Below are 922,746 nucleotides of genomic sequence, written 5' to 3'. Positions count from 1 at the left end.
GGCTTGGTCCCTCCTTCGGTTGGACTATCACCAGCTAGATCATGTTGTATCATCAACATTATCGACGTATAAGTAGATAATTACAGGTGTGCCACCAAGCGATTTTGCCGCACGATTGTTCCAAGGAAATTCGTCCGCAATCATGATGGGGGCATTTCCTACTTGAACCTCGGAATGTTCAATTTTCCCTTCGTCTGTAACCATTCTGCTAACCTCTACTGCACGAAAAACATTTTTGTAAAAGTCTACTGCTTGGCTAGCATCATGTACTGCCAGCATCGGGATTACAGGAGAAATTCCACTCATTACTTAGTTCCTCCTCAACATGGAATTAAATCCATCGTACAGCACATATTTTCGCTCGTATATATAATTTTTTACTGCTCATAACTGCCGGTTAGCTTAATTACTTAGAGCAGTGATAAGTAGTTAAATACTTATCTAATCGGTAATCGGACCATCTTCTTGTCCTTTACGGTAATAGGTACAAGTTCTTGTCCTCGACTCGGTACAAGTTCTTGTCCTCGACTCGGGACAAGAACTTGTACCGACAAAAAAAAGCCGCTAAAATAGCGACTTTCAATGGGATCAAGTTCTTGTCCCTCGACATCTCCATAACTACAGTAATAACAGCATTCTCGCCATTATGGATGGTTTTTAATCAAAAAAAATAACCCCTCTGATGTAGGATGTAGACAAGGTTATTTTTCTTAATTAAAATGGCGTATTATCAGTATCATTTAATTAATTGGATACATATTTTTTATGAAGATGATTCTTCTATGTATTCTTTGCCCCCGCCCATCCTCAATAATTAGTGTCAGATAAAGTGTCCCAAAGTATTGAAAATCCCCTGCTCTACTTCCTCATTGAATGCTAATAATCGGTGCATGTTGCGGTGTGAATCTAAATAATTCAACGCACACCATTATGCAACAAATCAGCTTATAGGTCTGGTGCGGGGCGGGTATATATGTTTCAAAAAAAGAAAAACACATGGAGTTGTTACACTCGCATGTGGCATATTTTATAGCTACCTTATCCATTCTTGCTTAACGAAATTTCTGCTGACATAGAACGAAATAGCACCAATAACTGTAAGGAATATTATTAAATGATCCTCAAAAACGGTTGAAGTAATTTCTAGAGTTATTCCGAGCATTAACCCAAGAATCAAATAAATAAAGTATTCAATCACGACTATTCTTTTTTTAAGTTTTGACAATAAGAAGTATACAACCTCTCCAATCATGCATCCCAAAGAACCAAACAACCCTACATATATAATATAAAATCCAAAAAACGACATCATATCGGTTATTTGATTATCTACAAATGCAATAACTAGTATTACTAATAACGTTACTATTAAACTGTAGAATAGAGCAAAAAGAAACCTCATTTAATAAACCACCACTCTCACTTAGCATTATCAATTACAAGTGTACCACCTATAGAGTCAAAAAGACCAATTGCTTGAGACTTACTAGAAGGCATATATTGGTATAGAGATTGATAACCTCCACCATATGCACCTCCATTATTACTCATATATATTTCGTATGCTGGAAATGTATTTGAAACACCTGCTACTCGGGGGAGAGCAACCATTTAATGATAAAAAGAACCACAAGCGAGAGGTTAGTCTCGTTTGTGGTAGAGGGTGGCGGGGCTGGATTTTAAGGTCAACAATACGAGGGGTAGTCGTATTGTGACTAGGATTGATTATTTAAAATTATTTTTGATTGGTGGGATAGAATCCCAACTTATCAATCTTATATGGTATTTATTAAATAATTCATCCGCATGAATTATTCCAGTATTAGTCCCGCTGCTCTCTTTTTCAAAAAATAAAGCATTAGGGAAAAGAGGCTCATACTCCTCTGTGTTACCTAAATCACCCATATAGTAATTAGCACTCCCTGGAGCATAGAATATTTCCTTAGTTTTATTAACTTTTAGCAATGCTATCCTTTCATTTCCGCTGGATAATCTTTCTCTCCATTTACGATATTTACCTCGGGCTTCATTTGTACCAAAACCATCAAATTCACATATTAAAGTATCTTGAATGACCTTCCGCTCTCCATTAATTTCATATTCTAAGCGAAATGGAAATTCCCCGTGTGTGATTTCAGGGCGTGGAGGATTCGGTTCTAGTTGAATACCTATCAGTATGAGAAACCAAGGCAAAGCAATGTATGCTATGATTGCAAATGCCAACAACAACGGTATGCTTAGGATTAATAATGTTTTTTTCTCTTTCAGTTGTACTTCTCCTCCTTCAAAGCACTTATTACTGCATCCATTTTATGATTTTTTATCATTTGCAAAACATTGAATGCAGGTGAGTACCACCACTTAGTTTTATGTTGCGTTTTTAAATAAACTGTTTTTCCAATTTTCACCTCACCAAACGTATTATTTAAAATTTCGTCCGTAACTACATAATTGGTTAAGTTTGCAGTATATTTCTCGACGCCTGAAACATAATATCGTAAGCTTGGTATTGCGGGATTAAATGTAATGGCATTTTTATTATTTTTAACTGCATTTGCAATCGCTTCAGCACCGCCCTTTGAATGCCCCACCATAGTTATTTCACTATCCTTATGGTTAACCACAAAATACTCCGATTTAGAAATCGAATCGAACATGTCACTTGACCAACCTGCTGGTTGTTGAATATCTTCGGCCGCATCTCCCCAAGAGTCAGAGCCTTTGTTAACCAATGCGTATTCCGTTGTTCCATCTTTGACTCTTGAATATACGCCCATTTTTAATCCTTCTGAACCTGTGAGAATATTATCAAGTTTCCAGTCATTTGCACCTTTAACTTTTTTACCAATATCATTAAATGTTGCATCATCGACTCTGCGGATTCCACAGACTGCCCTTATACGTATCCTAGTTTATAAAGCGAACATATTGGAAAAATTAGGAGGGGTGTCTACCACCCATTATATCATCCCGCCTCCTCTTCAGGGAGGGGCTTTATACGCTGTACCGTCCTTCATCATGCCATAGATGATATTTACGAGTTTCCGCATGATACAGACCAACGCCTGCTTCTTCGTCTTGCCCGCCGCTAGTTTCTGCTCATAATAATGATGGAAGTAAGGATTCCGAGGCTCTTTCTTCCCCCGCGTAACCGCAATTTGCCGAACTGCTAGTTGTTCGAACAGTTCGTGCAAATCCCTATCCCCCTGTTTGCTCTTCCGATGACGATGATTGTCACCTGAACCGATAAGAAGTGGGGCAACTCCCGCATATTTTGCCAGCTTATCTGCACTCTCAAACCGATGTACATTTCCAATCTCCGCAACAAAATAAGCCGCCGTTACGAGATCAATCCCCGACATCGTCTCTAGTTTCAGGTTAAGCTCGCTCATCTGTTCTTTAAGCTGCTCGTCGACACGCGCAATCTCTTCCTGATTAAACACAATACTACGAACAATACTCTGCACGTTGAAATCCCGCCTCTCTTGAAATTCCCGCCGCGTATTCCCGTCCTGTTTAATCAAGGCTAGAATTTGCTTCGCTTTCTTCGTAGAGAGGCCGTTATTGCTGTGACTTCGTAGAAACTCTGCCAGCTTATCTGCACCAACACCATCCAGATGATGAGGGGCGGGATACGTTTTCCAGAACTGCAACGCGGTCTTGCCCTCCACTTCTGAGAAGAAGAGCTGATAACTCGGATAATGATAAGCGACTTGCTGATGCAATTTACGGACATGAGAAGATAAACCCTTCACTAGCCCTCGCCGTGTTGTGACAAGCTGGCTGATTGCCCAATAGATGTCCATAGGATTGGCATCAGGCAGATGATGGAGTTCATCTCTAAGCACACGTGCCACGCATTCTGCATCCCAGCTATCCGATTTATGGACAATGGCTTGCGATTTGCGTCGATTGCTCGCTAACGCTGGATTCAACTTCTTTAACGATCTGTTTATGTTCCTTTAGGAACACAGCTAATGCCCTGCCATAGCCGCCAGTGTCTTCTAATCCATAGATCGCGGTCATTCCGCGTTTTAGATGTTTTTTGACCACTGCCAAAAGTTCAGGGAAGGCGGCGGGTTTATTCTCGAACTGGATTTCCCCAAGCTTTTGATTCCAGAAGTCCATAAAAACAGCCGTATGATGACGTTTATGCAGATCAACGCCTACAAATATAACCTTTAACTGTTCTTTCACTACATCAACCCACAATAAAAATCCTCATGATGGTGGAGAGTAAAGTCGCATCCTCAGTTTCGAGCGGTCGAGCCGCAAAGATACGTTAGCGATCATTTATTCCCCTTCATTTGCCCTATACGTCATTGAGCGCAGTAAGTTAAGTTACAGAAATCTAAATAATCGGCTGATGCAACCCCTTGGATTGAATCTGCCCATAACGATACATGCCTCGATAAAAGTCTTCACGGTCTAGGATTCGCTTGATTTGCACCTTCGTAAAGGGCTTCCCTTGTACCGTTCTATGCCCCGCCCGATTCAGTTCTGCTGCAATTTGCGAAAGCGACCAAGATGGATGTTCGGATTTGATTCCGAATAATCTACGTACCGTCTCAGCCTGTTCTAGGTCGATGGAAAGCGTCTTTTGTCCTTTAACGGTTGAGTAGCCGAACGCCACTCTGCCACCCGCATAGCCGCCCTCCTGCGCTTTTTTACGCCGCCCTCGGCTTAGCTTCATGGCGATTTCTAATCGCTGATACTGGTCTAATAGCTCCACCATGCCGTTCACAAGAAAATCATTCGGGTCATGGGCATAGATGCTGTATTGGGGCTGCTCGATAGCTTTCACATCGACTTTGTACCGTTTTAGCTCCCGCTGAATTAGCACTTTGACCATATCTGCCCGCCATAGGCGGCTTGTGTTTAGAACGACGATATGACTGACTTCCCACCATTTTAGATCGAACAGCATTTCCTGCAAGCCCTCGCGTTCTACGGTTAGCTCGTCTTCGTCTACTTTTGCCCCTGATATGCCTTCATCCTTGTAGATATCCAACAGTTCAATGTTGTGGCGGGCACAATACCGCTTAATTTCCTCTGTCTGATAGCCAAGTGAATAGCCTTCCTTAACCTGTCCCTGCGTCGATACGCGAACATAACCAACTACACGTCCCCTCATTCGATCACTCCGTTTCGTTAATTACAGTTTTCGTAACGTTCTGCGGTCATCGTGCTTTCCCGCACTCGCAGAATCGACGGGGCGGGAAGATCAAAGCAATTCAGTTGTCAAAGAACGGTTTAATGGCTATATGCAAACATAATCGTGAACATTGCAATATAATTTTTGCTTTTGAATTAACAGTTATTTTGCTAAATAGAACAAGACAAATAGCCCCCCCTATTCCTAGGAAATCAACAGTTCTCGGATTTAATGGCGGGGGGCATATGATTCCTCTGTGAAAAAATTCAAGCAGGTTGGTGCGGGCCATCAGCCATTAATATTTTTGTCAGTGGGAAAGTATGAGCTATCTAACATTTTCAAAACTTGTACTAAACTACATGGAAATCAATACGTAAAGATAAGTAAGGACTTGTAATCGAATAGAGGGGTAAACGTGGATTTTCGGTAGCACACGTTAAATAACCGACCCGATTAAAGGTCGGTGGGAGGCGTAAGAGGCTAATACATTTTCCCAGATTAACCGTCATAGTGCATTATAGGCAGAGAACCCTGACAAAGAGATGGAGAGTACCATCCACGCGGTAAAGCTATACCTGGGCGCGTTAGATGTCTTGAAGGTGATACGGATACCTCATAGTCACCTTTCAGTTCTTCCCCTTAGCGGGGGAGAACGTGAGCCGTTTCCTAACGGCACCTTGTTAAGTTCAAATGCAAGCTAATCAAACAACCCCCGCCTGCGGGGCGTAGCCCTATGGGCGGGGAGTACGGAGACAAATCATTCAAGCATGTTAAACATATAGTAAAGAAGAACACATATACAACTACAATACAGATAGAAGAATAGAACAGTATCATAAGATACATTAAACAAAGGTCATATTAGATCATCATCCTCTATGATTGCTATCCGTATACTTTATATAAGTGTCTATTATCAGTATTTATTAGAAACTTTTTATGAAGATGATTCTTCTATGTATTCTTTGCCCCCGCCCATCCTCAATAATTAGTGTCAGATAAAGTGTCCCAAAGTATTGAAAATCCCCTGCTCTACTTCCTCATTGAATGCTAATAATCGGTGCATGTTGCGGTGTGAATCTAAATAATTCAACGCACACCATTATGCAACAAATCAGCTTATAGGTCTGGTGCGGGGCGGGTATATATGTTTCAAAAAAAGAAAAACACATGGAGTTGTTACACTCGCATGTAGTCAAATCTCTCACTTCCTCAATTCATCGAACACTTTCTTCTCATCATCATTAAATTTGTCATAGCTATCAATATAGGTCATAACAGTTCCATTTTCCGACTTTGCAGTTGAACTTATATTTGAAGATGAAAATTGTGTACATGTATTTTTTTCTCCGTTTATTACTGTAAAGTTATCACCAATAACATATAGAATTTTATTCACCTTTTTGTATTTAATAACATTGTCATCCAATACCGTAGAATCTCCAGATTCATCAAACACCTCTAATTTTTTTCCACTTGAAAATTTCCCGATTTGAAACTTTCCATCCAAGACTGCTACGACTGTATCCTTTCCAATGGGATACATAGATTGATTTTTACAACCACTCAATATCACTAACACTAGAGTTCCTAATGCAACAATTACAATTATTTTCCTCATCGCTCTACTCCTTAGAATTAATTACTAGCAGTCATAGTAAAGTTAATAATTAACTTATACGATACTATTGCACCACTCTTTTGCGATAAATAAGCCGCATCATTTGGTATCCAAATTTTCGGATTATCCACGTATCTGTCGTCTGATGGCAAAACAAATTCAGTGTAGTCGTATACATCAGTCATAGTGAAGTATAATTTCCAGGTCCGTCTGATTGTCTATAACCAGAAACATTCATATCATAATTGTGTATTGCGGCTTCCAAATCTCCTGAATTAAACGTAGATGAAAAGTAAGTTTTCAATGTATTTCCATTCTTAAACGCGTCCATACTGTAAACATATTTTTCTAATTGTTTGTTGAATGACTGGTCTTGCTTAATTTGCGATGCAGCATACGAATCATTACCAAGGACCAGCGTTCCTGGTTCATCTTGTAATGAATGTAGTAATAAATCTGCTGTTATATTGTATCCGTATACTCCTCTGATCCCTTCCTCTGCAGCGGTCCTCCACACCTTGCGTTGGGCAGCCTTCTGGGCAGTATCTGCAAAATCAACTGTTGCATCCCATGCATTCTGTAGACCTTGGGAAACCCTTTTCAAGCCACTGGTAACCCAATTGTTACCACTTGGGTCCCATCGAATCAACGGATTGTTCCCAACGTACGTATAAAGATTAAGTGTCAGAGGATTATCAATCTGCCCCTCATACGTATCCTCACTAACAAACCGCCCTATCTCAGGTTCATAATACCGAGCCCTTGCATAGCTTAATCCGCTGTTATAATCATAACCCAATCCCGTGTAACCGAACAAATTGTCCGGCCCAGGCCAGTTCAGGTCAAACTTCTTGCTGTCCAGCGGAATGCCAAATTCATCATAGTGATATCGGGACGAGACGCGGCCGTCTTTTTCTACCAGACCGATTACACTGCCAAGGGCATCCTGCATGTACCAGAGCGTCTTCGGTTGTGTGCCCGGTTCTGCTCCGCCTTCGCCTGGTGCCGGTTCCCAGCCATTGTTTGGATCATTGGCCGGCAAATATGTCATACTTAACGGTTCGCCTTTTGCTCCGTAAACATAGGATTCTTTCCATTTGGTTTCATCTGCTTCCGTGACTTGCAGCGGTTCCGGCAGGTCCAGACTCACGTCATTGGTGTAGTTCAGCTCCCAATGGGTCTTCTTGTATTGCTTCTCCCAGCCATCTCTCGGACCTCCCGGATGCATGTCCGGATACGGTTCATCGTACTGGCCACATTTCTTGGCAAGTCCCGGTGGAATGAATCCTGGCGGTACGGTGTGGCATTTGCCACTGCCATTGCCATTGTTACCGTTGCCGTTGCCATTACTATATTTTCTATGCTTAGCTCTCTCTTTTCGGCGACTTCCTTACTGTTGCGTTGCACAAACGGTGGCGGGACAATCCAGAACGCATAGCAAAAAAAGAAGCCGCAGAGCGAAGGAGATCACAATGCGGCTAAATATTATCATTTAAAAGTATTCTTGATCGGTGGGGAAGGATTCCAGCTTATTAGTTTGATGTGGTATTTATTAAGCAACTCGTCTGCTCGTATTAATCTATTGCTAGTAAATCTACCATCCCGTTCAATAATTAAAGCATCAGGAAAACCGTGCCGATACTCCCCGCTACTTTCCAAATCACCCATATAATAGTTTGGGCTACCTGGAGAATAGTATATTTCTTGTGTTTGATCGACCTCTAGTAATGTTATTCTCTCATTCCCGCTAGCCAAATGTTTCTTCCACTTGCGATATTTCCCACGCCCTTCATCTGCACCAAAACCATCAAATTCACATATTAAAGTATCCTGAATCACCTTTCGCTCTCCTTTAATTTCATACTCCAAACGAAACGGAAATTCTCCATATGTGATTTCTGGGCGTGGAGGATTTGGTTGTGATTGAATACCTATGAATATGAGAATCCAAGGCAAAGAAAGAAACGCTACGATAGCAATTACCAACAATAGCGGAATACCAAGTACTAGCAACCGTGTCTTCATTTTATTATTACCCTCCTCTTAATAACGAAAAATTGCGCAAAAAACCAAGCTACCTGAGTAACCCGGCTGTCTGGTCATGACCATCAAAGAATCCATGACGTAAGACCCGTGGCTTTGCGTCCCCGACTTTCGTACGGGTTTGCCTTTGTTCAAGCACTTGGTTAGTGCTTATTACATAGTTCTATTAAACTATCACACCCCAGAATTATACAATCATTGATAGAATATGACAATGGAGGCGATATATGATGTAGATGAAAAAAAATACCGGAAAGGCGTTGAGGCCACTGAAGAACTTACGTGTTTTCTTCGGGAGTCTCGCACAAGTCGCAAAAAAAACATCCACCTCCATTTTCTTAGATTGACAGCGAATTTGGTCATTGCCCCTTGCATTTCCATGCCAAACAGACCCGAGGATGTGGCGACATCGTACCCGTGTCCATGTTTGAGTTCACTGTTTTTTGCTTCAATTTTGTAGCGTTCCTTGGATTTCTCCTTGAAGTACTCCGTTTCTTGGAATGCCATCTGTTCCGTGTGTTCATCGAATTTCATGCTTACGGAATAGCTCTTGCTTTTGGCGCCTTCTTTGTAGCAGCCTTCCTTGAGCGGACAACGCTTGGCAACTTGGTGCGAATATCTTCTGAAATATTACGTAGTGGAACGGTTTCCTGCGTTATGACCCTATTGATACTTTGTTCACATTGCTTTGCACTTCCCCTTGAAATATTAACCAACAGACTGCTTCTGTGATTCTTATATCGGGGATTCTATTCTTAAACTTTTGCTTAAGTTGATACAAAGAATTCTTTTCTTTATTTATAAATTGAGATATTAAATACAGGTCGCTATCAATTGGATGGAGTCTGTTTGAAACTATGGAAATAAGAAGAAGTTTTTTATTCGAAAGGAGTATTTGATTGGAGCGGATTTCGTGATCGTGTATGACAGTATGAGACATGTTTTTTTCTTTACACCAGGATTTCTCTGATGGGTCTTGAAGTAAACAACTTTCCCGTTAGTTATAGCTTTAATTAAAGTGGGTCTTTCACAATAATTACTAATACTAGGGTTGGTTTCAACAAAAAGCCAATGGTCATACTCGAGATCGCCTAGTAAGGTTATATCTCGCCTTAACTTTGGGCTAAATCCCTCCCAATAACCAATACCACACTTTTCTGATTTGCTTAACGGAATTGGAGTGAACATACTTCCTCCTATGTATTAAATTTACAAATAATTCTCTATTTTAAAACTTTGCTTTTTTAACCGAATTAATCATTTTTTTATCTACTATTCTTTCTTTTTAAAATCACGCTGCTGCTAACCTGATCTATCAGGTAATAACTTATCATCAAACAATTAAAATATTGCGTTAGTCCAAACACTATAAATTTAAAGTTTTAGATTTGTCTAATCGTTTTACTTGGTTCCTCCGGATTTAATTCTTATCTCCTTGAAATCCATCGATTTAGCCCACTCTTCACAGTATTTCATTAACTGTCTACCTAATAGAATTTACGTTTGACAAAAATATGATTTTCTTTCATATTATTAACAATATGAATCTACTGAACGGCACAGCAGGAGGAATCATCTAATATGCAGCTAAATCGCATACAACTAACCGCACAGGATAACAACCGTGCCTTGTTTCTGCAAGGCATAAAGGACTGTATCCCTACTTTACTTGGATATTTGAGTATTGGCTTTGCAGCAGGCGTAGTAGAAAAAACAGCCGGACTTAGCATTATGGAAATTGTGCTCATCAGTCTTCTGCTCTATGCCGGCTCTGCCCAGTTTATTGCCGCAGGGATGATTGCAGCTAGTCATCCAGCATCGGCGATTATTTTCACCATTTTCTTCATTAATCTTCGCCATTTACTGATGAGCGCAGCTATATCACCTTATTTCCGTCACCTTCCTTTATGGAAGAATGTGATTACAGGTTCACTGCTTACAGATGAGACGTTTGGAGTCGCGATTAATCAATTATCAGGCAAAGAAAAAGGCAGCTTTCTCTGGATGCTTGGACTGAACGTGACTGCATATTTGAACTGGTGTGCAGGAAATGTAGCAGGCGGATTTTTAGGAGAATGGATTCCAAACCCCGAAGCATTTGGACTGGATTTTGCACTGCCAGCGATGTTCATCGGATTGTTAGTCCTTCAAATGCTAGGTAGAAAACGAATAAGAACAGACATTATCGTTGCCGCAGCCGCAGTTGCTGTCGTTATTGTCTTCAGTTCTCTTCTTTCAAGCAGCATGAGTATAATCATCGCGACATTAGTTGCAGCAACAATTGGGATGGTGATTGAGAAATGGAAGTAAGATGGGGAATTCTGCTTATTATTATTGGTGCAGCTATCGTTACGCTTATTCCAAGAGTACTGCCGCTTATGTTATTTAGCCGTATCCAAATTCCCGATTGGGGACTCAGATGGCTGAATCACGTTCCGATCGCTGTAATGGCATCCCTGCTCGCACAGGAGTTATTTATGTCAGGTAATAAATTTTCATTTACAAGTAATGTGTTAACGATCCTCGCCTCTCTGCCGTCGTTCGCTGTTGCGATTATAACACGGAGCTTACTTGGAACAGTTATTGTAGGCGTTGTAACGATGATGCTTCTTCGTCTCTTCTTCTCATAGGTATAACTCGTAGAACAATAAAACCGTAAGCGATGGATTCTCTCAAATCCACATGCTTACGGTTTTGTTTTACAAGCTTTGTGCACAAAGCTTAGACCTTGTTTGTTCACACAAATGAGTCACATCAGTACAGAGAATATACATATCAGTAAATCCTGCCCGTTTCAATTTCCGAGCTGCTCGTATCTGATCTGCTCTTCTTGAAGAGGTGATCACAATCCGTTTATCCTTACGAATCGATTTGTGCCACACAAAACTGAGGCGGCCTAAAGGGATATTGATAGATCCACTAATATGCTTCTTATCATAATCCAACGTGTCACGCACATCTACGATTTGTATTTCGGCCTTAGATTGAATTAATGATTCAAACTGTTGGGTATTAATCCATTTTGCTTCTTTAATGGGTACAACGCGTTGATAAAACCACATAAATAGAGGCAAAATAACGACCACGCCGAATATTGTCAACACGAGATATACCTCCTGTTCCTCCTTATTCAATAGCTTCTACCTATAAGGGTATGTCAACAACCGAAAAATAATCGACATTCACAAGGTATTCAATTGACAGGGTAGTTATGATGCCATCGCTTCAACCCACTGGCTTACATTATGTTCAAGATCCTTCATCATAATGAACCTTGATTGTCTGTAGACCTCTTTACCTTCCACAAATAAAATAATCGTTGGTGCAGCAAAAGCAAGATACTCTCCAGATGCTTCCGGTACTTCTTCCATCGAAACAGCAACACCATGAACTGACGGGTATGAAGATAACACCTGTTCCGTTTTCGGATAGACACTCTCACATACAGCGCAGTTTGATGTTTTGATGAATAATAAAGCAACCTGAGATGAACCTATAGTCTCTTTCAATTCTTCTAACTGATTAACAAACTGCAAAGAATTCCCCTCCTGTCTTACCTATCGTGTCCGTTCACCAGACCACGCGGATATACCGCCGCTCAAGTGAGCCACTTCGCGTATACCATTCTTTAGCAGTAGCTTTGCTGCCTTTTTACTACGCATACCGCTTTGACAATATAAGAAAATTTCATGATCGACAGGCAATTCTCCTAATCTTCTCGATAGTTGGGACAATGGAATGCTAATAGCTCCTGGAATATGACCTCTCGAGAACTCATGAGTTTCCCTTACATCGATTAATCTCTTCTGTTTCGCATTTTCGTATTGCTTTCTGAAATCTTGTTCCCTCAGCTGTTTTAGTCCCTTAACAGGTGCAAACGTTCGGTATACTGTCCAAGCAATAATCACAACTAAAATAACGTTCAATGCACTCGATAAACTCAATAGACGTTAGCACCTCTCCCTAAGGCAATATCGCGTTACTTACCAAATACGACTTCCCCATCCCAGTGTGACATTCCACCAGGCATATTAATGACCTTGTACTGCAATGATGCCAAATATTCGCAAGCTCTAGCACTGCGGCCACCGCTTCGGCATACGACTACAATGTTCTGATTACGATCTAGCTCACCATGGCGTTCAGGCAACTGACCAAGCGGGATATGCTTAGCTTCAGCGATGTGACCATCCTCTTCCCACTCTTCATCTTCTCTTACATCGAGAATGACAAATTTCTCACCTTGTTTAAGCTTTGTATTTACTTCCTTTGGAGACCACTCTGGAATGATATGTTCACTCATGCTCATTACTCCTCTTTAATAAGATGTTCATAAATACCCCGTAGGGTATATATGAACATCTTATTTCATAGTTGTCTGCCTGTCAATGTTGATCAAGGCTTAAGTATACATTTAATACAATTCTCTTGCTTCTTATCAAACACTTTATAGGCATGTTCTGCTTCTGAAAGTTTCAAGCGGTGAGTAATGATATCGGTCGGATCAATCTTACCGCTCTTAATTTGTTCATAAAGCATAGGCATATAATGAATAACCGGCGCTTGTCCCATTCTGAGCTGAATATTCCGTTCAAACAAGCTGCCGAATGGGAACATGTTATACGTAAGGCCATATACGCCAACAACTTGAATCGTTCCGAATTTTCGTACGACATCCACAGCAATATTGAAGGCGCTGAGCGATCCGCCTTGCATCCGAAGTGCTGTTTCGACCGTCTCAACGGGTGTTCTCTTTGCATCAAGACCTACACAATCAATGACAACATCTGCCCCGCCTTGAGTGATTTCTTTAAGATGCATCTTAATATCATCGAATTTCTCAAAATTGAACGTCTCTACATTGTTCGTATTCTTCGCATGCTGAAGTCGATAATCGACATGATCAACGGCGATTACTCGTTTTGCGCCTTTCTGCCATGCGAACTTCTGAGCGAGCAGTCCTACTGGGCCACAGCCTAATATGATAACGGTATCGCCTGCTTTCACGCCCCCATAATCAACTCCCCAATAAGCGGTAGGCAAAATATCTGATAAAAATAACAACTGTTCATCTTCTAATTCTGCGTTTTCAGGAATTTTGAAGGGTACAAAATTTCCATAAGGCACACGCAGCAGCTCTGCTTGTCCGCCCATATATCCGCCGTACGTATTCGAATATCCGAAATAACCGCCTGTATCCTTGGCGCTATTGGCATTATCGCATTGGCTCTCCATTTGGTTCTGGCAATAAAAGCACTCCCCGCAGGCGACATTAAAAGGCAGAATGACACGGTCACCCTTCTTTACTCTTGTTACGTCAGGACCTACTTCCTCTACAATCCCCATCGGTTCGTGACCAATGACATAATCATCATACATTCCCGGAACGAACCCATGATAAATATGTAAATCCGAACCGCAAATCGCCGTTGTTGTGATCCGAACAAGAATATCATCTTTCCTTTGAATCTTCGCATCTTCAACCTCTTTAACTTTAACCTTTTTCATGCCTTGATAAGTAACAGCTTTCATGTCCTTGTAACATCCTTTCTTCTCAGTAAAGTCTAATGATACCCATGATATAAGGATGTCCAAAATCGTCTGAGTTTTGTAAGCGATATAAATTCCACTAATTTTTTTCTGAGAACAGGTAACTTTTAGCACTCGTAATACGTCAGAGTAGAGCAGGAAAATATTGTAATTATTGTAAAATAAAAAAGGAGGATGAGTGTGTGAGAAAGATATGGTCAATGCTTTTGGCATCTGTACTTGTGATTTCCCTTATACTCCAAACGCCAGTTACGGCAGCCAGAGCGATCAGTATTTATATTGATGGTGTTAAGCTGTCAACAGATCAAGCGCCAATCATGGTTCAAGGCCGTACTTTGCTGCCTTTAAGGGCCATATTCGAAGCATTAAATGCACAGGTATTGTGGAATCAGCAGACGAAGATTGTAACCGCAATTAAGGATGACACAACGATTGTCCTGAAAATCGGTTCAAACACAGCGACGATTAACAACAGTATCGTTTCATTGGATGTTCCTGCCCAAAGTGTAAATGGAAGAACGATGATTCCAGTTCGATTCGTCAGTGAAGCGCTTGGCGAAGAAGTAAATTGGAACTCTGCGGCTCAAAGTGTATATATTACGACTTTAGACCAAGTAAACCCCGTATCTTACGTCAATGCACGGGTTATTAGTCAACTGGGAGATGGGCGCGATCTGGAAGTGAGTTTTCCTAAATTGTCCAAGGAGTCAGGCATAGATCAATATCGAATCCTCGTTGTTAAATCGTCTAACGCTTCCACCTTTAATTTGGCTAGGGCTCTATCAACCAGTTATTATACGTACGTTGTACCACAAGGTCAGGATGTTACTTTATCTCTCTCTTCTCAGACGAAAGATGTTGACGGAGATCAAATTCGAGCGAATAACACCTATCTCGTGTATGTACTGTCTGTAGGCAGAGGATACAACCAAAACGCGCTTTCAAATGCTTCTCAGAGAGTAACGATTACAGCTAGTTCCCCTGTTGCTACTGTTACGAATGTAAATGCAGGTGATGTGAGTGATTATGGGGATGGTCGTGATCTGTATGTTAGCTTCACCAAGCCGCAAAATGATGGAAACATCAGTAACTACCGCATTATGGTGGTGAAGACGAAAGATGCGAATAAGTTTGATGTCGGCGCGGCGAACCGCGTCTCAGGATCTAACTACACCATTGTTAACAAAACAGGATCAACCATGGCAACTCAGCTCAGTTCGAATTCAAGAGATACCTCGGGAGATTTGATCAAGAACGGTGTATCTTACACGATCTATGTTCTTTCTGTAAGCAGCAATTCAAATTCAGCTCCGAATAAATTATCTAACGGTTCATCTCCAATCACGCTTGGCAAAAACGCAATGGAATCTCCAGCTATTAATTACGTAAATGATATAAGCGATTATAGCGACGGTCGAGATTTGTTTGTTAGCTTTGGCAGAATATCCGATGAGTCCAAAATAAGCTCTTATCGAATTTTTGTAGTGAAATCCAGTAATGCAAACAATTTTAATCTTGCAGCGGCAAATGCTTTATCCAGCAATTACTACACCACAGTAGCTAAAACAGGCTATAGCATCAGTGTCTCACTCAACTCTAACACTAGAGATGTTGACGGTTCATTCGTTACAAATGGGGTCAGCTACCGTATCTTTGTCATGGCTGTAGGTACTGGGTATTATCAAGGAAACAACGCTTTGTCCTCGTATTCTTCGGCAATTACACTCTATTACAATTACAATTATGATTATGATGTTAGCCCTGCTTACAATATTACGGCAAACGATGTAAATGATTTTGGCGATGGCCGTGACTTGGTGGTCTCATTCTACCGTCCAAATGATGAATCTAATATTAGCTATTATCGAATTATGGTTGTGAAGTCGAGCAATGCAGGCAGCTTTACTCTATCTAGCGCAAACAGCGTATCCAGCTCCAACTACACAGCCGTTCCAAAAACAGGTTATAATATCAGTCAAGTTCTAGCATCGACTGCGAGAGATGTAGATGGTTCACCGATTAAAAATGGAATCAGCTACCGTGTCTTTGTCTTATCTGTAGGCTACGGAAATTATAATGCACTGTCCTCTTATTCTCCAGCGATTACATTATCCAATAATTACAGCATTAATCCTGCCACTAATGTATCTGTAACTGACGTAAGTGACTACAATGATGGCCGTGATTTACTTGTTGCGTTTAACCGCGCAGATGACGAAACAAATATTGGCCATTATCGAATTATGGTTGTGAAATCAAGTAATGCAGGCAGCTTTAATCTCTCTAGCGCAAACAGCATATCCAGCTCCAACTACACAGCCGTTCCAAAAACAGGTTATAATATCAGTCAAGTTCTAGCATCGACTGCGAGAGATGTAAATGGTTCACCGATTAAAAATGGAATCAGCTACCGTGTCTTCGTCCTAGCTGTAGGTAACGGGAATTACTCCGGCTATAATGCACTGTCCTCCCCATCACCTGCAATAACGTTAACGAACAATTTCAACATTAATCCTGTTAACAACTTGAAAGTCAGTGACGTAAGTGATTATAATGACGGCCGAGATCTCCTCGTTACATTCAATCGGGCTGATGACGAAACGAATATTAGTCATTACCGAATCTTGGTCGTAAAATCTGCAGATGCGGATCGATTCAATCTTTCGGCAGCAAATGATGTTTCCAGTTCAAGATATACAATCGTAAGTGCAACAGGAAATAACATTAGTCAAGCGCTTGCATCTGGGGCCAAAGATGTAGATGGAGAGGCGATTAAGAATGGCGTCAGCTATCAAGTATTTGTATTGTCCGTCGGTAATGGAAATTATGCGGGCAGCAACGAATTGTCGGCTCCGTCATCAGAAATAACACTTGCAAACAACTCTGCTGCAGCTGCGGTGACGAAAGTATCGGCGAAAGTGGTTGGAAACAGTGGGAACGCCCATGATATCGAGGTTAGCTTTGACAAAGCACAAGACGAAACGAATATTGCCGAGTACAGAATTATGGTTGTGAAGTCTGCTGATTCAAATGACTTTAAATTGGCTGACGCAAATCTCGTAACTGCTGAAAACTACACCAAAGCAGCGAAAAAAGGTGAGGACATCCATCAGCAGTTACCTGACACATCCAAAGATATTAAAGGAAATTCTATTGCCAAAGGAGTACCCTATCGAATTTTTGTTCTATCTGTAGCCGATGGAAAAATCAGTGCTATTAACGCTCTCGCAGGCCCATCTGCTCAATTTACATTACCGAATTTAGCTGCAGCGCCAGTATCCGAAGTGACTGCTGTACTCGATGAAGATGGTTCAAGCTTTAAGATCAACTTTAATAAACCAGAGAATGAAGCGAGCATATCATCTTATGAGGTAATGGTTGTACCCTCTGGAGATAGCGAGAACTTCTCGCTATCTGATGCTAACAAAGTCATCTCAGATAATTACAAAACCGTTAAAAAAACTGACGAACTGCCAATTACATTAACTTCTTCTGATAAAGATATTACTGGTGCTCTAATTCGATCAGGTGTCGCATATAAGGTCTTTGTTCTCTCCATTGCAGATGGTAAAGGCGCGACCGTGAACAGCTTATCTTCCCCTTCTGAAGAAATCGAAATACCTCTTAAAAAGCAATCATTTCGAAAGAGAAGATAATAATAAGCCTTGGAGTAAACCTCCAAGGCTTATTTTATTTACGGGGAGTTCAATTATTGAACGACAAGCTCTAATCGTCCTCTAAAGAAGAGCTCAGCAGGCTCCATGCCATCTGCCGCGCCCTCTAAAATGCGGCGGACATCATCTAAAGTATCGTATAGCGATAACCACTCACCTGGTTTTTTCGTATAAGGTTCTGCGACAAAGAATGGTTGGGCCAAATAAGCTTCTAGTCGAACTCCACGCTCATAAAGTTGTACATCCGATTCAGATAATTTCTCGAGTCCTCGAGAAGTAACTAGGGAGCGCAGTTCTCGATAACGACGAAGCAGCTTTCGAGCTCTCTGCTGAATCGTCAAATGGAGTGCATCTAAATGTGCGCCTTCTAATGCCGTTGACGTTGAGGAGATCGGATTTATGGCTGGATAAATACTACGGCTGACTAGATCAGTATCAAATTGCCAAAGCGTGTCTAATGGTCCGTAAGGCGCTTCTTCATCAGCCGCCTCACCTTTAATATCAACAAGCGCAATAGTGATTGGTCTAGCTCCAGCTTCTTTTAATCGTTCACGAAGTGCAAATATTTCACCAGACAATACGACTGTACGATCTGCTGCAAGCAATATATCCTTTTCATCACGCAAACTTACAATAAGGTCCACAATTTCTGCCAACGTCTTGTAGGAATATTCTGATTGGTCAATAACGTGATTCATACCAGGCACATCCTGTTCCGGACGCCAAAGAACAGTAGCAAATCCGCGCTTTTGCATCCGATACATCAATTCAGCAAGAAGCACTAACTGTCCCATATTCGGACGTGCTACCAAACCGACCATACCGCCTCGAACTAACGGAGCTAACAAATCGAGCGCCTTAATACCTGTCTCAATCATGCTTACAACACTCCCTCTTATTATAAGTTCGTCAAGACTGCAACCTGCGAGTGAAGCAAGAGCTACAAGTGTTCTCACTTCTGCTCGGCCAACGGGGATTTTTCCCGTACATAAATTAGATACAGTTGCTGGTCTAAGTCCGGCTGCACGTGCCGCTGTCGTAAGATTAGGAACACGGCGCCGCAGTAGCGGTACATTGAGCTGTAGATCGTCAACCATATCTGCACCTCCTTTACTTCTAAAAGTAAATCATTTTACTCTCAAGCGCAATATGAAATTATGGAAATTTTTTGAATTATTCTAATGAACAACTTTAAGCCACAAGTAAAGTCCTATACATGTAATAAACAGCGTTGGTAACGTAAGTGTGATTCCCACTTTAAAGTAATATCCCCACGTTATTTTGACATCTTTGCGCGCCAAGACATGAAGCCAAATTAGCGTTGCAAGAGAACCGATTGGAGTAATTTTCGGACCAAGATCAGATCCTATGACATTCGCATATATCAATGCTTCACGCATGATGTCTTCTGTATGAGTTGACTGAATAGCCAGAGCATCGATCATGACTGTAGGTAAATTATTCATCACCGATGACAGCAATGCAGCGAGAAAGCCCATACCAATCGTGGCCGCGTAAAGCCCGTGCTGCGCGAATTGCTCGATAATATTAGCAAGCCCATCCATCATTCCAACGTTACGAAGTCCATAGACAACGACGTACATCCCGATCGAGAAAATAACGATGTTCCATGGTGCCTCCCTCACTACTTTCCTCATATGAACCGCTTCGCTCTTACGCGCAAGCCATATAAAAATAACAGCAATAGCCATAGCAATAAACGATACCGGAATATTCATGAACTCACTGCTGAAATAGGCCATGAGAAGAATGGCAAGAATAATCCATGAAATGCGGAATAACTGCTTATCCTTAATAACCGAATTAGGCTCTTTCAGCGCATTCACATCATAGATTAGTGGAATTCTATTTCTTGCGAATAAGTAGAGTACTAGAATACTTCCTCCAATAGAGAACAAATTAGGCACCAACATAACCATCGTATATTCCGCAAAACCAATTCCAAATAAATCTGACGAAACGATGTTTACTAGATTACTGATCGTAAACGGAATCGAAGATGTGTCAGCAATAAAGCCGCTGGCCATGACAAAAGGAACGATATACCGTATGTCCCACCCCAGGGCACGCATCATTGCGAGAACGGTCGGTGTCAGAATGAGTGCGGCGCCGTCATTGGCGAAAAATGCAGATACACCCGCTCCTAACAGAATGACATAGACAAACATGCGTCTCCCGCTCCCTTTTGCAAGCCGAGCCATATAAAGAGCAGACCATTCAAAAAAGCCTATTTCATCGAGTACGAGAGATATAAGAATAATGGCTATAAATGTTAGTGTTGCATTCCATACAATACCCGCAACCTCAAGTACATCCCCAAGATCAACAACTCCAAATAGCAGAGCAAGAATTGCACCGCCTGCAGCCGACCAAGCAATATTAAGTCCCTTCGGCTGCCAAATTACAAAGAATAGTGTAAGTAGAAAAATAATTGCAGCGACGTAAACCATGATTCCTCCTAAGATGTATGCGATTACGGCATTTTCTGAAACATATAACCCATAATAGCATTTACCGTTGCATATTTTCACTAACTCTTTTAATTGAAAATAAAAAGCCCGCCATTCGAATAGAATAACGGACTGATTGTTTATTATTGTGACTGTTTGACCTTACTATTTAATAATTAGCCACTCTTCTCGCCCACATATAGTTGTCTGCCCAGTGACCTTGATTCAATTCTGAAATACATACACCTTTGTCTTTGGAGTACGTATGAATCATTTGACCATCACCCATATAAATAGCGACATGCCCCACGATGTCATTGGTTTCAAACCGCCCTGGGACGGAGAAGAACAGTAAATCTCCTTTTCTTAAACTTTGACGGTCCACTTCAATCCCTTGCTCAGCCTGATCACGCGCAGTTCTCCGTAAAGACACTCCATATTTACCATACACATATTGTGTAAATGAAGAACAATCAAATGCTTTGCTCCTATCGTAGTCTTCTGCTCCAAATTCATAGGGAACACCTAAATATTGCTTGGCGGTTTCGATTAATGCATTCATATCCACTTGCTTAGCAGGTTCTTCCATCGTCAGGTTGGCACTCGTGTTCGCTTTCGTTAATTCGATGGCTCGTGACTTCAGGGAAACTGTGTTGTTATACGGATCTGCTGGATCATCTTTAAAAAATGTCTCTCCTCCCTGCACCCGAATCTGAATATGTCCATCCCTTTTATCGATTTGTTCTATCGTCATCGCCTTAGAACGGTTCGCAATTAAAGCCAGCTTATTCCCTTTAACATGCATTTGGATCTCATTCTTAAATACATCACTCACGGCTGTTACAGGCAGGTACATCTTGCCGTTAATGAGCATAGGTTTCTCTGACAGACGAATCGATCGTCCAGCCTTCCTTGCATGCAGAGAATTAGCTGTAAACGAATATACGGGATCAACTTCACCCATTTGGAAAGTATGTATATCTTCCTTCCACTTAGAATGGTAATGGAGTGCTTTAGCCAATTGATCAGCTGATACATAAGACACTGTTCCTTTTGTCATAAGGGGAATGAGAACTTCCTGAACATTCATCGATTTAGTCTGAATTTGCTCCGCTTTCGAATGTTGCTTCGTACCAAATGGATGACTTACCGAACATGCTGACGTCATAACGACCAATGAAGTTATGGCAGAAATGGTGATGAAATGTATCCTTTTGCTCATTTGCATACTACCTCCAGTTTTAGCGTATTATGCTTAGGATGAGCTATTTTGTAGGATTGTATTAATTTGTATATAGCATTAATAATTAATCTTGTTAAATATAAGATAATCAATGTATACATTTTGTTACATGGTTAGTATAATTTCTCACCATGATTCATGAAAATAGTGTAAAATACGTTATAGATATGAAAAAAATGGATTATGGGACGAGTACCTGGAGAGGGGATTGTCATGCACAATCGACTGCAACTCCTTCTAGCCGCGGGCTTTAATGATTTAAGTGAAGCGCTCCAAGAAGAGGTCTATTACGAATATTACGAGTATGTCTACGGAATTATCCTCTATATTGTAAAAGACCATGCGGCCACAGAAGATATCATTCAAGATGCATTTATTAAAATCATTCAAAACAAACCGGTTTTTGATAACGAAGTAAAGCTTAGAGCTTGGTTAAAAGTCGTCACTAAAAATACAGCGATTAATTATTTGAGAAAAAATAAAAAACACCGTAACCAATTAGATAGTGACAGTGTTTTTATTAATGTAGAACCGATGACGCAAGCGGCAGCTTCCGTAGAAAATGCTGTCGAAACGAAACTTATGGAACAGTCTATCCTAAACCATTTGTCAAATATGAAGGCAGACTATAGATCTCTAATTGAGTTTCGCTGGAAGCAAGGATTGTCGTATAAAGAAATTGCTGAGCTGCTAGACACGACTGAAGAAATTGTTAAGCAGCGTCTATTCCGAGCTCGGGAAAGTATTAAAAAAATGTTACACAGAGAGTGGGGTGTAACCGATGAAAAACGAAAAATACGATGAACTATTTGATAAGTTGTTTGATGAATCATTCGAACAAGCTTTATCAGTGTCTTACTTAACTTCTGAAGATGCTAAGAAATCATCCTGGTTGAAAGTACAGCGTCAAATTGAATCCATGAATCGTCGTAAAAATCGGTTACGCGGAATTCGGATGATTTCTGTCGTTGCTGCATCTGTGTTAATCGGAGCTGTACTATTCAGTCCACCAGTTGTAACCAAAGCTCTATCTCCTTTTTACCAAGGGGTTCAAAGTTTTGGGGATGGAATGGTCAGTGTCATTTTTGGAAATCAGAATAATGCTCTGAGTAAAGAAGATGCTAAGACTCCTCCTCCACCTGAAGCAGTAGAAGATCCGAACAAACCTTCTGCCACAATGATCAAAGAAGGTAATTCATCGTTTGAAACGGTACCGTTCAGCGAGGCTCAGAGTAAGGTTTCCTTTACATTGCCTGGGCTTTCGTATATACCAGCAAAATTTCAAATCGACCATGTTGAATTGCTCTTTGAGTCAAATAAGACACTGTCAAGTCAAGCAACTTTGTTTTATAAGTCTTCAGACGGTAACCAATTCAGAGTTATTTTTGACCAAATTGAATTAAACGAAGTTCAGACATCAAGCGGTACGAATCATACGGAAGAGATCGAATTATCGAAGGACTCTAAAGCCTATTTAACGATCGATGGTTCTAAATTCTCTTCGATTCAGTTTATGGTTAACGATATTCATGTTAAGATTTTCGGACAGTTATCTAGAGATGAACTAATTGAGATAGCTAAGAAAACCAAATAATATACAAAAAGTGCCTCATCCAACGATGGACCTGAGGCACTTTTTGTTTTTGGATATTAATTTGTTACGAGAACTGATGAAGAATAAAGCGCACTAGATTCCTTAACTGTCCCTTCTTTTGCCCAGTGGAACGTTTTGACTCGGTAATAATAGCCGCTCGTTACACTCCAAGTCCCTTCTCCGGAATATGTAGCCACATTCGTTCCTGACTTATTTATGGTACTCACATCGACCCATTGTGCTCCTGTCCATCTTTGAAGTGTAATATCAACACCGATACTATCTACGACATCGTAAGCATATGTTGTTCCCGTTAGTTTAACTTGAAGATTTCCTAAATTCGTAAACGAGTTTGATCCATCATACAAATACTGGAAACTTGAATTTAGGCTGTTCGTTTGGAACTCGATCGGCGGTGGTGATGTTAAGGCTCCGCTTTCCGCCACTGGCGCTGCCTCGGCAGATAAAGAGAAAACCATAACTAGACTCATTGCTAGAATGAACGCAGTGCTCACTTGAAACCATTTCTTCATACGTACCATGTAAATCACAACACCTTTCTATCGAATTTATATCATTACAACATATAAACGACAGAAAGGATACAAAGGTTATAGATGCTAAACAAATTTTTTTATATAGCTCCCGCTTCCCGCATATGTTGCATTTGTTCTTTCAACAATCGAATGCGAGAAATACGTTTATGATCCACTTCTTCCACGATGAAGAGATGTTCATCGAATGAGACAACCTTTCCAATTTCAGGTGGGATTTCAATACGAGAATACATCCACCCGCCGATCGTATCATAGTCATTAGAGCTGAGCTCAAGTCCAAAACGTTCATTCACAGAATCAATTAACATTAACCCGTCAATGGAGTAGACTCCTTCTTCAATTAATTCGATTCCGGGCCGATCTTCATCAAACTCATCCTGAATTTCACCAATGAGGACTTCCATAATATCTTCTAGTGTAACGAGTCCTGATGTTCCTCCATATTCATCGATGAGAACCGCAATTTGTGTTCTGCCCCTTTGCATCAGTTTAAGAAGAGCACTGATCTGTATTGAATCAGGTACAGTCATAATGGGACGAATGGATATAGAGTAATCATCTCCATTCCCCCAAAGGATCAAGTCTTTAATATGAATAAAGCCGATAATGTGGTCTTTATCTGGCTGACATATCGGGTAGCGGGTTCGCTTTCCTTCATATGCGACTCTTAAATTATGTTCTATCGCATGATGTGCATATAAACAAATCATCTCAGTACGTGGGATCATAATCTCGCGTGCTGTCTTGTCTGCAAATTCGAATATATGTTTAAAAAGCGCAAGTTCTGTACTTTCAATGAGGCCGCTATGGTTCATTTCCTTCATTAGATGTTCAATCTTTTCTTCAGCGTAATCTGAGTTTGATGCACGCGATATTCCGAACCACTTCATGAATTGGTTCAGCAATCTCGGTAAAGGGTCACTGCTCAATTTCCGCTCCTATTCACCAAGCTTCATCAGATTTTATCTTCATGGTCTGAAGATCGAAGGCGAATAGGTTCACCTCCTTCATAACAAAGGTTATATTATTCTAGCCTACACATTAATCCATCAGTGTATGACAGTATTAACCGTTGCGGACTTGCAAAAATTTAATAAGGCCCTTCCATCTCATGGATAGAAGGACCTTATTTTATGAATAGGAATGTACAGCCTCGTCATCTTTATGTTATGCATTAAGATAAAATTAACGTCTTGTAGGAGGTTGGCCAATGACTCCTGGGTATTGATAGGTGAGTGGCTCATCAAAGGTAGCATAGTCAAAGTTTACCATAAGGAGAACATAACGTCTTCCGGTTTTCGGATCACTGATAATGATGTGATCACGTCCTGCTGCTTCCACCACACCTTGAAATATTTTTGCATTCCATGAATTGTTCCCTTCATAAGTCATATAGAATGTTCCAAACTTACCTAAATTAAGTCGCAAAATATTCTCAATATAGGACTGCTCAAACCCAGCAGTAGGCATTACCGTTCCCGTAGGAGTAATTTGAGCGCCGCTTGGTGCATAAGCTCCCATTCCTGCTTGCTGCCCCATCATGCCTGCTTGCTGCCCCATCATGCCTGCTGGTTGCTGCATGCCCATTCCTGGGACATTTCCAATATTAGACATTTTAGGCATTTTAGGTGTCTGACCAATGCCTTCTCTGTAAACTTCTGGTTGGGGCTGGCCAACATGATGACCGTAGGATTGATTTGGATTACTAGGTTGGTTCATTACGTTTCATTTCCTCCTTCATTGTTATCCGTAATATACGCCAGGACAATCGTCGTAGGTTGGGCTGTAAAAACAATGCGACTTATATCGTCCTGAAAGTTGTTGATTGAACCACGTAGGCGGACAATCACCAGTGGGACGGAAAAACCATAGTGCATAAGTTGCAGGCCAATGTCGTTCACCATTAACGCATCTCCTCGCAAGTCTTATCTCTGAACTTCGAGCCCGCTGGTAGAAATATCCTTTTTGGGGAGCTTCAAATCCTCCAGGGCTTTGAAACACCATGTCGCTTACACTTCTCAGACCTACAAAATCAAGACAATTGCAACGAATGCGGTTCACACCAACATTCCCTACCATCAGCATGCCTAGATCTCCTTCTCCTTCTGCTTCGGCCCGTATTAAGCGTGCGAGTAGTTTAAGGTCTTCTGAATTCGCATTTATGACGGCCACCGGTGCTCCTCCTTACTCTCTATATTTTGACAATATAATATATGTGCGAATGCCTAATGGGTGACAGAAATCAGTTGACTGATTTAACACAAAAAATCCCACAGTCTCATTAATTAGAGTGCTGTGGGATTAGGATTCTTTGCGAAAGATATTCATGTGATTGATAACATAAAGCCGCAGTACAATGCAGCAACGGATAGCATACCACAAATGAAAGCAGTAACGCTGCTTCTGCGTTGGCGAAATAACCAGATAACTCCAGTTAGCAGCAATAAGCCCATAAGCCAAAGGAGAATACTCCCGCTATTCCATGTGAGCTGCAGTGAACGATTTGCATATGCTGCTCCATGATGGAACAATAAGTATAGCTTCGACGGATTCGTCGTTTGTAGTGTTACTGATACGTCATGTGGAGTAGGCTGTACATTCATATATCCGGTTACAATGTAAATGAGTAAAATAAATCCCCCTTCTAGCTTCGCCCAGGGGCGTGGATCGAAGTTTGCATTCTTGCCTGCTATTCGCTTGAGCAGCCATCCATTTACAAAGGCAATAACAAGCAGTGGCATGATGAGGAGATGCTTAACGAGCAGCGCTTGTCCGTACGACAGCATCCATGAATTGAAATACTCAGGATCAACAGCGAGCATCAAGTAAATACCTGATCCCAAAATAATAAACATCATGAGCATCGCCAGAGGCTGAAACCATCTTAGAAATGAATTCCACTTTGAATACTCCTTCGAAAACCATCCTGTAATGAGCAAAACTCCTGCCCAAATTCCCATTGCTCCAAAATGCAGGGCAAAAGTAAATGCGCCAACAGCTCCTTTAATAGAAGCAGCATGATTAAAGACTGCCAGCGATGCAACAATACCTACTAAGAACAGAACAGTGGCTGCCTGGAACAAACGTCTGGAAGATAGCGACCGATCACGAAGAATGAGTGCTGAACCCAAGCTAAGCGCTGCGGTCCACAAATACGCCTTGCCTTCTCTGAAAGAGAACATGACACTGTTAAATGACGCCCAGAACCCAATGTCTTCACGAAAAAACAAAATGATGCGCAGCACCGGCAAGAAAGAAAAAATAACAACACCAACAGCCGAAATGAACCCAACCCCTCTCGGAATGCTTAGAGTTGGTTTATAAGCGTTCGGAATCATATTTAATATGGCAATTCCAGTAAGAAGTGCAAAGCACAAGTATAGAAATGGTTCGCCAAGCCAGTAATACATCGTTATTTTCTTCTCTTTCTAGCTATGTAATAGTACATACCAACAATGACAATGAGAAGCGAGGCAAGCAATACGACATCGGGTACACTGCTCATGTTCGATTTCACTGGATCATTGGCTGCATGGTCCACATCTGTCGAATTTATTCCTTGATCGCTAGATGAATGTGTCTGATCTCCATTAGAGGCAGTTTCAGGAACATTTACGAGGAAAGAATACTTACCTTCAACAGGATGACTGTCTCCGCCAACAATTTTCCATGTAACCGTGTATTTATTATTTAGAAGCGGGTGATCAAGAGACCCGCTAAGTTTCGAACCCGTCACACTTACTTTTACCGGTACCTTCTCTCCTTGTACATTTGTCACCTTTATGGTACTTAAAGGCTCAATATCTTCATTAAATTGAAGTGTGATGCTGCTAAGTGACTCTGTAACTGTAGAACCGGCTTCTGGATCTGAAGACATAAGCCTCGAGTGAGCAGAAGTCATCTGCGGAAACAACAGAATCATTAAGAGCATTGGAATAAGTAAAGAACGCACGAAACGCATGAGTATACCTCCAAATGTTATCTATTCCTCGTAGATCATTTTTCTCGTCATACCGCCGTCTACCACCAAGTTAATTCCCGTGACAAAGGTATTGCTCGGATCGGTCAAATACAGACAAGCTCTAGCCACATCCATGGGCTCTCCAACCCGGCCAGCAGGATGTTGTTTGTGGTCCTCTTCGCGAAGTGCCCCGTAATCACCTGTCTCAATCCAGCCAGGACTGATGCAGTTGACGCGGATTCCATATTCACCAAGAGATATCGCCATGGCATGGGTTAGTGCAACGATCGCCCCTTTGGAGGCTGCATACGCCTCTGCATTCGGTTCAGACATGAGCGCACGAGTTGATGACATGTTCACTACCGATCCACCATTTTTATTACTTCGCATATGTAATGCAGCTTCTCTCGTGCATAGAAATGTGCTGCGAACATTCGTATTGAGCACGTGATCCCATTCTTCTAATTTAAGGTCGAATAGTGACTTAAACGGGGAAATTCCAGCGTTATTAATGAGAATGTCAATTGTACCGAACTGTTCTACAGTTCTGTTCATCAATCTCTGAATTTGCTCTTCACTCCGTACATCACAGGGGATAAACATAGCTTGTCCGCCTTCACTTGTAATTTGTTTAACGACGGATTGCGCCATTTCCTCTTGTATATCTGCTAATATGACATTCGCTCCTTTAGAAGCATACGCTTTGGCAACACCTTGTCCAATCCCTTGTGCCGCCCCTGTGACGATAACAACTTTAGACTCAAAAGCCATTAAGTCTTCCCTCCTTATATAACAAATTTGCCCTATTTAAAATAATTTACAACATGAATGGTTGGATGTCATCTAAGGCAGTTCTGTATCCAAACTAACATAACAATTTGATCTGTGCATGTCTTATATGTGTGAATTTATTGACAAAAAAGACTGCCAAAAGGCAGTCTCTTATTACGGATTGCCGCGTCTATATCCGGTGTGATCTTCTGGATGCGCATATGCCTTCATCGTACGCTGAAATCCTAAATAGCGGGTTCCTTGGAAGGTAAGCTTACCTTCATCTCCTTCGGCACACTGCCCGAACTCTGCCCCGCTTATGCCGAATTCCATACGGTCTCCGCTCTCGACTTCAAAAGTGACATAGTACCGGGTTTGTGATCTGCTGACCGTATGATCTTGATCATGATGATGGCTGACATCCATACGTTTGCTGACAATGACGGATTGCACGGTCAGTAATGGCTGTCTATTATTATTGCTCCATTGATAAATTCCTTTTCCAGCTGAAATTATAATAATTGCCAAAATGACGACAAAGAAGAATGGGATTACATTACCGAAAAAATCAAACATCCAAATGGATTCCAGCCCCATGATATCACCCTTTCCGCTACCGTATTCGCATTTTATGTATATGCATGGACTCTCCGGAAATTGTTAGGTTAACGGGTTATTTTATATGAACGCATTATTCCGCTAGTTGCAAATAAACATATAAACACGAAGAAGCAGATTGAAGCAAATAGTGAAATGGAAATGAATGAGTTCATATTCGTATACAGAATACCTGCTAACGCTGCTCCAAATGTCGTCCCTGAATACATTAATGCGTTTGCCAAAGCCGCAATCGTTCCTCTCGAAGTGTCAGATAACGTTTGAAGTAAACTCATCATTAAAGGAAATAACGTACCCCAAATGATGAAGATTGCCATTAAATCCGCTTTTATGTATGCTGTTGAAGGCACATAAGGAAGTGCTATGTACAAAAGGATTGATAGACAAATCCCGATATACATTGTTCTCTTCTTACCCAAATAATGTACGATCGTACTGCCCCCTAAGCTTCCCACCGTGTTGCCAAGTCCTAAAAATAACATCACATTTCCTATTTGAGAAATGGTGAGATGATGCTGATCCGAAAGCCATGTCCCTAGAAAGGAAAATGCGCCGAAATTGCCTAGCTGAAATATGAAATACCCCAGAAAAGCAAGCCTTGACATGTTACGATTCAGTAAACGTGAGTATTGCTTTAATAAAGTAAACGATTGGGTGGTTTGCCGATTAGGAACAATATCCGGGAACAACAAGAAAATGATAATTGAGAGTATTATAGACACTGAACCAATGCAGAAGAAAGGTACCGACCAATGAATAGATGCTAGATAACTGCCAATCGGAAGCCCCAGCATTTGAGAAATAGAGAGCCCTGCAGTTGCAATGCCCATCCCTCTCAGAATCTTTTCTTTAGGAACGAGAATTGGAATAGAGGCCCACACTTGAGGAGTGACAAAAGCCGCACTTACACCTGCTGCAAACCTAAACACATTCATGTTCCAGAAGCTGTGTACAGTACCGCATAGCATGGTAGACACTGAAAAAGCGAGCATTCCCCACAACATGACTTTTTTTCGATTCAGAAGATCAGATAATGGGCCAGCAATGAGTGCGAATAGAGCATATCCAACAGCATATGAGCTGACCATCCATCCTGAAATACCGGTATCCACATGGAATTGCTTTTGAAGAAGAGGTAATAAAGGTGACAATATAAAGGAATCAGTTCCAATGACAAACATGATGAAGAAGAACAACAAGAATATTTTTTTCATAAACGTCTCTCCTTAAGTTCATTAGTTCAATAACTATTTAACTACTGTTTAAAAAGAAACCTGGATTACAGCGTATCTAGAAATCCAGGAATATACTTATCGAAAGTTTCAGTATTTAATTGGATATATTTCGTCTGTGCATCTTTTCTAAGCGTAGTCAGACCCGCTTCTCGAAGTGTTCGGAAATGATAAGATGCATTCGACTTTGAAACTTCGCATTGTTCACCTACCTCTCCGCAGCTCATTTCTTTTTTGTTCTGGTAAAGCGTTCGAACGATTTGTAATCGTGTTGGATCTGCTAAAGCTTTAAAAATAGCTACTCTTTGTTCGTCTATAGACATTTGTTCAATGATCATAGAACTATTGTACTCTATATCCAAAATTAGTCAACTCAAAGTACTTTCCAGCTAAATCCTCCATCGCGGGTTTGCAGCAGAAGTGACCGCTTTTTCTCTGCATTTTCGATGAGCAGCCAGCCGACATTTGAAGAGATAAATTGTAGTTTAACAATTGACGGATAATCTGCTATTCGATCCTTTAATATCCTGCTTTCTGGCAGAATAGTCCATATCAATCCTTGGTTCACCGTATGGTAGACCGCTCCTTGCTCTATGTACCATCCTTCCATTTCATTCAAAAAGGTCGGCGGTACCTCCTCATTAACTCCACTTTGCCAACCGAGGGAGATGTTAGCGTTGTTCCAATGCACTCCACTGTCAGAAGTTACGAAATTAATAAATTTCGTCTCATCGCCGCGTTTACAGCCAACCGTGATCAACCCCTTTACGCCTTCGCTATCCCAAAGCTGAGGACTTCTCACTTGGAGGGCGTCACATGTCTGGAGTGAAGGTTCACTTTCAAAGGAAGATATACTTGTCCACGTCCTGCCTCCATCCTCCGTCTTGTACAATCTAGGCGATCTCATTTCCATAGTCAGTGCAAAGCCGCGAACGTTGTTCGTAAATGTCATTCCTACCAAATAACCGGTTTGAGGTATAGCGTATAAGGTCGGGGCCTCTGCTTTAAAATACCCCGTGTTCTGCATCGTCTTTTTCCATATAGAGCCTCCATCATTCGTACGAAGCAGTGCTTTCTCTTGTCTTCCCATTGCAGAATCTGCAGAGGTCATAACCCAGCCGCGTTTGAGACTTACAAAGTCGATTGCGATTACATTCGTTGAATTCGGTAAAGAAGTAATTTTCCAGTGCAGACCTCCATCGGTAGTATGAAGGACCACGCTTTCGCTCGTTCCAAGAGCATTTCGAATAATCCAGCCATTTTGCCGATCGAGGAAAAATAGCGTTTTGCCGTATTCCGGTACTGAAGGGAATTGAACTGACGCTGCAGGTGAAATATCTGTCCACTCTTTTCCATCATCCTCAGTCACATATAAACGAAGCGCATTGCGTGTAACTCCCCATGCTAGACCTGAATGATCGCTAAACAGATGAAAATCTGTAAGCTTTGTTTGGATTTGATATTTCGACTGCTGCTCGTTCTGTTTGCTAGGCTCTGGAGTAACTACCGTTAACGTCTGACCTTCATCTAATGCCTCATCCTCTTGCCTAACAAGAGGAGCATCTGTCTTATTCGAGCTGCAAGCTGATAACAATACTAGAACGATTAACATGGCTCCTAGTAATTTAAACCACCATTTCATAGACACGTCTCCTCTCAGACCGCTCATGAAACGTCAATACTTCCGACTGCCTTGACCGCTCATGAACAGCCGATCCTTATAACCTGCATACGTGCCTCTCCTCCATAGCCATTCCATCGGACCGTATGTGAAGCGAGATAGCCACCAGTATTCAAATCGCTTTTAACCGTTTATGTTTCAAAAATGACTTCGCCTGTTTTGGACAGGTCATATCCTTTAACGGAACTGAGTTCTTTTTGAAACGAATCAGATTTTAAAATGCGCTTGATCCCTTGGATAATATCCTCGTTCTGAGGTGTTTTTAATAGGACCAAATCATACCTCTCCTGAATGAGCGGAACGAAGTGGACCCCAACAATGTTAGCTGCCTTCTCAATCCCAACGCCAACATCCACTTCCTTAAGCGACACCTTTCCTGCAACACCTAAATGATTGCTCTCTTCCTGATCGTAACCAGCAATATTGTGAGGCGAAATACCATGAATCCGAAGCTTCTCGTCTAAGAGTACACGCGCTCCTGAGCCCTTCTCCCGATTCACGATTCGAATGCCTGGTTTTGTCAAATCAGACCAATTTAATAATTGTTTTGGATTGCCTTTGGCTACGTAGAATCCAGCCTTGCGATATGCTAGATTTATAACGATATAAGAAAATCCTACTAACAATTTTCTAATGTACGGAACATTGTATTCCCCGCTGTCACTGTCCCACAGATGTGTACTAACGATGTCCGATTCACCTCGGTACATGGAAATTAAACTGTTTAAACTCCCCACGTAAGAGCGCAGCGGCCGAATGTCATTCATTTGCGATTCCATATATTTGGCTAATATATCAAGACTCATATCTTGCCCAGTAATAACTAATGAACGTTGTGCGCTTGCTGGGGCACTATGAGAAGCATTGATTTCCGATGCTATCTCTTTTACTGAGCCTGAGCTTTTTTTCTTCTGTTTATAGGCTTCCAAATCAGATGCATCCACACGCATTTGCTTACCAACCCGATATGCCGGGATTTCTCCCTTCTTTATCAGGTCATAAACCGTTAATTTTGATATTTTAAGGAGCTTTGCGATCTCTTCTGTTGTATACGATATATCTTGACTCATAGAAAGCCTCCAATGGATTCAGCTTGAAAACGATCCTTATTCTTCTAATTATTATTATCTTATGCTCTAAGAACAATAGATTCAATCTATTATTTACAACATAGGAATTTGTTGCATTCAGACAACATATAATTTATAACTAAACATAACTAGATATAACTAAATATATAGGAGGGAATGCAGTTGCTAAAAAGAACTATGTTTCGTCTAGTCTCTCTAACTTTACTAAGCACGTTATTCGTGTTACCCGCCGGCTGCGGAATTCATAGAGACACGACAGCAGCTGAGAAGACCGAACTTATCGTTTCCGCTGCGGCAAGCTTAACAAACAGCTTGAAAGAAATAGAAAGCATTTACGAGTCAGAACATCCAGATATAGACTTAAAGTTTAACTTTGGGGCCTCAGGAGCTTTGAGCCAGCAAATCGAGCAAGGAGCGCCCGCGGATTTATTCATATCGGCGGACACGAAGAATATGAACACTTTAGTAGATCATCATTTGGTTGATAAGAATCAACAGTCGGTACTGCTAAGCAACAAGCTTGTGGTCATTGTATCCTCGGATAACAAAACATCAATTCAAAAGGCGGAAGACCTTTCGAAACCGGACTTTAAATACATAGCGATTGGTGATCCGAGCACTGTTCCAGCAGGAGCATATACGAAGGATGCACTGATTCATGCTGGTCTTTGGGATTCACTGCAACCAAAAACAGTGCCTGGCAAAGATGTTCGACAAGTGCTCACCTACGTGGAATCTGGTAATGCCGATGCCGGATTTGTATACCGAACCGATGCAATGTCGTCTAAGAAAGTGAAAGTAGCCTTCTCTGTAGATCCCAATAGCTACTCTCCTATTCAATACCCTGCTGGAATAATAACGTCGACTACACATCTATCAGAAGCGCAAAAGCTTTATGATTTTCTTCAGGGGAAAAAAGCGCAAGATATTTTCATGAAATATGGATTTATTGCATCTAAGTAATTTAATAAAAACGATCGATTGGGAGTCGTTTTTAACCCCTGTCTGGCTATCATTAAAGGTTAGTCTCATCGCCAGCATTATTGTCTTATTACTTGGAATTTCCGCAGCATGGTGGATGACGAACAAACGTTTTTTCGGCAAAACATTTGTTGAAACCACTTTTATGCTGCCTCTTGTCCTTCCACCGACCGTAGTCGGATTTATTCTGCTAATGCTGCTTGGGCGAAGAAGCTGGATTGGACAGAGTCTGGAATGGTTGTATGGAAGAACGGTTATTTTCTCTTGGGGAGCTGCGGTAATCGCCGCCGTTGTAGTTTCTTTCCCGCTAGTTTATCAAACCCTAAAGGTTGGATTCTCATCTGTCCAGCAAGATTATGTTGATGCAGCACGGTCAAGCGGAGCTAGTGAATGGCAGGTTTTACGGTTCATCACATTACCGCTGTCTGCGAGGTCATTGATGACGGCGTATCTGTTAGGATTCGCCCGGGCTCTCGGTGAATTTGGAGCAACATTGATGATCGCTGGCAACATCCCCGGCAAGACGCAAACGATTCCAACCGCGATCTATGTAGCTGCCCAATCGGACCATATGGGGCTCGCTTGGCTGTGGACTTTAGGAGTGGTCATCATATCTTTTATCCTCATGTTAGTCGTACGAAAAAAAGGCGAAGAACAACATTAAATAGGTAGTATAAAAAATGCAGACCGATAAGGTCCGCATTTTTTCTATCTCTTTGTATGTTCATTTAGTACACTGTGACGATATCCATAACTAAAGTAAATAACTAAACCTGCAAGCAGCCATAAAACAAAACAAAACCATGTAAACTGTGGTAACTGAAGCATAAGATAGAAGCAGATCAGTGCGCTTAGAATTGGCAACCACGGAACAAGTGGAACTTTGAAGCCCCGTTTTAAATCCGGATTCGTTCTGCGAAGAATAATGATACCTAAAGATACAGTTGTGAAAGCAAATAGTGTTCCAATGTTTGTCATCTCAGCTAACCTGTTTAGCGGAACAACTCCTGCGAACAGAGCAATTATTATGCCAGTAATCCAGCTGCTTATCACTGGCGCGTGTGTTCTAGGACTAACTTTAGATAGTCCTCTCGGAAGAAGCCCGTCCCTGGAAATTGCAAAAATCAATCGTGTCTGACCATACATCATGACGAGAAGAACCGTTGTAATCCCCGCGATTGCCCCTAATGAAATAAAACCGGCGATAGAGTCCTTATGTATGAACTGAAGCGCAAATGCAACGGGATCTTTAACATCTAATTGTGCGTATGGCACAATCCCTGTCAAAATTAGAGATACCGCCATATAAAGCATCGTACAAATGGTGAGCGATGCGATAATGCCAATCGGTACATCGCGCTGCGGACGTTTTACTTCTTCTGCAGCCGTTGATACGGCATCAAACCCTATGTATGCAAAAAATACAGTTGCTGCTCCTGTAACTACACCTGAGTATCCAAACGGCAGAAATGGCGTCCAGTTGTTAGGTTTCACATACCATGCGCCAACAACAATGAATAGTAAAACAACAACTAACTTAATAACGACCATTACTGTGTTGAATCTTGCTGTCTTCTTAACTCCCGATGTGAGGAGCAGCGTAATGAGCAGAACGATGATGACAGCAGGCAGGTCAATCCAAGTTCCCGCAGCTTGGTTATATGCGCTTGTTAAATATTTAGGCAGATGTATATTAAATCCGCTTAATAATCCTTGGAAATAGCCAGACCAGCCACTCGCAACGGCAGAAGCCGCAAGCCCGTACTCCAAAATTAAATCCCATCCAAGAATCCAAGCCAATAGCTCTCCGAAAGCCGTGTAACTATACGCATAAGCACTGCCTGCAGCGGGTACAGAAGATGCGAATTCTGAATAGCATAACGCAGCGAATACGCATGCAATGGCCGCGATCACAAAGGACAGAACGAGCCCAGGACCTGCATGCTTGGCGGCTGCAACACCTGTTAACACGAAAATCCCTGTACCTACGATCGCCCCGACACCAAGCGTTGTAAGATCGAATGCACTAAGTGTTTTCGTTAAATGTTCCCCAGCTGCTGTATCTGAAGAGTTGGTGCCGACAATCGGCTTTTTACGAAATAGATTCATGCTGTTCTCTCCTTTAAGAATGTGAATTTAACACTTCAACGCATATCAGCTTCAAAGTCTTAATTATATATTATCTAACATATGGGTACCTCGTGTCATTCAACAAATAATGGAAGTTAAAATTAGTAAACATAAAATAAGTTATGTAAACCTATGTAAAAATAATTGAGCGGTATCCTATTAAGGACTACCGACCAATTGTGAAATGAGTATATACATCTTTCTATGGTTGCTTAGTTAACAAGAGCTTAACAGCCAACGCTATAAAGATGATCGACGCTGCAATGTTTGTATATTCCGAGAACCTGGGTCTTTTTATAATGGCTTGTCCGAATGTCCCCGCAAAATAAGCAAGCGTACTAAATATGATCGCTGTTAGAATGATAAAAATAACCCCTAGAATGATCATTTGTAACGGTACAAGACCATACTTGGTATTCACAAACTGAGGTAAGAACGTCAGAAAGAAAATGGCTACTTTCGGATTTAAAATGTTCATCATAAAGCCCCGCATGAGCAGACCTTTATGATTCGCTTCCACTTTAGAGTCTGTTGAAATTGGCTCTTTCCGATGTTTAATGGATTTGTAGGCAATATAGAATAGATAAAGTGCTCCAGCTATTTTGAACCCATTAAATACGATCGCTGACGTCTGGAAAATGATCGATAATCCAAGGGCAGCAGCAAGGGTATGTATGATATTGCCAAAACTTAAGCCTAGAGCGGTGTATACACCTGCCTTCTTGCCGTTTGATATTCCTTGGGTTATTGCAAAAATGAGATCCGGTCCAGGCACTACAATAAGTAGAATCGCTGCGCCAATAAATAATAGCAATGAAGATATGCTGAACATGTATGCAGTCCTCTCTCGATAACAACATTTATCTATCAAACTACATCGTTACCCGTTAATAGTCAATACCAATAAATATGATGTGACATGAAAAAAAGAGGCTATTCCACAGGAGAACGGCCCCTTCAAGCTTTTCGTTAATTTTTCACCCATGCTGTCTTTAAATTCATCTCTTGAATACATTCTGAGTTGTCATATAAGTCATTGTCTATTACAGGTGATACCGGATAAGCATGCATCCAAGCATCAGGATAAGGACGAAGCAACGAACGTAGTATTCGCATATCAGTGATGTCATGATCAAGCCAAATATTCATCTCTTCAGGAGATAAAAAGGCGGGCATTCGTGTGCCAAACTCCCTAATGAGCGTATTCGTGTCCGTCATGACGAGAGAACAAGTGCGAATCGGTTCACCGCGAGCATCTCTCCAAATTTCATATAAGCCAGCGATACCAAATAGACTTTGATTGCTGGTGATCACCCTCATCGGGTAAGTCCTCTTCCCTACCTTACGCCAATAATACAACCCGTTGCACGGAATAACGCATCGCTGACGCCCAATCATATGATGGTAGGCTGGATTGACATGAACGCGATCGAGTTCAGCATTGACCGCATCTTTACCCCAATAAGGAACGAGCCCCCACCGAAAATCATCTAATAGCCGCTCCCCGTTCTGCATAACGATAACCGGCATATTCTGGGTCGGGCTGATGTTATACCGCAGTTTATAATGAAACATCACTTGATCAATTTGAAAATAATCCGTTACCTCTCTCAAATCAGCTGCTAACGACATTCGTCTGCACATGGATTATGCCCCCTTGTTCACCGTATTGTCTGCTAAAGGAGGAAAATTATGCATTAATTAATGCGATTTTAGCAATGTAGTCGGCAGCCGTGTATTCACTTCATCATTTTTGTTATTTATAAGCAATCTGATACTGTTTCGGAGCTGCTTCATTTCCTTGATTGGAGAGTGCATCAAGCGCATGAACCGCCCAATACGGATCCTTCAGCATACCGCGCGCTACGGCAACGAGGTCAGCATCACCGCTTGCCAGAACGAACCCGGCTAATACAGGATCATCTAACATTCCGACCGCGATAATGGGAATGTCAAATGTCTGTTTGAATGCTCGTGCCATCGGAACTTGATAACCGGGATAATTGCCCGGTTTTCTTTGCCCTGGAGGGCCTTCGCCGCCAGTAGATACATGGAATATATCGACTCCAGCCTCTTTGTACTTTTTACTGATTTCGATGCTATGTTCCAGGTCGTATCCATCATCGATATATTCTACGGCTGAAATTCGCATCATTAAAGGCATATCTGCAGGAATGACACTCTTCATCGCTTGAATGACTTCAACTCCAAATTTAGATAAATCCTGTCCATATTCATCCTTCCGATTATTTATCGCAGGAGAATGAAATTGATGGATGAGATAACCATGAGCACCGTGAATTTCGATCGTGTCTACACCAGCTTGTACAGCTCTTCTGGCCGCATCTTGGAATTTGATAACCATCGCCTTCACTTCATCGGTTGTAAGCGGTCTTGGTACTTTATATCGGCTTGGCTTCGCTCCGACATCGTGTACTCCGCCCACTGGAATATCTGAAGGGCCTACAGGAACTTTTGCATCCTGTGCTTTTCGGCCAGCATGGGCAATTTGAATCCCAATTTTCGCACCATACTTCTTCACTTCAGATATAATTCTCGCAAAGGCTGGAATATGATCGTCAGACCATAATCCCAAATCATTGTCAGTAATACGTCCGTCAGGTTCAACATCTGTCATTTCCATAATAATAAGACCTGTTCCACCAACCGCTCTGGATACATAGTGAACATAGTGCCATTCGTTAGGTTTTCCGTCTTTATTCATAACAGAATATTGACACATTGGCGGCATGACAATTCTGTTTTTTAACTCCAAGCTTTTTAGTTTAAAGGGACTAGATAAATCGACCATACCGTTTCTCCTTGTAATGTCTATATAGAGATTCTGTAAATCCCCATAGATAGCGTTTGGTAAACGGTATTATTTTATTCACGAATGAACTACTCCTCTTGGTCATCATTCACTTTATGAATGAGTCGCTCTGCAACCACTTGAAAGCTTTCAGGCTGAAGCAGCTCCACAGGCGAGTAACTTTTATCGAATGTAAATGCATCTCCTTCGATAATAACCGCGTAACGGCCATGAAGCTTCGTAATATGGATTTTATCACCGTAATCTGCGAGAAATCCTCTCACATACGTGTCTCCAAGCTTGAATTTGATCTCAATTTCCGGCTTAATTTCGACAATGCGGCTTGCCGCTTCGGCCACTTGCACCGGCTCCCATTTCTCTTGGATATCCCGTTTATCACTCGCAGCCCATAGCTCAATTTCTCGTTCTTCCTGCTGCCGTTCTTCATGGGATGCATCAGGCCATTTCTCTTCCACATACGTCTGTACAAATTCCATCACATGTTCGTTCACGATTTCAGGAATAGACTGCTCGTACGTAACAAACTTAAGGAAATCTTCAAAATACCGAGCATGTGAAGATTGATGTATTTTCAATTCCCATTCCTCTAACATCCCTTCCTCTGGCATGTAAGGGTATTGAATGGACTTCATATTTCTGGCGCTGATCGCCATTTCCACTTCACTAACTAAGCTCTTTTCGTCGGAAATACGGGCAATTTTTTGTTCGAAATCACATTTCATGACGAAAATAATCGGGTCGTCTTGATGCGTCATGAGCTGCGTTTGTGCGATAATCAATGCCCCGCCTCTCACACTGCTCGTATCGAGATAACTGCGCACTAAATCGTCACACGCATTTTTAAATGATTCTTTATCATCAGAGGCGCGGAGCCGAGTAAATAAGTTAAAGTTAGGATTGCTCGATAATTCATGACCAGGTTCTACAATAAATCTGCCGATCTTCGTTGGAGCTTGTTCCGAATTCGGGTTTTTCTCCACTTTGCGCTTACTGATCCGAGTAAACTCACCATCTAGAAACTTCTTAATTTCACTATCGACATACTCATATCCGTCAAGCGTTTGGTAATGCTTATATGATTTGGACCCTTGCCCATCCTTACCTTCTACTTGGATCACAAAGAATGATAAATACTTAACCTGAAAATCCATGATGTCTCTCCTCTTAGTTTACATAATATTTATTACGTTACTCATGCGAATTCGTTCATGATCAAATAGGTACGACCACTTGCAGTTTTGCGATCGCTTCTTCTTTCTCTCTGCTTGTGACGTGCGTATAGACAGTTGTTGTCTGGATTGACGAGTGTCCAAGGAGTTCTTGAACGGTACGTAAATCAGCTCCTTTACGCAGCAGCATCGTTGCGAAAGAATGCCGCAGCTTATGACTAGAATATGGTATCCGCTGCTGTACAGGGACATCTTCTTGAAAGCGATCGAACGTCTCCGCAGCAATTTGCTGGATGCACCGAATGGACAGTCTGCGCCCTTTTTGCGAAATGAACAACGCCTCTTCTTTTTTTCGCCACGGATCAAGTCTTTCATTTATAGCTTGCAGCAGCACTTCATTGACGGGTTCAGGTATCGGAAGCGTCCGCCATTTACGTCCTTTTCCGTATACATTAAGGGTGCGCCGCTCTGGATTAAAGTCTGATAAATTAAGCACATGAACTTCTCCCACCCGAAGCCCCATATAAGCCATAAGCAGGAAGACTGCTAGATTGCGTGTGCGATATTTACCTTGTACGGATTGCAAGAATCGCGGAATTTCTCTCTCATCTAAATAAATCGGAGCACGATTCTTCTCCGTTTTAGATTTCTTCACACCTGAAGCCGGATTATGATCGGCAAGTTCGAGTTCAATTAACGCTTTGAAGAAGCTCGTAATCGCTGCATGCTTTCTGTTCCGCGTAGCGTCACTCACTCCATTTTCTCGTATCGAAGATAAAAATGAGAGTACGTGAATCTTCTTCACTTGTTCCAAACTTTTACCTTTTAAGGAAGACAAAAATTGGTGGACATCTCCTAAATACGATTTCTGGGTATGTATTGTAAATCCAGCATCCTTCATCCAAATCTCGAATGCTTCTAACTCTTCCTCATATTGTTCATTAATCATATCATTCATGTCTTGCTCCATCTCCTATGTATGTCATTGGTAATCATCTAGTAAAATAGGAATATATGGCTTTAATTTTGTTGGAATAGTGCTCATTTGCTGAAAAGAAAATCAATTTAAATTAAAACAGCGTATAATTTATGTTATGCGCTGTTTTTTTAGGCCTTTTTATTGTACCATGTCTGGTTCGTATATTCTATGATTTGCAATTTAATATATTAGGTTACATCAATTCGGGAGATTTTTAGAGATTAGATACATAACATGGTTTACATAATTAATGTTATGTTGACTATGGTCGTTTCTCTCTTAAAAGTAAGTTTCTATTATATAAACAAAATAATTCATTGCTAATTATTACTTAATAGCAGTGATAAAGTGTTTCCTGTATTAGAATCTGAAAGGCTGATATTAAGAGAAATTACAGAAGTCGACGCTGAAGAATATTCGCTTGTTTTTCTAGCCATGTATTAACCAAAATAGGTTTTCAAAAGGAAGGAGTTTTAAGAGATTTCCCCTTGCTTCTTATTAAGTAGAATTGTGACGATGCCTGTTTTCATATATACGAAAAATAAATGAAAAAAATCATTATTGCTCCGATAAAGGTTGACTTTGTAATTTCAAAAACTGCGATTTTAATCGCATTTTGACTCGAATCTTCTATTCAGTTCATTTTCTTACTTAGTTTGACATCTAAACTCTAACAATAATTGATTAGTTTCAGACTATGGTCATTGATTTTCTAGACTCATCCTAATATTTATAAATATTGGTAAAATATCAAGATGATTTAGGTTAATATTTTTAGTATTTTACTTTCACATGGGAAAGGGGGCTAGAAGTCTAAAGTTCTCGTGTAGACGTCTCAGTTGTTGTATTAATAATGATGTTAAAAGGAGGATGCCTGTTTGAAAAATCAGACACGAATCATACGTCGCTATTTTAGTTTTTTACTCAGTGTAATTCTAACACTTGGGATTATTTCACCTAATTTGGCCAATGCCGATCCTTCCTCTTCAGACACTGCCCAAATCAAAGTAACTTCTAAACTGACTCCTCCTCATGATGCAAAATTGAAGCTTGATACGCTCCAAATTCCACAGAAGCCGCAAAACTTCGTAGAATCTACCAACAACGATCAACCCATTACCGTAATTGTAGAACTAGCAAGTGATCCGCTGAAGGTGTTTGAAGCCAAATCGCTTTCAAGTAAAAGCTCAAGTATAACCAGCCATAGTAATACTCTTCGCTTAGAACACTCTACTTTCCAATCTGCTGCATACAACAAACTAGGAGCAACATTTAAACGGGAGTACTCCAAAGTTTTCAATGGATATTCTGTAACATTGCCTGCAAATCAGGTAGATCAATTGCTAACCCTTCCTGGTGTTAAGGCGGTTTATCCAAATGTTGAGTATCACACTCTTCCCGTTGATGATTCAACCGCATTTAAGCCTTACATGGATGAAAGTGCGCCTTTTATTGGTGCCAATAAAATGTGGGATTTAGGTTACAAGGGAGAAGGAATTAAAGTAGGTGTCATTGATACAGGTGTCGATTATAACCACCCTAGTTTAAAGGGAGCTTACAAAGGAGGATATGACTTTGTAGATAATGATACCGATCCGATGGAAACATTACCTGATCCTACAAAACCGATCAAAGACGGTACAACTTATGAGACCACTCATGGAACACATGTCTCAGGAACAATCGTTGGTCAAGGAGATCCCGATCATCCTAATGACGGTAAAGGTTGGGTTAGAGGTATTGCTCCAGCCGCAGATTTGTATGTGTATAGAGTACTGGGACCATACGGCAGCGGTACAAGCGAAGATGTTATTGCTGGGATAGAAAAAGCGGTCTCAGACGGCCTTGATGTCATTAATTTATCTCTTGGCTCAGACTTGAACAATCAATATACCGCAGACTCAATCGCAGCAGACAACGCTTCTCTAGCCGGTGTAACCGTTGTATTGGCGAATGGTAATGCTGGACCAGCTGCTAAAACGGTTGGCAGTCCAGGTGCCGCGCAGCTTGCCATTTCTGTCGGCGCGTCTACCCCTCCGCTTCATACACCGATTTTCAAAAAAGAAAACATGGGTACCATCTATGCTCAAATAGCTACGTACTCCCCAACGTTAGGGGAAACTGACCAAGATCTTGATCTTGTATATGCATATTTGGGCCAAAAAGATGATTACAAAGGATTAGATGTCAAAGATAAGACCGTTCTCGTCTCACGCGGTTCTATTTCATTCGGTGAAAAAGCTAAGAATGCAACAGATGCAGGAGCTAAAGCGCTAATTATTTACAACAACGTGCCAGGAGAAATTGCAGCAACACTGGGTGCTCCAGGGAATTATGTTCCGACATATACCATTACACAGGCAGATGGTCTCGCTCTTAAAGATGCAATTGAAAAAGAAGATACTTCCCTCACTTTCTCTATTATTCAAGAGCAAGATCGGCTTGCGGATTTTAGTTCAAGAGGTCCAGCATTGCCCAATTTCACGATTAAGCCTGACATAACAGCCCCAGGTGTAGCCATCCGCTCTTCTATTCCTTCTTATGATGGCAATTACGATAATGCGTATGAGGATTCCCAAGGAACAAGTATGGCAGCCCCGCACATTACAGGTGCAGTCGCACTCATGCTTGAAGAGACGAAACATGAAGGTCTGAAATTGAATCCGGATCAACTTAAATCACTGTTAACAAATAACGCTGTACCGATTAAAAATCGTCAAGACCAATTTTACACTGTAAACGAGCAAGGCTCAGGACGTGTTGACTTATTAAACAGTTCTGAAGCAAAAGCCATTGTTAAAGTTAGAGAACAGCTTCCTAGTCAAATTAATGATAGAACAAATGACGAATACTACACGGGAAGCATATCTTTCGGTCAACAATTCGCCGGTAACACGGTAAGTAAACAATTAACGATTGATAACATTAGTAACACGGCTCAAATTTATAATGTTAACGTTGCCTGGTACACCAACAATGGATTGTCACTACAACCAAGTCAAGACAACGTCTATTTGCTTCAAGATAAACAAAGTACACCTTTTTCAGTAGCGCTGAATATTCCTCCCGGAATCTCAGATGGTGTGTATGATGGACAACTCGTTCTTACTGAAGCATCATCAGGACACCAATTACATGTTCCATTTAGTGTGTTTGTTGGTGATAGCCAATCACTCAGTCCAATGTCCGACCTCGATATGTCGTCTACTGTTTTCTCACCTAATGGAGACGGTGTCTCAGATACGACTGATGTTGCATTCGCTGTTAATAAACCTCTCAGTAACTTTACATTTTACGTTTTTGACGGAGTTACTGGTGAACCAATCGGTAGTACTTATGATTCATCATCTGTAAGTCCTGTTCATCAGCCGAATTACTATCAATTCAATTGGAACGGAACCGTTGACACGCCAAATGGACAAGTTAAATTGACGAGTGGTATTTACGCCATTGTTCCTTATATTCTAGATTCAGATGAACTATTAGTAGATGAGGCCTTTTTCTTCCTTGTCGATTTAGAAGCTCCTGAATTTAGCCTGGATAGTGATCGTGTTATTGTGGATCCGAACAATCCATCACAAGGTAAGATTTCTGGAGAAATAACCGACGATTTACAATTACAATATATCAATTCAGATATTAACGATCTTGTAACAGTAACTGCTATGGTGCAATCAGCGCAAGGAATCGAGCAAGTCGATGGAACGATTGATCCAAATGGTCATTTTAACATCGACGTACCAGTAGAGATAGGGACAAATACTTACTATTTATTCGTTTACGACTCAGTAGGGAATGGCCTTCTGACACCTGCTAAGGTGATCAATCAACAAGTAGTCAATAATCAAGTATACTTATCAGCTTCCAAGCTAGAGGTTAAGCCGAAGGAACCTTTTGATGTAAACGTGAATTTCTCTGTGACCGATGCGGTCTATTCGGCTTCTTTTAGCCTGCAATATGACTCTAAAATTACTATGAACAACATTTCTCCTACTGTACAGCAAGATGTATATCAAGATCCTAGTGTACAGCAAGCTGTATATCAAGAACCTGGCGGTTTCATCTATACAATAGAAGATCTACCTTCAGGACAAAAGCGACTGAATATAGAGCTTAAACTAACTGATGGAGCATACAATGGTTCACTTGCACATATGAATTTCTCGGCTTCAGAAGAAAATAATTACCCATTTACACTTTCGAATGTAAAACTTTATAACAAAGAAGACGAAGAAATTAGCGTACAAGCTTCAGAGCCTCTAAGCATTAAGGTCTATAAAGCAATAGAACCTGATCCAGGTACCGATCCTGGAAATGGTACTGACCCTGGTTCAGGTACTAATCCAGGAACAAACCCAGGAACAGGTTCAAGTCCTTCTACCGGATCAGTTAGTACTCCTCCTACCCCAGTCGGTAATAAATATAAGGCTGGAACGTTGACGGACTCCACAGTAAATGGTCAGCATAATGCCGTGTTGACCATCGACAGCATGTATATAAGTGAACAATTGAAAAATGCTGATGTTAAATTAATTAACATGGATATCAGCGACATTTCGCTCGATTCATATCATCAAACTGAAATTCGAATAGAAAGCCAATTAGCTCAGCTGTTACAAAAGTCTAATAAAGATTTACTGCTCATAGGCAGTAGTTTTAAAGTTCTTATTCCTGCTAAAGGTCTTGTTGATTTCGTAACAAAAGATGGAGGAATTACACTGTCACTCTCCCTCACATCACCAGACAAGAGCGGTACAATTTCTACACCTGTAGGTGGAACAGGAAAATTCGTTGCTACCGCACTTACTCTAAAAGGCGGTAAAAATGATTTAAGCACTCCAATCACAATTACGCTTACGCTATATAATGCAAACTTCATTGATCGTCATAAAGTAGGTGTTTTCAATTTAATAGAATCTGGACAATGGTCTTATTTCAAAGCCGGAAATTATACAGATGATAAAGCAGTCCAGTTTACCTCTTCCAGACTTGGTTCATTCACTGCATCAGAAATTGCGAAATCTTTTACCGATACAATCAATCATTGGGCGAACAATGAAATTGGAGTCATTTCGGCTCATTATCTGGTAACCGGTAAGGATTCTATCCAAACGTTCAAGCCGAATGATCAAGTCAATCAAGCTGAATTTTTAACAATGCTTGACCGTCTGCTCGGTACAGGCAAGACATGGGCAGAACGAGTTGCAGAGCCAGGAGCAAGAAATATGTTAACGCGTGAACAAGCGGCAGTACTGCTTGCTCAAGCACTTAATGCAAAATTATCAGAAACTGCACCACAGTTTACTTTTAAAGATCAATCCGAAATTTCAAACGAAGCCAGGTCGGCAGTATCCTTTTCCGTTAGTAAAGGATATTTCCAAGGTACCAATATCAATAGGTTTAATCCGCTAGGTACTTTGACGAGAGCTCAGGCAGCAGTCATATTGTATCGTGTACTGCAAGACTTACAGTCTTAAATAATTCATCAATAAAAAAGAGCTTGCTTAGGAAACAAGCTCTTTTTTATTGATCGTCTATTTATCTTTAATTATAGGTTCATTTCTAACTCAATCTCATGCTCAATAGGTATTCCATAGTTACCGATAAGAGGAATTTGCGGTTTGACCTTTCGTGCCTCAATTACTATGTTTATATGAACTATATGTAACTCCCTAGCCGTTCACTTCTTTTATTAACAAACTGCCATAGCCTTTGTTTTGTTCAAGACGATCGATAGAGGCGATTTCCATATAATCTTGTTCAATTGAGTATGTAATAAAAAGCCGGGATGAAAATTTATATCATGAACTTATTAAATATCTTAATTTAATATAATATTAAGTTTATATATTGTGGTTGACAAATTTATTTTAGTACTATACTATATTTACGTAAGTTAATAATAATTTTTACTGCAGAAGGAGCTACTAACATAATGGCAAAAGTTTTATTCATCAAAGCTAACAACCGCGATGTTGAACAATCTGTCAGTGTGAAAATGTATCACACTTTCTTGGAAACCTACAAAGCTACTCATCCACAGGATGAAATCACTGAACTTGATTTATTCGCAGAAAACCTGCCTTACTACGATGCTACTCATATCAACGGTATGTGGAAAGCAGGTCAAGGCATTGAAGCAACTACTGAAGAAAAAGCAGCAGCAGCAACGGTTACTAAATATTTGAACCAATTTATGGCTGCAGATAAAGTGGTATTTGCATTCCCACTTTGGAACATGTCTGTACCAGCTGTTCTTCACACTTACATTGACTACCTGGACCAAGCAGGTATTACATTTAAATATACGGAACAAGGCGTTGTCGGCTTAGCAGGAGGCAAAAAAGTTGCTTTGCTAAATGCTAGCGGCGGCGTATACTCTGAAGGTCCTATGAGCTCAGCTGAAATGGCTGTTAAATTTGTAAAAAACAACATGGGTCTAATTGGTATCACTGATTTGAGCACAGTTATTATCGAAGGTCACAACCAATTCCCTGATAAAGCTGCACAAATCATCGAAGAAGGCTTGAACAAAGTAAAAGAACTTGCTGCAAGCTTCTAATATTGTGTTATGATTGGACAACCCATCATCAATTGCTGATGGGTTGTTTTTATATTTTTACATTAATCATTGTTATGAATGTGTAGATTCTCCGCCGTCCACGTGAAGAACTTGACCCGTAACGAAGCGTGAATCATCAGAAGCAAGGTAGATATAGGTTGGAGCAAGCTCAAATGGATGTGCTACCCTCTCCATTGGATTAGAGGCTCCGTACACAGCAACCTGATCTGAAGAAAAGCTCGCCGCAATAAGCGGTGTCCAAATTCGTCCAGGTGCAACAGCGTTTACCCTTATCCCCTGCTTTACAACGTTCTTTGCCAAAGCGCGTGTGAAGCCCACATTCGCACCCTTCGTAGCTGTGTAATCAATCATTTGCCTCTCGCCTACATAAGTTACTACAGAAGAAGTATTGATGATGGAACTACCAGGTTTTAAATAAGGCAGTGCGGCTCTTGTCGTGTAAAAGTGAGAATAGATGTTTACTTTAAACGTATCATCGAACTGCTCATCCGTAATATCGAGCAAACTCAATTGTTGGAATTGAATACCGACGTGATTACAAAGAATATCGAGGCGACCGAATGTCTGCACAGTTTCTTCGACAATAGCAATACATTGCTTCTTATCGCGTAAGTCTCCTGGCATTAAAATACAACGTTGTCCGAGCTGCTCAATTCTCGATTTAGTCCGGTGAGCGTCTTCATGCTCGTCTAAATAAGAAATGGCAATATCAGCGCCCTCTTTAGCGAACGCAATTGCTACTGCAGCACCAATACCGCTGTCACCTCCAGTGATTAATGCCACCTTCCCGACTAATTTTCCGCTCCCTCTGTAATTCGGATTCTCAATGATCGGTCTTGGAACCATTAACCCTTCCACGCCAGGATGACGCAGCTGTCGCTGTTCGGGCAAGTTCATTGGAATTTCCTCGTAACGCGTTATTTTACCGTAATTGGGGTACATCGGATACGGATGAGTAACTAGATTATATTCAAACAATTGCTGCATTTGCTGCAACTGTTGCATGTTATCCATTTGATCTTCTTGCTTCATGGGACGCCTCCTATACATTATTCTATTTACCGTATGTAACAAATGCCTATACAGTGCATGTTTCAATTGCATCATTTTTTTTATAGGTACTTGCTTCACGTGATAAGCCATTGAATAAGGTAAAGCGTAAATATATGTTTAGGAGGCGATCCCATTGTTATATGAATTTAATCCAAGAGTCATATTGTTGTTAGTCAATTATTCGAGCGAAAAAGTCCAGATGCTATATGATTCAAATCGTTATACGTGGCCGATGCCCAGAATAGGACCAAGACCTCCCTTTTACACAAATCCTGAATACGTTCTGAATTATCCGCTCATCTGACCTTTAAAGCTCTCAAAAAAAGAAGGCCGCTAGGTCAATGCCCAGCAAGCCTTCTTCTTTTATATCCGAGTATTCGAGATTTCTCGTTTATTGTTTATTGAAAATATCTGTTAACACAGGTACAATTTGCGATTTACGGGATACGACGCCTTTTAGAACAGCTTTGTTATTTTCTAGTTTCACGTTGTATGCCTTCTCAACAGCATTCGCTGCTTGACCTAATGCAATCGCCACAGAATCGTTATTTAAAATATCCGTTACAACAAAGACGAACAAGTCTAATCCTTTTTTCTCAATGATGTCCGAAAGAGCCGCTTCTAGTTCAGATTGACGAGTAAGAACATCATTAACATCGACAGCATTTACTTGTGCAATTTCAACTTTGGAGCTGCCCATTTGGAATTCCTTAGAGTCAAGGGAAATCAGCTCTGCAATTGATTTATCGCTCAAATCAGCTCCGGCTTTCAACATGTCCAGGCCGTATTTATCAGCATCTACACCAGCAATTTCAGCTAGTTCGCGAGCTGCATCGATGTCTTGCCCCGTGCAAGTCGGTGATTTGAACAGCAATGAATCGGAAATGATTGCAGACAACATCAATCCTGCGATTTCTTTACGGATCGGAATACCATTCTCCTTGTACATTTTATTTAGAATCGTCGCAGTACAGCCAACTGGCTCAGCTCGGTAGTATAGAGGACCGCTTGTCTCAAAATTCGCAATACGATGGTGATCAATAACTTCAACGACGCGAACTTGCTCAATATCAGATGCACTTTGTTGACGTTCATTGTGATCGACCAGAATAACGTCCTTCACTTCGTTTGCTACAGTTTCAACAAGGCGAGGTGCTTCCACTTTAAAATAATCTAAAGCATATTGAGTTTCGCCGTTCACATTGCCTAAACGTACAGGCTCAACATTCCATCCTAATTTGGATTTCAACTCAGCGTATGCAATAGCGGAACAAATCGTATCGGTATCTGGGTTTTTATGTCCGAAAATAAGTACTTTTTCCATCATCTAACTCCTTATTCGTTTTTTTGGCGAGTAAAGTATAACCTAAATTACTATGTACAATCAAGATTATAGCGCGAAATCGCAACAATTTATAGTTTTTTAATGGGATTTGACTTTTCAGTATATGTTCACTATATTTGCCTTAAACTATGTGCCAAAAAACGTATGAACAAAAAAATTTAGAGGTGATAAAAATGAATGACTTCCACGAAGCCGCTGTTGTCATTGAACGCGCTGTTAGTACACGTGGGGAAATTCAATTGCAGCGCCGCGGTTCAAACTATGAGGTCATTAGCAACGGTACTTTTCTGATGGCCACTTACAATGGAGAGTCTGAGAAACTTCTCGTTCGAAGTGCGCTGCAGGCGGTCCAAAATCCAAGACACGTACTAATCGGCGGGTTAGGTGTTGGATACTCGCTGCAAGAAGCCACTCAAGATCCCCGTGTGGAACAAGTTACGGTTATTGAAATCGAGCCTAAAATTATTGAATGGAACGATACCGTACTCGCACACATCACCAATCATGCTACCCGTCATCCAAAGGCAAACATTGTAAATGCAGATTTAATCGATTGGTTAGAGCATAACGAAACGAAGTTTGATCTGATCTGTCTCGATATTGATAATGGCCCAGATTGGAAAGTATATGAACAAAATTCGTCGCTGTACAGTCATGAGGGCATTTTACTCACTGCTCGCCATTTGACGGATGGAGGATGTCTAACATTCTGGAGCGCAACTGCCTCACCAGAGTTTGTAGCTAGGCTGCAAGAAGATTTCAGTCATGTAGAGGTGTTAACTGTACCTCAAGAGCGAGGAGAACCAGATTATATCTTTTTAGTGAAAAAAACGGATTTTATGTAACCTAAAAATAGAGTTTTAATTTACTCATTCAATTAATATTTTATACCGTTAATAATATCTATATCATCCAACAATGACTATAAATCTAGCTTCTTCATCGATAAGAATATGGTACAATATATGAATGAATCCATGTATCATGTCAGGTGGTGTTGCTCAGTGAATATACAGAAGGTGTTAGATCGCAAAAAGCTCGATGAGAAAGTACTGGGCATGCCTTGGTTTGTCCAGCAATTCATAGATTATAAATTGCCCGACCTCTCCCCTTCTACGTTACTAGAATATGTGAGAGATTATGAGCAGTTCTTCAACTGGCTGCGGGCAGAAGGTTTATCGGCAGCTACCTCTAACCAAGGAGTTACGCTAGAGGAATTAGAAGTGCTCCATATGGAGAATGTAGTAAGCTATCGGCTCTATTTAACGACCCGGACAGAAGGAACGAATTCTCGCATTACGGTTTCCCGTAAGCTATCGTCCCTTCGCTCTTTGTTCCATTACTTAAGTCAAATTGCAGAAGACGATCAATTCTATCCGCTGCTTAAACGGAATATTATGGCCAAGGTCGAGATCAAACGTATACACAAGCCTAAAGATACTGCGGCTAAACTAAAGGGGAAAATTCTTGAGGAAGATGAGCTGATTGATTTCATCAACTATATTCATGAAGGCTATGGGCAGGACGTTTCAAACAACAAGCAAGCCCTTTATGCCCATGAACAGAACAAGGAACGTGATGCCTGCATCGCCAGCCTCATTCTGAACTCGGGACTGCGTGTATCCGAAGTTGTTAATTTGAATATCGATGATTTAGACTTAGGCAATAAAATGGTGCATGTGTTCCGGAAGGGGAATAACGACGAGACATTTAAAACCCCCGTTTATTTCCGGGAACAGGCAAGAGATGATTTAACTCATTATTTGAGTTTACGGCAAACTCGCTATCATGCTCCTAAGAAGGAAAAGGCTCTCTTCCTGGCTGTTCCTAACGGACAAAAGGAAGGCAAACGGATGACCAAACGAGCCATTCAAGCGATGATTATTAAGTACGCCAAACGTTTTGGCAAGCCTTACTTAACCGTTCATAAGTTGCGACACTCTTTTGCTACCGATTATTATTTACAGAACGATATTTATAAGACAAAAGAACAGCTTGGTCATGCCTCAACAGAAACGACGGAAGTATACGCGCATCTTACCGATAAAACGATGTCCGAAGCGATTGAACGACGAGCTGAATAAGTTATATACCTTAAAAAGGGCAGAATCCGAAGCCGATACTTCGAGTTCTGCCCTTTCGCCTACCACATTCTATTTCCTTGCAGTTTAATAATTTTAACTTGTTCCCCTGCCTTTATACCCTCCGTCTCTGGTGGAATGACGATGAGACAGTCACTGTCTTTAATCGTAACCATCACGCCGGATTCATCAATATTCGCAGGTAATGCATACAGCATACCTTCCCGAATATCTAAACGAGCACGGACAAATCGGGTAAAACTATTCCTTCTGTTATAATCCGTTCCAAGAACCGCAGTCCATTCTGGCAAATATGGATTGTTCACACCCATCATCTTGCGAATAGCCGGTCCTACAAACAGCTCGAATCCAACAAAACACGCACCTGGGTTACCAGATAAGGCAAACAACAGCTTGCCCCCTTTAACTGCAGCTGTAGTGACACTCCCTGGGCGCATCGATACTTTGTTAAACAGCATTGTCACATCGTCTTGACGAACGAGATCCCCCATAATATCGTAATCACCTACTGAGACACCGCCGCTTGTCACAACAAGGTCATACTTCTCGAGAGCTTCTTCCACCTTCAACCTTGCTAACGCCAAGTCATCCATAATACTGCCCAGCATAATTGGCTCTCCGCCAGCTTCTCTCACTTGTGATGCGAGCATGTAACTGTTACTGTTGCGTATTTTACCTGGCTGAAGCGGGTCTTCAAGTTCAAGCAGCTCTGTTCCTGTCGCGAAAATCGCAACGGTTGGACGACGATATACATTCACATGATGAATACCGAAGGTCGCTAAGACTGACATTTCCCCCGCTAATATTTGCCGTCCTCCCTGTAAGATGAGTTCGCCTTCATCCAGCTCGAACCCAATAGGTGTTACGTTTGTTCCGCTCGTTACGACTTGTTGTAATCGGATATACGTTCTACCATCTTCAATTTTATTCTCTGTCATTTCTAGCATCACTACAGCGTCCGTCTCATCAGGTACATGTGCACCTGTCATAATGCGTGCAGCTTGGCCTCTGCCAACAGGTACCGATGATGTAAATCCGCATGGTATCTCATCGACCACTTCGAGCCATACCGATTCATCCTTACTGCAGCTTAATGTATCATCACTATGTATTGCGAATCCATCCATCACGGATCTCCGAAAAAAAGGATAAGGATGCGGAGAGGTTACATCCTCTGCTAACGTCCGTCCATGTGCTTCAATCAGAGGGATCGTTTCAATTAAACTCTTGTTTATATAGGGGACGATTAAAGCTTGCGCTTCAGATACGCTCACCGCAGTTCGGTTAAATTTAGAAGGTCCTGTTAAATTCTTTTCCATCTAATGTCTTTCCTCCAAAAATGGCCAATTATAAATATAATCATATTGTTCCTCATATGAGTAGTTATTGATTGTAATTGTACCATAATCAGCATCGTAAGTTGTTCTAGTCTTAAGCTCATTGAAGCCTTAGATATAGTCGTGACGAGATGTGGATTTCTATGACGGAAGTATTCTATATGATTTTTCTAACTATGTAACTAAAATTTGTGATATAGATTTTATCATAAAAAAACGCACGATACTTGATCGTGCGCTCTCTTCTACTACTACCTTCGGCCTCTTCTAGATATTTTCCCAAAGCCCGACTTCGTCTTTGGAATTGAATAGGATCGTTTAGGTGAGCCAAAGATGCTCGATTTAGAGCTGTCCTTATCTCGGCTTATCGTTCCTTTGCTTGTATTCCCTTTACTAAAAATACTTCCGCCTGATCCAACTCTGTCTGATGATGAATCAGAGTTCATCCCGCGTCTCGTGATCAATCCTTTACGTTCGACCGTCATTGGCGGAATAAGCTTCTTATCATTGTCCGTCGGAATATGGTACTGCGTCTTAGGTTTATATACGTCTGCGCTTGAGTAGCCGCGATATTTCCCTAGACTGCCTAGACCATCAAATAAATGACCGATTAGTGTCGCAGTAAGATATCCTTGCAGAAAGCTCGAATCATAATTGTTCTTAACGTATTGAATAGAATCGACTTCGATTAACGCATCATTTGGATTTTTAGGATCCTTCTGTACATTAATCATCTCATCCTTGTATACAAGAAACATTCGGTCTGAATCTTGCTTGGATATTTGCTCTGGTTCTTTTTGATTTGCGAGTTCAGACGCCACTTCAGGTACGTTCTTATTTGCCGCCCGGTATACGTAAGAGGTCGAACTACCATCTTTATTAACTGATTCAAGCGGATAAGTATCTTTTACATCAGGACTGCCGCATCCACTTAACAAAGATAAGACTAGGCTGAATATGATCGCTATTTTCAACGCAAATAGAGAGCGCTTCTTCAATTTAATACACTCCTCTAGTTAGCTCGAATCACTTGCACATCTCCTGGAATCACTTTTTCACCTTCATACAGCATAAAGCGTCCGTTCTGCCATTCAATGCGCAGAAGATGATAGTCATCCGATTGATATTGCCATACATGCTGCTCGCCGCCTTGCATAAACGGCGTTCGTCCATTTACGGTCACATGTCCGAAATACTGTTCATCTAAATAATAGTTGCGGTCATCGAGTTCAATCGTCGTTGGCACTTCCTCGGGAGAATCGAGACGGCCATCGATTGGCGTATACAGCGCATATTGCAATGTCTCTCGCTCTTCAATATGAAGATAAACGATTGTGTTGCCGTCTTGCAGCGTTAGAACGACAGCATTACGGCTCCGATTATGAACTCTTCCCACCACTTCATAAGTAACTAGCGATACTTCACATATGTCCCCAGGTCCAAGCGCGAGCATACTTTTTTCAGCTTTAGGCGGCTCAGGCTTGGCAAAAATATTCGTAATTCGTTTCCACATACTCATGTATAAAAACTCCTTCAGTCATAAGCTTCCTGATCTATTACACTCCATTAAGAGTCTATGATTATAGACAAGCAGTAATAATTAACGCACCTACAATATGGAGCGACCCGGCAAATAAGCCATAAGCCGCAATACCTTTCTGCGTGCCTTCATCTAGATTAAGTCCTGCTAAGGAATTCATCAATAGACGAACAATGCTCTCTAAAATGAGTAAAATAACAAACGAAACGGCTGAGACGATAAGCGCTTCGCCTAAATGGCTTGAAGTTGAGATGGATACCGATAAAATATAACCTTGTGCTAAAAGCTTCATCACCAGACGTATCGTAACGGCGATATTCCCTTGCTTTACTTCCATGAAATCTTTATACTTCGTAAACAGTGAATCTACATACATCAATATAAATAGTAACAGGGCACCTGAACCCGTCCATAATAATATAGCCCATATAATGTCCATACTCATCGCTTACAGCCTCCATTAATCAACATCGCATTTCTCAGACAAAAGCGAAGGAGAAACGTTCCCTGCTGTCTCCCCTTCGCATATTCCGATCAATTTAATAGTTGATATTATTCGTTTTCTTTCTTCTCGTATTGTTTAAGCAGCGCAGCAAGTTCATCTTCCACCGCTTTGTCTTTGCCGAGCGTCGCAAATTCATCATCGAGTGATTTTTCTTTGGAAGCCAGTTCATTGCTTGCTTCAGCTTGCGCTTCCATTTGCATCATTTTCTCTTCCATTCGTTTGAGTCCAGCTGCCGCAGTATCACTGCTAAAGCCTGTCATCGCTTTGTTGATTTCGTTCTGTGCTTTCGCTGCATTGTAGCGGGCAACGAGTGTCTCACGTTTATTTTTCATTTCTGTAAGCTGCTTACGCATCTCTTCTAGTTTACTGCGAAGATTATCAGCAGCTGCCTTGTTTTGATCGTAGCTTGCTTTGTATTCCGAAGCTTTCTGTTCTGCCGCTTTCTTCTCTTCCAGCGCACGGCGAGCGAGATCGATATTTTGGGCTTGAGCCGCAAGATGAGCTTGTTCATCGCGCTTCTTCACAAGTGCTTCTTGTTCTTCATAGAGCTGTTTGAACTTTTTCTCAATAGCAATTTGCGCTGCAACTGCTTTCTCGGCATCTTCAAGATCTTCCTGCATGTCACGAATATATTGATCGGTCAATTTGATTGGATCTTCTGCTTTCTCAATCAGTGCGTATACGTTAGACAAAGTAAGATCTCTTAAACGTTTGAAAATAGACATGTATTGGTTCCTCCTAAGAAAAAAAATTAATGTTGTTTGATATGTATTACGTGAGAGATGTAATGATGTTTCAAAATCTTAACGAAAAAATTGAATAAGATCAAATAAGAAGCAGTACACCAAATGCACTGCTTCTTCAGAACTAACTAAGGGTATTAGAACCCTCGTACATATTGTTCAGGAACGTCCGCTTTACCTTTCAATGCTACGGCTGCATGCAGCGCCCAGTATGGATCATTCAACATTCCGCGTCCAACAGCAACGAGATCGGCAGCACCTTTTGTGACAGCTTGCTGCGCATCTTCATATTTTTCCAACCGACCAACGGCAATCACAGGCACACCTAGCTTAGATTTAATATGTTCTGCCAAGTCTAGCTGATAACCCGGACCTGAGTTAGGTCTGCCTCCTGACCCGATTGGACCTTCTCCGCCAGAAGTAATATGGAAAATATCGACCCCGGCATCACGATAACGCCGGCTGATTTCCGTAATGTAGTCAACATCATAACCGCCATCGACATATTCTTTGGCGGATACACGCATGATGATTGGCATATCTGCAGGAACGACCTCTTTCACGGCCTGGATGACTTCTACACCAAATAGTGCTAGATCTTGACCATACTCGTCATCACGTTTGTTCGTGAGCGGAGAATGGAATTGATGAATCAAATAGCCGTGAGCCCCGTGTATTTCAACTGTATCGAACCCAGCTTTCACTGCTCTAATCGCTGCTTGCTTATAAGCTTGAACAAGCTCCTTCACTTCAGCTGTTGTCAGAGCATGGGGCATTTTAGATTGATCATTAAATGGAATTGCAGAAGGCGCAACGGGGGGTTCAGCATCAAGAGCTTTACGGCCAGCGTGCCCGAGTTGAATACCCATTTTCGCACCGTAACGATGAACTTCATCGATGATTTTCTTATATGCAGGAATATGAGCATCACTCCATATACCCAAATCTTTATTCGTAATTCGGCCATCTGGATGAATTCCAGTCATCTCAACGATAATAAGCCCTGCCCCGCCTACTGCGCGGCTTACATAATGAACTTCATGCCAGCTGTTAGGTATGCCGTCTTCTGCTACAACAGAATATTGACACATCGGAGGCATGACGATCCGATTTTTTAACGATAAACCTTTTATAGTATAAGGAGTAAATAACTCCGCCATAATCATCCATCCTCTCTTAACTGTACTACATCACTAATGAATAAAATCAAAGTGTTCTACTATTATACACCAAAATGATGGATATCTCGAAAAATAAACACCATTAGCATAGTTCGAAGGAATAAAGGAAATACCATAACAATGATTTATAAAACAATCGGAAGGGAGAATGACACCATGCCGACTCGGTTACTGGTACTCTTGTTAACGATCTTCTTCATTGGAGGAAACATACATACTGCAAATGCAATAGCAAACAGTACATTTCATGAGCTGCATCACAAAAAAAATGACAAACCGACTCTTGGCCAACTCCGCCGTAAATATGCTGACACTTTCCTCGTCCAAGGACCTCATGTCAAGCAAGTCGCCCTGACGTTCGATGATGTTCCTGATATCAGATTTACACCACAAGTGCTTGATGTTCTGAAATCTTATAACGTTAAAGCTACCTTTTTTGTCGTAGGCGAACGTGCAGAGAAACACCCGAATTTAGTGAAGCGTATGGTTAAAGAAGGCCATATCGTAGGTAATCATTCGTACAATCATGCGCTTCTAACCAAGTTATCTCTTCATGATTTTCAAAGACAGCTTCTACGTACGGATCGAATCATGAGTACAATAACTGGACACAAGCCAAAGTTCATTCGGCCGCCTTACGGAGAAATTAATGAAGAACAACTTCAATGGTTGAAGCAAAACGGCTTCATCGTCGTCAACTGGAATGTCGATTCGCTAGATTGGAAAGGAATTGACAAGCAAAAAGTAGAGAGGAATATTGTACGTGCAGTTAGACCAGGGTCGATTATCCTACAGCACGCTGGCGGCGGAACAACATCGGATTTAACAGGTTCAATTGAAGCATTGCCGAATGTCATCATGAAATTAAAAGGTATGGGCTATCGCTTTGTTACGTTACCAGAGCTTCTTGATATTGAGCCAAATAGATCATAATGTAAAAAGGAGCGGGTACCCTACTCATTGAGAACGATACCCACTCCTTTATAAGTTACTTAATTACGTACAATTTCACATCTTGGAATCCGAATTCATTTACAGTCGCCTTGCTGCCAGGGATAAAGATATCAATTCGATTACCCTTGATCGCACTGCCTGTATCTGAAGCTACGGCAACAAAAGCAGTTTTCGGCAGATTCGGATGACTATAACCCGTAACAAGCACTTTCGTACCTAGTGGAATTACTTTCGGATCAACAGCAATTGTTCCGAGTTTCAAAGGGTTACCAAAGTAATCTACTGGACCCCATCCGTTTTCACTATTGTCACTAGAATAAGCAGTCGCTGTTACATTAATGATTTTCGAGTAGTTGAACGTCTTGCCCCAAGCTTGTACAACATGACTATTTGCAGAAATGATCTTAGCAGAGCCAGTAGAAGCAGCTTTTATTGTAGCTGGTTTACTGCTAGTAGGAATAACGATTTTAAGTCCAGCATAAATGTTCGTTGGTTTAATTTTCGGATTTGCTTTCATCAAAGTGTTTAGATTTACATGGAACTTTTTCGATAGAGAATAGAAAGTATCCCCTTCTTTAGCTTTGTAAATACTTTCAGCATGTGCTGGAGCGGTCTGCAAAGCCATTGCTATACCTAGCATTGCAGCCATTACTGAGACTGTCTTCTTAATCTTCTTCATAAATCCTCCTTTTGTTAGCCTGCGGAGTTAGTTGTCGGATTCGGATTGAGGATACAACCCTACGCATCCAATATGCGATTCACCCCAGGATTATGGTCGTAAGACCGGCCACAATACCACAAAAAGTCCCCCGCACCTTTCTTTCAAAGGTTTCGGCGAAAACAAATATATCACAATTTTGTAACCTGTGCGCAAGTAAATGATGGTAAATGCCTTAAACAACAAGTATTTGAGCGTATTCTATTAAAATTAGATAGATTACATTTTCGTAACTATTTATTTATACAAATAGCAAGGCCCCCCAGAAGCACCTTAGATGGTACTTGTGGAGAGCCCTAAGTTAAAACGTATTAGCAACAATTATAACACTTTGCTTAAGAAATCTTGCGTACGAGGATGCTGAGGCGCACCGAACAATTGCTCAGGCGTTCCTTGCTCAACGATGACACCGCCATCCATAAATAGAATACGGCTGCCTACTTCACGGGCGAAGCCCATTTCATGCGTTACAATCACCATTGTCATGCCTTCTTTGGCAAGCTTCTTCATGACGTCGAGCACCTCACCTACCATCTCAGGGTCAAGCGCTGACGTCGGTTCATCGAACAACATCACATGAGGCTGCATCGCTAAAGCACGCGCAATGGCAATCCGCTGCTTCTGACCACCAGACAACATTGCTGGATACGCATCCTTCTTGTCCTCGAGTCCTACGGTTCTTAAGAGGTCCATCGCGATCGCTTCTGCTTCACTCTTGGACTGCTTCTTCACCTGGATCGGTGCAAGTGTAATATTGTCTAGAACCGTCTTGTGCGGGAACAGGTTGAACTGCTGGAATACCATCCCCATCTTCTGGCGAGTTGCGTTAATATTATGTTTAGGGTCTGTAATCGACTCGCCCTCAAACTTAATTTCACCTTTTGTTGGATGCTCGAGTAAATTTAAACAGCGAAGAAACGTACTTTTCCCCGAGCCGCTCGGTCCGATAACGACGACAACTTCACCTTTTTCAATTTCTAAATCAATACCTTTTAAAATATTTAGCGAACCATACGATTTATGGAGTCCTTTAACGCTAATCACTTGTTTTCAACTTCCTTTCGAACACACCCAGCAGCTTAGACAGACTGAATGTCATAATAAAGTAAATGATCGCAGCTATAAGCAGCGGCTTCATCGGTTCAAACAAGCTGCCGCGCAGCACTTCCGCATTATACATAATTTCCATAACACCAATGATCGACACAATCGAGGATTCTTTTATGATAACGATAAATTCATTACCGATCGCAGGAAGAACAGCTTTAATCGCTTGAGGCAAAATAATATGTCGAGTTGCCATCCCCTTTGTCATCCCAAGAGAACGTGCAGCTTCCATCTGTCCACGGTCAACGCCTTGGATCCCAGCTCGGAATACTTCTGCTAAGTACGCTGAACTATTAATGAACAGCGCAATCGATCCTGACACTAATGGCGGGAAGTTAATCCCGTAGATGGATAAGCCGTAATGAATAATAAGAAGCTGAACCAGCAGTGGTGTGCCGCGTAAAAATTCAATATATACAGCTGCAATCCAGCTTAGAACTTTAATACTGGATAAGCGCATGAGCGCAAAAACCGCACCAAGAATAAAACCAAGAACGACAGCAACAACCGAAAGTAATAGGGTGTATTTCACACCAGTAATATAGTAATCAATATTTTCGACGAAAAACGAATAGAGTCCCAAATTATCCCTCCTATTTCTCAAAAAAACAGAAAATAGCGAATGAATATCGCTATTTTCTGAAAGTGAATTTCGTAATTATTTTGCACCGACTAATTGATTGGCATCTGTTACAAATTGATCAATTTTGTTCTCGGATTTAAGACGTTCCAATGTTTTGTTGATAGCTTCAGCGAACTTAGGGCTGCCTTTTCGAACAGCGATCGCATATCCATCATCTTCCCATTTAGGGTTTGCACCCGCGATAGCAACCGTGTCTCGATTTGCTACATAAGATTTCGCGACAGGCAATTCAAGAATAAGTGCATCAACACGTCCTGATTCCAATTCAAGAATTAAATCAGAGATTTTGCTAAGTGATGTAAGCTTCGCATTTTTAATATCTTTCGCGATTCCTTCTTGAACAGATGTCTTTTGAACACCAATTTTCTTGCCTTCAAGCTTATCCATTGTATCGTACTTCGCTTCATCGCCTTTACGTACGAGCACAGCTTGCTCAGCTTTATAATATGTTGTTGTAAAGTCTACAGCTTTCTTCCGTTCTGGTGTAGGATTCATACCCGAAATAACCATGTCCACTTTACCTGAATTCAGCTCGTTAAGCAGAACATCGAAGCTTGTATCTTTAATTTCAAGCTGGGCCCCCATATCCTTCGCGATTTCTTTCGCGATCTCAATATCGAATCCAACGATTTGATCTTTTCCATTGACTTTCATATGAAATTCATATGGCGGATAGTCAGCGCTCGTACCAAGTACGATTTTTTTTGTTTTTTGAACGGTGTTATAAGTGTCTTCCTTTTGTCCGCAGGCTGCTAAAACGCTGCTTACCAAAAGCAGACACAGTGTTAGTGTGACCCACTTTTTCATATTTTTCTCTCCCTATTAAAAGCATTCTTAATGATTGTTTATTATAAATGATGATGCATGAATATGCAAAGAATAATATTTCCAGTTCATACTAATCTGACTTTACCGACTTAATCGACGTTTAAAACACAAATGAATGACGAATACTCCTTCAAGGGGGTGTTCTTATGCTTCGGGAAGCAATATATCACGTTCCGCGAGATAAATGGGCTTATGCGTATGACCCGTCTACAATTCATTTGCGTGTCCGTACGAAACGAGATGATGTGGAGCGTGTCTCCGCTTTAACGGGTGATAAATATGATTGGCAACGAACGTTCGTAGAGATCGCAATGCAGAAAGCGGCTTCAGATGAATTGTTCGACTACTGGGATGCGGCAGTGAAGCCCAAATATAAGCGGTTGTCTTACATCTTCAAATTTACCGCTGGTTCAGAATCAATCTACATTCTTGATAACGGGTTGTCGATGACACCCCCTATTCCAGTTGCCGGTTACTATGAATTTCCGTATATTCATGAAATTGACGTATTCAAAGTGCCGGAGTGGGCAAAGGAAGCTATTTTCTATCAGATTATGCCTGAGCGATTTGCAAATGGCGATCCCAGTAACGATCCGAAAGGTACAGTGACTTGGGGAAGTAATCCAACCCGCAGTACTTATTTTGGTGGTGACTTAAAAGGGATTATGGATCACTTAGATTATTTAGTTGATATCGGAATTAATGCAATTTACCTCACCCCTATATTTCTGTCTCCTTCTTACCATAAATACGATACGATTGATTATAAACGGGTTGACCCCCATTTTGGATCGAATGAGGATCTTAAGCTTCTTGTTAAACAATGTCATGATAAAGGAATTCGCGTCATACTCGACGCCGTATTTAACCACTGCAGTGAGCAGTTCCCGCAATTTCAAGATGTGCTGAAGAACGGTGGTAAATCGAAGTACGCAGACTGGTTCCACATCAACACGTTTCCTGCTGAAGTGAAGGACGGCATCCCCAGCTATGATACGTTTGGATTTTTTGGCAATATGCCAAAATTTAATACGGCCAATCCTGAAGTGAAACAGTATTTACTGGACGTAGCACAATATTGGATACAAGAAATCCAGCTTGACGGATGGAGGCTCGATGTAGCCAACGAAATTGATCATCATTTCTGGCGGGATTTCAGACGTGTTGTTAAAGAGGCCAATCCAGATGCCTACATTGTAGGCGAAGTATGGAGTGATTCCTTAAACTGGCTTATGGGAGATCAATTTGATTCCGTCATGAACTATCCGTTTGCAGATAAAGTGGTGCAATTTTTCAGCGGCGGTATGGATGGATATGCATTTGCAAATTCAATGGGCTCTCTCGTCATGCGATATCCGCAGCAAACGAATGAAGTTGTGTTCAACATGCTGTGTAGTCACGATACCCCACGTCTGCTGACAAGACTTGATAATGACAAGAGACGGATGAAGCTTGCTGTCGTGTTCCTCTTCACATATATGGGCACGCCTTGTATTTTTTACGGAGATGAGATTGGACTCACCGGGCAAAATGACCCCGACTGCCGAAAGTCAATGGAATGGGACGCAAGCAAACAAGATCGCGAGCTATATGACTTCTACAAGCTGATGATCAACCTTCGAAAAGCACATGCAGCGCTTCGTGAAGGGCGATTTCGCTTCCTCAAAGCCGATAAAAATGACCCTTGTATTATATATGAACGTTCAGATGACCGTATTCACTACACGATATGGATGAATAATACGGCTGAGAAACGAACCCTAACCCATCCGATGGATACGAGTGATTGGCGAGATGCCCTGTCTGATGTAAAGGTTGCACCTGATAAAGGGATGATGAACATTAGTCTTGATCCGTATGGTTTTCGTATTTTATTCAGACAACTGTAATAGCTCAAGAAGCAAGCCTGCTAAGTCATTACTTCAGCAGGCTTATTTTTATTTAGTAGCAGAAAGTTGATTGTAAATGTCACAATATTGTTTAGCTGAAGCTTCCCAGCTGTAGTCACCTGACATCGCATTTTTTACAACTTGCTTCCAGTGATCTGGCCTATGATAAAATGATAACGCTCTGCGAATGGTATACATCATATCGTGAGCGTTATAATGGCTGAATGTAAATCCATTGCCTGCGCCTGTCGTTTCGTGATAAGCGTGAACAGTATCATTCAGCCCCCCTGTTTCTCTAACAATGGGAACACTTCCATACCGAAGTGCCAAAAGCTGACTAATCCCGCAAGGCTCGAATTTTGAAGGCATCAGGAACATATCACTACCTGCATAAATGTTACGCGATAACCCTTCATCAAATGTGATCTGAACCGCCAGCTTCTTCGGATGTCGATGTGCTGCTTCCCGAAACCAATGCTCGTATTTAGGTTCCCCCGTGCCAAGTAGAACAAACTGTACATCATCATCATACAAAATTTCATCCAAGACACATGTCACTAAATCAAGGCCCTTTGGCTCAACTAACCGAGTAACCAAACCAATAAGCGGTGTCTCTGATTTGATCGGTAGATTTAGTCTCTTTTGCAGCTCCATTTTGTTCGCTCTTTTCTTATGTAAGCTGCTGCGGTAACGCGTATATAAATAAGGATCGGTAGATGGGTTGTACATTTCCGTATCGATACCGTTCACTATCCCCCCCATTCGGTGCCCCAGCGATCGCAGTAATCCATCGAGACCATAACCGAAAAATGGAGTTCGAATTTCATGCGAGTATGTCGGGCTTACCGTCGTAATATAATCCGAATATACGATACCGCCCTTCATAAAGTTAATATTACCGTGATACTCCACCCCTTCAGAGGTAAAATACCGGTTATCCAGCTCAAGCAAATCACCAAGCACCTCATATGGAAATATACCCTGGTAAAGTAAATTATGTATTGTAAACACCGTCTTTATGTTCTGGTAAAAAGGCCTATGACGGTAGTGAGCCTGAAGCATAAGAGGAACCATCGCTGTATGCCAATCATGACAATGAATAATATCAGGCTGAAAATCAATAGCTGGCAATATTTCAAGCACCGCTCGATTCAAAAAGGCAAACCGTTCTCCATCGTCCATATATCCGTAAATGCCGTCACGGCCGAAATAATATTCGTTATCGATAAAATAAACCGGAATTCCTTCGTAGTCCATTTCCATCACGCCGCAATATTGATTTCTCCAGCCGACAGGCACTTGAATGACAGCCTTTGTATTCAACCGATCCTTATATTTTTCCGGTATACCCCGATATTTTGGAAGAACTACCCGTACGTCTACTCCGGCACGTTTCAGTGCTTTGGGGAGAGCTCCAATAACATCCGCCAGTCCACCTGTTTTTATAAAAGGATTCCCTTCCGTCGCAGCAAACAGTACCTTCATGAGTACTTCCTCCTATAATTCTGAGTGATTACCTTTTTAAATATTGTTATACTAAGCGGCGGTACAAAACATTCCAAGCTGTTTGGCCGATCGTGCCATTTTTTCTTCTCCGATTGAAGGAGAGGTAAATTCCCCACCCCTGCCCCTCCATACTTCTCATCGGCACTGCTAAATATTTGAACGTATTCTCCTGCCTTTGCCACACCAATTCTGTAATTTTCTCTAGCCACCGGTGAAAAGTTAATAATGATGTGAAGGGTATCGTTTGCTTTTTTCCCTTTTCGTATAAAAGAAATGACGCTTTGAGATGCATCGTGCGGACTAATCCACTCATATCCTCCCATCTCATGATCGCGTTCCCACAATGCTTTGTGTTGCAAGTATAGTTGGTTAAGTGCTTTCGTATACGCTAGCATCTTGCGATGCATTTCATAATCAAGTAAGAGCCAGTCAAGCTCATATTCATCTCTCCACTCAATAAATTGGCCAAATTCACCGCCCATGAATAACAGCTTCTTACCTGGAAAAGTCATCTGATATCCGAGCAATACACGCAATCCTGCGAATTTCTCCTCGTACGTTCCCGGCATTTTGTTAAGCAACGATTTCTTGCCGTGAACGACTTCGTCATGAGACAAGGGAAGCGTGTAATTTTCTTCAAAAGCGTAAAAGAGAGGGAATGTTAACAGTGAATGATGATGCGGTCTTTGTTCAAATGGCTGTTCGATATACTTTAACGTATCATTCATCCAGCCCATGCTCCATTTATAATTGAACCCTAGCCCACCCTTATGTACAGGTGCTGTTACTTTAGGCCATGCGCTAGATTCTTCCGCCATCATCAGTGCATGCGGGTAATAATGAAAAATCACCTGATTCAGCTGCTTGAGGAAAGCTACTGCCTCCAAATTTTCCTTGCCGCCGTGTTCATTAGCCCTCCACTGTCCTTCATTCTTTTCAAAGTCGAGCCTGAGCATACTTGTAACCGCATCGACGCGCAGTCCATCGATATGATACATATCAAACCAATACATCGCATTCGAAGTTAAAAAAGAACGAACTTCCGGCTTGCTGTAATCAAACGTTAACGTCCCCCAACCTGGCTTCTCCGCTTTGAGTGAATCCGCATACTCATAAAGGGGTGTTCCATCGAATAATCTTAATCCATACTCATCCTTAGCAAAGTGCCCCGGAACCCAATCTAAAATGACGCCAATCCCTGCTTGATGACAGCGATCAATAAAATACATAAGATCGTGCGGCTTGCCATAACGGCTTGTCGGGGCAAAATAACCTGTACATTGATATCCCCAAGATAAGTCATAAGGATGTTCAGCTAGGGGCATAATTTCTATATGGGTATACCCCATATCCACTACATACGGAATAAGTAGATCGGCCATCTCCCTATAATTGTAGAATGAACCGTCTTTCTTTTGTCTCCATGTGCCAAAATGAACTTCATAAATATTAAGCGGCCTTTGATACGGCGCTTTTTGATGGTGTCTCCAAGCGGCATCCTTCCACTCGTAACCTTCAATCGATTGTACTATAGACGCGGTCGCAGGACGAACTTCAGCATAGAAGGCGTAAGGATCTGCTTTTAACATCCGTTGTCCATCCAAAGCAGTTATATCATATTTGTAAATAATTCCATTTGTTAATCCCGGAAAAAAACGAGTCCAAATGCCTGAATTGGGTATCTTAAATAAAGGATCATTATCCCCGTTCCAGTCATTAAAATCCGAGGCAATTCCAACATGTTTCGCATTCGGAGCCCATACGGAAAAACGAACTCCACGCTGATTATCTTCCTCCACAAGATGAGCGCCAAGCATACGGTAGCTATGGTACAGCGTTCCTTCATGAAACAAATAGACTGTTTCGGGAGAAAAGATATTGGCTTTCTGATAATTAGACATCATTTCACCTACTTTTATAGGGATCGAAAATAGATCATTAATACATTTTAGTCAAAATGAAAATAAAAAATGTCTTTTTCAAAATTTTTTTGAATTTTTTCAACTTTTTCACAATATACTCCTACATGTAGTCATTATCGCTTTTCATGAGTGTAATTCACTGACAAATTATCGGGAGGAAATGAAGTATGAACAATCAGGAATGCATTGCCATGCTGCTTGCTGGAGGAGAGGGACGCCGATTAGCACCGCTTACTTCAAACTTAGCCAAACCGGCTGTCCCATTCGGAGGACAATATCGAATAATCGATTTCCCTCTTAGCAACTGTACCAATTCTGGTATTCAAACAGTTGGCGTGCTAACACAATATGAGGCTGAGTCACTGCATGAACATATCGGTGAAGGAGAACCATGGAGGTTATCTAGATCCGGAATTAATGGAATAACCTTGCTTCCCTCTTACTTAAATGGTCCAAATCCATATTCAGGAACAGCAGATGCTATTTATCAAAACATCGAATTTATCGATCAGCATAGTCCTGAGCATGTTCTCGTGTTATCCGGCGATCATATTTATCACATGGACTACAGACAAATGCTTCATTTCCATAAGCAGAATAATGCTTCTGCAACCATTTCAGTTATACCAGTAAGTTGGGAAGAAGCGCATCGCTTTGGCGTGATGAATGCTGATGAGAATTTTCGGATTACCGAATTTGAAGAGAAACCAGCTACACCTCGAAGTAATTTGGCCTCAATGGGCATTTACTTATTCAAGTGGTCATACTTAAAAGAACACCTTCTTGTCGATGCCGAGGATGTACAATCGAGTCATGATTTTGGCAAGGATGTTATTCCGCGGATGCTTAGTGGAGAAGAACCGCTTTACGCATATTCCTTTAAAGGATATTGGCGAGATGTAGGTACGGTAGAAAGCTTGTGGCAAGCACATATGGACTTGCTCAGTGAAATGTACGAACTTGAGCTATACAAACGGGAATGGCCAATGTATACAAGAGATTGGAGCTGCAATTGGAGTCCTTCGAAGACAAGAAACATGTCTGTAATCCATGACAGCAGCATGATGGAAGGCTCAGCTGAGCGATCCGTTGTATTCTGCGGTGCAGAGGTTGGTAAAGGAACAAAGCTGATAGATAGCATCATTATGCCAAATGCGAAGATCGGGCGCAATGCTTATATCGAACATGCTATTATCGGAGAAGGTGCAGTCGTGAAGGAAGGTGCGGTAATCAAAGGGCAACCTGGTGATATTATCGTCATCGGATCAAATCAGACGGTTCAAGCTAAACCAGTTGTACGTACACAGCCGCCAAGAATACTGAAAGAAGTATACGAAAAAACAGGCCGCTTGCGTGCAGAAGGATTGCCTTCCTAATAATATAGGATGACGGGCAATGAAGGATAATCCACTACGTCGGTGCGTAGAGAGTTATCCTTTTTTATTTTGCTCAAAATATCTCTTGACAGGTTTAAGAATAAAGTGCAACTTTTATTCATTTTGATTTGGAATTAAGGTGAACTTAATGAGTTAATATGTGGGTTGTATCTGGGGAGGGATATTTTTATGTATTTCTATTGTGAATTTTTCATATAGTGAAATTTTATAATGTGGTGTTAAAAGTTAGTGTCGTTTTACAGTGATAAATAATAAAAGGAGCCGCTGCTTCAGCGTGCTCCTGAACAACTTTTATATGATATAAAATCAGTTCCGATGCAATAATGCTTCACCTGCTATACCTGGCTTCGTCATTTGGTAAGGATCAAGAATAAGGTTTAACTCTTCCTCTGTCAAGACATTATAGAGCAGACATAACTCACGAACTGATCTACCTGTCGTAATGGCTTCCCTCGCGATTCTTGATACTACCTCGTAGCCTAAGTGAGGATTCAGTGCAGTAATCATTCCGACACTGTTCTCAACGTAATCCCGGCATCTCTCCACGTTAGCTTCAATTCCTTCGACACAGTGAATTCGGAATACTCGAAAACCTTGGTTCATAATTTCAAGGGATTGGAGCAGATTATACACCAGTACAGGTTCCATGACGTTCAGTTCCAACTGCCCTGCTTCTGAAGCAAGGCTAATCGTATGGTCATTACCGATCACTTGGAACGCAATCTGATTGATCACTTCACACATCACGGGATTTACTTTACCTGGCATAATTGAAGAACCGGGCTGACGCGGCGGCAGAGAAAGCTCACCCAATCCTGCATATGGTCCGGAAGCCATTAATCGGATGTCGTTCGCGACTTTAGACATATTAATCATACATATTTTGAGCGCAGCAGAAACTTCCGTATAAGAATCCGTATTCTGAGTGGCATCAACCAAATGTTCATCTGGTACTACCGGCAAACCACTCAATTCTGCGAGTATTTGAGCAACTCGTTCGATATAGCGAAGATCTGTATTTAGACCCGTTCCAACCGCAGTAGCTCCCATATTGATCGTTAACAAGTGCTGTTTCGTTCGTTCAATACGTTCAATATCCCGATGGAGTACGCGAGCATAAGCCTGAAACTCTTGTCCGAGCCTGATCGGAACCGCATCCTGCAAGTGAGTCCGCCCCATTTTGATTACCGAATCAAACTGAGCCGCTTTATCTTGAAATGTAAGGTGCAGTTCTCTCATTGTAACGAGCAGCTTATCAATCATAGTCAGCACAGCGAGATGAACAGCAGTAGGAAACGCATCGTTCGTCGATTGCGCCATATTCACATGAGAGTTAGGACTGATATCCGCATAGCTCCCTTTCTCCCTGCCTAGAATTTCCAACGCACGGTTCGCGATGACCTCATTCGTATTCATATTTATAGAAGTGCCTGCTCCCCCTTGAATAGGGTCTACAATAAATTGTTCGTGCCATTTGCCTCCTATCACTTCATCAGCTGCTTGTACAATGGCTAGCCCCTTCGCATGGTGTAAGCGCTTTAATTCCACGTTGACAATAGCCGCTGCTTTCTTTACCATGGCCATCGATTTAATTAATTCCGGATGCAATCGCTGTCCGGTAATCGGAAAATTTTCCGCCGCCCGTAGTGTCTGTATTCCATAATAAGCGTCCGATGGTACTTCCTTTGAGCCCAGAAAATCTTTTTCCACTCTCATTGATTATTCCCCCGAATTGTATGAACTTGGATTCCTAATACTCGAATCACTGTTAAATGAAATATTGTTCGTACTTATTATATGTTTTAATAGATTCATTCGACAAGTTCATTTTCCTATCTCTTTTAAAATTTATTAAGGTAACAAAGGTGTGCTGAAATGAAGAAATATGTTATATAGAATCAAGGGTGTGTTGTTTTTGGGGTTTACTATTGTGAATTTTTCATATATAGAATTTTTTAAATAAGGTAATAAAACGAATTCAAGCGAACAGAATTGATCGATTGCACGTTTACCTTCATGTTCAGATAGAAGTTTCAATAAGTTTCAATAACTTTTAACGTTCTCGTCTTGAATGGATATTTGATAGAAATCGGCTTTTGAACGTTGCAAACAAGTCATACATAATGTTATGGCTAGAATCAACATGACTATAGTTCCTGCAATAACAACCGGTTGTATAGAAATAAACTGCGCCGCTGTACCGAATAAAATGGTTGCCACAATCACTAATATAGCTTCAATGAATCCATAGACGCTCCCTATCCTCCCCATTAATTCAACAGGAATGTTGTTTTGATAAAAGGTAAGATAACCTGTATTCGCAAACGCAATAAAAAATGCAACTATAAAAAATCCTACTGCAGCTATAAAAAAAGAATTTGAACAAGCGTAAACCATATAACCGACTGACACAAATATCGCCCCGAATCCTATGAGAAATGGAATTGAGATCTTCTTTACAAATAGAGTGTTAACAAGAGCACCGACAGCAATCCCCGCCCCAGCTATACTGACTAGAAAACTATAATCACTATCCGTTAAACGAAGCACTTCCTTAGCAAATGCTGCTTCTAACGAATCTATTCCTGAGGTCATTACAACCATCACGCAACTAAATAATAGATAGATGATCATGATATAAACGTTATGACGGCTAAAATTCAGTACAATGCGCCAATCTTCTTTAAGCAATTCCAAAGATATTTTTTGAGTTGGTGATTCCCAGGTCATATCCTTCTCCAGGTTTGGCATGAACAAAGTAATAATACTAGATAGTAAATACGCTATCGAATTTACATAAATCGCCAATGTAGGTGTGCCTATTAGAAACAGCATTCCTGCGATCGCTGGACCTATGAGAAAGCCACCAGAAGTAACTAAGCTGTAGAGAGAATTAAATTGCTTTCTTTGTTCAGAAGGAATTAGCTTTGTTTTATAAGCTGTGGACGTTGGCCGAAACATAGAGCTTGCCATATTTATGAAGAGTACAATGAAATATATAAACCAGATGGAAGAATATAAAGGTAGAATGAAGATCAGCATCGCACGAATTAAATCTAAGCTAACCATTAAGTTACGTTTATTTATTCGATCAATCAAGCTTCCAGCCCATACATTTGTAAATAAAGCAGCCAATGGTCTAAGTATGTATAGTACTGATACCGCAAGAGGCGAGCCCGTCTTATCAAGCACGATTAAATTAAGTGCGATCAAATAAATCCATTCACCAACATTTGCTATCCCAATCCCAACTAGTAGAATGGAAGGATATTTCCAGGATTCTAGGATCCTTTTTAAAGTCATTTAAATTCCTCCTTCTGGTCAATAAAAAAATCCCGCCTCCAAGACTTTCGTCTTGGGGACGAGATTATGCAAGTCGCGGTACCACCCCATTTAATTAGTATGTCACCATACTAACCTTATCAGGTACCGCATTCAAAGATATGCGTGTACCCTTGCTCTATAACAGGAGCTCCTGTCACACTATCTCCAATCAGTACGGTTCCAATGTGATGCTCAGAGGCTTGGTTCGATAAACAATTATTACTCCTTTTCAGCGGACGGAGCTCTCTGTAAATAATTAAATTTACCTACTCTTCTCTTCATAGCGTTTATTTTTTCAATACTACCATTAATAGCACTTAAATGTAAATATTGACTATAGCGTTATCGCTCTCAGTCAAAGGAACACATGTCTCTCCGTATAACCAATCATTCTACTGCATCGTAATTGATATTTTATCTTCCTTTTGCACCCATTCGACCTTAGCTCCGAGAGATTCACTAATAAAACGCAAAGGCAAGTACGAAATACCATTTACACTAAAAGGTTTACTTGGCATCACAACGAGTGAATCATTTAATTTCGTTTCATCCAAGATGTAATTCATTTGAAGCGTGATCGAAGCCTTACCAGGCTCAGAACGGTTTATCGTAACTATCTTGTTCTCTGCATCCCAAGTGACAGCAGCACCAAGTTTTTCGAAAATGGAACGAATCGGAATAAACGCTTGCCCATTACGAATCACTACACCATTCGTCAACGGAACTGGTTCGCTGTTGAGCTCAAGAGAAATCGCCTTTTGCACCGGTACTGGGGTAGTATGCATGAAATCAAAATCTCCGTTTCCTAATTCAGCATGCTTGTTAACACCCCATCCCCACAAGGTTCCGTCAGATTTCTGTAGAATAATATGCCGCAGGCTTGCTTTGACTTGCTTTACATTCGACGTTAGGAGATTAAAGCTTGGATTATTGGGCATCGTTTCCCGGTTAATAGACGTCTCATATAAATTCCCATCACCAGTCAGCACGATCAAAGATCGTTCAACGATAAAAGCATCCTTAACGTCTGTAATACTCCTCAACTGCAGCGGGACAGGCTGATTATGATAGGTTGTTCCGTCAGAAAAGCCAGTAACGGTTGCGCCCCAAAACCAAAGGTGTGATTGAAGATCAACAGCAAGCTTATAATATCCACTCACTTTAATCATCTGAATGTTCGATAAATGATCTATTCTTGTTGCAGTCAATGGATCAGTTAACGTGTCATTCGCTGTAAATTCAGTCGCCCATGACCATACAGTTCCATCCTCTTTCAATGCCATGTTCTCATCAATATGTACAATGTGATCTAAAGATTGAATAGGTTCAAATGATTTTAAAGAATTCTCATCTTTCCATACGGTCCCGTCTTTCTTCAAAAACACCCATCTCTGCACCCACTCTTGCTGCTGAACTTCATAATAACTGCTAATGTCCGCCACATTTTCAATACCAGAAAGTTGTGCAATTTGTTTTATATCCAACTTCCCATCCGTTCTAGGGATCATAAATACTCTTCCATCGGCATCTAGAGCCATTGCTACGTTCCACATAGAATAGACCTTTATGATATTGTTCAGTTCCTTTACAGGATAAATTTGTACGGAAGCGGAATTAGAAGTTCTTTCCCAATACCATACACTGTTATCTTGCTTCATAATGAGCCCGTCAGAGAACGATACTTCTACATCCGTAAGTCCTTGAATTTGAGTAGGAACCGACTGATTATTGCCCCAAACCCAATAGGAGCCATCAGACTTCACCAAAGAAGCAATATCAAAGTTTTTAATGTTGGAAGATGAATTGGAATCCGTTGAGGCATGCGCTGTTAGGGGGAATAGGCAAAAGATTGTGATTAAAACAAACCTAGTGAACCGTTTTTTCATTGGGTTATAACTCCTTCCTTCATCTCAAAACTTCGTATTATTGAGCTGTTAATTCTTCCGGAGTAATAAATATAAAATACCAGGTTTAAATCTTATAAAACGAAGAAACGAAGAAAGGTGAAATTACTCATCGTTGCTGCAGCAGTTCACCAGTTCGTTTAATGAAACACCATTTTGAAGATCTGTTGTCCAGCCTGACTCTGGATCAGAAAATTTCTGAGTCATTTTGTAAACAACCTTCCCGGTAGTTAAATCATACTTAGCAAATATTACACTAGATGTATTTATGAAAAGCATTGGGTAACCTCCGTAGCTGACGGACTCACGGGAGGTCTACTTCTTTTTACTCAGCACCATCACATAATCGCTTTAATCATCGCAAAATATTCTCGGGTCATAAATATCATTTTATAATAAGCAGGTGTCTGACTCGATATCCCATAGGGGATAAAACCAATCTTTTTCGCTAACATTTTCGCCCGGAACATGTGAAAGTCACTTGTTACAATAAGTATTCTAGGTTTTAATATTCCCTTTTCATCTATGATCCTTTTTGAGAATAATAGGTTCTCCTTCGTACTTGTTGATTGGCTCTCTAGAATGATCCGATCCTTAGAGATCCCATTTCTGATTAAATAGTCTCTCATCGCGGTCGCTTCGGCAATATCTTCTCCAGGACCTTTACCTCCTGATACAATAATCGGTATGTCCTTATTAATCCTTGCATAGCTTAAGGCAGTATCTAGTCTTTGTTTCAATATCAAGGATAACTGAGTACCTTTTACGCGAGCTCCTAAAACAACAACATAATCTACATCTGAGATATCTTGATCGTTCGCATTGAATTGTGAAATGACCAATAACTCAATGATCAAAAATGAAGCACCAATAAATAAAATAGCAGCTGCCAACACTCTTCTAAAGACATGATACTTTCGTAAATCAATCCTTCTCAAAGTCATGACCCAACTCCTCAACTTATGCAATAATATCTATTATTTCACTATTATACCAAACAGAGTCACATATATAAAAAGAACTGGCGCCTGTACATTACAGACACCAGTTCTTTTTATAACCTCTTCGGCCTTCTCAAATCTTCCCATTCACGCCGTAATATAGCCATTTCAATCTTATTCCAATACGTATCGCCAGCGAGTGTGGCTTCTCTGAACAGTCCTTCTTGTCTAAAACCTGCTGCTTCATACGTGCGGATCGCAGAAGTATTGAAATCAAACACCCCTAAAGTAATTCGGTGAAGATGAAGGGCATCAAATCCGATACGAAGCATTTCCTCGATCATTTTCTGGCCAATACCTCTGCCCAGGTAGCTTGGATTGCCGATCAGAACTCTACCGATACGTGCCGATTTGTTTTTTCTAACAATCGACGCAAGAGAGATATGACCGATTTTCTCACCGGTCTCAACATGTACAACCGAATAGATCAACCTGGAGGAAGTAACTGGATTATTCGCATCTTCTAGATAGGCAACCATATCTTCTGTCGTAATCGGGAATGACCAGCCCGTTCCAGACCACTGTACTTGAAACTCAGGGGAATAACTCCACTCTTTTAGTAAAGCAACATCATGTTCATTGAAATAAACCAATTGTATCCGATCAGGATCTGTGTCCTGATTCTTCTCGTACAAATTAGTGAAGCGCGATCCCATATCTTGATAACCCATATAACGGAAACCATTGGATTGGTAGAAAGCATTCAGCTTTGGATTATGCGCAACACAGTCCAGTCTTAGTCCCTTTAAACCTTGGCTTAAAGCCAGCCTCTCAGCGAACTGCAGCATGTGCCTACTAAACGCATTACCCCTAAATGCTTTACGCACTGTGAGACGATGTAAATACGCATACTGATCATCATTTCGCTCCTGCCAGTAATCGGGGTCTCCTTGCTGCAATGTGAACATGCCCACAGGCTGGCCGCCATGCACAGCAAGATATACTTTCCTCACATCGAAATAACCCAAGATATCTTCAAGCGTAAACATTTCAGGCACCCATTGTCTGAGTGAATTTTCAACCATCCATTCAGCTGCTTCCCGGAGCATATCAAGAATAACTTGGCCATCCTCTGGACCTGCTTCATAAAATTGCAATAATCCTGCTCGTGTATCGACTGAATCTAATAATGCTCTCATCTGATCACTTACCTCTCCCATCACTAAATCTTGTCTTGGTTGGTTTCCGTAACGTCGTCTTTTGACAGAGGTAAAATAACAGTCACCGTTGTGCCGACGCCAAGCTGACTTTCAATATCCATATGTCCCCCATGCAACTCGACGAGCTGCTGCGTAATTGCAAGTCCAAGACCTGTTCCCCCGTTAAGAGGGTTAACTTGGAAAAACCGATCTTTCACTCTCATTAAATGCTCTTCGCTTATACCAATCCCGGTATCTTGTACAGCCACTTCGACAACGTGATCATATTTTTTCAAATTCAGATTGACCCAACAATTTTCATGTGAGAACTTAATTGCATTATCCACAATATTCAAAAATACTTGCTTCATCCGATTTGGGTCTGCATTTATCCAGACTGGCTCTTCTTCACCTGTAAGCTTCACCTTGATATGCTTCTGTTCAGCTTTGGTCCACACGTTAAGAATCGTTTCCTGTAACAGCTCACGCAGATTAACACGACTTATAACCAGCTTCATTTCGTTCTGTTGCAGCTTCGAGAAGTCGAGAATTTCTTCAACTAAGCCGATCAGTCGATCCGCTTCCTTCGTAATAATTTGCATCCCCATCTTCGTCTCTTCCGGATCAAATGAGCCAGAACTTAACGTCTCACTCCAACCCTTAATGCCGGTAAGCGGAGTCCGCAATTCATGAGATATGGACGATATGAAATCATCCTTAATCTGGTTGCTGTGCACAATTTGATCAGCCATGAAATTCAGTGTCGAAGCAAGCTCTTGAAGCTCATGCCGATATTCGCCTTTAACACGAACATCCAGATTGCCTTGTGCCATTTGGGCGGAGACAGCTGTAATGTTCTTAATCGGCTTCACGATCGAATTGGCCAGTCCAATACTAAACATGAGTACCACAGCTAATACAGCTGCTCCAATACCAACAGCCAAGAACGTAATATTAAGCAGCTTCTCATTTAACGTCTCCAGTGAAGTAATATACCGGATAATATACAGCTTCTCACCACGGATTTGCAAAGGACTGGACACAGCCATAACCTGTTCCCCTGTTCCCGGCTGCCTGCCAATCCATCTGCCAACATTGCCTGCTAACGCCTGCGTAATATCGCTCGTCTGAATCGTACGATCGTTTTCAAATCCAGTTGAGTTAATGAGTACTTTGCCATCCTTATCAATAATTTGCAGCTCTGTATTATCTAGAGAGAACAGCTTCAGCATTTCGGGCAAATAAGTATATTCCTCTTCCGAATCTAAGTTCACGAATTTTTGAAAATATGAACTTGTGAGTGCCGCGTGATTGGACAAATGATTGAATATACTGTCGTAGTAATAAGCACGTATAGCAAAGATGAAAATAACTTCTACGAGCAAAAGTGCAAGAAATATAACAAAAAAGTAGTGTAAAACGATAAGACGCCCTATGCCTTTTTTAATCATTGACCTTGGCCTTTCCATTTATATCCGTGACCCCATACGGTTTGCAAATAAGCCGGCTCTGACGGATTGTCTTCAATTTTTTGGCGTAATCTGCGGATGTTCACGTCCACAATTTTAGGATCGCCCAAATATTCTTTGCCCCACACGTGATCAAGCAGCACATCTCTGCTGAGAGGAGTGTTCTCTTTCTCAAAGAAAAATTGAATAAGAGAAAATTCAGTTGGTGTCAGTTCTATCATTTTGCCATTCTTCTTGAATTGTTTCGAGATCAAGTCGAGGGTAAACGGACCGCTCGAGAACGACACCTTCGCATTTGTCTCACGATATACATTAACACGGCGCAGCAGTGAGTGAATACGAGCGATCAACTCCGTAGGACTGAAAGGTTTGCTAATATGATCGTCTGCGCCTACGGACAGTGCGTATACCTTATCTTGCTCTTGAACTTTTGCCGTTAGGAAAATAATACCAATACGTTCATTCGTCTCACGCACTTTGCGGCACACTTCAAACCCGTCAATGCCCGGAACCATCACATCGAGCAGAGCGATATCGATATCTGGAACCGTCGTTAATAGTCGATAGGCTTCGTTCCCATCAGTACATTCAATAACCTCAAAGCCATTACGTTTCAAGTTAATGACGATAAAACTGCGAATAGATTCTTCATCTTCTAAAATGAGTACTTTGCTCACGATTCTCTTCCTTCCTCTCCGTCACGAAAATCTGGTCTTCCTACTTATCTGTCGTACCTAATTTCAGCTCTTTACTGCTGCGAAATCCAATGACCTTATCATTGTCACGCGCAATCATTTCCCAATTACTCTTCACGCGCTCCCATTGAGATAAAGAGAAAAATTGAATTTCTGCCACCGTTTCACCGGTATCATATATTACGAATTTCAAATATTGATCTTTGTTGGACTTCGGATCTACAGTTACCTTGTTGTACCATTCTTTCGGAAAATTAAAATAAAATCGACCTTTCAAATCACGATACTGCTGCATCACGAATTTTAGACCGCTCTCACCATCCCATTGATAATAAGAGAATAGCCACGGGATCTCATCGAAAGAAACGTACTCCCATCCTTTCGGCGTTTCAAGCAGTCCAAGTTCTAAAATGCCGTCGCCATTTACATCGCCGCTATAAGTCTGATAATCCTTAAACGTTTGATCTTGTGGCAGTACATCGATAAGTTTCTGATTTTCCATCACGATGACATGTGAGTAGGCTGAATGAGTACCGACAGAAGTATCTAATATAAGTCCCTTACGATTTTTAGCAACATTGCCGGATACAACGTTGTAAAATTCATTTACATAAGGATCAAGTTGAAGCTTGTCCAGTTCTTTAAAGCCGCTGTCATATTGATAAACGGTTACGGAGGCGTATTCATTCCTTTTTAATGAGATTACGGAAATATCGTTAATTTTATCTCCGTTCAAATCATCCAGCACAAACTTCGTATAGGGAAGCTCAAGCTCTTTATCAAGTGTTTTCCCATTATAAGTGTAGACGACAAGGCCTTTTTGTAGCTCGTCATCGCCGCTTGAATATCCTGCGACAATGTCTATTTTACCATCGTTCGTGACATCTTTAAGCTCAAAAGATTCGAGAACAATACCTTCACCGTCGAAAGTAAGCTGCTTCATCCAGGTATTGCCTTTCTTCTCAAGAATCATCCCATGAATCCGAACTGTATCATCTGGAGTTTCGTAGAAAACAACCGTCTCATTGATACCGTCGTGATTCAGGTCTGTGATCCGAATGGAGCTTGTATTCGTAGCATCACGCGGTCTGATGATCGTCGATCCTTCAGGCAGCTGGGCTGTAATGACACTCTTTATATTTTCGCGGTCTACCGAGAGCTCCGGCGTTTTCATAAGGGATTTCGGGTCCATCGTTAACTCACAGCCGCTTATCATAAGCAGGATGACGCAGCCTAGCAAGGCTCGTATCCATTTTGATTTTAACAACAGCATCACTCTTTTCTACACGTTCAATCTATTTTACTATATGGTTTAACCGTCTATAGCTTCATTTTCTCAGGTCCAGTAAGCTTTCTGCCGCTAACATCCAGAACAAGATTACCATCTTTAAGTCCCCATATTCTTGTCGCATGCCGTTCAGCAAGTTCGATAGGAAGCGCTGCAATCACTGTAATTTGCTGGTCTGTACACAGTTTTCTTAATGTATCCAGCACAGATGCAGCCGTTTTTGGATCAAGTCCAATTACAGGCTCATCCGCAGCAATTACCTTCGCTCCATGAACAAGAGCCCTGGCAATCGCTGTTCGCTGCTTCTCACCACCGCTCAAACTGCCTGCTTTTTGATGAGCTTTATCCAGCAAACCTAGTTGTTCGAGTACATCCATCGCACCCATATAATCATCCGAGCGAACCATCCCCGTAAGCATGCGCCACCAAGGCGTCTGACTAGCTCGTCCAATCAATACATTTTTGAGAGCAGTTCGATTAGGATTGAGGTACGGATTTTGTTCAAGATAAGCCCATTCCCGTCTCACTTTAAGCTTACCCTTTATCTTATTGTTCAGAACATCGACCTCATCGATAATAAAAGAACCTTTGTCCCAACGTTCCTGAAGCGTCAAGCAGCGGATCAGTGTACTTTTACCGCTGCCGCTGCCTCCAACAACCGCAATCATTTCACCCTGTTCAATCTGAACACTAATATCATGAAGTACTAGGCGCTTTTCCGGACCTATACTTTTCGTTAAATGTTCCACTTTAATCATCTGTCCGTACTCTCCTCTTCCTTAACTTCCTCTAATCTTTAGTTTATTGGAAAAAAGAATGAATTACCATGCGAACAGACGTTTTTTATTCATGATTATTATGTTGCCTATACCAAATACCAATCGTTGAAAATAGGATATAGCAACCGCCCATGATGATGAAAAAGCTCGGTACAGAAATATACTGCATGCCTAAGCCGCCAATGTTGGGTCCAATGATACTGCCTGCATTAAAATGAAACGATGCAACGACATTTGCAGCAGGAAGCAGCACACGCGGCAACAAATCGGCTGCATATGCAAGTCCCAGGGAAAAGAATGAGCCTACCATTCCTCCAGCAATCATGAGCAGAATCATTACAACATAAAAATGAGTTCCGGCAAATGGCACGAGTAAGAACGCAAGCCCGCCAATCATGCCTGCCGTCATCAGTATTCTTTTTCGACCAAATCTGTCACTAAGCATGCCGAGCGGAAGCTGCAAGATGAGTCCGCCAATGCCGACAAACGGCAAGAGCGTTGAAATTTGACTTTCTAGTAATCCCGTACGAAGACCGTACACTGGGAAGTTACTGTTGATTCCAGCTTCCATATAGCCATATAAAAAGGCAGGTATAAGCGCATACCATGCAATCATATACGTCCGGCTAAATCTACGAGTGGTCTCTTCTCTTCGCTCGCTCTTCTCCGGCTTCGCGTTCGGCAACTTGAAGATGACAAGGACAATCATCACCACAAAGCAAAGGGCGAGAGCTGCAAAAGGTACGATATTTCCATATTGAAGCAGCTTCATTCCAAGCGGTCCTAAGCTGAACCCGAGTCCATAGGACATACCATATAGAGAGATCCCTCTCCCCCGCTGATGTGCAGGGGTAAAGAATAATATCCAAAGCTGTGCCGCATAATGAAGTGCACTATCACCAATCCCGACTAACAAACGCAGAATAAACCATAATTTAATATTGGGTATGAGCGGAAAGAGCAGCAACGTACTAGTCACCAGCAATAAACCGCCGATAAGCAGTTTTTTAAAACCCGTATATCCTAGCAATCGTTCCGCGACGAGTATCATCGCAAATGAGCCAACGTACAGAACAGCAGCATTCATGCCGTTCACAGCCGACGAAACACCCATCTGCTCCATGAAAATCGAGAGAACGGGCAAGAGCAAACCTTGACTTAATCCTGCAACGACTACAACGGCAATAAGAATAAAATATTGAGCCTTAAAATTTGACCTTGATGCAGCAACATCTCCTGTAATCAAACGTAATCCTCCTGTGTAAAAACAAAAGAAAATCGCCAATACGTTGACGACTTTTCTTAAGTATCATTTCTATAAAAATATATAAACCGTTTAATAGCAAACTATCACACATTATAGTAGACAATTGATTACAAGACAAGACATAATAAAACCATTATAATTAGAATAATGATTATCGATATTTTGGGAGGGTACACAAATTCATGGGGTATCAATTAAAAATAGATGTCTCCCCCGTCTATGATCTGCTCGGCAGCTTTATGGTGTATACAACGAAAAAATGGATTCGAAACTTAGATATCGGTATGAACTGGCTCACAGAAGTCGAATCTTCTCTGCCGGCTGATGCTCATCAATCCTTGATACAAGCTGCCCAGTGGCCCTTTGAAGATTATGATGTTCTCTATGTGTGGGCGATCCAGCGGACGAAGGATGAAGGAATCACTGCTTTCTTAGATGATCTTGCTCATGCTAAAGAAAGTACACTCTTTGAAGCAGTAAGGAAGTATATCCCTTCTTTATCTTATGAAAATGCCGTACGTATCCGAAATCAATATGTTCCTCTTCTTCATCTGTGGTACGAGAACTACTTTCGTCATGTAGAAAGCTCTATTACAGCACTCATTGAAGAAGATGCTAGTGAGAAGAAATCGTTACTTCATAAAATGGACCCTGAACCACTTATAGAATATGCCTCAGGAGGAGTGGTCATAGAACCTAACCCATCGATCCGTGAAGTCGTACTCTTCCCAACAGTCCATATTAGACCTATTAATATGTACTCCTTCTGCGAAGAGATGCTACTCATCCAATATCCTGTGGATGTAGCTGAGTCTAATGAAGAAGAACCGCCAAAGGTACTATTGCGTCTTACTCACGCACTAGCTGAACCCGATCGTCTGCGCCTTTTGCGTTATGTAGCAGACGAGCCCAAATCGTTGACAGACATGATTCGTGATTTAAACAAACCTGAAGAAATGTTAATCCATCATTTATTGATGCTGCGTGCAGCAGGGTTGCTTCGTACACATTTAACCCACGGCGATGTTGAAAAGTTCAGTATCCGTCCTGATGGAGCAGCGGAATTGCAAATGTTTCTCGAAACTTATATACACCAATAATGACTAGCTTATCTAGCCAAAAGGAGTGACAGCAAGATGAAATGGAACCATCAGCAACTCATATTCGACCTTGATGATACGCTTATTTATTGTAATAAATATTTTGATGAAGTATTACATCAGTTCTTTGACCTCGTTCACCAATGGTTTATGCCATATAACGTAAGTATTGAGGAAATAAAGCAAAAACAAATTGAAATTGATATTCAAGGTGTACATCATCTCGGTTTTGCAAGCCATCATTTTCCGCAGTCGCTTGTTGACACATACCGCTACTTCAGTCTGCTTCATGGCCGTATCGTTGATCCACGTGAAGAAGCGAAGCTGACCGAACTTGGGATGAGCGTATATGATGCAGAATTCGAGCCTTACCCAGGGATGGTTGAAACACTAGATCAGCTCCATCATGAAGGACATTTTCTGATTTTATATACAGGCGGAGAAACCACTGTTCAGCAGCGTAAAATTGACAGACTCAAGCTTTCTAATTATTTCGATGATCGAATCTTCATTCATAAACACAAAAATATAGATGCACTGCAAAGCATCATCCAGAAACATAAATTAAAACACGATGACACATGGATGATCGGCAATTCTCTGCGTACCGATATTGCACCAGCACTGACCGCAGGTATTAACGCGATCTATTTACAGCAGCCTAACGAGTGGCAATATAATATCGTAGAGCTCGATGTGACTCATCGGTCAGAACTATACACCATTTCTTCACTGCGAGATGTTCCGCAAATTATTCATAAGAGCATTCGTTCCAAAGTGGAACAAAGCAGCTGATCAAGATAAAGAAGGATACCGGAATTTTATTCTGGTATCCTTCTTTATGTACTTCATTACGAAAATTCTTTACCAGTATCAATAATTAAAGACTCATCCGTATCTCTGACTGCTGCATAAAAAATATCAGCCATTTTATGGTATCCATCTTGTTCAAGTTTCATTTTCAACCATTCAGCGTCTTTACCAATTAAATTTAAGTTTTTATGCTGAATTTTCCCTTCAATAATTAAGGATATAGGCATCCCTTCATATTCTACATCTAGATTTAAATGTTTTGGGGTGAGTAGAATAGAGTCTTTGCTGGGAATGACACTTATATCGCCGGTAGGCTCTAATATAGCATACTCGACATTTTTTAAATCTGGATATCCTTCTGCTCGAAGGGTTGCTAACAATTCGATTAACGAATAATGGCTTCGTTTTAAATTTTGCTTAATAATTTTTCCATGCCTGATCAATATAGTGGGTTCACCGATTAACAGACGATTTAACCATCGAAATAAGGACAGCTTAGAAAAAATAATATGAAGAATTGTAACCACCACTATGCCAATAATCGCACGCCCCATATCTTCACTAATAAGCGGCGTGACGGCTAAAGTTGCCAGAAATACAATAGCGGTTAAATCATGAGGGGTTAATTGTGCAAGTGCAGCCTTTCCTAACAGCCTTATCACTACAACGGATATACTAAACAGTAAAATCACTTTGCCCACATAGAGCAGCACTATATACAACCCCGTTTCTCTGTATTCGTTATTTAATAAATATTAGGAGTCCTGCGACAACCAATATAATGCCTAAAACTTTATTTACTGATACAGGTTCATTTAACAACATAACTGCCAAGATGAACGTAATAATTGGATATGTAGATGTAATGGCGACTACTGCTGTTAATCCTGCTCTAGAAAGAGCAAACAAAAAAATCACATAGGCAGTAGGGATTAATATTCCGTTCAGGATCGCAAATACGACCGTATTTTTATAAAAATGAAAGGGTATTCCCGATAGCTTGGCTGTTGTAAAGTAAATCATGACCACAATAATCATGGTAAGAGTAGTAACAAAATTAACTTCGATCGGATGTCCTGTCGAAAGTGCCTGACGATCGATAATTCCATTCAATCCCCATATCAATGTAACCACAAAAATAATCAGATATAACATCTGCTCATCATCACATCCGTATTACGAATTGTTGTCCCATTCATTTAAGTTTAATTTTCAAGGGATTGAACAATGACATAAAAACAAAAAAAGGAGCCCTATTGGGGCTCCCTCTAATTATTCCGTTCGTTCTATTTCAAGTTTACCTGACATGCGGTCCAGAAGCTTAATTCGTCCTTTGAAATCGCCCTGTACAGTTTTGAAGGTAAGCACCTTCGTAGAACCTTGCTCAAGCAACGATTTCAACATCGTCCCCGTTATCTTCTTACCTGAAAATTCCTTCCAAATCACAAATCCGCAGCCCTGTTTATAATGCGTACATCCGTAGCCTTTGCGGCCCTCAATGATTTGACCGCCGCAGCCTTCACGCGGACATGGTGCTAGAGGAGAATAAGTGCTTTTAGCCATCGTTTCACTGCTTGCTCTCTTGCTGTTTGTCATTGTCCCAGATGTTCTCGCTGTCCGTTTATTCGAAGATTTCCCTAGGCTAACATCACCGAAGGAAGCGAGTTCAGCCGGTGCCTGCATTTTCACTTTATCGATAATGGATATCGTAAATCGCTTCACGTTCTCCATAAACTTCTCTTGTGTTGCCTCGCCTTTGGAAATTTGATTAAGCCTGCGCTCCCACTGTCCTGTCATTTCCGGCGAAGTAAGCAGTTCAACCCCAGCGTGACGAATGAGCTCAATTGCCGTTCGGCCTTTTGGCGTAATCATAATTTTCTTGCCTTGCATTTCAATGTAGCCGACATTTTTCAGCCGTTCGATCGTTGCCGCTCGGGTAGCTGGCGTACCAAGTCCTGATTCCTTCATCGCTTCACGTAATTCTTCGTTCTCAATTTGTTTACCGGCGCTCTCCATCGCTTTCAGCAGCGTCCCTTCCGTATAGGCTTTCGGAGGCTGCGTTGCTTTCTCTTTGACGGTGCTGTCTTTACAGAGAACGGACTCATTCGGATTCATTTGGAAAGGCTGATCAACTAGCTCTTCACTATCGTCTTCATCGTTATCCTTGTTTTTTCTCTTGCTTGTCTTATTCTCATCCTGCTGTCCTTCAAGAACAACCTTCCAACCAAGGAAGAGCAGCTCCTTCACATTAGTCTTAAATGTCTCACTCTCTACTTCGGTAAGGACCGTGTGCTGTTTATACTCAGCTGGAGGATAGAAGTGAGATAGAAAACGACGAATGATAAGATCATATATATTTTGTTCTTCTTTACTAAGCGTCCCTGCTCTTTTGAGAGTAGGTAAAATGGCATGGTGATCTTCTACGCGAGATGGATTACATAATGCTTTGTTTTGTTTATGGACAAGCCCCGGATTTGCACCCTCAACCAGCTTTGCATACGACGTGGATCTAAGCATATGAAGCGCTTTGTGCATGCCTTCGATGTTCTGCTCTGTAACGTAGTTCGAGTTCGTCCGCGGATAAGAAATCACTTTATGTTTCTCATAAAGCGCTTGTGCAATATCTAACGTTTTCTTCGCAGAATAGCCATATTTCGCGTTCGCTTCACGTTGAAGCAATGTCAGATCATACAGTTTATAAGGATACTCTTTCGTCTCCTTTGCTTCATAGCTCGTAATCTGCCCTTGCTTCCCTTTCACCTTCGTACCGATTGCTTCCGCTGCTTCCTTGGAAGTAAGACGCTCTCCTTGCCACGTCCCTTGATACGTTCGATCTCCTTGCGCAAACTGAGCTTTCACTTCATAGAACGTCTGCGAGTCGAAAGCTTCGATTTCTTTCTGCCGATCATAGATCAGTGCAAGGACCGGTGTCTGAACCCTTCCTACGGACAACAACGTATTATGTCTAGTCGTAAAGGCGCGGGAAGCATTCATCCCTATTAACCAGTCTGCTTCGCTCCGGGCTCTAGCAGCTCGAGTTAAATTGTCAAAATCGGTCCCATCTCGTAGTTCCCTGAACCCTTGAGCAATGCTCTCGGCTGTTAGGTCTGAAATCCATAAACGCTGAACAGGCATTGACAGCTTAAGATGCTGTTCAATCAGTGCAAATATGTACTGTCCTTCTCTCCCCGCATCACATGCGTTAATGATGCGATTACAACGTTTCGCCAGTTCTCCAATCACTTTAAGCTGATCCTTCGTCCTCGGATTCGGGACGATCTTGAAATGATCTGGAATGATTGGAAGATCGCGAATATTCCATTTTTTATATTTTGCATCATAAGCATCAGGTTCTGCTAGACCTATCAAATGACCGATGGCCCAAGTAATAATAAAGTGCTCCCCTTCTATGTAGGTCCGATTATTCTTCCCTTTAGGTTCAATCACCGCAGCGATTGTTCGCCCCATATCCGGTTTTTCAGCAATTACAAGGGTCTTCATATCCCAATTGTGCCTCCTCTGCAAAGTTGCCGTACGTCATTCACCAATTCACATAAAAAGGAGCCGCGCTAAAGCGCAGCCCCATGTGCTTCATGTCTATTAACTATTATACCAAAACCGTCGAACCCATCAAATATTTATCTACTTCACGAGCTGCTTCGCGTCCTTCATTGATTGCCCATACAACCAAGCTTTGTCCGCGGCGCATGTCACCAGCAGCAAATACTTTATCAACATTTGTTCTATACTGTCCGTATTTCGCTTTGACATTGGAACGACGATCTGTTTCGAGTCCAAGCTGCTGAGCAAGTGTTTGTTCAGGTCCGTCAAAACCAATTGCGATCAGAGCCATGTCTGCTTTGAATACACGCTCTGTTCCTGGAATAGGCTCGTAGGATTTACGTCCATTTTCATCCACTTTACGCTGAATTTGAACGGTATGCAGCTCTTTCAAGTTGCCTTCGTCGTCGCCTACAAATTTCGTAGTCATGATCGAGAATTCGCGAGGATCCTCGCCAAAAATCGCTTTAGCTTCTTCTTGTGCATAATCCAGCGTATACACATTCGGGAATTGCGGCCATGGGTTATTAATTGGATCACGAGTTAGCGGTGCTTTCTGATGTGTGCCGAACTGAGTGACGCTTCTGCATCCATGACGAAGAGATGTAGCTACACAGTCAGATCCTGTATCCCCGCCGCCGATAACGATTACATGTTTATCTTTAGCAGAAATATAATTGCCATCTTCCAGATTAGAATCTAGCAAGCTCTTAATCGTTCCTGTTAAGAAGTCCATAGCATAATGAACACCTTTAAGATTGCTTCCTTCAATGTTGAATTCACGAGGTTTAGTAGCTCCGCCGCACAATACAACTGCATCATATTCGTCAACTAGCTGCTTAGCAGGAATATCTTTGCCGATCTCGGTATTCGTTACGAACTCAACACCTTCTGCCGCAAGCAAATCAACACGACGCTGTACAATTTTTTTATCCAACTTCATCGATGGAATACCGTACATTAATAGACCGCCAATCCGGTCAGAACGTTCGAATACGGTTACCGAATGACCTGCCTTGTTCAGTTGAGCCGCAGCGGCAAGGCCCGCAGGTCCTGAACCTACAACAGCGACGCGTTTGCCCGTTCTCTTCTCAGGAGGTGTTGGAACGATCCAACCTTCTTCAAATCCTTTGTCAACAATCGCTTGTTCGATAGACTTAATCGTTACAGGTTGATCGATCAAGCCAACTGTACAAGAACCTTCACATGGTGCAGGACAAATACGGCCCGTAAACTCTGGAAAATTGTTCGTTTTGTGCAGACGCTCAAGCGCTTCACGCCAAAGTCCACGGTATACGAGGTTATTCCATTCCGGAATTAAGTTGTGTACAGGACAACCCGATGTACCTCCTGTCATATCAATACCCGTATGGCAATATGGTGTACCACAGTCCATACATCGAGCACCTTGCGTACGAAGCTCATCTTCCGACAAAAGTTTATGAAATTCTTCCCAGTCTTTCACCCGTTCAATCGGATCACGATCCACTGGCAGCTGCCGTTTATATTCCATAAAGCCTGTAGGTGTTGACATGTTACGTTCCCCCATCCGTCTTCCATGTTGAATTTTTTAATGCCCATTGTATCACAAAAACAAACTAATGTGATTCAGTACTCGATCTCATTTCAATAAAATATTTATGGTCACCCTATTAAAAACGCTTATCCAGTCAATATTTCAATAATATTAGCATCAGGTAGATTTGATATTAAATGGACAAACGGTATAATAGTTTGCATTTTTTACATCTTGCGTATAAATGTTACGAAATCATAATCGTAGTCATTTCGTTCATCTCGAGTCCCTCGGATCTCCTCAGCCTTTTCAAACTCATCCCAGTTCACAGGCGGGAATTTCGTGTCTCCCTCAAAATCATGATGAATGATCGTAACGATGAGCTTATCCGCATAGGGTAAGAATTGCTCATAAATATGAGCCCCGCCAATGACCATCAATTCACCCCGTTCAGCATATGTAAGAGCTTCCTCAATAGAATGCACCACTTCAGCCCCATTTGCCTGAAATGACGAGTCTCGTGTCAGCACTAGATTGTGACGGTTGGGAAGCGGCTTGCCGCCTAGTGAATCCCACGTTTTTCGTCCCATTACAATTGTTTTACCTGTCGTTTGAGCTTTGAAAAAAGCCATATCCGCCGGTAAACGCCATGGCAGACGATTATTAACGCCAATAATTCCGTTCTGAGCCATTGCCCATATTAAAGATACACTCATGTTATCATGACCCTTTCTTCTGCTTCTTTACTTTATGATATCACCGTAGATCTGAAAACAACAGATTTTTGAGATAAGCATATCATGAATAAAACAAGCTACCCTTTATCATTTAAAGAGTAGCTTGTTTTGTATGCAACCTATTAAACTGCAATCGGCGCTTTAATGCCAGGATGAGACTGATAGTTTACGAATTCAAAATCTTCAAATTGATAATCGAAAATAGAGTCCGGCTTGCGTTTAATTCGTAATTGCGGAAGCGGATAAGGCTCTCTCGTTAACTGCAACTTGACCTGCTCGAGGTGATTTAAGTAGATGTGTACGTCGCCGCCCGTCCAAATGAGATCGCCAACTTCCAAATCACATTGCTGAGCAACCATATGGGTTAGCAGAGCGTATGATGCCAAGTTGAATGGCAGTCCCAAGAACGTATCTACTGATCTCATTTGAAACATACATGACAACTTGCCTTCCGCCACATAGAATTGGAACGCGTAGTGACATGGCGGCAGAGCCATCGTATCAATTTCAGCGACATTCCATGCATTGACTAGATGTCTGCGGGAATCAGGGTTTGTTTTAATTTGGTGAATGACATTCGAAATCTGGTCAATAACTTGTCCGTTCTGGCCTGGCCATGTTCTCCACTGAGCTCCGTACACACGGCCTAGGTTTCCTTCTTCATCTGCCCATTCATCCCAAATGGTTACTCCGTTATCACGCAAATATTTAATATTCGTATCGCCGCTCAAAAACCAAAGCAACTCATGAACAATCGACTTTATGTGCAATTTTTTAGTAGTTAATAGAGGAAATCCTTCCGCTAAGTTCATTCTCATTTGTCTACCGAATACAGAAATTGTGCCGGTACCTGTACGATCTTGTTTCTGTACACCATTTTCTAAGACATCGTTAAGTAAATCCAAATACGCTTTCATTAGTCACCTCATATAATCGAAATCCATTTCATTATATTATAACAGAGGCAGACTCATTTCGGAATTAGAACATTATTTGACTTCTAAAATACTCTTAGCAACAGATTTCTTTAATTCATTGACAAACACTGAATCGGGTATTTTATACTCTGGAGGTGCAACTGCGTAGATCATATTCCAAATATATGGATCTGGCCAAAGATGAAGTAGATTACAAGGAAGCACGTAACTTAACAGAATTGAAGTACATGATTGATGAATATATGGAGCACTATAACACGACCAGAAAGCAATGGAAAATAAAAAGATGACTTCGGCAGCTTACCGAAGTCATCTCATCGCTGCGTAGATAGCAGCATCTCTTTTTATTAAACTGTCTACTTTATAGGGTGCAGTTCAATACGTTCCTGTCTCTTCCTTTAAAATATCGTATTAGCGGCGAGGAGCCATAATATGGATTGGATGACCCAAAGCCAAGTCAGCTGTCTCTGCTACAATTTCACCTAGTGTTGGATGTGCATGAATCGTAAGAGCGATGTCTTCGAGTGTAGCACCCATTTCAATAGCGAGTCCAAGTTCAGCGATAAGGTTCGAAGCTTCTATTCCTACCACTTGGCAGCCAAGTACAAGCTCTGTCTCTTCATCAGAGATCAGTTTCACGAAACCGTCTGCATTGTTAAGTGACAACGCACGACCGTTCGCAGCATAAGGGAATTTAGAAGACTTCACTTTATAGCCTTTATCTTTAGCTTGTTGTTCTGTATAACCAACCGTTGCACATTCAGGATCTGTGAAGGCTACGGCAGGAATGCATTTATAATCAACAACGGAAGGAAGTCCTGCAATCGCTTCAGCTGCCACTTTGCCTTCATACGAAGCTTTGTGTGCAAGCGCTGGTCCAGCAACAATATCTCCAATCGCAAAAATATGAGGAATGTTCGTGCGACCTTGGTGATCTACTTTAACAAGACCGCGCTCATCGAGTTCAATACCAATGAGATCAAGACCAAGTTCACCGTCTGTATTTGGACGACGGCCAACCGTTACAAGTAAGTAATCCGCAGTAACTTCTTTCGTTTCGCCGTTCACGGAATATTTAACAGTGACATCTTTATCCGTTTGCTCAGCGCTTTCCGCTTTTGCATTCGTAATAATTTCGATGCCTGTGTTCTTCATATTCTTAGCAACAAGCTGTGTCATATCTTTATCAAAACCTGGAAGAACGGTATCTGCGCCTTCGATAATCGTTACTTTGGTACCAAATTTAGAGTACATTTGTCCGAGCTCGGCACCGATATATCCGCCGCCGATGACGATCAGGCTTGAAGGGAGCTCAGGCAAGCTAAGCGCTTCAGTTGAAGACAGGATACGACCGCCGAATGGGAATGGTTTTAGTTCAATTGGACGGGAGCCTGTCGCGATAATGCAGTTTTTGAAACGGTAACGAGGTGACTCGTGTTCGTTAAATACGCGAGCTTCATTTTGGTTAATGAACATTGCTTCGCCTTCAAACACTTGTACCTTGTTTCCTTTCAGCAATCCGCTAACGCCGCCAGTTAATTTTTTGACAACACTGTTTTTAAATTCTTGTGTTTTAGAAAAATCAACTTTTACATTTTCAGCGGTGATGCCAAAAGCGTCACCGTGTTTTGCCGATTCATATTGATGCGCTGCAGAAATAAGAGCTTTGGATGGAATACATCCAACGTTCAGACATACACCGCCAACATGAGCTTTATCCACGATCAATACACTTTGTCCGAGCTGAGCAGCACGGATGGCGGCAACATAACCGCCAGGACCCGCACCAATTACCAATGTGTCAATGTCTAGTGAAGCATCTCCTACTACCATAGTAATTACACCTCCATAACTAGTAACTCAGGGTTGGCAAGCAATGATTTAATATAATTCATAAAGTTTTGTGCAGTTGCACCATCGATGAGACGGTGGTCAAAGCTGAGGGACAGAGCCATCACAGGAGCAGCTACGATTTCGCCGTTTCTCACGACAGGTTTCTCAGTAATACGTCCAGTTCCTAGAATCGCAACTTCAGGGAAGTTGATAATTGGAGTGAAGAACATACCGCCTGCAGAACCAATATTCGTGATCGAAATTGTGCTTCCTCTCATTTCAGCCGGGCTAAGTTTACCTTCACGACCACGAGCAGCAAGGTCACGGATGTCGTTTGCAATCATCCAAATACTCCGGCGGTCAGCGTCTTTAATGACTGGAACGATAAGTCCGTTATCCGTGTCAGTAGCGATGCCGATGTTGTAGTATTTTTTGTACACAATTTCGTTATTCTCTTCATCGATCATTGCATTCATCACTGGGAACTCGCGGGAAGCCGCGACAAGTGCTTTAACAATGAACGGCAAGTAAGTCAATTTCACGCCTTTTTTCTCCGCGATTGGTTTCATTCGAGTACGGAATGCTACCAATTCCGTTACGTCCACTTCGTCCATAATCGTAACGTGCGGTGCTGTGTATGCGGATTTAACCATAGCGTTTGAAATCGCTTTGCGAATACCTTTGAATGGTACACGTTCTTCTTCTGCACGTGGATCCACAGCCACAGTTGTTGCCATATCTGCTGGAGCCGCTTTTTCAGCCTCGTTATTAGAAGCCGCTGCTGCTTTCGGAGCTGTAGGTTGTCCGCCGTTTTTGAAAGCGTCTACATCGTCTCTCGTTATTTTACCATTATTGCCCGTCCCTGTAACTAAAGAAATGTCGATTCCTAGTTCACGAGCGTATTTACGAACACTTGGCGTAGCCAATACTTCTCTATTCGGAGCTGCTGGAGCTGTTGCTGGAACTGTTACTGGTGTTGGTGCTGCTGCTGCTGGAGCTGCTGCTTCTGGTGCAGTTTGCGCTCCGCCTTGAGCCGCTTCTTCTTCTGCGCCGCCATGGCCTGGTGCTTCTTGCTCAGGAACATCGCCTTCCGCATCGATCACAGCAACAACTTCTCCGACACGGAACACTTGACCATCTTTAGCGAACACTTCTTGAACTGTACCATTCACCGGACAAGGAACTTCGACAACCGCTTTGTCGTTCTGTACTTCCATGATAATGTCATCGTCCGTAACCTTATCGCCCGGTTTGATATGCATCTTAATAATTTCACCTTCGTGTAAGCCTTCACCTAACTCAGGGAAACGATATTCGAATTTAGCCACTTGCATAACCTCCCTAAAAAATGCCTTACTTTAGAATTCCATGACTTTGTTGACAGCTGCAATGATGCGAGCTGGCGTAGGAAGCCATGTGTCTTCGATTAGCGCAAAAGGGTACACCGTATCTGGACCTGCTACACGAAGTACAGGGGCTTCAAGGTGAAGAATTGCTTTTTCATTAATTTGTGCAATAACTTCTGCTGCAATGCCGGCAGATTTCTGCGCTTCTTGCACAACAATTGCACGATTTGTTTTCTTAATAGAATTCACGATCGTATCGATATCAAGCGGAACAAGAGTTCTAAGGTCGATAATTTCAGCTTTAATTCCTTTTTTCTCAAGCTCATCTGCAGCTTTCACCGAAGTGTGAACAGTCATACCGTAAGAAATAATTGTTACATCCGAACCTTCACGAACGACGTTTGCTTTGCCGAGCTCAATAGTGTAATCCTCTTCAGGAACTTCTGCACGGAATGCATGGTACAAGTTCAAATGCTCCATAAAGAATACAGGGTCATTGTCACGGATTGCCGAAATCAATAATCCTTTTGCATCGTATGGATTAGATGGAACAACCACTTTAATCCCTGGAGTTTGCGCAATCATACCTTCTAGAGAATCGGTATGAAGTTCCGCCGCTTTAACGCCGCCGCCAAATGGAGTACGGAATACGATTGGAGCGTTGTAACGACCGCCCGAACGGTAACGCATACGCGCTGCTTGCACCAACATTTGGTCTAGTGCTTCAAAAATAAAGCCGACAAACTGAATTTCCGCAATAGGACGGAAGCCTTGAATACCTAGACCTACAGCCATCCCGCCAATCGCAGATTCTGCAAGCGGAGTATCAAATACACGTTCTTCCCCGAATTCTTTCTGCAGACCTTCTGTCACACGGAACACACCGCCAACATTACCAACGTCTTCCCCGAATACGATGACGTTTGGATCGCGTTTCAATTCTACGCGAATTGCATCGCGAATTGCTTCTTTCATGTTCATTTGTGCCATTGCTTCATTTCCTCCTTAAACATTCACAGTTCACGTCAATCCTTGAAAAGCTGTTTATTATTGAAAATCAGCTTTTTGCTCTTCCAAATATTTTGGAGTTTTCTCGAACATTGAGTCGATCAAGCCGGCAACTGTCATTTTTTCAGTTTGCTCTGCTTTTTTAATTTGTTCGTTTACTGTTGCTTTTGCTTCTTCTTTCACACGCGCTGTATCTTCTTCAGTCCAGAGACCTTTTTTCTCCAGATATTTTCCGAAACGAACGATTGGATCTTTAATGCTCCATTCGCTTTCTTCGTCCTTCGTACGATATTTCGAAGCATCATCAGACAAGGAATGCGGACGGAAACGATATGTAACAGCTTCGATTAATGTAGCCCCTTCACCATTACGCGCGCGTTCCGCAGCTTCTTGAACCGCTTTAATAACAGCAAGAACATCCATACCGTCCACTTTAACACCTTTAATACCAGCAGCTACTGCTTTATGTGCGATTGACAATGCAGCTGTTTGTTTGGAGAAAGGAGTTGTAATTGCATAACCATTATTTTGTACAAAGAAAATGACAGGCAAAGTAAATCGTCCAGCAAAGTTAAGTGCTTCATAAAAATCGCCTTCGGAAGAACCGCCGTCACCAGTGTAAGTAATAACAACCTGTTTTTGTTTTTTCAATTTGTAGCCCATTGCAATACCCATGGCATGCAGCACTTGAGCACCAATTATAATTTGCGGCATGAGAACGTTTACACCTTCAGGGATTTGACCACCATGTTGATGTCCGCGGGAGTATAGGAATGCTTGATATAACGGCAATCCGTGCCATACGATTTGCGGCATGTCACGATAACCAGGAGCAATAAAATCATCCTTTTGCAGAGCAAATTCACTGCCTACCATCGTTGCTTCTTGACCCGATACTGGCGCATAAAAACCAAGGCGGCCTTGACGACCTAAGTTAACAGCTCGATCATCCCAAGTACGAGTAAATACCATGCGATACATTATTTCTTTTAATTGATCATCGGTGAGTTCCGGCAATTTATCTTTGTTAACGATTTCACCTTCCGGGGAAAGTACAGATAACGCTTGAACTTCCTCCGTATACACTTCATAAGGAACCTTGCTCATTATCTTCACCTCAATAAAAAATTTGAATATCAAGTTCCGCTGTTATAGAATTATTATACACCTGTTGTAATCCATTCGTCAAAGACGACAGCGTAGATCATTGACTCTATTTTTTCTTGTTTATATAACAGACGAACAATCATTATATAACAGTTCGATACAATTCGCATACATATCCATTTGCCACCAAATATGGATTACATCTAATTATTGTGTCTTATATTGCAAAAAAATAATCAAAAAGGGTGACAGTCGTGACCGATTCTCGCTATTTAAAACGTACTATTGTTAAAGAAGTCATTGAAAGCAAATACTTAAACGAACAGCGAACATTGCGCGTTTACCTGCCTCCTGGATATAACGAACTCTTAAGTTATCCTGTCGTCTATTGCCAGGACGGTGAACAATTTTTCAATTTTGGACGGATTGCGACTACTGCAAATCAACTGATTATGGATGAAGGGATTGAACCTTTCATCATTGTAGGTGTTGATGTTGATTTGGAAGTGAGAACTTCCGAATACGCTCCTTTCGGGAGCCGATTTGATGCTTATACCTCATGCTTTGCCGAAGAAATCATTCCCTTTATTGAACAAAAATATCCTGTGAGACCGGATCGGATTTTAGCGGGAGACTCCTTGGGAGGTTGTGTGTCGCTTCATTTAGCGCTGAAGAATCCGCATCTGTTCACGAAAATCATTAGCCTCTCAGGCGCTTACTACGATCTTTCCAGAGAGATTATCGCTAAAGAAACGGATCTATCATGGTTATCTATCTTCATGATTGTTGGACTGCAGGAGACAGCATTTGAATCTGGGTCAAAAGTATACAACTTTGTAGAAATAAACCGAACAACTCGGAGCTTATTAGAGGAACGCGGAGCAAGCGTATATTATGAAGAGAAAGATGGCCAGCATACATGGGGTTTTTGGCAAAAAGAACTTCCGTCAGCGCTCGCATATTTTCTGGAGTAGAGTCATATATCAATAAGCAATGTGTAACCCCCCTTGAATTTGGGCTCAAGGGGGGTTACTTTTTCTTTCATATAAATAAATACCTGATAATCAGACCATCGTCAGACCATACTACCATTTGAATCCAAATCGTAAGGATGTGAATTCTAAATGGAGTTTATGAACAGTCAGCAATCACTCACGGTATTGCAGTGGATCCTCAGAGCTGTGATTTCTTTTTTCTTTTTACTATTTGCAGCTAAAATTATGGGCCAGAGGTCCATTTCTCAGCTTAGATTACTTGACTTTATTATGGCTTTAATGCTCGGCAACATTATCGCGCATCCTCTGTCTGATGAACGGTTATCGCTCACAAATTCCATGATCACGATGTCGGCCTTGGTCATCCTGTACATCGTTAGTGTATTTGCTTCATTGAAGTGGAACAGGATTCGCTATTTTCTCGATCCTTCTCCCTTTCCACTCATCAAGAACGGACGCATCATTTATGAAAACTTACACAAAGCTAGAATATCCATTGACTTTTTATTATCCCAATTGCGAAAAGAAAGAATCGAAGAGGTTCACAAAGTTGCGCTCGCTTTATGGGAACCAGATGGTACTATATCTATTTTCCTCGATCCGAAGTACGGGGCTGTAACAGCTAAAATGATGCATTTAAAAACACAGCCGTTCGATTTACCAACAACAATCATCAAAGAAGGAACCATTGATCACGATAATCTTCATCAGACTGGAAAAGACGAAGAATGGCTGAAGAATAAACTCAAAATGACATACCATACTGACATACAAGACATTCTATTAGCTACCATAGATCATAACGATAATTTAAAAATAGTTTGGTATAAATAGCTGCGTTCCTAATCTTAATGACTCGTTAACGAATGCTCTTTCTGAATCATATCTAACAAGGCGTCACATCCTGCATCAACCAGACGGTACACTTCTTCAAAATTGCCGGTATAATATGGGTCTGGTACTTCCCTCAGCTTTTCATTTGGCAGCAAATCCATGAAACGGATGATATGAGCATTCTCACTGCCTGTAAGCTTAAGGACATTCTGTACATTGGAATTATCCATACAAACGATGTAATCAAACTTATCAAAATCTTGGGATTTTACCTGTCTAGCGACGATCCCTTCATAACTGACACGGTTGCTTTCTAATATTTTGCGAGTTCCTTTATGCGGTTGTTCGCCAATATGCCAGTCACCAGTTCCAGCTGAATCAACTTTAATAAGATGATCTAACTGATTCTTCTTTACCTTGTCACGGAGAACCGCTTCTGCCATTGGCGATCTGCAAATATTACCTAAACAAACAAATAACACGTGAATCATATGTATTAACTTCCCTTTCGTTCTATAAATGCACGTCATGATTTTGATTGGAACCTATATTATGTGAAGCAGTGACGTTTCCTGCTCCAACCGGTCTAAGTGTTCTGTGAGGGAGCTTCCATTTGTAGTAGACGGACAGCATCCGAAATACGACAACAAGCACAAATAAACAAAGAAGTCCAATCGTAGTATTAGATACGTTAAGTCCAACCCATAGCCCAGCAACCATCGCCCATACTGCATAAATTTCATCACGCAGCACAAGAGGCTTACGGCCTGCGAGCAAATCGCGGATAATTCCACCGCCGATCCCAGTCATCACTGCTGCAACAATAATCGCATTCAGCGGATGCTTCATATCCACTGCATACAGTGCGCCTTGGATGGCAAATGCCGATAGACCGATCGCGTCAAAGAACACCTCTGTCCTCTTCCAATGTTGAATCCATCTCATAGGCAGCACAAAAGCGATGAGTATCGAAATCACAGCAAGTGTAATAAGCAAGTGCTGAGTCCACAATGTTGTGACTGGAACGCCAATAAGCACATTTCGAATGACTCCACCGCCAAAGGCAGTTACTAAACCAAGAACAATAACTCCAAGTATGTCATAATCCTCTTCCATAGCTACGAATGCCCCTGACATCGCGAAAGCTATCGTTCCAATAATACTGAATATGTCAAACACGTGCATTTCCAAGCGCACTCAACCCTCTTTTCACTCCATTGACGTTATATTTATTTTATTCATTTTTTATCAAATTGTACAACCCTGAAAACTGAATTATACTGGTCATGAAATGAATACGCAGAAAGGGTGTAATCCGTTGTCTTCTAAAAGAATACTGATCTTTACCGGGGGGGAACTTAGTCCCCTATTTTTACATGAAATAAAGCAAGAAGACTACATTATTGGGGCAGATAAAGGAGCGTTATTTCTTATAGAAAATGGAATCTCACCGCACGTATCCGTAGGAGATTTCGACTCAGTAGGGATCGAAGATCTGAAGTTAATTCAAGAAAAAAGTATTAAGACAATTACTTGTGATCCAATCGACAAGGATTTGACCGATACCGAATTAGCTTTTAACATCGCACTGTCTAGAGAACCTGATGAAATCATTTTATTAGGTGCAACTGGAACCCGCCTTGATCATACGCTTGCTAACATTCAAATGATGATACGAGCACTGCAAAAGAACATTCGCCCTTCGATTGTAGACGCTCATAATTGGATTACTTTAACCGACAATATCATCACTATTGAAAAAAGAGGTTATACATACGTGTCCCTACTTCCAATTACTTCAACTGTAAAGGGTGTAACATTATCTGGGTTCATGTATCCACTTGATCACGCCACTTTAATGCTCGGCGAGTCGCTTGGAATCAGCAATCAGTTAATACATGAGTCAGGTACGATTTCCATTGAAGAGGGACAGCTGCTCGTTATTCAGAGTCATGATTGATTTGAAGAGAAAAAAGTAACAATTTTGTAACGATAAACTTAAATTTATTACTTTATAAAACCTTTGAGAAATCAAAGGTTTTTTCTTTTTTTGTTACAGTAACAATATAGTTATGATTAATATTTTGTAATATTTTAATGCATTTTTAATAAATGCTTGCAATCCCATGGCAGACAAGCCTTTGCGCCGATCTAACCAAAAACTAGCAATCTCAAAAGCTGTTATACTTTGAAACGAACCTGATAGAAAACATTTTTTGGAGGTAATACAGCATGTTCAAACTGATACTCAAAAAAGTGGTCGCTGTAGGGTTGTCCGTGGCAATCGGATTGTCAGGTGTGATGGTAATTGAATCGGGCGTTCATAAAGCTGCTGCAGCTGATAGCACATCTACAACAACACTAGCTGACAGCATTATCAATTATGGTGAATCATTTATGGGTACGCCATATAAATTTGGCGCTTCTACCAAAACGACAAGTGTATTTGACTGCTCTTCATTTATGAAACATATTTACGGCAAGTTTGGCATTGAGTTGCCGCGTTCTTCCGTAGAACAATCAAAAACTGGCTACGCAGTATCTAAAGCTAACTTGAAAAAAGGCGATCTTGTCTTCTTCTCCAGCGGGAGCCGTGCAAACGGAAGCAATGTAACTCACGTTGCGATGTACATTGGTGACGGTAAAATTTTGCACACATACGGTGCTCCTGGTGTAACGATTTCTGATCTCAACTCAGGAACTTGGAAGAGAACGTATTTAAAAGCTCGCCGAGTATTGTAATCTGATTTATCCGAGAGTAACATGAATAAAGCTGATGTCGCGTATAATTGCAGACATCAGCTTTTTTTATATTTTACGGTTCTTGAAGCATATATCCAATCCCGCGAACCGTTGTAATTAGTTTTACTGGGCGGCCTTTATCTATTTTTTGACGAAGATGACGAATGTACACATCAACGACGTTTGTGTTTATTTGAAAATCAACACCCCATACCTCTTGCAAAATTAATTCACGCGTGCACACTTGATTGGCATGACTTGCAAGACACAATAGAAGTTCGTATTCTTTAGGGGTTAGGTTTATAAGCTCTCCATCTCGTTTGGCTTGTTTTCTCTTGGGTTCAATGACGATATCACCCACACGAATGACATTCTCATTGTTCCCCCGATTCCTGCCAAAAATCGCAAGTAAATTTCGAACCCTTACTTTTAGCTCTGCCATCTGAAATGGCTTGATTAAATAATCATTCGCTCCGCAGTCGAAAGCATACACAATATCTTTCGTCGTATCTTGTGCTGTAAGAACCATAATAGGATAGGATAGATGTTGCTTGGAATCACATAATCTTCGCAGCAATTCGTATCCGTTAAGTCCATCCAGTTTCAAATCCAGTATGAGAAGGTCAACTTCATGGTCATTTAAATATTCAAGCGCATCCATTCCGTTATTTAGATGATGTACCTGATATCCGCTCTGTACCAAACCCGCGATGACTTTATTTGCTGTATCTTGATCCGACTCTACGATAAGAATTTGTTCATTCACGGACCTCAACCTGCCATTTGTCGTTTTTCTCAGTTCCATCTTATTTAGTTTCTCAAAGTCAGGTCAAGTTCATGCGCTCAGCCAAAATATTTATGGTACAGCGTTTTTGCCTCTGCAATATTTTTCGTTCCATGAATGAGTGCTCTTCCATCTTGAAAAATAACGATCCGATGTTCCCCCACGGTAAAAGAAACTAAAAACGGATTTCGCTCCACTGTGCCTTCTTCTAGATCAGATAAACGCTCTGCCACGGCTTGTAAATTAATTTGCCTCTGAATTGCGGGCCTAATCTGTACTGTATCGCGGCCGCATAGCACTTCGCTCTTCTGTAAATTAGAAGCAGACAAGTAAGGATACGTCGCATGTGATCCGCAAGATAAGCACTGCTCATTTTTGGCGTGGGCTACATGAATAGCGAATTGTTCATTACGCCACAAATCGAATGACAAGAGGGTCGTCCGAAGCGCCTCAACATGACCCGTAAGCAGTTTCAGCGCCTCCGTTGTTTGATGGGCTGCGACCATCTGTACTGCGGGAGGAATAATGCCAGCAGTATCACAAGTATCCCCTCCTAGAGGTGCGGTCTCAAGCAGGCAATTTAAACAAGGCGTATGTCCAGGAATAATGGTGTACGTAATGCCATAGCTGCCTACACATCCGCCATATATCCAAGGAATACTATGCTTCTGCGAAATATCATTGATCAGCAGCCTAATATCAAAATTATCAGTGGCATCCATAATAAGATCGACGCCATTTATTAGATCTTCTATTTCATTCCGTGTTACGTCCATTACATATGTATCAATGGTGACTAACGAATTAACAGCAGTCAGACGTTCTTTGGCTGCGATTGCTTTCGGTATTCTTGCCTCCGCATCTCTTTCCGAGAACAGCTGCTGGCGCTGCAGGTTGCTCCATTCCACATAGTCTCGGTCTGCAATCGTAATATGACCAACACCGGCACGAACGAGCGTTTCAGCAATATTTGTGCCAAGCGCTCCTGCTCCGATCACAAGCACATGGCTCTTACCAATGTTACGCTGCCCTTCCTTCCCAATCGGAGTAAAGCGCTCTTGTCTTGAATAACGGTCTTTTTGATGAACTTCCCCTGCTGAGGGCTTTGTGCTCGGTGCGATAGATTTTTCATCTGAATTGCCCATTTACGCCTTTGCCTCCTTCTTCATTAAAGCGCTGCACTTGGCATCAATATAACAAATGAAACAAACTGTTGGCTATATGCTGAATACAGATGAGAAAATGGCTGTCTATTGTCATCTCAGCAATAGCACAGCCATTTCATTGCATTTATAGGATTAAACTTTTTTAGTAGACCATTCTTCTACATTCCAAATTTTCGTAACCCAATCTTCATAAAAGTCAGGCTCGTGGGATACGAGCAGTACGGTTCCTTTAAATTCTTTCAATGCTCGCTTAAGCTCTTCCTTCGCAACGACATCTAAGTGGTTCGTCGGTTCGTCAAACAAGATCCAGTTCGTCTCACGCATCATCAATTTACAAAGACGTACCTTCGCTTGCTCGCCTCCGCTCAGCATGTTCAGCGGACGAGTGATATGCTCATTCTTTAATCCGCAACGCGCCAGATGAGCACGCACTTCATGTTGATTCAAATGTGAAAATTCATTCCACACATCGTCAATTGGCGTAATATTGCCTGGCCTTACTTCTTGTTCGAAGTAAGCAGGGTATAAGAAATCCCCTTGATACGTTTTACCGCTGATCGGCGGAATTTTGCCAAGTATCGTTTTGAGCAATGTCGATTTACCTACACCGTTATAGCCGACAATAGCAATCTTATCTCCACGTTCTATCGTCATCGACATTTTGGGAAGCAGCGGATGTGTATATCCGATTTCAAAATCAATGCCTTCAAATACCATTCTTCCGCTGGCACGCGCTTCTTTGAATTGGAATGTCGGTTTTGGAGCTTCTTGAGGTCGATCAATCCGTTCTATACGTTCGAGCTGTTTCTCACGGCTCTTCGCTCGTCCTGAAGTCGAATAACGAGCTTTATTGCGCTGAATAAAGTCCTCTTGCTTCTTAATAAACTCTTGTTGCTTCTCATATGCATCAATATGTTGATTTTTATTGATGTCCGCCATTTCAAGAAACTTCTCGTAGTTAGCTGAGTAACGAGTTAACTTCGCAAACTCAAGATGGTAAATGACATTAACCACTTGATTCATGAACTCCGTATCATGTGAAATAAGGATGAATGCATACGGGTATTCCTTCAAATAATTGGTAAGCCACTGAATATGTTCGACATCCAAATAGTTTGTAGGCTCATCAAGAAGAAGAACGTTTGGCTTCTCAAGCAGCAATTTTGCCAGCAATACTTTAGTACGCTGTCCACCGCTAAGCGATGCAACGTCCCGATCCAAACCGATAGCGTTAAGACCTAAACCGTTCGCCATCTCTTCAACCTTGACATCAATCATGTAGAAATCGCCGATCTCAAGCTGTTCTTGAATTTCACCCATTTGTTCGAGCAGTACTTCTAACTCTTCTGGTGAAGCATCTGCCATTTTCTCCGTGATTGCCATCATTTCTTTTTCAAGCTCTAATAGCGGTAGAAATGCATCTTTTAGAACATCACGGATCGTTTTACCTGGCGTTAATTTCGTATGCTGGTCCAAATAACCGTAGCGAACTTTCGGTGTCCACTCCACTTTTCCTTCATCTTTGAGCAATTGGCCGGTTAATATATTCATTAGAGTAGATTTACCAACACCATTAGCACCCACTAAACCAACATGTTCACCGGCAAGTAACCGGAAGGATACATTTTTAAATAGAGTTCGTTCCCCGAAATTATGGGATACATTTTCAACAGTCAATAAACTCATATAATAATGCAAGCTCCTATCTATTGAGTCCTTTGTTAAATACAGATTTTTGAACATTCAAGAATCTATTGTAACATAGGATTGAGCTTGACTGAATAGTCAAAATCATTAGATAATTTCACTGATTCGTACAGCTTCGTTCATAGTATCCTTGCGCCGCAGCTTCCTTCTTGCTGCTAAAAGCCTGCTCCACCCGATATGAAAATTTGCAGCTGTCTGGATAGTAATATTTCAACCCCGTTGCGTCGTCTACTGCCCCATAAATGACCGGCTTCTTCACTAATCTCCCGCTTCCCAGTGCGTAATTGTTTAAATATTGATCCCCTACAGGCATCCCTTGTATAAATGCAATAATCCCTATGTCATCAATGGAATTGTTCCATTCTTCCTGAGAAATGGTCGGAAGCGTAAATTCATAAGTCACTCCGACTCTTGAAGCATACTCGTTGTGCTTATTAATGTAATATGCCAAATCATTTTGAATACTCGTAACAATCGTTGAACGACGCACATGGTCAAATGTATCTGCATCTTGAAGCAACGGTATCGTATTCGTTCCTTGTATTTCATGTTGAAATCCATGGTACCACGTTTGGTTGTTCGCACCATACGCAGTTACATAGGAATCAAGAGTAAACTGTACGCTGTTCCCATCTCTATCCGCATAAGCATATGGTTTCTTAGGAGACCATTCATGGGAAATTATCGTCTCCCCGTTATCATTCACATATTCTGAAGCCGCATAAATATAGTATCCATCATAATCAATGACAATAAGGGCTGGAATAAACCTGAGCAATGCTTCCTGAGCTGAAGAGTCTTCAGATATTCCGAAATTTAAATAGAGGGTGTGCAAAAAACTGTTCAACGCACTGTCCTTGTCGGCTTTAAATGATTTTAACGATTCGTATTTCGATTCGTACTCTTGCATCTCGTTAATATCTAATGATTTCGCTGCATCCTGTGTAGCAGTTCTAAGTGCAGTTGAATATTGCACGAGCAACCGATTGACATGCTGTTGGTCATTGACATGGTACCCAAATATAACAAACGACGGCAAAAAGATAATCACAAATACAAGCCCAAACTCAGTAATCTTCATTCAGAATCATTCCTCCATAAGGAACAGCAATCGTTGTCCCATCCCCTCTGTTTGATCCTGTTAAGAAGTCTCTTAGTACAGAAGATATTGTTCGATTCGTATTCTTCACAGTAACCGTAAAAAAGTCTCCCACATTAAACTTATATTTTCGGTCGTCACTATCTTTTGGTTCATTGTTGTCTGGAAACAGTACATTCATCAGCTTCTCCGTATAGAAACCATCATAATAAACGCTGAATTTATCCTCAAATGTATTCGGATTTGCGGGATCACTATATTCGGGATGATATTTTTTGTGTAAATGCTCCATTTCAACTTGATAAGTCCCCCCAGTTGCATTCATTTCAGTTATAAAATCCTCATACATGATCGGCGTTAAATACCCTTTTGTTCGAACTGCATCTACAAATTGAGTCAGTGAATTGTACACGACCATTTGCGAAAGATCGTCCTGTCGTTCTGCCGCCTGGGTCGTAGGAAACATATAGAGCAGCAGCACCGCAATAATTGCCGCAAACACTTTAGACAACGAATTCACGTGAGCCACCTCTCCTAACGCTTGTTGAAAACAATTTGTATAAGCTTCCCCGAGCCATTTCGTATGTAAGATACGATATAGTTTTTAGTTAGATCGAGTAGAGACACATCTACGTCGTTTATATCCGTCGTTTCGGGAAAGATATGGCCGTCTACCTTAATCGCTACACCATTTTCTTTAATTTGCGCGATACTTTGCAGCACTTGAGCCCCTGAATAGGTTTCTGGGTCAGTCATTTCAATTGTTGATTGAACTGAGCGTTTCTGCCCATAATTATTGTCTCTTACTACCAATAATGCTCTATCCATTTGTGAACCGAGATGAAGAGTATACACACAAGCAGTAATAAACAAACTTAGAGCAACACTTAATAAAAGCATTCTTTGTGTAGTTTCTGACATCATCTAACCTGCCTTTATATGAAGTCTCCTCTATATAGAGGAGACTTTCAGCGTCTTGAACTTTATTCGTGTTACGATTGCACAAAGATTAACCCACGTACCACATTGGAGCTATCTTTAACGATTTCAGCTTTAAATTTACCGCTGGGATTGACGTAATCGTTACTCGTTTCATCTAGAGCGCTTTTAAAAACTGGTGCTCCATTACCAATAACCGAACCATAGATCGAACTGTTTGGATTATCCTCTAGTACATTTCCATACCAAGTTCCAACAACTTTGTTTTTTCCGGTTTTCACTAATATCCCAAACTGATCCTTACCTTTAAACTTCCGCAGAGCGTTCGTTACCTGCGATCCGCTAATGGTTGTGCCATCATATACCGTAAATGCTGCTTGAGATAATTCAGTTTGAATGTCTGAGAAGTTGTTTTGTGCCGTCTTTGTAGCTTCTTGAGCAGAAATAAACAATATAACTACGATCGTAATAAGTGCGATGGTAAGAAATATACCCGCGGCTACTTTTAAAGCTGTTGAAGCGTTATTCATTCGATTCCGACCTCCAATGGATTTAATTAAATTTTTTGAATCTGATCGTAATATTCATTCATCTGCGTAAAGCTCATTCCAATCAGCGGAATGACTAAATAGCAGAAAATTAACGCGTACATCGGTGTAAATCCAATCATTCTGCCTAGAGTCGCTTTCGTGTTAATCGTTTGCTCATATTGTTGCTTTCGCTGCTCGAAGTAAAAAGCCATTTCACTTTCTAAATCATCGAACGCTTGTGAAATCGGAATTCTGTCGACAGCAAGTAAAAGCTTGTCCACAATGCGACCAAATTCCGTGAAAGTCACTTCATTTTTCATTTCTTCTAAAGCCATCTCGGCACCATGCTCATAATGGAGAAGACACTTCTGGATTGGTGTTTTGAAAATGATAGCAAACCGATTCATCCACTCTAATATGTTCTCAACGGATATCCGTTCCATCTCGCGGAGCATCGATATAACGGTGTTAAATTGATAAACCTCGTGTCTCATATCCATATAACGAACCTTTTTTTGAAAATAGAGAAGCCATAGCGGTATGTAGTACCCAATAAGGCCTGCAATGATAGAAATCAGCAGTTCCCACCATTTAAAATATTCGTTATTCCACTGCCTAAGCTTGCCAAGTACACGATTCGTTTGCTCTATGACCGCATCATTAGACAGCTTCTCACTGTTAGTCTTAACTACGTTTGCGACTTCCTCATAAGATGCATTAGCTGACATATGCACCTTTTTCATTACAGTGCGATCTCGTTCACTTAACGTTTGTGCCAGCTGCTGTTGCTCAGGCGACATTTTGCCAAAGAGCATTTCATCTTTTACGGGGGCATACAAAATTTGTGTCTTAGCGTGCTCATGTAAAATGATGCAAGTAACAAAGCACGCACTGAAGCAAACAATAAACAGAACTGCTCTCCTAATGTACAACCACTCGTAACGAAGCGTTGCATTGGTATCCCGCAATAGCATAATGATTTTAAAATAAGCGCTAGTGCGAGGATGGGGCGCGATTCTTTTAATCAGCCATCTCGACAATCGCCAAGAAGCTGCTCGCTGCTCCCACGATTTGCGTTCCCTCCCCGCTCGGTATATCGTTTCATCGTACTGCTGAAGCTTTTGCAATAAAATGTACGACACGATAATGAGAACGAAGATTAACATTTTCGTAACAAGCCCAAGTTTGCTGACGTAAAAATCATCCATAGCCGGGAAATTGCCTCGAGCCCACCGTTCAATCGGCTTTGTAAAAAAAACAGGAGCAAGCGCAATCACATTCAACCCCTTAAGTAAATAATCGAGCTTATCTCTGCGTAAGATTTCAAGCTGAATTTCCTTTGTAAGACTGCTTAATCCTTGTAAGTAGATCGATCCTTGAGACTTCAACTTATCGCCAAACTCCATAATCATGAAGGAGATTCCAGCGAAGGCTTTCAAGAAGCGATTCGGAGCTGTCTCATAGTATTTTTCCAACTCTTCATCAGGATGGACTGAAGTTAGAGCTTCGTAGATTCGGTAGGCATGCTTCGTAATTTCAAACTGTGACGTGTCGGCAGCTTCATAGATTGCCTCTTCGACCATACCATGCTGATGATACCGGTGCCGCACATTCGCAACAAGATCAACCATTTGCGTTAATAATCTTCGTTCTAGTCGATTGACAAAAGTATCAATAAGCAGTCCGTTGATGACAATAGCAGCAATGAATATAACTGGAAGAAAGCTTACATCTGGATTGATCCAGAACAATAAACCAGAGCCAGCAGTCAACGTGCCAAGTACGATAAACGTCGTTTTCATTGTTTCTTTGCGAAGATGAAATTCATCGAATGCGTGAATGCTTGACAGTCGCTTGCGAATTTTCAACACGTATGTACGGAGAAATGCCACCCGCATACAGTACTGATACGACTGCTGTAAGAAATAGGTCATTCCTGCTTTCCAATGCTGAGTTCCCGCTTCCTTCGGAAATAAAACAGACTGAGCAACTCTCACTTTTCGCCGCTGCAGCCATAATAGCCCACAGCAGACTAGGACGAGTCCGGTTAGAGAGAAACACAGTATATAAATGAGTATTGTATGGCTAAGCTTCATTCGTTTCACCCCAATACTTGTGCACAAATTGCCTAAACAATCTAGCATCGTCTGAAGTCATCTGTTCAGCCATCTGTGATACATTTCCGTCAGAAATTCGATTGACCGCAACATACTGGCCGTTCCGATATTCGACAATGTTTCGAGATTCAAAGGCAGAACGATGAACTGATCTACGAAAAAATTCCGAGCTCACTTCCATGAACTGCCCCATCATTTGCTTAAGTGTTCCTCCTTGATTTATAAACGGCGTAAACTGCTCCTCTATACGTGGAATACACTCGGTTATTCGTTCGATATACCTCTGACCATTAGCGTCCCGCTTCAGGTGGACATCAAAGTTAATGACATTAACGACCTGCTGCTCTGCAATCATTTCGTCATGGAACATTCCTGTCTTAAGCAGTGAATTTCGCAATGAATGAATCAAATCGCGAAACGTCTTAGCATGATGCGTAAAAATCGTAAATAAACTGGCGACTTGTGACATTTGAATCATCCATGCAGCGACCTCATCCGTAGCTACTTCTCCCAAAATATTGACGGTTCCGTCAGTTTTCTTCTGCACATCTAGTCCTTGCTGACCTGTCACATTTTCGGTCTCCCGAAAACTTAAAATATTCCGTCTACTGTAAATATTTCGAAGATGGAGCTCAAAAGCCATCTCTTGCACGCGAAGTGTGTAGGATGCGTAAATATGTTTGACCATGGCCATGAGAAGTGTCGTTTTTCCTGATCCTTGAGCGCCTGTAATTGCCGTAATCCGGCTGCCTTTCATAAGGAACGTAAGGAGTGCTATTGGAAGCTCTGAATTGTTGTCACTAATTAACTGCTCTAAGGAAGCATTGGGGACATCAAATTTCCGCACAAAAAATGCCCATGATTCCGCAAATGGCGGTCTAACAACGACGACGCGCGAACCATCCTTCATTTCATTCACTTTATAGCCGTTCGCTTCCGACAACTGACCAGGGTGATTGTATTTATAAATGTTTTGACAAACACGCTTTAGCTCTAGATCTGTACCGAAAGACAAGAACGATAAATGAATGGATTTGCCTTTAAAAAATATCCACACGCTATCGCATCCTCTTGCAGGCAATTGATCGGGATGGATCATTTGCTTCGTGTAAAGCGCTAAATCACCTTGCGACCAAGCTGTTTCACCTGGTATACCGTTGACCCCTCCGCTGACACCATCGATGCGCTGATCGCGTATGTCATCCACAACCGAGAATCCTTTGTAATGCTGATATATACGCTGCACTACGATTTGCACTTTCTCTTCAAACTGAAGAGGACGGTATTCCTTTTGAAAAATATGGTCGATCTCTTCTTTAGTCACAACGTACGAAGGCTGATCTTCGAAGGGCGAAGACTTCTTTAATTGATCTAGCTTGTACTTATCAATTAGCTTCGTAAGTGCATCGTATTGATATTGCTGCTGATAGATGTAAAATATAATTTCAAATTTATCCTGATCCGTTAATGCATTGATATCCTCGAAAGGAATGGCAAAATGAATGTTTTGCTCGTTAAGCCCATATGACTTTCGAAGTAAACCAGAAATAAACTCCTTAACATACCGTTTGTCATGAACATCTCCAGAAATACACCCCTTTAAAGCGCGCCTTAACTCGGACCGTTTATTCAATCTCCGTCTATATTCTTCCTCATGTAACCCAAGATCCGTCAATTGATTATGACTAAGTTCATGGAGCGTTTCTTTGATGTATGATGTCATAGTGTCTAAAGAATACGAAATGTGAGGATCACGTTGTTCAGAGGAAGAACTAGCCGTTTGACGGAATAACAGAAACAATAGACATGCTCCTGTAAGGAGAATGAGAAAGATTAGGAGCAGGTTAGCTATATCCGCCAATCATTTACGCCCCCTTCTCAAACTGCCTCAGAGTAACTTCCATCCCTAGCATTTCAATCATACCTTTACCCAAATTCCTTATACTGCACATAAAATTACCAATTGAATCTCTCTTCTCCATCCGATAATTCCGCTTAAAGAAAGAGACCAAATCACGATCATTCCAAGCGTCCATAAACTGAGTATTGTAAGGAATACCGAATATCGCACCTTTAAATCGGAAGCGCCGTTTTATATTTTGTAAATTGCTATTCGACTCAGCATCATAGTTGCTGATAAGAACAATATAAGGTTTACCATGCATTGCTTCTGGCCAACTATTTTGAGAAAAGAATGATTCGAGTACCCGCATGTTCTGAGGTAAACAAGCAACGATTAAGTCTGCCTCACGAAATACAGTTGTGGAAGCCGAAATCGTACTAGGTGAATGATCAATCATAAGTAAATCGTAGTAGTGACCTGCTGTATGTAATATAGATTGGATCAATTGTTCACTGTCATATACATGGTTAGAAGTCCCTTGCCCTCCGCCGGTTAACAAATCCAACCTTTCTGGAAGAAGAGAATGCATATAATCGGCAATATTATCCTTTGTTAGCTTGTGACTCATCCAAAGCCTTGCAAGCGCATCGACCCCGCTGTCTCGAAACGATAGCAACGCCGAATCATACAGTGAATCCTTAAGCGTCAAAGCTTCCTCAATACTTGACCCTTGTGTTCCTGTATGGCCTACGAGCAACCGTAGTCGATACTCAAGACTAATCATCATAGAGACAGCCGACATATAATATGCTGAATCAACACTGCCTTGTACTGGACTCCAAAACAATACTTTACTCATGAACTTCCCCTTCCCGCACGCTTGGAAACCTTAATCGCGCGTTTAATGTCTGTTACCTGAATATTGGACAAATGACAAATTAGTGCACTAAGCCCACGCAAATATGAATGGGATAACTGCTTCATTCTTAATGTTCTGTTGTACTCATTCTCGAGCTTAATGGCATAATTCATTTCATCCCAAGGTATTACAACTTGCTCCGCATCTGTGTCCCACTCAAATGGGAGATGCTCTACAAAAGAATGAATATACGTTTCTTCAAAATGCCAGTCTACCGTGTTCAGATACACTTGATTGAACTTTAATGCAGGGCTTAATGATTGCAGACCGCTGTATTCACTGAGCAATTGTTCAAACCACGCAGCGCTTTTCTCCACGCAATACCTCTCAAACGTAGTCAGCCAAATCCGACCTTCTGCCTCTTGCCAGCAAACCTCTGAACAAAAGCTGACGATGTCGATGTCATATAGCACATAGTCGTACTGTTCAATCCCCGCTTCTTCCTCAGATAAATATTGTTCCAAATGAGTATTTGACTGAAAGCTGATCGCCACATCGAAGCCTGAAAATTGTGTGATGCTCATGTATGAATCCACACTTCCGATGCTGTATATGTACTTCTGCCGAGCTGTAGCATCGACGACAAGTACCTTATGACCGGCAGACGCCAATATTTTACTCACATACAGAATGAAATCACTTTTGTCACAAATGCCTGCAAACAGCCATCGCTTCATTCTGCTTCCCCTCCGACACCCGTCATCTGTTCCACTGCTTCTTGCTCATGAACAGACTGGTCCTTAAATATAAGACCCTGCTCCCCTGTTTCCATAGATGTGGAAGGAAGATTGTCTTGTTGTACTGATTGCGCCGCTTGTGATTGTTCAGGAGTGACGACACTAGAAGGAGCATTATATACAGGCATCTGTGCTTCCAAGTCATCTTCTAATTGTTCACGTATCTGCTTTGATAAATATTGCTCCGCTTTCTTCACGATGTTCGGATCACTGTTAAGAAGTCTCTGCACTTCCTCATTCGCTGGATAAGTCGGAATCGCTTCATCCTGCATTTGTGGCTCGACATAGGTAAGAGCGTACAATGTTGCTTTGTGCAAATAGGCATCAACCAAAGCACTTGAGAGCAATAAAATTTCCGTTTCATTCATCTGAATCCACATCGTCGGAGATGCGAGCTTATCAATCTTTTTCTTAGATAAAACGATATAGTCTTGACCCGTAGGAAATTGAATACGGATATCAATGACATCGTTATTTTTCAAATCAGAAGGAAGTCCAATCGAGCTTAATTCTCGGTTACGAAGATCTGCAGGGGTCGGTTCTTCAGCGAAAATCATAGACTTAGTGATCAGTGTCTGTTTATGAAGTTCAATTTTTAACACTTTCCCTACTAAATCCTCTCGCTTCAGTACTCGATTATCAGGTACGCTAGCTCTAGGCAGCTGTATCGCCTGTAAGTCACTTTGTTTGATATATTCCCCTGAATTCATATTACGAACTGGAACCCATACATCAACTAATGACTGACGTTGCTGCTCTTCCGCTTGCTTCATCGCCTCAATCTCACCCTCATACTGCTGTCTTATCGATTCTTTGATATTATGGGCATGCATCAAGCTGTAAATGATGTACCCGGCAAAAAATAATGCTACGATCGCAGCTCCAATGAGTCCCGCGTATATTAAATGTTTTGTGCGCTGTCTTATTTTTGACATGATCATTATCCTTTCTTGGCATGTCTTTCATCATTTTGCCGAAAACCAAAACCGTCTACGCTTCACTGAAGATGGAAGGTATCCTTTAAATATTTCACCCAAAGCTTCGTCCATCGCATCATCCTGGTCAAAAGGATCCAGGTGCAGCGGCAGACCGTATACACGCTGATTGCTAAGCTCCTTCTTCAACCGCTGAACAGCTTTCGATGGTGCGAGCGGCATACAGTAATTCCATTTATGCTGCGAATGAGTGCTTAACGCCTTTGAAAATAAGATCATATCTTGCTGCCGCCATTCGGCGCCTGAGCCCACAACGATCGGAATATTAGACCTTAAAAATTCTTCAAAAAGCTCGTTATCCTCGTAAGCCCCTAAGTCTAGAACAATAAAGCTGTACTCGCCTCCTAATAAGGACAGAATGTCCCCTGCCCCTACTTGCCTCCAATAATGAATATCATCGATCTCAAATTGACGGCTAATGAGCCTGAAATCTCCTGCATCCTCGACAATTTGCTGAATTCGATAGAAGGCCTGTGATTTACCGCCCAGCTCAGCAATCGCAACCTTTGAATATTGCCGAGATAAGAAATGTGCGATGGCAACAGCCGTATGAGTTGTCCCTACACCGTGAGTTACTCCTATGACAGCGACTACCTGTGTGCCTGCGGGTACGATTCTCCTATGTTTTGCAGCAACTTGATTAGGATCTTGAAGAGCTGACCTAACCTCTAATGCGGACTGATATCGGTCGTCCGGATCATATTCCAGCAGCTTGCGAATAACTGGGAGCAGATAGCTCGGCCAATCTTTGCGAATAAACCTATCTGTGCCGTTGACCCATTCTGTATAAGTGCCTTCTGTAGCAATGAACAGCATCATAGCACCTAAACCATACAAATCGGACCTCGGGTCGCTTTGACTGCCGCCATATTGCTCTGGAGCCGCAAAACCTAACGTTCCGAGCTTTACTGTGTCTTCGTGCTGCTCTTGTTTGTAATTCCGTGCAATCCCAAAATCAATCAGCCGAATTTCCTCTGAAGGAGTGATCATCACATTAGAAGGCTTCAAATCGCGAAAGACAATCGGTGGTTCATGGGTATGCAAATATTGAAGCACCTCGCAGATCTGATCGATGAAATGAACAATCAACTGTACGGACCCTTTATCACGAAAGTTCTGTAAATATTGAGTCAGTGTCACCCCTTCTATAAAATCCATGACGAGATACGTATAACCATCCTCATCTGGCGGAAAAAAATCGATAATTTGGGGCAATTTCGAATGTTTTAACGTAATGAGCATTTGCGCTTCATCCTGGACTCTGTGATAGAGATCTGGTGTAGATACGCTTTCCTTTACAGCCCATACCTTCCCAGGCAGCTTCATATCTTCCGCGGCAAACACATGACTCATGCCCCCAGTTCCAATTTGCTTAGTAATTCGGTAGCGATCTCCCAGAAGCATCCCTTGTGCTAATTTAGATGGATTTTTCAACATGACACCTCCTTCTTTAAGCAAAAAAAAGAAAGCACCCGAAGTTGTATCGTCGTTCAGCACTATGCACTGAACGTTACATTTCTTCGGGATGCTTTCCCTTTTATCATCGTCTGTATAATTTTGGAATCATTATAGATCAAGCTTTTACAAAATGTAAAGCATTATTTTTGATTCTCATCATTCTGCTCTTATATTCAATATATAAATATTTAATTACATTAATAAAATTTAATATTTGATCATATATAACGTAATTTCGTCGCGGTTATGAAAAAGCTGCTTCGCTCTCTGTATTTGCATACGTGCATCTTCAAACTCTTGAATGACCTCACGAATAACTGCCATCGGTTTTTTGTGCAGTAATTTCACGGTCACAATAGCTGTTCCCCCAGGCACTAACGCATATAGCAGATCCGTAACCAATTTAACCATCAGCTTCGGACTCCAGCTCATATCGCATACGAGCAAATCGAACTGGTTTTCTTTAAATTTTACATCAGCTGCATTCTTCTTGAAATAAGTAAGTTGCGGTGAAGCCATCAACGATGGATGCATCTTTGCTGGGTCGACAGCTGTCACATGAATTCCGCGTTCAATAAGAAAAGACGTCCATCCTCCAGGTGCTGCTCCAATATCGAGCGCATTCCGGAAATTGGTGAAATCTATGTTAAACGTTTTCTCCACTTCAAGCAGCTTGAATTTCGCCCTCGAAATTTGTCCTTCTTCCTTTTGGAAACGAATAGCTCCCCCGCTCCAATCGGATAAATTATCTTCTGGCGAAGAAACACCTGCAAACAATTTATCTTTTGAAACAAAAATCGAAATGATCACATCTGCATCGCGCAGGGCGAATTCCATATTTGCTGAAGCAAGCTGCTCCTGCACCCATTGTTTCAATTCAGCTGGACTCCCTTCATATGGGCTGTCTCCAGATTTTCGAACTTGTACGGTCGTTCTTAGTCCATAAGTATCTTTACGGTTTAATAGAAATGCAATCATCGCCTCGAGCGCTTGCTGCTGCGAATCATTTCCTTCATCACTAACAATCGCTTGTTCAAACTGAACGGGCTGAATATGACGAAGGAAAATGGGCGGATGCTCGGAAATGAGCTCTATTGCTTCCACAGCTGAGCGATTGAGTGTTGCCAAGAACACTTCACCTGAAATCAGCATCGTGCTCTTGACCGCTCCGAATAAACGCCGTAATTCTTCTTGTGCGTAAGGGGCAAATCCATGATTTGCAGTACATATAAATCTGGAATGTCCTTCGCGGGTGTCATTACTAGTTATTTGTTCATTATCCAAATGAGGTTAACCTCCACTCCGTACTTTAATCCACGGCCGATCTCCGGACCATTCTAAATCAACTGGAATTTCATACGTATTTAATAGTGTTTCTGTTGTTAATACTTCTTTTTTGGGGCCTGCTGCCTCTAGTTTGCCATCTCGAATAAGAGCGACATGAGTAAATAGAGGCACAATTTCTTCGATGTGATGGGTAACGTACACAACGGTTACGTCACGCTGACGAAGACGATCGATTTCAACCAACATTTTCTCACGTTCAAACAGATCTAATCCTGCACATGGTTCGTCCATAATAAGGATACGCGGATTAGCCATCAGCGAACGAGCGAGCATTACTTTTTTTCGCTCCCCTTGGGAAAGTGTCCCTAACGGATTATTCGAAGCATGTCCAAGATTCATCTCTGCGAGAAGGTTCATCGCTTGTAATTTTACTTCATCAGGAATCGTCTGATAGAATCGTAAAAATGCAAAAGCACCCGTCGCTACAACCTCCCAGACCGGATCTGAAAGTGTTAATTTCTCAAGCAAAGACTGACTGATATATCCGATCTGTTTACGTACTTCTCGAACATCACAACTGCCGTACGTATTGCCAAGCACCTCAATCTTACCTTGTGTCGGAAACAAATAGCCTGTCATCATTTCAAGCAGTGTCGTTTTCCCTGAGCCGTTGCGACCCAAGATCGCCCAATGTTCGCCAGAAGCAATTTGTAGGGTGACATCATCAAGAATAGGTCGTTTGTCTCGAAGTAAAGTGATATGATCCATAGAAATCATTCAATCACGCCCCTTATCTCTGCCAATAGGTGCTGTACTGAGTTCATCTGGTAGAGAAGCTTCGGATCATGATCGCGATTTTGATCAAAAAGCATAATACAAGGAACACTGCTGATTTTATATCTCATTACGAGATTTGGCGTCATGTTAACGTTGACACGGTAAATAATCTCCTCTGAAATGAGCTGCTCCACCACTTCCAGCATCCTTTCTGTCATTTTACACGTACCACAAAAAGGCGTATACAAGAAAACAGCAGCCGGATCGTTCCCCTTTTCGATCAATTCAAACAGTTCCTTCTCTCCCATTTCCTTCATCTTACTTCACCTTCGGCAATTTGAGTTAACACAGAATGCGGCATCGGTCCATCATGCAGCACTACATATTCTGGTTTATGCTCATAAAGCATTTCATACATTTTCCGTTTACCTATCAAACTGGATGTATGCAAATATATTTCACGTGGATAAAGTTTGTCCGTTATCATTACCGCCACAACATCGGTACCTGTCATTTCTCCCGGGCCCATATCATGGTCGAGCGACAGAATACCTACTTCGCATTCTCTTAGCAGTTCAAGACATTCTTCTCCGCTTCGTGCGAGTGTAAACCCAGCGGGGCACCTGCGCATATCATCCATAAAGACGTGTATCATCATTCATCCTACTTTCAATCATAACTGACGAAGCATTCATCGTCATGTCATCTAATGCGACTCTGCTTCAATTACCCAACTGCGAACGCGGGAGATATCTTCACGATGAGTGCCGTCTTGTCCTTCTTCACTTTCCAATATAAGAGGAATGTAGGACAGCTCTGGATAACGAAGCATCTCCTTAAATCCACGCTCCCCAATATAACCCGTCCCAACACGCGCATGCCGATCTTTACGAGAACGATATGGATATTTTGAGTCGTTCAAATGAATCGCAATGAGATGATCGAAATAGCCAAGATTTTTTCCTTTATCTAAAAAGGCATCCCATGCATTTTCCGCCCACATCCCTGCCGCAAAGGCATGACACGTATCTAAGCAAAATCCGATCTTCTCCGGGGAAGCTGACAACTTGCGGATTTGTACCAACTCTTCCAATGTTGTTCCCATGCCGCCATGATCGCCTGCTTGATTCTCAATAAGTAATTTCGCCGAACCTTCCCAATTCGCCAGCACTTCATTGATACATTCAATAATGTTTTTATATCCGTCAAGCGGATCCCCGTAGGCTTCCTTATACCTTCCAAAATGTACAACAATACCAAGCGACCCGCAAGCTTCAGCAATTTGTAAATCGTTACGGAGCGAGGCGACGATTCTGCCAAACAAATCGCTATGTTTACGACTGACCGCTAAATTGGACGGATATGGAGTATGCGCAATACTTACAATTCCTTTTTCCCGGCAAAATCGAAGGCAACCTTCGGCATCACGGTAATCTATCGTTTTCACGCTTAAACTGCGCGGATTTTTCGGAAAATATTGAAAAGCGTTTGCTCCGATTTCCCATGCTGTTTGCGCTGCTTTTTTATATCCGCCGCGGATACTGATATGACTGCCAATTTTAAAATTAGTGGTCATGCTGACAATTCGGGCAATAAAACGCCTTATGGCCAGAAATTTCTGTTTTCACCACAGCAGTACCGCAGCGTACGCATGGTTCCCCTTCACGGTCATACACTTTACATTGATCGTTATAACCGCCAGTAAGCTGGTCATGAACCGTAAGCGGCAACTCCATATAACCGCCTCCCTCTATTGCTTCCGTTAGTACAGATCGCATCGCAGTATACAGTCGTCTAAGAGACTCTTCTGAGAGATCTTGAAGCTTCACATCCGGCCGAAGTTCTGCTGCAAAAGCAATCTCATCCGAATAACAATTTCCTATCCCTGAAATGATATGCTGATTGATCAGGGTGGTCTTTAATGAACCGCGCCGACCTTGCAATAAGCTCACAAAACGGTCTTCAGTGAGACGACGATCGAATGGATCGGGTCCTAAATCTGCCAGTTCCTCATCGACCTGTTTGGCACTTAACAGATGAAGGAAGCCAAGTCTTAAGCCGATAAAATAAAGCGTTTTACCAGCAAACTCAATATTGATTTGTGTATTTCGATCAGGGCGATCTTCTTCCATTCCTACATACATCAAGCCGCCAAGTCTTAAATGAAGCAGAAGACGTCCCCCATTATCCAAGTGAAAAACAAGGTACTTTCCCCTGCGTTCCACAAAAATAATTTTTCTTCCAACAAGTTCCTTAATGAATTGTTCCGACTCTATATTAATTGACTTCTCTCGATTAACTATAACATTCTGAATAGGCAAATCGAGCACTTCTTGAGAAACTAGTTTGCGGTATGTTTCCATTTCCGGCAATTCCGGCATGTTCATCTTTCCTTTCAGTCCATAGTTCCGATTGTAAAATGTAAAAGGTGATTAAAGTGCATCAATGAATTGGTTTAAATTGTCCCAAATAACATCCGGCTTTACCTGAGTGATCTGCATATGATCGTGCATATTGTCAGCAGTCGTAATTCCTGTAAGCACTAATATGGTGCCGCAACCGGCCGCTGCGCCAGCAGCAATATCTGTTCGTATGTTGTCACCAATGACAGCCACTTCATTCGCGGACAGTCCGATTCGATGAAGTGCATATTCCATTAGTATGGAGGAAGGTTTGCCAATGATAACCGGTTTTATCCCGGAGCCTGCTTCAATCGATGCAGCGATCGTTCCCGCTCCAGGCATTAATCCGCCATCAGTAGGCAGAAGTAAATCTGGATTTGTTAAAATATACTGCGCCCCGTTACGAATCCACCTCAAAGCCTGCGTCAGCTTCTCATATGTAAATGTACGATCAATGCCTTGAACTACATATTGTGGGTCATTCTCTACCAATGTTAACCCTGCCCCCTGAAGGGCATGCCGCAGTCCTTCTTCACCAATGACAGCCACTTTGCCGCTTGGCGCTTGTGATGCGATATATTGTGCCGCTGCAAGCGAAGACGTGCATACATGCTCTATTTGGGCAGGTATACCCATCTTTCGTAAATGAACCATGACTTCTTCAGGTGTTCGGCTAGAGTTATTTGTAACGAAAAGATAAGGAATTCCTTGATCATCCAGACAGCGAATAAGCCTGTCCGCTCCTTCGATCATACGATTACCATGATATAACGTTCCGTCTAAATCAATTAAATACCCTTTCCATGCTCCCATGTAGTTTCACCCTTTCCACGCTTAGCTAACTGTTGTTTGCCTGCATAGTTAAAGTAAATGACACCAAGAATGACCACAGAGGCACCCACAACTTGGGACAACAACAGTTGCTCACCCAGAAGAATAAATGCAAATAATGCCGTAAATACAGGATTTAAATTGAGAAACATGCCTGAAGCTGTTCCGCCGAGCTTTTGCACCCCGATATTCCAGAACAGCATTGCGAGTACCGTACCCCCAACGCTAATATAGGCTTCAGCACCCCAAAAACTAGGTATCGGGTTACTAATTTCAAAATGTAGAATGCAGAACGGAAATAAAATGATCGTCCCCAGTATACCTGACCATAACGTCGACATGTAAGGAGATACGTACTTAAGCGCTTTTTTGCCAGCTACCGAATACACTCCCCAGGTCGCGACTGCAACGAGCATATATAAATCCCCAACATTAAAATTTAGCTGCAGTAAGTACTCTAGATGTCCCTCGGTCAATACAATCAATACGCCGAATAGGGAAATGATCATCGCCGCCACTTGGCGCGGACGAATCGATTCTTTGAGAAGCAGAAAGCTGAATATAACAATGGACAAAGGATTAAGCGTTGAAAGCAGTCCCGTATTCGTTGCACTCGTTCTCTCCAGCGCCCAGAACATAAATAAATTGAACAAAATAACGCCAGTCAATCCCATCACAATAAGTGCCAGCCACGCTGACTTAGGTGGAATAATCCTCTTCTCTTTCATCCATACAAAAGGAAGCAACACGAGGCTCGCAATGCCCCATCTTAGAAAAGTCAGCACCATCGAATCAGCATGCCCAACGACAAATTTACCCGATACGAAATTACCGCCCCATAGCATACTTGTGAGCGTCAATAAAATAACATACAACCAGCGCAAATCGATCCCCTTCTCTCCTTATAATGCTTAGATGACAACTCTGTTTGGTCGTGATGTATTTTATTGCATTAATTATTAATCGCATTATTTAGTAAAACCAATCCAATAGCGATACCTTTCTTCAACAATTACAGACCTATTCATACATAATATAGCGCTCTTCATGTAACCATCGGGCAACTTGATGTGTGCATACAAAAGTTACTTTGAAGTTACTTGTCAACAAACCACACTCTGCGTCGAAGGAAATCGAAGTTTAATTCCGTATCATAAAAAGTTTCTGCTGTAACTTGTCAATTCCTGCGCTTTCCCGGAAAATAATTTATTTCCGTATCCCATCAGGCACTGGATAAAGCTCATGCTCTTTAGCGGTATAAGTATTCGGAAATACCGATCGCGCTTCATCCTGAAGCTTAAGGAGTTCCTCCTCATTCTTATAACGTGAGCTGAAATGAGTAATAATCAGCTGTCCTACTCCCGCTTCTTTGGCAGCCTCAGCAGCTTGCAGCGCTGTACTATGATGATATTCGTGCGCCGTCTTGGCCAGTTCATGAAGAAAGGTTGCTTCGTGCACGAGTATATCAGCGTTTACGGCGAGCGGAATGACGTTCGAGCATGGTCTTGTATCGCCTAATATCGTAACGATTCTTCCTTTCTTCGGTTCCCCGATCACTTCTGATGGATGAATAATTCTGCCCTCTGGCGTTTCAACACTTTCCCCATTCTTCAATTTACCGTACAGCGGTCCTGGCTTAATGCCAAATTGTTCTAGCAGTTCACCATTAAGCTTCCCTGCCCGATCTTTCTCCGTAACACGATATCCATAACTGTCAATTCGATGGTCTAATAACGCCATTTCAACCTTAAATGTATCGTCCTCAAAAATGACACCGCCAGTATGCTCCTCTACTATCAATTCGTAGTTCACACGCGATTGGCTAAGCTCTAGCGTAATATCCAAATACGTCTTAAGCCCAGGGGGGCCATAAACTGTTAAAGGCGAAGTACCGCCCTGATAAGCTCTGCTTGAGAGCAGTCCAGGCAAACCGAAAAGGTGATCTCCATGTAAATGCGTTATAAATACCTTCTCTAATTTGCTAAGCTTTAGCGGTGAACGAAGGATTTGATGCTGTGTCCCTTCCCCGCAATCGAACAACCAGAACGATCTCCGTTCCTCTAACAACCGGAGCGCGATCGACGTTACATTGCGTTCGGTGGATGGTACCCCAGCATTCGTTCCTAAGAAATACAGTTCCATGTCCGATTTCACCTTCTTTCTATGGTTCAAGCAGAAAAACCTCCGAATCCTCGGAGGGTTTTTCCTTTATACTTTCTCTACGTTAAAATATTGCGCTTCAGGATGACTGAACACCATAGCAGACACGGAAGCTTCTGGTTCCATCATAAACCCTTCTGTCAGGTTCACGCCAATATCTTCTGGCTTCATGAGTTCAAAGAGCGGCTCTTGATCTTCGAGATTTGGACATGCCGGGTAACCAAATGACACCCGAATCCCTTGATAACGCGCTCCATGCCGCTGTTTCATCGTCATATCCGCTGGGTCTGGGAATCCCCACGTATCGCGCATCATATGATGTACCCGTTCTGCTAACCCTTCCGCTACTTCGAGAGCGACAGCTTGCAGCGTGTGCGAACGTAAGTAATCCCCTTTATTTTTCCACTCGTAAGACAGCTTGCTCACTCCATGACCCGCCGTGACTACCAGGAAGCCGACATAGTCCATCACACCGCTGTCTACTGATTTTAAGAAATCAGAGAGACACAGATAAGGTTCTGTCTGTTGTCTCGGGAAAGTGAACGTCTTAATCACCTTCGTATGATCCTCTGGATCATAAATGAGAATATCATTCCCAGAAGATTGAGCTGGGAAGAAACGATACATGGCATGCGCCTGAATAATTCCATCCCTAACCGCTTCTTGTAGAATTTGATCCACGGTCTCTTTCAGTTGAACCGCTCGCTCATCACCCTCAGCCAGCATTTGCTCTACTTTACCTCTCAGCCCCAAATGATGTCCTAACAACATTTGCATATTCACATACGGGATAATATGAGAGATTGGATAATTCCGCAGCACGTGCCGCTCACAGTCAGGCGGAATATAAACTGGATGATCTGACGAAATGTTCGAGCGAATCACTCTTGTAAGCTCTGGAAGTGGTTTGGATCCTGCAGTTTGCTGCTCATCCGCTTCCTTCTCTGCCTGTGCGTCTTCAGCTAATTTTTGACGAGAAGCCGGGTCCATGATTTTATTGGCGAGATCCAGTCCATCCATTGCATCTTTCGCGTATAGCACGAGTCCATCGTATTCAGGGCGAATCCGCGTTTTTGTAAATTTCCGTGTGAGCGCAGCTCCCCCTACCAAAATCGGTACATCTATATTCGCATTTTTTAAGTCTTGTGCAGTGATAACCATTTGCTGAGCTGATTTTACAAGCAAACCTGATAGACCAATTGCATCTGGCTTCTCCTGTCTATATGCCTCAATAATACGCTCTGGTGGTACTTTTATACCCAAATTCACAATTTCATATCCGTTATTGGAGAGAATGATCTCCACCAAGTTTTTACCTATGTCGTGGACGTCGCCTTTCACAGTCGCGAGCATAATTTTCCCTTTGACAGAAGATTCGTTCTTCTCCATGAAAGGTTCCAAATACGCAACCGAGGCTTTCATCACTTCTGCACTTTGCAATACTTCTGCAACGATGAGTTCGTTGTTGTTGAACAAACGTCCAACTTCCTCCATGCCCGCCATGAGAGGTCCGTTAATAATTTGAAGCGGTGAATATTTACCAAGCGCTTCGTCTAAATCAGGAATCAATCCTTCCTTAGTACCTTCAACCACATAAGAAGCGAGACGTTCTTCAAGGGTTAAATTCGAAATTTTCTCCTTCTTCTCAATCTTCTTATTCCGGAAGGCCGCTACGAAATCAGCCAACGTCTGATCATTCGTATTATAAATTAATTGCTCCGCAAGTTTCCGTTCTTCCTCTGGAATAGACGCGTAGCGCTCCAATTTCTCTGTATTGACGATGGCGTAATCAAGTCCTGCTTTCGTACATTCATACAAAAATACCGAGTTAAGCACCTCACGCCCCGCTTCAGGCAGACCGAAGGACACGTTGCTAATACCAAGTACCGTATGACATTCTGGCATCGCTTCTTTAATTAACCGAATCCCCTCGATCGTCTCTTTTGCAGACCCGATATATTGCTCGTCACCCGTTCCTACTGGAAACACCAATGGGTCAAAAATAATATTTTCTGCATTGAGGCCATATTTATGTACAAGAAGATCATATGAGCGCTTAGCGACTTCCAGCTTACCTTCTCTAGAGATGGCCTGTCCTTTTTCATCAATCGTACCCACAACGACAGCTGCGCCGTACTTATGGATCAGCGGCGTTACTTTTTCAAATTTCTCTTCGCCGTCTTCTAAGTTAATGGAGTTAATTATCGCTTTACCTTGGCTGTATTTCAAGGCTAGATCAAGGACATTGGGATCGGTCGTATCGATCATCAGCGGCACTTTTACCTTCTTAACGACCAGTTCAAGGAACTTCTTAATATCTTCAGCTTCATCACGATCTGGATCTTGGACACAGACATCAATCACTTGCGCACCGTTTTTTACTTGCGCGCGAGCAATTTCAGAAGCTTCTTCGTATTTACCTTCGACTATGAGTCTTTTAAATTTGCGCGATCCAAGGACATTTGTTCTCTCGCCAACAAAATAAGGCCGGTTCTCTGCTTCCACATATACAGGGTCTATACCCGATAATGCAGGCGGATGACTTCCCGCAATGGCTCTTGGTGTATAATCCTTCAATTTATCGGCCAGAGCGCGTATATGTGCTGGTGTAGTCCCACAGCAGCCCCCCGCAATGTTAAGCCAGCCTTGCTCAGCAAACGCAGACATTTTCTGTGCAAGAGAATCAGGAGACTCATGATAGTTACCGTTCTCATCAGGAAGTCCAGCATTCGGGTAGCAGCTTACAGCCGCTTTAGAGATTTCCGACAAAGAACGTATATGGTCGCGCATAAATTCCGGTCCCGTCGCGCAGTTAAGCCCGATGGAAATCGGATTCAAATGCTCAAGAGAAATATAGAACGCTTCAATATTTTGTCCGGCTAATGTCGTTCCCATTGGCTCAATCGTACCTGAGATCATAATTGGCAATGTCGTTCCGGTCTTGTCGAATGCTTGCCGAATCCCAATCGAGCCTGCTTTTACATTCAGGGTGTCTTGAGATGTCTCGAGCAGCAATGCATCTGCTCCGCCTTCGATCAGCGCAAGCGCTTGTTCTTCATAGCTTTCCACGAGCTGATCAAACGTAACCCCTCCCGTCACCGAGAGCGTTTTCGTTGTCGGCCCCATAGCACCAACCACATACCGCGGACGATTAGGCGTACTATATTTGTCCGCTGCAGCCCGAGCTAACTTCACGGCCTCTAAATTAATTTGACGCGCTTTATCTTCTATATGATATTCCGCCAAAACAACCGAAGTTGCTCCGAACGTATTCGTCTCAATTAAATCAGCGCCCGCTTCTAAGTACATTTCATGTATACTCTGGATGACATCAGGGCGAGTGAGCACTAACATTTCATTACAGCCTTCTAATTCTTCACCGCCGAAATCTGCCGGCGTCAAATTTCGCTGCTGAATCATCGTACCCATAGCACCGTCAAGAATTAAAATGCGCTCTTTCATCAATTGCTGCAAGCTAGGTTTATTCATCTCTATTCCCCCCGCAAAACGTTAACAATTAGTTTATCAGAATCGTCAACATTAGAAAAGATAAAAAGAACGCATAACCGAATATAAGCGAAACATTAATGTATGGAATGATCGTAATTAACGGCTGAAAATATTCATCGACATCCGAATATTTTTACTATATAATAGCAATAAAAATAACCTAATCAAATTAATCCAAGTGGAAAAGAGGGAATATACGATGGCACAAATTCGAATTCGCAATACGAATGAACGCATCACAGGTGACGAGAATGTCCGTCAATTTCTAAACTCTCAAGAAGTTATATATGAACATTGGGATATTTCTAAATTATCCCCTGAGTTGCAAAACAAATTTGATTTAACAGACGATCAAAAAAATGCAATCCTTAACACTTTTGATACAGAAATTAAAGATTTGGTTGCTCGCCGCGGTTACCGTACTTGGGACGTTATTACATTAACAGAAGCAACACCAAATATTGAAGAGCTTCTTAAAAAATTCGAATCGATCCATACTCATTCTGAAGATGAAATCCGTGCAATTATTTCAGGAAACGGTATCTTTATTATTAAAGGCGCCGGCGATGTTGGTTATTTCGATGTTGAATTGGAACCAGGGGACCTGATCTCTGTGCCAGAGAACACACCTCATTTCTTCACTCTTATGGAAAACCGCAAAGTGGTTGCGGTTAGGTTGTTCGTTGAAACAGACGGCTGGGTAGCTCATCCATATGAAGATCCAACTTTCCAAAAGGCATAATTTAATTGATTACTTAAATATTAAGCCCCGTCTTCACTGAAGGCGGGGCTTTGTTATGTTATGGGTTAATCGTAAATTCAGTGAGCGGCATTGTATGCTGATCATGCGCATACACATGTGCGTAAACTCGATATGTACCTGCTTTGGAGAATGATTTGTCCAGCGTATAAATGCCGTCCTTCGTATGTTTTGCGGGAACTTTTACACGGTTGTTGACGTTCTGGACTTCCCAAATTTCAAATTCAACTTTGTCCGCATCGTCTACAACCTTTGAGCCTTGAGTCACTTTCGCTTGAAAGGTAACCAGTTGCCCAGTCTTTAATTGCTGAGGACTAATGGTCACTACTGCTTGAATAGGTTCAAGGCTTAGATCATCAGCACCTGCAGAATTGCTGCAGCCAGCTATTAGTATGACTATAAATATGAGCATTAAATGAAGCCGCCATTTTCTTTTCACACATCGACACTCCTCTGTCGCAGGCACCAAATATCAGTCCATCAACAAATGATTATTCTTAATTCAAACTTTCAATAATGTGATGCAGTTCGGATAAGTGAGTAATCTCATAAGCTGGAATAATTTCATCATTGCGTTTCTTTCCGTTTCGGTTTATCCATACGGACTTCATGTTTACGCTATTCGCGCCTTTAATGTCCGTTGTTAATTTATCGCCTACCATTAGGCCTTCTTCAGGTTTAATGTGCAAAAGCTCTAATGCATGATGAAAAATTGAGGGATCTGGTTTGCCAACCCCAAATTTCCCGGAAATAACAATGTGATCAAAAAAAGCTGATAATTGTGGTACGCCATCCAATTTCTCTTGCTGCAGTGCAGGACAACCATTCGTTAGAAGGAGAAGCTTCACGCTGCCCTTCAGCTCTTCCAAAATGCGGAATGTCTCTTCATATACGTGCGGACGAGATCTTCGCTCTGCTGCAAATTGTTCTGCGAGCTGTTCTGCCAAAGCCACATCATCTACTCCCAGTTGAAGAAGTCCTCGTCTCCAAGACTCCTTACGATATACAGGAGCAAGCTGCTGCAGTTGACGGAATTCCGGTTGTTCACCAGCCGTAAAGTTCGCCCACAATCCTTCAAAAGGGTTAATGCCAATCAACTTGGTAAATGGAAATGTCTCATATGACTCATAAAGCTCTCTTGCCTGTTGACGTACAGCTTCTTCAAGCTTAACAGCATCGATTCCTTTAATACGCGCCGCTACCTGACAAACTGTTTCAAAAGCTTCCTGGACACTTCGTTCATCCCATAGAAGCGTATCATCTAAATCAAAACAAACCGCTTTAATAGTCATAATCGATTCTCTCCCCAATTCTTCTTATGATGATTGTTTTGCTTCATTTACAAAAGGAATTTTATGCGCAGCTGCGAATCGTTCAAGACGTTCTCCCATAGCTTGAATATCATAGCGATTAATAAGGCGAGTAAACACCCAGTTTCCGCCTCTATTTTTATGTTCAATCACAACCGAACCCGATTGCACGCTAATTTTCACAATATCTTGTGCTTCTAAGAAACGCTGACGATTAAACTTCGTTGTCACCAGTGTATTTTTGTCGACACGCAAATAAGGACGGCGAACAAAGATCATAACGCCGAGCAGGACATACATCCCCGTCGTTAACCAGTACACCCACATTGATTCTTTAGGTTTGGAATAAATGCCTAACAGTAAATAAATTAACCCTAGCGCAATAAGCGTAATCGGGAAAATAAAGTTGCGTCCATAATACACATCGCCCGCTGAGACTCCTGCTCCTGTGGCAGGTAATCCATGTTTTTTGCGCTGTTTGCTTAATTGCTGACTATTGCGCCTTACCTTTCGTTCCCAAGATCTTGACATAAATAATCCTCCCTAAGAGCACTCTCTGTTCAAATTTGTTTAAAAATATAGGAATGATACCTCTCGCTCACGAACCTTCAAGGTATCATCCCTAATGTTCTTCCACTAATGTTTGAAGCTAACTTTCTTAGGTTTGCTTTTATCATCATCAACAAATTCAATAGAATCAAGCTGTTGACGGAAATTACGGCGGATGTTACTTAAATAAATTTCACGAAGTTCAGCACGCTCTTTAAGCTCTTCTTTATTCAGCCCTTCTGATTTATGTTTACGAGCAAGCTCGTTAATGCGCGCAACTAACAAATCTATATCCATGGTTTCCCCTCCATTCGTTATAACATATTTACTTTGCCATGATAAAAAGAGCTTGTCAAGGCAAGCGAATTCCATTCGCAGCTTAACAAGCTCTCTTCCATTTCTAATCATTTAAAACGAGGTAAAACCAAAACGTCTCCAACTTCGATTTGACTCCCATTAAGATCATTTTTATTTTTAATTCCTTCTATATATATTCGAGTATCCGACCCAGCTGGTTTGTATTTCTCTGCAATGCCCCAAAGTGTGTCACCCGAATGGACAACGATCGTGTCTAGCGGCATGCTGTCAGTACGATCGGATGCAGCAAATGCACTAACCATCCCCGTGCAAGTGACGATCAGGATCATCGTGAGTATAAAAATTTTCGCAACAGTACTGCTTAAAAATCTATTATGTACGATACTCTTATATGAATGAACTACTGCCTGATTATTCAAATTGCCGAACCTTTTATCACTATTACTCCTAAAATTGGTACTCCTTATATTAGTACTCGTTGTATTGGACTCATAAATACTTTGATATGAACTATATCTCAACATAAACACCTACCCAAACATTTGTTCTATCACATGGCAATAATATAACACGAACATATGTTTTGTGCAATAGTTTTTTCGAACAATTGTTCTTATTCGAAGAATTTTTAGAACTTATGTTTGTACGAACGGAAGTTCTATGTTATAATTTTACCAAACGTTACTAGGCGAGGTAGATACGGTATGTCGAAAATTTCGAGTCGGCAACAAGCGATATTAGAATTTATAAGAAACGAAGTGCGAATGAAAGGATATCCCCCTTCTGTTCGCGAAATCGGCGAAGCTGTTGGACTAGCTTCCAGCTCTACAGTGCACGGTCATTTAGATCGTCTAGAGAAGAAAGGTCTTATTCGGCGTGACCCAACGAAGCCGCGTGCCATCGAACTTCTCGGTCAAGATGAATCTGAGGACAGCAACCAATTCACGCATACAGTTGCCCGGATTCCTGTCGTCGGTAAAGTCACTGCGGGTGTTCCCATTACAGCAACTGAGAATATTGAGGATTATTTCCCTCTCCCTCAGCACTTTGTTGGAGACCAGAAAGTGTTCATGCTTTCTGTTGTAGGCGACAGTATGATTGAAGCCGGCATTCATAACGGAGACTACGTTATCGTACGCCAGCAGCAAACAGCCGATAATGGAGATATCGTCGTTGCGATGACAGAAGAGGATGAAGCAACCGTTAAGACCTTTTATAAAGAGAAGGATCACGTACGCTTACAGCCTGAGAACCCAACTTACGAACCATTAAGACTTAAGCATGTTACAATTCTTGGTAAAGTGATTGGCTTGTTCCGCGATATTCATTAATATCAACCAAACACAAAAAAGGAAGTCTATTATTAGACTTCCTTTTTTGTATCTCGCACAAGCGGATTAATACAACGTAATATATTGATCGCGTTCCCATTGATGCACTTGCGTGCGGTACATATCCCACTCAATTTCTTTCAATTCATAGAAATGAGTGATTGCATGTTCGCCGAGCGCTTCAATAATAACATCATCATTGATAAGTTCAGTTAGAGCTTCTTTCAAATCAGCAGGCAGACTTGGAATACCTTCTTCGATACGCTCTTCTTCCGTCATCACATAAATATTGCGATCAATTGGAGCAGGCAACGGAAGTTCATTCTTAATTCCATCTAGTCCTGCTTTCAGCATAACAGCTAATGCCAAGTAAGGATTCGCCGCAGGGTCTGGATTACGCACTTCGATCCGAGTGCTGAGTCCGCGCGATGCAGGGATACGAATCATTGGGCTTCGGTTACTTGCAGACCATGCCACGTAACAAGGGGCTTCATAGCCTGGAACCAAACGTTTGTAAGAGTTCACAGTTGGATTCGTAATCGCCGCAAATGAACGAGCATGTTTCAGAATGCCCGCCATATATTGACGAGCTACTGAGCTCAGTCCAAGTTCGTCCATCTCATCATAAAAAGCATTCGTATTCCCTTTAAATAGCGACTGATGCGCGTGCATCCCCGAACCGTTAACACCAAAGAGCGGCTTCGGCATGAATGTCGCATGCAGACCATGTTGACGAGCAACTGTCTTTACAACGAGTTTAAATGTTTGAATCGAATCAGCCGCTTTCAGCGCGTCTGCATATTTAAAATCAATTTCGTGCTGACCTGGAGCTACTTCGTGGTGAGAAGCTTCAATTTCAAAGCCCATCTCTTCCAAAGTCAATACGATTTCACGGCGACAGTTCTCACCCAAATCGGTTGGCGCAAGGTCAAAGTAACCGCCTTGGTCGTTCAGTTCCATCGTGGGATTGCCTTTATCGTCTGTTTTGAAAAGGAAAAATTCAGGTTCAGGGCCTACATTCATTGACGTAAAACCCATTTCCTCAGCTTCCTTCAAGCAGCGTTTCAAAATGCCGCGAGGGTCACCTGCAAAAGGTGTGCCGTCTGGCATATATACATCACAAATTAAGCGTGCTACGCGATCTTCAGTAACCCAAGGGAAGATAACCCATGTATCTAAATCAGGGTAAAGATACATGTCAGATTCTTCGATGCGTACATAACCTTCAATGGAAGAGCCGTCAAACATCATCTTGTTATCGAGTGCCTTTTCCAATTGACTAACCGGAATTTCGACGTTTTTAATCGTACCGAGCAAATCCGTAAACTGTAAACGGATAAATCGTACATTCTCTTCTTTAGCAATTCGCAGAATGTCCTCTTTAGTATAACTCACTGTACACTCTCCCCTTCGCACCATTTATTTTTTATTAAAAAAACGAGACAATTCCCCTTGAATTAGCGATACTTGCCCCGGTCTTTCTCCTGAAACGAGTTGCTGCTTCAACAATCGATGGAGCTGAGAATCCGACAATTCCTTGCGCTTCACTTCCGTATCTGGTGTAATGACAGTCGCTTCCTCCGATTCCTTAGACACAGGGTTCATCACCTGTTTAATACCGGCAATGTTAACGCCCTTCTCAATTAATGCTTTTATTTCGAGCAGACGCTCAACATCATTAAAGGAAAAAAGGCGTTGATTCCCTGATGTACGGGCAGGCACAATTAATTGATGCTGTTCATAGTAGCGAATTTGCCGCGCAGACAGATCGGTCAATTTCATTACAATACCGATCGGAAACAAGGCCATATTTCTACGAATATCGTCACCCATCATCCATCAACCTTCCAATTTTCTAATCATTCACTTCTATTGTACATTTAACGAATACGTTATGTCAACAACATGTTAGGTATACTCACAACAAACCTCTATCTTTCATCGTTTGTAACGCTTTGAGTACACCAAATTTAACATGAGAATATGTTAGTCCACCTTGCATGTACCCGATGTAAGGTTCTCTGATCGGCGCATCCGCTGATAATTCAAGACTGCCGCCCTGAATGAACGTTCCAGCTGCCATAATGACAGGGTGTTCATAACCCGGCATATCCCAAGGTTCAGGAACCACATGGCTGTCTACCGCAGCCGCCAGTTGAATACCTTGAACGAATGCAATCAAATGTTCGCTGCTAGAAAATTTGATCGCTTGAATTAAGTCTGTTCTCTTCTCATTCCAGCGAGGTTTCGTATTGAAACCAACCTTCTCAAACATCGCAGCAGCAAAAATACTTCCTTTCACAGCCTGTCCCACTAGTGTTGGCGCTAGAAACAGCCCTTGGAATATCCCTCGTGTTGTACCAAGCATCGCACCTACTTCTCCGCCGATTCCTGGAGCAGTCAGCCGGTAAGATGCCAGTTCAACATACTCTCTCTTACCGCAAATATATCCGCCTGTCTCCGCCAGTCCGCCGCCTGGATTTTTAATAAGCGAACCAGCCATAAGGTCAACGCCGACCTCCGTCGGTTCGATCTCTTCCGTAAATTCTCCGTAGCAATTATCGACGAACACAATAACGTCCGGCTTGATTGATTTAACACGTCTAACCATCTCACCGATCTGTTCTACGGTAAAAGAGGATCGCCAGTCGTATCCGCGCGAACGCTGAATACCGATTACCTTGGTCTTACTATGAATACGTTCTTCTACAGCCTTCCAATCGACCGTACCATCATCAAGCAGCGCTGCTTCTTGATATGTAATGCCATAGTCTTGCAGAGAGCCTGTTCCGTCACCAGGGTGTCCAATCACTTTATGAAGTGTATCGTAAGGACGTCCAGTAATGTAAAAAAGCTCATCCCCTGGGCGCAGCACCCCGAATAATGCTGTTGCAATGGTGTGCGTACCTGAGGCAAAATGCGGTCTTACGAGCGCAGCTTCAGCTCCGAACACTTCTGCATACACTTCGTCTAGCACCTCACGTCCGCGGTCGTTATATGCATATCCCGTCGATCCCGCAAAGTGAAAATCACTCACGTGAAAATTCTGAAAAGCCTCAATGACTTTCCACTGGTTCTGATCGACGATTCGGTCTACTTCTTTCAGTTTACCCTCAATTTCGGTTTCAACTTGTTGTTTCCATAGTTCAATTTCTACTGCAAATTGTGCCACTATTTCTCCACTCCCCTGTTGCCATTACGGTCTAAATTCGCTTAAGGAATTCCTTAAGGAACAAGATACGGTTCAAGCATATAGCCAAATTTATCATAATCGGCCTTCTGTACCCGAACCTCATATATAATATCGGACTCGTCAAAGTGCTGATCGAGCACTTCACCTACTCTATAAATCATAGACGTAATGTCCCCGCGATCTGCAGGTATACGAAATTGCTTCGTGTCGCCCATAATTTCATTTTGAATTGCTTCTTTAACCATTTCGAGATCACGTTCATCAAATGCACTAATTTTCAAATACCGCTCTCCTGAAGGCAGGAGTTGAAGCTGTTCAGGAGTACAAGCGTCCTTCTTATTAAAAAGCGTAATTTGCTGCGTATTTCCTGCCCCTAGCTCGTTCAATATCGATTGTACCACTGCCATTTGATCGTCACGCATCTCTGATGACGCATCAACGACATGCAAGATAAGATCTGCTTCATTCGCTTCTTCAAGCGTTGCACGAAATGCAGCAACTAAGTCATGCGGCAAGTTTTGAATAAAGCCTACGGTATCTGTAATAACGACTTCTTTCCCGCTCGGAAGCTCAAGCGTACGCGACGTAGGATCTAATGTAGCAAACAATTGATTCTCAATGTATACATCTGCATCAGTCAGCTGCTTAAGCAGTGTTGATTTGCCCGCGTTCGTATACCCGACAAGCGCAACCTGAAAAGTCCCGCTCTTCTTCCTGCGTTCACGATGCAGCTTACGGTGCCGCGTCACTTCTTCAAGCTGCCGTTTCAAATCACTAATGCGGCCTCGAATGTGACGGCGATCTGTCTCGAGTTTGCTCTCCCCTGGACCGCGTGTACCGATACCGCCGCCAAGACGCGACAAATTTTTGCCATGGCCAGAAAGTCGCGGCAACAAATATGTAAGCTGAGCAAGCTCAACTTGAATAATCCCTTCCCGCGTCTTAGCCCGCTGTGCAAAAATATCTAGAATAAGCTGTGTCCGATCAATGATTTTCACATCTAATGCTTCTTCCAGGTTACGAACCTGCGCACCTGACAGCTCTTGATCAAAGATAGCCGTATTCGCCTCAAGAGAATCAATAAGTGATTTTATTTCTTCAGCCTTACCTTTACCAACAAACCATTTCGAATCTATCGTTTCACGGTTCTGAGTTATAATATCTAACACTTCTACCCCAGCCGTTTCGGCCAGTTTCACCAATTCTTGCAGCGAATATTCCGGATTAATGCCTGATCTCTTAACATCAGGTGTCACTAGGCTGACTAAAATTGCCCGATCCTGAACATTCGCATTGGTTGCATACGTGGAGTTTCGCATAAGGGATGTTTGCTCCTTTATTTTTAACATCTGATTTCACTGTATAAATTACAAACGTTTATTATCTCTTACTTTTTATCAAATTTCAAATCTTCGATCCGAATTGTCATCAGTTCCAGCTTGCCCGGCGTACCTGCTGAGTATTGAGCAAGTAAACGAACCGCTTGCTGCCGTATCGATTTTTCTATAACATTGCGAACATATCTAGCATTGCTGAATGCATAGAGTGTCTCGCACTTTTCTTGAAGCAAATGCTGTTTCATTTTGAGTATCGCCTGAGGCATTAAGATATAGTCCCGCTCTTTCGCCATAATTTCAGAAATTTGTATGAGCTGATCGATACTGTAATCGGGGAACTCTACCTGGATCGGGAAACGAGATGGAAGCCCAGGATTCATCTGCAGAAAATAATCAATCTCTCCTGAATACCCAGCTAATATGAGAACGAACTGATTCTTATAGTCTTCCATCGCTTTTACAAGCGTATCAATAGCCTCTTTACCGAAGTCCTTCTCTCCGCCCCTAGCTAGGCTGTAAGCTTCATCAATAAACAAAATGCCGCCAAGCGCCTTTTTGACTAAGTCTCTCGTCTTTTGCGCTGTATGACCGATATATTCCCCAACCAAATCCGCTCTTTCCACTTCAATCAAGTGCCCTTTATTCAGAACACCCATTTTTTGAAACAGCTTAGCTACAATCCTTGCAACGGTTGTCTTACCGGTTCCGGGATTCCCTTTAAAAATCATGTGATATACTTGGTTGCCGCTTATAAGACCTGCTTCTTGGCGCATTTGACCAATTTGAAGCAAAGCATAAATTTCGTATATTAATTCCTTGATGTTATCTAGTCCTACGAGTTGATCGAGTTCTTTCTGAATGTCTGCGAACAAACCTTTTTGCTGAGGAATCACTTTTTGAATCGGTGCAGGCTCCGTATCAGGAACTGCTTGGGAAATAACGGGAGGCTCTTGATTGCGTAATATGACATTAATCTGTCTTGAAGGTCTATTCTCTGATCGATCATTTGTGGCCATTACTCGCCCGTGCATGCGCTCCATCACCTCATTTTAATCTAACAGGGCTGACTACTCTTACAAATGTATTCTATCTACATGCACGTTATTAGCAGTTTCCCGCCTCATTTTTGAAACCAGGTGATATGATCTTTTAAAGAGAGCTCAAAATAAGGAAACGTTCCATTCCTAATTTCACTGATGACAGACTCAGCACATTGCCATGCCAATTTAAAATCGTGATCAGTAATAATTCCCAGCTCGAGCGCATCTGCCAGTTCATCTTCATCCAGTAAAAACAGTTCTCTATTCTCTAACACAACAATATCGAGATATAAATCATCAAACCAAGGAACACCCTGATCTGTAATCCCTTGCCTTTTGCATATATCGATATACCACTCTACAATGCGATGCTTATCGTCAAAAATTGCCGTAACCACATAATTTGCTGACTTCGGAAAATATTGCAGCCAGCAATATCCAACATCGGCTATACATAAATAATGGGCTCCATACGTTTTCCACAGGGGTTCCTTCAAATCATATATTTTGTACAGTGCTAAATAACCAGTAAAATCTTCATTGTTCAAATAATGGGCATCGAAATAACGATGAGTAACTCGCCGCCAATTCGCCCGATCCGCAAATTTACGCTTCATGGAAAAAACCCTTTCCATCATTGGTAGTTTAAGATTACCACATTTGACAAAGACACTCAAAAGAGAATATTGCTTGACCGGAGTTTAACTGCAGGACGCTTCAAAAAACAAAAAGTTCTAACCCATAATGGATTAGAACTTTTTGATCAATTATTTTAATTTTGTCCGGTAGAAGTTTTATCACCTGATGAAGGAACACTGCCGTTATTGACTGACCCTGGATCGGCGGGCGCTGTCGTTCCTGTACCTGCGTCTGGTGTTCCAGTACCGTTGCCAGGTGTTGCTCCTGTACCATCCCCTGGAGCAGTTGTATCTCCTCCGTGATCGGCATGTCCTCGGCCTTTACCATTGCCATTGCCATTGCCGTCGCTTCCATTACCGATACCAGAATCATTTGGATTCGTTGTTCCTTGATCGGTGCCTTGGCCAGAGTCATTACCGACAGGAGCGTTATTGCCATCTGTCGTACCTGGCTGCGTTCCAGGAAGACTTCCATTGTCTGCAGGTTGCTGCACTTCAGGTGGCTGTGCCGGCTGTACTTGTCCTTCAATCGTTATTTGAGTGATATTTGATTTATCAGACTCTACATTTTCATCCGGATTGTATGCCGTTACGTAATATTCGTAAGAGTGACCTGGCGTTGTGCTAAGATCCTCTGCTCCGGGTGCTGATAAAGAATCTAGGATGCGAGTAAATCCCGCTTCCGATGCTTCCTTACGATACACTCTGTACTCGATATGATCTCCTTCTACTGGGTTCCAAGTCAGAGATACCGTTTGGGTGTCATGGTTATATGACGCATTCAGACCTGTTACAGCTTGAACTGAAGGCTTCTGAGGTTCTGGGGCAACCCAGCCTTTTGGTTTATCAAAATCTTTGACAGGATAACCTGCGAGCGCTTCTCCCATCACAGCCCCGAACAATGCTGCAGGACGTTTACTGCTTTCTTTAAGAAGATGGTCCTTATCTGGTTTGTCATATCCCATCCACACGGCTGCTGTCCATTCAGGTGTGTAACCGACAAACCATACGTCGCGGTTCGCACTGCTCTTCAGCCCTGGAATACCATGTTGTGTCGTACCTGTCTTACCAGCAACTGGACGATTTAAACGAGCAGCTTTACCTGTACCGTTCTGAACTACATTTTCGAGCATCGTTGTCATATTATAAGCCGACTCTTCACTCATCACACGTTTTTCTTTCGGCGCTTTATACTGATAAACAACATCATCGTCATTATTTTTGATCATCTTGATCGAATAAGCTTGACGTGCAATACCGCCGTCGGCAAACGCGGTGTACGCTTGTGCCATCTCTAACGCATTTGTACCTTTGCTGAGTCCGCCCAGAGCGATTGCTAAGTTGCGATCCTCATCAGTGAGCGTAATGCCTAAACTTTTAGCAAAGTTGTACCCTTTATCTACTCCAATTTGATTAAGCAGCCATACAGATGGAATGTTAATCGACTCCTCAAGCGCTGCTGTCATCGTTACTGAATGAGAATATCCATGTAAGTTTCGAGGGCAATAGTTGCCAAAGCATTGCTTCTCATTACTTAACAGTGAATACGGCGTATATTTTCCTGTCTCAAGCGCAGGAGCATAAGAAACGATTGGCTTAAACGCCGACCCTGGCTGTCTGCGGATATCAGTAACCCGATTGATCCCTTTTTGAGCGTAATCTCGTCCGCCAGCAAGAGCAATAACGCTGCCAGTCTGATTATCCAGAATAATCATGGAACCTTGAACAAGTTGATCATCTTTACTCTTTTCAAAATAATTTGGATCATCGAACTTCTGCTCAATCACTTTCTGAGCATTTGAGTCCATGGTCGTATAGATTTTGTATCCGCCGCGGTTAAGCTGGTCCTCAGATAATCCCGTTTTCTCTTCCGCTTCATGCATGACAAAATCCATATAAGCTGTATAGTTCTGCTCTTTTTTAGGTTGTTTGTAATTGTAATCAACAGCCTTAGCTTCGTCCCTTTGTTCTTTCGTAATATAACCTTGCTCATACATGAGCTCCAGAACGACTCCGCGCCGTTCCTTTGATAGATCAGGGTTGCTGATCGGATTATATTTTGAAGGGCCTTTCGGAATAGCTGCGAGCGTAGCGATTTGCCAAAGCTTCAAATCATTTAAGTTGTCTACACCGAAATATTTCTTAGCGGCTGCCTTAATTCCATACGATCTTTGACCGAAGAAAATCCGGTTCAAATACATCGTCAATATTTCATCTTTGGTCATATTGCGTTCAAGAGCCATCGCAATCGACACTTCTGTCGCTTTACGGAAAAATGTTTTATCCGAAGATAAGAACATATTTTTCGCGAGCTGCTGTGTAATGGTACTTCCGCCCTCGACAGCTGATCTTGCGATCACGTCTTTAACGGCAGCGCGGCCAATCCCGAGTAGGTCTACCCCTTGGTGTTCATAGAAACGCTTATCTTCTGTAGCAACGAAAGCTTCCTTGATCAGCTTCGGTATTTGATCCGACTGAACTGGCTCACTTTTATCAAGCGACAGCTCGCCCATCAAATTGCCGTTTCGATCGTACACTTTAGACGTTTCATACAGAGTAAGCTTATCTTTGTTCTCTTGCCACAATTTTTCACCATTTAACAAAATAAACAAGTATCCTGCAATCGCACAAAATACGGCGAATGCAACGGTGAAAAACAATGTCCAAAGAACGCGTTTTGGTGACATTCTTTTCTTCGTACTCGTCTTTTCCTTCGATTTTGTTTTATTTCTGTCCACGCGGGACGGTCTTTGTGTAGCCATGATACCTCCTGACTTCCTTTCAGTTGTAGTCATCTGCCTTCTGCCTACAAGTCATGGAATGAAAAGAACAACCTTATTCAGGTTGCTCCGGTCCTGTTCCTATACGTTTAAACGAAATAACGATAAAAAAGTTTCAAATCAGATTACTCTTCAGCAGATGTATCTTGCATGAGCGATACATTGCGCTGAGGTGTGAAGGTAGAGATTGCATGTTTGAATACCATTTGTTGACGACCATCTGTGTCGACAACGATCGTATAGTTATCAAACGCTTTAATCGTTCCACGAATTTGGAAACCGTTCACCAAAAATATTGTGGCAGGGATGTTCTCTTTACGCAATTGGTTTAAGAACGTATCTTGGATGTTAATGGACTTGTTCATTTGCCGTACCCCCAACTATTCATTAGATTGTTTTGAATTATATTCAAGATTGATAGGAAACTTTCCTGCTATTATATCACGTATTTCCTGAAAAGCCGTAGAAAAATTTTCCGTTTGTGTAACATCCACCCAGTGGATATCTTTCATATGACGAAACCATGACAGCTGCCGCTTTGCAAATCGTCTTGTATCCCTCTTAAGCCACTCTACCGCTTCTTCAAACGAGACCTCGCCTTGCAGATAGGCTGCAATCTCTTTGTATCCAAGACCTTGCATCGATACCAGATTCGGAGAATAACCTCTTTTCAAAAGCGAATCCACTTCATCCACAAGTCCAAGCTCGATCATTTCGTCTATACGCTCTTCAATACGGTTATATAGCATTTGCCTATCCATTGTCAAACCGATGATGCACAGATCATAAGGAGATTCTTTCTTCTGGGCTGCGAGCTGAGAGGAAAGTGTCGTTCCTGTCAAATGATAAATTTCCAGTGCCCTGATGATTCTTCTCTGATCATTCGGATGCAGACGGTCTGCACTTTCGGGATCAATTTCCCTTAATTTTGCATGCAAAGCTTCATTTCCATGCTCTTCTGCAAATTTCAACTGCTCATTACGAAAGGATTCATCAGTTCCGGCTTCTGAGAACTGGAACTGATAGCAGACGGATTCTATATAAAGTCCCGTCCCTCCTACAATAAAGGGCAATTTACCGCGCGCTGTAATCTGCTCAATAAGTTCTTTAGAGCGCTCCTGAAATTCAGCAACTGAGAATGGATAATCCGGTTCATGAATATCGATGAGATGATGCGGAATGCCTTGCATTTCTTCTTTCGAAATTTTAGCCGTTCCGATATCCATATGGCGGTATACCTGCATCGAGTCCCCAGATATGATTTCACAATGAAAAGCTTTAGCGATCTCAATGCTCATTTTCGTTTTGCCAACTGCCGTCGGTCCTACAAGGACGAGCAGCCTCGGTTTGTTACCTGATGTCAACATCTATCACTCCGTATGCGATTTTAGAAGAGCCGCGGCTCATTTGTTTAAATCCGAGTCGCTCGAATTCTTCGCTATCCCGTTTCTCCTTTAGGAGGACACATTTACGGGCAACACGGCATGCCTCCCGAATTGATTCTATGTGCAATGCCTCATGATTGGCATACTTACGAAGCGGTTTAATCGAAGAAGACTCTGCTATAGGATCGCGAAACATCGGATCGAAATAAACGACATCGACACTATTGTCTGGCAACTGAGTTAGAATCGTCAGGTGATGCGCTCTCTTTACTTCAATGCGCCTCATAGCCTCATCTACTTCGTACAATCCGGTCTTGTAATGCTCAAGTCCTTCCTTCAGCATTGTGTATAATGTCAAAGAGCTCTCCAATGCAATCACTTTCCCTCTGCTTCCCACTTTCAAAGCAAAGACAATCGCATCTGTCCCGAGGCCTGCAGTACAATCAAGTATAATATCCCCAGGCTCTACTCTTGCTGCATCCAGCATAGGATCCGACTCGCCTTTCAGCAGTCGCTTCGCTCTCACAAATCCCATGCTCGGGTGAAAATGCAGAGACTGGCCGCTTGAGCTGAACAGTCTTGCACCGCCTTCTACAACAACGATAATTTCATCATCGTTATATTTTTGCTTGAGTTTAGCAAGAGACATTTTATTACGCGGGACATAATTCACTCCCGTCTCAGCCGCCAATTTCTTGGCTCGTTCTACGATGTGAGCCGCAGGAGCGTCCCCAGTTGTAATAATCATTCTTTCCTCCAATTATTATATATACTTCATACCCGCATCTCAAATCCACGTTGCCTGAGCCGTATTTACGGTGTCTATTTTTTACATGACGCGTTTAAACATTTTTTCCAAATCGTAACTCGAGAAGGAGACAACAATGGGTCTGCCGTGCGGACACGTATACGGCTGTTTGCAGGCAGCAAGCCGTTCGAGCAGCACCTCTGCTTCTTGCATCGTTATTTTTTGATTCGCCTTAATTGAAGCTTTACATGACACTAAAGTGGATGATTTCTCCCTTAATTTGGCTAGATCAATAACCTTTTCTTGCAGCACCCATTCGGCCATTTCCTCAATCAACTCCGCCTCCGCTCCTTGCGGGAACCAATAAGGATAAGAAATGACACGGAATGTTTGACCGCCAAAATGTTCTAGATAAACGCCTACCTGCTCAAACCAATGAAGTCTTGTTTTCAGCTTTTCGGCATCTGATGGCGTAAATTCAAGTGTGATCGGCAGTAATAGTTCTTGCGACGCCTCTTCCGGCTTGCCAAATTTCTCGTAATAATATTCATAATTAACTCGTTCATGCGCCGCGTGTTGATCGATGAGGAACAGCCCTTCATCATTCTGCGCTATCAAATACGTACCATGATGCTGTCCGATTAGTGTAAGCTGCGGGAAAGCCGGTAATTCCGGCATCTCTTGCCCTGTGCCGTATAACTGTTCTGGAGATGGGGCAGCAGAAGTGCGGTACATCGACGCAGGAGCCTGTTCTCTAACAGTTTGTCCGCTCCAAGAGGTTCGATCATTGGAACGTAAATTGCCTTCATTCCGATCATTCCAATTCGGCCCAGTCTGACTGCTGGAAGCAGCGCTCTGTTGATACGAATTATTTCGTTCAATAGGTGCTTCCGTCAATTCTGATTGCTGAGTCCATGAGTTCTCTTTGGTCAAACTTGATACATTCTCTGAAACAGACACCTCTGGTTTCGCAAAATGGAACTGTTCTTGAATAAATGCTTTATTATTTCCTTTCCCAATCGGTTGGTTCATTACCTGCGGAATAAGTACTTGCTGCTTCAGCAAAGAGCGTATGCAGTTTTCGACGAATTCGTTCAACTCGCTCTCCTTACTAAAGCGAACCTCCAGCTTCGCTGGATGTACGTTAACGTCTACAAGCGATGGATGCATTTCAAGCTGCAGAACAATTAATGGATATCGATTAATCGGCAAGAGGGTATGGAATGCCCTCAGAATTGCCTGATTGAGTCCGTGATTTCGAATATAACGTCCATTGATAATGGTGGACATCGCATTTCGATTAGACCGTGTTAAGTCAGGACGGCTAATATATCCGCTAATTTTATAATCAAGACTCTCTCCTTCAATGGGGAGCATCGCCTTAGCAGAAGAAGTGCCATAAATGGCCGCAATCACCTGCAGTAAATCGCCGCCGCCAACGGTCTGAAGCAGCATATTTCCATTATGACGAAGTGTAAATGCAATTTCAGGATGCGCGAGCGCCATTCTGTAGAGCACATCGGAAATATGTCCAAGTTCAGTTTGAACCGTCTTCATATACTTTAATCTGGCAGGTGTGTTGTAGAACAATTCTTGTACTGTAAAATCAGTACCTCGAGGGGCAGCAATATCTTCGTTCACTTTAAACGTTCCGCCTTCAATGACAATGCGTCTGCCCATCCCATCATCGTTGTTTGAACTGATTAATTGTACTTTCGAGACAGCAGCAATACTCGGTAATGCTTCCCCGCGAAAACCGAGACTGCGAATTTGGAACAAATCTCTTCCATGCGCAATTTTACTCGTAGCATGACGGTAAAAGGCAGTCTCACAGTCCTCAGGATCGATACCGAGTCCATTGTCAACGACACGAATCAATTGAAGTCCGCCTTCTTCGACGTAGACGTCAATTCGAGTACTCCCGGCGTCAACCGAGTTTTCAATCAATTCCTTTACTACGGAAGCCGGCCGCTCAACAACTTCACCCGCTGCAATTTGGTTCGCGATATGCTCATCAAGTACGTGTATTTTACCCAAGACAATCCCCCCTCTTTCGTCAGCATAAATTACAGTTTAATAGCCTTCATCTTAAGTTCATTAAGGAATTGCATTGCTTGCAGTGGACTCATATTCATAATGTCAGCGTTCTTAACAAGCTCAACGATTTGGTGACTTGCGTGATCAAGGGCAGTCTCTATTTTATGGTCAGGAGTTGCAATCTCTTCTTCATCGAAAATAGACATTTGAACTACTTGTTTGGCAGCCGCCTCTTCCTTCACTTCTTCGGTGTTCATACTCTTCGGCTGACCCATATTCTGTTCGGCTGTCGCACTAACAGCCTCAAGCGATCCTTGTTCCAGACTTTGAAGAAGACCGTAAGCACGATCAATGATCTCTTCTGGAAGCCCAGCAAGACGCGCGCAGTATATTCCGTAGCTTGTGCTTGCAGCGCCCTCTATTAGTTTACGAAGAAAGAGCACTTTATCTCCGCTCTCTTGTACAGCCATACTATAATTGCGAAGTTTAGGCAGACTATCTTGTAAATGAGCAAGCTCATGAAAGTGAGTCGATACAAGCGCCTTACAGCCGATCGTATCATGAACAAACTCGATAACAGCTTGTGCAATCGCCATTCCTTCACTGGTCGATGTCCCACGACCAAGCTCATCAATAATGATTAAGCTGCGTGATGTCGCTTTTTCCGTCATCACTTGAATGTCAGCCATTTCGACCATAAAGGTACTTTGCCCCCCTATCAAATCATCCGCAGCGCCAATCCGGGTGAAAATGCGATCAATCATCGGAATAGTCGCTTTTGAGGCTGGAACAAAACAGCCGATTTGCGCCATGAGGACGATCAGCGCAACTTGCCGCATATAAGTGCTCTTTCCTGCCATATTCGGACCGGTAATGAGCAGAATGTTCGCATCATCCTTCGTAAGCGAAGTGCCATTAGATACAAATGAACTATCCTTCATAACGGCTTCCACCACTGGATGACGACCATTCTCAATCACTAAGTCATAACCGTCTGTTAGCTCTGGTTTGACGAATGAATGCTCACTGCTCACGACGGCAAGTGATTGATACACATCGACTTCCGCCACTTTCTCCGCAAGCTTTTGGAGTCTTTCAATTTGCTTATTCAGCTCGCCCCGGAGTTCAACGAACAACGAATATTCGATGTCAACCATCTTCTCTTCTGCTTCCAAGATGAGAGACTCTTTCTCTTTCAACTCCGGTGTAATATATCGTTCTGCATTTGCTAGCGTTTGCTTCCGTTCATATCTGCCTTCCGGCAGAGAACCGATATTGGATTTGGTGACTTCGATATAGTAACCGAACACTTTGTTATAACCAATCTTAAGCGACTTAATGCCTGTCGCTTCTCTCTCCCGTGCTTCGAGTTCGGCGATCCACCGTTTTCCGTTAATGCTAGCTTCGCGAAGCTCGTCGAGCCGAGCATGATACCCCGCCTTAATAATGCCTCCGTCACGCACAGAAATTGGCGCATCTTCAACAATGGCAGCATCAATAAGCTCAGCTAAATCGGCGCATTCATCGAAATCCTTAGCAATTTTTTGCAGTGTTGCAGAGGGTGATGCCTGGCACAATTGCTTAAGCATCGGCATTTTCATCAGCGATACTTTTAGAGCAGTTAAGTCCCGGGCATTCGCATTACCAAATGCAATCCGCCCAACGAGCCGCTCTAGGTCATAAATTTCTTTCAGTTGAGCGCGAATATCTTCGCGTACAATAAAATTTTGATACAGCTTGTCCACCGCTTCTAAGCGTTCTTCAATAAGGCTTCGCTGAAGCAGCGGCTTGTCAATCCAGCGGCGAAGCAGACGCGCTCCCATCGACGTCTCCGTTCGGTCAAGCAGCCATAGCAGCGAACCTTTCTTCGAGCGTTCACGCACCGTCTCCACCAGTTCGAGATTTCGGCGCGTAAATGGATCCAGAATCATGTACTGCTCAGGCTCATAAGTCTTAATATGTGTGAGCTGCCCTAACGAGCGCTTCTGTGTTTCGTTTAAGTATGCGATGAGCCTGGATACGCACTCTTTACGTTCATCCACGAGTCTTGCCCATACGGCATCGCCGAATTGCTTTTGCACTAAATCTTCACGATTTTTGTCCCAAGGCGTATATACGACAGGACGGGAGGCAGCTGATGACTGTTCTTTAATATACGTTAACAGGTGTGTATCCCCGATAATTTCTGATGGATTATAGATGCCGAGCTCATCCTGCAGCCATCTATTTGAAGAAGGCGCCGAGGTTACATACAGCTCCCCAGTGGATAAGTCGCACGCTGCAAGCGCCATCATCCCTTCGGATTCCGTTACAGACACCATATAATTGTTCTGCTTGTCGCCAAGTGTCTTCCCTTCCATAACGGTACCTGGAGTGACGACGCGGACGATTTCACGTCTTACCATTCCTTTAACCGTAGCCGGATCATCAATTTGTTCGCAAATCGCTACTTTATATCCTTTTTCAATCAATCTTTGAATATAGTTATCTGCAGAGTGATAAGGTACACCGCACATCGGTATACGTTCTTCCGCTCCGCCATCTCTTCCTGTAAGTGTTATTTCAAGCTCTTTCGCTGCTAAAATGGCGTCTTCAAAAAACATTTCATAAAAGTCGCCCAATCGGAAAAAGAGAAACGCATCTTGTGCTTCCTCTTTCACTTTTAAATATTGTTCGATCATCGGCGTATATTTGGCCATGATTGTACCACCATTCCCTTTCGTAGGCTCTATTATATCAGAAACAGAACCTATGTTCATGATAGTCTTCAACATTTAGAGGAATAAATCTTCCATAATGGACGGATATCACGCTTCTCATCCCACTGTTTTCCTGCTTGAACGGCTTTTAGAAAGGGCAAGAGATATTCTTCATATTTGTAATAATCATCAAGAGAAGTCAGGTCATCAATGACTTTCAAAGCCGCATATCGAAGCGTCTCACGCTCACCATTGTAGAATGCTCTCAATATTTTCAGGTCATCTAATGGACGGAGCGTAAGCCGTTCATAATTGACGGCTATTAATTTAGCCGCACTCACTACACCTTTAGCGACAACAGGCGAGACTAAAAAGCTTGGAAGCGTTCGATATTCGAAACCGCCATAGGGCTGTGTTCGAAAATCACCTAAAAATCCATATTGCGGTCTTCTGAGGCCGCTCTCCCTTCCTTCTAATACGGCTACAGGAAGAGTTAAATAATTATCCAGCACACGGAGCAGCTCACTGGTATTAGCCATTCCACTAAAATGAATATGGCCGCCAAGAGGAAACCCAATCTTCGGCATGCCTCCCGCCTGCCAAATCAATGAAGAGTCTGGAATAAGATCCGAAGCGCGGTGCAGTGCATGAAGCAAATGAGTCATAAGCTGTCTGGGCTCGGCACTTGGATCCGGCCTTAATTCCGCGATCGGAAATATTCGCTTTCCATTCCGTGTAATCGCATCATATCCCGCTTCCCCATGCGCTTCGAGATAACGCGAAGCCGAAGCAATTTTACCTGTAAAAGGATTGACAAGCAGAAACTCCGGATCCATGCCAAGCATAATCGAGCTATCTCGAGGAGACTCGCTGGAATACAATTTTCCGAACTTCAGAATCGCTTGAGCATATAGACGAGCCGTTGCTAGGTGTAATTCAGGCGTAGACTTTACGCTCTCTACAATAAAATGACGCCCCTCATCTGCGGTAAGCACAACCTCACCAAAGTCTAAACCCAGTGTATAAATCGCTCGCACAGCGGTACGCTCAATGCTCTGAATGTAAGATTTGCTTCGGTCTATTTCCAAAAATTCAGACATCTTCTGTGTCGCATGTGACGAACGGATTGCCTGTATTCCGATGGCTTCCAAGTTGAATACGTGTACAATGTATGACTGAGCATAGTTTTTCGGCTTTCCGAGGCTTGTGGGCTGCAAATTAGATGAAATCCCTGATAATCTAAGGAGCTCATCACAGACCGAATGGTTCCATCGATGATAACGCGAATCTCCTCTATTCAAAATGAGCGCTGCTGAACGATTTCGTTCTGCTCTATTGATCTTCTCCTGCTTCCAAATAACATGGACTAAGCGAGGCGAAGGTTTGTGTGCAATCTCCTGTAAGGGTAAACCTAGATGAGATTGTTCATCTTCACTTGCAGCGAAGCGAACGAGGTAATGCAGAAGCTGCGCCGAAGAGACATCGTTACCCAGTTCCAATCGAAGATCATAGGGACCGTTCCAAATCAAATTCATCATCCTTTGGCTGAAGAGATTGAACCCGGACTAGCTGCAAAAAATTATATAAAATGAATTTAAAAAAGAGGGCACCTGCCCTCTACGCCGATGCCCCTGCTGCATATATTGAATTATGCTTCTACTCCTTATCTCCTACAGTTCATCATCTAGAAGATCGGGATCTAAATCTTCATAATCTAATCCATCTCCGCTGAAATCGAAGTCTTTATCTTCGTAATCATGGTCGTGATCAGTGCATACTTTGACTCTAACTTTCGTTTCAGCAACAAGCTCAACAGCGAATTCCCGTTCCACACGGATGATCACACTGCCTCCTCCCGAAGACACACTGGCTTCAACGCAACTCGGTTCCTGCGTAGCCTCCGCGGAAACTTCCACCGTTGAAGCCCGGTGATTGGGATCTAAGTAAGATAGCGGTACGAGTTCTACATAAGATACTGTTTCTTTTGCAACATCTGTTTGTGAATTTTTGTCATAGGAATACCAGATGTTGATATCGTAAGTACCAACAACTTCAATTCCGTCTCCGGCAGAAACCGCTTCGTACTGATGGTTTATAATCCATGCCCCCAAAATACTGGTCGGATTATGAGGCGGAGTCACGGTATGTGTTACGGTAGAGAACTTACGACCTTTGCCGCAGATCGCCTTCGTAATGATTTCTCTACAATGTTTATGACTCAATGACATCTTTGAACCTCCTCCATACAATCATTCACTACATGTGTATGCAGGACATAGGCATTTGTTGATTAACCGAGCATAAATACAATAAATATTATTCTTCATAACTCATAAAATAAGGTATATTGGGGCTTTACTCAAAATGAAAGGTAACAGAAATAGATATCTGTTACCTTTTCAAACTGTGATTATTAAGATTTTTGAAACTCTAGCTTTGAAAATTCCTTCAATAGATGTGTCATGTTGGTTCAGTGGTATGAAGCGAATTGATATTGCCCTTTCGTTTCAATTTATTCCAGCCAACCATAACCCCTTTTACGGCCGAGTAAATTGACTTTAACACCACATACATCATGAACTGCCGATATATAATGCGTTGCAAGAATATGCCGAGAAGTGCTTTAGGGTTTTCCTTCTCGAGCCGGAACGCATAGTAGGCAGTGAAAAGATCAACCACGAAGAATATACCATAGAATACTACCGCCTTAAGAGGATGACCGCTGAATAAAGATATGATAAACAAAATATCGGTTAAAGGTGATAGGGACTGAAAAATGTACTGGAAAAGCCACATGTTAGGCAGCCCCACGAAACCGAGCGCTTTATGCTTCCGATTAAACAGAGCCTTCCGATGTTTCCACAAGCTTTGCAACGTACCATACGTCCAGCGGTAGCGCTGTTTAATCAGGCTCTTCACATCTTCTGGTGCTTCAGTGTATGCATACGCCTTCTCCTCAAAAGTAATTCTATGACCTTTCTGCAGCAATGTAAGCGTAATATCGGTATCTTCCGCCAATGTATCTTCACTGAAGTAACCAATTTCCGCTACCATACTTTTTCGCCATGCACCTATGGCTCCAGGTACAACAGTAATACAGTTAATTTCACTAAAAGCTCTTCGTTCCAAATTAAATCCTGTTACATATTCAACATGTTGCCATGTAGTCAACATATTGTGAACATTGCCTACTTTTACGTTTCCTGATACGGCAGCCACATTTTCGTCTTTAAAATGCCTTACTAACAACGATATTGCATCCGGTGCTATTTGGGTATCCGCATCCAGTGCAACAACAATTTCACCATAGGCTTCTTGAAAACCTCGATTTATCGCTGAGGATTTCCCGCCATTTGGTTTGGTCACCAATCGAACTCGATCGTCACCCCCAAATTGCTCCTGAATCACCTTAGCTGTTTGATCTGTAGAACCATCATCAACAACAACAATTTCAAAGTTAGGATAGTCGCTCTTTAAAATGGATTGCAGCGTCATAGAAATAACCTTCTCTTCGTTGTAGGCTGCTATGACCACACTGACAAACGGGTTATATGCTACCCGTTCAAGCGGTCTATACTTTCTTTTTTGTCTATAAGACAGTGCTAATAGAAATAACAACCGGAAAATGCCGATACCAATTGCAGAGTAAAACAATATCGTCAGCCCATTTATCCAATCAGATAATGCTGTGAAAGTAAGCCGATCGAACATCATAAGCATGTTGTCGCTAGTTTGCACTGGCGGCATTACATCTTCCCGCCCCAACCCAGCCAAATGACTAACACTTGTGAACGTGTATCCTCTGGCTTTCAATTCTTTAATAATGATCGGTAGAGCTTTCACCGTATTGTCCCGATTTCCCCCGGCATCATGCAGAAGGATAATGTTCCCCTGAGGCAACTGACTAAGAACACGTCTAACAATCTCTGCACTCGAAGGTCTGGACCAATCCTCAGGGTCAATTAATTCGCCAACCATCGTATAACCCATCTCCTGCGCTCTCAAAACAGGCAGGAGTTCGTCTGGTGTAGACGGCTCGGCATCAGCCACGTATGGCGGACGGAATAAAGTCATCGAGCGTCCTGTAATTTCTTGAACAAGCCGCTGCGTCGCATTGAGCTCCATTTTTGTACGGAGCGGAGAGACGGAGGCAACGTCGGGATGTGTAAACGTATGATTCCCGAGCTCATTTCCTTCTTTATAAATTCTCTCAATCAAGTCTGGATGGAGCTCGGCATTCTCTCCAACAACGAAAAAGGCAGCATGGACATGGTTCTGTTTTAATATGTCCAGTATTTCGGGAGTGTACTTCCCGTCTGGTCCGTCGTCAAAAGTTAAAGCTACTTCTTTGTCCTTTGGTTTGCCGTATCGCTTTATTTCAAACGGTGCAGGAAAAACTGAATAAACTTCATTAGACACATAGCCATCGTTATCGAGCTTAATATCTCTTCTCCCATCTTGGGCTACAGATGTGATTCTAATAATTTCGCCATCTCCTGAGAAGTGTACTGGATCAGGACTTATTAGCTTCTTAATTGACTCAATTCCTTCACCTGGATGACTGACCACATTCCAAATGGTCGGATCTTCAGATCCCAGCCTCCAGACCGCGACCCCTTTAAGTCCATCTTCACTGACACTCTTTTGTTCATTATACGCCGTAGCTCCATCCAAAAACCAAATAATATGAGGCACATCTCCATCTTTATAACGGATATAAGGATTGTTGCTTTGATCGTCATATTGAATCTTAAGATGAGATTGCTGAGCTTCCTGCATGATATCTCCGAATGTAACAATGTCTGCTGGACCGCTGCCATCCTCTGCCCAGTCATAGCCGTAATTCCCCATACTTACAATCATTTTATTCGGAGGAATATCTAAATTATCGATACTCTGATTAAACCATTGGTCAGAAGCAATTGGACCTGGTTTTCCGCTTGCGTAATGCTCGTCATATAACATGACAATCACCCGGTCTACATAGTTGGAGAGAGCACCATAATCAAATGCTGGATCGCTAGCTGGCACATCTTCCGTTACTCGAAGACCATGAGAATGGAACTGTTTGTATAACGCGCTCATAAACAGAGTTAAATTATTTTTATCAGCGGGATTAACACCTTCGAAGTCTATATTAATCCCTGAGTATCCGTGGCTGATGATTGATTGATACAGCTCGTTAATTACTTTGTTCTGCATAGCCTTTGAACTAAACAATTTGTGCAATAAATCCGAATCCCATTTATCGTTGTAGTAATTGCTGACTAACGGCATAACTTCGACATTATGACTTTTAGCCAATTGAACAACTCTATTATCACTTTGGTCATTAATGGACAGATCCGGTTTTAAGAAGTACCATTCTGGAATGACTGTAGTCATCGATTTTATATTGCGATTTAATGAGAACCAACTATTTTCATCCCAGTTTACATAAAAACCGTATACCTCTTGCTTATTGAGTGGTTGATTAGCTAAGTTAAATTTATGATGACGTCTGTAATCTATTTGGTGTGTAGGGTTTTTCTGTTCTTCCTCTCTTAACTGTTTAATGAGTGAGCTTTCACTTAATTTTTCATTAATAGGACTTATCTTTGATAGATGTTGATCATCGTGAAACCCAAGGCTAGGCAAGAAAGGATTTATACTAATACTAATACCGAACACCGAAACGACTAATATAGATAGCGTAATAATGACTAGTCCAAACCTTTTCAATAACATCCATCGTCTTCCGAGCTCATCATGGAATATGAATGGTTGCTTTGGTCTGTTTTTCATATGAGTCGGTAGATTAAAGAGCCAGCGGAAGAACGGTGCAAATAAAATAGATAAGAGTAAACCTGCAATTATACTTCCAATTAGATGATAACGACCGCTTACTGTCCATTGTTTCAAATGATTAAATCCTAAATAGTGCAAAGAAAAAAAGGATATATCATAACCAGCGAGTCGGTCCGCAATGGTGAACGAAAGGACATGCACGATCGGCAGGATCATCGTCACCATAACTCCAAGAAACAGGGCGAATATATTTAATCGAAAGAGTATTGAGATGATCAGCAGTACTACGGTTCGTATACCAAATAAAGGTAGCATGCCGAGAAATAAACCTAGTGAGCCCGCGAAGGTTCCGCGGACAGTTGTTATTGGTGAAAATAAAGCAGAAGATACATATTTCACTATTTTCTTGAACATTTCCTATTCTCCAATTCCAATAATTTAACTCCACTCCGCTTCCGCAATAGGTATACATATTTAATTTGAGCCAAACGACCTTTTAGAAGAGTCAAAATGATTCATGTCGATGCCCTGCCAAATATTCTTGACAACGACTTGCTCTGGATGATTGAATACCAAAAATGCAGTAGGCAAATAACGCATTCCATGACTGCTGGATGGTTTATTGATCACTCGATTGTCCTTTACAAGAACCGTAGATGAACCGCCATCTAAATTGGCTGCGGTAACTGCTCCTTTCGCTAACAGAAGCTTCTGCACATCATATAAAGTAGCACCCACTGAATATCCGGGTTGACGTCCATCAATAACTACAAACATAATGGTTCCGTCTTTTTTCTGTGCCATAACGGTGCGGGGAGCAATTCCCCATCCATCGGCCTCATTACGAACAAGTCCTTTGCCGTTCACAATGAATTTAGGCTCAAAAGTAACGGCTTCCTGAACCCCCATTTTGATGAACTGCGATGGTGTATAGCGTCCGGCAACCATGATTCCGTTTTTATCTAGGCCTACAATGTTGACTGGATCATTTTCACCGACCGAAGAATATAGAAGTTTACCGCCGGACATGACGATTCCTGCAGGTTTAAAACCATTCCCTTCCCAGTTGGGATCGTCAAAAGCACCGCCGTTAACTCCGGCGATCGCTCCTGTCCGCTCTACCATACTAAGAACTTGCTCGCCTCGGCCGACATTATTCGTAGTTACGACTCGAATCATCTTGGGATCGGAAACATACATTATATATCCCTTATATCCTCTTCCACTGATTGGCTCGATTTTAACGTTTTTGTTTGCTGCGCCGCTTACGTTCACATCATGATTGTCTTTTACAAGACCCATATTATCGAACGTTTTCATGTAATCTGCTACACGTCTCCTCAGTTCGTTCTCACCAATTAAATATTTGGCATATTCGCGATGCTGTGAAGTGATTAAGGTATCTGCAAGCATGTAACGAATGTTGGTTCCGGAAGGTGTCAGATAGAACCATACCCCTGCGCCCAGCAGAATAAGACAAATTATTATTAATGGCACCCTGAATATTTTCCGGCGCCGACCTTTTCTAGGCTTGAAATGCTGTTGTGATGAATAAATATGACGGTGTTGCATAAAAGCACTCCTTTTCTCTGAGTAAATTGAGTACATAAATTCTTTGAAAATTTGCGATTTGATATAAAAGTTAAAATTCCTTAATTAAAATAACGCAGCTACATTAAATCTTCATTAGAAAAAGAAAATAGCTTATACATTGCATAAATTTACAAAATATAAAATAAAAAAACGCCCGATATGGGCGTCTTAAGGAGATTATTAATAGTATCATGTTTTTATAACATGACGTCAGTCTTATCCTTCTTTGCGATTTTCAAGTAATGTGACAGTTCTCTGCATAGCTGAAGCAGCGCCGAGCGAATCTCAAATTCTTCCCTTGTAGCTGGTAAATCCATCAATTTAAAGTCTTGTTCGAGCTTGATTAATAGTTTTTCAGTTGTACCCGTATACGCAGGATTTTTCACATCTATACTAAGCTGCTCGAACAGTTCCGATACAAACTCACATTGCGGTGTCTTCTGATACACTTGTGAGATGAGCTGCATCATATTCTGAATGGAATCGAGCTGCTGCCTCCGCATATAAAAATAAATATTCCATTTCTCATTTGGAGAGACAAGCTGATTCTCAAGCGCTTTTTTCGCCATAGTAAGCCCCTGTTGTATGATCTCGCCGGCTTCGATGATTTCATGACCGTCCCAGACATATTCTGGATTACGAAGGGTCACAGCAATCTGCTTAAATATGATCGAATAGATGTCATCTACTTGAGTGCGTATTTTCATCAATTCACTTTCCGCTTTCGGCATATATATCAAATTGACGATCATCGCACAGCCAAGACCAATGATGAGCAGCCATATTTCGGTAAGCAGTGATTGTACCGACAGCTCCGCTCTGGTAAACACGTGAAACACAACAACAGAACTCGTCACAATGCCTTCTTTAAATCCTGCCTTAGTGATGACAGGAAACGCTGCTAGTATGTATAAAGCCAATACCCAAAAATGAAAGCCGAAAATAGCGAATAACATAAAAGCAAAAAAAAGCCCCAGCAGCGAAGCGAAAAATCGCGCCGTTACCGTTCTGAGGCTTCTTTTCCGTGTTACGTCAACCCCTAAAATCGCTAATATACCTGCGGAAGTCGCTCCTTTAAAGCCGAAAGCACCCGCGATCATGACAGCTAATAGTGTTGCGATTGCCGTTTTAATCACTCGAAAACCCATGTATTACGTCTCGTCCCTTGCACATTAATTGGTGTAATCCATGGTACAAGATTTTTCGGGTGCGCACAACTGTGTACACTTCCTGTCTATTTAACGGCCTCGTACTAGCCTTCTTTCCACATATACGACGAGTTGATACATCAATGTCGCTGCAAATGCGATAATGACTAATGACGCCAGCACTAATGTAAAATTAAACACTTGGAACCCGTAAATAATCAGATACCCTAAACCGATCTTTGCAACAAGAAACTCCCCTACAATGACGCCGACCCAAGACATCCCTACATTCACTTTCAAAGTAGATACGATCGTTGGAAATGAGGCGGGCAAGATCACTTTTTGAAAAATAACTCTTTTACTTCCTCCAAAGCTACGAATCACTTTCACATAGTTCGGATCAACGTCCCGAAAACTGTTGTACACAACCAGAGTAGTGACAATAATCGTTATCGACAGCGTCGTCATGACAATCGCAGTAAAACCGCCACCGAACATGACGATAAATATTGGGCCTAATGCCACTTTCGGCATACTGTTGAATACAACCATGTACGGGTCTAACACTTTGGACAGAAATGGAGACCACCAAATGATGACAGCGAGCAGCGTTCCAAACAATGTACCTAACAAAAAACCAACAACCGTTTCTCCTACCGTCATCGCGAGGTGCGGCCACAATTGTCCGCTGACCATTTCACTCCATATATAACTGAAAACTTTGGAAGGATAGCTGAATAAGAGTACATCGATCCATTTCAATCGGCCCGCCAGCTCCCATAAAACTAAGAGTGCAACCAAAATTGAAAATTGAGCTGTCACAACCAATGCTTGGGTCTTTCTCTTCTGCTTAAGGTAGTCGTTATATTGACCGTCTATCCAAGAAGTGGATTGTGTATCCTTCTGCTCTGCATATTCGAGAACGGCCATCTATTTCACTCCTTCCTCTCTGAAGCTTCAAGCTCACTCCATACTTCGCGGAATAACTCATTAAAACCCTCTTGTTCACGAGCGTAAAAAGGTTGGCTGTCACGTATGTTCTGTGGGATTTCAAACGTCTTACGGATATGTCCAGGACTTGCGCCAAGCACGATAACGCGGTCACTCATCGCAATGGCTTCGGAAAGGTCATGGGTGACGAGGAGCGCTGTTTTATGACGATCCTTAAGTGTTTTCACAATGAGATCTTCAAGCTGTAATTTTGTCTGATAATCGAGCGCTGAGAAAGGCTCATCGAGCAGAAGAACCTCGGGGTCCGTAGCCAGTGTTCTAACGAGTGCCACCCTTTGCCGCATTCCCCCAGATAAATGATGAGGATATAAATCGATAGCAGCGCCAAGTCCCATCTCATTAAGCAAATGCAGCGTACTTTCTTTAGTGCGATCTGTCACCTGGCTGGTTAGTTCAAGACCTATAAGCGAGTTTTCATAAATCGTGCGCCAAGGAAATAAATAGTCTTGCTGCAGCATGTATCCGACTTGCGGCGTTGGTCCGCTGACCTTCTCTCCAAGAAGCAGCACTTCTCCTTGTGATGGTGTGAGGAGCCCGGCAACGATCGATAACAGCGTTGTTTTACCACAGCCGCTTGGACCGACTAGACTGACAAATTCCCCAGGTTCAATGAATAAAGATAAATAATCAATCGCTAACGATGCTCCGCGGTCAGTAACATATGCGTGCGCTATATTCTTCAGTTCAACGATAGGTAACATACCCTCACCCCTTCTCTTCGGTTATTGAACCTGCTTCTTCGCCTTCTCAGCAAATGAGTTATCTACGATTTTATCGTGCGTAACTCTCGACTTCAGTTCGCCTGCTGTATCCATCACATCAAGTAAATTGTTCCACTCTGCTTCATCCAGGATAGGATCGGTCGCATAAGTACCTTGTTCTTTGTAACGTTTCACGGAGCTAATAATGATGTCACGGTCTGCATCTTTAAAATACGGTAAAATCGCATCGCCAATTTGTTCAGCTGTATGGTTTTGCACCCATATTTGAGCTTTTTGAATGGCATTTGTAAACTTTTGAACGGTATCTTTATTTTTACTGATGAAGCTTTGCTTCGTCATAAAGACGGTGTAAGGCAAATGTCCGCTTTCCACACCGAATGAAGCGATGACGTGGCCTTTGCCTTCTTTTTCAAAAATAGATGCTTGCGGCTCGAATAATTGCACATATTGCCCAGTACCGGATGCAAAGGCAGTTGCAATATTGGCGAAATCAATATTTTGAATGAGTTTCAAATCTTGCTGCGGATTAATTCCATGCTTCTTAAGTGTAAATTCACCCGCCATTTGCGGCATGCCGCCCTTGCGTTGACCTAGAAATGTACTGCCTTTCAGCTGTGCCCAATCAAAGTTATCTATTTGATTACGGGATACAAGGAATGTCCCGTCCGTCTGCGTCAGTTGCGCAAAGTTAATGACTGGATCATCAGAGCCCTGCTGATACACATAAATAGATGTTTCCGAGCCGACGAGTGCAACATCAATTTGGTTTGATAATAATGCGGTCATCGTCTTGTCACCGCCAAAGGTGGTCTGAAGATCGACCTCAAGTCCTTCCTCTTTGAAGAAGCCTTTCTCGAGAGCCACATACTCGGGGGCATAGAACACAGACCTGGTCACTTCGCCCACCTTCACTTTAATTGCTTGACCGTTATTAGAGCAGCCGCTAAGCAAGGTCACACTTAACAAGGCAGCTGCCATAAGAACGGCCCAAAATTTCTTTTTCATTGCCATACCTCCATCTTTCATAGAATGAGCCGTACTAAATCATATGCATGAGCCCAGAAAAAGGTTAAGGTATGGGAATATACGCAAAAAGACCAGCTGAGAATATTCAGCTAGCCTTCGCTTTAACATCATTTACACTGGTTTGTAATTCCTCTTAGCGGCTCTTAACAAGCATATCAATTGCTTCTTGAATGACTCCACTCGCGTCCCCGCCTTGCTGAAGTTCTTCACGAACACATTCAGCCAAATTAGTACCAACGACAATGCCTAACGCACGATCTACTGCTGTACGAACAGCAGTTAATTGCGTAACGATTTCTCTGCAATCTTTCTCTTGTTCCATCATGGAAAGAATACCGCGAATTTGACCTTCAACCCGTTTAAGGCGATTTTTAAGCGCATCATCATATTGCATTGCTCTGGTACACCTCCCATTCCCTATACAGTAACGAATTTACCGAACAGTCGCAACACTAAATCATTATAGCTTTATTTGGAGCAGTTATGAAGTGAAGCTATGCCGTAATAGTACGTTTTATATCCGCCATCTACATTTTTAGCTTTAATGCCGTATCCTGACAGCAGCCGAGCGGCCAAATAACCGCGTAAACCGACTTGGCACGATACATATATCTCCCTATCTTTAGGCAGTTCATCAATCCGCTCTCGCAAATCATTTAGCGGAATGTTGACAGATCCTTCAATATATCCCGCTTCTCTCTCTTTTGGATCGCGAACATCGATGAGCAGGGCTCCTGCCTTCACCAGTTCGTCAATCTCATACCACTGCACCGTTTCGACAAGCCCATCCATTATATTCGATGCAGCATACCCCGCAATGTTCACTGGATCTTTAGATGAGGAGAATGGCGGTGCGTAAGCAAGCTCCAGATCCGGCAGATCATATACCGTAAGTCCGCCTTTCATCGCAGTGGCGATGACGTCAATTCGTTTGTCTGCACCGTCTAATGCGACAGCTTGCGCTCCGAGAATAGTTCCATTCTCTGGATGGAACAGCAGTTTAAGAGCAATCGGGGCCGCATTCGGGTAATAGCTCGCGTGTGAAGCTGGATGCACATGCACCGTTCGATAAGGCATTCCATATTTTCTTAGCGTCTTTTCATTATTTCCGGTCATAGCCACTGTCAAATCGAACACTTTAGCAATCGCCGTTCCTTGGAGTCCGCCGAAATGAACAGGCAGACCATTAATATGGTCTGCAACGAGCCGCCCTTGACGGCTTGCTCCCCATGCTAGCGTTACGACCGTAGGTTGTCCGTTAATTTTGTCTGTCACTTCAATGGCATCGCCTACCGCATAGATGTTCGGATCGCTCGTCTGAAGCTGTTTATTGACGACAATGGAACCGCGCACCCCAAGCTTCAGGCCTGCATCTTTGGCGAGTGTACTCTCTGGCTGTACGCCAATCGCTAGAATAATCAGATCCGCCTCTACATTGCGGCCGCTTTGCAGCTTCACCATGTGCCCCTCTTCTTCTATCGCACTTACACCATCTTTCAGAATAAGCTCTACTCCATGCCCCACCATATGCTCGTGAACCATTTGCGCCATCTCAGGGTCAAGCGGACCCATGACCTGTTCACTCGCTTCAATTAGTGTCACATCTAGACCGCGTACACGAAGATTCTCAGCCATCTCAAGCCCGATAGCTCCGCCGCCAATAATGACTGCACGGTTTGGGTTTGTCGTTTTAATGAATGCAGTGATTGCGTCTGTATCAGCAATATTGCGCAGCGTAAATACATTTGCAGCTTCGCGAATGCCAGCAATGTCAGGAACGATTGGTTTGGCTCCAGGAGCTAAAATTAAATAATCGTAGCTTTCCTCGTACTCTGTACCGTCCTTCACATTCCGCACTCTTACTTTCTTATTAGCCCGGTCAATAGATATCACTTCTGAAAAGTTGCGCACATCCAGCTTAAATCGTTTATTTAATCCTTCTACCGTTTGAACGAGCAGTTTGCCTCGAGCTTGTATTTTCTCTCCGATATAATAAGGAAGTCCGCAGTTGGCAAACGAAACATATTCCCCTCGTTCGAACATAATAATGTCATCTTCTTCATTTAGCCGCCGCAATCTTGCTGCAGCTGCTGCTCCGCCTGCTACTCCGCCGACGATTACAATTTTACGTTTCATGATTTATCTCCTCTTCACATACCCCATATGGTATATTTAGAATCAAAAAAATATGAGGCTAAATACCCCTGCAGGTATTATACCTCATATCTATTGAACGAAGTCAAGTTGTTCCAATGAATTACAATTTGTAGATTTCGGTGTACTTCTCTTCCAAATAATCAGCTAAATAGTCCGGGTTCAGTTCTTCGCCGGTGACTTGCATAATAATTTCGGATGGCGTCAACATTTTGCCATGACGATAAATTTTGTCCGTAAGCCATTCTTTAATTGGATGCAGCTCACCCTTCTCAAGGAGTGATTCGAAGTCAGTAATCTCTTTACGGAGTGTATTCATAATTTGTGCTCCGTACATGTTGCCAAGAGCATAGGAAGGGAAGTAGCCGAAAGAACCTCCTGCCCAGTGCACATCTTGAAGTACGCCTTCTCCATCATGCGATGGACTAATACCTAGATATTGCTCATATTTCTCATTCCATACCTTAGGCAAATCATGAACACTTAAATTTTCATTAAACAGCATCTTCTCAATTTCATATCGAATAATAATATGAAGGTTATACGTTAATTCGTCCGATTCAATCCGAATAAGCGAATTTTCAGACTTATTAATTCCTTCATAAAATTGGTCTACAGTTATACCGTTCAGTTGTTCAGGGAAATGCTTTTGCAAATCAGTGAAATAACGTTTCCAGAACGAACGGCTGCGGCCAATCATATTCTCCCAAGTGCGGGATTGTGATTCGTGAATCCCCATTGACGTACCTTCCCCAAGAGGAGTAGCGCTTAGTTCTTTACTTACGTTTTGTTCATAGAGCGCATGACCGCCTTCGTGCAACGTGCTGAACAGTGCACTAGCTACATCGTTCTCGTAATAATGTGTCGTCACACGCACGTCGCCGCTGTTAATAGTCGTTTCGAACGGGTGGACGGTTTCGTCCAGACGGCCTGCTTCGAAATCGTATCCCATCTCTCTTAAAATAAAACGACCGAACTCATCTTGTTGCTGTTTCGGGAACGTTTGATTCAGAAAACCTGCTTCCGGTACATAGCTTGCTTTCTGTACCTTCTCAATAAGCGGAACAAGGCGGTCACGGAGTCTGCCGAATACTTGATCTAATTTCTCTACAGTTATGCCTGGTTCGTACATATCAAGCAGCGTATCGTATCTTGTGCCTTTAATACCCCAGAACTCGATGAACTCTTGCAGCATATCTACAATTTTTTTCAAATAAGGCTCAAACATCGCAAAATCAGCTTTCTCTTTTGCCTCTTCCCACACAGTTTCGGCATATGTAGTCAGCTCAGTGTATTCCTGATATTTCGCTGGCGGTATTTTTTTGCTCAGATCGAATTGTCTCTTACTTTCTTTGAGCGATTTTTGATCAATTTCTGACAATGTATGAAACACATCTGGTTGCATCAAAAATTGCAGGTACTCCTCCATTTCGGAAGATATTTGAAGCTTGAACATTTCCGTGGATAGAACCCCAATGGATGCAGCACGAACCTCAGCTCCCTTACGCGGAGCTCCTGTGCGTAAATCCCAGTACATTAGCGCTAATGATTCATAATAGCTCTTTATTTTACGGACGAGTTCTTTATATGCGTCTAACTTGACCCTAACAGATTGTTCCATTTCCCATGCACCTCTACTTGTTAATTTATACTTCTCCACTTGATGATACTTTTTACAAGGATTATAATCAACTCTTAACACGAGGTGTTCATCATAGAAATAAAGGAGTGAGTCCGGAAGCCCATGAAAATAATGTTATCCAATCAAGCTGAAGATACCATTAAGCAGCGATTAGGCCAGCAACCAGGTGTCGTCCGATTAGTATATGACACAGAAGGATGCGGCTGTGCTGTCAGTGGAGTACCTGGACTGTGGATTACAGACAAGAATGAACCGAACGATATGAAGATGGATAGCAGCGCTATTCCATTTTGGATGGATCGCCGCCAAGCTGTCTTCTTTGACGAAGATTTACAATTGGATATTCAGTCAGGGCCGCAGAGTTTTCGTCTACATAGTGATTCTCAGTTCTACGGATTGAACATTAAGCTGATTGATAAACGTGGTTAAAGCGAAGGAGGAAAACTAATGAACCTTATTAATGAAATTTTGGAGCATAATGAGAAATTCGTTGCTAATAAAGAATATGAAGCGTATATATCAGGAAAATTTCCAGAGAAAAGACTTGTAATTGTAACTTGTATGGACACTAGACTCGTCGAGCTGCTTCCTAAAGCAATGAATTTGCGAAATGGCGATGTAAAAATTATTAAAGTGGCAGGCGCCATTATCTCTCACCCATTCGGCAGCGTAATGAGAAGTATACTCGTTGGGCTGTACGAATTAAATGCGGATGAAGTCATCGTTATCGGGCATCATGAATGCGGTATGGCAGCCCTTGACTCTTCGCACATGATTCAAGAGATGAGAAATCGGGGCATATCAGATGAAGTTCTAGAAACATTAGAGCATTCCGGTATTCGTCTGAACAATTGGCTGCGCGGAGTTGAAAACGTATATGATGGTGTTAAACATAGCGTAGATATTATAAACAACCATCCTCTGCTTCCATCAGGTGTTCCAGTGCATGGCATGATGATCCATCCAACAACTGGCGAGCTTGAACTGGTCATTGATGGATATAACAAAGCGAAATAACGAATTTGATTCATATATGATTTACGCAGATGCCAACCATCTGCGTTTTTTTATTTTTCGATTACTTAATGAAACCGAATTTCGAATAGAGCGTATTACAATTCTATAGACACCAATACACTACATTTTACAGGAGGTTTCATTGTTACATGCGTAAATTAATGTTGATTTTTATGGCGTTTACGTTGTTCTTCGCCATGACCGTTCCAGGAACGGTAGATGCCAAACGTGGTAGCGGGGGTTATAAATCGGGAACGAAGTCCTTTACTTCCACCCCTAAGAAAGCAACAGACAGTCATGTGCAAAAGTCAGACAGTACGACTTCAACGAATAAAACTACGGGAGCAGGGACGACTACTAGTCGTGGATTTTTTAGCGGCGGCAGCTTTATGAAGGGCTTAATGATTGGCGGAATCGCAGGTCTTCTCTTTGGTGGTTTATTCTCCAATCTCGGCTTCATGGGCGACATCCTCGGACTGTTTATTAATATGATAGCGATATATGTCCTCTTTATCGTCATCCGCGCCGTATTTAGAGCTTACAAAAATCGCCATAAACCGGCAGATTCATATAGAAGGTATTAATTATGATTTTAAGTATGGACGAAATTGTTAACGCGATTTGTCTTCACATGGCAGAGCGCAAAGATGTTCAGCCGACGGACGTCTTGGTAGAACTAAGCTGGGATGAAGACACAGGATATACTGCTGAAGTAACGATCAATGGACGCAGTCAGTATCTGATTGAAGCCAATATGATCGAAGCGATTATGCGATATTTATATACTGAATATGGGATTCGTGCTTACCGTGAACAGGTGACTCTTGACCTAGATGAGGAAATTATAGCGATTGTCAATGTGTAACAGTTTATGTTACAATTGTCCAAGCTATTCATTGATGAAAGGAGTCATTTAGGTGGCACAATTTAAAGAAATTGAATCTTTGGAAGAATGGAACACTCTTCTAGAATCTTCTACTGAACAACCTGTCGTTGTTTTTAAACATAGTACGACATGTCCAGTGAGCGCAAATGCGTTCAAAGAGTTCCAAAACTATTTGCAAGGGAATGCTAACCCTGATGTGAATTATGTGCTTGTTAAAGTGATTGAATCCCGTCCGGTATCGAATCAAATTGCGGAAGACGTAGCTGTGAAGCACGAATCTCCACAAATCATCTTGATTAAGGACAAAGAAAAAGTGTGGAGCACTTCACACTGGGCAATCACTCAAGAACATATGACCGCTGTACTTAACTAATCAGCTTAAAGGGAAGACACGATGTCTTCCCTTTTTTTTCTGCTTATAACTTACCCTCTCGATAGAGAACCTTCAAAGCTTCTCGCTCACTTAACGAAGATAATTGATGTGTTTGAACAAAGTTCACCACGGCAGTCGGATCTGTTTTGGAATACTCCCGTAGCGCCCAACCAATTGCCTTCCGAATAAAAAATTGTGATGAATCCGCACAAGCTTCAATCACGCGATATAATACTTCGGTGTCCGTTTTGCTTTTATACTTCAGCTGAAATAATATGGCGCTTCTTTGCAGCCACATATTGTTCGATTGTATCCATTTATCTGTGTAAGACGGGATCATTTCTGGGTACTTTGAAAACAAATGACCGATTATATGAGGCGCAATGAAATCGACAGTATCCCACCACGATTTTGAAATGACTAACCGCTCAAGAAAAGTTATGTTTTCTTTTGTTAATTGTTTCTTCTTCTTCCCAAGCAGCTCAAGAGCAACATATTGATATTCTCGTTCAGGCAGCTCCCATAGTTTTGTGACGACATGAAGTAGCTGTTCCAGATCGGTTGGAATGCCGTGTTCCTTAATAAATTGTTTGGTTATTGCATTCAAGTCCGGCTTCCGTATGCCTAGAAATTCAAAATGATTTTTCATGTATGCCTTCATAGACTTCGCATTTTCTTGGTGCGCATGTGCCGATAGCAGCTTCGTTAGTTCGTCTACATAAAATTGCGTCATTATAAACTCCCTTATACTTTCTAGAAATCCTCTATTTACTTCCGCTTTAATGTCAATTTGGAGAGAGTATCCTCATACTCCTCCGTTAGTTCATGGACTAGCTCCCGAATCGTCTGCACTTGAGTAATTGCTCCTACGCCCTGCCCTGCTGACCAAATATCCTTCCATGCTTTCGAATTAGAACTATTCAGATGTGACAGATCAACCGTATCTTTCTTCTTCAGCGTATCTGGATCAAGCCCTGCCTTACGAATACTCGGAATGAGAAAATTGGCATTCACTCCGCTAAAAGCATCGGTATAGATCAAATCATCTAAAGTTGAATCGATAAGCATCTGCTGATATTCAGGACTGGCGGAGCTTTCACTTGTTGCAATAAACCGTGTACCCATATAAGCAAAATCTGCGCCTAATGCTTCCGCCGCTACTATATCTTGTCCACTCGATATGCTGCCAGCTAGTATCGTAATGCCGTCCCAAAATGATCTGACAGCGTCCATGAACGCCATCGGATGAATCGTCCCGCCATGACCTCCCGCACCATTGCAGACAAGAATAAGCCCGTCCACCCCTTTATCTGCGGCTCTGCGAGCATGATGAATGCTAATGACATCCGAGAAGACGAGTCCGCCATACTGATGCACGACATTCACTACTGGACTAGGGTCACCTAAAGAGGTAATGACAATCGGAGGTTGATATTTCTCTATTAATGCCAAATCTTCAGCGTATCGCTGATTCGTCCGATGCACGATTAAGTTAACAGCCCACGGAGCAATTTGTCCAGCCGGGTATGTCTCACGCGCTTCTGTAAGCTTGTTCGTAATCTCACTCATCCACGCATCCAAAATCTCGTTACTGCGCGCATTTAGCAGTGGAAATGAACCAATAATCCCCGCTTTACATGATTCAACGACCATTTGAGGATTAGATACAAGAAACATTGGAGCAACGATTACTGGAAGTGCTAATTGCTGACTAAGTTGTGATGTTAGACTTGTTGTCATTTTTGGATCATCCTCTCCAATTATAAATTATTAAAGCGTTTACAAGATACAATTGCTTCAAACACATCTATATGGTAATTTTAACCTTTTACAACTAAAATTCCAACACAAAAGAAGATGCAAACATCGCCTGAACTCATCGATCCTCACATCTTCTTTTATTCTTATAATGTTCATTTCATCCTTGTAGAAAATGCTTCACTTTTTGAATATATTTCTCTCTTCCCATATAGCCTTCATATAAACGGCTCGTTATAGATGACTTGTTCCCGAAGAAGAATCGTTCGTACAATGTCTCTCTTCCACCAAACGAACCGGCGCTAATCTCCCAAGCAAGGCGAAATAATTTTACTTTCTCCTTCGCATCTGATTGCATCCCTTTTAAATATTTGTTTAAATAAGGAGCAATATCTGACTCGAAATCTTTCTCCGACGGAATCATAACTAAGCTGCTTCCTCCAAGCAGTTGAATGATTTCAATGATACGTGGGTACAGCTCAGGATATAAGACATTAGCTGCAAGAATCGTATTTTTACTTGGGACCATGCTTCCAAATTTGTCTATCTTAGCGTTCATTTCCGCAGCAATGAGCATCGATTTAAGTGTCTCTAATCCGACGATAATCTCAGCTATTTTTTCCCGCACATGAGGATAATTGGACATGCCTGATGTCTCAACCATATACTCAATTGTTCCTAGCAGAAATTCAGTTTTGGCAATATTTTTGCACAGGAGCTGATGAGACACATGCGCATGAAACCCCGACTCTATCACAAATCGGTGTGCCAAATCCTCATGTCCATACAAAAATACTCTGTCCCACGGAACAAGCACTTGATCAAAGATGACGAGCGTATCCATTTCCTCATATTTCGAGCTAAGCGGGAAATCAAAAGCGGAATCTCCCTGCACTAAACTCTCCCTGCATATAAACTTCAGGCCCGGCAAATTATTAGGTACAGCAAACACGAAAGTATATGGACTATCCGTTTCGGGGAGCAGTGTTGAGACTGGCGGAAATACAAATATTTCCTCTGCCGTTACGCCTTGCGTTGCCATTAGAAATGCACCCGTCACTACGATTCCGTCTTTATTCTGGTCAACCACTTTGGCTGCTAAATTCTCCTCCACACCATCATTAATATTCACATAACGGCTTGCTTGCGGCTGAATAAATGCGTGTGAAAGCGTAATATCATGTTCCCGGCAGTATTCAAAATATTTTTTTAAATTGTCGCTATATTGAGGATCTAATTCTGATAATAAATCAGATGCAGAATAAAAAGCCATTATACTTGTATTCATATAATCGGGCGAGCGTCCAAGAAAACCATGATGGTAATCCGCCCATAATCTCATCATTTCTCTGCGCTTTGCTAAATCTTTTTTAGTTTTCGGTTGTAAAAAGGATAATCCCACCAGATCGCCTGTTGCCTCCGAAGTGAAAGTAAGTTTTTCTTGATAAGCTTTATCATTTTGCATGTCATAAAGAGATGCTTGAAAGGATACTAACCCACGAAAAGCTAGATGTTCTGTAATATTTCCTGTTACTGGCTCGCCTCGGAACCATACATTATGCTGCAGCCGGTCTAATCGTTCTCTATATTGTTCTCCCGTTTTAAAAGGCACTAGTTCTACCACCTTTCGCGTGTCATATTTACCATTACCATATTCATCCACTAATATAGCAGTGACATTTTTGTACTCTCGTTTATAGGTGGCATCAATCTGCCACAATGTTGTACAATAAAGTCTAAATGAACTTTTGAAGGATGGATCAACATGTATGTAGCAAGTGAATGGAAAGACTATGAAGTAATCGATACAGGCGGAGGAGAAAAGCTAGAGCGTTGGGGCGATATCGTCCTGCGTAGACCTGATCCGCAAATCATATGGCCTATTGCGAATGAGACAGCGATGTGGAGAGAAGTTCACGGACACTATCACCGCAGTTCCTCTGGAGGCGGTCAGTGGGAAATGAAGAAAACCATTCCTGAACGTTGGACCATTTCTTATGGTCCGCTAAAATTCCACATCAGACCAACGAATTTCAAACATACCGGACTGTTCCCTGAGCAAGCGGCGAACTGGAGCTGGATGATGGACAAGATTAAAAATGCGGGCAGACCGATCAGTGTCCTTAATCTATTCGCATATACAGGCGGAGCTACCGTTGCTGCTGCCTACGCTGGAGCTAGTGTCGTGCACGTAGATGCGGCGAAAGGTATGGTTCAGTGGGCTAAAGAAAATATTCAGCTGTCAGGGCTTAGCGATCGTCCTGTTCGTTTCATTACCGATGATGTATTTAAATTTGTACAGCGTGAACAACGCCGTGGCAATAAATATGACGCAATTATAATGGATCCACCTTCCTACGGACGCGGTCCGAAGGGCGAGACATGGAAGCTTGAGCAAAGCTTATATCCGTTCTTAGAGGAATGTACAACGATTCTAACGGATAATCCTCTTTTCATGCTTATTAACTCGTATACAACCGGTATTTCACCTACAGTTCTGAACAATATGCTGAACATGACGATGAAATCGAAATTTGGCGGTAAAATTACAGCCGGTGAAATTGGATTGCCCATTACGAAATCTGGACTCATTCTACCATGCGGAATTTTGGGCCGCTGGGAGGCGTAAATGATGTCAGATGGGAATACCCCGAACATAACAATACTTTATGAAGATAATCACCTGCTTGGTATTGTAAAGCCTGTAAATATCCCTACTCAGGAAGATGCTACCGGTGATCCGGATTTGCTTACATTGCTCAAACAGGATATTAAAGAACGATACAACAAGCCAGGAAATGTCTATGTTGGACTCGTGCATCGCTTAGATCGACCGGTTGGCGGAGCCATGATTTTTGCGAAAACATCTAAAGCGGCATCCAGGCTATCCGAGTCCGTCCGCACTAGACAATTTACGAAAAAATATTTGGCGGTTGTCCACGGACATCCGAAACAGCGTCAAGGCCGTCTAACACATACTTTACTTAAAGATGTGCGCACGAATACCGTCTCGGTTGTTCCAAAAGGTACTGACGGAGGCAAAGAAGCCATCCTCGATTATGAAGTCATTGGACACACCGACAAATTCAGTCTCGTTCAAATTGAGCTTCATACGGGACGTCCGCATCAAATTCGAGTACAAATGAAAGAAATCGGATGTCCACTGTACGGAGATCAAAAATATGGACCGCACCTGAATAAACCAGGTCAGCAAATTGCGCTCTGGTCAATCGTCGTCGGCTTCCCTCATCCGATTACAAAAGAAGAGGTTATTATCACATCACTTCCGCCGCGCCAATTTCCTTGGAACGAGTGGCCAGAACGAATTTATGAACAAATTAGAGCTTAAAATAGCAAAAGAGGTAAATCACATCTTCCCGTGATTTACCTCTTTTTATGTTAAATAATGATTAGCCTCTTGCTTGAGCTGTACTTTCTGTCGTTACGCCTGTTTCATTGGATATGGATTCATCGGCAGGTTTTCTCTTCTGAATAAAGAAGGAAAGCACGAGGGCTGCTGCAGTGATCCATGTCGCAACAACAAACGCGTAGTTGATCCCTGTAACCGTCGCTTCTTTCGTAATCTTCGCCATTTGAGCGAGATCCTTTGGATTAGCGCCTGTAGAAATAATCAATTCTTTGACACGATCTTTCGTATGATTTGTAAATATTGTGACTAACAGTGCCGTCCCCACTGCTCCAGCCATCATACGAAGCGTATTAGACATCGCTGTACCGTGAGAGTTTAGCCGTCTAGGCAGTTGATTCAGTCCAGCAGTTTGAATTGGCATCATGAGCATAGACATCCCAAAGGAACGAACCGTATAAACGATCAGCAGATGTGTATATGTAGAAGAAACCGTTAACCGGCTGAATTCCCACGTTGCCCCAACTGTTATCGCAAGCCCGACAACCGCTAGCCATCTAGCACCTATTTTGTCAAACAAGGTTCCTGTAATTGGAGACATAATCCCCATAACGATCGCACCTGGCATTAACAGCAGTCCAGATTCAAAGGGACTGAAACCTCTAATTTTTAGCAGGTATATGGGAAGTAAAATCATCCCTGCATACAAGGCCATTGTAATAATCATATTAACAGCTGTCGTCAAAGTGAACATATCATATTTAAAAATTCTGAATTCCAATATCGGGTGCTCTACCTTAAGCTCACGAATAATAAATAGAATGAGCGAAATGACTCCCGCAATTAAAGAAGCAATAACAATCCGATCGCTCCACCCCACATTCCCTGCATCACTAAATCCGTACAATAGTCCGCCGAATCCGATGGTGGATAGCAGGACACCTGTTTTATCGAGTGTAGGATTGCTGACTCTAGTTACATTTTTCAGGAACACAATACCCAAAATAATAGAAATAATCGCAATTGGCAAAATAATATAGAACAGAACGCGCCACGAATGATGTTCTATCACCCATCCAGACAGTGTCGGTCCGATGGCTGGTGCAAGAAGCATTGCGATCCCCATCGTTCCCATCGCTTGACCGCGTTTTTCAATTGGGAAGATGTTCAAGAACACCACCGTCATAAGCGGCATCAGAATCCCTGCGCCTGCTGCTTGAACTAAACGTCCTATTAATAGAAATGCAAAATTCGGTGACACGGCGCAGAGCAATGTACCGAGAGCGAACAAAATCATCGAAGTAATAAATAGCTGCCTTGTTGTGTACTTCTCTACCAAATACGCTGTAATTGGAATAAGCACGCCGTTCACAAGCAAAAATCCTGTTGTGAGCCATTGAACTGTATTCGCACTAATCGCTAAATCTTCCATAATCTTTGGAAGAGCAATATTCATTAAAGTTTGGTTCAAAATCGCGACAAAAGCTCCAATAAGCAACGCGGCTACGATTGGAGCTTTCTTAAATTGAACCGGTGACTGAGCATTTGAATTGTTCATTGTGGTTCTGTCTCTCTCCTCTGTGTTAACTTCTCTATCATTTTTTGGTGGATGGTTAAAAGCTGCTCGATGTCATCAGCTGGAAGCTCCAGCAATGGTGACAGACGCTTAAGTCCAATCGAATAGGTTAAATTTCTAAGCTCCACTCCCTTTTCTGTAAGATGCAAAGAAATAGACCGTCTGTCCTCCATACATCTCTCCCGAACGACAAGGCCTGCTTTAACAAGGCGATCTACAACTCCACTCGTTGTACTGTTGCCCATGTAGCTTAACTGTGCCAATTCAGACAACCCGATATTTGGGTTCTCACTAATAATTTTAAGCACAATAAATTGAATTGATGTCAATCCAACTTCATCTAAATCTTTCCGTCTGATTTGGTAAAACAATTGATGCAATTGACGGAAAGAATTGACGATTTTCTGGAGTTGATCTTGAGGGTCGTTCATCATGCCAACCTCTATTTCATTTAATCTCAAATATTTCGTACACGAAATATTATTTTTGACTGACCTCTATTAAATCAGGTATGAAAACAATTGTCAAATGTATATTAACTTGTTATTTTGCCAAGTAAATATATAAGCAACTGCTGGTTATGAGCTGAGATTCGGTTTAACGCTGCTGACATAAATTCATCTCGAATTTGAATTCCGCGAAGCGTTTCTTGTCTCCCTTTCTCAGATATGGACACCCACACAATTCGCCGGTCATTCATGTCCCGCTCCCTTGCTATGAGACCATTCTTCTCCATTCGATCTAACAGCATCGTTACTGCTGCAGGTGTTGTAGATAAAAAAGGAATGAAGTCAGATGGTTTCATTTTGTCATGATCTAACAAAACTTCTAGCACTGTTAATTGAGATTCAGTCAATGAGGGCGCAAGATTGTTATCCATATGCAATTTATAATCTCTAGTCAGTTTGGTCCATAGTTTAGCGAAATCTGAAGTTTGCAAGTCATCCCCTCCAAGGTTGCATCATATTGTACTTCCATATTTTATGCCATTAATCTTTAATGTTCGCTAAAAATAGGTAAAATCCTCCAAAATCTCATAAATACGCAAATAAAAAAAATCGGTTTCCTCGTCTCACCCTTCGAAACAAGAAAACCGATTTAAAATTACAATTTGTTATGGCTTAACAAAAACAGCGACTAACTCATCATTTTTATCTACAGGAACCACTTGTTTACCTGTTGATTTCCGATCTGAAATTGGAGCTTGCTCAGATGTGAAGGTGAACAATTCACCTTGTTTGTTCGCTGCCGTAAATGCAACTTCTTCCTTCGTATGGAATGCGCCAATGAGCCTACTGCCGTTCGGACGGACACGCTTCCCTTCCTTAAACTCAAACGTCAGCATGCCTTTTCCGCTTCTGCTTTGTGTAGGATAATCAAGAAGGAGCGACCGCTTTGCATAGCCCAAATCCGTGATTGTTAAAATTTCGCCTTCTTCATCTTCTACCCAAAGCGCGGACACCACTTCGTCATCATCTTTCAGCTGAATACCCCGTACACCGCCAGACACGCGTCCCATACTATTGACTTCCTGCTCTTTAAAGCGAATGGCCATGCCATACTTCGTCACCAGCATAATATCTTTACTGGAATTACTAACCTTTACCGTCAAGACTTCATCGTCTGCAGCTAACTTCATTGCAGCCACTGCACTGGAACGGTTCGTTTCATAGTCTTTGAGCTCCGTTCGTTTCACTTGTCCTCGCTTCGTTACGAAAACGAGTGATTGCCCGGCTTCATCAAAGTTCTTGACAGGTATGACACTAACAATCGTATCTTCTTTAGCCACCGGAATAACATTGACCAGCGCCGTTCCATTGTCTTTCCACTTGAATTCTGGTACTTGGTGAACAGGTAATAAGAAATACTGACCACGATTGGTGAAGATGAGCAGGTTATCTAGTGTATTCACTTCTAGAATAGAGCGAATATAGTCGCCTTCCTTCACACCTGAACCTTCTCTCTCACCGCCAGACCTTGTGAACGAGAGCATACTTGTGCGTTTGATATATCCTTCATTCGAAAGAGTTACCATCACATCTTCTGCGGTAACCATGACCTCGAGATTGACTTTGATCTCTTCCACCTTGCTTTGGATGGAGGAACGACGGTTGATCCCGTATTTTTCTTTGATTTCCGTCAACTCTTTACGAATTACACTGACTAACTTTTTATCGCTCTCCAATATGCCGCGCAGATTTGCAATTTTTTTCTGCACCTCGTCCAGTTCTTTCTCCAAAGATGTGATTTCGAGATTCGTTAACCGATAAAGCTGCAAAGTAAGAATGGAGTCCGCTTGGCGTTCCGTAAACCCGAACATCCATTGCAAATTGTTTTGCGCATCTTGACGATTCTTCGACGCTTTAATCGCTGCGATGACTTCATCCAAAATGTTAAGTGCTTTAACAAGTCCTTCGAGCACATGAGCGCGGTCCTCTGCCTTCTCCAAATCATACTGCGTACGGTGTGTAACGACCTCGCGCTGATGGGCAATATACGCTTCAAGGATTGGTTTCAGCCCTAGCTGCTGAGGCGCCTTATTGACAATGGCCACCATGTTGAAATTGTAAGCCACTTGCAGGTCAGTCTTTTTCAGCAAATATGCTAATATACCTTCGCTATCCGCATCCTTCTTCAGCTCAACGACAATACGAAGTCCATCTCGCCCGCTCTCATCCCGAACCTCTGCGATTCCTTCTACTTTTTTCTCTAATCGAATATTTTCCATCGCGGTTACTAAACGAGATTTGACAACTTGATAAGGAATCTCGGTAATGACGATTTGCTCTTTTCCGCCGCGAACGGACTCTATTTCAACTTTCGCGCGCAGGTAGATTCGCCCTTTGCCAGTCCGATAAGCTTCGCGAATCCCCTCTTCACCCATAATCAGTCCGCCAGTCGGGAAATCCGGACCTTTCACGAAGTACATTAGCTCGTCAAGCGTAATATCCGGCTTCTCCATGACCGCGATGGCGGCATCGATCACCTCACGTAAGTTGTGAGGCGGGATTTCAGTAGCAAAACCAGCAGAAATACCACTCGAACCATTTACGAGCAAATTGGGATACCTGGACGGAAGAACAACAGGTTCTTTCGTCGTATTATCGAAATTATCTTTGAACAGTACCGTCCGTTTCTCGATATCACGCAGCATTTCCATAGCAATCGGAGACAACCGCGCTTCGGTATAACGCATTGCCGCCGCAGGATCATCGTCTATCGATCCCCAGTTTCCGTGCCCGTCGATGAGTACATGACCCATTTTCCAAGGCTGTGCCATTCTTACCATGCCGTCATAAATAGAAGAATCACCGTGCGGGTGATAATTACCCATAACATCCCCAACCGTCTTCGCTGACTTACGGTATGGCTTGTCCGGCGTATTGCCTGAATCATACATTGCGTACAGAATACGCCGCTGAACAGGCTTTAATCCATCACGTACATCCGGAATGGCCCGATCTTGAATAATATATTTGGAATACCGACCAAATCGGTCACCGACGACCTCTTCGAGATAGGCCGGTAAAAAATTTTCCAATAAACTCATCCGCTCACCTTCTATTCCTCAAACTCTGTGAAATCGACATTTTCTACAATCCAGCGCTTACGAGGATCTACTTTATCACCCATGAGTGTAGTCACTCGGCGTTCGGCTTTCGCAGCATCTTCGATTTTAACTTGCAAGAGCGTACGACCCTCCGGATTCATCGTCGTTTCCCACAATTGTTCGGGATTCATTTCACCGAGTCCTTTGTAACGCTGAATTTCGTAACCTTTGCCAAATTCGTTTAAGTAGTTTTGCAGCTGCTCATCCGTCCAAGCATAACGTACTGTTTCAAGTTTCCCGGATTTCTGTGTAATTTTGTAGAGTGGAGGCTGAGCAATATACACTTTTCCTGCGTCAATTAGCTCTCTCATATAACGGTAAAAGAATGTAAGCAGCAACACTTGTATGTGCGCTCCGTCCGTGTCCGCATCCGTCATAATAATAATTTTGGCATAATTGCTGTCTTCCACAGCGAATTCTGTACCGACACCCGCTCCAATCGCGGATACGATCGCTCGGTATTCTTCATTTTTGAGGATATCAGCAAGCTTAGCTTTCTCCGGATTCATTGGCTTACCCTTTAGAGGCAAGATGGCTTGATACTTCGAATCTCGGCCCTGCTTGGCTGACCCGCCTGCAGAATCCCCTTCGACGATGAACAGTTCGTTCCGAGTATAATCCTTCGACTGGGCTGGAGTGAGCTTACCGCCAAGGTTCGAGCTTTCACTCCGCTTTTTGCCCGAGCGCATCTCATCACGCGCTTTACGAGCGGCCTCACGCGCTCTAGATGCCTGTATAGCCTTCTTAATCAGCATTTGCGCGATTTGCGGATTTTCCTCTAAAAATTGCTGCATATGATCCGATACAATCGCATCAACCGCACTTCGTGCAGAAGCACTGCCGAGTTGATCCTTCGTTTGACCGACGAATTCAACTTCAGACATTTTGACGCTGATGACTGCCATCATTCCTTCCCTGAGATCGTTACCTTCAAGATTTTTATCTTTTTCCTTCAAAAGGCCAGCTTTACGCGCATAATCGTTCATTACGCGAGTATAAGCCGTCTTAAAACCGGTTTCATGCGTACCGCCGCCTCTAGTCGGAATCGAGTTTACGAAGGAAGCGATAGTCTCTGTATAACCAGCGTTATACTGAAGTGCCACTTCTACTTCAATATCGTCTTTTTCCGCAACGAAATGTATAACGTCGTGAAGAACGTCTTTCTCTTCATTTAAGAATTGAACAAATTGACTCGCTCCGCCCTCATAGAAGAACTCATCCATGCGATCTGATCGTTCATCCTTCAGCACCACTTTGAGCCCTGAGTTCAGGAACGCAATTTCTTGCAGACGCTCAGCCAGCGTATCGTAGTTGAACGAAATCCCGCCTTTAAACACCCGAATATCCGGTTTAAAAGTAACTTTCGTTCCTGTACGATTCGTATTGCCTATGACCTCTAGATCCGTCACTGGCTCGCCCACATGCTCTATTCCTTGATCATCCACCCAATATTCAAAGCGCTGACGGTGTATTTTACCATCACGGTAAATTTCCACCTCCAGCCATTCAGACAATGCGTTTGTTACTGACGCACCAACACCATGCAAACCGCCGGACTTTTTATAGCCCGACCCGCCGAATTTACCTCCAGCATGCAAAATCGTAAATACGACTTGCGGCGTAGGGATTCCTGTTTTGTGCATTCCTGTCGGAATACCGCGTCCGTTATCATGAACTGTTATAGAACCATCTTTGTGTAAGGTAATATCGATTTTGGAGCAAAATTTTGCTAGATGCTCATCGACAGCATTGTCAACAATCTCCCATACCAGATGATGTAACCCCGATGAGCTTGTACTACCGATATACATACCTGGTCGTTTGCGAACCGCAACAAGCCCCTCGAGCACTTGAATGTCGTCAGCATCGTATCCCGAGCCATTATTTCCACCGTTCTGGGATCCATCTGCAAATAACTCGACCTGTTCGACCATTCATGCTCCCCCTTTAATTTCTAACGTTATGTAGAAAAGCCCAACATCTAACGAATAAATGCAAACAGATGTTTTCTTATCCTTGTCCATTTTAATTCAATATATCCTGTTTCGTAAAGACAAGGAATGAGATGATTAAAGCTGCAAGTGCCCATAAACTAAGTACAACAAGCGAAAAAGGCAGATTCATGCCTTCAATGGGGGCTGGAGTACCTGATAAATAGTTCGTAAGTTGCAAATTAACCATAAACAAATATTTGGCACTTTTCCAAGATGCAGCCATATTCGTTAAAATGCTGCCTGCTATGAGCGCTGCCATCATCGTCACAATACTTGCCGCCGTACTTCGAACGAGTACAGACACCATAAAGGCAAGGACGCCGACAACGACCCCTACGAACCAAGTAAGCCCACACTGCATGAGAATATATTGCCATGAAGTAACCGCATGAACGGTAGACATATCTACGTCCGAATCAAACAGCAAGAAGCCTGTAAATACAGGAACATTAAATCCTCCGTACCCGAAAAAAGCACCCGAAATCAAGTAACAAATGATAACGGTGGATACGATAATGAGTGAAATAAACATCACTAGCGCGATCAGCTTGCTGAGCAGTATTTTCCACCTTCTTACCGGCCTTGTTAACAGCATTTTTATCGTGCCTGATGTCCGTTCACCCGATACGATGTCTGACGCAACTGCAGTAACTAATAGAGGAATAAACAACGAGATCGAATTGTCTAAAAATTGCCGGGTGAACGTAACACCATTGGGTTCATTCGGATTAATATCATGCTCTAAGTAATATTGCATCTGCTCAATATAAATCCGGCGGTATTTCTTCCACTCTTCAGGAACCCGATCGCTCCCTAGTGAATTTTGATTATCAGTTATCGCTTGCTGCAGTTCAAGCCGCCAATCCCCTTCAAATTTTTGACGGTTATTTTGAGCTTGACGCATTTGCGCATATGTAAAAATAGGAACTAAGACTAATAAAATGAGTAATATGACGTAGAAACGTTTTTTCTTTATGATTTTAATAGTCTCATTTTTAATAAGCGGAATGAGATTCATCAATGGCTTCACCTTCTGTCATTCTGAGGAATAACTGTTCTAGAGTCGGAGTCACTTTTTGAACAGATTTGACGGATACACCTGCTGATGTCAGTTCGGCAACGGCAGCAGGAACAGCTGTTTCTGGCATCTGAACAACGACCGCGTCCTTGTTCATATTCGCAATAACGGAATCATCTAATACCGATTCAACATTGCGCACGATCATCACTTCAGTGTTGGAAGCAAGAATTTGTAACCCTAGCTGTCTAGGTGTAAAGTCCCAAATGATATAATTTGAACTTTCCGCAATTAAGTCATTCACATTTCCTACGGCAAGCACTTTCCCTCCGCTAATAATTGCTACCCGATCGCAAAGCAATTGGATCTCGCTGAGCAGATGGCTAGACACAAATACAGCCATGCCGCTGCTTGCTAATTGTTTAATGAAGGCACGCATCTCTTTAATTCCTTTAGGGTCTAGACCGTTCGTCGGCTCATCTAATATAAGCAGCTTCGGCCTTCCTAATAAAGCCTGAGCAATACCAAGCCGTTGACGCATACCGAGCGAATAGGTGCTCACTTTATCGTGTATCCGTTCTGTCAATCGAACCGTCTCTACGACTTCTTCGATCCGCGCCTTTGTAATACCGGGCTGCATTCTTGCGAAATGTTCTAAGTTCTCAAAGCCTGTCAAATAGGTGTACATTTCAGGGTTCTCAACAATCGATCCAACATACTTCAGCCCACGCTCTGGATCGCGATTTACATCATACCCGCACACCTTAATGACCCCATCGGTCGGTTTAATCAAATCGACAAGCATCCGAATCGTCGTCGTCTTTCCTGCACCATTAGGACCGAGAAATCCGAATATTTCGCCCGCTCTTATATCAAATGTGACGTCATCAATGATCCAACGTTTTCCTATTTTTTTTTTAATGTGTTCAACAGATAATACAATCTCTTCATTCGTACTTATCATATGGAGGCTTCACCCAGTCCGTATTCGTTATTGAATTCCTTGTATGATTCGTTCAGCGATTTGCTCATATCCGTCTCCGTTCGGATGAAAATGATCTGACGATAAATAGCTCTTTATATTTTCTTGAAATAAATCAAAGGTTGGTATGATCATGATGTTGTTATCTTTACTAGTCATTTTAGCCGCTCTATAGTTCCAGTCTGTCACAGCTTCATTGCCAACTTCTCTCATCTGTTTCAAGTCAGCAAACGGATTATACAATCCGACATATATAATCTTCGCCCCCGGATTTATCTGATGGATCCGTCCTAATATCGTTTGAAGCCGCAGAGAAGCTGTATCTGATACTTTTAATATCTCTTCCTTACTTGGGATACGCAATGTTATATCTTGCATATTCCTGCTATGATTCGTCTGTTCTGCGCGGAATAAATCATTTCCGCCGATCGACAGCAAAATAATATCGGATCTCTTAAGTACATATTGAACGCCCTTCTCGTCCAACTTCGATAATAGTCTATCCGTTGTGAGCCCGTTAATTGCTAAGTTGTTCAGAAGCCTCACCTTTACCCCATCACGTTCTTGAAGAAGGGTAACTGCTCGGCGAACAAATCCATCACCCGTATCATCGCCCGTTCCTTTTGCTAATGAATCACCAATCGCAGCAACCGTGATCTCACTTTTATTTCCCATCGGTTCTTGAGTCTTTGCTTCATGCTTTGCTTCTGATGCATTTTCGCTCGCTGCAGGAGCAACGATATCTTTCACAGCATATATAAATCCGCTTATAAGCAGTAATGTAGCAACAAGAGAAATTGTACTGACTGTTATCCATATTGTCTTTGATGAGTTCATTGGCACCCCTCCTAGCAGGTGATTAACCATGATGAATTAGCCTCTTATATTTGGTATGTACATAAACATAAAACTTCTTTCATCAATTTGCAAATTTGACCAATTTCAAAAAAGGGGTTTACAAATAATTTGAAAGGAGTATAATGATTCTTGTCGCTAAATGCGGGGCATTAGCTTAGCTGGTAGAGCAGCCGACTCTTAATCGGCAGGTCGTAGGTTCGACCCCTACATGCCCCATACAACTACATATTAAATAGCCTAACCCATCATGGGTTAGGCTATTTTGTTTAACAGCTATAAGTTTATTATTTTGAATCTTGATCTATTGCGAGATAAGATATTTTTCTGCTGAATATTGGACTTAATTCACTCCATACATCAAATTTATTACCATCTAAATTATAAAAAACAAAATTCCTACCCTTTCCACCGCATAAATAAAAATTAAACACCTCTGCAAAAATAATCTTTGCAGAGGTGTCGATGTCTTCTCTAATTGCTAATTAATGACGTTCAATCGTAATGATTCCTTCTTCTCTATTAAAGTTCACAGTTGCTTCTAAAGATTCAGCTACGAAGCGAATTGGAACATACGTCGATCCTTTAATAATCGTTACAGGTTGAGTCATCTTATGAACCGCATTATTAACAAGACCTTGCTTGGAACCGGATTTAAGAACAATTTTTGATCCAGTCAGATCATCTACAATGGTTACTTCTTTTGTCTTAGCATTCCATGACACGTTAGCTTCAAGCTGCTCAGATACATAGCGCAGAGGAACAAATGTCGTGTTGTTCATGAGCTTAGGTGAAGGAGTGCTGCTGTTCACATTTTTACTTTGTGGAATGTCAAGCACGATAAATTGTTGTCCAAGCTTCATATCTTCTCTTAGCATATGATAAGATTCAGAATTACGATCAAAGTTATTCAGAATCTTAATGCCATTGATTGAGTCCATAGTGTTCTCATTTACCGCAAATACACCGTTCTTTGTATCGACTTTATCAATCGTTACTGGCTCGTTAACATTCCAGTTTTCGGACGCAGAGTGCACTTTGATTTGTTTGATTGGAAGGCCATCCACTTTAGGAAGCTGAATATTCAGATCCATATTTTGTTTGCGTACACGAAGTTTGCTGTCTACGAAAATATCCAATTTGAGCACGGTTTCTTTACTGAGCACTTCTTTCAATTCAGGTGATTGCTCAAACAGTTGGTTTACATCTTTATCGTAATCAGCTAACAGCTTATCTAGCGCCTCTTTTAACTGATTATAGAAGTATAGAGTAGCGGTTTCCTTGTCTTTCATAACGCTCTCTTCTGTTCCAAAGCCGCTGTTTGCATCACCAAGTTCAGCATTTAGCTCTTCATAAACTGGGTAGTAGACATCATATAACGTATTAATAAGTTCTTTCAAACCTTGTTCATCTTTAGATACGCTAGTTAAAAATGTTTTTACTAATCCGACAAGCTCGTCGCCGCGAATTTCAACATGCAGCTTCGTAAGTGGGAGTGATTCACCATATACAGAATCTGTCACAGATGATACAGAAATCGTTTCAGGGTTTGGAGCATGTTTGAATATGAAGCCATAAAGATCTGTAACAGCTTTTATCGCATTTTCATTGGAGATTTTTGTATTCAAACCTGCCCCTGCGGCTTGAGCTGCGCTTAAGTCGATTGAAATAGGTTTCTTAGCTCCGTCCACCCAGAACAGCATTTCCTTCTCATCGATCGAGATATGAAATGGCAAAGCCTTTTTCTCAATATTGAGTGTACCTTTTAAGGATACATTTGAAGGGTCTTGCACCTTAGCACTGTCGATCGTTAATGAAATCGAATTCAGTAAATCGATCATTTTTTGATCTTCTTGTGACAGTTTGCCATCGGATGGAACAATTTCCAACTTGAGCGATTGTTTTGATTCTCCTGATTTTACTGATAAGTTGTCCGTAAGCACCTTATTTACATCCAGCCCGCCAACGGACTGACACCCTGCTACAAAAATAAGAAGCAGCACAAGTGTCAGCGCAATCCCTGCTTTGAAACGTCTCATGGTTTTCCTCCTATATGTATATAATAAAATGTAATTCATCCCTAAGTATGCCATCAGGATTTCGCCCTGTAAAGGTAATAATTGGCTATTTTTGTTAGTCAAAAATTGGATAGCGAATAAATAAAAAAAGATGGAAGCACATTTCCTGCTTCCACCTTCAAACATGTGGTATAAGAATATAATGACCGTATCACATTAAATAGCGGTAAACTCATGTTAATAGTGAGATTTAGAACAATAATAATGTGTTAAAGTTTAGTTAGCGATAAACTCTTGTACCCAAATTCCGTTATAGTAAGCTACACCGATTTTTGTGAAATTCGAATTTAAAATGTTAGCACGATGACCTGCACTGTTCATCCACGCATCCATCACTTGCTGCGGAGATTGTTGACCTTTAGCAATGTTCTCACCTGCGTAAGAGAACTTAATGCCATATTTCTTCATCATATCAAACGGTGAACCATACGTTGGTGAGTTATGATCGAAATAATTATTTTTGTACATGTCTACAGCTTTATCATAAGCCATACCTGCAAGTTTCGTATCTACAGTCAACGGCTTCAAACCTTGCTTGCTGCGTTCTTTATTCACTAAAGTTACCACTTGTGCTGCAAATTGAGATTTTGATGTGCTAGTTGTTGTTGCTGCCGGCTTCTTCGGTGCACTTGCTGTTGTTTTCTTAGGAACACTTGTCGTTGTCTTTTCAGGTGCACTTGGCATTGTAGTCATCTTTCCAGGAATTGTAATTACCATTTTTTCTGTTGTTACATTTGCGCCTGGATATTGAGATTTTATATTTTCAACGATTTTTGCGACGATCGAGTCAATATCTTGATATTGATTTTGATTTTGAGTTTGACTTGGCGCTGCAAAGGCAGCATTCGGTACAAGTAAACCCATAGCTAAAGTTGCTGTAACAGCTGTCTTAGCGATTCTCTTTGTCATGTTTTTGTTCATTTTTTGTTTTCCTCCTTCATTCGGTTGAGAGTTCTTTGTGGGAACTTCAAGGGAACTACGGCCACGAACACATTGTAACATGAACTATACATGGAAACAGCCTGTAAATATTGGGAGAGAAAGGGAACTGATATTAATATAGACACTATATAATATCAAGCAGATGATTTCTTCTCACAAAATAAAAACCGTGATCCATTATGGATCACGGTTTGTTCATGCAAAAAATATTATTTTCTTGTCGCGTATTTACGCATATCAAATGCAACTGCAGCCACAATGATCAAGCCTTTAATAATGAGCTGCCAATATGGGCTGACACCGATAAACGTCAGACCATAGTTAATAACCGTAAAGATCAATACCCCGGCAACGACGCCTTGAACTCTACCGATACCCCCTGTTGTGGATACGCCACCAACCACACACGCTGCGATCGCATCAAGTTCATACATATTACCGTAGTTATTCGTTGCTCCGCCGGTTCTAGCTGCTTCAAGCACACCAGCCAAGCCGTATAGGGCACCAGCGATTGCATAGATCCAGATCAAGTTCTTAGCGACGTTAATACCTGATACTTTAGCTGCTTGTTCGTTACCTCCGATAGCATACATGTTTTTACCGAGTTTTGTTTTGTTAAAGACAACCCATACAATGAAAGCAACGACAAGAGCTATAATAACGATATAAGGAATGGAGAATGAACCGCTGCCTATGCTGCCTGATCCGATATTCGTAAAGTCTGGACGAAGACCGCCAATCGGTTGAGATTGGTTAGGCTCTGTATCAAAGTACAAGGAGTTTACACCGTATACAGCAACCATCGTACCTAGTGTCGCAATAAACGGAGGAACTTTAAATTTAGCTACAATTAAACCGTTGATTAGCCCAAAGACCAAACCTGCTGCGATGGACAGCAATACAGGAACGATGATCGGCAAATCAGGCAAATTAGGGAAAAATCGTCTCCCGTAATCTTGAACCTGCAGCATCGATGCGGATACAACGGCAGCCAAGCCTACGACACGTCCTGCTGAAAGGTCCGTACCTCCAGTAATCAAAACAAAGGCGGTTCCAAGTGCGATAATAACGCGGGTAGAAGATTGATTCAAAATATCTCTTAGCGTGTTAATGGCTAAGAATGATGGATCATAGATGGTAATGGCAATAATGAGAAGCGCTAGTACAATATATATTACATTTTGCGATAAAAAGCCTTGTAGTTTTTTTGTATTTGTATTCATTTCCATTTTTCCTCCCCATGAATGCCTTAGTGCTGAGCAGCTAATCGCATAATCTCTTCTTCTGTAGCCTCATCGCCTTCTAGAACACCCGTGAGACGACCCTCTGACATTACAAGTATTCTGTCTGACATTCCGATCAGTTCAGGCATTTCAGAAGAAATCATGATGATGCTCTTACCTTGCATCGCTAAATCGGTAATGATTGAATAAATTTCGTATTTGGCCCCTACGTCAATACCGCGTGTTGGCTCGTCAAGAAGTAAAATATCTGGTTCTGTAAGCAGCCATCTCGCAAGCAGTACCTTCTGCTGGTTACCACCGGACAAGTTCATAATTAATGTTTTGGTAGAAGGCGTCTTTGTACGTAATTTCGTAATCATTGCATCGACTTCTGCTCTTTTCTTCTTCTCATCTAGAAGCAAGTAAGGCGTTTGGTAACGATCAATATTGGCAATGGCACCGTTCTCGTGTACAGATAGAACTGGAAAAATACCTGTTGTCCGGCGTTCTTCTGTTAACAAAGCCATACCATATTTCTTCGCATCCCCAGGAGACTTAATTTTAACTTCCTTACCGTTAATGGAGATCGATCCGGACTGTATATCTCGAAGTCCGAACAGCGCTTCAATTAATTCGGTACGCTGCGCACCAACAAGACCGCCGATTCCAAGAATCTCACCTTTACGCAATTGAAAGGAAACATTTTTAAATGATTTAGGATTGGATGATGTAAGTTCTTTTACGTCTAAAATGACATCGCCGGGAACATTATGCCGCTCCGGGAAACGGTTAGACAAATCACGGCCAACCATTTTGGAAATAATTAAATCGGTTGTGAGCTCAGAAGCTGCCCAAGTACCGATTTTTCGACCATCGCGCATAATTGTGACATCGTCTGAAATTTGTAAAATTTCTTCCATTTTGTGCGATATATAAATAATGGCTACGCCTCTTTTTTTCAGGTCATTAATGATGCGGAATAAGTGCTCTACCTCCACACTCGTAAGTGAAGAAGTCGGCTCATCCATAACGATGACGCGAGAGTTGAACGATACAGCTTTTGCAATTTCGATTGATTGAATTTTGGAAACGGATAATTGACGAACTAACGTGTCAGGCTTCAAATCGATATCAAGCTGTTTGAACAAATCTTCCGTATCTTTGTACATTTTCTTATGATCAATAAATTGGAAAGGCCCCACTCCTTTTGTCGGAAAACGGCCAAGCCAAATATTTTCCATGACATTCCGGTGAGGGACAGGATGAAGCTCTTGGTGAATCATCGAGATTCCATAGTTTAGAGCATCCTTCGAATTTTGGATGTTTACTTTCTGACCATCCAAGTATATTTCGCCTCCATCTGGCGAATAAATACCAAACAGACATTTCATTAATGTTGATTTCCCAGCACCATTCTCACCCATAAGGGCATGTACGGTACCTGGACGAACTTTAAGAGTTACACCGTCGAGCGCTTTTACGCCGGGAAACTCTTTAGAGATCTCATTTAATTCGAGTAGAAATTCATTTTGACCCATCATCTTTCGCCCCCTGCGTCTTTTGTCTTTACCATTAGAGGCACACAGTGTTTCATTCCTGGTTCCTATCTATGGAAATCAGGAGGTGAATGCCTGGTCAGACATTCGACCTCCCACTTCTTCAACTACAACCAATTTGAATTAATTGCATTATTGTGCATCAGCAATGTTGTCTTTCGTAATTTTCTTGTAAGCGATCCAAATGTACTGATTATCAGAAATGTCGTATCCAACATTATCTTTCGTAGGTGTTTCACCTTTAGCTAGCACTGTTGCCAATTTGACAGATGCTTTACCTTGGTTTTTCGCATCATTCAGAACTGTACCTAGAAGCGTTCCTTCTTGAAGTGCCTGAATAGCAGGAGCTGTAGCATCAACACCTACAACTGGCATATATTTGTCGCCTTTAAAATATCCAGCTGCCTTCAAAGCTTCGATTGCGCCTAGTGCCATGTCATCGTTATTCGCAAGAACAGCTTCGATCTTGTCGCCATGGGAAGCAAGGAACGCTGCCATTTTTTCTTGACCTTTAACGCGGTCCCACATTGCTGTATCTTCAGCAAGTTTTTCTACTTTAATGCCAGCATCTTCGATAGCTTGGATAGAGTATTTTGTACGAAGCTCTGCATCTTGATGACCTGGTTCGCCTTTCAGCATGACGTATTGAAGAACGCCGTCTTTGTTTTTGTCAGCTTCAGGATGGGCTTTCCAGTAGTCAGCAATCAATTGGCCTTCGAGCGTTCCGGATTCTTCTGCTTTTGCTCCTACATAGTACACTTTATCCCATTTTTTCATATCTTCTGGAAGCGGTTCACGGTTCAAGAATACAACTGGAATGTTTTTAGGTTTAGCTTTGTCGATGATTACGCCAGCAGCTGTACGGTCAACTGGGTTGATGATCAGTGCTTTTGTATTTTTCGTAATAAACAAGTCAACTTTATCGTTTTGAGTTGGTTGTGAGTTTTGGCTATCGACGATGTCAACAGTAGCGATGTCTTTACCATTCTCAGCGATTGAGTTGCGGACACCTGTCATGAAGGTATCGTCAAATTTGTAGATCGCAACGCCTACTTTAGGCAGTTTGGAGTCGCTCGAACTGGAGCAACCTGCAAGCAGCCCGCCAAGCATACAACCAGCCAGTAATACAGGAGCAAGTTTTTTCATTGATTTGTGACCTCCTAAATTAGTTTCTGTATTTTTATATTCCTTTTGGAAAAGGATACGCTTTCATTATGGATGCTTTTGAACAAAAAACGAATGTAAAATTCTCATATTTTCTATAAATATTCTCATCAAGTTGTAACATTCTAAAAAAAATAGACCCCAGGTCAGGGCCTATTATTTAACAAATGGGAAGAGCAATTTTTGATTTTCCGGCCACAGCATATTGTCAAGATCAATCAACTTAATTCCTGTATCTACACGGTCCGGAATATGCTTGCCTTCGCTCGCTTCTACCGCTAACTGAACAGCTAAATAGCCATTGTTGAATGGATTTTGCACAACTAAAGCCTGCACAACCCCTTCTTGCAGCAAGTCCATGTTCTCAGGAGGATTATCGAAAGCAATCACTTTCACTTTACCCCCTTTCCCCATATTTTTCACTTCTCTGCCTACGCCAACCGATGCCTCTGCGTTAAGCGCAATAATGCCATCTATGTCTGGATGACTTATTAAAATATCTTTCGTTAATTGAGACGCAATACGCTGATCCGAGTCACTGTACCTAATATCGACAACTTTAATGCCGGGATATCTAGCCACATAATCGAGAAGACCTTCCTCACGTTGATCCGCATTTCTAGCTCCCTTAACAAAATTTACAATCGCGATCTGGCTGTCCGTGCCGGTCAGCTCAATCATCCGCTCGGCAGCCTTCTGTCCCGCTTCATAATTATTTGCACCGATATAAGTTTCCACTTTCGCAGAGGCTACCTCCGCATCCATGGATAATACTGGAACATTGTAATAAGCAGCTTCATCTGTCACTTGCGCAAGGGCCATATAGTCGCTGGCAGATAAAATAATAGCATCCGGTCGTTGTTTGATCGATTCACCCATCATTTTGATCTGTTCTCCAACATCGTTCTCATTGTTTGGCGCTTTGAACACTAAATTCACGTTATATTCTTTTGCTGCGACTTCTGCTCCCATTTTAACGGCATTCCAATAATCGCCGTGACCCATTTTTGCGATCATATGAATTTTCTTCGCTTTCTCAGGATTCACCAAATCATTTGTCGAAGTGTAAGAGAAAGAGGTTAGGATCAGTAAGGAAATCGCCACGAGTACCCACAACGTTGATTTTACTGTTCTGTTCACGTCACCCCTCCTCCTTCATCTTCATATACAGCCGGGATCCAAATACAGACCGTCGTCCCTTCTTCCAGCTCGCTTTCAAACTGCAAACCATACTCATCACCGTAATAGAGACGAATGCGTTCATGCACATTTTTTACGCCGACGCTTGAACCATGCTCACTCTTTAAATGTCCGGTTAATAGTTGCTGCATCGTCTCCTCACTCATACCAAGGCCATTATCGGTCACTTGAAATAGCAGCTTATCTCCCACAATATTGACCGAAATATGAATAAAGCCTTCATCTGCCATCATCTCAATGCCATGAACGATTGCATTTTCCACGATGGGCTGAAGTATCAGCTTGAGCGTCAAGCAGGAAAGAGCCTTCTCTTCGGCTTCAATCTTATATTGAAATTTATTTTTGTAGCGCATGTTTTGGATGACTAAGTAGTTACGAACATGCTCAAGCTCATCTTGAACCGTAATAATGTTCTTCCCTTTACTTAAACTAATTCGGAAAAATTTAGAAAGCGAATTAATCATCGTAATGACTTCTTCCTTCTTCTCACGCTGCGCAAAGCGAATAACAGAATTTAGGGTGTTGTACAGAAAGTGAGGATTTATTTGCGATTGCAGCACATCCAGCTCACTTTTCCTCTTCGCTTCTTGCTCATAAATAATTTGATCCATCAACTGACCGATTCTACCAATCATAAGGTTGAACTGATGAGATAATTGTTCCACTTCATAGGCGCCTTTTACGTTAATCCTCGTATTAAAGTCACCTTGCTCTACCTTCTTAACCGATTTTTCTAGCATCTTAATCGGTCTTGATATTTTCGCAGACATATAGATAGAGATGAGTAATACAAGCAATATTACGACAACCAGAACCCAAAAAATAAATTGATTCAAATCTTGCTTTGTTGTAAGGATCTCATCTGTGTAAGCGACACCAACGACTTTCCAGCCGATCGGTTCAACCGTTTTTATCGTAATAAGCCGAGACTCACCTGTTGAATGGTCGACATAGCTGCCGTATGAATACGACAGAACTTGCTCTAGATTCTCATATTTCAGTCCCGCGTAAATGAGCTGCTGCTGCGGATGGTATACAATATTGCCAAGGGAATCAATGATATAGATATAGCCTTTCTTCCCTAAGCTAACCTTCTTACTAATCTCATCGATCGTCTTAAAGTTGACATCGACGAGCAGCACTCCATCCTGCTTACGTCCGCTCTTATCGGCATATTTGATCTGTCTGCTCTGCGATACAACCCAGGAATACTGACCTTTGAATAAATTCTCGATATGAGGTGAAGAAAATGTAAGCTCTTTAGGTCTTTGGATGGCTGCTTCGAACCAACTCTGCTGCTCGAGTCTCGTATTTTTGCGCATCATTAATGAAGGAATATTGAGCACGAGATCGCCCTTGCGAGTATACAAGGCAATCGACTTCAAATCTTCTCTTGATTTCAGAATAGCACGCAGCTGTTCCGCTAATATCGGACTTGAAATCGTCGGACTTTTGTCGATTTGGTCTTCAACCACTTCATAAATATCGATCATGCCGTTTACATAGTTTTCAAGATTGGAGTTAACCTGTTCAATAATTTGTTGAATATTCAAATAAGCATTCTCTTCTGCTGTCTTCGAAAATTTATTGTATAGCATCAAACTTACGATAAGGACAACTAAAATCGTGATGACCATAAAAGATATCGTAATAATAAATTGAATGCTTCTTAGACGAATACGATTCATCACTTGAGCAATCAGCATTCTAAGCCGGCGGGTTGGAGAACATGGTTCAGCTTTGTTCAATCTTTACACTCCTCTAGCACTATTCCTGTATTCTTTCGGAGAGATCCCAAATTTTTTGCGAAAGCAAAAACTGAAATAGTTAGGATCAGAGAAGCCGATTTGCTCAGCGATTTCAAATGTCTTCATATCGGTGCTACGCAGCATATCCTTTGCCGCTTCCATTCGAATTTGCATCAAATAGTTGACAAAAGTGGTCTTCGCTTCTTTTTTGAAAATATTACTGAAATAACCTGCGCTGATATGGAGATGTTTGCACACTTTACTAATGGAAATGTCGCTGTCTTGATAATGCGCTTTCATATACGCGATCGCTTCTTCGACCAATTTCTTATAGCTCGATTGACGGTCTGTCGCAATATTGTTCATAAGTTTCGTGCAGACCGTTAGTATCCATTGCTTAGCTTCTTGAGGATTGTTAAATTTATAAATTTCGGCAAAAGGTAAAATATTCGTTCCAAACATCTCGTCGAGCTCGACGTTCATTTCTTTCGCTACTTTAATGATGGCAGTTAATATTTCGAGCAAATAAATTTGAAAGTCTTGTATCGATACAGGCAGCTGTTCAAGGCCTGCAAATAAGCTGTCTATCATTTCCGTTGCTTCTTGTACGGTACCTACTTTCAAACTGCGAATGAGGGATTGTTCCTGTAGCTGATCGAAAGAAATGGTATCGCATCTTCTCGTCTCAACGTCATCAATCCAAATGACCTTGTTGTTCCCAATAATAAGGCGATAATCAAGCGCTTGAATGGCATTATTATACGACTCATTAATGTGCTCAATCGTGTCACAGACCGCCCCCGCACCAATCGTAACGGTCAGCTTCAAATATTTCTCGACGCTTTGCCGAATCTCTTCTAGCACTTCAAGCGTGCGCTGACTGACGAGTTCCTGGTCCTGATCTTGACTAATCGTAAGCACGATTAAATGGTCCCCATGTATGAACACTTTCCCAAGCGAATGCTTATGGACAATTTCTTCGGCAATATTGAGAACCGCGAACATTTGGAGCTGAGTTTCTCCCGTTTCTCTCAGCGTTGATGAGGCAGCTATGTTGTTTGGCATTTCTGGCCTCACCACATCAATATTAATGACTGAGACCATGAAACCGGTTCCATTTAGGTCTATATGATAGAGACTGCTTTTCTCATGTATTTCACGTGCAGGCAATTTACTAGTGACCAGAGATGATAAAAAAACGCCCTGCAGCACAGGGAGACTTTTCCGATAATGCTCACTTAAAGTGAGAACATTTTCCTTATCTGCCACTTCATCGTCCAGCTGACGCTTCACTTTCGTCAAAATATGAATAAATTCATCGGATGAGAACGGTTTCAAAACATATTCATCAATTTGGAGACGAATTGCTTTCTGAGCGTACTCAAATTCATCATATCCAGTAAGGATAATAATTTTGGTCATCGGATAGTTGTCTCTGATCCATTCGGATAGCTGAAGTCCATTCATAAAGGGCATTTGAATATCTGTTACGACGACATCTGGAAGCAGCTTGTCGATCATTTCAACAGCTTCCTTCCCGTTCTCGGCGTTATCAACAACTTCAAAACCATATTGATTCCAGTCGATTTCTTCTAATAGTCCTTCCCTAACGTGCTCTTCGTCCTCTACCAGAATTAATTTATACATAGAATTAGTTCATCCCTCGTACTTCTTTTCCTATTTATGCACGTATTTTATCCCATCATCTCTTAAATGTAAACCATTACAGCCGCCATAATAAAATACCTCACGCCCATTCAACTCGGGGTGAGGTCATGTGAAATTTCATTCAATTACTTCATCGTTTTAATAAATCGATATCTGTTGAATTCGAATCCCACGCGCTCATAAAAAGCATATGCAGGGGAATTCTTCTCCCGGCTGCTTCTGCTGGCTACGAACAGCTCAGAACATCCTCGTTCGGCTGCCCACGCCTCTGCTTGAGCGATAAGACGTTTGCCAATACCCATTCTTCTTTGTGGTTCAAAAATGACAAGCGACGTAATTTGCGCAGTAGAATCTGGCAGGACGCGTGATGTAATATGACGTAAGCTAATCATGCCAACGACTTTACCGTCCAACTCTGCAACGAAAGTACAATACATGGGATCATGTGCGATCAGTTCCATCTGCTCACGCATAACGTTCAGCGTAGTAGGATACTTCAGCTCGCGCATAAGCTGTGTAAGTGACTCCACGTCTTCACTTTGAGACTTACGGACGACCAATACCGGAGCTTCTACACTAATTCCCATCACAGTACCTCACTTGAAGCAGTTCTGCGACTCTATTTGACATTTTCAAATATCCCCCCTGATGAGTATGACAATCTACAACTCTATTTTCGTGTTTTTACACAGCGATTACAATAGCGGGTTACGAGGGAAATATGAAAAATCCGTGACAAATCGTTTAAAGTCACAAATATATTACAAATACCGGAACTTATGCTTACAGAAAACGGAACTGAGCTTCAATCAAGCCGTAATAGATTCCTTGCTTCTGCAATAGCTGCTCATGATTACCTTCTTCTTTAATCTCTCCGTGATCCAGAACAACGATGCGGTTAGCATTACGAATCGTCGACAGACGATGTGCCACGATAAATGATGTTCTCCCCTTAAGCAGCACCTGCAGCGCTTCCTGAATTTTAAGCTCTGTCTCAGTATCAATGCTCGCTGTAGCTTCGTCTAAGATCAATATACGGGGGTCTGCAAGAAGTGCCCGCGCGAATGACAACAACTGACGTTGACCCATAGACAGCGCATTTCCTCGCTCTTCAACTTCCGTATCGTAACCATTAGGAAGATGAATGATAAAATCATGCGCATGAACGGCTTTGGCTACGGCCTCAATCTCTTCATCAGTGGCATCTAGACGACCGAACCGAATATTATCACGAATCGTACCCGAGAAAATAAATGTATCCTGAAGCACAATCCCAATCTGACTGCGAAGGCTCTGTACCGTAACATCACGAATATCGTATCCGTCAATCGTAATTCGCCCGTCCGTTATATCATAAAAACGGCTGAGCAAATTAATGATCGTACTTTTCCCTGAACCCGTATGTCCGACAAGAGCGATCGATTGACCCGCTTCGACTTGCAAGTTTATACCTTTTAAAGCAGGACGATTCTTCTCGTATTCGAACACAACATTTTCAAACTGAATATCACCCTTGATTTGCGGCAACTCGGCAGCTCCCGGTTGATCAACGACCTTCGGCTTCTCATCCATATACTCAAAAATCCGCTCAGAGGAAGCCATCGCAACGAGGAGCTGATTGTACATTTGACCCAGTCTGTTAATGGGGTCCCAGAAATTGCCTACATAGTTTGTAAATGCTACGAGCAAACCGATGGTCACTTCACCTGTCTGAATTAAATAAGCTCCGTACCAGAACAAAATAAATGTTCCAATCCCCCCGGTAACTTCAATCAAAGGACCAAATGTTTGGTTCATAGCGGATGCTTTATCCCAAGATCTCTTGCTCGTCATGTTCATCAAGTCAAAGTATTTCATATTTTCTTGTTCTTGCGTAAACGCTTGTGTAACACGAATCCCTTGAATGGATTCATTCAAATGGGAGTTAATGCGCGAGTTCTTCGCACGTACATCTTGCCAAGCAATCCGGATCGTTCTCCGCAGCTTTGTAGAAATAAAGAACATCACTGGCACAGTCAACATGACCGCAAGACCCAGCTTCCAGTTAATCAACAGTAAGATGATCACAATTCCTATTAACTGAATACAGTCAATAAGCATGTTGACGACACCGTTCGTGAACAAATCTTGCAATGAGTTTACATCATTCGTCACACGAACCAGTACAGAACCTGCAGGTCTTTTATCAAAGAATGAAAAGGACAGCTTCTGAATGTGCTTGAACAAATCTGCACGTAAATCATAGATGACGCGTTGTCCAATAATATTTGTATATTTGATTCGGTACGTACCTGCTGCCCATTGAATGATATAAAGGATCAGGGCGGCCGCTGTGATCATATAGAGCAGTTTCAAGCTAGGTTCTGACAAGGCTGGACTAATCGCTTTATCGATAGCCATACTCGTCAAATACGGAACTGTCAGCTTTGTGATCGTCGCTATTATCATGACACCTAGAACTTTAGGAAGTAGCTGTCTGCTATAAGGCTTCATATAACTAAATAACCGTCTAAATTGCCCCCAGTTAAACTCTTTATCAATGACTTCGTCATCCTGATATACGAATCGATCCTCCGTTTTAATAGAGGACTTATGTTTACTCTTGGGCTCTTTCTCGATTACAACTTCAGTGCTCATGATTACACCTGCCCTCCTGCCTTACCCGAAACACGGGTCAAATGATCCGCATATTGTATACGGTATACATCTTGATAAGGCCCAGGAATATTCGTTAATTGTTCATGAGTTCCCCTTTGCACAATGCGGCCTTCATTTAGAACAAGAATTTCATCCGCATGGCGAAGCGAAGAGATCCGGTGTGCAATAATAAACGTTGTCCGGCCCTGCATTACTTCTTGGAAGCCTGCTTGAATTTCGTGCTCTGTTTCCATATCGACCGCACTTGTAGCATCGTCCAGAATGAGAATTTTCGGATTTTTAAGGAGCGCACGAGCAATAGCGATCCGCTGCTTTTGCCCTCCGGACAATCCCATCCCCCGTTCACCGACTACGGTATCGTAGCCTTCCGGGAGCTCCATAATGAACTCATGTGCTTTGGCTAACTGTGCTGCGCGAATAACATCATCCATGCTTACATCTTTAAGGCCGTATGCAATATTGCCTCGAATGCTGGATGAGAACAGAAATGTCTCTTGGAACACCGCTGATATTTGACTGCGAAGACTTTGCACCTTAATATTTCGAATATCTATACCGTCGATCTTTATCGCCCCTTGATTCACATCATAAGCCCGCATTAACAGTTGGATAATGGTCGATTTCCCTGATCCTGTGCCGCCAAGAATACCAATCACTGTTCCTGGAGGGGCATCCAAATGAATATCAACAACAGCCGGCATTTTATTTCCGTAGGCAAAAGTAACATGATCGAATGTTACATGCCCTTTCACATTTTGCGATTCAAGCAAGACTGCTTCAGGCTCATCATGAACATCAACATGTTGCTGAAGCAGTTCCATGACACGTTCTCCCGAAGCTTTAGACTGCGTATAGTTGTTAATATGGAATCCGATACTCCACATCGGATTAATAATGTACCAGATTAGACTAAAGAAAGCGACAAGTTCTCCAAGAGAAAGCGCTTTCCGAATAACGAGTGTTCCGCCAACGCCTAACAGAATGATGATACAAGCAGATGCGAGCAGTTCCATAAAAGGAAAATACCGAGCCCATAAAGCAGCCGCATTCACTTGGTTCTCCTGATACCTTCCGTTACGAAGAGCGAACTTATCAACTTCAAACGGTTCTCTCGCAAATGATTTTACCGTTCGCACACCTGTAATGTTCTCCTGCACTGCAGTCGTTAAGGAGCTGAGTGCGAGTCTCATCTCTTGGAATGCGGGATGGATTTTAGACTCGAAGCGGAGAGCGACGAAAGTCAGTATGGGAATCGTAATTAATGAAATTAGCGTTAACTGCCAATTGATGGACATCATCATCATGGAGCCAAACAGTACCATAAAGAACAAATTTAATAATTGGGCGAATCCAAATCCTATGAAATTTCGAATCGCTTCCAAATCCCCGGTCAAGCGTGACATTAAATCCCCAGTTTTTGCTGTGTCATAGTAACGGAACGAGAGAAACTGCAATTTTTCATAACATGCATTTCGCAGTCGGTACGCCAAATAGTTCCCGAGCCGTCCGCCGAAAAATCCATGTAAAAACAGAAGCCCTGCTTTCAGAATGACTACGGCAATGAGAGTGAGTGCTAGAACTGGTAGAGTATCAAACTGCTTTGGAACGATGACTTCGTCAATAAGTTTCCGAAGTAAGTTAGGGTATACAAGCCCAAGCGCAGTAGCGGCTGCGAGACAGAGAACGGATAATAACAAGAAGCTCATCTTCTCCTTGTAGTAGCGCTGCAGTTGCCTCAGTACATTCATGTAATTCCTCCTATTCACCGTTTACCCTCAAAATGTGGAACATTTAAGAAGTTTATCACCCTGCATTGACAACAGCAAAGGGGATAATCGACCAGATATCCCCTCATTTTACGATCATTAGGCATTACTCTAAACGAATCGAGTGATTATTTTGAAATATTTAATAATCCTTTATTTTCCTATGATGGATATGAAAACGTTTGTAAATTCCAATTAAGCCGTTATTTCCACTTCCATCTGAGCCAATTCCTCTGAAAGATGAACCCACTCTTCCGTCCGTTCAGACATTTGTAAGGAAGATCGAATCCCTTGAATGCTCTCATTCAATTGTTCTAAGGCTTGATCACCTAGCCTCATGAGACGCTTACGGCTTCCTTCTATATAAAACGTAAGAAGCGGCTGCTTCACATCATGAACCGCTCGTTCGACCGCTTCATTCAGAGGACCTTCCAACGCTTCGCGCAGTCGTTTTTTTCCATCGCCTTCAAAGAAGGCTTTCGCATTTTTAAACAGAGGCCACAATGTCTTGAAATCAACAGGACTCGGCAAATGAACCTCGTTAAGCTCTGGAGTAGTCCAATCATAGGATTCTGGTTGCGATACCATGAGGCTCTCTGACAATTCAGCGATTTTATCAGCACATTCGGTAAAGCATTCGCTGAGCTTGCGATCGGTCGATCGCTCCATACGGAGAGTTGTTGCAAGCAGTTCCTGTCTAAGTTCAATTGACAGCTTCCGTATCAATTCCCGTCCGCTGGCGATAAATATTTTTTTCAGATCACCGGCATCTTCCCTTAAGATAGAAGGATGGAACGAATCCTGCACTAAATCTCCCATTTGAAAACGAAGCCGCTGCCGAACATGGAATAACAACTCACTCAGCTCGCGATCGATTGTCCGGCTCAGATCCGTATTTTTTAGCTGAGCAATAAGCTCGGCTGCCTTCAATTCATCACTTTGGAGCTTCTGAAGCTGAGCCTCCTTCTCCAATTGACCTTGCTGCGCAGTTCTTATCCACTCGTCAACTCTGTGACGGGCGAGCAGAACATCCTTGGCTGCGGCAGATGCCGCAAGACCCGCTAAATCTTCTTCTGCAAAGGAAGCGAATCGCTCTTCAAATGTATATAGTCCCGATTCTTTCAGTTTGTCCTCGTCATTAGCCAGCTTCGCATCCAGAGCCCCAATACTCGAAAGCGGGAAAATTTGCGGTGAATGAATACCTGAAAGGGCCAAATTAGTACGAACATGCTCGGTCACATCGGCAAGCTCTTCCTTTGACGAAGCAAGGTCCGCTGCATTTACAATGAAAAACATTTTATCGAGCGCAAAGCTGCCCTTCACTCTGCCGAGCTGCATTAAGAAGCTCCGATCGGCTTGAGAGAACGCATGGTTGTAATAGGTAACGAATACGATTGCATCTGCATTTTTCATATAACTAAACGTAACACCCGTATGTCTCGCATGGATGGAGTCTGCTCCCGGCGTATCGACGAGCACAATACCCTGCTCCGTTAGATCACAGCTGTAATACAGATCAATTTGCTTCACAAAACACGATTTATTCTCTTCGGCTACAAATGAACGGTAAGCTTGTATATCGACGACGAAACTTTCTCCAAGCAAGCTCTCGGCTTGCTCCCATCCATCAGCAGCTGCTTTTAGAAAGCTGTAATGCGCTCTGCCAGCAGGATGGATCTTCTCTGGACGCAATTCTTTTACGCTTTGCAGCCAGCTGCCCTCTTTAAAATCACCTAACTCCAATATGGAAAAGGAATAAGCAATGTCTTCAAAAAGAGCTTCCCGGCTCTTCATCTTCACGGATGCACTTCCATGAGCGTACTCGCCTTCTGGCGCCATAATTCGGTTGATCGCCGCCGTTGTCGGATGCGGCGATACGGGTAGCACATTCGCGCCAAGCAGCGCATTGGCGAACGAGGACTTCCCGGCGCTGAACGCTCCGAACAGCGCCACCGTGAACCGGCCGCCCGCCAGCTCGGCGGCCCGGCTGCGCAGCCCCCTCACCACCGCGGTCATCGCGGGGTAAGGGGCGAGCAGCCCAGCAGCACGTTCAAGCCGCGCTGCTGCGACGTAGAGCCGCTGCCGCCGCCCGGAGGCGGCCAGCGGCGAAAGCGCCGTGCGCTGCCGGCTTGCCGCGGCCGGCGCAGGCGCAGGAGCCGCCGCTTCGCTGGCCACAGGCTGCGGCGGCGGCTCTTCGTCGCTCACCTGCGGCAGGATGCCGGGGGTGAGCGTTGGCCGCGCAGTCAGCCCAGCCTGCAGGCTGGCTGCGCGCTCTGCCGCCTCCCGCTTGAGCGCAGCGTAGCGGGTGGCGGCGGTTTGCTGCGCGTGCAGCGAAGCCTGCTGCGCAGCAAGGTGTTGCCGCGCGGCGGTCACGCGCGGCGCGAACGCAGCCAGCAGCCCGTCCGCGAGCGCGAGGGCTGCACGGCGGTAGCGCGCCATGATAGCGGCGCGCAGCTCAGCAGTGTAATTGAGCGTATATGTATTCGAAATAACCGCATTCGGATTCACGAGTGAGGTGATAAGCTCTATATCCATTACAGGCAGTTCTTCATCGAGACGGTTCTCATCTTCATCTCCCCAAATTTCTAATTCCTTTCCCCATTTCACGAGCAAATTACGAACATGGATGTCCATTTGTGCATTGACTTGTTCCTTCAGCTTCTGCTCGAATAGATTCAGTCTCCGCCTTTTCTCCTCTTCTGTTTTTGACCCAGCAAATAAGAAGCCTACTTTAAAATTCGCTTGTGCGCTCTCTAAATATTGATGTGCTGCGTCACGCAGCTCTGCAGGCATAATGTGCGCATTCTCCAGCAATCGATCTAAACTGCTTTGAAAACGCTGACGCTCTGTCTCTATTAGACGATCCAGCCTTTCAAATTCCTGCTGAATAGAATCTAACTGTTGCTTTAGTCTCACAGCCCCTTCCTCACCGCCCATTTGCTCAAGAAGGCGCTCTAGTTCATCTTGCAGATTCTCTTCATACTGTTTGAGATGCTCTTGCACCGTGTAATAAGCTGAACAGTAGAGACTATGATTCACGAGCTCTGTACGCTTTGCAAGAAGTCCAGCAATCAACTTCTTCATTTTGTACCATTCATTAAAGGCATGTTCAGGCTGCTTAACGGAAACATAAATGATCCCTGCGGGCCTTACTTGCCATGCCTCGAACGACCGCTCTACTTCTTCCTTATAGAGTGCAAAAGAAAGCTCCTGCTCCCGATGCTTATCTATTTGATTCACAATCATATAGATTGGCTTGCCCCACTCGGACAATTGTTTAGCAAAAGCCAAATTCGTTTCCGACTGCACATGATTATAATCCATGACATAGAACACAGCATCTGCTAAATGAAGCGCTGAATTCGTCGCCATTCCATGAGCAGCATCCGTAGAATCAACGCCGGGCGTATCAAGAAGAACACCGTTACCTCCTAGAAACGGCAGCTCATCCCATACTTCTATGTATGTATAGTTATTACCGTTACGGCAATATTGCTCCAGCTCATCAAGCGAAACTTCGATTCTATGAGTATGAGAGCTGCTTGAACCATCTTCATTTTTGATCGCAGCCGTTATCATTGCCCGCGGACTCCCGTTACGAATGGCAACGACATTCGCACTCGTCGGAACTGGACTTGATGGAAGCACCTTTTTAACGCATAACTGATTAATTAAACTCGATTTACCTGCCGAAAAATGACCGCAAAACGCAATCGTCAGCTCACCCGATAGCTGTTTATGAAGTAAATCTCTCATTTTCTCAGCTGAAGAAAGATCACCAAAATGAATAAATTGTTGCTCTAATCTGTGTAATATCGTATCTATGGACGTACTCGCATTTGTTGTAACCGTTTGCACATTCATGCCCTCCATCCGCTGCATTCCTTATCTGTTCTATGAAATAGTTATATTTTAGCATTGAAAACCGATAAAGGAAATGGTTCTGAATGCAAAAAGAAACCGAAGCTTTGCTTCGGTCCCTCTTCCACTTCCATCTTTATTTATGATTCGTTCTAATTTATTCCGCTTTCGGAATAATAATTTCGAATACTTTGCCATGCTGCAAAATCGTAATGCCGCGATTTTTCTCTTTCATGACAACGACTTCTGGCTTCTGTGTCATTCTCTCTAAATAATGTTCTGGAACTTCTCCGGAATGACTAAATGTAACGCCGTCCATTTCATGCTCTTCATTCTCAGGAAAATCACTTACGATTACTTTTTCAAATACATCAGAAAACTGTTCAAAATTGTCGGTGTAAACGGAAATACATTTCATTACTTTCAACCTCATCTTCTAGATAGTCTTTTTCTTCTGAACTTGTTCCTTATCTTTCCTGTTCAGGGGCGATTTCATACGTTTTTTCCCTTCCCTGCATATGTCTAGGAGCGGACATTCTGGGCATTGTGGATTTTGAGCTTTGCAATGATATCGTCCAAAAAAAATGAGGCGGTGATGCGTGATTGTCCACTCATCTCGCGGAACTCGCTTCATCAGTTTCTTTTCCACTTCCAAGACAGTATCGTTCCAATTTGCAAGCCCAAGTCGTTTGGCGACCCGTTCAACATGCGTATCGACGGCTATAGCTGGTACATCAAAAGCATTAGACACAACTACATTTGCCGTCTTGCGACCGACTCCTGGAAGCTGAACTAACAATTCATGCTCTCTAGGCACTTCTCCGCCGTACTTGTCAATTAGAATCCGGCACAGGCTTTGAATGTGCTTTGCTTTATTTCGGTACAGCCCAATGCGCCGAATATCTTGCTCCAATTCCTCAAGCGGTACCGCTATGTAATCGTGCGGCGTCTTGTACTTTTTAAACAAATCAGCCGTTACTTTGTTGACCGTTTCATCTGTACACTGCGCAGACAAGAGGACGGCAATTGTCAGCTCAAACGCATTCGTATGATTCAATTCGCAGCGCGCATCTGGAAACATTGCACCGATCGTATCCAAAATATAACGGACCGTCTTAGCATTCATGGCAGGCACCCCCCACAACAAAACTTACAGTTCTTATTATAAAGGAAGATTCGTCCGACATAAAAAACCGTCCTGATACGGATCAGTCCGATCAGGACGGTTAATCTCGAAAGAAAGGAACTATTGTTTTTCAATCTCAACAATAACGTCATTGTTGAAATACAAAACAATTTTATCATTATCTCGCAAAGTTTGCACGGTTAAGTTCGTGTCACCTTGGTGAACAAATACGTCAGAAGCCGTTTTGAATCGATAATTGTTATCCATCGTCGAGTCACGCTTCACGTAAATTTCCCCTGAAGCAGTATCATATTTCCAAAATAATTTGGAAGACGAAGTCAACACTTTGAAAATAGGCTTGCCATCGACATCTTTGCGAGCTTCAACTCGGTCTCCTACGGTAAGAGCCGTTACACTCGAGCTTGTTATTCCGCTCCTGTCTACTTTAACGCCGCCGGTTACGCTAAACGATTCTACTTTTCCATTGCCGCTTTGAACGGTAACGGTCTGACCGGAGCTATCGATATTCGTAACTTTGCCGACCGTAATTTTCACAACTTGTACTGAAACCGGTAACGTACCGTTAAGAATAACGTTTATCGTTTGACCCGGACGAAGATCCGGAGCTTTGATCAACTGGCCTGTTTCTGAAGTAATAATAGGCTGATCGATATAGAACTCGCTAGTAACTCCGTTTGCCTTCACACGAACACGGTAGTTATTGTCTACAGACACGACTTCAAACTGAGCTACGGATTGTACAGTCAATTTGCTTACAGCCGTTTGAGTCGAATTCAGCAGTGCAACCACTTTAGTACCTGCACTTAAGTCTGACAATACAGCATTTGTTTTCCCGAACCATTCCACCATTGGAGTAGATGATCCATATGAAAGGTTCAATGACTTACCATCTGCTTGTAAAATCGTTATCGTGCGATCTGACGTATTCGCTGATACAAATGTACCTTCGTATTTGTATACGATTTGTAGAGATAGGGCACGAGTATCAATATAGCTAATATTGATTTTACGCCCCTCAGTTAACTGCGGTTCAATACCTGCTAATGTCGGTTGTTTTGAATCGTAGTCAAGCTTTGTTTTCGCATCAAGCGTAAACACATGAGGTGTTTTTTTACTATCCAAAACGGTAAGTACTTTCGTCTTAGGATTATAGGAATCAATAATTGCTTCGTTCATTACCTTCATTTGACGGTTCAGCACTTCAATGCGTGTAACCTCATTTTGAGCGTTTAAAGTCAACTCGACTTGATCGCCGTTATCTGAATCCGCAATTAAATCATCTAACGTAGGATTAGCAACGCCGTTAATGACAACTTGAACATCTTTAGCAAGCAGTTTCACATCGAGCCCATCATCTTTTTTGTACGTAATGGTCGTCTGGTTAGGACCAATATCAAACAGTGAACCGCGCACCGTATATTCTGTTCCTTTTGTGACTTCAATCGATTGAATCACGCTGTCAACAACTGCATATTTGACGGTCGATCCGATCTTCAGTTCATCCAAGTTTAATAGTTCATTTTGATATCGAATTATAGAAAGATCATTCAATTTATACTGTTCAGTTGCTCCTGATGCATCATTCAACGTAACTGTTTTGTTGGTAAGATCTACAGATTGAATGGTTCCTGTACTTGTCTTATTAATAGATCCTGATTTAACGCGTACAATAATCGGCTTCTTCTCTGCAGAGAATGTTTCACGCTGCACTTCAACTTCGCTGTCTGGAGCAATATTGTCAGCTTTTATCGCAATTCCATTTTGATCTAGGAATACTGTGCCGGAATCAAATGTGAATGAAGCAGGGTTGTCATCTACGAATAACCAAAGCTTATTGCCTGCAGCAACTCGAATGAACGAACCTTCGACGCTTTCCAACTGAGGAGTCGCATCCGTCGTCTCTACATAAGCTGCAGCGCCAGCGCTATCAATGACCGATACTTTAGTATACAGTTTCAGGTCGCTGAACTGCACTTTATTGTCAGAAGTACTTGTGTAATATACTGTATTGTTGCCGAGCGTGAAGATGCGAGATTTGCCATTCACATACAGCGTGATGCTCTGATTTGTCAGGCCCGTAACGACACCCTCATATTCGTTGCTGTAGCCTGGATTTACATAGGCTTGTCCACGACTGAAGAAGGTCGCGAGCTGAGCTCTTGTTACAGAACCTAATGGATCAAATCGGTTGCCTTCAATCCCTTTTGTTAGATTCAAATTAAGAGCAACATTTATGTATCCTCTTGCCGAAGCAGAAATTTGACTGTTATCGACGAATGAAGTTGCCGTATTTTTAGCCTCTTCAGCCTCCGCCTTTTTACCTAATGCTCTTACGATAATTTTCGTAATCCATTCACGAGAAGCCTTTTGCTCTCCCCACGACTTACCGGATTTCTCAGCATTAACTGCGGCTTCCTCTTCATCTTTATTCAGCAAATTTTGCTGGAAAGCAAGTGCAATATACGGTTTGTAGTAATCTCCGGCTGTAATATGGTCAGGCAAAACAACATTCGTACCGCTCGTTAATGAGCCTTCTAAGTTCATAAACCGAATAGCCATCGTGATCGCTTCTTGCTGAGTCACGTTGTCATTAGGACGAAATTGTCCATTGTTTCCTTTTACGATCCCTTGTGCAGCCAGTTTGTAAATATGTTTCTCAGCCCAGAAGCCGCTCTTCACGTCGCTGAATAAAGAAACGGATGGTGCGGTTTGACTCGTTTGTATAGCGCCTGCTGTATCAGCGAAGACTGCAGCACCACCGCTAAAGCTCATGGCCGCAGCGAGCATGGCGGACAACATTTTTTTTGAATGATTGAATTTTCGATTATTAGAAACCATCTCTTCACCTCTTATGTAAAATGAAATCCTGTTACCATGTTCGGGCACATGCCATGAGCTTTCCCTTATTGTGATGAATCGCGCTTCATCGGATGGTCTAAGTCTACATGGCCCATTAATGAGTCTACTTGTTTGCCATCGACAAGAATATCGATCGTTTTTACTTCTTCAAACTGAAACAGCGTTTTCTTGAGCGAATCTAATGCAAATTGCTCCTCTTCCGAACCCAGTCTTGCTGCATCAGGAAGCGTGAGATCTATAGTCAAATCACCGTTATGAATCTTTACACTTTTGAAAATCACTTTTGGCCAAAGCGGAAACAGCTTAGGATCGTCACTCGTTTGAAGCGCTTTTAATGCGGCCTCATATTTCTGAATATCGCTCTCAAACGAAATTTCCTTCTGTGCTTCGACAAGTTTAGTAGCTTGGTCATCATTGTAATAAACTTTAATGATTGCCTTTTGCGTTTTATTAGCATTATCTTTAACCGTATTATTCACTTCAGTCTTTTGACTTTCTGTGTTACTTCCAGCTCCATTCGATAAAGCTGCCCTTGACTGGCCTTGTACAGTATCGCTCTTTGAACCAGAATTACTTGGCGCAGCTGTCGGTTTTTGTCCGCAGCCTGCAGCGGTAACGAGAAGAATTGCTAACAGACCAGTTACCCATATTTTTTTATTCATACTGCCGCCTCCTTTGAAGGACACACCCCTATTTAACTCCAAGATATTCCTTGATACCGGCTACAATGCCGCCTGCAACGTTATTTCGGAAGCTGTCAGTGAACATTTTGGCTTCATCACCCGCATTGCTTATGTACCCAGCTTCCAGCAAGACGGCCGGCATTGTCGTTTCACGAATAACGTGGAAATTGCCATATGCGACGCCGCGATCTTTAAGTCCTGATGATGATACTAGATACTTATGCATCACTTTCGCGAGCGGAATGCTCTCAGAACGTTGATAATAGGTTTCTACACCAGATGCAGTAGGAGATGTACTGCTGTTCGCATGGATTGAAATGAAGATATCTGCTTTTAGATCCTCTGCAATTTTAACTCGCTCGCTTAATTCCAAGAATGTATCATCCGATCGAGTCAAGACGACAGAAATATTTGGATCATTTTTCAGCAGATTTTGTACTTTCAAAGCAAGTGCCAGGTTTTGCACTTTCTCCTGCATATTATTAATACCAATCGCGCCCGGATCTTTAGCTCCGTGCCCTGCATCGATGACGACAATTTTTTTGCCGTTGTGATTATCAGGTGCTGGATTAGCGGCCTCTCCATTTAAATCTACTACGATCAGAGAGGAATTTCCATCCCCGCCCGTGACTGTGTAATTGGATGGGCTGTTTAAATCAATAACAAACCGAATCGTTGGAGGGTTGTCCGAAAACTTCGCATAGCGAACTTTCGAAACTTGCGGATATCCCGTTACCGCTAATTCTCCAGAAAAAGTCTCGCTTACCGATTGATTCGCCAAGAAAGTGTCCGAGTATTTAGAACCAGGCAGATCAACGACGATCCGATCCGGTCCAGACATCTTGAATACATTAGGCTTCACGCTGCCGCTGACAGCGATCATCAACTGGTTATCTTCAAAGCTTACACCGTTAACAAGTGCTAAATTATCATTTGGAACTGTCGAACCCACATCAGAACCTGCACCCGTATTTCCGCCAGTTGGTGGGACTGCTACTTTAGGGCTTGTCAAATACACCGTTTTGGTGTTATTATCCCATCCTACAATGAGTCCCATCTGTTCGCTGACGAATCTGAGCGGTATAATGACCGTACCTGTTCCGCGAATGATTGGAGAAGCATTTAAACGAACGGAAGTTCCGTTCACGGTCGCCGTCTGTTGACCAACAACTAACTTAATTTCCTTTGAAGCATCTTTTATGGTTACCGTGCGCGTCTTTTGATCCCATAAGACGTTAAAACCCAGCTGCTCCACGACGACACGAATTGGAATCATTACATTGCCATTCACATTTTCAACTTCAACACCTTGCGGGAGGGTCAGAGTTTGTCCATCCAGTACTATGGATGTTTTCACCTGCGCCGCACTCCCCGCGTTTGGGAACGCCATCATGAAGACAACCAAAAACATTAAAATTCCAAATTTCTTCATCATTCACCCCTACCATTCTTAAATTTGCCGCATTTTGGCGTTAATAGATTCTGGCATTCAACATCGTTCGCCAGTCGATATAATAAACGCCATCAACTATGAAAAGTTGCGCATTTATTCCATAATAACAAAAAAAACTTCTATCTCCTAGATAAGGAAATAGAAGTTTTATATTTTTTATCAAAAAATGTTGATAGATTATAAGTTTTGTCGCACTAAGCGAACAGTTTAGCTGCGTTTCGTTCTTCGAATGAAGCAATTTTGTCTTCGTGTTGCAGCGTAAGACCGATGTCATCTAAACCAAGAAGCAAAAATTGACGACGGTGCTCATCCAAATCAAAAGTATAGTGAAGTCCATAGTTATCGGAAATCGTTTTGTTTTCCAAATCAACGTTTAATTGATACCCGTCATGTGCTGCAGTACGCTTAAACAATTCCTCTACTTGTTCTTCCGATAATTTGATCGGTAAAATGCCGTTTTTGAAGCAGTTGTTATAGAAAATATCGGCGTAAGAAGGTGCAATAACGACTTGAAATCCGTAATCTAGAATCGCCCAAGGAGCGTGTTCACGGGAAGATCCGCAGCCGAAATTGGCACGTGAAATTAGGATGGAGGCCCCTTCGTACCGCGGTTTATTCATTTCAAACTGTGGATTTACGTTGCCTTGCTGATCAAAACGCCACTCATAAAACAGAAATTGTCCGAATCCAGTTCTTTCAATGCGTTTTAAAAATTGTTTAGGAATAATGGCATCCGTATCGACGTTCACTCGGTCTACAGGAGCTACAATACCTGTCAATTGTTTAAATGGTTGCATACTCAGTTCCCCTCTCTGCCCGTTTATTAGCTAACAACTTCCGCTTTAAAATTCCAATCACGCACATCGACAAAACGGCCTTTTATTGCCGCTGCTGCAGCCATAGCCGGTGATACAAGATGGGTACGTCCACCCCGGCCTTGGCGACCTTCAAAGTTCCGGTTAGACGTAGATGCGCAGCGCTGACCTGGCTCAAGGACGTCAGGGTTCATGGCGAGACACATGCTGCAGCCTGCATCGCGCCATTCAAAGCCCGCTTCTTTAAAAATTTGATCAAGACCTTCCTTCTCAGCTTGCAGTTTAACACGTCCTGATCCTGGGACGACAATGGCTGTCACTTTATCAGACACTTTGTATCCCTTCGCAACTTCTGCAGCAGCACGTAAGTCTTCAATCCGTCCATTCGTACAAGAACCGATAAACACATAATCGATTTCAATTTCGGTCATCGGTGTTCCTGGTGTAAGCCCCATATATTCAAGCGCTTTTTCCGCTGCTTTACGTTCATTATCGGTAGTGAAATCAGCAGGATTAGGTACAGTTCCATTAATATCCGTACCCATCCCTGGACTTGTACCCCAAGTGACTTGAGGAATGAGTGATTCTACATCGAATTCGACGACGCGATCATACACAGCACCTTCATCTGTGGCAAGCTTCTTCCATGCTTCAACAGCTTCGTTAAACGCATCTCCTTGAGGAACATACTCGCGGCCTTTCAAATATTCGAAAGTCGTTTCATCTGGTGCGATCAGTCCAGCTCTAGCGCCTGCTTCAATCGACATATTGCAGACAGTCATTCGCTCTTCCATCGTCAAATCACGAATCGCTTGACCTGTATATTCAATAACATATCCTGTTGCAAAATCTGTGCCGTACTTGGCAATGAGTCCAAGAATCATATCTTTTGCCGTTACGCCTGGTTTCCGTTTCCCAACAAAACGAACTTCGAGCGTCTTCGCTTTCGCTTGTTGTAAACATTGGGTTGCAAGTACATGTTCAACTTCACTAGTGCCAATACCGAAAGCAAGGGCGCCAAACGCACCGTGAGTCGACGTATGGCTGTCACCGCATACAATGGTTTTACCTGGATGTGTCAACCCAACCTCAGGGCCCATAACGTGAACGACCCCTTGGTCGACTGAATTGAGATCGAATAATTTGACACCGAAATCTTCACAGTTTTTAGCAAGTGTGTCGATTTGTTGTTTAGAAATGGGGTCTTGAATATTGTAGCGATCTTTAGTTGGAACGTTGTGGTCCATTGTTGCAAAAGTTAGCTCGGGTCTGCGCACCTTACGACCGCTAAGGCGAAGGCCTTCAAAAGCCTGCGGTGAAGTTACTTCATGGACCAAATGCAAATCGATATAAATGATGCTGGGCTTACCTTCTTCTTGATGAATTACATGATTTTCCCAAATTTTTTCATACATCGTCTTTTTACTCATCATATCACCCCACACGAAGTTTCGAACGTATTTCGAAGGCCGAGTCTCAGGCGCTCCGTTTGTTGAAATCAATATATCATTTCTTTATTCATTGTTCCAAGATATAATAACTATAGAAGTAATAGGAATAACTTATAAGTGGACAATAGGGTGATCATATGGAATTAAGACAATTGCTGTACACGCTGCAAATTGCTGAGGAACGGAATTTCTCGCGCGCAGCGGAGAAGCTGCATATCGCTCAGCCCTCGCTCAGCCAGCAATTATCTAAGCTGGAGAAGGAGCTTGGAGTGATGCTGTTTCAAAGGAACACAAGCACGGTTGAATTAACGCATGCTGGAGTCAGCTTTATAGAGCATGCACAGAAAATTATGGACGCAGTAGAACAATTAAAGCAAGAGATGGCTGACATTTCTCAACTTCATAAGGGACGGGTTATTATCGGCAGTATGCCAATAACAGGGTCACATTTGCTGCCTCATGTCCTTCCTGCATTTCGTGAAAGTTATCCAGGGATCGAAATAACGCTGCTAGAAGACACTTCGATGAACTTGGAGAAGCTGACAGCAAACGGTCAAACTGATTTGAGCCTGCTTTCTTTGCCGCTAGCTGAGCCTTCACTTACTTATGAACCGATTGGTATAGAGCGAATTGATTTGGCTGTTCCGCCAAACCATCCGCTTGCAAAACGTGCGGCAAATTGGCCATCGATGCGAGTATCGATTGAAGAGCTAAAAGATGAATCCTTTGTGGTCCTTAAGAAAGGTCAAGGTTTTCGAACGATTACAGTCGATTTGTGCCGTCAGGCAGGCTTTGAGCCGAATGTCGTCTTTGAGAGCAACAACATTGAAACGGTCCAATCTCTGGTTGCTACAGGAATGGGAATTACGTTTGTCCCTCAATTTATCGCGCGGGCCCGCAGAAGTGAATTTATTCCTGTCTATTTGCCGCTAGCTGAACCTGTACCAAACCGGACTCTCGTCATCGCTTATCGCAAAGGAAGATATTTATCCAAAGCTGCGGAGGCATTCATTGAGACGTTCAAGAAGACGCTCGAAAAACTGTAACAAACGATAACTAATTTTACATGTTTTCGATCTGATCTAATATAGTTCATATATGAACTGTTCATTTATGAACTATATTAGAAAGGACGGATGTAAAATGGATTACAATGACGAACGAACAAAAAAAGCAGCAGAGATTTTCCAATCATTCTGGGCCATTAATAAAATTACATCAAAATTGACACAGCAAAATGCTGAAAGTCTAGGATTAACCTTGCAACAATTAGCGGTACTGAATACGTTGTTCTCATTCCCCGGCCTGACATTGAAGCAATTAACCGAAAGACTTATGTCTCCAAAGAGTACCGTTAGTGTAAGCGTAGATGGACTTGTTAATCTAAGGTTGGTTGAACGGAACATTTCCGAAGCGGATCGCAGAGAAATTAAGTTGAATCTGACAAATGAGGGGAAAGAACTTTCCAAGAAATCAAGTGAAAATGCCCCTTCTTACAAAGCCATGATTTTTGCACTGGATAAAATGTCTAAAGAAGATATTCAATCTCTACTAAGAATTCATAAAGAGCTGTCCCAACATTTAGAGCATTTTCACGAATAATTCTCTTTAGATAATTTCTATAATCTGATGACCAGCAGTATGTGCCAAGTTTTATTTCGTACATTTGATCACCGATTTTAATGACAGCCTTGGGCGGCTGGTTTCCTGAAAGCCCTCTTTCTCATACCTCCTTTCTTATTATTACAGACGGTTAAAGAAATATAGGTGTTGCTCTTCCAGTAAGCATATAGTCGCCTTGTTTCTGAAGCCAAATGTAAAAAAAAGAAGCAGCTTTCTCATGCTGCTTCTTTGAGCTGAATTTAAAAATTTACACCTCAGACAAACTTTCGGCCTCAGGCTGATGAACTGCCTTCATAATTTCTAGTTTGACGTAACGATGTGTCTCTCGTTCCACTACTTTAAACGTCAAGTCTTCAAATTGCCAAGTTTCACCTTCAGCCAAATCGCTGTTTTGCCCATACAGCCAGCCGCCGATAGTATCCAGTTCTTCGGTGTCCAGATTTGTGTTCAGCAAATCGTTAATTCGAGTTATGTATATTTTGCCTTCAACAATATAATGATGATCAGTAATTTGTATAATTTCCGCTTCTTCCTCAGCGTCAAATTCATCACGAATCTCGCCAACGATTTGTTCCAAAATATCTTCTATCGTAATTAACCCAGACGTACCTCCGAATTCGTCCACCAGAATAGCTATGTGGGTACGTTCCTGCTGCATTTTTTTGAGCAATGTATTAACGGGTGTTGCTTCAGAAACGGTCATTACCGGTTGAATTAATGCAGATACATCTAAATTTGGATTATTTTCATACTCTAGAAAGAACTGCTTCGTGTTAATAACACCGACGATATTATCTTTATCCTGATGAACGACTGGGAACCTGGTATATTGCTCTTCTTTAATAATTTTTAAGTTTTCTTCACGTGTCTTATCCGTATATAAACATACCATGTCCGTCCGCGGAACCATAATTTCCTTAGCAAGCATCTCATCAAATTGAAAAATTCGGTTCACGTAACTGTATTCGCTTTGATTAATTTTACCGCTCTCAAAGCTCTCATTAATAATAATTTGCAGTTCTTCTTCGGAATGGGCTTCTTCATGCTCATTCGCAGGCTGTAAACCGAATAGACGAATGAGCCAATTCGCAGAACCGTTTAAAAGCCATATAAATGGATACATTATTTTATTAAAGAAAATAATAGGTTTGGCAGTTAACAGGGCAACAGCTTCTGCCTTTTGTATCGCAACCGATTTAGGAGCTAATTCTCCGACAACTACGTGCAGAAACGTAATCACAAAAAATGCGATGAATACCGACAAAGCACCGTTTAACGAATCTGGTATTTGCAGTTGATTAAATAATGGATGGAGAATGCTTTCGATCGTCGGTTCCCCTAGCCATCCTAGTCCTAAAGCGGTAATTGTAATTCCCAGCTGGCAGGCAGACAAGTACCCGTCCAAATTGCTTACGATTCGCTTTACTGCAAGCGCATTTCTGCGCCCCTCAACAATCAATTGATCTACTCTGCTCGTTCGAAGCTTAACAATCGCAAACTCTACCACTACGAAAAAAGCAGTCAATGCAATGAGTAAAGCTATCAAAAACAAATTTAAAACGTACCTATCACTTTCCATTTCCCACATCTTCTCCTCTAAAATAAATTCAAATAAATTCATTTATAATAATTATAATATTTTCCATTCTGTAATTCAAAAGAATGATTTATCACTTAAAAATACAGTTCAGGTCTGCGGTCTTCAAATATAGGGATACGGCTTCTCACTTCGCTAACTGTCTCCACGTTAATTCCCCCTGTAATAATTTGCTCTTCTTCCCCGCCTTCTGCAATAATTTCACCCCAGGGATCAATAATTAACGAGTGGCCGAAAAATGTTGTATCACCGCTCGTACCTACCCGGTTGCAAGCAACGACATACATTTGATTTTCAATCGCCCGCGCGGTCAATAGTGTTCTCCAGTGATGAAGGCGCGGATAAGGCCATTCTGCAGGAACGAATAATACTTTTGCCCCTTTAAGCGCAAGCGTTCTAGTCAGTTCAGGAAATCTGATGTCATAACAGATCGAAGCACCTGAGGACGTATTTTCGAGCTCGAATGTCACCGGCTTCTCCCCTGCTGATAAATACTTCTCTTCATCCATGAGGCGGAACAAATGAATTTTAGAATATTCAGCGACGATTTCCCCTTGTCGGTTAAACGCGTACATTACATTGTAAATGTCTTGCCCTCTTTTTTCGGCAATCGATCCACCGATAATGTTCACACTATGCTCTCTTGCAAACTCGCTTAACCACGCTTTTGTATCCGCTCCGTCAATATCGGCAATCGTATGAATGCTGTCCAGCGCGTAACCTGTATTCCACATTTCAGGGAGCATGATGACATCTGGTTTCTCGCTACTATATACCGCTTGTTCGCATAATTTCCGTAAATGCTGCTTATTTATCTCCGGCTCACCAATAGCTATGTCGCTTTGCAGGAGTGCGATATGTATTCTGTTAGTTCTATTATTTTGAGTCATGGATCTCCCCCACCTCTATTTCCTCATCATTTGTTTAACATCATACGTGCGCAGTGACAGAAAATCAATAACAAGCAAGTGTGTATTAAGACTAAAATGGTTAGGTCTATGGGAAAGGTAAAGTAAAGACAACCCATTCGACTTACGAAAAGGAGATACCTATTCATGTTATATTCCGCAAATTATGAGCACCGAAATAAAGTACTTCAAAAGATACTTATCCCCCTCTGCTTCTTCATTTGTGCTGCGGTTATTTCCCTGCACCTGCCTGCAAGTACAGCCTTGGCCTCCAGCGTTAAGGTGAATCCTGAACAACAACATCCAGCTCCAACTACGCCGGGACAAGTTCAAGTATATGATATTACCCAGCAAAAGTTAGTTCTGCGAGTGCCCAATAGTGTACCTATTCAACAGCAGGCGGCTGCTTGGCTGAAGTCGATCCAAGGAGTCGCTCCGCAGATCAATATTCCAAAATGCGGAAGTCTCATTCGAGTGCCGCTTGCACAGCCGTATCAAATCAGTCTCACAGCTCTCCATTTTACGATTCAAGATGTTTTTCTTATTTATTGTCCTCGTGAGAAACCGCTTCTGCTCGTTTTCTCGCCAGAGCATAAACCTTATTTATTTACGTTTAGTGCACCGGTAAAACCGTTCTTAGAAATGCTGCATCAATAAAAATCCCTCTATACAGGTAGGTTCAATCGTGATAGATTAAAGATTAATTCTTTAACCACACGAACCGGAGTGATATATTGTGCAGTTCAATAATCAAAGATCAATAACGATAGAACCAGCTGACATCATGAAAGGACTGCCGACACAATTTTTTGCGACCCTAGTTCAAAACGTAAACCGTGAAATAGCGGCCGGTCATGATGTCATTAATTTAGGACAGGGGAATCCAGACAACCCTACTCCTGTACATATTGTAAAGTCAATGCAGGAAGCAGCAGCAAATCCGCAGTATCACAAATATTCACCTTTTACAGGGTATACTTTTCTGAAAGAGGCGATTGCCAAGCGTTATTTCGAAGATTACGGCGTCAAGCTAAATCCTGAGAAGGAAGTAGCCATTTTGTTCGGGGGCAAAACAGGTCTTGTTCAAATCAGCCAAATTTTGCTTAATCCAGGCGATCTCTGTCTTGTTCCAGATCCCGGTTATCCAGACTATTGGTCAGGTGTAGCACTTGCCGGTGCGAACATGTCATTTATGCCGCTTCTTAAAGACAATGACTTCTTGCCCGATTACAATGAAATATCAGAGGCTGATCGCAAAAAGGCCAAACTGATGTTTTTAAATTATCCGAACAATCCTACATCCGGGGTTGCTCCGCTGTCGTTCTATGAAGATACCATTAAATTTGCAGCAGAGAACGATATTGTCGTTGCAAGTGATTTTGCCTATGGTGCGATTGGCTTTGACGGTCAGAAACCGGTCAGCTTCCTTCAAGCAGAAGGTGCCAAGGAAGTTGGCGTAGAATTTTACACGCTATCCAAAACGTACAACATGGCTGGTTGGCGCGTTGCTTTTGCACTTGGAAATGAGAAAATCATTTCGCTTATTAATCTGATGCAGGACCATATCTATGTCAGTCTGTTCGGCGGTATTCAGGCGGCAGCAGCAACTGCGCTCACTTCGTCTCAAGACTGTGTTACCGAGCTCGTTCATCGTTACGAATCAAGACGCGATGCGTTATTTGATGCGCTCCATGAAATTGGATGGGAGGCTCAGAAGCCTAAAGGCTCCTTCTTCTCATGGCTTCCAGTGCCAAAAGGATATACGTCAGTATCTTTCTCTGATCTGCTACTTAAGGAAGCCAAAGTAGCTGTTGCAGCTGGTGTTGGCTTTGGTACACACGGCGAAGGATACGTTCGTGTCGGATTGTTAAGTGACGAGGATCGCTTAAGAGAAGCTGTAGGGCGAATTGGGAAGCTGAACCTTTTTTAATAAAGCATGCAAATTAAGCCTTTCTCCCTTGCTTTACAAAGGTTAAAATGACATGATATTGTTAATCGTAAATAATGAAGTCATTCTATATACAAACGTGATGATGGGGCCAGTAGGAATTTCCGTAGTGTCCAGAGAGTAAATTTCAAAGGCTGCGAAAATTTACCGTCTACCTTTTCCGAACCTACCCCTGAACGGCTGAATCTCAAAATTCGGACAGTGCCTGCTGTTACAAGGCTTAAAGTCGGATGATGTTAGGTCATCAATAAAGGTGGTACCGCGGAAGTAAAACTTTCGTCCTTTGCAAAAAGGATGAAAGTTTTTTGTTTTATTTTAACCGTTAATACTGTGACCCTTTGCTCAAATAAAGTACAATATATTTACATGTAGGAAGTGAATTTATGATGCAGCGAATCGTTGTAAAAATAGGCAGCAGCTCACTGACATCCGAAGAAGGCGGCTTAAATGATAAGGCGATTTCGTTCTTTGCAGACGAATTGGCCTCGCTCCAGAAACAAGGCTACCAAGTGTTGCTCGTTACTTCTGGTGCTGTAGCGGCCGGTTTTCGCAAAATCGGATACCCGTCTCGTCCGAAAGTGCTTCACGAGAAGCAAGCTGCCGCGGCCGTAGGTCAAGCGCTGCTTATGCAGTCGTATCAAGAAGCCTTTGCAGCCCATAACATTGGAACAGCGCAAATTTTGCTCACGAGAACGGATTTTGGCAGCCGCAAGCGGATGAACAATGCGAATATGACGGTTGAAGAACTGCTGCGTCAAGGCATCGTGCCGATTTTTAATGAAAATGACACAGTGTCAGTTGACGAGCTGAAATTTGGCGATAATGATACTTTATCTGCACTTGTTGCCAATCTAGTCAAGGCGAATTATCTCATCATTGTTACCGACACAGACGGGCTGTATAGTGCTGACCCTAGAAGTAATCCGGATGCAACGAGATTCGATCAAGTTGATGAAATTACGGATGAAATATATGCCGTAGCTGGAGGAGCAGGCTCATCCGTCGGTACAGGCGGAATGCGTTCCAAAGTGGATGCAGCGAAGATCGCTACCCGGGGCGGAGTTCCTGTGTTCGTCGGGAAAGTGTCTCAGCCTGGCGATATGCAGCTTACTTTACAAGGACATGGGAAAGGCACTTATTTCAAAACTCATCTCTCCTCTTTGTCTATGAAGAAACAATGGCTCGGTTTTCTATCAAATCCACTCGGAAGCCTCATTGTGGACCGAGGGGCCGAAGAAGCGTTGATCGCTGGAGGAAGCAGCCTTCTCCCTGTCGGCGTGAAAAGTATCGAAGGTCATTTCCACGCGGGGGATGTCGTTGAAGTGTTAGGTCTTGATCGGCAAACGATCGGACGCGGTATTGTCAACTATGATGAAGATCAGCTTCAAATCATAAAAGGATTACCAAGTAAAGAAGTTGTTAACAAACTAGAAGGGATTCATCGGCTTGAGGTCATACACCGCGATGAATGGATATCGTTAAAATAACTCATTTAGGAGGTCATGTGATGAGTGAAGTTCGAGAAAAAGCGGCACTTGCAAAATCTGCGTCTGCTGTGCTGAATACGTTAACAACAAAGCAGAAAAATGATGCACTGCTGAAGGTGGCAAGCGCCCTTATAGAACGAAATCAAGAAATTATTGAAGCGAACAATGAAGATTTAGAGCACGGACGTCAAAACGGTACCTCCGATTCCTTATTAGATCGATTGAAATTAAATGAGAAACGTATTGAGGACATTGCCGAAGGTTTGCGCCTCATTACACAGTTGCCCGATCCCATCGGTGAAACGCTGGAAGTCATTGAACGTCCAAACGGGCTTCGCATTAAGAAAATTCGCGTGCCGTTAGGTGTTATTGGTATGATTTATGAAGCACGGCCTAATGTAACCGTTGATGCGGCTGGTCTTGCGCTGAAGACAGGCAACGCTGTCGTCCTGCGGGGCGGATCATCTGCTCTGTCTTCAAACAAAAAAATCGTCGAAGTGCTGCACGATGCCCTAGCAAAAACAGCAATTCCGACGCATGCCGTACAGCTGATCGAAGATCCAAACCGCTCTTCTGTCGATGAGATGCTCAAGTTAAACGGACTTCTCGATGTCGTTATTCCGCGAGGAGGCAGTTCCCTTATTCAAACGGTTGTCCAAAACGCCACAGTCCCTGTTATCGAAACGGGAGCAGGCATATGTCACACGTATATTGATGCTTCCGCGAAACCGGATATGGCGAGAGATATCGCATTAAATGCAAAAGTGCAACGTCCATCGGTATGCAATTCCATGGAGACGCTCCTTGTTCATGAACAGTTCGCTGCCCTTCATTTATCGCACCTTACTGAACATTTCAAAGATGCTTCAGTCGAGCTTCGCGGATCAGAGAAGGCGCTGACTTATGTACCTTGGGCTGTACCTGCTACTGAGGAAGACTTCCGGACAGAGTACAATGATTATATTCTGAACATCAAAGTCGTCAGCAGTCTGGATGAAGCTCTGCAGCATATTGCAACTTACGGTACCATGCACTCGGAGTGTATCGTTACCGAGGATGAGCAAAATGCGAAGCGATTTCTACAAGAAGTCGATGCTGCAGCTGTGTATCATAACGCTTCTACTCGGTTCACGGACGGCTTCGAATTTGGCTTCGGCGCTGAAATCGGCATTAGTACTCAGAAGCTGCATGCACGCGGTCCTATGGGGCTTCCAGCGCTTACTTCGATCAAATACTTAGTATACGGCAACGGTCAAATTCGCAATTAAATAACAGCTTAAGAACAGCTATAAATAGGAGGATAACCATTTATGTATGATCCACAATCTTCAAAAGCATTAATTGAGCAAAATGTATGTTTCTATGGTGCAGGTTCTATGGCGGAAGCCATCGTTCAAGGACTTATTTCCCGATCTGTCATTTTGTCAGGTCAAATCTCTATGCTAAACAACAGCAACAACGATCGACTGAAACAATTAGAAGATCGGTATGGCGTTCGAACAGCGAATGATCCCAATAAAAAAATTGAAATATTAAGCAAATCTCAAATTATTGTGCTTGCAATGAAGCCAAAGGACGCTGCTGAAGCAATTCGTCTGCTTAGCCCGATTCTTTCGGAAGACCAATTGCTTGTTTCTGTCATCGCTGGACTCACGATTGAAACGATGCAATCGTTGCTAGGCAGAAAACAACCAATCGCTAGAACTATGCCTAATACATCCAGCACAATCGGTCTAGGCGCAACCGGCATCTCCTTCTCCAAAGAAACGACCGAAGAACAACAGCGCATCGTAAGAACAATGTTTGAAGCTGTTGGAACGGTTAGTATTATCGAAGAGGACAAAATTGAAATTTTGACAGGGGTGTCTGGCAGCGGACCCGCTTATATTTACTACTTCATGGAAGCGATGATCGAAGCAGGTGTTGAAGGCGGACTTACTCCAGAGCAAGCTAAAGAATTAACCGTACAAACGGTGCTCGGTGCTGCTCGAATGGTTGCGCAGACTGGTGAAAATCCAGCGGATTTACGGGCCAAAGTCACATCTCCTAACGGAAGCACGCAAGCTGCGATTGAAGTTATGGCTAAGGGGAACGTGTTTAACACAATTAAGGCTGCTGTATTCCGCTGCGCTGAACGTTCCAAAGAAATGGGGGCAGAGCTTGAGGAGGCGATCAAATGAGTTATTGCATCGCTACTTATCGTCTATATGACGATAAAGCGGATTTTGCCAAAAAAGCACAGTCCATCGCAGTCGGCATGACAGCCGGCAGCTGGACTGACTTGCCTGCAGCAAGACATGAAAGCATGCAGAAGCATCTCGGGCATGTCGTTAAAGTGGATGTGCATGAGCCTGAAAATGCAGCTCCCGGCGAGCGATATGCTGATATTTCGATCGCTTACCCAGATATTAATTTCAGCCGTGATATCCCTGCTCTTCTCGTAACGGTGTTCGGGAAAATATCGATGGACGGGAAAATAAAACTGACAGACCTTGATTTCTCAGAACCGTTTCTATCCGGATTTCCAGGGCCTAAATTCGGAGTTGAAGGTGTTCGTAACCTATTAGGTGTGCATGACCGTCCACTGCTGATGAGTATCTTCAAGTCAGTCATCGGTCACAACCTGGAAGAGCTTCAGGAGCAATTTTACAAGCAAGCGGTCGGCGGCGTAGATCTCATTAAGGATGACGAGATTTTATTTGAAAATCCGCTGACACCTATCGAGAAGCGCGTTGAGGTATGCTTAAAAGCAGCAGAAGAAGCACAGAAGGAAACAGGCAAGAAACTGCTCTATTTAACGAATTTGACAGGCCATACGTCACAGTTGAAACAACAAGCGGTAAAAGCAATCGCGGCAGGAGCGAGCGGTCTGCTGTTCAACGTTCTATCCTATGGCTATGACGTTCTATATGAACTTAGCAGTGATCCGGATATCAATGTTCCAATTGCAGCTCATCCAGCGTTAGCCGGAGCGTTATATCCTTCACCTACATACGGAATTTCTGCTTCTGTACTGCTTGGCAAATTGATGCGAATTGCAGGTGCTGATCTCGTCCTCTTCCCTTCCCCTTATGGATCCGTCGTCATGCCGAGGGAAGAGAATCTAGCTATTCGTACGGAGCTGTTATCAGATAGCCTTCCTGTAAGAAAGAGCATGCCCGTTCCATCCGCAGGTATTCATCCAGGACTTGTACCGCTCATCCTGCGTGATTTCGGAACAGAGGTCGTTGTCAATGCCGGCGGAGGCATACACGGCCATCCTATGGGCACCATCGCAGGCGGACAAGCATTTGTACAAGCTATAGACGCTGCGATGCGACAAATCCCGCTTTCAGAGCAAGGGGCCCATCATCCAGAACTGAAGGCAGCGCTTGATGCTTGGGGGGAATCAAAATGACCGATTTAAATAGACGCAAAAAAAAGGTCGTGTTCTGTGACTTTGATGGAACGATTACATTATCCGATAATATCGTTTCTATCATGCGTCATTTCAATCCTAAAGGCTATGAACCTATTATGAAACGTGTTGTCTCGCAGCAAATATCGATCCGAGAAGGCGTTGGCGCCATGTTCGCTCTGATGCCGTCTTCTCAAAAACAAGAAATTATTGATTATGTCATTTCAACTGCAGGTATTCGCGATGGATTCGCACCATTTCTTGAATATTTAAAGAGTGAACAGATTGATTTCTACGTAACGAGCGGCGGCATAGACTTTTTCCTAAACCCGCTGCTGGAACCTTTTCATATTGCGGAAGATCATATTTTTTGCAACAGCGCAGATTTCAGCGGTCAGAACATTCAAATTACATGGCCGCATTCCTGCAAGTCTCCATGCGAGAATGACTGCGGGATGTGTAAAGTCACGGTCATTCGCCGCTTTCCTGAAGAAGAGTACGAACGCATTCTTATTGGAGACAGCTTGACAGACTTTGAAGGCGCTAAAATCGCCGATCATGTATTTTCACGCTCTCATCTGACAACCAAATGTGCGGAACTCGGAGTAGATCATACGCCATTTGAAACCTTTTTCGATATTTTAGAACATTTTAAAAGTAATCAAGGAGTGCTGCATTCATGAGTTTTGCGAGTATCCCATTAGAAGACAAGCAGCGCGCACTGAGCGAACTGCGTTCGATTAAAGAACAATTTTCAGCTAGACATTGGTTTCCTGGAACGAGTGGCAATTTATCGATTCGTGTAGGAGAATATGCACCAGACAACTTTCATTTTGCCATTACAGCGAGCGGTAAAGATAAATCTGTCAGCACTCCGGAAGATTTTCTATTCGTAGATCAGCATGGGAAAGCCATTGAAACGACGAACTTGAAGCCTAGTGCAGAAACGCTTATTCACTGTGAAATTTATCGTAAAACGGGCTGCGGTGCCGTATTTCACGTACATACGGTATATAACAACATCATTAGCGAATGGTTCGGAGATCAGGGTGCTGTACCTGCTCAAGGGATTGAACTCATAAAAGCGTTCAACATTTGGGAGGAAAATGCGGCGATTGAGATTCCAATTTTACCAAACTACGCTCATATTCCTTCGATTGCGGAATTAGTGCCAGGTGTACTTAAACCCGAAATACCAGGTATTTTACTTCGTAATCACGGCATCTATGCTTGGGGTAACAATGCTTTTGAAGCGAAGCGGCACCTCGAAGCGTTTGAGTTTATTTTCGAATATTTATATAAAAGTCTGCTGCTGCAAGGAAGTCGTACAACAAAATAATAAAGGAGAAAGCAGCCTGATCCATTTTCTGGACCAGGCTGCTTTCTCCTTACTCAGCACTTTCCTCATAAGAATAATACGTCATTTTACTTGCTCTGCGCTTTTTAATGATTTTGTTCGCTGCAAGCACAAGGAGTGCAATATAAAGTAACCATACGAACCATACTGCCCACATCCAACCATTCGATGATGAAGTCCCAGCATTCTTGGCAGTCGCCAAACCAGCCGGCTCCTCTGCGATTGGATCTAATCTTCCGGCAGGTATCGTACCGATCGATGAGGTGACATTCACGTTCCCATCTGAATCAACATCTACATAGTGTGCTCCATTCATAGGAACAACGGCGCGTATCATTTCAGAAGCTTTATATTTTCTTTCCCCGCCTGTTACCTCTGAAGTATAGCTGTCGCCCTGATTAAATATTGTGGTTACTTCAAAATGATTAAAACCGTAATCAAGAAGTTTCGTCATATCGCTGTACACATCTTCAGAAGATGGTGCATTCAGCACGACTCCGATTAATTCCATGCCGTTTCGTTTGGCAGATGTAACTAGCGTCTGTCCTGCTGCTTGTGTATAGCCGTTTTTAATCCCTGTCGCACCTTCATAATTCCATAACATTTTGTTATGATTGCTAAGCATCGATTTCCATTCTTTTCCTTCCCAAGGCATCGTTTTCGTGCTGACAATTTCTCTGAACACTGGATTTTTCATTGCATATCTTGCGATGTTCGCCATATCTAATGCCGTTGTGTAATGTTCAGGATCAGGAAGTCCATTCGGATTACGAAATTGACTATGGGTAGCACCTGCTTTATCTCGTACGAACTGATTCATTCGATCTGCAAATCTTTCCTTAGTACCGTCAATATGTTCTGCGATTGCCGTTGCGGCATCGTTACCTGAATTGAGCATCATTCCATAGAGAAGTTCGCGCATCGTTTTTTGCTCGCCTTCTTCTAGATAGATCCTTGTTCCATCTTCGTTACGCGCATCTTTGGTTACGGTTACGACATCATCTAGTGATGAATTCTCCAAAGCGACAATGGCGGTAACAATTTTCGTAATACTTGCAGGGTACATTTCTTTCTCAGCATTTTTGGAATATAATACGGTGCCCGTTTCCATATCCATGAGAACAGCGGACTCGGAAGTTAATGTAGGTTCCTCTATCACTGGCTCTGCGTATACGCTCTTTAGCATGCTCTCACTTGTGAATACGAGCATCAGAACAAAGCAAAGAAGCCATCTGATGGAACGGACATTCAATTTCCTGCTGCCAATCATCATCTTACCAGTCCTCCACGGTTGAATAATTAATTACGTTAAATACACTGGGAATACTCGTTATAATTTATCATATGATTGAATATTTAATCAATGCTAGAGACGAAATATTCGCTATTTCGACTCATTATCAAATATATCATAAAATGTTCCTAAAATGGGACTACAGCAAAAACAGGATGCCTTCGATGAAGGCATCCTGTTTTTGCTATTAATTTGATGTTGGACGTATAATCGTTCCATCACTGCTTCTCAGCACTACCTTTGTCCCTTCAGGGACGACGACCGTCAGGTCAGCCGGTGACCACCCTGACCATACTTTTATAGGAGGATCGCTAATAAGCACGTATAACGAACTTCCGACCTGTTTAACATGAACGAGATCACTAGACTCTTTCTCTCCATCATTCATCCCTGAACGATAGCTGCCGAATACGACCATTTCATTGACGTCTGTGTGATCTATTTTCACCTGATATGCATTATTTCCTTGCACAATAATTTGTTTCACCTGCGCAGAAATGGGTGTTTTTATTTCAGGTATAGATATCGTATGCTCCACAGATGTGACTTTAGAGCGTACAGCTTCAACGAGCCCAAGCGAACTGAAGGCTGCAAAGCCAAGACAGCATACCGAGAGAAGACCGACAAATATAATACTTAGTACGTCGTAATACATTCGCTCTTCTTTCTTTGACAGCACAGTGTACAGAATGATCTCAGCGCCTAGCAGTACAAATATAATCGGCCACCAGTTTATGGCTGTATCGAACACATTATTGCCTTTCCACTGGCTCATGAACGTGAGAACACCAAGCAGCAGCAGTGCTGCTCCCATAGATACCGTACCTACACGCCACCTTCTCATATGAGAATGGCCAGTGACTGCTTTTTCGTACATCTGAGGACTTTGCTCCACACTATTTTTCATATTCATCGACATGTTGATCCTTCCTCACCTTTCTTTTTGCATTCGAGCCGAAGAGAAGCTTAATTCCACCGCTAATTAACAAGATAGAGACTACAAATGTCGTTAAATACTGATCTAGGATGTGCCTAACCCCAAGTTCTGGAAAACGAACATCGAGAACGGGAACAAAGAAATTCATCGAAATATAGTACAGACCAAGAAGTAATAATCCAACGCCTAACCAGCGCTGATGATTGATAAATCCTTCCACAATCGGACGGTCTGTTATCGTTTCTCTGCCGTATTTACTCGTCTGTTGAAGCCCGTCAAAGAAGCTATAGAACCAAATGACCGGTATGAAAAAGAGAAATAGAGATAACCGGAGTATATCCAGAATATACACACTTCCAAGAAATATAATCATCAGTTGTAGACCTCTCTTCTGAAGTCCGAGATACATGTGACCCGCTCCAGGGAATGCAGATAATAAGGTAGCCAGCACCTTACTTCGTTTGCCCTCTTCACGGCCTGTCTCCCATTGATCAAACAATGAGCGGTCCTCGAGTACTTCACCTGCCTGCTTGCGATGGATGAGCTGCGCAGCATCAAACATGCAATATAACCAAATGATTGGCAGAAGTCCCAAAAATACGAGAAATATTTTTTGCTCGGTAATAAATGCCAGGAACAACATCATAATCGTCAGACCGAAATGGGCGATCAGAAAAGACAGTCCACGCTGCATCAATCCCATTTGCAAATGACCAAGTCCTGGGATAAAGGACAGAAAAATCGTATAAAATCGTTCGGTTTCTGAGCTTTGAGCTGAACTTTGAACAGAGGGGGAAAGTTGATTGCCTTTATCATCATATGCTACTGTTCTCGGCGACTCTTTGAGAACATACACTAGCAAATCAAGCATAGATATAATCCAGAGCATGATCGCAGCAATGATCGTTACACCGAGTAGAAAGCCTTCGTGTGTAGCCGCTGAAACAAATATGCCAAATAAAATGCCACCGAAGAACAATAGAGGATATACGACTCCCCTTGTCTTTCTGCCTATATAGAAGAATCCAAGTCCAGGTATAAAATTAAGAAACAATGCAAGCACTTTGTTGCGGTTTGGCTGCAAAACGATCACCTTTCCTTTCATGATTGAAATAATTTTATGGCTTAATTCGGTCAAGCCACTTTTCTGTAATGCTCATTAATTCATTACTTAGCGCTGATTCGGATGAATAAGCAACCGTGTCAATTGCTTCAGGTGCGAGTCTGTCGAACCATCCAGCAGATAGAAAAATAAGCGTTAAGCAAGCTGCGACTGTATAATGGAATAGCGGATTTTCAAACCATTTGCGTTTCGAAGATTTGTCATGATGTAATTGGTGAATAGGCGACTGAGGCAGAACATCCATGACAGATTCTACAAACTGATCTTGATGATTCAATATAGGCAATTGATGGTGGGCGATTTCGAGCGCCTCTATGTACATTAACGTTGCATGATCATCGTGTTCTAATATGAGCTCCAGCTCTTCTTCTCTTTGAGGAGAGCATTGCCCATTTATATAATCAATAAAATCTTTTAACGTGTAACAATTCTCCCCGTTCATCGCCATTCTTCCTCCTTCCAATGGTTCCTGATCCAGCTTCTAGCGCGGTATAATTTCGATTCAACCGTCTTGACTGCAACCCCTTGTTCCCTAGCAATTTGATCATAGGTCTTATCTTGTAAGTAAAAGGCTGTTATGACTTCGCGATGAGAAGCTGGCAGCTGCGCCACTCTGCGTAAAAGCGACTCCGTCTTCTCTTCCCTAACTAACCTCATGAGCACGTCCTCCTCATGAGATGATAATTGCTCAATTACACTCTTCTCTTGAAACTGCTCTTCCCGTCTCCTGGCTATCTTTCGTTTCGTATCAATCGCTTTATGTATAGCAATTCTCGTAATCCACATTTTTAGCCCCTCAGAGCGGTATTCGGGGAGAGACTTGTAGACTTGAATAAATGTCTCCTGAGCAGCATCCTCCGCTTCCTTCACGTCACGCAGTATAGAATAAGCCGCCTGGTACACATGCTCTCCATACGATTCAACAAGTTTCCGAAATGCGGCCGTTTCCCCTCGGCGAATTTGCTCGATTAAAGTCTGTTCATCAATGACTCTCTCCTCCTTTCCCACATATATAGACGAAATAACTTTGTAAAACCACTGCACTTTTACAAAAAAAAACAGCACACATTTTCGAAAGTACGAAAATGTGTGCTGTAATCATATGAGAATGGGCACTTAACGCCCTAAATTTCGAAACTTCTGCGTATACGCTTTAGCATCTTCTGCCGTCTTCACTCGGTTGCGACTCCATTCGAGCAGAATGCGGTCGATGTACCTGAAATGTACTTTGCCGGCAAAAACAGCTTCCTTCAGCGCCATTAAAATAAGCTCTTCAGGATACTTGTCTTGATCAAGCCAACCAGAGATGGTCTCGAACTCCATGGGAGATAACGGACGCCCAAATTCCGTTTCAAATATCGAGAACAAATTCCGTTCGGTGCTTTCCGGCTGCAGCGACTGCTTCGCATTTCGTTTAGCAGATTGCTTCGCTTTAGCCTCTTCAGCAAGAATACCGCTTAACTGCTGATACAGACCAGAGAAATTGTATCTCTCGTACTGAATTTGCGCCGCTTCATCCCATTCTTCATCTATACTGATTAGCCCTTGTTTCATAAGCTTCTGAAGTAACCCGGCAATGCTGTTCGCCGTACCGCCCATCCGATGCTGAATTTCTTCCAATGTCGGGAACTCGTTGAACTCCACCTGTTTGAAAGAAATGAGCTGGATAAGCAGCATAACCTCTGAATCTGTCAGTTTGAGCTGCTTGTAATGTTGCAGAAGTGCATATGGAATAATCGCATACCCTGCATCTAGACCGTATGATACCCCTTTAGCCCATGCGTTCCACGCGTTACTGCTCATCCATACTCACCTTCCTTGTCAGGCTAACCTCTTTCAATCGGCAAACCTTATTATGGGTATAGACGATAAAGCATACGCGGGAACGGAATCGTTTCACGCACGTGATCCAGTCCGCAGATCCATGCTACGGTACGCTCTAGACCTAGGCCAAAGCCTGAATGCGGTACAGTACCGTATTTACGGATATCCAAGTACCATTGATAAGCTTCAACAGGCAGATTATGCTCTTTAAAACGTTCTTCAAGCAGCTCAGGATCGTCGATCCGCTGTGATCCGCCAATGATTTCCCCATATCCTTCAGGTGCAATCAAGTCAGCGCATAGCACCACCTCTGGACGGTTAGGATCTGGTTTCATATAGAAAGATTTAATTCCCGTTGGGTAATGTGTGATGAATACCGGCTTGTCATATTTCTCAGCAATCGCTGTTTCATGAGGCGCACCAAAATCTTCACCCCATGGAATGTCGAAACCTTGAAAGTGCAAAAATTCGATCGCTTCATCATACGTAATCCGCGGGAAGGGAGCTTTAATATTTTCCAGTTTAGAAATATCGCGGCCGATCGTTTCCAGCTCTTGACGGCAGTTCTTAAGTACGGATTGTACAACATGGGAAACGAACTGCTCTTGAATACGCAAGTTCTCCTCGTGATCGACAAATGCCATTTCCGGTTCAATCATCCAGAACTCGATTAAGTGACGGCGAGTTTTAGACTTCTCAGCACGGAACGTTGGTCCAAAGGAATATACTCTGCCAAGCGCCATCGCAGCAGCTTCCATGTACAATTGACCGCTTTGCGTTAAGTATGCATCTTCCTCGAAATATTTCGTATGGAATAGGTTTGTTGTTCCTTCCGCAGCTGTTGGTGTCAGAATTGGAGGGTCTACAAGGGTAAAGCCGTTTGTATCAAAAAATTGTTGAATCGCGCGAATAATTTCAGCTCGAATGACAAGAATCGCACGCTGCTTAGATGAACGGAGCCATAAATGACGGTGATCCATCAAGAAATCAATACCGTGCTCCTTCGGAGTAATTGGATAATTTTCTGTAATCTGAATAATTTCAATGTCTGTTACAGTCATCTCGTATCCAGATGGACTCCGTGGCTCTTCACGAATAACTCCGGTTACATATGCGGAGCTTTCTTGCGTTAAACTCTTTGCTTTATTCCATACATCTTCAGACACTTCGTTCTTAAGAACGACACCTTGAATGTATCCTGTACCGTCGCGAAGCTGCAGAAATTGAATTTTTCCGCTAGAACGTTTGTTATTCAACCAGCTTCCAATCGTTACTGTTTCTCCGACGTGCTGATTCACATTACGAATCACACTTTTGGTAGCCATGCATATCTCTCCCTTAAACGTTTCTAATTAAGTTTTGGACTAAACGATGTGTATCGCGTGCAATTACCAGCTCTTCATTCGTTGGAACGACGAGCACTTCCACTTTGGAATTTGGCGCAGAAATTCGGCGAGGTTCACCTGAAATTACAGAGTTCGCTTCTTTATCCAGTTCCACACCAAGGTAAGTTAAATTCGTAAGCACTCTCTCCCGAAGGATGATCGAATTTTCACCAACCCCAGCTGTAAATACGATGACGTCTACACCGTTCATGGCTGCTGCGTAAGAACCGATGTATTTGCGCAAACGATACTCATACATTTCGAAGGCAAGGGTTGCATTTGGATATCCGGCAATCATGCCTTCGGTAATTTCACGCATATCACTACTGATGCCGGAAATCGCAAGCAAACCACTATGCTTGTTAAGCATAGAATCTACTTCATTGATTGTCAATTCTTCCTTATTCATCACGTAAGGAACAATCGCAGGATCTATATCCCCGCTGCGTGTACCCATCATTAATCCTTCAAGCGGTGTTAGTCCCATCGAGGTATCAACGGAGATGCCGTTCTGAATTGCAGCAAGACTCGCGCCATTCCCGATGTGACATGTAATCATTTTTAACTCCTCTACAGGACGCTTTAAGAAATCAGCAGCAATACGGCTCACGTATTCATGTGAAGTACCATGAGCACCATACCTGCGAACGTGATGCTTTTTATACAGCACTTTTGGAATCGGATACAAATAAGCCTTTTCAGACATTGTTTGGTGGAATGCTGTATCGAACACAACCACTTGCGGTACACCCGGCATATTTTTTTCAGCTGCTTCAATGCCAAGCATTGCTGCTGGATTATGAAGCGGTGCCAGCGCAAACAGACGGCGAATTTTCGTCTTCACTTCTTGATCGACGACTACAGAGCCTTTAAATGACTCACCTCCATGAACAACACGGTGGCCAACAGCCTCAATTTCTTGGGTCGATTCAATGACACCGTGCTCTTTATGGGTCAATATTTTAAGGACTTTGCGAATTGCTGTCGTATGCTCTAAAATTTCGCTGACTTGGCTCACTTCTTCACCATTCTTTGGTTGATGAACGAGAATAGAGGAATCCATACCAATTCGTTCGACACGGCCCTTCGCAAGTACAGATTCGTTACTCATGTCATACAGTTGGTACTTCAAAGATGAACTTCCTGCATTTATGACTAGAATCTTCATACCCGGTCACCATCCTTGTCATACTTGAAAAATCCTACCCCCGTTTTCACGCCCAAATGGCCTGCACGAACCATTTTTGAGAGCAATATAGAAGGCCGATATTTCAATTCGCCATATTCACGGAACATCCGCTCTAAGGCTGTATGTATGGAATCCAAACCGAACCGATCCGCCATTTCAAGCGGGCCATATTTAAATTGGTAGCCTATCCGCATCCCATCATCAATATCTTGCGCAGAAGCAACCCCTTCTTGCACGAGGTGAAGCGCTTCATTAATGAATAAGCAGATCATACGAGTCGTTACGAATCCAGGTGATTCAAACACCATAATTCCTTTTTTGGCGACAATTTTTTCGACAAAAAATTTTGTTTCTTTGAATGTTTCATCCGAAGTTTTCAGGCCTCGAACGATTTCAACAAGATCGATACGTGATACAGGATGAATAAAGTGCATGCCAATGACTCGTTCCGGAAATTTACTTGCACCGGCAATCTCGGTTAAGCTCAGTGTTGAAGTGTTGCTGGCAAAAATCGTTTGGCTAGAACAAATGTCGTCCAGCTGTGCAAACACAGCCTTTTTCGCTTCTAGATCTTCAGTAATGGTCTCAATGACCATATCGCAACCCGCAAGCTCTGACAAATCTTTCGCTTTATGAATCTTTGATAGAATGAGTTTCTTCTCAGCGCTCGTAATCGCCCATTTCTCAAGCTGCTTATCAAGGCTGGTTTCTATCATACTCCAAGCATATTCTAGACTTTCAGGAGTTTTCTCAACGAGCAGAACATCAATCCCTTTTGCTGCGAGCATTTCGGTGATTCCTTGACCCATTGTACCGCCGCCAACGACGCCTATTTTTTTATATTGCATCGCTCCTACTCATCCCTTCTTCATCTCTCTTTATGTTGCACTCTAAGATGTCGAAAAATACGTTATTATGCCCAATTTCTAATATATCTTAGCACGACAAAAATGTAAAAAAAAATAACCAGCATAAAAAAATTATGCTGGCAAAAGCTTCATGTCACGAATTTGACACCGAAATTCATCACCGGATAATGTTTCTTCTCTCATCAAAATATCGAGTGAGTTTTCGAATATTTGTTTATATTGCTCAAGCTGTTCTTTCGTTTGCTTCATAAGCTCATCCAAAATATACGAGTTTTCTTTCATGAGCTCATCTTTCGTAACCATATCCATGTTTACAATACCTAGGTTCGTAAGACCTGAAGCCATCATCGTCTGCACAATGTTGAGCGCCTGCTCAAAGTCGTTGCGTGAGCCTGTACTGCGGCCCCCGTAGAAGATCTCCTCTGCAGCTGCCCCGCCAAGCGCAATCTTAATTTGCCCTTCCAAATAAGGCTTCGTATACAGATACTGCTCTTGCTGCGGATTGTGTCTAACATATCCAAGCGCTTGGCCACGCGGACTCAATGTGACTTGGCGAACACTGCCGGGATTGACGAGTTCAGCCATAATGGCATGTCCGAGCTCGTGAATCGCCACTCTCCTCTTCTCTTCAATCGTCGCTTCACGGTCGGTTTTTTCACCCATCATCACTTTATCGATCCCCATAGATAAATGACGCTGCTCAATCTTCGTCAAATTTTCTCTTAATGCATAGATGGCAGCTTCATTCATGACGCTCTCGAGCTGTGCACCTGAAAATCCGTAAGATTCTTCAGCTATTTTATCCAAATCAACATCTTCATGAAGCGGTTTATTTTTCGCATGAAGCTCTAAAATATGCTTTCTGCCTTTTTTGTCTGGCAAGTCTACTTGAATGTGACGGTCAAAACGTCCAGGACGTAGAAGCGCACTGTCCAGCATTTCCTTACGGTTCGTCGCTGCAATGAGCAAGATCCGCGGAGTCTCGGATGAATAAATACCGTCCATTTCCGTAAGCAATTGGTTCAATGTCTGGTCATATTCACGCTGCTGACCGCCTTCGCGTTTCCCGCCTATAACATCAATCTCATCAATAAAGATAATGGCGCTCTCTTTATTTTCTTTCTGAGCGCGCGTTCTTGCTTCTTTAAACAATTCTCTCACACGACCGGCACCTACACCAACGTACATCTCAACGAACTCACTGCCAGACGTAGCGACGAACACGGAATTCGTATAATGTGCAGCTGCTTTAGCCATCAATGTTTTACCGGTACCCGGAGGACCTGTAAGCAAAATTCCCTTGATCGGGCGAATCCCAAATTTCTTAATATCTTCATGACGAATTAGAAAATCTAATGCTTCCATCAGTTCTTGCTTCGCATGCTCCTGACCGCCTATTTGGTCAAAGGAAAATTGAGGGACGGCCCCTTTGTTCCGTTTACGTCCTGCACCTGCGCCTACAGCAATGCCTCCGCGTAACTGTACAGCTAACATCAAGCCGCCAATAAGCAGAGCGCAAACGACAATCGGTGCCACATTAACACCAATATAGACTAGAAAAATAATGAGCACTGGAATAAAGCCCATCAATATCTCTTTCCAATATTTATGCATTTGGCCATACCCCCATTTTCTCAGGATTACGAGGGAGAATAATAAATTTGCTTGCTTTACCATCTTTTAATGACACATAAACATTGTTGTCATCAATATCGGTTGTTACTTGCAGCGTTCCGTAATTTTTCGCTAGCTGCTGCAATTTAACGGGTATTTGAGAATACTGCTTACTTGCCATCGATTCGGCAACCGAGAATAAAGCTTTAGACCACCACTCATCTAACTTCTTATTTGAATGATCCTCAATATCTAAGTTTAGCTTACGGCTGCCAATAACAGATTTACCTTCAGTAGATATTTGCTGTACCAAACCTCTCAGATCAGTATTCGGTTCTAAATCCACTTTAACATTCACTTGATCTTTCGATATATGGATATGCGCGTCTTTAACGCCATCATATTTCTTCACAATTTGCTCCAGAGGACTTTGTAAAGCAAACCGATCATAACCATACCACCCGCCGAACAATACTGCAGCTGAGATGATAACTGTCAACACGACTGGAAATATACGCAGTTTCATTTCATGTCCTCCTCTATACATTAATATATATCAATCATCTATCAATCTGACACAAATAAGAGTATATCACATTTGATATACGATTTCGAAGGGAATCGCTGTGTGAGTATGTAATAATAGACAAAACAAAAAGTCCAGCTGTTTAGCTGGACTTGTCGCTTACGACCTGTTTAACTGTTCGGTAAAGTATATGTTTCTCCGACTTGCTGACCATCTGAAAAACGATAAAAACGATAATTATAATGATCGTCATCTTTGTAGAAAACTTCCCATACATATTGCTGTTCAAATACAGATGGTATGAGATGTACAATTCTTATTCCTGGAAGTTCGTTATACACTTTTGCTTTGATGTCTTTAGCAGATACACCATTCTGCTGAAGCTCCGCATGAACTTGTGTGCTGCTTACCCAGACGATCATATTCTGCCCAGCCGCATTTTTACCATAAATAATGTAGTATACATCATCCCAAACTGACTTCTGAGTCTTCGTAACTGAGACTAATTGTGTTTCTTTCTTCGCACGAATAATCGCCGCATCTTCTTTGTTCCACTCATCTTGCTGTGTATATATGTAGTAACGATAAATACCAAACAAAGCAAGGAGCAGTATAACGACTGCGAGCCAAATCCATTTTCTATTGTTCTTCAAGCCTGTATCTCCCTTTCTGACGAAGCGTTATGATCTAGCCAATAACCCTTCAAAAGCGGCTTGCGCTTCCCGCCGGATGCGTTCTTCATCTAATGTTAGGCATTCGCCGTGTTTAATGACTTGTTTACCGTCTACCCATACATGCTCTACATCTTTGCTGCTAGCTGAATATACCGCATGGGATATAAAATCAGTATGCGGCAGCAAATGCGGCTGATCCATATTAATCGCTATGAAGTCGGCTTTCATGCCAGCAGACAGAGAGCCAACACCTTCTAAGAACAGCGATTTAGCTCCATACTCCGTTCCCATCCGCAGCGCTTCCATAGCAGGAATAGCAAGAGGATCGCCAGTAGCCCCTTTGTGAATGAGCGCAGCAAGACGCATCTCCTCGAACATGTCAAGGTTATTGTTGCTTGCAGGTCCGTCTGTTCCTAGTGAAACAGTAACTCCCGCTTTTAGAAGTTCCGGAACACGTGCAATGCCGCTCGCCAGCTTCAAATTACTTCCTGGGTTATGGGAGACAGCAACCCCGTTAGCTGCTAGAATTTCAATCTCCTCGTCCGTCAAATGAACTGCGTGCGCAACGAGCGTAGGTCTAGAGAAGACACCCAGCTTTTGCAAATGCGCCACAGGACGAAGACCGTAATCCTTCACATTTTGCTCCACTTCCGCCTTAGTTTCTGACATATGCGTATGAATCGGCAAATTCAAATCATGTGCAACCTGTACAAATTTCTCAATATAATCTGGCGGACATGTATAAGGTGCATGCGGTGAAATCATCGTCGTTATTCTGCCGTCCGCTTTACCATTCCAATCTTTTGCGAACGCAGTAGCTTCATCAAGCTTTTGCTTCTGTACATCAGGAGAACATAGTCCAATAACACCGCGTGTAAGCACGGCTCTCATCCCAGATTGTTCTACCACTTTAGCTACTTGGTTCATATGATCGTACATGTCGAGGAAGGTTGTTGTCCCTCCTTTTAACATTTCAAGAACAGACAGAGCGCTTCCCCAATAGACATCCTCACCCGTAAACTTCGCTTCCATCGGCCACATTTTCTCCTGCAGCCATACTTGAAGTGCTAAATCATCACCGTAGCCGCGCAGCAAAGACATCGCGACATGACCATGCGTATTGATTAATCCTGGCAAGAAAAACAAACCTTTACCGTCGAATTCCGTGATTTGCTCATCGAGCTTCGGACGTTCTTCACCAATATACGTAATTCGATCATTTTCAATAAGCATATACCCACGAATGACAGGCTTGTCTTCCGTTAATACGGCAAAAGTACCGTTCTTAATAAGCCATTTATTAGTCGTTATCAACATGATCCTCTCCATTTTCCAAGTAGTAAGCTAAACTTAGTAAATCCGTTGTAAAATCAGCCGTATGAACTCGAACATGCGGCGGTGTTTTGAGTATGGTAGGAGCGAAATTGAGGATCGCTTCAATTCCAGCTCCAACCAACAAATCAGCTACTCGCTGGGCTTCAATATCCGGTACCGTAATAATTCCAATTCGTATGTTTAGGTTTTGAACGGTTTCATTTAACTGTTCAATAGGCTGAACTACAAGGGTGTTTGAAATTTTGTTGCCGATTTTTTTCGGGTTTGAATCAAAAGCGGCAACAATCTTCATGTTATCTTTTATATAGGTGTTGTAGTTCGATAACGCTTGACCTAAGTTACCCGCACCGACGAGTGCCACATTGATCTGCTGATCTAGCTTGAGGATATGACGGATTTTGTCGATAAGATAAGATACATCATATCCAATACCTTTGCGTCCGAAATCGCCAAAATAAGCTAAATCTTTGCGGATTTGAGCAGGGTTTAAATCGAGTCTCTGTCCTAGCTCCTGTGAGGACACCGTAGACACTTCACGCTTGAGGAGCTCAGTTAAATATCTTAAATAGATCGGTAATCTGCGTACAACTGCTTCTGAAATTTTGTCTGACTTCATACATGCTCCCCCTAACCAAGTTTCCGACATACGAAATTAATTTTGTTTCGCATCTGAGTCTAACCATTCCGTAACACGCGGAACCATTTGACCCAGCGCCATATGTTCCATTTTAGGGCCCGGAAGTGAATATAAGAAATGTTTTCCATAGTAAGTTTCGATGACACGTGTATCGTATACGACAACGATGCCGCGGTCTTGTGCAGTTCGAACCAATCGTCCGAATCCTTGCTTAAACCGAATAATAGCTTGCGGTACAGACAGCTTCATGAACGGATTTTTCTTCTGCTGTTGAAGTCGCTCACTTTTCGCTTCTACAAGCGGATGATTCGGCGGTTGGAACGGCAGACGAACGATAGCAAGACATGTTAGTGCGTCACCGGGAATATCTACGCCTTCCCAGAAACTGCTTGTTCCAAGCAGTACAGAAGCAGATTCCCCTTGAAAACGTCTAGTCAATTTACTGCGGCTACCGCTGTCTACCCCTTGGCCAATCACCGTAATGTCTTTTGCAGCGAGTGCTTCCTTAAGCGGATCGTACACTTGACGAAGCATGCGGTATGAGGTGAACAATACAAGCATGCGTCCGCGTGTTGCAACGGCTAGATCAGACAGCGATTTAACAAGTGTTGATACAAAATGATCATCCCCTACGCTCCCTTTCACACTCGGGAAATCACGCGGAATGACGAGCAGTGCTTGTTCCCGATAACGGAAAGGTGACGGCAATTGCGTCGTCATGAGCCGGTTCGTATCTGCTGATTCTTGAAGACCTAATTGTTCGATCATGTATTGGAACGATTTATCTACGGATAATGTCGCAGATGTCAGAATAACGCTTTTTCTCTTATCGAAAAAGTATTCTTTCAGCTGTTTGCTTACGTCAATCGGCACAGCATAAAGCTGCATGGACTTACTCCGATATTGGCTGTTCGCTTCAAGCCAGTACACCGTTTCTTCATCGTCTAATTTCATGAAGGAACGTAAATTGTCCCGCTCGTTCGCTAAGTCTTTTAACAATCCGGAAATGTCTGTAATCAAACTATCTGAACTGTAATCATCTTGCTCTTCCTTCATCTCAGCAAGCAGTTTTTCCCCTTTACGAACGACATCACCTATTGAGACATAAATTTGATTCTCAATGGGAGCGAGCTGATCCCAATCTTTCGGTTTCTTATTAGGAAGAAGTCGCAGTACATATTGGCCTGCTTCACCTGTTGCAGCATCGCTGCGCTCAGGAAGCAGCGTATAGAGCAGCTCGCTTAGCCGATCCCAATGTTCCTTCACTTCAATCAGCGAAGGATAAATAGAATCGATAACAGAAGTCCACTCTACAGATTTCTCATTCGCTGAAGCTTGAAGCTGCATACGCAGGTTAGGCAGCTGTCCTGTCTTACTATCCTTATACAAACGCATTAAAGTATGCGCTACGGTGAAATAGCTCATTTGCATACCTAAATGTTTGCCTGCTACATCTTCTAAATGGTGAGCTTCATCCACAACTAGACGGTCGTACGATGGCAGAAGCTGATGATTTGCTTTCACATCTGTGAACAGCTTGGAGTGATTCGTAATGACCACATCGGCAATTCCCGCTTCATGTTTAGCTCTGTGATAATAACATTTGCGGAACCACGGACAAGCGCGTCCTAGACATGAATCAGAATCACTTTCAACGGTTTCCCAGAAATCGCCGCCGTTTCGGCCTAAATTCAGCTCTTCATCATCCCCTGTTTCTGTCTGTGCGAGCCAAATGATCATCTGTGCTGCAGTCAGAAGTTCCTCTCTGGAAGGGCCGAAATCTTTTCTGTTTATTTTCAGTTCAAATTTACGAAGGCATAAATAATGTTGTCTTCCTTTGAACACAGCCGCTTGAAACGGAAAAGGCACGACTTCTTTAAGGAGCGGAATGTCTCTTTCCCGCAGCTGCTCTTGCAAATTGATTGTATGCGTGCTAATCATAACCTTCTCATCATTTTTTACGCTGTGATAAATCGACGGAAGCAAATATCCTAGCGATTTACCCGTTCCGGTCCCAGCTTCAATGAGCAAATGCTTGTCCTCAGCAAACGCTTTAGTAACCTCGCCAAACATAATATTTTGCGATTCACGCTGCTCATAGTTCGGTAAATGTTCGCGTAATCTATTTTGCACATCTTCTAAGAACTGATGGAAGCTTACGCCTGCAAGTGGATTACGCTCTTCCTCTTCACGAGGCGGCTGAATGTCAGTCCAATCCTCAACCTGCAGAGCAAACTGCCTAAAGTACGCATATCTCTGGTCGACGATATCTTGGTTCGGCTCATGCTCTTTCTGTTGACGCACTGTATCAAAGAACCAGCCTAAATCGCTGTCTTCACCGGCAAATAAATCACTTAAACGCTGCAACGTCAGAAGCGGAAGATCATCAATTTCCTCCAAGCATTTTAAGAAAACATAAGCGGTCGCCAGCGCATCACTATCGGCTTGGTGCGGCCTTTCATGCAGAATACCGAACTGAGATGTTACATTTCCAAGCTGATATGATGTGAGTGACGGGAATAATATTTTCAAAAAATCGATTGTATCTAAAATTCGCCCCCTAAACGGTAAATAACCGGCTCGATCTAGCGCATTTTGTAAAAAGTTAAAATCAAACGCCACATGATGACCTACCAGAACTACATCATCCAGCAGCGGAACCATTTCCATCATTACTTCATCTAATCCGGGTGCGTTTGCCACGTCTTCATCATGAATGCCTGTCAATTGGGAAATAAATGGCGGAATAGGCATTCCGGGATTAACAAATGAATGATATATACGGGTAATCGATAAATCATGATCTATAATGGCAAGTCCCACTTGAATAATTTCGTCAGAGGACTGATTTCCAGTTGTTTCAAAATCAAGTACTGCAAATTTCATTTCATTTAAATCCCTTCCATTACAGTCTCTTTAACAGAATAACAGAAGTTCGCTATTTTGAAAATTAAACCGAAGGTAAAAGCTAATCTTTAACAGAAACCATTGTCCCTATAACAAGAAAAGGGCGATGCAGGGCAGTCGTAACTGCACATACATCGTCCTTCATCAAGTAATCTTAAGCTTGTTTACATGAGCGATGCGAGTTCGCTTCCATACTGCAGTTTTCCTGAACTTTGCAAGCAGGCCTCCAAATTAAGAAGCGGCTCAGGAAACACGGGATCATAACGATGAGCGAGCATAAATAATTCCTTAGCCTTCTCCAAATGATATTGCTTCGCCTGAATACAGCCTAGCGCATTATAAACGATCGCGAGTAATTTATGATTGTCCGTTAGTGAAACGATCCATTTAAAATGCCGGCACGCTTCCTCTGTGTTGTTCAGATGCAAATGCGAAAGCGCCATGTAAATACGAACGAGCATACTGTCAGGATACCTTTGCACTGCATCATCAAACTGCTGTATCGCTTTGGAATACATACAGAGCTTAAAGTATCCCTGCCCTTTCACAAAAGCATCATCCTTCAGTTCAGGCAGATGCATATGCAGCCCAAACGCTGACATTTGCTGTTTTTGCTCAAAATCCGCCTGCTGAATCACATTTAGTTTTTCTTCAAAATTAAGCCATTCTTCAATCATGCTGTCACTCATCTGCTTCAGCATCTGCCATTGCTGTTTTAATTCTTGTTTCTTAGTGCCTTGGGCTGTTGGGTAGTACTTAATAATATCGTCTAACATGTCATTCATTTCCGCAAATACATGTTGAAACATCGTTTGCATCCCACCCTTAACGAAAATGAAAGGAATCAGTGCGAAGCTTATGTTCATTTTTTGTTGCTTAGGCGCTTTTCATTCCTGCTTGCCATGGATTTCATAAGGGATGCAATTAATTACCCGTTATAGAACAACCCCATGCTCCTCTTGAAACTGCTTAACAGGCTTATTATGTTCATCAACAAGCACCACAGTCGGAACATGTGTTTTAATTTCTTCAGATGACATCATAGCGTATGAAATAATAATAACCGTGTCTCCAGGCTGAACTAATCTTGCTGCAGCACCATTCAAACAGATGACTCCGCTGCCTCTTGGACCTGGAATGACATAAGTTTCAAGGCGTGCGCCGTTGTTGTTATTTACAATTTGAACTTTTTCATTTGCGAGTAAATCTGCGGTTTCCATTAAATCTTCGTCAATCGTAATGCTTCCGACATAGTTCAAATTGGCTTCTGTAACAGTAGCGCGGTGTATTTTCGATTTCATCATTGTTCTAAACATGAGAAACCACATCCTTTCCATGAAGTACAACATTATCAATAAGACGCGTGCTACCGAACTTAACAGCTAAAGCAATAATAATTTGATTCTGAACGAAGGATAATGGTGTACTTGGATGAATCAAACTCAGTTCAGGGAAATTTAAAATTTGAACATAATCAATAACTGCTAGCGGTGCTGATTCGATATGACGAACGACCTGTTCCTGAAGCTCCCCTATCGTAATGTTGTCATTCGTCGCGATTAATTGCTTAGCAAGCTGAAGCGATTGTGAGAGCACGAGCGCTTGCTTACGTTGTTCAGGTTCTAAATACACATTGCGTGAGCTTAGAGCAAGACCATCTTGTTCGCGGACGATCGGGCAAGGTACAATGGTCACCTTCATGCTCAAATCTTGAACCATTTGCTGAATAACTGCTACTTGCTGCGCATCTTTAAGTCCAAAGAACGCATAATCTGGATCTACGATATGAAACAGTTTGCTTACAACAGTGGTCACTCCATCAAAATGACCTGGACGAGATGCGCCGCATAATTGTGATGTTAAATCCGCAGATACGCTAACTTTCGTCTTTATAGGCTGAGGATACATTTCTTCTACGGACGGCATAAATACGATATCGACGCCCTCGCGCTCCGCTAAAGCTAAATCCCGTTCTTCATCACGAGGATACCTTTCATAATCTTCGTTCGGGCCAAATTGAATCGGATTAACGAATATGCTAAGCACGACTATATCAGCCAATTCCCGTGCTTTACGAAGAAGACTGGCATGTCCTTCGTGAAGAAATCCCATAGTAGGGACAAAACCAATTTTTTTATCAAGACCAGATGCGATCTGTTGTTTTCTTATTTCATTCCGCAGTTTTGCGATTTCGCGAACGACGATCATTGCTCTGAACTCACCTTTCCTTTTCCATAAAGCGAATCTAAGACTCCATCTTCAGCGTTAAACACATGCTCTTCAGCTGGGAATTTACGTTCCTTCACGTCTTTTACATAGGCACTGATGCCATCTCGTATGATTGTACCGAGATCTGCGTATGTTTTAACGAATCGTTTGTCACGATAATTCGAATCATATTTAAGTACATCATGATATACCAGAACTTGACCGTCACAGCCTCGTCCAGCACCAATGCCAATCGTAGGAATGGACAGTTCCTTAGAAATCGCTTCAGCAACTTCCTCAGTTACGAGTTCGAGAACAACTCCGAACGCTCCGGCTTTCTCTAACGCTTTCGCTTCTTCAAGAAGCCGCCCCGCATCAGCAGCATCTTTCCCTTGAACACGATATCCGCCGATTTGGTTAACAGACTGCGGTGTTAAGCCGATATGTCCGAGGACAGGTACCCCTGCTTTGACAATAGCGGCAACCGTGTCACATATTTCTAATCCGCCTTCCATCTTCACAGCATGTGCATGTCCTTCCTGCATGAGCCGTTTCACATGTCCTAGGGTCGTATCCAAACTTCCGTGGTATGTCATAAAAGGCATGTCGGCAACAATAAAGGTATGACTCGCCCCGCGCGCTACGGCACGCGTATGATACACCATATCTTCAATCGTTACAGGAACGGTTGAATCGTAGCCAAGCACCACATTACCTAAAGAGTCGCCAACAAGAATAACATCGACATCCGCTTCTTCAGCCAGCTTGGCAGAAGGATAGTCGTATGCCGTAATCATCGTAATTGGATTGCCTTCTTGTTTCATTTTCTTCATGTTTACAATGCTTAAAGCACGTTTAGCCATCGTATCAGGCTCCTTTTTGATAGTATGATAAAATAACACAACAAAAAACCTTTTAGCTTTCACTAAAAGGTCCGGAGTCCAAAAAAGAGTCACTTGCGATCGTCCCTTCTGTCTCGGTCCCCTCGGCTCAGAGCAGAATCCAACGTAACACACTAGATTCGTATGGCTTACAAAATATTCACTTTACAATCCATATAAGTACAGTTCGGACTCAAAGCCGATACCGCCTCCTCGGATAGTATAGCAAAAGCGACATTCGTTGTCACCCTTAGAATACAGAAATTAAACTTCTTCTAACAACGGCTCAGTTGTACATCTGCTGAAAAAATAGTATGCCGAACGCCGTTGGCATCTTCTACAATAAGTGCACCGGATGGATGCAGTCCTATAGCGGTCCCCTCAATAAGATCAGTCGCTGCCTGAATACGAACAGGTTGATGCAGTGTAATCGACAATGCTTCCCACAGCGACGCAATCGGCGCGAAGCCTTCCTGTTGGTATAACTCATAAAGTGATTCCGTCTCTTTCATTACAGCGCCAATCAGTTCTGCTCGGTCAATAGGCTGTCCAGACTCCACTTTCAATGAAGTGGCTACAGAACGCAATTCTTCTGGATAATCTTCTTCATCTAAATTAGCATCAATACCGATGCCGACAATACAATAACGAATGCGCTCATCTTCGGTCGCCGATTCGATTAATATGCCGGATATTTTACGTCCGTTAATAAGCAGATCGTTAGGCCATTTGATGCCTACATCGAGCTTAGTCAGACTGCGAATTGCCCGACAGACGGCCACAGCCATCATAAGAGTAAGCTGCGGTGCGTACGGCAGAGCAATAAGCGGACGAAGCACGAAGCTCATCCATATGCCTTTGCCTGCAGGAGAGTGCCATTTCCTGCCGAGCCTTCCTTTGCCCGCAGTCTGCTCTTCTGCAATGACTAGAGTTCCTTCTGGAGCGCCTTGTTCAGCGAGTCGCTGAGCTTCGATTTGCGTGGAGTGAATACTGCCAAACAGCTTGACGTGTTTAACAAGGGGAACGTTCGCAAGCGCTTTTAACAGCAACGATTCATGAAGACGATCCGGCTTATAAGTAAGCTTGTACCCTCTTCGCGATACGGCTTCAAATTGATATCCTTGTTCCCTCAATTTATTAATTTGTTTCCATACAGCTGTCCGGCTGATCGATAGACGCTTGCTCAATTCTTCTCCAGATATATAGTCATCTCTACTTAGCAGCAAATCTAATAGCGATTGTTCATTCATAGTTTATTCATCACTCGCTTCGCTTGTTCCAATAATTGTTGTTTGTCATTCGGTACTTGCCCAGCTGCCACATCGAAAAGCAATTGTTGCAGCAGATTACCAAGCCAAGGACCGGCCGGTATGCTGAGTTCCTGCAGAACTTCTTTGCCTGTTACAGCTAAATCTTTCACATGCTTGACTGTAACGTGCTCGTTCCACTCTAACGCTTGATCTAGAATTAGCTTCATGAAAGGATCATGCTCAGAAGATTTTGTCCGCTCGAACACGAGCCAGTTATGAATAGTCCCTTCATCATAGGTTAGTAATTGACGGATCCATAATAGACGTAGCTCATCCAGAGCAATCTTGTTTGGTTTTTCAATCAGAGTAGGCAATTCGGTATAAATATGTTCACTCATGCGTAGAATATCGGAAATTTCTTTCGCCTTCACATTGGAAAATGTCCATCGCTTTAATAAGCTCAAGGCTTCATCTGATTTCAGACCAGCGGCAAAAAGGAGCATTGCCCAGCGTATAGAAGGCTTGTCTGCTGGAAGTTGATCAAGCATGGTCACCTTACTCTGATCAATATTAGCTGAACTAAGCCCAATTTTAGGCAAATCAAGCAGTCTACTTCTGCCAAGCAGCTCCAATCCTCGTAATGGATGAGGACCTGCCATCATCTTTTCCATTTCGACTCGAATGCGCTCCATCGCAATATCATTCATGAACTCACGATGTTGAATAATCGCTCTCCATGTACTTTTCGCGAGATTAAAATGAAAGACAGAAGCAAAACGCACCCCTCTTAACATACGCAGAGCATCTTCTTTGAAACGTTCGTCTGCATCTCCTACGCACCTAATGATTCCCCGTTCAATGTCTTCCATTCCGCCAAATGGATCGACCCACCTACCATCAAGCGATAAGGCAATCGCATTCATCGTAAAATCACGCCGCTTCAAGTCTTCTGTAATATCTTGTACAAACGACACACTCGAAGGACGTCGATGCTGTTCATAGACAGACTCCGTACGAAACGTCGTCACTTCAAAGCTATACCCGTCTAACAGCACCGTTACCGTACCATGCTTAATGCCTGTCGGTACTGTTCTCTCAAATAGAGATACCACCTCTTCGGGATGTGCAGAGGTGGTAATGTCCATATCATGAATAGGACGGCCCATCAGTTCATCACGAACACAGCCGCCCACCCAATAAGCTTCATATCCCGCATTCATCAGCGTGCGCAGAACCAATTCCGCTTGTTGCACCATACCAGGCTCTCCAAATTTCCATTTGTTCATCTCGAATACACCTCCAGCGTTTGCCTGTACTATTTAACGACACACTGGATTTAATTCAGGCAACGATTTTTCGAGCACCCGATAATATATTTGTTCATACTTATCCGTCATCGAGTCTGTACTAAACACGTTATGAGCACGGTCGATACTAGCTTCAGCGAATTGTTTCAAGAGCGTCTCATTTTTAAGCAGCGCGATCGTATAATCGGCCATTTTATCCGTATCCCCAATTGGAGCTAAGTAACCTGTCTTGCCATGCACAATCAGTTCGGGAATTCCACCAGCCTGCGACCCAATCGTTGGTACCCCGCAAGCCATTGCTTCAAGCGCGACAAGTCCAAAACTCTCCTTCTCCGAAGGCAGCAGCAGCACATCGGCCATGGAAATCACTTGCGCGATATCATCTTGTTTGCCCAGGAAATGAACACGATTTTCAAGACCTATTTCTTTGATGCGGCATTGAATTTTAGGAAGCTCAGGGCCTTCGCCGACGAACAGAAGACGCGATGGAACCTCTTTGTTTACTTTTTCAAAAATATCAACGACATCGTTCACCCGTTTCACGGGGCGAAAATTGGAAATGTGCATCAATATTTTCTCATTAGGCGATGCAAAATCTTTGCGAAGATCGGCTGAATCGCGCGGATAATAAAGCCGTTTATCAACAAAATTATATGTCAAATCAATAGGCTTCGTTATATCAAGAGCATCCCGTGTCTCACGAATGAGATCTTGCGATACTGCCGTTACGGCATCACTTTCATTGATCGCAAGCTTAATTAAATCTTTGAGCGACTCATCTTGACCAAGGACTGTAATATCGGTTCCATGCAGGGTAGTTACCAGCTTGAACTGATCGCCTACCATCTGTTTTGCGAGAAATCCGCAGACGGCATGAGGCACTGCATAGTGTACATGCAAAATATCAAGCTGCTGCATCTTCGCGACCTGAGCCATTTTCGTAGCGAGTGCTAAGTCATATGGAGGATAGCGGAACACATAGTAGTCGTTCACTTCGACTTCATGATAATAAATATTTTTCTGAAACGCCCCTAGACGGAACGGAACACTGTGTGAAATAAAGTGAATCTGATGACCTCTTTCGGCCAGCAGTTTACCCAGTTCAGTAGCAACAACGCCGGAACCGCCAAGCGATGGATAACAGGTTATGCCTATCTTTAAAGGTCTGTTCATATGGAAATCCCTCCTTTCCGTCTTCGTTGTATAGTATTTTATGCTTCTTTTGGTTTAAATAGTTGAACTAAATAAGGCGACTTGACCGCAAATCCTTCAGCATAAGGGATTAGCTGACGTTGCCCCACCAGTGAATCTCGTGCTTTAACCCTCTCAACATACCCTTGGTTCAGAGGTGTGACTACTGCACTTGATGCAGAAGAGAACTGTGACTCATAGCAAGATAGAGCCCGCTCTTTCACCTCATACTGCTCGGTGACATCTACGATAAGATCCGTCTGTCCCAAATCATTTATGAAATAAAAATAAAGCTGCTGAACGTTAACGGGAGGCAACTCCGGCATATAGCGGCGCAGCTTAGCATTAAATACAGCCTCTTCGACAATTTTACTGCACATGACATGATCTGGATGGCGGTCTTCCCAATAAGGAGCAAAAATAATTTTTGGTTTATGACGCCGAATTTCAGAGGTAACTGCCGCGATAATCTCTGGCGTTACGAACAGCCCGCGATCAGGCAATCCCAAGTTTGTACGGATTGTAAGGCCGAGCACATCCGCTGCAGCCTGCGCTTCTTGTTTGCGCAGTTCCACAGTACCGTTAGAGGACATTTCCGCTTCCGTTAAATCACAAATGCCTACTTTGTATCCGGCAGCGACATGCTTAGCAATGGTGCCTGCCATTCCAATTTCCGCATCGTCCGCATGTGCACCGAATATCAATATATCTAATTGTTCACTCATTTTTCGATCCTCACTCAATTCACGATTGCTAACATTATTTATCCCCGTCAACACCAGGCTTATATTTATCTACTAAATCTCTCCATCTAAAATCCCCGCGATCAAGCGCTCTGACGAGAATTTCAGCTGTCGCGATATTCGTAGCCACTGGAATGCCTTGTACATCACACAGGCGCAACAGAGCAGAGATATCCGGTTCATGAGGCTGCGCCATAAGCGGATCTCTCAAGAAAATAATGAAGTCCATATTATTCTCAGCGACAAGCGCGCCTATTTGTTGATCGCCGCCTAGAGGACCAGACATGAATCTTGTAATTTGCAAGCTTGTACTTTCCATAATACGCAGTCCGGTTGTGCCTGTGGAATAAAGCTTATGACCTTTAAAGACATGTTCATAAGCAATGACGAAGTTAACCATTTCATCTTTTTTACGATCATGGGCGATAAATGCAATATTCAACACGATTCACTCTCCTATTATTCGATAAAATGATCGAATCCGTATATGAGTCCTGTATATTCCATCACTTTTTTAACAGCTAGATTAACCCCTGGCATATAACCTGCACGTTCGTAAGAATCATGTCTTATTTTCAAAGTCTGTCCGAAAGCGCCAAAAATGACTTCCTGCTGCGCGAACACACCAGGCAGACGAACGCTGTGAATGCGAAATCCATTGTAGTAACCGCCGCGTGCGCCTTCAATTGTTTCTTCTTCCTTCGGATTTCCTTGACGAATCTCTTCCCGATTCTTCGCAATAAGCTCAGCCGTTTTCACAGCAGTTCCTGACGGTGCATCGAGCTTCTGATCCCCGTGATATTCTATAATTTCCAGGTGTGGGAAATATTTCGCGGCTTGAGCAGCAAATTTCATCATCAGAATTGCACCGATGGAGAAGTTAGGTGCGATTAGACCGCCTATACCTTGATCTTGGCACTGCTTGTCCAATTGTTCAATTTGCTCCGGCGTGAAACCCGTTGTCCCAATTACGGGCCTTACCCCATATTTAATAGCTAATTGCGTGTTCGGATAAGCAAATTGCGGTGTCGTAAAATCGACCATCACATCAGGCTTGCTACCAATTAACGCCATCTCCAAATCCGATTGAACCAGCACACCGCAAGCTGGAAGACCTACTAATGTACCTGCATCTTCCCCTTCGTGCGAACGATTGACAGCTGCAACAAGCTCTAGCTGTTCGTCCTCAAGTACCATTTTAACAACTTCTTTACCCATCCGTCCTGCAGCTCCAACTACAGCCACTTTTATAACATTAGACATGCATGTTTCCTCACTTTCCTTATTCAGTAGATCAATGTTCTATATATGCTTTCAATTGATTTTGCAGTTGTATCAATAATTCTGCGATTGTTGAATTATGCGGATTTATGATCTGTGCTTCTTTTAATACCGAGATTGCTTGTGGATATTCCATTAGTCCAGCGTAGCTCATCGCAAGCCATACATATGCTTCAGCACAAAGAGGATCAAGGGCAATTGCTTCTTTAAGCTGCAAGATAACCTCATAATAATGTTCGGTTGTTAGGAACTCTGCCGCTAAAAACCGCGTCTTTACTTTTTTGGTCAGCTCTTGCGCCTTTAATCGATGAAAATGAATGAGATATGGTGTATGCTTTTCATCCAGTTCCAAGGCACGCTGTGCATGTTCGATTGCTTTATCTAACCGATCATTCCGAAAATACGTAATCGAGCACTTATAATGAATGTCTGCATTATGAGGCTCTAGCTGTAACGCTGTCTCAAACCATCTAATAGCCTGTTCAAAATCATTTTGAAAAATGGAATAGTAAGCTTTCTTGACGTAGTCCTCTGCGTTCATATGCTGACCCCCTTTTGGGTGGGAACTTGTACTATATGATCAGCATATGTTTTCTATTAAGAATCGGTGTTTACTTTTGTCCACCTATTCGCATCACGAGTGTTGAATTTTTCCATCACTTTGTTATGCGCAGTCGTCAAATCAATTCCTAATGAATTAGCAAAGCAAACCGTAATAAACAAAATATCGCCAAGTTCCAATTCAATTGAATTGTCTTCCTCGGTCGGTTTTTTAGGCTTTTCGCCGTATGTGTGATTCACTTCACGAGCAAGTTCGCCGACTTCTTCAGTCATTCTCGCTAACATGGCAAGCGGGCTAAAGTAACCCTCTTTAAACTGAGATATGTATTTGTCGACTTCTCGTTGAATTTCAGCCAAAGACTTTTCCATGGCGGTTCTTTACCCCCAATATTGCAGATATGTTTATCCATATGTTATCGTATTGCGCTTTTGAAAACAAATCATTTTTTAATTGTTCAGAAAAAGGTATACTATGAAATGTGCTCAAAATTACCCATTCTTAAAATTTAATAAAACGAGGGATTAATGTATTCGTATGAACACGTCTAAGATGATTACTCAACTGAAAACGATCATTCCAATTGTGCTTGGAGCCGCGATTTATGCTTTTGGTCTCCTCTATTTCATCATTCCGAATCATTTAATGGAAGGCGGAGTCACTGGGATAACGGTGCTGCTCAATTATGGGTTCCACATTCCTACTGCGATTTCAAACTTATGTATTAATATCCCATTATTTATACTTGGATGGAAAGTGCTTGGCAGCCGCCAAATGATTTATACGGGAGTGGGAATCGGAGCCGTAACATTATTTCTCTGGCTTTTTGAAAGTCTTATTGATAACGGGTTGTTCGAACCGTTCAAAACGGAGCATGATTATATTCTAGCTTCCTTATATGCAGGAGTTACATTAGGCGCCGGACTAGGCATCGTATTTCGTTTCGGAGGAACGACCGGCGGCTCGGATATTATTGCACGAATCTGCAACCGGAAGTTCGGTTGGAGCATGGGACAAGTCATTTTGGTCGTTGATATTATTATTATCGGAGCATCTTTACTGTTTATTTCAAAGGAAAAAATACTGTATACATTTGTTGCTGTCTACATAGCCTCTAAAGTCATTGACTTCATCCAAGAAGGGGCATACAGAGCGAAAGCATTTACGATTATTAGCGACCACGGACCCGACATCGCTGACGTCATCACGAAAGAAATGGATCGAGGGGTCACTTTAATCCCTGCTATTGGCGCATACTCCAAAATGGCGAAGCACATCGTCTACTGTGTCGTCTCTCGCCAAGAGATACGTAGACTCAACAGTATCGTCAAAGCGATTGATCCAAGGTCATTTGTCATCATAAGCGATGTTCATGACGTGCTTGGTGAAGGATTCCGTGAGGAAAAAGAAGAATAGCTCAAAGCCAGTGTGCCTGCGATATGCAACCGTGGCGCAACTGGCTTTTTTTTCAGCTACAAATATCGTCCAATTCTTTGTTTAATTCTCTCTAGTAATGGTATAGCTAGCGATCTCGCTTTCTCTGCCCCTCTAGAGAGAATTTCATCGATTTGTTCAGGTTGTGAAATCAGATCAAAATATCTTTGCCGGGGCTCTTCTAAAAAAGAATTCATCACTTGATATAGTTCATTTTTCGCTTCCCCCCAGCTGATTCCGCTTTGAAATCTGTCCTTCATCTGATTAACTTGCTCTTCAGTTGCAAATTCCTTATATAAAGTAAAAATATTGGATTGAGCAGGATCTTTCGGCTCATTCGGAGGAACAGAGTCTGTTTTCATTTTCTTAATGAGCCTAAGCAACGACTCAGATGATTCGAACAACGGGATGGTGTTATTGTAACTTTTGCTCATTTTCCTTCCGTCCATTCCAGGTATGACAGCGGTATTCTCATCCACTCGATAATTAGGTAATTTAAATGTCTCACCAAAGGTTCTATTAAAATGCTCTGCGATATCTCTGGCGATTTCCACATGCTGTATTTGATCTTTACCAACTGGCACTATATCAGATTGAAAAAGGAGAATATCTGCTGACATCAAAATTGGATAAGTAAATAACCCCATATTTACACCCGTATCAAGGTCCGCGCCGATTTGTTCGTTTAACTCTCGAATTGCCTTATAAGCATGAGCGCGATTCATCAGTCCTTTTGGAGTTAAACACGCTAGAATCCAGCTCAATTCAAATATTTCGGGCACATCGGATTGTCTATAGAAAATTGCTCTTTCAGGGTCTAAGCCCAGAGCCAACCACGTCGCAGCAATTTCATAGGATAATTGATTAAATTGTTCTCTGTCCTGAATAAATGTTAATCCGTGGTAATCTGCAATAAAATATAGGGCAGTATAATCATCATTGTCAGCAAGCTGCAGTGCCGGTTTTATTGCACCAATATAGTTGCCGATGTGCACTTTTCCGGTTGGTTTAATTCCGGTCAATACTATTTTTTCCGCCATCTGTTACACTCCTCTCTTGTTATAAAAATAAAAAAGTTCCCCATCCTTATATCTTCTATAAGGACGAGAAACCCCGTGGTACCACCTTCATTAGCCCATGTAAACAGACTCACTTCATCGTATCTAAGCACAGATGCTTTAATACGTGTCTCTTGTAACGATGAGACTTTCGCCAAAGCCTACTCACAATTTTTCGGTTTGGATGCTCAGAAGCCCACTTCGGCATAATTTCTACACTGATTCGCACCAACCATCAGCTCTCTAGGTATACGTTATGCTTACTCTCTTCATCATCGCAATGATCTATTTGTTTAATTTAGAATATTACACTAAAATAAAAATTTGTCAAATATATCTAATTGGTGAGATGGAGATTGTGAAAAACGAAACTTTATTACAAAATTTTACGTTTAAATTAATGTAGTTGCTAATCCAGCAAGGGGGTTGTTAATTATGTTTACTTCATTTAAGTATGTAGCTGTTCTTAGTTTAATATTGATTACACTTGCTGGGTGCAATCATTTATCATCTGAGGATGCTATGAAAACAGCACAAGAATTTAAAGAGGCCCAATTTAATGTAGAAAGGTATCATTATCAAGATGGAATTACTCCTGAATTAATGAATGAAGTAAGAAATAAATTATCTCCTTTTCAAACTGAAGATTTTCTAGAAAAACAAACAAAAAATCGAATTCTTATTCTACCTTTATTAGTGGCGTGGTCTCAGAAATCAACTCTAAGTTTAGAAGAATTGAAATTTGAACCCATCAGCCAAGACAAAGAAAGGAAAATAATTAATTTATCATATACAGGTACACTTGTTCTTGATGAGGAGGGGGAAAAGATCAATTTAAGCGGAGTAATGAGCCTTAAGAATACAAATAAATCGTGGAAAGTTACTTACGATAACTTTAATGCCAAAGATCTGTTTAATTTAGCAATGGAAAGAAAATAGAGTACAGTAATTCTATTCCAATTGTTACGATCCTGCCAACATTAATCTTTATAAGTTATTTATAAACTATAATTTCTTTCGGAACTCCTTACTCTGTTCAACGCTTCGCATCTCTTGCTCGCCTTGATATTTTCTGTAGGCCACGTATATAAGAACGGTGATGATGGTTAATCCAATCAGAACACTCCAAATCCATGGCTCATACGTTCCAACTACAGGCACAAACACAGGTTCATCTTTTTGCCGATGGAAAAGCTCTTTCAACATATTTTGACCATGGTCTACCGCTTGACCTATCGAGCCGCTGTCTAAAGTCGCTGCAGTACATAACCCTTCCATATACGATAACCATGAATCAATCATTTGAATTTCTGAAGGGTCTCGTTGAATAATAGCTGCAGGCCGTATCACTTCATAATGTGATCGGAATGTTTGATATGCCACTTGGACATCCGAAGCTGCCCCTTGCAGACGAGCCTTATTAATAGCGTTCAAATCCTCAGTAAGCACTTTATAGTATTGGTGCCAAAGCGGCTGCTCCGGGTGGTTTAAACTATCGACCGCTAAACGAATTTTAGCTGCCGCAAGCTGCCACCCGTCTTCTGTAACCATAACATTAATCAGTGCTTGCTTCGCTTCGATTATTGCTTCAGAAAGGGCATGAATCCCTTCCACCCCAGTAACCCCATCGAATGAAGTCTGGCTGAATGTCATACTCAATATATTTAGATCAAGCCTCGCCTCGTTAATGTTGCCTTCAACTGCATGACGATAAAGAGACGTCGCCGCATCATTCATTTTTTTGATCTTGGCGTCTGTGTCATGTTGGACCGGCTTACTTTCCGCTGCAGTAATGCTATGAATATGAACAGTTGCAAACATGAGAACGAAAACTAGCATACAAACTCGCAAACCAAACGAAACTGTATTCTTTATGCGGCTCACGGACATCCCCTCCTACCATCAATGTATGGCGGGTTGTCCTAGTATAGAACTAACATCTACAAGCGTCTCGTTCTAGTCAGAACTGCCCATGCAGCAAACACACTAAAGAGTGTCAGTGAAAATGTTAACATCTGAACATCACCGATATAATTCTCGAGTTGCCTAGGCAAGTTTGGAAACACTTCATAGGTGTAATCAACCGTATCATTAAGGAAAGTCCATGCCGCAGCCCCAATAATGTCGATCGCACCAAATTTGAAAAATCGCGCAAACAGTAAAGCCTCAACTGCCATAGCGGAATGAGAGATCACTAACATCCAGTCTTGCCAGAAGAGCTCGTCCCCTTTAGAAGCCCCTGCAAAAATGATCACAACAGCCCATATCCCGTATTTAACAGAAGTGACGACTCCAAGCGCTTCAATGAAACGACTAATACTAGACCCAAGAAGTGACTTAGGCGGATATAACAGAAATAGAATGGAAAGGGTAAAAAATAAACTGGCTGTCGGACTGTCAGGGACAAAAATGAGCTGCCAAATCAGACCGCTCTTATATGTATAAATCAACTGCGAATCGTACCATATGTAACCATAGATCGTTCCGAGCAAGTTGCACCAGAACAAAGCCCATAACATAGTCCGATTCGTTAGAAATGACCTGCTCCAAAAGTATGAAAGGGACAACTATTTAACCTCCCACTACAAAAATGTAAAATTCAGTCTAATCAAATTCACTTTATCATATTTTGACGCCTAAAGCACATTGAGCGTTTTTAGGACATTTAAAAACAAAAGAACCTGACCGATTAACCGATCAGGTTCTTTGTTTAGTGCCGCTTATTTAGCAGCTTTTTGTTTGGAAAGCCAGTCAGCCAGATGATCAATTTCTTTATCCGTAATACCTTGCGCAATCATGTTGTCATATTGCGGAGGCATTTTGCCTTCATAGCCTTCTTTAATAATTTTCATAATTTCATCTTTGTTATGTTTGTCGCCGACACCGCGAAGGGAAGGACCAGCCGCCCCTTTCAAATCAGCAGCGTGACAAGCAACGCACCCAGCTTTCTTGAACGTTTCCATTGCTGTATCTTCTTTATCAACAATGGCAATTTCTTTCTGCTGTATGGCACTGGAAGTAGGAAGACCTTTGGCACGTTTCTCACGTGCCTCTTCTTCACGTTGAATGTGCTCAGGTACTTGACCTGTTGCTTTCAATTCATTTTGGTAGTGAGTCCAAGAAACGTTAGTTAAGTAGAACAAAGAAATGAGTGACAAGATCATAAGTGAACTTGCAACCGGTCTACGATAAAACCGACGTTCTTTGCCTTTGTCCAAGAATGGAGCAAGCAGCAAGCTGAGGAACGCGACACCTGGAACACCCAGAATACCGAAAGCAACATATTGACCCGATGCATATGGCAATTTCAAGAACTGATACAGGAACAAGAAATACCAGTCTGGCATCGGAATAATGTTCGCATTAGGATTGGCCGGATATCCAAGCGGTGCTGGCTCTGCAATGGTGAGCGCTAGAAATCCAACAAGGACTACAACACCTACCATCCATTCTTTAAGCAAGAAGTTAGGTATAAATGCTTCCGATTTACCTGGATAAGCTGTGTAGTCGGGAGGTACTATAAAGCCTTTACCTTTTCGTACACGAGAGTCACCGACGAACACTACTTTTTCATTTGACTTATCTCCGTGCGCCATTAGATTGCCTCCCTTCTTTTTATAGTGGCCCAGAAATACCTTGTCTGCGGATCATGATAAAATGTCCTACCAACAAGAGCAATAATACGGCCGGAAGGAAGAACACATGAACTGCGAAGAAGCGAGTAAGCGTTTCCGCACCAACGATTTGACCGCCCTGCATCAATTCTTTGAGGTAAGGTCCTACCACTGGAATGCTATCCGCAATTTGAAGTGTAACTCTAGTCGCGAAATAAGCTTTGTTATCCCAAGGAAGCAAATAGCCCGTTAGTCCGAGACCAATCATGACGAAGAAAATAAGCATCCCAACAACCCAGTTCATTTCACGAGGTGCTTTATAAGATCCTGTAAAGAAGACACGCAAAGTATGTAAAAACATCATAACAATAACTAAACTCGCTCCCCAGTGGTGCATACCGCGAACGATTTGACCAAAGGCCACTTTCGTTTGCAAATATTCAACACTGCCGTAAGCGTTAATAATATCCGGTACATAATACATCGTCAGGAACATCCCTGACAAAATTTGAATGACAGTAATAAAAAACGTCAATCCGCCAAAGCAGTATACAAAAGCGGAGAAATGATGTGCTGGATTCACATGTTCTGGAACTTCATGATCCGCAACGTCTCTCCAAATCGGCGTGATATCAAGACGTTCATCAACCCAATTATAGATGCCCTTAAACATCTGACTCTACGCCTCCTTAGCTAACATGTTTGTTAGGAACGATTTGGCCCAAATATATCCATCCGTTATCCACTTTAACGGTGTATTCGTCGAGTGGTTTTGGAGCAACCGCAAGGTTCTTACCATCTTTCGTATAACGCGCTCCATGGCAAGGGCAGTGATATTCATCCGGATAACCTTTGTCGTTATTCCAGCCGATCGTACATCCCAAATGCTTACATACCGGTGACAGGGCAACAATTTCCCCCTTATCATTTTTACGTATCCAAGCAGATAATGTCGCAGTACTTGAATACCATCCGTCTTGCTGTTGCAATTCAAAAGAAAACTCTTGCGGCTCATTTGTAATTTTAGAAACTTCAACTACTTTTATAAAATTACCTTTTGAACCCTTGTGAAGAATCGGATCAACTGCAAAACGAATCATCGGCAAAACAGCTCCGCTCACCATATATGCGGTGGCTCCTCCTAACGTATAAGTTAGAAATTGTCTACGGGACATTTCCTTTCGACCGGGTGGTTTTTGCGATGCTTCATGATGGTCATTTTGGTTGCTCATATGTCTTCAACCCCCCTTTGTTCAACCAATTTTCGTAGCGTTTCCAAAAATAATTACACGACTTACTAGGACATAATCAATAATATATTAGCCAAATTATACCGTCAAGAATTTACCAATTGTTTTTCTTCATTATGGTAATAACGAGTGGTGAAATTGTTGGAATTTTGTCACATTTAAGAAAGGGTGTTTTCGCTCCACATCTGCTGTATTTCCGAGCTGATTTGCTTCGAAATTTGTTTTGGTTCAAGCCCATCAAAACGTTGATAATTAAGGATTAAATCCGCCTCTTCAATGCGGCCTAAACTTATGTCCGATCCAGTAGAAACTAGAATCGCGTATTTGAATCCAGCCGACTTGACATTACGACAAACAGTACTTATTAGACTTGAAATCTCTTGCCTACCGTACTGAATTGCTGGATATGTGACGATTCTTCCTTTGAACGGAATTTCGACAAAATCCATAAAATCACGCAGTTTTTCGAGTGCAGCCGTTACCTCAAACGGCATCTCTGTTCCCTTTAGTCCAGTTAATGGAATAAGACAAGTATCAAGATAAGGTTGTAATTCACTCCAGCTGCTCTCATCGATTTCGCTAAATTTCATATGTATGCCCTCCTTAGCTCTATCCTCATTATATGAAAAAAGAGGCAATAGAGTCTATGAACAAAAAAAAGGAATGCCTAGGCATTCCTTCGCTTGTGACCGCAATTATTGTTTTTCCAATGATTTTAGTTCATCCGTAAGAAGCCGGAAAGCCACTTCATCTCCTGAAGCCAAAGCTATGTCAATTTCCCGGTACAGCTTCTCACATCGAACTTTGTGAATTGCCTCATCCCATACCATTTCCGCTGCCAGCCCCAACATGACTTCATAATTAGTAACCTTCATCTGATCCATAGGATGCACCTCCAAACCATCGTTTAAGAGATCCTGTATTCTTTTCCTTTCACCACGTAATTTTCCATCGTAAGCTTCATCCGCTTCAAATCCTCTTCAGTTAATTCACGGACAACTCTTGCGGGTGAACCTAGAGAAAGAGTATAGGGTGGAATTATTTTATTCTCTGTCACAACTGAACCCGCTCCAATTAAGGCGTATTCTCCGATGTTCGCTCCGTTGAGAATAATTGCCCCCATTCCAATTAATGTACCCTTGCCTATTGTACATCCGTGTATAATGGCTGCATGCCCAACAGATACCTCATCAGCAAGCGTAAGCGGCTCGCCCGTATTTACGTGACCGATTGTGCCATCTTGAATATTACATCGTTCCCCAATGAGGATCGGAGCCATATCTCCCCGCAGGACAGCATTAAACCAGATGGTTGATTCTGCACCTACGGTGACGTCTCCTATAATTTGGGAACCTTCCGCAATATAAACGGAAGAGTCAATTTTCGGGTAAACCCCTTTATAAGGTAAAATCATGGATATCACTCCTTTATTTGGAGTGATTGTAGCAACTGGCCCTTCACATTGTCAACCGGCATTTTCCCTCATTATTAGACGTGAACGGCATCTTTTACAAGAGAACTCCCCAGCGGGGTTACCTGAATCATTTTTCCTTCTATATTTCCCTCTCCAACTCTTAACATTCCTAGATGCATCAACATTAGCAGCAGCCTATGCTCAAATATAGATTCTGGCGTGTCGTAGAAAAAAGGTCTAATCAAGCTGCCAACTGCTCCATACAAGGAGGACACCGTTACCCACTCTTTTGCGCAGCTGTGGATCCAATAAATCAGCGACGTCATATTCGGAATCGGACCTCTGTACAGTCTTAACCAAAATCGAAAGATTTGGGTCATCGGTTCTTGCCTAGACTCGAGGACATGTTCTGTTCCCCGCTCTGTAAGGATGAGCTGCGCTCCGCGTTCCTCAATCAGCCTGTTATGGAATGCATAATCGTAAAGAAGAGCAAACCTGGTTGGATAATCCTTATAGCGACGACCGTATCCGAAACGCCAGCCTCCTTTGCCAACTAGCGGTTCAGTGACGTGGAGCGACTCCATAATTTGCTGTTGGTTTCTTCTGTACATAACTCCCTCATTGTTCAGCGGTATCTCATATTGGTGTACATACTTTAGAAACAACAGCAAATCTTCAGACAACAACGAATGCTCTTCCCGGTAAACCGAAGGAACTGTTCCAAATTGCAAATTGGTTTTTAAGTAACCTTCAATAACTTCTCGGAAACGATTTTTCAGGTCGATAGGCACTTGATACAAATAGCGGGTATCTCTAGTTGTCCCATTAAAAATCCAACCACGCTGCTTAAACTTAAGCACAGTCTCTCTTGGATTTTCATCCTCATGTACGTTTCTGATTAGTTTCGATTGCTGTACACATGCGACAAGTTCCTCAAGACTGAAGAAGCTTCGGGAGTCGAACAAGATACTGTTCAAGAAATGCAGCTCCTCCACACTTAAACGACGTACCTGATGCTCGAAAAATTGTCTGCCGCTCACTTTTGTCAAAATGGACTGAATTAATTCGTGTTTGGAGTTCTCGTTGCATTCACACTCGTAATGTGTCGCAATTCTGGTAAGCTGTCCAATATCGGCAAAAGAAAGCATGTCTGCTAGATTCATTGTCCATCGCCTCGCCGTTTTCATTCAGGTTGTTAGCAGTAACGTTTTTTAACATCTTTTACTTAAAATCACTCCAATAAACGTATCTGAGCAAATTTTCCCGTTAAATGAGCTGAAAAAAAACACCCTGACTTTATAAGCCAGAGTGCAGCAATCGATCATAATCGTTCAAATTCATTTATCAGTCTCGAGTAAATGCTGTGTGCAATTATATAAGAGCGGGACCCAGTCCAGATCTTTCTTTTCCACAATGCTTAATGATAAATTGCCAATCCGCTCGGTATGCTGGTCTTTATAAACGGCAGAGTAGAGCTGTGACAGAAATCCGCCGTGACTTACAACGAGCAGGTTGCGATCCGGATATCGATTCCACATGTCTTCCATAAACTCCAGAGCACGCTTCTGAACTTCTGCTTCTTGTTCCTGTCCAAGTTCAAATTTGTTCCATTCTTTTCCCCATTTAGCTTCCCGTTCACTGACTGTCAGACCTTCCGCTTGGCCAAAATTACGTTCATTAAGCCGTAAATCAGGCTCTAGAAGCGGAATGCCCAATCGCTCTGCAATAATAGCGCCTGTCTCGTGCGCACGCGATAATTTGCTTGTAATTACATAATGCCAAGTATATGGCTCTTTGATCAATCTCTCAGCAAGTAAAGCCGCTTGCCTTCTTCCTTCTTCATTTAATGGAATATCCGTCTGCCCTTGTATTTTGCCTTGAATATTCCAATCGGTTACGCCATGGCGTATGAGTCCGATCAACATGGTGCAACCCTCCTTCTTATCGGTGATTCTTGCTTATGATACGAAAGTCATTCCTCGAAGTTAATGTTTTAGCCGGTAGATCCATCTCCATGAGACAAGAGCGATAATCATCCCAATAAGAGACAGTATCATCCAATATCCCGGATGAGCGGGTCCCATATTCACAACAAGCGGATCTATTAATCCGCGTGTCTTCATGGGCAGCTCGATTGACACTTCACTGGATGAAGAAGACTCCGCTCCCGCAATTGCTGTTGGCAGCAGACCCGATACTGGCGGCGTTGCAGCAGAATCATGATCATATGTATTCATCATAACAAAAAAACTGCATAGAAACAGTGCCATAAATCCAGCTACCCATAATTTCATGTGGCGTTTAAAACGTCTAGCGAATGGAAGAGCCTCATCATTCGCAGGCAACAGCCACGGTGATTCCGCGTATATTCGGTTCATCACATTCAGATTCACTCTCTCAGCTTGATCAACTGGAGCTTCTTCTTCTAAAGTATGTATTAACCTGCAGCTCTCTTCCCAAACTTTCCATTCGGCCGCACACTCTTCACATGACTCGATATGTCTCATAACTGCTTCTTTTTGCGGATGATTCATTGGAAGATCCCAAAACATCGGAAGCAGATCCCTAGCTTCACAACAATTCATCTTCTTTTCATCCCTTCATATTCCTCAAACAAAGGCTCAAAGAAATATGCTTCCAATTGATTTCTAACACTCGTTCTAGCCCGAAACAATAAGGACTTAACAGCACTTACGGTTTGACCCAGAATATTCGCAATTTGCTGATAATCAAGTTGATCGTACTCTCGCAGTATTAATGCGGATCTTTGTTTTTCAGGTAAATTGTTAATCGCATCTCGTACAAGCATCACTTTCTCATTTCGCAAAATCGCATGCTCAGGAGCAGCTTCAATCGGAGCGATCGGAACGACTCCGCTCTCTTCCAGCGGAACATTCGTCGCCCTATTTTTACGCAGTTCGCTTAACACGGTGTTTCTAGCTATCGTGTATAGCCACGTTGAGAATGAGGCGTCTGCTTCACGAAAGGAGTGCAAGCTGCGAAAAGCTTTGTAGAACGTCTCCGAACATAAATCTTCTGCAATGGACTCCATACTTGAGCTCTTTAACATATGATAAATAAATGCCAATATTTTACGCTGATATCGTCGCATTAAATCTGAATATAATTCAGTCTTTCCTTCTTTAATCAGTTGAATCATCTGGGAATCGGTCATTGATGCGAAACCTCCTCGCCGTTGCACAAACTTCTCCCAAAAATATATATACCAAGCAGAATACCAAAAGTTGCGCCTTCTACCAAACTATTATTATATTATTGTAATTCTCCTATGATACGACAGTCAAATTTCGCAGTTATTCTCGAAGCAATTAGGTTTCCACAAAAAAAAACCACCTTGATATAAGGTGGCTGCACATTGTGCAATTTATTTGGATAGGAGTGGAGAGAAACCATACTGTGCTTTTATTATAATGTATACGTTTTCATATTGTCAACTATTTATTTTACTAGGTTATTTTCTTAAACAAAAACCTTGTAATTCAAAGAATTCAAAACAACCTTTGCTCTTTCCATATCACTCTCCTGACGGAAAGAAAGCCGCATAACTCCCTGTACATCTTCACGATTTTCGATAATTTGAATGTTGCTGAGGTTGATGTTGTGCGAACCAAGTTCTGTTGCAATTTTCCCGATAATACCTGGGTGGTCAGGAACATCAACATATATATCAAACAGCGGATTAATGATTCCTTTGCGGCGATCTGGCAGCTCTGCTCTGAAAATGTTAGCCTTCTGAAAAGCTTCCTTAATCCCTTCTCCATCCTCTGATATTAATAACTGAATGAAGTGTTCTATTCCGTGATTCCAATCTTGCAGGAGATTAAGAAGTACTTTTCGATTATTCAGCAGAATATCACGCCATACGATCGGTTCGCTTGAAGCAATTCTAGTAATGTCGCGGAATCCGCCAGCTGCTAACATTCGATACAGTGGATTCAAATGATTGTACTCCGAAATTTGATTGACCAAAGCAACTGCGATAATATGCGGCAAATGACTAATTGCTCCAACAATCTCATCGTGCAGCTCCGGATCCATTCTAACCATTTGCGCGCGCGTATAATCTAATAGCTTCTCTAAACGAGCATAAGCTTCCTCTGGCACGTTATCAGAAGGAGTCAGGACATAGAATGCATTCTCAAACAGCAGCTGAGTCGCAGCTTCAACACCCGAACGTTCCGACCCAGCCATCGGGTGGCCGCCAATAAAATATACATCCTTCAGGTTAAGCGACTTGGCACACGCAGCAATTGAAGCTTTCGTACTGCCTACGTCACTAATGATACAACCCGGTTTAAGAGGCAGCTGACTTAGCTTGAGTAAATAAGGTTCGAGCATACCTACGGGCACACATAAAAAAATAAAATCGGCATCAGCAGCCGCTTCTTCCATAGAAAGAGTCGCGGCGTCAACAACACCGCGGCTCAACATTTTCTCCAGCTCTTCAGCCTTATGGGCATGACCTACAACAGTAATACCCGGTTTTCCTTTTAAACAAAGGGCTAGGGAACCTCCGATAAGCCCCACACCGAAAACAGCAATTTTGGTTGTCACGTTACCACACTCATTTTCACAATATTCTCATATGCAAACAGCTGTCTGCTTAGATAAGCTCCTCTAACGCTTTAATAAACGTTTCGTTCTGTTGTCTTGATCCTACCGTTACCCGAATATAAGTGGGATAAACATGGAACCCTGCGCGAATAATGACGCCTTTCTTAAGCAGGGATTGGAACATATCCATCGCAGGTTCCTTCACATCTACAAAAATAAAATTGCCGTGCGCAGGGAAATATGTTAGACCTAACCGATCGAACTCGCCTTGCAAAAATTGAATACCTTCGCGGTTCATTTCACGGCATGAAGCTACAAAATCTTGGTCCGAAAGCGCCGCTCTTGCAGCTGCTTGAGCAAAGCGAGATGTATTAAACGGTTCACGTACTTGGTTAATTAATTTAACCACTTCAGGATGACCTATTCCATACCCGATCCGCAGTGATGCCAGGCCGTAAATTTTAGAGAACGTCCGAAGGACCAGCAGATTGTTATACTTCTTAAGAAGTTCAATACTATTAGGGAATGAAGCATCCGTAACATACTCCCAATAAGCTTCATCAAGAACAACTAATACGTCATTAGGCACTTGATCAAGGAAAGCTGTAAGTTCGGATTCAGAGACAATTGTACCTGTCGGATTGTTTGGATTACAGATCCATACAATTTTCGTCTTCGGTGACACTTTGCTTAGCATAGCATCCAGGTCATGAGTTCCGTCTTTAAGCGGCACTTCAATACTGACCGCTCCTTCGATATCGCTATTACTTTTGTACACCGAAAAAGTCTGATCCGCCATAATCGTCTCATCACCTTGAACGAAAAAAGCACGAGCAGTCAGCGCGATAAGCTCATCAGACCCACAACCAAAAATAATTTGATTAGGCTGCACGCCAAGACGTGCTGCTAAATCGGCGGTCAATTCTGTGGCGCTTCCATCTGGATAAATACTAATATTCGCTATTTCAGCTTCAATCGCAGCTTTCACTTTACTTGAACTGCCAAAAGGATTCTCGTTAGAAGCCAATTTAATAACTTCGCTGAGGCCAAGTTCCCGCTTCACTTCTTCGATCGGTTTTCCTGGCTTATATACCGGTAGATTTACAATATTAGATTTAGGCTTCATGAGCTCTCCCTCACTTTCAGGTAATTTATTTCTAACCCATTATTGCTTCAATTGTGACACAAACTGTTTAATTTGCAAGAGCCCCTCTTCTCGCCGCTTGGCGTCTAGCAGCAGCGGAATATTCGCCTCGATTTGGCGAACAATCGCACTTCCGACAACGACACCATCACAAATTTTAGAGAATCTGGCTACCTGCTCTCCAGAAGAAATACCGAAGCCAATGGCAACAGGCAAATCGGTCCGTTCTTTTACCGTTTGAATAAACTCCTCAACACCGCTAAAGAAAGAAGCTCGTTCTCCTGTTACCCCAAGTGAAGAAACGCAGTATACAAAGCCGCGAGCTTTGCTTAGGATGTGGGAGATACGGTCATTTGAAGTTGGCGCGACAAGCGGAACTAAATGGACGTTCGCAGCATCCGCCAGTTCACGCACCTCTTCAGATTCCTCAATAGGTAGATCCGGAATAATAACTCCGCTAATGTCTCCTTTGTGGAGAGCAGTGAAGAAACGGGATAATCCCATCTGCAGCACAGGGTTAAAATAAGTGAAGAGAATAAATGGCATTTTCACACCTGCGTTACGCGCCTTCTGCGCTGTCTCAATAACAACTTCGATGTTAACATGATGTTGAAGCGCCCGCTGCGAAGCACGCTGAATGACAGGTCCATCCGCGAGCGGATCTGAATAAGGAACGCCTAGTTCTACCATGTCCGCTCCTGCTGCTTCAAGCTGCTTAATAATATCAACAGTGATGTCGAGATCAGGATCACCCACAGTAATAAACGGAATAAGTGCTGTTTCATGTTGTAATTTCAACTGCTGAAACGTTTGATCCATTAAATTCATGCTTGTTTGCCTCCCTTCTTATAGGACATAATCGACTCCATATCTTTATCGCCGCGTCCAGATAAGCAGATGACAACAATATCGTCCTTTGTAAGTGTTGGAGCGATCTTCACAACATGCGCAATCGCGTGCGAAGATTCAAGCGCTGGAATGATGCCTTCTGTTCGGCACAGAAGCTCCAGAGCGTCCAATGCTTCTTGGTCGGTAGCAGGTACATACTGAGCCCGATTCAAATCTTTCAAATAAGCATGTTCAGGACCGACACCTGGATAATCGAGTCCGGCCGAAATGGAATGTGCTGGCTGAACTTGACCATACTCATCTTGAAGCAAATAGCTTAGCGAGCCTTGAAACACGCCATGACTGCCTTTATTCATCGTCGCTGCGTGATAAGGTGTATCCATCCCTTTCCCCGCTGCTTCAACGCCAATTAAAGCAACATCTTCATCCTGAAGAAACGGATAGAACATCCCGATCGAGTTACTTCCCCCGCCGACCGCCGCAACGATTACATCCGGAAGACGTCCTTCAATCTCTAATATTTGACGGCGTGTTTCATCGCCAATAACCCGTTGAAAATTGCGGACCATCATGGGATACGGGTGCGGACCTGTCGCTGAACCAAGAATATAGAATGTATCCTCTACATGACTGACCCAGTAACGAAGCGCCTCATTACAAGCATCCTTCAAAGTTGCTGTTCCTGATGTCACAGGCACAACCTCTGCTCCGAGCATTTGCATGCGAAATACATTAAGCTGCTGACGGCGAATGTCTTCTTCACCCATGAACACTTTGCACTCAAGTCCCATCAAAGCAGCAACCGTAGCCGTGGCAACGCCGTGCTGTCCTGCCCCAGTCTCGGCAATTACTTTCTTCTTGCCCATCCGTTTGGCAAGCACAGCTTGACCGATTGCATTGTTAATTTTGTGCGCTCCTGTATGGTTTAAATCTTCCCGTTTTAAGTAGATTTTAGCGTCACCTAGATGTCTGCTAAGACGCTCCGCGTAATATAACGGAGTTTCTCTTCCTGCATACTGCTTCAATAGATAATCAATCTCTGCCAAAAACTGAGCATCATTCTCATATTTACGATAGGCGGATTCCAGTTCAATTAATGCGTTCATGAGTGTCTCTGGAACGTATCTGCCGCCAAAACGTCCGAATCGTCCATGTTCATCTGGTAGTTGTGTCATGCACTCTTCACCCTTTCTACAAATACTGTTACTTTATCGATATCTTTCGTACCATCCGTCTCTACACCGCTTGACACATCTACACCATCAGGTGCATAACTGGCAAGAAGTTCACCCACGTTGTCAGGATTCAGTCCTCCTGCAATGAATAGAGGAATACCCTTCGCTCTTGCCCATGCCTGTGCATGCGGAATCTGTTCCCAAGCAAATGTCTTTCCTGATCCTCCGCCGTACTGCGGATCGAACGTATCCAGAAGCAGACCGTCAATAACACCTGCATAAGGATCAAGGCTGCTCGCAATGCTGCAAAAGTCATCTTCCGCATCTACTGAAAGCACTTTGAACACCTTAACGCCAAATTGATCCTTAATCTGCTTGCAAAGCTTTGGGCTCTCTTGTCCGTGAAGCTGCACAATATCTAGCGGGGCATTGCTCAGAATGTCTTCAAGCTCTGTTAGAGATGGATTGACAAAAACACCAACGCTGCTCGGAGCCTTTTCACTCTTCCACTCCTTAAGCACAGGTAACAGTTTGGCCGCCTCGTCCCCAGAAATTTGGCGGCGGCTTTTGGCGAAGACAAAACCGATATAATCAATCGGTAATCGTATCATAGATTTTAGCACTTCAACGGACTGAAGTCCACAAATTTTTACGGAAACATCGTTCATTTCATTGGGCTCCCTTCCGATATAGGCCCCATTAAATCGATTACGGCATCCTCAACAACAGGTTTCCGCATGAAATATTCGCCGACAAGCACACCATGCGCTCCAATGGATTGTAAATACGCGATATCTTGAGGGCCGGAAATGCCGCTTTCACTAATGAGCGTAATCTCTTTAGGAACAAGATCTGCAAGAATCTCCGTCGTCTCAAGCCTGGTTTCGAACGTATGAAGATCGCGGTTATTCACACCTATAAGCGTTGCAATTCCTAAGTCTAGCACCTTCTCAAGCTCTTCACGATTGTGCACTTCAACAAGCGCATCGAGGCCGAGAGACTTGGCAGTATGCAGAAATTGTTTAATCTCTCTAGCATCCAAAATACTCGCAATTAACAGAATCGCATCCGCACCAAGCAAGCGTGCTTCGTATATTTGCCGTTCATCGATGATAAAGTCTTTACGAAGAAGCGGAACGCCTACAGTGTTCCGGATCTCCTGCAAATATTGACCGCTTCCTTGAAAGTAAGTGCTGTCTGTCAGAACAGAAATGCAGTCTGTTCCAGCTGCTTCATAAGCTTTAGCAATTGCTACCGGATTGAAGTCCGGGCGAATGAGCCCTTTGGACGGAGAAGCCTTTTTCACTTCTGCAATGAGACCCATCTTACGTTTCCGCCCTGATGCCAGCGCCGCCTCAAATCCAAGGGTAGGTGCCATCTCTGCAATTGTTTTCTCCGCTCTATCTAGTGAAAAATGAGCTGCTAGATGTTCGGCTTCTTGCTTTTTAGTCACTACAATGCGATCAAGATACATAACTGAGTTCCTCCGTCGTCTGAATCAATTGTTTTAATTTATTGTAGGCTTTACCGGAATCAATCGCTTCAGCTGCTTTTTGTACTCCCGCTTGAATGCTAGGAGCAAGTCCTGCTATATAAATACAAGCGCCTGTGTTCGCCAGCACAACATCACGGTATGCTCCCTTTTCACCTTGGAGAACACCGTAAATGATGTCTGCATTTTGCTTCGCGTCTCCCCCAAGTACTTCCGACAGAGGGTAGCTGTTCAATCCTAAATCATGCGGAGTTATTTCATAAGTGATTACTTCACCGTCTCTTAGCTCCGAAATTTGTGTTGGAGCGGAAATACTAATCTCATCAAGTCCATCGTGGCTTGAGACAACGAGTGCGCGTTTGGAGCCTAATTCTTTAAGCACTTGAGCAATCGTCTCTGTCCGGTAACGGTCATATATACCGAGGAGCTGGCGATCCGCACCTGCAGGATTCGTCAGAGGACCGAGCATATTGAACACCGTACGAACACCCAGTTCTTTACGCGGTGCCGCAGCATATTTCATCGATGGATGATAAAGCTGCGCGAAGAGGAAGCAAATTCCGATCTCTTCCAGACACTTTCTAGCTTGTTCGCTTGTTAAATAGATGTTAACACCAAGAGCTTCTAGGACATCCGCACTTCCTGTTCGGCCAGATGCCGAACGGTTGCCATGCTTAGCCACACGCACACCTACTGACGATGCAATAATTGCTGATGCGGTTGAAATATTGCATTTTTGAATCCCGGAACCGCCTGTACCGCAAGTATCGAGCAGATTTTCCGTTTGGGTATAGATACGGCCCGCTTGACCTCTCATCGCCTCTGCAAATCCTGTAATCTCGTCAACCGTCTCTCCCTTAATACGTAATGCTGTTAACAAGCCGCCGATTTGAGCAGATGTTGCTTCCCCTCTCATTACTACGTTCATTGTCTCACGTGCTTCTTCGCGGGATAAATGTTCTCCCGATATAACCTTCGAAATGCTTTTCTGGATTGTTTCTAACATCTCGCATTCTCCTCTCTCAGGGAATTAGATTAAGATCTATATTCGTACAAGTAGTCTTGATTAATGACGTCATCGGTCTTGTGAACTGCTGGAGGGAAAATCTGCTCAGCCATACGGATCGATTTCAGCATGGCTTTCGCTTTATTAACCGTCTCCTGATACTCTTTCTCAGGAACTGAATCCCACACAATGCCAGCCCCTGCTTGCACGTATGCTTTGCCATTTTTGAAAATAATGGTCCGAATCGTAATGCAGGCGTCCATATTGCCCGAGAAACCTAAGTACCCGATCGCCCCAGCATAAGCTCCTCTAGCTTCCCGCTCCATTTCCGCTATAATTTCCATGGCTCTAAGCTTCGGAGCACCAGATACCGTACCAGCTGGCAAGCAGGAAAGGAAAGCATCGAAGAAATCTTTATCGTCTCTCAGCTTGCCGGAAACGCTGGATACTAAATGCATAACGTGTGAGTAACGTTCGATCTCCATAAAGGAATCACATTTCACCGAGCCGAACTCCGATACTTTGCCGATATCATTCCGTCCGAGGTCAACCAGCATCAGATGCTCAGCTCTTTCCTTCTCATCTTTCATCAGCTCTTCAGCAAGAAGCGTATCTTCGCTCTCAGTAACGCCTCTTGGCCGCGTTCCGGCAATCGGTTTCGTCTTAACCCGCTGACCATCCACTTTCACGAGTGCTTCTGGTGATGTTCCAACAATAATTTCGTCATCCATTTTCAAGTAGTACATATAAGGCGATGGGTTCATCGTGCGCAGAACGCGGTATACATGCAGCGGAGAAACTTCCGTTTCAATATGGAACCGCTGTGAGAGAACGACTTGGAAAATATCGCCGGCTCTGATATACTCCTGCGCTTGCTCAACATTACGCTTATATTGCTCTTTGGTCATATTCGACTGAATCTCGCCCAAGTCCACGTCAGCTGGAATCGGACGACTGTTAATATGTTCTCGCGGACTCTTCTCATGGAGCATCTCTGCTGTTTCTTCAAGCTTGCGAAGCACCTCTTCATAGGAAGCCTTGATGTCCTCATCCCGATCACCTGGCTTAACATGTACATTCGCTACAAGCAGTATTTGTTGTTTGACGTGGTCAAACGCGATGATCTGATCACAGAACATAAACTGAATATCGTTCATGTTCAGATCGTCTACCGCATGTGCTGGGAGCTTCTCATAATATTGAAGCAGGTCATATCCAAAGAACCCAATCGCTCCCCCTAGAAATGGCGGCAGATCCCGGAGTTTAGGACTGCGATAGCTTCTAAGTATCGCTTTAAGCTCTTCAAGCGGATTGCCTTGCAGCGTTCTTCTCTCTCCGTCAACCTCGATTTCAATATGGCCGCGCTTCCCTTGAATCATAAGGAATGGGTCCGTGCCGATAAACGAATATCTCGCCCATTGCACACCGCCCTCTACACTTTCTAATAAAAATGCTCGATCCCGCTCGGCATAACGCCCAAAAATACGAATCGGCGTTTCCATATCTGCTAACAACGGTTTAACAACCGGAATCAGGTTATAATCACGTGAGAGTGAAATGACCTGCTCTACGCTTGGAGTTGTCATTGCTAGGCTCCCTTCATTTTGAATTTGATATGTGAACAAACAAAAAAACCTCTACCGCTAAGGTAGAGGTTCGTAGTCATATTAAGGATTTCCGAGTTAGTGTAGATACAAAAAACAAACGCAAAGGGACGGCAAATAGACCGATCCTAATTCCGATGATTTTCGTACCTAAAAATTGATTCTATTGTTGCAATGGCTCAACTCAGCTAACCTAATCTCAACTAATCTCTACTCAGCTAAACTACTAACACCAGTATACATCAAACTTACTCTCTTTGACAATTGCAATTAACTATTTAGGAGGCTGGTGTCGCTAAATCCGGGCGAAGTTTCTTCGCTTCGTTTAAATACACATGCTTCATTTCTTTCTGCGTTTTGTCCGTATTTACTTGAACCATGAGTCTTATGCATTTAGGCAGACTTCCTTTGACGGGAATCTCCACAGAACACATCAGCGGAACAAGTTCCCATCCATTCATTTGGCGAATGGCTCTAGCAGGAAACGTTGCATCCAGGTCTGTTGTCATCGTAATCCAGACATAGCCAATATCTTCAGGTTCAATCTCATTACGTCTTACGATCTCTTCCAATACTTCAACCGTTGCATTCAATATTTCTTGCTCATCATTGTGCTGAACGGTTGTCGCACCTCTTATTCCCCGACTATACATGGATGTCCCCCTCCTTCAATCGCTCAACCATGTTGCGAACAGCAGACACTTTCATATTTGTATCAATGTAAACCTGCCCAATCGCTTTAGGCACAATATATACCATGTTGCCTTCTTTGAATTTCTTATCATGCATCATCGCATTCATCACCTGGTCTGTATCCAAATGTTTAGGCATCACAGTCGGCAGACCGAAGCGTTCCAAAATGCGTTTCGTTTCTGTATAAAGGGAGGGATCCGCACCTAATTGAACAGCAAGCAGCGCTGCTCCCGCCATTCCGATCGATATCGCTTCCCCGTGCAGAAACTCACCGTATCCCGCAGTCGCTTCAATCGCATGACCTAAAGTGTGACCTAAATTGAGTATCGCCCGCAAATCATTTTCACGCTCGTCTCGCGATACAATTTGCGCCTTAATGGAGCAGCCTTTCTCTAACCCATAGGCCAGCGTCTCTGGGTCAAGCGCGAGTAAATCCTCCGCATGCTGATCACACCATCTTGCAAAGGCTTCATCCCAAATAAGACCATGCTTAACCATCTCAGCTAAGCCAGCTCTTACTTCACGAATCGGTAATGTTTGCAGTGTACTTGTATCATACAGCACCATAACAGGTTGATGAAAAACGCCGATCATGTTTTTAGCTAAAGGATGGTTGACGGCGACTTTCCCGCCAACACTGCTGTCATGGGCCAATATCGTTGTCGGAATTTGAACGAATCGGACTCCTCGCATGTAAGTCGCAGCGACGAATCCAGCCAAGTCGCCTACAACCCCGCCGCCAAGAGCGATAACGGTCGAACTGCGATCGAGGCCCGCCTCAATCGCTTTAGTCATCATTTGTTCATATACCGCTAGCGACTTCGACTGTTCTCCGGATTCCACAACGGCCGATATAACAGTATATCCAGCCTTGTGAAGATTCGTCTCCACATCATTCAAATAATGCGGCGCCACATGTGTATCGGTAATAATAAACAGCGGGCTCTTCTTCGTTATTTGATGCTTCTCAAAGAAAGAAGCAATATTTTGAAGCAAGCCTTGGCCGATATAGATTGGATATGAACGTTCGCCTAATTCAACGGTTAATGTTCTCATTAGTACCGCTCCAATTGGGCTTTGTAATTTTCATAGTTCGCCCGAATTTCTTCCATCGAATCTCCGCCAAACTTCTCAAGGAACGCTTTAGCTACTTCCCATGCGACGACATGCTCCATGACGACACTCGCTGCTGGCACTGCGCACGCATCGGAACGTTCCACTTGAGCTGTAAACGGTTCTTTCGTATCGATATCTACACTTTGCAGCGGCTTATAGAGTGTAGGGATCGGCTTCATCACGCCGCGAACGACAATCGGCATGCCGTTCGTCATACCTCCTTCAAAACCGCCTAAGCGATTCGTCGCGCGTGTAAAACCGTCTTTCTCGTTATACAAAATCTCATCGTGAACTTGAGATCCGCGAAGCTTGCCAGCTTCAAATCCAATACCGATCTCAACGCCTTTGAATGCATTGATAGACATAACGCCTTGAGCGATGCGTCCGTCAAGCTTACGGTCATATTGCACATGGCTTCCGAGCCCGATCGGAACTCCCTCGACAATACACTCCACAATACCGCCGATCGAGTCGCCTTCCTGTTTAATTTGGTCAATGTATGCTTCCATTTTCTTCTCAGTTTCTTTATCAACAACACGAACAGATGAAGCTTCAGTCGCTTCAATAAGCTCATCGATAGACAAATTGTGCGGAGGCGCTTCGATCTCTCCAATTCGAATGACCTGGCCTGCTACTTTGATACCGAATTGCTCCAAAAATTGACGTGCAATTGCACCAACAGCTACACGTACAGTCGTCTCACGCGCGCTCGAACGTTCAAGCACATTTCGGAGATCCTTCAGGTTGTACTTAAGACCGCCGTTCAGGTCAGCATGACCTGGACGCGGGCGATGTACACGTCGTTTCTCTTCATCCGAGCCTTCAATCGGCTCAATATTCATAATATTTCTCCAATGAGTCCAATCCTTATTTTCGACGACTACAGCGACAGGAGCACCCGTGGTGTACCCATGGCGAACCCCGCCCACAATTTGAGCTGTATCCTTCTCAATTTGCATCCGGCGTCCCCGCCCATACCCTTTCTGGCGGCGCTGAAGCTGGAAATTCAAAGCGTCAAAATCCAACTTCATATTGCTAGGCAATCCTTCAATAATTGCAGTCAGTTGGGGACCGTGCGTTTCCCCTGCGGTTAAATAACGTAAACTCATGATGCGTTCCCCCTTTAAACTGTTAAACTTTAAATGGCTAAAATCCGCTTTTATCTTTGCTCATTATAGTATAGGTCTTCGGGTTTGACAAGAAACAAGAACATAATAAAAAAAGCACGACTGTAATTTGCTATAGAAGCAAAAAATGGCGTGCCTTCTTATAAGCAGTTACCTAAATACCGCGAAGCTTATTCATTCACCGATTGATTTCTGAACGGAAACGGCCGCTCTTTTTTCTCCGGCTGATCCATCAATTTGCTCAATTGTGCCGATTCAACACCTAATATTTGCGCACATTCTTGGATCGTAATAAATCCTCGCCGATAAGCGGCAATCACTTTTCGTTTGTCCATGTATGCTGACCCTCCACTCATATCTCACTATGTAGTGTGGCAAAAAGAGGAAGGCATTATACGTGATTTGCAGTTTTACGATAGAAAAATGTTTCAGACGTTTCAAGCCCATACTGGCTCGGTGTAAAGATTTGTTCTGTACTTCCTACAAAAAGGACGCCGCCAGGGCGAAGTGCTTTTGCAAATTTATGATAGAGCATCTGTTTCGCTTCTTCTGTAAAATAAATCATGACATTTCGGCATACAATAAGGTCGAAGCCAGTATCAAAAGAGTCCAGCAGTAAATTTTGCTTCTGAAAGTTTACGGACTTCTTCAGAGTGTCGCTAACTCGGTATAAAGACCCCTCAGGTGCAAAATATTTCGCTGCAACATCTGGCGGCACATCCTTAAGAGAACGTTCCAAATACAGTCCTTGCTTCGCTTTCTCGATTGCGCCTACATCAATGTCTGTAGCTAATATCGAACTGTCATTTAGAAGATTCAGGCCATCAAGAATCGTTGCCAGCGTATACGGCTCTTCTCCTGTTGAACATGCTGCACTCCATACTTTTAGCCGGCGCTTTTCCTTAATAAGTTCAGGCAAAATAATATCACGGAGCACTTCCCACCGATTCGGATTACGCCAAAATTCGGAGACGTTAATCGTCATTCGATCCAAAAACTCATTAAATAATGATTTATCAACCATCATAGCATCAAAGAACAAAGCAAACGAGTTATACCCGTGCTTCGTACGAAGCGTCGTTAATCTGCGCTTCATTTGCGCTTCTTTGTATTGAGCTAAGTCGATTCCTGTTTTGTCTTTAACTTTTCGGATGAAGTCTGTATAGTCGGGATCAGGCGTTAGTCCGTCACGTGCAGCATTGACCTCTTCTAAAAACGTCCGATTCATATCCATGGCGAGATCGATTTATCGTAACTCAGCAATTGCTCGGGCGTAAAGTAAATACCGATCTCCCTGTCAGCGCTTGCTTTAGAGTCCGATCCATGTATCAGATTAAATGTTGCATGTGACGCAAAATCGCCGCGAATAGTACCAGGCATCGCTTCGCTCGGGTTTGTTTTCCCAATTAAATTACGAGACAAAGCGATAATATCGTCCCCTTCCCATACCATAGCAAAGACAGGACCCGATGTTATGAAATTAACGAGCTTCTCAAAGAAAGGTTTTCCTTCATGTTCTTGATAATGGACTTTGGCTAGTTCCTCACTGACAAACATCAGTTTACCAGCAATCATTTTAAATCCTTTGTCTTCCATACGACTGATGATTTTACCAATTAAACCACGCTGAATACCATCAGGCTTCACCATTAAAAATGTTCGTTCCACTTAAAGTCACTCTCCAATTATCATCAGTAGTTTGATGCTTGTTCTATTTTACCAGAAATGATACGTATGGTTAAGATTAGTACGTTCTTCTAGTGACGAAATGTGCGATATCACGCAAATTCTTTTTTACTTTTTGATCAGGCAGCAAGTCTAGCGCTTTCAACGCTTTAGCAATATATCGGTCAGCGAGCTCTTCTGCCTTTTGAATTCCAGGGCTGGAAACGACCAATGCTACTGCCTGTGACACATCTGCCTCCCCCTTCATGCTCCGAATCCGTGAAATTTCAGCCAGTACAGAACCTCGCATCTTTGGATCCTGAAGAGCATAAATAACAGGCAATGTGATGTTCCCCTGTCTCATATCGCTGCCAGGCGGTTTACCAAGCTGCTTCTCTGTTCCGCGCAAATCGAGCAAATCATCCCGAATTTGAAAAGCCATTCCTACATTGTAACCATATCGATACAGCAGATTGCATACACGCGGCTCTGCATCTGCTGCAATCGCACCAAGCTGACAACTGATTGCAATTAACAGAGCAGTTTTCCGACGAATACGGAGCAGGTAATTGCGTACACTTTGCTCGGTGTTGAAGAAATCACGGATTTGCTCCATTTCACCAATGGACATTTGAACCATGGCTTTTGAAAGAATTTGGTGAATTTGAGGATTTTTCAGTTTCGTTGCCATCATGAGCGCTTTTGCGTACAAGTAGTCGCCCGTATACATCGCAACTCGGTTATCCCATTTCGATTTTACCGTAAGCTGCCCCCGCCGAGTCTCGGCATTGTCTATAACATCATCATGGACAAGAGATGCGCTATGTATAAGTTCTAGAGGTATAGCAACATGCGCTAATTTATTAAGATCGTATTGTCCGAACTTCCCGCCAAGCAGCACGAATACTGGTCGCAGCCGTTTACCGCCTGCTTTCAGCAAATGAAGCGATGTCTCGCCTAACTCCTCGTGGTCTCCCTCGATACTGGCGTATAGCTGCTCTTCTATATACTGCATATCTTTTTTTAATAAGCCGAACATGTCTAATTGTTTCATTCTGTCACCTGTGTCACCATATTGTCATTCCATAGTTCCATTGTCACTTTGTGAGGCAGCAGTCCCAGTTCAAACGCATATCGGTAGTACAATGCAAGTCCTTTCTGCTGCTTGCTGCTAAAATCATAACATAAATTGTTAAAGTATTGACGCCAGTAAGTCGAATCTCCACCGATCTCTCTGCAAGCTTGTTCTACGATCGGCTCTAAATTGTCTAAGCTTTGCTTCTTACTCAGTTCAAATAACTTCGCTATTGCACCCACTACTTCAGGATTGGCTAATGCAAACTGTTTATTGACCGCCCACACGGCAAATGTCATGCCGAGACCTGTCCACTTTTTCCATACTTCGCCTAAATCTGTAACGACGTAGCCCTTATCTTCCCAAGACGCCCGAATGGCATTGTCTCCAATAAGCAGAGCAGCATCGCTATTTGCAAGCATCGACTCTAAGTGAGGCTCACTAACGTGATAAGTTGGATGTCCGCCATATATTTTTTCAATAATAATTTTGAGAAGGTTAACGGATGTAGCAGATGTGTTTGTTAAGGAAATGACACCATTCACGGCAGACTCGATCGGTTTCTTAGAGAACAGCAAAATAGATTTCACTTCACCATCACTGCTGACTGAAAGGTTAGGCAAAAGAATAAGCCGATCTGATCCCGCACCATAGGCGAAGGAAGAGAGGGCCCCGATTTGAATGGAACCATCTAACATTCCCCGGTTTAAAATCGCCGGAACTTCGGTAACTATTCGAATTTTTGTGTCTATCATATTAGGATTGAAATGATAAAAAACCGGCCATGCATTTGTATAGTTGATTTTACCAATTGTAACTTCGTTAATTTTGTTCGCCTCGCTGCGCATTTTGATCCCCCCATCTGGTAAACAAATCGTGACTGATATTGACATTGTCCAGAACTTTGCCAACCAAGAAGGAGATGAGATCCTCCATGCTTTTCGGATGAAAATAAAAGGCAGGCATTGCTGGAATAATCCGTACACCTAACCTAGCCAGCTTCAGCATGTTCTCTAGATGGATGGCATGAAGCGGCGTTTCCCTCGGCACAATGACAAGGGACCGTCCCTCCTTCAGCATCACGTCAGCCGCGCGAGTCATCAAATTGTCTGATGATCCGTTCGCGATAGCTGACAACGTGCCCATGGAACAAGGCATGATAATCATCCCTTCTACCAGATAAGAGCCGCTTGCAATAGAGGCTCCAATATCCGATACAGGATAATACTTGAACGTTCCAGGATAACCGCCAAATTTGTCTTGCAATACATCATCACGGTTCGTAGTGTTCCACTGCAGCTCCTCTTTCAGAACTCTCCATCCCGCGTTAGAAATAACTAGATGAACCGTATATCCCATCGATAACAATACTTCAGTTAAACGAACGCCATAGATCGAACCGCTAGCACCAGTAATGCCCACAACCCAGCCTTTTTTAACCGTCGTCTCCATTAGCCTAACTGCACCACCAAATCAATCCATGTAAAGAGGAATACAACGATACTAAGCGCACCGTTCATCGTGAAAAATGCAGTTTGCAACCGGCTGAGGTCGTTCGGAGTTACAATATAGTGCTCATAGAACAAAATAATATAAGCAATGATCATCCCAGCTAAGTACCACCAGCTTAACTGAGTCGTTAACCATAGGACAATAAATCCGATCGCAGTTAGCACATGGAACCCTTGAGCAATTTTAAGCGCTTTATTAAGCCCAAATCGAGCTGGGATCGAATGCACACCTTCTTGCCGGTCAAACTCAATATCTTGGCACGCATAAATAACATCAAAACCTGCCGTCCACAAAGCTACTGTTAAATAAAATATAATTGCCGCCCAATCGATTTCTCCTGTTACAGCAACCCAGCCGCCAAGCGGTGCAAGCCCAATGGTCAGACCGAGTACGACGTGACAGAGCCATGTAAAACGTTTGGTGTATGAATAAATAACTAGGAAAAAGACCGCAATTGGCATCAGTTTAAGCGCTAATGGATCAAGTTCGAGCGCAGCCCACACTAATAAAGCAAATGAAATCATAATAAAAATGATGACCTCGCCGGCTTTAAGAAGTCCAGCTGGAATGGCACGATTCGCCGTGCGCGGATTTTTTTTATCAATATGTTGATCTATTAATCGATTTAGTCCAAACGCTGCGCTTCTTGCTCCGAACATCGCCATGAGGATCCAGCCAATTTGAGCCCATGAAGGCAAATGGCCGGTTGCAACCACAGAACCTAGAATCGCACCCATAAAGGCAAATGGAAGAGCAAACAGCGTATGTTCAATCTTTATCATTTCTAGAAAAATACGAACTTTCTTAAACATGCTTAAATCTCCTTGGTCCCAATATGTAGTGCAGCGATACCACCTGTCAAAGGATAAGCTTGTACATCCGTAAGACCGGTTTCTCTAAAAATTTGTGCTAATTGTTCGCGCCCCGGGAACTGGATTAATGATTCCGGCAACCACTTATATTGCTCGTAACGTTTTGCAAGTAATTTCCCCAACATCGGTAATATTTTCTGAAAATAGAAATAATAAATTCCTTTAAAAGGCTGCCAAGTCGGTTTGGACAACTCAAGGCAAACGACTTTCCCGCCAGGCTTGACCACGCGCTTCATTTCGCGCAGAACCTGATGTAAATCAGGAACATTGCGAAGTCCAAAGCCAATCGTTGCATAATCGAAAGTGTTATCATCGAAAGGAAGCGACATTGCGTTTCCTTGAACGAGCGTAATTTGGTCTTCTAATTGTTGTTCACTAATTTTCTTTCTCCCTACATCAAGCATGCTCTCACTAAAGTCCAGTCCGACAATTTTGCCGCTTCCGCTTTCTTTAGCCATACTCACGGTCCAGTCACAAGTTCCGCAGCAAAGATCAATCGCCGTATCACCTGGGCGCATGCTCATACGCTGCATCGTAAACTTACGCCATGCTTTATGACGTCTGAAACTAAGAATGTCGTTCATCAAATCGTACTTCGGTGCAATGCTCTCAAATACGGAATGCACAAATTGTTCCTTTTCTTTTGGTTTAGAAATATTATTCTGCACCAATTTCCACCTTACCCTTCTTTTAACGCAGGACTATTCACTTTCAGCAGCGAAACAAACGGTTCAACGATCGCATCAAGCTCACGAAGAAGCTTATCACTGCTTAGATCTTGCAATATATGTTGTACACGTGAAACAGACTGACGCAGTTTCTCCATCAGTTGATCTGTAACCGAGTATTTAACGAGCATCTTTTTCCAATGATTCGCATCCAAATTGGATTGTTTAATCGCTTCCCGTTCATCAGCATTGCCAGCTTCAAGAATATGCCAGAATGCGTATCCTCGGCTCACCGCTGCTGCACTACTACTCGATTTCATTTCGTGAGCAACCACTTCAAGATTCGTTAATTCATGAAGCAGATTGTTCCAGAGCGCATGGTCTACCCTGTCCAATAACGGAGTAAAAGAAATAAACAGCTGCATTCTCAGCTGTACACATTCCCGCAAATATTCTTCGCCAGTCAGAAGCAAATGCTTCATTTTGTGATACAAATTCATTTTCATGCGATTTACTTCACAAATAGCGCTGCTAAGAAGCGAGACAATCTCTATATGCTCATTCTGTGATAAAATTTGGTAAAAACGACTGCTCAAATAATCCCCAGCAAGCACTTTCAACTGACGAGATCGCATCTCTCGCTCTCCTTGCTGAGTTGTATCTATATCAATCATATCATGAGTATCAAGCGCAATTTGCACTAATGAAGTTGCCAGGGCATATATTTCACCATTGCTCGAAGTTGATTCTTTATTTAAAAATGTATATAGCAAGCGAACCCGCGTATCCGGAAATTCCGGTAATTCTGTATGTTTTTGAATCATGTCATAATCGACATATTTTTTTGCCAATTGATGTATACGATATGGTTTCATCCTGCGCCTCCGAGCCATTACTTTCTAACAAACAAATTGTTTGTCACAATCTTATTTATTATATCATATGTTTTTTTTACACGCACGGTTTAATCACGAATCTCCTTGCCCAAATCGGCTTTGCCACAGCTTCGTTTCTGAGACGTGAAATGTCCTCGTGATGTTTTCAGATAGAGAACTGCTTTTTATACTGCGCAGCTCATCAAGTGCATCTGAAGAGAAATCCCCCCGCCGAACATCGGCCGCAAGGAGCAAATGCTTTGCTCCGGTCCAATTATCTTTGGCAACAAATCGAATCATTAAGCGATTCACATTTGCCGATTTATCGATGCTAAAATGAATGATTTCATACATGTTATTATATATTTCCTTTGGCACAACTTCTGGATTCGTCACTTCCAAATCAACAGCAAGAATAGAAGATTGCCAATCTACACTGCGAATGTGAAGCGTTAGCGGAAGCTCACTTAAATAATCGACAAGATTCGTTTCAGTGAGGTTAATTGGTTTTTGCGCAGAGAAAACAGCATATTCAGAGCGAGCAATCGTTGTACGAGTATGTAAGGCAGACACGAGCGTCATAATTCCCACCAGTCCAAAGGTTATGATGCAAGCAGCGGCAAACAGCCCCCATCGTCTCATGGGTAATCCCCCTTCTGAAACCTTTTCTTATAGTGTGAGCGCCAATCTACGGCTCCATACTTCATTGTACAACGAAAAAAAGCAGGCTATGCCTGCAATTTCTATTCGTCCGTATCAATAATGCCGTGCTTAGTCATCACTCTAGCTTTGCCCCGAATCTTAACCGCGGATGTATGATCTGTAAATTGCGCAATCAGTATTTCACCTTTGTCTAATTTCTCAGTGTGGTGAAAGCGTGTATCTTGACCACGGGTCAATCCAATGACCTGAACGCCTTGTTCTTTCGCTTTTACAACGATGTAATCATCATGGTTCGTGTTTTCCATTTCGATTTGATCCTCCCACCTTTTCTATCCCTAATGATGCAAAAAGAATAGGTCAATGTCAACTAACCCATACTATTCTTAGTATTATAACCAAGGGAGATGTTTGATATGGCTTACCAGCCAGCTCATTTACAGCAGTCTGAATTAACAGAGCTGCAGCAATATGAGCAGAAATTACGCGAAATGACAGGACAACCTATTATTTTAATTGCTTATACAGATGAACAGGCCAGGACGCATCATGAATTGCACGATGAAGATATATAATTCTAGTTTCATAAAAAAGGCCGTGAACTATAGCAGTCACGGTCTTCTTTACATATTCGAGTATGTAGAAATCGTTATTTAATTGCGTCTCTCAGTGCTTTACCCGGTTTAAAAGCCGGAATTTTGCTAGCTGGAATTTCGATTTCTTCACCCGTTTGCGGGTTGCGTCCTTTACGTGCAGAACGTTCACGGACTTCGAAATTGCCAAATCCGACAAGTTGTACTTTATCTCCGTTTTGAAGTGCAGTTGAAATCGCTTCGAATACTGCATCTACCGCTTTCGTTACATCCTTTTTGGACAATTCTGTAGCTTCTGCTACTTGTGCTACCAAATCAGATTTATTCATTGTTATTTCACCTCCCCAATCCATTTAAATATAGTTGATTGTTATTCTGTGTTTCCGATTTGCCTGAAAATATACGTTCTACTAAGGAAAATAACGACTTAGCAGCTGTAGGCGAACAAATTTATAGTAATACACCAGTACTTTATTTTCAACTAATATGTTGTGGTGGAAGCATGAAAAAAGAGAATGAAGATACCTTCACTCTCTTTTTTTGAGATTATATTAGAGAATAATCGCGATGAGTCCGCCAGAGCCCTCGTTAATAATGCGGCCGAGAGTCTCTTGAAGTTTGTAACGTGCATTATCCGGCATCATTGCGATTTTACCTTGAATCCCTTCGCGCACAATGGAATGGAGCGATCTTCCGAAAATGTCAGACTCCCAAATTTTAATCGGATCGTTCTCAAAATCTTGCATTAAATAACGAACCAATTCCTCACTTTGTTTCTCTGTTCCAATAATCGGCGCGAACTCAGATTCCACATCGACACGAATCATATGAATGGAAGGAGCTGTCGCCTTTAAGCGAACTCCGAATCTTGAGCCCTGTCTAATAAGCTCTGGTTCATCCAAAGCCATTTCAGCAAGAGAAGGAGCTGCAATGCCGTATCCCGTCGTCTTGACCATCTCGAGCGCTTCCGCGAACCGATCATATTCCCGCTTCGCATGGGAGAATTCTTGCATTAATTGCAGCAAATGGTCCTTGCCTCGTATTTCAACGCCGACGACTTCCACTAAGATGCGGTCATATAGTTCATCTGGTGCGTAGAGGTCAATTTCAGCAACACCTTGACCCATATTCATACCGGACAGAGCAGCGCGGTCAATGAAATCATAATCCATAAATTGATATACGACACGGTCCACATCACGCAAACGACGAATATCTTTCACTGTATCGCGAACTGAGTTCTCAAAGTTGCTGCGCAGCCAGTGGTTTTCTTTCAGCACCATTACCCAGCTCGGCAAATTGACGTTCACCTCATGCACTGGGAATTCATAGAGCACTTCACGAAGAACACCAGTTACATCTTCTTCTGTCATCGTCGCGGCACTTAGAGCCATCACCGGAATATCATATTTAGCGGCAAGCTCACTGCGAAGCTGTTGTGTCTCTTCGCTGCGAGGGCGTGTGGAGTTGATGACGAGAATAAACGGCTTACCTACTTCCTTAAGCTCTGCAATGACTCTTTCTTCAGCATCGACATATGAAGATCGGTCGATCTCAGCGATTGTGCCATCTGTCGTTACGACAACGCCTAAAGTCGAGTGTTCTTGGATCACTTTACGAGTACCAATTTCAGCGGCTTCCTGAAAAGGAATCGGCTCTTCAAACCATGGTGTTGAAATCATTCGCGGACCGTTCTCATCCTCATATCCTTTGGCACCATTCACTGCATATCCAACGCAATCCACAAGGCGTACATTGACTTCCAAACCTTCTGCAACTCTAATTCGCACCGCATTGTTAGGTACAAATTTCGGTTCTGTAGTCATGATTGTTTTCCCCGCAGCACTTTGCGGAAGCTCATCTACTGCTCGGACACGATCTGCCTCGTTGCTAATGTTCGGAAGCACAATCGTCTCCATGAACCGTTTGATAAATGTTGACTTACCAGTGCGGACAGCGCCTACGACTCCGAGATAAATGTCCCCCCCGGTACGTTCAGCTATGTCCTTGAAAATGTCTACTTTTTCCAAATGAAATCCCCTCCTCAAATTACTCCGAAGGAAAAATGCTTTGTAAGCATCCGCCTCGTATTCCGTCAGAATTCATAACCATAGCAACGAAAAGCAGCTTCCAGACTTGAAGGTATCCGCCGCCGATAATGATTTCTGATAGAACGGCAAAGCGGCATAATCTCGTACATGCTTTTGGACTAGTAAAATCATATGTACTAGATGTGGAAATATGACGGTTCTCTATAAGGTTTCCTGTCCATCAATTTTAATGCGGGTGTTTCACGGGCGCTTAGCCGCACTGTTCATCCGCACCCCTTCTCATATGATATATGTGCTCTTGATAGAACGTATGACTACTTTAAAACATTCAGACCTGAAAAAAACGAAAAACCCGCCAAATGGCGGGCCTTGCAGACATTCTATTTTATTCATTAACGGGTACCGGTTCTTTGTTCATCCAATGATAAGGCAATGATTTTACAGGAACAAAATATGAGGCATTCACTAAATAGATTCGTAAATCTTCGTTTTCTTTAGGCTGAATAGATTCTCTATCAATCGCTTGCATAATATCAAATGAATAATCAGCGTAGACTGTTCCGTTCTCATTCATAATAAACGGTATGTCTTGACCTGAATATACACTTCTCAGCTGCAAATTAGGCTGACCTAGTCGGTCTAGATCAACGTAATAGATCGACGTTCCAGGATGTAACTCACTGCCTTTAGGGAGATTTCCATTGTGGGAAGCCTTGTACCCATTGACATAACGCTGTACATCGTTTACTTTTTGCACAGTTACAAGATCCATCACTTTCACTATCGGGTCAGTTTCTTCATTTAAAATTAAGTAATAAACACTTCCGCCTTTTTCAAAAGCCGTCGATGGAATTTCATCAATATAGCCTTTCTTCTGCAGCTGATCTAGATCGACGCGGAATTTCTCATACCTCGGGGTGCTCTCACCAGCATTTAAGATCGGTAATATTCCTTGTTCCTTTTGAAAATGGTCTATTGCATTTTGAATGCGTTCGACGCTATCACGGTATGACACTTTCAACTGCTGTCCATCAGAGTTTGGGTACATACACCCTGACATAACGAACATAGACAATATCATGATCACTGATAGTAGTATGTATCGTGAATGCCAATCACAAGGTCGTTTGCGATTATTTTTCAAGTATCCATCATCCTTTAGAAATATGTTTTATTTCTCGCTGTAATGGAGCCTGCCTCTTTAACGACTGCTTGGCAGCCAAGTCTGTATCCCTCTTCAATCTCCTCAGGGTCAAGTCTTGCAATCTCTGCCTTGGTCGGTTCAGCTAAAAATTGGGCTCCTTCTTCAATATAGCAACGACATCTCGCACAGGTGCCGCGCGTACACATATGCTGCCAATCTACTTTATGCTTGATTGCATGTTCTAAAATGGTAGTTCCTGGTTCGGGTTCAACCGATTTGCGAACAGTCCTGCCAATAAGCTCTAATATACTAGACATAAATCCTCCTCATGATCCCGAATCTTAGGCGCTTACACAAGTACGACCACACCGCTTAGAAACCCAATTAACATAATAACGAAAGCGATAATCGAAAGTATTCCTCGTACAATTCCTTTCGTTTTCGTACGAGCAAACGTAATTAAAAATACGGATAACCCCATGATCAAAATGGCAATAATGGAGACCCACATTTTAGTCATAGCATCCATTGCACGCAAACTCTCCCATTCTATTGTGATGGAAATATTATATCATTCCAAAAAAAAGAACAAAAGACAATGAAGTTAGTAAGCTCCATATCTTTTGTTCCTGAACAAAAGATAATGAAGTTTATGAGCTTCATGTCTTTTGTTCTCGCTATTATTTCTTAAGCATCATTTTCATCAGAGATTCCATGCTGCTCGGGTCCATTCCGCTTTTCTTCACAGCGTTTATAATATCCTTGATCGTCTCTTCAGAGACAGGAACCTTCGCCATCTCAGAAACTTGCTTAATCAATTGACGCAATTGAGTTTCACTTTGCATCGTTGAAGGTTTGACATTACTTGCTATTTTTTTAATTTGATTTTGGGAAATATTTTTGCCCGTTTTCTTATTGATGGCATTCAGTGCATCTTTAGAAAAGTTATCACTCACAGTCCACCCTCCTCCGAAAGTACTCCTATAATGTATGAGCTTATTCGGAAAAAGGTGAGGGGGCTTAACTATGCCACTGTTCCCAAGTTTCGAGTGTCATCATTTCCATTTCTGTCTTCGGATCGCGTCCCATGAGCGCCTCTACGGCACGTTTAGGTTCACATCCGTTAAACAGCACTTGATAAAGCTGATAGGTGATCGGCATTTGAACACCATATTTCTCTGAAATGCGATATGCAGCTTTTGTTGTTCTTATCCCTTCAACAACCATACCCATCGATTTCAGTACTTGACTGAGCTCTTGTCCTTGTCCAATGAGCGATCCCGCACGCCAGTTCCGGCTATGCTGACTTGTAGCCGTCACTACAAGGTCTCCTATACCAGCAAGTCCCGCAAAAGTTAATGGGTTAGCTCCTAATTCAACGCCAATACGCGAGATTTCCGCTATTCCTCTCGTGATCAGGGCAGCCTTCGCATTATCTCCGAATCCAAGTCCATCCGACATCCCTGCACCTAAAGCGATAATGTTTTTAAGTGCTCCTGCCAGCTCTACCCCGATCAAATCGCGGTTCGTATATACTCTAAAGTATGAATTCATGAACAAATTTTGTGCTTTTATAGCATACTCTTCGTCTTGCGAAGCAACAACAACCGTCGTCGGACAACGTTTTACGACTTCCTCCGCATGGCTCGGACCAGATAAAACGACAATTTGTCCTTCAGAACATTGCAGTTCTTCTGAGATTACTGTCGACATTCGCTTTAACGTCTCCAGCTCAAAGCCTTTTGTCGCATGGACAACGAGCATATCCTTATGCCAGTACGATTTCAATTGATGTGCCACTTCACGCATCGCTGCTGACGGAGCAACAATGACAACAGCCTCTGCTTCGTTCACAGCCTCCTGCATGTTGGTTGTAGCAACAATGTTCTGGGATAATTTAATTCCCGGTAAATAATGCTCATTACGATGCATGCTGTTAATTTCATGCACCAATTGTTCATTGCGTGACCACATTGTAACGTCCAAGTCATTGTCGGCAAGCACACTAGCCAGAGCCGTTCCCCAGCTGCCTGCAACAAGAACTGCAACTTTGTTAGGCAACGTGTTTTCCTCCCTTAGAACCTAGTTTGTTTTCTTGCCCTTTGATGATTTTCACAATATTGCTTCGATGTCTCCAATAGGCAAAAACACAAATAATAAGACTCGTCCAGAACAGAGGCCAAGGGCGATCCATAATCACTAAGGAAATCGGTGTCAATGTGACAAAAACGAGTGATCCGAGCGAAACATATCTTGTTACAACAATGGTAAGAATCGCAATGATTCCAGCATACAGAGCCGGGAGGAAGCAAAGGGTAGCAAGCACGCCAATAGCCGTAGCCACACCCTTACCTCCGCGGAAATGAAAATAAATAGGCCAGTTATGTCCCGCAATGGCGCTTACACCGCATATAGCAGGCACCCAAACTGAATCTCCTCCAAGCCACTTACCAATCCATACTGCAGCGATACCTTTGAGTACGTCTAGAGCGAGCACGAGTATTGCAGGTCCAATCCCAAGTACACGAAGTGTATTCGTCGCTCCTGCATTACCGCTGCCGTGCTTTCTAATATCTATGCCTTTGAACAACTTAGCATAAATAACACTGAAGCTAACGGAACCAAGTAGATAAGACACTACGACTGCAATAAAGGGTAAAATCACATTCCTCTCTCCTAACCTTCATCAGACTTACGCCGCGTAAATATACGAATCGGTGTACCTTCAAAATCGAACGCAGCACGAATCTTATTCTCCAAATAGCGTTCATAAGAAAAATGCATTAATTCTGGATCATTTACAAAGATAACCATAGTCGGCGGTTTAACCGCTACCTGTGTCACGTAATTAATACGAAGTCTCCGTCCTTTATCCGTTGGAGGTGGATTAATGGCCACAGCATCTGATATGACGTCATTCAGTAAATGGGTTTGAACACGCATCACGTGCTGCTGAGCCACATGTTCAACGACAGGCAGCAGTTTATGGAGCCGCTGCTTCGTTTTTGCAGATAGAAAAACAATTGGCGCATAGGTCATGAACAAGAAATGATCACGTATTTTCTTTTCAAATTGGTGCATCGTTTTGTCATCCTTGTCGACAGCATCCCATTTGTTGACGACAAATATCGACGCTTTCCCTGCCTCATAAGCATATCCAGCAATATGTTTATCTTGTTCAATAATACCTTCTTCACCATTAATAACGACGAGTACGACATCAGCGCGTTCAATCGCTTTGAGCGCCCGCATAACGCTGTATTTCTCCGTTGTTTCGTATACTTTACCGCGCTTACGCATACCTGCCGTATCAATGAGCACGAATCGTTGACCGTCTTTCTCAAACGGCGTATCGATCGCATCTCTAGTTGTTCCTGCGATATCACTTACAATAACTCGTTCTTCCCCGAGAATCGCATTCACAAGTGATGATTTGCCTACATTTGGCCTTCCAATAAGCGCAACTCGAATCACATCTTCATCATATTCGTCATCAGCAAGCTCAGGTAAGTTGTCAACGATTGCATCCAGCAAATCGCCCATTCCAGTACCGTGACTGCCTGAAATACCGATCGGATCACCGAAACCTAAACTATAAAACTCATAAATATCATCTGCACGTTGAATGTTATCGACTTTATTTACAGCGACAATGACTGGCTTTCCTGAACGGAACAGCATCTGAGCAACTTCCTCGTCTGATTGTGTTACCCCAGACTTAGCGTCACACATAAACACAATGACATCAGCCTCTTCGATTGCAAGCTCTGCCTGCATGCGAATAGACTTCATAATCATATCATCGCCATCAATTTCAATACCTCCAGTATCAATAATACTGAAAGGTTTACCGTTCCATTCCGCAGTGCCGTAAATTCGGTCGCGTGTTACACCCGGCTTGTCTTCAACAATAGCTAGACGGTCACCGATAATCCGATTAAAAATCGTTGATTTACCTACATTAGGCCGCCCCACAATTGCTACAACGGGTCTTGCCATATTGCACTCCTCCTCCACATCTTCCGTTAATCATCATAGCAAAAAAGATCAAGAATGGCTAACTTTTCATTCCTCTTTTCTTCTCTCGCTTCTTCTTAACCAACTCACAGGTTGAACAAATTTCTTTATATATAAGGAGAACTGCGCACTTACTAAAGTTAACAATCGAGTGAGTACGATCATAATCCACCATTGGTGCATCCACTGATCTCCTCCAAATGTATGAACATTGACTCCTTCCCGGGCTAGAGACAGAAATATTTCATAACCTAACAAACTGAACGTGATCGTAAAGTATTGCTGCTTCAAATCGGATATGAGGAAAAATGTAAGACTTGCCATAACAAGTATTAGATCTCTTTCAACGGAGACCATTGTTATTTCAGGATGATTGACGATCCATACATGGATCAACATATACAGAGATAAGAAAAACATCGCTGATAACAAATATAGTAAACGTCCGTATCTCGTACTCGAGTATAAAATAAAAGGCAACGGCAGGAGCAGTACCAACATTCCTCCATTTAAGGAATGGCCGCCAGGCAATGGCAACTCGAAAGGCCGCATCATGAACCATCCTGCAAATAGAAGGATCAGAACCGGAAAAGATACTTCCGGAAGTAAGATCGATTTCCAGCCTGTCAAGAGCAACACCACAGTCACGCAAAAAAGAATTAAAGAAATCAAACCTGTGTCCATCACACCGCATCACCTCAGTTATTCAATAACTAACTCTATTATTCACTGAAGTCATGTGATTTTATCCTTATCCCTTTGCGGACGCGGTTTAAGAGCTTCATCCAGATCATAAAAAATCGGTGAACCCCGAAGAGTTCACCGATCTCATCTTGATATGCTAGGCTTCAAGCACGATTATTTCAACTTGCTAAGCTTATCGCCAAAACGTTCTCCAAGTGTAATACTCAATCCTTCATTGCTAAGCGAAACGTTCGGATTGTTCAGCTCTACCTTAGGAGCTTTAGCTGGTCTTTCAGCTCTTGGCTCTGGAGCAGCAGGAGCCTCTTCAGTTTCTTTAATGCTTAGGCTTACTCTTTTCTCAGCAGGATTAAAGTCTAGAATTTTCACTTGGACAGTTTGTCCTTCTTTCAACACTTCATGCGGTGTACCGATATGTTTGTGTGAGATTTGCGAAATGTGTACAAGTCCTTCTACCCCAGGAGCGATTTCTACGAAAGCACCAAAGGAAACAAGTCTTTTCACTTCACCGGAAACGATGTCGCCAATATTAAATTGTTTTGCCGCTTGATCCCAAGGACCTGGTTGAGCTGCTTTAATACTCAAGCTGATTTTGCCTTTTTCAGCGTCAACTTTAAGCACTTTCACTCTCACTTTTTGCCCTTCAGTCAATACGTCGCTTGGTTTATCAACATGAGTCCATGCAATTTCAGATACGTGAACCAAACCATCCACGCCGCCAATATCAACGAAAGCACCGAATTGAGTCAGACGTTGCACAGTACCGTCAATCTCTTGTCCTTCTTTAATACCTGCGATGATTTGTTGTTTGTTCGCTTCGAATTCAGCATCAAGTACATCTTTTTGAGAGAGAATGACTCTGTTATTTTCACGGTCAAGTTCTTTCACTTTAACACGAAGAGTACGGCCTTTATAATCGCTGAAATCTTCAACGAAATGACGTTCTACCATAGAAGCAGGGATAAATGCGCGTACGCCTACATCAGCAACTAGGCCGCCTTTCACCACTTCAGCAACTGTTACTTCAAATTGTTCTCCACTCTCAAAACGTTTTTGCAGCAGTTCCCATGCATTTTCGCTGTCTACCGCACGTTTGGAAAGAATCAATTTTTCTTTCTCATCATCAATGCTGACTACTTTGCATTCTACCTCTTGTCCAACAGCCACAGCACTTGCAGCGTTATCAAGATGTACGGATGAAAGTTCGCGAACAGGAATTACGCCGTCATATTTATATCCAATGCTCACATAAGCTTGATTGTCCTCAATTTTGACGATCGTTCCTTTAACAGTGTCCCCTTTTTTCAAGGATACGATTGAGTCCATTTCCTCTTGACTTACTGCTTCTTGATTTTTTGTTTCTTCAGACATGATTATTACCTCCTCAATTCAAAACCCCATTTATTTAAACTCGCACTATGTAAGAGCGATGTTTAAAACATAATAACTGTAGTATCTTTCCAAAAAAAGCATTTCTCAATACATGTAGATGGTTCAACTAATTTAAAGTTGGTGTTCCTGTCTGCTTCATCTCATTAATTCGAGACATAATTTTCTCAGTGGCAAGTTCAAGCGATTCAGAGGAAGGATCATTTTTGAATTCAGAAAGATCAATGGGTGCTCCATAAATCACTTTCAATTTACGAAATGGTTTATAAGGTCCAATAATTGCAACAGGAATGACAGCTGCATTACTGCGGAGTGCAAAGCTGGCAGCACCTTTCTTACCTATTCCTCCACCCGATTTACGAGTTCCTTCTGGAAAAATGCCCATAACCTTGCCTTCTTTAAGTATCGTAAGTGCGGTCTTTATGGATTCCTTGCTCACACCTCCGCGTTTTACCGGAAATGCTCCGAGATTTCTAATGAGCCAGCCGAGAACGGGTACATTAAATAGCTCTGCCTTGGCCATAAAATGAACTTTACGTTCAATTTTAACACCTACTGTTGGTGGATCAAGCAAATTGATGTGGTTAGAGCACAACAATACGCCGCCTTCATCAGGTATGTTTTCTCTGCCAACTGCCTCTAGACGGAACACAAGTGCGTAAAAAATACGCAATATACCTCTACAAAAGTTGTACAACATACGTTACTTCTCTCCATCCATATGAATTGTGCAATAGGATACAATGCGATCTACCACTTCATCAATCGTTAAACGAGTTGTGTCGAGTACAATGGCATCGTCTGCTCGACGAAGCGGAGATATTTCACGCTGCTCATCTTGCCTGTCACGTTCGGCAATATCATGTTCGAGCTGCTCTAAAGTAATTCCTTCTGCATCCTTCATTTCTTTGAAACGACGGAGAGCACGTTCTTTAACCGTAGCAGTCATAAAAATTTTAACTTCAGCTTGGGGCAGCACGGTCGTTCCGATATCGCGTCCATCCATCACAACGCCTTTACGTAAAGCCATTTGCCGCTGCATTTGAACCAGCATTTTGCGCAGCCCCTCGATTTTCGCATATCGGGATACTAATCCGTTAACCTCAATCGAACGTATCTCATGTGTAACATCCTGCCCATTTAAAAATACTCTCTGGCCTGTTTCTTCTGGTACTAATTCAATGTTCAACTCTTTTGCTTTCTCAAGCACAAGATCAACTTGTTCAGGTTTAATCCCTTGCTTAATCATGTACCAGGTGACAGCACGATACATCGCACCTGTATCTACGTAAACGTAAGATAATGCTTTTGCGACCATCCTTGCCACCGTACTTTTTCCTGCCCCAGCAGGTCCATCAATTGCGATGTTGATTTTCCCGTTATGCTCTGCCTTATGACTACCCAACGGGGCATTCCTCCTCAAACTCTAGCCTTAAGAAAAAAGCAGGCACTTGCCTGCGACGTGAAAATTATACCACACTGAGCCAGTGGATGCAAAAACATCAACCGTTTCCATCCATCCAATCATTTACATTTGATCTTGAAAATGGCTCGCCTTCTAAACGGTCAACAGGTGACACGTATGGTCTGAAAACGTTAATCCTCAATATCATTTGGAACAAACAAAGAGCAATGCATAGTAAAATGAGCGCCTTGCTAAACACTTTTGACACTTGATTGAAAAATATAATAAACAGCTTTGTATAATAGTCTGAATCAGATTTATAATCAGGCATAGAAAACACCCCTCTTGGTTATTACTTAACATCCTTTCCCAAAGGCAGCATTTCCATGCTGTAATATTAGCATCCCATACTAGACTGCTCTATCTATTGCGGAACTCAAATTGCCGTTCAAAGCAATAGCGAATAATTTTCTGACGCTCCATATCTGAAATATGGATAAACTTAAGCATTACAATTTTGCGGCTGCGTCCTGATTCAAGCGGTTTTACGCGGACAATTTCAGCTTGAAACGGGACATGTTCAACACTGCCATTCCGATAAGGGATAAGCAGCCAGCAACTGATTTTTTGCCCTACGACGACTGCGTAATCACGTTCACAAAAAAAGGATACGCCCCCGCCACTGACATCTTCTGTCTGCGCAACGAATCTAGTTCCATCTGGCATCCTTACTGCAAGATCAAGCGATGCAACGACGCGCAAAAAACTGCGGCGCTGTTCTTTGGTAATTTCTTCTGGCTTCGGTTTGGAAATACGAACTAACCGGATCGTATCTTCCTTAAAGCCCATTAAATATGTATTAAAATAGTTTTTGGCTCCATCTTCACTCACAAAGTAGACAGATAGTTCCTCGCCCATATAAGGGTGCATCAATTGGGCGCTATTTTCCTGCATCGGCACCTCAATTAATATGGATTGTTCTTCTATGTCAGCAACTCTAGATTTATATATAATTTGCGATTCTTTATCGTCTGCTGAATCCACTTGAATGTAGACCAAATCATTGATTTTTGGGTACAAAACATTCACCGCCACTTAGTAAGTTTTAATGTATCATTTACCAATTATAGCATGTGAATCATCGTTAAAGCATCAAAAAAGAGAAACTTCACAAGGAAGCTTCTCTTCTCATCATTATCTTCTATTGTGCGATTTAATTTCTTCAACGACCTCTTCATTGCCGGTATTCGAATTTACAAAAATCCGATATCGTGAACCGTTAATTCGACCGCCGAATTCATAGCAGAGTACTTCTTGTGACATCTCATTTTTTATTAAAGAAAGTCGGTGATATTCTTCTTTATACTCAGGGTTAAGTACTTTTCTCGCTTGTTCGAGAGTTAATTTTGGCTTCGGAATTTTACGATTGTCCTTATGCTCATAAATAAAATCACTAGCTTGGAAACCAACCACATCTCCATTGTCCAAAGCAACACGAACCGTAATTTTCTCTGGATAGATCAGTACGTCGTCTTGTTTACGTACATAGGTGAAGTTTCCAAGATTACCGTATTCATCATAAGCAACTGCCGTCATATGCGGATATCCTTTTTGTTTCAGGAACGTATCCGCCTTGGATCTTGCCGTACTTACCGAGACTGCCTTCGGACCAACATTCCGATGATCCACATATGAGATGAGAAGCCCGCCTCGGCGAGTAAAGTCCATGGAAATCTTCTCACCTTTATGATTAGCGTAAGCCGTAGCCGTATATGAGCTCCACTCTGTACCTTTTCCGTTCTCAATCACTTGAACCTTAGTAAACGTCCCTCTGCCGCTGCTATTTGCAAATTTTAACGCCTTACGTTTAATTTGTTCAGCCGTCATCGGGATGCCGTCGAGTTTTCTTGCAGCCCTGCGATCATACACATTGGATATCGTTGGACCCCAGTCTAGATCAGAGTACTCACCCGACTGCTTATCTACGGTTTTAAAGCCGTCGATAATCGTGTTGTCCTGAGCTTTGTGCTCTGATGCAATAGCGGCTTCGACATCCATCCAGCGCAAGTTATTGTTAATTACTTTATTTTGTACTTTTTGTAAATTATTCGAGATTTCACCTGAACTTTTATAGAGTGACTTTAGATTATTTACTTCTTTGACGCTCAGCGGTTCTTTGTTCATATCTCGCATTGCTGTCTGATACGAAAATTTAGATATTCGAGACAAGAAATCTTCCGCTTGATTAAAAGGCATTAGCGTTAGCGGGAGCTGATTAATCTCACTTTGCGCTTCACTTGTAATGCGCCATACATTAAGGAGCCCTTTACGCTGCATCGCCTGTGATGTTGAATTGACTGCTAAAGTGTTGCCAAGCTCATTGTGAAGTTTATCCATATGATAGGACAAATCATGGAAAGCTCTTTGATATTGATTTTCTGCCTTGATGAGAATCGAGTTTTTCTGCTGGTTTTCTTGATACCCCCAAATAAGGGCACCAATTAATAAAAGGGTGACAATGGGAAACATTACTGCACTTAAACGATAATACATCGTACAATCGCGCTCCTTTCTTCAATTCACTGCCATTAGTTTGACAAGAAGAAAGAAGCTTTATGCATCATTTCCAAATTGATTCACCCTATATATGTTGCTCTTCAATTTCAAAGTTCTGTTTATTGTCACAAAGACATTGTTTAAATCCCGTTTCCAGTTTTCCGCGATCTCTTCGTCCGCGCAGTATAAACCGTTCGCCGCAATTTTTGCATTTAATGATCACTTTAACACGTGAATTCATACACACACCTCCAAGATGAAGTTACAGCTTATGTCCTGTTCATCTTATGAAGAAGTGTGTCCATTTTATTAAAGTTTAACCTCCTCTTCCCGCTTTAGTAACCGAAAAGGAGATCTGTTATTGGCGCGGGTTACTTTCCCCATACCCCCGTACCAGAGCACCATCATAAGCGGAACAATGTACCAGAGCCAGAAATGTGTCATCGTACCCAGAATGAGATCATACACCCCATGCCAAAATAACGGCATTACAAGGGAGTACAATAGAAACCGTCTCGTAAGTTTTCCTTCTGAGAATTTGGCTCTGCCTAAATAGTAGCCCATAATAACGCCGAAGAGAGCATGCCCCGATACAGGCAGAAGAGCTCTGATCATCAACGCGCCGAGAGACGCATGGTTAAACCAAGCGTACATAATGTTCTCTATAGTAGCAAAACCAAGAGAAATCGCAACCGCATATAATATACCGTCGTATGGCTCATCAAATTCTGTATGATTGTAAATCAGATGATACAGTAAAAACCATTTGACAAATTCCTCCACACCCGCAGATATAACGAATGAATACAAAAAGGGATGATCCCCAAACCATAAAGACATCCCTCTCTGAATGATCATGATGGGCAACACTATTAAAAAGCCGACCAAGAACACCTTAATGACCATATGCAGAGGTTCTGAATCGTACCGATCTTTCAAATAAAAAAAAGTGAGCAAGGCAATCCCCGGAGCGATAGCCGCAGCTATGATTGAAAATAAAAGCACCAAATTCCCTCCATCCTGCTCTCGTTTATACCCTTAAAGCACATCATGCAGAGCAATATCGCTCTGCATGATGGAATTTGAAGCTGGAAACTTAATTGTGACGTTTAAAGTGATCACATATTACGCTCATCGCATTCTCTGGAATAATGACTTTACCATATTCCTCAAGAACTGCTTCAGTGACGGATGTCGCTTCACCGAATTCTGCAAGAATAGCAATTAGAACAGAATCGTCAGCCTCGTCTAGTTCACTAGGCTCCAAATAAAGAATCCATTTTCCTTTATAGTTATACAGCTTACCAGCATCCGTAATGCGATCACGGACCACATGAGCCGCTTCGATTAGCGCTTCGAAATCAGAAAAAGCGTAAACGATGGAATCACTTTGTTCCAACGTTACTTCCATTTCATAAACTTCATCCGGCATTTCTTCATCATTTAACGTTCCGAATGGGTTATGGTCATATTTACCACGAGTTACGATGACAACCATCCCTTGAGCTGGCAATGCAAATACTTCGACTGCTAGAGATCCCGTTGCATCAAACCCAAGCTCTGTATAGGCCTGATCCATCATCTCAGAAAAGAGTTCGTGAACCTTAGGGAGCTCTTGCCACATATCTTCCTTCTGTATACCACGCTCACTCAGATCGTCAAATGTGAGGAAAACCCGTATCTTATCTTGGCCTAGACGTTCTATTTTCATGACAGGATCCTCCTCTATAACATTTGTTGTTATAACAGATTATGAAGCCATTATAATTTTGTGCTGAAAATGGTTCTATGTAATATGTTATCACTTATTTACTTGAAATGCACGCAATAATAGAGCAAAAAAAGAATCATTTTCCGAGAAACAAACGCTCTCGGGAAATGATTCAACATGTTGTTTATTTATAGCCCAGGAATTGATGTATTCGTCTCCTTCATGATCTGTTCTACCTCATTCTTCACACTCGGATCACTGTTGATAAAATCTTTAATCATCTGAATATCTGCTTCTCTAGTCGAATGGTGAGTTGTACTGTTGTTCGTATGAGCTGCAGCTTGATGAGTGCCACTGCCGGCTTGCGGATGACTATTCATGGGATTATTCATCATATTTGTCAATCCAGGCATAATCATATTCATCATTTTCTGTCCGGCTTGACCCATACCGCTTAACATGGGCTGCTTATTTCTGGACAATAACGCACTCGCAGCAGCTCCAACCAAAACTCCACGTAAAAATGAGGAAGTATTCACCAATAAAACCTCCTTATATGATAAAATCAATTGTAGTGTTCGCGTTTTGTTCATAACTCATGCGGCATAAAAACAGGAAAGTGAGATGGAATCATGGTTAAGAAGACAGCCCTGATGCTTGCCGCCGCAAGTCTAATCTTCAGTGCATGCGGCCAAACACCAAGCAGTACAACGGTACAGAAGCAAACAGAAACGAAAGCATCTCCTGCTCCTAAGTCTGAAAGCGGGAAGCAACTTGTAAAAGCCACTTCCTCGGTTATTGAGGCAACAAAGAGCGCAGATTCATTACCAGGTACAGATTCAGCATCCACTTCAGTACAATCTAATGATTCTGTCCCCATCAAGTATCATTTAAGCAAATCGTATGACATCATTCCAAATGAAGAAGGAACCGAGAAAAAAGTCGTGTTACTCACTTTCGACGATGCTCCCAAAGAAGCAAAAATGCTTAATGGTTTAATTGACACACTCGACAAACATCATGCAAAAGCAATCTTTTTCGTCAATGGTTATCGTGTAAAAGAACATCCGGAATTATTAAAGTTAATTCATGAACGCGGACAAATCATTGGCAATCATAGCTGGGATCATATTGATTTGAAAAAGGAATCGCCGCAAAACGTCAAAAAACAAATTGAAGATGTACAAAAAATTGTAAAAGATACAATCGGTACTGCACCACAATTTTTTAGACCTCCATACGGTTCCGGCAATGATACTGTAAAACAGGTTGTTAAAGACAATGATCTTTTATATATGACTTGGTCAAACGGCTCTCTTGACTGGGATTCCAAAAATAAAAACAAGCCAGATGCGATCATCAAAAATGTCCTTGATCAGCTGCATAGCGGAAGTAACATACTTATGCACGAGCTTCCATGGACTGTAGACGCACTGGATACTTTACTTACAAAGCTTGAAGCTAAAGGGTATTCGTTTGTTGATCCCCGCTCCATTCAGACCCATAAATAACGGCAATATAAGAAATAAAAAGCAGCCTTTAAGGCTGCTTTTTGTTATGATTGTGCACCGTGCAACACAATAATATGTACTTCTGCTCGGCATGCCAGCCTGAGTGGTAAATGGTTCGTCCCTATTCCTCGGCTAATAAACATTTTCGCTCTTGGAGATGCTATAGAGGAATCCAACTGAAACAAACCGTTTGCATATTTTTTGTAAAATGGCCCTAAATGGATAGCTCCAATGAATGGCAGTCGTATTTGTCCTCCATGGGTATGTCCCGCCAGTATAAGATCGACAGAAACAGTATCCATCTCTTGAATCCATTTCGGGTCATGAACGAGTACGATATGGCAGTCTGCTTTCGTATTTAACAAACGTTCTGTTGTATCTTTCTTTCGGTGCTCATCTATACCTGTTAAACACAACGATTCGCCGTCTTTTTCCCATACGACTTGCTCGTTGTTAAGAAGGATTACTCCGCATTCTTTAAGCATCAGATCCAGTTTTCTAACTCCTGCGTCATAATCGTGATTTCCATGTACAGCGTATACGGGAGCAATTGCTCGCAGTATGTTCATATTGTACCGAACACGTAAAAGCGGAACTTTCCTCTGCATAAGATCTCCGCCAAGCAATATGAGATCTACTTTTCCTTTCAGGGAATCGAATCGTTTATGCGATAGTTTGCGCCTATGAATATCCGTAATGAATAAAATGTTCATCCCATTAAAGTTACGAGGTAAACGCTTAAGTTCGATATGGTTATACGATATTCGGTAACTGACAGCTTCCCATCGCATCCACAAGAGCAGCGAGAGACCGACAATCAGAACGAGCCCAAACAACCACTCCAGTGTATCCACCCCCATCTATTTGGAAAGATCCGAAAAGCCTAACAGCCAAATAAGTCCAATAATGATCACAATAAATAAAATCATTAGACCGTTGTAGAACCATTTCATCATTTTTAATCGCATGGAAGGATAAATATCTCTGCGAGAAGGCAGTTCTTCTACACTTCCCTCTTCAACTTGACTCGAAATAAGCTCTATCATAATACTGCTTGGCACATTTGCAGCATGCTTTTCAGTATCGTATTCTTTGGATTGACTGCGAGCTTTGCTTCGACTCAGTCTGCTTACATAACTTCCATCTTCATTTGGCACATCATTTTCAACATTGTTCTCTATTCCGACATTTCTATCTATTCGGACATTTCTTCGGCGGTTACGCCGATTTCGGTCCATTCTACTTAGATACTGACTCATGTTCCCTCCGAAAACGAATGATCAATCCTGAAATTAAGTCAATAAGAAAATGGCATACAATAGGGGCCCAAAGCGTGCCAGATTGGATATATATATAACCTAGTCCATAACTGCTTAGGAATACCCATCCGGTTGGAATCCAATGTTTTAAATATCGAACATGAATGAGCGCAAACACAATACTCGTCCAGTAAGGACCGATTGCATATTGAACAGCACCGCGAAACAATAATTCCTCACAGATCGCCACAACCAATGCAATAATCAAAATATGCCATACTGGCCGATGACGAAACAACATCTCATTGATCCCGCCGTCATTCATAATATCCTCTGGTACAACTCTTGATATGAAAAAGTCAACGATTAACATAATGACTGCCAGACTAAGTCCCCAGTATATAAAATGGTAATTAGATGGAATGACCAATAAATGAAATACGTTTCTCTTTTGTAACAGCACCCACATTAAACCGATAATTAGCGTTAAGCCTTGTGTTAAATAAAGATTAGTGAGCAGTAAACGATCGTTCAATTGATCGACTGTAACCTGCCTAATTTTAATATTGCGCAGTTTTGATTTTTTCATATTTCCCCTCTTCTGTCCCTCTTCAAAATTGATGCGTTCACCTTCTATCATACTCTATTTTCGAGCATACCGAAAATTTCAGACTAGTAGGCAGCATTAGCATCATATCGAAAATTCGCCCCATATTCAAGGCGGGATAAGGTTGAACAGTTAAATTGCTATTGACATGCCTCACTTCACCGTGATACATTATGGAAAATTAATTTTTGCAATAAAAACTGTGAAGGAAAGAAGCAGCTTGTTAAGCGTTCAGAGAGCCGGTGGTGGGTGCAAATCGGCAGCTGTAAGTTTGCTTTAGCGCTCCGGAGTTATCGCATTGAAACTTTAGTAGATGCGGTCGGATGAAGTCCGTTATCAATCAGGTCTGTTTTATCCATGAACGAAGACCATTGAGGTTGTCACTGTGAAGCGGCAACGAATTAGGGTGGTACCACGAACTCTCGTCCCTTACTACGCAAGTAGTATGCGGATTGAGAGTTTTTTTGTTATGCGGGTGCAAGGCGAAATCTGTATTTATGGAAAACGCCATTAGGCGTTTCCTTAAAATAAATATTTAGATTAAACCCTTTGAGGAGGAGAGAGACCATGTTTAAAGTATTAGTATCTGATCCGATCAGCGACCACGGTATCCAGCAGTTAATTGAAGCCAGCGATATCGAAGTCGTTAAGAACACAGGCCTTAGCGAAGATGAGCTCGTTAACATTATCGGGCAATTTGATGCTCTGCTCGTTCGCAGTCAAACCAAAGTGACAGAGAGAATTTTAACAGCAGGTCACAACTTGAAAGTGGTAGGACGCGCTGGTGTCGGCGTAGACAATATCGACCTGCAAGCTGCAACGAAACGCGGTATTGTTGTTATTAATGCACCAGATGGCAATACGATTACAACGTGTGAACATACTTTTGCAATGATGATGGCTCTCGCGCGCCACATTCCTCAAGCATATGCTAAGACGGTCAGCGGTGTGTGGGATCGTAAATCTTATCTAGGGGTAGAGCTGCGCAATAAAACTTTAGGTGTGCTCGGAATGGGCCGCATCGGAAGTGAAGTCGCTAAACGGGCTAAAGCTTTCGGGATGGACATTCTCGGGTATGACCCCTTCTTAACAGAAGATCGTGCTGAGAAACTAGGAGTTAAGCTGGCAACGGTTGATGATATTATTCGAAATGCTGATTTCATGACTGTTCATACACCGCTTACTCCTGAGACCCGCCACATGATCTCTCGTCCGCAATTTGAAGTGATGAAAAAAGGAATGCGTATTATTAACTGCGCTCGCGGTGGAATCATTGACGAAATGGCACTCATTGAAGCTATTAATGAAGGGATCGTTGCCGGCGCTGCGTTCGACGTGTTCGAGCAAGAACCGCCGCAGCAAGATCATCCATTCTTAAATCATCCAAAAATTATCGTGACACCTCACCTTGGCGCATCGACCGTTGAAGCTCAGGAAAATGTAGCTATTGATGTATCGGAGCAAGTGATTCATATTTTACGGAATGAGCCATTCAAAAATGCCGTTAACTTACCTTCAGTCGAAGCAAGTGTAATGAAGAAGCTGCAACCATATTTCAACCTTGGGGAGAAACTGGGAAGCTTCGTTGCTCAAATTACAAATCATGCTATTTATGAAATTCATGTAGACTATGCGGGTGAGTTATCTCAGGTTGATACACAGACACTTACACGTTATATCGTCAAAGGTGTCTTATCACGTCATCTCGGAAATGATGTAAACATTATTAATTCAATCCATCTCGCTAAGAGTCGTGATGTTAATGTCGTTGAATCGAAAGCTCAGCTGACGAAAGGCTTTACGAACTTAATAACGGTAACTCTTAAAACACAGAATAAAGAAGAACGAAGAATTGCAGGCACACTGTTAAACGGATACGGAGAGCGCATTGTACAGCTCGATAAATTCCCTGTTGATATTGCACCAGAAGGACATCATATCCTCATCTCCCATAATGACAAACCAGGTATTATCGGTCATGTTGGAACGATGTTAGGTAAGAATGATGTCAACATCGCATCGATGCAAGTAGGTCGGAAAATTATCGGCGGGGAAGCGATTATGATTCTAACGGTCGACAAAGCTGTACCTAAAGAAGTGCTTAACGATCTTGTTAAGATCGAAGAACTGAATACGGCGCAAGAGATTGTCCTTGCTTAACGGTTATGTTCCACGATTAACAAGATTTATCGGCTAACTTCAACAAAAAACACCCCTTTAGCCAGGGGTGTTTTTGCTGTTCTATTTTATTTCGACAGGAAGTATAATCGTAAACACGGTCCCCTGTCCTACAACGCTGTCTGCGCTTATTGTTCCGTGGTGCGCTTCTATAATATTTTTAACGATGGCAAGCCCTAAACCTGTTCCTCCGGACTCCCCGCGTACTCTTGCTTTATCCGCCTTATAGAATCGCTCGAATATGAAAGGTAAATCCTCTATTGCAATACCGACCCCATCATCCTTTACCTGAACCTGAAGCGCTTCGCCGAGTTCTGTATGCTGCCTTCCAGCTGTAATTTTAATGCTCTTTCCGGCTGGCGTATGTCTGAATGCATTGTCTAACAGATTCGTGAACACCTGCTCCAGACGATCTCCATCTGCAGCCTGCAGATGTAAATCTTCCGAGAGCGGTTCATAGGTAAGCATAATGTCCCGATCTTTAGCACGCACAAGAAACTTACGATACACACGCTCAATAACCTCACCTAGATCAAGCGGCTTCATCGCCATATCTGTATGACCGGCTTCCATTCGGGAAAGGTCGAGCAAGTCTTTAACAAGCCTCCCCATCCGAAGCGATTCGTCATGAATGACTTGAATAAGCTCTTGGCTTTCCTCTTGAGAAGTCGCCATTCCATCCAGCAATGCTTCGCTGTATCCTTGCATCATAGAGAGCGGGGTACGAATCTCGTGCGAAATATTGACAAGAAAGTCGCGCCGAATCTTCTCCTGATTAACCTCGTCGGTTACATCGCGCAGTACAGCAACGACACCGCGTACGACATTGTCAGAATATAGAGGCGCCATGTGTACTGACCATACCGATTGTTTGACGTGCACATTGCCGCTCTTGTCTACTCGCTCAACAAGGACACGCTCAAACATCGCATAGAGCGGTTCGGGAACTTCATGATAGAAATCAGCCGGCTCATCGTCCTCTTCCTTCCAAGGCATGTCTCGCCATATATAAAGCACTTTCTGTCCTTGAGGATTCGTTAAGATGACTCTGCCCTCAACATTGAACGTAATAACAGCATCACTCATACTTCGCAATACGCTTGATAAATGCTCCTTCTCATGGTTCAGACTGCGAATCGTATCTTCAAGTTCCGCCGCCATATGGTTAAACGACTTGGCAAGCTCACCAATCTCATCGCTTGTTCGAAGAGACAATCTTGTGTCATATTTGCCATTACGAATGGCATCAGCAGCTCGAATGAGCTGCTGCATCGGCTGAGTAATCTTCGTAAACAGAAACAGCGCGAAGAAAGTAGTCAGTGAAAAACCGATAATGGCCACAATGGTGAACAATTTCTTAATAGCTGTCGAATTCGCAAACGTTACATCAATATACGGGAGCAGAAACAACGCCATTATGATTAACACACTAGCGACTAGGACGATAATTGTCGCCCATAATTTCCCGACTAATGATCTCCAAAAATTTAAGCTCACGTTATTTTGGCACCTCTAATTTATAGCCTACTCCCCACACTGTTGTAATCATCGCTGCCGCTTCCTCTGATACCTTATTCAATTTCTCACGAAGCCGCTTCACATGGGTATCCACCGTTCTCAAGTCTCCGAAGAACTCGTAGTTCCATACGTCTTTTAATAATTCTTCCCGGGAGAATACTTTATCCGGGAATGATGCCAAATAATGAAGTAACTCATATTCCTTAGGCGTTAAACTAACCTCTACACCGCCTGCAGTAACCCGGTGCGCATCATGTTCAATGATGAGGTTAGGAAAGACGATATTGTTGCTGGAATTGCTTTGCTTCGTCAGAAATGCTGTTGCCGAAGAGCGTCTTAATATGGCTTTAACTCGATAAATGACTTCACGAGGGCTGAAAGGCTTAACGACGTAATCATCAGCACCCACTTCAAAGCCTTGTACTCGGTTAATTTCTTCTCCTTTCGCTGTCAACATCAGCACTGGAGTGGCTTTCACTTGTCTTAGTCTTGTACATACTTCAACGCCGTCCATTCCGGGAAGCATCACATCCAATAAAATGAGACCGTAATCCTCATTCGTCGCTTTGCGAAGTGCACTTTCGCCATCTTCCGCTTCATCAATTTCGTACCCTTCTTTTTCAAGGTACATTTTCAATAAGCGGCGAATGCGCTCTTCGTCATCAACGACCAAAATTCGATTCATATGCTCTGCCACCTCACAACATCCCTTCATTCATTGCAATTTGAAATATATATTTATACTCTATCAAAATTGTGCTTGAAATTCTAACTGCACCCAAAAATTACATTGTTCCCGCGTAAGAATGCAGACCGGCGATGACTAAGTTAACGCCAACTAAAGTGAACATAATGACGAGGAATCCGATCACAGCAAGCCACGAAGAATTGCGCCCTTGCCAGCCGCGAGATAAACGCAGATGCAAGTATGCACTGTAGTATAACCAGGAAATGAGTGCCCACACTTCCTTCGGATCCCATCCCCAGAAACGCCCCCACGCAATTTGCGCCCAAATCATGGCGAAGATTAGTGCGCCGAGCGTGAAAATCGGGAATCCGATCGCAATCGCACGATAGCTGATCTCATCCAAATCATCTGGATCAAGACCTTGAAGCAGCGGAGAAATCGTCTTTCCAATTGATTTCCGCATTACGAGTCTAATGAGTCCATATAGAATAATACCGACAATAACAGACCAAATCACTGTGTTCAATTTGCGTCCTGCATTAATGCCGCTCATCCAAGAAGGAGCATGAAAGAGCGGCTCCTTAAGTCCTAGAAACGGTTTGAAACTTTCTACTTCACTGTTGTATGGAGCAACGATTGGAGGCAAAGAATAAGATACTTTTGATGTGTCAGTAATTGCCTGCCCTTGCTTGTCAATCGTCGTTTTTTCTTGTGTAAATACCGATTCATAGCCTGCTGCACGGAAACCGAAAACAGCTGCGATAAACCCAATTACGACAACAACGCAAATGAGCGTGAACTCTACCCACCGCTGCTGACGTCTATCTGATTTCACATTCGAATTAAAATTAACAGTGCGAAGCAAATGCATAAACGCTGCTGCAAAACCGACTGCAAAGAAGGACTCTCCTGTTGCCGCAAGAGTAACATGGATATTAAGCCAGTACGATTGCAGTGACGGAATGAGCGGTTGAACTTGTTGCGGAAATACAGCCGCATAGGCCATTATAATAATAGAAATCGGTGTTGCGAACAGCCCAAGTATCGTTTTTCTAAAAATTAAATAGACGACCGTAAACGCAACCATGATCATCATCGATAAGAAGGACATAAATTCATACATGTTACTCACCGGAATATGTCCTCCACCAATCCACCGAGTAATGAAGAAGGTTAAATGAGCTGCAAGACCAAGTGAAGATACAGTAAAGGAGATCCTTCCCCACTTCCGGCCATGAACCCCAGGATCGCGGTTGCTGAATTTTGTCCCCATAACAGCAACGGCATACAGAATAAAAGCAGCACAATATACGAAAAAAGTTACGATAAATGCATCTCTGCTAAAGTCTAACAAACTCATGCTTTATCCCCTCCATTATTTAAGGACTTCTCGTCCGCTTCTATATTCATCTTGTTTAAAATTGCAGCGATTTCGCGGCGGAATCCAAACCAGTTTTTGTTCGTATGCGCTCCGAGGGTCAGTTTCTCACCGTCAATCCGCAGCCAAACACGACGATGTTGCCAGTAGAAGCCAATGACCAGACCGAGCATGACAATAGCTGCACCTATCCAAACAAACGGCATCGCTCGATCATAACGAATATTCAAATATGAAGTTGCTGTAGAGAAATCAACATCTTCCATTGATTTGACATCGAGCTCCAAGTTCGTTTGCAGTCCGCCGAGCTGTTTGTTGATGGCATCTTGTTGGAAGCGCTCTTTATCCACTTGTTTCGGGAAATAAATGTACTTCACGCCGCTTGCCGGTAAATCCGGCCCTTTCATCAAAAACAAAAACGCCGGGGCATTAGGATTAGGTGTCTTGGATGCAGGTTGACCGTTCTCATCCAGCGTAAAATCCATATATTTCTCTAGCAGCTGCAATGTATAAGGTCCAAGCTCAAACGAACGTTTCGTACCCCGCATTTCCAGTTTAAATTTCCCGTACTCCTCACCCGTCTTCTTGTTAACTAATGTCGGTGATACAGAGCGTAAAATCGGAGTTAAATCATAATCGTATTGATACAGCTTCAAGCCTTTATAATTAAGCGGATCGTTGACTCTGATATTATGTCTAGCTACTTCTTTAAGCACAGGCGTCTTCGATGGATCATTACAATATGCTGCGCATTCGTACAGAACAGCTTTGGTCTCATATAATTTAGGCAACACTTTACCGATCTTCCTAAACTCACTAGGCATTTCATCTTCCGAGTAGAATTCAACCGTAAATTTTTCATTCTTTACATACAGAGAAGTGTTAGGGATTTTCTTAATGTCCCCTTCCGGAAATGCCTCGTGCTCGTCCATATTAAATCCAGGGAGTGTACGCGCTAATGTTGCCAATAAGAAAATAATAAGTCCGATATGAATGACGTATGGTCCCCAGCGACTAAAACGTTGTTTCTCTGCGAGAAGAGCAGTGCCGTCTGTATATACACGGTATCCCTTTTTCTTAAAAAATGGAACAGCGTTCTGTACCCATTGTTCGCCGTCTTCTTGTATTTCCCCTTGATAAACAACACGCTGCCTAGTAAGAAATTGCAAATGTTTGCGTATCTTTTGCTTTGACAGCGCTTTATAGAGCGGAAGCACTCTGTCCAGGCTGCAAATGACGAGGGAAGCGCCGATCATAACGAGTAACGTTATAAACCACCATGATTCGTATGTATGTGATAGTCCGAGTTTATAATAAATTTCACCTGGCGTCCCATATGTATCCTTGTAATACACAGAAGCATCAATATTAATAAATGTGTTCTCTTGCGGAAAGATCGTTCCAAGTGTGGAACCAAGCAACGTAAGAAGAATAAGGACAACCGCAACTTTAACCGACGAGAAAAAATTCCATATACTGTCGATCCAGTTCGGATTCGCGCGTTGAGATCGTCTGGCTGCCCCGTCATATCTCATTTCGAGCACTTCTGACGACTTCTCAAGCTCTCCTAAGGGCTTACCGCAAGCTTCACAGAGCACAGTCCCCACTGGATTTTGATGACCACATTCGCATTTAGTATTCTGAAACAACGTGAGGCCTCCTTGAACAATTATTGTTTAACCAGCTGTGCTATTTGACTATCAAGTGTTTGTAAATCTAGTTGACCAAGATGAATTGCAGATATTCTTCCATCAGGCTTGACGAATATCGTTGTCGGCAAAGGAACAACATGATATGCATTGATGGCATCCTTATCTTCATCTAGTAAAATAGGAAACTTGATACCCAGCCCGTCTACGAAATTTTCAACGGTCATTTGATCTTCACCTGCGTTAATGCCGATTACAGCAACACCCTGATCTTTCCACTTATCTGCTTCACTCTGAAGTGCCGGCATTTCTTTCACGCATGGTTCACACCATGTTCCAAAGAAGTTAATAACAAGCGCTTTGCCTTTATAGTCTTCTAATTTGTGAACTGCCCCGTCCGTTCCAAGCAACGCAAAAGAAGGCGATTTATCGCCGGCTTCCAGCTTACCATCAGATCCGAGGACCGCTGAGCCAATCGCATAACCGCCTAATATGACAATAGCAATTAAAATTAAAATTTGAATTGTTCTTCTTGAAGATTTGCTCATCCCAAAAGCTCCCCTTTAACTGACAATAATCGTAAGCATACATAGTCTATGTGAACATCCTATGAACATTATAACGAATATTGTCAATTTCGCTTCAGGCTTATATGAAATTTATGTGTCACTAGGGTCATTTTTTCCTTGAGCAATTGCTTTAGCGCTCCGTTTAAGCTGCTCGACTTCTTCTTTCGTTAAATGCCGATAAGTACCTCTCTTTAAATTTCCTAGAATAAGATCACCGAACGCAATGCGTTTAAGCTTTATAACAGGATGATTAATCGCATCGAACATCCGGCGTACTTGTCGGTTTCGTCCTTCATGAATCGTAATTTTAATCGTGGACTGTTTGTTGTCTAAATCAACATCTTGATATTCGACTTCAGCAGGCGATGTCATACCGTCATCCAACATAATGCCTTGCTTCAGTTTATCCAGACTCGTACCGTGCGGCACCCCTTTAACGGTAGCCAAATACGTCTTAGGAACGTGATGACGCGGGTGTGTTAATAAATTCGCGAATTCACCGTCATTGGTAAGAATAAGCAAACCTTCCGTATCGTAATCAAGTCTTCCAACCGGATAGACCCGTTCATTGATCCCTTTTAAATAATCGGTGACGATTTTCCGGCCCTGCGGATCTGATGCACTGGTAATGACACCTTTTGGCTTGTTGAATAACAGATATACTTTCTTCTCTGATGAGATGGATTTACCGTTCACTGTAATCTCATCAACAGCTGGATCCGCCTTTGTTCCAAGGGTCGTTACCGTTTCTCCGTTCACTTGTACTTTACCAGCCAGGATTAATTCTTCGCATTTGCGCCTCGAAGCTATCCCTGCCTGAGCTAATATCTTTTGCAATCTTTCCATTGTCTCTAAGTCACCTCAAACTAATGATAACCATCTAGAGGCGAAATCACAAGTTCATTCCATGGAAAAAAAGCCCCCGGGCAGGAGGCATCGTGCGGAAGGAGAATATAAGAAGTTAAACGATATCGGTCCGCTAACCGTTGTATCAGCTTGCCAGCTTGAAAGAACTGCTCCTTCTGATCAGAACTAAGTTCGTTTATTTTATGGGAGAAGTCCCCCTCCAGACAAATGTGTATATATCGTTTATCCGTTTCAGAAGCAGCCGGAATAATGTTGCCATTTATTCCAATCCAGAAATCGTAGCCTTTTCCGTTAATGGAAGAACAAGTCGACTGATGAATAACAAACCCTTGATAACTCATTTGGCCACCCCATCTATGAAGGAAATCAGTACAGTATATTAATTTATGGGGCAGAAGTGTTGCTTGATACAGTTTATTTTACGGAAAAATGAGAAGGCAAATCACAATCGCAGCGATAAAACCAACGACATCAGAGAATAAGCCTACCTTAAGCGCATAACGGCCATTCCGGATGCCGACAGCTCCAAAGTAAACCGTCAGTACGTAAAGCGTTGTATCAGTACTCCCTTGTATGGTGGAGGCAATCCGCCCAATCATCGAGTCTGGACCGTAAGTCTTTATCAAATCAGTCGTAAAAGCAAGCGATCCGGTGCCGGTAATGGGCCGTAGAATGCCGAGAGGGAGTATTTCGCTTGGAACGCCCAAATGCTGAAAGAGCGGAGCAATCCATCCTACAAAATAATCCATCGCTCCCGAAGCTCGAAACACACTGATGGCAACCATCATCCCCACCAGATGAGGAATAATACTTATCGCAGTTGAGAAGCCATCTTTAGCTCCCTCTACAAACGATTCGTATACAGGTACTTTTTTCATATAGGCGTATAACGGAATAAAAGCAAGAATGACAGGGATGGCCCAGGCCGAAATGAGATTAACAAGTGCATACATCTGAATGCTCACCCCTTCATATCATTGGCCTTTGGCGTAATGGCAGGGGGTTTAGGGTGATGTCGCAATGTCATTTTGCGATAAAATCGATCTGCAAATATGGCCGCTGCCGTTGCTATAACGGTTGCCATTAATGTCGTGCCTACAATCTCCGTAGCATTTGCTGAGTTAAAATTCATTCGAATCGCAATCAGTGTGGTCGGGATCAGCGTAATACTGGCCGTGTTAAGTGCGAGCAGTGTGCACATTGCCGGAGACGCTGTTTCTTTATCGGGATTAAGTTCTTGAAGCTCCTGCATCGCACGAATACCCATTGGCGTTGCCGCATTCCCGAGCCCTAGCAAATTGGCACTCATATTCGACAGAATGTATCCCATAGCCGGGTGATTTCTAGGCACATCTGGAAACAGAAATGATACGATCGGACTAAGCAGCTTTGCTACTTTTTTGAGCAGTCCTGCATCTTCTGCCATTCGCATCATACCAAGCCAGAAAACGAGCACACTAATCAATCCAAAACAGACGGTAACGCCTGTCTTGGCTCCTTCAAATGCTGCTTGCGTAACCGATTCGATATTTCCTGTTACGGCCGCGAATATAATTCCTGTCAATAGTAAGAAAAGCCATATCCCATTGATCATGCTCTCCTACTCCTCCCATGAACTGTTCCCCATTTTTATTCTTATTTATTTTGCGAAGAAAAGACTTCTAAATACGGCAATTACAGCATCATTCCAAGAGGATATTGCATCTATTCCACCTATGCTCGCTAAGTTTCCATACTTAAGCTGATATGCCGAGTCATCCAGCTTCGGTATGTAGCCGTCCTTTGCGTAAACTGGAATTTCTCCAATTTGCTGCTCATTTAATTTGACAATGATTTTCCCCTTTAAACCAAATCTTGTATTGGGCGCAGCTGCGTCTACAGAATAAAGAACAAGACTCTTATTGATTTGATTCTGCTCACCTGAAGCCAGAGGGTATTCAAACGATTTGGCAGTCATCAGATCATACCCCTCTACCTTTTGGGACGATTTAATAATTTGCTGTAAAGGATAATATTGAAATCCGTAATCGAGCAGTTTACGGTGATCGTTCCAATCATCCCCGTCGTTCAGCGTCACTGCAGCGAGCTGCTGTCCGCCGCGGGTTGCCGAGCTAACTAAGCAGCGAAGCGCTGTCTTCGTATAGCCTGTCTTCACTCCGTCAGCTCCTTCGTAAAATCGAAGCATTTTATTTTTATTCAGCCACTTATATTCCCAATTTTCATTTGGATTTGGAGCAGTCTTTATTTCAGTCTTTACAATTTCTTTGAAGACATCATTTTTTAGTGCGTACGCTGTAAGCTTGGCCAAATCGTTGGCAGAAGAATAATGCCCCGTCTCATCTAATCCATGCGGATTCATAAAATGAGTGTGCTCAAGTCCAAGCAGCTGCGCTTTCTGGTTCATCAGGTATACAAATCCGTCTACAGAGCCGCCTACATGTTCAGCGATCGCCGTCGCTGCGTCGTTTCCCGAACGAAGCATTAAACCATATAGCATGTTGCGGAGCGTCATCTCTTCTCCAAGTTTCAAATAAATCGATGAACCTTCTTTGCCGAACGCGTTCTTGCTTACTTTAACGCTGCTGTCAAGCTTTCCATGCTCGATTGCTACAATCGCTGTCATAATTTTCGTCAAACTCGCGATAGGCAATGATTCGTCACCATGACTGCTGTATAATATTCGTCCGGATGTCACATCGATCAGCGCTGCAGCTTGCGCATGTGTCGATATGGGCGGAACTTGATCAGACTGAGCTGAAACAATGAATGGAAAGAGCAGAATAAAGCATATCGCTATTATTCCGCTTCGATTGACCAGTTGTGATGATTTCATGGATTCACTCCTTAACTACCAAGCCATTCTTGGTTCAATATATGCAATCTAAAAAGAGAGTATGTCCAATTTGATGGACAACAAACCCCCTTCCGCCAATTGGAAGGGGGTTTCCTTGGTACACATGATTTACACGTAAGTAGAGGTTGCTGTACTCGTTGTAGAAACTGGCGGCGGAGTCTTCGAATTTTGAATCATGGATTGAATTTTATCGATAACAGAAGGTGCAGAATCGATCAGTTTCTCATACAGGTGAGCTTGACTATCCAGCGGTACTATATGGACACCTTGCTTACCTACAACGAGGAAAGCAATTGGACGAATCGATACGCCTCCACCGCTGCCTCCGCCAAACGGATGCCTAGACCCTCCATCAGTTTGAGTAGAAGGCATTCCTTTATCATTGTCATGAACGTAGAAGTCACTGCCGCCCGCAGCGAAGCCAAAGCCTACGCTGCTGATTGGAACGATCACTGTGCCGTCCGGTGTCTCAACAGGCTCCCCGACAATCGTATTAACATCGATCATACCCTTAATATTTTCCATTGCAGTCTGCATTAAGCCTTGAATAGGATGTTCTGCCATTGTTTCACTCCTCCTTTCACTTTTAACACGCGAACTATAAGTACCAGTCCTGCATATATAGCGTAACCGCATGAGATTTTTGCTATGCAGACAATTTCGGTGGAAAATTGAGGCTTGTCGTGAAATAGGGGAACAACTTGGAGCTCAGGTGTTTTTAGAAGTCGTACACGATACGACATATATCCTACTAATGCTGCTTTCAATCCCCATAGAAGTCCTGCAATCGTTGCCGTTTCCGCTGCGCCTTCCAGCCCAACTCGAGTTGACCAAGTCAGCTTCGTTACTTTTACATGAGATAATGTCTGATTAAACCATGATAAGAAACGATCTGTATTTTTTAATATTTTTTTGAACTGTTCTACCATGAGCTGTATCTTTTGCTTATTAATATTTTGTTTTTTCTCTGATGTTTGATCCTTCATCATATTATTAGACTGCTCATTTTCTACAATAAATCCGCTTTTATAATCCTTAAAAACAATAAACGGTATTTCGTATTTATACTTAATGATCCCGTATATCGCACGAACTTCTATCATTATTTTGTCATTGTGGTTCAGCTTAGACAACTGTAAACGAATATGTATGTTTGACAGCAATACGAGTACAACGATCAATATGAGAAGACCTGCAATGACTCCTAACCATATCCACACGGGCATCCCTCCATTACATGAAAGATGGTAAGCCTGTTGTTTAGTATGGCATGCTGAATGGAAAAGATTCACGAAAACACAAAAAGCCAAGGTCATTTTGACCTCGGCTTTTTCGTCACAATCTCATTCAATTATGATTCTACATCATCAAATGTAAGCTGCTGATCTTCAAGCTTATTAAATAGAAGCTGTGTTTCTTCTTCTAGGTTGTCCGTATTCTCGAAAAGCGATATTTCAGGTAAATCATTTAAACTTGCTAAACCAAAATAGTCCATAAATGATTTCGTTGTTCCATAAAGAATCGGTCTGCCAATCGCATCAGCTCGCCCAACCTCTTCAATCAAGTCCTTCTGAACAAGTGTTTGAATCGCTCGTTCTGATTTCACTCCGCGAATTTCTTCAATATCCACACGAGTTATCGGTTGTTTATACGCAACGATCGCAAGTGTCTCAAGCGCAGCCTGTGACAGAGACGAACGAGAGGGCGAGTAAGCCAGACGCTCATAGTACGCAGCATGATCTGGTATCGTAGTCAATTGATAGGCGCCAGCAATTTTAACAACTTGCAGCCCCCTTCCAGATCGCTCAAATTCATGCTTTAAATCTTCAATAACATCTTCCACTAATTCTGGACGTTGTTCTACCACTTCAGCGATTTGTTTAACCGTTAACCCCTCGTCGCCAACCAGAAATAACAATCCCTCAATAATTGACTTCAACTTCTGTGAATCCATCTATACTTCCTTCCCCTTTCCACTCTATCACGATATCATCAAACAACGTGTGCTGATAACAGCTAATTTGCTTCATCTTCATCAGTTCAAGAATGGCTAAAAACGTAACAACAATTTCATGTCTGTGCATCTCATCATGAATCAGTCTGGAAAATAGCAGCTTGCCGCCTCTACCGACATTCTGAAGTGTATGAACCACATCTCGAATACGATCCTTTACTGAAATTTCATCTCGATGAATACGAGCCACTGTATTTCGCTTCACTGCCTTACGTAATGCTTTCTGAAATGCAGAAATTAAATCAGTGACATGCAGTCCTTTAACAGGATTTTCATGAACAGTGGGCATATAATCCGATAAATCTTCTGGCTCTTTAGTAAAAATAAGACTACGCTCCTGCTCACGTTCGTGCAAATGCTCAGCGATGCCCTTATATTTACGATATTCGATCAATTTTTGTATGAGTTCTTCCCGAGGATCAATATCATCTTCCTCATAAAAATCAAAATCATCCATTTCAATGACAGGGGGTTTTGGCAGCAATAATTTGCTTTTCATAGAAAGAAGAGTAGCCGCCATGACCAAAAATTCGCTCGTGATCTCAAGCTCCAGCTCTTGCATACTGTGCAAATACTCCATGTATTGATCGGTTATTTCGCTGATGGAAATGTTCTGAATGTCGATTTCTGCTTTATCGATAAGATGGAGCAGTAAATCCAGCGGACCTTCAAACGTTTCCAGCTTGTATGTAACTACAGTCACGATGGTTCCTCCCGCCAAAAATGAAAATGTAGTACCTTAAAAGGTACTACATTAAATAAGCACTATTTTAACTGTTTCGTCAAGTTCGCCATTTCAATTGCCGCAACTGCAGAGTCCCAACCTTTATTTCCTGCTTTTGTGCCTGCACGTTCGATCGCTTGTTCAATGTTCTCCGTTGTAACAAGACCGAAGATTGTCGGTACTCCAGTTTTCAAGTTGATCGCTGCAACGCCTTTGGCAACCTCATTACATACATAATCATAATGGGTAGTTGAACCGCGAATGACTGTACCGAGCGTAATCACTGCATCGTACTTGCCGCTTTCAGCCATTTTCTGTGCAACGAGCGGAATTTCAAACGCACCAGGTACCCACGCTACATCCACTTCGTTATCTTGTACCCCGTGACGCGTTAATGCATCAAGCGCTCCATCAAGCAATTTCTTCGTAATAAATTCATTGAAACGTCCTACGACGATACCATATTTTAGTCCTTCGGAGACTAAACGACCTTCAAAGACTTGTGCCATATTAAAATCAACCTTTCTGATATGAATGTAAATGGATTAAAAATAACTGTATAAAATTGGTTAAACGTCTGCACTTTCATTTTGCTCGACATCATCAAATGTCATCAAATGTCCAAGCTTTGTTTTTTTTGTATGAAGGTAAGAAGTATTGTCCTCATTCTCTTTCATTTGAATAGGAACACGTTCCACCACTTCAAGGCCGTAACCTTCGAGTCCTTTAATCTTGCGAGGATTGTTCGTAAGCAGACGAATCTGACGAACACCTAGATCTTTCAGAATTTGCGCCCCAATACCATAATCACGCAAATCAGCTGGGAAACCAAGCTTCAAATTCGCATCTACTGTATCAAAGCCTTCCTCTTGAAGTTTATAAGCTTTCAGCTTGTTAATAAGGCCAATGCCCCGTCCTTCTTGACGCATATAGAGCAGAACTCCGTTGCCTTCAGCTTCAATCTGTCTGAGCGCAGCTGCGAATTGAGGTCCGCAGTCGCATCGATGGGAATGAAACACATCCCCAGTCAGACATTCGGAATGTACTCTAACGAGAACTGGCTTCGCAGGATCAATCGTTCCTTTGACGAGAGCAATATGTTCCTTCTGATCAACGTCATTCGTATAAGCAACCGCTTGAAAGACCCCGTAATCTGTCGGCATACGAACCTCAACTTCGCGTTTCACCAGTTTCTCTTTCTTATTGCGGTAATGAATCATATCTTTAATGCTGATCAATTTCAAATTGTGCTGACGCGCGATTTTGACCAGATCAGGAAGTCTTGCCATTGTTCCATCTTCCTTAATGACTTCGCAAATAACACCTGCCGGATAAGATCCAGCCATGCGGGCTAAATCAACAGCTGCTTCTGTATGGCCTGCGCGTCTTAGAACGCCGCCCTTCTTAGCGATAAGTGGGAACATATGACCTGGTCTGCGGAAATCGCTTGGAGCCGCATTTGGATCCATTAACGCTTTAACCGTAAGGGAGCGCTCATATGCGGAAATACCTGTCGTCGTCTGCACATGGTCAACGGAAACCGTAAACGCTGTTCCGTGGTTATCCGTGTTGTTCGTCACCATAGGCTTCAAGTCCAATTCCTCTGCACGCTCTTGCGTAATCGGCACGCAGACAAGACCTCTGCCCTCTGTAATCATGAAATTTATGACTTCTGGAGTTGCTTTATCCGCTAAAGCAATAAAATCGCCCTCATTCTCACGATCTTCATCGTCTACAACGATAACGACTTTACCGTTCATTAGATCTTGCAAAGCATCTTCGATTGAGTCAAATGTAAAATTGTCCATCACATTTTCCTCCCTATCTAATCTTATATAAATCCATTCTCTACGAGAAACCGTTCACTTATGGAAGGTGCTTCAGATCCATGTTCTTCCTGAGGACCTCTATAGTTTAATAAATGGTCAACATATTTGCCGAGAACATCACATTCGATATTGACTGTGTCCCCTGCTCGCTTCGTATTCAGTACAGTCTCAGCTAACGTGTGAGGAATAATTGAGACCGTAAATGATGACGATGTCGATTTCACAACGGTTAAACTTGTGCCATCTAATGTGATTGAGCCTTTAGGAATAATATATTTGAACATAGACGGTTGATGCGGTGCAATTTCATACACCACAGCGTTCTGATCTGAAGTGATGCTCTTAATTGTACCCGTTCCATCTACGTGTCCTTGAACAATATGTCCCCCGAACCGTCCGCCAGCGCTCATGGCACGCTCTAAATTCACTTTGCTGCCAATCTGCAGTTCTTTCAAATTACTGTGCCTATAGGTCTCGGGCATTACATCAACCGTAAAGGAATTACCTTCGATGGAGGTCGCAGTTAGACATACGCCATTCACTGAGATGCTGTCTCCGATATGAATATCATTCATGATGACAGATGCGGAAATGCTGAGAACCATCGCTTCCCCTTTACGGGTAATTCGCTTCATCGTTCCTACCTCTTCCACCAATCCAGTAAACACGAGCAATTCCCCTCCTTTATTCCAAACTAAAAAGCCCCATTCGGATTGTTAGTCCAAAAGGGGCTGATGAGAGCATTAAATAAACGCACTGCAGGAAGCCAATACAAGTGTTACAGTAAGATGATTATGCCGAATTGGTTAAGAGAAAAAATACGGCACCAAATAAACTGTGTATCCACACAGTATGTACACCATCTAAATGAGAAAACCAATACATGAGATACATGAGATTGGCTTACTTGTATTAAAGCACATCCGCACATACTTAAATATACGGGTTCACCGCTTCTTTGCGTTTCCTTCTCCCATCCAGACTATACTGTCGGTCCCGGACTTGCACCGGGTCAGCCGAACGCTCATATCAATCAAGCGTGCGGGTCACGGACTAAGCCGTATATATGCCTCATATAGGCTCTACATACGTCATCACCGTCGGTAGGGAATTTCACCCTGCCCCGAAGGAAAGTATGATTTTAGTGTAGTTTATCACAAATGAATAATCGATATCAAATGGAGCGAATCATATTCAATCGTGGAACTTACTACGAGAGCAATATTATCACGTTGAAAATTAAAAAGCAAGTGTGGAAACTATACCTACTTACTATTTTATATGAAAATAGACCGTCTGCCTTAAAGGCGGGCGGTCTATTCAGCATGACAATGAAATATTATTGCTCGTCCCAAACTCTAACTTCTTGCATTTTATCATGAGGACGGATTTGATCGACATATTCCATACCATTCACAACTTTACCAAATACAGTGTGGACTCCATCCAAGTGCGGTTGTGGTTCATATACGATAAAGAATTGGCTGCTGCCTGTATCTCTACCCGCATGAGCCATGGAAAGAACCCCTCTCTCATGTTTGGTTACGTTTGTTGCTGTTTCACATTTAATGGTGTAGCCAGCACCGCCTGTACCGTTCCCTACAGGGCATCCGCCTTGTGCAACGAATCCAGGGATTACACGGTGGAATGTAAGTCCATCATAAAAACCGGAGTTTGCTAATTTTTCAAAGTTTGCAACAGTATTAGGGGCTTCATTTGGCAAAAATTCGATTTCTACGACGCCGCCTTTTTCAAGCACAATTTTACCTTTTTTCAATGCTAACACTTCCTTTATCACAAATGTGTATATTGAACCAGAGCTGTTTCCGCTAATCATTAGGGTATTTTACTCCGTGCTCTCCAATTTTACATGATATCGTCTGGTATATTCAACTTTTATTCATAGAGTCGCTCACTTTAAAATGAAAAAGACCTGACATAGATGTCAGGTCTTTCACCAGATTCTATATTATTTCAAACCAGCAACCGGCTCTTTAGCAATGCGCTCTGGAATCAGATCATTGGCAATAATATCTTGAAGAGATTCTCTCTTCACGACAAGATCACTTTGTCCATCCTTAACGAAAACAACAGCTGGTCTGCGAATACGGTTGTAATTGCTAGCCATGGAATAGTTGTAGGCACCTGTACAAGCGACAGCGAGCAAATCACCTGTATTCACTTTCGGAAGCTCAACATCCCAGATGAGCATATCTCCGCTCTCACAACATTTACCTGCAATAGACACTGTCTCTTCGGCAGGATCATTTGCACGATTCGCAAGCATTGCTTCATACTTCGATTGATACAATGCTGGGCGAGGGTTGTCGGTCATCCCTCCATCCACAGCAACGTATTTGCGAACTCCAGGAATTTCTTTGCTTGTTCCGACTGTGTAAAGTGTTGTTCCCGCATCGCCTACGATACTGCGGCCTGGCTCTACCCAAATTTCAGGGAGCTCCTTGCCAATCGTCGCAAAGTGCTGCTTAACGGCATCCGTAATCGCTTTGATATAGTCAGAAACAGCGAGAGGGGTATCTCCGTCAACATAACGGATACCGAATCCGCCGCCGAGGTTCACAACTTTAAACGTAATTCCGAGATTGTTGTTAATGACCCGCGCAAAATCAGCTACACGTTCTACAGCAAGCTGGAATCCTTCCACTTCGAAAATTTGGGATCCAATATGAGAATGTACTCCAAGCAAATTGAGATTGCTTTGCTCCGCAGCAATATTTACCGCTTCGAATGCGGAGCCGTTGCCAATGTCAAAACCGAACTTCGAGTCCGTTTGGCCTGTTGAAATATATTCGTGCGTATGAGCCTCTACCCCTGGTGTTACGCGGAGTAAAATATTCACTTTACGGTTATTTTCCGCTGCGATCGCTTGCAGTAAATGAAGCTCTACGAAATTGTCCACTACGAAACAACCAATCTCAGCATCAATTGCCATTTGAATTTCTTCCGGTGTTTTGTTGTTTCCGTGAAAATGAATGCGATGAGCTGGGAAGCCTGCTTGCAAAGCGGTATACAGTTCGCCTTCCGAAACGACATCAAGAGACATTCCTTCCTGTTCAGCGAGTCTGCACATCGCCATTACGCTGAATGCTTTGCTGGCATAGGCAACTTGAAATTTCAGCCCTGAAGCGCGAAAAGCTTCTACATACTGACGACAGCGCTGACGAACAAGCTGCTCATCAACAATATATAATGGAGTACCGTATTTTGCTTTCAAATCTGTAACATCGCATCCGCCAATTTCAAGATGACCTTTTGCATTTATCGTGCTTGTACCGTGTAAATACATTGCAACAATCCTCCACTTTCAATGGAAATATAAAAATTCCATCCGAAATTTTTACACAAGTATAGCAAATAAATAGCGATGTTAAGATGGATTAAATTACAAAACATTTGTGTTTTTTGTTCAGTCAGTTTCCTTCGGACGGGTTTTCTGGCATACGAGTATTATCACGCGTCTTGTTGAAAGACGGACGTTTCTTTAATCCCAGTACAGGTCTCCGCAGCAAGGTTGAGGCAAAAGCCTTTGCATTAAATGGTATAAACGGCCACAGATATGAAGAATTGTACGACCGGTGCGTCGCCAGCAATATAATAAACAACGTCGTTCCAATGACAAGCCCTGGCATTTTGAAAATCGCAACCGCAATAAGTAATAATAACCGAACCAAGCGGTTTGCAAGCCCCAATTCGTAGCTCGGCGTTGCAAACATTCCGATCGCAGCCACAGCCATATACAGCACGACTTCATTCACGAACAAGCCCGATTTGACTGCGATGTCACCGATAAGAATGGCTGCAATGAGACCCATTGCAGAAGCAAGCGGAGTCGGTGTATGTACAGCGGCCATCCTCATCAGGTCAACCCCAAATTCAACCATAAGAAACTGCACGATGAGCGGAATTTTCGCCGTATCGTGCGGGCCGATAAAATCAAGCGCAGGCGGCTTATACTGCGGATTTGCAACAAGCAAAAGCCAGAGAGGCAATAAGAACAATGAAGCCAAAATGCCTGCAAAACGGATCCATCGCAAATACGTACCCATAAACGGCGTCTGCCTATTTTCTTCTGCATGCATGCACAAATCAAAGAAAGTACTTGGCATAATCATAACGCTGGGAGAAGTGTCCACTAATACTACGATTCTTCCTTCCAGCAAATGCGAAGCTACGACATCAGGGCGCTCCGAATATCGGACCAGCGGATAAGGATGCCATCCTTTGTTAACAATTGCTTCTTCCAATTGCTTATCTGCAAGTGGAAGACCTTCTAAATTAACTGCTTGAATCTTCTCCTTTATTTTGTCAACCTGAAGTTTATCCACGATATCGTCGATATAAGCAACACATACATCCGTACGTGTTCTTCTTCCCACGGGCATAATCTCGAGCTTGAGTCCGGGGTCGCGCACACGCCGGCGAACAAGCGCCACATTAAACAGTAATGTCTCCGTAAAGCCATCTCTTGAACCGCGGACGACTTTCTCAAGGGATGGTTCTTCTGGTGACCGGACCGGAAATATTCTCGTATCAATGGCGATAGCCGCTCTCTCGCCTTCAATAAATAAAGCACTCATTCCCATAAGCACTTTATTGATAACCTGACTTAATTTCTCAACACGCTCCACCTGAATATGCGGGACATAGCATTCAAAAAACGATTTAAACGCGTTTGCGGACACTTCTTCCGGAGTCAAAAAAGACAGCCGTTTTAAAATTTCAGTCAGGATGACGGAGTTCGTTAAACTATTCGCATAAAACAGCCCCGTCTGCCGGCCTCCAAACGTCATCTCACGAAACAACAGATCAAATGACTTTCCGAGAGAAACGACTTCCTGAAGCGTCTTTTTATTTTCTGTTAAATGCAAATTGATTTCGTCTTTTCCCTGCCAATAAACAATAGACTCTTCCACAGAATCCGACATTTCTGCTTCACGTTTTTGGTTCATAAATTGCTCTTTATCTGTATTCATCGATAGGCGAGAGTGTTCATTGCTGACTTGCTTTCCGTTCTTTTCCATACGCATTTCCCTCCTATATGCTATTTCAGAAACATAAGCCAATCAAACAAGGAGCCTGCAATTTTCCCGATCACCATAGCCATAAGCAGACCAACAAGATAATTTTTCATTTTCAATCTTCTCGCCAAAATCGGCAAAATATTTAATATCTCTGTCAGCGCAGCCGACAACATACCGACGAAAATGCCGCAAAACAAGCCGGCGACGATTGTAAATGCAGGGATGCCTGGCAGCTTCCAATTCCAAAAATCCGAGACTGTACCTATAACCGAGCCGCTAATTAATGCCCCCTCATACCAATGAACTTTATGATAAGAACGCGTTAACTGTGCTAGCCGAGGAATGATATCCAGCACAATGACAAGCGCTATAGCTCCCCCTCCAACCGCAATTCCCCCAGCAATCCCTAAGATTACATAGAAAATAGCGAGCATTACACTCATTAAGGAGAATCCTCGGGAGGCTTCGTATTATGAATTCGCTTATATTCCTCGGTAATCGCATATTGATTCAAGCTTTCTTGGTAGAGAAACATTTCAACTTCAAGAGGAGTCGGTTCCTCATTCCACTTTTTCTTAAAAAGGTGATTAAAGAACAAGATCATCCCAAATCCGATGCCAAAAGAGTAAGCTACCTGAAACAGATAAGGATGTTCGTCTCTTCTGCCTGAAATAATCTCCACAATTCGAATTTGAACTTCTTTCATGTTGACGTCCGCATGGAAGTTCATAATGGTGAGTGCAGAGCCGAAAAATAAAAGAATCCACACGAGGACAAACATAAATACGGAAGGTTTCTTCTCATCTACAGTCATTTCTACCATGACATGCGGCTCCCCCATATATTCCACTTTTACTTCCGGGAGAATTTGTTTGATGGAACGGATGATCTGCATCATATCAATCAATATAAGTTTGCCGTCCTGCTCTTTAGGGTCATATAATTTTAAGTCTCTAAGCGAAGACTCCCATTCTGGGTCCGTCAATATATGCGCAACATGTCCAAGCGTAATAATGGTGCCCTTAGGCAGCTGAATATGTCTGCGAAGCCGTAAGTAGACCGTGGGAGTGTAACTTTGTTGCATGAAGGTTCACTCCTTAAGTGCTATTTACAACTTAGTATGACTTTTCATAAATAAATCTAGTCGCTTGCATGAATTCCATTTATGGGGAAAATAAACAAAGAGGCTATTGATAAATGCCTGAAATGACATTTATCAATAGCCTCTTATTTATTGAGCAATTTGATCACGAATTAACTGAAGTATTTTCTTCTCGAGCCGGGACACCTGCACCTGAGAAATACCAAGCCGACTGGCAACCTCAGACTGTGTCTGATCTCGGTAATATCTCAAGTATACAATGAGTTTCTCCCGCTCCGTGAGCCCTCCAATGGCTTCATGCAGCGCGAGTTTGTCGAACCAACGCTCTTGCGAATCGTCCGCAATTTGATCCATTAATGTAATCGGATCTCCGTCATTTTCAAATACAGTTTCATGGATAGAGGTCGGCGGTTTATTCGCTTCTTGAGCAAACACGACTTCCTCAGGCGACACACCAAGCTCTTCGGCTACTTCCTTGATCGTCGGCAAACGATCGAGGAGCTTGGAAAGTTCATCCTTCTTTTTTCGAACCTTATTCGCCATTTCCTTTAAAGATCGGCTGACCTTAAGCGTACCGTCATCCCGAAGAAAACGTTGGATCTCACCAATAATCATCGGAACCGCGTATGTGGAAAATTTGACTTCATACGTTAGATCAAATTTATCAACCGATTTTAAGAGCCCAATACAACCGATCTGAAACAAATCTTCCGGCTCATATCCCCGGTTCATAAAGCGCTGTACGACAGACCAAACCAGACGAATATTGCAGTTGACCAGCGTATCTCTAGCAACTTGATCACCAGACTGACTTAAATAGATCAACCGTTTTACTTCCGCATCATCTAAGTAGCTGTGTGAAGCTTGCTTCATATCGGCATCCATTAGCCCCAACCCCTAATTGTACAAAGCTTTTTTGGATTCAATCCTTTTCTTCATCCGAATGGATGTACCCGCGCCTGGCCTGCTTACCACTTCAAATTCATCCATAAAATTTTCCATGATCGTAAAGCCCATTCCTGACCGTTCTAACTCTGGCTTCGAAGTGTAGAGCGGCTGTTTGGCAAGCTCTAAATCTTCAATCCCTTGTCCTTTGTCTTCCACGACCAACGTTACCGTATCTAAGTCAATGCGGCATTCAATGTGAACGATGCCCTCAGGATTACTGTCATAACCGTGAATGATACAGTTGGTCACTGCTTCCGATACGACCGTTTTTAAATCCGTAAGCTCATCCATTGTTGGATCAAGCTGCGATATGAATGCGGCAACAGCGACTCTGGCGAACGATTCATTTTCCGACTTTGCAGCAAACTGCAGGGTCATAAAATTGCTTCCACTCATAGGGCGACCTCCAAACTCGAGAGTGCGGTCCCCTCGTTTTCATAAATCGGCATGATTTTGAACAATCCAGACATTTCAAACAAGCGATATACCGGGGGATTCACTCCGCATACGACCATTTTTCCGCCCTTTTGCTTGATTGACTTATATCTTCCGAGAATGATGCCTAGCCCAGAGCTATCCATAAACTGCAAATCTTTAAGGCTTAAGATCAAATGCTCACTTTGCCTGCGCACGATAGCATCATCGATCTGCATTCTTACTAGATCAGCAGTATGATGATCCAGCTCTCCAGAAAGACGGACGATTAACACATGCTTCTGATGTTCTAGTTCTACATTTACATTCACGTTTGTTCACTCTCCTCCCTGATAGAACAATGTGTTCTACGTTCGGAAAAGGAATTCCTGCCCTGCGACAAAACTAGAAGAAAAACGCTATCATTTTACAAAGAACAATTTAGAAGTCGTTCGTTTGAACAATGTCCACCATCCAGCTTTATTAATCGTAGTCGGAGACTTTAATTCATACTCCTTAAGTACTTGATCGCCTTGATAAACAACGAGTTTGCCGACAACCTGACCTTCTTTGACCGGAGCCATTAACTTCGCAGGAACTTGCAGCTCATGGCGAATTTCTGTCTTCTTTCCGCCCTTTTTAAGTAAAACGCTGTAGGATTGATCCGCTTTGAGCGTAAGTACAGCAGTTTTGCCTTTTTGAATTTTCACTTTACCTATTTCGTCGCCCAACTTGTAAATAGGGTGCATTGTATATTGAGCGAATGCATAATCAAACATTTTGGAAACTTCGTTATTACGTGTCTTTGTATTCGGCTCACCAAGAACGACTGCGACCACACGCATGCCATCCCTTAAAGCAGTTGCAGACAAGCAGAATTTAGCCTCTGAAGTATAGCCAGTCTTCAGTCCGTCTGCTCCGCTGTAGAAACGAACAAGTTTGTTCGTGTTCACAAGCCAGAACGGTTTCTCCGAATCTTTCCGAAGGTAATCTTGATAGGTACCTGTATATTTCGTGATATAGCTGTGCTTAAGTAATTCTCGGCTGATGACTGCAATGTCATGTGCGGAAGAGTAATGATTGTTCGCCGGCAAACCGTTGCAGTTTGCAAAGTGAGTGTCCTTAAGTCCTAACTGCTCCGCCCGTTCATTCATAAGTGCCACAAAAGCTTCTTCTGTTCCTGATATTTTCTCTGCCAGCGCCACGGAAGCATCGTTGCCAGAAGCCATCGCAACACCTTTGAGCAGATCATTTACCGTCATTTCTTCTCCAGGCTCCAAAAAGATTTGAGAGCCTCCCATAGAAGCGGCATAATCACTCGTCTGCACCTTGTCTTCCAGCTTGATCTTTCCTTCATCGATCGCTTCCATCGTAAGCAGCATCGTCATAATTTTCGTAATACTAGCGGGCGGTAATTTCTCATGACTGTTTTTTTCGTAAATTACAGTTCCGGTATCTGCATCCATCAAAATCGCTGAGCGGGCACTCGCCGCTAAATCCGAAGCCGAAGCTTTCTGAGATATCTTCTCAGAAGCCGCTTTTTCTTCAGCAAACCCCGAAAGCGGGAATGCTGTTATTGCTAACGACAGTGCAGCAACAACTGCCAAAAGCCATTTCTTCAAATAAGTCCCCTCCTACTAGGATACTTGATGTTCATAGTTATACTGGTAATTAGTGTCGACGGCAAAAGTGAAAATTATTCCAATAAAACAAAAAATCCGTAGGAAAATTCCTACGGATTTCAATATTTTCAGTTCATTTAGAACCGTTTTACTCCATCTTTCGTAACAAGCGCGTAAATGAGGGGCGGCTTCTTCACTTCATGATCTACAACACGGTACGCTTCAATAACTTTCTGCTCTACTTCACGAATCTTAGACTCATCATCCGTATTGGCATGAAGTACAGCAATCGTCTCGCCTGATTCAACATAATCTGCGACTTTCTTTGTGATGACGATGCCTACCGACAAATCGATAGCAGATTCTTTCGTCTCTCTTCCCGCTCCAAGCAGCATCGCTGCAATACCAATTTGTTCAGCTTGAATCGCTTCAACATAACCGTTGCCCATTGCCTTCACTTCAATTTGCCGTCTAGCGGATGGGAGCAAATCCGGGTTCTCAATCTGCGAAACATCGCCGTTCTGAGCTTTCACGAGCTGTTTAAGCTTGTCAAATGCAGCTCCATTCTCGATCAGCTTCTTCAATATCGTTCTTGCTTCCTGCTCATCCTTCGCTTTGCCGCCAAGAACTAACATGTGAGAGCCTAAGAAGAGGCATACTTCTTCCAAATCTTTAGGACCATTGCCTTGCAGCGTTGCAATCGCTTCTTTAATTTCAAGGGCGTTGCCGATTCCGAATCCGAGCGGCTGGTCCATATCACTAATTACAGCTACAGTCTGTCGTCCAACCTCGGTACCAATCTCCACCATCGCTTGAGCAAGCGAGATTGAAGCATCCAGCGATTTCATAAACGCGCCGCTGCCCGTCTTAACATCAAGAACAATCGCATCTGCGCCAGCTGCAATCTTCTTACTCATCACTGAGCTTGCAATGAGCGGAATAGATTCAACAGTTGCCGTAACATCTCGCAAACTGTACAGTTTCTTATCAGCAGGCGTAATATTTCCGCTTTGACTGATCACCGCAGCGCCTATACTGTTCACTTGGCTGAAAAATTGTTCGCGTGTCAGCTCGACCGAAAAACCAGAGATCGATTCAAGCTTATCGATCGTACCGCCGGTATGACCGAGTCCGCGGCCTGACATTTTAGCGACTGGAACACCAGCTGAAGCAACGAGCGGCGCAAGGACAACGGTCGTTTTATCCCCCACGCCTCCAGTGGAATGCTTATCTACTTTAATTCCATGAATTGGACTTAGATCAATTTGTTCGCCGGAGGAGGCCATTTCAAGCGTTAGATCGGCTGTCTCCCGCGGATTCATGCCTTGAAAGTATACAGCCATCGCCCAAGCGGACATTTGATAATCTGGAATTTCACCGCGGCTGTATCCTTTAATAAGAAACGATATCTCTTCACGTGTCAGCTCATGGCCATCTCTTTTTTTCTGAATAATATCTACAGCTCTCATGCTGAGTCTCCCCTTTATATGGAGTTTGTTTATACTTCACGGACAAAAGCACGGACAAGTCCAATAAACTTAGGCTTCGTATTATTGGCCACTCTCATGACTTGTTCATGGGTAAGCGGCTCTAATTCATCAGCAATCGCTAAATCGGTAATACAGGAAATACCTAGCACTCGCAGCCCTGCATGTCTCGCAGCGATCACTTCACCGACAGTAGACATCCCTATAGCATGTCCTCCGATCGTAACAAGCATATTCAACTCGGCAGGAGAGTTATAGGATGGACCGCTAATGCCGCAGTATACGCCCTCTTGAAGTGTTAACGTTGATCCATCCTCACCTTTAATCTGCTTACTTACTTTCTTAGCCAGCTCACGATATTCAGGATCATAGGCATGAGTCATGTCTGGGAATCTCACACCTAAGGATGGATCATTCGGCCCGATAAGCGGATTGTCCCCGGTCAAATTAATATGATCTGTAATAAGCATTAAATCGCCTGGTTTGAATGTTTTCTTCATTCCGCCAGCTGCATTTGTCATGATAACCGAATGTACGCCTAATTTACCCATAACGTATACAGGCAATACAACTTTACGCATGCTGTATCCTTCGTAATAGTGGAAACGACCTTGCATAATGATGACGTCTTTGCCTTCGAGGTTTCCAATAACGAATCGTCCAGCATGACCTTCTACTGTCGATTTTGGAAAGTTAGGAATCTCCTCATACGGAATAAACACCGCATTCTCGATTTGATCACCCAAATCCCCAAGTCCAGATCCTAATACTAATCCGATGGTTGGCTTGTAGGTTCCAAGTTTACTCTTTATGTAATCAGCAGCTTCCTCAATTTGCTTACCATATGATGCGTATTCATTAGCTTGAACAGTCATATTATTGTCTCCTCCGGGAAATCAAATTTACATATTCGGTATTACATCAAGAACAAGTGCTAGAAAGTGTTCACGAACACGATCCGCTGTTTCCATGACTTCGTCATGGGACAGCGGTTGATCCAAAATACCAGCAGCCATGTTCGTAATACATGAAATACCGAGTACTTCAATACCCGCATGGCGAGCCACAATAACCTCAGATACCGTTGACATTCCGACAGCGTCCGCCCCAAGAGTACGAAGCATTACAATTTCAGCTGGTGTCTCGTAGTTCGGACCGAGCAGTCCTGCATAGACACCTTCGCGAACTGAAATTCCTTTCTTATTAGCCGCTTCTTTCGCAAAGCCCCGTAACCGACGACTGTACGCTTCCGATAAATCCGGGAAACGTACACCAAGCGCTGGATCATTCGGCCCAATAAGCGGATTGCGTCCGGTTAAATTCAGATGATCTGAAATAAGCATAAGATCGCCTGGTTCAAAGGAAGTATTGACTCCGCCAGCAGCATTCGTGACGAGCAAACTCTTTACACCAAGCTCTTTCATCACTCTGACAGGAAATGCCGTCACTTCTGGGCCATATCCTTCATACATATGGAACCGGCCCTTCATCATAACGACAGTACGACCTTGAATAGTACCGATCAGCAGTTCGCCCGCATGTCCTTCAACGGTTGATTGCGGAAAGTGCGGAATATCATTATAAGCGATCGTTACCGCGTCCGTTATTAAATCAGCCAATATTCCAAGCCCTGATCCCAGAATAAGACCTACTTCAGGCTTTGCGTCCGTTCGGCTGCGAACGTAATCTGCCGCTTCTTTAATGACTGTTTGATTCATGATTGTCATATTTTTAATCTCCCCTGTTAATGTATTACTTTAATTGCGCGAGAAAACTTGAACCATACTGCGGTGCCTTGACGCCAAAATTGTCTGCAATCGTTGCTCCGACATCAGAGTAAGTCTCTCTAACGCCTAGACTGCCTGGTGCCTCAAGAGAAGGGCTGTATACAAGAAGAGGTACATATTCACGAGTATGATCTGTTCCGTGATGGATTGGATCGTTACCGTGGTCAGCCGAAATGATAAGCAGGTCATCGCGGCCAATTTTCGATTTTAACTCTGGCAATGCTGCGTCGAACTCTTCTAAAGCTCTAGCATAACCTTCCGGGTCACGGCGATGTCCATATAACGAATCGAAGTCCACTAAATTGGTAAATAACAGCCCGTCAAACGATTTCTCAAGCTGATCTATCGTCACTCGAATGCCATGCTCATTACTCTTTGTAGGATAGGATTCCGTAACGCCCTCGCCGGTAAAAATATCGTTGATTTTACCCACCGCGATTACATCTTTACCCGCATCTTTAAGCATGTTCATCACCGTTGGCGCTGGCGGTTTAACGGCATAGTCGTGCCGATTAGGAGTCCTTGTGAAATGACCTGGCTGACCTACATACGGACGAGCGATAACGCGTCCTACCGAGAACTCTGGAGCCATCGTCAGTCTGCGAGCAATTTCACAACCGCGGTAGAGCTCATCAAGCGGAATGACATCTTCGTGTGCAGCAATTTGAAACACACTATCGGCAGAAGTATACACAATCCACGCGCCTGTTCTCATCTGCTCTTCGCCGTATTCTACAAGAATATCTGTTCCTGAAGCCGCCTTGTTGCCAATCACCTTTCTGCCTGTTTCCTCCTCGAACTTACGAATAAGTTCTGCTGGAAAGCCGTCAGGGTATGTATTAAACGGTGTGTTAATTTTAAGCCCCATAAGCTCCCAATGACCTGTCATCGTGTCCTTTCCTACAGACACTTCCGCCATTTTTCCATAGTAAGCTTCTGGCTGATCTACTGGTGAAAGCGGCGGAATAGGGGAAATATTTCCCAGCCCCATCTTCTGCATATTAGGGAGCTTCACACCCGGCACTCTCTCAAGAATATGTCCGAGTGTATGAGCACCTGTATCTCCAAATTTAGGGGCATCAGGCAATTCACCAATTCCTACACTGTCTAGAACGATTAAACAAATCCGTTTAAATCTTTGCTCACTTTTGTCAGACATAACAGATGTCCTCCTTCAAATTGTAGTTTCATGATATTAATGCCCGCCAACAAAAAAACCATTCTTTTACGGCGAGTGCCAAAGAAATGGTTTACTCTGCTTAAGAGAAATTCAACTTTGCTCTCGGATGATGGCTTTCATATACCTCTTTCATATTTCTCTTTGTGACATGTGTATAAATTTGTGTTGTCGATATATCAGCATGTCCGAGCATTTCCTGAACAGATCTTAGGTCAGCTCCATTTTCAATCAGATGTGCCGCAAAAGAATGACGAAGCGTGTGCGGTGTAATATCTTTCTCTATTCCAGCTTCTTTCGCGTACTTCTTAAGGATTTTCCAGAAACCTTGGCGAGTTAGCCGCGTTCCAAGCTGATTAACAAATAGCGCCTGCTCATCAGTATGATGCTTTAACAGCTTAGGCCGCATTCCTTCTAAATACGACTGAATGCACTTCGCAGAAACCCCTGTCATTGGAATAATCCGCTCTTTTCCGGAATTCCCAATGCAGCGAACAAACTTTAACTCTCCATATATGTCATCTACATTTAACGATATAAGTTCAGACACCCGAATACCCGTTGCATAAATAAGTTCCAGCATTGCCTTATCCCGCATTCCTTGCGGAGTAGAATCATCGGGTGAACTAAGCAATCTTTCAACCTCATCTAGACTCAGTACTTGTGGCAGTTTCTTCTCGACCTTCGGTGTCTCCATATCTATGGAGGGGTCATGTGTCACAAGATGTTCTCTTATTAAATATTTAAAGAACAAGCGAATGGTTACCGCATTTCTTGTCATGGTAGATGCAGCTCTTCCTAATTGCTTCAGCTGCCCTAAGTACATCACAATATGTGACCTACCAATCTGCTCAGGAGAGGTAATATCACGTTTCTCAGCAAAAGATATAAAATGCGCAATATCTCGTTCATAGGATTCCAGCGTACTTTGAGATAATCCTTTTTCCTCTGATAAAAAATGAATAAAGGACCGTATATATTGCTTCATCTAATTTAGTAGCCCCTTTACCATCATTTCCTTATATTCATAACTATTCGGCATAAATCATAATTTTCCTGCAAAAGCACCGCTTCATTACTCGCCAAACCAGTAATAAAGTCTCAGGCGCTGAAGCAGCGAACTGTCCATGTCTTTCTGAAAATCAATCGTATCAAACACTCTAACGGCCGAGCCGTCAGGCACGCGGTAACGATCAACCGGGAATACCCAGTCGCCGAATAATACATATAATTTATACATTAATACCGTCAATGCAGCGAACACAATAAAATAGCGAATATATCTAAGCCATTTCCGCACAGAAATAATCATATTCATAGGCTCCTTTGATAGACATAGCCTGCTTAGCTTATTACATCATATGTGGACAAGATGCAAATCATGCCTAACCAGAAGGGCTGTATTATTGACTAGCAAAAAAGCCCTGGCGGTAAATCGCAACCGGCCTGGGCTTATTTCATTCGTTCATTCATTGGTTTTTTTCTTCAGTTTGCAGCGGTGGCAAATCCCGTGAAAATCTAGTCTGTGATCTAGAACAGTAAAATTAAATTCCTTCTCCAGCTTTTCTTCGAGTTCAACGAGCCAATCTTCTTTAATTTCATCCATAGCACCGCACTGTACACAAATGAGATGGTGATGATGATGCTTGCTTGTGTCCGTTCGCAGATCATAACGTGCAACACCGTCGCCGAAATTAATCTTTTCCACAACATGCAGTTCACTGAGCAACTCAAGGGTACGGTATACGGTCGCCAGACCGATTTCGGGAGCTTTTTCTTTCACGAGCATGAATACGTCCTCTGCGCTTAGATGGTCTTCTTCATTCTCAAGCAAAACTCTTACGGTGGCTTCCCGTTGGGGCGTTAATTTATAGCCTTGGGATTGTAACTGCTGCTTAATTTTCTCGATCCGTGCTTCCATGTTCTCCCTCCCCTTTGGAAATCACTGCACCCGTGTTAAGACTCACTGATTTTATTATAGGGCGTGTTCCTAAACAAAGTCAAACATTTTGGTAGAAGAGAGAGTGTGTGAAGCGATTATAAAAGGAGGGGAGTTACCCAGCGCATCATCGCTGGCGTGACCCAAGTTTCAAATGTAGATACCGCTAATATCATAAGCATCATCGCTGCTGTCAAACCTGTATAAGACATGAACGGCTGTTTAATACTTCCATGCTTCTGCATGAGCACCCGATTCTTAATAATATATAGCGAGAACGTCATCGCACAAACACTGCTAATGATAAATACAGGTATAATGATAAAATTATGCGGAGCAACGGCAACTAACGCGAATAACAGTCCTTTCCAAGAATATTGACCGACCAAATATCCGACAGTAAAGCCGATCAGCACCCCTTTTAAAAAATCTAATATGAGGATAACAGGCAGGCCAATCACGGAAAATCCTAATATCCATATTAGGCCAATCCACTTTAAATGAGCTAGCGCAATATCCCAATAAGCCTCTTGCTGCACAGGATTAAGCCCTTGATCAACGGTTACAAAAAAATTGCCCAAATAGCGTCCCAAATCCTGCTGTTGCTCCAAGGACAGTGCATTAACCATCAATGCGCCAAATACGACTCCGACGAGGAAAAGTACCGATACAAAAATATAGAGGGATGTCTGATCTTTAAACGAATTCCGAAGTGACTGCATAGGACGGAGTCTCCTTTCATACTCAAGCTATCACTAAACTATGACGAGCCTCCGTAAACTATGTCTATGAATACCATCTAAAAGAAGGTTACTCATTACCGTCTCACTGTCTCATGACTTTGCCATAAGTGCCGCCACCGCCGCTAGAAAGCGCAATATTCCCGCTACGCGCTTTCACAATTTGCTCTGCTGCATCAACGCCGACCACATGAGCTAGTTCTTCTTGACTAGCCTGATGCAAAATGAACATTTCTGTACCGAACACGTCCATGAGCTTATTTAATTTCGCCTTGCCGAGTCCCGGGATAAATTCAAGCGGTACCTGATAGTGATAGGCAGGTCTATGCAGCGGCACCTGAGATTTTTCGCGATCAGCGATGGACAATATTCTGTCTAATACACCTCGAACCAGCTTGGTACTCCCGCAATAAGAACACCGATCACTGGAAGCAGTCGTTTCATCGATTATACTATTGCAATTGCTGCAATACGTACGGTGGTATTTGCCAAGACGAGGATTGAGCCCGTAGTTCGCTTGCACACTGCGTCCGTCTTGTCTCGCGAGCGAAAGCGCAAATTCTTCAAATGTAGGCTCCTTCATCGCTAATACGTTATATTCACGGCCTATTTTACTGAGTGAATGTGCATCTGAATTCGTTAATATCGTAAATGGATCGAGCTCACTGATAAGTCCAGCCATGTCTGCGTCAGCGCTTAAGCCGAGCTCTACCGCATTGATTTTGGATAAATCAAGAACATCTGCCATTCGAGGAGCACAGCTGCCGTAGATGCTTCGGTGCGGCGTGAAAATATGAGCAGGAATGAACAGCCCTCCACGCTGAACTACTTCATCCTGCAATACTGCAGCTGGCACATAAATACGCTGGGAGCTCAGATTCACATTCTTCATATACTTGGACATCCATTTGGTGAAATCTTGCATCACTTGCAGATGCGGAAAATAAACCAGCACATGAGCTGGACCCATACCAGATTCACGAATTTCAATTTCACTGCCTAATAATATGGTTGTTCCCTGATACCGTATCCCTCCTCCTGCTGCTTCCTCCATCTCCCCCCGATCTAGACATTGAATAATATCTTCCTGCACCGCGGGGGAATGCGTATCAATAATGCCAATCAACTGAATCCCTTTCCGCTTCGCGGCTTCTTTAGCGATATTGGCAAAAGTCAGATCGCGGCTGGCGCTTATTTTCACTGCTTGTCCGCTGTTCGTTCTGCCGATATGGATGTGCAAATCAGCATAGAAACTATTCATTGTCATACCCGAACTTTCCGGTTAGATGGTATAGCTGCCATGCTTGAACGGCCATTATCGTCTTCGCATCGCTTATTCTTCCGTTTGCAATAAGATCCCAGGCTTCGTCCAGCGTTACTTCAATGTTGTGCAAAAACTCGTCCTCATCAGGCGCATACTGACCTTCCTCCAGGTCTTCAGTGACATATAAATGAATGATTTCGTCTGCAAACCCAGGAGAAGTATAGAACGAATGCAGACGTCTAATCGAACGGGGGCGGTATCCCGTTTCTTCCTCCAGTTCACGTTTTGCAGCATCTAGAGGATCTTCCCCCGCTTCCAGCTTGCCGGCAGGAATTTCAAGCTCTGTTCGTCCCATTGCCTGGCGATATTGATCTACAAGAAGCATCCTCCCATCTTTAATCGCAAGTACGGCAACCGCACCGGGATGCTTCACAATTTCACGTGTCGAAGTCTTCCCATTCGGAAGCTGAACGGTATCCACTTGCAATGAAATGACCTTTCCTGTAAAAATCGGCTGCGTAGCAATCGTAACTTCTTCTAATTTATTTGAAGATGAGCTCATCAAATCGTCCTCCCTAGAATAACTTGTCCCATTTAAGCATATGGTGTTATTATACCAAACCCTTTATGAAAAGGAGTAATAGGCATGAAAAGCTATATGTCAGCCAGTCAATTTCAAATCGTCGGGAAAGCATGGCAAATTCGAATTCTATTAAAACAATGGCAAAAGCAAGAAAGAGCAGATACGCTGTTCTCAGAGTTTCTCCAGAAAAGAGCCGTTCATAAGTAAAAGAAGCCAAGCAAGGTCATACCTCGGCTTGGCTTCTATATATGATGCTATTTATTTGCCAGCTGCCTCTTTAATAATTGCGACAACCACTTCAGCTACTTTGACGATATCGTCCGCTTTAATACGTTCATTTGTTGTATGAATATCTTCATATCCTACAGCCAAATTTACGGTCGGAACACCGAAACCATTAAATACGTTCGCGTCACTTCCTCCGCCGGAATGGAACGTCCGAGTTGAAAGGCCGACCTTCGTAATGGCACGCTGTGCAAGCTGCACAACATGATCTTGCTCTGTCAAATGAAAGGCAGGGTACAAAATATGACTTTCGAATACACCGCGTGCCCCGAACTCCTGACAAGTCGATTCTAATACTTCCTTCATATGTTGTAATTGCGCTTCAATTTTATGTTGCGCCATACTTCTCGCTTCAGCATCTAGTTTTACGTAATCTGTCACGACGTTCGTTGGTCCGCCGCCTTCGAATTTGCCAATATTCGCTGTCGTTTCATGATCAATGCGTCCGAGTTTCATGCGAGAAATCGCTTTGCTCGCGACTTGAATCGCACTAATGCCGTCCTCAGGATTTACCCCAGCGTGAGCTGATCTACCATAAATCTTCATGAAAACATCTGCTCTCGTAGGCGCTGCCACGCATATCGCCCCAACTTCGCCGTTAGAATCAACTGCATAGCCAAAATCAGCGTCTAAATATTTCGGATCCATTGCTCTTGCGCCCATAAGCCCTGATTCTTCACCGGCTGTAATGACAAATTGAATCTGTCCGTGCGGAATATTGTTCTCCTGGAGTACACGAATGGCTTCAAATAACGCAGCAAGTCCCGCTTTATCGTCAGAGCCTAATATGGTCGTTCCATCGCTGCGAATCCAGCCGTCTTCTCCAAGTACAGGTTTGATTCCTTTACCAGGAGTTACCGTATCCATGTGACTCGTAAAATAAATCTTAGGAGCACCTTCAGCTCCATTCGCAGGAAGTGTAGCGATCAGGTTGCCTGCGCCGTGACCTGTCTTTTCACGAGAGTCATCTTCTACGACATGGAGGCCAAGGCTGGTAAACTTCTGTTTTAATACTTTGGCAATTTGCTCCTCATGTTTGGTTTCACTGTCCACTTGGACAAGCTCCATAAATTCTTTGATCAAACGATCCTTTACGACCACGTGGCTTCCCTCCAATTTATTAATGCGTTACAATAGAAATAGATTAAAAGATATGCAAAGGAGCAGGTTATGAAACAACGAAAAGTATTTAAAGTTATGATCTATTTAATGTTGTTTGCCATGGTGGCATCCACTTTGTTGTCTATATTTGCACCGTTCATGCAGTAATAAACTTCAAGTTAACTCGCTATGAATTTGTACTCCATCGTAATGAAATCGATTCACAAAATAAGGAATAAGTTCTCTGGCAACTTGTTCGACAGTAAATTTCAGGCCCGTACAGTCCTCAAGAGAAGTGACACCGTACTCCTGAATGCCGCAAGGGATAATGCCTTGAAACCCTTCATTTTGAATTCCTGACTTAATATTAAAGGCGAAGCCGTGACTCGTAATGAATCCTCTGCGAGTGCGGCTTTTGTTGAATTTAACGCCAATCGCAGTTATTTTCTCATCGCCTACCCATACACCCGTATATTCTGGTTTTCGGCTTCCCTTGATACCATACTCCGCTAAATACTCGATAATGACTTGCTCGATGCTCCGCAAATAGCCATGCAAATCAAGCCCTTCAGATGTATCCAGCATAAGCAGCGGATAACCAACAAGCTGTCCCGGTCCGTGATATGTAATGTCACCGCCGCGGTCAATTTCAAATAGAGTAATCCCTCTATTTTGCAGCTCTTCAGGCGATAACAGCAAATGCTCCGGATGTCTTTGGGAGCCGATCGTATATGTTGGCGGATGTTGAAGAAGCAGCAGGGTATCCTGCTGCTCTCCTTGATCTATCTTTTTAACAATCTGTTTTTGCTGTTCCCAAGCTTCTGCATAATCCACCATGGGCGTATAAATGACTTCAAGTGATTGACTCATGGTTTGTCACGCCCCTTCTTTCGGAAATATATGATCGAATTAATACAATTTGGTGTCTAGTGAAAAGCTTTCTAAGTTATCTTTGACACGCTGCAAGAAGCGTCCGCAAATAACACCATCCAAAATACGATGATCGAGCGATAAACAAAGATTAGCCATGGACCGAACTGCGATCATGTCATTGATGACGACTGGTTTCTTCACAATCGATTCAAACGTAAGAATGGCAGCCTGCGGGTAGTTAATAATTGGATAAGAGAGAATTGAACCGAACGACCCCGTATTATTAACGGTGAACGTTCCTCCCTGCATATCATCTAATTGAAGCTTACCTTCGCGGGTTTTACGAGCCAATTCCTCAATTTCTCTCGCCAGTCCGGCGATATTTTTCTGATCGGCTTTTTTAATAACCGGAGTCAATACCGAATCTTCCGTTCCTACTGCGAGTGAAATATTAATATCCCGTTTGACAACAATTTTATCATCAGCCCAAGTCGAATTCATAATTGGATAATCTTTAATCGCGTTGACGACAGCCTTCAATAGAAATGCGAGATACGTTAAATTAATGCCTTCACTCCGCATAAATTCGTCTTTCAATTTGTTTCTAAGCAATACTAGATTTGTAACATCGACTTCAATCATCGTCCAAGCGTGCGGAATTTCCGTTACACTCTTTTTCATATTTGTCGCAATGGCTCTGCGAATCGGTGTTACGTCAATATACTCTGAACGTCCAGCACCTGCTCCTTCAACTTCAATTGTAGGAATTTTTGGACTCTCTGACAAGTGAAGCCCAGAGTGACGTACTGGAACATTCTCCACTTTAGGCAACACAGTAGCCGTTTTTCTCTCTGAAATATACGATAGAACGTCTTTACGAGTAATACGACCGCCAATGCCTGTTCCTGTTACATCGTTCAAATTGATGCCATGCTCCAAAGCAAGGCTTTGTACAGCAGGAGAGTACCGTCCTCTCATGGACTGATCTGAGCTCGCCGCCTTTGATTGAGGTGAATTGTTAACATCAGCATCGGGTGCGGTTACCGGCTGACTTTGAACAGGTTGTTCGCCTTGAACATGGATACGGCAAATGATTTCGCCGACATTCACCATCTGACCTTCGACAGCCAGTATTTCGCCCATAATGCCATCTACCGTAGAAGGAAGCTCAGCATTTACTTTATCTGTAATGACTTCACAAATGGGTTCGAATTGCTCCACAGGATCTCCTGGCTTTTTGAGCCACTTGCCAATGGTAGCCGATACTAACGATTCCGCAAGCTGAGGCATCGAAATATCCGTTATATTTTCGTTAAGAGACATATTCTCACTCCTAAATGCTATTCCCTAGTAAAGGGCTAATTCTCGCATTGCTTCCTTAACTTTATCCTTGCTAAGCATAAAAAATTTCTCCATCGGCGGACTAATTGGCATCGCAGGTACATCCGGTCCGCATAGCCGCATAATCGGTGCATCGAGTTCAAAGAGACATTCTTCGGAAATAATTGCTGATACCTCTGCACCTACACCGCCTGTTTTGTTATCTTCATGCACAATAAGTACTTTCCCCGTTTTACGTGCGGCTTCAATAATGGCTTCACGATCAAGCGGCTGCAATGTGCGCAAATCAAGGACATGGCTGCTGATTCCTTCCGCATCAAGCTCTTCGGCTGCCTGCATGACGAAGTGAAGCGGCAAGCTGTAGCCGATAACTGTAATATCAGTACCTTCTCGAAGTACATTTGCCTTCCCTATCGGTACGACGTAATCGTCTAATGGCACATCTTCTTTAATCAATTTGTAACATTTTTTATTCTCAAAAAAGATGACTGGATCTGGGTCGCGAATGGCAGCTTTTAGCAAACCTTTCGCATCATAAGCCGAATATGGCGCAATAATTTTAAGGCCTGGGGTCCCAAAGAAAATCGATTCCGGAGACTGGGAATGGTACAGACCGCCGAAAATACCGCCGCCAATTGGCGCCCGCACGACGACAGGACAGCTCCAGTCATTGTTAGAACGATATCTGATTTTAGCAGCTTCGTTAATAATTTGGTTCGTTGCAGGCAGCATGAAGTCGGAATATTGCATTTCCGCTATCGGCTTCATTCCGTACATTGCCGCTCCAATAGCTACACCCGCAATAGCCGACTCTGCCAGAGGGGTATCTATGACGCGCATTTCTCCGAACTGTTCTATAAATCCTTTGGTCGTTGTGAACACGCCGCCTTTGACGCCAACATCCTCACCCATTACAAACACGGTGTCGTCCTTCTCCATCTCTTCTTTCATCGCAAGGCGAATTGCATCAATATACTCCATTACCGCCATGATTAATCCTCCTTCGCACTCTCAGCATAGACATGAAGAAGCGTATCTTCAGGTTTAGGATAAGGTGCTTTATCCGCATACTCGATCGCCTCTTTAATCTGCTGAGTAACCTCGGCAACAAGAGCCTCGTCCTCTGCTTCACTCCATAGGCCGCAATCCATTAAATATTGTTTAAATTTCGGAAGCCCATCCTTCTTCCAATTTTCCTCAACTTCTTCTTTCGTACGATAAGCTAAATCGTTATCTGAAGTAGAGTGAGGAGACAAACGATACATCATCGCTTCAATAAGCGTCGGACCTTCACCGCGTACAGCGCGCTCTCGCGCTTCTTTCACGACTCTGTACACTTCCAGCGCGTCATTGCCATCCACACGAACACCTGGGAATCCATATCCTAGAGCTCTGTCAACCACTTTTCCGCTAACTTGTCTGTGAACAGGAATTGAGATCGCGTATTGATTGTTCTCTACCATGAAAATCACTGGAAGCTTCAGTACTCCTGCAAAGTTGCTTCCTTCGTGGAAATCTCCTTGGTTGCTTGAGCCTTCACCGAAAGTTACAAAGGATACGGAATCCTTCTTCTGCATCTTCGCCGCAAGCGCAAAGCCTACCGCATGAGGAGCTTGCGTCGTAACGGGGCTCGAGCCTGTTACAATGCGCAGTCTCTTGCTGCTGAAATGACCAGGCATTTGTCTGCCGCCGCTATTCGGATCTTCCGCCTTAGCGAAAGCGGACAGCATAAGCTCACGCGGCGTCATGCCAACGGACATTACAAATCCATAGTCTCGATAATATGGCAAAAAGTAATCCTTTTCCTTATTCAAAGCAAACGCTGCAGCAACTTGCGCTGTTTCTTGGCCAATACCCGATACGTGAAAATTAATTTTGCCAGCACGCTGCAGAAGAAGACAGCGCTCATCAAACTTGCGTGCGAGCACCATATATCTGTACATTTCTTTCACTTGCTCATGGCTAAGTCCAAGCTGCTCATGTTTGGTCGTTGATTTTACTGTACCTTTTACATTTACATTCATGAGAGGTACCTCCTCTTTTCATAAAAGCCTTAGTATTCACCTCATATTTTAGCTTATCTTAAAACCTGGTACTAAGACTAGACATAGACACATTATAATCCCTTTTTGCACAAAAAGAAAATATGCAAGTTTGTAAACCATCAGTTAAGGTTAGATATCCTGTTAGATTCCAATCGCTTTTCCGTCAACAGCAAGCATCGCTTCCCCTATAACTTCTGCCAATGTTGGGTGCGGATATATGAGCTGTCCCACTTCCCAAGGAGTTGCATCCAGCAGCTTAGCCAAAGCGGCCTCACTTATTAAATCTGTTACATGAGTGCCAATCATATGCACGCCGACAATATCATTGGTGTTCGCATCAGCAACGACTTTTACAAAGCCATCACGTTCGCCATAGACGAGTGCTTTTCCAATCGCTTGAAAAGGAAACTTACCTGTTCTCACTTCAATCCCTCTGGAACGGGCTTCTCTCTCTGTCAAACCTACGCTAGCCACTTCAGGTCGTGTGTAGACACAGCGTGAGATAAGAAGAGGGTCATAATGCGAGGTCTCACCGGTCAAATGATGTACAGCAGCGATTCCTTCGTGACTAGCTGCGTGGGCAAGCTGCAAGCCCCCAATGACGTCACCGATGGCGTAAATGTGCGGTTCTGTCGTCTGCATATTCTCATTTACTTTAATAAAGCCTCGATCCAGCTCGATATCTGTATTTTCCAAACCAATATTTTCAACATTCGGCTCACGTCCAACGGATACGAGCAATTTTTCGGCGGTTAATGAGACGCGGTTGCCATTTTGTTCAGCTTGAATGGCCGCCTTCCCATCTCCAGCTTCAAATGTATCCGTAAGCACCTTCGCATTTGTCAGCACCTTCACGCCGCGGCGTGCAAGCAGTTTCTCAAGCTCTCTTGCAATTTCTTCGTCCTCTGCTGGCAACAACTGCCCAGCAGCTTCTACGATCGTCACTTCCACACCGAAATCGTTCAGCATGGACGCCCATTCTACTCCAATGACTCCCCCGCCGATGATGATCATCGAGGCAGGCAAATCGTCCATAGTCAGCGCCTCATCGCTGCTTACAATATATTTTCCGTCTGGCTCGAGCCCTGGCAGTATGCGCGGACGAGAGCCTGTTGCGATAATGAGATTTTTCGGTACGACCGTTTCCATGTCCCCATTAGCGAGTTCAACAGCAACAGTACCGCTTTGCGGAGAAAAGATCGATGGTCCGATTACTCTCCCTTTCCCCTGAACAACTTCAATTTTGTTTTTACGCATTAAAAACAGCACGCCTTGATGAAGCTGCTCCACAATTTTAGATTTTCGCTCCTGTACCTTTGGAAACACAAGCTTCACGCCGTTTGCCTCGATCCCGTAGCTTTCGCTTTCCTTCATTTGCGCATACACTTCCGCGCTTCTAAGAAGGCTCTTACTTGGAATACATCCACGATGTAAACACGTTCCGCCAAGCTTGTCCTGTTCCACAATAACCACTTTTTTGCCAAGCTGAGCTGCACGGATTGCCGCTACATAACCGCCTGTTCCGCCGCCTAATATTGCCACATCACATGAAATTGTCATTAATATATAACCTCCAAAGGGTAGTATTAGAACCTGATCTTAATAACAGATACTACTATTGTAACTCGTTTTAGGTCAAGAAGCACGTTTCTCATCAAATAGCCGCAAACAGCAAATAGACATCATTCGCAGAACAAGGTATGATTACCATATAAACACCATAAACAGGAAGGAACCTTGCATGAGACTCAAAATTTCTAGATTCATTGCGATTATTATTTTAGTGATCCCAGGATTAATGGCAACGACCGGTTTTCTCATGATGAAAGACGCTCTATTTTTATTTTTTTCAATGCATGGAAGTAATGAAAAACCGATTTTCGATTGGCTTCACTTTGCAGGCGGTCTCATTCTATTTGCAGCAGGCATCGCTTTTCTTGCAGGTTGGGTTCTCTTTCGAGATCGTAAGCGCAACTATGTAGCTCCTCGGTTTAAGGAAAAGCGCAAAGCACAAACCTCTTGACACAACTTTGATGTCGTACTTTAATAGGCCAAAATGAAGAGCCTCAGGTTACGTGACACGTAATCTGAGGCCTATTTAATTTATACTCATACATCATCCTCAGCTAAATAAAGCAAGCCACTGCCAGCGACTGTGTCTGGCGGTCCTAAAATAGGTAGGTTAGTAATAGAATTGGATGTTAATATCACTTTTAATTGATTATTTCGATTATAGATCACTGAATCCACTTGGAAAAAGTTAGAAAGCAGTCCAGCGATGATAGAAATTTGTATTGGGGTAAGCTTCGGTGCTTTAGGAGCTGGTCCAATCGGAGTTGATTTTTTGAATGCAGAGCTTTTTAGTCCTTTTTTATTGACTCGTCGTTTTGCCATGAACCACCCTCCCACTCACCTGCATTATATATAGGATATATCCTTTTTCCATAAAAGGTGTGTATGTACAGGCAATTTATATGAATGACACCATAATCTATCAGAATATTGGTAATCCAAACATGTTCAAATAACGCAAAAAACACCACTGAGTACAGGTTTCCCTGCTGCAGTGGTGTTTGTGTCGTCTTATTCATACAGCGCATCTCTAAGCTTGGTAGACATTTTCGATTGGTGAGAAGATGTCGCTTTTAGAACGGCTTTTCGAAGACGATGATTTTCCCCAGCCAATTGCTCAAGTTGTTCAATTAGTTCTATAATTAGCTCTCTTGCAGATTGATCTACATTTCCACTTTCAAATAGAGCAGTTTTCTTTCGCTTATACTCCTCTATACGTTCATTATGCATTGCTTACTTTCTCCTAACTTAATTTTGCAGTGAAACAACAGCTCTGCCGCGGATTTCACCCTTCAATATTTGATCAAGTGCTGCAGGCAGATTCTCAAGTGTCGTCTCGTAGCCAATGGAATCTATTAACATTGCAGGCTTCAGTTCATTGGCGATGCGATCCCATAGAATCGTCCGAATATCCATTGGGCAAAATACAGAGTCAATTCCAAGTAAATTGACACCTCTTAATATAAACGGATACACTGTTGCAGAGAAATCTGCTCCTCCTGTAAACCCGCTGACGGCAACTGAACCGCCATATTTTATCGTAGCCAATATGTAACTTAAATACTTCCCAGCCACTGGGTCCACTGCTGCTGCCCATTTTTCAGATAAAAGTCGTTTATTCTCAGGTAATTGCAGCTCTTCTGGCGAAATAACCGAATGCGCTCCGAGCTGCTTCAGAAACTCGTGCTCTCCTGATTGACGAGTGCTGGCAACGACTTCATAGCCGAGCTTGCTAAGCATTGCGATCGAAGTGCTTCCGACGCCGCCTTTAGCTCCTGTCACGAGAACAGGGCCTTGATTTGGCCTTACGCCATTCTGTTCCATTCGATAGATGGAGAGTGCCGCAGTAAAACCTGCCGTTCCGATAGCCATCGCTTCCTTCATTGATAGTCCTTCTGGAATGCGTACAACCCAATCTGCTGGAACACGAGCAACTTGGCTATAGCCCCCAAAGTGCGAAGTACCCAAGTTATATCCGGTGACGAGAACTTCGTCGCCTTCTTTAAATCGTTTGTCTGCTGAGCTTAATACTCGCCCAGCAAGATCTATTCCCGGGACATGCGGATAAGTTTTGACGATCGTACTGTTCGCGATACTAGCAAGACCATCTTTATAATTGACACTAGAATAAAAAACCTGAATCGTCACATCACCTTCAGGAAGATCATCCAATGTCAGTTCTTTCACTGCTCGAGTCACTTCACTTCTAGTCCCGTCAATAACAAGCGCCTTGAACTTATCCATATCATTTCCCCTCCAACTAAATGAATGTCCATCTATTGTACTCCTATTTAACGGAAAAACAAAACAAAGATAAACATAGAGTTATGAAGCATGAGGGGAAAACAACCCTTGTTTTACAATCGCATCAACGAATTCATAATCACTAAGCATAATGTTCATTTCAGGAAGACGAACAATAAATTTTCGCTGCGCATGGTCATACTCAATCTCCCCTACAGGCGCTATTGAATATATAGGCATATCCTCTTTGGTTAATTTCTTAAATTGATGAATAATATGAAATACTTCACCCCAATATGGGTAATCCGTATTTTGTTTTAGCTGTTGAAGTATTGCATACAATTCTTCTACAAGTACCCCTTTGTCCTTCGACACGATTAATCGCCCCTGCAACATGATATAACTATCATTAATAATGGGAAAATTACCCCAATAGACAATGGTATTATATATTTATTCATTTGTTAACTATTTTTTGTCAACATAAAAAAATACCGCTGCTGTACTAGATTTTTACATCCAATAAAGAGCGGTATGTTGTAAACATTATGGCCTAACTAAGGTATCTACTTTTCCATCAATAGATACAAGGATAAATGCGTGTGTTACTTCATACCCGTCAGACGTTGAAGTAATTTCAGACGATTCAAATGAGGAAGGATAGGTATCAAACTCACCTGTGAATAATACTCCAATATAAATCTTGTGATCACCGTAATGTTTGGCAATGGCTTGTCCAATGACTTGGTCGGCCCAATCATGAACCTCCGATTCGATTTGGTCGTAATATTGTAAATAAGTAGCGTAGCTGTCAACAGGCATTGTATTTGCAACAAGTATAGTACCATCGTCGTCAACCTTCGTCTGCCAATCTCCTAGTGATAGATTCCCGACAGATGTAGGGATGTACGTAGCCGCATCGTTTAACGCTGACTCAATGCTGCTCGCTGCTTCAGACGCAGAAGTCGATGAAGTACTGCTTTGATTAGCCGGTTGCTCTGCTTGAGATACGCTGCTTAAACTCGACGTACTCATTTGAGAGAATGACTTTCCTTTAATTCCATTAAGCAAGGATTCCGCTTCTTTAATGGATACAGCGAAGTTCAGGTCGGCTGTATTATCTTTAATCATAAAGGTTGTAATCCCTACGAGTTGTCCTCTTGTATTAAAGAGGCCGCCCCCAGAACTACCGTGATCAATCGGTGCGCTAGTCTGGATATAGTCAACTCCCTTATCGGTCATGAAGTTGCTGACTACTCCTTCAGAGACCGTGTTCTGAAATCCTAAAGGACTGCCAATCGCTACGACTTTGTCGCCTTTTGTCAGCTCAGCCGGATTTCCGATATCAACCGAGCTCCAGTTCCCCGTAAGATCTTTCAATTTGATAAGCGCTAAATCAAGATCTTTGTCGTATGCAACAACCCCGCCAATCTCATACTTGTTACCCTTGAGATCGACAATATAACCAGATGTCTCTCCATCAATGACATGGTAATTGGTAAGGAATACCCCATTGCCTACACTTACAGCGCTGCCTAAGGCATTATTCAACTGTACCAGTACGACCTTGCTGTCATTAAGCTGTGCAATTTGTTTCGTCGATAGTTCACTGGTTTGAGATGGATTAATTTGACTTACACTAGGAAGTGTACTACTTGTTACGGATGAGTCAGTATGCGCATCATTTGTTTGCTTCGAATCTATGTATACCGTTCTGGTCTGTCCATCCCACTCCACTGTGCAATCGAGTGACTCACCTACGAATCGCAAAGGTACCATCGTTGCGCCAGATACAATTTTCGGAGGAGAAGTAAGAACTAGAGAATTGCCATTCTTCTTCGCACGGGCCGAATCGATCGTCAACTCAACCTTAGTGTCGCCCTTGTTCGCAATAATAGAACGAGTTTTATTATTCCAATTTACCGAGGCACCGAGTGCCTGAAAAATAGATCTCATCGGAACAAGTACAGATCCACTAATAGTGACTGGTTGTTTATCAAAACTCTGCACCTTCCCATCAATGACCACATTAATGGATTTTGATGCGGCTGCATATGTAGGGGTAAAGCCGAAAGCCAGTAAAACCATTGCCGCAACTAACATGCACGAAAATATTTTCTTCAAAATGAAATCCTCCTGTCGTGACCTTGATCGTAGAATCTTCATTCAAATATAGCAGCCTTCCCTTTTAAATATTCACATTCATCTCCTTATACCGCGAAGCGTGTCGATTTTGGTATATTTGTGCATATTTTTATACTACTAATCTATCATTACTAGGCTTTTTGTGCTATCAATTTTTGGTGAAAAATTGATGTAAAAGAAAAAGCCCTTATCAAAGGGCTTTCCACAGTACTAAATCGGAAGCATTTCTTGTCGTTCTGCTTTTGCCTTGCAATCTCTACACACACCTACAACAGCTCCATTATTACTTGCATAGAAAGCTAATTTGTCAACATTTTTGCAGTAGCTGCACTTCTGCTTAGACAAGTTATTGTTTTTGGCACTCCGACAGGAGGGTTATGTCCCGTTTTATTTTGGGCAAGTCTGCCCTCCATGACAGCCTCATTCATAAAATAAAGATCAGTTAAATCGTCCATTACAACATTCCTTCACAACATTTCCCGTTTAGCATAATCAATTAAATTATTCACTTTATTCACTGCTCTTCACTAACAACAACCAACTCTTTCAATTGTTCAAAAGAAACCGGCTTGTAGTCCCAGTGCTCTACACTGACATTGATATACTGCTTCCCTTCATACTTTTGACCATGAATGTGGCCGTGCACGTTCACCATCGGCATATATTTGTTCATGTACATTGGCTCGTGAGAAAGAATATAAAAATGATCATAGATGATCGGATATTCACTCACCTCATGAAACCCGGCTTCAATCCACCAGCTTCTTGATCTGCCGCGGTCATGATTACCCATGATCAGAAATTTGTATCCATGCAGACGACTAATTATCGCTTTCGTTTTCTCTTGATTTAGAAATGAAAAATCACCTAAATGGAACACCTTGTCCTTCGGGCCTACAATACTATTCCATTGTTCGATCATTCGCTCATTCATTTCATCTACATTCGTGAATGGTCTTGATTCATAATCAATAATATTCTGATGTCCAAAATGATGGTCCGAAATAAAAAATACATCTGGCATGCCAAACCTCCCTATAGGAATATGATTATCATAACAAAAAAAGCAGTCACCTACGAATAGGGACTGCTTCTTGATGCATTGCATGTTTAGATCAATAGTAACAACTAACTATGTTTATAGACCTTTGTAAAGATTGTCTGATCCATAGATCTTCCAACCGTCTTGTGTTTTACGAAGATAGTAAGTATCGTCTCCTGCAATTTTGACAACTGCAAATCGATCCGATTTAGAAACGACTTGACCGTTTAGTTCTTTTGGCAGATTGAGCTCCACTTTGTTACCTGCAACTTGTTTCGAATTAAAATCGATGATGAATAATTCAATGTCTTTGGCAAATCCGACATTATTTTTTTCGACCTTGCTCTTCATTTCATCGGATGTTCCGTTCTTGAATGCTTGATCTTGTTCTAATAACGCTTGTTTTACAAAGTTGATCAACGTTTCATCTGCAACTGTTTGACTATTTTCTTTAAGGAAAGCACGGCTAAGTAGAGAAATTGCCTCTGCTCGAGTAGCTGTAGCTTTTGGATGGAAACCGCCATCTTTATATCCAGTTGCAATACCAGCTTCACTCAACTTAACGATATCGTCTTTAGCCCAATTGCTGGTAATATCGTTAAAATGGCTTGCTGTACCCGTAAATTTAATTGTTTTCTCAAAGAATCTGGACAGGATTGCACTGATTTCTGCACGAGTAATTTTTCCGTTAGGGTTGAAATGAGTAGCGTCCACACCCTTCACAATACCAAGAGAGTACGCTTCTACTACAGCAGTGTAGAACCAATCGCCTTGTTTTACGTCAGAGAAAACATTAACGATCGGTAATTGTGTACCTGTATTTCTATATGTTGCATCTGTTACAGTTGTGCCATATGTAGCACCTGTTACTGTTGTACCGTATGTAGCTTCTGTCGCTGTTGCACCATATGTAGCTCCTGTAGCTGTTGTGCCATAAGTTGCTCCAGTTGCTGTACCATATGTTGCATCAGTTGCTGTCGTACCATATGTTGCTTGTGTGACCGAAGTAGCTGGTTCAGCTGCTCTAACGAGCATTGCGACAAATTCTGCTCTTGTTACAGAGCTGTCAGGCTTCAAAGACACTTTACCATTTTCATTGTAGCCTTTAAGGATTCCAGCATACACGTAATCATTCAGTACATTGGCTGCCCAATGTCCTTTAACGTCTGATGGAAAATACTGAGCGACATTGTTTTGTGCTGGCGCTGCAGCGAACGCACTTGGTATCGCAATTGTCATCATTGCGACAGAAAGTAGAGTAGAAAGCCATTTTTTCTTCAAAGTATGTACCCTCCTAAGATGTTATGTATCTATTGATAATGGCAATACCAATATAACCCTTGAGAAAAGATGATTCAACTAGTAAATAATGCTAATCATGTATATTAAAAAATGCAAAGAAGCCTTGGAAAATATCCAAGACTTCTTTGATCGGTTTATTCGGTTTATTTAGTAATTTCGAAAAGTGCGGATTCTCCAGCTTTAAATCCAACGCCACTGTCCGCTTCTAATACATATGCGCTATCATCTTTTGGAACTTCAAACACAATATTCGATTTTTTCGTAATATGTGGATTTATTTGTGCCAAAAATAGCGTATCTCCATTATTAACGTACATATCACCATCTGGCAATGGATCATATTCTGTACCTTTTGAATCTTTAAGTCTGAACATACTTGAATCTAAAGTACGTGCATCGCTGTCATTATTTTTAATCGAAACATTAAGTACGATGAACTGGTTATCTGTTTTCTTTTGCAGGAACTCATTGTCTCCGATTTTGTCCGTTTTCTTCACTTTATTTACTGTAATGGACAATTTGCCAACTTCAACTGCTTGTCCTACTTTTGCTGCCTTGATTTCCTCAGCCTTCGGTTCAGCTTTTTCTTCTGCCTTCCCTTTGTTATCAACAGAAGCTTTTTCAGTAGCCGTTGTAGATTGAGCAGTGTTGTCACTGTTGCCGTTAGCATTTGCAACACCAATCACTACAATAACAATGATCAGCCAGAACCACCATTTTTTATAAATTGGTTTTTTCAATGATGTCATCCTCCCCATGTATGTATAAAAAACCGACAAAATACAATTTATCATAAAGCTAAGATTTTAACCATATTTTAATGCTACTTTAATGAAATTTTAATAGTAACATTTTATGGAAATTAAAATTGCAAAGAAAATAAAAATACCATTTCATTTGACGGTTGTATTCAACCTTAAATGAAATGGTATTTTTGCTTAATTTATTAATACTCAGCTCACCTTATGTTCAATCCGCAGCTTATCCGCTACCATCGCGATGAACTCGCTATTGGTCGGTTTCGATTTGCTGATGTTGATTGTGTAGCCGAACAGGTGCGATATGCTGTCAATGTTGCCGCGCGTCCAAGCAACTTCAATCGCATGGCGGATGGCGCGTTCTACGCGAGAAGGAGTCGTTTTGAATTTCTCAGCAATGGCTGGATATAAAGTCTTCGTAATCGCTCCCAAAATTTCGATATTGTTATACACCATTGTAATGGCTTCACGTAAGTATTGATATCCTTTAATATGTGCAGGAACACCGATTTCATGAATGATCGATGTAATGTTCGCGTCTAAATTTTTACCTTTACCAAGAGGGACAACATTGGATCTCGTCGTTGTCATCATCGAACTTCCACTAGATGTATGGGTCTGTGTACCGGCCAATTGACGAATACGATTCGTCAGCACTTCCATATCAAACGGCTTCAGGATGTAATATGAGGCCCCAAGCTGCACTGCGCGCTGAGTAATATTTTCTTGTCCGAAAGCAGTGAGCATGATCACCTTTGGTTGAGGTGACAAATTCATGTCACGTAACCGTTCTAATACACCAAGGCCGTCCAAATGAGGCATAATAATATCCAGAATAAGTACATCGGGTATTTTTCTGGACTCTTGAATCGGATGCAGCACTTCATCGCCATTATAAGCAATGCCAGAGACAACCATGTCCTCTTGCTCTGAAATGTATTCGGATAATAACGTTGTAAACTCGCGATTATCATCGGCCAATAATACTTCAATTTTTTGCAATGCGCTTCCTCCTTTTTTCATCTGAAAAGTGACGGTTACAAATTGTTAATTTCTTTCCAGAATAAGGATTCGACATGACTGTTTAAAATCCTTCCGCCATAATGTTTTTTGTTTATTTTTTTTCACAATTGATATATAATTAATAATTTTGCTACACGTTTTGAGCCTATTCGAATTTGTTCGACAAAAAATCTTAAGGCTAGCTTGCCTTAAGATTGTCAGGCGTACTTTTCTGTTTTAGCATTATTCCCGCATCTTGAAGCATCCACTCTATAAAACAGCCGTATCCAGACTTCGGATCATTGACGAACACATGAGTTACAGCACCAACGAGCTTACCATTTTGAACAATCGGACTTCCGCTCATTCCTTGCACAATACCACCTGTTTTTTCAATCAAATTAGGATCGGTAATTCGCAGAACAATTCCTTTGGTAGCAGGTGCATCTTGACGTGAAACATGGACAATCTCAACCTTAAAACGCTCGACTTGCTGTCCATTTACGACAGTTAAAATTTCAGCAGGTCCTTCCTTTACCTCTTCGGAGAAGGCTACAGGAATAGGAGTATTATAAAGGCTGTGATCTGGATTTTCGTTCATTTTCCCGAATATTCCGAAATGTGTGTTGCGTTCAATACTGCCAAGCACTTTGCTTTCTCTAAGAAAATGAGCTCGCTTCTCACCAGGTTCGCCATCTTGGCTCTTAGAAATCGAAGTAACATTAGATTGTACAATTTGCCCACTGCCAACAATAATCGGCGTTTGTGTATTCATATCTGTGATCACATGACCAAGTGCTCCATACACACCTTCATTAGGAGCATAAAAGGTCAATGTCCCTACACCTGCAGCGGAGTCACGAATGTACAGTCCTAAACGCCATGCTTTATCATCGACATCATATGCAGGTGTTATTTTCGTTCTAACCTCACGATTTCCGCGTTTCAAAGTTATTTTGAGCGGCTTCTTCGATAGTCCAGCTTGCTCAACAGTTTGCGCCATTTTGTTTACATCATTAGTAGCTACACCATTGAGGTGTGTAATTAAGTCACCTAATTGAATGCCTGCTTCTTCTCCTGGAGATATTTTAGATGTATCGCTTGTCTTAACTAAATGATGACCGACAACTAATATGCCTGCAGATTTCACTTTTACACCAATGGTTTGTCCACCAGGTATTACTTTAAGATCCGGAATGACATTAACACTTACCGTTTTGAGAGGAATTCCCCCAAATATTTTAAGTGTGAGAAGAGTTTTGCCTGCCTGCTGTGAAGTAATTCGAAGCGGATTGTTCAAAGATACATTTAAAGACTTGGAAGCTAATCCATTCAAGTGCAGAACTTCTGGATGATTCACAACTATCCGACCCTGAACTGGCATAGCTAAATTAATCCGTGCCTGCTGGCCGGTAAATAATCGCAATTCATTCGGTATGGATGCAAAGCTCTGCAGAGATTCTGATGTGCCTAGACAACAAACGAAAAAGGCAAGTAAAAGACCGAGCAATCTTAGGCTGAGGTTGGATTTCAATGGCTGTCACGCTCCCTTTGCTTCTTTCGCTTGACGAAAAGGTGGTCGCCAATTGCGTACCTATAAGATAACCTCGGCCTCGGTCTTTTATTACTGTCAAACATTGTTCTGGCCTTGATTTTTAAGCTTTTTTATCGTTAGCCAGCTTCAACATTTCCTGTGCATGGTGAAGTGTTTTTTCCGTTATTTCCACTCCGCCGAGCATCCGTGCCAACTCTTTAACTCGCCCCTCTTCGGATAAAGCTTCAACTTGTGTCATTGTTCTTCCGTCATGAACTTGTTTCTCAATTAAATACTGATGGTCTGCCATACAAGCGACTTGCGGAAGATGTGTAATCGAGAATACTTGGCATGTAGACGATAAATTATACAATTTCTCAGCGATAGACTGAGCTGCACGTCCACTGACACCGGTATCCACTTCATCAAAGATTAAGACAGGAACTTGATCATGCCTTGCAAAAATCGTCTTCAGTGCCAGCATGATCCGCGACAATTCACCGCCAGATGCGATTTTAGACAGCGGTCTCAGCGGCTCGCCTGGGTTCGGAGAAATAAGGAATTCAGCCGTATCCAGTCCTTGCTTGCTTAGCCGAATTTTTTGTCCGTTCAGCTCATAACCGTTTGGATCGTCGACGTATTCGATTTTGACCTGCAAGGAAGTACGCTCCATTTGTAAATCCTTAAGTTCCCGCTCCACTTGAACGGCCAAATCCGCTGCACATTGTTTGCGAACCGCACTTAATTCAGTGGCTAGTTTAAGCACTTCTTGGAGAAGACTATCGCGTTTTGCATGAAGCTGTTCTATACGCTCATCCTTATTTTCAAGAAGCTCTGTTTCCTTCTCAATTTGTTCATAATAAGCAATAATTTGCTCAACATTTTCTCCATATTTGCGGCGAAGTCCTGAAATTAAATCAAGTCGCTGCTCAACCTCTTCCAGTCTGGCAGGATTAAATTCAATATTTTCCCGATAATCTCGAAGCTGATAGGCCACATCCTCCAGTTGATAATAGGCGGATTGAAGCTGTTCAAACATCGGCTGAATACCTTTGCTGTCATATTTCAATATATCCTCAAGTCTGGCCATCACTTTACGAATGGAATCTAATCCTTGTTGACCGTGCAATAACTGATAAGCATCCGATACAGAATCCATCATTTTCTCGCTATGCGATAGCTTTACCTTTTCTTCGGCAAGTAATTCATCTTCCCCGACCTTTAAGTCAGCAGCAGCAATCTCTTCCAACTGAAAACGGTACAAATCAAGCATGTGATAAGCCTTCTGACTTGATTCCAACAGCTCATTCAGCTCGTGTTCTACTTGCATAAATTCATAATATTTATGTTGATATTGAGATTTAATTGGACCAATAATAGTCTCTCCGTATGTATCTAATAGCGCTAAATGGCGGTCAATACGAAGTAAATTTTGGTGCTCATGTTGACCATGAATATTAATTAGCTGTTCACCGATTTCTCTGAGCATCGACAAATTGACTAGCTGACCATTAATGCGTGATGTACTTTTCCCTTGTGATGTCAATTCCCTACGAATAATCAAATGCTCGTCACGGTCGCCTTGAATTCCGAATTCCGCAAGCGTATTCCAAACAGGATGGTTGTCCTCTAAATCGAAGAGCGCTTCCATCTCTGCTTTTTCACACCCATACCTTATTAAATCAGCTGAGCCGCGGGCACCCGCAATCAAGCCAAGAGCATCAATTATAATCGATTTACCTGCGCCTGTCTCACCTGTCAGCACGTGAAAGCCAGGATGAAAATGAACATCGACAGCTTCCACGACAGCTAAGTTACGAATTGATAACGTGACTAACATTGATTTATACACCTCCGGTCAACCCTTACAACTTACTTATTGCTTCCACTGTTAAGAAAGAAAGCTCATCACTTGATCTACAACCATTTTACCTGCTTCCGGCGTACGGCAAATAAGCAGAATCGTATCGTCCCCGCTAATCGTACCCATAACTTCAGACCATTCCATGTCATCAATGATGTCTGCCACACCGTTAGCCGATCCTGGCAAACATTTGATGACTACCAAATTGCCGGTGTAATCAATATGAACAAAGTATTCTGCAAGCACTCTTTTTAATTTATTGGCAGGGTTATAACGCTGATCAGTCGGCATTGAATATTTATATGTGCCTTGATCTGTCGGCACTTTGATAAGCATCATCTCTTTAATATCACGTGAAACAGTCGCTTGAGTCACTTGAAAACCAGCATTTCTTAGTTCTTCGACTAACTCGTCCTGTGTCTCAATGTCCTTCTGGGTAATGATTTCACGTATTTTCATATGTCGCTGAACCTTCATAAAAGCCTCCCGTAATTTTACTCATACCATTCATATTCATCATCATTCATACGTAAATATACTTCCTTGATTTCTTTTTGCGCAACATCGACATATAATAAACCCTTACATTCAGGGTAGAGCAAAAAATAATGCAAAAACTCATTTCGGACTGCACTTCCTGTCCATTCAACAGGCCTGCGTTCCCTCGCTAATTTTACCATATAAGTTGCATGATCACGACTGACCAAATAATCAATGTATAATCGGCTATGTAACTGGACACCGTCCGCATCAAAAAGAATCGGTATTCGCATCTTGCCGCTGAGCACTTCATATCCGGCATCACTGAGTATATCTAATGCTGGATGATCAAAAATCTCTTCTTCACGAATAGGCATCATTTCCGGAATAAGCACAGAAGCTTCATTCTCATCTGACCAGCCCCTAAGCCGATAGAACAGAATGATGACTACAGTGACGCCGATCAAGAACATCAGGATAACATCGTTTCTTCCTTCCATTCTTCTCACCTCGTCAATACATTCGCGTCCGAGGAAAAAAACTCCTTTATTTTGCGAAAAAGGTGAGCTCTTTCATTCAGCAAATATGATTTTATTGAACATTATCAATTTTCATTATATAAGAACATACGTTCCTTTGACAAGTATGAAAAGAGCTCCGATCATCTCGGAGCCTTTTGCCCACCTGTAAACGTATGTGATGCCTCTTGCACCACTTTTTTTACCCACTCTTCAAGAGGCTGCACTAGTGAATGATCTGCTGTTAATTCCTCTTGCAGCTGCAGGTAGGCCAGAAACTCAATGTTTCCTTCACCGCCGGTAATTGGCGAGAAAGTTAGTCCTTTCAGCTCAAAGCCTTGTTCTCTTGCAAAGGTGAGTATCGTCATCAGCACTTCTTCATGAACCTTTGAATCACGAACAACGCCCGATTTACCTACCTTCTCACGGCCAGCTTCAAACTGCGGTTTAATTAATGCTGCGATGTCCGCAGGTTTCTGCAATAATGCTTTGAGCGGAGGAAGAATCATTTTTAATGAAATAAAAGACACGTCTATACTTGCAAAGTTAGGAGCTGGACCTGTCAAATCTTCAGGTGTCATATACCTGAAATTAGTTCGCTCCATGACACAGACACGTTCATCATTTCTTAGTGACCAATCAAGTTGATTGTAGCCTACATCGATCGCATACACATATTTGGCTCCATGCTGAAGCGCACAATCTGTGAATCCTCCGGTTGAAGAGCCGATATCAAGCATAACACGATCTTTCATATCAATATTGAATAAGCGAAGCGCCTTCTCCAGCTTCAAGCCGCCGCGGCTTACATAAGGATGAACTGCACCTTTTACTGTGAGCTGAATATCTCTAGGTACTTTTGTTCCCGCTTTTTCAATACGGTCCCCGTCCCCATAGACAAGACCTGCCATAATGGCTGCTTTAGCCTTTTCACGGCTTTCATAATAGCCCTGCTCCACAAGCAAGACGTCAATACGTTCTTTTTGGCTTACCATTGCGTTCTCCTGTATGATGATGCTTAATTTTCGATCCTATAAAGGGTTGCTGGTTTTACCATAATTATAACGGTTTACAGGAATCAATGATTTTACCTCTTGAACAACAGCTTCCAAAGTAAGTCCCACTTCTTGACGTTGTTCGTTAATGCTTCCATGTTCAACAAAAATATCTGGAATCCCTATCAACCGAACGACAGCATCATCAATTCCTTGCTTCGCATAAAATTCCAAGACGGCGCTGCCAAGACTGCCAGCTTCAGAAGCTTCTTCAAGTACAATCATCTTCGTGCCTGACTGAGCGAGCTCAAGAAGCATCTTCTCATCAAGCGGCTTAATAAATCTGGCATTGACAACGGCAACTTTCACGCCCTCTTTCTTCAGCTGATCTGCTGCTTCTTCAGCCAGTTGAACCATCGGTCCAATGGCAATAATCGCGTAATCTTCACCTTCACGCACTTTCTCCCATGTTCCGATAGGTATTGGCTTAAGTTCTTTGTCAAGTGCCACGCCTCTGCCGTTAATTCGAGGATAACGAATAGCGATTGGACCATCATTATATTCGAGAGCTGTCTTCATCATATGACGAAGCTCATTCTCATCCTTCGGCATCATCATAACGACGTTCGGAATGTGACGCATAAAGGCGATGTCATAGACACCTTGGTGAGTCTCACCATCGGCTCCAACAAATCCAGCCCGGTCTACAGCAAAAATAACATTTGCATTTTGACGGCAAATATCATGAACAATTTGGTCATATGCTCTCTGCATAAACGTGGAGTATACTGCGAATACCGGCTTCATTCCTTCTAATGCGAGCGCCGCACACATCGTTGCCGCATGCTGCTCAGCAATCCCTACGTCTATCATCCGGTCAGGAAATTGTTTAGAAAATGGAATTAGTCCCGAGCCGCTCGGCATTGCTGGAGTTACCGCTACAATTCGTTTATCTTGTTCAGCCAGTTCGATCAGCGTCTCTCCGAACACTTCTGTGTACATCGGAACCCCTGCTGCTTTCAGCATTTGGCCCGACTCAATTTTGTATGGAGAAATACCGTGCCATTTATGGGAATCGTTCTCTGCAGGTAAGTACCCTTTCCCTTTTGTTGTGATGACATGAATCAGAACTGGACCTGTCACATTATTCGCTTGATTTAATGTCTCAATAATGAGCGGCAGATCATGCCCGTCGATTGGACCTAAATACGTAAATCCAAGCTCCTCAAACAAAATGCCAGGCACCATCATATATTTCAAGCTGTCTTTCATCCGTTCCGCTGTTTTAGCGAGCTTACCGCCAATAGCCGGAATTTTCTTGAGCAGCATTTCCACTTCGTCTTTAGCACGTAAATAATGTCTGTCTGAACGAATTTTACTTAAGTAATTGTGCATAGCACCTACGTTCGGCGCAATGGACATTTCATTATCGTTAAGTATTACGGTCAAATTTTTCTTCTCAGCGCCAATGTGATTCAGTGCTTCAAAAGCCATGCCGCCAGTAAGAGCGCCATCGCCAATGATCGCAACAACTTTATTTTTCTCGCCTTTAAGATCTCTAGCAAGCGCCATACCCATAGCTGCAGAAAGCGATGTGCTGCTATGTCCTGCTTCCCAAACGTCATGCTCACTTTCTGAACGTTTAACAAATCCACACAATCCCTTATATTTGCGCAGCGTATCAAAACGATCCATTCTGCCTGTTAAAATTTTGTGTACATACGCTTGATGACCCACATCGAAGATCAGTTTATCCTTCGGGCTGTTATAGCAATAGTGCAAAGCGATTGTCAGTTCCACCACACCTAAATTCGATGCGTGATGCCCTCCTGTTACGGACAGCGTTTCAATAAGAAACTGGCGGATTTCCGCTGCCAATGTGCCTAGTTCCTCAACCGACAATTTTTTAATATCACTAGGTTGATTAATGTGTTCAAGCAGCACGTGACTTCCCTGCTTTCTTTCATTGGATTGGTTATTCCCAGATATAAAAACACTCCATCCACATGGAGTTTAATTAACGATTTGACAATTGATAAAATATATACTTCATTATATCACAATAGGGCTTATTTCAATAATACGTGATCATTAATGATCGCGTTTCACTAAATAATCCGCGATTTCAAGCAATCGCTCCGGATGAGCGAAATTTGCGTCCGTTATTGCTTTTTTTGCTGTTTGAGTGAGTCTCTCCACTTCGGATATCGAAGCTTCAACTCCAATAAAATAGGGATACGTTACTTTTTGCTGTTTAACGTCACTCTGCGTTTTCTTTCCGAGCTTCTCTTCATCGCCTGTCAAATCGAGAATATCATCTTGAATTTGAAAAGCGAGCCCTAAGTGACGGCCGAAAGCCGCAAGCGCTGTAAGCTGTTCCTCCGTAGCATTCGCGATTCTGCCCCCAGCCATCAATGAGAAGATGATGAGATCACCGGTTTTGTGCAGATGAATATATTTTAGTTGGTCCAGATCCGTAATCCCTTGCTCTCCCTCAATGTCAGCAGCTTGTCCGCCAACCATGCCTTTAGGACCGGCAAGCACAGATAAATCTTCTACAATATTGAGTACTTGCTCTGCAGGGACCTGATGCCCACGAGCTGCTTGAACAATGCTGTAAAAAGCATGCGTAAGCAAAGCATCTCCCGCAAGTATCGCCATTGCCTCACCATACACTTTATGATTCGTCAGCTTGCCTCTTCGATAATCATCGTTATCCATGGCTGGCAAATCATCATGAATTAATGAATACGTATGGATCATCTCAATCGCGCATGCGACCGGAAGCGCTGCTTCTCGGCTGCCGCCCAAAGCTTCTGCCGCAGCAATAACAAGCAAGGGACGCAGCCGTTTGCCCCCTGCCATAAGTGAGTATTGCATCGATTCCCTGAGATTCGCAGGAACGTCCCAACTGCTGGGAAGACATTCTGAAAGGCTTGCTTCTACTAAAGCTGTAACTTCTTTCATGTAATCACGAAGCAGATCTTGATTATTCAACGTCGTCTTCACTCTCCTCAAGGATTGGAGAGAACGGTTTCTTACGAAGCTCGCCATCTTCCTGTACAATCATCTCAATTTTACGTTCTACTTGCTCTAGCTTCTGACTGCACAGCTGAGACAGCTGCATGCCGCGTTGAAACAAATCAATTGCTTTCTCTAGAGGAACATCGCCGTGCTCAAGTTCTGACACAATCTCTTCAAGCTGATTCATCGCTTCTTCAAAGTTTAGTTCTTTCGCCGTTTTCATCGCCATCCGTCTCCCCCTTCATTGCCCAGACCTGAGCATCTAGCTCACCATCGTTTAATTTAATTTTAACCAAATCGCCGAGCTGTACATCATTGATTGACTTAATTAATCGTTTCTCCCGTTCATCATAGACAAGGCTGTACCCTCTGGCCATTACTTTCAGCGGGCTGAGCGCATCCAATTGCCGAATGCCTGTAGAAAGCTGCTGAGTCTTGCTTCGCAAAATGGATTGCATCGCAAGCTGAAGCTTGCGCTCACTGTCCACGGTGCGACGCTTCGCGAAGACAACCTGCTCGCGCGGATCATAGCGGAGCAGCCGCTGATGCAGGCGGCCTTGCCGCTCCTGCGTCAATGCGAGCCGCGATTCGACGCGGCTCTTGAGGCGGTGCTGCAGCATATCGAGCCGCTCGGCATGCTGCAGCATGTAGCGGCGCGGCTGCAACAGCACCGGAGATCGCTGCAGGCGGCCGAGCCGCTCGCGATATTGCTGCACTTTATGCAAGAGCCCGCTCTGCAGCTGGCGCTGCCGCTGTTCAAGCTGTGCCTTAACGTCGGCGGCGTGCGGAACCGCAAGTTCCGCAGCAGCTGTCGGTGTGGCTGCGCGCAAATCTGCAGTGAAATCAGCGATGGTGAAGTCAGTTTCGTGTCCGACAGCGGATACGACCGGAATCTGTGAAGCGAAGATAGCCCGCGCCACCATCTCTTCGTTAAAAGCCCACAGCTCTTCGAGCGATCCTCCCCCGCGACCGACGATCAATACATCAGCTTCGGCCATCTCATTCATCTGCTCGATCGCCTTAACAATCGATGGAGCAGCCGACTTCCCTTGTACAAGCACCGGATACAATAGAATAGGCACTTGTGGAAACCGTCTTTGAAGCGTCGTTATAATATCGCGTACAGCCGCCCCGGTTGGTGAAGTGATGACGCCAATTTTCCTAGGATATCTAGGAAGCGGACGTTTACGCGAAATATCGAACAAACCTTCTTGCGCAAGCTTATTCTTTAACTGTTCATAAGCTAAATATAAGCTTCCGATGCCGTCTGGCTGCATTTGAGTCGCATAAAATTGGTACTGTCCATCTCGTTCATACACCGTCACATTGCCACGCGCGATGACCATTGTTCCCTCTTTAGGAATAAACGCCAATCGCTGATTATGGGAAGCGAACATAATAGCCTTGATTCGGCTGTCTTTATCTTTCAGCGTAAAGTACATATGCCCGCTTGAATGATGAGTAAAGTTAGAGATTTCACCGCGAATCCACACTTCAGACAAGAGTGTATCCGACTCCATCTTCATGCGAATATAACGGTTAAGCTCTTTAATAGAATAAATGCGCTGTTCCACCAAGCATCGCCCCTTTAGGCTAATCCGTGCGCCCGTTTCGCTGCCACCAGCGTGTTCCGCATGAGCATCGTGATCGTCATAGGTCCTACTCCGCCAGGAACAGGCGTAATGGGTCCAGACACTTCTTTAACCGATTCAAAATCAACATCGCCCGCCAATTTACCATTTTCGAGACGATTCATACCTACATCAATAACTACGGCACCTGGTTTGACGTAGCTCGCATCAATAAAATTGGCCTTACCGATAGCGACGACTAAAATATCAGCTTGTCTAGCCAGCTCTGCCATGTTCGTTGTTCTTGAGTGACACATCGTAACCGTTGCATTCTCACGTTGAAGCAGCAGAGATACAGGCTTGCCGACGATATTACTGCGTCCGATGACTACAGCATGCTTGCCGGCTATTTCGATACCCGCACGTTTAATTAATTCGATCACACCTGCTGGAGTACAAGGAAGCAAACTATCATCACCAATGACTAGATTCCCTACATTGACAGGATGGAAGCCATCAACATCTTTTTCTACGGCAATTGCATCAATAATAGCCTTCTCATCAATATGTTTCGGAAGCGGAAGCTGTACTAAGATCCCGTTAATGTTCTGCTGCTCATTCAGCTTATGAACTAGCGCGAGCAGCTCTTCCTGTGAAGTGGAGGCCGGGAGACGGTGAACTTCCGAGTAGTAACCCAAATCGTGACACGCCTTCTCCTTATTACGCACATATACTTGAGAAGCTGGATCTTCACCGACTAAGACAACAGCCAGACCCGGAGTCACGCCTTGCTTAGCAAGGGCTGCCACTTCTTGACGGATACTTTCTCTGATGTCATCTGAAACTTGTTTGCCATTAATAATTGGTGCTGTCATTTGCTTTCTCTCCCCCATGATCTATTGTGTTAGATAATTATTTCATCTCATTTGATTACATGCTTTGTCTTAAGCTGCTCCAAATCATGAATCATTTTCCCAAGCACGCCATTTACGAACTTACCGGATTGTTCTGTGCCAAAATGTTTGGACAGTTCAATCGCTTCATTAACGGCTACCTTCGGAGGAACATCGCTCGAGAAAATCATTTCATATACGCCTAGTCTTAAAATTTGGCGGTCTACCCTTGATAAACGGCTGACTTGCCAGTTTTTCAAATAATCCTTCAAAATATCGTCGAGCACTTCTTTGCGTGACCATACATTTCGAACAAGGTCAACCACGTAAATGCGCATCTCATCTACATTGCGAATTTCAATTTGTGTTTCGTTATCTTCATGAGCTTCGGTAAGCAGCATCCATACAGCTGCCTCGGGCTCAACTTCATTCATTTCCATCTGGTACAAACTCTGTACCGCGATTTCTCTTGCTAGACGTCTTTTCATTACGGCCTCCTGAGGTTTAAATCGATATATTTAGTATGCTTGACTCATGAACAAAAAAAACCTGCGATATTCTCTCTCCGCAAAAATGGGCAGAATGAAGCGGCTCTTTTTTTCGGAGAAAGCGTATCGCAGGGTTCATTTGAATGGACGCCACCGTTGCAACAGCCAGTTTCCAATCTCTCTCCATGGAAAAATAGATCCGAGCTGTAAATCTCTCGTTTTGCCAACAGTGTAGCCTATGAACACTAACAGTGCAAAGAACAACATATTCCAAAAACCGAATATCAAATAAATGATGCCGAAAAAAATGCCTGAGACAACACCGATCACACGACCTCTGTGACTCTCCCAAATCTCTTTCCATAACATTCGGGAACTCACCTCTATTCTACTCGACTCTTAAAGTTTGGCGATTGAACGAGGTTAGCGATATACACAGACACTTTCGATACTGGAATGCCAGTGATGTCTTGAATATAATCATGTACTTGCTTTTGCATGTCTTGCGTCGTTCCTGGAATTGGAGTTTCTCCATCCACAGCGGCGCGAATTTTAATGTCCAGTCCTGATTCTAGAATATGAATTCTAGCTTTCAAGTCTTTGACACCGCGGATTCTAGATGCCGCTTTAAGACATAGATTCTCAATCGTGTCTACTGAAATTTGAATATCACCGTACTCCGTCCGTTGATCGATCGAGGGAAGCGAAGCACGATCACGGCGAATCGATATGTAAAAAAAACGAACGCTGAGCAAAAAGAGAATTACTGCAACAGAGATAAACGTTCCAAAAAACACCGTTTCTTGACCATAACCGATTGTAAAAGAAACTGCACCCGTCATAAATAGGATGGTAATTACGGAGATGACGCCAATACTTAAGCTATAAATAAACAGCAAAAGCCTGTCCAAAATTTTAGCCACGAGCAGTGCAGCCTCCTTAAATTAGAGTAAACCCCTGACATAAGATGTCGGGGGTTTGTCACTTAAGTCATTATTTAACCCGATGACTCAGGTCTGTATCTTCAGTTTTGTCTGCCGATTTGAACTGAACATCATGAATATGAACATTCACTTCAACAACAGTGAGTCCTGTCATCGTTTCGATCGAACGCTTTACATTACGCTGAATTTCGGTAGCAACCTCAGGAATTCGATTTCCATATTCCACAATAACGGATACATCTACAGCTGCTTCCCGTTGTCCAACTTCTACTTTTACGCCTTTTGATAAGTTTTTGCGCCCAAGAAGTTCAACGATGCCTCCTGCAAATCCGCCGCTCATGCCAGCTACACCTTTTACTTCAATCGTTGCAAGGCCTGCAATGACTTCAATCACTTCAGGAGCGATTTGAATTTCACCGATATCCGTACGTTCAAATTCAGATGGTAAAGTACTCATTGTCTTCATTCCCCTCCGGATCAGTTTGCTCGTTCATCATTTCGTTACGATATGCGCATCTATTACCAATACTATAACATTTCGGTAACATGTTGACAAACAATCGTTTAGGTTCATGAATCAAAGCCTAAACTTCATGTTCCTCTAGAAATTTAATATCAAAATCACCTTGAACAAACACCGGATGTTCGAGCAGTCTTTGATGGAACGGGATCGTTGTTCGAATTCCATCGATCGCGAATTCCGCCAGAGCTCTCTTCATTCTTGCAATGGCTTCTTCCCGAGTCGGTCCCCAAACGATAAGCTTCGCAATCATGGAATCATAGTAAGGAGATATCGTATAACCCGGATAAGCACCGCTGTCTACCCGTACTCCAGGGCCGCCAGGTTGCAGGTAAAAATCGATTTTACCAGGTGAAGGCAAGAAGTTGCGATCCGGATCTTCAGCATTAATCCGACATTCGATAGACCAGCCGTTAATAACGATATCTTCTTGGCTGAACGACAGCGGATTCCCCTCAGCAACCGAAATCATTTCTTTGATCAGGTCCGTGTTCGTGATCATTTCTGTCACAGGATGCTCTACTTGAATTCGAGTGTTCATCTCCATGAAATAGAACTGACCATCAGGACTGAGCAGAAACTCTAGAGTACCCGCTCCAGAATAATTAACTGCTTGTGCTGCCCGCACAGCAGCTGCTCCCATCTCCGCACGTTTCTCAGGCGTCAATATTGGACAAGGAGCCTCTTCTACGAGCTTCTGTCTGCGGCGCTGCACAGAACAGTCTCTTTCTCCTAAATGAACGACATTGCCATGCTTATCGGCTATGATCTGAATCTCAACGTGCTTCATGCCTGTTAAATATTTTTCTAAATAAACCCCAGCATTCCCGAATGCTTTCTCCGCTTCCTGCTGAGCCGTTGTAATTTGCTGAATGAGCGATTCTTCGTCCTCTGCAATTCGGATCCCTTTACCGCCGCCGCCAGCAGTTGCTTTAATAATGACAGGATAGCCAATATCACGTGCGACCATAATCGCTTCATCCAAGTTTTCGATCAGTCCATCAGAACCGGGAATAACAGGTACGTTAGCATCCTTCATCGTTTGCTTCGCGACTGCTTTGTCACCCATCTTCGTAATCGCTTCTGCAGATGGACCGATAAATGTAATGTTACAAGACTCACATATTTCTGCGAAATCTGCATTTTCAGATAAAAATCCATAACCCGGATGGATCGCATCGCATTCTGTCAAAGTCGCAACACTCATTAAATTCGTAAAATTCAAATAACTGTCTTTAGAGAGTGTAGGACCGATACAATAAGCTTCGTCCGCTAGACGAACATGCAGAGAATCTTTATCTGCTTCAGAGTATACGGCTACTGTTGAAATACCGAGCTCACGACAAGCACGAATAATGCGAACGGCGATTTCCCCGCGGTTCGCGATTAATATTTTTTGAAATTTCATATGCACATCCTCCTCTTTACTCTGGTTTCACTAGGAAAAGAGGCTGTCCAAACTCAACTAGTTGTCCATTTTCAGCTAATACTTCTACAATTTCACCTTTAATTTCTGCTTCAAGTTCATTCATCAGCTTCATCGCTTCAATGATACATACAGTCGTTTTCTCATTTACTTTATCACCGACATTAACAAAAGGACCGGCATCTGGAGATGGTGATCGATAAAAAGTTCCAACCATCGGTGAAACAATTTTATGTAAGTTTGCCGTTGTATCAGCTTTTGCATTTGCCTCATTGTTGTTTGCAGCTGCATCTGATGCAACCGTTGAATTTGACATTTGTGGTACTGCTGATGCTGCCGCTTGATATGATGGGATCATTTGCGCAGGTTGTACAGTCAACACTTCACTTTTACCCGGTTTACGGATTAATAGGCGAGCACCTTCATTCTCAATTTCAAGCTCCGAAACGGAGGTTTGATCCACCAACTTGATCAATTCCTTGATGTCGCTTAATTTTAACATTAATATTTCACTCCTTCAGCGAATCTAACAAAGCCATGTTTCGGACAGACACATAACTTTATGTATTATATCACAAACGTAAGAAATGGAAAGAGCCCAACGTTTTTACGGACTCTTTCCATATTTTCTCTCATTATTCAGTTACGTATTGCACACTCACTTTATCTTGCGTAACGCCGAGTTCCTTCATCACCATGTCTACGATGCTTACAGCTTGAGATACTTCGAGTTTATCGCTGAGGACGACAACTTTATAGCGATTGTCGTCTTCTTGAACCATCGCATTTGCGAAGCTTCGTTGAAGCTGCTCTTCAATGTTTGTAATTTTAGCTTCTTTCTCTTCCAGGGCACGAAGTTGTTCGGCAGCTTTTGCAGACTCATCTGGGTCCTTAGAGAAATCGTTGGCAATCGCCATTAGACTTTCTTCTTCTTTGGTGTTGTTTTGAGCCCGTTGCCATTGATAGTTAGTGAAGGTATCATTCACTGTGCTTTGGGAAGCTACTTCTTTAAGCACTTCTCCGTCGTCCTTTGATGTGCCAGCGGCAGCTGTATCCTTCGCTCCCTTAGCTGCGGAATCCTTAGCCGCTTTGCTGCTAGTATCTTTGGCGGTCTGAGAAGCTGTGTCAGCTGCTTGATCGCCACTCACATCTTTACTTGTGTTCTTACTGTCTACCTTAGCAGTATCTGTACCTGATGAGTTAACTTGGCCATCGGTTACCACTTCATTCAGAACAACTTCATCTCCTGTGTCTTTGTTTTGGGAAGAAGTTTCTTTAGATGATGTACCATCTGTCTTCGTCACTTGCTGACCATCTGCAACAGGCTTTTTGGAAGAACCGGAATCATCCGTAAACAGGTAGTAAGCTGATAGCACGACCATCAAACTTAGCATTGATACTAACCAAATCGTTTGTCTTTTCGTATTCATTGTTTTTTCCTCCTTAAGGATCCATTCAAATTATTTAGTCAGACTGTTTTCTTGGAACGACAGATATTCGGTAAGCAGGTACGTTCAAACCTTTTTCAACCGCATCAACGATTAGCCCTTTGACCACTTTATTCTCTGCGCCTTTCGCAACGACCAGAACACCTCGAACCTGTGGTTTAAGCTTCTTCGTAATAATCGGGGTTTGATCTCCAGATACCTCATAAGTGACAATTTGCCCATCACGAGTAAACTGGGTTGTATGTCTCTTGCCCCCGCTTGCATCGTTCTCATCCGTGAGCTGCTGAGAATCCGTCACGTTGCGCTGTACCACAATTTCTTCTGTAGAATCAACGGTAACCATAACGTCTACTGTGCCGACACCTACTATTTTCTCCAGTATTTCTTTCATGCTTTCCTCTAAATCTGACTCTATACCTTCAAACGGATTATTCTCATTGGTACTGTCTGTTTGAAAGGCCGACTTTGAAGATTGCTGAGGCGGCTCTCTCCCAACATTTTCAGATTCAACTTTTTTTACATTCACAAAGGAGTTAAAGAGCATAATGGCGATTCCGATCAGTGCCAGAATGATTAGCATCCGAAATGTTCTAAGCCGTCCAATTCCGCCTCCTTGACCTCCGCCAATCCATGCTTCAATTTTCTGAAGCCACTTTGCCATTTTAATCCCCCCCTTACAATTTAATTTGTTCTCCCATATCACCGTAAACGGCGATCATATCTTGATTGATTTGCCACTCTTTACTGATCAGTTTACGAATCGTTTCTGCACTGGTCGTTAGAGCAGCAATTACGTCTGGATCAACTGTACCCTTCTTACTGGATTCGGCTGCGGAAACTTCGCTTTTACTCGCTTCAACATCATTCAATTTCACTTCAACTTGCACTTTGTCTATTTCTGGCACCGAGACGCTTATTGGTTTATCCTTCTGCTGAGAATGGGAATCGGCTGTACGATTGCTGGATGAATCGAAATACACATCAACTGATTTTATTTGCGGAGTTTGAGAATCATCTTTCGCTGTATTTGGCTGAGGTAATAATATGGCAACTTTGACCTTAGCTATAGGCTGATCTACAGCCTTCGATATTTGATCTTTCATTACTGAAGCGACTTGTTGGCTAACGATCTCCAAGGTAGAAGATTCGTCCTTCTTCTTTAGCTTCTCAGCTTGAGCCATAATTTGTTCGATGCTGACGTCTTTTGTATTTGATGAAAAACCTGAGAGCTTATTTTGAGCGGACATGGCCTGTTTCATGACTGTTTCTGGATCTTTGGTAAGCAGATCAATGATGGGAGTTAGAAGTGTTAACAGAATAAGCAGACTGAGCACAAGCCTTACATAGCGCTCCATTGAGCGATTTGGGAGAATCAAATCGACGAAGGTAGCGAGCAAAATAATAAATATAATTTCTTTCAGCCATTCACTGAGCCACGACAACTGCTGTCACCTCACCTCATCATGACGGTCACATTTCCAGCTGTAAGTAAAATGGTGATCGCCATGAAAAACATCAATCCGACGGCCGCAAGCGCCGCAAAGACATAAAACATACTTTTTCCAATGGTGCGTAAGCAAGTGACGATCGGAGTATTTCCTAGTGGCTGCATAACTGCTGCTGATATGTTATAAATGAGCGCCAGCGTCAATATTTTGATTGCCGGGAAGGCGCACAGGAAGAGGATAATAATGACTCCGGTTAATCCGATAGCATTTTTGACGAGCAAAGAAGCAGAGATAACCGTGTCCGTTGCATCAGCGAACATTTTACCGACTACGGGGACAAAGTTTCCTGTAATATATTTAGCCGTCCTCATCGTGACTCCATCGGTTACAGAACTCGTAACACCTTGTACAGAAATGACGCCTAGAAATATTGTAAGCAATATACCTAGAAGACCTGCGCTAATATTGCGCAGCAACCCTGCAAGTTGAGTCATTTTATACTTATCTGACATAGAGCTTACGATATAGAGAACTGCGGAGAAGAACAGTAATGGAAAAATGACAAAGTGTATCAATGTACCTACTGTATGGATCATGAAAACTATGAGCGGGTGCGTCATCGATACGGTAACGACATTTCCCATCGCAGCTAGAAGTGTAAACAACAGCGGAACCATTGCCATCATAAAATTAATCATGCTGTCTATCGCATCCTTCGCATATCCGATGGCGACATTAAAACTGTTAATGGCTAGTACGATGATGACCATATAGCAAATGGAATATGCTACTTTGCTGACGGCTTTGCGCTCGAATGCGGTCTGAAGCGTTTCTAGAATCATACTGAACACTGTGAGCATTACAATGGTGACCAGAAGCTTTCCGTTATACAGTACCTCGTGCCACATAAACTCTAGAAGTCCGCGAAAGACGTTTTTTAAACTGAACCCTTCTCCTCCAGGCAGCAGCATATCCATAAAGGAAGGTACCTTCTGATCTGGAAAAAAACCTCCATACTGTGTCATCAGTTTATCCCAGTACTGCTCTACCTGATCGGTGGGGAGCTGCTCCGCTTGCTGCTTGATCCATTCGTTCGAAGGGGAATCCGCAAAGAGCTGACCCGTAGAGGAGAAGAGCAGGCACAAGAAAATGATGAGAATCGGTGTCAGCTTGCTGCTTGGGTTAAATAGTTTGATAGATTTGAGATCATTCATTGTTTATCCCCATTTCATTATGCCGGCAGCAGCTTCATCACCGTTTCTATAATGATGCTAATAATCGGGATAGCGAGCGCCATAATGAGCACCTTTCCAGCAAGCTCGATTTTCGAAGCTATACTCTCTTGACCAGCATCTCTTACGACCTGAGCACCAAACTCAGCGATGTATGCGATACCTATAATTTTTAGAATCGTCTTCAGATAGATCATATTAATACCCGAGGATTCCGCTAGTTTATCTAGTACGTTAACAATCGCGCCTATTTTTCCAATCAGGAACAGAAAGATAATAATCCCAGTACATGTTGCGATAAGGAAAGCGAACATCGGTTTCTGCTCTTTAATAATCAATATAAGAATGGTGGCAATGAGTCCTAGACCAACCACTTGAATCATTTCCATGGATGCTCACCTACTGGAAGAGAAAAATGGATTTAATTTGTTGAAATAATTGATCGAGCAGGCGAACCACCATAAACAGGACAACTACAAACCCAATGACGGTTACCCAATGAGCCATGTCCTCTTTTCCCATCTGTTTGAGCACCGTATGAATCATGGCTATAATGATACCAATGCCCGCAATTTGAAAAATGGCATTTACTTCTAAGTTCATCAATAGGCACCTCGCTAATCAACTTCAGTATGTGTCAAGCCGCTCTGAAATTGATTTTAATAGATCAAAATGACGACTAATGCTCCAGATAACAATCCTAAACTTTTGCACATTTTCTCATATCGGGCCTGATCATCACGCGCTGAAACTTCCTCGCTCTGGAGCTGCTGAATTGCCAGCGAAATATAATTCATTTGATCCTGACGATCGCTGACGCCAAGATTGTATCCGAGCTGATAAAGCACATCTCTTTCCGCGGATTTCATAGCTGTGTTATGCCAATTCGATCTAATTGCCTCATGAATGCAATCTTGGGCCGTCATTTGGCTTGGATGATTCATCAATTGTGAAGCTTGCAAAAACAAGGTGTGTAACGGCTCCTTCATCTGCTTACTTATACGGTTTAAGGCATCAGGCAACGGTGTGAATCCATAACTGATCTCGGTGCCGAGCCGCTTTAATGCAAGTATTAAGTCTCGTATCTGCTTCGGCCTACCTGCGAACTGCTGAGCTTTCAGCATTCCTGCTGAAGTTCCGGCTAGCAGTATGAGCGCTGCTCCAATAAATTTAAGCATCACTAGCCCCGCCTCTCGTACTTGCTGTTTGAATACCCCTCTTCTTGCCATCGAATAGACGAAATTTAATATCTCGATTGCTGCGATGCAACAGGGCGTACATTTGAAATAGCTGACGTTCCATTAAATCCGCGAGCACCGGGCGTTTCTCGAGTTCGTCTATATCGGAGCCGTGTACTGTCGCTATTACCCGAATGCCTGCATGCAGCGCTTCTGCAATCGCCTCTGCATCCTCTGCTCGGCCAATTTCATCAACCATGAGAACTTGGGGAGACATTGACCGAATCATCATCATCATCCCTTCTGCCTTGGGACAACCATCCATCACATCTGTTCTGCTGCCTACATCAAAGCTTGGCACTCCCTTTAAACTGCCTGCGATTTCAGATCGTTCGTCCACAATACCTACCTTCATTCCGCGCCATTTCGCTTCCGGATGCCCCCATGACCCGTTGCTGATCTGCCTTGCTAAATCTCGTATAAGCGTTGTCTTTCCATGCTGCGGCGGAGAGACAATGAGAGTATGAAACACACTTCTCTGCTTAAAATCAAGCAAATGAGGCAAGATGGAATCTGCTACTCCCTGAATCTCTCGAGCAATTCGTATATTAAATCCACTAATATCGCGAATATGCTCAACTTGTCCGTTACTCAGCACCGTTCGTCCTGCCAGACCGATACGGTGACCCCCAGGGATGGTGATGAAACCTTTGCGAAGTTCTTCTTCCATCGTGTACAAAGAATGATTTGTAATCAGATCGAGCAGTTTATGGCCCACTTCCCTTGTTGGTTTATATGCCGCTTCAGCATCATCCGTTAAACTTCCGAATGCAGTAACAAAGCTGTGCTCTCCTCCGGCGTTCACCTCAAGCGGCCGTCCCTCTCTTATTCTGATTTCTTCCAAAAGAGCGAGCGATACTTTCGGTAAATTTAGTAGTATTGAGTGTATCGGCTCAGGAATGACCGTCAACCAATTGAGTTTCATTATCCGTACCCCCAAGTTGTCCTTTTCATTTCTTAAGACATGTGTATGCCTGTACTTTTGTTTTATGACGGAGTAACTCTATCATTTTTTCAAAATACCAAATAAGAGACAGAATACTCCGCAGCCAATCCAAACGATTTTATCCCATGAAAGCTTATCAGCGATCCCCATCAGCCCAATCGTCGTTGTTGTGATGAGTACAAGCGGGCCCACAAAGGCAAGCATTGAATTTACAACAAGCGCTTTATCGACTTGTCCTAATCTCAGCATGATAATAGCTGCTAATATTTCGATACACCCTGAAATAATCCTTAAAGATGCCATGCTGGTCACAAACTTGTCCATAATTTCTAACCTCCCTTTCTAGGAACTCTTGTAAATAGATATGCAGAGAACTATGTTTCTAGCCTCATATTTATAGAAATGAAAATAGGCACATGACCAGAAAACTCAGCATATATTATCTGCATAAATGAATGAGGGTCAGGCATTTGCAAAAAGGTTGTGTAATTTGTAAGAGGAGGACGTTCTATGCATGTGGATGTCATCGCTTGCGTCAATGAAGCAAGATCTAATTGTTTCTCACTTAAAACAGCAGTCGTTATTGACGTATTGCGAACAACCAGCACAGTGATAACAGCACTATTTCATGGCGCTGCAGGAGTTATACCCGTAGAGACGGTTCCGCAGGCGAAGAGTATAAAGCAGGAGAATGTCATTTTGGGCGGTGAACGATTCAGCCGCAAAATACCCGGTTTCGACGCAGGAAACTCACCTTATGAATATATGTCCGAAGACGTGATCAATAAGTTTGTTGTCCTTACTACCTCAAACGGAACACGGGCGATTCATAAATCTTTAAGAGCATCAAAATTACTCTTAGGCGGGTTTATCAATGCGAGGGCTTGTGCATCTGCCTTATTAGCGCTGCGAAAAGACATCATCATTATGTGTGCTGGAAATCAAGATGAATTTGCCATTGAGGATGGATTGTGTGCTGGAATGATCATTAAGGAGCTGATTGCTGCATCGCAAACCAAAATTAAAATGAACGATTTAGGGACGGCGATGTATTACGCCTTCTTAGGCTGCGAAGATCAGTTGTATCATGTCATACTGGGCAGTGCATGGGGACATAAGATGGAGAAGATGGGGTTAGCGGCTGATGTTGAATACTGCTGTGGTTTAAACCAAGTTCCGATTGTTCCAATATTGGATGAGGACTTCATTTTGCGTTCAATGTGATGATTTATATACAGCATGAAAACAAATAAAAAGGCTAATCACCGCCATTCGTCTGGCAGGATTAGCCTCTTTCATATGATATACAGTTATCGTCTTTCTTGCGGTCCGCCGACGAATACTTGCTCTGCAGTGTCTAAGTTATAAACTGTATGTAGAGCGCGAACAACTTCTTGGAGTTTGCCAGCTTCGATCACGCACGATACTTTAATTTCCGAGGTACTGACCATTTTAATACTAACACCTTGCTTAGAAATGACATCAAACATTTGGGCAGCAACACCAGGATGACTTACCATGCCTGCACCTACAATCGAAACTTTCACCAAATTTTCTTCTGATGTCACTTCGCGGTACGGAAGCGTGCTGCGAACGTTCTTGATTACTTCCAGTGCTTTATCTAAATCTGTAAGAGCGACCGTAAAGGAGAAATCCGCTTCTCCATTTTGAACCCCACTCTGTACAATAATATCTACGTCAATTTTCTCTGCAGCGAGAGCGCCGAATACTTTGGCTAGCACGCCAGGAATGTCTGCAACACCCAGAATACTAATTCTCGCTACATTTTTATCATAGGCAATACCGCTGACTACAACACCTTGCTCCATACTCGCATCCTCCTTAACTACCGTACCTTCATGATGATTAAAGCTTGAACGAACTACAAGCCGCACTTGGTTATGCTTCGCATACTCTACCGCACGCGGATGAAGAACTGCTGCACCTAAGTTCGCAAGCTCCAGCATCTCATCATACGATATTTCGTTCAATTTACGCGCACATTTCACAATTCGCGGATCTGTCGAATAGACGCCGTCCACGTCTGTGTATATTTCACACACGTCAGCTTTAATGGCCGCTGCTAGGGCTACTGCCGTTGTATCTGAACCGCCCCTGCCAAACGTTGTAATCTCTCCATCTTCCGTCATGCCTTGGAAGCCGGCGACAACAACAATTTTACCTTCATTCAATGCATGAATAACACGATCTGGCTGAATATCGGTAATCCGAGCTTTGCCAAAAACAGGCTCTGTTCGAAAACCTGCCTGCCAACCTGTAAAAGAAACGGCTTCGCGGCCAAGATTATGAATAGCCATCGATAACAAAGCGATTGAGATCTGTTCACCTGTTGTCATCAAAATGTCCATTTCACGTGCAGGAGGTTGTTCATTCAGAAGCTTTGCCTGATCAATTAAATCATCGGTAGTATCGCCCATCGCCGATACAACAACAACACATTGATGACCTTCATCTTGTTTTTCTACGATGCGTCTGGCGACGCGTTTCATGCGCTCCGTATCTCCGACGGAACTGCCTCCGAATTTCATGACGTATAAAGCCAACGCAGATCCTCTCCCTACCATAGTGCTGTCTAAGTAATTTATCACTTTAACTCAGTATAATACGAAAATGCTTGATGAAGTCAATGTTTTTCGAATTTTTCTAATAAAAAAATTCCTCCTTCGATCATCGATGGAGGAATTTGTAATATATAGATTACGCACGAGAGATGTACTTGCCGTCGCGAGTATCAATCAGAAGAACGTCTCCTTCATTAATGAAAAGAGGCACTTGTACATTCAATCCAGTTTCTACTTTAGCATTTTTAGTTGCACCAGTAGCTGTGTTTCCTTTGATACCTGGCTCAGTTTCAACGACTTTCAGCTCAACGCTGTTCGGCAAGTTAATACCAATAATTTCACCTTGGTAACTAATGATATTAACGTTCATGTTTTCTTTAAGGAAGTTAAGTTCCCATTCCAATTGTTCGCTTGTCAAGCTGAATTGGTCGTATGTTTCATTGTCCATAAATACATGTTCTTGACCACTAGCATACAAGTATTGAACTTGACGATTGTCAATTTGAGCACGGCCGATGGTTTCGCCAGCACGGAATGTACGCTCTACAATGTTGCCATTGCGCAGATTTTTAAGTTTAGAGCGAACAAATGCCGCACCTTTACCAGGTTTAACGTGTTGGAAGTCAAGGACCGTAAAGATATCACCGTCCACTTCTACCGTTAATCCAGTTTTAAAATCGTTAACATTGATCACGAAAATAACCTCCTAAGTTAGATAGCCATATATGAATTAATACATATAAACCAATTCATATCATAATAAATATGAAATTGGTTACCGTAATACGGTATATTCTTTGCTGGAGTGCGTCAACCTTTGGACACCATTCTCAGTGATTAAACAATCGTCTTCAATCCGAACTCCGCCAATGCCCGGCAAGTAGATGCCAGGTTCAACGGTGACTACCATTCCTGGTTTAAGGATGTCGTCACTAAGTTTGGACAGACGCGGAGCTTCATGCACTTCCATTCCGAGACCGTGTCCCGTACTATGTCCAAAATAATCGCCATACCCATAACGTGCAATGATATCACGCGCTAGGGCATCTGCTTCTTTCCCAGTCATTCCTGGACGAATATGCTCGACCGCATGAAGCTGGGCTTCAAGCACGATGTTATAGATCTCTTTCAGTTTTGGCGCTGGATTACCGATGGCAACTGTACGAGTTAAATCGGAGCAGTAGCCGTTTAACAATGCACCGAAGTCCATCGTAATGAGTTCATCATTTTGAATAACACGATCACTTGCTACACCATGAGGTAATGCGGATCGTTCTCCTGAAGCAATAATAGTATCAAAGGATGATGACGTTGCACCATTACGGCGCATGAAAAATTCCATTTCCAGCGCTGCATCGCGCTCGATCATGCCTGGTTTGAGGACTGTCAGCATATGATTAAAGGTTAAGTCTGCTAAATCAGCAGCTTTTTGCATTAAAGCGATTTCCTGCTCATCTTTGTAGATGCGCAGACCTTCAACCAAGCCAGAAACAGGGATTAATTTAATGCCTTGAAGCTGCTCTTCATATGACTTGTAAGTGCCGAAAGAAACATTGTCTTGCTCGAAACCAAGCTCTTTAATATGAAGGGAAGCCAGTAATTGCCCCACTGTCTCCATTACTTTTGGCGCATGTTCGATGATGCTGTATCCTTGTACTTGTTCTGACGCCTGAACCATATAACGGAAATCTGTCAGAAAATAGGCTTCGTAATGAGTCACTAGAACGAAACCAGAGGTGCCTGTAAATCCTGTTAAATAACGGCGATTAATTCCGCTTGTGATGAACATCGCTTCCAGATTACGCTGCTTCATCGCCTCACGCAGTTTCGTCAAACGATTATTGCTCATTTCATTCTCCCCTTTCCCACTCATTCTAAAGAATGGTTAATTACGGTTTGGACTCACTTTCCAAATAACGCAGCAACGCAATTAATCCTACTTCGTAGCTAACCGCGCCAAAGCCTGCAATTTGTCCAACTGCTACAGGGGCTATGACCGATTTATGACGAAACTCTTCCCTGGCATGAATATTAGACATATGTACTTCTACCGTTGGAATCTTTACGGATGAGATTGCATCACGTATAGCATAGCTGTAATGTGTGAGCGCACCCGGGTTCATTAAGATTCCGTCCGTATGGCCCATCGCTTCATGAATACGGTCAATAATGTGCCCTTCATGATTGGACTGAAAAAATGAAATCTCCACGCCGAGGTCACCAGCTAACTTCTGTAAGTTTTCTTCAATAGAAGTTAAACTTACCGTTCCATAAATACCGGGTTCACGAATACCAAGCAAATTCAAGTTAGGCCCGTTAATCACCAAAATTCGGTACATGGTATTCACACCCTCCCTGTAAAATAGCCAAAAGTTATTTTACCATAGGAATCATCTTCTTGAGAAGTATTTAGGTTAACTGACTGTTTGCTGCTCATCTCGAATTCGTTCTTCATTGAACTCTGTGGCTACTGTGTATCCAATGAACACCCCCCAAAGAATGAATAGACAAAACTCGCATATTATCGTATTCCAAGGCAGATGACTTAGCCGCTCCATCATTCCAACTTGCGGACCCGCTATAAGGAATAGAAGCAACCACCATATAACACCGTAAGCGATACCGGGCCATGGGCCTTTTAATTTACGAAACAGAGCCGTATAGATCAGACTTGCTGCGATCGACAGCAATATAAAAAATAACCAACCAAGAAGAAAACCTGAAGCTGACCTCATAAACGAAGTTCCAAAAAATGGCTTAGCTGCAAATCCAGGCGAGATAACAGAGAAATGCAAAACATAAAATATCCATCTGATACCTCCCCAAAACAAACCGGCAAAAAATCCAAGCTCAAGTGAAAAATAGAACGGATTTGTACGCTGCTTAGCAGAGGTCTGCTCCATCACCACGATCGTCTAAATCCCCCTTCATGACATGTACTGCACATGCGCTAATTATTTATGGTAGTATGTGCAATTTTGTACTCACTAATCAAAGTAGAAATATTGCCTGAAATTCGCTACAATGGAATCAAACATATCTGTTCTTAGGGAAGGTGAAGTATTTGCCTAGGCAATCAAGTCCAGTCAGCTACGGTGGCCAAGCAGTCATTGAAGGTGTTATGTTTGGCGGCAAACACGTCAATGTCACAGCCGTGCGGCGGAAAAATCAAGAGATTACGTTCTACGAAGTACCTAAACAAACGAAATCATGGGTAAGAAATCTTAGAAAAATTCCTTTTCTCCGTGGAATTGTCAGTCTGATCGATTCCAGCGCGCAAGGCACCAAACATTTAAATTACTCTTCTGATGCTTATGCAGATGATCAACTAAGTCCTGAAGAACGTGCGCAGCAAAAGGCTGATGAACAATCGAAAATGAGTTTAACGATGATTTTAGGAGTTGCTGTTGTCGGCGTATTATCCTTCATTGTTGGGAAAATTCTTCTTACTCTTGTTCCCGTGTTTATTGAAGATTTTCTGTTCCATAGCGCTTTTGAGAGCAGAGTGCTTCATACGCTTATTGAAGGTATTATTAAAATTATTTTGCTGCTCGTCTATTTATGGGCTATTTCACAAACTCCGATCATAAAACGTTTATTTCAATATCATGGCGCAGAACATAAAGTCATAAGCGCATATGAAGCCGGAGAGGAACTAACCGTCGAAAATGTGCAAAAGTACACTCGGCTTCACTACCGCTGCGGCAGCAGCTTTATTGTCTTAACCGTCATAATTGGCGTCATCATATATTCCTTCGTTCCATATCATAATTTATGGGAACGAGTATATGAGCGTATACTATTACTCCCTGTCGTTATAGGTGTTTCATTCGAATTTCTGAAATTGACGAATGCCATGCGTGATATTCCAGTTCTTCGATTTCTCGGTTATCCCGGCCTTTGGCTGCAGCTTCTGACGACCAAAGAGCCAATGGATGATCAAGTTGAAGTCTCCATCGCATCTTTCAAACGGATGATGGAACTGGATGAGCAGCTAGAACACAGTTCAGTCATTGAGTCTTTAAGCAGTGCCTCATTTGATCCCGTGAAAGGATGATTCTCATGAGAATGCAAGCCATTATCTGCTGGATCATTATAGGTCTTGCGGCCTTAGGACTGGTAACTAGTTTTTATGATGGGTCATTTTGGATGAACCTAATTGTACCTTTTCTCGTGTTTGGCGTTGTCTGGCTGCTCTATCGTTATCCAACTCGGGGTTACAGAACAACGTTAAGAAAGACACCTAAAGTAAAACCATCATCACGAACGATGGAAAAGGTCTCAGCATCGCGTTCCAAACCATCCAGTAAACGTAAATCGTACCCGTTCCAAGTGATCGATGGGCACAAAGGAAAAAGAGATTCCGATGATCAATTACCTAAGTATCATTGAAAAAGGCGCCTGCTGTGATAAGCAGGGGCCTTTCGTTTATATTTTATAAGTTTTATCTTGGAACTTATGGAACTGATCTTCATACATTTTTCTATCCCATCTTTTGAAAAACCGTTGACCCGCTTGCACTCCCGAATCATAAAGCAGCAAGCTCTCCTCGAGTGTAATGTGAAACTGCGTCGTCCCAATACCGAGCGTAGGAATTTTAATCGTACGATACCGATTATGTTGTTCTATATAACGTTCATCGTGCGCCGAAAGCATCGTTTCCACCATCGCTTGCAGCATACTGAACGGACCGTTAATTTTATGCGGTTTATTCCCGTTCTTTCCTACCATTTGAAAGCCAACAGTCGGAATAATCTCCCCCGTATCACGATTTTTCTCCTTATCAAACAGCCAAAGCGGAAAATTACTAAGCATGCCGCCGTCAACAATATAAACAAATTGTTCGGCGAACGGCTTACCTTTGCCTTTGTCTACAGACAACCTTAATCTCACCGGATCGAAAAAATAAGGAATGCTGCAGCTCATTCGGATGGCTTTGGCTACCTCGAAGCTTTCAGGTTTTATGCCAAAGCGCTCCAAATCATCGGGAAGAACTAATATTTTGCCATTCGAAATATCAGATGCAATAATAAGCAGCTTGCCTTTAGGCAAATCCCCGAAGGTACGTACTTTTTTTCTAAGTAAAATTGTTCGAACCCACTCTTCAAGTGCCTCTCCAGAATATAAACCTTTCTTAAGCAGCACACGCAGTACAGGTCCAATAATTCCTATGTTAAATATAGGCGCACGTTGAAGTAAAGACATAAACGGCATTTCCGTAATAATCTCCTTCATCTCTTCGGACGTATATCCAGCTGCGATGAGTGCAGCGACGATAGAACCTGAGGAAGTGCCGGCAACTCTATGGAACTTAACCCCGCTTGTTTCTGCAGCTCTTACTGCTCCAGCAAGCGAGATGCCCTTCACTCCTCCACCTTCAAAGACTCCATTGATAAACACAAAAAATCAACCCCCGTCCCCTGCTAAGCCGCCTGTAACAGGTCTATTGCTTATGTATGAGAACGAGGGTTGTCATTATGTCTTTTTAATGAACAGATTAGATAAATTATTGATAATATGAGTGCAATGCTTCTTTAATGCCAAGTGGATTTTTACGTAAATCTTTGCTGCTGAAAAAGATGCTTCCGTTAATTTGCGGATACTGCTCATTGTATTTTAACTGGTTTATAATCTCATCAGCACTTTGCCATCCCGCTTCATTCGTTCCCACTTTATAGATTGCATGACCAATGTACAGCTGCACGTTTGTATCAGAGGTTTGCCGAACCCACCAGTCGACAACCTTGTCGTATCTGGCGCTTGCATTCGATAAACTCCAATATATTTGCGGGGCAACGTAATCAATCCACTCGGACTTGATCCAAGTTCTTACATCAGCATACATGTCGTCATAGCTCGTTATGCCTGCTTTTGTATCCGAGCCTAGGGGATCAACTTTCTGATTTCTCCAAACTCCGAATGGACTTATACCAAACTGGACACCAGGCTTCGCTTCATGAATGCTGTATCCTAATTGCTGAACAAATTCATTGATATTGTTACGGCGCCAATCGCCTTTGGAAGTGAATCCTTTGGAATTGTACGCCCTAAAAGCATCATCATCATTAAATTTATTCGACGAAGATTCGCCTGACGGATAGAAATAATCATCTAAATGAACTCCATCAATATCATAGTTTCGAACCACTTCCATAATGACATCAAGCACATATTTACGAGCGTCAGGAATCCCTGGATTAATGTATAGCTGCCCCCCTTGGGAAACAATCCAATCCGGATGGGCTTTGACAACATGATTCGCAGCCAGCTGATCTTTGTTCGTCGTCGTATTCGCTCGGAATGGATTAAACCATGCATGAAACTGCATACCGCGATTGTGCGTTTCTTCGATCATAAACTGCAGCGGATCATACCCTGGATCTTTACCTTGAGTACCTGTAAGGAATTTTGACCAAGGTACAAGCTTTGATGGATAGATGGCGTCGGAAGAAGGTCTAACTTGCACGAACACGCTATTCATCCCCATCGATTGCAAGTCATCTAGCAATGCTATGTATTCTTGTTTTTGCTGCTCTATTTTTCCATAGGAACTTACCGTAGGCCAGTCCAAATTATAAATGGTAGATACCCAGGCTCCTCTTAAAGAGGTGCTTTCATGATTGCCATCTGAGGATGTCATGACAATCGTCTGAGCTTTTTGATTCCATACTACCTGAAGACCAAGCTGTTCACTGACAAAACGAAGCGGAACCATCACCCGGCCTTGTTTAATTTGTACTGAGGTTTCTAATTTAATCGTCATGCCGTTCACAGAGGCTGTATTCAAACCATTCGTCAGTTTTAGTTCGTGGCCTGATTTCGTTATGGTTACTGTCTTACTGCTCTGCGACCAATCTGCACTTGCACCTAGACCTTCGCTAATGACACGAAGCGGAACCATCGTAACGTTTACCTTAGTTAAAATATAAGGAGGCACGTCGCTGTCGATTTTACGTCCATCAAGATAAATTTGAATGGATGAAGACTGAGCATAAAGTGTAATTCCAGTTGAAGATATACATAATGCGAACATGGCCAAAAGTATAGCCCACCTGCGTAACAACCTCATTATTTCTCCCCCTGCTTTCATAGTCATTGCATCTAAATAAAAAGCATCTGCCAGAGGTGACAGATGCCTTACTTACGAATTGCTAACGAGCTCATTATGAATATCGCGAAGGTCTTCAAGTCTCTTTGGGTCACGTCTAAAATATTCAACTAAAGTTTCTATGCATGTGATAGAATCCCAGCTTAAATGATGCTCAATTCCTTCAACATCTTTATAAATATTTTCTTCTTGGACGCCAATGGTTTTGAGAAAATCCTCCAGCAATTGATGGCGGTCCATCAATCGTTTCCCCATTCTCTTCCCTTTGTTCGTCAAAATTAATCCACGGTATTTTTCATAGACCAAGTATTCGTCCTTGTCTAATTTCTGAATCATTTTAGTGACGGACGAGGGATGTACTTCCAAACCTTCCGCAATGTCGGAAACGCGAGCGTATCCTTTTTCGTCTATTAACTTGTAGATGCGTTCCAAATAGTCTTCCATACTAGGCGTAGGCATTCATTCCATCTCTCTCTTCCTCTAATTTTGCAAAATCATACACTTTCAGTTCAATCTCTGCTCTAGTAATGATACATGTTATTCTTATAGCTTGGCAAGTCCGAGGGCATTGTAATTTGGCTCATTTATTACCAAGATTGCTTCGCAAAAAGCAATAGCATAATAAACATATTGCTAAATAGAGAGGAGTGAAGCATTATTGGGAACTGCCATTCTAGAACCACAAGTCAAGAATAAAATAAGGCCTACCAAGCCGTTTGTTCCGGATTTGGTTTATTTTGAACCTAGGGCGCTGGAATATCCGAAAGGCGCGAAAATTATGGAATGGGTGAAATCGCAAAACATCCCTTACCGCATGACAACCTCCCATAATCGGATCACCAATCTGCCGGGTGAAACGGAACTTGAACAATATAAAAATGCAAAAAGAACGTTAGTTGTTGGAGTAAGAAAGACATTGACCTTCGATCAATCTAAACCGTCTGCTGAGTATGCTATCCCCATTTCTACAGGATGTATGGGACATTGTCATTACTGTTATTTACAGACTACTCTTGGCTCTAAGCCTTATGTGCGGGTGTATGTGAATACGGATGAAATTTTGGGTGCAGCAAAAAGGTATATTGAAGAACGTGCTCCGCAAATAACGAGGTTCGAAGCTGCTTGTACTTCAGACCCTGTTGGTCTCGAGCACATTACAGGTTCATTGGCTGAACTCATTGAATTTATGGCTAATGAAGAGTTCGGAAGACTGCGCTTTGTTACGAAGTATCACCACGTCGATTCGCTGCTGAATCTAGAGCACAATGGCCATACCCGCATTCGATTTAGCGTCAATTCAGATTACGTCATTAAGCAATTTGAACCCGCTACATCCAGATTCGAAGAACGGATTGAAGCTGCTTCTAAAATAGCCCATGCAGGTTATCCACTAGGCTTTATCATAGCACCTATTATATGGTATGAAGGATGGCAGGAAGGGTACGCAGAACTTCTGCAGAAATTAGAGAAGGCTCTTCCGAAGGGGCTCAAAGACTTAACATTCGAAATGATTCAGCATCGCTTTACGAAAACATCAAAAGCGATCATTGAGAAGCGTTATCCGAAAACAAAGCTTGAGATGGATATTGCAAAACGTAAAACAAAATGGGGTCGTTGGGGGCAATATAAGTACGTATATCCCGATGATCAACAAACCGCCCTGCGAGAGTTTATCACAGAGCGGATTTTCGAACATTTTCCAGATGCCAGAATTGATTATTTTACTTAAATGATCTTAGAACTTAAGCCAATCCGGCGTAATTTGCTGAAGCCAGATCGTAATCCGCGTCATATGATTCGTAAATAACAGGAGTCCCATGACAAGCATGATCGCTCCGCCAATCTTCATAATTTTGCCGGAATATTTGAGTATCCATTTTGTTGAGCCGATAAAGAATGCCAGCACAAAAAACGGCACCGCAAATCCAACGGTATACGCTGTAATGAGTGCAAACCATTGACCCGAATGGCTGGCGGCGAGGGCAACAATTGTCGCCAGAATGGGTCCAATACAAGGTGACCAGCCTGCAGAAAATCCAATTCCGAAAATAAATGAACCTATGTATCCAGTCGGTCTAAAGTTCAAGTTCATTTTGCGCTCTTTCATTAGAAACTGCGGCTGAAAGACGCCAAGAAGCACTAAAGCCATTACCATAATTAAAATAGCTGATAATTGACGAATTAAATTGCGATAGTTGTTGAAAAAATCGCCGAATAGTCCTGCTCCAAAGCCGAGAGAGTAAAATACCGCTGAAAAACCTAAAATAAAAGCAAACGTATGACTCATTGTACGCAAACGAACTTCTCTCTTGTTCTGTTCCGTCTTAAGCTTATGGACCGACATTCCTGTAATATAGGATAAGTAAGAAGGATAAAGCGGCAAGCAGCAAGGAGAAATAAACGATGCCAGTCCTGCTGCAAAAGCAATCCAAATGTTGAGATTTGACATAAAACACCTCTCTTGGTCTATGCGCTAAGTTGAAAAGCCTCTTTTACCGACTAAGGTTAATATAAGCATTGAAATGAGCAGCAGTACAATCGTTCCTCCCGGTGCAAGATTCCATATCCCTGCTATCATAAGCCCAAGCACTACAGCAGTCTCAGATATAATTACAGATAGAACGATCGACGATTTGAAGCTTCTAGCGATTAATAAACTCGTTGCAACCGGAATGGTAAGAAGCGCAGACACAAGCAAGGCTCCTACAATCTTAATCGCTGTGCTAACGACGAGTGCAGTCATTACCGTAAGGAGCATATTGAGCAATTTAGTCGGCAAACCATTAACGGCTGCGGCATCTTCCTCAAAGCTAAGCTGGAAAAACTCTTTTACAAATAACGAAACAACAATAACAACAACGAGCGCTACCGCACCAACCACAACCAAATCGGTCTGATCAAGTGTATAAATACTTCCGAATAAATAGCTCGTTACATCTGTATTATAACCCATTCCAAGCGTAAAAAGGATAGAAGCTAGCGCAACACCACCAGACATAATGATCGCAATGGAGAGCTCCGCATATGTTTTATAAGCTTTCCTCAGCTTCTCAATGCCAAAGGAGGCTAGAACAGCAAATACGAGTCCGATCGCAATCGGATACACTTCAATAAGAAATCCGAGAGCAACACCTGCAATCGTGACGTGTGCAAGCGTATCCCCGATCATCGAAAGGCGCCTTAACACGAGAAAAATTCCGATAAGCGGTGCCGTGAGACCAATTAGCAGTCCGCCTGCAAGAGCCCTCTGAAAAAAATCACTATATAAAATGTCCAAAATAAAACACGACTCCTTTTCTTAAACTCTTAAACTAACGAATGCTGTAAATTGGTTTCTTCACAGTCTAAAATTTCATGAGAATGTCGAACAAAGAAATTTATTTTACCGCTTTGATGAACCGGTTCTTTGCCTAAATAATTTTCAACCATATCTAAATCATGCGATACCATGAGAAACGTCATTTCATGATGCTCATGCATATGAGTAATCAGTTCAAAGAAACTTTCCTGTGTCTCCGCATCAATACCTACTGTCGGTTCGTCCAAAATAAGCAAATCAGGGTGGTTAATAAGCGCCCTTGCTAATAGAGCTCGCTGCTGCTGCCCGCCGGATAGTTGTCCGATTCGTTTATTCGCAATGTCTTCAATTTTCATCACTTCAAGGGCATCATCGCATTTCTGCTGATCTGCGCGGCTTACACGGCGGAACAACTTTTTGTTCGTGTATAATCCTGACAAGACGACTTCGCGAACCGTTGCCGGAAATAGCGGGTTGAACGCAGTTTTCTGTGGTACATATCCAATCCGTTCCCAATCCCGAAACTTCCTAATCGGTTCCCCGAACAATCTAATTTCACCTTCTGTTGGATTTAACAGACCTACAATCATACGAAGCAGTGTCGTTTTACCCGCTCCATTAGAACCAACGATTCCGACAAAATCACGCTGTTTCAAGGAAAAATTGAGACCAGAAATGACTTTCTGGTCCATATATGAGAAGCTTACGTTATTTAGTTCAATAATATTTTGATGACAGTTCGTTATTAAAGTTTGGTGCATAATAGCCTTCCTTTCGGCTTCGATCATTCTTTATTGTAGAGCTAGCAGTAAATTTTGCAAGTTTTTGTCCATAATCGAGAAGTAGTCTTCTCCTGCTTTCACTTGTTCTTTCGTCAGTCCTTCTACCGGGTTCAACACCAATGTTTTTACTCCCGTTTCGTTAGCCAATGTCTTCGCTAATTTATCAGAAACTAACTGTTCGAAGAAAATATATTTGATGTTATCCTGTTTCACCGTTTTCGCCAGCTGTACTAAATCCTGTGCTCTAGGCTCTGCGTCCGGTGACAATCCCATAATAGCATGCTGCGTAAGTCCATAGTCACGGCACAAGTAGCCGAAAGCTTGGTGCGATACAACAATATCTTTACGAGTTACTTTGGCAAGCTCTGTTTCATACTTTTGATCAAGAGCCTTCAGCTTTGATACAAGTTCTTGATAACGAGCTTCATATTGCTGCTTATGACTTGGGTCGACTTCTACATAACTATTTTTAATATTGTCAGCCATAATCATAGCCGATTTCGGACTCACCCACGTATGTGGGTCAATATGAGTATTGCTGTGGTCCGCATTCCCGTGATCATGATCATCAACTTCTTCTGTAGTAATCAGGTTAATGCCTTTGCTTACCTGGACACTCTTCACCTTTGAATTCTTATTTAGTCCTTGCAGAAAATCAGGTACCCAGCCTTCAAGCCCTGCGCCGTTATATAGAAACAATTGGGCCTTCGATGTGTTCATCATATCTTGACTCTTTGGCGTCCAATCATGAGGTTCAACACCAGTGGGCAGCAAATTAATAACATTCGCATTCTCGCCGCCGATTTGTTTAGCAAATTCATATATTGGATAAAAGGTAGTAACAACGTTCACTTTACCTTCTACAATTTTGCCGTTCGATGATTGATTCGCACACCCAGCTACTATAAAAATAACGCATAACAAGGCAAACAGTATCTTTTTCGATTTCATCCTTCAACTCTACTTTCCTTAATCATAATAATTACAAATAAGATTATATGGGCTCATTTCATTATTTGTCAACCGATCTTCTCAGTAATATCTGCCACCGAATTTATATATATTCAGGTACATCACACCCCTTCTTATATGTAATAATTACGGTTTTAAACAAAAGTTTAAGCCGGATTAACGGATCCGACTCTAATCGTAATATTTACTATAAACTTAATGTTAACAAGATGGACTGATTTTTGTCAATCTGTGGTCGACTCTTGTTGACATTCTTCACAAATGCCATACACCTCAAATCGATGATTTAAAATTTTAAAAGATCCAGGCAATTTCAATTCATCTTCCATTGGACAATAATCAAAAGTCAATGTCTTCTCGCAATTCACACAAATTAAATGATGATGGTGGTGTGTCAGACAACTTGCTCGAAATTTCAATCCGCCTTCCATGAAATAAAATTGCTCTAATGCCCCCATCTCACTCAATAGACGCAAATTACGATACACTGTATCCAAGCTTACACTAGGATATGCTGTGGTCATTTGATCGTAAACGTCTTTGGGAGATAGATAACCATCCGTTTTAGCGAATATTTCTGCTAATTTACGACGTTGTTCCGTAACACGCCATCCATTGATGGACATAACCTTAATCATTTCATTAATGATCGTATTTTCATGATTCGCCGTCATTTGTATCGCCTCTCCAATCTGCAGAATGATGCTGTTTAGATGGGTTTTGATGAAAGTTTATGATAAAGATGTACATAGTGTGATATTAATCTGATGTCTTTATTTCCCAAATCATCGTAATCTGTTCCAAGATCATAATATCATTATTATATCTCTAATGATGCAGAGTTAGCTAGTCACGTTGCGACATCATCAGATCATGATTCATCGCAAAAAAAGACGAATCCATACATAGTATGGACCCGCCTTTCTATTATTTATTGCTTATTACTTTACAATCGCGCCATTTGGCATTTCATCTGGAACGGTTGCTAATGTTAATTGGTCGCCTTTAGATGCGGCCAGAATCATCCCTTGAGACAATTCACCCCGAAGCTTCACTGGCTTCAGATTCGTTACACAAATGACTTTACGTCCGACAAGCTCTTCCGGCTTGTAAAATTTAGCGATTCCCGATACGACTTGACGCTGTTCATATCCGAGATCTAGCTGCAGCTTAAGCAGTTTGTCGGCTTTTTTGACAGGCTCAGCTGAGATGACCTGTGCAACACGCAGCTCTACTTTGGAGAAATCGTCAATAGAGATCTCTTCCTTCGCTTCAGGAGATTCTTCTTCACTTTTCACTTCTGCTGCGTTTGCAGGTGCAGCCGCTGCTGCTGCATTTCCTCCCATCGCTTGAACAATATAAGCAATTTCCTGCTCGCTATCAAGACGCGGGAAGATCGGTTCACCTTTATTAACCTTCGTACCCGCAGGAGTCAATCCAAAGGTACGTACACTATCCCAAGCTGTAAGTTCACCTTCAGTAATGCCGAGCTGCTCCCAAATTTTCTTTGGAGCGCGTGTAAGGAACGGCTGAAGAAGGATAGAAGCAATACGAAGCGATTCTGCCAAATGATACATTACAGAGGCGAGCTCAGGACGTTTCGCTTCGTCTTTCGCAAGAGCCCATGGCTGCGTCTCGTCAATGTATTTGTTTGTACGGCTGATGAATTGACCGATTGCTGTAAGAGCTACAGAGAATTCCATTTTCTCCATTGCTTCTTCCACCTTTTGAATTGTGCTCCGCGAAAATTCGACAATTGTCTCATCAAACGGAGTGACATTTCCAGCATATGCTGGAATTTCGCCATCGAAGTATTTATCGATCATCGCTGCCGTTCTATTCAGCAAATTGCCAAGATCGTTCGCTAAGTCAGAGTTCACACGTTCTACGAAGCTTTCAGGCGTGAATGTTCCATCAGAGCCGAACGGCACTTCACGAAGCAAGTAGTAGCGCAGTGCATCAAGACCGTAACGATCGATGAGGGTGACCGGGTCAACAACGTTGCCTTTAGACTTAGACATTTTGCCGTCTTTCATAAGCAGCCAGCCATGACCGAACACTTTTTTAGGAAGAGGAGCACCTAGAGCCATCAACATAATCGGCCAATAAATCGTATGGAAGCGAACAATCTCTTTTCCAACCAAATGAACATCCGCAGGCCAATACTTCTCATACAATTCAGTATTTTCCGTACCATAACCAAGAGCGGTAATGTAGTTAGATAGCGCATCAATCCATACATAGACTACATGTTTGGGATCGCCTTTCACTTTAATGCCCCAGTCGAATGTAGTTCTGGATACTGCCAAATCTTCCAGACCTGGCTTAATAAAGTTGTTCACCATCTCATTTTTGCGAGACTCTGGTTGAATGAACTCCGGATTTTCCTCATAGTATTGGAGAAGACGGTCCGCATATTTGCTAACGCGGAAGAAGTAGCTTTCTTCTTTGACCAGTTCTACAGGTCGACCACAGTCCGGACAATTGCCGTTTACGAGCTGACGTTCTAGAAAGAACGATTCACAAGGTGTACAGTACCACCCTTCATATTCTCCTTTATAAATGTCGCCCTGCTTAAGAAGTCTGTCGAAAATATCTTGAACAACTTTCTTGTGACGTTCTTCCGTTGTGCGGATGAAATCATCATAAGAAATATCAAGCTTCCGCCACAACTCCTGAATACCTGCCACGATATGATCAACAAATTGCTGAGGTGTCTTGCCGCTCTCTGCAGCTTTACGTTCAATCTTCTGTCCATGTTCATCCGTTCCCGTCAGGTAGCGGACATCATATCCCCGAAGACGTTTGTAACGAGCCATTGCATCGCCTGCCACTGTTGTGTATGCGTGACCAATATGGAGCTTGTCGCTTGGATAATAAATCGGTGTTGTAATGTAGAACGTTTTGTTTTGAGACATTATGTCCATCCTCCTTAAATATATTATAGAAAACAAAAAAATCCCGCCCCACCATGGGACGAGAGTCTTCTCACGTGTTACCACCCAAATTCCCTTTATTCGTACATATAAAGGCTCGGCACCATTATCGCTGGCGTAACGCCGCTCCCTTACAGCGACCAATCGATCGCTTGCTCGAAAGCAGTTCCTCCTGGACCATTTTCCACGAGCCGCATCAGACCGGTTCTCAGCTTCCCCGGCTCTCTGAGCTGAATATAGACTCGGTACTTATCCATTCTTCGGAAATATGTGATATGCAACAGCTATATATCATGAATATACTGAAATGGATAGTGTCATGTCAAGCGGCATCGTGTTATCCATGATGACTGCTATTCATTTCTTGCTTTCCTTGGCGGCACAAGGTCAATGCCTCCAGGATGAAACGGATGGCATTTCGCGATTCGTTTCGCTGCCAACCACGAACCTTTCACAGCTCCATGCACTTCAATGGCTTCAAGCGCATATGCGGAGCACGTCGGATAAAAACGGCAAGTTGGCGGTTTTAATGGAGAAATATATTTTCGGTACACACGAATTGGAGCTTGAACCATTTTACGAACAACAGCCACGATTATTGCCCTCCCTGTTACAGACGATTAACCGCATCATTTCTTGAATAACTGTCTACTAAATAATGCATCAAACAAACGTTGCAGTCAATTTGGGCCATGCCCGTATACATACAAAGCGGACCTTATTCAAGGCCCGCTTCAAAATGATTTATAGTTTAATGTCAAAATATTTAGCAAGATCATCGATCATTAAGTTTGCTGCAATGACGCCGCCAGCCGTGTTCCAAATCGCGTCATTTACACGGTGTGCATTGCCGCTTTTCACAACATTCAGATTTTTCCAAAGCGGATCGTTCGTCCATTCTTTTTCAAGCTGAGTTCCTTCACCGTTTCCAGTTTCATATGTGAAATAGAACAACATGTCGCCTTCCATATCTGGAATGCGCTCTTTACCTACATCATCAGAGAAGCCGTCATTATCTTGCACTGGGGGACGTTTCAAGCCAAGATCCTTCAATATAATACCTGAGAATGTATCATTGTAATAAATACGTACTTTACCAGGCATAAAGCGTACGATCGATACCTTCGTATTCAGCTTGTCGCCAGCTTTTTCTTTGAAGGAAGCTACTTTTGCATCATAGTCAGCAATCACTTGTTTACCTTTTTGGGCTTGGTTCACAGCATTAGCCCACAAGCTGAAGTTATCTTTCCATTCTCCGCGCAATGTTTCAGAGAACACGGTTGGGGCGATGGCTTTTAACTGGTCGTAAATTTTTTCTTGGCGCATTTTAGTTCCTAAGATCAGGTCAGGTTTAAGAGCTGCGATTGCTTCGAGATTAGGCTGACCTTCCTCACCGACGTTTTCAACGCCTTCCATTTTATCTTTAATGTGAGGATACCATGGGTCTCCTGTCCATGATTTCACCGCACCTACTGGTTTAATTCCAAGAGCAAGCAAAGCTTCTGTGCCTTCATTTGTTAATACAACAATGCGCTGCGGGTGTGCAGGAACTTTAACCTCTCCCATTGCGTCTTTAATAACACGTTCTGACTGTTCACTGCTGCTTTGCTGATTACTAGAAGATGTAGTCTCTTTACCTTTCGAACATCCAGCAAGCAACAATGCAGTTGCCAGTACCAAAAACATCATGCTCTTGAAAATTTTCATTTCTCCTCTTGCTCCCCTTTATTCAAATTATGTATTGATAACAATTATCAATGATAATGATTATCAATGATAACAATCCTACTTTAACCATTGATCTTTTGTCAACATCATTTTGCTCAATTATAAAATTCATTTTGAATCTTGACCAAATTATGAATTATTTCTAATTGAGAATGATAATCATTGACTTTGACGACCCTTCACTTTACACTTTAAAGTTGTAAACGTACGACATAAGAAAGAAAGGAAAAGCCATGCACTCTTACTTATTACATAATAATCGTTATAGATGGTTGGGCGTCTTCATTGGTGTCCTTCTTGCATTAACTGGTTTCGCAGCCAGTGTGATGTTTGGCGTTCATAAAACGGAGTGGCATGATACGTGGCAGGCACTTATTGCTTTTAACGGCAGCAACGAACAAATTATTATTCGAGATGTTCGTATCCCTCGTGCTTTCATTGGGGCGTTCGTTGGGGCGAGCTTAGGAATATGCGGTGTTATGCTTCAATCATTAACGAAAAATCCGCTCGCAGACTCAGGTATATTCGGCATTAACGCAGGCGCGGCCCTGTTTGTTGTTACTTCATTTGTAATATTCGGAGTTAACTCACTTACGAGTTTCACTTGGATCGCATTTTTAGGCGCTGGGGTCAGTTGTCTGCTAGTCTTTATATTAGGATCTGTGGGACGACAAGGATTAACTCCTCTCAAAATCACTTTAGCAGGGGCGGCTATAGCGGCTCTGTGCTCTTCTCTAACGAATGGAATGCTCATTGCGAGCAATCGCGCTATGGAGGAAGTACTATTCTGGATGACAGGTTCTGTCGAAGGACGCAGTCTGGACATGCTCCTTAAAGTTGCTCCTTACATGGCAGGTGCGTGGATCGTTTCCTTCTTCATAGGCCCAGCTATCAATACGCTTCTCTTAGGAGATGATGTTGCCAAAAGTCTCGGGCAAAAAACAGCGCTTCTTAAACTGCTCATGGGTATTCTGATTGTCATCTTAGCAGGAAGCTCTGTGGCAATTGCAGGACCGATTGGTTTTATCGGACTCGTTATTCCGCATATTGCTAGGTATCTTGTCGGCAACGACATTCGCTGGCTTGCCATTTATAGCGGATTGTTAGGCGCTATATTACTGCTTCTGTCTGATATTGCAGCCCGCTTTATAGCAGCTCCTGGTGAAATGCCAATCGGTGTGATGACTGCTCTCATCGGTGTGCCTTTCTTCGTTTATGCAGCCAGAAAGGGGTTACTGCAGAAATGAACAATAAGAGATTTTCAGCCGATTCCAATATTCCGGTTCGTTTATATAAAGGTTCTATCTCATTTTTAACGACAAAACAGCAGCTTATTATATTAACGGCTCTATTACTAGCTGTGTTGCTTGCAATTATTATAAGTACGGGAATTGGAACGAACCTCATCTCACCGTGGAACGTAATCAAAGCGATATTCGGTCAAGGCAGTTCCCTTGATGTCATTACGGTGCAAAAGTTGCGTCTTCCTCGGATCATCTCCGGAGCGTTCGTTGGTGCTTGTCTAGCTGCATCTGGAGCTATTATGCAAGGATTAATTCGCAACCCGCTCGCTTCGCCCGATATTATGGGGGTTACCGGCGGCGCTTCGGTGGTGGCTGTTGCCATCATCACACTCATACCAACGGCCAGTGTATTCTGGATCCCTCCTGCAGCCTTTGTGGGAGCGGCTGTTACGACTGCTCTCATCTACTTATTATCATGGAAAAATGGCGTTAAGCCGCTCATGCTTGTCCTCATTGGGGTTGGGATCAGTTCGGCAACGTCGGCAGTGTCGATGATGCTGCTCGTAACTGGACCGACAGAAGTTGCTCAGAAAGCTTTCGACTGGCTCCTCGGCAGTGTGTATGGTTCTTCATGGAAACATGTGATGATGATCGTTCCTTGGTTTATTGTCTTGTTTATCGCGTCTTTCATATTTACCCGCCGAATCAACATGCTGCAGCTTGGAGACGATGTTGCTGCTTCAGCTGGAAGCCATGTGGAGAAAGACCGAGTAATGTTGATCATCATTGCTGTTGCCCTTGCAGGTGCATCTATTTCGATCGGAGGTGCGATCGGGTTTGTAGCACTCCTCGCTCCGCACATGGCAAGAAAACTCATCGGCGGCTCATTTGGCAGCCTGCTTCCTGCCAGCGCATGCTGCGGTGCATTTATTGTCGTTGCTGCAGATTTATGCGCCCGTACTTGGTTTGCTCCATTAGATGTTCCTGTTGGTGTATTCACTTCGGCAATCGGAGCACCATTCTTCATTTACTTACTGTGGCGAAGCCGGGAGGAGTAGGGTGAAATGAGACTTTCTACTCAGCTGATTGAATACGTAGCAGATCATTTCCGATTATATATAGAAGAACCAAATAGGTACATCGCATATGAAAATTCATATACAATTCGTACAAGCGATCTGCTTGATCACCATCATTTTGTTGATGCCCTGACGTTCTATGCAAGCACCTATCATACTGAACAGGCAGCTCGCAATTCTTTTAAATCGATCGTTGCTTCGACACTGGTGAAACATATCGCCCGCTCTGTATGCGGAATCCTATACTTGTGGAGTATAGAGAAGGTGCCGCTCGTTATTCAGAAGGATCGCCTGCATTTGGAGATAACCGATGCCGGGAATCTATCACTTCATTACGAATACGATGAAGAAGACTCAAATGATGACTTTCAACTGGATAACGTTGCATCAGCTATGTTCAAGCATTTTCTCAGTCCTTTATTTTTGCAAATCCATCAGATCTCTCATCTCAAAATAGAAATTTTGTGGGAAAGTACGTTATTATATGTTCGTCATGAATATGGCGAATTTTACTCACGAGCAAGTACGAACCAAGAGAAACGATCTATTCAGACCGATTTTAATCATTTGCTCGCACACTCGTCCGCTTCGTGGTTTGGAACTGCCTCAAATCCGCTGCTCCATTCTGTGCCTGGCGGCGTAATACCCGACATCACTGATAAAGCCCTAGTTCGTCAACACTGCTGCCTGCGGCACAATCTTCCGAATAAAACATACTGTAAAGTATGTCCTATTGCACACAAGTAAACTAATAGCCCTTGTTCTGGAATAAGAACAAGGGCTTTATTTATCCTCATATTAATTTTTACGTTCTGGTAAAGGCATGAACAGGAAGTTGATCGGCAGATTACTGCCCGGTGCAGCGGTAAATAATATTTCAACAGATGTTTCATAGCTGCCCGTTCGGTACAGAACGCTCGTTTCATTCGGTGCATCGACTGCACCGTTTGACGCGACGTCCACGATGTTACCATTGACAAGAATAAACCCTGCAAATTTTCCCCCGCGAGGGTTAAACGTAATCAATGTATTGGGTGCGACACGGTCAAACTTCATATCGTAGAGCACTCCAAAGTTACCCGCATTTGAAGCTTCTAGACCCGTTACACCATCCATTCCAGTCAAATTCGGATCACTGCCGTTATCTCCTAATGCCAAACGAGATGGAGTACTGCCGCCGACAAGATCGCTTACTTCAATATTACGAGTAGACATTGGATAAGTGCCGCGATTATGAATTCCGTCACGCTCAAGTACATACAAGTACGGCAGAGTTTTGAGCGGGTCTTTGCTAGGATCGATCATAATAATGTTATATTCAATCGGATAATCAGAGTACGTATCAGCCAGCAATGAGATGACTTGCTCGGGTTTTATTTTCTGTGCACTTAAATCGTTAAGAATGACCTTGCTTTCTCCAGGTTGCAGAGATATCTCTTGATGACGTGAGCCCGTTTGCATCGATTCAAAATAACGCTGAACCGACAATTTCCCGGCAGCCGTTGCAAACTCACTTGGTCCTGCAAACCCGATATCATCCGTAATTAGCGAAGCAGCCTCAGAGTTGCGGTTCGTCGCAACGACATACATCATCATATCTTTGTTCGTTGAATTTTTATGATGGATCATAAAACGAGTGCTGCCTACAGCTGTTTCTTTATATACAATTCCTTCAGAATATACAGTTTCCGGGCTGTTGCTGCGAATGAGCACTCGCGGCTCAGAATCAAATGTATACTGAATTTTATTCATCGATGGAACGGAAGAACCATTAAAGGTATATTTTGCACCAATTGGTGTAAAGATTTTATTAAAGTCATCCTCCGTATACAGCGTTTCATTCGTAATATTGATTGTTTTCTCGTAATACGATGATGCGCCGTGCTTATCGGTTACAGTCAACTTAATCGTAACTGGCCCCGGTGTGAAAAAGGCGAGACGATTGTTTAACCAATCACGGCTAATGATCGCATTCTCATCATCCGTACTTTGATCTGTAATCGTGACAAGCTCACCCATTTTATATGTATCTTTATCTGTAGTAAACATAGCAACTGGCGGTTCATTTGGCTTCTTAACGTCAATCGTTATCGAAAATGGATCACTCCACTGTCCGCTTGAATCGCGAACCGAGTATGTAACAACATGCGGGCCTGGTTCTTGGAAAATATCCTCTCGTCCTTCCCAGCGCTCTTCTACGATCGCAAGACCTCTTGGAGAAGACGAACTTGTTTGATACATCACTTGCGTCTGTCCTGCGTAAATATCAACAGGCTGAATTGTAAACGTCGCGACAGGCTTCGTTGATAAGGACAAAATCACTTTCTTCGCTTTTTGATCCACGGCATAAGGGATATTGAGCGCTTGTGTAATCGATGTCAGCGGCACCATGAATGTATTCTTTTGTTGATACGATGCCCCTTTCATCGGTTTAGAGACGCCATTCACCTTATACACATTGCTGTTAGTTTTAAAGCGAAGCTCGTTGCTGCCGCTCGTAATAATCGTTTCTTTTGTTTTACTGTCATAAGCAAGCACTAAACCGACACGTTCAACGATTGCCCGAATCGCTATATAAGACACACCATTTTTCACTGTCATTGGCTGACCAGCTAAATACAACTTTCCGTCTTGATACATTTTATTGCTGTTCATCATTAAAACAAGCTGACCTGGACCTGCTGACATCGCAGAATAATCGGGTGTCGCAGGTTGATTACTTGGTTCGCTAGACCCGCTTGAACTCTCGTTTGGTGTCGATGTCTGCGGATTAGCCGCTGACCCATCATTATTAGCTGGCAGTGAATTTACCGCACCATTTGAAGCTGAATCCCCTGTCATACTTTGATCTGTACTGTTCTGCGGAACTTGCTGAACACTGCTTTGATCCCCTGTTCCCTGCTGCGCATTATCTGCACTTACTGGAAGGGCGATCGCAGCTTGAGACGCTACTAAAGCAACAACTAACCATTTCTTTAAGTTCATTACTCGGCTCCTTCTACTCCCATTTTGTCATTTTTGTCTGCGCTAAATGCATAGTTATAAACGTTTTATCACAGGCAAAAGTTTCTAATGATGCTGAAAAAAAGAAGCCAGCTTGGTCTTCTAACAAAGACCTTACCAGCCTTGTAAAAGTTATTATAACAAAAATTGCTACTTACAGCCGAGTAAAAATTTTCATCAATACGACAAAATGCATGCTTTACTCCTTATTACGCCGAAGAATCTCTCTGATGATCCCGATACTCCGAAGGTGTCATCCCTGTATACTTTTGGAACACTTTTGTAAAATAACGACGCTCATGATAGCCCACACCTGCGCCGATTTGAGCAATGCTCTTCTCTGTTTTCAGCAATAATCGCTTCGCCGCTTCGATTCGCTGTTTGGTCATATATTCTACAAATGTTTCCCCAAAATGATTTTTAAAAAGCAGGCAAAAATAACTGCAGCTGATCCCGAGGTACTCTGCAATATCATCAATACCGAAATCCGTCCCAAGATGAAGCTGAATATACTCCTGCGCGGATATCATTAATAGTTCTGAAGATTTCTTCCCTCTTGCATCAATTGGGCCTTCTACGAATGAAGGAGTAAACTGCATCAGCTCCTTTCTTCTCTTCGTCCGAATATCTTCAGCTATCGTCCGCACGGCGGATTCTAATTGTTCATAATGAATCGGTTTGCAAATGTAGTCCTTGACTCCGTATTGAATAGCGGTCCGAGCATATTCGAACTCCTGATAACCGGATAGCATGACAATTTCACTGGTGCAGCCATGCTCGCGCATCTCTCGCAAAAAGGTCATTCCATCCATAACCGGCATTCGAATATCGCACAGAATGATATCAGGAGCATGCTCATCAATCGCTGATAACGCTTGAACTCCATTGCGGGCAACAGCCGCAACTTCTATCCCCATATCTCCCCATGGCAGAACCGACCGTAAATTGTTTAAAATCGGCAGCTCGTCATCTACAAGCAGTACTCTAAGTTTCACGGCTACCCCCCCATTCATATTTAGGAATGACGATTTGAATAATTGTACCCTCACCAGAATGGGAGCAAATAAATAGACCATACCGCTCGCCATAGTGGATGCGAAGGCGATCCGCTACACTGCGAATGCCAAGTCCTCTACGCTCTTGATTCGCTTTCTCGTGTTCTTCAGAAACCATATATTGAAAAACTTTAAGTTGCTCTGAACTCATACCAATTCCATTGTCTTCAATCCGCAGCAAAATACGATCTGACTCTGCGTAACCGGTAATTCGTATTTTTCCACGATACGGTATGCCCTCGAAACCGTGCTGGATGCTGTTCTCTACTAACGGCTGAAGCGTCAGCTTCAAAATCATATGGTTATACAGCTCTTTATGAATATCGATTTCGTAATCAAACAAATCTTCAAACCGAAACTTTTGAATTTCTAAGTAACTGTTCAAATGTTCGAGCTCTTGAATAATCGTAATTTCTTCGTTTCCTTGAATACTAATGCGTAAAATGCTGGCAAGCCTATATACCATTTGGCTTACTTTCTTCCCTTCATTCTGAACGGCGAGTGCATTAATCGATTCCAGCGTATTAAATAGAAAATGCGGCTTGATCTGTGCTTGTAATACACGAAGCTCCGCTTTGTTCTTCTGGTCTTGCTCGCACTTAACCTGCCTAAACAACTGATTCATTTTATCCATCAAGTTATTGAAGCCTTCAGCAAGCAAATGGAGCTCGTCATTTCCTTTCGTCTCCACTCTAACGTGCAAGTCCCCGTCTTCAACCTTTCTCATAAATCGAACAATAACGCCGATGTAACCTGTAATACGGTTCATAAAGATGAGATTGAACAAGATTGCTGCGAGTAAACAGATGCTCGTTATGACAATGAACCATACCGCAATGACTCGAATTTCTTGAGACAGTGAATGCCACGAAGCAACCGATACGAGACTCCATGGATATTCCTTTAAATGATAGACCGAAATGATGCTCTCTTGTCCGTCAAACTTTCCTCGAAAGCTCTGATAGCCGCTTTTAAACATCACGGAATGGTTCATATGCGACTGGATCGTCTCGCTATCCAGCTTCCCAGTATGATCATATAGAATTAGCCCTTCGTCATTTACAAGGAGGAACCGAGTATCCTGCATGTTGCTGCTTAGCTTTAAGTTTCTGAAAATCTTTTCGAATTCCCAATTCTTCACCTGCACGACGAGAATACCTACATTCCGAAAATAACTTAATTCCTTCACTAATCGGATTTGCGTAAAAACAGGCTCGGAGCCAGTAAGCTCAGGATACTCATGCGGCGCAAGCCATTTCGGCAGTCCATTTAGCTTCATCACCTGCTCATAGAGCGGATGCTTCTTGAATTCATCAAATGGCAATGTTTTAAAATTTTCCTTGGTGAAAATGGACACAATACTAGACTGGCCCTTTCCTTTAAAATTGTACAAAAACGCATAGCTAATCGCAGGATGATTGTAGAGCAGAGTACGGAAATTACGCTGGTTTGCGTTCAAGTTCAATTGATCCGCATCCGTTAAATCTTGATTTTCGGGATCTTTCGCACTTAGCGCCATCTCGAAAACCGCCGTAGCAATTCCATTGTCCGTTACATTGTTCATTTCATTAAAAACATTCGTAATACTGTAGCTAATGGCTTTAAGAGAGTATTCTGCTTGCTGGCTATACTTTTCCTCAATGGAATAGTAGGTAACGAGAAACGTGACTATACCGAGCACAAATAACGGAATGATAATGAGTGCAAGAAAGGCAGTAAACAGCTTTAGCCGAAGGTTCATAGACAGGACTCCTGATTCAAACTTGAAACAAGCCTTAACCTTTTATACTACCTGCAGTAACACCCTCGATAATCTTTTCTTGGAGGATGGCATAGATCACAATGACTGGGACTACACTGTATACAATGCCCGCTGACATTTGAGCATAATTCATTTGATACTGATCGCGGAAACCAACCATTCCTACCGGAAGCGTGCGAAGCTCGTCATTAGATAGAAAATAATTGGCGAGAAGGAATTCGTTCCAATTCCCGAGGAAATTCACGATAAACACCGTCACCATGGCAGGAACTGTAAGTGGTACCACAATTCTAGCAAAAATCCCCGGAGCTCTCAACCCATCCATTACCGCTGCTTCTTCGATCTCGGTTGGGAGAGACCGCATAAATGCGGATAAAATAATGACCGAAAAAGGAATCGCGTTAGCGATATACGGTATAATGAGCGCCCAATGGGTATTTAATATATGCAGTTTTTTTACGAGCAAATAAATAGGAAGCAGCAAAGCATTGTTAGGAATAAGCATGCCTATTAATATACAAGAGGATAAGATGAATCCGAGTTTAGTGTATCGCATACGTGACACTGCAAATGAGAACATAGAAGCAACAAGAATAGACGCGGCAGCTGACAAGGTTGAAATATACAAGCTGTTCACAAAGTATGTGCTGATCTTGGCATTTACCCATGCTTCTACATAATTGCTAAATACGAGCTGTTTCGGAATACCAAAGGGATTGAGGGCAATTTCATTGTTGTTGTGCTTTACGGATGAGAACAATACGAATAGGAAAGGAAAAAGAATAACGAGCAAATAGATCATTAAGATGAGATGGGGCAACATTTTTTTGAATGAAAACTTGTATGGGCCTGCCATTAGTATTTAATCCTTTCGCTGCGCCGGGCAATGAGCCATTGGTAAAGGGCAGTGAGAACAAGCGTAAATACAAAAATAAGAACCGCTACTGTGTTCCCGTATCCGTATTTAAAATTCGTAATGGCATATTTGATCATATAAGTCGCCATTACATCGGTTGAACCTGCCGGCCCTCCTTTGGTCATAACAATGACAATGTCCGCCGCCTTCATCGCTCCAGCAATCGACAACATGATGACAACCGAAATAATAGGTCTAATAAGCGGTAACGTAATCCGCATCGCTCTTTGTATGCCTGACGCACCATCAATGGCAGCTGCTTCTTCCAGCTCTCTCGGAATGGAGATGATGGCAGCGAGCACCATCACGATATAAAATCCAGTCCATTGCCATGCATTTGTGATGAGAATCGACAGCATCGCATATTTCTCATCTGCCAGCCAGTAGATCGTATCTACCCCAAATAGCTTTAATATACTGTTCAAGAGACCGATATTCGGTTCGTAAATGAATCCCCATAAAATACCGATCACCGCTGTAGACATAATAGAAGGAAGAAAGACCGCTGTTTTATATAAGCCTTTAAGACTTCTCACATTAGCAATAAGGAGGGAGAAAAATACGATCATTGGCACTTGAATGATGATTGAAAAAGCGATAAATAAGCCGTTATTTGTAACCGAAATCCAAAACCGCTCATCTCCCAAAGCCTTCGTATAATTATTCAAACCAATAAACTTTACGTGATCTGAAACGCCGTTCCAACTTGTAAAGCTGTAATAGACAGCGCTAATGATCGGATAGATAAAAAACATCGTCATCAGAATAAATCCTGGCAAAATGAATAGGAAGAATGTGACAGGATTTCTTAACGCTTTATTCATGTCGACCTCCGAACTGTAAGGCTGCAAGCCTCGCTTATAAAGAAGTGGAATGTACCTTTTATAACTCATTAGATACATTCCACGTCTGTATTTATTTTACTCTGCAGCTGCGTTCGCTTCGTCCTGAACCTTTTGCAGCGCCTCAGCCATCTTCTCAGGTGTCGTCTGTTTGCCAATCAGCTTTTGAATTTGAATGTTGCTAATTTCGGTTGTAACGTCAGCCTGCACCAACGCGTCAAATGCTGGGAACGAAGACTGTGCTGAGTTCAGAACAGCTACAATTTCCTTCATCAAATCATCCGTAATGTTAGCGTTCAATGTAGCTTCATCCAGTTTCATCGAAGGCAGCACGCCGTCTTCTACAAGACCGCGAATCTGCATATCTTCGTTGTACAAGTATTTGATGAACAATTTCACAGCTTCGAGCTTGCGAGGATCATCTGCTACTGCAGCCGAGAACCCATAGCCGTTATTCACATCACGCATGAGTGCTGTCTGGTCACCTATGCCGCCTTCTACTGGAGGCATATTGAAGAATCCAACTTTGCCAATCATACCTTCACCGCTTTGACCTGGTTTAAATACAGACGATTTCCAAGTTCCGTCGTACATTAAGATCGCTTCACCGCTTGTGAACTGGGTTGTGTACTCCCCATATTCAAATCCAAGCTCCCCTTTCTTGAAATAGCCTTTATCAACCCATTCTTGATGCTTAGCAAATCCTTTAATAACATTCGGATCTGTCCATTTCGCTTCGCCAGTTGCAAATTTAGCGGTAATGTCCGGACCCGCATACCGTGACCACAAATGGTTCGTCAACATGAGAGGAACCCAGCCTGCTTTGGAAGCGGCGGCTAAAGGAACTTTGCCGTCTTTCTTAATCGTATCAAGAATATTATCGAGCTCTGCCATCGTTGTTGGCGGCTTCAATCCTTTTTGCTGAAAGTACTCTTTGTTATAGAAGAACCCTTCACCCGATCCGCCGATTGGCAAACCGTATATTTTACCTTCATACGTAAATGGGGCAAGAGAAGTAAATTTGTCCTTAATGCCAAGTTCATCGAGAATAGGCGTCAGATCCAGCAGTTTTCCTTCTTTCGCGTACACTTTAGAGTCAGGGCTTCCGAACAGATCGAAAATTTCTGGTGGATTGCCTGCAGCCATTTCGCCGCGCAGCTTCTCCTTACGGTTCACATCTGAATCGACTCCATCAAGATTAATCGTTAAACCTTCAACATCGGCTTCCACTTTCTTCACGACATCAGTGAGAATCGCCAGCCGTTTTTGTTTATCCGCTCCTACTTGCGTATGTCGAATTGTAATTTCGAATGGCTCAGCACTCTTCTTCTCCTCAGTCCCAGTCTGCTCTGTCGTTTGTGGCGGTGTTTGTTCCTCGGTTGTTTGAGAACTGCTTGTTTGCTTCGAACCTCCTCCGCATGCCGATAATAATAAAGATGTTAATACTAGCAAAGACACCAACAGCATTAAACTCTTTTTCATTTCGGGCAGACCCTCTTCCTTATACATGGAATTTTATTACAATTTCATTATAAAGAAAGGGCTTTCAATCAGTAAGGTCGACATTTTGCTAATCGAGGGATAAAATTATCTATTTTCGTCATTCGCTCACTGAACCATAACTTCTAAATAATTTCTATGGCCGTCTGTATCTCTGACATAAGGACCAAGTCCGAAAAATTGATTCCGCTTTACATAAACACCTGTTAGCAGCGGGCCATTTAACGACTGGTGCTCCTGTGAATCCATTTGAGGAACAGGTACATATTCCTGATATACGACAGGCCCTTTAGCATTTATGTCTTTGATCGTAAATTTCCAGCCGCTTCGTTCCTTGTATAATGTACCGCGCTCAACGAATGGAATGTTAGAATAGTATGTGGGGACGACATATTTTGAAATTGTTTCAAGTTCTTCGCGTGAATAAAATGTTTCTGCTTTTAGAATAGGATGCAACAGCTTTATTTGTTCATATTGCGACCATATAAGCGCTTGCAAAATTTGGTTGCATATGACACCTTGATCAAAACTGTCATTTTGAATTTCAGACTCCTCAAGGTCACATCCTATGAACTTCCAACCTTTCGGTCCTTGAATCCATTGTTGAAACGCTGGGATTGCCTCAATCTCTGCGTTACGAAGTTCAACAATCTTTTCGGGAAGTACGCCGAAAACGTTATACCATAAAGAGTCCGGTAAGTATTGCTGTATGAGCGACAACGCTTTGGTATAAATGTGATGCACCTTAACAGAGGCATTCTGTAACTCGGCAATGTCTTCTTTCGTATATTTTACGTGGGTCATTCTGCCTGTTTTCTTCATATGCTACCTCCTATTCTCGTTAGTCGACATTTTTACCATTATACTACAACTATGGATAAAGAAGTAACTTGCAGGCATAGAAAAAATCCTTCCCAAGTGGGGAAGGATTTCACTCCATCAATTATGCTTTTGCTTGTAATACATCGTGATCGACGTAGCGTTCACCATTCAGTTCACTGATGATTTCGATAGCTACTTTAGCGCCGTCGCCTGCAGTAATGATCGTATGAACGCTCACACCTGCGACCGTACCTGCTGCCCAAATGCGTTCTTTGCTTGTACGCCCTGCAGCATCTACATCAATGACGGTTTTAATACGCGGCTCTTTGCCATCCTTAAGCTTAAGTCCAATCGTATTCGCTAATTCTGTAGACGCACCTGTTGCAATGATTACGTGGGACGCTTCATAACTGCGCCCGGATTCCGTTTTGACAACAACAGCTTGTCCACTTGGTACAACATCCGTTACTTTCTCATCTAGAAACTTAGCCCCGAATTTCTCAGCTTGCTCACGCCCAACTTGCAACAAATCGGGGCCTGTAATTTCTTTAACACCGTAGTGATTCTCAATCCATGCACGCTTTGTCATGCTGGCATTGCTGTCTAGAACAATGACTTCTTTCCCTGCTTTAGCGATAAATAGCGCTGCACTTCCTCCAGCAGGACCTGCACCAATAATTATTACGTCTGCCACGATTAGAGAACCTCTCTTTCGCTATTTTTCAATCTCGATCCATTGCTCTGCCCAATTATGAATTTGTTCCATGACAGGGCGAAGCGCCTTGCCTTTTTCTGTAAGCTCATATTCAATTCTGACAGGTGTTTCTGGATAGACATGACGAACCAGCAGTCCTTCACATTCTAAATCCTTCATCCGCTCTGAGAGCATCTTGTCACTCATGGATGGAATGATGTTAGAAATATCTTTAAACCGCTTCGGACCGCTCATCAAGCATTCGATAATCAGTCCATTCCAACGTTTACCCAAAACAGAAAACGCATTTTCAAAACGAGGACACATATTCAATTGATCAGTTTCCATTGCTATTCACCTCTCCTTACAGAGTCCGTGAGCAAACTTACGATAAGTTAGTATATATCATGTTACCATACTTTATACTTTGTGAAAACGCTAATTTCAAAAAAACTGCTTTTTCCACTTAAAAAGACGGCACCAATCATTGGCGCCGTCTTTTTTGACATAATTGTCAGATATATTACTCTTACATTTCCAGAGGACGAACAGGATTTGGTCTATGGCCAAATGTTACTGGTACAGGTTGATCCGGCGATGCCCAATGAACCGCATTCGAAATGACTTGCAGAACATTTGAATTGAAGTAAGTCGGATGCGTTTCATGACCTGGACGGAAGTAGAAAATTTTGCCTTGGCCTCTGCGGAAAGTGCAGCCACTGCGGAATACTTCTCCGCCTTGGAAGTTACTAATAAACACGATTTCATCAGGAGCTGGGATGTCGAAAAATTCCCCATACATTTCTTCATGATCAAGAATGAAATGTGTATCGATACCTTTTGCAATTGGATGAGACGGGTTTACGTTCCAAAGTATTTCTTGCTCATTCGCTTCTCTCCAGAGTAGATCGCAGCTTGTGCCCATCAATTTCTTAAATGGTTTAGAAAAGTGACCCGAATGAAGGACTATGAGTCCCATACCTTTCAGCACACGGTCTACAACTCTAGCCACAACTTCATCGCTCACTTTATCGTGAGCCATATGCCCCCACCAAATGAGCACATCTGTACTGTTAAGCACTTCCTCAGTCAATCCATGCTCTGGTTGATCTAGTGTCGCTGTGCGAATGTTAAAAGCATCGCTTCTAATCCCTTCAGCAATCGCATGATGAATGCCTTTTGGGTATACCTCTCTTACTTTTTCATGAACTTGTTCATGAACGAATTCGTTCCAAATCGTGATGTTAATCATTTGTCTGCCTCCTATACCCACCACATCTCACCAAGCGGCTCCTCGATGAGAACTTGCTGTAAATTTTGCACTGCTTTAGAAAAGCCTTCTTCAACGGACATAAGTCCATCTTCATGCTCAATGCTGACGACATAATCGTAGCCTACAAGGCGAAGCGCACTTATGATATCCGCCCAAGTCTTCAAATCATGCCCATAACCAACGGATCTAAACTGCCAAGCACGATCAAGCATGTTGGTATACGACTGCATGTCTGTCACGCCGTAACGGTTGACGTTGATCGGATCAATCGTCGTATCCTTCGCATGGAAGTGGTGAATGGCTCCTGCTCTGCCCAAAATATGAATAGCCTGCACAGGATCAATACCTTGCCACCACATATGGCTTGGGTCCAGGTTAGCACCAATCACTTCACCAGCAGCCTCGCGCAGACGAAGCAGTGTAGCTGGTGTATGCACCGAGAATCCACCGTGCAGCTCAAGACCGATCTTCACATGATGATCCGCAGCGAACTTGCCCCATTCGGTCCAATAAGGGATTACTTTATTCTCCCATTGCCAAGCAAGCACCTCTTGGAAATCATTCGGCCAAGGCGCTACTGGCCAGTTTGGATATTTCGCATCTTCATGATCTCCCGGCAGTCCAGAAAATGTATTCACAACAGGAACTTCGAGCTGTTCAGCAAGCTGAACCGTTTTCACAAACGCATCATGAAATTCCTTCGCAATTTGCTTCTGCGGATGAAGCGGATTTCCGTGCACGCTGAGCGCGCTAATGATTAAACCGCGAGATTCAACCGCTTTTTTGAATTCTTTGATCGCCGCAGCATTACCAAGCAGTTCATCCGGATTGCAATGCGCATTGCCTGGATAGCCGCCTGTACCAATTTCGATCGCTTTAAGTCCTTTAGACGCAATATAATCAAGTGCATCTTCCAATTTACGCTGGCTGAATAGGACTGAGAACACGCCTAATTTCATGGATATCCCTCCTTATTACTTAAAGAAGCAGAAATGGTACGGATTAATCAAAATATACCGCTTTGCCTGTCTCTGCAGATTTGTAAATCGCTTCAAGAATTTGTGTAACAACAAAAGCCTGTTCTGGTTTCACAAGCGGTTCTTTATCTTCCAAAATAGCTTCGATCCACAATCTTGCCTCACGATCTGCATCGCTCTCTACTCCGCCTGAGAAGAACGCGACGCCGCCAGCATTCAGATCAATCTTCGTTTCATATAGACGGCTGAATTTCTCACCGTTAATGCGAAGTCCGTCCTGCATGTCAGCTCCCGCTTCAGTACCAGCTAAGATTGTTCTTGCTTCGCCAAACTCTGCCACGTTGAGAGCCCAGCTGGATTCTAGAATAATCGTTGCACCGTTCTCCATCGTAATGAAGCCGAATGCGGAGTCTTCAACATTAAATTTCTCTGGGTCCCAAGGTCCGAAAGCATTCGCTGCATTTTTGCGATTCGACAATTTGTAGAACGCAGAGCCCATAACACTTTTCGGTTTGTAGTTGTTCATCAGCCACAGTGTAAGGTCAAGTGCATGCGTACCGATATCAATGAGCGGACCGCCGCCTTGAAGTTCTTTGTTCAGAAATACACCCCATGTTGGAACAGCGCGGCGACGAAGTGCCAATGCTTTACCGAAATAAATATCACCAAGTTCCCCATTATCAATTAATTGTTTCAAATACAAACTGTCGCTACGGAAGCGGTTTTGGTAAGCGATAGACAGTTTTTTGCCAGTACGTTTCGCTGCATCCAGCATTTGCTTAGCTTGCTCCGATGTTTTGGCCATCGGTTTCTCGCACATCACGTGCTTGCCTGCTTCTAGAGCAGCGACAGCGGCATCAGCATGTTCATTATTTGGCGTACAAATATGTACAACGTCAATGCTCTGATCAAGAAGAAGTTCACGATAATCGGTATATACTTTCGCATCTTTGCTTCCAAATTTATCAGCTGCGTCACGCGCTCTTTGTTCATCTATGTCACAGAAAGCTGTAATTTCTACTTGAGGCAGTTTCGATAAGCTTGGCAAGTGTTTGCCTACGGCAATACCCCCGCAACCGATAATGGCAACTTTTAATTGTTTAGTTGATGTCATCTAATTGTCCTCCTTCTTGTACATAACGTTTAATCCATTCCATACTTGTTGCAATACTTTCAAGAGGCGGGTTCGTGCATTCGTCCTGTTCCACAACAAGCCACTCTACGCCTGCTTTGACAGCTGCGTCAGCGATGGATTTCAGATCGACGATCCCTTGTCCCAGTTCGACTGTTAAGGCTGAGCCGTTGTCCCGCTTCACCATATCTTTCAAATGAATAAGCGGCAGTCTGCCTTCATATTTACCGATATATTGGACCGCATCATATCCTGCGAAAGTAACCCAGCATGTATCAAGTTCAACTTTCATGACAGCTTCAGGCACTGCTTCGAACAGAGCATCGAACAAGGGTCTGCCCTCAATTTTACCTGTAAATTCGAAGTCATGATTGTGATATAACAGCTCCACGCCTTGAGCATGGCACGCTTCACCAATTCGAGTGAAATCAGGAACGATATCGTTCCACATGCTCACTGGATCTTTCAACCAAGGGATAATCAAACGGTAATTTCCCAGCACTTTGTTGTAAGCAATTTCCTCATCTAACGCTGTAAGCAATCGTTCATAAGAAATATGAGATCCGAGAGCAATTAGACCGAGTTCATCTAAAATACTTTTTAACTCCTCGGCGCTGTGGCCATAGTAACCTGCGAACTCAACGCCTGAATAGCCCAATTCCGCTACTTTTTTCAGTGTACCCAAAAAATCATTTTCAAGTTGATCACGCAGTGTATAAAGCTGTATTCCTACTTTTGCCATGCTTCGCTCCACCCTCTTTTTAACAATTTAAATTGCCAAATACTGACTAGCTAAAGTGGCTACTTAGATTCTCAGCTTTCAAATATCACCTTCCTAAGCATTTGAAAATGCTAAATAGAATCTAGTGATTATAGTAATATTAATCGCTTTCATTTAAAATGAATAATATGATTAAAACATGAACAATCTGGTCAATATTTTGTGAAAGGGGAAAAAAACAATGATTGTAGATGATACATGTCACGTTCTTACAGCAAGCTACTCTTTTCACCGTAAACCTTTTATTATGTCTAAGCTTGACGGACTCAAAAACTATCTTCTTCGCATTCAAACCGACGGTCGCTGCCGTGCGTTGTGCGATCATGAGCTAACGATGGTCGAGACGGGAGATGTGCTTCTATTTCATCCAGACGAGCCCTATGAGCTTCGTATTGATCAGGAGGAAAATTCGCTTGGCGAAATGACAATTGCAAGCGGTGATTATCATATTTTTTTCAAGGGGTCTTGGGTTGATAAATGGTGGAGCAGTAAGAAACGCCCGAATAAAATAAGGGTGCGGCTTACAGACGGACTGCTTGGCTTATTTCAACAAATTGTACTGGAGCAGCGGCGAATATCGAATCCATACCCTGAAATCTCGAGCTATTACTTACGCATCTTATGCCTGGAGCTTGATCGCCAGCTGGAAGAGCAACCTTCAACGACGAGCAAGACGTACCTAGCGTACCGTATTAAAAGCTACATTGAGGAAAATGCTTCGTCCTTCTTTAAACTGGAGGATGTTGCAGAACATGTAGAAATCAGCGTCTCTCGTGCTGTTCATCTGTTTAAAGAGACGTTTGGTACAAGTATTATGCAATACGCATTAGACGTAAGATTGAATATGGCGAAGGAGCGCATCATTTTCAGCCCCATGTCACTCGAGAACGTAGCGGAAACTTCAGGATTTGCTAACTATACATACTTTCACCGTGCTTTTCGCGCACGCTTTGGTATGTCGCCTAAGGAGTTCCGCATTGCAAGCCGTAATTCACTAGCATAATGATATACCTCAATTGATATGAAAAAAGCGCTGCATGATGCTCGTCTTGTAGGACAACATCTACAGCGCTTATTTGTGATCGTTATCGCTTGGAAGCTTTTCGGTTAGCAATGACGTTCGTCACTGCAAAAGCAAGATCTTCGTTCCCGAAAATGGACAGCGCGCCAAGCACCGTATCATCTTCAATAGGACCCGCTTCGTCTTTTGGTACAGTCAGCTTCATGACCCCCGCCAGCTTCTCATTTGCACCTTGCTGAGGATAAGCCTCTTTATAGAGCTCATACGGGTCGACGCCTTCATTAATGCACCACTGTGCAAAAATGAGTATCATCATTTCTTCCTGCTCCTGATAACTTTGAATAATTTGTTCTTCGAGCTTTTTCGAATCGTGCAATTCTCTCTTCTCCCCTGCTTCTAATCTGCACTCTATTATATCGTGTATGGAGTTTGGAAGAAAAGTTTACGCATTCACCTCTACTGCACTGTTTTCGCGCTTCGCATCTTTTTTCTTTTTCATCCAAACGCCCGCACCAATGACGATCGCAATCACAATAGCTTCGAACATATATTTAATCCAAGAAATCTCGAACCAATGATGAATGAGCGGTTCTGCTGCAATCATCTTGGAAGCGGTCCATGCAAGAACGCCAGCACCTAGCGTAATAATAATCGGAAAACGTTCGGTTAATTTTACGATCATCGTGCTGCCCCACACCATAATCGGTACTGATACAGCAAGACCAATAATGACAAGCAAGAAATCTCCATGAGCTGCGCCCGCTACAGCGAGCACATTATCAAGTCCCATCATCGCGTCAGCAATAATAATGGTTCGAATCGCCGCCCATAATTGATTACTTGTGGAAATTTCATGATTTTTCTCATCGACAAGCAGCTTATAAGCAATCCAGAGTAACGCCAGACCGCCAATCAATCTTAATCCTGTAATCTGCAGCAGTTCAACGACCAACAATGTAGCGATAACACGAATAATAATAGCGCCAATGGTACCCCAGACGATTACCTTCTTCTGATCTTCCTTGCGTACGTTACGTGCTGCAAGGCCAATGACAATCGCGTTGTCCCCTGCGAGTACCAAGTCGATAATGACGATCGATAAGAGTGCTGTCCAAAATTCCGGTGATAGTAGTTCCATGTTTATCTCCCCTTTTATAAAATATTTTCCCAGTTCGCCGCTAAACAAAAAGCGCCGCTACCGAAATTAGGTAACGACGCGGAAAATGCATCAAAAAAGACCTTTACCCAATTTCAGTATTGAGCAAAGGTCTCGCTAACAACGAATCTGTTGTGAGTAAAGCCGGAGATGATCATCTCGTAATGACGACTTTACTGCTTAAGAGCTACTCCCCTTTGGGAACTATGTATTATTAACCTCATTATAGCATAATTTTCTGGGAAATCACTTCTTTTTTTGCAATTTGCATTCGTTCCCAATATAAGATCCTATGTTAAGATAGTGAAAGTTAGTTGCAGAGAGGGATCACTATGAAAAAAATTTTATTCGTGTTGCTTTATCTTATCGTATTTATTACGGCTATTATGTATAGGGATCACATCTTCATTTGGCTGAAGCACAACGATTCTTTCTTCATCGTCATAGTGCTGGCTGTATTGTTAGCTCTGTTCCCTATTGTGCCTTATAAAATCGTTATCGCTGCTCTAGGGTACACGTTTGGCGCGGTATGGGGCGGATTCATCTGCTGGATGGCTGCGACAGTTGCCTCAGTAGTGATGTATGCCGGTGCCTCGTATGTATTTCGGGAACAGGGCAGACGTTATTTAAGCAAAATAAAAACGCTGGACACATTCACAGCCTATATAGAGAAACGTCCATTTGAAACGATCGTCCTTGTGCGCATCATTCCAATTGTCCCTGCATTAGCAGTCAATGTATATGCCGGAGTTGCTGCCATCCCTTTCTGGACTTATACACTCGCGTCTGGCATTGGTAAAATCCCGGGAATTGCCGTCTATGCCCTAATGGGTGAAACACTCAAACATAAGCCTCTATCTGCACTTATCATTTGGCTCATTTATTTGCTGTTTGTCATCGTTGTGCTTTATGCGTACAAGCTGCTTGCTAGACATCATAAGGAAATTTAGGCTGTCCTTGGTTCTACTAAGGCGATCGATTATAATATAAAGATACACAGAACATTTTTTCTCTACCTGAAACGGAGTGATTATATGAATAGCACACAATCATCATACGAAAAAGCTACTTTTGCCGGCGGATGCTTCTGGTGCATGGTGTCGCCTTTCGAGGATTTGCCTGGTGTCATTAAAATTGTCTCAGGCTATACAGGCGGTCATACAGAAAACCCAACATACGAAGAAGTATGCTCCGAAACAACAGGACATGTCGAGGCGGTACAAATTACGTATGACCCGAACATTTTCCCATATGAGAAATTACTTGAATTATTTTGGCAGCAAATTGACCCAACGGATTCGGGCGGACAATTCCATGACCGCGGCTCATCGTATCAAACGGCTATTTTCTATCATAACGAAGAGCAGCGTCTAAAGGCCGAGGCTTCCAAACAAGCTCTTGAGCAAAGCGGCCGCTTCGATAAGCCTATCGTGACGCCGATTCTCCCTGCCAAGACATTCTATGAAGCAGAAGAATATCATCAAAATTATCATAAAAAAAATCCGGCTCATTACAAACGGTACAGCATTGGATCAGGCCGAGTTGATTTTATCGAACGACACTGGTCCAAACCGATCGATAAAGAAGCACTCAAAAGCAAGCTTACACCGCTTCAATATGCAGTCACCCAAAACAATGGGACAGAACGTCCATTTGAAAATGAATTCTGGAATCACCATGGGGAAGGCATCTACGTCGACATCGTCTCGGGTGAGCCGCTGTTCAGCTCTCTTGACAAATTCGACTCTGACTGCGGATGGCCTAGCTTCACGAAGCCAATTCGTAAATATCATATTAAAGAGAAGCTCGATCTCAGCCATATGATGGTTCGTACAGAGGTGCGTAGCAGGTTCGGCGATTCTCATCTCGGCCATGTGTTTAATGACGGCCCTGGACCAGATGGTCTGCGCTATTGCATCAACTCCGCGGCTCTCCGCTTCATTCCAAAAGAAGATTTGGAGAAGGAAGGCTACGGTGAATATCGAGTATTGTTTGAGTAAATTTAGATACGCTCTTTGCACGCCATGTGCGAAGAGCTTTTTTTGTCTTGCTTAAGAATCCACTCTTACCTGTATGGCCTGGAATAGAAGGGGGCAGTTCTGAAGTCAAGGATGAAGACAAAAACGAAGCTAAGGATGTGGATAAACCCGGGGAAAAAACTCTGGATGATGCGAAGGCTAAAGCTAAACCAAAAATTCAAACCAAAGACGAAGTTAAAGACGACGCCAAACCAATGAAAGTTCCGCTTATTGCAAGCATCAGCTTCTTCAATGCACTTGGAGATCCGATTGGCTATATTACCCAAATCATCGTAGATCCTTTTAACATAGGGACGAAGTATGAGACCTTCAAAGTATTGGTAGAGCCTCCTGATAAGGCTGAGACCGCAAAGTTAACTTTATCCATACCTCCTTCAGACGAGGGCGAGAACAGTTATATTGTTGATGATGTTACATTTGGTCATGTTCCCGATGCGTTTGATTAAATCATGCAACTACAGTATGCATAGACACAAAAACCGTTTGGACCTTTCATAAGATCCAAACGGTTTTTAAATTAATGATGGACTGTTTTCGGTACAAGTACGGTATCTTGAACTCCATATCTTGCTGTCATTGTAATCATTTTACCTGCAATAAGCACAGATAAAATCGTGTACAGCGTCTCCTTAAGAGGCAAGTAAAACAAAGACAGTACGAGTACAATGGCATCCATGAGAATAAATACGGTCCCAAGCTTCATACCTGTCGCTCTGCTCACCAAGAGGGATAAAATATCATCTCCCCCTGTTGCACCGCCAAACCGGAGTACAATACCTGCTCCGAAGCCTGTGAATACGCCTGACAAAATAGCAGCGGGCAACAATACATGGTGAAAATCTAACGTGAGCGGTGAAAAGCGTTCGAAAATTTCATAAAACAGAGAAAATGAGATCGACGCCACAATTGTGTTAATAATAAATTTGCGGCCTTTTACATACATCGCAATAATCAGCACTGGAATGTCCAGCAAGACCATCGTGAGCGCCGGAGGCAGATTAAACGTATACTTCGCTAGAAGCGCAAGGCCTACAAATCCTCCTTCAGACAAATGGTTTTGAAAATTAATGTGATAATACGTAAAAGCAAGTACAAATGTACCAAATAACATCATCGCCATCTGCTGAAGCATGTTCATCCATTGGTGTCTTTTCCTCATACAAATCCCTCTAATCGTAGTTTGTTAGCACGAAGCCAACCTTCCACGAAGAGGAACCGCTGAGGACTTCATCCTTCGCATTAGGCTCCCCTTCTTTCGCAGAGATTGTCTTCAACCTTCGGCCCGACAAACTGCGAAAGAAGCTATGTGTAAGAGAGATCACAACGTTTCCAAATCGTCCTTTGAGGAATTGTCCTTCGGGAACTCATGGTATCCTGATCCTTTCTTTATTTGATTACTTATATTATACCACATTTGCGGGATGAACGGCAGGCGGGCGATGTGGGATATTTAAATGTCTTTTGTATGTGGAAAATATTGTGTATAATGAGACAAATTCATCTAAGGGGAAGTTTTTCATGAAAAACAGCAAGTTAAGCACAGGACTCATTTCCTTCGCCAAATCGTATCATCCAATCGTCCATTCTCTGCTGCTCGGAACAATCCTTGCGAGATGTGCCGCCTCCATGAGCATGCCCTTTCTCGCTATTTATTTAACGAAGCACACGGATATGAGCGCTGTAATGATCGGTCTTGTGATCGGCGCGGGTTCTCTGGCGGGAACTATAGGAGGCTTTATCGGCGGCGCACTGTCGGACCAGTTCGGCCGAAGGAATATTCTTCTAAGCGCACTGTTTGGCTGGGGGTTCGTGTTCCTCGGCTTTGCGATGGTTCAAAACGCACTGCTTTTCTTTCTGCTCAGTCTGCTTAATGGACTTTGCCGATCATTCTATGAGCCTGTCTCACAAGCGTTGATGGCGGATTTAACGGAGAAAGAGAGACGTTTTAAAGTGTTCTCCTTAAGATATTTAGCCATTAACATTGGCGTATCGGTAGGCCCGCTTCTGGGTGCTTTATTCGCTGCCTTCAACAGCACGCTGCCTTTTATCATTACCGGCTGCGTGTATTTATTCTATGCATGTTCGCTGTATCTGCTCTTGAACAAATTCGGCATTAAAAGAATTGATGGAGAGCAGAAAGGCAGAACGACTTTCTTGTCTGCATGGAACATAGTGAAAAGTGATCTTATACTTAGATACTACTTACTAGGCGGCATCGTTACAGCGATTGGCTACTCCCAAATGACAGTGACGCTGTCTCAATATGTAGAAGGCAAATTTGCCGATGGAGTTGCTTTGTTCGCCGTCATGATGAGCATAAATGCGATCACCGTTGTCGCTTTGCAAGTTCCTTTTACGAAATGGGCCAGCCAGTACTCGCCGATCACTGTGTTAACGGCAGGTGTATTTTGCTATGCTGCAGGCAATGTTGGTTTCGGATTTTCTGACAGCTGGATGACCTTCATCATTTCGATGATCATATTTACCTTTGGTGAGATGCTGTGCTTCCCTTCCGGTAATCTGCTCGTCGACCGGATTGCTCCTGACGGAATGCGAGGAACCTATTACGGGGCTCAGTCCTTCAGCAGCTTAGGTCAATTCATCGGACCTTGGATTGGCGGAATTCTGCTCAGTCATTACAGCGGAAGAGTGCTGTTCATTACGATGTCAGTAGTAGCAATAAGCGCGGTTGCCTTTTACAGGTTAGGAGAATCGGCACGCATCGCTAAAGAGAAGAATGCAGCTGTACATGGTATCTCTGATAATGTGAATAAGTCTATGTAATGAGTGACTTCAAGTCTTTGCTGCATAGTTCGCTCCACCTTGATTTACCATCATATGTCTCAGCGTGAATTGGCAAGATTAACATGACTACGACCAAATACCTGCCGCTGATTACGGCTTATAGAGTCACGCTATCGTGTCTACACCCATTTCTTATTCACTGTATGGAAACACCTGTAAAGCCATAAAGAGTTATCCGCCGTCTTTACCCCCTCCAAGAATCAAGAATCTCCCTGAACGTGCAGACCGCCGCTCGGCGTGTCTGCTGTTTTTTATTCAAATGATTCTTCTCATCTGTCCAAATCGCGGACAATTTGTCTACAACGGCTGTTTTATGTCCTCAACACACTGTCTGACGGCTATTATGACAGAGAGTCTGTTGAAATAACAGGCAAGCCATTATTGACCGTTCATATCGAGCAGAATTTTCTGTACCAACTCCGATTTCAGGAATTGAGCATAGCTGTCCAGTATTTCCTCTCGGCAAACTTATCCGTCGGGAAGCGTCGTTCATTTAGCCGTTGCAACCGGGCGGTAAACGCCTTGTATTCATCACGCTTTACCATCCCTTGAAGCCACAGTGTCAATTCTCGCTCATTTACTTGCTTCCGTACACCACCGATAAACTCATGAGTCTTCTCGCTCATCAGCAAATACGGATGGAAATGCAGATAATTCGGCAAGTAGTACGTATTGTTCTTTCGGTGTTGCGAAAATCTTCTGTCCCCCCTGTCGGGGCGGCGTATTTTACAGTTGCATATGATTTTGAAAACCCTGTGAGAAAATAAAGACAACAAAAAACAGGTCAATCATGGTGGTATCTGACCATAATCGACCTGTTCTATGTAACGGAATAGCGGTATTTAGGTTATAAAATTAAAGCATTTGATGTGCGTACAAACACAATGATGAAAGGAAAATTTCATATGGGTATTACATGGGTTATATGTGTTATTGGTTGAATGATGGGTTCATTCGGTACTGGGTAGCCCCCCTCGCCAAGAAAGAAACCTTGAAAGGCATGAAGCCAATCAAGGTTCATAGAATCATAAAATTACTTCAAATGTAAAACCTTCTAACTCATCTTCAGCATCACGAAACAACTCTAGAAATTCTTCAGCAGAACTACCAAGTATCCTCTTACTCTCTTGGAAATGTAACCATGAAATTTTCAACGGCATGTCCACCCAAGCAGTTAGACAATCCCATAGAGCATTGAGATTTTCACCGTAATATTCAGGGAGTTGCAGTTTTTCCTTCAACAACTTGTGCAGTTGCTCGATGCTGTTTATTTCCATCCCGTCCAACGTTAGCTCCAAAAGAATCACCGCCTTATTTGATTTGAGTAAACGTTTTGTAATGGTCAGAGGTTTGATAAATCAAGCCATCATTCGAATAGATAATACGCTCACTTCCACGGAAACCAGGGCTATAATTAACATCTGCTTCGTACCAAACCCTTCCAGGTGCATTAGGTAAGGGATTTCCCCTGTTATTAAATTCATCCCCGCCTATGCTCTTTCCGGGTGCAACATCGTTAAGATTTCCCTTTTTTGCGTCCCAACCAAGTGCTTCTGCTTCTTTTTTGGTAATAAAGTTATCGGGCAATTCCCCGTTCTTGCTAACGTAACCCGCAACATCATCAACAGAAGTTAGAGCTTTACCCGCACCCTATGTTGTAATCTTAAACTAGGTTACAAAAAAGGCGACAACCGTTTTACCAATTGTCACCATTATATCAGCTTGCTTGACGTTCCGTTGATACTCCGTCTTGTTCTTCATCATGCTATAGATGATGTTCACAAGCCTTCTCATGACGCATATGAGGGCTTGTTTCTTCGTCTTGCCTTCTACTAACTTCCGTTGGTAGAACTCATACATAAGCGGATTACGCAGCTTCTTATTGCTTCCCTTAGCGACTTGGATTTGCTGTACCGCTAGGTTATGGAAGATGCAGTTCAACACTCGATTGCCCTGTCCACTTGCTTCATGCTTACCCTTGCCGCCCGAACCGAAAAACTTCGGAGCGATTCCTGCAAAGCAAGCTAGCTTGTCAGCATTGGCGAAACGGTTAATATCTCCGATTTCTGCAATGAGTTCCGCCGCAGTTACGGTGCTGATACCGTCCATAGACTCTAGCTTGTAGTCAGTCATGGCTAGCAAATGTCGAAGCTGTTCTTCAATCTCCTTGATAAGTTCCCGACTTCTCCGCATGTCGTGAACCATATTAACGACTAGGAAGTCTCGTTGCTCTTGGAGATTACGCTTGGTTGCTCCATCTTCCTTCACCAGTTCAAGAATTGCCGTTGCCTTACGGGTAGAGCAAGTATTGTGGCTTGCTTTGCGAAGGGATTCGGCTAGTTCCTCCGCCCCCACCGATGCAAGATGATGCGGAGCGGGGTACTTCTCCCAAAAGGCTAGAGCAGCCTTCCCGTCTATGTCACAGAAAAACTTCTTATACGAAGGATAATGATAGCTTAATTGCTGATGAAGCTGATTCTTGAGCATGGCGGCATGTTTGACGATAGAGTTACGTCTTGCCACCACTTGTCCAAGCGTCCAGTAAATGTCCTGCGGATTTGCATCGGGAAGTTCATTGAGCCTTGCAAGCAATACTTTGGCAATGCAGAATGCATCCCAACTGTCGCTCTTAAGCGTAGTCGCATTGCTCATACGTTCACTGTAAGATAGGGCAGAGTTGACTTCCTTGACGATTTGCTTGTTCTCGACAAGGTGAACGGCAATTGACCTGCCGTTGCCGCCCGTATCTTCCAAGCCATAGACAGGGGTCAAGCCTTTTGGCGTATGCTTCTTGACGAACTTCATCAGTTCATCGAACGCAGACGGTTTATTCTCAATTTGGATTTCACCTAGCCGCTCATTCCAACAGTTAATGATGACTGCGGTATGCTGAGCCTTATGTAGATCCATTCCGACATAGATGTATGTTTGCTTGTAGTGCTGTGACAAAAGGATTCACCCCTGTGTACGGATTTGTAAGTTAGCTTGACGGTAAGTAAAGAATGGGTGCAACCTCAGTTCGAGCGTTAACCTTACGGTTCGCAATGGTGCGCAAGCATCTCCATTCAGTTCTCCGTCAAAGGATGGCTTGATGTAAGCCCTCCGCTTCTATATCTCCATAGCGGTATGTACCGCTATAAAAATCACGTCTGTCTAAGATTCGTTTGACTTGCACTTTCGTAAACATGCTGCCTTGCTGTGTCGTAAAACCTTCTTCGTTCAGGGATTCAGCAATTTGCGTTAGTGTCCATGAAGGATGCTGTTCCTTAAGCTGAAATACTCTGCGGACGGTCTTGGCTTGCTTCTCGTCCACTTGGATACACTTCTGACCTTTATTTGCCTTGTAACCGAAGGTGGCTCGTCCTCCTGCATAGCCGCCCTGCTGAGCCTTCTTGCTTCGCCCCCGACCTAGCTTAAGGGCGATTTCGAGCCGTTGGTATTGGTCAAGCAGTTCCATCAGCCCGTTGATTAGAAAATCATTCGGGTCTTTCTTGTGGATGCTGTAGGTCGGTTGTTCAATGCTTCGAACGTCCACTCCATGCTTCTTAAACTCACGATGTACCAACACTTTCACGATGTACCAACACTTTCACGATGTCAGAACGCCATATACGGCTTGTGTTGAGTACGACAACAGCATCAATGGATTGAGTGGATAGAGCAACCAACATGCTCTGAAAGCCAATTCTGTCGACTTCAAGGGCTTCTTCGTCAACCTTCGCCCCACTGATGCCTTCGTCGCTATATGTGTGAATCAGATTCCATCCTTGCTCCTGACAATAAGAGCGGATTTCATCTTGTTGGTACGCTAAACTGTAACCGTCTTTAGCTTGTCCTTGCGTTGATACTCTGACGTAACCGATGACATTCACGCTGTTTCCTCCCCCGCCGTTACAGAAATTCAGATTATTGTAACGCTTCGCCGATACAACAACATTATATATCGCATTACCGTTGCAGTAAATACGGTTACGATGTTATATTCTAAGAAATACTTAGTCTATTGTCGTAACGGCAATGCGATACATTAGTGGAGTGAAAGTAAATGCCTATTCGGGTACGGCTTCAAGCTATACTGGATGAACGGGGAATGTCTCAACGTGAATTGGCTCGTTTGATAAATGTCCGCCCAAATACAATAAGCCATCTCTGCTCCGACAAAGTAAACTCGGCTTACTTCGATACGTTGGAGCAGATTTGCAAAACGCTCAATATCAGCCTGAACGAACTCCTTGTACTGGAAGATGACTAAACTTGCCGCATACCAATTCACATGGAATGGTCATTAATTCTGACCAGTGTTTTGCCGCAAGAGCATCGAAGTCAACTGGTTGCTGCATTACCATCAGTTCTCTTATCGACGCTCGATGATGCTTACTCAGTTCATCGGGTGTCATTAAACCATGCTGTAATGCGAGTATCATGGCTCGTTTCTCCGCCCGAACGGGTTGCAAGTCAGAAATGATGGTACAAGTGTAGAAGTCATTGAACTTGGGCGGGTACTGGATAATATTCGTTAGCGGAATCTTCTCAGCAGGTCTATAAACTAGTTCCACTCTAGTGCATTCTCCCGCTTCCTCAATAATCCCCTTGCTCACACGCTCTGCCATCTTGTCATAAGTTCGACAGAACGCATTATTTTTGCTTTCGTCTTTCCGCCCGAAGTATCGACTTCCCTCATAGATGTTCATGTTCCGCCCCGTATTAGATGCAAGGAATACATGGCTCATGGGAACAGGAAAATCAAATGCCAACTCAGAGCGGGAGAAGAAAACCTGCTGCGAATGGGATTGTAGAGCATCTAGCAGGCGTTGAAACTTTTTCAGGTGGTCAGGATGCGTTTCGATTTGAAGCGTGTACTTCTTTGCCTTCTTCTGATACCAAGGTTGATACCGCAAGTAAAGATAAGCATCGTCATGGACGAGATGCCAGTGATATACGTACCCTCTATGCTTGATGGAGGGTTTGATATCAAACCAATCCCGAAACGACAATGCTATTCGATTGTAGAAATCCACTGTTACTCCATGATACTGAACAGAAATCTTATCGACGGAAAGTTGTACGTTATTCATGCGTTCCCCCACTGGCAAAACTTTTGACGGATTTGCCGCTTGTATTATAGGAATGAGGGAGTCGGTGGCTAGCCTTTACACATGACCTTCCCGTTAGAGAATGTTCAGTTACGTCCTGACAGTATAATTGTCGGGCTATCCCTCCAATTAGTTGCGATAACTTATCGATGGATTGCCTTCTCAGTGTCTATATCGAGATATGGTATTGTTCTGTTGCGATGAATTTCGAAAAAAACCGCAGAAAACGAAGATAACTAAATACAGGTCATTCATGGTGGTAACTGACCATAATCGACCCGTTTGATGTATCGGCATAGCGTTATTTAGGTTATAAAAGTAAAGCATTGACGTGCGTACAACTATTTCGAGAAACCTTCATACGAGTATTACATGGGTTAGATGTGTTATTGGTTGAATGATGAGTTCATTCGTCACCCACCCCCGCCAAAAAAAGACCTTGAGAGGCATGAAGCCAATCAAGGTCAATTCTGTGATTTAAGAGTAAATATAGAGATCAATATCGACCTCAGCACCTATTTGATGAATAAAACTAATTGTTTCTTTATTGAAATTCATTGCTGGTTTTTGGTTTTCCTCAATGTTTATTACAATTGAAACGAGTATCTCAAGATTATGTGCCTTTATTAATTCGATCAATTTCTCAGATTCCCCTTGAAATCGTTCAATAATTACGCTCAATTGATCATTTATGTCGAGTGACTCTTGATACCCCGTACTAAACCTCCAGCATGTTTTATTGCGTACTGTAGATTTACCCTCGACGCTATCCCCTTTTTGCCAAGACATATGAGGTTGAATATTAAGCTGATCTGTAATAATTTGTGGATTGAAATTATCACCGTAAATATCGAGTTTGACCATAACTCTTGTTTTTTCCATCCCTCTCACCCTTACTTCTTAATATATTCTCCCGTAGGAATACCTTCGCCTTTTCCACCTTTAGCGTATACCCATAACTGCCCCGTATCCTTATCGACATAAATATCATACTTAGATATGCTGCCGCCAACTACATCGTCCTTTATTTGATGGGCATCCAATCCATTTTTCTTTAGTAACTTATCATCCGCCATTTTAATATTTTTAGGAACGTATTTTTCTGCTGCACCAACAGTATTAGGACCGAACGTACCTTTTCCTGCATCTTTTCCCGCACCCTCAACAGCAATTTTTTTACTTGGTTTCCCGCTACCCAAGCCTTTGATAATTGGTTTCCCGCTACCTAATTCGCCTGCCATTCCCATAGCAAATGCCGCTTCATACTCTACCCTTTTGGATTCATAAAACGCACTTATTAACTGTTCTCTAGCCCAATCTGATTTCCCGGCACTATTCGTGTAGGCACTTGTTCCCGTTAACAGGCCAAACAAGTAATTATACTGGTTTGTGTCCATGGAAGACGCGAAGTCGTAGCGATTCCATATGAAATCTTTGTATTGCTGTAAATATTTCGTTTTGTTAACATTTGTTTTATCTATTGCATCTTCTAGTAAATTTCTTAGTTGCTGGACATCATACGGTTCTGGTGCTTTTCTATGACCGCTCGAGCTAGCCAAACTACAATTCTTATTATTTCCATTGTTATTTGATGAACTGGAATTCACCGTAACCTTCTTTACTACAGGTTTTTCAGGTGTCGCCGTATACGTATCTGGTTTTGGAAATATTTTATTATTTGAACCTGAGCGCAGATCATTCGGTGAACCCGATCCAGTTTCATTATGACCGGAAGGATCAATCAAGTTCACTGGGTTATTCTTAACATACGTATACAGATTCAATCCTGCATTACGGTAAGTATCTTCTTGTGTGAAGCGCCCAGTATCTGGTGCATAATATCTTGCGCGTAAGTAGTATTTATCTGTAATTTTATCCAGCTGCTCCCCTGCGTACATAAAGCGGTTGTGAACAAGCTCCTTGCTCTGCATGGTGTTACCAAAAGCATCGTAAGTATACGTATTTACTAATTTACCTATTATGGCCATTTCGATCTTTCATACGGATTACTTGGCCTAGAGCATCCGTCTGCCTTTATTCCAGCCTCTTAAGACCAATTTAAACAAGGGTAAAGAGTTGAAGGGATACACTATTTTTTTGTTGTAATCAGTGATACTTCTATTTGCAACCTTTGTTCACATATTGTCAATTTTCAGTGTGACTGGAATCACAATTCATCGTATCTGTCCTCTCTATACTGAAAGAGACGAAGGAACCCAAAGTTAAACCTTCAATATTCAGAAAAGAGGGATACTCATGCTAGATTCCAAAACGATTGAGATTGTAAAATCAACTGTTCCCGTGCTGCAAACGCATGGAGTTGCGATTACGAATGCGTTTTATCAAAATTTATTTACGAACCACCCTGAACTGCTCAATATATTTAATCATGCCAATCAGCGTCAAGGTAAACAGCCTACCGCTTTAGCAAACGCCGTTCTAGCGGCTGCTGCAAACATTGATCGCTTGGAAGAAATTATACCGGTTGTTGTCCAAATCGGCAATAAACACCGGGCACTGAACGTGCTACCTGAGCATTATCCTATTGTTGGCGAGACGCTTCTCGGGGCAATAAAAGAAGTGCTTGGAGATGCTGCCACAGATGACATTATAGATGCTTGGGCGAAAGCCTATGGGGTGATTGCGGATGCGTTTATCGGGGTTGAAGCGAAGATGTATGATGAAGCAGCGAACCAGCCTGGCGGCTGGAGCGGATTCCGCCGTTTCGTTGTCGACCGTAAAGAACGCGAAAGCGACGTCATTACATCGTTCTATCTTGTCCCAGAAGACGGCGCTCCTATCGCTTCTTATGAACCCGGTCAATATATTACCGTTCGTGTGAAACCTGAAGGTCAGGAGTACGAACATATTCGCCACTATACGCTGTCGTCGGCTCCGGGGCAACCTTATTACCGAATTACGGTGAAGCGCGAAGATGCAACAGATCATAAACCTGCAGGGATTGTGTCTACCTACCTGCATAATGCAGCCCATGTCGGCAGCATTATCGAGCTGAGCGCTCCAGCAGGCGTATTCACACTGGATCAAAGCAAAGAAACACCACTTGTACTGCTTAGCGGCGGCGTTGGTTTAACACCAATGGTGAGCATGCTGGAAACGGTGCTGAACAATCATCCTAGCCGCAAAGTATCTTACGTGCATGCTGCCATTAACGGAAACGTTCATGCAATGAAAGATTATATTGCTTCCTTGGAAAATGCTCATCCGCAAATGAAATCGTATGTCTGCTACGAATCACCCGCTCCAGGTGACACCTGCGATAAAACCGGCTACATTGATTTGCCATGGCTGCAGCAAATTGTCGACAAGAACTCCGACTTCTACCTGTGCGGACCGATACCATTTATGCGCGCTATGTATCAAGCGCTTAGAAGCTGGGACGTTCCTGCCGATTCGATTCACTATGAAGTGTTCGGCCCTGCTGCCAGCCTGGAAAATTAACGAAACAAGTTACTCCGGTGCAACGAGTTCGACTTTAATGCGATCCGGATCTTCAAAGTAAACAGCATAATGATTTGAACCGCCAGCCAAGGGATGTCTGTCTGCATACAGGATAGATATCCCTTTTTCTTGCAGCTTGTCTATAATCGTATCGATCTGCTCACGCGAAGCGGCATGAAAAGCTAAATGATTAAGTCCTGTACGCTTCCGGTGAAAAGGAATATCCAGATATCGCCGCTCAGTCTGTACGAAGACTAAATACGTCGCCCCATACTTCCAGCTAATCCCCTGCTCCCACTTCTGATACTGCTCATAGCCTAGCTCCGTTAGCAGCCATCCCCAGAACGCCGTGCTCCGATGTAAATCAGAAACGTAAATCTCTACATGATGCAGCAATGAAATTCACTCCTTCCGCTGATGAAGCAGTCTGTTAATCGTTTCGCGGCGCACGCCAATCAGCTGACCGATTTCTTCCTGCGTCAAATAATCGGTAAGCGGCACGCCGTGCGCGTATTCACTCAGCCACTTGGTCAGCAGCTCAAGCCGCTCTGCAGGCGTACCTACCGTAAGATGATCGAGTCTTTGCTGCATGAAGCGCACCTTCTCTTGAAGAAGCAATGCTACTTCGAGCGGCTTCTCTGGGTTCTCCCGCAGCTCGCGATACCAATCTTGCGCCGGGATCAACTCCACCTCGCTCTGCATAAGCGCTGTTGCCGTTCCGTGCGTTTCTTTTGGCGTAATGAGCGAATGATGCGGCACCGTTTCTCCCGGATACAAAATGTTAAACAGCACCATATTTCCGTTCTTGTGCAGCCTGGTCACTTTAAACAAACCGCTTTTGATATGATACAAAAATGGCCTTTCATCTCCTTGATGAAACAATACTTCGCCTTTATGTAAAATCAATGCTTCTCTCTCCTTTTGCTGCCGCTACATACCGATGCTTCGGTTCATTATATCAAAAGTTTTCTTGAAATTCCCGCTTGTGGACACGCATCGTTTTCTTATATGATGAGTATGATAAGAACAGATGTTCTGTATTTTATTTTTCCCCTGAGGAAGTGTCTTTTCATGAAAAGTAATTCGCCATCGATTCCCAGACCATCTGAGGAAGACTCGCAGCTTGTTAAAGACTACCTCCTTCATACAATTATTTTGGATGTGCTTGAACGGGATATTCACACGCTTCACAGCTTGGCGCTCAAAATGCCGGATTTATACATCCGCAGCTTGCGCCGTATTCAAAATGAAGTCACCTTACGGCTCACCGACGTTCGCAAATTGATGCGCTTAAAAGGAATTAAAGTATATGAGGAGGTACGCACCAAGACAGGCATAGAGGCATCTTATTTATGCCGTGGCTATCACCTCCGCTTTACGATGATGTGGTCTTTCATTAAAGCCGAAGTGCAAAGCGAGCTTAGCCGTTATTTAGGTATTCAGCTTACAGAAGACAACTGACGAAGGACCTGTCGTAAATAGAAACTCATGAATAAAAAACCACCTCTTACCTGAACTGCACCTCCAACTGTTAGTTGTGTCTAACAATTGGGGTCACTTCATTACCCGTAATCAAGAGGCGGTTCATGGTTTAGCTTTTTATCGATGTAAAATATAAAGCCGGCTCGTTTCTTCCCAAATTTCACCTGGTTCAAGAGCGATCAGGCCGATTTCCTCGGCAGGAAGATTCACGTTTGGCGCGTTCACCAAATTAATTTGCGGTTCTGGGCAAATATAGCCTTCCCTGCCAAAATTGTTCCAGACCATCCAGTGCTTATAAGCTGTACCGACATCATACACAAGTGTAACGTCGTTGGCCGTGTCTGTCAGCTCCATTCGGTTACGTCCGTTTTGCGGCTCTGACGTATAGTGATTGTCCATCTCCGCAAAGAAAGGATATACGCCTTCGTTCTTCATTTGCACTTCTTCCGCTGTCAGCGGCTGGAATTTGCCAGTGGGCAGCTGTCTGCTGCTTAGCTCTCTACGCTCCCCAATCGTCAGCTTCAAGCGGTAGTTCTGCGCAGTACTTCCTGGCACGAAGGGTACATTTATCGTTGTATGGAACCCGAGCAGATTAGGCATGCTGTCCTGTCCATCATTTTGCACGGTAACTTGTTGCTGCAGTCCTAAGCTGCTCAATGTGTAGCGAATCCGTAGCGTAAATGAATGCGGAAAATGATCGTAAACGGAATGACCTTCGGCCACTTTAACCGAAATTGTTACGCTGCTCTCCCATTCACTTGCCTCATAGTGTTCAACCGTCCACGGCACTGCGTGCAGAAAACCGTGCAAGTGGTTGCCCGTCGCTGGTTCATTGACAGGGAGCTGATACACTTTGCCATTCCACGCAAGTTTGCCATCCTCATAACGGTTTGGCGGAAACAATACCGGAATCCCGTATTCAAACGGGTTTTGCTTGAAATCATTCATGTTCTCTTCTGCAGGTTCGCGCAACAATGAATATTGACTCACTGTATCGCGAAAGGCTATTAAATTCCCACCGAGTTCTGGAAGCAGGACAGCTTCGTAGCGGTCATATTTAAGCCATACCGCTCGTTCGCCCTTATACTTCTCTTCATAAGCTGCATACTTTATTGTCATCGTTCTATTCTCCTCCGATTACACACAAATACCTCGTCCTAAATATACCACTTTCCAGCCGCATGCATGTACCGCCCTGTCATATAAAATTTTGGCGGTCGATCCGCCCATTTCATTCATTAGAGTTCGCTATTTTACCATCCTGTTAAAAAGTCCCGCTTGAAATACGAATGTTTGTTCGCTATTCTAGTTATAATAAGAACAAACGTTCTGTTTTTGTGTACTGCATTTATAAATTAAGGGAGCGAAGTCATATGCCAAAATCAAGCAGCCGCATCATTATGCTGGCAGACTGCCAATCCTTTTATGCCAGTGTAGAGAAGAGAGCCCATCCAGAATATGCGAACAAGCCGCTTGTCGTTGCCGGCGATCCCGCTAGGCGCTCGGGAATTATACTGGCCGCTTGCCCTCTAGCCAAGAGCTATGGTGTCACTACTGCAGAACGTCTTGGTGAGGCGCTCGCCAAATGCCCTGATCTGGTCGTCATTCGCCCGCGTATGGAAGAATATATTCGGGTATCGCTGCAGATTACTGAAATATTACAGTCCTATACCGACCTTGTTGAGCCTTACAGCATTGATGAACAGCATTTAGATGTAACGGGCAGTCTGAAGCTGTTCGGCAGTCCAGAAGATATTGCTCGCAGCATTCAGCAAAGAGTGATGCAGCAGACAGGGGTATACATCCGCGTAGGCATCAGCTCGTCTAAAGTGGTCAGCAAGATGGCCTGCGATATTTTCGCGAAGAAGAACGATACCGGCATTTTCACGCTGCCGCAGGAGGATCTGCCCTCTGTCCTATGGCCTCGTCCTGTTCATCAAATGTTCATGGTCGGCTCCCGTATGACGCGCCACTTATACCGTATGGGCATTCATACGATCGGTGATCTAGCGAACACCCCCCTCTCAAAACTGACTGCACGGTGGGGCGTCAATGGAGAGGTACTGTGGCGCATTGCTAGAGGAATCGACAACTCTCCCGTTATGCCTGGAACTTATACTCATCAGAAAGGTATAGGCCACCAAATGACCTTGCCTAGAGATTATCACACTTGGGAGGAGATTAAGATCGTGCTGCTTGAACTGTCAGAGCTTGTCTGCCAAAGATCGCGCAGCAAGGGACTCATGGGGAGCGTGGTAAGTGTAGGCTGCCGAGGAGCAGACTTTGATATGCCGACAGGCTTCTCTAGACAGATGAAAATTTCCGATCCGACCAACATTACTGATGAGGTGTACAAAGCCGCCTGCAGCTTGTTTTTGCGCCACTGGGACGGATTTCCGATTCGCAGCCTCGGCGTGTCACTGACCGATTTGAGCCCAGATACCACTTACCAACTCACTTGGTTTGACGGGCGCGAGAAGAAGCGGGAACTCGAAAAGACAACCGACGACCTTAAACGTAAATTCGGTGACACCGCCATTATGCGTGCATCTTCTCTGATGGCGGCTGGCCAAGCGAAAGACCGCTCCCACAAAATCGGAGGACATTACAAATGACCAAGAAACTGCAAGGCAATGGATTATTCGAATCTTCACGCATGATGCTGCCGGAGCACAGAGAAGCGTACCTTCAACATCAGCAGCGTATAGAGCGTCGCATTCGTCCAGAACTTGATTCGCAAGTCATTGAACATATCGAGCGTATACTGTCTCAATCACTGGACGGCGGAGCGCGCATTACGCTCACCCTTTGGAATGAGAGCGAAGATAAGAAGCTTAGCGGCAAAGTCATACAATTCGACAGCATAAGAGGAAGAATCCGCTTTGAGAGCGTCATCAGCCGCACTTGGATTCCCTTTAACCAAATTATTGGGGCTTCCGCAGAAGATGAATCATAAATACACAAAAAGCTGGAATACAGAGGAGATTAGTCACTCCCTTGTGATTCCAGCTTTTTTTCGATCAAATATACTGTAAATGTTAATGTGCTACGTAGATGAGCTGCAGCAAGAACAATACAGCAAAAATATACATAAGCGGGTGCACCGCTTTAAACTTACCTTTCACTAATTTCATTAGCGGATAAGAAATAAACCCAAGCGCAATACCTGTAGAAATACTAGAAGTTAGCGGCATCGTCAGAATGACGAGGAACGCTGGGAATGATTCATCGAAATCATCCCACTGAATATGCTTCACGTTGCTGAGCATGAGGCTGCCGACAACGATGAGCGCAGGAGCTGTAATCGATGACAGACCGGACACTGCGCTAATAAGCGGGCTGAAGAAAGCTGCGATGGCAAACAGTACAGCTACGACAACCGCTGTAAGTCCAGTTCTACCGCCAGCACCAACCCCTGAAGCAGACTCAATATAAGCCGTTGTCGGGCTTGTCCCGAACATAGAGCCGATTACGGTACCGATCGAATCAGAGAACATGGCACGTTCAGCACGAGGCAGCTTATTGTCTTTCATCAGTCCTGCTTGCTCAGCCACCCCGACAACCGTACCTGTCGTATCGAAGAGCGTAACGAGCAAGAATGAGAAGATGACCGCATACATGCTATGAGCAATGACATCTCCTGCCGCATGAACAGGGTTCCAAACAATAATCCCTTCAGGCAGTGAAGGGAAAGACAATACCCCTTTATCAAAGCTAAGCATGCCTGCAAAATAAGCAATAATTCCTGTAATGATCATCCCTATGAACAATGCCCCATTCACGTTAAGTGACAGAAGCACTAATGTCACTGCTAGCCCTACAAGCGCCAAAATTACGGACGGAGCATGTAAATTTCCGAGACCGACTAAGTTGGAAGGATTCGCCACAATAATACCGCTCATTCGAAGACCGATAAAAGCGATAAACAGACCGATACCGGCCGTAATCGCATGCTTCAAATTTACGGGAATAATCTCAATTAACTTGGAACGAAGTGTCGTTAAAGAGAGCAACAGGAACAATAGGCCAGCTATAAATACAGCTGACATTGCTTCCACATAGCTCATTCCAGGATGTGCTTGAACGACCGAATACGTAAAGTAAGCGTTAAGCCCCATACCTGGAGCGACCGCGATTGGATATTTAGCGAACAGCCCCATAAGCAGCGTACCGATGACAGCTGCAATAATTGTCGCTGTAAACCCTTGATGAAACGGGATGCCCGCATCCTTTAAAATAAGCGGGTTAACTACCATGATGTAGGCCATCGTGAAGAAGGTGGTCATCCCTGCGACCAATTCTGTTCTCACCGACGTACCTTTAGCTTTTAAATCAAACACGCAAAATGCCTCCATTTCTCTTGCTGCAAAATCACCCAAAAGTGTTACTTTGGTGACATACCTTATCCATTATAGCGATGATGCAGCGGATACACCAATGAAATTTTCATTTATTTCGAGCACAGCCATTTGTATCAAGGCATGAAAGAAGATATACTCATTTTCAGATAAAATATTCACGTAAAATTATAAATTTCAAGGAGGTTACGAAGGACAAATGTGCGGTCGCTTCACACTTACAGTATCGTTGGAACAACTGCTCGTTAGATACGATGTCCATATGACCTATTCAATCTCCTATCATCATCCCCAATATAATGTTGCTCCAACCCAGCAAGTGCTAGCCATTATCCATGACGGAACTAGGAATAGACTTGGCGAGCTGAAATGGGGACTTGTCCCTTCATGGGCCAAAGAGCCTGCTGTATCAGGCAAAATGATAAATGCACGCAGTGAAACACTCGCACACAAGCCGGCATTTAAGCTACCCTTTGAACGTAAGAGATGTATTATTCCAGCTGACAGCTTTTATGAATGGCAACTAACAGCCGAAAGCAAACAGCCTTATCGTATTGGGCTGAAGGACGGCGGTATATTCAGCTTAGCCGGACTGTACGATACATGGACTAACCCAGATGGAACAAAGCTCAGCTCATGCACAATAATAACAACGAGCGCCAATTCATTAATGGCTCCAATCCACGATCGGATGCCCGTCATTCTACCGCAGGAGGCCGAGGATGAATGGCTTCGAAGAGACAATCACAATATAGAGGCTCTTCAGCAGCTGCTTGTCCCTTACCCTGCGGAAGAAATGAAAGCTTATCCAGTAAGCACACTCGTCAACTCCGTCAAAAATAACAGTCCTGCATGCATCGAGGCGTTACCGTCATAAGCAGCGCACGCCAAAAAACTGCTGAGGTTCTCTGCCCAGCAGTTTTTCTGAAATGATGAGCCGCTCTAAGTACACTAACGGAACATACTCCACAGGCGAATAAGGTGAAGCGTGTTCTTTGGATCAATTTTTTGAGCAATCACAAATTGAATAATTTGCTCCTCTTGGGCTGCAGTCAGCTTTTCATTTAAGATGACCGCTGATGATTTAATAAGATTACGCACCTTGGTACGATCCTGCAAATCATATTTAGTTACCCCTTCAAGTGCCCGCTTCATCCGTTCCTTCGCTACAGGGTTCTTCATCTTCAGCTTGATTCGTTCAACAAGATCTGGACTTATGCCGTACTGATAATAACTCAAAGCCGATTGACACCTCCCGTCACAATTGGAGTCATTCTCCATTATATGACGGTGTGCATGTCCAAGTGCCTAATCGATCATTTCTCCTTGAAAGATTTGTTCCTGCTGTAAATATGCCCGAAGCGGTTCATAGGAAGGTGAAGTCCAGAAGAACTCATCGCCTACGAGCCGAGCCGCATCATCTCTTGCTTGTTCGAGCACAGCAAAATCAGAAACCATATCAGCTAGCCTGAATTCAGGAAGTCCGCTCTGTTTCGTCCCAAAAAAATCGCCTGGTCCACGAAGCTCCAAATCTCTTCTCGATACCTCAAAGCCGTCATCCGTCTCCGTCATCACCTTCATCCGCTCCTGACCGACCTCGGATTTAGGATCAGCAATGAGCACGCAATACGATTCATGCTGACCTCGTCCTACCCGGCCGCGAAGCTGATGCAACTGTGATAATCCAAATCGGTCCGCGTCCATAATGACCATTAAAGTCGCATTAGGTACGTCTACGCCGACTTCAACAACCGTCGTTGAAACGAGCAGCTGTACCTCGTTGTTATTAAAAGCACGCATCACTTCATCCTTCTCTGCTGCGCTCATCCGCCCATGAAGCAGTCCCACTTTATAGTTCGGGAACGCTTGCTGCATTTGAATGTGCAAATCAATCGCATTCTGTACGTCGAGCTTCTCTGACTCTTCGATGAGCGGAGTAATGAGATATGCCTGCCTTCCTTGATCTACTTCCCTCGAAATAAACCCAAGTACCCGATCCAGCATCTCATGCTTCACCCAGTAAGTCTTGATCGGCTTTCTCCCTTTCGGACGTTCGGAAATTGTCGACACATCCATATCGCCAAACGCAGTAATAGCCAGCGTACGCGGAATTGGAGTGGCAGTCATCGTCAGCACATCAGGATTAAACCCTTTACGCCGTAATATGCTTCGCTGATTGACGCCAAAACGGTGCTGCTCATCTGTGACGACGAGCCCAAGCTTGCGGAAATATACATCTTCTTGGATAAGCGCATGTGTACCTACGACAATATCGATAAGCCCCATCTGCAGTGATGCGAGTAAATCTTTACGTTTACGGCCTGTAACGCTCGAAGTAAGAAGTCCAATTGTAATGCCAAAAGGCTCGAACAATTTCTGGAGGGAACGCATATGCTGTTCCGCTAATATTTCCGTAGGCACCATAAGCGCCCCTTGAAAACCAGACTTCACTGTGGCATATAAAGCGATCGCTGCAATAACCGTTTTCCCCGAACCGACGTCACCTTGAAGCAGACGATTCATACTTGTTGGAGAACGCATATCGCGTAAAATTTCAAGCTCAACTTTTTTCTGAGCATCCGTTAGTTCAAATGGCAGACTGCGCACGAACTGCCGAATCGTCGCATTATCAACCTCGTGCTGAACTCCATCAACTCGCTCATGGTTAATCGCACGATAAGCAAGCAGTTTGAGCTGGAATAGGAACAATTCCTCGTAAACCATACGCCGTCTAGCCTCTTGACCTTCCCGGCTGTCTTGAGGCTGATGAATACGCAAAATAGCTTGCCGTCTTGGCATGAGATCATACTTGCGGATAAGTTCTTGAGGCAGAATCTCTGGGATCATATCACCAAACTGTTCCAATGCTTGTCCCATCGTTTTACGTATCCACGATTGCGTAATTTTGCCCCCAACAGAATATACGGGCTGCAGACTGCCGCTCCGCTGAATGCCCCGATCTGGAAACTCCGACTCCGATACGGTAAGCTGCATTCTACGCTGATCCCATTTACCTGTCAGTACAATTTCACGCCCGGCGGTAAGCTGATCCTTAAGAAAATGACGGTTGAACCAAGTCGCAGTGAACATCCACTGATCTGCAATCATTCTGCAGCTTAATCTCGATTTTCGGCCAAATCTTTGCAGTACAGGAACGCCTGCAATTTCCGCCTGTACCGTTACCTTCTCCCCATCCTTAATATCACTCAAGCTGCGAAGGCGATAATCTTCATATCGGAATGGAAAATATTCCAATAACTCTTTAACTGTAGAGATACCAAAGGCGTGAAGCTCCCCCTCTTTGAGAGCACTCACGCCGCGAACCTTGCTCACTGGAATTTGATCAATACTAGCAGTCATCTTAGAGGTCCCTTATCCTAGCTCGCAGGCCATATGAAGACGGCAATGGTTCCTTCACCAACATGAGAACCAATAACTGGACCTATATTCGTAAACACAACATCTTCAATCTCAAACTCACTTTGCAAATGAGTTAGATATTGCTCTGCAGAAGCTTGATTCGCGGTATGCCCGATAGCAACGTGCAGTTTTTTGCCGTCAAAATGTTGTTTAAATAATTCGATCGTACGTGCTACAGCCTTTTTATGACCACGCACTTTCTCTACAGCGTAAATAATACCTTCATCGTCGATGGAAAGAATAGGTTTAATATTAAGCAATGTACCAATCATTGCGGCTGCTTTACCGATTCGTCCGCCTTTTTGCAAATATTCAAGCGTATCTACGAGGAAATACAGCTTACGCTCTTTCTTGAACTTCTCAACAACAGCCACAATCTCTTCCACAGATTTACCTTCAGCAGCAAGTCTAGCTGCTTCAACAACCATCTGACCGTATCCGTAAGATGCAGACAATGAATCGATAGCTGTGATGTCTACGTCAGCCTCGACCATAGTTGCAGCTAACCGAGCGGATTGATAAGTACCACTCATCCCTGACGAGAGATGAATGGATACAATCGGACTTCCTGGATATTTCTTAGCAATTTGTTCATATGCATCTACATATACAGCAGGTGCAGGTTGGGAAGTTGTCGGCAACGTCGAAGATTGGCGCAGTTTGGCATAAAACTCAGCCGCTGTAATGTCGACACCGTCCATAAACGTCTGATCTCCAAACACTAACTGCAGCGGCACGACTTGAATATTATATTTCTGCACAAGCTCATCTGGAATGTCAGCCGTACTGTCTGTCATAATTACAACTTTACTCATGAATAACAGCCCCTTCACCCATCATTTTTTTCAACCTTTACGCTTCCACTGAAAATAAATAATAGTAAATCGGTTGGCCGCCATCATGAACTTCCAATTCTACTCCTGGATATTGCTGCTCCAGCCAAGCCGCAAGATTAGAAGTCTCATCAGGTTTAGCGTCTTCTCCCGCAATGATCGTAACGACTTCATCACCATTTTGAATCATCTTCGAGAGTAACTCTTTACAAGTTGTAATCAGCTGTTCTTCTGTGGCTACAATTTTAGAATTTTCAATACCAATGTAGTTGCCTGCTTTAATTTCCAGTCCATCTAATTGCGTGTCGCGAACCGCGTACGTCACTTGTCCAGACTTCACATGGCTAATCGCTTGCAGCATATTGTCCGTGTTCACTTCTATATCTTCTTCCTCTTGGAAAGCGAATGCTGCAGCAATCCCTTGCGGAATGCTCTTGCTCGGAATGACCGTTACACTGCGCTCATCTTCAAGCAAATCACGAGCTTGCTGTGCTGCAAGTACGATGTTCGAGTTGTTCGGCAAAATATAAATGTGCTGCGCCGAAATAGAGCGTACTGCATTCACAAAATCCTCTGTGCTCGGGTTCATCGTCTGACCGCCTGACAATACAACATCTATACCTAAGCTCTTGAATATGTCTGTAATCCCTTGTCCGGAAGCAACTGCGATGAAGCCGTAAGGCGCAATTTCATCGGCTGGCGGCTCTGCAGGATCAGCTGCTTTCACCTGTTCCATCGGAATTTCCGCGAACACTTCAGGCATTGGCGCACTATCCATTCCTGTAGCTAATAATTCACGATGCTGCTCTCTCATGTTAAGAATGTGAATTTGCGTAATTTCACCGTATTGAAGCGCCAAATTAAGCACCTCACCAGGAGCTTTAGAATGAACATGGACTTTTATAATTTCATCATCGGCAATGACAATGATAGAATCTCCATTTTTTGACAGCGCTTTCCGGAATTGCTCTTCATCAAATGCAGCCCCTTTAATTTCACCAATCTGCCGGTTAATGAAAAATTCCATATCATACAAAAATTCAATGTCTTCTGTATGAAGTCTGGATTGTGCTGATTGAGGCAGATCAGAAGCAACCGGCATTTTAACTTGTGCCGTTGGCGCTGCAACTGCTTGGGCTTGTCCCGATACAGCGTATGAACCTGTTGAGACCGGCGTTCCATTTTCTAAATAATGCATAAATCCTTCATAAATATAAACAAGACCTTGTCCGCCGGAATCTACTACGCCTACTTGTTTAAGTACAGGCAGCAATTCAGGTGTATGAGTTAACGCTTCCTTTGCCTTGGCTAATACTTCGCCCATCAATTCAATCATATCCGTCGTGCGGCGAGCATAGAATACAGCATGTTTAGCCGCTTCTTTGGCGACAGTGAGAATTGTGCCCTCTACCGGCTTAACAACCGCTTTATACGCCGTATCTACACCGCTTTGGAGAGCTGCTGCAAACTGAGTTGTATTTAATTCCTCGTACTGGGCTGCATAACGGCTGAAACCACGGAATAATTGAGATAAAATAACGCCTGAGTTCCCCCGTGCACCCATAAGAAGTCCTTTAGACAATGTAACTGCAGCATCGCCAAGACTTTTAGATGTGTTTTTTTTCAATTCAGTCACACCAGCGGTCATCGTCAAATTCATGTTTGTCCCTGTATCACCATCAGGTACCGGAAAAACATTTAGGGAATTGACGTGTTCCGCATGCGAATGTAACCGCTCTGCTCCGGCTAACACCATGGCCGTAAATTCTGTTCCATTGATAGAACGCTTACTCAAAAGAATTCCCCTTCCTAGCTTGATACACGAACACCCTGTACCAAGATGTTCACTGTGTTCACCTGTAGACCAATAATTTCATTTAGAACGTACTTCACTTTTTGTTGGATATTGTGGGCAACCTCGGATATTTTGGTTCCATAACTGACGATAATATATAGATCAACTTCGATCATATTATTTTCTAATCGAACTTCCACACCGCGAGCTAAATTTTCACGCCCTAGTAATTCAGCAATACCGTCTTTCAATTGTTTACGGCTTGCCATGCCTACAAGTCCATAACATTCCATGGCAGCTGATCCTGCGATCACCGCTACCACTTCGTTCGCTACGTTTACTTTACCATATTCCGTATTTAGTTCAATAGCCATGAGGCTTTCACCCCTCCTCTGATGTATTATGGACTAATCAACATTGTACTATAAGAGAAGCGAGAAATAAATAAAGTTTTTAGATTGGTTGACGAAGGTTTTTTTGCTGTGATATTATATTTAAGTATTGTTTCATGCAGGTGTTTTTTGAACAAGGAGGTGTAATTATCTATGTCTCGCAAATGTTATGTGACAGGTAAAAAACCTGGAAGTGGTAACCATGTATCTCACGCTAACAATCGTAACCGTCGTTCTTGGGGCGTAAACGTGCAAAAAGTTCGGATCTTGGTTGACGGAAAACCAAAACGTGTCTATGTCAGCACTCGGGCATTGAAGTCTGGTAAAGTGACTCGCGTGTAACGAAATGAGCATATAAACAAAAAGCACCTTATTCGTGGAGGTGCTTTTTTAATGCCTTTTTTGAGAGATATACGCCTGTCAGTCTCATCAGCAGTCCGAAGGCTTCTCTCTCATTTAACTTTTATTAAATGTGTTCAAGATTGCCTTCACAAATCCTCCTAGAAATTTAGGCAGCTTGAATGTGTAAAATTTCATGCTTCACCCTCCCCATCACTCTCATGTACCAAGTATATGCACCGAGCCTTTTGGTGTGTGTTAATCCATAAAAAAATGACTACATGAGAACCCTGCTCATGTAATCATGTTTATGCACGTAAAGCATGCCCTATACCATAATACAAGTGTCTAAATTAGTGCAACATCATAAATAGAATTATTTTTATTTCGCGCAGCTGTTTCTAATTTCCGCAATGGCCGCAGCACGATCCTCTTTTCCGAAAATAGCACTCCCCGCAACAAGAACATTGGCACCAGCATTTACAACAAGAGGTGCAGTCTCTGCCGTAATACCGCCGTCTACCTCAATTAAGAGATCAGGCATTTGAAGCTCACCCGCAAGCTGACGTAGCTCCTTAATTTTACGCAATGTGCGAGGAATAAATGCTTGTCCCCCGAATCCAGGATTTACGGTCATGACGAGAACCATATCCAAATCTTCGAGCACTTCGGTTACTGCGGACACTGGAGTACCCGGGTTAATGGCTACCCCCGCTTTAACGCCCAGCTCTTTAATCATATGAACGACACGGTGCAAATGTGTGCATGCTTCCGCATGAACGGTAATGAACGATGCACCGGCTTTAGCGAATGCAGGAATATATTGTTCAGGATTATCAATCATTAAATGAACATCGAGTGGAATCGTTGTATACGGTTTTACCGCATCCATAACGAGTGGACCAAATGTTAAGTTAGGGACAAAGTGTCCGTCCATCACATCGATATGAATAAAGTCTGCTCCGCCTTGCGTCACTTCTGCAACTTCCGGCCCTAGTTTTCCAAAATCTGCTGATAAAATGGATGGCGCGATGTTAATCATGCTTGTTAATACCTCCGCTTCTTCTCTTTCATTTCATTGTAAAATTGAACATAATGCTCATAGCGGCTCTCCGCTATCTTTCCTTCTTCTTTGGCCTTAATAACCTGACATCCAGGTTCATGAAGGTGACTGCAGCCTCTGAACTTGCATTCAGAAGCATACGGTACAAATTCACGGAAACAGGAGGAGAGCTCTTCTACTCCGAGTTCCAAAAAATCAAGCTGGCTAAAGCCTGGCGTATCCGCAATATAGCCCCCATTTTCAAGCTCTATTAATTCTACGTGCCGAGTCGTATGCTTACCGCGTCCAAGCTTCATACTAATCGCACTCGTTTCGAGTTCTAAACCTAGCATAGCATTTAACAGTGACGATTTGCCAACACCGGATTGTCCGGAAAATACACTGATTTCACCAGCCAATCGATTCTTAAGCTCATCTTTCCCTTCACCTGTCACGGAACTTGTGACGATCACCTCGTACCCGATCTCACGATACTGCTTCGCTACTTGCTCAGCAATATGGTCTTGATCCTCATGAAGCAAATCAGCCTTCGTTAAACAGATCAATGCGTTCAGTCCAGCATGCTCAATATGGACAAGAAACTTGTCCAAAAGCTGCAAATTCATATCAGGTTCTCGCAACGAGAAAAGGAGGACGGCAAGCCGAGCATTCGCAATCGGCGGCCTAATGAGTTCCGACTCTCGTGGTAAAATTCCATCCACTGTTCCTTCCCCATTTTCAGTCAGTGAATAAATAACGCGGTCCCCCACCAAAGGGGAGACGCCTCTCTTCTTAAATATACCGCGCGCTCTACATTGAACAATGGTTTTGGTGGGAGCGGCTTCCTCGGGCTTCACATAATAATATCCGCTCAGAGCCTTAACGATTAGACCTTCTGGCATTCATTGCTGTCCTCACTTTCTGTGTAAATCTGTAGTATTCGGCTAATGTTTCGAGTCAGATCTAGCTTTCACAAATCCACCCTTTGAATGCTTCTTATCCTTAGGGTTATCATTACCAGGAATGATGGCCGTATCATGGTTACTATTGGCGTTATAGTCTCCAAGACCTGTCGGCGGTGTGCCGTTATCATCAGGAGGAGTATCCGTCTGCGGCTCCACTGTTGGAATAACTACTGTTTCTTCTTTAGCATCTCTATACGAGATTGGGTACGTGTCGTAAAATTGACCATCCCGATATACAGAAACAACGGCATCTTTGTTTGGTGCCAGCACTAAATCAATCGAGAAAATTTCTGTCGTTGAAATGGTGCGTGTGCCCCACTCTTGATTTTCGCCCCGCGCATCCGTATATACAATCCGAATCTTGCTAGGTGTGCCCTCTTGAGCTGGAGCTACTGGCAAATTGAACGTATAATTTAGCGCCTCAGGAGGGTAACCTGAGCTAATGAACAGCGTCACCTCAGACCCCGGAGTAACCGCTGTATTCGGCTCATACGGCCACTGCTTCACAACCTTGCCTGCTTCCTGAGTAAAGCTCGGCTCTTCCTTGATTCCATCATCAGCAAGCACTAAGCCTAATTCTTTAATTTTGGCCTCTGCTTCTTCTTTAGACATACCTACTAGATTCGGCATATTAACCGATTCTTGTCCCTTGCTGATCGTTAACTTGATTTGAACGGATGCTGGATCAAATTCCTCGTTCACACCAGGCGTTTGAGAAATCACTTTACCCGCTTCGGTCTCACTGTATTCACTAGTCTGTGTAATTTGATTTTCCTTAATATCTAGTAGATATAAAGCTTTAGTCGCTTCCTCGTACGTCATCCCCTTCAGATCAGGCATCTTCGTAAGAGGCTTCTCCATACTGACAGACAATTGAATGATCGATCCCTTTTTCACCTTAGTTCCAGCAGGCTTGCTCTGATCAAAGACAACACCAGGAGCAAAGCCTTCTTTATATTGCCTGATGACCTTATCGTCCACTTCAATTCCTGCTTCTGTCAGCATCTTACGGGCTTGATCTTCTTGCACATTAACGACATTTGGCACTTCCACGTCAGGAACAACAAGTTCTGTTTTTACATACCAAACGACACCAAGCATAATGCCTAGGAACAACAAAGTCACACCTACCCATATTGTAGGCTTGACCCAAGGTTTTCCCCGTTTTGGCTGAGCATCTTTATGACCTGTATCCATTTTCTCGCTCGAATCCGCAGCCGTTGACGCTTCAGAGACCCTAGGCATTTGCGGCTTAATTGCAGGAACAACGCGAGTTTGATCCGTATCATCATGATCCGAAAACGTAATTTTCGGTTCATGAAGGCGATCTGGCAGGAGGCATGTGTCCAAATCAAGGAGCATTTCCTTCGCCGACTGGTATCGCTCGTTCGGATTTTTACGCATCGATTTTAGAATAATATTTTCCACGCTTTGCGGGATCAATGGGTTCACTGCGCGCGGCTCTTCAAATTGCTCCTGAAGGTGCTTCAAAGCAACGCTGATCGGACTTTCACCGAGAAAAGGCAGACGTGCGGTTAACATTTGATATAAAACGATACCTAAAGAATACAAGTCCGATTTCTCACCCGTAGCTACTCCTTTTGCATGCTCAGGTGAAAAATAATGCACCGACCCAACTACAGAACCAGTCTGCGTAATCGTTGTAGATGTAACGGCCCTGGCAATACCGAAATCAGTAACTTTCACTCGTCCGTTTCTACCAATTAATATATTATGCGGTTTAATATCTCGATGAATTATTTGATTCTGATGGGCATGATCGAGCGCATCACAAATTTGTGATGCAATTCGCACAGCTTCTTCTACTTGCAAAGGTGCCCGCTCTTTTATAATTTCGTTAAGATTCTGACCTTCTACACATTCCATAACAATATAATGGATATCATCTTCTTGACCTACATCATAAATACTTACCACATTAGGATGCGACAGCGATGCGGCCGACTGCGCTTCGCGCCGAAAGCGTCGAATGAATTCTTCATCGTGTACGAACTGTTGACGCAGAACTTTAATAGCGACATTACGATTCAATAAAATATCATGAGCTTTATAGACAAGGGCCATTCCGCCGCCGCCAATACGTTCAATAATTTCATATCGACCGCCTAATTGGTATCCGATCATGAATTCCACCCCTTCATACCTAGATCGGCAGTCTCCTCTACGACTTCAAACAAGGCCACAGTAATGTTATCGTCGCCTCCGGCATGCAGCGCAAGCTGAAGCAATCGTTCCGCTTTGGCTTCCAAAGAAAGCTCTTGTAAGGCTATTACCTGTGCCATCTGAGCAGTTGATAACAGATTGCTTAGACCGTCGCTACATAGCAGAAGCACTTCACCTGGATTCAAGGCAACATGATCAAAATCAATCGTCACTTCCAAATCTGTACCCAGCGCTCTAGTAATCACATTGCGATGCGGATGATAATCCGCTTGTTCTTGGCTAATTTGCCCATTTTTAAGCAGCTCATTTACAAGAGTATGATCTTCTGTTAACTGAATAATTTCTTCTCTCTTCACTTTGTAAGCACGGCTATCGCCAACATGACCAATAACACCTGTGCCGCCCTGCAGCAGAACCGCTACAACAGTTGTACCCATGTTATAATACTGCTCATCTTGAGAAGCTTTCGTATAAATGACCTCATTAGCATGCATAATGGCATCACTTAATGCTGCTTTGCAAGCATCTAAGGACAATCCGGCTTCTAAGGAAGAAAGATCTGCAGCGATCGTTTCGACAGCTAACCGGCTGGCGATATCTCCAGCCTGATGTCCACCCATACCATCCGCTACAATGCCAAGCGTATAACCGTGTTCTAAGCTATTAATCCAAGAAGAATCTTCATTCTTAGAACGCACGCGTCCTACATCACTGACATGAACTGCTTTGATCAAATTTACTCACCTCGCACTAGACTCCATATGCTTCGCTCGCAATTGTCCGCAAGCTGCGGCAATGTCATGGCCCTGTTCCCGGCGTATCGTAACGTTAATTCCTTTATCCGCGAGAATGCGCTGGAATTGGAAGATGTCATTCCGTGAAGTCCGTACATATTTACGTTCAGGCACGTAGTTAACAGGAATTAAATTCACATGACAGAGCATGTCTTTAATTACACTCGCAAGCTCTTCAGCATGTTCCGGCTGATCGTTCACTCCGCCGATTAACGCATATTCAAAAGTAATGCGGCGGCCTGTTTTCGCTATATAATACCGCAAAGCTTCCATCACTTCAGCAAAAGGAAAACGGCGGTTAACCGGCATTAACTTCGAGCGAAGCGCATCGTTCGGCGCATGAATCGAAATTGCCAAATTAATTTGTGTGTTCTCATCTGCAAATTTATAAATGCTCGGAACAATTCCGCTTGTCGATACAGTAATATGACGTTGTCCGATATTTAGCCCTTTTTCGTGAATCATAATGCGCAAAAATTTCATCGTTGCATCATAGTTCTCGAACGGCTCACCAGTACCCATAATAACAATGCTGCTGACACGCTCGCCGACTTTATCAAGAATGCGCTGAGCTTCAACCACTTGAGCGACTATTTCGCCCGCGGTTAAGTTCCTTTTCAATCCGCCTAGAGTCGATGCGCAGAAAGTACAGCCGACTCTGCATCCAACTTGTGTCGTTACGCAAATACTATTGCCATAGTTATGTTTCATAATAACGGTCTCGATGGCGTGATCATCATGCAGTCCGAACAGAAATTTCACTGTGCCGTCCTTGGATTCAAACCTTGTAATTTCACTCAGCGTTACGAAGCTGAATTGATCGTTCAATTTTTGACGCAGCCCTTTCGATAGGTTCGTCATCTCATCGAAAGAAGTTACTCTTTTTACATACAGCCAATCAAATATTTGTTCGCCGCGAAACGCAGGCTCTCCGTTCTCTTTCGCCCAATCTTGGAGCTCTTCTAGTGAATAGTCATATATAAAAGGTTTCATATTCTCACACCTATTCTTTCTATTTCATTTACGTTATTGTATCTCATTCGTCCTATTTTAGCACAAATGAAAGCGATGATAAAAGAGGGAAACCCGCGGCGATTACAACCTGCGGGTTCACAAGGCTTATTATGCTTTCTGAATACGAGCAATAAAGAATCCATCAGAATGATGCTGATGCGGCAAAATCTGCTCGAATGTTGCCTTAAATTGAGGGTGTTCCTCAATGAAACGATTTACAATTGCCTCATTTTCATCCTTTTCAATTGTACAGGTACTGTATACGAGCACACCTTCTGGACGAAGCAGCGTAGAGACGGATTGCAACAATTCATACTGCAAAGCTGAAATATCTTTAATATCTTCGGGAGTCTTTGCCCATTTCAAGTCCGGCTTCCGGCGTATAACGCCAAAACCAGAGCACGGGGCATCAAGCAATATCCGATCAAACGATTGAGGAGCGTATTGTTTCGCTAATGTCAGCGCATCGCTTACCGTCGTTTCAACACTCGTAAGACCGAGCCGCTTAACCTGCTCATCAATCAACTTCTTCTTATGAGGATGAACATCGTTCGCAATAATTTGCCCTTCATCGTTCATCTTCTCAGCCATATGAGTTGTCTTACCTCCAGGAGCTGCGCAGCAGTCAAGCACGCGCATTCCCGGCTGAGGCGCAACTCTCTCTGCAACAAGCATTGAACTTTCATCCTGAATCGAGAATAACCCTTGTTTATACCAGTTCGTAAGCGCCATATTGCCGCCAGATAGAACTACGATGCCGTCCTTAGACAGCGTAGAAGGAACCACCTCACACCCCGCTTCTGTCATCTGTTCCATGAGCGCGTCACGATTCGTCTTCAAAGTATTCACACGAACACTTACTGCAGGTGGCTCGTTATTAGCTTTGCAAATCTCCTCTGCCGTTTCTTCTCCGTATTGCTTAATCCAGCGTGCTACTAGCCACTCAGGATGGGAATGCTCGAGAGCAATACGTTTGGCTACAGGTAAGTTGTCAGGCAACACAAGCTCGTCCTTCCGGCGGAGTACATTTCGCAGTACACCATTGACCATGCCTGATATCCCTTGATGACCGCGCCGTTTTGCGATGTTTACCGCCTCATTCACAGCCGCGTGCGCAGGAATCCTGTCCAAATAATGAAGCTGATAAAAGCTAAGGCGCAGCAGGCCCCGTACCCAAGGTTGCAACTTACGTACTCCTTTGTTCACAAATGTATCTAGAAAATAATCGATTGTATTCAGTCTTGAGATGGTACCATACACAAGCTCTGTGGCGAGTCCTGCATCCGCTTTGGATAGCTCGGCGTACTGCAAATATTGATTCAGCAGCAAATTACTATAAGCGCCTTCCTCTTCCACTTTGGTGAGCACATCAAGAGCGGTCTCTCTAGCTGTCGGTTTAGTCCCCTTGACTTTATAGCTCTTCCCGCTCACGTAAGCACCGTTCCCTTCTTCATCGACGTTCCTCGAATAAACTGCTCAGCATCCATCACTTTTTTGCCTGCAGGCTGTACCTTGGTCAGCCATACAGAGCCGTCTCCGCTCTTAACTTCAATGCCTTGATCTGTCAAGGAAAGAACCGTTCCCGGCACTTCAGAACTTGCCGCAGGCGTATATGTACCAGGCTTCTTCACTGCCCATACTTTGAACACTTCGCCTTCCCACAGAGTAAAGCCGCCGGAAAAAGGAACGAGCCCGCGTACTTGGTTGTAAATGTCGCGGGAAGTTTTCGACCAATCTATTTTTTCATCCTCGCGAGTTAAGTTTTTAGCATAGGTTGCTTCACTGTCATCTTGAGGTGTTCTCGTCACACGACCTGCAATTAAGTCAGGCAATGTTGCCTTCAGAAGTTCAGCTCCCGCATAGCTTAGTTTCTCAAACATCGTACCAGATGTATCTTCATCTTCAATAGGCACGACCGTACGGGTAATCATATCTCCTGTATCGAGCCCTTCAGCCATGTACATAATCGTAATGCCAGTCTCCGTCTCGCCATTGATAATGGCACGTTGAATCGGAGCGCCGCCGCGATATTTAGGTAAGAGCGAACCGTGGACGTTAATACATCCTAGCCGCGGCAGATCGAGAATATCTTTAGGTATAATTTGCCCGTACGCAGCCGTTATAATTAGATCGGGCTTCAAGGCCGCGACTTCTGCGATCGCTTCCGGACTGCGCATGCGCTGCGGTTGAAGCACGGGCAAGCCGTGCTTTAACGCAACTTCTTTGACAGGAGTAGGCATGAGCACTTTCTTACGTCCTTGTGGACGATCCGGCTGTGTGACTACACCCACGATGTTATATCCTTCTTCGATAAGCATTTCAAGAGAAGGAACGGCAAATGCCGGTGTTCCCATAAAAACGATATTCATGCTCCCAAGTCACTCCCTCACCGGACGATCGTTAGTGACAGGATATACCTTCTCTGCGATGTCCGTAAACAATACTCCGTTCAAATGATCAATTTCATGTTGGAAGCACCGTGCGAGAAGATCCGTTCCCGTAATCGTAATTTCATTGCCATTACGGTCTAATCCTTTGACTGTTACTTTAAAAGCGCGACGCACTTCTCCATTTAACCCTGGAATACTAAGGCATCCTTCAGGTCCAAGCTGTTCGCCCTCTTGATCTATAATTTCAGGGTTGATGAGTTCAATCAAGCCGTGCTCATCACCCACATCTACAACGATGATACGTTTGAGAATGCCAACTTGCGGAGCTGCCAAGCCCACACCATCTGCATCATACATTGTTTCCGCCATATCTGTTAGTAATTTTTGAACATTTGGCGTGATTTTAGTCACTTCTTTTGCAACCTTATGAAGCACTTGATCAGGTTCTTTAACGATTAATCGAATTGCCATATATGGACACCATCCTCAGAGCTTTAAATTTATCTGCTTTATTTATTTATATGATGACTTACATTAACATTTGCGGATCGACATCAATACTAATCTGAAAATGGGCGTCATGAACTGAGTTTTCGATCTCAGACGCCACTTGTTTTGTTAATTCGACAGCATCGATGTCTCCACGACATTTTATCATACATTGAAATCTGTATCTATTTTTAATTCTCGGAATAGGAGATGCGACCGGTCCCAGCACTTCCAGTGCGGCACTCGTCAGTCGATCCAGGCCCCCGTACCATCCTAATTTTCTCGCTTTAGCTTGCAGCTCTGTAGAGAAATTTTCTGCCATCCGTACAACGAGCGGCAATTTTTCATGAGAGAAAGTGACGAGAATCAGCCTGCAATATGGCGGATAACTAAGCGCCATACGGTGTTTCAGCTCTTCACGAACAAAATTAGAATAATCGTGTCTGCTGGCATGGATAATTGAATAATGATCCGGTGTATAAGATTGAATAAACACCTCACCCGGCAAATGATGCCTGCCCGCTCTGCCCGCAACTTGCGTCAGCAGCTGAAATGTCTTCTCTGCAGCTCTGAAATCTGGCAAGTTCAGTGCCGAGTCAGCTGTAATGACACCGACGAGCGTTACATCAGGGAAATCGAGTCCCTTCGCCACCATCTGTGTTCCAAGGAGAACATCTGCTTTTTTCTCTCGAAACTGGTTTAAAAGCCGCTCATGAGACCCTTTCTCTGTTGTTGTATCCACATCCATCCGTATGACGCGGATTCCAGGGAACAGCTTCGCAAGTTCTTCCTCAACCCGCTGAGTACCTGTTCCGAAGTAACGAATATGTTCGCTTCCGCAATCTGGGCAAATCGCTGGAGCAGGAGCAGCATAACCGCAATAATGGCAGCGCATGTTGTTCGATTTTTGATGATAGGTTAGTGAGATATCACATTCTGGACAGCTCGCCACATAACCGCATGTGCGGCACATCACAAACGTAGAGTAACCGCGGCGGTTTAACAGCAGCACCATCTGTTCACCGCGCTCAAGTCTAGCAGCAATTCCTTGATGAAGTTTGCGGCTGAACATCGAGCGATTGCCGTCACGCAGTTCATTACGCATATCAATAATATGGACTTCAGGAAGATTGCTGCCAAGAGCACGGCTGTGCATCTCCAGCAAGATTGGAGCAAACTCTGAATTACTCTGTGATCTAGCCGCGTAGTAGCTCTCTAGTGAAGGAGTAGCTGAGCCCAGGATGACCACTGCTCCGTGCTGATGTGCTCTCTTAATCGCCACGTCTCTAGCATGATATTTCGGACTCTCCTCTTGCTTATAAGAAGTCTCATGCTCTTCATCCATAATTATAAGTCCTAGATTGGTAAAAGGAGCAAATACCGCCGAACGTGCACCAATAGCAACTTGAACTTTACCCTCGCGGATTTTGCGCCATTCATCATAACGTTCTCCTCCGGACAAGCGGCTGTGCAGGACAGCTACCCTAGAACCAAAACGCCCCTTGAATCGCTCAACCATTTGCGGCGTAAGCGAGATTTCAGGAACCATAACGATCGCTTGTCGTCCGAGAGAGAGACAGCGTTCAATTGTCTGTAAATATATTTCCGTCTTACCGCTGCCTGTTACACCATGAAGTAAATATGCCCCATAATTGAGTGTATTTAACCCCCGTGTGATTGAATCAAAGACAGTCTGTTGCTCCTTAGTAAGCGGAAGGGGTGACGTAGGCTTAAACTTCCGTCCTTTATAAGGATCGCGGAACACTTCCACTTCCTCGATCTTCACATAGCCCTTCTCTTCCAAAGCTTTGACTGTTCCAGCCGTCACTTGCAGAACCGACATCACTTCTTTTAGAGTCATTGGAAAGTTCATTTCCAGCAAAAACTGCAGCACTTCCTTCTGCCGACGCGCTTTTGCTGAAAATGACTGAAGAACTTGCTCCGTTTCATTCTCACTCACATTGAGAATAACGGTTTTCAGCGTCTTCTTCTGCACTTTGTCGCGAATGTTCTGTGTTTCTTGAAGAACACCCCTCCGAATGAGTGATTTAATAATGCCTGCTTGCTCAGGATATCGGCTGCTTAACTGTTCCATGCGAACAGGTCCATTCTGGCGGATAAACCCAACAATAATCCGCTCCCATTGTTCTTCCTCACGCGTTTTCGGGATGAGAAGCAGGTCACTTTCTTCTTCCTCGTCCAGGTCGCTCTCCTCTGACACGCTTACATATCTTTCTGCTTTCCCTTTTAGGGCAGACGGAATCATCGCCTGGAGCGCAGTCATTTCATGACAGGCATATTTCTCGCTCATCCAGCTTGCCAGCTCAACTAAATCAGGCGGAAGCGGCGGCACTAAATCAAGCAGCTCTTGAATAGGCTTCATCTTGGAAATATCCATCTCAGGTTTATCATGCAGAGATACAACGAAGCCTTGAACCGTCCGATGACCGAAAGGAACACCGACACGACTCCCCACTTCAATCCAATCTCGCATCGATTCAGGTATGAGGTAGTCAAAAGGCCGATTCGTTCCTTTGCTTGGCACATCGACGATAACTCTTGCCATTTCCATTATGAAGACACCTCTGCCATTCGGTCAGCTGCAATGAGCAGCAGACGTCTTGCCACTTCTTCTTTGGGCAAAAGAGACAACTGCTCTACAAGACCATTCTTATCAAAAATGAAAACACTATTCGTGTCCGTACCAAATCCCGCTCCATCTTGCGTTACATCGTTGGCTACAAGCAAATCGCAATTTTTACGATGAAGCTTATCAATCGCATATTTCTCTACATCATTCGTTTCTGCAGCAAATCCGATTAAAAACTGATTTTTTTTCTTAGACCCCAAAGTTTCAAGAATATCGATCGTTTTTACAAGTTCGAGCGTCATTTCACTTCCGCTCTTTTTCATTTTTTGATCGACTTTATTTTTGGGACGATAATCAGCAACAGCCGCAGCTTTGACTAGCAGATCTGTCTGCTCCCAAACTTCCATAACCGCTTCATACATATCCTGTGCTGACTGAACCTTAGTAACAGTAATACCTTCTGGAATTTCAACCTGAGTATTACCTGCAATAAGATGTACGTGCGCGCCCATATCTCGGGCTGCTTTCGCAATAGCAATCCCCATTTTGCCAGAGGAGTCATTGGTAATGTAACGTACAGGATCAATTCGTTCAACCGTTCCGCCTGCGGTAACCACTACTTTTTTCCCTTGAAGACGAGCCTTTTCAGCCGAAATTTGTTCCCTATTCTCAAAGAAGCGCTCGATCACTTGCACAATAGTCTCTGGTTCTTCCAGCCGGCCTTTGCCAACATATCCGCATGCAAGGAGTCCTTCGCCAGGTTCGATCATAGATACACCGCGTGAAACAAGCTTCATCATATTATCCATCACGGCAGGATGCTGGTACATATGGACGTTCATTGCTGGAGCAACCATAATGGGAGCTGTCGTTGCAAGCAGTGTCGTCGATAACATATCGTCAGCAAGGCCATGAGCCATCTTAGCAATGATATTCGCTGTCGCCGGCGCAACGATAATAAGATCTGCAAGGTCAGCTAAGTGAATATGCGACACAACCGAAGGTTCCCGCTCATCGAAAGTGTCCGTATATACCGGATTGCGAGATATCGTCTGCATCGTGAGCTCCGTAATAAAGCGCGTTGCTGATGATGTCATAATGACATGAACGTCCGCCCCCTTTTGGACAAGTTTACTGCAGAGCGAAGCCGCTTTATAGGCAGCGATGCCGCCTGTAACACCGAGTACGATTTTTTTACCGTTCAACATGCGAATGAATCCCCCTTTTCATGTGCAAGCACAGAAAAAAATAACAACCTTTCGGTTGTCGTAAAGTAGCCCGGAGGCGTATAAATGATGTTGCTATTGATTTTAACGTTCTGGAGTATTCTCCGAATCGCTTTGTTCAATCTTTATATAATCCCCGTAGATTTCTTCTAAAGCCATTCCCACATATTTGTGTGATTTGAATTGCTTGAGCTCGCTCTTCTCACCGTCTCGAAGTTGTCTAGCACGGCGGGAAGCCGCAACAACTAGCGAATATTTGCTATCAACTTTTTTCAACATTTCATCAATGGATGGGTACAGCACTTAAAAGCACCTCTTCTTTTTGTAGTTACTAAAAATAAATTTAGTTCTGCTTACTTTCTTACTTTACAATGCTCGGCGGTAATGATTGATTCAATCCGTTTGCAGGCAAGATCGATTTCATCGTTTACTACCGCGTAATCATAATGCTTAATCAAATTCATTTCATCCACAGCCACAGTCATACGATGGTCTATCGTATCTTGCGACTCAGTACCGCGGCCTGTGATACGTCCCTTCAGTTCATCTAGTGAAGGAGGCAGTAAGAAAATAAAAACGCCTTCCGGAAACTTTTCTTTCACTTTGAGAGCGCCTTGCACTTCAATTTCGAGAATGATATCTTTGCCGCTTGCTAACGTCTCTTCCACAAAATCACGCGGTGTTCCGTAATAATTGCCTACGTATTCGGCGTATTCCAGCAATTGATCGTTCTTAATCATTTCTTGAAATTGTTCATGGCTTTTGAAAAAATAATTCACGCCATCTTGTTCGCCAACCCGAGGTGCTCGAGTCGTTGCAGAAACCGAGTAGACAAGCTCCGGCATCTGCTTGCGAAGCGCACTGCACACTGTGCCTTTACCGACCCCAGAAGGTCCTGATAAAACAATAAGTAATCCCTTGTCCATATTTTTCTCCATCATTATTCGTCGTTGTCATCGTCTTTCGTAGATAAACGATGGGCTACCGTCTCCGGTTGAACCGCTGATAAAATAACGTGATCGCTGTCTGTAATAATGACAGCACGTGTACGGCGCCCGTAAGTAGCATCGATCAACATATGCCGATCTCTTGCTTCTTGAATAATCCGTTTAATAGGTGCGGATTCCGGACTTACAATGGAAATAATTCGGTTAGCCGATACGATATTCCCGAAGCCGATGTTAATAAGTTTAATTGCCATGTTTAGGTTCTTCCCCCTATAATTTGACTCAGACTTGCCGAAATTCGACTTGAACTATTCAATATTCGCAGCTTGTTCGCGAATTTTCTCCAATTCTGCTTTCATTTCGACAACACTATTGACAAGAGCCAAATGATTGGCTTTCGATCCAATCGTATTGACTTCCCGGTTCATTTCCTGAATTAAAAAATCAAGCTTACGCCCTACCGGTTCATCAGCGCCCAGCAGTCCTCTGCATTGTTCAAAATGACTATGCAGACGAGTCAGTTCTTCATCGATATTGGAACGATCAGCAAACACAGCGATTTCCATTCCAAATTTATATTCATCAAACCCGAACGATTCATCCTGCAGTTCTGTGAGACGGCGTCTTAACTTCTCGCGATAATCGCTCACGACAACAGGAGCTAAACGTTTGAGATCATTATGATGCGATTCTAATTTTCTCAGGCGCTTCTCTATATCCTGAGCCAGATGACTGCCTTCATTTCTGCGCATATTTAAAAGTCCTTGCAGCGCTTGCTCTAACCCTTCTTGAAGCACACGATCAAAGCCTTGATCTTCATTTAATGAAGAACTCGAAATTTCCGGAGTTACAAGCACATCAGGCAAAGATAGTATATCTTTAGCTGTGATCGTATCGTCCAGCCCGAATTTCTCTTTGAGTTCCTGTGCCGCATGCAAATACGCCTCTACAACCGGGACATTTAAAACTGCGCTGAGACGATTGTCAGCATCGATTTCTTTGTTAATAAACACATCAATCCGTCCTCTTTTGACATGTGATTGAACTACACGTCGCAGAGCATCCTCATAGCATGTCCATTCCCGGGGCATCCGGAAAACAACTTCACTGTACCTATGATTGACGGATTTAATTTCAAATTGAATTTTATAGCCGCCAAAAACGACGGCAGATTGACCATATCCTGTCATACTAAATGACATTGACAACACATCCGTTATACTATTGTAATTGATTATTTTGACTGAAACAAGTGGGGAGCTCGATGTTCTGATTTTTCCCACACATATTTTATTAACTGCACGCTCATATCATAGAACATGAAAGGCGTCATTAAGTATATTCCATTAAAATTGTCCATCGCAACATCAAGCAGTTCCTTAGCGATGTTAATGCCCATTTGGCGGCCCTCAGCACCTTCAAGACCAGCCATACGCTGTCTCACTTCATCTGAGAGTTGAATGCCGGGCACCTCGTTATGCAAATATTCCGCATTTCTGCCGCTCGCTAGCGGCATAATGCCAATGAAGATAGGAATGTTCAAATGAGCTGTCGCTTCCTTGATTGCTGCAATCAACTCAGGATCATACACCGGCTGAGTCATGATGTAATCTGCACCCGATGCAATCTTTTTCTCTAACCGCTGAACAGCTTTATCTAAATGTTTGACATTCGGATTAAACGCTGCGCCAACAACAAACTTAGCTTTTTGCTTCAAGGGCTTTCCGGAAAAAGCGATGCCATCATTTAACTGCTTAATCATTCTAATGATTTCAAAAGAGGTTAAATCATATACAGAACTGGAGCCAGGCAAATCGCCGAACCTTGCTGGGTCACCCGTTACAGCCAGGACATGATCAATGCCAAGCGCATCAAACCCCATCATATGAGACTGCGTGCCGATGAGATTCCGATCGCGGCATGCAATATGGATAAGCGGACGCAAACCTAGCTGGGACTGCACTAAATGACCTAGCGCCATATTGCTCATTCGCGTAACAGCGAGTGAATTATCTGCCAGAGTAAGCGCATCTGCACCTGCTTCTTGCAGAGCTTTGGCTCCGTCCATAAATTTTGTAATATCTAAATCTCGCGGCGGGTCGAGCTCAACGATTACGGTATGGCGTTCTTTTACCAAATCAACGATGCTAGGCTTCCCTGTAAACGCACCGCCGCCCTCATCCTCTTCATCTCTTTCAGCGACCGCAATTCGATCACGTTGAGAAGTAATTACAGGCTGAGGCAACGGCATCGGTATGTAATCTTTAAGCGCACCTGCAATTGCCGCAATATGCTCAGGAGTTGTTCCGCAGCACCCTCCCAATATTCGAGCACCGAGCTCAGCAAACTTCACCGCACTTTGCGCAAAGTATTCAGGCGTCGCCGCATAACGGTATTGCCCATCTACATAATCGGCTATACCGGCATTTGGAAATACAGACATTGGAACTTGCAGATGGCCTTGCAATGTATCCATTGCACGCATAATCCCGCTTGGACCTGTCCGGCAGTTAAAACCTATAACATCTGCTCCTTCCTCCGTTATAATCGAGAAGGCCTCAGGCATCGTATATCCGTCTAAAGTCGTTACGTCTTCCACAGCAAACTGACAGATGACAGGCAAATCACTTAATTTACGCACACGGCGCAGGGCGATAAGCAGTTCTTCTACATCGTAGAACGTTTCTAGTAAAATCCCGTCCACATCTTCCGTTAACAGCGCTGAAATTTGCTGTTCAAAATAACCTTTCAATTCCTTGTTCGAAATATTCGCGCGTCTGCCGCCGCGAATGGACCCGATAGCTCCGACAACATAACCGTTATTTCCAGCTGCCTCTCTAGCAATCTTTACACCGGCACGATTAATTTGTTCTACTTTCGATTCAAGACCATATTTTGAGAGTTTATCGAAATTCGCAGAGAACGTATTTGTTTCTATTAAATTTGCTCCTGCATCAATATATCGTCTATGCACATCACCAACAACTTCGGGATGAATTAAATTCAGCTCTTCGTAAGAAATACCGACAGGAAATCCCATTTGATACAAGTATGTACCCATGGCTCCGTCTCCAATTAATAGTTGCCCATCCCATATTTCTCGCAAACCCGGCTTCATATTTTCCCCTCACTCCGAAATGATATTTCCACTGCTTATCATCTTCTATGTATATAATTTCAATTTAATGTATCATAAAATAGTTTGAAAGATAAGCACGCTAAAAAAAAAAGAGAATGAAGGTGTGCTCCATTCTCAGAATATTGGCGTGTGCTCCGGAATATTAAAGTTTAATTTCCCCTTCAAACACCACTTCAGCTGGACCTGTCATATAAACGTGGTTATCATCCTCGTTCCACTCGATAAATAAGTCTCCGCCTTTTAAGGAGATCGACGCAGATCGTTCTGTGTATCCGTTCAGAACGGAAGATACTAGTGTCGCGCAAGCGCCTGTGCCGCATGCCAGCGTAGGGCCCGCACCGCGCTCCCATACACGCATGTCAACGTGATCACGCGACTTAACCGTTGCAAATTCAACGTTTACTTTTTTCGGGAACAGCGGATGCACTTCAAGTTTAGGTCCCCATGTTGTTAAATCAAAATCTACCGCGTTGTCGACGTAAATAACGCAGTGCGGGTTCCCCATCGAAACGGCTGTAAACTCAAAACTGCGTCCATCCACTTCAATCGGTTGTTTAATAACAGGATTTGCATCAATGGTTGTCGGTATTTGCAGCCCTTCAAGTACTGGCGCTCCCATATCGACTCGAACCGTCTCAACTACACCCTTTTTCACATTTAATGTAACGGGCTGAACCCCTGCACCAATCGTTTCAATCGTTACATTTTCGGATTGTACATAGCCGTGATCATATACGTACTTCGACACACAGCGGATCGCGTTTCCGCATTGTTCCGCCTCAGAACCGTCGGGATTCATTATCCGCATTTTAAAATCAGCCTTCTCTGAAGGCAGTATATAGACAAGACCGTCTGCGCCAATGCCGAAAAAACGGTTGCACAATTTCACAGCAAGCTCAGAAGCGTTCTCAGGCAATTGTTGCTTTCCGAACACAACGATAAAATCGTTGCCGAGGCCATGCATTTTTGTAAACTTCATTTGTATAACACTCCTTTTCAATGCCTCCAACTACTTGGGTAAGCATACACGAAATTGGAGCGAAAAAGCAATTCATTTTATGCACGAATGTTTGTACTATTTGCTGAAATCAGCTTGCGGCTGCCGCCTGAACGATGTCTTCTCCCGCCCCATACGCTGCCTGCACCCATCAAGAACGTAGGGATTCCTGCGGCAACGATTGTAATCGACCATTCCCTAAATCCAAGCGGTACAGTCTTAAAGATCGGCTGCATCGGCTCGATGTACATGACGCCTACCATAAGCACGACCGAAGATAAAACGGCTAACACCAGATATCGATTCTGTAACAGATTCCGGTGGAAAATAGACCGAGAGCTGCGGCAGTCAAACACATGGATCAGCTGCGCCATGACGAGTGTTGCAAAGGCAACGGATTGCGCTTTTGAAAGTTGTCCCGCATCGTTCGGCGCTACTCTAAGCGTCAGCCAAAATGCAGCTAACGTGCAGACGCCAATCAATATGCCTCTGCTTATAATTTTCCAGCCTAATCTGCGTGCAAATATATTTTCCTTCGCACCCCGCGGCTTTTGTTCCATTAAGTCTTTTTCCGGCTGATCAACACCAAGCGCCATGGCCGGCAAGCCATCTGTCACGAGGTTGACCCATAATATTTGAATAGGAAGCAGCGGCAGAGGAAGTCCAGCCATCATGGCCAGCAGCATCGTTAATATTTCTCCAACATTCGACGCTAGTAAATAACGAATGAATTTGCGAATGTTCTCATAAATATTGCGACCTTCCTCAATCGCTGCAACGATTGTTGAAAAGTTATCATCACTAAGAACAAGCGATGAGGCTTCTTTCGATACATCCGTCCCTGTAATCCCCATAGCGATACCAATATCGGACGCTTTAATCGCTGGCGCATCATTAACACCATCTCCAGTCATGGCAACGACATGGCCTTTGCGCTGCAACGATTTTACAATGCGCAACTTATGCTCTGGGGATACCCTTGCGTACACATACGTATTATCTACATTCCGATCAAGCTCATCATCACTCATCGAAGCTAACTGAGTTCCAGTTAGAATAAGGCCTCCGCGCGGAATAATGCCAAGCTGCTGAGCAATCGCCTCAGCGGTAGTACCGTGATCGCCGGTGATCATCACTGTTTTAATTCCTGCACGGCGGCATACGGTTATGGCATCCCGCACTTCACGCCTTGGCGGATCGATCATTCCGGTGAGACCAATGAAGACAAGATGTGACTCTATGTCATCTTCATGTTGATCTCGATCATTAGGGCGCAGTTCCCGATATGCCATGCCGAGCACACGAAGCGCTGAACGGGCCATTTGTTCATTTGCAGAAAGCACCTTCTGACGAAGTGTGCCGGTAAGAGGAACCACATTTCCTTCCCACAAAATATAGGCGCATCGATTAAGCAGCAAATCAGGAGCCCCTTTTGTATATACCAATCGTCCGCCTTGATGCTTAATTAGAACCGACATGCGCTTGCGTTCAGAATCGAATGGAAATTCCTTCTCCCGAACATACAAGGCGGTTAACGCCCCTGGTGACATCCCCATCTTCGACGAAAGCGTGACAAGCGCACCTTCCGTAGGGTCTCCTTTTAAATCCCATGTTGAAGAGAGCTCTTCTTTGCCTTTTTGTTTCTTTCGGGGCACTGCTGCGGCCGGCTGTGTCTCAAAGATCCCCGCATTGTTACATAGACTGCATACCTGCAGCAATCTGCGGAGCGCTTGATCATGTTTAAGATCTACAGTCTGACCTCTATCGAATATTGAACCGACTGGCGCATACCCTTCACCAGTAACCTCTAAGGTGCGTCCGCCAAGCCATACGTGTGTAACGGTCATTTTATTTTGAGTTAGCGTTCCTGTCTTATCGGAACAAATAACAGATGCGCAGCCGAGCGTCTCGACGGAAGGGAGCTTTCGCACAATCGCTTTGCGCTTAATCATCCGCTGTACACCAAGAGCCAGTGCAATAGTAACAATCGCTGGCAACCCTTCAGGTATAGCCGCAACCGCCAAACTAACTCCGGCCAAGAACATGCCAAGCGCAGGCTGTCCGTGCATAAGTCCTGCAATAACGACCAATACCGTGAGTGCGAGCGACAAATAAATGAGTATTTTCCCAAACTGTTCTAATCGGCGCTGCAGCGGCGTTTCTTGCTCTTCGGTATTCTGAATAAGATTGGCGATTTTGCCCATCTCCGTGTCCATACCTATACGAATGACGACGCCTTTTGCCGTTCCGCGCGTCATCATCGTACCCATGAAGCCGATATTTTTCTGATCACCAAGGGGAACATCCGATTCACGAATCACTTCCGCATGCTTGCTTACCGGAACCGATTCGCCAGTTAATGCCGATTCCTCGATATCGCAGTTGTTGCATTCAAGCCATCGTACATCCGCCGGAACCCGGTCCCCGCTCTCCATGACGATAATATCGCCCACTACCAGCTGCCTAGCGGGTATCTGTTCAACACTCCCACTGCGCAGCACTTTGCTACTTGGAGCAGACAGCTGTTTCAGCGCACGCAGGGATCGTTCAGCGCGGAACTCTTGGATAAACCCCAAGACCCCATTAATCAAAATAATTGCAACGATTGTTATCGCGTCTAAATATTCACCAAGCAGTCCTGAAACTAATGTTGCTCCCATCAGAACGAGCATCATAAAATCTTTAAATTGATTTAAAAACAACGTAATGGGCGAAATTCGTTTACCCTCTGAAAGCTCGTTAAAACCGCGTGTCTCTTGCCTATGTTTCGCTTCTTCTGATGTGAGACCTTGATGCTGGTCTACACCAAGCAGCTTCTTCAGTTCATCCCCAGACAACTGGTGCCACTTTTTTTGTTCCATGCTCTCTTTTTCCCTCCCGATGTTCTCGAGTTTTCATCGTGACAGCTTTTCCACCTGCTTTAGGGTAAATGTATTCTGACAAGTCCCAAATTATCACATGCAAGGCTCTTAAGTTTTTGTTCAAACTGTGGCATCATAGAAAAGAAAGGTATTATATAAGAACTTACACGCAATTCTATTAAAATAGATGTGAGTTATAGATAGGAGAACTGAAAAATGGCATTGGACGGCATTGTAACACGAGCAATTGTCCATGAATTGCAATCATGTATCGGAGGAAGAATTACAAAAATTCATCAACCGTCAGATAACGACATTATCCTCTTATTAAGAGCACAAGGGGAAAATCGCAGACTTCTGTTATCAGCGAATCCAACGTACCCAAGAGTACATTTTACAGAGCAGACGTTCATTAATCCCCAAGAAGCGCCGATGTTCTGCATGCTGCTTCGCAAACATTTTGAAGGCGGAATTATCGAGCGAATTGCACAAGTCGGCATGGAACGGATCATTCATATGGACGTACGCCAGCGGGATGAACTTGGAGATGTGTCCGTTAAGCGCATTGTCATCGAACTCATGGGACGCCACAGCAATATCATCATCGTTGATCCTGCTACAGGCACGCAGCTGGATGGAATCCATCACGTCACACCAGCGATCAGCAGCTACAGAGTTGTGATGCCAGGCTTCACATATACTGAGCCGCCTCAGCAGCATAAGCTTAATCCTCTCAGTACGAGTAAAGAAGAGTTTATGCAACGTTATCAAGAGACAGAGCAAGCAAACGCGGCCTGGTTAGTGGAATCATTTAGCGGATTAAGTCCATTAATCGCTCAAGAAATCGAGCATCGTGCGAAGGGAGGCGGCGCTCAAATCGATGAATCTAGTTCATATGGCGAACAATTATGGAACGCCTTTTCACATATGATGGACAGCATTCGGGGCAATGAATTTTCACCCGTAATCGGCTATAACAGCAAAGGTAAAATGGTATTTTCAGCAATACCGCTGACGATGATTGAGAAAGATCAGGTTATTTTTCCTAGCATCAGCAGCTGTATGGAGGCATTTTACGGAGAAAAGGCAGAGCGGGACACCGTTAAGCAAAAGGTAAGCGATCTGCTTCGTTTTTTACAAAATGAACTAAATAAAAACGTCAAAAAGCTAGATCATTTACAAGCCGATTTAAAAGAAGCAGAGGATGCAGAACAATATCGAATTTACGGCGAGCTGCTCTTCGCTTCCATACATCAAATCCAAAAAGGTGACAAAGAAGCTAAGCTTGTCAATTTCTATGATGAAGAGCAGAGAACCGTTACGATTCCGCTCGATCCGCTGCTTACTCCTTCGGACAATGCGCAGCGCTATTTCAAGAAATATAACAAGTATAAAAACAGCTTGGCCGTCATTCACGAACAGTTAGATAAGACCCACGAAGAAATCAATTATTTGCAAGGACTTCTGCAACAGCTGTCTCACGCTTCCGTCAGCGATATCGAAGAAATTCGCGAAGAACTTGTTCAGCAGGGCTACTTGCGCGATCGCAATAAAAAAGCCCGCAAGAAGAAGAAAAACGATCGTCCTACTCTTCACGTATACACATCATCGGAAGGCATTGAAATTTATGTAGGCAAGAACAATTTGCAGAACGAATATGTGACGAACCGTCTTGGAGCGCCTAACGACACTTGGCTGCATACGAAAGATATTCCAGGTTCTCACGTACTGATCCGAAGCTCCGAATATGGTGAAGCGACGCTCGAAGAAGCTGCACAGCTTGCCGCATATTTCAGCCAAGCGAAGGAATCAAGCAGCGTACCGGTTGACTACACGCTCATTCGCTATGTCCGCAAGCCTAGCGGATCTAAGCCCGGCTTTGTAATCTATGATCACCAAAAAACGTTGTATGTCACGCCAGATGAGCAGCTGATAAAGAGCTTGCCGAACACGATCAAAAACAGCTGACTATAAATATACTGAAACAAAAAAGACCTGAGAATTCGAAGCATAATACAGCTTCACTCAGGTCTTTGTGTTTATATTCCCCTTCTAGATGACAGTAAAGACAGCACTTCAGCTGACACCGTTCGGTTTCCAATATCACCGTGAAAAATAACACCTTGCCGCGCACCGTGAAAATCGGATCCGCCAGTCATAATAAGCTCGTAATGTTCAGCCATCAACATATACCGCTCTTCATCTGCTTCACTATGATCTGAATGGTATACTTCAATACCAGCGGGACGACCTTCTTCAATAATCGCACGAACGAGATCATCATTCTTATATAGTCCAGGATGAGCGAGTACCGGCGTGCCGTCCGCTTCCCGAATCCAATTCATAGCCTCCGCAGGAGTAATGCGCGGCAATGACACATACGCAGCTGCTCCTTCTGCCAAGTATCTATCGAACGCTTCTCTCATATTCGAGACATACCCCTTATGCACAAGCAAGTCGGCGATATGAGGTCTTCCTATACTTTCATCGGCTCTAAGAGGACGGCCTAAATGGTTAATGACTTCGTCCAAGGTAATCGAAACACCAAGCTGCTGAAGCTTCGAAATGATGAGTTCATTGCGACGCTCCCTCGTACTTCGAAGCTCCTCAAGCCTTCTTAAGAACACCTGATCATGAAAGTCTATGTAATATCCAAGCACATGAATGTCTTGATCGTCCACTCGTGTACTTATTTCGATGCCAGGAACGACAATAACGCCATCTTCTTCTCCAACTCGCAGCGCTTCTTCAATACCCGCTATCGTATCATGATCCGTAATAGCGATCGCGGCAAGCCCTTTTTGCTTAGCAAAGTGTACATTTTCAGCAGGCTTATGCAGCCCATCCGAAGCTTGAGTATGCGTATGTAAATCACATAATCCTTCCTGATTCATCACCATCTGCTTCACGCCCCTTTCACAACATATGAGCGAGCAAAGGATGCCCTATGCCCTCTATACAACCAGCTTCTGCTGTTTCATAAATTCTAAGAACGTCACTGCAGATATAGGCAGCAGCGTTGATTTTAAATGAATCGAGAAAAATTGACGTTTAAATGAGGCGTCACGAATGTTAATCATTTTAAGCAGTCCAAGGGCAATCTCGTGCTTAACAGAAGACGGAGACAGCATCGTAATGCCAAACCCTTCCTCTACAGCAGATTTAACTGCTCCAGTGCTGCCTAATTCCATAACCGTATGAATCGTATTCGGGTCCAATTTTTTGGCAATAAACTGCTCTTCCATAACTTGTCTTGTTCCAGACCCCTTCTCTCTGAGAACGAACGGATAAGTAATAACCTCTTCCAAATCCACTTGGTCAAATGCAGCAAGCGGATGCTGTGCCGAAACAATTAACTTGAGCTCGTCCTCCATGACGGGCTCGATCACCATATCCGGATGATGAATCGGGGCTTCAATTAGACCAAAATTGAGCTGATGATTCTCAATATACTCCAATATTTGTGTCGTATTCATTACTTTCATCATGATTGAAATATGAGGATATTGCTTGCTGAAAGGTCCAAGAAGACGAGGCAATACATACTCACCTATCGTCAGACTTGCCCCGAGCAGCAGTCTGCCTTCCAGCATATGCGTGTAACGTGACATCGATAAATCCGTCTCACGCATGAGCTCAATCGCTTTCCTTGCATAAGGCAGCAGTGTCTGACCGGCTTCGGACAGCTCGATTTTTTTGGTTGACCGATGGAGCAGCTTCGTTCCGAAATATTCTTCCAGCCCTTGTATTTGCATCGTTACTGCTGGTTGCGTCATATGCAATACTTGGGCAGCAGCTGAAAAGCTTCCTCTTTCCGCTACGGTATAAAAAGTATGAAGTTGATGAAAGTTAAGTGCCATCGGTTTTACTCCCCTCTCTAACTGCATATATTGTAACCTATGCACAGCAATGAGACAAAAAAAGCATGCAGAAAATGTTATTTTCCACATGCCTTAAAATAAAAGTTATTTGCGTTTACGGCTATTTTTAATGAGTGTCATTCTCCGTGAATGTCTAAGCCAAGAATAGTAGGATTTCAAGTCACGTAGTTCTATCGTCTCAGACATTCGGCCAAGAAATGTAACAACGATCATTTTATGTAAAGGATTGCCCAAAATATCACATTCTCCTGGCAGCTCCGAAAATTCAGCTACGAGTACCAAGTCTTCATCAATAATATAGACGTCCTGTTCATTCCGATAATAGGGTGCGATCCGATTCTGCTTAAGACATTCCCACATCCATGCCGCAATATGATCGAAACCGCTATTTTGCTGTTCAATTCGGTCCAAATAACGACTTTGAGCATGGTTGGTAATTACAATGTCAGCAACTCTCTTATCCCCAAGTTCAACATAGAAGGACTCATAGGTGCTCCATCGCTGCATTACCTTATCTCTCATGTGGTATCACTCTCCACCAGAATAGGTCTTTTTAACCATGAATATATACCCAATATATTACATCATAACCTATAGATTCACAAGAAAAATTATTCAACCCGATGAATAAATTTAACAATTGACAAAGAAAAAAAACGGCCATTAAGGCCGCTGTCTGTTGAGTTTCCATATAAGTTATATCCATCTAGTCATGCATTATTTAAAACGGTAAGATCTGGGTTGTTTTTACTATATTCTGTTTTTATTTCATTACGGTAAGAACGCTCAATTTTACGTACATAAGAAAGCTTACGGACATTTCTCATCGTATCCTCAGCACGATCTGCATTTACATACATAACGACATAATGCATCCGGCGTGAAATATAATGCACTGTACCGTATTTTTCTAAATTTTTAGCTGCTTTTAAATCACTCACCCAAATAATGAAACCAGTGCGTTCCGGAAACATTGTTCTTTCTACCTCACTTTCTCCTGTCTTTACCTAGAGACAGAATGAAGCATTCTTTAACCGCAGCTGCATTTGCCGCCGCTGCCGCAGCCGCCTTTCGGATTCGGATCATTGCTTGGCACTTTAATGGTATCCGAGACGGAGTATGCAATCATCTCCGATATTTGATGAAACATTTCATCAATATTTTTCTCCGCTTGTTTAAAGCGCCGCACTTCTTCAAATTTATCCAATTGATCCTCTATTGCCTTAACTTCATCTTTGGCAGAGTGATAATTCGGATGGAAATGACCGAAACGCTGCGTTTCTTCAAAGAGCTCTTTTTTGCGCTCCATCTGTTTAACTAGTGCTTGAATTTCAGGATGTTCAGCAACCTTTTGCTTCCAATATAAATAATTCGCAATTTCTACCGAATTGTTTATCATATCGCCTAATTCATAGGCGTATGTCAGTAACTTGGCCATGTCAACCGTATTTTTCTCTAATACGCTCATGAATTTCATCTCAATTCTTTACATTGTTCTACCTTAGCCGACTTAAACCCATAAGGTAGACTCTTTTATAATACCATAAGAATTGAAGGTAAAGAAGTAGTTGTCCCACTATCTGTAAAAAATGTTTAACCGTAATTATTGCCAATCGCCTGCATCTTTTGTTTATTTTCATCTTTATTTTGAAGGCAGTACTAGCTTCATTTCCTCCCAATCTCCCGCTTCCAGCTCTGTCCATACTGCAGGGTCCGCTTCTGAGCGAATATATCCTCTTGCTTTCCAACGATCGCGAGATTGAATCTGATGAGGAATAAATTCAACCGTTGTCCCTTCTATGCTCAGCAACACACTTGTCTTCCAATCAAGCGCCTGCTCCATTATTTTCTGGGCAGTTGATGGATGATAAGTTCTCATCTCTTTGCTCCACATTGCAGGTACCGAATCAATTGTAGGAAAAAACACGTCAGCATCTGGAATATCATGATCCTCCTCATAGAAGTGTAATGTTCTTCCGCTGTATACGATTCCCTTGCTGCCATCTGTATCTATATATTGAGTGTCTCCAAGAGATGAATCATTGTCAGCTGTATGAAATGGGATACGCGGAAATATCGTGTACTCATCGCCCAAACCGTGAACTTGCTTACGAGGCGATAATCCCATCTTTTCCAAAACTGGCCGAATACCCGCAATTTGATCTGATTCTACGATAAAATCTCGCGGACCGATGCGCTTAACCACTTCGTTTAGCCTAGGATGGCTCGCAATTTCGTCTGCCGCCTCCTCATCGGTGCAACGAAGCAAGGTGACAGCTGCAAAATGCGTGCGTCCGATTTCTTTGCCCCACTGAGCAATCGTTACTTTAATATTATCCGGCAGCCCTGTTAAGGAATTTCCCTCCAAAAAGGAGGTTATATCTTGGATCGATCTCTCATGTTCCGTTGCTTCAGCCAGACTGTTCTTCGATAACTTGTATATGGACATGAGATCCATCTTTACGAATTCGGCGCAAATTTCTAATTCCCAGCGCACAGAATACGGAACATCCGGAGGAACGACAATTTCGAAGTCCGGCTCAACATAGAATCGTCCTGTTGGCTTAATTTCTTCACTTTTATGTATATCGGTTAAAGAAATCGTTTCATGAAATGAACTTATCAAACGAAAACAAACATTCCCGCTTGAATCTTCCCCCACATCGGCAAATCCAAACGCATTCATCATGTGCAAAAAGCCAATGGCCTGCGCATTGATCTCAGCAATTTCTGGCGAATCCATTAATCCTTCTTGCTCAAGGGATTGCAGAACATCTCGAACTCTGTACCAACCTGTTGTCATTAATGAAGGCGATAGTATACTGTACCGATAATGCTGCAGACTTGGATTCGGAATCGTATATCTTTCCATCGCTGCCCAAAATAAAATATGCTGCATTTCCTGAAACGATTTGTTAAGCCATCCTTCAATTGCAGTAGTTTCTAATAAAAAGGCATCGCTGCCTTTACGCACTAAACCGGTGTAGAGCAGCAAATCCAACACAACCGCCAAATGGACGGGATAAATATCTTGATGAACATACTTCAGTTCGAGCAAGTTAAAATCTTCACAGCTCACTTCGATCTGCTCACTTAACTTGTTCATTGTTTTCTTATGCAACGTTCCTTTAGCTGTAATGGGCAATCCATTCTTTCCAGCCCACACTAATGCTCGGAACAAATCATTTGCAATTCCGCTCTTCGCTTCTTTCGTTAAAGTAATCTCTGAAGGTTCAGCTTGAGACACGTGAATATTGAACATTGATTGCTGAAGCTCGGATAAGAAGTCTTCAGGGATATAGTATAGCCTTTCCCCCCAAGCCTTTTTCACTGCACGAATAAGTCCAAGTCTGCGAAGCTGAATAAACTCCACAATGACTTCAGCACCGCTTAGGTCCGAAATCGGGAGCTGCACAAGTTGCTCTTGCAAGAACGGCTGTCCAGCATAACGCTGCAGCAGATTTTTAAGAACTTTTCGACCTGCTAGCGAGAGTACTGCAACCTGTTCTTTTGGTTGAATTTGTTTGGTGTTAGTCACCGCATTCATGTTCCCGAAATCGCCTCCATGCCAAGCTCTTCTTCATTTACATAGTGGATGCTATACTCATACCCTTGTTCAATCAAAAACAATTGGCGCCGCAAAGCAAAATCTTGTTCCCGGGTATCCTGAGACACAATCGTATAAAAAAACGCGGTATTTGAATCTTTCTTCGGACGAAGTATACGTCCAAGACGCTGCGCTTCTTCCTGGCGCGAACCGAAACTGCCTGATACTTGAATGGCAACGGCTGCATCCGGCAAATCAACGGCAAAATTAGCGACCTTTGAAACGACGATCACCGGCACTTTACCTTCTTTAAACTTGGCATACCATTCATTTCGCTGCTGCTGGGGCATCTCTCCAGAAATTAGCGGGGCATTCAGCTTAGCAGCGATTTCTTTCAATTGATCTATGTATTGGCCTATGATCAGCGCAGGCAGCCCTAAATGTTTATTAAGCAGTTGTCTAATGACCGGCAATTTGTTTGAGTTTTCTGCGGCAATCCGAAATTGTTCCTTCTTCTCAGCAAGACGATATCTCTCTAATGTCGTTCTAGGCATATCTACTCGCCATTCTTCGCATTCGACCCTAGCAATCCACCCTTGCTTCTCAAGCTCTTTCCATGGAACTTCAAATCTCTTAGGTCCGATGAGCGAGAACACATCCTGTTCACACCCATCTTCACGGACCAGCGTCGCGGTAAGACCTAGCCGCCTTGTCGCTTGAATATCAGCGGTCGCCCGGAACACGGGTGCAGGAAGCAGATGAACTTCATCGTAGATAATAAGTCCCCAATCCCGCTCATCAAACAGCTTCATATGTTCAAACGGATCGTCCTTCGATTTACGGTGAGTTAGAATCTGATAAGTAGCAACAGTAATCGGTTTAACTTCTTTTTTAAGACCAGAGTATTCTCCAATATCCGATGCAGAGAGACTCGTTGTGCTGACGATTTCGTTAATCCATTGTTTTACCGAAGTGCTGTTTGACGTAAGAATAAGTGTCTCGCATTGAAATCGTTCCATGATCCCAATCCCTATTACCGTCTTGCCTGCTCCGCACGGAAGTACAAGTACCCCGCTTCCGCCGGCAGCGGTCTGAGAACCTTCAAAAGCACGAATCGCGTCTTGTTGATAAGATCTCAGACGAAAATCTGAACCATCAGGCAGTTGCTTCGCTAACCCAAAGTGAAGCGGCTTCCCAAGGTGATACCCTACTAAATCAATAACCGGATATCCAAGGCGCATCAACTCTTGCTTGAGATGACCGCGCATACTTGATACTACCTTTATTCGTGCAGCTGAATCATCAACTTCCCAATAGATCGATAAAGATGGATAACTTATTATTTCTTGAAGTAATTTATCGTCTGTGCATTCTAAATGGATAATATGTTCATCGCTGTCATCTGGCACAAGCAGCAGCTTCCCATAACGCAGCACCAACTGTTCTATATCTTGAATTAACTTTTGCGGAACGTCCCATTTGGATAATTGCTGCAGCGTATTCACAATATCAGATGCAGACCATCCGGTCGCGGCAGCATTCCATAGAGAAATACGCGTCATCCGGTACGTATAAAAGGTAGAGAGACTCTTAATCAATTCCGCAAAACAGCTTAGCTGTTGCCGCGCCTCTTCAAAGCCCGGATGCGACGTGTCCAGAAGAACTGTAAAATCACGTTGTACGATACACGATCGCTGGCTGTTTAACATAATCTTTCCTCCTGCCAATAAAGCTAGAAAAAGAAGTTCATTCCGATTAATATCGGACATGAACTTCTTTATCATGCACTAAGCTCACTTTAGTGTAAATGTTGTTGGGAAATTTGAGAAAGTGCTGCACCCGCATTATCCGCGAAAATATTTCGAACGGCCAAATCACCGATCGATATAATGCCTAGAAGTTTGTGATTGTTGTCCGTAACCGGCAATCTGCGAATTTGCTGCTCAGCCATAAGTTCCGCAGCATCATCAACAGACATATCTGGAGATGCTGTTCGAATGCTTGTTGTCATTACTTTTTCGACAGATGTGGACCCAGAATGTTTCTCTGCATATCCACGAACGACAAGGTCACGGTCGGTAACGACACCGATCAGCGTCTGACCGTCTGTATCCACGACTGGAATAATGCCCACATCGTTCTGCTTCATTTTAACGGCAACTTCGTAGATGTTGTCCTGAGTGGTAACCGTTTCGCAATTTGTCGTCATTAATTCTTTGACTGTCTTCATGTAAAATCCCTCCTTTTCGAAATTAGATTTTCCAAAAGAGGGATTTAGCATGCATATTAAGATTTCATTTCGGTTAAATAAGATTGCGTCATCGCAATCAGCAGATTTGCCGCATGAATCATGGCGTCCTCATCAAAATCGAATTTAGGGTGATGATGCGGGTATACAGCGCCCTTGGCTTCATTTCCTGCGCCAACAAACATGAAGCAGCCAGGGATGTTTTCTAAATAGTAAGAAAAGTCCTCTGCAGGCATGAGCTTCGGAATTCGCCCTACCTTGTCTTCTCCAAACACTTTTACAGCTTCCCTAAAAAACCGCGAAGTCTCTTCATCATTATTCACAAGAGGCGGATAACCCATAACATAACGAATGCTCGCTTCTGTATTATAAGCCGCACAGATCATTTCGGTCATCTGTTCAATGCGGCGGCGAATAAGCATTCTTGTATCCTCATCAAAGGTTCTTACCGTCCCTGTAATACGGCACGTCTCGGCAATAACATTCTGGGCTGCTCCGCCATTTATGGTTCCTACCGTGACGACAGCAGGAATAAGCGGGTCTACAGAACGACTCACGATTGTCTGGAGCTGCATCACTAATGCGGACGCTGCCACAACACTGTCGACACTCATATGCGGCATTCCGCCGTGTCCGCCTTTACCTGTAATATCTATAAAAAATTCATCGGCTGCTGCCATTAGCGGTCCGGGAGCGCTCGCAACCGTTCCTACATCGATTGGAGTCCAGAGATGAACGCCGTAAATGACATCAGCCCCCTCTAGAGCCCCGTCCTTTATGACGCCAACAGCTCCGCCGGGACATACCTCTTCGCTCGGCTGAAACAACAGCCTAATTTCTCCCTCAATCTCACTTGGCCGTTCTTTAAAATAGCGAGCTACAGCGAGCAGTGTGGCCGTATGACCATCATGACCGCATGCATGCATGACACCTGCTGTTTTCGATGCGTATTCTACGGTCTTCTCATCTTGAATAGGCAGCGCATCCATATCTGCGCGGAGCACGACCGTTTTACCAGGCTTACTGCCATATATCGTTCCGATCACACCGTGGCCGCCGACTCCTGTTCTCACATCAATATCAAAACTTCGAAGGGTACTCGCTACAAATGCGGCTGTATGCTCTTCATGAAAAGACAATTCAGGATGCTGATGTAAATAGCGCCGCCACTTGATCATATCAGGAAATAACTTATGTACTTCTTGTCCTTTCATAATCCCCCATCCTTTCAAATCTATTAAACTATTGTAGCAGAATTATCCAATTCATTACATATATTGCGTGATGAATATGTTGCACAAGTGTCTGAAACATACTATCATGAATAGAGAAGTTTTTGGTAGTTTCATAAGTTGAGGAGGACACAGATTATGATTATCGAGAATACAGGTTTAGACGGATTAAAATGCGAGCTTTCATACCTCGATGAAACCGCTGAAAAAGTAGGTTTTATTCGCTGGCAATGGGAATACTACCGTGCTACATACGATCTGAAAATTGAAGACAAGCCAAACAACGCTGAATATTTCTTGCGAGTGAACACGCGAGCAGTTGAAGGGAAACTGGAGAAACCAGATACCGTGCTAGCAATTGAAGCAGTATACATAGGTAAAGCTACATTCCCGCATGGCCTTGAGTATGAAACACCAATTCCACAACCAGTAATGAGTACAGCGATGCAAAAAATTAAACAGCTAAAGGCATTGCTTGACGCGTAAGCAGGAATTAGACATGAAAGATAATAAACCCCAACAACCGAAGAGAGGTGCACCGGACTTTCAGCTCCTCATCCTCACCTTGCTGTTGGTCGGATTTGGTCTGGTCATGGTTTTCAGTGCCAGTTCAAGTGTAGCGGTTGTGAATGCTCGCTTTAATTATGACGCTCTCTACTTTACAAAAAAACAGCTGCTATGGGCATTTCTAGGTCTGATCGGCATGTTTATTGCCATGAATATTCATTATTCAAAGTATAAGAAATTGTTTATTCCTGTATTTATAGTTACCATAATTATGCTTGTGATGGTAGCCGGGATGGGCTCGAGAGTAAACGGAGCTAGAAGTTGGTTTAACATCGGAACGCTCGGGATTCAACCTACTGAACTTGCGAAAATTGCAACCATCTTGTATCTTTCCGCCCTAATAACTAAAAAAGGAGAGCGATTTCGCGATCTGAGAAAAGGTTATATACCGGTCATGCTCATCGTCGGTATCGTGGCTGGTCTGATCATGCTTCAGCCAGACTTTGGTTCCTGCGCAATCCTGGTCGCTACGTGCGGTCTTATTGTTTTTGCAGGCGGCGCCAGTATCAAACATATTGCAGGCTCCATTGGAATTCTCCTGCTTGGGGCAGCTATTGTGCTTGGGGCAAACGCCCTTATTGGCTCTGTTACCGGCAAAGATCAGAAAGCTGCTGAGGGAAGCTACAAAATGGGACGTATTCAAGCTTTTCTTAATCCTTGGGACGACGCTCAAGGTACTGGTTATAATGTCATCCAGTCGATGATAGCAATCGGTCACGGCGGCGTTACAGGAGCTGGATTCGGGCAAAGCATTCAGAAGCTCCACTACTTGCCTAACCCATTTAACGATTTTATTTTCTCAGTCATTGGTGAAGAATTCGGCTTTATTGGTACAACCATTTTCTTGCTGTTCTATGGATATTTTATTTGGCGAGGTCTCATTGTTGCTTTAAGATGTCCTGACAGCTTTGGGACACTCGTCGGCGTCGGTATTATGGGGCTTATTGCCATTCAAGCTTTTATTAACATCGGCGGAGTCACGAATACAATTCCGATCACCGGAGTAACATTGCCGTTCATTAGCTACGGTGGATCCTCACTGCTCGTTATGATGGTAAGTATGGGAATTATGCTAAGCATATCTAGAGAATACAATCATCCAATGAGGCAGGAAAAAACAAAATCTGTTGTCGTAAAAAAAGACTACAAGGCTCACCTGTAGTCTTTTTTATGTATTATGCAATTTCATCGTCTTTAAAGGCTACGCCTTCAACTTTAACATTTACTTCAACAACTTTTAAGCCTGTCATACGCTCAACAGCTTCACGAACATTTTGCTGCAGCATACGGCACACTTCTTGAATTGGCGTTTCGTACAACACAATAATGCGAAGATCAATAGCCGCTTCCAGTTGACCAACCTCGACTGTTACACCTTTTTGCACATTTTTACCGCTAAGTCTTTTCGCCCATCCTTCGGACAAGCCGCCTGACATCGCCGCAATACCAGGAGTTTCCAAAGCAGCGAGTCCTGCTATTTTGGCAACTACATCATCAGAAATTCGTAATTCGCCAGTATCCAATTGTTCCGTCATCATAATCCCCCTTTTACCTCATTATTCGTTATTGTAAATCCTTTAATCTTTGAAAGCAAATGATAACTAAAAAGTTACTGAAAATCACGTTTACATCTCGTCAATAATTGGTTATATTGATTAAATCACAGTTAATGAATCAGAGGTGTAACTTAAGATGTCTGGATTGAAAAAGAAACTATCTCCTATTCTGCTCATTTCTACGTTCATACTCAGTGCGATTGCTCATTATACACATTTCGGGTCGATTGCAGAATTCATACTATCCGCGATTGCCGTTATTTTTGTAGCTGGATTTCTTGGTAAAGCAACGGAAAGTGTTGCTCATTATGCCGGACAACGTCTCGGCGGATTTCTAAACGCGACCTTCGGGAACGCCGCGGAGCTCATTATTGCAATATTTCTTATTAAAGAAGGCTTGTTTGATATGGTTAAGGCCAGTCTTACCGGCTCGATACTTGGTAACTTGCTGCTCGTGCTAGGTATCAGTTTATTTGCAGGCGGACTTAAGCACAAAGTTCAAAATTTCAATGTTACGCTTGCAGGTATGAACGGCTCACTGATGATCGTTGCAGTGATCGCATTGTTCATCCCTGCTGTATTTCTTAACACGAAATCTATCACCTCTTCAGAGACGAACACACTGAGCCTTGTCGTAGCTGGCATCTTAATTGTGTCCTACATAGCGTGGCTTTTGTTCTCGATGATTACACATAAAGACTACTTGGAAGATGCGACATACGATTCAGATGAAGAGCTTCCGCACGAGCATACCCCTGCCTGGGGTAAAAAGCGGTCCATCTTGTATCTATTTATCGCTACAGTCATGGTTGCCCTTGTCAGTGAATGGCTTGTTCACACACTCGAATCCATTACTGCTGCTTTTGGACTCAGCGAGCTGTTCGTCGGTGCCTTTGTTGTAGCCATTGTCGGAAATGCCGCAGAACACAGCGCAGCTGTCTTACTCGCAATGAAGAACAAAATTGGCGCAGCTGTAGAAATCGCAATCGGAAGCAGCTTGCAAATCGCACTGTTCGTTGCGCCTGTTCTCATTTTTGTGAGCTTCTTTATGGGTACGCCGATGAATATCGTCTTTACCGTCATTGAACTAGTTGCCATTGTCGTGTCCGTATTTATTGCCAAGTCTATAACGCAGGACGGTGCTACGAACTGGTACGAAGGGCTTCTTCTCATTGCCGTGTACTTGATCCTAGGTGTCTCATTCTACCTAGCTTAACGCTTTTACTTCACAATATCTCTTAACAAAAAACATGCATCCTAAATGGATGCATGTTTCTCTATATAAGCCTGTTATGTTAACAGGCTACTCTTTATTTTCTTTGTTGTTCATAGCTTCATAGAGAAGAGCTAAGTTCCGTTCGAGCCTGCTCAAAATTTGTTTGCCCGCTTGCTCATGAATGAGTCCCGCACGAACTGCAAAGTCGACTTCTTTGGAAAAACCGAACATTTGTGTATCCAACACTTCCTCATAGAGAGGGCAGTAACGTGTAGCCAGATTCTCCATCTGGACTTCGATTAGCTTTTCTATTTTATCTGCATCTTCTTGTAGAAGATTCATCGCTTTTAAATTCAGCTGTTCCTGCAAATCAGATGAAGTCATGCATCTTCCCCCCTATGTCCAAAAGTGATCAGCTTATTTTCTACTATTAATATTAGACGAAATTGATTGGTAATACAAGAACCTCAAAAAAAAAGCACCCTAACCTATTACAGATTAGGGCGCTTGTTCAAGAAAAGGTATTATTCCGAAACAATTGTCACGTTAAGTCCATGTTTCGCAAACACTTCTGCCAAAGCAGCTTTCGCTTCTTCCGCATCAGAGCCATGCACGTGAAGTTCATATTTTTGAGTCGTCACTAATGTTGAGAATAACCCCAAAATACTTTTCACATCGATATACTTATTGTCTGCTTGGAGCACAATGGAAGAAGTAAATTTACTAGCTGTTTGAGCAATTTCTACAACTGCATCGTTTGTGGACATATACATCCCTCCGCTTTTACTTTTGGTATCATGTTTCATTCCTACTTCATGATAACTTGAATCCGTTTTCCTGCCAAGGAATTTCTTCTTAATTATTATTTCAAGTTCTCAGGATTCAATCCCTCAAGCTCTGGAATAACGAAAATGCCATCTTTACGAATTAATACGTCATCGAAGTAGATTTCGCCGCCGCCGTATTCTGGACGTTGAATAAGCACTAAATCCCAGTGAATCGAGGAGCGGTTGCCATTATCCGTTTCTTCATAGGCTTGACCTGGAGTAAAATGCAAGCTGCCTGCAATTTTCTCATCAAACAAAATATCTTTCATCGGATGCAAAATGTACGGGTTAAACCCGATGGCGAATTCACCGATATATCTAGCCCCTTCATCTGAATCCAAAATTTCATTTAAGCGCTTCGTATCATTACTTGTCGCTTCCACAATTTTCCCGTTTTCAAAGCGGAACTTGATATTTTCAAATGTAATACCGTTGTACAAAGTTTGGGCATTGTAGCTGATTGTACCATTTACGGAATCACGAACTGGAGCGGAATAAACTTCGCCGTCAGGAATGTTCTTTTGGCCTGAGCATTTCTCTGCACCGATACCTTTAATCGAGAACGTAAGATCCGTTCCTGGACTTACAATACGTACTTTATCTGTACGTTTCATTAAGTCAGCCAAAGCGTCTTGTGCCCTATCCATTTTCGCATAATCCAAATTGCAAACTTGGAAGTAAAAATCTTCAAAAGCTTCTGTACTCGTATTTGCCAGCTGAGCCATGCTTGCATTTGGATAACGAAGTACAACCCATTTCGTACGCTTTACACGTTCCTCACTATGTACTGGATGCTGGTAAATTGAATTATAAAGTTTCATTTTATCTTCAGGCACATCGGATAAATCATTTACATTTTCACCCGCGCGAATGCCAATGTAGCAATCCATTTGTTTCATCCGATTCAAATCAATGTCTGCCCATGTTTGAATTTGTTCTTTCGTTGCATTTTTTAGAAGAGTGCGCAGCACTGTTCTATCCGTTATTTGTACGAAAGCATTTCCCCCGTGATTAGCAACTTCCTCTAAAATAGCGTTTAATAAGTCACGTTCGGAACCGATCATTTCGACCAGAACATTTTCCCCTGGTTGAACATTGACAGAATATCCAACTAAGTTTTTAGCTAATTTTTGTACTCTCGGATCACGCATAGTTCTTCCTCCTTGACGACATGAAACAGCCTATATATTTTTTAAACATTGGTAAATTACCTTCCCACACTATTGTAGCACGCCGCTCCATTTAAGTCAGTAACTAGAAAGCTCTCAGCGATAATCCCCGAAATGAACTTCGGTGAGCAGCATCTCATGTTGACGTTTCCCGGCAGGATCCGTATAAGATATCCGATGCTCAGTGTACAGTTTCCTTGGTAAAATCGTTCTCGAATCAATCGTCAGATGGAAGACCGCTTGTGCATCAGCCTGTTTCAGCATGGAGTTCAGTTCTTTTTTTCCATCACTCCATACAGCTTCAAGCTCAGCTCGTTTCTTCTTGCTAAATTCGTCCGATCTGTTTATGAACTGTTTTCTCAATTGATCCATTTCTTCCTCAAGCTGATCGCGAATCCATTTACGAGCCTCTTCCGCTGGTAATTCAATACGAATCACCTTTGTCCCTCTTCCCGCACCCATTTCTTCTGTAATATAACCATGAAACCGATGAAGTGTATCCATCTGGGCTAAAGGATTAAATCGGCTAAGCGTCTGCGTTTTCATGCTCTCATTACCTTCTAGCGGAACCCACGTGCCATGTTGATGCAAAAAGTAAGCTGTCCGTATCGTATGACCACCTGAACTTGCAGCGAAGCTGTTATCGGACAACATCTTCCCATTCGTCACTTCTTGCATAGATAACCTGTAGTGGTGATTTACTTTACCCGAGAACGAAAATGATTTATCAAATATCCCTGTATCTTCACTGCGTACAGCAGCTTGTCCGTGGAATGTAAACGAATCAACACCGGCAAGACCGCTTGTGCTTAGTCTAAACCAATCTTCGGGAGTCTTGGAATGAGTGCAAGAAGGCAGTATGAACATACAAATGAGCAAAGCAGCGGTAAGGACCAAGCATTTAGTCAATGAATGGATTATCCATGATTTCATAACATTTAGCGCCTCTCTATACGATCTTTCTGTTCACTATAGATTTTTCCTCCGCCCCTTAACTTATACAAAAAAAGGAGAAAGACTCCATGTTAGAAATCCTTCTCCCCTTCTCCATTAAACTGTTGCCTAAAGGTATTAAGTTACATCTTCCACTTGAATTTGATTCCGTCCATTGTTTTTCGCTTTGTACAGAGCCATATCCGCACGGTAGAATAGTGATTCGACTGTCACTTTGTCGTCAAACCAACTCCATTCGGCGATCCCGCAAGATACGGTAACGGCAGGATCAGTCTCCTCTTCGACCCGCTTCCGAATTTTCTCGGCAACCTGGAGTGCCTGCATTACATCATATTGCGGAAAATAAATGGCCAGCTCTTCCCCACCCCATCTAGCGGAAATATCAATACTCCGAACCGATGTTTTAATAATATGGCTTACCTGCTTCAATATAATATCCCCTTGCAGATGACCGAACGTATCATTAACCTGCTTAAACTGATCTATATCTACGACAATAAGAGAACCGCACGGATCCGTCTTTTGAAACTCATGAATCGCTTCATCCAAGTACCGGCGGGCATATAATCCAGTAAGCATATCTCGGTTAGCCATCCGCCTTACTTCTGCATGCAGCGTAGCGTTCGCAATAGCCAGTCCAATATGAGTAGCAAGCACCTGCATTAATTTATAGTTATCATATGAGAAAAAGTGCGGACTTTGATGAGTGATCAATATAATTCCAATAAATTCTCCGTTCACAATAAGCGGCGTAGCGATAAGCGATCTTGCGTTAGACTGTTCCATAATTCTGCAGGTTACTGTGCTGTACGTATCGTAATCTGATAGAAAAACAGGCTCTTTCGATTCGTAGATTAACCCGCAGAAACCATCATTCGTCGCGTATACTTCCTTAGCAATCGAAGCAATGTTGCTCGACATTACCTCAAAGCAATCTTTCACTTTATCATACTGCAATATAGAACAGGAATCCGATTGAAAAATACTCAGCAGCTCCTGTGTTGAGAATTGGAATATTTCTTTTAATTTTAAACTTTGATTCAGCCGTCTCGTTAATTCATTGATGAGCCTTAATTCATGAATCAGTACATTGGACTGTTCATATAATTTTGCATTTTCAAAAGCGGTTCCCGCTGTGTCCGACAGCACTGAAATGAGGTCTAAATCAATTTCTTCCTTAAAATCCTTTAACAATGTAATGTGAAATACACCATAGATGCCCTGTTTCCCGCTAAGCGGAACTGCAATTTCAACGTATGAAGGTCCTTCGTTCATGACAGGAGGATTCTCTAGGGTAATAAGCCTTCCCTCCATGAAAGAGCGCACACATAGATCATCTCGGTCTTGTCCAAACAGTAAAGATTTAACTTTTGGATTTGTTGTACGATGATCTTGCGACATGAGCAGTTCCAAATGAGCGGTTGGATACATTTCAGCAATACTATCAAATACTTCTGTTAATACGGCGTCCACATCAATTTTGTCATGTAAACGTTTGACAACTTCGAACAATATATTTCTTCGTCTAGCCTCACGCTCTGCTTGGGATTGACCATGGAACAAGTCCGATACGAACAAGAATTCAAATTGTCGATAAAAGCAACTTACAAAATGCAACCCTGCAGCAAGAACCAAATCAAGATCATCTGGATGATACTGCTCAAGCGAAGTCGTGCAGTTCAGTACAGCAAACAATTCTCGATTCTTACGGGTAAACAACGGGACAGCGAGCGACACTTGTTGATGGGAACCAACATTGACATGTTCTGAGCCAACAATAACTGCCGGACTTTGCTGCGCAAGACAGAGCGACATAGCTTCAGAGGTCCCGCTCCCTGCGTTCTCTGAATTAGCTGAATTTGAATCTCCTATGACCTTCACCCCATTGCTGCTGTACACAGACCACTGTGTTCTTGTCATCCAAGGAAGAGCTATAGCCTCATCATGCCACTCTATAAAGCTTTGTTTTAACAATAGTTCAATATATGGAAAATCAAAGGCCGTTATATCAAGATGCTGTAACCAGAAACTTTGTTCTCCATAATTTATAACTGTATGGTCTTGTCCCGTTTTTGCAGAATCATTTCTATTCACGGATTCTATTCCTGGTTGATTTGACATAAAGGCGCTCCTTTGCACCACACCATAAACAGGCGCTCATTCCAATATATGTTACTTATTACATTTTACTATTTTATCTAAGAAATTGCATCATAAATTCGAGAAAATGTCCTATATTTTTGGGTCCTTAGCCCTATCGACAGATTTTGACGTTATGCGACTGAAATATACAGTTGCTCTTCACTTGACTTTATCTCTAGTTTTCATATAATATAATTTGTTGAATAAGACTAGATAAGTCTTTAATTTGGGCGTACCATTGTGCTACCCTCGCGAATTTTGTTGCTGATGGAACAGCGGCTGAACTTTTCTGTCAGTAGTACGGGCTTTTATCAAACAGCTTTCGTGCGATAAACAAAATTCGGCGCAAATAGAGCCCCTCTGAAAATTCATTTAAAAAGGAGTCTATTATAAAATGGCACGTTACACTGGTCCTAAATTTAAACTAAGCCGCCGTTTGGGTATTTCCTTGAGCGGAACAGGTAAAGAATTGAAACGCCCTTTCCCTCCTGGACAACATGGTCCAACCCAACGGAGAAAATTGAGCAACTATGGTATGCAACTTCAAGAAAAACAAAAATTGCGCCACATGTACGGTTTGGGTGAGAAACAATTCCGTACACTGTTCGGAAAAGCGCAAAAAATGCCAGGTATCGCTGGTGAGAACTTCATGTTCTTGCTCGAAAGCCGTTTGGATAACTTGGTATACCGTCTTGGTTTCGCGAACTCCCGTGCAGGCGCTCGTCAATTAGTTGCTCACGGTCACGTAACTGTAAACGGTAAAAAAGTTGACATCGCTTCTTACACTGTAAATCCTGGCGATGTAATCGGTTTGCGCGAAAGAAGCCGCAACCTTTCTTCTGTTAAAGAAGCATTGGAAAACCGTACTCATTTGCCAGCATACTTGGAATTCAACGACAGTGCAATGGAAGGTAAATACATCCGCTTGCCTGAACGTGCTGAATTGTCCCAAGACATCGATGAAAAACAAATCGTCGAGTTCTACAACCGCTAATAAGAAGCGAAAGCACAAAACCTCCAAGATTTCTCTTGGAGGTTTTTTCTTTTACATTATTCAATGACCAGTTTCGCAAACTTCCGTTTACCAACTTGAACGATGTCTCCGTTTTGCGGAGTCACATCTGCATTCACGTCAACGCATTTTTCCTCATTAATTTTAACAGCGCCCTGCTGAATACTCCGTCTAGCTTCTCCATTAGAAGCCGCAAATCCAATAAGTGTGAGCAGCTTCACAAGGCGAATTTTACCATCCTCAAGTTCTGCCGCAGGTACTGTAAATTGCTCAATATCATCCGGCAATGCACGTTGCTGGAATACAGTCACAAAATGTTGCTGCGCAGCTTCTGCCGCTTCTACGCCATGGTACATCCGAACGAATGTGTATGCGAGCTTCATTTTGGCGTCACGCGGATGAATAGACCCGTTCTCAAGCCCTTGTCTCAATTCAGCAAGCTGTTCATTCGTAAGATCTGTTGCGAGTTCGTAGTATTTAAGCATAAGCTCATCCGGTACGGACATCGCTTTCCCGTATATTTCATTTGGCTCCTCATCAATACCGATGTAGTTACCAAGGCTCTTACTCATCTTCTGAACGCCATCAAGACCTTCAAGCAGCGGTGTCATAATTGCAACTTGAGTGTCTACGCCGTATTCTTTTTGCAGTGTACGACCCATGAGCAGATTGAATTTCTGATCCGTACCGCCAAGCTCGATATCGCTCTTCAGCGCAACTGAATCCATCCCTTGCATCAATGGATAGAAAAACTCATGTATACTGATCGGTTGACCGCTTTGGTAACGTTTTGTAAAATCATCCCGCTCCAGCATCCGTGCAACGGTCACTTTGGCAGACAGATTTACAACGTCAGCGAACGTCATCGGTCCAAGCCACTCTGAATTGTAGTACAGCTGCGTCTTCGAAGGATCAAGAATTTTGTATATTTGCTGTTGGTAAGTCTCAGCGTTGCGCTTCACATCTTCTTCCGTCAGTTGTTTGCGAGTTTCTGATTTACCGGTTGGGTCGCCGATACGGCCTGTGAAGTCACCGATAATAAGCTGCACTTGATGCCCTAGCTCTTGGAATTGACGAAGCTTGTGCATGACAACGGTATGACCGATATGAATATCTGGCGCTGATGGGTCGAGTCCAAGTTTCACTTTTAGCGGCTCACCCGTTACAACGGATTTCATAACCTTTTGCTTCAATTCTTCTTCCGGCACAATTTCCACAACACCACGGGAAATGACGCTTAGTTGACGTTCCACTTCCCGCTGCTGTTCAGCGGACAATTCTTCCCATTTCATTGATATGCTCCTCCTTTTATCTATGCACAATAATGTCAGCACAACAAAAAAAGCCCCTGCTCATCCCAAGGGACGAGAAAGGAGCTCGCGTTACCACCCTAATTAAAGCGTACCCAGCCATTAGCCTTCGAAGGATACACTTTCACTTCATTCATATAACGGTTTCCCGGTGACAAACTACTAGTCAGATGGCTTCAGCCATCTTCCGTTCATTCGCACGGCTCCAGACGGTAATTCAAAGGAGGTTCGTTATCGGTTCGCACCATCCACCGATTCTCTTGAAACGAATCACGCCACCTTCTACTCGTGTCTTTCTGCGCCTTTATCATTATGCATTTATGATCATTTATATCACAACTGCTTTTAAAAAGTCAAACCTTATATATTCTTCCAGCGTCTTTGTTATGCTATAATAGTTCCGTTAAAAGGAGGAAGACAATGATGGATGAGGAGAAAAACACGAAGCCTGAGCAGAGGGCGCCCCGCAAAAAGAAGACTGGCCGCAGGGTGCTATCCGTTGTAAAATGGCTGTTTATTATTGGCTTCACCGGAATCCTGCTTCTCGGGGGTTCGGTTATCGGCTACATGGCTTCAATCCTTAAAGATGAACCAGTCCGTTCTCGTGCTGTTATCGAGCAAAAGATTAATACGAACGCCATCACTGGCTTCGCATATTTCCGTGATGGTACGCCAATTGGACAACTCCGAACAGAAGAGGACCGCCGTCTTGTCAACTTCAAAGATATCCCTTCTTCGGTGATTGACGCCGTACTGGCTATTGAGGACAATGATTTTTACCATCATATCGGCGTTGACTTTAAAGGGACAATGCGAGCCGTCAAGCAAAGGCTATTCCACGAATCAGTGCAAACCGGGGGAAGTACATTAACCCAGCAGCTAGCCAGACGAGTGTTTCTAAATCTCGACAAAACCGACAATCGCAAAGTCAAAGAAATCTTTTTAGCGCTCCGATTAGAAAGATTTTTATCCAAAGACGAAATATTGACCGCTTATTTAAATAAAGTTCCATTTGGCAATGGATCAACCGGCTATAACGTATACGGCATTAAAGCTGCTGCTAAAGGTATTTTTGGCATTGATGATTTGAATAAACTAAATATTGCCCAGTCCGCTTATTTAGCTGGATTACCTCAGCTCCCTTCTTCCTATTCCGCATTTAACGGTAAAGGGGAATTTAGCGAGAAAGGCTTTAACCGTGCCATTAAACGTCAGCACCTTGTGCTGGATCGTATGCTGGAAGAAGGTAAAATAACGCAGCAGCAATATAACGAAGCATTAGCTTTTGACATTAAAGGCTCTCTTGCTAAACCAAGCCAAAAGGCATATGCCACTTATCCATACTTAATGATTGAAACTGAACGCGAAGCTTCTGAAATGATTGCGATGTCTGAAAATAAGTCTTTGACAAAAGAAAATATTTCAGATGTTGAAAACGCTGCCTTCCTAGAAGAGGCTCATCAGCAGCTCCTTACCGGAGGTTATCGTGTATACACAACGATCGACAAAAAAGTATACAATGCCATGCACGATGTAGCAGAGAATAAAGACAATTTCTCGAAAGACAGCGATACTAAGGGCGTAGAACAGACTGCAGCAATGATGATCGATCATAAGACTGGAGCTATCTTAGGCATGATCGAAGGCCGTGACTTCAATAAGGAGCAAATGAACTATGCAACCCAAATGGTCAGACAGCCTGGTTCAACGATGAAACCGATCGCTGCTTATTTACCAGCTCTTGAAGAAGGATTAATACAGCCTGCATCGATTCTAGATGATTCACCGATTATTCTTAAAGACTATCAAAAAGGATTTCATATTCCTGTCAACGCGAACAATCGCTATCAAGGTCTAGTTACAGCTAGAAAAGCATTAAACGAGTCACTAAATATACCTGCACTTAAATTGTTTAACAACATCGTTACGATTGATAAAGCATGGGCATTTGCCCGTAAGCTCGGAATTACGACGATCCAACCTGAAGATTACGAAGCAAAAACAGGGGTTCTTGGCGGTCTTAAATACGGTGTAACGGTGGAAGAATTGACGAACGCTTACGGCTCAATACCAAATCAAGGCGTATTTAACGATGCATATATGATCGAGAAAATCGTCGACTCAAAGGGCAACATCGTGTACACTCATGAACCTGATCCTCAAAGAGTATATTCCGAGCAAACCGCTTATTTAATGACTGACATGCTCAGAACGGTCATTACAGACGGTACGGGTAAATCGATTAAAACAGAATTTAAACAATACGGTAAAATTCCGATTTCAGGCAAGACCGGTTCAACTCAAAACTACGGTGATGTCTGGTTTATGGGCTTCACCCCTGACGTAACACTTGGTGTATGGGCTGGGTACGAACAGCCGATCAATACGCTAAATAAAGATGCAAGAGGCAGAGCTCGTTCAATCTGGGCGCTTATTATGAATGAAGTAACAGAAAAGTCTCCTGAACTGTTCACAACCAAAGCGTTCAAGCAGCCTGACGGTATCGTTAAAATGACCGTGTCAGGCTACAGCGGCAAAAAGCCGACAGAACTGACAGATAAATTGGTTACAGACATTTTTAATCAAAAATATGTTCCTACAGAACCGGACGACGGAATTATTCAGGCCAAATATATTACATATGAAGGAGTTAACTATATTCCTAACGAGAAAACGCCTCTTGATATGGTGAAGGAACAAGTCGTTGTCAAACGAGAAAAGCCGATTGGACAGCTCGTCAAAGAGTTAGAGGAAGCATTTAGCCAAATGAAGGGCGATCACAAACCAATATCCTACTACATGCCCGAAGATGCCGGTGTAGATGCTCCAATTGAGCCAGATCCTCGAGTAGATGACGGCCAAGTTCCAAGTGCACCGACGAATGTCAAACTTGAGAACAAAGGCGGCGCAGTCATCATAACGTTTAACAGCAATGCTGAGAAGGATGTCGTTGGCTATCGTCTGTACAGATCATTAAATGGAGGAGCATTCCAAAATCAGGGCTCTCCAATCCTGACTGGAGATAAGACGCAGTTCAAGAGCTACATTTCAGATGGAAACAGTTATGATTATTATATTACTGCAGTGGATGTCGTAGGCAATGAATCGACTCCTAGTCAAATTGTGAACTATGGAAGTTCATATGTACCGATAACACCAGAAATACCGATCGATAACGGCAGTTCAGACGGCGATGTTACAACAATCCCATCTAGTCCCGTACAAGTGACTGCGAAGTCTTCAGATTTTGGTGTTCAGCTGAATTGGGAAGCAAACAATGAAACCGAGAAAGTGACCAGCTATAACATATATTACAGTGACAGCCAAGACGGGCCTTTCAGCAAAATCGACTCCTCGCCAGCAGCGCAGTTTGACTACACGACGATGACACCGGTTAAAGGATGGTTTTATATTACAGCAGTGAATGCAGCCGGCGAATCGACGCCATCCAAGGCCATTTATTATGAGACACGCTAGCAAAATAAACAGCGAAAAAGGATCACCGAAAACTATTCGGTGATCCTTTTTTTAGCTTGTCAAACCATTAATCTTCGATTGTTGATAAATCGCCGGTAGGCAAGTTAAGTTCCCACGCCTTCAGAACACGTCTCATGATTTTACCAGAACGAGTCTTCGGCAGCTTATCTCTAAACTCGATTTCACGAGGTGCAGCATGAGCGGATAGTCCCTCTTTCACGAACTTCGCAATTTCCGCCTTGAGTTCATCAGAAGGTGTATATCCTTCCCGGAGTGAGATAAACGCTTTAATAACTTCGCCGCGAATGGGATCCGGTTTACCAATGACACCTGCTTCCACGACAGCAGGATGTTCAATCAATTTACTTTCGACTTCAAAAGGTCCTACCCGTTCCCCAGACGTATTAATAACATCGTCAACCCGGCCTTGGAACCAGAAATACCCATCTTCATCCATATATGCGGAATCACCTGAAACATACCAACCTGGAATACGGAAATATTCGTCGTACTTCGCAGGGTTATTCCATATTTTTCGCATCATCGAAGGCCACGGTGTTTTGATCGCCAAGTTGCCCATCCGATAAGGAGGGAGCATGTTGCCCTGATCATCAACGATCGTAGCTTCGATGCCTGGAATCGGTCTGCCCATGGAACCCGGTTTGATCGGCATCGAAGGGTAATTACAAATAAGATGCCCTCCTGTCTCCGTCATCCACCATGTATCATGGATTCGCTGACCGAAAGCTTTGAACCCCCAACGGACAACCTCTGGATTAAGCGGCTCACCTACAGATAAGACATGCCGCAGGCTCGACAAGTCGAACTCCTTAATGATATCGTCCCCCGCTCCCATCAACATACGGAAAGCTGTAGGCGCGCTGTACCATACAGTCACTTTATATTTTTGAATCGTTTCATACCAGTCTTGCGGCTTAAATCGTCCTCCGCGAATGACATTTGTGACGCCATTCAACCATGGAGCAAAGATACCGTAGGACGTGCCTGTAACCCAACCTGGGTCACCAGTGCACCAATAGACATCTCCTTCTTTCAGGTCAAGGACAATTTTCCCCGTATAATAATGCTGAATCATCGCATTTTGAACATGATATACACCTTTAGGTTTGCCAGTTGAACCCGAAGTATAATGAATAATGAGTCCATCCTCACGCTCTAACCATTCCACATCAAACTGTTCGGAAGCCTCCGCTAATTCGGTGCGAAAATCAATTAACCCATCACCTTGCTGCACACTTTCGCCAACAACGAAAATATGCTCTAAAAGCGGCAATTCATCCCTTCTCACGCGCGGTAAAAGCGTTGGAGTCGTAATGAGTGCCGATGCCCCGCTGTCCTCCAGACGGTCCTTAACCGCGGCATCCATGAAAGCTTCGAATAGCGGTCCAACGATAGCTCCAACTTTTAGAATACCTAGTACGCTAATATAAAGCTCAGGAGTTCTAGGCATAAATACAAAGACGCGATCTCCCTTTTGAATGCCGTGAGCACGAAGTACATTGGCGAACTTATTCGAAAGTCTGCTTAGCTCCGCATATGTATATTTCTCTTCTCGTTCAGCATCACTGTAGATAAGCGCCAGACGATCTCCATGTCCTGACTCAACATGACGATCGATCGCTTCATATGCCATATTGAATTTTCCCGTTCCATACCAAGAGAACTGCTTCTCAATGTCTTCCCATACAAAATCGGCGTAAGCTTGTTCATAATTTTCCAAATTGGATGAAGACGCCACCACTTCAATAACTTCACCTTGTAATTGTCCCATTATTCCATCCTCCTCACGAATCACATCTAACTTACTTTGGTAGTTAGCGCTTTCATTAGTGCTGAAAAACCAACGGCCTTTCTAGGGATGAATCCTAAAGAGTCAAGCATGAAAATATGAATATTGTATGTCAAAAATATTATAACATAGCTTTTACATGCCGCATATTCCTTTTCAAATTATCGTTTTTTTGTTATAAGTGAGTTAGATTATGAAAGGAGGCGCAGCCCTGTGGAACACATAAAACGGTATCACGCCGCTGTAGTGCCCCATGAAGAACGCGTGCTCATTGTTGAAGGCCCTGTTTCCTCTAGTGTACTGCGTGAGTTAACGATGCACCCAGACCTGCATGCGTTTCGAAGGCCGCATGAACAACAAGAAGCGCTCATTGCGATTTCAGAGCTGCCCGAAGGCCGTATTATTATTACTCGGGATAAGGACACCATTGTAGGTTACGTCACCTTTCACCATCCGGATGAGCTTGAACGTTGGTCTCAAGGACATATGCAAGACCTCATCGAATTAGGAGCTATTGAGGTAGCGAACAGCTATCGTTCTCTAGGACTAGGCCAGAAAATGATCAAAACGGCTTTTGAAGAAGGCCAGATGGAGCAATATATCGTATTTACAACCGAATATTATTGGCATTGGGATCTGAAAGGAACCGGCCTTAATGTGTGGGAATATCGCAAAATGATGGAGCGTTTGATGAGCGTTGTAGGCATGATATGGTACGCAACGGACGACCCTGAGATCTGCTCACATCCTGCGAATTGCCTCATGGTCAGAATCGGCAAAGACGTGCCGATCGAATCCGAAGAACAGTTTGACCGAATTCGATTTCAGCAACGCTTCATGTATTAATATATTTCGATTGAAGAGGGAGGGATTCGTAATTTTATGTCTGCAAACGCTTTATTCGCACATCATGACGAGAGTTTGAATTATCATTTTCACGACGATCACCCTTTTCATCCTACTCGCCTCAAGCTGACCATCGACCTGTTAAAAGAGCTTGGTGCACTTGATTCCTCTAATATGTTAGCCGCAAGACAAGCAACCGAGGAAGAGCTTCTGCGTGTCCATAGCTCATCATATATCGAAGAAGTCAAAGGACTAAGCTGCAATCCTCCCGAGGAACGTTATCTGCAACAAGCTGAGAAATTTGGTTTTGCAGGTGAGGATACACCTTACTTCTCAAATATGCATCATATTGCTTCCTGTGTCGTTGGAGGTTCAATTACGGCTGTAGAAGCTGTCATGACAGGAAAGAGCCCGCATGCGCTTCATCTCGGCGGCGGACTGCATCATGCACTCAGCGCACAAGCAGCTGGCTTCTGCGTATATAATGACGTATCTGTTGCAATCGCACACCTTCGTCATCATTATGATGCAAAGGTACTTTACATTGATACTGATGCGCATCATGGCGACGGCGTGCAGTGGGCGTTCTACACCGATTCTGAAGTATGCACCTATTCCATTCATGAGACAGGCAAATATTTATTTCCTGGTACCGGATTTGTGAATGAACGCGGACAGGATACAGGTTACGGAGCTTGTGTAAATATCCCTCTGCAGCCTTATACCGAAGATGAATCGTGGCTACACTGCTTTAAGGAATCGATACAGAGATTAACTGCTTATTTCAAACCAGATGTTATTGTAAGTCAGCATGGCTGTGATGCACACGCACTCGATCCATTGTCGCATTTACACTGCAGCATGCAAATTTATAATGAAATCCCTGCTATTATTCACGAGCTCGCCCATAAGTACTGTAACGGAAAATGGGTCGCCTTTGGCGGCGGAGGGTACGACATATGGAGAGTTGTTCCACGCGCTTGGAGCTTGGTGTGGCTTGAAATGAGCGACCATCCGTTAAAAGAGACTATTAAACTTGATCCCTTATCTCCATTGCCCGCAGCATGGATCGACCGATGGCAACAGAAAGCCCCGGTTCCATTGCCCGCCTTCTGGTTAGATGACCTAAACAGCTGGCAAGTAATCCCGAGGCGTGATGATATTACTAGGCAAAATAACCACTCATTACAAATTGCATTGCAAGAGTTTCCTGCCATTTCATGATAAGTTGCGAACCATATAATCTAATATTTGATGCGATCTTCTGGACGCTTCGACAGTAAATTCTGCAAAATTAATATGGGCTGAGCCGTCTGCTTTATCTGACATCGAGCGAAGAATGACGAATGGAATGTCATTCATATGGCATACTTGAGCGACGGCGGCTCCTTCCATCTCAGCGCAAGCACCGCCAAGTTCTTCATGCAGCATTTTCACAACCTCACGGCTCGAAATAAATTGATCCCCGGACAGCACTTTCCCTTTCATATAACGACCTTCATTTATTTTGTTACACGCTTCCTCAGCCAGTGCAATAAGCTTATTATCCGCTTTAAATTCCGATGTCTCTTGATACGGAATAACACCGCGCGGGAACCCTAGCGCTGTTACATCCATGTCATGCTGCACACATGAAGTCGAAATAACTATATCACCGATCTCCAGATCAGGGTGTACAGCCCCTGCCACACCTGTAAACAGTACTGTATCTATCCCGAACGTATCAATAAGTATTTGAGTCGTAACAGCTGCATTTACTTTGCCGACACCTGACTTACATACAACGACGGACTTACCATGAAGCGTCCCCGTCACATAAGTAATACCTGCCTTCACCGTCGTTTCCGCTTTGTCCATATCCGCTAGAAGGAGCGCGATTTCTTCATCCATAGCTCCTAGTAACCCAATTCTACTCATATGCTAATAGCCACCTCTGATCATTTACTATTGTGATTTAATTTTCTAATCGCCAAAAAAAGCCCCGTAACGGAGCTTTTTTAACCAAAAACTAACCTTTTTTCATATCTAAAAATTGTATTTATCTTTATAGATGACTTACAGAAAGTCTTAAAATCGTTTCATGCGGAAGGATAACATGAGGATTATCTACATTTTCCTTCTTCATCAGCTTAGTAAGCAGACGCATCGCTACTGCACCTAAATCATACATAGGTTGAGCAACTGTCGTTAGCTGAGGGCGTACCATCGAAGCCATGCGGATGTTATCTACACTGATTACCGAGAAATCATCCGGCACTTTGAGACCTTCGTCTTGGATGCTGTGTATTGCTCCAATCGCCATCTCATCAGTAGCTGCAAAGATCGCTGTAGGCTTCTTCTTCAGCCCAAGGAAATACTTCATCGCTTCTACACCGGATTCATACCGATAATTGCCGATGCGAACCAGATCTTCATTATAATCAATACCTGCTGTTTCCAAAGCTCTCTTATAGCCTTGGAAGCGAGCGTATCCATTCGCTGGGTCCTGAAGCGTTCCGCTAATCATTGCGATTTCACGGTGTCCATGACGAATGAGTGTACTTACAGCATCAAAAGCAGCTGCTTCATGATCGATGTCGACAGAAGGAATTGCACCTTTCTCATCCTTCGTCGCACAAAGAACGATCGGAACAGCCGATGTTTGAAATGCTTGAATGTGATCCTCAGTTACTGTTCCGCCCATAAACAATAGCCCGTCCACCTGTTTTTCTAACAGGGTGTTAATGACACGGATTTCTTTCTCTTTCTTCTTATCAGCATTACAAAGAATAATATTGTAATGATACATATTGGCAATATCTTCAATACCACGGGCAATCTCGGCAAAAATCGAGTTTGAAATATCCGGAATAACGACACCCACGGTAGTTGTCTTCTTGCTTGCAAGCCCCCGTGCTACCGCATTTGGACGATATCCTAACCGTTCAATTGCTTCATATACTTTTTTTCGAGTTTGCGGCTTCACATTCGGGTTATTATTCACAACCCGTGACACTGTGGCCATTGATACGCCTGCTTCACGTGCTACATCGTAAATGGTTACCGTCACATGCCTTCTCTCCATTGCAAATAAATTTTCACTCGTTCATTCCAATATTATTTATGATACGACAAATTTTTACTTTGTGCAATGATAACGCTTCAAAGTTCATAAAAACATTTGTGTTCAGTGGAATCTTAGTGAATCTTTATTACATGGTATCAAAAGTCATGCAAAAAATCCAACAACGCCGCATTATGTACAAAAATTAACCAACATTACGGTCCATCGTTTGAAAATGTTGTAAGTGTTCTGTAATTTGACCCAGTCGATTCGACACATCTTCCATCCAATCTGTATCTCCTAATTCCTGCGCATATCGATATAAATCGAGTAAGAGATTGATGCGTTCCTCTATTTTATCATTTAATAATTGTTCAATTGGCGATCCGATATCATCCGTTTGGTGTCTAAACACATCGTCGATAATATCAGCTATATCACATATTTCTGTAAATAGCACTTTATGTATGCCTGAAACTATATTAAGTTCAGCAATTAAACTTAGTAAATTCTCTTTAATTAGAGGCAGTACTTCAAAATGGCTGCAGGATTCGCAAGCAAAAACGGGCACTCGCTCAATTTTAATTCGATGCGAATATATGACAGTCCTCAAATCAAGCTCCATTTGTTGTCCACAATCGCAAAGTCTGTTCATCGAACCACCTCATTTATGAATAGTATGTATCCTCATATATTAATAACGCACCAAACCTTCATAATGTCACACGATGTATAAAAAAAATTTGTGAAAATTAAAAGAATATACAGAAAATGAGACGCGGTGAAATACAAAAAAATGATCGGGATTGCTAGCATAATCGCTGCCATTTCCGTTCTTATCTTCTCATCTTTAAGTAAAATGCTAGTTTTAGCCGTTTTCATTCACGTACTGTGGAGCGCTTCTATAGGGTTCGGACAATCTTCTCTCACTTCGACGCTTAATTGTCTAACAATGCAAGAAGCCGCTCAAATAGTTTGAACGGCTTCTTACATTAAATTAGTTATTATTTTGTGCTGTCCACATAATCCGTTAATAATTGTTCAATTTCTAAGCTCGTTCGCATCGTAAAGCACTCCTCAGCCAGTTTTACCGCTTCTTCGGCACTTGTATTCAAGGTGCGGTGCTTCACTTTAAGCAGCGATTGGATGGACATACTTAGGTGGTCTACACCAAGCTTCAGCCAAATCGGAATCGATCTCTCGTCCCCTGCCATTTCCCCGCATACGCTAACCGGAATGCCGCTCTGGTGAGCTGCATCTACAGTCATCTTCAGCATACGGAGAATTGCGGGATGATAAGGATGATACATATGAGCAATTTGCTCATTCATTCGGTCAACTGCTAGCACATATTGCACAAGATCGTTCGTCCCGATACTGAAGAAATCCGCTTCCTCAGTAAGCAAATCAGCAATTGTGACAGCTGCAGGAATTTCAATCATAATGCCTACTGGAATGTCTCTGTTGTACGGCGTCCCCCGTTCATCAAGCTCTGCCATTGCCTCTCGTAAAATCTCGTTGGCTCTTCTTACCTCATCAACAGATGAGATCATGGGATACATAATTCTAACCCCACCATATGCGCTTGCTCTTAAAATAGCTAACAACTGAGTCTTAAACAGCTCTTTATGATCGAGGCTGATCCGTATAGCACGATAACCAAGGAATGGATTATCCTCTTCCGGAAGTGTGAAGTAGTCAAGCTCTTTATCACCGCCGATGTCGAGCGTTCGAATGACAACCGGGTAATTTCCCATTTTCTCGGCAACCTGTCTATAAATCTCAAACTGCTCTTGCTCACTAGGGAGAGAAGGACGATCCATATACAAAAATTCTGTTCGAAAAAGTCCAACGCCTTTGGCCCCATACTTAAGTGCCAAATCCAGTTCTTTCACAGAACTAATATTGGCCGCGAGGTGCAGCTCCGCTCCATCCTTCGTCAAAGCATCTACTGAAGCAAGCAATTCAAGCTGCTGCTTTTTCTTCAGAATCTTCGAATGAAGCTCAGTGTAGCGCTCGGTAATGTGACTGTCTGGGTTGATATATACTTGTCCGTTGTCACCATCTACAATAAGCTGGTCACCCGTCAAAATCGGCTTTGTCAATTTATTCTCAAGGCCTGAAACGAGCGGGATACCGAGTGCTCTAGCCATGATCGCAGAATGGGATGTTTTACCGCCAATCATCGTAATAATGCCGAGAACGTAATCCGGATTTAAATGAGCGAGTTGAGAAGGCGACAGCTCCTTGGCAACAAGAATATACGGCTGTGTATCTGACGGCAGCGTAATTTCAGGAGCACCAAGCAAATGCTTCAGCAATCGGTTCCCAACATCTTTAATGTCAAGCGCCCTTTCTTTCATGTACTCGTCATCGAGCAAATCAAACATCGTTACAAAATGATCTATCGCTTCTTTGACAGCAACTTCTGCCGCTTTGTACTGCCGCTGAATAATTCCTTGGATTTCACTCATAAAAGCAGGATCTTCTAGTATGGCAAGGTGAGCATCGAAAATACTCGATTCTTCATCACCCACAATTTCCTTGAATTCGTTCTTAATGTACTCAATCTCATCTTTGGAAGTACGAATTCCCTCATACAAACGCTCGATTTCTTTCGCTAAATCAACAGCATCCATCTTCTGATCCGGCAGTTCCCACTCCCAGGTAGGGAGAACAAATGCTTTGCCGATTGCAATTCCTGGTGCAGCGCCGATGCCTTGTATCATCATTTGACCCCTCCAGCATTCCTATCTTCTATATCTATTTCATCAAAAATAACAACAGACATGACAGATGCCTGGCCTTTTTTTACAGATTTAAACGGTGCAAAGCTCCATGACTTCACCCGCTTCGGATTCGTAATGACCATCGGTGTAACCGTTGAGGTCGCCAGCTTGCGAATATTTGCCAAATCAAATTTGATAAGCAATTGACCTGGCTCGACCACATCATCAACGTTGACTACAGCTGTAAAATAACCATCTAATTCTGAGGTGTCGATACCAATGTGCAGTAATATATCGAGACCTTCCCGAGTTCTAAGTCCGATTGCATGCATTGTCGGATAGATATGAACCACTGTCGCATGAACAGGTGAGACGAGCTCCCCTTTTTCAGGAATAAAGGCAACCCCTTCTCCAACTAATTTGGTGGCAAAAATTTTGTCTGGAACTTCATCAAGTGGAATCATACGTCCTTGTAAAGGAGCGCAAAATAAAACTTGCGGCAAATCTTTGTCCATCAGTTTGCGAATTTCTTCACGAATAAGCTCTGAGTACGTTCCGAACACAACCTGTACGTTCCCGCCGCCCAATTTGATCATCCCGGCAGACCCAAGCGCTTTGAGCGCATTGCTGTCAATGATTCGGTCATTATGCACGGTAAGGCGAAGCCTCGTGATACAAGCTTCTACACGCACAATATTTTCTTTACCTCCAAGAGCTTGTAAAATAAGCGGTGCTTGATAAGGGATATTCCCCGCCCAATCGTTAAGCGCTGAAATTTCCTCACGGCCTGGCGTTGCCAATTGATAGCGTCTAATTGCCCATCGAAACAAAATATAATATGTAATTCCATAAACTAAACCAATAGGAATTAGCATCCAAGCATGTCTTGACAAGTGATAATTTAATACAAAATCAATGGCACCCGCGGAGAATGAAAACCCGTGATGAATGTCGAGCGCATATGCAATCCACATCGATAACCCGGACAGCAGCGCATGGACAATGAATAAGTACGGAGCTACGAAAAGAAATGAGAATTCGATTTGCTCAGTAACTCCAGTTAAGAACGATACAAGCGCTGCAATGAGAAACGTCTTTTTTACTTTAGGCTTAAGATCTTCCCTAGCTTCATGAACAAACGCTATGGCAATGGCAGGCAAAGCGAACATCATAATGGGATACAATCCCGCCATATAACTGCCTGCTGTAGGGTCCCCTGCGAAAAATCTCGGCAAATCCCCTTCGACAACATTACCGGTGGACGTCGTATACGTCCCTACCTGAAACCAAACGATATTATTCAGTAAATGATGCAGCCCGAAAGCGACCAATATCCGATGAATAAAGCCGTACAAAAAAAGACCTACTCCGCCCATTCGCCCAAGCAGCAGCGTTATTTCATTCAAGCCTGCCTGCAAATATGGAGCCAAAGCAATCATTATATAGCTAAATAACGCGGAGAACAGCCCCATAAAGAGCAGCACAAACCTCGAGCCGCCGAAAAATTGCAATGCTTCCGGAAGCTTTATGCTGCTAAACCGATTATATGCTAATCCCGCAATGACGCCGATCATAATTCCAATTAGTGTAGTCGGTTCAATTAACGATCTTCCCGCATGACTACTTACCTGATCATAGATCACCATTCCTGTAAAAGCAGCAAGACCTGCTTGACCCGCTTGATTGGTCAAACCTAGCGCTACGCCAATTGCGAACATATAAGGAATAAAAGAAAATATCGCTTGTCCGGCAACATTGGCGGCATCCCCTACTGACGGGATTCCCCATACTGCCCACGGCAAACTGCCTATGCTGAGCAGAATTGCCGCGGCAGGAAGCACCATCGTAGGAAGCATGACGGCTCTGCCAAGCTGCTGCAATGATCCGAGCCAATTCAAGGTGATCCTCTCCTTTCTTAATCAAATGGTAAGCGCTCTATTCTTTTTTGTCAAAAAATAAACGGCCTGAAATGACAGGCCGCTAAGTCTCTTACATAGTAAAATCATTCAATTAATGATTGTTTCTGCCGTTCGGAAAAAGAACACTGTCTTCCACCTTAATACATCTATCCATGATCGCAGTCATTCCGTGCTCTTCAGCGATTTGCGCAACTTCGTCGCTTCTAATGCCAAGCTGAAGCCAAATGACTTTGGCCCCGATCTCTGCCGCTTCCCTAGCTACTTCCGCGCAATATTCACTACGCCGGAACACATTGACGATATCAACGGGTTCTGGGATGTCCTTCAAGGACGGATAGCACTTCTCCCCCAATATATGATCTGCATTCGGGTTAACCGGGATAATCCGGTATCCTTTGTTTTGCATCGCTTCTGACACCATATAGGAAGTACGGTCAGGCTTTTCGGACAGTCCTACGACAGCTATCGTATTTGCGTTTTGTAAAATATTTTTGATCTCATCTCGGGACGGATTTTCAAAAGCCACGTCAATTGCCACCTTTCCATAGTATGGAATTTACTATCTGCTAATAATGTAGCATTAATTTTCCGTCCATTCCACCGATGCACCAAGTAGAGCCATGTGATCAAAAAATTGCGGATATGATTTCGCTACATGATGCGCATCCTTAATGCGAATCGGCTGCTTCGAACGAAGACCTACGATCGATAACGCCATAATAACGCGGTGATCATAATGAGCGTTAATTTCTACACCGCCTTCAACCCCTTCTGGGCGACCGTGCACGATAATTTCCGATTGACGCTCTTCAACATTCGCCCCCGCTTTACGCAGCTCAGTCAAATAATCGGTAATTCGATCACATTCTTTATAACGAAGGTTCTCCACATTGTAGAAGCGTGATGTTCCTTCGGCAAATACGGCTGCCGCCACCATTGCCAGAACAGCATCCGTAGCTGTATCTCCATCAAATTCAACAGCTTTGAGTTTCCCATTACCTTGGACACGAACAATGTCGTTCTCGTGCGTAAGCGGCACGTCCATCATGCGCAGTACATCAACAATGGCACGCTCTCCTTGCTTGCTATTTTCTGTCAATCGATGAATTGCAACATCTGACTTCGTCACTGCGGCAGCCGCGAGCACCGCAGCTGATCCGGGATAGTCACCTTGAACCGTATACGTTTTTGCCTGATAAGACTGTCTGCCTGGCACTGTAAAATGCATGTAATCTTCACTCGCATGAATGACGATCCCTGCCTGCTCTAACACTTCAAGCGTTTGACCAACGACAACTTTCGATTTAAGGTCATCCAGCACTTCAATTTCGCTGTCCTCTTCAAGGAGAGGCGTCAAGAACAACAGAGCGCTTAAATATTGAGAGCTGACCGCACCCGATACCTTTATTTTACCGCCCTTCGGCTCTCCACCCTTAATGCGAATAGGCAGTCTTCCGTTCTGGTGCTCAACTTCCACCCCAAGCTGACCGAGTGCTGTAATCAAATCATCATGAGGTCGTTTGCCGAGCGAATCTGGATACGTATTGACGAACGTAACATCTTTACATAAAGCGGTCACAGCCATTAAGAAGCGAAGAACCGCTCCTGCGTTGCCAACGTTCAGCTCCTTGACATCACGCGGGCTGCGGCCAAAGCCTGTAATCACAATTTTCTCGTCATCCTCCGAGATAACAGCCCCCAAATCACGGATGCAGCGACGCATTGCATCGCTGTCTTCACTATGAGCAGGGTAGTAAATTGTACTTGTTCCTTCTGCCAGCGCTGCGACCAGCAAATAACGTGTCGTGTAGTTTTTCGAGGATAGCGCTTGAATCTCTCCATTTAAAACAGGTGTGGGACTTACAATAATATCCATACATTAATCTCCTTTATTTATAACTGTCTACCTAAGGCATCCCCTTGAATTGACAGCTTAAATGTTGCTTCGGTATCATTTAGATAAATTACACGAAAGGGGAAAACAATATGTCAGTTGCCCAAATTGAACCAACCGAATTAAGACGCCGCCTTAATGCCGGCGAGAAAATAGAAATGATCGATGTCCGTGAAGATGAGGAAGTAGCAACAGGAATGATCCCTGGCGCCAAACATATTCCCCTCGGACAAATTCCAGCTCGCCTTGATGAAATCGACAAATCCGGCGAAGTTATTTTCATTTGCCGCAGCGGCAGACGCAGTGAACATGCTTGCGAATACTTACAGCAGCTCGGATTTGACGATGTTGTCAATCTGACTGGCGGCATGATTGAATGGTATAACACGGAAGAAGAATAACAATTCCGTTTTCTAAGAGCGCATTACTGCCGAGCTAGCAAGCTTAGACGCGGTAATGCGCTAAAATTTGCTGCGCGACTTTCTCCACAGAAAGGGTTGACGTGTCGATCGTGAGATGCGCAAAGTCATACGCATCTTTACGCTCCTCCAAAATTCGTTTCACACGTTCGTTGACATCCCCTGCAAGAAGCGGTCTACCTGAATCTTGACCTACTCGTGATACGATAACGTCTGCACTTGCTTGCAGCGCAACTACCCAGCCCTGCTCTAGCATCCGTTCACGGTTCGCAGGTCTAAGAACAACACCGCCGCCCGTAGCAATAATTTGCCGATCTGATTGCAGAACCTTCTCAAGCACCTCTGATTCTAAGTCTCGAAAATACGTTTCACCCTTCTCGGCGAATATCTCAGGTATTGAAGAGCCCGCACTGTCCACAATCGCTGCATCTAAATCGACTAGACTGTAACCTAACTGCTCTGCCAGCAGCCGCGCAACGGTTGATTTACCGGTACCCATCATTCCAACGAGGATAATGTTTTTCCCATGCTGCCTCAAACTGTCCCACCTTCTTGTACAAGACCTATTATTTTTTTAGTTATCATAGCAAAAAAGCGGCGAAAAGCCAATCCAATACTGAATTAACGCTTCGCCACTTGTATTTCAGAAATGGTTCATTAGTCTATCCAATTGTGATGGAAGACGCCTTCTTTGTCCACACGTTTGAATGTATGGGCGCCGAAATAGTCGCGCTGTGCTTGCAGCAGGTTCGCAGGCAATCGTTCTGTGCGGTAGCTGTCGAAATAAGCCAGCGCACTCGAGAATCCAGGTACAGGAATACCGCGGGATACAGCTATAGCCACAATTTCACGCCATGCGTCTTGATAAGATTCGATAACATTTTTGAAGAATGGGTCAAGCAGCAAATTTTTCAGCTCTGGATTGTTCTCATAGGCATCGTTAATGTTCTGTAAGAACCGAGAACGAATAATGCAGCCTCCGCGCCAGATTTTAGCGAGATTACCGTAGTTCAAATTCCAGTTATATTCATCTGAAGCTACGCGCAGCTGAGCGAAGCCTTGTGCGTAAGATACAATTTTACTAGCAAATAATGCTTTACGGACCTTCTCGATGAAATCTGCCTTATCTCCATCAAATGGCTTCACTTCAGGACCACTCAAAATTTTGCTGGCAGCGACACGCTCTTCCTTCATCGCAGACAAGAAACGGGAGAATACAGATTCCGTAATCATAGTCAGTGGAACACCTAGGTCTAGAGAACTTTGACTCGTCCATTTGCCTGTACCCTTTTGCCCGGCTACGTCTAGAATGACGTCGACGATTGGTTTACCCGTATCCGCATCATAGTGGGAGAAAATATCCCCCGTAATTTCAATGAGATAACTATCGAGCTCTCCTTCATTCCAGTCGGAGAAAATTTCGTGGAACTGCTCAGCTTGAAGTCCTAACACGTCCTTCAGCAAATGATAAGCTTCTCCGATCAGCTGCATATCCCCGTATTCAATTCCGTTATGAACCATTTTCACGTAATGTCCGGCACCATCTGGACCAATATATGTACAGCAAGGTTCTCCGTTTACTTTAGCCGATATCGCTGTCAGAATTGGCTCTACCAGCTTATATGCACTTTCTTGACCTCCAGGCATAATGGAAGGCCCTTTCAGAGCACCTTCTTCACCGCCGGATACGCCTGCGCCGATAAAACGAAATCCTTTCTCTTCTAGCTCTTTACTGCGACGCTGTGTGTCAGGGAAATATGCGTTTCCGCCATCAATAATAATGTCCCCTGAATCCAAGTGCGGCAGAAGCTGTTCGATCGTTGCATCGGTCGCTTTGCCGGCTTGTACCATAATTAAAATTTTACGAGGCGTTTCTAAGGAATCTACAAATTGTTCAATTGAAAACGTACCGAATAATTTTTTGCCTTCTGCTTCTTTCAGAAGATCATTCGTTTTTTCTGGAGAGCGATTGTAAACAGAAACTGTGAACCCTTTACTCTCAATGTTAAGAGCTAAATTTTTGCCCATTACGGCAAGACCTATTACGCCAATTTGTTGTTTCGCCATCTGGTTCTCTCCTTTTCAATAACTATTTTGTGTAGATATTTTCCATTTTACAGTTTTTGCAAAAAGAAGGGAACAAAATGTGGACAATTCTCATCAATTCCTCATACTCACAACTTAAAAATTCATATTTCCTCAGCAAAAGCCGCCGCTTACCATTCAAGCAGCAGCAACTCACGCCGGATTCTCTTTAATTTTTCTTTGCACAGAGCTGCTTTCTCTTCATCTCCTGCTCTCATCGCCTCAAACAGCCGTTCAAGTTCATCATCCATCTCGTATCGAAGCAGCTCGAGCCTTCGTTCCGCAGCCTGTGACGTATATATTTTGAAAATATCTTCAGCAGTCAAGTTAGGACCTTTCTGAAACAACACTCGCTGTTCGAATCCTTGAACTTCTACAAGCTGGATTACTTCACCGAACAGAATGCTTTCAATTAATATTTGGCGATCTTTGAACCGTTTGACAACGGCGTGCCCCCTTGTATCCTCAATTAACTTCTCCAGCCATTCCGCCAACTTGGCATCCTTTATAATGTAATCACCCACCATTTTATATCCGTTCTTCATTCGCTGGAAACGCAGTTTAACTAACCTTCGTCCTGTTCGAACTGACACGATAAACAATGATTCGTTCTCACTCCAATATAAGGAATATCCTTCCTGAATCAAATCTTTGATCAGATTTTGGATATGCCGACGATCGAACCTGAGCTCTAAATTCGAATATTCAACTTCATAGCTTTTATTCACGGCACTCCCTCCTTGCTTATTAGCGAATTTGCTGAAGGCAATCTGATACTTTACTCTATCTTATACTTCATCATATGTATCGGTAACTTGGATTATTGACTATTTTTGATATGCTATAATAAACAGAAGTTTGAAAAGGAGGCTCTAAACGAATGACATTTACAGGCTTTACGGAGCAGGACTTTGATGTAATGACGATTCCAGGGCTCGAGCCCCGGATGGAAGCTCTAATCCAGCATGTTCGTCCGAAATTGAACGAGCTCGGCAAAGTCTTGTCGCCTTACTTATCTGCGCTGTGCGGTGAAGAAATGTTCCCGCATGTCGCCAAACATGCACGCCGTAAAGTGAATCCGCCGAATGATACATGGGTAGCATGGGCAAGCAGCAAACGCGGCTATAAAGCGCTGCCTCACTTTCAAGTAGGCATGTTCTCAACACACTTGTTTATTATTTTTGCGGTTATATATGAAAGCCCTAATAAAGTAACCTTCGCTCATTCCCTTGAGCAAAATATAAATAAAGTGAAAAAGACGGTACCTGATAACTTCTATTGGTCACTTGACCATATGCAGCCGGGCGGTACTCTGCATGCTGAACTAGAGGATCAAGACTTCAAAGAAATGAGCGTTAAATTGGCTACTGTGAAGAAGTCCGAAATTTTGTGCGGCTTACAAATTCATCGTGATGATGAATTGCTGCGTGACGGGGAGAAGCTTGTGCAGAAGATTGAACAGACATTTGAGACGCTGCTTCCGCTTTATAAAATGGCATTTTGAGTTTACAAAAAAGGAGCGGTTTATCCCGCTCCTTCTGCCGTTCTATGAAGGCATTATCCCTCTGCCATCTCTCTCCCCTTATGTGTGTTCGTCAGCATAATATGAATAAGGAACAGGGTACCCATCACTGCTGAGCTTGCCCAAAATGGCGCAGACGGTCCAAGTCTATCCCACAGCTTACCGGATAAAATGGGGCCTAACACCATCCCTGACCCTTGCACCGTTAGAAACAACCCCCATACAGTTCCCCGCTCCTTCTCAGGCAACAAATGAGACAGCATCGTGTCCCATGTCGGTAAAATAAATGCATAGCTAATACTGAGACAAATGACGATCGTCCAAATAAGAGGCAGCGACCGAACCGCCGCCAAGCCTCCCAATGAAAGTGCGGCCAGTAGAAATCCAGCGTGCAAAAACCACCTGGTACCGACTCTGTCCACCCATTTCCCCACAGGGATCAATCCAAGTACTGTGAGTCCGCCGCCAACAATCATCATGATGCTGTACATTTGCGCTGATAAATTAAGTTCAGTCCGTACATAGAGCGTTATGACCGGCGTAATTAATCCAATAGCAAAAGTTTGCAAAAATAATGCGGGGAACAATAACCAGCTTATATGGAGATGATCTCTAATTTGTCTAAACAAATGCTGTATATTTTTCGTCAGATGCTCATGTTCATGTCCATCTTTCTTAGTGGATTTCCCCGTATGACTAGGAAGTTTAAGCGATAACATAATAACGATGCCCACACAGATGAGCAGTATCCAAAAAACAGCGGTATATGAACGGCCAACGAGAAAATTCGCTGCAATCGGTCCAGCACCCGTTCCGCCTAATGACGATATTTGAATAACCCCCATGGCTAAGCCGAACTGCTCGTTCCGACCTGAATCCGGAGTAAGCCCGCGCATGACACAAGGCCAGAGCGGCGCAGTGCCAACACCAAGCAGCCCGCAAGCAGTGACCATCAAACTGGCGTTTTTCGAGAAAGCCATAACAGCTACAGCAACGAGCGTAAGTGACATCCCTAAGGTCATCGTCTTCCGAAAACCCATTCTATCGATCAGCCAGCCTGCTGGACTGCGAAAAGCATTATCTCCGATATATTGCAAGGCAAAAGAAATCCCAATGGCGAATGCCGAAAATTTCAGCACATGTCCCATATATACGGGAAGAATGGTAACGAGCAATGAACCTTTAACAAATTCAACAAGGAACATAATAATCCATACTTTTATAAATAATGATTGTGTAAGCAATTGTTTAAGCCCATGAAAGGCAGAACTTTTCATCATGCATTCCTTCCTTCAAGGTGATCAGCTCTGTTAAGACATCGCTTGTTATAGCTTTCCCTACAAACAACCACTTGCATTCGCCCCTCAATTTGCTATACTCATTTTTGTTTATATTTATAGGCTGAAAGGTTGTGGGAACTTAAAATGAATCATCACCGAACTCCATTATTTACCGCACTGAAAAATCATGCGGCGAACAATCCTGTGCAATTTCATATTCCAGGACATAAAAAAGGTGTGGGTACAGATCAAGAATTTCGTAAATTTATAGGCGATAACGCCCTTTCCATAGACTTGATTAACATTGCACCTCTCGACGATTTGCATCAACCGACTGGTGTGATTGAAGAAGCTCAGCAGCTTGCTGCAGATGCCTTCGGTGCGGACTATACATATTTCTCCGTACAAGGTACGAGCGGCGCAATCATGACGATGATTTTATCGATTTGCTCGCCGGGTGACAAAATTATTGTCCCTCGAAATATCCATAAATCAGTCATGTCTGCCATTATTTTTTCAGGAGCTAAACCAATCTTCGTATCTCCTGCTCGCGATGAGAATTTAGGGATTGACCATGGCATTACGACACGTTCGGTACGCCGCGCTCTTGAGCGTCATCCAGACGCAAAGGCCGTACTCGTTATCAACCCAACGTACTACGGGGTTTGTGCAAATCTGAAAGAAATCGTGGATCTAGCACACAGCTTCGACGTTCCTGTCTTGGTCGACGAAGCGCACGGCGTGCTCATTCATTTCCATGAAGATCTGCCTATGTCAGCCATGGAAGCAGGAGCCGATATGGCGGCAACGAGCGTGCACAAGCTTGGCGGCTCAATGACCCAAAGCTCTGTCCTTAATTTAAATGTAAAAAATGGATATGTAAATCCTCAGCGTGTTCAGACGATCATTAGCATGTTGACCACAACGTCAACTTCATATATATTGCTTGCTTCACTCGATACCGCAAGACGGAATTTAGCAATCAACGGCCATGAGATGGCACAAAGAGCGATTGACTTAGCGCAATATGCGCGAAGTGAAATTAACAAAATCGATGGATTATACTGCTTCGGGGAAGAAATTCTCGGCGGAGAGGCGACATATAATCTAGACCCTACCAAAGTTGCGATTCATGTACGTCATCTTGGTTTAACAGGCTATGAGACGGAGAATTGGCTGAGAGAGCATTATAACATCGAAGTAGAGCTTAGCGATATGTACAACATTTTGTGCTTAGTCACTCCTGGGGATACTGAGGAGACTGTAAATACGCTTCTAACGGCACTGCGTGAACTTTCGAAAACTTACTATAATGTGAACACTGCCAACGAACTCGTTGTCAAAATCCCTGAAATTCCGCAGCTGTCACTTATTCCACGCGATGCTTTTTATGCGGATACAGAAGTGATTCCATTTAAAGAATCTGCAGGACGCATTATTGCGGAATTCATCTACGTTTATCCGCCAGGCATTCCAATTCTGCTTCCAGGTGAAGTCATTACGCAGAAAAATATTGACTATATTGTTGACCATGTCGAAGTCGGATTACCTGTAAAAGGACCGGAAGATCGTACGATTCAAAATGTTAAAGTGATCGTGGAAGCAGACGCTATTTTCTAAAACTCAAGTATTCTTTCAATCAAAAAAAGCTCCCATTACGGGAGCTTCTGCTTTTTTATGATCAACCTTGATTATGTCTTGCAACAAGCTCATTGTACGCTTCTTCTACACGAGCCCATTCTTCTTCATCCTCAATGTTGTAGAGCACCATTTCTTCGTTTTCTTCTTCCATACGTAAGATGACGCCGTCTGCTTCTGGATTGTTACGGTCTAGCAGCAATGCGTAAACTTGTTCACCAATGTCAAAGGTCTCTACAAGGACCATTTCCACATCATTGCCATCTTCGTCAGTTAATGTTAGTACAAACTCTTCATGATCGTGGTCGTGGTCATGATCATGGTCATGATGGTGATGGTGATGATCGTGGTTATGGTTGTGGTCTTGATCGCTCATCATTATACCTCGTTTCGGGTTAAAATTTTCATACTCTCGTATCGTATCATTTTCGCCCATAGCGGTCAATTTAAAGAGAGTAAGAATGAACATTTTTTAAGAATCATTTAATAGCTGTAATTACTTTTTCAGAGATGAGAGCATATTTGCTGTTTCGGGACTGTTTCATATAAAAGCCTACTCTGTATTTTCCAGCCGTTTTAAAATGGTATGTAAAGTCGTATGTACGGAACCAAAAATTGTCGCTGCGGTTGCTACCCATGCCTTGATATTGAATGTCTTTAACATGTCCCTTAGGATCCGTAATGGTCACTTTTATAGCATTGATGTTTGTCGATAGACTATCAACTTGTACAAGGATGTTAAATTTCAGCTTGCCAACATTCACATTGCCAAATACCGTATTTCCTTTGAAAAGTGTAATATGTGCATTAGGCTTAATCAGATTAACGTTCTTCGTTCGATTGTTAAAACTGACTATACCATTAGCTAGCCTTGCCGGTACGTAAGTCTTGCCATTAATGATATACCCGCCATCAGCTACTGGTCTTCCATTAATCATAAATTTTATTTTCTCGGTCACTGAATCCGCGAATAGAAGTGAACCGCCCATCAGTGAAAAAACAACTACACAGGCGAGTATTTTTTTAAAACTCATTCTTGTTATCCCCCCCTACTTTGGTCCCACAGCTGTAAGTTTATACGACAATCCGTTGTTCAAGTTGCGGTGCACAGGGGTGTATAAATGGTTAAAATTTCTTAACCTTTTAACAGTATGAAGAAATATAGACCTGAAGGACCATACGCCTCACAGATCGTATGTCATACAGCAGCCCTCAGGCCGTTTTTTTACGCTCTATATTTGGTTAGAATACATGGAACTCCATTGCCAACAGCTCCCGGCTGCCTCATATTCTCAGCATATAGAAGTCCCCGCGTGCATGGTGTAGGACATACTTCACATGTCTCAGATGTCACTAGCCTCATGTATGTGCGCAGGCCATCGTTTCCTGTAGATTTTTTTGCTTTCTTACCTTTTCCTTTAACCATAACAACATGCCCTCATTTCATCCATTTTGAATTACTTTATGATATGAAATGAATGCTTCTTCGGGACCACGATCGCTTCTGCTTCAATCATTTTATTTTCATGTAAAATGAACAAAGCCTCCGACATTGTCGAAGGCTTGTAAGTCAATTATATGTTCACTCAAAAATCGGAAGCCCATCTAAGTTGTTCGTCGGATCTCCATCAGCATCGCCGCGAATGTAGAGCTCTCCATCTCTGCCTTTAAAGACGTTCGCGCCGGCGATTGCACCAGCTTGAACCTCTTGAAGAGCTTGTTCGTAATTCAGAACACGTCCTGTCGAAGTCTGAAAGGCGGTTAAGTCACCGTCGCCATTTTTCTGAACAGCAATAAATTGTTCACGAGTTGTCGCCATATTGAGCATCCTCCTAATCTATGGTTGTTACTAGAGACTTAGAATACCCTTCTGGCCGAAAATATATGTGCTTATTCAGGCAGTTCACAGGATTATAGCGTCTTCTGCATTCTTACATGCAGAATACCTGCATCGTAAAACGGTTCTTTCGAGATGACCTCATAGCCGAGCTTGCTGTAGAATGGTTCAGCTTGAACTTGTGCATCCAAGATGGAATACCGGAGCCCTAATTCACGAGCAAGTTCCTCGAGCGCCACAAGAAGCACACGCCCTAAACCTTTGGAGCGATACTCCTTACGGACAGCAATGCGCTGCATTTTCGCCGTGCCTTCTTTATAATAAATCAGTCTTCCCGTCGCAACATATTGACCGTCATCTTGAATAAGAATGTGATTTGCATCCGAGCTGAGTGTATCAAATGCATCAATCTCTAGATCAAGCGGAACGTTCTGTTCTTCCACGAATACTTCCTTACGGATTTTCAGGCACTCTTGTAGCTGCTCTTCGGTACGTACATGTATAATTTCAGCTGCCATCATCTCATCCCTCTCCAATTAAGTTATTAGTTTCATCAATATTAATTTCAATGGTTATACAAGAACAATATTTTACTGTATAGTTGAGAGAGACACAATGTTTGGAAAGGAAATAAACGACATTATGGCGCTAACGATGACCATTATTTTTTCCATTATTATTGCAATCATTATTATCGGCGGAACATTTTATGTGACGAAGAAGGCCTACTCTAAGAAATGGGATCAACAATAATACAAGCCACTGAATGATCAGCGGCTTGTCCTTTGATTACCTTGATATAATTTCGTACCTAGAATACACATCATCTTGAACCGATTTGGAATACACATCCTTCAGAACCGGATTCGAAGAAGAATGGATCATCTGTATCTTGATTGTTCTCTCGCTCTTCTTAACACCGCAGCCCACCATCGTCACCACAACCATGACGAGGCAGCATACAGCTACCCACCTGCGCATACCGTTATCCACTCCTTCTGACGTAAAGTGGTCTATACTTCCATTGTAAGCAGCGGCATGCTTTTTTAAACCTAACTTACACAAAATAAAGGATTTGACAGCATAATCTGAACTTGCTAAACTATGAATTATCCAAGAACAACATATACTTTGATCTGTTAGCTCAGCTGGGAGAGCACCATCTTGACAGGGTGGGGGTCAGTGGTTCGAGCCCACTACAGATCATTAAGAACCCCCCCCTTTGCGTAGCAAGGGGGGGGTTGCATGTTATTATAACTCTAACCATATCAAAATAGTCCCTAAATCTTCTATTTAAGTCGCGTTTTGGTCACACTGCCGCACATTAGAGATAGATACGTCCTCAATTGGACTCAAAACTATACTTCCATCCTCTTGCAAGTTGATACCGTACCAATCTCCTAACTTTATTTTTTTCTCATCAACAATATTACTAGGAATAATGACGCCTAATTCAGTGCCAATCTTCCTTATGTAAACAGTACTCACCCCATCCCCGGCAACCTAACAACAAAAGTCGAACCATATCCAACCTTACTATTCACCGATATAGTTCCGCAGTGGTCCTGAACTATTTTTTGACATAATGATAATCCAAGACCTGTTCCTTCATCTTTGGTCGTAAAGAATGGATTGAATATTCTAGATATCGCGCTGCTTGGTATGCCTCTACCTGTATCGATGATTTTGATGACTGCCATATTTTCTTCCTGACCGACACGGACGTGAACATTGCCCGGAGTCTCCATTGCCTCGAAGGCATTCCGTATTAGATTGATCAGCACTTGTACGATTTTGTCACGATCCATATAGATGACGGAATCGCGCTCGATGTCTAGTGTTAGTTTGTGTCCTCTTGAAGAGGCTTCTGATTCAGTGAGCGATATCACTCTCTCGATACATTTAGCCAGTGATCCTACTCTCATATTGCTGGCATGAGGTTTCGAGAACTGCAGAAATTCCGCTGTCAATTCTGTCACCCTTGTAATTTCGCTCATGATGACTTCATACCAAGGCTCGATATTGTACGCTTCCTTCTTAGACAGTTGAACAAACCCTTTGATCGTCGTTAAAGGATTTCTTATTTCATGAGCCATTCCAGCTGCTAATTCTCCGACTACGTTCATTTTTTCATAACGCAGCATATCATCCTGACGCTTTTGCCATAATTGCCGCCGTTTTTGAAATATTTTATCTTCAGCGATGGAGATCAGTTCTTGAATCACCTCAGCCTCCTGCGGGAAACGTGTCGTGCTGTAAGTGACTTCAAATCCTAAGACATCCAAATCGAATAAATCATCAATCTCATGTTCTATATCAGGAGGGAGCATAAGTGCAAAGCGGTCGCCGGCATATCTTGAAATTCCGTAAGCTTTCGGAAAAAGTTTTTTTAGCTCATGAGCAATATTGATCAACGTTTCGTTACCGCTTCCAAAATTTTGACGATCGAGAGATTTGAAGTTTTGGATATCGAGCAAAATAAGAACGAAATCTATTTTTTGATCGAGCATCATCTGGAGCTTTTTCATATACCCATCGTAATTCAGCAGACCCGTTAATGGATCATGTGAGATCAGATAATCATTCTTTTCACTCAATCGCTTCTTCTCTGCTTCAATATTGATCATCGTGTGAAAGAGCAGAATAACAACAAACGAAGTAATGATGTCGAATACAGACACCAGCGCGTTATAACAGGTTAAGGGAACATATGTAAGACGTATTGCCGTATACTGCACGAGCAAAAGAACTGCAATCGGTATCGTTTCTCTATATTTCTGCTTCTTGTCAACCAAGTTGATTGCCAAAATATAATACAATATGACGCACCAATTTAATTGGCTAATATAATGAAACAATCCTAAAAAAATAAATTGAATAGCTTTAAGTCTAGGGCATTTTTGATCCAAAATAACACTGCAAATAAAGAGACAACCAAATAATATAAGCAGAACTAGATTCGGTTCTCTACCGAGCAGCAAAGAAGAAATAACAATCAAGGCACAAATAGGCGGTATAAAAAAGATCTTCAAGAAATGGATCGACAAACTGAGACACGCTCCCTAGTATTTATAGAAATTGTTCTATTAAAATTTATTATATATGAAGAATAGGATTTGTTTTGTCGTTTTATGTAATTTTATACTCTATTTCAAAATAAAGTTTACTGGCGAACGTTAAAAAGCCCACTCCCCGCGAATTGGGGAGTGGGCTTATGATGATGAACATCTCAGGCGTGTTTAACCAGCTGAGTGCCCATACATTTTGCCATGCCTTCCTGAACTGCTTCAATATTCATGAAATGACGCCATACGAAGCCTGTACGATAGTTCTCAATCATGAGCAGCGTGATTCCTTTGTCGATGCCGATTACGTCCTCCGCATACCATTCAGGGGTTTCATCAAGATTATATGCGTCTTGGAAACCATATTTGCCCCAAAGCTTCGGATAATTCGTATAGTAGTTCTGCAGTGCGGCAATCGATTCCTTAGGCGTAAAGACGATCGAGCCGGCCGCTCCGCAAGGTGGAATGGTACCATCAACATAGTCGCGCTTCGTTGTATTCGGATCGGCTCCGTAACCGCCGTGGTAGCCGCGCGGTCCATCGCAAGCTGTAAGACCCCAAGAGTTAGGGCCGAAAGTCTTCGACCGGTCTGCATGATCAATACAGAACTGCCGATTCGCAAGGGAAGCCTGTACGGAATTTTCAAACCAATCGACACCGTATTTGTCCACCTTGCCTCTTAAATCGAACCAAGCATGAGAAAATTGATAAACGAACAACGCTCCGCCCGTACTGTGGATGATCGGACCGTGTCCTCCGTAATAGCCTACGTACCGCACAAAGTCGTCGAACATGTCAGCTGGTACCGGATGGGTCTTAGATGCTGCTCCAAGGAAATACATCATGAACTGCTCTGCATAGTGGTCCCATGTGCCGAAATGCTCGCCTTTTTCCGCATTATAGCCCATGTAGAACTGATTCGTTTCTGGATTGCGGTACCAATCCCACTCCACTCTCTCATAAATAGCCTGCGCCTGTGTTCGAACTTCGCCTCCGAAGTATTCGCCAGCCATCAGAACGCCGCAGATGCATATTGCCGTATCGATGACGGAAACTTCGCAGCCCCCGTATTGTTTGGCCGTATTCATATCAAGGAAATGAAAGAAGAAACCGTGCTGCTGCTCGGCATGATGAAGCAGCGTATGCATCGTTCCAAGCGCTCGGTCATACGCCTCTTGCCGCGTAACCCAGCCCCGCTCAGCACCGATGGCAAGTGCAGTCAGTCCGTAGCCAACAGAAGCAATGCTGGCCATATTAGGAAGTCCTGGAGCACGGTCACGAATCAGTCCATAGCCAGGACTGTTTGGATCGCTATTTGCTTCCTTCCAGAAAAATTCAAAGCTCAGTTTGCTTTCCAAATCTAACAACGCTTCGTCAGTCAATTTCTCCATTTCAAATTCCTCCCAAGTGAGTTGTCAATCGCAGGTTCCTAGTCGCCGAAGCGTATCGTTAATCGATCGTCGATCTTCGCATGACGCAATGATACGATACGCAGTGCCCCTTCGTGCTCCTCAACAGTGTAATCGTCGCTCGGCAAAATAGGCCGGTTCGTTCTCAGAAGCACCCAATCCTGTGCCTGAGTCAACCTAAACGAAATTTCATTCGCGCTGCTCCCCGCAACTTCCGCTGTAGAAGATAATATCGTTACATCACGAATCGTTACATTTACAGGCAGCATCACACCTTCTTTGCTCCCTAGTGTCAGACTGCGGCCGTCAAACAAAGGCATGCCATCATCATAAATGTGAAACGTCTTATCAAAACCATCCAGGTTCAATACGTGAATAAATCGTTCTCCCTCTTCATTACGTGTTGAGGTCATGAATATCCCATGATACGGGCTGTCATGAGTAAGACCTGGCTTCGCACCCAGAAGTTCAAGCGCAGTCCGATATAAATCGATATCGCATTTATAGCGGGCCGCTATAACAATAGCTCTGCCTCTTCCGACCTTAATATCGAAGCCGCACGCCTGTCCTGTTCCGTATAGACGTAAAATCGCCTCTGCCAGGTCGCCATGTTCGAAGGTTTGCGCAAAATGAGTCCGTACTTCCGGCCGCGGTGCCGCCCAGCCTTCCGCCAGTACAGATGGATAATAATTCGGTGCTTCACGGCAGTCTTCAATGTAACGAAGACTTAAAGCGTCCGCCAACACAGTGCACGGTTTACCCTCCATGTCATATAGCGGAACTTCGCCATATAGGAACACCTTACCGCCCTGTTCTAGGTAATCGGCTAGCTTGTGCTGTAAGCTGCCGTCCATATACCGAGCTGACAAAAGCGCAAGCACTGGCACTTGATCTGGACGAAGCGGCTTATTCTGAATGTCGGCAGCTCCAAATCGGTAACCAGCGAGCAGCATCGCTCTGGCCATCGTCTCCCAGTTCCAATAAGCTCGGTTCGCTTCGATGTTCTCGTAAATCTTCTTCATCTTATCGCTGCCTGGGTAGCGGTATTCCGTCATGTAATAATCGGGAATGAAGGCAAAGGACACAGCGTCACGTTCTTCCTGCATGACAGCCACTTTATCGGCCACAGCCATGACCGCATGAATCCCTTGTGCCATCCGATCGAACGTATAATTCAGCTCGCCTTCTGGGCTAACAGGAGCTGCGAAGCCATGACGTTCTCCTGTAAAAGCAACCCGGTCGTTGCCGTCACCCGGCTTCTCATCCAGTACATAGTTGCGGCCGCCTGCGAACAAATAGTAGTTAATTAGACGGTTGCCCTGAGCAATGCACATCCGCATTTTAAAATCCGCAGCAGACGGGTCGTAACGAGCGCCGTACGTCTCGCCAAAATTGCCGTCACCGCAATTAAATTCAACAGATGTTAACGGTTGATGCTCGTCGTGCACAGCGTCCATAAATCCGTTAATCAAGTACAAATCCTGAAACGTATTCATATCGAGATCGCCAAAATAAATGTCGGAACCGGAGATGTATCCCGGCTTCCCTTCATAGGTTTCGTAAAGCTGGCTAATACCGATTGGGAATGTGAAACCGCGACCGCCCCCGGTACCATGTATGTTGATGACAAACGGAATGTCCCTCACACCGAACTCTTCTGCGTATCCGCGAAGTTCATCGACATAGCGAGCAAAGCGATTCCGCATATAGTGACCAAGATCCAAATGAAGCGCAGGCGCATAATCCTCACGAGGTGAACAAATATTTGCCTTGCGTACCTCTGCGTCATTCAGGTCAAACGGATAACGCTTAGCAAGTTCTTCTAAGCTGTACGTTCTTCCAAGCCAAGCCGCAAAATCTTCTACTACGAAGTCGGTTAGATCAGGTCCATTACTTACCCATGACAGCATTCCGATTTCATTGTCCAGTTGAATGGCAATGATGTTGCCTCCATTCGGCTGCAGCCGCGGCACGGCTACAGCCATTACTGCTTCATACCAACGCCGCGCTTCCTTAAGGAAGCCTGGCGCCAGGTAGTCAATCGTCCGAGTAGTCGCGAGCCGTCCATCCCATCCGGTAGGGATGATCTCTGGATGCTTCTCGTACACCCAGTACGGCAAACCTTCATTTTTCATTTCTGCCATTATAAACGGGCCAGGACGAAGAAAGAAATAGAGTCCGTTCTCATGGCATAAATCGATAAAGCCCGCTAAATCAAGCTCTGGCCTTGTCAGGCCCTCAAGGTCGATATGACCTTCGGTTGGTTCATGACACAGCCAAGGCACATAACTAGCGACCGCATTGCAGCCGGCTGCCTTCAATTTGTCCAGCCGGTCTTGCCACTCCTCTCTCTGCAGCCGAAAATAATGAATTTCTCCGCACATGATAAGCTGCGGTTTGCCGTCGATTCGGATTTGCTTGTTCACAATTTCGATCATATTGGGATCGCCTTCTTTCTCAGGAATTCGCTACGGACGATGCTAAACGAGTCAGACGAAGAGTTTGCGGTTCATGAATATCCGTAATCGTTAGTGTAGGATTGCCAGCTGAACCGCCTTTTGCGGACCATTTCCCGTTTGTTTCGAACTTAATCGTTCCACTCTCTCCGAATGGATGAACGTCAATTTCCACTTCATCCGCTGTCATCCGCAGACCTGTTACTTCAACAGTCGCGTAGGCGATTCGAAGATCATTCTCCAAAGCATAGTTACGCACAAGCATCGCACCGGATCTAGGAGGGATGCTCAGCGTTTCGCCTTCAAAGAGCGGCTGTCCATTCTCATAGATCACAGCCTCCTGAACGAGCTCGTCGTAATTGCTTACGAACAGGAATGACCCTAAGTCTCCTGACCGCTCGACAATAGCAATGTCTGGATTGTTGGAAGACAAATGACCCTTGATGCCTACCGTGCCAGCAATTGCCCGAATGACGTCCAATTGGTATCCGTATTCTTGACCCATCGCAAGACCCAACACGAGTACCTTGCCTTTTCCGGCTTTTTTAAGATAAGCAGCCGTTTCCTCACGATCGCCCTGACGGAACACTGCCACCGGTTCACCATCGAATTTAGAGAACCGCATCCGCTGGCGAACTAATACAGAATCGATGTCTAGTACGTCTACCGTCTGCACTCCATGAACAATATCCCATTCTCCAAGTTCAAGCGTGTCTGCAAGAATCGTGCAAGGGCGTCCTTCTTTGTCTTTCACCGGCAGCTCAGGATACACAACCAATGAACCGCCCTTGAGAACATAATCCGCTAGCTTCTGTTGAAGCTCTGCTTCCATCATGGAGGTTGAGAATACCCATAGCGAAGGGATTTCCTCTGGTGTGAACGGCTTAAGCAGATCCTGCGCCTCGAAATGAATGTTGGCTCCGACAAGAAGGCGTACAATACCATCGAACAAGAAATGCTCCCGTTTGCCGATCACTTCGTCTACAAGCGGACGGTCCCTGTGCTCCACTACTTCAGTCATATAGTCATTCGGGTTGAAACCGACGAACGTGTGAGTCTTCTTCGGTGAACTGAGAAGCCGCTGTCCGACAGCGCCGAGCACTTTGCCAAGATGAGCGGCTTTTGCATAATTCGGACGCGGATTGCCTTTCGAATCAATCGGTGCTTGCCATTCGTGCCTGCGGCCAAACAGCCCGATGTTTTCGTAATTTTCGCCAGCGACGAACATGTAATAATTGACAGCGTTCATCCCGTGCGCGATGCAGGTGCGAGAATTTAGATCGAGATCCTGCGCGTACAGCCTTGGACGGTCGGCCAGCCTGCCGGACTGGAATTCGGCCGAGAACAGCGGCTGTTCCTTCGAAGACACCGCTTTCGTAAAAGCTGAAGCCAGAACCAAATCATGATAGTTGTCGTACCCGATATGTCCTGGATAAAAATCGCCAGCCAGTACGACATCTTCGAACTCTGGCGTTTTATACAGCTGGGAGAGCCCGATCGGGTAATCAACGCCGCGGCTGTATATCGAATAATCTTTGAAGCCGTGTACGTTAACGATGAACGGAACCTCGATGCCGGTGCTTCGTGCGCTTTGCCGCAAGTCGCCAACATAATCTTTGATATACTGCCGCCAGAACCGTCCCCATTCATAGTGGAATGAAGGGTAGTCTCCGCCTTCAGGAAGTCCTGCGCCAAACGTCTTGACGAATTCAGCAAACGAACTTTCCGAAATACCATACTTTTCGTTTAGTGCGGCAATCTCTCCATATTCCGCCTTCAAGTAATCTTCGAAGCGCTTAAGCGTGTCAGGATTGTAGTCCGACGTATTCGTTACCCAGTGAAGCATGCCGATTTCATTGCACAGTTGATACATAATTACTGGTCCACCCTTTGTGGACTGCATAGGAGCGATCACTTTATTGACAGCTTTATACCACTCATGGGCTTTCTCAAGAAAGATCGGGTGCCGGTAGCTGACCACTCGGGTGGGATGCTCACTGCCGTCACGTCTTCGCGCAATGACCTCTGGATAGCTGCCCAGCAGCCAATGCGGCACGCCTTCGTAACGAACCTCCGCCATCACATACGGTCCCGGACGAACAATGCAGTATAATCCAGATTCCTTTACGAGCTCTAGAAAAGCCTTCAAATTGCGCTCTCCACGCGTCTCGCCTGTCAAGTCATATTGCCCTTCTTTCATTTCATGCCATACCCAAGGAACATAAGTGCTGACAAGATTGCAGCCCGCTTCCTTAAGCTTATTCAGACGATCTTGCCACTCAGACTGCGGCACGCGGAAGTAGTGGAACTCCCCGCCATATAAAAAAACATCCTTCCCATTGATCGCAAACTTGCCCTGTTTAATGTTCACTGTCATAAGAAAATCCCTCCAATATCGTAGATGCCTATGATTTCGATTCGTCTTCTTTATTTGGAACAAGGCGGGTGGCCTTGGCTCCTGCTTGGATATAGCTGCTTTGCATATACAAATCCCAGATGAGTCCACTGCGATAGTTCTCAATCATCAGCAGGGTGATGCCTTTATCAATGCCGATGACGTCTTGGTCTACCCACTTAGGCGTAACAGCTTCATTGTAAGCATCGACCAAACCGTATTTCCCCCACAGCTCTGGCATGCTGTTATAATGCTGAAGCGCTGCGATCGATGCTTCAGGTGTAAAAACGATGGAACCAAGCGCACCTGCTGGAGGCAATGTTCCGTCTACTGCATGCTGAGCGTCGTCGTAACCGGAAGGCGGAGAACCGTAAAGTCCGTTATAACCGTCTGGTCCATCGCTGGCTGTCATACCCCATGCACCCGGACCGAAGGTCTTGTACGTCTCAGCGATATCGATGGCATATTGACGGCTGGCTTCTGATGCGATTACTGAATTCGCCCACCAATCCATTCCTTCGCGGTCCTTCAAGCCGCGAAAATCGAACCAGGCATGCGAAAATTGGTATGTAAATATGGAGCCGAACCAGGAATGAATGAACGGCTTGCTGTCTTTATAAGCCTTTGCATCCCTCGTAAAGGAATAAAACATATCCCCGCTAACAGGGTGCGTAGGGGATCCTGCGGCCAGCAAATACATCATCAGCTGCTCTGCATAGAAATCCCAATGACCCGAAAATCCGTTCTCTGGGGAATAACCCATATAGAACTGATTAGTAGAAGGGTCTCGAAACCAAGGCCATTCCACTTGTTCGACTAGTGCATCTGCTTTATCTGCTACTTCACCGCCAAAATAAACACCCGCCGTAATGGCTCCGTTTAGAGCGATAGCCGTATCGATATTCGAGAGTTCACTGCCGCTCGCTCGTGTCCCGTCCTCGATGTTCAGAAAATGATAGAGGAAGCCATGCTCCTTCGCCGCGTTCTCTAACAATGTCTTAATCGTACCTAGAGCCCGCTCCTCTGCTGCTTTCTTCGTAACCCACCCGCGCTCGGCTCCAATGACTAGTGCTGACAGACCAAAACCGGTAGAAGCGACGCTGGACAAACCTGGATTGCCAGGCGCCCGGTCTGCGATCAGGCCGTAGCCGGGGCTGGCGGTATCCGTATTCGCTTCATTCCAGAAAAATTCGAAACATGCACGACTTTCTTTTTCAAGCAAAGCCTCCGTTTTCTCATCGATCTTCGTATCCATCGCCCTCCCATTCTTCGTTTCACGTGTGCAGCCGGCTGTCAGCACAGTTATTGACAAGAAGAGAATCAAGATCGTCCGATAATTCCGCATACTATTCTCCCGTCAAGCCTGTTTTGTCAATGACCTGCGTAAACCGTTTTTGTGCGAAGAGGTATAGAATTAACAGCGGAAGCACGATCAAGAGTGTACCCGCCATCCGGATCGATTCGTTCACATCTGTCAATTTGGATGTTCCGGTATACATCGCCTTAAATGAATCGTTGAACGTTTTCAGCTCGAGCGGCAGTGTCGTCATGGCATTGCCCAAATAAAGGGAAGCCAAGTACGTTTCATTCCAGTGCCACACCATTGAGAACAGAAATACGACAACGATCGAAGGCATTGAAATCGGCAATATAATCCGAAAAAATGTTTTCAGCGTGCCCGCTCCATCAATCTGTGCTGCTTCTTCCAAAGCAACTGGAATCGTGCGGAAAAACTGATAGTAAATCAGAATGAAGAGCGCACCCCGCAGCCCTTGAGCAAACAGGGACGGAACGATGAACGGCAGTGGTGTTTCCAGCATGCCGTACTCCTTGAACAGCAGGAACATCGGAATCATGATGACCTGTTTCGGAACGATAAATGTCAAGAGCATAACGCCAAATAGAAAAGTTTTACCTGGAAAACGATACTTGGCAAATCCGTATCCAACGATGGCACACGATACCGTCTGAGCAATGGCTGGGAGCACGGAGTTTAGCAAGCTGCTGCCCAGCGTATCCATGTAATTCAGAACATGCCACGCTTTTACGTAGTTGTCCCAATCCAGACTTCTCGGAATCCATGCAACGGTCGGATCAAGAAGATCATCCAAGCTTTTGAAGCTTTGCGATACCATATAAAGGAGCGGATACAAGTAAATGAAGCCAATGCTGACAAGCAGCACGTAAATGATGATCTTCGGTATGAGCCCGTCGTTCCCTTTGCGGCCGAGGAGCAGACTCTTCGATCTGGCGAGTCCCCTCCGCGTTTTTTCCCGTACGTTCTCACTTTGCCACGGTTTCTCTTTTACGATTGTTGATTCCCTCATCTTGGCTCACCTCTCTCTACCGTCTTGCGGCCGGAACTCCCCGCTCTTTATTACGGAAAAACAGTACAATGATCAGCAGCATGACAAAAATGACCGCAAAATAAATCCATGCCAGCGCACTTGCATAACCAAATCCAGTATCCGTCTTGAACATGTTATCCTGGATGAGCTTGATGACATCACTGAATCCGTTCGTGAATAAGTCGATTGTCGTATAGATCAGATTCACCAAGATGAACGGTTTCACTTCTGGAAGAGTAATTTTCCAAAAAATAACCCACGGGGACGCGCCGTCGATGGACGCTGCCTCATATACCTGGGTATTAACCTTCTGCAGACCTGCTAAGAAAATAAGAATTTGCACACCTGAGTACCACAGGATAAGGATAAATTGATTGATAACGCCAACGATTGGATCAGCCCACGCTGGAGATAAATTGTCCTGCAGCATCGTGACAATTCCGTATTTCTCAATGAGCGGAATCGTTGCCGCACCTTGCGAGAAAAGCTCTTGAACCACTTCTCCGCTCGTAATGATGACCGGCAAGAAGAAAATGGCCCGAAATATCCCTCTGCCTCGAATCGGCTGATTGATCAGCAGCGCTACGAACAGCGAGAACACGATTACGATCGGAATCATAAGCACATTCGATTTCAGAAACAGGAACAGCTTCTGTGAAAATTCCGGGTCCGTCAGAAAAGCATCCTTATAATTGCTCCAGCCTAGATAGTGCGTCTCAATGCCGTACGGCGTAATCAGCACTTTGTTAAAGCTCATGTAGAACGAGAAATAGAGCGGATAAGCCATAAACAATACAAATCCGATAATCCATGGCAAAATGAGCAAATAACCGACTAATGCTTCTCTTCTTCGTTTGGTTAGTTTCACGATTGTTCGCCCCCTGTTACTGCAAAGTCGCGGGCCTTAACTGTGACTTTCCCGTCTTCATAATCACTTCCGGTGTAATTTACCCAGACGTTAACCCCATTGTCGTAGCTAACTTTGACGATGCCATGGCTCACGACGGTGCGTCCGATCATGAATGCATGCTGTACTGGCTTAAGCGCCGCATTCACCTTCGCATATTGCTGTTTCATTTCCGCTGACCAGTCATTGTATTCCGTCGTGAACAGCTCGCTGGAAGGCGTGTTCTGCATCTTCCACGACGGCTCCTTTGTAACGATGAAAGATGGGTTCGCACCATAATCAATCATCCGGAGCAGATCGAGTGCTGGATCGGCATTGTAATTCGAGTAACCAGCGTAATAATCTATCATTCCATGAAGAACCATCGGCACAAAAGGTACGGTATCCGTCTCGTACATATACTGCGATGAGTAAAGCGGCATGTCGAAATACGATTCAGTATACTTCAGCATATAATCGTTCGGACCGAACAATGCGAGATGCAAAGATTGTTTGGCTGCTTCATCCCCAATCTTCCCGTACTGCTGCGCCGCTGTCGTTCGATTGAAGATAAGCCCTTTATGATAATCCGAGTACAACAAACTGCCAGTCGATCCAATCGCAACATCTTCAATTCCGTCTTCATGGAACGACTGAAAATCTTCCTTCGCAAGTTGAAACGCTGTAGCTGGGCTAAGCAGGTATCCATCAAGATCTCTAAATAAATCGCTAACGTATCTGCTTACGTAGTGATAATTAACAAGGCTGCTCGTAATCATCCGAACTGCATCTCTGCGAGGATTCACTCTTGGACTGCCGTCGATCATTCTGGAATAGTCCGTGTATAAATAAAGATCGATGCCATGCTGCTTCGTGTACTCACGAAGCTTCCTCAGGCCATCTTGACCTCCAAGTACGTCCGCATAACCCGGAGCTGATGGCTGAGCACCGTTCGCTCCATCCTTGCTCCATCCCTTAAGCACTGCTTTCAGGTTGGTTACACCTGCCTTTTGCAAATCGGTTAGGATGAACTGTGCATCTTCGAACGACGTCATTTTTATAACATGGTTTTTTAGAACACCCTTCTCGATGTCACCACCGAGAATATCTACTCGAAGAGGGATATCCTCTTGAGTAGAGCTTGCTGAGTCTGCCTTTTCTGGCAGCATGCCCTTCTCCTGCAAGTAACCTCGGTATGCTTGTGCCATGCCAGCATAGTCAGCCTGATTGCCGCTAAGCAGCTCGTAACGTACCTGTTTGTCGCCTTCGGTCTTGTTCTTCGTATACATATTGATGCCGCCCATCGTCTTGCTGGTCGGCTGATAGTAGCCGTATCTAATATTGAATCTTGGCGATACCCAATAGAAATTTGTGTTTACGCCGCTCGGGTAAGCGACGATGTCAGCGTTCATCTTGCCATCTTCTACGACGCCCATCAGTGCATTCTGTTTCACACCTTGCACGATACCGAACACCGGATATCCAGTCATCGAATCCGAATATTCAAATCCGTTCACGCCAATATCGTTGCCATATATTTTGCCGACGTACGGTTCGTCATAAAGCGTATGATTGTCCGTGAACCGAATAAGCGCACCGCTTCCATCCGGTATGAACAGGTAACCCGGGACAGAAGCCCCCCTTACCGCTCCTAAGAATGGATACATTTGTACGGATGCGAGATGGTAGCCGCCTTCCTCGGTAATAGTGTCGCTTGGCAGAGTAATCACCAGACCATCTTGATCGAGCACCACTTTAACGGTCAACTTCACCTTGATGTCAGGCAGCTCATAGGTAACTTCCATACCGTTTGTAATCGGCTGCATCTGAGCGACTTTGCCATGGAGTGACAGGAAGTTCGACGTCGTACGGGACGCATCATCGGAGAAGTAATCAAGAATGAATGGAGACTGCATTGCATTTTTCCAGTCCTCGTTCAGTTCCTCCGCTTGCATGTCACGGTCCTCTGGCACGGAAGACCATACATAGCCGTTCGCTTTATTCTCAAGTTGAATGGCGAATGTCTTCTTATTCATGTACAGCGTCATACCGCTGTTTTCCCCAATCTTCTCGTAACCTGCACGTATGGATGATGCCGGCACTTCCTTAGCTGCAGTCTCAGGCATCGTGTAACCGTTCGACCTGAAAGTAGACATATCATCTTTCAGGTCAGGCACACTTGGCTCGGCTGCCTGCGGAGGTGAGTCTGTCTGCTGAACAGACGGTTCAGTCGTTACATCCTCCCCACCAGCCGCAACCAGGCGGCTACTGTCATAGACATAGGCGATAGAACCGCCCAGCAATACAACTGCTACGAAGAAAACCAGCTTCCGTTTATGTTTTCTAAACACGGTATTTCACCTCTTCCGCGATGCTCCGGACGAAATCCCATACTTGGCTTGAAAGGCCGAAGAAAATAAATGCAATGAGCGCCATGACGACCATGCCAGACAGGGTAATCGCCACATTCTTGAATGTGTCTTTGAGTTCGTAGCCGTGAATCTCTTTAATCATGACAACCATTAGGAATACGCACCACAGGATAATGAACTGACGGGAGTAATCGTACACAACGGATTCCTGCAGCGTTAATCCCTTCGACATCACCGTAATGGGAACAGCAAACAAAATGTAAGGACTCAGTGCATAGACAGAGCCTTTGAATACGTCTCTAAACTTGCCTTCGCCATCGTTAATAACGCTGACAAGATAATTGCAAATCACCCAGGCGAAGAAAGGAATGAGCACTTTCAGCACTTCGCTTACTGGATTTACTTTCAAAGGATCCACGCCGCTGAAAATAAAATTGGTCCCGTACACCTCGTACAGCCGGACTGCAACGAGAGTAATTAGCAGAATGATGGCCGACCTAACAGATGCTCTGCTGTGCTCCAGTTCATAGTAGCCGTCAATCGGATGACGCAGCATTCGAAATGTATGCAGGAGCTCGCGAATGATCGGAATGTTCCGAACCCGTTGTACTGCTTTGACTACTGGGGCACCAAAGCCGGTTCTACGATACACCCGCTTCAGAGTAAACCATAGAACAAGCAGCGAGACCAATATCATGATGATGACAGGAACGTTCTTCATCATCCATGCCCGCCGAAGCTCCCAGTATGTATTGGAATACTCAGTAACGTTGCGGGCGAACTTCAGCTCCTCGAATGCTTTACCATACTCCCCTTGCTTATAGTAAGCAAGCCCAATACCCACGTGTGCGAGATCGAACATGCTGTTCAAGCGAAGCACTTGTCTCCATGGCTCCAAGCTCTGTTCGTATTTGCCATCCAGGTACAGTCCAATCGCCTTATAGACAAGCAGCGCGAATTGGGTTGGCTTAAATATTTGAATATTGCCGCGCTCCTTATCCAGCACGTAGAGCATTCCGCTGCTGCTTACGCCAACTCCAGACGGTGACTTGAAATAACCGAGTCGCTGGTAGCCGCTATCGTTACCGCCGAATACGAACAGCAGACTGCCGTCCTTGTCGTAGACTGCGACATCTCCGTATACCGCGTCTGCTGCGAAAATATTTCCCATCGCGTCGACAGTAATATCCGCGATGTTCTGACTCATATAGGAAGAGGATTGAAACAGGTTATCCCCAGCGACATTCAGTTTCTTGATCCCATCCGATTCCAAACCAACTGTGGCCGTATAGATGAGACCATCCTGATCTACCGTTAAATTCGTCGGCGACGGAGGCAGTTTCTGTGACAGCTGACTCAGCTGCTTCTTCGTGAAGAAAATCCGCTGGATGGCCCTTTCGAAATCGAATCCGGCACGGTTGCCGCCGAAGTAGCCGAGGAAATCGCCCTGAGGACTAAGCTCTACGAGTCCTTGAATCAATCCTTCACCAACGATATACAGATTGCCACGCTTGTCAGCCACGATTTTCTGCGGCTTGAACTCGTTATTTTTACCGAACAGGAGCGAACTAGGCTTGCCAATCGTTTTCGTCTTCTTGCCGCTGCTATCAAAGATAACAACCTGTTCAGCTCCGTAGTCGGCCACATAAATGGTGCCTTTATTGTCTACATATAGCCCTGTCGGCTGTTTTAAATCGCCTTGCCCGATGATTCTGATCTTATTGCCCTGCTCATCGAGCTCAAGGATTCGACCGTTTCCTGTATCAGCCACGAACAAATGATTATGTCCGTCTATGAACAGGTCCTGCGGCTGATCGAGCGAAATTTCAAAATCACTATTTCTCTTCGCCTCCGCAGCGCCTTCTTCTCCAAATATGCTGTATCCATCAATGACACCGACTGGCAGATAGGCACTTTGCGTTAACCGCGGGTCTCCTTGCTGATTAAAGGTATAGGATTCATACTGATTCGCGCTGACTCGCGTGGTGGACATCAGCAGGGAGAACACAAGACACATCACGATGCTGAACTTCCATTTTTTCACCGTTCTCCCTCCTTTACTTAATGCCCGAGTGCGCCATCGTATCCATGACTCGGCTCTGCATGATGATAAAAATGATCAGATTCGGTACAAACATCAGCATCGCCCCGGCCGCAGCCAACCCTTGGCCTGCCACGTTGTTGCCAATCGTTGTGGTGAGTGTAGTCATATAGAAGGCGAACGTCTTCAGCGTTTCATGACTCATATATAGAATTGAAGTTTCCGTATTGTTCCAAGCCATTTGAAACGCCAAAATCGCAACCGTCGACATTGCCGGCTTGATGATCGGAAGCACGATCCGCCAAAAGACGATAAGGTCATGAGCACCGTCCATCTCCGCCGCCTCAATCAGCTCATTCGGAATTTGGTCGACAAACTGTTTAATGAGGAAGACGCCAACCGGTAATGCGAGTAACGGAAGGATGTGCCCGAGATAGTTGTTAATAAGTCCCAGACGCTCCACCACGAGATACCTAGGAATCGTCACAGCAGCAGGCACGAACATCAGCGCAATTGTATTAACTTCGAAAATCACCTTCCGCAGCTTAAATTTCTTCTTGGATAACGCGTAACCCGTCATCGCGCTGATGATGAGCGACAATATGACGACGATCACCGTCACGATCAAACTATTGAACAAATATTTAGTCGCCGGAATCGCTGTAATATCAGATACGCTTAACAGTCTTGAGATGTTCTCGAACGTCGGTTTATGCACGAAAAACGTTGGCGGATACAGAAACAACTCATTTAGCGGCTTCAGCGACTGCGAGAAAATAAACACGATCGGCAGAATCATAAAGAGGCCGAGCGGAATAAGAAATGCGTAAAATTTCAGTTGTCCGAGACCGAAACGGCTCGGGTTGATTTTATTGCCGTGAAAGGAAGCCATTGCGATCACCTTTTCTTAGTCTTTTTCACCAAACAGTCGCCATGCCAGCTTCGAGAAGCCATAAATAATGATTAACAGAACAACGGATACAGCTGATGCATAGCCCATGTCATACCGTATAAAACCGTAGTCTGCAATGTGGTTAATGATCAGCTGCCCAGCATATTGGGGCGTCGGGTTCGCACCGGAAAGCTGCACACCGATATCGCCTGCTTGGAATGTGCCTACGGTCGCCATAACCGCTCCGAACAGCATTTGCGGCTTCATGGAAGGAATCGTAATATACCATACTTCCTGCAGCCGGTTTCTGATGCCGTCAATATAACCAGCCTCATACATTTCAGGGTTGACGTTCAAAATGCCCGCAAGCATCGCTAGAAAGCCAACACCCATGCTGTTCCAAAGCGTAACCATAATCATAATAGGCATCAGATAATGTGGTGATTGTGTCCACTGAATCGGTTCGTTAATGAATCCCCATTTGATTAGAAAAGCATTCAAATATCCTGTACTGTCCCCGCTGAATACGATCAGCCAGACGACCGCCATCGCGACCGCTGCCGTCAGGGACGGGGAGTAGATCGCAAGCGTTAGCAATGTTCTTGACCGGCGCGGAATTTGCGCAAGCAGCCAAGCGAGAAAGAACGATAATATATATCCTCCTGGCCCTACAATGAGAGCGAATTTGATCGTGTTCGGCAGTACGTACATCATGAACTCATTATCTTGAGTTAACAGGTTGACATAGTTCTGCAGCCCAATGAATTTCGGTGCCTGTACTGTGTTGAAGTACGTGAACGACAGACCGATCGCCGCGAGCACTGGGATGATAATAAATAACGTAAATAAGATCAGATAAGGACTAAGGAACAAATACGCAGCCAGCTCATTGCGTACTGACCGCTTCTTATACCACTTTACCTTCTGGGTGCTGATCTGCTCCTCATGGAGCAGTCTGCTCCGCTGAAGCTCCGCTGCTTGTTTCATCTGTGTCACCTGCCTTTTTCGCTTCCGGAAGCTGCGGCACCTTCAGAGGTTTGATAAGCTTGCCGTCCTTCTCGTAGCCGAACTCTTCCAATTTCTTAGCGATTTCCCGATTCGTCTGAATGGTCGCATCCTCAATTGCGCGCCGCGGGTTGACGCCGTCAAATACGATCTTGTTCCATGCATCGCTGATCCCCCGCTCCAGCATGTAGTCGCCTGGAATATGCGGAATGTCCTTCAGCCACACCCACTGCTTCTTGATGACTTCAATGTCCTGAGCGGGCCATGGCAGTTCGCCAAATGCTTCCAGATTAGCCGTGTTCCATTTGTAGGTAGGGCCATAGATCGTCTGCATCCGGTTGCCGAATTTGGATTGTGTTTCAGCAGACGTCCACCACTTCAGAAATTCCCAATCGTCGTTTTGCCGCTTGCTGCTTTTAAAAATAACCGTCGATTGCCCAGTTCCCGGTGCCCAGCGATGTACCGTCCCATCCTCACCTTTAATGCCCGGCATTGGTGCAATACCCCACAATCCGTTAATTTCTGGTGCGGCGGAAGTCAGCTGAACATAGGTGCTGAAGTCAGCAATACCAATCGGCAAGCTGCCGTCACGGAAATGGTTAAAGAAGCTCGGAACGTTAAGCGGCATGTTGTACACAGTGAACAAATCCGTCATCTGCTTAATGCCTTTAAGAGCATTCTCCGAGTCAATCGCTGTGCCGGACCCGTCTTTCGTGAACAAGTCTCCACCATTTTGGTAAATAAGCGGCACAGTGAGCCAGAATTGCTTATATCCCCCCGTCTGCGCCAGTGGATTGTAGAAGTTCAGTCCATATCGCTGCAGGTCAGGCAGAATCTGGCGAACGTCATCCATTGTATCTGGGACTGGAATATGGAGGGCATCCAAAATATCTTTCCGATAGAACATGACCCAGAAGTTCTGCGTCTCCGGCAGGGCGTATGTACTTCCATCGAATTGGAACGGAAGCATCGCTCCTGGGGAGAACCGTTTTACAACCTCATCGTAATCTGGAAACTTAGTAAGGTCGGTTAGTGTCCCCCTTACCGCGAGGTTAAACGGCGTAGTGTTGTTGATCGACAGTGCAACATCCGGGGAGTTGCCTGCCGCGTTCGCAAGAATGAGCTTCGTTTCGTCAGGCATTAGAGAGAACGACACCTTAATGCCCGTCTTCTTGGTAAAATCCTCATTCGCCAGTTGCTGCATCATCATGACATATTGCCGAGGTCTGTTCACCCAGATTTGCAGGGCATCACTGTCGCTGCCGCCGTCCATTTTCGAATAATCCTTCGTAAAAGTTTCGAAGAATGCCTCGATATTCGCCTTGAGCTCAGTGAACCAGCTCGCTTTCGGAGAAGGCAGCTTCGTATCAGAATAAATATAGATGCGGTCCAGCGTCAGCGGCTGATTAGGCAGCTTGCTAAGTGAATCCCCAAGCATCTGTATAACAGAACCAGACCCTTCGGATAATTGGCTGTACTTGTAAGGCAGTGAATTCGGATCCTTCGCGAGATTACGCAGCCTGTCGGCGGATATAATCATGTTTTTGGCTGCGTTCGGAGTTCGCCCGATCCCTTTCGCGAGCACCTTAAACTCAGCGCTCAGCTCATCCGCATACTTATTAAGCTGAGCTGCTACGTCTGGAATTTGATCTGTCAAATCCCAGTCACGATTGGTGTCTTGAGTGTTGCCGGTCGCCATCTTCACTTGGATGGATAAGTCATTGATCCCATTCATCACTTCCTTTATCTTCTGAATCGACTCTTGATAAGGCGAAGCGTTCGCGGTAAGGGTCAGCGTATGTTCACCTTTCGTAAGATGAATCAGATAAGGATGATTATTGTCATCAGCAATGACTTTATTGGTCCAATCATTCGTGTAAGGAAAGACCACCCGGCGCATTTCTTCGAATGGAATGTTGCCGTCTATGCGCAGCGTTCGGTAAACCGGCATGTCGGTTCCCGTTCCGCTTGTGTTCGTGTTTTGTTTAAATTTAAGCGCGAGCTGATAGTTGCCGTCGCTTGGCACCTCGAATCGCCACGTGACGCTCTGGCCGCTAGTCTGCCAGGAATCACCGCCGATAGAATTAAGCAGTACTTTGCCGCTGTTAAACGGTACTGACGAAGGACTGCTGTCCCCTTGAACGCGGATAAACGGCTCATTTTTACTAAAGGCCTGTTCCGCTTCCACGGTTGTAAGGTGAGCTGGCGCCATTGCACTATCAACGCTCTTTATATATTCGTTATACGTTGGAACTACTTCTGGACTGGTTACCGTAATGTTGCCAAGCAGAACTGGTTCGCTGATATAAGGGAGCGAAATCGTATTGCTGCCTTTCTTCAGGTAAAACAAAAGCGGCCGATCGTCTGCCGAGGCCGGGTCTTCTACGTACTGCTGCTGCCAACCCGGAATTAAAATCTGATCAGGCAGCACATCATTATCCAGCGCATCTTTATGAAATGGATAAGATTCATCTCTCCAATATTTATAGAGTTCAAACTGATGAGCCTGAAAATATGGATATTTTCCATTAATCTTAACGCCCCGCTCTACGGACATAATTTTGTCGCTCAGCGGATAATAGTCGATACGAAGGTTGTACAATCCGCTTTTCGGAACGGTTACGGGAAAATAAATTTCCTTCGTGTCTTTCTCCCAGCGGAACACCGACCCGCCATAACCATTACTGCTCTGTGCAGATAGCAGCGGAGCAGGACCGCTCGATGTTTGAAATTGTGAAGGTGTTATTGTCTGCTCTATGCCGCTTGCAGCTGTAATGCCCTCTTTGTGCCACTGTGCCAAAACATTGAAATAATCGTCTTCCAGCACTTGGCCCACATTTGTATTCTCGTTGTCTTTTTTGCCGCTCTCTTGGGCGGGCTTGTCTTTAGGGTCGTCCTTACTGGTTTGACTGCTGCCAAACAATGCGTCGAGTACATCGTCGTTGCTCGAAGGCGAAGCCACGCTACCTGCAGCTGCCTCTGCTCTGTCAATCTGATACCCGGTCGTGTTGTCCACGGTACAAAGCAGCAGGATGCCGATCATGACGAAAGCTAGTATCTTTCTCCTCATGTCCTCACTCCCGATCTAAAAATCCCCCAAGCATAACCTTCTCTTAAAGAATGTTCCCTCCCCCTTGCTGGGAGAGGGACATCCAAAATCGTTACTTCGTTGCCGCATCGATTTGAGCTTTGTCTTTGTTAAAAATGTCCATAGCCTTGTTCTGAATATCTTTGGCCACATCTTCAGGTTTCACTTTAAGTGTTACGAGATCTTTCTTCGTGTCGTACGGATTTAGAACTTTGTCAATAATTTCTGCGTCACCTGGTAACCATTTATAACCATCGACGAAGCCATTAGGAATTCCTGCGATAACATCCTTGAGGCCCGGTGCAGTGAATGTATTTTTCAAGTATGCATCCCATACTTCACGGTCATTGATAAGCGGCATCGTAGAGATCGGTTTCTCAATATTGTTAATTCGCTCGAGCCAGCCTTCTTTGGAATAAGTCAACCATTTAATGAATTCAAACGCTTCTTTAGGATGTTTGGTGCTTGCTGCCATACCGATATAGTCAGTAACCATTGGAACACGTTGTCCTGCTTTACCTGGAATCGGAAGGAAATCCCATTTGAACTTCGCGTTCTTGGATAGATCAGCGAATGCCCAGTTGGCATCGATTTTCATACCGACTTTACCCATCACGAAACCGCTCTTGTCTTTGCCGTACCATTTATCTTGCTCTTTGCGGTCATAGAAGTCGACGGCGGATTTGTCATTGTAGACAACGTTGTTGATCCAATGAATCGCATCAGAGAATGCCGGCTTGTCGAAATTAAACTGTTTGCCGTCATATGTCAGCCAGCCAAGGCTAGGATCAAATTGCGGTACGAAACTTTCACGAGCTCCGAGAATGTTTTCAACACCAAATTGGTTCTCACTAGGCTTCGTTAATTTCTTCGCAATTTTCTCGAAATCGTCCACTGTCCAGTTTGGCTTAGGCAACGGAATATTCTCTTTGTTGAACAAATCAACATTGATTAGAACGCCTGTGGTAAAAAGCTGATGCGGCAAAACATATTGCTTGCCGTTATATTGACCTGTCGCGCTCAAATTCCCGAAGATATTTTTCTCGTTGTAATCTGGATCCTCTTTTAACATCGGAGTTAAATCTGCAAGCCATCCGCTTGCTACATCGTTTGGAGCATTAAATACAAAAAATACGTCAGGCAATTTGCCAGCGGCCGCAGCAGCACCCAGCTTCTCATCCCACGGCCAAGTTATGGATTTGTCGATCTCAATTTTGATATTTGGATGAGTTTTCTCAAATGCATCTATTTTCTTCTGCTCTATCTCGGGGTTGTTCCACGTGCCGAACTTCAGTGTCACGACTTCATTCGATGAAGTATCCGTGCCTGTGCTCGCTGTGCCATTGTCCCCGCTCTTTGCCCCATCCGTTTGATTTTGCGCAGATTGCGTGTTTCCGTTTTCACTTTGAGAGCTGTTTTTAGAGCCGCCGCATCCTGCGAGCAGCGCCATGAGCATTACGACTGCCAAGGTCAGTGCAAATGTTTTTTTCATGGTCAACTTTCCCCCTGCTTCTAAAATTGAAGTTCGAAAAATAACTGCCTGATCATTCTTACTTTTTTGCTCACCAAACTAGGAAACTGTGAATGTAAGGTCGACCCCTCCTTATGTAGCGTAATCAATATGGCAACGGTCGTAACCGCTTCCAACAAAGAATCAAGTGCTTTGCAGCGCAGCGCCGCATGAATCCCGAATGATGAGTTCCGTATCGAGCATGATCGACCGTGACTGTTCACTGGGATCTTGAAGAGTCTGAAACACGACATGTGTCGCGACGGTTCCCCATTCTTGCTTGGGGTGTCCAATTGTGGATAAAGCCGGCCTAATGTAAGAGGACAGCCGTATATCGTCAAATCCAACGATGGCCACATCCTGCGGCACGCGAATGCCAGCTTCCGTTAATGCCTGTATGGCACCGATAGCCATCTCATCGTTGGCAGAAAATATTGCGTCAGGTACGTTCTTGCTCATCAGCAGTGATTTCATCACCTGATAACCGCCATGTTCAGTAAAATGACCTTGAACATTTATTGCAGACTGAAACGCGATGTCAGCCTCTTCAAGCGCTCTTTTAAAGCCTACAAGCCGTTTCTGGTTGTTGTAAGAATTCACAGGACCGCTCAGATAAGCAATTTTCCGGTGACCAAGGTTTATCAGATGACGAGTGGCAGTATAAGCGCCTTGCTCGTTATCAACAAGAACACTGTGCACATGTTCGGCCTTCAGCTCCCGATCCATCACCACAACCGGAAAATCTTTGCTTGCCACCTGAACGATTAACTCATCCGGAATATTAGGGCCAAGAATAATGGCAGCATCGAGCTGCTTCTCTTGAAGAAATCGATTGGTTGTTGTATTGTGATTTCCCCCGTATGTACTGCACGCTACCAAGTTATACCCATTAGAGGAAACGACCTCTTCTACACCTTGAATCACGGAACTAAAGAACGGACCTCCGAAATCGTTTAAAAATAATCCAATCGTTTCGCTCTTTTTCCTTTTCAAGCTGCGTGCGATGGCGTTCGGCCTGTAGTTCATCTCCTCTACAACTTTTAGTACTTTGCGGCGGGTCTCTTCACTTACCCTGGGATCATTATTGAGTGCATAGGACGCGGTAGATATGGCTACACCTGCCCGATTGGCGACATCTCGAATCGTTACCAATATTACTCCTTCTCTCATACAAGAATCATGTTCTGATCTCACACCGCTTCGTGCTCGTATGGTTAAACTCTGGATGCCTGTTCGAAACGTTTCGATGTTAATCACAATATACACTATACATGGTAACGCTTTCAATTAACAATTTGGTTAAATTTTTAATAAAACAACACTCTTTTAACGAATTATTTAGGCCATTCTTCGTTTTTCTTCAATTTCTATCGAAACGTTTACATTCCCATCAAAAATAGGGCGATCTGCATCGAACTTAGTAAAAAAGAAGCAGACACCTCCTTATAGAGAAGTATCTGCTTCTTTTTACTGTATCAAGTCTCCTTATGAAACTGTCATTTTCCGTATCAAATCAACACTTTCGTCATCATTCATCCTTTGCACTGAAGCCTTTTGTAATGAGTACGTCGATCCTAGAATTAACGATTTGCCTACTTCAGTATTAGGCTGTCCCTTTTTGTATACTTCTAAATCCTCTATTACGATGACACAACCGAAGGATCTATCAACTTAACGTTCTGCTATTATTTAATTTCGCTGACCGCCAACCGGCCCATGCACTCATTCCATATAGCAAAGCACTAGTATAGAACAAGGCATTGATTGTTAACCAATCAATTAAATATCCGCCAACAATAACTGCAAATCCCGAAGCAACGGAAGTCCAGAAATGAAACGAACCGATGAATGGACCTCGGGCACCAGGTTCCGTATGATCTGCTATGAGCAGCCGTTCGCTCATTTTCTGCATCGCATTGCAGGTCCCCATGAGCAGCTGAAGGATGAGTACCCACATATAAGACATTACCCATGGAAAGGCAAGCATGGCTGCCATCATTCCGAGAGAGCTTCCGATCAGAATTTGCACTGCGTATCGATCTAATCTTGGAGCAAGCCACTGCGATACAGCGGCTGAACTTATCGTAAATACGGCAAAGGCAAGTCCATATTTGGAATAACTGTTACCTAGGTTTTTCAAGAACAATAAATAGTACGGATAAATCATTCCTGCTGCGAGTGTTACAATGCTTTGCGATCGAATGAGCCATTTAACATCCATTGTGTGTGACTACTCCCCTTTATAATCCTCATAAAAATAGTTCATGAACAGATGATTTGGATCATACTGATCTTTCTTTTTAAAAAATAAGTTGTATTTCGGGTATACCGTTTGGAATTGCTGTACACTTGGATAGTCAGCATAGGGCAAATAATAGGTTCCGCGATGCTTTATGACTTGGTTTATGATGTTCTGTATACCTTGCTTTACCTTCTTCTTCCCTTGCTCAGACAGTGGTACATTAAACAGGCAGACAAGTGCAAACATATCCTCCCTTGCATATGACAGCACTGCTTCCTGATCTTGATTGACGTACCTGATAGTAATATTAAGCAAATTCAAATTTTCTTGTTTGAGCACTGTCTTATAATCTTCGACAAAACCCGGGAACTCCTTAATGGGTATAAAATATTCCTGCAGCAGATCGTTTTTTCCCGCAATTCTGTATTCCATAAATTCCGATTCTGAACGCATCGCGTTATTACGACTAATCATGCTTCCTTGTTCTTTAGCGAAATACACTTTTTGTAATTTCCAAAATGCATCTTTCCCAAAATTGAAAGATCGGTTGATTTGAAATAAAAGTTTACTAGGGATCACCCATTGTTCCCGAGTTTGGAGCTTGTTATGATCTTGCAAGGAAATCGTATGATCCACTTCATAATTGATCGCGTACATTTCGGTAAGAAAGCTGCTTGGAGCAACCGAAATTCGGGCAATGTGCATATGAATATTCGGATTCGATCTCACGTTGGTAATGAAATAGTCGGGATATTCATTAACGCTCATATGATCGCTTGTGACCTTGTATACTTCGTCATCTGTTAATGTTAAGGTTACATCTAATATAATGCCAAACAACCCATAACCGCCTAGGACAAGCGGGAACAAATCCGCATTTTCCGTCCGGCTCACTTCTATAATACGACCTTCTGCCGTCAACAATCGAAACGATTCTACACTTTTAATTAACGACCCGCTTCGTATGTCGCGACCATGAGCATTTACGCTAATTGATCCGCCAACCGTAAATATATTTTGTGACTGCATCGTTTTAATCGATAATTCGTAAGGATTGATTGTATCTTGAATGTATTCCCAAGTGGCTCCGGCTTGTACACGAATCTTCTTCTCTTTAGGAGAAAAGGATAGGATACGATTGTAAGAGGTCATATCAATAACGATACCGTCTTTATAATAGGTATGCCCGCCCTGACTGTGCCGCTGACCAGCGATGGAAATCGTTAAATGCTTGGCTTTCGCTTCTTTGATAATATCAATTAACTGCTCTTCTTCTCGCCCCTTTATAACACGTTCTACTTTGACAGGATGAAGCCTACTGTAATCCGTAATCATATAGGGATCTTGATCTGGGACGTTATTCTGTATGTAATTGAACAAACATAATGCCACGAGTAATAAGAGAACGATCGTTTTTTTCATTACCACCCAGCCTTTTATTAACCTATTATCCATGACACCCATATTAAACTAAATATGGACTTCTTGTATACATAGCCCAACAATATAAAGCAATAAAAAAAGATCGCAATAAAAAAAGATCGCAATAAAGCTATTGCGATCTTTCTCGTATGTGTCATTTAATCATCGTAATCTTCAAAATCATCAAATGTAAAATTCGGCTCGGCGAAGCGCTCTTCTTTGAAAGGATTGGCTGTCATCGAATAGCCTCTCTCCTCCCAATAACCCGCTTCATCCTCCTTCATAAACTCAATTCCCGATGCCCATTTCGGTCCCTTCCATAAATAGAAGGAAGCAGGCGGGATAAATCGTAATGGATAGCCATGTTTAGGCGTTATATCTTGCCATTCGTGCAATTGATCTTTCCACCGGAATACAAATAGCGAGTCATCCCCTAAGAGAGGCTCGAGCGGTAAATTCGCTGAGTATCCGAACCGATTACCGTTCAGATAACCGTATAATTTCACATACTTTACATCCTGCTCTAATTGGGCAAGGTTCAGAAACTCACGGAAGGCAATGCCTTCAAAGGAGGTGCCGAATTTGGACCATGTCGTTACACAATGCATATCAACGGTTGATTTCGTTTTCGGTAAGTTCATAACGTCTGCGAAGGATAAAGTGACTTCTTTTTTCACGTCGCCAAACAGTCTAAAATTCCACTTATCTTCTTCAAACTGATATACATCTCCTTCATGGAGAATCGGCCATTTATCAGTTTCGAATTGACCAGGGGGCAGTACTTTTTCCATATTGTCCATCCCTTCTATTACAGCCACTCTTGATTCCACTTTCCCATCTCTATAGCTTAATTATTTACGAACAATTTATACTCGTCAACTTTAAGTCATAAGAAAAAAGCACCCTGCCTGCAGGATGCTGAAAAGTTACATTTTCAATTGAAACATCGTAATATCACGCGCATAATGGCTCTTCGTTCCGTCTTGATTACGAATCCGTACATAATTGTCTGAGAACATCTCCACATAACCGGATCCGATCTCACAGTAAACGCCTGCAGGGTCTTCTTGCCATGCGGAGACGACGGATTGAGATAGGGCAGCAACGAAAAAGTCTATATTTTTTACTAGTGTATGATTCATAGTAACTCCTTGATTTCAGTTGACATTTCATCTCAAATACTACTCTCAAGTATACGCCGTAATCACCAAGATTGCGAGAGTGTATTTTTTCCTAGGTCAAGTTGTGTTCTGATAACATACAATAAATATTTCTGTTGCGATTGTTGCTTTTGCGTATTTGTTTTGACTTTTCAATTTCTTCACTAACCTCTTAAATGATAAGGTACCGTTGTTACAATGACATCTTTATACTTTATCAAATAGGCACGGATCATTATGCTTGTCTGATTGTGGAGTAAATACTGCCACCAATGCTCTGTAATGAATTGAGGAATCAAGATGGTAATATGATCTTCCTCGGCTTTTTTCCATTCGACCGTTTCGATGAATCTCTTGAGCGGCCCCATGACACTGCGGTAGCTGGATTTCAGCGTGATGAGTCTAATGCCTGGATCCCATGTCTCCCACGCTTTTTCCATTTTATCAATCGCTTCATCATCAAATCCAATGTATACAGCAACGACATTTTCCGACAATGTCTTGGCGTAACTGATTGTATTGAGAACAACCCTTGTAATTCCTGATATGGGAATAATGACGGTGTTCCCTTTTGTGTGAGGCTTATCTTTATGAAGATCAATGCGAAGCTGGTTCGCCGTGTTGTTGTAATGTCCTTGCACTTTAAAAAATGCGATCACAACGAATGGCAGAAAGATAAAGATCATCCATACTTGAGTGAACTTGGTCACTATAAAAATGAGTGTAATCGAGAGCGTTGTCAGCATTCCAACCGTGTTAATCATAAGTTTGATGAACCAGCCAGGCGGCTTTGATCGAATCCACCTCATCATCATGCCTAATTGTGACAGTGTAAACGGAATAAATACACCAACCGCATAGAGCGGAATTAAATTTTCTGTATTTCCTCGAAACACGATAATGAGTACAGCCGAAAGTATACTTAGAAATAAAATCCCGTTGGAGAATCCAAGCCGATCTCCCCGAACCATAAACATATGCGGCATATATTTGTCTTTAGCCAGCATATATGCGAGGAGCGGAAAAGCTGAGTATGCCGTATTCGCTGCCAAGAATAGAATAATGGCAGTTACTCCTTGGATGATGTAGTACAGAAGTCCGCGCCCAAAGGTGGATTCGGCAATTTGCGAAATGACCGTCGCTTTATCATTTGGCTTAATTCCATACCAGTAAGCAAGCATACTGATCCCCATGAACATAGAGCCAAGTATGAGACCCATCATGAGGAGAGTTGCGGCAGCATTTTTAGGGGCAGGTTCTTTAAAATTAGGGATTGCATTAGATACCGCTTCAACACCTGTCAAAGCCGAACAGCCTGAGCTGAATGCTTTTAATAACAAAAATAAACTGACGTTAGAGACAGCCCTTCCAAACTCCGGCGCTGCCGCCTGAACTCCTCCCGATATATAGTTAATAATCCCGCTTATGATGAGCACAAATATGGCAAAAACAAATAAATAAATCGGAATGGCAAGAACGGATGCCGATTCAGTGACTCCACGCAAATTCATAATCGTTAAGAACACGATCATAATCAGCGCAATGAACACCCTATGCTCATGCAATACTGGAAAAGCAGACGTAATCGCATCCGTACCAGCTGAGGAGCTTACAGCTACGGTAAGAATATAATCGACCAGCAGCGATCCGCCTGCAATCAGACTCGGCGTGATGCCGAGGTTATCTTTTGAAACAATATAAGCCCCTCCACCAGAAGGATAAGCGAAAATGGTTTGGCGGTAAGAGGTAATCAATATGGCGAGCAGCCCTAGCACCGCAATAGATATCGGAACCGAGTACCATAGCGCACTAAATCCGGCAGTAATGAGAACGATTAAGATTTGTTCTGTACCGTAAGCAACGGAGGATAACGCATCCGAAGAAAGAATGGCAAGAGCTCTAAATTTGCCCAGCTTCTCCTCCTCGATCTCAGTGGATTTCATAGGTCTTCCGATTAACCATCTTTTTATTTTTACAAACATTTGATCAGGCGTCCTTTGGTTTATTGAAATGATATTTTCAAGAAAGTACTAATTATTATGTGTAAATCGGTGGTTGCGTAATCTATCTTACAGAACAATTCTTTTCCCTTCAGTAATATGTAACTGTAGCCGGAAGCATTGCGGCCGCTAACCGCTTATAAAGTGCATGATTACAAGCGATACCGGCGACAATAAATAAAGTTATTTTTCACATCACAATTTGGAGGGAAAAGAAAATGAGTAAAGTAGCTATTTTTGTACACGCAACAGAGAACGAAATCGGTAGAGCGCTCCATTCGCTCGTATACACACAAGAACTGCATGAAGCAGGTCATCAAGTAAAATTGATTTTTGACGGTCAAGGCGTTCTTTGGATTAGTAAATTCCAAGACGCGAGTCACATGGCTAACCCACTATTTAATGCAGTGAAAAAACTTGGCGTTATCGAAGCTTGTGAGCATTGCGCATCTGCCTTTAACGTTACTGAGAGTGTAAAAGAAGCGGGGGTTCCATTGTCAACAGATAACGATAAAGCTGGCCATGCGAGCGTTGCAGATCTCATTTCTGAAGGATGGCAAATTATTACCCTGTAATAAGCAGGTGCAGCTGTTGAGAGCCGATATAAGAATTTATGTCACACAGGATTGTCCTTCTTGCAAAGAAGTGATACGTTATATGGAACGCTATAAGGAGAGAACATTCCGTCCTTTTGAAGTGCTCGATGTCGGTTATAATAAGTTGCATTTTCAAGAGATGCTTGAGCTGGGCGGGTTTGCAACTCCTTTTATCATCGTAAATGAACATAAGCTTCATACCTTCGATGAGGCGTTACTAGACCGGTTACTTGAGGATGATCATGGATAAATTATGGTATTTATCGCGTATTAGTCTGTTCGAGTCACTTCCGCCTGAAGATTTAGAACAAATTGATAAAATGGCGCCAATGACACATTTCAACAAGCTTCCTAAAAATACGGTCATTCAGCAGCCTGATTCTACGGTAGAAGGCCTGTTCATCGTCAAAGAAGGCAAGGTAAGACTCTATAAGCTGAACGCAGACGGGAAGCAATTTACGGTGGGGATTCTAGGGCCAGGAAATATGTTCGGTGAAGTTCACTTTATATCGCTCGGTACGAAGGGGCTTTACATTGAAACGGTGGAAGAAACGCTGATCTGTTCTTTAACGAAAAATCAGTTCGAAAACTTTCTGCTTCAAAGACCGAAGCTGGCGATAAAATTTCTGCAAATTTTAAGCGACCGGCTTCAAGAGAAGGAAGAACTGCTCGAAAGAATTGCGCTTGGCAACTTGCAGGATCAGGTTCTTTATTTACTCGTTAAGTTAGCTGACAAGTTCGGTATCCCTTCTGAAGGCGGAATGGTTAAAATAGATATGCCCCTAACTCATCAAGAGTTAGCCAACATGATTGGAGCGACACGCGAATCTGTAACTGTCGTGCTGCACGATCTTGCTAAAGAAAACATCGTCATCACTGGCAGAATGAATATTCAAGTTCATTTGAGCAAAGCAAAAGAACATTTGGCTAATAAGCTGGATGAAGTATAAATGGCAAAAACACCTCCTAGGAGCATCAATTTCCCGCTCTTTAGGAGGTGTTTTCATGATTGCGTCATGTTTAAGTTCTTGCTCTCGCTCTTCTTGCCTTGAACTGTTTATATTGGAAATAAACTGTGCATCCGATGCAATATCCGCAAATGGCCACAAAGGCAGCAAGGAACAGCATCGCCGCAAAAATATAACCAAGCACATTTAAGTGAAGAAGAAAGCTAAGCAGCGACAACGTCAGAAACATAACCGCCAAGCTATTGTTAAAACGTTGGAGCTCTGCTGCTTGTGTTGGCTTACCTTCAACTTTCAGGAAGGGCTTCGCCAACATGACGAATATATTTTTGCCAAAAAACAACCCTGCCACTTGAATAAGCCAAAGTGCGAGCAATATGAAAGGCTGGTTAAATACAGCTGTTAAAATGACAAAAAGCACTATGCCCGTTTGATTCGCTTTGACATAAGCTTCAGGAATCTCTTTCATCGCAATCCATCCTTTAACTATCGATTCTAGTTCAAATATAACGCATTAATCCTATTAAAACAATGGGTTTTTAAAGAAACACATAAACATAATTTTGCACTTCAGCCGATAAAGAGTAGCATCACACTATTGCACCTGCATATATTTATAGAAATTATGAATAAGGAGGCGCTATATGGGCATAAGACTGATTAAAATTTCTGTTGTTTATTTCGTTATAGGCGTTCTGCTAGGTATGTATATGTCTATGTCGCATTCGTATACGTATACTGGAGTTCATGTGCATATTAACTTACTAGGCTGGGTATCCCTTGCGGTAAGTGGACTGATTTATCACCTATTCCCTAAAGCTGGAGAATCGACGCTTGGAAAAATTCACTTCTGGTTACACAATATAGGTGTTCCCATTATGATGATCGGTTTGTTCCTGCTATTAAGCGAAGTTTCGGGTATGGAGCCAGTTATTGCCGTTGGCGGTGTAATTACCGTACTTGGAGTTATATTTCTAGCGCTCAATGTGTTTCAAAATGTAAGACCTGCTATTAAAAAGTGACCCTGCCTTCTGAAAAATAAAACCCTTGGAGATCCAAGGGTTTTTTATATGTTCGGAATTGCCCAATCGATCGGAACAATACCGCGCGACTCAAGGAACGCATTTGTTTCTGAAAATGGCTTGCTGCCAAGGAAACCGCGGTACGCTGCAAGCGGACTCGGATGGCTTGATTTAATCACTTTATGTTTCGTTTCGTCGATGAAAGCACCTTTCTTCTGCGCTGGACTTCCCCAAAGTATGAACACTATAGGTTGCTCGCGCTCGTTCAAAGCAGCTATGACGGCATCGGTGAACAGCTCCCACCCTAATCCTTGATGGGAATTGGCCTCACCTTCTCTAACGGTCAGAACCGTGTTGAGCAGAAGTACACCTTGCTTAGCCCAATGTGTAAGTGTCCCGTGATTCGGTGCAGGAATACCCAAATCTGCGGTCAGCTCTTTATAAATATTGTGGAGTGATGGTGGAATTCGGACTCCAGGCAGCACAGAGAAGCTAAGTCCATGAGCTTGACCCGGTCCATGATATGGATCTTGCCCGAGAATAACCGCTTTAGTCCCTTCATAAGAGGTTAACTTTAGCGCTTCGTAAATATTTTCTTTTGAAGGATACACCTTATACTGTGCATATTCAGCAGCCAGCACATTTTGAAGCTCCTGAAAGTATGGCTTTCCTAGTTCCGCTCGTAATATTTGATCCCAGTCGTTGCCGATCACGCTCATTCCCCCACTTTCTGATATAAAAAATATAAGCTGGTTCTGAGTACCCAGAACCAGCTTATATTGTGTACATATGAATTGTTTATGCCGAGGACCGGGCTCGAACCGGTACGGTAGTCACCTACCGCAGGATTTTAAGTCCTGTGCGTCTGCCAATTCCGCCACCCCGGCAAATGGTGGGCCCTGAGGGACTCGAACCCCCGACCAATCGGTTATGAGCCGACCGCTCTAACCAACTGAGCTAAGGGCCCTTATCATTCGCCGTACATTTTCAATTATTGTCGCTTAAAAAGCATAATTGCGGGGGCAGGATTTGAACCTGCGGCCTTCGGGTTATGAGCCCGACGAGCTACCGAGCTGCTCCACCCCGCGTCAATAGCGACAATTAATAATATACACGATACCTATGGACCACGTCAATATATAAATTTAAAAGATTTTATTAAATGATAAATCGTACACCATATCGACCTCTTTTAGACCGAAATATTTCAATTTCACGCGGGTCGTTAAATCCATACAACCAACTGTCTCGTTCCAACCTTCTAGCTAAGCAGCCTGCTTGAAATTTTGTCGCATACAATTTGCTGAAATATACCCATTTCATCGTTGTCTCACCCTTTTTATGATGTCTCTTGTTGCAATTAATATTAGATTACCCATAATTACGTAAAAAAAGCCGCCCTATGGGCGGCTCATTATGATTAATTCGCTGGTTTAACTTCGGCTGGTTTTCCTGTTGGATTATTTTTCATTTCAAGCAGCATTTCATTTCCTTTTTTCTCCCAAGCCTGAAGAGCTTCAGCTGGTGTCTTCTTATTATCGATCACCTCTTGGAAGAAGGTACGTCCTTGATCACTGACTAGCCATAAATTTGGCATCTTTTGATACAATTGATCATCTCTCGTGTTGGCTGGCGGAACGGGCTTCAGCGTATAGAAAGCTTGAATATTGTAAGTCAGACCTTCTCTAGGCTGAATGTATGATTTACGTGCAACCATTTCATAGCTGCTGCTGCGTGATTTTATTTTAGCCCATTCTTCACTGTTCAGAAACTTAATAAATTCCCAAGCGTCTTCTGGATTTTGCGCATTACTGTTAATAGCCATCAAGTTACTCAAATAAATGTTGCCGCCAATACCCGGTTTCTCCGGGTGGGTTGGAATCGTAACAATATCCCAATCTACCTTATGAAAATCTTTAATTTTCTCAGCGTTTTTATTCGCATCATTGAGCTCAGTAACGTAATTGCTATCGCCAATCGTCATCGCTACTTTACTGCTTAGGAACAAATCCCCTTGAATTGGATTATATGAGGCGGCTGCTTCTACTTTTCCATTACTCTGTTGATCATTGGTCGGAACAATTTTATCCTTAACCAGCTTGCTTATCGTACTCCAGACTTTCTCCCACTGCGGCGTATTTACCGTCATTTTCTCTGCCTTCTCATCAAATGTTCTGAGCTGAAGAGGAGCAGAATAAGTCATCGCATCATAGTAAGGATCCCCGCCTTGATAGCGATTGAATGAAATACCGTACACTCTGTCTTTACCTTCACCCTTAGCAACAAGTCTTGCTAAATCAAAGGCTTCATCCCAGGTCATACCGTCTTTTGGTAAATCTACGCCTGCATCTTGAAAAATCTTTTTGTTATAAAAAAGGGCAGAAGATGAAAAGGTCGGTGACAAAGCATACAATCCGCTTCCGTCTCCTAAATCTTTAATTCCATCAATAACGGTCGGTACGAAATCAGAAGTATCGAATTTATCCTCTTGCATGAGCGGATCGAGCTGCTTTAATAAATTTTCTTGTATTAAGGATTTTACAATATTCGTATCTCCAACGATAACATCAACCGGATTGTCTCCAGTCAAAAGTTTCTTCGTACTCTCTACATAATCAATCGGGTCTTGACTTTGCTTCTCAGGATCAACATATCGATATTGACTGTAATCTACGGCAGGTACGATTTCAACCTTAATATTAGGATGCGTGTATTCGAAAATGTCCGTAAATTGTTGACGGAAATAAGAATCATCTGGACCTCCGTAAATCGTGCCAATACGCAGCACTTTTTCTTTAGGTTGGTCCGATTGTTTATTAGGCGTGCAGCCCACAATTAATGATCCAAAGAGTGTCGTCGCGAGTAATACAGATACCGTCTTTCGAATGACAGAAGACTTTATGTTCTTCACTAGTTTTTATCCCTCCAATGATTTCGGTGCAGTAATAATAATTTTCTCACCATCAAACTCCATAGAAGCTTTATCGACGATCGATAGCGCATGTAAATACTCTTTAGGCACTTGAAGTCTCCCTACTCGGTCGACTACAACATACGCTTCATGAACTTCGTGCAAATCGCTTCCATGATCAAAGCCGTGATTAGCAGCTAAGTCTAAATTCGGATTCCGCTTAATAAACTCTGTGCTCGTTAAGCCATCGCGTATCGCCACGACCCGATCAACCTTCCCTGCTAAAGTCAAGTCATGCGTTACTATGACAATACTGACTCCAAGCTCCTTATTCATATGACGGAAAATATTCATAATAAGATCTGACGTTTGTGTATCCACAGAACCTGTTGGTTCGTCTGCTAACAATATTTTCGGGCGGTTAGCTAGAGATATCGCAATGGCTACCCGCTGTTGTTCACCACCTGAAAGCTGATGAAGTTTGTTATGCATACGGTCTTTCAGACCGACCCATTCAAGCAGCTGCACAGCATACTGCCGATCCACCTTGCCAGTAAGCATCATAGGCATTTCCACATTCTCAAGCGCCGATAAATACGGAAGCAAATTTCGTGCGTTATTTTGCCATACAAAACCTACTGTATTCCGTTTATAATCTACGAGCTGCTCGTCACTAATTTTGAGTAAATCCCAATCCCCCACTTTAACAAATCCAGCAGAAGGACGATCGAGCCCGCCAAGAATATTAAGAAGTGTCGATTTGCCACTGCCGCTATTGCCGATGATGGCCATCATCTCTCCTTGCTTCACGCTCAGGTTCAAACCTTGGAGGGCAACAACTTCGATTTCTTCAGATTTAAAAATTTTAACGAGCCCTTCACATTCAATCATCCGTTACCTCTCCTCTCCCATTTTGACAGCTTGATGGACTCGAAGTCTCCGAATTTGCCAGAATAACAGAAGTGCACCTGTACCCAGCATGACCGCTATTACCCCATATAGCTGGAACGTATCTTGCGAATCGAACACGATGTGGAACGGAGGCACTTGAGTCGTCACATTATCAGCCGTTTGCAGAAACGGAAGGAACAATTTACTGGCTAACTTACCAATTCCAATTCCTAGAGCGATCGCTAAGCCAGCGGTTAATACTTGCTCTGATAGAAGCATTACAGTTAACTGCTTCCTCGAAAGTCCCATTGCACGGAGTATACCGAACTGCACAACACGACCCGACAGATTGAAAAACCAATACAACACATACCCAATTAATGAGATAATGACTGAAACTAGAAATCCTAAGCTCAAAATTCCAAACACGCCGCCGCGTGTAGGATGCTTGCTTTGGACAACCAGTTCATTTCGCACATCTTTCACAGAAGACAGTTCAATTCCCGCCTTCGTTAGCTGATCCATAAGCGGCGCAACTTTAGCACCCGGTTTCATCTTAAGCCACACCTCATAAGGAATGAGCGGAACTTGATCATAAATATAGTCCAAATTGGCAATGAAGAATGGAATCTCATCAGGATATTGACTAGGCCAATACGGTAAAACAGCGTACACCACAAATTCAACTGGCTGCTCTTGAAGAGCGATCGAGATGATGTCCCCGGGCTTCAGTTGATATTTCTCTGCTACGTTGGACGAAACGAGAACCGCTCCTTCATATTTCCCAAGCAAGTTCAAGTATTTAAAAGGATGGACGGGAAACAAATCGTTCCGAAACCAAGCCACCTTAGCAAAATCAACGTTATCGATCCCCATGACCATTCCTTGGCCAATCGATTTCCCCGATACAACTACGTTCCCTTTCGTCTCTAGGACCCTTGCTGCATGGTCTACCCCATCCAAATGCCGAAAGATCTCAAACGGCGGCTCGGAATAAATAATTTTAGTGGGCCTTTGTTGCTGTCCGCCAGGACTTCCTCCCGGTGCCCCTCCCGGATTTGCCCCGCCGTTTCCGCCGTTGCCAGGGTCATTCGGATTGCCTCCTGCACCGCCATTTCCATTACCTCCTCCATTCTGAGGGGGAGTCACTTCTGCTGAACCTTCCCAGACCGTTTGCATGATGACATCTGTACCATACTTGTATAGCGTTCGCTCTGTTGAGTTCAAATCAATGGTTCGTGCGGCAGATGCATTATACACACCGAGACCTAGAGTCAAAATGAGCAGAATCATAAGCGGGTAATAAGCTAAAGAAGATCTAGATAACTGCGTTAAGCTAAGATACATAGGCACCGGCAGCGTTTTTCTGCCGATCCAGCGAATGATTCTGAGCAACAGAGGAAAAATTCTTAGAAAAAACATCCCCAACGAAAAAATCGCTAATGCTGGAATAAAGAACAGTACAGGCTGTATTTGAAGCTGATCGGTCGTTATACCGCTCTGAAACGTTAACAATTGACGTTCATAAAGCAGATAATATCCATACCCTGTAACAACTATTAGCAGAAGGTCCAGATACCAGCGTTGCCAGACCGGTTTACGATCTGAGCGAGCCTGTTTGCGTCTCGTATTCACGATAGATGATCTAGCATAGCTAATCGCCGGAATAACAGTAGCTAATATGGCGATGACCACCGCTAACATCCCGACAACAAGCGCATCAAATGAAATACCAACCGGAATTGATTTGCGATCGACAAAAGTCAGAAAACCGCTTGCTGAACCTATACTTTTAGCCATGAACCAACCCAAGAATGGTCCAACAATCATCGCAGCTCCGCCTAAAACAACACCTTCAAGCAAATAAATCCAAATAATTTGATTCGTAGAAGCGCCTCGGCTGCGAAGCACTGCAATATCACTTTCCTGCTTACTAAGAGATTGTCTTGCATTCATCACAATAAAATAGATAACCATCGCGATCATCGGTGCAGCGAGCGTAAATAACATCGTCTGCATTTGCAAGCTTTGGATGCGGAACTCCTTCAGCAAATCGCCAAAAGAAATATCTACTTTCGTATCTTTCAGACGTTGATACAGCTCAATATTAAGCCGTTCTAAAGTACGCCCCAGCGGAGAGAGCTGACTTGTCTTCACATCCTGTAAGTTAAAGGCGTAGTACCAACTGGAACTATTGATTGGGACGGATTGCTTTTGCATCAAATCCACGTTAAACGCTTTATCGCTAATAAAGAAGCTGTTCATGAGACCTTCAAAGCCTTGGAACCAGTATGGATCCGCCGCATTCTTCGCTTCGAACGAACCGACGATTTTAACACGGAGTACGATATCAAGTCCGCTGTATACCGGGTACTCCAAAATATCGCCGACATGAAGATCATTGCGGTACATGCCTTCTTCAAGCATTAACGCTTCAATGACGCCATCTTGCGCATTGTCCGCGTACATTTTCCCATTCGTCAAATTGATATGATCTTTAAGGTTCGAGAACGTTACAATTGACATCGTACGCGTTCGGCTTGCGTCTACCTTTGTCGGATCTTCGGGACTTACCTCAGTACTGCGAATCGCCCTCGTATTGACGAACGCATCATATGGAAATCCGATGTCTTTCGGGACTTCTTCACGAATATACTTATCAACCTGATCCAGCCCCCCTCGGTCTGTCTTGGAACCACCAGGCACCTGATAGCTCATAAGGAGGGAACCTGCCGGCAGGCCTTTGCTTTCCTCTTTCAGAGACTGTACAACAACACGTTTCAGTGCTCCGTCCGCGTACATCGGAATGCTGATTGTGAATGCTACAGCCATAATTAAGCCGAGAAGGGTACTCATCGTCAGCCATCTTGTGTTCCACATTTTACGAACTAAAAAACGAAATATCGGCATGCCCATTAACGACCCACTACTTTCTGTCCTGGAGTGAGTCCCTTAACAATCTCTACATCTGTAGAAGTCTGCTGACCAACTTCCACGTCCACTTCACGCTTCCCGTTCTCATCTACAACTTGCACATACGTTCTTGAACCAATCGTACGCAGTGCAGACAGTGGAATGAGGATCGCATTCTCTTTACGCTGAGTAACAATCGATACACTCAGAGGATTGCCGCGATTAAGTCCACTTGGCTTTTTATCAAGTTCAACGATTAGGTATTTATCAATGGAGTCGTCATTAGGCCGCTGATTGCCTCCGCCTCCGTCAGAGTTGTTCGAATCATCCTGAATCGTTGGAATCACTTTCACTTTTCCCGTAAAATCCCCTACCGTTTGAATCGTTACATCCGCTTTCATTCCTACTGCAACCTTCTGCAAATCTTCTTTATCGAAGCTTGCTGCAACGAGCAAATGAGTCGTATCTGCCACTGTAGCAATCGGATCGTAAGCCTTTACTTGATCGCCTTTCTTCACATTGACTGATACAACCGTACCATCAAAAGGAGCTGTCAATGTTGCTTTGGCAATTTCATTTTCTAAATCGGTCAGCGCCTGTCTGCTCTCCTCAAAAGAAATGACCGCTCCTTCATATTCAACTGGATCCATATCTTCCTTCGTACGGAGCGTTTCCTTCATCTGAACTTCAAGCTTGCGCATTTCTAATTTCTTTTGCCGGAGCTGCTTTTCCAAATCCTCAACATCTAATTTGGCAATAAGCGCTCCTTTTTTCACTTTGTCTCCATTTTTCACGTACAACTCTTGCACATGTAAACTATCGGCTGTAAAAAATAGTACTTCTTCTCGCTCACTCATCAATTTCCCAATGCCAGACACTTTCGTCTCCAGCGTTTCTTTGCGAACTTCGTATTCCGGTTTCTTAGATATCGTAGGGGCAGTGATCTCCGGAAGCACTTCTTCCTCATTTTCCTTCGGTAAAAGTGAACAACCGGCTGTTAGCAGAAGGCTGCTGCACAAAATCAATAGACAAATTTTTCGTGCTCTCGTCTCTTTACGAAATAAATTTGCCGTCCACCATTTCGTAGACATGGTCCGCTACCTCCAAAATTGTAAGATCGTGTGTTGTCATGCAGATAGTTACGTTTTCTGTCGCAATAATATTTCTGAATACGGACATCACTTGCGCCCCCATTTGGGAATCCAAATTCGCTGTTGGTTCGTCTGCCAGCAGCAGTTTAGGACGATGGGCTATTGCTTTCGCAATAGCGACGCGCTGCTGTTCCCCCCCTGATAATTCAAATGGACGATGATTCATCCGTTTGCTAAGACCGACCAAATCGAGGCAATGCTTCACTCGGTCGTCCCACTCTTCCTTAGGAACAGACGCCATTCGCAGCGACAGCTCGACATTCTCACGGGCTGATAACAACGGCAACAGCGCAAAAGCTTGAAAAACAAACCCGATTTCTTTGCGCCGCAGTTGAGTCCGCTCATCATCATTCCACCCATGCAGTGGAAATTTGTTGAAGTAAATTTCCCCTCTGCTTGGTAGATCAAGCCCCCCTAACATGTTGAGCAGCGTTGTTTTCCCAGAGCCCGATCTCCCCTTTAACATAACAAGCTGTCCAGGACGAACTTCCATATTGATACCTTTAAGTACGTGAATTTCTGCACTCCCTGTCTCAAAAATTCGATGTACCTCACGAACCGTGAGTATTGGCTCACTTGGTTGATCCGTCTGCTTAGAATCAGCTGTGACTACATGAGAGGAAGTAGATTCGATTGAGGTGTCCGTTATTAAAGGATGAGAATCATCATCAATAGTAGAGAGAGTATGTTCGATGTGTGTTGTGTGAGGTTCATTCGCTGTCGTCTGTGGTGCAGATTCATGAGGTGAGGAGCGTTTTCGAAACCATAACTTCATTTCAATGTTCTCCTGTTATTTGGTAGATGAATTACTCAATGGCTACATAATAAACGAAATAGCGGCAGGAAAAGTTACAATTATTTTTACAATAATGAAATATTTTCAAGTCATTCCAATAAAAAAACAGCCTGAATGCTTTCAGGCTGTCTCTCTCAAATCTAGTAATAAGGCTATATTTACGAGATTAAAGAATAGTCATTATTATTATGAATTGCCGAACGAAGAAGGATCATTTCTCCAAGATTGTAAGAGCGATATATCAGCTTCTTTGATTTTACCAAGCTTCACAGCACTTTCGATCAAATCGGTGTAATTAGATAACGTTTGAAGCGGAATACCGCTGTCTTCAAAAGCTTTCACAGCCTTGTCCAATTGATAACTGAATATCGCCAGTACAGCGAGTGGCTCTGCTCCCGCATCTTTAACAGCAAGAGCTGCTTTTAATGAGCTGCCGCCAGTTGAAATCAAATCTTCGATGACGATTACCTTTTGTCCAGGCTTGATTATGCCTTCGATTTGATTCTCCTTGCCGTGTCCCTTTGCCTTGTCACGAATGTATGCCATCGGCAAGTTCAGCTTCTGAGCGACCCATGCCGCATGCGGAATGCCGGCCGTAGCCGTTCCAGCAATTACTTCCGTCTCAGGATATAATTCTCGAATAATCGTAGCAAAGGAATCGGCAATGCGCTCCCGAATTTCCGGATAGGACATCGTCAGCCGGTTATCGCAATAAATCGGTGATTTCATGCCGGATGTCCAAGTGAAAGGCTGATGTGGCCGGAGGGAGACCGCTTCGATCTGCAGTAGATTCGACGCAATCTCTAAAGATATGTTATCTAGGTTCAACATGATTGCTTCATCTCCTCAATAATGTGCTCTGCTGCTTCACGCGGATTTGCCGATGCAGTAATTGGCCTTCCAACTACGATAAAATCACTGCCATTACGGATCGCTTCACGAGGTGTTAGCACACGTGCTTGATCGCCTAGCTCGCCTCCATGGAGGCGAATTCCTGGGGTGATCGTCTTAAACGCTGAGCCGCAAGCTGCTTTAATTGCAGGGACTTCTAAGGAAGAAGCGACGACGCCGTCAAGCCCTGCTTCTTTCGTCAACAGCGCATACTTCGTAACGGCTTGCTCCACCGTACCTGAAATGCCGATTTCGTCATTCAGCGTACGCTGATCCGTACTCGTAAGCTGCGTTACAGCGATAATTAGCGGCATACTTAGTGAAAGATCTTTTGCCAGCGCTTCTTCTGCGCCTAATCTGGCCGCACGCATCATCTGCACACCGCCCGCGGCATGGACATTGAACATGTCCACACCCAGGCGAGTAATGCTGTTCGCTCCGCCTCGCACCGTATTCGGAATATCATGCATTTTCAAATCTAGAAAGACAGAATATCCACTTGCCTTCAGTTCTTTAACAAAGTCAGGACCTGCTGTATAGAACAGCTGCATCCCGACTTTCATATAACAAGGGATCCCTTCAAGCTGCCTCACAAGCGCACGAGCTTGTTCTGCTGACGGGCAATCTAAGGCCACCATAAGACGGCCCGCCGTACGATGGAAATTACTCATAGTAAACTGATCCTCCTTATTGATCACATAACGCACCTTTGGAATATTTGAGGTAATCCACGTTTACACGTTATGTCCTAAGGCAGGCATCGCTTGTGAGGAGAAGTTGATCGTCTCAAGCATATTCAGTACAGCCCGCACAGTATCAAGTGATGTCATACATACAACACCGTTCTCAACCGCTTCCCGGCGAATTCGGAAACCGTCACGCTCTGGCATTTTCCCTTTCGTTAGTGTGTTCACTACTAAGTTCGCTTGCCCACTGCGAATGAGATCCAAGATGTTCGGCGATCCTTCACTGAGCTTGTTCACCGTTGTGACCGGAATCCCTGCCGCTTTAAGCGCTTCTGCAGTGCCGCCGGTCGCGATAATTTTATAACCGATTCGATCGAAGCCTTGGAGCAGTTTCACAGCTTCTGCTTTGTCTTTATCTGCAATCGTTGCGATAAGGGAACCTGTAGCTGGAATTTTCATTCCTGCGCCGACAAGCCCTTTATACAGAGCTTTTGCATACTGCGCGTCTCGGCCCATAACTTCTCCCGTCGATTTCATTTCAGGTCCGAGTGTAGGCTCTACTCTTCTCAGCTTAGCGAAGGAGAATACCGGAACTTTCACAGATACATGGGCGCTTTCTGGCCATAAACCTTCGCTGTATCCAAGGTCTTTCAGCTTTTTGCCCAAGATCGCTTGTGTCGCGAGATTTGCCATCGGAATATTTGTTACTTTACTTAAGAATGGCACCGTTCTTGATGAACGCGGGTTCACTTCGATAACGTACACTTTATGTTCATAGATGACGAACTGGATATTGACTAGCCCCACCGTCTTCAGTTCTTTCGCAATTTTGATGGTGATGTCAACAATGCTTTGTTTTAGCGATTCATCCAAATGCTGCGGCGGATATACGGCAATCGAGTCACCAGAGTGGACACCAGCGCGCTCAACATGTTCCATAATACCTGGGATGAGAACCGTCTCACCATCACAGATCGCGTCTACTTCCACTTCCTTGCCGAGCATATACCGGTCAATGAGAACCGGATGATCTGGGTTAATATTGACCGCTTGCTCCATGTAGCTGAGCAGTTCGTCATCCGAGTATACGATCTCCATCGCACGTCCGCCCAGCACATAGGATGGACGAACAAGTACCGGATAACCGAGCCCTTGAGCAGTACCAACCGCTTCCTCTACTGTCGTTACAGTGCGGCCTTGCGGCTGTGCAATGTTAAGGCGAGTAAGCAGCGCCTCGAACCGTTTGCGATCTTCCGCTTCATCTATGCTTTCTAGGCTCGTTCCTAGAATGTTCACACCCGCTTTGCTGAGCGGTTCCGCTAAGTTGATCGCTGTCTGACCGCCGAACTGTACGATGACCCCAACTGGTTTCTCCTGTTCGATGACGTTCATAACATCTTCGAAGAACAGCGGCTCGAAGTAGAGCCTGTCGGATGTATTAAAGTCCGTAGATACCGTCTCTGGGTTGTTATTGATAATGACTGCCTCATAACCTGCTTTTTGAATAGCCCATACTGCATGTACTGTAGAGTAGTCAAACTCAATCCCTTGACCAATCCGTATTGGACCGGAGCCGAGTACGATAATCTTTTCTTTCGGTGTATGGATGACTTCGTTTTCCGTCTCGTAGGTCGAGTAGTAGTATGGAGTGGAAGCTTCGAACTCTGCCGCGCACGTATCGACCATTTTGTATACAGGCTTAAGTCCTTTTTCAAATCGGAAGCTTCGAACTTCAGCCTCTGTCGTATGTCCCCCGTTTGGTTGCCCTTTAGCGCGAAGCTCAGCGATGGCACGGTCTGTAAAGCCCAGCCGTTTCGCTTCGTACAAAGTATCATACGTGAGACTTGGTTCAGCTGCAATTTTCGTTTCGAATTCGATAAGACCTTCAATTCGGGCTAAGAACCACCAGTCGATCTTCGTTAAGTCTTGAATTTCCTGCAAAGTATAGCCTCTGCGGAATGCTTCAGCGACTAAGAAAAGACGCTCATCGTCAGGCTTATTCAGACGCTGTTTAAGCAGTTCATCATCCAAATTTTCCGCTTCTTTTAAGTATAATCGATGTACTCCGATCTCAAGTGAACGGACCGCTTTGTGGATAGACTCTTCGAAGGTACGGCCAATCGCCATCACTTCGCCGGTTGCTTTCATTTGCGTACCGAGTTTACGGTTTGCACTTACGAATTTATCGAAAGGCCAGCGCGGTATTTTGCTGACCACATAGTCGAGTGTTGGTTCAAAGCATGCGTATGTTTGACCCGTTACAGGGTTCACAATCTCATCAAGCGTATATCCAAGCGCGATTTTCGCAGCCATTTTCGCAATCGGATAACCCGTTGCTTTCGAAGCAAGCGCTGACGAGCGGCTTACCCGCGGGTTCACTTCGATAACATAGTACTGGAAGCTGTGAGGATCGAGCGCGAATTGGACGTTACAACCGCCCTCAATATTGAGTGCGCGAATAATTTTCAGTGAGGCAGAGCGCAGCATTTGATACTCCCGATCAGACAATGTCTGGCTCGGCGCTACGACGATGCTGTCTCCAGTATGGACACCAACAGGGTCGAAGTTTTCCATGTTACATACGACGATGCAGTTATCGTTCGCGTCCCGCATCACTTCGTACTCTACTTCTTTCATACCGGCAATACTTTTCTCAATGAGGCATTGGTTAATTGGGCTGTATCGAATCCCTGAAGCAACCGTCTCTAGAAGTTCTTCTTCATTCGCACAAATTCCTCCGCCTGTACCCCCAAGTGTATACGCAGGACGTACGATGATTGGATATCCGATTTCATTAGCGAATTGCACCGCTTCTTCAACAGTTGTAACGATGGTGCTCTCAGGTACCGGTTGATCAAGTTCTCTCATCAGTTCCCGGAACAAGTCGCGATCTTCCGCTTTCTCAATGGAAGTTAACTGCGTTCCGAGGAGTTTCACATTTTCACGTTCCAAGACACCAGCTCGAGCTAATTCTACCGCCATATTAAGACCCGTTTGACCTCCTAACGTTGGCAGAAGGCCATCAGGACGTTCCTGACGGATGATATTCGTTACAAAGTCTAACGTAATCGGTTCGATATACACTTTGTCAGCCATATTCGTATCCGTCATAATCGTAGCTGGATTGCTGTTAATGAGGACAACTTCAACGCCTTCTTCTTTCAATGCTTGGCACGCTTGCGTACCAGCGTAGTCAAATTCAGCAGCCTGACCAATCACAATCGGACCTGAGCCGATAACGAGAATTTTTTTAAGGTTCGTATTTTTAGGCATATTAAAAGTCTCCTTTCACAGCGGCCGCGAGTATCGCTTGGCGAGGTTTCTCTGGGTGTTGATTTTTGTGATCACGAATCATTTGCAGGAATTCATCGAACAGATAACTGTTATCAAAAGGTCCTGGAGCTGCTTCCGGATGATACTGTACTGTAAACGCCGGATATTTCTTATGTTTCAAGCCTTCGATCGTCTTATCGTTATTGTTGATATGCGTAATTTCTAACTCGGTGTTCGCAATCGATTGTTCGTTCACGGTATAACCGTGATTTTGCGATGTAATATAGCAGCGGCCTGTTCTCAAATCTTTAACTGGATGATTGCCGCCACGATGTCCGAATTTCAATCTTTCCGTATCTGCACCGCAAGCGAGCGCAAACAGCTGATGACCTAAACAAATGCCGAAGATCGGATATTCACCTAGCAGCTCAGAAATCATTTTCACCGCGTGGGGTACATCTTTAGGGTCGCCAGGTCCGTTAGACAGTTGAATGCCATCAGGGTGCAGCTTGCGAATCTCATCGGCAGTAACATCATGTGGAACGACTACGACATCGCATCCACGCTGTGTAAGCTCGCGCAGAATTCCGCTTTTCGCACCAAAGTCAACGAGGACAATCCGTTCTTTAGCGCCTGGGCTGCTGTAAATATGCTTCGTTGATGTGCGGGCCACTTGATCTCTTCTCAAATCTGTAGAGAGCAGCATTTCTCTAAGCTCTTGCTCAGATTTTGTTGAAGTCGTAATGATCCCTTTCATAGTGCCATGATGGCGGATAATTCTTGTTAACATCCGTGTATCGATATCACTGATTCCTACAATGCCGTATTCTTTAAGCAGATCGTCAACGCTGTACTGAGCTCTCCAGTTGCTTGGAACAGTCTCATGCCGACGCACAACAAATCCGTGAACGGAAGGTGCTACTGATTCGAAATCGTCACGCGTAATGCCGTAGTTCCCAATCAGAGGATAGGTCATTGTCACAATCTGACCGCAGTATGATGGATCTGACAGTACCTCTTGATATCCTGTAATCCCTGTATTAAACACGACTTCCCCTGTCGTTTCACCTTCTGCGCCGAAGCTTTTTCCCGTAAATAGTGTTCCATCTTCTAATAACAATCTCGCCTGCATCCGATTCACTCCTCCGTGTTTACATCATTTCTGATCTATAAATCAGGTAACATCTGTATGGTTTCTTATTTAGTAAAAGTCGTGTGAGCAGCCGCTTCTGACCATACTACCTGGCCGTCAACCAGCGTCATTACAGGCCAACCTTTAAGCTTCCAGCCCGCAAAAGGTGTATTCCGACCTTTCGTTGCAAACTGTTCAGGATCTACGACTTTTTCTTGATTTAAATCGATGATTGTAATGTCAGCTGGCGCACCCGGCTCGAGTCTGCCTGCTTCCAGTCCGAATACTGCGGCAGGATCAGATGTCATTCGTTTAACAAGCATCCCTAAGGACCACTGGCCAGATAACACAAATTTGGTATAGAGTAACGGAAATGCGGTTTCAAACCCAACGATGCCAAAAGGAGCTGCCTCTATTCCGCGCGCCTTCTCTTCGGCGCTGTGCGGAGCATGATCTGTTACGATGATGTCAATCGTTCCATCTTCAAGCGCTTCAATGCATGCCTTCACGTCACGAGGCGAACGAAGCGGCGGGTTCATTTTCCAGTTCGCATCAAGACCTGGAATATCTTCGTCAGATAGAAGAAGATGATGAGGGCAAACTTCTGCGGTGACGTGAATGCCTAGCTGCTTCGCCTGCCTGATCAGCCGGATGGATTGCTCCGTACTGACATGGCACACATGGTAGTGAACCCCTGTCGCTTCAGCCAGCAAGATGTCACGGCCTACATGAATCGCTTCTGATTCATTTGGTATGCCTTTTAACCCATGTTTTCTCGTAAACTCGCCTTCTGTAAAAAACGCGCCTTCAACGAGTGAGTTATCTTCACAGTGCGCGATCACCGGCATATTTAGCAGAGCGGCCTTCTTCATGGCATCCTTCATCATCTGCGCACTTTGCACACCCACTCCGTCGTCCGTAAATCCGATGACTCCCGCTTCTTTAAGCGCCTTAAAATCAGTCAATTGCTGTCCGAGCTCACCAACCGTAATCGCACCATAAGGAAGTACTTTCGCATACCCCGCTTGCTTTGCCTTTTCTTTCACCAGCCCAACTGTCCCCGGGTTATCGGTGACTGGGCGAGTGTTGGGCATGCTTGCAATCGTTGTGTATCCGCCTTTTACCGCTGAGCGGGTTCCCGTCTCGATGGTCTCTTTATGCTCGAAGCCCGGCTCGCGCAGATGAACATGCATATCGATAAATCCAGGCGTAACGAGCTTATTCTGTGCATCCAGAACCATGTCTGTCTGATCGGTCCACTGACTTAAATCGTTATTCCCATCAACAATTTCTTTAATTTTGTCATTCTCAATGATGATATGTTTAACGGTAATTTCTCCGCTCTCACTTAGGACGTTGGCATTTTTAATAATTTGGATCAACACATTCCCCTCCGCTCTCTCTATTCGCATGTATACAATTAAAGCTTCATCGCTCTTTCCATAACCGCCATCCGAATCGGTACTCCGTTCGACATTTGGTTAAAGATGCGGGATTGCCCGCTCTCTACAACTGCGTCATCAATTTCTACATTTCGATTGATTGGAGCAGGATGCATAATAATCGTATGTTTGGCTAATGTAGATGCTCTGTCTTCAGTAAGACCATAATGTATCCGATATTCTTCAGGTGATTTGAACAGATCCCCTGTATGACGCTCCAGCTGTACCCGGAGTATCATGACAACATCCGCAACTAACGCTTCTTCCATAGAGACGTATGGAGCTGAATCTGCAAGCTCTGGTGCCCGCATGCTAGGAGGTGCGCAAAATTGTACCTCCGCACCGAACTTCTGAAGCGCCCATAAATTCGAACGGGCCACCCTGCTATGTGCTACATCTCCGATGATCGATACCCGAAGCCCTTTTAAATCACCAAACTGTTTCTTCATCGTATAAAGATCGAGCAGCGCTTGCGTCGGATGTTCGTTATTTCCATCGCCTGCATTTATGAGTGGAATGGAGACAGCCTCTGCTATTTCAGGCAGTAGTCCGATCGGCTTGAGTCTAATGACGCCAGCGTCAATGCCCATTGCTTCTAAAGTCCGAACCGTATCCATAATAGACTCACCCTTGGCAACGCTTGATGCTGCCGCTGCAAAGTTCAACACCTGTGCTCCGAGCCTTTTCTCAGCCATTTCAAAAGAGAATCTCGTGCGTGTGCTGTTCTCAAAAAACATGTTAGCAACAAAGCGTGACTCTAAGATTGGAATCACTTTGTGCGGCTCAGATTCCCAGTAAGCTGCACGGTCTAGCAGGGAGCTGATTTCGCTTCGGCTTAATGGTTTAAGACCAAGAAGACTGCGTTCTTTCAAGCTGGATGTTGTCGTGATCATGTTCATTCCCCCCGTTTTTGTGCGATTCGCACTTCATCGATACCGTCAATTTCCTTGAGGGCAACCTCGACTTCTTCCATTCGGGAGGTTGGAACATTTTTACCGATATAATCCGGCCGGATAGGCAGTTCGCGATGTCCTCGGTCAGCAAGAACAGCGAGCTGAATCATTTGCGGTCTTCCGCAGTCCATCAGTGCATCCATAGCAGCGCGAATCGTTCTTCCCGTGTAGAGCACGTCATCGAACAAAATTACTTTTTTATTGTTAATAGAGAGATCTGCAGCATTTAATTTCAGCGGTGAACCATTCTTCTCGCTTCCATCTGTCTCTATGTCATCTCGGTAATTCGTAACATCAAGCTCACCGAAAGGAACTGGAGTACCTTCAATTTCATTGATGCGTTCAGCGAGCCGTTCAGCCAAGTAGACTCCGCGAGTACGAATGCCGACTAGAATACAATCTTCGATGCCTTTGTTCTTTTCTAAAATTTCATGCGCAATTCTGGTCAACGCTCGGCGGATCGCCATTTCGTCCATAATGATGTGCACTTCTGTGCTCATAATTTGAAGCCTCCTATGACTATTGATTGCACCTCGTCCCGTGTAATAAAAAAGACTCCCTGCCCGTATAGGCAAGGAGTCTTATGTCGTAGAGATATACTAAGACTGTCTCTATAGGTTCACCAATCTATTCGCCAGCAGCGAATTTCATTTGCAGTGAACCTCATTCACGTTACCTTGCCAGCCTCACGGGACTGATTTAAAGGTGCTATTTGATTTATAAGAATTATGACAGATAGCAGACTCCTTGTCAACACCTGACAAGCCGGGTTAAGTAAAAATCAATATTCATATGAAGATTTCAAAAAGCGAGGACAGATTGCAACTTTTCATCTGTATTAATAATTATACATAAGTTGTGTATAATTATCCACATTATTTTTTATCCTCTCTATTTATCAGCTTCTTAGAATCAAAGCGCCACTCGAGATAAATGATTAATCGTCCACAAAAAAAGCATCTCCATTCTTATACAAGAATGAAGATGCTGTATGTTCAAGCCATATTAAAATTCAAATTGCACATCACTAAGACGGCGTTTAATTTCGGAAATAACGCGTTTTTCGTCCTCGATCCCGTTTGCAACAAATGTAACCGAGAAACGAACGAAATGACCTGCGTCATCCCATGGAACCGTGGAAATAAGCTTCTCACGAATGAGATATTGCGAGAAATCTTCTGCAGTTTCAAAACGTTGACCGCCGACAATCCCTTTAGGAGCTTCAACGTATAGGAAGAAGGAGCCTTTCGGTTTTTCCGCTTTGAAGCCAAGTTCATTAAGTGCAGCGACAAGCAAATCGTGACGACGGGAATATTTCTCAGCAATTTTCTCCGTAATTTCCGGATGAGCAAGCCCATAAGCAGCTGCTTTCTGAATAGCGATAAATTGTCCAGAGTCATTGTTATCCTTCACATCGCCAAACGCTTTAACAATAAGCGGATTTCCCGCTACAAAGCCGATCCGCCAACCTGTCATATTGTATGATTTAGACAACGAATGAAGCTCTACCCCTACATCCTTCGCACCTGGTACGGACAAGAAGCTAAGCGGTTTTTCACCATCATAAGTTAGAGCTGCATAAGGAGCATCATGAACAACGACTACGTTATTCTTCTTAGCCCAAGCCACAACTTTTTCGAAAAATTGGACTGTTGCACTTGCACCTGTCGGATTGTTCGGATAGTTCAAATAGAGAAGTTTTGCACGTTTGCAAATGTCCTCTGGAATGGAATCGAGGTTCGGCAAGAAGTTGTTTTCTTTCGTCAATTGTACGTTATATACTTCACCGCCAAGATATTTGGTGTGCGTACCCATTACTGGATAACCAGGTACTGTCATAATCGTTACATCGCCTGGATTAATAAATACAGATGGAAGCATAGCAAGCGCCGGTTTGGAACCGATCGAATGCAGCACTTCTGTCTCTGGGTCAATGCCCTCTACACCAAATACTTCTTTCAAATATTTAGCGGCAGCTTCTTTAAATTCAGCAATGCCGTTGTCTGCATACCCGCGGTTTTCCGGTTTAGCTGCTTCTTCAGCCAGCTTAGCGACAATACCCGCATCTGCCATTTCATCAGGTTCACCAACACCCATGTCAATGAGTTCTACGTTCGGGAATGCTTCTTTGGCAGCTCTTTTTGCCCGTTTAATTTTCTCAAATTTATAGATAGCTGTGTCTTTACCATAATTTGAACCGCCGATTCGGTCCGCGAAATTCGATTGAATGTATGTTTCTTGATAACGTTCAATGCTCATTCTAAAATTTCATCTCCTAATCTTGCAAAATTCTCCCCCTAAATATGAAGGAAAGACATCCTTTATGGAATGGACTAATTCGCCTAACATTTGTACTTTACACACTCAGCGATTGCGAAGACTGGTCAAAACCTCTTCCATATCACTTGGAAGCGGAGCCGAAAATTCCAAATATTGTCCGCTTGTCGGATGATTGAAACCAAGCACCTCCGCATGCAGAGCCTGTCCGTCCATCTTAATTCCTTTACTTCGTCCATATACAGGATCGCCAACGAGCGGATGACCGATAAACTTCATATGGACGCGAATTTGATGAGTACGGCCGGTTTCTAGCTTCAGCTCAACTAATGTATAATCTGACAAACGCTCCAGTACTAAGAAATGAGTGACTGCGTGTTTGCTGTTTTTGTCCGTCACGGTGTATTTCTTACGATCAAGTGGATCACGTCCAATGGGAGCATCAATCGTCCCTTGATCATGCGTAATATTGCCATGAACAATCGCGATATATTTTCGAGTTACCGAATGTTCTTTCAGCTGCTCGGCAAGTGAGGCATGCGCTTTATCATTTTTGGCGGCCATTAATAAGCCTGAAGTATCCTTATCAATTCGGTGTACGATGCCCGGACGAAGTTCTCCGTTAATTCCTGACAGATCCTTACAATGATACATTAAAGCATTGACGAGCGTACCAGACGTGTGACCTGGAGCAGGATGCACGACCATCCCGCGGGGCTTATTAACGACGATTACATCGCTGTCTTCATATACGACTTCCAGCGGGATATTTTCAGGTACAATTTCTACACCGGTTGGTTCAGGTATCGTTAATTCAATGAAATCGCCCTCTGACAATTTGTAGTTTGCCTTAACTAGAGAGCCGTTAACCTTAATGTGTCCATTCTGAATCCACAGCTGAACTTGCGACCTGGATACATCTTCCATTGCTTCAGCCACATATTTATCAATCCGTTCTTTCACATACTCTGCGGTGACGGTCCACTCTAATGTATCACGCTCGAGAGCTTGTTCTTCCATCATTATGCGTTCTCCTCTTGCTGTTTTTCAGTTACACCTTTCTCCTTCTTTTCACGTTGACCCTGAATAAGCGCCTCAAGGAAAATAAGTATTACCCCAATGACAATGGCAGAATCTGCAATGTTGAAAATCGGAAATGTGTAGCTGCCAAAATTAAATTGTAAAAAGTCAACTACTTCACCTGTAAGTGCACGGTCCAAAAAGTTGCCAATCGCTCCCCCGAGAACGAGTCCTAATGCTGTAGGCAGCAGCTTGTTCGGAGACGACTTCACCTTTTGTAAATACCAGACAATGCCGGCCACCACTACAATGGTAATAAGAATAAAAAACCATCGTTGATTTTGTAAAATACTGAAAGCTGCTCCGCGGTTTCGATATGATGTAATGAGGAAAAACTGATCAATCACCGGGATTTGTTCACTTAACTCGAGTCTGGTCGCAATTAAATATTTCGTTCCTTGATCAATAAGAAATACAATGAGCGCAATTAAATAATAAATCATTAGCAGCTTGTCACCTCGTTTTTCATGTCACCCGCCGAATGCGGCATATTTATCCTGTTTTCGAGCCTCGTTTATTGTAGCATAGCCATTCGGAACACGTCCATTCGAAAGCAAGCATCCATTATACCGAAAGGATTTTCCTTCTCTAAAAATAACGGGTTTGGCACAACCTACAGAAGAGACGAGTTCACTCTTCGAAAGAGAAGAAAGGAGCGTATACGATGCACCATCTATCTCAAGAGCAAATCAACATGCTAAAAACATTACTGGTAGATGAGAAAAAAGATCTTGAAAACCGTATATCTGACAATGAACACTTTGGACTCGGAGAGTCTATGCGGGATGAGTCCGGCGAATTGTCACCCATCGATAATCATCCAGGCGATTTAGCTACTGAAATGTATGAACGGGAAAAAGATATTGCACTGCTTGAGCGCAGCGAAATTCAATTGGAACGGATCGATGCTGCACTGGATCATATGTCCGAAGGAACTTATGGTATTTGCGTTACGTGTCATAACCCCATCCCATATGACCGGCTGCTTGCTATGCCATCTACAATGTATTGCAAGGAGCACTGTCCGCAAACGATCGTCTCTGAACGTCGTCCTATTGAAGAACAATTTCTTGCTCCGCCATTTGGACGAACAAGCTTAGACGAACATGAAAGTCAGAACGGATTTGATGGTGAAGACGCTTGGCAAATTGTCGAACACTGGGGTACTTCCAATACGCCTGCCATGGCTGAAATTCCAAATCCCGAGGGCTATGATGCTATGGAAATGGAAGCAGGTGATGATCTTGATGGCTTCGTGGAACCTTATGAAAGCTTTGTTGCAACCGATATGTTCGGTAAAAATGTTACTGTCGTCCGAAATCGCCAGTATCGTAAATATATTGAAGACCATGAAGGAGACCCGCTGCTTGAACCTGATAAGCATTACGATTAATAGGTGTCGAGCTCGAGCTGCCTTTTTACAATCCGTACAATATCGGCAATATAATCTCCGATGATGGGCAAATTAAGCGCTCCAAGCACTTGAAGAACATAAACAATCGTAGCTGCAAAAAATGTAAAACCGATCGCAATTCCAACACCGCGAGAAGTGCCTGCAAGTAAATTGATCCATATTATTTTCCACGGACTGTACAGAACTTCAGTTAGTTCTGCGATTCGTGATTTTTCTAATTGTTGAGCCCATTTTACAGTCAATGAATGAACTTCTTGCAGCTGTTTTTCCACCTTTTGCTCATCCAATTTGTCAGGCGTCCTATCAGCCATAACGAAAACCCCATCCCATGTGGATTCATTAGTGATTAGCAAAACAAACGAGCCCGTGAGCTCGTTTGTTTTGTTGTTCTTTATTTAATTATATCCGCTTAGGCTGATCACCATGCAAATTTTTACACCTCGATATGAATGCCGATTGATTTGCTGCCGAGGTCGACACGTTCCATCGGCTCTTTCACTCCGAAGGATACTTCATTCACAAGTACATTTTCTCGCAAAACGGCATCAAATGCTTCAATCGCTGCCTTCAGCTCCGCATCAACATCGAGTGTTAGATTAACGTAGCGTTCGATCGGCAGATCAAGCTTTTTACGATAGTCTTGAACGGCGCGAACGACTTCACGTACCCATCCCTCTTGTTCAAGCTCAGGCGTAATATCCGTATTCAGCGCAACGGTTAGGCCATATCCAGAAGCTGAGGCAAAACCGGATTTCGCTTGTTTGTCTACAAGCAGTTCTTCTGCTGTAATTTGAAGTTCTTCTCCTTCTGGGGAAGTCACCTGAATCGCTCCGCTTTCTACTGCCTTACGTGTTGCTTCACTTGGCAAGCTCTTCAAGAAGCCTTGGATGAAACCAACATTTTTGCCGTATTTCTTACCTGCTACTTTCAGATTGAGCTTAAGTGTAAAGTCCACAAATCCGCTGTCGCTCGTTTCTACAACGATATTTTTCACATTAATTTCGTCTTTAATGATCTCTTCATACCCTGACAGATCGAAATCGCGATCCATGGAAATGATGAGCTCGGAAAGAGGTTGACGTGTCTTAATGCCAGTCTCATTACGAACGTTACGTGCCAGCTCAACAATTTGGCGAGCGGTTTCCATATCTTGTTCAAGCGTCAGGTCAATCAGCGACTCATCTTCCTTCGGATAATCCGCTAAATGTACACTTTCGCCTCCGCCAAGATTTGTATAAATATCTTCAGATAACAGCGGTGTGAACGGCGCCATGAGCTTCGCTAGAGTGAGCAGCACATTCGTAAGCGTCTGATATGCGAACAACTTATCTTCATTAAGACCGCTACCCCAGAACCGGTCACGAGAACGACGAATGTACCAGTTACTCAGTTCGTCTACGAACGCTTCGATCGCTTTCGCAGAATTAAGGAAATCGTAATTAGCAAGTCCCTTATTCACTTGCTTCACTAGACTGTTCAAGCGGGACAAAATCCAGCGGTCCAATTTGTTATTAGACGGCTTAAATGGATGTTCTTCCGGCTTGTAACCATCAATTGTAGCGTATAGAGTTAAGAACGCATGCGTGTTAACGAGTGTATCGATGACTTTAGATTTCGCTTCGCCAACAATTCCTTTAGAGAACCGTTTGCTGTTCCAAGGTGCACTATCAGCTAGAAGAGCCCAACGGAAAGCGTCGGTTCCATATTCCTCAATAATATCCCATGGGTCGATGACATTGCCTTTTGATTTGGACATCTTCTGACCGTTCTCATCCAGCACGTGACCTGTGGAAATAACAGCCTTATAAGGAGCTCTGCCATTATACAGCGTTGATACTGCAAGCAAGCTGTAGAACCAGCCGCGAGTTTGGTCAATACCTTCACAAATAATATCTGCCGGATATTGCTCAGCAAAACGATTATCATCTTCAAATGGATGATGGTACTGCGCGAAAGGCATTGATCCGCTGTCAAACCATACGTCAATCACTTCAGATGTACGTTCCATAATACCGTCTTCGCAATGCGGGCAATGAAGCTTCACTTCATCCACGTAAGGCTTGTGCAGCTCTAAATCCTCGCTCACTTCACCGACTGCATGTGCTCTTAGGTCAGCATGGCTGTGCGGTGCATATTCACCTTTACACGAGTTACATACCCAGACGTTCAGCGGTGTACCCCAGTAACGATTGCGGCTAATGTTCCAATCCACAAGATCTTCGAGGAACTTACCGAAACGACCTTCTTTAATATGACCTGGGTACCAAGTGACCTCATTATTATTTGCGATCAACTGATCTTTTACAGCTGTCGTATTAATAAACCAGCTCTCCGTAGCGTAGTACAGAAGCGGTGATTTACAACGCCAGCAGAATGGATAGCTATGCTCATATTTCTCTTTGCTGTACAGCAGTCCTCTTTCAGATAACATTTTTACAATGTCAACATCGCAGTCTTTAACAAAACGACCCGCTAAATCTGTCACTTCATCTGTATAGCGTCCTTGCGCATTTACGACGCTAATGAAGCTGATGCCGTTCTCACGGCATGCTTTATAGTCGTCTTCGCCATGCGCTGGAGCCATATGAACGATACCTGTACCGCTGGAATCTGTAACAAAATCTGCGCCGACAATGAAATGACCGTTTTCCGGCTTAATGTAACCAAATGGAGCATCATATGTTTTGCCTACATATTCAGAGCCTTTATGAGTCGACAGCACTTCATAGTCGCCCTTCATGACATCTTCAACCAAGTTCTTAGCAACGACATATACGCCGTCCTCTTGTTTCACACGAACATAATCCATGTTAGGATTAACAGCAAGTGCCGCATGCGCAGGCAATGTCCAAGGTGTCGTCGTCCAAGCCAGTACATAGTCGCCGCTGTCGTGAAGTTTAAATTTAGCAGTCACACTTAAATCCTTCACATCTTCATAGCCTTGAGCTACTTCGTGCGAGCTAAGTGTTGTTTGGCAGCAAGGGCAGTATGGGCTTACGCGATGTCCGCGATAGAGCAGCCCTTTATTGTGAATGGTAGCAAGGATATTCCATACACTCTCAATGTAGTTGTTATCAAGCGTTACATACGGATGATCCAAGTCTGTCCAATAACCAATAGCTTCAGTGAGTTCACGCCATTGCTTCTCATATTCAAAGACGCTCGCTTTACATTTTTGAATAAATTTCTCGACACCGTAAGCCTCAATTTCTTGTTTACCTGAAATTCCAAGCTGCTTCTCGACACCGAGCTCTACTGGAAGACCATGTGTATCCCATCCCGCTTTACGAACAACACGGTAGCCTCGCATCGTTTGATAGCGACCGATAAAGTCCTTAATGACGCGGCCTAGAACGTGTCCAATGTGCGGCTTACCATTTGCCGTAGGCGGACCTTCATAGAATACGAAGTTCGGTTTACCTTCGCGGTTTTCAATGGATTTCTGGAATGTATGTTCTTGATTCCATTTTGCAAGAATTCGTTTATCGCGCTCGCGCGCTCTTTCTTTGACATCGACTCTGTTCAAAGTAATGACTTCCTTTCGAATATATGTTGACCCCCTAAATCAACAGTTGCTACCCCCTAAATCCCCCTACGCATATGCTTCCGATGCGAGTTTCCCTTTGGGAAACTTTCAGGGGACACCAAGGGCTTCGCCCTCTGGACACCCAAAAGACTGGCGCAAGGAGTTAATATGGTGCTTTATCTGTGACTTATGGCGGTGGTACTCGCTTATCCCTCAACATTATGAAGCCCTTCGGGCTCACAATGTGAGGCCGCTTTACTATCGCGCAATTCCAACTACTCACAGCAAATATAACTAAAAAACAAAAAAGCCTCGTCCCAAAAGGGACGAGGCTTGACTCGCGTTACCACCCTTGTTTCACCTCGAACATAGCGCGAAAAATAGCGATAGTGAGATGACACCTTAGTCCCATACAAATAAATGATAGTATGGGGTCGGTATAACGGCCGACATCCGATGATGCTTAGTCTTCCATAGAATTTCAGCATCATTTCTCCGGGATGATATTCGGTCATGTTCTGAACATTGGCTTGCAGCGATATGCCAACTCTCTGAGGAACAAAATCATGACGTACTGGTTCCCATCAATGAATCCTTCATTAAATTGTGCTTGAATATGATTATATTTATAACTTCTTTTCAAGCAAAAGTCAACTAGGACATCGTTTATCTTTAGTAAATTTCTTTCACTTCTGTTTTCTCAAGTGTCTCCCAGCCGTCTTGGTTAAGCAGTTCCAATTGTGCTTCGACAAGCGTCCGGAATCGAGTGCGGTAGATAGATGCTTGCTTCTTAAGCTCTTCAACCTCCATCGCAATTCTGCGGGATTTGGAGAGAGCTTCGTTAATAATGCGATCCGCATTTTTCTCGGATTCTTTAATAATGAGCTGAGCTTCCTTCTTAGCGTTGTTCTTCACTTCATCTGCAGCTTCTTGAGCTACAATAATTGTTTTGCTCAGCGTATCTTCAATATTAGCGAAATGATCCAGCTTCTCTTGAATCGCAATAAGCTGATTATGGAGTTCCTTATTCTCACGGATTACACTCTCATAATCCTTAATCACTTGATCCAAAAATTCATTTACTTCATCTTCATCATAACCGCGTATACGACGAGAAAATTCCTTATTATGTATATCCAGCGGTGTTAGTGGCATTGATGTGCACCTCCTAAGAATTTCAAAAACTTCCCTGCCGAGCAGCCAAGCATCGCTAGCTGCATTACGTGATAATCATTGAACAAAATTCTCTTATTATCACGACTACCGGTCTTGTCATAAAAAATGATCTTGATATTAAATTCGACAGGAAAGCCCTAATTCCTGCAAGCGAATCACACAAATTTACCAATTTTCACTCGATATCTTCCACGTTTCGTCAAACCATCAATTTCCAAAACTTTAAATCTGCCAAACCCTTGAAGTGATACAATATCTCCTGCTTTTAAATGTTTAGAAGGATCCTCTTCCGTCTTCCAATTGACACGGCATCGTCCTGCCTTAATTGGCAACAAAATTTTGCTTCTGCTTAAACGATACACGTCGCTTGCAATACCGTCCAAACGTAAAGAAGCCACCGTCAAATCCAGCGGCTCCAAGGCAGTATTACTCGTACGGAGTTCACTTATAGACAAAATATCGGTAAGTACAGAAACACGGTGAACTTGACGCAAATTAAGATCTAGAAAGGCGCTGATTTCTTGGGCAACAACTGCATGACAACCATCGTCTAATACATGAATGTCGCCAATTTTGGTACGCTTTATGCCTAGACCGAGAATAGCTCCCATATAATCTCCGTGATCCAGCTCAGTAAATTTCTGATCACTAGACGTAATACTGAGCACTGCAAGACCCATATCTTCGTCGTCTAATACACGATAATCCGGTGCGATTAACGCCCTTTTTCTCTCTGCGTCTTCATAACCTCCATCTAGACGGATTGTGACATCTGGATGACGATTCGCTAAAGTCTTTAAAATAAACGTTTGCCGCGGATCTAAAAAGTCCGTCAGCTTCACTTCGTGATACTCTCCTGCATTCACTACCCATTCCCACGCACGATCGACAAATTCACGCTCATCTGGATGAAAATGATCGTATATTTCCAGTTTCATAATCCGGCACCTATCCTAATAAATAAAAAAGCACAGTTCTTAAGCCTCGTTCTGCAAGCTGCAACACGAAGAGTGCAATGATGGGCGAAATATCAATAACACCCATAATAGGAGGGATAAATCGTCTAAAGAACGACAAATACGGTTCTACCAGCTTACCTAGATACTGACCAATAAAACTATCCCGTGCATTAGGCAGCCAAGAAAGCAGCACATAGACGATAATCATATAAGAATAAATTTGGGCCAAAAAACTAACGATGCTTATAATCAAGAACGGATCACCTCATTCTGTTGTAATCAATTTCTTCCGCTAAAATTTCTGAGATGGAACCTTGGATTTCAACGGTATCAGGAGTACATAGAAAAATGTTCCCGCCCACTTTGGAAATGCTGCCGCCTAATGCATATACTGTTCCACTTAAGAAATCAATAATTCGCATCGCTTGGTCATTCCGAATCCGCTGTAAATTGACAACCACACTGCGGTGGGAACGCAAATGATCAGCAATTTCCTGAGCTTCATCATATGAACGGGGCTCGTACAATACAACCTTCACATTTTTTTGCGAATGAATACTCACCACATTATTCCCTCTTTGATTTCTACGTCTTTCAAGCTCAGGAGTTTCAATTTCTTGATCCTCATCAGCAGAAATTTTTTCACGCTCAACAATTTCTTCTTCATCTTGTAACCCTAAGAAGTTCATCACTCGGTTCATTACGCTCATCGCGATTCCTCCTCTTTGCCAACTAGAATAGAACCTAGGCGAACCCATGTTGCGCCTTCTTCAATCGCGACTTCAAAGTCGTTAGACATGCCCATGGATAAATGCTTAAGCGGCTCACGTGTTAACCCCTGTGCATTTATTTCATCCCGAAGCTCCCTAAGTCCTTTAAAAACGGGCCTAGTCTCTTCTGGATTTCCTTCAAAAGGTGCCATAGTCATTAATCCTACAATATCGATGTGCGGAAAATTGCTAATTTTCTTTATGAACGAAGGCAGTTGTTCAGGGGAAAGACCGTATTTGCTTTCCTCTCCTGAAACATTAACTTGTACAAAAACTTTCTGTCTCAAGTCAAGTAGGGCCGCTTTCTTCTCTAATTCTTCAGCCAATGACATTCGATCGAGCGAATGTATATATTCAAATTTACCTATGACATCCTTTACTTTATTCGTCTGCAGATGTCCGATAAAATGCCATACTCCTCTATTCCCAAGTGCGTTCCATTTATGTTCTGCATTTTGCCAGCGGTTTTCTCCTATATGTACGAGCCCGTGATCAAGTACCGATTCAGTTGCTTCAAGCGATACATATTTGGTCACAGCGATAACCCGCACATCTTCTTTGGCTCTTCCTGCCCGCTGACAGGCTGCTTCAATGCGCTCTTTCACATGCTGTATTCGTGCTTCCAATGACAATGGAAGATTCACCTCTTCTCTATGCCGATCCAGCTTGCCATCCGCCCTGTTGTTCCTCCTTCTTTACGATACGAGAAAAAATAATCTGGATGACAATTTGTACACCACGTTGTACATTCGATATGAGTCGGCAATATTCCTCCTTTAATCATAATGTGTCGATTTAATTGTTTCAAGTTTAGCATACTTTTTCCACCTGCAACAGGCTGATAAAAGGCGGGTATATCTTTTTCATCAGCAGGAAACTCATCCAATAGCTCACGCACCCGGCTCATTACGACTTCATCTACTTCATAACAGCACTCGCCTATGGAAGGACCTATAGCGGCAACGATATCTTGCGGTGAGCTTCCGTACTCTTTCTCCATTGTATTCACCATACGGAGAGCTATTTTGCCAACAGTACCTTTCCAGCCCGCATGCGCTAGACCGACAACACTTTTTACCGGATCGTAGAAAAAAAGCGGCACACAGTCTGCGTAAAAAGAAGTGAGAAGCACTCCTGGTACATTGGTTACAAGTCCATCTGTATGTTGAAAAGCGGATTCTCGATTATCTCTGCCGCGTCCGCTATCTTCTTCCTTCACAACGGCAATTTCCGTGCCGTGAACTTGCTCTCCGCTTGTCCACGCATTCCAATCGAATCCTATAGTTTCAGCTAGCTTTTTACGATTCATAATAACATCGTTCGGATCATCACCAACATGAAAAGCCAAATTGAGACTTTCATAAGGTTTGTTGCTTACGCCGCCAATACGACTTGTAAAACCTGCGCTAATATTTGTATATGCATCACACCACGGCTGCAATTTAAATAATCCAGGACTTCCTTCTTTATGCTTCCAAACAAATGGTTCCATATTCCTTCACCTCTGCATTTAAGTGTACCACATAGGAACCAGAGCTGTGCAACTCTAATAATTACGGCGATTATCCCGATCTAACCGATCTTGTCGCTGCGAGTAATCAGTACTATCCCGCTCATCTAAACGTGCAGTTTTCACTTCCTCCATTCGAACAAGCACGACGTCAGAGCCTATTTTGACAATATTACTCCAAGGGATAATAAGCTCACTTCCCCCTCCGAACAGACCCATAAATTTGCCATAGCTAGGTACAACAATCGCTTCGATTTTACCTTGCCGCAAATCCAATTCCAAATCACTAACTTGCCCAAGTCTTTTTCCATCTACAATATTAATGACGTCCTTCGTTTGGAAATCAGAAATTTTCATCTCGCTCTCACCACATCATCCCTTAAAATTGTAGGCGCATCTTATCGTATGGTATGTCGGATACACTGGTATATGTCTAATATATGTGCCTACTAGGCAAAATGCGTTCTTTTTTCTGCAAAAGAAAAGCGACTCCTCTCGGAATCGCTTCTAGGGTACATCATTATGATTTCACGTGTTTTTGCATTTGCAATATCGCAGATTTCTCGAGTCTTGATACTTGTGCTTGGGAAATGCCGATTTCATCCGCCACTTCCATTTGCGTCTTGCCTTCGAAGAAACGCATGGACAAAATCATTTTTTCCCGTTGATTCAATTTTCGCATCGCTTCACGCAGTGCAATTTCTTCGATCCAAGACACATCTTTGTTCTTATCGTCGCTAATTTGGTCCATTACATAGATTGGATCTCCGCCATCATGGTATATCGGTTCAAACAACGATACTGGGTCTTGAATCGCATCGAGCGCGAATACAACGTCTTCCTTCGGTACATTGAGCGCTTCAGATATTTCAAAAATAGTCGGTTCTCTTGAGTTTTGATTCGTTAGGCTGTCACGCACTTGAAGTGCTTTATAAGCAATGTCTCTTAGAGAACGTGATACTCGAATTGGATTATTGTCTCTTAAGTAACGGCGAATTTCACCGATAATCATCGGAACAGCATAGGTGGAAAACTTCACATTTTGGGACAAATCAAAGTTATCGATCGCTTTCATCAATCCGATACAGCCTACTTGAAACAAATCATCTACATACTCTCCTCGATTGTTAAACCGTTGTATAACACTGAGTACAAGCCTCAAATTGCCATTCACTAATTTCTCTCTTGCTGCACGTTCATTATTTTGTTGTAGGGACAAGAACAATTCACGCATTTCGGCATTGGTTAGAACAGGCAGTTTTGCGGTATCCACACCACAGATCTCGACTTTGTTTCGGGTCATCGTGACTTACCTCCCAAGGAGAAACATTAATGTACATTATCTCCGCGGGCTGTCTTTTTATTCCTCAGGGAAGCGCTCTATCATTTCCTCAATATGCCAATCTCTCTTAGACCATTTTATTAAATTCTTTACGAAGTCTTTTTATAATTCTCTTCTCTAACCGAGAAATATAAGATTGTGAAATGCCTAATAAATCAGCGACATCCTTTTGTGTCTTCTCTTCTCCATCGACGAGTCCAAAGCGCAGCTCCATAATCATTCGTTCCCTCTCGCTTAACTTATCAAGCGCCTTATGAAGGAGTTTTCGATCAACCTGCTCTTCGATATTGCGGTATATCGTATCATTTTCAGTACCAAGCACATCAGACAGAAGAAGCTCATTTCCATCCCAATCAATGTTAAGCGGTTCATCAAAGGATACCTCGGTTCGTATTTTACTGTTGCGCCGCAAGTACATTAATATTTCATTCTCAATACAACGGGATGCGTAAGTTGCTAGTTTTATTTTTTTCTCAGGGTCAAATGTATTAACAGCTTTAATCAAGCCTATGGCCCCGATCGATACTAGATCTTCAATATTGATGCCGGTATTTTCAAATTTTCTCGCTATGTACACAACAAGCCGCAAATTGCGTTCGATAAGCATCGCACGAATAGCAGAGTCTCCAGACGATAATTTTTGCAGTAAATATTCTTCCTCTTCACGCGTTAGAGGGGGCGGCAACGCTTCACTTCCGCCAATATAGTATATTTCTTCACTCTTTAGTCCTAGCAGGAACAACAAACGGTAGTACTGAATTTGCACTATGAGCTTCCATTTAATAAGCATACACTAAGCCTCCTATAACACGTTTACCGAATTGTGATGTGACTTCATGTTTTTGGTAATGGATTCACCTTGATCCATATTTTCGATAAGAGCTGGATGAATGATCGCTTGATACGCTCCTTCAGCAGAAAGCTTACCGCCATCCAGACCGATTAACACTTTACTGTGATAAGCACTTTTCCCATCCATCGTAATAACCACTTCATCCGGCTTCAAAGCGAGCATAAACTGCGTTCCTTTATTAATACCCCGGTAAGGAACTAACCGCAGTCGATCCTGCCATGGAAAACCGCCTTCAGGTAGTTCCATAATCAGGTTGTCCGGCTGGACTTTAGCTAACTTCCCTTGCCAAGCAGCAGGCAGAAATGCTTCCCAAAGTATGGACTCCATGACCATAACTGGAGTTCGTGTAAGCGGATCTGTCAATTGGTTTCCCGTATCAATTAGCCCTGTACACTCCACCTCTTCTCCATCGATACGAACCCTCACCTGTGCTGCAAAGGATAGCATTTGCTCCTTCTTTCGGCGGGATGAATGAACTGCTTTAAACCAGAAAATGACGATAAAGAACATAATAAAAACAAACCAGAAGCTCATTTTCAGCTCAAAGCTTAAACCTCCGGACTGTGAAAACCAAATTCCATTAAATAGTTCGCTGCTGCTCTGCATAAAATAATGAATACCGAGAATTCCTCCGGCCGCTGCAAAATTGACAATATAAAATGCACCCATATTGCGCGCATAGTTTTGAAGACTTCCAAAGCCAAAGGCAATCCATATCATCATGACGGAAAGAGCGAACTTAATGAATATAGTGAACATAAAAGAAAGTTCGGGGACAAACATCATCACAACATATAAAGCACCCACGACAGATGCTATTAGAATCCGCCATATGTTTGGCTTTTGTTTTCTCATCCACGCTGTAATGAAGAGAAGAGTTCCGTCGATGAGCAAATTAGTAATAAAAATAAGATCCAAATAAACGACCAGGAGGCTCACCCGCCAACTTTCAAATCTTCTAAGCGTAAGGAGATATAAAGATATTATTAGTATAGGAAGGTTGCTTGGTAAAGTCTGTCTAAACATGGGGGGATGAAGGTAACTTTTTTTGTCGAGTCTGCGGGTTTTATAGAAAATTGCGTCCCAGAGATGCAAAAAGTCTGTAATCACACGTGTGATTACAGACTCAGTCACTTCATATCAATTATTCGTTATTACGGGAACGATTCCGAAGGAACGTCGGAATATCGAGTTGGTCACCACTTGGATAATTACCGAACGGACGTAAATTTGGTGATTTCGAATCTACAGGCTCAGATACAGGTGATGAAGGTCTGCGTACTGGAGGCACTTGTGGAGCCTTGTTCTCAAAACCGGTTGCAATCACTGTAACTTTAATTTCATCTTTAAGATTCTCATCAATAATAGCACCAAAGATCATATTCACTTCCGGATCCGATGCAGCAATGACGATTTCAGCAGCTTCGTTTACTTCATACAGGGACAAGTTCGAACCGCCTGTAATGTTCATAATGACACCGCGTGCACCCTCAATAGATGTTTCAAGAAGCGGACTCATAATCGCTTTGCGCGCTGCTTCCGCTGCACGGTTCTCACCTGTAGCAAGGCCAATACCCATCAATGCGGATCCACGTTCTGTCATAATTGTCTTCACATCTGCAAAGTCAAGGTTAATAAGACCTGGTACTGCAATAAGGTCAGAAATACCTTGTACAGCTTGACGAAGCACATTATCCGCTTCACGGAATGCTTCAAGCATCGGAGTTTTCTTATCTACAATCTCTAGCAAACGGTCGTTAGGAATCACGATAAGTGTATCCACTTTTTCTTTCAGCGCTTCGATACCGAGTTCGGCTTGGCTTGAGCGTTTGCGGCCTTCAAACGTAAACGGCCGTGTCACAACACCGACCGTCAGAGCACCACATTCTCTTGCAATTTCAGCAATAACTGGTGCAGCTCCCGTCCCTGTGCCGCCGCCCATCCCTGCTGTAACGAATACCATATCCGCACCTTTAAGCGTGTTCATAACGAGTTCATGGGACTCTTCAGCCGCTTTCTTCCCTACTTCAGGGTTAGCGCCAGCTCCGAGACCGCGAGTCAATTTATCACCAATTTGCAATTTATGTTCTGACTTAGCCAAATGAAGTGCTTGGGCATCCGTATTAACTGTGATGAACTCAACACCTTGAACGCCGTTCTCAATCATTCGATTGACGGCATTGCTTCCGCCACCGCCGACACCAATGACTTTAATTTTCGCCAAACTCTCCATCTCAAAATCAAATTCTAACATACTATTCCATCTCCCCCTCTAGTGCATGGATGGCCCGTCCAAAATATCATTGAACTGCTATATAAATTCGCTAAACATATTTTTCAGTCGCTCGAAAAATCCTGATTTCTGAACTTGCTCAGGTGCAGGACCCGCTGGCTTGCGAGTTGCAGCCTTCTTATTCAAAGTGTTACTGCTTTGTACACGGAAACTACGTATTACGCTATGTAATATACCTACTCCGCCAGTAAAACCAGGATCGCGGACACCAATGTAATCAGGTACAGCGATTCGAACCGATGCGGCTAATTCGTTTTGGGCCACCTTGAGTACGCCCGGCATAGAAACAGTGCCGCCTGTAAGAATGTAACCTCCAGGCAATTCATTGTATCCTAGACGTCTCACTTCTTGACGGATCAGATGAAAGATTTCTTGAACACGAGGTTCAACAATCGCAGCTAAATCCTCTTGGGTAAACTCCTTCTCGACGTTGCTGCCAATACGAGTCACTTTAAATACGACATCAGCTGCTGCATCTTCTATAGATGCACAGCCATATTTTAATTTTACCTTCTCAGCTTGATCCGTTAAAGTACGAAGTCCATAGGCAATATCATTCGTTACAAATTCTCCGCCAATCGGCAACGTTGACGTTGCAACGATAGAACCATTTTCAAAAATGGCGATCGTTGTTGATCCAGCACCAATATCAACAAGCACTGAGCCCATCGTCTTCTCATCCTTTGATAGAGACAATTGCCCTGCAGCTAATGACATAAGAATTAAATCTTTTACTTTTAAGCCTGATTTCTCAACACAGCGAAGCAGATTATGTATCGCTGTTTTGGTGCCTGTTATGATGGTAGCTTCGACTTCAAGGCGAACCCCAATCATACCACGGGGATCTTTAATCCCTTCCAGACCGTCAACTACATATTGTTTTGGAACGACATCGATAATTTCCCGGTCCGGAGGTAAAGCGATCACTTCCGCTGCCTTTAATACTCGTTCAATATCCTCCTCGCCGATTTCTCTATCCTCGTTCGATACTGCCACGACACCGTGACTGGATTGAAGCCCGATATGATTTCCTGAAATGCCGACATACACTTCGGATATTTGAATACCAACCATGCGTTCTGCGTGATCCACAGCATTGCGAATCGACAGCACAGTTTGGTCAATATCAACAATTGCACCTTTCCGAATACCTTCCGAGTCGGCAGATCCAACTCCAATAATATTAAAGGTTCCATTATTCATTTCCCCAATAATAGCACGAACTTTGGATGTACCGATGTCCAAACTAACAATGATGTCATTGTTGCTCAATCCGTGGCACCTCCTGTTTCAAAAATAAAATACATAATGAAGAGACACTCTCTACATATTCAACACAGTTTACTTTTTCCCTCTTTTTTCTACAAATTTTTTAGAACGTAATAATTCTAATTTCCTAAGAGATGAGAAAAATAAAAAAATCTAAAGAAAAAAGAGGGATTAACTTACCCATAAAACATATTGTACCATCATTTGTAATTAATGAGTAGTATCATTTTGCCCATCTTCAGGCGCATCTGCCCCCGCTACATATGGGACATAAGAATCAGCTTCGAGCATCGTAATGACCCCAGGTTGCTGAGTTTCTGTAATCTGATTTAAATATTCTATTTTGTCTTTTAATAATGAGATTGAAGTAATGACTTCAAAACGTGATTTCGTGTACATCTTAATACGATCTGGGAACGAAGATGTAGGCGAAGGGATAATCTCTGAAATATCAGAAGTAAGTTCATTTGGTATTTTACTTAAAGCTTGGCATAACTTCACCTTATTCGCATCTTTATCATTCCACTGAGTCAATATTGGCTTATCAATCGCAATTCCGCTTTTTTCCACGGAAACAGCAGCGCCGCTCGAAAGTATGGCGTTGATTTTCCCATCCTTCGTCAATTCGTATGCTACTGTTGGATATTCCGTTATATTAACCGTGATAACTCCTGGGAACTGCTTGTCCACTTTAACTTCTGAAATAAAGGGCAGTGATTTAAGTTTATGCTCAACAGAACTAGAACGAACAGCAAAAAACTGCATGCCAACTCCAAGCCCGCTTTGTTCGAGGAGCTGCTCGCTAGTCGTATATGTATTCCCCGTGAATTGAATCTCCTTCACTTTACTTATCGAAGAACGGAAAAACAAGACAGCGAACAATACAATAAATAACAATAGCAGCGTAATAATTATTTTACGACTTGCTTTTGATCTCGACTTATTTTGTTTAAGAATAGGCAAATGCTCATTCGACATATTAACTCTCCAAGAAGCCTCTCCCCTCCAGCAGGAGGGGAGAGTGCAGGCATTAATTAGCAAAATCAAGCTGTTGTTTCGGAACTGGTGTCTGACGATGAATGTTCGCACCTAAATGTTGAAACAATCTCTCAATTCGATCATACCCTCGATCAATATGATGGACCTGCTCAACAATTGTTTTTCCTTGGGCTGCCAAGCCTGCAATGACAAGCGCGGCACCTGCACGTAAATCAGTCGCTTCTACCGTAGCTCCGTATAATCTCGGAACGCCTCTAATGAATGCAGAATTTAAATCTAGCAATATATCTGCGCCCATGCGAGTCAATTCGTCAACATGCTTGAATCTTCCTTCAAAAATCGTTTCTTTCATAATACTGAAACCATCAGCAAGCGATAATAGAACCATCACCTGAGATTGCAAATCCGTCGGAAAAGCAGGGTATGGAGATGTAACAATCCGTTCTACTGCCTTCGGTCTAGTCATGCAGCTTATATTCATTATATCATTGTAAATTCCGATTTGCACACCGGCCCGCTTCAGCACATGAATAAGTGATGTTAAATGGCCTGGATAGCAGTGTGATATCGTCACATTCCCCCGGGTCGCAGCGGCTGCAATCATTACCGTTCCAGCAACAATGCGATCAGGAATCACTTCATAAGTACAAGGCGTAAGCTGCTTAACACCTTGAATTGTAATTGTGTCCGTTCCTGCACCGATCACACTTGCGCCCATCGTATTCAGGAAGTTTTGCAAGTCTTGAATTTCCGGTTCGCGTGCGGCATTTGAAATCGTTGTAACCCCTTCTGCTAACACTGCGGCCATCATAATGTTCTCAGTAGCCCCAACGCTGGGAAAATCTAAATAGATGTCCGTACCAACCAGCTTGCGGGCTGTACACCTTATTTGATCCTCTTTCTCTTCAATTTCTGCTCCAAGAGCCTTTAAACCTTCCAGATGCAAATCGATTTTCCGTTCCCCGATCGCACATCCGCCGGGCTGGTATATATATACTTCACCAAACCTCGCCAGCAAAGGGCCCATAAGAAAAATGGAGGAGCGCATTTGCTTCATTAGATCTTCGGGAACATGTGAACTACTCAAATTCGACGTGTCCACAGTCACTATATCTGTCTCATGTTCCGTTTCACAGCCAAGCCGGCTTAGAATTCGCAGCATTACATCAATGTCCAGCAGACGCGGGACATTAAGCAGCTGCACTTTACCACTAGACAGCACACTAGCTGCTAAAATCGGTAATGCGGCATTTTTCGCTCCATGGATACGTATGGTTCCTGACAGGGGTCTCCCACCCTCAATCACCAATTTGTCCAATGTATCACCTCCGAGTTTACCGCTCACCCACGACGTATACCTCCGGAACCAACTGAATATCATATTCAGATTTAATGGTTTCTTGAATTTTGCGCATCAGGGTGAGAACGTCCTCTGCTGTCGCTTGCCCGGTGTTTACAATGAAATTGGCATGCTGCGTCGACACCTCTGCTCCGCCGACTTTCAAGCCTTTGAGCCCAGCCGACTCAATTAATCTTGCAGCATGATCGCCTGGCGGATTCCGAAATACACTGCCCGCACACGGCAGTTGAAGCGGTTGAGTCCGGCGTCGTCGATCTTTATAAGAAGCCATAGCCGCAGCAATCTCTTTGCGATCTCCATGCGCTAACTGAAATGTAGCTTCCACCACAATTCCCGCTTTTTCATGTAGCACAGAATGACGATAACCAAACTTCATATCCTCTGCAGCATACGTCACCAATTCCCCTGTTCCCAGTACAATCTCAGCGGATTTAAATATGCGTGACACATCAGACCCATGCGCTCCGGCGTTCATATATACAGCGCCTCCAACCGTTCCAGGAATACCTCCAGCAAATTCAAGCCCTGTGAGTCCTTCCTTCCCTGCCAGTACGCTCAGCTTGACAAAAGAAAGCCCGCCTCCCGCCTTCACTACCGTATCCTGAAACTCGTAAGTGTCAAGTCCGCTGCCGAGCTTGATCACAACACCTCGAACTCCTTTATCAGACACGAGCATATTAGACCCGCGTCCGATTTGCATCCAAGGGATTTGTTCAGAATGAAGGAGTTTGACGAGATTAACGAGCTGCTCTTTCGTGTCAGGAATGACAAGCACATCTGCAGGTCCCCCGATTTTCCACGTCGTATATTTTGCCAGTGATTCATTTGGCAATATCGTTCCGACATTGTTTTCGGATAGTTTCGATATCCATTGCTGCATGCAAGAATCCTCCTTAACTACTTACCAGAAACGACATCTTCCATGACTGCAGCATTATAACCTTGTCACGTTCGATGCTTACCGGCACCTTGGGTAGATTGTCACGATTATAGAGTATATTATGTTGACCAGAGCTCTAGTGTGACAATCGCCCAAATTCATATTCGTATTTTAAAGACTGCTCTTTGTAAGGCGCCGAATTTCTTCAACAATGAGCTGAGCAGAATCAGGTTTGCCTAGCTTGCGTGATTCGTTCGACATCTGAATTTGACGCTGCGGATCAGTCATAATTTTCTCAATGGCTGCAAACAACGTCTCTCCGCTTAAATTTTTCTCTAATATAACTTCTGCCGCGCCTCTTTTTTCAAGCGTTCTTGCATTTGCTTCCTGATGATTATTCGTCACATTCGGCGACGGAATAAGAATCGATGGAATGCCGAGCGAAGTGATTTCCGCAAGAAAAGATGCGCCCGCGCGATTTACAATTAACGAAGTGCTGGCCAGTACTTCAGGCATATTATGAACATAAGGAAGCACGTGAAGATGATTCGGAATGCCGCCTAGCACTTCTCGGATTTGTTCCTTTGTCTTCTCGTAGTAGCCTTCGCCAGTCACATAAACGAACTGTATTCGATTAAGTCTTGCAAGGTGTGGTGCCATATCAATCATAGCGTCATTAATTGCTTTCGCTCCGCGGCTTCCCCCGACAACGAGCACAACCTGGCTGTTTACAGGAAGACCAAGTGAAGCAAATCCCCGCTCACTGCTTGCCAGCCGTACAGTAGTTGCTCTAGGATTGCCTGTGTAAATGACACGTCTCGCTTTCGGAAAAGAAGATTCTGAGCCTTCGAAACTAACTGCCACTGTATCCACATATCTGCTCAAAAATTTGTTGGTTAATCCAGGAATCGCATTTTGTTCATGAATCATCGTCGGAATGCCGAGCTTACTCGCGGCATATACAACTGGTCCACATACATACCCTCCCGTACCAATGACAATATCAGGCTTAAATTGCTGAAGAAGCTTCTTAGAAGTCTGAACCCCTTTAACAAATCTCATCACAGTTTTCACATTATCAAAAGACAGCTTTCGACGAAATCCTGTTATGTCAATCGATTCAAACGGGATGTTCTCTTTCGGAATGAGCGTGCTTTCGAGCCCTCGTTTTCCGCCAATATATAAAAATTCGGTTCCGGGAATATCCGCTTCGATTTGTCTAGCAATAGCGACAGCAGGATAAATATGACCTCCCGTACCTCCTCCGGTTAATACAACTCGCAACTGTACGTTCACCTCGCATAACGGGATAAATTAAGTAGAATACCAAGAGCAGTCAGCATCAGCGTTAGCGATGATCCGCCGTAACTAATGAGCGGCAACGTAATTCCAGTGACAGGCATAAGTCCAATTACGACGCCTATATTAATAACGACCTGTACAGCAACCATGCCAACGATACCTACGGCAAGTAAACTGCCGAATTTATCTGGTACAGTCATTGCAACACGCATTCCTCGCCATACTAACATTAAAAATAGCATGATGACAATAAGGCCGCCAATAAAACCAAGCTCCTCGGCTAAAATCGAAAAAATAAAATCAGTCTGCGGCTCTGGCACGTAACTGTATTTCTGACGGCTCATGCCAAGCCCAAGTCCGGCTAACCCTCCAGGACCGATCGCATAGAGCGACTGAATTATTTGATATCCAGCTCCAAGCGGATCAGACCAAGGATCGAGAAAAGCGGTAATACGCTTCAAACGATAAGGCGCTGCTAATATCAAACCTGCAAATCCTGCCGCTCCTGTTAGAGCGAGCATAGATAAATGCGATAGTCTAGCGCCTGCCGTAAATACGATTAACAAAGAGGCACCTAACATCACTGTTCCCGTCCCCAAATCGGGCTGAAGCATAATCATTCCGAAAGCGAGCCCGATGATGCCGAGCGGAGGGAGAAGTCCTTTCGTAAATAAATGAATTTGCGATGACTCGCTGCTGAGCCATTTCGAAAGAAATAGAATCATTCCGAGCTTCATAAACTCAGAGGGCTGAATACCGAATGAGCTAATGCCAAGCCAGCTGCGCGCACCTCCGCGAACAACGCCGACGCCAGGAATAAGCACAATTATAAGCAGGAAAAAGCACACGAGTAAACCAATCCTCGCATACTTCTTCCACACCCAGTAATCCAAATTCATCGTAAAATACATCGCTACAAGTCCAAGGCCTGCAAAAAACAGCTGCCGTTTGACGAAATAGTAAGAGTCCCCATACTGCCGAAAGGCAAGTACAGCACCCGAGCTGTATACCATTACGATTCCGATGGCGAGTAAACTAACTATACTTACTAGGAGCCATATATCCGGCGCCGAGCGCGTCTTATTCATTTAAGAGGCCACCTCTTGGGACAAAGTAGGGGCTTATCCATCCCCCCTACTTAAAGATTATGCACCGCCTCTTTAAAAATGCATCCACGCTCTTCATAGGAACTGAACATATCCCAGCTCGCGCAGGCTGGAGACAATAACACAACATCTCCAGGCTGGGCCAGCAAGGCAGCTTCCTTAACAGCTGTTCGCAACGTTTCGGCGGCGTCCTCAACAGTATCGACGAGCGTTACATGCTCTAACCCCGCCAGCTTAGCTACTTTCGCAATTTTCTCTTTCGTCTGACCTAAAGCAACGACTGCTTTCACTTTGTCCTTAATCAGAGGGAGTAAATCCATAAAATCCAGTCCGCGGTCAAGCCCTCCAGCGATTAGAACAATAGGTTCATCAAATGCGGATAGAGCCATTGCCGTCGCTTTCGAATTTGTCGCCTTCGAGTTATTGTAATACACCGTTTGACCTTTTTCTCCAACATATTCAAGCCGGTGTTCAACGCCGCGGAATGACTTGAGCGGCTCTGCTAGCTTAGACGGAGCTGCTCCAGCTGCTATTGAAATCGCACAGGCTGCTATGGCGTTCTCTACATTATAACGACCAGGAATGCCAACTTCATCAGTTGCCAAGATGACTTCCTCATTGCCTTGTGCATCTCTGTAGACAATATGGCGCTTCACTTGATCTTTAACATCCGGGATGTACGGAGGGTTCACATAAACCCCTTCATCAAGCGCTTCAGTCATAGAGAAAGGCAGCAGTTTGGCCTTAATATAGGGAACAAGGCTGCGACAAGTCGGATCATCCCAGTTTAGTACAGCGATATCTTCAGGCAGCTGATTTGCGAAAATTTTAGCCTTAGATTCAATATAATCTTGCATTGATCCGTGATAGTCTAGATGCGTTTCCGCGATATTAAGCAGAGAAGCAACCTTAGGACGGAATTCGCTCGTACCTTTCAGCTGAAAACTGCTAAGCTCAACGACCATCCAGTTGTCTTGCTTAGCGGCAGCCACAGCTTCACTGAGCGGAGTACCAATGTTGCCGGCAACGATTGGTTTAAGTCCTGCAGCTTCGAGCATTTTACCAACCCAAGTTGTCGTCGTCGTTTTACCGTTAGATCCTGTTATCCCGATGATCGGCGCTTGACATAAATGATAGGCAACTTCGACTTCAGTCACAATTTCTATTCCGAGCTCAATCGCTTTTTGGACAGGCGGAACCGAATAAGGGATGCCTGGATTTTTAACAACGAGCTGAACGCCAGGGTGTATAAGTCCTTCCGGATGCCCTCCGCATATAACAGAAATTCCCAAAGCCTCTAGTTCAGATGCTTCGGGACATTGTTCTCTTTCTTTTTTATCATTTACCGTCACGGCAGCTCCGGCTTCATGAAGCACTTTAGCAACTTGTACACCGCTTTTGGCTAAACCGAGCACAACAATTTCTTTACCTCGGTATTCTTCTGGATGATTCATTTCTCTACAACCCCTCGTTGATATAAAGTCCAAATAAAGCTAACACCAAACCTGCTGCCCAAAAGGTAATTACGACTCGCCATTCCGACCAGCCAGACAGTTCAAAATGATGATGTATTGGACTCATTTTAAAAATTCGTTTGCCCCGCGTTTTAAAGGATGCAACCTGTAGAACAACGGACAACATCTCAATCACAAAAATCCCGCCGATAATGATGAACAATAGCTCACTCTTCGTTACGATCGCGATAGAACCTATCGCCCCGCCGATTCCAAGTGATCCTGTATCGCCCATAAATACTTTTGCAGGATGAGCATTAAATACTAGAAAACCAAGAACGGCACCAATCATCGCTGCTGCACAAATGGCCGATGGCTGCGATGTTGCTTTCATAGCGACGATCGCAAAAGCGCCAAGAGCAATTGCGCTTGCTCCAGATAAAAGGCCGTCTAATCCGTCTGTGAAATTAACTGCGTTACTAATAGCCAGCATCATAATAATAATGAACGGATAATAGAACCATCCTCCAAAGTCAAAAGACCATTCCGTACCTGGAACATGAATGGCAGTACTGTGACCCTCTCGAATGAGTAGAAAGCACATGATCGCTGAGAACAGCAACTGCCCAAACAGCTTCTGCTTTGGAGTTAACCCTAAAGAGCGTTTAAACACAATTTTAATATAATCGTCTAAAAAACCAATTAATCCAAACCCAAGTGTTGCGACAAGCAGCACATAGAAATCCGTATTCAGTACGGAAAATTTCAAGAATCCCAGTGTAAACGCAAGTAAAATAATAACGCCGCCCATCGTAGGGGTTCCGGCTTTTTTCAAATGACTCTGCGGTCCGTCGTCTCGTATTTGTTGACCAAATTTCATACGCCGAAGCAAAGGAATTAAGAGAGGTGCAGCAATCACCGCAAGAATGAAAGACACACCAATTGTTAGTAGTAATAGTTGATAATCCATGCACTCACCCTCTTTTGCTAACATCAAATCTGTAACTGTTCGTCCCTTAAAGCATATACAACTTCTTCGAGCTTCATGCCTCTCGAAGCTTTGACCAGCACAACATCGCGCGGATGAATCACTTCTTGCAATTTAGTGATCAGTTCCGCTTTATCTGAGAATACATAAATGTTCTGTGCAGGCAAATGCTTATACGCTCCTTCTGCATATTTTCTAGCAAGCGGGCCGTAAGTAAACAGCAGATCGACTTTTGCCGGGGTAAGATAGTTGCCGATTTCTTCGTGAAAAGCTTCTTCCTGTGAACCAAGCTCCAGCATGTCCCCGAGTACTGCGACTTTGTGACGATACCCTTTCATTTTCTCAAGAACATCGATGGCTGCTTTAACAGAAGTAGGACTAGCGTTGTAAGCATCGTTCAATATCGTAACTCCGCTTTTGCCTGTAATAATTTCAATGCGCATTCCTGTTAAATCTATATGTTCTAATCCTTCGCGGATGGCTTCATCTCGAACTCCGTAATGACGTGCGACAGCTATAGCAGCTAAACAATTTACTACATTATGTTGACCAAGGATCGGTAATGACAGCGCACCTTCTGGACCTACATTCGATGTAAATATAACCCCGCTACTTTGAAACATCATGCCAGTAGGATAAATATCATTATGCTGATTCAGACCAAACGTGAATCTTTTTAGGCCTTCAGGCAATTTCGTATCCGGCTCTGCCAGCACTTTCGCAAGCAAAGGTTCATCACCGTTATATACAAGCAGACCGCCAGGTTTCATTCCCGAAGCAATCTCCATCTTCGCTCTAGCAATTTCCTCACGTGAGCCAAGTTGAAGCAAATGCGATTCACCAATATTCGTAATGACAGCAACTTCTGGATTCGCAATACTAGAGAGAAGTTCGATCTCATGACGAGCGCTCATTCCCATTTCGAGCACCGCAATATCGGTATCTTCATCCAATTGCAAAATCGTGAGCGGCAAGCCAATATGATTGTTAAAATTCCCTTGTGTCTTGTGGACTTTAAATGTCGTTGCAAGTAGAGACGTCACGATATCTTTCGTTGTCGTCTTCCCGTTGCTTCCAGTAATGCCGACAACTTGCGTTCCGCACTCGGATAAGTATGACTTCGCCAACTGCTGCAATGCCTTAAGAGTATCTTCTACCTCAATAACAGCACCTTCTGGAGGTGCACCGTGGTCTCGCTGCCACAGCGATGCCGCCGCTCCAGAAGATAAACTTTGAGCTGCAAACTCATGACCATCAAACCGTTCTCCAGTCAAAGGAACGAATAGACAGTGTTCTGTAATTTTACGTGAGTCCGTTACAACTCCTTCGACTCGTTTGTTCGCGTCACTTGCATGTACGAGATGACCGCTGCACATCGCGGCGATTTCTCCTAATGTTCTTTTTATCACTTTAATAGGCCCCTTATCGCTTCTTTAGCGACGATGCGGTCGTCAAAATCAAGCACCGTCTTACCAATCAATTGATAGGTCTCATGACCTTTCCCCGCAATCAATACTACATCGTCAGGGCTTGCCATTTCAATAGCCTTTTGAATCGCGGCACGGCGGTCAACAATCAATTCATACCGTTCCTTAGGCACCGCATCCTCGATTAAACCAGCTTCAATATCTTTAAGAATTAAATCTGGATCCTCAGTGCGCGGGTTATCCGACGTAACGAATATTATATCAGAGTACTTCGCAGCAATTTTACCCATAATTGGCCGTTTCGTGCGATCGCGGTCTCCACCGCATCCAAACACGCAAAGCACGCGTCCTTTAGCGAACTCATCCACAGTGCGCAGTACATTCTCAAGTCCGTCAGGAGTATGCGCATAATCGACAATCACGGCAAACGGTTGTCCCGCATCTACAGCTTCAACACGGCCATCGACACCAGGAATCGCTTCTAGGCTTTGTTTAATATGATCAAGTGGAACTCCTTCGAGGAGCGTTGCGGTAATCGCTGCAAGCGCATTGTATACATTGAATTTACCAACCATGCGAAGCTGTATATCCGCACTTCCACGGAACGTTCTGACGTGAAATGACGTTCCTTTAGCGGTAATTGTAATATTCGATGCACATACGTCTGCATTAGCTTGCAGACCGTATGTAATTACTTCTGCAGCAGTCATTTTCGCAAAATATTCCGACGCTTTATCATCAGCATTTAACACTGCAAACTTACGCTCATTCGGATCATCCGAGAATGAATTGCCAAGACGTGAGAAGAACAAACCTTTCGCTGCGCGATACTCCTCCATCGTCTTATGATAATCAAGATGATCTTGAGTAAGATTCGTGAACACTGCAGTGCGGAAGTTAGTACCTTTTACACGTCCTTGCTCAAGGGCATGAGATGACACTTCCATTACACAGCACTTCGTATCTGCCTCTGCCATTTGATGCAAATAACGTTGCAGTTCAAGCGCTTCTGGTGTTGTTCCCGACATTGGGAAAGTCTGACCATCATAACGCATTTGAATCGTGCCGATTAAACCTGTTTTCACACCGTAATCATTCATAATGCGTTCAATTAAATAAGTCGTCGTCGTCTTCCCGTTCGTCCCTGTTACACCGATCATCTTCAATTTTGAACTTGGTGAATTAAAAAACGCATTCGCAAGAACAGCCATTGCAAACCTTGCATTCTTAACTTTAAGCTGCGGTACATTCACGTCAAGCTTACGTTCTACTACAAGAGCTGCTGCACCTTTCTCTATCGCTTGCTCGGCATAATCGTGACCATCAACGGTATGTCCCGGCAAGCAAATAAACAAATCTCCTGGAACGACTTTACGAGAATCTGTCTGGAGTCCAGTACACTGTGTTTGTTCATCTCCATAAATTTCAGATATTACGAGGTGTGAAGCTAATTCTTTTAATAGCATGATAGGAGATCCCTCCGCCTTATATTCATTTCTTCATTATAGTCAAAAAACAGTCAAAAATTACGATTTTCAAAGTAATATACGGACTACTGACCCTGATGCGAGTGCGAATCGCTTTCTTCGTCCATATTGCCTAAATAAATTCGAATTGTAGAGCCTTTCGGCACACGCGCACCCGGCTTCGGTGCTTGGTTAATAACAACATTGCCAGAACCGGATTTAGCGAGCATAAAATTCATGTTCAAATCTTCATATAAATCTTGAACCGTTGCACCTACTAGATCGGGTACCGTTACGATTGGTGTCTCGCCATATTTATACTTTTTGTTCATTTGATCTTTGCGAGGAGGGACATTCATTACGTGAAGCGCATCCTCCAAAATATTTTGAACAATCGGCGCGGCAACGACACCGCCGAATTGAATCCCTTTTGGGTTGTCTACAGCTGTATACACGATAATTTTCGGATCATCTGCAGGTGCAAAGCCAATAAAAGATACAATATGTTCACTGGCTGAATAATGTCCATTTATAACCTTTTGCGCAGTTCCTGTCTTTCCGCCAACACGGTAGCCGTCAATAAAGGCATTGCCGCCAGTTCCGTTCGCAACGACGCTTTCAAGCGCCTCTCGCACTTGACGAGAGGTGTCCTCAGAGATCACTTGGCGAACGAGCTCAGGTTCAATGTTCTCAACCACGCTACCTGTATCCGGATTGACCCACGCTTTCGCAACATGGGGCTTATAAAGCTTTCCTCCGTTAATTGCCGCAGACACAGCAGCAACCTGCTGAATCGGTGTGACAGACACCCCTTGACCGAAGGCAGTCGTTGCAAGCTCAACTGGACCGACTTGTGAAAGCTTAAACAATATCCCATTCTCTTCACCGTTCAGATCGATGCCCGTCTTGGTACCGAATCCGAAATTACGAATATAGCTGAACAATGTTTCTTTCCCAAGCCGCTGGCCTAATTCTACAAAGCCAGGGTTGCAAGAGTTTTCTACAACTTGCAGAAACGTTTGACTGCCGTGCCCGCCTCTCTTCCAGCACCGTAAGCTAGCTCCGGCAACTTTCGCAAAGCCAGGATCAAAGAAACGTTCGTTCTTAAGATCCACCTTCTTCTCTTGGAGTGAAGCAGCAAGAGTAATGATTTTAAAAGTAGAACCCGGCTCATAGGTCATCCAAATCGGCAAATTTCGGTTGTATACTTCAGACGGATATTCTTTGTAATTCCCCGGCTCATAACCTGGTCTGCTTGCCATTGCTAGAATTTCGCCCGTATTCGGGTCCATTGCAATGGACCAAGCGCCATTCGCCTGATACTTAACCATCGTCTGATCAAGCTCACGTTCCATAATGCTCTGAATGTTCTTATCAATCGTAAGCTGTAAGTTCAGCCCATCTTTTGGCTTAGAGTATTTCTCTGAAGATCCTGGCATGAGACGGCCTGCTGCGTCAGACAGAAATGAAATACTGCCGTTAATTCCCTTGAGCTTATCATCGTACTTCTGCTCCACACCGGTTAGCCCTTGATTATCAATTCCTGTGAAGCCCAGAATATGTGCAGCAAAGTCACCAAATGGGTAGTACCTTTTATTGTCCTCAGCAACAACGATACCCGGCAGATTTAAATCACGAATTTTCTGAGCCTTCTCCATCGTAATTTTGCGACCGCCGGGTTTTAGAAGAACAATCATTTGTTGTTTCTTAATTGACTTCAGTATACTTTCTTCGCTCATGTCAAGTAAAGGAGCAAGCGCACGAGCTGTCGCTTCTTTGTCCTTAATTTGAACTGGAACCGCCATAACGGTTGGTGATGTAACATTGTAGGCAAGCACAGTCCCATTTCGGTCTTGGATTTCGCCGCGTTTAGCGGTCACAGGAATATTTCTGCGCCATAAATCCTCAGCTTCAGCAGACAGCTTGTCACCTTGTCCAAGTTGAACATATGCCAGTCGTACGATAAGGCTAATAAATAGAACAGCTAATATAACAAGCATCCAAAATAATCTTCGTCTTAAAGTGACATTTGAAATTTTCATGATTCTACCTCCTACATCGACCCAAATATCATGAACGGTTTCATATCATGACTATTCGGGACAATTAGAGGTTAGAACAAGCTATTCTTGGCCTTTATCCGTCTGAACAGTGCCCTGATCAGAAGACGGCTTCTCGGCTTCAGTAGCATTGCCGCCTTCAGTAGCTTTGACACCTTCAGCGACTGGCCGCAAAGTCAACTTCACATACCTGTTCCCATTCTTCATACTCTCTTCTTGATTCACTACAAACCCTTCGCCTGATACACTGACAGAGACTTTCATCAGTGTCAGCACTTCAAGTGCATCACGCAGCGATGAGCCTGTTAGGTTCGGTATCTTCATGTTATCACTTTGCTCGGTCAATAAATATATACGCTGACTAGAAGTCATAGTTGTGCCCTCTTTAGGATATTGTGCGATGACGGTGCTGCCGCTTCCTAGAGTTTCGAAGGCAATTCCTTCATTCATCAGTTTCGTTCGAGCATTCGATGTAGTCATATCTTTCAGATTAGGCACGGTCATCTTCTGCTCCATATCCACGTTTGATCCTTTAGAAGATGGATTGGCATTCACCGTCTTAGGCACACCCATGTATTGAAGAGTTTGGCTCACAATTTTTTTGAAGACAGGAGCCGCGGCCGTACCGCCTCCTAATGCGGAGTCCTTCGGTTCATCAATAAGAACAAGAACGACGATCTTCGGATCTTCTACCGGTGCGTAGCCTATGAAGGAGACGACTTGTTTCGTGTAGTCATATTTACCGTTCACAACTTTTACTGCCGTCCCTGTCTTTCCTGCTACTCGGTAACCTTCGATGTAGGCATGCCGTCCCGTACCAATCTCTTGGTCAGCTACGACTTGCTCCAAGTAACCGCTGACTTCTTTCGCTTTCTCAGGTGTTAGAACCCGGCGAACTTCTTTAACTCCAACCTTAACGGTTTTCCCCGTCGTAGGATCAGTAATCTCTTTCACAACATGCGGAACAAGCAACTTACCCCCATTAGCAACAGCAGCTACAGCTGCGACCTGTTGAATCGGTGTAACCGTAAGTTTACCGTGTCCATATGCTGCAGTAGCGACTTCAATTGGATAATGGAAACTCACTTGCCCTGTTGCCTCACCCGGAAGGTCAATTCCTGTTTTTTGTCCGAAGCCAAAGTTGTCGATATACTTACGAAGCCTTTCCTCACCCAGCATTTCATATCCGAGATGAACAAAACCGACGTTACTGGATCGTTTTACCCCATCGAGGTAAGTAATCTCACCCCAGCCGCCTCTTTTAACATCGTGGATCGTAGACCCTTTAATCGTAATACTTCCTGACATAAAGGTTGCGTTTGGATTAAACAAACCTTCTTGTACTGCGCCAGCCAGGGTCACAATTTTAAACGTGGAACCTGGTTCATATGTAGATCTTACGGCATGGTTGTAGAAGTCTTTCTGCTCGGCAGTGTCCCAATAATCGTTCGGATTAAAGTCCGGCATATTCGCGAGGCCCAAAATTTCCATCGTCTTCGGATCTGCAGCAATAACCGTCATACTTATTGGCTGATATTTCGCGTAAGCTTCTTTCATCGCCTCTTGGATATAATACTGAATTGTGCTGTCAATCGTCAGCTTTAAATTTTTACCATCTCTCGCTGGCTTATATACCTCTTTGGCTGAGGGCAGCTTATAACCTTTATTATCGCTCTCGTAATAAATTGAACCTGGTGTACCTTTTAACTGACTGTCATAGAGAGCTTCAATGCCAGCAACCGCATTCCCTTCGCGATCTGTATAACCTAGAATATGAGAAGCTAAATTATTTTTAGGATAATAACGTCTTTCCTCTTTAATAAGCGTAATACCCACATCGCTTGCATCCTTAAATTTATGTTCGTCTTTCATTTCATCGATAAGAGCGGTCACTTTATCAGCAAGATCCTGATCGATTTTCCAGCCTTCATTACGAACTTCACGCTGAGCGTAGAACTCTCCCGTATTTTTCTTAGCTGTTACTAAGGCACGAAGTTCATCTTCTGGCTTACCCAGCAGTTCATGCAGCTTCTGAACCACTTCATTTTCCAAATTGTTGCTGTGAATAATTTTGGGATTAACAGCTACCGTGTATGCCGGGGCATCAATCGCAAGAACATCCCCGTTACGATCTGTTATCGTGCCTCTTTTAGCAGGGATCTCTTTCAAATGCGACCAAGTATCCTCTGCAGTTTTCTGCCAAAAATTCCCGTTAACAACTTGAATCCAGAACACTCTTCCTATTAAAACAACAAAAAAGAGGGTGATTAATCCCCCTATAAGCAGTGTGCGAAGTTTTATTCTCTTAACCATACATTAAACCTCTTCACCGTTATTTTTGTGCCACTGAGGATGATACAGACTTTTTGGATGTACTTTCTTCAGCAGTGGTTCCATCCATACGCGGGGAAACGTCAATAACTTGTTGTCCATCCGATGTTACATATCCTAGTGAAACGGCTTCTTCCGCAATGCGATCTTCAAGCTTCTGTTTCTGTAACTGAAGCAATGTAACTTGCTGCTTCATGTCTGTAATATTGCGGTCTGCATTCTGAATTTGCATATTCAGATCATAGATTAAGGCATAACGCCAAATAATTAAGCCCGCAATCGCAACACATACCATTACAGTTAGTATTGCTACTAGCTTCTCTTTCATCGGAAGCGGAGATCGGCGGGTGACCACTTTCGTGGTTTCACGATATCGCTGAGAAACGCGTTCCGATGACTTCTCTTTTACTGCTAAGTTACCACGCATATAAGCCACTTTGTATCGCCTCCGCCTTTTATAATTTCTCTGCAATGCGCAATTTAGCTGATCGCGCACGCGGGTTCTGTGAAAGCTCCGCCTCTGATGCTACAAGAGGTTTCCGATTTACTAATTTCAAAGTCCCCTGGCCTCCGCAAACGCACATTGGAAAATCAGGCGGACAAGTACATTTTTCAACATATTTCGCAAACGTCTGCTTACACAGGCGATCTTCGAGCGAGTGAAAGGTAATAACCGAAATTCGGCCTCCTGGTGCCAAGCAACGAATCGCTTGTTCCAGTCCATCCTCAAATGCTCCAAGCTCATCATTTACTGCTATACGGAGCGCCTGAAAACTTCGTTTGGCAGGATGTCCTCCCGTTCTGCGCGCAGCAGCCGGAATGCCTTCCTTAATAATTTCCACCAATTCACCTGTCGTTTCAATCGGCCGTTCAGCCCGTCTGTTAACGATAATTTTAGCTATTCTTCTCGAAAACTTCTCTTCACCATATTGGTATAAAATTCGTGCTATTTCTTGTTCTGACCATTCGTTTACTATTTCTTGTGCGGTTAAAGAAGATGACTGGTCCATTCTCATATCGAGAGGGGCGTCATGATTGTAGCTGAATCCTCTTTCGCCTTCGTCGAACTGGGGTGAAGAAACGCCTAAATCAAACAGCACACCATCAACCTGTGGAATTCCATCCTTCTGTGGTACATCAAGATCTCTAAGCACTTGTTCCAAATGCCTGAAATTTGTCTTTACCAATGTAAGCTGGCCCTTATAATCCGCTAATTTTTCTTTAGCGTTATTTAGCGCCCAGTCATCTTGGTCAAGAGCAATAATTCGGCCGGAAGGTCCTAGCTTAGACGCTATAACAGAGGTATGACCTCCGCCGCCTAATGTACAGTCCACATAAATACCGTCAGGTTTGATGCGCAGCCCTTCTGTCGCCTCTTCTTTAAGCACTGTGATGTGATGAAACAAGCTGTAGCCCTCCAGACTCTATAAATCGAAATTGAAATCAACCAGCTTCTCCGCGATTTCATTAAACGTATCTTCGGATTGCTGGAAGTAATGCTCCCATATGTCCTTACTCCAAATTTCCACTCGATTCGACACGCCGAGCACAACACAATCCTTCTCCAGCTTCGCGTACTGCCGTAAATTCGCCGGTAGATTTACCCTGCCCTGTTTATCCCATTCACATTCTGTAGCTCCTGAGAAAAAAAAGCGAGTAAATGCACGAGCATCAGATTTCATCAAAGGAAGTGTCTTAAGCTTCTGCTCAAGCACAGCCCATTCTTCAAGCGGGTATATAAATAGACACTGGTCTAGGCCGCGGGTGACTACAAATGAGGTACCAAGAAGTTCGCGGAATTTAGCCGGAATGATCATTCGACCTTTTTCGTCAATGCTATGTTGAAACTCTCCCATAAACATTGGCATTCCCACTCCTTACCCTCAGTCTCCCACTTTGCACCACTTTCCACCACTTAAGAATACTAGATTCTCCACACAAAAGCAAAATCCTTCTTAACCAGAAAAAAGATTTTGGAAAAATAAGGTGAGTAAATAAACAACAGAAAACCTCTCCTTCCAAGGGAAAGAGAGGTTTATTAAGCATAAATACCTATTTAAAAATTAGTAATTTTTTACTACACATTTTTAATTGGTTTGCCAGCTTTCTAAATACACTTTTTGCGCTTCAGACAATGTATCGATTGAAACGCCCATACTTTCCAACTTGAAACGAGCTACTTGTTCATCTAATTCATAAGGAACGTTGATTACTGTGCCGCCAATTTCTTTATAATGTTCATTCACGTATTTCAAGGATAAAGCCTGAAGTGCAAATGTCATATCCATAATTTCCGCAGGGTGACCGTCCGCAGCTCCTAAGTTGACCAGACGTCCATCTGCAAGAATATACATTTTGCGGCCGTCCTTCAAATGATATTCTTCGATATTACGGCGAACTGTACGAATAGACTGGGAACGTTCGGCCAGTTCCGGCTTGTTCACTTCAACGTCAAAGTGTCCTGCATTGGACAAAATTGCGCCGTCTTTCATGACATCATAATGCTCTCCGCGAATTACGTCACGATTACCCGTTACAGTAATGAAGAAATCACCGATCTTAGCTGCTTCCACCATCGGCATCACTTCAAAACCATCCATAACCGCTTCGACAGCTTTAATCGCATCCACTTCCGTTACGACCACTTTAGCGCCAAGTCCTTTCGCCCGCATCGCAACACCTTTACCGCACCAGCCGTATCCTACAACAACAACTGTCTTTCCTGCAATCAGAAGGTTCGTTGTTCGCATGATCCCGTCAAATACGGACTGACCCGTACCGTAGCGGTTATCAAATAAATGTTTGCAATACGCATCGTTTACAGCAACCATTGGTATCTTCAATTTTTTCTCTTTATCAAGCGCCTTTAATCGAATAATACCCGTTGTCGTCTCCTCTGCACCGCCGCGAATGTTCTCCAATAAATCAGGGCGTTCGGAATGAAGAATTGTAATAAAATCACCGCCGTCATCAATGATCAAATCAGGCTTCGATTCAAGTGCACGCACGATTAATTGTTTAAATTCATCAGAACCCGGGTTATATTTAGCAAATACAGTGATTCCGTCTTCTACTAATGCTGCACATACATCATCCTGTGTAGATAATGGATTACTGCCCGTAATCGTTACTTCAGCACCGCCTGCTTGTATGACTTTTGCCAAGTAAGCTGTCTTCGCTTCTAAGTGAAGCGCGATCGAAACTTTAAGCCCTTTGAACGGCTGCTCTGCTTCGAACTGTTTACGAATACGGCTAAGTACAGGCATATGCGCCTCTGCCCAATCAATTTTCAAATGACCTTCTGATGCGAGTCGCATATCTTTTACAATACTATTTTGCAGCGATGATCCACTCATGAAATGTCCTCCTCTAATCAACTCGTCATATCTATATATTCATTCAAAAAAACAACTTTATAGGTACACTGCCTGATGATTTCCCGAGAAATGATATGGAATTTCCATCAGAAGATCAATAAAGCTATATCCGTAGCGATTAAGATAATAAAAGACATTATACACTCGCTCTTGCGGTTTGCCTAACGGAAATAAAGAGTGGTAGATCCGATCAAGCTGTCTAAGCCCAGCTTCATTCTGTTTAGCTAGCGCATCTTGCGCTTTATGTTGCAAATAATGAATTTGTTCAACAATTTTTCCTTTATTATTTTCCCCAAGCTTAGTTAACCCTGCTTGTATGGAGCCAAGCTGCTCGATAATAGCGTCATACTGCTCTTCAAACATTTTTTGAACTTTAGCGAACTGTTCATCGATGCTAATCTTGTCCTGTGAAGCAAGCCATGATTGTCTTTTCTCTTCAAAATGATGTTGTACATCTTGAAAAGACAACTTGTATTTCACCATATGCTTATGAATCGTTCCTTCCACCATCGTAAACGACATGCGGGGAACAATAATCGGCATCTCCAATCCTAATACATGAAACGCCTTTCGAGTCAGAGACCAATAGGCTATTTCCCCTGTACCTAATACGGTTCCGAGCACCGGAAGCAAAGATTCCTGCATCAGCGGTCTCGTTAACACATTGTTGCTGAAACGTTCAGGATGTTCTTGTAATAGACCAAGCAATTCATCACGGGTAAAAGATACGATTCCTCTACGATCTGTAAACTTGCTATTCTGCTTAAACAGCAATATACGTGCCCCTTCATGAATATAGAACAGGTTCGCCCCGCCCTCAGCTACATCTGCTTGCAGTGGATAGCCTTTATCTAGAACAGCTTTTGCAGATGCGTGATAGGCTTGTTCCAATTCATCATTTTGGGAAATAATCCTTTCGAAAACAGAAGTTTCAATTGTGCGCAAATTGGGATCCGCTGAATCTAGAAGCACGAGCCCAAATCGTCCAAACAACTGTCCCATTATTTTCGCAAAACAATCACTTAAGCTTTCCGATTCAATCGACGCTCGCGTGAGCAAATCGATGAGTGACGGCTTAAATTCGGAATCCGGGAGAAGGTCGCACATTTGCCGCACAGCTTCTTTCCATGACTCTTGATTCAAAAGCGTATAACTAACCGATGAGCGCGCTCCACCAGGATGGTCCATTTTCAGTTTAGAAATTTGCAAATTACGGGAAAGGAAATATGTATGATTAACCTCATCCCAGTCATGATCTTCACCAGCGATCCAAAACAATGGAACAACAGGACGTTCCAATAGAGAAGATGCTTCTCTTGCAGATTGAATAATAGTAACTGCTTTATAAATAACGAGAAGAGGTCCAGTGAATATTCCGCTTTGTTGCCCGCCTGAAATGACGAGCGTTCCTGGTTGCTCGAGTAAATCAAGCGATTTACTCACTTCTTGAAAATCGTTATGTTGCTTGTTATATAAACGAAGACATCGTACTAATGCGCTTCGATCAATTCGTTTAAATTCCGTATTATCTAGCCAGTCCGCTCTTGCTGCCCAACTCTCGCGTTTATTTGCATCAGGTCCGTATAAGTCTTGAACCTTATCAAAGTGACTTAGAAAAGCTTCAGCAAGCGGCTGTGCAGCAGACAAATGCTCCGGAACAATATTCATTGATGTTCCCCCTTTCTACAATAAAATCCCTCCTTGATTGTAACCAATGACCTGACAATCGTCAAAAGAAACAAATTTCATGAAGAGAAAAGCCGCCGAGTTCTCTCGGCGGCTCCATATGAAATCAAAATGAATTAAGCATAATGACATGCAGCGAAATGCCCTTTTTGCACTTCAACCAATGCAGGAACTTCCAAAGCGCATTTCTCGGTCGCAATCGGACAACGAGTGCGGAAAGGACAACCGCTCGGAGGATTAATTGGACTTGGCAATTCACCTTTAAGCACGATTCGCTCTTTATTAGCTTCTACTTCCGGATCCGGGACAGGAATCGCTGAAAGAAGAGCTTGTGTGTAAGGATGGCGCGGGTTAGCGTACAATTCTTCACTGTCAGCCAGCTCAACCATTTTACCCAAATACATAACAGCTACACGATCACTGATGTGCTTAACCATTGACAAATCATGCGCAATAAACAAATAGGTCAGTCCAAGGCGCCCTTGAAGATCTTGAAGCAAGTTTACAACTTGAGCTTGAATGGAAACGTCAAGAGCCGAAATCGGTTCATCAGCAATAATAAACTTCGGATTCACAGCCAGTGCGCGCGCAATGCCGATACGTTGACGTTGACCTCCGGAGAATTCATGCGGATAACGAGTCGCATGGTCAGGATTTAATCCAACCATATCGAGCAATTCTTCAACCCGTTTTTTGCGTTCTGCACGGCTTCCTGCCATATTGTGAATATCCAGCGCTTCACCGATAATATCCGTTACCGTAAAGCGAGGGTTAAGAGATGCATATGGATCTTGGAAAATCATCTGCATATCTCTGCGAAATGCCTTCATTTTACCGCCGGACAGCTTCGTGATGTCTGTACCATTAAACCGTACAGCACCCGCAGTAGGCTCGTACAAGCGAAGAATCGTGCGTCCGGCTGTTGATTTACCGCAGCCAGATTCACCAACCATACCTAGTGTTTCTCCTTCACGAATTTGGAAGTTCAGGTCGCTAACAGCTTTTAATATTCTGCCTTTGCCCAAATCAAAATGTTTACTTAATCCTTCAACTTCGATCAGATTTTTGCTCATGATGATTTCACCTCCTGAGCCATTGGATGGAGCAGCCAGCAACGAGACATATGAGTGTCACTCAATTGTGTTACTTCAGGATCTACTTGCTCACAAATACGCATCGCTTCGTCACAACGTGCACAGAATCCACAACCAGCTGGCGGTTTAATAAGATCTGGCGGTGTGCCAATAATAGGAATAAGCTTCTCATTTTTCTTCTGATCAAGTCTTGGCATGGAGCGTAACAAGCCGCGAGTATAAGGATGTTGAGGGTTTTGGAATATCTCCCACTTCGTCCCAGTCTCAACCACTTTACCTGCGTACATAACAACGACGCGATCACACATATCAGCAACGACACCAAGGTCGTGAGTAATCAATATAATCGATGTACCGAATTTCTTCTGCATATCTTTCATAACGTTCAAAATTTGGGCCTGAATCGTTACGTCAAGCGCAGTTGTTGGCTCGTCCGCAATAAGAAGTGAAGGTCTGCATGCGAGAGCGATGGCAATCATAACACGTTGACGCATACCACCAGAGAACTCATGCGGATATTGGTTAAAACGAGATTCTGCATTCGGAATACCTACGAGCTTAAGCATTTCAATACCTTGCTCTTTAGCTTCCTTAGCAGACAAGTTTTGGTGCTTTATAAGACCTTCTGTAATTTGTTTACCCACTTTAATCGTTGGATTAAGCGATGTCATCGGGTCTTGAAATATCATACCGATATCTTTACCGCGAATCGCTTCCATTTCTTTATCTGTTTTGCGAGTTAGATCATTGCCTTGAAAAATAATTTCACCGGATTTAATAATTGATGGGGGAGAAGGAATAAGGCGCATAATCGTCTGAGCAGTAACACTTTTACCGCTACCAGATTCACCTACGATAGCTACCGCTTCCCCTTTACCAACTTCAAAATTCACGCCGCGAACAGCTTTTACTTCGCCGCCGCGAACTTGAAACGATACTTGCAGGTCTTTAACTTGTAAGATCGGTTGCATACCTTTCCACCTCCTATTTTTTCAGTTTCGGATCGAGCGCGTCACGGAGGCCATCACCGAAAATGTTAAATGCCAGCATTGTCAAACTGATAAAGAATGCTGGGAACAACATCCGCCAAGGATAGTACATCCAGCCTGTCAGAGCGTCATTAATCATTGAACCCCAGGAAGCAATAGGTGCTTGTACACCAAGGCCAAGGAAACTAAGGAACGCTTCTGAGAAAATAGCATTTGGAACCGTTAATGTTAGTGTAACGATAATTGGCCCCATCGCATTTGGAATTAAGTGACGGAATAGTAGTCTTGCTGACCCAGCACCCATAGAGCGTGACGCAAGAACATATTCGCGAGTTTTGAGCTGCATGATTTCGCCACGGACAATCCAGGACATATTAATCCAACCCGTGATCCCAATTGCAAGAATAATAGTCCATAAACTAGGCTCTAATACGACAAGCAGCAAAATCGTAACGAGCAAGTAAGGAATGGAATACAAAACTTCTGAAAATTTATTCATAATAGCGTCTACACGACCGCCGAAGTATCCCATGATACCGCCATAAATAACACCAATAAACAAGTCAATCAACGCTGCAGCTACGCCGACGAGCAACGAAATTCTCGCACCCATCCACGTACGCACAAACATATCACGGCCTAGATCGTCAGTACCGAACCAATGGTCTGCTGAAGGAGGCTGATTCGTATTGTACAAATCGTTAGAATAATAATTGTGTGGAGAAATCATTGGCCCTATAATCGCCATAATAACAATAAGAATAAGGACAGTAAGACCCGTCATGGCAAATTTATTTGATTTAAGTCTCTCCCAAGAATCTCTCCATGCGGAAAGGCTTTCACGCTGAATAATTTCAGCTTGTTTTTCATCTACTCCGATTTTTTGGAAATTTTCTGGCTTTAAATGTTCAACAACATTTTTTTCATCAACTTGTTCCAACCTTTAGCCCTCCTTCCCTTTAGACAATTTAATGCGCGGATCTATGAATGCATATGCAATATCCGTTAAAAGTCTAGCTACCATCAAAATGATGCCGTAAAAAATCGTCACACCCATAATCAATGTATAGTCACGATTACTGATACTGCTCACGAATATTTTACCGAGTCCGCCAATACCGAAGATTTGTTCTATAACAACAGAACCAGTAATGATGTTCGCAGTCATTGGCCCGACATAAGTAACAACTGGCATAATACCGTTACGAATTACATGTCTCCACATAATGATTGGCCACGCCAAACCTTTTGCTTTCGCTGTTTTGATATACTCCGAATGAAGTACTTCAAGCATGCTCGATCTTGCTAGACGAGCAATAAACGCGATTGGCTGTGCGGAAAGCGCCATTACAGGCAGTACATAATCAAGAGGTCCGTTAAGTCCCATTACTTTGAATATACCTGCTTTTTGCGCTAGATAGAACTGCAGCAATGAAGCTAATACAAAGCTTGGTACCGACATTCCAATAACAGCTAAGATCATCGCGACATTATCGATTAATTTACGGTGATATAATGCCGCTAACATACCGAGGCCAATACCGACAACAATCGAAACCACGATAGCAATAATACCTAGTCTTAACGATGGCCCGAAGGATCCCCAAATCAAATCAGAAACTCCTTGGTCTTTCATTTTCATTGAAATACCGAAATCGCCTCGCGCTAGATTTCCTAGGTATTTCAGATACTGTTCATACAGCGGTTTATCGAGTCCATATTTCGCCATCAAATGTTGCTGAATGGAAGGCGGAACCGCTTTCTCTGACATAAAAGGATTTCCAGGGATAGCTTTCATTAGGACAAAAGTCACAGAAATCAAAATAAAGAGAGAAACAATCATGTAAAAAAATTTGGATAGAATGAATCTTACCATGCCGATGAACACCCCCCATATTAATTAGATTCTATTAAATCCATTCTAATGACACAAAATTATGCTGTCTATGCCATAAAATAACCATAGAAAACAAGATTTGGAATTTATACTAACACACAAAAAATCGGGATATATATGGAGTAAACCCACATATATATCCCGAAGCATTCATCTAAAGTTTCGGAGTCTCACTCTTACTTCTCGATGTATGCACGATCAAAGAAGATATTACCTGCATAGTCAATGATAACACCTTTAACATAAGGCTTAATCAAAGCTGTGTTAGAATAGTAGTAAATTGGCATAATGACATTGTTATCTTTAATCAAGATTTGTTCCGCTTTGTTCATTGCATCCATACGAGTCTTCGCATCATTGCTAGCATAAGCTTGTTTTACAAGAGAATCGTACTCAGCATTTTTGAATCCTGTATCATTGTTACCACTTGTGGATGTGAAGATGTCTAAAAATGACATTGGGTCATTGTAGTCAGCTCCCCAACCAGCACGAGCGATTTGATAATTCAAGTTTCTGCGGTTCTCAAGGAATACGCCCCATTCTTGGTTTTCAAGAGTAACATCAATGCCAAGGTTTGTTTTCCACATATCTGTAATTGCTTGTGCAATCTTCTTGTGGTTCTCACCAGTATTATATGTCAGGGTAACTTTAGGGAATGCAGTTAGCCCTTCTTCTTTCAAGCCTTCTGCAAGCAATTGCTTCGCTTGATCTACATTTTCAGAGAGCAAATCAGTATCTTTATGTTCAGTACGGAATTCTTGTTTTTCACCAATAATTCCTGGTGGTACGAAACCAAATGCAGGAAGTTCGCCGCCTTTAGTTACTTGGCTGACCAGTTTTTGACGATCAATCGCCATTGTCAACGCTCTACGAATCTTCACGTTATCAAATGGTTTAGCAGTTACATTGAATAAGTAGTAATAAGTAGTAGCTACACCTTTAATACTAAGTTCACTAGGAAGCTCTTTTTTAACTGCATCAATTTGGTCAGCTGGAATTTCACCTACTGGCTTACCAGCAAAATCCAATTGTCCGCTTCTATAGGAAGCAAGCTCTGTTGCACCGCTGTTAACGATTGATATTTGGATTTTAGTCAATTTAATATCTTTTTTATCCCAGTAATTTTCGTTAGGCACAAGTTCCAAGCTAGCACCTTTAGTCCAATTCGTTAATTTGAAAGGACCGTTAACGATCATGGTAGATGGATCAGCTGCCCATTTCTCATTGTCTTTTACTGACTTATGAACTGGGAAGTAAGTTACGAAAGAAGTTAAGTTCAAGAAGTAAGGAGTTGCATTTTCCAACTGTACTTCAAGAGTATAATCATCAACTGCTTTTACGCCAACTTGGCTAGCATCTGTGATTTTTCCTTCGTTATAAGCTTGGGCATTTTTAACGTAATACAGTTGATATGCATATGGGGAAGCAAGATCAGGTTTCAGCGCACGATCCCAAGCAAATACGAAGTCGTTTGCCGTAACCGGATCACCATTGCTCCATTTCGCATCTTTGCGAAGGTGGAAAGTGTAAGTTTTGCCGTCTTGGGAGATATCCCATGTTTCAGCTACACCTGGAATGCTTTTACCAGATGAGTCTACATTAGTCAAACCTTCATACATTGCATGCAATACTGTGATGGCTGCATTGTCTTGTGCAATACCTGGGTCCAACGTAGGTGGTTCTGAACTGAAGTTAATACGAAATACTTGTTCAGCTGCTGGAGCAACTTCTCCGCTCTTTCCACTGCTTGCCGTTTTCTTGACGGATCCACATGCTGCTAGGACAGTGCCGGCAATTAGAAGCAGTGTCAAAAGAGCTAACATACTCTTCTTCTTCATTTAACTGTTTCCCCCTTAAATATGGTATATGCCTATTGATTATACAACCAGTGGTCAAAAAAATCTATAAAAATTTTTACACAATCGTCAAAAAAATCAATAACATTTTTTACAAAATACGACTTGCTCCTTTTAAAAAGCAATTTGCTAACAACGGACGTTAAGTTTATTGACATTTTACAGGGAATAAAATAAAAAAGGCTGTTATTTCTATACTTCAAATATGTAATTAAAAATACCAATGACGACGAAAATCATATAGCTTGTACTCATGAACATAAAAGACAACCGCCAAACGGCTCTAAAAAGCCGCTTTCCGTTCACTTTCCCTTTTAGCCGATTCTGAGCGCTTCCAATCAACCCTATAGCAATAAGCAATATTAGTAAAATTAAATAAAAACCAAATCGGCTGTCAAAAAAATGATTAAACAATGCCGAGACCGAGAAAATGAGAAAGAAAGTTGTCACATCCATTGCAAGTAATATTGCAGACTTACGCTCCCTTTTCCAAAAATAGTACCCATAATAAACAATTAGAAAGGGAAAAAAGGGCAGCGTACTCATAAAAGTAAGCGAGCCTAAAAGCAGGTTCAATTTCACGCCTCCTTACGGTTCATTCACATACACCGAATCAATTGCCAGATAAGATCATGAGTAGGTACGTTCATATCTATGTTTTCAGCCATTTTTACAATGCTCCCGTTAATCCAATCAATCTCAGTAGATACACCCTGTAGAACGTCTTTCAGCATGGAAGAGGTATTTTGCGATGTATCTTCACACACCTGCACAATTTGATTCCACAACTGGTTATCCAATTGAATTCCGCGCGCACGAAGAACCCCAATGCCTTCATCATATAATCTTCGCATTAGATGAATACGTTCAGAAGTAGCGAGCAGCTCTCCGTTAGGAATACGCCATAATGCTGTCAAAGGGTTGATTACGGCATTTATTATCAATTTACGATAAATCATCTTATCGATGTCATTCGACAAGTATGTGGAAAATCCTGCTTTTTCTAGTTCATTAATTAAATCTTTGTCCGTTTCATCTACGATAGAACCAGGGTTGCCAATCCATGTATCCCCGTGCCCCGCATGCATGACGGTCGTATCATCTATTCGTTTCGCCCCCTCTGTTGTAATAGCGGCGTACACTGAAACATAAGGCAGCTCCTTTCTAATCAATTCGATATGTCCTACTCCATTTTGAAAGCAAATGAGCTTGGTTCGTTCATCTGACATTTGTCCGAGAACATGAAGTAAGGAAGTATTAATATCCTTTTGTTTGGTCATCAGAAATATATAATCAGCATGGTGTTGTAACTCGCTCTGCTTAGATAAATCTTCTATACTGTTCACTATTAGGCTGCTTCCCTCAAAGTGCATCAAATTACGATTCCCAGAATCGACAAGTGTTAAACCTTCATCGCGAAGCTTTTGTGCTTGTAAATTCGATCTAGTCCAAAGATTCACATCCACTCCCGCTTTCATTAACTTCACACTATATAGAAGGCCTATTGATCCCGCACCAACGATATGTATTTTCACAGCATTCACCCTCTTAATTTAAACTTATTTACATCCGTTATATTAGCTTAATCATAATAAAAAAATCCTGCACCAGCCAGCCCCTTAACAGGTTCTGATTTAGCAGGATTCTTTCCTATTGCAAAGACATCACTCAATGCGTTCTAAATTACCGTTTGCGTCCATTTTAAATCTCGTTTTTATTTCCTCATCATCCTCATTTAAAAAAGCGAGACGTCTTGCACGGTCCATAATTTGAATCAATGCTTTGTAATCATCGTTAACAACACGATAATCTGTTTGAACTTCATTCACTTCTTTAGACAATCTCTCATTTTCACTGCGCAGGCGAGAAGTTTCTTCTTCTTTCTCCCGAAGCTCTTTCTCTAAATACTTCAACTGACGATTATTATCCTGAACCGTAGCTTTCCATTGCCGTAAAAATCGAATGACTGCATCAATGGAAATTGTCTCTTCACTTACTCCCTCTGATTTATAAAGTCCCTCTTCAAGCTCAATCGAAGCTAGTGACGCAACATGAGGAACTCCTGCAGCAGGAGCTTGCTTTTTCAAATAATTACGTTTTTGACGCTGTGTCTTCGCATATTGAATGGCTGTTTCATACTTCTTGCGTACACAACTATTCCAACGAAAACCACACGCTGCTGAAGTTCTTCCAATTTTCTCACCAACTTCTTCAAAAGCAGCCAGTTGAGTGCTTCCTTCCCGAATATGGCGCAAAGTGACTTCCGCTAAAATTAGATCATCCTCTGCGCTCCATGCATCCTGTCTCACAGCAGTCATGCTATATAACCCTCCTAACAACATCCTAAAATAACCGTCTTCAAAACCAGCCCAATTTACCTGTTATTGACAAGGTATAAAAGCTGCTTAATCCATTCCTATGCTTCTCATAGAGTTCATAGAATCTATTTGATACTAAAATGTATTTCCAAATATTCCGCTCATCATACCTAACCTCATCAAAATATACGAATAAGCCTTTTCTTCACTAAACCTTTTTATATGAAAAGAAAAAAATGTATTATTTTTTATGTCGAAATGAATTAAATCGTTTACACTATTTTAGGTTGTGGTTATAATGAAATTAGAAAATTATGGCCGATACATACTAGAGGGGGGATTTCATCTTGGCACGTATGTTCCGAGTATTAGGATTGTTCACACTTGCAATCGGGCTAATGGCTTTTGCAGGGGATATGACTGAAATGGCCTTGTTGTTTTTCATGCAAACAGCGTTTTTTGTCCTATTCAGTTACTTAAAATTTACGGAAAAAACTTACATATTGTTATTCTGGGGCTATATGATCGTGACGTTTACAGGATTCAGTTACTGGACGGTCTTCATTATGGGATTGCCACTTTAATATTTAATTCCATTCCAATATAGCTATACAAAAAGCGACCTGACGAACGCGTCAGGCCGCTTTTTTGTTTTGCTATGCTATTTTCAGCCAAGCTGTCATATATTTACTACACCGAAGGGAAGGAGGAAATCACAGTGCATCCCCAAATACGAGCAAAATACTGCCGCTATGCTGTCATGATGATCTTGCTCATCACATCCATATGCTCCATTCGAACGGTACAAGCTGAATCTCCTTCAGATCAGACGCACGGCATTCTGCAAGATAGTCTATCTATTACAGAAATTGATCATGAAATTGAACGGATCGAACAGGAACAAATTCAATTAAAAAGCAAGCAAGATATGTTAAACGATCAGCTTGCAGTCAAACAAAATGAAATTGGGACATATCAAAAACAGGCGGGAACTGTTCTGCGTGCTTACTACATGGGACAAAGGGAGTCATTACTGTCTATTTTATTTACCGCTCACAATCTAGACGAACTTTATACTCTCCTCGATTATATGCAGTTATTAATGGAGCATGATCAAAATGTGTTGGCTAAATATAAGCAGGAATATACAGAGCTAACAAAAACAAAAGAACAGCTTGCAGCCACCTCTGCTGAATTGTCCACTTCGAGAAGCAATCTTCTCAAACAGCGTGAGCGTATTGTCCTGCTTCAGCAAGGGCTTGATCAGAAAATTGCTGCCAGCAGCGATCCTGAGAAAATGAAACAACTGATCGAACAGCTAACAACATACTGGAACAATACTGGATTTAAAGAAGTAGAAAGATACTTTCAAGCACTGGATGCAGCTATGGAAGACTTTCCAGAGTTTATTCAGAAAAACAATCAATCGATCATTATAAAAGGCAACAAGTATTCCATTGAAATCAAAGATGACGATTTGAATGCTTACTTACGATCCAAGAATGAATTATTCACTCATTTTGCTTTGCAATTTGAAGATGGCAAAATGTTAGCTTCTGGAAGGCAGGATAATCTTGAGCTCACTTTGGAAGGGCATTATACCGTTGAAGAGAAGCCGGAAAATTCGATTCTCTATCATGTCGATAAACTTATTTTTAATGGATATGAACTTCCGGACACTACAAGAGCATCGCTTGAAAGTAAATTCGATTTAGCATTTTATCCCGGGCAAGTTATATCCTTTTTAAAGGCAACAGACGTAGAGCTAAAGGAAGGAATCCTGAAAGTAACACTTCAGCTCACTCTTTAATAAATAATTAGTTCCCCGTCTTAAGCTCTAACTGAAGCTTCCATTCATCTGCAATTTGCTTCACATCTTGCTTTCCTTGCAAAAATTGTTGAACCGTTTGTGTAAATTGCAGCTTATCCTCAGGCAGAAGACGATCATAAGAAGCAAATGGCAGTTCTTCCTGAAGCAATGATGCGGGTATCCATTTCCTCATATGCGAATGATCGGTATCGTCATAGATGGACCTAAGAATGGGTAAATTTCCTGTTTGTTCAAACCATGTCTGTTCAGACAGGGCTGTCGTCATATACATAATCCAGTCATTAATTTGCTCCATATTGGACGTGCTGGAAGATACGGCGAAACTGCGTGAATTCACCCATAAATTACTCCTGAACTGTTGTTCCAGTGAAATTTGATCATCCGTTATATCAGCTTTATTGCTATGATCTAGCCTGTAGATAGCTTCTTTGGCAGAAGTTATATAAGCCCCTAGTGTACCATGATGCAGCATATCCCAAGGGTCGGTACTATGTCTCCCTATCAACAATAAATAAGGCCTAAATTTATTAAACAACTCTAAAGCTTGCCCTATAGGCAGCTCTTCTAGGTTGACATCGGTATCTTTCATACTCAGCGATCCATTCAAGCGTGATAGAAGAGAAATAAACGCAGGCAGGTCCGTCTCATCAAATGCAACTAATGCGTGTTGCTTCTTATCTTTCTCAAGTTCGGCTAATAAGCTGAGCCAATCCTCTTCATTCGTTGGCAATTCATTCTTTCCATACGAAGCTATAAATTGCTCATTGTATACGACCACATACGGATTGAGGTCAAAGGGTATACCCCAAGAATATCCATTCCATTCCATCTGCTTTAGGAGAGCATTCAAAGTATCCGCTATTGATGAACCCGAATAATAATTATCTGCTGGCATCAAGTATCCTTTGGGCGCTAACTTCTGAATTAAATCATTGCGAACAAGAATAACATCTGGATCTTCATGTAAATCGTATAAATGCTGAAGTGTGTTGGCCGCATCTTCAGAAGGCAAGCGAATCCATTCAATATGTACTCCATTTGAGGCTGTATATTGATCATTCCACTTCTTTATGGTTGTAAATTCTTCATCAGATAATTGCACTGCGACTCTAAGTGACGTATATGTCTCCTCCGAATGCCGCATAGGAGGTTCAGACAGCTCAATCTCCCCCCCTGCATATTCAGATGGATTCAATGTATTGTCATGAGATGATAGACTTATAAAGGATAACAGCAGAATCGCGAAAAGAAACCAGTGCTTTTTCCGTTTCATATCTGTTCATCCCCTCTCATCCATTCTTGCTTACCATTGTAACAAATAGAATGATTATTTGTCTTATTTTTCTTGTTTAGGTAAAGAATTACTTGATCATAATTATTTCAATATAACAATAATAAGGGCACCTCTTCATGAGGTCCCCTTTTATCAGGTATTTACAGTAAGTCCGCGGCTAACTGTGCTAATTTCGATCGTTCTCCCTTCTCTAGCGTAATATGTCCGCTGATTTGCTGCTGTTTAAAACGCTCGACGATATACGTAAGTCCATTGCTCGCGGCATCTAAATAAGGATGATCGATTTGCTCTGGATCCCCCATCAAAATAATTTTACTGCCTTCTCCTACACGGGAGACAATCGTCTTTACTTCGTGCCGTGATAGATTCTGGGCTTCATCAATAATAATATATTGACCTGGTATGGAACGTCCTCTTATATAGGTGAGCGCCTCTACTTGAATACTGCCAAGTCCCATTAAAATTTTATCTATATCCCCAGATTTTTTCGTATCAAATAAAAATTCTAAGTTATCGTATATCGGCTGCATCCACGGTCTAAGCTTCTCTTCCTTCTCTCCAGGAAGGTATCCAATATCTTTCCCCATAGGTACGACCGGCCTTGCGATGAGCAGTTTTTTGTATTTATGTTCATCCTCCACTTTACACAATCCGGCGGCCAAAGCTAGCAATGTCTTGCCTGTTCCAGCTTTTCCTGTAATCGTAACGAGCGGAATATCGTCATTGAGTAGAAGTTCTAACGCCATTCTTTGCTGAGCATTGCGTGCATTGATGCCCCACACAGACTCATTGCTTAAGTAAAGAGGTTCCAGCTTAGTTCCTTCTTTGTTTACTTTAAGGAGAGCTGATTTGCCTGTACCCATCTCATCTTTAAGTATGACAAATTCATGCGGATAAAGCGGATAAGCAAGCTGAAGATTTTTAATCGTTAAAGAGCGATAGGAATAAAATTCATCAATGACCGAAGGATGTACTTGTAATTGAGAATTGCCTGTGAAAAGTTCATCCAGGCCTGCAGGCCGATCCGACAAATAATCCTGCGTCGTCAAACCGAGTACGTCCGCCTTAATGCGAACGAGTACATCTTTACTAACAAGTACAACGGTTCTTGGCTCTGACTGCTGCTGTTGTTCAATGAAATAATTAAGTCCAACCGCCAAAATTCGATTATCGTTCGATACTTCTCCGAACACCTCTTGTAATTTCATGAAACTGCGATGGTTAAGCTCAACTTTTAAGCTTCCCATATTGTCTAACTGAACCCCGCTATGGAGATGACCTTTCTCTCGTAAACCATCAAGCAGCCTCGATACATATCTTGCATTTCTGCCTATTTCATCCGCATTTCTTTTCTTAGAATCGATCTCTTCAAGCACAACCGATGGAATAACGACCTCATGTTCATCAAAAGCAAATATCGCATTAGGATCATGTAATAATACATTCGTGTCGAGCACATAAATTTTTTTCACAGAAATCCCCCTTCGAAATGCGGTCTTTGCCGTTTCTTTAGACAAATACATAATGTTAACTGTACTAGGTAAATATATAATCAAGCTTAAGATATTGGATCAAGTAGAAAGGACGGGTTCGTTTTATGCAAAAATGGCTGTGCTTCATGTTAATCGCGTCTCTACTTACGAGTTGTAATATGACTTCGAAACAATCATCACCTTCCCCTCAAAATAAACAGGGAACTCCAAGGGCGCAAAGCGTTAGAGAGCACCCGAGAAATTTAGCAAGTCAGAAACAAGTAGACGTTAGAACACATCTAGAGAAATTAGCGGAGAAAGTTCCTGGAGTGAAAAAAGCGAACGTCGTTATTACGGGAAATACTGCTATCGTTGGTATTGACGTAGATGGCGATCTAGATCGTTCACGCGTCGGAACCATTAAATATTCAGTGGCAGAAGCACTTCGGAAAGATCCTTATGGAAAAAATGCGATTGTAACCGCGGACGTGGATATATCCAAGCGGCTTGCTGAAATCGGGAACGATATTAGAAGAGGACACCCCATTTCCGGTTTCGCTTCCGAGTTAGCCGACATTGTGGGGCGGATTATGCCGCAAGTTCCAAGTGACACAAAGGCCAAAAGATAAGAAGTGCAGCATACAAAAAAAGCCTAGTCAGATTACGACTAGGCTTTTTTAGGCAATACAAAACATACAGTCATGAATTTAAATTGAGCATGCACCTGAGAAGGTAAGGATCCAGTCCACCAGCTACCGACTTTGGACATCTAATCTGCCCCCTTTAACCATTCTTAAGTGCATCTCTTCTTATTGTATTAAGGAGCAGGTTAAAAGTTGCATCCAAATGTCATTTCGTTTCTGAAACGCCAGTCCCAGAATCATCACTTGATGAATCCGTACTGCTAGATCCTTTAGTTAATTCAAGCTGCAGTGCTTGCTTCGCTTTGTTAAGCTCATCTTCATTTATATATACATATGGACTTCTCCAAGTCCCCGTCACTGGAACATAATTCACGTTCTGTTTCGAAATTTTCCAATATGCCTTCAAAATATTGGTCATTTGCTTTTTCTCAATATCGGTTTTCATGTTTTGATCCACTGCATCGATCACTTTACCAATTCCTGTAATTCCGTTAATTGATTTCATCTGATCTAATATTGCATGCAATACTTCGTTTTGACGACGATTACGGTCAAAATCATTTGAAGCGTCCGTTTTAGGATGACAATTTGATTTCCGATAACGTACAAAGCCTAGAGCATCGTCACCATTAAGAGTCTGAACACCTTTCTTCAAATTGATGTTCGTACCGTCAGCTCGGTCACGGTAACACATATCCTTATCCACATTAACCGTTACTCCGCCAACCGCATCAACAATGTCACGGAAAGCTTGAAAATTTAGAACAGTGACATAATCAATATTTACATTCATGTATTTACTGATCATTTTCTTCATTTCATCTTCAGCACTGATTCCCGTCTTATCTTCTTCAGCCTTAAATATTGGATAGTATGCATTAAGTTTATTATGCCGGTACCCTTCAAGATCAACATATGTGTCTCTTGGCAAAGAAACAATCGTTGCTGAAGGTGTTTTTGGATTCATTGCAATAACCATGACCACATCAGACAGATACGTCTTTGTTTCAGGACGGTAATCCGTACCAAGCAGAAGCATCGTGAGCGGCTTAGTTTCTGCAGAATGGTCGGCAGGCACATCGGCGTTATTGCCTGTACCCAACATATTGTTCACTTTAAAATACACATAACCAAAATATCCTAAAAAGAGAAGTGCAGCGATAATAATAATCGTTAGAATCGTTTTAAGAAATGTCCGAAATCCACTTTTCTTCTTTTTTGATGCTCTTCTTTTATTAGCCGATTGATTATTCTGGCCTCTTGGAGGAAGACCGCTGTTTGTTGAACTCATGATCTCTACACCTTTTTCATCGTTATTAAGTCATAATACTTATTGTTCTTTTGTAGCAGCTTGCTGTCTCTTCTTCTGACGACCTTCTACAAAATAACGGATTCGTACCATCAACATGAGGGCAACAGCGACGAGAAGGCATTGAATGATTGGAAGCTTGTCAACTTGAAAGATAAGCAACATGAATGCCCCTATAGCCATTAGAATGTACAAAATGACTTCTTTAAAAAGAGACAATTTTTGCTGAACACGGAATACTTTATTATAGACATAAGTAATCAATATGAAAATAACAATATAAGAAATGATAGGATGCGCAGCGAACCAAGCCTGCATAAGGAACTCACTCCTTAATTATGAATTAGCTTCCGCCATTTTACGATGTTTCTCAGCACGTTCACGTTCATTTTTGTTAAGAATTTTCTTACGCAAACGAACAGATTTTGGTGTAATTTCACAATATTCATCGTCATTCAAATATTCAAGCGCTTGTTCAAGCGAGAAGATCACTGGTGTTTTCATTTTCACAGTATCATCTTTCGTTGCTGAACGAACGTTAGTAAGCTGTTTCTCTTTGCAAATATTCACGACGATATCGTTATCACGAGTATGCTCACCAACAATCATTCCTTCGTAGACTTCAGTACCTGGTTCAACGAACAGTGTACCGCGATCTTCAACAGAAAGTATGCCGTACAATGTCGATACACCATTTTCTGAAGATACAAGTACACCTTGGTGGCGTCCGCCAACTTGGCCAGCTGCTAATGGACCATAACTGTCAAAAGCATGGTTCATAATACCGTAGCCGCGAGTAAGCGTCAGGAAGTGCGTACGATATCCAATAAGTCCGCGCGCTGGAATAAGGAACTCAAGCCGTACTTGACCAGTCCCGTTGTTCACCATGTTCACCATTTCCGCTTTGCGTGTTCCGAGGCTTTCCATCACAGCTCCCATGCTTTCTTCTGGGATGTCGATTAAGAGACGTTCAATCGGCTCCATTTTAACGCCGTCGATTTCTTTGATGATAACTTCAGGTTTGGATACTTGAAGCTCATAGCCTTCACGACGCATGTTCTCAATCAGAATACCAAGGTGAAGTTCACCGCGGCCGGATACAATAAATGCATCTGGGCTGTCTGTTTCTTCTACACGCAAACTTACATCTGTTTCAAGCTCTTTGAACAGACGTTCACGAAGCTTACGGGACGTTACCCATTTACCTTCACGACCAGCAAACGGACTGTTATTCACAAGGAAAGTCATTTGCAGCGTTGGCTCATCAATTTTCAAAACTGGCAATGCTTCAGGGTTTTGCGGGTCGGCGATGGTCTCACCAATGTTGATGTCTTTAATACCTGCGACAGCAATGATGTCACCAGCACCTGCTTCCTCAGACTCAATACGTTTCAACCCTTGGAAACCGAACAGCTTCTCAATACGAGCCGTTTTGTGGCTGCCATCACGTGTAATAACAGTAACTGACTGACCTTGGCGAATTTTACCGCGGTTCACACGGCCAATTGCAATACGACCCAAATATTCATTATAGTCCATCAGTGTGACAAGAAATTGCAGAGGTTCGTCCACATTTTCTGTTGGCGCTGGTATATGATCGATGATCGTTTCATACAAAGCTTGCATGTTGTCATCTTGCTTCTCAGGATCTAAGCTCGATGTACCGTTTAGTGCAGAAGCATATACTACCGGGAAGTCTAATTGTTCATCATTTGCTCCAAGTTCAATGAACAAATCAAGCACTTCATCAATAACTTCCGCTGGGCGGGCACTTGGGCGGTCGATTTTGTTCACTACAACTATCGGAGTCAAATTATGCTCCAAAGCTTTGCGAAGCACGAATTTGGTTTGCGGCATACAGCCTTCATAAGCATCAACAACGAGCAGAACACCATCAACCATTTTCATAATGCGTTCTACTTCGCCGCCAAAGTCGGCGTGTCCAGGTGTATCAACGATATTAATTAAATAGTCTTTGTAAGTAATGGCTGTGTTTTTAGCCAAAATGGTAATTCCGCGTTCACGCTCCAAATCGTTGGAGTCCATCGCACGTTCTTGAACATGTTCATTTTCACGGAAAATACCTGACTGTTGAAGCAGTTTATCGACGAGAGTTGTTTTCCCGTGGTCGACGTGGGCAATAATCGCAATGTTGCGAATTTGATCTCTTGAATGCATGGTTTTTATCCAAATCCTTTCATATCTAATCATCTCACCTGTAACAGTGAGTCTATTATCAAGAAAAACAAGCGCCGGGCATAAATGCCGACGCTTGACACATATCCCTTATATTATACAAGTTCACGCCTAAAAATCAAGTGGTGTACCTTAAAATTTACCAACCGCGGCTTGATTTCCCACGATTCCAAATCATCCAAATGCCGCCTGCAATAAGCAGAACCGCAATCACGTATATAATAGAAGTTCTTAGTAAGGTGAAGCCTAGCAGAATAATGGATATAACGCCTAGCAGAACGGATGCGGTCATTACACCTCGCGGCTTTGGTTGTTCGAATTCGTAATATTCATACAAACCTGTCGCCACGCCTAAAATAAATGTTGGCCATAAGTAGCTCATCAACGACCAGCCCCAGGTATTGCAAATAAAGAATAAAACACCATAAACGGTTAGCATTCCCCCTGGAACAAGAACACCTGCTGGAGCCATTCTTCCAAAGTAGAGAACATGGAGCAATATGCCGGGAACTAAAATAATGAGCGGCCAAAATGCTTTTCCTAAAAAGCTAAAAACGCCCCATTTACCTAATAAAATAACGATCCCTGCAATAATAATGAAAATACCGATCGCCTGCTGGTTTTTGTTCGTCATCCCTACTCACCCTCTTCACGAACTGATTGTCTGCCTTTGGACAAGTCTTTACAAAAAACTACATCTTTCCCTTCTATTTTATATGATGTTCATTAAAAAAACCACCATACGCATCTGTATATAACAAAAAAAAGCTCCTGTTGGAGCCTTTTGCAAGTGATAAACCATTAGGTCGAAGTACGGCCTGACTTCAGTTTGATGATCCAGCCAAGCAGGATAGCAGCTGCCGCTAGAATACTCGGAAGCAAATTCTCTAATTGAGGAGACGCATCAACAATGAGAGCACCGAGCTTTGGGTCCTTAACCATCATTTCACCTGATGTTAAGGCTAATATACCCGAACCTGCTAAGACGAGAACAGGAAACTTTTTAAGCATATTTACGATGATTGTGCTTCCCCATACAACGATCGGAATACTTATGGCAATCCCGATGACAATGAGCGCGACGTCTCCATTTGCGAGCCCAGCAATAGCCAGTACATTGTCCAAACTCATGACAAAATCCGCAACAAGTATCGTCTCAACAGCTCTCCATGTAGTTGCTGCTCCGCCGATGCGCGAATCTTCATTCTTCTGAAACAACAGCTTAAGCGCGATGTAAAACAATAACAAACCGCCAGCAGCTTGAATATAAGGGATCTTGAGCAAGACGATTGCAATAAAAGTGAGTGCGCAGCGCAAAATAACAGCACCGAACGAACCCCACCATACAGCTTGTTTCCTTTTCTTTTCTGTCAAATCTTTACTTGCCATAGCGATGACGACAGCATTGTCACCGCTCAGCACGATATTTATCATAAGTATTTCAAATAGTACCCAAATGTTATCCATATGACAGCCCCCTCCATACACTTGTATGAAAAGCGCGTCCAAGCTATGCTTGACTGGTCCAAAAGTGTGAAATATAATTGAAACTCATTTGCATTTTTAACGTATTTACCGACATAAGGGAGTGGCATAAGTGGAGTTATTCAGCGGAGCATTTTTACTATCTCTTCTAAACATTATTTTTATCGACCTGATCTTAGCTGGAGATAATGCGATTGTTATTGGCCTAGCTGCGAGAAACTTACCCGCTTCTCAGCAGAAGAAGGCCATTATTTATGGAACCGGCGGTGCAGTAGCCATTCGGATTTTGGCAACAGTTGTTGTTCTAGAACTGCTTAAAATTCCTTTGCTCTTAGCAATCGGAGGCATCCTGCTCATTTGGATTGCTTACAAGCTGCTGACGGATGAAGGAGACCATAGCGATATTAAAGCAGGCGGAACGCTGTGGGCAGCCATTCGGACGATTATTGTTGCAGACGCCGCCATGGGACTCGATAATGTTATCGCCGTTGCAGGCGCAGCCAAAGGTCACCTGTTGCTTGTGGTATTAGGACTTATGGTCAGCGTGCCGATTGTCGTATGGGGAAGTACGATATTTATCAAACTTACGAACCGTTTTCCATGGATTATATATTTCGGATCTGGAATTCTCGCCTACACCGCTTCTAACATGATCACTGAAGAAAAACGTCTAGAACCGTTGTTTGACCAGCCAGTTATTCGATATGTATTTATTGTACTCGTCATTGCATCTGTACTTCTGGCAGGATATATGAAGCAACGAAAACAAGAGCAAAGAAAACAAAGTCATGATCATTCTTACTCATAAAAAATAAAGAAACGGCAGAGGTTGTCCTGTAGATAGGACAACCTCTGCCGTTTGTTAATATCTATAAAATCTGATTATTTAAAACCATTCTTCGTTAATAACTTGATCTCCCGATAAGGATACAGCTTCGCCTGCTCTTAGCACCATTGTCTCTGTCTTCGCCACAGCCTCAGCAATCATATTGTTGAGTTCGTGAATAGAAGCTTCTACCTTCTCAACAATTCTAAGGTTTGGATTGGTTGTCGGTGACTTCGGTACAAAGAGCGTACAGCAATCTTCATAAGGCAGAATGGATAATTCATACGTTCCGATCTGCTGAGCTAATCGTATAATCTCTTCTTTATCCATCATCACGAGCGGTCTTAAAAGCGGTAAATCGGTCGCTCTGCCGATGACGTTCATACTTGGGAGTGTCTGACTGGCAACTTGTCCAAGGCTGTCGCCTGTAACCAGAGCAAGCGCTCCTTCACGTTCTGCAAGCTGCGTTGCGATTCTTAACATCGCTCTGCGCATCAAAGTAATAATTAGATTGTCTTGACCCACTTGAGTAAAAGATGTTTGCACTTCTGTAAACGGCACAAGATGAATTTTAATTTCCCCAGCGTATCCTGCGAGTACACGAGCAAGATCGATCACCTTGTCTTTCGCCCTCTGGCTCGTATATGGGAAGCTGAAGAAATGAACACATTCAATTTCAAGACCTCGTCGCATAGAGGACCATCCTGCAACAGGGCTATCAATGCCCCCAGAGAGCAGCAGCATCGCCTTGCCATTCGTACCGCGCGGAAATCCGCCTACAGCCTGAATGACTTCACAGAAAATATAAGCAGCATGCTGACGAATCTCAACTCTAAGCTCAATATCCGGTTTTCTAACATCAACCTTTAGGCCAGGAAAGTTTCTTAAAATCGGTGAACCTAACAAATGGTTCATTTCTTGTGAAGAATGAGGGAACTCCTTCCATACACGCCGTGCATTTACTTTGAACGTTGTCCCATCCTTTATGTTCTTCTCGCTCATAAATTCAAGCGCACAATCAATAATATTTTGGAGCTCTGGCGCAGTTTGGATGACAGGGCTGATCGAAACGATTCCGAATACATTTTTCAAAATAGCAATCAATTCGTCAGCAGGCTCTCCGTTCAAATCAATATATAATCGCCCGTATTCTTTTAATATTTTGGCTCTGGGATATGGCTTAAGAAGCGACTTTACATGGTCAATGACCGTCTTATCAAATCGGTTTCTGTTTTTACCTTTTACCGTAAATTCGCCAAATCTAAGTAATAACATTTGTGACTTCATCATTATTTTCCCCTTTCAAGAGGCCGTAGCTTCTCTACTGCAGCATTTAGCGCCTTGATTAATACCTCTACATTCTGCAAAGTATGATCGTCGCCTAAGCTAATTCGAATTCCGCTGGAAGCAGCAGCTAAATCTCTGCCCATCGCAAGAAGAACCCGGCTAGGTTCCGTATGCTTCGAAGAACAAGCAGACCTCGTAGATACAGCGACTCCTTCTTGTTCTAATGTGTGAAGCAGTACCTCGGATTTCATACCCGGATATGAGAAATGAATAATATTAGGCGTTCCTTTCTTCGTACTGTTAAGCTGCAGCTGCGGAATCTTTTCTATTGCATCAACAATTAGATCGCGAAATTCTGTCCATTTATTATAATTTTCAGACTGCTTTTCATGCGCAATTCGAAGCGCCTTAGACATCCCTACAATATTCGCGATATTTTCAGTGCCCGAACGCAAACCTCTTTCTTGCCCTCCGCCGGACAGAAGCGGAAACAGCTTAACTCCTTCATGTACATATAATATTCCGACTCCTTTCGGACCTCGGATTTTATGAGCGGACAGACTGTACAAATCGATCCCCCAGTCTTTGATACGGACCGGAATTTTGCCAAAACCTTGGACTCCATCCACATGAAATAGAACGCGCGGATGCTTTTGTTTAATTATCTGACCTATTTCACGAATCGGCTGTATTGTCCCTACTTCATTATTGACATGCATAACACTCACCAAAATGGTGTTATCCTGAATAGCTGCACCTACTTGAGCGGGACTCACATTACCGTCTCGATCTACAGGCAGAAATGTAACATCATACCCCAGCTCCTTCAATTGCAAAAAGCTTTCATACACAGAAGCATGTTCTATTTCTGTCGTAATGATATGGTTCCCTCTTGATCGATATTGAAAAGCAGCGCCTTTAATCGCAAAATTGTTACTTTCTGTCGCGCCTGAAGTGAAAACGACCTCAGAAGGTTTTATTTGTAAAGCAGAAGCGCATACCTCGCGTGCGCGCCTCAGCAGCTTATCAGCATCTTCTCCCAACTGGTGAATAGAAGACGGGTTTCCGTAATGCCGCTTCATCACCTCTGCAACCGTGTTTATGACATCATCATACGGAGGGGTAGTAGCGGCGTAGTCGAAATAAATCATAGTTTAAAGCCCCCTGCCTATAAAAGTCTATCTCCAAAAAATCTATCTCATTGTATCAAAAATACAAGAAGATCAAAAGGTTCGTATTTATAACTCCCCTCTTGATCTTCTTATCATTTCCTATTTAAGCTTCAAATTTTGCACGAGCATTTTGAATTTTTAATATGTAATTTTGAGTTTCTTTTGGCAGAGAATCAAAATTGGCCATCAGTTCTTGATCATTTGAGATACCTAAACTTTTAAGCCGGCCTGGACCTGCATTATAAGCCGCTAATGCCGTATTTTCATGCCCTCCAAAACGCCGTATTTGATAAGCTAAATAACGAGTGCCTGCGTCAATATTTTGGGCTGGGTCAAATGGATTGGAGACTCCAAGTCCTTCGGCTGTCCCATCCATAAGCTGCATTAATCCTTTAGCCCCGACACCGGAAACAGCATTCGGATTGAATGAAGATTCCGTCTGAATAACGGCCTTAATTAACGACTCCGGAACACCATATTTATCACTCGCTTGTTTAATCAAATCATCAAAATCTGTCTTCTTTACAGCCCCATGCGTTGCTTCGTTATTTTGAGTCGAATCAACCGAATTGATGATTTGCCATAACATTCCGTCATTCCTATAAGGATCTGGAGAGCTAGAAATCTCCTCTAAGTTTGATGTTGGTTCACTGTCAGCAGACAGCAATTCCTGGAGAATTTGCGTAAACAGCTCACTGTTATCGCCAGCGTCCGAAATTCCTTGAAGCGACGTATTTTGCAAATTTACACTATTTAGGGATTGAAGTTCAATAAGTCTCTTTAAGGTTGAAGAATCAATTTGCATCGAATTTCTCCCAACTTTCTGACAACGTTGTATTATGTAAAATTTAGAGTTTTGTTTCATTTTACATGGTTTTGTCGATTTTTACCACATGTTTAAACAAAAAAACAGACTTTGGACCCTCGTAAATAGGACTCAAAGCCTGCATTTATTATAGAATTTAAAGTCAACCTCCAACGAATGGGACTAGAAAAAAGTAACTTAAAGTCGCTACGATTCCAAGTCCAATGGACCAAGCTCCTGTCGACCTGTACCCTTCACTGTATGCATAGTAGCCAAGTGCTGCAGCCACTGGCCCAAGAACAATGGACCACATGAACAGGGAAAGAATTCCTATGGCAAGACCGATGTAACCTGCTACAATCCCTCTTCCAACATCTCTCTCTTCTGTGTCAGCGACCTCTCGATGTTCAACCGGGGCAGCAATTTCAGCACCGTATTCTTCTCGGTGTTCTTTTCGCGGGTAATCAATGCGATCATTCTTAGGATTATCCCTCTCTTCATGTTCATTATGTTCCTCGCTCATTAAAGACGCCTCCTTTGCGTGAATGATTAGATCCCTTGCATTTCATAAAAATTAGGATGAGGACTTCAGTTTAAACGTATGACAACATGTTGCTGAAGAGGTAGGAGCTTTGTCTTGGTGAGTAGAATCAAATGTCTCGCCCGCAAATTCCTCATTCAATTGCTTCATTGCATGCTTGTCAATTTCAATCATAATGAGATCTGCATTGCACACATTTTGCGCTCCCCAATAAGTACAATTGGATACACTGCATTTGACAATTGGCTTTGTATCGTTTGGCATTCTCATCACCTCACCAACCATTGTCCCCCCCTCGCTTCTTGACTATGCACTTTGCTTGTCATGCAAACCTATACAAAAAAAGATGCCGTTACCGGCATCTCCTTAACTATTTTCTATTTAGCCTTATGCATCATTACGCTTGTCCCTGCATCCGGCGCTGTGTTAAATAATCACTTTCATAATAAGTAAGATCATCTCGAAGCTCTTCAAACACTTTCGTAATATCCATAATCACATCTCTTGCAGCCCTTACTGGCTTCTTACGAAAACGAATGGCGTCTTGACCTGTATATGCGTAGCGGCCATCTTCAGAATAGCATTCATTTTTGGGGTAGAAGAAATTATTTACACTGTGATGATACAAGTGATAAAGTGCTTTTTCAGCAAAATCAACATCAAAGCTGGCTCTGCGCAGTGCAATCCCTAATTTTTCATAAGAAACTTCAGAAAATACGAGTAAATGGCGTAGGTCCGACAGGAACCCTTTATAAAAACGCTCCGTTTCCTCATCCTGCTCAGTTAATAATTGTGGAAGTGAATACTGGTTCAAGAAAACCTCTAGAGTTTCAATGGCTGATTTTAATTTTTCTCTCGACGTTTCACATAATTTCTGAACATTGGCTGCTGACATAACGGAAGCTCCCCCTTATATTTCGTCCCTTTAATCTAGACCGGCCAAACACCGTTTTTGAATGACCATCTTTTTCATGTATTATCCTACCATAAAATAGACTGTAGCGGTATCCCCTTCTGCCCCCTTAGGTATAAAATGCTTCTCTTCATCTCACGCTAAGGACAAGTCGAAAATTAAGGTTACAGGAGGAAAACGATGCGTCACTCCAGAGCGAAAGCGAATTTGTTCCGCCCGATCGTCGCAAGCGGTCTAGCGGCTACTCTTATATTTTCAACGTTGACCGGTTGTTCACGCCCGCAAAGTGCTGAAGAAGTTAGACCTAAGTCAGCAATTCAAGAACAAAAAATAAAGTTGCAGCTTATGAGTCAAGATGTGATTGCTACAGACCGACTAACAAGAATGGATGCGAAGCATCATCTAAAGACGATTTTAAAAATAATGGCCTCTAAATCGCCAGCTGAAATTCACAGTTATATGGAAAAACTCCAAAAGTCACATCAGCAAATTAAAATGTTGACATTAGTCGATTTTCAAAAACAAAAAACGATTCTATTTGGTGAACAGGGCAAAAATGGGTCCGCTGCAGAAAACAAACAATTAAACACCTATTTCAGTCTCGCCAAACAAGCGCTTCGAAAGCATCAAAATTATGAATCTCCTTCGTTCTTAATGAATGGAGACAAATATTTTATTATGGCGCAGTGCGCTGAGGGCAATAGACCGCGAGGAGTTATTGCCTTGATGAGTCAACATATTCTAAGCGAAGTGGTCAATCATCAGAGAAAAAACTTAAGGCTGATTCCTTATCCCAAGGAAGGCAAATATAGAGTGGAGTCTGTTCATGCAGACACACTGAAAGATATGACTGTGCGGACAGGTCACGATAATGAGAAAGCAAGTCACTATTATGAGAATGAAGTTGTTGTCCGTTTTCGGAAAGAGCCAACCGCTCAGGAAATGAGAAGGATTCGAGCCGATTTACGATGCGAAGAGGCTCGCAAACTTGGGTATACGTATATTTTCCGTGCGGATGGCATGAACACAAGAGATCTGACACAGTATTTTCTATCTAAATGGAATCCAGTTTATGCCGAACCTCATTATTTGTATTTGACGAACGAAAATGATAACGGAAATGGACAGATTGACGAGGCTGAAGTGCCTAACGATATTTTGTTCTCCCCCTATCAATGGAATTTACCCGCCATCGAAACAAACCGAGGCTGGAATTTATCTAAGGGCAGCGACGATGTCGTTGTGGCGGTCGTGGATACAGGTGTCGATATGAATCATCCCGATTTAAGAGGACAGTTCGTCAAAGGGTATAACGTCATCGAACCTGACAAACAGCCCATGGATGACGTTGGGCATGGAACTCACGTCTCAGGCATCATTTCTGCCGTTGTTAACAATGGTGAAGGTGTTGCAGGAATGACGTGGTATAACAAAATTATGCCGATCAAAGCATTAGATAAATCAGGATCAGGAACAACCTATTCCGTAGCTCAAGGAATTATATGGGCAACCGATCATGGGGCAAAAGTGATTAACATGAGCCTCGGCAACTATGCCGACGCTAAATTTCTTCACGACGCTGTCAAATATGCTTACGACCGAGATGTCGTGCTTGTGGCCGCAACAGGGAATGACAGCACAGAACGTCCGGGCTATCCGGCAGCTTATCCTGAAGTGTTCGCAGTGTCTGCGACCGATTCAAATATGAAGTTAGCATCCTATTCCAACTATGGCGACTATATCGATGTAACAGCACCAGGAACCAGCATTGCAAGCACGTACCCGAACAATCAGTACGCTGCCCTCTCAGGAACATCAATGGCAAGCCCACACGTTGCAGCGCTTGCTGCATTAATTCGGACACGCAACCCGAATTTGACGAATAAAGAAGTCATGCACTTAATGCGTAAGAGCGTCATCGATCTAGGCACTCCAGGTCGTGACAAATATTACGGATACGGTCAAGTCGACGTCTATAAAGCGCTGAAATCCGCAGGGGGCGGAACACAGACACTTCAATTTTGGCCTTGGTTTATTGAAAGAAGACTTAGAGAGATTTTAGACAATGGAAAATAAGAGATGAATGAAAAAGACGTGTACCCCGAGGATCGATCCTCGAATGTACACGTCTCTATTCTTTGCATATACCTTATAGGGAAAACAGTCTTGTTGCTAGTTTAGAAAGTTTACCATAAGCCGGGTTCTGTGCTCTTTGTGGTCATAACGGGAACTACCCTGCCACTTTAAGCGACAATCATCTATCTAGGCCAACCATTGCTGATTGGCTCAAGCGACCAACCCGAACGCACCTCGGGCTAAGGCTGCGTCTTCCGATGAAAACGCCGCGTTCCATTAGGTCTTGCTCCAAGTGGGGTTTACCAGGAACGAAGTCGCCAACGTTCCTCGGGGTCTCTTACACCTCGGTTCCACCCTTGCCTGTGCTGCGGTTAAGCAGCCATCGGCGGTCCATTTCTGTGGCACTATCCTTCAGCTCGCGCTGACTGGACGTTATCCAGCACTCTGCCCTGTGGAGCCCGGACTTTCCTCTCACAGCGGTTACCCGCTGTCAGCGATTGTCTGTTAAACTTTCTGCACAACGATTTATAGTATACAAGGATTCATTGCTTAAAACAACCCCGATAGGACTATAAATTATTGTATATAATGTCATAGTTCATCCAATATAGGAATTATAGAAATTGAAATGGTTCCGTATTGACTTCAGAAGCAATGACCTTCGTATCATAGCGGTTATCCTGCAGTTTTTGCTGAAGCCAGGACGCTACCCGCGGTCTCATTATTTTCTCCGCATTATGACCTGGATCCACAATCATAAGACCTGCCATCAAAGCATCTTGAGCCGAGTGATAATCGATATCGCCGGTTACAAGTACGTCCGCGCCGCGATACAAAGCATGCTTCCAATAGCTTCTTCCGGAGCCGCCAAGTACAGCGGCTTTTTTAATTTCTCGATTCAGATCACCAACCACACGTACAAAAGGCACATCAAGACCGCTTTTTACCCGTTCTATAAACTCACTTAGACGAACAGGCTCCTTAAGCTTCCCAACACGGCCAAGACCAAAGGAGCGACCCTTCAAATCCATCGGGTATAAGTCGTATGCTACCTCTTCATATGGATGAGCTTTCAGCATAGCCTGAACGACTTTATTTCGGATACTTTGGGGCACGATCGTCTCAATTCTAAATTCTTCAACGCGTTCCATTTTTCCTTGTTCACCGATGAACGGATTCGTACCTTCTTGAGGCACGAACGTGCCAACTCCTTCGATATTGAAGCTGCAATGTGTGTAATTACCGATAGCTCCAGCACCGCTGTTAAGGATCGCATCAAGCACCTGTTGATGATGACTTTTAGGGACAAAAACGACAAGCTTAAACAATTGATCCGTATGCGTATCTTCAAGAGGCGCTGGATTTTCAATCCCGAGCGCTTCAGCCATCCAATCATTCATACCGCCTTCGGTCACATCAAGGTTCGTATGGGCAACATACACAGCAATATCATGCTTAATGAGCTTCTCGTACACTTTACCCATCGGTGTATCAGTTTGCAAATGAGAAAGCGGCCGATAAATGATCGGATGATGAGCAATAATTAACTCCGCCCCAAGAGAAATCGCTTCATCGACCACTTCTTCGTTGACATCCAATGTCACGAGCACTTTTTCAATATTTTTATGTAAGCTGCCGAGCTGAAGCCCGATTTTATCATCCGGTACAGCAACATGCTTAGGTGCAAGCTGCTCCATATACTGAATTACGGTCTGCCCTTTTGCAAACATTTGAGTACCTCCTTGATCTGTTCGATTTCCGAAGCTATTGCTTTTTCTTTCTGTTTAGACGCTTCCAGCTCTGATTCGGATAATGATTTACGGATTCGTTCCAGCTTTGCAATTTCACCTTGCCATTTTTTGAAGAAAGCAGCGTTCGTCTTTTCCACTAAATATGGCCCCATCGATATAAGCATTTCTTTGGAAAGCCCAATTCCGCAGCCTTGCAACTCTCGCTCCGCGTATAGTTGTTCATTACGTTCCGAAGCGTTTTGCACCCGTTCTGCGGTTAAAATTTCATATATTTTGCCGTCTTCCTCTAAAATATGCTCTTCTACAAGATACCAACCTTCGCGGACGAGCCAGCGGCGAACAACATCTTCCCCTATATTCGGTTGAAGGACGAGTCTGGATACACCTTCAAGCTTCTCGGACCCTTCGGTTAAGATCCTAACAATGAGGCTTCCCCCCATTCCTGCAATCGTAATGACATCTACCTCGCCTGGCTCAATAACCTCGAGTCCATTCCCTTTTCGAACAGATATAACTTCACTTAAACCAGCTTCAGCAACCTGTTTTTGAGCCGCCTGGAAAGGTCCTGGATTCACTTCTCCCGCAATTGCTGAAATGACTATTCCACTTTGAACGGTACTCACAGGAAGTAAAGCATGATCAGAACCAATGTCCGCTAGACGGCTGCCAGCAGGGATCTGATCGGCGATTTGTTGTAGTCTTGCTGATAATTTCATGAGACAACCCACGCAATCCATTTTTTTCGTAAATTAAATAATAAACTAAAAGCTATAGCGATTTTAATAAAACTTAGAAGACCCATCACTTCCGGCGAATGACCTCGAAGTATCGTTAGATCCGCTTCAGGCATAAACCACAGTGTTATTCCAACGATAAAATAAACGGACGGAAGTTTGTGATCTTTGTGATGCACGAGCCAACTGAACCATATCATCAGAACACTGAGTGGGAGCCAAAGCATTTGAACCTGCCACCACGAGGCATCAGGCACAGCATGATAAAATAAAGCAGCATATAGCAGTGCCCAACCTATAAAACCAAAATAATGTAAAAGTCCAATATCCATTAAATAACCTAAAATCGTCCATGTTAAACTACATAGTAGAAGTAAAATAATGGATCCAAGCTTAAAATTGATTTGATGCAGGTCGATCAGCCAGATGCCAAAGCCGAGCAAAAGAAAGCTGGCCATGCCCGTCAATGTATAAGAAGTCGTAATACGAGTATGACGCCAAACAAATGCGTATGCATAACAAAGACCAATAAAAACAAGTGCTGTAAAGATTTGCATTGGCCAAGAAAAAACGCTAAAATAAAAACCAACAAAACAAATCCAGGAAGAAATTCCAAATGCAGAAAGCCAAGAGCGAATGTTTCCTTGCATTAGTGAAGACAACGACAATAGATGATTATCCTTGCCGGACTGGTTTTCATCATATAAATTGAGTAGAAATTCACTATATTGATCTGGAAGTAATCGATTCCTTTGCCAATTCTCAATTTCAGTATAAATCATTTTGCGCTTTTCTTGATCCATTTAGCACCAACCCTTCTTCTACTCGTAAAAAAAGACCTTGCTGCTATGCCGCAGAAGGTCCAAATATACGCATTATTCGAGAAAATCTTTAAGCCGTTTACTGCGGCTTGGATGACGCAGCTTACGAAGCGCCTTCGCTTCAATCTGGCGAATCCGTTCACGCGTAACACCGAACACCTTACCAACTTCTTCGAGTGTTCTGGTACGGCCATCGTCCAGGCCAAAACGAAGACGAAGTACATTTTCTTCTCTTTCGGTAAGCGTATCGAGCACATCTTCCAACTGCTCTTTAAGCAATTCATAGGCCGCCGCATCAGCAGGAGCGAGTGCTTCGTGATCCTCGATAAAATCTCCCAAATGCGAATCGTCTTCCTCCCCGATCGGCGTTTCCAGTGAAACAGGTTCCTGTGCAATCTTCATAATCTCTCGCACTTTCTCAACACTGAGATCCATTTCAGCTGCAATTTCTTCCGGTGCAGGCTCACGGCCGAGTTCTTGCAAGAGTTGACGGGATACACGAATCAATTTGTTGATGGTTTCAACCATGTGCACAGGAATACGGATCGTTCTAGCTTGATCCGCGATAGCCCGTGTAATTGCTTGGCGAATCCACCATGTCGCATAGGTACTGAATTTGTAACCTTTTTTATGGTCAAATTTCTCAACCGCTTTAATGAGCCCCATATTTCCTTCTTGAATTAGATCAAGGAACAACATACCGCGGCCTACATAACGTTTGGCGATGCTGACAACGAGGCGCAAATTCGCTTCAGCTAACCGGCGTTTTGCCTCTTCGTCCCCATTTTCAATTCGTTTCGCAAGCTCTACTTCATCATCCGCAGATAACAAAGGAACTCGACCTATTTCTTTCAAGTACATCCGTACAGGGTCATTAATTTTAATACCTGGCGGTAACGACAAATCATCATCAAAACCAAAATCATCATGATCACCTTCTTCATGATCATCAGATGAGCGATGAGGCATATCTTCATCTTCGTCATTTTCATTCAGAACTTCGATCCCAAGGTCAGCTAATTGCTCAAAAAATTCATCCATTTGCTCAGGATCTTGGTCGAACGGTGACAATTTTTCCATAATATCTTTGTAAGTTAACGATGATCTCTTTTTACCTAATTCAATCAGATGGTCCTTGACTTGATCCAGCGTCAGTTCTGTTTCTATTTCAGTGTGCTGATCATTCGCCATATTTCGACTCCCTCCTCCCTAGAAACAATCCGTACTCCTACTTTTACTGTCTCTCTAGGGCTATAATCTCACTTGCAATTTGTGCTGCACGCAAAAAATCACCAGCACGTTCCGCGCGCATCATTTCTTCTTTCTTTTGCTCAATTTTTTTGAGCAGCGGGAATTTCTGGACTTCCCGTATACAATCATCTAGTACTTGAACATCAGAGTCCATCGGAATATCCATCATCGATATGGAACTTGCCGTTTTCTCTAAACGATCATCATGAAGTGATGCAATGAAGCGGCTAATGTCTGGCGGTTTGCCTTGTGCATAATAAGCATATAGATAAGCAGCAATGGCCGCATGTTCATCAATATTAAAGGCATCTCCTAGGCGTTCTTCTACATACCTTGCAGCTTCTTCATCTTGCAGCATGATCGCAAGCAATCTTCTCTCAGCCGTATGATATGCAGGCAGCAGGTTTGGAGCTGGCACCTGCCCTTTTTTATGCCTACCATTATTCCACCTTTTTGCGTTATTATCCCCATAAGGCTGCTTTTTTTGCACAGACTGCCTAATAACATTGCATTCTTGCTTTAATGTTTCATATTCAATTTGTATCTCAGTTGATAATTCCTTAAGATACACTTCCCGCTCCGTAGGGGAAGGAAGCTGCGCAATAACCTCAAGAGCTTCCCTTGCATACGCAACTTTACCGTCTTCTTCTAGCAGTATATGGTTTTTTTTCAGATATATAAGTTTAAATTTTGTAGTGGAAACGGCCCCCTCAATGATTTGATCAACAAACCGTTCCGCACCAAAATTCTTGATGTATTCATCAGGATCGAGACCGTCTCTTAAAACAGCCACCTTCACATGCAGCGCTACATTCTCAAACAAAGGTATACTCTTCAAGGCAGCAGCTTGTCCAGCTGAATCTCCGTCGTAGCAGACAATCACCTCATCCGCTAAATTTCTCATCATCGCTACATGGCTTTCCGTTAGGGCAGTTCCCATCGTTGCTACCCCATTATGCACTCCTGCTTCCCAAGCGCTGATCACATCACCGAATCCTTCGAAAAGGACGATTTGCCGCTGCTTGCGAATAGCCGTCTTAGCTTGATGCAAATTGTATAATGTACGGCTTTTGCTGAACAATTTACTTTCCGGGGAGTTCAAATATTTGGGCTGTCCTTCGCCTAATATTCTCCCTGAAAAAGCAATAACTCTACCGCTGCGATTCGCGATGGGAAACATAACCCGATCTCTGAACCGATCAATATAACCTGTTCCATCGTTACGCTGGGTTAAAAGTCCCCCTCGCTCCATCTCAGCAAGATCAAAGTTGCGTTTCGTCAGAAACTGTACCAATGTATCCCACCGATTCGGCGCGTATCCGATTTGAAACTGGTCGATCATCTTATCGGTAAAGCCCCGTGACCGCAAATATTCCATTGCAGCCTTGCCATGTTCAGTATTTTTGAGTAAGAAATGATAAAATTTAGCTGCCCATTCATGAGCTTGCAACAAACGCTCTATTTCCAAGTTCCGCGGAGCGGATTCATGACCGTCCCCAAATTGAACAGGAATATGAGCTTCATCTGCCATTACTTTTACGGCTTCAGGAAACGATAATCCTTCGATTTCCATTCTAAATTTAATGGCATTTCCACCCTTGCCGCATCCGTAACAGTAGAAAATTTGCCGCTCAGGTGTAACTGTAAACGAAGGGGTTTTCTCAGAATGAAATGGACAAAGGCCCTTCATGTACTTCCCCTGTTTGGTTAGATGAACGTATTTGGCTACTGTATCAACGATATCGTGCTGCTGTAATACCGCTTCGATGACTTCTTCCGGAATACTGCTATGTCCGGTACTCATCTTAACCACCTTCATCTCTTTTCCCACATAAATATAGTTTCGCTAAAAGTGAACATTCTCCTGCAAACAATGCAAAAGTTTTGTCAATTGTTGTTGAAAAAATGTTCGATCATCTATAGTAAATGGCTTAGGTCCTTTGGTATGCTTACCATTTCGTCTTGCCTTCGCTTGTATAAATCTGCGATCCAGCAAAAAATCAATGTTCTCATTATTATATATCTTTCCTCGAAAAGAAAGCACGTGGCAAGATTTGGACAGCGCCAGCGTAGCTAATCCATAATCTTGCGTTAGAACCACATCGCCGCGAACGATATGATTCGCGATATATAAATCAGCACTTTGGTCGCTGCGGTCGACATGAATGATGCTCACCCCTTCCTCTGCCTTAAGCAGATGATCATAAGAGGAAACGAGCCAGACGGGTACATTAAATTGCCTTCCAACGGCTGCAATTTCCGATTTGACCGGGCAAGCATCAGCATCAACCACAATACGTAATGAAAGATTACGATTCAAAAGATCACCAGATTCCTATCTGTTCATCTGTATATATCCTTCTTTATTACCAAACAAGCTTACTAAAATCCGCATACTGCTTAAGGTCACGATCGATGCTCGCAAGCAGCGCGAGACGGTTCATGCGAACCTTCTCATCTTCAGCCATAACCATCACGTTATCAAAAAATTCAGTAATGGCAGGTTTCAAGCTGGCAAGCAGATGAAGAGCCTCTTCAGCTTTTCGTTCGGACAGAGCTTGTTCATAAGCACCGGAAACAGACTTCCATGCCTCATATAGCTTCGCTTCCTCATCTTGGGCAAAAAGCTCTTGAGTAACTGTAGTAAAGGAAGCTTTAGATGCCAAGTTGCTCACACGGTTAAATGATTCAACGGTCGTCTTAAAGTCATCGGTACCCTGAACAGCCTTCATAAGCGATTGTCCGCGAGCCACGACAGAGACAATATCGTCGAACCCTGATGCTATAACTGCATCCACCACATCATAGCGTAAATCTTCGGAGAGTGTCTTCTTGACGCGAAGGCCAAAGAACTCATATAAATCTTTACGTATTTCCTCGTCAGAACGTTTCAACTCGTGGAAATTTTTATGGGCGTCAAGCGCAATTTGGAACACTTCTCCAAGAGTAATGGAAAGTTTATGTTCGAGCATCATTTGAACAATACCCGCTGCTTGACGACGAAGTGCGTAAGGGTCTTGTGAACCCGTCGGAATAATGCCAATCGAGAAAGTACCTACAATCGTATCCATTTTATCCGCAATGCTGACGATTGTACCCACCATAGACGCAGGAACGTCATCGCCTGAGAAACGCGGCTGATAATGTTCGAATATCGCTTTAGCAACCTCTTCGCTCTCTCCGGCTTTACGAGCATAATCTTCACCCATAACTCCTTGAAGTTCTGGGAATTCATATACCATTTGGGTTACCAAATCGAATTTACAAATATCCGATGCTCGGCTAACTGATTCGCTAGTCCCAGCCGATACTTGCAAACGTTCAGCAAGGCGGTCAGCAATACTGCGAATCCGGCGAACCTTATCGCCTACAGTACCTAACTCTTCATGGAACACGATGCTTTCAAGCTTAGACACAGCGTCTTTAATAGCCATCTTCTGATCTTCTTCATAGAAAAATTTCGCATCAGACAGACGAGCACGCAGCACCTTCTCATTCCCTCTAGCAATGATATCAAGGGAATCTTTATTCCCGTTGCGAACCGTTACAAAATAAGGCAGCAATTGACCTTGCTCGTTCAGCACTGGGAAGTAACGTTGATGCTCACGCATCGATGTAATAAGTACATCTTGAGGAATATTCAGGAACGACGGATCGAATGTACCGAACAGTGCTGTTGGCCATTCTACCAAGAACAATACTTCTTCAAGAAGATCGTCTTTAACACCGATTTTCCATTTTTTCTCCTCTGCTAACGCTTTGATCTGAGAAGTGATCAACTCTTGCCGTTCATTTACATCTACGATGACATACTGCTTGCGAAGTGTCTCCACATAAGCAGATGGTTCGGATATTTCTACTTCTGTACCTAGGAAACGATGTCCTCTTGATATTTTACCTGCTTTCACGCCGGCAATTTCAAGATTAACGATATCTTTTCCAAATAGAGCAACGATCCATTTGATCGGACGAACAAATTTGAAGTCATGAGCGCCCCAGCGCATATTTTTCGGGAAAGACATCGAAGTGATGACCTGAAGCAGACCTTCTGGCAAAACTTCTGCCGTCTGTACGCCGATGCGGCTTTTATTCACATAGATGTACTCTACACCGCCAACTTCTTTGAACGTAAATTGATCTGGATCAACACCTTGACTTCGCGCAAAACCAAGTGCCGCTTTGCTCCAGTTGCCGTTTTCGTCTTGTGCGATTTTACGAGAAGGGCCTTTTACTTCTTCATGAATATCTTCTTGTTTCTCAGCAACTTCTTTTACGATTACAGCAAGCCGGCGAGGTGTTGCATAAGCTTCTACCGCTGTGTAAGAAATATTCGAGTCATTCAGCCATTTCTCTGTTTTTTCTTTCATTTGGTTCATGGCTGCGCGAATAAATCTTGCCGGAACTTCTTCAAGTCCAATTTCAAACAATAGATCTTTAGCCACGTTCCACCTCTCCTTTCTTAAGCAGCGGGAATCCGAGTTTCTCCCGTTCTTCCAAATAGGTTGCAGCCACTTGTCTAGCTAGATTACGAACGCGCGTAATATATCCTGTGCGTTCGGTTACGCTGATCGCCCCCCTAGCATCCAGCAAGTTAAACGTATGGGAGCATTTCAGAACATAATCATACGCAGGAAATACGAGATGTTGATCCATCGCTTTATTTGCTTCTTCCTCGTACATATTAAATAGAGTAAAAAGCATTTTTACATCGGAAACTTCGAATGTATATTTGGAATGTTCATATTCAGGTTGATGAAATACATCGCCGTACGTAATTCCATTAACCCATTCCAGTTCAAATACGTTTTCTTTATCTTGAATATATGAAGCGAGCCGCTCCATACCGTAGGTAATTTCAACAGCGACTGGGTTCGCATCGATTCCGCCTACTTGTTGGAAATACGTAAATTGCGTAATTTCCATACCGTCTAGCCATACTTCCCAGCCAAGACCCCACGCGCCTAGCGTCGGTGCTTCCCAGTTATCTTCAACAAAACGGATATCATGCTGAAGCGGATCGATACCTAGACGTTTCAAGCTTTCCAAGTACAATTCTTGAATGTTGTCTGGTGATGGCTTCAAAATAACTTGAAATTGATGGTGCTGATACAAACGATTCGGATTCTCCCCGTATCGTCCGTCAGCAGGTCTACGGGATGGTTCTACATAAGCGACATTCCATGGTTCAGGACCAATAGAACGAAGATATGTCATTGGATTCATTGTGCCTGCGCCTTTTTCCGTATCATAGGGCTGGACAATTATACAATTTTGTTCGGCCCAAAACTGTTGCAGCGTCAATATCATCTGCTGAAAGTTCATCGGCTAAAAACCCCTTTGCATCAAAATATTTATTCAGGAGATGGACGACAAAAAAACTCTCATCCTTACGCCTGAAGTGATTCAGACGTAGGGACGAGAGTATATTCCCGCGGTTCCACCCTACTTGATTACGAACATTTCCGATTCATCACGAAAAATGCCGCAATCCACTTTTTCACGTTCAATACCATGCTCCCGAGTGCCATATTTCATGGATCTATCTTACTGGGCTTACACCGTCCCCAGCTCGCTACAAAGCATTAATCCATTACTTTCTCGTTCACAGCATGTCTCAATTTTGAGAAACTTACAATTTATAATATAAAATTTTGTTCAGTAAGTCAAATATCATATTTATCCAATTGATCAATAAAATTTCGCGACTTTAAATGAAGCCCCATCTGCATATCCATAAAATCGCGCATCACTTTTTTCAGTTCCGCTTTCGTTTCATCCTTCACATCGATATTACCAAGTCGCCGTAGATCTATTTTGGCAAAAAGTTGCAGCAGCTTTAGTGTTCTTGGAGATACCGTGTAAGATGCCGGGTCGTGATGCTTGCATGACTGGCACAATACGCCGCCAAGGCGAGGGCTGACTTTAAATTCGTCGCTCTTTCGTCCGCATGATATGCACTGTTCAAGCTCTGGGCCATAACCTGAAGCCTGCAAAATTTTCATTTCGAAAATGTGTATGACCACGTGAATATCTTTGCTCTCTAGAAGAGAATCCAGACAAGCTTTAAGCTGATGAAACCAAAAAGCACCGATTTCTTCATCGTGAAGGCCGCGGTCTACGAGCTCACAAGCGTATGAGGCGTAAGCTGCCTGCTCGATATTCTCACGCAAAGAATGATAGGATTCAAATATTTCACCGGCATTCAATGTTCCAAGTCCATTGCCATTTCGAAAAAAAACATATTGTCCGTAGGTAAAAGGCTGTGTTAATGCGGCATGCCGACTTTTCACCTTTTTTGCTCCACGAACTAACACCCCTACTTTGCCGTAGTTTTCGGTGCAAAGCGTAATGATTTTGTTCCCCTCGCCGTAGTCCATGCTGCGGATGACAATCCCTTCCACCCTGTATAGCATGTCTCTTCCCCCAATATTTGTTCCATGATGAGCGCATCAATCTGCTTCTTCATCGACGTTCATCTCTTCTGCTGCAGCTGCCTGCTCAGCCGTATTCTCATTGTCGGTCGCTAGTTTATACAACAAGTAAGCATCGACATCTCCAGTCATCGCAAAATACTTCCACGAAAAATCTCGCATACGTATTCATCCTTTCTTCGGAAATGACGCCTGCATCTTTACGAAAATAGGATGTGCTAACGGAAACGTTCTATGCGTTGCAATAACTGGCAGGAAAGAGAAAATCGAGAGACAATCTAGGCATCGCGATGAAATCCGAGATCACGTAAAACCCGCTCTTGATTACGCCAGTCTTTCTTCACTTTTACCCACAGCTCCATAAAAATTTTAGAACCGAGCAATTTTTCAATATCATGGCGCGCTAACTTGCCAATTTCTTTAAGCATCGCGCCCTGTTTGCCGATGATAATCCCTTTTTGCGAATCTCTCTCGACAAAAATAACGGCCGAAATATAAACAACTCCGTTATCCTGCACCCTCATATCTTCAATCGTCACCGCTATAGAGTGCGGCACTTCTTCACGAGTTAAATGCAATATTTTCTCACGAATGAGCTCTGCAACAACGAACTGCTCAGGATGGTCTGTGACTTGATCCTCAGGATAGTACTGCGGACCTTCCGGCAAATATTTCGTAATTTGCTCGATCAGAGTAGATACATTATTGCCTAGTTTTGCAGAGATTGGGACAATTTCAGCAAAGGAATACAGTTTGCGATACTCCTCAATAAGCGGCAATAAATCTTCAGGCTGAACTTTATCAATCTTGTTCAGCACAAGAATGACTGGTGTTGAAATACGCTGAAGCTGCTCAATAATAAAGCGGTCACCTCCGCCAATTCCTTCTGAAGCATCAACTAAGAAGAGAACAGCTTCGACTTCGCCGAGTGTACCAAGCGCTGTCGTATTCATATAGTCGCCGAGCTTAGACTGGCGTTTGTGGATTCCTGGAGTGTCCAGGAACACAATTTGTGTATTGTCAGCGGTATACACACCGTGTATTTTGTTACGGGTTGTTTGCGGTTTATCGGACATAATCGCAATTTTTTGTCCGATGACTTGGTTCATTAAAGTTGATTTACCGACATTCGGTCTGCCGACAATCGCAACAAAACCCGATTTAAACTTAGATGTACTCATACATTCCTCCGTTATTTCTTCTCCAAATCCGATGGGCCGAAGGCACCAGGTAAAAGATCGCGTACCGTCGTCTCCAGCACATCGCCTTTCATATTGCCTAATATGACTGGCATATCTGGACCGCACAGTTCGATCATAACTTGGCGGCATACGCCGCAAGGCGAGATGGGATGATCTGTATCTCCAATTACGGCAATAGCTTTAAAGCTTCCTGGTTGATGACCGTCGGCAATAGCGCGAAATATGGCTGTTCGTTCCGCGCAATTGGTAGGTCCAAAGGCAGCATTCTCAATATTGCAACCGTGATGTATCTGTCCATCGGCATCTAAGAGCGCTGCACCTACGCCAAAGTGAGAGTATGGAATATAAGCCTTGCTGCGGGCTTTCTTAGCTTCATCTAATAAAGAATGATAACTCAAATTTCATACAGCTCCTTTTATAATGTAACGGTATCTACGGATTCATTCAGCTATTCATCCATCCAAACCAAATGAATACCGGTTTATAAAAAATAATGATGCCGATGAGAACAGCGAAAATTGCAGTAACAAGTACTGCGCCAGCGGCTGTATCTTTAGCAATCTTCGCTAATGGATGCGGGTTAGGAGATATAAGATCCATGGCAGATTCCACTGCTGTATTCATCAATTCGGCGGCGATGACGACGGATATCGTCAGCAGCAGCACTAGCCATTCACCCCAAGATATATGGAAAAAGGCAGCGGCACCTATTACAAGCACCGCCATGATCAAATGTACTCTTAAATTCCGCTGCGTTTTCATACTGTACCATATACCCTCAAAAGCATGTCCAAACGTGCTAATCCACGATTTCCTAGACATTATCTCGTTAATCCCACCTGTGCAAGGACCGCTTCTTGTTTAGACATCATCTCAGCCTCGCTTTCTTTATCTTGATGATCATATCCTAGCAAATGCAGAAAGCCGTGAACGAATAAGAAACCAAGCTCTCTTTCAATAGAGTGTCCGTATTCCTCACTTTGTCTCTTTGCCGTAGGAATCGAAATAATAATGTCACCTAGTACGTCTGTTATTTCCGCAAGTTCACTTTCGTCTTCTACTTCATATACAATATCGAGCTCTTCATCTAGCGACTCAACCATAGAGAAGGACAGAACATCTGTAGGGCGGTCGATTCCCCGATACTCACGATTCAGCACGTGAATCTGCTCATCATCGACAAACATTAGGTCGACTTCACCTTCCAAGATGCCTTCTGCTTCTCCTGCTTTTTGTAAAATCGTTTCGAGCAATGAAATTAGTGATTCGCTAATTTCAAAATCGTTCTGCTCATTGCTCCATACCAGCTGCAAACTCATACTGCGACAGCTCTCCTTTATTTGTACGTTTGTATTTTTAAGATTTCTTCATTTCGTCAGGATATTCAATACGCGAATGGAATATCCCCATTACCGATTCTTTCAAAGTTTGAGCAACAATATCAAGCTCTTTCATTGTGATGTCACATTCGTTAAACTGATGATCATCCAGTCTGCTCTTAATAATTTTCTCAATCATCGACTCTACTTGATCCACCGTTGGATTTCGAAGTGAACGAACCGCCGCTTCCACACTATCTGCAATACCCACTACAGCCGCTTCTTTGGACTGTGCTTTAGGACCTGGATACCGGAAATCATCCTCGGTAAAGTCCGGTTCAATTCCCTTCTCCTCCGCTTGTGTGAGCGCTTTATGATAGAAATAATGCAGCAATGTCGTGCCATGATGCTGCTCAGCAATGTCACGAATTGGCTTCGGTATTTTATAGTCCTTGAGCATTTCAACCCCATCGCGTGCGTGGGCAATAATAATTGATTTGCTCAGCTTCGGATCAATAGCATCATGCGGATTCTCAATGTTCGTCTGATTTTCGATGAAATAGCTGGGCCGCTTCGTTTTACCAATATCATGATAGTAAGAACCGACACGACATAATAAACCGTTAGCACCTATCGCCTCTGCGGCAGCTTCTGATAAATTGCCTACCATGATGCTGTGATGATAAGTGCCTGGCGTTTCCGTTAGAAGCTTTCTAAGCAGCGGATGATTTGGATTGGACAGTTCAACCAGCTTTAATGCAGACAGAATGCCAAAGGTCCCTTCAAAAAATGGCATTAAACCAATAACTAAAATCGCCGTCAACAACCCGCCGGCAAAAGCAAATCCAACCGAATACAAGAAACTTGTCTGATCCCATTGTCCCGATCCAATAAGCATAAGTGCTACTACGGATAAGGAACCGAAAAGGCATACCATAATGGCTGCTTTCAAAATGCTGGAACGTTGACTGGCGCGGTGTATGGCAAAGATCGAAGCAAAGGAGACGACAACCGCAAAAAATCCATAATAGAAATCAAATATTTGCCCTTGTCGTACATTCAAAATAATACTTGCCAATATACTAATGACGATTGCGCATACAAATGCAATAGACGAATCCAGCAGCAATGTAATGAGCATAACACCAATAGAGGCAGGTGCTACGTAGCCTATTCCAGGGCGACTCTCAGTCTGCAACATGCTGACCAAATACATCGAAATTAAAGTAATTGCAAAAATCATAACCAGCATAAGAAGCTGTGAATTGCTATACTTAAATTGCTTGCCTTGTGTACCGGATTGTCTTATATACATGAACAAACCGAACGTAAGAATAAACGAAAAAATGAACAAACCGAACTCCGGCCAGTAATTTACTTCATTCTGAAGCAAATCATTTTCATCCAAGAGCGTATAAATTTCCTGGGTAATGATCTGACCTTTCTTAACGAGCACATCACCCTTCTCAATATACACCGTAGGTGTATTCTCACGCGCTAACACTCTTGCCTCTTTCGTAGCTTCCTCGTCATAGAACTTATTCGCAGTAATGACAAGGCGAGCTAATTCCTGCACGACTTCCCTTGAAGTTCGTTGACTTAGAGAACTGGTACTTACGAGCTCGGCAACTTTAGCTCTAGCCGTCTGTGCATCTGTAATCTGGTCATTCATAAGGCGCGACACAATTTCCCTTGCAACCGGCTTCATTTCCTGAATATCTTGAGAAGAAAGCCTTGGCAATTTGATGTACGTTTCCTCAGGAATACGATATTTCTGCTCTTCAATCCGCTTGCTCATTTCCTCTAGCAACGTTGCAGAATATACGCCTGAGTTGCGGTTGCTCTGAATAAAATTGTGCACAAAATCATCGAATCTTTGCGGAATCTCTTCCCTATAAATCGAAACTTTATCGCTAGTCGATACTTGATCATCCTGATTAAGCCGTTCAATGCGATCTAGTATCTGCACAATTAAATTCTCGTTGCGCATTAGAATGATCGTATACATTGGCTGCACGCGTGCCGCCGCTTCCTCTTGAGCTTGCAAAGTCGCCTTTGTATTTGGAATTTGCTTCGGCGCTACGATTTCCTTATCACTAGGAATTCCGACTTTGATGTCATATCGCTCTGGAAGGAGCTTTGGTGCCAGAAATAAATAAAACAGCAATATTAAAATGAAAAACAAAGCATAGCGTGTCTGAACGCTGTGCTTCCATCCGCTTGCTTTTTTATGTTTTAATTTATGTTGTGACACATCTTTTGAGGTCATAGAGACAATCCTCTCTATCCTTGTTTTTCCGCAGCAAGGTCATAGGCAACAATAATTTTCTGAACAAGTGTATGGCGCACGACATCCTGTTCTGCAAAATAAACGAAACCGATCTCTTCAATGTCACTTAAAATCTGTTTAGCTTCTACCAAACCAGACTTTTTACCTTTCGGCAAGTCAATTTGTGTAGCGTCACCCGTGATGACCATTTTTGAACCAAATCCTAAACGAGTAAGGAACATTTTCATTTGTTCAGCCGTTGTATTCTGGGCTTCATCCAAAATAATAAATGAGTCATCCAGCGTTCTGCCGCGCATATAAGCAAGCGGCGCAATCTCGATCAGTCCGCGCTCAAGAGCTTTTGCCACTTGATCCGGTCCCATCACATCATAGAGAGCATCGTACAGCGGACGAAGATATGGGTCTACCTTTTCTTGCAGATCACCCGGTAAAAATCCTAAGCTCTCTCCAGCTTCAACAGCAGGACGCGTTAGTATAATTCGTTTTACCGATCCTTCTTTCAGCGCTGCCACCGCCAGTACTACGGCGAGATACGTCTTCCCAGTACCTGCGGGTCCAATTCCAAACACAACATCTTTCGCTTTAATTGTCTTCACATAGTGACGTTGTCCGATCGTTTTGGCGCGAATAGGTTTACCGCGGAAAGTCGTTGTGATTTCTCCTTTAAACAAGTCGAGCAATTCGTCTGCACGTAAATCTTTTGCAAGCTCAAGCGCATAATGGATATCTCTTTCTGTAAGAATATATCCGTTGCGTACTAGCTGAAGCAGCACTTCAAACAATTGTTTAAGTATTTCAACCTCATGTTCATTACCGTAAATAACAATTTCAGCTTCACGAGATCCGATTTTTGCATCACTAATGCGCTGTTCAATCAGCTTTAAAAAGGAATCCTGCGGTCCGAATAGTGATAGTCCTTCCGCTGCGTTTTGCAGTGAAATTTTTACGCTGTATTTTTGTTCTGCCAAATAGCCTCATTCTCCTTAGTTATGAACTAACGGAAGCTCCTCTGAAATATTCTCTTCCACTTCAAAAAGCACTTTCATATAAACTTTACCATTGTCTTTCTTCTCATGCAAAATTTTTTCGCTTACAATTCGTGAATCTTTGCCGTTTTTGATAATTACGTCCTTTCTCGCTTGCTCTAATCCTTTCGCTCTAGCCTCGGCATCCGTTACCTTATCCTCAGTCATTTGCATTTCCATGACTTTTTCAGTCATCCACCCAACAGGCAGCTTAATGTTACGCCATGTGAGCGAATCACGATTCGTAACGGTCTCATATTTATCGAACGACAATTTCCCATATCCCGTGAGCTGTATCGCTATGTTCCCAAGTACCAAATAACCGCGTTCTTTCTGCTCACCCGTATACGACTTATATTTTTGCGTTGTAGGAACCTCAATGAGATACTCATGCCATACAAGCCCCTTTACCACGCCTTTGGCTACAACGAGCTTCTGATTGCCCTCATCGCCCAATATACCAGAGATTAGAATGCTTCCTTTCTTTACTCTCGTATTTTTTTGCACGACGGGTCTGCCTTGTTCGGCAAAAATCTGTGTTACAACCGCATCTGACTTAGCTATAATATGGCGAGGGCTAAGCAAAGGCGGCTGCTCTGGTATCGTCGCCTCGACAACTTGAATCGTAATTCGGGTTCCGTGAACCGATACTCCAACCCATGAAGAGCCCGGTAATTTTTGCGTAAGCTCTCTTGAAAGCTTGTCCTGTTCTTTCAGACGAAACACCCATTGAAACGGATAAATCCCCTCTTCCTTCGCTGCCTTAAGCACCGTTTCGGTTGTAAGTTTTACGTTTCCTTTCACTTCTATATCCCATACAAGTGATGACATTATATATAAAATTACGAAAAACAGAAAGATTCCAACGGCAAAAAGTTTACGTCGTATAATCCGCTTGAGCACAAAAGGAAAGCCCATTCGTTTTTCAACGTGCATCCGGCAGCTTGTCTTCTTCAAAATAGGACGAAGTCGATAGAAATCACCGAGCATTATATTTAACTGTACTCGATCTTCGGAAATGGCTCGTACATTCCAAATTACAATCCGCTCCGCGGCCAATGCATTAATGAATGATGTCACTGATTTCCCGCGAACGGTTATCGATACGGTTCCCAGAAGGTTTGCGATTACGCGCGATTTCATCCGATATTCCCCTTCCCTTCATATTGAATGTCAGAAATGATCCCTTCAATAAAAACCTCTTCTGGCAAAATAGCACGAATGATAAGCTCTTTTCCTGCAACGAGCAGCTTGCCTTCTGTTACAGCTAAAATCAATTGCTCCGAAGAAAAGTGAATGACGCCGCGATGATTTTCGATATACAGTTGACGGTTACCAATCAGGGTTAGCCTCGGCAGATCAAATACGATATCCTGCGGTACATCTAGAACATCTGTTGTCCATTTCCGCAGCTTGCGACTAATCCGGCTCATAATAAGGCAATGCCCCCCTTCCCGTACTGTACAAAATATGCAGCAACTATTCGTTTTATGAAATGGAAAAACCGATCTCCCTAGTAGGAAGATCGGTTTCGGTGTTTCTCTTATCATGAAAAACTTAACGTTGATTTCGATAATGCCTCTTCGCACGCGGCGGCGCTAAAATTTCTGACCATATGATCGCTTTGCGGATTTCTTCTGTATCTTTAACCCGAAAGGAAGAGGATAAATCTAGGCTTGGTTTCGCAGATTGCAGCATCTTAGATGCAGGTTGCTCTACTTTTGCCTTTGACTCCTCCCACATTTGCGACACTCCCTCGCCTGTAGAATAATCCGGAGCAGGCAGATCATTTAACAAGTCTGTAATAGACCGCTCAGGTTTGTCGTCATTTATTCGGGTCTGCGACTGCACAGTTTGCGGCATTCGCGGATGATCTGGAGACGATAAGGATCCGCCTCCGCCGAACGTTGGCATCTTGCTGGGACGACTCTTAGAGGCTGTTTTATTGGCCCGATTAAACAAAGACACGAGTCCAGATACAATCAATATAACAATGAAAATGTGGCTAAAGATCCAATCTAACATGACTCACCGCCTAGCTTATTTGTGTTTAGGGTCATTTGAGTCTGGTGTATTATCGCCCATTTTACCGATGGACCCGCGCATTTGCGTATCGGCTTCAATATTTTTCAGATTCATATAATCCATAACACCCAGCTGCCCGCTTCTTAGTGCTTCTGCCATCGCAAGCGGTACTTGTGATTCGGATTCAACGACGCGCGCTCTCATTTCTACAACGCGTGCTTTCATCTCTTGCTCTTGAGCAACGGCCATAGCACGGCGTTCTTCCGCTTTCGCTTGAGCAATCCGTTTATCCGCTTCAGCTTGTTCTGTTTGCAAGTACGCACCGATGTTTTTACCTACATCAACATCCGCAATGTCAATCGACAAAATTTCGAATGCTGTTCCAGCATCCAATCCTTTATTAAGCACTGTTCTTGAAATGAGATCCGGGTTCTCAAGCACATCCTTATGCGAGTTGCTTGAACCAACCGTCGTAACAATCCCTTCACCAACACGTGCAATAATCGTTTCTTCTCCGGCACCGCCGACAAGTCGTTCGATATTCGCACGAACCGTTACACGGGCTTTTACCTTTACTTCAATACCGTCTTTCGCCACTGCTGCAACGACTGGAGTTTCGATGACCCGAGGGTTGACGCTCATTTGCACAGCCTGCAGCACGTCACGACCAGCAAGGTCAATAGCAGCTGCTCTTGCAAATTCAAGCGGAATGTTCGCACGCTGCGCAGCAATAAGCGCGTTAACGACACGGTCTACATTACCGCCTGCCAAATAGTGACTTTCCAGCTGATTAATCGTCAGGCCAAGTCCCGCTTTATGAGCCTTAATCATTGGATTAACGATACGAGCTGGTGTAACTCGGCGCAGGCGCATCGCAACAAGGGTAATAATACCTACTCGAACACCTGAAGCAATGGCTGACACCCAAAGCATTAATGGGAAAAAGCTGAAGAAAACACTTAGTACAATGATAACAACGACCGCAAGAAGCAATATCGTTACTGCAGATGAACTGATCATACTTGCACATCATCTCCGTTTCTCTTTTTATTATTAGTTAAATTTCTCTTTAATCCGGCATTTATCCTTCTTTAACGACAACTCTCGTACCATCTACGCTGATGATCATAACAGGACGGCCTGCTTCAATAAAGCCTCCTTCTGTAACAACATCAATTCGTTTACCATCAACGATCGCTGTTCCAGCAGGTCTGAGCGGTGTTAAACTCGTTCCCTGTTTACCGATTAAATTATCTTTAGGCTCATTCGGAATATATCCTTCTTCCTTCGTGAGCTGATAGCGCAAAATAAATCGGTTCCAGATGCCCCGCTCTTTAAATATATATGACACAATGATCACCACTATAATAGCAGCCGCAAAGGCGATGCTTAGTGAAATAAATGCATTCGTTGTGTCATAAGCAGCACTGACAACACCCGTAACCAAGCTGACTGAGCCTATAATTCCTAAAATACCGAAGCTAGGCACAAACAGTTCCGAAATGAGCATAACCAGCCCGATGATAAAGAGAATCCAAGTTTCCGAGCCTGCAAATCCAGCGATATAATTACCCGTAAAATAGAGCACAAACGCGATAATACCAAGTATCCCCGGAATACCGAACCCCGGCACGATTAGTTCTATTATGATTCCTGTAATACCGACGAACAGAAGTAAGGTTGAGACAATAGGATTCGTTAAAAAGATGGATATATTTTCAGCTGCTGTTCGGTCAATTCGAAACATGTCTTGAGTCGAGTAACCAGATTGCGAAGCGACTTCCTCAGCTGTTTTTGCAATCATCTCAGCGTAACCTACTTTGACAGCTTCATCTGCAGTTAAAGAAATAATCTGGCCCTTTTGTTTCGTTTTACCGATTTCCGGCATCTTGACTTCGATGTTTGTATCTGTCATTCCTTCTGCAATGGCTGGGTTCCGCCCACTAAGTTCCGCTGCGGCAGCCATCTCACTTTTCCAGTACGCTACTAATTTAGGATCATCAATAGGTTGACCCGAACGATCGACAATAGCTGCAGCTCCGATCGTACTTCCAGGCTGCATCGCAATCTTATCGGCATTTAGAGCTATATAACTGCCTGCAGAAGCCGCTCTGCCCTTGACGAAAGCTATTGTCGGTACTTTGCTCGATCGAATCAGCTCACCAATTTGTTCTGCGCTGTCTACTCTTCCGCCTGGCGTATTTATTTCTAAAACAATCAGCGCTGCATTCATTCTCGTCGCTTCATCAAATCCGCGTTTCATGAACTTATAGAGGCCAGACTCAATCTCTTGGTCCACAGGTATGATATATACTGGACCGCTTTGCGCTACTGCGCGGACAGGCTCAGCCGTAAAACTTATTTGAAGCAATATGGATACAAGCATCATGAGCATGAATGTGTGAAGCAGAAACTTTTTAGTTGCGGCAATCAATTTACACCCCTCCTTTTATATTTTAATGTATGTACATTGTCACTTATGGTTGTTACTACGTATTGTAATACATTACGTTTCAACCTTCAGTATTTTCCTTATAAAATGGAAAAAAACACCCTCCAAAATCAGAGAGTGTTTTTGTTATTGTTATTGCAGAAATTGTTGAACGATTTGGTTCACTAGTTTACCGTCAGCACGCCCTTTTACTTTCGGCATGAGACTACTCATTAATTTTCCCATCTCGGCTTTCGAAGAAGCACCGGTTTCCTGGATGGTCTGCTGTACAATGACTTTAATTTCTTCTTCAGAAAGCTGTTCTGGAAGATACTGAGCTATAATCTCAATTTCTGCCTTGAGACTGTCGACAAGATCTTCTCGACCTGCTTTTTCAAATTCTTGGAGGGCATCTTTGCGCTGTTTGATTTCACGACTAAGGATATCAAGCACTTCGTTGTCATCCAAAGCTCTTTTCAAATCTATCTCAAGATTTTTAATCGTCGAACGAACCATTCGAATGGTGGAGAGTTTGAACTTGTCTCGACTCTTCATCGCCTGCTTCATATCTTCGTTTAATCGTTCGCTAAGATTCATGTTAGTTCAAATCCTCCTAAAACTTTCTCTTACGAGCAGCCTCGGACTTTTTCTTACGCTTTACACTTGGCTTTTCATAATGCTTGCGTTTCTTCACCTCAGCCAAGACGCCATCTTTAGCGATGGAACGTTTAAAGCGACGAAGTGCAGCATCAATTGTCTCGTTTTTGCGAACTTTCGTTTCAGACACCAGTTTTCCCTCCCTCCGACCAGACCGTCCAAGAGCACAACACGGTTCATCAACTTTCATTATATGTGAGAGTGTAATAAGGTGTCAACCTACGCATGGGAATTCGATACACCAACAAGCGCACCTAATCTTGTTCCTCCGAGCAAATGATAATGCAAATGATGTACCGTCTGTTCACCGTTACGGCCACAGTTGTTGATTAAACGATAACCGGAATCTGCAATCCCTAGATCTCTAGCGACCTGCTGAGCAACTCGGTGTAATTCACCAATGAGCGCAAAATCATCACCTTCTGCATCGTTCATTGAGGCGATATGTTTTTTTGGTATAAGAAGAACATGCGTTGGTGCTGCGGGTTGTATATCGTGAAATACGAGCACAGAGTCATTTTCAAATACTCTTTTCGAAGGAATTGTACCTTCTGCTATTTTGCAAAACAAGCAATCCATCAATTACCCCTCCCTCAATTTATATCCCTATCTTGATAACATCATACCGAATTGAAGTGTGCTCGTCCAATATTACATGGAACAATAAAATTGACCCCTGGATAGGGGTCTGCAATTTATGAATCAAGCCATAAAAGTCAGCTGACGTTGATATTAATAAAACGGCAGTAATGATAACGCCGTTAGCGCTGCTAATGGCAATACAAGCCGGTTAAACCGACGGATGCCAAATGGATAGCCATAGCCAAATCCATATGGATAACCATAGCCAAATCCATATGGATAACCATAGCCGTATCCGTAACCATATCCTGGGTAGAAGCCGCGCGGCTCAAACGGATACCCGTATCCATCGTGCCAACCATGTTCGTAGCCATATCCTGCATTTGGTCCGACATTTGGTGCTACGTTTGGACCGACTTTAGGCGCGATATTTGGTGCAATATTCGGACTGATGTTTGGTGCAACGTTTGGCATGATGTTTGGTGCAACGTTTGGCATGATATTCGGGCCAATGTTTGCTGCAACGTTAGGTCCAATATTCGGGCCTACATTTGGTCCTACGTTTGGTCCGACATTCATTCCCACGTATGGACTGACGTTCATTCCAACATTCGGACCTACGTTCATTCCAACGTTAGCCTCATGGCCGACATTCGCCTCATGCGTTGCCATTGTACCATGGGTAATCGGCACAGCTAAGTTAAGTACATCATCATCCACACTCTCTACAATTCCATCATACACATGACCATCTCTCGTCCACACTCGAACATAGCGATGCATATGATCCATACAAAGTTTTTTAGCCTCGTGCTTATCCATTCCCCAGACCTCCTGATCATAACTTTCATCACATCGTATTCACATATAGGCGAATGTGCTACTCGTTATTAAGAACTGGAGAATGACATGATGAGCAATTACAATTTCTCCAAAACGACTCTAGAACCTCCGCCTGCTTGTTCTGCAGGCAGAACGACCAGTTTCCTTGGCAGTCTAGCTCGGAGTTCCGGCACGTGACTAATGACACCGACAGATAAATGATCATTATGCAATTTCTCAAGTGATGTAATGACCGTGTCAAGAAGTTCGGGATCAAGAGTACCGAAGCCCTCATCTAGGAAGAAAAATTGCAATGGATATTGTCCGCTTAGCTGAATTTGCGCAGATAAAGCGAGTGCAAGCGACAGAGAGGTTAGGAAAGTCTCGCCCCCGGACAATGTTGACACAGGGCGCTTCACTCCGCCATTCGCATCGTCCCGAATGACAAAACCGCCTCCTGAATCAACCTCCAGCGCATAACGCTGTTTCGTTAGGAAACGAAGCCTATGAGACGCAGCTTGGCTGACCTGCATAAGCTGCTCTTCAGCGATATACTCAACGAAAGCATTGCCGCGCAGGCAGCTTTGAAGCTTAGAGAGTTGCTCCGTTTGATGCTGAAGATGAAGCCGTTTTTGCTCAAGCTCTACCCAGCGCAGATGCCTTTGCTGCAAATCTTCCAAATCGCGCTCTGCTCTAGCTTTGACTTGAAGCGCTTCTTCATCGAGCCTTCTAGCAATGGTCATCTGGGTATTACACTGCTCCCATTCCGGAGCAGTTACTTGTTGGCCTTGCAATTTGCCGTCTAAATCTCGTAATCGCGCATTTAAATCTCGCTCTTGTTCACGGTGGGTCTTCGTTTCAAATTCATATTGCTTCTTCTGCTGTTCATGCATAATGGCAAGAGCAACTTCCTGTTCATCGGCAAACGGCGAGGACTCAAGCTCGCTCTTCCAACGAGCCAGGGCATAAGCCGCATGTTCTTCAGCAGATTGCAGCGCCTGCTCCGCTATCCCTAGTGCTTTCAGCGCCTCATGTTTCGTTTGTTCAGCTAGGCGGCTAGCATTATGCTTGTCTTGGGCTGTTAAGCGTATTTGATCAAGCTGACGCTTCACCGCTTCCAGTAATGGTTCAGCGTGCTCTTCTCCAATCCATGCCTTCAGACGATCACTTTCCTTACGGTACTGCTCGCTTTTGGCTTGCCACTGCGTATCCCACTGAATGAACTGCTTGTCCACATCGACAAGGCTCTGATGTACGTGTCTTACATCTGCTTGTTTGCTCTCAATAATGGTTATACTGTTCGCAATCCGCTGCTTCAACTGCTCTGCTAAGCTGTCTTTATCAAGCATTGCTTGATATAAAGAATCTACTTGTTCCAATAATAGATTAGGATATTGTTCATTCCATTTTTGTCTCAGCTGATCGACTTGCTGCTGACTGAGGTCAAGCTTGCGCACAGCTTGATCATATAAGTTGCGCTCCGTCTGTACTTCAGCCGTTATCGTTGAATAGACTTGTTGAGACGCTGCTAATTGCTTACTTAGACTGCGAGTAGATTGCTGAAAAGATCGAACCTCGTCTGCAACCGCTCCTGCTTCGCTTATGAATGAGATGGCTTGTTCTAAATCGTATGAGGCAAGATGACCAGCCACTGTTGTTTCTTCTTCCACTACAGTAGAAGCTACCTCATTGAGCGAAGTAATCAATTCGCGCTCTCCGAGCTGCTCAATTGCAGACTGCACTTCATGTACGTATTGCTTTATTTTGAACTTTAATTCCTGCAATTCAGATTGCAATCGCTGGGCAGATTCTATATCGAACTGATGCTGATCGGTCGTCTCCTCGATTATTTGGACCGGATGTGGATGATGCACTGAACCGCACACCGGACAAGGCTGTCCATTCTGCAGCTCAGCAGCCAGCCGCAATGAAAGCTTCTTGAGCTCTTCCGCTTGCTCATCCTTCCGTATTTGGTCTAAATGAGCCAATAATCGATCGTACTGCCCAGAAGTGTGCGATTCGAGTTGCAATAGCCGTTTAACAAGCTGTAACCCTATGCCCACAGTCTCCGCTCTTTGTTCCTCCAATTGCGAAGCCTGTGTATCCAATTCACGAAGTCTGGTCTCCGCCTGAACGAGCCGGTCATACTGCGCATTCCGTTCATTCTGTGTAAGTCGAAATTGATCTTCCGCAGTAGTGATGAGTTGTTTATATTGAACAGCTTGCTGAAGCTCATGACGCTCTTGCGTCTTCACCTCGGCTAAATTCAGCTCATCCTGTAACTTTTGCTGTGCAGCCATATATTTAGAGAGCAGACCCTGTTCCTGCTCGTCCTGCTTCATGAGAAGCTCTCTTTGCTTCTGTGCTTCGCTCCGCTTCGCGGCGAGCTCCTGAAGCTCCCTAGCTAGGCTTGCGACCTCCTGCTGCAAGCCTAGCGCCTGCTCCAGCTGGCTCTGCCGCTGCAGCAGCTGCGGCTCTTCCGCCGCGAGCGCTTGCTGCGCGGCGAGTTCGGCTGCGGCCGCTTGCGCCGCAGCCTGCTCCGCCTGCTGCGCGCGTTCCCGCGCAGCTGAGGCTTGCGCCTGCCGCTCGGCAGCGTGCCCATTAGCTTCCCGTAAGGAAGCTAATGCTGGGGCGATGCGCTCGGCGGCAGCCGCTTTTGCGAGCGCGGCCTCCTGCTGCGCGATGCGCGGCTCTTGCTCCTGCAGCTGCTTCAGCTGCAGGAGGCTTTGCTCGCGCTCAAGCTGTAGCTCGCGCACCTTCGCGAGGCTCTCTAGACGCTGTGAGAGCGCGTCCAGTTCACGCCGCCTTAAGGCTGCTTCTTCTTGGGCAGCTGCAAGACGTTGCTTAGCCTCGTTCACCGCTTCACTCGATGCGTTGCCAAGCCCTTGCTGCTCGGCTTCCACCTCTTTCAGAGCTCCTTCGACTTCCTTAACTTTGCGGCTTAATTTCATACTTAGCTGATCGCCGTACTTTTCTAAATGAAACAGCCGCTGCAGCATCTGTCTCCGTTCACTGCCCTTAAGAGACAGAAATTCGGCAAATTTCCCTTGCGGCAGCACGACGGCCCGTGTAAAATCATCCATTTTAAGTCCAATAACGTCTTCTACACAGCGGGTTACATCCGAAAGCTTGTCGGCCATAACGACATCGCCGTCTTGCCTAACCTCAATAAAACGGCTGACGGTGTTGCTGACAGACAGCTCACTTGTTCGTTTAAATCGTCTTTCCACTCGGTACCGCTTAGGTCCATCTGCACTCATCAATTCAAATGTAAAGGAGACAAACAGGGCATCTTCCGAATGATTCATAATGCCTTGTGTACCGCCGGACGCGCGCTCCACTTTACCGTACATCGCCAGCGTAATCGCATCAAGAATCGTCGATTTCCCGCTCCCTGTCGGACCGAAAATACCGAATAAGCCCGTCTCGGTCAGCGACTCAAAATCGATCTCCTGGGTCTCCCGATAGCTTTGCAATCCTGCAATTTTCAGACTGACTGGTTTCATGAAGACGCGCCCCCTTCCGAACCTTCATCAGCTTCATGGACTAGCTGCATGAACAAATCGACCAGCTCCTGCTCAGGCTCAGCACCGCCGCTTTGCCGCACATAAAATTTACGGAAAAGCTCTGGAATCGGCATCGTTGATTTTTGCAGCGTCGTCTCGATTCCTTCCATTTCGGGATAAATCGGACGGATATGAATAATACCCTCATGCGTTTTACGCAGCCTGTGAATTTCACCGAGCGACATAGCCCCTGTAAGGGAAATTTCAAGGTCGATGAATGCGTCACTATCTCTTCCTTCATCAAGCCAGCGATGAACCTCCTCAAGCCCGCCGCGAGCTTTCCACCGAACGAGCGGACGACCGCAGGACAAGTAGACCTCCTCCATTTGCGGCACCCCTCCCGGGGCAATATCGAGCATCGTTACCGACTTGGCTTGTCCTGCTTCAGAGAAGCTGTAAGCGAGCGGCGACCCGCTGTAGCGAATCATTCCGTCGCCTTTCACAGCTTGCGGACGATGCAAATGTCCTAATGCGGTATATTGGGCACCTATAGACAGTGCCGAAGGATCGACAGTATAAGCACCCCCTACCTGAATCGGACGTTCTGAGTCGGTTTCAAGGCCTCCTAGCACATAGATATGACTCATCGCTAGATTAACCGTAGCAGGCGAGAAATTTCGCGACAATTGCTTCATGAGCATGCCGACCCTGGCGCTGTATGCGACCCGCAGTTTATCCTCATCGCCATCCGTAGTTAGAAGTTCATTCAGCCTCGCTTCAGAAGGATAAGGGAGCGCAGCAATCCATGCTCTTTCACCGGTGCGTGCAATATCGACAGACACAGCCTCTGCTGTTGGAAGTCCTACGAGCGTTATACCACGCTGAGCCACTAGTGGACTAGCCGCCGCTACCCGTTCAGGCTGGTCATGATTTCCTGAGATCACAACAAGGGGTCTGCCGCCAGCAGTCAATCTAGCAACGGCTTCATAAAATAATTGTTCCGCTGCAGCCGGCGGATTGACTGTATCGTACACATCGCCAGCCATCATAATCAAATCAGCTTGCCCTTCATCAGCGATCCGAACGAGCTCATCGATAAACTCTGCTTGCTCATCCAGACGACTGCGCCCTTCAAGTGTACGTCCAAGATGCCAATCTGCTGTATGCAAAATGCGCATCAATAAACTCCCCCTCTCCCAAATCACATTCCTTTTACACATATATCTCAAATGACAATTACAATTTGACCAGCTCACCGCTGTCTAAGAAATAGAGCCATTTCTCATGAACTTGCCGTTTCAAAATATGCTCAAGCGCTCTTCCATACAAATCTAGTTGAAATCTGTAGCGTTCTGTTAGAGCCTGAACACCGCCGCGATGCTCAAGCACTTTATCGCTCTTATAATCTAGCAATATCAGCTTGTCATCTACTTCAAACAGGCAGTCCACGACCCCTTGAACAAGAACAGTTTCTTCCTCAAAAGGAGAATGACCAACGCTTAGCCGTTCAGTGGTCTTCATCACATCAGATGATAGATAAGGATAAGCGTCAAGTATAGGCAGACCATAGCTGAACGGCATTTCTCTTCTTACCCATTTCGCACGCAGCAGCTCGCTGCAAAGTTCAGTAGCAAAAAATTGAACGACACGGCTAATATCGATCTGCGACGCTTGCTCTGGCAATAAAATTTGCTTATCGACCAGCGTCATTAGCGTTTGGGCAATGAGTTCACGGTCTACTGCCCCCGCATCCAGCGGAACGTGCTGCATCAACGTATGATACGCCGTTCCCCGCTCGGTCGGAGTCATTTTCTTCTCCTCCATAAATTTGGGACGCCGAAGATGAAGTCTGAAGTCTTCTTCTTTCATTTGGCGAGTACTCTCGTCAACCATTTGTTCTTGCTCTAGAAGATTTTCGCTTAAATACTCGTCCAGTTCCAGCATTCTCTTCATCTCTGTCACAGACGTTTTCGCAGCAATTTTCGTCGGAACGGGGTTTGTATACGTCCAAGAGAGTATACGGTCGATCGTTTCGCCTAATCCCGAGTCTGTCTGAACAGGATGCCGCTCAGATACTGCTTTCAGCTTCTCAGCATCCATCCCGTTTGGCTGCTCTAGAGAAGCCAATCCAGCTGCGGCAGACTGAATATGGTCCGCATGGACAATAGAGATCTTCCATTCGGATGGATCATGAATAAGCACTGAACTTCCCGTTTCGCCGCTGCCACCCAGCTTTCTAAGTTCGTGCGCAGCAGGGTGACGGATGAGTGCAGGACCGACCCAGTCTAAATAACTTCTTCCTCTTGCCAGTAAATCATCAGGCAGCACAAGCTGTTCGAGCTGCCCCACTTGCGACCATGAAGCGACTTTTTTCGCTAAATCCTTTACAGTCGCCACAAGAATCATCTTCTCTTTCGGCCGGGTTAATCCAACATAGAGCACCCTCATTTCTTCAGCCAGAAGTTCAAGCTGCGCTCTTCTGCGAATAGCTAGATTGGGCAATGTTGGATAGCTGACACGCATCTGCCCATCAACGAACTTTGGTCCAAAACCAAGCTCTTTATGCATGAGGAAAGGCGCATTTAAATCTTGCTGGTTGAACATTTTCGACATTCCCGCGATGAAGACAACCGGGAATTCAAGTCCTTTACTCTTATGGATCGTCATAATTCGAACAACATCTTCTTGCTCAGAAGATGATCCTACTGCACCGAGATCTCCGCCATTTTCCTTGAGCCGTGCAATAAACCGCAAAAATCGAAATAAGCCCCGCGAAGATGTCGATTGTTCATACTGGCGCGCACGATCATACAGTGCATAGAGGTTAGCTTGACGCTGAGCACCGCCAGGCAATCCGCCAACCCATTCCAAATATCCTGTCTTCCGATAAATGTGCCAAATTAAATCACTCAGATCACCATGCCGCGCTTCGTCCCGCCATGCCTCTAACTGGCTCAGGAAATCTCTCAACTTTTGCTGCAAGCTGATTTGATTGTCCTCAAGCGAAAGTTCCAACTGTTCATTAGGCTGTGAAGGGATCTCAAGCGTTGACGTTGCCGCAGCCTGCTGTAAGCCTTCGGCAATTTCCGCTTGCGCAGATGCAGCATTAGCGAAAACGCACAGTGCATCATAATAAGACATCCCTTTGCCGCCGGCAAGACGAATTTGCGCTAACTGTTCCTCATTTAGTCCAATGAGCGGAGAACGAAGAACAGCAGCGAGCGGAATATCTTGCTGAGGGTTATCAATGATTTGAAGCAATGACAGCATCACTTCTACTTCGGTAGCTTGAAAATATCCCCGATTCAGCTCTCCGAATGCAGGAATTCCTTCCAAACGCAGCTCCTCAATCATAAGCGGCGCCCACACTTGTGTAGAACGAAGCAAAATAACAATGTCACGGTAACTAACCGGACGCATTGCCTTTAATGATTTATCATAAACGTGAAACGGCTTCCCGGACTCGCCCATCATTTCACGAATCTTAGCAGCAATGAAACGAGCCTCAAGCTGAGCAGACTCCATCTCAACCGCTTCCGATTCTTGGGAAGACGTGCCTCCCTCTTCCGTTTCTGCACTAGATGAATCCCCATCTTCCATTTCGCCTTCCCCGCGGTCAATCAGCACCAATTCAGGCGTAAATCCGGGCTGCTCTGGCAATGGATCTGGAAAAGACGCTCCGTAGACGAGTTCAGCACTCGAATCATACGTAATCTCTGCCACCGTTTTATTCATGATTTGCCTAAATAACATATTGACCGCATGAACGACTTCCACACGGCTGCGGAAATTTCGCGCGAGATCGATACGAAGACCTGTACTTTCAGCTTCTGCACTCGATAAATCCGATGTATAGACACGATACTTGTCCAAAAACAGCCCAGGATCTGCGAGGCGGAAGCGATAAATACTCTGCTTCACATCCCCTACCATAAAACGATTTCCGGCCCCTTCTCGTGAGATGAGCTTTACAATCTCTTCTTGCACCGTATTCGTGTCTTGATATTCATCAAGCAGCACTTCATCAAACTGCGCCTGATACTCGAGCGCAGCTGCTGACGGGATAATATGATCTGGTCTTGAATCCTTATGACGCAAAATTTGCAGGCAGTAATGCTCCAAGTCAGAAAAATCCAGCATCCCTTTCGCCGCTTTCTGCGCCTGATAACGGTCGCTGAATGCAATAACAAGCTCCGCAAGCTCTTTCATAAGCGGCGCAGCCTCTTGCATTTCTTGTAAAAAAGCTTCTGGAGGACGTCCGAACAGCTGCCCTTTCAAATCAAGTACGGCCTTCTTGGCCTGCTCACGCAGTCCCTTAACTCGCTCTTGGATATTCGGATCCACCTGATCTTTCTTAACAGGCTTCAGCTTCGTAAAGGCTACAGCTTGAAATGCTTCATACATAGAAGCCCAGCCTCCATGCTGAACTGCATCCAATAAACGATGGATAAGTGCTATATCGTCCGTCAAATTATCGCCGTAAGGTGCTGGACCTCCTGCAACTTGAGTAAGTGCCAAAGCTTGCTCCAGCATCCCCTTCACACCGCGAAGCGTCAGCAGAGCGTCTGTTACTATACTTTTCACCCATGAGCTTTTCTCGAGCGCTGCCATATCAGACAACTGAAAAGCATCTGCCATCTCTCTCAGCCAATAATCCGGCCAAGAGTGACTGCGAGCAAAATCATATAACCTCTGAACTAACCCGTATACCGCATCATCGCTTCGTTCACCGCTAAACCAATCGACAAGTCTGCGGAAAACCGTGCCCTCGTCTTCACTTGCGTATTTCTCCTCAAACAGCTCTTCAAGCAGCTCTTGACGCATGAGCTCAACTTCGCTCTCGCTCGCGATTCGAAATCCAGGATCGAGAGGAATTAATGCATAATAGCGCTGTATAACTTCTAAGCAAAAGGAGTGAAGCGTCGTAATTGAAGCTCGTCCAAGCAATGCCAGCTGTCTGCGCAAATGATCGTTATGCGGATCTTTCTCGAGCTCGTTATCGAGCGCTTCTCGAATCCGCTGCCGCATTTCGGCTGCCGCTGCCTTCGTAAAAGTCGCTACGAGCAACCGATCAACACTTGTGCCTTGCTCACGATCGGCGATTTTACGAATAATACGCTCGACGAGCACCGCTGTTTTACCAGACCCCGCCGCCGCGGCAACCAGCATGTTCGTTCCTGAGAGCGAAATGGCTTTCCACTGATCATCACTCCACATGCTTTCAGGTGGTTTTGGAATTTCATTCACGCTAGTTCTCCTCCTTCTTCGCCTCTTAGCAGTTTCCACAGCTGCTCTTTATCTGGTTTGATCAAGCCATGATACTGAACCCCTTCAATAGATTCATCGAATTGGCACACGGACTTAAACGAGCAATGCGTACATGGCGTTGCCTGTTTCAGTTTATAGGGTTCAATCGACACATCTCCGTCTGTAATTTTCGTTCCAATGTCCGTAATCGTTCTGCGCACGGAACCCAGAAGAATGTCCCATTGTTCAATCGTAGCCACTGAAGCGCTGCTGTAGAACCCTCCGTCTGCTTTCACTGCGACTGGAAGTATAGACGAATATCCTTTCTCGAGCTCAGCATCCATCTTGGCGATCATATCTCGGTCTGCCGTTACAAGTCCTTTCAGCTTAAACCGCTTTAACAGCTCGGCATCAGCCTGTTCTTGCGTTATCGCATTCGAAGACTGAAGAAGCGGATTATGCACATGAAAATAAAGCGTTCCTGCAGGCAGAGCCGCCTGCCCGAGCCACTGTTCTGAATACGTAAGCAGCACATCCAAGTAAGTGAGCATTTGCAAGGACAAGCCATAATAAACTTCATGAAGCTTCAAATCTGTCTGACTGGACTTATAGTCAATCACGCGCAGTAAAATACCCCGCTCATCTTCCGCCATATCGACCCGGTCAATCCGCCCTACAATCTCCATCGTACAGCCATTTTCCAGCTCGAACGTTAATGGAGGAAGCGGTCTTCCAGGACCAAAGTCAAGCTCAATTCCAACGGGTTCAAAACTGCCGCGCCGCGCATGCTCTCCTAAAATGACAGAAGCTCTGCCCACAATATCCTTCAGCTTGCGTGTAATATAGCGATACCGTTTCGAGCTAAGCAAAATTTCACCTTGCAGCTTAGGAGCCAGCTTGTCCACAATAATGTCTGCTTCAAGTCGGCATTCATCCGGCGTTAAACTGCCCCAGCTTCGGTTCTCCTCTTTAAATCGAACCGCCATCTCACTAAGAGCGGCGTGGAACAACTGACCGATATCTGGCGCCTTAAGACGGTAAATCTGCCGCTCCTTCAACCTTAGACCATAGGAAGCAAAATGCGAAAATGCGCAAGCTACGAATTTTTCCATACGAGAAACGCTCGTTTTCAGATGCTTGCCATACAATTTACGACTTGTCGCTGCTGTAAGGCTGCTTACTTGATTTTTATAAAATAAAGATTGCAGCAGCCGTTCTAGCGGCTCATGCCACTCTGGCCGGCTTAAATACCAATTGTACACATCCCACCATACAGGGGAGATATCTGCTCCTTGACGCCACCATCTAAACTGACTGATCAAATGCTGTAACGTTTGTCGCGGATGAGCAATAAATTGCTGCTGTTCGCCTGAAGGTTGGTGAATTTGCGGCTGATCCGAGAGAAATGTCTCCTTCAGAAACGGAAAAATAGTACGCACATGCCTTATAAGCTCAGAAGGCAGAAGTGATTTCCCATCTTCATCAGCGAGCGGATAGCTGATCCATAACTTCCGGCTCGCTGCGGTAAGCGTATTGTAAATCAGAAATCGTTCATCAAGTAATCTCCGTGTTACTCCTGGCGCTAATTCCAGACCGATCTCAGCCAGCCGTTCCCGCTCCTGCTCCGTAAGGACGCCCTCTTCTTTGAAGGTTGCAGGCAATACGCCGTCATTTACGCCGAGTAAGAAAGCGTATTTGATATCATTCGCGCGTGTCCGGTCCATGTTGCCTACAAGCACTTGATCAAGCGCTGGCGGGACGAGAGAGAGCTTCAGATCAGCAAGCCCCGTTTCCAACATCGCTGCGAATAAATCCAGATCAAGCTGCTCATCCCCCATCATTTCGACCGTTTGATCAAGCAGATCAAGAACAGCTCCCCATAGTTGCCTATGTTCTTTGGCTGTCTGCGGCTGACCCTGCATCATCGCTTCATGACTTAATAGATCAAGCCGCTGTGGAGCCATCGTCTCTTCAAGCAGAAGATAGACTGCAGTACTCATCTCACGTGTTGTTTTAGCCTTTTTCAGCCTTTTCTCAAAAGCATAGAGCGGTCCGGTCACCTGAGTACGGCAACGTTCAAGCAGCTCCAGCCCTTCCTCTCGGCTGGTGGAAGTACCCTCATCACCTGTTTCCAGAGATAGATTCGGCGCTCCCTTCCACGGCCTTCCATCCGTCCATCTTGAGCCTTGAATACCGCTCGCCAGTACATAGTTCTCCAGCCGGTCCATGTCACTGCGCGTGATCGAACCGTCTATTGGAAGCAGAAAATCCGTTTTGATACAGCGGAATACATCCTCATATCTCCAGTAGCGCTGCACTACATCAAGCGCGCCCCTAATAAATTCAACAAGCGGATGATGGAGTACACTTCGCTTCTGATCAAGGAAGAATGGAATATTGTAATCCCGAAATAACGGAGCAATCACCTGTTCATAATCAGCAATATTGCGGACAAAGACAGCCATTTCTCGGTAACGAACTTGCTCTTCTCTCGCAAGACGGAGTATTTCCCGAGCGACTCCTTCCACTTCCGCGCGTCGGTTGACAGCTGTATAGAGCGCAATGCTTTGATCAGGCGCCGCCGGAGCTGGATCTTTCCAAGGAATGCGGCGTTCGTACGCACGCTCGATATGGGACAGCATCGGGCTCGCTTGAAAACGAGGCAAAGGTACAGATTCCATCACTTTAGTCGGAACGATGTCAATCGACTGTTCTGCTGCGATGCTTCTCAGCTTGATATAGGTCGTTGCCGCCGGGTGAAACAGATCTAATTCCTCAGGAACAGCCCCATCATCAAAAGGACGATCCAGTGTCAAGGAAATCGTAACGGAAGAAGCGTATTTCATTAACTGCTCCAGCACTCTGTATTCCTGCGGCGTAAAGCCGTGAAACCCATCGATCCAAATTTCTGACTCCCGAACGTATGAAGACAGCGGAATTCCTTCGGACAATTTGATTAAATTGTCTTCATCGTCGATATAAAGCTGAGACAGTTCACTTTCGAACTCACGAAACAACGTCGAAATATCAGCCATCTTATCTTTGAGCAATGACAGTCCTTTACTAGAGGAGTCCATTAGAGACAAATAATCTTCAATGGAGGCAGGGTCAATACAATAGCGCTTCATTTCGGTATATAGATCATTCAATCTTCCAACAAATCCAAATTGATCGCCCGAATTGCCAAAAAGCTTCAACTGATCTTTACGATGCCGTATCAGTTTATAGAGCAGCATTTTTTTACCTTCGTCGGTAATCGGAACAAGCGCAGACCCGCCCGCTTCTTGCATTACTCGGTACGCCAGCCTGCGGAAACTGAGCACTTGAGCCCGAACTGTTCCGCGAATATCATCGCTTTGAACAAGCGCGTGCTCCGCTTGAAATGAGCCTTGCTCAGGCACAAGCAAAATGATCGGCGGACCGTCCGGAGCTGCACGCAGCTTAGCGCTGATTTGTTCTAGTATATAAGTGCTTTTGCCGCTGCCAGAGCGGCCGATAAGAAACTGAACCGACATTACGTAAGCCTCCTCCTTCTATGTAAAGACCTCATTCTTGGTTTATATGAAATAGAACATAAAATTTAAGCATTTGGCTTTAAGTATACCATAAGCTTGCCCCCGCGGAACATACGTTTGCTATCCTCATAAGGGATGATTTTCCTGTGACGGGCTTCCCTTATAAAATATAACAAACCCAAAGCTCAGTGTGTTGAACCAAGCTTTGGGTTTGTTTTGTTCGTTCACTCTTATATTAACGATTTGCTTCTCACTTCGAAGATTGCAAATTTTAAGTAATGACCTTCATCTACACCTAAAATTTGCGGATGATCTTTACCAGCAGCGCGCCATTCGATAAGTCTAAGCACTTTACCCGCATCCATCGCCGCTTCTTGGATCGTCTCCAAGAACAAATCTGGACGCATATGGTAAGAGCAGCTCGCCGTCACTAAATAGCCGCCCTCATTAACGAGCTTCATACCGTGAAGGTTAATATCTTTGTAACCGCGGATCGCTCCCTTCACCGCACTTTTAGTTTTCGCAAAAGCTGGCGGATCTAAGATGACAACATCCCAAGTTCGGCCGCCGCCTGCTGTCAGCGGTTTAGATGTGTCTACCTTAGTCTCTCCGCTCGCAGCACGCGCCGAACGTTCCTCGAGTCCTTTGACCTGACTGCGCAAATACTCGAAAGCATCCGCTACCACGAACTCGACGCGATCTTGAAATCCGTTCAACTCGACATTCGTTTTAGCACTTTCTATCGCATGCGCGGAAATGTCGAGGCACGTTACTTTTTTCGCACCGTACTTGCACGCGTGGAGTGTAAAGCTGCCCGTGTGGGAGAAGCATTCAAGAACGGTTGCGCCATCCCAATACGGGAAAGTGACAACCTTGCCATTTGCATTAACAGGCAGTAACTGTTTCTGTCCGTCTTGCTCTACTTCCTGCAAGCTGATCCCACTCCGCTTACCCCAGCCCGTCATGAGCGGCTCTGTAGCTGCGCGGTTCTCCCGTTGATCGAAGAAATAACCTGTCTTCTGACCTTCTTCAATATCAACTTGAATAAGGAGTCCGTTCTCAGTGACGGTCACATGACGCGGACACTCTCCATAAAGCACTCCCTTTGTCTGCTCAAGACCTTCAAGCTCCCTTATTGGAACATCGCTGCGTTCATAGATCCCTTTAGGCTGCATAACTTCGATAAGCGCCTCAACAATAGACTCACGACACCGATCCATGCCAAGCGTTAATATTTGCACGACGAGCACATCCGCAAATCGGTCTACGATTAATCCTGGCAAGAAATCTGCCTCTCCATACACGAGACGGTAAGCATCAGCCTCGCCTAGAAAACGATCCCGATGCTTGAGACAGCTGCGAAACCGTTCCACGAAGAAGGCTTTGTCCATCCGCTCCAACGATTTGTACGACACGATGCGTACTGTAATTTGGGAAGCAGGATTATAATATCCTGTCGCTAGGTAGCGTCCTTTATGATTTAGAACTTCTACGAGATCCCCAGGAACAGGCTCACCTTCCACACGTTCAATTTCATTGTTATAAATCCAGGGATGTCCCTGTTCCAGTCGTTTTTTACGACTCCGCTGCAGAATGACGGATGCCAATACACTTCACTCCTAAATCTTTTTCTATTTTCATTTGAAAGCTGGTATTTAAAGTCCGAACGAATGAGACTAGTCATGGTTGTCCGTATACAGACATATAAGTAGTAGTATAAACGGCAGAGCCGTAATCGATAAGGAGATTCGCTGCGATGCTAAATTCGATCATTATACCTCTTATGATGGGACTAGCACTTTTTCTCTTAGGCATGAAAATAATGGAGACTGCGCTCCATCTATGGGCAGGACCTATCCTTACGCAAATTTTGAACAACTCTACCAGCACTCCGCTGAAAGGTATGCTGTTCAGCACTGGAGTAACTGCCGTTCTGCAAAGCAGCACAGCGATTACCGTAATAACGATAGGTCTTGTAAATGCTGGACTGCTTACTTATAGACAGACGCTCGGCATTATTCTTGGCAGCAACATCGGAACTTGCCTGACAACCGAGCTCATTGGATTAAATATGAGTCATGCAGCGGATAAACTGCTCTATGGTGCTCTCATATTATGGACGATCGTTGTCATCGCTAATGAGTATACCCCTTGGCGATATCATCGGTATGCGCATTTGATCAAGCCAGCGCAATACATCGCCATCGCCGTCGCAGGATTTGCACTCATTATGATCAGTATCGGATGGATGCAATCGATCGGCCCTGAGCTAGAGTCCAAAGGATTATTCACTTGGTTTCTTGAGCGCTCTAACCAGAGTATACTATGGGGAATTGCCGCGGGAGCTTGTCTCACCGCGATTGTTCACAGCAGTGCTGCCGTCATAGGTATGGCTATGAGTCTTACAGGTTTAGCGGCAATGCCGATCGATCTTGGTATTGCCATCGTAATCGGAGCTAACATAGGGACATGCGTAACCGCACTTATCGCTTCCATCGGAGGTTCAGCTTCCGGGAAATTTGTAGCCTGGTCGCATGTCACACTCAATTTAGGCGGAGCCTTAGTATTCATTCCATTTATCCCGGAATTGCAAACGGCTGCTGCATGGATAAGCAACGAACCAACCGCTCAAATTGCTCATGCTCAGACTATATTTAATGTCGTCTGCTCACTATTAGCACTGCCTATCTGTTATCTACCCATTTGGAAGACAGGTAAACAGAAAGTAACATAAATTAAGTAATTTAAATAAATTATGATGAAACGTCGATACCTAATAAATGTAACGCTTTTCGCAGTACCGCGTCATTATTATCATAGCCGGAACGTGTCTGCTTCGCCCATGCTTCTTCAGGTGAATACCAATTCACCCCGCGAATTTCTTCGATTTGCGGTTTCAGCTCACCGCTTTCTGCCTCAACTAAGAAGTAGTGGACTTCTTTGTTCACAGAACCATGAACAGGATGCTCATAAGTGTATGCAATCACTTCGACAGGTTCAATAATACGTCCGATCATTCCGGTTTCCTCGGAGATTTCCCGAAGAGCCGTTTGTTCAACCGTTTCACCAGCCTCCATTTTGCCTTTGGCCAACGAAATTTTACCGTAACGATCTGTAATAAGCTGGATTTCTATTTTTCCATTATGCTTACGATATACAACCCCGCCTGCAGATATCTCTTTCATTAAGCAATCCTCCCCTTCATTTGAAACAACAAGGATTTCACTTCCTGCTAAAGCGGAAATGAAATCCTTGTTCCTCTAATTCAAACTCCGCCCATTTCTCCGGACTCATAAAGTATACATGTCAGCGCAGCCATTCCCGCTGTCTCTGTTCGAAGAATACGCCGGCCAAGACCAACGGATACTGCACCGGCTTCCTCGGCCTGCTTGATTTCAGCCTCACTAAATCCGCCTTCAGGTCCTACGACTACAAGAACACGGTAGGTTCCTTGCTGCTCAAGACGCTGTACGAAAGGTTGTATAACGTCTCTCAGCTGATCCCCTTGTTCTTTTTCATAACAAATACAAATCAAGTCATAATTATCGAATGAGGATAAAAGCGATTTCCACGAGATTGGAGCTTCAATCAGCGGCACTTTGTTGCGGTGCGCTTGCTCAGCAGCCTCTTTGGCAATTTTACGCCACCGTTCTGTTCGTTTCTCTTCTTTCCTCGAATCATACTGCACAATCGTTCGTTCGGAAAGAAAAGGGATAAAGGAGACTGCACCAATTTCGGTGCATTTCTGAATGACGGTCTCCATCTTATCTCCTTTAGGCAAGCTTTGGGCAATGGTTATTTGCAGCCAAGGCTCACTCGTTAATTCCAGTCGTTCTACAATGGTAGCTGTAACCGAACCTGGATCAATCGATTCGATTTCTACAATCGCTTCGCGCGAAATGCCGTCACTGACAATGAGCTTCTCCTTCAGCTTAGCCCGCATCACTTTGCTAATATGGCGGGCGTCTTCACCGAGAATTTGTACCGTTTGTTCACCGAACTGCTCCGGTGAAATAAAATAGCGCTGCATATCTCATCTACCTTTTATCCAAAATCATCAATTTCATCATCCAAGTGTTCAAGCTACATTCCTGTAGGAACACCAAACAGTTGCCCGAAAAATCCAATCAAAGACCAATAAATACGATCGACTTGAGAAAAGAGTGGATCTATCGTTACTCTCCGTATCGGTGAAATAAATACAACAAGTATAAAAATGAAGAATGACCATTGCTCAAGCTGCTGCAGTCTGATTCTAACTGCTCTAGGTACGATATCTTCTAATATCCGGTAGCCATCAAGCGGAGGCAGCGGAATGAGATTGAAAATAAACAACAGGATATTAATTTGAATAATATAGTGAAAAGCAATATAGATAGCAAGAGCAACGTTATCATTCGGGATCGCTTGCAGTGTACCTAATTTTAACAAGGATATAATCATGGCCCCGATTGCAGCAATGAATAAATTGCTTAAAGGTCCGGCTGCGGATACGATGATGCCCATTAAGCGCGGCTTGCTGAAGTTATCGCGATTAACAGGAACCGGTCTTGCCCATCCGAACCCAGCTATAATAAGCAGCAGAGTTCCGAACAGGTCAATATGCGAAGCCGGATTTAACGTTACACGACCGAGCAGTTTAGCCGTTGGATCTCCAAATTTATTTGCAAAGTAAGCATGTGCAAATTCATGAAACGTAAACCCAATTAACAGTGCTAGCAGCACAAAGGGTAATTCCTTAACATTCCACGCCAAAAATGGCTGTAAAAAATCCATACTCTACCTCTTTCTTGCCACAAACGCAACCCAATCTTCCTCACGGTTCGTCTCTTCAATATCAAAACCAGAAGAGATCAGCGCTTGTTTCACGTCTTGTTCTTTGTTCTTATAAATACCTGACGCAATGTAATAACCGCCTGGCTCCAGCGCTTCGTACACATCGTCAATAAAGAGCATAATGATCTCAGCCAAAATATTGGCGACGATGACTTGTACCGGAAGCTTAATTCCTAACGGCTCATTCGCTTCGTTAGTCCCTTTAATAACGCCGAGCAAATCGCTTTCCTTCACGGTAATGCGATCTTCAAGATGATTAATTTTCGCGTTCTCACGCGCACTCGATACTGCCACCGGATCAAGATCAAGAGCAAGGACGTGTTTTGCACCGAGTTTAACAGCACCGATCGCTAAAATACCTGAACCTGTGCCTACATCAATCACTTCTTCTCCGCCGTGAATGACTTGCTCCAGTGTTCGCAAGCAGAGAGATGTCGTCGGGTGAGCTCCTGTACCAAAAGCCATGCCAGGGTCAAGCTCAATAATATATTCATCAGAAGACGAAGGCGTATACTCTTCCCATGTTGGTTTAATTGTCAGACGACCCGACACACGCAGCGGTTTGAAATATTGTTTCCACGCATTAGCCCAATCATCGTCACTGACTGTTCGCACTTTATATGTAACTTCGCCTACATTTATGTCAAACTCAGCCAGCTGCTCGATGCGCGGTTTTATTTCTTTTAAAATATCGTCGATCGAAAGCTCTTGTGAGAAATACCCTTTAATTTCGGCGTGGCCTTCGGGAATATCATTGAGCGGCAGTTCATACCATTCTCCGTACTGTGTATTTCGTTTCTTGTTCAGTGTTCCCGATTCTTCTATAGATACTCCGCCTGCACCCGCTTCATGCAGAAAGTTCGATATCATTTCAACGGCTTCCTCCGTTGTGTAGATCGTAAGTTCATTCCATAACATCGATTTACTTATCCTCCTATCATCTTGCATCCGTTCTATTGTACTATACAACAGCTGCTGAGTACAAAATTTGCTAACACCTTTTTTATTCATGAAAAAACTGCCGAAGCTTATCGGCAGTCATCGTGTTCTATTGATATTATTGGTTGTTGCCGCTTTTCTTGCCTTTGATCAGCTTGTCTACTGCGCTCAAGCGCTTCTAAATCTTCTTGATTTGCATTCTCCATCGCAAATTCAACATCTTTATTTTTACCCGCATGTTCTGCATGCTTTCGGCTTTTTCTGTTACTTGTGCCCATCATATTCCTCCTTGATGAAATCCGTCTTAAATAAAACCTCCAGCTTCTTCGATCAGTCGCATCGCTTGTTCATGAACCGACTCATCCAAGACAACGGTTAATAATATATTCCGTCCAGTTGGGCCCCCCTGACCTCCATCACTCATCCCACTAGCGGTTGGATCTGCAGCCGCTAGAATTCCAGGAAACGTACTGGTTAATCCAGCATCCTGTGTTAGAGTGGTAAGACTGCCAAGCTGCCCTGTTAGTGGACTAAATTGATCCGCATAACTCGTGCTCGGATATCGGCTGAACCGATCAATGGATAGGTCGTCTACACGTAAAGCTCGCAGTTTTCTAGCAACTCCTTCAGCCTCTTCAGGACTTTTGAAGTATGCTAAAATATTTTTTTCAGCCACATTACCACCTGCCGTTCCTAAACTGCCAACCATAGATACGAAATTTAGGATTTAATATTTGTTATTTTTTTATTCGAAATAACACAAAAAAAACCTGGCCAAAGGGTATAATTAGAAAAAAATGATGATGGAAAGGAGAAGAAAAATGGAACAGCAACAACATATCGTTAATGCTGAGTGGCATAAGCAACATCATAATCGAGTAGCCGAATTTCATAAAAATCACGCTTCCAAAATAGAACATGGTGAGAATGGAAGCGGTCTGTTAGCTAAATGGGAAAGATTTGTTTATAACAAAGGGAAGGCTCTTTTAAAGGCAATAAAATAACCTTTTATTTATGTTTTATTAAAAAAAGCACTGTGTTTCTTATAAGAAATACAGTGCTTTTTATGCTTAATTATATTCCGGGCAGCTCATTCACCGCGGAAAGCTCGTTTCAAACGATCAAATAATGATTGCTCGTTTTCGTGTGTTTGCTCTCCATCTAATGCGGCAAATTGACGCAACAGTTCTTTTTGTTCCTCACTTAATTTGCTAGGCGTAACGACAACCACTTTAACATGTTGATCGCCTTGTCCAACGCCTCTAAGACGCGGAACACCTTTATTTTTCAAGCGGAAGTAAGTACCTGTCTGCGTTCCTGCTGGAATTTTCAGTTTTACTCTTTCCGTAAGCGTTGGAATTTCGATCTCATCACCTAGTGCAGCTTGTGCAAACGTAAGCGGTACTTCACAGTAAATATCATCGCCTTCACGCTCGAAAAATTCATGCGGTTTCACGCGTATGACAATGTACAAATCACCTGCTGGGCCTCCGCGCAAACCGCCTTCCCCTTCACCAGACATGCGCAGTTGTGCGCCATCATCGACACCCGCTGGAATACGGACATGGATTTTACGTTGTTTTTTCACGCGGCCTTGACCATGGCATGTTGTACATTTTTCTTTGACAACTTTTCCGGTACCGCCGCAGTTATTACAAGTTCGGCGGTTAACCATACGTCCAAAAGGCGTATTCTGCACCACTTCTTGTTGACCTGAACCATGACATACGGAACAAGTGTGAACCTGCGATCCTGGTTTTGCTCCAGAACCGTGGCACACATCGCAGTTCTCCGTGCGCGGAATCGTTATATCTTTCTCAACGCCGAAGACAGCTTCCTTAAATTCGATCGTCATATTATATTGCAGGTCATTTCCCCGCTCTGGCGCATTTGGATCTCTCGTTCGACCGCCGCCTCCGAAAAACATATCGAAGATGTCACCAAATCCGCCGAAATCTGCGCCAGAGAATCCGCCGCCGCCCATACCTTGGTTCGGGTCAATATGTCCATATTGATCATATCTGGCGCGCTTCTGGCTATCGCTCAGCACGTCATATGCCTCTTTCACTTCTTTGAATTTGGCTTCGGCGTCCGGCGCCTTGTTGACGTCCGGGTGATATTGGCGTGCCAGTTTGCGATATGCTTTTTTAATCTCATCATCAGAAGCACTTTTACTTACTCCAAGCACTTCATAATAATCGCGCTTCTCAGCCATTTGTCCACCCCCATCAGTTCACGTACAAAGAGAAAGCCAAAGCAGGGCATGACCCAGCTTTGACCTTCCCTTGTCATTATACTTGTTAGCTTATGCAATCCTTAAACAATTTGTTTTAAGGTTAACCTTGTTTTTTATCTTCGTCAACTACTTCGTAGTCTGCGTCAACTACGTTTTCCTTTTGCCCAGCGCCGCCTTGAGCAGCATCGCCAGCTTGCTCTGCTTGAGCTGCTTGTTCGTACAGCTTCACAGAAAGCTGCTGAGCGATTTGAGTCAATTCTTCAGTTGCAGATTTAATTTCTTCTATATTATCGCTCTCAATCGCTTTTTTCACTTTTTCTTTCGCTTCGTTCGCTTTTTCCACTTCAGAAGCGTCTACTTTACCTTCGAGATCTTTAATTGTTTTCTCAACGGAGTAAACAAGTTGGTCAGCTGTGTTCTTCGCTTCAACCAATTCTTTACGTTTGCGGTCTTCTTCAGCGTGAAGTTCAGCGTCCTTCATCATGCGTTCGATTTCTTCATCAGTCAGACCGCTGGAAGAAGTAATCGTAATTTTTTGGCTCTTGCCTGTACCTTTATCCGTAGCAGACACGTTAACGATACCGTTCGCGTCAATATCGAACGTAACTTCGATTTGCGGTACACCGCGAGGCGCTGGCGGAATGTCGCCAAGCATAAAGCGTCCCAGCGTTTTGTTGCCTGCTGCCATTTCACGTTCCCCTTGCAAAACGTGGATTTCTACACTTGGCTGATTATCAGCGTAAGTGGAGAATATTTGAGATTTGCTTGTAGGGATCGTTGTATTGCGTTCAATCATTTTCGTAAATACGCCGCCAGCCGTTTCAATACCGAGTGAGAGCGGAGTTACGTCAAGAAGAACGACATCTTTAACGTCACCAGTCAATACGCCGGCTTGAACAGCTGCACCAAGAGCAACGACCTCGTCTGGGTTAACGCCTTTATGAGGCTCTTTACCAAGCACTTTCTTGATGGCTTCTTGTACTGCAGGAATCCGAGTAGAACCGCCGACAAGAACGACTTTATCAATATCGTCTGGTGTCAAACCTGCGTCACTGAGTGCACGGCGAGTAGGACCGAGTGTGCGTTCTACAAGATGAGCTGACAACTCTTCAAATTTCGCACGAGTCAAGTTTACTTCCAAGTGTTGAGGCACGCCGTCTACTACAGTAATAAACGGAAGTGAAATTGTTGTTGTGAGTACACCGGACAATTCTTTTTTCGCTTTTTCAGCAGCATCTTTCAGACGTTGGATTGCCGCTTTATCTTTGCTAAGGTCAACACCTTGATCTTTTTTGAATTCTGCAACCAAATAGTCAATGATGACTTGGTCAAAATCGTCACCGCCAAGATGGTTGTCACCGCTTGTCGCTTTTACTTCGAAGAATCCATCACCAAGTTCAAGGATGGATACGTCGAATGTACCACCGCCAAGGTCATATACGAGAATCGTTTGATCTTCAGATTTATCAAGACCGTATGCAAGTGCTGCTGCTGTTGGTTCGTTCACGATACGCAGTACTTCTAGACCTGCAATTTTACCAGCATCTTTCGTAGCTTGACGTTGGCTGTCGTTGAAATAAGCTGGAACCGTAATAACCGCTTGTGTTACAGGTTGACCTAAGTATGCTTCCGCATCAGCTTTCAATTTTTGCAAAATCATTGCGGAAATTTCTTGAGGTGTGTATTCTTTGCCATCAATAACTACTTTATGGTTTGTACCCATATGACGTTTGATGGAAATGATCGTGCGATCAGGATTTGTAATTGCTTGACGTTTTGCTGTTTCACCAACAATACGTTCTCCGTCTTTTTTGAAACCTACAACGGATGGAGTTGTGCGACCACCCTCTGGGTTAGGAATAACGACAGCTTCGCCACCTTCCATAACGGCAACGCAAGAGTTTGTTGTACCTAAGTCAATACCGATTACTTTGCTCATCGTAAAAAGTTCCTCCTTTAAAATTTCATAATTCTGTCGATGATTATGAATTACATACTTACCTTGACCATAGCCGGTCTTAATACCTTATCTTTCAGCATGTAGCCTTTTTGAACTTCTTCAACGACGATGCCTTCTTCATACTCCTCAGATTCCACTTGCATAATCGCTTGATGGAATTCCGGGTTAAACGGCTCGCCGACCGTTTGCATAGCGGACAAGCCCTCTGCAGCAAGCACACCCTCCAATTGGCGGAAAATCATTTCCACACCTTTTGTGAAGGATTGAAGATCTGTACTGCTGCCACTTGAAGCCAGTGCTCGTTCGAAGTTATCTACGACAGGAAGAAGCTCGGTAATCAACTTCATGGAAGCGTACTTCGCAAGTTCTTCTTTCTCTTTAAGTGTACGCTTGCGGAAATTATCAAAATCAGCTTGCGTTCTTAATTGACGCTGCTGATGTTCCTCAACAAGTGCCCGAAGACTCTCGATTTCGGCATTTTCATTCTGTTCGCTGCTTTCTGCAGTAGCTTCTGATGCCTCCGCCTCTTCGTTTACATCGCTTACAGGTTCATTATGAAGCGCTTGTTCCTCTTCGGACGCTGTTTGTTGCTCTTGAAATTGTTGCTCGTTATTCAAGATGGTTTCACCTCCTTAAAATACAGTCATCATCTATTGTTCTTGGCGCATCTTAATGACGTTGTGGATACGAAGAATGGCTGCTCCAACTTCTCCTGCGATTTTCAGCGCATGAATTTTAACGAGAGCAGGATCCATAATACCCGCTTCTTCGTAATCCATAATGAGACCCGTGTCACAGTCAATTCCGACAGAGTCAGATTGCTTCGCAATTTGCGCAGCCCGCGTCTCTTCAATCTTCTCCAAAGGATTGTATCCTGCATTCAGTAAAATTTGAGTCATCGGTTTCCGCAGTGCCTGTGCAACAGCTGCAACACCGAAAGCCTCCATTCCTTTCACCGTCTCACGGTATCGCTCCAGCTCATAAGAAGCTGCAAGCTCACTTGTGCCTCCGCCAGGCAACACTCCACCGCGGATGGCAGCTTGAATGCTTGAAGCGGCATCGCGAGCTATCCTCGCCCGTTCACCGACAACCTCCGCTGTACTCGCACCTACGATGACGGTAACGAAGCTGCTCTGATCCTGCCTAGCTGCAACGCGTACTTTGTCCAACAATTCATCATAGCAGATCGATGGGGTATACCCAAGCAGATTAGCGAATTGCTCATTCGGTTTATGTAAAGCGGTTTTTCTTACCGGAACAGCTCCGCTCATGGCGCTAATCCGCCTTAAATCTTCGCGGGAAACACGAGGAATGACCATAATGCCATGATCGGCACAAAATTGCTCTGCATCCGGGTGTATTCCACGTTCAAGCAACACCGCCCCAACACCAAGTTCAGCGATTCGCTCTAATTGTGCACCAAATTGTCTGCGTAAATCCATATACTGCGCAAATCCCGCTTCTGTCGTGAGCACTTCTTCATCAAGTGACTCAGGCTCAAGCGCATCTTGCAACAGTAGAATACGCGTATTTGTCAGCTTCGAAATTAAATGAGGATGAAGCGGCTTTTGCCGAAGCAAAATCCCTTCAAACAATTCATTATTCGCTTTCTCGTGTGAAATAATGCTGTCAGCCAGCGTGAAGGACGGCTGAAGGAGTCTTGAGACTCCGACCTTTTCAGCCGCTTCCAGCACCAGCTTCACAACATCTTCTTGTTCACGCCCTGCTACATAAGCAGTTTTAACCAAAAGAGGATCATTCAGTCCATCAATACGGCGAGCTCGCTTGGACAGTAACTCGATCGCGGCTGAAACGCCTTGCTGCATTCCTGCGACCACTTTGGATACAGGAACTCCTCTCGTAATTTGGGCGACACCTTCTTGTACAAAGGCGCCCGCCAGGACAGTTGCTGTTGTCGTCCCGTCACCCACTTCATTTTGCTGGGAACGAGCTACCCCAATGAGCAGAAGAGCCGCAGGATGAGTCACATCCATTTTATCCAGTATCGTAACCCCATCATTGGTAATAATAACTTCTCCCCGCGGTCCAACTAGCATCACATCAAGGCCTTTAGGACCCAGTGTCCCTTCTACAGCCGAGCAGACCGCTCTGACAGCGTTGCTGTTGTTCAGCAGGGTTGCATAACGTTCATCTGATTCATGGACGGACTGATTGCTTTGGCTCATAACATGCTCTCTCCTCTATTTATACAAAGCGCGACAGGATCGTCGACATGTTCTTAGAGATAATATCTAAAATGCTAATGACTCTGGCATATTCCATCCGAGTTGGACCGAGTATGCCGATCGTACCTACTGCTTCTCCGTCTAAGGAATATGTTGCTGTAATGAGACTGCAGTTCGCAATAGCTTCATGCGTATTCTCCGTACCTATACGCACTTGAATACCCGAAGATTTCGATGATTCGCTCATCATTTTTAGCAAAGTTGGAGTCTCTTCAAGGAGATCAAGAATATCTTTCACCTTATCGATATCTTTAAATTCAGGTTGGGTAAGCATATTCGTCGTTCCACTAAGGAACACCTTTTGATCTCGTTGCTCGCTGTCTAAAGTAGCATCCAGCAATTGAAGCATTTCCTCGTAGTGAGATACATTTTTTTGCATTTCCTGTGCAATTTCGGAATACAGCCGTGATTTCAATTTATAGAGCGGTACCCCGACAAGCTTACTATTCAAAATGTTGACGACTTTCTCCAGATCCGACATTGAAACGCCAGCTGGAATCGAGACGGGCTTGTTCTCCACTTGTCCTGTACTTGTCACAATAATCGCAACTGCTCTATTCTCATTAAGCGGCAGCAGTTGAAAGTGACGTAATGAAGTATTAAAAACTTCCGGTCCTAACAGGATGGAAGTATAGCTCGTCATTTGAGAAAGAACGGTACCAGCATGCTGAATCACTTGTTCCATCGCATTAAGCTTTTCCGTTAGAAAAGACTTAATCACTTGAATCTCAGAAGGTTTGATAGAATTCAAAGATACCAAATGATCTACATAATATCGGTAGCCTTTGTGTGAAGGGATCCGGCCTGCAGACGTGTGCGGCTGCTCTAAAAAACCAAGTTCCTCTAAATCAGCCATCTCATTTCGAATCGTAGCCGGGCTGTAACCAACATCGCCCCGTTTAGAAATGCTGCGGGACCCTACTGGTTCTGCCGAACGAATATAGTCGTCGACAATCGCGTTCAGAATCATCCGTTGTCGTTCGGTTAACACGGTACATCTCCTCCTCACCGGCTTACTCTTGTTTGTCGTTAGCACTCGCATGAGTTGAGTGCTAACCGCTAATACAAAAATACCAAACTAACCTGAGCATTGTCAAGTCAGTTCAGTATCTTAAGAACTGCTATTTCATCACAATGATTTTGTTTGCTGCAATGGACGCAATCGGTCCATACTTTTTCTGGAAAAATCTCTTTATTTACGACCTGGAAACCATTTTTCTGAAAGAATGATACTTCATAAGTGAGCGCCATAACTTTAGGTATGGATTGAGATCTCGCTTCTTCTACAAGAAAGGAAACGAGCATAGACCCAACCCCTTTCCCCTTATGACCTTCAGAAATACCTAGGGAACGAATTTCTACAAGATCATGACCTAGTCGGCATAGTGAACCGCAACCTATGACTTCCCCGTCCAAATCAGCTACCACAAAGTTCGAGATTTGCCGCTCTAGAACTTTGCGAGACCGAGGCAGCATAATTCCTTTCTCTGCATACCCCTGAATCATTAGGTACAGTGTTTCTATGTCGTCAACAGTCGCTTGTCTGCACACCGCCGGCATGATTCCTCTCCTCCTCACAAGCTGTCTATGTTATGAATAAATATACAACAGCTTGTATAGAAGTGCAATATTTAATATTTCATCAATTAACGGTTAAAACCCCAATAAACTCAGAGAAAACATCGTTTCCGAATAAAATACCTTGTTCGCTAAGACGGTATCCGTCATTCACTTTTTCGATTAATCCCGCATTCAGCATTTTATTCAGCGGACCACGGAATACGTCTTCCACCTTAAGTCCAAACTGATGCGTAAATCGTGATGATGAAATTCCATCTAACATGCGCAGCCCAACCATCATGAAGTCTTCCATCGCTTCTTCCTTAGCAATAGAGTAGCTTTCGAGCCGCGGAAGACCTTTCTGAGCAGCTTCAATGTAAGGGGAGATGCCTTTAATGTTAATGTGGCGTTCCCGGCCAACATAACCATGCGCGCCAGCTCCTAAACCATAATAATCCTCATTGCGCCAGTAAGTTGTATTATGTTTGCTCTCATAGCCCGGCTTAGCAAAATTGCTAATTTCATATTGTTTATATCCCGCTTCTTTCATTCGCTGCATAAGCAGTAAATACATTTGCAGTTCATCGTCCTCGTTTGGAAGCGGAAGCTGATTTTTTTGATAGAGAGTGTGGAAAAGCGTGTTCTCCTCTACTTTTAAGCTATAGATCGAATAGTGAGGAAGACCAAGCTCCAGCGCCTTCGTTACACTTTCAGCCAGCATATCTACCGTTTGATTCGGAAGTCCAAACATCAAATCAATAGATAGATTCGTTAAGCCGGCCTTTCTAGCGTTCTCAAGGCTGCGATAGACGTCATCTGTATTATGAATTCGGCCAATCCCCGTAAGCAGATCATTCTGGAAAGCTTGAACTCCGAAGCTGACACGATTGACGCCGCCTTCTTTCATAGCCGCAAGTTTCTCGGGATCTGTAGTTCCTGGATTTGCCTCCATAGAAAACTCGATATCATCAGCCCAATTCGGAAAATAAGTACGAACGGATTTCAAGAAATATTCCATTTCCTTCGGAGTAAGCACCGTCGGTGTGCCTCCGCCAACGAAAATCGTCTTAATCTCACCCGGCGGGTTCTGCGTAACAGTGTACTCCATCTCCCGCTCAAGGGCGCGTAAATAATCCATTACAGGCTGATCTTTAAGCACGTAAGAATTAAAGTCGCAATAAAAACATTTATTGGTACAAAAGGGGATATGAATATATACCGCCTTTGGAGCTTCACCCTTGTTTGACTGCACTCCTGTCGTCATGCAAATCCCTCCTTAGCATGAAAGGGAAAGCCTCGCGGCTTCCCCTTCAAAACCATTTTATTTTCCGTATATCAATTAATTGTCGTCGATTTTAAGGACAGCCATGAACGCTTCTTGCGGAACTTCAACGCTGCCGACCTGCTTCATGCGTTTTTTACCTTCTTTTTGCTTCTCAAGCAACTTACGCTTCCGAGAAATATCACCGCCGTAGCATTTCGCAAGAACGTTTTTGCGCATCGCTTTAACCGTTTCACGCGCAATAACCTTTGTACCGATTGATGCTTGAATCGGCACCTCGAACATTTGACGAGGTATAAGTTCTCTAAGCTTCTCGCAAATGACACGTCCGCGTTGATAAGCGCGGTCGCGGTGGACGATGAAGGAGAGGGCATCCACTTGTTCGCCATTGAGCAAAATATCCATCTTCACCAAGTTCGATCTGCGATATCCTGACAGCTCGTAATCAAAGGAAGCATAACCTCTTGTGCTAGATTTCAGCTGATCAAAGAAGTCATATACGATCTCAGAAAGCGGCATTTGATACGTAATCGTCACTCTCGTTGTGTCGAGATATTCCATATTGACGAACTCTCCGCGTTTCGTTTGGCACAGCTCCATAATCGTTCCTACATAATCATTCGGCACAATAATGGAAGCCTTCACGAACGGCTCTTCAACATACTCAATTTTACCGACTTCCGGATAGTTGGAAGGGTTATCGATGCTAATCGTCGTTCCGTCCGTTAGAGTTACTTTGTAAATCACGCTCGGTGCCGTTGTAATCAGCGGAATGTTGAATTCGCGTTCGATCCGTTCTTGAATGATCTCCATATGGAGCAGACCTAAAAATCCGCAGCGGAATCCGAAGCCAAGCGCGCTTGACGTCTCTGGCTCAAAGCTCAGTGATGCGTCGTTCAGCTGCAGCTTCTCAAGCGCTTCGCGCAAATCATTATAGTCTTGTGTCTCTATCGGGTAAAGACCACAGTATACCATCGGATTAATTTTACGGTAACCAGGAAGCGGTTCCGGTGTCGGATTCTTCGCATCTGTTACTGTATCCCCGACGCGAGTGTCACCCACATGCTTAATACCCGCTACGATAAAACCAACATCACCTACATTCAGCTCGTCCACAATCGTCATACGCGGTTTAAACGCACCGACTTCGATGACCTCAAACGTTTTATTGGTTGCCATCATCTTAATCTTGGATCCTGCTTTAATACTGCCGTCGATAACCCGTACATACACGATTACCCCTTTGTAAGGGTCATAGTGGGAATCGAAAATGAGCGCCTTAAGCGGTTGATCCGGATCTCCCTGCGGTGCGGGTACTTTCCTTACAACCTGTTCTAAAATTTCCTTAATGCCGATGCCAGCCTTAGCTGAGGCGAGCACTGCATCGCTTGCATCAAGACCGATGACGTCTTCTACTTCCTGTTTGACCCGATCTGGATCTGCGCTTGGAAGGTCAATTTTATTAATAACCGGTAAAATTTCCAGGTTGTTATCAAGAGCCAAATACACGTTAGCGAGTGTCTGCGCTTCAATCCCCTGTGCAGCATCGACAACGAGCAGTGCCCCCTCACATGCGGCAAGACTTCGCGATACTTCATAAGTGAAATCCACGTGCCCTGGAGTATCAATAAGATTAAGAATATATTCTTCACCGTCATCCGCACGGTATGTAAGGCGGACAGCTTGCAGTTTAATCGTAATGCCGCGCTCTCTTTCGAGATCCATTTGATCCAACACCTGATCCTGCATTTCACGTGAGCTGAGCGCGCCAGTATACTCGAGAATTCGGTCAGCCAATGTCGATTTCCCGTGGTCTATATGTGCGATAATACTAAAATTACGAATTTTCTGTTGTCTTGCTCTTAAGTCAGTCATGCATTACCTCCACCAACAGCCTGAAGTACAATCAATTCATTATAGCAATTGGAGAGTAACCGTTCAATCCCGAAGTCGAAACTGCAATATTATTCCGTAACCGAGCTGAATAACGATACGACAAAGCGTATTCCTTTTTGCGACAATTGCTGCAGCAGTCCCGCTGTCTTATCGGCCAACTGGTCGACTGGCGGATTGGATTCGACCGGACGAATGGTTTGTGGTACGTTAACTTGCTCCACTTGCTTTGCTTGTTCCTTTCTCTCGGCTATGTCCGTCTTTTTAATGGGTGCCTGCGGTTCCATCTGCACAGCAGATTCATGAATTCCAGGACCGTATATATTTTCAATACCCGAAGTTGCGAGCTGCATACCGATAAACATACCGATCGCAATTAGACACCCAAACAAAACGATTCTTTTCGTGAATTGAGACATCTGTCTATCCGCACCTCCTCAGGTTAAAGTCGCCTATATTTACTTTACGCTTTTACTTGCCGCCCTTCCCGCTTCCGTCGCTGCTTGCATTTACGGTTTGCGCCTTCGAATCTGTCCAATAAATGTCTGTAATAATATTGGCTAAAATGTCTACAGTACGTTCAAGCTCTTCTTCGCTGTTATCGACCCCGCCGACTTCAATTAATATGCTGTTAGGTGAAAACGACTGGTTGTATTCCCCGTTGCCTTCTTTGGCCGTCTTAGCCCATACGCCTCGAGATACACCGGGGTATGCCTTTTCTAAACGCTCATGTATTTCATTCGCAAACTTCTCATTTTTGCTCCAATTTTTATTTTCATGCCCAATAATGAAGTACACTTTAGCGTAACTGACTCCACCTATCGTCGCCGTCGTTTTTTGATAATGCTGCGAATCTCTATGGATGTCTATGAAGTAGTTTAAATCATTATATTGAGCAATGGCCGCTTTTACCGTCTCTCTGGAGTATTTATAAGAATAGTAGTAGTTATAATTAGCGATCGTAGATGCATAGTCTGTTCTTGAGTGAAATACTCCGACTCCACGGTCCTCAAGCCTCTTCGCCATAAACTCTCCGATCGTTCCAACATTCAGCTTGTTTGATTCCGGATTATCATTATTCGTATGAAGCATTGGGTTAAAAGATTCACGAGGATGAGAATGATAGATCATTACTACCTTTTTGCTAGAAGATTTTGACGGCTGCGAATCTCCTGCATTGCCGCTCGTATCCGATTGACCTGATTTTGAATTGTTCTGATCATTTGACGACGGATCTTGCTGCGGCTCTTGATTGTGCTCGTCAATCTTGACTGTGTCGTCGTGATTCGTGTCCGAATGATAATCTTGCGGTGCATCTACCTCTTCATTTCCTGATCCATGGCGAAGGAGTACCGGATCATCTGCTCCAATGCCAGGCACCTCACGAGCAATCAACGTCTTAGGATCCATCGGATTCACGTTCGTTAATAGTTGAAACACAAATGTCGTCATATTTTTAGCTGAAAACGTATAGTCATTTTGCTTAGTTTTTAAGTAGGGCATCTCCATACCAATCATGTCCATAAAAAACCGACTTGACACAGTAGCCGCAAAGCCTTTCATCGAGGAAACCGGCGACGAATGTAAACTTTTCTCTGCCATTCCTCCTAGCCCAAGCACCATGAAAAAAACCATGGAACCTATTGTAAGAAGAGCAAAGGTTTGTCCCATCACTAAAACTCGCATCATATTCTCTTTCCATCTGCTTATATGATTTGTATGTTTTCTTAACCATTTCATAGCTTATCTGTCCTCCTTGGGTGCATTCTCGTATATTTCAAATCTATGAACCTCTGACAATAGATAGAACTATTTACAAGAAAAAAAAGAAACTCCGATAGATTCGGAGTTCTGTTTTACGAGATTCGCAGTATTTTCGTTCATTTTTAGTGTGTGTAAGCAGCCACGTTATCCCCATTTACTGCTTCATGAAGTGCTCCATTTAAGCCGCTTGCAATAATGTTCGCAATATCTTCAACAAATTCATCAATTTCTTTTGGGGTCACGATTAAATCATGACCGAGCGGCTCTAACACTTCCTTAACAAGACCAAGACGTTCCTGCTCCGAAATTTGCTCCAGTAAGCCCATAATTCGTCCGGTCTGTTCCGTTTCGCGGTTAAAATGTTTCTTCATTAACTCCATAGCATTATTGACTATGGTGGAAGCGTAGCAAACTGTTGGTACGCCAATGGCGATACAAGGAATACCTAAGATCTGCTCAGTCAGTCCTCGCCGTTTGTTGCCAATGCCTGAACCGGGATGAATGCCAATATCGGCAATTTGAATCGTCGTATTGACACGTTCTAACGATCTTGATGCTAACGCATCAATGGCAATGATAATATCCGGCTTCGTTCGTTCGACGATCCCTTGAACGATTTCGCTGGATTCAATCCCTGTAATACCGAGCACCCCTGGTGCTACGGCACTCACTTCTCGATATCCAGGAGATATTTGATCAGGCATAAGCTCAAACAGATGCCTCGTTACTAATATATTTTCGACGACAAGCGGGCCGAGTGAATCCGGAGTTACGTTCCAGTTGCCGAGTCCAACGACGAGCACACGTGCAGAAGGAGCAATATTAATTTTTCGCAGAAAATTTTCAAATTCTTTCACAAAAGTGGCAGATACGCGCTCTTGCAAATCCGTGTCATGGTTGCGCAAATTAGGAACCTCTAAGGTAATGTAATGCCCTTTCATACGCCCAAGAATAGCAGCACCCGCCTCATCAACTACGTCCAGTCTAGTCACCTTGATTCCATCCTGTTCACTCACTTCCTCATGAACACCAGGAATTTGTGAGCCGTTCGACGCTTCTGCTAATTCTTTTGCTTCAATGGCTAAATCCGTGCGAACCGCATATTTTTGTAAATCCAAATCCATGCTATGAAGCCCTCCTTTTACCAACATTAACTCTATTGTGCGGGAGAAGGAGCTTCTTTATGCAAATTATTCTATTTTGGGCGACAATCATCTGAGGAGATCAATAGTTTGTAGTATTGCTTTTTACTATACCCCATGCTAAAATATTTTAAGTTGTGAATCATTTGATGGATTCGTAAATGCTAATGCCTTACAGGAGGTGAATCGCAATGCCAAATATTAAATCCGCTGTAAAACGCGTTAAAACAAGTGACAAACGTCGTCAACTTAACGCTTCCCAAAGATCTGCACTTCGCACAGCTGTTAAAGTTGCTGAAACTGCACTAACTACGAATGAAGTAGAAGCTGCAAAAGCTGCTGTTCTTGCTGCTTCCAAAAAATTGGACAAAGCTGTAACTAAAGGTTTGATTCATAAAAACGCAGCTGCCCGCAAGAAATCTCGCTTGGCGAAAAAATTGAACGCTCTTAACGCTTAAGTCGTCAAGAAGCGCTTTCCATAACACAAACGAAAAGCCCTGAACAACATTTGCTTGTTCAGGGCTTTTGAGTTCTAATGCTTTCTTGATTTGTTATGCGCTATGCTCCAAGCTTCAGCAGAAATAGCTCCAGACCAAGTACTTTTTCAATAGCACCCGTCTTCATCTGATAGTCAAGTTCCCCAAGATCAGCTAATATACGCCGCAGCCTCCCAGTATCGAATTTTCTCGCCTGTTCACCTGCAATTTTTACCGCATAGGGATGTATTCCAATTTGCGAAGCAATCTGCTGCTGAGAGTAGCTCTGCTGTCCTAATTCTTTTACCTGTAGCATTATCCGAAATTGCCTTGATATAAGAGCAGCAATCTTAATAGGCTCTTCACGCTGTTTCAGCAAATCATAATATAGATTCAGCGCTTTCTCGAGTCTCAGATTCGCAATTTCTTCAATCATCACGAATACATTTTGCTCCGTACTGCGCGCTACCAGTATATCTACAATCTCTACATCGATGATGCCGCCTTGTCCCGCATAAAGAGCAAGCTTGTCCAATTCTGCAGACAACGTCTGCAGCTGTGTACCTGCGTTCCGAATAAGCGCATCAGCCGCTCCGGCAGCAAGCTTGCAGCCTCTCTTCTCTGCTTGATGTGTAACCCATTCTACGAGTTGTTCTCCACTTAGAGGCATGAATGAAAGAACGGTGCCGGCATTTTTCATCGATTTAACGACTTTTTTACGCTCGTCCAGCTTCTCGCCTTCTACAATGAACACAATAACACTGTATTCCGTTGGATTATCCATATATGCCAGCAGGCGATCAAGTTGATGGTCGATTTTGTTCTGATCTCTGCCAGATGTAAACACAGATGAATCTTTAACAAGGATTAGTTTCTTGGGTACGAGAAAAGGAATGGTTTCCGCCTCTTCTACGACAGCCTCTATAGGAGTTTCTGATAAGTCAAAAGGTACAATGCCGAAGTCTCGGTGCTCCTCTTGTGTGACGTGCTCAGTCAGCAGTGTAATAAATTGTTGAATTTGATATTTCTCTGTGCCGTAGCAAAGATATATCGGTGATACCTGCCCTTTTCGAATTTGTTGCAGTGCAGTCTTGGCATCCACGTACGGTATCCCCTTTCTGAAAAACATATACATATAATTTAACAAAATTTTTGCAAAACAACAAAGGGACCTTGCCGAACAATCGGAAGAAGGTCCCTTTGTCCCAATGCATCTATATAAACGCGAGACGTAGGAAGCTCTAGAAACTTCCGGCCCGCGGTCATACTGACGACTTGGGAATAAACTGTATTTTGTCTCTATAACCTATTCCATATCTCTCAAATGTGTGCATCCATTTGGCGTAAATTATTGCGGATTTGACGGAATTTGATACGTGTACTGCGTTACTTTATCTTCTTGCTTCGTTTCATAAGTAAACACCGTGCTGTCTTCCGACCAAGAACCTTGCACCCAATCACCCAAAATGGTATTTGATGCGATTAGATTTTTAGACTTTGTATTGTCCGCATTTGCGCTTATCGAATAGAAGTTTAATTGTCCCTCTTCAATTACAGCTGTAAATTTGCCATCTGGCGATAACCATGATTGCGGGTTAAACGCTGCAATGCCGTATATTTTATCTGACGGCTGTTCTGTCTTAGGTTCCAATTTAGATTGATCATTACTAGATTTCGGATCGGTACCTTTATTTTCCAGAATCGGCTGGCTCTGTTTGTTAGAAGATTGTACCGGCTGATCTGAAGCAGAAGCGTCCGAAGCAGGAGCGGTTGACTTATTCTGATCTTGTGTTGTAGTTCCAGCATTTCCGTTCGCACCTAATGATGCTGCTGGCTTAACATGCTCTTGGTCGACAGAATCTATTGAAGAAGAATCTGCCGATTTAGAACTCTGTCTGCTTGAATCGTGACTTTGATGTTGTGCTGAGGACTTGGAATCCTCTACCTTGGAAGGTACACTTCCACTTACGCTCGAGTCAGACTTATTCGGACTGTTCTCCTGATTGCTTGTTGGCTCATCTAGAGACTCCTTCTGCGCCTCTTTAGCCATCGGAACATTTACCTGTGCTGTAATCTCCGAACGGTCAGCAGCGGATTGATCCAAAGTTTTTAATTGCTCTGTAGTCGGAACCACTTCCATTTCCGCATTAGACAAAGTCTTTGGCTCGTAGTTGTTAATAAATACACCAAGCACAATGGCAGCAGCAACAACGCCGGCAATTGCGCGTCCGTTGATGCGGCTCCGCCACGAAGTTGTTCTCTTGTTTACATGACTGCGATCAAGTTCTGAATAAGGTCTAACTGCCTCAGGTAATCCTGCAGTGGACGCTTCTTCCTGACGAGCCTTATCAATCGCATCGAGCTGAGGCAAAATGGCATCTACCAGACTATATCTAGGCGTCACATCACTAAGTTGCTCAAGCTCCGTAGATAATCGATTCAGCCTAGAGAAGAGAGCGGTGCAATCTTTGCAATGCCGAAAGTGTTCGAACATTTGCGCCGTTTCTTCTTCGCTCAAATCATGGTCAATATATCGGTGCATCCATTCCACCACCTCTTGGCAATTCATCCTGATACACCACCTTTCTGATATTCCTGGAGTAAATTCTGCAATTGCTGCCTGGCACGGAACAAGTATGACTTCACCGTATTCAGCGGGAGGTTAAGACAATCTGAGATTTCATTATACGAAAAGTCTTGCAAATACCTTAAAACGATTACCGTACGATGATGCTCTGGAAGCTTGTTAATTGCATCCTGAATATCTTGCGCCATGTACGCAGACATGACTTCACGTTCCACACTTTCCTTGCCTTGAAATACAAGCTCGTGTTCCTCTATAGAAACCGTCGGTTTCGCGCGTCTAAATTTATCGATGCAAATGTTAATGACGATTCGTTGTACCCATGTTTTAAACTGTGCTTTTTCTTCATACGAGTCAATTTTGGTATATATACGAATCAGTGCTTCCTGCGCTGCATCGAGTGCGTCTTGTTCGTTATGTAAAATATAGTAGGCCGTCCGGTAGACATGTTGCTCGATTTCACGTAGTAGGGTGATGAGAGCGTCGCGATCGCCCGATTGAGCGGCTCTAATGAGTCCCTGCTCTACCACAAAGGATCCCCCTCTCCTTGTAACCATATTGACGATAATGGTTAGCAAATTGTTGCAATCTCGAAACTTTTTTTCAAATCATAAAAAAGAGGTCCAAATCTTTCCTAAGAATAACAGAAAACAATAACCTCGTCATTATCTTCTCTCTATTATATTAACGAATTTAAGGCGCAGTTCGTTTAGTGCGCACCCAAAATTCCCCGTCCTTAACCTTCATTTGGACTTCTCCGTGGAGATCAGTGCGGTAAATAAGAGACCCTTCATTTGAAATTCTATTTACAACGGTTGGATTAGGATGTCCATATGTATTCGATGCGCCTACTGATATAACGGAGACACGCGGCCTCCAATACTTGAGCCAGGCTTCTGAAGTAGACGTTTTACTCCCGTGATGAGCAATTTTCATAATATCAACGCGGTGACTGGAAGAAGATGAGGAAAAAGAACTAATGGAAGAATTCATATTTTGCAAAATATATTGCTCCCCCTCAGATTCTACATCTCCCGTTAACAAGAAGAGGCCCCTGTTCATTTCCATTTTCATCACGATTGAATGTTTATTCTGTTCACCACTCTTCTCAATAGTACTTGATTCCTGCTCCCTTGTCTCAGGGTATAAAAAAGTAATTCGCGTATATTTATCCAATTTGAGCTCTAAATCTTCGTGCACGGCATACAGCGGAATATGTTTATCAATGGCAACTGTCATTATTTGTTCCATCACTTCAGTTCCGGAAAGGGTGCCGTTAAATAATATACGCCGAACAGGAATATTCTCAAGCACGGCAAGCATGCCGCCAATGTGGTCTTGGTCCCCGTGCGTCAAAACAACAGCCTCTAATTCATGCACGCCCCTCTTCTTCAGAAGCGGAACAACCACCTTCTTACCTACTTCAAACGGGTCTTTCCGCTCCCGCCACTCCTCGTCTTCTTTCTGAAAATGAACTGTTCCGCCCGTATCCACCAACATATTTAATCCCGAGGGCGTAGTCACCAATATGCTGTCTCCTTGACCGACGTCTAAAAATTGAACTAGACCCGCTCCGTGCATATTTTCCTGCTGATAGCCTGTATAGAGTAATCTGAAGAAACCGATCAATAATAAGCTTCCCATCAAAGCTGCTTTGCGATTTCTAGGCGAGACTGCTCCATTCATGAGCGAGGTCGTCGTAAGTGGAGCTGTCTCATCGGGTAAAGTCGGTATGACTTCACCACTCTTTTTTGAGCGGTTCGCCATAAGAAGAATAAGATAGAGAAGGACGTAATAGCATAAAATCCACGCTAGCGATGGAGATGGCCAAATCATCACAAACTGATCGTATTGATTAAGCCATTCTACTAGCCAAAATGTTATTTCATTGAGCCACTCTGCAGGCTTCGCAAAACATTTGCCCGCACTAATCCATACGATACCGAAGAGCATCGAGGCCATGCCGAGCGGCATCACGATACAGCTAATGAAAGAGACTAGGATGAAATTCGCGATAAATGATAGCCATGAAAATTGATTAAAGTAATAAATCGTAAGCGGAAAAGAGATCAGCTGCGCCGCGAGCGTAACCGAGGCAGCACCGGCTGCTCCTTTTGGCAATGATGACAGAAGCGGATATATACGAGGGACGAAAATAATGAGTCCTGCAGTAACGATGTATGAAAGCTGAAAGCTTACGTTCAGCAAAAAATAAGGATTCCAAAACATCAGCAGCAGCAAAGAGGCACAGAGAATATTCAGGCCATCCTTCAGCAATCCTCTTCTTGCCGCGTACAAGCCAATCATCGACATGATTCCTGCTCGAATAACAGAAGGAGAAGCTCCTGTAATGAGTACATAGCATGGAACCAGCATAATAACGATCGTAAGAGACGTTTCGCGTGTTAGACGGAAACGCCTCAGCACAAATAATAGAGTTCCTACATATACAGCTACGTGCATTCCAGAAATGGCAAGAACATGAGTAAGACCGAGCTTGGAGAAATGAGCAAATGTCTCTGGATCCAGATCATCAGAAATACCGATAACGAGTCCTTTCATGTATCCTGCGTTTCGTCCATCGAACAGTTTATCCATCGTCTCACCCAGGAAGCTTCGAATGGAGTCGTTCCATGCAAAGATGGTATGAACACTCCAATGTAAAGCAGGTGAAATCCTGACATTTGCTGTCCCCTTCACCTTGATCAACCAGTGAATGCTCTTCAAATGTAAATAATTTCGATAATTGAACCCTCCGAAATTGCCCCCCTCACTCGGCCGCTCCAAAATTCCTTGCATCTGGACATGCTGTCCCCGTTTCCATAAGCGAACCACTTCAAGCTCTTTTTGCTCGGCCAATCGAACCTGTACAATAACTTTCTCCTTAGATGTTAGTTTTGAGAGTGAAGAATTCTTGTTTGCTGTCTGCTTATTTCCCATGGAGAGAGCCGTTACTTCCATCGTAAAATCTACTCGGTCCCCATCGATTTCAAGCGCTGATGCAATTGTCCCTTCTGCAGAAACCGCTGATTTATGGAGCTCATCTGCAGATTGCTGTGCAGCACTCGGGATAAGACTTACATTACGAGCGTCATTCCACTCCCAATATAGTCCAGCAAAGATGAGCATGCACCACATGATAAACAGTAACTTGAAATGTACCCATTGTAATATCCACGAAGCAATAGAAACAAGCAATATCCCGATCCATATAAATAGCAGGGTAGATATGTTATAAAAATATGCCAAGCTGCTCCCAACAACCCAGCAAATCGTCATGGACAAGAGCGGACGACGGTTCAGCACGAGACAATCACCTTCTTATTTTTTACATTAATTTTGAGCAGACAAAACAAAAAGAACCCCATTTCGCAAACAGATATTTGCAAAATGAGGTTCTTCCCCATATATTTTAAAGTTAGTTCGAAACCGGCGTAACCGTTTGGCAAGCATATTCGCACAAGTCCAGCACGGCTCATCAGTAACGTACACAACTGACCCTTCCCGATCAATTCTGTCAGTGAATAGCAGCAAATTCTGCTCTGCATGGATGGTACGGATACAGCGCTGTTTTTTCACCATTTGTTCTTGACCGTCCACGTTAACAAGCTCAACTTCCTCTGCAATCATGCATCCAGCTTCAGAGCAGTCCGGCAAACCCATCGGCGCACCATTGTAAGCCGTTCCTAACAGCTTCTTGCCTTGTACAAGTACTGATCCGCGCCAGGTAGTCAGCCGCTCGCGGTAATCATCTGAGGCTTGCACAAGTTCCTTGGTCATCCGCTCATCGAGCACCCAGGTTTATGAGAACATTCCTAATCTTTCTAATTCAAACAATATTAATCTATTCAACTATATTATAACACAATATCGACATTATTTTAAGGATGTTTCTTTTGGAAAAATTAATGTAATATTCCAATATGAAGAAATTTTACTCTTCTTAAGGTCAGACCCTTCGAATAGTCGAATTTTTCAAAACACTTTCTTTATCCTTTGAACAAAAATAAATGATTACGTGTTGGAGGTCGATCATGTCAGAACTCAAAAAATTAATTAGTTTTATTAAGCCACATAAGTTGTTGATAGTAGTCAGCATTATTACGACATTAGTTATCGGCGTGCTTGAACCGCTTATTGTGTATCTTCTAAATAATGTTATAAATAGTGGGTTGCATGACCAACAACATGTATTAATGCAGAACATAGCTTTCTTTTTAGCAATCATCAGCATGGGTGTTGTAATAAAGTATGCAATCAAACTAACCACAACCCGATTTTCTGCTCTCACTCTAAGAGATATTAGAAACAAAGTTTCAACTCATATTCTGGACTTACCCATTTCAGTAATTGATAAATATACTACAGGTGACTTGATCTCGCGTATGACAAATGATATAGCTATCCTACAGCGTTATTTTACTAATTATTTTAATGCAACTTTATATGCACCAATAGTACTTGGATGTGCTGTATCGCTAATGCTCCTCATCAATTGGAAACTTATTATAATTAGCTTAGTCTTGCTCCCCTTTGGCATCTACTTAAGTAATCTCCTAGCCAAAAGTTTAGGTGAAGAAATGGGAACACTCCAACACAAACTAGGGAACATCAATTCAATTGCTCAGAATTCAATCCAAGGCATTCACACTCTAAAATCTTTTAATTTAATGAGACCCTTATATTACAAATACTCTTTAGAAGCCAACCAAATGTTATTGAGCAGTAAAATAATTGAAAAAAAACGGGCAGTCCTTATTTCATTTTCAATTTTAATGCGTTTTGGTCCCGAGAGTATATGTATATTATATGGCGGGTACTTAATGCTTCATGGGCAAATAGACAGTGGTGGATTATTAGCATATATATTTCTACTCCAGTTCGCAGCGTTTCCTCTATCAATTATTCCGGGATTGATTGGTAACTATCGTGAAATGTTAGCCGCATGCACTCGGATATTTGAAATATTAGACCTACCTAAAGAAAATAGTACTTACGCCGCGCCCCCCTCATATGACCATAACGCAGATCCAGTACAATTCGAGAATGTGAGTTTTTGTTACACCGATTCAGATAAGTGTTTACACAATTTGAATTTCTCCATCCCATCTGGAAAAATAGTCGCTATAGTAGGACCGAGCGGTAGTGGGAAAAGCACTATATTTAAATTAATTTGCGGCTTTCATGACATCCACGAAGGTTCTGGATCTATAAAAATATTCGGAAAAGACTTAAAGGAATGGAATCTTCCTGATCTCAGGAGTTGCATAGGCCTTGTATCGCAAGATTCTTATTTGTTTCCTGAATCAATAGTTGAAAACATCAAATATGGAAATATAGATGCATCTATTGAAGAAATTATTATTGCCGCGCAATCCGCTAATGCACATTCTTTTATTACAACACTTTCGGAAGGATATCAAACAATTGTTGGTGAACGTGGGAATAAATTGTCAGGTGGTCAGCGCCAGAGAATTGCATTAGCCCGCGCTTTGTTAAAAAATGCTCCCATATTACTACTGGACGAGGCTACTTCTGCCTTGGACACACAGTCTGAATCATTAATTCAGGAGGCACTAGCACAAGATATGAGCGGCAGGACGGTAATAATCATCGCACATCGTCTCTCCGCTATAAAATATGCTGACGAGATATTAGTATTAGATCGAGGGCGAATTATCGAAAGAGGTAATCATGAATATTTGTTATGTCAAGATGGACTGTACAAAAAACTGTACTTAAACGAATTCAATGAAGTTCCGGAGAAGTCGATTATCTTGGAAACGGGGTTATTAACTCATGATTGACAAACTTCTTGGGCATGAGTCAATTCGTTTATTATCCTTTTTAAGGAATAGAAAATGGAGATACATTACTGGGCTGTTCGGAGAATGTTCAATTATTGCATCGCAACCAATAATATTTGCTTTTGCACTCAAGGGCATGGCTGATTCTGCAGTTCAGGGTGATATGAATTTTCTATTTCATTCCAGTATGTTATTATGTGTTTTTATCTTGTTTTTCAGTATACTCATGCCAGCCTCTTCTTACCTGCTCCAATGGACTGTGAAGCAGGTGATGCTAGATATTCGCTTACATCTTCTTTCTCACATTTATAAACTACCTGTTCACTATTTTGATCAACATCACAGTGGTGACACGATTTCTAGAATGAACAATGACGTGCAGACATTGGAACAATATTATGGCGAGAATTTCCGTTATTTTATTTTGATGATTTTTTATGGAATGAGTTCTAGTATAACAATGTTAATGTTTGATTGGCGGTTTGGATTAGCCCTTATGCTGATTGCTTTTGTTGCAGTCTTAGTTAACAAAAAGATTGCAACTCCACTCAGAAGTATAAATGATAAAATTTTAAACCAAATGAGCGTATTGACTGAAAAACTAACAGACCTTGTAGCAGGCATTCAAGTCAGTAAAATGTTTCGGATTCAAAATTTAATTGCTTCTCGTTATAAAAATTATAACGAACAACTAACAATTTCGATGAAAAAAGAAGGTCAAATTCATGCATTACTTGAAAGTGCAGATTTCTTTGTTGGATTTATTAGCTTTACGGGCATTATCGGTGTCGGTATGATACTGGTTATAAATGGAACCATTCAATACGGTGTGTTACTAGCAGCTGTTCCATTACAAATGACGATAGTCAATGTTTTTCGTGAATTAGGAAACTCAATAACACGGCTACAAGCAAGTTTAGCAGGAGCCAGACGAATTTTTGAAATACTTGATCATCCATCTGAAGCAGAACGATATCTAATAAAAGCTAAGCTTAAAGAAGATTCGATAATAAGCATGTCTGGAGTGTCCTTTAGCTACGATCAGAATTTTAATGCACTTGACCATTTGACATTGGAAGTATCAAAAGGCCATATCGTTGCATTAATAGGTTCAAGTGGTGGAGGTAAAAGTACAATTCTTAAGCTGCTATTAGGTTTTTATCCACCAGACGTTGGATATATTTCAATCAATGGAAGATCTTTAGGGGAGTATACGTTAACTGAATTAAGAGAAATTATTTCCTATGTACCACAAGACCCCTTCTTATTTGATGGTACAATAGAAGAAAATATTAGATACGGCAATATAAACGCATCAGAAGACGAATTGATCTCAGCTGCGCGCGACGCTTATATTCATGATTTCATTTCTCAGCTACCAGAAGGCTATAATACGCAAGTAGGAGAAAGAGGCTCTAAGTTATCGGGTGGAGAACGACAGAGAGTAGCAATCGCTAGAGCTTTGTTAAAAAACGCTCCCATTTTACTGCTCGATGAAGCAACCTCAGCATTAGACAATCAATCCGAGTACTGGGTACAACAAGCCATAAATCGTCTAATGATGGGTCGCACAACAATCGTAATTGCCCATCGCCTATCTACTATTGAACATGCTGATCAAATCTACGTAATTGAAGGCGGCCGTGTTGTTGAACAAGGAAATCACGAAAAATTATCCGGAATAAAAGATAGTGTCTACAAACAATTATTGGAGTTTCAGCACAAACACAATTAAAAAAAGAACCCCATTTCGCAAACAGATATTTGCAAAATGAGGTTCTTCCCCACAGATCATTATATTTAGTTGGATACCGGCGCTATTGTATCTTGCGGCGGCTCATAATTTTGAAGTTGTCTAAAAGTAATGCCCATCTGTTCCATTAAGCGGGTTACTTTTTGGGTGTCTTTAGGATATGCACGGTGGAAGACGACTTCCTTAATTCCGCTGTTCGCAAGCATGTTGGCACAAGTCCAGCATGGCTCATCGGTAACGTACACAACAGACCCTTCCCGATCTATTCTATCGGTGAATAGCAGTAAGTTCTGCTCTGCATGAATGGTGCGAATACAGCGCTGTTTTTTCAGCACTTGCTCCTTACCATCCACATTGACGAGCTCAACTTCCTCGGCAATCATGCATCCGGCCTCATAACAGTCAGGCAAACCCATCGGCGCCCCATTATAAGCCGTTCCCAGCAGCTTCTTGCCTTGTACAAGGACCGATCCAACATGTCTGCGCATACAGCGCGACCGTGTTGATACCATATAAGCGATATCCATAAAATACGTATCCCAGTCTTTCCTTACTGCTGTACTCATTTTACTTTCTCCTGTTCCAATCATTTTATGGACTCCGGCCCAAGTAAAATTGCTATCGTTCACACGACTATATATGGTGCTATTTTTTCCAGCATCTTAGGCCCGATTCCCTTCACCTTCATTAAATCAGATACTTTCTGAAAAGGACCATTGTCCGTTCGGTAATCTATAATAGCCTGCGCTTTCTTTTCACCGATCCCTGGCAGATCCATAAGCTCCGCAGCACTAGCCGTATTAATGTTAATTTTCACTTTTTGTTCAGAAGGTTGCTCCGCGGATTTAGAATAACTAGGAATCGAATTCTCACTGTTACTTTGTGATGAAAAAGAATTAGTCCCTCCGGACCCTTCAGCTTCTTGACTTGGAGCTTTATTAGAAGCTGCAGCCTGATTAGAAGGCGTTTCCTTATTTGTCTCGCTCAGAAAAGCTTCTACCTCAGCATTCAGCGGTTTCCACCCTTCGGCTATTGGCTGCTTCCCATCCTTCGCTGCTGCATACCAAATCATTCCCGAACCGAGCATCGCTGATACGATTCCGATCCATAAAGCCTCTTTCTTCATCTCACAGTTCCCCAATCCTATTAAACTTTAGCGGATTTTACAAACAAAACATGGTCATGAGCCAAGCTAATGCGCATACAATAAGAAGAACGACGTTGTCAGTACTTCAAAGCACTAAAGGAGGGAAATCTCAAGATGAAGGTGGGATTCATCGGAACAGGAACTATGGGAAGTATACTAATCGATGCCTTCATTCGTTCCGGTGCTCTGGAACCGCAGCAAATCGTCGCAAGCAATCGGACAAAGCCAAAACTGCAGCAGCTAAGCAATTGTTATCCCGGATTAAAGATCGCATGCGACAATATAGAGGTTGCAAGCAGCAGCCAAATTTTATTTATTTGTGTGAAACCCCTCGAATTCAAAAAAGTCATTGACGATATTCGTTCGGCGGTGACTAACGAGCAAATCGTGATCTCCATTACGAGCCCCGTCCAAATTAAGCATTTAGAGAGCCGTCTCTCTTGCAAAATAGCCAAAGTCATCCCCAGCATTACCAATTCAGCACGCAGCGGAGCGTCTCTATGTATATATGGGAGCCGCATAACACGCGAAGATCGCTTGCTCATCGAACAGCTCATCTCACATATTAGCACACCCATCGTTGTAAGGGAGACACATACCCGAATCACTTCAGATATCTCTAGCTGTGGTCCAGCATTTCTAGCCTTTTTCCTCGAAAAATGGATCGATGCTGCTGTAGAAATGACCGGAATCGAGCGAAGCAGCGCTTCATTTTTGGCAGCGGAAATGCTGCTTGGAACCGGTAAGTTGCTGACCGAAGGAGGCTACTCTTTGGAAGAGCTTCAGCGGCGTGTAACCGTTCCTGGCGGAATTACCGCCGAAGGACTATCACTGCTCAGCAATAATATCGGCGATGTATTCCACCAGTTAATCCGTGTTACACATGACAAATACGAAGAAGATATTGTGAAAATAAACGATTTATTCTCGCCTTAGGAAACGACGATGTTAACCAGTTTGCCAGGTACAGCAATGACTTTGCGAATCGTCTTGCCTTGGGTCGCGCTCTTCACATTTGGAAGTAGTAAACTATGCTCCTTCATTGCATTTTGATCCATATCTACTGCAATTTTTGTACGGTCTACAATTTTACCGTTCACTTGTACAACGATCTCTACTTCATTCTCAACCGTCCAAGCTTCATCGTACTTCGGCCACTCCACATAAGTGATTGATTCGCTGTGACCTAGACGCTCCCACAGTTCTTCAGCGATATGAGGCGCAAGCGGCGACAGCATTTGTACAAAGTTCTCCATCGCTTGACGCGGAAGAACGTCCGTTTTGTAAGCTTCGTTAATAAAAATCATCAATTGGCTAATCGCGGTGTTAAAACGAAGATTTTCAAAGTCTTCGGTTACTTTTTTCACCGTCTTATGCCATGTCCGTCTGAAATCATCGCTGCCTTGCTCATCCGTAATTTTCGGATTGATCGTTCCTTCTTCAGTAACGAAGAGACGCCATACACGGGAAAGGAAGCGATATGCTCCTTCGACGCCGTTCGTATTCCATGGCTTCGTTGCTTCAAGCGGCCCCATGAACATTTCGTATACACGAAGCGTATCCGCACCGTATTCATTAACGATATCGTCAGGATTAATAACGTTACCGCGAGATTTACTCATTTTCTCATGGTTCGTTCCAAGAATCATACCTTGGTTGACAAGTTTCTGGAACGGTTCTTTAGTCGACACAACGCCAAGATCGTAAAGTACTTTATGCCAGAAACGCGCGTACAGAAGGTGAAGCACTGCATGTTCTGCACCGCCAATGTACAAGTCTACTGGAAGCCACTGCTCTTGTTTTTCTTTGGAGACAAGCTCTTTATCGTTGTGCGGATCGATATAACGCAGGTAGTACCAGCAGCTTCCTGCCCATTGCGGCATCGTGTTAGTCTCACGGCGCGCAGGCATTCCTGTCTCTGGATCTACCGTATTCACCCAATCTGTAACATTCGCAAGCGGTGATTCTCCTGTACCGGATGGTTTGATTTGATCAACCTCTGGCAGAAGCAGCGGAAGCTGATCTTCAGGGACAGGCTTCATTGTACCGTCTTCCAGATGAAGAATTGGGATCGGCTCTCCCCAATAACGTTGGCGGCTGAACAGCCAGTCGCGTAGACGATAAGTTACTTTGCCTTGACCTTTTCCATTGTCCTCAAGCCATGAAATCATCTTCGCGGTAGCTTCTTGAATGTTCAGACCATTCAAGAAATCAGAGTTTACATGCTCTCCATCACCTGCATATGCTTCCTTGCTCAAATCGCCGCCTTTAACCACTTCGATGATCGGCAGGTTGAATGTTTGCGCAAATTCATAGTCCCGGGTATCATGTCCTGGTACAGCCATAATTGCACCTGTTCCGTATCCTGCAAGTACATAATCGGCAATCCAGATTGGCAGTTTAGCACCATTCACAGGATTTATTGCGTAAGCACCTGTAAATACGCCGGTTTTTTCTTTTGCCAAATCGGTACGTTCAAGATCACTCTTGCGCGCGGCTTGGTTTTGGTATTCTTTCACTGCTGCTTGTTGCTCGCTCGTCGTAATCTTTTCGACAAGTTCATGCTCTGGTGCCAGTACGCAATATGTTGCTCCGAACAGCGTATCAGGACGAGTTGTAAATACAGTAAGCTGCTCTTCATGGCCATCGATTGGGAACACCACTTCAGCACCCTTGGATTTACCGATCCAGTTGCGCTGCATATCTTTAATGCTTTCATCCCAGTCCAGCTCATCCAAATCATCAAGCAGACGGTCCGCATATTCTGTGATTTTCAGCACCCATTGACGCATCGGTTTGCGAATAACCGGATGACCGCCGCGCTCGCTTTTTCCGTCGATGACTTCTTCATTCGCAAGCACTGTACCTAGTGCCGGACACCAGTTAACTGGCACTTCCGCAACATAGGCGAGTCCTTTTTTGTACAGCTGAATAAAAATCCACTGCGTCCATTTATAGTAGTCTGGATCCGTCGTACTGATCTCGCGGTCCCAATCATAGGAGAAGCCGAGCGATTTAATTTGACGGCGGAAATTGTTAATGTTCTTCACCGTAATGTCCCGCGGATGCTCTCCTGTATCAAGAGCATGCTGCTCTGCAGGCAAACCGAAAGCGTCCCAGCCCATCGGATGGAGCACATTATAGCCTCTCATCCGTTTAAAGCGCGATACAATGTCGGTTGCCGTATATCCTTCTGGGTGACCTACGTGCAGTCCAGCGCCAGATGGATAAGGAAACATATCCAAAGCATAAAATTTCGGCTTCTTCGAATTTTCTGCTGTTTTAAACGTTTTATTTTTTTCCCAATAAGCTTGCCATTTCGGCTCAATAGCTTGCGGCTGATAACCGCCTTGTTGAACGGTCTTTTCCGTCATAAACGAATCCCCCTCAAAAATTTTCCCTTATGAAGTGCAAAAAAGCCTCTCTCCCATAGCGTATTATCGCTAGGGACGAGAGGCGTTATTCCCGTGGTACCACCCTAGTTAGTGTAAAGCATTCTTTGCTTTCCACTCACTTTACACCCTTAACGCGGGTTAAAACGATACGGTTCCCTGCCAGCCTTATGCAGCCAGCTCTTGCCGTATGACTCCGAGGCGAGTTCGTTTCTGTGAGGCCAATCGGCTTGCACCATCCGCCGACTCTCTGGGTTAGCTTTCAGAAACTACTGCTCCTCATCAATGTCATATACCATATACAATCATTCATTTGCAAATCACAGTTAAATCAAGGATATTATATTCAAAAGTTTCCTTCAAGTCAATTATATGTGCATTTGACCGCAAATAGACGATAGTCCAAACTACTTCACCGCTACAAAAAAGAGCCTTGCTGCATCATCTTCTGCTTCTACCCACTCAAAATCCGCATAACAGTGAACTTCGCGGAAGCCTGCCTTTTGAAGCTCGAGCCTCATCCAATCTGGATCGTAAGCACGCTGAACATGAATCTCTTCGAATCGTTGATACAGATTAGAATGCTGCTCATTCGCCCGCGCAAAGATACTCAGATGATGTTCGATCTCAAGCCGTGCCTCATCCAAATCGCAGGTCCATATGTAAGATACAGAAGGATTATCCCAAACAAAAGGCTGCTCTTCTTCGTAACGACGAAGCGTATTCGGGTGATGAACATCAAACAGAAATGTTCCGCCTGGTTTTAATGCTTCATATGTCCTCGTGAAAGTGCGAATAATATCTTCTTCCTCGAGCAAATAATTGATGCAATCGCAAAAAGAAATGACAGAATCGACGGGCGCAGGCACTTCTAAATCTCGCATATCCTGCTGAACCCAGCGTACACTTCCTTGCTCAAACAGTCTCGCGCCTTGCGGAGTTTGTTCCATTTTACTGCGCGCCACCGCCAGCATATCTGCAGACAGATCCATGCCGATCACTTCATACCCTGCGTTAACAAGCGGTATCGTAATGCTCCCGGTCCCGCAGCCAAGTTCAACGACAGTCCGCGGTTTCCCGTATCGTTCCCATGCTTCACTCGCGAAACGAATCCAGTCTGGATACGGCATCTCTTCCATAAGTTCATCGTAGACATACGCAAATTTTCGATAAGATGACATGGTGACACCGCACTTTCCTATGGTCTATCAGATGTTATGACTCTTCCTTTTTTACAAGATAGGTCCAATTATCTTTCTGTGTGACGAGCCCGTCCTTCATCAGCTTGCCCAGCGCACGTTTGAATGCAGATTTGCTAATACCAAATCGCTGTTTAATAATGTCTGGAGGCGTCTCATCTGAATAAGGCATCGCTCCGTTAGGGCGCTCCTTCAAAAATTTCAAAATGCGTTCGGAATCTTCATTTCTTCCAATTTCCTTGCGAGGCGCCATAGACAGATTGACTCGTCCGTCTTCACGAACATGAGCCACGCGCACTCTTACCTTCTCACCTAGTCGAAGCAGCCGTGGACGTTCAGAGGAATGAATCATTCCAATAGCTCCAAAGCCAAGTACACCGCCCTCTACAATGACGAATGTACCCATTTGGAGCGGCTTATACACGATCGCTTCAAACCACTGGTTGACCCACGCAGATGGAGCGTGAAAAGTAAGAGGTGCTAAATCTTGTTCACCAGCGAGCTTCGCACGCAGTCTTCCTTGTTTGTCGTGCTCCATAATGACATATACACGGTCACCCACCTGTGGGTGCAGTTCCTTCATCTCAGGAAGCTCTCTAATCGGCAGAAGCAACTGGCGTCCGAGTCCCATTTCGAGAAAACAGCCAAGACGCGGGTGCACATCTGCTACTTCGAGCAAAGCGAGCTCGCCAAGTGTCAGGTAAGGCTTCTTCATCGTCGCTGCCAAACGATCCTCTGTATCGTAAAATATAAATACTTCGACCGTCTCGCCAACCTCAACTTTACGAGTGAGTTCAGTATAATGCAGCAGCACATCCTGCTCTCCGGTCGTCAGAAAGTAGCCATAAGGCGACACTTCACGTGCAACCTTAAGTGATACAATAGTTCCAGCGATTAAACTCATACCGTTTCCACAACCTTAGCATCAGACCAGATTCGCTCAATATTGTAGTATTCACGTTCGTCGCGGTGGAACACATGCACGACAACATCTCCTAAATCAAGCAGAACCCAGCGTGCTGTATCCATCCCCTCAATCCCGCGAATTTCTACACCCGCTTCTTGGGCACGTTTGCGGATTTCCGTAGTAATTGCCATCACCTGCGTATCCGAGTTACCGTGGCAGATTACAAAATAATCTGCAATAAGGGAAATCCCTTTTAAATCTAGTGCAACGATATTCATTGCTTTTTTGTCTTCAGCGGCAGCAACCACTATATTTAACAGTTCATTTGAACTTACTGTCATTCGTTCAGCCTCCCGATTTGTCTCACTAAATCATTTCTAGCTAGTATTGTCATAGGGTAAATAATTTGGCGCTTAGATAGTAAAAATCCGATTGTTGACTCAAATCCTGCCAAGAGTGCCTCTTCTAAGCTATGGTTGGCCAGTTCACGAATATTATTCACACCCGGAAAATCTCTTCCTGGTTCCATATAATCTGCGAGGCAGACTACCTTATCAAGAAGTGTCATACCAACACGACCTGAAGTATGGTAACGGATCGCATCAAGCACCTCGGTATCTTCAACACCGTAATCACGCTTCGCTACAAAATAACCTACTTCCGAGTGCCACAAGGGTTTGTCATACTCCAGTAGCTCTTGATTCAGGTGGTCGTTCTCACGAATAATCGCTTCCATTTCTTTGACAGGCCAATATTTAGACACGTCGTGCAAAATAGCAGCGAGATCCGCTTTCTCTGGATCAGCTCCATATTTTTCGGCCAGCCATACTGCTGTCTCCATCACACCTTGTGTATGCTTCCACCGCTCTTTGGGCATTTGTTTGGAGACGGCCGCGATCAATTCGTCACGTGTGTATTTCATATAATCCGCTCCTTACGATATATTCATGAACATCTTTCGGTACCATATAGCGAATAGAGCGTCCGTTTGCAATCCGATCACGAATAAGACTTGAGGATATATCAATGAGCGGCATTTCTGCAAGCAGCACTTTATCCCTAATGAAGGAAGGCAGCTCGTCTAATTCAAGCTCAGTTCCCGGCCGCTGCAGCCCGATAAACGTCACTAGTTCAATCAACTCTTCAATCTTTGCCCATTTTGGCAAGTAATTCACCATGTCCGCTCCAATAATGAAGTGGAAATCGATATGCTCATACTGTTTTTTAAGCTCTCTAATAGTATCGATGGTGTAAGATACGCCGCCTCTCGCAATTTCAATATCGAGCAAGCGGAATGAAGGGTGGTTCTGAATCGCTATTGTAACCATCTCAAGCCGCTGCTTGCCCGCAGCTCCCGCTGCTTCCTTATGAGGCGGAATATGCGAGGGCATGAACCATACCTCATCCAGCTGATAGCTGTCTCTAGCCGATTCAGCTGCAAGCAAATGTCCAATATGAATCGGATCAAACGTCCCGCCCATAATACCGACTTTCATGTATTTCTACCGCCCTTCTTTGGTCGTTAAGGCAGTTCAATTTGTTTGTTTTCACGGGATTCTTTATACAAAACAATCGTCTTGCCGATGAGCTGTACCAATTCTGCACCCGCTCCGTCCGCAAGCTCCTGAGCAATCTGTTTTGGATCGTCAAGATTGTTGTTCAGAATGGAAACTTTAATAAGCTCACGCTTCTCTAATGCTTCTTCAATATGGCGAATGAGCTGGTCATTCGTACCGCCTTTCCCAACTTGGAAAATCGGGTCAAGATGGTGTGCTTGTGCTCTTAAAAATCGTTTTTGTTTACCTGTTAACATAAGATTGGCTCCTTCGTAGATTTACCCTCCTAAATACTGGAGAGGGGCACCCTCCTAAATCCTCCCTAGAAGGGAGGACCCCAAGGGCTTCCGACCTCTGGACACCCGAAATTTTGGTGGAGGGAGGTGGGTGTGCGTTCTAACGTAACGATTGTGCTGAGGGGCGCTTTCGCCGAACTCGCCTGCCTCTGGCAGCTCGTCGGCCCGCTTTACTGCGTGCGCTGCTTCGTGTACTACTGCGTGTGTACGCTACGTGTATCTGCTTTCTGTGTTACTTCATGATCATGACGCCATGTATAGTGCTTCCTGCTGCGAACATGCGATTCGTTCCGTACAATCTGTACTTCTCTTACCCCTCTAACGAGCGAAGAACGGATTCTCGCATCGTTGCGATGGGGGCTGGGGTGCCGGTCCAGTATTCAAATGCGTATGCGCCTTGGTAGATGAACATGCCTAAGCCGCTGTGAATACGGCACGATTTGCGTTCAGCTTCCAGCAGAAATCTCGTTTTGAGCGGATTATAGATCAGATCACTGACAATAATTCCTTCGGGAATATGGTGAGGGTCTATCGGAATATCAGTTACATTCGGATGCATGCCAACAGAGGTCGTATTGATGAGTATATCTATCTCTCTCATCAGCGGCAATGCCTCTTGGGTGGATATTCCTAAAATATCTGTATGTGAACTCCATTCATTCGCAAGCTCTTTAGCTTTGTCAGCCGTTCGATTCGCGATGATGATCCGTGCTGGGTTCTCTTTAGCTAGCGCATATATGATGCCCCGTGCTGCGCCGCCTGCTCCGATTACCATAATAGTGCTGCCATATAAGTCAGAAATGACTTCTTCTTTCAGAGATCTTACATAACCAATTCCGTCGGTATTGTAACCAGTGAGCACTCCGTTATCGTTCATAATCGTGTTCACCGCTCCGATAAGTCTTGCGCTTTCGTCTACATGATGAAGGAACTTCATCACTTCTACTTTATGCGGAATAGTCACATTAACACCGCGGAAACCGAGCGCAGTGATGCCCTTAATCGCTTCTTCAAGCTTATCAGGTTTCACATGAAGAGGTACGTAAGATCCTGTCAGACCAGTCTCTACCAGTGCGGCGTTATGCATAATCGGAGATTTCGAATGAGAGATCGGATCTCCCATAACCCCTAACAGTAATGAGCCGCTACTAGAAATATAATGATTTTGTAAGGTGCTCATAAAGTCCACCTCCATCTACTTATTTAGTTCAAATTAGAGACGGACGCAGAAGCACTTTAATTCCTTTCGGAACGTGCACAGCTATGACAGCACCTGCATCACTGTTTACCTTAATCCAGCCAAGACCTGAGATGAATACATCCATATGACTTCCTTTACGGATACGGAATTCATGTCTCGTCCACTCTGGCATATCTTCCAAATCTTCTTTTGACGGCGGAGACAATAGTTCTCCGGCATGATCCGCATACAGCTCGTCAGCCCGTTCAAGCTTTGTACGATGTATTTTTAAAGCGTTATTAATGAAGCATGTGAAGGATTGGCGTTCTCCCTGCACGAAATCAAAGCGCCCCATACCGCCAAAGAACAATGTCTGCTCTTCATTCAGTTGGTACACTGCTGGCTTAAGCGGACGATCTGGCATAATGGCAGCTAAATCTTTGCGACTTACAATTTCGCTGTAACGCGAAGGATATACAATCCCCGGCGTATCGATAATGAAACGTCCGTCATCAAGCGGGATATTGACCATATCGAGCGTCGTTCCTGGATAACGCGATACGGTAAGCTCTTGCTCTAAATCACTGTAATCGCGGATAAGACGGTTAATAAGTGTTGATTTGCCTACGTTTGTTGCCCCAACAACATAGACGTCACGGCCTTCGCGAAGCTCTCCCACGCTATCAAGCAATCGATCAAACCCGTGATTCTGTTTGGCGCTGCAAAGCACGACATCTGCAACTTTCAGTCCGTTCTCTTTCGCTTGCTTTTGCACCCAATTCCGTACTTTGTTCCAGTTCGTTACTTTAGGAAGCAAATCAATTTTATTAACAGCTAACAGCACGGGGTTGCTCCCTACAAAACGCTGCAAGCCAGAGATCAGACTTCCTTCAAAATCGAATATATCTACAATATGAATAACGAGCGCATCTTTACTTCCGATCTCGCTAAGCAATCGCAAAAACTCATCTTGATCGACAGCTACTGAAGATGCTTCGTTGTAATTTTTAATACGAAAGCAGCGCTGGCATATGATTGGATTTCTGTTCAGCGCTTGTTCGGGAACAAATCCCGGTTTATCTGGTTGTTCACTTTGCAGCTGAATACCGCATCCGCTGCATTTGGACACAGCTGAGCTGCCAAAGTTATCTGTCATTATCAAACTTCCTCCTTAGGATCATAAATCTTTTATCATAATCCTTTTTTACCATAATCCTTTTTTACCATAATCCCTTTCTTTTGAGACGGGAAAGTGCGAGACGCTCCACCCGCCGATTAAAGCGAGTGCCTATGCCTTCCTCATGAAGCGCAATCGGCTGTACAAGCACAGTATACAGGCCTAGTCGATTTCCGCCGAGTACATCGGTCAGCATCTGATCACCTACAACGATCGTCTGCTCAGGACTTAGCCCCATCATTTTCATCGCTCTATGGAAAGGCGCATTCGATGGCTTACGTGCTTTGTGTACAAATTCAATATTATGGGGCCCGGCAAAAGCAGACACCCGCTCAAGCTTGTTATTGGACACAATAACGAGCTTAAAACCGCTCTCCTTCACTTTTGTAAACCAAGCGATAAGCTCCGGCGTGGCACTTGGGACTTTCGCTCCGACAAGCGTGTTGTCCAAGTCTGTAATAATTCCCCGGTATCCCTTCGCATATAAGCTTTCCAAATCGATATCAAATACGGTTTCTACCCGCAATTTAGGCAGTAATCTTTCAAACAAATCGGTCACCTCAGTTTCATACGACAAACTATACCATAATCTTAGTTTTTAGTAAAAAAGAAACCGCCCCCGCTGTATAAGCAGCGGGGGACGGCTTGTTCATATAGAGTTAGGAGAGCATTTTAGAAATGAATAGTTCTCGATCTCTTAGAGCCAGATCCGTGCTTTCCTTTAAGTTTTCTCTTTAACTGAGCTGCATATACTTGGACGAGCTGCCATTCATTTTCACGAACAGAGTCAGAGCTATATCTCGCTTTCTCGAACAAATTTAGCAAACGATCTAGAGAAGACTGAATATCCGGCCATTCCTTCGCCCATCTGAGCGCGGATTCACGCAGTGTCTCTCCGTTATTTTGTTTAAGTCCTTTACGCCGCAGAAAGCGTATCCAGCGTTCTGTCTCAACAACAACTTTTTGTTCAGGAGTAAGAGGCTTGCCTGTAACAATACGAAGAAATTGAAAACGTAATGTGGAACGCGAACGCCATACGATAAAACCGAGCCAGAGTAAAATAATCGTCGCGGCAATCCATACTATCGTGCGTCCGATATGTAATAAGCCTTCAGATGAAGCATTTTCTGTCTGGCCTAATTCGGTGCTGTTCTTGTCCTCATCCGTGATCTGCTTACGCTCATCTAAATCTGTTAGGAGCGGCATCGCAAATCCAGGCGTAGCTTCAACCGGAATCCAGCCGTAATCTCCAAAATATACTTCAGCCCAAGAATGAGCATCTGCATTCGTTACGAGGTATGGACCATCGCTGCTACTTGTCAAATTCCTGAATTCATTCTCAATCGGTGCCTGGCCAGGGGCATACCCTTTTACCCATCTAGCAGGAATGCCTAAAGAACGAGACATCATAACAAGCGCCGTTGAATAGTAATCGCAGTAACCTTCTTTAATGTCAAATAGGAAGCTCTCTACGAAATCGTTACTCTTTTTCCGGGACAAATCCGGATTGTTCGTATATTTAAAATTCGTCACCAGATAGTTTTGAAGTAAGGCTACCTTCTCATACGGAGTACTGCTTTGAGCTGTAATTTGTTTAGCTAAATTAACAACCGTTTGCGGGAAGTCTGCAGGAATTTGCAAATTGCTGTTATCAAAAAATTGGCCATACAAATCGGCAAATGTTTTTGTTCTAAGTTCCTCAACAGGAACAATTGGAACTTCCGATGTAATGGTGTACGTCTTCGGATATTGCTCCTTGCCGCCGGTAAAGTAGAGCTCCCTCTGATGGCTGTTCCACTGCAAAAGACTTGTCTCTTTCTTCCCATCAATGCTGTTCACTTGCCTGATCGAGTACGCACCAAATAATACAGGATAAGATTGATCTGTCAGCATCGTAATTGTCTGTTCTACGGATAACGTAGGGAGTTTAGACTTTTCATCGTTCACCAGATCAGCATTGGGATTCACACTTTTGGTCAATTGTTCATTGTATGTGGGTTCATCCACCCAGCCTTGTCCCGAATAGACCGCTCTTGTCTCTCCGCGCCAGTAGCTTCTAACAGAAGATCTAACCGACATAACTGAAGAAAAGTCATAATTAAAACCGCCCCCAAGCTGACGATCATCACGGCTGTATCCAGAAGAAGTATCTCCGCTGGTACGTAAAATTCCAGGGCCGCTTGCATTCGTCTTGCTTCGAATCACACTCTCACCGCGCCACTTTTCCCATAATACATAAGGATCTTCAAAAGTAGGTTTAATCTCCGGCATATTGACGCCAACGATAATGATAATAGAAAAAATAATTGCAATATTCGCGAACAGTTTGAGTGGTGACCTGCGTAGTTTCCTCCACCCTAAAGGATATTTTTGCCGAAAGCTATAAAAGTGGTGACTTACCAGCCAGCCCATCCCAGCAAAAACAATCCAGGCAGTCTCCTGCCATAAATAATAACTCGTAAATGAATCCAAAATGGCAAATGCAATCAGGTTTGCTCCGAACAGCAGCAAAATTAAAGTTCGCGTTCGGACATATTGGTCAATCAGATGAACAATGATCCAGGTTGCTAGGACAAACCAAACATAAGGTGTTAAATAAGGAACAACCGCTATCATTCGTTTCCAAAATGACGGATCAACAGGCGTATATATATCATAGAAAACTAATGTTTTATAAGTAATTACAGATAAGGCGATCATCTCTATGAAAACTCTGTACAATCTGCGGATGGGTAATATAGCTTCTATAAGAACGACAGCGATCAAGGTGAAATAGATGAGCCTCGTTGTTTCATCAAAAAAGAATGACTCTGTATAATGGACCCACTGAAGCGCAAAGATCATCATCCAGACGAGTGATAAGACTCTGAACCATGAGAATCGGCTCTCTTTATGAAGTTTATCCATAATGAACTCCCCCCATTGCCATTGCTGAAGGCAGCTCCTCCAAGGATGCAACTTTATAACTTCGAATCCCGTGAGATAGTAAATAGGTTTGCCATTTGACTGAATTCGGGCTCGCTATTGAGCTTTGAATGTGAATATGACTTGGACTTAATTGACGTTTGCCAGCCCAGCGCATCACACTCATAATTTGTTCGTTTGCAAGCGGACTAATGAGCACTATGTATGAAGATGAAGGAAATACATTTGCACTTTCTTCAAGCCTGTCAGCTAATTTGCCATACCCATCCGCATCAATATCCACCAGAAAATGCAGCATCCGCTTCTGATCAGCAAGATGTTCGGTGGGCGGGAAAAAGGTTCGCTTGTTCCCTAGTGCGCATAATCCAATATTCATTCGTTCCCGTATCGCGTAATCAATCAACGAGGCCGTAGTCGACACCGCTAATTCAAACTGTGACGGAGAGACATAATGAGCCGAACTCGCATCTAGAACTAGAATTGTCCTGGGAGTAGATTCGTGCTCGAATTGCTTTGATTTCCATGTGCCTGTCTTCGCTGTTGCGCTCCAGTGAATTCTGGAAATGCGATCCCCATACACATAATCACGGACACCGTTGATTTGAGTGGTCTCACGGCGTGAGCGTGTTACGACAGATTCGGGACCCGATAATTGTGAATTCTTCGCATGAAGCTGCCAATAAGGAATAAAGACGGAGCGAGGCAGAACTGTAAACTCTCCCTGTACGTTTATTTTCCCTCGGTGCTCGGTCAATCCGAAAATATCTTCGGTCACACATTCTGCCTCCGTAAAATGATAACGGCCTCGTTCAAGTGATGGTGTGTGATAATCCAGCAGCCCATTTCCCCGGAACGATGGAATAAGACTATCCTCGAACACCCAAGCGTCTCCGTTATGGCGTTTGAGCGTCTCCCTTATGATGACGTAAGGCAGCGGCAAAAACCCAGGAATATGAACACTCAGCTTGACGTGAATCTGCTCACCAGCGTGCAGCATTTTCATTTGCTCTTCATTTGCTGAGAAAGTTCGTGTTCCCCGTGCTCGTCTTACTCCGTAAATACCGCTAATAAATAAGTAGACGACAAGAATGTTCATCATTGAAAAAAGCATAATCGATGTTTTTCCGCCCTGAAAAAGTACGTAAAGCAGACAGATCACCCAGATGGCTGCTATAAACCAACGTTTTTTGGGTGCGGCATGATTTTGTAAAAAAGAAAGATTTGATCGCATATACTATCGTCCTAAAGAAATGGGGACATTGACATGCTGAATAATATATTCCAGCACACTCTTAGCAGTCGCACTCTCTAACCGTGCTTCAGGGCGAAGTAACATACGGTGAGAAAGGACATAAGGTGCTAGTGTTTTGATGTCGTCTGGAAGTACATAGTCTCGTTCGCTAATCAATGCGTAAGCTTTCGAAGCATTCATCAAAGCGAGTGATGCACGCGGACTTGCCCCTAGCAGAATTGCAGGATGCTCCCTCGTCTTGCGAACGATTGAAAGTAAATAATTCGTAACACCCTCATCTATATACACATTTTGTATTTCCGCTTGAATGGCTGAGATCTGCTCCATATTCGTAACAGGCTCCAGTCGATCGACTGGCTGTCCGCTCTGGTGAGAGGTGAGCAGCGTTTTCTCCGTATCCGCATCCGGGTAACCAAGACTAAGCTTCATCATAAATCGGTCAAGCTGTGCTTCTGGAAGTACATAAGTTCCCTCGAAATCGATTGGATTTTGTGTGGCGCAAAGCATAAATGGTTTAGGCAAAGGATAGGTCTGGCCGTCTACCGTTACATTTCGTTCCTCCATCACTTCCAGCAGTGCGGATTGTGTCTTGGTCGTCGCCCGGTTGATTTCATCCGCAAGCAGTACATTTGTCATCACAGGACCTGGTCTAAAGAAAAACCGTTCTTCGCGCGGATGGAATACAGAGACGCCGGTTATATCACTAGGAAGAATATCAGGATTGCACTGGATGCGGCGATATTCTCCGCTGATCGATTTAGCCAATGCTTTAATTAATTGAGTCTTGCCCGTTCCGGGAACGTCTTCAATTAGGACATGACCTCCAGCCACAAGAGCCGTAAGCAGCAGTCTAATTTCCGTCGATTTGCCTAAAATGCAAGTTTCTAAATTGGAACGTACATTTGATAAAATTTGCATCGATTCGTTCTGTACGGGCATTATCCAATCCTCCTAAATTTTCATATATAACTTAAATTTCCCTTAATTTGTATTGTACTCTATTAATCTGCCAGAAGTACACTCCAATGAATCATTCCTTATAATAAGAAAAACCCCGAACATTATATGTTCGAGGTTCGTTTGAAATAACTTATTTTAAAAAACGAATATTAAAAATTATCCTCTAGGCTTAACGACCAATGCCGCTAAAAATGAAAAGATAATCGCCGAACTAATTCCAGCACTCGTCAAATCAAAAATCCCTGTAATGGCACCGATATACCCATCTTCCTTTAATTCGGTAAGCGCGCCGTGAACGAGTGAGTTGCCAAAGCTTGTAATAGGTACAGATGCTCCCGCTCCAGCAAAATCGATAAATGGATCATACCATCCTAATCCATCCAGTATTGCACCAACTACCACTAAAGTCGACATCGTGTGAGCTGGAGTCAATTTCAATACATCAAGCATAAGTTGTCCGACGATGCAGATTAAGCCTCCAATAACAAATGCCCAAACAAACTGCATTATGCTCCCTCCATTTTCTCGTGCTGACGCGTACTCATCATATGCGAAATTTTCCCTGTGTTCATTATTTGTCACATTTGGTCTTTTTATATTTGGAAAGTTTAACAAATCAAAAACAGCCTCTTTAACTAGCGTTAATACGCTTATCAGGAGGCTGCTCCCTTGTTGTATTCGACCGTTTAAAGGATCAAAAGCAGAATAACCAGCAGAATAAATAACAAAAAAGTGATCATCATTTCTCGAATGTGTTCTTCCATTATTTTGCTCCCTTTCATCAAGGTCTGATGCAGTGTATGACTGCAAAATAGTTATGGTGCTTGACTAACAATGGATGCGTCTTGTTATAGAGGCTTAGGTATGATAGGTATTTGCTCTCAGACGTGGACATTTGGCTTTTTAAAGTTCATACTAGATGTAAACAAATTATTTAAAAGCCAAAAATACATAAACTAAAGTGATGGCTGTATTTAAAAGGAGCGAAGTGAAGTATGAATCAAGAAACAATGGAACTGTTTCGCACTTTAACGGAATTCCCATCGGTCTCTGGGTTCGAACGCGGACTTAGAGGATGGGTCAAAAACAAAATTTCTACATATACGAGTGAGATTGTGCAAGACCGTCTTGGCAGCATTTTTGGCGTGCTGCGCGGTGATGAACAAGGGCCGCGCGTCATGGTCGCCGGACACCTTGATGAAGTTGGTTTTATGGTAACAGGAATTACAGATGCAGGCATGATTCGGTTCCAACCGCTCGGCGGATGGTGGAGTCAAGCTGTACTAGCGCAGCGACTGCAGATTATGACTCCAAATGAACCTATTCTCGGCGTTGTAGGCTCCATTCCAACTCACTTGCTCGACGAGGCTCAGCGCAGCAAACCTGTAGACATTAAAACGATGTACATTGATGTCGGCGCAGACAGCCGTGAAGAAGCAGAAAGCTTCGGCATACGTCCTGGTCAGCAAATTGTACCTATCTGCGAATTCACACCTCTGGCTAACCCGAAGAAAATTATGGCGAAAGCTTGGGATAACCGGTACGGCGTTGGACTTGCGATTGAGCTTCTGCAAGCACTCCACAAGGAGAAACTGCCTAACATACTTTACTCTGGAGCTACCGTTCAAGAAGAGCTTGGACTTCGTGGTGCCCGCACAGCGGCGAATTTGATTCAGCCAGATATTTTCTTTGCTCTAGATGCAAGTCCAGCAAATGATATGACCGGCGACAAAAACGCTTTTGGTCAACTTGGCAAAGGCGCACTGCTGCGCATTTTTGATCCAACCATGCTGACTCACCGTGGTATGGTTGAATACGTTCAGGATACAGCGGAAACCCATAACATTAAATATCAATACTTCGTCTCCCAAGGCGGCACAGATGCAGGTCAAGTACACCTTAGCGGTATCGGCGTTCCATCTGCGGTGATTGGCATCTGCTCCCGCTATATTCATACATCGTCGTCCATCATTCATACAGATGACTACGATGCAGCTAAAGAACTAATCATTAAACTTGTTTCAGGTCTCGACCGTACAACATTGAATACGATTATTGAGAACGCTTAATAAGCAGATAAAAAATACCGGCATCCCAAGGGATGCCGGTATTTTTTGCTTTAATTGCGAAGTGCAGCTTTTTTAATATTTTTCAAACGCTTCATTACGTTATTCTCGCCTCTGCCAAAATAATCGTACAATTTGCTGTATTCTGCATAAAGTTTCTCGTAAACCGCTACGTTTTCTGGTATCGGTTTATAATAATGCTCCTTCACCTTACCAATCGCCCCGGCGGCTTCAGAGATCGATTCAAACCCTCCACGCTCCTTACCTGCAGCAACGGCACCAAACATAGCAGAACCGTAAGCTGGTGTCTGCGAAGAATCGGCAATCCGAATTTCCATATTGCAGACGTCAGCATAGATCTGCATCATAAGTGCGTTCTTCTCCGCAATCCCCCCAGCAGCATACAATTCGGTAACAGGTACACCGTTTGCTCTAAATGTTTCTATGATAGTCCGTGTTCCGAAGGCTGTTGCCTCAATTAAAGCACGATACATTTCTTCAGGTTTTGTCAATAAAGTCATGCCAATAAATAACCCGGTCAAATCCGCATCAACGAGTGTCGAACGATTCCCGTTCCACCAATCCAATGCGATGAGTCCGCTTTGGCCGACTGCCAATTGGCCCGCTTTTTCTGTCAGCAGCTGATGAATGTCGATTCCTCTTTGCTTAGCCTCTTCCTGCAATTGGATAGGAACGCAATTTTCAATAAACCATTCGAAATGGTCGCCAACACAAGATTGGCCTGCTTCATACCCCATATAACCCGGCATGGCACCATCTTCAACCACACCGCACATTCCAGGCACCATTTCTTCCGACTCGCCAAGCACGATATGACAGGTTGACGTTCCCATAATCATCAACATTTTTCCCGGATCTGTAATTCCCACTGCCGGCATGGAGACATGAGCATCCACATTTCCTACTGCGACAGCGGTTCCTGGTTTTAGTCCTGTTAACCGTGCAGCTTTTTCAGTGATTTCTCCTGCTTTTGTCCCAATAGGGAAAATATCTGTGCTTAATTTCTCTTCTACTAAATTTTCTAAACGCGGGTCAAGTAATTTTAGGAACGATTTAGATGGATAGCCTTGTTTTTTATGCCAAATTGCTTTGTAGCCTGCTGTACAACTGTTTCGTCTCTCTTTACCAACAAGCTGAGATACGACCCAATCTGTTGCTTCCAATATAGAATCTGCCGCATTATAAATTTCGGGAGCTTCGTTTAAAATCTGCCAAACTTTAGGTAGAAACCATTCAGATGAGATTTTCCCGCCGTAACGGGCAAGGAAGGCTTCTCCATTTTGTTCGGCCAATTTGTTAAGAGCATTAGCTTCGTCTTGTGCCGCATGATGCTTCCATAATTTCACGTAGCTATGCGGATTGTGTTCAAATTCCTTCAAAAAGCATAAAGGTGTACCATCTGCTTTCGTTGGAATTATTGTACATGATGTAAAATCAATACCGACGCCGATCACATCTTCAGGATTCACACCCGATTTTGCCAGCACTTCCGGAATCGTTACTTGCAGCACCTCCAAATAGTCCGCAGGATGCTGCAGTGCCCAGTCCGGCTCAAGCTTGGTCACTCCATCAGGAAGATATTCGTCCATGACGCCATGGGTGTATGCTTTAACTGCCATAGCTACTTCACGGCCCGTTTCGATTTCCACAAGCAATGCTCTTCCCGATTGCGTTCCAAAGTCAACCCCGATGCTATATTTCATAAGATTCACCTACAATCTAGTTGTTTTTATTGCTAAGGAGCAACATCGGAATATTATAGTAAAACGTAAGGCAGGGATTCGATACCGAATCCCCAGTTGTTCCAACATTTGTTCAGTCTCTTACATTCTTTATTTAAAAATCGAAATTACTTGCATTTTCTTTCGTGAAGTCCGTAGGAGGTCCAAGAATGATTGTTTTGCCGTCGTCTTTCACTTCCACCTTACCGATATTTTTAATTTCTTGTCCATTTTCAATTTTTTTACCTTCTGCTAAATCTTTAGCTGCCGCAACTGTCAAATAACCTAGATTAATAGGATTCCAAAGTGTTGCAGTGTCTAAAGATCCATCTTCAAGGAAAGGCTTGGAGTCAGTCGGAAGTGCTACACCGACCAAGGACACTTTGTTTTGAAGTCCTTTTTCTTGAATCGCTTGGGCTGCACCAAGTGGAGCAACGGTTGAGTAAGCCAATATTCCATCAAGATCAGGGTTAGCTTTTAACAAGTCGAGCGTTTTTTGATAAGTAGCTTTCACCAAAAGGTCCGCCATGTGACGGCCGTACACTTCATCGTCCACTTGTTGAACGGAAAGGTCAACTACAGATTGGTCCGCTTTTGTGTCCCAGTCCATGACTTTGATACCTTGAGCCTTTGCTTTCCTTAGAACCGGTGTAAGCGCATCCGCATCGTTCGGTGCCACTGCGATTACATCTACCTTTTTAGCAATCAAATCTTCAATGACTTTTACTTGCTGAGCCGCGTCTGCTTGAGTCGGTCCGGTATAGATTACATTCACGCCTAAATCTTCACCTGCTTGTTTTGCACCTTTCTCTGACGCATTGAAATAAGGAATACCAACTAATTTAGGTACTATAGCTACTGTAATTTTTCCATTTTTACTTCCTTGTCCTGCGGCATCGCTAGTAGACTTCGCTGTTCCGCAGCCAGCTAACATACCTACCATTAATACTGACGATAACAACAATGAGACTGCTTTTTTTCTCATTTTTTACTCCTCCTATGATGTATAGAATTTATATAAATGTAGTGAAACCTAAGGCTAAGCCGCTTTTTTAAGCGGATTTCGTTTGGCGTTAGCCGTAAAGAAATTAATAAGAAGCACTGTGATTAGTACAACACCAATTAAGATGTTGATGACCATGCTTGGGACGCCGAGCAGGTTCAGACCACTGGAGAGAACTTGGAAAATGGCGGTACCAAAAATAACACCGATGACTTTACCATACCCTCCCGAAATACTCGTGCCTCCGAGAACAGCTACCGCGATGCTTTGTAGTTGGTAAGAACTGCCCAAATCAACTTTCGCTGAGTTGTAACGGCTGGTCATAATCACTGCCGCGATCGCTGCCATCAATGCCGAGAATAGGTATACATACATGATCACTTTTCTCGTATTAATACCGGAGAAGCGCGTTGCTACAGGGTTGTTGCCTGCCATATACACGCTCCGTCCCCATACGGTTTTATTTGTTAAATACCATGCTGCCAAAGCAACCAGTCCAAACAAAATGACGGGAATCGGTATACCAAGTACTGAATTATTACCTATAACCGAATAGCTGTCTGGAAAGCCAGAAACACTGTTTCCTTTTGTAGCGAGCAAAATAATGCCTTTAAATAAGGATCTTCAACTTTATGAAGAAATCGAAATAAGTTCCCCTTCAAACAATAAAAATACCGACATCTCTTGATGAGATATCGGTATTTTTGTATTCAGGCAAAAAGACATAAAATTAACTGTTTAGATAACCACTTATTTGTAAAAATATGGTATAATGGAATGGCATAACAGAATGGGCTTATAGGGCGGTCGGCTAATCTCCTTATTAGGGGGGTGATGCTATATGACAGTGTATGAAGCGCTGAGTCTCATGCTCACCTTCGGGGCGTTCATCGTCACACTGCTTTCGTTTGACAAACGAAAATAGACCGCCCTAGGCAAAAGGTATGCGGTCTATTCTCTCTCTTGTTTGACGCCAACCGCTCTTTAAGCGACTGTTAGGCAGGGGGGTCAGGTCTACTGACCCCCTTTACCAGTGTTATCATACCATAATATGGGATTTTGCTCAATGAATGTGAGCGGAGTTTTGATGTTTTTTTAGGCACCAAGTCCTAACGTTTGGATTTATAAAATTCATGGTACAATTTCATCAAAGCTCGCTTTTCAATTCTTGAAACATAGGAGCGCGAAATGCCGAGTTCACGGGCAATCTCACGTTGTGTCCGCTCTTCCCCGCCATGCTCCAGACCAAATCTCCCCTTAATGACTTCCTGCTCCCGCTCATCCAAGATGTCTAGATTCTGATAAATTTTGCTCTTCTCTATTTTCAGCTGTACTTTATCAACGACATCATCCGTTTCCGTGCCGAGGATATCGATCAGAGTAATTTCATTTCCCTCTTTGTCAGTCCCGATTGGGTCGTGCAGGGAGACGTCTTTGCGTGTCTTCTTCAGAGATCTGAGATGCATCAGGATCTCATTTTCTATACAGCGCGCTGCAAAAGTCGCAAGCTTCGTCCCTTTGTTCGGTTGGAAGCTCTCGATGGCTTTGATGAGTCCGATTGTCCCTATGGAAATAAGGTCCTCCAAGTCTTCGCCTGTGTTATCGAATTTCTTGAGGTTGTGAACACGAACCGATGTCATCCTCATGCTGAATAAATTGTTGGCGTTTTAACTCATCTAGTGCTCCGACTGCAGTAATCTGTACTTCGTTCCCGTCGTAGCGAATAATAACTTCATCAACCAGGGTCTCCAGGATATGTCGCTTCTCCTCAAGGGTAAGCTCGTCGCCGGCGCTCTCGATAAAGTTTCGGACAGCCTTGGAGACCTCGGCAATCCGATTGGCCGATATTTCCTTCTCCGCTTGTTCTGACAACTGCTTTTCGTACCCGGCAAGCTCTTGCTCCAACGACTTTAGTCCGGCATTAATCTTTTGCATTTCGGCAAGCATCTCCTGCTCATCAATGACCTCCCGCTTGAACATGATTTTGATTTTTTCCTTTTCCTTCTCCTTCTGCTCCAGCTGACGTTTGATATGGTCCGCGGCGGATTGAAGTTCCAGGTTAATCTCATTCGATTTGCTTTGCAGTCTTTCCATATAATCATCGGGATCCGACAATGTCTCCAAGATCAGCTTCCAGACGTAATGGTCCAGCATATCGGCGCGTAACGTTTGAGTCAGGCACTTCTCAACTCCTTCACCGTACTTCTTCGGGAATAGGTTCGGACACCTGTAGCAGGTATAACGGATCTTTTCTCCCGTTTCTTTATTTACTCGGCCTGTATAAGTAGTTGCTTGCCACATTCTGCCGCAATGCCCACACCGGATCATGGATTTTAACAAATACTCATACTTTACATTCCCTGACCGTTTCATGTTTTTCTCTTTCTGCACCTGGGCTAATTCGAACAGATACGGGTCAATGATACTTGGCACGGTAACCTCGATCCAATCCTTCTCCTCGCGAAAGGCATATGTTTTTTTCGGTGTGCCGTTCTTGGTTTTCTCCCCGCGAATCTTTCGGGTTTCTCTACGATTGTAATAGAATTTGCCGATGTACACCTTAGAAGTAAGAACCCTTCGAATGGAACTGGCGCTCCAGTTCCTGCTTTCCCCTCGTTTGGGTACCGCCCCCAACGCATAGAGTCGATCCCCGATTTCACGAAGCGTATAGTTCTCATGAACATACCAGTGGTATATCTTCTGGACAAATTCGGCTTCCTGCGCATTGATAATCAAGGTATTTTCATGAAGATCATATCCATAGGGAGCCACACGCATGGGCATGATCTTCTTATCTTTTTCCACCGCTTTGAGTCTTCCGCGTACCGTCCGCTTCTTGATTAAAGACAACTCGTATTGTGCTATGGAACTCATCAGGTTGAAAAAAAGCTGCCCTTCCGGCGTATTCCGGTATTCCGTGTCCACAAACACCAGCTCGATATTGCTCCGCTCCAGCTCACGGCAAAGGATTAATTTATCCGTCAAGTCCCTGGTCAACCGGTCGGGGTGGGTAACAATCAAGCGACGGACCAGCCCTTGCGCAACATCTTGTCTGAATTCATTCATGGCGGGCCGATCGATATCTTCACCTGTGAATCCTTCTTCGCGATAAACTTTGATCATGGATTCGGGAATTCCCAAGTCTTTCGCTTTCCGCATGCAAATCTCAATTTGTGCATCAAGGCTTGTGCCCTCTGATGCTTGCATGCCTGTAGAAACCCTTGGATATATGGCCGTATACATGGAGGTTCGCTCTTCTCCTTTCTTATCACTATCACTTTCCAGTATGGACAAAGAGAGAAACAAAAAAACCGGCTTATTCAGTCGGTTTCAAGATCAAACGCTTTAGGATATAATCGATAACGGCATTTTTGGCCTCTGCAGCGGATAAGGTGTTTGAGACTTGAACTGAATCACTACATAAAGTATGAGGCACATATACGATTTTGATTGTCGGCATTCGCTCCATACTTTTCACCTCAATACACCTTATTCCATATGCTGATTGTCCTATCACAATCGCATGTCGTTTTGGATATACTTGAACTCCGATTCCAAGACCCGAGCAATAGCTGATTCATTTTCCGCTCCAATGAATGTCCAGTACCGGTGCCCAGGTACAACGGATTGGGTAATGAATCCTGACCATGTTAAGGACTTCGATTTTAGAGCGGAGGGGTGAAAGTTAAATCTGTTGCCAAGTACAAGTTCAGTTACACCTTGTTTATGAATTGGCTCCATACCAATTACATCCAATACCAGAGTAACTCGATCAACGACCTTCCTTTATCGATGGTTACGGAAGAGCTACTCATCGAATTCAGGCAGTACTTATTACGGCTGGCATCGAAAGGTGTCTATAGCAAACACACGGTTAGTGACCGTTTCTACGATATCCGATACTTATTGTCTAACCTTTTCAAGTTAGGCTGGCTCTCTAAAGACATTACTTTGGATGTCTCCGGAATCCCGTATGAGAAGTACCTTTATCGCGATTTACCGACCGATGCTGAACTTCAAAACTTTTACCAAACGATCCTACGTCATTCAGACCAGCCAATACTGGAGCTCGCAGCATTTGGGTTGATGCTCTTACTTGGGTTGCGGATACATGAGGTAGCAAGTATTCGTTATGAGGACCTCAATATAGAGAATAAAACCATCTCTGTCTTCGGCAAAAACGAGAAATCGGTCTTGCTCCCGTTACCTGAACCATTACAAAAGTATTTTCAATCTCTGATGGCAAGCCGTTCTCGTAATGACTATGTGTTCGGCGACAATATCCAAGCAATTATTCGCGAATTACGGGCACGCTACAGGCTCTATTCCTTTGTCGCTGGTTGGAATTATCCGGGAGGTCCCCATTTACTCCGGCATGCTTTCATAAGCAGGCTGTCGGAACGTTCGGATTGCCCGCCACAGTTACTGATGTATCTAGCAAGACATGACCGGCCAGAAAATACTGCACGATATGTTCATCGAAGTCCACATCAATTAACAGATGCCGTGAATAAAATCAACTACTGATAGGAGTTGTTCACATGCCAAAAGTAATCCGAGATACTAAGTACTCTGAACTCGAGGAACAATTAAACCAGTTGTTAAGTCATTATGGTCCAGAGAAAATGCGACAAGTTATGGAAACCTTTCCTGTCCAGACACAGACAAAACCTAATATGCCCCCGGCAGTGCGGAACGTTTCATTTCTCGAAGCCGTTGATGCTTTCTATCAAAGCAGCAAGTTTTCTGGACTTAGCCGGACCACGCAAACAACGTATCGGTCAGAGATGAAACTTTTCCAGCAACATGTGAAGGAAAAGTTTGGCAACGATCCGCAGTTTGAAAAGGTATCAAACGGCGAATTCTTGTCCGACTATATTAAGCTTAATGAGGATCCTAATACAAAAGCCAAGAAGTCTTCCTTTCTTCGCACCTTCATAAAGACCACATACAAAATATTTTATGGCCATCAGGATCTCGGGGACTTGAAGACTATACTACGCGTTCGATGGTCAAACGATGACGCACCAAAAGCCTTTACTAAAGTGCAGATCGCGGAAATCTTGCAGATCGCTCAATCTCGTAACCACGATAGCCTTTACACTGCAATTATCTGGACTTTCCTTGGGAGTGGAATTCGCATAAACGAGCTCTGCCATCTAAGAATCGGTGATATCACTCCTGATACTCAAACAATCAAGGTAACACCCAAAGGGGCTGAGAATACCAAGAAAGTCCGAAAAATCAACGAGCTCGCCTTAATGATGCTCACAGATTTTATAGAGAAAAAATACAGTCGCGCTCGCGAGGTGATGCCAGATTCCGATTATCAAAGGCTCTATATCTTTTCAAGCACTGCCGGGGATAAACCCATCACATCTAGAGCCATTCAGCAATTTATAAAACGTATTATTCGCGAGTCTCAGTCGATAAAGGAGGAAGACAAAGATCGTTTAGGTCCTCACTCTTTTCGTCATTCTTTTGCCGTTCAAGGCCTTGAAGCAGGGATCGATATATACACCCTCTCGAAGCTTTTAGGACACGAATCGATCGACAGCACAATGAAATACTTGCGGCTATTCGATGATCAGCTTCGAGACGCCATTAACAAGCACCCATTTGCTCAAGAAGTCATGAAGCAAATTAAGGAAAGGCTGGAGAAAAAATGAGCCACTTATTATTGGACTCTCCATACTATGCCAATTGGAAGAAACATACCCATCTTAAAGAATCGGCAAAATACACTTATAGCCGTCAATTCCTCAAATTTGAGCACTACCTTAGTCAGGATTACGATGGGGAACTGGATTTCGATAAATTCTTTTTCACATTACTCCATGGCCTTGGTATGGTTAAGCAAAACCCCATGAAAAATTTCCCAAACCCTTATTACGAAAGACGAATTATTGATCGTTCTCTTTCGCTCGAAGAGTGTCAGAAATTATTTCAAGTGGCTATTAAAGCCGACCCATTTGTCCGGAAGTACTTCACCCTATTTTTGCTAATGACTACGACCGCTCTTCGAAACAGGGAGATCATACAGTTAACACTTGAACAGATTGATTTTGAGCGCAGGGTTATTATAGTGAATAAAGGACAGAAAACCATATCCGAAGTCGTTTACATGCCCGATTCCCTCGTTGAAGAGTTGGAACGTTATTTGAATCATCCTTCTATTACAAGAATGGCTGAAATCCGGCCATCCAGAGGTTTTCTTCGAGAATAATCGTCCCTTAACCAAGGAAGCGTTAAACCGGATCATTAAGGCGTTTTGTCGGGAAGCCGGAATACTAAAGAAAGTCACAGCCCATAGTTTCCGGCATACAACGGCATACATGATGCAAAAAAGTGGAATTGACATCATCGCCATTAAGCGCCAACTACGCCATAAGCAGCTGTCGACAACTTTGCGATATGTTCCTCCAGTTGACGCTGCCAAGCTGTTGAACGACGCGTGCTCAACTCTAATTGAATAACAACAAAAAGAACCCGAAGAAAGCAAAGAAAACATGCTTTCATTCGGGTTCATTTATTTGAACAATTATAGTACACAAAGACAGACTAGTCCTGTGGTGTAATTAATCTCCATAAAGGGAATTGGATACCGTTAAGCTCACGGCTCGTGGATAGGTATCAATCAGCTGTCCCGCGAGGACATGATTTGGGCCAGAGGATGGCAGCTCATTAGGCTTCCGTTGGGAACAGAAGCGATAGAAGGACTGATTACATTATAATTCTAGTAATGATTAATTTCAACATTCTTATAGACCCGCGTAAAATGAGATGAATCTTTTCTTCAAAGATCGATAGAAATGATGATACTCTCTCCGCCAAGCATTGATTTCTGTTTCATGCCTTTAATGTCGACAATTACTACTATAGGCCTAACAGCAGTTGTTAATTTTAGACTAGCCCTAATTTCCAATAAACAACCCCAACACCTCTACTGTTTCCTCCTCCGCACGCGTCCAAACCGACTCCCGCAACTCTTGCACAAGCCCCTCCGGCCGCAGCCAGCCTTGTACATCTCGCAGGCGAAGCTTATCTGGCAGCATCCGGTTTGCCAGTGGCAGACCTAACTGGCTCTCAGCAGTATCCAACCTGATGCTCACAGCGACGTGTAAGAGGTCTGCTGCATGATGAACTAGCCAGCGTGGCTTCAGCTCCTCGCGGAAGCTGACGTAGTACGGCGTGATCTTCGACGGTCGTTCCTCGGGTGCGACGTAGACGGACAACAGCCGCAAGGCGAGGCTCATACGCACGCCGCCGAGGTGGAAGGCGCAGTAATACCCGTCCTTATCCTGCACGACAGGCCACTCCCCCTCCGCCAGCTGCAGCTTGTGGCGCAGCACCATCGGATGCTCGGTCCTCCGGTTTGCCGGACCGCTCACGTATGACCATTGACTCTCGCCATCGGGCAGCCGGGCTGAGGACTTGACCTTGAGAGAGTAAGCAGAGCGTTCGACCACTTGAAAGTGGTTACCGCCGATGCTAAGTCCGTTGCCCTTCACGTGCTTCACTTGGTTAGCCAGCCGCTGCCCTGTGACCGAGTCCACGGCGGTTTGACCTGGCAGCGTCTCGATGACAGAGTGAAGCTCACCCCGTAAGGCCCGATCTCTTGCCTCGGTCGTTAAGCGAACGCCCCTCGGCGTATCCTGAATATCACCGTCGTTAGCCATCATCGTTAGCAGTTCCTGCACAACGGCGCCATCAACTTCCTTCTCAAACAGACGACATATAAACTCCCGACTGCGTACTCCACCCTTACCCTGTAATATGTAAGACAGCACCTGCTGCCGCAGCACGGAGCTGATCGGGCCTACTGGTTGATTAGCAAACCAGCCTACGCGAGCCGCTTCGAGCATCGCCTCCTGCAACACCGCGTCCTGCTCAGAGCGGGCGCACAGCATGACCTGCGTATGCTGCGAGCGGCGATTGCCGCGGCCGATGCGCTGCAGGAAAGCTGCCATATCCGGCGGCGGAGCGTCCAGGGCGACGCCGTCGACGTCGCCGATGTCGACCCCTATCTCGATGGTCGAGGTGGCAACCAGCACGTAGCGGTCGAGTCGGCGCACGTCCCGCTCGGTCATCTCGCGCAGTGTCTTCCCCAAGCTGCCGTGGTGCGCACCGACAGAATACCCAAAAACCCGCAGCTCCTTGCACAGTAGTTCGGTGAGCTCGTCCACGCGCTTGCGGTTATTGCAGAAGACGACCCATTTCTCAGAGCTTCGTCCCTTTGCACCGAGATACGCCGGGAGGGCTCGCTCCACAGGAGCAAACCGCATGCCAGGCGGCACCACTTCAATAATCTCCCGCTTTCCGGGTACGAACACGAGTCCGCCGCCGGGAAGAAAGGTGTCAATGACGGCCTGAGGCTCGGCGACCGTTGCGCTGAGGCCGACGATCTGCAATTGTTTGCTCCGAGTCCAGCCTGAATCATAAGCATGAGCCACCAGCCGTTTCAGCCGCTCGATTAGCCATCTTGTCTGCTCGCCGCGCGGAGATCCGTGCAGCAGATGAATTTCGTCGAGTACGACGGCGCGGACGTGAGCCAGAACGTGAGCGCTTCCATCCTCGGCCAAACCACGGCACAGCATACTGTCAAGTGACTCTGGCGTCGTAACAAGAATATGCGGAACCGCCTCCGACTCCCATTTGTATTCCCCCGTACGGCGCACGAGACGAAGCCCGAGCCGCTCTGCGGCCGGACCGAGCCTTGCATGGATGTCGTTGACGAGCGCCCGGGTAGGTGACAGATACAAGATCGTCCACGGACCGGACATCCCCTTCAGCCGCTCTACTAGCGGAGCATAAGCTGCCTCGGTCTTGCCGCTGGCGGTTGCTGCACAGATGAGAATGTTCCGACCGTCCAGAATCGGCCCGATCGCTTCCCGCTGGACCGGAGTCAGCCGTCCGAAGCGCTGGAAGAACACCGGCCATACCGTAGGAAGACGCCTGCTCAGTTGACGGTCCTTCTCGAGCTCCTGTGATGTTGTCAAACTAAGCCATCTCCTTCGGCGGTCCGTACAGTACGTCCAGGAACGCCATATACCATTTGATAAACTGCCTCAGCAGCTCGCTCTCTACATACCCGCGTCCGTCCAGCAGCGTATGCACGCGGTCGGCTACATTCGGATCGTAAGGGCGCTGAAGCTGATACGCCTCTTGATAAAAGCGGTAAATTCGATTGGCGAGTTCGAGCCGCTCCTCCTTTTGGAAAAAACGCAGTTCCAATGCGGAGCCCCCGCTTGCTTCGACCAGATCGTTCAGGTAGACGTCTCCCTCGTCCATCGAGTCTCCCACGGTACCAAAATAGAGTGCTAGCGGCACCTTTGGCAAATTGCGTTGTCCACTGACATAACATTCTATCGCCCTCAAGGTCAGCATCAGCTTCTGCTTCTGTGCCTTGGTCAGATGCTTGTTCTCCGTCTCGAATTCGTCGATCGTAATGATAAGCCCCTTATACCCTGCAGCCTTAGCTAGCCAAGCCGTTCCTAGCAGCGATTCGACTAAGCCGTTCGGGCGGTCGAGAAGATAGCGCGGGACCGCAGGGAAAACCTGCACACTCGCTCGTGTTTGCTTACGCAACGCCCGGTCCAGATCGGTCGCCGATACTTCGTCGCTCCCGCTGAAGACGGCCTCCAGCTGCTCGGTCCAAATATCCAGCGTACCGGCATGCTGCAGCATCGAGACGACGCCCAAATGAGCATCAACCGCCCGCAGCCCGGATAAAGGCAAATACGAGGATGTGCTATTTTGGATCACCTTCTCCAACAAGCCTACCAGTGGATACTCTGTCTCCTCCTCCTGGCTGTGAAGCGTGCTGTAGATCGCATGGATTAGCTTAGCCGGGTCGGACAAGGTCATACCTTCGCCGTTTACCTCGACGTGAGCAACCATGTAGCCTTCCCGCTTCGCAAGGGTCCGGATGGCGGACATCGTATGGCTTTTGCCTGTGCCATATGCACCAATGACCTTGTGCACGCGTGGCTCCAAAACAGGGAAGGATGAGTTAATCCACTTGCTTAGCTGCTCATAACCCAGGGTAAACTGCTCGATGTGACGATGCGGCACGAGTCCGAACCGCAGTGCCTCCAGCGAGCAGCGAGCCTCGAAGCCCGGGTCGGACAAAGGCGGTGCTGGCATAGGCGATGGGGCCGCCGCAGGTGGAGTCCCCCCAGAAGTCGCAGATGCACCTGGCCCAGGCTCTAGCGAAGGTACTTGCACCCCTCCTGAACCGGGCGGCTTCGGCCTCGCACCGATCAGCTGGCCGATGCGTGCCAAATGCCCGGACGCCGATGGAGCAGCCTTGCTGAGCAGCGGGTAGTTTGACTGTGTTGCTCCAGCACCAGCAGAACCGGCTGCCACAGGGGGCCCGTTTCCCTGAGGTGAATTCTGGCTCGCAGCAGCCCCAGTCCTGGCGGCCTGCAATCCAGCTGAACCTGCAGCGCCTTCAATCAATGAAATATTCGCCGTATTAAATTCTGCTCTTGTCGAATATGGCACATCCAGCTCGACGATGGCTCCTCGTGGCGTCGCCTTGACCACGGTGCCTAAACCGAGACCGGTAACGGCGACCCGTTCTCCGGGCGCAGGTGACCACATAGCCTACACCTCCGTTTCCTGGCCTGTCGCAACAAACGCCCAGCCGTCGTCGTAGATGTTCATCAACATGGTACACACTTCCTTCACCAGCGTCCGGCGTACACTCGAACTGAGGTCCTCTGCCGCCAGACGTGATGCGGCAGCCTGAGCCTGCCCAAGCGCCTCGGCTTCCGGCACCGCCATGCTATCCGCCCAATGGCTGTACATGAGACTCACCAGCCGGCCCGCAATCTCGACCAGCTCCTGTTCACGGTTTTGCCTCCGCTGCAGATCGATCAGAGGCGCGAGCACGTTGCCCTCAAAGAAATCGGCCCCGGGATGCAGCACGCGCTGCTGCAGGGCAGGGAACGTATCGAAATCAGCAACGATATCCGGTGTAAGCGCATAAGCCATGAGCAGCGAGCCGTTTTGCAAAGCGTTAAGCCCGTTAATGTCCGCCATCAGCATGGAGAGGATGCGCTGCTTCTTGCGTGTGTCCACCTGGAAGCCCTGCTCGGCCTCGTCGAAACCGACGACTGTTCCGCTCCAGCCCACCTGACGGACGAACTGGGCCAGCGTGTGCAGCGCACGGATCGCGTACAGGTTGCTTTCCGCGCTGGTGATCTTCGGCGCCTTGAGCAGCTTGACGTGCTCGGCGTTGTCCATCTCTCCTCCCAGCCAGCGGCACAGCGATTCCAGCCGTTCCTCCTGGTTCTCCGCGCAAGCCGCACATGCCTGCCGAAGCAGCTGCCCATAGAAGGGCCACTTGTAATCCACATCCGACAGAGCGGAGATCCACCCGTTCAGCAGCATCTCGGCAGCAGCCGGGTTATCCGGCACCTGATTTCGTTTGTACGCAACCGCCTCCTGAATAAGGGCGCGGATACCATGCCGCTGGGAGCGCGGAGTGCGCAGCTCATGGGCAATTTCCCGGAACACGAGCATGTAACGGGTAAAATCCACATTTTTATTCAACGTGACCTTAGCTGTAACGCAACTCTCCGATCGGGCCACCTCAATCAACTGATGCAGAAAATGCGACTTGCCCGAGCCAAAGGGACCGACGATGAATTTCTCCGAAGAACGTCCCCGTTTAAACTGGTCGCGGATGTATTTATTTCTCAGCTTCTCAAAAGCCGCATCAAAGCCGACGCCAAACAGACTGCAGCCCTCCTCCGGGGCCGTGCCGTTCTGGGCCATCGTTTCAATCATCGAGAGCACATGGTTGGCGCGTTCTTGAGTCATCGATATTCCTCCTGCTCCAGTCGTAATAAGGTGTTATACGCCAGCGTTTTCATTAGCATACGTTTATGCCCTTCGTCCGCTTGCTTCTGAAGCACCTCCATGCCCTTAGCCCGCAGCTCCGCGGCAAGACCCTCCGAACGGCCGCCAAGAATACGTACCAGCTCGGTAAAATGATCCGCCGCCTCCTCGAGGAACGCTTCCGGCGTCGCATTCGCATTCACTTTTTCTACGCTCGAGGCGGTGAGACGCCAGGCCTTCCCGAGATCGAGATGAGGCGGAATCAGGCGCTGCCCCAAGGCCGGATACTCCTCCGTACACATGGAGATAAAGCCAGGCAGCACCGCGAACACGGCAACTGTTCCCGGCAGCGCGCCAGTTGTGCATCCATCGATGAACCGGCGCATCAGATTCGCTGCAATGTTGAGTTTACGCGTAGGCATTTTGCCCTTCGGCTGAAGCGTCCGCTCGTTCTCGTCGAACAAGAGCAGCACACCGGGCACACCCAACAGACGGAGCCCTGCAAGAACGGTTTTCATGTATTGCTCGGCATTGCGCTGAGAAAGGTAGCCCTTAATCCCGGTCAAGCCATATCGCTTGAAGTCGGCAGCGGCTACACGTCCGCCGTTCAAATACTCATGGAGAAGCCTACGGGAGTTGTCTCCATGCTGACCGCGGTGAACACCCCACCACATGGCATGCTGCATCCCGGGGTGAGGGAGCTTCGCTTTACGCAGGATCAACGCTCGCTCCGACTGGTCTGCCTCCAGAGCCTCAAGTATGTGTGGCAAAGAACGAACCGTTCGGCCCCCGTTCCTCCACTCCAGCTGCTCCAGGAAAAACTGCGTAATCTGCTTCCAGTCCTCTAGCCGCATATCCTGCGACAGGTCGAAGTAAGCGACGGCCATGCCGCAGGAGAGTGCCCGGTGCCTAAGCAGCTGAAGCAGATGCGATTTCCCCGCTCCATAGGTGCCCTCGAACAATTTGACCGTAGCGCCGCCCTCCATCGCCAAGCCGCGAAACAGCTCCCGTTCCGCGTAATTCAAATAAGGGCCGTTCCCGACGTCAATGAGGTGGGCCGAATCTGGAGAAACGATGCCGGATTGCGCGACTTGCTCAAGAGTATCCAAAAGCTTTTCCCGATCCTCTGATGTCTGTATCATAATAGCGCTCATAGCTTGATCCCGTCCTAATTCGCAGCCAATGCCGCAGCTACGTGGCAGATCATGTTATAGTCGACGTTCGGGTCGAGTCCGTTGATCGTCAAGCCTTCCTTGGACGTCTCCGTTTGGCTGCCTGTCAGCAGTCCGAGCCGCTGGTGGTTCGGGAGGCTGGAGGCGATTTTGCGGTACGTGTCCAGATTGTATTGGAACGCCCACAACGGATACTCTGCAGAGCCTTTACCCTTTGCTCCATTGTGGGTGAGATCGGCGGCGAGGAAGCCAAACAGCTTCGCTACCGTCCGGACGTACACCCGCTCGCCCGGTGCCTTGCCCGTATAAGCGAGCGCCATCTGGTACGCCTTCGTGAACAGCTCTCCGAGCTGCTCTTCTGGAAGCGCCTCCTGCTGCAGCTGCGTCAACGCCGCCTGAAAGCCGTCCATCACAACCGCTTCGCTATCCGCCTGTACCACACCGCCGATCGGTGTCCGGTTATAGCTGAATCGCACCTTAGCATCCGTCGTATCCAGTTCTAGGTATAGCGGACCGACCCGCCAGCCGCCTGCCATCTCGCGGAGGCCGAAGCCCGCATCCTTGGCGGCCTGGAGGAACACCGACAGCGTCTTTTTACATTGACTGTTGCGCTTGTCAAGCTCCTCCTCTATCAGAGGCAGAAACGCTGCCTTCAGCTCCTTATCCTGAAATTTGGACAAAAGCTTATGCGCCTCGGTGAGCGCCCCCGGATTGCCCGGCTTCAACTGGATAAAAGCAAGCTCCGCCTTGAAGCGGTCCTTCAGCACCTTCGAAATTTCCTTATGTACAGCGGCTAATTGAAATTCCATGTATGAACGTCCTCCTATGGCATATTCGTATGGGAAGCGAGCCAGCGACTTGGCTGGTCGTAATAAATAAGTTCCAGCGCCTCCTGCGCCCGTGTAATGCTAATGAAGAGCAGTCTCGCATCCAGTTCTGTATCGTAGGACAGCTCGCTGGCGTTCGGGATAATGACGGCTTCGAATTCCAGACCCTTCACAAGCGTGGACGGGATAAAAACAATCTGCTCTGTCAGCTCCTGGTCCAAAGCAGATACATGCTGCAACCCCTCAAGCCCTTCCTCATTCAGGTGTAAAAATAAAGCCTCTGCCAGCTCCGGCTCCTTCGGAATGATGGCGATGCGGCGATGGCCTGCAGCCTTCATTCGCTCAATGGAGCTGCGAAGCTGCAATACCAGCTCCTCAGGGGAGTCGACGCGGGTCATCGCAGGCAGATCGCCTGCATGCCGCACCGCCTGAATCTGCGGCAGCGTCTCGGACAAGCAGCTAAGCACATGATTCGCCAGCTCCATAATCCGGCGGGTCGAACGATAGCTGATAGCCGTCTCAACGTAGGTTAATTCGGGACCGAGCACCTCGTTCAGCCCAGACCAGTCCTGCATTCCGATCCATGGATGAATGTTCTGCGAGATGTCGCCGAGCAGCGTCATCGACTTGGCAAGCGGCTTCAGCGAGGCGATCAGGTACGGGTACGTGTCCTGTACCTCGTCGATGACGAGATAGTCGAGACGCTTATCCAACCCACCGAGGCGAGATTCGACGTGAAGGAGCGCGCCGAGGTCCTCATAGCCGACACGTTTGCCGTCCTCCGGAGGCACGGCTAGGCCTGCCCTTTCACAGAGGCTCCTATACCACTCGTAGGGGACGATCGGCTTCCACGCCGATAAATACGCATCCACCGGCTTTGTCAACGCCTCAGTTAACGCCTGCTGTTTGCGGTTAAGAAGCCGCTGCACCGCCTTTTCCGCTTGCTGGGCCTCCTCGTCCTCCAGGGCACCGATCCATTCCGACCGGAATGCTAAATATCGGCTTTTCAAATAGTCTTGCTGCCGGTTCAGCTCTGTCTCGAGCCAGGAACGAATCGACTTGGTCGTTTCGATACGGCGCTGGTTGAGCGGCAAATGCTTGTAGCCGTTGTAAATCTCGCGGAAAATGTCCCCGATCGGCCTCTCGATCGGAGTAGCGCTGTTTAGCTGCGGAAAGCTCGTTGGAAGATATGCTTCCTCCAGCTCTCGAAGCCGCTCCTCGACGTAGGCTTGATACTCGAGCGACGTCTTGTAGCGCAGCTGCGGACCATACACCGCATCCATTTGCGGGTCGGACGCCGCTTGGAGCCACAGCGCCAGATCCTCTTGCGGATGGCTGACGCTTTTGACCTGAGGGAGAAGCTGAATGCATAGACCGGAGACGGTATCTTGTGCGATGCCCTCGATATCCAAGTCCTGAATGACCTGCTGTATGTATTGAATAAACATGCCGTTCGGCGCGAGAATAAGGATCTTCTCCGGGCTGAGCTGCTTCGGATATTGGTATAGCAGATACGAGATCCGGTGCAGAGCGATGCTCGTTTTGCCGCTTCCAGCTACGCCTTGAATCAAGATCGGAGAGGAGATGCCGAGACGAATCATTTCGTTCTGCTCGCGCTGTATCGAGGCGACGATATCGCGCATCTTATGGTCTTCCCGGCTCTCGAACCAAAGCTGCATGAGGCGGTCGTCGTTCAGGGATGGCGCAGTCAGATCGTCCGGCTCTGCCTGATCGCTCAGGATGTCCTTCAGGTCCTCTACCTTGCGTTGACGAATGACAACATTCCGTTTACGGGTAATCGTAATCTCCTGCTCTCCGGCAGGCGTTTGATAGGTTATACATCCGTTGCCGCCCTGGAAGGAATAAAACACATCCCCGATCGGCGACTGCCAATCAATGATCAGGCTGTCCAGCCCATCGATCGTCGTCACGGGCACCTTGCCGATTCGATATGTAACTCTTACCCCGTCCTCCACCACCTCAAGCTTGCCGATGTACGGCACTTCCATCGCTTTTCGATAAGATTCCCGTCTTTTCTTATCCCGGGCCGCCCGGTACTGACCGTCGACGGTTGCGGGGTAACTGTTATTTTCCTCCAAATAGGTCACGATCTGTTCGATGGATTGAATCGTTTGATCTACTTCCTGCTGCTCTTGTAGAATAATCTGCTGCTTCATGTCGTTCACCTATAGGCAAAGAAATTATGTATATGGGTTATTTCGACAAAAGACTACAATATTCCTGCAATCGTTGTTGTCTGGGGTATTTTGGTACACAACTTATATTATGACTATCGCCTGTGTCAATGAGTTGTCAGCGAATGTATGTTCCGCTGTTTTTCTGTGCTCATCGAAACCAGCGTCCCGACGATCAAACGGATCGTATCCAAACAATCATCAATATTTACCGTTTCTCTTGCCGTATGCTCCAACTGGTACCCCGTGGACAAATTCACACTCGGGATGCCCAGTGAGGCATAGGTAACGGCATCGCTCGTGCCGCCGGTGACCGCACGCCAGTCCGGCATCCCGCACAGGACCGCTGCCCGCTCGAAGCGAGCTGCGGTTAGGTCGTCGCAGAAGTCAATATAGCCGTTGCGGACGACAATATCCCTCGACCCGCGGCGGTCGACTACGATGGCGAGCTCAGCTTTCCTCAGCCAAGCCGGATCGATCTCACACGAGCCCACGCAGCCGACCTCCTCCTCCCGGGTAAAAGCGAGCCGAATCGTGCCATCGAAGCCGGTATGTTGCAGTTGGTCCAGCACGGACAAAATGATCGCAATTCCTGCCCTGTCATCCGCTCCGAGCGGACCGCTGCTGCTGCTCCACACGCTGCCGTTTCTTATAACGCTGCGGCCGGGATGAACCGGTACCGTATCCATATGGGCAGAGAGCAGTACGACCGGTCCTTCCCCGGAACCATAGACCGCTTCGCCGAGCACGTTGAAATAGGCATCCGCAGTTGCTTTCAAGCCTGAGGTCGTAAGGCGGTTGATAAGATATTCGGCAACCGGCTTCTCATATCCGCTGGGTGCTGTGATAGCAAGCAGTTGCAAGAATTCCTTCTCGAAGGCATGTCTCATTAGAGCAAACCTCCCATCCACTCGCAGAGCGCGGCAAAATCGTGCTGGAGCCGTTCTGCCCCGGCCAGCATGCTGCGGTGCTTGAACCGGTTGCGGCGTTCGGCGCGAAGGCTCTCCGCCTGACGGCGCAGCTCGTCGCCGATGGCGAGGACGTCCTGCTGGATGAGCTTCAGGCTCCAGCGGTCCGCCGCTGCGGAAAGGGATGCCCGCAGTTTTGCACTTCCCTGGGAGTCACCCGGTTCAACGACCTCCCACTTATAGTGCAGGGGCAGGCTGGCCAGCCGATCCTGCACGGCGATCTTGAACCAAGCAGCGGCATAGCTGCTGGCGAAATATACCTGCGGCTCGTGGCGCCCGTGGCCGTCGCAGCCGCCCGTCACGAGGAAGCCCGCCTCACTGAGTGCCTTGACGAGGTAAGCGATCCCTCTGTCGAGCGATAGCGTATTCCAGCGAAGCCCGTGATTGCGCTTGGTGAACGCGCGCCAAGAATAAAAGCCGTGCGGGGATATGACTGCGGCCGTATCGTACCTGAAGCCGGTTTAGTTCCGCGCAGATCTTGCCCGTTATACCAGGGCACAGTACCTGAAGCCTGCAACCCTGTTCGGTGTAGCATATCGGAACGCCGCTCGCTTCCAGGAAGCTTCGCACATCACGAGCGTCCCGCTCCCCGTTGCCCGCCGACAAGACTACGGTATCGCCATCTACTCGGGCACAGCTCCGACAGCCGGTTATACAGCGACAAGTCCTGCTCCCAATACTGATTCTCCAGATGGTCGCCCTCGCCCATCTCCCACCGCTCCGCTTCGAACAGCAGCATTCTCAGCTCTTGTTCCTGACTACTCATGTTGGACACCCTCCGCAGCATGTCTTTTCTATATACTCCCATTACGATACAAAACGGATGATTTCGTCAAGATTTCAATGATGACAATCCGTTCAAACCAGGTAAAGATGGATCTTTTCATTCCCCTGCCAGAAAAACGTGTATTAACTGGCACTTACAACTTGCCCAATTCGGACACGTTCTCCTGTCAATTAATTTTCTCAGCCACAAATCCATCATTCGTTAATATTTCAGCTAATTTGTTCTCCAGCTCTTGATCAGTCCCGCCCGGCTTTAAGCAATAAGCTCCCATCCGATACCGCTTCCGATATGCATCTCCGAATAGGTGCGAATTTTCCTCCCCAGGTGCCGGTGTGATGATATATACCTCTTCCACAACCCTACTGCCGTCCGCTTTACTCACGATCCCATCCCGATATTTATGCATCTCGCCGAGTGCCATCGGAAGGTTATGGTCAAGCCGGTATTTGGGGTCAAAAATATATAGCTTCCCCTCTGACTCGAGCACAATATCCGGCTTCATCCCATGCGTGTATGTGACAAAATCCTGGGTTGCGCTTGTAAACCACCGCTGGTACGCAAGTGTCGCTCCGCCCACAAGTTTAACTCGACTCTCTTTCTTCTCAGACAAATTCAATACCAGACCGTCCTGCTCCAGGGAAAACAGCTCGGAAGGATCCAGCAATGCTTCCTTTTCCCGGAGAATCTTAACCATCCGCATGAAAACCCAAATTTCATAAAGATGATACGTATCCTTCAGCGGAATCGAGTTTTTGAAGCCGATCGAATACTCCTTAAACTGATAAAGCTGATGAAACCAAGAAAACCAATTGCGATAGATCGGATGCTTGCGAAAAGCTTGGGAAACCACAATCGGACCGACATGCGGCTGTATTTGATGCAAAAAGGAAGACCGAAGCCAATAGTGGATACGGTCAAGATAATGCTCTGCTTTCAATCGTATGGCATCAACAGCTGCGGTTTGATATTCACGCAGAAGACGCTGTAATTCATGCAACTGTCGAAGCAGGACTTGATTCTCATATACGTTAAAGGTATCTTCCCGTACACCGGACCAAATGAGCTCCGGAACAGGAATCTCCGGACTCATGCCATAGCCTGAATGACGTTCCGACCAAGCGAGCAGAGCCGGCGTTACATGCTTCACATTTTCTCTGCGAATCCATTGATCCGTTGTTCTTAGCCTGCGAAGTGGTTCCGCTTGAATTTCTTTGAACGTTCGCTGCAAACGATAAAATGTCCGATCGATATAATCCCACTGGGCCATGGATATTTCCCGCACAAAACCGCTGTTATCAAACTTCGATTGTACACCACAATGCTGAAAACAAGCCGCGGCTTCTGTAAGAATATCCGAAATCATCTGCCCAAAATCGTCTTCGGTTAACTTCCGCTTATCCGAATACAAAAAGGTTTCTACGGTTACACGCTTTACCTGCTCGATGGTGAATTCCAGCATGCCAGACTGGAAAGGCGCCGCCCACTCGCCTTCCCAGCCGTAATCCGTAGAGACCATGGGCAATGGCATACCATTCAATAGGAATCGGAATGGAGCATGGCATGTCGTTCTCCATCGATACGTTTTGGCTTCTTCGAAACGCATTTTCCCGATGGGAGTCCATATCCCCGTATCCGGGCATAAAAACTCAAGACTATCTCCAGAACTGGGCTGCACCATATCGATCCAGTTCTCCCTTCATACGCAGCAGGTGATGAAGCGACTCCGAACCGTCACCGAACACTGCGCTAGTCCAATCTATTAAATCGCTTAGCAGGGAATCAATCCGTTCATCCCCGCGTATCTTAGGCAGCACCTTCTCAGCGATCACCCGATCTACTGCATCCTTCTGTTCCATCCGGATATCCGGATCAAGCTCCACATTGGCGTAAAGTTTACGGAGCATCTCATTCATCGTTCTATACCCGAAATGAAGGTCATAGCGTCTTAATTTACGATGGAGCTCCTGCAGCAGCTCCCATTCCTCCTGCAAGGCAGTCTTATACTTGGACTCTGCCTGAACCCAGAACTGATCCAGATCGACATCCGACAAGGTCATGACGAAGGCTCTATCCAACACTTTATCCGAGATGCTGTGTGTCGTCTCATCCACGTTGATCGTGCCTATCACATAGAGGTTGTGAGGGATTTGCAGCTCCTGCGGAACATCTGTAATATGGCTTTCCGTATGCAGACGAATCGGCTGTCTCGATTCAATGGCACTTAAGTAGTCACTCAAATAATATTCGACGCGGGCCAGATTCATCTCGTCCAGCACAATGAACATCGGTTTTCCTTCCTGGATGGCTTGAAGCACGGAGTTCAGGAATGGCGTCCGAACATATCTTTTTTCCAGAGCGCTGTAATAACCGAATAAAGACGTAGAATCGGTCCAATCCGGCCGAACCGGAATGACTTTCAAATACGGATTCATCGCGTCGTACGTTTTGCCGTATACCGCGTTTGCATAGAGTAAGCAAAGTCTTGTTTTCCCCGTACCGGATATCCCGTTCAGGATAACAAAATGTTTGTCTTCCAGGCTCGTCAGGTTCAAATGGAAATCCCGAATAATGGCGTCCGGGTATGTGAAGGGACTCTCGCGTACATTGGACAAGATGGCGCTCAGGTTAAAATCGTGCTGAAATACCTCTTCATTCGGATCATCATTACTATTTTCAAGTCCAAAGTCTGGTTCAGGTAGAGATTCAATATTATCTTTCGGAAAATTAACTCTTCCACTACAATCTGCCAATAATGCTCCTGCGATAAACAATCGCTTCTTCACGTCAGCAATTGGCTCGACGAAATTTATGGAGTCATTGTCCCACGTTCCAACATAAAACGAAGATCCACTGACTTGAAACCCATGCTGAGTTAACACTTCCATTGCTTTTGACTGAAGTGCTTTGTTCATATCAGCTGAGTTCTCTTTGCCGCGGGAATAAAAGCTTTTTGAAATCGACCACTCTACTTTTCCAGAACCATGTAAAGCTCGAAGATTCGAATAAATTTGACCTCGACCATCAATTTTTACGCCAATAACTTCGTTTGGTTCTCTTAAAAAGCTATACAAAGCAATTTTGGCTAGCAACTGTCCTTTATCAAATATACTGTACATTTGACGACGGTCATTTGCCTTAACTTCCTGTAACTCATCAAACTTAACCGTATAGTTTTTGCCATAAAGCGTAATCGAGAAATCATCCTGATGCTTATTAAATAACTCCAATATTTGCAGTGATAACGCATGACTGGATGCTTCCTTGCGTACAAAAACACGGATTGGCTCTAGTTTGATCCAAGTATTCCAAACTAAATCAACAAGTTCTTCTCTACCAGGAATTTGATCAAAATCTATAAATGCACCAAAGTATAACCATGGTTTTCTCTTCTCGTCGACACACTTGTGAAGGTAGGGAAGCAATTCAAATTTTGAAAGAAAAGGGGTGTCTTTATCGCTGACTTGAATCAGTACGTCGTCTGATATAGACTCTATGACCCCCGTTAATTCTTTGGTATTTCCCTGCGTCCTGATGGCCTCCCAGAATGGATAAAAGTTACTGGAGAGAACAATTTTCATCCTCTTTTCTATCCCGTTTATTTCCAGAGACAATACCCCATATTCAGTTTGAAAATATTTTTTGTCCATGAATTCAACAAATGCTTTTTTGCCAATATCAGAATTCTGTTTGCTTGCCGCATATTTCGGATTCCGGGCATCATGCATCGTTGTACGAAGCGTAGCTTCGTATGTGTGCACATGGTAATCGAGCAATTCCGGGGCGGCATTCGCATATTTGTTTTTGAACTCGTCCATAAGTTGACGAAGCACGGGTTGGACTTCATCCAGCACACGTTGACAACGCAGCGATGTTTCGGGAATATTCAAGGCTTCTTCAATTTGGGTAATGTTCATGGTTGCCTCCAGGTCTTTCTGCTTTTCTATTGCGAGCAGTTATTTCCAGTGCAAGTCCGGATGATTAATCTTGATCTCATGAAGCTCATTTAATTTTTCAAGGAAGAACTTTTGAATTTCGTTGATGTGATCCTCATGATGAAGAAAATCGACTAAACTACGATCGCAAGAAATCCCTTGCCATTCTGCGTCAGTGTTTAGATCGAAAGTTTCCCAGCCCGAATGTGAAACAATAAAGTTTTGCATGGCTGCCACAACTTTAGGAACGTCTGAGCAGCGTCGTGGACTGAATTCGTAAACAACGGAAACAATGGGATAATCTCCATCTGTTAAATAAAAACCTACAGCCACCTCGGTGGCTCGCCCCTCTTGTTCACTAGCCTTAACGTATCGTTCCAGATACTTTAGCTGGTTATAACGGTTATATTGCTGAAGTGCCCTACCGAAATGTTCTGTCATCACACCGTCTACTACCCCATCCATGCACTCGTCCATCATGCGCTGTAGCCGATTCATGTTTTGAATAGCATATACGTCAACAGGTGTGAACTGCCGATTATCTTCCAATCCGATCTCCTCCATATAATCCAAAACTTTGGACGCATAGATATTCTTCGATTCCAACTGCTTAATCCACTTGAAAATGTGAAACCACCGCAACTGCCTGAAAACTATGTTTTTGTGATTCGCTAATACGAGCGAAGCATCCTTTTCATCAGAATACTGGGTTAAATAGATAAGATAATATTTCGTTCCTTGATTAGCGAGTACGCTGAGGTGATCCGCATATCTCGACAGCTGATCCGTTCCTTCCGGAGAGCCTAGCTTGCTTTCGATGAACAATATATATGGTTTCTGTCCTTCATAAAATCTTATCACCATATCCGGGCGGCTATCCATCTGATGATGAGGCAAAGCCGGAAACGTCACCTGTGTTTGAATGGATGAATGCTTCACTTCCTGCACCGGTATTTCTAATACATTCTCGAGAAAATCACTCATCATCTCCTGATCACAGAGAAGTTCGGCGAACACTTCAGTTAAGAAGTCCTCGTGAGGATGACTATTACTGTTATTCAACACCCGAAATAGTCGGGAAAATACGCTCTTCATCATACGCTCCTTCTATAAAATTCCACGATCCATGTTTCTCTTGAAATGCAGATACACTTCGGACGGATACATATTGAGCAACTGCTTTAGAGCAGTACTGAAACCAATCAGAATCATGGGACCCTCGCTGTTCGATTGGAATTCGATACCACGCATCTGCAGATATGCTGCCATTGTAGAAAAATCCTCACTGTTGATCAGTTCAACAGAGTAAGCTTTCGTATGGATTGTGTCCATCAGATCCGATGCACCAAGACGCTTGAATTGGAGTTCACGATCCTTGATCGACTCCTGGTCCCCGTAGGCCGTTTCGAACGCGAGATCTATGAATTTACGATTCCTTCTCAGCTTCTTCCATTCTGCGTTTAACAATGTCGGACCAAATACTTCTTCGACTGCGTCTTGAAGGTCGTCTAACAATGCAAAACGAGAAGCGTAACCTAGGCTATCGATTATCCCTCTATAATACACTCCTGACTCTCCCGTCCGCGTTTAAACCTTTTCCAAGCCTCCTCCCCGTGTACCTTCAAATCCCTCTGGATTGAACGTATATTATGCAGCTTATCTGCGCAAGACACCTGCCGAATCGGTAATGAAGCATGTTTAAGTTCATCGAGCGTATGCTGCTTTCTCTCTTCCCAAGACGCCCCCTTGTCCGGTTCCGAGCAGCCTTTGACAATTTCAAACACAACCGGCCCGAACCTCTCAAGCAAGTCTCCTTCCGTCGTATCGGTATCTTCAAGTGTGTCGTGTAAAATCCCAGCAGCGACGACCTCCTCTGCACACCCTGCCTTCTGCAAAATCATTCCTACAGCATAAGGATGACTGATATACGGGATTTCGGTGCCTTTACGCTTCTGACCCTTGTGGGCCAAAGCGGCATACTCGATCGCTTGGTCGACAAGGGATGGCAACTGTGCTCCATTTTCCTTTACATGATCTCTGATAGCATCGATTAACTTTTTTATGAATGCTTTGTCCTTAGGGGCCAGATCCCATTCTCCGGAATGACGCCACATTCTATGCAACGCAAACAAACATGCCCGCAACTCTGAAAGATTGAGTTCGCTAGGAAGGCGCTTATTGGTATTATAGTATTCGGCAACCGTAGCATGCAGGTTGACTAATTCGTCAGCGTCACCTTTAAAGTAGTCGTAACCATCGAATGTGAGAGCAAATTCTGCCCATCTTTGCCATACTTCCTTGGTCCGAGTTGAAGGGATATTCCATAATCTTAAGTTTGAATTGGTAATTTCAACCATTTAAATTCTCTCCCTATATAGATCATTCGTAAGGATTAGATCGTAACGTCATTCCCGGATTAACCAGCGAAAGCATATATTGATGTTCTTCAAATGTTTCGTTCAACCTGGACAACAACGTTGCATCCAATTCAATAGGAATTGCCTGGCCATCTTCAAACACACAAAGAGGAACGGCACCTTCTAAGATCGGGAATGCAGATTCCATTCGAATATCCTCATTCCAGAAAGTTAATGTATCTCGACAGAAGAATGGCTCCAAGCTCCCTTTATCCGAAAGATTTTCGTAAATGGTTGATTACCAATAAGGCCCCAGCCTTATGCAGCGGCTCATTCTGCTTCTCACAATGAAACAGCTGAATGCAGGATGGGCAGCCGTCCGAACAACCACAGCTGCTAATGATCTGTTGGGCTTTCTCCAAGAGAACCCCGAATTTTTCCGCAACGACCTCGACTATACCTGAACCGCCTCCTGCTTGGCTGTCGTAGAAGAACATTCCAGGCATTCCAAACAATGCTGAGCCAGAATAAAAAGAGGTGTGCTGAAAATCAGCCATACTGCACCTTACAACGGCCGGTATCGCCGAAGCTATGGCATGTTCAACCGCATGAAGGCTTCCCTCAACCATGGTCTCCAAGTCAATGGTATCGCGATCCAGTACATCATTGAGCAGACCTTTAAGTTCATCCCTTCCTTGGTGATCCCACATCAGCCAAAACGCCTCGGTTTGGAAACTGACAGGATATGTGTTTGTCAATTGCACGGTTTCGGGAGGCGTTGCGCCGTGATTGTAGATTTTTTTGTAGCCAAATGTGCTTCGTTTTACGATGATGTTTCCAAGATTGGATTTGATCGCCGCGTCACTTCTCAGTGGATTGGTTATGTCATGGATTTCAATGCTATCGCGTACAATTCCCCGGGTATGATAATCAGCTCTTACCGGCTCTACAACCACTTTGCGTTGCTTGTTATTGACCCACTTGACTTTATAAAAAGTTCGATTGTCAGGTCCCAAAAATACAGCATCCACGTGATAATCCCGAATTAAGGACCGTCCGTCAACACTTTGAAATAAAATGTCCTCATTCCATCCGTTCTTGGTTACAACCGTATAAGTAGCCCCCATTGTAAACAAAGTTTGATATCTTGGCGTTTCACCATGATAGAGGAGTTTTCCTTCTATCTGCTGCCACTGGTCGCTTGCTTCCGCAACCACCTTGCGAAGCGCCGAAGAGCGAACATAATTCATAGCATTTATTACCGTTCCGCCCTGCTCGTGAGCTGCGTATGCGAGATGCTCCTTCAACAGCTTAGGATTCGTTGTATTGATAGCCGCTGATTCAGGTGGAAGCTCAAAGAATTTCTCAGGGTTGCGGGCAAAGTATTGCTGCAATGGTTCTTCCTGAACCATCATGATCACCACACCGTCTCTGCTGCGTCCCACTCGTCCAGCCTGCTGCCAAAAGGAAGCCTGGGAGCCAGGGTATCCGAGTAAGATACATACATCCAGACACTTCACATCAATTCCGACCTCTAGGGCGCTAGTAGTGACCACTCCAAGGATCTCGCCTTGCTCAAGTTTTTGTATGGTTCGTTCTTTAACTTCTTGCGTGAGGTATGCATGGTACGGCAGAAAAAACTCATGTGGTTCGTCTGCCGAAAGCCCGCCATGATCAAGAAGGTGGCTGCGCAGTATCATGTTTATTTCACGACTTAAAAGCTGGGCTTGCTGGCGGTTGCTTGTGAAAATGATACTTCTCGGCCATCTTCCATCCTTGTAGATCGTGCGCAGAATCTCATAGAGATCGGAAACAACGGCCCTTTTCTTTTGCTCATCGTCTGATAAGCCCGGATTCCACATCAAAATCGCTTTCTTCTTTACTGGCGCTTGTACTCCCGATATTTCATGAAACCCTTTGATTCCTCGTTTTCCCGTTAATTCCTCAACCAAGTATTTGGGATTAGCTATCGTAGCCGAGCAGGCAATAAATTGGACATCTTTGTTTCCAAGCCGATCGCAAAGCATTCTCAGCCTACGAATGACTAGCGATACTTTAGAACCTAACAAGCCTGAGTATTGATGCAGCTCATCAATGACGACAAACCGAAGATTTTGCAGAAAGCGCAACAGTTGGGGGCCTTTTCCCTTAGGCGAACCTGCACCTTGAAGAACTAAGTGCAAATAATGAACGTTGGTCAGCCAATAACGACCTTCAGAGAACACGAAGCTAGATGCCTGATCTTTTCTCGTATGCTCTGGAACGTTACGTTGCCCGTGGAGAACCCCAACGGATAATTGCTGTCCATTAACAGAGAATCGAGAAAATCCATTAAGCGAGATTTGATTCCCCTGCTCTTCTACATCATCAGCCCATTTTTTCAAGTGGGCGTACTGGTCCTCGACTAATGCCTTGAACGGGGCCAAATAAAGCGCACAGGCATTCGGATCAGCAACCAATTTTTCGATGATGGGAACATTGTACGCCAATGATTTTCCAGATGCGGTTTTCGTGCAGAGAACGACATTTCTGCCTTCACGGATGTTCTGTATAGCTTCCCCTTGATGCTCATACAGTTTATTAATCCCCAGAGAATGAAGCTTCCGCTGCAGCCAACTGGGCATAAGGATTTGGTCAGCATAAGCGCCTTGGTTGGCGTCAATTTGATGCACGTGGACGTCACTTCGAATACGAGTTCCGAGTTCGAGCAAATTCTGGACGAGTTTTTCACTATCGAATACATGTTGAACAGGAAGTCTTCGGTCTGTGAGCAATTCCATTTCTACCGGTGTCAACATGCCGTCCAAGATTGAACATCCATCATGCGAACAATAAACGCCGGCTTGTTTGTTTATATAGGACTCCATATCGGGTTCAAGGGAACGCCACTCTGAAACTCGAATCCCGTTTGCCCGTTGATGTATATGACGGTAATAACCTTTCGGATCTGCTTTATAACCGATTTGGACAAAGTCTCCATATGGCCGTTGGCCTCCACAGGAAGAGCAGATTACAGGCATTCTTAATCGATCCCTTCAATCAAAATCTTCAGCAGCATTTTGGCTCCAGGTTTGAACAATTCAATATTCCCTTTACCTGGGAGCTGGACGCAACTAGGACATCCTTCAGAACAAGGGCAGCTCTCAATAAGCTCAAGCGCTTTTCGAAGTACATGAGGGAGTTTCTCGTAAATCGCCTCGATGGTTCCGAGGCCGGACCCGTTCTCGCCATAGAAGCCGATAACAGGTCGATTAGCAAAAGCCGTCATCGCACTCGCCGAAAAACCTGTAAAGTCATTAGCGTCACAAATAATGAGGTCTGGAATAACTGAAGTCATAGCGTGACCTGCAGCGTGAAGAGAGCCTTCGGCCAACAGATCAAGGGATCTGCCTTCATCTACCAACTCTCGAATGCTATTCTTCAAGCAGCCCCATTGGGAATCCGTTAGTGTAACCCACATTCCTTCCGGAGTAAATCGGGTGACGGACGGATGATCCAATTGAACCTGCTCCGACTCATGCTTTTGTCCGAAGTAAACTTTTTTATAACCGAAGACGCTCCGCTTGATCTCCAGTTCACCATAAGCCATATCAATTCCTTCGATATTTTGCTTCTGATAGGTCTGCATAATATCGATGACATCACGATAAGTTGATTGGGTGTAATAGGTTAGTTCTTGAATGGGCAATAGAATAATTTCGCCTTTTCTGCGATTGATGGAGTCTACTCGATAGCCTTTTTCTCCAGGAGTCCAATAGATCGCACCTTCATGAAAGTCACGAAGAGCGCTCCATTCATCCAAACTGTCTACTATCGTTTGATTTTGTCCCCGAATGGTTACGCTGTAATTTTTACCAGACATTGATCGAAGACTAAACTTGTCATCAACGGTCGCCTCATCGTTAGCTGTTGCAGCTACTTGCAGTACAGTCTCAATATAATCTTCGAGTAATCCAGGAAACATGTCCTGCAAGTCTTCCTTCGTGACTTCTCTCCCGAGCTCTTCTCTTAGTAACGGGATGTGCATGGCTAACAACTTGTAATTTGTTGGATTAATCCTAACTACCTCGGGAGCTTTATGGATAAATTCAAGCGGGTTACGCATGTAATACTGCTGAAGCGGTTCATCCTGCCAGATCAGTATGGCAACACCCTCGCCTTTGCGGCCAACACGTCCGATCTGTTGGGAGAATGCCGCTTTCGATCCGGGATAACCAACAAGAACGGCAAGACTCAAATCACCGATATCAATCCCGACTTCAAGGGCATTGGTCGTAATAATGACATGAATATCGTGGGACTTGAGCCGCTCAATAATTCGTTTCCGGGTATCATTCGGTAGGATTCCAGTATAAAAAGCCGCGAGTTTCTCTCCGTCCACTTTCTCCTTAGGTAGTCGGAGAGGCTGGCGCAATACGTCTTTGATATAACGGGTAAATACCATCGTCTGGCTGCGAGAAGGCTGAAAAATAATGCTCTTAATCACCTTCTGATCCACAGTCATAATTTGTTTCGCCATCGTAATCGCATCGGTAGAAGGCGCGCGGCGGACTTGTTCGTCGGCAGACATGCCAGGATTCCAGAGGACGATTCCCTTCTTCTGATGGGCGGAACCATCTGTATTAATGAGGGTAAAGCCACTTAGCCCCGTAAGATCCTCTGCTAATCTAGCAGGGTTTTCAATCGTTGCTGAGCTCGTAATAATCTGGATGTTGTGAGTATTACCAAGTTCTCGACAAACCTTAAGCAGGCGTCTGAGTACCAATGCGACATGACTTCCGAATGTACCTCGGTACATATGCATCTCATCAAGCACTATAAATTTGAGGTTCCGAAGATAATTTCGAATGTGATGTGCGGTCGCATACTTCACCTTCTGAACTTGCCCGAGAATGGAGTAATGAATCATATCCGGATTCGTCATCCATACCTGTGCTTTTTCCATGATTCGCTGCCGCGGCCCATTCTCGGTATCCCCATCCAGCCGGCCGTTATGAATCAGGCGATCTCCTAAGTGCAATTGAGTTTCAAACCACTCATCCAAGGATGATTGATCCTTCGTTTCATCCGTACCAAAACGTCTGATTTGATCTAGTTGATCATTAGCTAATGCCTTGGTAGGAAATATGTACAATGCCCGTTCTTCAGGATGATTATACAACCGGCTAAGAATCGGCAGGTTATAGGACAACGTCTTTCCAGATGATGTTGAAGTGACCAAGACAACATTCGAACCAGAATGGACTGCATCGGCTGTTTGTGCTTGGTGAGTATATAACTGTGTAATTCCCATTCGATGTAAGGCGTCCTTGATGGGCTCCGGTGTAGATTCAGGAATATCCGCAAAAGTAGCTTCTTTCGCAGGAAGTGTATGTACATAAATCTCGGCGGCCTCTTCCTCTGCCAACTCCTTCAGCTTATCCAGTACATCTTCTGATGAAAATTCATGACTTACTACGCCGGGAATTCGGTTATCTTCACATAGAATAAATTCTTCTTTCTCTAAAGGAACGATAGCAAAACAAGAAGGGCAGTAAATTCCCTCTTCGTATCCTCGGAGGTTTTCAATTACAGGAGTCCAGTCTAAGCATTTGATCCCGGTTGGCGAATATTCAAGCAGTCGTTGCTCCCCGACTTGACTGATCTTATTAGAAATTTGAATCGCCTTCAGCATATTCGTACATTCCGAGCATTTCAGAAATGCCATAACCAATCCCTCCATATTTAACGTCTGCTGTCCATATTAAAACATAATGATTAGACAATAGGTTGTCATAGAATATACGTTCTCGTGGAATAAAACCCCTTTGCTGCTTATTCGACAATATAGGCAATAAGTCCTTGTTTATGTTAATTAGCACAAAAAAAGACGACCACTATGATCGTCTACTTTCATGATTTCTCATTTTTTTTCTAATCTTCTGAATGTGTCTTGACTTCACTACGTTAACTCGCTCATTAGGACCAAATATTCGTTCTGCCCTATCGACATAACTAAGGAAGTTCCTATTTTTTAAATCCTTGCTAACCTCATGCTCATGATATCCAAATTTTCGATAGAGGCGTATGCTTTTAATGATTACTTTTGTTTTTGAATCATCTTTGCTTTTCAGAATCTTCTTTATATTTCGATTCAACTTATTATAATACTTTGAAATTGTCTTGTCCCTTATAGTTGTAGCATTCCCGTCGAAGGAAAAACCTAAGTAATGAATTATCTTTTTTTCTGTCTTACATATTAAATCATCTCGGATTTCAAATGAATCTATGTTACCTTGACTATATTCGAAAAGTTGGGTCTTATTAGGTTCCAATACCAGTGAAGGAGTTGCTTGTATGATTGACAATAAAAATGCAAGTTCTTGATTAAGTAGCAGTGCCTTATCTTTCGGAAGTATAACAATAAAATCATCGCTATACCTCATATACATACCGTCTTTAGAAGAAACATACGAGTTTATCTTTGCATCAAACTCAAGCATATATATATTTGACAATACAGCACTAATTGCCGAACCCTGTGGAATTCCAACTGATTTTTTGTTAGGAGTAACCATGTCCTTCTTTAAGGCCTTAAATTTACTCCAAGGTATCGCCAATTCTTGTTTGTTTAGTCGCTTAATTCCAGAAAGATTTAACAAATGCCCATTTTCTTTCAAAAGGTCGGATAATTCCCATGTTGAATATTTAGTGATGTTTTTAAATACCGCATAATAATCGTTAGGAAGCTTGTCTTTTTGAAGCAGCTCACACATTCGCTTTTTTAAGTATTGATGGTCAAGGCTGTCGAAAAAGCTTTTAAAGTCCCCGATGACGACATAGCATTCTTTAAGTTCTTTTATTTTGTCAAAAGCCTGTTTAGCAAAATGAATATTATTCATGTGCAGATTGTTGCGGTACGCAATCGAGCATTGATCAAGACCGTCAATAGTTACTCTTTTATTATATTCTTCATTTAATAGATAAGCATAGTACTGATAGATATACCGATCTTTATGCGCCGAATAACATACTTCACGTGTTTTTGTTGTCTTCCCCTTGGTTTTACTATATTTTGTAATTTTCAGTGTATAGTGGATAAAAGGAAGAAATCCATGAGTCTTTATTTTCAATGGATTCGAGATATAGTCCCATGCTTCATGTAAGGTTATTTTTCTATCGAAATGGGCATAGCCTCGGAATTTCACCTTTTTCTTCCACTCATCCATAGTCATAAATTCCCCCATAAAGTGCAATACCTGCCAACACGGGGGGCAGCATCCCTAAGTTGGCAGGTATGATGTAATTGTATTGCAGCCACCCGTACATTACGCATGAACAACTATGCTATGATAGTTGAGGAGGCGTGTTCAATGTGGAGTGCTTGTTGGTTGATGTGTGAGTTCGTGTCCACCAGTGAACTGTGTCAGTGTGTCTTGTGCGTGCTACTGCTCGCCAGACCCTTGACTTCAATCTCCAACCCTTACAGCAGGTCTGTAAGGCAAAATTATAGTATCATAGTTTCATAGATTTGGCAAACTAAAATTCGACAAAAAATTGTGACTCTCGTTCATTCAACCCCTAAAGCCTTAAACACAGCATCTTCCGCACTCTGGTAGAAGATAATATTGAAGCAGCCAATCAATTCAGACGGGACAGTTCCAAGATCAACTGCTGATGTAATTGGAATCAAGACCTTCTTGGCTCCACTGTCCAAGCAAACCTGCAATGTATTCGCCAGTTCTTCGACTTTCATGATCGTGCCACCGATACTTAAGTCACCCAACACTACGGAGGAACTTAGAGCAGGTTTATTCAAGGCCACCGAACATATAGCTACTACAGCAGGTAAGGTCAGATACTTGGTCATGCCAATTCCGTTCATGTCCTGGATGTGCATGAGGTAATCTTTTGTGGTCGTACTAATCGATCCACTAATATTTTTACCATTCGCTTTTAAGTACCGATACGCCGTATCAACAGCTTCCCTAGCTTCACGATCCGAACCAAGACCGGTTTTCTCAAATTTTCCGGTACCCGAGGTCATTTGCATCTCTAATTTGTAGACCCCAATCATACCAGACTTTCCATGCGATACCGTGTAAATATGACCGGGCTTGCCCATTCCCTCCGGAATTAGCTTCCCACCGCCCTGCTCTGGAACTGGAACAAATTCCTCGTTGAAAGTTTCTTGATCGATATACGAAAAATTCACATCATAGAATTCCATGCCGCCGATCTTTTTCAACTGCTCTTTTACTCTTCGACGCATTTCCAAGGCGAACCTCAGAATTTCCTCAACGTTCTCTTTGGTGAATTGCCCGTTGGGGTAAATCAATTTGGTTAATCCTGACACCGTTCTTCTTACCGCGATTACATCTCGCTGGTTCAGATTATTGCCCAACTTAAAAAATTTCTCAAATGCATCTCCGTAGGAGATTTTACGAAGCTCACGCATGATCTCCGCAAAGTAGTCCGTAATAAAACCGTAATCATTTGTAAAATATTCAGGTCGATATTTCGGTATTTCCCAACCAGGGATATAGCAATGCATGCGATCAAGGAATGCAGAATCGTTAGCCATTGCATCTGGAAACGGATCAAACAAGTGTGACGTCTTTAATACTACGTCGACACTTTGATTAATGTTGCCAACGAATGTCATGGACGCATAGGCATTCTTCTCTTCCTTGCCTCTTGCGAAAGAACCAGAAGCCATATAATCTTTCATGATTTGTACGCCGTCTTGATCTTTAAACTTGATACCGGCCACTTCATCGAAAGCGACACAATCCCATAAACCAACCAGCCCTACTGTCTTATTGCTCATGTTATAAAATAAATTGGCCACAGTAGTCTGACCGCCGGAAACGAGAATGCTATTGGGACTGATTTCCTTGTAAATATGCGACTTTCCCGTTCCTCTCGGACCGAGTTCACAGAGGTTATAGTTGTTTTCGATTAAAGGAATCAATCTAGCCAAATGCAGCCATTTTACCCGCTTACTAAACTGAGAGGGCTCCATCCCAGTGCTTCTAAGAACAAGATCAATCCATTCGTCGTCGGTGAAATTTGCTCTCGCTGCCTTGACCTCCTCAATATCTAAACTTGGCATCTGTATGGGTGTCAGCTTACGGATAATGAACGGGCACCGATTTTTGTCGGCTTCATCATAAAAATATTCCAACTGGACAATACACCAAATACCCCCGCAGAGTAGTCGCTCATAGTCGGAAACGTATGTTTCTGCAATAGGAACCCCTTTAATTCCGAGATTGGAAAATTCGGATTCATAGACGTCATTCTTATAATTTAATTTGACAGATACCTTATCAATCACAGTATAACTGCCACGCTCGCGCAGCTTGGAAATAATCTTCTGCGCTTCATCCGGACGCACATAATTTTCGGCCAAGATTTGCTTTACATTGACTACCCCTGCTTCGATCTCCTCTTCATCCATAGATGAACAGTACATCCCGAGCAAATATTCCAATACATAGACTGGAACGTTAGCTCCTTCTTTGATTCTCTTGGTCAGATCTTTCCTGACAATTTTCCCTGAGAACCAGGTTTTCAATTTTTCTATCATTTCGGATTGGTCTTCCGTCCTATGTTGTACGTCGTCGCTCACATTCTCACCATCCTACACATTAAATCCAAAGTCATTCGCAAAGGCAATATCCATCACTACCTCATGACGAAGGACTTCCAGGTCATTTGTTTCATCAAATGCAACAAGATAATACCGTTTCGACTTATCGTATTGTTTATTTTTAAAATTAAAGCGGAGGCGGAACATTCGTTTTTGCGGGTCAGCATCTTTCTTATCAGCAATATAAATGTTCTCGTTGGAAATCTTCTCGTTGTCTTCGGATATGAATAAAATCTTGAAACTTGTTCCCTTCAGAACATCACTAATCGGCTCGTTCTGAATGAAATCAAGTGTTGTAATCAGGTTTGTGATTTTCTGAACCATACTGATCAGTGCAATCTGGACGGTTCGCGTCTCTTTATGCCCTTTTTCCGTTTTAATATCCAGCACTGGAATAATCATTTCCTGCGGGGATGACCCTCCATGTACGTAGTTCTGACCACCGCCTGCTACCTTGAACACGTTAGAACTGATCGGAACGGCTACCACCTTGGTATCATGATTGCCAAGAATTCGGCTTAATGGCAAAGAAACAATGCCATCCCCCTGAATTTCCTTATCGGATACAATAAAACGTCGGTTAACAAACGAACCTTTCTCGGAAACATTCGCGATCTTATCGCTTTCCTGCAGCTTGTCGCGTTTATAGATAAACCCGTGATCCGCGGTGACGATATAATGAGTAGCACTTACATGATCCGTGAGCTGTCGAATCAGGTCGTGGATTTCAATTATAGCTTCCTCACAAGCAATAAATACCTCGTTCTCTGTATTGGCTTTATCGCCGCGGGCGTCAATTTGATTATGATAAATATAAATGACGTCCATCCCAATAAATAACTGACGGATCGCATCCCTTTTCATCGATTTGAGGTCGTCATATTGAATGCAGCGGCTATTTGGATTATAGCGTTGCAGCACACCTTCACGTTGTTTCAGATCATCACAAGATGCCCCATCAACCAGTACACGGTAATCATCTGTCATTTCAATTGTTTTGTGTGGAAGGAGTGCCGCCATTCCAAGTCTTGTATAAGACGGCAATACACCGAGCATGGCTTCAAGCCTGGCTGAGCATTTCTCATCATCCTGTAATCTCGCCCAAAGCGTACGGCCTGTCTCATAGCGCATGGCATCAGATATGATGACGACTACGCGCTCTTTGCTGTTGCGAATATACCGGGAATAGAAATCACGCTGCATCGGCAGTGCCGTCATAGATTCATCGTTAATAATAGCCGCATTCCACTTGGGGATGATTTCGGCCAGGTATTCATTGGTATAGATGTTCTCGATCAGATCGCGCAGGCGTTCAAAAGCAGTACTATCTTTAAGCTTGTCGAAACAAGAATAGAAATTTCGATAATGGGTATCAATGAGGTAATCTGACTCACGGTATTGATTGACAATCCCTATGAAATCATCGGGACAGTTATAATTTGCTTGAAGAATCAAGTAATAGGCATATTCCAAGAGCTGATACTGTTCTTTGTAGGTTTCTCCAAAATGCATTTTGCTTCGCTCCTGACATACCAGCGGGATGGTTATGCCATTCAACTTAGCACCGGTATCCTCAGCCAGGAGCCGTTCGGTGATCCAGTGGATGATCATTCGGTCAATAAAAGCAAATGTATCGCATCGCAACAAATCTTCCGGGCCAATAGCTTCCAAAGCGGAAGCTGCATTCAATCCCGCCGCCACATACTCGGAAAGCTCGTTGTATCTGCCGCGGTAAAGCAGGCTATTCATCAGATTATCTAAGAAAGCAATGATATTTCCAGATTTATAGGAAACAAAGCTCTTCCAGGCCTTAGGAAGCTCCGCATCCATATATCGCTCCGTGTAGGTCACGAACATGGTAACGACCAGCTTTTCAAGCGTCGGTTTTACATCCGTATAGCCAAATTGATCTTCGCAAAGCCTCCAGAAAGCAGGAAGGATATCGTATTTCTCAAATTCTGCAAGAAATTTGTTATCTTTCAAATCAGCATCAGTCAAAACGACACGAACAACTTCCTCAAAGGAAGCTGTTCGTGTCTTACAGAGTACGCTCATCAGTGCTATTTCGATCGTATCTCTGGTAAAATTCTCAATCTCAAGATCATAAAATCGTTGGGTTCTGTCTTTTGCCCCAAAGAACTTGATGTACTTCTGAATGAGCGGCTTATACTTCTCATCAATTCCGAGATCAACGGTGAGTAGAGAAGCACGGTCGGCAAAAAATTCTTTGGAATACTTGATGGTATCAGCCAGATGATTATCCCGAACGGGCGGTTTGGGGAACGGTGCATAAATCAGATAATTGGTTGTTCGATCCAACCGCTCCAGAAAATATTTGGTATAAAACTGGTTGTCCGGCTCCAAATGGTACACTTTGGCATTATTTAATTCCAGTGTATCAATATCATCAGCAAATTCAGCATTATCGTCGTACCAGAATACCAGCTTGCGGGTATCGCCAGTGAACTCAGCATTCAACTTGTCGGCAATTTGTTTCAAATTCAGTTCAGCCATCCGACCCGCTCCTTTCAATCTGTATTAAATCTTCGCCAGCACATCCAACTTCTTGCCGTCTGTCCCCGTCTGTACTTTATCGTAATTGACTTTCACACCGTCGTCCAGATCAATCGAAATACGTGCAAGCGCCAGGTGGGCGATCTTCTCGTCATATTCTTTCGTTTCTTTCAATTGCCTTATCAGCTTTTCTTTCCGTTTCGTTGCCGCGGCAATTTCTCTTGCATTATTGCTGTTGTCAATTGTGTCCTGCATCCGCGCGATCTCGCTCTCATAGATACGCTGCATCCGGTGAAGATAGTCAATGCGCAAGTTGCCGATTGTATCCTCGTTATAACGGTGCATGTAGATCAAAGCCTTGAAGCCGTCTTCCTTCCCACTATCAAAGAGCCAGTAGATTGGACGCTTTTGGTAAACCTTGCAATGATCTTTAAAGAAATCTTTCAAGAAGTAATTCCGTATGACCTCTCTAGAAGTATTACCTTTGTTGCCAAGTGCTTTGGCGATGAAGTCCAGATTTTCTTCCAATGTATCCGATCCAAACGATTTTTTCAGGAACGCGCAGAACAAGCCAACAATATCATCTTCAAAGTATTGTTCATCCGTAATCGGAATAACATTATCCTTATCCGGGGTGAAGGTGGTATATTTACTATCATTCCAATCGCCACCAGCATAGACCAATCCGTCCACGTCAAGACTATAGCGTCCAAACATACAGCCAACCGCATAAGAGATAAATGAACGAACCTCACGGCCTAAATCAGCCTTTCGAAGGGTCACTTCCTTATCTTCAACTTCTGGTGTTAAATCACCTTCTAAACCATAGATTTTTATAAAGATACTATTCAATTTCTCTTCATTAGACTTTAATTTAGAAAACTGACTAATTGTATATTTATCCCAAGCAGCATAGGAATCAGATATCTTATTAGTACTCTGAAAAGTCAAAAATGGGTGCTGTACAAAATCCCAGCTTATTTCAAATGAGTTCCATTCATTTTTTGATATTTCAACACAATTTTTAACAATATCAGTTACCAAATCTCGTTGACTTTCATCTACAATAATTGGTAGTTGAATGATGTTTTCAACTTGACAACTTAAAGTTGAGTTGTTAACTCTAAATAGTGTTATACCTATCTTGCTACAAATTAGAGCTTGCAAATAGTACAAAAGATTAGATTTATCCATAATTCCGGAGCCACGGACATCCCATAAAAATCCAGGGGGATAGTACCTTGCTGCTATCGAGTTTGATACTGTATATGACCATGCTACATATTCTCGCAAATAATAATCCTGAAAGGTTTTTTTTCCTCGAGTCTTATCATCCGGCCCATTCTTCCAATTCACAACATAATCTTGAATGCCATACCATTTGCGGAATTCACCGCCTTTGTTATATGGTATCCAGTAAGTTTTTTGCAAATTAACTTCTTTCATATTTGTAGCATGGAAAGGGATTTTGGTAGACTCCACCTCTGTCCACAATCTAAGGAATTTATCATTGTCGCCGGTGATAATTCCCTGAAAGGTGTCCACATATTCTGTTATGCTTTTTCCATTGATAAATGCGTTTGCAATTGGTTCACTAACCCAATACGATAACGGTGTCCCTGGTATCTTTGAAAAGTTGATTTTTGCAGAGATAAATTCATTATTTTTGCTCAAGAAAGCAGTTTCTTTCTCTTGTTGTCCTAATAAATCAACTAATCTCACATAGATCCCACAGTAACTATTCATATCGCTTTTTCTTATCACGAAAGAAGTTGTTTGAACAATTTCTCCTCCGATTTCATCAAATGCTTTTGCGCCCAAATGTGCCATGTTGACAATATCAAATCTGATCATTTTTTTACGCAAAGTTTCATAGCTTGAAAGGAACATCCATGAGTGTTGTGTTATCATCGCCTGATAGCAATTTAATTTAGTAAATCTATTACACCGCTCAATAAAGACCGCAAAGAGATCCCACTTGCTATCAGGATATTCCACTTTTACAAAATCGCTCATTTTACTATTAAAACTATTATTACCCATATAAGGTGGGTTTGTTACCACTACATCATATTTCTGTGCCAGCACAACCGCAATCTCCACCAACTGACGCAACTGTTTCTGGGTAGCATCTAAACCAATGGAATCCAACGTTATTTGGCCATTAAAATCTACTTTGTCGGTAAACTTGTATAGCAGTTCCCAGTTCAGGTTATCAACATTCAAAATAGAGCCATACTCTTTAGCATCCCGCATGGTATCCAGCAGATATTCTATCTGGTTCACGGCAGTATTGCGTTCTAGATCACTCATACCTTGACCGAAATATCTCAGCTGCGCACGGTTGATTTCATTGCTTTCCTGAATCGCATGCACATGACAACTAATTTCGCCATTGAAGATGCGTCGGTTGTACTGTCTAGCTTTCATCATCACAGCAAAATAAGCCAGTTGATAAGCACGATTGTCTATATCCAAACCATATAAATTGTTTTCTAGGATACTTTTTGCAGCATCACGCTGGCTGTATCCATAGCTCTCATAAATTTGCATAAGTACATCAAAAGCGTATACCAGAATATGGCCGCTGCCCATGCATGGATCAATGACCTTGATATCTTCCGGCTTGATGTTCTTGTACACTTCCCGGACCGCATCCAGTTGCGCCTGAACTTCCGGCTCCTGCTCAGCCTCGTCTAAATAATACTTCCAATTCGCTTTTAGTTGGTCATTCGGGTGACCTTCTAACCAAAGACGACCCAGGCTGTTCTCAACCATATAGCGGACGATCCAATCCGGAGTAAAAAGTTGAGTAGCCGCGGGAATTCGTTCTTTCGTAATCTTCACATTCTTCTTCAGCAAGGCAAAGGTTTCATCTTTCGGCTCGGTATTATAATACTGATACAGCCAACCGATGATCTCAACCTGGCCCTCTTTTTCCACATTGAAATCATCTTCCGGAATGTCGTGAACCAATCGATAGACAACGCCATCCTTGTCGGTAAAAGACACGTTCATTAATAGCTCGGTGTAGTCGTTGGTTTTCTCAAATAACTCTGGCAGTATAGCATTCAATGCATTACACTGTTTGATAAATAGCATCCGGAAAAGCTCATCCAGCTTATTCTCATTTTTCAGCTGAATGATTCGATCTTTCTCAAAAGGCGTATAATCCAAGTCTGCATCAAAAGGAGAAGTCACCAAGTCCGGTTCGATCTTGGAACTGCTCTCCGAAGATAAAACCCTGATTCTGGACGGTAAATAATCGTTCACTTCCATAAACCGCACAGCAATGAGGCGGTTAAACCATGTATAGGCAACCTCTTCAATGACGCTATTATAAGCAGTTTTATAATCAGACTGTTTTTCTTTTTTTTGTATGATATCGGCCAGATTTCTACGCTGCTCAATTTCCACACCAGTGATGGAATAAGGTTCCTTGGCGCCGATGTCAAAGAACTGAACATCTTTCGTAGATTGCGGGAGGGGATTTTTTATCCCCTTCCCCGTAACCCCTATTAATCCTGCCTTGTATGTGATCTCTGCAATGAGCTTCTTTCTTGCCCATATGGCAAAGTTTTTAATTGCGGTCTTATTCATCTGCAGTGTCTCCCTTAGAACTCAATATTGATGATGGTATCTGCGTCCAACTCTTTCAGAATCCGTTCCTTAAGCGCGGCTATATATTTGTCAACATCTTGCGGGGTTTCAATCTGCCAAGAAGCGGCAAGGTTCACGCTCTTAATACTAATGTTTTTTCTTTTCTTCATCTTTGGTAACAGCTCTTCACCATGCTTATCGCCGCCATTTGTACCATAAGTTCCAGACCCTTCCGCAATCTGCTGATCTTTCTTGGAAAGCTCATTGAGAAGGCGTACTTTCAACGCATCGGCTTCCACCTTAATATTCTGCATAGTCGCGACATTGTTGCATGTTCTCGCCTTTTCCATAATTTCAAGGAAAAGCTGATGGAAACGGCTAGAAAATTGGTCCTTGTATCCCTTTGTATCTAATACATCAAATACTCGTTTCCGGGCATCTTCTATCGCCGCGATCACGGGAGCTTCCATATCCTGTAGTAATTTCGCATAAAGCTCTGTAAATTGATCCAATAATGCAGGCAATTTAGGAATTTCGCTATAAGGAGATTCTTTTTTCAGGATCGTATTAATTTCATTAACAACTTGTTCGACTTTTTCTTCTACTATAAATGTCTTACTTTCCTCGTAAATTTTCATTAGGTTCAGAGCTTTCTCAAATACTTTCTTTTGCTCCCCGTCAAAGAATAATTTGACCGGTTCGTAGTCTTCAGCAAAGTCAAGGAAATCGTCTCGATCGGCCTGAAGCTTTTTAAAAAATTCCGTCGGTGACTGAATTTGAAGAACGGCGCGAAGCAGGTTTTTCCCAGTAGAGACAATCTTCTGTCCGGGGAATGACTTTGCCTGGTACATGATTTCAAATTTATCCAGCTCATTCAATATATCCCTGCTGTACTTCTGGAAGCTCTGCATCATGGCATCATCATCTTCATTGACGCTGGAGGTGCCGAATAATTCCTTCATGACTTCGCGAACAGCCTTCTTTTGGCTGTCGGATGCTCTCTCTCTTCGCTCAGTCAACAGCTTCTCAACAAATTCTCTCTTAGTAACGTAGTTGATAATTTCTTCCTGCGATTTATTCATCAAGGTGACACTGGTTCCATTAACGGTAAACGAGATATCGCCGTTCTTGAATAGTTTGGCGACGAGCCATTCCACATCATCCTCCACGAAACCATACGGTGCCCTCATAAAACGATCCATCAAACTCTTCATGGATGTTTTCGTGTGCATGGAAGAATTATTGGAAATAAAACTGAGCATATCGTTTAACGCATGTACGTTCGGTTCGGCAGTGCCCTCCAACGAAAGAGTGATCTGGTTTTCATTCTTAAACAATGCGCGAATATTGGCTTCACTCATGGGAGTGTCAATATACGGCAGTTTATGATAAACGATCGAAACGAGGCGTCCAAGTGCATCATTCATCCTTGCTGCGATGTCTTTTGAAACAATCTGTGCTTTGTCCCCATTCACATAAATATCAGCACTCTTCAAGGATTCGATCAAGAATAACTTAGCGTTTCCATTTCTCTCTCGCATCTCCACACGCTTGGCTTCCTTGATTTGGTCGAATTTCGTTAGTGTACTGGAAGTATTCAAGCGCAGATATTTTTCGATTTTGAGAGCATTCCTGATTTCGTCCAGAAAGGCGGAATCATTGGGGAGAACGACAAGAATTTCTCTCCCCTGCCCCGAGATCATACGCAAAGTTGTCTCATCGGTACTATAATCGCTGCTCGGAGTGAGTACCCGTATCCCGATGTCGTGGCTCTGATTCGATTTATACGGCCGGTCATCAACAAATCGGTTGTAGGCAAAGTTATATCTGCCATTAAAGGCCGGGTAACGATATTTGTCGCCTTTGAAAATATCATCGTAGATGAGTTCAGATACTTTACTGATAACCTCCGCCATCTCAACATTCTGACTGTCAATTTCACGGTTTATTTCTTGTTCTTCATTGGTCAAGAACACGTAAATATCGCCATTCTTCTGGATTAATGTTTGATTGGCAAGAATTTTCAATGCTTCTTCTACTTGTTTTTTCAATTCCATTCTGTCGGTATCTATATCCGCGATCATCAAACTGGTAATATTATCGATGTTGGCTTTAATCTCTTTAACGTATTTGATCATGAACAACGTTTTCAGTACGTTAACGGCGAAGCAGTCATCCTTCTTGTCGGGGTTAATATAATCGTTATCCATTGCGCGGCTGATGACGCCCTTATGACTATGATCCAGGAATTGATGCAGCGCATCGTAGAACATATTAAAGGGGATTAACGTACCTTCCGGACGATCCATCAGTTTTACCGCCGATTCCTTAAACAAAGCAATCATGGATCGCTCGCCTTCAGCCAAATGCTTGCCCGAAGCCCCGTGAGTTCTGATGGAGGTCAGGACGCTCCCTAGCAAATTGAATTGATAAGGCACAAAAGGATAAACGGCTGCAAAGTCGCGGTCGTCTGCATATAGCTTCTTTTCGATGCCGTCATTGAAGACGATCAAGTTCTTGATAATGGTGGCTTTCTGCTCATACAGTAATCTTAACGTCTGCTCGGCTGTTGTGTTTTTATCCAGAATTCTCTTCTTGATCACCTCATCGACATTCGCTGAAGAAAGAGACAGACGGGTATCGAATCGTCCTTGAATCTTGGAGAAGTCGTTCCCCTTCGTCTTGGTAATGGAATCAATATCCTGTTGGCTGGTAACGACAATCCAAACCTTTCCATTGCAGGCCGTCCCCAGATCCTCGGTTACGGTTTGCAAATTCAGCATCAGCTTGGAGTCATCCCCTATGTACTGGCCGATTTCATCCACCAGGAATACAATGTGATGATTATTTCCCTTCCGATCGATATATTCTTTCACCAGACGTGCAAAATTTTCAATGCTAATAGAATACGGCTCCGTCGCTTTCTCGCACCAGTTTCGAGCCGCAGCCTCGCTCATAAAGCCCATTTCAGCCAATACTTCCACTATGCTGTCTTGAATAAAATCAAATTTGTGCCGCGATTCTTCCCACGGCTTGCCGAAATTCTTGTAAAATAAGTTTTTAAATTCTTCATAGCGGTCTACTTCAACAAGTTGCCTTTCCAAATCTGCCAGAAATGGAATGGAGCCGCAAAATCCTTGCATTTCGTTAAATACTTTAAGAAAAACGGAAACAATGGCATCTTTGGATTGTTTTCCGGTCATTTCACTCTTAGAATCAATGTTGAACAGAACGACATCCGTAGAAACACTAGCCGCAAGCTTCATGTCTGCCAGCACCATTGGATCAACGATTTTGTTATCTTCTATGAAGTAATCAAGTGCTTTCTTTCCTTGCACTTCCTTATTGCTGAGCAAGTAAGAAAGGATTTTCAGAAAGTGAGATTTACCACTGCCAAAAAAGCCGGAAATCCATACACCCATTTTATCGGTGTACCCGTTAATCCCTTTCTTATAACTGGAGAAGAAATCCGCAAAGTGCTTTTGCAGTTCTTTTGTCACAACGTATTCTTCAAGTTCTTGCTTAATATTTTCTTCATCGCCTTGACCAACTTTGATGACACCCTTAATATCCCGATCGATTTCTCTAACGAACATTTCCTTGATCTTCATATCATCAGCTCCCTAATCAACAAGCCTGAATGCTCTGTAGTAATTATCGTCTTTAATTTCCGAAAACAGGATTAATTCCTGTCCATCATACTTACCCGGGTAAAACATAACCACCGGCACATGATCAATTGCCTGATGAAGATTATTCAACACCTTATGTGACCTTAGCAATGGATAGCATTTCCCGATTCCGGTTAAGAAGACCACGGCTTCCTGCGGGGTACGTTCTTGAATATATTGAACGATTAGACTGGCATCATCATTGATCTGGAGGAGGTTTCCGACTGATTTTACGATTCGTTCAAGCCCTTTTTTCTTCTCGAACATAAAACATTGCTCCATGAAGCCTTCCTGCTCCAAAATATCAATGATGATATCGTAAAGATCAAAAACCACCAGTTCAAAACCATCGGTTGCTTTAGAATTTTTGGTTTTCATGTACTCGATTCGATCTCTGACAACGAGTTCTTTCTCCGCTGGGTAATCAAATACATAATAACCGACTTCATTGCCGAGCCCTTTGTTTTGCCGGAAACTTGGCATGCGGATCATTCGTTCCGCTATATCTAATCTTTCTTCCAAGCTGGCCATTTTCATCTCACCCCTATCAAGGCATGAAGTATCAATTCCATGCCATTATCCTTCAGACATTGTTCCAGCTTCAAATCTAAGATTGGTTTCAGGATATTTCTGTTTCCAGATGAACGATCCGTTAAACCCGCTTCCATCAACATTGTTTTGTAACAGGTGCCCAATCTCTTAAGGGTGTAATCGGTCCATTTTGCAACTTTCTCACTTTGCAGTTGCTTGTTATTGAAGAAAATTCTGATGTCACTGTCAGCCAGTTCATCGCTTCCAACAATCAGCTTTTCCCGGTAAACCTCATAAACGAAATCGAAGAATAAGCTGTCTGTCTTCATTATTGCAATGAGGTTGATGATTTTCTGCGTTGCTATATCACTTTGTTCAAAAAGCGAATAAAATGACTGATCTAAACTTTTTGCCCGATTGGACACTGTATTAAATATTTGTATTGCCCTATCTTGTGTGGGAGCCGCGAATAGATTTTCTTCTAAATTTAGCACTTTAATCTCTTTCAACGTTTTCCCCTGATTGATCAGGTTTATCACCTTACGAAACTCAGAAAACCAGAACGAAAGCTTCACCATTCCTGCACTGTATTCTTGTTTTCTCATCCTTTGTCACCATTCAGTGCAACATGTGCGACAGCTTCATTCTCCGGTTTATTCACAACCTCCACGATATCCCCGATATCGCAAGCCAATGAACGGCAAATCTTAACAAGAACCTCCATAGAAACAAATTCATTGTTCGAGAGTTTCGTCAAGGTATTGGGACTGATTCCGGACATTCTCCGTAATTCTGTTCTCTTCATTCCTTTATCAATCAACAACTTGAAAAGCTTGTTGTAACATACATCCATAATTTATACACCCTTTTATACATACTTTAAGAGCCTACAAGTTACAGAATACCACATGTTATAGGTTCTTAATAGTTATGTATAAGAAATTGCGATTTTTTATCAATCTTAAGCAATGGTTGCTTACAATGGTGAATTGTTTGCTTTCTCGCTTACCCATGCAAAGGATAGCTCAACCTCATGAATACGGACAGAAGGGGTGAGTTGGTTAGTTTGGCCTTGCAACCCGAATAGACGGACGAAATTTAGATAATCCTCTAGCCATGCGGAGGCCGGACTAAAAGAGTGAACCAGCATGATTGCCTTCTTGGCATTCAGATTCATAGCTTCCAACAAGGCCGAAGCGGTACGATGAAGCAGCTGATATCGAATGGAATCCAAATTTACGGAATCCTCAAGCTGCAGGTTTCTCTAAGAAAAGCGAGCCTCTTTCTCTTGCCGTCGCTCGCTTGCTCCAGCCAGTCCTTCACCAGTTCTCCGAAAGGCTCTTCCACTTTTCCTTCCACCATGATAACAACCAAATCTCGATCTGCCTTGCCTAGCACAAAAAGATCGTTCTGAGACGGTGCCTTTTGATTATCCAAATACACTTCGTGTTCCGGAAATACATAAAGAATTTTCATATTTTCAAATTCGGTATTCGAGAACACGCCTCGTATCGAAGACGGTAATCCCTCGCATGCAGTCCACGAATGGGCTAGTTCGTAGGCAGAATACCCTTTCTTCCACTGCTTCTCCGGATCGGCGAGAAAGCTTCTCCACACATTTAAGTCATTCATTTGGATACAAAAATGTTTCATATTGCCTTTCCTCCTGCCAGAAAAACTACAGCGATACAAACCTCCGCAAACTAACAAAATACAATCCAGCTTCATTCACCCGATAACCGAACGTCTCAGACCAGGCCTTAGCATAAGCCTGCACTTGCGGCGCATAAAACCGAACAAACTGCTCCAATTTGCTCTCATCCAATTGATCCGTTTTGAAGTCGACGATCACCCAGCCATCTTCCTCTTCGAAAGCGAAATCTATTACACCCTTCACCAAGAGATTGCCGCCGTTATTGGACTGATGCGTCAATGCCGCGGCAGCTGTTTCCGACATCGTTTGCTCGGTTGCGTGATAAGACATTGTCTCCCCATTGCCCTGAACCATCATAATCGGGATTTCAAACAATCGCTGCTTCGCTCTCAGACTACGCTGCCAGAGTTCACTGTCTAGAACTTCATGAATAATAGGCAGGGCATCAGTCGCGTCCTTCTCTGATACTCCTTCGGTCTGGCAGAGGTATTGAACGTATACAGGCAATTCGCTCATCGGAAGACCTTTTCCAACTGCTTCAAGCCCCTTATGGATCACGCTGCCGAAAGATTGGCCCCTCCCAGTGGCTGACCATTCCGGCGTGTCGCTCATGCTCTTCGTCAGCCCGGTAACAGTTCCTTCAGCATAAGTCGGTCGGCGAAGCTGCTGAAATACCTGATCTCTCAGATCCAAGTACGCACCCAGATCAATGGATGTTGCTTCGGATCCGGATAAACCAGATAAAGTTGTCCAAAATAAGATATCTTGTTCTAAAGATTCAGGAGCATCCAACTCCCTGATGAGTTCCATCCCATCCATAAGCGAACTCCACGGGCACTTAGCCGGCTGCTCGGGATAGAGACTGACGACTAGCATTTGCTTGGCCCGCGTCGCCGCGACGTAAAGAAGCCGATCCCGCTCCGCATGCATGAATGCTCGCTCCCGCACTCTCATCGCTTCCCAGCCGACCGGCTGAGCAATCGTATCTTTCTGAAACCCTTTCGATTGCTGGATCAGGAAATAGCCCGCGGCCTCAGCCTCCGAACGATCAACAAACTGGTCGGCGTCATGATCCTTCTCCCCGCAAGGACAAGCGAGAAACACGATAGGCGCTTCAAGCCCTTTCGCCTTATGCACGTTCATGATCCGTACCGCTTGCCCTGTGCCTGCATAGAGACTGGCGGTTTCCATACCTTGGCTCTGCCGTATGGCCGAAATTGCATTCGCTAGTTCATGCCAATCCGATGCGAGCAAGGCGTCACGCTGCAATAGCTCCAACATCTTAAGCAGTGTTCCCGACCGATTTGCCCCTGCTTCTAGCACCGTGGAATAAAGCAAGAGACCGGTATCCTCCATAATACGGTACAAAGCTGTCCATGCAGGCAATTCTTTCACCCAGCTGGCATATTCCCGCAATTTCCGGCATACAGCAACAACTCGACTTTCCTGTTCTTTTGACTCCTCTGGCAGCCGATAGATGGACCATGCATTCCCTTGAGCACGATACTCCATCAGCTCCTTGTCGCTAATGCCGAATAGAGGTCCGCGCAATACGCTCAGCATCGCCACTTGATCGGACGGATCGGCCAGGTAGAGGGCCAATTGTCCCAGCGTATGAAGCTCGGGGTATAGAGCGGAGCTTCCGACAGTTTCCGCAGCAACGCCCCGCTTCTCCAATTCTTCTGCGTAGAGATGCAAATAATGCCTCGTTCTTGTCAATATAAGAAAATCGCTGGGCTGCGCCTCTCTGAGCACCCAAGATGAACCGTTGCGCTCCTGAACCTGCAAATTTCCGTCGCGGCAAGCCCACGCGATGTATGCGGCAATACGCTGTGCGTCAACCGCCGCTACTTCCTCCTTGCCTCCGGAAATTTTCGGGTAAGTGAGTGCATAAACCCCGTGATCCGCGCGCTTATTCCCCTTTGGATTCGGTATATTCGTTTCCATCCGGACATACGCCGCTTGAACATCGGTTTCCCGGACGGGAAGCTTGCCGACAAATTGCCCGTTCACAAAATCGCCGATCGCATCGACGGATCGGAAATTGCTGGTCAAGTGAAGCACATCTCCACATGCTTGAATCCGCGATTTCACCTCGTTATAAATGGAAATATCCGCGCGGCGGAAACGATAGATGGACTGTTTCGGGTCTCCCACGAGGAACAAGGAACCCGGCTTTGGAGTAAGCTTCCGCCAATTCCGTTCATTCGGATCATCGCCGGCCCCCGTTAAGAGAAACATCATTTCCGCTTGGACCGGGTCGGTGTCCTGAAATTCGTCGACCATAAGCCGTTGGTAGCGCCCGGCGAAAAACGCGCGAACTTCCGGGTAATCACGCAGAAGACGGCAGGCATTCATCAGAAGATCCTGAAAGTTCAGCTTCCCTTCCTGCAATCGCCGTTCTCTGCAATACTCCAATGCAGGCAAGACAAATTGAATGACCTTCGGATACAGATATTCCCGCCACGATTGAAGAAAGGGGAACAGAACCGTAATCTGCCAATCGTGAAATCGTTCGGATATGGCTTTGGCTTGCTTCTTATCCGTCCATTTGTACTGCTTCACATCCAGTTTGAAGTCAAACATCTTCGCAAGTGTTAGCATCAACATATCGTCCTGCTCATCCGACAACCGCAGCATACGATTAGCAGTACGCAGTTTTGCCTGAAGATTATCCCACCCTTTTTCCGGTTCAGCTGTCGGCAAAAACCTGCTGGCTTCTTCGATCATAGGAAGCAGGGAGAGCCGGATGAGGTTGAAATCAGGACGATGAACCGGTTCGCAAGGGATTTGGAGATCTGTAAAAAGGGATACCCGATTATAGACATTCTTCAGGATGCTGACGTCGATTCCCACCTCGGCAAAGGAGGCAAGTGCTTCACTATCTTCCTCCTGCAGCTGAATCAGATATTCATCCCAGCATTGATCGTGGAACGCGCGATTCATTTCATCATCCATTTCTTCGAAAGAAGGGTCCAATCCGGCCTCAATCGGTCGCTCGCGAAGCATGGAGGAACAGAACGCATGGATCGTTCCAATGAAGATTTGGTCCAGATTGGCCAAAGCTTCTTCCATTCGTTCTCTAGTTTCGCCTTCAACATCAGCCGCTTTCCGCTCCAAAGCAATACGGAAACGTTCCTTCATCTCATCCGCCGCTTTATTCGTAAAGGTGATCGCCGCAATATGCTCCATCTTAGCCGTTCCTGTCTCGATGAGCGCCAGCAATCGGCCGACCAAGCTGGTTGTCTTTCCCGAGCCTGCACCGGCTTCTACCAGAAAGGTCGTGTTCAGCTCCTCCAATATCCTCTTTCTAGCTTGTTGATCGGATGGTTCATTCAATGTTCTCCACCTCCAGCAGCGTGTGCAGTAGCTCCGAATTTGCTTCATCCTTTCGCTTATGGGCCATCATTTCTGCGTGCTCTCCGCATACAGCCGCATAGTCGCAATATCGGCAGACCGCAGGATTTGAAGCGGGAATAAACAATCCCTGTTCCATCGACGAAAGGATTCCTCGGATCACCGCGGTGACTCGATTCCGTTCGGTTTGCGAACGTGCAATCACTTGCCCGTGCCCCCGTTCGCTTGGAAAGACGTAAGACGCTTCAAGCACTTTTGCATCAGAATCCACACCCGTTTGCCGAATCCAAAGCTCCGTCCCCATTGCGTAAAGCGCATGTTGCAGCTGCGTGCCGCCGGCGAACACACCATTTTCCTTGTACGAGCGGGGGCTGCCGGTCTTATAGTCGATAATTCGATATTGATGCGGCGCAACTTGATCGATCCGGTCGACGATCCCGCGCAGCGTAATAGCCATGTCCTCGCCAAGCTCAAGGTGCAACGGCTGGCCATCCACGATGAGCTCTTGTTCGAAAAACCGGGGAGCCGTCTTAGCCTGCAATTCCATGCGATAGAACACGTCCACATCCCGGAGCATCGCTTGCCGGTCCCTCTCAAACACATGAGGGCTCGGTGCCGGAATCCGCTCGGCATACAAGAGAATCGTCTCCTCCGCAATACGAAGCAAACGGGCATAATCGTGTGTAATAGGCATGACTTTACTTGCGCTGACTTCCGTCATATAACGACGATAAACCTCGTGCAGCAGCGAGCCTCTTTCATTCGGCTTCAGCCAGGAGGTACGGTCAAAAGTCACCTGATCTTTCACGCGAATCCCCAACACATATTGGAAAAAGTATCGCATCGGACATTCCGCGTACTTCTCCAATTGACTTGCGCTAAGCGTCCGTTCGTCCCGGCCTTTCCAATAATCAGCCCATTCATCCCCCGCTATATATCCGTCATGCTCCGTCACTTGCGAGCTGCCGCGTGCCTCGAGTGCAAGTCTGCCTTGACGAAGCGAGGGATAGACCGATTCGATGAAGGATTGCCGGTCCCTCATAAGGTTTACATTCGCATGAATTTGTCGGAAGACGTAATGAAAGGCGTCCAATGGCAGTCCATTTAGCTCAGTAGAGGATGGCTGCTCTACATCCAAATACCCGACAGGTTCGCCTAAGCTTCGGTGCAACATCTCATAGTCCGCATTCGTTTCTCCGGATACTTTTCGGAATACCTGTAGAAGTTGAAAAGCCGGGCTTGCTGTCGCTCCTTCTGCCAAGTCATACGACGAGAAGCTAAATGTGATATTGCCGCTTATCATCCCAAGCCGACCATCACGAAGGCGTTGCCGATCTCTTTGTCTCTGCACGGCTGTTTGAAGCCCGGCACCGATCCGTCTGCACTCTTCATCGAGAAGCATGGGATTTTGCCTGATATTCCCGGACCACGACTGTTCATCCATCCCGAGAAGAAACGTATGTTTTCTCCCGCTGATCCCCCCGTTCGCCAAACTCGATATGTACAGGAATCCGGGCTTGGGTAACCGTTGCACCCCGACTCGAAGTTCCTGCAGCATGTCTCGGGCATACAGGAGTACTTGCTGAAGGGGCATCGACACCGGAATGGGGCATTCCTGCAGCTCCATTGCGATACCTTTCATTTCTTGCAGGACGATCGCATCCTCTTCCGTTCCGCATACACCAAATCGATCCAAGATGTTAACGAGCCATCCCCAGATTCCCTTAGGAGATGAGAGCGCCGCTTCGTCTGGAAACAATTCTCCTAGGAGGTTTGTCAGATGCTTCTTGATGTCGTCATCCCGCTGTTGTTGTTCCGTCCGCTCCCGTTCTTCGGGTCTTTCATCTGCATCCCCTTGGAACCGAACATGCCCCGACCCCAGCAACTTGATATACCGTTCTTTCCCCCAGCCGATTCCGCTTTTCTCCAGGGCTCGAATACAATCCGCATTCGTTATTCCTTGGTCACGATCGGAGAACGTGATCAATTGCTGCTGCAGCATCAATACGAGCTGCCGCACCTGATAACCGGACTCCAACCAGTTCAGCAGAAAATGTGCGGCTTTTCCCATTCCGGATGTAATCACAGGCAGCCCGTCTGCAAAGGAACAGGGAATACCGAAAGAAGCACACATGGTCGAAATAACCAACGCATATTCTTCATCCGGTACGATCATCTCCACTACATCGAGCGGAATCCGGTCCGTGACGATCCGTCTCAACGCTTCACGAACTTCTGCAAGTTTTCCGGTGGCATGATACAGCTGCACGTCACGTAGGGGCAGGACTCTATGTACGTCAAAGAATGAAGGATCCGCTTGAATTTTCGTAATCCGGCCATTCGACAATCGCTCAAGCATCTGAATGGAAACCGGTGGGATAAACATGGGGTCTGGCATGATAAGCTCCACGTTTTCCGACAATTCGGTTGTAACTAAAGACATGAGGCCAGGGAAATCAGTCCAGTTCCGCTGCTTCAGGAAGCGTTCATAGGCCGACAGTACTTTTCGGACATAGCTCCCTTTTCTTTTGCTCAAAAAGTGATCCTCCCGAAGCTCCTCCTCTTTAACACTGGCACGACGTAAGTCCATAATGGCTTGATAAACATGCATGGCAATACCAGGCTTTAATTGATCCATAGAGATGTAGGAATCCGGCTCGGAAGCCATTTGTTCCATAACATGATGAACGATCCAGAATGAACGCTGCTCCCCGATTAAGGTCATCCCTTGTTTATACAGGGAGAAATACACGTGACTTTTCACGAAGGACTGGGCCGTATGTACCTCCACGTTCATAACCGGCCCTATTTCCCGGCATATTCGCGTCAGCCAAGATTGCCCTTCGATATAGGTAGGAGCGATGACAATCTTGCGGCGAAATGGCTCTTTAAGGATCGCATCATACAAACGCCCTAGAAACGTGCCTTCTATTTTCACAAGGGACACCTTCCTTTCGTCATTTGCTCAACATTGGCACCTTATTTCCCATACAACTGTCCCCAACGCTTTAGTTGTTCCTTGAACTTTTCCCGGACAGAAGAAGGCTCTAATATCTCCGCTGAAGGACCGTATTGAACCACCCAATTCATAAACTCCCGTTCGCTGTTGACGGTGACCTCGAAAAGTAAACCTCCGTCCGGCAGGTCGGTCATCTTCGGTCTCACGAACAATTCTTCTTCCTTTACATAGCGGGCGACATCCGGAGAAAAACGGATCTTAAAGGTGATCAAGGAATCTCCGCGTTCAATGGACCAGGTGTGCTTCATGTACTGAGCGATGCTAAAATCACCCTTATCGAAATGACTTCCTGTCAGCTCCACATGGCGGAAACGACTTATACGAAACGTGCGAATGTCCTGCTTGGCATGACAATAACCGATCAAGTAAAACCGTTGATCCCGCGGCACCAAGTAGTACGGATCAATTTCGCGCTCCGTTACTTCATTTCTGTACTGCGTATGATACACAGCACGAATCGTCTTATTCGCTATGATCGCTTCCATGATGGGCAGCAAGAAGTTGGTACTATTCTCCCGATAAGCCGGAGTACCCATTTGGATCATATCCGCGACATTTTCCAATGTATCGTACCGTTTCCGGGTTTCTTTCACATGTGTGGCCATCACCTTGTCATAGGCGGATTCAAAGCCTGGGGGTAATTTGCTAGTGTCCAACACGGAGGGAAGGACAGAAAACACCAACGCTTCCTGCTCCGTGAAATTAAGCGGGTACATGGCGAAATTCCCGACAAAACGGTACCCCTTCCCGTATCCCTCGTTCGTAATCGGCGCGATCAAATCCAAGATCCGCAAGTCCCTGTAAATCGTACGATCCGTTGTCTCGCATTTATCCGCCAGCTCCTTGGCCGAAATACCCGGATTGGCTTGAATGGCGAGAAGCATTTTAAATAGCCGTATCACTTTATCCGTCATGTCGTGTCGTGTCTCCTATCGTGGCATATGTAATGTAAATCCTTATGATAAATGGCATTCTACGTTTTGCCTAGTACTTCCTGCCTAGACAAGGAGAAAACGAAACGTCCTCTGTAGATTTGATGAAGTACACTTCCTCTATACCCGGCGCTAGTTCAACGATAGCTGTATCTTTCACGATAAATCGCACAATGCCGCATATATGATGTTCAAACGTATCATAAATTCGGCCGGCACTGCGGCAACCTTTCGGGACGGTATTTGCGCTGTTGGCGACATAGCCAATTTTGCCTAATGGGATCAAATCCACTTTAATCGCTTCATGGTCATGCGGATTATCCGGGTCTTTGATCAAGTGAACGATCTGACCCGGTTTTAGAAATGCTGCCCCATAATAGTGTTGTGTGCCTGTGATGGCGATATAGTACGGTTGCTCCACTGTACTCACTCCCGTATGTCTTTCCTCCATTATGACAATTCGCAGCGACCATAGATTGTCAGCGAATGTACGTTCTACTATCAAAAAAAGCACTGCGGCATCTCAGGTTGAGATCGCAGTGCTTCATTCACTTTAGAAAATGGGCGAATTTATCCGGCGCAGTTCGAATTTCTTGAGCCAGCTTCTCGTATTCCGCGGATAATTTAATCGAACGAACTCTTTTGGCGTCTTGATCGCGCGGTTCAATAAATCCTTCTTCTCTCCAGTGACTTACCTTTTCCCTTATCGAACGATCCGACAAACGCAGTAGGTCCCTCATTTCGCTCGTCGTCAGGGTGTCTTGTTTAAAGGTTAATTGGGCGAATACCATTCTCTGCTGCGGATCTAGCTTTCGAATCAGATCCGGTTCGATTTTCGTCATTTGGGCAGATTTCTCCGTCACGATGGCAGCAGCCTCTTGAAATACCTCCGCCAGACCATCGATAAAAAATTCCAGCCATGGCGTCAAATCGGCCTCATTACGCCCAAAATAATAATTGTGGTGGAGTCCTAACTGGAGTCGGCGATAATATTCAGCTAAATTGCGGTCGTAGAAATTCTCGAGAACAAATAATCCTTTCAACCCATATCCGCCTCGGCGTAGAAGATATGTCGTGATCATCCGAGCCGTTCGGCCATTCCCGTCCATGTACGGATGAATCGTCAGAAACTGCCACATGAAAATCCCTGCTTTGATGGGAACCGGAATCGAATACGTTTCCGGAGAGTTAATCCATGCAACCAAATCCTCCATTAATACAGGAACGTCTTTCCATTCCGGCGGCAGATAGAATCCGGAAGCATTGCGGCTCCCTACTCGGTTTTGCTCTTCACGATATTCACTAACGCGTGGTCTTCGGCCGTGCGATATTTTGATTATGGCATGCAGCTTCTTTATAAACTCTTCTGTGACCGGGAGCTGTCTTTTTTCGGCTTCATCCAGGTATTCCAAAGCTTTCATTAAGTTATAAACTTCCTGCTCTTCATTGTCATTGCTGGTTTGGTACAAGACTTTTCGCTTCGTCGCCTCGTCAAGCGTGTTTCCTTCAATTTTCGTTGAAAGAATGACCGTCTTTTCCATCGATTCTTTCTTAAGCAAATCCAGAATAGATGCGGGCAGTGGAAGCAAATCCACCACAACACTGGCGCGTTGTATATCCATTAGTCTGCGGGCTATGGTGTCCGTTATTGAATATTTGGGTGTAAACATAACATCACCTTCCTCAATAACATTATACCATTGCCGCTATTTTGCCGCAAAGTATTTTTGTTTCATTGCATTTTCTTCGTATATTTTAATTTCTACAATGACATCCGGTACAACGCTTTATTCTCCAGCCCTCGGACCGGCTGTGTCCACAATTCTTTATCCGAAGTCGCATTCAGCGCGTCCTCTGCCATCTGAAGCTTGGCATCAAGTGCATCGATATGATGTAACGCTACAGCTTCGGCTGTTTGCGGCTGCACCGGACTTCCCCATTCCCCAAGGTTATGGTGCGAGAGAATAAGGTGCTGCAATCCGATCACTTGTTGCGAATCGAGTGGAAGTTCCAGCCGCAATGCAACCTCTGTGATCCAACCGGCTGCCATTGCGATATGACCGATCAGCTTACCTTGTACGCTATAGTCTGTCACGACCCCAAGCTGGGCGATCATCTCCTCGGGCTTCGCGATATCATGCAGGATAATCCCTGCTTTGATCATATCCTCTTTTAGAAATGCCCTCTGCTTGCAAAGGAACTCGCCGATCTCCAGCATACGAACGATATGATAGGCCAAGCCTGCAAAGTATGCATGATGGTGCATTTTGGCTGCCGGATAATGAGCCAGTTTCTCACTCACCTTATCGACGCAAAAGCTTACAATATCACGAATGACCGGGTCCGAAATACTCTCGATTACTCTGTATATGACCTCTAATAATTCCGCAGATCCAATTGGAGCCGCCCGAATAAAATCGGTTAGAGACACACCGTCTTCATTGCTTACATTGCGAATCCGGGTGATCTTAACCTGCGGCTTTTCCCGATACAATTGAACGATTCCCTGAACCTTGACTAGCGTCATCGGAGAAAAGCTGTCTTTTTCTGTTTCCTTCACATCCCAATACTATGCAGGGAGCTGGCCGCTGGCATCACACAGCACCAAATCGAAGTAATCCTTTGCCGGGGATGTATTGGTCTGCTTCAGCTCCAGCTCTTTCAGCAAATAGAAGCCGACGAATTCATCGTTCGTGGTCAGTTCTTTTATCAAAGTCATTCTTTTCACCCCATCTACAACTCCAAAAACTCTGCCTCTGCCTCAGTGATCTCATATTCCTTGAATTGTAAGTATTTCTTTAACGTACCCGTCATTTTCAAGGGATAAGGTTGTGCCGTAGTCGATTCAAAGGTGATGCACACTTCACGTAAGCGATGCACCATCCAAGCTAAGCGCTCTCGGTCTTGCCTATCCATCGGACCTAATGGCATATATTCCACAACTCGGGGTTGCTGAAATGCCGTTTCAGGGTTATCGTACTTGGTCATAGATTTGGCAATGTTCCTCTGGGTCTTGGGTTTGGTTCCTACACCGTAATACAGTCCTGACTCGTTATCAGAATAGACACCTATAGAGAATGACATGGGGCGAAAACCATAGGCTGGAACGTCATCATTGGAATTAACACGAATAACGGTCATCCCATGATCGTTCTGTATCCATCCAGGTAAGTCAGGATTCTTACCACGGCCAATTTTGTTGTTTTGAATGCCGTCCAACCCTTTATATCGAAGCTCCGCTTCAACTAATACGATCGGCTCCTTGCCACTCATTCGTTCCATTCTTAACTGCTCACCGAACCAGCGAGCGACCTCTTTCTTTAGCGCATCCGGGGCTTTGGGAAGCGGATCAAATTGATCTGTTTTCAACACAGCTTCTGATAAACTCAACCATTCCTCACTGCCCCGGCTTTTTACCATTAATACACCGTCTTCCAATTTCGTAAGAATCGCATAAGTTCCTTTATCACCTGAAACCAGATCATAGGCTATGATTGGGCGTTGTTCATTTACATCCATATGTGCCTTGTAATCGATAACTCCCGCATCCCCCAATAAATCCAAAATACAGTTGAAGACTTTGTGAATATAGCTTGACTCCGGTTTATCTTTCTTACGTTTAGACTTCTTTGCCCCGTTTTCGGGATAGACGAATTGAGTGATCCTCCCCGTTAATTGAAACCCTTTGCGTACGGCTTGCTTGGGATCTATTCCTTCGCCAAGCTTCTTCCAGTCGTCTTTAGGCAATATTTCAATCAATGAGCAAGTTATGGCTTGATTCCCTTTAACATGTTCGATGCTTCGGAGGATTTTGTTGGTTCGATGTTCATCCGCCAGGTCCTTAAGTGCTCCGCGATCCAAGCCATCTACATAGTCCTTCCTGTCACACTTGACCACAATGATGCGGTTTCGAGAGGAAGAGTTCAACCTAAAAACTTCTCCGTCAACATGTTCAGCCAGCAACTTTCCTTTATATTTTTTAGCCTTCAATGCTTCGACGACACATTGATAAAGAGAGTCCGGTCCCCACACTTCAAGCACAAAATCTTTATCATGACCGCAGTATACGGGTGGGATCGGTTCTCTCACTCGCCTCCTTGTCCCTTCTAGCTTAGGCTTCGGCACAAGTGGCAACGGCGTAAGCGATCTCCAGTCGGATACATTCTCCCGTACCATCTCGTAAAATCTCATTTTCTCCTGAATGCTGATTCCCGCTTCAACATATAGGGGGTTAAAGACTCTGTTATTATGAACGACCCATATCTTAGGGGAACGATCTGAGTGATACTTGACTGGATTTGTTAAGATATCCTCAGTCGATAACGGATTGCCCCATAAGACATCACAAAACAATTCGTCGAGCCCTTCAGACCAACGTGTATAAGGCACAGTTCCACCTTCTCTGCGAAAAGATAAACTCGCGTACGAACGTAATCCCATTCCCTGATCTTTGATCAGAGGATTGTCCATGGAAACCAATAACGTGCTATTAATGCCGCCTTTCAGATATTTGGTCTCCTGTGGTTTCGTAATAAACCGTCTTATTCCAGCCGAAACCATCAATAATAGTCGTTCCGGATCACCGGCCCTATACTGTAACCGAAATCGGACGACATAAGAAAAAGTACCAGATCTAGTGGTTATGGGCTCAGACATGCACTCTGCCTTTTGCGTGGCATATACCTGCGAGAACATAAGCTCAACAGGCTCATCCCGGTTATCAAGCAGTAGTTGTTTCGGACTCAAGCAAAATTGATGTGCAACTAGAGCAGGAAGCAATTCATATTTTAACCTTGAATCACGATGCAAAATGGAATCTACCGCCTCGCTTCGCCAGTCCATTGTACTCGTATCCAAATCATCCGGTGCAGCTACGCCTTGCCTCGTTGCTATTTGGTTCATCCATCCCTTAGCCAGTAATAGGGTCATTCCAACCGGGACTGGCTGCGTTGCAATGAGCCACGGACGGTTTTCATCCAGATAAAATTGGTTATTGACCGAGACGATCTGTGGAAATATACTTTGCAGTTTTTTACCTAATGGCTTAATCGCAAAGGGCAGCTTAACGCCATTATAGAATTGACGAATAAATTCTCTCCAAACCGTTGGTATATCCAGTAGATAGATCTGCTTATTATTCCAAGCATTTTGGTCGCTCTCGAAAGCATACAGCTGCAGCAATTTACCAGTCCGACTCATGGGCCTCATTCCTTTCCATCATGACTTTCATACTGTCTATAAATGGTCCATATAAACTGCGAAATGCTGGATTTGATTCATGATCCACCATGATCTTCAGCCAGTAATCCAACATCGATTCCCCAACATCCGTGCGCATAGGCTGAGCTAGAAATTTACCATCACAGTAGAACACTCTCGCCGGTGTGCCTTTGCGAAGAAGCCTTCCAATCGTTTGCCAGACTGGAATAAACGTATACCAGGCTATGGTCTTTCTCTCCGCAGGATTTAATACGGACCAATAGTCTGGTTTGCGGTACATCCGGTGGAGCAAGCTATTACTTTCGCTGCGAATGAGGTCCAGTGCCTGCCTATAAAGCTTGCCTTCAAAATCGGCACGTTCAATGAAGTCAGGCAGTTTGGCATGCAAAAGTTGGATGAGATAGGTCATGTCCTGCGGTATCGGATATGGCCGTATCATAAAAAACACAGATCCGAATAATGAACCTTTCGTATCATCCAGAATGTTATAACCGCGACTTATCGCAAGTAACGGGGCGATCAGCACATCAGCGTTTTCGTTAGCAAACCGCTCTAATTCTGCTCTTGAAAACTCGGCTTCATGAAAAGGATCCGGGTCCCTCGTTAACTGGCGGTATCTATTTTTCCAAGAAGAATGTGATGCAAATACGGCTCCGACATCAGCAACGTCTTCATAAGAGTTGACAATCAACAGCACTTTACGATTTGCACCCGAGTAACGCCACTCCAGCAATTCTTGTTCAATCTTGGACATTAACTTGGCGGTTAGCGCACGTAGATTTCGTTCTCTCCTATCCTCAATCTCACCGGATATTTGGATAGGGGTTTCCTTCCCGTGCTCATAGATCGGATAATATTCCTGGTGAATGACTGGAACACCCAGATTGGATTCCAACAGCCATCCAGGCAACGATGCAATATGATAATGGGCTGATCCTGGAGCCAGACTTGTACCTGAAAGCAGAACAACCGCAGGACCTTCATATCCATCTATTCCAGCGTAGATCGATTGCCAGTCTTCAAGGAGAAGTCGACCGACACCTGAATACTGAACGGCTTTGAATGTACCTGTGTCATTCCCAGGTTTTACTTCATACAGATACCCCGTCATACGTCCTGTCATCGCATCTTTCATAATTGCTGAAAACTCACGTTGAATCGTGTAGAGTCCCTCGAATTCAGATAATTTTCCTAATTTGGCTTGAACTAGCGGATAAAGATCCATGAACACTTGTATATCATGATCGATAAGTGCCAGACATAAATATAATTCCAACGAATGAACCGGGAATTTCAATCTTCCAACAGGGTTTGTCTCACCGCCCAACTTATGGAGAATGGTAGTTAGAGCTTGTTCCCGCTCCTTCTTCGTTCGAGCTTGCAGCATTTTCGTTACATCTGCATAGATAGGGTGGTCCAGCGGATGATCCGCATAGTTGCGTAATTCCTGTTCAATTCTCTCCCGATTCTGTTCGTCCTTGGCGAAAGCGCCACTGATGCGATAAGCTTCGGTAGAGAGCCGTAATAGCTTCCGGTACAAAAACTGAGCGAATTCAGGCGATAAATTCAATGTACGATATACACCGCGGCGGATGGTGCTTTCAAGGCGATTCAGAACATCCATCCAGTCTTGTACAACCTCGTCATGTGCATACTTACCATAATAACCTATCGTTTTTCGAAATGATTCTAACAGGGTCTTCTCAAAGAGATGCTGAGAGTTACCAAACAATGCAATCTCGGAGACGAAGGAATCGTCGAATTGCTTCTGAACCGCATCGGCTTCATCAACGAAAATGATGTCTAACAAGTCATACATCGCTTCATAGACTGTTCTCTCATAAGGGTCCAGCATAACAGGTAGTTTTGTTTTCAATATGCTTGCTGAGGTTGTAACCCATACTTCCGCCTGGACCAGGGCTGCGAAATCGCGATAGATTCCGCAACTGGCTGCATAGGGGCATACGCACTTTTTCTCCTGCTGTATTAACTGACGACATGGATAATCTGTCGTATTTTCATGGTCATTGGCAAGGGCATGGATTATGCAAAAATCGGATACATGTCGGAGTTCCAGATAAGAATCCTGCCCCCAATCCGTTACATCCCGAATCTGATGGCGACGGGCGGATATATAATCTTTCTGATGTTTACGGCGACCCGTTCTTCCAATTACAGGAACAGCGTTAATTCCCAATAAACGAAGTTCCTTAACTCGATTTAATACTTGAGGGACACTGCTCTCAATGAATCCGACACGAGCTCCTGCTCGGACTAATCGATCCGTTTCCAACACCATAAATGTGGATTTTCCCGACCCCAGTCCCCCTACGATATGCTGTAAGCCCTTATACTCAAACTGTCGGATACTGGGGTTAGTCAATGATTTTAGTTTAAGTCCAATTCCGGCCCGTTCCTTCCATTCCAAGGCTGCCGAAGCTTCTCGCATCCCCTCTGTCTGATAAGTATGCTCGTCTCCAAGATGAAGTGTAAATCTCCCCTTCGGTCTATATCTCGGAAATGTTGACGTATTAACCAACGGCGGTGGAATTTCTCCGCCATAACGAATGGACTCTTGTTCCTGATTATATTTGTAATAGTGGAACTTGCCTGATGTAGCAAAGTGTATGTCTTTAGACAGATGGGCAACAGCTTGTTCTAATAATTGCTCGTACCATTTCCTGCGATCGGCGAACAAGGCAGGAGTCCGGAGTCTCCAATGACTACCGTCGTTTTCATATAATCTATATTCAACCGAAACTTCTTCATATCGTTCGAATAAGTTGTCCCATGTCATCCTTGAGCGCAAAGCACTATATAAAACTCTTAAACGGTGTGCAATCTCCTTCCGAGCAGGCTTGGGAAGAATAGGTGAGTCGTAACCTGATAAAATCGTATAACCTTCGCTGATATCCATAGAAGAATCAACCATCAAACATCCTGTAACGAACAATTCCACAGTATAAATGGTTTCAATGTTTTGCCGCGGCAATCCAGATGGCAAGAGACGCGGAAGGAACTGTTCAAAATAGGTCCAATACGATACTCTCATCTCTCCGTTGCCTCCCCAGCCAGATGCTTCTGCACATCCCGCTCATTTATGACTTTCAGATGACTCGCATGAGCCATAAGTGCTTGTTTAACAAGCTTCGAGTAACCGGGGTATATTTTCGTTCGGTATTGCGGAATGACAATATATACATGTGGGTCTCGATATTTCTCTAGTTGGTGGGGTTGCATTTTATTGAAGAAGTTAGCCAGGTGTAGGGGGTGCTTAAAATCCTTCATATCCAGATAGACGATATGCGTATCCAATTCGACGGCTAAATCAAACCGGTCTACTTGCGGAAAGAGTTCAACTTTGTAACCTTTCTTCGTTAGCCAATCTTTAGCTGTAAGTTCAGCCAACCCTGGCAACATCGTGTACCGATAAATTCCATAACGCAATCGATGCATGGGCTCATGGATTTCCCATTTCTTAAGCTCTCCGCGACTGGCCAGTTTCCCACAAAGATCTTCTGCCCCGCATTGCCAGTGATCGTTACGAAATTCCAGCGTCCATCCGCATCGTGGACATTTGCGATATCGTTCTACATCGTCCGAAATTTCTTCATAACAGCGACTAAGCTTTTTCATCAGTTCTGTATCCTTAAGCTCCAGCCCAAACTCCATTAAACGGTACGCAGATACAACCGGATTGGTAATAAGGAACTCTCGAAGTTTTCGGTACTTCTCCTCTAGCATCGGCATTGTCCCTCGGCAGTAGCGCAATATCTCTACTATTTCTTGTGTCTGAGCTTCTTCAGGCGAATCGTACACGATTTTAAATTCACGTGCGTCTGGTGACAAGCCCAGATCCGGAATCAAGAGCGGCGCTTCCTCCGGATAGATACCGGCTACTACAATTCCCCATTCTTCTGCCGGTTTTTGCAACAATTGAATAAGTGAATGCAAATCAATTGGAGCTTTTTTTTCCTCCAACATCAGGAGTCGAACAAACTGCATATGTCCTTGACGCAATAGAGCCGGCGGCTCGCTGAAGTCTTCTCCCCACTGTGACAAACCTGCGATTAAGTTTAACAAACAATCCCTCACATCATTCTTATCAATTTGCATTTCAACACCACCGGTAATGGATTAAGAATCACCTAGTATATTTTTATTTTATAGTTAAGTCATGACAACACTTTGTCAGCGAATATATGTTCTGCACAAAAAAAACGACCAGATCTAATCCGGTCGCGTAGAATTCCTTATTCACATTGGGAGAAATGTAAAATTCAAGATTTAATCATCTTCGGTTAGTAGTAATTCCCTTTTACAAACATCACACTGGACCTTGATAACCAATCCTAGACTTGTTGGTATAAATATGTACGCAAACTTTGCTCCCGTTACATCTTTGGGTTCACATTTATCCCAATTATTAATTTTGTTTTCCATAGATTTGCTAATTTCAAACTTCATATGATTCTCCATAATCAATGTAACTGATCCTTGATCTTATGCACCCATTTTGGAAGAGATTCGGCCTGATATTTTAAAATACTATGTTCAGCTTGCATAACGATTTTACCGGAAACTTCGCTATTATCAATCACAATCAAATGATCAATGAGATGGATATGAGTTAGCAGATTTTGCATGGATGTGGTTTGTCTCCAAACAATGTCGTTAGTCGGTATATGATGTCCACCGTTTTGAACTCTTGCGGCAACACGTTCGATATTGAGCCGAACATCATTTAGACCCACATAAAACATCATCACTTCAAAGCCGTTCGCCTTGGCTTCCCGTATCAGTCGTATCGCATTACCGCCGGCCAAAGTCGTTTCTACAGAAAAATCGCGTTTATGATGGATACAATCTCTCGCAAGTTTAATCGCTTCTTTGCCTGCGGATACTTTGCGGCGATCCGGATGGTCAGAATCAATGCTCCGAGCTAAAGCGTCGGGATCTATATTGACACTGATACCAAGCCTGTCCACTATCAAATTGCGAATGGTGCTTTTGCCGCTGCCGTTATTGCCGGCGAATACAACCATCACTGTGGAGTACTCATTCATGATGAACCCCAGGATTGTCGATTGGCTCGATCACACCGTTTGCATATTCTTTGACAATCTGGCCTTTTTCCGTTTGATAGACAATATAAGTTCCGTTCGCTTTTGCATCCAGTTTCGCGCGATCGCCCGTAAGTTTGATCAGTTTTTGCAAATCTTGAATACGGTCCATCATAGGTCACCATCCAACCCGACTTAATCTTGCCATTATTATAACATACTCGTTTCAGATCAAAATTACAGGCCTCGCATACCAGTTTGTCCACCCACTCACAAAAATCAAGCTATGCTCAAACCGCGTTACTTCTTATTCCCATAAAGTTCAAAAACGAATCTTCCCCAGCTCCTCCCGGAAAGCCGGTCTTCGCGGAAATTTGGTTAACAATTTTTGTGTGACGGTGAACGCTTCTTTCCGTCCGCCAACCTGTTGAAGCATTCGAATGATCCGGCAAACATCGGCGTAATCTCGCCTGTCTCTGGATTGATCCGCCCGGAATTCGATATATGCCACGAAAAGCGCCTTCACCTCCTCCGGGTAATGCGGAAGCAATTGCTCATAGAACGATTCAATTCGGTAAGGTGCCTTGCGGACATGTTCCAAAAGCCGTGCGTACATCTCCTCTTCCACCAGAATTTGGGTATAGCTCCATCCCGAGTTTCCGCTGCTGTTCGACTTGTCCTGTGCGATGGTATGCCTCATACCGATATTTCTTCCAGCGATAGACGAGCCCCGGCAGCCCCTGATCTTGGGCTTCCCCGGCCTCCGCCAATCGGATCGCTTCCTCGGCATCGCCTTGCTCAAGCGCCGCTCGAATCGCAATCTCCCGAATTTCCGGGAAATGCAGATGTTTATACAAATAAGCTTTCGCCTGTTCTTCACCTGAACGTTCCAAAATTTGACCATATCGGAGCACAGTTACCCGCTCGTCTGTGTACTCCCGCGACCAATTGCTTCCGGACGTATGACCCAGGAGCGAATCCGCCGCATCATCCCATTGATGTTGCATCTGTTCCGACTCGATCAGCGCGCCCGCCGCCTCGAGGAGCGCGAGCTGCCAATCCGACCACCCGTCGTAATAAGGCTGGTGTGTCTCCTCCAACAACCGGCGGAAAATCTTCAAGCGTTCTTCCGCCGGAATATGATGGTGATCCTGAACCAGCTTGAAGATCGATTCCAGACAGCTTTCGATCACGATCCCGACTCCACCGTCCGAATCGTCGGCGGACTGCAATAATTCAATCATCTCTTCGATGATGCAAAACAGAATCGCCAGCCCGTGCAACCATTCCTCTTCATCGAAGGCGGAGAGAGCCTTTTCAGCGACGATCTCCGCACCTTCCACCGCGCGGCTTACGTTCCGCCAAGACACAAAACCATGATCATCCGAATATGTGTCAATGTAGGATCGAATCAACCGTCGGCAGGCGTCCAACTCCTGATCCGCGCCCCTTTTCGACAAGTGGAGTCTGATGCGCTCTTCCGCGGTATATGAATCCGATGCAATCGAGAGCAGCAATTCGATTAATTTCTCCTTGCTCTCTGCTTCCAACAGTTGCCGGAGAGACGGTTCCGGTGAAGATACCCCGTCTGCTTCTCTATTCTTAAGCTCGAGGAATACGGCGACTTGATGCTTGCATACCGGTCCAAAATCGTACGGACAATCGCATTCCGATTCCATTATGTTTTTCTCGTTGTCTAGCCTTACATAAACCTCATAATCCTCGTACCCGCGCACAACCGCAGTGTACTTTTCATCGGCAATGGACTTCAAGGAAATTACCCGTCCTTCGGACGCGTATTCCTTCCCTCTGTGTACAACTGCAGGATCTATGTATCTGGAAAAATCGGATAAATTCAAGAGGACCACCCCCTTTGGATGCTTCTTTCCATCTTGGAATTCCAATAGTCGATGAACGCTCAGTGGTGAAGAAGAAAATATGTTGATCTGCCGCAGCGTCGACATATTCATCTTTTAGAAATGGTGACAGCGACACAGGTCGTATATCGGTTGCCATTTGGAAAATAATCCTGCTCATTTGTTGCTTTTATGCTTAAGGATGTATGTTTTAGCCAAGTGGTTTAGATGGCCAACAGCAATTGAATTGGGATCACTCGGGTCATGCTTCTTCTGCATGGCACGTTCAAATTCATCAATCATCTTTGCAAAATCGCATACATTCTGCTCAAGACCAAATAAGCGTTTCATGTCTCGATAGTGTCGAAAAAAGACTGCGTTAGCTTGATCATTGGGATAACCTAATTGTTGAAGTTCCGAAATGACCGCTTGAGCATACAGCTTAATCATCGTCTGTCTTGAAGAACGTTTCACCGGTATCCCCTGCCCAAACATTTCTTTATTACTCGAGAATCAACTTCACTTCAATGGATTCGAACCAATCAGAAACACGTTTGCGATTCTGCTCTTCAACAAACTGGTAATACCGCTCTAACTGCTCGCTGTCGGAAGATAACGCATCCTTGAATCTTCGGAATATTCTCTTGCCGCCGCTTAATGTGTGCATCAGACTGGACTACAGCATCGTATCTTCAATCGTTGCTGCAAAATCAACCATGTCGGTATATCCTTCATCCGAATCCCGTTTCGGTATCCGAAAGTAAGTTTCATGAAAGCCTTCTTCAATGATCTCGCTTAATTCTTCGTCCTCTTCATCCCGATCAAACGTTCGCAACGTGACAACATCTCCAGTTTCGATATTCAGGAAGGACTCTATTTCTTCTACGTACATGTCGTATGCATCCACAATCTCCTGAAACTGCTGCTTGGTCAATTTCAATTCTTTCATAGATTCTCCTCCAGCTGCTGTCACTTTTCTCGCCTCGCCACGTTGCTTCGCCTCATAAATGGTAATTTTCCCATCCCATGACCGATTGGATGATTTTGTGAAGCTGATGAAACGTCACGTCCGGATCAAATTGAAACTCCCGCCAAATCTTCGGGGCAATCTCATTCAGTTCGATTCTGCATCTATAAACCATGATCGTCTGTTCTCCTTTTAGTTATTCCGGTTATATAAACAAACCCACTGTATCCCGGTTGGAATTACAATGGGTAGGCTAAATGGTAAACAGCGGCAAACCGAATGCTTCCCGAACAAAGCTCATATCGTGGTCCCTTGATATAAGACCAAGCTGGTGCTCAATAGAAGTTGCAATAATAATTGCGTCCGGAGTTTTAAGCTTCCGTCCTTTCGACTTCTGTTCCCTACGTATGTCCCCGGCAAGTCGGGCAACACTGGAACTTACCTCAATACATCTTCGTGAATTAAACAGCTTGATTCCTTGCAAACGATAAGCGGATTCCAGCCCGCTGAACACTTCGCACTCCGTAATTACGGAGAAATAAATCGACATCGATCGTCACTGGCCTGCCTGACAAAATCCAACGCGGCATGCTCCCCAGCCAGCAATGCGATCGCAATATTGGTATCGAGTAAATAACCGCCCATTTAGTTCCACTCTTCCTCACGCATTTTCTTGACTTCATTAGCCAACTGCTTTGCTTGTTCCGGTGTTAATACCCCCGCCGACTCAAGGATGTCATCAATGGAGTAGTCATCCTCTACTTCAATCGTGTCGTTATCCAAATTGATTTTTACTTTGCTGTGCGTAATATTCATCTTTTGCAGTATGGAGCGAAGTTCCTTAGCCGTTTGTTGATCCATCTTTTTGGGCAAAGACATGGTTTAAACACCAACCTTCCGATTTAAGATTTGCAAGATATTTCAGTATTTCCGATGTTCTCAAGGCCTTTCCGGATTTATATTCCATTCTGCTCTGTTCAATCATGAATTTCAGTTCCGGATTCGCTTCAACATCAGTTTGAATCGATCGTTGTTTTTCGATATCATTTCACTCCTGTCATAATCGTTTCTTCTGTCATACTGGAGCGCTTTATTTCGTGTTACCAACAGTATAACATAACACACTCAAAATCCAGAAGGAGATAAGCCGGCCCCTTTCAGACCAGCTTATCGATCCAGATGGCTCGTCCACCCTCACCTCACAAACCGGCCGCTGCACACAATCCGCGCTGCTTCCTGACGTCGGTTCGTGTTCACAACGTCTTCACAATATGCGCAACCAACCTCAAGTTGTGCTCAATCAGCATATTCCGTGCATGAGCATCGCCTTCTGCCAACAGCAGCAGGTATTTCGTTTCCTCCTCTTCTGTTAGGGGCTGAGGAAACGCGTTATTTTTGACGTAAGACACCAGCAATGTTAACTCTTTAATGAACAAGGCAATCGCCGCAAACAAACCAGGCACCGATGACACCTCCCGAAATTCAATGAAATCGCAATCCAACCGGCCTATTCTTCTCGGTTTATATTGATTTAATTGTATGTGGGCGCGCGCCTATCTGTGCCTGTACGGAGATAATAAAAGAAGCCCTCTTTAAATTAAACAGCTTCAATTATTACCATTTGCCTAAACATGGTAAACAGATATAATGTTCATTGTATAAAAATCAAAACTAAAAGGAATTGTTGCTATATAGGGTCTAAATTATTATCCGGACATACACAATTTGTACTAAACTATTTGAACCAACTCGGTATCAAAGCAAGTCGAAGCGAACGACAATTTTGGAATAACTTAAGCAGTAAATATGATAAGAAAACCATTAACCAATTATCGAAAGCAATGGCTGAACGCGATGAAGCTAAAAGCAGGAAACAGAATCTGAATCTTTCTATGAAATTAAAAATCATAGCCTTGAATTTAGTCTAGACGTCGCCAATTTCTCGTCAAAATTTGCGGGACAAGAGCAATTTGAATATGCATCGCTGGATATATATGTTAGAGCAACAAAGTGAAGTAGGAATATTGATAGTTCAAAAAACGAAGGACCTCACCTAAGAAATTAAGGTAAGGTCCTATGCCATTATTTATAGCAACTTCGTCCGATAAATAGGTTTATTCTCTAAACCACGAATGAGAGGTGTCCAGCTTTCCGTTTCTGGAGTTGTATCTAGCGCGTCTTCTACCATTTGCAGCTTAGCATCCAATGAATCAATATGATGAAGTGCGACTGCCTCTGCCATCTGAGGTTGGACAGGACTCCCCCATTCACCGAGGTTATGATGAGATAAGACCAAATGCTGCAGCGCGAGAACTCTGTCTGATTGAAGATCAATGTCTGAGCGTATTGCAGCTTCAGTGATCCAATTAGACGCCATCGAGATGTGGCCTATAAGTTTGCCTTCCACACTATAATCTGTAACGATCCCTAGCTGTGCAATCATTTCTTCCGGCTTCGCAATATCATGAAGAATAATTCCGGCCTTCATCAAGTCGGCATTTAGGAACGGCCGCTGTTTGCAAATAAATTCGCCGATTTCAAGCATCCGCACAATATGATAGGCCAAGCCTGCAAAATATGCATGATGATGCGTTTTGGCGGCAGGATAGTGCATTAATTTCTCTTCTACTTTTTTCACACAAAAAGAAACAATCGTTTTAATCTCTTCGTCATTGATGCTTTCCAGCACCTGTTTAATCGTATATATGAGATCAATCGGACGAATTGGAGCAGAGCGAATGAAATCGGTTAAGGCTACACCGTCTTCTTCTTGCGCTTTGCGTATTCGTATGATTTTGATTTGCAGCTTATCGCGATAGGTTTGAACAACGCCTTGTACTTTAACGAGTCCCATCGGGAAAAATGTTTCCTTATCTGCTTGAGTGACATCCCAGTACTTAGCTGGAAGTTGACCGCTAGAATCGCTTAGAACAATATCAAAGTAATCTTTTGACGGCGTGACATTGGTTTGTTTCAATTCCAGCTCCTTGAGCAGATAGAAGCCTACAAATTCATCTTGATTATTTAAACTTTTGATTAAAGTCATCTTTTCCCTCCACCATAAAATCATGCCCTAGAAATTTATCTTCTTACTATAATCATATCAGCTTTTATAGCTAGCAGAAATCCCCTGATCTCTTTGGCTTCGAATCCATCAAAAGTTCTTTCCCCTGCCGCAGTTAAAACTGGTAAAATAAAAGGGTCGGTTAATGAAGACAGGGGGAAACTCTTCATGCAGTTCACAAATCAGATAAATAAGGAATGGAACAACTTATCCAGAAATATCAAAATGTTCTTTCTAGCAAATGTATTATTTCAAATCGGCGGAGGCATGTTCTCCGTATTATACAATCTATTTATTCAAAGTCTTGGATACGGGGATGATATGAACGGGAACATTGTCAGCGTTCAATCATTGGCCACTGCACTGATGATTATTCCGGTTGGTCTGATTGGTGACCGAGCCAGCAGAAAGCGACTGTTGATTGTGGGTGCCTTATTTACCGGTCTTGCTTATATCGGTCGTTCTTTTCTCGAATCAGGCTTTAGCTTGTTAGCGCTTTCTGTCTTTTCCGGAGTGTTTGCTTCTATATTTCAGGTGCTCTCCATTCCATTTCTCGCTGAAAATGTACCTAGTGCGCAGCGTCTGCGTATCTTCAGCTACCATTCATCGCTCGTGCTTGCCTCTCAGGTGATTGGAAGCGTGGGAGGAGGAACATTGGCCGACTTACTTCAGTCATTAGGGATGAGCCGTATTTCTAGTTTACAGATCGTTCTGACGATCGGCAGTATCGCTACCCTTGCAGCCTTCATTCCATTGATGCTTATCACCGAGTCTGCAAAAGAAACGAAACAGAGCAACCAAACAACAGGACATACAGCCCACTCTAAAATTGCTGTACGACATTTAAAATCAGATTACATAACAATCGGTCGGTTCGCATTGGTCAATTTAATTATCGGGATTGGGTCAGGACTGGTTATCCCATATTTGAATCTATATTTCACAAATCGTTTTTCCGTATCTCTCAGTGCGGTAGGCTTACTTATTTCACTAGGACAAATTATGACGATTATTTCGATGTTGATCGGTCCTTCACTCGCATCGCGAATTGGGCCTGTGAAAGCCATTGTCTGCTTTCAACTTCTTTCCTTGCCATTCCTGCTGCTAACCGGGTTTACAAACATTTTGGCGATCGCAGCTGTCAGCTTCCTGTTCAGGCAAGCGCTGATGAATGCAGCGAACCCGATTCAATCCACCGTCTTAATCGACCGTGTGTCCGAATCGAGCCGAGGGATTGCCAATTCAATGACACAAACAGCCTTTACGCTGGGCTGGGCGTTTATGGGTCCAGTTCAATCGTATCTTATTATGAACCATGGCAGTTACTGGGGGTACGCCATCACCTTCAGTATTACAGGTACACTCTATGTATTTGGTTCAATTCTTTACTACGTCATGTTCCGTGAACGGCGCCTGCCTAAATGGTCTGGATCACAAACGAATGAGTTCGAATGAAAATGGAAGAGGCTTGGCAAATATTTGCCAGGCCTCTTTGCATTGGTCTGAACCCTGTAAATTACCATTCCCCAAATCTGTGTATTGCTATTGTATCCATTTTATGTTAGAAATAAAATGAACGACTGGTCAGTTTATTTAGAGAGGAGACCCTCATGAATAACAAAATCTACTTGTATGTAAAAGCACTTTCGGATTTAGGTTCACGGATGGATATGATCGTATTGGGAGCCTTAATTTATTCGGCAACGCAGAGTGTCGCTTGGCTATCCGCTTCACTCGCAATTGGAGTACTCGGCGGCATGCTGTCCAGTTTAATATCCGGCGTTGTGGCTGACCGTTTCGACCGAAAGAAAATTATGATCGTTAGTGACATCCTGCGATGCGGTCTCATCCTGGTGCTTATTTTCTTTCCGCAACCGGAGATGATTCTGATGGTCCGTTTTCTCATGGGTTTCTTCGGCAGCTTCTTTGAAGTTAGCTACAGTGCGGAAATCCCCCTGATTTACGGGGAGCGTAATCTACTTGCTATTAACTCGCTTATTTCGAGGATAGGCGCTGTCTGCATGGTCTTTGGCTTCCTTGGGGGAGGACTTATTCAAGATAGTCTGGGCTATGAAGCGGTGTTAGCGCTAGACTCCTTTTCTTTTCTGGTCTCTGCCTATGTCCTCATGAAAATGAAATGGACCTCCTCCAAGCCAAGCGGTTCGGTTCAGGCTGAAGCTCAGGGCTTGTCGTCTCAGAATCATTTTCGCAAGCAGCTTGATGACTTAAAGGAAGTGAAAGCTTATCTGTGGGCCCAGCCTGCACTTTTAATTGTATTCATGGTCTATCTGCTGGACACGTTCGGATCAGGCTCTCATAACCTCGGAATTCCACTGCTTGCTGAAAATATCAATCCGGACAGGCAAGCACTATTTTACGGTTTGATCTGGTCTGTATGGGGCGCTGGCAACGTATTATCTACCTATGCTATGCCCAAGATAGCTTGGTTCCGTAAAAATCTGTATAACGTGTATTTGTATGCTACCCCTTTTATGTCACTTGGATTTATGGCTATTTTTATGACAGATCAATTGTTATGGGTACTGCCAGCAGCGTTCATAACTGGCATATTTGACGCTTGCTCCGTGACAACGGCAACTACGATCTTTCAGCAAAGCGATAATCGAATCCGGGGCCGGGTATTTGGAGTGTCCACGTTTCTCAATAGGCTAGGCTTTGGAGTCGGTTTTATTGTAGCCCCCCTGGTATATAAGCATTTATCACTATTTCAAATGGTCGCAAGTCTACACACTGTTGTAATCCTCGCGGCATTAGCAGGTATCATCCTTTATCGAGTGGATTCAAGAAAAATACGAAACAATGAAAAGGAGCGAACAGTATGGACCAATTAACGCAAATGATGAAGCAATTGTCGGAGGCTGATGGCGTCCCAGGTTTCGAGAAAGAAGTCCGTTTTCAGATGGAAAAATGGCTGAAGCCAGTGTCTGAGGAAATGATGAAAGACCGACTTGGCGGTGTTGTAGGAAGAAAAACAGGTTCAACTGACGGGCCGCGCATACTGCTCACAGGGCATTTGGATGAAGTGGGTTTTATGGTTTCCCACATCACACCGAAAGGATTTCTTCGATTCCATCAGCTTGGCGGATGGTGGCCCCACAGTCTGCTGTCACAGCGGGTAAAAATTAAATCACAAAAAGGCGACGTCATCGGGATCATCGGCTCCAAACCTCCGCATGTCATCACATCGGAAGAACGTAATAAGGTACTTCAGCTTAAGGACATGTACATTGATATTGGAGCCTCTAGCGCTGAAGAGGTTCAGGAAATGGGCATTTATCCCGGAGATCCAATTGTGCCGATTGCAGATTTCTTCACCATGAAGGAAGACAGTCTATGGGTGGGCAAAGCGCTAGATAATCGTGCGGGCTGTGCGCTTGCGATTGAAGTTATGAACCGACTTCATAATGAAACTCACCCCAATGTAGTGTTCAGCGGAGCAACCGTTCAAGAGGAGGTTGGGATTCGCGGGGCCGGAACTTTGGCTGAGCTTGTGAAGCCAGATATTGCTATCGCGGTCGATGTGGGAATTGCCATGGATACTCCTGGATTAGAATCTGGAGATACCGCATGTGAGATGGGCAAAGGGCCGATGATTGTCCTCTATGACGCAACGATGGTGCCGCATGTTGGCCTTCGGAAATTAATCTTTGATGCGGCCAAGGAACTGCAGATTCCTATTCAAACGACAATCATCCAAGGCGGTGGAACTGACGCAGGGAAGTTTCATACACACGGAATCGGTTGCCCTTCTATTGCACTCGGCTTTGCGACGCGATATATTCATACACATAGTGCTATTATGTCGCGCAAAGATTTCGAAGAAACAGTTACGCTTGTGACAGAAGTGATCAAGCGACTGGACTGGGACCAGGTCAACCAATTTCTTCAATAGTACACCGCATCCCTGCCTAAGGAGAGATAAAAATGTCACCCAAAGTTTCCGATGCATACAAAGAAGAGAAAAGAGCGTCCATCTTAGCGGGAGCTTTGCATTGTTTTACGGAAAAAGGCTTCCAAGCGACTACCGTTGAAGATATTGTGCGCCATTTAGGAATTAGCAAAGGGGCCATCTATAGTTACTTTTCAAGCAAAGAAGATATGTATATTCAAATGGCCGATGACAGAATGAATGCCATGGTGGAAAGCCTGAGCGCCCAATTCAAAGATATAACAAGCGCCGCCGATAAAATTCGTTTTTTATTCGACAGATTTCAAAAGCAGCCGCTCCATGAACTGAGAAAATGGCTGACATTTCATATGGAGTTTATGTTATACGCGGCTCGCCAGCCTGAATTAATAGATTACTTTTCCAAATATTCAAGCAAAGCCTTATCGTTGGTACAGAAAATAATAGAAGACGGCAAAAAAAGTGGAGAATGCCGGGCCGACCTCGATGAAACGGCCGCTCCGTATCTGTTCTGGGCAGTGAGGGACGGCTTGGCGCTTCAATTCATGCTGTACGGAGAGGAAGCGGACTATCGATCAATTCTAAAGGACATGGAGAATATGGTGCTCCGTTATATTCTAAAGTCCCCTCCGAATTAATTAATATCGACAGATTGAACAAGAGTAAGGCCTTGACTCTAATGTGAGTGTTCATGGCCTTACTCTTGTTTATGATAATTCGACATTGTTTTGTAACTATTGCTCATTAGCAAACTAATCTATTCGTTTATGTATCAATGCATCCAAACTTATCTGAAAATCAGACCCTGGTCCTTTACACTCTTCTTAATCCGCTGATTTAGTGATCAAATCATAAACTTTTTTCAAGTTTGTCTTAAAATATGTAGTAAAGTACCAGCCTTGATAAGCTTTTGGTACTAAAATATCATCAATGCTTTTCTTACTTTGAACGGTTTCCGCCACCAATGCCACTATATCGTTTATGTAACCTTTCACCTCATAAAGTTCTTTCATGGAGCAAACTTCGCCATGACCCGGTACGATTGTTTCTACACCAAGTCGTTCGACTCGCTCCAAAATATTTAGCCATTCCTGGGGATTTGCATACATCATTACAGGGTGATGCTTCGAGAGCACCAGATCCCCCATGACGGCAGTTTTTTCTTCAGGCAGGTACACGAATGCATCACTTTGCGTGTGACCGCCGCCATACGTGATGAGTTGCACGGTCCGATCACTGCCATGAATACTCATCTGCCCATCAAAAGTTATCGTTGGTAGTGTATATACCAAATTGGGGAGCATTTTCATGTACTCACGGTCACTAGCATTTTCCCATTGCAATTCCTTTTTTAACTTTTCGTCCGTCTCTTGTTGTATTTTCTCCTCAACTTCGTCGATAGCCTGATAAATCGGTTCCGGGTTGGACAACTGCTGGGCTAACCTGTTTTTTCCGAATGTAGCCATAATTTCACGTGTAGTAGATGTAGAAATGATTTGTGCCTTAGGGGTAAACAGTTGATTCCCGCTCGTGTGGTCACTGTGCCAATGTGTGTTGATTACATAGGAAACTGGGTTTCCCGTGAGGTACATTGCAGCTGCCTTCAAATCCTCTGCAGCCTGTATTGTATTGAAGGTATCCACCACAAGCGTTGTATCACCTAGATCAATGATTGCTGCGTTCCCTACAGAGCCGGTACCAGGGACCGAAATTGCTGCAAATACACCCTCAGCGACGTGATTCAGCCGGAAATGCTTTGAGCCCGTGAATGTTTCAATTCGATTTTTCATGTGTTAACTCTCCTCCCACCTGAAATGATAGCTTTATACTATCACAGTTGTTTTTTTCAACTGGGCTTGTTCAGGATTCGGAACTTGAAATTAATTGCCTTGATTATTTTATAAAACATATGTTCCCATGTCAATTGTTGGTAGTCAGCTATTATACCTCGAGTTCATCCGGCCAATGAATTTGCACACCTTGTTGCACAATTAATTGCTGATAGGCTTCAAGATGCGCTTTATTCGCATGGACTTCATGAGGCGTCACTTGATTAAGAACAGCGTATGCCGCCAAATATCCTGCCGATTCGCCTATATTCCATTCCGTTGGATGCAGACGGTAGCACCCATTTGTGATCTGTGTTGTTCCGATATTTTTGCAAGCAGGCAGCAGGTTTTTCACGCGAATAGGCAGCAAGGCTCCTAGTGGTATTTCATAGGGATACGTCGGAATATAGAACGTCCGGTTGGTGACCGTCGTCAAATGCAAATCTAGATGATAACTGCCTACACCCACACTGTCTTCATACCGGCATATGCCTTGATCACCTCGTATTTCCTTACTGACATGATGCTCCGTCACCGTATAAAGAGCCTTAATACGGCGTGATTCACGGATATACGGGCGCTTCGCAAGACCGTCCTCGGTGTCCAGCACATCCTTACGTAATCGAATACCTGGATAACCCTTACCTCCATCCGGCCTTGGCGTTTCCGTCTGAAGCCAATAAAGAACAGAGAGACTTAATTGTTTGGCATTTTCGAGATGCTGATTACGCTCTTGATCCGAGACTCCGTATATAGGCCCGAGGAAATAATCATTTTGCGGCCAATTGATGAGCGAAATATCACTTTCATAAATAGACTTCGCAAATAAAGAAGCCTCGATAATTCTTCGATAGGTCCATAGAGGCATCAGTCCGCGTTCATCTGGAAAAAGCGAGTATTCCTTAAATTTAGTTGTATCATTGGCATCATTAGCGAACCAGCTTAATAGAGGGAAACGTGAATGCCGCGGCACAAATTTACGCCAAAATTCATACTGCTTCGGCCTCTCGATCGTAAAATCTCCACCCGGAATATAATCCAGTGCGAACACGTATGTAAAGGCCTGCATGTCGAGTGGATTCGCTGCTTCGCTCGCATGCGGCTCCCCTGTCTCGCTTCGCCCTTCTGCGCCCATAACAAATTCGACGCCTGCGAGCGGCAGCACATCTCCGCATTCTGTCGCATCCAGGAAATAAGCCGCTTTTAAAATAGTTCGTTCTCCAGTTACACAGTGCTCTATCGTAACATGCCTAATCCAATCTCCCTCAGTAGAAGCATCGACAGGCTTATGTTGATATATAACACAAATACGCCCGCTGTTCACATAAGGGGCCAGCATATCTTCTATGACCCGCTTAGCGACCTTAGGTTCATGACAAAGACGGCTGACCCAGCCATTACCTGGATTCAGGAACTTATTCTGCCGAACCTCTTCCTTAAGCGGATAATTCTCCTTATAGTAGGCACGAACTCGATTCCGAAATTCCCGATAGGTAGCCGTGCAGCCAAACTGTTCGATCCACGGATGTTCATCCGGCGGAACCGCTTGGCTTGTCAGCTGACCGCCTAGCCAGTCGGTCTCTTCTGTTAACATTACGTGCAGACCCATTTTCGCTGCCGCCAAAGCGGCCATACACCCTCCAAGTCCGCCACCAAGGACAACGACATCGAACTTTTGTAATCCTCCCACAATCATTTCTCCTTCCCATGAGTTAGATGATTAGAACCCCTTAGTCAGCATCGCTAGTCTAGCCGCTCCAATGGCGCCTGCTTGATTGCCAAGCACAGCGGGTCTAACCTCAATCTTCGAAGGCAGCAGGTTTAATTGTTTCTCAAGCAAGTCCCACCAGAACGATTTGGCATCCACGATTCCCCCGCCAATGATAATTCTGCCCGGATTTAATCCATTATGAATATTATGAATAATAAGTGCTAAGTCTCTAACAAATTGCCCTACTACACGGGCGATTGCTGGATTGCCTTTTGCAAAATCAGCAAATACTTCATGACCTGAAGCATAAGGGACATTCGCTGCTTCCTGTGCTGAACGGACAAGAGCAGTCCCGGATATGTACTGCTCAATACATCCTTCCATTCCGCAATTACATGGACGACCGCGAGGGGTAAAGATAACATGCCCCCATTCTCCGCCAGTCCAGTTCGCTCCTCTGTAAATCTCTCCTCGAATCATATTGGCGCCGCCTACACCTGTACCGAGCGTAAGCATTGTAAGGTCTGAGCAATCTTTACCCGCACCTAACCAATACTCACCTGCAAGTGCCACGTTCGCATCATTATCAACAATCACCTTACGTCCAAAACGCTCCTCTGCCCATTGTTTAAGCCTAAAGCCATGCCAGCCGGGCAAATTATCGGTGGCGTACACAATTTGCCCTGTGTTCACATCCACTACTCCAGCGGTTCCGATGCCGATTGTAGCGATATGCGGAAATCGCCGCAATAATTGCTGGGTTACTTCCTGAACATGCAGTACGATGTGTTTTTTTCCCAGCGCCGCATCCGTAGGTTGTTGAATTTCACCCAGCTTCTCACCCTGACTGTTCATGACGATTCCTTTAATGGATGTGCCTCCGATATCAATTCCGATCGTTTGCATCGCCATCACGACCTTTTCCTAAATTAAGAGGTTTGGCTCTTTAGTTTGTTTTTTAATAGTGTATGTTTAATCTCTTGCGCATATCGCTCGGTAATCAGTTGAGGTCTCGTAATGGCGGAGCCGACCACAACCGCATGCGCACCTAAGATCAGCATCTGTGCAGCTTGTGAAGGCATATGGATTCTTCCCTCCGCGAGTACAGGTATATTCAGCTCACCTGCTGCCTCCTGTACCAAAGCAAAATCAGGCTCCTGATGCTGCGGTGAATATGATGTATATCCAGATAGTGTTGTTGAAATACAATCTACACCGATTGATGCGGCGTATTTTGCTTCCTCAAGAGTAGAGATATCTGCCATCATTTTCTGCCCTTTTTCCTTCATATAAGCAACTAACGACTCTAACTGCTCACCATGAGGACGAGGCCGCCTGGTTGCATCTAGTGCGATAAAATCAACACCGACCTCCATCAGTTCCTTCACTTCTTTAAGAGTGGGGGTGATGTACACCTCACTATCGTCATAGTCCTTCTTAATAATGCCGATAATCGGGAGGCGGGTTACTTGTTTAATAGCCTTGATATCCATAACACTATTCGCACGTATTCCGACAGCGCCGCCAAGCTCTGCAGATTTAGCCATCTTCGCCATCACTTCCGCACCATACAGCGGCTCATCTTCAAGTGCCTGGCATGAGACGATCAATCCTTTGTAAATTCGTTCGAAAATAGGCTGATCAAATGTAGGCTTCATTTCCAGCCCCGTCACCTCCTTATGAAGAATCGCTGTTTGAACTAAATGATCAATGCCGAGCTTGCAGTCTTTCATTCTGATGCTCTATCACATGTGTCTTCAGGCCAACCTCAAACATTCGGCTCCAAGGCATGTAACAATCATCGATCACAATTTGATATTGGTCGTCATTCAGATTGGATTCAATAAATTGCTGAAGCTTCATTTTCACTAATCTCGCAACTTCCCCTCTTTGACCGTCTACGGAAAAATAATTGTATCCCATCTGAGGAAGATCATACTCACAAACTGAGCCGCGTACTAAAGCGCAGTAACCCGCATCCTCTACCATTCTGAGTCCCAAGAAGTTACGATGATTTACGGTATTCCCGTAAAGCTGATAAACAATCGCTTGTGCAATCGCGGTTCCCAAAGTATTAGAGCTTGTATTCCAGCCCGCGTAACCTGCCAGCTTGAAGAGCAGTTTCTTCTCTTTCAATAAACGAAGCAGAGTCAAATCGGCACCATTAGCAAAGGCAACATCGGCAACCGCACACGGTTTGTTTACATGATGGATGACATAATCCGCAATCTCTGTAAACTCAACAATGTTTCTTACAATCTGATAACCCTGATTAGGCATCTTCTGAGAAATAGATTCCATCATCGTCTCCCCGGGGGAATTAATACATAGGATAAGATCTGCTTCTTGAAAGGAAGAAGCCATGAGTCCGCCTGCGGCTAGTATTTGATATTTCACACTTTCAAAGAGCAACCGATCTTCATACAGAGGGATAATAAATGGACCCTGAATACTGGAAAAGTGCGGATAGATGAGCGGCTTGCGTCCCTTCATCTCATTGATCATCCGTGCTAACATTGTACAGCCTACTTCATCGGCACCCGGGTACATATAGACCGAAAGTTCTGTGCCAAGGGTCCTCACATGATCTCGAACTTGCTGCTGATTGACGGCCGTCAAACCAAATGGCGCAGAGTCATCCTGCGGCACAATCATAAAGTCAACGATCTTCTCTTTGACCAATTGCACAGCTAATTTGTTCACTTCAACGTTAACAGCACGCCGATGAATATAGTCGTTAAGGTAGGCAGCAGGCAGTACCGCTTCTATTTCCTGAAGCTCAGCCTTCTCTTCATCAGTCGCAATATTCAGCTGAATCCGATGCTTGATGTATCCCTGTCTAAAAATTTCTCTGCCCCAACGCTCATAGTAATCCGGTTCCTCATCATCGCTCGAATACTGCGGGCATCTCATAATGAGATTAAACGCAAATAGTTTAAGAGAGGGGTTTATTTGTTTTAACATCCTCAGCTGATTCAGTCGTTCTTCACACTCTTCGATTGTCATACGATGAAGTCTTGAAGGAATAATTCCTCCGTACAGCAGCGTATCGATGGATATTATCGCACCATCTGCATCTGCCGTCTGTTCAAACAGCCATCCCCATAGATGATCCGTATTGGCCGGCACCTTTTTAAGTCCCATCATTTCAAGGCTCGGCTTCACTATCGTAAATTCCGTTCCTTCTGCTAAGTCGCTTGGAAAGTCATAATTACACGGGCGTTCATCCAAAGGAATATAAATGATCTTTTTCATATCTATTTACTCCTGTTCAGTTCACTTTGAATTTTCCGAAATACGGAATAACTTCGCTGCGCACATTCTGAAATCGAAATTGGATGAAAATTGATGATTTCCGCATATAATGTGTCGTCCAGCGGTTCAGTCCACCGGCTTGGCAGCCTGCTCGCTCCGAGCATTGCCCCCATAATCGAGCCCAATGTCGCACCGTTGCAATCGGTATCCCAGCCGCCCAATACCGCTGTTGTGATCGCCGTTTCAAAATCCCCTTCGGAAAAAAGAAGCGCTGCAGTTACCAAAGCCGCGTTATTGATCGTATGCACCCAATTGTAGCTATTAAAAGCCTGCTCTATTCGTCCCACAAGCTCGATTTGATCATGACAGGTTTTCGTTATTTCAATAGCCTGATGAATGGCCTGAGCGAGCCTGCTCTGCTGCGGAATTTCACTTAAGCCGATACGCACAATGTCTTCTACATCGTCAGTTACAAAAGCAGCGGCAATCATCGCAGCTGTATACATTTCTCCATAAATCCCGTTCTTAACATGAGAGAAGGAACCGTCCCGCCAAGCAAGCTCCGCTGCCAGTTCCGGATTTCCAGCTGCTGCATAACCAAATGCATCCGCACGAATTTGCGCGCCGATCCATTCGCGATAAGGATTTAAATAGGTTCGTACCCACTCTTTGCGCTCTGGCCAATTGCTAGGTTTCTTGTAATTTTCTCGCGGGGCGACTTGAATGAAATTGATGTAAGATTGCGTCTCGGCGGTACACACCTGTTGATATGTCAAATATTTGTGCCATAGATCACCGATGTCCCACGAATCCCACTGCAATCCCTTTTGTTCCAGGAGTACGAGCCCGAGTACGGTATAGCGTAAATCATCATCGCTTTCCATATAGGTCATCATGTCACGATAGCTGTGTATATTCGGCATCTCGATAGGGTTCGTTAGCTCGAGTCTGGAATGACGCGGAACATATCCTTGAATCGGCCAAGCATCGGCACCTTCGTACCATGCCTTGATCCAGAACCAGCCTGGCTTACCATCCTTACCTACATTAAACGGATAGCTCTCTAGCGGCTTTCCGAGAGCGCATCCGCAGCATCGCCCAAGCCATGCTCCATAAAATTTATCCTTCCACTGCGAATCATGTAACGTGTCATCTAATTTACGTGGACCTGCAGGACGATCTAAACGGATGTGTTCCAAGTCAGACGGCTCGATATAACTGAAGTCCTGGCGTTTAGGAAGGCGCTGCATTTCTTCATAGACCTCCAATAAGCTTGCTCCATCAGTCCCTGCCGCCTGTAATTTCTGATGCAGCCCTGCTGTGTCATATCCTTCTTCATCAAGTTGAGTAAGCTCTAAATTCAACAAAACGTCTAACGCTGCATAACCGGCCATGATTTACCCCACCCTTCATCACTTGACGGATAAATCAAATTCGAGCCCTTCCCACCAGCTGTAGTCATCTAAATAACTCACATCGAACAGCATGACCCCATTTGTCCGTTCTTTGCACATGGACACTGCTTTCGCAAATTGCGCATGGTTCCCTTCATAATCTTTCAGATATAGGCTGGCAATGACCGGAATCTGCCCGTTAATCGCTTCAAGGCTCATCTTAATAGCTCCTTCTACGCTGTACCATTCCGCAGGCCTTCCATTGTGCACGGCTTCTTCAATTCGAACTTCTGGATAGTAGCAACCCGTCATTATAAAATCGAGTTCATCTGCGTACGCAGAGACATGATAGTCCTTTGAAGCCCAAGGTAAGTTTGCACGATACGTGCTGCTCGCCCAATTGACGCCTTCGTTATAATACAGCGGATACCATGATCCTACATAAATACTGAAAAGCAGATTCGGATTTATGGAATTGACCAGTTTTTTTGCAGACTGTACAAAATGTTTGATGTTCAGTGCGCGCCATTCCGTCCATTTTCCGAACCATTTACCAAATTCGATTTGTTTCGTGCCATCCTTCAATGTAAAAATATCGCGCGGCCACTGCTCCACAGGCTGCTGAATATATGTTTCGAATGATCTTCTGCTTAACTCACTAAAATCACCATAGACATTCGGATAACGGCATCGGTCGAGGACAATACCAGCAATATCATACTTTTCCGCGATTTCCTTCAAAATGCCGAGCTCATGCCGGGTCACTTCTTCATGAATGGGATTCACAAAAATGGTATCATCATCCGCATTTTCAGCTGCCATAGGTTCAGAAGAAAGACTCGGTTTGTACAGCATCACTTGCCAATCCCGCTTCTCATAAGCGATGCCGTCCTTCGACCTTGTCGTTCCTTCTGTAAACACATCGACATTGGCAATGATAGAAAGCCCAGCAACTTGAGCTTCTTGGATCATTTCGGCAAGGAAGTCACGACCCTCCCAAACCTTATAACGACCGTCCGACCAACGACTTACATGATAAGCATACGCACTTGGATAAGTTGTGTGGCCATAAGGAATTTTGGCGTCAACTACTAAATGGGTTACTCCAGCTCGTTTGGCGCTGTTCACGAGACGCTGTCTCTCCGCTCGGTCAGCCAAGCGGACACCGTTCGCAATAAAATCAACCCATAATATATTCGCATCCTTCTCTATGGATTGCTTCATGATAGGACCCCCTCAAATTGAAAGTAGTTTGATGGATCTATTACATTTTAACTGCGCCGACCATCCCGTTAATAAATTGCTTCTGTAAAATTAGGAAGATGATAATCATCGGAATAATCGATATGATCGTTCCCGCTGCGATATAAGGAAAATTATACGCTAGCGTACCTTGCAAATACTGCAGCGCTGGCGCGAGCGGGTATTTATCTTGATCGTCAAACACGATGACCGGCCAAATCAAACTGTTCCAGAAGGCCATAAAATCAAAAATGACTACTGTCGCTACGGCAGGACGTATCATCGGAAGCATAATACTGAAAAAGATTCTAAATTCACGAGCCCCGTCTATTCTCGCTGAATGCTCCATATCGTTTGGAATCGTTATGAAAGCCTGACGAAGCAGAAAAATATTAAAAACACTGATCGCCGAAGGAAGTACAACACCGAGCATCGTGTTGTATAAATTGAGCTTCTGAATAATGATAAAGTTCACAATCATACCGGCCGCATTCGGTAAAACCATCGTACTTACGATCGCATAAAATATAAAATTCCGTCCTGGAAACTGAATACGAGCGAGCGGATACGCCGTAATGGTGCAGAGCAGAAGATTTAAGCCTACACCCAGCCCCGTCATGTAGACCGTATTGTAGATGTATTTCCATAGCGGCATAATGTCAAAGACATCGATAAAATTTTTAAACGTGATCGGATGAGGTATAAATTGCGGAGGGAACGCGTACACATTTTCTCCTGTCTTAAATGCGGTTGAGAGAAGCCAGAGGAATGGCCCAAGACAGAATAGAGCTGCAATGACAAGCAGTATATAGAGCAAGATGCTAGCCATAACCTTTTTCCAGCTGCGTGTCTTTTTATAAGAGCGGTGTGTTGAAACACGAGATTGGACAGAAATTGAAGTGGAGTTGCTATTCATAATAATTCATCCCTCCTCTTCTCGTATATCTGAACAGAAGAATCGTAAAGACCATAATTAATAAAGAAACGACAAGACCTACTGCTGCACCATAGCCAAAGTTATAATCTTGGAAAGAAATTTTGTACGTGTACACACTTGTCGTTAATGTAGCAGAGGCCGGATCCCCTTTCGGGCCGTGCATAACAAAAATTTCATCAAAGACACGAATAGCGCCCATGACGGACAGAAGCGAACATAGCATAACGAATGGCATGAGCAGCGGAATCGTAATATGCCAAATGACTTTCCACCGTCCAGCGCCGTCAATTTTGGCCGCCTCTTGAAGCTCACTCGGTATCGATTGCAATCCGGCAAGATAGATCATCATGTAATAACCGAGACCCTTCCAAATGGTTACACACATGACGCCGTAAAGAGCTAAATTCATATCTGACATAAATGAGATGGGGCCGTCAATGATTCCTGCAACCTCTAAAAAATAATTCAAAATCCCGTCTTCTTCAAACACCCATTTCCAAGCGATTGCAGCCGCCGTCATGGAAGTCACGACTGGGATAAAATAAGCCGTTCGAAAGAAATTAACAAACCGCAGCTTATTGTTGACGAGCACTGCCATCAAGATCGACAGAAACTGGATTACAGGTACTACGATTACATATAAAATAGAGTTCTTAAGAGAGACCCAAAAATCAGGATCATGAAAAGCTCTGTCAAAGTTTTTGAGTCCAACCCATTTCGTTGTATCAACGGCCGAATAGTTCGTAAAGGCTAGCGGTAGACCATATACAATTGGGATAAAGGTAAACACGATCAATAATATAATTCCAGGAGTAAGCATGGCATAAGCGAATCTAGTTTGGCGGGCCTGCTCTTTCGATAAAGCCAATCGATTTCCCTCCTTTTAAAAAATAGGAGTGAGATGGACTCACTCCTTACCCTTTTACTCGCTAGCGTTAATTTCGTCGAGTTTCTTCTGCATTTCAGCTTGAGCCTTCTTCAGCATTTCTTCCGGCGTCACTTTTCCATTCAGCATTTCCTTCCACCCTTTCCAGAGCGGATCAAGAACATCTCCTTCGTTTTTTACACCAAGTGAGAAGTCTTTACCCATTGAAGCCATTTGGGCTGTAATGACTTTAGCTTGTGATTCAGGATCGGTTCCGGCTTGCGTGAAGAATGGATCAGCTGCAGCTTTTTTCGTCGATGGAAGAATATTAACGATTTTACAGAACTCGAGTTGAGATTCATCGTTTGTAATAAAGTTCGCGAACAGAATCGCTTCTTTATGGTGAGTACTCATCGTCGGAACGACGACGTTCATGAGGCCTGCTTGCACATTACCGCCTGGTTTCAGGGTAGGCATTTTAGCGATGAGGGTGTTATCATACACATCTTTTGCGTTTGTTTTTACGCGGCTCAAGAACTGCGCGCCTGTAGTCAATGATGCAATTTTACCTGCTTGATATTTATCAGTGGCATAATTGGCATCAGCGGATAAGCTATCCTTCGGAACAATACCTTGATCATACAGATCCTTGTTCCATTTCGCCCACTCTAATGCTTCCGGCGTATCGACAATAATGGTCTTCTTATCTTCGCTAATGATCGGTACACCTAAGAAATAGAAATCAGCCGGCGGATTATAAGTTGGCACGAAGCCGTATTTGCCTGTCTTTTCCTTAATAATAATTGCCTGTTGTTTCATTTCTTCGTACGTTGTCGGCGGCTTGTTCGGATCGAGACCCGCTTCTTCATAGATTTTTTTGTTATAAGCGAACACGGACAGACCATAGTACCAAGGGAATGCATAAACGCTTTCACCAAGTTTTGTCGAATTGTACAGATCCGGGAAATAGATCGAACGCTGCTCTTCGGTCGCTTCCTTGTTCAAATCAACGAGTGCGTTTTTCCCAGCCAGTGTCATGGTCATACCGGTATTCAAATTCACAACGTCCGGCGATTTGCCGCCTGCGATGGATGTGAGCAGTTTATTTTCCATGGAACCGTACGGGAGATCTGTCCATTTCACCGTAATTCCTGGATTCTCATCTTCGAATTTTTTAATCCGGCCATTTATATAATCATCAAAATTAGGACTTAACGAGATGGTCCAAAATTTAAGTTCAACAGGTTCTTGTTTAGGTTCTTCTTTTTTGGCTGTGTCTGTATTCGTATTCGTCGTTTCCGTAGTGGTACCCGGCGTTTGCGCTGTATTATTCTTATCGCTGGAACTGCCGGAACCGCAAGCGGCAATCAATGAAATCAACATGACCATTGCTAATAGGAGTGCAAATGAACGATACCTCTTTGACATTTTTGCTTTCCCCACCTTCATTGAATTGATATGTTCCCCTTGCCTTTCAACTAACGAATCTTGAAATGAGCCGCATCCCTCCTAAGTGCGATCTTCGTTCATGCAGAACAACGAAAAAAAACAAGATGTTTAATTCTTATAAAAATTCCATAATGTTCCTATATCCCATGTTAAGACCCAGTAGACCAACCGTCAATACTTTTTTGAAAGTTTTTTTCACTTTTATCAATTATTTTAAAGGAATATTCCATTTGATGGCAGAATACTTCTATTAAGCACATTTGAATACCTTTTATAAAAAGGAGAAAAAGGAGTTGTGTACCGATGACAAGGTTGAAAATCGGGGTAATCGGCGCAGGATCCATTTCAGAGGCCCATTTAAACGCTTATCTGCATAACGAGGAAGTGGAGATTTACGCCATTTGTGATTTGAATGAGCAAAGAGCGAAGGATAAGTCAGCAAAATATGGTGCCAGTCATTACTATACCGACTATAACGACCTGCTCGCGAATCCTGAAATTGACGCCGTAAGCATCTGCACTTGGAATAATACACATGCAGAGATTGCTATTTCCGCCTTAAATGCCGGCAAACACGTACTCGTAGAAAAGCCTTTATGTAAAACAGTAGAAGAAGCGCACCGTATACAAGAAGCTGTAGAGCAGAGTGGTAAATTGCTTCAAGTCGGCTTTGTGCGTCGGTACGCTCCGAATACACAAATTTTAAAACAATTTATAGATAACGGAGAGCTCGGTACGATCTATTTTGCCAAAGCGACTTGTCTTCGCAGACTCGGAAATCCGGGAGGATGGTTCTCCGATCAAGAGCGTTCCGGCGGCGGACCGCTCATCGATCTCGGCGTACACATTATCGATATTTGCTGGTATTTGATGGGGATGCCAAAGGTTGTCTCAGTCAGCGGCAATACGTATAACCGGCTTGGAAATCGGTCTAATGTAAATAATCTATCGTTCTATAAGGCCGCCGATTATGATGCGTCCAAAAATAACGTTGAAGATTTGGCAAACGCCCTCATCCGATTTGAAAATGGGGCTTCACTGCTGGTTGATGTAAGCTTTACACTTCACGCCAAGAAGGATGAGCTCACTGTGAAACTATACGGTGATAAAGGTGGCGCTGAAATCGAACCAGAGCTCGCGATTATCAGCGAGAAATACGATACGATTCTCAATGTTCAACCGCAGGTCGACAATTTGTCATTCGATTTTGCAGCCGGCTTTCAAAATGAAATCAATCACTTTATAGACAGCTGCTTAGAACGCAAGACGACATTAAGCCCCGTTCAGCACGGTGTAGAGATGATGAAGATTTTGTGCGGAATCTATGAATCCAGCGCTCTGGGCCGAGAGGTAAATTGGTAAAAAACGTCCGCGAATGCGGACGTCTTTTTATAGTGAGGGGATTACTGCGCTCTAACCGTCGCTTTAATCTCCTGAACGAGCTGGTCTGTATAATCAATGGAGCGAATTGAACCTTCGGTCTGCTCCTCAATGCCTTCGAATTCTACGGACAGCCAGCCATCATAACCGTTGTTATAAAGCTCAGTTAGTATGAATCGCAGGTCTACTTCACCCTCACCGGCAATAGTCGACAAGTACAACTGGCCACCCAGCGCATGGTCGAATACTCCCTCTGCCTTTTCCGATACCTGAATCAAATCCTTAACATGCACATGTGCCACGTTATCGATGAGCTCATGAATCGCATCGTTAGGGCTTTGACCGACTAGCAGGAAATTACCCGTATCAAATGTACTGCGAAGAGCCGGAGAATGAATGGCCGCAATAATATCGTTCACTTGATCGCTTCTGCCGGCGAACAGCCCGTGATTTTCTAAACAGAGCACAACATTGTTGTCCTCGGCATATTTGGCTGCGGCAGACAGGCCTTCTAATACGTACTGCATCCCTGTTTCATAGGAGATAGATCCGTCATGAGGCTGATCTCCTGAGAAAACGCGAACGATACGTGTACCTAGATGAACTGCTGTATCGATCGAATCTGTAATTTCTTTGAGCTGCTGCTCACGTTCCTCAGCGGTTGGAAGTACGAAATTGTTACATGCACAAAAACAGACAACTTCAAGCCCATGTCGTTTCAGTGCCTCTACCACTAAGGGAAGCTCTTTCTCCTTATCCCGCCAAAAAATACTTAACAATTCTACACCAGCAGCCTTCGTCGCAGCAGCAAAATCCAAGAAACCCAGCACATCCCATGAACCGTTGTACCAATACTTGTGTACACTCCACATGCTTAAACTAATGTTCATCCCCATCCATCTCCCTTGTTTTCATCACGAATCACATTTCAAGTTCCCTTTCAAAGCAAACTGCTTCAAGCCATTCATGGGTGTCGTGCCTGCGTCCCTTGATTACGACCTTATTCTCGATTACTTCTACCAAGACGCTCTCGCTGCACGGTCCCTCTATCGGATGCAGATCCAAATCATAAGGTCTTCGCACCGAAGAAGTACCCATATGTCCAATCACATCCTCTACATAAATATGCTTGCTGGAGAGCTCCGCATGAGTATGGCCAGAGAATAATATAATTTCTGGATATTGCGACAAAATATCACGAAACCGTTCGTCCTGCACAACGCCTTTCTCTTCAGGACAATGACTGCCAGCAACTGTACCTGGCAAAGGTTGATGCAGGAACACAAAGATAGGTTTCCTTTTAACGCGAGCTTGACCAGCATTCCGATGCGCATTCAGCACTTCTTCAAGCCATGCAAATTGTTCTTCCGAAATCCACGCATCCTCCAAACTTTCCGGATGACGATCACGGTATTGTTCTCCGCTTAAAAAAATAAGATGGGAGTCCTCAGTCCATACGTCATAATAACTGCAAGAAAGTCCCATCTCGGAAGTAAATAATTTGATTGCTTGTTCGCTGGACCATCCGTTCGGAAAAGTCTCATGTACCATTTGCCGCTTCTCATTGTGCCACATTTTATAATATTCGTGGTTGCCGTTCGTTACATAAATAGGCGGCAAATGTCGCTTTTGAATAATCTCCTTCAGCAGTCTATAATCATCCTCGTGTCCATCGGTCAAGTCGCCATTCATGACAATAAAGTCAGGGCGCTGCTCAAGATTCATATAATCGTCCAGCGCTTGAATCAGTCGAGCCCCCGATTCCTCATCCCATGCAACAATATGAATGTCGGACATCACCGCGAACCTCATGATCCAGCACTCCTTAACAAATCATTCATTATCCAGCTCGGTGGAATCCATTCCCCGCGGCCCTTAGTTATGATCCCCTTTGCCTCCCTTCGAGGCACGAACAATCGTCACTGAGTAGTTCTTCTTGAGTCCATCTTCAGAAATGACGTTAATCATCACCTTGTTTGGACCGGTGTGAAGCTTCACAGGAATATTCGCACCGCCCGTATACCGTTTGTCGTCCACAACAATAACAGTTTTCGGATGATCCACACTCGCTGAGATGTTTAGCTTCGTCACTTCATTTCCTACCTGTACTGTGTATGCATAAGTGGATGGCACAAAGGAAGGCGTCAACGACCCAGCACTTACCGTTAAATTGCTTAATTGTGCTTTCAATTCTGCCTTTGAGAAATATACATCGATCATTTTGCTGCCGTAATCCAAATCATGGTTCATTCGATGGATAACTTCTGGATGAATCGTTCTGCTCTCAAGAAGTTCACTCTTTATCATTTCGATCTGTTTCTTCACCATGCCTGATGTCTCTGCCTGCATATCTGGATCGATATTCAAAGTTCTCACAGCCGACTGCAGTACCCGTTTAAATGTATTCGCTTCTTTGCTGCTCATACCCTGAAAAGGAACATAAATCTCATCGATTTTCCGAATGATCTCTTCCATGACCGTCGAGAGCGGCTTCGTCTTACGATAATCAGGCATGATCGCTTGATTGCGGAAAAGGCCGATTTTCAGCACTCTGTCATATTTGTAATTGAATAAGCCTTCAAATTCGAACAGTGCTACACCCGCTGCACCATTTTTGTTCGCTTCATTTATCTGATCGACAACAGCAGAGGTCGAATTACCTTGGAACGTATCCAATCCTGAGGAGACGAAGGCATTGTTGCCAGCTAGTAGCAATGAGTTCTTCAAATCGGCCACGGTTAATGCCGAGCCTGGCGCATAGGACATATGGAACAGCTCATCGATCAAATTGTTGTCCAGCCAATTCTTCGTCTCCTGAGCGTGGGTTTTCGGCGCTTCATCATAATTTGGCCAGACGGCTGCTGTAATTTGGAGGTTCGGTTTTATAGCGTGTGCATCGCTCACAACCCTTGCAACCCAAGAGTTAATAATATCTGCACGGAACTGCAGCCATTCATTCCAAAATGCGTCTCCTGGATGAAGATTAAGCGGATCAACCCCATATTTCTCGCTAAATAAATTTCGAGTATATGTGTCGTATCCAAAATCATTCGTGTAATCTCCAGAGCCCGGGTATCTTGCATAATCTAAATGCAGCGAGTCAATATCATATTTAGTTACAAGTTCTTTGTAGACCGAAGCCACGAAATCTCTCGCTTGCGGCAGCGCTGGATTGAGCCAATACCATTTGGCATTGTAGCTGCCTTCCTCATAGTCAATACCTTGTCTGCTTATGAGTCGCCAATCTGGATGATTCTGTACTACCGGGCCCCCGGCGAAGAAGTTTTCGACCCAAGCATGAATTTGTATGCCGAGCTTCTTCCCTTCTTGAATGTAAGCGCCGAGCACATCGAAGCCTTTATACATCGGATTTAATTCCGTATCTGGAATGGATGTCGGCCATGTCGTATATCCGTCCCACCACGTTTCTAGATAGATCGTGTTGATACCTGTATCTTTAATCTTTTGCAAATGATCCTTAACCTGCTCTATATTGGTTTCCTTAGGCCTTAGCCAAAGCCCGCGTGTCTGCACCTTAGGAGATTCATAATTCATGTAGTTGGCATCTGTAACTTGCATATCTAGATTATTTAGTAAATCAATAAGTCCGTTTGTACCGCCTTGGTATATTTGTTCTTTCGCCTGCTCATACACTGTTTTCGCTTCTGCAATCTTCTGTTCGATTTGAGCATATGGCACATCCATAAATTGAGCCTTGGACTGCTGAAGCGCCTGTTCCGCGCTCTCAATACTAATCGCCGCTTTATCCAAATAGGACTCCGGTGTGAAAATGATTAGCACTTGTTTTTTGGCAAAATCAAAGCTCACTTTCGCACCGACCGGCGCGTTATTCGTTAACCAGGTATTATTAACGCCGTGCCCAGACAGCACGTAACCGCCTTCAGGAATTTGCTTGTTGTTGCCGCCGCTACTAATGACATAACCTTGAGCGTTGACTGCCACTTCATTTCCCCAAGGATTAGTCCCCGTTTCAGTGCCATAACTCCGATCATAGACGATCAACTGATTCGTGCCTCGAAATCCAGGATAAGGCTGATTGCCATCATTATCCCAGCCGCCCGGATTGTCTTCTTTCGTCTTCGGATTATAAGCATCAAACGTCGTTTTCGCTGCTTGGTAGACGAGACTATCCGTCACAAGCTCCACTTCTGCTCCAATACTCACATGGCCGACTAGCTGATCGTAGTAAGGACTTGCCGATTGAATGGATAAGACATATCCGTCCGCTGGAATCGCTGAATTGTTATCTTTATAACCTCCCGTGTTCGGATCATACTCGATCGCCACAACGTTCGTTACCTTATTGGCAACAACACTAATCTCCATCCCCCATGCATTCTGATTCGTCGCTGCACCGTAAGAAGGATCAAATAGAACGACTTCACCCGCTCCGCGCGGTCCATTTATTTTATCGATGCCTACCGCAATTCCATTTACCTTCATATATTTCGTCGGCAAAATAGGAATGTCTGCGTTAACAGTCTGCACCATCTGACCTACATCTAAGTTTAGAGCTGCCGCTGCGCTGCCTGCTGCTGAAATAACATAACCGTTCACAGGGATATATGTTCCTCTTTGACCATTAAGTCCATAAGTACTCTTTACGACGGATACCCCGTTAGCAATAATGTATTGAACGGTATCCTCGGCAAAAGGCCTTGTCTTTTCTCCAAAATTACGAGTATATAAGGCAATCGAGTTCGGCTGCTGCTCTTGATCAACGTAATCAATCGGCAGCATCGCCCCATTCTCCGTAATCAGCTGCGGTCCTCCCGTTACCGGTTCTGGAAGCGTATATCCAATAATCTCAACTGGATCGCCTACAGCTATATTGTCTTTAATCCACTGTTCACTCGTTCCGTGTCCAAACAGCACGAATCCGTTCGTCGGAATCTGAACAGCGCCTTCCCGATAAGTAACAGAGGTCACGGTATATGCACCATCTTGGTAATCAACGACCGCGGCAGCAGCATACGGATTCGAATCCGTCATCTTGCTACTGTTTTGTCGTGTAAAGAGAATCATTTCATCAGCTGCCCCAATGGCCCTGTTCACAGCAGTAATACCAATAGTGCTTCCGTTCGAGGCTTTGGCAGTTATAGATTGATCGGCTGATGCAATAGAAATAGTCATAGGAAAGATGAGAGCTAAACATAAAATGAAAGACAGCAGATTCTTCAATTTCATTTTCGCGCCTCCCCAAATTCTATTCATTTCACTTCCTAACACGAACACAACTTGTCAGTATCACCTCCCTCAATCATTTATGGGATATTCCTCTCCGTGTTTGGTTGAAAACGGAATTTTCCTCCTTTTTCAAATAAAAAAATGACACAACTTATATCTCTAAGCTGCGCCATCTGCGTCTCGTATATATTTAATATAATTTGTCAGCAACTGCTTTTGCTGTTCTATTTATGGATTCAATCGTACTTTCTTTATTTGTATTTGCAATAAGTGTAGACAGGATATCGAGCAGATGAATTTGGGCGATTTTCGTAGATAACGAGCCTCCTTGGAAAGGACTTTCCTTCGACGGGATTAGCAGCACATTATCCGCATAATTTGTAATCGGGGATTTCGCGTGGCTTGTTAGACAAATAATAGTTGCGCCGTTCTCCTTGGCCTGTTTGATCGGATCGACTAAATCTTTCGTACTCCCGGAAGTGGATATGCCGAATACGACATCGCCCCGTTTCGCTAGAGCAGCTGACATCGCAATAATATGCGCATCGCGCTGTATTTCCACATTGAGTCCTAGACGCATGAACCTGTAATGCACATCAAGTGCCGTAATTCCAGAAGAGCCTACGCCGTAGATGTATATTTTGTTCGCTGAGAGGATAGTGTCGACCGCACGCTGCAGATTGTCTGGGTTAAGCAGGTCATGAGTGCTTTTCAGAATGGTCTCGTTGTTCATTGTAATTTTTCTAGCGATGGCAGAAATATCGTCAGATTCTTCAATTTCACCAGTAATATACGTCGGCATGTTGACCAAATCCTGTGCTACAGACAGCTTAAATTCGTGATATCCGCGAAAGCCTAACGCTCGGCAAAACCGAATAACAGATGTCTCACCAACGCCCGCTCGCTCCGCCAAATCCGTAACAGTAGCAAGTACGGCTTCCTCCGGATTGCTCTGCACAGCATCCGCTACTTTCTTCTCTGCCTTTGTTAATGAAGAGTAAATACTCGATATTAGTAAAAGGGTGTTTGTGGAATTGTTTAACTTCTGAACATGTTTCATAGCGGCATATCTACTCCCAACTGAGACTCTATTATTTACTCATCATAACATTGAACTTATGTTAAAGAAAGGATATTTTTACTAATTACCGATAAAAAATTGAATTAATCCTCCTTTTTGCTGCATGGAAGTGTATCCCCGTGTTCATCTTGTTCATGCTTTATATTTTTTAATGAACTGTACCGCTTGGATTATATCCGCTTCCGGATTTGTTCCCACTTCACGTTCAATCGTTAAATAACCTTTGTATCCGATATCCACCAGCACTTTGAAGTAAGCATCAAAATCTACTTTTCCTTGGCCGAGCGGTACTTCTTCAAAAAATTGCCCTGCTGTTACCATTTGAGCGATTTTTTTATGGTCCATCGGTTCATAGCCGAGAGCTCCGTATATGTTGCGCGGATCTGTAGCTTGATGGCGAATACCGTCCTTCACATGCGTATGAACAATGTAATCCCGCAGCGTATAAACGCCCTGCACTGGATCATCTCCCGTTACCATCACCATATTCGCCGGATCAAAGTTGACGGATACCCCCTTGCTGCTTAATGTTTCTAGAAAGCTCTTAAGATGCGCGGCTGTCTCAGGACCTGTCTCGATTGCAAAATAAGCCCCCATACTTGTCGCGTACTCACCAAGTTCATTACAAGCTCTGTGCATTTCCTCGTATACCTCATTATGTTCATCAGGCACGATGCCGATATGCGTCGTTATGATATTCGTACCCAAATCCAAGGCAAGGTCTAGAATCCGTTTTGATTTTTCGATTTTAGCCGGGTTTTGCTCCTTGTCTTGAAAACCGTGCCCGCCTAAATCACCGCATAATGCTGATATTTCTAATCCGAGCGATTCAATGTAGTCCTTTAATTCCTTACGCTTGCTTGAGGTTAGATTCGCAGGATCCATCTCTCCATGAACAGCATAAATTTGTACGCCGTCTCCTCCCATGTCTTTAGCCTTTGCGAGCGCCTCTTTCAAAGGAAGCCTTAAACTGTCCACAATAATTCCAATTGGATTTGCAAGCTTCATTACAATCACCTCATCTTTAGAGTGGCAACGATTATAATTCCATTTTATACCATATACATCTTAGCGTGGAGTATCTTTTTTTAAAGTGTCGATTTTGAAGGCAAAAAAAATAAAAAGCATAGTCAAAGTTACGTTAGCAACTCTAACTATGCTTTTACCGTAAATTATAGATCTGTTTATTGATCCATCGTATTTACAGACGAATTTTCAAAGTCGCTCTGCTCTTCTTGCTTCTTCTCCATTAATTTCCCGAAAACAACGACGAGAGCAGCAAGGATAATAGGAAATACAATGTGAAGCGTATGTCCTAACGGCTCAACCAGATGCGCTACTTCTTTATCACTCAGCATCATCTCGCCTGCTGTATATCCAAGCAATGCTACGCCTAGTAAGATGATAAAGCGAAAACGGTTCATTAATTTCATCAGCAAATTACTTCCCCAAATAATGAGCGGTATACTGATTGTCAGCCCGAGACCGATCAAAATAAAATTACCCGATGCAGCGCCGGCTACGGCAAGCACATTGTCTAAGCTCATAATGACATCGGCAATCATAATCGTCTTGATCGCTGCGCCCAAACGACCGCTGGACTCGATATGCTCATCACCCTCTTCATTCTTCATCAGCTTCATGGCGATCCAAATGAGCAATATACCGCCAGTGAATTGAACATAAGGGATCCTCAGCATCCATACCGCAACGATCGTAAGGATGATTCTCATCACAATGGCCCCGAAGCTTCCGAAGAAGATTGCCTTTTTCTGCTGCTGAACAGGCAAGTTACGGCATGCCAGAGCGATGACGACCGCGTTATCACCGCTTAATACAATATTGATTACTATAATTTTCAACAATCCGAGTAGCAACCACTCAACATCCATGATGTATGTATCCTTTCCATTTCCCTCTTGCTATGATTCGAGGTCTGTCTGTTAGTTAGTTCGAAATTCCCGTGGAATTCTTCTCGCAGCCCCCGACTCGATGGCGGCTTCAATGACGGCTTTCCTAATTCTTCTGACCACTTCCTGATTAAATACGCTAGGAATAATGTACAGCTTGTTCAGCTCCTGCGGCGTAACAACTGAAGCGATAGCCTGCGATGCGGCGATCTTCATTTCTTCATTAATCGTTCTCGCTTGGCAATCCAAAGCGGCTCTGAATATTCCTGGAAAGCACAAGACGTTATTAATTTGATTTGGAAAATCGGATCTGCCTGTTGCAATGACACCTGCAATATCCTCGATCTCATCCGGATGAATTTCTGGTGTCGGGTTCGCCATGACAAAAACGACAGGACGCGGTGCCATCCGTTCAACATCTGCTCGTTTCAGCACGCCTCCAGAAGATAATCCGATGAATACATCCGCTCCTTCAATGACATCAGACAATGAACCGGACATACGATTTGGATTCGTATGCTGAGCGTACCAATTCCACACATCATTGCTGTAGGTAACGCCGCTGACCAAAGTGCCTTCACGATCAACCCCAATGACTTCCTTGACGCCGGCAGCCAGCAATATTTTAGTACATGCAATCCCTGCTGCTCCCACGCCGCACACGACAATTTTGACGTCTCTTATCGATTTTCCTACCACCTTCAGAGCATTGATCAGACCTGCAAACAGCACTACTGCTGTACCATGCTGATCGTCATGGAAGACCGGGATATCCAGCTCTTCCCTTAGTCTCTCTTCGATTTCAAAACAGCGCGGCGAGGAGATATCTTCAAGATTAATACCGCCAAAAGCCGGTGCTAGCTGTTTAATCGTCGATACGATTTCATCTACACTTTGAGTATCGAGGCATAGAGGAAACGCATCCACATCAGCCAGTTGCTTGAAAAGCATCGCCTTCCCTTCCATGACCGGCATTGCCGCATGAGGCCCGATGTTGCCAAGACCAAGCACGGCGCTGCCGTCGGAAACGACAGCGACTGTATTCCGCTTAATCGTCAATTTATATGCATTTTCAGGTTTCTCATGAATCGCCATGCATACCCTTGCCACATCCGGGGTATAGACTCTAGACAAGTCATCACGATTTTGAATCGGCACTTTTAGTTTCGTTTCAATTTTCCCGCCGAGATGAAGAAGAAATGTCCGGTCTGATACATGAACGACGCGAACACCGTTCAAATCCTTTATTCTGCTTACAATCGCATCGACTTGAGATTGCTCTGAAGTAATTACGGTAATGTCACGAACTGTCCAATCAGCCCCTGTCTGAATGACATCAATGGCGATGACGTCCCCTCCATTTTCCGTAATGACCGTAATCAATTGACCAAAATGAATGATTTCCGTTTTCAGCTCTAAACGTAAAATGGTCGTTTTTCCACCGATTGTCTGTTTCATGGCGCTTTAACCTTCCTCGTTAATAATGACGTTTTTGCCTCTTAGTTTGAGGATGAGAGGAACCGTGATCCAAATCAAGCCAATAATTAAGAAGATGAGAGAGACCGGTTTTTGCAAGAAAATCATGAAATCCCCATTTGAAATCGTAAGAGCCCTGCGCATGTTGTTTTCCATCATTGGCCCAAGGATAAGGCCAAGCACCATCGGAGCTAAAGGATAATCGTTCTTAGATAAGAAATATCCGACAAGCCCGCATCCCATAATTAACAGTAAATCAAACGTCGAATATTGTACAGCATACACACCAAATACAGAGAACACGATAATGAGCGGAATTAAATATTTGGTTGGTGTATCGATCACTTTTGCAAACACTTTGACAAGCGGCATATTAAGAATGAGCAGCATCAGATTACCGACAAACATACTTGCAATGACACCCCAAGCGAGTTGAGGGTGATCTTGAAACAGCAAAGGACCCGGTTGAACGTTGTACATAATGAATGCTCCCATTAAAATCGCGGTCGTACCGGATGATGGAATTCCCAAGCTTAAGAGCGGAATCATCGCACCACCAGAAGCAGCGTTATTAGCCGATTCTGGTGAAGCTACGCCTTCAATAGCTCCTTTCCCGAATTTCTCGGGATTTTTACTTATTTTCTTCTCAACGATATATGCAAAGAAAGACGCGAGTATAGCTCCTGCACCTGGCAAAAGACCAATCAAAAATCCAAGTATTGAACCGCGCGCGATCGGAGCAGCACTGTCTTTCAGATCCTGCTTCGTCGGCATGATGCGATTGATTTTCGCCAATTTCCCGTCATTTCCTTCTCTTTCCAAAATAGTTTTGAACACTTCACCAACTGCAAACGTACCTACTGCAACGGTCAAAAATTCTAGACCTTGATAAAGTTCAGGAATACCAAATGTAAAACGCTCCACGCCGGAGACGTTGTCAATTCCGATTGTCGCAAGTAGCAGACCAAATGCGGTCATCATCAACGCTTTTACCATCGATTTGCCTGCTAGACCGCTGATTGCTAATAAACCTAACACCATAAGTGAAAAATATTCGGCCGGACCGAATTTAATCGCAATCTCCGATAAAGGACGAGCTAAGAAAATGAGACCTATTAAAGAAACGATCCCTGCAACGAAGGAGCCAATCGCCGAGATTGCGAGCGCAGCACCCGCTCTGCCTTGTTTAGCCATTTGATAGCCGTCGAGCGTCGTCACAACGGATGAAGATTCTCCGGGCGTATTCAATAAGATAGAAGTTGTAGAGCCCCCATACATCGCGCCGTAATACACACCCGCTAATAAAATAATAGAACTTGTAGCAGCTTGTTCTGGACTAAGTCCAGCTGTCATCGTTGCTGTGATTGGAATTAAGAGAGCAACCCCGCTCATCGGTCCAATACCCGGCAACACTCCTACGACGGTACCAATTAATACACCAAAAAAGACAAACACAAGATTGTGCCATTGCATCGCTGTGCCTAAACCATGAAGTAAATATTCAACAGTGCTCAATTTCATGACCTCCTAAGATTAGAATAACCAAGCTGGGAAACCGGGAAGCGAACCATCCAGCACGTTGACATAAAGATAATAAACACCGAATGAGAAGGCCGCAGAAATGATTAACGACACCCAAATCCGTCCTCTTTGCATCGTTTGAAATCCAATCATTAGAAATAGAAACGTAGATATGACAAAACCGAGATCCTCAAGAAAATAAGCATATAATACAGCTGCTGCGAAAATGATGCCGAATCTCTTATAATCCAAATTTTCTTTCTGTTTCTCGGTTTTCTCTCTGCGAAATGTTTCATAAACAAGACGAATACTCAAGAGAGCGAGCAAAATTCCTAACACAAGCGGGAATACATTCGCTCCGACATTGCTGCCGTATGCGCTTGTGGAAATGCTTCTGCTTCCGATCACAAAAGCAGTACCAATTGCAAAAAATACAATACCGGCGTAACGATCGAAATTTCTATTCATCCTTCTCCATGTCTCCTCTTTAAGCATAGGGGGAAGAAGATTTCTCTTCGCCCCCCTAATGAAAGATGTTATTCATTTATACATTGCTTATTTTTGCATTCCTAGAGCTGTTAACATATCTTTGACTTGCGTTTCTTGCTGCTCTAAGTAAGCTTTGAAATCATCCGCATTTTTGTATTCCGTTTGCCAGTTATTTGCTTCCACTTCTTTTTTCCACTCGTCAGTGTCGACCATTTTCTTCAGAGCATCATCCCAAAATTTCTTAGCGTCGTCAGTCATCTCTTTAGGTCCGAAAATTCCGCGCCAGATCATAAATTCAGCATCAATGCCTTGTTCTTTCATCGTTGGCACGTCTTTCATGCTGCCGCCAAGACGTTCAGGTGCTGCTACAGCAAGCACCTTAATTTTGCCTGCTTTCAAGTATTGGTCTAACGAGGATGCATCTGTACCTAGAACATCAGCGTTGCCGCCAAGCAGTGCAGTCATTGCTTCACCGCCGCCGTCATAGGATACATATTTGATTTTTTTAGGATCGATTCCATATTTGAAAGCAGGAAGGATGGATACCAAATGGTCCATGGAGCCTGGTGCAGATCCGCCGGCTACTGTTAATTTCGTAGGATCCGCCTTTAAATCATCAAGCAATGATTTCAAATCGTTATATTTCGAATTAGCTGGAACCGCAATCGCGCCGTAATCTTTCGTTAATTGCGCAAGCGGAGTTGTATCTTTATAACCGAAAGGTGAATTTCCATCTTTTTTCAAATTGTTAATTAAGATTGGCGGCGAGTTAACAAATAATTTATAGTCGTCTTTCACGTCCTTGGTGGCATATTCGGCCATAAATACAGCGCCGCCTCCGCCTGGTTTGTTTTCCACAGTGATCGGTTTTTCAACAAGTTTCGTTTCTGACAATACTTTGGCAATGGTACGTGCTGTCATATCCCAGCCGCCGCCAGCACCAGATGGAGCAATGAGGCTTATCGTTTTGTCAGGATAATTGGATGATGCAGTTTGGGTTTGTTCTGTGCCTTTATTATCAGAAGCCGCTTGCTTTGAACCGGTACTTCCGCAGGCAGCCAAACTGATCGCCAGAACACCAATTGAAGCTACTTTTAAAGAAGTTGTCATCAAGTGTTTCAACAATATAAACCCCTCCATATGTATATGAATGCGCTTTCTTATAAGCGCTTTCAGAATATCATTTAATGATTGATTGTAAAACTTTAACAAAATAAGTTGTAAAAACATCTTTTTGCGTATTTTGTTCATATTGTTCACGGGATCAAACTCTAATTTTAGGGCTCCATGATAGCGCTTTTATGATACAATATGAGCAAAAAGCGGAGGACTTAAAGCGATATGCGTCTGCAATCGAAGCTCATACTGATCATTTGTTCACTGCTTGCTTTAGTCACTGTAAGTCTTGGAGGCATTTTCAATTATGTCGTCACCTCCGTTCTTGAAGATCAAATTGGAACCAGGGCGCTGAAGATTGCTGAGACGATTGCGTCTATGCCTGAAATTAGGCAAGCATTTCATAATCCGAACCCCTCAGCTATCATTCAACCGATTGCTGAGAGCATTCGGCTTAAGACGGATGCTGAATATATCGTTGTCGGTAACCGCGAAGGCATAAGGTATTCACACCCGCTTCCTGAACGGATCGGCAAAGGAATGGTCGGCGGAGATAACGGACCCGTGCTTGAAGGACATTCGATCATTTCGAAGGCAGTTGGATCATTAGGACCATCACTGCGCGGTAAAGCACCTGTGTTCGATAACAATGGAGATGTCATTGGGATCGTATCCGTTGGTTTTCTAACGTCGGACATTCGTCATATTACCGAGTCCTACAAAATTCAAATTGAGCTTATTTCATTACTCGTGCTCATCGTTGGGCTTGGAGGAGCAATTCTTATTGCCCAGAGTGTACGCCGTTCCATACATGGACTGGAACCGAAAGAAATTGGAGCCCTTTACACAGAAAAACAAGCCATCCTAGAATCCATTCGGGAAGGGATTATTGCAGTAAATAAAGATGGCTTCGTTACGATGGCAAATCGTTATACATATCAGCTGCTTCAATTGCCGGAAAACACCGATATTACTGGCCAGCAAATCGACGAAGTCATTCCGAATACAAGGATGCTTGAAGTCGTTCGTTCGGGTAAAGCGGAATTTGATAGAGAGATGCTTATGGGGGATCACGAGGTTATTGTCAATCGGGTACCCGTTATTGATCTGAATGGTCATATAGCTGGCGCCGTCTCCAGCTTCCGCAGCAAATCCGAGTTGTACCGGTTAGCTGAAGAGTTATCACAAGTCAAAAGGTTTGCGGATTCACTCCGCGCTCAAACGCACGAATTTTCAAATAAACTATATGTCATCTCTGGACTTATCCAGCTTGGGTCTTATCAAGAAGCGATCGATCTCATCTCACGCGAAGCAGATATTCATCAGAATCTAGTCCAATTTATTATGCGAGAAATACCTGATCCAATGATTGGCGGACTCATTATCGGTAAATACAATCATGCTCAAGAACTGAAGCTCACATTCGAAATTGACTATGAAAGTTCATTTAGAGATATCCCTGAAAAAGTCGATCGCAACTTGCTTGTTACCATTATTGGCAATCTAGTAGATAACGCAATGGAGGCTGTACTTGCTAGAGACAATACCTCGGAACGACAAGTCAAATTGTTCTTAACAGACCTGGGTGAAGATCTGATCATAGAATGCGAAGATAATGGAATCGGTATTGCTGAGGAAATAAGCAACGCTGTTTTTGAGAAAGGATTTTCAACCAAGGAAGGTAAACACCGTGGTATAGGACTCGCTCTAGTGGTGAGTGCGGTCAATAAGTTAAACGGCTATATTACATTTAATAGAAACACTGCAGGCGGGACAATATTTACTGTAGCGATCCCGAAGAAAACTGACTTCGATGAAAGGGGTAATTTCGATGGAAATTCAGCTCCAAACACCGACTGTTGAAGTGTTAATCGTAGAAGATGATCTAAGAATTGCTGAGATTAATCGGCGATTCATTGAGCAAGTAGAGGGCTTTAGCGTAGTTGGGATTGCGATCGATGAACACCAAGCCAAAGAACAGCTGCAAATTCTTATGCCAACCCTAGTGTTGCTCGATATCTACTTGCCTAATGCAAATGGTTTAGAGATTCTTAAGTACATTCGTCAACATTACCCAGATACGGATGTCATTATGATTACTGCTGCCAGAGAAGTGGACGCCATTCGGGAAGCTGTTCGCAGCGGCGCCTTCGACTACATTATGAAACCGCTCATCTTTAACAGGCTTCAAGAGACGCTGCTTCGGTATCTTAATTTCAACCGTGAGCTTACCCGATTAGTTGTAAGCGGAAACATCAGTCAAAGTGACGTAGATCGCCTGCTCTCTGTAACAGCGAAAAAGGAGCCTGCATCATCCGATTCGTTCTTACCCAAAGGAATTGATAAATTAACGCTCGATAAAGTCATCCAAACCATTTCAAACACGCCAGATGGTCTAACCGCAGATCAAGTTGCCAAAATGATAGGCGTAAGCCGCTCCACAGGCCGCCGCTATTTAGAGCATCTAGTCAGTCTAGGCGATGTATATGCCGACCTATCCTATGGCGTTGTCGGAAGACCCGAGCGAGTCTATCGCAATAAGAAATGAGTAAAGCCCCGATATTTCGGGGCTTTACTCATTTGATTCCTTATCCCCATACCCTCTATCATTCTCAGAAAATTGCGGCTGTTTACTATAACGGAATATAAGCGTTTTCATGACATTTGTTTTTGGATACGTTAGGTAACAGAAAGCCGTGGATCGAAGATCCGCCAATTTAATCGAGGGGGTAAGTATGAGATGCAACGAGGTAAACTGCCTATCGTCAAGAAAAATTTGAATAAGCTTGTACTTCTGCTGACAGCACTCATGTTCATTTTGACAGCGTGCAGTCAGAAATCATCGAATTCTTCAAACACCACTGAGTCGACGAATACGACTGAAAGCACTGCACAGGCTGCAGGTGATTCTGAACCTTTAAAAATCGGCGTTATTCTCTCCTTCACAGGTACATTTGCCCCTTTATCTGAAAGCATTAAAAACGGCCTGGAGCTTTATTTTGAACAAAACAACTGGGTGATCGGCAATCGCAAAGTCGAAATCAAATATGAAGATGATGAAGCGAATCCACAAACCGCGTTGCGAAAATACCGTCAACTGGTTGACAGCGAGAAAGTCGATATATTGGTAGGTCCAATCTCTAGCTCTGTTATTAACGCTTTACGCGATCCGATTGAGAAAGACAAAATTGTGTTAATCGATGCGAATGCAGCAGCTAATGATGTGTCATGGGGTAAGAAGAGCGATTATATATACCGGGTTTCCTTTTCAAATTGGCAAAATGGGAGTGCGGGTGCAGCATACTACGCGAAAAATGTCGGTAAAACCGCCTTTGTCATCGGGCCAGATTATCCAGCTGGGCACGAAGTTGCGGATGCCTTTATCGCAGCATTCGAACAAGCCGGCGGTAAAGTTGTAAAATCGGTATTTCCAAAGCTAGGTACAAATGACTTCGCGACATATTTGACGGAAGTAGCCAGCGCCAAACCCGATCTTGTATTCGCTTTTGCCACAGGTACTGACGGTATTCGGTTCGTGCAGCAATACAAGGAGTTTGGTCTTCAAGGGAAAATTCCGCTGACAGGTCCTCTCGAGCTTGGTGACGAGCTTATTACGGGACCAGCTGGGGACGCTGCAGAAGGTATTCTAGCAAATGCCATCTGGGTTCCGGCTATTGATAACGACGCCAACAAGAAATTCATAGATGCATACAAAGCGAAATATAACAAAGCTCCGAATGTATTCAGTGTTGACGGCTATGATTCCGCTCAATTAATTCATCAAGCCATAGAGAAATCTGGAAGTAAGAAATCAGAAGATTTAATTAAAGTATTAAAAGGAATTACGTTTGAAAGTCCGCGCGGCACGATCACCATCGATGCAAAAACAAACAACCCGATCCAAAACTTTTATATCGTCAAAAATGTGAAAAAAGACGGCATCTTGCAAGAAATATTGGATACCGTTCCAAATGTAACAATGCCTGAGCAGGCGCCTGCGAAATAAAACTTAGAACATAACCTAAAATGGATAAACCGGAAGGCAGGAGAGGCTATTGGACTTGTCCATCTTGTTTGTACAAATCATTACTGGTTTGGCCTATGGAATGCTGCTCTTTATGATAGCAGCTGGGCTTACGATCATTTTCGGGCTGCTGAGTGTCGTTAACTTGGCTCACGGCGCATTATTTATGATCGGCGGCTATTTCACCTTTACGTTTATAAACCAACATCTTAATTTTTGGCTTGCTTTACTGATCTCGGTCATTCTTCTAGCTATTCTCGGCATGTTAATCGAAAGATTTCTATTAAACCGAATGTATGGTAAAGAATTGGAACAGGTGCTGCTTACGTTCGGTTTAATCTTTATTTTCACAGATTTAGTGAAATGGATTTGGGGCTCCAGCCCAAAATCCATTTCCATTCCTCCACTGCTTGATGCTTCATTGACAATCGGTGTCGTTACGTTTCCTGTCTATCGGCTATTTGTGGTTGTGGTCGGATGTGCCGTGGCACTCCTTCTTTGGTACATAGAATCAAGAACTCGTATTGGAGCCATTGTTCGAGCCGGTGTAGATGATCGTCATATGCTGAGCAGTCTCGGCATCAATTTTAAATTGGTATTTGCAGGCGTGTTTGCGTTCGGGGCAGGAATGGCTGGTCTGAGCGGCGGTCTTGGCGCCCCAATCCTAGGATTATATTCTGGAATGGATAACGATGTATTGATTCTATCGCTTGTCATCGTCGTTATCGGCGGTTTGAAGACATGGAAAGGAGCATTTATCGGGGCGATCTTGGTCGGTATGGTCGATACGCTTGGACAGGTTTGGTTCCCGTCCTTTTCAATGGTCCTTATTTTCGCCTTAATGGTCTTTATATTATTAATTAAACCGTCAGGCTTGTTCGGAAAAGGGGTGGACGCATGAAGAAAATGATATTTCCTGCTGCAATTGCTGTTCTTCTCCTTATTCTCCCTGTCATGCTGACGTCTTACGGAATCAAATTAACTGCCGAAGTGTTCATTATGTCAATTTTCGTACTGAGCCTCGGTTTAATTACCGGGTATGCAGGGTTAGTATCTTTAGGTCATGCGGCATTTTTCGGCATTGGGGCATATACAATCGCTCTCCTTGGCAAGTTTGTACCGAACACTTTTGTGCTGTTAGCGTCGGCAATTATCTTTGCAGCTTTAATCGCGCTGTTAACAGGATTTTTGTTTATAAGATCGTCAGGCGCTTATTTTCTAATGATTACCCTCGCCTTCAGTCAAATGCTGTATGCGGTTGCCTACAAGCTAAAGGGTGTGACTGGCGGATCAGATGGAATGAGCGTCGCTGCATCCCTCGATTTTGGATTCGGACCTATAAGCGGCTCAATGGGACTTTATTATGTCATGGCGGTCTCTGTTATGATCTGCTATGTACTGCTCCGTATGTTCATCAATTCACCTGCAGGCAAAGCCATTATCGGGGTTAAAGAGAATGAGTCGCGTATGAGAGCATTAGGCTACTCTGTACGTTCATATAAGCTGCTTGCGTATACGATTTCTGGCGGCATTGCAGGTTATGCAGGCGGGCTATATGCCTTCTACAATTATTTTGTCAGTCCCGATACGCTTAATTGGAACTTCTCTGGACAAGTGCTTGTCATGATTATTATCGGAGGGGTTGGTACGCTGTTTGGCCCGCCAATCGGGGCGGCAGTGTTCGTCATTTTGCAAAATTATATTAGCTCTTATACGGAACGTTGGCCAATGATTATGGGCGTTATTTTTGTCGCGTTCGTGCTGTACGGCCGTGGAGGTATCGCCAATTTGTTGCTTTTAGCATGGCGCAAGATAAGTCGACGGCAGAAAGAAATAAATTCCCCCGCCCTAAATTCATCTGAGAAGATTAGTAAGGATGAGACTAAAGGAGTGACTGAGGCGTGAGTTTGCTTAAAGTAGAAGGGTTGAGTAAATCTTTTAAAGGGCTTCAGGTTTTAAAAAACGTTAGTCTAGAGGTCGAGCCCGAAGAGCGGCATATCATCATCGGTCCTAATGGAGCTGGCAAAACAACACTGTTTAACTGCATAACTGGCGTTCTTCCAATTAACGAAGGAACCGTATCTATTCAAGGCAAAATGATTGCCGATCTTCCGAGTCATACCCGCGTCTCTGAAGGCATGTCCAGAACATTTCAAAAAAACAATTTATTCGGCAAGCTGACCGTTGAGGAAAACGTCCATCTGGCAGTTACTGCCCGCAAATCTTATCGCTTTAAGCTGTTTAAGTCTCTGTTGAGTTATAAAGATATGCAGCAAGAATCTCAGGATTTACTTAAAGAGTGGGATCTCTGGGAGCGCCGAAATCAGACCGTAGATGAACTCTCTTATGGTGAGCAAAGGTTAGTGGAAATCATGCTCGCGATCGCCACTAAACCAACCATTTTACTGCTCGACGAACCGACATCAGGAATGTCACCTGCAGAAACAATACAAACTACAAAGCTGATACAGAAACTGCCTCGTACCATTAGTTTGCTAGTCATCGAGCACGATATGGAGGTTGTATTCTCCATTGCAGATCGGATTACGGTACTTCATCATGGCGAGGTATTCCTGTCAGGTAAACCAGAAGAAATAAGAAACGATCAGCGAGTAAAAGATATTTATTTCGGGGGAGGTGCGCTGCAGCGTGCTGAAGCTTGAAGAGGTTCATACTTATTACGGAAACAGTCATATTTTACAAGGGTTATCATTCTCGGTTTCCGAGGGGAAATGTACAGCACTGCTTGGCCGTAACGGCGCAGGTAAAACGACAACCATCCATTCAATTGCAGGCTTAACACCGCCTCGTAAAGGTAAAATTTACTTCGAAGAAACGAAGATCGACAGCGCTCCTCCCTATCGCATTGCTCGTTTAGGAATCGGTCTAGTCCCCCAAGGGAGAAGGATTTTCCCTTCACTTACCGTCAAAGAAAATTTAACGATGCCCGCAAGGGAGCCACGGAAACAAACGAGAGATAAAAAATGGACACTGGATGAAATTTATGAACTATTTCCAGCACTCAAAGAACGCGAACATAATATGGGCAACCAGCTGTCTGGAGGGCAGCAGCAAATGCTCGCGATCGGAAGAGCGCTGATGACGAACCCTCATTTTCTGCTGATGGATGAGCCTTCAGAAGGACTCGCTCCAGTCATTATCGAGCAGGTCGGCGATATCATTAGAATGCTGAAGGAGAATGGACTGTCTATCTTACTCGTCGAACAAAATTTATTTTTAGCTTGCAGTGTTGCCGATGAAGTGCTGGTGATGAACAAAGGGCAAATCGTCTGGCAGGGAAGCCCTCAGGAACTGCTTGCCAATGAAGAAATTCAGCATCGATATCTTGGAGTGTAACAAATGAAAGAACCTGCCGTTTCTTGAGCTCAGCAGGTTCTCTTTGTTTCTATACTCCCACAGACTTTCTTACTATGAAGCAAACGAAATGATGGCGTTAGCGCTCCCGGATGATTGCCCATACCCCCAAAACACCGCTTTATGTTCATCATCTAATAGACCAAGCAGTGCTGCTAAGTGACGTCCACCTGACTCTACACCCGCAATTCGCGAATATTGGGTAAGCATTTCACGCGCGGCTGCATAGTCGCCTTTCATTAAATAATCAATAAATTGATTGTCCATCGCCTGTTCTGACCTAGTCGGCATATTTTCTCTCCCCCTAACGAGGTTGTGAGATAACGCACCGCTGCTAATGAATACTGTCCGTTTGGAGCTTTCCCGCAGTATCATTCCTATTTGTTCGCCCCATTGGTATGTTTCATCCAAACTGGCTGCACAACAAATGGATAAGTTAATGACCGGTATATCTTGATTAGGAACTAAATAACGAAGTGGAACGACTGTGCCATAATCCCAAACATAAGTCGGGTCGTTCAGTTCTATAATAGGAAGTCCGGCCTGCTTACCTGCTGTCACTAGGCTGCGGGCCAGTTCCTCATCTCCTGGATAATCATAAGGAACATCCGAGATGAGATCTGGACATTCGAGCGCTGTTAGAATCCCGTTATGCCGCGGCGTAGCATCAACATAATGGTGAAACGTTGTAGGAAAATGACATGACATCAACACAATGGCCTCTGCCTGCAAATCTTGAATTCGATCCCTCATTTGCCGCAGGCCTTTAATTAATTCCTGTTGGAAGACAGGCGACCGTTCCTCATGGCAAATGCTCGGAACATGCGCTGCTAATAAAGCCATTTCAAGCGACATCGAAATCTCCTCCTTATTGATGATTGATATCCGAGACTGATTTCCCGCCAATTCCCCAGTGAGTCGTTGGAATTTCCGATACAAGAACACGTATTTTCTCTTTAGGTGAATCCAGTTCTGATGCAACGGCATCTGTTACACTGGCGATCAATGCTTTAATTTTCTCCGGTGGCCTTCCTTCCAGCAGCTGAATGTTAATGATAGGCATTTCGTAAGCTTCCTTTCCTATAAAGTTTGACTGGAGATTACAATTTAGATATCATTACACTATTTATTAAAATGGAAAATGTCTTGGACTTTCTTGAATCGAAATCCATCTTAACGTTGTAAATTCCTCAAGCGACCATTCTCCGCCAAATCTGCCTAGTCCTGAATGTTTCTCTCCTCCGAAAGCGATATGAGGCTCATCGTTCACACTTTGATCATTGATATGAATCATACCCGTTCTAATTTGCTTAGCAACACGAAGACCTCTCTCGATGGATGATGTAAATACAGAGCCGCTTAGTCCATATGGCGTGCCGTTAGCCGCTTGGATTGCCTCCTCTTCGCTTTCAACCGGAATAATGACGGCAACAGGGCCGAAAATTTCGGTTTGTGCAATGGTCATATCATTCGTCGCATCAATTAGAATGAAAGGTTCCATTAGGTTGCCGTTTATGTTTCCTTCCACGATTAATTGCGCTCCTTCATCTACGCTTTTATGCACCAATTTCAAGATACGGTCAATTTGCTTTTGATTGATCATTGGGCCGATAAACGTGTCTGGTTCCATCGGATCACCGACTTTTACCTTTTCTAATTTCCCTTTGAATACTTCAATAAACTGGCTGTATACTTTACGGTCAACAATGATTCGGTTAATGGACATACAAATTTGACCTTGATGTACGAATTTGCCGAAAATAGCCGCTGACGCAGCCTGTTCGATATCAGCGTCATCCAGCACAATAAATGCACTGTTGCCGCCTAGCTCAAGCGAAGCCTTCTTCAATTGTTGAGCGGCTATAGCTGTGATATGTTTACCCGCTGCAGTTGAGCCTGTAAATGAAATCATATTCGGAATCGGATGCTCTATAAAAGCATCCCCAATCTCGCGCAGATCGGAAATGACCAAATTAAACAAACCCGCAGGAATGCCCGCTTCTTCAAAAATTTGTGCAAGGAGGATTCCGCCTGAAATAAAGGTCTGAATATCCGGTTTGAGCACGACGCCGTTGCCTGCTGCGAGCGCAGCAACTACAGAACGCATAGCCAAATGAAATGGAACATTCCAAGGGGCGATAACGCCAACTACACCTACCGGAACACGGAGCACTCTGTTTTCTTTGCCAGGAATAATGGAAGGAAGTATTTCATGACGCATACGAAATGGATAAGTTGCAGCTTCTTTCATGCAAAGAATGGTTGAGTTTATTTCAAAATGTGCTTTCCCGTGACTGCTTCCCAGCTCTTCTATTAATAGCCTAATGATTTCATCCTTTCTTCTTTCAACAATTTGAGCAGCCCGTTCGATCACTTGCGCCTTTTCGAATGCAGATACAGACTCCCACTCTTTCTGCAATTCGAAGGAAGACTTATAAGCTTCATCTATATCTGACTGATTGGCTAGCTTTATTTCTGTGAGGGGATCACCATTAAAGGGGTTTTGATTCAAATAACGCAGCTCGCTCGAGCCCTCTCTCCACTGTCCTCTGATCCACATTTTGTTGTAATCTGGATACTTCAATTGTTATCCCTCCATTAATTTTATAAATGCTCCTGAATCATGAAGTTCAGGCGGCCATTCACATAAGTCAAAAGGATAATCTGATCCTGGAACGACTCTCTCTTTACCGACCAACTCAATAAGATATTGTAAGGCTGAAGAATTCCATAGAACCGTGTCATACCAGAAACGTGTTAAATAATCAAAGGGAGAGGATTGCATAGATGATGAAACCGCTTTCCAATTCTCATAGCCTTTATGAATTCTTCCAATTTGATAAGGAAGGAAGCCTCCGCCATGAGCAAGTAAAATTTTCACATTCGGAAATTTGTCTAATATACCATGAACGATTAGGTCTACAGCACAAACCGTCGTCTCCCACGGCACTCCGATCAGGTTAGCCATCATTTTGTGACTAAGCCTTGGATCCATATTAAGTAAAGGGTGTATAAATAGAACTGCTTTCTGACGGTCGGCTTCTTCCCAGAAAGGAATAAATTTATCGTCAGACAGCCTATTCCCAGACCAGGAGGAAGCAATGATCGCTCCCTTCAGACCTTTGCCCATTACACGATTTAATTCCATGGCTGCACGTTCTGGTTCGTTTAAAGGAAGCGTAGCGAGTGCGGATAGTTTAGTTCTGTTTGCCTGAACCAATTCTACGAGGCTGTCGTTATATACAGAGGCCAGTTCAGACGTAATGTCTGATTCAAACTCATACAGAAATAATTGTGGGATAGGCGATATAAGCGAGTGAATAACACCCGCCTTCTCTTGCTCTTTTAAATAAAGTTCCGAGTTCACAAATGCTTCTTTCAGCTCGAATTCCCAGCTGCCGTTCACATTTAGAAATTCCGCTTTTGCCGGATCTCGTTTGATCCATTTGGCATGAACTTTATTTTGATTCGCTCTAAGCCATTCCATCACATCATGGGTCACAACGTGCGTATGGGCATCGTACATAGAGGGTGCTACTCCTTTACAACAAAGTCCACAGATCCAATCCCTGCGAATTTGGCAGAAACCGTGTCTTTGGCTTCGAACTGAATTGCGCCTGTAATGCCTCCTGTCAATATCACTTGACCTGCCTTAAGCTTAAGCCCTCTGCGTCCAAGCATATTCGCGAGCATCGCTACTGACTTCGCAGGATGTCCAAGCACCGCAGCACCCGCACCAAGATCGCGAGTATGTCCGTTGATTAATAGGGTGACTCCTATCAGATCCAATTCAAGTTTATGAGGAGGTTGTAACAATGTACCAAATAAAACTCCCGAGGAAGAAGCATTATCCGCTATAACGTCTGGCAGCGTAAAATTAAAATTTTCGTAGCGGCTATCAATAATCTCAAGTGCAGGCGTTATATATTCAGTCGCGTCAAGAACTTGATGAATTGTAACGTTCGTCCCTTCAAGGTCCTTGCCTAAAATAAAGGCAATTTCAGCTTCTACCTTCGGATGAATATAGTCGCTTAAGGAAATTTCTTGACCTGATTTCACCATATGATCAAATACATAACCATAAATAGGTTCATCTACCCCCATTTGCTTCATCTTCGCTTGGCTCGTTAGCCCCATCTTCGGACCGACAATATTATGGCCGTGCTCAAGCTTTATTTGAACCAAATGTTCTTGGATTTCGTAAGCCTCCTCTACACTTAATTCAGGGTACTGCAGAGTAATGCGAGGCACTTCTCTTTTTTCCAATTCAGCAAGGTGTAAATATTTGGCGATCTTTTTAACTGTTGCCGTGTCCATCTGCTCTCCTCCAAACCATTAAACAGAATATATCGCTTTGTTTTTAGCTAATTCAGCAGCGACATCGACAATCATATCTTCTTGACCGCCGACCACCTTCTGACGGCCCAGCTCAATCAGTATATCTCTAGAGTCGATCCCGAATTTTTTGGCTGCCCGCTGGGCATGGAGCAGGAAGCTGGAGTATACACCTGCATAACCTAGAACCAAACTGTCTCTAGTAATTTCCTGAGGTGCTTGGAGAATTGGAGCAATGATCTCTTCAGCTGTGTCCATTATTTTATATAAATCAATACCTGTTGAAATTCCCATTCTATCCAGCACTGCAACGAGCACTTCCGTTTGCGTGTTCCCAGCACCCGCTCCTAGGCAACGAATGCTTCCGTCAATTCGTGTCGCGCCTTCTTCTATGGCGGCTAGAGTATTAGCCAATGCTAGAGACAAATTGTTATGAGCGTGAAACCCAATATTCACAGATAAACTCTGGCGCAGTGCATGAATTCGTTCCTTCACCTCATGCGGAAGCAGCGCCCCTGCAGAATCGAACATATACACCGTATCGGCTCCATAGCTTTCAAGTAGTTTAGCTTGCTCAACTAATTTATGGACTGAGGCCATATGAGACATCATTAAGAAACCAACGGTCTCAAGACCTAACTCCTTCGCCGTCTGAATATGCTGAGCAGCCACATCTGCTTCCGTGACATGCGTACCTATTCGTGCCATCTTAGCTCCGAGCTTAGCCGCTTCTTTCAAATCCTTAATCGTACCGATGCCAGGCAGCACCAGAACAGCAATGTTCGATGAACCGCATACGGAAACTGCGGCTTCAATGAGCTCCATTTCATTCGTCCGTGATAGACCATACTGAAGCGATGAACCGCCTAATCCATCCCCATGAGAAACCTCGATATATGGAACTCCCGCCTCGCCTAGTGCTTTAGCTACCTGAGTAACCTGCTCTGTCGTATATTGATGCGCAACCGCATGGCTCCCGTCTCTAAGGGCGACTTCCGTAATGAATAATTCTCTTTCTATACTCATACCTGTTCATCCTCCGTAAAGAGCCAATTTATCAAGCTTATGGCGCGCAAGTTCCTCTGCAGCTTTTACCGCGGCCGAAGTCATAATGTCTAAGTTACCTGAATATTTCGGCAAATAATCTCCCGCTCCTTCAACCTCAAGGAAAACAGTTACTTGATTGTGATCAATAATCGGTTCTGTTCGCAAACGATATCCTGGAACATAAGTCTGAATTACTTTGACTGTCTCATGGATCGAAGCTGCAATGGCAATAGCATCCACATGTTCGCCATCTACCAAAGCATGGACCGTATCTCTCATTAAAATCGGTGGTTCTGCCGGGTTTAAAATGATAATGGCTTTGCCTTTTTTGGCACCACCGATCATTTCAATCCCCCTTGCCGTCGTTTCCGTAAATTCGTCAATGTTCGCGCGAGTCCCTGGGCCTGCACTTTTACTCGAAATGGTCGCAACAATCTCAGCATAATTTACCGAGCATACCTTATTAATCGCATGCACAATCGGAATCGTGGCCTGCCCTCCGCAAGTTACAAGATTGATATTCGTTTCATCTAGATGCTCTACCAAATTAACATTTGGGATGACTAGAGCACCCACAGCAGCGGGTGTTAAATCAATGGCGATTTTATCGGCATTTCGCAATGCCTTAGCGTGGCGAATATGCGCCTTAGCGGAAGTCGCATCAAAAATAATATCAGCCAGATCAGGCTGTTCAAGAAATCCTTCAATTCCTGAATCAATCGTTACATATCCGAGTTCCTTTGCACGACGCAGACCGTCCGAATCCGGGTCAATGCCGATCATCGCTGTCAATTCGAGCAGCTCTGATCTTTGCAGCTTTAACATTAAATCCGTGCCGATATTTCCCGAACCGAGAACAGCAACCTTAACTTTAGACATGGAGCGTCTCCCCTCCTTGCTTCATATTAAACCGGATTGAAATGAACGCTAACTTCACCTAAGTGGGCTAATCTAGCGCTGAAATGATCACCGGGTTCCGCGTTCACTGCAGCAGAAAGAGCGCCCGACAGGATCACTTCCCCTGCCCTCAGGATGATGCCGAATTCAAACAGCTTATTCGCAAGCCATGCGACGCAAGCTGCCGGATTGCCAAGAGCGGCGGCACCAACACCCGTATTCATGATCTCGCCGTTTCTGTACAGTACCATTCCGATTTGCGTTAAATCTATATCGGTTGGTTTAACCGGTTTACCCCCTAGCACAAAAAGTCCAGAGGATGCGTTATCTGCAATTGTATCTTGGAGCTTGATTTGCCAATCCTTAACCCGGCTATCGACAATTTCAAGTGCTGGCAGCACAAAATCAGTAGCCAGTATTACATCAAGTGCGCTTACATTTGGACCAATTAGATCACGCTTCAGTACGAAAGCAATTTCCCCCTCTACCTTCGGCTGCAGCAGACGAGAGAACGATATTGTCTCGCCGTTACCCACAACCATATCATCAAGCAGATGGCCGTAATCCGGCTGGTCTACGCCAAGGAGCTTCTGCATCGCAATGGAAGTTAAACCAATCTTCTTTCCTACTACGCGGCGGCCCGTATCTAATTTCTTCTGAATCGTTGCCAACTGAACCTCATACGCTTCCTTAATTGTAATCTGCGGATCCAATGAAGTAAGGGGTTCTACACCTTGGCCCATCAGCTCTGCCTGCTCAAGATGCGCTGAGAAACGGGCGGCCTTTTCCGAAATCAAATCGTGCATGGGACGTCCTCCTCTGGTTTATAGCTTGATGCAAACATTCGTCAATTCAGTATAAAATTCAAAGCTGTGCACGCCGCCTTCACGCCCAATACCGCTCTGCTTCATTCCGCCAAACGGCGTTCTAAGATCACGCAAAAACCAAGTATTAACCCAAACGATTCCTGCCTCAATCTGCCCGGCAACTCGGTGCGCACGCCGCAAATCATTCGTCCAAATGGTCGCGCTAAGCCCATAATGCGTATCGTTTGCTTGTTCAATGACCTCTTCTTCACTGTCGAAAGGAATTACGGTGACAACTGGCCCGAAAATCTCCTCTCTTACGACACGGCAGCCGTTATCTAACCCCACAATAATCGTTGGTTCAAGGTAATATCCTTTCTCGAAACCTTCAGGCCGTTTACCGCCGAGCAGTATATGTCCGCCTTCTTCCTTTGCCAGCTCAATATAGCTTGTAACTCGCTCATAATGCTCTCGGCTAATCAAAGCTCCGACTTTTGTCTCTTGTATGAATGGATCGCCAACAATGAGCCCTTTCGTTTTCTCTACAAATTTGTCTAGAAACTGATCATAAATAGACCGTTCTACATAAATTCTCGATCCGCAAAGACATACTTCCCCTTGATTGATGAAACTTGATTTTAAAGTGGTCTCGATGACTTCATCCAAATCTGAGTCGGCAAAAATGATATTCGGATTTTTACCCCCTAACTCGTATGAAAGACGTTTCAACGTTGTTGAAGCAGAAGCCATAATGGCCATACCGGTAGTCGTTTCACCCGTGAATGTAATGCCGTTCACATCAGGATGTTCAACAAGAGCAGCACCTGCGGAATTCGGACCGAAGCCGTGGACTAAATTGACAACGCCGTCCGGAACGCCTGCATCGCGGCATATTTCAGCAAGAACTGTTGCTGTCATCGGCGTCAGCTCCGCAGGCTTCATAACAACGGTGTTCCCTGCCGCCAGAGCAGGAGCAAGTTTCCATGTCAGCAGCAACAGGGGCAAGTTCCATGGATTGATTAGCCCTACCACCCCTAGAGGGCGGCGAATCGAATAATTTAGGGCGACATCATCCGTTTGTGATGCTTCATTACTCAGCGTACGAATATACTCGGAAAAGAAGTGGAAATTGTAAGCTGATCTCGGAATATCTGTACTGCTCGACAGCCAGAGTGGTTTACCTGTATCGAGAGATTCCAAATACGCAAGCTCATCTTTTCTTTCCAAAATCAAGTCTCCAATGCGCCTTACAATTGCAGTGCGCTCGCTTGCCGTCATCTTCTTCCAAGGTCCTTGCAGTGCTTTCTTTGCCGCTTGGACAGCAAGATCAACGTCGGCTGAACCTCCTTCCGCAACGATCCCGAGAACTTCTTCGGTTGCCGGATTGATATTATTAAAAACTTTGCCATCCACCGAAGGAACGAACTCGCCGTTAATAAAGTGCAGGCAGTCGATCGCTTTAACTTTTACAGCTGAAGGTGCCTGTTGCATCATCCATGTCTCCTTTTTGTTATAGAGTAAGTGATACTTCCACAATAGAGCACACGGTCATTCTATTAGAAGAACGATGTTCCATTATAGTGAACATGAACATTAAATTTTTTACTCAATTTACTTTTTTAGGATGCAATGCTACGATGATTTCAACTTGGGCTTTATAATCCTTTCCGTTATAGGAGGTCTCTACTATGACAAAAGAAAATAACGAGAAGCGTCTGCTGTCTTCATTACAAAATGCACTGCATATTCTTCTCTCTTATTCGTTGGATACTCCCCTGCAAGGAATTACAGACATTTCGAATGCACTCGGGCTTGGAAAAAGTACGGTACATCGTCTCGTAACGACACTGGCTAATGAAGGATTTCTTGTAAAGGATAAAGAGACGCAAAAATACCGATTAGGATATTCTGTACTAGCTTTAAGCGGGGTCGTCACATCTAATTTGGATATTTATAACGAGTCGTTGCCTATTGTGCGGAATCTAGTAAATAAGGTTGATGAAACTGCTCATATCGGTGTGCTCGACGAGGGGCATGTCATTTATTTGCTCAAAGTAGAATGCAATCACCTCGTTCGATTTCTAACTCATGTCGGAAGACGAAATCCTCTCCATTGTACAAGCTCCGGTAAAGTGATCCTTGCTCACCAAGAAACCGAATTTATTAACAACTATATTGGAAGCGATTTAAACGGCTATACCAAAAATACGATTACAAACCCTAAAACACTTCTTAATACGTTAACGGAAATTAGAGAGCAAGGGTATTCAACCAGCTATGAGGAGCTTTTAGAAGGCGTCCATTCCGTAGCAGCTCCGATTCGCGATTATACCGGAAAAGTCGTTGCGGCCATTACGATTGTTGGTCCAAAGCAGCGGATGCTTCAATCGAAAGCGCCATTTTTCGCCAAACATGTCATTGAAGCCGCCAATGAAATTTCGATGCAGCTTGGATATATTAAAAGAAAAAGTAAAATATAGAATTACAAATCCATAGGCAATCCTGTGTAATTTTCAGCTAGACTCGCCCCGGCTGCACGCGAGGATGTTACATAATCTAGCTCAGCCAGCTGAATTGCGCGTTCGAAAGGTGTATGTTGATGGTCGCGGTGAAGCATCGAGGTCATATACCAGGAGAAACGTTCCGCTTTCCAAATCCGGCGCAGACATTTCTCTGTATACCGTTCAAGCTCAACGGTTTTACCGGAAGAATAATAAGCTTGAAGCCCTCTTGCCAACACCTGCACATCAGCTAAGGCGAGGTTCATCCCTTTGGCGCCGGTAGGCGGAACGATGTGCGCTGCATCTCCTGCCAAGAAGAGACGGCCGTACTGCATTGGACTTACGACAAAGCTGCGCATAGAAACAATATTTTTTTGAATAATCGGCCCTTCAATTAAGTTGAATCCGTTGTTCGTTTCGAGCCGAGCGTGCAGTTCGGTCCAAATGCGGTCATCGGACCAATTTGCAATATCGTCTTTAGGGTCAACTTGGAGATATAGGCGCTGAATTTCAGGCGAGCGGGTACTAAGCAGTGCAAAACCACGATCGTGATTTGCATAAACGAGCTCGGGAGCCGAAGACGGGGCCTGAGTAAGAATACCTAACCAGCAAAAAGAATACTTCTTCTGAAATTCTGTACGAATATTTGCCGGGATCATTGGCCGGCTAGGTCCGTGGAAGCCGTCGCAGCCCGTAATAAAATTGCATGAAATTTCGTGAAGCTCCCCGTCTTTATCAGGACGAAAACGGATTTTGGGTGAATTCGTATCAAGGTCATGCAAACTGACATCTCCGACACCAAAATATATTTGTCCTCCATTATGTAATCTAGCAGCTGTTAAATCTTTAATGATTTCATGCTGCGCATATACGGTTACTTGCTTCCCACCGGTAAGTTCGTACATGTTAATTCGATGGCCATTGCCGTTAAACCGAAGTTCGATCCCATGATGAAATTGTCCTTCTCTCATCATTCGTTCACCGACACCAGCAGCATTCATTAGATCGACTGTACCTTGCTCAAGAACACCTGCCCGAATCGTCCCTTCTATTTCTTCACGAGTACGATTCTCAATTACGATGGATTCAATCCCCTGAAGATACAATAGGTGCGAGAGCATTAGACCTGCCGGCCCAGCGCCGATAATTCCAACCTGCGTGCGCATGTTTTCGTCTCCTTTTCGGATTTTATTGTAATGAAAACGCTTCCTATTGTTTTTGATCATAAGCCACTCATGATGGACACGCAACTGTGTTGTTACTCTATGTGGAACAGAGGGGTATTTAACATTAACAGTAATGACTCCTACTTTGAGTATAATGGATTCATAATAAAATTAGCTCCCCAGATTAGCTGCATAACAGTTAATCCAGAAAGCTAATGGAAATCGTTTCAAATAAGCCTAGCCATTTAAGATTTGTACGGAAATCCTTTAACACACCTTCACCTAATATTTTTGAAAGCTCAAGCAGTTCGAACACCTGCTTCACATCCGCAGATAAATTAATGACTTCAACGCTGCTGCCATTGTCTTGCAAATTTTGAATGAGCGTAATTAATAATCCAATGCCAGAGGAATCTACAAAAAGCACTTTCAAAAAATCCATTTCAATCTGCCCGCTCTTCATTAACTCAGGCACAATTTCATCCTCCATTAACTCGGTAGCGTCAATATCCATATCGCCTTCAAACGAAACGATCGTCTTCAATTGCTCATTCACAATTTGAGGAAATGGATCACCCAAGGCTTGAAAAGTCCAGCTCATAAGTGAATAATTCCTCTTTTGAAGAATCGATTGGATTTACCATAATAATGCACTCTTTTGGACGTTCTGGAAGATGAGGTGACAGCATGTTATAGATCACCATAGCGACAACCTCTGATGTTGGGTTCAAATCAGGCTCGCCTTCTACCGTAACATCAAGATAGTAATTGTGACCGTGACCGTGAGGATTATTACATTTGCCGAACAACTTTATCTTTTCTTCATCAGATAAATGATGACTATGCAACCGATGTGCAGCACTAAAGTAAAATTTTCGAGTTAGCCGCGTCAAAGAACCTGCCTCCTTTTCCGAACTTAAATAGTGATTCTCGTAAATTCTAATACGATGTAGGTTGCATCCTTCAAAACGGTTTTCAAGAGAATTCCAAATGGACCTAGCCAAATTTTTCGTAGTTGGAATATGGTGCTGAAAATAAAGGTGTTCACGATTCAAAAATTTACCGTCAAGCTCCCCTTCAACAAACGATTTTACGATCCGTTTGATATCTGTTGTATTCACTACAATCCCAGATTTTTCATTCAGCACCGTTGACATTCCTCTCCTGTATTAATTCCTCGAGATGGACCGATCGAACTCCTCGCATAAGGCAACATTCTCAGCAAATAACCCTTTTTTCACAGTTGTCACTGTCGTTGCACCCGGTTTTTTCACTCCTCTTGCGCACATGCACAAGTGAGTTCCCTCAACAGTTACAATAACGCCCTTCGGTTTTAAGACATTAACAATCGCACTCGCGATTTGTTCCGTCATTCTCTCTTGAACTTGTGGTCGTGCTGATACGAGATCTGTTAATCTAGCAAATTTACTGAGTCCCACAATTCGTCCATCTGGTATATATCCAATATGAGCTTTGCCGTAAAACGGAATGAGGTGATGCTCGCAAAATGTATAATAGGAAATATCCTTAACAGTGATAATCCCGTCATATTCTTCTTCAAATGTTGTGGTGAGTGCCGTTTCAGGGTTGACACCTACACCAGCAAAAACCTCCCTGAACATTTTAGCGACGCGTTTTGGAGTATCTAAAAGACCTTCTCGATCCGGATTTTCACCTATTTCCTTAAGAATGGTTCGAATACTATCTTCAAGGGTATTATTGTCTACCATGTTGTTATTAACTAATGACTTCATTAGATTCCCTCCTACGTAACGTTAGAAAATCCAGTCCTTTTAAAAGGCTGGATTTACTTAAAAAGAACTTACAAGTTGGCAGTCCAACCATTGTAGAATAAAACATTTCGTAAAAACACTAACATAGGACTTTTGGACTGTCTACAAAATCTTATTCTATGGGTAAATATCCCTATACAGTAATATTATATACGTGTTAGAGCGTATTCCAAAGTTCTTTGACTAATTAATAGTGTCTCAGCAATCTCTTTATTACTTTTGCCTTGTGCAAGGTTTTTTAATATTGTAAGTTCTTTTTTACTAATAGAATTTTTTTGATTTCCTATTTCTGAAACATGTTCAAAAATGATTTGTCTGCGGAGTGTTTTGATTAACGATGTTGAAATAATCGTCTCTCCGTTTAGAGCACAGCGAATCGCTGTTATCAATTTTTCACGAGTGGCCGTTTTAGGAATAAAACCCGAAATTGGGATTAATAAATGAACGAATTTAATTGTTTTTACTTTCATACATTTTGCTCCTTGTGGTCTGAGTGATTCTGCATAATTATGTATCCATATTCTCACAGAGAATGGAGAAAGCCATCTCCAACAACCCCAAAAATAAGAAGGTTGATTTGAACATGGCTCATACAGATTAACGCAAATTGGCTAATTTTTCATCAACTTTTTTAAAATTAAATATTCTGAATATTTACTCAGCTGATTAACATTTTCTGTGTAATATCTGGAATGAGAGCTTGTAGCTCGTTACTTGAAATCACCTAACTACAATGTCTCCTACTTATAGTAAGAGTTTTTTTATTACTAAAGGATTTTAGCTATAAAGCGGCGAAATCATTACATAAATGTCCACATCCCAGGAGGAGTTTCATGTTTAGCCGTAAACAGTTAGAGGATATTAAAAATCTACAACGTCTATGCGAGGCAGAGGATCATATTCAATTGAAACTGAACTGGGATATGCTCCACAATCGAAATAATGATGAGAGCAATGACTTTCTTCACTATGAAAATGAGGAGCTTGCCGGATTTATTGGTCTTTATGACTTTGGCAATTCCGTTGAATTGTGCGGGATGGTGTCGCCTAACTACCGAAGAAAGGGGATATTTTCCAAACTGTTTACAAGTGCTCTTGAAGAAATTACAAAGCGAAAAAAATATACCCGAGTTCTTCTGAATGCTCCAGCAAACTCTTCTTCGGCTAAATCATTCCTGCAAAATATTTCGTGCACATTCTCCGTCTCTGAATATCAAATGAAATGGTCAGAAACTGAACTGTTCGATTACGATGACGTTACCATAAGGCCCTCTAAACCAGAAGACCTTCAAGACGAAATACAACTGGATGTTCGTTGCTTTGGCTTTTCGGAGAATGAAGCTGCTGATTTTAACCATCGAGTTAAACTTCATAATCCACGGGAATTTTATATGATAGAGCACGATCATCAGGCGGTTGGGAAAATACGAGTTCATCATGAAGGGCAAGAAGCATGGATCTACGGGTTCGCCATATATCCTGAATACCAAGGAAAAGGAATTGGAAGAAAAGCTCTTAAAAAGATTATTAAGGACGAACACGAAGCGGGATACGGCATTTTCCTAGAGGTTGAAGCGAGAAATTCTAATGCGCTGCGGCTCTATGAATCCTGCGGTTTTAAAGTTGTCCAAGGTCAGGATTACTATCAATATAAATGAATACACTCGGAGGCTGCTCATGATTAACTATGATCATAAAGTATTTAGATCTGTTACAAATACAGATAACGGGGAAGTATCCGATGAAACTATTTTTCACTACAAGCAGGAAGGATCTATCATCCATGCGGAGTACAAGGGTGGAAATATACTATTCGGCACATTAGTCGGTACTGTAAACGATCAAGGACGCTTATCCTTTCGGTATAATCATGTGAATACTGAATACGAACTGAGAGGCGGTATTTGTACGTCAATTCCTGAAATTTTATCTGACGGGCGTATTCGGCTGCATGAAAAGTGGAAATGGCTAGATGATGAGAATAGTGAAGGCGAATCGATCATCGAGGAAATCAAAGAGCTAACCTGACAACAGGTTAGCTCTTCTTGTTATAACGGTCGGTTGACGGAATCAAGCAATCGGCGTGCCGTTTGGAAGTTTCTTCATCCGGAGTTAAGAGTATGACATCCCCTTTCTCAGGAACGCCTCCTAATACTAAAACTTCAGAATCAAAGTCCGCAATACGTCTAGGAGGAAAATTAACAACGGCGACGATCTGTCTCCCTACTAGCTTGTCCGGAGAATATCTTTTTGTAATTTGCGCGCTTGATCGCTTAATGCCTAGTTCACCAAGACCGCCCTATCGTGATAGGTTGCGATCTATTTTCACCAGACTTTATTCTGTTAGCTGCCTGGCAATTATGGTCTAAATACTTCTGTCCCGTTCAAAATGACGCGATAATGAATATCCGCTTTCAGCGAATCAGATACGGCGCAGTACTTTTCTTTGCCAAGTTGAATTGCTTTCCATATCCGGTAATCCGGAATGTCGCCGTCTACTTTGAAAATAAGATCAATCGAGGTAAATCCTTTTGGCGCCTCTTCCTTTCTCGTTCCTACAGCTGCAATCTCCATATTTTTAATAGAAGAAAGGAATGAATCAAGAATCATCGTTACATCGATCCCGATGCAGCCGGCTAAACCAGCCAATAACAGCTCCATCGGAGTGGCTCCATTACCCTCACCGCCATATGCTGCTGTTGCGTCCATGCCAATTTCATAACCGGAAGGACCAACCGATGTAAAGGAGCGTTTTCCATTCCATACTGTCTTTACAATCATATTAACGCCTGCTTTCTGTAATTGGTTTGTCTATTAATGTTCAGTAATTTGTCGTAAAAACTTCTTCGCCCGCTCCGTCTGTGGATGATCAAAAAATGCCTGCGGGCTTCCTTCTTCAACGACTACACCGTCAGCCATAAATACGACCTTGCTTGCAACTTCACGTGCAAACTTCATTTCATGCGTAACGACCAGCATCGTCATCCCATCTTGTGCAAGCTCCCGCATAACGCTAAGCACCTCACCAACTAACTCTGGATCGAGTGCCGACGTCGGCTCATCAAACAACATGATTGCAGGGTCCATCGCAAGAGCTCGTGCAATGGCCACCCGTTGTTGCTGACCTCCGGATAGACGGGAAGGATAGGTATCCTTTTTGTCAGACAAGCCGACACGGTCCAGCAGCCGTTCGCCAATATGAACAGCTTCATCTTTCCTCATCTTCTTGACGGTAAGCAATCCTTCAATTACGTTGCCGAGTGCCGTTTTATGCGGGTAAAGGTTAAACTGTTGAAAGACCATTCCAGTATGCTGACGGATTTCACGAATCAGAGCTTTCCTTTGTCTGGCAGGGAGCTTAGCATCCACATGAATGCCGTTTACTTCAAAGCTTCCTCCTGTAATGTCCTCAAGTCCATTCAGGCACCGTAGAAATGTACTTTTCCCAGATCCGCTGGGTCCAAGAAGCACAACAATTTCATTCTGATCCACTTGGATATCAATATGTTTTAGTACTTCTAAATTATTGAAATGCTTAGATAATTCAAATGTTTTAATGATTGCCATAATTCATCCTCCGTCTCAATACGCTTTCGACAAACGTTTTTCGACGTAATTTAAAATGCTGGAGAAGACAGTACTCATTATCCAATACATAACGGCAATCGATAGATAAAACGGCATATAGACGTAGTACTGGGCTACCAAGAGCTGTGCCGAGCGAAGCAATTCGGTAACCGTAATGACAGAGACAAGCGATGTCTCCTTCAGCATCCCGATAAAGGTATTCCCCATCGGAGGAATCGCCACCCTAGCTGCTTGCGGGAAAATAATTCGCCGCATCGTCTGCCAAGGTGTCATGCCTGTCGCATATGCCGCTTCCGTCTGCCCTTTAGGAATAGACTGGATGGCTCCGCGAAACGTCTCAGATAAGTAAGCACCGATATTAATGCTTAGCGCCACATAAGCTGCGGTAAGAGGTCCAAGTGTAATGCCGTAATCGACGAGACCGTAATAAACAATGATGATCTGAACCAGTGCAGGAGTGCCTCTAATAATGGACACATAGATACGAGCGAGCCCTCGGATGAGACGGTTCCCCTTTAGTCTTGCAAGAGCTACTATTACACCGATAATGAAGCCAAAGAACATCGAAACGACGGTGATGAGCAGCGTATAATACGCACCCTTGAGCAAAAAGGTTAGGTTCTCAAATATAAGATCCATAGGTTATTTCGCCGGTTCCTCTCCGAACCATTTTTTGAAGATGGCATTGTATGTGCCGTCTGCTTTCATATCTTTCAATGCTTTATCCAGTGCATCCCGGAATTCTGGGTTACCTTTACGAACTGCAATACCGGCTTTATCCGCTTTAATGGCCTCTCCAACTGCTTTAATTTTAAATCCGTTCTTTTCAATGATTGGTTTTAGAGCATAAATGTTGTTAATCGTTGCATCAATACGGCCTGAATTCAAATCTTGTAGTGAGGTATTCACATCGTCATATGTTTTAATCTCAAAGTTACCGACTTTCGGAAGCACTTCATTACGCAAATATGCTTCATCGTTTGTACCTAAGCCGACACCGATCTTTTTACCTTTGAAATCTTCGAGCTTGGTGATGCTGTTGTTGTCGTCTCTTACAATAATTCTCACTTCGTTTGTGATATATGGCTCAGTAAAATCCATTTGCTTCTGACGATCTGGAGTAATAGTCATTTGACTGATAACCGCATCAAATTTTTTCGCTTGCAATCCCGCAATCATACCAGAAAATTCTTGAGCGACAAATTCCACTTTTACACCAAGACGTTTTGCAATTTCTTTAGCGATATCCGCATCAAAACCGTCCATTTCTTTCTTATCATTCAAGAAGTTATATGGAGGATACGTTCCCATCATTCCAACTTTCAGAACGCCCGCAGCCTTCACTTGCTCGAGCAAATTAGAGTCTCCCTTTGAATTGTTTGCTTGAGCTGCATTGTTATCTTTCGTCCCGCAAGCGCTCAAAATAACACTCATTAACAACAGAGCGGAAATGATCATTAAAATCGGATTGCGTTTTTGTTTTAACATTGGTTTCTCTCCTTAATCAATTACATTTTTTAACATTTAAATGCCAAGCAGTCCGAAAAATTCAAAGCGTGCCGTTTCAGCGGCTAGTTCTTCAGCGCTTCTATTCGATACTGCCGAATTGGGATCGGCCTTGTTAAGCAGCCACCTGGAAAGGACCCCTTCAATCAAGCTCATCAGCATCGCTGCCCGAAGTTCTGGATCAATCCCCTCCGGAAGCATTCCAAGCTCAATCGCTCTTTCAATATTGCGCCGAAAAGAGACCTCCATGGCAAGTCTCGTATCATGGATACTGCTGCGAATAGACTCATCCACTCCATTACCGGTGAGCAGCAGTTCCATTAAATAGCGATGATCTTCTGCAAACTTGAACAGATTCCTTAACAGGTTCTCTGAAGCTTGAACCATGTCCTGAATCGTCCCTACACGCTCACGATAGCCGCGCGAAATTACCGCCGTCAGTTGTTCCTGACCATCCCGGATAATTTCCAGTGCAATGGCCTCTTTACTTTTGAAGTGCCAATAAAAAGTCCCCTGTGCGACGCCAGCCTCCGCAACAATGTCCGATATTTTCGTCTGATGATAGCCGTATTTTGCAAACCGTTCGAGAGCTATTTGCAAAATTTGATTTCTGCGATCTATCGATTTATTTGAATTTGTATCTTCTATATTCATTGCCCCCTTCCCGATTGACTCGTCAGTCAGTAGAATCAATTAAATCCTATTGGATAACTAAGGATTTGTCAAGAGATGAAAATAAGTTATTTATAATTAATCATAAAAGCCTGAGTCTAACGGGTTACTAGACTCAGGCTCAAAGATTTACTCAATATAGAATTACACTTCTACCAAATGACAAGCGACGGCATGGTCGCCGCCGACACTACGAAACTCAGGAACTTCAGTACGACACCGTTCTACGGCAAACGGGCAGCGCGTATGGAACTTGCAACCTGAAGGAGGATCAGCAGGATTCGGAATGTCACCCTTCAGAATAATCCGTTCTCTTTTACGTGTAGGGTCAGGAACGGGTACTGCAGATAGAAGCGCCTTAGTATAAGGATGCAGTGGACGAGAGAACAATTCGTCTCGATCTGCTATTTCTACGATATTCCCCAAGTACATAACAGCGATTCGGTTGCATAAATGCTCGACCACGCTTAGATCATGCGAGATGAACAAATACGTCAACGAACGTTGCTCCTGCAGGTCGCTGAACAGATTAATGATCTGAGCTTGGATCGATACATCAAGCGCAGACACCGGTTCATCAGCCACGATGAATTCCGGATCCATCATCATTGCCCGGGCAATGCCGATCCGTTGACGTTGTCCGCCGGAAAATTCATGCGGGAACCGTTCCATATGGTAATCCGATAATCCGCAAATGCGGAGTACTTGAACAGCTTTCTCTCTCGCCTCGGCTTTGCTGGCAAGCCCGTGATCGACTATCGCCTCAACCAGTGCGTCTCCAATACGCATCCGCGGATTAAGTGAACTGAACGGGTCTTGGAAAATAAACTGCATTTTCGGACGCATTTCTCTCATCTGTTTCCGATCCAGCGAATACAGGTCAGCCCCCTTAAAAGTTACCTCGCCTGACGTTTTCTCAAGCAGTCTCAGAATTGTACGGCCTGTGGTGCTTTTACCGCTGCCTGATTCGCCAACCAAACCAAAGCTTTCGCCTCTTCTGATATCAAAGCTGACACCGTCTACAGCTTTCACATCTCCTACTTTATAGCCGAAAATGCTATGTTTTACGGGGAAATATTTTTTAAGATCCTTTACGGATAAAATGATATCGTTGCTCATGCTTGTTTCCCCTCCTCCTCATACAACCAGCATGCGGTTTTATGTCCTTGGCCGTCATCGCGCAGGGGAGGCGCTTGTGTACGGCAAATATTCATGCAATGTTCGCATCGATCGCTGAAATAGCACATATTCTCTAGTCCTACGAGGTTCGGAACCTGTCCGGGTATCGAATACAAACGTTCTTTCCGCTGGCCGATCACCGGTTTAGATTTCAACAAGCCTTGCGTATACGGATGACGCGGTTCTTTGAACAACTCAAGAACAGGCGCTTCCTCAATGACTTTACCCGCATACATAACGACAACGTAGTCAGCCATTTCCGCAACAACGCCTAAATCATGAGTAATAAGCAGCGTTGACATCCCGAATTCATCCTTCACCTGACGCAGCAGATCAAGAATCTGTGCTTGGATCGTCACGTCCAGAGCCGTAGTCGGTTCATCGGCAATAAGAAGTTTAGGATTGCAGCTAAGTGCGATCGCAATCATGACGCGCTGCAGCATGCCGCCGCTAAGCTCGTGCGGATAGCTCTTCATAATTTGAGCAGGCCGCGGAATGCCAACGAGCGAAATGAGGCTTTCCGCTTTTTTATGAGCTTCTTTTTTACTAAGGAGCAAATGCTCAATTAACGGTTCCATAATTTGCTCACCGATCGTAAGTACGGGGTTCAAAGAAGACATCGGCTCCTGAAAAATCATTGCGATCTCTTTCCCGCGAAGCCTTGCCATTTCTTTTCGATTCAGTGCCAGCAAATTTTTTCCTTCATATATAATTTCGCCGTCCACAATTTTGCCCTGCGGCTCCGCTACCAGTCGCATAAGCGAAAGTACCGTAACACTTTTACCGCTGCCGGATTCCCCAACAATAGCTACGGTCTCCCCTTCTTTGACGCGGAAGCTGACATCGTTGACGGCTTTTAATGTACCTTCCTCTGTATCAAAATACGTATGCAGGTGCTTAAACTCCACCAATGTATTTGACATTTGTTACCTCACCTACCTGTTGCCTTGCGGATCCAGCGCATCTCTTAAGCCGTCCCCAAGCAAATTTATTGAAATAACCGTTAAAAAGACTGCAAGTCCCGGTGGGATCCACAACCACGGTCTCTTTTGAAAGTCCATCAAGTTGTTCGCCAAATCAATCATTTTACCCCACGACGGCGTTGTTGGACCGACACCGACTCCTAAATAGCTTAGTGCGGATTCGCTCAAAATCGCGCCTCCGACAGTCAGCGTACAGACAACGATAAGCATCGGAAGTGTATTAGGAAGCAAATGATAGAACATTTTACGATAATCCCGTAGGCCTAAACTTTCCGCCGCCTGCATAAATTCACGCTCGCGCAGCGACAAGATTTGTCCACGAACAAGACGGGCGAGTGACGGCCATCCGAGTATACTAAGCATGATCATAACAATATAGATGCGATACTCAGGCGGTACCTTCCACTCTGTCATAATGGCCCCCATGATGATGAGCAGTGGAAGTGATGGGATACTCATCAAAATATCGGCAAGACGCATGATCACAAGATCAACGAAGCCACGGTAATAACCGGATATGACACCGAGACCTCCGCCGATAATTACAGTAAGAATCATAGAGACAATACCTATTGTCAGAGAAATTTGTCCCGCCTGCATTAACCGGGTTAGTACATCGCGCCCAACAAGATCGGTACCGAGCCAGTGGGATGCACTTGGTGCTTTTTTCATATTGAGAATATCTGTATTCCCGTTCGTATAGGGTGAGAATAACGGCCCAATAAAACAAAATATAAACATAAAAATGATAAAAACGAGTCCGAACATGGCTAATTTATTTTTACGCAGCCTTCTCCAAGAATGCTTCCAGAGCGACGGAGATTTTGCCGGTTTCACCCGTGAAGCGGCTGGATCATTGCTAACAGACCTTGTCGTTTCAAGTGCCACAATCATTTCCTCCTCATTTCAACCGGATTCGCGGATCCGCAACGCTGTAAAAAATATCGGCGAGCAAGTTACCGAGTACGGTTAATATCGCCAAGAACATCGTAAAGCCCATCAATACCGTATAATCACGATTGTCTAGTGCTTGCATATGAATATGTCCAACACCAGGCCAAGCAAATATTTTCTCGGTAATGATTGCTCCAGCGAACAGCCCTGGCAATTCAAAACCAAGCAGCGTGATTGCAGGCAGACTAGCGTTGCGTAAAGCATGCTTAAAAATAACAACCCGCTCTTTGAGCCCCTTCGCCCGCGCTGTTCTTACAAAATCTTGCCGAATCACATCAAGCATGTTCGCTCTAAAATAGCGGGTCAAAGAACCGACACTAAGCATTGTAAGTACGGAAACTGGGAGAATCATATGCTTAAGTACTTCCAACACATATGCCATTCCTGTCGAGTTACTGCCGCCATAGGTCATTCCGCCAACAGGGAGCCATTTCAAATCAACAGCAAAAAATTTAATGAGCAATAGCCCAAGGAAGAAGGAAGGAAACGACATCGCTGCAAATACCCCTAGGGTAACGAGTACATCGAACCATGAATATTTCTTTAATGCAGAATAAACGCCAATTAATATAGCAATGGTCCATGTCAGTATTAGAGATACAATAGCAATCAGGAATGAGTTCCAAATATAGTCATTTAATAGGGAAGTGACAGGCTTCTGGAACTGCAGTGAAAATCCGAAATCGCCTTTCATAACATTGCCAAGCCAAATAAAATAACGTTCGATAATTGGTTTATCTAATCCGTATAACACTTTAAGTTCATGAGCTTTTTCCGGTGTTAATTGGATATTGGTATCTACATAGTCACCGGGCGTTAAAGCGAATACAAAGAATATAATAATAGACACCCCGAGCAATGTCGGAATGGCTTGAAGCAATCTGCGGATAATATATTGCCACATAATCTATCCCCTAACAAAATAGAGCTCAGCCGCCAAGCGGCTGAGCCTATTTAATTGTTATTAATTTTCAATCGTAAGTTTTGCAAGATCTCCAGAGATGCCTGTGTATGAGTTTGGCTCAAGTCCATGAATTCTTCCGTTCGTTGCAGACATGACTTTACGGTTGAAGAAGAAAATAACTGGAAGATCATCGTTCAAATATTTGAACAATTCGGTATAAATCTTTTTACGTTCGTTGATGTCCAGTGTGCTGATACTTTTCTGATATAGTTCATCCACTTTAGGATCGGAGTATCCGTTATCAGCCATTTTCGTTGTAAAGCCTTCAACACCGTCAGATGGGTCTAACAAAATGGATGTGGACAAAGAAGCCAAATCGTAATCGCCTTGTTCGCGTTTCGTTAACAGAGCGTTAAAGTCCATAATTTCTGGTTGGAATTGAATTCCGATTTCTTTGTAATTCTCAGTAGCAATTGGAACGAGAATATCCGTCATGCTGCTCTTCGTACCGAGCCAAGTGATTGTTAGCTTTTTACCGTCTTTTTCACGAATACCGTCAGCGCCAACTTTCCAGCCCGCTTCATCAAGCAATTGTTTTGCTTTCTCTGGGTTATATTCGTATTTGTTCACGTCGTCTGTATATGCCCAAGATACAGTACTTGCTGGAATGTTCGCTACCGTAGCATAACCTTGGTAGTTCGTGTCAACAATTTGTTGACGGTTAAGTCCGTATGCGAGTGCTTGACGTACTCTCTTATCTTGCAGATAAGGTTTCTTATGGTTGATGTCTAGGTATGCATAGTTGCTTGCTGTGTAGACATTAACGTTCGCGAAGCCCAAGCTTTGCAATTGCTCAAAGTTTTCAGCGTTCGCTGTGAAACCGTCATAGTCTGTTTCCCCTGCTTGGAACATTTGCAGGTTTGTATCAGGTGTAGACACTTTATAAATGAAATGCTCAATTGCTGGTTTGCCTTTATAATAGTAAGGGTTTGCTACATAACGTACCTCTTGACCCGGGATGAATTTATCCAGTTTGTAAGGACCTGCACCCATTGGTTTGCTGTGCAAAGTACGGATATAACTCAAATCGCCTTGTTTGTAATTTTTGCCGTAGTAAGCTTTGGACAATACCGGTCCACTGATCAATCCAAGCGTTCTTGCATTAACTTCTGTTGTTGTAATTTGAATTGTCAATGGATCAATGACTTTAATACCTTCAATGGAGGATGCTTTACCTTCTTTATATTCCTGTCCGCCTTTAATATGTGCTGGAGTAATATCAAACTCACCATCATAAGATTTGTCATGAAGAATGGTGAGTGTAAATGCTACATCGTCAGCCGTTACAGGTGAACCGTCGCTGTATTTCAGTCCTTTTCTTAGGTGGAAAGTGTATGTAAGATTGTCCGGAGACACATCCCAGCTCTCTGCTAAGCCAGGTACTTGTTTACCATTCTTATCGTAATCGATCAACGAAGCGAACATCGCATCACTTGCGTTGCCATCGTAGCCATTGTGATAAAAGTAAGGGTTGAATACGCCTTCTGGCTCAGTTAGGCCGACAATGAATGTATCTTTGCGATTTTTAGCCGCTTCTGGATTTTTAGACATATCTGTTGCTTTGAAAATACCGTCTTTCACGGCAGCTGGTGCTTCAGCTGATTTTGTATCGGTTGTTGCTGATTGACCAGCAGTATTCGATGCACTATCTTGTGCCCCGCCGCATGCGCTTAATACCAAAGATAAGGACAGTAGTAGCGCTGGGACTAACTTTAATTTGTTGTTCACTTGAATCCCCCTCTAGAAAAAATATATAATTCCGATACACAAACTATGTATTTGCGTTCGATATTCACTATTATAAAAACCATTTCGTGTTCTGTAAAGAGAGAACTTGAAATTGGTTTCTTTTTTTACAGAAATATTTTTCATTCAAGATTCATTGACGTATAAGAGCAGCTGCTCATACATTTGTTCAATCCCTTGAGTACGAAGGCTGTATCCGATTACATTCTCACCTTCGATATAAGCGTAAATCAATCCTGCTGTCCGCAAATTAAATAGATGGTCATGTACAATCCCTTTGGAGATACCGACATGCTTAACGATTTCTGTGAAGCTTTTCGGCTCTTGATATAGATACTGCAAAATACGAAGCCGGCTTTTCTCTCCAAGACTCCGAATAGCTTTGTGCATCATAACCGGTATATCGTCATTTACTTCATGAATTCGAGATGAGTAGTTGCATATAGTCACTTTTCCAAAATGATAAATGATGTTGGCAGGCTGAAAATGATACTGCGGAATGAATATAAGCCGCTCCAGACCTTCAATAGGAACAAAATGAAATCCATTCGTCGTCTCATCGACAAAGTTCATTAGTGGGCTCTCATTCATTTCCTGCTGTTTTTGCACTGCGTGCTGCTTAAGTCTATCGATCATGTTACGATCCCACTTCTGGAAATATTGCTTATTCCACTCCGACAGAAGATAATGAATCCGTTTACGGTACTCGTCCACATTATCCGGGAACCTGTTCACGTACTGAGATAACATCTCATATATTTCACCTGCAGATAACCCTTCAAGCCATCCTAGGAAAGTCTCTACTTCGGTATTACAGGGACACAAATAAAGCAATAAATAGACAAGCTTCCAATCATAATTTACTTCTGTATGATCTAGAACAGAAGCAAACTCCTCGGTAATTTTGTTCCGTACTTCTTTTGCCCAAGAAACTCCTAGATCGGTTTTTTTGTAAGATTTTCTACAAATATATGTATGCAAGCTGTTCAACAACTCATGAACAGGCGCAAATTGCACTTCGACTTCGTACGACATAGCTGACCTCCATATTAATTTGAATCTATTATAAATCGGAAAGGAGCAATCTTCTACTCTTGCAAAAATTACATGGTTGCGCATAAGCAAAACAGACCCTGTATCTTATACTAAATATCGGACATCAGGATCGGCCGTATCTCGATCGCAAATTGCCTTGCGTCTTCAACAGTGCGTCTACCAGTGACGATGTCATGCATTAAATTTAGAGCCATAAAATTCGCAGCCTCTTGGTCACATTTCGCAGAAGCTTCACCGCTAGTTCGATCAGGATACAAACTTCCATCAAACTGGGCAAGTTCATCAAACAACTGAACAGGTACTTTATAATCAATCGTCTGTTCCAAATAATCGAGATGTGGAGTAGGAAAGTTGTGAGGTACCGTGTCCAGATAAACAATAGTACGTTTCCACGGACCATTGTTATGCCAAATTATCCTTCTGGAGGCCAAAATCCATAATTTCCAAAAGAAGCCATTATTCGGCTCCTCTTTAGTAGACTTTTAGGCTTCTATCCACCCATTTGCGAACTACTTTTTGATACCAATAATAACGATCCTTCGGTACTCGCTCTAACGTCTGAAAATCAACAAATACTAAGCCAAAACGCTTGCTGAGACCAAAAAAAACCATGGCTCAAAAGCCATGGTTTTTTTTAAGTAACGCTACCTTTTATCGATTATAGATAAGCCGGAATGACGCACACTGGTTTGGATACTTCTGCAGAGCGGCCTGTATACTCCAGCTTGCCTGTCTGTTGATTTACGCGGAACACAGTTAAATTGTTGGAATCACGGTTCGCTGAAATCAAATAGTTTCCGTTTGGCGTTAGCGTAAAGTGGCGCGGATGTCCACCTTCTGTTGGTACATGTTCTACATAGGTTAGCTTGCCAGATTGTGCATCAATCGCGTACACGACAATGCTGTCATGGCCGCGGTTGGAACCGTACAAATATTTACCGTCGTTCGATACTCTAATTTCTGCCGTTGTGTTTTCCCCTTGGAATTCTGCAGGCAATGTTGAAACAGTCTCAATCGTATGTAACTGTCCTGCTTCTGCATCATAACGGAATGAAGTAATCGATGAATCGACTTCATTAATGACAAATGCAAGATTGCCATTTGGATGGAATGCCAAGTGACGAGGACCTGCTCCAGGATGCGTAGCCGTCTCGCCGTGGAACTCGAGCTTCTTGCTGTCATGATTAATCGTGTAAGCACGAATGCGATCGATACCTAGATCCGGTACGAAAATAAACCGCCCGTCAGGGCTGAAAAATGCGGAATGAGGGTGCGGCTGAGATTGACGTTCTGGATGTGCCCCTTTACCTTCATGCTGCTTCATATCAAGCAATTTGCCGACCATTCCATTTTCCTCTAGTGATAACAGCCCTATTTTGCCGCCATGATAGCTGGCTACAATTAGGTAACGGTCTTCTGCATCTCTTTGAATGTGGCAAGTCGTTGCATCTGTTGATTGAACGCGGTTTAGCTCGGTTAGCGTTCCTTTGCCTGTATCAACAGCGAATGAGATGACTTCGCCTACTTTTTTACCGTCATTAGATACCGTTTCTCCAATGGAGTACAATTTCTTATGCTGAGCGTCCAAGTTCAGAAAAGTCGGATTTTTGATCCCAGACACTTGATGCAAACGAGTCAGTTCACCTGTGGTTTCGTCAAATGAGTATACATAAACTCCAGGATCGGATGCTTCCGCGTAAGAACCAATGAATAGAAGCATGCGTTCAGATTGTGTTGTCATTGATTTATCCTCCTACCTAGAAATACATAAAGGCTACAGCCCTTTACTTTTAGTGTATACTTTTTCCTTTGGCAAAATCAAATTAGATTTTGATATTCTTTTTACTGCTCAGCAGCCGCCATACCTACGGGACCTCCGCCTATAACCGCTACAGGTAATTTCATGTGTTTGACCTCCTTAGAACAGTTGTAATATTTGCGATTTGCAAGTATTATTCTAAAAAAATAACTTCCATGAGCGGGATTACCCAATGGGAGTCGTACAGCACTTGCTCGATTTCGCCATGCTTTCGTTAAGCAACTGAATCGAACGTAATACAGTTTCCTTCTCAAAGTCATTCATATGTGAAAATATTTCATCTAGGTTATTGTTCATCTCCGTATCAATGGTTGTAGCTACAAATTTCCCTTCTGTAGTAAGAGATAGAATATATACCCTTCTATCTTCGGGTGACGGTGTTTTCTTCACCAATTTCATCTTCACTAGCGTCCCAATCTGTCTGCTGAATGTCGTAATATCCATTCCTAAAGTATCAGCAATTTGCTGCATCGATGGATTATGTTGCCGATCGATTTCGTATAATATATGACTTTGCGTTAATGAAATGTCTACCCCCCCAACCGTGCAGCAGTTTTTATTCAAAAAACCAAATCGGCGGGTCATCGTTTGAAACAGTTCACGTGTCGTGCTCATCTGCAATCACCTCTTGAAAGGAGTATATTTCATTTATTTGCATTTTGCAATTATATTCCTGTAGTTTCAGTACATAAATTTTAATTTTGTATCACATCAATAGAAAATATTTCTTTTAACCCCTTTTTTCCATTAGGAGTAATTTTTATCGCCCTTGTGTTAGACAAACGCTCAATCCATTTTAATTCAAACAGTTTTTCTAGAATTGCATTTCCTAAAGCTCCAGCCAGGTGATGACGTCTTTCCGTCCAATCTAAACATTTATGTGACAAGGAACGACGTCTTCTCTTCACTTCTTGAAGGTTAATTTGAAACGACGTGAAAAATTCCTTGCCTTGATGAGTAACTCTAAATTCATTTTCGTCTTCGTACAGAACCCCCATTGTGATTAAAGACTCTGTTAATTGAACACCTAAATTACCTGCTAGATGATCATAGCACGTTCTCGCTAGGCGAATCGCTTTATCTTCCGAAGATTGTCTTAAGGACTTAATTTGCGCAGGCGGGGCTATTGATAATAGCGACTCTAGCACTTGAGCAATCTCTTGATTTCGAATTCCATAGTAACGATGCCTGCCTTGTTTTTGAACGGTTACGATATTGGCATCGACCATCTTGTTTAAATGAAAACTAGCTGTCTGCGGTGTAATCCCCGCCATATGTGCTAGTTCGCTCGCAGGATGAAACCTGCCATCGAGCAAAGCTGTTAATATTGCTGCACGTGAAGCTTCACTCACCAAAGCAGCCACCATTGCCACATTAGAATTTACATTCATTTTCATCTCACCCCTCCGATATGTAATCCATACTTCGATGATAATCGAAATGTTAATACTTTACAATAAGAGTGAACATATATCAAGGAGGAGATGAAGTGAAAACAATGGATCAAATTCCAATTTCGAAAGTAATCGACCCTAAAATTTTATATTATGGGTCTGCTGTTATTTTACTAAACACGCTAAATGAAGATGGAACCGTAAATATTAGTCCTATATCATCGTCATGGGCCTTAGGTGACTGCATTATATTAGGGATTGGACTCGGCGGAAAAGCTATAGAAAATATAAACCGTCATCCTGAGTGTGTCATTAATATTCCAAGCCCATCCTTATGGGAAAATGTTGAACAGCTAGCTCCTTATACAGGAAAAGACCCTGTTCCAGATTATAAGAGACGTCTAGGATTTGAGTATGAAAAAGAAAAGTACAGAATCTGCGGGCTAACCTCTTCTGAATCCATATCAGTAAAGCCTACTCGAATCCAAGAATGTCCGATTCAAATTGAAGCAAAGGTGCAGCATATTCGCATTCCGGAATATTCTCCTCATTTTGCAGTTGTTGAGACACAAGCAATACAAGTACATGCTCATGAGAATATATTAATAAGTGAAAATCACATCGATCCAAGCAAATGGAGCCCTCTTATATACAATTTTCGGCACTATTTCGGTCTTGGTAATCAGTTAGGCAAAACCTTTCGAGCAAAAACGTAAACGATACATCTCACAAGTAAAAAAAGCACCGCCGCATTAAAGCGGAGGTGCTTCTAATAGATGTAAGTATGAGGTTCAGTGATTTAGCCTTCAAGCAGCAAACTTTCAGGATCTTCGAGAAGTTCTTTGACCTTCACCAAGAATCTGACAGCCTCGGAGCCGTCAATAATACGGTGGTCATAAGAAAGCGCAATGTACATCATTGGTCGGTTTTCCATTCTTTCCTCATCAATTGCGACTGGGCGAAGCTGTATTTTGTGCATTCCCAAGATTCCGACTTGCGGTGCATTTAGAATAGGCGTAGACAGCAACGATCCAAATACACCGCCGTTCGTAATTGTAAATGTTCCGCCTTGAAGTTCTGACAGCGATAGAGAGTTGCTGCGAGCTTTAGCTGCAAGCTCTGCGATTTGTTTCTCAATTTCCGCAAAGCTTAGACGGTCGGCATCACGAACAACCGGTACAACTAAGCCTTCTTTTGCTGAAACCGCGATACCGATATCGTAGAATTTCTTAATCAGCACATCTTCACCGTCAATTTCTGAGTTGACCATCGGAAAAGCTTTTAAAGCGCCTACGACGGCTTTTGTAAAGAAAGACATGAATCCTAGAGATACGTCGTACTTCTCGATGAACGACTGTTTACGGCGTTTACGCACATCCAAAATGGCTGTCATATCGACTTCATTGAATGTCGTTAGCATCGCTGCTGTTTTTTGCGCTTCAAGCAGACGGTTAGCAATCGTAAGACGACGTCTGCTCATCCGCTGACGATCTATTGGCTTCGCAGGGTTAATGACTTCTGATTTAGAAGCAGCCGGTGCAGCTGGTGCTGCAGGCTTACTGCTTGGCTGTGCAGATGGAGCTGGTGCTGTGGATGCTCTAATATCTTCTTGATAAATACGGCCAATTGGATCGCTAGACTGCACTCTGCCCAGATCAATACCAAGTTCACGAGCAAGTTTTCTCGCAGACGGTGATGCCGGACGAGAATTGTCACTAGGTTCCACAACAACAGGAGCCGGTGTTGCTTGCGTGGCAGGCGCTGGCGCTGCTTGCGGAGCTGCTTGTGCTTGTACTGGTGCAGGCGCTGGCGCTGTTTGAGCATTGCCGCCTTCATTAATGGTGCCGATCACTTCACCAATTTGAACGGTGTCACCTTCTTGCTTAACGATGCTTCCAATAACACCAGCCGCTTCGGCACTAATTTCTAAGTTAACTTTATCTGTTTCGAGTTCCAGGAGAACATCGCCTTGATTAACAGTGTCTCCAACTTTTACATGCCATTTGTAAATAGTTCCTTCGGTAATCGACTCACCCATTGCCGGTACGATAATTTCGTTCATCGATGCTACCTCCCTAGTGAGATATGTTCATTTATAGAGCTTTGATTAAGGGCTAATGAGAAAATCTGTTGCTGTTCAAAAGCATGAATGTACGCATAGCCGCTTGCTGGGCTGGAACGTTCTGGACGACCGATATAACTTACATCAACGCCTTCTGGAGCAATTCCTCTAAGGAGCGGTTCGATGTAACTCCAACTACCCATATTTTTCGGTTCTTCTTGTACCCAGATCATCTCTTGAAGATTAGGGAAACGAGAAACAATTTTCTCAATTTCTTGACGCGGGAACGGATACAACTGCTCGGTGCGCACAATATGCAGCCAAGAGAAGTCCTTATCTTTTTCCTTCTCAAGCGCATCTTCCAAATCAACAGCAACTTTACCCGTGCACAGAATCACTCGTTTCACTTTCTTCGCTTGTTTACCAAGCCCTTCTTGTTCCACCACTGGCTTAAACTCCCCTTCGCTAAAAGCGGATGCTGGAGAAGCTGCACGAGGGTTGCGGATCAAACTCTTAGGTGCCATAACAATGAGCGGCCGAGCTTCTTCTGATTCTGTAAGCGCTGCTTGTCTGCGAAGCAGATGGAAATATTGAGCGCTGCTGCTCAAGTTCACTACCGTCCAGTTCTCTTCAGCAGACAGCTGTAAGAAACGTTCCAACCGTGCGCTTGAATGTTCCGGTCCTTGACCTTCATAGCTGTGAGGAAGAAGCATAACCAAACTCGATTTCTGTCCCCACTTAGAACGTCCAGATGAAATAAATTGGTCGATCATGACTTGCGCTACGTTCGCAAAATCACCATACTGTGCTTCCCAAATAACGAGTGTTTCTGGTGAGAACACATTGTAACCATACTCAAATGCAAGCACAGCCGTTTCAGAGAGCGGACTGTTATGAATCGCAAAAGACGCTTTGGCTTGCGGCAGTTGATGCAGCGGGCAGAACAGCTCTCCCGTCTCCGCATCATGCAGTACCAAGTTCCGATGTGCAAATGTAGCGCGCTCTGCATCTTGTCCCGTAATACGAATAGGTCTGCCATCAGCCAAAATCGTAGCAAAAGCAAGCGTCTCGGCTTGACCCCAGTCTACTTTCTCCCCATCATTCAGTGCTGTTGCACGGCGCTCTAGTATACGCTGCAACTTAGGATATACACGAAAGCCTTCTGGCCATTTCAGCAAATCAGCGTTGATTTCGCGAAGCTTATTCATCGGTACGGCAGTCTTCACTTTCAAAGACTTATCGCTTCTCACTTCCACGTTAACAGGCGCTTGTTCTTCTTGCTGCTTCACTACTTCGAAAGCTTCTTTGAAATGGTTATTAATATTTTCTTTGAACTCCTCATATTGTCCTTCTTTTAGCACACCTTGTTTTTTCAAACGGTCTGCATAAATGAGACTCACTGTAGGATGATTTTTAACTTTTTGATATACCGTTGGTTGAGTCGTTTCCGGATCATCTGTTTCGTTATGTCCATATCTGCGGTATCCAATCAAGTCAATGAGGAAATCTTTCTTAAACCGTTTGCGATACTCGCTCGCTAGACGTGCTGCAGCTATGCATGCTTCCGGGTCGTCTGCGTTCACGTGAACGATAGGGATTTCATAACCTTTGGCAGGGTCACTGGAATAACGCGTCGAACGGGAATCTTTGCTTTCTGTTGTAAAGCCGATTTTGTTATTCGCGATAATATGAATCGTTCCGCCATGCTGATATCCTGGAAGTCTGCCGATATTCAGCGTCTCTACAACGATCCCTTCACCTGGGAAAGCTGAATCTCCGTGAATCACAATCGCGACGGATTTATCGACATTTTGCCGCGGATAGCCAGGCGCATTACGTTCTTCTTGAGCTGCGCGTGCGAAGCCTTCTACTACAGCATTTACAAATTCCAAGTGACTTGGATTGTTTGCGAGCGTAATGCGAGTCTGATTGTCACCCGTATTAATCGTACGAGTTGCTCCTAAATGATATTTCACGTCTCCTGTTGACCCATAGTTGAGTGTCGTTAATCCTTCAGAAGGCGATATTTTTTTATTTGGTGAGTGGTAGAATTCCGAGAAAATCTTCGTATATGGTTTACCAAGAACATGAGCAAGAACATTTAGCCGACCGCGATGGGCCATGCCCATAACGATGTCACTAACGCCGTTGCCTGCCATCACCCGTACAATTTCATTGACGAGCGGAACGAGAACATCGTTACCTTCAACGGAGAATCGTTTCTGACCCACAAAAGTACGGTGAAGGAAATCTTCAAATTGCTCTGCTTGAATTAGAGATTGCAGCAATTCCTTTTGTTCTTCCGGTTTCAAACTAGCAGAGAAAGAATTAGATTCCACTTGGCTGTTAAGCCATTCCCTCTCTTCTTCATTGTGTATATGACTAAACTCGTATGCAGTGGTGCCAGTATATAATTCACGTAAGCGCTGAATCGCTTCCCAGCCATTTGTCACAGATGCAGGTGCTCCGTCCCAAATAAAAGCAGCTGGAAGCGCTGATAGATCAGCCTGAGTCAGCTGGTACGTTTGCGGTTCTAGCATTTTAGTATCAGCCGGTTCGCTAATTCCTAACGGATCAATCTGTGCTGCTAAATGACCATAGGTGCGAATATTCGATACCAATTTACTTGCATCTACACTCTTTTTGAGCAAACTTTGATCTATGACGTTGCCGTCAAATGACTCCGCTTTCATTTTAGTAGACATGGAAGCAGGTGGAGCTCCGAAGTTTGCGAACAATTCGCGGAAAGAAGAATCGACAGACCCCGGATCATTTACATACTTCTCGTACTGCTCTTGCACGTAACCGAGATTCGGTCCGTAGTAAGATTGCCATTGTCCTTGCACATTTTCACTGGGCTTCATCGCTGAATACCTCCGCCTAGATTAATTTTATTGGTTCATGGACGGAATTTCTTAAAAGTTTATACATTAATTATATATAACCTTGCGTCATACCTTAAATAACCATTTCATATCATTATCATCTATAAGATAGATTAATTATGTGAATATAAGAACAAGCTTCGAATGCTGTCGATTTATAACTGAAAGATCATGGGCTAAAGTATTAAATATGTATACAGCGCACAAGAAAAAAACTGACGCCTGTCGATTGTTGGCGCCAGCTTTGGAATTATAAACTCTATTTTTGGGCTGTTTTCTTGATCGCCGCTTCCATATTAACATTATAGATCATATTAACTAAGATCATACCTATGGAAGCGATAAATGTTGTTTCTTCATCAACAATGATAGATCAATATGATTGCCCAGTCACAATCTTCTTAATGTCATCAACCGGAACTTTAGGTACACGGTCGTAGGTGAGCAGACCGTTTATTTCCTGCTCAACATCTGTGAGCTGTGTATAACAGAAACCTTGCACAATTGGAGATGTATACATCGGGCGAATAACGGCTGTAAGACGTCTTAGAAAATCTTCATCATTTTCTGCACCAGAGTAGCCCCATCCTTCCCAATCACTCTTCTTATAGGCAATACCGCCAAACTCGGTTACCATGATTGGCTGACCTTCGTATTTGCCGTCTCCGACGAAGATTTGGCGGTTTGAAGGCATCGAATGAACTGCAGTTTCTGCAGACGCATAACGTTCTGTCAGCACTTGTTCACGCCATTCATAGTCATGAATGCCAACGATGTCTGTCTTCACCATTTCCCAGCCATCATTATAGATGACGAGCCTTGTGTCGTCCAACGATTTGATCATATGATACATCGCAAGTCCATGTTGTTGCTGCCGGGCATCAATCTGAACATTCGGAACACCCCAGCTCTCATTGAGCGGTACCCATACGATAATCGATGGATGATTATAGTCACGTTTGATCACTTCCTGCCACTCATTCATAAATCTGCGTACATATTGTTCCGAATATTGATAGGCATTGGCGGCTTCACCCCAAACGAGCAGCCCCATTCGGTCAGCCCAGTACAGAAATCTTGGGTCTTCCATCTTCTGATGTTTCCGTACACCGTTGAAACCCATTGCCTTCGTCAGCTCAATATCTTTGATGAACGCTTCGTCAGTCGGAGCAGTTAACAGACTTTCAGGCCAATAACCTTGATCAAGCACTAGACGAAGATAATAAGGTCTATTGTTCAGGTTCAGTCTGCCATTCTCGATAGACACTTTACGCATTCCAAAATAACTTGATACTTCATCAACCACCTGTCCATCCTGAAGCACTTCAAAGTGGATATCATACAAGTTTGGATTTTCCGGCGACCACAATCGTCCTAAGCCATGATCGTTAAAATCATGAAGCCCAACCGTACGAACTTCTTCACCGGTTGTTACCTTAAAAGTATCTTCCGCCACAAGCGTGCCTTGAAACGTAATTGTTAAACGCGCTTGTAAATTGACGTTCTGCTGTACATTCGCGAAGTACATTCGAATGCGGATCTCATTACGATCGATATCCGGTGTAAATTTCACATGTTTTAAATGAGCAGGATGCACAGCTTCCAGCCATACCGTCTGCCAAATACCTGTTGTCCGAGTGTAGAAAATACTTGCCGATTGCTCTTCCCAATATTGCTTGCCGCGCGGCAGTGTTACGTCTCGGCTATAGTCCTCTGCCCTCACAACGATGACATTCTCACCGTCTTTCAAAGCCTCGGTAATGTCTGCTTGGAAGGGTGTATGTCCGCCTTCATGCGTTGCTGCTAAATGTCCGTTCACCCATACATGTGCTGTATAATCGACAGCTCCAAAATGAACAATTACACGTTTTGACCTCCAAGCTTTCGGAACTTCAAATGTTTTGCGATACCAAACTAAATCATGAAATGATGGATCCTCAACGCCGCTTAATTGACTTTGAAACGTGTACGGTACTTGTATTTTACGGTCAAAAGGCTGAGCTTGCTGAAACCATTGTTCACGGTCGCCTCGGCGTTCATCATCAAAGGCAAAATCCCATTCGCCGTTTAAGTTCATCCACTCTTTGCGTTCGAACTCTGGACGAGGATATTCTGGTCTTGGTTGTTGTACTGGCATGGAAACACCCTTCCTTCGTAGTTGATTGTTTTAACCGCTTTCATTTATTCGTGCTAAGCACTAAATTCAATTTAGTGCACACATACCGCTACAATCAATTAATAATCTTACAATTGTTTTATTAAAAGAAAAGACTGCCCCCCATCATGGAAGCAGCCTTATACTTCATTTCAATTATTGCTCTGTTAAAATAATCGGACCGTCTGGGGTAATCGCAATCGTATGCTCGTATTGCGCAGACAGCTTGCCATCCGCAGTTCTCGCTGTCCATCCATCTGAGTCAACAGTCATACGATATGTTCCTTCATTGATCATAGGCTCGATTGTGAACACCATGCCTTCTTTCAAGCGGAAACCTTTGCCTGGCTTACCGATGTGAGCGAAATTGGGTTCCTCATGAAGATTGCGTCCAATTCCGTGTCCTAGCAAATCACGCACAACAGAGAAGCCATTTTTCTCAGCATGTGCTTGAAGCGGTGCAGTCACATCACCAATTCGGTTGCCTGCCACCGCATTTTCGATACCGATATATAAGCATTCTTTCGTCACGTTCATCAGTTTCTCTGCAGTTTCGGAAATGTTGCCGACTGCATAACACCAAGCGGAATCGCCAAGCCAGCCGCCGTACTCGGCAACGATATCAATCTTAACGATGTCACCTTCTTCAAGCGGAGTTTTGCTAGGAAATCCATGAGCAATAACGTCATTGACAGATGCACATGTCTCGTAATCAAAGCCGTTATATCCTTTCGTAAACTGCTTGCCGCCCAGCTTCTTAATGTGGCTTGCCACAAAGCTGTTAATCTCCCAAGTCGTAATCCCTGGCTTGATCAGGTTCGCCAGCTCGCGGTGACAATCGGCAACAATCTGGCTCGCCTTGCGCATTTCATCAATTTCGCGCATTGATTTTAAAATAATCATATTTTATGAACTCCTCTTCTTATTCATTGTAAATAACATATCCATGACCTCATTCGTATCGAATGCCAAATCCGGTCGATGAATATATATCCCTGCACAGCCCATAAGCGAACCGATCATCATAAGCGCACGCTGCCCCGCTTGTTCATCATTCTCTTTCTGAACTGCGTGGATGAACGGATGAATTAAATCTGTCTGAAAATATTCCTTCAGCCGCTTAGACGATCCGTTAGGCAACTGCCTAAATTGTTCAATGCCCATTTTATATAAAATAAATACAGAATGATTGTGAAGCCAAAGCTCAAAGAGCAGCTTACAATATTGTTGCAACTGATCGGGCCTCTTACTCATGTCGCCTTTTAAATACGTTTCTGCAAGATCTCTAGCTCGTTCTAAGGCACTCCACGCCAAGTCCTCCAACAGCTGATATTTATTTTTATAATAATGATAGACCGTACCGTACCCGAGACCGGCGAAGTTCGCGACATCGCGCATTTCCATGAGCAGTCCTTTGTCCAAATAGACCTCAGCTGCCGCTTTCATAATTTGCTCTATTCTCATCTCGCGAATTTCATCATTTTGTTCTCTTGTACGGGGCGTCATGCAGAACACTCCTTTTTTTGACCTACTGATATGTCAATATAAAACAAAGTACTCCTTTTTCACCCTAAAATCAAGTCTATGACACGTAATTTATGAGAGCACATTTTTAATCTTTCCTTAACGTAACGTAAATGTTTTACAATAGGTCCAAAGGAGAGGTTCAAATGACTTTTATGAAAATAAAAGAACTTGCTGCAAAACTGCAAATTACACCGAGGGCGATCCGTTTCTATGAAGAGAAAGGGTTGATCCACCCAGCCAAACAACCTAATAATGATTACCGGTTATTTTCTGAAAATGACGCTTGGAGAATTCAAACTATTTCTTCCTTGCGAGAAGTCGGCATGAGCATTGACCACATTCGAGCTGTACTCAGTGAGCTTGATGACGGTAATGACAATGAAATTTTATATTATTTAGAACAGCAACGATCGGCCATGTATTCGCAGTGGATTGAACTCAAGCAAATGATTCAGACAACGGATGAGATGATTGATTTACTGAAACAACAGAAGACATTGCAGATTGAGCACATCGTTCACCTTGCTAACGGTTCTAAGAGACTTCGTGATTTGCGTAAAACATGGAGCGACCGCTGGAATTTCGACCGACAAGCCTCATTTTATGATGAGCTGGTTACTTCCAGGCAAGCTATTAATCTCTATGAAAATTACGAGCAAGCTCTTGATCTGACATTGGCTTGGGTAACACCAAGCAAGACCGAAAAAGGTCTCGACATCGGTACAGGAACCGGCAACTTAGCTGGACGCTTCCTTCAAGCTGGAATACCAATGGCAGCGATCGATCAATCGAAGCAAATGCTTAAACAGTGCCAAATGAAATATCCTCACTTAGAAACGAAACTGGGCAACTTTCTTGCTATTCCTTACTTGGACGATCAATTTGATTTTATCGTGACGAGTTACGCCCTTCATCATCTTACTGACGAACAAAAGCTAATAGCACTTGAAGAAATGGCTCGAGTGTTACAACCGCACGGCCGTATTTGTATAACCGATTTAATGTTTGAAAATGAAGCAGCCCGCTCTCGGTACTTAAGGGAATTAGAACAGCAAGGAGCTTTTGAAATGAAAGATGCCATCCTGGACGAATACTATGCAGACAAATCCTTAATACTAGACTGGTTTGAGAAGAAGGGCTATATGACCAGACATGAGCAGTTAAGCGACTTGCTCCACATTGTGTACGCTGTACCTATAAGAAAGCGTTGACCTTAACGCAGCGTCATCGTCTAACCTCCAAGTATGCAATCATTCCATTATCAGTTCTGGAGGTTAGAAGCACATGAAAATATTAATTAAGAACGGCTCCATCGTATCGATGACCGGAGATGAAGATCCCTTCATAGGAGATCTGTTGATTGAAAATGATCGAATTGCATCGATTCAGCCTGACATTACCGCAGATGCTGATGAAATCATTTCGGCAAAAGGCATGGTCGTCATGCCTGGTCTTATTAACGCACATAATCATACACCGATGAGCTTGCTTAGAGGTTTCTCCGATGATTTAAAGCTAATGGACTGGCTGGAGAAAAAAATGCTGCCCGCAGAAGAACGTATGAATGAAGAGGACATTTACTGGGGCGCAAAACTAGCGATGGCAGAAATGATCCGTTCAGGTACAACTTCTTTTGCAGATATGTACATTCATATGAACCAGATTGCAGAAGCCGTGAAAGAGGTAGGTATGCGCGCTTCTCTCACAAGAGGTCTTGTGTTCAATCACAATGACGGAGGGAAACGGCTTACTGAAGCAATCGATCTAATCAAGCGATGGTCCGGACAAGCGGACGGAAAAATTACGACGATGTTCGGACCACATGCCCCTTATACATGTCCGCCAGAACCACTCAAAGAAGTTATTCATTTAGCCGTCGAAATAAATATACCTATTCACATTCATTTAGCTGAAACAGTAGAAGAATTGACAATCATTCGTAATCGTTATCATCAAACACCTGCTGAATATTTAGCTCATCTTGGAATGTTTGAGAAACTCCATGTTCTTCTTGCACACGGCGTTCATTTAAATGATAAAGATATTAGACTGCTTCAAGGAATGCGCGGAGGTGTGGTACACAATCCTGTCAGCAATTTAAAGCTCGGCTGCGGAATTGCTCCTATCTCTTCAATGATGAAGCAAGGCATAACCGTAGGGTTAGGCACAGACGGAGCTGGCAGCGCGACCACGCTGGATATGTTCGAAGAAATAAAGACTGCAGCTTGGCTGCAAAAGTTAAATGCAGCTGATCCAACCGTAATGTCAGCGAAGGAGGCACTACGCATGGCAACGATCGGAGGCGCTAAGCTGCTGCATATTGATCACGAAACAGGTACCCTTGAAGTCGGTAAGAAAGCAGACATGATCCTCATTGATATGAATAAGCCCCATCTTCAGCCGATCCACCAGGTAGAGTCGCTCCTTGCATATAGTGCAACTGGTTCTGATGTCCATACCACCATCGTTAACGGAACGATTCTCATGAGAAATCGTGAGCTATTGACTATTGATGAGGATGAGCTGATCCAACAAGCTTCATACCGTGCGAAAAGGCTAGTTCAAGGATTATAACATTCCATAATTGTGATGCTCAAAAAAAAGGCTGGTGACTCGTCCTCACAGGACTGCACCAGCCAAAATCATTTGTTGGATAAAGATAAACAGAAAGAATTACCTAAAAACAAACCTTATGCGTTAATGCTCTTAACCAGCTCAACAACTTCTTCTGCTGTACTCATTTCAAGAGCTTTCGCAGCGAGATCTTTCATCTCAGCTTGGCTAAGCTTCGAAATTTGACTTCTAGCAGGCAGAATAGAGGTAGCACTCATGCTGAACTCGTCAAGACCAAGGCCGAGCAGAAGAGGAATGGCTGTAGCATCCCCTGCCATCTCGCCGCACATTCCTACCCAGCGTCCTTCGCGATGCGCAGCATCGATAACCATCTTCACAAGGCGAAGAATTGCAGGATTATACGGCTGATACAGATAGGATACTCGTTCATTCATCCGGTCTGCAGCCATCGTGTATTGGATCAAATCGTTCGTTCCAATACTGAAGAAATCGACTTCCTTCGCGAATTGATCCGCAAGTACTGCAGTCGAAGGAATTTCGACCATAATACCAAGCTGAATGCTATCGCTGACTGGGATGCCTTCCGAAGCTAGTTTCGCTTTCTCCTCAAGGAGAATCGACTTCGCTTGACGGAATTCCGTTAATGTCGCAATCATAGGGAACATAATCCGCAAGTTGCCATGAACGCTGGCACGAAGTAATGCCCGCAGCTGCGTACGGAACATATCTTGACGGTCCAAGCAGAGACGGATCGCTCTAAATCCAAGGAATGGATTCATCTCTTTAGGAAGATCGAGATATGGAAGCTCTTTGTCGCCGCCGATATCAAGCGTACGAACAACAACAGGCTTACCTTCCATCTTCTCAAGCACCGTCTTATACGCATTGTACTGTGCATCTTCAGAAGGCAGCTTGTCACGGCCCATGTACAAAAATTCTGTACGATACAAGCCTACAGCTTCTCCGCCGTTTTCAAGCACGCCAGTTACGTCAGCAGGTGTACCGATGTTAGCCGCAAGCTCTACGTGATGACCATCGCGTGACACGGACTTCTCATCACGAAGTTTACGCCATTCTGCACGCTGTGCATCATACTCTTGCTGCTTCACTTGGTACTGCTTAATCACATCTTCAGACGGGTTAATGATCACTTCCCCTTCAAGTCCGTTCACAATAACCATGTCGCCATTTTTCACTTGGCTGAGTACGTCTTTCGTACCAACAACAGCAGGAATTTCAAGCGAACGCGCCATAATAGCGGAGTGAGAAGTACGACCTCCGATATTCGTTGCAAATCCTTTTACATATTTCCGGTTAAGCTGTGCTGTATCGGAAGGAGTTAAATCCTCAGCGATGATTACCGTCTCTTCACTAATTTCTGCGGGATTCATGAAAGCTAGGCCAAGAAGATGCTTCAAGATCCGCTTGGTCACGTCACGCATATCTGCTGCACGCTCTTGCAAGTAAGCACTTTTCATGGATTCAAACATCGCAACGAATTGAGATGCTACTTCATTAAGCGCATACTCGGCATTGACTTCATCAGATTCAATCTTCCCCTTTACCGTACCAATCAGTTCAGGGTCAGCCAAAATGAGCAAATGAGATTCAAAGATTTCAGCCTTTTTCTCTCCCAACTCTTGAAGCGTACGCTCTTTAATCGCCTCAAGCTCAGCTTTGGATTTCTCCAAAGCTGAGTCTAGGCGAGCGATCTCTCCAGCAACATCTGTCACTTTGCGATGCTCTACTGTGAAGTCAGGGTGCTCAAGAATGAACGCGCGGGCAATAGCAATTCCTGCAGAAGCCGCTATGCCTTTTATTGTAGTCATGCAAGTTCCCCTAGCCCTTCGTTAATCATTACATCTTTTAGGGCGTTTAGAGCTTCTTCTGCGTTTGGACCTTCAGTAATTAGTGTAATCGTGTCGCCTTTTTCAAGACCAAGGGACAATACACCTAGAATCGATTTTAACGTTACTTTTTTACCTTTTGCTTCAGCAGATGATTCTGTTTCTTTGAATTTGTTAGCTGTGTTCACGAGTGCTGTTGCCGGACGTGCGTGGATTCCATCTTCATCAATAATTCTAAAAGTTTGTTGCATATATAACATCTCCATTCGATTATTTATTAAAGTTTAATGGTAATAATGTCAGCTTCACCAGAAGCGACCTTACCTGTCTTGTTCAGCTTAACAGAAGATCCTTCAGGCAAGTTCGAGAATATGATCGGCGAAATAATAGATGGTGCATTTGCTTTAACATACTCCAAATCGACTTCCATAATAGGCTGACCTGCCTTCACTTCGTCGCCTTCTTTAACTAGAACATTAAATCCTTGACCTTTCAGTTTAACCGTATTCACACCTATGTGAACGAGAACTTCTTTACCGCCTTCAGACATAATACCGATCGCATGTTTACTAGGGAATACGTTATACACTTTACCGTTTACAGGCGATGCAATTTTTCCGTCAGACGGCAGAATTGCAAAACCATCACCTGTCATACGTTCAGAGAATACAGGGTCTGGAACGTTAGAAATATCCATTAGCTCACCGTTCGCTGGAGCTACGATTAGTTCTTCTTTAACCGTGTTCGCGGCATCATTTGACGTCGCTTGCTCAGCAACTTCTTTCGGTGCTGTATCTCTTGGAGCAGCAGAAGGTTTTCTGCCTGCCATAATATCGTGGATTTGCGTCTTGATAATATCAGACCGTGTTCCGAAGATCGCCTGAATGTTATTGCCTACTTCAAGCACACCCGAAGCGCCAAGATTTTTAAGACGATCTTTGTCGACATCTTTCGGATCTTTTACTTCTACACGAAGACGAGTGATACATGCATCCAAGTTTGCTATATTCTCCTGACCGCCTAGAGCAGAAAGAATTTGGGCTGGAAGCTCATCTCCTCCTGTTTCCACACTTTCTTCCGCTTTTTCCTTATCTTCACGTCCCGGTGTTTTCAAGTTGAACTTGCGAATAACGAAACGGAATCCGAAATAGTAAATGACCGCGAACACTAAGCCTACTACGATAACCAACCACCAACGAGTACGGTTTGGCAGAACACCAAAGATCAAGAAGTCAATCAAACCGCCTGAAAATGTCATACCAATTTTGACATTAAGCAGATACATCGTCATAAAGGACAACCCAGCAAAGACCGCATGGATTGCAAACAATACAGGTGCTACGAACAAGAACGAGAACTCAATCGGCTCAGTAATCCCTGTAAGAAACGATGTAAGAGCTGCGGAACCCATAATACCAGCAACATACTTTTTGTTTTCTGGTTTTGCTTCGTGATAAATAGCAAGAGCCGCTGCAGGAAGACCGAACATCATGAAAGGATATTTACCAGTCATGAATGTACCTGCTGTGAAAGGAACGCCATCTCTCAGCTGAGCCATGAAGATTTTTTGGTCACCGCGAACGAGTTCGCCGGCTTTGTTAACGTATTCACCAAATTCGTACCAGAACGGTGCATAGAAAATGTGATGCAGACCAAATGGAATAAGGCTTCGTTCAACGATACCGAAAATTAACGCAGCAAGCGTTTTGTTCGTATCAATCATGTTGTGAGAAACCGCGTTAAGTCCACTTTGAACCGGCGGCCACACAACAACCATGATGAGCCCCAGAATCAAAGATGTAACCGCCGTCATAATCGGCACAAATCGTTTGCCGGCAAAAAATCCAAGATACGAAGGCAGCTCGATGTTGTAAAATCTCTTATACATGGAAGCTGCTAAAATACCAATAATAATACCGCCAAAAACACCTGTCTGCAATGTAGGCACACCGAGAACATTAGCGTAAGCATAATCTTTGCCGACCATGCTTGGTGTTACACCTACAACGGTTTTCATCGTCACGTTCATAATGAGATAACCGATAATCGCAGCTAGACCAGCAACACCCTCGCCTCCAGCTAAACCTACAGCTACACCGACAGCAAACAGTAACGATAAGTTATCGAAAACAATTTGCCCAGCGTTCATCATGACAGTTGCCAATGCTTGAACCCAGTGAGCGTTCAAAGCAGGTAAGTATGCTATAAAATCAGGATTGACCAGCATATTCCCGATGCCAAGTAGTAGACCAGCAGCTGGCAAAATCGCGACAGGGAGCATAAGCGCCTTACCGACTTTTTGTAATACGCCAAAAAGCCGCTTGAACATATAGAGCACTTCCTTTCAATTCTGTAGTTTCTTGGTGAAAACAACAAACAAAAAAGCATGAGCTAACAAAAGTATCCGCCTGTATCGCCCTTTAAGAATAGAATGCCTAAAATGGGTGCAATACATCCAAAATACTTTCATCAACTCATGCCTGATCGAATCAGTAACACGTTGTTACATTATTAATTTGTTGAATTCCTTTACGTATTCTAGCACTGTTTGCATAAAGGTACAAGAGGTTTATGAATAGATTATTCCGTCTTCATCTACTATTCATTTTTCTGAGCTACACGATGTAAATGTACCGTTAAATAGCTAACTTCTGCTTGATACACGGGTTTATGCAGTCTTTGCTCCATCACTTTGGTCAGCTTCCATGCGAGCGAATACATTTCCGGGTACTCTTGATGAAGAAGCCGATCGAGTCCGGTCGCTTCCTTCACTTTTTCGCCTCTGCGAATTCGTTCGATTGCGAACCTTAAATGAGTTAGAAGCCTTGAGAAATCAAGACTGTCTCTCGGGATAGGCGACCCAAGCTTCTCTTCAATGATCTTTACTAAGTCGGCAATAAGCCTGGAATACTCTTGAATTTCGGTAATATGCTGATTCGTCATCGCGCTGTATATATGCAAAGCTACGAAACCGATTTCATCTTCTCCCAAGTCGACTCCCATTCTTTCCTTAATCATTTGCACGACGTGCTTAGCCATTTCATATTCCATTGGATAAATTTCTTTCGTTTCAAACAAAAACGGATTATGAATAGCAAGACCCTGTTCCAGTCGTTTAATCGCAAATGCGATATGGTCCGTTAAAGCGACGTGAATATGTTCATTTAGCGGCTCTTTGCATTGCTGTGATATATAGAGAATTGCTTCATTCATCACTTCAATGAGTTGCTCATTAATATGAGGCACTAACTGCTTATATTGATCCCGTTCTTCTTTATTGGTTAAAATAAACATTTTTTCGACAGCTTCCATTGGGATCACATCTTTTGATTTGCGATTAAAGCCAATGCCTTTACCAATGACAACGATTTCATCATACTCAGGATGTTTCGCAATAATAACATTATTATTAAGTACTTTCTCCACCAATAAGCTGCTCACTTTTGCACCTCATAATATCCCGTTTATACTCGCTAAAATTATCAAAAATTTCTGAATTCGTCAAACGGGTATATAACGAGAATGTCATTCATTAACTTCCATACAAGATTACACTTATTGTTCTTTGGCAGCGCTTGCCTCGATGTTAAGCGAAGTTTTTGGCGGTTGTACAGCTGCTGTTGATTTATGCGTGAGTCCTTTAATAAGGTTTTCCACATCAATTCCTGAAATATTTTTCAACATTTCAGGCGCTGTTGACATAAGGTCGGTTACGTAATTACTCACTCTTGCCGCTCCTTCGCCTCTTCCAGTATCTACAACCGTTAATTTATCGATAGCAGACATCGGCTCAGCAATTTTACCTGCAAGCTCTGGAAGCATTTTCACAATAATGTCCAGCACCGCTGCCTCGCCAAATTTTTGGAATGCTTCTGCGAGCTTCTCTTTGGCATCCGCTTCTGCTAAACCTCGAAGCCGGATCACTTCCGCTTCCGCTGTACCTTTCGCGCGTTCAGCATCTGCGATTGCAAGACCTTCAAGACGTCTCTGCTCTGCCGAAGCCTTCGCATGCGTCTCAATGGAATACTGCACTGCATCTGCTTCCCGCATTTTCCGCGCTTTCTCAGCTTCTGCCGCTTGCTCTACTGCATAACGATCGGCTTCTGCCTTTTTCTTCACTTCAGCATCGTATTGTCGTTCACGCACTTGAATTTCTTTCTCTTGAAGATCAATTTCCCGTTCTTTGCGGACGAGTTCGACTTTCATCTGCTCTTCCACCATTGTCTGCTTCGCCCGAGCTTCTTGAATATGATAAGCCTGATCCGCCTCTGCCTTCGCCGTATCCTGATCTTTCTTAAAGGCTGCAACTTTTAATTCTTTCTCCTTGGCCGCTTCTGCAATATTCGTATCACGGAGCAGTTCGGCTTTCTGACCTTCTTCTTCGGCACGAGCTTTCTGAATGCGTGAGTCTCGCAATGCCTCGGCCTCTGCAATGTCTGCATCTCTCTTGACAGCAGCTATACGCGGCTTACCGAGCGCCTCCAAATATCCATGTTTGTCACGCACATCTTTAATGGTAAAGGATACAATTTGCAGACCCATTTTCTTCAAATCACGTGCCGCTACTCCTTGTACTTCTTGTGCAAATTTATCACGGTTACGGTACACTTCTTCAACCGTCATTGAACCTAAAATGGAACGAAGATGGCCTTCAAGCACTTCTTGTGCTTCCCCTTTTAGCGATTCAATAGGCTTACCCATAAACTGTTCTGCGGCTGTTGCAACGTCTTCAACGGAACTGCCCACTTTAATAATGGCTACTCCATCAGCTGACACGGGAACTCCTTGCTCGGTGTACACTTCCGGCGTTGTCACATCCAATTTGTGCGATAACAGAGATAGAAATTCCGACTTTTGAAATACAGGCCAAATGAATGCACCGCCGCCGCGCACAATTTTAATTTTTCGTCCAGATTGATCATCTGATATGTGCTTGTTTCCTAGAAAAGTTCCTGTTACAATCATCGCCTCATCAGGACCAACCGTTCGATAGCGAGCCCAAAAGGCAAGCCCCAGAACAATAAGAACTCCTACGACTATAGCTGGAATGACTAAAAAATCTGGCATTACATCACTGCTCCTCTCTCTTCCAGTTCTGAAACGTGAAGGATGCCTTCTATCACATCGACCACGACGACACGTGAGCCTGCAGAAACGTTGCACTTATCGAAACTGGCAGCTATATGAATCGTATTCGTTGCTCCGATCGTTACCATTACTTCACCGTATCCGTCAGCTGGAATGGACACACTGACTTCGCCCAAATGTCCAATCAGCTCTTTTATGGAGAAGGATGTTGAGTTTTCACTGTTCTCCATCGGTTTCACATAACCAAAATAAATAAGAGTCGATACCGCAATGGCAGATAATATTGAAATTATCATATTCACTCCAGCGCTTAAGCTAGAGTATCTTGTTAACAATAAGCCCGCTCCTCCGAATACGGTGATGGCTCCGGCTATGATAACTGGTTTAAAAAAGTCAATTGACAGAAAATCAAAAATCCCGTCAAGCGCGTGACTGATCACATCTCCGATCAAAACCGTAACGATGGCGAATAAGACTCCGCCAGCCAAACATCCTAAATACAGTGCTTCCATCTATGCAGACCTCCTTCCTTTCCACTGGACTATGATATTGGGTAATACGTTATTTATTACATGATGTTTCATTTTCTGGATGCAAAAAAGCGCCTACCTTTTACAAGTAAGACGCTTTTTATCAAGTCAAAGTTTGATTCTATTTGATATATATTTTTACAGAGATAAACGATAAATTTCCATAACATCTTCTTTGTTCAGTTTACGGAAATTGCCGAATGGTCCAAAACGCATCGCTTTATCGGCCATCACTTCAATGTTGCTGTCATCAATATCATAATCAGCTAGGCGGCTTGGTGCACCGATGGAAGTCCAGAAAGCGCGAAGCGCCGCAATGCCTTCCTCTGCAACCTGTTCATCACTCTTCCCAGCAGGATCCACATGAAATACGTTGATCGCCAGTTTCTTAAAGCGCGCTACATCGACATGGAGATTGTATTTCATCCAGTTCGGGAACAAAATAGCGAGCCCTCCCCCGTGAGGAATGTCATACACAGCGGATACCGCATGTTCAATATTGTGCGTAGCCCAGTCTCCGCGAAGACCCATGCTAAGTACGCCGTTAAGCGCCATCGTGCCGCAGTACATAATCGTTTCACGCAGCTCATAATTTTGCAAATCGTTGATTAATTTCGGTCCAGTCTCAATGACAGTCCGCAATATCGTTTCGCAGAAACCGTCTTGAACAGGCGTGTTTGGATCTTGATGGAAATAATGTTCGAGTACATGAGACATCATATCCACCATGCCGTACACCGTTTGATCTTTAGGCAGAGAGAATGTATTTTCAGGATCAAGAATCGAGAAGGCTGGGAAAGCAAATGGACTGCCCCAACCCATTTTCTCTTGTGTGACTTCGTTTGTAATGACAGAACCGCCATTCATTTCAGACCCCGTTGCAGCCATTGTTAACACGGTACCAAGCGGCAGTGCATCTTGAGGAGTGGCTTTGCGTTCTACGAAGTCCCACATGTCGCCATCATATTTAGCGCCTACTGCAATCGCTTTGGAGCAATCAAGTACGCTGCCGCCGCCTACAGCAAGAATAAGCTCAATATTATTCGTTCTGCACAAATCCACGCCGCGATGAACGGTAGATAGACGAGGGTTCGGTTCAACACCGCCGAGTTCAGTAACCTCTGCGCCGATTTCGTTAAGCAAATTGATGACTTGATCGTATAGTCCAACTCGTTTAATGCTGCCTCCGCCATATACAAGAAGCACTTTTTTGCCGTATTTAGGAACTTCGGTTTTTAGAGCTTTCAGTTGACCTTTCCCGAAAATAAGTCTTGTCGGATTGTGAAATTCAAAAGAATTCATCGATATGTAACCTCCAAATCGGAATCGTTAATTGTATAACTAGTATAAATGAGCAGAATTCATCTGCTTAATCATTATACAACTACAGCTTTTACAAAAACAAATGAGCCTATAGATAAAAATAGTTGCCCAATCCTTATCGGATATTTACACACTTTTAAATTTCCATGATCAGAGTCATACTTTTTATGATTGCAGCGAGTAACCCATACTTTCCACAAAACGTCTGAAAGCAAGCTGTCCTTGCTCCGTCCGTTTATAAACGCCTGCGTGCTCCAAAATTTGCACGAATTTCTCGCCGACTTCATTTTTCAGCAGGCTTCCTGCATCATCGGGTGTAAGCTCATTTCCGAACTTCTTCACGAGCTGCTGAATCCATTCTGCATGCTGATACAGCGGGTGATCTGAATGGATAACAACTTCGTTATAAAGCTGCTCATTTCCGCACAGAATGCTCTGGATTTGCTCAAGCTCATCCTTCAGACGTCCTGGCAATATCGCAAGTCCCATCACTTCAATGAGGCCAATATTTTCTTTCTTAATATGATGCATCTCACGGTGAGGATGGAAAATACCTTCAGGATGTTCTTCACTCGTACGGTTGTTCCGCAGAACAAGATCCATTTCATAGCCTCCATCTGAAGTACGGCGAACGATCGGAGTTAACGTATTATGCGGTATCAACTCGTCTCCATTCCGCGTAGCCGCATAAATGTCTGCCTCAGGATCGCTATATCCTTTCCAAGCCTCATAGATGTTGTTTCCTGCTTCCAGCAGCTTAGAAGCATTATGGCTCGTAAGGCGCAGCACAGACATTGGCCATTTGACGATACTGAGTGTTACGTCTTGATCTGATGGATGACTGAATACTGCCTCTGCCTGCGCGTTCTGAATTGGGAACGTATGGCGTCCTCCCTGGAAGTGGTCATGGGTAAGGATAGAACCGCCTACAATGGGCAAGTCGGCATTTGAGCCAATGAAATAGTGCGGAAATACATCGACGAACGCAAGAAGCCGTCTAAATGTATCCTTCGTCAGCTTCATTGGAACATGGTCATGATGGAACACAATACAATGCTCGTTATAATAGACGTACGGCGAATATTGAAAGAACCAAGGTTCATCATTCAGACTTAAAGGAATGACGCGTAAATTTTGACGTGCAGGATGATTGACGTGTCCAGCATACCCAACGTTCTCACGACATAACTGACATTTCGGATATACAGGCGGGGGAATCAATTTCGCCATGGCGATTTCCTTCGGACTTTTCTCAGGTTTAGACAAGTTGATTGTCATTTCCATTTGTCCGTAAGAAGACGGCTGCTTCCAGTACACATTTTTGGAAACTCGGTCCATACGGATATAGTTCGAATCAACACATAGTTTATAAAATGCATCTGTTGCAGCTTCAATACTTTGCTGCTTCGCCGTTTCTTGAAACGATGCAATCACCTCAGAGGGACGTGCGACTAGCTGCCCCATTATTTTGGCATCGAGCAAATCGCGATACGTATCTGTGTTTTCCGGAATCATTCCGATCTCATGACCATAATCAATAAGTACATCTAATAGAGTCTGTGGCCCATATAGCACTGTCTCATCAACTTTACCCTCGTACGGTTCATCAAATGAGAACATTTCTAACAACTGATTTCGGCTGTAATCTATATCAGACTCGTCTATCAATCCCTTGTCAAAAGCATAACGGACAAGTCTTTCAATGGCATGAAGAGCTTCTTGCTGAGGTGCAGTTCTGCCTTCTGTCGTCTTCATCTCCATCCTCCTTAATCGTTATAACCATGCGGGTGCTCATGATGCCAATCCCATGCTGACTTAATAATGCTCTCGAGCTTATCCCACTTCGGATCCCAGCCGAGTACAGTGCGAGCTTTATTAGAAGAAGCAACTAGAATAGCTGGATCACCTGCACGCCGTGCTTCCATGACAACTGGAATAGGACGGCCTGTCACTTCTTTAGCTGTCTCAATCACTTCCTTCACGGAAAATCCTTTCCCGTTGCCAAGGTTGAACACATCGCTGTCTCCACCCTTTTTCAAATAGTCGACTGCGAGTAAGTGCGCATCGGCCAAATCGCTCACATGAATGTAATCGCGAATGCAAGTTCCATCAGGAGTCGCGTAGTCATCGCCGAAGACGGAAATGTGACTGCGCTGACCGAGAGCCGCTTGCAATACAAGAGGAATAAGGTGGCTTTCAGGACGATGATCCTCTCCAATTTTACCGCTAGCGTGTGCACCGGCAGCATTGAAATAACGCAGCGATACATACTTAATGCCAAGCACACGGTCGAACCAAGACATCATCCGTTCCATCATGAGTTTAGTTTCTCCATACACATTAGTGGGTTCCGTCCGATCGTTCTCTTCAATAGGCACCTTCTCCGGCTCGCCGTACGTCGCTGCCGTCGATGAGAAGACGATTTTACGGACACCCGCTTCATTCATCGCCTCAAGCAGACACAATGTTCCGAATACGTTATTGTCATAGTATTTCACAGGATTTTGCATACTTTCTCCAACGAGTGAATTCGCGGCAAAGTGAATAACTGCTTCAATTTCGTTCTCTGCGAACACATTGTTCAGGAATATTTTATCCCGTAAATCTCCTTCATACAGCTTCCCCCCGAGAAGCGCGCCACGATGTCCCGTCTGTAAGTTGTCGACAACGACAACTTCTTCACCACGGGCAAGTAACTGAGCTACTGTATGTGAACCGATATATCCTGCGCCACCTGTCACTAGAATTGCCATATTATTGGGCCTCCTTCAATTGTTTGACACCGTCACCCACGCTGCACACATAAAATTCGCCTTCAAGACCTGTGCGCGCTTTGTATGCTTCACCTACTTGTTGCACAAAAAGCTCCGCGTCATCTTCGTGCACCAGTGAAACGGTACATCCTCCGAATCCCGCTCCAGTCATACGAGCACCGAGTGTTCCAGGGATGCGGCGTGCCTCTTCTACCATAACATCAAGCTCCTCGCAGCTTACCTCATAGAGATCGCGAAGCGATTCATGAGAAGCGTTCATAAGCTGTCCGAACTGCTGCAAATCGTTCTGTTTAAGCGCTTCTACGGAAGCAAGCACCCGCGCATTTTCTTCAACCACATGTTTTGCACGGCTGCGTACCGTTTCGTCTTCGATATAATGTGAAAGTGATGCAAATTGATCTGGTGTGAGCTGAGCCAAATATTTTAGATCAAACACGTGTTCTTTCAAAATAGACAGAGCTTGATCGCACTGACTGCGACGTTCATTATATTGGGAGTCGACTAAGCCGCGGCGTTTATTTGTGTTGCCGATAATCAATTTATAAGACCCTGTACGAAATGGTACGAGATTATATTCCAGTGTGTCGCACATAAGCAGAATAGCGTGATCTTTAGCACCGTTCGCTACGGCGAATTGATCCATAATGCCGCAGTTTACACCTACAAAGTGATTTTCAGCCTTCTGAGAAATAAGTGATAATTCGACTGTGTCCGTTCGATGACCTTCCATTGTAAGTACAGCATACCCGGTAACTACTTCGATGGATGCAGAGGAAGACAATCCAGCACCGTTTGGAATTTCGCCGTGAAACAGCATGTCGTACCCCTTGTTCACTTGATAACCTTTATTGTTGAGCTCAGTCATCACACCAACAGGATAGTCTGTCCATTCTCCCGTTCTGTGACGTCCTATTTCATCACTAGAGATTGCTGTTTCAAATGAAAAATTAGAAGATACTAAATGAATATGTCCGTCAGCACGCTCGCGTATCGCAAGTGTTGTGCCAAATTCTAAGGCAGCAGGGAGTACGTAGCCTCCGTTATAGTCGATATGTTCACCGATGAGATTGACACGTCCAGGTGCATGAAACAACTTTATTTCATTCTCGGAATGTCCAAATTTTTCAATAAACTTTTGTTTGATTTGTTCCAAATTCATTGACGTCTCACTCCATCCTATAAGCTCGATTAACTCTTGTATTCATTATAAAAAAAAGCGCTGTATATCTTAATGCATTGTTGTGTGTTTCACATGGATAAATGTGACCTTTTCGATTAAAATGAAATAAAAGTAGATAAATGGACGGTGACACAATTATGATTGCTGCAGAAACGTATTCAGTCGCATCAAATCCCGTATATTATGAAGGCAATGCGCTTCATGTCCTGTTCGCAGGCGAAAGTCAGACGAAGCCAAATCACGTTCTCGGTCCGAAAATATACGATTATTTCCTGCTTCATTACGTCGAGCATGGTAAAGGTACGTTTCGAACGGAGCATCATACGTATCACCTGCATGAAGGCGACTGCTTTCTCATTCATCCAGATCAGCTTGTCAGCTACTCTTCAGATCCCGTTCATCCTTGGCGCTATCGCTGGGTTGCTTTTACGGGAGATGAGGCATATGAGCTCGTTCAGAGTGCAGGCTTTCACCCATCGGAGCCCGTGGCACGAACCGGGCGCGAATGCCGGATGCAGGCCTTTTTAAGCAGTATATTGCGAGTCTTCTATGAGCGGAAGGAAAGCGCAAGTCTGGCTTCAATCGGGTATCTCCATCTTATTTTTGCTGAGGCAAAAGAAGCAATCCATAGAACGACACGGCTCACCGGCGCTGAAACGGCTGTACAGCGTACTGTAAAGCAGATGATTCACTTTATGTCCAGCCAATATGCTCATCCTGTGTCGATTGAACAAATGAGTGAAAGTCTTGGGTATAATCGAGCCTATTTATCACGAATATTTAAAAGAGAGACGGGAATGACACCTGTCACATACCTCTTAAAACTACGAATCGATAAAGCGCGCAGGCTCCTTAGAGAACGCTCAGAATTATCAATTGAGCAAATTGCCGCTTCTGTCGGAATAACCGATGCGCTTTATTTTTCGAGACAGTTCCGGCGCTTCTACGACCAGTCCCCAAGTCAATATAGACAATCCGTGATACAGCAAGCTAATAACGGAGAAAACCCGCCGTTCCATGAGTAGAAGGCGGGTTTATTAAATACTTTTACTCGATATGATCAGTTTTCAAGATATTCTCAATTCGATCCAATTCCTCTTGTGAAAACTCCAGTTGATTAAGCGCTGCTACATTCTCCTCAATTTGGCTTGCACGGCTGGCTCCAATAAGTGCCGAAGTCACTTTGCCGTTGCGCAGAACCCAAGCAAGCGCTAATTGCGCTAGACTTTGCCCTCTTGAAGCAGCAATTTGATTCAGTGCGTGAATTTTACGCAGTACTTCAGGTGTTATTTTATCCTTAGTCAAAAATACGGATGAACTTGCCGCTCTCGAATCCGCAGGAATGCCTTTTAAATATTTATTCGTGAGCACACCTTGTTCCAGTGGACAGAACGCGATGCTGCCGACCCCATTCTCTTCAAGTACATCTTGAAGTCCATTCTCGATCCAGCGATCTAGCATGGAATATCGCGGTTGATGAATGATGAGAGGAGTGCCTAATTGTTCTAAAATTCGAATAGCTTCAGCTGTTTGCTCTGCTTTATAATTTGATACCCCAACATAAAGCGCTTTGCCTGAACGAACGATATGATCAAGCGCCGCCATCGTTTCTTCAAGCGGTGTCTCTGGGTCAAACCGATGATGGTAGAAAATATCTACGTAATCTACACCCATCCGTTTCAAGCTTTGATCAAGACTTGAGATTAAATATTTACGGGAACCCCAGTCGCCATACGGACCGGGCCACATGTAGTAACCTGCTTTTGTGGAGATGACAAGCTCGTCACGGTACGATTTCAGATCTTGAGCTAATATTTTGCCGAATGTCTCTTCCGCAGATCCTGCAGGCGGTCCATAGTTGTTCGCCAGATCAAAATGAGTGATCCCAAGGTCAAACGCTTTATGAATCATTTCCCGGCTGTTCTCGGCCGGGTTAATGCCGCCGAAATTGTGCCATAGTCCAAGCGATATAGCCGGCAGCTTAAGTCCTGATCGACCAACGCGGTTATATTTCATACCCTCGTAGCGATGATCTGCTGGTATGTAAGCCATTTTCCTATCCCCTGCCTTTCTTTGCCTACTTTCATGTTTAGGATTAGCATATATCGATTACTCGTCAGTTTGCAAGAAACCGATTTCAATTATTTAGACAAGCTTGTCCACTTCTGCCATCACTTGTCCCATCGGTTCGGTAATGAGCAGGCTCGCTCTTTGATCGTAAGGCGTAGGTGAGGTATTTAATATAGCCATTCTCTCATCACGAAAATAAGTGATCAAATGTGCCGCGGGTTGGACCGTAAGTGATGTTCCTCCGACAATGAATAAATCAGCTGCAGAAATCACTTCGATCGTTTGACCCAGGATGTCTTCATCCAGATTTTCTCCATATAATACAACATCCGGCTTAATGATCGCCCCGCACTGTTCGCAGGTCGGGATGGTCTCTTTCGAATGGAGGATATGATCGAGACTGTAATACCGATGACATTTTGTACAATAATTACGATGAATAGAGCCGTGAAGCTCAAGTACATGCCCACTGCCCGCCATTTGATGCAATCCGTCAATATTTTGCGTAATGACTGCTTTTAACTTTCCTTCCCGCTCCAGTCTGGCCAAGAGCAAATGAACTGGATTCGGACGAGCATTCGGATAAATCATTTTCGAACGATAGAATTCATAAAAAATTTCTGGACGATGATCGAAAAAAGATCTGCTAAGCATCTCTTCCGGGGCATAAGGGAACTGTTGACGTGTTCGATAAATGCCTGCCGCAGAGCGGAAATCAGGTATCCCGCTTTCTGTTGAAGTACCTGCTCCCCCAAAAAAGACAATACGTTTCGACTCTTTAATCCATGACGCCAGAAGCTCTATTTTTTGCACGTTAAGTTGACACCTCCATCAATGACCCAAACGCAATTGCCGCAGTTTTTAAGACTTCAATTGCAGCTGTGAGTAGTTTTGAATAATAACATCTGCATCCAGCAGTATCGCTGAAGCATCTGCTCTTTCTGAAATACCGATCGTTGTACAAACTCCTGCTTGTCTGCCCATCTGCATATCACCATTGCTGTCACCAATTACGATTACATTCGCTGGTTTAAGACCAAGTATCCCGCAAGCCTTGTTCACCATTTCTGGATGAGGCTTTCCATGTTCGACTTGATCATCACCGATGATGCACTGAAAGTATTCCAGAATACCCATCCAGCTTAAATGCTCGATAGCCCCCTTCGTACTGTCTGCCGTCACTACGCCTAGCGGAATAGACTGAGCATGACATTGCTTAAGAAAATCAATCAAGCCTGGCATAGGTTCAGCCGGACGCCGTTTTCTTACTTCTTCCATAGCTCTACTTCCAAAATGACGTACCAACTGAAGAGCTTCATTCCAAGGAACTCCTGCTGCAGCGTATAGGTGCCAAGCGAGCAGTCCGTTCACTTCGTCGACAGAGCCCATTGCTAAAGGACCAGCCTCATCATAGCCGCTCACACGTCCTTCCGCATCATGCTTTGTTCCAAGTAAAGTGGATTTGTCTACTTTCAAATGAGTTCCGAGCTTCGCTAGATGATGTTCCATCATTTCGAGCAAGCTGTCCGCCCATCTTCCCCATAATTCCATAAATTGAAGCAGCGTTCCATCTTTATCAAATAATATCCCTTGAAAAGAAATTTCACGATCTTGCACTTCAATCCTTGGCACACGTATACACCTCCCATATTTCACACTTGTTGCTCCCAGCATCTCTATGCTTGAAATCATCTGTAGATACTATAACATTTTTCGAATATTTAATGAGATTCTTTTATTTTACATGCTAGAAAAACAAAAATACTTGTGATAGACTCAGATAAAATTAATTTTAATTTTTACCAATGCACATTAGTGAAGCGTGGACTCAGTACTATAAAGTAATGGCTCGCGCCGCCTGTGCTGCAATACAGTACAATTTGAATTGTAATAGGGGAAGGGTGAACATCATGGCAACCAAAAAAATGCGATCAGATATGATCAAAAAAGGCTTTGACCGGGCACCTCACCGCAGTCTTCTGCGTGCGGCAGGTGTGAAAGAAGAAGATTTTGGTAAACCGTTTATTGCGGTATGTAACTCTTACATTGATATCATTCCTGGTCATGTCCATTTACAAGAATTTGGTAAAATCGTGAAAGACGCAATTCGCGAAGCTGGCGGTGTACCGTTTGAGTTCAATACGATTGGTGTCGATGATGGTATCGCAATGGGCCATATCGGCATGCGGTATTCTCTTCCAAGCCGCGAGATTATTGCTGACTCCTTGGAAACCGTGGTTTCCGCTCACTGGTTCGACGGAATGGTATGCATTCCGAACTGTGACAAAATTACACCCGGAATGATTATGGGTGCGATGCGCGTTAACATCCCAACGATTTTTGTCAGCGGCGGCCCTATGAAAGCAGGGAAAGACAGCCAAGGCCGCTCCATCTCTCTCAGCTCTGTATTTGAAGGTGTAGGAGCATATCAAGCAGGTAAAATTGATGATAAAGGTCTCCTCGAGCTTGAACAATTCGGTTGTCCGACATGCGGCTCGTGTTCCGGTATGTTTACAGCCAACTCCATGAACTGTCTGGCAGAAGCGATGGGTATTGCACTTCCAGGCAACGGAACGATTCTGGCAGTCTCTGAAGAACGTAAAGAATTCGTCAAAAAGTCTGCTAAGCAATTGATGGAACTCATTGAAAAAGATATTAAACCTCGTGATATTGTAACCATTGAAGCAATCGATAATGCTTTTGCACTCGATATGGCAATGGGCGGCTCCACGAACACAGTTCTTCATACATTGGCCATCGCTCACGAAGCTGGCATTGATTATCCGATCGAACGTATAAATGAAGTAGCAGCACGTGTGCCCCATTTAGCGAAAATTGCTCCTGCATCGGATTATCATATTGAAGACGTCCATAATGCAGGCGGTGTCAGCGCAATTTTAAATGAACTTCTTAAAAAACCTGGTGCTATAAACGGCGACCAAATTACCGTAACTGCTAAATCGCTGCGTGAAAACGTAGAAGGTGCTGAAATTGTTAATACCCATGTGATCCATACGCTGGATAACCCTCATTCTGAGAAAGGGGGGTTGGCCGTACTCTTCGGGAACCTCGCTCCTGAAGGCTCGATCGTAAAAGTTGGTGCGGTAGACAAATCGGTCGGTGGTTACCATAAAGGTCCTGCCATCTGCTTTGACTCTCAAGAAGAGGCGCTCTCTGGTATTGCGAATGGTAAAGTGAAGGAGGGCCATGTTGTCGTTATTCGCTACGAAGGACCTAAGGGCGGCCCTGGTATGCCGGAAATGTTGGCGCCCACATCACAAATTGTAGGTATGGGACTCGGTGCAAAAGTAGGTCTTATTACAGACGGACGTTTCTCCGGCGCTTCCCGCGGGATCAGTATCGGCCACATTTCTCCTGAAGCAGCTGAAGGCGGTCCAATCGCATTTGTTGAAGACGGTGATATTATCGAACTCGACCTCAATAACAACAAGATTAACCTCCTCATCAGTGACGAAGAAATGGAGCGCCGCCGGGCAAATTGGAAAGGCTTCGAGCCAAAAGTTAAATCTGGCTACCTAGCTCGTTACTCTAAGCTTGTAACGAACGCAAGCGCAGGCGGAGTTCTAAAAATCTAACAATGAAATTTTAATGAAGATTCAATGATAGAAAAAAGCTGGCGTAGTTAGTCCATTTGGATTAACTGCGCCAGCTTTTTTGGTATCAATACATATCATTAGTTCATCCATTTTGAAGAAACATGTCACTGGTATGCTCAAATACTTCATCCTTCTCCACATGAGACCGATGAGAACTGCCTTGTTGTGAAAAGCGGCCAATGAGTACGTCAATCGGCATTAATATCATTTTCGGAACAAGTTGATCCGCACGATGCTTAAGACGTTTCTGGCCTGCTGGATGAATAACTCTAAGGAGTAGTTTCAAATAAAGCTGCGTAAATGAGCTGAACATTCCTTTTGGCAAATCAATAATTTTAAATCCGAACTGCTCTGGGCCGCGGTGAATCATACTGACACCATAAAGTGCCTTCACATCGCTTATTTCAGGATGATCTAAAACGTATTGAGCGATAACGGGGAGCGTCTTTTCTGTTCCTCTTATCATTTGGATCGCTAAATGTACAGTTGACTTCGCCTTTGAACCAATTTCGAACAGCTTCTTGTTATCAAGATGAAGCTCGATGATTTTGTCACCTTTGACTAACGTTGATCCATTGTCCATCTGTGTCGGCTGTCCATGATAAGTACGAACTCGAATGTGATACATCGGGTCCTCTGGATTAATGGTATGAAGATGAAATACAGCGTGGAAAACTTTCTCCCATTGGAGCCATAGTAAAACTAGCAATCGTTTGAACAAGGAAATTCGAGGTGCCGAATAGGACTCTGTCTCTGCCATCAATTTATCGATGCGTACACTTTGAAGGCCTTTACGATTCGCTTCCTCAAGCACGCGTTCAAGAGCAATAAGCATTTGCTCAGGAGCTTCTTGATTGGCGCCAACAGTCGTGCCGCAGTCATGAAGAAGGAATACTTCTCCGCCCCTTAACTTTTTCAGCATGCGTTTCGTTAGTCGGTCAGCACCCACTCTGCTGCGCCAGTCGCTGAACATTCTAGACCAAAGTACGATCTGAACGTCTCTCTTTCTTGCTATATCGAATAAATTAACAATCCCCCATGGAGGACGGTAATACGGCGTATCATTGCCAGTAATCGAATGAATAATATCTCTCGTCTGCTTTATGTGCTTCTTCACAGTAGCTGGTCGCATCAGCCAATTTGTCTTATGAAGATAGTTGTGCACACCAAGAAGATGACCTTCATCATGGATTCGTTTTATTAAATCTGGATTTTTCTCGGCATGAGCCCCTACGACAAAAAAGGTTGCTTTCGCATCGTATTTTTTTAATAAGTCCAGAAGCAACGGTGTATACCTAGGATCGGGTCCATCATCAAAAGTAAGCGCAAAATGTCCTGCGCTCTTTCCTTTCTTGAACACGCGAAATCCGAAAAGACGGCTCATCATACCGGGAATAAATGCATAAAACGAAGTAATGTAGAAGATCCACAGCATCAGCGTTTCCATGTATTTTCCCCACTTTTCTATGTTAGTTGACTTAACGTGTCAGCACGCTCTAATCATATTTTATCATATAGATCAACAGAATTAGGTGTTTTTTTTGGAAATCGTGTAAAATAGTATGAAACTAATAAAAAGGAGTCGTTGCTTAGTATGCTGCCTTTTTACCGAAAATATTGGCGCACTGCATTTGATATTGGGCTGATCGTATTAACTGTATACTTGACAATGTATATTTTCAGTAAACTGTATCAGATTGCTGCACCTGTATTTTTGTCATTCATCGTCTTTTTGCTGATTGAGCCGCTTGCGAAATTTTTACACAAAAAAGGGCTGCCTAAAGTTGTTGCTTCGGGTATTTCTGTCATTCTCTTTGTTCTTCTATTACTTGGTCTGATGTTTGGTGCAGGGCTCATCATCATATCCCAAATTGCACAAATTAATAATAACCTACCTAAATATACGCAATTGGTACAAGAAGAATTCACAAGGTTAGTAACGTTGCTTCAAGGAAAAATTAACGCTCTTCCAGATAATATTACGGTAAAAATTAATGAATATTTCACCAATCTAACAAATGTATTGTCTGATTTGGCTGGCATTGCCTTTTCACACATCGTTACATTTTTATCTTCCTTCTCTACCTTTATTGCAAATTTCGGTGTTGCTATCATATTAGCATTCTTCCTTAGTGTCGAAATTCAACGATGGCGCCGGCTCGCAAAAGAGAAGACACCGAATACATTTAAGAAGGCGTATACGTTTCTAAAGGAACATGTCTTCCACGCAATTTGGGGCTACGTCAAAGCTCAGGCTCTGCTCGTGTCCATCTCGTTCCTTCTTATTTTCGTAGGGCTCACCATATTTAGAGTCGATAACGCTTTTACGATTGCCCTCATTTCGGCGGGCTTTGATGTTCTGCCATTAGTCGGCGTACCGGTCATTTTCATTCCATGGATTATTTATCAGTTTCTAGTGGGGCATGTTGGATTAGCTGTGTCACTAACCGTTCTGCTCGTTGTTGTATTGCTCGTTAGACAACTGCTTGAACCTAAAATTACAGGCAACTCCATCGGGATATCTTCGGCCTATTTGATGTTATCCTTTGCGATGATTTCCCTTTCGATCTTTGGGATGGCCGGATTGATTCTATCACCTATCCTGCTTATTTTAATCAAAGAGCTGCTTAAACAAGGCTATTTACAGCGGTGGATTAGACTTCCGAAGGAAGAATTCGATACTTCTGATCTCACATCGAAAGCAGAAGATGAACCTAGATAAGAAAGGCTACGATGATGCAAGTATATTCATCACTTCTCGAAACAGAAGTGTAGCTTGATTGGATGATTCGGGAGATCGATTCTGCACAAGGACAGCGACAGCGTAATGCGGATGATCGGTTGGCCCATAGCCAATAAACCATTGGTTATTACGTGGCTTGCCGTTCACCGTGACTTGTGCAGTTCCCGATTTACCTGCAACCGTCCATTTCGCTCTTTGCAGCGATGCACCTGTTCCATCTGTAACAACTCCTCTCATCATCTCCAAAATGATGTTAGCCGTACGGGGTGAAATCCCCCCATAAGGTGAAGATAATAAATGCGGCTGAAACGAGGTCATCGTTTGGCCGTTATTATATTGTATTTCAGTAACAAGACGCGGTGCATGAATCTGTCCACCCTGTAATAAGGTAACGACCATATTAGCGGCTTGAAGAGGAGTTACGAGTACATCACGTTGACCGATTCCTGTCTGTACTTTAACTCCGTCATCCTCTTTAGGAGTTCCCCCCGCAAATATTTGTCCTGCCTCTTCATGATCAAATTGCTTAAATAGTTCAAATCCCATAAAGCTATTGTCCTGCCAGCCTATAACCCTCCCTAGACCAAGCTGTGAAGCGACTTCTTCAATACGTTCTCCACCCAGCCGTTCAGCTAGTGTCGCAAATACGACATTGCATGACTCAGCATAGGCTTCTGCTAACGTCAAATCTCCATGCCCTCCTTCCTTCCAACATGCAAGTCCATATTTCCCATACTGACCTGAACAATGGAACGTTTCTGTAGGAGATGAAATTCCGTCCTCCAAAGCAGCTGCTGCAATAACGGTCTTAAATATGGAGCCTGGCACCGCTGCTTTAAGCGCTCGATTGCTCCAATTGCCCATCTGCAAATCAATTTGATTCGGATTATAAAATGGTTTTGAAATCATTGCTGCTACGTCGCTATTCGATGTATCTAAGACGACAATAGCGCCTTCCTTCATGCCGATTCTCTCTGTCAGAACCTCAATTTTCTGCTGTAATTTCATATCGACTGTCGTCTTAATTCGTAAAGGATAATACTTATTGTGCTGAGCGATGAGCCGAGTGCCCAAACCGTACATAGGCTGTTTCTTCCCATCGACTGTATAAGAAATGATTGTCGAACCAATTCCCCTTAGAAAAGGATCAAAACTTTTCTCGAGCCCTGCTGACCCCACCTCTGTCGTTAACGGCATCGTATGCTCTAAATCGCTCTCCTTCTTATACAGACTACGAATCAACTCAGGCTGCTGAGATACAAAGCCTAGCCACTGCATGCCTGATAAATGATTATCATATCTTTGTACATACGGCGCAACTTCAAGGCCTGCTATATTTAATTTTTTTAATTGCTGAACTTGCGGGAAGGATAAGGACAGCGGCAGATGAGTATTGCTGTCCGTCCAAATAAAAGGTTGCGTAAGCGAGTGCCATGTCCTCTTAAGCTGTTCTGAAGTTGTACCTAGCAGCTTAGCGATCTGCCCGTAATGATTCTCCTCATGATGTCCGTGACTAACTGGAAATAAAATAGCGGTCCATATGACCTTACCGGTCAGCGGAGCCCCGCTTCGGTCAACAAATTGGCCTCGGCCTGTATCAAGTACAATGCCTCTTTCTCTCTGCAATACAGACATTTCCTCTAATGATCTGCCGCTTGTAGTCACAGCTCGGTTAACGGTAACGAACTGAATCCATCCAAGCCGAAGGGTCAAAATAAATAATATTAAAGTAATAGATATTAGAATGATGAATATTCTGCGTTTACCTTGAAAAGACATTAAGTGAACCTTCTTCCCGTTTTTTATCCATTATTTCCCGGGAAACGGAGCTTCACACGTTAAGTTCAGACATAACTAGAAGAAGCCTGTCTCCAATAGAGACAGGCTTCTTCATCATTTTCTTATAGCTTAAATTTTGATAACGTGTTCTTGAGGGATACAGATACACTTTCAAGTTTGTTCGACAACTCAATGAGATGGTTACCTACACTTAGTTGTTCACTGCTGAGGGAAGCTACTTCTTCTGACGTTGCAGAGGACTCTTCAGCAACAGCACTTACGTTACTCATCGCTTCAGAAAGTACGTTTTGCGATTGGTTTAATCCTTCAATCGAAGAAGTTACAGAATCAAGTCGTGAATTAAATTCTTCCATCAATTGCGTAAGGGATACGAATATGTCACTCGTCTCTTTAACAGCGTTCATTTGCTGCTGATATAGAGGATAAGCATCTGACAATGCTCTAACCGTTTCATTCATCTCAAGTTTAATATTGTCGGTAATTTGAGCGACCATATCGATGGATTTGCGGGATTGGTCGGCAAGCTGACGGATTTCATCAGCTACGACCATAAATCCCCGTCCTGCTGCACCTGCGCGAGCAGCCTCAATGGTTGCATTGAGTGAGAGAATGTTCGTTTGTTGTGCGATTCCATGAAGAACATCGACGACTTTGAGAACGGATTTTGTACTATCTTGCAGAGCATCTACCCGCTGAACAAGTGAACGTGTCATTTCTTCAGATTGATTTGTTTTCTCGATCAACTCATTCAAGTTTTTCATACCGATTTCGCTAGACTTCACTACATGCTGAGCTGCAACACTCATTTCCTGATTTGCAGCGATTACATTTTTCATTTGATGTGAGATATTCTCAGTAAGTTCGTTGCCTCGCTCCGCTTCATTAGCTAAGCTCGTAGCACCGTTAGCGATTTCCTCTGTAGCCACAGCAATCTCCTTGGCTGAGACCGCCGTTTTCTTAGAAGCATCCGTTAGCTCTGAAGCGGTATCAAGTACATCTTGGGCTGTCGCATTGGTCTGTGTAACAAGAGTTGTAATGTTCTCCATCATCTCGTTAAAGCTATCTGACAGCTGACCAATTTCATCCTTAGATTTATGAGCTGTACGCACATTCAAATTACCTGCTGCTCCTTGTTTCATCAGTCCTTGAAGATTTTGCAGAGGACGTGCGATCAATCTAACCATCCATAGACCGATAAGTACAGCTAGAATGGCAACAACGAAAATACTTATCCCTGTAATGGCAATAATACTTTTTGCATTTTGAACCAGATAGCTTGTTGGAACCGTACCAATAATTTTCCAACCAGATGTTTCGATCGTGTCGTATGCTGCCAGTATCGATCTGCCATTCTCGTCTGTCGTTTCTTTACTGCCGGAAGCGCTGTCTTTTATATCATTAACAAATGAATAGGTTGTCTTCTTCCCTGTAAGGGTTGTATCGTCCGAAGCAACGATTTGACCGTCAGCAGAGACAATTTCAAGTCTGCTGCCATCTCCCAAATCAATATTGCTTAACTGATCTTCCAAAGCGGAAGCCTTAATAAAGAATACAATTGAGAAATTGCTTCCGTCTCCATATATGCTGTCCACAGAGCGAACTAATTTGAAAGTCGGTACACTGCCTTCTTTAGCACTCGAGGCAATCCATTCCGTTTTCTTCGTTTTTACTGCATCTTTGTACCAAGGCTGATTCAGCATCTCAGAAATATTATTAACTACAGATGATGTTGCAATCGGTGGAGTTTTACCATCACCTGGAACCAGATATATCGATTGTATGGCTGTATTTGTATTACTGATTGACGACAGCATGTCAGAAATTTTACCGGCTGTTAGAACACGGTCATACTCAGCAGCCGTAGGAGACATCAAATCACGAACATTATTTTGCATTTCCGTATCGAGCAAAATTTGCATTGCGGCAACTTCAAATTGTTTAAGCACGATATTAAGTTTATCAGAAGTTTGAATGATCGTTTGCTCGTTAGAATTTGCTGCTTGGTCTTTAATCGCATTTCTCGCGCTGTTATAAGATGTTATTCCTAAGCTGGCTGCAAGCAAAACAATAACGACGAAAATAACTAAAAAAAGCTTCATACCGACAGATTTGGCTGGATTCAGAGTGGATATTTTCATGTTTTTTATGGTTGAAATCACCTTGTTAAAGCGCTTGATGTTATCTCCCTTCGCCCTTTCCTTCTTCGGTTTATGCGCTTTCATTTCTGCTTCTATTTTTTCATTTTTCTCTTTAGGCTTCATCTTTTTCCCCTCGTTACTCATGTTCGTATCACCCGCCACTCCCTATTTTTATTTCTAATAACATTCACTAATTTCACATTTCGACAAAAATCGTTCAATCCCTTTTCACTTCCAAATAATGATATGTTCTTCAGCGCAACTAAATAAAAAAGCCCCTGCAGTACTGGCTGCAAGGGCTTGATTATCAATAGTTTTTTATTTTCTTTTACGCATCATATCAAAATAGCGAACTGGTTTGTCCACTTTCATACGAATGCGCTGCAAAGGATGTCGAGCTGCGTCAAGTTCATTGCCATCTTCGTCCCAAATTTGGCCAACGGTTTGTTTGAAGAACGTGCCGTCTGGTCCGAAAAATTCAATTTCTTGACCTGGTTTGAAATAATTACGTTGCTGAATAACAGCTGTACCTGTCTCTTCATCATATTCCAGAACGAGACCCGCAAAGTCGTAAGGCACTGCCTTCTCCTCTGGTTCGTAAATATGGTCTTCATGATCTGGTGTATTAAAGAAGAAACCCGTATTCAGCGGACGGTTTGCAGCTTTGTTAATTTCTTCAATCCATTCCGGTTTGAGTACATAATTTTCTGGATCAGCCATGTAAGAATCAATCGCTTGACGGTATACATTGACGACAGTCGCAACGTAGTGAATCGATTTCATACGACCTTCAATTTTAAAACTGTCAATGCCGACCTCGATTAATTCAGGAATACTTTCCAGCATGCACAAATCTTTGGATGACATAGAAAAAGCGTTATCGTCTTCGTTGAAGAGTGGAAGCTGAGTGACTCCTAGTTTAAAGTTCTTAAGAACACTGCTCTCTCTAGCTTCTTCTTCAGAAATCCAAGCTTCCGCAGGACGAGCATCTTCAAACAAATCATATTTCCAGCGGCATGACTGACAGCAACCGCCGCGGTTCGAATCGCGGTCTGTGAAATGGTTGGACAATACACATCGGCCGGAATAAGATGAACACATCGCGCCGTGAATGAACGTTTCAATTTCAATGTCAACATGCTTTTTGATTTCGGCGATTTCTTCAAGGCTCGTCTCACGTCCTAGTACGACCCGCGGGAGTCCTTCTTCCTTCCAGAACTTCACGGCTTGCCAGTTTACTGTGGACTGCTGTGTACTTAAGTGAACCTCTAATTTTGGCGCAACGCGCTTCGCCGTTTCGATAATAATCGGATCCGCTACAATAATTGCAGAAATGCCGACTTCCTCTAAGTTTCTTAAATAGTCTTCAATACCTTCAATATCTTCATTATGGGCATAGATATTCGTAGCAACAAATACTTTAGCGCCGTATTTCTTAGCGAATTCTACACCTTCACGCATTTCTTCAAAGCTGAAATTGTCTGCATTGGAGCGAAGCCCATAATGCTGACCACCAATGTATACGGCATCTGCACCATAATGAATCGCGAACTTAAGCTTTTCTAAATTCCCTGCAGGTGCAAGCAATTCGGGTTTGCTTAATCGATGTCTTTTGCCAGTATATTTTGGTTTTGGTTTTTCCAAAGTTTGCATTTTCGATCTTCACTCCTTTTTAATATACTTGTTCCTTATAGAAGAATCCGAACGAAAGCTCTCGCTCTGGATCTTGTACGCGTCTAATTTCTTCCAGCCAGCTTTCGTCGAATTGATAATTTTCTGGATCTTGAACGTAGGCATCAATCGCTTTCCGATACGCCTTCGTTACCACTACGTTGTAATGTGTTGACTTCATTAGACCTTCGATCTTAAAGCTATCGACACCGGCATTCATTAAGACATGCAAGTCTTCAAGAATACAAATATCATCAGAACTCATAATGTGTGTACCATTCGAGTCCTCATAAATCGGATATTTCTCATCTTTTCGTTCTGCCTCAACAAGAAACAATCCGCGGTCTTTCCCTAAATCGACACCTTGGACAGGACGTCCTTGATGCGCCATGTAGCTTTGAACGAGACGGCGCTTGGAATGATAAATGTTCGTCATTCCATGAACTTGAACTTGAGCTTCAATTTCAAGCTTAGGCATCATCTCTGTAATTTCATCCATGCTAAGCTCTCTAGCAAGCACTACACGAGAAGCGCCTTTACTGCCCCAATAGTTTGCGGTCGCATAATTCGTAGATAACATTTCTGCATTCCAATGCAGTTTAAGCTGAGGGGCATGCTCTTTAACCGCCGTCAAGACAGACGGGTCACCGAATTCAACTCCGTCCACTCCTGCCGCAGCTAATTGCTTCACGTAGTCTGGAATTAGTTCAAGCTGTTCGTTATGAAACAAATTATTAAGAGATACATATATTTTAACCTTACGGTCATGTGCTATTTTGACGGCTTCTGCAATTTGAGCAGGTGTAAAATTTCCAGGAAGCCTCATTCCGAATTTCTCTTCTCCAATAAGCAGAGCATCGGCTCCAGCATCAATAAGTGCTGTCAGTTCTTCCAAGGAACCTGCAGTCACAAGAAGCTCGGGTTGTTTTCTCATCTGCTCCACTCCTCTCTATCTATTTTGCCATATGATCGCTTTTTTGAATATTGTTTAAATGTTCCTTGTATGTTTTTGCAAATAAATGCGTATGACTGCCGTCTTTTTTGGTCACATAGAACAAATATTGGGATGCTGTAGGTTCAAGCGCTGCTTGTATAGATTTTATACTTGGACTTGCAATTGGCCCAGGCGGTAGACCTTCATAGAGATAAGAATTATAAGGGCTGTCAATTTTGCGCAAATCTTTGTTATACAATCGTTCCTTCTGCTTACCAAGCAAATACTGAACTGTAGCATCTATTTCAAGCTTCATGCCTTTGTTTAGCCGATTATAAATGACGCCTGCAACTAGAGGACGTTCGTCATCAACAACCACTTCGCGTTCTACTAAGGATGCGACCGTTAATAGCTGATGAATCGTCAATTTGCGTTCTTGCAGCTTTTGCTTCCAATCTGGTATCGTATCTAACCGTTTCTCTGTTTCTTCTAACATTTTGGTAATAATATCAGCTTCAGTGCTTCCTTTTTTGAGCTCATAGGTTTCTGGGAACAAGTAGCCCTCTAAAGCATACTTCAGCTTCTTATCAGCTGGAATTTGAGTAACAATAGATACATGAAATTGACTTGGTTCATTTGCTAACTTCAAGAACTTATCCTTATTTACATAACCTTCTGAACTTAACTTCTCTGCAATCTGTTCGACAGTATAGCCTTCAGGAATCGTAAATTTAATCATATCTTCGGGAACGACCTCGCCGCTGGTTAATTTGCTGATGACTTCAGAATAGGTTAACCCTGGATGCATCGCATACGTTCCAGCTTTTAAGGAACTTCCTTCATTTTTCCATTTCAAATAAACTTTAAACAAAAATGAATTTTTAATGATTCCTTTGTGCTCCAGCAGGTCTGCAATCTGCGAAGTACTCATTCCCTTTTCGATCGTGAAATTAATCTCTTGATTCGAAGTCTTTACCGGCTGCATTTGATTCGATACGATCCACAAGGCACTTACGCATATAATAATAAAGATTAGACCGCTGCTTATCCAAACTTTAGTCTTCAATCTCAAGTCTATGCCAACCCCTTCAAACTTCCTTACGCATTCAAAAAGAGCGGAAAGTTCCGCCCTTTCTGTGCTTATTCATCAATTTCGTCTTGCAAAGTAAGTTCATCATACAGCTCAGAAACATCTTCCCACTCGTCATCATCGTCAATCGTAACGAGCTCAGGATTGCCTTCTGCAGAAGTAACAATTTTAAAAATCTCTATCTCCGCATCTGAACTTGCATTTTCAGGTTTAAGCACAGCGTACGCTCTGCCCCCAACTTCAAACTCGTTCACTATTTCATAAATGGAGCTTTTACCATTCTCATCCTGCAACTCCACATAGGAACCGAACTTCTCCTGAAGGCGCGAAGTCCAAATGACCTGCTCAGCTGAAAAATCAGTCATTGTCGTTATCTCCGTCCAATTCTGCGACCAATGTATTAAACGTCTCTTCTACAATGGCCCACTCTTCGTCGTCCTCGATCATGTACAGCTTCAGATCGTCACCATCTTCTTCGTAACGGAACGCGTATACTTCATCTTCTTCATCATCATTGGATTCAAGCGGTACGACCATCATATATTGAGCATCTGAACCATCGACCTCAAATTTCATGATGACTTCGAATTCCTCTTCATTCCCCTCATCATCCGGAATATAAATAATTTCCGGTTCTTCTTCTACATATCTGTTACTATCTTTTACCATCGAATACCACCCTCACCTTTTACTCTTAGAATCTAGATAATTTTGCAAAATCAAGCTAGCCGCCATCTTATCGACGACTTGCTTTCTTTTCTTGCGACTTACATCGGCTTCGAGCAATGTTCGCTCTGCAGAGACCGTTGTCAGCCTTTCATCCCAGAGGTGAACGGGTATGTTCAGTGACTCCCTCAGCTTAGAAGCAAACTCTATGCAAATTTCACCACGAGGTCCGATCGTACCATTCATGTTCTTTGGAAGTCCGACGACAATTTCTTCCACTTCATAAATTTTCACAAGTTCGGCTATGCGATCGAACTCGCCGCCATCTCGGCGGCGCTCAATCACTTCGAGCCCTTGCGCGGTCCAACCGAAAGCATCGCTAACCGCCGCTCCGATTTTGCGATCCCCATAGTCCAAGCCCAAAATTCTCATTCAAGATCTCCTATCGGTGACTGGCTAGATAGTATCTGACCAGCTCTTCAATCAATTCGTCACGTTCTTTCTTGCGAACGAGACTTCTAGCATTATTGTGTCTAGGAATATAAGCAGGATCTCCAGATAGCAAGTACCCAACAATTTGATTGATCGGATTGTATTCCTTCTCAGCCAAAGCATCGTATACCGTTAACAAAATATCCTTGGCGGAAGCCTCTTGCTCATCACCTTTGACGCTAAATTTCATAGTTTTATCCATGGAGTCCATTAATGACACCTCACTTCTTCAAAAACATGTGACATGTTTTTTAGAAAATTGCTACCAGCATACTCTTTTATACTATAACATATTCTAGGTGCTATAAGGAAATGATTCAAACGAGACAAACACCTCAGAATATTTCATTTATGCTAGTGTTATTTGCCCAATGAGTTGTTCAGCAAGTTTTAATGCATCCTCTAGCTTAGAAGCATCCTTACCACCCGCTTGAGCCATGTCTGGACGGCCTCCGCCGCCTCCGCCGCATACTGCAGCGATTTCTTTAACCAGTTTACCTGCATGAAGACCATTCTTCACGCCTTCCGCCGGTACTGTGACAACAAAGTTCACTTTATCTTCACTTGCAGCACCAAGAACGAGCACTGCCGATGGCAATTTACCTTTAAGTTCATCTGCCAATGTACGCAGAGCATCCATGCTTCCAGCTTGAACACGAGCAGCTAGAACCTGAGTATTACCAATCATTTTCACTTGACTACTCAACTGACCCGCTTCAATAGAGCTTAGTTTGCTTTGCAAGGATTCGTTTTCTCGGCTCAGCTCTTTAAGTTGTTGATTCAAAGCTTCAATGCGTTTTGGCACATCATTCAAGTTCGATTTAAGAAGGGATGCAGCTTGTTTCAGAATATCGAGCTGATCCTCCATAAATTGATATGCGTATTGTCCGGTTACAGCCTCAATCCGTCTTACGCCTGAACCAATACCGCTTTCACTTACGAGCTTGAAGAGCCCAATTTGTGACGTGTTATCCACATGGCAGCCGCCGCATAGTTCCAAGCTGTAGTCTCCAACTTGAACGACGCGAACAATGTCGCCGTATTTCTCGCCGAAGAGAGCCATCGCTCCCATCGCTTTCGCTTCATCAATCGGTTTATATTCAGTGACAACATCTATACTTTTCCAAATTTGCTCATTCACACGGCGTTCAATGTCCGCAAGCTCTTCTTGCGAAATGCTGCCGAAATGTGAGAAGTCAAAGCGTAAACGCTGAGGCTCAACGAGTGATCCCGCTTGATTTACATGGTCTCCGAGCACTTCTTTAAGCGCCTTATGGAGCAAGTGAGTAGCTGTATGGTTTTTCTCCGTATTTTCACGTTTTGCACGGTCTACTTCTGCTTTTACCGTTTCGCCAACACGCAACTCACCAGCTTGGATGATTACTTGATGGACATGCTGACCATGCGGTGCTTTCGTTAAGTTGTCTACTTTAGCTGTAACTGAAGCTCCAACAAGCAGACCTTGGTCACTGACTTGTCCGCCGCTTTCCGCATAGAATGGGGTGATGTCAAGAATGACCTGTACTGAATCCCCTTCGGAAGCCGTATCTACAAAAGCGTCATCTTTGACAATCGCTAAAACTTTCGACTCAGTTACTGCATCATTATAACCAACAAACTCGCTTTTAACCGTATAATCAGACAGCACGCCGCCCTGTACTTTCATACTTTCGTTCTCATGACGAGCCGCACGCGCTCGGTCGCGTTGCTCCTGCATAGCCGCGTCGAATCCTTCGCGGTCTACCGTAAGACCATGCTCTGCTGCATAATCTTCAGTCAAATCGAACGGGAAGCCGTACGTATCATACAATTTGAAAGCATCGCTGCCGCTAATTTGTTTGCTTCCTTGCGCGATTGCCGCTTTACTAATTTCCTCGATAATCGCAAGACCATCATTTAACGTTTCGTGGAAGCGTTCTTCTTCGGTGCGAATGACTTTCTCAATGAATTCACGTTTGTCTACGACATCCGGGTAATACACGCCCATAATATCGCCAACGACTTCCGTTAGTTCATACATAAATGGACGGTTAAGACCGAGCACCTTGCCATAACGAACTGCACGGCGGAGCAAACGGCGAATAACATAGCCGCGTCCTTCATTGGACGGAAGAACACCGTCAGCAACTGCAAATGACACGGTACGAACGTGGTCGGCAATGACTTTAAGCGCGACATCGTAATCTGCGTTTTCTTTATATTTCACGCCCGCCATTTGCGCTGTTCTCTGAATGATCGGTTGGAACAAATCTGTATCAAAGTTCGAATCTACATTTTGCACAATCGAAGTCAAACGCTCTAAGCCCGCACCTGTATCGATATTTTTACTAGGAAGCGGTGTATAGCTGCCATCTTTGTTATGGTTAAATTGTGAGAACACAAGATTCCATACTTCAAGGAAACGTTCATTCTCACCGCCAGGGTAACATTCAGGATCAGACAGATCACCGTAAGCTTCTCCGCGGTCATAGAAAATTTCTGTACAAGGCCCGCACGGTCCTTCACCAATATCCCAAAAGTTATCTTCGAGTTTTACAATGCGCTCTGCAGGAATGCCAATTTTCTCATTCCACAGTTTGTACGCCTCTTCATCTTCAGGATATACAGTGACTGACAAGCGGTCTGGATCAAATCCAATCCACTCTTTGCTTGTGAGAAACTCCCATGCCCACGTAATCGTTTCTTCTTTGAAATAATCGCCAATCGAGAAGTTGCCAAGCATTTCAAAGAAAGTATGGTGTCTGCGCGTCTTGCCTACATTTTCGATATCGTTAGTACGGATACATTTTTGCGAGTTCGCAATCCGCGGATTTTCAGGAATGACACGTCCGTCAAAATAAGGTTTAAGCGGTGCCATCCCTGCGTTAATCCATAACAGTGAAGGATCATTATGCGGAACGAGCGACGCGCTCGGTTCAATCTTGTGTCCCTTACTAGCAAAAAACTCAAGCCATTTTGAACGAATTTCACTTGCCTTCATCGTACTTCCTCCATCATTCAAATATTTTTCAGTATATGGACTCTAATCATGCCATTAAAATAGAAAAAACGCCCCTGAACATCAGGGACGATTGTCTCGCGGTACCACCCTGGTTATCGCACGAATTCAGTCATCGTTATCATTGACTCATATAGCGCGATCGCCTTGTTTTGGTATGTAACGGAACCACCCGATGAGCCTGCTCATACTCCGAAATTAGCTTTCAGCCAGTTCAATCCCTGAGGTTCTCCCAGCCATCTCCTGTGCTGCCTGGCACAATAGAAGGAACCTGTTCTCTGGAAAAGGTGAATTATGGCTTACTTGATTTCATCATCGCTTTAAAATGTCCACAAAATTACATATACAGTATATAAGTACGGCCGCTAGGCTGTCAATCTGCTGATAACACATTGAAAGAGAGCCTACACCGTTTTCCGTCTTACATAATAAGCGAAAATGTGCTGGATAATCACTTTAATAACGACGAAGAACGGAACAGCTAGAATTAAACCGACGAATCCAGCCGCTTCACCGCCAATAAGAATGGCCGCAATAATAAAGAGCGGATGCAGATGCAATTTCTTGCCGACGACTTGCGGTGAGATAAGGTTGCTCTCAAGAATTTGACATGTCCAATTAACGGCGATGACGAGCAGAACCATCTTTATCGAAATCGTCGAAGCCATAATGACTCCTGGAGCTGCTCCTAGAAACGGTCCTAAGTATGGGACAATATTAAACACAGCTACGACACTAGCGAGCAAGAGCGCATAAGGCATTCCTATAACCATGTAGCCAATGTAAGCAAGCACACCAATGATAACACAGACGATAAACTGACCTCGAATGTAGTTGCCAAGTGCAGCATCAATCTCCTTAAGCAGCGCAATTGTATGCTTACGACGAGACCTTGGCAGTAACGATATCACCGCGCGTTCAAATACATCAAAATCTTTTAATATATAAAATACGAGAAACGGCACAATAAACACATCAAAAATGACACCGATCGTCGAGCCAATATGATTCATAAAGTTTGAAATACTTTGGGCTGTCCGATTCTCCATTTGAAAAAACCAATTGTTGACACCCATTTGTACACCTTGCGGCAGCAAGTGGTTGTCCATGTTGTTCATTAGGCTCTGCGCATGCATCGTCATTTCTGGCAAATGTTCGTTTAATTCTTGAAGCTGTTCAATAAACATAGGGATGATATTCATTAATATGACGACTAGCGAGGTTATAAAAACGGCATAAATGAGCAAGACGGCAATCGTTCTAGGTACCTTTCGGCCATTCAGCATAACGACGATTGGATTGAGTACATATGAAATGATCATCGCAATAAGGAAAGGAGCGAATACCGATTTTAAAAACGAATATGTGTTTATAAGCAGCGGTTTGAGCAGCCAAAGGAAATATAAAATAATAAGCCCGAGCAATATCCAAACGCCATAACGGAAAATTTTATTTTTGGTTAACTGTTCCATCCAGACCGACCCTCCATTTACTGGGACTGGCTCTTACTAGATAAAGTATATGTCTGGGCGATGCAAATTAACCTATATGAATGTACTCATTCATAAAAAAACACTTCCGAAGTGTCTTTAGCGACCAGCTATACCTTCGAAAGTGTTTTGTTATACGAAATCATCAAATTATTTTGCACCATTTTCGTTTGCACCATTTTCGTTAAAAATGGTCATATTTTCGCTTTCGGCATCATTAATTATGTAGAAACTCTCAAGTCGAAGCGTGAATATGCGGAAAATCTTGAGAAAATTCTTCTCCGAAGAATAAGTCATCCAGAGAACTAAGCGTACCGTCTTCTTCTACTTGAAAAACGGACATCTTCTCTCCGTTAACCGTTAATTCGATGAAACAACCCCAGCAATAATACTGGTGGGAGCCAATTTTACCAATATCCTTGGAATTGCAATTTGGACATCTCATCTTTCCATCTCTCACCTACCGTTAACAGAATGAATGGCTTTCTCCAATTTTTCTTCACTCAGTGAGGGGACCATAAGAACATCCTCTCCAATTGTTATTTCAGGTGTATAAGGCAACCATTTGCGCCCTTCCACCAAATCAGAAATAAAACCATCACTAATTTCTAAACCTACTATTGTATTTCCCATTTCTTGGTCTAAATAAACATCGGCCAAACGCCCGAGTAAGGCTCCGTCATTCGTTAAGACAGGAAGTTCTTTGAGCTTGCCTCGTCCTAACAAAAATGTATGTTTTATTTGGTCGGCTTCCGTATTCCGGATTGCCTGTTGATTACGAATCATGACAGCATCTTCACCATAAGCTGCAATATCTTCCCATAACACGACTTTAATGTTTGGAGAGAAGAGTCTCTTTCCTTCAAGCTCGATACCTACAATACGCCACTCTTCTGATACGATAAAATCTACAACTTCCCCAACCCGTTTGCCGTGCTCTACTTCATACACAGCAAGACCGATCAGTTCTTGCAATTTCATTCATTCGGCGCCTCCTCATGTAAGCCAAGTTTTGAGCAATTGTGATAGATCATTGTCAGTCGAACTTAAGACAACCTCTCTCAAACTGCTCAGATGGAATAGACACTCTCCCCTCCTCCGTCCATCTATGAGAAGCCCTCAGCTTCTATTACGTAAACGCTGAAGAATGGTTTCAACTTTTTGAGCTGTGTATTCCATATCTTCAGTAGTATTACCCAAACCAAAACTAAATCGAACTGCTGAATTTAAAAGTTCCTCAGGAAGCTTCATCGCTTCGAGAACATGAGATAATTCAAGCGAGCCTGAAGTACAGGCAGAACCGCTCGCTGCAGCAATGCCTTCCATATCCAAATTCATAAGCAGTGTCTCTGTATTCGTCTCAGGGAAACTTACATTCACAATGTGCTCCAAATGATCGGTTGGATGACCATTAATAACAAATCGCTCCTTGCCGACGTGCTGCTCAAGACTGCGAATGAATGTCTCACGTAACTTGCGGTCTGATGCAATTTTATCGCCTAAGCGAGCTTTAGCAATTTCCATCGCTTTGGCAAAGCCTGTTACGCCCGCCATATTCTCTGTGCCTGCACGGCGCTTCTTCTCTTGAAGACCTCCGTGAAGCAGAGGGTGTATAAGGAGCTTTCTGCGAATATACAAAGCGCCTACACCCTGTGGACCGTTAATTTTGTGCGCAGAAAAACTCATTAAATCAACGGGAAGGTCTGATAATGAAATATCGATCGATCCTAATGCTTGTACTGCATCAACATGAAAAGGAATACCATGCTCCCGTGCAATTTCACCAATTTCACGGATCGGCTGAATCGTTCCTACTTCATTGTTCGCATACATGACACTGATCAAAATGGTGTCATCCGCAATCGCCTCACGAACATGCTCAGGATTTACTTGTCCAAAGCGATCTACCGGAAGATATGTGACCTTAAATCCTTGCTTCTCCAGCTCTTCACAAGTATGAAGCACAGCATGATGCTCAATGGCTGTCGTAATAATGTGCTTGCCTTTGTCTTTATAAGCAGAAGCAATACCAAACAAAGCGAGATTGTCGCTTTCTGTACCTCCGCTGGTAAAAACAATTTCCTCTGGACGACAGTTAAGCTGTGCAGCAATGATATCTCTTGCTCCATTGACCACTCGTTTGGCAATTCGCCCAAATCTGTGAACACTTGAAGCATTGCCATACTGTTCCGTCATCACTTTCAGCATAGCCTCTGCCACTTCAGGATGAACGGGAGTCGAAGCGGCATGGTCTAAATATATAGATTTCATAAAAATTACCTCGCCTTAGATGTAGAACATGTAGTTGTCTGATGTTCCTAGTTCGTGATAGTTAATTAAATCATGAAGTGTTGTTGAGTCGATAACATTCGCAATGCTGTCGCGGATTCGCTTCCACAAATCTCTCTTCGCTGGATCATCTTCCTCCGCAAAATCAACAACTGAAATCGGACCTTCAAGCACGCGAATGATATCGCCAGCTGTTATTTCTTTTGGCTCGCGGGACAGCACGTAACCGCCGTATGCCCCCCGGATACTTTTTACGAGCCCTGCGTTACGGAGCGGTGCAATCAGTTGCTCCAAATAATGTTCGGACAGGCCGTTTTTCTCTGCAATGCTTTTGAGAGAAGTAGGTCCTTCTCCAAATCTGGATGCAAGCTCCATCATGATTGTTAATCCGTAACGTCCTTTAGTTGATATTTTCAAACAAATGACACCTCTTTCGAAATTTTAAATCAAATATTAAAGTATGCAGTCCCATGCTTATTGATTAGGAACACATATGTGTACAATAGAAATAGACGAATTCATAAATCACTGTAACCTTCATTCGCCTCCGTTTATCGTAACATATCTCCATCTGTTATGGAAAAAAATTTGTTTCTCAAATCTTGACATACGAGCAAATATCGTATATTTGAGATACTTGTGTTAAAATAATCTTCGCACAACTTTTTTAAAGAAAATGGTGATCACGATGTCCAAAACGATTGAAAATACACGAGTCGTAGTTGGCATGTCTGGAGGCGTTGATTCTTCAGTTACAGCGCTTCTGCTCAAACAGCAAGGCTACGATGTCATTGGCATCTTTATGAAGAACTGGGACGACACCGATGAATTCGGAGTATGTACCGCAGAAGTAGATGCTGAAGATGTGCGTCGTGTATGTGAGCAAATAGATATACCTTACTACACAGTTAATTTCGAGAAAGAGTACTATGATAAAGTATTCTCCTATTTCCTTGATGAATATAAGCGCGGACGTACTCCAAATCCTGATGTGATGTGCAACCGAGAAATTAAATTCGGTGAATTTCTTAATAAAGCGCTCGATCTTGGTGCTGATTATGTCGCAACAGGTCACTATGCTCGTGTCGTGCAAGACGAGAACGGAGTGTACAAGCTTCTGCGCGGCGTAGATAACAACAAGGATCAAACGTACTTTCTCAATGCGCTGAATCAACAACAATTGTCCAAGACGATGTTCCCAATCGGTCATTTGCCTAAAGCTGAAGTGCGGCGAATTGCTGAAGAAGCAGGACTAGCAACGGCTAAAAAGAAAGACAGCACCGGCGTATGCTTCATCGGCGAACGCAATTTCAAAGAGTTCCTAAGCAACTACTTGCCTGCACAATCTGGCGATATGGTTGATATTGTAACTGGTGAAGTGAAGGGCCGCCATGACGGCTTGATGTATTACACACTAGGACAACGCCAAGGACTAGGTATCGGCGGTTCTGGTAACGGTGAGCCTTGGTTCGTTGCTGACAAAGATTTAGAGAACAACATTCTCTATGTCGTACAAGGCGGTAACCATCCAAGTATGTATTCAACAGGTCTCATTGCAACAAGTGTAAACTGGATTGCAAATAACACTGTTCTGACAGAACCGATGCATTGCACTGCAAAATTCCGCTATCGTCAACCAGACCAGGGTGTCACGGTAACACCGCGGGAAGATGGTACAGTTCACGTTCAATTTGACGAACCGCAAAAAGCAATCACCCCTGGTCAAGCTGTTGTGTTTTACAATGGTGATGAATGTCTAGGCGGAGGAACGATTGATAAAGTCGAGAAGATGGAGTACTCTCACCAAGAAGCTTAATTGTATAGCGAATAACAACCGTCTCTTTGCAATTGAATGCAAAGAGATGGTTTTTTTTACCAAAATATAAGACGTAATGAATCCGATAAAAGTTACAATCCTCTTTCCATATACTTTCTATATGTTTATGTTGACTATATATAATTTGAACTGATAGATTAGGAAAGAAGCAAGTTGTTAATCTATCAATTTGAACAAAGGTGGGTGATCCAAAAATGATACAGGAACAAGAACTGTCCACCCGTGAAACGATTTTGCACATGCTCAAGACACAAGGTCTGCTCAGTGCAAAAGAAATAACAACTCAGTTAGATATAACAGAAATGGCTGTTCGGCGACATCTCAGTACGCTTGAGCGCGACGGATATATTGAAGCGAAAATGATTCGGCAGCCGATGGGACGTCCTACGGCTATTTATCGAATAACGGAGCTTGGCGAAGGCTTATTTCCCAAAAGCTATCATACATTAACCTTAGATTTGCTGGGCGAACTAGTAAAAGAAGCAGGCGAAGAAATGGTAGACCTGCTCTTTGAAAAGCGTAAACATAAATTAATGAACAAGTACGAATCGAGCATGCGAGACAGAGATTTACATGAGAAAGTCACCATACTCGCTGAAATTCAACAAGAGAACGGATATATGGTTGAATTGGAAGAATACAACGAGGGACAATTTGTTTTGAAGGAGCATAACTGCCCGATTCTTAAAATTGCAGGGCAGTATAATCAAGCTTGTCAATGTGAACTTCAGCTGTTTCAGTCTTTACTAGACGCTAACGTCGAGCGGACGGAATGCTTGGCAAAGGGCGGATCTAGATGCATTTATGTGATAAAGCCATCGTCATGAAAGTAAACACAGAGAGAGGCATTTATGCCTCTCTCTTTGTTTGTCTGATGTATTTTATCTAACCTGCATTCCGAGCCATGTACCAATTAATCCTAAAATGACGGAGCTTATGACATACATAATTGCGCGTACATACTCTTTCTTTTCCATAAGCTGAAGCGTCTCATACCCAAATGTGGAGAAGGTTGTATAAGCTCCGCAAAAGCCAACGCCTAACAGCAAATACAAATAAGACGGCAAAGATTCCTTATTGCTGTACAATATGCCTAGTAACAACGATCCGCTAATGTTAATAATCCACGTTCCCCAAGGGTAACGGGTGCCAAGCCGATCAGCGATCCATTTCCCTAGCGAAAACCGCGCTGCAGCGCCGACGATTCCTCCCGCACCGACCAACCATATCACGATGCTTCACCTTCTCTCACGGCAGGCGCCATTCGATTTCCGATTAGAATACCCGCTCCTGCTAACAGCAGTCCGCCTGCAATACTGAACCATATATATAAGAGTGACACCAAGTAATAACCCTCACTCCATAAATGCAACGTTTCAACCGAAAATGTGGAGAAGGTTGTAAATGCTCCAGTGAAACCTGTTCCAATGGCTAGGCGAAGCTGAGGTGATATACGCCATGCTCGAAGCGTTACCGTGAAGAACCATGCCAGAAACAAACATCCAGCCAAGTTAATGATGAGTGTAGCTAATGGAAATCCATCGCTTAATGGCGGAACTAGCTGGCCGATCAAATAACGACAAATAGCACCGAAAAAACCGCCGACACCTACACACAGTAAGTTTTTCATGAATATCGTCCCTGTCCCTAATTAAGAATTTGTTTCATTTACACCTTGGTGTCTTGAATAAATTTTAGCCTCAACACCGGAATTTTGCGGTTTGTAGAACTTCACATTTTTCAACTCTGGAGGCAGATACTCCATCTTTCTCCCATGAGGTTCATTAATTGGATTAACATACGTTTTCGAGCCGTCAGTAATGTCCTTAGGCACCTCGTAAGCCTTCGTACTTTTCACTAAATCGAGTGCGCTGTTGATCGCTTTATAGACGGAATTTGATTTCGGACTTTCACAGACGAAGATTGCTGCTTGAGCGAGCGCCATTCGAGCCTCCGGCATACCGACGAATTGTACTGCCTCCTTGGCCGCGAGAGCCACTTGCAGAGCTGTAGGATTCGCCATGCCGACATCTTCTGTTGCATGAACAACAATGCGCCGAGCAATATAGAGAGGGTCAACTCCTGAATAGAGCATTCTAGCCATCCAGTACATCGCCCCATCACTCTGTCCGCCCCTTAGACATTTGCAGAAGGCAGAGGTCATATCATAAAAGTCCGTCGTCGTGATGCTGTTAATACGAGATTCATAGGACTCCTTGATCAGCTCTAAATCAATCGTATCTGAATCATATAGAGAATACGCAGCTGTCTCCAGTGCAATTAACGAGTTGCGCACGTCACCATTTGAAATGTCCACCAAATAATCAAGTGCTTCATCTGTTAGCTTATACTTGCCGCCCAGCCCTTTCTTAGGGTCCGTCAAAGCAAGCTGAATAATCTGTTTGTGCTCCTCCGGCTCAAGCGGTACAAAATGATAAACGCGGCATCTCGAAATGAGCGGCGGAATAATATCATGGGCAACCGACTCCGTAGTCGCACCGATCAGAATAAACGTACCATCCTCTACAACAGGAAGCAGCGCTTCCTGAACGTTGCTTTTCATCGCATGTATTTCATCGATAAACAGAATCGTCTTTTTACCATACATACTAAGATCGTCTTTCGCCCTGGATATCGCATCGCGAAGGTCGGCAATCGTTAAATTGACCCCATTCAGCTTAATAAAGTTAGCATCCGTCAATTGACTAATAATTGTGGCAAGGCTTGTCTTCCCTGTAGACGGCGGACCTTGCAAAATGATGGATGTCAGCTTATCATTCTCAATCAATCTTCGTAATATTTTGCCTTCTCCTAAAATATGCTTCTGCCCAAAAAACTCTTCTAAATTTCGTGGACGCATTCTTTCAGGAAGCGGCTGATGTTCATTCGTTTGAGTGTAATCAAATAAATCCATATATAATCACCTTTACGTGTATCACACAATAATTTGTAATAATCTTTAGTTTAACAACGTGTTACCGGAATCGCAAACGATATCTCACCAAATAAACAATATAGGAATATGCTGTATAAAATGAAAGGTCTGACCCAGCATGCAAAATGGAGCTGTAATCTGGTTCACCGGGTTGCCTAATTCGGGTAAATCTACAATCAGCAGAATGGTCGCAGGGCGGCTGGAAGCCGGTGGTGCAAGAATAGAAAGGCTTGACAGCGACGAAGTTCCTCCATCCCTAACGAAGGAATTAAGTCCAGACTGGACGACCCGCCAGAAGCAAAAATGTATCAACCTGCTCTATATCGCTCAGCTGCTTGCTCGTCATCATGTAAATGTCCTCATCGCTTCAGTTGGGCGTTTGGAGGAAATGCGAACGCTGGCTCACAAAACGATAGATAACTTCGTAGAGGTTCATCTGGACTGCCCTTTAGAAGTCAGGCTCGCTCGTGACGAGAAAGCGAAGTACTTACGCCACTCACACACTATTCACTACTATGAACGCTCTAACGAAGCCGATTTGTTGCTGTCAACGAATATACTAACTCCTGATCAATGTACGGAGCAGATCATTCATTATTTAATAGATCGGAAGATGATTGCCTTTGACAAAAATAGTGGAGATCATTCCTGATCGCCTGTATGCAGGCGGAGTTTTAGACCTTGCAGGGTGGTCGTTTATACGCAAAAAAGCAGATGTTGTATTCAATGTCATCCCCATTCCCGATACTCCCCCGTTCGATCCAGCAGGGCGCATGTTCATATGGCTTCCATTAATAGATAAAGTCGCTCCATCTTTAACTTGGACAATACATGCAGTCAAAATCATGAATGAACTGATGACAAGCGGACTCGTCATGTACGTTCATGACAAAGTAGGAATTAACCGCCTGGGCTTCATCCTTACTGCTTATTTCATGTTCAATTATCATCTGGAACGGGACGAGGCATTAACTTACTTGCGCCAAAAGAAACCTAATCTAAGACCAAACGCAAAATATATGCAGCTACTAGCAGAGTACGAGGCTTACCTGAAGTCTCATCCAAACTAAACAAAGCCAAGGCAAATTTCGCCTTGGCTTATTTATATAACTTTACTCCGGCCAACCCGTTACTGCAAATTCTCCTTCTTCTTGCGGCAGGTAAGACGGTACTTCGTCTCCGTGAAGCATCCATAGCTCATGAAGTGCCCTTGTACAACCTACGTACAGCAGCTTCGCATCCCACTCATGGTCGTCATAGTGGTTCTTATTAGCGTCTGCAACGATAACTGCGTCAAACTCCAAACCTTTGGACAGGTAAACCGGCAAAATCGAGTGACCGCCTTCATATTGCTTTTTGCTGCCATCGATCAGATGAATATCATATCCTGATGCCGACAAGAAATGATGCATCTCTCTGGCTTCTTTCAGAGTTCTCGTTAGAATAGATACCGTGCGATACTCTTTAGCAAGAAGCTGATCCAAAGCGCGGCGCAGATTGTCCTCTCTGCTAACCTGACCATAACCGATGAGCCTTACTGGATCACCGCTCCGGAACACGGGAACAGCCAGAAGGTCGCTCCGTACGCCACGCTCTAATATTCCGTTCGCAAATTCGATAATCTCCATCGTAGAGCGGTAACTGCGTGTAAGCGCATAATAAGCCGTTTGATCAGGCTTAAAGAGCGAGCTCATCTCCTGCCAATCATGAATGCCCCTATAAGCATGAATGCCTTGTGACAAGTCGCCAAGGATCGTAAATGAATGCCCGCGTACAAACAAGTCGAGCAGCGCAATTTGAAATGGTGAGAAATCTTGCGCTTCGTCAATCACGACGTGGTCAAACATTTGATCGCTTGTTCGATCATTCAGCAGGTAGTGGATATAGACGAGCGCCGGCAAATCCTCTTCACGCAAGGTGTTGTTTTTTAAGTCAGACTGTGTACTTTGCAGCACCTGCTTTGGAATGATACTGAGCATTTCTTCAGACCAGCTTGCTGGCAGCTTAAGTGCCTTGAACATTTGCTTATAGATCGTTAGCGGTTCGTAATGCGGCCATTTGCCTGCATAAGACTTCTCCCGCTGACTCGCACGCTTCTTCCACTCCTTCTGTTTAGCTGCATTTGGCGCCTTCTTCAGCTCCATTTCCACCCAGCGGTGTATGCGGGCCATGACCCGTTCTTTGCGCTTTGCAAGCGGATAGGGTTTATACTCCTCGTTGAACCAACGCAGAATAGTATCTCTAGGCAGCGTCGCCCCTTCCCAAGGACTAAAATCCGTGTCAGGAACCGAAGCTTCCTCCAGCGTCTCCACACAGCTCCGAATGAGCTTCATAAACGAGATCGAGCCTTTGAAGCGCCCTGGAACGTCATCAGTCAGCTTCGGACGATCTTCAATATTTTCAAACCAATAAGCTAATGTGTCCTTGTTGTCAGGGAGCGGTACGTCCAAATGAAGTATATTCATTGCCCAATCTACAAAGGTGCTTTGCTGGATATCTCCGACACCAAGCTCGGGAAGAACGTCAGATATATAATCAAGAAACATATGGTTAGGCGCGAAAATAATCATTTTCTCTGCGGATACTTGTTCTTTATACTGGTACAGCAAATAGGCTAACCGATGAAGTGCGACTGTTGTTTTTCCGCTTCCCGCTACCCCTTGAATAATAAGTGCCGTATTTCTGGCTGCCCTAATAATTTGATCCTGCTCCGCCTGAATGGTGGAGACAATGTCCCGCAGCCGGTTATCTTTATTCTCTCCTAGACGGTATACGAGAAATTCGTCGGATACTGCAGGCTGATCTCCTTCCCGGTTAAACGTATCCACTACGCGCTCCAAAATCTGCTTGCGAATCACAATGTTTCGTTTAAGATATACAAGTCCTTCAATCATTCCTTCTGGTGCTTCATAAGATGCGGGATCTTGCCCGCCTGTAAACGAATAAAATAGACTGGCAATTGGCGCTCGCCAATCGATAACAAGCGGTGCTTCACCAACTTCTTCTTGATCGACGCCAACTTTCCCAATATAAAGCGGTCTTCGCTGCTTACCGCCCGCTTCTTCGAAATCCAAGCGTCCGAAATAAGGCTCTGCCAAACTTTTCGCTAAGCTTTGGCGTTTACTCTCTCGCGCAGCCTCCAAAACCTGTTCTGTGAAATCATGCCCTGTATATACCGGGATATTGCGAAACCGCTCTAGCTGACGGTTAATTTCAGCAATAGCAGCATTTAGCCTTTTCTCTTCTTCTTGATAGGCACTTTGAAAGCTTTCAGCCATAATTCAGTTACCTCCTAAGAATGATGTTCCTTTTTCTAGAATCCGATCGTTGCTGCAAAAAGGAGTCTTAATATACCATAACAGGATGCGAAAAGCAATTGAACTCATAAAAAAACGTGACGCTGAACATTCAGCATCACGTTTACTTTATCAAAAGAAGAGCAGCTTACATAAGCTTTCTGATAGGAAGGTGTAAGATTAGTGAAGAAAGCTTTCGCTTCAGGCGATGCATCTAGCTGGGCCTTAAAGTCTGCGGGGATAATCAGCGGAGCAGAAGCAGGCTTAGAAGCTCTAGCTGCTTGATCTCCGCCCCGTCTCTTGCTCTTAACCTGATCTGCTGGGCGATATCGCATGGCAGACCACGTATCATTTACAGAAACGAGCGATACGCCTTCATATCCGGCTTTAATAATCATATCCCATCCGTGATCACGGCTTAAATCCGTCTTGATTTTAGAAGAGCCTTTCGGATAACAGAGCCAGAGAAGCCCATCTGGGCGAACGGCAGACAAAGCCATATGCCCGTACTTCTCAAGCTCTGCCTTCGTCTTTACGAACAGCTGCACGAAGTCATAAGCGCCAGCAAGCTGTTCATTATAGGATGCGACTTCATTCGTTTGACCAATTTCTGCTAAATAGCCTTCTGGAGCTTCAAGCACGAGAATATTTCCGTCCTTTGGAAGTCGAAGTTTCTTCACTAATTCGTCGTTCATACTTCTATACCACCTTTAGCCAGCAGATCCTTAACGACAACACTGACCATAATTAAACCTACGACTGGCGGCACGAAGGCATTACTTGCAGGCGGCTGCTTCGCTTTCCGAATTTCAGGAGCATTCTCCGGTACAATTTTTTGAGTGACATCTTCACGCGGCTTGATCGGTTTCTCGGTAGAGAAAACAACCTTAACGCCTTTTTTAATGCCTTCTTCTTTGCGAAGTTTATTGCGGACGATACGCGCAATCGGATCCATCGATGTCTTCGAAATATCTGCGACTTGGAATTTGGTCGGATCCATTTTATTGGCGGCGCCCATACTCGAGATAATCGGAATATTTCGTTTTATACATTCTTTAATGATATGAACTTTGTAGATGATCGTATCGGATGCATCAATAACATAATCCAGATCGTATTTAAACAGTTCCTCATACGTTTCTTCTGTGTAGAACATGTTCAGCGCAATCGCTTCGCACTCTGGATTAATCAGTTTAACACGTTCCACCATCAGATCAGCTTTTTTCTGACCAATGGTGGTAGTGAGTGCATGAATTTGCCGGTTTATATTCGTAATATCAACCACATCTTTATCGATGAGAATAATACGGCCGACTCCAGTACGAGCCAGTGCTTCTACAGCGATTGACCCTACGCCCCCGATGCCGAGTACCGCAACGGTGCTCTTTTTCATAATATCTAAGCCTTCAGGTCCAATCGCCAGTTCCGTGCGTGAAAACTGATGGAGCATAGTATGAAGCAATCCTCCTCAAAAAATCAAGTTAATTTCAATTATTTTTTGTCACCAGCAGCCGCTTTAAGAGCTAGCTTAATGTGCAGTTGCTCAAGCTGAGATGGATCGACTTCGGAAGGTGCATCCATAAGCAGATCCGTTGCGCTTGCTGTTTTCGGGAATGCAATCGTTTCGCGCAAATTCGTACGGCCTGCAAGAAGCATAACGAGACGGTCGAAACCAAAAGCGATACCGCCATGCGGTGGTGTACCATATTCGAACGCATCGAGCAAGAATCCGAATTTCTCATAAGCTTCCTCAGGTGACAGACCGAGTGCCGCGAACATCTTCTCTTGAACATCACGTTTATAAATACGCATTGAACCGCCGCCTACTTCATAGCCGTTCAGTACTAAGTCATATGCTTGCGCTTTAATTTGACCTGGGTCGGTATCAAACAATGCAACATCTTCGTCTTTTGGACGAGTGAACGGATGGTGTTCGGCGACATAGCGTTTTTGCTCTTCATCGTATCCAAGAAGTGGGAAATCTACGACCCAAGCAAATTTGAACTGAGACTCGTCAATCAGTCCAAGTTGTTTACCGATTTTAAGACGAAGCGCACCAAGAACGTCAGCTACAACCTTTTTATGATCTGCAGAAAAGAGCAGTAAATCCCCTTCTTCTGCGCCTGTGCGTTCTTTAAGGGCTTCAATTTCTTGTTCAGTGAAGAATTTCACGATTGGACCTTTGAATTCTCCGTCTTTCACTTGAATCCATGCAAGGCCTTTCGCACCATAGCGGGCTGCATATGGTCCGAGGTCATCAATTTCTTTACGGCTCCAAGTACCGCAGCCTTTGGCGTTAAGTACCTTCACTTCACCGCCTTTTTCGATCACAGAGGAGAATACTTTAACTCCGCTGTTCGCAACAATATCATTCACTTCAATGAGCTCAAGCCCAAATCGAAGATCCGGCTTATCTGAACCGTATTTGCCCATTGCATCTGCGTAAGTAATACGCTGGAATGGAGTAGCAAGTTCAACCCCGATCGTTTCGCGGAACAAACGTACCATTAGCTGCTCCATCATCGACATTAAATCATCTTGTGTTAAGAAGGATGTCTCAATGTCGACTTGTGTAAATTCAGGCTGACGGTCTGCACGAAGATCTTCGTCACGGAAGCAGCGTGCGATTTGATAGTAACGTTCAACGCCGCCGACCATAAGCAGCTGTTTGAAAATTTGCGGTGATTGCGGCAATGCGAAAAACTCGCCTTCATGCACACGGCTTGGCACGAGATAGTCACGAGCACCCTCAGGAGTACTCTTTGTCAAAATTGGAGTTTCCACTTCCATGAAGCCTTCTCCGTCTAAGAAATCACGGAATACTTTAGCGGCTTTGGAGCGAAGCATTAATGTTTTTTGCATCTCTGGACGGCGAAGGTCAAGATAACGATATTTCAAACGGAGTGACTCATCAACTTCAACACCGTCTTCGATAAAGAATGGAGGCGTCTTCGCTGCATTGAGCACTTCAATTTCTGTAATTTGCACTTCAATTTCGCCTGTAGGCAAATTAGGATTAATCGTTTCAGCATCGCGTTTAACGACTTTACCTGTTACGGCAATAACATATTCGCTGCGAACGCGATCAGCTATTTTAAGCGCATCCCCAGAGTAAGCTGGATTAAATACAACTTGTACGATACCGCTGCGGTCGCGCAAATCAATAAACAATACGCCCCCCAAATCGCGGCGAGTTTGTACCCAACCATTCAAAGTAACGGTTTCTCCGATATGGGCAGTCGTTAGTTGCCCGCAGTGATGAGTCCTTTTCATAGTTCATCTAACCCCTTTTATATAGTAATGGTGTATCTACTTAAGTTCATTCACAAGTTCATCCAGCTTGACGGTACGCTGTTCACCTGTTGCCATCAATTTGAGGGCAATTTCACCGCGCGAAAGCTCATCATCGCCAAGAATTGCTGTATAGCGCGCTTGCATGCGGTCAGCGGATTTCATTTGCGCTTTCATTTTACGGCCCAAATAATCGCGGTCTGCCGAATATCCTGCTTGGCGCAGTTTGAAGAGCAGCCTTGTAATTTCTTTATCGGCAGCTTCGCCTAATGCCACTAGATATACATCGAGCGGTTTTTGAGTAGTTACTTCGATTTGCTGGTGTTCCAAAATAAGCTGGATCCGTTCAAGTCCAATACCAAGACCGACTCCGGGCTGATCTGGACCGCCAACATCAGCAACAAGGCCGTTATAACGTCCACCGCCGCCGATCGTATCGATTGCTCCTATACCTTGTGCTTTCAATTCAAAAGCCGTATGTGTATAGTAATCGAGTCCCCGAACAAGACGAGGATTGATGATGTAATCGACTTCCATGGCTGTTAGATATTGTTTGACCTGCTCGAAGTGTGCCGTTGATTCTTCATCTAAGCTGTCTAAAATGGACGGTGCGCCTTCAAATTTAGGCTGGTCTACTTTACAATCCAGTACACGAAGCGGATTGCGGTCGATACGAGACTGACAATCTTTGCACAGATTGTCTCTCATCGGTGTTAGGAAATCGAGCAGACGCTGACGATATGCAGCCCGGCTCTCTTTATTGCCTAGAGAGTTCAAATCGACTCGAACGCCTTGCAAGCCTAAATCTTTGCAAAATTGATAGCCTAAAGCGATCACTTCTGCATCAATGGCCGGATCTGTTGCACCGAATGCCTCAACCCCAAATTGGTGGAACTGGCGATACCGCCCCGCTTGAGGACGCTCATAACGGAACATCGGACCGATATAGTACAGCTTCGTTACGTCTGGCTCGCCGTACAGCTTGTTCTCTACATAAGAGCGCACAGTGCCCGCAGTGCCTTCAGGGCGCAAAGTCATACTGCGGCCGCCCTTATCTTCAAATGTATAAATTTCTTTCTCTACAACGTCAGTTGTTTCACCCACTCCGCGAACAAACAATTCTGTTTGTTCGAAAATAGGTGTGCGAATTTCCCGGTAGTTAAAGCGTCTGCACAAATCCCGTGCTTTCTCTTCAACGAACTGCCATTTTTCTACAACTCCGGGCAGCAAATCTTGTGTGCCTGTCGGTTTTTGAAAGGCCATCGATCATTACCTCCAATAGTGTATAATCCTGCTAAACAAAAAAACTCCCGACCTCTGTTTATTCATCATAAACAGGGACGAGAGATTCATTCCATAATCACCCGTGGTGCCACCCACATTCCAGAACATAAGGTTCCATCTCAAAATGAAAGCCATGCTCTGCTTTTATACGGTTAACGCCCGTCTACGCATAACGGCTACTACTGCTCCTTCGCCGTATGTTCTAAGGGAGGTCTTTCATTCAATCATCATCAGAATCCTTACAGCCAAGGGATTCCTCTCTGTGGATGTGGGTTTGAACTACTTTTTCCCATCATCGAATCGATTTTAATCATTTTCCAATGTGTATATTGTAAGATTGTAAAGAACACAAGAACTAAAGTCAAGATGATAAAAAGAAAAAAACCTACAAACATAAGTTGTAGGTCCATCATTTATATGATTTAAAAAAGGGGGTCATGTCTGTTATTATATGCAGCCTATGTTAAGGGAACATGAACCTTGTATTACAGTTGCATTACAAAAATGAAAGCGTTTTAACTATACTATGATCTCGGTTGAAACTGCTTCATAGGCTTAACCATCCCTTGTGTATACAACAAAGAACTGTTTTCATTACAAGATTTCGCCAGATATCCCGCTTCTGCATAGCTTCCCGTAGGCAAAAGAGGGTGCGTACTCCATCTCGCTTCTTTTGGTGACTGATGCACTGGCATTATACTCCTTCACAGGCTCTTATTTTTGTAATCCCGTAAATTATTTTCCCCTAAATCACTTTTGCTATCCTGAATACATGTTGAATTACCGTAATAAAATAAAAAACACCCTACTGCCTACTTCAAAAGTAAGCTGTAAGATGTTCATATTCAATCGTCAATTTCGACTATCGACTATAAGCGTCACGGGACCCCAATTTACTAGCGACACATCCATCATCGCACCAAATTCGCCAGTTTCTACTTGCAGTCCCTTTGCACGCAGCAGCTCATTAAATTTGTCATATAATTGAACGGCCATATCTGGTTTAGCAGCAGCCATAAAGTTGGGACGTTTGCCCTTGCGGACATCCCCATACAGTGTGAACTGCGATACGGACAAAATTTGTCCGCCGATGTCTTGCACACTGAAATTCATCTTCTCTTGATCATCTTCAAAAATACGGAGTCCAGCAATTTTATCAGCAAGGTAAGCTGCATCCTGCTCTGTATCTTCATGCGTGATGCCAACTAACAACATTAATCCTTCGTTAATAGCACCTACTACTTTATTATTTACCGTTACTTGCGCTTGTTTGCAGCGCTGTACAACCACTTTCATGAATTGCTTGCTCCTTGACTTTGTTATCTTAGGCATGCATTATGCATACGGTTATTGCATAATGCGGTGCACCGTATACACATCCTGCACACGTTTGATTCGATCAACAACCGATTGCAGATGATCGGTATTACGAATAAGAATCGTCATATGAATCAAAGCGAGTTTGTTTTTATCCGAGCGTCCAGATACCGCTGAAATGTTCGTCTTGCTCTCGGATACCGCCTGCAACACTTCATTTAACAGACCCCGGCGGTCATGTCCAGTAATTTCGATATCGACACTGTAATTGGCTTCAATAGATTTTTCCCATTCCACCTCAATCACACGCGCCGCTTCCTCGCCATCGCCAGTTACAGGAATATTCGGACAGTCCGTGCGGTGTACCGAAACTCCTCGTCCACGAGTAATATATCCAATGATGTCATCCCCAGGCACTGGGTTGCAGCATCTTGCAAAGCGGACAAGTAAATTATCAATTCCTTTAACAGACACTCCGTTGGTTGGGCGGGATTTCTTCTGTTCCGACGGAGCTTTCACTTCTTTAACTTCAGAAGTAAGCTCCAATAGACTTGCCTCCTCTTGCTCTTTCCGTAATTTCTCGGTTAGACGAGTACAGATTTGAGCAGCCGTGATTCCCCCGAATCCGACAGCGGACAGCATATCCTCTATATCGTTAAAAGCAAATTTCTTCGCTACTTCTTGCAGTTTATCATCGGTCATCCAGACGGAAGGCTCCAAGCCTAGACGCTTTAATTCACGTTCTAGCGCTTCACGTCCCTTTTCAACATTCTCTTCACGTTTCTCTTTCTTGAACCACTGCTTAATCTTACTGCGAGCATGCGAAGACTGCGCAATCTTAAGCCAATCCTGACTTGGGCCGTACGAATGTTTGGAAGTCAAAATTTCAACAATGTCCCCAGTTTTGAGCACATGATCAAGCGGCACAATACGTCCATTCACTTTGGCACCGATTGTCCGATTACCGACTTCTGTATGAATCCGAAATGCGAAATCAAGCGGAACAGAGCCGGCTGGAAGCTCAATCACTTCCCCTTTTGGTGTAAATACAAACACTAAATCGGAGAAAAAGTCCATTTTAAGCGACTCTACAAATTCAGATGCATCCTGTGCTTCATGCTGAAGTTCAAGAATTTCACGGAAAAACGGCATTTTATTTTCAATATTGCCTGCTCCAGCTCCCTCTTTATATGCCCAGTGAGCGGCAATACCGAATTCTGCAGTACGATGCATATCCCAAGTTCGAATCTGCACCTCTGTTGGCTCACCGTTCGGACCTATAACAGTCGTATGGAGCGACTGATACATATTTGCCTTCGGCATAGCGATATAGTCTTTAAAACGACCAGGCATCGGTTTCCAAAGGGTATGAATAATGCCGAGCGTCGCATAGCAGTCTTTAATGTTATCTACAATAATACGGATTGCAAGCAAATCGTAGATTTCGTTAAATTGCTTGTTTTTCGTCGACATTTTCTTAAAAACGCTGTATATATGTTTTGGACGGCCGGAAAGATCGGCTTCAATCCCCATCTCATCCAATTTTTCTTTAATACGTGAAATAACTTTATCGATATACTCCTCACGTTCTGCCCGCTTCTTATGCATGAGGTTGGCAATACGATAATATTGCTGCGGATTCAAGTATCTGAGGGCAATATCTTCCATTTCCCATTTAATGGCAGATATACCTAGACGATGAGCAATCGGGCAGAAAATTTCGAGCGTTTCATAGGCAATACGCCGCTGGCTCTCTTCGGATTGATACTTAAGTGTCCGCATATTGTGCAGTCTGTCTGCAAGTTTAATAACGATGACACGAATATCCTGGGCCATCGCAATAAACATTTTACGGTAGTTTTCATTTTGCTGTTCTTCTTTAGAGCGAAATTGGATGCGCTCCAGTTTGGTAAGGCCATCGACAAGCATCGCGCAAGTGTCGCCAAATTTCTTGCGAATTTCTTCCAAAGATACTGTCGTGTCTTCTACAACGTCATGCAAAAGAGCAGCAATAATGGACAGCGTATCCATCTGCATGTTCACGACAATTTCTGCAACCGCCAGCGGATGCAGAATATAAGGTTCTCCTGATTTCCGCACTTGGCCATGATGGGCTTGTTCAGCAAATTCATAGGCCTCCTTAATGCGGAGAAGATCTTGTTCTTTGATATAGGCGGACGCCTTTTCAAGTAATCGCTCTATGCCCATTGAATCCTTTCCGTTTCCTTTCTATATAAAATGGGGCCTTAATTAAGCTTCAAACGGTTACCCCATTAGTGATTTTCTATAATTATGACGGTTGCTTAAACTTCCGTCAACTATTCAAGATGGCTGGTATTCAAATAAATTACAATTTTCGTCCTATTTTCGCAAAATTTTTATTGAAATATGAAGGGAAACTCTATAATCTAGAAAAGATGATCTTTTATAGGTATAACAAATTAGAGGAGTGAAACTAGTTGCAACGCGAAATTCAAGTAAATGATAAAATTCCTTTTGGCCCAGGCATACTGTTAAGTTTACAGCATTTATTCGCCATGTTCGGCAGTACAGTACTCGTCCCTAACCTTTTCCATGTAGATCCTAGCATGATCCTGCTTATGAATGGTATTGGAACGCTCTTGTACATCTTAATCTGTAAGGCCAAAATTCCTGCATATCTTGGCTCGAGCTTTGCATTCATTTCACCTGTTATGGTTGTTTTGACTGCACATCCGGATAACGGATACTCTATGGCGCTCAGTGCGTTTATCGTCACCGGGATTATATTCTGTTTAGTCGCTCTTATTATTAAGTTCGCTGGGACTAACTGGATTAATGTCGTCTTCCCTCCAGCTGTTATGGGTGCGGTGATTGCGATTATCGGACTGGAACTTGTGCCGGTTGCTGCAGGTATGGCGGGTATCATTAATACAGATCCTACAAAAACAACCTGGTTTGCTGATCCAAAAGCAGTTACATTATCTCTCGTTACTTTAGGTGTCACTGTCTTAGGTGCTGTACTATTCCGTGGTTTTCCAAAAATCATCCACATTCTCATCGGGATCGTCACAGGCTATGTTCTCGCTTATTTTATGGGCATGGTTAATACGCAAGCGATCGCTGATGCACAATTCTTAACGACTCCTAAGATTACAACACCAACTTGGGATTGGTCAGCGATATTTACGATTATTCCCGTTGCGCTTGTCGTCATCGTAGAGCATATCGGTCACTTGCTCGTAACAAGCAGCATTGTTGGTAAGGACTTATCTAAAGATCCAGGTTTGCATCGTTCTTTGCTCGGTAATGGCGTATCTACAATTCTTTCTGGTTTTGTTGGCTCCACGCCAAATACAACTTACGGTGAAAATATCGGAGTGATGGCTTTAACCAAAGTATATTCCATATATGTCATCGGAGGTGCAGCTATTTTCGCCATTCTGCTGTCCTTCTCTGGTACTTTCTCTGCGGTAGTAGCCAATATTCCGACTCCTGTTATGGGCGGGGTATCACTGCTTCTGTTCGGTGTCATTGCCGCATCTGGACTTCGTATCTTTGTCGAACAAAAAGTTGACTTCTCTAAAGCGTCCAACATGATCTTAGCAACGATTGTCTTAATTATTGGTATTAGCGGAGCTCAGCTCAAGTTTGGTCATGTTACGCTCAAGGGAATGGCACTAGCAACGATCGTTGGTATTGTGCTCAGCTTATTGTTTAAATTGTTTGAAGTGCTTGGCCTGTCAAATGAACAAAGTAAAGAAGCAGCTCATTAATTTAAAATAAACCAACTAATAAAACAGCCCTCAAGCTGCCGTGTACCGGTAACTTGAGGGCTGTTTATCTTTCCCCGATAAACGGGTGAATTAATAAGTAAGCAGTGAGAAAACATTAATATTGGGAAGTTTGTTACGACCTTGAAGTTCGCTAAGCTCGATTAGGAAAGCAGCACCGACAACGTTGCCACCCAGCTTCTCCACTAAGTCTACACATGTTGCAATCGTCCCGCCTGTTGCAAGCAGATCGTCTGCAATCAATACATTTTGACCTTTCTCAATTGCATCGCTGTGTACAGCCAAAACGTCTTTACCATACTCGAGATCATATCTGGCTTCAATTGTATTATAAGGCAATTTACCTTTTTTACGAATCGGTACGAATCCAACACCAAGCGCATAAGCGAGCGGTGCGCCTACTACGAAGCCGCGAGCTTCTGGTCCCGCAATGACATCAATTTTCAAATCTTTAACGAGCTTTCTCATTTCTTCGATAGCTTGATGGTATGCTTCGCCGTTTTTCAGCAATGTTGTGATGTCTTTGAAGCTGATTCCCGGTTGCGGGAAATCCTCAACGACACGAATGTAATCTTTAAAATTCAAATTAATCTCCTCCTAAAAGTAACTGCTGCCACTAGGATACACCTTGTAAACGGGACGCTATCCAAGCGGTTAATTGCGGGGTGCTGGCATAGAACAATTGGTTTTCCATCTCTGCGATCGCATCCAGTTCTTGATATCGTAAAGATGTATTAAGCTGCCTTTTCGGCGGTGTAGGGACGATTGTTACAATTCCATTTGTACGTAATATAAATGATAATTCTTCGAAAACGTCAAAAACCATTCGCAGCATACGAACTGAACAGCCAGTTTGTCTGCTTAGAATCGGGAGAATCTCTTCTTCAGAAAAAGGCTGCGCTCCGTATTTTAACATAAAGGCATAGATTGTTTTAAATTGTTCTCGTGTTGGAACCTTTATGCGTTCCTGCTTATCCATCTTACCATGAAAAAGAACAATATTCTCTACCAAACTCAAAGCGTCAAAAAGACGATCTAACTGACTAGGTGTCTCTGGAGATTCAATCATAAACAGAGTACGTACCGCTTCATATCCATTTTGTTTTGCCAAATCATTCAGCGGCAAAATGCCGGCATTTCTATCATATACCCAAAGAGAAGTATCATTCAATTTGCTTTTATATGGTGATGAAGGCTGAATGACTGCAGCGATCTGCGATGAATGATATCCAGGCAAAGCTTCTAATATTTTTTGAAAATGAACCATTTCCTTTAGTACGTCACGCGTACCCCGATAATCAAACAGCTGAATATGCGGAATTCTTAGGTCATGCAGCATCAGCTGCGGTTTACGAGATCCGTTCCATTCATTGATGTTCACCTCTGCCAGTACGTCCACAGTTGTGTGATCATTTACCAGCTCTCCAATGATCCCTTTGCCAAAAGCAACAGCTTCGATTATATCGCTTTGTTGACCAAGTGTCAGCTTCAAATGTTTACTATCTTTCCCCATTTTGCGAAAATCGTTCACTTTTAATCCCTCAAACATAAAACGCGGAGAAGGATTGCCCATACCAAAAGGTTCAAGCAGAGCCAGCTCTTCAATGACTTGCAGCGGCACATCTTGAATGAAACAGCATTTATCAACGGTCATTTCAGGAACGAAATGTTCGGGTTCTAACACCTCCGATGCAAATTGCAACAGCCGCTCCTCGAACACGGATAATTGATCTCGGTGCAGACTCATGCCTGCTGCAGAAGTATGCCCTCCATAATGATCGAGCACATCGCTGCACTCAGTTAACGCTTCATATATATCGAATCCAGGGATCGACCTAGCAGATCCTTTGGCATTGCCCGTTTCTGGATCAATGCCCAAAATAATTGTAGGGCGATAATATCGGTCTAATATTTTCGAAGCGACAATACCGACAACTCCAACATTCCAGCCCTCTCCAGCAAGTACGATCACATCTGGAAGTTTTCCGTTTTGCATTTTGGCTTGCAGCTGTGCGTCAGCTTCCCGAACAATATCGTCAACAACATTCTGCCGCTCTTTGTTAAGAGCATCCAGCTCCTCAGCGATCTCCTCTGCCTCAGACTCATTTTGAGTTGTTAACAATGTTACTGCGCGCATCGCATGATCAAGCCTGCCGCTCGCGTTAATACGAGGCGCCATAGCAAAACCAATATTTGTAGAAGTCACATAGGCGACCTCTACTCCGCTTACTTTAAGGAGAGCTCTAATTCCTGGGTAGGACGTTTGTCTCATTTGTTCGATTCCATAACGGACTAAAATGCGGTTTTCGTCTGTCAGAGGCATCAAATCAGCGACCGTTCCGATTGCGACGATCTGCATCCATTCCTTTGGCAACTCGCCTAGAATCGCATGAGCCAGTTTAAATGCAACGCCAACACCTGCTAGTCCTTTAAACGGATATGGACAACCTGGAATTTTGGGATTCACTAGCGTATAGGCCTCTGGCAAAATTTCAGGCGGTTCATGATGATCGGTAACAATGACATCGATACCAAGCTCGTTTGCATGAGCGATCTCTTTTACCGCACTAATACCTGTGTCGACCGTAACGATGAGGCTTACCCCTTGTTTATGGGCGGAATCAATGGCGTGATTGTGAAGACCATATCCTTCTTTTGAACGGTGAGGGATATAGATATCATAAGAAGCATTCAGTTTACGCATCAAATGAACCATCAGCGCTGTACTGGAGACGCCATCGGCATCATAATCACCGTAAATTAAAATTTTCTCCCCCTGCTTAACCGCACTTGTAATTCGAGTCACTGCTTCCTTCATCCCCAGCATCAACATAGGATCGTGCATTTCCTCTGTCGTGGCGTATAAGAATGATTCAGCATCCTTGATGGTTCGAATGCCTCTTGTCACTAAGATGGATGCAAGAAGCCGAGATATGTTTAATTGTTCAGCGAATAATCGCTCAATCTCTTCGTCACCTTCTGCAATATTCCATCGATACTGCGAGTGAAGCAATGGCTGTCACCTTCTTTCAGGCTTATTTCTTAATATTATTGCAGAATCGTCGATGTATCTCGATCTGGAAGTTCATAATTTGATTTATAAGGATATCCTGAATGATAAGGAAGCACCCCGACATGAACATCGCTCACATGAACAAAACGGTTCATGAGCAAGTTTTTCACTCGAGTCGCAATATCGTGCGCCTCAAGCACGGATATTCTTGGATTCACGCTGATTTTGAGGTCAATGGTTACATATTGTCCCTGCTCGGTTATTTTTAAATCGTCTACCGTAATTACACCATGAACTCGTTGAACGGTATCGATATATTGAGTTGTGTCCTCATCATGCGTCTTCTGAACATGCGTATTATACAGCAAACTCTCGATTAAGCGGTAACCATTTCGCACAATGAACAACGAAGCAACTAAAGCAGCAGCTGGATCTAAATAAAATAGAACAGGGAGGTCTAGAATACTCCCAATCATCGCCCCTACAATACCAAACAGCACGAATGAAGAGGTAAATAGAGTATAGCGATGAATTTTAGCATATAACAGCTGTTTTTCTTTTCCCATATTCATGGCTTGATGATATTGATATCGGAATAATACTTCGTTAGCGATGATCGAAACAACTACAGCAATTAAAGCAAATGGTTTCGGAGCAGGCAATTCATCTTGAAGCAAACCACGAATTGCCGATAGTGCGACGTGTAATCCGCTCATCATGATGAGAATAGAAAACAGTACAGCAAAGATCGGCTCAGAATTATGATTTGTATTCACTTTTCTCTTGTTATGTCCGCTCCAAGGCATTCGCTCGGCTATCCCATTAGCCGCATCAGAAGCAGAATATAATGCATCTGCAAGCAGTGCTTTACTGTTTGAGAGATAAGCGATGATCCCCTTGAAAACGGCAAAAGTCATTTTCGAGATGATTTGAGTCCACTCATGCCTATTTGAATAAATGTATCCCTCGTTAGCCATATGTTCCCCCTCAGATCGCATAAGATGCCTAGAAGTAAGAAAGCCGCGTCGCTGTGACGCGGCTTTCTTTCGGAGTTGTCCAACATGACAATTACGATGTTGCTTTAGAACGATTAGCTGATTTCGGTTTTTGTTTACCTTTAAGAGCGAGCCACAATGGACTTGCAATAAAGATAGAGGAATATGCACCGAACATAAGACCAATAACCATCGCAAGCGAGAACATACGAATTGACGAACTACCGAAAATAAGCAAGCAGAGTGCCGCAAACAATACGGTTAATACGGTATTGATGGAACGTGTCATCGTTTGTGATACGCTTTTGTTCACTACATCTGATAAATCACGATGTGTTTTCACTTTGGCAAACCGCATATTTTCACGAATCCGGTCGAATATAACGATCGTATCGTTAATGGAGTAACCGATGATGGTTAATACAGCGATAATAAACGTTAAATTCACTTGCAATTGGAAGATCGAGAATATGCTGATAACCATAAAGGCATCATGCAGCAAAGCCACGATCGATGCGATCGCAAACCGCCATTCAAAGCGAATGGTTACATACAAAATGATGCCAACACTCGCAATGAGCACAGCGTAGATCGCATTCAGCTGTAATTCTCTTGCCATTTCAGGGTCTACTGTGTTGACTTCGAAAGAAGCTTTAGCATCTATTTTTTTATTAAATGCACTCTTTAATTTGTTCTCATCATCATTAGACAACACTTCAGAGAACCGAATATTGAGGCGGTCCGCTCCTGTAGTAATATTCACATCTTTGTTTAAATGCAAATCATTGAGAACAGCAACAACTTGATCCTTGGGAACAGCCTTAGAAATTTTAATGTCAACGTTAGAACCTGATTTGAAATCCACTCCGTAATTTAGTCCTCGAACGGACAAGCTAATGACACCAATTAGAGTGACCACAATCGAGAATATATAAAAATATTTGCTTGCTTTAACAAAATCAAAATCCCACTTAAAGCGCACGAATATCACTCTCCTTTACGCCAAAATATATCGGCTTGTTAATGGCGTTCCCCTTAACAAGAAGGGTTAGCAAGAAACGAGAGAAGAAAATATTCGTAGCTACACTTATGATAATGTTAATGATCAGTACAAGTGCGAAACCTTTTACAGACCCAGTACCCATCATAAACATAACCGCTCCTGCAAGAATAGTTGTAATGTTCGCATCCATAATGGTTCGGAAGGAACTCTTACTTCCTGCCTTTACAGCAGACAGTACACTTTTTCCACTGAGCATCTCTTCTTTAATACGTTCATAAGTAATGATATTGGCATCAACAGCCATCCCGATCCCGAGAATAAAGGCTGCGATCCCCGGCAATGTCAGTGTCACTCCTGCTAATTTGAATATGACAAGGACAAGAAAGCTATACACAACGATCGAGAAGCTTGCAATAAGACCGGGTACGAGGTACATCACAATCATAAACAGCAAAATTAAAGCGGAGCCAATTAATCCCGCCATTAATGTTTGATGAAGTGAAAGCTTACCAAGTGTCGCACCTACGCTTTGTGAATATTTCTCCGTTAATTTCAGCGGAAGAGCACCAAGGTTAATTGTATCTCTCAATTCTTTCGCTTCATCAAGCGTATAATCACCAGAGATTGTCGCCGTTCCATCGGTCAATGGTTGTCTCACGACAGGATCAGAGAGCATTTGATTATCTAAAAAAATGGCTAAATGTTTATTCACTAATCTTGAAGTGACTTCAGCAAATTTTTGTTTATTTTTCAATTTTATATTAATTTCCGGTTGGTTCAATTGATTGTAACCAATTGTTGCACCATTTTCTGCGAAATCACTGCCGAGGAGCTCCACTTTACAGTAGTCTGTTTCGTTCTTACAGCCTTCGCTGCTGCGGAACGTAAGTACGGCTGGATCTTTCATTTTTTTACGCACTTCGTCCGGATTTGTAACACCAGCAATTTTTAGACGAATGCGATTTGTGCCTTCTGTTGTCACTTCTGGTTCACTTGTACCCAGCGCGTTAGCACGTTTTTCGAGACTTTTAGCGGTTTCTTGCAGCGATTCTTTTGTAAGTTTACCATTGGCGTCTAAAGGTGAAGCTTCATACAAAATTTCGAAGCCGCCTTTTAGGTCAAGACCTAAATTAATGCTCTTGATCAAAAGCGGGCTATAATAGCCCATAACACCAGCGGTAACGAGCACGATAATTATGAATGTGATGATTCTTTTGTTCATCCCGTTCTCTGTTCCCCTTTCAATCTCAATATTCCTATTATAGCGATGCCCTAAAAACACGTCAATTTATGACTATTAAAGACAAAAGTAACACAAAAAAGACCCCTTTCACTCGAAAGTGGATCCTCGGTATGCAGAAATTGTCATAAAGTTCATAAAAGTTGTTACTTTTAAGGATAGGATATCATTGACAAGCTTATGCAGTGGAGGAACTCCCTCTTTGGTATATTGGTTGTTCACACATTGCCAAATATCTTGGCCAGTCACTTGCTCATAACCGACTAATCGAAATTCTTCAGCTTTACTATTGCAGAGCAGTTCTACCGTCTTGCTTAAATCGGCATCGTTCAACTCTTGGGTGAATAGTTGCTCTTCCATCTTTACTGCCCCCTTCCTTCCGCATACATATCATTCGACTTCTCGCTCGCAAACTCCTCTTTTTATTACAAACCTTCTTTTGGAAAAAGTAAAGGCATGAGAATGGACAGGTTAGGCATATCCATATATTAATCGTCTTATCTCACTATACTGATTCCAATTTAGGAAGAGGGAATACATTGAACAAGCAATCGTTTATTAAAGGGACCATGATACTTCTCATCGCAGGCATTATTAATCGTATTCTTGGATTTATACCGAGAATCGCTTTGCCGCGCATTATTGGCGCAGAAGGCGTAGGTCTGTATCAGCTTGGTTATCCATTCTTCCTTGTTCTCGTTACGATCATAACAGGAGGGATACCTTTAGCCATCGCCAAGCTGGTAGCAGAGGCAGAAGCCGCCGGCCAAAGAAACCGTTCCAGAGCCATTTTGCGGGTCAGTCTAACTTTCTCGATTTTGTTAAGTATTATTTTCATGTTGCTAAGTTTAATCTTTGCTCCTTGGGTCACTCACCACATCCTGACGGATTCAAGAGTCTATTATACTTTTCTTAGTATGAGCCCGATGATTGTTATTGTGGCGATCTCGTCGGTATATCGCGGATATTTCCAAGGTCTGCAAAATATGATTCCCTCTGCAAGCTCCTCCATCATCGAAACGCTTGTACGGATCCTATGCGTGTTATGGTTCTCTTATCTAATGTTGCCTCTGGGAATTCCTTACGGCGCAGCAGGGGCAATGCTTGGCGTCGTAGCAGGGGAACTGATCGGTTTGGCGGTGATCCTTTGGTATTACAGAGGACATTTAAAAAGAGAAAAAGAATCATTCCCTATTAAACCTTCAATTCCTTTATTACAAATCCGTTCTCCTCATATGCTGCGTACAATTCTCGGAATATCCATTCCAGTTACAGCAAGCAGATTGGTTGGTTCATTGTCGTACTTGCTTGAATCCATTACGACTGCGCAAAGTTTAGCGCTGGCTGGAATCGCTACAGGCATGGCTACAGCCCAGTATGGTGCGCTGCAAGGCATGATCATACCGATTCTCTTGCTGCCTGGAGCGCTGACAACATCGCTTGCCACATCCCTTGTCCCTTCTCTTTCCGAAGCGGCAGCTCGCAAAGACAACAAAACGATTCATAAGCGACTGCACCAATCTATTCGGCTTGCTCTAGTCACAGGCGCTCCATTCGTTGTACTTATGTATGTACTTGCTGAACCGTTGTGTGTGCTTCTATACGACAATACGGAAATCGCTCCAATGCTCAAAATAATGGCACCCTTTGGATTATTCCTCTACATCCAGGCACCACTTCAAGCAACGCTACAAGCGTTAAATAAAGCAGGTAAAGCGCTTCTTAACACTTTTATTGGTGCAGTGATTAAGATCATTCTTATTTTACAGCTTGCTTCCCAGCCTGAATATGGCATTTATGGTGCGATCATCGCGATATGCATTAATATTGTTATTGTCACTCTAATGCACAGCTACAGTGTTGCTCGCCTTGTGAAGTTCCACATTAAACTTATCGATTTATTGAAGGTCTCAACTGGCATGATTATTATGGCCGCCTTTTCCCATTTCTTTTTTTATCATTTCAAAATGGACTTGCCATGGCTTCAATTGACGAGCTCCTTTATTGCTGGCCTAATCATTTACCTAACATTGATGGCTGTTATGAAGCTGATTGATCTGCATGATTTAGAACGTGTTCCGCTTATTGGTCCATGGTTCAAAGCCCGCTAACATCATTCAGGTATAGGTGAGTTTACGGGTGCTTGGAATCAATGTACAACTTACCTTTATGGTCGATGGAGCATAGAAAGACGTCTTTGAAATCTTTTATTCCTTGTGCATGGATTTGGTTCTTAAGCCAAAATCTCGTCTTCTTAATTTGTTGTAAGTTCGCATCCTGCACCTTCCCGTCCATAATAAGCGGCAATGGAAGAGATTCATACTTTATTTTGCTAGAGTCGATTCTCAAATGTTCGGGTTGGGACGATTGATATTCTTGTTGTCGGTTTTGTGGATCTTTTGGAATAATGGTAAGCTGCCCGCTTGTTTCTAAAATGGCAAACTCTACATCTGCGACACTATCTAAATTTTTCGTACGAAGCTGCATCATCAAATCGTCCAAATTATAACGCTGCCTGCGCATTTCACTTCGGTTCAAGCGGCCTCTCGATACTAAAATACTCGGTTTACCCTCAAACAGCAATCTAATTTCTCGGCTCTTCAAGGACATGTAGGCGATCAAGATTTGAACAAGGACTAACGTAAGCATAGGAATAAGCCCGTCATATAAGGGACGCTTCATATCTTCAAGTACGAATACCGCAATCTCTGCAATCATGATGGAAATAACTAGATCGAATATTGAAAGTTTACCGATTTCACGTTTTCCCATCACTCTCATCGTTAAATAAATGACAAAATACATAAGTATTGTACGAAAAATAAGGGTCAAAAAATGCATCATCAACGTCACTTCGGCCTCCTTTTTAGAAATCGAATGTAACATTTAGCAATGCTATTTTGACCCTTACTATTATGCCTCATACAGAGGAAAATCAATTAATTAATGGTAATCTACAAAACGATAATCCCCAATGAAAGCTGAAGAGATGCCAAAAAAGTCTATTATATTAAATATTCCCTTTTTTCAGTCTATATTTTGTACTAACCTGAACGGCTTGACCATACAATGGTTAGTAATTTAAGGGCACTTAGAAGGAGGTTCATCGCATGCAATTCATTCGTCGCCAAAACCCTATTCGTATTTCAAATCCGACTCTCGCAGGGCTATGGTACGCATTTGTCTGGATGATCGTTGGCGCGCTCTGTTTGTCACTCTTGCTATGGCTAAGCAGCTTTGAAGAACAGAAATTATCTGCCTACACCTATGTCATTCACAGCATTTCCTCATTTATAGGCGGTTTCGTATCAGGGAAGCGTTCAGGAAATAAAGGTTGGTTACAAGGCGGTCTTACTGGATTACTTTACGGATTATGTGTTATCCTTATTGGCTTTCTTGCTTTAGACACCTCATTATCATTGTCTAATGTTTTCATGCTTAGTATAGCCTTTTCTCTTGGCGCTTTTGGCGGCATCTTTGGTGTGAATGTTCGGAAATAATTGATATGCTTAAACGAAAGAGAGCCTATTTAAAGTAGGCTCTCTTTCGTTTAAATTCTAAATTATTGTTGCTCTGTGCTGATTGCGTGACTAATAGAATTACGGTCAAACGTTAATTTAGTAACGTCATTCACTTTAAGAACAACCGTATCGTCAGTCAATTCAACGATTGTCCCGTGAAGACCTCCGATCGTTACAATTTTATCCCCTTTTTTAAGGGCATTAAGCATCGCAGTGCGCGTTTTTTGTTTCTTTTGCTGAGGACGAATTAACAAGAAATAAAAAACTGCGAACATCAATACAAATGGCAAGACGATACCAGTCCAGCTGCTGCTGCCTGATGTCGCTGCTGCTAATTGAAACATGCACTATTCCCCCCTTTCAATAATTAAAAACCTTTCTCATTATCATGAAGACCATATTGCTCAAAGAATTCATCGCGGAAATCGAGCAGCCTGTCCTCCATAATTGCTTCACGTACTTTTCTCATGAGCTCAATGAGGAAATGAAGATTATGGTAAGTCGTCAATCTTAATCCGAACGTTTCATCTGCTTTGATTAAATGTCTTATGTAAGCGCGTGAATAGTTCTGGCAAGTGTAGCAGTTGCACTCTGGATCAAGCGGTCCAAAGTCACGTGCAAATTTCGCATTGCGAACAACTAATCGTCCTTGACTCGTCATCGTTGTGCCGTTGCGCGCGATACGAGTTGGGAGCACGCAATCGAACATATCAATTCCGCGGATCGCACCTTCAATGAGAGCATCAGGCGATCCAACCCCCATTAAATAGCGAGGTTTATCAGAAGGCAACAACGGTACTGTATAGTCGAGCACCTCATACATCAAATGTTTAGGCTCGCCCACACTTAATCCACCAATAGCATAACCCGGGAAATCCATGGAAGTCAAATCTCGCGCACTCTGTCTGCGGAGATCTTCGTACATGCCTCCTTGGACGATGGCGAACAACCCTTGGTCATGAGGTCTAGCATGACTTGCAAGACATCGCTCCGCCCAGCGAGTAGTACGTTCAAGCGATTGCTTCACATAACTATGCTCTGCCGGATAAGGAGCACATTCGTCAAATGCCATCATAATATCTGAGCCAAGTGCGTTTTGAATTTCCATGGCTACCTCAGGGGATAGGAACAGTTTGTCTCCGTTCAAATGGGACCGGAAATGAACCCCTTCTTCCGTAATCTTACGCATCTCGCTAAGACTGAACACTTGAAAACCGCCGCTATCCGTCAAAATGGGACGATCCCAGTTCATAAATTGATGCAAACCGCCCGCTTCACCGACAATATCGTGACCTGGACGAAGGAACAAATGATACGTATTGCTCAAAATAATTTGCGCGTTCATTTGTTTCAATTCTTCCGGACTCATCGTCTTCACTGTTGCTTGCGTTCCGACCGGCATAAATGTCGGTGTTTCTATAACTCCGTGAGGCGTATGAATACGTCCAAGCCGCGCCCCGGATTGTTTGCATGTCTTAATATGTTCATATCTAATTGCCGCTGTCATTGTTTAACCATCCTTAACACTTAATAAATAAACATGGCATCCCCGAAGCTGAAGAAGCGATACTCCTTATCGATAGCTTCTTGGTATGCTTTCAATATTGTTTCTCGTCCTGCGAGTGCACTTACAAGCATGACAAGCGTTGACTTAGGCAGATGAAAGTTCGTAATAAGCCCATCTACCATCAAAAATTGATACCCTGGGTAAATGAAAATACTAGTCCACCCGCTGCTTGCTTGGAGAGGACCGCCTTTAAATTTCTGAGCGACGGTCTCTAGTGTACGCGTTGACGTTGTGCCTACAGCGATAACTCTTCCACCGCGTTCCTTTGTCTCATTTAATAATTTCGCGGTCTCTTCATTCAGCGAATAATATTCCTCATGCATGACATGATCCTCGACACGGTCAACCGACATCGGTCTAAATGTGCCAAGACCTACATGAAGAGTAATAAATGCAATGGAGACACCCTTAGCTTTAATTTTCTCTAACAGTTCTGTAGTAAAATGAAGCCCTGCTGTCGGTGCAGCTGCTGATCCTTCGTTCTTCGCATACACCGTTTGATACCGTTCACGATCATCAAGCTTCTCTTTGATATATGGAGGCAAAGGCATTTCGCCAAGCCTGTCTAAGATTTCTTGAAAAATTCCTTTATACGAAAATCGGATAATACGTGCTCCCATTTCGCCTTCTTCTTCAATAACCGCCTTCAGCTCATCACCAAAGACGATAACCGCGCCTTTTTTAAGCTTTTTGCCCGGCTTGACCAAAGCTTCCCAGCGATCTTCGCCCATGTTTTTAAGAAGGAGTACTTCGGCTTTCGCTCCAGTATCCTCTTTTACCCCGAATAGGCGAGCCGGAATAACACGCGTATCATTTAAAACAAGCGTATCTCCGGGATTTAAATAGTCTATGATATCTGCAAATGTATGATGCCCTATCGTTCCATCTGCTTTATTAAGTGTCAACAGTCTAGATGCTGTACGCTCTTTAAGCGGTGTTTGTGCAATTAAATGTTCTGGTAAATGAAAATCATATAAATCTACATTCATTTGTGTCATCCCTTAACTATATCTACATTATTATAGTAGTATTTCAAAATCATTTGGTAATCATACCCTTGATCTGCCAGCCCCTTAGCTCCCCATTGGGATAAGCCTAAGCCGTGTCCGTTACCTTTACCGATGAATACGAAGCCTTGCGAACTGTCAACTGCTCTTGCCGTTTTCTGACCATTCATTACGACAAGAGTGCCTCCATTCCAAGTCGTTTGACCTGAAGCAGATAAAATTACGGTGCCCGCTGGTTGTTTCGAGTTGGATGCCCCCTCTGCACTTCGTATAGTATAGCTCCCTGTCGGCACAATATCAAACAATGTGCTAGGCAAGCTGCCGAACGCTGAACGAAACATATCCGGATACTTAACACCGAGAACTTGGCCATTCGCTTTAATTTCAATCGCTCGACCTGAAGGTCCACGCTGAGTTACTTCTAAACTAGCAATTGAAGAGGGTACTGGTGTAGTCGTTTTGCCTTGTAATGATTTAACTAATTGGTCTGAAGTAAATGGCCCTCTAATCCAAGCATAATCTCCGGATTGTGGAACTTTATTTAATATGATTGCTTGATCGCCTGGATTCAATTTAGCAATTGGATCAACAGTAGACTGAATCAATGGCAATACACGGACATTCGTTCCTGATGAAGTTACTGTCAATTTACGAAGCCCTGCTGCAGTCATGCCTGCATCTACAGTGTTGTCCTCTCGAATATAGCCTGTCTTACCGTTGCTTAGCAGAACATAATACCACATTAAGGTGTTTTGCAACGCTGATTGGTCGGCATCGCTTTGTTTACTGCTGAACACAGATCCACCGTTATTCCATACCTCGCTTGGATCTGCAGTATAGCCGCCGCTGTTCGACGAGAAGATCGTTTCGACTAACTTGCCATCGCTCATCAACACTTCGCCTTTGGTAGCATCCACAGCCTGAATTACACTCGGATGTTCCGCCGCTATCCCGTTATAAGCCTGACTTAGAGTCGTGTCGACGACGTTCGCAATGTCAAATTTCATTCCTTGAAACAAAGCATAACTTCGAGCTGCAACCGCTTGAGCTTTGAGCGCTTCTTGCGGCCATGAACTATAGGCTTCTCCGCCTACAACAGAATACAAATATTGTTCAAATGGCAACTCATTCACGAGTGCCAGCTGACCATTATAGCTGCTAATTTCAAAATCCCCTCGGTATGTACGTCCCGAACGTTCAACGACTTGTATGCCATCATCATTCCCTGTTATGACTAATTTTTGTCCATTACCACTAACCATATAATGTTTAACAGGTTGAGGAGTTGTTAAATCTAAACTAACATCTTGGCGTTCAATCAGTGCAGCTTGAGCCGGATCTACGGTTGTCACATTAAGCCCAGGCACCTGTGCAGTTAAGCTGGTCATTATTCCATTTAGATCATTTGCATTTGAAGCTTCACCCACCCAAACGGCATACTGCAATACTCCTCCAATAGGCTCCACTGCTACGAATGCATCAAATCCAGCACTCGTAATGCTGTTCATAGCTGCACTCGCTTCTGCTTCTGAGTTATAAATCCCTGCTTGCAAATGCAGTCCGCCGCGTACCGCAGGCTGTCCTCCGCCTAAATATGAAGCAACACTTGTCTTAATACGGCTAGCTGCATCTTGTGCCGCTAGTTCCGTCGCATACATCCCAGTGTAGAGCTGATACACCGTCTGTCCTCCTCGAGAAGCGGAGAAGAGAATTGGTTTATCGGCTGTAGCCTTCAATTTGTCTGCTGTTTTCGCTGCAGTCATCCAATCCGTCGTTTCTAACACTTTGACACGATAGCTGTCAACACTAAACCGAGCAGTTTGTCCAGCTGTAAAACTGAGACGAGCCCCGGCTCCCCCTTCACTTCCTAATGCCGCAAACCATTGCCCCGCAGATTTTAACGTAACTGCAGCAGTTGTAGACTTATACTTACTCCCCAAATCTAAAAACATGGCGACACGAATACGATCAAGAGTAGGCACTCCTGAATCGGCATATGCAGGCAGCTGCAAGCAGCCAATAAGCAGTATTACTGCAAGCAGCACCTTTCCCCATCTATATGACCCTACCAAGTGATTTGTACGCTTTTTATCATGTAGGTTTCTTAAGTTCATTACTGTGCTCTCCCCTGCGAAAGTATTGATAGCAACGAGTGACTCCCTAATTCAAACACACCTTCTAATTACGATCAGGCGGCATCGGTATGCCTAAATGCTGATACGCTGCAGGTGTCACCATTCTGCCTCTTGGTGTACGTTGTAAAAAGCCTATTTGCAACAAATAGGGCTCATATACATCTTCAATTGTTTGACTTTCTTCCCCTATTGTCGCTGCAATCGTATCAAGACCAACAGGCCCGCCTCGAAAACTAGTGATCATCGCATGCAGCATTTTGTAGTCAATCTGATCCAGACCTTTCATATCAATTTGCAGCATGCGAAGCGCTTCTTCAGCAATCGAAGTCGTAATGAGTCCATCGCCTCGAACTTGCGCATAATCTCGAACACGCTTAAGCAAGCGATTGGCAATCCGCGGTGTTCCCCGTGAACGAAGTGCAATTTCTGCAGCAGCATCCCCTACAATTTCAATACCGAGAATATCTGCACCGCGGCTGACGATATAACTTAGTTCATCCACAGAGTAATACTCCAATCGGCTAACTACACCAAAACGATCTCGAAGCGGGGCAGACAACAGTCCAGCTCGAGTCGTTGCGCCGATAAGAGTGAACGGAGGCAAATCCAAACGAACTGACCGTGCGCTTGGCCCTTTGCCAATCATGATGTCGAGCGCGAAATCCTCCATTGCCGGGTAGAGCACTTCCTCCACCGTACGATGCAGACGATGAATTTCATCAATAAACAACACGTCGCCTTCCTGCAAATTAGTAAGCAGCGCAGCGAGATCCCCAGGACGTTCAATCGCCGGACCGGATGTCGTCCGCAAATTAACCCCCAGCTCATTTGCGATAATGTTCGCAAGTGTCGTTTTCCCTAGACCCGGCGGGCCGTACAGAAGTACGTGATCCAGCGCTTCATTGCGCATTTTAGCGGCTTCAATGTATATTTTCAAATTTTCTTTTACTTGATTCTGTCCAATATATTCTGCTAAATATCGAGGACGAAGGCTAAGCTCCACTGCCTGATCTTCCATCATTAAATTCGCAGATATAATACGGTCTTCCATCATTTCTGATCACTTCCTTTCATCGCAGGCATGCTGAACCGATCAGCCAACATAAAGTCTCTTGAGCGCCTTCTTCATCAATATATCAACAGTGTCTTCAGCACTTACACTGCCCTTAAGTTCATGCCACACTTTATCAAGTTCCGTCTCTGTATAACCAAGAGCTTTCAGAGCGTCTCTGGCCTCAGTCCATGCCGATCCGCTCTCGACAATGGCAGAAGGTTCTGCGAAGAGCCCTGTTTGATATACAGCCTCTCCAATGCCGTCCAGCTTGTCCTTCAAATCTAAAATCATCCGCTGTGCAGTCTTCTTCCCAATGCCCGGCAGTTTCGTAAGAAATGTAATATTTTCTTGATAGATCGCGTTCACAACCGTTGTAGGAGTGCCGCCGCTTAATATGCCGAGCGCAACACGAGGGCCAATGCCCGAAACGTCAATCAGCTTGCGAAATAGCCTTTGCTCTTCTCTCGTTGGGAATCCAAAGAGCAAAATAGCATCTTCCCTCACATGATGATGGGTATACACTGTAACGATTCCTTCATTTTTAGCAAACACAAAAGGGTTTGGGCAAAATACACGGTAGCCGACCCCATTAACGTCAAGAACAATATATTCAGCTTCATAATGAACCAATTGACCGCGCAAAAAATCAATCATGATTTCAATACCTCATTTAATTTAGAATTTAGTGTATAGGAGTGCGCATGACAAATCGCAACTGCAAGCGCATCGGCCACATCATCCGGCTTAGGAATTTTCTGCAGGCGAAGATACATTTTCACCATCTCCTGAACCTGACGCTTCTCAGCCTTGCCATAGCCTACAATGGCTTGCTTTACTTGCATTGGAGTATACTCTGCAACTTGCAGTCCTTTTTGTACCGCTGCAAGCACAAGTACACCTCTCGCTTGAGAGACGCTCATCGCTGTTGTTACGTTACGATTAAAAAATAACTTTTCAAATGCGACTGCATCTGGTTTATATTGATCAATGAGCTGAGTGATGCCCTCATAAACATAAAGAAGCCGTTCTTCCTCTGGAGTATGAGCCTCTGTCTGAATACACCCGTACTGTACTGGCGTTAACTTACTCCCGTGTTTATCAATAAACCCAAAGCCAACAATGGCGATCCCCGGGTCAATTCCTAAAATACGCAAAAAAATCTCTCCCCTACATAACAAAGCGAACATATGTATTCACTTCATTATAACAAACTTTACAGGGAGAGAGTTAAGAACTTTATATATTTCATTGTCCGTTAGGTGACTTATCATTGATTGGTCTTCATTTTCTTCTGATCAGCAGTTTGAAAAACAAGTTTTAGCATGGGCGGTGTCACAAGCGTTGTAAGTATGACGACAATGACAATTGAAGTGAAATATTGTTCTGCGAGCAGTCCCGATGTAAGTCCTGTAGATGCGATTATTAGCGCAACTTCACCTCTGGATACCATGCCAGAACCTATTCCAAGAGAAGAACGCGTATTAAATCCAGTAAATCGAGCACCCAGTCCAGAGCCAAGCAACTTCGTAACAATCGCGACGATCGCAACGATGACGATGAACCCAATTTGAGAACCAACGCCATCAAATGTAACTCCAAGTCCAATACTTACAAAGAAAATTGGAACAAAAATAGCGTAAGCGATCGGTTCTAACATTGCGCTCTCTGCATGTTAGTTTTAAGAACGCTTTATGTAGATTAGGATCGCTAAGAGGCATAGCTCACAAAATTCTTTTCCAATTCCATTTTTTGAGAGCAGTGGTTTTTTTTGAGTTTTTTTGAGCATATCTTCACCTCTCTGTTATATAAAGAGAACCAATAGTAGAATATAACAACTATAATAGGAACAAATGTTCTTATTATAGTATACTTTTTTGATTGAATAAACAATTGAGGAAATAATGAGAAATTTGGATATTATAAAAATTAACTATTTTGGAATATGCTAAATTTTTTTGTGTTATAATTACTGTTCAGGCACTGTAAATGCTTTTAAGGAGGGCTAAAACATGTATGACGATAACAACAAACCCTTTTCGCACTTAGCCGATCCTCAAGGATCGAAGGCAAATTTCGATGTAAATCAAAAAAAGTTACATTCTGAAGGTCCCTCTGGTTTATGGAGAGACATCACCAATTTACTAATTATGGTTGGAGTTATTGCTGTAATTATTGTGGTATTTAAGTTACTCAAATAAAAAAGAAGGCTGTCGAAATTTCGACAGCCTTGGTTCTATGGATAGAAAATTAATTTGGATTTCCTGGATAAAAGGTGAAGCCAGGGAGGGAACGAGCTGTTGTTTCATAAATAAGTTTGCTATTAATTCGTAAAACCCCAACCCCTGAAACAGTGGCTGCTCCAAGAATGGCCCCCTCTGTAGCATATTTACCAATAATTGTTCCTGCTTCTGGAGAGCCTTCACACAAGAATCTATCTCCACACTTGCATTTATAGAGACCTACATCTCCATCCCAGTAGATACGATTGTAATTTTCATCGCATAAAAACGCAAAACCTTGAGCATATATCCGATGGTTACCGGCATAATAAGTACATACTGCTTCTGGCATACTAAAACAACTCCCTTTGTGTAGTAATATCAAGATTCAAAAATGCAGCCTCATTTGAATCCTGTACTATATAAAGAGATACTTCATTTCAAAAAAACAACCCTTATTATCCAAATCTTAATAGCTGGGAATATACATGTGCGTTATATTTATTGATAGTAGGGGAGCTACAACTATTGGAGCTTAAATTTAATCCGATTAATAGTGAAATTAGTATTTTAAGCTACGAGAGGAAAACCCTGAATAAAACCCTTAAACACTGGGTTGAATTTATTTCCTAAACAAATACAATGATAACTGCAGATAAAAACTTAAAAACCAACACTGGTCCTTTGCGACCCCTAAAACTTATACAATTCATCACAAAAAAGAAGACCGCTCAATTTGAGCGGTCTTCTCCGTTTAGGAGATCCGAGAACCAACTTTCCTTGACATGGAGCCTCTGAAGAAGATGATCTGCCAGTCATGTCGCCATCCCCCTTGGCCTCCTGCTCCATATCAAGGACTAAGCTTAATTGCTCTCGATCCCGTCGCTGACGGAGTTTGCGCAAATAACCGTGTGTTGACGGAAGCACCACGGGAGAGGTATATTTGAGTTGTTAATTTATATCCTTAAAAAGAGCCGAGCGGCATAATCTTTCACCGAAACAAAAAGAACCCCACCGACCAATAGGGTTCTTTTTGCGTTATATGGGCTAAACCATCTCTTCAACTTCGTGCTTAAAGCGTGTTTGAGAAATAGCAATCCCCGCAGCAAATGAGCCAATAATGCCTGCTACACCCATATATTCAGCAAAATAAACAAAGAGAAAACATATTATAAGTGCGGCACTAATCACTGCTTCCGTTACCTGTAATGGTGAGAGCCACTTCATAATCCGAGGTACTAAGAGCCAACCAGCAAGCCAAATGATGGCAAAAAAGAGTACTTTTTTCCCGATGACGAGTCCAATGGAAGCATCAGTCCCTGCACCTAAAAAACTCATCATGACAGCAAGAAGTACGACGACAACGATGTCATCAATGACGGCTGCGCCTAAAATCGTTGTACCTTCGCGGATGCTCAGTTGATTCATTTCCTTTAGCGTCTGAACGGAAATACTGACAGATGTCGCGCATAATAGTAAGCCGAAAAATATCGATTGATTAAATGACAGCCCAAATGCTAAAGCCGCCCCATAACCGCCTATGAAAGGCAATATGATGCCTCCTAAGGCTACTGCTAATGAAGATTTCCAATTTTGCCGAAGCTGCTCTACATCCGTTTCCAATCCGGTAATAAACATGAGGAGAAATACGCCAATTTGTGAAAGCTGTGACAACAGATGATCACTAGTAATCCACCCCAGTACAGCCGGTCCGAGTATAATTCCTACAAGAGCTTTCCAAGTACCGCCGGCTGACCAACGCGAACTGCTAAATCACCTGCAATTTTAGTCCCCGCTAGAATAAGCAATAGTTGCAGAACAAATTCCATAATTATTTTTCTCTCCTCTCTTCGCCCATCTCCTTACTGTAATATAAAAAAAAGAGACGTATGCGCGTCTCATTCTACCTTTAATACGTAACCTTAGTATCCTGGTTTCATTACCTTTTCTGATACTTCAACCGCATAGTCGCTGAATGTTGAAAGTACACTATTATATTCATCTATGTCTTGAATACGAATCCCTTGCTCAAGCTGATCTAGCACACCTTCAGGAAGTGATGTTTCCATTGAACCTACGTCAAGTTGAAAAAACGTGCGCATCACCTTTTCTTTTTGCGGCGGCCCTTCAAATAACGTCAAGTTCCCATTTTTATCAATACTGAAATAAGCTTGTTTTTTGCAATTGTCCGACAAGTCATTGATTTGATGAACGAACCATACTTCTCCTTGCTCATCCAATTTACCGCTCCAATCCGAATGATCACGAGACATTTTTAAAATCTCATCGGCTTTAAACTTTCCTAATGTTACGGTTTCTTCACCGCATACATAAATGGTTTTGAGGTGAACCGTTCGGGATTGCTTGGATGACTTAAGCAACTGAGTCAAATGATTCGGCATGGTTTGGCTTGAAACTTCACTCGTATCTGGATTTGATAATACTTCTAATGCGATGGGCTCAGTTGAAGTCATTAAGCTTTGTATTTTATCTGATAAGGGCAGACCCATCCATGCAAGCAGTGCAATCATTCCACATGCGGCGAATGTCCATAGTGAACGTCTCCAACGTTTGAAACGTTTTTTGAGCTGTTTCTTCAACCTGAACATTTTCACGTAAAATCCCCTTCTATCCTTCTTTTTTCTTATTTTGGACGAGGGTGTATGAATTTATACAAAAAAAGTCATGAGTGATGAAGATCACTCATGACTTTTAACTAAATCGGGACGACACGATTTGAACATGCGACCCCCTGGTCCCAAACCAGGTGCTCTACCAAGCTGAGCTACGTCCCGATGAAATGGTTTTGTAATTATAAAAATAAAATGCCGGTGAAGGGACTCGAACCCCCACGGTTTCCCTCACGATTTTGAGTCGCGCGCGTCTGCCAATTCCGCCACACCGGCATAATAAAAGTATGTGATTATCGCACATGCCATTAAAGTAATAATGGCGTGCCCTGAGAGATTCGAACTCCCGACCTTTTGATTCGTAGTCAAACGCTCTATCCAGCTGAGCTAAGGGCACATATGATGGAGCGGACGACGGGAATCGAACCCGCGACCCTCGCCTTGGCAAGGCGATGCTCTACCGCTGAGCCACGTCCGCAAATATGGTGCGCGTGGAGGGACTTGAACCCCCACGTCAAAGACGCTAGATCCTAAGTCTAGTGCGTCTGCCAATTCCGCCACACGCGCACGATATTTTAATTTGAAAATGGTGAGCCATGAAGGACTCGAACCTTCGACACCCTGATTAAAAGTCAGGTGCTCTACCAACTGAGCTAATGGCTCTTACAAGAAATGGCGGAACCGACGGGATTCGAACCCGCGATCTCCTGCGTGACAGGCAGGCATGTTAGGCCTCTACACCACGGTTCCACATGTTTGGTTGCGGGGGCAGGATTTGAACCTGCGGCCTTCGGGTTATGAGCCCGACGAGCTACCGAGCTGCTCCACCCCGCGTTAGTAATCTTATGGTGGAGACTGAGGGGATCGAACCCCCGACCCTCTGCTTGTAAGGCAGATGCTCTCCCAGCTGAGCTAAGTCTCCTTATGTATAATGGTGACCCGTAGGGGATTCGAACCCCTGTTACCTCCGTGAAAGGGAGGTGTCTTAACCCCTTGACCAACGGGCCATAATACGTATCCTGGCTGGCGGAGAGAGAGGGATTCGAACCCTCGAGACGCTTTTGACGCCTACACGATTTCCAATCGTGCTCCTTCGGCCAACTCGGACACCTCTCCGTGAAATGGCTCCCCGAACAGGACTCGAACCTGTGACAACTCGATTAACAGTCGAGTGCTCTACCAACTGAGCTATCAGGGAACATCGCTTGGCAACGTCCTACTCTCCCAGGACCCTTCGGTCCAAGTACCATCGGCGCTGGAGGGCTTAACGGTCGTGTTCGGTATGGGTACGCGTGGAACCCCTCCGCCATTGTCACCAAACAGGATTTTTGCGCTGCTATTCTGCCACGCTTTCGCTTCAGCATACTATCCGCCCTTATAAAAGGCATGCAGCTTAAAATCATATCTTCAGGTTTCAATCCCTGAAAACTAGTACCGAAATGTGAATTTGCGTTTCATTCTATTAGGATAAGCCCTCGACCGATTAGTATTGGTCAGCTCCATGCATTGCTGCACTTCCACCTCCAACCTATCAACCTCGTCGTCTTCAAGGGGTCTTACATACTGGGAAATCTCATCTTGAGGTGGGCTTCACGCTTAGATGCTTTCAGCGCTTATCCCTTCCGCACTTAGCTACCCAGCTGTGCTCCTGGCGGAACAACTGGTACACCAGCGGTGCGTCCATCCCGGTCCTCTCGTACTAAGGACAGCTCCTCTCAAATTTCCTACGCCCACGACAGATAGGGACCGAACTGTCTCACGACGTTCTGAACCCAGCTCGCGTACCGCTTTAATGGGCGAACAGCCCAACCCTTGGGACCTACTTCAGCCCCAGGATGCGATGAGCCGACATCGAGGTGCCAAACCTCCCCGTCGATGTGGACTCTTGGGGGAGATAAGCCTGTTATCCCCAGGGTAGCTTTTATCCGTTGAGCGATGGCCCTTCCATGCGGTACCACCGGATCACTAAGCCCGACTTTCGTCCCTGCTCGACTTGTGGGTCTCGCAGTCAAGCTCCCTTTTGCCTTTGCACTCTTCGAATGATTTCCAACCATTCTGAGGGAACCTTTGGGCGCCTCCGTTACTCTTTAGGAGGCGACCGCCCCAGTCAAACTGCCCACCTGACACTGTCCCCGAACCGGTTCACGGTCCTAGGTTAGAACTCCGATACGATCAGGGTGGTATCCCAACGTCGCCTCCACACAAGCTGGCGCTCATGCTTCCTAGGCTCCCACCTATCCTGTACAGATCGTACCAAAGTCCAATATCAAGCTGCAGTAAAGCTCCATGGGGTCTTTCCGTCTTGTCGCGGGTAACCTGCATCTTCACAGGTATTAAAATTTCACCGGATCTCTCGTTGAGACAGCGCCCAAGTCGTTACGCCATTCGTGCGGGTCAGAATTTACCTGACAAGGAATTTCGCTACCTTAGGACCGTTATAGTTACGGCCGCCGTTTACTGGGGCTTCGGTTCATAGCTTCGCCTTGCGGCTAACCACTCCCCTTAACCTTCCAGCACCGGGCAGGCGTCAGCCCGTATACTTCGCCTTGCGGCTTCGCACAGACCTGTGTTTTTGCTAAACAGTCGCTTGGGCCTTTTCACTGCGGCCCCCTCGGGCTATTCACCCTACCGAGGCACCCCTTCTCCCGAAGTTACGGGGTCATTTTGCCGAGTTCCTTAACGAGAGTTCTTCCGCGCGCCTTAGAATTCTCTTCTCGCCTACCTGTGTCGGTTTGCGGTACGGGCACCTTCTCCTCACTAGAGGCTTTTCTCGGCAGTGTGAGATCATGACCTTCGGTACTCTAATTTTCCCTCCCCATCACAGCCTAGCCTTATCGATGTGCGGATTTGCCTACACATCAGCCTCACTGCTTAGACGGACATCCATCAGTCCGCGTCACTACCCTGCTGCGTCACCCCATCGCTA

856 protein-coding genes, 17 tRNA genes, 2 rRNA genes, 1 other RNA gene, 14 pseudogenes, 3 riboswitches and 9 other annotated features are annotated in these 922,746 nt (G+C 43.6%); of the genes and pseudogenes, 133 read left to right on the top strand and 757 right to left on the bottom strand.

What is annotated here, in order from left to right:
* Nucleotides 1-39 precede the first annotated feature (39 nt).
* The 9 genes and pseudogenes from J2Z20_RS04420 to J2Z20_RS04380 all read right to left on the bottom strand — a co-directional run.
* Nucleotides 40-306 (bottom strand): VOC family protein, encoded by a 267-nt coding sequence (locus tag J2Z20_RS04420; protein WP_209845760.1) that lies wholly within the window; start codon nt 304-306, stop codon nt 40-42.
* 1,419 nt (nt 307-1,725) lie between these two features.
* Nucleotides 1,726-2,268, bottom strand: coding sequence for a hypothetical protein (locus tag J2Z20_RS04415; protein WP_209847282.1), 543 nt, complete (start codon nt 2,266-2,268; stop codon nt 1,726-1,728).
* Nucleotides 2,265-2,804: a Tle-like phospholipase domain-containing protein gene (locus J2Z20_RS04410; RefSeq protein WP_483414313.1), complete on the bottom strand. Its 540-nt coding sequence runs from the start codon at nt 2,802-2,804 to the stop codon at nt 2,265-2,267. Before J2Z20_RS04410 ends, J2Z20_RS04415 begins: the two co-directional genes overlap by 4 nt.
* A gap of 177 nt (nt 2,805-2,981) precedes the next feature.
* Nucleotides 2,982-4,197: pseudogene (locus tag J2Z20_RS04405) on the bottom strand (IS110 family RNA-guided transposase).
* 154 nt (nt 4,198-4,351) lie between these two features.
* The gene (locus J2Z20_RS04400) at nt 4,352-5,134 is read right to left on the bottom strand and encodes a recombinase family protein (RefSeq protein WP_209845756.1); all 783 of its coding nucleotides are present in this window, start codon (nt 5,132-5,134) and stop codon (nt 4,352-4,354) included.
* Between the two features lie 1,225 nt (nt 5,135-6,359).
* Nucleotides 6,360-6,776 carry a hypothetical protein gene (locus J2Z20_RS04395; RefSeq protein WP_209845754.1) on the bottom strand — a complete coding sequence of 139 codons (417 nt, stop codon included), beginning with the start codon at nt 6,774-6,776 and terminating at the stop codon, nt 6,360-6,362.
* A gap of 181 nt (nt 6,777-6,957) precedes the next feature.
* A complete protein-coding gene (locus J2Z20_RS04390) occupies nt 6,958-8,004 on the bottom strand; it encodes an RHS repeat-associated core domain-containing protein (protein ID WP_209845752.1) in 1,047 nt (348 codons plus the stop codon).
* A 260-nt stretch (nt 8,005-8,264) separates the two neighbouring features.
* Nucleotides 8,265-8,801 (bottom strand): hypothetical protein, encoded by a 537-nt coding sequence (locus tag J2Z20_RS04385; RefSeq protein WP_209845750.1) that lies wholly within the window; start codon nt 8,799-8,801, stop codon nt 8,265-8,267.
* 53 nt (nt 8,802-8,854) lie between these two features.
* A riboswitch (cyclic di-GMP riboswitch) is annotated at nt 8,855-8,955 on the bottom strand.
* A 197-nt stretch (nt 8,956-9,152) separates the two neighbouring features.
* Nucleotides 9,153-9,431 (bottom strand): annotated as a pseudogene (locus tag J2Z20_RS04380) (transposase); the annotation flags it as partial.
* Between the two features lie 969 nt (nt 9,432-10,400).
* On the opposite strand from J2Z20_RS04380, the gene J2Z20_RS04375 reads away from it, so the two are divergent.
* Both J2Z20_RS04375 and J2Z20_RS04370 read left to right on the top strand, forming a co-directional pair.
* Nucleotides 10,401-11,129 carry an AzlC family ABC transporter permease gene (locus tag J2Z20_RS04375; RefSeq protein WP_209845748.1) on the top strand — a complete coding sequence of 243 codons (729 nt, stop codon included), beginning with the start codon at nt 10,401-10,403 and terminating at the stop codon, nt 11,127-11,129.
* Entirely contained in the window at nt 11,120-11,449 is a 330-nt protein-coding gene (locus J2Z20_RS04370; protein WP_209845747.1) for an AzlD domain-containing protein, read from the top strand. Before J2Z20_RS04375 ends, J2Z20_RS04370 begins: the two co-directional genes overlap by 10 nt.
* 69 nt (nt 11,450-11,518) lie before the next feature.
* Here the strand turns inward: J2Z20_RS04370 and J2Z20_RS04365 are convergent, their stop codons facing one another.
* From J2Z20_RS04365 to J2Z20_RS04345, 5 genes are all read right to left on the bottom strand, one after another.
* A complete protein-coding gene (locus J2Z20_RS04365) occupies nt 11,519-11,923 on the bottom strand; it encodes a rhodanese-like domain-containing protein (protein ID WP_209845745.1) in 405 nt (134 codons plus the stop codon).
* 105 nt (nt 11,924-12,028) lie between these two features.
* Nucleotides 12,029-12,355 (bottom strand): thioredoxin family protein, encoded by a 327-nt coding sequence (locus J2Z20_RS04360; RefSeq protein ID WP_209845743.1) that lies wholly within the window; start codon nt 12,353-12,355, stop codon nt 12,029-12,031.
* 21 nt (nt 12,356-12,376) lie between these two features.
* Nucleotides 12,377-12,763 (bottom strand): rhodanese-like domain-containing protein, encoded by a 387-nt coding sequence (locus tag J2Z20_RS04355; RefSeq protein ID WP_209845742.1) that lies wholly within the window; start codon nt 12,761-12,763, stop codon nt 12,377-12,379.
* 35 nt (nt 12,764-12,798) lie between these two features.
* On the bottom strand, nt 12,799-13,122 hold the full coding sequence (locus tag J2Z20_RS04350; protein ID WP_209845740.1) for a rhodanese-like domain-containing protein: 324 nt from the start codon (nt 13,120-13,122) through the stop codon (nt 12,799-12,801).
* Between the two features lie 92 nt (nt 13,123-13,214).
* Nucleotides 13,215-14,351, bottom strand: a complete 1,137-nt coding sequence (locus J2Z20_RS04345; RefSeq protein ID WP_209845737.1) for a zinc-dependent alcohol dehydrogenase — start codon at nt 14,349-14,351, stop codon at nt 13,215-13,217.
* Nucleotides 14,352-14,551: 200 nt separating this feature from the next.
* Between J2Z20_RS04345 and J2Z20_RS04340 the strand changes: the two genes are divergently transcribed.
* Nucleotides 14,552-18,025: a copper amine oxidase N-terminal domain-containing protein gene (locus J2Z20_RS04340; RefSeq protein ID WP_209845735.1), complete on the top strand. Its 3,474-nt coding sequence runs from the start codon at nt 14,552-14,554 to the stop codon at nt 18,023-18,025.
* A gap of 53 nt (nt 18,026-18,078) precedes the next feature.
* On the opposite strand, the gene J2Z20_RS04335 is transcribed toward J2Z20_RS04340, so the two are convergent.
* The 3 genes from J2Z20_RS04335 to J2Z20_RS04325 form a co-directional block, all read right to left on the bottom strand.
* Nucleotides 18,079-19,140: a F0F1 ATP synthase subunit beta gene (locus J2Z20_RS04335; protein ID WP_209845734.1), complete on the bottom strand. Its 1,062-nt coding sequence runs from the start codon at nt 19,138-19,140 to the stop codon at nt 18,079-18,081.
* 81 nt (nt 19,141-19,221) lie between these two features.
* Nucleotides 19,222-20,514, bottom strand: coding sequence for an arsenic transporter (locus J2Z20_RS04330; protein WP_209845732.1), 1,293 nt, complete (start codon nt 20,512-20,514; stop codon nt 19,222-19,224).
* Between the two features lie 169 nt (nt 20,515-20,683).
* Nucleotides 20,684-21,736, bottom strand: coding sequence for a C40 family peptidase (locus tag J2Z20_RS04325; protein WP_245251857.1), 1,053 nt, complete (start codon nt 21,734-21,736; stop codon nt 20,684-20,686).
* 234 nt (nt 21,737-21,970) lie between these two features.
* Here J2Z20_RS04325 and J2Z20_RS04320 point away from each other — a divergent pair, with 234 nt between their 5' ends.
* Both J2Z20_RS04320 and J2Z20_RS04315 read left to right on the top strand, forming a co-directional pair.
* Complete coding sequence (locus J2Z20_RS04320; RefSeq protein WP_209845730.1) at nt 21,971-22,561, top strand: RNA polymerase sigma factor; 591 nt, start codon at nt 21,971-21,973, stop codon at nt 22,559-22,561.
* Nucleotides 22,539-23,351 carry a DUF4367 domain-containing protein gene (locus tag J2Z20_RS04315; RefSeq protein WP_209845728.1) on the top strand — a complete coding sequence of 271 codons (813 nt, stop codon included), beginning with the start codon at nt 22,539-22,541 and terminating at the stop codon, nt 23,349-23,351. Before J2Z20_RS04320 ends, J2Z20_RS04315 begins: the two co-directional genes overlap by 23 nt.
* 56 nt (nt 23,352-23,407) lie before the next feature.
* Here J2Z20_RS04315 and J2Z20_RS04310 read toward each other — a convergent pair whose 3' ends face one another.
* The 13 genes and pseudogenes from J2Z20_RS04310 to J2Z20_RS04250 form a co-directional block, all read right to left on the bottom strand.
* Complete coding sequence (locus tag J2Z20_RS04310) at nt 23,408-23,893, bottom strand: hypothetical protein (protein ID WP_209845726.1); 486 nt, start codon at nt 23,891-23,893, stop codon at nt 23,408-23,410.
* A gap of 92 nt (nt 23,894-23,985) precedes the next feature.
* Nucleotides 23,986-24,783, bottom strand: a pseudogene (locus tag J2Z20_RS04305) (hemolysin family protein); the annotation flags it as partial.
* Between the two features lie 310 nt (nt 24,784-25,093).
* On the bottom strand, nt 25,094-25,627 hold the full coding sequence (gerQ, locus tag J2Z20_RS04300; RefSeq protein ID WP_415639978.1) for a spore coat protein GerQ: 534 nt from the start codon (nt 25,625-25,627) through the stop codon (nt 25,094-25,096).
* A gap of 24 nt (nt 25,628-25,651) precedes the next feature.
* Nucleotides 25,652-26,080 (bottom strand): cell wall hydrolase, encoded by a 429-nt coding sequence (locus J2Z20_RS04295; RefSeq protein ID WP_209845724.1) that lies wholly within the window; start codon nt 26,078-26,080, stop codon nt 25,652-25,654.
* A gap of 152 nt (nt 26,081-26,232) precedes the next feature.
* Nucleotides 26,233-27,318, bottom strand: a complete 1,086-nt coding sequence (locus J2Z20_RS04290) for a copper resistance D family protein (protein WP_209845722.1) — start codon at nt 27,316-27,318, stop codon at nt 26,233-26,235.
* Nucleotides 27,319-27,320: 2 nt separating this feature from the next.
* Entirely contained in the window at nt 27,321-27,869 is a 549-nt protein-coding gene (locus J2Z20_RS04285) for a copper resistance CopC family protein (RefSeq protein WP_209845720.1), read from the bottom strand.
* 21 nt (nt 27,870-27,890) lie between these two features.
* Complete coding sequence (locus J2Z20_RS04280) at nt 27,891-28,640, bottom strand: SDR family NAD(P)-dependent oxidoreductase (RefSeq protein WP_209845717.1); 750 nt, start codon at nt 28,638-28,640, stop codon at nt 27,891-27,893.
* A 174-nt stretch (nt 28,641-28,814) separates the two neighbouring features.
* Complete coding sequence (locus J2Z20_RS04275; protein WP_209845715.1) at nt 28,815-29,237, bottom strand: DUF2500 domain-containing protein; 423 nt, start codon at nt 29,235-29,237, stop codon at nt 28,815-28,817.
* A 68-nt stretch (nt 29,238-29,305) separates the two neighbouring features.
* Nucleotides 29,306-30,472: an MFS transporter gene (locus J2Z20_RS04270; protein WP_209845713.1), complete on the bottom strand. Its 1,167-nt coding sequence runs from the start codon at nt 30,470-30,472 to the stop codon at nt 29,306-29,308.
* 65 nt (nt 30,473-30,537) lie between these two features.
* Nucleotides 30,538-30,828 (bottom strand): ArsR/SmtB family transcription factor, encoded by a 291-nt coding sequence (locus J2Z20_RS04265; protein ID WP_209845711.1) that lies wholly within the window; start codon nt 30,826-30,828, stop codon nt 30,538-30,540.
* A 35-nt stretch (nt 30,829-30,863) separates the two neighbouring features.
* On the bottom strand, nt 30,864-32,132 hold the full coding sequence (locus J2Z20_RS04260) for a WD40/YVTN/BNR-like repeat-containing protein (protein WP_209845709.1): 1,269 nt from the start codon (nt 32,130-32,132) through the stop codon (nt 30,864-30,866).
* A 33-nt stretch (nt 32,133-32,165) separates the two neighbouring features.
* Nucleotides 32,166-32,276, bottom strand: a pseudogene (locus J2Z20_RS18320) (DUF418 domain-containing protein); the annotation flags it as partial.
* 26 nt (nt 32,277-32,302) lie between these two features.
* Complete coding sequence (locus J2Z20_RS04250; RefSeq protein WP_209845707.1) at nt 32,303-33,241, bottom strand: helix-turn-helix transcriptional regulator; 939 nt, start codon at nt 33,239-33,241, stop codon at nt 32,303-32,305.
* Nucleotides 33,242-33,418: 177 nt separating this feature from the next.
* Between J2Z20_RS04250 and modA the strand changes: the two genes are divergently transcribed.
* Nucleotides 33,419-34,225 carry a molybdate ABC transporter substrate-binding protein gene (gene modA, locus J2Z20_RS04245; protein WP_209845705.1) on the top strand — a complete coding sequence of 269 codons (807 nt, stop codon included), beginning with the start codon at nt 33,419-33,421 and terminating at the stop codon, nt 34,223-34,225.
* Nucleotides 34,203-34,907 (top strand): molybdate ABC transporter permease subunit, encoded by a 705-nt coding sequence (gene modB / locus J2Z20_RS04240; RefSeq protein WP_209845703.1) that lies wholly within the window; start codon nt 34,203-34,205, stop codon nt 34,905-34,907. Before modA ends, modB begins: the two co-directional genes overlap by 23 nt.
* A 44-nt stretch (nt 34,908-34,951) precedes the next feature.
* Here modB and bcaP read toward each other — a convergent pair whose 3' ends face one another.
* From bcaP to J2Z20_RS04210, 6 genes are all read right to left on the bottom strand, one after another.
* Entirely contained in the window at nt 34,952-36,352 is a 1,401-nt protein-coding gene (bcaP, locus tag J2Z20_RS04235; protein WP_209845701.1) for a branched-chain amino acid transporter BcaP, read from the bottom strand.
* 223 nt (nt 36,353-36,575) lie between these two features.
* Entirely contained in the window at nt 36,576-37,205 is a 630-nt protein-coding gene (locus tag J2Z20_RS04230) for a LysE family translocator (protein ID WP_209845699.1), read from the bottom strand.
* Between the two features lie 137 nt (nt 37,206-37,342).
* Entirely contained in the window at nt 37,343-38,017 is a 675-nt protein-coding gene (locus J2Z20_RS04225) for an SOS response-associated peptidase (protein WP_209845698.1), read from the bottom strand.
* A gap of 112 nt (nt 38,018-38,129) precedes the next feature.
* On the bottom strand, nt 38,130-39,185 hold the full coding sequence (locus J2Z20_RS04220; RefSeq protein WP_209845696.1) for an NADH:flavin oxidoreductase/NADH oxidase: 1,056 nt from the start codon (nt 39,183-39,185) through the stop codon (nt 38,130-38,132).
* 89 nt (nt 39,186-39,274) lie between these two features.
* Nucleotides 39,275-40,357 (bottom strand): DUF3900 domain-containing protein, encoded by a 1,083-nt coding sequence (locus J2Z20_RS04215; protein ID WP_209845694.1) that lies wholly within the window; start codon nt 40,355-40,357, stop codon nt 39,275-39,277.
* Nucleotides 40,358-40,418: 61 nt separating this feature from the next.
* The gene (locus J2Z20_RS04210) at nt 40,419-41,333 is read right to left on the bottom strand and encodes a tyrosine-type recombinase/integrase (RefSeq protein WP_245251855.1); all 915 of its coding nucleotides are present in this window, start codon (nt 41,331-41,333) and stop codon (nt 40,419-40,421) included.
* 899 nt (nt 41,334-42,232) lie between these two features.
* Here J2Z20_RS04210 and J2Z20_RS18095 point away from each other — a divergent pair.
* Nucleotides 42,233-46,831: a S8 family serine peptidase gene (locus tag J2Z20_RS18095; protein WP_209845690.1), complete on the top strand. Its 4,599-nt coding sequence runs from the start codon at nt 42,233-42,235 to the stop codon at nt 46,829-46,831.
* Between the two features lie 458 nt (nt 46,832-47,289).
* Entirely contained in the window at nt 47,290-47,916 is a 627-nt protein-coding gene (locus J2Z20_RS04200; protein WP_209845688.1) for an FMN-dependent NADH-azoreductase, read from the top strand.
* A 72-nt stretch (nt 47,917-47,988) separates the two neighbouring features.
* Here the strand turns inward: J2Z20_RS04200 and J2Z20_RS04195 are convergent, their stop codons facing one another.
* Nucleotides 47,989-48,942, bottom strand: coding sequence for an SDR family oxidoreductase (locus tag J2Z20_RS04195; protein WP_415639987.1), 954 nt, complete (start codon nt 48,940-48,942; stop codon nt 47,989-47,991).
* A gap of 439 nt (nt 48,943-49,381) precedes the next feature.
* The gene (locus J2Z20_RS04190; RefSeq protein WP_209845684.1) at nt 49,382-50,314 is read right to left on the bottom strand and encodes a manganese-dependent inorganic pyrophosphatase; all 933 of its coding nucleotides are present in this window, start codon (nt 50,312-50,314) and stop codon (nt 49,382-49,384) included.
* A gap of 194 nt (nt 50,315-50,508) precedes the next feature.
* Between J2Z20_RS04190 and J2Z20_RS04185 the strand changes: the two genes are divergently transcribed.
* Together J2Z20_RS04185 and xerS are read left to right on the top strand one after the other, a co-directional pair.
* Nucleotides 50,509-51,180 (top strand): spermine/spermidine synthase domain-containing protein, encoded by a 672-nt coding sequence (locus J2Z20_RS04185; protein ID WP_209845682.1) that lies wholly within the window; start codon nt 50,509-50,511, stop codon nt 51,178-51,180.
* Between the two features lie 159 nt (nt 51,181-51,339).
* A complete protein-coding gene (gene xerS, locus J2Z20_RS04180; RefSeq protein WP_209845680.1) occupies nt 51,340-52,419 on the top strand; it encodes a tyrosine recombinase XerS in 1,080 nt (359 codons plus the stop codon).
* A 59-nt stretch (nt 52,420-52,478) separates the two neighbouring features.
* Here the strand turns inward: xerS and J2Z20_RS04175 are convergent, their stop codons facing one another.
* The 6 genes from J2Z20_RS04175 to J2Z20_RS04150 form a co-directional block, all read right to left on the bottom strand.
* Entirely contained in the window at nt 52,479-53,756 is a 1,278-nt protein-coding gene (locus J2Z20_RS04175) for a molybdopterin molybdotransferase MoeA (protein WP_209845678.1), read from the bottom strand.
* 269 nt (nt 53,757-54,025) lie between these two features.
* Nucleotides 54,026-54,772, bottom strand: a complete 747-nt coding sequence (locus tag J2Z20_RS04170) for a DUF4247 domain-containing protein (RefSeq protein WP_209845676.1) — start codon at nt 54,770-54,772, stop codon at nt 54,026-54,028.
* A gap of 14 nt (nt 54,773-54,786) precedes the next feature.
* Nucleotides 54,787-55,293, bottom strand: coding sequence for a DUF4178 domain-containing protein (locus tag J2Z20_RS04165; protein WP_209845675.1), 507 nt, complete (start codon nt 55,291-55,293; stop codon nt 54,787-54,789).
* Nucleotides 55,294-55,354: 61 nt separating this feature from the next.
* A complete protein-coding gene (locus J2Z20_RS04160) occupies nt 55,355-55,759 on the bottom strand; it encodes a DUF350 domain-containing protein (RefSeq protein WP_209845673.1) in 405 nt (134 codons plus the stop codon).
* Nucleotides 55,760-55,866: 107 nt separating this feature from the next.
* Nucleotides 55,867-56,544: a PspA/IM30 family protein gene (locus J2Z20_RS04155; RefSeq protein WP_209845670.1), complete on the bottom strand. Its 678-nt coding sequence runs from the start codon at nt 56,542-56,544 to the stop codon at nt 55,867-55,869.
* 155 nt (nt 56,545-56,699) lie between these two features.
* Nucleotides 56,700-57,722, bottom strand: coding sequence for an NADH:flavin oxidoreductase/NADH oxidase (locus J2Z20_RS04150; RefSeq protein WP_209845668.1), 1,023 nt, complete (start codon nt 57,720-57,722; stop codon nt 56,700-56,702).
* Between the two features lie 177 nt (nt 57,723-57,899).
* Between J2Z20_RS04150 and J2Z20_RS04145 the strand changes: the two genes are divergently transcribed.
* A complete protein-coding gene (locus J2Z20_RS04145) occupies nt 57,900-58,676 on the top strand; it encodes a polysaccharide deacetylase family protein (protein WP_245251854.1) in 777 nt (258 codons plus the stop codon).
* A gap of 55 nt (nt 58,677-58,731) precedes the next feature.
* Here J2Z20_RS04145 and J2Z20_RS04140 read toward each other — a convergent pair whose 3' ends face one another.
* The 4 genes from J2Z20_RS04140 to J2Z20_RS04125 form a co-directional block, all read right to left on the bottom strand.
* The gene (locus J2Z20_RS04140; protein ID WP_209845664.1) at nt 58,732-59,376 is read right to left on the bottom strand and encodes a 3D domain-containing protein; all 645 of its coding nucleotides are present in this window, start codon (nt 59,374-59,376) and stop codon (nt 58,732-58,734) included.
* A riboswitch (cyclic di-AMP (ydaO/yuaA leader) is annotated at nt 59,377-59,544 on the bottom strand. It lies immediately after the preceding gene.
* A 192-nt stretch (nt 59,545-59,736) separates the two neighbouring features.
* Nucleotides 59,737-60,459: an amino acid ABC transporter ATP-binding protein gene (locus J2Z20_RS04135; RefSeq protein WP_209845662.1), complete on the bottom strand. Its 723-nt coding sequence runs from the start codon at nt 60,457-60,459 to the stop codon at nt 59,737-59,739.
* Nucleotides 60,452-61,105 (bottom strand): amino acid ABC transporter permease, encoded by a 654-nt coding sequence (locus J2Z20_RS04130; RefSeq protein WP_209845660.1) that lies wholly within the window; start codon nt 61,103-61,105, stop codon nt 60,452-60,454. Before J2Z20_RS04130 ends, J2Z20_RS04135 begins: the two co-directional genes overlap by 8 nt.
* Before the next feature lie 75 nt (nt 61,106-61,180).
* A complete protein-coding gene (locus J2Z20_RS04125; protein WP_209845658.1) occupies nt 61,181-61,972 on the bottom strand; it encodes an ABC transporter substrate-binding protein in 792 nt (263 codons plus the stop codon).
* A gap of 167 nt (nt 61,973-62,139) precedes the next feature.
* Between J2Z20_RS04125 and J2Z20_RS04120 the strand changes: the two genes are divergently transcribed.
* Complete coding sequence (locus tag J2Z20_RS04120; protein WP_209845656.1) at nt 62,140-63,882, top strand: alpha-glycosidase; 1,743 nt, start codon at nt 62,140-62,142, stop codon at nt 63,880-63,882.
* A 48-nt stretch (nt 63,883-63,930) separates the two neighbouring features.
* Here the strand turns inward: J2Z20_RS04120 and glgA are convergent, their stop codons facing one another.
* Together glgA and glgB are read right to left on the bottom strand one after the other, a co-directional pair.
* On the bottom strand, nt 63,931-65,367 hold the full coding sequence (glgA, locus tag J2Z20_RS04115; RefSeq protein ID WP_209845654.1) for a glycogen synthase GlgA: 1,437 nt from the start codon (nt 65,365-65,367) through the stop codon (nt 63,931-63,933).
* Nucleotides 65,364-67,289 (bottom strand): 1,4-alpha-glucan branching protein GlgB, encoded by a 1,926-nt coding sequence (gene glgB, locus J2Z20_RS04110; RefSeq protein WP_209845652.1) that lies wholly within the window; start codon nt 67,287-67,289, stop codon nt 65,364-65,366. The genes glgA and glgB overlap by 4 nt, the downstream gene beginning before the upstream one ends.
* 188 nt (nt 67,290-67,477) lie before the next feature.
* On the opposite strand from glgB, the gene J2Z20_RS04105 reads away from it, so the two are divergent.
* Nucleotides 67,478-68,686 (top strand): glucose-1-phosphate adenylyltransferase, encoded by a 1,209-nt coding sequence (locus tag J2Z20_RS04105; RefSeq protein ID WP_209845650.1) that lies wholly within the window; start codon nt 67,478-67,480, stop codon nt 68,684-68,686.
* 327 nt (nt 68,687-69,013) lie between these two features.
* Here J2Z20_RS04105 and aspA read toward each other — a convergent pair whose 3' ends face one another.
* From aspA to J2Z20_RS04055, 10 genes are all read right to left on the bottom strand, one after another.
* A complete protein-coding gene (gene aspA / locus J2Z20_RS04100; protein WP_209845648.1) occupies nt 69,014-70,423 on the bottom strand; it encodes an aspartate ammonia-lyase in 1,410 nt (469 codons plus the stop codon).
* 327 nt (nt 70,424-70,750) lie between these two features.
* Nucleotides 70,751-72,010 carry an MFS transporter gene (locus J2Z20_RS04095; RefSeq protein WP_209845646.1) on the bottom strand — a complete coding sequence of 420 codons (1,260 nt, stop codon included), beginning with the start codon at nt 72,008-72,010 and terminating at the stop codon, nt 70,751-70,753.
* Nucleotides 72,011-72,061: 51 nt separating this feature from the next.
* Nucleotides 72,062-72,322, bottom strand: a binding site (T-box leader).
* A 101-nt stretch (nt 72,323-72,423) separates the two neighbouring features.
* Nucleotides 72,424-73,917 (bottom strand): stalk domain-containing protein, encoded by a 1,494-nt coding sequence (locus J2Z20_RS04090; protein WP_209845644.1) that lies wholly within the window; start codon nt 73,915-73,917, stop codon nt 72,424-72,426.
* Between the two features lie 356 nt (nt 73,918-74,273).
* The gene (locus J2Z20_RS04085) at nt 74,274-74,879 is read right to left on the bottom strand and encodes a YdcF family protein (protein ID WP_209845642.1); all 606 of its coding nucleotides are present in this window, start codon (nt 74,877-74,879) and stop codon (nt 74,274-74,276) included.
* 110 nt (nt 74,880-74,989) lie between these two features.
* Complete coding sequence (locus tag J2Z20_RS04080; RefSeq protein WP_209845640.1) at nt 74,990-76,075, bottom strand: GNAT family N-acetyltransferase; 1,086 nt, start codon at nt 76,073-76,075, stop codon at nt 74,990-74,992.
* 23 nt (nt 76,076-76,098) lie between these two features.
* A complete protein-coding gene (locus J2Z20_RS04075) occupies nt 76,099-77,526 on the bottom strand; it encodes a sensor histidine kinase (RefSeq protein ID WP_209845638.1) in 1,428 nt (475 codons plus the stop codon).
* Complete coding sequence (locus tag J2Z20_RS04070; RefSeq protein ID WP_209845636.1) at nt 77,523-78,221, bottom strand: response regulator transcription factor; 699 nt, start codon at nt 78,219-78,221, stop codon at nt 77,523-77,525. Before J2Z20_RS04070 ends, J2Z20_RS04075 begins: the two co-directional genes overlap by 4 nt.
* A gap of 40 nt (nt 78,222-78,261) precedes the next feature.
* Complete coding sequence (locus J2Z20_RS04065; protein WP_209845634.1) at nt 78,262-79,512, bottom strand: hypothetical protein; 1,251 nt, start codon at nt 79,510-79,512, stop codon at nt 78,262-78,264.
* Nucleotides 79,513-79,559: 47 nt separating this feature from the next.
* Complete coding sequence (locus J2Z20_RS04060; protein ID WP_209845632.1) at nt 79,560-80,285, bottom strand: phosphonate ABC transporter ATP-binding protein; 726 nt, start codon at nt 80,283-80,285, stop codon at nt 79,560-79,562.
* Between the two features lie 85 nt (nt 80,286-80,370).
* Nucleotides 80,371-81,552: an MFS transporter gene (locus J2Z20_RS04055; RefSeq protein WP_245251853.1), complete on the bottom strand. Its 1,182-nt coding sequence runs from the start codon at nt 81,550-81,552 to the stop codon at nt 80,371-80,373.
* A gap of 203 nt (nt 81,553-81,755) precedes the next feature.
* Between J2Z20_RS04055 and J2Z20_RS04050 the strand changes: the two genes are divergently transcribed.
* Nucleotides 81,756-82,673: an ArsR/SmtB family transcription factor gene (locus J2Z20_RS04050; RefSeq protein WP_209845630.1), complete on the top strand. Its 918-nt coding sequence runs from the start codon at nt 81,756-81,758 to the stop codon at nt 82,671-82,673.
* 36 nt (nt 82,674-82,709) lie between these two features.
* Nucleotides 82,710-83,468: an HAD family hydrolase gene (locus J2Z20_RS04045; RefSeq protein ID WP_209845628.1), complete on the top strand. Its 759-nt coding sequence runs from the start codon at nt 82,710-82,712 to the stop codon at nt 83,466-83,468.
* A gap of 56 nt (nt 83,469-83,524) precedes the next feature.
* On the opposite strand, the gene J2Z20_RS04040 is transcribed toward J2Z20_RS04045, so the two are convergent.
* The 6 genes from J2Z20_RS04040 to thyA form a co-directional block, all read right to left on the bottom strand.
* The gene (locus tag J2Z20_RS04040; protein ID WP_209845626.1) at nt 83,525-84,199 is read right to left on the bottom strand and encodes a DUF421 domain-containing protein; all 675 of its coding nucleotides are present in this window, start codon (nt 84,197-84,199) and stop codon (nt 83,525-83,527) included.
* A 28-nt stretch (nt 84,200-84,227) separates the two neighbouring features.
* Nucleotides 84,228-84,641, bottom strand: coding sequence for an EamA family transporter (locus tag J2Z20_RS04035; RefSeq protein ID WP_280921725.1), 414 nt, complete (start codon nt 84,639-84,641; stop codon nt 84,228-84,230).
* Between the two features lie 117 nt (nt 84,642-84,758).
* The gene (locus J2Z20_RS04030) at nt 84,759-86,987 is read right to left on the bottom strand and encodes a type IA DNA topoisomerase (RefSeq protein ID WP_209845622.1); all 2,229 of its coding nucleotides are present in this window, start codon (nt 86,985-86,987) and stop codon (nt 84,759-84,761) included.
* Between the two features lie 106 nt (nt 86,988-87,093).
* Nucleotides 87,094-88,581 (bottom strand): glutamate synthase subunit beta, encoded by a 1,488-nt coding sequence (locus J2Z20_RS04025; protein WP_209845620.1) that lies wholly within the window; start codon nt 88,579-88,581, stop codon nt 87,094-87,096.
* A gap of 209 nt (nt 88,582-88,790) precedes the next feature.
* Entirely contained in the window at nt 88,791-89,279 is a 489-nt protein-coding gene (locus J2Z20_RS04020; protein WP_209845619.1) for a dihydrofolate reductase, read from the bottom strand.
* Nucleotides 89,280-89,422: 143 nt separating this feature from the next.
* On the bottom strand, nt 89,423-90,217 hold the full coding sequence (gene thyA, locus J2Z20_RS04015) for a thymidylate synthase (protein WP_209845617.1): 795 nt from the start codon (nt 90,215-90,217) through the stop codon (nt 89,423-89,425).
* Between the two features lie 197 nt (nt 90,218-90,414).
* Between thyA and J2Z20_RS04010 the strand changes: the two are divergent.
* A pseudogene (locus J2Z20_RS04010) lies at nt 90,415-90,566 on the top strand (IS3 family transposase); the annotation flags it as partial.
* A gap of 83 nt (nt 90,567-90,649) precedes the next feature.
* Here J2Z20_RS04010 and lpdA (J2Z20_RS04005) read toward each other — a convergent pair.
* Genes lpdA (J2Z20_RS04005) through pdhA form a run of 4 tightly spaced genes read right to left on the bottom strand, consistent with a single transcriptional unit; the run spans nt 90,650 to nt 95,532 of the window.
* Entirely contained in the window at nt 90,650-92,071 is a 1,422-nt protein-coding gene (gene lpdA / locus J2Z20_RS04005) for a dihydrolipoyl dehydrogenase (RefSeq protein ID WP_209845614.1), read from the bottom strand.
* Nucleotides 92,072-92,076: 5 nt separating this feature from the next.
* Nucleotides 92,077-93,399 (bottom strand): dihydrolipoamide acetyltransferase family protein, encoded by a 1,323-nt coding sequence (locus J2Z20_RS04000; protein ID WP_342454254.1) that lies wholly within the window; start codon nt 93,397-93,399, stop codon nt 92,077-92,079.
* A 30-nt stretch (nt 93,400-93,429) separates the two neighbouring features.
* Nucleotides 93,430-94,407: an alpha-ketoacid dehydrogenase subunit beta gene (locus J2Z20_RS03995; protein WP_209845610.1), complete on the bottom strand. Its 978-nt coding sequence runs from the start codon at nt 94,405-94,407 to the stop codon at nt 93,430-93,432.
* A 57-nt stretch (nt 94,408-94,464) separates the two neighbouring features.
* Complete coding sequence (gene pdhA, locus J2Z20_RS03990; RefSeq protein ID WP_209845608.1) at nt 94,465-95,532, bottom strand: pyruvate dehydrogenase (acetyl-transferring) E1 component subunit alpha; 1,068 nt, start codon at nt 95,530-95,532, stop codon at nt 94,465-94,467.
* A 254-nt stretch (nt 95,533-95,786) separates the two neighbouring features.
* Here pdhA and J2Z20_RS03985 point away from each other — a divergent pair, with 254 nt between their 5' ends.
* Nucleotides 95,787-96,506, top strand: a complete 720-nt coding sequence (locus tag J2Z20_RS03985; protein ID WP_209845606.1) for an alpha/beta hydrolase — start codon at nt 95,787-95,789, stop codon at nt 96,504-96,506.
* A 150-nt stretch (nt 96,507-96,656) separates the two neighbouring features.
* Nucleotides 96,657-97,361 (top strand): DUF421 domain-containing protein, encoded by a 705-nt coding sequence (locus tag J2Z20_RS03980; protein ID WP_209845605.1) that lies wholly within the window; start codon nt 96,657-96,659, stop codon nt 97,359-97,361.
* A 14-nt stretch (nt 97,362-97,375) separates the two neighbouring features.
* Here J2Z20_RS03980 and J2Z20_RS03975 read toward each other — a convergent pair whose 3' ends face one another.
* Together J2Z20_RS03975 and J2Z20_RS03970 are read right to left on the bottom strand one after the other, a co-directional pair.
* Complete coding sequence (locus J2Z20_RS03975) at nt 97,376-97,852, bottom strand: low molecular weight protein-tyrosine-phosphatase (RefSeq protein ID WP_209845602.1); 477 nt, start codon at nt 97,850-97,852, stop codon at nt 97,376-97,378.
* Between the two features lie 22 nt (nt 97,853-97,874).
* Complete coding sequence (locus tag J2Z20_RS03970) at nt 97,875-98,546, bottom strand: trimeric intracellular cation channel family protein (protein ID WP_209847268.1); 672 nt, start codon at nt 98,544-98,546, stop codon at nt 97,875-97,877.
* Between the two features lie 133 nt (nt 98,547-98,679).
* On the opposite strand from J2Z20_RS03970, the gene J2Z20_RS03965 reads away from it, so the two are divergent.
* Together J2Z20_RS03965 and J2Z20_RS03960 are read left to right on the top strand one after the other, a co-directional pair.
* Nucleotides 98,680-99,321 carry a thiamine diphosphokinase gene (locus J2Z20_RS03965; protein WP_209845600.1) on the top strand — a complete coding sequence of 214 codons (642 nt, stop codon included), beginning with the start codon at nt 98,680-98,682 and terminating at the stop codon, nt 99,319-99,321.
* A gap of 272 nt (nt 99,322-99,593) precedes the next feature.
* Complete coding sequence (locus J2Z20_RS03960; protein ID WP_209845598.1) at nt 99,594-100,103, top strand: C40 family peptidase; 510 nt, start codon at nt 99,594-99,596, stop codon at nt 100,101-100,103.
* 73 nt (nt 100,104-100,176) lie between these two features.
* On the opposite strand, the gene J2Z20_RS03955 is transcribed toward J2Z20_RS03960, so the two are convergent.
* From J2Z20_RS03955 to metH, 23 genes are all read right to left on the bottom strand, one after another.
* Nucleotides 100,177-100,869 (bottom strand): winged helix-turn-helix domain-containing protein, encoded by a 693-nt coding sequence (locus tag J2Z20_RS03955; RefSeq protein WP_209845596.1) that lies wholly within the window; start codon nt 100,867-100,869, stop codon nt 100,177-100,179.
* A gap of 77 nt (nt 100,870-100,946) precedes the next feature.
* Nucleotides 100,947-102,032: a thiazole biosynthesis adenylyltransferase ThiF gene (locus tag J2Z20_RS03950; protein ID WP_209845594.1), complete on the bottom strand. Its 1,086-nt coding sequence runs from the start codon at nt 102,030-102,032 to the stop codon at nt 100,947-100,949.
* A gap of 153 nt (nt 102,033-102,185) precedes the next feature.
* Nucleotides 102,186-103,739 carry an ABC-F family ATP-binding cassette domain-containing protein gene (locus J2Z20_RS03945; protein WP_209845592.1) on the bottom strand — a complete coding sequence of 518 codons (1,554 nt, stop codon included), beginning with the start codon at nt 103,737-103,739 and terminating at the stop codon, nt 102,186-102,188.
* A 118-nt stretch (nt 103,740-103,857) separates the two neighbouring features.
* Nucleotides 103,858-104,841: a hypothetical protein gene (locus J2Z20_RS03940; protein WP_209845590.1), complete on the bottom strand. Its 984-nt coding sequence runs from the start codon at nt 104,839-104,841 to the stop codon at nt 103,858-103,860.
* The gene (locus tag J2Z20_RS03935; RefSeq protein ID WP_209847265.1) at nt 104,828-105,325 is read right to left on the bottom strand and encodes a hypothetical protein; all 498 of its coding nucleotides are present in this window, start codon (nt 105,323-105,325) and stop codon (nt 104,828-104,830) included. The genes J2Z20_RS03940 and J2Z20_RS03935 overlap by 14 nt, the downstream gene beginning before the upstream one ends.
* A 68-nt stretch (nt 105,326-105,393) precedes the next feature.
* A complete protein-coding gene (locus tag J2Z20_RS03930; protein WP_209845588.1) occupies nt 105,394-105,780 on the bottom strand; it encodes a hypothetical protein in 387 nt (128 codons plus the stop codon).
* 71 nt (nt 105,781-105,851) lie between these two features.
* Nucleotides 105,852-106,328 carry an ABC transporter permease gene (locus J2Z20_RS03925; RefSeq protein ID WP_209845586.1) on the bottom strand — a complete coding sequence of 159 codons (477 nt, stop codon included), beginning with the start codon at nt 106,326-106,328 and terminating at the stop codon, nt 105,852-105,854.
* A gap of 26 nt (nt 106,329-106,354) precedes the next feature.
* Nucleotides 106,355-108,424, bottom strand: coding sequence for a hypothetical protein (locus J2Z20_RS03920; RefSeq protein WP_209845584.1), 2,070 nt, complete (start codon nt 108,422-108,424; stop codon nt 106,355-106,357).
* Nucleotides 108,414-110,306: an ATPase, T2SS/T4P/T4SS family gene (locus J2Z20_RS03915; protein WP_209845582.1), complete on the bottom strand. Its 1,893-nt coding sequence runs from the start codon at nt 110,304-110,306 to the stop codon at nt 108,414-108,416. The genes J2Z20_RS03920 and J2Z20_RS03915 overlap by 11 nt, the downstream gene beginning before the upstream one ends.
* Nucleotides 110,307-110,310: 4 nt before the next feature.
* On the bottom strand, nt 110,311-111,147 hold the full coding sequence (locus tag J2Z20_RS03910; protein WP_209845580.1) for a hypothetical protein: 837 nt from the start codon (nt 111,145-111,147) through the stop codon (nt 110,311-110,313).
* Nucleotides 111,144-111,884, bottom strand: coding sequence for a hypothetical protein (locus J2Z20_RS03905; protein ID WP_209845578.1), 741 nt, complete (start codon nt 111,882-111,884; stop codon nt 111,144-111,146). Before J2Z20_RS03905 ends, J2Z20_RS03910 begins: the two co-directional genes overlap by 4 nt.
* A complete protein-coding gene (locus J2Z20_RS03900) occupies nt 111,881-112,879 on the bottom strand; it encodes a flagella basal body P-ring formation protein FlgA (protein ID WP_209845576.1) in 999 nt (332 codons plus the stop codon). The genes J2Z20_RS03905 and J2Z20_RS03900 overlap by 4 nt, the downstream gene beginning before the upstream one ends.
* Nucleotides 112,880-112,909: 30 nt before the next feature.
* On the bottom strand, nt 112,910-114,376 hold the full coding sequence (locus J2Z20_RS03895) for a serine/threonine-protein kinase (protein ID WP_209845574.1): 1,467 nt from the start codon (nt 114,374-114,376) through the stop codon (nt 112,910-112,912).
* A gap of 228 nt (nt 114,377-114,604) precedes the next feature.
* A complete protein-coding gene (locus tag J2Z20_RS03890) occupies nt 114,605-115,681 on the bottom strand; it encodes a 23S rRNA (cytidine(2498)-2'-O)-methyltransferase RlmM (protein ID WP_245251851.1) in 1,077 nt (358 codons plus the stop codon).
* A 6-nt stretch (nt 115,682-115,687) separates the two neighbouring features.
* Nucleotides 115,688-116,461 carry an ABC transporter ATP-binding protein gene (locus J2Z20_RS03885; protein ID WP_209845572.1) on the bottom strand — a complete coding sequence of 258 codons (774 nt, stop codon included), beginning with the start codon at nt 116,459-116,461 and terminating at the stop codon, nt 115,688-115,690.
* Nucleotides 116,458-116,778, bottom strand: coding sequence for a thioredoxin domain-containing protein (locus J2Z20_RS03880; RefSeq protein ID WP_209845570.1), 321 nt, complete (start codon nt 116,776-116,778; stop codon nt 116,458-116,460). The genes J2Z20_RS03885 and J2Z20_RS03880 overlap by 4 nt, the downstream gene beginning before the upstream one ends.
* A complete protein-coding gene (locus J2Z20_RS03875; protein ID WP_209845568.1) occupies nt 116,775-117,116 on the bottom strand; it encodes a cyclic-phosphate processing receiver domain-containing protein in 342 nt (113 codons plus the stop codon). The genes J2Z20_RS03880 and J2Z20_RS03875 overlap by 4 nt, the downstream gene beginning before the upstream one ends.
* A gap of 51 nt (nt 117,117-117,167) precedes the next feature.
* Nucleotides 117,168-118,037: a deoxyribonuclease IV gene (locus J2Z20_RS03870; protein ID WP_209845566.1), complete on the bottom strand. Its 870-nt coding sequence runs from the start codon at nt 118,035-118,037 to the stop codon at nt 117,168-117,170.
* On the bottom strand, nt 118,027-118,842 hold the full coding sequence (mutM, locus tag J2Z20_RS03865; protein ID WP_209845564.1) for a bifunctional DNA-formamidopyrimidine glycosylase/DNA-(apurinic or apyrimidinic site) lyase: 816 nt from the start codon (nt 118,840-118,842) through the stop codon (nt 118,027-118,029). Before mutM ends, J2Z20_RS03870 begins: the two co-directional genes overlap by 11 nt.
* 51 nt (nt 118,843-118,893) lie before the next feature.
* On the bottom strand, nt 118,894-119,676 hold the full coding sequence (locus J2Z20_RS03860; RefSeq protein WP_209845561.1) for a TIGR01457 family HAD-type hydrolase: 783 nt from the start codon (nt 119,674-119,676) through the stop codon (nt 118,894-118,896).
* Nucleotides 119,652-120,578: a DMT family transporter gene (locus J2Z20_RS03855; protein WP_209845559.1), complete on the bottom strand. Its 927-nt coding sequence runs from the start codon at nt 120,576-120,578 to the stop codon at nt 119,652-119,654. Before J2Z20_RS03855 ends, J2Z20_RS03860 begins: the two co-directional genes overlap by 25 nt.
* Nucleotides 120,579-120,900: 322 nt before the next feature.
* Complete coding sequence (rnz, locus tag J2Z20_RS03850) at nt 120,901-121,836, bottom strand: ribonuclease Z (protein ID WP_209847260.1); 936 nt, start codon at nt 121,834-121,836, stop codon at nt 120,901-120,903.
* 66 nt (nt 121,837-121,902) lie between these two features.
* The gene (metH, locus tag J2Z20_RS03845) at nt 121,903-125,343 is read right to left on the bottom strand and encodes a methionine synthase (RefSeq protein ID WP_209845557.1); all 3,441 of its coding nucleotides are present in this window, start codon (nt 125,341-125,343) and stop codon (nt 121,903-121,905) included.
* A gap of 220 nt (nt 125,344-125,563) precedes the next feature.
* On the opposite strand from metH, the gene J2Z20_RS03840 reads away from it, so the two are divergent.
* The gene (locus J2Z20_RS03840; RefSeq protein ID WP_209845555.1) at nt 125,564-126,106 is read left to right on the top strand and encodes a 1,2-dihydroxy-3-keto-5-methylthiopentene dioxygenase; all 543 of its coding nucleotides are present in this window, start codon (nt 125,564-125,566) and stop codon (nt 126,104-126,106) included.
* Between the two features lie 58 nt (nt 126,107-126,164).
* Here J2Z20_RS03840 and J2Z20_RS03835 read toward each other — a convergent pair whose 3' ends face one another.
* From J2Z20_RS03835 to J2Z20_RS03815, 5 genes are all read right to left on the bottom strand, one after another.
* A complete protein-coding gene (locus J2Z20_RS03835) occupies nt 126,165-126,563 on the bottom strand; it encodes a FixH family protein (RefSeq protein WP_342454253.1) in 399 nt (132 codons plus the stop codon).
* A gap of 58 nt (nt 126,564-126,621) precedes the next feature.
* The gene (locus J2Z20_RS03830; protein WP_209845553.1) at nt 126,622-127,416 is read right to left on the bottom strand and encodes an HAD family hydrolase; all 795 of its coding nucleotides are present in this window, start codon (nt 127,414-127,416) and stop codon (nt 126,622-126,624) included.
* A 24-nt stretch (nt 127,417-127,440) separates the two neighbouring features.
* Nucleotides 127,441-127,965 carry a methyltransferase gene (locus J2Z20_RS03825; protein ID WP_209845551.1) on the bottom strand — a complete coding sequence of 175 codons (525 nt, stop codon included), beginning with the start codon at nt 127,963-127,965 and terminating at the stop codon, nt 127,441-127,443.
* 105 nt (nt 127,966-128,070) lie between these two features.
* Nucleotides 128,071-128,280, bottom strand: a complete 210-nt coding sequence (locus J2Z20_RS03820; protein ID WP_209845549.1) for a DUF896 domain-containing protein — start codon at nt 128,278-128,280, stop codon at nt 128,071-128,073.
* A 107-nt stretch (nt 128,281-128,387) separates the two neighbouring features.
* Nucleotides 128,388-128,720 (bottom strand): LysM peptidoglycan-binding domain-containing protein, encoded by a 333-nt coding sequence (locus J2Z20_RS03815; RefSeq protein WP_209845546.1) that lies wholly within the window; start codon nt 128,718-128,720, stop codon nt 128,388-128,390.
* Between the two features lie 285 nt (nt 128,721-129,005).
* Here J2Z20_RS03815 and lexA point away from each other — a divergent pair, with 285 nt between their 5' ends.
* A complete protein-coding gene (gene lexA, locus J2Z20_RS03810) occupies nt 129,006-129,632 on the top strand; it encodes a transcriptional repressor LexA (protein ID WP_209845544.1) in 627 nt (208 codons plus the stop codon).
* 66 nt (nt 129,633-129,698) lie between these two features.
* Here lexA and glnA read toward each other — a convergent pair whose 3' ends face one another.
* From glnA to J2Z20_RS03695, 23 genes are all read right to left on the bottom strand, one after another.
* Nucleotides 129,699-131,027: a type I glutamate--ammonia ligase gene (glnA, locus tag J2Z20_RS03805; protein ID WP_209845542.1), complete on the bottom strand. Its 1,329-nt coding sequence runs from the start codon at nt 131,025-131,027 to the stop codon at nt 129,699-129,701.
* A gap of 24 nt (nt 131,028-131,051) precedes the next feature.
* On the bottom strand, nt 131,052-131,465 hold the full coding sequence (locus J2Z20_RS03800; RefSeq protein WP_209847255.1) for a MerR family transcriptional regulator: 414 nt from the start codon (nt 131,463-131,465) through the stop codon (nt 131,052-131,054).
* An 85-nt stretch (nt 131,466-131,550) separates the two neighbouring features.
* A complete protein-coding gene (locus tag J2Z20_RS03795) occupies nt 131,551-132,783 on the bottom strand; it encodes a methionine gamma-lyase family protein (protein WP_415639988.1) in 1,233 nt (410 codons plus the stop codon).
* Nucleotides 132,784-132,857: 74 nt separating this feature from the next.
* Complete coding sequence (hflX, locus tag J2Z20_RS03790; RefSeq protein ID WP_209845538.1) at nt 132,858-134,144, bottom strand: GTPase HflX; 1,287 nt, start codon at nt 134,142-134,144, stop codon at nt 132,858-132,860.
* A 68-nt stretch (nt 134,145-134,212) separates the two neighbouring features.
* Nucleotides 134,213-135,193 carry an AAA family ATPase gene (locus J2Z20_RS03785; protein ID WP_209845536.1) on the bottom strand — a complete coding sequence of 327 codons (981 nt, stop codon included), beginning with the start codon at nt 135,191-135,193 and terminating at the stop codon, nt 134,213-134,215.
* Between the two features lie 89 nt (nt 135,194-135,282).
* On the bottom strand, nt 135,283-135,819 hold the full coding sequence (locus J2Z20_RS03780; protein ID WP_209845534.1) for a ribonuclease FAU-1 family protein: 537 nt from the start codon (nt 135,817-135,819) through the stop codon (nt 135,283-135,285).
* A 155-nt stretch (nt 135,820-135,974) separates the two neighbouring features.
* Nucleotides 135,975-138,602: a penicillin-binding protein 1A gene (locus J2Z20_RS03775; RefSeq protein ID WP_209845531.1), complete on the bottom strand. Its 2,628-nt coding sequence runs from the start codon at nt 138,600-138,602 to the stop codon at nt 135,975-135,977.
* A gap of 143 nt (nt 138,603-138,745) precedes the next feature.
* Nucleotides 138,746-138,985, bottom strand: a complete 240-nt coding sequence (gene hfq / locus J2Z20_RS03770; RefSeq protein WP_209845529.1) for an RNA chaperone Hfq — start codon at nt 138,983-138,985, stop codon at nt 138,746-138,748.
* Nucleotides 138,986-139,000: 15 nt separating this feature from the next.
* Complete coding sequence (gene miaA / locus J2Z20_RS03765) at nt 139,001-139,984, bottom strand: tRNA (adenosine(37)-N6)-dimethylallyltransferase MiaA (protein WP_209847252.1); 984 nt, start codon at nt 139,982-139,984, stop codon at nt 139,001-139,003.
* Nucleotides 139,971-140,753 (bottom strand): class I SAM-dependent methyltransferase, encoded by a 783-nt coding sequence (locus tag J2Z20_RS03760; protein ID WP_209845527.1) that lies wholly within the window; start codon nt 140,751-140,753, stop codon nt 139,971-139,973. The genes miaA and J2Z20_RS03760 overlap by 14 nt, the downstream gene beginning before the upstream one ends.
* 81 nt (nt 140,754-140,834) lie before the next feature.
* On the bottom strand, nt 140,835-142,790 hold the full coding sequence (mutL, locus tag J2Z20_RS03755) for a DNA mismatch repair endonuclease MutL (protein WP_209845525.1): 1,956 nt from the start codon (nt 142,788-142,790) through the stop codon (nt 140,835-140,837).
* A 29-nt stretch (nt 142,791-142,819) separates the two neighbouring features.
* Nucleotides 142,820-145,489, bottom strand: coding sequence for a DNA mismatch repair protein MutS (mutS, locus tag J2Z20_RS03750; RefSeq protein WP_209845523.1), 2,670 nt, complete (start codon nt 145,487-145,489; stop codon nt 142,820-142,822).
* A 68-nt stretch (nt 145,490-145,557) separates the two neighbouring features.
* On the bottom strand, nt 145,558-147,018 hold the full coding sequence (locus J2Z20_RS03745; protein ID WP_209845521.1) for a putative amidoligase domain-containing protein: 1,461 nt from the start codon (nt 147,016-147,018) through the stop codon (nt 145,558-145,560).
* Nucleotides 147,019-147,159: 141 nt separating this feature from the next.
* Complete coding sequence (locus J2Z20_RS03740; protein WP_209845519.1) at nt 147,160-147,717, bottom strand: outer spore coat protein CotE; 558 nt, start codon at nt 147,715-147,717, stop codon at nt 147,160-147,162.
* A gap of 232 nt (nt 147,718-147,949) precedes the next feature.
* Complete coding sequence (locus J2Z20_RS03735) at nt 147,950-151,690, bottom strand: DUF2062 domain-containing protein (protein ID WP_209845517.1); 3,741 nt, start codon at nt 151,688-151,690, stop codon at nt 147,950-147,952.
* Between the two features lie 60 nt (nt 151,691-151,750).
* Nucleotides 151,751-152,848 carry a phosphodiester glycosidase family protein gene (locus J2Z20_RS03730; RefSeq protein WP_209845515.1) on the bottom strand — a complete coding sequence of 366 codons (1,098 nt, stop codon included), beginning with the start codon at nt 152,846-152,848 and terminating at the stop codon, nt 151,751-151,753.
* A 218-nt stretch (nt 152,849-153,066) separates the two neighbouring features.
* Nucleotides 153,067-154,017, bottom strand: a complete 951-nt coding sequence (locus J2Z20_RS03725) for an aromatic acid exporter family protein (RefSeq protein ID WP_209845513.1) — start codon at nt 154,015-154,017, stop codon at nt 153,067-153,069.
* A gap of 90 nt (nt 154,018-154,107) precedes the next feature.
* Entirely contained in the window at nt 154,108-154,947 is an 840-nt protein-coding gene (locus J2Z20_RS03720) for an ABC transporter permease (RefSeq protein WP_209845511.1), read from the bottom strand.
* Between the two features lie 5 nt (nt 154,948-154,952).
* A complete protein-coding gene (locus J2Z20_RS03715; protein WP_209845509.1) occupies nt 154,953-155,729 on the bottom strand; it encodes an ABC transporter ATP-binding protein in 777 nt (258 codons plus the stop codon).
* Nucleotides 155,730-155,750: 21 nt separating this feature from the next.
* Nucleotides 155,751-156,755, bottom strand: coding sequence for an ABC transporter substrate-binding protein (locus J2Z20_RS03710; protein ID WP_209845507.1), 1,005 nt, complete (start codon nt 156,753-156,755; stop codon nt 155,751-155,753).
* Between the two features lie 154 nt (nt 156,756-156,909).
* Nucleotides 156,910-157,170 carry a metal-sensitive transcriptional regulator gene (locus tag J2Z20_RS03705; protein ID WP_209845505.1) on the bottom strand — a complete coding sequence of 87 codons (261 nt, stop codon included), beginning with the start codon at nt 157,168-157,170 and terminating at the stop codon, nt 156,910-156,912.
* 74 nt (nt 157,171-157,244) lie between these two features.
* Nucleotides 157,245-158,912 carry a CoA-disulfide reductase gene (locus tag J2Z20_RS03700; RefSeq protein WP_209845502.1) on the bottom strand — a complete coding sequence of 556 codons (1,668 nt, stop codon included), beginning with the start codon at nt 158,910-158,912 and terminating at the stop codon, nt 157,245-157,247.
* Between the two features lie 121 nt (nt 158,913-159,033).
* Entirely contained in the window at nt 159,034-160,551 is a 1,518-nt protein-coding gene (locus J2Z20_RS03695; protein WP_209845500.1) for a carboxypeptidase M32, read from the bottom strand.
* A gap of 123 nt (nt 160,552-160,674) precedes the next feature.
* Here J2Z20_RS03695 and J2Z20_RS03690 point away from each other — a divergent pair, with 123 nt between their 5' ends.
* The 5 genes from J2Z20_RS03690 (at nt 160,675) to ytxJ (ending at nt 162,848) form a co-directional block, all read left to right on the top strand.
* Nucleotides 160,675-161,001, top strand: a complete 327-nt coding sequence (locus tag J2Z20_RS03690) for an iron-sulfur cluster biosynthesis family protein (RefSeq protein WP_209845498.1) — start codon at nt 160,675-160,677, stop codon at nt 160,999-161,001.
* Between the two features lie 18 nt (nt 161,002-161,019).
* Entirely contained in the window at nt 161,020-161,589 is a 570-nt protein-coding gene (locus tag J2Z20_RS03685) for a beta-class carbonic anhydrase (protein ID WP_209845496.1), read from the top strand.
* 149 nt (nt 161,590-161,738) lie between these two features.
* Nucleotides 161,739-162,173 carry a hypothetical protein gene (locus J2Z20_RS03680; RefSeq protein WP_209845494.1) on the top strand — a complete coding sequence of 145 codons (435 nt, stop codon included), beginning with the start codon at nt 161,739-161,741 and terminating at the stop codon, nt 162,171-162,173.
* Nucleotides 162,174-162,175: 2 nt separating this feature from the next.
* Complete coding sequence (locus tag J2Z20_RS03675; protein ID WP_209845492.1) at nt 162,176-162,454, top strand: YxcD family protein; 279 nt, start codon at nt 162,176-162,178, stop codon at nt 162,452-162,454.
* A gap of 52 nt (nt 162,455-162,506) precedes the next feature.
* Nucleotides 162,507-162,848, top strand: a complete 342-nt coding sequence (gene ytxJ, locus J2Z20_RS03670) for a bacillithiol system redox-active protein YtxJ (RefSeq protein WP_209845490.1) — start codon at nt 162,507-162,509, stop codon at nt 162,846-162,848.
* Nucleotides 162,849-162,891: 43 nt separating this feature from the next.
* On the opposite strand, the gene J2Z20_RS03665 is transcribed toward ytxJ, so the two are convergent.
* The 3 genes from J2Z20_RS03665 to hpaB form a co-directional block, all read right to left on the bottom strand.
* Entirely contained in the window at nt 162,892-163,581 is a 690-nt protein-coding gene (locus J2Z20_RS03665) for a DNA alkylation repair protein (protein WP_209845488.1), read from the bottom strand.
* Nucleotides 163,582-163,616: 35 nt separating this feature from the next.
* Complete coding sequence (locus J2Z20_RS03660; RefSeq protein WP_209845485.1) at nt 163,617-164,588, bottom strand: NAD(P)H-dependent flavin oxidoreductase; 972 nt, start codon at nt 164,586-164,588, stop codon at nt 163,617-163,619.
* A gap of 178 nt (nt 164,589-164,766) precedes the next feature.
* A complete protein-coding gene (gene hpaB, locus J2Z20_RS03655; RefSeq protein WP_209845483.1) occupies nt 164,767-166,218 on the bottom strand; it encodes a 4-hydroxyphenylacetate 3-monooxygenase, oxygenase component in 1,452 nt (483 codons plus the stop codon).
* 153 nt (nt 166,219-166,371) lie between these two features.
* Between hpaB and J2Z20_RS03650 the strand changes: the two genes are divergently transcribed.
* Entirely contained in the window at nt 166,372-167,235 is an 864-nt protein-coding gene (locus J2Z20_RS03650; RefSeq protein WP_209845481.1) for a class I SAM-dependent methyltransferase, read from the top strand.
* Between the two features lie 3 nt (nt 167,236-167,238).
* On the top strand, nt 167,239-167,955 hold the full coding sequence (locus tag J2Z20_RS03645; protein WP_245251849.1) for an RluA family pseudouridine synthase: 717 nt from the start codon (nt 167,239-167,241) through the stop codon (nt 167,953-167,955).
* Between the two features lie 61 nt (nt 167,956-168,016).
* Here the strand turns inward: J2Z20_RS03645 and J2Z20_RS03640 are convergent, their stop codons facing one another.
* The 8 genes from J2Z20_RS03640 to J2Z20_RS03605 all read right to left on the bottom strand — a co-directional run bounded on the left by J2Z20_RS03640 (nt 168,017) and on the right by J2Z20_RS03605 (nt 177,990).
* Nucleotides 168,017-169,531: a DHA2 family efflux MFS transporter permease subunit gene (locus J2Z20_RS03640; RefSeq protein ID WP_209845477.1), complete on the bottom strand. Its 1,515-nt coding sequence runs from the start codon at nt 169,529-169,531 to the stop codon at nt 168,017-168,019.
* Nucleotides 169,528-169,980 (bottom strand): MarR family winged helix-turn-helix transcriptional regulator, encoded by a 453-nt coding sequence (locus tag J2Z20_RS03635; protein WP_209845475.1) that lies wholly within the window; start codon nt 169,978-169,980, stop codon nt 169,528-169,530. Before J2Z20_RS03635 ends, J2Z20_RS03640 begins: the two co-directional genes overlap by 4 nt.
* A 104-nt stretch (nt 169,981-170,084) precedes the next feature.
* Nucleotides 170,085-170,489: a MarR family winged helix-turn-helix transcriptional regulator gene (locus tag J2Z20_RS03630; protein ID WP_209845473.1), complete on the bottom strand. Its 405-nt coding sequence runs from the start codon at nt 170,487-170,489 to the stop codon at nt 170,085-170,087.
* Nucleotides 170,490-170,663: 174 nt separating this feature from the next.
* On the bottom strand, nt 170,664-173,099 hold the full coding sequence (gene gyrA, locus J2Z20_RS03625) for a DNA gyrase subunit A (RefSeq protein ID WP_209845471.1): 2,436 nt from the start codon (nt 173,097-173,099) through the stop codon (nt 170,664-170,666).
* Between the two features lie 11 nt (nt 173,100-173,110).
* The gene (parE, locus tag J2Z20_RS03620; RefSeq protein WP_209845469.1) at nt 173,111-175,093 is read right to left on the bottom strand and encodes a DNA topoisomerase IV subunit B; all 1,983 of its coding nucleotides are present in this window, start codon (nt 175,091-175,093) and stop codon (nt 173,111-173,113) included.
* A 91-nt stretch (nt 175,094-175,184) separates the two neighbouring features.
* Nucleotides 175,185-176,174, bottom strand: coding sequence for an ABC transporter permease (locus J2Z20_RS03615; protein ID WP_209845467.1), 990 nt, complete (start codon nt 176,172-176,174; stop codon nt 175,185-175,187).
* A complete protein-coding gene (locus J2Z20_RS03610) occupies nt 176,149-177,135 on the bottom strand; it encodes an ABC transporter ATP-binding protein (protein WP_209845465.1) in 987 nt (328 codons plus the stop codon). Before J2Z20_RS03610 ends, J2Z20_RS03615 begins: the two co-directional genes overlap by 26 nt.
* Before the next feature lie 27 nt (nt 177,136-177,162).
* The gene (locus tag J2Z20_RS03605; protein ID WP_209845463.1) at nt 177,163-177,990 is read right to left on the bottom strand and encodes a GDSL-type esterase/lipase family protein; all 828 of its coding nucleotides are present in this window, start codon (nt 177,988-177,990) and stop codon (nt 177,163-177,165) included.
* 164 nt (nt 177,991-178,154) lie between these two features.
* Here J2Z20_RS03605 and J2Z20_RS03600 point away from each other — a divergent pair.
* Nucleotides 178,155-178,227, top strand: a tRNA-Lys gene (locus J2Z20_RS03600).
* A gap of 85 nt (nt 178,228-178,312) precedes the next feature.
* Here the strand turns inward: J2Z20_RS03600 and J2Z20_RS18210 are convergent.
* The 20 genes and pseudogenes from J2Z20_RS18210 to leuC all read right to left on the bottom strand — a co-directional run.
* Nucleotides 178,313-178,421 (bottom strand): annotated as a pseudogene (locus J2Z20_RS18210) (VOC family protein); the annotation flags it as partial.
* A gap of 72 nt (nt 178,422-178,493) precedes the next feature.
* A complete protein-coding gene (locus J2Z20_RS03595) occupies nt 178,494-180,047 on the bottom strand; it encodes a copper amine oxidase N-terminal domain-containing protein (RefSeq protein ID WP_209845461.1) in 1,554 nt (517 codons plus the stop codon).
* Nucleotides 180,048-180,302: 255 nt separating this feature from the next.
* Entirely contained in the window at nt 180,303-181,007 is a 705-nt protein-coding gene (locus J2Z20_RS03590; RefSeq protein WP_209845454.1) for a CAP domain-containing protein, read from the bottom strand.
* Nucleotides 181,008-181,237: 230 nt separating this feature from the next.
* Nucleotides 181,238-182,251 carry a galactose/methyl galactoside ABC transporter permease MglC gene (mglC, locus tag J2Z20_RS03585; RefSeq protein WP_209845452.1) on the bottom strand — a complete coding sequence of 338 codons (1,014 nt, stop codon included), beginning with the start codon at nt 182,249-182,251 and terminating at the stop codon, nt 181,238-181,240.
* A gap of 26 nt (nt 182,252-182,277) precedes the next feature.
* Nucleotides 182,278-183,789, bottom strand: a complete 1,512-nt coding sequence (locus tag J2Z20_RS03580; RefSeq protein WP_209847249.1) for a sugar ABC transporter ATP-binding protein — start codon at nt 183,787-183,789, stop codon at nt 182,278-182,280.
* Between the two features lie 150 nt (nt 183,790-183,939).
* The gene (locus tag J2Z20_RS03575; RefSeq protein WP_209845450.1) at nt 183,940-184,953 is read right to left on the bottom strand and encodes a galactose ABC transporter substrate-binding protein; all 1,014 of its coding nucleotides are present in this window, start codon (nt 184,951-184,953) and stop codon (nt 183,940-183,942) included.
* A gap of 174 nt (nt 184,954-185,127) precedes the next feature.
* On the bottom strand, nt 185,128-186,111 hold the full coding sequence (locus tag J2Z20_RS03570; protein WP_342454251.1) for a substrate-binding domain-containing protein: 984 nt from the start codon (nt 186,109-186,111) through the stop codon (nt 185,128-185,130).
* Nucleotides 186,108-187,859 carry a cache domain-containing sensor histidine kinase gene (locus tag J2Z20_RS03565; RefSeq protein ID WP_209847242.1) on the bottom strand — a complete coding sequence of 584 codons (1,752 nt, stop codon included), beginning with the start codon at nt 187,857-187,859 and terminating at the stop codon, nt 186,108-186,110. Before J2Z20_RS03565 ends, J2Z20_RS03570 begins: the two co-directional genes overlap by 4 nt.
* 63 nt (nt 187,860-187,922) lie before the next feature.
* Nucleotides 187,923-189,566: a response regulator gene (locus tag J2Z20_RS03560; protein ID WP_209845448.1), complete on the bottom strand. Its 1,644-nt coding sequence runs from the start codon at nt 189,564-189,566 to the stop codon at nt 187,923-187,925.
* A gap of 146 nt (nt 189,567-189,712) precedes the next feature.
* Complete coding sequence (locus J2Z20_RS03555; RefSeq protein WP_245251848.1) at nt 189,713-190,174, bottom strand: GNAT family N-acetyltransferase; 462 nt, start codon at nt 190,172-190,174, stop codon at nt 189,713-189,715.
* Between the two features lie 196 nt (nt 190,175-190,370).
* Nucleotides 190,371-192,224 (bottom strand): ABC transporter ATP-binding protein, encoded by a 1,854-nt coding sequence (locus J2Z20_RS03550; RefSeq protein ID WP_209845446.1) that lies wholly within the window; start codon nt 192,222-192,224, stop codon nt 190,371-190,373.
* A gap of 2 nt (nt 192,225-192,226) precedes the next feature.
* A complete protein-coding gene (locus J2Z20_RS03545) occupies nt 192,227-193,993 on the bottom strand; it encodes an ABC transporter ATP-binding protein (protein WP_209845444.1) in 1,767 nt (588 codons plus the stop codon).
* Nucleotides 193,994-194,206: 213 nt separating this feature from the next.
* Nucleotides 194,207-197,875, bottom strand: a complete 3,669-nt coding sequence (locus J2Z20_RS03540; protein WP_209845442.1) for a dynamin family protein — start codon at nt 197,873-197,875, stop codon at nt 194,207-194,209.
* A gap of 154 nt (nt 197,876-198,029) precedes the next feature.
* Nucleotides 198,030-198,290: an NAD/NADP transhydrogenase alpha subunit gene (locus J2Z20_RS03535; protein WP_209845440.1), complete on the bottom strand. Its 261-nt coding sequence runs from the start codon at nt 198,288-198,290 to the stop codon at nt 198,030-198,032.
* An 18-nt stretch (nt 198,291-198,308) separates the two neighbouring features.
* The gene (gene nth, locus J2Z20_RS03530) at nt 198,309-198,998 is read right to left on the bottom strand and encodes an endonuclease III (protein ID WP_209845438.1); all 690 of its coding nucleotides are present in this window, start codon (nt 198,996-198,998) and stop codon (nt 198,309-198,311) included.
* 120 nt (nt 198,999-199,118) lie between these two features.
* A complete protein-coding gene (locus tag J2Z20_RS03525) occupies nt 199,119-201,857 on the bottom strand; it encodes an S-layer homology domain-containing protein (RefSeq protein WP_209845436.1) in 2,739 nt (912 codons plus the stop codon).
* Nucleotides 201,858-201,922: 65 nt separating this feature from the next.
* On the bottom strand, nt 201,923-202,540 hold the full coding sequence (locus J2Z20_RS03520) for a GerMN domain-containing protein (RefSeq protein ID WP_209845434.1): 618 nt from the start codon (nt 202,538-202,540) through the stop codon (nt 201,923-201,925).
* Nucleotides 202,541-202,568: 28 nt separating this feature from the next.
* Nucleotides 202,569-203,993 (bottom strand): N-acetylmuramoyl-L-alanine amidase, encoded by a 1,425-nt coding sequence (locus J2Z20_RS03515; protein ID WP_209845432.1) that lies wholly within the window; start codon nt 203,991-203,993, stop codon nt 202,569-202,571.
* A gap of 215 nt (nt 203,994-204,208) precedes the next feature.
* Nucleotides 204,209-204,811: a 3-isopropylmalate dehydratase small subunit gene (leuD, locus tag J2Z20_RS03510; protein WP_209845430.1), complete on the bottom strand. Its 603-nt coding sequence runs from the start codon at nt 204,809-204,811 to the stop codon at nt 204,209-204,211.
* Nucleotides 204,812-204,837: 26 nt separating this feature from the next.
* Complete coding sequence (leuC, locus tag J2Z20_RS03505; RefSeq protein ID WP_415639979.1) at nt 204,838-206,262, bottom strand: 3-isopropylmalate dehydratase large subunit; 1,425 nt, start codon at nt 206,260-206,262, stop codon at nt 204,838-204,840.
* A gap of 155 nt (nt 206,263-206,417) precedes the next feature.
* On the opposite strand from leuC, the gene J2Z20_RS03500 reads away from it, so the two are divergent.
* On the top strand, nt 206,418-207,326 hold the full coding sequence (locus J2Z20_RS03500; RefSeq protein ID WP_209845426.1) for a LysR family transcriptional regulator: 909 nt from the start codon (nt 206,418-206,420) through the stop codon (nt 207,324-207,326).
* Between the two features lie 97 nt (nt 207,327-207,423).
* Nucleotides 207,424-207,882, top strand: a complete 459-nt coding sequence (locus tag J2Z20_RS03495) for a MarR family winged helix-turn-helix transcriptional regulator (protein WP_209845424.1) — start codon at nt 207,424-207,426, stop codon at nt 207,880-207,882.
* 268 nt (nt 207,883-208,150) lie between these two features.
* On the opposite strand, the gene J2Z20_RS03490 is transcribed toward J2Z20_RS03495, so the two are convergent.
* Both J2Z20_RS03490 and J2Z20_RS03485 read right to left on the bottom strand, forming a co-directional pair.
* Nucleotides 208,151-209,482, bottom strand: a complete 1,332-nt coding sequence (locus tag J2Z20_RS03490) for a hemolysin family protein (RefSeq protein ID WP_209845422.1) — start codon at nt 209,480-209,482, stop codon at nt 208,151-208,153.
* A 95-nt stretch (nt 209,483-209,577) separates the two neighbouring features.
* Nucleotides 209,578-210,390, bottom strand: a complete 813-nt coding sequence (locus tag J2Z20_RS03485) for a carbon-nitrogen family hydrolase (protein ID WP_209845420.1) — start codon at nt 210,388-210,390, stop codon at nt 209,578-209,580.
* 165 nt (nt 210,391-210,555) lie between these two features.
* Here J2Z20_RS03485 and J2Z20_RS03480 point away from each other — a divergent pair, with 165 nt between their 5' ends.
* The 8 genes from J2Z20_RS03480 to J2Z20_RS03445 all read left to right on the top strand — a co-directional run bounded on the left by J2Z20_RS03480 (nt 210,556) and on the right by J2Z20_RS03445 (nt 218,579).
* The gene (locus J2Z20_RS03480; RefSeq protein ID WP_209845418.1) at nt 210,556-211,065 is read left to right on the top strand and encodes a type IV secretion system protein VirB6; all 510 of its coding nucleotides are present in this window, start codon (nt 210,556-210,558) and stop codon (nt 211,063-211,065) included.
* Nucleotides 211,066-211,144: 79 nt separating this feature from the next.
* Nucleotides 211,145-212,338, top strand: coding sequence for a pyridoxal phosphate-dependent aminotransferase (locus tag J2Z20_RS03475; protein WP_342454248.1), 1,194 nt, complete (start codon nt 211,145-211,147; stop codon nt 212,336-212,338).
* A gap of 91 nt (nt 212,339-212,429) precedes the next feature.
* Nucleotides 212,430-212,643: a binding site (T-box leader), on the top strand.
* Between the two features lie 96 nt (nt 212,644-212,739).
* Nucleotides 212,740-213,843: a glutamate 5-kinase gene (proB, locus tag J2Z20_RS03470; protein WP_209845416.1), complete on the top strand. Its 1,104-nt coding sequence runs from the start codon at nt 212,740-212,742 to the stop codon at nt 213,841-213,843.
* A gap of 20 nt (nt 213,844-213,863) precedes the next feature.
* Nucleotides 213,864-215,111 (top strand): glutamate-5-semialdehyde dehydrogenase, encoded by a 1,248-nt coding sequence (locus tag J2Z20_RS03465; RefSeq protein WP_209845414.1) that lies wholly within the window; start codon nt 213,864-213,866, stop codon nt 215,109-215,111.
* 42 nt (nt 215,112-215,153) lie between these two features.
* Nucleotides 215,154-216,023: a pyrroline-5-carboxylate reductase gene (gene proC / locus J2Z20_RS03460; RefSeq protein ID WP_209845412.1), complete on the top strand. Its 870-nt coding sequence runs from the start codon at nt 215,154-215,156 to the stop codon at nt 216,021-216,023.
* Nucleotides 216,020-217,240, top strand: coding sequence for a 2,3-diketo-5-methylthiopentyl-1-phosphate enolase (locus tag J2Z20_RS03455; protein WP_209845410.1), 1,221 nt, complete (start codon nt 216,020-216,022; stop codon nt 217,238-217,240). The genes proC and J2Z20_RS03455 overlap by 4 nt, the downstream gene beginning before the upstream one ends.
* Nucleotides 217,237-217,923, top strand: coding sequence for a 2-hydroxy-3-keto-5-methylthiopentenyl-1-phosphate phosphatase (locus J2Z20_RS03450; RefSeq protein ID WP_209845408.1), 687 nt, complete (start codon nt 217,237-217,239; stop codon nt 217,921-217,923). The genes J2Z20_RS03455 and J2Z20_RS03450 overlap by 4 nt, the downstream gene beginning before the upstream one ends.
* Nucleotides 217,920-218,579, top strand: coding sequence for a methylthioribulose 1-phosphate dehydratase (locus tag J2Z20_RS03445; RefSeq protein ID WP_209845406.1), 660 nt, complete (start codon nt 217,920-217,922; stop codon nt 218,577-218,579). The genes J2Z20_RS03450 and J2Z20_RS03445 overlap by 4 nt, the downstream gene beginning before the upstream one ends.
* A gap of 49 nt (nt 218,580-218,628) precedes the next feature.
* Here J2Z20_RS03445 and J2Z20_RS03440 read toward each other — a convergent pair whose 3' ends face one another.
* From J2Z20_RS03440 to J2Z20_RS03310, 27 genes are all read right to left on the bottom strand, one after another.
* On the bottom strand, nt 218,629-219,870 hold the full coding sequence (locus J2Z20_RS03440) for a D-alanyl-D-alanine carboxypeptidase family protein (protein WP_209845404.1): 1,242 nt from the start codon (nt 219,868-219,870) through the stop codon (nt 218,629-218,631).
* A gap of 208 nt (nt 219,871-220,078) precedes the next feature.
* Nucleotides 220,079-220,810 carry a hypothetical protein gene (locus tag J2Z20_RS03435; protein ID WP_209845402.1) on the bottom strand — a complete coding sequence of 244 codons (732 nt, stop codon included), beginning with the start codon at nt 220,808-220,810 and terminating at the stop codon, nt 220,079-220,081.
* On the bottom strand, nt 220,788-221,912 hold the full coding sequence (locus J2Z20_RS03430) for a hypothetical protein (protein ID WP_209845400.1): 1,125 nt from the start codon (nt 221,910-221,912) through the stop codon (nt 220,788-220,790). Before J2Z20_RS03430 ends, J2Z20_RS03435 begins: the two co-directional genes overlap by 23 nt.
* Nucleotides 221,913-221,946: 34 nt before the next feature.
* Nucleotides 221,947-222,393, bottom strand: a complete 447-nt coding sequence (locus tag J2Z20_RS03425; RefSeq protein ID WP_209845398.1) for a hypothetical protein — start codon at nt 222,391-222,393, stop codon at nt 221,947-221,949.
* Nucleotides 222,390-222,995, bottom strand: a complete 606-nt coding sequence (locus tag J2Z20_RS03420; RefSeq protein WP_342454247.1) for an RNA polymerase sigma factor — start codon at nt 222,993-222,995, stop codon at nt 222,390-222,392. The genes J2Z20_RS03425 and J2Z20_RS03420 overlap by 4 nt, the downstream gene beginning before the upstream one ends.
* A gap of 72 nt (nt 222,996-223,067) precedes the next feature.
* The gene (locus J2Z20_RS03415; RefSeq protein ID WP_209845390.1) at nt 223,068-223,754 is read right to left on the bottom strand and encodes a DnaD domain-containing protein; all 687 of its coding nucleotides are present in this window, start codon (nt 223,752-223,754) and stop codon (nt 223,068-223,070) included.
* A 50-nt stretch (nt 223,755-223,804) separates the two neighbouring features.
* The gene (gene asnS, locus J2Z20_RS03410; protein ID WP_209845388.1) at nt 223,805-225,100 is read right to left on the bottom strand and encodes an asparagine--tRNA ligase; all 1,296 of its coding nucleotides are present in this window, start codon (nt 225,098-225,100) and stop codon (nt 223,805-223,807) included.
* Between the two features lie 13 nt (nt 225,101-225,113).
* Nucleotides 225,114-226,328, bottom strand: a complete 1,215-nt coding sequence (locus J2Z20_RS03405; RefSeq protein ID WP_209845386.1) for an acetate/propionate family kinase — start codon at nt 226,326-226,328, stop codon at nt 225,114-225,116.
* Nucleotides 226,325-227,197 (bottom strand): 3-hydroxyacyl-CoA dehydrogenase family protein, encoded by an 873-nt coding sequence (locus tag J2Z20_RS03400; protein ID WP_209845384.1) that lies wholly within the window; start codon nt 227,195-227,197, stop codon nt 226,325-226,327. The genes J2Z20_RS03405 and J2Z20_RS03400 overlap by 4 nt, the downstream gene beginning before the upstream one ends.
* A gap of 132 nt (nt 227,198-227,329) precedes the next feature.
* Nucleotides 227,330-228,832: an AAA family ATPase gene (locus J2Z20_RS03395; RefSeq protein ID WP_209845382.1), complete on the bottom strand. Its 1,503-nt coding sequence runs from the start codon at nt 228,830-228,832 to the stop codon at nt 227,330-227,332.
* Entirely contained in the window at nt 228,825-229,358 is a 534-nt protein-coding gene (locus tag J2Z20_RS03390; RefSeq protein WP_209845380.1) for a hypothetical protein, read from the bottom strand. Before J2Z20_RS03390 ends, J2Z20_RS03395 begins: the two co-directional genes overlap by 8 nt.
* A 170-nt stretch (nt 229,359-229,528) precedes the next feature.
* Nucleotides 229,529-230,011: a cell wall elongation regulator TseB-like domain-containing protein gene (locus tag J2Z20_RS03385; RefSeq protein WP_209845377.1), complete on the bottom strand. Its 483-nt coding sequence runs from the start codon at nt 230,009-230,011 to the stop codon at nt 229,529-229,531.
* 27 nt (nt 230,012-230,038) lie between these two features.
* Entirely contained in the window at nt 230,039-231,343 is a 1,305-nt protein-coding gene (locus tag J2Z20_RS03380; protein WP_209847234.1) for an amidohydrolase, read from the bottom strand.
* Nucleotides 231,333-231,983 carry a redox-sensing transcriptional repressor Rex gene (locus tag J2Z20_RS03375; protein ID WP_209845375.1) on the bottom strand — a complete coding sequence of 217 codons (651 nt, stop codon included), beginning with the start codon at nt 231,981-231,983 and terminating at the stop codon, nt 231,333-231,335. The genes J2Z20_RS03380 and J2Z20_RS03375 overlap by 11 nt, the downstream gene beginning before the upstream one ends.
* A 36-nt stretch (nt 231,984-232,019) precedes the next feature.
* Entirely contained in the window at nt 232,020-234,890 is a 2,871-nt protein-coding gene (gene dinG / locus J2Z20_RS03370; protein ID WP_209845373.1) for an ATP-dependent DNA helicase DinG, read from the bottom strand.
* Between the two features lie 185 nt (nt 234,891-235,075).
* Entirely contained in the window at nt 235,076-235,720 is a 645-nt protein-coding gene (locus J2Z20_RS03365; protein ID WP_209845371.1) for a tetratricopeptide repeat protein, read from the bottom strand.
* A gap of 126 nt (nt 235,721-235,846) precedes the next feature.
* Nucleotides 235,847-236,227: an aspartate 1-decarboxylase gene (gene panD / locus J2Z20_RS03360; RefSeq protein ID WP_209845369.1), complete on the bottom strand. Its 381-nt coding sequence runs from the start codon at nt 236,225-236,227 to the stop codon at nt 235,847-235,849.
* Nucleotides 236,220-237,119: a pantoate--beta-alanine ligase gene (gene panC / locus J2Z20_RS03355; RefSeq protein ID WP_209845367.1), complete on the bottom strand. Its 900-nt coding sequence runs from the start codon at nt 237,117-237,119 to the stop codon at nt 236,220-236,222. The genes panD and panC overlap by 8 nt, the downstream gene beginning before the upstream one ends.
* Entirely contained in the window at nt 237,116-237,982 is an 867-nt protein-coding gene (gene panB, locus J2Z20_RS03350; RefSeq protein WP_209845365.1) for a 3-methyl-2-oxobutanoate hydroxymethyltransferase, read from the bottom strand. The genes panC and panB overlap by 4 nt, the downstream gene beginning before the upstream one ends.
* Nucleotides 237,983-238,275: 293 nt before the next feature.
* A complete protein-coding gene (locus J2Z20_RS03345; protein ID WP_209845363.1) occupies nt 238,276-239,250 on the bottom strand; it encodes a biotin--[acetyl-CoA-carboxylase] ligase in 975 nt (324 codons plus the stop codon).
* Nucleotides 239,247-240,536 carry a CCA tRNA nucleotidyltransferase gene (locus J2Z20_RS03340; RefSeq protein ID WP_209845361.1) on the bottom strand — a complete coding sequence of 430 codons (1,290 nt, stop codon included), beginning with the start codon at nt 240,534-240,536 and terminating at the stop codon, nt 239,247-239,249. The genes J2Z20_RS03345 and J2Z20_RS03340 overlap by 4 nt, the downstream gene beginning before the upstream one ends.
* Before the next feature lie 33 nt (nt 240,537-240,569).
* Nucleotides 240,570-241,730, bottom strand: a complete 1,161-nt coding sequence (bshA, locus tag J2Z20_RS03335) for an N-acetyl-alpha-D-glucosaminyl L-malate synthase BshA (protein ID WP_209845359.1) — start codon at nt 241,728-241,730, stop codon at nt 240,570-240,572.
* Between the two features lie 38 nt (nt 241,731-241,768).
* On the bottom strand, nt 241,769-242,473 hold the full coding sequence (gene bshB1 / locus J2Z20_RS03330; RefSeq protein WP_209845357.1) for a bacillithiol biosynthesis deacetylase BshB1: 705 nt from the start codon (nt 242,471-242,473) through the stop codon (nt 241,769-241,771).
* Between the two features lie 34 nt (nt 242,474-242,507).
* Nucleotides 242,508-242,936: a methylglyoxal synthase gene (gene mgsA, locus J2Z20_RS03325; protein WP_209845355.1), complete on the bottom strand. Its 429-nt coding sequence runs from the start codon at nt 242,934-242,936 to the stop codon at nt 242,508-242,510.
* 14 nt (nt 242,937-242,950) lie between these two features.
* On the bottom strand, nt 242,951-243,754 hold the full coding sequence (gene dapB / locus J2Z20_RS03320) for a 4-hydroxy-tetrahydrodipicolinate reductase (protein ID WP_209845353.1): 804 nt from the start codon (nt 243,752-243,754) through the stop codon (nt 242,951-242,953).
* A gap of 31 nt (nt 243,755-243,785) precedes the next feature.
* Complete coding sequence (locus J2Z20_RS03315; protein ID WP_209845351.1) at nt 243,786-244,313, bottom strand: tetratricopeptide repeat protein; 528 nt, start codon at nt 244,311-244,313, stop codon at nt 243,786-243,788.
* A 56-nt stretch (nt 244,314-244,369) separates the two neighbouring features.
* Nucleotides 244,370-244,702, bottom strand: a complete 333-nt coding sequence (locus tag J2Z20_RS03310) for a nucleotide pyrophosphohydrolase (RefSeq protein ID WP_209845349.1) — start codon at nt 244,700-244,702, stop codon at nt 244,370-244,372.
* 166 nt (nt 244,703-244,868) lie between these two features.
* Here J2Z20_RS03310 and J2Z20_RS03305 point away from each other — a divergent pair, with 166 nt between their 5' ends.
* Nucleotides 244,869-245,747, top strand: coding sequence for a YitT family protein (locus J2Z20_RS03305; RefSeq protein WP_209845347.1), 879 nt, complete (start codon nt 244,869-244,871; stop codon nt 245,745-245,747).
* Between the two features lie 56 nt (nt 245,748-245,803).
* On the opposite strand, the gene J2Z20_RS03300 is transcribed toward J2Z20_RS03305, so the two are convergent.
* On the bottom strand, nt 245,804-246,805 hold the full coding sequence (locus J2Z20_RS03300) for a tryptophan--tRNA ligase (RefSeq protein WP_209845345.1): 1,002 nt from the start codon (nt 246,803-246,805) through the stop codon (nt 245,804-245,806).
* A gap of 56 nt (nt 246,806-246,861) precedes the next feature.
* Nucleotides 246,862-247,108, bottom strand: a binding site (T-box leader).
* Nucleotides 247,109-247,258: 150 nt separating this feature from the next.
* On the opposite strand from J2Z20_RS03300, the gene J2Z20_RS03295 reads away from it, so the two are divergent.
* Nucleotides 247,259-247,762, top strand: a complete 504-nt coding sequence (locus J2Z20_RS03295; RefSeq protein WP_209845343.1) for a hypothetical protein — start codon at nt 247,259-247,261, stop codon at nt 247,760-247,762.
* Nucleotides 247,763-247,828: 66 nt separating this feature from the next.
* On the opposite strand, the gene J2Z20_RS03290 is transcribed toward J2Z20_RS03295, so the two are convergent.
* The 34 genes from J2Z20_RS03290 to mtrB form a co-directional block, all read right to left on the bottom strand.
* A complete protein-coding gene (locus J2Z20_RS03290) occupies nt 247,829-248,707 on the bottom strand; it encodes a sporulation protein YpjB (protein ID WP_209845341.1) in 879 nt (292 codons plus the stop codon).
* A gap of 56 nt (nt 248,708-248,763) precedes the next feature.
* Nucleotides 248,764-249,390, bottom strand: coding sequence for a DUF1405 domain-containing protein (locus tag J2Z20_RS03285; protein WP_209845339.1), 627 nt, complete (start codon nt 249,388-249,390; stop codon nt 248,764-248,766).
* A gap of 153 nt (nt 249,391-249,543) precedes the next feature.
* Nucleotides 249,544-250,419, bottom strand: a complete 876-nt coding sequence (locus J2Z20_RS03280) for a menaquinol-cytochrome c reductase cytochrome b/c subunit (protein WP_209845337.1) — start codon at nt 250,417-250,419, stop codon at nt 249,544-249,546.
* 19 nt (nt 250,420-250,438) lie between these two features.
* Nucleotides 250,439-251,110, bottom strand: coding sequence for a menaquinol-cytochrome c reductase cytochrome b subunit (gene qcrB, locus J2Z20_RS03275; protein ID WP_209845335.1), 672 nt, complete (start codon nt 251,108-251,110; stop codon nt 250,439-250,441).
* Between the two features lie 16 nt (nt 251,111-251,126).
* Nucleotides 251,127-251,669, bottom strand: a complete 543-nt coding sequence (locus J2Z20_RS03270; protein ID WP_209845333.1) for a QcrA and Rieske domain-containing protein — start codon at nt 251,667-251,669, stop codon at nt 251,127-251,129.
* A 176-nt stretch (nt 251,670-251,845) separates the two neighbouring features.
* Nucleotides 251,846-252,277 (bottom strand): DUF2487 family protein, encoded by a 432-nt coding sequence (locus J2Z20_RS03265; RefSeq protein ID WP_209845331.1) that lies wholly within the window; start codon nt 252,275-252,277, stop codon nt 251,846-251,848.
* Between the two features lie 105 nt (nt 252,278-252,382).
* Complete coding sequence (locus J2Z20_RS03260) at nt 252,383-252,571, bottom strand: IDEAL domain-containing protein (RefSeq protein ID WP_209845329.1); 189 nt, start codon at nt 252,569-252,571, stop codon at nt 252,383-252,385.
* 23 nt (nt 252,572-252,594) lie between these two features.
* Nucleotides 252,595-253,101 carry a gamma carbonic anhydrase family protein gene (locus J2Z20_RS03255; protein WP_209845327.1) on the bottom strand — a complete coding sequence of 169 codons (507 nt, stop codon included), beginning with the start codon at nt 253,099-253,101 and terminating at the stop codon, nt 252,595-252,597.
* A gap of 74 nt (nt 253,102-253,175) precedes the next feature.
* Nucleotides 253,176-254,264, bottom strand: a complete 1,089-nt coding sequence (locus J2Z20_RS03250; RefSeq protein ID WP_209845325.1) for a hypothetical protein — start codon at nt 254,262-254,264, stop codon at nt 253,176-253,178.
* 174 nt (nt 254,265-254,438) lie between these two features.
* Nucleotides 254,439-255,026 carry a histidine phosphatase family protein gene (locus J2Z20_RS03245; protein WP_209845323.1) on the bottom strand — a complete coding sequence of 196 codons (588 nt, stop codon included), beginning with the start codon at nt 255,024-255,026 and terminating at the stop codon, nt 254,439-254,441.
* A 60-nt stretch (nt 255,027-255,086) separates the two neighbouring features.
* Nucleotides 255,087-255,686: an anti-sigma factor family protein gene (locus J2Z20_RS03240; protein ID WP_209845321.1), complete on the bottom strand. Its 600-nt coding sequence runs from the start codon at nt 255,684-255,686 to the stop codon at nt 255,087-255,089.
* On the bottom strand, nt 255,683-256,276 hold the full coding sequence (locus tag J2Z20_RS03235) for an RNA polymerase sigma factor (RefSeq protein WP_209845319.1): 594 nt from the start codon (nt 256,274-256,276) through the stop codon (nt 255,683-255,685). The genes J2Z20_RS03240 and J2Z20_RS03235 overlap by 4 nt, the downstream gene beginning before the upstream one ends.
* Before the next feature lie 305 nt (nt 256,277-256,581).
* Complete coding sequence (locus J2Z20_RS03230; RefSeq protein ID WP_209845317.1) at nt 256,582-257,676, bottom strand: prephenate dehydrogenase; 1,095 nt, start codon at nt 257,674-257,676, stop codon at nt 256,582-256,584.
* 49 nt (nt 257,677-257,725) lie between these two features.
* Complete coding sequence (hisC, locus tag J2Z20_RS03225) at nt 257,726-258,802, bottom strand: histidinol-phosphate transaminase (protein WP_209845314.1); 1,077 nt, start codon at nt 258,800-258,802, stop codon at nt 257,726-257,728.
* Between the two features lie 39 nt (nt 258,803-258,841).
* The gene (gene trpA / locus J2Z20_RS03220; RefSeq protein ID WP_209845312.1) at nt 258,842-259,648 is read right to left on the bottom strand and encodes a tryptophan synthase subunit alpha; all 807 of its coding nucleotides are present in this window, start codon (nt 259,646-259,648) and stop codon (nt 258,842-258,844) included.
* Nucleotides 259,645-260,844, bottom strand: coding sequence for a tryptophan synthase subunit beta (gene trpB / locus J2Z20_RS03215; protein ID WP_209845310.1), 1,200 nt, complete (start codon nt 260,842-260,844; stop codon nt 259,645-259,647). Before trpB ends, trpA begins: the two co-directional genes overlap by 4 nt.
* Complete coding sequence (locus J2Z20_RS03210; protein ID WP_209845308.1) at nt 260,841-261,512, bottom strand: phosphoribosylanthranilate isomerase; 672 nt, start codon at nt 261,510-261,512, stop codon at nt 260,841-260,843. The genes trpB and J2Z20_RS03210 overlap by 4 nt, the downstream gene beginning before the upstream one ends.
* Nucleotides 261,509-262,318: an indole-3-glycerol phosphate synthase TrpC gene (gene trpC / locus J2Z20_RS03205; protein WP_209845306.1), complete on the bottom strand. Its 810-nt coding sequence runs from the start codon at nt 262,316-262,318 to the stop codon at nt 261,509-261,511. The genes J2Z20_RS03210 and trpC overlap by 4 nt, the downstream gene beginning before the upstream one ends.
* Nucleotides 262,308-263,342, bottom strand: coding sequence for an anthranilate phosphoribosyltransferase (gene trpD, locus J2Z20_RS03200; protein WP_209845305.1), 1,035 nt, complete (start codon nt 263,340-263,342; stop codon nt 262,308-262,310). The genes trpC and trpD overlap by 11 nt, the downstream gene beginning before the upstream one ends.
* 29 nt (nt 263,343-263,371) lie before the next feature.
* The gene (gene trpE / locus J2Z20_RS03195) at nt 263,372-264,928 is read right to left on the bottom strand and encodes an anthranilate synthase component I (protein WP_209845303.1); all 1,557 of its coding nucleotides are present in this window, start codon (nt 264,926-264,928) and stop codon (nt 263,372-263,374) included.
* Between the two features lie 296 nt (nt 264,929-265,224).
* Nucleotides 265,225-265,599, bottom strand: coding sequence for a chorismate mutase (aroH, locus tag J2Z20_RS03190; RefSeq protein WP_209845301.1), 375 nt, complete (start codon nt 265,597-265,599; stop codon nt 265,225-265,227).
* Nucleotides 265,592-266,695 carry a 3-dehydroquinate synthase gene (gene aroB / locus J2Z20_RS03185; RefSeq protein WP_209845298.1) on the bottom strand — a complete coding sequence of 368 codons (1,104 nt, stop codon included), beginning with the start codon at nt 266,693-266,695 and terminating at the stop codon, nt 265,592-265,594. Before aroB ends, aroH begins: the two co-directional genes overlap by 8 nt.
* Complete coding sequence (aroC, locus tag J2Z20_RS03180) at nt 266,695-267,864, bottom strand: chorismate synthase (protein ID WP_209845295.1); 1,170 nt, start codon at nt 267,862-267,864, stop codon at nt 266,695-266,697. The genes aroB and aroC overlap by 1 nt, the downstream gene beginning before the upstream one ends.
* Nucleotides 267,865-268,052: 188 nt before the next feature.
* Nucleotides 268,053-268,217, bottom strand: a complete 165-nt coding sequence (locus J2Z20_RS03175; RefSeq protein ID WP_209845292.1) for a hypothetical protein — start codon at nt 268,215-268,217, stop codon at nt 268,053-268,055.
* A gap of 56 nt (nt 268,218-268,273) precedes the next feature.
* On the bottom strand, nt 268,274-269,116 hold the full coding sequence (locus J2Z20_RS03170; protein WP_209845290.1) for a CheR family methyltransferase: 843 nt from the start codon (nt 269,114-269,116) through the stop codon (nt 268,274-268,276).
* Entirely contained in the window at nt 269,107-269,550 is a 444-nt protein-coding gene (gene ndk / locus J2Z20_RS03165) for a nucleoside-diphosphate kinase (protein WP_209845289.1), read from the bottom strand. The genes J2Z20_RS03170 and ndk overlap by 10 nt, the downstream gene beginning before the upstream one ends.
* A 76-nt stretch (nt 269,551-269,626) precedes the next feature.
* Nucleotides 269,627-270,601 carry a polyprenyl synthetase family protein gene (locus tag J2Z20_RS03160; protein WP_209845288.1) on the bottom strand — a complete coding sequence of 325 codons (975 nt, stop codon included), beginning with the start codon at nt 270,599-270,601 and terminating at the stop codon, nt 269,627-269,629.
* Nucleotides 270,598-271,470 carry a menaquinone biosynthetic enzyme MqnA/MqnD family protein gene (locus tag J2Z20_RS03155; RefSeq protein WP_209845286.1) on the bottom strand — a complete coding sequence of 291 codons (873 nt, stop codon included), beginning with the start codon at nt 271,468-271,470 and terminating at the stop codon, nt 270,598-270,600. Before J2Z20_RS03155 ends, J2Z20_RS03160 begins: the two co-directional genes overlap by 4 nt.
* A complete protein-coding gene (locus J2Z20_RS03150) occupies nt 271,445-272,074 on the bottom strand; it encodes a UbiX family flavin prenyltransferase (protein ID WP_209845282.1) in 630 nt (209 codons plus the stop codon). The genes J2Z20_RS03155 and J2Z20_RS03150 overlap by 26 nt, the downstream gene beginning before the upstream one ends.
* Nucleotides 272,074-272,946: a UbiA-like polyprenyltransferase gene (locus tag J2Z20_RS03145; protein WP_209845280.1), complete on the bottom strand. Its 873-nt coding sequence runs from the start codon at nt 272,944-272,946 to the stop codon at nt 272,074-272,076. Before J2Z20_RS03145 ends, J2Z20_RS03150 begins: the two co-directional genes overlap by 1 nt.
* Nucleotides 272,947-272,948: 2 nt before the next feature.
* Entirely contained in the window at nt 272,949-273,674 is a 726-nt protein-coding gene (locus J2Z20_RS03140) for a demethylmenaquinone methyltransferase (protein ID WP_209845279.1), read from the bottom strand.
* A gap of 11 nt (nt 273,675-273,685) precedes the next feature.
* Nucleotides 273,686-274,549 (bottom strand): heptaprenyl diphosphate synthase component 1, encoded by an 864-nt coding sequence (locus J2Z20_RS03135; RefSeq protein WP_209845278.1) that lies wholly within the window; start codon nt 274,547-274,549, stop codon nt 273,686-273,688.
* 93 nt (nt 274,550-274,642) lie between these two features.
* Complete coding sequence (locus J2Z20_RS03130) at nt 274,643-275,191, bottom strand: hypothetical protein (protein ID WP_209845275.1); 549 nt, start codon at nt 275,189-275,191, stop codon at nt 274,643-274,645.
* 101 nt (nt 275,192-275,292) lie between these two features.
* Nucleotides 275,293-275,517, bottom strand: coding sequence for a trp RNA-binding attenuation protein MtrB (gene mtrB / locus J2Z20_RS03125; protein ID WP_209845273.1), 225 nt, complete (start codon nt 275,515-275,517; stop codon nt 275,293-275,295).
* 108 nt (nt 275,518-275,625) lie between these two features.
* On the opposite strand from mtrB, the gene J2Z20_RS03120 reads away from it, so the two are divergent.
* Nucleotides 275,626-275,784, top strand: a complete 159-nt coding sequence (locus J2Z20_RS03120; RefSeq protein WP_209845271.1) for a hypothetical protein — start codon at nt 275,626-275,628, stop codon at nt 275,782-275,784.
* Nucleotides 275,785-275,858: 74 nt separating this feature from the next.
* Here J2Z20_RS03120 and J2Z20_RS03115 read toward each other — a convergent pair whose 3' ends face one another.
* From J2Z20_RS03115 to J2Z20_RS03025, 19 genes are all read right to left on the bottom strand, one after another.
* The gene (locus J2Z20_RS03115) at nt 275,859-276,131 is read right to left on the bottom strand and encodes an HU family DNA-binding protein (protein ID WP_209845268.1); all 273 of its coding nucleotides are present in this window, start codon (nt 276,129-276,131) and stop codon (nt 275,859-275,861) included.
* 222 nt (nt 276,132-276,353) lie between these two features.
* A complete protein-coding gene (spoIVA, locus tag J2Z20_RS03110; RefSeq protein ID WP_209845267.1) occupies nt 276,354-277,832 on the bottom strand; it encodes a stage IV sporulation protein A in 1,479 nt (492 codons plus the stop codon).
* A 406-nt stretch (nt 277,833-278,238) separates the two neighbouring features.
* On the bottom strand, nt 278,239-278,997 hold the full coding sequence (locus J2Z20_RS03105) for a hypothetical protein (protein WP_245251846.1): 759 nt from the start codon (nt 278,995-278,997) through the stop codon (nt 278,239-278,241).
* Between the two features lie 14 nt (nt 278,998-279,011).
* The gene (locus tag J2Z20_RS03100; RefSeq protein ID WP_209845265.1) at nt 279,012-279,314 is read right to left on the bottom strand and encodes a 2Fe-2S iron-sulfur cluster-binding protein; all 303 of its coding nucleotides are present in this window, start codon (nt 279,312-279,314) and stop codon (nt 279,012-279,014) included.
* Nucleotides 279,315-279,346: 32 nt separating this feature from the next.
* Nucleotides 279,347-279,526 (bottom strand): DUF2768 family protein, encoded by a 180-nt coding sequence (locus J2Z20_RS03095; RefSeq protein WP_209845263.1) that lies wholly within the window; start codon nt 279,524-279,526, stop codon nt 279,347-279,349.
* Nucleotides 279,527-279,677: 151 nt separating this feature from the next.
* Nucleotides 279,678-279,953 carry a stage VI sporulation protein F gene (locus J2Z20_RS03090; protein WP_209845261.1) on the bottom strand — a complete coding sequence of 92 codons (276 nt, stop codon included), beginning with the start codon at nt 279,951-279,953 and terminating at the stop codon, nt 279,678-279,680.
* A 64-nt stretch (nt 279,954-280,017) separates the two neighbouring features.
* Nucleotides 280,018-281,058 (bottom strand): NAD(P)H-dependent glycerol-3-phosphate dehydrogenase, encoded by a 1,041-nt coding sequence (locus tag J2Z20_RS03085; protein WP_209845259.1) that lies wholly within the window; start codon nt 281,056-281,058, stop codon nt 280,018-280,020.
* Nucleotides 281,051-281,662 (bottom strand): glycerol-3-phosphate 1-O-acyltransferase PlsY, encoded by a 612-nt coding sequence (gene plsY, locus J2Z20_RS03080; RefSeq protein WP_209845257.1) that lies wholly within the window; start codon nt 281,660-281,662, stop codon nt 281,051-281,053. Before plsY ends, J2Z20_RS03085 begins: the two co-directional genes overlap by 8 nt.
* Nucleotides 281,663-281,673: 11 nt before the next feature.
* Nucleotides 281,674-282,996, bottom strand: a complete 1,323-nt coding sequence (gene der / locus J2Z20_RS03075) for a ribosome biogenesis GTPase Der (protein WP_209845255.1) — start codon at nt 282,994-282,996, stop codon at nt 281,674-281,676.
* A 66-nt stretch (nt 282,997-283,062) separates the two neighbouring features.
* Nucleotides 283,063-283,698 carry a hypothetical protein gene (locus J2Z20_RS03070; RefSeq protein WP_209845253.1) on the bottom strand — a complete coding sequence of 212 codons (636 nt, stop codon included), beginning with the start codon at nt 283,696-283,698 and terminating at the stop codon, nt 283,063-283,065.
* Between the two features lie 174 nt (nt 283,699-283,872).
* A complete protein-coding gene (rpsA, locus tag J2Z20_RS03065) occupies nt 283,873-285,087 on the bottom strand; it encodes a 30S ribosomal protein S1 (protein ID WP_209845251.1) in 1,215 nt (404 codons plus the stop codon).
* A 127-nt stretch (nt 285,088-285,214) separates the two neighbouring features.
* Nucleotides 285,215-285,805: a lysophospholipid acyltransferase family protein gene (locus tag J2Z20_RS03060; RefSeq protein WP_209845249.1), complete on the bottom strand. Its 591-nt coding sequence runs from the start codon at nt 285,803-285,805 to the stop codon at nt 285,215-285,217.
* A 3-nt stretch (nt 285,806-285,808) separates the two neighbouring features.
* The gene (gene cmk, locus J2Z20_RS03055) at nt 285,809-286,510 is read right to left on the bottom strand and encodes a (d)CMP kinase (RefSeq protein WP_209845247.1); all 702 of its coding nucleotides are present in this window, start codon (nt 286,508-286,510) and stop codon (nt 285,809-285,811) included.
* A gap of 420 nt (nt 286,511-286,930) precedes the next feature.
* Complete coding sequence (locus tag J2Z20_RS03050) at nt 286,931-287,590, bottom strand: flagellar brake protein (RefSeq protein WP_209845245.1); 660 nt, start codon at nt 287,588-287,590, stop codon at nt 286,931-286,933.
* A gap of 114 nt (nt 287,591-287,704) precedes the next feature.
* Nucleotides 287,705-289,063, bottom strand: coding sequence for a germination protein YpeB (gene ypeB, locus J2Z20_RS03045; RefSeq protein ID WP_209845243.1), 1,359 nt, complete (start codon nt 289,061-289,063; stop codon nt 287,705-287,707).
* An 88-nt stretch (nt 289,064-289,151) separates the two neighbouring features.
* Nucleotides 289,152-289,307, bottom strand: a complete 156-nt coding sequence (locus J2Z20_RS03040) for a hypothetical protein (RefSeq protein ID WP_209845240.1) — start codon at nt 289,305-289,307, stop codon at nt 289,152-289,154.
* Between the two features lie 68 nt (nt 289,308-289,375).
* Entirely contained in the window at nt 289,376-290,071 is a 696-nt protein-coding gene (gene prsW / locus J2Z20_RS03035) for a glutamic-type intramembrane protease PrsW (protein ID WP_209845238.1), read from the bottom strand.
* 91 nt (nt 290,072-290,162) lie between these two features.
* A complete protein-coding gene (locus tag J2Z20_RS03030) occupies nt 290,163-290,777 on the bottom strand; it encodes a genetic competence negative regulator (protein ID WP_209845236.1) in 615 nt (204 codons plus the stop codon).
* A 188-nt stretch (nt 290,778-290,965) separates the two neighbouring features.
* Nucleotides 290,966-291,316, bottom strand: a complete 351-nt coding sequence (locus tag J2Z20_RS03025; protein WP_209845234.1) for a hypothetical protein — start codon at nt 291,314-291,316, stop codon at nt 290,966-290,968.
* A 93-nt stretch (nt 291,317-291,409) separates the two neighbouring features.
* Here J2Z20_RS03025 and J2Z20_RS03020 point away from each other — a divergent pair, with 93 nt between their 5' ends.
* On the top strand, nt 291,410-292,288 hold the full coding sequence (locus J2Z20_RS03020; RefSeq protein ID WP_209845232.1) for a polysaccharide deacetylase family protein: 879 nt from the start codon (nt 291,410-291,412) through the stop codon (nt 292,286-292,288).
* Nucleotides 292,289-292,332: 44 nt separating this feature from the next.
* On the opposite strand, the gene J2Z20_RS03015 is transcribed toward J2Z20_RS03020, so the two are convergent.
* From J2Z20_RS03015 to J2Z20_RS03005, 3 genes are read right to left on the bottom strand one after another with little or no spacing between them, the layout of a single operon-like run.
* Complete coding sequence (locus J2Z20_RS03015) at nt 292,333-293,148, bottom strand: metallophosphoesterase (protein ID WP_209845230.1); 816 nt, start codon at nt 293,146-293,148, stop codon at nt 292,333-292,335.
* Nucleotides 293,149-293,547 carry a hypothetical protein gene (locus J2Z20_RS03010; RefSeq protein WP_209845228.1) on the bottom strand — a complete coding sequence of 133 codons (399 nt, stop codon included), beginning with the start codon at nt 293,545-293,547 and terminating at the stop codon, nt 293,149-293,151.
* Nucleotides 293,528-294,136 carry a CPBP family intramembrane glutamic endopeptidase gene (locus J2Z20_RS03005; RefSeq protein WP_209845226.1) on the bottom strand — a complete coding sequence of 203 codons (609 nt, stop codon included), beginning with the start codon at nt 294,134-294,136 and terminating at the stop codon, nt 293,528-293,530. Before J2Z20_RS03005 ends, J2Z20_RS03010 begins: the two co-directional genes overlap by 20 nt.
* Before the next feature lie 211 nt (nt 294,137-294,347).
* Nucleotides 294,348-294,587, top strand: a binding site (T-box leader).
* A 134-nt stretch (nt 294,588-294,721) separates the two neighbouring features.
* Between J2Z20_RS03005 and serA the strand changes: the two genes are divergently transcribed.
* Nucleotides 294,722-296,314, top strand: a complete 1,593-nt coding sequence (serA, locus tag J2Z20_RS03000; protein WP_209845224.1) for a phosphoglycerate dehydrogenase — start codon at nt 294,722-294,724, stop codon at nt 296,312-296,314.
* Nucleotides 296,315-296,395: 81 nt separating this feature from the next.
* Here the strand turns inward: serA and J2Z20_RS02995 are convergent, their stop codons facing one another.
* The 36 genes from J2Z20_RS02995 to J2Z20_RS02820 form a co-directional block, all read right to left on the bottom strand.
* On the bottom strand, nt 296,396-297,829 hold the full coding sequence (locus J2Z20_RS02995; RefSeq protein ID WP_342454246.1) for an ATP-binding protein: 1,434 nt from the start codon (nt 297,827-297,829) through the stop codon (nt 296,396-296,398).
* Nucleotide 297,830: 1 nt separating this feature from the next.
* Entirely contained in the window at nt 297,831-298,547 is a 717-nt protein-coding gene (locus tag J2Z20_RS02990) for a response regulator transcription factor (protein ID WP_342454245.1), read from the bottom strand.
* A gap of 88 nt (nt 298,548-298,635) precedes the next feature.
* The gene (gene ccsA, locus J2Z20_RS02985) at nt 298,636-299,898 is read right to left on the bottom strand and encodes a cytochrome c biogenesis protein CcsA (protein WP_209845220.1); all 1,263 of its coding nucleotides are present in this window, start codon (nt 299,896-299,898) and stop codon (nt 298,636-298,638) included.
* On the bottom strand, nt 299,895-301,565 hold the full coding sequence (gene resB, locus J2Z20_RS02980; RefSeq protein WP_209845218.1) for a cytochrome c biogenesis protein ResB: 1,671 nt from the start codon (nt 301,563-301,565) through the stop codon (nt 299,895-299,897). Before resB ends, ccsA begins: the two co-directional genes overlap by 4 nt.
* A 20-nt stretch (nt 301,566-301,585) precedes the next feature.
* A complete protein-coding gene (locus tag J2Z20_RS02975) occupies nt 301,586-302,113 on the bottom strand; it encodes a redoxin domain-containing protein (protein WP_209845216.1) in 528 nt (175 codons plus the stop codon).
* 111 nt (nt 302,114-302,224) lie between these two features.
* The gene (locus tag J2Z20_RS02970) at nt 302,225-302,980 is read right to left on the bottom strand and encodes a pseudouridine synthase (protein ID WP_209845214.1); all 756 of its coding nucleotides are present in this window, start codon (nt 302,978-302,980) and stop codon (nt 302,225-302,227) included.
* A gap of 20 nt (nt 302,981-303,000) precedes the next feature.
* Nucleotides 303,001-303,342, bottom strand: coding sequence for a peptidoglycan recognition protein family protein (locus J2Z20_RS02965; protein ID WP_209845212.1), 342 nt, complete (start codon nt 303,340-303,342; stop codon nt 303,001-303,003).
* Nucleotides 303,343-303,420: 78 nt separating this feature from the next.
* The gene (locus J2Z20_RS02960; protein WP_209845210.1) at nt 303,421-303,954 is read right to left on the bottom strand and encodes a spore maturation protein; all 534 of its coding nucleotides are present in this window, start codon (nt 303,952-303,954) and stop codon (nt 303,421-303,423) included.
* A gap of 8 nt (nt 303,955-303,962) precedes the next feature.
* Nucleotides 303,963-304,595, bottom strand: coding sequence for a nucleoside recognition domain-containing protein (locus J2Z20_RS02955; RefSeq protein ID WP_209845208.1), 633 nt, complete (start codon nt 304,593-304,595; stop codon nt 303,963-303,965).
* A 45-nt stretch (nt 304,596-304,640) separates the two neighbouring features.
* Complete coding sequence (locus J2Z20_RS02950) at nt 304,641-305,834, bottom strand: D-alanyl-D-alanine carboxypeptidase family protein (RefSeq protein ID WP_209845205.1); 1,194 nt, start codon at nt 305,832-305,834, stop codon at nt 304,641-304,643.
* A gap of 129 nt (nt 305,835-305,963) precedes the next feature.
* A complete protein-coding gene (ytfJ, locus tag J2Z20_RS02945) occupies nt 305,964-306,419 on the bottom strand; it encodes a GerW family sporulation protein (protein ID WP_209845203.1) in 456 nt (151 codons plus the stop codon).
* Nucleotides 306,392-307,075, bottom strand: coding sequence for a DUF2953 domain-containing protein (locus tag J2Z20_RS18205; RefSeq protein ID WP_209845201.1), 684 nt, complete (start codon nt 307,073-307,075; stop codon nt 306,392-306,394). The genes ytfJ and J2Z20_RS18205 overlap by 28 nt, the downstream gene beginning before the upstream one ends.
* 131 nt (nt 307,076-307,206) lie before the next feature.
* Nucleotides 307,207-307,809, bottom strand: coding sequence for an SMC-Scp complex subunit ScpB (gene scpB, locus J2Z20_RS02935; RefSeq protein WP_209845199.1), 603 nt, complete (start codon nt 307,807-307,809; stop codon nt 307,207-307,209).
* Nucleotides 307,778-308,572 (bottom strand): segregation and condensation protein A, encoded by a 795-nt coding sequence (locus tag J2Z20_RS02930; protein ID WP_209845197.1) that lies wholly within the window; start codon nt 308,570-308,572, stop codon nt 307,778-307,780. The genes scpB and J2Z20_RS02930 overlap by 32 nt, the downstream gene beginning before the upstream one ends.
* Nucleotides 308,573-308,634: 62 nt before the next feature.
* On the bottom strand, nt 308,635-309,102 hold the full coding sequence (ribH, locus tag J2Z20_RS02925) for a 6,7-dimethyl-8-ribityllumazine synthase (RefSeq protein WP_209845194.1): 468 nt from the start codon (nt 309,100-309,102) through the stop codon (nt 308,635-308,637).
* Nucleotides 309,103-309,162: 60 nt separating this feature from the next.
* Complete coding sequence (locus J2Z20_RS02920; protein ID WP_209845192.1) at nt 309,163-310,401, bottom strand: bifunctional 3,4-dihydroxy-2-butanone-4-phosphate synthase/GTP cyclohydrolase II; 1,239 nt, start codon at nt 310,399-310,401, stop codon at nt 309,163-309,165.
* Between the two features lie 23 nt (nt 310,402-310,424).
* Nucleotides 310,425-311,090, bottom strand: coding sequence for a riboflavin synthase (gene ribE, locus J2Z20_RS02915; protein WP_209845190.1), 666 nt, complete (start codon nt 311,088-311,090; stop codon nt 310,425-310,427).
* Nucleotides 311,091-311,383: 293 nt separating this feature from the next.
* A riboswitch (FMN riboswitch) is annotated at nt 311,384-311,557 on the bottom strand.
* A 204-nt stretch (nt 311,558-311,761) separates the two neighbouring features.
* Nucleotides 311,762-312,199 carry a peptidylprolyl isomerase gene (locus tag J2Z20_RS02910; protein WP_209845188.1) on the bottom strand — a complete coding sequence of 146 codons (438 nt, stop codon included), beginning with the start codon at nt 312,197-312,199 and terminating at the stop codon, nt 311,762-311,764.
* Between the two features lie 192 nt (nt 312,200-312,391).
* Nucleotides 312,392-313,729 carry a diaminopimelate decarboxylase gene (gene lysA, locus J2Z20_RS02905; protein WP_209845186.1) on the bottom strand — a complete coding sequence of 446 codons (1,338 nt, stop codon included), beginning with the start codon at nt 313,727-313,729 and terminating at the stop codon, nt 312,392-312,394.
* A 124-nt stretch (nt 313,730-313,853) separates the two neighbouring features.
* The gene (locus J2Z20_RS02900) at nt 313,854-315,416 is read right to left on the bottom strand and encodes a spore germination protein (RefSeq protein WP_245251962.1); all 1,563 of its coding nucleotides are present in this window, start codon (nt 315,414-315,416) and stop codon (nt 313,854-313,856) included.
* A gap of 68 nt (nt 315,417-315,484) precedes the next feature.
* Nucleotides 315,485-315,907, bottom strand: a complete 423-nt coding sequence (locus J2Z20_RS02895) for a stage V sporulation protein AB (RefSeq protein WP_209845182.1) — start codon at nt 315,905-315,907, stop codon at nt 315,485-315,487.
* Nucleotides 315,907-316,548: a stage V sporulation protein AA gene (locus J2Z20_RS02890; RefSeq protein WP_209845180.1), complete on the bottom strand. Its 642-nt coding sequence runs from the start codon at nt 316,546-316,548 to the stop codon at nt 315,907-315,909. The genes J2Z20_RS02895 and J2Z20_RS02890 overlap by 1 nt, the downstream gene beginning before the upstream one ends.
* A 147-nt stretch (nt 316,549-316,695) precedes the next feature.
* Nucleotides 316,696-317,451 (bottom strand): RNA polymerase sporulation sigma factor SigF, encoded by a 756-nt coding sequence (sigF, locus tag J2Z20_RS02885; RefSeq protein ID WP_209845178.1) that lies wholly within the window; start codon nt 317,449-317,451, stop codon nt 316,696-316,698.
* Nucleotides 317,452-317,463: 12 nt separating this feature from the next.
* Nucleotides 317,464-317,910, bottom strand: coding sequence for an anti-sigma F factor (gene spoIIAB / locus J2Z20_RS02880; protein ID WP_209845176.1), 447 nt, complete (start codon nt 317,908-317,910; stop codon nt 317,464-317,466).
* Nucleotides 317,907-318,260, bottom strand: coding sequence for an anti-sigma F factor antagonist (gene spoIIAA / locus J2Z20_RS02875; RefSeq protein ID WP_209845174.1), 354 nt, complete (start codon nt 318,258-318,260; stop codon nt 317,907-317,909). The genes spoIIAB and spoIIAA overlap by 4 nt, the downstream gene beginning before the upstream one ends.
* A 90-nt stretch (nt 318,261-318,350) precedes the next feature.
* Complete coding sequence (locus tag J2Z20_RS02870) at nt 318,351-319,550, bottom strand: D-alanyl-D-alanine carboxypeptidase family protein (RefSeq protein WP_209845172.1); 1,200 nt, start codon at nt 319,548-319,550, stop codon at nt 318,351-318,353.
* 137 nt (nt 319,551-319,687) lie between these two features.
* A complete protein-coding gene (locus J2Z20_RS02865; RefSeq protein ID WP_209845170.1) occupies nt 319,688-321,019 on the bottom strand; it encodes a pyrimidine-nucleoside phosphorylase in 1,332 nt (443 codons plus the stop codon).
* 29 nt (nt 321,020-321,048) lie between these two features.
* Entirely contained in the window at nt 321,049-321,912 is an 864-nt protein-coding gene (locus tag J2Z20_RS02860; RefSeq protein ID WP_209845168.1) for a purine-nucleoside phosphorylase, read from the bottom strand.
* A 27-nt stretch (nt 321,913-321,939) separates the two neighbouring features.
* A complete protein-coding gene (locus tag J2Z20_RS02855) occupies nt 321,940-322,764 on the bottom strand; it encodes a purine-nucleoside phosphorylase (RefSeq protein WP_209845166.1) in 825 nt (274 codons plus the stop codon).
* Between the two features lie 25 nt (nt 322,765-322,789).
* Complete coding sequence (gene deoB, locus J2Z20_RS02850; RefSeq protein WP_209845164.1) at nt 322,790-323,983, bottom strand: phosphopentomutase; 1,194 nt, start codon at nt 323,981-323,983, stop codon at nt 322,790-322,792.
* 100 nt (nt 323,984-324,083) lie between these two features.
* Nucleotides 324,084-324,989, bottom strand: coding sequence for a site-specific tyrosine recombinase XerD (gene xerD / locus J2Z20_RS02845; protein WP_209845162.1), 906 nt, complete (start codon nt 324,987-324,989; stop codon nt 324,084-324,086).
* A gap of 87 nt (nt 324,990-325,076) precedes the next feature.
* Entirely contained in the window at nt 325,077-325,313 is a 237-nt protein-coding gene (locus J2Z20_RS02840; RefSeq protein WP_209845160.1) for a DUF4227 family protein, read from the bottom strand.
* 153 nt (nt 325,314-325,466) lie between these two features.
* On the bottom strand, nt 325,467-325,922 hold the full coding sequence (fur, locus tag J2Z20_RS02835; protein WP_209845158.1) for a ferric iron uptake transcriptional regulator: 456 nt from the start codon (nt 325,920-325,922) through the stop codon (nt 325,467-325,469).
* Nucleotides 325,923-326,038: 116 nt separating this feature from the next.
* Entirely contained in the window at nt 326,039-326,662 is a 624-nt protein-coding gene (gene spoIIM / locus J2Z20_RS02830) for a stage II sporulation protein M (RefSeq protein WP_209845156.1), read from the bottom strand.
* 103 nt (nt 326,663-326,765) lie between these two features.
* Entirely contained in the window at nt 326,766-327,947 is a 1,182-nt protein-coding gene (locus J2Z20_RS02825; protein WP_209845154.1) for an endonuclease Q family protein, read from the bottom strand.
* Nucleotides 327,934-328,506 (bottom strand): NUDIX hydrolase, encoded by a 573-nt coding sequence (locus J2Z20_RS02820; RefSeq protein ID WP_209845152.1) that lies wholly within the window; start codon nt 328,504-328,506, stop codon nt 327,934-327,936. Before J2Z20_RS02820 ends, J2Z20_RS02825 begins: the two co-directional genes overlap by 14 nt.
* 84 nt (nt 328,507-328,590) lie before the next feature.
* Here J2Z20_RS02820 and mciZ point away from each other — a divergent pair, with 84 nt between their 5' ends.
* Entirely contained in the window at nt 328,591-328,734 is a 144-nt protein-coding gene (mciZ, locus tag J2Z20_RS02815; RefSeq protein ID WP_209845150.1) for a Z-ring formation inhibitor MciZ, read from the top strand.
* A gap of 51 nt (nt 328,735-328,785) precedes the next feature.
* Here the strand turns inward: mciZ and J2Z20_RS02810 are convergent, their stop codons facing one another.
* Nucleotides 328,786-329,913: a tripeptidase T gene (locus J2Z20_RS02810; protein ID WP_209845148.1), complete on the bottom strand. Its 1,128-nt coding sequence runs from the start codon at nt 329,911-329,913 to the stop codon at nt 328,786-328,788.
* Between the two features lie 69 nt (nt 329,914-329,982).
* On the opposite strand from J2Z20_RS02810, the gene prli42 reads away from it, so the two are divergent.
* Nucleotides 329,983-330,081 (top strand): stressosome-associated protein Prli42, encoded by a 99-nt coding sequence (prli42, locus tag J2Z20_RS02805; RefSeq protein ID WP_209845145.1) that lies wholly within the window; start codon nt 329,983-329,985, stop codon nt 330,079-330,081.
* Nucleotides 330,082-330,087: 6 nt separating this feature from the next.
* Here the strand turns inward: prli42 and lipB are convergent, their stop codons facing one another.
* The 5 genes from lipB to lpdA (J2Z20_RS02780) form a co-directional block, all read right to left on the bottom strand.
* On the bottom strand, nt 330,088-330,783 hold the full coding sequence (gene lipB / locus J2Z20_RS02800; protein ID WP_209845143.1) for a lipoyl(octanoyl) transferase LipB: 696 nt from the start codon (nt 330,781-330,783) through the stop codon (nt 330,088-330,090).
* A 39-nt stretch (nt 330,784-330,822) separates the two neighbouring features.
* Complete coding sequence (locus tag J2Z20_RS02795; protein WP_209845141.1) at nt 330,823-332,109, bottom strand: dihydrolipoamide acetyltransferase family protein; 1,287 nt, start codon at nt 332,107-332,109, stop codon at nt 330,823-330,825.
* A gap of 24 nt (nt 332,110-332,133) precedes the next feature.
* Nucleotides 332,134-333,117, bottom strand: a complete 984-nt coding sequence (locus tag J2Z20_RS02790) for an alpha-ketoacid dehydrogenase subunit beta (protein ID WP_209845139.1) — start codon at nt 333,115-333,117, stop codon at nt 332,134-332,136.
* 2 nt (nt 333,118-333,119) lie between these two features.
* Entirely contained in the window at nt 333,120-334,151 is a 1,032-nt protein-coding gene (locus J2Z20_RS02785) for a thiamine pyrophosphate-dependent dehydrogenase E1 component subunit alpha (protein ID WP_209845137.1), read from the bottom strand.
* A gap of 162 nt (nt 334,152-334,313) precedes the next feature.
* Nucleotides 334,314-335,732 carry a dihydrolipoyl dehydrogenase gene (gene lpdA, locus J2Z20_RS02780; protein WP_209845135.1) on the bottom strand — a complete coding sequence of 473 codons (1,419 nt, stop codon included), beginning with the start codon at nt 335,730-335,732 and terminating at the stop codon, nt 334,314-334,316.
* Between the two features lie 181 nt (nt 335,733-335,913).
* Here lpdA (J2Z20_RS02780) and J2Z20_RS02775 point away from each other — a divergent pair, with 181 nt between their 5' ends.
* A complete protein-coding gene (locus J2Z20_RS02775; protein WP_209845133.1) occupies nt 335,914-336,195 on the top strand; it encodes a DUF2627 domain-containing protein in 282 nt (93 codons plus the stop codon).
* An 86-nt stretch (nt 336,196-336,281) separates the two neighbouring features.
* Here J2Z20_RS02775 and J2Z20_RS02770 read toward each other — a convergent pair whose 3' ends face one another.
* The 35 genes from J2Z20_RS02770 to J2Z20_RS02600 form a co-directional block, all read right to left on the bottom strand.
* Complete coding sequence (locus J2Z20_RS02770; RefSeq protein WP_209845131.1) at nt 336,282-336,566, bottom strand: hypothetical protein; 285 nt, start codon at nt 336,564-336,566, stop codon at nt 336,282-336,284.
* Nucleotides 336,567-336,755: 189 nt separating this feature from the next.
* Entirely contained in the window at nt 336,756-336,974 is a 219-nt protein-coding gene (locus J2Z20_RS02765) for a hypothetical protein (RefSeq protein ID WP_209845129.1), read from the bottom strand.
* An 18-nt stretch (nt 336,975-336,992) separates the two neighbouring features.
* Nucleotides 336,993-337,988, bottom strand: a complete 996-nt coding sequence (locus J2Z20_RS02760) for an acrylyl-CoA reductase family protein (protein ID WP_209845127.1) — start codon at nt 337,986-337,988, stop codon at nt 336,993-336,995.
* An 81-nt stretch (nt 337,989-338,069) separates the two neighbouring features.
* Nucleotides 338,070-338,363 (bottom strand): hypothetical protein, encoded by a 294-nt coding sequence (locus tag J2Z20_RS02755; RefSeq protein WP_209845125.1) that lies wholly within the window; start codon nt 338,361-338,363, stop codon nt 338,070-338,072.
* Nucleotides 338,364-338,534: 171 nt separating this feature from the next.
* Complete coding sequence (locus tag J2Z20_RS02750; protein ID WP_209845123.1) at nt 338,535-340,112, bottom strand: stalk domain-containing protein; 1,578 nt, start codon at nt 340,110-340,112, stop codon at nt 338,535-338,537.
* A 320-nt stretch (nt 340,113-340,432) separates the two neighbouring features.
* Entirely contained in the window at nt 340,433-340,588 is a 156-nt protein-coding gene (locus J2Z20_RS02745) for a hypothetical protein (protein ID WP_209845121.1), read from the bottom strand.
* Nucleotides 340,589-340,647: 59 nt separating this feature from the next.
* Complete coding sequence (locus tag J2Z20_RS02740; protein ID WP_209845119.1) at nt 340,648-341,157, bottom strand: metallophosphoesterase; 510 nt, start codon at nt 341,155-341,157, stop codon at nt 340,648-340,650.
* Nucleotides 341,158-341,271: 114 nt separating this feature from the next.
* The gene (locus J2Z20_RS02735) at nt 341,272-342,456 is read right to left on the bottom strand and encodes an S-layer homology domain-containing protein (RefSeq protein ID WP_209845117.1); all 1,185 of its coding nucleotides are present in this window, start codon (nt 342,454-342,456) and stop codon (nt 341,272-341,274) included.
* A gap of 164 nt (nt 342,457-342,620) precedes the next feature.
* Entirely contained in the window at nt 342,621-343,217 is a 597-nt protein-coding gene (locus J2Z20_RS02730; protein ID WP_209845115.1) for a DUF4352 domain-containing protein, read from the bottom strand.
* Nucleotides 343,218-343,430: 213 nt separating this feature from the next.
* Complete coding sequence (spo0A, locus tag J2Z20_RS02725) at nt 343,431-344,237, bottom strand: sporulation transcription factor Spo0A (protein WP_209845113.1); 807 nt, start codon at nt 344,235-344,237, stop codon at nt 343,431-343,433.
* 199 nt (nt 344,238-344,436) lie between these two features.
* Nucleotides 344,437-345,771, bottom strand: coding sequence for a SpoIVB peptidase (gene spoIVB, locus J2Z20_RS02720; RefSeq protein WP_209845111.1), 1,335 nt, complete (start codon nt 345,769-345,771; stop codon nt 344,437-344,439).
* Between the two features lie 121 nt (nt 345,772-345,892).
* Nucleotides 345,893-347,611: a DNA repair protein RecN gene (recN, locus tag J2Z20_RS02715; RefSeq protein WP_209845109.1), complete on the bottom strand. Its 1,719-nt coding sequence runs from the start codon at nt 347,609-347,611 to the stop codon at nt 345,893-345,895.
* 51 nt (nt 347,612-347,662) lie between these two features.
* On the bottom strand, nt 347,663-348,112 hold the full coding sequence (gene ahrC, locus J2Z20_RS02710; protein WP_209845107.1) for a transcriptional regulator AhrC/ArgR: 450 nt from the start codon (nt 348,110-348,112) through the stop codon (nt 347,663-347,665).
* A gap of 17 nt (nt 348,113-348,129) precedes the next feature.
* Entirely contained in the window at nt 348,130-348,615 is a 486-nt protein-coding gene (locus tag J2Z20_RS02705; protein ID WP_209845105.1) for a hypothetical protein, read from the bottom strand.
* Between the two features lie 161 nt (nt 348,616-348,776).
* Complete coding sequence (locus J2Z20_RS02700) at nt 348,777-349,628, bottom strand: TlyA family RNA methyltransferase (protein ID WP_209845103.1); 852 nt, start codon at nt 349,626-349,628, stop codon at nt 348,777-348,779.
* 36 nt (nt 349,629-349,664) lie between these two features.
* Complete coding sequence (dxs, locus tag J2Z20_RS02695) at nt 349,665-351,572, bottom strand: 1-deoxy-D-xylulose-5-phosphate synthase (protein ID WP_209845101.1); 1,908 nt, start codon at nt 351,570-351,572, stop codon at nt 349,665-349,667.
* A gap of 147 nt (nt 351,573-351,719) precedes the next feature.
* Nucleotides 351,720-352,595 carry a polyprenyl synthetase family protein gene (locus J2Z20_RS02690; protein WP_415639990.1) on the bottom strand — a complete coding sequence of 292 codons (876 nt, stop codon included), beginning with the start codon at nt 352,593-352,595 and terminating at the stop codon, nt 351,720-351,722.
* A gap of 22 nt (nt 352,596-352,617) precedes the next feature.
* Complete coding sequence (xseB, locus tag J2Z20_RS02685) at nt 352,618-352,875, bottom strand: exodeoxyribonuclease VII small subunit (RefSeq protein WP_209847217.1); 258 nt, start codon at nt 352,873-352,875, stop codon at nt 352,618-352,620.
* The gene (gene xseA, locus J2Z20_RS02680) at nt 352,847-354,229 is read right to left on the bottom strand and encodes an exodeoxyribonuclease VII large subunit (RefSeq protein WP_280921720.1); all 1,383 of its coding nucleotides are present in this window, start codon (nt 354,227-354,229) and stop codon (nt 352,847-352,849) included. Before xseA ends, xseB begins: the two co-directional genes overlap by 29 nt.
* Nucleotides 354,230-354,240: 11 nt before the next feature.
* Nucleotides 354,241-355,098 carry a bifunctional methylenetetrahydrofolate dehydrogenase/methenyltetrahydrofolate cyclohydrolase FolD gene (folD, locus tag J2Z20_RS02675; RefSeq protein ID WP_209845094.1) on the bottom strand — a complete coding sequence of 286 codons (858 nt, stop codon included), beginning with the start codon at nt 355,096-355,098 and terminating at the stop codon, nt 354,241-354,243.
* A gap of 47 nt (nt 355,099-355,145) precedes the next feature.
* The gene (gene nusB, locus J2Z20_RS02670) at nt 355,146-355,604 is read right to left on the bottom strand and encodes a transcription antitermination factor NusB (protein WP_209845092.1); all 459 of its coding nucleotides are present in this window, start codon (nt 355,602-355,604) and stop codon (nt 355,146-355,148) included.
* Between the two features lie 135 nt (nt 355,605-355,739).
* The gene (locus J2Z20_RS02665) at nt 355,740-355,973 is read right to left on the bottom strand and encodes a DUF2273 domain-containing protein (RefSeq protein ID WP_209845090.1); all 234 of its coding nucleotides are present in this window, start codon (nt 355,971-355,973) and stop codon (nt 355,740-355,742) included.
* 14 nt (nt 355,974-355,987) lie between these two features.
* Entirely contained in the window at nt 355,988-356,527 is a 540-nt protein-coding gene (gene amaP / locus J2Z20_RS02660) for an alkaline shock response membrane anchor protein AmaP (RefSeq protein ID WP_209845088.1), read from the bottom strand.
* Between the two features lie 70 nt (nt 356,528-356,597).
* Nucleotides 356,598-357,005: an Asp23/Gls24 family envelope stress response protein gene (locus J2Z20_RS02655; RefSeq protein ID WP_209845086.1), complete on the bottom strand. Its 408-nt coding sequence runs from the start codon at nt 357,003-357,005 to the stop codon at nt 356,598-356,600.
* A gap of 127 nt (nt 357,006-357,132) precedes the next feature.
* Nucleotides 357,133-358,476 carry an acetyl-CoA carboxylase biotin carboxylase subunit gene (gene accC, locus J2Z20_RS02650; RefSeq protein ID WP_209845083.1) on the bottom strand — a complete coding sequence of 448 codons (1,344 nt, stop codon included), beginning with the start codon at nt 358,474-358,476 and terminating at the stop codon, nt 357,133-357,135.
* A 16-nt stretch (nt 358,477-358,492) separates the two neighbouring features.
* Complete coding sequence (gene accB, locus J2Z20_RS02645; RefSeq protein WP_209845080.1) at nt 358,493-358,996, bottom strand: acetyl-CoA carboxylase biotin carboxyl carrier protein; 504 nt, start codon at nt 358,994-358,996, stop codon at nt 358,493-358,495.
* Between the two features lie 133 nt (nt 358,997-359,129).
* Nucleotides 359,130-359,924 (bottom strand): SpoIIIAH-like family protein, encoded by a 795-nt coding sequence (locus J2Z20_RS02640; protein WP_209845078.1) that lies wholly within the window; start codon nt 359,922-359,924, stop codon nt 359,130-359,132.
* A gap of 34 nt (nt 359,925-359,958) precedes the next feature.
* A complete protein-coding gene (spoIIIAG, locus tag J2Z20_RS02635; protein ID WP_209845076.1) occupies nt 359,959-360,603 on the bottom strand; it encodes a stage III sporulation protein AG in 645 nt (214 codons plus the stop codon).
* Nucleotides 360,604-360,616: 13 nt separating this feature from the next.
* Nucleotides 360,617-361,384: a stage III sporulation protein AF gene (gene spoIIIAF, locus J2Z20_RS02630; RefSeq protein WP_209845074.1), complete on the bottom strand. Its 768-nt coding sequence runs from the start codon at nt 361,382-361,384 to the stop codon at nt 360,617-360,619.
* A gap of 11 nt (nt 361,385-361,395) precedes the next feature.
* A complete protein-coding gene (gene spoIIIAE / locus J2Z20_RS02625) occupies nt 361,396-362,604 on the bottom strand; it encodes a stage III sporulation protein AE (protein WP_209845072.1) in 1,209 nt (402 codons plus the stop codon).
* Between the two features lie 17 nt (nt 362,605-362,621).
* Entirely contained in the window at nt 362,622-363,011 is a 390-nt protein-coding gene (spoIIIAD, locus tag J2Z20_RS02620; protein ID WP_209845070.1) for a stage III sporulation protein AD, read from the bottom strand.
* Nucleotides 363,012-363,021: 10 nt separating this feature from the next.
* Entirely contained in the window at nt 363,022-363,225 is a 204-nt protein-coding gene (gene spoIIIAC, locus J2Z20_RS02615) for a stage III sporulation protein AC (RefSeq protein ID WP_209845068.1), read from the bottom strand.
* Between the two features lie 56 nt (nt 363,226-363,281).
* The gene (gene spoIIIAB, locus J2Z20_RS02610) at nt 363,282-363,800 is read right to left on the bottom strand and encodes a stage III sporulation protein SpoIIIAB (RefSeq protein WP_209845067.1); all 519 of its coding nucleotides are present in this window, start codon (nt 363,798-363,800) and stop codon (nt 363,282-363,284) included.
* Nucleotides 363,793-364,785 (bottom strand): stage III sporulation protein AA, encoded by a 993-nt coding sequence (spoIIIAA, locus tag J2Z20_RS02605; RefSeq protein ID WP_209845065.1) that lies wholly within the window; start codon nt 364,783-364,785, stop codon nt 363,793-363,795. Before spoIIIAA ends, spoIIIAB begins: the two co-directional genes overlap by 8 nt.
* A gap of 81 nt (nt 364,786-364,866) precedes the next feature.
* Nucleotides 364,867-365,133: a YqhV family protein gene (locus J2Z20_RS02600; protein ID WP_209847214.1), complete on the bottom strand. Its 267-nt coding sequence runs from the start codon at nt 365,131-365,133 to the stop codon at nt 364,867-364,869.
* 183 nt (nt 365,134-365,316) lie between these two features.
* Here J2Z20_RS02600 and J2Z20_RS02595 point away from each other — a divergent pair, with 183 nt between their 5' ends.
* Nucleotides 365,317-366,030: a 2-phosphosulfolactate phosphatase gene (locus J2Z20_RS02595; RefSeq protein ID WP_209845064.1), complete on the top strand. Its 714-nt coding sequence runs from the start codon at nt 365,317-365,319 to the stop codon at nt 366,028-366,030.
* Between the two features lie 86 nt (nt 366,031-366,116).
* Here J2Z20_RS02595 and J2Z20_RS02590 read toward each other — a convergent pair whose 3' ends face one another.
* The 5 genes from J2Z20_RS02590 to J2Z20_RS02570 all read right to left on the bottom strand — a co-directional run bounded on the left by J2Z20_RS02590 (nt 366,117) and on the right by J2Z20_RS02570 (nt 370,291).
* Nucleotides 366,117-367,370 (bottom strand): aspartate kinase, encoded by a 1,254-nt coding sequence (locus J2Z20_RS02590; RefSeq protein WP_209845062.1) that lies wholly within the window; start codon nt 367,368-367,370, stop codon nt 366,117-366,119.
* A gap of 154 nt (nt 367,371-367,524) precedes the next feature.
* Nucleotides 367,525-368,082, bottom strand: a complete 558-nt coding sequence (gene efp / locus J2Z20_RS02585) for an elongation factor P (RefSeq protein WP_209845060.1) — start codon at nt 368,080-368,082, stop codon at nt 367,525-367,527.
* An 81-nt stretch (nt 368,083-368,163) separates the two neighbouring features.
* Nucleotides 368,164-369,237 carry a M24 family metallopeptidase gene (locus J2Z20_RS02580; protein ID WP_209845058.1) on the bottom strand — a complete coding sequence of 358 codons (1,074 nt, stop codon included), beginning with the start codon at nt 369,235-369,237 and terminating at the stop codon, nt 368,164-368,166.
* A 40-nt stretch (nt 369,238-369,277) separates the two neighbouring features.
* Nucleotides 369,278-369,727, bottom strand: a complete 450-nt coding sequence (gene aroQ / locus J2Z20_RS02575; protein WP_209845056.1) for a type II 3-dehydroquinate dehydratase — start codon at nt 369,725-369,727, stop codon at nt 369,278-369,280.
* A 75-nt stretch (nt 369,728-369,802) separates the two neighbouring features.
* Entirely contained in the window at nt 369,803-370,291 is a 489-nt protein-coding gene (locus tag J2Z20_RS02570; protein WP_209847211.1) for a YqhR family membrane protein, read from the bottom strand.
* Between the two features lie 161 nt (nt 370,292-370,452).
* Here J2Z20_RS02570 and J2Z20_RS02565 point away from each other — a divergent pair, with 161 nt between their 5' ends.
* Together J2Z20_RS02565 and J2Z20_RS02560 are read left to right on the top strand one after the other, a co-directional pair.
* Nucleotides 370,453-371,445: a DUF1385 domain-containing protein gene (locus J2Z20_RS02565; protein ID WP_209845054.1), complete on the top strand. Its 993-nt coding sequence runs from the start codon at nt 370,453-370,455 to the stop codon at nt 371,443-371,445.
* Nucleotides 371,446-371,450: 5 nt separating this feature from the next.
* Nucleotides 371,451-371,780: a hypothetical protein gene (locus J2Z20_RS02560; protein WP_209845052.1), complete on the top strand. Its 330-nt coding sequence runs from the start codon at nt 371,451-371,453 to the stop codon at nt 371,778-371,780.
* A 36-nt stretch (nt 371,781-371,816) separates the two neighbouring features.
* Here J2Z20_RS02560 and J2Z20_RS02555 read toward each other — a convergent pair whose 3' ends face one another.
* From J2Z20_RS02555 to mntR, 3 genes are all read right to left on the bottom strand, one after another.
* Nucleotides 371,817-372,788, bottom strand: coding sequence for a patatin-like phospholipase family protein (locus tag J2Z20_RS02555; protein WP_209845050.1), 972 nt, complete (start codon nt 372,786-372,788; stop codon nt 371,817-371,819).
* Nucleotides 372,789-372,894: 106 nt separating this feature from the next.
* On the bottom strand, nt 372,895-374,457 hold the full coding sequence (locus tag J2Z20_RS02550) for a family 10 glycosylhydrolase (protein WP_209845048.1): 1,563 nt from the start codon (nt 374,455-374,457) through the stop codon (nt 372,895-372,897).
* 72 nt (nt 374,458-374,529) lie between these two features.
* Nucleotides 374,530-374,955, bottom strand: a complete 426-nt coding sequence (gene mntR, locus J2Z20_RS02545; protein ID WP_209845046.1) for a transcriptional regulator MntR — start codon at nt 374,953-374,955, stop codon at nt 374,530-374,532.
* Nucleotides 374,956-375,154: 199 nt separating this feature from the next.
* Here mntR and splB point away from each other — a divergent pair, with 199 nt between their 5' ends.
* The gene (splB, locus tag J2Z20_RS02540) at nt 375,155-376,225 is read left to right on the top strand and encodes a spore photoproduct lyase (protein ID WP_245251841.1); all 1,071 of its coding nucleotides are present in this window, start codon (nt 375,155-375,157) and stop codon (nt 376,223-376,225) included.
* 6 nt (nt 376,226-376,231) lie between these two features.
* On the opposite strand, the gene J2Z20_RS02535 is transcribed toward splB, so the two are convergent.
* From J2Z20_RS02535 to J2Z20_RS02500, 8 genes are all read right to left on the bottom strand, one after another.
* Nucleotides 376,232-376,945, bottom strand: a complete 714-nt coding sequence (locus tag J2Z20_RS02535; protein ID WP_209845044.1) for a cytochrome c biogenesis CcdA family protein — start codon at nt 376,943-376,945, stop codon at nt 376,232-376,234.
* A gap of 24 nt (nt 376,946-376,969) precedes the next feature.
* Nucleotides 376,970-377,773, bottom strand: coding sequence for a metal ABC transporter permease (locus J2Z20_RS02530; RefSeq protein ID WP_209845042.1), 804 nt, complete (start codon nt 377,771-377,773; stop codon nt 376,970-376,972).
* Nucleotides 377,774-377,802: 29 nt separating this feature from the next.
* Nucleotides 377,803-378,555 (bottom strand): metal ABC transporter ATP-binding protein, encoded by a 753-nt coding sequence (locus J2Z20_RS02525; RefSeq protein WP_209845040.1) that lies wholly within the window; start codon nt 378,553-378,555, stop codon nt 377,803-377,805.
* A gap of 30 nt (nt 378,556-378,585) precedes the next feature.
* Entirely contained in the window at nt 378,586-379,527 is a 942-nt protein-coding gene (locus J2Z20_RS02520) for a metal ABC transporter substrate-binding protein (RefSeq protein ID WP_209845038.1), read from the bottom strand.
* Nucleotides 379,528-379,772: 245 nt separating this feature from the next.
* On the bottom strand, nt 379,773-380,222 hold the full coding sequence (locus tag J2Z20_RS02515; RefSeq protein ID WP_209845036.1) for a Fur family transcriptional regulator: 450 nt from the start codon (nt 380,220-380,222) through the stop codon (nt 379,773-379,775).
* A 267-nt stretch (nt 380,223-380,489) separates the two neighbouring features.
* Nucleotides 380,490-382,466, bottom strand: a complete 1,977-nt coding sequence (gene metG / locus J2Z20_RS02510) for a methionine--tRNA ligase (RefSeq protein WP_245251840.1) — start codon at nt 382,464-382,466, stop codon at nt 380,490-380,492.
* 371 nt (nt 382,467-382,837) lie between these two features.
* Nucleotides 382,838-383,059 (bottom strand): membrane protein insertion efficiency factor YidD, encoded by a 222-nt coding sequence (gene yidD, locus J2Z20_RS02505; RefSeq protein ID WP_209847202.1) that lies wholly within the window; start codon nt 383,057-383,059, stop codon nt 382,838-382,840.
* A 169-nt stretch (nt 383,060-383,228) separates the two neighbouring features.
* Nucleotides 383,229-384,191, bottom strand: coding sequence for an ABC transporter substrate-binding protein (locus J2Z20_RS02500; RefSeq protein WP_209845034.1), 963 nt, complete (start codon nt 384,189-384,191; stop codon nt 383,229-383,231).
* Nucleotides 384,192-384,445: 254 nt separating this feature from the next.
* On the opposite strand from J2Z20_RS02500, the gene J2Z20_RS02495 reads away from it, so the two are divergent.
* Genes J2Z20_RS02495 through J2Z20_RS02485 form a run of 3 tightly spaced genes read left to right on the top strand, consistent with a single transcriptional unit; the run spans nt 384,446 to nt 387,282 of the window.
* Nucleotides 384,446-385,459 carry a FecCD family ABC transporter permease gene (locus tag J2Z20_RS02495; protein WP_209845032.1) on the top strand — a complete coding sequence of 338 codons (1,014 nt, stop codon included), beginning with the start codon at nt 384,446-384,448 and terminating at the stop codon, nt 385,457-385,459.
* Entirely contained in the window at nt 385,456-386,514 is a 1,059-nt protein-coding gene (locus J2Z20_RS02490) for a FecCD family ABC transporter permease (protein WP_209845030.1), read from the top strand. Before J2Z20_RS02495 ends, J2Z20_RS02490 begins: the two co-directional genes overlap by 4 nt.
* 6 nt (nt 386,515-386,520) lie before the next feature.
* A complete protein-coding gene (locus J2Z20_RS02485) occupies nt 386,521-387,282 on the top strand; it encodes a hypothetical protein (RefSeq protein ID WP_209845028.1) in 762 nt (253 codons plus the stop codon).
* Nucleotides 387,283-387,333: 51 nt separating this feature from the next.
* On the opposite strand, the gene J2Z20_RS02480 is transcribed toward J2Z20_RS02485, so the two are convergent.
* From J2Z20_RS02480 to J2Z20_RS02420, 13 genes are all read right to left on the bottom strand, one after another.
* Nucleotides 387,334-389,520, bottom strand: coding sequence for a copper amine oxidase N-terminal domain-containing protein (locus tag J2Z20_RS02480; RefSeq protein ID WP_209845026.1), 2,187 nt, complete (start codon nt 389,518-389,520; stop codon nt 387,334-387,336).
* Between the two features lie 227 nt (nt 389,521-389,747).
* On the bottom strand, nt 389,748-390,533 hold the full coding sequence (locus J2Z20_RS02475) for a response regulator (RefSeq protein ID WP_209845024.1): 786 nt from the start codon (nt 390,531-390,533) through the stop codon (nt 389,748-389,750).
* Nucleotides 390,523-392,334 (bottom strand): cache domain-containing sensor histidine kinase, encoded by a 1,812-nt coding sequence (locus J2Z20_RS02470; protein WP_209845022.1) that lies wholly within the window; start codon nt 392,332-392,334, stop codon nt 390,523-390,525. The genes J2Z20_RS02475 and J2Z20_RS02470 overlap by 11 nt, the downstream gene beginning before the upstream one ends.
* Before the next feature lie 34 nt (nt 392,335-392,368).
* On the bottom strand, nt 392,369-393,211 hold the full coding sequence (locus tag J2Z20_RS02465; protein ID WP_209845020.1) for a carbohydrate ABC transporter permease: 843 nt from the start codon (nt 393,209-393,211) through the stop codon (nt 392,369-392,371).
* On the bottom strand, nt 393,211-394,095 hold the full coding sequence (locus J2Z20_RS02460; RefSeq protein WP_209845018.1) for a carbohydrate ABC transporter permease: 885 nt from the start codon (nt 394,093-394,095) through the stop codon (nt 393,211-393,213). The genes J2Z20_RS02465 and J2Z20_RS02460 overlap by 1 nt, the downstream gene beginning before the upstream one ends.
* A gap of 96 nt (nt 394,096-394,191) precedes the next feature.
* Nucleotides 394,192-395,595 (bottom strand): extracellular solute-binding protein, encoded by a 1,404-nt coding sequence (locus tag J2Z20_RS02455; RefSeq protein ID WP_209845016.1) that lies wholly within the window; start codon nt 395,593-395,595, stop codon nt 394,192-394,194.
* Between the two features lie 126 nt (nt 395,596-395,721).
* Nucleotides 395,722-396,435 (bottom strand): hypothetical protein, encoded by a 714-nt coding sequence (locus J2Z20_RS02450; protein WP_209845014.1) that lies wholly within the window; start codon nt 396,433-396,435, stop codon nt 395,722-395,724.
* A gap of 121 nt (nt 396,436-396,556) precedes the next feature.
* The gene (locus J2Z20_RS02445; RefSeq protein ID WP_209845012.1) at nt 396,557-397,129 is read right to left on the bottom strand and encodes an FAD-dependent oxidoreductase; all 573 of its coding nucleotides are present in this window, start codon (nt 397,127-397,129) and stop codon (nt 396,557-396,559) included.
* A 21-nt stretch (nt 397,130-397,150) separates the two neighbouring features.
* Nucleotides 397,151-397,477 carry a winged helix-turn-helix transcriptional regulator gene (locus tag J2Z20_RS02440; protein ID WP_209845010.1) on the bottom strand — a complete coding sequence of 109 codons (327 nt, stop codon included), beginning with the start codon at nt 397,475-397,477 and terminating at the stop codon, nt 397,151-397,153.
* 181 nt (nt 397,478-397,658) lie between these two features.
* Complete coding sequence (locus J2Z20_RS02435) at nt 397,659-398,381, bottom strand: ThuA domain-containing protein (RefSeq protein WP_209845008.1); 723 nt, start codon at nt 398,379-398,381, stop codon at nt 397,659-397,661.
* 11 nt (nt 398,382-398,392) lie between these two features.
* Nucleotides 398,393-399,361 (bottom strand): sugar phosphate isomerase/epimerase family protein, encoded by a 969-nt coding sequence (locus J2Z20_RS02430; protein WP_209845006.1) that lies wholly within the window; start codon nt 399,359-399,361, stop codon nt 398,393-398,395.
* A gap of 43 nt (nt 399,362-399,404) precedes the next feature.
* On the bottom strand, nt 399,405-400,493 hold the full coding sequence (locus tag J2Z20_RS02425) for a Gfo/Idh/MocA family protein (RefSeq protein ID WP_209845004.1): 1,089 nt from the start codon (nt 400,491-400,493) through the stop codon (nt 399,405-399,407).
* On the bottom strand, nt 400,480-401,253 hold the full coding sequence (locus J2Z20_RS02420; RefSeq protein WP_209845003.1) for a sugar phosphate isomerase/epimerase family protein: 774 nt from the start codon (nt 401,251-401,253) through the stop codon (nt 400,480-400,482). Before J2Z20_RS02420 ends, J2Z20_RS02425 begins: the two co-directional genes overlap by 14 nt.
* 220 nt (nt 401,254-401,473) lie before the next feature.
* On the opposite strand from J2Z20_RS02420, the gene J2Z20_RS02415 reads away from it, so the two are divergent.
* Nucleotides 401,474-402,295, top strand: a complete 822-nt coding sequence (locus tag J2Z20_RS02415) for an AraC family transcriptional regulator (protein ID WP_209845001.1) — start codon at nt 401,474-401,476, stop codon at nt 402,293-402,295.
* A gap of 82 nt (nt 402,296-402,377) precedes the next feature.
* Here J2Z20_RS02415 and J2Z20_RS02410 read toward each other — a convergent pair whose 3' ends face one another.
* Nucleotides 402,378-402,629: a hypothetical protein gene (locus J2Z20_RS02410; protein WP_209847199.1), complete on the bottom strand. Its 252-nt coding sequence runs from the start codon at nt 402,627-402,629 to the stop codon at nt 402,378-402,380.
* Nucleotides 402,630-402,755: 126 nt separating this feature from the next.
* Complete coding sequence (locus tag J2Z20_RS02405) at nt 402,756-403,451, bottom strand: TerC family protein (RefSeq protein ID WP_209844999.1); 696 nt, start codon at nt 403,449-403,451, stop codon at nt 402,756-402,758.
* Between the two features lie 350 nt (nt 403,452-403,801).
* On the opposite strand from J2Z20_RS02405, the gene J2Z20_RS02400 reads away from it, so the two are divergent.
* From J2Z20_RS02400 to J2Z20_RS02390, 3 genes are all read left to right on the top strand, one after another.
* Nucleotides 403,802-404,419, top strand: a complete 618-nt coding sequence (locus J2Z20_RS02400; protein WP_209844997.1) for a TVP38/TMEM64 family protein — start codon at nt 403,802-403,804, stop codon at nt 404,417-404,419.
* An 84-nt stretch (nt 404,420-404,503) separates the two neighbouring features.
* The gene (msrA, locus tag J2Z20_RS02395) at nt 404,504-405,469 is read left to right on the top strand and encodes a peptide-methionine (S)-S-oxide reductase MsrA (protein WP_209844995.1); all 966 of its coding nucleotides are present in this window, start codon (nt 404,504-404,506) and stop codon (nt 405,467-405,469) included.
* A 47-nt stretch (nt 405,470-405,516) separates the two neighbouring features.
* A complete protein-coding gene (locus J2Z20_RS02390) occupies nt 405,517-405,954 on the top strand; it encodes a hypothetical protein (protein ID WP_209844993.1) in 438 nt (145 codons plus the stop codon).
* A 71-nt stretch (nt 405,955-406,025) separates the two neighbouring features.
* Here J2Z20_RS02390 and J2Z20_RS02385 read toward each other — a convergent pair whose 3' ends face one another.
* Nucleotides 406,026-406,667 carry a YitT family protein gene (locus J2Z20_RS02385; RefSeq protein ID WP_209844990.1) on the bottom strand — a complete coding sequence of 214 codons (642 nt, stop codon included), beginning with the start codon at nt 406,665-406,667 and terminating at the stop codon, nt 406,026-406,028.
* A gap of 359 nt (nt 406,668-407,026) precedes the next feature.
* Between J2Z20_RS02385 and J2Z20_RS02380 the strand changes: the two genes are divergently transcribed.
* Nucleotides 407,027-408,292 (top strand): MDR family MFS transporter, encoded by a 1,266-nt coding sequence (locus J2Z20_RS02380; protein WP_209844988.1) that lies wholly within the window; start codon nt 407,027-407,029, stop codon nt 408,290-408,292.
* 1,046 nt (nt 408,293-409,338) lie between these two features.
* Here the strand turns inward: J2Z20_RS02380 and J2Z20_RS02375 are convergent.
* From J2Z20_RS02375 to J2Z20_RS18310, 5 genes and pseudogenes are all read right to left on the bottom strand, one after another.
* A complete protein-coding gene (locus J2Z20_RS02375) occupies nt 409,339-409,611 on the bottom strand; it encodes a barstar family protein (RefSeq protein ID WP_425342819.1) in 273 nt (90 codons plus the stop codon).
* A gap of 13 nt (nt 409,612-409,624) precedes the next feature.
* Nucleotides 409,625-409,936, bottom strand: a pseudogene (locus tag J2Z20_RS02370) (ribonuclease domain-containing protein); the annotation flags it as partial.
* A 45-nt stretch (nt 409,937-409,981) separates the two neighbouring features.
* Nucleotides 409,982-411,223: an IS110 family RNA-guided transposase gene (locus J2Z20_RS02365; RefSeq protein ID WP_209847194.1), complete on the bottom strand. Its 1,242-nt coding sequence runs from the start codon at nt 411,221-411,223 to the stop codon at nt 409,982-409,984.
* Between the two features lie 166 nt (nt 411,224-411,389).
* Nucleotides 411,390-411,887: a recombinase family protein gene (locus J2Z20_RS18315; protein WP_415639981.1), complete on the bottom strand. Its 498-nt coding sequence runs from the start codon at nt 411,885-411,887 to the stop codon at nt 411,390-411,392.
* Nucleotides 411,865-412,185 (bottom strand): recombinase family protein, encoded by a 321-nt coding sequence (locus tag J2Z20_RS18310; RefSeq protein ID WP_415639982.1) that lies wholly within the window; start codon nt 412,183-412,185, stop codon nt 411,865-411,867. The genes J2Z20_RS18315 and J2Z20_RS18310 overlap by 23 nt, the downstream gene beginning before the upstream one ends.
* Nucleotides 412,186-412,358: 173 nt before the next feature.
* Between J2Z20_RS18310 and J2Z20_RS02355 the strand changes: the two genes are divergently transcribed.
* Nucleotides 412,359-412,565: a helix-turn-helix domain-containing protein gene (locus J2Z20_RS02355; RefSeq protein ID WP_209844984.1), complete on the top strand. Its 207-nt coding sequence runs from the start codon at nt 412,359-412,361 to the stop codon at nt 412,563-412,565.
* Here J2Z20_RS02355 and J2Z20_RS02350 read toward each other — a convergent pair.
* Nucleotides 412,528-413,004, bottom strand: a complete 477-nt coding sequence (locus J2Z20_RS02350; RefSeq protein WP_209844983.1) for a hypothetical protein — start codon at nt 413,002-413,004, stop codon at nt 412,528-412,530. The genes J2Z20_RS02355 and J2Z20_RS02350 overlap by 38 nt on opposite strands.
* A 56-nt stretch (nt 413,005-413,060) precedes the next feature.
* Here J2Z20_RS02350 and J2Z20_RS02345 point away from each other — a divergent pair, with 56 nt between their 5' ends.
* A complete protein-coding gene (locus J2Z20_RS02345) occupies nt 413,061-413,270 on the top strand; it encodes a hypothetical protein (RefSeq protein ID WP_209844981.1) in 210 nt (69 codons plus the stop codon).
* A 613-nt stretch (nt 413,271-413,883) separates the two neighbouring features.
* Here the strand turns inward: J2Z20_RS02345 and J2Z20_RS02340 are convergent.
* Entirely contained in the window at nt 413,884-414,288 is a 405-nt protein-coding gene (locus J2Z20_RS02340; protein ID WP_209844979.1) for a DUF4279 domain-containing protein, read from the bottom strand.
* Nucleotides 414,289-414,299: 11 nt separating this feature from the next.
* Entirely contained in the window at nt 414,300-415,394 is a 1,095-nt protein-coding gene (locus tag J2Z20_RS02335) for an RHS repeat-associated core domain-containing protein (RefSeq protein ID WP_209844977.1), read from the bottom strand.
* Between the two features lie 268 nt (nt 415,395-415,662).
* On the opposite strand from J2Z20_RS02335, the gene hmpA reads away from it, so the two are divergent.
* Nucleotides 415,663-416,868 carry an NO-inducible flavohemoprotein gene (gene hmpA / locus J2Z20_RS02330; protein WP_209844975.1) on the top strand — a complete coding sequence of 402 codons (1,206 nt, stop codon included), beginning with the start codon at nt 415,663-415,665 and terminating at the stop codon, nt 416,866-416,868.
* A gap of 9 nt (nt 416,869-416,877) precedes the next feature.
* Here hmpA and J2Z20_RS02325 read toward each other — a convergent pair whose 3' ends face one another.
* Together J2Z20_RS02325 and J2Z20_RS02320 are read right to left on the bottom strand one after the other, a co-directional pair.
* A complete protein-coding gene (locus J2Z20_RS02325) occupies nt 416,878-417,264 on the bottom strand; it encodes a VOC family protein (protein ID WP_245251839.1) in 387 nt (128 codons plus the stop codon).
* Nucleotides 417,265-417,270: 6 nt separating this feature from the next.
* On the bottom strand, nt 417,271-417,774 hold the full coding sequence (locus tag J2Z20_RS02320) for a Crp/Fnr family transcriptional regulator (protein WP_209844972.1): 504 nt from the start codon (nt 417,772-417,774) through the stop codon (nt 417,271-417,273).
* Nucleotides 417,775-417,939: 165 nt separating this feature from the next.
* Between J2Z20_RS02320 and J2Z20_RS02315 the strand changes: the two genes are divergently transcribed.
* Nucleotides 417,940-418,329, top strand: coding sequence for a YhjD family protein (locus J2Z20_RS02315; protein ID WP_209844970.1), 390 nt, complete (start codon nt 417,940-417,942; stop codon nt 418,327-418,329).
* Between the two features lie 138 nt (nt 418,330-418,467).
* On the opposite strand, the gene J2Z20_RS02310 is transcribed toward J2Z20_RS02315, so the two are convergent.
* Entirely contained in the window at nt 418,468-419,469 is a 1,002-nt protein-coding gene (locus J2Z20_RS02310; RefSeq protein WP_209844968.1) for an aldose 1-epimerase, read from the bottom strand.
* Between the two features lie 254 nt (nt 419,470-419,723).
* Here J2Z20_RS02310 and J2Z20_RS02305 point away from each other — a divergent pair, with 254 nt between their 5' ends.
* Together J2Z20_RS02305 and J2Z20_RS02300 are read left to right on the top strand one after the other, a co-directional pair.
* Nucleotides 419,724-420,965 (top strand): DNA polymerase IV, encoded by a 1,242-nt coding sequence (locus J2Z20_RS02305; RefSeq protein WP_209844966.1) that lies wholly within the window; start codon nt 419,724-419,726, stop codon nt 420,963-420,965.
* Complete coding sequence (locus J2Z20_RS02300; protein WP_209844964.1) at nt 420,962-421,306, top strand: YolD-like family protein; 345 nt, start codon at nt 420,962-420,964, stop codon at nt 421,304-421,306. Before J2Z20_RS02305 ends, J2Z20_RS02300 begins: the two co-directional genes overlap by 4 nt.
* An 82-nt stretch (nt 421,307-421,388) precedes the next feature.
* Here the strand turns inward: J2Z20_RS02300 and J2Z20_RS02295 are convergent, their stop codons facing one another.
* Nucleotides 421,389-422,705: an NCS2 family permease gene (locus J2Z20_RS02295; protein WP_245251838.1), complete on the bottom strand. Its 1,317-nt coding sequence runs from the start codon at nt 422,703-422,705 to the stop codon at nt 421,389-421,391.
* A gap of 202 nt (nt 422,706-422,907) precedes the next feature.
* Here J2Z20_RS02295 and J2Z20_RS02290 point away from each other — a divergent pair, with 202 nt between their 5' ends.
* A complete protein-coding gene (locus tag J2Z20_RS02290) occupies nt 422,908-423,585 on the top strand; it encodes an SOS response-associated peptidase (protein ID WP_209844960.1) in 678 nt (225 codons plus the stop codon).
* Between the two features lie 74 nt (nt 423,586-423,659).
* On the opposite strand, the gene J2Z20_RS02285 is transcribed toward J2Z20_RS02290, so the two are convergent.
* The 5 genes from J2Z20_RS02285 to J2Z20_RS02265 form a co-directional block, all read right to left on the bottom strand.
* A complete protein-coding gene (locus J2Z20_RS02285) occupies nt 423,660-423,947 on the bottom strand; it encodes a stage VI sporulation protein F (RefSeq protein ID WP_209844958.1) in 288 nt (95 codons plus the stop codon).
* A 69-nt stretch (nt 423,948-424,016) separates the two neighbouring features.
* Nucleotides 424,017-426,068 (bottom strand): ATP-dependent DNA helicase RecG, encoded by a 2,052-nt coding sequence (recG, locus tag J2Z20_RS02280; protein ID WP_209844957.1) that lies wholly within the window; start codon nt 426,066-426,068, stop codon nt 424,017-424,019.
* A gap of 17 nt (nt 426,069-426,085) precedes the next feature.
* On the bottom strand, nt 426,086-426,943 hold the full coding sequence (locus J2Z20_RS02275; RefSeq protein ID WP_209844955.1) for a DegV family protein: 858 nt from the start codon (nt 426,941-426,943) through the stop codon (nt 426,086-426,088).
* Nucleotides 426,944-426,980: 37 nt separating this feature from the next.
* Nucleotides 426,981-428,756, bottom strand: coding sequence for a DAK2 domain-containing protein (locus J2Z20_RS02270; RefSeq protein WP_209844953.1), 1,776 nt, complete (start codon nt 428,754-428,756; stop codon nt 426,981-426,983).
* A 14-nt stretch (nt 428,757-428,770) separates the two neighbouring features.
* The gene (locus J2Z20_RS02265; RefSeq protein ID WP_209844951.1) at nt 428,771-429,130 is read right to left on the bottom strand and encodes an Asp23/Gls24 family envelope stress response protein; all 360 of its coding nucleotides are present in this window, start codon (nt 429,128-429,130) and stop codon (nt 428,771-428,773) included.
* Between the two features lie 171 nt (nt 429,131-429,301).
* Here J2Z20_RS02265 and rpmB point away from each other — a divergent pair, with 171 nt between their 5' ends.
* Nucleotides 429,302-429,490, top strand: coding sequence for a 50S ribosomal protein L28 (rpmB, locus tag J2Z20_RS02260; protein ID WP_081992147.1), 189 nt, complete (start codon nt 429,302-429,304; stop codon nt 429,488-429,490).
* Between the two features lie 114 nt (nt 429,491-429,604).
* On the opposite strand, the gene spoVM is transcribed toward rpmB, so the two are convergent.
* The 18 genes from spoVM to J2Z20_RS02170 form a co-directional block, all read right to left on the bottom strand.
* Nucleotides 429,605-429,685, bottom strand: a complete 81-nt coding sequence (gene spoVM, locus J2Z20_RS02255) for a stage V sporulation protein SpoVM (protein WP_036696910.1) — start codon at nt 429,683-429,685, stop codon at nt 429,605-429,607.
* Nucleotides 429,686-429,869: 184 nt separating this feature from the next.
* Complete coding sequence (gene rpe / locus J2Z20_RS02250; protein WP_209844949.1) at nt 429,870-430,529, bottom strand: ribulose-phosphate 3-epimerase; 660 nt, start codon at nt 430,527-430,529, stop codon at nt 429,870-429,872.
* A 5-nt stretch (nt 430,530-430,534) separates the two neighbouring features.
* On the bottom strand, nt 430,535-431,431 hold the full coding sequence (gene rsgA / locus J2Z20_RS02245) for a ribosome small subunit-dependent GTPase A (protein ID WP_209844947.1): 897 nt from the start codon (nt 431,429-431,431) through the stop codon (nt 430,535-430,537).
* Nucleotides 431,432-431,473: 42 nt separating this feature from the next.
* On the bottom strand, nt 431,474-433,639 hold the full coding sequence (pknB, locus tag J2Z20_RS02240) for a Stk1 family PASTA domain-containing Ser/Thr kinase (protein WP_209844945.1): 2,166 nt from the start codon (nt 433,637-433,639) through the stop codon (nt 431,474-431,476).
* Nucleotides 433,636-434,412, bottom strand: a complete 777-nt coding sequence (locus tag J2Z20_RS02235) for a Stp1/IreP family PP2C-type Ser/Thr phosphatase (protein WP_209844943.1) — start codon at nt 434,410-434,412, stop codon at nt 433,636-433,638. Before J2Z20_RS02235 ends, pknB begins: the two co-directional genes overlap by 4 nt.
* Nucleotides 434,413-434,418: 6 nt before the next feature.
* A complete protein-coding gene (gene rlmN, locus J2Z20_RS02230) occupies nt 434,419-435,465 on the bottom strand; it encodes a dual-specificity RNA methyltransferase RlmN (protein WP_209844941.1) in 1,047 nt (348 codons plus the stop codon).
* A 129-nt stretch (nt 435,466-435,594) separates the two neighbouring features.
* Nucleotides 435,595-436,917 (bottom strand): 16S rRNA (cytosine(967)-C(5))-methyltransferase RsmB, encoded by a 1,323-nt coding sequence (rsmB, locus tag J2Z20_RS02225; protein ID WP_209844939.1) that lies wholly within the window; start codon nt 436,915-436,917, stop codon nt 435,595-435,597.
* Nucleotides 436,914-437,855: a methionyl-tRNA formyltransferase gene (gene fmt / locus J2Z20_RS02220; RefSeq protein ID WP_209844937.1), complete on the bottom strand. Its 942-nt coding sequence runs from the start codon at nt 437,853-437,855 to the stop codon at nt 436,914-436,916. The genes rsmB and fmt overlap by 4 nt, the downstream gene beginning before the upstream one ends.
* A 9-nt stretch (nt 437,856-437,864) precedes the next feature.
* Entirely contained in the window at nt 437,865-438,347 is a 483-nt protein-coding gene (gene def / locus J2Z20_RS02215; protein ID WP_209844935.1) for a peptide deformylase, read from the bottom strand.
* 58 nt (nt 438,348-438,405) lie between these two features.
* Complete coding sequence (gene priA / locus J2Z20_RS02210; RefSeq protein WP_209844933.1) at nt 438,406-440,937, bottom strand: primosomal protein N'; 2,532 nt, start codon at nt 440,935-440,937, stop codon at nt 438,406-438,408.
* Entirely contained in the window at nt 440,937-442,163 is a 1,227-nt protein-coding gene (gene coaBC, locus J2Z20_RS02205) for a bifunctional phosphopantothenoylcysteine decarboxylase/phosphopantothenate--cysteine ligase CoaBC (protein WP_209844931.1), read from the bottom strand. The genes priA and coaBC overlap by 1 nt, the downstream gene beginning before the upstream one ends.
* Before the next feature lie 102 nt (nt 442,164-442,265).
* On the bottom strand, nt 442,266-442,484 hold the full coding sequence (gene rpoZ / locus J2Z20_RS02200) for a DNA-directed RNA polymerase subunit omega (protein WP_209844924.1): 219 nt from the start codon (nt 442,482-442,484) through the stop codon (nt 442,266-442,268).
* Nucleotides 442,485-442,534: 50 nt separating this feature from the next.
* Nucleotides 442,535-443,107, bottom strand: a complete 573-nt coding sequence (gmk, locus tag J2Z20_RS02195) for a guanylate kinase (RefSeq protein WP_209844922.1) — start codon at nt 443,105-443,107, stop codon at nt 442,535-442,537.
* Between the two features lie 14 nt (nt 443,108-443,121).
* On the bottom strand, nt 443,122-443,382 hold the full coding sequence (gene remA / locus J2Z20_RS02190; RefSeq protein ID WP_005548256.1) for an extracellular matrix/biofilm regulator RemA: 261 nt from the start codon (nt 443,380-443,382) through the stop codon (nt 443,122-443,124).
* A 54-nt stretch (nt 443,383-443,436) separates the two neighbouring features.
* Nucleotides 443,437-444,330 carry a YicC/YloC family endoribonuclease gene (locus J2Z20_RS02185; protein WP_209844920.1) on the bottom strand — a complete coding sequence of 298 codons (894 nt, stop codon included), beginning with the start codon at nt 444,328-444,330 and terminating at the stop codon, nt 443,437-443,439.
* A gap of 32 nt (nt 444,331-444,362) precedes the next feature.
* Nucleotides 444,363-446,246 (bottom strand): bifunctional homocysteine S-methyltransferase/methylenetetrahydrofolate reductase, encoded by a 1,884-nt coding sequence (locus tag J2Z20_RS02180; protein WP_209844918.1) that lies wholly within the window; start codon nt 446,244-446,246, stop codon nt 444,363-444,365.
* 163 nt (nt 446,247-446,409) lie between these two features.
* Nucleotides 446,410-447,246, bottom strand: a complete 837-nt coding sequence (gene dapF / locus J2Z20_RS02175; RefSeq protein WP_209844917.1) for a diaminopimelate epimerase — start codon at nt 447,244-447,246, stop codon at nt 446,410-446,412.
* A gap of 77 nt (nt 447,247-447,323) precedes the next feature.
* Nucleotides 447,324-450,125 (bottom strand): calcium-translocating P-type ATPase, SERCA-type, encoded by a 2,802-nt coding sequence (locus J2Z20_RS02170; RefSeq protein WP_209844915.1) that lies wholly within the window; start codon nt 450,123-450,125, stop codon nt 447,324-447,326.
* 216 nt (nt 450,126-450,341) lie between these two features.
* On the opposite strand from J2Z20_RS02170, the gene J2Z20_RS02165 reads away from it, so the two are divergent.
* Nucleotides 450,342-452,093: an Rqc2 family fibronectin-binding protein gene (locus J2Z20_RS02165; RefSeq protein ID WP_209844913.1), complete on the top strand. Its 1,752-nt coding sequence runs from the start codon at nt 450,342-450,344 to the stop codon at nt 452,091-452,093.
* 71 nt (nt 452,094-452,164) lie between these two features.
* On the opposite strand, the gene J2Z20_RS02160 is transcribed toward J2Z20_RS02165, so the two are convergent.
* The 9 genes from J2Z20_RS02160 to J2Z20_RS02120 form a co-directional block, all read right to left on the bottom strand.
* Nucleotides 452,165-453,025 carry a PHP domain-containing protein gene (locus J2Z20_RS02160; protein ID WP_415639984.1) on the bottom strand — a complete coding sequence of 287 codons (861 nt, stop codon included), beginning with the start codon at nt 453,023-453,025 and terminating at the stop codon, nt 452,165-452,167.
* A gap of 54 nt (nt 453,026-453,079) precedes the next feature.
* A complete protein-coding gene (locus J2Z20_RS02155; RefSeq protein WP_209844911.1) occupies nt 453,080-453,985 on the bottom strand; it encodes a LysR family transcriptional regulator in 906 nt (301 codons plus the stop codon).
* 105 nt (nt 453,986-454,090) lie between these two features.
* Complete coding sequence (locus tag J2Z20_RS02150) at nt 454,091-454,528, bottom strand: hypothetical protein (protein ID WP_209844909.1); 438 nt, start codon at nt 454,526-454,528, stop codon at nt 454,091-454,093.
* A 188-nt stretch (nt 454,529-454,716) separates the two neighbouring features.
* Complete coding sequence (locus J2Z20_RS02145) at nt 454,717-454,980, bottom strand: YlbG family protein (RefSeq protein WP_209844907.1); 264 nt, start codon at nt 454,978-454,980, stop codon at nt 454,717-454,719.
* A 56-nt stretch (nt 454,981-455,036) separates the two neighbouring features.
* Nucleotides 455,037-455,474, bottom strand: a complete 438-nt coding sequence (locus J2Z20_RS02140) for a YlbF/YmcA family competence regulator (RefSeq protein ID WP_209844904.1) — start codon at nt 455,472-455,474, stop codon at nt 455,037-455,039.
* A 174-nt stretch (nt 455,475-455,648) separates the two neighbouring features.
* A complete protein-coding gene (locus J2Z20_RS02135; RefSeq protein WP_209844902.1) occupies nt 455,649-457,553 on the bottom strand; it encodes a helicase-associated domain-containing protein in 1,905 nt (634 codons plus the stop codon).
* On the bottom strand, nt 457,550-459,262 hold the full coding sequence (locus J2Z20_RS02130) for a DNA repair helicase XPB (RefSeq protein ID WP_209844901.1): 1,713 nt from the start codon (nt 459,260-459,262) through the stop codon (nt 457,550-457,552). Before J2Z20_RS02130 ends, J2Z20_RS02135 begins: the two co-directional genes overlap by 4 nt.
* A gap of 89 nt (nt 459,263-459,351) precedes the next feature.
* On the bottom strand, nt 459,352-459,783 hold the full coding sequence (locus tag J2Z20_RS02125; protein WP_209844899.1) for a CBS domain-containing protein: 432 nt from the start codon (nt 459,781-459,783) through the stop codon (nt 459,352-459,354).
* Nucleotides 459,784-459,839: 56 nt separating this feature from the next.
* On the bottom strand, nt 459,840-461,015 hold the full coding sequence (locus J2Z20_RS02120) for a M20 family metallopeptidase (protein ID WP_209844896.1): 1,176 nt from the start codon (nt 461,013-461,015) through the stop codon (nt 459,840-459,842).
* A gap of 156 nt (nt 461,016-461,171) precedes the next feature.
* Here J2Z20_RS02120 and J2Z20_RS02115 point away from each other — a divergent pair, with 156 nt between their 5' ends.
* Both J2Z20_RS02115 and ftsW read left to right on the top strand, forming a co-directional pair.
* Nucleotides 461,172-461,519, top strand: coding sequence for a YugN family protein (locus J2Z20_RS02115; RefSeq protein ID WP_209844894.1), 348 nt, complete (start codon nt 461,172-461,174; stop codon nt 461,517-461,519).
* Nucleotides 461,520-461,532: 13 nt separating this feature from the next.
* Entirely contained in the window at nt 461,533-462,762 is a 1,230-nt protein-coding gene (gene ftsW, locus J2Z20_RS02110; RefSeq protein ID WP_209844892.1) for a putative lipid II flippase FtsW, read from the top strand.
* A gap of 13 nt (nt 462,763-462,775) precedes the next feature.
* Here the strand turns inward: ftsW and J2Z20_RS02105 are convergent, their stop codons facing one another.
* Nucleotides 462,776-463,135 carry an Asp23/Gls24 family envelope stress response protein gene (locus J2Z20_RS02105; RefSeq protein ID WP_209844890.1) on the bottom strand — a complete coding sequence of 120 codons (360 nt, stop codon included), beginning with the start codon at nt 463,133-463,135 and terminating at the stop codon, nt 462,776-462,778.
* Between the two features lie 166 nt (nt 463,136-463,301).
* On the opposite strand from J2Z20_RS02105, the gene cax reads away from it, so the two are divergent.
* Nucleotides 463,302-464,372 carry a calcium/proton exchanger gene (gene cax / locus J2Z20_RS02100; protein ID WP_209847187.1) on the top strand — a complete coding sequence of 357 codons (1,071 nt, stop codon included), beginning with the start codon at nt 463,302-463,304 and terminating at the stop codon, nt 464,370-464,372.
* 87 nt (nt 464,373-464,459) lie between these two features.
* Here cax and J2Z20_RS02095 read toward each other — a convergent pair whose 3' ends face one another.
* The 5 genes from J2Z20_RS02095 to J2Z20_RS02075 all read right to left on the bottom strand — a co-directional run bounded on the left by J2Z20_RS02095 (nt 464,460) and on the right by J2Z20_RS02075 (nt 469,443).
* A complete protein-coding gene (locus J2Z20_RS02095; protein WP_209844888.1) occupies nt 464,460-464,756 on the bottom strand; it encodes an Fpa/YlaN family protein in 297 nt (98 codons plus the stop codon).
* 140 nt (nt 464,757-464,896) lie between these two features.
* A complete protein-coding gene (locus J2Z20_RS02090) occupies nt 464,897-465,139 on the bottom strand; it encodes an HPr family phosphocarrier protein (protein WP_209844886.1) in 243 nt (80 codons plus the stop codon).
* Nucleotides 465,140-465,234: 95 nt separating this feature from the next.
* Nucleotides 465,235-466,350, bottom strand: coding sequence for an aminopeptidase (locus tag J2Z20_RS02085; RefSeq protein ID WP_209844883.1), 1,116 nt, complete (start codon nt 466,348-466,350; stop codon nt 465,235-465,237).
* A gap of 114 nt (nt 466,351-466,464) precedes the next feature.
* Nucleotides 466,465-467,301: a hypothetical protein gene (locus J2Z20_RS02080; RefSeq protein WP_209844881.1), complete on the bottom strand. Its 837-nt coding sequence runs from the start codon at nt 467,299-467,301 to the stop codon at nt 466,465-466,467.
* A gap of 138 nt (nt 467,302-467,439) precedes the next feature.
* Nucleotides 467,440-469,443 (bottom strand): sensor domain-containing diguanylate cyclase, encoded by a 2,004-nt coding sequence (locus tag J2Z20_RS02075; protein ID WP_209844879.1) that lies wholly within the window; start codon nt 469,441-469,443, stop codon nt 467,440-467,442.
* Between the two features lie 415 nt (nt 469,444-469,858).
* Here J2Z20_RS02075 and rpsD point away from each other — a divergent pair, with 415 nt between their 5' ends.
* Nucleotides 469,859-470,458 carry a 30S ribosomal protein S4 gene (rpsD, locus tag J2Z20_RS02070; RefSeq protein ID WP_209844877.1) on the top strand — a complete coding sequence of 200 codons (600 nt, stop codon included), beginning with the start codon at nt 469,859-469,861 and terminating at the stop codon, nt 470,456-470,458.
* Nucleotides 470,459-470,514: 56 nt separating this feature from the next.
* Here rpsD and tyrS read toward each other — a convergent pair whose 3' ends face one another.
* Nucleotides 470,515-471,768, bottom strand: coding sequence for a tyrosine--tRNA ligase (tyrS, locus tag J2Z20_RS02065; RefSeq protein ID WP_209844875.1), 1,254 nt, complete (start codon nt 471,766-471,768; stop codon nt 470,515-470,517).
* A gap of 65 nt (nt 471,769-471,833) precedes the next feature.
* Nucleotides 471,834-472,094: a binding site (T-box leader), on the bottom strand.
* A gap of 115 nt (nt 472,095-472,209) precedes the next feature.
* On the opposite strand from tyrS, the gene J2Z20_RS02060 reads away from it, so the two are divergent.
* Nucleotides 472,210-475,263, top strand: coding sequence for a transglycosylase domain-containing protein (locus J2Z20_RS02060; protein WP_209844873.1), 3,054 nt, complete (start codon nt 472,210-472,212; stop codon nt 475,261-475,263).
* A 67-nt stretch (nt 475,264-475,330) separates the two neighbouring features.
* Here J2Z20_RS02060 and acsA read toward each other — a convergent pair whose 3' ends face one another.
* On the bottom strand, nt 475,331-477,055 hold the full coding sequence (gene acsA, locus J2Z20_RS02055) for an acetate--CoA ligase (RefSeq protein WP_209844872.1): 1,725 nt from the start codon (nt 477,053-477,055) through the stop codon (nt 475,331-475,333).
* 231 nt (nt 477,056-477,286) lie between these two features.
* On the opposite strand from acsA, the gene J2Z20_RS02050 reads away from it, so the two are divergent.
* Entirely contained in the window at nt 477,287-477,919 is a 633-nt protein-coding gene (locus J2Z20_RS02050) for a GNAT family N-acetyltransferase (protein ID WP_209844870.1), read from the top strand.
* A gap of 36 nt (nt 477,920-477,955) precedes the next feature.
* On the top strand, nt 477,956-479,143 hold the full coding sequence (locus J2Z20_RS02045; RefSeq protein WP_209844868.1) for an acetoin utilization protein AcuC: 1,188 nt from the start codon (nt 477,956-477,958) through the stop codon (nt 479,141-479,143).
* Here J2Z20_RS02045 and J2Z20_RS02040 read toward each other — a convergent pair.
* The 7 genes from J2Z20_RS02040 to aroA all read right to left on the bottom strand — a co-directional run bounded on the left by J2Z20_RS02040 (nt 479,138) and on the right by aroA (nt 487,486).
* Complete coding sequence (locus J2Z20_RS02040) at nt 479,138-479,836, bottom strand: 5'-methylthioadenosine/adenosylhomocysteine nucleosidase (RefSeq protein ID WP_209844866.1); 699 nt, start codon at nt 479,834-479,836, stop codon at nt 479,138-479,140. The genes J2Z20_RS02045 and J2Z20_RS02040 overlap by 6 nt on opposite strands.
* 127 nt (nt 479,837-479,963) lie before the next feature.
* On the bottom strand, nt 479,964-480,968 hold the full coding sequence (ccpA, locus tag J2Z20_RS02035; protein ID WP_209844863.1) for a catabolite control protein A: 1,005 nt from the start codon (nt 480,966-480,968) through the stop codon (nt 479,964-479,966).
* Nucleotides 480,969-481,167: 199 nt separating this feature from the next.
* Nucleotides 481,168-481,617: a hypothetical protein gene (locus tag J2Z20_RS02030; RefSeq protein WP_209844861.1), complete on the bottom strand. Its 450-nt coding sequence runs from the start codon at nt 481,615-481,617 to the stop codon at nt 481,168-481,170.
* Between the two features lie 349 nt (nt 481,618-481,966).
* Entirely contained in the window at nt 481,967-483,691 is a 1,725-nt protein-coding gene (ptsP, locus tag J2Z20_RS02025; protein WP_209847184.1) for a phosphoenolpyruvate--protein phosphotransferase, read from the bottom strand.
* Complete coding sequence (locus tag J2Z20_RS02020; protein WP_209844859.1) at nt 483,691-485,589, bottom strand: glucose PTS transporter subunit IIA; 1,899 nt, start codon at nt 485,587-485,589, stop codon at nt 483,691-483,693. The genes ptsP (J2Z20_RS02025) and J2Z20_RS02020 overlap by 1 nt, the downstream gene beginning before the upstream one ends.
* A gap of 112 nt (nt 485,590-485,701) precedes the next feature.
* Entirely contained in the window at nt 485,702-486,136 is a 435-nt protein-coding gene (locus tag J2Z20_RS02015) for a CoA-binding protein (protein WP_209844857.1), read from the bottom strand.
* Between the two features lie 54 nt (nt 486,137-486,190).
* Nucleotides 486,191-487,486, bottom strand: a complete 1,296-nt coding sequence (gene aroA, locus J2Z20_RS02010) for a 3-phosphoshikimate 1-carboxyvinyltransferase (protein ID WP_209844854.1) — start codon at nt 487,484-487,486, stop codon at nt 486,191-486,193.
* 110 nt (nt 487,487-487,596) lie between these two features.
* Here aroA and J2Z20_RS02005 point away from each other — a divergent pair, with 110 nt between their 5' ends.
* Nucleotides 487,597-487,905 (top strand): rhodanese-like domain-containing protein, encoded by a 309-nt coding sequence (locus J2Z20_RS02005; RefSeq protein ID WP_209844852.1) that lies wholly within the window; start codon nt 487,597-487,599, stop codon nt 487,903-487,905.
* Nucleotides 487,906-487,948: 43 nt separating this feature from the next.
* Here the strand turns inward: J2Z20_RS02005 and J2Z20_RS02000 are convergent, their stop codons facing one another.
* The 3 genes from J2Z20_RS02000 to J2Z20_RS01990 form a co-directional block, all read right to left on the bottom strand.
* Entirely contained in the window at nt 487,949-488,461 is a 513-nt protein-coding gene (locus J2Z20_RS02000; RefSeq protein ID WP_280921719.1) for a shikimate kinase, read from the bottom strand.
* 119 nt (nt 488,462-488,580) lie between these two features.
* Complete coding sequence (gene gndA / locus J2Z20_RS01995) at nt 488,581-489,990, bottom strand: NADP-dependent phosphogluconate dehydrogenase (RefSeq protein ID WP_209844850.1); 1,410 nt, start codon at nt 489,988-489,990, stop codon at nt 488,581-488,583.
* A 149-nt stretch (nt 489,991-490,139) separates the two neighbouring features.
* Nucleotides 490,140-490,736: a hypothetical protein gene (locus tag J2Z20_RS01990; protein WP_209844849.1), complete on the bottom strand. Its 597-nt coding sequence runs from the start codon at nt 490,734-490,736 to the stop codon at nt 490,140-490,142.
* Between the two features lie 152 nt (nt 490,737-490,888).
* Between J2Z20_RS01990 and J2Z20_RS01985 the strand changes: the two genes are divergently transcribed.
* A complete protein-coding gene (locus J2Z20_RS01985; RefSeq protein WP_209844848.1) occupies nt 490,889-491,512 on the top strand; it encodes a YktB family protein in 624 nt (207 codons plus the stop codon).
* Between the two features lie 53 nt (nt 491,513-491,565).
* On the opposite strand, the gene J2Z20_RS01980 is transcribed toward J2Z20_RS01985, so the two are convergent.
* Nucleotides 491,566-492,810 (bottom strand): MFS transporter, encoded by a 1,245-nt coding sequence (locus J2Z20_RS01980; protein ID WP_245251836.1) that lies wholly within the window; start codon nt 492,808-492,810, stop codon nt 491,566-491,568.
* Nucleotides 492,811-492,954: 144 nt separating this feature from the next.
* Between J2Z20_RS01980 and J2Z20_RS01975 the strand changes: the two genes are divergently transcribed.
* On the top strand, nt 492,955-494,430 hold the full coding sequence (locus J2Z20_RS01975; RefSeq protein WP_209844847.1) for an aminotransferase class I/II-fold pyridoxal phosphate-dependent enzyme: 1,476 nt from the start codon (nt 492,955-492,957) through the stop codon (nt 494,428-494,430).
* A 61-nt stretch (nt 494,431-494,491) separates the two neighbouring features.
* Here the strand turns inward: J2Z20_RS01975 and J2Z20_RS01970 are convergent, their stop codons facing one another.
* The 4 genes from J2Z20_RS01970 to J2Z20_RS01955 all read right to left on the bottom strand — a co-directional run bounded on the left by J2Z20_RS01970 (nt 494,492) and on the right by J2Z20_RS01955 (nt 496,803).
* Nucleotides 494,492-494,824: a DUF1292 domain-containing protein gene (locus J2Z20_RS01970; protein ID WP_209844846.1), complete on the bottom strand. Its 333-nt coding sequence runs from the start codon at nt 494,822-494,824 to the stop codon at nt 494,492-494,494.
* A gap of 103 nt (nt 494,825-494,927) precedes the next feature.
* Nucleotides 494,928-495,482 carry a copper amine oxidase gene (locus tag J2Z20_RS01965; protein WP_209844845.1) on the bottom strand — a complete coding sequence of 185 codons (555 nt, stop codon included), beginning with the start codon at nt 495,480-495,482 and terminating at the stop codon, nt 494,928-494,930.
* Between the two features lie 548 nt (nt 495,483-496,030).
* The gene (locus J2Z20_RS01960; protein ID WP_415639985.1) at nt 496,031-496,276 is read right to left on the bottom strand and encodes a DUF3892 domain-containing protein; all 246 of its coding nucleotides are present in this window, start codon (nt 496,274-496,276) and stop codon (nt 496,031-496,033) included.
* Between the two features lie 83 nt (nt 496,277-496,359).
* On the bottom strand, nt 496,360-496,803 hold the full coding sequence (locus tag J2Z20_RS01955; protein ID WP_209844840.1) for a GNAT family N-acetyltransferase: 444 nt from the start codon (nt 496,801-496,803) through the stop codon (nt 496,360-496,362).
* A gap of 97 nt (nt 496,804-496,900) precedes the next feature.
* On the opposite strand from J2Z20_RS01955, the gene J2Z20_RS01950 reads away from it, so the two are divergent.
* Complete coding sequence (locus J2Z20_RS01950; RefSeq protein WP_209847431.1) at nt 496,901-497,038, top strand: hypothetical protein; 138 nt, start codon at nt 496,901-496,903, stop codon at nt 497,036-497,038.
* Nucleotides 497,039-497,074: 36 nt separating this feature from the next.
* Here J2Z20_RS01950 and J2Z20_RS01945 read toward each other — a convergent pair whose 3' ends face one another.
* Nucleotides 497,075-497,266, bottom strand: coding sequence for a hypothetical protein (locus tag J2Z20_RS01945; RefSeq protein ID WP_209844838.1), 192 nt, complete (start codon nt 497,264-497,266; stop codon nt 497,075-497,077).
* Between the two features lie 152 nt (nt 497,267-497,418).
* Between J2Z20_RS01945 and J2Z20_RS01940 the strand changes: the two genes are divergently transcribed.
* Nucleotides 497,419-497,491, top strand: a tRNA-Val gene (locus J2Z20_RS01940).
* 278 nt (nt 497,492-497,769) lie between these two features.
* On the opposite strand, the gene J2Z20_RS01935 is transcribed toward J2Z20_RS01940, so the two are convergent.
* From J2Z20_RS01935 to J2Z20_RS01845, 19 genes are all read right to left on the bottom strand, one after another.
* Complete coding sequence (locus tag J2Z20_RS01935; RefSeq protein ID WP_209844836.1) at nt 497,770-499,332, bottom strand: ATP-binding protein; 1,563 nt, start codon at nt 499,330-499,332, stop codon at nt 497,770-497,772.
* 182 nt (nt 499,333-499,514) lie between these two features.
* On the bottom strand, nt 499,515-500,741 hold the full coding sequence (locus J2Z20_RS01930; protein WP_209844833.1) for a glucoamylase family protein: 1,227 nt from the start codon (nt 500,739-500,741) through the stop codon (nt 499,515-499,517).
* 38 nt (nt 500,742-500,779) lie between these two features.
* Nucleotides 500,780-503,197 carry a beta-galactosidase gene (locus J2Z20_RS01925; RefSeq protein ID WP_209844831.1) on the bottom strand — a complete coding sequence of 806 codons (2,418 nt, stop codon included), beginning with the start codon at nt 503,195-503,197 and terminating at the stop codon, nt 500,780-500,782.
* Nucleotides 503,198-503,216: 19 nt separating this feature from the next.
* Nucleotides 503,217-505,592 (bottom strand): beta-galactosidase, encoded by a 2,376-nt coding sequence (locus tag J2Z20_RS01920; RefSeq protein ID WP_209844829.1) that lies wholly within the window; start codon nt 505,590-505,592, stop codon nt 503,217-503,219.
* A gap of 28 nt (nt 505,593-505,620) precedes the next feature.
* The gene (locus J2Z20_RS01915) at nt 505,621-506,955 is read right to left on the bottom strand and encodes a glucoamylase family protein (protein ID WP_209844827.1); all 1,335 of its coding nucleotides are present in this window, start codon (nt 506,953-506,955) and stop codon (nt 505,621-505,623) included.
* A gap of 1 nt (nt 506,956) precedes the next feature.
* Nucleotides 506,957-507,937: a carbohydrate ABC transporter permease gene (locus tag J2Z20_RS01910; protein ID WP_209844825.1), complete on the bottom strand. Its 981-nt coding sequence runs from the start codon at nt 507,935-507,937 to the stop codon at nt 506,957-506,959.
* Nucleotides 507,938-507,953: 16 nt separating this feature from the next.
* A complete protein-coding gene (locus tag J2Z20_RS01905; RefSeq protein ID WP_342454241.1) occupies nt 507,954-508,826 on the bottom strand; it encodes a carbohydrate ABC transporter permease in 873 nt (290 codons plus the stop codon).
* On the bottom strand, nt 508,823-511,195 hold the full coding sequence (locus tag J2Z20_RS01900; protein ID WP_209844823.1) for a DUF5696 domain-containing protein: 2,373 nt from the start codon (nt 511,193-511,195) through the stop codon (nt 508,823-508,825). The genes J2Z20_RS01905 and J2Z20_RS01900 overlap by 4 nt, the downstream gene beginning before the upstream one ends.
* Complete coding sequence (locus tag J2Z20_RS01895; RefSeq protein WP_209844821.1) at nt 511,188-513,260, bottom strand: YIP1 family protein; 2,073 nt, start codon at nt 513,258-513,260, stop codon at nt 511,188-511,190. Before J2Z20_RS01895 ends, J2Z20_RS01900 begins: the two co-directional genes overlap by 8 nt.
* A 13-nt stretch (nt 513,261-513,273) precedes the next feature.
* Complete coding sequence (locus J2Z20_RS01890) at nt 513,274-514,149, bottom strand: carbohydrate ABC transporter permease (protein ID WP_209844819.1); 876 nt, start codon at nt 514,147-514,149, stop codon at nt 513,274-513,276.
* A 15-nt stretch (nt 514,150-514,164) separates the two neighbouring features.
* Entirely contained in the window at nt 514,165-515,136 is a 972-nt protein-coding gene (locus J2Z20_RS01885; protein WP_209844817.1) for a carbohydrate ABC transporter permease, read from the bottom strand.
* Entirely contained in the window at nt 515,093-518,224 is a 3,132-nt protein-coding gene (locus J2Z20_RS01880) for an extracellular solute-binding protein (protein WP_209844815.1), read from the bottom strand. The genes J2Z20_RS01885 and J2Z20_RS01880 overlap by 44 nt, the downstream gene beginning before the upstream one ends.
* 91 nt (nt 518,225-518,315) lie before the next feature.
* Entirely contained in the window at nt 518,316-519,734 is a 1,419-nt protein-coding gene (locus J2Z20_RS01875; protein ID WP_209844813.1) for an extracellular solute-binding protein, read from the bottom strand.
* 162 nt (nt 519,735-519,896) lie between these two features.
* Nucleotides 519,897-520,904, bottom strand: coding sequence for a LacI family DNA-binding transcriptional regulator (locus J2Z20_RS01870; RefSeq protein WP_209844811.1), 1,008 nt, complete (start codon nt 520,902-520,904; stop codon nt 519,897-519,899).
* 514 nt (nt 520,905-521,418) lie between these two features.
* On the bottom strand, nt 521,419-521,973 hold the full coding sequence (locus J2Z20_RS01865) for an MFS transporter (protein WP_209844808.1): 555 nt from the start codon (nt 521,971-521,973) through the stop codon (nt 521,419-521,421).
* A gap of 9 nt (nt 521,974-521,982) precedes the next feature.
* Nucleotides 521,983-523,416 (bottom strand): FAD-binding oxidoreductase, encoded by a 1,434-nt coding sequence (locus tag J2Z20_RS01860; protein WP_209844806.1) that lies wholly within the window; start codon nt 523,414-523,416, stop codon nt 521,983-521,985.
* A gap of 158 nt (nt 523,417-523,574) precedes the next feature.
* Nucleotides 523,575-524,207, bottom strand: coding sequence for a molybdopterin-dependent oxidoreductase (locus J2Z20_RS01855; protein ID WP_209847173.1), 633 nt, complete (start codon nt 524,205-524,207; stop codon nt 523,575-523,577).
* Nucleotides 524,208-524,342: 135 nt separating this feature from the next.
* Nucleotides 524,343-524,558, bottom strand: a complete 216-nt coding sequence (locus tag J2Z20_RS01850; protein ID WP_209844804.1) for a hypothetical protein — start codon at nt 524,556-524,558, stop codon at nt 524,343-524,345.
* A gap of 182 nt (nt 524,559-524,740) precedes the next feature.
* Nucleotides 524,741-526,558: an APC family permease gene (locus tag J2Z20_RS01845; protein WP_209844802.1), complete on the bottom strand. Its 1,818-nt coding sequence runs from the start codon at nt 526,556-526,558 to the stop codon at nt 524,741-524,743.
* 236 nt (nt 526,559-526,794) lie between these two features.
* Between J2Z20_RS01845 and J2Z20_RS01840 the strand changes: the two genes are divergently transcribed.
* The 3 genes from J2Z20_RS01840 (at nt 526,795) to J2Z20_RS01830 (ending at nt 528,122) form a co-directional block, all read left to right on the top strand.
* The gene (locus J2Z20_RS01840; RefSeq protein WP_209844800.1) at nt 526,795-527,151 is read left to right on the top strand and encodes a DsrE family protein; all 357 of its coding nucleotides are present in this window, start codon (nt 526,795-526,797) and stop codon (nt 527,149-527,151) included.
* A gap of 82 nt (nt 527,152-527,233) precedes the next feature.
* Nucleotides 527,234-527,422 carry a hypothetical protein gene (locus J2Z20_RS01835; RefSeq protein WP_209844798.1) on the top strand — a complete coding sequence of 63 codons (189 nt, stop codon included), beginning with the start codon at nt 527,234-527,236 and terminating at the stop codon, nt 527,420-527,422.
* On the top strand, nt 527,415-528,122 hold the full coding sequence (locus J2Z20_RS01830; RefSeq protein ID WP_209844796.1) for a Crp/Fnr family transcriptional regulator: 708 nt from the start codon (nt 527,415-527,417) through the stop codon (nt 528,120-528,122). The genes J2Z20_RS01835 and J2Z20_RS01830 overlap by 8 nt, the downstream gene beginning before the upstream one ends.
* Nucleotides 528,123-528,192: 70 nt before the next feature.
* Here the strand turns inward: J2Z20_RS01830 and J2Z20_RS01825 are convergent, their stop codons facing one another.
* Nucleotides 528,193-528,606 (bottom strand): DUF4395 domain-containing protein, encoded by a 414-nt coding sequence (locus J2Z20_RS01825; RefSeq protein WP_209844794.1) that lies wholly within the window; start codon nt 528,604-528,606, stop codon nt 528,193-528,195.
* Between the two features lie 175 nt (nt 528,607-528,781).
* On the opposite strand from J2Z20_RS01825, the gene J2Z20_RS01820 reads away from it, so the two are divergent.
* The gene (locus tag J2Z20_RS01820; RefSeq protein WP_209844793.1) at nt 528,782-529,159 is read left to right on the top strand and encodes a heme-copper oxidase family protein; all 378 of its coding nucleotides are present in this window, start codon (nt 528,782-528,784) and stop codon (nt 529,157-529,159) included.
* 44 nt (nt 529,160-529,203) lie between these two features.
* Here the strand turns inward: J2Z20_RS01820 and J2Z20_RS01815 are convergent, their stop codons facing one another.
* The 20 genes from J2Z20_RS01815 to lspA all read right to left on the bottom strand — a co-directional run bounded on the left by J2Z20_RS01815 (nt 529,204) and on the right by lspA (nt 549,998).
* Entirely contained in the window at nt 529,204-529,872 is a 669-nt protein-coding gene (locus J2Z20_RS01815) for a uracil-DNA glycosylase (RefSeq protein WP_209844791.1), read from the bottom strand.
* A gap of 88 nt (nt 529,873-529,960) precedes the next feature.
* A tRNA-Leu gene (locus J2Z20_RS01810) sits at nt 529,961-530,046 on the bottom strand.
* 3 nt (nt 530,047-530,049) lie between these two features.
* A tRNA-Ile gene (locus J2Z20_RS01805) sits at nt 530,050-530,126 on the bottom strand.
* A gap of 47 nt (nt 530,127-530,173) precedes the next feature.
* Nucleotides 530,174-530,247: transfer RNA gene (locus tag J2Z20_RS01800), tRNA-Met, on the bottom strand.
* Nucleotides 530,248-530,317: 70 nt separating this feature from the next.
* Nucleotides 530,318-530,482 (bottom strand): hypothetical protein, encoded by a 165-nt coding sequence (locus J2Z20_RS01795; RefSeq protein ID WP_209844789.1) that lies wholly within the window; start codon nt 530,480-530,482, stop codon nt 530,318-530,320.
* Nucleotides 530,483-530,579: 97 nt separating this feature from the next.
* Nucleotides 530,580-532,070 (bottom strand): ABC transporter substrate-binding protein, encoded by a 1,491-nt coding sequence (locus J2Z20_RS01790; protein WP_342454240.1) that lies wholly within the window; start codon nt 532,068-532,070, stop codon nt 530,580-530,582.
* A gap of 6 nt (nt 532,071-532,076) precedes the next feature.
* Nucleotides 532,077-532,961, bottom strand: coding sequence for an ABC transporter ATP-binding protein (locus J2Z20_RS01785; protein ID WP_209844787.1), 885 nt, complete (start codon nt 532,959-532,961; stop codon nt 532,077-532,079).
* Between the two features lie 3 nt (nt 532,962-532,964).
* Nucleotides 532,965-535,877: an ABC transporter permease gene (locus J2Z20_RS01780; protein WP_209844785.1), complete on the bottom strand. Its 2,913-nt coding sequence runs from the start codon at nt 535,875-535,877 to the stop codon at nt 532,965-532,967.
* Nucleotides 535,877-536,965, bottom strand: a complete 1,089-nt coding sequence (locus J2Z20_RS01775) for an efflux RND transporter periplasmic adaptor subunit (RefSeq protein ID WP_209844783.1) — start codon at nt 536,963-536,965, stop codon at nt 535,877-535,879. The genes J2Z20_RS01780 and J2Z20_RS01775 overlap by 1 nt, the downstream gene beginning before the upstream one ends.
* Nucleotides 536,928-537,800: an ABC transporter ATP-binding protein gene (locus J2Z20_RS01770; RefSeq protein WP_245251833.1), complete on the bottom strand. Its 873-nt coding sequence runs from the start codon at nt 537,798-537,800 to the stop codon at nt 536,928-536,930. Before J2Z20_RS01770 ends, J2Z20_RS01775 begins: the two co-directional genes overlap by 38 nt.
* A gap of 207 nt (nt 537,801-538,007) precedes the next feature.
* Nucleotides 538,008-538,652 carry an orotate phosphoribosyltransferase gene (gene pyrE / locus J2Z20_RS01765; RefSeq protein ID WP_209844780.1) on the bottom strand — a complete coding sequence of 215 codons (645 nt, stop codon included), beginning with the start codon at nt 538,650-538,652 and terminating at the stop codon, nt 538,008-538,010.
* Nucleotides 538,646-539,383 (bottom strand): orotidine-5'-phosphate decarboxylase, encoded by a 738-nt coding sequence (pyrF, locus tag J2Z20_RS01760; RefSeq protein WP_209844778.1) that lies wholly within the window; start codon nt 539,381-539,383, stop codon nt 538,646-538,648. The genes pyrE and pyrF overlap by 7 nt, the downstream gene beginning before the upstream one ends.
* Before the next feature lie 63 nt (nt 539,384-539,446).
* Nucleotides 539,447-542,671 (bottom strand): carbamoyl-phosphate synthase large subunit, encoded by a 3,225-nt coding sequence (gene carB / locus J2Z20_RS01755; RefSeq protein WP_209844775.1) that lies wholly within the window; start codon nt 542,669-542,671, stop codon nt 539,447-539,449.
* A 1-nt stretch (nt 542,672) separates the two neighbouring features.
* Entirely contained in the window at nt 542,673-543,803 is a 1,131-nt protein-coding gene (locus J2Z20_RS01750; RefSeq protein ID WP_209844768.1) for a carbamoyl phosphate synthase small subunit, read from the bottom strand.
* A 65-nt stretch (nt 543,804-543,868) separates the two neighbouring features.
* The gene (locus tag J2Z20_RS01745; protein ID WP_415639991.1) at nt 543,869-545,182 is read right to left on the bottom strand and encodes a dihydroorotase; all 1,314 of its coding nucleotides are present in this window, start codon (nt 545,180-545,182) and stop codon (nt 543,869-543,871) included.
* Nucleotides 545,183-545,223: 41 nt separating this feature from the next.
* Entirely contained in the window at nt 545,224-546,138 is a 915-nt protein-coding gene (locus tag J2Z20_RS01740) for an aspartate carbamoyltransferase catalytic subunit (protein WP_209844763.1), read from the bottom strand.
* A 2-nt stretch (nt 546,139-546,140) separates the two neighbouring features.
* Complete coding sequence (gene pyrR / locus J2Z20_RS01735) at nt 546,141-546,698, bottom strand: bifunctional pyr operon transcriptional regulator/uracil phosphoribosyltransferase PyrR (RefSeq protein ID WP_209844761.1); 558 nt, start codon at nt 546,696-546,698, stop codon at nt 546,141-546,143.
* A gap of 505 nt (nt 546,699-547,203) precedes the next feature.
* Complete coding sequence (locus tag J2Z20_RS01730) at nt 547,204-548,457, bottom strand: LL-diaminopimelate aminotransferase (protein ID WP_209844759.1); 1,254 nt, start codon at nt 548,455-548,457, stop codon at nt 547,204-547,206.
* Between the two features lie 105 nt (nt 548,458-548,562).
* Nucleotides 548,563-549,495, bottom strand: a complete 933-nt coding sequence (locus tag J2Z20_RS01725; RefSeq protein WP_245251831.1) for an RluA family pseudouridine synthase — start codon at nt 549,493-549,495, stop codon at nt 548,563-548,565.
* Between the two features lie 2 nt (nt 549,496-549,497).
* A complete protein-coding gene (lspA, locus tag J2Z20_RS01720; RefSeq protein WP_209844754.1) occupies nt 549,498-549,998 on the bottom strand; it encodes a signal peptidase II in 501 nt (166 codons plus the stop codon).
* Between the two features lie 221 nt (nt 549,999-550,219).
* Here lspA and J2Z20_RS01715 point away from each other — a divergent pair, with 221 nt between their 5' ends.
* On the top strand, nt 550,220-550,948 hold the full coding sequence (locus J2Z20_RS01715) for a TraR/DksA C4-type zinc finger protein (RefSeq protein WP_209844752.1): 729 nt from the start codon (nt 550,220-550,222) through the stop codon (nt 550,946-550,948).
* Here the strand turns inward: J2Z20_RS01715 and J2Z20_RS01710 are convergent.
* The 38 genes from J2Z20_RS01710 to J2Z20_RS01525 form a co-directional block, all read right to left on the bottom strand.
* A complete protein-coding gene (locus tag J2Z20_RS01710) occupies nt 550,945-551,280 on the bottom strand; it encodes a DUF5665 domain-containing protein (RefSeq protein ID WP_209844750.1) in 336 nt (111 codons plus the stop codon). The genes J2Z20_RS01715 and J2Z20_RS01710 overlap by 4 nt on opposite strands.
* 122 nt (nt 551,281-551,402) lie before the next feature.
* Entirely contained in the window at nt 551,403-554,495 is a 3,093-nt protein-coding gene (gene ileS / locus J2Z20_RS01705; RefSeq protein ID WP_209844747.1) for an isoleucine--tRNA ligase, read from the bottom strand.
* Between the two features lie 319 nt (nt 554,496-554,814).
* Nucleotides 554,815-555,092 (bottom strand) — a binding site (T-box leader).
* A gap of 75 nt (nt 555,093-555,167) precedes the next feature.
* Nucleotides 555,168-555,650: a DivIVA domain-containing protein gene (locus tag J2Z20_RS01700; RefSeq protein WP_209844745.1), complete on the bottom strand. Its 483-nt coding sequence runs from the start codon at nt 555,648-555,650 to the stop codon at nt 555,168-555,170.
* A 176-nt stretch (nt 555,651-555,826) separates the two neighbouring features.
* Entirely contained in the window at nt 555,827-556,609 is a 783-nt protein-coding gene (locus J2Z20_RS01695) for a YlmH family RNA-binding protein (RefSeq protein WP_209844743.1), read from the bottom strand.
* A gap of 10 nt (nt 556,610-556,619) precedes the next feature.
* On the bottom strand, nt 556,620-556,883 hold the full coding sequence (locus J2Z20_RS01690; protein WP_280921718.1) for a YggT family protein: 264 nt from the start codon (nt 556,881-556,883) through the stop codon (nt 556,620-556,622).
* A gap of 7 nt (nt 556,884-556,890) precedes the next feature.
* Nucleotides 556,891-557,340: a cell division protein SepF gene (locus tag J2Z20_RS01685; protein WP_209844741.1), complete on the bottom strand. Its 450-nt coding sequence runs from the start codon at nt 557,338-557,340 to the stop codon at nt 556,891-556,893.
* Nucleotides 557,337-558,032, bottom strand: coding sequence for a YggS family pyridoxal phosphate-dependent enzyme (locus J2Z20_RS01680; protein ID WP_209844738.1), 696 nt, complete (start codon nt 558,030-558,032; stop codon nt 557,337-557,339). Before J2Z20_RS01680 ends, J2Z20_RS01685 begins: the two co-directional genes overlap by 4 nt.
* A gap of 8 nt (nt 558,033-558,040) precedes the next feature.
* Nucleotides 558,041-558,892, bottom strand: coding sequence for a peptidoglycan editing factor PgeF (pgeF, locus tag J2Z20_RS01675; protein ID WP_209844736.1), 852 nt, complete (start codon nt 558,890-558,892; stop codon nt 558,041-558,043).
* Between the two features lie 54 nt (nt 558,893-558,946).
* Nucleotides 558,947-559,267 carry a YlmC/YmxH family sporulation protein gene (locus J2Z20_RS01670; RefSeq protein WP_209844734.1) on the bottom strand — a complete coding sequence of 107 codons (321 nt, stop codon included), beginning with the start codon at nt 559,265-559,267 and terminating at the stop codon, nt 558,947-558,949.
* A 163-nt stretch (nt 559,268-559,430) separates the two neighbouring features.
* A complete protein-coding gene (sigG, locus tag J2Z20_RS01665; RefSeq protein WP_209844732.1) occupies nt 559,431-560,213 on the bottom strand; it encodes an RNA polymerase sporulation sigma factor SigG in 783 nt (260 codons plus the stop codon).
* Between the two features lie 106 nt (nt 560,214-560,319).
* Nucleotides 560,320-561,042 carry an RNA polymerase sporulation sigma factor SigE gene (gene sigE / locus J2Z20_RS01660; RefSeq protein ID WP_209844730.1) on the bottom strand — a complete coding sequence of 241 codons (723 nt, stop codon included), beginning with the start codon at nt 561,040-561,042 and terminating at the stop codon, nt 560,320-560,322.
* Nucleotides 561,043-561,054: 12 nt separating this feature from the next.
* Nucleotides 561,055-562,035 (bottom strand): sigma-E processing peptidase SpoIIGA, encoded by a 981-nt coding sequence (gene spoIIGA, locus J2Z20_RS01655; protein ID WP_209847161.1) that lies wholly within the window; start codon nt 562,033-562,035, stop codon nt 561,055-561,057.
* 214 nt (nt 562,036-562,249) lie between these two features.
* Complete coding sequence (gene ftsZ, locus J2Z20_RS01650) at nt 562,250-563,359, bottom strand: cell division protein FtsZ (RefSeq protein WP_209844728.1); 1,110 nt, start codon at nt 563,357-563,359, stop codon at nt 562,250-562,252.
* 57 nt (nt 563,360-563,416) lie between these two features.
* On the bottom strand, nt 563,417-564,670 hold the full coding sequence (gene ftsA / locus J2Z20_RS01645) for a cell division protein FtsA (protein ID WP_209844726.1): 1,254 nt from the start codon (nt 564,668-564,670) through the stop codon (nt 563,417-563,419).
* 207 nt (nt 564,671-564,877) lie between these two features.
* Entirely contained in the window at nt 564,878-565,645 is a 768-nt protein-coding gene (locus tag J2Z20_RS01640) for a cell division protein FtsQ/DivIB (protein WP_209844724.1), read from the bottom strand.
* Nucleotides 565,646-565,697: 52 nt separating this feature from the next.
* Nucleotides 565,698-566,984, bottom strand: coding sequence for a UDP-N-acetylglucosamine 1-carboxyvinyltransferase (murA, locus tag J2Z20_RS01635; protein WP_209844722.1), 1,287 nt, complete (start codon nt 566,982-566,984; stop codon nt 565,698-565,700).
* Between the two features lie 16 nt (nt 566,985-567,000).
* Nucleotides 567,001-567,906: a UDP-N-acetylmuramate dehydrogenase gene (murB, locus tag J2Z20_RS01630; protein ID WP_209844720.1), complete on the bottom strand. Its 906-nt coding sequence runs from the start codon at nt 567,904-567,906 to the stop codon at nt 567,001-567,003.
* Nucleotides 567,907-568,077: 171 nt separating this feature from the next.
* On the bottom strand, nt 568,078-569,190 hold the full coding sequence (murG, locus tag J2Z20_RS01625; RefSeq protein ID WP_209844718.1) for an undecaprenyldiphospho-muramoylpentapeptide beta-N-acetylglucosaminyltransferase: 1,113 nt from the start codon (nt 569,188-569,190) through the stop codon (nt 568,078-568,080).
* A gap of 8 nt (nt 569,191-569,198) precedes the next feature.
* The gene (spoVE, locus tag J2Z20_RS01620) at nt 569,199-570,296 is read right to left on the bottom strand and encodes a stage V sporulation protein E (RefSeq protein ID WP_209844716.1); all 1,098 of its coding nucleotides are present in this window, start codon (nt 570,294-570,296) and stop codon (nt 569,199-569,201) included.
* Between the two features lie 50 nt (nt 570,297-570,346).
* Nucleotides 570,347-571,768: a UDP-N-acetylmuramoyl-L-alanine--D-glutamate ligase gene (murD, locus tag J2Z20_RS01615; RefSeq protein WP_209844714.1), complete on the bottom strand. Its 1,422-nt coding sequence runs from the start codon at nt 571,766-571,768 to the stop codon at nt 570,347-570,349.
* A gap of 4 nt (nt 571,769-571,772) precedes the next feature.
* Nucleotides 571,773-572,738, bottom strand: coding sequence for a phospho-N-acetylmuramoyl-pentapeptide-transferase (gene mraY / locus J2Z20_RS01610; RefSeq protein WP_209844712.1), 966 nt, complete (start codon nt 572,736-572,738; stop codon nt 571,773-571,775).
* Between the two features lie 23 nt (nt 572,739-572,761).
* A complete protein-coding gene (locus J2Z20_RS01605; protein WP_209844711.1) occupies nt 572,762-574,165 on the bottom strand; it encodes a UDP-N-acetylmuramoyl-tripeptide--D-alanyl-D-alanine ligase in 1,404 nt (467 codons plus the stop codon).
* Nucleotides 574,162-575,649, bottom strand: coding sequence for a UDP-N-acetylmuramoyl-L-alanyl-D-glutamate--2,6-diaminopimelate ligase (locus J2Z20_RS01600; protein WP_209844709.1), 1,488 nt, complete (start codon nt 575,647-575,649; stop codon nt 574,162-574,164). Before J2Z20_RS01600 ends, J2Z20_RS01605 begins: the two co-directional genes overlap by 4 nt.
* A gap of 86 nt (nt 575,650-575,735) precedes the next feature.
* Nucleotides 575,736-577,691 (bottom strand): stage V sporulation protein D, encoded by a 1,956-nt coding sequence (locus J2Z20_RS01595; protein ID WP_209844707.1) that lies wholly within the window; start codon nt 577,689-577,691, stop codon nt 575,736-575,738.
* 81 nt (nt 577,692-577,772) lie between these two features.
* Nucleotides 577,773-580,022, bottom strand: coding sequence for a penicillin-binding transpeptidase domain-containing protein (locus J2Z20_RS01590; RefSeq protein WP_209844705.1), 2,250 nt, complete (start codon nt 580,020-580,022; stop codon nt 577,773-577,775).
* Between the two features lie 19 nt (nt 580,023-580,041).
* Nucleotides 580,042-580,467: a hypothetical protein gene (locus J2Z20_RS01585; RefSeq protein WP_415639992.1), complete on the bottom strand. Its 426-nt coding sequence runs from the start codon at nt 580,465-580,467 to the stop codon at nt 580,042-580,044.
* 28 nt (nt 580,468-580,495) lie between these two features.
* Nucleotides 580,496-581,446, bottom strand: coding sequence for a 16S rRNA (cytosine(1402)-N(4))-methyltransferase RsmH (gene rsmH / locus J2Z20_RS01580; RefSeq protein WP_209844701.1), 951 nt, complete (start codon nt 581,444-581,446; stop codon nt 580,496-580,498).
* An 18-nt stretch (nt 581,447-581,464) separates the two neighbouring features.
* Nucleotides 581,465-581,902 (bottom strand): division/cell wall cluster transcriptional repressor MraZ, encoded by a 438-nt coding sequence (gene mraZ / locus J2Z20_RS01575; RefSeq protein WP_209844698.1) that lies wholly within the window; start codon nt 581,900-581,902, stop codon nt 581,465-581,467.
* 225 nt (nt 581,903-582,127) lie between these two features.
* On the bottom strand, nt 582,128-583,396 hold the full coding sequence (locus tag J2Z20_RS01570; RefSeq protein WP_209844696.1) for an adenosylhomocysteinase: 1,269 nt from the start codon (nt 583,394-583,396) through the stop codon (nt 582,128-582,130).
* Nucleotides 583,397-583,453: 57 nt separating this feature from the next.
* Nucleotides 583,454-585,085: a bacillithiol biosynthesis cysteine-adding enzyme BshC gene (bshC, locus tag J2Z20_RS01565; protein ID WP_209844695.1), complete on the bottom strand. Its 1,632-nt coding sequence runs from the start codon at nt 585,083-585,085 to the stop codon at nt 583,454-583,456.
* A 134-nt stretch (nt 585,086-585,219) separates the two neighbouring features.
* A complete protein-coding gene (locus J2Z20_RS01560; RefSeq protein WP_209844693.1) occupies nt 585,220-586,176 on the bottom strand; it encodes an ABC transporter ATP-binding protein in 957 nt (318 codons plus the stop codon).
* Complete coding sequence (locus J2Z20_RS01555; protein ID WP_209844691.1) at nt 586,173-587,168, bottom strand: ABC transporter ATP-binding protein; 996 nt, start codon at nt 587,166-587,168, stop codon at nt 586,173-586,175. Before J2Z20_RS01555 ends, J2Z20_RS01560 begins: the two co-directional genes overlap by 4 nt.
* A gap of 13 nt (nt 587,169-587,181) precedes the next feature.
* Nucleotides 587,182-588,126, bottom strand: coding sequence for an ABC transporter permease (locus J2Z20_RS01550; RefSeq protein WP_209844689.1), 945 nt, complete (start codon nt 588,124-588,126; stop codon nt 587,182-587,184).
* Between the two features lie 3 nt (nt 588,127-588,129).
* Entirely contained in the window at nt 588,130-589,062 is a 933-nt protein-coding gene (locus J2Z20_RS01545; protein ID WP_209844687.1) for an ABC transporter permease, read from the bottom strand.
* Nucleotides 589,063-589,259: 197 nt separating this feature from the next.
* Complete coding sequence (locus tag J2Z20_RS01540) at nt 589,260-590,921, bottom strand: peptide ABC transporter substrate-binding protein (protein ID WP_209844685.1); 1,662 nt, start codon at nt 590,919-590,921, stop codon at nt 589,260-589,262.
* A gap of 210 nt (nt 590,922-591,131) precedes the next feature.
* Nucleotides 591,132-591,515 (bottom strand): DUF3397 domain-containing protein, encoded by a 384-nt coding sequence (locus J2Z20_RS01535; RefSeq protein ID WP_245251830.1) that lies wholly within the window; start codon nt 591,513-591,515, stop codon nt 591,132-591,134.
* Nucleotides 591,516-591,538: 23 nt separating this feature from the next.
* Entirely contained in the window at nt 591,539-592,474 is a 936-nt protein-coding gene (locus tag J2Z20_RS01530; protein ID WP_209844683.1) for a ketopantoate reductase family protein, read from the bottom strand.
* A 129-nt stretch (nt 592,475-592,603) separates the two neighbouring features.
* Nucleotides 592,604-593,257, bottom strand: a complete 654-nt coding sequence (locus J2Z20_RS01525; protein ID WP_209844681.1) for an RsfA family transcriptional regulator — start codon at nt 593,255-593,257, stop codon at nt 592,604-592,606.
* 347 nt (nt 593,258-593,604) lie between these two features.
* Between J2Z20_RS01525 and J2Z20_RS01520 the strand changes: the two genes are divergently transcribed.
* Nucleotides 593,605-593,841, top strand: coding sequence for a DUF2626 family protein (locus J2Z20_RS01520; RefSeq protein ID WP_209844679.1), 237 nt, complete (start codon nt 593,605-593,607; stop codon nt 593,839-593,841).
* Between the two features lie 134 nt (nt 593,842-593,975).
* Complete coding sequence (locus J2Z20_RS01515; RefSeq protein ID WP_209844677.1) at nt 593,976-595,067, top strand: coiled-coil domain-containing protein; 1,092 nt, start codon at nt 593,976-593,978, stop codon at nt 595,065-595,067.
* 7 nt (nt 595,068-595,074) lie between these two features.
* Here the strand turns inward: J2Z20_RS01515 and J2Z20_RS01510 are convergent, their stop codons facing one another.
* Nucleotides 595,075-596,361, bottom strand: coding sequence for an ABC transporter substrate-binding protein (locus tag J2Z20_RS01510; RefSeq protein ID WP_209844675.1), 1,287 nt, complete (start codon nt 596,359-596,361; stop codon nt 595,075-595,077).
* A gap of 161 nt (nt 596,362-596,522) precedes the next feature.
* Complete coding sequence (locus J2Z20_RS01505; RefSeq protein WP_209844673.1) at nt 596,523-597,854, bottom strand: PhoH family protein; 1,332 nt, start codon at nt 597,852-597,854, stop codon at nt 596,523-596,525.
* 125 nt (nt 597,855-597,979) lie between these two features.
* On the opposite strand from J2Z20_RS01505, the gene J2Z20_RS01500 reads away from it, so the two are divergent.
* Nucleotides 597,980-598,483, top strand: coding sequence for a YhcN/YlaJ family sporulation lipoprotein (locus tag J2Z20_RS01500; protein ID WP_209844671.1), 504 nt, complete (start codon nt 597,980-597,982; stop codon nt 598,481-598,483).
* A gap of 220 nt (nt 598,484-598,703) precedes the next feature.
* Here the strand turns inward: J2Z20_RS01500 and J2Z20_RS01495 are convergent, their stop codons facing one another.
* The 5 genes from J2Z20_RS01495 to J2Z20_RS01475 all read right to left on the bottom strand — a co-directional run bounded on the left by J2Z20_RS01495 (nt 598,704) and on the right by J2Z20_RS01475 (nt 603,470).
* Nucleotides 598,704-599,789: an LCP family protein gene (locus J2Z20_RS01495; RefSeq protein WP_209844669.1), complete on the bottom strand. Its 1,086-nt coding sequence runs from the start codon at nt 599,787-599,789 to the stop codon at nt 598,704-598,706.
* 39 nt (nt 599,790-599,828) lie between these two features.
* Entirely contained in the window at nt 599,829-600,125 is a 297-nt protein-coding gene (locus tag J2Z20_RS01490; RefSeq protein WP_209844667.1) for a YlaH-like family protein, read from the bottom strand.
* Between the two features lie 18 nt (nt 600,126-600,143).
* Nucleotides 600,144-601,985, bottom strand: a complete 1,842-nt coding sequence (gene typA / locus J2Z20_RS01485) for a translational GTPase TypA (protein WP_209844665.1) — start codon at nt 601,983-601,985, stop codon at nt 600,144-600,146.
* A 157-nt stretch (nt 601,986-602,142) separates the two neighbouring features.
* Nucleotides 602,143-602,637, bottom strand: a complete 495-nt coding sequence (locus tag J2Z20_RS01480) for a hypothetical protein (protein WP_209844663.1) — start codon at nt 602,635-602,637, stop codon at nt 602,143-602,145.
* Between the two features lie 167 nt (nt 602,638-602,804).
* Entirely contained in the window at nt 602,805-603,470 is a 666-nt protein-coding gene (locus J2Z20_RS01475) for a TerC family protein (RefSeq protein ID WP_209844661.1), read from the bottom strand.
* Nucleotides 603,471-603,600: 130 nt separating this feature from the next.
* Here J2Z20_RS01475 and J2Z20_RS01470 point away from each other — a divergent pair, with 130 nt between their 5' ends.
* Nucleotides 603,601-604,296 carry a TerC family protein gene (locus tag J2Z20_RS01470; RefSeq protein WP_209844659.1) on the top strand — a complete coding sequence of 232 codons (696 nt, stop codon included), beginning with the start codon at nt 603,601-603,603 and terminating at the stop codon, nt 604,294-604,296.
* Nucleotides 604,297-604,374: 78 nt separating this feature from the next.
* Here J2Z20_RS01470 and thiI read toward each other — a convergent pair whose 3' ends face one another.
* The 6 genes from thiI to J2Z20_RS01440 form a co-directional block, all read right to left on the bottom strand.
* On the bottom strand, nt 604,375-605,601 hold the full coding sequence (gene thiI, locus J2Z20_RS01465) for a tRNA uracil 4-sulfurtransferase ThiI (protein WP_209844657.1): 1,227 nt from the start codon (nt 605,599-605,601) through the stop codon (nt 604,375-604,377).
* A 2-nt stretch (nt 605,602-605,603) separates the two neighbouring features.
* Nucleotides 605,604-606,752 carry a cysteine desulfurase family protein gene (locus J2Z20_RS01460; protein ID WP_209844655.1) on the bottom strand — a complete coding sequence of 383 codons (1,149 nt, stop codon included), beginning with the start codon at nt 606,750-606,752 and terminating at the stop codon, nt 605,604-605,606.
* Nucleotides 606,753-606,876: 124 nt separating this feature from the next.
* Nucleotides 606,877-607,578, bottom strand: coding sequence for a lytic transglycosylase domain-containing protein (locus tag J2Z20_RS01455; protein ID WP_209844652.1), 702 nt, complete (start codon nt 607,576-607,578; stop codon nt 606,877-606,879).
* 163 nt (nt 607,579-607,741) lie between these two features.
* Nucleotides 607,742-608,101, bottom strand: coding sequence for a hypothetical protein (locus J2Z20_RS01450; RefSeq protein ID WP_209844650.1), 360 nt, complete (start codon nt 608,099-608,101; stop codon nt 607,742-607,744).
* Nucleotides 608,102-608,152: 51 nt separating this feature from the next.
* Nucleotides 608,153-608,383 carry a DUF1540 domain-containing protein gene (locus J2Z20_RS01445; protein ID WP_209847155.1) on the bottom strand — a complete coding sequence of 77 codons (231 nt, stop codon included), beginning with the start codon at nt 608,381-608,383 and terminating at the stop codon, nt 608,153-608,155.
* A 133-nt stretch (nt 608,384-608,516) separates the two neighbouring features.
* On the bottom strand, nt 608,517-609,014 hold the full coding sequence (locus J2Z20_RS01440) for a YpuI family protein (protein WP_209844648.1): 498 nt from the start codon (nt 609,012-609,014) through the stop codon (nt 608,517-608,519).
* A gap of 198 nt (nt 609,015-609,212) precedes the next feature.
* Here J2Z20_RS01440 and J2Z20_RS01435 point away from each other — a divergent pair, with 198 nt between their 5' ends.
* Nucleotides 609,213-611,108: a S8 family peptidase gene (locus J2Z20_RS01435; RefSeq protein ID WP_209844646.1), complete on the top strand. Its 1,896-nt coding sequence runs from the start codon at nt 609,213-609,215 to the stop codon at nt 611,106-611,108.
* A 101-nt stretch (nt 611,109-611,209) separates the two neighbouring features.
* Here the strand turns inward: J2Z20_RS01435 and rnpB are convergent.
* The 31 genes from rnpB to J2Z20_RS01280 all read right to left on the bottom strand — a co-directional run bounded on the left by rnpB (nt 611,210) and on the right by J2Z20_RS01280 (nt 648,324).
* Nucleotides 611,210-611,621: RNase P RNA component class A (gene rnpB / locus J2Z20_RS01430), an RNA gene on the bottom strand.
* 101 nt (nt 611,622-611,722) lie between these two features.
* The gene (locus J2Z20_RS01425; RefSeq protein WP_209844638.1) at nt 611,723-612,838 is read right to left on the bottom strand and encodes a Nif3-like dinuclear metal center hexameric protein; all 1,116 of its coding nucleotides are present in this window, start codon (nt 612,836-612,838) and stop codon (nt 611,723-611,725) included.
* Nucleotides 612,814-613,575, bottom strand: coding sequence for a tRNA (adenine(22)-N(1))-methyltransferase (locus tag J2Z20_RS01420; protein ID WP_209844636.1), 762 nt, complete (start codon nt 613,573-613,575; stop codon nt 612,814-612,816). Before J2Z20_RS01420 ends, J2Z20_RS01425 begins: the two co-directional genes overlap by 25 nt.
* Entirely contained in the window at nt 613,572-614,396 is an 825-nt protein-coding gene (locus tag J2Z20_RS01415; RefSeq protein WP_209844634.1) for a hypothetical protein, read from the bottom strand. The genes J2Z20_RS01420 and J2Z20_RS01415 overlap by 4 nt, the downstream gene beginning before the upstream one ends.
* Nucleotides 614,397-614,468: 72 nt before the next feature.
* Complete coding sequence (gene rpoD / locus J2Z20_RS01410; protein WP_209844632.1) at nt 614,469-615,605, bottom strand: RNA polymerase sigma factor RpoD; 1,137 nt, start codon at nt 615,603-615,605, stop codon at nt 614,469-614,471.
* 43 nt (nt 615,606-615,648) lie between these two features.
* A complete protein-coding gene (dnaG, locus tag J2Z20_RS01405) occupies nt 615,649-617,469 on the bottom strand; it encodes a DNA primase (protein ID WP_209844630.1) in 1,821 nt (606 codons plus the stop codon).
* A 42-nt stretch (nt 617,470-617,511) separates the two neighbouring features.
* The gene (locus tag J2Z20_RS01400) at nt 617,512-617,985 is read right to left on the bottom strand and encodes a YaiI/YqxD family protein (RefSeq protein ID WP_209844628.1); all 474 of its coding nucleotides are present in this window, start codon (nt 617,983-617,985) and stop codon (nt 617,512-617,514) included.
* Nucleotides 617,986-618,031: 46 nt separating this feature from the next.
* Entirely contained in the window at nt 618,032-620,107 is a 2,076-nt protein-coding gene (gene glyS, locus J2Z20_RS01395; protein ID WP_209844626.1) for a glycine--tRNA ligase subunit beta, read from the bottom strand.
* Nucleotides 620,100-620,987 (bottom strand): glycine--tRNA ligase subunit alpha, encoded by an 888-nt coding sequence (gene glyQ, locus J2Z20_RS01390; RefSeq protein ID WP_209844624.1) that lies wholly within the window; start codon nt 620,985-620,987, stop codon nt 620,100-620,102. The genes glyS and glyQ overlap by 8 nt, the downstream gene beginning before the upstream one ends.
* Nucleotides 620,988-621,073: 86 nt before the next feature.
* Nucleotides 621,074-621,280, bottom strand: a binding site (T-box leader).
* 48 nt (nt 621,281-621,328) lie between these two features.
* Nucleotides 621,329-622,078 (bottom strand): DNA repair protein RecO, encoded by a 750-nt coding sequence (gene recO / locus J2Z20_RS01385; RefSeq protein WP_209844622.1) that lies wholly within the window; start codon nt 622,076-622,078, stop codon nt 621,329-621,331.
* Nucleotides 622,079-622,114: 36 nt separating this feature from the next.
* Nucleotides 622,115-622,258 (bottom strand): YqzL family protein, encoded by a 144-nt coding sequence (locus tag J2Z20_RS01380; RefSeq protein ID WP_209844620.1) that lies wholly within the window; start codon nt 622,256-622,258, stop codon nt 622,115-622,117.
* A gap of 116 nt (nt 622,259-622,374) precedes the next feature.
* A complete protein-coding gene (gene era / locus J2Z20_RS01375) occupies nt 622,375-623,277 on the bottom strand; it encodes a GTPase Era (protein WP_209844618.1) in 903 nt (300 codons plus the stop codon).
* An 11-nt stretch (nt 623,278-623,288) separates the two neighbouring features.
* A complete protein-coding gene (locus J2Z20_RS01370; RefSeq protein WP_209844616.1) occupies nt 623,289-623,696 on the bottom strand; it encodes a cytidine deaminase in 408 nt (135 codons plus the stop codon).
* Nucleotides 623,697-623,742: 46 nt separating this feature from the next.
* Nucleotides 623,743-624,120 (bottom strand): diacylglycerol kinase family protein, encoded by a 378-nt coding sequence (locus tag J2Z20_RS01365; protein WP_209844614.1) that lies wholly within the window; start codon nt 624,118-624,120, stop codon nt 623,743-623,745.
* Nucleotides 624,120-624,617, bottom strand: coding sequence for an rRNA maturation RNase YbeY (gene ybeY, locus J2Z20_RS01360; RefSeq protein WP_209844612.1), 498 nt, complete (start codon nt 624,615-624,617; stop codon nt 624,120-624,122). The genes J2Z20_RS01365 and ybeY overlap by 1 nt, the downstream gene beginning before the upstream one ends.
* 37 nt (nt 624,618-624,654) lie before the next feature.
* Nucleotides 624,655-626,886 carry an HD family phosphohydrolase gene (locus J2Z20_RS01355; RefSeq protein WP_209844610.1) on the bottom strand — a complete coding sequence of 744 codons (2,232 nt, stop codon included), beginning with the start codon at nt 626,884-626,886 and terminating at the stop codon, nt 624,655-624,657.
* Between the two features lie 14 nt (nt 626,887-626,900).
* Nucleotides 626,901-627,875 (bottom strand): PhoH family protein, encoded by a 975-nt coding sequence (locus J2Z20_RS01350; protein ID WP_209844608.1) that lies wholly within the window; start codon nt 627,873-627,875, stop codon nt 626,901-626,903.
* Nucleotides 627,876-627,890: 15 nt separating this feature from the next.
* Nucleotides 627,891-629,075: a sporulation protein YqfD gene (gene yqfD / locus J2Z20_RS01345; protein WP_209844606.1), complete on the bottom strand. Its 1,185-nt coding sequence runs from the start codon at nt 629,073-629,075 to the stop codon at nt 627,891-627,893.
* The gene (gene yqfC, locus J2Z20_RS01340; RefSeq protein WP_209844604.1) at nt 629,072-629,365 is read right to left on the bottom strand and encodes a sporulation protein YqfC; all 294 of its coding nucleotides are present in this window, start codon (nt 629,363-629,365) and stop codon (nt 629,072-629,074) included. The genes yqfD and yqfC overlap by 4 nt, the downstream gene beginning before the upstream one ends.
* Nucleotides 629,366-629,489: 124 nt before the next feature.
* The gene (locus J2Z20_RS01335) at nt 629,490-629,957 is read right to left on the bottom strand and encodes a hypothetical protein (protein ID WP_209844601.1); all 468 of its coding nucleotides are present in this window, start codon (nt 629,955-629,957) and stop codon (nt 629,490-629,492) included.
* Between the two features lie 15 nt (nt 629,958-629,972).
* Nucleotides 629,973-630,977, bottom strand: coding sequence for a flotillin-like protein FloA (gene floA / locus J2Z20_RS01330; protein WP_245251828.1), 1,005 nt, complete (start codon nt 630,975-630,977; stop codon nt 629,973-629,975).
* A 61-nt stretch (nt 630,978-631,038) separates the two neighbouring features.
* Nucleotides 631,039-632,343 (bottom strand): NfeD family protein, encoded by a 1,305-nt coding sequence (locus tag J2Z20_RS01325; RefSeq protein ID WP_415639994.1) that lies wholly within the window; start codon nt 632,341-632,343, stop codon nt 631,039-631,041.
* Between the two features lie 198 nt (nt 632,344-632,541).
* Nucleotides 632,542-632,985, bottom strand: a complete 444-nt coding sequence (locus J2Z20_RS01320; RefSeq protein WP_209844599.1) for a GatB/YqeY domain-containing protein — start codon at nt 632,983-632,985, stop codon at nt 632,542-632,544.
* Nucleotides 632,986-633,001: 16 nt separating this feature from the next.
* Nucleotides 633,002-633,175, bottom strand: coding sequence for a 30S ribosomal protein S21 (rpsU, locus tag J2Z20_RS01315; RefSeq protein WP_005547957.1), 174 nt, complete (start codon nt 633,173-633,175; stop codon nt 633,002-633,004).
* 89 nt (nt 633,176-633,264) lie between these two features.
* On the bottom strand, nt 633,265-633,624 hold the full coding sequence (locus J2Z20_RS01310) for a histidine triad nucleotide-binding protein (protein ID WP_209844597.1): 360 nt from the start codon (nt 633,622-633,624) through the stop codon (nt 633,265-633,267).
* Nucleotides 633,625-633,777: 153 nt separating this feature from the next.
* Complete coding sequence (locus J2Z20_RS01305; protein ID WP_209847428.1) at nt 633,778-634,449, bottom strand: hypothetical protein; 672 nt, start codon at nt 634,447-634,449, stop codon at nt 633,778-633,780.
* Between the two features lie 98 nt (nt 634,450-634,547).
* Complete coding sequence (locus J2Z20_RS01300; protein WP_209844595.1) at nt 634,548-637,955, bottom strand: AAA family ATPase; 3,408 nt, start codon at nt 637,953-637,955, stop codon at nt 634,548-634,550.
* Complete coding sequence (locus J2Z20_RS01295; protein ID WP_209844593.1) at nt 637,952-639,133, bottom strand: metallophosphoesterase family protein; 1,182 nt, start codon at nt 639,131-639,133, stop codon at nt 637,952-637,954. Before J2Z20_RS01295 ends, J2Z20_RS01300 begins: the two co-directional genes overlap by 4 nt.
* 58 nt (nt 639,134-639,191) lie before the next feature.
* Entirely contained in the window at nt 639,192-643,172 is a 3,981-nt protein-coding gene (addA, locus tag J2Z20_RS01290) for a helicase-exonuclease AddAB subunit AddA (RefSeq protein WP_209847146.1), read from the bottom strand.
* A gap of 26 nt (nt 643,173-643,198) precedes the next feature.
* On the bottom strand, nt 643,199-646,717 hold the full coding sequence (gene addB / locus J2Z20_RS01285; protein ID WP_209844591.1) for a helicase-exonuclease AddAB subunit AddB: 3,519 nt from the start codon (nt 646,715-646,717) through the stop codon (nt 643,199-643,201).
* A 230-nt stretch (nt 646,718-646,947) separates the two neighbouring features.
* Nucleotides 646,948-648,324: a class I SAM-dependent rRNA methyltransferase gene (locus tag J2Z20_RS01280; protein WP_209844589.1), complete on the bottom strand. Its 1,377-nt coding sequence runs from the start codon at nt 648,322-648,324 to the stop codon at nt 646,948-646,950.
* Nucleotides 648,325-648,473: 149 nt separating this feature from the next.
* On the opposite strand from J2Z20_RS01280, the gene J2Z20_RS01275 reads away from it, so the two are divergent.
* The gene (locus J2Z20_RS01275; RefSeq protein ID WP_209844587.1) at nt 648,474-649,451 is read left to right on the top strand and encodes a Na/Pi cotransporter family protein; all 978 of its coding nucleotides are present in this window, start codon (nt 648,474-648,476) and stop codon (nt 649,449-649,451) included.
* Nucleotides 649,452-649,470: 19 nt separating this feature from the next.
* Here the strand turns inward: J2Z20_RS01275 and J2Z20_RS01270 are convergent, their stop codons facing one another.
* From J2Z20_RS01270 to J2Z20_RS01245, 6 genes are all read right to left on the bottom strand, one after another.
* A complete protein-coding gene (locus J2Z20_RS01270; protein ID WP_209844585.1) occupies nt 649,471-649,902 on the bottom strand; it encodes an NUDIX hydrolase in 432 nt (143 codons plus the stop codon).
* Between the two features lie 80 nt (nt 649,903-649,982).
* Entirely contained in the window at nt 649,983-650,747 is a 765-nt protein-coding gene (locus tag J2Z20_RS01265) for an RsmE family RNA methyltransferase (protein WP_209844583.1), read from the bottom strand.
* Nucleotides 650,748-650,800: 53 nt separating this feature from the next.
* Nucleotides 650,801-651,493, bottom strand: coding sequence for a site-2 protease family protein (locus J2Z20_RS01260; protein WP_209844581.1), 693 nt, complete (start codon nt 651,491-651,493; stop codon nt 650,801-650,803).
* 3 nt (nt 651,494-651,496) lie between these two features.
* Nucleotides 651,497-652,471 carry a 50S ribosomal protein L11 methyltransferase gene (gene prmA / locus J2Z20_RS01255; protein WP_209844579.1) on the bottom strand — a complete coding sequence of 325 codons (975 nt, stop codon included), beginning with the start codon at nt 652,469-652,471 and terminating at the stop codon, nt 651,497-651,499.
* Between the two features lie 110 nt (nt 652,472-652,581).
* A complete protein-coding gene (locus J2Z20_RS01250) occupies nt 652,582-652,770 on the bottom strand; it encodes a YfhD family protein (protein WP_245251827.1) in 189 nt (62 codons plus the stop codon).
* Nucleotides 652,771-652,796: 26 nt separating this feature from the next.
* Nucleotides 652,797-653,168 carry a hypothetical protein gene (locus J2Z20_RS01245; protein ID WP_209844574.1) on the bottom strand — a complete coding sequence of 124 codons (372 nt, stop codon included), beginning with the start codon at nt 653,166-653,168 and terminating at the stop codon, nt 652,797-652,799.
* Nucleotides 653,169-653,313: 145 nt separating this feature from the next.
* Between J2Z20_RS01245 and J2Z20_RS01240 the strand changes: the two genes are divergently transcribed.
* The gene (locus J2Z20_RS01240; RefSeq protein WP_209844573.1) at nt 653,314-653,496 is read left to right on the top strand and encodes a hypothetical protein; all 183 of its coding nucleotides are present in this window, start codon (nt 653,314-653,316) and stop codon (nt 653,494-653,496) included.
* Nucleotides 653,497-653,582: 86 nt separating this feature from the next.
* On the opposite strand, the gene dnaJ is transcribed toward J2Z20_RS01240, so the two are convergent.
* The 11 genes from dnaJ to gpr all read right to left on the bottom strand — a co-directional run bounded on the left by dnaJ (nt 653,583) and on the right by gpr (nt 666,557).
* Nucleotides 653,583-654,707 carry a molecular chaperone DnaJ gene (gene dnaJ / locus J2Z20_RS01235; protein ID WP_209844570.1) on the bottom strand — a complete coding sequence of 375 codons (1,125 nt, stop codon included), beginning with the start codon at nt 654,705-654,707 and terminating at the stop codon, nt 653,583-653,585.
* A gap of 121 nt (nt 654,708-654,828) precedes the next feature.
* Nucleotides 654,829-656,667, bottom strand: a complete 1,839-nt coding sequence (dnaK, locus tag J2Z20_RS01230; RefSeq protein ID WP_209844568.1) for a molecular chaperone DnaK — start codon at nt 656,665-656,667, stop codon at nt 654,829-654,831.
* 50 nt (nt 656,668-656,717) lie between these two features.
* Nucleotides 656,718-657,305, bottom strand: coding sequence for a nucleotide exchange factor GrpE (gene grpE / locus J2Z20_RS01225; RefSeq protein ID WP_209844566.1), 588 nt, complete (start codon nt 657,303-657,305; stop codon nt 656,718-656,720).
* 33 nt (nt 657,306-657,338) lie between these two features.
* Nucleotides 657,339-658,874 (bottom strand): TCP-1/cpn60 chaperonin family protein, encoded by a 1,536-nt coding sequence (locus J2Z20_RS01220; protein ID WP_209844564.1) that lies wholly within the window; start codon nt 658,872-658,874, stop codon nt 657,339-657,341.
* Between the two features lie 19 nt (nt 658,875-658,893).
* Complete coding sequence (gene hrcA, locus J2Z20_RS01215) at nt 658,894-659,925, bottom strand: heat-inducible transcriptional repressor HrcA (protein WP_209844561.1); 1,032 nt, start codon at nt 659,923-659,925, stop codon at nt 658,894-658,896.
* A 107-nt stretch (nt 659,926-660,032) separates the two neighbouring features.
* Entirely contained in the window at nt 660,033-660,494 is a 462-nt protein-coding gene (locus tag J2Z20_RS01210; protein ID WP_209844560.1) for an N-acetyltransferase, read from the bottom strand.
* A gap of 82 nt (nt 660,495-660,576) precedes the next feature.
* Complete coding sequence (gene hemW, locus J2Z20_RS01205) at nt 660,577-661,758, bottom strand: radical SAM family heme chaperone HemW (protein ID WP_209844558.1); 1,182 nt, start codon at nt 661,756-661,758, stop codon at nt 660,577-660,579.
* Nucleotides 661,759-661,833: 75 nt separating this feature from the next.
* Nucleotides 661,834-663,651 (bottom strand): translation elongation factor 4, encoded by a 1,818-nt coding sequence (lepA, locus tag J2Z20_RS01200; RefSeq protein WP_209844555.1) that lies wholly within the window; start codon nt 663,649-663,651, stop codon nt 661,834-661,836.
* An 89-nt stretch (nt 663,652-663,740) separates the two neighbouring features.
* Nucleotides 663,741-664,088, bottom strand: a complete 348-nt coding sequence (locus J2Z20_RS01195; RefSeq protein WP_209847424.1) for a DUF3679 domain-containing protein — start codon at nt 664,086-664,088, stop codon at nt 663,741-663,743.
* A gap of 52 nt (nt 664,089-664,140) precedes the next feature.
* Nucleotides 664,141-665,409: a stage II sporulation protein P gene (locus tag J2Z20_RS01190; protein WP_209844553.1), complete on the bottom strand. Its 1,269-nt coding sequence runs from the start codon at nt 665,407-665,409 to the stop codon at nt 664,141-664,143.
* Between the two features lie 146 nt (nt 665,410-665,555).
* Nucleotides 665,556-666,557, bottom strand: coding sequence for a GPR endopeptidase (gene gpr / locus J2Z20_RS01185; RefSeq protein ID WP_209844551.1), 1,002 nt, complete (start codon nt 666,555-666,557; stop codon nt 665,556-665,558).
* Between the two features lie 209 nt (nt 666,558-666,766).
* On the opposite strand from gpr, the gene rpsT reads away from it, so the two are divergent.
* Nucleotides 666,767-667,033, top strand: coding sequence for a 30S ribosomal protein S20 (gene rpsT / locus J2Z20_RS01180; RefSeq protein WP_209844548.1), 267 nt, complete (start codon nt 666,767-666,769; stop codon nt 667,031-667,033).
* 100 nt (nt 667,034-667,133) lie between these two features.
* Here the strand turns inward: rpsT and holA are convergent, their stop codons facing one another.
* From holA to J2Z20_RS01155, 5 genes are all read right to left on the bottom strand, one after another.
* A complete protein-coding gene (holA, locus tag J2Z20_RS01175; protein WP_209844546.1) occupies nt 667,134-668,153 on the bottom strand; it encodes a DNA polymerase III subunit delta in 1,020 nt (339 codons plus the stop codon).
* 246 nt (nt 668,154-668,399) lie between these two features.
* Nucleotides 668,400-669,620: a zf-HC2 domain-containing protein gene (locus tag J2Z20_RS01170; protein ID WP_209844544.1), complete on the bottom strand. Its 1,221-nt coding sequence runs from the start codon at nt 669,618-669,620 to the stop codon at nt 668,400-668,402.
* The gene (locus J2Z20_RS01165) at nt 669,617-670,165 is read right to left on the bottom strand and encodes an RNA polymerase sigma factor (RefSeq protein WP_209844542.1); all 549 of its coding nucleotides are present in this window, start codon (nt 670,163-670,165) and stop codon (nt 669,617-669,619) included. The genes J2Z20_RS01170 and J2Z20_RS01165 overlap by 4 nt, the downstream gene beginning before the upstream one ends.
* Nucleotides 670,166-670,328: 163 nt before the next feature.
* Nucleotides 670,329-672,941 carry a DNA internalization-related competence protein ComEC/Rec2 gene (locus tag J2Z20_RS01160; RefSeq protein ID WP_342454239.1) on the bottom strand — a complete coding sequence of 871 codons (2,613 nt, stop codon included), beginning with the start codon at nt 672,939-672,941 and terminating at the stop codon, nt 670,329-670,331.
* A 27-nt stretch (nt 672,942-672,968) separates the two neighbouring features.
* Nucleotides 672,969-673,415 carry a deoxycytidylate deaminase gene (locus J2Z20_RS01155; protein ID WP_209844540.1) on the bottom strand — a complete coding sequence of 149 codons (447 nt, stop codon included), beginning with the start codon at nt 673,413-673,415 and terminating at the stop codon, nt 672,969-672,971.
* Nucleotides 673,416-673,669: 254 nt separating this feature from the next.
* On the opposite strand from J2Z20_RS01155, the gene J2Z20_RS01150 reads away from it, so the two are divergent.
* Nucleotides 673,670-675,442, top strand: coding sequence for an ABC transporter ATP-binding protein (locus J2Z20_RS01150; RefSeq protein WP_209844537.1), 1,773 nt, complete (start codon nt 673,670-673,672; stop codon nt 675,440-675,442).
* Nucleotides 675,435-677,177, top strand: a complete 1,743-nt coding sequence (locus J2Z20_RS01145; protein ID WP_209844535.1) for an ABC transporter ATP-binding protein — start codon at nt 675,435-675,437, stop codon at nt 677,175-677,177. Before J2Z20_RS01150 ends, J2Z20_RS01145 begins: the two co-directional genes overlap by 8 nt.
* Before the next feature lie 65 nt (nt 677,178-677,242).
* On the opposite strand, the gene J2Z20_RS01140 is transcribed toward J2Z20_RS01145, so the two are convergent.
* Together J2Z20_RS01140 and J2Z20_RS01135 are read right to left on the bottom strand one after the other, a co-directional pair.
* Nucleotides 677,243-677,761, bottom strand: a complete 519-nt coding sequence (locus J2Z20_RS01140) for a deoxycytidylate deaminase (RefSeq protein ID WP_209844533.1) — start codon at nt 677,759-677,761, stop codon at nt 677,243-677,245.
* 59 nt (nt 677,762-677,820) lie between these two features.
* Nucleotides 677,821-678,321, bottom strand: coding sequence for a ComEA family DNA-binding protein (locus J2Z20_RS01135; protein WP_209844531.1), 501 nt, complete (start codon nt 678,319-678,321; stop codon nt 677,821-677,823).
* A gap of 135 nt (nt 678,322-678,456) precedes the next feature.
* On the opposite strand from J2Z20_RS01135, the gene comER reads away from it, so the two are divergent.
* On the top strand, nt 678,457-679,278 hold the full coding sequence (gene comER / locus J2Z20_RS01130) for a late competence protein ComER (RefSeq protein WP_209844529.1): 822 nt from the start codon (nt 678,457-678,459) through the stop codon (nt 679,276-679,278).
* On the opposite strand, the gene leuS is transcribed toward comER, so the two are convergent.
* From leuS to spoVAE, 14 genes are all read right to left on the bottom strand, one after another.
* On the bottom strand, nt 679,275-681,716 hold the full coding sequence (gene leuS / locus J2Z20_RS01125) for a leucine--tRNA ligase (protein ID WP_209844527.1): 2,442 nt from the start codon (nt 681,714-681,716) through the stop codon (nt 679,275-679,277). The two genes, comER and leuS, sit on opposite strands and share 4 nt — an antisense overlap.
* 68 nt (nt 681,717-681,784) lie before the next feature.
* Nucleotides 681,785-682,029 (bottom strand) — a binding site (T-box leader).
* A 112-nt stretch (nt 682,030-682,141) separates the two neighbouring features.
* On the bottom strand, nt 682,142-682,915 hold the full coding sequence (locus J2Z20_RS01120; RefSeq protein ID WP_209844525.1) for a class I SAM-dependent DNA methyltransferase: 774 nt from the start codon (nt 682,913-682,915) through the stop codon (nt 682,142-682,144).
* Between the two features lie 34 nt (nt 682,916-682,949).
* Nucleotides 682,950-683,837 carry a CvfB family protein gene (locus J2Z20_RS01115; protein WP_209844523.1) on the bottom strand — a complete coding sequence of 296 codons (888 nt, stop codon included), beginning with the start codon at nt 683,835-683,837 and terminating at the stop codon, nt 682,950-682,952.
* Nucleotides 683,834-684,181, bottom strand: coding sequence for a ribosome silencing factor (gene rsfS / locus J2Z20_RS01110; RefSeq protein WP_209844521.1), 348 nt, complete (start codon nt 684,179-684,181; stop codon nt 683,834-683,836). The genes J2Z20_RS01115 and rsfS overlap by 4 nt, the downstream gene beginning before the upstream one ends.
* Nucleotides 684,178-684,762 (bottom strand): bis(5'-nucleosyl)-tetraphosphatase (symmetrical) YqeK, encoded by a 585-nt coding sequence (yqeK, locus tag J2Z20_RS01105; RefSeq protein ID WP_209844519.1) that lies wholly within the window; start codon nt 684,760-684,762, stop codon nt 684,178-684,180. The genes rsfS and yqeK overlap by 4 nt, the downstream gene beginning before the upstream one ends.
* Nucleotides 684,746-685,336: a nicotinate-nucleotide adenylyltransferase gene (locus J2Z20_RS01100; RefSeq protein WP_209844517.1), complete on the bottom strand. Its 591-nt coding sequence runs from the start codon at nt 685,334-685,336 to the stop codon at nt 684,746-684,748. The genes yqeK and J2Z20_RS01100 overlap by 17 nt, the downstream gene beginning before the upstream one ends.
* 26 nt (nt 685,337-685,362) lie before the next feature.
* Entirely contained in the window at nt 685,363-685,653 is a 291-nt protein-coding gene (gene yhbY / locus J2Z20_RS01095) for a ribosome assembly RNA-binding protein YhbY (RefSeq protein ID WP_209844514.1), read from the bottom strand.
* A 349-nt stretch (nt 685,654-686,002) separates the two neighbouring features.
* On the bottom strand, nt 686,003-686,872 hold the full coding sequence (aroE, locus tag J2Z20_RS01090) for a shikimate dehydrogenase (protein WP_209844512.1): 870 nt from the start codon (nt 686,870-686,872) through the stop codon (nt 686,003-686,005).
* A gap of 28 nt (nt 686,873-686,900) precedes the next feature.
* Nucleotides 686,901-688,028: a ribosome biogenesis GTPase YqeH gene (yqeH, locus tag J2Z20_RS01085; protein WP_209844510.1), complete on the bottom strand. Its 1,128-nt coding sequence runs from the start codon at nt 688,026-688,028 to the stop codon at nt 686,901-686,903.
* 64 nt (nt 688,029-688,092) lie between these two features.
* Nucleotides 688,093-688,599 (bottom strand): YqeG family HAD IIIA-type phosphatase, encoded by a 507-nt coding sequence (locus tag J2Z20_RS01080; RefSeq protein WP_209844508.1) that lies wholly within the window; start codon nt 688,597-688,599, stop codon nt 688,093-688,095.
* A 122-nt stretch (nt 688,600-688,721) separates the two neighbouring features.
* The gene (locus tag J2Z20_RS01075; protein WP_209844506.1) at nt 688,722-690,956 is read right to left on the bottom strand and encodes a DUF4129 domain-containing transglutaminase family protein; all 2,235 of its coding nucleotides are present in this window, start codon (nt 690,954-690,956) and stop codon (nt 688,722-688,724) included.
* Nucleotides 690,949-692,205, bottom strand: a complete 1,257-nt coding sequence (locus tag J2Z20_RS01070) for a DUF58 domain-containing protein (protein ID WP_245251824.1) — start codon at nt 692,203-692,205, stop codon at nt 690,949-690,951. The genes J2Z20_RS01075 and J2Z20_RS01070 overlap by 8 nt, the downstream gene beginning before the upstream one ends.
* Nucleotides 692,206-692,208: 3 nt before the next feature.
* Nucleotides 692,209-693,165 carry an AAA family ATPase gene (locus J2Z20_RS01065; RefSeq protein ID WP_209844504.1) on the bottom strand — a complete coding sequence of 319 codons (957 nt, stop codon included), beginning with the start codon at nt 693,163-693,165 and terminating at the stop codon, nt 692,209-692,211.
* Nucleotides 693,166-693,342: 177 nt separating this feature from the next.
* Entirely contained in the window at nt 693,343-693,693 is a 351-nt protein-coding gene (spoVAE, locus tag J2Z20_RS01060; RefSeq protein ID WP_209844502.1) for a stage V sporulation protein AE, read from the bottom strand.
* Between the two features lie 488 nt (nt 693,694-694,181).
* Here spoVAE and J2Z20_RS01055 point away from each other — a divergent pair, with 488 nt between their 5' ends.
* Nucleotides 694,182-695,255 (top strand): M42 family metallopeptidase, encoded by a 1,074-nt coding sequence (locus tag J2Z20_RS01055; protein WP_209844500.1) that lies wholly within the window; start codon nt 694,182-694,184, stop codon nt 695,253-695,255.
* 50 nt (nt 695,256-695,305) lie between these two features.
* On the opposite strand, the gene araB is transcribed toward J2Z20_RS01055, so the two are convergent.
* The 3 genes from araB to J2Z20_RS01040 form a co-directional block, all read right to left on the bottom strand.
* Complete coding sequence (gene araB, locus J2Z20_RS01050; RefSeq protein WP_209844498.1) at nt 695,306-696,976, bottom strand: ribulokinase; 1,671 nt, start codon at nt 696,974-696,976, stop codon at nt 695,306-695,308.
* 133 nt (nt 696,977-697,109) lie between these two features.
* Nucleotides 697,110-697,979 carry an autoinducer 2 ABC transporter substrate-binding protein gene (locus J2Z20_RS01045; RefSeq protein WP_209844497.1) on the bottom strand — a complete coding sequence of 290 codons (870 nt, stop codon included), beginning with the start codon at nt 697,977-697,979 and terminating at the stop codon, nt 697,110-697,112.
* A 54-nt stretch (nt 697,980-698,033) separates the two neighbouring features.
* The gene (locus J2Z20_RS01040; RefSeq protein ID WP_209844495.1) at nt 698,034-698,597 is read right to left on the bottom strand and encodes an ABC transporter permease; all 564 of its coding nucleotides are present in this window, start codon (nt 698,595-698,597) and stop codon (nt 698,034-698,036) included.
* A 241-nt stretch (nt 698,598-698,838) separates the two neighbouring features.
* On the opposite strand from J2Z20_RS01040, the gene J2Z20_RS18305 reads away from it, so the two are divergent.
* A complete protein-coding gene (locus J2Z20_RS18305) occupies nt 698,839-698,922 on the top strand; it encodes a putative holin-like toxin (protein WP_415639995.1) in 84 nt (27 codons plus the stop codon).
* Nucleotides 698,923-699,106: 184 nt separating this feature from the next.
* Here J2Z20_RS18305 and sigK read toward each other — a convergent pair whose 3' ends face one another.
* A complete protein-coding gene (gene sigK, locus J2Z20_RS01035; protein WP_209844493.1) occupies nt 699,107-699,643 on the bottom strand; it encodes an RNA polymerase sporulation sigma factor SigK in 537 nt (178 codons plus the stop codon).
* Nucleotides 699,597-701,240, bottom strand: a complete 1,644-nt coding sequence (locus tag J2Z20_RS01030; RefSeq protein WP_209844491.1) for a recombinase family protein — start codon at nt 701,238-701,240, stop codon at nt 699,597-699,599. Before J2Z20_RS01030 ends, sigK begins: the two co-directional genes overlap by 47 nt.
* 435 nt (nt 701,241-701,675) lie before the next feature.
* Between J2Z20_RS01030 and J2Z20_RS18090 the strand changes: the two genes are divergently transcribed.
* The 4 genes from J2Z20_RS18090 to J2Z20_RS18300 are packed head-to-tail and all read left to right on the top strand — an operon-like array spanning nt 701,676 to nt 704,473.
* Nucleotides 701,676-702,524 carry a tyrosine-type recombinase/integrase gene (locus tag J2Z20_RS18090; RefSeq protein ID WP_209844489.1) on the top strand — a complete coding sequence of 283 codons (849 nt, stop codon included), beginning with the start codon at nt 701,676-701,678 and terminating at the stop codon, nt 702,522-702,524.
* 14 nt (nt 702,525-702,538) lie between these two features.
* Entirely contained in the window at nt 702,539-703,666 is a 1,128-nt protein-coding gene (locus J2Z20_RS01020; protein ID WP_209844487.1) for a tyrosine-type recombinase/integrase, read from the top strand.
* Nucleotides 703,663-704,223, top strand: coding sequence for a tyrosine-type recombinase/integrase (locus J2Z20_RS01015; protein ID WP_209844485.1), 561 nt, complete (start codon nt 703,663-703,665; stop codon nt 704,221-704,223). The genes J2Z20_RS01020 and J2Z20_RS01015 overlap by 4 nt, the downstream gene beginning before the upstream one ends.
* Nucleotides 704,162-704,473, top strand: coding sequence for a tyrosine-type recombinase/integrase (locus J2Z20_RS18300; protein WP_209847139.1), 312 nt, complete (start codon nt 704,162-704,164; stop codon nt 704,471-704,473). Before J2Z20_RS01015 ends, J2Z20_RS18300 begins: the two co-directional genes overlap by 62 nt.
* Nucleotides 704,474-704,911: 438 nt before the next feature.
* On the opposite strand, the gene J2Z20_RS01005 is transcribed toward J2Z20_RS18300, so the two are convergent.
* The 47 genes and pseudogenes from J2Z20_RS01005 to J2Z20_RS00790 all read right to left on the bottom strand — a co-directional run bounded on the left by J2Z20_RS01005 (nt 704,912) and on the right by J2Z20_RS00790 (nt 767,146).
* Nucleotides 704,912-706,996: a DEAD/DEAH box helicase gene (locus J2Z20_RS01005; protein WP_209844483.1), complete on the bottom strand. Its 2,085-nt coding sequence runs from the start codon at nt 706,994-706,996 to the stop codon at nt 704,912-704,914.
* Between the two features lies 1 nt (nt 706,997).
* Nucleotides 706,998-708,602 (bottom strand): BREX system ATP-binding domain-containing protein, encoded by a 1,605-nt coding sequence (locus tag J2Z20_RS01000; protein ID WP_209844481.1) that lies wholly within the window; start codon nt 708,600-708,602, stop codon nt 706,998-707,000.
* A 3-nt stretch (nt 708,603-708,605) separates the two neighbouring features.
* Nucleotides 708,606-709,826 (bottom strand): BREX system ATP-binding domain-containing protein, encoded by a 1,221-nt coding sequence (locus J2Z20_RS00995; protein WP_209844479.1) that lies wholly within the window; start codon nt 709,824-709,826, stop codon nt 708,606-708,608.
* Nucleotides 709,823-710,998, bottom strand: coding sequence for a BREX system ATP-binding domain-containing protein (locus tag J2Z20_RS00990; protein ID WP_209844477.1), 1,176 nt, complete (start codon nt 710,996-710,998; stop codon nt 709,823-709,825). Before J2Z20_RS00990 ends, J2Z20_RS00995 begins: the two co-directional genes overlap by 4 nt.
* A 14-nt stretch (nt 710,999-711,012) precedes the next feature.
* A complete protein-coding gene (locus J2Z20_RS00985) occupies nt 711,013-711,825 on the bottom strand; it encodes a hypothetical protein (protein ID WP_141334514.1) in 813 nt (270 codons plus the stop codon).
* Between the two features lie 14 nt (nt 711,826-711,839).
* The gene (locus J2Z20_RS00980; protein WP_209844475.1) at nt 711,840-714,020 is read right to left on the bottom strand and encodes a HelD family protein; all 2,181 of its coding nucleotides are present in this window, start codon (nt 714,018-714,020) and stop codon (nt 711,840-711,842) included.
* A gap of 125 nt (nt 714,021-714,145) precedes the next feature.
* Nucleotides 714,146-714,928, bottom strand: coding sequence for a M20/M25/M40 family metallo-hydrolase (locus J2Z20_RS00975; protein WP_209844472.1), 783 nt, complete (start codon nt 714,926-714,928; stop codon nt 714,146-714,148).
* Nucleotides 714,928-715,308, bottom strand: a complete 381-nt coding sequence (locus J2Z20_RS00970; protein ID WP_209844470.1) for a hypothetical protein — start codon at nt 715,306-715,308, stop codon at nt 714,928-714,930. Before J2Z20_RS00970 ends, J2Z20_RS00975 begins: the two co-directional genes overlap by 1 nt.
* A 269-nt stretch (nt 715,309-715,577) precedes the next feature.
* Nucleotides 715,578-715,772: a hypothetical protein gene (locus tag J2Z20_RS00965; RefSeq protein ID WP_209844468.1), complete on the bottom strand. Its 195-nt coding sequence runs from the start codon at nt 715,770-715,772 to the stop codon at nt 715,578-715,580.
* A 187-nt stretch (nt 715,773-715,959) separates the two neighbouring features.
* Entirely contained in the window at nt 715,960-717,471 is a 1,512-nt protein-coding gene (locus tag J2Z20_RS00960) for a DUF2357 domain-containing protein (protein ID WP_209844466.1), read from the bottom strand.
* Nucleotides 717,446-719,707 carry an McrB family protein gene (locus J2Z20_RS00955; RefSeq protein WP_209844464.1) on the bottom strand — a complete coding sequence of 754 codons (2,262 nt, stop codon included), beginning with the start codon at nt 719,705-719,707 and terminating at the stop codon, nt 717,446-717,448. Before J2Z20_RS00955 ends, J2Z20_RS00960 begins: the two co-directional genes overlap by 26 nt.
* Nucleotides 719,708-719,746: 39 nt before the next feature.
* Nucleotides 719,747-720,820 (bottom strand): PD-(D/E)XK nuclease family protein, encoded by a 1,074-nt coding sequence (locus J2Z20_RS00950; RefSeq protein ID WP_209844462.1) that lies wholly within the window; start codon nt 720,818-720,820, stop codon nt 719,747-719,749.
* 12 nt (nt 720,821-720,832) lie between these two features.
* Nucleotides 720,833-721,291, bottom strand: coding sequence for a hypothetical protein (locus tag J2Z20_RS18200; RefSeq protein ID WP_342454238.1), 459 nt, complete (start codon nt 721,289-721,291; stop codon nt 720,833-720,835).
* Nucleotides 721,273-722,082, bottom strand: coding sequence for an HD domain-containing protein (locus J2Z20_RS18195; protein WP_342454237.1), 810 nt, complete (start codon nt 722,080-722,082; stop codon nt 721,273-721,275). The genes J2Z20_RS18200 and J2Z20_RS18195 overlap by 19 nt, the downstream gene beginning before the upstream one ends.
* 22 nt (nt 722,083-722,104) lie before the next feature.
* On the bottom strand, nt 722,105-722,290 hold the full coding sequence (locus J2Z20_RS00940; protein ID WP_209844460.1) for a hypothetical protein: 186 nt from the start codon (nt 722,288-722,290) through the stop codon (nt 722,105-722,107).
* 61 nt (nt 722,291-722,351) lie between these two features.
* Nucleotides 722,352-724,880 (bottom strand): DEAD/DEAH box helicase, encoded by a 2,529-nt coding sequence (locus tag J2Z20_RS00935; RefSeq protein ID WP_245251925.1) that lies wholly within the window; start codon nt 724,878-724,880, stop codon nt 722,352-722,354.
* A 224-nt stretch (nt 724,881-725,104) separates the two neighbouring features.
* Nucleotides 725,105-727,789 carry a DEAD/DEAH box helicase gene (locus tag J2Z20_RS00930; protein WP_209844456.1) on the bottom strand — a complete coding sequence of 895 codons (2,685 nt, stop codon included), beginning with the start codon at nt 727,787-727,789 and terminating at the stop codon, nt 725,105-725,107.
* A 169-nt stretch (nt 727,790-727,958) separates the two neighbouring features.
* Nucleotides 727,959-729,290, bottom strand: coding sequence for a reverse transcriptase/maturase family protein (locus J2Z20_RS00925; RefSeq protein WP_209844454.1), 1,332 nt, complete (start codon nt 729,288-729,290; stop codon nt 727,959-727,961).
* 341 nt (nt 729,291-729,631) lie between these two features.
* Entirely contained in the window at nt 729,632-731,653 is a 2,022-nt protein-coding gene (brxL, locus tag J2Z20_RS00920) for a protease Lon-related BREX system protein BrxL (protein ID WP_209847137.1), read from the bottom strand.
* A gap of 54 nt (nt 731,654-731,707) precedes the next feature.
* Complete coding sequence (gene pglZ, locus J2Z20_RS00915) at nt 731,708-734,230, bottom strand: BREX-1 system phosphatase PglZ type A (RefSeq protein ID WP_209844452.1); 2,523 nt, start codon at nt 734,228-734,230, stop codon at nt 731,708-731,710.
* A gap of 24 nt (nt 734,231-734,254) precedes the next feature.
* Complete coding sequence (pglX, locus tag J2Z20_RS00910; RefSeq protein ID WP_209844450.1) at nt 734,255-737,830, bottom strand: BREX-1 system adenine-specific DNA-methyltransferase PglX; 3,576 nt, start codon at nt 737,828-737,830, stop codon at nt 734,255-734,257.
* Nucleotides 737,831-737,844: 14 nt separating this feature from the next.
* Nucleotides 737,845-741,441: a BREX system P-loop protein BrxC gene (brxC, locus tag J2Z20_RS00905; RefSeq protein ID WP_209844448.1), complete on the bottom strand. Its 3,597-nt coding sequence runs from the start codon at nt 741,439-741,441 to the stop codon at nt 737,845-737,847.
* Nucleotides 741,442-741,453: 12 nt separating this feature from the next.
* Nucleotides 741,454-742,032, bottom strand: coding sequence for a DUF1788 domain-containing protein (locus tag J2Z20_RS00900; RefSeq protein WP_209844446.1), 579 nt, complete (start codon nt 742,030-742,032; stop codon nt 741,454-741,456).
* Between the two features lie 2 nt (nt 742,033-742,034).
* Complete coding sequence (locus tag J2Z20_RS00895) at nt 742,035-742,637, bottom strand: DUF1819 family protein (protein ID WP_209844444.1); 603 nt, start codon at nt 742,635-742,637, stop codon at nt 742,035-742,037.
* Nucleotides 742,634-742,885, bottom strand: coding sequence for a helix-turn-helix domain-containing protein (locus J2Z20_RS00890; protein WP_209844441.1), 252 nt, complete (start codon nt 742,883-742,885; stop codon nt 742,634-742,636). Before J2Z20_RS00890 ends, J2Z20_RS00895 begins: the two co-directional genes overlap by 4 nt.
* Nucleotides 742,886-743,008: 123 nt before the next feature.
* Nucleotides 743,009-743,664, bottom strand: a pseudogene (locus J2Z20_RS18295) (DUF6946 family protein).
* Between the two features lie 46 nt (nt 743,665-743,710).
* A complete protein-coding gene (locus J2Z20_RS00880; protein ID WP_209844437.1) occupies nt 743,711-747,025 on the bottom strand; it encodes a UvrD-helicase domain-containing protein in 3,315 nt (1,104 codons plus the stop codon).
* Nucleotides 747,018-749,981 (bottom strand): PD-(D/E)XK nuclease family protein, encoded by a 2,964-nt coding sequence (locus J2Z20_RS18190; protein ID WP_209844434.1) that lies wholly within the window; start codon nt 749,979-749,981, stop codon nt 747,018-747,020. Before J2Z20_RS18190 ends, J2Z20_RS00880 begins: the two co-directional genes overlap by 8 nt.
* Before the next feature lie 41 nt (nt 749,982-750,022).
* The gene (locus J2Z20_RS00870) at nt 750,023-750,976 is read right to left on the bottom strand and encodes a helix-turn-helix transcriptional regulator (RefSeq protein ID WP_209844432.1); all 954 of its coding nucleotides are present in this window, start codon (nt 750,974-750,976) and stop codon (nt 750,023-750,025) included.
* A gap of 70 nt (nt 750,977-751,046) precedes the next feature.
* On the bottom strand, nt 751,047-751,415 hold the full coding sequence (locus tag J2Z20_RS00865) for an HIRAN domain-containing protein (RefSeq protein WP_209844430.1): 369 nt from the start codon (nt 751,413-751,415) through the stop codon (nt 751,047-751,049).
* 127 nt (nt 751,416-751,542) lie between these two features.
* Entirely contained in the window at nt 751,543-752,664 is a 1,122-nt protein-coding gene (locus J2Z20_RS00860) for a Fic family protein (RefSeq protein WP_209844428.1), read from the bottom strand.
* A gap of 92 nt (nt 752,665-752,756) precedes the next feature.
* Nucleotides 752,757-753,713 (bottom strand): annotated as a pseudogene (locus J2Z20_RS00855) (3'-5' exoribonuclease YhaM family protein).
* 14 nt (nt 753,714-753,727) lie between these two features.
* Entirely contained in the window at nt 753,728-756,193 is a 2,466-nt protein-coding gene (locus tag J2Z20_RS00850) for a pPIWI_RE module domain-containing protein (protein WP_209844426.1), read from the bottom strand.
* On the bottom strand, nt 756,177-759,266 hold the full coding sequence (locus J2Z20_RS00845; RefSeq protein WP_209844424.1) for a pPIWI_RE_Z domain-containing protein: 3,090 nt from the start codon (nt 759,264-759,266) through the stop codon (nt 756,177-756,179). The genes J2Z20_RS00850 and J2Z20_RS00845 overlap by 17 nt, the downstream gene beginning before the upstream one ends.
* Nucleotides 759,263-760,330 carry a restriction endonuclease-related protein gene (locus J2Z20_RS00840; RefSeq protein WP_209844422.1) on the bottom strand — a complete coding sequence of 356 codons (1,068 nt, stop codon included), beginning with the start codon at nt 760,328-760,330 and terminating at the stop codon, nt 759,263-759,265. Before J2Z20_RS00840 ends, J2Z20_RS00845 begins: the two co-directional genes overlap by 4 nt.
* Nucleotides 760,331-760,695: 365 nt before the next feature.
* Nucleotides 760,696-761,280, bottom strand: coding sequence for an ATPase (locus J2Z20_RS00835; protein ID WP_245251822.1), 585 nt, complete (start codon nt 761,278-761,280; stop codon nt 760,696-760,698).
* Complete coding sequence (locus J2Z20_RS00830; protein ID WP_015253841.1) at nt 761,273-761,452, bottom strand: hypothetical protein; 180 nt, start codon at nt 761,450-761,452, stop codon at nt 761,273-761,275. Before J2Z20_RS00830 ends, J2Z20_RS00835 begins: the two co-directional genes overlap by 8 nt.
* A 147-nt stretch (nt 761,453-761,599) precedes the next feature.
* A complete protein-coding gene (locus J2Z20_RS17845; protein ID WP_245251821.1) occupies nt 761,600-761,893 on the bottom strand; it encodes a hypothetical protein in 294 nt (97 codons plus the stop codon).
* Nucleotides 761,844-763,136, bottom strand: coding sequence for an SWIM zinc finger family protein (locus tag J2Z20_RS00825; RefSeq protein WP_245251820.1), 1,293 nt, complete (start codon nt 763,134-763,136; stop codon nt 761,844-761,846). Before J2Z20_RS00825 ends, J2Z20_RS17845 begins: the two co-directional genes overlap by 50 nt.
* 174 nt (nt 763,137-763,310) lie before the next feature.
* Nucleotides 763,311-763,607, bottom strand: a complete 297-nt coding sequence (locus tag J2Z20_RS00820) for a nucleotide exchange factor GrpE (RefSeq protein ID WP_209844419.1) — start codon at nt 763,605-763,607, stop codon at nt 763,311-763,313.
* 28 nt (nt 763,608-763,635) lie between these two features.
* Nucleotides 763,636-763,800, bottom strand: a complete 165-nt coding sequence (locus tag J2Z20_RS17840) for a UPF0158 family protein (RefSeq protein ID WP_245251819.1) — start codon at nt 763,798-763,800, stop codon at nt 763,636-763,638.
* Between the two features lie 9 nt (nt 763,801-763,809).
* Nucleotides 763,810-764,082: a hypothetical protein gene (locus J2Z20_RS17835; RefSeq protein WP_245251818.1), complete on the bottom strand. Its 273-nt coding sequence runs from the start codon at nt 764,080-764,082 to the stop codon at nt 763,810-763,812.
* A 52-nt stretch (nt 764,083-764,134) separates the two neighbouring features.
* Nucleotides 764,135-764,275 (bottom strand): IS1096 element passenger TnpR family protein, encoded by a 141-nt coding sequence (locus J2Z20_RS00810; protein WP_245251817.1) that lies wholly within the window; start codon nt 764,273-764,275, stop codon nt 764,135-764,137.
* Nucleotides 764,276-764,353: 78 nt separating this feature from the next.
* Complete coding sequence (locus J2Z20_RS00805) at nt 764,354-764,650, bottom strand: type II toxin-antitoxin system VapC family toxin (RefSeq protein WP_245251816.1); 297 nt, start codon at nt 764,648-764,650, stop codon at nt 764,354-764,356.
* A 95-nt stretch (nt 764,651-764,745) separates the two neighbouring features.
* Nucleotides 764,746-764,979, bottom strand: coding sequence for a hypothetical protein (locus tag J2Z20_RS00800; protein WP_007781139.1), 234 nt, complete (start codon nt 764,977-764,979; stop codon nt 764,746-764,748).
* A gap of 383 nt (nt 764,980-765,362) precedes the next feature.
* A pseudogene (locus J2Z20_RS00795) lies at nt 765,363-765,563 on the bottom strand (RNA polymerase subunit sigma-70); the annotation flags it as partial.
* A 623-nt stretch (nt 765,564-766,186) separates the two neighbouring features.
* Nucleotides 766,187-767,146: a 3'-5' exoribonuclease YhaM family protein gene (locus J2Z20_RS00790; RefSeq protein WP_209844417.1), complete on the bottom strand. Its 960-nt coding sequence runs from the start codon at nt 767,144-767,146 to the stop codon at nt 766,187-766,189.
* 186 nt (nt 767,147-767,332) lie between these two features.
* Here J2Z20_RS00790 and J2Z20_RS00785 point away from each other — a divergent pair, with 186 nt between their 5' ends.
* The 4 genes from J2Z20_RS00785 (at nt 767,333) to J2Z20_RS00770 (ending at nt 771,730) form a co-directional block, all read left to right on the top strand.
* The gene (locus J2Z20_RS00785) at nt 767,333-768,619 is read left to right on the top strand and encodes an MFS transporter (protein ID WP_209844415.1); all 1,287 of its coding nucleotides are present in this window, start codon (nt 767,333-767,335) and stop codon (nt 768,617-768,619) included.
* A 155-nt stretch (nt 768,620-768,774) separates the two neighbouring features.
* Nucleotides 768,775-770,016 (top strand): MFS transporter, encoded by a 1,242-nt coding sequence (locus J2Z20_RS00780; RefSeq protein WP_209844413.1) that lies wholly within the window; start codon nt 768,775-768,777, stop codon nt 770,014-770,016.
* A complete protein-coding gene (locus tag J2Z20_RS00775; RefSeq protein WP_209844412.1) occupies nt 770,004-771,077 on the top strand; it encodes a M42 family metallopeptidase in 1,074 nt (357 codons plus the stop codon). The genes J2Z20_RS00780 and J2Z20_RS00775 overlap by 13 nt, the downstream gene beginning before the upstream one ends.
* Nucleotides 771,078-771,109: 32 nt before the next feature.
* A complete protein-coding gene (locus J2Z20_RS00770; protein ID WP_209844410.1) occupies nt 771,110-771,730 on the top strand; it encodes a TetR/AcrR family transcriptional regulator in 621 nt (206 codons plus the stop codon).
* A 186-nt stretch (nt 771,731-771,916) separates the two neighbouring features.
* Here the strand turns inward: J2Z20_RS00770 and J2Z20_RS00765 are convergent, their stop codons facing one another.
* The 10 genes from J2Z20_RS00765 to J2Z20_RS00720 form a co-directional block, all read right to left on the bottom strand.
* Nucleotides 771,917-772,882, bottom strand: coding sequence for an MBL fold metallo-hydrolase (locus tag J2Z20_RS00765; protein WP_209844408.1), 966 nt, complete (start codon nt 772,880-772,882; stop codon nt 771,917-771,919).
* A gap of 151 nt (nt 772,883-773,033) precedes the next feature.
* A complete protein-coding gene (locus tag J2Z20_RS00760; RefSeq protein WP_209844406.1) occupies nt 773,034-774,617 on the bottom strand; it encodes an FAD-dependent oxidoreductase in 1,584 nt (527 codons plus the stop codon).
* A gap of 24 nt (nt 774,618-774,641) precedes the next feature.
* Nucleotides 774,642-775,544: an ROK family protein gene (locus tag J2Z20_RS00755; RefSeq protein ID WP_209844404.1), complete on the bottom strand. Its 903-nt coding sequence runs from the start codon at nt 775,542-775,544 to the stop codon at nt 774,642-774,644.
* Between the two features lie 17 nt (nt 775,545-775,561).
* Nucleotides 775,562-776,290 carry an N-acetylmannosamine-6-phosphate 2-epimerase gene (locus tag J2Z20_RS00750; RefSeq protein ID WP_209847133.1) on the bottom strand — a complete coding sequence of 243 codons (729 nt, stop codon included), beginning with the start codon at nt 776,288-776,290 and terminating at the stop codon, nt 775,562-775,564.
* 49 nt (nt 776,291-776,339) lie between these two features.
* Nucleotides 776,340-777,887, bottom strand: a complete 1,548-nt coding sequence (locus J2Z20_RS00745; RefSeq protein WP_209844402.1) for a DUF4127 family protein — start codon at nt 777,885-777,887, stop codon at nt 776,340-776,342.
* Between the two features lie 2 nt (nt 777,888-777,889).
* Nucleotides 777,890-779,281, bottom strand: a complete 1,392-nt coding sequence (locus tag J2Z20_RS00740; RefSeq protein WP_209844400.1) for an ADP-ribosylglycohydrolase family protein — start codon at nt 779,279-779,281, stop codon at nt 777,890-777,892.
* A gap of 18 nt (nt 779,282-779,299) precedes the next feature.
* A complete protein-coding gene (locus J2Z20_RS00735) occupies nt 779,300-780,505 on the bottom strand; it encodes an alpha amylase family protein (protein ID WP_209844398.1) in 1,206 nt (401 codons plus the stop codon).
* 40 nt (nt 780,506-780,545) lie between these two features.
* Nucleotides 780,546-781,439, bottom strand: a complete 894-nt coding sequence (locus J2Z20_RS00730; protein WP_209844396.1) for a carbohydrate ABC transporter permease — start codon at nt 781,437-781,439, stop codon at nt 780,546-780,548.
* A complete protein-coding gene (locus J2Z20_RS00725; protein WP_245251815.1) occupies nt 781,432-782,328 on the bottom strand; it encodes a carbohydrate ABC transporter permease in 897 nt (298 codons plus the stop codon). Before J2Z20_RS00725 ends, J2Z20_RS00730 begins: the two co-directional genes overlap by 8 nt.
* Before the next feature lie 54 nt (nt 782,329-782,382).
* Nucleotides 782,383-783,753: an ABC transporter substrate-binding protein gene (locus J2Z20_RS00720; protein ID WP_209844394.1), complete on the bottom strand. Its 1,371-nt coding sequence runs from the start codon at nt 783,751-783,753 to the stop codon at nt 782,383-782,385.
* 324 nt (nt 783,754-784,077) lie between these two features.
* Here J2Z20_RS00720 and J2Z20_RS00715 point away from each other — a divergent pair, with 324 nt between their 5' ends.
* Entirely contained in the window at nt 784,078-785,136 is a 1,059-nt protein-coding gene (locus J2Z20_RS00715) for a Gfo/Idh/MocA family protein (protein WP_209844392.1), read from the top strand.
* 41 nt (nt 785,137-785,177) lie between these two features.
* Here the strand turns inward: J2Z20_RS00715 and J2Z20_RS00710 are convergent, their stop codons facing one another.
* The 10 genes from J2Z20_RS00710 to J2Z20_RS00665 form a co-directional block, all read right to left on the bottom strand.
* Nucleotides 785,178-786,044 carry a sugar phosphate isomerase/epimerase family protein gene (locus tag J2Z20_RS00710; protein WP_209844390.1) on the bottom strand — a complete coding sequence of 289 codons (867 nt, stop codon included), beginning with the start codon at nt 786,042-786,044 and terminating at the stop codon, nt 785,178-785,180.
* Nucleotides 786,045-786,075: 31 nt separating this feature from the next.
* A complete protein-coding gene (locus J2Z20_RS00705) occupies nt 786,076-786,966 on the bottom strand; it encodes a metallophosphoesterase family protein (protein WP_209844388.1) in 891 nt (296 codons plus the stop codon).
* A 63-nt stretch (nt 786,967-787,029) separates the two neighbouring features.
* Nucleotides 787,030-790,362 (bottom strand): family 10 glycosylhydrolase, encoded by a 3,333-nt coding sequence (locus J2Z20_RS00700; RefSeq protein ID WP_209844386.1) that lies wholly within the window; start codon nt 790,360-790,362, stop codon nt 787,030-787,032.
* A gap of 190 nt (nt 790,363-790,552) precedes the next feature.
* Nucleotides 790,553-791,422 carry a MurR/RpiR family transcriptional regulator gene (locus tag J2Z20_RS00695; protein WP_209844384.1) on the bottom strand — a complete coding sequence of 290 codons (870 nt, stop codon included), beginning with the start codon at nt 791,420-791,422 and terminating at the stop codon, nt 790,553-790,555.
* Nucleotides 791,423-791,575: 153 nt separating this feature from the next.
* Nucleotides 791,576-792,451, bottom strand: coding sequence for a sugar phosphate isomerase/epimerase family protein (locus J2Z20_RS00690; RefSeq protein ID WP_209844382.1), 876 nt, complete (start codon nt 792,449-792,451; stop codon nt 791,576-791,578).
* Between the two features lie 176 nt (nt 792,452-792,627).
* Nucleotides 792,628-793,335: a TerC family protein gene (locus J2Z20_RS00685; protein WP_209844380.1), complete on the bottom strand. Its 708-nt coding sequence runs from the start codon at nt 793,333-793,335 to the stop codon at nt 792,628-792,630.
* A gap of 51 nt (nt 793,336-793,386) precedes the next feature.
* Entirely contained in the window at nt 793,387-794,811 is a 1,425-nt protein-coding gene (locus J2Z20_RS00680) for an NAD-dependent malic enzyme (protein ID WP_209844378.1), read from the bottom strand.
* Between the two features lie 6 nt (nt 794,812-794,817).
* The gene (locus J2Z20_RS00675; protein ID WP_209844376.1) at nt 794,818-796,344 is read right to left on the bottom strand and encodes a tripartite tricarboxylate transporter permease; all 1,527 of its coding nucleotides are present in this window, start codon (nt 796,342-796,344) and stop codon (nt 794,818-794,820) included.
* A gap of 18 nt (nt 796,345-796,362) precedes the next feature.
* Complete coding sequence (locus J2Z20_RS00670) at nt 796,363-796,818, bottom strand: tripartite tricarboxylate transporter TctB family protein (protein ID WP_209844374.1); 456 nt, start codon at nt 796,816-796,818, stop codon at nt 796,363-796,365.
* An 87-nt stretch (nt 796,819-796,905) separates the two neighbouring features.
* On the bottom strand, nt 796,906-797,949 hold the full coding sequence (locus J2Z20_RS00665; protein ID WP_209847127.1) for a Bug family tripartite tricarboxylate transporter substrate binding protein: 1,044 nt from the start codon (nt 797,947-797,949) through the stop codon (nt 796,906-796,908).
* 231 nt (nt 797,950-798,180) lie between these two features.
* Between J2Z20_RS00665 and J2Z20_RS00660 the strand changes: the two genes are divergently transcribed.
* From J2Z20_RS00660 to J2Z20_RS00630, 7 genes are all read left to right on the top strand, one after another.
* On the top strand, nt 798,181-799,818 hold the full coding sequence (locus J2Z20_RS00660; RefSeq protein ID WP_209844372.1) for an ATP-binding protein: 1,638 nt from the start codon (nt 798,181-798,183) through the stop codon (nt 799,816-799,818).
* Nucleotides 799,787-800,503, top strand: a complete 717-nt coding sequence (locus J2Z20_RS00655; RefSeq protein ID WP_209844370.1) for a response regulator — start codon at nt 799,787-799,789, stop codon at nt 800,501-800,503. The genes J2Z20_RS00660 and J2Z20_RS00655 overlap by 32 nt, the downstream gene beginning before the upstream one ends.
* Nucleotides 800,504-800,695: 192 nt before the next feature.
* The gene (locus J2Z20_RS00650; RefSeq protein ID WP_245251814.1) at nt 800,696-801,961 is read left to right on the top strand and encodes an ABC transporter substrate-binding protein; all 1,266 of its coding nucleotides are present in this window, start codon (nt 800,696-800,698) and stop codon (nt 801,959-801,961) included.
* 49 nt (nt 801,962-802,010) lie between these two features.
* Entirely contained in the window at nt 802,011-802,880 is an 870-nt protein-coding gene (locus J2Z20_RS00645; protein WP_245251813.1) for a branched-chain amino acid ABC transporter permease, read from the top strand.
* Complete coding sequence (locus tag J2Z20_RS00640) at nt 802,877-803,884, top strand: branched-chain amino acid ABC transporter permease (RefSeq protein ID WP_209844368.1); 1,008 nt, start codon at nt 802,877-802,879, stop codon at nt 803,882-803,884. The genes J2Z20_RS00645 and J2Z20_RS00640 overlap by 4 nt, the downstream gene beginning before the upstream one ends.
* The gene (locus tag J2Z20_RS00635) at nt 803,881-804,642 is read left to right on the top strand and encodes an ABC transporter ATP-binding protein (RefSeq protein ID WP_209844366.1); all 762 of its coding nucleotides are present in this window, start codon (nt 803,881-803,883) and stop codon (nt 804,640-804,642) included. Before J2Z20_RS00640 ends, J2Z20_RS00635 begins: the two co-directional genes overlap by 4 nt.
* Nucleotides 804,629-805,336, top strand: a complete 708-nt coding sequence (locus J2Z20_RS00630; RefSeq protein WP_209844364.1) for an ABC transporter ATP-binding protein — start codon at nt 804,629-804,631, stop codon at nt 805,334-805,336. The genes J2Z20_RS00635 and J2Z20_RS00630 overlap by 14 nt, the downstream gene beginning before the upstream one ends.
* A gap of 72 nt (nt 805,337-805,408) precedes the next feature.
* Here J2Z20_RS00630 and J2Z20_RS00625 read toward each other — a convergent pair whose 3' ends face one another.
* From J2Z20_RS00625 to J2Z20_RS00585, 9 genes are all read right to left on the bottom strand, one after another.
* Nucleotides 805,409-806,209 carry a DODA-type extradiol aromatic ring-opening family dioxygenase gene (locus J2Z20_RS00625; RefSeq protein ID WP_209844361.1) on the bottom strand — a complete coding sequence of 267 codons (801 nt, stop codon included), beginning with the start codon at nt 806,207-806,209 and terminating at the stop codon, nt 805,409-805,411.
* A gap of 13 nt (nt 806,210-806,222) precedes the next feature.
* Nucleotides 806,223-806,417, bottom strand: coding sequence for a 4-oxalocrotonate tautomerase (locus tag J2Z20_RS00620; RefSeq protein WP_209844359.1), 195 nt, complete (start codon nt 806,415-806,417; stop codon nt 806,223-806,225).
* 66 nt (nt 806,418-806,483) lie between these two features.
* Nucleotides 806,484-807,914: an aldehyde dehydrogenase family protein gene (locus J2Z20_RS00615; RefSeq protein ID WP_209847119.1), complete on the bottom strand. Its 1,431-nt coding sequence runs from the start codon at nt 807,912-807,914 to the stop codon at nt 806,484-806,486.
* A gap of 27 nt (nt 807,915-807,941) precedes the next feature.
* Nucleotides 807,942-808,880 carry an amidohydrolase family protein gene (locus tag J2Z20_RS00610; protein ID WP_209844357.1) on the bottom strand — a complete coding sequence of 313 codons (939 nt, stop codon included), beginning with the start codon at nt 808,878-808,880 and terminating at the stop codon, nt 807,942-807,944.
* Between the two features lie 8 nt (nt 808,881-808,888).
* Nucleotides 808,889-809,671 (bottom strand): 2-keto-4-pentenoate hydratase, encoded by a 783-nt coding sequence (locus J2Z20_RS00605; protein ID WP_209844355.1) that lies wholly within the window; start codon nt 809,669-809,671, stop codon nt 808,889-808,891.
* An 18-nt stretch (nt 809,672-809,689) separates the two neighbouring features.
* On the bottom strand, nt 809,690-810,715 hold the full coding sequence (gene dmpG, locus J2Z20_RS00600) for a 4-hydroxy-2-oxovalerate aldolase (protein WP_209844353.1): 1,026 nt from the start codon (nt 810,713-810,715) through the stop codon (nt 809,690-809,692).
* Nucleotides 810,716-810,721: 6 nt separating this feature from the next.
* The gene (locus J2Z20_RS00595) at nt 810,722-811,615 is read right to left on the bottom strand and encodes an acetaldehyde dehydrogenase (acetylating) (protein ID WP_209844351.1); all 894 of its coding nucleotides are present in this window, start codon (nt 811,613-811,615) and stop codon (nt 810,722-810,724) included.
* 26 nt (nt 811,616-811,641) lie between these two features.
* On the bottom strand, nt 811,642-812,439 hold the full coding sequence (locus J2Z20_RS00590) for a 2-keto-4-pentenoate hydratase (RefSeq protein WP_209844349.1): 798 nt from the start codon (nt 812,437-812,439) through the stop codon (nt 811,642-811,644).
* 18 nt (nt 812,440-812,457) lie between these two features.
* Nucleotides 812,458-813,933 carry an aldehyde dehydrogenase gene (locus J2Z20_RS00585; protein WP_209844347.1) on the bottom strand — a complete coding sequence of 492 codons (1,476 nt, stop codon included), beginning with the start codon at nt 813,931-813,933 and terminating at the stop codon, nt 812,458-812,460.
* A gap of 194 nt (nt 813,934-814,127) precedes the next feature.
* On the opposite strand from J2Z20_RS00585, the gene J2Z20_RS00580 reads away from it, so the two are divergent.
* Nucleotides 814,128-814,919, top strand: coding sequence for an IclR family transcriptional regulator (locus J2Z20_RS00580; protein WP_209844345.1), 792 nt, complete (start codon nt 814,128-814,130; stop codon nt 814,917-814,919).
* Nucleotides 814,920-814,921: 2 nt separating this feature from the next.
* On the opposite strand, the gene J2Z20_RS00575 is transcribed toward J2Z20_RS00580, so the two are convergent.
* From J2Z20_RS00575 to J2Z20_RS00555, 5 genes are all read right to left on the bottom strand, one after another.
* Complete coding sequence (locus J2Z20_RS00575) at nt 814,922-816,106, bottom strand: 4-hydroxybenzoate 3-monooxygenase (protein WP_209844343.1); 1,185 nt, start codon at nt 816,104-816,106, stop codon at nt 814,922-814,924.
* A 199-nt stretch (nt 816,107-816,305) separates the two neighbouring features.
* Nucleotides 816,306-816,707 (bottom strand): STAS domain-containing protein, encoded by a 402-nt coding sequence (locus J2Z20_RS00570; RefSeq protein WP_209844341.1) that lies wholly within the window; start codon nt 816,705-816,707, stop codon nt 816,306-816,308.
* On the bottom strand, nt 816,679-817,254 hold the full coding sequence (locus tag J2Z20_RS00565; RefSeq protein WP_342454235.1) for a 6-carboxytetrahydropterin synthase: 576 nt from the start codon (nt 817,252-817,254) through the stop codon (nt 816,679-816,681). Before J2Z20_RS00565 ends, J2Z20_RS00570 begins: the two co-directional genes overlap by 29 nt.
* A 21-nt stretch (nt 817,255-817,275) precedes the next feature.
* A complete protein-coding gene (gene folE, locus J2Z20_RS00560; RefSeq protein ID WP_209844337.1) occupies nt 817,276-817,860 on the bottom strand; it encodes a GTP cyclohydrolase I FolE in 585 nt (194 codons plus the stop codon).
* A gap of 185 nt (nt 817,861-818,045) precedes the next feature.
* Nucleotides 818,046-818,369, bottom strand: a complete 324-nt coding sequence (locus J2Z20_RS00555) for a LuxR C-terminal-related transcriptional regulator (protein WP_209844335.1) — start codon at nt 818,367-818,369, stop codon at nt 818,046-818,048.
* A 363-nt stretch (nt 818,370-818,732) separates the two neighbouring features.
* Here J2Z20_RS00555 and J2Z20_RS00550 point away from each other — a divergent pair, with 363 nt between their 5' ends.
* Nucleotides 818,733-819,557: a GNAT family N-acetyltransferase gene (locus tag J2Z20_RS00550; protein WP_209844333.1), complete on the top strand. Its 825-nt coding sequence runs from the start codon at nt 818,733-818,735 to the stop codon at nt 819,555-819,557.
* 19 nt (nt 819,558-819,576) lie between these two features.
* Nucleotides 819,577-819,927, top strand: a complete 351-nt coding sequence (locus J2Z20_RS00545) for an avidin-fold protein (protein WP_209844331.1) — start codon at nt 819,577-819,579, stop codon at nt 819,925-819,927.
* Nucleotides 819,928-819,969: 42 nt separating this feature from the next.
* On the opposite strand, the pseudogene J2Z20_RS00540 reads toward J2Z20_RS00545, so the two are convergent.
* From J2Z20_RS00540 to J2Z20_RS00460, 17 genes and pseudogenes are all read right to left on the bottom strand, one after another.
* Nucleotides 819,970-820,189, bottom strand: a pseudogene (locus J2Z20_RS00540) (tRNA-binding protein); the annotation flags it as partial.
* A gap of 68 nt (nt 820,190-820,257) precedes the next feature.
* A complete protein-coding gene (locus tag J2Z20_RS00535; protein ID WP_209844329.1) occupies nt 820,258-820,680 on the bottom strand; it encodes an OsmC family protein in 423 nt (140 codons plus the stop codon).
* Nucleotides 820,681-820,713: 33 nt separating this feature from the next.
* Complete coding sequence (locus J2Z20_RS00530) at nt 820,714-821,466, bottom strand: amino acid ABC transporter ATP-binding protein (protein WP_209844327.1); 753 nt, start codon at nt 821,464-821,466, stop codon at nt 820,714-820,716.
* A gap of 15 nt (nt 821,467-821,481) precedes the next feature.
* On the bottom strand, nt 821,482-822,126 hold the full coding sequence (locus tag J2Z20_RS00525; RefSeq protein WP_209844325.1) for an amino acid ABC transporter permease: 645 nt from the start codon (nt 822,124-822,126) through the stop codon (nt 821,482-821,484).
* A 3-nt stretch (nt 822,127-822,129) separates the two neighbouring features.
* Complete coding sequence (locus tag J2Z20_RS00520) at nt 822,130-822,975, bottom strand: transporter substrate-binding domain-containing protein (RefSeq protein ID WP_209844322.1); 846 nt, start codon at nt 822,973-822,975, stop codon at nt 822,130-822,132.
* A 36-nt stretch (nt 822,976-823,011) separates the two neighbouring features.
* Nucleotides 823,012-823,647: a TetR/AcrR family transcriptional regulator gene (locus tag J2Z20_RS00515; RefSeq protein WP_209844320.1), complete on the bottom strand. Its 636-nt coding sequence runs from the start codon at nt 823,645-823,647 to the stop codon at nt 823,012-823,014.
* A gap of 162 nt (nt 823,648-823,809) precedes the next feature.
* Nucleotides 823,810-824,784, bottom strand: a complete 975-nt coding sequence (locus tag J2Z20_RS00510; protein ID WP_209844318.1) for an ABC transporter ATP-binding protein — start codon at nt 824,782-824,784, stop codon at nt 823,810-823,812.
* Complete coding sequence (locus J2Z20_RS00505; RefSeq protein WP_209844316.1) at nt 824,781-825,767, bottom strand: ABC transporter ATP-binding protein; 987 nt, start codon at nt 825,765-825,767, stop codon at nt 824,781-824,783. The genes J2Z20_RS00510 and J2Z20_RS00505 overlap by 4 nt, the downstream gene beginning before the upstream one ends.
* A 12-nt stretch (nt 825,768-825,779) precedes the next feature.
* A complete protein-coding gene (opp4C, locus tag J2Z20_RS00500) occupies nt 825,780-826,664 on the bottom strand; it encodes an oligopeptide ABC transporter permease (RefSeq protein WP_342454277.1) in 885 nt (294 codons plus the stop codon).
* Between the two features lie 64 nt (nt 826,665-826,728).
* Entirely contained in the window at nt 826,729-827,685 is a 957-nt protein-coding gene (locus J2Z20_RS00495; protein ID WP_209844312.1) for an ABC transporter permease, read from the bottom strand.
* A 60-nt stretch (nt 827,686-827,745) separates the two neighbouring features.
* Nucleotides 827,746-829,473 (bottom strand): ABC transporter substrate-binding protein, encoded by a 1,728-nt coding sequence (locus tag J2Z20_RS00490; protein WP_209844310.1) that lies wholly within the window; start codon nt 829,471-829,473, stop codon nt 827,746-827,748.
* A gap of 144 nt (nt 829,474-829,617) precedes the next feature.
* Complete coding sequence (locus J2Z20_RS00485; protein WP_209844308.1) at nt 829,618-830,526, bottom strand: ArsR/SmtB family transcription factor; 909 nt, start codon at nt 830,524-830,526, stop codon at nt 829,618-829,620.
* Nucleotides 830,527-830,675: 149 nt separating this feature from the next.
* Nucleotides 830,676-830,981, bottom strand: a pseudogene (locus J2Z20_RS00480) (hypothetical protein); the annotation flags it as partial.
* Between the two features lie 37 nt (nt 830,982-831,018).
* Nucleotides 831,019-831,159, bottom strand: a complete 141-nt coding sequence (locus J2Z20_RS00475; RefSeq protein WP_209844306.1) for a family 1 glycosylhydrolase — start codon at nt 831,157-831,159, stop codon at nt 831,019-831,021.
* A 46-nt stretch (nt 831,160-831,205) separates the two neighbouring features.
* Nucleotides 831,206-832,288, bottom strand: coding sequence for a lactonase family protein (locus tag J2Z20_RS00470; protein WP_209844304.1), 1,083 nt, complete (start codon nt 832,286-832,288; stop codon nt 831,206-831,208).
* A gap of 243 nt (nt 832,289-832,531) precedes the next feature.
* A complete protein-coding gene (locus tag J2Z20_RS00465; RefSeq protein ID WP_209844302.1) occupies nt 832,532-832,981 on the bottom strand; it encodes a MarR family winged helix-turn-helix transcriptional regulator in 450 nt (149 codons plus the stop codon).
* An 80-nt stretch (nt 832,982-833,061) separates the two neighbouring features.
* Nucleotides 833,062-833,757, bottom strand: a complete 696-nt coding sequence (locus tag J2Z20_RS00460; RefSeq protein WP_209847116.1) for an ArsR/SmtB family transcription factor — start codon at nt 833,755-833,757, stop codon at nt 833,062-833,064.
* Nucleotides 833,758-833,864: 107 nt separating this feature from the next.
* Between J2Z20_RS00460 and J2Z20_RS00455 the strand changes: the two genes are divergently transcribed.
* On the top strand, nt 833,865-834,476 hold the full coding sequence (locus J2Z20_RS00455) for a flavin reductase family protein (protein WP_209847113.1): 612 nt from the start codon (nt 833,865-833,867) through the stop codon (nt 834,474-834,476).
* Nucleotides 834,477-834,559: 83 nt separating this feature from the next.
* Here J2Z20_RS00455 and odhB read toward each other — a convergent pair whose 3' ends face one another.
* The 5 genes from odhB to J2Z20_RS00430 form a co-directional block, all read right to left on the bottom strand.
* On the bottom strand, nt 834,560-835,822 hold the full coding sequence (odhB, locus tag J2Z20_RS00450; protein WP_209844300.1) for a 2-oxoglutarate dehydrogenase complex dihydrolipoyllysine-residue succinyltransferase: 1,263 nt from the start codon (nt 835,820-835,822) through the stop codon (nt 834,560-834,562).
* Nucleotides 835,823-835,827: 5 nt separating this feature from the next.
* On the bottom strand, nt 835,828-838,686 hold the full coding sequence (locus tag J2Z20_RS00445) for a 2-oxoglutarate dehydrogenase E1 component (RefSeq protein WP_209844299.1): 2,859 nt from the start codon (nt 838,684-838,686) through the stop codon (nt 835,828-835,830).
* Nucleotides 838,687-839,080: 394 nt separating this feature from the next.
* The gene (locus J2Z20_RS00440; protein WP_209844296.1) at nt 839,081-840,844 is read right to left on the bottom strand and encodes a glycoside hydrolase family 2 protein; all 1,764 of its coding nucleotides are present in this window, start codon (nt 840,842-840,844) and stop codon (nt 839,081-839,083) included.
* A gap of 174 nt (nt 840,845-841,018) precedes the next feature.
* Nucleotides 841,019-841,765 carry a type I methionyl aminopeptidase gene (map, locus tag J2Z20_RS00435; protein WP_209844294.1) on the bottom strand — a complete coding sequence of 249 codons (747 nt, stop codon included), beginning with the start codon at nt 841,763-841,765 and terminating at the stop codon, nt 841,019-841,021.
* 3 nt (nt 841,766-841,768) lie between these two features.
* Entirely contained in the window at nt 841,769-842,368 is a 600-nt protein-coding gene (locus tag J2Z20_RS00430; RefSeq protein WP_209844292.1) for a TetR/AcrR family transcriptional regulator, read from the bottom strand.
* Nucleotides 842,369-842,541: 173 nt separating this feature from the next.
* Here J2Z20_RS00430 and J2Z20_RS00425 point away from each other — a divergent pair, with 173 nt between their 5' ends.
* Nucleotides 842,542-843,600 (top strand): MerR family transcriptional regulator, encoded by a 1,059-nt coding sequence (locus J2Z20_RS00425; protein WP_209847110.1) that lies wholly within the window; start codon nt 842,542-842,544, stop codon nt 843,598-843,600.
* A gap of 73 nt (nt 843,601-843,673) precedes the next feature.
* Entirely contained in the window at nt 843,674-844,963 is a 1,290-nt protein-coding gene (locus J2Z20_RS00420; RefSeq protein ID WP_209844290.1) for an amidohydrolase, read from the top strand.
* 116 nt (nt 844,964-845,079) lie between these two features.
* Here J2Z20_RS00420 and ptsP (J2Z20_RS00415) read toward each other — a convergent pair whose 3' ends face one another.
* The 10 genes from ptsP (J2Z20_RS00415) to J2Z20_RS00370 form a co-directional block, all read right to left on the bottom strand.
* Nucleotides 845,080-846,792 (bottom strand): phosphoenolpyruvate--protein phosphotransferase, encoded by a 1,713-nt coding sequence (gene ptsP / locus J2Z20_RS00415; RefSeq protein WP_209844289.1) that lies wholly within the window; start codon nt 846,790-846,792, stop codon nt 845,080-845,082.
* Nucleotides 846,789-847,061: an HPr family phosphocarrier protein gene (locus tag J2Z20_RS00410; protein ID WP_209844287.1), complete on the bottom strand. Its 273-nt coding sequence runs from the start codon at nt 847,059-847,061 to the stop codon at nt 846,789-846,791. Before J2Z20_RS00410 ends, ptsP (J2Z20_RS00415) begins: the two co-directional genes overlap by 4 nt.
* 26 nt (nt 847,062-847,087) lie before the next feature.
* Nucleotides 847,088-849,139: a glucose-specific PTS transporter subunit IIBC gene (gene ptsG / locus J2Z20_RS00405; RefSeq protein ID WP_209844285.1), complete on the bottom strand. Its 2,052-nt coding sequence runs from the start codon at nt 849,137-849,139 to the stop codon at nt 847,088-847,090.
* Nucleotides 849,140-849,408: 269 nt separating this feature from the next.
* Nucleotides 849,409-850,251, bottom strand: coding sequence for a glucose PTS transporter transcription antiterminator GlcT (gene glcT / locus J2Z20_RS00400; protein ID WP_209844283.1), 843 nt, complete (start codon nt 850,249-850,251; stop codon nt 849,409-849,411).
* A 114-nt stretch (nt 850,252-850,365) separates the two neighbouring features.
* Nucleotides 850,366-851,877 (bottom strand): flotillin lipid rafts scaffold protein FloT, encoded by a 1,512-nt coding sequence (locus J2Z20_RS00395; RefSeq protein WP_209844281.1) that lies wholly within the window; start codon nt 851,875-851,877, stop codon nt 850,366-850,368.
* Nucleotides 851,877-852,410: an NfeD family membrane protein gene (locus J2Z20_RS00390; protein ID WP_209844279.1), complete on the bottom strand. Its 534-nt coding sequence runs from the start codon at nt 852,408-852,410 to the stop codon at nt 851,877-851,879. Before J2Z20_RS00390 ends, J2Z20_RS00395 begins: the two co-directional genes overlap by 1 nt.
* 156 nt (nt 852,411-852,566) lie before the next feature.
* A complete protein-coding gene (locus J2Z20_RS00385) occupies nt 852,567-853,730 on the bottom strand; it encodes an iron-containing alcohol dehydrogenase (RefSeq protein WP_209844277.1) in 1,164 nt (387 codons plus the stop codon).
* A 186-nt stretch (nt 853,731-853,916) separates the two neighbouring features.
* Nucleotides 853,917-855,506 carry a UDP-glucose--hexose-1-phosphate uridylyltransferase gene (locus tag J2Z20_RS00380; RefSeq protein ID WP_209844275.1) on the bottom strand — a complete coding sequence of 530 codons (1,590 nt, stop codon included), beginning with the start codon at nt 855,504-855,506 and terminating at the stop codon, nt 853,917-853,919.
* 11 nt (nt 855,507-855,517) lie between these two features.
* Nucleotides 855,518-856,504 (bottom strand): UDP-glucose 4-epimerase GalE, encoded by a 987-nt coding sequence (gene galE, locus J2Z20_RS00375; RefSeq protein WP_209844273.1) that lies wholly within the window; start codon nt 856,502-856,504, stop codon nt 855,518-855,520.
* A gap of 1 nt (nt 856,505) precedes the next feature.
* The gene (locus tag J2Z20_RS00370; RefSeq protein WP_209844271.1) at nt 856,506-857,684 is read right to left on the bottom strand and encodes a galactokinase; all 1,179 of its coding nucleotides are present in this window, start codon (nt 857,682-857,684) and stop codon (nt 856,506-856,508) included.
* Nucleotides 857,685-857,824: 140 nt separating this feature from the next.
* On the opposite strand from J2Z20_RS00370, the gene J2Z20_RS00365 reads away from it, so the two are divergent.
* Nucleotides 857,825-858,730: an AraC family transcriptional regulator gene (locus J2Z20_RS00365; protein ID WP_245251812.1), complete on the top strand. Its 906-nt coding sequence runs from the start codon at nt 857,825-857,827 to the stop codon at nt 858,728-858,730.
* A 22-nt stretch (nt 858,731-858,752) separates the two neighbouring features.
* Here J2Z20_RS00365 and mgrA read toward each other — a convergent pair whose 3' ends face one another.
* The 3 genes from mgrA to J2Z20_RS00350 form a co-directional block, all read right to left on the bottom strand.
* Nucleotides 858,753-859,757, bottom strand: coding sequence for an L-glyceraldehyde 3-phosphate reductase (mgrA, locus tag J2Z20_RS00360; protein WP_209844269.1), 1,005 nt, complete (start codon nt 859,755-859,757; stop codon nt 858,753-858,755).
* Nucleotides 859,758-859,850: 93 nt separating this feature from the next.
* Nucleotides 859,851-860,588 carry an NAD-dependent protein deacylase gene (locus J2Z20_RS00355; protein ID WP_209844267.1) on the bottom strand — a complete coding sequence of 246 codons (738 nt, stop codon included), beginning with the start codon at nt 860,586-860,588 and terminating at the stop codon, nt 859,851-859,853.
* A gap of 48 nt (nt 860,589-860,636) precedes the next feature.
* The gene (locus tag J2Z20_RS00350; RefSeq protein ID WP_209844265.1) at nt 860,637-861,407 is read right to left on the bottom strand and encodes an HAD family hydrolase; all 771 of its coding nucleotides are present in this window, start codon (nt 861,405-861,407) and stop codon (nt 860,637-860,639) included.
* A gap of 278 nt (nt 861,408-861,685) precedes the next feature.
* Here J2Z20_RS00350 and ilvD point away from each other — a divergent pair, with 278 nt between their 5' ends.
* Nucleotides 861,686-863,371 (top strand): dihydroxy-acid dehydratase, encoded by a 1,686-nt coding sequence (ilvD, locus tag J2Z20_RS00345; protein ID WP_209844263.1) that lies wholly within the window; start codon nt 861,686-861,688, stop codon nt 863,369-863,371.
* Nucleotides 863,372-863,474: 103 nt separating this feature from the next.
* Here ilvD and J2Z20_RS00340 read toward each other — a convergent pair whose 3' ends face one another.
* Nucleotides 863,475-864,839, bottom strand: a complete 1,365-nt coding sequence (locus tag J2Z20_RS00340) for a polysaccharide deacetylase family protein (RefSeq protein WP_209844261.1) — start codon at nt 864,837-864,839, stop codon at nt 863,475-863,477.
* Between the two features lie 147 nt (nt 864,840-864,986).
* Between J2Z20_RS00340 and ytvI the strand changes: the two genes are divergently transcribed.
* Complete coding sequence (gene ytvI / locus J2Z20_RS00335) at nt 864,987-866,114, top strand: sporulation integral membrane protein YtvI (RefSeq protein WP_209844260.1); 1,128 nt, start codon at nt 864,987-864,989, stop codon at nt 866,112-866,114.
* 6 nt (nt 866,115-866,120) lie between these two features.
* Here ytvI and J2Z20_RS00330 read toward each other — a convergent pair whose 3' ends face one another.
* The 15 genes from J2Z20_RS00330 to cymR form a co-directional block, all read right to left on the bottom strand.
* The gene (locus tag J2Z20_RS00330) at nt 866,121-867,914 is read right to left on the bottom strand and encodes a peptidoglycan D,D-transpeptidase FtsI family protein (protein WP_209844258.1); all 1,794 of its coding nucleotides are present in this window, start codon (nt 867,912-867,914) and stop codon (nt 866,121-866,123) included.
* A gap of 122 nt (nt 867,915-868,036) precedes the next feature.
* Nucleotides 868,037-870,217 carry a methyl-accepting chemotaxis protein gene (locus J2Z20_RS00325; RefSeq protein WP_209844256.1) on the bottom strand — a complete coding sequence of 727 codons (2,181 nt, stop codon included), beginning with the start codon at nt 870,215-870,217 and terminating at the stop codon, nt 868,037-868,039.
* Between the two features lie 174 nt (nt 870,218-870,391).
* Nucleotides 870,392-871,726 carry a peptidase U32 family protein gene (locus tag J2Z20_RS00320; RefSeq protein ID WP_209844254.1) on the bottom strand — a complete coding sequence of 445 codons (1,335 nt, stop codon included), beginning with the start codon at nt 871,724-871,726 and terminating at the stop codon, nt 870,392-870,394.
* Between the two features lie 19 nt (nt 871,727-871,745).
* On the bottom strand, nt 871,746-872,678 hold the full coding sequence (locus tag J2Z20_RS00315) for a peptidase U32 family protein (RefSeq protein WP_209844252.1): 933 nt from the start codon (nt 872,676-872,678) through the stop codon (nt 871,746-871,748).
* 19 nt (nt 872,679-872,697) lie between these two features.
* Nucleotides 872,698-873,750 carry an endolytic transglycosylase MltG gene (gene mltG / locus J2Z20_RS00310; protein ID WP_209844250.1) on the bottom strand — a complete coding sequence of 351 codons (1,053 nt, stop codon included), beginning with the start codon at nt 873,748-873,750 and terminating at the stop codon, nt 872,698-872,700.
* 68 nt (nt 873,751-873,818) lie between these two features.
* Nucleotides 873,819-874,133: a DUF1292 domain-containing protein gene (locus J2Z20_RS00305; RefSeq protein ID WP_209844248.1), complete on the bottom strand. Its 315-nt coding sequence runs from the start codon at nt 874,131-874,133 to the stop codon at nt 873,819-873,821.
* Nucleotides 874,126-874,437 (bottom strand): DUF1292 domain-containing protein, encoded by a 312-nt coding sequence (locus J2Z20_RS00300; RefSeq protein WP_209844246.1) that lies wholly within the window; start codon nt 874,435-874,437, stop codon nt 874,126-874,128. Before J2Z20_RS00300 ends, J2Z20_RS00305 begins: the two co-directional genes overlap by 8 nt.
* Nucleotides 874,438-874,449: 12 nt before the next feature.
* Nucleotides 874,450-874,866 carry a Holliday junction resolvase RuvX gene (gene ruvX, locus J2Z20_RS00295; RefSeq protein WP_209844244.1) on the bottom strand — a complete coding sequence of 139 codons (417 nt, stop codon included), beginning with the start codon at nt 874,864-874,866 and terminating at the stop codon, nt 874,450-874,452.
* Nucleotides 874,867-874,876: 10 nt separating this feature from the next.
* The gene (locus J2Z20_RS00290; protein ID WP_209844242.1) at nt 874,877-875,137 is read right to left on the bottom strand and encodes an IreB family regulatory phosphoprotein; all 261 of its coding nucleotides are present in this window, start codon (nt 875,135-875,137) and stop codon (nt 874,877-874,879) included.
* A 138-nt stretch (nt 875,138-875,275) separates the two neighbouring features.
* Entirely contained in the window at nt 875,276-877,906 is a 2,631-nt protein-coding gene (gene alaS / locus J2Z20_RS00285; protein ID WP_209844240.1) for an alanine--tRNA ligase, read from the bottom strand.
* 422 nt (nt 877,907-878,328) lie between these two features.
* The gene (locus J2Z20_RS00280) at nt 878,329-879,396 is read right to left on the bottom strand and encodes an AI-2E family transporter (protein WP_209844238.1); all 1,068 of its coding nucleotides are present in this window, start codon (nt 879,394-879,396) and stop codon (nt 878,329-878,331) included.
* A gap of 253 nt (nt 879,397-879,649) precedes the next feature.
* The gene (locus J2Z20_RS00275) at nt 879,650-879,859 is read right to left on the bottom strand and encodes a hypothetical protein (RefSeq protein WP_209844236.1); all 210 of its coding nucleotides are present in this window, start codon (nt 879,857-879,859) and stop codon (nt 879,650-879,652) included.
* Between the two features lie 11 nt (nt 879,860-879,870).
* A complete protein-coding gene (locus tag J2Z20_RS00270; RefSeq protein WP_209844233.1) occupies nt 879,871-880,395 on the bottom strand; it encodes a PRC-barrel domain-containing protein in 525 nt (174 codons plus the stop codon).
* A gap of 138 nt (nt 880,396-880,533) precedes the next feature.
* Nucleotides 880,534-881,685, bottom strand: a complete 1,152-nt coding sequence (locus tag J2Z20_RS00265; protein WP_209844231.1) for a cysteine desulfurase family protein — start codon at nt 881,683-881,685, stop codon at nt 880,534-880,536.
* A gap of 15 nt (nt 881,686-881,700) precedes the next feature.
* A complete protein-coding gene (cymR, locus tag J2Z20_RS00260; protein ID WP_209844229.1) occupies nt 881,701-882,120 on the bottom strand; it encodes a cysteine metabolism transcriptional regulator CymR in 420 nt (139 codons plus the stop codon).
* A gap of 271 nt (nt 882,121-882,391) precedes the next feature.
* Here cymR and mnmA point away from each other — a divergent pair, with 271 nt between their 5' ends.
* Both mnmA and J2Z20_RS00250 read left to right on the top strand, forming a co-directional pair.
* Nucleotides 882,392-883,519 (top strand): tRNA 2-thiouridine(34) synthase MnmA, encoded by a 1,128-nt coding sequence (gene mnmA / locus J2Z20_RS00255; protein ID WP_209844227.1) that lies wholly within the window; start codon nt 882,392-882,394, stop codon nt 883,517-883,519.
* 215 nt (nt 883,520-883,734) lie between these two features.
* On the top strand, nt 883,735-884,367 hold the full coding sequence (locus J2Z20_RS00250; RefSeq protein WP_209844225.1) for a helix-turn-helix transcriptional regulator: 633 nt from the start codon (nt 883,735-883,737) through the stop codon (nt 884,365-884,367).
* Between the two features lie 54 nt (nt 884,368-884,421).
* On the opposite strand, the gene crcB (J2Z20_RS00245) is transcribed toward J2Z20_RS00250, so the two are convergent.
* Genes crcB (J2Z20_RS00245) through J2Z20_RS00235 form a run of 3 tightly spaced genes read right to left on the bottom strand, consistent with a single transcriptional unit; the run spans nt 884,422 to nt 886,454 of the window.
* Complete coding sequence (crcB, locus tag J2Z20_RS00245) at nt 884,422-884,772, bottom strand: fluoride efflux transporter CrcB (protein ID WP_209844223.1); 351 nt, start codon at nt 884,770-884,772, stop codon at nt 884,422-884,424.
* On the bottom strand, nt 884,769-885,170 hold the full coding sequence (gene crcB / locus J2Z20_RS00240; protein WP_209844221.1) for a fluoride efflux transporter CrcB: 402 nt from the start codon (nt 885,168-885,170) through the stop codon (nt 884,769-884,771). Before crcB (J2Z20_RS00240) ends, crcB (J2Z20_RS00245) begins: the two co-directional genes overlap by 4 nt.
* 21 nt (nt 885,171-885,191) lie before the next feature.
* Nucleotides 885,192-886,454 (bottom strand): replication-associated recombination protein A, encoded by a 1,263-nt coding sequence (locus tag J2Z20_RS00235; RefSeq protein WP_209844219.1) that lies wholly within the window; start codon nt 886,452-886,454, stop codon nt 885,192-885,194.
* A 139-nt stretch (nt 886,455-886,593) separates the two neighbouring features.
* Between J2Z20_RS00235 and J2Z20_RS00230 the strand changes: the two genes are divergently transcribed.
* Nucleotides 886,594-887,127 carry an adenylyl-sulfate kinase gene (locus J2Z20_RS00230; RefSeq protein ID WP_209844217.1) on the top strand — a complete coding sequence of 178 codons (534 nt, stop codon included), beginning with the start codon at nt 886,594-886,596 and terminating at the stop codon, nt 887,125-887,127.
* Entirely contained in the window at nt 887,099-887,545 is a 447-nt protein-coding gene (locus J2Z20_RS00225) for a protein-tyrosine phosphatase family protein (protein ID WP_209844215.1), read from the top strand. The genes J2Z20_RS00230 and J2Z20_RS00225 overlap by 29 nt, the downstream gene beginning before the upstream one ends.
* Nucleotides 887,546-887,587: 42 nt before the next feature.
* On the opposite strand, the gene J2Z20_RS00220 is transcribed toward J2Z20_RS00225, so the two are convergent.
* The 8 genes from J2Z20_RS00220 to J2Z20_RS00185 all read right to left on the bottom strand — a co-directional run bounded on the left by J2Z20_RS00220 (nt 887,588) and on the right by J2Z20_RS00185 (nt 897,871).
* Nucleotides 887,588-889,753, bottom strand: a complete 2,166-nt coding sequence (locus tag J2Z20_RS00220; RefSeq protein WP_209844213.1) for a HelD family protein — start codon at nt 889,751-889,753, stop codon at nt 887,588-887,590.
* Between the two features lie 104 nt (nt 889,754-889,857).
* Nucleotides 889,858-890,466: a YdeI/OmpD-associated family protein gene (locus J2Z20_RS00215; RefSeq protein WP_209844211.1), complete on the bottom strand. Its 609-nt coding sequence runs from the start codon at nt 890,464-890,466 to the stop codon at nt 889,858-889,860.
* Nucleotides 890,463-891,221, bottom strand: a complete 759-nt coding sequence (locus J2Z20_RS00210) for a tRNA threonylcarbamoyladenosine dehydratase (protein WP_209844209.1) — start codon at nt 891,219-891,221, stop codon at nt 890,463-890,465. Before J2Z20_RS00210 ends, J2Z20_RS00215 begins: the two co-directional genes overlap by 4 nt.
* Before the next feature lie 41 nt (nt 891,222-891,262).
* Nucleotides 891,263-893,044, bottom strand: coding sequence for an aspartate--tRNA ligase (gene aspS / locus J2Z20_RS00205; protein ID WP_209844207.1), 1,782 nt, complete (start codon nt 893,042-893,044; stop codon nt 891,263-891,265).
* 36 nt (nt 893,045-893,080) lie between these two features.
* Nucleotides 893,081-894,325, bottom strand: a complete 1,245-nt coding sequence (gene hisS / locus J2Z20_RS00200; RefSeq protein WP_209844205.1) for a histidine--tRNA ligase — start codon at nt 894,323-894,325, stop codon at nt 893,081-893,083.
* A gap of 70 nt (nt 894,326-894,395) precedes the next feature.
* Nucleotides 894,396-894,651, bottom strand: a binding site (T-box leader).
* A 219-nt stretch (nt 894,652-894,870) separates the two neighbouring features.
* Nucleotides 894,871-895,035 (bottom strand): hypothetical protein, encoded by a 165-nt coding sequence (locus J2Z20_RS00195; RefSeq protein WP_209844203.1) that lies wholly within the window; start codon nt 895,033-895,035, stop codon nt 894,871-894,873.
* Between the two features lie 163 nt (nt 895,036-895,198).
* On the bottom strand, nt 895,199-895,642 hold the full coding sequence (gene dtd / locus J2Z20_RS00190; protein ID WP_209844201.1) for a D-aminoacyl-tRNA deacylase: 444 nt from the start codon (nt 895,640-895,642) through the stop codon (nt 895,199-895,201).
* Between the two features lie 51 nt (nt 895,643-895,693).
* Nucleotides 895,694-897,871 carry a RelA/SpoT family protein gene (locus J2Z20_RS00185; protein ID WP_209844199.1) on the bottom strand — a complete coding sequence of 726 codons (2,178 nt, stop codon included), beginning with the start codon at nt 897,869-897,871 and terminating at the stop codon, nt 895,694-895,696.
* A gap of 251 nt (nt 897,872-898,122) precedes the next feature.
* Here J2Z20_RS00185 and uraA point away from each other — a divergent pair, with 251 nt between their 5' ends.
* A complete protein-coding gene (gene uraA / locus J2Z20_RS00180) occupies nt 898,123-899,418 on the top strand; it encodes a uracil permease (protein ID WP_209844197.1) in 1,296 nt (431 codons plus the stop codon).
* 90 nt (nt 899,419-899,508) lie between these two features.
* Here the strand turns inward: uraA and J2Z20_RS00175 are convergent, their stop codons facing one another.
* The 6 genes from J2Z20_RS00175 to J2Z20_RS00150 form a co-directional block, all read right to left on the bottom strand.
* Nucleotides 899,509-900,021, bottom strand: coding sequence for an adenine phosphoribosyltransferase (locus tag J2Z20_RS00175; protein WP_209844195.1), 513 nt, complete (start codon nt 900,019-900,021; stop codon nt 899,509-899,511).
* 31 nt (nt 900,022-900,052) lie between these two features.
* Nucleotides 900,053-902,449, bottom strand: a complete 2,397-nt coding sequence (recJ, locus tag J2Z20_RS00170) for a single-stranded-DNA-specific exonuclease RecJ (RefSeq protein ID WP_209844193.1) — start codon at nt 902,447-902,449, stop codon at nt 900,053-900,055.
* Between the two features lie 35 nt (nt 902,450-902,484).
* Nucleotides 902,485-903,426 (bottom strand): cation diffusion facilitator family transporter, encoded by a 942-nt coding sequence (locus J2Z20_RS00165; protein ID WP_209844191.1) that lies wholly within the window; start codon nt 903,424-903,426, stop codon nt 902,485-902,487.
* A gap of 91 nt (nt 903,427-903,517) precedes the next feature.
* Nucleotides 903,518-904,426, bottom strand: a complete 909-nt coding sequence (gene secF, locus J2Z20_RS00160; RefSeq protein ID WP_209844189.1) for a protein translocase subunit SecF — start codon at nt 904,424-904,426, stop codon at nt 903,518-903,520.
* A complete protein-coding gene (secD, locus tag J2Z20_RS00155; RefSeq protein ID WP_209844187.1) occupies nt 904,416-905,669 on the bottom strand; it encodes a protein translocase subunit SecD in 1,254 nt (417 codons plus the stop codon). Before secD ends, secF begins: the two co-directional genes overlap by 11 nt.
* A gap of 108 nt (nt 905,670-905,777) precedes the next feature.
* A complete protein-coding gene (locus tag J2Z20_RS00150; protein WP_209844185.1) occupies nt 905,778-906,047 on the bottom strand; it encodes a post-transcriptional regulator in 270 nt (89 codons plus the stop codon).
* Nucleotides 906,048-906,226: 179 nt separating this feature from the next.
* On the opposite strand from J2Z20_RS00150, the gene spoVB reads away from it, so the two are divergent.
* Entirely contained in the window at nt 906,227-907,798 is a 1,572-nt protein-coding gene (gene spoVB, locus J2Z20_RS00145) for a stage V sporulation protein B (protein WP_209844183.1), read from the top strand.
* A 22-nt stretch (nt 907,799-907,820) separates the two neighbouring features.
* Here the strand turns inward: spoVB and J2Z20_RS00140 are convergent, their stop codons facing one another.
* On the bottom strand, nt 907,821-908,528 hold the full coding sequence (locus tag J2Z20_RS00140; protein WP_209847104.1) for a DUF421 domain-containing protein: 708 nt from the start codon (nt 908,526-908,528) through the stop codon (nt 907,821-907,823).
* Nucleotides 908,529-908,797: 269 nt separating this feature from the next.
* On the opposite strand from J2Z20_RS00140, the gene J2Z20_RS00135 reads away from it, so the two are divergent.
* The gene (locus tag J2Z20_RS00135; RefSeq protein ID WP_209844181.1) at nt 908,798-909,187 is read left to right on the top strand and encodes a TIGR04086 family membrane protein; all 390 of its coding nucleotides are present in this window, start codon (nt 908,798-908,800) and stop codon (nt 909,185-909,187) included.
* 62 nt (nt 909,188-909,249) lie between these two features.
* Here the strand turns inward: J2Z20_RS00135 and yajC are convergent, their stop codons facing one another.
* From yajC to J2Z20_RS00095, 8 genes and pseudogenes are all read right to left on the bottom strand, one after another.
* The gene (gene yajC, locus J2Z20_RS00130) at nt 909,250-909,552 is read right to left on the bottom strand and encodes a preprotein translocase subunit YajC (RefSeq protein ID WP_209844180.1); all 303 of its coding nucleotides are present in this window, start codon (nt 909,550-909,552) and stop codon (nt 909,250-909,252) included.
* 23 nt (nt 909,553-909,575) lie between these two features.
* Nucleotides 909,576-910,715 carry a tRNA guanosine(34) transglycosylase Tgt gene (gene tgt / locus J2Z20_RS00125; protein ID WP_209844178.1) on the bottom strand — a complete coding sequence of 380 codons (1,140 nt, stop codon included), beginning with the start codon at nt 910,713-910,715 and terminating at the stop codon, nt 909,576-909,578.
* Nucleotides 910,716-910,735: 20 nt separating this feature from the next.
* A complete protein-coding gene (gene queA / locus J2Z20_RS00120; RefSeq protein ID WP_209844176.1) occupies nt 910,736-911,764 on the bottom strand; it encodes a tRNA preQ1(34) S-adenosylmethionine ribosyltransferase-isomerase QueA in 1,029 nt (342 codons plus the stop codon).
* Between the two features lie 5 nt (nt 911,765-911,769).
* Complete coding sequence (locus tag J2Z20_RS00115; RefSeq protein ID WP_209844174.1) at nt 911,770-913,896, bottom strand: SpoIID/LytB domain-containing protein; 2,127 nt, start codon at nt 913,894-913,896, stop codon at nt 911,770-911,772.
* Between the two features lie 64 nt (nt 913,897-913,960).
* Nucleotides 913,961-914,968 (bottom strand): Holliday junction branch migration DNA helicase RuvB, encoded by a 1,008-nt coding sequence (gene ruvB / locus J2Z20_RS00110; protein ID WP_209847101.1) that lies wholly within the window; start codon nt 914,966-914,968, stop codon nt 913,961-913,963.
* Between the two features lie 42 nt (nt 914,969-915,010).
* Complete coding sequence (gene ruvA, locus J2Z20_RS00105) at nt 915,011-915,625, bottom strand: Holliday junction branch migration protein RuvA (protein WP_209844172.1); 615 nt, start codon at nt 915,623-915,625, stop codon at nt 915,011-915,013.
* The gene (gene ruvC, locus J2Z20_RS00100; protein WP_209844170.1) at nt 915,622-916,125 is read right to left on the bottom strand and encodes a crossover junction endodeoxyribonuclease RuvC; all 504 of its coding nucleotides are present in this window, start codon (nt 916,123-916,125) and stop codon (nt 915,622-915,624) included. Before ruvC ends, ruvA begins: the two co-directional genes overlap by 4 nt.
* Nucleotides 916,126-916,238: 113 nt before the next feature.
* A pseudogene (locus tag J2Z20_RS00095) lies at nt 916,239-916,625 on the bottom strand (cation:proton antiporter); the annotation flags it as partial.
* Between the two features lie 355 nt (nt 916,626-916,980).
* Here J2Z20_RS00095 and J2Z20_RS00090 point away from each other — a divergent pair.
* Nucleotides 916,981-917,169, top strand: a complete 189-nt coding sequence (locus J2Z20_RS00090; protein ID WP_209844166.1) for a hypothetical protein — start codon at nt 916,981-916,983, stop codon at nt 917,167-917,169.
* A gap of 49 nt (nt 917,170-917,218) precedes the next feature.
* On the opposite strand, the gene J2Z20_RS00085 is transcribed toward J2Z20_RS00090, so the two are convergent.
* The 17 genes and pseudogenes from J2Z20_RS00085 to J2Z20_RS00005 all read right to left on the bottom strand — a co-directional run.
* Nucleotides 917,219-917,542 (bottom strand): hypothetical protein, encoded by a 324-nt coding sequence (locus J2Z20_RS00085; RefSeq protein WP_209844164.1) that lies wholly within the window; start codon nt 917,540-917,542, stop codon nt 917,219-917,221.
* Nucleotides 917,543-918,240: 698 nt separating this feature from the next.
* Nucleotides 918,241-919,019 (bottom strand): annotated as a pseudogene (locus tag J2Z20_RS00080) (cation:proton antiporter); the annotation flags it as partial.
* A 93-nt stretch (nt 919,020-919,112) separates the two neighbouring features.
* Nucleotides 919,113-919,799, bottom strand: coding sequence for a BofC C-terminal domain-containing protein (locus J2Z20_RS00075; protein ID WP_209847099.1), 687 nt, complete (start codon nt 919,797-919,799; stop codon nt 919,113-919,115).
* Nucleotides 919,800-919,911: 112 nt separating this feature from the next.
* Nucleotides 919,912-919,985: transfer RNA gene (locus J2Z20_RS00070), tRNA-Pro, on the bottom strand.
* A gap of 31 nt (nt 919,986-920,016) precedes the next feature.
* Nucleotides 920,017-920,096 (bottom strand) — tRNA-Leu (locus tag J2Z20_RS00065).
* A gap of 44 nt (nt 920,097-920,140) precedes the next feature.
* Nucleotides 920,141-920,217, bottom strand: a tRNA-Arg gene (locus J2Z20_RS00060).
* 6 nt (nt 920,218-920,223) lie between these two features.
* Nucleotides 920,224-920,298 (bottom strand) — tRNA-Gly (locus tag J2Z20_RS00055).
* 5 nt (nt 920,299-920,303) lie between these two features.
* Nucleotides 920,304-920,387, bottom strand: a tRNA-Leu gene (locus J2Z20_RS00050).
* A 20-nt stretch (nt 920,388-920,407) separates the two neighbouring features.
* Nucleotides 920,408-920,483 (bottom strand) — tRNA-Lys (locus tag J2Z20_RS00045).
* Between the two features lie 10 nt (nt 920,484-920,493).
* Nucleotides 920,494-920,570, bottom strand: a tRNA-Asp gene (locus J2Z20_RS00040).
* A gap of 7 nt (nt 920,571-920,577) precedes the next feature.
* Nucleotides 920,578-920,654: transfer RNA gene (locus tag J2Z20_RS00035), tRNA-Met, on the bottom strand.
* Nucleotides 920,655-920,666: 12 nt separating this feature from the next.
* A tRNA-Val gene (locus J2Z20_RS00030) sits at nt 920,667-920,742 on the bottom strand.
* A 10-nt stretch (nt 920,743-920,752) separates the two neighbouring features.
* Nucleotides 920,753-920,827, bottom strand: a tRNA-Glu gene (locus J2Z20_RS00025).
* A 17-nt stretch (nt 920,828-920,844) separates the two neighbouring features.
* Nucleotides 920,845-920,936, bottom strand: a tRNA-Ser gene (locus J2Z20_RS00020).
* Between the two features lie 6 nt (nt 920,937-920,942).
* A tRNA-Asn gene (locus J2Z20_RS00015) sits at nt 920,943-921,018 on the bottom strand.
* Between the two features lie 5 nt (nt 921,019-921,023).
* Nucleotides 921,024-921,140 (bottom strand): 5S ribosomal RNA (gene rrf / locus J2Z20_RS00010).
* A gap of 143 nt (nt 921,141-921,283) precedes the next feature.
* Nucleotides 921,284-922,746 (bottom strand): 23S ribosomal RNA (locus J2Z20_RS00005); the annotation flags it as partial.

This window comes from Paenibacillus sediminis (assembly GCF_017873765.1).
In the GTDB taxonomy this organism is placed as follows: Bacteria; Bacillota; Bacilli; order Paenibacillales; family Paenibacillaceae; genus Paenibacillus_AG; species Paenibacillus_AG sediminis.
The sequence above is the reverse complement of the archived record's forward strand: the minus strand, read 5'-3'. Positions and strand labels throughout refer to the sequence as shown.

Bases quoted from the DNA above. Each gene is read 5' to 3' on its own strand.
- sigG (WP_209844732.1), bottom strand. From the start codon at position 560,213: ATGACCCGAAACAAAGTCGAGATCTGTGGTGTGGATACCGCAAAACTG.
- J2Z20_RS00860 (WP_209844428.1), bottom strand. From the start codon at position 752,664: ATGTTTACACCCAAATATTCAATAACGGACACCATAGCCCGCAGACTA.
- yqeH (WP_209844510.1), bottom strand. From the start codon at position 688,028: ATGACAGATAACTTTGGCAGCTCAGCTGTGTCCAAATGCAGCGGATGC.
- J2Z20_RS01190 (WP_209844553.1), bottom strand. From the start codon at position 665,409: ATGAAATGGTTAAGAAAACATACAAATCATATAAGCAGATGGAAAGAG.
- spoVM (WP_036696910.1), bottom strand. From the start codon at position 429,685: ATGAAATTTTACACATTCAAGCTGCCTAAATTTCTAGGAGGATTTGTG.
- J2Z20_RS04120 (WP_209845656.1), top strand. From the start codon at position 62,140: ATGCTTCGGGAAGCAATATATCACGTTCCGCGAGATAAATGGGCTTAT.
- spoVAE (WP_209844502.1), bottom strand. From the start codon at position 693,693: ATGCAGTTTGTTTGGGCATTTGTTATTGGAGGCTTAATCTGCATCGTC.
- J2Z20_RS00655 (WP_209844370.1), top strand. From the start codon at position 799,787: ATGGAAATTCAGCTCCAAACACCGACTGTTGAAGTGTTAATCGTAGAA.
- mciZ (WP_209845150.1), top strand. From the start codon at position 328,591: ATGAAAAGCTATATGTCAGCCAGTCAATTTCAAATCGTCGGGAAAGCA.
- J2Z20_RS00410 (WP_209844287.1), bottom strand. From the start codon at position 847,061: ATGCAACAAACTTTTAGAATTATTGATGAAGATGGAATCCACGCACGT.
- leuC (WP_415639979.1), bottom strand. From the start codon at position 206,262: ATGATGAGTAAAAAGACGATGTATGAAAAAATTTGGGAAAATCATGTA.
- J2Z20_RS04090 (WP_209845644.1), bottom strand. From the start codon at position 73,917: ATGAAAAAACGGTTCACTAGGTTTGTTTTAATCACAATCTTTTGCCTA.
- metH (WP_209845557.1), bottom strand. From the start codon at position 125,343: ATGAATAAACCTAGCTTGCAGCAATTGATGAAAGAGCGCATTTTAATT.
- ptsP (WP_209847184.1), bottom strand. From the start codon at position 483,691: ATGATACAAGGCATCGGCGCTGCACCAGGAATTGCAATCGGCAAAGCA.
- lexA (WP_209845544.1), top strand. From the start codon at position 129,006: ATGTCGAAAATTTCGAGTCGGCAACAAGCGATATTAGAATTTATAAGA.
- folD (WP_209845094.1), bottom strand. From the start codon at position 355,098: ATGACAGCACCAATTATTAATGGCAAACAAGTTTCAGATGACATCAGA.
- J2Z20_RS02150 (WP_209844909.1), bottom strand. From the start codon at position 454,528: ATGAGAGATAAGGTAATGCAGCGATGGAGCACCTATGAGTCCTTCTAT.
- mntR (WP_209845046.1), bottom strand. From the start codon at position 374,955: ATGCCTACGCCTAGTATGGAAGACTATTTGGAACGCATCTACAAGTTA.
- J2Z20_RS00475 (WP_209844306.1), bottom strand. From the start codon at position 831,159: ATGGTTTTTTTTGGTCTCAGCAAGCGTTTTGGCTTAGTATTTGTTGAT.
- J2Z20_RS02485 (WP_209845028.1), top strand. From the start codon at position 386,521: ATGAGACTTTCTACTCAGCTGATTGAATACGTAGCAGATCATTTCCGA.
- J2Z20_RS03495 (WP_209845424.1), top strand. From the start codon at position 207,424: ATGGATTACAATGACGAACGAACAAAAAAAGCAGCAGAGATTTTCCAA.
- J2Z20_RS03130 (WP_209845275.1), bottom strand. From the start codon at position 275,191: ATGAGACGATGGGGGCTGTTTGCCGCTGCTTGCATCATAACCTTTGGA.
- J2Z20_RS04050 (WP_209845630.1), top strand. From the start codon at position 81,756: ATGGGGTATCAATTAAAAATAGATGTCTCCCCCGTCTATGATCTGCTC.
- J2Z20_RS02550 (WP_209845048.1), bottom strand. From the start codon at position 374,457: ATGAGGTTGTTACGCAGGTGGGCTATACTTTTGGCCATGTTCGCATTA.
- J2Z20_RS01115 (WP_209844523.1), bottom strand. From the start codon at position 683,837: ATGAGTTTAATCGCTGGAACTATTGTATCACTTAAGGTTGCACGTGAA.
- J2Z20_RS00280 (WP_209844238.1), bottom strand. From the start codon at position 879,396: ATGGAACAGTTAACCAAAAATAAAATTTTCCGTTATGGCGTTTGGATA.
- J2Z20_RS02085 (WP_209844883.1), bottom strand. From the start codon at position 466,350: ATGCGTGATCCGAGAGTACAAAAATTAGCTAAAAACTTAGTTGGATAT.
- rpsA (WP_209845251.1), bottom strand. From the start codon at position 285,087: ATGTCTGAAGAAACAAAAAATCAAGAAGCAGTAAGTCAAGAGGAAATG.
- J2Z20_RS03870 (WP_209845566.1), bottom strand. From the start codon at position 118,037: ATGACCACTAATTTTAAAATTGGCAGTCATATCAGTATCCGCGGCGGA.
- J2Z20_RS01250 (WP_245251827.1), bottom strand. From the start codon at position 652,770: ATGGGCACAAGTAACAGAAAAAGCCGAAAGCATGCAGAACATGCGGGT.
- J2Z20_RS00210 (WP_209844209.1), bottom strand. From the start codon at position 891,221: ATGCTCCATCAGTTTTCACGCACGGAACTGGCGATTGGACCTGAAGGC.
- J2Z20_RS02520 (WP_209845038.1), bottom strand. From the start codon at position 379,527: ATGAAATCGAAAAAGATACTGTTTGCCTTGTTATGCGTTATTTTTATA.
- J2Z20_RS02095 (WP_209844888.1), bottom strand. From the start codon at position 464,756: ATGACTTCATCTGATTTGCAGGAACAGCTGAATTTAAAAGCGATGAAT.
- J2Z20_RS02490 (WP_209845030.1), top strand. From the start codon at position 385,456: ATGAACAATAAGAGATTTTCAGCCGATTCCAATATTCCGGTTCGTTTA.
- J2Z20_RS02165 (WP_209844913.1), top strand. From the start codon at position 450,342: ATGGCATTGGACGGCATTGTAACACGAGCAATTGTCCATGAATTGCAA.
- J2Z20_RS02295 (WP_245251838.1), bottom strand. From the start codon at position 422,705: ATGGAGGCATTTTGCGTGTTTGATTTAAAAGCTAAAGGTACGTCGGTG.
- J2Z20_RS01500 (WP_209844671.1), top strand. From the start codon at position 597,980: ATGCAAAAATGGCTGTGCTTCATGTTAATCGCGTCTCTACTTACGAGT.
- J2Z20_RS00590 (WP_209844349.1), bottom strand. From the start codon at position 812,439: ATGCACGATTTGATTTCGGAAAAGGCCGCCCGTTTCTCAGCGCATCTT.
- J2Z20_RS03515 (WP_209845432.1), bottom strand. From the start codon at position 203,993: ATGAAGAAATTTGGAATTTTAATGTTTTTGGTTGTCTTCATGATGGCG.
- J2Z20_RS03405 (WP_209845386.1), bottom strand. From the start codon at position 226,328: ATGAAGATTCTAGTCATAAATGCAGGAAGTTCATCTTTGAAGTACCAA.
- J2Z20_RS02435 (WP_209845008.1), bottom strand. From the start codon at position 398,381: ATGATTAACATCACGATTTGGAACGAATTCGTTCATGAACAAGTTCAT.
- J2Z20_RS02290 (WP_209844960.1), top strand. From the start codon at position 422,908: ATGTGCGGTCGCTTCACACTTACAGTATCGTTGGAACAACTGCTCGTT.
- J2Z20_RS01210 (WP_209844560.1), bottom strand. From the start codon at position 660,494: ATGCCGGCGGTGTGCAGACAAGCGACTGTTGACGACATAGAAACACTG.
- J2Z20_RS00805 (WP_245251816.1), bottom strand. From the start codon at position 764,650: ATGTCGATTTATTTCTCCGTAATTACGGAGTGCGAAGTGTTCAGCGGG.
- qcrB (WP_209845335.1), bottom strand. From the start codon at position 251,110: ATGTTTAAGGGCATCTATAATTGGGTTGATGAACGTCTTGATATCACG.
- ruvB (WP_209847101.1), bottom strand. From the start codon at position 914,968: ATGGAAGACCGTATTATATCTGCGAATTTAATGATGGAAGATCAGGCA.
- alaS (WP_209844240.1), bottom strand. From the start codon at position 877,906: ATGAAGGCAAGTGAAATTCGTTCAAAATGGCTTGAGTTTTTTGCTAGT.
- J2Z20_RS02765 (WP_209845129.1), bottom strand. From the start codon at position 336,974: ATGCATAATGAACGTATAGAGGAGTATAAGCGAAAGAAAACTGCTCTA.
- rsfS (WP_209844521.1), bottom strand. From the start codon at position 684,181: ATGACAGTAAGTTCAAATGAACTGTTAAATATAGTGGTTGCTGCCGCT.
- J2Z20_RS01560 (WP_209844693.1), bottom strand. From the start codon at position 586,176: ATGAGCAAAAATCTGATCGAAGTTGAAGGATTAAGTAAACATTTTGAT.
- J2Z20_RS00580 (WP_209844345.1), top strand. From the start codon at position 814,128: ATGACAAAAGAAAATAACGAGAAGCGTCTGCTGTCTTCATTACAAAAT.
- J2Z20_RS01420 (WP_209844636.1), bottom strand. From the start codon at position 613,575: ATGAAATTATCAGCAAGACTACAACAAATCGCCGATCAGATCCCTGCT.
- J2Z20_RS02895 (WP_209845182.1), bottom strand. From the start codon at position 315,907: ATGAGTGTAATGCTCGCTATTTTCTATGTAATCTTAGGGATTGCTGGG.
- J2Z20_RS03665 (WP_209845488.1), bottom strand. From the start codon at position 163,581: ATGACGCAATTTTATGTAGACGAACTAACGAAGCTGCTATCGGCACAT.
- J2Z20_RS03550 (WP_209845446.1), bottom strand. From the start codon at position 192,224: ATGAGCACTGAAGTTGTAATCGAGAAAGAGCCCAAGAGTAAACATAAG.
- J2Z20_RS03250 (WP_209845325.1), bottom strand. From the start codon at position 254,264: ATGAATCTAGCAGACATGCTTTCTTTTGCCGATATTGGACAGCTTACC.
- J2Z20_RS00235 (WP_209844219.1), bottom strand. From the start codon at position 886,454: ATGGATTTATTTGATTACACTCAAACGAATGAACATCAGCCGCTTCCT.
- ribH (WP_209845194.1), bottom strand. From the start codon at position 309,102: ATGGCACAAGTCTTTGAAGGTCGTTTAGTCTCCGAAGGACTAAAATAT.
- J2Z20_RS01490 (WP_209844667.1), bottom strand. From the start codon at position 600,125: ATGCAGGCTTGGTTCGCTGCGCATCCTATCATTTCTTATATTGTTATT.
- ytfJ (WP_209845203.1), bottom strand. From the start codon at position 306,419: ATGGCAGAACATCCTATTCAAGGCTTAATGCAGACTGCAATGGAAAAT.
- J2Z20_RS01030 (WP_209844491.1), bottom strand. From the start codon at position 701,240: ATGTATACGGCCATATATCCAAGGGTTTCTACAGGCATGCAAGCATCA.
- J2Z20_RS00320 (WP_209844254.1), bottom strand. From the start codon at position 871,726: ATGCAAACTTTGGAAAAACCAAAACCAAAATATACTGGCAAAAGACAT.
- remA (WP_005548256.1), bottom strand. From the start codon at position 443,382: ATGGCAATTAAACTTATTAACATCGGCTTCGGGAATATCGTATCGGCT.
- thyA (WP_209845617.1), bottom strand. From the start codon at position 90,217: ATGAAAGCGTATTTGGATTTACTTAACGATGTCTTAGAAAATGGTGTA.
- J2Z20_RS03095 (WP_209845263.1), bottom strand. From the start codon at position 279,526: ATGGATGCTATGACTAAAATGTGGGTCTCCATTATTGCCATTTTGATC.
- J2Z20_RS01260 (WP_209844581.1), bottom strand. From the start codon at position 651,493: ATGGATTTTTTACAGCCATTTTTGGCGTGGAATGTTAAGGAATTACCC.
- J2Z20_RS03305 (WP_209845347.1), top strand. From the start codon at position 244,869: ATGAACACGTCTAAGATGATTACTCAACTGAAAACGATCATTCCAATT.
- recO (WP_209844622.1), bottom strand. From the start codon at position 622,078: ATGCTATACAGGGTGGAAGGGATTGTCATCCGCAGCATGGACTACGGC.
- J2Z20_RS02140 (WP_209844904.1), bottom strand. From the start codon at position 455,474: ATGAGCGTATTAGAGAAAAATACGGTTGACATGGCCAAGTTACTGACA.
- J2Z20_RS03925 (WP_209845586.1), bottom strand. From the start codon at position 106,328: ATGAATAACGCTTCAACAGCTTTAAAAGTAGCCGCGGGTATATTTCTT.
- odhB (WP_209844300.1), bottom strand. From the start codon at position 835,822: ATGAACGAAATTATCGTACCGGCAATGGGTGAGTCGATTACCGAAGGA.
- J2Z20_RS00185 (WP_209844199.1), bottom strand. From the start codon at position 897,871: ATGGGCATAGAGCGATTACTTGAAAAGGCGTCCGCCTATATCAAAGAA.
- J2Z20_RS00990 (WP_209844477.1), bottom strand. From the start codon at position 710,998: ATGAGCGCTATTATGATACAGACATCAGAGGATCGGGAAAAGCTTTTG.
- proC (WP_209845412.1), top strand. From the start codon at position 215,154: ATGTATGATCCACAATCTTCAAAAGCATTAATTGAGCAAAATGTATGT.
- J2Z20_RS01270 (WP_209844585.1), bottom strand. From the start codon at position 649,902: ATGAAAGAGATATCTGCAGGCGGGGTTGTATATCGTAAGCATAATGGA.
- J2Z20_RS02135 (WP_209844902.1), bottom strand. From the start codon at position 457,553: ATGAATGCGGTGACTAACACCAAACAAATTCAACCAAAAGAACAGGTT.
- dnaJ (WP_209844570.1), bottom strand. From the start codon at position 654,707: ATGGCTGAGAAGCGCGATTATTATGAAGTGCTTGGAGTAAGTAAAAGT.
- J2Z20_RS03565 (WP_209847242.1), bottom strand. From the start codon at position 187,859: ATGAATCGTATTCGTCTAAGAAGCATTCAATTTATTATTACGATATCT.
- lpdA (WP_209845614.1), bottom strand. From the start codon at position 92,071: ATGGTAGTAGGAGATGCTTCACTAGACATTGACACATTGGTAATTGGT.
- dapF (WP_209844917.1), bottom strand. From the start codon at position 447,246: ATGAAGTTTACAAAAATGCATGGCCTCGGCAACGATTTTATCGTTGTG.
- J2Z20_RS00765 (WP_209844408.1), bottom strand. From the start codon at position 772,882: ATGAAAAATCGAATTGAAACATTCACGGGCTCAAAGCATTTCCGGCTG.
- J2Z20_RS03705 (WP_209845505.1), bottom strand. From the start codon at position 157,170: ATGCAATATGATGATGCGCTTAAAAATCGCCTTAAACGGGTTGAAGGT.
- rpoD (WP_209844632.1), bottom strand. From the start codon at position 615,605: ATGGCGAATGATCAGCACACTGAAATAGAAACAGAACTGACGCTGGAT.
- J2Z20_RS03300 (WP_209845345.1), bottom strand. From the start codon at position 246,805: ATGGCGGAAAAAATAGTATTGACCGGAATTAAACCAACCGGAAAAGTG.
- spoIIIAB (WP_209845067.1), bottom strand. From the start codon at position 363,800: ATGCTTAAATTTATTGGAGCAGCGCTCATACTGCTAGCCGGAACTTCA.
- J2Z20_RS00455 (WP_209847113.1), top strand. From the start codon at position 833,865: ATGGATCAAATTCCAATTTCGAAAGTAATCGACCCTAAAATTTTATAT.
- J2Z20_RS00670 (WP_209844374.1), bottom strand. From the start codon at position 796,818: ATGAATAGAAATTTCGATCGTTACGCCGGTATTGTATTTTTTGCAATT.
- glgA (WP_209845654.1), bottom strand. From the start codon at position 65,367: ATGAAGGTACTGTTTGCTGCGACGGAAGGGAATCCTTTTATAAAAACA.
- J2Z20_RS03950 (WP_209845594.1), bottom strand. From the start codon at position 102,032: ATGGGCAATTCAGATGAAAAATCTATCGCACCGAGCACAAAGCCCTCA.
- J2Z20_RS03010 (WP_209845228.1), bottom strand. From the start codon at position 293,547: ATGAGTCAGTATCTAAGTAGAATGGACCGAAATCGGCGTAACCGCCGA.
- J2Z20_RS04105 (WP_209845650.1), top strand. From the start codon at position 67,478: ATGAACAATCAGGAATGCATTGCCATGCTGCTTGCTGGAGGAGAGGGA.
- J2Z20_RS01780 (WP_209844785.1), bottom strand. From the start codon at position 535,877: ATGGGCATGCCGATATTTCGTTTTTTAGTTCGTAAAATGTGGAACACA.
- J2Z20_RS02455 (WP_209845016.1), bottom strand. From the start codon at position 395,595: ATGAAAAAGAGTTTAATGCTGTTGGTGTCTTTGCTAGTATTAACATCT.
- J2Z20_RS03155 (WP_209845286.1), bottom strand. From the start codon at position 271,470: ATGCGCAGCGAGGCGAACAAAATTAACGAAGTTACAATTGGTAAAATC.
- hfq (WP_209845529.1), bottom strand. From the start codon at position 138,985: ATGAACAAGTCCATTAACATCCAAGATACGTTCTTAAACCAATTGCGT.
- addB (WP_209844591.1), bottom strand. From the start codon at position 646,717: ATGTCGGTTCAGTTTCTTATCGGCCGCTCTGGCAGCGGCAAAAGCACT.
- J2Z20_RS01855 (WP_209847173.1), bottom strand. From the start codon at position 524,207: ATGGAAAAAGTACTGCCCCCTGGTCAATTCGAAACTGATAAATGGCCG.
- gmk (WP_209844922.1), bottom strand. From the start codon at position 443,107: ATGGACAAGGGATTACTTATTGTTTTATCAGGACCTTCTGGGGTCGGT.
- aroH (WP_209845301.1), bottom strand. From the start codon at position 265,599: ATGTATAGTCGGGGAATAAGAGGTGCGACAACCGTTCAGCACAATGAT.
- J2Z20_RS00985 (WP_141334514.1), bottom strand. From the start codon at position 711,825: ATGGAATTTCAATTAGCCGCTGTACATAAGGAAATTTCGAAGGTGCTG.
- J2Z20_RS00445 (WP_209844299.1), bottom strand. From the start codon at position 838,686: ATGAAGCCCAGTGAAAATGTGCAAGGACAATGGCAATCTTACTACGGA.
- pyrE (WP_209844780.1), bottom strand. From the start codon at position 538,652: ATGTTGAACCTAGATAACATATCTTTAGAGATTGCGTCGAATCTACTG.
- J2Z20_RS00940 (WP_209844460.1), bottom strand. From the start codon at position 722,290: ATGGAATCTGCATTCCCGATCTTAGAAGGTGCCGTTCCTCTTTGTGTG.
- J2Z20_RS02640 (WP_209845078.1), bottom strand. From the start codon at position 359,924: ATGAATACGAAAAGACAAACGATTTGGTTAGTATCAATGCTAAGTTTG.
- J2Z20_RS01915 (WP_209844827.1), bottom strand. From the start codon at position 506,955: ATGCGGAATTATCGGACGATCTTGATTCTCTTCTTGTCAATAACTGTG.
- J2Z20_RS00650 (WP_245251814.1), top strand. From the start codon at position 800,696: ATGCAACGAGGTAAACTGCCTATCGTCAAGAAAAATTTGAATAAGCTT.
- J2Z20_RS02965 (WP_209845212.1), bottom strand. From the start codon at position 303,342: ATGAGTTATCAAGGGTTTGTTATTCATCAGTCGACTTGTTCTTCCATT.
- ybeY (WP_209844612.1), bottom strand. From the start codon at position 624,617: ATGAGTTTGCAGCTGGTATGGAGCAATGAGCAGAACGATTTTGAAATT.
- J2Z20_RS00215 (WP_209844211.1), bottom strand. From the start codon at position 890,466: ATGAACGACGAATTAGTGAAGAAACTTCGACTTCCAAAGGACGGAAAT.
- hflX (WP_209845538.1), bottom strand. From the start codon at position 134,144: ATGCGAAACTCCACGTATGCAACCAATGCGAATGTTCAGGATCGGGCA.
- J2Z20_RS03860 (WP_209845561.1), bottom strand. From the start codon at position 119,676: ATGGGAGCATGGAAAGGGTATTTAATTGATTTAGACGGAACGTTATAT.
- J2Z20_RS02480 (WP_209845026.1), bottom strand. From the start codon at position 389,520: ATGAACTTAAAGAAATGGTTAGTTGTTGCTTTAGTAGCGTCTCAAGCT.
- J2Z20_RS03940 (WP_209845590.1), bottom strand. From the start codon at position 104,841: ATGAAGATTACTGAGTTTGGGCTTGTATTTGTGATTATCTTTTTGCCG.
- J2Z20_RS01775 (WP_209844783.1), bottom strand. From the start codon at position 536,965: ATGTCTACGAAATGGTGGACGGCAAATTTATTTCGTAAAGAGACGAGA.
- J2Z20_RS03540 (WP_209845442.1), bottom strand. From the start codon at position 197,875: ATGAATGTGCAAACGGTTACAACAAATGCGAGTACGTCCATAGATACG.
- J2Z20_RS00525 (WP_209844325.1), bottom strand. From the start codon at position 822,126: ATGGATCTTATATTTGAGAACCTAACCTTTTTGCTCAAGGGTGCGTAT.
- J2Z20_RS03170 (WP_209845290.1), bottom strand. From the start codon at position 269,116: ATGGATATGAATCGGACGTTTTTAGAAGAGGTCAATGCTGCACGTGAC.
- J2Z20_RS02350 (WP_209844983.1), bottom strand. From the start codon at position 413,004: ATGAACATCTATGAGGGAAGTCGATACTTCGGGCGGAAAGACGAAAGC.
- J2Z20_RS01970 (WP_209844846.1), bottom strand. From the start codon at position 494,824: ATGAGCGATCAAGACCACAACCATAACCACGATCATCACCATCACCAT.
- J2Z20_RS02080 (WP_209844881.1), bottom strand. From the start codon at position 467,301: ATGAAATCATGGATAATCCATTCATTGACTAAATGCTTGGTCCTTACC.
- J2Z20_RS00420 (WP_209844290.1), top strand. From the start codon at position 843,674: ATGAAAATATTAATTAAGAACGGCTCCATCGTATCGATGACCGGAGAT.
- J2Z20_RS00570 (WP_209844341.1), bottom strand. From the start codon at position 816,707: ATGAGCTGGACTTTTCAAGCCTTGGGTGATCCATTTCCTCAAATTGTG.
- J2Z20_RS00975 (WP_209844472.1), bottom strand. From the start codon at position 714,928: ATGAGACATGCCTTCGAGAAGGAATTCTTGCAACTGCTTGCTATCACA.
- J2Z20_RS03610 (WP_209845465.1), bottom strand. From the start codon at position 177,135: ATGATAAGTACGAATGAAGAGATTGTATTATCTGTTGAACACATTAAA.
- J2Z20_RS04075 (WP_209845638.1), bottom strand. From the start codon at position 77,526: ATGATTAAAAAAGGCATAGGGCGTCTTATCGTTTTACACTACTTTTTT.
- J2Z20_RS00710 (WP_209844390.1), bottom strand. From the start codon at position 786,044: ATGAACATTAGTTTAAGCATGTGGAGTGTACACAAGTATTGGTACAAC.
- J2Z20_RS01365 (WP_209844614.1), bottom strand. From the start codon at position 624,120: ATGTCTAGGAAATCGTGGATTAGCACGTTTGGACATGCTTTTGAGGGT.
- J2Z20_RS03435 (WP_209845402.1), bottom strand. From the start codon at position 220,810: ATGTCGATGAATATGAAAAATAGTGTGGAGCAAAGTCCTCAGATGTAC.
- spoIIIAA (WP_209845065.1), bottom strand. From the start codon at position 364,785: ATGAAACTCAATTGGTTGACGGTCATTCCTGAGCCGATACACTCAATA.
- secD (WP_209844187.1), bottom strand. From the start codon at position 905,669: ATGAACAAAAGAATCATCACATTCATAATTATCGTGCTCGTTACCGCT.
- J2Z20_RS00575 (WP_209844343.1), bottom strand. From the start codon at position 816,106: ATGCGCACGCAGGTTGGAATTATCGGCGCTGGGCCGGCAGGTCTAATG.
- J2Z20_RS00505 (WP_209844316.1), bottom strand. From the start codon at position 825,767: ATGTCAAATACATTGGTGGAGTTTAAGCACCTGCATACGTATTTTGAT.
- J2Z20_RS02415 (WP_209845001.1), top strand. From the start codon at position 401,474: ATGATTGTAGATGATACATGTCACGTTCTTACAGCAAGCTACTCTTTT.
- J2Z20_RS03945 (WP_209845592.1), bottom strand. From the start codon at position 103,739: ATGAGTTTATTGACTGTTGAAAATGTATCCCATAATTTCGGGGAACGA.
- J2Z20_RS03720 (WP_209845511.1), bottom strand. From the start codon at position 154,947: ATGGCCGTTCTCGAATATGCAGAGCAGAAGGATACACAATCCACTTCT.
- J2Z20_RS02180 (WP_209844918.1), bottom strand. From the start codon at position 446,246: ATGAAGCCGGGTTTGCGAGAAATATGGGATGGGCAACTATTAATTGGA.
- J2Z20_RS02355 (WP_209844984.1), top strand. From the start codon at position 412,359: ATGCCTATTCGGGTACGGCTTCAAGCTATACTGGATGAACGGGGAATG.
- J2Z20_RS00935 (WP_245251925.1), bottom strand. From the start codon at position 724,880: ATGTTGACACCGGTAGAAATGGAATTGCTCACAGACCGAAGACTTCCT.
- mnmA (WP_209844227.1), top strand. From the start codon at position 882,392: ATGTCCAAAACGATTGAAAATACACGAGTCGTAGTTGGCATGTCTGGA.
- J2Z20_RS02890 (WP_209845180.1), bottom strand. From the start codon at position 316,548: ATGCAACAAAGTTACACTCCCACGGTCTACTTACGGCTTCGCAGACAT.
- pknB (WP_209844945.1), bottom strand. From the start codon at position 433,639: ATGATCGGATACCAATTAGGCGGTCGATATGAAATTATTGAACGTATT.
- spoIIIAC (WP_209845068.1), bottom strand. From the start codon at position 363,225: ATGAACTTAGAAGTAAATGCCATTTTTCAAATTGCGGGCATTGGTATC.
- hemW (WP_209844558.1), bottom strand. From the start codon at position 661,758: ATGACGACAGGAGTGCAGTCAAACAAGGGTGAAGCTCCAAAGGCGGTA.
- J2Z20_RS03905 (WP_209845578.1), bottom strand. From the start codon at position 111,884: ATGAAGCGATGGCTGTTTGCAGGCATTTGTGACAAAAGTGATTTCATT.
- rpsT (WP_209844548.1), top strand. From the start codon at position 666,767: ATGCCAAATATTAAATCCGCTGTAAAACGCGTTAAAACAAGTGACAAA.
- J2Z20_RS04150 (WP_209845668.1), bottom strand. From the start codon at position 57,722: ATGGCGGAGTTATTTACTCCTTATACTATAAAAGGTTTATCGTTAAAA.
- J2Z20_RS04270 (WP_209845713.1), bottom strand. From the start codon at position 30,472: ATGAAAAAAATATTCTTGTTGTTCTTCTTCATCATGTTTGTCATTGGA.
- aroQ (WP_209845056.1), bottom strand. From the start codon at position 369,727: ATGTACCGAATTTTGGTGATTAACGGGCCTAACTTGAATTTGCTTGGT.
- J2Z20_RS04335 (WP_209845734.1), bottom strand. From the start codon at position 19,140: ATGGTTGACGATCTACAGCTCAATGTACCGCTACTGCGGCGCCGTGTT.
- J2Z20_RS00395 (WP_209844281.1), bottom strand. From the start codon at position 851,877: ATGCCAGATTTTTTAGTCATTCCAGCTATAGTCGTAGGAGTTCTTATT.
- J2Z20_RS03450 (WP_209845408.1), top strand. From the start codon at position 217,237: ATGACCGATTTAAATAGACGCAAAAAAAAGGTCGTGTTCTGTGACTTT.
- J2Z20_RS01460 (WP_209844655.1), bottom strand. From the start codon at position 606,752: ATGATTTATTTCGACTACGCCGCTACTACCCCTCCGTATGATGATGTC.
- J2Z20_RS01860 (WP_209844806.1), bottom strand. From the start codon at position 523,416: ATGAAAAAAACGATCGTTCTCTTATTACTCGTGGCATTATGTTTGTTC.
- nth (WP_209845438.1), bottom strand. From the start codon at position 198,998: ATGAATGCTAAGACGGTCCGTTATATTTTGGATACGATCGGTGCAATG.
- J2Z20_RS00440 (WP_209844296.1), bottom strand. From the start codon at position 840,844: ATGCCAGTACAACAACCAAGACCAGAATATCCTCGTCCAGAGTTCGAA.
- J2Z20_RS03820 (WP_209845549.1), bottom strand. From the start codon at position 128,280: ATGGATATAGATTTGTTAGTTGCGCGCATTAACGAGCTTGCTCGTAAA.
- J2Z20_RS01795 (WP_209844789.1), bottom strand. From the start codon at position 530,482: ATGAAATGGGTATATTTCAGCAAATTGTATGCGACAAAATTTCAAGCA.
- tyrS (WP_209844875.1), bottom strand. From the start codon at position 471,768: ATGAAATGGGAAGAATTGTCCGCTGAACAGCAGCGGGAAGTGGAACGT.
- J2Z20_RS01910 (WP_209844825.1), bottom strand. From the start codon at position 507,937: ATGAGGGAATCAACAATCGTAAAAGAGAAACCGTGGCAAAGTGAGAAC.
- J2Z20_RS03375 (WP_209845375.1), bottom strand. From the start codon at position 231,983: ATGAAGTCAGACAAAATTTCAGAAGCAGTTGTACGCAGATTACCGATC.
- J2Z20_RS03555 (WP_245251848.1), bottom strand. From the start codon at position 190,174: ATGGGAATTAGTGTAGAAGCTCCGGTATTGGTCGTCCGTAAGTCTCAA.
- bshC (WP_209844695.1), bottom strand. From the start codon at position 585,085: ATGAATATTGTTCCGGAGCATTTGTCTGCTGCACAGCCGCTTGCTGAA.
- dmpG (WP_209844353.1), bottom strand. From the start codon at position 810,715: ATGAGTATAGAAAGAGAATTATTCATTACGGAAGTCGCCCTTAGAGAC.
- J2Z20_RS00250 (WP_209844225.1), top strand. From the start codon at position 883,735: ATGATACAGGAACAAGAACTGTCCACCCGTGAAACGATTTTGCACATG.
- J2Z20_RS00785 (WP_209844415.1), top strand. From the start codon at position 767,333: ATGCAGTTCACAAATCAGATAAATAAGGAATGGAACAACTTATCCAGA.
- J2Z20_RS02665 (WP_209845090.1), bottom strand. From the start codon at position 355,973: ATGTTATGGAAAGAGATTTGGGAGAGTCACAGAGGTCGTGTGATCGGT.
- J2Z20_RS04275 (WP_209845715.1), bottom strand. From the start codon at position 29,237: ATGGGGCTGGAATCCATTTGGATGTTTGATTTTTTCGGTAATGTAATC.
- J2Z20_RS00900 (WP_209844446.1), bottom strand. From the start codon at position 742,032: ATGGCCAGCTTGGAAGAAAGATTAGATATAGCGGAACGAATGATCCGC.
- J2Z20_RS04250 (WP_209845707.1), bottom strand. From the start codon at position 33,241: ATGAGTCAAGATATATCGTATACAACAGAAGAGATCGCAAAGCTCCTT.
- thiI (WP_209844657.1), bottom strand. From the start codon at position 605,601: ATGAAGTCACAAATGTTATTACTTAGATTTGGCGAATTTACGGTAAAA.
- J2Z20_RS01850 (WP_209844804.1), bottom strand. From the start codon at position 524,558: ATGAATCATACACTAGTAAAAAATATAGACTTTTTCGTTGCTGCCCTA.
- J2Z20_RS00485 (WP_209844308.1), bottom strand. From the start codon at position 830,526: ATGTCGTACGAAGTCGAAGTGCAATTTGCGCCTGTTCATGAGTTGTTG.
- J2Z20_RS02045 (WP_209844868.1), top strand. From the start codon at position 477,956: ATGTCTGCAAACGCTTTATTCGCACATCATGACGAGAGTTTGAATTAT.
- J2Z20_RS02340 (WP_209844979.1), bottom strand. From the start codon at position 414,288: ATGGAAAAAACAAGAGTTATGGTCAAACTCGATATTTACGGTGATAAT.
- J2Z20_RS00465 (WP_209844302.1), bottom strand. From the start codon at position 832,981: ATGAGCACGACACGTGAACTGTTTCAAACGATGACCCGCCGATTTGGT.
- J2Z20_RS01510 (WP_209844675.1), bottom strand. From the start codon at position 596,361: ATGAAACGGAAAAAGCACTGGTTTCTTTTCGCGATTCTGCTGTTATCC.
- J2Z20_RS01495 (WP_209844669.1), bottom strand. From the start codon at position 599,789: ATGAGTTCAACAAACAGCGGTCTTCCTCCAAGAGGCCAGAATAATCAA.
- J2Z20_RS00430 (WP_209844292.1), bottom strand. From the start codon at position 842,368: ATGACGCCCCGTACAAGAGAACAAAATGATGAAATTCGCGAGATGAGA.
- J2Z20_RS04030 (WP_209845622.1), bottom strand. From the start codon at position 86,987: ATGAAGACCCTTGTAATTGCTGAAAAACCGGATATGGGGCGAACAATC.
- J2Z20_RS01980 (WP_245251836.1), bottom strand. From the start codon at position 492,810: ATGATGAAAAGTTCTGCCTTTCATGGGCTTAAACAATTGCTTACACAA.
- bcaP (WP_209845701.1), bottom strand. From the start codon at position 36,352: ATGAATCTATTTCGTAAAAAGCCGATTGTCGGCACCAACTCTTCAGAT.
- J2Z20_RS17840 (WP_245251819.1), bottom strand. From the start codon at position 763,800: ATGCACACATTAAGCGGCGGCAAGAGAATATTCCGAAGATTCAAGGAT.
- J2Z20_RS03255 (WP_209845327.1), bottom strand. From the start codon at position 253,101: ATGATTTTACCTTATAAAGGGGTTTACCCGAAAATTGACTCTTCCGTT.
- murD (WP_209844714.1), bottom strand. From the start codon at position 571,768: ATGAATCATCCAGAAGAATACCGAGGTAAAGAAATTGTTGTGCTCGGT.
- J2Z20_RS00275 (WP_209844236.1), bottom strand. From the start codon at position 879,859: ATGAGATGTCCAAATTGCAATTCCAAGGATATTGGTAAAATTGGCTCC.
- J2Z20_RS02785 (WP_209845137.1), bottom strand. From the start codon at position 334,151: ATGAATGTAAATGTAAAAGGTACAGTAAAATCAACGACCAAACATGAG.
- J2Z20_RS01770 (WP_245251833.1), bottom strand. From the start codon at position 537,800: ATGAAGTTATGGTTTCGAAAACGCTCCTCACCTCATGAATCTGCACCA.
- J2Z20_RS00730 (WP_209844396.1), bottom strand. From the start codon at position 781,439: ATGAATAGCAACTCCACTTCAATTTCTGTCCAATCTCGTGTTTCAACA.
- trpE (WP_209845303.1), bottom strand. From the start codon at position 264,928: ATGACAACTCCAAGCGTAGAGCAGGTCATTTCACTCTCACGTGATTAT.
- J2Z20_RS01425 (WP_209844638.1), bottom strand. From the start codon at position 612,838: ATGTTTGCAAAAGGGCAGACCGTAATTCAGTATATGGAGCAGCTTGCA.
- J2Z20_RS00265 (WP_209844231.1), bottom strand. From the start codon at position 881,685: ATGAAATCTATATATTTAGACCATGCCGCTTCGACTCCCGTTCATCCT.
- J2Z20_RS02060 (WP_209844873.1), top strand. From the start codon at position 472,210: ATGGATGAGGAGAAAAACACGAAGCCTGAGCAGAGGGCGCCCCGCAAA.
- J2Z20_RS01830 (WP_209844796.1), top strand. From the start codon at position 527,415: ATGGATAAATTATGGTATTTATCGCGTATTAGTCTGTTCGAGTCACTT.
- J2Z20_RS03455 (WP_209845410.1), top strand. From the start codon at position 216,020: ATGAGTTATTGCATCGCTACTTATCGTCTATATGACGATAAAGCGGAT.
- J2Z20_RS02265 (WP_209844951.1), bottom strand. From the start codon at position 429,130: ATGGCTATTGAACTAAATACGGAATATGGTAAAGTAAACGTAGCGAAC.
- J2Z20_RS00695 (WP_209844384.1), bottom strand. From the start codon at position 791,422: ATGAAACATGTTCAGAAGTTAAACAATTCCACAAACACCCTTTTACTA.
- J2Z20_RS01335 (WP_209844601.1), bottom strand. From the start codon at position 629,957: ATGTTAGATTGGATCTTTAGCCACATTTTCATTGTTATATTGATTGTA.
- J2Z20_RS01670 (WP_209844734.1), bottom strand. From the start codon at position 559,267: ATGAAAATTTCTGATTTCCAAACGAAGGACGTCATTAATATTGTAGAT.
- J2Z20_RS03445 (WP_209845406.1), top strand. From the start codon at position 217,920: ATGAGTTTTGCGAGTATCCCATTAGAAGACAAGCAGCGCGCACTGAGC.
- J2Z20_RS00950 (WP_209844462.1), bottom strand. From the start codon at position 720,820: ATGAAGAGCGTATTTTCCCGACTATTTCGGGTGTTGAATAACAGTAAT.
- J2Z20_RS03345 (WP_209845363.1), bottom strand. From the start codon at position 239,250: ATGAATGAACAATCGCTATTAGATTTGCTGCTAAGTAGAGATGACTAT.
- J2Z20_RS02420 (WP_209845003.1), bottom strand. From the start codon at position 401,253: ATGGCAAAAGTAGGAATACAGCTTTATACACTGCGTGATCAACTTGAA.
- spoVE (WP_209844716.1), bottom strand. From the start codon at position 570,296: ATGAATAAGACGCGCTCGGCGCCGGATATATGGCTCCTAGTAAGTATA.
- fmt (WP_209844937.1), bottom strand. From the start codon at position 437,855: ATGAATATCGTTTTTATGGGAACACCGGCATTTGCCGTTCCTTCTCTT.
- J2Z20_RS01695 (WP_209844743.1), bottom strand. From the start codon at position 556,609: ATGAAACTGGAAATATACGATCATTTTCATCCAGATGAGCGTGAATTT.
- addA (WP_209847146.1), bottom strand. From the start codon at position 643,172: ATGTGGAGTGATGATCAGTGGAAAGCCATTTCGCTCTCAGGAACGAAC.
- leuS (WP_209844527.1), bottom strand. From the start codon at position 681,716: ATGACGGAAAAGACCGTTCAACAAGGCGGTTATCAGCCGCAAGCTATT.
- J2Z20_RS01865 (WP_209844808.1), bottom strand. From the start codon at position 521,973: ATGGATGTTAAATGGCTCATTCGATCGCAAAGCATTGTAACACTCGCA.
- yqfC (WP_209844604.1), bottom strand. From the start codon at position 629,365: ATGAGCCGGATTAGTCGCAAGCTGCGGAAATGGACAACAGATGTTCTA.
- tgt (WP_209844178.1), bottom strand. From the start codon at position 910,715: ATGACAGCGGCAATTAGATATGAACATATTAAGACATGCAAACAATCC.
- J2Z20_RS01685 (WP_209844741.1), bottom strand. From the start codon at position 557,340: ATGAGCGTAATGAACCGAGTGATGAACTTCTTAGGGTTACAAGATGAA.
- gndA (WP_209844850.1), bottom strand. From the start codon at position 489,990: ATGGCGAAACAACAAATTGGCGTAATAGGTCTTGCCGTAATGGGCAAA.
- J2Z20_RS02825 (WP_209845154.1), bottom strand. From the start codon at position 327,947: ATGACAATGAATAGTTTCTATGCTGATTTGCACATCCATATCGGCAGA.
- J2Z20_RS00890 (WP_209844441.1), bottom strand. From the start codon at position 742,885: ATGGATGTATGTTACAACAAGCTTTTCAAGTTGTTGATTGATAAAGGA.
- J2Z20_RS17835 (WP_245251818.1), bottom strand. From the start codon at position 764,082: ATGAAAGAATTGAAATTGACCAAGCAGCAGTTTCAGGAGATTGTGGAT.
- J2Z20_RS04350 (WP_209845740.1), bottom strand. From the start codon at position 13,122: ATGAGTGAACATATCATTCCAGAGTGGTCTCCAAAGGAAGTAAATACA.
- prmA (WP_209844579.1), bottom strand. From the start codon at position 652,471: ATGTTATGGAATGAACTTACGATCTACACAACGGAGGAAGCCGTTGAA.
- trpC (WP_209845306.1), bottom strand. From the start codon at position 262,318: ATGTATCTTGATCGCATTGTAGTGACTAAAAAGCAAGAAGCCGAACAT.
- dapB (WP_209845353.1), bottom strand. From the start codon at position 243,754: ATGTCTAATGTTATAAAAGTGGCTGTAGTTGGAGCTGCAGGACGGATG.
- J2Z20_RS01985 (WP_209844848.1), top strand. From the start codon at position 490,889: ATGACATTTACAGGCTTTACGGAGCAGGACTTTGATGTAATGACGATT.
- J2Z20_RS00895 (WP_209844444.1), bottom strand. From the start codon at position 742,637: ATGAGAAAACAAGAATACAGTGCAGGAATGGTGAAGCTTTCGTTCTGG.
- aroB (WP_209845298.1), bottom strand. From the start codon at position 266,695: ATGAGAACATTAACCGTTGAATTAGGCGAACGTTCATATCCAATCTAT.
- J2Z20_RS00365 (WP_245251812.1), top strand. From the start codon at position 857,825: ATGGACGGTGACACAATTATGATTGCTGCAGAAACGTATTCAGTCGCA.
- J2Z20_RS03005 (WP_209845226.1), bottom strand. From the start codon at position 294,136: ATGAAAAAATCAAAACTGCGCAATATTAAAATTAGGCAGGTTACAGTC.
- J2Z20_RS00075 (WP_209847099.1), bottom strand. From the start codon at position 919,799: ATGTTCAGGTTGAAGAAACAGCTCAAAAAACGTTTCAAACGTTGGAGA.
- crcB (WP_209844221.1), bottom strand. From the start codon at position 885,170: ATGAAAAACTTACTGTGTGTAGGTGTCGGCGGTTTTTTCGGTGCTATT.
- yhbY (WP_209844514.1), bottom strand. From the start codon at position 685,653: ATGTTAACAGGTAAACAAAAACGATTTTTAAGAGCACAAGCACACCAT.
- J2Z20_RS01065 (WP_209844504.1), bottom strand. From the start codon at position 693,165: ATGCCCGTACAGAACGAATCGATGCAAATTTTATCAAATGTACGTTCC.
- J2Z20_RS01715 (WP_209844752.1), top strand. From the start codon at position 550,220: ATGCACCATCTATCTCAAGAGCAAATCAACATGCTAAAAACATTACTG.
- dnaK (WP_209844568.1), bottom strand. From the start codon at position 656,667: ATGAGCAAAGTAATCGGTATTGACTTAGGTACAACAAACTCTTGCGTT.
- map (WP_209844294.1), bottom strand. From the start codon at position 841,765: ATGATTATTTTAAAATCAATGCGCGAAATTGATGAAATGCGCAAGGCG.
- J2Z20_RS02770 (WP_209845131.1), bottom strand. From the start codon at position 336,566: ATGGCAAAACGACGAGTCAATAAAAAAGGACTAAAAAGCTCTGCATTC.
- J2Z20_RS01585 (WP_415639992.1), bottom strand. From the start codon at position 580,467: ATGCGTGGTAACTTAGCAGTAAAAGAGAAGTCATCGGAACGCGTTTCT.
- J2Z20_RS00770 (WP_209844410.1), top strand. From the start codon at position 771,110: ATGTCACCCAAAGTTTCCGATGCATACAAAGAAGAGAAAAGAGCGTCC.
- J2Z20_RS01020 (WP_209844487.1), top strand. From the start codon at position 702,539: ATGCCAAAAGTAATCCGAGATACTAAGTACTCTGAACTCGAGGAACAA.
- J2Z20_RS03895 (WP_209845574.1), bottom strand. From the start codon at position 114,376: ATGTTGAAAAATCCATCTAAATTAGCACAAGGGATGCTTCTGGGAGAT.
- J2Z20_RS02030 (WP_209844861.1), bottom strand. From the start codon at position 481,617: ATGAACAGACTTTGCGATTGTGGACAACAAATGGAGCTTGATTTGAGG.
- pglZ (WP_209844452.1), bottom strand. From the start codon at position 734,230: ATGGCTGAACTGAATTTGAAACAAATTGCCGACAAGTTGAATGCTGAG.
- dinG (WP_209845373.1), bottom strand. From the start codon at position 234,890: ATGAAATTTGCAGTACTTGATTTTGAAACAACTGGAAATCAGTCCTCT.
- yqeK (WP_209844519.1), bottom strand. From the start codon at position 684,762: ATGAAATACACACGTGACGAATTGATCGCGGCCGTCTCCAAACAAATG.
- J2Z20_RS02960 (WP_209845210.1), bottom strand. From the start codon at position 303,954: ATGTATGCACTTGTTAATCTCATTTCGGCCTGGGCCATCCCTGTCATT.
- dtd (WP_209844201.1), bottom strand. From the start codon at position 895,642: ATGAAAGTGGTTGTACAGCGCTGCAAACAAGCGCAAGTAACGGTAAAT.
- ahrC (WP_209845107.1), bottom strand. From the start codon at position 348,112: ATGAAGGTTCAGCGACATATGAAAATACGTGAAATCATTACCCAGAAG.
- J2Z20_RS00425 (WP_209847110.1), top strand. From the start codon at position 842,542: ATGAAAATAAAAGAACTTGCTGCAAAACTGCAAATTACACCGAGGGCG.
- J2Z20_RS01600 (WP_209844709.1), bottom strand. From the start codon at position 575,649: ATGCTATTAAAAGAATTAGCTTCACACCTCGTAATATCTGAAATTTAT.
- J2Z20_RS04220 (WP_209845696.1), bottom strand. From the start codon at position 39,185: ATGGTCGATTTATCTAGTCCCTTTAAACTAAAAAGCTTGGAGTTAAAA.
- J2Z20_RS01700 (WP_209844745.1), bottom strand. From the start codon at position 555,650: ATGCCACTAACACCGCTGGATATACATAATAAGGAATTTTCTCGTCGT.
- J2Z20_RS02430 (WP_209845006.1), bottom strand. From the start codon at position 399,361: ATGAAATTAGGCGTGTTCTCAGTCCTATTCAGCCAGCGTAAATTGGAA.
- J2Z20_RS00955 (WP_209844464.1), bottom strand. From the start codon at position 719,707: ATGAACATTACCCAAATTGAAGAAGCCTTGAATATTCCCGAAACATCG.
- J2Z20_RS00660 (WP_209844372.1), top strand. From the start codon at position 798,181: ATGCGTCTGCAATCGAAGCTCATACTGATCATTTGTTCACTGCTTGCT.
- J2Z20_RS00835 (WP_245251822.1), bottom strand. From the start codon at position 761,280: ATGAATGAGTACTCCACAGTGATGGTTGTATTCGCCGGCAATAACGGC.
- J2Z20_RS01220 (WP_209844564.1), bottom strand. From the start codon at position 658,874: ATGAGCCAAAGCAATCAGTCCGTCCATGAATCAGATGAACGTTATGCA.
- J2Z20_RS01945 (WP_209844838.1), bottom strand. From the start codon at position 497,266: ATGCGCAGGTGGGTAGCTGTATGCTGCCTCGTCATGGTTGTGGTGACG.
- J2Z20_RS03825 (WP_209845551.1), bottom strand. From the start codon at position 127,965: ATGTCAAGATCTTGGGAACGAAAGGTAAGGCGCAATAGTCAGCAATTA.
- serA (WP_209845224.1), top strand. From the start codon at position 294,722: ATGTTTAAAGTATTAGTATCTGATCCGATCAGCGACCACGGTATCCAG.
- J2Z20_RS00165 (WP_209844191.1), bottom strand. From the start codon at position 903,426: ATGGCTAACGAGGGATACATTTATTCAAATAGGCATGAGTGGACTCAA.
- J2Z20_RS00150 (WP_209844185.1), bottom strand. From the start codon at position 906,047: ATGGAAGAGCAACTATTCACCCAAGAGTTGAACGATGCCGATTTAAGC.
- J2Z20_RS03960 (WP_209845598.1), top strand. From the start codon at position 99,594: ATGTTCAAACTGATACTCAAAAAAGTGGTCGCTGTAGGGTTGTCCGTG.
- J2Z20_RS03640 (WP_209845477.1), bottom strand. From the start codon at position 169,531: ATGAACAATTCAAATGCTCAGTCACCGGTTCAATTTAAGAAAGCTCCA.
- ruvX (WP_209844244.1), bottom strand. From the start codon at position 874,866: ATGAGAATTTTGGGCTTGGACTATGGGGATCGCAAAATCGGAGCGGCG.
- J2Z20_RS04155 (WP_209845670.1), bottom strand. From the start codon at position 56,544: ATGTCTATTTTCAAACGTTTAAGAGATCTTACTTTGTCTAACGTATAC.
- J2Z20_RS02465 (WP_209845020.1), bottom strand. From the start codon at position 393,211: ATGGCAGGCCCATACAAGTTTTCATTCAAAAAAATGTTGCCCCATCTC.
- pgeF (WP_209844736.1), bottom strand. From the start codon at position 558,892: ATGGAACCATTTGTTTGGAAGCATAAAGAAGGAAGTCCTGGATTATTT.
- J2Z20_RS03690 (WP_209845498.1), top strand. From the start codon at position 160,675: ATGAAAATAATGTTATCCAATCAAGCTGAAGATACCATTAAGCAGCGA.
- J2Z20_RS02170 (WP_209844915.1), bottom strand. From the start codon at position 450,125: ATGGAACAAAAAAAGTGGCACCAGTTGTCTGGGGATGAACTGAAGAAG.
- J2Z20_RS03545 (WP_209845444.1), bottom strand. From the start codon at position 193,993: ATGAATGTACTGAGGCAACTGCAGCGCTACTACAAGGAGAAGATGAGC.
- J2Z20_RS02515 (WP_209845036.1), bottom strand. From the start codon at position 380,222: ATGACGGCGAATCATGAAAATACGATCATTAATGAAATGATTAAGGTT.
- J2Z20_RS01840 (WP_209844800.1), top strand. From the start codon at position 526,795: ATGAGTAAAGTAGCTATTTTTGTACACGCAACAGAGAACGAAATCGGT.
- J2Z20_RS01975 (WP_209844847.1), top strand. From the start codon at position 492,955: ATGAATCATCACCGAACTCCATTATTTACCGCACTGAAAAATCATGCG.
- J2Z20_RS03710 (WP_209845507.1), bottom strand. From the start codon at position 156,755: ATGAAAAAGAAATTTTGGGCCGTTCTTATGGCAGCTGCCTTGTTAAGT.
- J2Z20_RS03315 (WP_209845351.1), bottom strand. From the start codon at position 244,313: ATGAACGCAGAGGACTACGTCAAGAAAGCTTACTATTCCATTTTTCAA.
- J2Z20_RS02460 (WP_209845018.1), bottom strand. From the start codon at position 394,095: ATGAATAAAGCGTTAAGAAATCCTGTCACATTCTTCCTATTCATTTTG.
- J2Z20_RS04225 (WP_209845698.1), bottom strand. From the start codon at position 38,017: ATGTGCAGACGAATGTCGTTAGCAGCTGATTTGAGAGAGGTAACGGAT.
- J2Z20_RS00325 (WP_209844256.1), bottom strand. From the start codon at position 870,217: ATGAGTAACGAGGGGAAAAAGATGAAGCCTAAAGAGAAAAATGAAAAA.
- J2Z20_RS03635 (WP_209845475.1), bottom strand. From the start codon at position 169,980: ATGAACGACCCTCAAGATCAACTCCAGAAAATCGTCAATTCTTTCCGT.
- J2Z20_RS00290 (WP_209844242.1), bottom strand. From the start codon at position 875,137: ATGGACTCCATGGATAAAACTATGAAATTTAGCGTCAAAGGTGATGAG.
- J2Z20_RS03020 (WP_209845232.1), top strand. From the start codon at position 291,410: ATGGTTAAGAAGACAGCCCTGATGCTTGCCGCCGCAAGTCTAATCTTC.
- J2Z20_RS00960 (WP_209844466.1), bottom strand. From the start codon at position 717,471: ATGGTGCAGCCCAGTTCTGGAGATAGTCTTGAGTTTTTATGCCCGGAT.
- J2Z20_RS03030 (WP_209845236.1), bottom strand. From the start codon at position 290,777: ATGAAAATAGAACGTCTAGGCCAAGATAAGATACGGGTTTTCCTCACA.
- lpdA (WP_209845135.1), bottom strand. From the start codon at position 335,732: ATGACAATTTCATGTGATGTGGCAATATTAGGCGGCGGAACAGGCGGT.
- J2Z20_RS00690 (WP_209844382.1), bottom strand. From the start codon at position 792,451: ATGAAGCTTGCAAATCCAATTGGAATTATTGTGGACAGTTTAAGGCTT.
- J2Z20_RS01415 (WP_209844634.1), bottom strand. From the start codon at position 614,396: ATGGATCAAGAAAAGCGCAAAATGATTTATACTGAAATTGAGAATTGG.
- pyrR (WP_209844761.1), bottom strand. From the start codon at position 546,698: ATGAGCACAGAAGTGCACATCATTATGGACGAAATGGCGATCCGCCGA.
- J2Z20_RS01145 (WP_209844535.1), top strand. From the start codon at position 675,435: ATGATTGACAAACTTCTTGGGCATGAGTCAATTCGTTTATTATCCTTT.
- sigE (WP_209844730.1), bottom strand. From the start codon at position 561,042: ATGCTTATTAAATGGAAGCTCATAGTGCAAATTCAGTACTACCGTTTG.
- yidD (WP_209847202.1), bottom strand. From the start codon at position 383,059: ATGGTTCAAGCTCCAATTCGTGTGTACCGAAAATATATTTCTCCATTA.
- J2Z20_RS00315 (WP_209844252.1), bottom strand. From the start codon at position 872,678: ATGAGAAAACAACCCGAGCTTCTTGTGACTGCAGGTTCCTTGGAAGAA.
- J2Z20_RS00790 (WP_209844417.1), bottom strand. From the start codon at position 767,146: ATGACTTTAATCAAAAGTTTAAATAATCAAGATGAATTTGTAGGCTTC.
- J2Z20_RS04385 (WP_209845750.1), bottom strand. From the start codon at position 8,801: ATGAAGACACGGTTGCTAGTACTTGGTATTCCGCTATTGTTGGTAATT.
- J2Z20_RS02860 (WP_209845168.1), bottom strand. From the start codon at position 321,912: ATGACTGTTCAAGCTAATGAATACGCATCATATGGTAAGCAAATTGAG.
- J2Z20_RS03800 (WP_209847255.1), bottom strand. From the start codon at position 131,465: ATGGGTGACGATATTCGTAGAAATATGGCCTTGTTTCCGATCGGTATT.
- J2Z20_RS00680 (WP_209844378.1), bottom strand. From the start codon at position 794,811: ATGAAACAGACAATCGGTGGAAAAACGACCATTTTACGTTTAGAGCTG.
- J2Z20_RS04200 (WP_209845688.1), top strand. From the start codon at position 47,290: ATGGCAAAAGTTTTATTCATCAAAGCTAACAACCGCGATGTTGAACAA.
- J2Z20_RS03930 (WP_209845588.1), bottom strand. From the start codon at position 105,780: ATGTCAGAAACTACACAAAGAATGCTTTTATTAAGTGTTGCTCTAAGT.
- gerQ (WP_415639978.1), bottom strand. From the start codon at position 25,627: ATGAACCAACCTAGTAATCCAAATCAATCCTACGGTCATCATGTTGGC.
- ptsP (WP_209844289.1), bottom strand. From the start codon at position 846,792: ATGACTACAATAAAAGGCATAGCGGCTTCTGCAGGAATTGCTATTGCC.
- aspA (WP_209845648.1), bottom strand. From the start codon at position 70,423: ATGAGAGTGGAAAAAGATTTTCTGGGCTCAAAGGAAGTACCATCGGAC.
- J2Z20_RS03490 (WP_209845422.1), bottom strand. From the start codon at position 209,482: ATGGAAAGTGATAGGTACGTTTTAAATTTGTTTTTGATAGCTTTACTC.
- J2Z20_RS02900 (WP_245251962.1), bottom strand. From the start codon at position 315,416: ATGAATACAGATAAAGAGCAATTTATGAACCAAAAACGTGAAGCAGAA.
- J2Z20_RS04265 (WP_209845711.1), bottom strand. From the start codon at position 30,828: ATGATCATTGAACAAATGTCTATAGACGAACAAAGAGTAGCTATTTTT.
- J2Z20_RS04160 (WP_209845673.1), bottom strand. From the start codon at position 55,759: ATGAGTATGGACATTATATGGGCTATATTATTATGGACGGGTTCAGGT.
- J2Z20_RS03015 (WP_209845230.1), bottom strand. From the start codon at position 293,148: ATGGGGGTGGATACACTGGAGTGGTTGTTTGGGCTCGTTCTGATTGTC.
- J2Z20_RS00980 (WP_209844475.1), bottom strand. From the start codon at position 714,020: ATGAAGCAGCAGATTATTCTACAAGAGCAGCAGGAAGTAGATCAAACG.
- J2Z20_RS03875 (WP_209845568.1), bottom strand. From the start codon at position 117,116: ATGATACACGTCTTTATGGATGATATGCGCAGGTGCCCCGCTGGGTTT.
- J2Z20_RS04215 (WP_209845694.1), bottom strand. From the start codon at position 40,357: ATGGATTTTCAGGTTAAGTATTTATCATTCTTTGTGATCCAAGTAGAA.
- mraZ (WP_209844698.1), bottom strand. From the start codon at position 581,902: ATGTTTATGGGAGAGTTTCAACATAGCATTGACGAAAAAGGTCGAATG.
- J2Z20_RS00605 (WP_209844355.1), bottom strand. From the start codon at position 809,671: ATGGACACGGCAACAGTTAAAAAGATCGCCAAATATTTACACCTTGCT.
- J2Z20_RS01555 (WP_209844691.1), bottom strand. From the start codon at position 587,168: ATGCAACCGATCTTACAAGTTAAAGACCTGCAAGTATCGTTTCAAGTT.
- trpD (WP_209845305.1), bottom strand. From the start codon at position 263,342: ATGTTAGAAACAATCCAGAAAAGCATTTCGAAGGTTATATCGGGAGAA.
- J2Z20_RS03900 (WP_209845576.1), bottom strand. From the start codon at position 112,879: ATGTCAAAAATAAGACAGCGCACAAAACATTTAATATACGCGGGACTC.
- J2Z20_RS01435 (WP_209844646.1), top strand. From the start codon at position 609,213: ATGCGTCACTCCAGAGCGAAAGCGAATTTGTTCCGCCCGATCGTCGCA.
- J2Z20_RS00740 (WP_209844400.1), bottom strand. From the start codon at position 779,281: ATGGCCGGTTATGCAGCGTTAGACGTTTTGTTGAATTTAGAGCTTACT.
- J2Z20_RS00850 (WP_209844426.1), bottom strand. From the start codon at position 756,193: ATGAGTCGGACTGGTAAATTGCTGCAGCTGTATGCTTTCGAGAGCGAC.
- acsA (WP_209844872.1), bottom strand. From the start codon at position 477,055: ATGGGACAATTACAAGGTGAAGTTATTGAAGTGGTGGCGTCTTCATCC.
- J2Z20_RS04125 (WP_209845658.1), bottom strand. From the start codon at position 61,972: ATGAAAAAGTGGGTCACACTAACACTGTGTCTGCTTTTGGTAAGCAGC.
- J2Z20_RS01475 (WP_209844661.1), bottom strand. From the start codon at position 603,470: ATGGATAACATTTGGGTACTATTTGAAATACTTATGATAAATATCGTG.
- J2Z20_RS03175 (WP_209845292.1), bottom strand. From the start codon at position 268,217: ATGGACAAACGAAAAGTGATTGCCGCTTATCGGCGAGGATTTATTACG.
- J2Z20_RS02975 (WP_209845216.1), bottom strand. From the start codon at position 302,113: ATGAGCAAATCTTCAAGAAGAACAATTCAAATTTTAATTTTAATTGCT.
- J2Z20_RS00550 (WP_209844333.1), top strand. From the start codon at position 818,733: ATGTTTAGCCGTAAACAGTTAGAGGATATTAAAAATCTACAACGTCTA.
- J2Z20_RS01880 (WP_209844815.1), bottom strand. From the start codon at position 518,224: ATGAGGAGAAAGATACTAGCTTTCGTCATGATCGGCATCCTGCTGCTT.
- J2Z20_RS04370 (WP_209845747.1), top strand. From the start codon at position 11,120: ATGGAAGTAAGATGGGGAATTCTGCTTATTATTATTGGTGCAGCTATC.
- priA (WP_209844933.1), bottom strand. From the start codon at position 440,937: ATGGAAATGGCAAGAGTTATCGTCGATGTGCCAAGCAAAGGAACGAAT.
- J2Z20_RS02380 (WP_209844988.1), top strand. From the start codon at position 407,027: ATGAAAAACAGCAAGTTAAGCACAGGACTCATTTCCTTCGCCAAATCG.
- J2Z20_RS03535 (WP_209845440.1), bottom strand. From the start codon at position 198,290: ATGAAATGTATTTCCGTTTACACCGACAATTTTGAACAGTTTTCTGAT.
- J2Z20_RS00615 (WP_209847119.1), bottom strand. From the start codon at position 807,914: ATGTGGATCAGAGGACAGTGGAGAGAGGGCTCGAGCGAGCTGCGTTAT.
- J2Z20_RS01265 (WP_209844583.1), bottom strand. From the start codon at position 650,747: ATGCAGCGCTATTTTATTTCACCGGAGCAGTTCGGTGAACAAACGGTA.
- mglC (WP_209845452.1), bottom strand. From the start codon at position 182,251: ATGAATACAAATACAAAAAAACTACAAGGCTTTTTATCGCAAAATGTA.
- J2Z20_RS01825 (WP_209844794.1), bottom strand. From the start codon at position 528,606: ATGAAAGAGATTCCTGAAGCTTATGTCAAAGCGAATCAAACGGGCATA.
- J2Z20_RS03560 (WP_209845448.1), bottom strand. From the start codon at position 189,566: ATGTATAAATTAATTCTGGTAGAGGACGAAGAGCACGTTAGGGAAGGA.
- J2Z20_RS04395 (WP_209845754.1), bottom strand. From the start codon at position 6,776: ATGAGGAAAATAATTGTAATTGTTGCATTAGGAACTCTAGTGTTAGTG.
- brxL (WP_209847137.1), bottom strand. From the start codon at position 731,653: ATGATAGAAAAATTGAAAACCTGGTTCTCAGGGAAAATTGTCAGGAAA.
- J2Z20_RS04210 (WP_245251855.1), bottom strand. From the start codon at position 41,333: ATGAATGATATGATTAATGAACAATATGAGGAAGAGTTAGAAGCATTC.
- J2Z20_RS01300 (WP_209844595.1), bottom strand. From the start codon at position 637,955: ATGAAACCAGTCAGTCTGAAAATTGCAGGATTGCAAAGCTATCGGGAG.
- J2Z20_RS02855 (WP_209845166.1), bottom strand. From the start codon at position 322,764: ATGACAATCATGAATCAAACAGTCATTAAAGAAGCGGCAGATTACGTT.
- yqfD (WP_209844606.1), bottom strand. From the start codon at position 629,075: ATGAAATCGCGCGTAATCGCAAACCTTCTGGGAACCGTATCGATAACC.
- J2Z20_RS01240 (WP_209844573.1), top strand. From the start codon at position 653,314: ATGGAACAGCAACAACATATCGTTAATGCTGAGTGGCATAAGCAACAT.
- J2Z20_RS00665 (WP_209847127.1), bottom strand. From the start codon at position 797,949: ATGACAACTTCTTTAAAAGTAGCTTCAATTGGTGTTCTGGCGATCAGT.
- J2Z20_RS03740 (WP_209845519.1), bottom strand. From the start codon at position 147,717: ATGTCATTGAGTCATAAACATTGTAGAGAAATCATTACGAAGGCGATC.
- accB (WP_209845080.1), bottom strand. From the start codon at position 358,996: ATGTTAAAATTAAGCGACATCAAGGAATTGATCAAGTTGGTGGATCAA.
- J2Z20_RS02385 (WP_209844990.1), bottom strand. From the start codon at position 406,667: ATGAGGAAAAGACACCAATGGATGAACATGCTTCAGCAGATGGCGATG.
- J2Z20_RS01015 (WP_209844485.1), top strand. From the start codon at position 703,663: ATGAGCCACTTATTATTGGACTCTCCATACTATGCCAATTGGAAGAAA.
- J2Z20_RS02760 (WP_209845127.1), bottom strand. From the start codon at position 337,988: ATGGATAAGTTCAAGGCGCTTGTTATTGACGGGACTAGAAGTGAAGTG.
- J2Z20_RS01725 (WP_245251831.1), bottom strand. From the start codon at position 549,495: ATGGAAGAACAAGCTCTCGAGCGTGATACATTAGAGTGGACCGTCACC.
- J2Z20_RS02185 (WP_209844920.1), bottom strand. From the start codon at position 444,330: ATGTCATTTAGTATGACAGGATATGGTCAATCTGCCGTCGTTTTTGGC.
- J2Z20_RS02450 (WP_209845014.1), bottom strand. From the start codon at position 396,435: ATGAAGAAAACAGGCAGAATGACCCACGTAAAATATACGAAAGAAGAC.
- J2Z20_RS01845 (WP_209844802.1), bottom strand. From the start codon at position 526,558: ATGTTTGTAAAAATAAAAAGATGGTTAATCGGAAGACCTATGAAATCC.
- J2Z20_RS01070 (WP_245251824.1), bottom strand. From the start codon at position 692,205: ATGCGATCAAATCTTTCTTTTTTACAAAATCATGCCGCACCCAAAAAA.
- leuD (WP_209845430.1), bottom strand. From the start codon at position 204,811: ATGCAACCATTTAAACAATTGACAGGTATTGTAGCTCCTGTAGACCGA.
- J2Z20_RS01100 (WP_209844517.1), bottom strand. From the start codon at position 685,336: ATGAAAGTCGGTATTATGGGCGGGACGTTTGATCCGATTCATATTGGA.
- panD (WP_209845369.1), bottom strand. From the start codon at position 236,227: ATGTTTAGAACAATGATGAAATCGAAAATACACCGCGCTACTGTTACA.
- J2Z20_RS03780 (WP_209845534.1), bottom strand. From the start codon at position 135,819: ATGAAGCGTAAATTTGCGGATCGGGCGAATTGGCGGCGAGTTACTCAT.
- lysA (WP_209845186.1), bottom strand. From the start codon at position 313,729: ATGTATTTACACGGTACAAGCACGATAAATGCAAAAGGTCATCTTGAA.
- J2Z20_RS01120 (WP_209844525.1), bottom strand. From the start codon at position 682,915: ATGTCATCTTATCGAAAATTTGCGTATGTCTACGATGAACTTATGGAA.
- J2Z20_RS00585 (WP_209844347.1), bottom strand. From the start codon at position 813,933: ATGATGCAACAGGCACCTTCAGCTGTAAAAGTTAAAGCGATCGACTGC.
- trpA (WP_209845312.1), bottom strand. From the start codon at position 259,648: ATGAATTTAATGGATCAAACGTTTCAGCAGTTGAAATTACAACATGAA.
- bshB1 (WP_209845357.1), bottom strand. From the start codon at position 242,473: ATGAGTGAACAATTAGATATATTGATATTCGGTGCACATGCGGACGAT.
- trpB (WP_209845310.1), bottom strand. From the start codon at position 260,844: ATGACACAACTACCAGATGAACATGGACGATTCGGACGTTTTGGCGGC.
- J2Z20_RS03700 (WP_209845502.1), bottom strand. From the start codon at position 158,912: ATGAAACGTAAAATTGTAATCGTCGGCGGAGTAGCAGGCGGAGCAGCA.
- J2Z20_RS02570 (WP_209847211.1), bottom strand. From the start codon at position 370,291: ATGGAGCAGACCTCTGCTAAGCAGCGTACAAATCCGTTCTATTTTTCA.
- J2Z20_RS00520 (WP_209844322.1), bottom strand. From the start codon at position 822,975: ATGTTAAAACAAAAACGCAATCCGATTTTAATGATCATTTCCGCTCTG.
- J2Z20_RS01545 (WP_209844687.1), bottom strand. From the start codon at position 589,062: ATGGTAAGATTCATTCTATCCAAATTTTTTTACATGATTGTTTCTCTC.
- J2Z20_RS01730 (WP_209844759.1), bottom strand. From the start codon at position 548,457: ATGAGCATTGAACGTTATCAAGAAACATACATTCAATCGAATTTCGCG.
- J2Z20_RS00870 (WP_209844432.1), bottom strand. From the start codon at position 750,976: ATGACGGATAAAGTGATACGGCTATTTAAAATGCTTCTCGCCATTCAA.
- recG (WP_209844957.1), bottom strand. From the start codon at position 426,068: ATGACTGCTAGTATTGATCAAATTCCAGTGAGCAAGGTTCGCGGCGTG.
- J2Z20_RS04315 (WP_209845728.1), top strand. From the start codon at position 22,539: ATGAAAAACGAAAAATACGATGAACTATTTGATAAGTTGTTTGATGAA.
- J2Z20_RS01930 (WP_209844833.1), bottom strand. From the start codon at position 500,741: ATGGAGAAATTGACTGACGAAGCGTTGTTAGATTTGGAAAGCAAACTG.
- J2Z20_RS03680 (WP_209845494.1), top strand. From the start codon at position 161,739: ATGCGTAAATTAATGTTGATTTTTATGGCGTTTACGTTGTTCTTCGCC.
- J2Z20_RS02310 (WP_209844968.1), bottom strand. From the start codon at position 419,469: ATGACAATAAAGTATGCAGCTTATGAAGAGAAGTATAAGGGCGAACGA.
- proB (WP_209845416.1), top strand. From the start codon at position 212,740: ATGATGCAGCGAATCGTTGTAAAAATAGGCAGCAGCTCACTGACATCC.
- J2Z20_RS03235 (WP_209845319.1), bottom strand. From the start codon at position 256,276: ATGACCGATTCCCAGATGATTCAACTGATTAAAGAAGGAAAGACTGAA.
- ypeB (WP_209845243.1), bottom strand. From the start codon at position 289,063: ATGTATTATCGTTTAAGTGCAGTAATGTTTCCCATTGTCACCCTTTTA.
- J2Z20_RS03295 (WP_209845343.1), top strand. From the start codon at position 247,259: ATGTTTACTTCATTTAAGTATGTAGCTGTTCTTAGTTTAATATTGATT.
- J2Z20_RS00220 (WP_209844213.1), bottom strand. From the start codon at position 889,753: ATGGCTGAAAGCTTTCAAAGTGCCTATCAAGAAGAAGAGAAAAGGCTA.
- J2Z20_RS00140 (WP_209847104.1), bottom strand. From the start codon at position 908,528: ATGCATTTTTTGACCCTTATTTTTCGTACAATACTTATGTATTTTGTC.
- J2Z20_RS01480 (WP_209844663.1), bottom strand. From the start codon at position 602,637: ATGACGAACAAAAACCAGCAGGCGATCGGTATTTTCATTATTATTGCA.
- J2Z20_RS00830 (WP_015253841.1), bottom strand. From the start codon at position 761,452: ATGATGGACCGTATTCAAGATTTGCAAAAACTGATCAAACTTACGGGC.
- J2Z20_RS03115 (WP_209845268.1), bottom strand. From the start codon at position 276,131: ATGAATAAATCTGATTTGGTAGCACAAGTAGCAGAAGCTACAGAATTG.
- J2Z20_RS03760 (WP_209845527.1), bottom strand. From the start codon at position 140,753: ATGATTATTACAACTGGGGACGCTCCTGCGGCTCACATCGTAGAACGA.
- J2Z20_RS02005 (WP_209844852.1), top strand. From the start codon at position 487,597: ATGTCAGTTGCCCAAATTGAACCAACCGAATTAAGACGCCGCCTTAAT.
- J2Z20_RS01325 (WP_415639994.1), bottom strand. From the start codon at position 632,343: ATGCTTGTATCCATATTGCTTCAAATAAGTTTTACGGCTGAGCCTGTC.
- J2Z20_RS00840 (WP_209844422.1), bottom strand. From the start codon at position 760,330: ATGCAAATTGATAAGAATGATGTGAGGGATTGTTTGTTAAACTTAATC.
- J2Z20_RS00965 (WP_209844468.1), bottom strand. From the start codon at position 715,772: ATGAGTAGTCAGGAACAAGAGCTGAGAATGCTGCTGTTCGAAGCGGAG.
- J2Z20_RS04280 (WP_209845717.1), bottom strand. From the start codon at position 28,640: ATGGCTTTTGAGTCTAAAGTTGTTATCGTCACAGGGGCGGCACAAGGG.
- J2Z20_RS01875 (WP_209844813.1), bottom strand. From the start codon at position 519,734: ATGAAAAAAACATTTGCACTGACCTTGGCAGTCGTAATGCTCATGGCG.
- J2Z20_RS00270 (WP_209844233.1), bottom strand. From the start codon at position 880,395: ATGAAATTGCAAGAACTGATCGGTCTTGCTGTGTATGAAGTAGAGCAC.
- J2Z20_RS03245 (WP_209845323.1), bottom strand. From the start codon at position 255,026: ATGTTGATCGGACTCATACGCCATGGCGTAACCGATTGGAATATTCAA.
- hisS (WP_209844205.1), bottom strand. From the start codon at position 894,325: ATGGCCTTTCAAAAACCGACAGGCACACAAGATTTGCTGCCCGGAGTT.
- J2Z20_RS00700 (WP_209844386.1), bottom strand. From the start codon at position 790,362: ATGAAATTGAAGAATCTGCTGTCTTTCATTTTATGTTTAGCTCTCATC.
- J2Z20_RS03390 (WP_209845380.1), bottom strand. From the start codon at position 229,358: ATGAAACTGCGTATATTTCCAGTCGTGTTGACAGTTATCATCTCAGCT.
- lepA (WP_209844555.1), bottom strand. From the start codon at position 663,651: ATGACTGACTTAAGAGCAAGACAACAGAAAATTCGTAATTTTAGTATT.
- mraY (WP_209844712.1), bottom strand. From the start codon at position 572,738: ATGGATTATCAACTATTACTACTAACAATTGGTGTGTCTTTCATTCTT.
- J2Z20_RS02705 (WP_209845105.1), bottom strand. From the start codon at position 348,615: ATGGAAGGAAGAAACGATGTTATCCTGATGTTCTTGATCGGCGTCACT.
- J2Z20_RS02365 (WP_209847194.1), bottom strand. From the start codon at position 411,223: ATGGATCTACATAAGGCTCAGCATACCGCAGTCATCATTAACTGTTGG.
- J2Z20_RS01440 (WP_209844648.1), bottom strand. From the start codon at position 609,014: ATGTCAGCAGCCAATGTTCAGAAATTATGTGAAACGTCGAGAGAAAAA.
- J2Z20_RS03995 (WP_209845610.1), bottom strand. From the start codon at position 94,407: ATGGCACAAATGAACATGAAAGAAGCAATTCGCGATGCAATTCGCGTA.
- J2Z20_RS00775 (WP_209844412.1), top strand. From the start codon at position 770,004: ATGGACCAATTAACGCAAATGATGAAGCAATTGTCGGAGGCTGATGGC.
- J2Z20_RS01275 (WP_209844587.1), top strand. From the start codon at position 648,474: ATGCTAAATTCGATCATTATACCTCTTATGATGGGACTAGCACTTTTT.
- J2Z20_RS02955 (WP_209845208.1), bottom strand. From the start codon at position 304,595: ATGATCAATGGGATATGGCTTTTCTTACTATTGACAGGAATTATATTC.
- spoIIAB (WP_209845176.1), bottom strand. From the start codon at position 317,910: ATGAGTGGAAGCAATTTTATGACCCTGCAGTTTGCTGCAAAGTCGGAA.
- J2Z20_RS00390 (WP_209844279.1), bottom strand. From the start codon at position 852,410: ATGGAAGCACTGTATTTAGGATGTTTGGCTGGCGGAGTCTTATTCGCC.
- J2Z20_RS01170 (WP_209844544.1), bottom strand. From the start codon at position 669,620: ATGAATTGCCAAGAGGTGGTGGAATGGATGCACCGATATATTGACCAT.
- J2Z20_RS04310 (WP_209845726.1), bottom strand. From the start codon at position 23,893: ATGGTACGTATGAAGAAATGGTTTCAAGTGAGCACTGCGTTCATTCTA.
- J2Z20_RS02300 (WP_209844964.1), top strand. From the start codon at position 420,962: ATGACCAAGAAACTGCAAGGCAATGGATTATTCGAATCTTCACGCATG.
- J2Z20_RS00715 (WP_209844392.1), top strand. From the start codon at position 784,078: ATGACAAGGTTGAAAATCGGGGTAATCGGCGCAGGATCCATTTCAGAG.
- J2Z20_RS03605 (WP_209845463.1), bottom strand. From the start codon at position 177,990: ATGAACTCATCAAAGACAATATGGATAACAGTCAGTACAATTTCTCTT.
- fur (WP_209845158.1), bottom strand. From the start codon at position 325,922: ATGGAAGCACGGATCGAGAAAATTAAGCAGCAGTTACAATCCCAAGGC.
- spoIIM (WP_209845156.1), bottom strand. From the start codon at position 326,662: ATGCAGTCACTTCGGAATTCGTTTAAAGATCAGACATCCCTCTATATT.
- J2Z20_RS03415 (WP_209845390.1), bottom strand. From the start codon at position 223,754: ATGAGCAGTAACGCGTGGAACGCATGGGCTAAAGGGGTATCATACGGT.
- J2Z20_RS03980 (WP_209845605.1), top strand. From the start codon at position 96,657: ATGGAGTTTATGAACAGTCAGCAATCACTCACGGTATTGCAGTGGATC.
- J2Z20_RS02405 (WP_209844999.1), bottom strand. From the start codon at position 403,451: ATGGAACTACTATCACCGGAATTTTGGACAGCACTCTTATCGATCGTC.
- J2Z20_RS04060 (WP_209845632.1), bottom strand. From the start codon at position 80,285: ATGATTAAAGTGGAACATTTAACGAAAAGTATAGGTCCGGAAAAGCGC.
- J2Z20_RS03150 (WP_209845282.1), bottom strand. From the start codon at position 272,074: ATGGAGACGACGGTTAAAAAAGGCTGGGTTGTGGGCATTACTGGTGCT.
- J2Z20_RS02775 (WP_209845133.1), top strand. From the start codon at position 335,914: ATGAGACTCAAAATTTCTAGATTCATTGCGATTATTATTTTAGTGATC.
- mutS (WP_209845523.1), bottom strand. From the start codon at position 145,489: ATGGCCAAATATACGCCGATGATCGAACAATATTTAAAAGTGAAAGAG.
- J2Z20_RS04230 (WP_209845699.1), bottom strand. From the start codon at position 37,205: ATGTTCAGCATATCTTCATTGCTATTATTTATTGGCGCAGCGATTCTA.
- J2Z20_RS03525 (WP_209845436.1), bottom strand. From the start codon at position 201,857: ATGGTTTCTAATAATCGAAAATTCAATCATTCAAAAAAAATGTTGTCC.
- J2Z20_RS01595 (WP_209844707.1), bottom strand. From the start codon at position 577,691: ATGAAAATTTCAAATGTCACTTTAAGACGAAGATTATTTTGGATGCTT.
- lipB (WP_209845143.1), bottom strand. From the start codon at position 330,783: ATGAGTCAATCACTTGAAGTCATTTATACGCCCATGGTGGATTATGCA.
- J2Z20_RS02560 (WP_209845052.1), top strand. From the start codon at position 371,451: ATGAGAATGCAAGCCATTATCTGCTGGATCATTATAGGTCTTGCGGCC.
- J2Z20_RS00510 (WP_209844318.1), bottom strand. From the start codon at position 824,784: ATGAGCAACGATATCATTTTATCCGTAAAGGATCTTAAAAAATATTTC.
- J2Z20_RS02145 (WP_209844907.1), bottom strand. From the start codon at position 454,980: ATGTTTCCGGAACGCACTGGTTTCATTATTTGGGTGAGTGATTTAAAA.
- metG (WP_245251840.1), bottom strand. From the start codon at position 382,466: ATGTCTCAAAACAAAACGTTCTACATTACAACACCGATTTATTATCCA.
- bshA (WP_209845359.1), bottom strand. From the start codon at position 241,730: ATGAACAGACCTTTAAAGATAGGCATAACCTGTTATCCATCGCTTGGC.
- panC (WP_209845367.1), bottom strand. From the start codon at position 237,119: ATGATCGTCGTTCGCGAAATCGCAAAACTGCGGAATGAAATAAGAAAA.
- J2Z20_RS03160 (WP_209845288.1), bottom strand. From the start codon at position 270,601: ATGAAACAATTAGACATGTTCGGCTTATTAAAAAAAGATATGCAGTAT.
- pglX (WP_209844450.1), bottom strand. From the start codon at position 737,830: ATGAATAAGACCGCAATTAAAAACTTTGCCATATGGGCAAGAAAGAAG.
- parE (WP_209845469.1), bottom strand. From the start codon at position 175,093: ATGGTCGAACAGGTCGAGTTATTTGCAGATGGATCCCAGAACGGTGGA.
- J2Z20_RS03280 (WP_209845337.1), bottom strand. From the start codon at position 250,419: ATGGCGCACGGAGATAAGTCAAATGAAAAAGTAGTGTTCGTCGGTGAC.
- J2Z20_RS01740 (WP_209844763.1), bottom strand. From the start codon at position 546,138: ATGATCACGACAACATCCAGCTTGAAAGAACGCAGTCTTCTTGGTCTT.
- J2Z20_RS02425 (WP_209845004.1), bottom strand. From the start codon at position 400,493: ATGACATCAACTAAACAATTAAAAGTTGCCATTATCGGTTGCGGGGGT.
- galE (WP_209844273.1), bottom strand. From the start codon at position 856,504: ATGGCAATTCTAGTGACAGGTGGCGCAGGATATATCGGTTCACATACA.
- J2Z20_RS03730 (WP_209845515.1), bottom strand. From the start codon at position 152,848: ATGCAACACCGTCATATTTATTCATCACAACAGCATTTCAAGCCTAGA.
- glyQ (WP_209844624.1), bottom strand. From the start codon at position 620,987: ATGAACTTTCAGCAGATGATATTGACGCTGCAACAGTTTTGGGCCGAA.
- J2Z20_RS01305 (WP_209847428.1), bottom strand. From the start codon at position 634,449: ATGGATAAGCACGAGGCTAAAAAACTTTGTATGGATCATATGCATCGC.
- J2Z20_RS01785 (WP_209844787.1), bottom strand. From the start codon at position 532,961: ATGATTGAATGTGAAGGGCTCGTTAAAATTTTTAAATCTGAAGAAATC.
- J2Z20_RS00595 (WP_209844351.1), bottom strand. From the start codon at position 811,615: ATGTCTAAAGTTAAGGTTGCTGTTCTCGGTTCGGGAAATATCGGCACG.
- J2Z20_RS01925 (WP_209844831.1), bottom strand. From the start codon at position 503,197: ATGATCGAAATTGTGAACAAGCAAATCCGAATCGACGGCAAACCGCAG.
- J2Z20_RS18305 (WP_415639995.1), top strand. From the start codon at position 698,839: ATGACAGTGTATGAAGCGCTGAGTCTCATGCTCACCTTCGGGGCGTTC.
- J2Z20_RS00530 (WP_209844327.1), bottom strand. From the start codon at position 821,466: ATGGCAATCATTAAAACATTTGAATTATCTAAGCATTTCAATAATTTA.
- J2Z20_RS01920 (WP_209844829.1), bottom strand. From the start codon at position 505,592: ATGACAGTGAACATTAAACAGGGCAAGTTTGCGATCAATGGGAAGGAT.
- J2Z20_RS03975 (WP_209845602.1), bottom strand. From the start codon at position 97,852: ATGATTCACGTGTTATTTGTTTGTTTAGGTAATATTTGCAGATCGCCA.
- J2Z20_RS02700 (WP_209845103.1), bottom strand. From the start codon at position 349,628: ATGGTAAGCCAAAAAGAACGTATTGACGTCTTGCTTGTGGAGCAGGGC.
- J2Z20_RS02865 (WP_209845170.1), bottom strand. From the start codon at position 321,019: ATGAGAGCTGTAGATATTATTCAGAAAAAAAGAGATGGCCATGAGCTG.
- J2Z20_RS02410 (WP_209847199.1), bottom strand. From the start codon at position 402,629: ATGATGATACTCATTTTTGCACAGTGGTGCATTAATGAAGGCGTCGAC.
- J2Z20_RS02125 (WP_209844899.1), bottom strand. From the start codon at position 459,783: ATGAAGACAGTCAAAGAATTAATGACGACAAATTGCGAAACGGTTACC.
- J2Z20_RS02920 (WP_209845192.1), bottom strand. From the start codon at position 310,401: ATGGACAATTTTACATTTGACTCAATCGAAGATGCTTTGCAAGATCTA.
- J2Z20_RS03340 (WP_209845361.1), bottom strand. From the start codon at position 240,536: ATGAACAAATGGAAATTTGGAGAGCCTGGTATGGTGCAACAAGCGGAA.
- J2Z20_RS01965 (WP_209844845.1), bottom strand. From the start codon at position 495,482: ATGAGTTTTAAAAAAATACTCGCCTGTGTAGTTGTTTTTTCACTGATG.
- queA (WP_209844176.1), bottom strand. From the start codon at position 911,764: ATGAATGTAGATTTATATGATTTTCATTTACCAGAACATTTAATTGCA.
- rpe (WP_209844949.1), bottom strand. From the start codon at position 430,529: ATGATTAACATCGCGCCATCCATTTTATCAGCAGATTTTGGAAAACTA.
- J2Z20_RS01320 (WP_209844599.1), bottom strand. From the start codon at position 632,985: ATGAATCTTAGCGAACGATTAAACGAAGATATGAAGCAGGCGATGAAG.
- J2Z20_RS00300 (WP_209844246.1), bottom strand. From the start codon at position 874,437: ATGGTAAAAGATAGTAACAGATATGTAGAAGAAGAACCGGAAATTATT.
- J2Z20_RS02345 (WP_209844981.1), top strand. From the start codon at position 413,061: ATGCCAACTCAGAGCGGGAGAAGAAAACCTGCTGCGAATGGGATTGTA.
- J2Z20_RS03270 (WP_209845333.1), bottom strand. From the start codon at position 251,669: ATGAGCAACCAAAATGACCATCATGAAGCATCGCAAAAACCACCCGGT.
- J2Z20_RS03060 (WP_209845249.1), bottom strand. From the start codon at position 285,805: ATGTTGTACAACTTTTGTAGAGGTATATTGCGTATTTTTTACGCACTT.
- J2Z20_RS04375 (WP_209845748.1), top strand. From the start codon at position 10,401: ATGCAGCTAAATCGCATACAACTAACCGCACAGGATAACAACCGTGCC.
- J2Z20_RS00685 (WP_209844380.1), bottom strand. From the start codon at position 793,335: ATGGATGTTGAGTGGTTGCTACTCGGATTGTTGAAAATTATAGTAATC.
- floA (WP_245251828.1), bottom strand. From the start codon at position 630,977: ATGATCAGTTCATCTGCAGTAACGATATTGCTTCTTGCGGTCGTTGTT.
- J2Z20_RS00380 (WP_209844275.1), bottom strand. From the start codon at position 855,506: ATGAAGACGACAGAAGGCAGAACTGCACCTCAGCAAGAAGCTCTTCAT.
- J2Z20_RS02440 (WP_209845010.1), bottom strand. From the start codon at position 397,477: ATGGAAACTGATCAATTGAATATGTGTCCTCGTTTTGAAAATGCGTTT.
- J2Z20_RS01820 (WP_209844793.1), top strand. From the start codon at position 528,782: ATGGGCATAAGACTGATTAAAATTTCTGTTGTTTATTTCGTTATAGGC.
- J2Z20_RS03145 (WP_209845280.1), bottom strand. From the start codon at position 272,946: ATGTTTAAGAAAGTTCGTATTTTTCTAGAAATGATAAAGATTGAACAT.
- J2Z20_RS01055 (WP_209844500.1), top strand. From the start codon at position 694,182: ATGAATCAAGAAACAATGGAACTGTTTCGCACTTTAACGGAATTCCCA.
- J2Z20_RS01450 (WP_209844650.1), bottom strand. From the start codon at position 608,101: ATGAGCGAGGAACATAATGAACATGAAGAGAGGGATAATCCTAAGAAT.
- hmpA (WP_209844975.1), top strand. From the start codon at position 415,663: ATGCTAGATTCCAAAACGATTGAGATTGTAAAATCAACTGTTCCCGTG.
- J2Z20_RS04420 (WP_209845760.1), bottom strand. From the start codon at position 306: ATGAGTGGAATTTCTCCTGTAATCCCGATGCTGGCAGTACATGATGCT.
- hisC (WP_209845314.1), bottom strand. From the start codon at position 258,802: ATGAAGCCTAAATCTAATATTGTAAATCTACCGGTATATAAGCCAGGA.
- J2Z20_RS02115 (WP_209844894.1), top strand. From the start codon at position 461,172: ATGATTATCGAGAATACAGGTTTAGACGGATTAAAATGCGAGCTTTCA.
- J2Z20_RS02130 (WP_209844901.1), bottom strand. From the start codon at position 459,262: ATGTTAAACAGCCAGCGATCGTGTATCGTACAACGTGATTTTACAGTT.
- J2Z20_RS01045 (WP_209844497.1), bottom strand. From the start codon at position 697,979: ATGAGAAAAAAAGCAGTCTCATTGTTGTTATCGTCAGTATTAATGGTA.
- J2Z20_RS00810 (WP_245251817.1), bottom strand. From the start codon at position 764,275: ATGGTTTATAGATGCAGAATCGAACTGAATGAGATTGCCCCGAAGATT.
- J2Z20_RS02790 (WP_209845139.1), bottom strand. From the start codon at position 333,117: ATGGCGGTAATGGAGTATATTGATGCAATTCGCCTTGCGATGAAAGAA.
- accC (WP_209845083.1), bottom strand. From the start codon at position 358,476: ATGAAATTTCAAAAAATATTAATCGCGAACCGCGGGGAAATCGCCGTT.
- coaBC (WP_209844931.1), bottom strand. From the start codon at position 442,163: ATGTTGAACGGTAAAAAAATCGTACTCGGTGTTACAGGCGGCATCGCT.
- J2Z20_RS01000 (WP_209844481.1), bottom strand. From the start codon at position 708,602: ATGTGGTCACCTGCGCCCGGAGAACGGGTCGCCGTTACCGGTCTCGGT.
- J2Z20_RS02090 (WP_209844886.1), bottom strand. From the start codon at position 465,139: ATGTCCACAAACGATGCAGTTGTAGAAATTGCTCAAACAGCTAGTAAA.
- J2Z20_RS04045 (WP_209845628.1), top strand. From the start codon at position 82,710: ATGAAATGGAACCATCAGCAACTCATATTCGACCTTGATGATACGCTT.
- aspS (WP_209844207.1), bottom strand. From the start codon at position 893,044: ATGAAAAGGACTCATCACTGCGGGCAACTAACGACTGCCCATATCGGA.
- J2Z20_RS02595 (WP_209845064.1), top strand. From the start codon at position 365,317: ATGCATGTGGATGTCATCGCTTGCGTCAATGAAGCAAGATCTAATTGT.
- J2Z20_RS04165 (WP_209845675.1), bottom strand. From the start codon at position 55,293: ATGAGTATGTGGAAACGAATTACGAATATTTTTGCCAAGCCTGAGCCG.
- pdhA (WP_209845608.1), bottom strand. From the start codon at position 95,532: ATGAGCAAGGTTCCTTATGAAGTGTATACGGAGGAAGTTCAAGCGTTA.
- J2Z20_RS01195 (WP_209847424.1), bottom strand. From the start codon at position 664,088: ATGTCTCAATTCACGAAAAGAATCGTTTTGTTTGGGTGTCTAATTGCG.
- J2Z20_RS02305 (WP_209844966.1), top strand. From the start codon at position 419,724: ATGCCAAAATCAAGCAGCCGCATCATTATGCTGGCAGACTGCCAATCC.
- J2Z20_RS04080 (WP_209845640.1), bottom strand. From the start codon at position 76,075: ATGAGAGCATTATTAGATTCAGTCGATACACGAGCAGGATTATTGCAA.
- J2Z20_RS01890 (WP_209844819.1), bottom strand. From the start codon at position 514,149: ATGGCTTCCTTTCACGGCAATAAAATCAACCCGAGCCGTTTCGGTCTC.
- J2Z20_RS03465 (WP_209845414.1), top strand. From the start codon at position 213,864: ATGAGTGAAGTTCGAGAAAAAGCGGCACTTGCAAAATCTGCGTCTGCT.
- J2Z20_RS02120 (WP_209844896.1), bottom strand. From the start codon at position 461,015: ATGAAAGGACAAGAAGTACATAAGTTATTTCCTGATATGATCAAGTGG.
- J2Z20_RS02075 (WP_209844879.1), bottom strand. From the start codon at position 469,443: ATGTCAAATCAACCAGGAATAGAATCCGTGAATAGAAATGATTCTGCA.
- J2Z20_RS03520 (WP_209845434.1), bottom strand. From the start codon at position 202,540: ATGAATAAAAAAATATGGGTAACTGGTCTGTTAGCAATTCTTCTCGTT.
- J2Z20_RS00135 (WP_209844181.1), top strand. From the start codon at position 908,798: ATGCAATTCATTCGTCGCCAAAACCCTATTCGTATTTCAAATCCGACT.
- J2Z20_RS04035 (WP_280921725.1), bottom strand. From the start codon at position 84,641: ATGTTATATCTGATTATTTTTGTGGTTACATTGATATGGGGATTGAAT.
- J2Z20_RS03660 (WP_209845485.1), bottom strand. From the start codon at position 164,588: ATGACAACAAGTCTAACATCACAACTTAGTCAGCAATTAGCACTTCCA.
- ilvD (WP_209844263.1), top strand. From the start codon at position 861,686: ATGGCAACCAAAAAAATGCGATCAGATATGATCAAAAAAGGCTTTGAC.
- J2Z20_RS03920 (WP_209845584.1), bottom strand. From the start codon at position 108,424: ATGAAGCTTAGCCATACAATACTCATTTATATACTGTGTTTCTCTCTA.
- J2Z20_RS03485 (WP_209845420.1), bottom strand. From the start codon at position 210,390: ATGACTCAAAATAATAGAACTAACAGAATACATATCGCACTCCTGCAA.
- J2Z20_RS03650 (WP_209845481.1), top strand. From the start codon at position 166,372: ATGTATGTAGCAAGTGAATGGAAAGACTATGAAGTAATCGATACAGGC.
- J2Z20_RS03785 (WP_209845536.1), bottom strand. From the start codon at position 135,193: ATGCACGGGCGAGTAATGGCCACAAATGATCGATCAGAGAATAGACCT.
- J2Z20_RS04145 (WP_245251854.1), top strand. From the start codon at position 57,900: ATGCCGACTCGGTTACTGGTACTCTTGTTAACGATCTTCTTCATTGGA.
- lspA (WP_209844754.1), bottom strand. From the start codon at position 549,998: ATGATTTATTATTTAATTGCGCTCATTGTATTTCTTATTGATCAAGGA.
- J2Z20_RS02315 (WP_209844970.1), top strand. From the start codon at position 417,940: ATGAAAAGTAATTCGCCATCGATTCCCAGACCATCTGAGGAAGACTCG.
- J2Z20_RS00800 (WP_007781139.1), bottom strand. From the start codon at position 764,979: ATGTCTTTGCCCAAAAAGATGGATCAACAAACGGCTAAGGAACTTCGC.
- J2Z20_RS03645 (WP_245251849.1), top strand. From the start codon at position 167,239: ATGTCAGATGGGAATACCCCGAACATAACAATACTTTATGAAGATAAT.
- rsgA (WP_209844947.1), bottom strand. From the start codon at position 431,431: ATGCCAGAAGGTCTAATCGTTAAGGCTCTGAGCGGATATTATTATGTG.
- J2Z20_RS03260 (WP_209845329.1), bottom strand. From the start codon at position 252,571: ATGGATCAGATGAAGGTTACTAATTATGAAGTCATGTTGGGGCTGGCA.
- modA (WP_209845705.1), top strand. From the start codon at position 33,419: ATGCAGTTGCTAAAAAGAACTATGTTTCGTCTAGTCTCTCTAACTTTA.
- J2Z20_RS01140 (WP_209844533.1), bottom strand. From the start codon at position 677,761: ATGAGTACAGCAGTAAGGAAAGACTGGGATACGTATTTTATGGATATC.
- aroE (WP_209844512.1), bottom strand. From the start codon at position 686,872: ATGAGCACCTTACAAAATCATTATATTTCTAGTAGCGGCTCATTACTG.
- scpB (WP_209845199.1), bottom strand. From the start codon at position 307,809: ATGGATTCACAGAAGTTGAAGTCAATTATTGAGGGATTGTTATTTCTG.
- spoIIIAD (WP_209845070.1), bottom strand. From the start codon at position 363,011: ATGGAAATGATTCAAGTGGTTGGTCTAGGACTCATTGCCACCATTCTT.
- spoIIIAE (WP_209845072.1), bottom strand. From the start codon at position 362,604: ATGAATGATCTCAAATCTATCAAACTATTTAACCCAAGCAGCAAGCTG.
- J2Z20_RS03440 (WP_209845404.1), bottom strand. From the start codon at position 219,870: ATGATGATTGGCAGCAGGAAATTGAATGTCCGTTCCATCAGATGGCTT.
- J2Z20_RS00535 (WP_209844329.1), bottom strand. From the start codon at position 820,680: ATGATTGTAAAGACAGTATGGAATGGAAAACGCTCCTTTACATCGGTT.
- J2Z20_RS02495 (WP_209845032.1), top strand. From the start codon at position 384,446: ATGCACTCTTACTTATTACATAATAATCGTTATAGATGGTTGGGCGTC.
- J2Z20_RS02335 (WP_209844977.1), bottom strand. From the start codon at position 415,394: ATGGCCATAATAGGTAAATTAGTAAATACGTATACTTACGATGCTTTT.
- J2Z20_RS02740 (WP_209845119.1), bottom strand. From the start codon at position 341,157: ATGCCAGATGTATTTTTTATTTCGGACCATCATTTTGGACATCAGAAT.
- J2Z20_RS03935 (WP_209847265.1), bottom strand. From the start codon at position 105,325: ATGTTTCCTACGACCCAGGCGGCAGAACGACAGGACGATCTTTCGCAA.
- rnz (WP_209847260.1), bottom strand. From the start codon at position 121,836: ATGGAACTGTATTTCTTAGGAACGAATGCTGGGGTACCATCCACCGAA.
- rlmN (WP_209844941.1), bottom strand. From the start codon at position 435,465: ATGAAACCTTTTATATATGACTATTCACTAGAAGAGCTCCAAGATTGG.
- ftsZ (WP_209844728.1), bottom strand. From the start codon at position 563,359: ATGTTAGAATTTGATTTTGAGATGGAGAGTTTGGCGAAAATTAAAGTC.
- spoIIIAG (WP_209845076.1), bottom strand. From the start codon at position 360,603: ATGGCAAAGTGGCTTCAGAAAATTGAAGCATGGATTGGCGGAGGTCAA.
- J2Z20_RS02535 (WP_209845044.1), bottom strand. From the start codon at position 376,945: ATGTCAAATCTCAACATTTGGATTGCTTTTGCAGCAGGACTGGCATCG.
- J2Z20_RS04020 (WP_209845619.1), bottom strand. From the start codon at position 89,279: ATGAGTGTATCTTTAATATGGGCAATGGCTCAGAACGGAATTATTGGC.
- J2Z20_RS04330 (WP_209845732.1), bottom strand. From the start codon at position 20,514: ATGGTTTACGTCGCTGCAATTATTTTTCTACTTACACTATTCTTTGTA.
- mtrB (WP_209845273.1), bottom strand. From the start codon at position 275,517: ATGGAAAACACGAACCATGATGATTACATCGTTGTAAAAGCGAAAGAA.
- J2Z20_RS03265 (WP_209845331.1), bottom strand. From the start codon at position 252,277: ATGAAATTTAGCGAAATCGATGAGAGCAGCTGGAGTGAATTACAACCT.
- J2Z20_RS01135 (WP_209844531.1), bottom strand. From the start codon at position 678,321: ATGAAGAAAGAGGCTTTATGGATCGGAATCGTATCAGCGATGCTCGGT.
- J2Z20_RS03580 (WP_209847249.1), bottom strand. From the start codon at position 183,789: ATGGGTCAAAATGAATTTCTACTCGAATTAAATGAGATCTCTAAAGAG.
- msrA (WP_209844995.1), top strand. From the start codon at position 404,504: ATGAATAGCACACAATCATCATACGAAAAAGCTACTTTTGCCGGCGGA.
- J2Z20_RS01150 (WP_209844537.1), top strand. From the start codon at position 673,670: ATGTCAGAACTCAAAAAATTAATTAGTTTTATTAAGCCACATAAGTTG.
- J2Z20_RS03500 (WP_209845426.1), top strand. From the start codon at position 206,418: ATGGAATTAAGACAATTGCTGTACACGCTGCAAATTGCTGAGGAACGG.
- J2Z20_RS04325 (WP_245251857.1), bottom strand. From the start codon at position 21,736: ATGAGCAAAAGGATACATTTCATCACCATTTCTGCCATAACTTCATTG.
- J2Z20_RS01155 (WP_209844540.1), bottom strand. From the start codon at position 673,415: ATGACCAAGGAACTTGTGCAAGCCTCAGATGATTACCGCGAGCGGCTG.
- J2Z20_RS01750 (WP_209844768.1), bottom strand. From the start codon at position 543,803: ATGCAGGCGAGATTGTTATTAGAAGATGGAACACTATTTACGGGAAAA.
- J2Z20_RS03425 (WP_209845398.1), bottom strand. From the start codon at position 222,393: ATGAACGGGGAGAATTGTTACACGTTAAAAGATTTTATTGATTATATA.
- J2Z20_RS02155 (WP_209844911.1), bottom strand. From the start codon at position 453,985: ATGGCACTTAACTTTCATCAACTTCATACTTTTTATACCGTAGCGGAA.
- gpr (WP_209844551.1), bottom strand. From the start codon at position 666,557: ATGGATTTGGATTTACAAAAATATGCGGTTCGCACGGATTTAGCCATT.
- J2Z20_RS00230 (WP_209844217.1), top strand. From the start codon at position 886,594: ATGCAAAATGGAGCTGTAATCTGGTTCACCGGGTTGCCTAATTCGGGT.
- pyrF (WP_209844778.1), bottom strand. From the start codon at position 539,383: ATGAGTAATTTCCATCGTACGGCGGGCCGTCTTATGGTGGCCTTAGAT.
- J2Z20_RS00545 (WP_209844331.1), top strand. From the start codon at position 819,577: ATGATTAACTATGATCATAAAGTATTTAGATCTGTTACAAATACAGAT.
- J2Z20_RS03830 (WP_209845553.1), bottom strand. From the start codon at position 127,416: ATGACTATTAAAGCGGTTTGTTTTGATTTAGATGATACGCTTCTATGG.
- J2Z20_RS03675 (WP_209845492.1), top strand. From the start codon at position 162,176: ATGATTTTAAGTATGGACGAAATTGTTAACGCGATTTGTCTTCACATG.
- J2Z20_RS02795 (WP_209845141.1), bottom strand. From the start codon at position 332,109: ATGTCTCTTAACGAAAATATAACGGATATTTCGATGCCTCAGCTTGCG.
- yajC (WP_209844180.1), bottom strand. From the start codon at position 909,552: ATGTTTCAATTAGCAGCAGCGACATCAGGCAGCAGCAGCTGGACTGGT.
- brxC (WP_209844448.1), bottom strand. From the start codon at position 741,441: ATGAAGATCAAGGAAATGTTCGTTAGAGAAATCGATCGGGATATTAAG.
- J2Z20_RS04345 (WP_209845737.1), bottom strand. From the start codon at position 14,351: ATGAAAGCTGTTACTTATCAAGGCATGAAAAAGGTTAAAGTTAAAGAG.
- J2Z20_RS03365 (WP_209845371.1), bottom strand. From the start codon at position 235,720: ATGTTTCAACATGTATTTGCGGAAATGAATGACATGTTAGACGATATT.
- ytvI (WP_209844260.1), top strand. From the start codon at position 864,987: ATGCTGCCTTTTTACCGAAAATATTGGCGCACTGCATTTGATATTGGG.
- gyrA (WP_209845471.1), bottom strand. From the start codon at position 173,099: ATGAGTTTATTGGAAAATTTTTTACCGGCCTATCTCGAAGAGGTCGTC.
- J2Z20_RS01570 (WP_209844696.1), bottom strand. From the start codon at position 583,396: ATGAGTGGATCATCGCTGCAAAATAGTATTGTAAAAGATATGCGACTC.
- dnaG (WP_209844630.1), bottom strand. From the start codon at position 617,469: ATGAGTACCGGACATAGCAGTATTCCGGAAGAAGTCATCGAAGCGGTA.
- J2Z20_RS04400 (WP_209845756.1), bottom strand. From the start codon at position 5,134: ATGAGGGGACGTGTAGTTGGTTATGTTCGCGTATCGACGCAGGGACAG.
- J2Z20_RS03695 (WP_209845500.1), bottom strand. From the start codon at position 160,551: ATGGAACAATCTGTTAGGGTCAAGTTAGACGCATATAAAGAACTCGTC.
- J2Z20_RS04095 (WP_209845646.1), bottom strand. From the start codon at position 72,010: ATGACTTTAAAAAGGATCCTAGAATCCTGGAAATATCCTTCCATTCTA.
- deoB (WP_209845164.1), bottom strand. From the start codon at position 323,983: ATGTCTGACAAAAGTGAGCAAAGATTTAAACGGATTTGTTTAATCGTT.
- def (WP_209844935.1), bottom strand. From the start codon at position 438,347: ATGGCAATTCGATTAATCGTTAAAGAACCTGATCAAGTGCTTCATAAG.
- J2Z20_RS01295 (WP_209844593.1), bottom strand. From the start codon at position 639,133: ATGCGCATTTTGCATACAGCAGATTGGCATCTTGGACGTACACTTGAA.
- J2Z20_RS03395 (WP_209845382.1), bottom strand. From the start codon at position 228,832: ATGCATAAATATTGGAAAGAGATATTGATGGGCTTTATTCCAGTGCTC.
- J2Z20_RS04065 (WP_209845634.1), bottom strand. From the start codon at position 79,512: ATGCTGTTGTTAAAATCAAAATGGATACGAGCCTTGCTAGGCTGCGTC.
- J2Z20_RS03885 (WP_209845572.1), bottom strand. From the start codon at position 116,461: ATGATTTCTATGGATCATATCACTTTACTTCGAGACAAACGACCTATT.
- J2Z20_RS02105 (WP_209844890.1), bottom strand. From the start codon at position 463,135: ATGACGGAACAATTGGATACTGGCGAATTACGAATTTCTGATGATGTA.
- J2Z20_RS00610 (WP_209844357.1), bottom strand. From the start codon at position 808,880: ATGTACGATGCCCATACGCACGTTGTGACCCATGATGTGATGGAATGG.
- J2Z20_RS00340 (WP_209844261.1), bottom strand. From the start codon at position 864,839: ATGGAAACGCTGATGCTGTGGATCTTCTACATTACTTCGTTTTATGCA.
- J2Z20_RS00305 (WP_209844248.1), bottom strand. From the start codon at position 874,133: ATGACTGATTTTTCAGCTGAGCAGGTCATTTGGACTTCGCGCCTTCAG.
- J2Z20_RS00115 (WP_209844174.1), bottom strand. From the start codon at position 913,896: ATGAACTTAAGAAACCTACATGATAAAAAGCGTACAAATCACTTGGTA.
- J2Z20_RS00925 (WP_209844454.1), bottom strand. From the start codon at position 729,290: ATGGATGAGTGGAAGAAAAAGGTGAAATTCCGAGGCTATGCCCATTTC.
- J2Z20_RS01075 (WP_209844506.1), bottom strand. From the start codon at position 690,956: ATGGATAAACTTCATAAAGAGAGCCGATTCTCATGGTTCAGAGTCTTA.
- J2Z20_RS02580 (WP_209845058.1), bottom strand. From the start codon at position 369,237: ATGAGCAATAATCGTTTGACGAAACTGCGTGAGGCGATGAAGCAGCGT.
- nusB (WP_209845092.1), bottom strand. From the start codon at position 355,604: ATGAAAAGACGTCTAGCAAGAGAAATCGCGGTACAGAGTTTGTACCAG.
- J2Z20_RS00735 (WP_209844398.1), bottom strand. From the start codon at position 780,505: ATGAAGCAATCCATAGAGAAGGATGCGAATATATTATGGGTTGATTTT.
- J2Z20_RS02470 (WP_209845022.1), bottom strand. From the start codon at position 392,334: ATGAACCTTCGGCTAAAGCTGTTTACTGCCTTTCTTGCACTCATTATC.
- ptsG (WP_209844285.1), bottom strand. From the start codon at position 849,139: ATGTTCAAGCGGCTTTTTGGCGTATTACAAAAAGTCGGTAAGGCGCTT.
- carB (WP_209844775.1), bottom strand. From the start codon at position 542,671: ATGCCTAAAAATACGAACCTTAAAAAAATTCTCGTTATCGGCTCAGGT.
- J2Z20_RS01380 (WP_209844620.1), bottom strand. From the start codon at position 622,258: ATGCGAGATTTTTCGTGGAAGTATTTTGCGATGACTGGAGATGTCGAT.
- J2Z20_RS01835 (WP_209844798.1), top strand. From the start codon at position 527,234: ATGGAACGCTATAAGGAGAGAACATTCCGTCCTTTTGAAGTGCTCGAT.
- sigK (WP_209844493.1), bottom strand. From the start codon at position 699,643: ATGAGGATGACATCGGTTCGTGTTCACAACCTCAAGAAATTCGATAAC.
- prli42 (WP_209845145.1), top strand. From the start codon at position 329,983: ATGAAACAACGAAAAGTATTTAAAGTTATGATCTATTTAATGTTGTTT.
- comER (WP_209844529.1), top strand. From the start codon at position 678,457: ATGAAGGTGGGATTCATCGGAACAGGAACTATGGGAAGTATACTAATC.
- J2Z20_RS04185 (WP_209845682.1), top strand. From the start codon at position 50,509: ATGAATGACTTCCACGAAGCCGCTGTTGTCATTGAACGCGCTGTTAGT.
- J2Z20_RS03735 (WP_209845517.1), bottom strand. From the start codon at position 151,690: ATGTTCAAGAAAATAGTGAAATATGTATCTTCTGCTTTATTTTCACCA.
- rpmB (WP_081992147.1), top strand. From the start codon at position 429,302: ATGTCTCGCAAATGTTATGTGACAGGTAAAAAACCTGGAAGTGGTAAC.
- J2Z20_RS00995 (WP_209844479.1), bottom strand. From the start codon at position 709,826: ATGACTCAAGAACGCGCCAACCATGTGCTCTCGATGATTGAAACGATG.
- J2Z20_RS03840 (WP_209845555.1), top strand. From the start codon at position 125,564: ATGGCACAAATTCGAATTCGCAATACGAATGAACGCATCACAGGTGAC.
- J2Z20_RS02275 (WP_209844955.1), bottom strand. From the start codon at position 426,943: ATGAGTAAAGTTGTAATTATGACAGACAGTACGGCTGACATTCCAGAT.
- J2Z20_RS00930 (WP_209844456.1), bottom strand. From the start codon at position 727,789: ATGGCATTTCTGAAATGCTCGGAATGTACGAATATGCTGAAGGCGATT.
- rpsD (WP_209844877.1), top strand. From the start codon at position 469,859: ATGGCACGTTACACTGGTCCTAAATTTAAACTAAGCCGCCGTTTGGGT.
- J2Z20_RS01950 (WP_209847431.1), top strand. From the start codon at position 496,901: ATGTTTGGAAAGGAAATAAACGACATTATGGCGCTAACGATGACCATT.
- folE (WP_209844337.1), bottom strand. From the start codon at position 817,860: ATGAAGTCATTAGTTAATAACAACATGGTAGACAATAATACCCTTGAA.
- mutM (WP_209845564.1), bottom strand. From the start codon at position 118,842: ATGCCGGAATTGCCGGAAATGGAAACATACCGCAAACTAGTTTCTCAA.
- J2Z20_RS04195 (WP_415639987.1), bottom strand. From the start codon at position 48,942: ATGCAACAGTTGCAGCAAATGCAGCAATTGTTTGAATATAATCTAGTT.
- J2Z20_RS03100 (WP_209845265.1), bottom strand. From the start codon at position 279,314: ATGTCTAGTATATTAGAGCTTATTGGCAGGACTGTTCGCAAATCGGTT.
- xerD (WP_209845162.1), bottom strand. From the start codon at position 324,989: ATGAAGCAATATATACGGTCCTTTATTCATTTTTTATCAGAGGAAAAA.
- J2Z20_RS04085 (WP_209845642.1), bottom strand. From the start codon at position 74,879: ATGACTTTGAGAAGGATTGATTTACGAAAGTATCATGTCTTTAGAAGA.
- J2Z20_RS03880 (WP_209845570.1), bottom strand. From the start codon at position 116,778: ATGAAGGAAATGGGAGAGAAGGAACTGTTTGAATTGATCGAAAAGGGG.
- J2Z20_RS00495 (WP_209844312.1), bottom strand. From the start codon at position 827,685: ATGTGGCAATATATTATCCGCAGATTGCTTCAAGCCATTCCGACATTG.
- J2Z20_RS00780 (WP_209844413.1), top strand. From the start codon at position 768,775: ATGAATAACAAAATCTACTTGTATGTAAAAGCACTTTCGGATTTAGGT.
- J2Z20_RS01455 (WP_209844652.1), bottom strand. From the start codon at position 607,578: ATGCAAATTGATTCTTCAACCTTAAAGAGACTTATTGAACTTCAATCC.
- J2Z20_RS00745 (WP_209844402.1), bottom strand. From the start codon at position 777,887: ATGAAAAAGATCATTTATATTCCTTTGGATGAACGCCCGTGTAATTAT.
- J2Z20_RS02160 (WP_415639984.1), bottom strand. From the start codon at position 453,025: ATGGTGATGAATCAGGAAGGATTATGTGATTTACATACGCATACTCAA.
- ccsA (WP_209845220.1), bottom strand. From the start codon at position 299,898: ATGAGTTTGTTAGACTTTAGCAGAGATGCATTTATCGTAACTTTTTTC.
- der (WP_209845255.1), bottom strand. From the start codon at position 282,996: ATGGCAAGACCCGTTGTAGCAATTGTGGGGCGGCCTAATGTAGGTAAA.
- J2Z20_RS04290 (WP_209845722.1), bottom strand. From the start codon at position 27,318: ATGTATTACTGGCTTGGCGAACCATTTCTATACTTGTGCTTTGCACTT.
- J2Z20_RS03590 (WP_209845454.1), bottom strand. From the start codon at position 181,007: ATGAACAAAAACATGACAAAGAGAATCGCTAAGACAGCTGTTACAGCA.
- J2Z20_RS00470 (WP_209844304.1), bottom strand. From the start codon at position 832,288: ATGACAACACAATCTGAACGCATGCTTCTATTCATTGGTTCTTACGCG.
- J2Z20_RS03070 (WP_209845253.1), bottom strand. From the start codon at position 283,698: ATGGACACAGGTTTGATTTCTTTAATTCTTTTTTGCGTGACTGTGGTG.
- J2Z20_RS04025 (WP_209845620.1), bottom strand. From the start codon at position 88,581: ATGTCAACACCTACAGGCTTTATGGAATATAAACGGCAGCTGCCAGTG.
- J2Z20_RS00620 (WP_209844359.1), bottom strand. From the start codon at position 806,417: ATGCCTATCATTAACATTCAGCTGCTGGAAGGAAGGCCACCGGAGAAA.
- glgB (WP_209845652.1), bottom strand. From the start codon at position 67,289: ATGTCTAATTATCAGAAAGCCAATATCTTTTCTCCCGAAACAGTCTAT.
- J2Z20_RS01960 (WP_415639985.1), bottom strand. From the start codon at position 496,276: ATGCTCAATATGGCGACAACTCGTGAACAATTTATTGCTGTTCAGAAA.
- J2Z20_RS00370 (WP_209844271.1), bottom strand. From the start codon at position 857,684: ATGAATTTGGAACAAATCAAACAAAAGTTTATTGAAAAATTTGGACAT.
- J2Z20_RS00330 (WP_209844258.1), bottom strand. From the start codon at position 867,914: ATGTCTTTTCAAGGTAAACGCAGAATATTCATCATTCTAATATCTATT.
- J2Z20_RS04320 (WP_209845730.1), top strand. From the start codon at position 21,971: ATGCACAATCGACTGCAACTCCTTCTAGCCGCGGGCTTTAATGATTTA.
- J2Z20_RS00760 (WP_209844406.1), bottom strand. From the start codon at position 774,617: ATGATTGTGGGAGGATTACAAAAGTTCGATGTCGTTGTCCTTGGTGGC.
- J2Z20_RS01955 (WP_209844840.1), bottom strand. From the start codon at position 496,803: ATGGCAGCTGAAATTATACATGTACGTACCGAAGAGCAGCTACAAGAG.
- J2Z20_RS03310 (WP_209845349.1), bottom strand. From the start codon at position 244,702: ATGGAAAAGTCTTTGGCTGAAATTCAACGAGAAGTCGACAAATACATA.
- J2Z20_RS00845 (WP_209844424.1), bottom strand. From the start codon at position 759,266: ATGAGAGTATCGTATTGGACCTATTTTGAACAGTTCCTTCCGCGTCTC.
- J2Z20_RS17845 (WP_245251821.1), bottom strand. From the start codon at position 761,893: ATGTACGCACGGCTTTTGGAACATGTCCGCAAGGCACCTTACCGAATT.
- J2Z20_RS04390 (WP_209845752.1), bottom strand. From the start codon at position 8,004: ATGCATCCGGGAGGTCCGAGAGATGGCTGGGAGAAGCAATACAAGAAG.
- J2Z20_RS03725 (WP_209845513.1), bottom strand. From the start codon at position 154,017: ATGGGTTTTCGAGTGATTAAAACGGCAATCGCAACACTATTAGCTGTC.
- J2Z20_RS02655 (WP_209845086.1), bottom strand. From the start codon at position 357,005: ATGAGTACTTTACCATCTGAATTTGAACGTACGGATATCGGTGAAATT.
- J2Z20_RS00460 (WP_209847116.1), bottom strand. From the start codon at position 833,757: ATGAATGTAAATTCTAATGTGGCAATGGTGGCTGCTTTGGTGAGTGAA.
- modB (WP_209845703.1), top strand. From the start codon at position 34,203: ATGGATTTATTGCATCTAAGTAATTTAATAAAAACGATCGATTGGGAG.
- mgrA (WP_209844269.1), bottom strand. From the start codon at position 859,757: ATGGCTTACATACCAGCAGATCATCGCTACGAGGGTATGAAATATAAC.
- J2Z20_RS02400 (WP_209844997.1), top strand. From the start codon at position 403,802: ATGAAAAAAATTTTATTCGTGTTGCTTTATCTTATCGTATTTATTACG.
- ftsW (WP_209844892.1), top strand. From the start codon at position 461,533: ATGAAAGATAATAAACCCCAACAACCGAAGAGAGGTGCACCGGACTTT.
- ruvA (WP_209844172.1), bottom strand. From the start codon at position 915,625: ATGATTGATTTTTTGCGCGGTCAATTGGTTCATTATGAAGCTGAATAT.
- J2Z20_RS03715 (WP_209845509.1), bottom strand. From the start codon at position 155,729: ATGTTACCTATCGTTGAACTGAAGAATATAGCGCACGCATATGTTACT.
- J2Z20_RS04285 (WP_209845720.1), bottom strand. From the start codon at position 27,869: ATGCGTTTCGTGCGTTCTTTACTTATTCCAATGCTCTTAATGATTCTG.
- J2Z20_RS00090 (WP_209844166.1), top strand. From the start codon at position 916,981: ATGTATGACGATAACAACAAACCCTTTTCGCACTTAGCCGATCCTCAA.
- J2Z20_RS01640 (WP_209844724.1), bottom strand. From the start codon at position 565,645: ATGTCGAATGAGCATTTGCCTATTCTTAAACAAAATAAGTCGAGATCA.
- J2Z20_RS04190 (WP_209845684.1), bottom strand. From the start codon at position 50,314: ATGGAAAAAGTACTTATTTTCGGACATAAAAACCCAGATACCGATACG.
- J2Z20_RS02525 (WP_209845040.1), bottom strand. From the start codon at position 378,555: ATGCACCAAACTTTAATAACGAACTGTCATCAAAATATTATTGAACTA.
- J2Z20_RS01525 (WP_209844681.1), bottom strand. From the start codon at position 593,257: ATGACTGCTGTGAGACAGGATGCATGGAGCGCAGAGGATGATCTAATT.
- J2Z20_RS02745 (WP_209845121.1), bottom strand. From the start codon at position 340,588: ATGGACGATTTAACTGATCTTTATTTTATGAATGAGGCTGTCATGGAG.
- J2Z20_RS00515 (WP_209844320.1), bottom strand. From the start codon at position 823,647: ATGAATATAGAAGATACAAATTCAAATAAATCGATAGATCGCAGAAAT.
- J2Z20_RS01710 (WP_209844750.1), bottom strand. From the start codon at position 551,280: ATGGCTGATAGGACGCCTGACAAATTGGATGAGCAAAAGGTGGAAAAA.
- J2Z20_RS02840 (WP_209845160.1), bottom strand. From the start codon at position 325,313: ATGATTATTTCTGTGCGGAAATGGCTTAGATATATTCGCTATTTTATT.
- aroA (WP_209844854.1), bottom strand. From the start codon at position 487,486: ATGGATATTATTGTAAGTCCCACACCTGTTTTAAATGGAGAGATTCAA.
- typA (WP_209844665.1), bottom strand. From the start codon at position 601,985: ATGCATTCAAGAGATCAAATTCGCAACATTGCGATTATTGCCCACGTC.
- J2Z20_RS03210 (WP_209845308.1), bottom strand. From the start codon at position 261,512: ATGAACGATGTTTCCGTAAAAATTTGTGGACTTCAGTCCGTTGAAGTG.
- J2Z20_RS01310 (WP_209844597.1), bottom strand. From the start codon at position 633,624: ATGGATTGCTTGTTTTGCAAAATAGCAGAAGGTACAATTCCTTCGAAA.
- J2Z20_RS02970 (WP_209845214.1), bottom strand. From the start codon at position 302,980: ATGGAAAGATTGCAAAAGATATTAGCTCAGGCAGGGATAGCTTCGAGG.
- J2Z20_RS00085 (WP_209844164.1), bottom strand. From the start codon at position 917,542: ATGCCAGAAGCAGTATGTACTTATTATGCCGGTAACCATCGGATATAT.
- J2Z20_RS00750 (WP_209847133.1), bottom strand. From the start codon at position 776,290: ATGAAGCCTACATTTGATCAGCCTATTTTCGAACGAATTTACAAAGGA.
- xseB (WP_209847217.1), bottom strand. From the start codon at position 352,875: ATGAAAACGGCGAAAGAACTAAACTTTGAAGAAGCGATGAATCAGCTT.
- J2Z20_RS04260 (WP_209845709.1), bottom strand. From the start codon at position 32,132: ATGAAATGGTGGTTTAAATTACTAGGAGCCATGTTAATCGTTCTAGTA.
- J2Z20_RS02950 (WP_209845205.1), bottom strand. From the start codon at position 305,834: ATGAAATCATCACAACTGGTCAATCGAAGCGGAATAATAGCGATATGC.
- J2Z20_RS03575 (WP_209845450.1), bottom strand. From the start codon at position 184,953: ATGAAAAAACTTGCTCCTGTATTACTGGCTGGTTGTATGCTTGGCGGG.
- asnS (WP_209845388.1), bottom strand. From the start codon at position 225,100: ATGGCTACCAAAAGTGTGATTCGTAATGTGAATCAGCACGTCGGAGAA.
- J2Z20_RS01590 (WP_209844705.1), bottom strand. From the start codon at position 580,022: ATGGTTAAGAGAATAAAACTTCGCACACTGCTTATAGGGGGATTAATC.
- murB (WP_209844720.1), bottom strand. From the start codon at position 567,906: ATGCAGCAATGGATATCGAAACTATCCGAAAACAATGTCGGAACGATA.
- J2Z20_RS18195 (WP_342454237.1), bottom strand. From the start codon at position 722,082: ATGGTTGAAATTACCAATTCAAACTTAAGATTATGGAATATCCCTTCA.
- J2Z20_RS03775 (WP_209845531.1), bottom strand. From the start codon at position 138,602: ATGGCTACACAAAGACCGTCCCGCGTGGACAGAAATAAAACAAAATCG.
- J2Z20_RS03910 (WP_209845580.1), bottom strand. From the start codon at position 111,147: ATGAGTAAAGTATTGTTTTGGAGTCCAGTACAAGGCAGTGTTGATTCA.
- J2Z20_RS01355 (WP_209844610.1), bottom strand. From the start codon at position 626,886: ATGACCTCAAAAGATGTGTCACAACATAAATTAAAACATAAAAAAGCA.
- J2Z20_RS00385 (WP_209844277.1), bottom strand. From the start codon at position 853,730: ATGAATTCTTTTGAATTTCACAATCCGACAAGACTTATTTTCGGGAAA.
- J2Z20_RS03040 (WP_209845240.1), bottom strand. From the start codon at position 289,307: ATGAATTCACGTGTTAAAGTGATCATTAAATGCAAAAATTGCGGCGAA.
- J2Z20_RS02820 (WP_209845152.1), bottom strand. From the start codon at position 328,506: ATGAGCTCATCTTCAAATAAATTAGAAGAAGTTACGATTGCTACGCAG.
- J2Z20_RS02690 (WP_415639990.1), bottom strand. From the start codon at position 352,595: ATGAAAGAAGTTACAGCTTTAGTAGAAGCAAGCCTTTCAGAATGTCTT.
- J2Z20_RS03135 (WP_209845278.1), bottom strand. From the start codon at position 274,549: ATGAAACCATATCGTATACATCAATTGGCAAAAAAATATGTCGATTAT.
- J2Z20_RS04140 (WP_209845664.1), bottom strand. From the start codon at position 59,376: ATGAAGAAGATTAAGAAGACAGTCTCAGTAATGGCTGCAATGCTAGGT.
- J2Z20_RS00625 (WP_209844361.1), bottom strand. From the start codon at position 806,209: ATGTCGCTTGAAATGGCTTTATTAGCAGCGCATGTTCCGAGCATTTGC.
- aroC (WP_209845295.1), bottom strand. From the start codon at position 267,864: ATGAGTTTACGTTATTTAACCGCAGGGGAAACGCACGGTCCCCAACTG.
- sigF (WP_209845178.1), bottom strand. From the start codon at position 317,451: ATGGATGCCGATATGAAGCAAGCTTCACACAGCTACTTAGATGATGCG.
- J2Z20_RS00720 (WP_209844394.1), bottom strand. From the start codon at position 783,753: ATGTCAAAGAGGTATCGTTCATTTGCACTCCTATTAGCAATGGTCATG.
- araB (WP_209844498.1), bottom strand. From the start codon at position 696,976: ATGAAATATAGCATCGGGGTTGACTTTGGAACGCAATCGGGAAGAGCA.
- J2Z20_RS03240 (WP_209845321.1), bottom strand. From the start codon at position 255,686: ATGAATTGTTGTGAAGCTAGGGATCTGCTTCCGATGTTTTGGGATCTT.
- J2Z20_RS03685 (WP_209845496.1), top strand. From the start codon at position 161,020: ATGAACCTTATTAATGAAATTTTGGAGCATAATGAGAAATTCGTTGCT.
- J2Z20_RS00640 (WP_209844368.1), top strand. From the start codon at position 802,877: ATGAAGAAAATGATATTTCCTGCTGCAATTGCTGTTCTTCTCCTTATT.
- J2Z20_RS03120 (WP_209845271.1), top strand. From the start codon at position 275,626: ATGGCTTACCAGCCAGCTCATTTACAGCAGTCTGAATTAACAGAGCTG.
- J2Z20_RS04175 (WP_209845678.1), bottom strand. From the start codon at position 53,756: ATGGAAAAGAATTTAACAGGACCTTCTAAATTTAACCGAACTGCGGTG.
- J2Z20_RS00755 (WP_209844404.1), bottom strand. From the start codon at position 775,544: ATGGCGATGCAAACGATCGGAATTGATATCGGAGGCACATCCATTAAA.
- J2Z20_RS03970 (WP_209847268.1), bottom strand. From the start codon at position 98,546: ATGCACGTGTTTGACATATTCAGTATTATTGGAACGATAGCTTTCGCG.
- J2Z20_RS02040 (WP_209844866.1), bottom strand. From the start codon at position 479,836: ATGAGTAGAATTGGGTTACTAGGAGCTATGGATGAAGAAATCGCGCTC.
- J2Z20_RS03480 (WP_209845418.1), top strand. From the start codon at position 210,556: ATGTTATATTCCGCAAATTATGAGCACCGAAATAAAGTACTTCAAAAG.
- J2Z20_RS02500 (WP_209845034.1), bottom strand. From the start codon at position 384,191: ATGAAAATTTTCAAGAGCATGATGTTTTTGGTACTGGCAACTGCATTG.
- panB (WP_209845365.1), bottom strand. From the start codon at position 237,982: ATGGCTAAACGTGCTTTAAGCATTGTAAACATGAAGAAAATGAAACAA.
- J2Z20_RS01540 (WP_209844685.1), bottom strand. From the start codon at position 590,921: ATGAAGAAGAAGAGTATGTTAGCTCTTTTGACACTGCTTCTAATTGCC.
- J2Z20_RS03400 (WP_209845384.1), bottom strand. From the start codon at position 227,197: ATGCAATATAAAAAAATAGGCGTCGTTGGCGGCGGTACAATGGGTCAA.
- recN (WP_209845109.1), bottom strand. From the start codon at position 347,611: ATGTTAGTCACGTTATCAATTCGTAACTTAGCTGTCGTGGAAGCTGTC.
- J2Z20_RS03595 (WP_209845461.1), bottom strand. From the start codon at position 180,047: ATGAGACGTTTCAAAGCAGGGATTGCGCTGACACTTGTGCTGCTTCTT.
- J2Z20_RS01445 (WP_209847155.1), bottom strand. From the start codon at position 608,383: ATGCCAAACGATACAAAGCCAATTGTCAAATGCAGTGTATCCAATTGT.
- J2Z20_RS01885 (WP_209844817.1), bottom strand. From the start codon at position 515,136: ATGAAACAAGCAGCGGAGCTTCAGCGGAGCAGACTGCTCCATGAGGAG.
- era (WP_209844618.1), bottom strand. From the start codon at position 623,277: ATGAGTACATCTAAGTTTAAATCGGGTTTTGTTGCGATTGTCGGCAGA.
- J2Z20_RS00705 (WP_209844388.1), bottom strand. From the start codon at position 786,966: ATGAGGTTCGCGGTGATGTCCGACATTCATATTGTTGCATGGGATGAG.
- J2Z20_RS00555 (WP_209844335.1), bottom strand. From the start codon at position 818,369: ATGAAAGTAAAAACAATTAAATTCGTTCATTTATTAATCCCAATTTCG.